The sequence below is a fragment of the Pseudomonas sp. ChxA genome, assembly GCF_030263855.1.
Lineage (GTDB): Bacteria > Pseudomonadota > Gammaproteobacteria > Pseudomonadales > Pseudomonadaceae > Aquipseudomonas > Aquipseudomonas fluorescens_CB.
On the sequence record NZ_JARPMK010000001.1, the window covers coordinates 2,467,608 to 3,390,353 of the forward strand.

Here is a 922,746-nt window from a genome sequence, read left to right on the forward strand (position 1 = left end):
TGCTGAATGTCACAGTTCCAGCGCTGGATCTCCCTAACTGTACCCAAGCTTAGAAGATCCTCTCTGACTAGGCTGGTCGAGCCGTAGTTTTGATACGAGCCAGGGGAGCGTGTCCATCCGTTGAGCCTCCGTCGGTACATCCGACTGGTTTCGTACCCCAAGTCGCCAAAATCGTTCCAGCGCACCACTTCGCTTGCGCTGATACCCTTTTTATGTTCGACCAAGTGCCTGTTCAGGCCGACGTCTGCACGAAGCAAGTTTATCAGGGTCGCCGGCTGGCCGAAGTCTTCCAGTAAAGAGTCGCAGAGGAATTTGATCGCTTTCTTAAGCATTGGCGCTTCCTATATGTCTACCCCGGCGCGATGCACGAGATGTCTCAGCACAGAGTGCAGCACTGCGATATGGAAGGCTAACCGAAACATAGCTGCAAATTCCGGATGAGGTTGCTACGACCTAGACCACGAAAGGCTTGTCTAGGCGACAGGATCAAATCTCTGTGTAAGCAGGCGAGGAAGGCAGACCAGTTTTCGGAAGTCCGCCTAGCTGCTCCTGCCGTGGTATGGCTTTAGGTCGTAGACGTTTTGTACCTGAATCGCAGGCCTTTATCTGCACCGCAACGTGGTTAATCCCTAGCGAAAGCTATTTCTTAACCAAGCCTTTATACAGCTCTCGGGCGGAAAAAATCTGGTCTCGAATCTCTTCAGGGTCAATCCTCATGCCACCACGAGGCGTGACCTGAAGCGTCTTTAAGCGGTTCGCAGCCTTGATGAATTCCCGTTCTTCCACCTGAACCCACTCGGGGCGCTTGTCTTTCCAAAATAGCCAACCCATTTGCCCGGCCTCATCTTTGATCGGATGCTCAGCAGTATGTGGGAGCGGTAGCCAATGTCCAAGCAAGAAGGTGAGTCGGATCGCTCTGCAAGCGGAGCGCGCAGACCATGATGGTCGAAGAGCGTAAGGATGGAAACCCGAAGGGCCGAGACCCAGCGTAGCGGGGCTCGGTTTACGACAGCCTCCCCCGGAGGGGTACGCCCGACTACTGGAAATGCAAAGGTTACCGTACAGCTCGTTGATCAAATGACCGCGGCACTACGCCCAGCGCGGAAAGATCGTATGTCCTGCGCAATGCCACCTCGTCTTCAGAAGACACCCTCGCATGAGTAAAGATCGTCGACAGAAAGCGTCTCCTTTCGCCGTTGCCAAGCTCAGACCAAATCCTCGGCTGTCCTTGCGCGTCTGGGACTGCAAGGCGGTCTAGGAAATACTCTTCAAGACTGTGCAGGCGTTGCTGACCATCAACCAGAATCTCGCTGTTTTCGGCCAACGCCCTGCCAGCGATCTCTGGCTCGTACCAGTCATTCGTGAGGTAGCTCCCCAGATCCCCACCTGACCATACTGCTGAGATGAAGCGAGACTTCTGTCCGATGTTCCATTCCAGCCCGCGCGACCAGGTTGGCACTGGCATGCCCATAACGAATCGCGCTGCCCATGGACAATGCTCATGAGCGGAGGAGGGATCTACGAGATACTTTTCCCAGTGGCCCACTAAGACCTCGATGGGACAATGACTGACGGTCGTGGGCAGAAGACGCTGCGGCATATGGATGTGCCGGTCTGATGTTCCGCCGTCGGCGTAGCGTTTAAAAAAGGAAGTCATGGTTTTCCTGGGGCGTTCAGATAAGGCGAAGTGTTCGATTCAGTACGGGTGCATCGCCAGGCGTCGACCGCTTCGATGATCAACAGATCTCGTTCGATAGAAACGTGGATCTGGTCACTATCGACAAGCGCGTGCACATAGCCTTCGACGTGGGATGCTGCCTTATCGAATGCGGAAGGTGAGTCGGATGACTCAATGTAACTAATCAGTCGTTCCCAGGTTCTCCGCTGACGGTTGCCCAGGATCGTCTCGGGAAACGATATCGCTCCCCGCAGAATCTGAATGGATGCAGGCTTTGATTCGGTCAAGGCTCGTTTCTCACCGTGTACATACAATTGAAAACGGTGTGTTTTGGCGAAACTTGAGCTGGATGGAGGATTTTTTTTTCAGATGCTGCAGAGGCGCGAATGCCCCCTTCAGCAATAGAAGGCATTCGCGATATGTGTAAAGCGGAAAACGAAAAGATCATGCGTTCGATCATATATCACCGACCCTGACGCCTGAATCTGAGGTCTAGTGAACCACTGCGACGTTTGCTTTCAAGAAGCGCTTATCGTGATCTGCCGCTGGAAGGTGGGTGGAGTCGTACTGACCAAACAACCGATAGCGATTTACCGCGATCTTGTCGTACATCCAATCTCGCATGGCTGCTGGTACAACGCGTGCAGCTGTGAGCCAGCGTAACGGGGCATTTAGGCGACCTAAAATCTCGAACATCGCCTCAGAACGTATGGAAACCTTGTTGTTTGAGATGAGAACAATGGTGTTGAACTTGTCCTGCGGCAGCTCGGCCCACCTCAAAAGCTCTTGACCCTCAGGCGACTCAACTGCAGCGAGCTGAATTCGGTGAGCCTTGTCATAATGGATGATGAACCGCGCCCACCCGTTGCAGAGCTTGCATGTGCCGTCGAAGAGAACTGCCGTGTCGCCCGATTGTAGGAACGGGGCAGGGGATTCGGTTTTCGTGGTCATTTAGTCTGCTGTTTCATTTACAGTTCCCTGCCTTTCGGTAGCCCGCAGATTTAGCAGCGGATTCTGAGTCGAAGGTTACCTGGTTCTTCGAGGACACCTTGTCGTAGCTTGGGCAACCTTCAGGTAGATGGTAAACGTGGCTTTTACTATTGCCAATGATGTACCCGGCTGACTCAGAGCGTGATGCGGTTGTTGTTTTTGGTGATTGCGCCGACTTTGCCGTAATGCCGATGACCACTCCGTCACCCACCGGCTTATAGCCATGAGTCCAACTCCGTTCTTTAGTCACGAAAGGATTGGGATGCCCCATGATCGCGGTGATACGGTTATTTCGCTCCTTTTCCCAAGGCGTAACCGGAAATTGCTTGTCCCATGCCATCAGAAGCTGTTGCTGCTGGCGAGACATATTAAGGTTGTACCGGTCGAACATGTAGAAGGTTGTCCTTGCTACCAAACCCTTCACTTCGTCTCGTGGTTCAGCCGCACGCTGCTCGAAATCGACTTTGGTTTTGCACTGTCCATACTGTGGTGCGACCTGGGTAGCCATTCCATAATTGAAATTACTGCGGTCGCCATTGACCTCTCCAACCGCAGGGTAGAGGTTGAACAGATCGGCTTCCATTGCCTTAAAAACAGGGTCGTCACTGACGCAGTGTTCGCGACCACCGCTCTGCCAGCATTGTCGCTGATGACCGAAAGTCCATGCTGGAACCATGTGTTCCCACTCAGTGCGCTGCGCTCGGGTTTCTTGCTTGCGGGCTTGAAGCCCACAGGAGGCAGCGTCGATACGGCCACCAGACTTCCCAACCCAAGTCCATTGGCAGCCGCAGTACAGGTCGCCTTGAGTGCTATTTGCCTGATCTAGATAAACCTTCTGCTTGGCTATGACTTTGGCTTCGGAAAATGTGGCGGGGGGATTTGAAAGGGCAGGATTGATCGTGGATAGGGACAGGGCTAATACGTAAAACAGATTTTTCATTATTGATCGAATTAGAAATCAGGGCTGAGTATTGTATACCCAAGCTCTCCCATGATGCTTGCCGTTGTCCATGCAAGCCCATCCATGAGCTTTAAGTTGTCGATTTTATATTAGCGGGATAGTGGAGGCACATCTAAAGTCGACACTCATACGACTCCAGGCATTTCTAGGTAACTACAAGCCAGGGTCGTTGTGATGTCCGTGATTTTAAGATACCACGGCAAAACCTTGGCGGGCATCCACTGAAAAGCGTATTGGATAAATTCATGCCAAATCCCAACCTCGACATACAAAGCTTGTTCACTGGCCAGTAATGGCGTTTGAGGTTGAGCAGTTATTTTAGGAGTAGTGTCACTCCACGGGGCATCGACATTGTCCATGGTTGTCAGAGATAGGTACGTATGAAAGGCAATTGAATGAGCGACCGGAGCTTTGAGTAATTATTTTTAGTCTGGCACGTTACTCTTTTTTGCTCACCCGAGATGTTGCGTACCGCTATATGGCTTTCAAATCCTCTAAGTCCATGCCGCTTAGAGGCTTATCTAATAATGTTTAGACAATATAAGGGGGGAATTGCGATTCTGGCTGGAACGTATTCATGATGGCACCCCATGGTGGGACGGTCGCTCGATTATTCGACTAGCTTGAAAGTAGTCTGGAGCTGTATGGCTTGCCTTTCGATGATTTGCTCTAATTCCATTATCTTTACTTTTAGCTTAATAATTGTATTGGCCTGGTTTCGTGATCGTTGAATGGATAAATTATTTATGGCCGCAGTCATAGCCTCAGCTAGCTTCAAATTAGTAATTCGAGATAACTCGTCCTTTTGAAACTTTGATATAATCTCAATTTCCTTTTTTGTTCGAATTCGACCGCTTTTGTTTGAGTTGGCATCAATGCTATTAACAGCAAGTTCCAACTCTTCATTTAGCTCAATGATTAGCTTGCAGATATCCGGTTGTCTCCTAGCAGAAAGTATGCTTGGGCTAAATCCGCAGGCTTCTGCAATTTTTTTTGCTATAAGACGCCTGTCTTTGATAGAGCTGGCAACCCCTAAGTTAATTGCTTTCAGAATCTGGTTTCGCTGTACGATAACCTCTCTATATAATTTCAAGGTTGTAGTGGATTTCGCCCAGTCGGGCGGCGTTTCGTCGACTAAAGGTTTGTAGAATGTTGCTAATGAGAAGTCCATTACTTTCCTTCAAGTCGTTTTTTGATGTTTTGTACAATGTCGGCACTCAGCTTTCCAATAGCCTTAATCGGATGAGTATTGGAAATGTGTTGGTGTTGAATACCCACCCGTATAAGGTTTTTCTCTTGGAGTGGGTTATGCATACCATTTGGACATGTCGGACAAATGGTTGGGCCACTTCCGCCATCAATATCAGGAAGACGGCTGACAGGATCATAGCATTTAGCCGTTTTCTCAGAGCCTTTAAAGAATACGCAAAAGCCCCACTCTGTAGCCGAAAATCGTTCAATTTTAGAGGAGATATCTTGAATTTTTGTGTCGAGTTCTTCACAGGTTATCGTTGAGATGTTACCAACAGCCTTAATGATTCTTCTTGCGGCAGGCCCAGTGAAGCGATCACCCAAAACGGTCTTGGCAATGCGCATTACTACCTCTTGGGAATAATCTTCCTCTAAACTGTTTTTAATAGCCTCGTTCAGTTTGAGTTTAGTATAAGCTTTAGTCATAGAAGAACCGGAGCTATGTAAGAAGTGCTCGCGAATACGCTCCTCAACATTCCCGTCCATTCGACGAAGAGCGAACGCAGCCCAAGTGTGGCGGCATTGATGGGGCGAAATTCTTTCACATTCTTTCTTTAGGATTGGAAAATCGTTCAAAGTAAAATTTTGATAAAAATCGTTGAGCCACTTTGAAACTGTTTTGAGGTTAAATGACGAAGTTCCTAAGGCCCATTGCTGTATGTTTTCCTCAAGTTGAAGTGCGGCTGTGGCGGCACCTTCCATGAACCCTCGGTGAAAAAAGTTCAAGCTATATTTTTCGGGGTCAAGATAGCTAATATCTTGTAAGCACTTAGCCGCTAAAGCGGTTAAGTCATGCAAAACTCGCGGTACTCGTAAACCTTCGCGGGTTTTAAAAATGCTTGCTTTATAAACCCATTCGCCATGTTTTTTTTCATAATCGCAAAATCGTAAAGACACTATCTCTGATATTCTAAAGCCGCTTAGTAGCAGTAGAATTGTTAGAGACGCCTTCATCAGGTTCTTGCAAAATTCACTTAATCCGCCGACACTTTTCCATGGCAATTTAGTAAGGTCGCCCAGCCCTGCCTCTTGAAAGGTTTCGCCAAAATCTTTATCTATAGGTAGGAGATTTTCTGAATGCCTATCTCTAAAGTAGCGTTGTAACCGGTCAAGCTTACTACCTGACTTTTTCCAAAAGCAGTTCGACGGGTGAACAGTATGTCTACGCCATACGGAGAAAAAAGAATAAGCTGCGACAGCTTCCTTGCTTTCAAGTAATTCGATTGCATTGGCGAGCAAAACAGAGGCGATAGGTAGTGGAATCATGCCGTACGAGTCACCATCCTGCCATTCTTCATATGTTAGTCCGCGCTCTAACAGCAACGGCTCCATAATGTCCCGTCGAGTTTGGTCGTTAATGTTGAACTGAAAACCGTCAGGTAGAGTACCTTGGGTATGTTGATTCCGGCTCTGGTTTATAAACATACAGTAATTTTTTAGCGCGTGAGAAGCGTATAGTGGAGCTATAGGCGACGTAGTTGCCTCCTTCACCATCTGCATCCTTACAAACTCGATTATGTCCTGCCTGCTCCAATCCCATAAAGCGATGTCGGGATGAATAGAATGCCAGTATTCACAAATTTTTTGAATGTAGTCCTTACCATTTTTGGCAGTTGGAAAACGTGAAACTACGATTCGGTTTTCGTCATCCGCAAAGTTATTCACGTATGTGCTATTAACGAAAAGCATTTGCCCATATTTGATTATTTTTTTGCTGCAATTCCACTCAAAAGGGAGCGCTGCAATTTTATCATCAAAATGGTTGTGGATATGAAAGATTGGGTCACCGAAATTATTTACTTTTTTAAATTTTTGCATCGTCGAGCTCTAATATAGTATTGGTCGGGGAAAAGTCGTTCCTTCATAGAGCTCTTTTCCTAGTATTTGGCTTGAAGCACTAATTTTCTTCATTGCCTCACTTATGTACGAGCCTTGAATGCTTAAGGAGAGCGAGAGTTCGTAATTGGTGGTTTCGGCCACAACACGTTCACATTCTTCTTTGTATGAAAGCATTAAAGCGACAGTGATTGGGGAGTCTATAAAGTATCGTTTCTCATTATGATTAAGAGAACCAAATGGCGTGAAGTTGTAGCCATTGGTTTCAGCTAGGCTGACTATAGTATTGAAGGCTTCAATATCTTCCTGGCTCCCGATATCGGCAGCCCAACCCAGATGATGTTTTATTTCCTGGTAAGATAAAGTTTCGGTTCGCGACATAAATAACGCGACTTTTCTAGCATCTTGCTCCATCAGCGAACCTACTTCTTTCGCAAATGCTGTCCTTTTACCCGCACGGTGCGGCGTCTCGCTTTTGGATGTATAGCTTTCCATTTTCACGCGAGGTGTATGCGCAGTGTTATCCGCATCTACGACCGTAAGCGAATATCTATCGTAGGACGAGGTGGGATCGAATTTCTCGCTACTAATTATGGCTCTAGATTGTGAAAAAGCGCCCAAGGGAATATTGAAGCGTGGGGAATTAATAATGTCCTCCCATGCTCCGTCCGTTGTTTTTTTGTTTTCACTGACATTTATTTGTCTTTGGTATTCAAGTCCGTCCATGCGGTGAATTAAATTGAGTCTGTTCACCTCTTGTACCAATTCCAGAAAAGGTCGTATCTTTGGGTCTCTTTTTAATAATTCCGAGTTAAGTGCAGAGTTGGCCATCCCGGCAAGACAAATCAACCTATAGGGTAGTGAGTTTATATTGATCAAGCATTCAAAGGTAGATTCGCTGCTGAAGACATTAAAAGAGGCCTCGTTCGGAAAATTTTTATTGAAGATTGTTCTTAATTTGTGGAAGTTTTTTAAGCACTTATACTGGCGGGTATTTTCTTTGTGAGCTGTTGTTTGTCTATGTTTTTTTGCGCTGCGGTTTTTCAGGAAATTGGCAGCCGCGTGGCTTCGAGTGATTAATATATCGGGTAATAGCATTTTCATTAATCCCGACTCTTGAACTCTGTCTGCTGCTAAGAGCCATCCTATACAAACTTCCTCTGAGATTCCGGGTTCCAAGAGGAATCGATAATCCAGCGACTCAAATGTGACATGAAGCTGAGCTTCTCCATTAAATTTAGGTTTGTTTCTTTTGAGCCGTCCATCATTAGTCATGCTGGTTTTCAGTAACTCATTCATTTCATAGATACCCAACGGTCTTTTGAGTGACTCACTAAGCAATCTATAAATTTTATCCGAGCTCAAGAGTCTTTCTTTAAGAGTTAAGGATGTTGAATCTAATATGCTATTGAAAAGGGGGAGATAATAATCGTGGTCAAGTGCTGTTCGCTTCCAGGTGCATCTTTGCAAATCTCTCGTTTCCAGCACGGCTGATACAATTTCTTGAACCGTCGGATCTTCTAGTAGTTCCTGGCGATGTTCATTAATTATTTTAAGATAGATAGTGCAGAATCTATTTGAAGAATCTAAGAGGGTGTGGTCATCGTACTGGACACTCTCTACAATTCCTGATAGCCCTTTCCTCGGTTTTCTAGGGGCTTGCGGTATCGACGGTATTTTCGAAACCGTACTAATCAGATGCCTTCGGGACTTGGTGGACAGTTTGTTGAAATACTCTGGATGGTTGACTGCCCAGTTCAGAGTTGTTCTGAATATACTTAAGTAAGTGCGTAGTGAATTTGCCCCGATCTTTTCCTCTGTCACCAAATAGCCTTTGTACTCTTGTAGAACTGAATTCGGAAGAGTTCGGCAGTTAGAGAATTTAATTTCAAGGTAGGCGAAGAAGCGGATGAAAAGGTACAGAAAACCAATGGAGGTTTTATTGATTTTTTTGGCAATGACCGCAGATGTATAGTTAATCAATACGCTGCATAAAGGATCGCGCTTAAGATTTTCTGGTACGCGCAGTACAAGGTTATTTTTCTGACCAGCATCTTTTCCTGAGATGTATATTTCGTAGGTAGTGAGAGGAATCTGCATAGGATCTTTTTGCTTTTTAGTTTGCTTCTCAGTCGCTGGATTTCTTGGATTTTGCATTAATAATTCTCGTCTTCAATAGATAGATCTGTACGTATTGCGTCCCTCGCATGAATATTTGCTTCGAATATAATATAGCTCTCTGTGGTTTCACGCTTTTCATGGCCCATTTGATCTCTAACATACACCCATGGATCTATTCGTAGCTTGTAACAATGCTTTACTAGATTAGTTGCATAAGTGTGGCGTAAAGAATGAAATACAAGCGTTTTTGCAGATTCAAAGCTAATCATATATTCCGATTCTAGATCGTTTTTGGCTTTATTGTATTTGGTAACTGTTTTTTTAATCCTTGCTAGTCCACAGTCTTTTGCCGACTTGAACACTCTGCTTGCATGAGACTCCGATAAAAGTCCTCCATTAAAACTGCATATCAGATGTCCGTCTGGAACTTCTGAGCGACGACCTTCTAGAAAATTTTTGATGGCTCGCGTTATTTCAGGGTTAAAATCTACATATCGAAGCTTATTCCCCTTCCCAATTATAGGTAGTGTTACGCCTAATTCGTCGCGCTCCATAGCTTCTTTTAGAGCTTTGCGAATTGTCTTAGTGTTCAGGTTGAGAGGGGAGGTAACTTCGCTTGATCGAAGTCCGCAATGAAATCCTATTTTTAATACAAGCTCATCTCGCTCTCTCACAAAAGGTGTTTTTGCTTTTATAGAAGAGAGTAAATCCGCAAAAATTTCTTTGTGGATGTATTGTCTGAACAGTTGGAGCTTTGGTTTTGCACCGCGCACTTCTTGTTGTTTAGAGCTAGGTTCGGAAGAGTATTCATAGCTGAGAAAAATTTCAGTGTCTAAAATTCCAATGTTCTCGGCGGTTTTGTAAAAATCTTTAATGCTTACAATATTTCGTTCTATACTGTTCTCGGATAATATTTTCTTCTGACGTAAAGTTTTACCAAGATAGCTGGAGATTTGGCTGTCAGTTACGTACCGCCAATCAATCTCTTTCGCGTGAAGATCCTTGAAGTAGCCGCATAGGTCTGACGCCGTACTTTCTAGAGTTTTCGCACTAGCACCGGCCTTTGCTTTTTCAAGTAGATACAGGCTAGGGGCGACAACTATTGACTGCTCGCCCAAAATTCCATCATTCACAATAACATAGGTGTTAATCATGCCGCCCGACCAGTTCACGCCCTTAACAAATTTCTTTTTCATCGCTTAGAGCTACGCCTTGAAATTTTTTTCTTTGCATGCGTTCAACCCGCGCTGATAAGCGAGAGTGAGTGGAAGCTGCGATGGTTCACGAGCGGAATGCTATTAAGAGGAGTTGAAAATTTCAAGGACTTGTTTTTGCTTCTTTTGAATAAGCTGCGTATAGAGGATTAGCGGAAATATTATTTCTGAAATAAATATGTGAATATTGTAATTACAATCATTATATTAATGGCGTGGATTGATGAGTTTATTTGTAGGAACGTTTAAATGGTTTTTAACAGGCCTTGTGTGCTCTTCACTCCTTACATTCCTGGGGAGGGTAAGCAAGCTAGCCGTTTTTTTGATCTATATTCCAAGTGTCTATTTCTGAATAATTAGTAAGAATTGACAATCTGATTAGAGTTTTCACCCATATAAAAGATATAAACTGTAAGATCTTTTTGTTGCGTACGATTATCATTACCATCTTTAAAACCAGACGAGTGGTCATTTGACTCAATCCCAACTCCGGGTTTAAGCCTCATTTTTACGTCTGGAGCAGGATCCTGAATGCCTTCGGTGTATCCCTAATGCAGCCACTCCATCTAGAGACTTCGCGACTGACTTAGGCTGGAGGGCTCCGTTGCCTTAGCTTACTGCCTGCGAAGGGCTAGCTATGCTGTGCGCCTAACCCCGGGTCTACACCATAGAGGCTTGTATACGTCTGTATGCAGCTATTCGCCCCTAGCTCAATGTAAGCGCAATCCAAGCTATACAGGCCAACTGACTTAACCAAAGGAAGGACGTCGGTTATAAAAACCTCTGAATTGCTTCTTAGTGATCCCCAGTGTTCCAGCGCGTGTGGATCAAGAAATTGCCACTCAAAGCGTTGGTTAGCGGCGTCGGTGATAGGCAAAGTTCTTTTGCTAAGTGGCAGAGAGACCCTCGCAGCCGCAGCTGCAACACCAGCAGAATGGAAAAGGCTCCAAGGGGGAAAGCCGAAGCCCCTCTTGTTGAGTGAAAAGAGTGAATAGCCCTAGGTTGTGTCAACGTTTCTCAATTTTCGTTACGCATGCAGATAAACCTCGCCGATGCTCGGCACCAGGTTGTGCAGGTCCGCCTCGGCGCGTTTGAACACATCATCATGGCGCGTACAGTTTTTACGCCCGCCGGTTTGCCAGCATTGGCGTTGATGCCCGATTTGCCACGCCGGGACGATATGTTCCCATTCGATGCGTGCGGCACGGTTGGCATTTTTGCGCGGTACGTAACCGCAGGCTTTCAAATCCACCCGGTTGCCGGTGTATTTACAGCCACAGTAGAACTCCGTGGATTGCGGGGCGTAGAGCTTCCAGGCGACTTTCTTGGCCTCGCTGAAGGTTCGAGGCGCCTGGGCGTGGGCTGTAACGGCAAAAAACAGGCAAAAAACAGCAATAAAACGGCCACTCATTGAATCAATCTTCCTTCGGCACAACCCAGAAAATCTGCACGCCGCCGTCATCCCGGTAGGCGAGGGTGACGTTGTCGTTCTCCGCAATCTCCTCCAGCAAGCGCGCCCATTCGTCCTCCGGCTCATCCGGCAAGCGGAAGATCAAGGCCGCCTTGGCTTTTTGGGCATTGGTCGAATTGATGATTTTTTGCACGCGCACGGCAAGGCGTGCGTAGGCATCAGGTAGGGTCGGCGCTGCGGAAGAGGACGTTGCCACGGAGTATTCCTTAGTGTGCTGTACGGGCATACAGTATTTAACTGTTACGATTTTCGCAACTGCTTAAAATTCAGGTGGTTTGTCTGGCAGCGATTTGAGCGGGGTTATGCAGCGCGGGGAGTTGTATCGAGGTGTAAGAGGAGAGGTAGAGGCGGGTAAACCCGCCTCTACGCGTGTTACCGGGGATCAGTATTCCCAGAACATCCGTTGCAGCTCTTTGCTGTCCTGGGTCTTGGTCAGGGCAACCATCGCCAGAATCCGGGCTTTTTGTGGGTTCAGGTCATGTGCGGCCACCCAGTCGTACTTGTCGTCAGGCTGTTCGGCATTGCGCAGAACGAAACCGCCGGCATTCACGTGGGAAGAGCGAATGATCTGCACGCCTTGCTTGCGCAGTTCCTGCAGGGCAGGCACCACCTTGGAGGACACCGAGCCGTTGCCGGTACCGGCATGGATGATGGCTTTGGCGCCAGCCTGGGCCAGGGCTTTGACAGCGGTGTCGCTCACGTTGCCGTAACCGTAGGCGATTTCAACGTCCGGCAGGCTCTTGATGGTCTTGATGTCGAATTCGGAATCCATGGTGTGACGCTTGGCAGGCAAGCGGAACCAATAGGATTTGCCTTCAACCACCATGCCCAGCGGACCCCACGGGCTCTTGAACGCTTCAGTCTTGATGTTGATCATTTTGCTCACGTCGCGACCCGATTGGATCTCGTCGTTCATGGTCACCAGCACGCCCTTGCCGCGCGCGTCTTTGCTGCCGGCTACGGCCACGGCGTTGTACAGGTTGAGCATGCCGTCGGCCGACATGGCGGTGCCTGGGCGCATGGAACCGACCACCACGATGGGCTTGTCGGTTTTTTCCACCAGGTTGAGGAAGTAAGCGGTTTCTTCCAGGGTGTCAGTACCGTGGGTGATCACGATGCCGTCCACATCTTTGCTGTCGGCCAGCTCGGCAACACGGCGACCCAGTTGCAGCAGGTTTTCGTTGTTGATGCTTTCGGACGCAATTTGCATTACTTGTTCGCCGCGTACGTTGGCGATCTGACTAAGCTCAGGCACGCCGGCGATCAGTTGTTCGATGCCGACTTTGGCCGCCTGGTAGGTGGCACTGTTGGCCGCACTGGCGCCGGCGCCAGCAATGGTGCCGCCCGTGGCGAGGATCACCACGTTGGAGAGTTTGGTCTTGGTTTCAACTTCCTTTGCCTGGGCGGCAACGGGGAACAGCAGCAGGAGGGCGAGGGCGCCAGGAACAAAAGTTTTCAGTGCAGATTTCATTATTTTTCTCTCTGGTTTTTGATGAGTGCTGTAGCAGGTTCACCGAGAACACCCGGGCGGTTCTGAACGCCCAAGGTGCTTAGAAAGAGCAGGATTTGTACCAAGCCAATGATCTTCGCGTTTATAAATTAACGTGTTGATTTAAAACAATTTATATTGATATTTAAGAGGATTTTCCAGCGTGGTTGTCCGGCATTCCGAACGGCAAGGCAATATTGCGTTCGGTTGTCCGAAAACTATGATGGAATATCAACAGTTGCTGTATGACTAAAGCGTCACAGCCTGTCGTTTTAGAGAGCGTCTGAGAGACGTTGACATTTAATCCTGCGACCCGCAGAGCGTAAGGGAAGGTAACCGAGAGCTTGGATGAAAGGCGCAGTTCACCCGTTGACAAATCTCGACAAGGTTCTCATAGTTTGATCAACGCAAACGTTTGCGAGATGTTTCATAGTGCAAGCGTTGCTCACAATAATCATAAGATCGGAGTGAACCCATGAAGCTGCCATTTGCTGGACGTCTTCTTGCTGTCGCTGTGCTTGCTGCCGCATCCGCTGCTCTGCCCCTTTCCTCTGCTTTTGCCGATGACGCCGCCGCCAAACCCAAGGTCGGCCTGGTGATGAAGTCCCTCGCCAACGAATTCTTCGTGACCATGCAGGACGGCGCCAAGAAGTATCAAAAAGACCACGCCGCTGATTTCGACATGATCACCAACGGGATCAAGAACGAAACCGATACCAGCGCGCAGATCGATATCGTCAACCAGATGATCCTCGCCAAAGTAAACGCCATCGTGATTGCTCCGGCGGATTCCAAGGCGCTGGTGACGGTGCTGAAAAAAGCCTCGGACAAAGGCATCAAGATCGTCAACATCGATAACCGCCTGGACGTGGATGTGCTGAAAAGCAAATCCTTGGATATTCCGTTCGTTGGCCCTGACAACCGCAAGGGCGCGCGCCTGGTCGGTGAGGAACTGGCCAAGCACCTCACCAAGGGTGATGAAGTCGCCATCATCGAAGGTGTATCCACCACCACCAACGCCCAGCAACGTACCGCAGGTTTTAAGGATGCGATGGATGCCGCTGGCATGAAAATCGTTTCCACCCAGTCGGGTGAGTGGGAAATCGACAAGGGCAACTCGATTGCCGCGGCGATGCTCCAGGCAAACCCGAATATCAAGGCACTGCTGGCCGGTAACGACAACATGGCACTGGGCGCCGTCTCCGCCGTGCGTGGTGCAGGCAAGGCCGGCAAGGTACTGGTTGTAGGCTACGACAACATCGAAGCCATCAAGCCGATGCTGCAAGACGGCCGTGTACTCGCGACGGCCGACCAGGCTGCTGCCCAGCAAGCGGTGTTCGGTATCCAGAACGCGCTGAAGCTGGTCAAGGGTGAAAAAGTCGACGCGGTTGACGGCATGATCGAAACCCCGGTCGAACTCGTCCTTAAGAAGTAATCCTGGCAGCACCCAACAGCGCCCGCTCGTCCTGAGCGGGCGCCTGGAGATTTTCCTATGTCATCTTCCGCCCCGAACGCTGTCCTCTCGGTCAGCGGTATCGGCAAGACCTATGCCCAACCGGTGCTGTCCGACATCACCCTGACGCTCAATCGTGGGGAAGTGCTGGCGCTGACCGGTGAGAACGGCGCAGGTAAAAGCACCTTGTCGAAAATCATCGGCGGGCTGGTCACGCCGACCACCGGGCACATGCAGTTCAATGGCCAGGATTACCGGCCCGGCAGTCGCACCCAGGCTGAAGAGCTGGGCGTGCGCATGGTCATGCAGGAACTCAACCTGCTGCCGACCCTGACCGTGGCCGAAAACCTGTTCCTGGACAACCTGCCCAGGAACTGTGGCTGGATCAACCGCAAGCAACTGCGTAAAGCCGCGATCGAAGCCATGGCCCAAGTGGGCCTGGATGCGATCGACCCGGACACCCTGGTGGGCACGCTGGGCATTGGCCATCAACAGATGGTCGAGATCGCCCGCAACCTGATCGGCGACTGTCATGTACTGATCCTCGACGAACCCACGGCCATGCTTACGGCCCGTGAAGTCGAGATGCTTTTTGAACAAATCACTCGCCTGCAGGCTCGGGGCGTGGCGATCATTTATATTTCCCACCGGCTTGAAGAACTCGCCCGTGTTGCCCAGCGCATTGCCGTTCTGCGCGACGGCAAACTGGTCTGCGTCGAGCCGATGGCCAACTACAACAGCGAACAGTTAGTGACCTTGATGGTCGGCCGCGAGCTCGGTGAGCACATCGACTTGGGGCCGCGCACCATCGGCGGCCCGGCCCTGACGGTCAAAGGCTTGACCCGTTCGGACAAGGTTCGCGATGTGTCCTTTGAGGTGCGTGCCGGTGAGATCTATGGCATTTCGGGCCTGATCGGCGCCGGCCGCACTGAACTGCTGCGTCTTATCTTTGGTGCCGACCTGGCCGACAGCGGCACCGTGGCCCTGGGTTCGCCAGCCCAGGTGGTGAGTATTCGCTCGCCGGTGGACGCGGTGGGCCACGGCATCGCGCTGATCACCGAAGACCGCAAGGGCGAAGGCCTGCTCTTGACCCAATCCATCAGCGCCAACATTGCCTTGGGCAACATGCCGGAAATCTCCGGTGGCGGCGTGGTGAACAGCCGCGACGAAACTGCCCTGGCCAAGCGTCAGATCGACGCCATGCGCATCCGCAGCTCCAGCCCGGCGCAGTTGGTGTCCGAGTTGTCGGGTGGCAACCAGCAGAAGGTCGTGATTGGCCGCTGGCTGGAGCGCGACTGCGCGGTAATGCTGTTCGATGAGCCAACCCGTGGCATCGACGTCGGCGCCAAGTTCGACATTTATGCCTTGCTCGGCGAATTGACGCGCCAGGGCAAAGCGCTGGTGGTGGTGTCGAGTGACCTGCGCGAACTGATGCTGATCTGCGATCGCATCGGTGTGCTGTCCGCCGGGCGCTTGATCGAGACCTTCGAGCGCGACAGCTGGACCCAGGACGAATTGCTCGCCGCCGCCTTTGCCGGCTATCAAAAACGTGACGCGCTGCTCAATGACGCAGTGCTTAGGGAAACCCCATGAAAACCACCTCTTCCCCGGGCAAAACCGGCGGCAACTTCTACGGCCTGGGCACCTACCTGGGGCTGGCCGGCGCCTTGCTCGCGATGATTGCGCTGTTCTCGGTGCTCAGCGACCACTTCCTGTCCTATGACACCTTCAGCACCCTGGCCAACCAGATCCCGGACCTGATGGTGCTGGCGGTGGGCATGACGTTCATCCTGATCATCGGCGGCATTGACCTGTCGGTGGGCTCGGTGCTGGCATTGGCCGCCTCGGCGGTCAGTGTGGCGATTCTCGGCTGGGGCTGGAGCGTCTTGCCGGCGGCGTTGCTGGGGATGGGCTGCGCCGCGTTGGCGGGCACCATCACCGGTTCGATCACCGTGGCTTGGCGCATCCCGTCGTTTATCGTGTCCCTTGGCGTGCTGGAAATGGCGCGCGGCGTGGCCTACCAGATGACGGGCTCGCGCACCGCTTATATAGGTGATTCCTACGCCTGGCTGTCGAACCCGGTGGCTTTCGGGATTTCGCCGTCGTTCATCATTGCCTTGTTGGTGATCATCGCTGCGCAGTTGGTATTGACCCGTACTGTATTCGGTCGCTATCTGATCGGCATCGGCACCAACGAAGAGGCGGTGCGCCTGGCCGGTATCAACCCCAAGCCTTACAAGATCCTGGTGTTCAGCCTGATGGGCCTGTTGGCCGGCGTGGCGGCACTGTTCCAGATTTCCCGACTGGAAGCGGCGGACCCGAATGCCGGCTCCGGCCTGGAGCTGCAAGTGATCGCCGCTGTGGTGATCGGCGGCACCAGCCTGATGGGGGGGCGTGGTTCGGTTATCAGCACCTTCTTCGGTGTGCTGATTATTTCGGTACTGGCCGCCGGCCTTGCGCAGATCGGTGCGACAGAGCCAACCAAACGCATCATTACCGGCGCCGTAATCGTGATTGCCGTGGTCCTCGACACCTACCGCAGCCAGCGCGCCAGTCGGCGGGGCTGAACCATGGCAACGATCAAGGATGTGGCCGCGCTTGCAGGTATCTCCTACACCACCGTATCCCATGTGGTGAACAAGACGCGGCCGGTCAGCGAGCCTGTGCGCATTAAGGTGGAAGCGGCGATCAAGCAGCTGGACTACGTGCCGAGCGCGGTCGCGCGCTCGCTCAAGGCCAAAACCACTGCGACCATCGGCCTGCTGGTGCCCAACAGCCTTAACCCGTATTTTGCCGAGCTGGCGCGGGGTATCGAGGATTACTGCGAGCGTAATGGCTATTGCGTGATCCTCTGCAACTCCGACGATAACGCCGAAAAGCAGCGCAGCTACCTGCGGGTGCTGCTGGAAAAGCGCATCGACGGCCTGATCGTAACCTCGGTGGGCGGCGACGACAGTGGCCTTGCCGCAGGCTTGAGCGCAGTGCGCACGCCCATGGTGATTGTCGACCGCGCATTGGACGGCATTGATGTCGACCTGGTGCGCATCGACCACGAACAAGGCGCTTACCTGGCGACCCGGCATTTGCTGGAGCTTGGTCACCGCGACATCGCCTGCATTGGTGGCCCCAGCCATACCCGCGTGGCACAGATGCGTCTGGCCGGTTATCACCGTGCACTGCGTGAAGCGGGTGTGGAAGTGGCGGCCAATCGCACCCAGGAAAGCGATTTCACCAGCACCGGTGGTTATGCCGCAGCGGTACAGCTACTGTCGGAAAACCCGCCCAGCGCGATTTTCGCCAGTAACGATATGATTGGTTTCGGTGTGTTGCGTGCAGCAGCCGAACGCAATATCCGTGTGCCTGGCGAGCTGTCGGTGATTGGTTTTGACGATATTCAAATGGGCCGCTACGTGTACCCGGCGCTGACGACGGTCGGGCAGTCGATCGTGCAACTGGGCGAGACGGCGGCCGAGCTTTTACTGCGACGAATTGCAACCCCCCAACTGCCGATCGATCAGCGCATCGTGACGCCGAGCATTGTTTTGCGTGAGTCGACGGCGCCGTTTGCCGGTGTGTTCGCCCAATACCGCTGAACCGAATTGATGAGTACTGATGTATGCCAGCAAAAGTAGTGGTAATAGGCAGCTTGAACATGGACTTGGTCACCCGCGCCAGTCGCTTGCCGCGCGCCGGTGAAACCTTGATCGGCCAGACGTTTTCCACCGTGCCGGGCGGCAAGGGCGCCAACCAGGCGGTGGCGTCCGCGCGCCTTGGCGCTGAGGTGGCGATGATCGGTTGTGTGGGCACGGATGCCTACGGCGCTCAATTGCGTGATGCATTGCTGGTGGAGGGCATCGATTGCCAGGCCGTCAGCACCGTGGATGGCTCCAGCGGCGTGGCGTTGATCGTAGTAGATGACAGCAGCCAGAACGCGATCGTGATCGTGGCCGGCAGCAACGGTGAGCTTTCGCCCGCGTCGTTGCAGGCGGCTGACGCGGTCGTGCAGGCAGCGGACGTCATCGTCTGCCAGTTGGAAGTGCCGATGGACACGGTTGGCCATGCGCTCAAGCGTGGTCGTGAATTGGGCAAGACCGTGATCCTCAACCCGGCACCGGCCAGTGGCCCGTTGCCGGAGGAATGGTATGCCTCGATCGATTACCTGATCCCCAACGAAAGCGAAGCCAGCGCCCTGAGTGGCGTGACGGTCGACTCCCTCGACAGCGCCAAGGTGGCTGCGATGCAACTGCTCAAGGCGGGTGCCGGCAAGGTCATCATCACCCTTGGCGCCCAAGGCGCGTTGTTCGCCGATGGCAAGGGTTTCGAGCACTTGCAGGCGCCCAAGGTCAAGGCAGTGGACACCACGGCTGCCGGTGACACCTTTGTCGGTGGCTTTGCCGCGGCGCTGGCCAATGGCAAAAGCGAAGCCGAGGCTATCCGGTTTGGCCAGGTCGCAGCCGCGCTGTCGGTCACGCGGGCCGGCGCCCAACCCTCTATTCCTACGCTGCAGGACGTACAAGGTTTTATGCCCTCATGAAAAAGACACCATTGCTCAATATTGCGCTGTCACGCGTGATCGCATCCCTCGGCCATGGTGACATCCTGGTGATCGGTGATGCCGGCCTGCCAGTGCCGCCAGGCGTCGAGTTGATCGACCTGGCGCTCACGCAAGGCATTCCGGATTTCATCAGCACCTTGCGCATTGTGCTCAGCGAGATGCAGGTAGAAAGCCACGTGTTGGCCGAGGAAATCCTGCTCAAGCAGCCACCTGCGTTGACGCCACTCAATGTGTTGACCGAACAGGCCGCCTTGGGCGAGCGCCGTTTGGTCAGCCATGAAGAATTCAAGCAGCTCAGCCGCAAGGCCCGCGCCGTGGTGCGCACGGGCGAGTGCCAGCCGTATTGCAATATCGCGCTGGTGTCCGGCGTCACCTTCTAGAGTTTCCCTACGACAAGGAGTGTTTCATGCAACGTGATCTCCCAACCCTGAAAAACCTATTTCGGAGTGTCCTGCTTTTGTCCGCACTCACCGCAGCCAGCGCCCAAGCGGCGGAAAAAATCGACCTGATCATCGACACCGACCCAGGCGCCGATGACGTCGTGGCGTTGTTGTTTGCCATGGCGTCCCCGCAGGAACTGAGCATTCGCGCGCTGACCACCGTTGCCGGTAACGTGCGCCTCGACAAGACCTCCCGCAACGCGCGCCTGGCCCGCGAGTGGGCAGGGCGCGAGGACATCCCGGTGTACGCCGGCGCGCCACAACCCATGCTGCGCACGCCGATCTATGCGGAGAATATCCATGGCAAGGAAGGTATTTCCGGTGTCGCTGTGCATGAGCCGAAAAAAGGCCTGGCCGAAGGCAATGCCGTTGACTACCTGATCAAGACCCTGAGCACCGCCAAGCCTCACAGCATCACCATCGCTATGCTCGGCCCACAGACCAACCTGGCACTGGCATTGACCCAGGCACCGGAGATCACCCAAGGCATCAAGGAAGTGGTGGTGATGGGCGGGGCGCATTTTAATGGCGGCAATATCACCCCGGTGGCTGAGTTCAACCTGTTCGCGGACCCGATCGCGGCTGAAATCGTGCTCAAAAGTGGCGTCAAGCTGACTTACCTGCCGCTGGACGTGACCCACAAGGTGCTGACCAGTGACGCGCGCCTGAAACAAATTGCCGACATCAAGAACAATGCGAGCAAGGTGGTGGGCGATATTCTCAATGAATACGTCAAGGGCGACATGGAACACTACGGCATCCCGGGTGGCCCGGTGCATGACGCTACCGTGATTGCCTATCTGCTCAAGCCTTCCCTGTTCAGCGGCCGTGAAGTCAATGTGGTGATCGACAGCCGCGAAGGCCCAACCTTCGGCCAGACCGTCGTAGACTGGTATGACGGCCTCAAGCAACCGAAGAACGCATTCTGGGTTGAGAATGGCGACGCCCAGGGCTTCTTCGATCTGCTGACCGAGCGCCTGGCGCGTCTGAAGTAAAGCGTTTGCCGGTCGGCGCTCGCCGGCCGGGTCTTATTCGCGCCCGGGGTGATGGGCGCCCATATGATCGGCCGGGTATTTCTCGAATACCTGGCCGATGAAGGCCTGTGCGGCCTGCGTGCCGAGCTCCTTGACCAGCAGGTCGATTCCGATGATGGCCAACTCCTCCGTGCTTCCGGGGCTGTAGGAGCTTTGTCCTTGAGGCCACTTGGCTTTGATGTCGGCTTGGAGGGTTACGGTGCTCATGGTCGGGGCTCACGGGGCTGGGATGCTGGGCAATGCGCTGGAACGCGGTTCTAACCGGGGCAGTTAACCATTTTTGCGTGGCGTTTGGCAGTGCTACTTAGGCATGAGACGTTTCGAAATGCGGCCGTTGCTGTGCGACACTGTTGCCCCAATCAATTGCCGGGGACACCAGGTGCAGATCGATTTGAACAACCCCGAGAATCTCACGCTGGACGCCGTGCGTGAATTGCTCGCGAGTGCCAGTGACGACGAACATACCCAGTTGCGGGTGACCAAGGGCGGAATCGCCTATATTTCGTCCGGCATGGCCGTAGGCGGTGTCGACATCGACGGCCTGCTGTTTCGCCTTGAGACCTGGGCCAAAGGTTCGGGTTATGTCGGTAACGTCGCGGCCAGCGATGAAGTCTGGGTCCGGCAGATTTTCAATGCGCTCCAGCAGAATTGGCCAAAGCCACCGTTTGACTACATCGACATCTACTGAATTCGTTCATATCTGGTGACGATTGATCAAGCGAATGCTCGCCTTGAGTCAGGCAGACTTGCCCTTCGGCGATTTACGTCTTGAAACCAAACCGCCAGATCGCTGTCGCACGATCTCTGTCCATTTTTTTCATAGGAGGCTTCATGCCTTGGAAGCTCGCATCATTCGGTACTTTGTTGGCAGCACTCGCGTTGGCGGGTTGCAGCACCCCGGGTGCCCCTGAGCCAGGTAAAGATGCCGCCGTTGCCGATGCAGGTCACACCCGCTGCGAATCGAAGGCCGCCGAATTCGCCGTCGGCCAGAAAGCCTCGCCTCAATTGCTGGAGCAGGCGCGTACCCGTGCTGGGGCGCAGAACGCACGCATCCTCAAGCCTAACGACATGATCACCCTGGAATACCGCTCCGACCGTCTGAACCTGAACACCGACGACAACTTGGTGATCACACGGGTCAACTGCGGCTGATAGCTTCACGGCTTTTGCAGTGCGCATAAAAAACCCCGTCACATGGACGGGGTTTTTTTAGCTCAGCGGAGAATTACTCGCCGCGAACTTGTTCAGCCTGCATACCCTTTTGGCCTTTCGCAGCCACGAAGGATACGGTTTGGCCTTCTTTCAGGCTTTTGAAACCGTCGCTTTCGATAGCTTTGAAGTGTACGAACAGGTCGTCACCGCCACCTTGAGGAGTGATGAAGCCGAAGCCTTTTTCATCGTTGAACCATTTAACGGTGCCGGTTTGGCGATTAGACATGGTGTATCTCCAAGAAACATATATTTTCAGTAGTGCTGTGCTGCTCAGGCCAACTGGGCACACCGGGGTATCATAGTCGAAATGTTCGGCTTGTAAGCCCCCCCAAGGCATTGTTTGCTAATCAATAGCGTTGCGTTTAGTGCCTTGGTCGGCTGAAAGCCCCGATTTACGGGGCTTTGCTGCGAAATATCAGCTGTTAAAAAAAGCCGTAAAAGCTGCGTAATTTGTGCGAAATGGCAGTTTTCGGGCTGTTTTTTCAGTCAGATGGCCGTCTAATCAGTGATCGTTCTGACTATTTCTTCACGACTTTGCAGGACGAAATAGCTGTGACCGCTTTGGTTTTCAAAGCCTGGCTGGCGTTCGGGTTGGTCATCAGTTCCTTGATTTCAGCAGTGCTCAATTCGGCATTGAGCTTGTCCGCGCCACATTCGCAATGGTCTTTGGCGGTTTTGGCATCAACGCTCTGCTGGGCTGATGAAGTGCAATCTTTGACGAAACTGTCCCGATCACCAGCCGAAGGCCAGTTGGATGGAGCAGCGGCATGCGCGCCAAAGGAAAGGAGGGTCAGGGAAGCGGCGAGAGCGAGGGTCGAGGTAAAGCGCATCATGAAGTGCTCCTTTGATTCGTGGGCAAACAGCGATTCTCAGCGGGTTTGAGGGCTTTCGTACAGCCCAAGTTCACTTTTGCAGGCATCAAACACGGGAATTTATGTTTCGCAGGGCAGGGCAGGCGCGATGACCGTTCATCTGTGCTAGCATCACCCGCTTGGCTATTTCCAGGTGTGCCCATTGCCGCCTTGCCATGTTTTTTTGAGTTCACTCCAGTCACTCTGGTTCGATTATCGGTTGGCCGAAAGGCTCCTGCCGCTGTAAGGCAGGCGTTCATCACTGAACGGCCTGGTGTTGGATCTTGTACTGGCTCATCCCAACCCACGTGACCTTTGGTAGGGGTCACCACTAGGAGAGGAGGCGCCATGCCAACTATTACTCTTCCCGACGGCAGTCAACGTTCATTCGATCATTCGGTTTCCGTAGCCGAGGTCGCCGCATCCATTGGTGCAGGTCTTGCCAAGGCCACTGTAGCCGGCAAGGTCGACGGCAAGCTGGTAGATGCCAGCGACCTGATCACCGCTGATGCCAGCCTGCAAATCATCACGCCCAAGGACCAAGAGGGGCTGGAGATCATTCGCCACTCTTGCGCGCACCTGATTGGCCATGCGGTCAAGCAGCTGTACCCGACGGCAAAAATGGTGATTGGCCCCGTCATTGACGAAGGCTTCTATTACGATATCGCCTATGAGCGTCCTTTCACTCCGGACGACCTGGCCGCTATCGAAGCGCGCATGCACGCGCTGATCGAAAAAGATTACGACGTGATCAAGAAAGTCACGCCGCGCGCCGAAGTGATCGACGTGTTCACCGCCCGTGGCGAAGACTACAAGCTGCGTCTGGTGGAAGACATGCCGGACGAACAGGCCATGGGCCTGTATTACCACGAAGAATATGTCGACATGTGCCGTGGCCCGCACGTGCCTAACACGCGCTTCCTCAAGTCGTTCAAGCTGACCAAGCTGTCCGGTGCCTACTGGCGCGGCGACGCGAAGAACGAGCAATTGCAGCGGATCTACGGCACGGCTTGGGCTGACAAGAAGCAGCTGGCGGCCTACATCCAGCGCATCGAAGAAGCTGAAAAGCGCGACCACCGCAAGATCGGCAAGCGCCTGAACCTGTTCCACCTCCAGGAAGAAGCGCCGGGCATGGTGTTCTGGCACCCGAACGGCTGGACCCTGTACCAGGTGCTCGAGCAGTACATGCGCAAGGTTCAGCGCGACAACGGCTACCTGGAGATCAAGACGCCTCAGGTTGTTGACCGCAGCCTGTGGGAGAAATCCGGGCACTGGGCCAACTACGCCGACAACATGTTCACCACGCAGTCGGAAAACCGCGACTACGCCATCAAGCCGATGAACTGCCCATGCCACGTGCAGGTGTTCAACCAAGGCCTGAAAAGCTACCGCGAGTTGCCGATGCGCCTGGCCGAGTTCGGTGCCTGCCACCGTAACGAACCATCGGGTGCACTGCACGGCATCATGCGCGTGCGTGGCTTCACTCAGGACGACGCCCACATCTTCTGCACCGAAGAGCAGATGCAGGCTGAATCCGCTGCGTTCATCAAGCTGACCATGGATGTTTATCGCGATTTCGGCTTTACCGAAGTCGAAATGAAGCTGTCCACTCGTCCGGAAAAACGCGTCGGTTCCGATGAGCTGTGGGATCGCGCCGAATCAGCACTGGCCGCTGCGCTTGACAGTGCGGGCCTTGCGTACGATCTGCAGCCGGGTGAGGGCGCCTTCTACGGTCCCAAGATCGAGTTCTCGCTGAAAGATTGCCTTGGTCGCGTCTGGCAGTGTGGTACCCTGCAGCTCGATTTTAACCTGCCGATCCGTTTGGGAGCCGAATACGTCTCCGAAGATAACAGCCGTAAGCACCCGGTTATGCTGCACCGGGCGATCCTCGGCTCGTTCGAACGGTTCGTCGGTATCCTGATCGAGCACTACGAGGGTGCATTCCCTGCGTGGTTGGCTCCGACCCAGGCAGTGATCATGAATATCACTGATAAACAGGCCGATTTTGCCGCTGAAGTTGAAAAAACTCTCAACGAAAGCGGATTTCGTGCCAAGTCCGACTTGAGAAATGAAAAGATCGGCTTTAAAATCCGCGAGCATACTTTGCTCAAGGTTCCCTATCTTTTGGTTATCGGAGATCGGGAAGTCGAGATGCAGACTGTCGCTGTGCGTACTCGTGAAGGTGCTGACCTGGGCTCGATGCCCGTCGCCCAGTTCGCTGAGTTCCTCGCGCAAGCGGTTTCCCGGCGTGGTCGCCCAGATTCGGAGTAATTATTATTAAGCGTGAAATGAGACAAGATAAACGAGCTGCACCGAAAGCCCCGATCAACGAGAATATCTCGGCACGCGAGGTTCGGTTAATTGGCGCTGACGGCGAGCAGATTGGCATCGTCTCGATTGATGAAGCGCTTCGTATTGCTGAAGAGTCCAAATTGGACCTGGTGGAAATCTCCGCCGATGCAATCCCACCTGTTTGTCGGGTGATGGACTACGGCAAATCGATCTTCGAGAAGAAGAAGCAGGTTGCCGCAGCGAAGAAGAACCAGAAGCAGATTCAAGTAAAAGAAATCAAGTTTCGTCCAGGGACGGAGGAAGGGGATTACCAGGTAAAACTGCGCAACCTGGTACGTTTCCTGAGTGATGGGGACAGGGCCAAGGTATCCTTGCGATTCCGCGGCCGTGAGATGGCGCACCAGGAGCTGGGGATGGAACTCCTCAAGCGGGTTGAAGGTGACCTGCTCGAGTACGGTTCGGTCGAACAGCATCCTAAGATGGAAGGACGCCAGCTTATTATGGTCATCGCCCCGAAAAAGAAGAAGTAATCAACAGGGCACGGCAGGCCTTCTGATTATGTTTATCAACTGAATGCGGAGTACCGAACATGCCAAAGATGAAAACTAAAAGTGGTGCTGCTAAGCGGTTTCTGAAAACTGCTAACGGTATCAAGCACAAGCACGCTTTCAAGAGCCACATTCTGACCAAAATGTCGACCAAGCGTAAGCGTCAACTGCGCGGTAGCAGCTTGCTGCATCCGTCTGACGTGGCAAAAGTCGAGCGCATGCTGCGCCTTCGTTAATTTTAGTCAAGAATAGAGGAATAACTCATGGCTCGTGTAAAGCGTGGCGTCATTGCCCGTAAACGTCACAAAAAAATTCTGAAACTTGCTAAAGGCTACTACGGCGCGCGTTCACGCGTATTCCGTGTTGCCAAGCAAGCGGTAATCAAGGCAGGCCAATACGCCTACCGCGACCGTCGTCAGAAAAAACGTCAGTTCCGCGCTCTGTGGATCGCTCGTATCAACGCTGGTGCACGTGTTAACGGTCTGTCCTACAGCCGTTTCATCGCTGGCCTGAAAAAAGCGTCCATCGAAATCGACCGTAAGGTTCTGGCTGAACTGGCCGTGAACGAAAAAGCGGTGTTTGCTGCGATTGTCGAGAAAGCTAAAGCCACCTTGGCTTAAGTACCCCCGACAGTCACCCTGGGCTGCTCCTGTAGCCCAAGGTGGTAAACGTCATAAATAGGGGAAGAGCCTTCAAGCTCTTCCCCTATTTTGTATCTGGAGTCTGTACATGGAAAACCTGGACGCGCTCGTTGCCCAAGCTCTTGAGGCTGTGCAAAGCGCTGAAGATGTAAATGCCCTGGAGCAAATCCGGGTTCACTACCTTGGCAAAAAAGGTGAATTGACTCAGGTGATGAAGACCCTGGGGAATTTGCCGGCTGAAGAGCGTCCGCAAGTCGGTGCGCTGATCAACGTCGCCAAGGAGCGTGTCACAGAGGTGCTCAATGCGCGCAAGGCGTCGCTCGAGGAGTCCGATCTTGCGGCCAAGCTCGCCGCCGAGTCCATTGATGTAACCTTGCCTGGCCGTGGCCAGGCCTCGGGCGGTCTGCATCCGATTACCCGGACTCTGGAACGTATCGAGCAGTTCTTTACCCACATCGGCTACGGCATTGCCGAAGGCCCTGAGGTTGAAGACGATTATCACAACTTCGAGGCGCTCAACATCCCAGGCCATCACCCGGCCCGGTCGATGCACGACACCTTCTATTTCAACGCGAACATGCTGTTGCGCACCCATACCTCGCCGGTACAGGTCCGCACCATGGAAGCGAACAAGCCGCCGATCCGCATCGTCTGCCCAGGCCGTGTGTACCGCAGCGACTCGGATATCACCCACTCGCCGATGTTCCACCAGGTCGAAGGCCTGCTGGTCGATCGCGACATCAATTTCGCCGACCTCAAAGGCACCATCGAAGAGTTCCTGCGGGTGTTCTTCGAGAAAGAGCTGGCGGTGCGTTTCCGTCCATCGTTCTTCCCGTTCACCGAGCCATCCGCTGAAGTCGACATGGAATGCGTGATGTGCAGCGGCAAAGGCTGCCGCGTCTGCAAGCAGACCGGCTGGCTGGAAGTGATGGGCTGCGGCATGGTTCACCCTAACGTGCTGCGCATGTCCGGGATCGATCCGGAAGAGTTCTCGGGCTTTGCCTTCGGCATGGGCGTTGAGCGCTTGGCCATGCTGCGTTACGGCGTGAACGACTTGCGTCTGTTCTTCGACAACGACTTGCGGTTCCTCGCGCAATTTCGCTAGTCGTAACGAATCTTTAGGAGAGCAGGATGAAATTCAGTGAACAATGGCTGCGTGGCTGGGTAAGCCCGCAGGTAGATCGCGACGAGCTGGTTGCTCGTCTGTCGATGGCCGGCCTTGAGGTCGATAGCGTAACGCCGGCCGCCGGTGTTTTCAGCGGCGTGGTGGTGGGCGAGGTGCTGAGCACCGAGCAGCACCCCGATGCCGACAAGCTGCGCGTGTGCCAGGTCAGCAATGGCGTGGAAACCTTCCAGGTCGTGTGCGGAGCGCCAAACGTGCGCCCGGGCCTGAAGATTCCGTTCGCCATGATCGGCGCCGAACTGCCGGGCGACTTCAAGATCAAGAAAGCCAAGCTGCGTGGCGTTGAGTCCAACGGCATGCTGTGCTCCCAGGCCGAGCTGCAAGTCGGCGAAGGCAATGACGGCCTGATGGAACTGCCGGCCGATGCGCCAGTGGGCCAGGACATCCGTGCCTACCTGGAACTGGAAGATGCCAGCATCGAGGTCGACCTGACCCCGAACCGCGGTGACTGCCTGTCCCTCGCCGGTCTGGCCCGTGAAGTGGGCGCGCTGTACAACGCCCCGGTCACCCGCCCTGTGGTGGCCGCAGTCGCTGCAGTCCACGACGAAGTGCGCCCTGTCGACGTACTGGCGCCAAACGCCTGCCCACGTTACCTGGGGCGTGTGATCCGTAACGTCGACCTGTCCAAGCCAACCCCGTTGTGGATGGTTGAACGCCTGCGTCGCGCCGACGTACGCAGCATCGATGCTGCCGTGGACATCACCAACTACGTGATGCTGGAGCTGGGCCAACCGCTGCACGCCTTCGATCTCGCCGAAATCAATGGCGGCATCCGCGTGCGCATGGCCGAAGAAGGCGAGAAACTGGTATTGCTCGACGGCCAGGAAGTCAGCCTGCGCGCCGACACCCTGGTAATTGCCGACCATTCCCGCGCCCTGGCGATTGCCGGCGTGATGGGTGGCGAGCACAGCGGCGTGTCCGAAACCACCCGCGATATTTTCCTTGAGAGCGCATTCTTCGACCAGATCGCCATCGCTGGCAAGGCCCGTTCCTACGGCCTGCACACCGATGCCTCGCACCGCTACGAGCGCGGTGTGGACTGGAAGCTGGCCCGTGAAGCCATGGAGCGCGCCACTGGCCTGCTGCTGGATATCACCGGCGGCGAAGCCGGCCCGATCACCGAAGCCGTCAACGAGCAGTTCCTGCCGTCGATTGCACCGATCACCTTGCGCGCCAAAAGCGTCGAGCAAATGCTTGGCCTGGTAATTGAACCTGCGCAAATCGAGCAACTGCTGTCCGCACTCGGCCTGGGTATTTCTGCCGGTGGGGAAGGGCAGTGGCACGTTGAAGTGCCAAGCCATCGTTTCGACATCAGCCTGGAAGTTGACCTGATCGAAGAGCTGGCCCGCCTGTACGGCTACAACCGCCTGCCGGTTCGTTATCCGCAAGCGCGTCTGGCACCGCAACCCAAGGCCGAAGCGCGTGCGCACCTGCCAGAGCTGCGTCGTCTGCTGGTTGCCCGTGGCTACCAGGAAGCAGTGACCTACAGCTTCATCGATCCAAAGCAGTTTGAGCTGTTCAACCCAGGTGTTGAGCCGTTGCTGCTGGCCAACCCGATCTCCAATGACATGGCTGCCATGCGTTCGTCGCTGTGGCCGGGTCTGGTCAAGGCGCTGTCCCATAACCTGAACCGTCAGCAAGACCGCGTGCGCATGTTCGAAAGCGGCCTGCGTTTTGTCGGCCAACTCGACGGCCTCAAGCAAGAGCCGATGCTGGCCGGTGTGGTGTGCGGTAGCCGCCTGCCTGAAGGCTGGGCACAAGGCCGCGATACCGTAGACTTCTTCGACGTTAAAGCCGATGTGGAAGCGGTATTGGGCTTTGCTGGCGCACTGGATGACTTCACGTTTGTGCCTGGTAGCCACCCGGCATTGCACCCGGGCCAGACTGCACGTATCGAGCGCGAAGGGCGTTTGGTGGGCTTCGTCGGTGCCATCCACCCTGAGCTGTCGAAAACCTTGGGTCTGGACCGTCCGGTATTCGTTTTTGAGCTGGTCCTGGCTGAAGTTGCGTCGGGTAAGATGCCTAAATTCAGCGAGTTGTCGCGCTTCCCTGAAGTGCGTCGTGACCTCGCGCTGATCGCTGACCGTGAAGTGGCCGCCACTGCCGTTCTGGACGTAATCCGTGAAAATGCAGGGGAATGGCTGACGGACCTCAGGCTATTTGACGTCTATCAGGGTAAAGGCATTGATCCGCATAGAAAAAGCCTTGCAGTTGGCTTGACCTGGCAGCATCCATCGCGCACTCTTAATGACGATGAGGTGAATACCACGACACAAAATATCCTCACCTCGCTCGAACAAAGGTTGAACGCCACGTTAAGGAAGTGACGTATGGGGGCTTTGACGAAAGCTGAGATGGCGGAACGTCTGTACGAAGAGTTGGGTCTGAACAAACGCGAAGCCAAGGAATTGGTCGAGCTGTTCTTTGAAGAAATTCGGCACGCTCTGGAAGACAACGAACAGGTCAAATTGTCCGGTTTCGGCAATTTTGACCTGCGGGACAAACGCCAGCGGCCTGGCCGCAATCCAAAAACGGGAGAAGAAATCCCGATCACGGCTCGCCGTGTGGTCACCTTTCGTCCAGGGCAGAAGTTGAAGGCCCGAGTTGAGGCTTATGCTGGAACCAAGTCATAACGACGAACTACCCGTCATCCCAGGCAAACGCTACTTCACCATTGGTGAAGTCAGCGAGCTCTGTGCGGTAAAACCGCACGTGCTGCGCTATTGGGAGCAGGAGTTTCCTCAACTCAACCCCGTCAAACGCACCGGGAACCGTCGGTATTATCAGCGCCAGGATGTGCTGATGATCCGACAGATCCGTGCGTTGCTGTACGACCAGGGGTTCACCATCAGCGGCGCGCGCCAGCGTATGTCCGGTGATGAAGCCAAAGACGACACCACCCAATACAAACAACTGATCCGCCAGATGATCTCCGAACTCGAAGATGTGCTGGTGGTGTTGAAGAAGTGATACAAGCTTTTAAAATACTTCCACATTTCAAAAGCTTGCGGTATATTCCGGATCGCTTCGTTACGAAGCAAACCCAGTAACACGCCTAGTCGGGGCGTAGCGCAGTCCGGTAGCGCACTAGCATGGGGTGCTAGGGGTCGAGTGTTCGAATCACTCCGTCCCGACCATATTTTCGATCAAGCCCAATCTGAAAAGATTGGGCTTTTTCATGCGTGCTGCTTTTAGGTGAACTGCTTCAAGCCGCCAATCACGCTCGCTGATTGAGGTACTCTACAAACGGCCCGATATCCGTACTGCAGAGCAAATGCGCCACCTCACGCACCTCCGCCTCCGGCCAGTCCCACCATGCGGATTGCTCTAGGATCAGCCGAGTCGGCTCATCAAAACGCCAGCGGATATGTTTGGCCGGGTTGCCGCCCACAATGGCGTAAGGCGCCACATCCTTGGTCACAATCGCGCCTGCCGCCACGACTGCGCCATTGCCGATCGTCACGCCGGACAGAATTTTCGCGTGGGAGCTGATCCAGCAATCATTGCCAATGATCACGTCGCCTTTGCTGCCACCAAAGTCGGTAATGTGCGCGAGGCTTTTCATCTTGGCGGGGAAGGGGTAGCAACTGAGCCAGTCGGTGCGATGATGGCCGCCCAAATACACTTCCACATTGCCGGCAATCGAGGTGTAGGCGCCGACACGCAGGGTCGTGCCTTCATGCCAGTCGTGCACCTTCAAATCGCCGTAGGTGCCGATGCCAAAGCTGTAGTTTGGATAGCGGTTGCGCAGTTTTTGCGTAGAGCGCTCCAGCGGGGAGAGCGCGCGTAGTGCCTTGCGCGCTTTTTTTTCGCGCCATTTACGCAATAGCTTCATGCGGTAAGCCTTCTTGCAGAGAGTAAAATCAGGCGACATCGTGAGCAATGGGTGCCCTCTATGCAAGACGAAGGCTTTATCTTCTGAAAAAAATCGCCAACGGCTGTCCCTTTTTTGCGCCTCGCCTGTCATTCCAGGCAAGTGAACAAAATCGAGAGCTTCTCCCCATGCCCGCAGTCCGACCCATGCGCTTGCGCCCGTTGCTGAACCTGAGCCTGATGCTGAGCCTCAGTGCCAGCCCGTTATTTGTCCCGCTCGGCTATGCCGAAGACAGCGCCACTCGCCGCAGTTACCAGGTGCCGGCCGGTAGCCTGAGCGCCGCATTGACCCGCTTCGCCGGGCTCGCCGGGGTCAACCTGTCGGTGGACCCGGCGCTGGTCAGCGGTCGCAGCAGCGTTGGTTTGTCGGGTGAATACGGCGTGGAGGAGGGCTTTGCCCAGTTGCTGACGGGCTCGGGCCTGCAATTGCAACCGATGGGCGCGCAGGCCTACAGGCTGATGCCGGTGCCGCAAAGTGGCAGCCTGCAATTGGCACCCACGTCCATCGTCGGCACTACTGGGTTGGCCGATGGCGATACCTACGCCGGTGGCCAGGTGGCGCGGCGAGGCTCGCAAGGCCTGCTCGGCTCGCGGGACTTTATGGAAACCCCGTTCAGCATGACCACCTACACCGCCGAGGCGGTGAAGAACCAGCAGGCGCGTACCCTCGGCGACCTGGTCGCCAGCGACCCGTCGGTGCGCGCCACCAACCCGGCAGGCGGGCGTTATGAGCAGTTCACCATTCGCGGGTTCAGCCTGTTCAACAGTGATGTGGCCTACAACGGCTTGTACGGCGTGTTGCCGACGTACACCATCGACATGGAAATGGCCGAGCGCGTCGACATCCTCAAAGGCCCGAGCCAGTTGATCAACGGCATCTCGCCGCGCGGCAGCGTGGGCGGCGGGATCAACGTGGTGCCCAAACGGGCCACCGACAAGGACATCACCTCGCTGACCGGCACCTGGGCCTCCGGCAGCCAGGCCGGTGGCGCGGTGGATGTGGGGCGGCGTTTTGGTGAGGACAACAAATTCGGTATTCGTTTCAACGGCGTGAAGCAGTCCGGCGATACCGAGTGGGATCACCAGAGCGTCGACCGTGAAATGGCCGTATTGGGTCTGGATTTTCGCGGCGAGCGCCTGCGCCTTTCCACGGATGTCGGCCACACCGAGCGCGACACCGATGCGCCGCAAGAACGTGTACAAGTCGGCGCCAATGCCCGGGTGCCGAGCGCCAACGACGTGCGCCACAATTACGCACAGCCCTGGAGCAAAGCCCGCACCGATGACACTTTCGGCACGGTTAACGGCGAGTTCGACCTCAGTGACAGCGTGATGCTGTATGGCGGCGTGGGCGCGCGTAAAAGCAATCACGACTTCTTGCGTCACGCGGTGTCCGTCACCAACAACGCCGGGGATTTCAGCGTATTGCCACGGGATTTCACCCGCGATGAAAACGTGCGCACCGCCACCGCCGGGGTGCGCAGTTGGTTGCATACCGGACCGGTCAGCCATGAGATCAACCTGGCAGCCAGCTACTTCTACATGGACTTTGAAAACGGCGGCGCCCGGTACGCGGCGGCGCCAAGCAACCTGTACAACCCGGTAGCAACCCCAACCCCGTCACGGCCAACACGCCTGGATTCCAAGGTCTACACCGAGAACCGCTTCAGTGGCGTGGCGCTGTCCGATACCCTGGGCTTTTTCGATGAGCGTTTGTTGCTGACCCTCGGCGCGCGCTGGCAGCGGGTCAAGGTCGATGACTGGACCGACAACGTCAAAGGCGCTACGGCCTATGACGAGGAAAAGGTCTCGCCATCCGGCGGCATCCTGTTTAAAGCCACCGACAAACTGTCGCTGTACGCCAACTACATGGAAGGCTTGAGCCAGGGCAAAATCGCACCGTCGACCTCGATCAACGAAGATGAAATCTTCCCGCCCTTTGTCAGCCGCCAGGTTGAAGTAGGCGCCAAATACGACGCCGGCGCGTTTGCCGTGACGGCTGCGGTGTTCCGTATCAAGCAGCCGGCCTACGAAACCAACGCCACTACGCGGGTGTTCGGCCCCAACGGCAAACGCCAGAACGACGGCGTGGAACTGAGCGTGTTCGGCGAGCCGCTCAAGGGTGTGCGTCTGCTGGGTGGCGTGATGTTTATCGACAGCGAACTGACCCACACCACCAACGGTACTTTCGACGGCAACCGCGCCCCGGCCACCCCCAAGTACAACGTCAACCTGGGTGCCGAATGGGATGTGCCGACGGTGGAAGGCCTGACCCTGACCAGCCGTGGTATCTATTCCAGCTCGCAGTACCTGGACCAGTCCAACGTCAAGGAAATCGACGCCTGGACCCGCCTCGACGTCGGCGCGCGTTATGCCTTCAAGGTCGACGACAAGCACATCACCTTGCGCGCGAATGTCGAGAACGTCGCCGATAAACGCTACTGGAGTTCGGCCGGTGCTTCGGATGACAGCGAGCCGGGCCTGACCCTGTCAACGCCGCGCACCTATTTGCTGTCGGCCACGGTGGATTTCTAAACGCAACGATCATCCGGGGGAAGACTAATGTGGGAGCTGGCTCCACACAAGCCAGCTCCACACAAGCCAGCTCCAATCAGGCCTGCTCCCACATAGCCCCGACTACACCGCAGACTCGCCGCGTTAATAAGAATGTTTTTTGATTGCATCGCCCCGATATGGAATAGTACCCGCCGTTTTCCCCAGCCCGTCCAGTTGGGGTGTTTTAACGCCGAGGTCTTTGTCATGCGAATGCTGCGCTCCATCCCGACCCTTGCCGCCTGCCTCCTGGCGTTGTCTTGCAGCGTATTGAACGCCGCGCCCATCGACCTTAATGACGGCCAGCACGCGGTGCACCTGCCGGATGCGCCCAAGCGCGTGGTGGTGCTGGAGTTTTCCTTTCTCGACAGCCTCGCCGCCGTTGACGTCACGCCGGTGGGCGCTGCAGACGATGGCGATGCCAACCGCGTCTTGCCGCGTGTGCGCCAGGCCATCGGCCAATGGAAGTCGGTGGGCCTGCGTTCGCAACCGAGCATCGAAGAAATCGCGCGGCTCAAGCCGGACTTGATCGTTGCCGACCTCAATCGTCACCAGGCCTTGTATAGCGACTTGGCGAGCATCGCGCCGACCTTGTTGTTGCCATCACGTGGGGAAGATTACGAAGGCAGCCTCAAATCCGCCGAACTGATCGGCACGGCCCTGGGCAAAAGCGCGCAGATGCACGCGCGCATTGCCCAGAACCGTGAACACTTGCAGGCCATCGCCAAGCAGATTCCGGCGGGTGCCAGCGTGTTGTTCGGCGTCGCGCGTGAAGACAGTTTTTCTGTGCACGGGCCTGACTCCTACGCCGGCAGTGTGCTGCAAGCCATCGGCCTGAAAGTGCCGTCGGTACGCGCCAAGGCTGCGCCGACTGAGTTTGTCAGCCTGGAACAATTGCTCGCGCTTGACCCCGGCTGGTTGCTGGTCGGTCACTATCGCCGCCCAAGTATCGTCGACACCTGGAGCAAGCAGCCGTTGTGGCAAGTGCTCGGCGCGGTGCGCAATCATCAAGTGGCTGAAGTCGATGGCGACAGTTGGGCGCGCAACCGAGGTGTATTGGCGTCGGAGCAAATCGCTGAAGACACCTTGGCGATTCTCAAGGGCGGCAAAGCCGTATTGAGCCAATAACCATGCAACGCAGCTTCGCGGCGGCAGGCATTGTGCTGCTGGGTGCCGTGTTGTTCTGGTACTCACTGTACAGCTGGTCGCCCTTCACCATCACTGCGACGGATGCCTGGAACGGCCTGGTTCGCCAGGGCAGCGTGGGCGGCAATATGGCCTACATCGTGGCGCAACTGCGCGTGCCCCGAGCGCTGTGCGCGGCGTTGGTCGGTGCCTGCCTGGGGCTGGCCGGTGCACTGATGCAAGGCATCACCCGCAACCGCTTGGCATCGCCGTCGTTGTTCGGCGTGACGGCCGGCGCGGCATTGGGATTGGCCTTGTTTTCCACCGGGTTGGTCGCGCCGCCTTTTGCCGGTGGCGCCCTGTTGATGACCTGCCTGGGCGGCGCGCTGGCCTGGGTCACGGTGTTCAGCCTGGGCGGCGCGTGGTCGCCGAACACCGCGCAAGGTCGGCTGGTATTGGCCGGTGTGGCGGTTGCAGCGCTGTGCGCGGCCTTGACCCGGCTCACGGTGATTCTGGTCGAGGCCCAGGCCCACAGCGTGCTGAACTGGCTGGCCGGGTCACTGGCCAATGTCGGTGCGGCCCAAGTGCAACTGCTCTGGCCATGCACGCTGATCGGCGGCGTGTGGGCGCTGTGGTGCGCGCCGCGCCTGAACCTGATCAACCTCGGCGAAGACGCCGCGCGCTCGTTGGGCGTCGGTATTGCCAGCCTGCGCTTGCAGGTGTTTGTCGCCAGCTTGCTGCTGGTGGGCGCCAGCGTGTGCGCGGTCGGCCCCATTGGCTTTGTCGGGCTGATCGCGCCCAATATCATTCGCCAGTTTCTCGGTAACGACTACCGCTGGCTGATCCCGCTCAGCGCGGCATTGGGCGCGGTGATCGTGCTCGGCGCCGACTTACTCAGTCGCGCGGTGGCCTTTCCGGTGGAAACCCCGGCGGGCGTGGTCACTGCTTTGATCGGCGCACCGTTCTTCCTGTTTCTTGCCAGGCGCACCCTATGATTCGGCCACGCTTACGTTTATGGCTGCTGCTGGGCTTGCTGCTGGTGGCCCTGCTGGCGAGCCTCAGCGCCGGCACGGTGTGGCTCAAACCGGCCACCGTGCTGGAGCGCCTGCTGGCCCATGACGCCCTCGATTTTGAAGTGTGGAACCACCGCCTGCCACGCAGCCTGATCGCCATCCTGGCCGGCTGCGCCTTCGGCTTGGCCGGTGCGATTGTGCAGGGCGTGATCCGCAACCCGCTGGCCTCGCCGGAAATTCTCGGTGTGACCCAGGGCGCCGGGCTGGCGCTGACCGTGGCGATCATCAGTTGGCCGCACCTGCCGATTGCCTGGCTGCCACTGGTGGCCTGCCTGGGCGGTGCCGGTGGGGCCTTGCTGCTGGCGCTGTACAACACCGGCGTGAGTTTTTCCGGGGTGCGTTTTGCGCTGTCGGGGGTGGCGATTGCGGTGACCTTGTCCAGCGTCACTGAGTTTTTGATCCTGTCCCATCCATTGGACATCAACACGGCATTGCTCGCGCTGACGGGCAGTTTGTGGAGCCGCAATTGGCACCATGTGGCGCTGGTGCTGCCGTTCCTGCTGTTGATCCCGCTGGGCCTGTGCCTGGCCAAGCCCCTGAACCTGATCGCGCTGGGCGATGAGGCCGCCCACAGCCTGGGCACTGCGCTTGGCCGCACCCGCTGGTGGGCGATGGCCTGTGCGGTGCTGCTCACCAGCCTGGGTGTCGGCGTGATCGGGCCGATTGGTTTTATTGGCCTGGTCGCACCGCACATGGCACGGCGCCTGGTGGGTGGGCATCACCAGTACCTGCTGCCGGCTGCGATGCTGATCGGTGCGTTGCTGCTGGTGCTGGCCGACACCCTCGGACGCACGTTGATCGCGCCCAGCGAAATCCCGGCGGGCGTGCTTACGGCGGTGATCGGTGCGCCGTATTTTCTTTGGTTGCTGGCACGGTTCAAGGGTTGATGACATGAGTATTTTGCAGGCACACCAACTCGATATCGGCTACGGCGCCACGCGTATCGTGCAGGGCCTTTCGTTCGCGCCGCCGACAGGTCGCATCACCGCGCTGATCGGCCCCAACGGCTGTGGCAAGTCCACCTTGCTCAAGGCGTTTGCGCGCATCCTCAAACCCACCCAGGGCGAGTTGACCTTGGATGGGCACGCTTACGCCAGCTTGTCCGCTCGCCAATTGGCGCGACAGATCGCATTTTTACCGCAGGTATTGCCGGTGCCGGAAGGCGTCAGCGTGCGCCAGTTGGTCGCCTACGGTCGCAGCCCGCATAACTCATTGTGGGGGCGCTTGAGTGGCAATGATCAGGCCCAGGTGACCCAGGCCATGCAGCGCCTGGAGCTGGATAGCCTGGGTGATCGCGCGTTGGCGGATTTGTCCGGCGGCCAGCGCCAGCGTGCCTGGCTGGCCATGGTGCTGGCGCAAAACGCGCCAGTGGTGCTGCTCGACGAACCCACCACTTACCTCGATATCAGCCATCAGGTCGAACTGCTCGACCTGATGGGCGAACTGGCCGCCGAGGGCAAAACCGTGATCACCGTACTGCACGATATCAACCAGGCCTGCCGCTACGCCGATCACTTGGCGGTGATGCACGCCGGCAAGCTGGTGGCTGACGGCACGCCCGCCCAAGTGATCAGCGCCGAGCTGATGCGCCAGGTGTTCGACGTGCAGGTGCAGATCATGCAGGAGCCGGTTTCCGGCACGCCAATGTGCCTGGTGGAAAAAAGCACCCGCACCCACGCCTGACCCTGCCCCTTCCCACGCACCAATGCTCGTACCCACGCTCCGCGTGGGAATGCAGCCCGTGACGCTCCGCGTCACAAGCTTGCCGGTTGCAGGGCGGAACGCGGAGCGTCCCATGAGGCATTCCCACGCGGAGCGTGGGAACGATCAGCAGGAAAACATTATTTAAATGAATAAAGTTATTCATTAATAATGAAAGTATAGAATATTAGCTTATACCCAAATAGCATTATATTTTTAAAATCCATTCCGTTATTTTTGATCGCAACAGCCTACCCCTGACCTCGGATGGTACCCAGCGTGATTCAGATTCTGCGCGCCATAACCGGGTAAAGACCCCGCGGCAGAATCGTTGGAAGGGAGTTCAACGTATGTTGCCGATTCAAACCCCTCGCTCGCTCCACACCTAGTTTCCCATCGCAGTTACACCCTGAAAAACGAGCACCGCGCCCGCCCGCGCGATTGCCCGACTTTGCGATTCGGAACGTCTGGAGTGGCCATGAAGCAAGTTTTACCCCCCACCGCCGCACTCACGCTGGCCCTGTTGGCCGGCACTGCATCCGCCCAGGACGACAGCACCTTGTCCACCGTGGTGGTCACCGGTAACCGTGGCGCCGAGCAGCGCACCGTCACCAGCAGCCCGGTGCCGATCGATGTGGTCAGCGCCAAGCAACTGCAAAGCACCGGCAAGCCAGGCTTGATGGAAGCCTTGAGCGCGGTGATCCCGTCGCTGACCCTGCCGGAAAAAACCGGCTGGGACGCCAGCGGCATCGCCCGTGCGCCCAACCTGCGCGGCTTGAGTGCTGCCGAAGTGCTGGTGCTGGTCAACGGCAAACGGCGCCACACCAGCGCCACGCTGAACATCAATGGCATCAACACCGGTGCGGCGCCGGCTGACCTGGATTTGATCCCCATCAGCGCCATCGATCATGTGGAAGTGCTGCGCGACGGCGCCGCCGCCCAGTACGGCTCGGATGCCATCGCCGGGGTCATCAATGTGATCCTCAAGGCTGATACCAGTGGCACCGCCGTCACTAACGTCGGCCAGGGCTACGACGGCAAGAAGCAAACCGTGCAACAAAGCCTCAATAAGGGTTTTGAAATCGGCAACGGCGGCGTCGTGCAATTGGCCCTGGATGCCCGCAGCCAGAATGACGACAACAAAGCCAGCGCCAACGGCTACACCTATGAGCAAGCCTACAACCAGGCCGGCAGATCGACCTACGGCGGTTACGGCACGCCCAAGACCAACCTGCTGACCCTGGGCTACAACGCCGAACTGCCGATTGATGACAGCCTGAGCCTGTATTCCTTCACCACTTATTCGCGACGCAAGGCTGAGCAGGGGCAGAACTACCGCCTGCCGACCATCACCAACACCATCACCACCGGGCCGAATGGCTACCCGGCTGGTTACACGCCGACCTGGTACATCGACGAAGACGATTTTCAGGCCGCGTTCGGCGGCAAAGGCACCGTCGGCGCGTGGGACTGGGACTTGTCCACCACCTACGGGCGCAACGAGGCGGAGCAGGGCACCACCCATAACCAGAACCCGTCGCTGGGCGAGTACACGCCCAACAGCTTCACCTCCGGCACCTGGATCTCCACCGAGCTGACCACCAACCTCGACTTCAAGCGTGGCTTTGATGTGGGCCTGCAAAAACCCTTGGACCTGTCCTACGGCTTCGAACATCGGCGCGACACCTATGAGGTGCAGGCCGGTGACTACGCGTCCTATGCCAATGGCGGCTACTGCGTGGCGCCGGGCAACTGCGCGTCATCCGGGGCGCAAGTCACCAACGGCATTTCGCCGGATGAAGAAAGCAGCGCCTCGCGCAACAGCCTCGCCAGTTATGTCGATGTGGGCTTCAACCCGCTGCCGGACTGGTACATCGGCACCGCCTTTCGCTACGAGCATTACAACGAAGGCGTCGGCGCCACCCGCAGCGGCAAGCTGACCACGCGCTACGATTTCACCCCGCAATTTGCCGTGCGTGCCACCGTCAGCAATGGCTTTCGCGCGCCGTCCCTGGCCAACAGCCTGTTCAGTGCGCGCTCCACCACCTATGGCGTGGTCGACGGCGTGTATCAGTCGATCAACTACGGCGTATTGCCGGTAGGTTCGGCGGCGGCCAAGGCCCTCGGCGCCCAGGAGTTGAAGCCCGAGCGCTCGACCAACTTCAGCCTGGGTTTCACCCTCACGCCCACCGACCGCCTCAACTTCACCGCCGACGCCTACGTGATCAACCTGCGCGACCGCATCACCCTGACCGGCACCTTGCTTGGCCCCGAAGTCACCCAGGTACTGCAAAGCAACGGCATCAACTCCACCTCTGGCGGCCAGTACTTTATCAACGGCGCCGACACCCGCACCAAGGGCGTGGATCTGGTCAGCAACTACACCCAGGACCTCGGCCAGTTCGGCGCCTTGAAGTGGACCGCCGCATTCAACTGGAACCAGACCAAGATCCTCAACTACAAGGCCTCCACCGACATCCTCGGCACGCCCTATGACCTGATGGACCGCCAGGCCCGTGGCCTGATCACCGATGTGCAGCCCAAGACCAAGCTCATCCTCGGCGGCGACTGGAGCATCGACCGCTTCAACCTCAACCTGGCCCTGACCCGTTACGGTTCTTACAAAGAGGTCAACGTCTCTGCCGACCGCAGCCTCGACCGCGTCTACAGCGCCAAATGGATCACCGACCTCGACCTTGGCTACAACCTTACCAAAGCCCTCAACATCGCCGTCGGCGCCAAGAACCTGTTCGACCTTTACCCCAAGAAACAAGGCGTGCCGAGCAGCACCATGCTCGCCAGCTACGGCACTTATTCGCCCTACGGTTTTACCGGCGGGTACTACTACACCCGGCTGACTTACGCCTTCTAAGGCCGCAACCCGCGAGGAATAGAACATGCCCATTGTCGCTAAATCCTATGACCTGATCGACGAGGTCAGCCCGGTTCGCCAGCGCCGCGTCGCAACGCCGATCAATGCCTTGCAAGTGGTTCCCGCCCGCCACCCGTGGCGCTGGGCCGGGTCGATCTTTGCCGCGCTGGTGCTGCTCGCCATCGTACATTCACTGGCCACCAACCCGCGTTGGGAGTGGGGCGTGTTCGGCCAGTGGTTCTTTTCTACCTCGGTGCTGCGCGGCCTCGGCCAGACGCTGCTGCTGACGTTGCTCAGCACCGTGTTCAGCATGCTCTTCGGCACTGCATTGGCGCTGGCACGGCTGTCGGGCTCGCCACTGCTGGCGGCGTTGGCCTGGGGCTATATCTGGTTTTTCCGCTCGATGCCGGCGCTGCTGGTGCTGATCATCCTCTACAACTTTGCCTACCTGTATGACCACATCGTGCTCGGCGTACCGTTCACCAGCGTGGTGTTCGCCGAGTGGTCGACCGTGGATGTGCTCAGCCAATTTACCGTGGCGGTGTTGGGCCTGAGCCTGATGCAGGCCGCCTACGCGGCGGAGATCATTCGCGGCGGTTTGATTGGCGTGGACGCCGGCCAGCATGAAGCGGCGGCGGCCCTCGGTTTGCCGGCTTCACGACGGATTTTTCGCATCATCCTGCCCCAGGCACTGCGCTCCATTTTGCCGTCGGGGTTCAACGAAATCATCGGCCTGGTCAAGGGCACGTCCATCGTCTACGTGCTGGCTCTGCCGGAGCTGTTCTACACCGTGCAGGTCATCTACAACCGCACCCAGGCGGTGATCCCGCTGCTGGTGGTGGCGACCGTGTGGTACCTGATCATCACCACGGTGCTGACCAGCGCCCAGTATTACGTCGAGCGCCACTTTGCGCGCGGTACGGCGCGGGTTTTGCCGCCCACACCACTGCAACGCCTGCGCGGCTGGCTCAAGGAGAAAACCCATGGCTGAAGCACGCGCCGGGCGCATTCAGATCCAGGGCGTGGGCAAGCGCTTTGGCAACCAGCAGGTGTTGAAAGACATCGACCTGACCATCGACCCAGGCAAAGTCACGGTGATTCTCGGGCCGTCCGGCTCGGGCAAATCCACCTTGCTGCGCACCATCAATCACCTGGAAAAAATCGACAGCGGGCACATCACCATCGACGGTGAATACGTCGGCTATCGGCGCAAGGGTGACCTGCTCTACGAATTGAAAGAACGCGAGATTCTCAAACGCCGCATCGACGTGGGTTTTGTGTTCCAGAACTTCAACCTGTTCCCGCACCTCACCGCTTGGGAAAACGTCGCCGAGGCGCCGCTGGCCCACAAGCGCTGGAGCAAGTCCGAGGCGCAGGCCAAGGCCTCCGAGCTGCTGGCCAAGGTCGGCCTGGCCGACAAAGTCGATGCCTACCCACGCCAGCTTTCCGGCGGCCAGCAACAACGCGTGGCCATCGCCCGCGCCCTGGCGCTGGACCCCAAAGTGCTGCTGTTCGATGAACCCACCTCAGCCCTCGACCCGGAGCTGGTGGGCGAAGTGCTCGACGTGATCAAGGGCCTGACCCAACTGGGCGTGACCCTGGTGATCGTCACCCACGAAATCGGTTTTGCCCGCGAAGTGGCCGACCACGTGGTGTTCCTGTGTGACGGCCAACTGATCGAAGAAGGCCCGCCCGAACAGATTTTTCGCCAACCCCGACATCCCCGCACCGTGGCCTTTCTGGGCAAGGTGCTTTAGTTCAAGGAGTGACTGCCCATGTTCATCAATACTGCCCGCGTGGCCTTGCTGACGCTTGCCGTGAGTACCGCGCAACAGGCTTTTGCCGTGCAACAGGTGGATTTCAGCCCCGACCGCGTGCGCATCCATGTGCCGCGCAATGAAGCGGCGATCGCGCAGATCCCGCCGGGCTTCAAGTTCGCCCAGCCCGGCAAATTCACCGTCGCCGTGTCCGGCGTGGCCGGGCCGCCGCTGGCGCTGCTGGCCAACGACGACAAGACCACCATCGGCAGCGAAGCCGATACCGCGCAGCTTGTCGCTGATAGTTTAGGCCTGCAACTCAATGTGGTGCAGACCAGTTGGGAGGACTGGCCGCTGGGCGTCAGCTCCGGCAAGTACGACGCGGTGATCAGCAACGTCACCGTGACCGAGGCGCGCAAGAAGCGTTTTGACTTCGCCACCTATCGCCAGGATGTGCTCGGTTTTTACGTCAAGAGCACCAATAAAATCACCGAGATCAAACAGGCCGCCGACATTGCCGGGCTGAAGATCATCGTCGGCTCCGGCACCAACCAGGAAAAGGTCCTGCTGGCGTGGAACGAGGCCAATGAAAAAGCCGGTATCAAGCCTGCGCTCTTGCAATACATCGACGACCAGGCCGCCGCGCAACTGGCGGTGCAATCGGGTCGCAGCGATGCGCTGTTCGGGCCCAACTCGGTGTATGCCTATTCGGCGGCGGTCACCGGTGGCATCAAACTGGTGGGCACGGTGAACGGCGGCTGGCCGTTGAAAGCGGATATTGCCGTGACCACCCGCAAGGACAACGGCCTGATCCAGCCGATCCACACTGCCCTGCAAGGCGCGATTGCCGGCGGCCAATATGAACAGGTGCTGCAACGCTGGGGCCTGGACATCGAGCGCGTCGACACGTCGCTGATCAACCCACCGGGCCTGCCGGACTAGGAGAATCGACATGGGACTGACACGCCGTGAAGCGCTGTCGAGCATCGCCGCTGTAGGCGGTGAAAAGGCCGTCAAGGATGCATTGGCGGTATTGGGGTTGGGGCCGTCGTCACATCGACGCCCGCAGCCGCTGAAACTCAAGCCTGGTCTGGGGCAGGGCACTCGTGTACTGGTGCTGGGCGCCGGGATTGCCGGTTTGGTGACGGCGCTGGAACTGAGCCGCGCCGGGTTCAGCGTGCAAGTATTGGAGGCCCGCAACCGCGTGGGCGGGCGCACCTGGACCCTGCGCAATGGTGACCGCGTGGACTACAAGGATGGCCGTACGCAAACCGTAGCGTTCGATAAAGGCCAGTATTTCAACGCTGGCCCCGCCAGGATTCCGAGCCAGCACCGCACGATTCTCGACTATTGCAGCGAACTGGGTGTGCCACTGGAAGTGCTGGTCAACAGCAGCCACGGCGCCCAGGTGCGGCCCGACCTGCAACAGCCGGCGTTTACCGTCGGCCAGGCGATCAATGACACCCGCGGGCACCTGTCCGGCTTGCTGGCCAAAGCCGTGCAGCGCGATGCCCTCGATGATGTATTGAGCAGTGAAGAGCGCACGCGCTTGTTGGCGTTTTTGCAGGTGTATGGCGATCTGTCGCAGGAACTGGCCTTTGAGGGCAGCTTGCGCTCCGGTCACCTGGAGTCGCCTGCCCACCCCGGCGCCTTGCCCGCCAGCCGCAGCCCGCTGGCGCTGGACCGGCTGCTGCATCCGGAGTTGTGGGGCGCGTTATTGCACACCGAATTCCCGGAATTTTCCGCCACCATGTTCCAACCCGTCGGCGGCATGGACCGCATCACCGACGCCTTCTACCAACGCGTGCGCGACCACGTGCAACTGGGCGCCCAGGTGCGGCAGATCCGCCAGCTTGAAGACGGCGTGGCGGTGACTTACCACGACCAGTTCAGCGGTCGCGAACAAGTGGTGCGTGCCGATTACCTGGTCTCGACCTTGCCGTTGCCGCTGTTGGCCAAACTCGACACCGACTTCAGCGACCCGGTCAAAGCTGCGTTGCTCAGTACCCGCAGCGACCAGGCGACCAAAGTGGCCTGGCAATCGCCGCGCTTCTGGGAAACCGACTATCGCACCTATGGCGGCCTGTCGTGGATCGAACACCCGGCGCGCCTGCTGTGGTACCCCAGCAACGACCTCAACACCCGCGACGGTTTGCTGGTGGCCGGCTACGTGACCGGGGAGGGCGCCGACGTGTTTGGCGCCAAGCCGTTCGACACGCAGTTCGCCAGCTCCAAGGAGGCCGTGGAACTGCTGCATCCGGGTTATTCAAAACACCTGCGCCACCCGCTGGCAGTGTCCTGGGAACAGATCCCCTACAGCGAAGGCCCCTGGCTGCAACGCGAACACTTTCCGGCCGATGCCAGTGCTTTGCTGGAGCAGGCCCACGGCCGCGTGTACTTCGCCGGCGACGGCCTGGTGCAAAGCGGTGTGGGTATCTGGCAGGAATCGGCGGCCAACTCGGCGCGGCATGTGGTCGCGCAACTGGCCGAGCGCATTACCCAACAACAACAGATTGCGGCACTCGCCGCCTCCTGAGGAGCACCACCATGAGCGACAGCATTCAACGCACCAGCGTCGGCGATTTTCCCATCTCACAAACCGTCACCGTACCGGCCTCGGCCAGCCTGATTTTCGTCAGCGGCACCTTGCCGGACCTGGTCGACCCGAACGTGCCAGGGGTTTACGGCAATACCGAAGTGCAGACGGTGTCGGTGTTCAACAAACTGCGCAAGATCCTCCAGCAGCAAGACCTGGATCTGGGCGACATCGTGCAATTGCGCGTGTTTCTGGTCGGTGCCGAAGAGACCGACGGCAAGCTCGACTTTGCCGGATTGCAGCGCGGTTACACGCAGTTCTTCGCCACGCCCGAGCAGCCGAACAAACCCACGCGCACGGCGTTGCAGGTGGTGGCATTGCCGTTGCCGGGGGCGTTGGTGGAAGTGGAGGCGATTGCGGCCAGAACGGCCTGACGCTATTGAGCACGCTGTTGTGGTGAACAGGCATGTTGTGGAGAGCAGGCTTATTGTGGCCAGTGGGCTTGTTGTGGCGAGCAGGCTTGCCCTGCGTTGGGGCGCGCAGCGGCCCTGAAACCAGGCGCTGAGTTCCTTCAGGAGAACTCCAGTGTCTTTAACGGGGCTGCTGCGCAGCCCAACGCAGGGCAAGCCTGCTCGCCACAACAAGCCTGCTCACCACAACAAGCCCACAGCCATAGCCCACAGGCCACAGCAAGCTGCTTGCCACAATCAGCGATAGGCCTGTAAACAGATCATCGGATTGTCAGTAACCTGATATCACTTTTTCGTCGCTTGCAGTCTCTTCCTTGTCTTGAGCGTTTTTATCTAAAGCTCCCCAGGGATCGAACAGTGCCATGCCAACTCTCACGCGCCGCACCCTGGTGAAGGCCGCCGCCAGTTCGACCACTACTTCGGCACCTTGCCCGGTGTGCGCGGTTTCAGCGACCGCTTCACCCTCCCGCTGTCGGGCGGGCGCAAGGTCTGGGAGCAACAGGGCAAAGGGCGTCGCGTAGCGGGGAGGGTGGAGACGGCGGCGCACAGTATCAGTGACCCGTTGATGGGCAAGCCGGTGTAGCAAACCCTGAGGCGGCGGATAGCGTTGAACCGATCCGCTGCCTTTGGCCGGCTGTTAGTATTTTGAGAAATATCCTACGTTCATAAAGGATTAAACATCCGCGCTTTTCCCTGGCAGTTTTAGACAATCGTTGGGCCCACTACCCACGAGCCCACGCCAATGACGAGCCAGCCTTTACGCGTCCTGATCCTTGAGGAACACGCCTTTCAGCGCGCCGTCGCCGTGAGCCAGTTCAAACGGTTGGGGCATGCGGTGATCGAGGCGACGCATGCCATTGAAGCCTTGGCCCTCCTGGAAAGCGTTGACGGAGTGGATGTGGTGCTGTGCGACTTGTCCATGTCCGGCATGGATGGGCTGGAGTTTTTGCAACATGCCGCTCAACGAGGGTGGCTGCAGGGCGTGATTGTCAGCGGCCACCAGCCGCCTGGAATCAACCACGCCCTGCAACATTTCACCCACTTGCTCGGCGTGCGGTTGCTGGGCCATGTCGACAAGCTGGCGAGCCTCAATCAGCTCGAAGCGGTAGTGCATCGTCATCAGCCTGTTGAGGAGATAGTGCCTGCGGTTTCACCTGCGCTGCCGGTGTTTACTCAAACGCAAGTGTGTGACGCATTAGCTGCCGGCCAACTGCACGCGTATTACCAACCCAAATTCTGCCTGTGGACCCATGAGATGATCGGCGTGGAAGTGTTGAGCCGCTGGCAGCACCCGCTCTACGGTCTGTTACCCGCAATGGCCTTCATGCCGGTGCTGGAGCGTTGCGGGCTGCTCGACTCATTGTTGTTTACGCAGATGCACCAGGCCTTGACCCTGCAACAACACGTCAGGGCAAGCGGCATGGTCTTGAACCTGGCGTTCAACCTGCACGCCAACCAACTGGCTCAGGACGGGCTGAGCTTGCAGATCAAAGGCGTCATGGCGCCGTTCAAAGTACCGCGCTCCAGCGTGACTTTCGAGCTGACCGAAAGCGGCATGCTGGAAGCCTCGGCGAGCAGCCTGGCGTGCCTGATGCGTTTGCGCATGCTCGGTTGCAACCTGTCCCTGGATGACTTCGGCGCCGGGTTTTCATCCTTGCAACGCCTGTGTCAGCTGCCGTTCAACGAGATCAAGCTGGATGCCGAGTTTGTGCGCGGCATGACCGCCGACCCACGTTGTCGCGCGGTGATCCACAGCACCCTGGCGCTGGGCGACAACCTGGGCATGACCGTGGTGGTGGAAGGCATCGAAACCCAGGAGCAGCAGCGGCAATTGCTGGCGATGGGCTGCAGGGTGGGCCAGGGTTATGTGTATGCGCCGGCGATGAGTGCCGAGCAGTTGTTGTGGCGGTTGCAGAACGTGGCTTGATGGGTGCTGAGCGAATGCAGGTGGCAGGGCGCTCACCACCATTTCCAGCGGCCTTGTTTTTTCAGGGTGGCGATGATGTCTTCGCGCTTGTGGCGGATGTCGACCATCTTGTGGCGCAGTTCGCGGCAGCGGTTGCTGTTTAGGATTAGTAGGCCGGTCAGTGGGCCGATGAGGGTCATGGAGTAGAGGTGGACGTTGGGGCGATACGCAATGGCGGGAAGTGATACCAGCAGACAAATGAGGTATATCGCGACGTTTAGCCAGACCCAGTGTATGCGGCCGTACAGCACTTGGTATTTGGCAACGGCATATACAGCGCCAAGCCCGGTCGCGCTGAAAAAAAATGTCTTGGCCGCAAAGCTTATGGGGTACGACGAAAGGTAAGTGAGCATTGTCAGGGTAGCCGTCAATGCTATCGAGGCGCATGCGACGAGAAGGTCGGCACTGATCACCGGCGTGTACCGTTTGATGATTTCCCACGGGTTTTCAATGAAAACAGTTGCGTAGTACGCGTTTTTTACTTCGCCCTTTTCGCTCATGGGTTGACCTCCTCGTAGACGCCGACTGCCAACGTCTTGAGATTTCCGTTGGTTGCACTGCTGGTAAAGCTGAGCGATGCAGCCAATGCATCCATGATGTGGGTAGCGGTTGCATGCTGCATTGCCGCAGCGCTGATACGTTTGGAAAGTTTACCGTTAGCTTTTTCCAACTTAAGCAGTCTGCTCGTTAACCTTGGGTCACGGATCTTGAGCAATTCATCGTTCAGCTTTGCCCGCTCTTGCCGAGTCAGGCCTTTGAGCACCTGGCGGATCGATTTTCCTGTTACCTGCGTCGTTGTAGTGATGGCTTTCACTGTGACCAACATCGAAGTTGTAATGCCCAGTAAAGCCAAACCGTCCAGTACTGCTGTCGCGTCTTGATACCAGGGTTCGCTATCTAAATAGTCATTAAATTCGGGGAATGCAGCTTCTGACGCAGTTCGCAGGACGCCGGCGATACATTGAACCGTACCCGCTGCCGCTGCAGCCTTGCCGATAAATGTAATCACCGCGCTCGTCCCCGCCGTAAAGGGCATCAACATCACGCCACTCGTAACGACTGCCCAACTCAATATCGCCCCTGTACATGTCACCGCTGTGCCAAGCGCTTCAGCCACCCATTCCGACTCGCGAGGCTCATGCTCCAACATCCGCTTGAACTCCACCGGCCCCACATACTTGGGCGCCTCACGCAGCACGACCTTGATCGGCCGTACACTGCAAATCGCCTGGAACTCGCGCAGTACCACCACGTTAAGCATGTCATCGATATACACCACCCCCGCGCCAATCAGTGCCGGGTCGCTATCGATGGCGAAGAACAACTTGCGCAGATCAATACTGCTTTCAATCCGCTGACGCGTGGTGCGGTGGGCTGAAGGGAATCCATCTTTGAGCAGGGAAGCCGTCATCCTTAACTCCTGTTTTTGCGGGAGTCGAGAGGGTAAAGATGAAGAGGTGGCGCTGAATGTCGGAAGGTTCGCCATTTCACGTCGGGTGCGTCTCTAACTGCCTTCTGCGTCTTGCGCGCACCGCTGCGGCTGAGGAAAAGTGCGCCCCACGTCACTACCGACGCATACCAAGGCAAGGAGCAAACATGGCAGTCGATATGTTTTTGAAGCTGGGTGATATCAAGGGTGAATCAAGGGACCAGGCACATCGCGATGAGATCGACATCACCCAATGGGCGTGGGGCATGTCGCAGTCGGGTTCGATGCACAGCGGTACGGGCGGCGGTGCGGGCAAGGTCAATATTGCCAACCTGAACCTGACTAAACCGCTGGATAAATCCAGCCCTAACCTGATGATGGCCTGCGCCAGCGGCAAGCATTACCCCGAGGCCAGGTTGGTGCTACGCAAGGCCGGCGGTGCCAGCCCGGTGGAGTATCTGGTGATGACCCTCAAGGAAGTCATGGTGGTGTCCTACAGCACGAATGCTGAAAGCAGCACCGACGTCGTGCATGACAGCTTTGCCCTCAACTTTGCCACCGTCGACGTCAGCTACCAGCCGCAGAAAGCCGACGGCGCCAAGGACGGCGGGCCGGTGAAGTTTGGCTGGAACATTCGGCAGAACATCAAAGCCTGAGTCCCAGCCAGCCTCTTATTGTTGCAACTGCAATGCCTGCTGTTTGAGCTTGCGTTTTTGTTCAAACGGCAACTTCTCATCATCCCCATACGGCGCGCTGTACCAGTTGCCGTAACTCGGGTTCGGCAGCAGGAACCAGCGCTGCCCCAGCCAGCTCACATAGGGTTCCACCGCTTTGCGTTGGGCGGCAAGGGTGTTGTGTTCGGCCTGCACGAAATCACCCAGCGAGTCCCCGGCCATCAGCAACACGCGGGCATGGCTGGCGACCCACTGACGGCGACACGTCTTGCCGTAGCCGGCACTTTCGCAATGGCCGATAGGCGTGCTGGCGGCCAGGACCTGCGTGTCGCTGGCCACCGGAAAACCACGCAGGCGCAGGTTGGCGACCGTGGCCGCGACCTGGCTGTGTTCGCGGTTGGTGAGGTAGTAAACCTTGATGCCTTTTTGCTCCGCGGCTTGCAGGAAAGCCACTGCGCCCGGCAATGCCTGGGCCTTGGCCTGGTTGACCCAGGTATTCCAGCGATCATAGGAATAGACCTGGTTGTTGATGATGTTGCGAGCGTTCAGCGGCACGTTGTCCAGCAGGGTTTCGTCGATATCCACTACCACAGCTGGAGGTAAACCGTTCAGATTGCGGGGTGGAAAGGGCAGGGCATCCCAGGTCGGATCGGCCAGGGCCACGTCGAGTTGGCGGGTGGCGTTGGCGAACAGCTGGCGGTAGATCAACTCGTGTTCGATGGAGGTCTGGGTCCAGAGCACGGCGTCGAGTTGGTCGTTGGCCGGCGGGGTCTGCTGGCAGCCTGTCAGGGCGGTAATGAGCAGGCAGACGCTGGCGAAAATCAGGTGGCGCATGGGATGTCTCTGAGGTGGACGCGTGTGGGCAGCACCTTAGCCTAATCAGGCTATACATCAATCCCGAATGTTTTTTTGGGGGGGAGGTGTACATATCCGTTGCTGCGGTAACGGCTTCTATTGGTTCCGCTCTTACAGCGGGTCACTTTTGGCAAACGCCCCAAAAGTAACCAAAAGGTCTTCGCCCCAACACTCGGTGCCTCGCTATGGCTCGGCATGCCCGCAATCCGCCAGTGATTTGGGGGGCCGCCGCGATGGGCCATCCTTGGCCCAGCGCGGCTAAACCGGCATCCCTGCCGGTTTACCCCCAAAATCCCTGTCAGATTCCGGCCATCGTGTTTGACGGGGCGATTTCAGATCAAGATCAAAAGCGCAGATCAAAAGACCGCTGACTTCGTCATCGAAAAGGATGTAAGGGCCAGAGCAACAGCAACAGCAGAGCCATACTCGGTCAACTGTGGGAGCTGGCTTGCCTGCGATGGCATCAACTCTGTGTACCTGCCACACCGAGGTGTCTGCATCGCAGGCAAGCCAGCTCCCACAGAAAAGCAGTTCTTCAGTGTATTCAGATAGGCTTTTGCCTTGCACTTGATCTGGCTTTTGCTTCAACCACTCAGGTCGGCTTTCAGGCCGCCGTGCTGTAGATCTTGATCTGAGGCGCCCCGTTAACCACGATGGCCGAACGCAGGCTTGAATCCGTGGGTAACCCGGCAGGACGCCGGGTTAGCCGCGCTGGGCCAAGGATGGCCCATCGCGGCGGCCCACGGATTCAAGCCGGAGTGAGGGCACACCGAGCCTAAGCGAGGTGCCGAGTGGTGGGGCGAGGACTTTTTGGTTACTTTTGCGTCCTTGCAAAAGTGACCCGCTGTAAGAGCGGAACCAATAGAAGCCGTTACCGCAGCAACGGATATGTACACCGACAAACACCCCGCCCACCCCTAAGGCCCACACACCAACACCTGCCGCTCATAGTTCAACGCTTTGTTCTGCGGCGCCAACGCATAGCTGGCGTTACATTGCTGCTCGCCCCACTTGATCACCAGCGTCCCCCGATCCTGCTCCACCAACGCCAGCGCATTCCCATTCGGGTCCGCAATCGCCAGTTGCTTACCCGCCGAGTCCTCCAGCGAAGCCCCAAACGACAACGGCTTGTGCTGCGCATCAAACAACTCGAACAACACCCTGCGCCCGGTCGTGCCGCTGTAACGCGCCACCACGATAGCCCCCCGGCGCGGCACCAGTTGCTGGGTGGCGTTGGTAATTTCCACATCGCCGCCCAGATCACGAGTGTCCAGGCTGATCCAGTTCACCCGGTAAGGTTGCGCCGTAGGGATCACCGCATAGCCGTTATAGCCCGTCTCAACACCACTGTAGCTGCTGATTTTGGCCCCGGCGATGCCCGGCACTTCGGCCAGGGCGAAGGTCTCGCTGACGGTCTGCCCCAGGTTGACGCCGCCCGCATGCGCGACCACCGAGCCCGCAAGGTTAATGTTCTGCGAGTTATAACCCTGGCCCTGGCTGTAGCCCAGGCTGACATCCGCCATGGAAGTCCGGCTGTTGATATTCACCGAGCCGGAATCACCACTCGCATCGCTATGGCCCGCCTGCACCGAATAGAAGGTGTCGCTGGTATCAGCGACGTAACCATTGATACCGGCTTGCGTGGTGGTGTCGCCGCGCTGATGGCTGGTAGTGACAAAGGCTCGCGGCGCACGGGCCTGGCTGCCGAGTGGGAAGGAGACGGACAGGTTCACCTGGGTGTCGCTGCTGGGCTCGCCATAGGTGACGATTTGCTGGGTGCGCGTCACGCCGAGGTTGTAGCTCAGGTCGCCCCAGTTGCCGGTGTAGCCCGCCGACAAACTGCGCGAGCCGCCACGGTTCCAATAGCGCTGGTCACTGGCGTTGACGTACAGGCTGCCGAACTCGCTGTTACGCCCCAAGCTCTGGTTGATGGTCAGGTCGGTGCGGGTTTTCGAGTGGCCGGTGCGCACACGCACGTCTTCGCTGTTGTCTTCCACATGGTCGGTGAGGGTGCGGTAGCCCTCGGTGGAGTAACGGTAGGCGGCCAGGGTGAAGTTGGTGTCGGTGCCGGCAAAGGTCTTTGCGTACAACGCCCGCACACTGCTGCCTTGGCTGGTTTGCCCGCGCGCTTTGCTGGACGAGTGCGTGGTGTCCAGGGAGAAGGCGCCGAACGCGGTGTTCTTGCCGGCGCCGATCGACAGCGCGCTGTAGTCCTCGCTGGCTTGCAGACCGACGATGCCGCTGAGGTTGCTGGTCAAGCCATACGCCAGCGTGCCGCTCAGAAAGCGCGGGCTGCCCAGGCCGTCGGCATTGCTCTTGAACGTACCCGCCGAGAGGCTGTACTTGACCTGGCCTTCACGCACCATGATCGGCAAACTGGAAAACGCCTGCATTGTCACCCGCCGGCTGCCGTCAGCTTCGATCACGGTGATTTGCAGGTCGCCGTTGGAGCCGCTGGGGTAGATGTCGTTGATCTCGAACGGGCCGGGCGCGACGTTGGCGGTGTAGAGGATGTAGTCGTTCTGGCGGATCTCCACGGTCGCGTTGGTCTGCGCCACGCCACGGATCACCGGCGCGTAGCCGCGTTCGCTGTCGGCGCGCATGCCGTCGTCGGAGGCCAGTTTGAGGCCGCGATAACGCACGCTGTCGAACAGGTCGGTGTCAGAGAAAATCTCGCCGGCGCTGAACTGGCCCTTGATCGCGGTCACGTCGTGCTGCACGTAGGTGCGGTTGCTGGTGAAGGTGTTCGAGCGGTCAGTGCCGCTGCTCATGTTCGATTCGTTGCGCAGGCGCCAGGCGCCCAGGTTGATGCCGTTGCGCAGCCCGAGGTTATTGGCGATGCGGGTTTTATAGTCGCCGGCGGTGCGGCTGCTGTTGAGCTGGTAGTTGATGAACGCGGCCGGCACGCCGTCGTCCCACAACTGTGGGTCGACATACCCGCGCAAGCCGCGTTGCATGGCCACTTGCGGAATGCTCGCCAACAGGCGCAGGCGGCTGCTGTCATAACGCACGCTGGCGTCTTCGATCATGTCCGCGAGGGCATAACATTCTTGCGGTTGTTGCGGGTCGAGTTTGCCTTCGGCCTGCAATCGGCTCATGTCGATGCCCAATTGCTTGAGCAGGTCGAGGGTCAGGCAGGCTTCGACCCGGCCGTTTTTCGGGTTGCGCTTGAAGTCGATATCACGGCGGCCCACCAGCACTTCGTTGCTGTACAGGTCGACACGGTAGTTGCCCGGCAGCACGCTGTTGGCCGAGAGCAGTTGCTGCAAATCGACGGGCGACTGCGAGCCTTGCAGAAACGTGGTGTTGAAGCTTTGCGCTGCATCATCGGCCATCGCCCAGGTGGGCAGGCTGGTGGCAATCGCGAGCGACAGCGTCTTCAACTTCAGTACGCCACGTGCGGGCCTGTTGCTGGAAAGAAAAGACATGCGAAGACCTATGACATCCCTGATTGACGGACAGCCGGGCACGCAAACACGCACGCGAAGTGAGCTTGTGGGTTAGCTAAACGATTTAGGGTTTGAGGCGCGATTCAGTCGCGTGCGCAGGTAGCGCAGCGCCGCTCGACAGGGGCGCGCTGTAGTGGTTTTGCGCGCCATAGTCGTTGATGCTGGAAAACGACAACTGCACCGGGCCGTTGGCAATTGCCGCGCTCAGCGGAAACTGTTTTTGTTCGCCGGGCGCGATCATGGTGGAGTCGCTGGCGAGTTGTGCCTGCACTTTGATGTCGGCCATGGACACGTGGTACAGCGTCGGGTTTTTCACCTGCAACAGGGTCTGGCCGGCGTGTTTGGCCAGTGTCCACTCAAGTTGCGCAGGGGCTTGCAGCGCGCTGCCGGTGAGGCCGGCAGGGCGGTAGAAAATCTTGATGCGCTGGCGGATGGCCAACTGCAAAGTGTTCTCGGCGTCGCTGGCCTTGGGGATTTCCTGCACATTAAGCCACACCACCGACTCACGGTCCGTGGGCATGCCCTTGCCTTCATATAGAATGCGCAGCAATTGTTGTTCCTTGGCGAACACCCGCGCCAGCGGCGGCGTGACGGCAAACGGCGCGCGGCTGGCGCTGGCGTCGTTCATGTCCACCCAGGATTGAATCAATACGTCCTGGTTGCCGTTGCGCACGGTGATATTGGCTTCCTTGTGGTCGCCATCAAACACGATTCGGGTGGCATTCAATGAAATGCTGGCGGCGGCCTGGGCAGCCATAAGCAAGCCCAGCAGCCCCAAGCATGCGGCGATAGAACGAGGCGGCATGAGGGTTATCCGGTGTAATCAAAAGACAATGGCGAGGCCGCAGGGCCTCGCGCGTTCGGTGCCGGAGGCGCCGAGTTATTCGTATTGCAGGATGAACGGCAGGGTGGCATCACCGCGACCGGCGGTGGACGAACCCGCGGCTGCGGTAGTGACGTAGGCGGCTGCGAAGCTCAGGGTGGCGTCGCCGCCAGCTGTGCCGGCGCCGTGCATGGTGCTTTCGATGCGCGCAGTGCTTGGCGAGCTGAGGTCGATCAGGCTGCCGTTGCTGTCGAGCAGGGCGATACCGACGTTTTGTGCAGTGGCCGAACCCGGGTTCAGGGCCAGGACTTTTTTGCCGGTGACCAGGCCCGAACCGCCATTGTTGGCGTCAAAGATCATCGCGACTTTGGTGCCCTGGTTGCAGTTGACGTTCAGGTTGAAGTCTTTGGCGGTGACACGGCCTGCGGTTGGGTTTTCGGCGGTGCCCATGTCCTTGATCGACACGTTGCCCATGTCTACCGAAATGGTGCGGTCGGAGTTGGCGCCGTCGACCGAGCAAGCATCGTTGTTGATCACGCCGGTGAAGGTGATTTTACCGCTGCCGCCCAGGGTCGGCGTCGGTGCCGGGTCGACGGCAAATGCACTGCCGGAAGCGGCGATAATGGCCGAGGCGATAACAGCCAGGGAGAACTTCTTCATGATGATGTCCGTTAGTGTTAGTTGGAAAATGCTGTTGTTGAACTGCGAGAGGAGAATAAGCGGCGAGGGCGGGCGAGCGAATAAGACGATTCTTATAAGTCGGGAAACAGGCGGTTTAGAACGGCGGGAAGGCGCGTGAAGACTCAGCAAATAAAGGGCGAAGCCATTGTTTTAAATGGCTTGCTGGTGGTGGGTTAGTTGAAAATATTACGCGCCAGGCAATAAGCGAGCAGGTCCTGGTCACTGCTCACTTCAAGTTTGCGCATGGCCGATATCTTTTGCGCGCTGATGGTCTTAGAACTGCGGTTCTGACTGCGCGCAATATCACTGACGCTCATGCCGGAAATAAATAAACGCAGGATCTCGAACTCTTTGGGCGACAAACTGGTAAAGCGCTCGTCAATCGCCGTAAGGGTCTCGATCACCGAGGTTTTTGGCGGTTCCAGGCTGCGATAGGCACTCTGCTGGGCGATCGCCTTGAGCGCCAATTGAATCTCGGTGTGCAACTGGCTTTTCTGGATGATGCCGACCACACCCAGCTCTTGCAGGCGGGTGAGGATCAAGTGATTGGAAATCATCGTCAGGATCAGGATCTGCACCTGCGGAAAATGCCGCTTGAGGTACTCCACCAATTTGAGCCCGTCACCGTAGGGCGAGTCGCCCGGCATGTTGTAGTCGGTGATCACAATGTCGGCACCCTGGTGCTGCAACAGTGCGATCAGGCCGGCCGAGCACACAGCCTCGCCGACCACTTGGAAGCGTGTGTCGCGCTCCACCAACTCGCGAACGCCAAGCAGGACGATCGGGTGATCGTCCGCGATTACCACGTTGAATTTTTTCATAAAGGGCCGTCCGTAGTGCCAGTTCAAGTGAGTGAAGAGTGCCCGGGCTGAAGAGTCTCCAGAACGGCCGACAGACGCTGCATCACCGCCTTTACCTTGAGCTCAAGTGCCGTGTCGAGGCTGCCGCGGTTAAGTGCGCTTTCCAGTTCGATGCACGCTTGGGCCAGGCTGAGTGCCTGGACCGCGCCCAGGGCGCCGGCGACCGAATGCAGCAATTGGCCCAGGCCGTGGGCATCACGTTGCGCCAGGGCGGCACCGATACGCTGCAAGTCCTGCTGCACGCTGCTGATAAACAGCGGGCGCATCTTGTCCGACAGCTGCACGCTGTCGTCGCAAGGCGCGGTGGCAGGCTCCAGCGCGGGCTTGACCTTGCACACCTTGATCAACTGGCCACGCAGGGTTTGCAGGCTTAACGGCTTGACGATCCAGGCGTTCATGCCCACCGCCAGGCAGCGCACGCCTTCCTCGCGCATCGCATTGGCGGTCACGCCGATAATCGGCAAGTGCGGGTCGTGCTCGCGCAGCGTCCTGGCCAGTTCATAGCCATTCATCAGCGGCATATTCACGTCGGTCAGCACCAGGTCAAAGGCCTGCGGTTGCCACAGTTGCAGGGCCTGCTCGCCGTTGGCGGCCAGGCTCACTGAACAGCCGAGCGCTTCGAGCTGCTCCTTGATGATCGCCTGGTTGACCGGGTTGTCCTCGGCCACCAGGATGCGCAACCCCAACTGCCCGGCGCTTTGTGGCCGGGCCGCTGCGGGTTGCTCATGCTTGCCGTGCTGCGCCAGCGACACGGTACTGGCGATGCTGCGCACATCGTGCAGGTCGACCACCCAGCCTTGCGCCGTGTGCAGCGGCGGGCTGTGTGCGCCCGGTTGGCACAGCACGCGTTGGCCGGCCCACGGCTTGGCGGGCTCGCTGGGGAGCAGGTCCACCAGCACCGCATGGTGGCTGTCTTTGTCCTGGGTGGTCGCCGCCAAGGCTGCGGCGATGCCCAGCCGATTGAGCCAGTCACTCATCGACTGCGCCAATTCGCGCACCGGCGCCTGCACGTACACCGGCGTCGGGCTGGGTTCGATCAGCGGCAGGTTGGTCAGCGCGCCGCAGCACAGCGGCAGGCGCATTTTCAGGGTAAAGCTGCTGCCCAGGCCCGGCTCGCTGACCACCCGGATCTCACCGTCCATCATCTGCGCCAACCAGCGGCAAATCGGCAACCCCAGCCCGGCGCCGCCTTCGCTGGCGGTGTCCGGCGCCTGGTAGAACAGATCGAACAGCTTGGCTTGCTGTGCTTCGGGAATGCCGACGCCGGAGTCGGTGACTTGCCATTCCAGGTCGACATGCTCGGCGTCCAGCGCCATCACCCGCGCACGAATCACCACGCGCCCGATGTCGGTGAACTTGATCGCGTTACTCACCAGGTTATTGAGGATCTGGCGAATGCGCATCGGGTCGCCCATCAGGCAGTCGGGCAACTGTGGGTCGATGCAGCTGTAGAGTTGCAGCCCTTTGCGCTGGGCGAAAGCGGCGTAGGTGTGCAAGGTGTCTTCGAGCATGTCCAGCGGGCAGAAATCCACGGCTTCTATCGCCATTTGCCCGGATTCGATCTTCGACACATCCAGCACATCGCTGATCAGCTGGAACAGCGTGGCGGACGAGCGTTGAATGGTGTGCAGGTAGGTTTTCTGAGGCGCGTCCAGGTCGGTCAGGCCGAGTAACTCCAGAGTGCCGAGTACGCCATACAGCGGCGTGCGGATCTCATGGCTCATGGTCGCCAGGAACAATGTCTTGGCCTCGTTGGCGGCATCGGCAGTGTGGCGTGCCTCTTCGAGTGCCTGGGCGTCTTCGATATGCCGGGTGATGTCGTTGAAGGCATACAGGCGCACGTTCTCGGCCTGATAGCGGGTCGACACAAAGCCGATTTGCAGGTGCCGGCCTTCGATCTCCAAGTGGGTTTCGCCGCTCTCGACGCTGTCGTGTTCACCGGCCATGGCCGCCACCAGACGTGCGGTGCCCGGCCATTGCTGGGCGCGCTGGTTTTCGATCAGCACCTCGCCGTCGCTTCGGCGCACCACGCACAAGCCGGTGGGCGCGGTGTCGATGATCACGCGGCTGAACGCCACGCTTTCGGCAATGCGTTCATGGGCCAGGCGCGCCGGGGTGATGACCTGGCGGCGATACCAGCGGCTGCCGGCCCAGCCCAGGGTTACCAGGCTGACCAGCAGCAGCGCGAGGGTGCTCAACGGCCATAAGGCGGAGTGGAAGAAATGCGAGTAGTTCAGGCCATAGACCGCGCTCCAGGGCCGGTCGCCGGCCTGGGTAATCTTGAATTCAAAGCCATCGGCCGTTAAGTGCACGCCCTCACTCAGTGGCGCGCCTGTGTCTGGCCCGATCAGCCGTGTGCCATCGGGCGCAAACAAGGTGAAGCGGTCAAATGCCGAGTGATCCAGGGCACGTTGCACATCGTCGACTTGCGACAGGTCGAGCAAGGTGCCGATCACCGCCTGGCCCTGGCCGTCGAGTGCCAGGCCCATGTAGGCCAGCAAGTGCTCGGGTTCCGGCCCCGCTTTCCAGTACACCCAATCCCGCTCCAGCGGCTGCGGCGTCTGTGCGAGGGTTTGTTGTACCGCGGTGACCAGCGCCACCTGGTTGCCGGTCTCTTCCGTGCTTTCGCGACGCTGATAGCCCACGGAGGGAATGGTGATGGTGTAGTGCGTCTGGCGATTGAATAGATACGTTTGCGGTGCCTCATACGGTGACGAGGACCAGAAGGCGCTGTAGTAGCTGGTGAGGTGCGCGCCCAGGGCAAAAATCGGTGGCCGGGCAGCAACGTCGACCTGTTGCTCATCGAATTTGACGTCGAACGGCACCGAAAACGAGTACTTCTGGCCAACGTATAACGTGCGGCGGTTCTCGACCATGCGGCTCTTGAGGCTGACCTGCACGTTGGTGGCCCGCAGCAATTCGGCCTGGATGCCCGGGTGCGCCAGGCTCTTGAGATAGGTTTGCTGCTCGGTGAGGTTTTCCATCAGCCGCGCAAAATGAAAGCGCGTTGCGCCATACCGGGTTTCGATCCCGCGTTGCAGTGACCAGTAGTTGGTAAGGAGCAGCAGCAACGCGATCCCAATCAGCACCATCAGGCCTTTGTTCAGGCGTACGGAGCTGCGGGTAAAGGCTTCGAGTATCGCGTTGTTGTGCTTCATCAGGGGTTTCCGCAGGCGCAGGACAAATCGGCACTGGATGGAGCTTACTCCTTATAAAGGGCAAATAATCCGGGGCCTCCAGCTAGTGAGATGTCGCGGGGCCATCATTGTTCAGTAGTTGCTGAAATTGGTCTGAAGACACCGCGTGGGAGATCAGGAAGCCCTGCACTTGATTGCAGTCTATTTTGCGCAGCAGCGCCAATTGCGCAGGCGTTTCCACGCCTTCGGCGACCACCGTGAGGCCGAGCTTGCGGCCCAGCGCGATGATGCTCGCCAACGCCTGGGCGATGCCTTCGTTGTCGTGGCTGCCCTGCACCAGTGCCTGGTCGATCTTCAGTTCAGTGAACGGCGTAGACACCAGGTTGAGGTACGAGCTGTAGCCCTTGCCAAAATCATCCTGGGACAAGCCGAAGCCTTTGATGCGCAAGCGGCAGGCACCGGCGTAGAAGTTGCTGATGTCCTGCGGCACCGAGCATTCCATCAACTCGAAGCAGATCATTCCCGGGATGCCGTCGTGGTGCAGCACGAACTCCAGCAAGCGGTCCGCCAAGTCATGGCTGTTGAGCAGGTGGGTGGGCAGGTTGATCGCCACCGGAATTTCATAGCCGCGCTGGCGCCATTGCTCCTGGGCATGAATCGCCTGTTTGAGCACCAGCCACAACAGCCGTTCTTCCAACTCGAAGGCCTTGATGGCCGGCAGGAATGCGGCCGGCAGCATCACGCCTTGCTCGGGGTGCATCCAGCGCACCAAAGCTTCGGCGGCGACGATGCGCCCGTTGGCGAGGGATTTTTTCGGTTGAAACCAGGCCTGCAACTGGCCGCTGCTCATGGCCTGCACCAGCGTATGGCGATCGATGTCCATGTGCTCGGGCAGCTCGGGGGAAGGCTTGCGCACCGTGTTCCTCAGCTGATCGACCAGATTGCGTAATGCATCGGCGTTAACCGGCTTGGAGATCAGCCCGATCACTTCCACATCGAGGTTTTTCGCCACCAGGCTGGCGGCCATCAGCATGCGCCGCGAGGCGGCGCTCATGATCGCCAGTGCCGGCTTGCTGCGCAGGTTGGCCAGGCACTGGATAAATTGCACGCCGTCCATGCCGGGCATCAGCAGGTCGGTCAATACGAGGTCGAAATCGCGCTGGCGCAGACGCTCCAGCGCTTCCTTGCCGTCCTCGGCGGTTTCCAGCCTGAAATCCCCCAACTCACTGAGCAAGTGCTGCAGATAGATGTGCTGCAGGGGATGGTCCTCAACAATCAAAATACTAAGGGGCTTCATGGGTGATCCGTGCATAAGGCGCCAGGGAGTTGAATAGAGCCCGCAACGCAAAGGGTTTGACCAGGCAATGGTTCATGCCGGCGGCCAGGCACAGGTCGGCCTCGCCGCGCATGGCGTTGGCGGTGGCCCCGATAATCGGCAACGGGCAGCCTTGGCGGCGCAGTTCGCGCGCCAGTTCATAGCCGTTGATGTGGGGCATGTTCACGTCCGTCAACACCACGTCGAAGCTGCCGGCGGTGTACAGCTGCAACGCTTCCTGACCATCGGCCGCCAGCTCCACGGTGCAGCCGAGTTCTTCGAGTTGGTCACGCAAAATCAGCTGGTTGATGATGTTGTCTTCGGCCACCAGCAGGTGCAGGTTGAGTTTGTTCAGGTCGCGCTGTCGCGTTTGCTCATCGGCGCGGGCCACCCACAGCCCTTGTGCCTGGCTCACGGCCTGATGAATCGCACCCAGGTGGTTTAGGTTGACGTGCCAGGCGCCGCCTTCGGCTTCCACTGCGGTGCAGGCATTGCTGCTCACGTGAATCACCGGCCCCGGCCATTCGGGCGCCAGCAGCGGGTCGACGCTGCCGGGGTGTACTTGCAGCAGCAGATGGGTGTCCGGCAACGTCGGCAGGCCAGCCTGGGCCCTGGCGCCCCAGCGGCGCAGCCAGCCGCTGACGGAGTTGGCCAGCTCCGGGATGGGCGATGCCACGTAGATGGTCTCGGCCAGCAGCGCGGTCATCGGCGTGGTCGGTGCTTCTTCCAACGGCAGGATCAGGCTGAAGCTGCTGCCCAGGCCCAGTTCGCTGACCATGCGGATGTTGCCGTTCATCAACTCGGTCAGGCGTTGACAGATCGGCAGGCCCAGGCCGGTGCCGGCCACCACATTGGTGTTGCCTTCACTCTGGTAGAACGGCTCGAAAATCATCGCCTGGTCTTCCTGGGCGATGCCTTTGCCGGTGTCCGAGACCTGCCACAACAGGCTGGAGCGTTCGCCGTCGCGACCCAGCACCTTGACCCGCAGCACCACGCGCCCGTAGTCGGTGAACTTCACCGCATTATTGAGCAGGTTATTCAGAATCTGGCGAATGCGCGTCACATCGCCAATCAGCCGTTCGGGCAGCTTCGGGTCGAAGCAGGCATACAGCTGCAAGCCTTTGCCTTGGGCGGCTGCGGCATAGCCCTGAATGATTTCGTGGACCAGATCCAGCGGTGAAAACTCGCTCATTTCCAACGCCAGCTGCCCGGCTTCGATCTTCGACACGTCGAGCACATCGCAGATCAACTGCAACAAGGTCGACGACGAGCCTTCGATGGCGTGCAGGTAGTCCCTTTGCTGGGCATCCAGTTGCGTGCGCGCCAGCAGCTCCAGAGTGCCGAGCACGCCATACAGCGGTGTACGGATTTCATGGCTCATGGTCGCCAGGAACAAGGTCTTGGCGGCGTTGGCCGCGTCCGCCGACTGGCGTGCCTCTTCCAGCGCCGCTTCGACCTGCTTGCGCGCACTGATATCGCTGAACGCGCAAAACAGCACGTCTTCGCCTTTATAGCGGGTGGGCGCACTGCTCAGGTACAGGTGGCGGCCATCGATGGTTTCAAAGTAATCACTGCGTTCGCACGGGCCTTGGGCGAACGCTTGCTCGATCCAGCCGGCCCGCAGCGCCTCGCGCTCGGGGCCGTTGCCGAGCCATTGCTGGGCCAGGGTATTTTCCAGCACCACCTGGCCGTCGGTACGGCGCAGCACGCAAAGGGCCACGGGCGCGATCTGGATCACATCGCGGCCAAAGGCTTCGCTTTCGATCAACGCCTGGATGCGATGAATCGACGGAATAATGAAACGCTGGTCGACACGGCGCATCACCAGCCAGATCAGCGTGAGGCTGAACAGGCAGAACAACAACGAGCCGAGCAGCTGTTTCCACAGGCCATTGACCACCGCGCGCAGGTCGATGGAATACATCAACTGCCATTCCGAAGACTTCAAGTGCTTGCGGATCACCAGGTGGTCGGGCAGCAAACCGTTGCCCACAAAGCCAAAAAAACTGTCCTCGCCGGGCCGCAGGTGTTGCTGTTTGAGCTGCGTGTCGGTGCTGTTGGTAAACACCAGCATGCCCTGGGAGTTGAGCATCATGAACTCACCGGCACTCTGGTCGCTGAGGGTTGAAGACACTTCACGGCTTTCCATCTCCAGGCCCAGCCAGCCGGACTCAGGGTCGCGCTCGTCGAGGCGGATGAAGATGTACAGGTGCGAATGGCCTTCGGTGTTGTCGCTCAGCCACAACTCGTTGAGTGTGGCAGGGTCGCTGTGCTGCAGGGCCTTTAGGCGGTTGAGCATGCACTTGGAAATCGGCAGTACCTGCGCGGTAGCGTCGTACAGCCGCGTCACCTGTGGGCTGGGGCCGGCGTTCACATACAGCAGGTTGAGCTGCTTGGCCTTGAGGTAGTCGCGCATGCGTGCGGTCAGCCAGATGCTCCATTGGTTGCCGGGCGTGTTGCCCAGTTCCAGGTGTTGTTCTTCCTCGGAGGAGGGGTAGAGCCTGGACTGTTTGCGCACCGCCGACAGGCTCAGGCTTTCCAGCAGCGCCTCGCGGTTGGTGAAAAAAGTATGGGCTTCGGCGATGGCGCTGCTCATGTAGCCGCGACGCTGGGAGATGTCGTTGTTGAAGGTCGACAGCAGAAAGGTATAGACCCCGCTCAGGATGCCCACGAGCAGCACGCTCGCAAAAATACGAAGCAGCCTTCTGGCTGCTTCGGGTCGGGAGAGGACGGGGTTGATCTGGAGCAGGTAACTTTTCAATCGCATCGGCAGACTTTAAGCGTGCGCCTTCGTGCCTGGCATAAGACGATCCTTAAAAATGGCCTGCTTGATCAAGTGCTTACTTGTAATACATATCCACCACCACGGCGGCGTCGAACGCGCCAGGGATCGGCAAGGTGCGCCACTTGAGGTCGGCGCGAAACTCATCATGACTTTGGCCCATCCCCATCAGCTCTTGCAGGGTGAACCAGTTGTTGAAGGGCAACTGCTGCTGGCTTTCGGCGCGTGACAAAGCGATGCCCACCGAGCTGTTGTTGTCCGGCACCAGCAAGCCATTGATCACGCTGCCACCGCCCGGCGTGGTGGCGAAACTGGCGCTGACGGTATACGGCGTATCGCAGCCCTTGCGCAGGTTCAAGCTGAAATTGGCGCTGCTGGCGACTTCACCAATTGACGCTTTGCGCGACGGTGTGGGGAAGTTGACCACACTCGGGCTGATGGTCAGCTCGGGGCTGCAGGGCACGAAACGGATGTTGTTCATGCCCGTGACCACATAGTTGAAGTTACTGTTAGGCCGCGAGTTGAGCCCGCGCACGCCGTCCAGCTGGAACACGCGGTAGGAGGTCAGGGTGCTGGCCTGGCCGCTGGGAGGTGTGGGGTCGAACTTCTCGATGAACACGCTGAAGTTGAGGGTAAAGCGTGCCTTGTCCCAGCCGATGCAGTTAGAGGTGCAGCCTCGGTCGGAGAAGAATCCGGTGCCGACCTTGCCGGTGCTTTGCGTAATTGGCTGGTTGTTATAACGAATGCCCACGCGGATCCCGGTGCCGATACTCACGCTGGCCGGGTTGACGTAGAAGTACACTTCCTCGCGGCCAACTTTGTAGTCGTCCGCGCAGATCACATTGGTCGAGCGTGGCCCGGACTCCCAGATAATCGTGCCGTTGGGTGCATCGGCGGCAACCGCCAGCGCGGTGCCCAGCGCCTCCTGGGTGATAATCGAACCGGTGCCGTCTTCACGGCAGGCCAGCGCATAGCTGGTGGCGGGCAGCACCGCGCAAGCCCATACCAGCATCGGCAATAAACGTTTGATCAGTGACATTGGTGCAAGTACCCCGCGATCTATCAGTTGAGCGCCGTGCTATGACGGGCTTGCAAACCGATATCGGTGATTTCGGTGAAATGGAGGGTGGTGCCTTTGGGCACAGGGCTGGACGCATTGAGGGTTTTGCGCGCGTGGGGCTTGAGCAACAGATAATCACTGAGTGCCAGGCTGTCGGTTTGCAGGTTGACCAGTGACAGGTGAAACGCACTGGGGTTGTAAACGCTGACACTGTGCCCGTCGCTGCTCCACACCAACTGCTGCAGCGCCTCGGCCGAGCCACCCTTGAGCGCAGGTGGCCGATAGAACAGCTTGAGCCGTTGGCGTATCGCAAACTGCACGCTGTTGGGGTCGGTGGATTTGAGCGGAATCTCCATGATATTGAGCCAGAACAGCGATTCGCGATCGGCGGGCAAGCCTTCGCCGGCATACAAAATGCGCAGCATGTGATGCTCGCCGGCGCCCAGTTGCACCAACGGCTCGGTGGCAGCAAATGGCACGGGGCTGTCGGTTGATTCGTCCTCGCTGGTGATCCAGGTTTGCACCACCACTTGCTGTGAGGCCGGGTTGACCACGCTGATGCCGGCGGCCTTGTCCTGGCCGTAATAGATCAGGCGCGTGCCTTCGATCTTCAACGCCGCGCTGGCCGGCGGTGGCGCGAGCACCAGCAGCCCGCAGGTCAGCAGCATCATTCTGAGTAAAAACATGAACACTAAAATTCCATGGCAACGTGTGGGAACGCAGCCATGGTAGGGGCGGGTGAGTGCGAGGGCTTTGAGGCGATTCTTAAAAGCGCACAGTGACCGTTTCAGAATCGCCTTAAAGTCATGTTCGAGCCTCGACAGTTACCGTGTTCAACGTTGAATGATCGACGCTGATGCCCAACTGTCAGGTTTACCCTATGTCCAATAAAGCCTTACGCCTTCTGATTGCCGACGCAGACCTGCTGCAGCGGATCAAGCTGGAGAAAATGCTCAACCAGCTGGGCTACCACCGCATCGCCCCCCTGAGCTCGTTCGACGAGCTGCAGGCGTTGACGCGCGCCGGTTGCGTGGCGTTCGACCTGTTGATCATCAACACCGCGCTGGTGCGTTCGCGGCAGGTCAACCTGTTGAAGTACTGCCATGACAACCCATTGATTCGCCATACGCTGATCTACGACGGGCAATGCGCGCAGAGCTCGGTGGTGTCGGTATCCGTGAGCCAGACTCTGCACCTGTCGCTGTCACAGTCGCCAGATTTCAACTCGCTGCGCCGCTGCATGGAGATTGTCGACCCCCAGCACAGCCTGCCGACGGTTGAACGACCGATGTTGCGCGCCGTCGACAGTCGGGTCACTGCGCCCTCGACGGCTGCGCGTAGCGTTTACCAGGGCGACCCGGCGGTGATGGCGTGCGCCGTCGGGTTATCGCCCAAGCGTTGATCCGGCCTCAGGTGCGCCAGACCGGCAGGTTGTCGTGGGTCAACGCCCAATGCGGCTGGCCGGGTTTGAGGCATACGCCGCCGACCCAGCGCGCATGCCCGGCGTGGTCCAACCAATAAGCCTCGCCGCCCAGCACGTGGTGCGCCAGTGGCGTCAATACCAGTTCGCGGCGCGGCCAGTCGCGCTCGGTCGCGGTTTCGACCAGCAAGGGGTTCGGGCCGTCGATCAATGGCCGCAACAGCGCGTGGAACATCATGTCGCCCAGAAACGGCAGCGGCTCGCGCTTGGCCATTAACTCGGCGAACACTCGGCCGAATGGCACCGGCCCGGCCTCGGCGATGTAGCGCAGTGACAAGCGTTCAGTCAGTGACAGGCCGTCCTCAATGCCCGGTAATTCCTGCAACTGGCGCAGCAACGCGTTGGCGAGAAAGGGCAGGGCCGGGTGGTTGCCGTGGGCCAGTTGCGCAAGCTTGACCGGCGAGCTGTCGCAGTAAGCCGCCCAGGCCTGTCGGGCCAGTTGCACCGCTGCATCATTGATCAAGCGACGTTGGGGCCACAACCACGCCAATACATCGGGCGCCAGTTGGCCGATCCCGATAAAGCGTTCGACCCCCGGAATACGGTCGACTTCGATCAGCTCCAGCTTTTTCGGCGCACGCTCAAGACCGGCCAGCGCGCGGACCAGGAACAGCTGATCATAGGCATCCGCCTCGCACCACAGCACGCTGTGATCGGCGCTGGCCAGGGCTTGCAGGTGGTTATATTCATCATCGACGCGGTGCGCGACTTCAGCAGCGTCCAGCGCGAAGGCCTGGCTGATAAAGGCGCTGCGCATGGCGCGGAAATCTTCACTGGGCAAATCGCGTACCGGCCCCATGCACAACGGATCGGTGAGCATGCGGAACTGCCCCTTGAAGCCGGCCAGTTGCAGGCTATGGGCAATATCACTGCCGCAGCGCCAGTGCGTGGTGCGGGCTTCATCGCTGGCAGCAAAGTCCGGGTGGCGGGCGGCGAAGTCGATGGCGTCGACATGCGCCTTGAGCTTGGGCCAACTGCTGAAACCCAGCTGTCTTGCAACTTGCCACTGGGCTTGGGACAAGGTGGCGTGCGGGTCGAGGGTTTTCAGGCGTGGCAACAGTTCCTTGGCGCGCTTGCGCTGCTGCTCAAGGTTGAGGCGGCCGTCGGTAGTCGAGGATAAGAGGCGTTGCGACATACGATCTCCTTGCACAAACCTTTTCCGCTTTCAGGTTGGGAGTCGTAGAAATGTGATATTCAGTCAGGATCCTGGGCGCAGCCCTTTCCGCGGAAGGTGGCGTGGAGTGCGCCAGGCACGAAATATAGGCAGTGGAGTAGTGGATTGCAAGCCGTTAAGCCGAGTACCGAGTGGATGACCGACACCGCATTGATTGAAACCCGCGCCCTCACGCGCAGGGACGAGCGGCGCCAGGTCGCGTTGCTGCAACCCACGGATTTCAGCCTGAACCGCGCCGACTGCGTGTCCATCACCGGCTCCTCAGGCTCCGGTAAAAGCGTGTTCCTGCGCGCGCTGGCGCTGCTGGATGCGCCCACCTCGGGGCAGATCCTGTGGAACAACCAGCCGATTGCGAATGCGCAGATTCCCCATTATCGCAGCCACATCAGCTACCTGTCGCAACGCCCGGCGCTGCTGGAGGGCACCGTAGAACACAACCTGCGCTTCCCGTTCAGCCTCAAGACCCTGCGCACGCGCAGCTTCGACCTGCAAGCGGTGACCAAGCTGCTGGAGCATGCCGGTAAAAGCCCGGACTTTTTGGCCAAAAACGCCGGCGACCTGTCCGGTGGTGAATCCCAAGTGGTGTCACTGATCCGCACTTTGCAACTGAACCCCGAAGTGCTGTTGCTGGATGAACCGACCGCCGCCCTTGACCCCACGTCCTCGCGCGATGTCGAGGCATTGATCAGCGCCTGGTATGCCGCCGACAACGCCCGCGCCTATATCTGGGTGTCCCACGATCTCGACCAGGCCCGGCGCATGAGCGCCATTCACCTGCACATGCGCGCCGGCGTTCTGAGTGGAGCGGGCCAGCCATGAATTATCAAAACCTCACGGCTCTCGACATGGGCATTGCCGCCTCGCTGATCCTCATCAACGGCGCGTTGTCGCTGTTGCTGCGCCTGGGCCTTGGCCGCCAATTGTTGTGGGCGGCCGTGCGTACCGTGGTGCAATTGCTGGCCATCGGTTACCTGCTGGGTTGGGTGTTCGAGTTTGCCTATTGGTATGTGGTGCTGCCGCTGATGTGTGCGATGACCTTGATCGCCGGGCTCTCCGCAGCGGGGCGTGGGCGCCGCACTTACCGTGGGCAACGGGTCGACAGCATTCTGTCGGTGTGGGGCAGTTCGTGGCTGGTCACGGCCGTGGGGTTGTTCGCGGTGATCCGCATTCACCCCTGGTACGAGCCGCAGTATGCGATTCCGATCCTCGGCATGATCCTCGGCAATACCCTCACCGGCGTGTCCTTGGGCATCGAGCGCATGACCCAGGAACTGACCTCGGGGCGCAACACCATCGAGATGATCCTGGCGCTCGGCGGTTCACGTTGGGAGGCTGCCCAAGAGGCGATCCGCCAGGCCGTACGCGCCGGAATGATCCCGACCCTGAACCAGATGACCGTGGTCGGCATCGTCAGCCTGCCCGGCATGATGACCGGCCAGGTACTGGCCGGCGAAAGCCCGGTGGACGCGGTGCGTTACCAGATCGTGATCATGTTTCTGATCGCCGCGTCCTCGGCCTTGGGCACGGTGGGCGCGGTGCTGCTCACCTACCGTCGGTTGTTTTCCAACAGCCACCGGTTCTTGCGCGATCGGCTTGAAGAACGCACCTAAACCTCAGGTGTTGACAGTGTCGGTGCCCTGGTCGGTGTGGTCGGTGAGCGCCAGAGCGGCGAGGGCAAAGGCGATGGGCGTGCGGGATCCTTTCATGGGCATAACTCCTTGAATGACGTGAAGCGACTGGAACGACTTCTTGCTCCACTCGCGGGAGAGCGTAGACAGACACTCGCCAGCGGTCCAGTCGCCTTCAGCCCCCGCGCAGGGTGTTCTAAGATCTACATCTGAGTGGTTAGGTCAAAAGCGGACTGCATGCACCGCAGATCTGCTTTTCTGTGGGAGGCCCCGCCACCTCTTCGATGTAGCGCTGTCGCGCATCAAACTGGTTCATCGTAAGGTTGAAGAACGCGGGCGGGGCAAAGGCCGTAACCAGCACTGGTGTGACAGCACCCGAGTGGGAGAGTGGCCTGCACGGTATCGGCGTGGAGTCATTGTCGGCACAGCTAGCTGTGACCACGTATAAGAGAGTGAATCCGCTCGCCACCGTGTACCCCGCCCGCGTCATTCAATCCTGCGAGGAATTGTCATGACGCGCAAGAACCAAAAACGGTTTGAAGTTATTCACCCTGACTGCGCTGCCGTTGATGTTGGCGGCGGTGAACATTTGGCTGCCGTTGATCCGACGAAATGCGATGACCCGGTTAAAAGGTTTTCAACCTTCACCGACGATTTGCACGCCATGGCCGATTGGTTTGAGTCCATGGGCGTCAAGATGGTGGCGATGGAGGCGACCGGCGTTTATTGGATCCCACTTTTCGAGATACTGGATAGACGAGGTTTTGAGGTCTATCTCGTTAACTCCCGCGCGACTCGACAAATTACCGGACGAAAGTCCGATGTACTGGATTGCCAGTGGATTCTTCAGCTCATGACGCACGGCCTGTTGAGAGGCGCTTTTCGGCCCTCGGACGAAGTGTGCTCACTGCGCTCACTGGTCCGTCAGCGTGGCAATAAGGTGCGTGACCAAGCCAAAGCGCTTAATCGGATGCAAAAGGCGCTGGTCCAAATGAACATCCAGCTGGCTCAGGTCATCAGCAACATTGCCGGGGTGACGGGCATGAGCATTTTGCGAGCAATCGTTAAAGGCGAACGGGACCCCGAAGTACTCGCCATGCTCAGAGACAAGCGCGTCAAAGCAGACCAGGCCACTGTCGCCCGCAGCTTGCGCGGTAATTGGCGAGCCGAGCATTTGCATGCGCTGAGTCAGGAGTTGGCAGCTTATGATTTTCTGGAAAAACAGATTGGCGAGTGTGATCAAGCCATTGCGCAGGCACTGGAGCGACTACCCGTTCTTCAGGCGGATGTTGTTCCGCCCAGCAAAACACTGCGCAACCCACACCGCTCAAATGAGCAGCAACTGATTTTGCATCGCGCGCTGAACAAGGTCATGGGCGTGGATTTGACCGCAATCCCAACCATCGGAATCGACACGGCGTTGGTTTTGGCCAGTGAATTGGGGGCGGATTTATCACGCTTTCCGACTTCGCAGCACTTCTGTTCGTGGCTAGGCCTTGCACCGCCGACGAGAATTTCGGGAGGAAAACCCCTTCCTGGAAAGACGGTGAAAGTGATTAATCGAGCTGCGCAAGCGCTGAAGCAAGCTGCCTCTATTGCACGCAACGATAAAAGTTTTATCGGTGCCAGCCACCGAGCGCGCCTGACCCGGATGGACACCTGTTGTGCCATCAAGGCGACAGCTCATCAACTGGCACGGCTGATCTACGCGATGCTGACCAAAGGTCAGCCTTATGTTGAGAAGGGAATGGAGGAATTTGAAGAACGTAGCCGAGACCGACAACTGCGCGCCCTGGAACGCAAGGCGCGAAAGTTGGGGTTGCAGCTGATTGAAGCGGCTTAATTTTTAAGAGCAAAAACAATGAGTTATTTTTTGTTTGATAAGAGCTGGCTTGCCTGCGATGGCGGCTTTTGGTGGTGTACATATCCGTTATTTTTGTAACGGCGGCCTATGGTTCCGCTCTTACAGCGGGTCACTTTTGTAAAGACACAAAAGTAACCAAAAAGTCTTCGCCCCAACACTCGGTGCCTCGCTTAGGCTCGGCATGCCCGCAATCCGCCAGTGATTTGGGGGGTCACCGCGATGGGCCATCCTTGGCCCAGCGCGGCTAAACCGGCATCCCTGCCGGTTTACCCCCCAAATCACTGTCAGATTCCGGCCATCGTGTTTGACGGGGCGATTTCAGATCAAGATCAAAAGCGCAGATCAAAAGACCGCTGACTTCGTCATCGAAAAGGATGTAAGGGCCGAAGCAACAGCAACAGCAAAGCAACAGCAAAGCAACAGCAGAGCCCTACTCGGTCAAAGGTGGGAGCTGGCTTGCCTGCGATGGTATCAACTCGGTGTGCCTGATGTACCGAGGTGTCTGCATCGCAGGCAAGCCAGCTCCCACAGAAAAGCAGCTCTTCGGCGTATGCAAATCCGCTTTAGCTTTTGATCTAACCACTCAGGTCGGCTTTCAGGCCGCCGTGCTGTAGATTTTGATCTTGATCTGCTTTTGATCTGAGACGCCCCGTTAACCACGATGGCCGAACGCAGGCTTGAATCCGTGGGTAACCCGGCAGGACGCCGGGTTAGCCGCGCTGGGCCAAGGATGGCCCATCGCGGCGGCCCACGGATTCAAGCCGGAGTGAGGGCACACCGAGCCCAAGCGAGGTGCCGAGTGGTGGGGCGAGGACCTTTTGGTTACTTTTGCGTCCTTGTGTACGGACCGGACACATGGTTGACGGGTGTGCGGGGACATGGTGGACACTTCTCGGCAAGCTAACTGCGCCGGGAGGCCATCATGCCCTGGAACTCGAGAGACGCCATGAGCCTAAAAGAAGAGTTTGTTTCCTTAGCAAAGAAACCCGGCAGTAATAAGCGAGAGCTGTGCCGACGATTCGGCATAAGTCCGCAGACAGTCTACAAGTGGCTAAAACGCTACGAGGCCGGCGGTTCTGCAGGCCTGCAAGAGAAGTCACGTAAGCCCGTCAGCAGCCCCAAGCTGACCCAGGCCGAGCTGGAGGCTGAGGTTATTGCACTTCGCCAAGATCATCCGGCATGGGGCGGACGCACAATTAGCAGCATGCTGGACAAGCGAATTGCCCCCAGTACTGTCACGAATGTCTTGCACCGGCATAGCTTGATTAAACCCTCAGATAAAGAACCAGGGGCCCTGCTGAGATTTGAACATCCTGAGCCCAATGATCTTTGGCAGATGGATTTCAAAGGCCACTTTGCAATGCAGCAAGGCCGATGCCACCCCCTGACCATCCTGGACGATCATTCGCGGTTCAATCTGGCCATCCAAGCGTGTGATAACGAGCGAGGTACCACCGTAAAAGAGAAGATGAGCAAGGTATTTGAAATTTACGGTTTACCAGCACGTATCAACGTCGACAATGGCGCGCCTTGGGGCTCACCGCGTAATCCTGGCGAGATCACCGAGTTGAGCATTTGGCTGGTGCGTTTGGGAATTCGGATAAGTTTCAGTCGTCCCTACCATCCGCAAACAAATGGGAAAATCGAGCGTTTCCATCGATCACTCAAGGCAGAAGTCCTTAACGGGCGTCACTTTTCTACACTGGCAGATGCCCAGCTAGCTTTCGATCAATGGCGTGAAATATACAACCTGCAACGTCCCCATCAGGCGCTGGAATACAAGGTGCCAATGGACCGTTATCGCAGCAGTTCTTGGGATTATCCGCAGCAACTACCGGAGTTTGAATACGGACCAGATGACGTATTAGCCAAGGTTTATCACAGCCGTTTTCGCTTTCAGAAAAGCTATTTCAGCATCGCAAAAGGCCTGGCAGGGCAACACATAGCAATCCGCCCTAACCCTGAAAGCGATGGTCTGTTCGATGTCTATTTCTGCCATCATTTTTTGCGAACTATCGAAGTTAGTAAGCCTGATTATGGTCAATAATGTGTCCACCATGTCCCCGCACATGTGTCCACCATGTGTCCGGTCCGTACACGTCCTTGCAAAAGTGACCCGCCGTAAGGGCGGAACCCTACTCAGCCATCACCGCAGCAACGGATATGTACACCGACAAACCGCTATCGCAGGCAAGCCAGCTCCCACATGTGACCGAGTAAGAACAGGGCGATGGAGGTTGCTCCACGACCTCACCCTGCCCAAAGGCCGTCACAACGGTGCATCAAGCTCAGTCAGTCACACCAAAATCCAGCACCACTTTCATCGACTGGGTCTTGTCCGCCGCCAACTCAAACGCCTGCACCGCCTGTTCAAACGGCACCGTGTGGGAGATCACCGGCTTCACATCGATGATCCCGCGATTGAGCAAATCCACCGCCTGGGCAAACTCGCTGTGAAAACGGAAGGTACCGCGCAAATCAATCTCGCGACTGACCAGCAGGTTCAACGGCAGCGACACGTCGCCACCCAGCCCGACGGTGACCAGCACACCCCGTGGCGCGATGCATTCCAGGCCGTTGCGTAAAGCCTGGGCGCTGCCGGAGACTTCGAACATCACATCGAAATAGCCCTTTTCAGCGGTGTAGCGCTTGAGTGCATCCGCGCCGTCGGCGATATTGTGAGTGCGTGTGGCGCCCATTTGTTCGGCGCAGGCGAGGGCGCTGGCAGAAAGGTCCACCGCGACGATTTCACCCGCCCCGGCAGCCCGCAAACTGCCAATCAACAGGTTGCCGATCGGGCCGCAGCCGGTCACCAACACGCGCTTGCCGAACACCGCACCGGCACGTTGAATCGCGTGCAAACCCACCGACAACGGCTCGGCCAGTGCACCTTCGGCCAGGCTCACGTGGTCGGCCAGCCGATGCGCCTGATGGGTCTCGATCACCAGGCTCTGGCGAAATGCGCCCTGGATATGCGGAAACGGCATTGCACTGCCGTAGAAACGCATGTTCAGGCAATGATTCGGCAGCCCTTGATGGCAGTAGCGGCAACCGCCGCATGGGCGCGACGGCGATACGCTGATGCGCTGGCCAACCTTGAACAACCCGGCATCCGAACCCACGGCGTCGATCACCGCCGACACCTCATGGCCAAGCACCATCGGCTCGCGCAGGCGCACAGTGCCGAAGCCGCCGTGCTGGTAGTAATGCAGGTCCGAACCGCAGATGCCGCCACGCGCAATGCGCACGCGCAGTTGATCGGGGGCGAGGGTTTGCGGTTCGTCCTGGGGGTCGACCCGCAGGTCTTTGGAGGCGTGACAGACGATAGCGTGCATACAATTCTCCGGTTTACAGCGACGCGGTGATACCACCGTCGACGTACAGAATATGGCCGTTGACGAAGCTGGCGGCGTCACTGGCAAGGAACACGGCGGCACCGGCCAGTTCGGCCACATCGCCCCAACGACGACTCGGCGTGCGTTGCACCAGCCAGTCGCTGAACTCGGGGTTGGCCACCAGGTTGGCGTTCAGTTCGGTCTTGAAATAACCGGGGCCGATGCCATTGACCGTCAACCCATGCGGGCCCCAATCGATAGCCATGCCCTTGGTGAGCATTTTCAGCGCGCCTTTGCTGGCCGCATACGGTGCGATGCCGGGGCGGCCCAGCTCACTTTGCACCGAGCAGATATTGATGATGCGCCCACGCTTGCGCGGGATCATCGCCCGCGCCACGGCCTGGCCAACCAGAAAGGCACTGTCCAGGTTCGTGCTGATCAACTCGCGCCAGTGCTGCTCGCTGTAGTCTTCCAGCGGCCCACGCCGTTGCATGCCGGCGTTGTTCACCAGGATCTCCAGTGGGCCGAGGCGCGCTTCGATATCCGCCACGGCGGCCTGGATCGCCGCGCTGTCGGTCACATCAAACGCCTGGGTGTGCACCACCCACCCTTCTGCCGCCAGCAGCGCCGCCGCATCGCGCAAGGTGCTGCGGTTGCGCCCGTTGAGCACCACCTGCGCCCCGGCCTGGGCCAGGCCGCGGGCAATTGCCAGGCCGATACCGGCACTGGAACCGGTGACCAGCGCCAGCCGGCCATCGAGGCGGAAGTTGTCTAAAACACTTTGCATGGGCTACCTCTCCTAACGCTTCACACTACCAACGACAGCAGCAGGATGAACCCCAAGGCGACAAAGGGATGGACCTTGAGATGGGTGATCAACAATATCTATCCGATAATCGTGACCAGCGCGAACAATGGCAGATGCGTGTGGTCAGCCCTGCCGAGCAGTGTGCATTGTTGTTCGCATTGTTATAGGTCACGCCCTGTCATATCGTGTTTCACTTGCGCTTACTTCACCGCAGTCGTGGTCAAGCGTCCAATTTTCATTTGTGATCGGGTGATCACTGTTTGTGATAACCGCCTGTGATAACTGAGGAGATTTGATGGGGTTAAAGCACTTGCGCGCCTTTGTGGTGCTCGCCCAAGAGCTGCATTTCGGCCGGGCAGCGGCGCAGCTGTCGATCGTGCAGCCGGCGTTGAGCATGCAAATCAAGTTGCTGGAAAGCGGCTTGGGCGTGCGCCTGCTGGATCGTAACCGCCACTCGGTGACACTCACCGAAGCGGGGCGGGCGTTCTTGCCTGAGGCCCAGGCCACTCTGCACCAGGCCGCTCGGGCGGCGGATGCGGCGCGGGCGTCCAACCGTGGTGAAATCGGCCGGGTGCGCCTGGGGTTTGTGTCCTCGGTATTACCGCAATTGCTGCCGCAACTGATCCGCGCGGTGCATCAGCGTTACCCGCGTATCGAACTGGAACTCAAGGACATGCCCGGCCCCGACCAAGCCGCGGCGTTAAAAAATGGCCAACTGGATTTCGGCCTGATGCGCCTGCCGGCCGCCCACCCCGGCGTGCAGACCCGTACGGTCTTGCGTGAGAGTTTTTGCGTGGCGCTGCCAATCGATCACCCTTTGGCGGCCTTGGAAGCCATCCAGCCCGCCGACCTGCTCACGTTGCCGGTGTATATCCTCGCCAGGCGTTACGCGCCGGGGTTCTATGATGAGTTTATCCAGGCAGTCGGCATGCCCTTGGACATCGCCAGCGAACTGGGTGAGTTCACCACCATGCTTGCGCTGGTCTCCGCCGGGTTGGGCATCGGCGTGTTGCCGCAGCAGGCGGCGCGGGCGTTGCCGGTCAATTGCGTGTCGCGGCCTTTGCAATTGGGTGGGTTTCAAGCCACTACGGGGTTGGCCTGGACCGAGGTGGATAGTGCGGTGAAAACCACACTGTTTAACCTGATTGTGGAATTGTTTGGCGAGTGATTGTTTCATTGGGTGAAATGCTGGATTGTAAATTCTGGTGATTCTATCGATAGGGGCAGGGGTGGAACATGCTCGGCGTCGCCACCTCACTTTTTGGAGCCTTTCATGTCCCAGTCCGCGATCAAACTCTATGGTTTCCCACTGTCCGGCCACTCCCATCGGGTCGAACTGATGTTGTCGCTGCTGGGCCTGCCCAGTGAATTCATCCTGATCGACCTCAAGCAAGGCGCGCAGAAAGCGCCGGACTTTATCGCCAACCTCAACCGCTTCGGCCAGGTGCCGGTGATTGATGACAACGGCACGGTGCTGGCGGACTCCAACGCGATTCTGCTGTACCTGGCCAACCGATATGGCAACGGCCAATGGCTGCCGAGCGACCCTGTCGGCCAAGCCCGTGTGCAGCGCTGGCTGTCGGCTGCCGCCGGGCAACTGCACGCCGGGCCGGCTGCTGCGCGGCTGGCGCTGGTATTTGGTGCCGAAGTGGATACGGTCACGGCCATCAGCCGGTCCCATGCGCTGCTCAAACTGGTGGAGGAGCAACTGAGCCAAAGTCGCTTTTTGGCCAGCGATCAGCCGAGCATTGCCGATGTGGCGTTCTACACCTACGTGGCCCACGCGCCGGAAGGCAATGTATCGCTGGCCGACTACCCTCAAGTGCGTGCCTGGCTTGCCAGCATCGAGGCGTTGCCAGGGTTTGTCGGAATGCAGCGCAGCGCAGTTGGCCTGCACGCACAATAATGTGCACCCCCTGTGGCGAGGGAGCTTGCTCCCGCTGGGCTGCGCAGCAGCCCCATCAAGGGCAGCGCACTGATTCAGGCAATACGCGGTGAGTTTTTTGAGGGCCGCTGCGCGCCCCAGCGGGAGCAAGCTCCCTCGCCACAGGTAAGTAGTTTTTCAGCTAATGAGAAGGCGTGCCGATGGATCGGTTTTATGAGATGCAAGTGTTCCTGGCGGTGGCCGAGGAGGCGGGTTTTGCCGCAGCTGCGCGGCGGCTGAAAACCCTCATGTGAGTGCCTGGCTTGCCAGCATCGAGGCGTTGCCAGGGTTTGTCGGCGCAGTTGGCCTGCACACACAATAATGTGCACCCCCTGTGGCGAGGGAGCTTGCTCCCGCTGGGCTGCGCAGCAGCCCCATCAAGGGCAGCGCACTGATTCAGGCAATACGCGGTGAGTTTTTTTGGGGCCGCTGCGCGCCCCAGCGGGAGCAAGCTCCCTCGCCACAGGTAAGTAGTTTTTCAGCTAATGAGAAGGCGTGCCGATGGATCGATTTCATGAGATGCAAGTGTTCCTGGCGGTGGCTGAGGAGGAGGGTTTTGCCGCGCCTGCGCGGCGGCTGAAAACCCTCATGTGCGTGCCTGGCTTGCCAGCATCCAGGCGTTGCCAGGGTTTGTCGGCGCAGTTGGCCTGCACACACAATAATGTGCACCCCCTGTGGCGAGGGAGCTTGCTCCCGCTGGGCTGCGCAGCAGCCCCATCAAGGGCAGCGCACTGATTCAGGCAATACGCGGTGAGTTTTTTTGGGGCCGCTGCGCGCCCCAGCGGGAGCAAGCTCCCTCGCCACAGGTAAGTAGTTTTTCAGCTAATTGAGTAGGCGTGCCGATGGATCGATTTCATGAGATGCAAGTGTTCCTGGCGGTGGCTGAGGAGGAGGGTTTTGCCGCGCCTGCGCGGCGGCTGAAAACCCTCATGTGCGTGCCTGGCTTGCCAGCATCCAGGCGTTGCCAGGGTTTGTCGGCGCAGTTGGCCTGCACACACAATAATGTGCACCCCCTGTGGCGAGGGAGCTTGCTCCCGCTGGGCTGCGCAGCAGCCCCATCAAGGGCAGCGCACTGATTCAGGCAATACGCGGTGAGTTTTTTTGGGGCCGCTGCGCGCCCCAGCGGGAGCAAGCTCCCTCGCCACAGGTAAGTAGTTTTTCAGCTAATTGAGAAGGCGTGCCGATGGATCGATTTCATGAGATGCAAGTGTTCCTGGCGGTGGCTGAGGAGGAGGGTTTTGCCGCGCCTGCGCGGCGGCTGAAAACCCTCATGTGCGTGCCTGGCTTGCCAGCATCGAGGCGTTGCCAGGGTTTGTCGGCGCAGTTGGCCTGCACACACAATAATGTGCACCCCCTGTGGCGAGGGAGCTTGCTCCCGCTGGGCTGCGCAGCAGCCCCAACAAGGGCAGCGCACTGATTCAGGCAATACGCGGTGAGTTTTTTGGGGCCGCTGCGCGCCCCAGCGGGAGCAAGCTCCCTCGCCACAGGTAAGTAGTTTTTCAGCTAATTGAGAAGGCGTGCCGATGGATCGATTTCATGAGATGCAAGTGTTCCTGGCGGTGGCTGAGGAGGTGGGTTTTGCCGCGCCTGCGCGGCGGCTGAAAACCCTCAAGCGCGTGCCTGGCTTGCCAGCATCGAGGCGTTGCCAGGGTTTGTCGGCGCAGTTGGCCCGCACGCACAATAATGTGCACCCCCTGTGGCGAGGGAGCTTGCTCCCGCTGGGCTGCGCAGCAGCCCCATTAAGGGCAGCGCATTGATTCAGGCAATAAGCGGTGAGTTTTTTTGGGGCCGCTACGCGCCCCAGCGGGAGCAAGCTCCCTCGCCACAGGTAAGTAGTTTTTCAGCTAATGAGAAGGCGTGCCGATGGATCGATTTCATGAGATGCAAGTGTTCCTGGCGGTGGCCGAGGAGGAGGGTTTTGCTGCGGCTGCGCGGCGGCTGAAAACCTCGCCGCCCAGCGTCACCCGAGCGATTGCCGCCATGGAACAACGTATCGGCACGCAGTTGTTGGCACGCACCACCCGCAGCCTGCACCTGACCGAAGCCGGCCAGCGTTACCTGGAAGATTGCCGGCGCATCCTCGCCGAGCTGGATGAGGCCGAGGAAGCGGCAGCGGGCAGCTACTCCATCCCCGGCGGCCACCTGACAGTCACCGCGCCGGTGCTGTTCGGCGAACTGTACGTGGCGCCGGTGCTGGGGGATTATCTGGACCGCTTTCCCTTGGTGAACATCAACGCTTTGCTGGTCGACCGCGTGGTCAACATGACCGACGAAGGCGTCGACGTGGCCGTACGCATCGGCCACCCGCAAGAACCGGGGCAGCAGGCGATCAAGGTCGGTGAAGTGCGCCGGGTGGTGTGTGCATCGCCCGGTTACCTAAACCAGCACGGCCGTCCGCAGCGGCCTGAGCAGTTGTGTGAAGCCAAGATCGTCACTTCATCATCCAGCCAATTGGTGAGTGAATGGGTGTTCGTCGACGCCGGGCAGCCATTGACTGTGCCCATCGAGCCGCGTCTTGTAGTCACGGCAAATAATGCGGCGATCAACCTCGCGCGCCTGGGCTGGGGCATGACGCGGGTGCTGTCCTACCAAGTGGCGGCAGCGGTGGCGGTGGGGGAGTTGGAAATTGTACTGGAGGATTTTGAGCCGCCACCTCTGCCTATCCAAGTGGTGTTCCAGAAAAGCGGCCGTGTGCCGGCCAAGGTCCACACTTTTGTGGATTTCCTAACCCATCGCCTCGGGCAAGACGCAACCCTGAACCCGGCAATGAAGCGGCGCGGCTGATGGAACGCTATCGCGACATGCAGCTGTTTGCAGCGCTGGCTGATCAGCCCAGCCTGGCTTCGGCGGCGCGTCGAGCCCAGGTTTCAGGCCCGACCCTGATCCGCGCGGTCGCACGCCTGGAAGCCCGCCTGCGGGTGCCGTTGTTGCAACGCAGCACACGCGGCGTGAGCCTGACCACAGCGGGCAGCGCCTATCTGGCCGACTGCGTGCGGTTGCTGGCAGCCGTCGAGACCGCCGAGGCTTCGGCCAAGGGCCTGCACGTGCAGGCCCAGGGCAATTTGCAGGTGTTCTTGCCGTTGCTGTTCAGCCGTTATGTGATGGCGCCGGTATTGGCCAGCTATATGGACAACTACCCCGACGTCCGCCTGGTGGCGCGCTACCACGACTACTACCCGAACCTGCACGAAGAGGGGCTGGATGTGGCGATCCTGGTCGGCGAATTGCCCAATTCATCGCTGATCGCCCGGCCGGTGGGGCAGGTGCGGCATATCCTCTGCGCCAGCCCCGGTTACCTCGCCGTCCATGGCGAACCCCGGCATCCGAACGACCTCAAACAGCACCGACTGATTGCCAGTGCCGACCCCGTGGCCTGGGTTTTTCAAGGCTGCCAGCTCAAGGCCCGCGCGCGCTTGAGCTGCGCCACCGTGCAAGGCGCAATCAATGCGGCGGTGCAGGGTGCCGGGGTGATTCGTTGCCTGAGTTACCCGGTTCACCAGCACTTGCTGGACGGCCAGTTGCGCCGGGTGTTGCCTGACTTTGAACCGCCGCCGTTGCCGGTGCATGTGGTGTACCGCGAGGGCCGTAACGCGCCGAAGCGCGTGCGCAGTTTTGTCGACCATTGTGTGGCAGCGCTGCGTGAGCATCCGGCATTTCAGTAGGTGAAACAGTGGATTGCCAAACGTGGGCATTCTCACGTTGGCGGGTAGGGTGCAGCATGGGCGCATCCAATCTGAGGTGCTCACCATGAACCCAGTCGAACAATCCCCGTGGCACGCCGGTGAACAGCACGTGCAGGCAAGCGCCGGTGCTGCCGAGCGTATGGCCGTGATCGGGCCCAAAGTCATTCGTGATCACTTGCCGGAGCAGCATCGGGACTTTTACCCGCTGTTGCCGTACCTGATGCTCGGTGTGGTGGATGCCAAGGGCATTCCGTGGGCGACCATGCTTGAAGGCGCGCCGGGGTTTGCGCATTCGCCGGACCCACACAGGTTGCAAATCGACAGTTTGCCGTCGAACAGCGACCCGGCTCACGCCGCCTTGCAGCCGGGCGCCAGCGTGGGCTTGCTTGGCATTGACCTGAATACCCGGCGGCGCAACCGCATGAATGGGCGGATCGCCAGCCTGGACCACGAAGGTTTTTCGGTCGACGTGGTACACACCTATGGCAACTGCCCCAAATATATCCAGCTGCGGCCCGTCGACGGCATCGCCCGCAAGCCCGGCACCACGGTCGAGCGCCTCACCGGCCTGGACGCTGCGGCCCAAACGCTGATCCGCAACGCCGACACCTTCTTTGTTGCCAGCTACGCCGACGTGGACGGCGCACGCTCGGTGGATGTTTCACACAGAGGCGGTAATACCGGGTTTGTACGAGTTGAAGGCAACGTGCTGACCATCCCGGATTTTGCCGGCAACCTGTTCTTCAATACCTTGGGCAATTTGCAGCTCAACCCGGTGGCGGGTTTGCTGTTTATTGATTTTGAGTCGGGCGATGTATTGCAGGTTGCCGGGCGTACCTCGCTGATTCTTGATGGCCCCGAGGTCGCCCGTTTCGAGGGTGCGCAACGCTTGTGGACGGTGACGGTGGAACAGGTCATACGCCGCCCGGTAGCATTGGCGTTGCGCTGGCAGAACTGATCGTTCCCACGCTCTGCGTGGGAATGCGGCCCCGGACGCTCTGCGTCCCGATGTCAGCGCTTATGTGAGCCTCGATCAGTCAGCGAAATCAATGGGGTGACGCTCCAGGCGCCGCCCAGCGCCGTGTACAGGTTCACCTCCGCGACCAGTTGCGCCAGCCGATCGACAATCAACGCCTGCTGCGAACTGAATAACGAACGCTGCGCATCGAGAAACGTCAGGTTGCTGTCCACACCGCTGCGGTAGCGGTGCTGGGCCAGGTCGTAATAGGCCTGGTTGGCGGCGACGAAATCCCGTTGCGCGTTCAACTGGTCGTTAAAGGTCTGCCGGGCGGCGAGGCCGTCGGCGACTTCCTGAAACGCCGTCTGGATCGATTTTTCGTACTGCGCCACCGTAATGTCTTTCTGCAGTTTGGCGTAGTCGAGGCTGGCGCGCAGGCTGCCGGCGTTGAAGATCGGCAGGTTGATTTGCGGCTGAAAGGTCCAGGTGCCCGCGCCGCCCTTGAACAAGCCCGACAGCTCCTTGCTGGTGCTGCCGGCGTTGGCTGTGAGCGTCACCGACGGAAAAAACGCCGCCCGCGCCGCGCCGATATTGGCGTTGGCGGCTTGCAGCTGGTATTCGGCCTGGAGGATATCCGGGCGCCGTTGCAGCAGGTCGGAGGGCAAGCCTGCGGGCAGGCGCGCCACCAGGTCATCGGCGAGCGGGCGCGCCGGCAGGTTCTCATCCACCGGGCCGCCTACCAGCAGGGCGAGGTTATTGACGTCCTGGGCGACCTGGCGCTCATAACGGGCCACGCTGGCGCGGGTGCTTTCTACCGCCGTGCGGGCCTGCACCACGTCCAGTGCCGAGGCCTTGCCCGCGGTTTTACTGCGGCTGGTGAGCTGCCAGCTGTGGTCGTTGGCGGTCAGGGTTTGCTGCGCCAGGGTCAGCAGTTCCTGGTCGGCGCGCCAGGTCAGGTAGGCATTGGCAACGTTGGCCACCAGGCTCAGTTGCGCGCTGCGTCGCGCCTCTTCGGTGCCCAGGTACGTGAGCATCGCCTGCTCGCTGAGGCTGCGCACGCGCCCGAACAGATCCAGCTCATAGGCACTCAGGCCCAAGGTGGCGGAATAGGTGGAGGTGATCGCCGACTTGCCGGTGCCGGTCACATCGCCCGGTACTTTCTGGCGTTTGCCGGCGCCCGTGGCGGACACCGCCGGGAACAGGTCCGCCCGCTGGATACGGTACTGCGCCTGAAACGCCTGCACATTCAGCGCGGCTACCCGCAGGTCGCGGTTATTGGCCAACGCTGCGCTAATCAGTTGCTGCAGCGTCGGGTCGTGGAACAGCTGCTGCCAGTCCGGCTCAACCGCCACAGTGCCGGCCTGCGCCAGGCTGTAGACCCCGCCCTGTGGGTACTGCGCCGGCACCGGCGTAGCGGGCCGTTGATACTCGGGGATCAGCGAGCAGCCGCCGAGCATCCAGGCCAGGCCAACGGTGGTGAGGGTGATTTTTTTCATCAGGCGCCAACCATCCATTTGGCCAGGCCATGGCGCCCACTCACGCCCAGCTTGGCGGCGGCGCGCTTGAGGTAGGTTTCGATCGAGCTGTTTTTCACACTGAGTTTTTCCGCCATTTGCGGCACGGTGCCGCCGGTCAGCAGGCCCAGGCACACCTCCTGCTCACGCGCCGACAGGGTGATATCGCTGAGGGACAAGCGTTTGTAGAACTCGCGCTGCAAGTGTGACTGTTCCAGCTGGTTGTGGGCCGGCTCAGCCTGACTGTGTGGCGCCTGGCGCAGAATCTGCGCATGCCGTTCCAGCAATGGCAACAGGGTGTCCGACAAGCACTTGAGAAACGACAGTTCTGCCAGGGAAAAGCCTTGTTGGGTCGGCGGGCGGTAAAACGAAATCACGCAGCGTCGGTTGCCCTGGCGCGACACCAGGTTGCATTGGTGCGAGGTGCCGCGCGGGTGTGCGCTGTTGGCCTTGGCCTTCATCTGGATCAGCAACGGGTCTTGCATGCGCAGCATTTCGCGCAGCAGCGGGTGGTCATTCAGCGCATGCACGGGCTGGGGTGCCGGCAGGTGTTTTTTCAAGCCGGCGCTGCCCAGCAGTTGGATATCGACCGCGCTATCACGCAGTTCGTCGAGGGTCCATTCACTCAGGTCGACCAAATGAATCGGCACCCATTTATCCACCAGGTGCAGCATGTTGGCGGCGAAATTTTCCTGGCCGCTGTTTGAAATCAATTCACCCATTTCGGCGTAGAACTGCGGGCTGTGGGCGCCGCAAATAGTAGAAGTCAGACTCATAGCCATCTCATCCTTGATGTCGAAAACCGTCAACGGGTGCCCTGGGTCTGTGTGGGGCCGCCCGTACTCCTTGAACGTGACTCTTCTTTAACGTCATCGGCGTCCGAGATTTTATTTAGCCATAGCGATTTGTCCTACGTATGTAGCGGAAACGAGGGACACAAGCTGCCATAAAAACCACGTCATTAATTCGACGTTTCACACACGATATTCCGCCTACGAAAATCCATTGCTAAATATTAGTGTTTTTTAACTATCTGATATTTAAGGTGAAAATAAATTATTTGGGCGTATTCGAAAACACTGACTACGGCCAGACGTAGCCAATTTCCTACAGCGCTTTAATCGTTTCAGCAGTCAACCATCAGCCAAGCCCGTTTCGGCCTATTGGAATGTCCGGGTTTCGGGTGACAGACACCCTCGGACCTGCATGCTCAAATCCGGCAATTTTGGCGAAATGGGCCCGTGCGCGGCCGTGCCTGACTCCTATTGAGAAGGATCTTATGCAGCATTCCCCAAGCTTCCCCCTGACTGCCGCCCAGCAGGACATCTGGCTCGACCAACTGCGAGCAGGCGACTCGCCGCTGTACAACATTGGCGGCTATGTCGATTTTGCCGGCGTCCTGGTGCCGGACCTGATCCAGCGCGCCGTGGAGTTGCTGGTGGCCAAGCACGATGCCTTGCGCACCCAGTTGCACACCGATACCGACGGCTTGCCTCGACAGACCTTTGATGCTGCGCTGACGGTGCAGGTAGCACGGCACGACTTCTGCGCGCTGCAAGACCCACTGGCCGCGAGCCATACGCTGATGCAAGCGCAAATGGCCCGGCCCTATGCGATGAGCGGCGAACCGCTGTTCCGGTTTTTCCTGGTCAAGCTCAATGACGATCACTACCGCCTCGGCACCCAGGCCCATCACCTGATCCTCGATGGCTGGGGCTTTGGCCAGATGCTGCAATCCTTGGCCCGCCTGTACACCGACCTCGTACAGGGCCAGCCATCGGAGCCGCATGCACCGTCGTATATCGACTTTATCGACACCGACCAGCGTTACCAGGCATCGGCCCGTTACGCCCGTGACCGCGCCTATTGGCTGGACAAATACCAGGTGTTGCCCGAGCCGCTGCTGACGCCGCGCCACAACGCCCCGGCGCCGAGCAATACCTGGGTGGAGCCATTTCCGGTGGCGCTGCTCAACCGCATGGAGCAAGTCGCCAACCGTTACCAGGCCTCGGCGTTCCATGTGTTGCTGGCGGCGCTGTACGTGTATTTCACCCGCACCAGCCAGCGTGATGAGTGGGTGGTGGGGCTGCCGATCCTCAACCGTTCCAACGCCCGTTTTCGCTCCACCGTGGGCTTGTTTGCCCAGGTCAGTGCAGTACGTTTTCAGTTCGACGCGCAATTGCCGTTCAGCGCGGTGGTGCGCGGTGTACGTGACCAGCTCAAGCAGGATTTTCGCCACCAGCGTTTTCCCCTGAGCGAGATGAACCGTGAGCTGGGACTGCGCCGTACCCATCGCGGCCAGTTGTTCGACCTGTCAGTGTCCTTTGAGCAGGACGATCACGACCTGCGCTACGGCCAGGTCCAGGCCCGTGCGATCAAGGTCTCCAACCACCACGAGCCGCTGCCGATTGCCTTCCACCTGCGCAGCAACCGTTACCAGGACACCGCTTGCCTGCACTGCGTGTACAACGAGGCGTGGTTTCGCGAGGACGAGGTGCAGGCGTTGGCGCAGCGCTTTACCTGGCTGCTGGAACAGGGGTTGGCAAATACCGCGTTGACGCTGGCTGAGTTCGCCTTGGTGACGCCGGCCGAGCAGGCCCGGTTGCAGCAGTGGAATGCCACCGCACAAGCGCCTGCCAGCTCGCAAACCTTGCACCGGCGCATCGAGGCGCAAGCTGCGCGCACGCCCGACGCCATCGCGGTGGTGCATCAGGGCCGGCAATTGACCTACGCCCAGCTCGATCAACAGGCCAATGCCCTGGCCCACCAACTGCTCGAACACGGCGTGCAGCCGGACGACCGCGTGGCAATTGTGGCGCGGCGCGGGTTGGACACTGTGGCCGGGTTGCTGGCGATTCTCAAGGCTGGCGCCTGCTATGTGCCGGTGGACCCGGCTCACCCGGCCGAGCGCCTGAACTACCTGCTGCACGACAGTTCACCGGTAGCGGTGCTGACCCAGCATGAATTGCTGGCGCGCCTGCCGATGCTCGACGTGCCGATAATCCGTTTGGACCTGCCGACCCATGGCCGCAGCGACAGCCCACCCGTGGCGGTCACGCCGTCGAACCTGGCGTATGTGATCTACACCTCAGGCTCCACCGGGTTGCCCAAAGGCGTGATGGTCGAGCACCACACCGTGTCGAACCTGGTGGACTGGCACTGCCGCGCCTTCAACCTGCACGCGGGCAGCCATACGGCCAGCGTCGCCGGCTTCGGTTTTGACGCGATGGCCTGGGAAGTCTGGCCGGCGTTGTGCGTGGGCGCGACCTTGCACCTGCCGCCGGCACAGGACGACGCCCAGGACATTGACGCGCTGCTCAACTGGTGGCGTACGCAGCCATTGGACGTGTGCTTTTTGCCGACCCCGGTGGCCGAGTACGCCTTCAGCCAACGCCTGCAACACCCGACCTTGCGCACCCTGCTGATCGGCGGCGATCGCCTGCGCAGCTTCAGCCGCGCACAAACCTATGACGTGATCAACAACTACGGCCCCACCGAAGCCACGGTGGTTGCCACCTCCGGGCGCGTCGAAGCGGGCCATGCGCTGCACATCGGCGCGCCGATCGACAATGCCACGGTGTACTTGCTCGATGAACAGCGGCGCCCGGTTCCGATTGGCGTGGCGGGGGAGTTGTATATCGGCGGCAAAGGTGTGGCGCGGGGTTACCTGAACCAGCCTGAACTGAGCGCCGAGCGCTTTGTGGATGACCCGTTCACCGAGGGCCGGATGTACCGCACCGGCGATCTGGCACGCTGGCTGCCCGAGGGCAACCTTGAGTACCTGGGCCGCAATGACGACCAGGTGAAAATCCGTGGCGTGCGTATCGAACTGGGGGAAATCGAGTCCGCGCTGGCCAGCCATCCGGCGGTCCAGGAAGCCGTGGTGCAGTCTCGCGAGGGCCAACTGCTGGCCTGGTTTGTCGCCCGGCACGACGTCGAAATCCAAGCGTTGCGTGCCCATCTGCAAGCCTCGCTGCCCGATTACATGCTGCCGGCGGCCTATGTGCAGTTGCACGCGATGCCCCTGACCGCCAACGGCAAGCTCGACCGCAAGGCGCTTCCCGCGCCCACGCAGCAAGCCTTTGTCACGCGTCAGTTCGAGGCACCGCATGAGGGCGCGGAGAGCCTGCTGGCGCAGATCTGGGCTGACTTGCTGCAGGTGCAGCAGGTGGGGCGCCATGACCATTTCTTCGAACTGGGCGGCCACTCGCTGTTGGCGGTGCAGTTGGTACAGCGCATGCGCCAGGCCGGCTTGCATGCCGATGTGCAGGTGTTGTTCGGCCAGCCGACGCTTGCCGCGCTGGCGGCGGTCAGTGGCGGCAGTGAGGTACAGGTGCCGGGCAATCGTATTGCGCCAGGTTGCAGCCACATCACCCCGGACATGCTCGCGCTGGCCGAACTCGACCAGCCGAGCCTGGATCGTATTGTCGCCGGCATCCCCAGAGGCGCGGCCAATGTGCAGGAAATCTACCCGCTGGCGCCGTTGCAGGAAGGCTTGCTGTACCACCACCTCACGGACGAGCGCGACCCTTACCAGCAACATGCGCTGTTCAGTTTTGCCACTCGCGAGCAGTTGGAGGCATTTGCCCAAGCGTTGCAGCAGGTGATCAACCGTCACGATATCCTGCGCACCAGCCTGGTATGGGATGCACTTGAACAGCCGATGCAAGTGGTGTGGCGCCAAGCACAGTTGCGCGTCGCGCCGCTGCACGACCAGCACGCACCGCTGGATCTGCGCCAGGCGCCGTTGATGGCGCTGGATTACGCCGAGGAGCCGCACAACCAACGCTGGGTCGCCAAATTGCGCTTCCATCACCTGGTCAACGACGCCACCTCGACCACTGTGCTGGTGGATGAAATTCGCGCCCACTTGCTGGGCCAGCAGGCGCAATTGCCGGAACCGGTGCCTTACCGCAATGTGGTCGCGCAGGCCCGTTCGGCAGTGCGCCAGGCGGCCCATGAGGCGTTCTTCCGTGAGCGCCTGGCAGACGTCGACGAGCCGACCCTGGCGTACGGTTTGCAGGAGCGCCAAGCCAATCGCGCCGACATCGAAGCGGCCGAACGGCCCTTGGCAGACGCCCTCAACCTGCGCCTGCGCGCCCAGGCGCGAGCGCTTGGGGTCAGTGCTGCGAGCCTGTTCCACCTGGCCTGGGCCCAGGTACTCAGCCGGGTGGCGGGCCGCGATGATGTGGTATTCGGCACCGTGTTGCTCGGCCGTTTGCAAGCCGGCGAGGGCGCCGACCGGGCCTTGGGCATGTTCATCAACACCTTGCCGCTGCGTGTGCGCCTGGCCGGGCAAAGCGTGGTCGCTGCGCTGGCAGACACCCATGCGCAACTGAGCGCCCTGGTCGCCCATGAACAGGCATCCCTGGCCCTGGCCCAGCGTTGCAGCGCTGCATCGCCGCTGTTCAACAGCCTGCTCAACTACCGGCACACGGCCGCCGATAGAGACCTGAACCTGGTGCCGGGCATTGCCCTACTCAGCAGCGAAGACATCCTCAGTTACCCGCTGATGCTGACGGTCGACGACATCGCCAGCGGCTTTCGCCTCACGGCCAAGGCGCCGCGCAAGGTCGGTGCCGAGCGGTTGCTGGGTTACCTCGAGACTGTATTGCACGGCCTGGCCGAGGCCCTTGAACAGGCGCCGACCACACCGCTGCGCGAGGTACAGGTGCTGCCGGCCAGTGAACTGAAAACGCTGTTGCTGGACTTTAATGCGACCCACACCGACTACCCCGAAACCCTCACCGTACAAGCCCTGTTCGAAGCCCATGCGCGGCAGATTCCCAATGCCATTGCGGTGCAGGCCGGCGAACGGCAATTGAGCTACCGCGAACTCAACGAGCGTGCCAACCAGTTGGCGTTTTACCTGCGTGAGCGCGGCGTCCGGCCGGATTCGCGTGTGGCCCTGTGCGTCGAGCGCGGGCTGGAGCTGGTGGTGGGTTTGTTGGCGATCCTCAAGGCGGGCGGCGCCTACGTGCCGCTGGACCCCGGCTACCCGCGTGAACGCCTGGCCTACATGCTCAACGACAGCCAGCCCGTGGCGTTATTGGTGCATACGGCCACCCGTGATTTGCCCGGCGAGGTGTCGGTGCCCGTGATCGACTTCGACCGCTGCGCCTGGGGCCAGGCGCCTGTCGGTAACCCGTTGGTGCCCGGCTTGAGCGTCGCCAACCTGGCCTACGTGATGTACACCTCCGGCTCAACCGGCACGCCCAAAGGCGTGATGATCGAGCATCGGGGCTTGGGCAACCTGATGCACTGGGGTTCCCGGCTGTGCCCGCATGCCGAAGGCGGCGCCTTGTTGCAACGTGCGCCGTTCAGCTTCGATGGCTCGGTGTGGGAGCTGTTCTGGCCGCTGACCAATGGCATGCGCCTGGTACTCGCACGGCCCGATGGGCACCGTGAACCGGCGTACCTGGCCCAAGTGATCCGCGAGCAACAGATCAGCGTGATCAAGTTTGTGCCGGCGATGTTGCAGCAATTTCTGGAACTGGAAGAATCCGCGCTGTGCACCAGCCTCACCGACGTGCTGTGTGGCGGCGGTGAACTCACTGAAGCCCTGGCCCGAGGCGTGCAGGCGCGCTTGCCCAACGTGCGCTTGCATAACGTCTACGGCCCCACCGAAGCCACGGTGGACAGCAGCGCCTGGACCCTGGAACCCGGCGCCGCCGTGCCGGCCGTGCAGCTGCCGATTGGTCGGGCGATCAACAACACCCGCCTGTATGTGCTGGATCAACATGACACGCCGGTGCCCATGGGCGTCAGCGGCCAACTGCATATCGGCGGCGTCGGCGTTGCACGGGGTTATTTGGGGCTGGCACAGATGACCGCTGAGCGCTTTATCGACAGCCCGTTTGTGGCGGGAGATCGGCTGTACCGCAGCGGCGATCTGGTGCGTTACTTGCCCGATGGCAACCTTGAGTTCCTGGGGCGTAATGACTTCCAGGTCAAGCTGCGGGGCGTGCGCCTGGAGCTGGGCGAAATCGAGTCACGCCTGGCCGCGCACCCGGCGCTGCGAGAGGTGGCGGTGCTGATTCGTGATGAGCGTTTGGTGGCGTACTTTACCTTGCGTGGGCAAGCGCCAGGCCTGGAAGCCTTGCGTGCGTACGTGTTGGAACAGTTGCCTGAATACATGGTGCCGGCGGCCTTTGTGCAGCTTGATCAATTGCCGCTTAACCCGGCTGGCAAGCTCGACCGCAAAGCCTTGCCGGAGCCTGGCTTGGAAGCGGTGGTGAGCCGCGCCTATGAGGCGCCGGTGGGTGAGGTGGAAACCCTGATGGCGGGCATCTGGGCCGACGTGTTGAAGCTTGCGCGGGTAGGGCGTCACGACCACTTCTTCGAGCTGGGTGGGCATTCGTTGCTGGCGGTAAACCTGGTGGCACGGATGCGCAAGGCTGGGTTGGAAGTGGATGCGCGCACCTTGTTCAGCCAGCCGACGTTGGCGCAATTGGCTGCCTGCACCACTGCGCAGGTGCAGCGTGTGGAAGTGCTGCAATCCGCCATCCCACAACTCAACCGCCGCCGCCGGATTTGAAACTTGGCGGTGGGCAATGTGGGAGCCGGGTTTGTCGGGTCGCCGCATCGCCGCGATAGCGGTCTTTCGGGCAACGCCTCTGTTGCTGATACACCGCTATCGCAGCATGGCTATCTACACAACGTTTGAAGGCAGCCAATTTCACCTGTGGCGAGCAGGCTTGTCCTGCGTTGGGCTGCGAAGCAGCCCCTAACCCAGACGCTGAGTTCTTTCAGGAAAACTGCAGTGCCTTTACTGGGGCCGCTTCGCAGCCCAACGCAGGACAAGCCTGCTCGCCACAACAGCCCACCTGCCACAGACTTGGCTATCGCAGGCAAGCCAGCTCCCACATTTTTAGACCACAGTCAGGCGGTTGGTTTTGAAGGATTCAGGCACTCGATAGAACGGTCCACCGTGGTCTTGGCCACCTCCAGCAAATGCCACACCGCCAGAATCTTCGCCCGCTGGGGGCTGGCCAGCAGATCGCCGCAATTGAGCGCGGTCGCTGAAGCGCTGTCGAGCAAGCTGGCGGTGTAGAGCAGGGCATCTTCGAAGCTCAAATCTTCGATTTGAACACCCTTGGAGGGCAGGTAATGGTCGATGGCGCGATTGAAGGCGGCGCGGTCTTTGGTGGCGTTGCGAGGTGGGTCTGGAACAGTTTTTTTCATGGTGTAACTCCACATGGTTGGAGCTGACACCCTTCGCGACTAAACGAGGGTGGCGGCTGTACGCAGGTTAGTCGACCGGCCACATGGAAAACCGGCGCACCCGAAGGTGCCCTACGCACAGCCACCATAAAACTTCACGGAGGACCATGCGCCATATGAGACCCGAGCGACTAAACCCGATCACTGATAAGCAGTGACGGATTGCAGACTAGCCATCGATTCCAACAGGCACAAGGCGGAAGGGATTGTCTAGGAAACGTCCTGCAATTAAAAGGGATGCGTCTTGCTGGCCTTTTACAAACCATGACCAAACGCCATCAACCGCCGGACCCGATTTGATCGTTCCCACGCTCCGCGTGGGAATGCCGCCCCTGACGCTCCGCGTCACATGTGCGCAAAGGCCAAAGTGGCGGGACGCGGAGCGTCCCAAGAGGCATTCCTTTGCTGCGCGTAGGAACGATCGTCAACGCCATCAACCGCAGCTTCCGATGGAACCTTTTGCGCCGTCACTACCAACACACTGTGCGGTTTCGCCTGAAACCTCAGCCTTTCGACGCTGTTGGATTTTGATGGACAACGCAGCTCATGACCCAAACGTTTGGACACTTTCAGCCTTTCAGACAGGCGCACTTGCCGACGCTGCCTGCTCCTCGCACGGAGGCTGATGCCTCCAGCCTGCCGACACGCGGGCAAACACGGCCGGCAGACGATCAGCGCTCAGCCACGCAAATCTACAAGGACAACCCCATGCTCGGCACGGGCATCATGTCACGCGCCTTTGGCTGGAACCCGCAAAGGCGTGAACGCCAAACCCGTTTGATCACCCACTTGAAGCGACAGGTCGGCGACTTTACCGTCGCCAACCCAGACCCCGTGTCGCGTGCCAACGCCATGTATCGTCTGGCGCGGGTGATTCACCACATTGACAACGACCCCTGCCTGCGCAGGGTCAAAGGCAGTTACCCCGGTGATGGGCGCTTGGACGTGCAGGGTATAAAGGGGTTTGCGTCCGAGGTTGACCGCCTGACCCAGTTCGCCGAGCAAGGCTACCGCGTACTGGGGGAGGGCGGTCGTAGGGGCATCAGGCCAAGGCCTGCCCCTCACGGCCGTGCAGCAGGTGATCGACGCTCGGTGCAGGTGATCACTTCCAATCCCTTGTTCAAGGCACTTGCTACCGTGCTCGATGCTGACGAGCGGGTCGCCTTCACGGTGCACACAGGCGGTGACTGGAACGACCCCCGCTTACCCGCCGATGTTCGCGCCAACAGTGCCGCGAATGCTGAACACGTTCTCGAATTCATTGATCAGCAAGGCGGCGCCCATTCCACCGCCAGTAACGGCGAAATAGACGGAAGAGTGGAGGACGTTCCTGACCTTCCTGCGCCTTACCTGACACGCGAGCATTTCACTTACCCCGGTTCCGAAGCACGGCGGTTGTCGGATTTTGCTTATGTCGGTTATGCCGTGTTTGAGAAGCGCTAGCGGCGTTCCAGGCAGGGTGACGCCGATAATGCCGTCAGCGTTGCGTTGGAACAAACGCCACGCTGCCACCCGAGCGCTTCTGGAACAACCGCTCGCCATTATCCGGCTGCGTGGTGATCACCGTGTGATCCGTGCCCAGGTAGGCCAGCGGTGTCGGGTCTTCCTTGGAATACTGCGCGACGATGATGGTGTGCTGCGGGTCAAAGGCTTGGCCACTGGTTTTTACCAGCCAGGCCATCAAGGCAGCGCTGTCGCCCTGGCGCGGGAAGTCTTGGGTTTCGCTGACGTAGTAGAACGGTTTGCCGCCATTTTGCAGGTACATCGGCACCTTGTTGTCGACTTCTACCATCACCATCTGCCATTGATTCCACGGTGCGCTTTTGGTCGCTTCGGCTTGTACATCGTCGGCGAAGCGGGTCACGCCGCCATTGCCGGTGACCCAGGGATAGATGCCCCCGAGTACCAGCAACAGCAAGCCTGCGGTGAAACCGAAGCCTTTTTGCCAACGTGGCCAACTGGCGGTTTTTTGCTCCAGGCGTTCACTCAACCACCAGGCTGCCAACAACTGGGCAAAAGGCACCAGCGGCAGCACGTAATAGCTGCGCCGGCTGCCACTGGCGGTGAAAAACACAAATAGCAGGCCCAGGCCCCACACCAGCCAGCGCACGTTCGGTGGCGTTTGGCGCCAGTTGCGCAGCGCCAGCCACAGGCCCAGCAACCAGCACGGTGCCCAGGGCAAGGTGTAGGCGGGCAGGTAGATCAGGTAGGTGTAGATCGGCCCCATGTGGTCGAAAGGGTCGAAGAAACGCACGACGTTTTCCTTGAACACCAGTTCAAGGCCACTCTCGCCGTAAGTCGGCGCCCCGTAGAGGTGGGACAGCACGAAGGGAATCGCATAAAACGCCGCTGCAATCAGCATGGCCAGCAGCAGGCGCAGGTTGAGGTGGCGCTTGTAGCGGTGTTCGCTGAGCAGGTGCGGCAGCAGCACCAGGCCCGGCAGCACAAAACCGATCAAGCCTTTGAACAGCGAGGTGGCCGCCAGCAGCAGGAAAAACACGGTGTAGCGCCCCAGCCGCGTGTCGTCCGGCCCGCGCCAATACCACCACACCGCTGCCAGCACGCCGCACACGGTGAGGATGTCGGCCGTGGCCACGCGCGCCCAGAACAGGAAGTAGAAGGTGGTGGCGAGCATCCAGCCGGCAATCAGCCCGGTGCCTTTGCGAAACAGGCGCTCGCCGATCAAGTACACCAGCCAGATGCTCAGCCACGCTGAAATCACTGACGACAAGCGCAGCGACCAGGGGCCAAGCCCGCCCATCAGGTTGGCGAAGCCGGTGATCAGCCAGTAGGAGGGCAGGGGTTTGTCGTAGTAGGGCGCGCCCTTGAGGTAGGGGTCGAAGTAATCACCGCTTTGCAGCATCTGCAACGCGATATTGGCCCAGCGGGTTTCCGGCCCCCACAGGTCGCGACTGCCCAGGCCCAGCAGCAGGAGCAGCGCCGAGACGCCCAGCAGCAGCACCAGGGCGCCGCGTTCGGTTTTGAAGAAACTCATGGGCGTCTCTCAAGGCAGGCGTAACGTTAAGGAAGCTGCGGATAAATAACCAATAGCAGGGCGCCTTTGCGATAGCGTTTGCCACCCGGTGGCAGCTGCCCTTCTTCACGGTGTTCGCTGGTGCTGCGCACGCGCATCAGCACGCCGACCGAACCTTGCTGGCGCGCCTGCGCAAGCCAAGTTTGCACGCTGTCCAGGTCGACCTTGCGGTGCACCGAGTCGGCGTACTGGAGGCCATAACGCAGCTCGCCTTCGGTGTCGTAAAACGCCACCTCCGGGCGACCCAGGCGCCAGGACAAGGCCGATGCGGAGCCCAACTCGTTGCTGATCAAAGCATGGGTTTGTTGCAATTCATCCAGATGCTCAAGCACGAACTGGTCGGGCATTTCGGTATCGGTGATCATCGCCGGCATGCCCGCCGGCAATAACGCCACCAGCAAGCCGATGCCCAGGGCCGGCATTGCCCACAAGGTCAGCGGGCGCAGCGCTTGCAGCAGGTTGGCGAGAATCCAGGCCAGCAAAACGATAAACGCCAGGGACAGGCTGAACATCTCTGCGTGGCTGTTGCCGTACATCGGGTTGCTGATTTGCAGGTAGATCAACGCCACCATCGCCGCCAGGCCGATCACGGCGTTTGCCAGGCCATTGATCAGGATCGCGCGGGTCTTGCCTTGCCGGATCAAGTCGATCAATGCATGGCCCATCAACAAGGCCAGCGGCAGCAGGCACGGCATGATGTAGGTCGGCAATTTGCCGCGGCTCATGCTGAAGAAGGTCAGCGGCAACAGCAGCCACAGCGCCAGGAACACGATGGCCGGCTGGGCTTTGTCTTTCCAGGTCTTGATCAGTGTGGCCGGCAGCAACGCCGCCCATGGCAGGCAGGCAACCACCATGATCGGCAGGAAGAACCACCAGGCGCGCGCGTGCTGGGCATTGTCGGAAGAGAAGCGACGGATATGCTCGTGCCAGAAGAAGAAGCGCCAGTAGTCGGGCTCCTGCAAGTGAATGGCCAAGGCCCACGGCACACAGACGATCGCGGCGACCACAATCGCCAGCGGGCCGTAGCGCAACAGTTCACCCAGCCGGCGTTGCCAGAGGATGTACGGCACGGCGATCAGCACGGGCAACAGCCAGGCCAGAAAGCCCTTGGTCATAAAGCCCATGCCGCAGGCCACACCCAGCACTGCCCAGGCACCCAGACGAGCACGCGAGGTGCGGCTGTCGAGGGCAAACCACAGCGCTACCAGGCTGAGGTTGACCCAGAAGGTGAATTGCGGATCGAGGTTGGAATACCCCGCTTGCCCGGCCACCAGCCCGAAGCTCATGTAGAGCAGGGCGCAGGCGAAGCTTTTGCGCGGGTCGTTCCACAGGCGGCGAGCGATAAGGTAGGCCAGCAACACACTCAGGCCGGTGGTCAAGGCTGAAGCCACACGCACGCCAAACAGGTTTTCACCGAACACCGCCTGACCGAGGGCGATCAGCCAATAGCCGGCGGCGGGTTTTTCGAAATAGCGCACACCCATGAAGTGTGGTGCGACCCAATTGCCGCTCTGGATCATTTCCTGGCTGATCTGGGCGTAGCGGGTTTCATCCGGGATCCATAAACCGTGCAGGCCCATGGGCAGTAGATAGAACACCGCGAAGGCCAGTAGCAACAGAGGTAGGGGTTTAAGCAATCGAGTCATGAAAACGTCACTCCTTGACGTTTAATGGCGAAGTAAGCAGATATGTAAAAGTTTGTAGGAAGAATCACTAAGTTCACTAAGTCGATGAAAATATTCATGACGTCCAATAGTAGCGGGCGCAGTTGAACATGCCAGAACAGGGCTGTCGTTTTGCTGAACATGAAGAAAGTTATAGGTAAAAAAGTGTCTACAGCTTCTTAAGTACGGCGGACCAGGCGGGGCCTTTCATGATGCCAAGCGTCTCGAATTTGCCGTTGGCCAGTACGCGCACGAACAGGGCACTGCCGTATGCAGAAAATGGCGCGCGAGGGTAGCCCAGGGCGCTTTCAAAGTCGGCAATACAGCCACTGTGGGTGACAAAAACGAGGTTGCGACCAGGCCGTTTGCGGCTGAGCAGTTCCTCATCGATGTCTTCGCCGCAGATGGTCTTCTCGCCTGGGGTCAGTTCGGCTCTACCGAACATGAAGTGCGCGGTCTGTACCGTGCGCAAGGCCGGGCTGGTAACGATGTCGGTGTTTTCCAGGCCCAGTAGTTTGAAGGCCTTGCCCACTTCTTCGGCGCGTTGGGTGCCGACGGTTGTCAGGCCTTCAGGTGCGCCGAAGCAGGTATTGGCCGAGCGGTCGCAGCGCTCTTCGTGACGCACCAGCACGATCAGGTCGCCATCACGCCAGGCCGGCAGCACTTGCGAGGTGAGCAGGCGATTGCCGACGCTCAGGTCGCGCGGCGCAAACGGCCAAAACAGGAAACCGGCGAGCAGCAAGCCGATAACGGCAAGGCCCGCCCACCACTTTCGCAGACGCTTGAGATAGCCCCGGCGTGAGCGCGGTTTGGTCAGGGTAAGGTCAACCACATCATTCACCATGGGCACTGTCTTCAGTGTTTTATTCAAATAGGCGCAACGCACTGACGGATGCCCGTAGTTGAAGCGGAGCGTGTCATAGCGCTGCTGTCTTTTGGCTGAACATCCAGCCGTTAGAAGTTGCCGTGGGCGGCAACTAACAAGTTGCTGGCTATCGATACTGGGGGGCAATTTAGAGGGGCGAGGGTGGGCAGGCAGTGAAATCGATGTGAAAAATTTGCATGGGGTCGTCCGTCAGCCGTTATGCTCGTTTGCAGTCCTTTAAACGAGCGTGTTTATGTTGCAGGTGCAAGGTGTTGTTAAAAGCTACGCCACCCCGCAAGGCCCACTGCCGGTGCTGGCGGGTGTCGACCTGTACCTTGGGGAGCGCAGCAGCCTGGCATTGATGGGCGAGTCGGGCAGCGGCAAAAGTACGTTGCTGCATTTGGTCGCCGGGCTCGACCGTGTGGACGCCGGCACTGTCCAGGTGGGCGAGCAACGCCTGGACCAACTGAGCGAGGCGCAACTGGCGCATTGGCGCCGCACCGAAATTGGCCTGGTGTTCCAGCAGTTCAACTTGATCGGCAGTTTGCGTGTCGACGACAACCTGGCGTTCCAGGCCCGTCTGGCTGGGCGCTTCGACCCGCAATGGCAGGCGCAACTGGTCGAGCGCCTGGGCCTGGGCGACTTGCTCAAGCGGTATCCCGAACAACTCTCCGGCGGCCAACAGCAGCGGGTTGCGGTGGGCCGTGCGTTGGCTTCGCGCCCCGGCTTGTTGCTGGCGGATGAACCTACCGGCAATCTCGACGAGGCCACCAGCGATGACGTGCTGCAATTGCTGCTGGACCTGCTGCGTGACAGCCCCACCAGCCTGTTGATGGTGACCCACAGCCCACGCATCGCCGCGCGCCTGGACCGCCAGGTGGTGTTACGGCGTGGCCGTGTGGTCGCTTGAGATGAGGGTATTTTATTGGGCACTGCGCGCGCTGTTGAGCCATTGGCGACGGCACCCGGTGCAGTTCTTCAGCGTGCTCACCGGCTTGTGGCTGGCCACCGCGCTGTTGACCGGCGTGCAGGCGCTTAACAGCCAGGCGCGCGACAGCTATGCGCGTGCCAGCCAACTGATTGGCGGTGAGCCGCAAGCCAGCCTGAGTGCGCCAGACGGTGCGAGCTTCCCGCAAGCGCTGTTTGCCGAACTGCGCCGTGCCGGCTGGCCGGTGTCGCCGGTGGTGCAGGGGCGGCTGCTGCTCAAGGGGCATGAAGATCTGCGCCTGCAATTAATGGGCATCGAGCCGTTGTCCTTGCCTGGTGGCGGTGCGGTGGCGGGGCAGCGCTTGAGCCAGGCGCAGATGCTCGGGTTTTTCAACCCGCCTGGGCAAACCTGGATCGCCGCGCAAACCTTGCAGGCGTTGGGGTTACAGGCCGGTGAGCAACCGTTGACGGTGAGCGGCCAACGGTTGCCACCGTTGCAGGTGCAGCCCGACATGGCCCCCGGCCTGCTGCTGACCGATATCGGCTTCGCCCAGCCCTTGTTGGACATGCCGGGGCGCCTGTCGCGCCTGCTGGTGGACAAGGCCTTTGCCGCCAACCACCCGACGCCGCCCGCCGCGTTGCAACTCAAGCAAGGCGAAGACAACAACCTCTCGCGCCTGACCGAGAGCTTTCACCTGAACCTCGATGCCTTGGGCTTTTTATCCTTTGTGGTCGGCCTGTTTATTGTCCACGCCGCCATCGGCCTGGCCCTGGAACAACGCCGTGGCTTGCTGCGCACCTTGCGTGCCTGCGGGGTCAGCGCGCGCGTGCTGATCGTCAGCCTGGCGGTTGAGCTGGGCGTGTTGTCGTTGCTGGGCGGCGTGCTGGGCGTGGTCAGTGGTTACCTGCTGGCAAGCCTGTTGTTGCCGGATGTGGCCGCCAGCCTGCGCGGCCTGTACGGCGCCGAGGTGGCGGGCCAGTTGAACCTCAGCCCTTGGTGGTGGCTGGCCGGCTTGGGCTTGAGCCTGCTCGGTGCCCTGCTGGCAGGTGCCAGCAGCCTGTGGCGCGCGGCGCGTCTGCCCTTGCTGGCGCTGGCCAATGCCCAGGCCTGGCATGAGGCGCACGGGCGCTGGCTGCGACGTCAGGGTTGGGTGGCAGCTACCGCGCTGGCGATTGCAGTGCTGGCGCTGTGGTGGGGCAACAGCCTCGCCGCCGGGTTTGTGCTGATGGCCGCTTTGCTGCTGGGCGCGGCGCTCGGCCTGCCGGTGGTGCTCAATGGTTTGTTGACGGCGGTGCTGGGGCGTAGCCGTTCAGTATTGGGCCAGTGGTTTCTTGCCGATTGCCGCCAGCAGTTGCCGGCCTTGAGCCTGGCGTTGATGGCGCTGCTACTGGCCCTGGCGGCGAACATTGGTGCGGGCTCCATGACCTCGGGTTTTCGCCAGACGTTCAATAACTGGCTGGAACAACGCCTTACCGCCGAGCTGTACCTCAACCCGCAAAACCCGGCCCAGGCCGAGCAGCTTTCCAGCTGGTTGGCGCAGCAATCGCTGGTGCAGGCGGTGCTGCCCACCTGGCAAGTGGCGGTGCAATTGCAGGGCTGGCCGGCGGATGTGTTTGGAGTGGTCGATGACCCAACCTATCGCCAGCACTGGCCGCTGTTGCAATCGGCCAGCGCACCGTGGGACCAACTGCTGCAGGGCGATAGCGTGATGCTCAGCGAGCAATTGGCGCGCCGCTTGAAGGTGGGCCTGGGCGACGCGATCAAGCTGCCTACGCCGCAAGGCGTGTGGTCGCCTAAAGTGGTGGGGGTTTACGCCGACTACGGCAACCCCAAGGGGCATCTGCTGGTCAATTCGCAACACTTGCTGGCGCACTGGCCGGGCCTGGCACCGGCGCGCTTCAACCTGCGCGTACTGCCCGAGAATGTACCGGCGCTGGTGCAGGAAGTGCGGCGCGACTTTGCCCTGGAGGACAGCCGTATCGTCGATCAGCAGCAGCTCAAAGGCTGGTCGAGCCAGGTGTTCGAACGCACCTTCGCCGCCACCGCCGCACTCAACAGCCTGACCCTGGGTGTCGCCGGTGTGGCGCTGTTTATCAGCCTGCTGACCCAGAGCCAAAGCCGCCTTGGCCAACTCGCACCGCTGTGGGCGCTGGGCGTGACGCGCCGGCAACTGATGCTGCTGAACCTCGGCCAAACCTGGCTGCTGGCGGTGTTGACGCTGGTGTTGGCCTTACCCTTGGGCCTGCTGCTGGCCTGGTGCCTGGACGCGGTGATCAATGTGCAGGCGTTCGGCTGGCGCCTGCCATTGCAAGTGTTCCCGTGGCAGCTGGCGCAATTGCTGGGGCTGGCGATGCTTGCCACGCTGCTGGCCTCGGCCTGGCCACTGTGGCAGTTGTACCGCAGCCGCCCGGCGGATTTGCTGAGGACCTTTGCCAATGAAGATTAACCCCTGGTGGTGGGCCGCCGTGTTGCTATTAACCGCCTGCGACAAAGCCCCCGCGCCGCCGGAAAGCTTCGCCGGCCTTGGCAGCGAAGCGGCGGATTTTGCCCAGGTGGTGCCTGGCAAGGTCTTCAGCTTTCCCGAAGACCACGGCCCGCACCCAGGCTTTCGCATCGAATGGTGGTACGTCACCGCCAACCTCAAGGATGCCCAAGGCCGTGTGTTCGGCGTGCAATGGACACTGTTTCGCAATGCGCTGCAGGCCGGGCCGGTAGAGTCGGGCTGGCGCGACTCGACGATCTGGCTGGGCCACGCCGCCGTCACTTCCGCCACCCGGCATTACGCCGCTGAGCGTTACGCCCGTGGTGGCGTGGGCCAGGCAGGCGCCCAGGCAGCGCCGTTCACTGCCTGGCTCGACGATTGGAGCTTTGCCACCCGGCCCGGTGCCGCCAGCGCCTTGGCCGATATGCAACTCAAGGCTGCAGGCCCACAGTTTGCCTACGATTTGCACCTGACCTCCAGCCGCCCGCTGGTGCTGCAAGGCGATAACGGCTACAGCCGTAAATCCGATCAAGGCCAGGCGTCCTACTACTACAGCCAGCCGTTTTTTACCGCAGCAGGCAATGTCACCCTCGACGGCACCACCTATCAGGTCAGCGGCCCGGCCTGGCTCGACCGCGAATGGAGCAGCCAGCCGCTGGCCGCCAGCCAGACCGGCTGGGACTGGTTCTCCCTGCACTTGGACCGTGGCGAGCAGTTGATGCTGTTTCGCGTGCGGCAAAAGGACGGCGCGGGTTACCTGACCGGCACCTGGATCGACCAACAAGGGCACACCCAGACCCTGCATAACGACGATATTCAGCTCACACCGCTGGCCACCACCGAGATTGACGGGCGCACTGTTCCTACGCGCTGGTCACTGAAAATTCCCGGCAAGCAACTGGATATCACGCCCCAGGCCGTCAACCCGAAGGCATGGATGAACCTGAGTATCCCGTACTGGGAAGGGCCGGTGCAGTTTGACGGTGGTGTGGGGTATCTGGAGATGACCGGGTATTAATCGCGAGTTTTTGTAGGCGATTTTTCTCTGCCGAGTAGGCAACTTCCCAAATGTGATTTTCCGCACCTGCCCTTGTGTGCGGGCTGCCTGCGCTTGCCTATATTCCGACGCCATCTTCATTGCATCCGGGATGTAAGGCATGGCGCAGGGATTCATCAATGACCGCACAACGGACTACCACAGTCTGAAATTCAGGGCGATGGGCGGGGCGCCAAATCGTCAGCGTTCTGATCACTTTGACGTGTTGAACCGGCACTTGCGTACGGGCTTGGTAACTCCGGGGCAACTGGTGATTATCCCTGACGACTTCAGCTTCAGCTGTCGCAGTGAAGAAGCTTAGTTGATGCGTTATGGCGAGCAGATCCGCTGGCGGCTGGAGCCATCGGCCGGCTCGGCGGTAATCAATAACTACGACTTGCTGCAGAGCTTGCTGGCGAATGGTTCGATTGGTATCGGCAGCGCCACGTCGGCGTGGGCGCGGCACCTGGATGAGGTGGCGCAGACCCTGGAAGCGATTGAGCGCTTGCATCAGCGGTTGAAGGGCGTTGGGTTGGACCGAGGTGAGTTTGCTCGTCAGCGCCAAGGGCTGTTTCGGCAGATGGACGCGCAACTGCAAGGCGCGGCGCGGTTTGGCACGGGGTTGCGGGGCAATCAATCGTTGAAGAAGATGCTGGGGATATCGACCAAAAGCTTTCTGCATAAGGGTGAGATTGCGGGGTATGCGCAGCGGGTGGGGGCGGTGGCGCAGGTGTCGAAGTGGTTGGGGAAGGGGATTTATGTGGGGTTGGCATTGGATGTGGGAGCAGCAGGATTAGAGATCAAGGAGGCGTGCGGGATGGGAAGGGAGGCGCAATGTAGAAGGGCGAGGTATGTGGAAACGGGAAGGTTGGTGGGGGCGGTGGCAGGTGCCGCTGTGGGCGGAAAATATGGTGCAGCCATCGCTCGTCGTGCATGCAACATCGTGTTGGGTATTTCTATGAAGGGGAATGGTGCGCTTGCCTGTGGCGTTATTGGAGGCGCCGCTGGAGGGTATGGCGTAGGCAATGAAGGTGGTGATTATGGAGCGCTTCTGGGTGGGAAAATCCTGGAGGTCAATGGTGATTTGATCTTCGAGCCAGAGGGCGCGTAACCATGGATTTTTTTCTGGTCTACTCAATTGTGTGGTTTGTTTGGATGTTCGTCGTTCTGGGGCTGATGCTTTTTGCCGAATATACAAAACTCGATGAGGTGGAAAGTTACTTCAGTCACAACGAGCGGGTTCGTGGCAACAAACGTTTTTGGAGACGAAAGGAGTGGATTGACAGGCAGTACCGCATGTTGCTGATTTTTGAGTTTCTGTCCGATTCAAAGCGCCACGTGAAAGCCGGTGTTGTGACCGAGGCCGAACTGGCGTCTGTGCCTTTAGCGCTCAAACGCTGGGTGTTATGGCCCTATTACCTGGGGTTTACCTGGCTGATCACAACCGTGGTCTGGTCCGTTTGGCGCAGGTGGGGTGACTTACCTATTTGAAGGAGGTTAATTTTTTCTAAAAAATACTGTTCATGCATACAGTATTGTTCTACATTCCATCCCAGGTGACCGGATGTCACCGATCACCTGAGCATCAATTTTTTAACTATGGATGGATAAAAAATGAAACCAACCAAAGCCTTTATGCTGGGCGCGGCCATGATGGCCTCCTGCTTTATCTCGGCCTCTGCCCTGGCCGACCTGACCTTTCCCAAACTTACCCCTGGCACCGTCAGCCAAGGCGAGATTGACGCGCTCAAACCTGGCGGCACGCTCACTGCGGTGCCGATCCCGGATGAACTGCGGCAAAAGCTGCTGGATGCGCGGGACGGCAAGGCCAAGGCGGTTACCAAGGCTGCCAAATCCGCTCCGTTCAACACCGTTATCGGCACGTTGAAAAAGCCGAATCAGAGCGAGCTGAAAAGTGCAGCGGTCGCCGCCTTTGTACCGTTGTTTCCGACCCTGGATATCAACACCCTCTACACCATCAGTGAAGTGCAGACGGGCCAGGATTTCCCTTACCACTTCAACCTGCCAAAAAGCGCGCGGGTGTTGGTGCAGTTGATCAACCAGAGTGCCGGCGCCGACATGTCGCTGAGCCTGTTCCGCGACGACGGCCAAGGCAACCTGCAACTGTTGGCCACCGCCGATAACCCCGGCAATGCCGATGAATACATCGACGGCGTGCTGCCGGCCGGTGACTACTACTGGTACATGGTGGCCAAGACCGCAACCAACGCGCAGTTCAGTTTTGGCGTAGCGGCAGATACCAACATCGATGCCTTCGAGCCCAACGACACGCCGCAGGATGCTTTTGCGCTGCCGGACTCGATGAACAAGGTGAGCGGCAACCTCGACAACGCCAACGACGTCGATTACTTCGACTTCAAGGCAGTGCGTGGCCAGGCCGTGAGCATGTACCTGGCCGGCGATGACAGCGGCAGCCGTAACCAGTGGATCTTCGAGCGCTTTGATGGCGTCAACTGGATCGTCGTGCCAGCCGGTTCTACCTCCACTTACCCGAGCGTCACGCCGGGTACCACCGTCAAGGTGCGTGTGCGGGCCAACCCGGCCGTGACGCAGAACCCGAGCAAGTACTACAAATTGAGCCTCGGCTCTGCGCCACGCCTGAACAGCTCGCAAGTCACCGGCGACAACATCGTGCGGGTGCCGGCATCGATATTCTGGATGGCGACGCAGGCGGGGCGCACATTGAACTGGACCACCAACTGGTCCGATTCCACGGGTGCGCCACTGCTGGGCGTTACGCCTGTGCTGCGTGTCGACAAACGCTTTGAGGGCACCGAGTTCCATTGGACCGACTTCAAGGCCACCACCAACAGTGCCGGCACATCCCAGGCCAGTGCCGCGCTCGGTACCTGCTTTGGCGACAACCGTGTGCAGTACCCGGACAGCAGCACTGGCGTGCAGTACACCTGGGACACCACCTTCAACTTCGGCGGCTGGCGTATCGAACTGGACGAGTTCCCGGGCGTGGGTGTCGGCGGTGATAACGTGCAGTATGTGACCTTTGGGCACATCTGCACCCAAAACATCATCCATTGATACCGTGCTGTAAATCAGCAGGGGCAGCCTGAACGGGCTGCCCCTTTTTGTTATTCGCCAGCCAACGCCAGCTTCAACGGCAGGCGCGCCATGCCGGTGCTGGTAAGCGAGCCCAGGTACAACCAGTCGCCGTATTCGCGTGCGGTGGTGATCGGCGAGTAGTTGCCGGCCGTGCCATCCTGCAAGTTGGCGATGACCTTGCCATCGATGTCCAGCCCCAGCACAAAGGCTTTACGCTCGATGGGCTTGGGCACCACCATCAGTGCGCGCACCATCACCTTGCGCAACAGCGGGTAGCCGGCGAAACCATCCAGCAACGGGTTGCGCGGCGAATACAGCGCGACCCAGAAGCGATCGCTGCCATTGAAACTGAGGTTGTCTGGCAGGCCCGGCAGGTTGTCGATAAACAGGTCGTGGGTGCCGCTGCGTTCGCCCTTGAGCCAGTAACGGCTGATGCGGTAGGCGCCCGTTTCGTTCACCAACACGTAGTTTTCATCCGGCCCGAGCGTTACGCCATTGGCAAATTGCAGCCGGTCCAGCAACACCTCGGTAGTACCGTTGCTGAAGTCATAGCGCAGCAACCGCCCGTCGCCGCCATGCTCGATCACCGCTGTGCCGTCCTGGCCATAGCCCCAGCGGCTCGTAGCATCGCTGAAGTAGGCATAGCGCCCGCCGGCGTCGACGGTCACATCATCGGTGAGACCAAAGGGGACGCCGTCAGCGCTGCTGCTCAACAGCCTGAGTTGGCGGTTGGCATCCAGGGCAAGCAACCCCTTGACCCCATCGGCAATGATCAAACGCCCATCGGGATGTAACGCCAGGCCGAGCGGGCGCCCGCCGGTGTTGGCGAGCACCTCCAGGGTGTGGCTGTTTGGCGAGGTGCGGATGATGCGCCCGTCCTGCAGGCCGCTGATCAGAAAACCCTGGGGGTCGAGCAGCAAGGCTTCGGGGCCGGCGATGTCCTGCGCGCCGATTTTTTCAATGCCCTTGAGCCGCTGGTTCTCGGCGTAGGCGCCGTCTTTTAGCGAGGGCGCTGTGGGCGGCGACCAGTTCACTGGTTGCACTTTGGTCGGCATCAGCAGCAGAAAAGCGATGACTGCAAGCAGTAGTACGAAGAGCAAATGGCGCAGTTTTTTGGGGCGGGTACTCATGACTATTCCTGGTTGTCGTGGGCGTTCGGCTCCCAGTGCAGGGTGCCGAACAGGTAATCCATCAGTGGTAGGACGATATTGAAATTGCGCCCCTGCATCAGCTCACGGCGGTGGTGCAGGGCGTGCAACTGGTGCATCTGGCGAATCCATGGCAGGCGTGCCACCGGGTGCCCGGCGGGCAGGTGTTCGCAGGCGTGAAACACTTCGTAAAGCAAATACCCAAGGATCATGCACCCGGCAAACAGCCCGGCGACATTGGGGCTCAATTGTTTGAGCAGCCACCAGGCGGGCAGGGTGATCGCCAGGCTGTGCAGCACGATCAGCCAGGCCGGGAACAGAATCACGCGCCAGTCTCGGGGGCTGTCGTAGGTCATGTGGCCGGGGGTAAAAAAACTGTGGTGGTCACCCGTGTGCCGCGCATAGAACAACCGAGCCAGGCTGTGTTTGTGATGGCCGAGGTGGCGGTGTACGAGGTAGATGCACAGGTTGAAGAACACCAGCGTCAGCGGCACGGTCAGCCACTGGAGCGCGGTGATGTGCACGGTGGAGGACCAGGCCAGGGCGATGCAGACAACGCCGTAGCCGAGCACGAAACTGGCATGCAGCCAAGGGTTGTAACGGGCACTCACGGCGGCACGGTAGCGGGCGCGGAAGGTCTCGGTGGGATGGGCCATGGCGGCAAGCTCTGGTTTTTTTGTTGGAGCCTGAGCTTAGTTGGTACGCGAGATAGTGCGAGTTTTTGTGCGGTACGCGGTTTAAGTGTGGGAGTTGGGTTGTCTGCGATGGCGGGTTGTTGGTGTACATATCCGTTGCTGCGGTGACGGCGGCTTATGGTTCCGCTCTTACAGCGGGTCACTTTTGTAAAGACACAAAAGTAACCAAAAAGTCTTCGCCCCAACACTCGGTGCCTCGCTATGGCTCGGCATGCCCGCAATCCGACACTGATTTGGGGGGCCGCCGCGATGGGCCATCCTTGGCCCAGCGCGGCTAAACCGGCATCCCTGCCGGTTTACCCCCCAAATCACTGTCGAATTCCGGCCATCGTGTTTGACGGGGCGATTTCAGATCAAGATCACGATCAAAAGCGCAGATCAAAAGACCGCTGACTTCGTCATCGAAAAGGATGTAAGGGCCGGAGCAACAGCAACAGCAACAGCAACAGCAACAGCAACAGCAACAGCAGAGCCATACTCGGTCAAAGGTGGGAGCTGGCTTGCCTGCGATGGCATCAACTCGGTGTATCTGACACACCGAGGTGTCTGTATCGCAGGCAAGCCAGCTCCCACAGAAAAGCAGCTCTTCGGTGGATGCAAATCCGCAGCCGACCTCATATTCAAAACCGCATGCGGTCAACTGTGGGAGCGGGCTTGCTCGCGAATGCGGTGTATCAGTCAATTTATCTGTCACTGACCCACCGCACGCGAGCAAGCCCGCTCCCACAATTAGACCGCGCAGTATCAGGCAGATAGGCTTTTGCTTCGCACTTGACCTGGCTTTCGATTCAACCACTCAGGTCGGCTTTCAGGCCGCCGTGCTGTAGATCTTGATCTTGATCTGAGACGCCCCGTTAACCACGCTGGCCGAACGCAGGCTTGAATCCGTGGGTAACCCGGCAGGACGCCGGGTTAGCCGCGCTGGGCCAAGGATGGCCCATCGCGGCGGCCCACGGATTCAAGCCGGAGTGAGGGCACACCGAGCCTAAGCGAGGTGCCGAGTGGTGGGGCGAAGACTTTTTGGTTACTTTTGTGTCTTTACAAAAGTGACCCGCTGTAAGAGCGGAACCCTACTCAGCCATAACCGCAGCAACGGATATGTACACCGAAACACCAACAAACCCCCACAGCACACAACCCAGCTCCCACCTTTCGACCGCGACCGACCAATGGCCTCTTGCACAGCCCCCATTTACTTGCTAGCTTCTCTCAAAATGTTAACGATAACATTTGCTCTAAAAATAAAAACAAAACAGAGAACCACGCCATGAAAATGCTCCCGAAAACCCTGTGTTTACTGGCTGTCAGCATCACCCTCGGCGCCACCAGCGCAGCGTTTGCCGACGCCGCCAAACCGATCCGCATCGGCGCCTCCTTCCAGGAAATCAACAACCCCTATTTCGTCACCATGAAAAACGCCCTCGAAGAAGCCGGCGCGACCATCGGTGCGAAGCTGATCATCACCGACGCCCGCCACGACGTGTCCAAGCAAGTCAGTGATGTCGAAGACATGCTGCAAAAGGGCATCGATATCCTGCTGATCAACCCCACCGACTCGGTGGGCGTGCAATCGGCGGTCAAATCTGCGCACGCCGCGGGTGTGGTCGTGGTCGCGGTGGACGCCCAGGCCGACGGTCCGTTGGACTCCTTCGTCGGTTCAAAAAACTTCGACGCCGGCTTCCAGGCCTGTGAATACCTGGCCAAGAACATCGGCGACAAAGGCAATATCGCGATCCTCGACGGCATCGCCGTGGTGCCGATCCTTGAGCGTGTGCGCGGCTGCAAAGAAGCGGTGGCCAAGCACCCCGACATCAAGATTGTCAGTATCCAGAACGGCAAGCAGGAGCGTGACCAGGCGCTGACCGTCACCGAAAACATGCTGCAGGCCCAGCCGGGTCTCAAGGGTATTTTCAGCGTGAATGACAACGGCTCCCTCGGCGCACTGTCGGCCATCGAAGCCAGCGGCCTGGACGTGAAACTGGTCAGCGTCGACGGCGCGCCGGAAGCCATCAAGGCAATCCAGAAGCCCGGCAGCAAGTTCATCGCCACCTCGGCGCAATACCCGCGCGATCAGATCCGCCTGGCCCTGGGCATCGCGCTGGCCAAGAAGTGGGGCTCGCAAGTGCCGGCCACCATTCCCGTCGACATCACTTTGATCGACCAGGCCAAGGCCAAGGACTTCAGCTGGTAAATCGCCCCGGCCCCACGTCAACCGTGGGGCTTAAGGTCTCCTTCTGAATACGAGGTCGGCGGTATGAGCAGTCTTCTGAAGCTGGAAAATATCTGTAAGCGCTACCCGGGCGTGCAGGCCCTCAAGTCCATCAACCTGCAGGTCGAGCGCGGCGAAATCCATGCGTTGCTGGGTGAAAATGGCGCGGGCAAGTCGACCCTGATGAAGATCCTCGGCGGCGTCGAGCATCAGGACGAAGGGCAGATTTTGATCGATGGCCAGGCGCAAAAGTTTGCCACTTACCGCGACGCGATCGCCGCCGGTATCGGCATCGTGTTCCAGGAATTCAGCCTGATTCCCTATCTCACGGCGGTGGAAAACATTTTCCTCGGCCATGAGCTCAGCAACCGCTTCGGCCTGCTGCGCAAGCGCGAAATGGTCGAAGCCAGCGAAGCCTTGTTCAAGCGCCTCGGTGTGAGCATCGACCTGCAATGCGCGGTCAAGCACCTGAGCGTGGCCGAGCAGCAATTCGTCGAAATCGCCAAGGCCCTGGCCCTGGATGCGCGCCTGTTGGTACTCGATGAACCGACCGCCACGCTCACGCCCAGTGAAGCCGAGCTGTTGTTCGAGATCATGCGCGAACTCAAGCGCCAGGGTGTGGCGGTGATTTTTATCTCTCACCACCTGGAGGAGATTTTCCAGGTGTGCGACCGCATCAGTGTGTTGCGTGACGGCGGCAATGTGGGCGTGACCGACGTGGCCGACAGTGATATCGACCGGCTCGTCGAGATGATGGTCGGCCGCCGCCTGGAAAACAGCTTCCCGCCCAAACCGACCACCGCTCGCGGCCCGTTGCTGCTCGAGGTCAAGGACATCCAGTTGGTACGCAATGGCCCGCACAACCGCTTTCAGCTGCACAAGGGCGAGATCCTCGGCTTTGCCGGGCTGGTCGGCTCCGGTCGCACCGAGCTGGCGCTGGGCATGATGGGCGCGCTGCCGTCGGTGACCAAAGACGTGTGGTTGCGCGGCGAGAAAGTCACCCTGGATGACCCGGCGCAAGCCCTGGCCCACGGCATTGGCCTGCTGCCGGAAAGCCGCAAGAGCGAAGGGCTGATCACCGACTTCAGCATTCGCGAAAACATCTCTCTGAACAACCTGCCCAAGTACCAGAACGCCACGGGCCTGATTGACAAGAGCAAAGAGTGCGCCAGCGTCGACGCGTTGATGCGCCAGCTGTCGATCAAGGCGCCCAGCGGCGAAAGCCGGGTGTTCAACCTCAGCGGCGGCAACCAGCAAAAGGTCGTGATCGCACGCTGGATCAACCACCACTGCGACGTGCTGGTGTTCGACGAACCCACACGCGGCATCGACGTTGGCGCCAAGGCGCAGATCTACGCCCTGATGCGCAGCCTCACCGAACAAGGCTACGCGATCATCATGATTTCTTCCGAACTGCCCGAAGTCATCGGCATGTGCGACCGCGTCGCCGTGTTCCACAAGGGCGCCATCGTCAAGCTGCTGGAAGCGGCCGCCGTCAACCCACAAGAGGTCATGCGCCATGCAACAGGGGGCTCAAGTGAATATGTCCATTAATACCGGCGACACCCGCCGACTGCGCCTGAACCTGGCGCGGCTGGTGCGCTCGCCGGCGTTTTATCCCTTTGTGGGGTTGGTAGTGGTGACCCTGGTGATGATCTTCGCCAGCGATAACTTCCTCACCACCAGCAACCTGTCGAACATTGCGCGCCAGGTGTCGATCAACGCGATTATCGCGGTGGGCATGACCTGCGTGATTCTCACCGGTGGCATCGACCTGTCGGTGGGGCCGGTGATGGCGCTGTCGGGCACCTTGACCGCAGGGCTGATGGTCGCGGGCCTGCCGCCGGGCCTGGCGATTGGCGCCGGTATGCTGATCGGTGTGGCCTTCGGCATCGGCAATGGCTTGTTCGTCGCCTACCTGCACATGCCGCCGATCATTGTCACCCTGGCAACCATGGGCATCGCCCGTGGCCTGGGCCTGATGTACACCGACGGCTACCCGATTTCCGGGCTGCCGGAGTGGTTCGGTTTCTTCGGCCGCCAAAGCCTGTTCGGTGTCGACGTGCCGATCCTGATCATGCTGATCACCTATTTTGCCGCCTATGTGTTGCTGCAACACACGCGCATCGGCCGCTACATCTACGCCATCGGCGGCAATGAAGAAGCGGTGCGTTTGTCGGGCGTGCGGGCGGCGCGCTTCAAGTTGCTGGTGTACGGCATCAGCGGCCTGACCGCAGCGATTGCCGGGCTGGTGCTTACCTCACGCTTGATGAGCGGCCAGCCGAATGCCGGCGTGTCGTTCGAGCTGGATGCGATTGCGGCGGTGGTACTCGGCGGTGCGTCGATTGCCGGCGGGCGCGGGGTCATTGTCGGCACCTTGCTCGGCGCCATGCTGCTGGGCGTACTCAATAACGGCTTGAACATGCTCGGGGTCTCGCCCTACGTCCAGAGTGCGATCAAGGGCGGGATCATTTTGCTGGCGATTTTCATCAGCCGTCAGCGCCATAAATAAACACCTGACAAGAAAGGACCGAACACATGGACAAGCACACCGAGATGCAAGCCGTCGTCTGCCACGGCCCGAAAGACTACCGCCTGGAACGCATCGGCAAACCCAAGGCGCGCCCCAATGAGCTGGTGATCCGCATTGCCGCCTGCGGCATCTGCGCCAGTGACTGCAAGTGCCACTCCGGCGCTGCGATGTTCTGGGGTGGCGACAACCCATGGGTCAAGGCGCCGGTGGTGCCGGGCCATGAGTTTTTCGGCTACGTGGAAGAAGTGGGTGAGGGCGCTGAGGAACACTTTGAAGTGGCGGTGGGCGATAAGGTGATCGCCGAACAGATCGTGCCGTGCGGCAAGTGCCGTTTCTGCAAGTCGGGCAAGTACTGGATGTGTGAAGTGCACAATATCTTCGGCTTCCAGCGTGAAGTCGCCGAAGGCGGCATGGCCCAGTACATGCGCATTCCCAAGACCGCCATCGTGCACAAGATTCCCGAGTCGGTGTCGCTGGAAGACTCGGCGCTGGTGGAGCCGATGGCGTGTTCGATCCACACCGTCAACCGTGGCGAAATCCAGCTCGATGACGTGGTGGTGATCGCCGGTGCGGGCACGCTCGGGCTGTGCATGGTCCAGGTCGCTGCGCTTAAGACGCCCAAAAAACTGGTGGTGATCGACATGGTCGACGAGCGCCTGGAACTGGCCAAGCAGTTCGGCGCCGACGTGGTGATCAACCCGTCCCGCGACAATGCCCGTGAGATCATCAACGGCCTCACCGATAACTATGGCTGCGACGTGTACATCGAAACCACCGGCGTGCCGGCGGGCGTGACCCAAGGCCTGGACCTTATCCGCAAGCTCGGGCGGTTTGTCGAGTTCAGCGTGTTCGGCGCCGAGACCAGCGTCGACTGGTCGATCATCGGCGACCGCAAGGAGCTGGACGTACGCGGCGCGCACCTCGGCCCGTATTGCTACCCGATCGCTATCGACCTGTTCGAGCGCGGCCTGGTGACGTCCAAGGGCATCGTTACCCATGACTTCCCACTGGATGATTTTGCCGAGGCCTTCGCGTTGGCCAACTCAACCAAATCGATCAAGGTGCTGTTGAAGCCGGTGATTTGATCTATGAACTATGTAATGGGTGTCGATATAGGAACCCAGAGCACCAAGGCGCTGCTGGTGGATGGTCAAGGTACGATCATCGCCCAGCACAGCCAGGGGTATCGCGTCGATACCCCGAAAGTGCGCTGGGCCGAGCAATGGCCGCAGGTGTGGCTGGAGGCGGTCGAGGCGTGTGTGGCGCAGTGCATGGCCAAATCCGGCGTGGCGGCCGGGCAGGTCAAGGCGTTGTGCATCAGCAGTCTGTACGGCGGTTCGGGGATTGCCGTTGACGCGCAGATGACGCCGCTGCACCCGTGCCTGATCTGGATGGACCGGCGTGCCGGCGAGCAGGTGGCGTGGGTGCGTGAGCACCTGGACCTGGAGCGCTTGTTCGAAATCACCGGCAACTCGGTGGACAGCTACTACGGCTTCACCAAGATGCTCTGGCTCAAGCAGCATCAGCCGCAGGTGTGGGCTGACACGCGCTACCTGCTGCCGCCCAACAGCTATATCAACTGGTGCCTTACCGGCGAATTGGCGGTGGACCATAGCAGCGCCGGCAATATTGGCGGGGTTTACGATGTGAAGGCCCGCGGCTGGTCTGCCGAGATGCTCGATGCGCTGGGCATTGCCCAGGCCATGATGCCCGAGCGGTTGGTGTACTCCGGTGAGGTGGTGGGCGGTTTGCTCGAAAGCTGGGCCACGCGCCTGGGCTTGCAGGCCGGCACGCCGATCCTGGCCGGCGGTGTGGATGCGGCGATGGCCACGTTGGCGGCGGGGGTTACGCAGCCGGGTAACCATGTGGCGATGATCGGCACCAGCATGTGCTGGGGTTATCTGAACCAGCACGTGGACGCACACCACGGGTTGGTGAGCATGCCGCATGTCTACAACGGCCATCGGGACCTGTACATCTTTGGCGGCGCGATCACCGCCGGGGCGTCGGTCAGTTGGTTTCGCGAGCAGTTCTGCCAGGCCGAAGAACAGCAGGCCCAGGCCACCGGCCAGGACAGCCTGGTGTTGCTGGAACAGAGTGCCACCCAGGTTCCGGCGGGCAGCGAAGGTTTGCTGTTTTTGCCGTACCTGATGGGCGAACGCAGCCCGGTGTGGGACGACCGCGCCAGCGGCAGTTTTGTCGGGCTGAACCTGTATCACAGCCGTATTCACCTGTACCGCGCGGTGCTTGAAGGCGTGAGTTTTGCCCTGCGCCACAACATTGAAGCCGGTACCCAGGGCGCACATTCGCTGGACCCACGCCTGATCGTGGTGGGTGGCGCGAGCCACTCGGATTTGTGGATGCAGATTATTGCCGATGTCACGCGCTACCCGGTCTACACCATTGTGCAGGAGGTGGAAGCGGCCTTGGGCGCGGCGTTGCTGGCGGCGCATACGGTGGGGTTGGTGAGTGATGGCGAGATGGACAAAGGCTGGGTGCAGCTGGAACTGCGGGCACAGCCCAAGCGCGAAAATGTCATCACGTATGACCGGGCGTTTGCTGAGTACCTGAAGCTGTATCCAGCCCTGAAACCGATCATGCACAGCCTGCAAACCAACTGACCCAACACAGATCAAAAATGTGGGACCCGGCTTGCCTGCGATAGCGGTGTATCAGTGCCATATGTGCTGACTGACCCACCGTCATCGCGGGCAAGCCAGCTCCCACAGGGATCTTGATTGTCTATCGAGAAGTGACCATGACCACCACCTTCAACTTCACCCGCCAGCGCATCCTCGTCACCGGCGCCAGCAGCGGCATCGGTCGCGAAATCGCCCAACAGCTGATTGCCGCCGGTGCCGAAGTCTTCGCCCTCGGTCGCGACGCGCAAGCCTTGGCACAGCTGGGTTGCAACAGCCTATGCCTGGACATCGCCGACAGCATCGCCCTGGATAAAGCCCTGGCAGACCTGCCGCCATTGCACGGCCTGGTCAACTGTGCCGGCATCTCACGCCTGGAGCCCGCCGCCGCCATCAGCGCGGATGCGTTCGATCAAGTCATGCAGGTCAATGCCCGCGCTGCCGCACAGGTCGCCAGCCGCGTGGCGGCAAAAATGATCGAAGCAAAGATCCCTGGCAGCATCGTCAATGTCTCCAGTCAGGCGTCACTGGTGGCGCTGGACGATCACCTCGGCTACTGCGCCTCCAAGGCCGCACTGGACGCGATCACCCGCGTGCAGTGCGCCGAGTGGGGGCGCTTTGGCATTCGTGTGAACAGCGTCAACCCCACGGTCACGCTCACGCCCATGGCAGCCAAAGCTTGGTCCGACCCGGCCAAACGTGACCCGGCGCTGGCGGCGATACCCTTGGGGCGTTTCGCACAAACCGTGGAAGTCGCACTGCCGGTGCTGTTCCTGCTCAGCGATGCCGCCAGCATGATCAGCGGCGTCAGCCTGCCGATCGATGGCGGCTACACCAGCCGCTAGCCGTTTTCCAGCACGCCTGCGATCACCACCTTGTCCCGTGGCTTGTACGGGTCCTGCAAGCGGTCAAGCAGCAGGCGTACCGCGCTGCTGCCGGCCAGTGAGGCGTCGTGGGCTACGCAGGCGATCGGCACGCCGAAGATATCGGCGAAGGGCAGGCGGTCGATGCCGCAAATGGTCAGGCTGTCGTGGGCAATGTTGTGCATGCGCAAGGCACGCAGGGCGCCGAGGGTGATCAACTGGTTGAAGCCCATGATCGCATCGGGCGCCGAGTGCTCGGCCAGGTAGTCGAGGGTGTGCAGGTAAGACGGCATCAGCGTGTAGTCGCCGGCCTGCACTTCGACCTGAATGTGAGGGTGCTCAGCCAGCACTTCGCGCAAGCCCTTGAGGCGCTCCACGGTGATACGTGAATGCTCCGGGCCGGTCAGTACCAGCAGACGTTTAAGGTCGGGCGTGTTGCGCAGCAGGTAGTGCGCGGCCTGGATGCCGCTGTGGTAATTGTCGAGCACCACGCGGCTGAACGGGCTGTCGTGGAGCGTGCGGTCGAGCAGCACCACCGGGGTTTTGCCGTTGCCCAGGCGCTCCAGGTAGTCGGGCTGGTAGCTGGGCTCGTCCGAGACCGGCGACAAGATAATCCCCGCGACGCGATAGCCCAGCAGGGTATCGACGGCTTTGCTTTCGAGTTCTTCCAACTCATCGGTGTCCACCAGCATGATGGTGTAGCCGTGCTGCTTCGCCTCGCGGGAAATCGCCTTGATCATCTCGCTGTAGAAGGGGTTGTCGACCGAGGCGGTGATCACGCCGATGATCAGGCTTTCACTGCGCTTGAGCCCGCGTGCGAAGGCGTTGGGCACGTAGTCCAGCTCGCGCGCCACTTCGAGAATGCGCGCCAGGGTGGCGGGCTTGACCAGGTCGGGCTTGCTCAATGCGCGGGACACCGTGATGGTGGTCATGCCCACCCGTTTGGCGATGTCGCTGATGGTGACGGACTTTTTCTTGTTCATCGGTAAGGCTGCGCTGGGAAACATCCGCAGGCTAGCATGCGCGCGGGCGTAGGGTGATTCAAATCAGCGGGTCCCAGCGTTGTGACCAGTCGCTTTCGGCCTTGACCACTTCGCGCAGCAACCCCAGCGCCTGCTGCAATACCGCCGAATCCCGCGCCCGTGAGTAGACCAGATAGGTCGGGAAGCTGAATTCCGGCGCTTTCGGGACGCGCTGCATGACGCCGCTGTCCAGGTAGCTTTGCACCACGCGCGTGCGGAAGTACCCGGCGCCGCCATTTTCCAGGATGTACTGCAAGGCCAGCGGCCCGAGGTTGAAACTCAGCGCGGCGCGGGCTTTGTCGGGCAGGGCGGCGTCGTGTTGCTGGCGGAAGCCTGGGCCCCAGTCGATATACACGTAAGGGGCGGGTTTGCTGGTTAACTGCACCAGGATCAGTTTTTCTTCCAGCACCTGCTCGACCTGCAGGCCTGGCCAGTATTGCGGCTGGAATACCAGCGCGGCATCGAGTACGCCCAGTTCCAGTTGGCGTAACAGGTATTCACCTTCACGCACTTCGGTGCGCAGCGCGTGGCCGGGGATCTGTTCGCGCAAGGCCTTGGCCCAGCCGAGCATCAACGGGTTGCACAGGCTGACCTCGCCGCCGATATGCAGCACATTGCGATAGCCATCGGGCAGCGGCAGGTCGCGCTTGGCGGCTTCCCAGGTTTGCAGCAATTGGTTGGCGTAGACCACAAACGCCTCGCCATCGGCGGTGAGCCTGGCGCCTGCGCGGTTGCGCACGAACAGCGTGCTGCCCAACTGGCTTTCCAGGCTTTTGACCCGTGCGGTGATGGCGGTCTGGGTGACGTGCAATTTCTCGGCGGCCGCGGCCAGGCTGCCGCAGCGGGTGATTTCTAGGAAGGTGCGTGCCAGTTCGATGTCCATGAAACCCCCGGGGATTAATGGGGGACAGTGTAATGGAATGTGCTCGAAGCTGGGGTGTGTGTGGGTTTGTTGGGTGTATATCCGTTATTTAGGTAACGGCGGCTTATGGTTCCGCTCTTACAGCGGGTCACTTTTGGCAAACGCCCCAAAAGTAACCAAAAGGTCTTCGCCCCACCACTCGGCACCTCGCTAATGCTCGGTGTGCCCTCACTCCGGCTTGAATCCGTGGGCCGCCGCGATGGGCCATCCTTGGCCCAGCGCGGCTAACCCGGCGTCCTGCCGGGTTACCCACGGATTCAAGCCTGCGTTCGGCCATCGTGGTTAACGGGGCGTCTCAGGTCAAAAGCAAGATCAAGATCAAGATCTACAGCACGGCGGCCTGAAAGCCGACCTGAGTGGTTGAATCAAAAGCCAGATCAAGTGCAAAGCAAAAGCCTATTTACCTGACGCAACGCGGTCTAAATGTGGGAGCGGGCTTGCTCGCGAATGCGGTGTGTCAGTCAACTCATCTGTCACTGATACACCGCATTCGCGAGCAAGCCAGCTCCCACAGTTGATGATTGCATTTCAGCCCAAGGCAGGCCGAACCTTAGTGAATACCGATGGACCAGCTTTGCGTGGTCTGGTCTTCGTGCCGCTGCTCCAGGTCATCCTCATACTGACAACGCGGCCCCTTGCACTTGTACTCGATCGTCACCGGCGCCTGGGGCTGAACCGGGAACAACGATTTGGCTGTCGCCGCTGCATCGTGTGGCACCGCCTCAAGTACAGGCGCTTCGTAGCTCAAGTCCAACGCTGTAGCGTGGGCCATAACTGGCAGGACGGCGAGCACTGCACTCGCCAGAAAAGTCCTTGTAAATAGCATCTGAAACAGTCCGCGCAACAAACAATGAAGCGCGGATTATAAGCCGGATGCCACTGCACATGCACGGTTCAGAGCACCCGCGGTGCTTCAAGGTGCTCGGTAGGGAAGGCTTTGGCATAGGCCTGACACACCCTCAACACCTGCTCATCCGCAAACCGCGCAGCCACCACATGCAAGCCCACCGGCAAGCCGTTCGCCGCCAGACCGCACGGCACCGAGGCGGCCGGTTGTTGGGTGAGGTTGAAGGGGTAAGTGAAGGGCGTCCACTCCATCCACTCTGTCATCGACGAACCCGGCGGCACATTATGCCCAGCTTCGAAGGCGGTAATCGGCATCATCGGCGAGACCAGCACGTCGTAATGCTCATGAAACGCCGCCATCCTCGCCACCAACGCCGCGCGTGCTTCAAGGGCGTCGTTGAAAGCGCCGAGGCTCAACTGCTGGCCTTGTTGGGCGATGCGCAGCAGGCCAGGGTCCAGCAACTGCTTTTGTGCGTCGCTCATAGAGCCCGTCAGGCGCGCCGCACCGGTTGCCCACAAGGTGCTGAATACCTCCAACGGGTCGCTGAAGCCTGGGTCGATCTGCTCGACATGCGCCCCCAGCTGCACCAGGCCCGCAACCGCCTGGGCGACCACTTTGGCCACCTGTGGGTCCACGTCCACATACCCGAACGTGGGGCTGTAGGCCACGCGCAAGCCTTTCAAGTCCATTGCGCCCGACAACCACGGCGTATGGCGCGGCGCACCGATCAGGCCATCGCGCGCATCCGCTTGTGCCACGGTTTGCAGCATCAGCACGGTGTCTTCCACGGTGCGGGTCATCGGCCCCAGGTGCGACAGAATCGTCATGGAACTGGCCGGCCACTGCGGCACATACCCGAAAGTTGGCTTGATGCCGAACGTACCGGTGAACGCACAGGGAATGCGGATCGAGCCACCGGCATCGCTGCCCTGGTGTAATACGCCCAGGTTCAGCGCCGCCGCCGCACCCGCGCCACCCGATGAACCGCCCGCCGTGGTGCGCGTGTCCCACGGGTTGCGCGTGATGCCGTACAGCGGGTTATCGGTGACGCCTTTCCAGCCGAATTCCGGCGTGGTGGTTTTACCCAGCAACACCGCGCCGGCTTTGCGCATAAAAGCTGAAAAGGGCGCATCCACCTCCCACGGCCCTTCGGCAGATGAAGTGCGCGAGCCCTTGCGGGTGGGCATGCCGAGGGTCAGCGTCAGGTCTTTGATCGAGGCCGGTACGCCGTCCAGTGCGCCGCAGGGTTGGCCCTTGAGCCAGCGTTGTTCCGAGGCACGCGCCGCGTTCAACGCGCCTTGCGGGTCCACATGGCAGTAGGCGTTCACCACTGGGTTAAAGCGCTCGATCCGCAACAACGCATCTTCAGTCACTTCTACCGGTGACAGGGTCTTGTCGCGAAAATGCTGCAGCAGTTGCACCGCCGTCAGTTGGCCAATCTCACTCATGCCACCTCTCCCTGCGCCGCGTTGACCATGGCGCGCAGCAGCACCGCGCAGCCCGCTGCCAGGTCATCCGGCGCGGCGTTTTCGATTTCGTTATGGCTGATGCCGCCTTCGCACGGCACAAAGATCATCCCGGCCGGGCCGAGTTCGGCGACGAAAATAGCGTCATGCCCGGCGCCGCTGACGATGTCCATATGGCTCAAGCCCAGCGCCTGTGCACCGTCACGCACGGCGTTGACGCAGGCCGGGTTGAAGTCCAGCGGCGGGAAGTCGGCGGTGGGCGTCAGTTCAAAGCTCAGGCCGTGCTGGGCGCAGGTGGCTTCGATCACGCTGCGCACTTCATCGACCATGGCTTGCAGTTTGTCGGCATGCAGGTGGCGCAAGTCGATGGTCATGTGTACCTGGCCTGGAATCACATTGCGTGAGCCGGGATGCAGGTTCAGGCAACCGACCGTGCCGCAGGCGTGCGGTTGCTGTTGATGGGCGATGCGGTTGACCGCGCTGACCACCTCGGCGGCGCCCACCAGGGCATCCTTGCGCAAGTGCATGGGCGTTGGGCCGGCGTGGGCTTCGACGCCGTTGAGGGTCAGGTCGAACCACTTCTGGCCAAGGCAGCCCATGACTACGCCGATGGTAGTGGCGCGGTCTTCCAGCACCGGGCCTTGCTCGATATGCGCCTCGAAATACGCGCCGACCGGGTGGCCGAGCACCGCGCGCGAACCGGCGTAGCCGATGCGCTGCAATTCGGCGCCCACCGACAGGCCTTGGTCATCGATTTTGTCGAGGGTGTCCTGCAAGTCGAACTTGCCGGCAAACACCCCGGAACCCATCATGCAGGGCGGGAAGCGCGAGCCTTCTTCGTTGGTCCACACCACCACCTCGATCGGCGCTTCGGTCTCGATCTTCAAGTCATTCAAGGTGCGAATCACTTCCAGCCCGGCCATCACGCCGTAGCAGCCGTCGAACTTGCCGCCGGTGGGCTGGGTGTCGATATGGCTGCCGGTCATCACCGGCGCCAGGGCCGGATTGCGTCCGGCACGCCGTGCAAAAATATTGCCGATGGCATCGACACTGACGCTGCACCCGGCGGCCTCGCACCATTGCACAAACAGGTCGCGGGCCTGGCGGTCGAGGTCGGTCAGCGCCAGGCGGCACACGCCGCCTTTGACCGTAGCGCCGAGCTGAGCCAGGTCCATCAACGATTGCCACAAGCGGTCGCGGTTGATCAGCGGGGCATTGCTCTTGAGCGGTTGCGCAAAACTATTCATGTGCAAATCTCCGGTCAGGCACTCAGGGCCAGGTAGCGGTTCTTGATGCTCGGGTCGGCGCGGAAGGCTGCGGCGCTGCCCTCGTATACGACGCGGCCCTGTTCGAGCACGTAATGGCGGTCGGCGAGCTTGTCGCAGACCATCAGGTTCTGTTCCACCAGCAACACCGGCAGGCCGTCGTCCTTGACCTTGCGCAGGATCTTCACCAACTCGTCGACGATCACTGGCGCCAGGCCTTCGGTGGGCTCGTCGAGGATCAACAGCTTGGGGTCGTTGAGCAGCGCGCGGGCGATGGCGAGCATCTGTTGCTCGCCGCCGGACAGCGCGTGGCCGGCGTTTTTACGCCGCTCCTTGAGGCGCGGGAACATGCCGTACACGTCTTCAAGCTGCCAGCGGCTGGTCTTGCGCACGGCGATACGCAGGTTTTCCTCGACGGTCAGCAGGCGGAAAATCCCGCGGTTCTCCGGCACCAGCGCCAAACCCTGACGGGCGATTTCAAAGATCTTCTGGCCGACCAGCGCCTGGCCGTTGAAGTGAATCTGGCCCTGGCGCGGGCAGATAATCCCGAGGATGCTGCGCAGCGTAGTGGTCTTGCCGGCACCGTTGCGGCCGAGCAGCGTCACCAGTTCGCCGGGATTGACCGTGAGCGACACGCCTTCGAGCACATGGCTCTTGTCGTAGTAGGAATGGATATTCTCGACAATCAGCATCAGGCAGCCTCCCCAAGATACGCCGTACGCACACGCTCATCGGCACGCACGAATTGCGGCGTGCCTTCCACCAGGATCTGCCCGTGACTCATCACGGTGATGCGTTGGCTGATGGACATGACAATGCTCATGTTGTGTTCGATCAACAGCACCGTGTGGTCGCGGCCAAGGTCGCTGATCAACTGGGTCATGATCGGAATATCATCGATGCCCATGCCCGAAGTGGGTTCGTCGAGCATCAGCAGTTTGGGTTTGGAGCAGATCGACATACCCACCTCCAGCACCCGTTGCTGGCCGTGGGACAACTCGCCGGCCAGGGTGTCGGCGCGGCGGGTCAGTTGCAGGCGTTCGAGGACTTGATCGGCCATCTCCAGGTGCTCGCGTTTGCTGTCGACGCGGCGCCAGAAGTTCAGCGCCCGCGCGCCGTCGCGGCCTTGTGCGGCCAGGCGCAGATTTTCGCGCACGCTGAGGTTCTGGAACAGGCTGGTGAGCTGGAACGAGCGCGCCATGCCCAGGCCGACGCGGGCGTGGGCCGGTTTGCGCATCAGGTTCTTGCCGTCAAAATGAATCGCCCCGGCCGTGGCCTGGCGCTCGCCGGTAAGGCAGTGAAACAGGCTGGTCTTGCCCGCGCCGTTGGGGCCGATAATGGTGTGAATGGTGCCGGCTTCGACCTTGAGGTTGACGCCGTTGACCGCATGGAACGCGCCATAGGCCAGTTCCAGGTCTTTGGTTTCCAGCAGGATGCTCATAGCCCTTCCTCCTTGGCGATGGCCGCAGTCTTGCGGCTGCCGCGTACCCGTTCGAACAACGACGCGAGGGCGCCCCACAAACCGCCGCGCATGAAGATCACCACGAAGATCAGGATCACGCCGAGCAGCATCAGCCAGCGCGGCCACAGGTCGGAGAGGAAGTCCCCCAGCAGCACGATGGAACCTGCGCCCAGCAATGAGCCGAACAGCGAGCCGGTGCCGCCGACGATGGTCATGATCAGAATGTTCTCGGACATCGCCAGGTCGATGTTCGACAGCGGCACAAAGTGCAGCAGCATGGCGTACAGCGCGCCGGCGATGCCGGTGACGGCGCCGGACAGCACGAACACCAAGATCTTGAAATGCCGCGTGTCATAGCCGATGGCCGAGGCGCGGGTTTCGTTTTCGCGGATCGCCATCAAGGTGCTGCCGAACGGCGAGGCGATCACCCGGCGCGCGCCGATAAAAATCAGCAGGAACAGCACCGCGACAAAGCCATAGAACACTCGGGCGTCGGCCAGCGACAGCAGCACGGTGTCACCGATACGGATCTCCGGGCGCGGCACGCTGAGCAGGCCGTTGTCGCCGCCGGTCCAGTCGCTCAAGGTGTAGGCGACAAAGTAGGCCATCTGGCTGAACGCCAACGTGAGCATCACGAAGTAAATGCCGGTGCGCCGGATTGCCAGCGCGCCGACCAGAAACGCCAGGAAACCACCGGCAATGGCGGCGCCGAGCAATGCGCTGAACAAGCCCAGTTGCAGGTGAATCATCAGCAGCGCCGCGCAATACGCACCGGCCCCAAAGAAAATGCCTTGGCCGAACGACAACAGCCCGGTGTAGCCCAGCAACAGGTTGCAGGCCAGCGCGGCCAGGGCAAAGATCAGGATCTCGGTGGCCAGGGTCGCCGAGGGCAGAACCAACGGCAAGCCGATCAGCACCGCCAGCACCCACAGCAACATGGCTTTGGATTGGGTTTTGGCAAACGGCAGGGGGTTTTTCTCGCTCATGTCAGGCTCTCCCGAACAGGCCGTAAGGGCGTACCAGAATCACCACGGCCATCGCGCCGTAGATCATCAGGCTCGCGCCTTGGGGCCAGAGTGTGGTCATCAGGCTTTGCACCACGCCCACCAGTAAACCGCCGACCAGCGCACCGCTGAACGAGCCCATGCCGCCGATCACCACCACCACGAAGGCCACGCCGAGGATCTCCGGGCCGACAAAGGGCTGCGCGCCGCGCAACGGTGCGAACAGCACACCCGCGACACCGGCCAGGGCCACGCCGAGGGCAAAGGTCATGGAAAACAAACGGAAGATATTGGTGCCCAGCAGCGACACGGTTTCGGTGCTTTCACTGCCGGCGCGTACCAGGGCGCCGAAGCGCGTGCGTTCCAGCAGCAACCACAAGGCCAGGCCGATCAGCGCGGAAAACACGATGAGGAACAGGCGGTAGTAGGGGTAGACGAAATCGCCCACCACCAGCACGCCGCGCAGCAGTTCCGGCACGGCGACACTTTTGCCCACCGGGCCCCAGATCATCACGCTGGCTTCCTGGATGATCAGCGCGATCCCCAAGGTCACCAGGATCTGGAACATGTGCGGCAAGTGATAAATCCGCTGGATCAATAAGCGCTCGATCACCCACGCCAGCGCGGCCACCACCAGCGGTGCGATCAGCAGCGCCAGCCAGAAGTTGCCGGTAAGGCTCACGGCGGTGTAGCAGATATAGGCACCCAGCAGGAAGAACGCGCCGTGGGCGAAGTTGACGAAGTTGAGCAGGCCGAAAATGATCGTCAACCCGACCGCGATCAGGAAATAGATCATCCCCAACCCAAGGCCGTTGAGGATCTGGAACAGGTAAAGATTAAGCATGCAGAAACCCTCGGCAGGCAGCCGCTCACGCGGCCCTGCGCTAAGCAATTCAGAGGATCAGGCGAGCGTGCAGCCCGTCGCCTCGACCGGCGGGAACGATTGCCCGGCGCTGAGCACCTTGGCCAGGTCGTCCTTGTCGGCCATATCGCCGGTGGCTTTGCCGATCAGCAGGTAGTAATCCTTGATCACCTGATGGTCGCCGGCGCGGATCGACTCCTTGCCGGTCGGGCCTTCGTAGCTCAAGCCTTGCAAGGCTTTGGCCACGGTCGGGCCGTCGAAGCTGCCGGTGCTGATGATGGTTTCCAGCATGACTTTGGTGCTGATGTAATCAGCCGCCAGCGGGTAGGTGGGGTTGATGCCGTATTTGGCCTGGGTGAGCTTGACCAGTTCACGGTTGAGCGGGGTGTCGACCTGGTGCCAATACTGCGCGCCGAGGTACACGCCTTCGAGCACGTCGCTGCCCAGTTCCTGGAACTGGTCGAGCCCGGCGGACCATACCAGCAGCACTTTCATGCGTTCCTTGATACCGAAGTTCACCGCCTGGCGCAGGGTGTTGGATGACTGACTGCCGAAGTTGAGCAGCACCAGCACATCGGGCTTGGCGGCGATGGCGTTGGTCAAGTAGCCGGAGAATTCCTGTTCCTGCAGCGAGTGGTAGCTGTTGCCGACGTGTTCCAGGCCATTGTCCTTGAGCACGGTCTTGGCGCCTTCGAGCAAGGCTTCGCCAAACACGTATTGCGGGGTGATGGTGTACCAGCGCTTGGCGTCAGGCAGCAGCTTGATCAGCGGCAGCAGGGTTTCGCGGATCGCGCCGTAAGTGGGCACCGACCAGCGGAAGGTCGCCTTGTTGCAGTCTTTGCCGGTGACTTCATCGGCGCCCACCGGGGTCATGAACACGCCGCCGACCTTGTCGACTTCCTTGGCCACCGCCAGCGCCGAGGACGACAGCGTGCAGCCCTGGAAGAACCGCGCGCCGTCCTGCTGGATCGCTTCCTGGACCTTGCGCACGGCTTTGCCGGCATTGCCTTCGGTGTCGATGACCTTGTAGTTGAGCGGGCGGCCGAGAATCTCGGGGTGCTGTTCCACCGCCAGGCGCGAACCCATGTCGGCAAACTTGCCATAGCTGGCAAACGCGCCGGACATGGACTTGAGGCCGTAAAAGGTAAAAGGCTCGGCGGCGAATGCAGAGCGCACACTCAGCGGAAGGCTGAGCGCGGCGGCGGCGGTAAGACTGGCTTTCAACAACGTACGACGCTGCATGGGGTGACTCCCTGGTTTAGTTATTGGCAGGAGCGGCAAGGGCGATACGGTGGAGCAAGGGCCTGTGGGCAGGCCTGTTATTGAATTGTGTGAAACGGTCCAGCGGTTGAAACTGGGTCAAGTGTGGGAGCTGGCTTGCCTGCGATGGCATCAGCCAGGTTCAACTGATACACCGAGGCGCCCGCATCGCAGGCAAGCCAGCTCCCACATTGATTGGGTTTTCATATTGGGATGGGGTGCGCCTCAGCTATGGTCGAACTCCAGCAAAAAATGCGGGCTGACCTCGCCTTCCAGCGCCGTCATGTGGTGTTCGGCGTCGCACATATGTTCATGCATCAGGTTGCGCACGACCGTTTCATCACCGGCGCGAAAGGCCAGCAGCAACTGCTTGTGATAGTCGAGGTTGGCCGCGTCAAACTGTTTGCGCTTGGGCTTGTAGGCTTTTTTCAGCACCACCAGGTCGCGCAACAGGTCGTTGAGAAACTGCGCCATAAAACTCAGCAGCGGGTTGGGGCAGGCCTTGGCCAACAGGTTATGGAACTCCAATTCCGCCAGGCGTTGCTCACGTTGGCCGGCTTCGCTGTCTTCGGGTGCGCTGCAAAAATCCACGTTGTCTTGCAGGGCCTGGTAATCGTCTTCGCTCAAGCGGCCCAGCACCGACACCGCCAGCTCCACCTCAATGACCTTGCGCAGTTGGTACACCTGCTCGCCGTCCAGGTGCTGGAAGTGCAGGTAGTTACGCAACGCGCGGCTGGCCGGTTCAGTGCCCGCCTGGTTCAGATAGGCGCCACCACTGGGGCCCGTGCGTGTACTCACCAAGCCTTCCACTTCCAGGGCCTTGAGTGCTTCACGGGCCGAGCCTTTGGAACACTGGAAGCTTTCCATCAGCTCGCGCTCGGTAGGCAAGCGGTCGCCGGGCTTGAGCGCGTCGGTGACGATCGAGCGCTTGACCGACTCGACAATCACATCGGAAAGCTTCTGGCGTTTGCGTCGTAACGGGCGGCTGAGCATGCTGTTCTATTGATCCTATTAATGCGGATTAATAGCACTTAATAACGATTGGGCGAGAGCGTCAACGCAGTATGTCGTTTTCGGCCTGAAGTGGTCGTAAATGCGCGGGTTATTCCCAACTGCCGAGGTCGAGACAGCGTGTGGAAACCGGCGGCTGTTTACCGAATACGAGAAAATCGCCGACCCAGCGGTTAATGCACCCGGCGGCCGTGCCGGGCCGTGCCGGCTCTTTGAGCAGTAATTGCTCGATGCCGGCAGCGACCGGCTCGGCGTGCTCGGCATTGACCAACACCATGCGTGCGACGCGTTCGGGAAACAGTGCGGCGTAGCGGCTGCCGAGCCGGGTGGCCTGCGCGTTGCCCAGGTAATTGAGTTGGGCCTCGCCCAGTTGGGCGCGCACAAATTCCATATCACGCGCCGCTTGCTCAACGCCGTTGGCCTGGCTGAGGTCGCGGGGGCTCAGTTCGATCACGTCATAGCGGTTGGTGAGTGTGCGATAGGCCTGGGTGGCATAGGACTCCCAACGGCTGGTCAGGTGCAGGGCGAAGGTTGCGCCTTGGCCCTTTTGCGGCTCACCGCCCTGGATGAATACCACGCCTTCACGGCTAAGCGGCTGACGGGCGCCCACCCGGGTCAGGGCCAGGCGCACGCTGCCGCGTTTGGGCGCGTCATAGTCGCGAGGCACGTTCACACTGGCACATTGGGTGCGTTCCAGCACCTCGGGGTCCGGCCGCTCATGGGTGGAGAAGGGACAATCCAGCAGCCAGTCAATCGCGGTCGGCGCGATCAGCGGCTCGGCCAGCGCCTGGCCGGCGATCAGCCAGAGGCCGATACACGCCAGGTTTCTTAACAGAACGTTGAGTTTCATCAAGAGGGTCCGGGCTGCCGTGTGAGGGCGGCTTTTTTACCAAGGACCCGGGGTCAAAGAATGTAGGGCGAATAAACGTTTTGTGTAGGAGTTTACAGTTTTATTGTCGGAGCTCCGTATTCCAGCCGCCGCCCAGCGCTTTGTACAAGGCAATGCTGGCTTGCAGCCGTGACAGCCGCAGTTGCACGTTCAAATCCTGAGCGGCGTACAAGGTGCGTTGGGTTTCCAGCACCGTCAGCAAGTCCTCGGCACCCGCCTGGTAGCGGCTCTCGGAGATCTGGAAGGCGGCCTGGGCCTGTTGCAGTTCTTCGGCCTGCCATTGGCGTTGCTGGTCCAGGCGCGTGATGCTGCTGAGGGCTTTCTCTACATCGGCAAAGCCGTTGATGATCGCGCCACGATAGGTTTGCAGCAGCTCGTCCTGGCGGGCGCGGGCCTTGTCGCGCTCGGCGCTTAAACGGCCATTGTTGAAGATCGGCGCGACCAGCCCCGAGGTCAGGTTGTAGAACGGGCTGCGCAGGATGTCTTCAGCTTTATAGGCGCCGGAGCCGACTGTCGCACCCAAGGTCACGCTGGGCAGCATGGCTGCGCGTGCCACCGTGACGTCGGCACTGGCCGCCGCCAGTTGCGCCTCGGCCCGGGCCAGGTCGGGGCGACGGCTGAGCAACTGGCTCGGCACGCCCGGGCCAATGGTTGGCCAGGTCAGCGCCTGGAACGGCTCGGTGCCCAGGTCCAGGGCTTGCACGGGCTGACCGAGCAGGGCGGCGAGGGTGATCCGCGACTCTTCGGCCACTTGCGCAATCAGCGGCAACTGCCGTTGCTGGCCGGCCACCAGGCTTTTCTGTTGGGCCAGCTCCAGGGCGGTGGCGGAGCCTGCGCTGTAGCGGGTTTGTACCAGGTCCAGCACACTGCGCGCATTGGCCAGGTTCAGCTCGGCGATCTGCTGGCGTTGCTGCGCGGCGAGGGTTTGCGCGTAGCGGTCGGCGACGTTGCTGAGCAGGGTCAGCTCCACGGTGGCCTGGTCGAACTCACTGGCGCGCAGGCTTTGCAGGGCGCTGTCGCGGGCGGCAAAGCGGCCGCCCCAGAAGTCCAGTTCATAGCTGGCGGTGAGGTTGGCACCGAAACTGTCGACGGTCTTGTTGTTGTCGGTGGCGTCCAAGGAGGCATTGCCGCTGCCACGCAGCAGTTTTTCACGGCTGGCGGTGAGGTTGAACTTGACCTCAGGTAACAACGGCGCCCCGGCAATTACCGCACTCGCTTGGGCCTGACGCACGCGTGCCATGGCGGCGGCCACGTCATAACTGTCGCGTCGCGCCTGGTCGATCAGGCGGTTGAGCGGCGGGCTGCCGAATTGTGTCCACCAGCGTTGGTTGGTCGCCTGCGTGGCATCGCGTTCGGCGTACTGCCAGGCAGGTGGCGGCGCGAGGCCGCTGTCGACGGTCGGCGGGTTGCCGGTACAGGCGTTGAGCAACAGGCACACGCCCAGCAGGGAAGATCGTTTATTCACTGGTCAACGCCTTAACCGGATCGAGCCGGGCAGCTTTACGGGCCGGCATAAAGCCGAATACGACACCGGTGACCAGTGCACAGCCAAACGCGCCAAACACCGCCACCAGGGAAAATTGCACCGCCACCTCGGCCAGCACCAGCACGCCGCCCACCAGCAGCGCGAGGGCGATGCCGAACAAGCCGCCGACCACCGAGAGCATCACCGCCTCGGTGAGGAACTGGCGCAGGATGTCGCGCTGGCGCGCGCCGGTGGCCATGCGAATGCCGATTTCGCGGGTGCGTTCACGCACGGTCATCAACATGATGTTCATCACACCGATCCCGCCCACCAGCAGGGAAATCGCTGCAATCGAACCGAGCATCAGTGACAGCGTATTAGCCGTGCGGGCTTCGGCCTGGATCATCGCGGCGTTGTTGGTCAACTGGTAGTCACGCTTACCGTTGTGCAGCTTGAGCATCAGCTGATCAATGGCCATTTCAGCCTCATGGACCTTGCGTGAGTCGGCGGCAGCAATCGCCACGTATTCGGGGTTATAAGTGCCGAACAGGCGCACGCTGGCGGCGGTGTAGGGGATGGCGACGCGGTCGTCGCTGTCTTTATTGCCGGAGGCGGAGCCTTTTTCGGCGAGTACGCCGATGACCTGGAAAGGCACGTTTTCAATCAGGATGTATTGGCCGATCGGGCTGGCGACGTTTTTGAACAGCTTTTCGCGGATACGGTGGCCGATCACCGCGACGGTAGCCCCGGCGCGCTCGTCTTCCTGGGTGAAATAGCTGCCCTCGACCACCGGCCAATTGAAGATTTCGGGGAAGTTGACGTCGTTGCCACCCACATAGGCCAGGTAGTCCAGGTTGCCAAAGCGAACCCCAGCGTCGCTGCCGTTGACCGGCATGATGCGCTTGACCTGAGGCAGCATCGCCAGCGCCGCGACATCGTTGAGGGTCACGATACCCAGCGGCGAGCGCGGGTTGGGCGAGGAGCCGCTGAGGTAAATGATATTGGAGCCGAACGCGCCGATCTGCGCCATCACCTGGCGCTTGCTGCCTTCGCCGACGGCCAACATCACCACCACGGACGCCACGCCAATGACGATCCCCAGCAACGTCAGCGCGGTGCGAAAGCGATTGATCCACATCACCCGCCAGGCCGCGCGGACCGCATCGAGCAGTTCGGCTTTCCAGGCACCGTTGTGCTCGGCACCGTCGGCCAGGCGCTGGCGCAGGTCGACGGCTTGCAGCGCGTCGCTGTTGGCGGTGACCGGTACATAGGTTTCACTGTGCGCCGAGTCGCTGATGATCAGCCCGTCGCGAATCTCGATGATGCGGTTGGCCCGCGCCGCGACTTCGCGGTCGTGGGTAATCAGGATCACCACATGGCCCTGGCTCGCCAGTTCGTCCAGCAGTGTCATCACCTCGGCGCCGCTGTGGCTGTCGAGGGCGCCGGTGGGTTCGTCGGCGAGGATGATATGCCCGCCGTTCATTAATGCGCGGGCAATCGACACCCGTTGCTGCTGGCCGCCGGAGAGTTGGTGCGGGCGGTTGGCGGTGCGGTCGGCCAAGCCCAGGCGCGTGAGCAGGGCCTTGGCGCGGGCATGCCGCTCGGTGGCGCTGATACCGGCATAGATCGCCGGCATCTCGACGTTTTCCTGGGCCGAACCGGACGGAATCAGGTGGTAGCCCTGGAACACAAACCCAAAGGCTTCGCGGCGCAGCCAGGCCAGTTCGTCGCTGCCCAGGTGCGCGACGTTTTCGCCGGCGAACAGGTAGTCACCTTCGGTGGGGCGGTCGAGGCAGCCGAGGATGTTCATCAGCGTGGATTTGCCGGAGCCGGAGGCGCCGACAATGGCGACGAATTCCCCGGCGTGGATCGACAGGTCGATCCCGCGCAGCACGTCGACCTGCGGGCTGTCACCGCCGCCGTAGGATTTGCGGATGTTCTTGAGTTCGATCAGCGGCGTGGTCAAATCAACCCCCACTGGCGTCGGCCGGGCCGATCAGCAGGTGATCGCCTTCCTTGACGCCGCTCAGCACTTCGACGCGCAGACGGTCGCTGATACCCACGCGCACCTCGCGTTCCTCAATGGCGCCATTTTTGGCCACCACGCGGGCCGTTTGCGTGTCGCTGCCGTGGCTGCCGAGCAAGGCCGCGACCGGCACGGTGAGCACATCCTTGACTTGGCTGGCGACGAAAAACACTTGGGTGGTCATTTCGGCCATCAGGGCATTGTCGGCGTTGTCCACATCCAGCAGTACGGTGTAGAGCACCACACGGCCGCTCCCGCTTTTGCTGGTGCTGCTGGGGCTGCCGTTGCCCTGGCTGGTTTCATTAAGGGGCTTGGGCGGGATCGGCAGGATCTGGCGCACGGTACTGGTCCAGCGCCGACCGCCGCCGCTGAGCGTGGTGAAATAGGCGGTCATGCCGGGTTTGACGTGGCCGATGTCGGCTTCGGAGACCTCGGCCCATACGGTCATCGGCGACAACTTGGCGATGCGCAGGATCAACGGAGTCTGCTGCTGGGCGTTGAGGGTCTGGCCGACCCGCGCATCCACCGCCACCACCGTGCCGCTCATCGGCGCGAAGATGCGTGTATAGCCCAATTCGGCCTCGTCGCTGCGCAGGCTGGCCTGGGCCTGGCGGATCTGTGCCTGGAACATGTCGACCCGTGCCTGGGTGGCACTCAGCTCGGCCTTGGCGGTTTGCACGTCTTCTTCGCGGGTGGCGTTACCGGCCACCAGGCGTTGCTGGCGCTGGTACTTCTGCCGCGCCAGTTGGTGCTGGGCGTTCTGTTCCTGCAACTGGGCTTTGAGGTTGTCGATGGCATAGCGGCTGGCGTCGAGCTTGGCCTGCTGCGTGGCCGGGTCGATTTCGACCAGCAACTGGCCTTCTTTGACTTGGTCACCGGCCTCGACATGGATCTTGCGGATTTGCCCGGATGCCTGTGCGCCCACATCGACATACCGGCGTGGTTGCAGGGTGCCCAGCGCAGTGACGCTGTTTTCAATGTTTCCACGTGTGACGGTGACGGTGGCGAGGCTATCGCGGCCCGGCGGCAGTATCTGCCAGGCCGCCAGCGCAACGATGGGAATCAGGCACGCGACTACCAGCAGGGCGCGTCGGGCGGGGCGAGGGCGTTTCATGCGTTGTTTCCAGCCGGGAATAGGGACCGCAGTTGCGGAGGGCTGACAGTTATACGAGGAAATTGCCCGAAAATTTAGCTGCTTACATACGCGGTAACAGCTGTGTCTCGTAAAAAAACTCGGCTGTTGGTGCAAGACTTCTTTAAAAGTAGATGAGAATTACTATAAATTGCACGCATTCAAACTGCCATCATCCATGGCCGGTCTTCATTAGCACTCAAGGATCAGATGCCGTCTCCCCAGACGGTCGGGAGTCATGTTGGAAAACTACTATCGCGAGCTGGTGTGTTTCCTCAACGCCAAGCTGGGCAACCGTCAGGTGGCCGAAGATGTGGTGCATGACGCCTACGTGCGAGTACTGGAGCGCGCCAGCGACACGCCGATCGAACAGCCGCGCGCGTTTTTGTACCGCACCGCGCTGAACCTGGTGATCGACGGCCATCGGCGCAATGCCTTGCGCCAGTCCGAGCCCCTGGAGGTGCTGGACAGCGAAGAACGCTTCGCCACCAGTTCGCCCCACGCCAACCACGATCAGGCCCAGCGCCTGGCCCTGCTCGATCGTGCCCTGGCCGAGCTGCCCAGCGCTTGCCGCGACAGCTTCCTGCTGCGCAAGCTCGACGGCCTTTCTCACCCGCAGATCGCCGAGCGCCTGAGCATTTCCCGCAGCCTGGTGGAAAAACATATCGTCAACGCCATGAAGCATTGTCGGGTGCGCATGCGTGAGTGGGACGCGCACTGATCGCAGATCAGTTAAATTTTATTTCACTGTCCTCGTTTCCTATCAACACATGGCCTGTTGTTCAGGCTTTGCAGGTATTCCCGCCCCACCGCCAAGGGGCTTATCCAGAGGACACTGGAATGACACAGGCAATTGCTTCGCCCGCGGTTCACGACCTGATCGGGATCGGTTTCGGCCCATCGAACCTGGCGCTGGCCATCGCCCTGCAGGAGCGTGAAAAAGCCCAGGGCAAACTGGACGTGGTGTTTCTCGACAAGCAGGCCGACTACCGCTGGCACGGCAATACCCTGGTCACCCAGAGCGAGCTGCAGATTTCGTTCCTCAAGGATCTGGTGACGCTGCGCAACCCCACCAGCCCTTACTCTTTCGTCAACTACCTGAAGGCCCATGATCGCCTGGTGGACTTCATCAACCTGGGCACTTTCTACCCGTGCCGCATGGAGTACAACGACTACCTGCGCTGGGTTGCCGGGCAGTTCCAGGCCCAGGCGCGGTATGGCGAGGAAGTGCTGGCCATCGAGCCGATCCTGCACCAGCAGCAGGTTGAAGCGTTGCGCGTGATCTCCCGTGATGCGCAGGGCGAACAGCATGTGCGCACCACCCGTTCGGTGGTGGTCAGTGCCGGCGGCACGCCACGTGTGCCCGAGGCGTTCAAGGCGCTCAAGGATGACGGCCGGGTGTTCCACCATTCCCAATACCTCGAGCGCATGGCCCAGCAGCCGTGCGTAGAGGGCAAGCCTATGCGCATTGCCATCATCGGCGGCGGGCAGAGCGCGGCCGAAGCCTTTATCGACCTCAACGACAGCTTCCCGTCGGTGCAGGTGGACATGATCCTGCGCGGCTCGGCGCTTAAACCAGCGGATGACAGCCCGTTCGTCAACGAAGTGTTCTCGCCGGCCTTTACCGACCTGGTGTTCCAGCAAGTCGGTGCTGAGCGTGAGCGCCTGGTGGCCGAGTACCAGAACACCAACTATTCGGTGGTCGACCTGGACCTGATCGAGCGCATCTACGGGATTTTCTACCGCCAGAAAGTCTCCGGCATCAACCGCCAGGCCTTCCGCACCATGACCGTGGTCGAGAAAGCCACGGCCGGGCCGTTGGGCATCGAGTTGGTACTGCGCAACAACGCCAACGGCGAAACCAGCGTCAGCCATTACGACGCGGTGATCCTGGCCACCGGCTACGAGCGCCAGATGCACCGCGAACTGCTGGCGCCACTGCAAGCCTATATGGGCGACTTCGAAGTGGCCCGCGACTATCGGATCGTCACCGACGAGCGCTGCAAGGCCGGTATCTATATCCAGGGGTTCAGCCAGGCCAGCCATGGTTTGAGCGACACCTTGCTGTCGGTACTGCCGATTCGGGCGGACGAGATTGCCGCCTCGCTGTATGAACACGATCGCCATCGTGGCAAAGCACGCCCGGTGCAGGATTTGCTGCTGGCCACTGCCAGCTGATCCACAGCAAGGCTGTTCCTACAGACGGCACTTGTGACAACGTCGGGCTATTGGTACTGTACAAAAAACCAGTATCGGTAGCCCTTCATGCAGTTGATCGAAAAACTCAGCATCCTCGCCGACGCCGCCAAGTACGACGCCTCCTGCGCCAGCAGTGGCGCGCCCAAGCGCAGCTCCGAGGGCAAGGCCGGGCTGGGCTCTACCGATGGCATGGGCATCTGCCATAGCTACACGCCGGACGGGCGCTGTGTGTCGTTGCTCAAGGTGTTGCTCACCAACTTCTGCCTGTACGACTGCCAATACTGCGTCAACCGCCGCTCCAGCGACGTGCCCCGTGCGCGTTTCAGCCCGGAGGAGGTGGTTACCCTGACCCTGGACTTCTACAAACGCAATTGCGTCAGCGGGCTGTTCCTCAGCTCCGGCATCATCCGCTCGGCCGACTACACCATGGAGCAGTTGGTTCGGGTCGCCAAACTGTTGCGCGAAGAGCATGACTTTCGCGGTTACATCCACCTCAAGACCATTCCCGAAGCCGACCCTGCGCTGATTGCTGAAGCCGGGCGTTATGCCGATCGCCTCAGCGTAAACATCGAGCTGCCCACCGACGCCAGCCTGCAAACCCTGGCGCCGGAGAAGCAGATCGGCTCGATCAAGCAAGCCATGCAAACGATTTACACCGGCGAGCAGACGGTGTTCAACGAGCCGCGCGCACCGCGTTTTGCGCCGGCGGGGCAGAGCACGCAGATGATCGTCGGCGCCGATGACACCGACGACAGCACCATCCTGCACGGTGCCGAGGCGCTGTATGGCAACTTCAAGTTGCGGCGCGTGTATTACTCGGCGTTCAGCCCCATCCCCAACAGCCCGAAAAGTGTGCCATTAGCCGCGCCGCCGCTGATGCGTGAACATCGCTTGTACCAGGCCGACTTTCTGTTGCGCAGCTACGGCTTCAGCGCCAATGAGCTGTTCGAAGGCCCAGGCCATCTGGCGCTGGATATCGACCCCAAGCTGGCGTGGGCGCTGGAGCACCGCGAGGTGTTCCCGTTGGACCTCAACCGCGCCGAACCCACGTTGATCGCGCGCATCCCCGGCATTGGCCTGCGCACCACCCAGCGCCTGGTCGACCTGCGCCGCGAACGCAAAATTCGCTTTGAAGACTTGGCCCGCATGCGTTGCGTGCTAGCCAAGGCCAAGCCGTTTTTCATCACCAGCGACTACCACCCGCAACAGGCGGACAGCACCAGCGTGCTGCTGCGCGAGCAACTGCGCGACCGCCCGCAGCCGCAACAGATGGGGCTGTGGGGATGATCAGCCTGGAATGCGACAACCTGTTCAGCACCTGGCGCGAGCAGGCGCGCTGGCTGCTCAGCCATCAGGTCGACCCCAGCCAGGTGAGCTGGGGCGAGGCCGAAGTGGCGGACCTGTTTGCCACTGACGAGCCTGTGCCTGAACAGCTCGGGCCTTTTCAGGCGCGGATTCCCAAGGCGTTGCTGGAATTGTTGGAATCGGCCGCGTGTTACCACGGTGATCAGCGTTGGAGCCTGCTGTACGAGGTGTTGTGGCGTGTCAGCCATGGCGACCGCACCGCAATGCTGGCCGGGGACAAGTTGGGCAGTGAGTTACAGCGGCGCATCAAGCAGGTCAGCCGCGAAGCCCATCACCTGCATGCGTTTGTGCGGTTTATTGCCTTGCCGGCAGAGGCTGGGCCGCAGCTGCCGGAGTATGTGGCGTGGCATGAGCCGGCCCATGACATCTTGAAGTCCGCCAGCCAGCATTTTGTCGGGCGCATGGGCCGCCATCGCTGGATGATCGCAACGCCCTTGGACGGCGTGTATTACGACGGTGAGCAGTTGATTCATCAACGGCAGTGCCCTGAGGCATGGCAACAATTGGCGCAGAATGTCGAAGACCCACACAGCGCGATGTGGCTGACCTATTACAGCCATATCTTCAACCCGGCGCGGTTGAACCCCAAGGTGATGGAAGGGCATTTGCCCAGCCGGTTCTGGAAGAATCTGCCGGAGGGTAAGCTGATACCGGGGTTGATCAGCGAGGCGCGCACGGGCAAGCAGAAGGATGGGCAGGCGAAGCTGATCGGCGCCAGGCCGGGCAAGAAAATCTCAAGCGGGCACGGTTAACAAATCTGGGCGCTGGCTCGATGATCGTTCCCACGCTCTGCGTGGGAATGCCGCCCTGCACGCTCCGCGTCCGCTTTGAGGTCGTGACGCGGAGCGTCACTGGATGCATTCCCACGCGGAGCGTGGGAACGATCTAGCGTGGGTTTCAGGCCAGTTCGGTCGCGGTGTTTTTGACTACCGCCAACTCCGGGTGCGCCACCAACTTATCGATGTGCAGCTCATCGTTATTCAACCAAGTTTCCGTCAGCACCCGGTAATGCTCCATATCCCGGCAGCGCATGCGCAGGCTGTAGTCGAACGGCCCACTGATCAGTTGGCACTCGAACACTTGCGGGCAGGCTTTGACGCAGGCCTCAAAGGCCTTCTGCGCCGAGCGCCCGCTCTGATTGGACAAGGCCACCAGCACCAGCAGCGACAGCCCCGGGGAGACCATCTGCACATCGATGATCGCCCCATAACCACGGATCACCCCGCGTCGCTCCAGCTTGCGCACCCGTTCCAGGCACGGCCTGGGTGTCAGGTGAACAAGCGAGGAAAGCTTTTCGTAGGTGATACGCCCCTGGTGGCGCAACACGTCGATGATCGCCTCATCGATGCGGTCCAGCGTGGGCGAAGAGTGGGGTCCGTTGGCCTTGGTATCCATGAGTTCACTTCAAACGGTTGGAAAGAAATTGCTGCAAGCGTTCGCTGTTGGGATGGTCGAGGATCTCGGCGCCGCCTTGTTCCTCGACTCGGCCCTGGTGCAAAAACAGCACTTGGCTGGACACCTGGCGGGCAAAGCCCATTTCGTGGGTGACCATCAGCATGGTACGACCTTCCTCGGCCAACGTCTGTATGACTTTGAGGACTTCTCCTACAAGTTCCGGGTCCAGCGCTGAGGTCGGTTCATCGAACAGAATAATTTCCGGCTCCATCGCCAATGCCCTTGCGATGGCCACGCGTTGTTGCTGGCCGCCGGACAGAAACGCCGGGTATTGATCGGCCACGCGGCCGGGCAGGCCGACCTTGTCCAGGTACAGGCGTGCGCGTTTTTCCGCCTCTGCCGCGCTCACGTCCAACACCCGGCGCGGGGCCATGGTGATGTTTTCCAGCACGGTCATGTGGCTCCACAGGTTGAAGTGCTGGAACACCATGGCCAGGCGTGTGCGCAGGTTTTGCAGTTGTTCCTGGTGCGGCGCGCGGGTGCCGGCGCGGCCCTGGCGCATTTCGATGCTGATGCCATCGAGGGTGATGACCCCGGCGTCCGGCTGTTCGAGAAAGTTGATGCAGCGCAGCATCGTGCTTTTGCCCGAACCGCTGGCTCCGATCAGGCTGATGACGTCGCCGTTGCGTGCATTGAGGGACACGCCCTTGAGCACTTCGTGGTCGCCGTAACGTTTGTGGATGCCTTCGACTTGAAGCTTGATCGCAGCGGTTGCCGGTTTGGCAACGGGGGCGTCAACAGGGTAAGCGGCCAGGGCCTGCGCGGACTGATTCATGGGTTAGCCTCGGGTAGGAACAAGAAAACGCATCCAGCGACGTTCGGCCAGTCGGAACAGGCCCACCAGTGCAAAGGACAGCAGCATGTAGAGCAGGGCGGCGATGCCGAAAGCCTGGAACGTCAGGAACGTCTCGGCGTTGGCGTCGCGGGCGACCTTGAGGATATCGGCGACGGTGGCGGTAAAGGCCAGCGAGGTAGCGTGCAACATCAGGATCATTTCATTGCTGTAGGCCGGCAGCGCACGGCGCAGCGCGGCGGGCACCACCACAAACAGGTTGAGGCGCCAGCCGTGCAGGCCATAGGCACGCGCGGCTTCGATTTCGCCGTGGGGAATGTTGCGGATCGCCCCGGCGAAGATTTCCACGGTGTAAGCGCAAGTGTTGAGCACAAACGCCAGCAGTGTGCAGTTGAGCGCATTACGGAAAAACTGGTTGAGCAGGGCGTTGTCCTGCACCACCTCCAGGCTGTACAGCCCGGTGTAGCAAATCAGCAATTGGATATATAACGGCGTGCCGCGAAACAGGTAGGTATAGACCTCCACCGGCCAGCGCAGCCAGACGTGCTGCGAGACGCGCGCCAGCGCCAGCGGGATCGACAGCACAAACCCTGCGACCACCGAGATGATGAATAGCCATAAGGTCATGGCGACTCCGGACAACCCTGTGCCATCGCTGAACAGGTAGGCCAGGCCGTATTGCTGGAACAGTTCGATCATCGCGCCATCCCCTTGATGCCGAGGTTATAGCGCCGTTCGAGGCGCTTGAAGATGCGGTTGGAGAGGGTGGTGATCACCAGGTACACCAGGCCCGCGAGGATCAGGAAGTACAGTGGTTCATTGGTGGTCTTGCCGGCGTTTTGCGCAGCCTTGACCAGGTCCGACAGGCCGATGATCGACACCAGCGCAGTGGACTTGAGCAGCACCAGCCAGTTGTTGCCCAGGCCCGGCAGGGCAAAGCGCATCAATTGCGGGAAGAGCACCAGGTGAAAGCGCTGCCAGCGGCTCAGGCCGTAGGCGGTGGCGGCTTCCAGTTGCCCGACCGGCACACTGAGAATCGCGCCGCGAAAGTTTTCGGTGAAATACGCGCCGTAGATAAACCCCAGGGTGATCACCCCGGCGGTAAACGGATCGATTTCAAAGTAACCCCAGCCGAACACTTCGCTCAGGTCGTTGAGCCACAGTTGCAGGCTGTAGAAGATCAACAGGATCAGCACCAGGTCCGGCACGCTGCGGATCAACGTGGTGTACAGGGTGGCGGGCACGCGCAGCCACTTGACGCTCGAAAGCTTGGCACCGGCGGCGATCAGGCCCAAGGCGAGGCTCAGGGCCAGCGCCAGTAATGCCAGCTTGAGCGTCATCCAGGCACCCTGAGCGAGCATCGGGCCGTAGCCTTGCAGGTTGAGGAGTTCGTTCATTGAGGGGATCTCAAAAGGGCGTAGATATACCCCTGCGGGAGCGGGCTTTTGTGGCGAGGGAGCTTGCTCCCGTTCGACAGCGCAGCTGGAGCCGGCTTTTTTTGGAGCGCTTCGCACTCCAGCGCAAGCAAGCTTGCTCGCCACAAGAGCCAGCTCCCACAGGGGCCGGGGTGGGCCTATTCGTTGTAGATATCCTGATCGCCGAAGTACTTCTTCTGGATCTGTGCGTAGGTGCCATCGGCCTGCACGGCGGCGATGCCCTTATTGATCAGCGCACGCAGGTCGGCGTCGTTCTTGCGCACCCCCATGGCGATGTCCAGCGGCAAGGTCGGGTCTTTGAAAGCCGGGCCGCTCTTGTAGTCGGCGCCTTCAGGCTTGGACAGGAAATTGAGCTGGGCTTCGAGCTTGTCGGTCAGGGTGGCATCGAGGCGGCCGTTTTGCAGGTCGGCGTAGTTCTGCTCCTGGGATTGGTACGCCTTGATCTGCGCGCCGAGCTTGGCCAGGTGCGCACGTGCATAGGCTTCCTGCAGCGAACCTTGCAGCACGCCGACCTGCTTGCCTTTGAGCGACTCCGGCGTGTCGCCGAAGTCGGCGTTTTTACCCGTGATCACCGAGGTGGGGCTGAGGAACAGGCGGTCGCTGAAGTCGATGACTTTCTCACGCGCCGGGGTCACGGCAATGGACGACATGATCGCGTCGAACTTGCGCGCGCGCAGGGCCGGGATCATGCCGTCGAATTCGTTGTGCACCCAGGTGCATTTGACTTCGAGCTTGGCGCAGATGGCGTTGCCCAGCTCGATATCAAAACCTTGCAGGCTGCCGTCGGCGGCGACTGACTCAAAGGGTGGGTACTCGGGGAATACGCCGAAGCGGATTTCTTTCCAGTCCTGGGCGTAAGCAGCGCTGGCACACAGTGGCAACAGCAACGCGGCGAAGAGTGATCGCAATGGAGTCATGTGACAGTCCCTATATTTTGTAATTGATGTCAGGGCAGTGAATCGCTGGGAGCAGAGAATGCTTCATGGTGGTGCGTTTTTTGTGTCGTTTACCCCGTGCATAAAGCGCGAATTGCGCTGTTAAAAAGCGCAATGCAGCGGAATCGGCTGCGGCACGCGCAAAATCGGCTTTTAACTGATGTAAATCCGGCCTGCCTTGGGCGCAAAGCGGCAGGCCAGAGCGGTTTCAGGCGCGCTTTTTGTGCTGTACGCGTGGCTGTTGGGCCAGGCGTGCAAACAGGTCTTTCGGGTCGGCGAGGTCCGGCACCAGCTCAAGTGTACTGCCCACATCCAGCGCCTTGGCCACGTCCAGCACGTAACGCAGGGCCGAGTAGTCTTCGATGGCAAAACCCACTGAGTCGAACAGCGTGACTTGGCGCGCGTTCTCGCGGCCGGGCTGCTGGCCATTGATGACTTGCCACAGCTCGGTCACCGGCGAATCTTCCGGCATGTGCTGGATTTCACCTTCGATACGGCTTTGCGGTTCGTACTCGACGATCACCCGAGCGCGCTCGACGATGCGGCGGTCCAGCTCGGTTTTGCCGGGGCAATCGCCGCCCACGGCATTCAGGTGCATGCCCGGTTCGATCATGTCGTCGGTGAGGATGGTGGCGTACGCCTTGTCGGCCGTGACGGTGGTGACGATGTCCGCGCCTTTGACCGCTTCGGCCACGCTGGCGGCCAGGATCACCTTGATCGCCGGGAACGCCTTGAGGTTGGCCGCCAGCTTGGCAGTGGCCTTGGCGTCGATATCGAACAGGCGGATTTCGCTGATACCGAGCATGGCGTGGAAAGCCAGGGCCTGGAACTCGCTTTGCGAGCCGTTGCCAATCAACGCCATGCTGCGGCTGTTGTCGCGCGCCAGGTAGCGGGCTACCAGGGCAGAGGTGGCCGCGGTGCGGATCGCGGTGGTCAGGGTCATTTCGGCCAGCAGCACCGGCTTGCCGGTGTCGACATCGCCCAGGGCGCCAAAGGCCATCACTGTGAGCATGCCGGCCAGGGTGTTCTTCGGGTGGCCGTTCACGTACTTGAAGGCGTACAGCGAGGCGTCGGACACCGGCATCAGCTCGATCACGCCGTCCGGCGAATGGTTGGCCAGGCGCGCGCATTTTTCGAAGTCCTGCCAGCGCAGGTAGTCGGCACGGATGTATTCGGCCATTTCGCTGATGCAGGTTTGCAGGCCCTTTTGTGAAACCAGATAGCTGAGGTCGTTGACGTCGATATAGCGGGTCATGGCAAGACTCCTTATTGAAATGAGGCGCGGGCGGGCAGGTGTACTTCCGCCAGCATGCAGCGGGCACTGCCGCCGCCGATGCGTTCGATGTTGTCGATGTTCACCACCACCGGGCGGGTGTGGCGTTCGACATGCGTGCGCTGGGCCTGGTGCAGGGCGCTCCAGGCACTGGCCGACATCACCAGCAGCGGTTGGCCGTCACGGTCGTGGACTTCGAGCATGTTGCCGGCGAAGGCTTCGAGCTGATCGAAGTCGAGGGCGAGGATGTCTTTGCCGGTATCGCGCAGCGAGCGTTCCAGGGCCTGGCGTTCGCTGGCATCGGGCAGGGCTTGCAGGCACACCACCGAAAGATCACGGCCGACACTCATCATCACGTTGCTGTGGTAGATCGGCGCGTGGTGGCGGTCGACGGCGTGGAAGACGCAGAGTTGGTAGTCGAGGCGTTCGGCGAACTGGCGCAAGGCGTCTTGATGGGTACGCCCGGAGTGGCAGGCATAGCTGATGCGGTGCTGGCGGTCGAGCACCATGCTGCCGGTGCCCTCGAGGAAGATATTCTGTTGTTCGAGGTGGCTCAGGTCGATGGTGCTATGGATTGCAAAGCGTTGCTCCAGTACTTGCAGCACGCCTTTGTTGCGCTCCAGTCGTCGGTTCTGGCCTTCCATCGGGTACAGCACCAGGCTGCCGTCGGCGTGGCTGCTCCACCAGTTGTTGGGGAAGATCGAGTCGGGCGTGTGGGGCGCCGGGGTGTCTTGCACCACCAGCACCTCTACGCCATGTTGGCGCAGGGTATCGACATAGCCGTCGAACTCTTGCAGCGCTTTTTGCTGCGCGCCAAGAGGATCAAGTGGCTGGCGTTGGAAGCGGTTGTTGATCGCGGTGTCCGGGTTGAAGGCAAAGCGCGCCGGGCGAATCATCAAAACGGTGTTGGTGGTTTGCATGGGTGCACGAATCCATGGGTTGAGCTGTGGGGCTATTTTGTGCGCTGTGGCGGGTGAATCCCGGCTGATATAGCGGGGCGGCTCAGCCGGGAAAGCTGAAAAGTGAGGTAGCGCAGCCGAATCGGCTGGCAAGTTGAAATGCAATCAAACTGTGGGAGCTGGCTTGCCTGCGATGGCGGTCTGTCTGCGCCAGATGCGCTGACTGACAAACCGCTATCGCAGGCAAGCCAGCTCCCACATTAGTATGGTGGCGGTCGTGAAACCCGAGCCAGGAAGGAGAATGCATGTCTACCGCTGTTCGTCTTGCCCAACCCACCGACGCCGAGGGCATCAGCCAGGTCATCCTGGCGGCCTTGCACAGCAGCAATGCGCGGGATTACCCGGCAGATGTGATTGCTCGGGTTGCCAGCAACTTCACGCCCGACGCCGTGCTGGCGTTGCTCCAGCGCCGGGTGGTGCTGGTGGCGAGCCAGGATCAGATGATCGTCGCCACCGCCGCCCTTGATGGCAATGTGGTGCGCTCGGTGTTCGTCAACCCGGCGTTGCAAGGGCAGGGCATTGGCCGGCTGCTGATGATCGAGATTGAGCTGCGGGCCGTTGAAGCCGGGGTGACGGTCCTGAGCGTGCCGTCCTCGCTGACGGCCGAGCCGTTCTATACCAAGTTGGGTTTTCACACAGTACGCGACGTTTACCATGGCAATGAGCGCACGCTGGTGATGGAAAAGGCCTTGTTATCGCGCCATCCCATCGGGCCATATCGCGATCGTCCACACCGATCCCAGGTGGTGGCGCTGTGGCAGCAGGCGTTTGGCTATGACACCGCGCACAACCTGCCAAGCCTGGCAATCGACAAAAAGCTGGCGGTCAATGATGGGCTGTTCTTTGTAGCGACGGATAAAAAGGCCGTGATCGGCACCATCCTGGCCGGCTATGACGGGCATCGCGGCTGGTTGTATTCGGTGGCGGTACACAGCGATTATCGTCGGCAGGGCCTGGGCGCTTCGCTGGTGCGCTATGCCGAGCAGGCACTGACTGCGTTGGGTTGCATGAAGATCAACCTGCAGATTACGGGCGGCAATGACGCGGTGGTGGGGTTCTACGAGGCGCTAGGGTATGGGGTGGAGCCGAGGATCAGCATGGGCAAGAAGATTGCGGTGAATATCCCCAAGGACTTGTGAGCGCACCGCAAGCAAATGTGGGAGCTGGCTTGTTTGGGAGCTGGCTCCCACACAAGCCAGCTCCCACATTGGGTTTTGCGTTTGCTGAGTCAGACCTTGACGATCCAACCCGCTGGCGCTTCAACGTCGCCGGTCTGCACGCCGGTCAGTTCTTTGTAGAGCGCCTGGGTGATCGGGCCCACTTCGGTTTCGCTGTGGAACACGTGAAGCTTGCCGTCGTACTGGATGCCGCCGATTGGCGAGATCACGGCAGCGGTACCGCAGGCGCCGGCTTCCTTGAACTGGTCCAGTTTGTCGATGAACACGTCGCCCTCGACCACTTTGAGGCCCAGGCGGGTTTCGGCCAGTTCGATCAGCGACAGGCGGGTGATGCCTGGCAGCACCGAAGGCGACTTCGGCGTGATGAACTGGTTGTCGCGGGTGATACCAAAGAAGTTGGCGGAACCGACTTCCTCGATTTTCGAGTGGGTCATCGGGTCCAGGTAGATCGCGTCGGCGAAACCGGATTTCCTTGCTTCAGCGCCCGGCATCAGGCTGGCGGCGTAGTTGCCACCGACCTTGGCGGCGCCGGTGCCTTGTGGTGCGGCGCGGTCGAACGTGGAGATCTGGAAGTTGTGGGGCACCAGGCCGCCTTTGAAGTAGGCGCCGACCGGGATGGCGAATACCGAGAAGATAAACTCCGGTGCGCTACGCACGCCGATGTTCTCACCGGTGCCGATCACGAACGGGCGCAGGTACAGCGCGCCGCCACTGCCGTACGGCGGGATGAACCGCTCGTTGGCCTTGACCACTTGTTTGCAGGCTTCGATGAAGTCTTCGGTGGTCACATGCGGCATCAGCAAGCGTGCACAGCTGCGTTGCATACGGGCGGCGTTCTGGTCCGGGCGGAACAGGTTGATCGACCCGTCTTTGCAGCGGTAGGCCTTGAGGCCTTCAAAGCACTGCTGGCCATAGTGCAGGGCGGTGGAGCCCTCGCTGATGTGCAGCACGTTGTCGTCGGTCAGGGTGCCCGCTTGCCACTCGCCGTTTTTCCAGGTTTGGAGAAACCGTTTGTCGGTCTTGATGTAGTCAAAACCCAGCTTGTCCCAATTGATGCTTTCGTTACCCATGACACCCTCTATCTCTGGTCAACCGCCTGGTCGAAGGCAGGCTTGTCGGTTTTTTACTGGATGGGCGCAACAATACTTCATTCTTGGCCGGTGTGGGAGCAGGTGGGCAGACCATTGAGCCTGTGTATTGGCTGATACACCGCTATCGCAGGCAAGCCAGCTCCCACATTTACAATGCATTTCCCCTGTGGGAGCTGGCTTGCCTGCGATGGCCTCACCACGGTTTTACAGGTGCAGCGCGTGGCCCAATGCTCTTAAAGCCGCTTCCTGAACCGCTTCGCCGAGGGTCGGATGCGCATGGATCGTGCCCGCCACATCTTCCAGGCGCGAACCCATTTCCAGGCTCAAGCCGAAGGCCGTGGACAGCTCGGACACACCAACGCCCACCGCCTGCCAGCCGACAATCAGGTGGTTGTCACGACGGGCGACCACGCGCACAAAGCCGATTTTCGACTCCAGGGTCATCGCCCGGCCATTGGCCGCAAACGGGAAGCTCGACACAATGCAGTCCAGGCCAGCCGCCTTGGCTTCGTCCGGGGTCTTGCCGACCACCACCAGTTCCGGGTCGGTGAAGCACACTGCCGGGATGGCGGCCGGATTGAATTCGCGGTGTTTGCCGCTGATCAGTTCGGCGACCATCTCGCCCTGGGCCATGGCCCGGTGCGCGAGCATCGGCTCGCCGCTCAGGTCGCCGATGGCGTACACATTGCGCATGCTGGTCTGGCAACGGTTGTCGATTTTGATCGCCGCACCGTTCATCGCCAGGTTCAGCGCTTCGAGGTTCCAGCCCTGGGTGTTGGGTTTACGGCCCACCGCCACCAGCACCTGATCGGTTTCCAGCGACAGTGTGTCGCCATTCGGGTCACGTACCTGCAGGCTGTTGTTTTCGAAACCGGTGACGCTGTGGCTGAGGTACAGTTTGACCCCCAACTGCTTGAGCGATTCGGCCACCGGTAGCGTCAGCTCACCGTCGTAGGCGGGCAAGATACGCTCCTGCGCCTCGACCACACTGACCTCGGCGCCGAGTTTGCGATAGGCAATGCCCAGCTCCAGGCCGATATAACCGCCACCTACCACAATCAGGCGCTTGGGCACGCGGGTCGGCGCCAGTGCTTCGGTTGACGAGACGATCGGCCCGCCAATCGGCAGCATCGGCAGGTTGACGCTTTTCGAACCGGTGGCCAACAGCAGGTGCTCGCATTGAATGCGCTGATCGCCGACGTCGACGGTCTTGCCGTCGACCACCTTGGCCCAGCCGTGGATCACCTGCACTTTGTGCTTCTTGAGCAACGCCGCCACGCCGGTGGTCAGGCGGTCAACAATGCCGTCTTTCCATTCCACGCTCTTGCGGATATCCAGGGTCGGCACATCCACTTCAATGCCCAATTGCGAACCCTGGCTATGGTGCACGGTTTGCTGGAACTGCTCGGCCACATGGATCAAGGCTTTGGAGGGAATGCAACCGATGTTCAGGCAGGTGCCGCCGAGCGCTTGGCCCTCGACCAGAATGGTCGGTATGCCCAGTTGGCCGGCGCGGATCGCCGCCACATAACCGCCAGGGCCGCCGCCGATGATCAGCAGCGTGGTGTTCAATGTCTGAGGCATGCCTTACTCCAAAAACAGGCTGGCGGGTTGTTCGAGCAAGCCACGAATGGCCTGGATGAATTGCGCCGCGTCCATGCCGTCGACCACGCGGTGATCGAAGGAGCTGGAGAGGTTCATCATCTTGCGCACCACGATCTGGCCCTTGATCACCATCGGCCGCTCAACGATGCGGTTGACGCCGACAATCGCGACTTCCGGCAGGTTCAACACCGGCGTGCTGACGATACCGCCCAGTGCGCCCAGGCTGGTCAAGGTAATGGTCGAGCCCGACAGCTCATCACGACTGGCCTTGCCATTGCGTGCGGCGCTGGCCAAACGTGCGATTTCCTCGGCATTGCCCCACAGGCTGCGGGCTTCGGCGTGACGTACCACCGGCACCATCAGGCCCACATCGCTCTGGGTGGCGACGCCCACATGCACCGCGCCCAGGCGGGTGATGACTTGGGCTTCGTCGTCGTAGCGTGCGTTGATCTGCGGGAAGTCGCGCAACGCCACGACCATGGCGCGCACGATAAACGGCAGCAAGGTCAATTTGCCGCGTGTGGCGCCGTGCTTCTCATTGAGGTGCACGCGCAGTTCGTCCAGCGCGGTGACGTCGATTTCTTCCACGTAACTGAAATGCGCGGCGCGGCGGGTGGCGTCCTGCATGCGCTGGGCGATCTTGCGGCGCATGCCGATCACCGGGATCTGTTCTTCGCTGTTGCGTTCAGCGTAAGGGTTGGCGGTTGCCGAAGCCTGGGTTGCACCTTGTTGCAGGTAAGCGTCCAGATCTTCGTGCAGCACCCGACCCGCCGGGCCGCTGCCCTGCACCAGACGCAGCTGAATGCCGGCATCCAGCGCGTGTTTGCGCACGGCAGGCGAAGCCAACGGGCGTTCGTTCGCGTCACGCGCAACCGGTGCCGCAGCAGGTTTGGCAACTGGTTTTGACTCAGGCGCAGGCGCTGGCTTGGCTTCAACCACTGGCGCTGGTGCAGCTTTCACCGGCTCAGCCACCACCGGTGCATCCTTGGCATTCCCCGCGCCTTCCACTTCAATGCTGATCAAAATACTGCCCACCGCCATGACTTCGCCGGGCTCGCCGCCCAGAGAAATCACTTTGCCGTGTACCGGCGAGGGAATGTCCACCATCGCCTTGTCGGTCATCACATCCGCCAGCACCTGGTCTTCAACCACCAGGTCGCCGACCTTTACATGCCATACCGACAGTTCAACTTCTGCGATGCCTTCGCCAATGTCCGGCATCTTGATAACGTGCGTGCCCATTCAGACCTCCATGACCCGTTTCAACGCCGCGCCCACGCGGGACGGCCCTGGGAAATACGCCCACTCTTGCGCGTGCGGGTAGGGTGTGTCCCAACCGGTGACGCGTTCGATCGGCGCTTCCAGGTGATGGAAGCAATGCTCTTGCACCAGCGACACCAACTCGGCACCAAAGCCGCAGGTGCGGGTGGCTTCATGCACCACCACGCAACGGCCGGTCTTTTTCACCGAGTTGACGATGGTTTCCAGGTCCAGCGGCCACAGGCTGCGTAGGTCGATGACCTCGGCGTCGATGCCGGTTTCTTCGGCGGCAACTTGCGACACGTACACGGTGGTGCCGTAGGTCAGCACCGTCACGGCCGAGCCCGGGCGCACGATGGCGGCCACGTCCAGCGGCACGGTGTAGTAACCGTCCGGCACTTGCGCTTGCGGGTGTTTGGACCACGGTGTGACCGGGCGATCGTGGTGGCCATCGAACGGGCCGTTGTACAGGCGTTTAGGTTCGAGGAAGATCACCGGGTCATCATTTTCGATCGAGGCGATCAACAGGCCCTTGGCGTCATACGGGTTGGACGGCATCACCGTGCGCAGGCCGCAGACCTGGGTGAACACCGCTTCAATACTCTGGCTGTGGGTCTGGCCGCCGTAGATGCCGCCGCCGCACGGCATGCGCATGGTCAAGGGTGCGGTGAACTGGCCGGCCGAGCGATAACGCAGGCGGGCAGCTTCGGAAATGATCTGGTCGGTGGCCGGGTACACGTAGTCGGCGAATTGAATCTCGGCGACCGGGCGCAGGCCATAAGCCCCCATGCCCACGGCAACGCCGACGATGCCGCTTTCGGAGATCGGCGCGTCAAACACCCGGGAGCTGCCGTACTTGTTCTGCAAACCTTCGGTGCAACGGAACACGCCGCCGAAGTAGCCGACGTCCTGGCCGAACACCACCACGTTATCGTCACGCTCAAGCATCACATCCATGGCCGAGCGCAGGGCCTGGATCATGGTCATGGTGGTGGTGGTCATGGCGGTTTCCAATTCGATGCTGTTGTTGTGATCGTTCATGTCAGACCCCCAACTCTTGACGCTGGCGCTTCAAGTGCTCCGGCATCTCTTTGTAAACGTCTTCGAACATGGTCGCGGCGCTTGGAATCTGGCCGCCGGCCAGGGTGCCGTACTGTTCGGCTTCTTTCTGCGCCTTGACCACTTCGGCCTCTAGCTCGGCACTGACCGCCGTGTGCTCCTCTTCGGACCACTGGCCAATCTTGATCAGGTGCTGCTTGAGGCGCGCAATCGGGTCGCCGAGCGGGAAGTGGCTCCAGTCATCAGCCGGGCGGTATTTGGACGGATCGTCCGAGGTGGAGTGCGGACCGGCGCGGTAGGTGACCCACTCGATCAGGGTTGGCCCCAGGTTACGGCGCGCACGCTCGGCGGCCCAGGCAGACGCCGCATACACGGCGATAAAGTCGTTGCCGTCCACACGCAGGGAGGCGATGCCGCAACCTACGCCGCGTCCGGCGAAGGTGGTGGCTTCACCACCGGCGATGGCCTGGAAGGTGGAGATGGCCCACTGGTTGTTGACCACGTTGAGAATCACCGGCGCGCGGTACACGTGGGCGAAGGTGAGGGCGGTGTGGAAGTCCGATTCGGCGGTGGCACCGTCGCCGATCCAGGCCGAGGCAATCTTGGTATCGCCCTTGATCGCCGAAGCCATGCCCCAGCCCACGCCTTGTACGAATTGGGTGGCGAGGTTGCCGGAAATGGTAAAGAACCCGGCGTCCTTGACCGAGTACATGATCGGCAACTGACGGCCCTTGAGCGGGTCGCGCTCGTTGGACAGCAGTTGGCAGATCAGGTCCACCAGCGGCACTTCGCGGGCCATCAGGATGCTTTGCTGGCGGTAGGTGGGAAAGCACATGTCGTCGATGTTCAAGGCCAGGGCCTGGGCGCTGCCGATGGCTTCTTCGCCAAGGCTTTGCATGTAGAACGACATTTTTTTCTGACGCTGGGCGACCACCATGCGGTTGTCGAAGATGCGCGTCTTGAGCATGGCGCGCATGCCTTTACGCATGATCTCGGCGGATACGCCTTCAGCCCACGGGCCAAGCGCTTGGCCCTGGTCGTCGAGCACGCGGATCAGGCCCTTGGCCAGGTCTGCGGTGTCGGCGGGTTCTACGTCGATGGCGGGTTTGCGCACCGTACCTGCGTCAGTCAGGCGCAGGTAGGTAAAGTCGGTCTTGCAGCCTGGGCGGCCCGAGGGTTCGGGAACGTGCAGGCGCAATGGTGCATACGGCTGGTTCATGGCTTTCTACGCTCGATCTTGTGAATTTCTTGTAGTGGGCGCGCTAGCTGACAGTCAGTCTCCGGATAGGAGAAATCTTGTCCTACAAACATCATAGGCGTGGCGTAGAAGAATATTTATCTGTGTTTCATTGCGCTCACGATCATTTGCGGATAAAAAAACTGCATAAACATAAAAAACAGGTGATTTTGTCTCATGCGCAAACTGGACCGTACCGATATCGGCATTCTCAACGCCCTGCAGGAGAACGCCCGCATCACCAACGCCGACCTGGCCCGTTCGGTCAACCTGTCGCCCACGCCATGCTTTAACCGGGTGAAGGCCATGGAGGAATTGGGGCTTATCCGTGATCAGGTCACGTTGCTGGATGCCGACTTGCTGGGGCTGCACGTAAATGTGTTCATCCATGTGAGCCTGGAAAAGCAGAATGAGCTGGCGTTGCAGCAGTTCGAGGGCGCGATCTCGGACCGGCCGGAGGTGATGGAGTGTTATCTGATGGCGGGCGACCCGGACTATCTGATCCGGGTGCTGGTGCCGACGATCCAGTCGCTGGAGCGTTTCATGATGGATTTTCTGACCAAGGTGCCGGGCGTGGCCAATATCCGCTCGAGCTTTGCGCTCAAGCAGGTGCGCTACAAGACCGCGCTGCCATTGCCGGCTAATGGCATCAGCCTGGGCAACTGAATCGCCCACATCCAATGTGGGAGCTGGCTTGCCTGCGATAGCGGTGGGCCAGTTGACACATGGGTTACTCATACACCGCTATCGCAGGCAAGCCAGCTCCCACAAGGGAATCGACGTTTCTACAGTTGATTAAGTGGGATCTTCAGGTAAACCACCCCATTGTCTTCCGCAGGCGGCATATTTCCCGCCCGCACATTCACCTGAATCGCCGGCAGCAACAGCGTCGGCATCCCCAGCCCGGCATCACGCTGGGTGCGCATCTGCACAAACGCCGCTTCATCTACGCCGTCATGCACATGAATATTGCCCGCGCGCTGCTCGGCGACCGTGGTCAGGCACTTGGCCTCGCGGCTTTCAGGCGGGTAGTCGTGGCACACATACAGTTCAGTCTCCAGTGGAAAGGCCAGCAGCTTGCGCATCGACGCATACAACTGCCGCGCATCACCGCCAGGGAAATCGCAACGTGCGGTGCCCACATCCGGCATGAACAGCGTGTCGCCCACCAGAATCAGTCGACCGTCGATCAGGTACGCCATGTCGGCCGGGGTGTGGCCGGGCACATGCACCGCCTGGGCCTTCAAGTTGCCGATATGAAAGATTTCATCCGGCGCAAACAGGTGGTCGAACTGCGAGCCATCGACGCGAAATTCCGGCTCCAGGTTGAACAGGCGCTTGAAGACGTCCTGTACCTTACTGATGGATTGGCCGATGGCTATTTTGCCGCCGAGCGTGCGGCGCAGGTAAGGCGCAGCGGACAAGTGATCGGCATGCGCGTGGGTTTCCAGCAGCCACTGCACCTGCAAACCGTGTTCACGCACGAACGCGATGACTTTATCGGCCTGGGTGGTTTCAGTGCGTCCGGACGCGGGATCGTAATTGAGTACCGAATCGACGATTGCGCACGGGCCGCCATCGTGTTCATAGATGACGTAGGTGAAGGTCGACGATGCCTCGTCCAGAAAGGCTTGAATCAACGCTGGCATGGCGGCGGTCCCCGGGGGCGAAAAAAGTGGTTACAATCAGTTTACGTTTACACATAATGTTTTGAGCTTAAGTGACATAAAGGACCCGAGGCAAATGGAATCTACTCTGAGTGAGGGCGAAGTCGCCCAGTTGCGCGCATCGGCGTCCAAGGCGTGTTCCTTGCTCAAGGCACTGGCCAATGAGGACCGCCTGTTGATCCTGTGCCAGTTGACCCAGGGCGAGCGCAACGTCGGCGAGCTGGAAACCATGACCGGCGTGCGTCAGCCCACCCTGTCACAACAGTTGGGCATTTTGCGCGACGAAGGGTTGGTCGCCACCCGTCGGGAAGGTAAATACATTTTCTACGGGCTGGCCAGCCACGAAGTGATTCAAGTGATGAAGACCTTGTCCGGCTTGTACTGCGGCGCGGTCATAAAAAGCTGGGCGTGACGCCATACGGCAACGACCCTTGTGTGCATTGACCCTAAAAGGCAAAAGACCATGACCGAGCAACACTGTGGACCGACCATCAGTGGCGACATCGTAGTCATCGGCGGCGGCTCGGCAGGCATCGGCCTGCTGGCCAGCCTGCTCAAACGCGACCCGCAGCTGAACATCACCCTGATCGAGCCTAACGACTACCACTGCTATCAGCCGGCCTGGACGCTGGTCGGTGGCGGCGCCTACGACCTGAAAAAGACCCGACGGCCGTTGGCCGACGTACTGCCCAATGGCGTCGCCTGGGTGCAGGCCGCTGTTGCCGAGTTGTTGCCCGACGAGCAGACCCTGGTGCTCGATAACGGCCAGCGCGTCACCTGGAACAACCTGATCGTGTGCCCTGGCCTGCGCCTGGCCTGGGAAAAAATCGACGGCCTGGAACAGACCCTTGGCCATAACGGCGTGACCTCCAACTACAGCTACGAGCACGCGGCCTACACCTGGCAGTTGGTGCAGCAATTGAAGAGTGGCAAGGCGATCTTCACCCAGCCGGCCATGCCGATCAAATGCGCAGGCGCGCCGCAAAAAGCCATGTACCTGTCCTGCGATCACTGGCTCAAGCAGGGCAACCTGAAAAACATCGACGTCGAGTTCAACCTGGCCGGTGCTGCGCTGTTTGGCGTCGCGACCTTTGTGCCGCCGTTGATGAAATACGTCGAGAAATACAACGCCCGCCTGGCGTTCAACGCCAACCTGGTCAAGGTCGATGGCCCGGCCCGCAAGGCCTGGTTTGAAGTCAAAGATGCCGAAGGCAAGGCCACCGTCGAAGAAAAATCCTTCGACCTATTGCACGTGGTCCCGCCGCAAGTGGCCCCGGATTTTATCCGCCAGAGCCCGTTGGCAGACCCCGCCGGTTGGTGCGAGGTGAACCCGCACAGCCTGCAACACCTGCGCTACCCGCATATCTTCGGCCTCGGCGATGTGTGTGGCACCACCAACGCCAAGACCGCTGCCGCCGTGCGCAAGCAGATCGTAGTGGTGGCCGAAAACCTGCTGGCCCTGCGCAAACAAGCGCCGCTGCCGCTCAAGTACGACGGCTATGGTTCCTGCCCGTTGACGGTGGAGAAGGGCAAGGTGGTGCTGGCCGAATTCGGCTATGGCGGCAAGCTGCTGCCGACCTTCCCGCTGGACCCGACCCAGGCACGTCGCTCGATGTGGTTCCTCAAGGCCACGCTGCTGCCGTGGTTCTACTGGAACGGCATGCTCAAGGGCCGCGAGTGGCTGACCCGCCTCAGCAAGGTGGATTAAATGCTGCTGGCAAGTCTGTTGGGTTTATTGATGGGCCTGGTCATGGGCCTGACCGGTGCGGGCGGTGGCATCCTCGGGGTGCCGGCCTTGGTGTTGGGCTTGGGCCTGACCATGACCCAGGCAGCCCCGGTGTCGTTGCTCGCCGTGGGCGCAGCGGCGGCGGTCGGCGCCATTGACGGGTTGCGCCATGGCCTGGTGCGCTACCGCGCGGCGTTATTGATAGCGTTGCTGGGGGCGCTGTTCTCGCCACTGGGCGTATTTATTGCCCACCAGTTGCCCGAGCACCTGCTGATGGGCCTGTTCAGCGCCTTGATGGTGCTGGTGGCGTGGCGCATGTTGCAACGCGAAAAGGTCGAGGCCGGGCCAAGCGACCATGGCGCCGCGTCCTGGGGCCAGAAAAACTGCATGCTCAACCAGCAGACCGGGCGCCTGGCCTGGACCGCCAAATGCAGCGCCACATTGGCGGCGTTGGGTGCGGTGACTGGCGCGGTGTCGGGCTTGCTTGGCGTGGGCGGTGGCTTCCTGATCGTGCCGGCGTTCAAGCAACTGACCGATGTGCAGATGCGCGGGATTGTCGCCACCTCGCTCATGGTGATCAGCCTGATTTCGCTGATCGGCGTGGCTGGGTCGATGCAGGCCGGTGTGAGTATTGAGCCCATGGGCTGGGTGTTTATTGGTGCGAGTATTGTCGGTATGTTGGCCGGTCGGCGTTTGTGTTCGGTGATCCCGGCGCGGGCGTTGCAGGTGGGGTTTGCCAGCCTGTGTGTGGTGGTGGCCGCTGGCATGCTGGTCAAGGCTGCGCTCTGATCCTGATGTGCAACACACCGTCCAACTGTGGGAGCTGGCTTGGCTGCGATGGCGGTCGTTTGGTGGTGTACATATCCGTTGCTGCGGTAACGGCGGCTTAGGGTTCCGCCCTTACGGCGGGTCACTTTTGCAAGGACGCAAAAGTAACCAAAAGGTCCTCGCCCCAACACTCGGTGCCTCGCTGTGGCTCGGCATGCCCGCAATCCGCCAGTGATTTGGGGGGCCGCCGCGATGGGCCATCCTTGGCCCAGCGCGGCTAAACCGGCATCCCTGCCGGTTTACCCCCCAAATCACTGTCAGATTCCGGCCATCGTGTTTGACGGGGCGATTTCAGATCAAGATCAAAAGCGCAGATCAAAAGACCGCTGACTTCGCCAGCGAAAAGGATGTAAGGGCCAGAGCAACAGCAACAGCAACAGCAACAGCAGAGCCAAACTCGGTCTAATGTGGGAGCTGGCTTGCCTGCGATGGCATCAACTCGGTGTACCTGATGTACCGAGGTGTTTGCATCGCAGGCAAGCCAGCTCCCACAGAAAAGCAACTCTTCAGTGTATTCAGATAGGCTTTTGCTTCGCACTTGATCTGGCTCTTGCTTCAACCACTCAGGTCGGCTTTCAGGCCGCCGTGCTGTAGATCTTGATCTGAGGCGCCCCGTTAACCACGATGGCCGAACGCAGGCTTGAATCCGTGGGTAACCCGGCAGGACGCCGGGTTAGCCGCGCTGGGCCAAGGATGGCCCATCGCGGCGGCCCACGGATTCAAGCCGGAGTGAGGGCACACCGAGCCTAAGCGAGGGGCCGAGTGGTGGGGCGAGGACCTTTTGGTTACTTTTGCGTCCTTGCAAAAGTGACCCGCTGTAAGAGCGGAACCATAGGTAGCCGTTACCGCAGAAATGGATATGTACACCAAAAGACCGCCATCGCAGACAACCCAGCTCCCACAGTTTTGACCGTGCCCGCACCAGACATGGCAAGATGAACGCCTCTCAGGTTTACTGGTCCCTGAGTAACGGATTTACCGACCTTGCACGTCGGGTCATCAAGGTCATGCGATGGATAAATACACCCCCCACACCTGGCAACCCCACGAGCGGCCGAGCTTGCCGGGCTCGCCGTCGACGCCGTTGCACCCTACGCACAAGCGCTGGCTGTTTGCGTTGGTCGGGATCCTAGTGGCAATTACCGGCGGGCTCGGCAACGCGCTGGTGATCGCCAACCTGCAATATCTGCAAGGCGCACTGGGCGCCACCACCGCAGAAATGGCCTGGCTGCCGGCTGCTTATGTCATGACCAACGTGTGCATGAACCTGCTGCTGGTCAAGTTTCGCCAACAGTTCGGCCTGCGCGCGTTCACCGAGGTGTTTCTGGTGCTGTATGCGCTGGTGACGTTCGGCCATTTATTCGTCAACGACCTCAGTTCGGCGATTGCAGTACGGGCGGCGCACGGCATGGTCGGTGCGGCGCTGAGTTCGTTGGGCTTGTACTACATGATCCAGGCGTTCCCGGCCAAGTGGCGGCTTAAAGCCCTGGTGCTGGGCTTGGGCACTGCGCAGTTGGCGCTGCCGTTGGCGCGATTGTTCTCCGAAGACTTGCTGCAAATTGCCGAATGGCGCGGGTTGTACCTGTTCGAGCTGGGCATGGCGTTGATCTGCCTGGGCTGCGTGTTCATGCTCAAACTGCCGCCCGGCGACCGTTTTAAAACCTTTGAAAAACTCGACTTCCTCACCTTTGCCATCCTTGCCAGCGGCGTGGCGTTGCTCTGTGCGGTGCTGTCGTTGGGGCGTATCGACTGGTGGCTGGAAGCGCCCTGGATCGGCGTGGCCTCAGCCTGTTCGCTGGTGCTGATCATGGCCGGCCTGGCCATTGAGCATAACCGCGTCAACCCCATGTTGATGACACGCTGGCTCGGCAGCGGGGCGATGATTCGCCTGGCGCTGGCGGTGGTGCTGATTCGCATGGTGCTGTCTGAGCAGTCCACCGGCGCGGTGGGCTTTATGCAGATGTTGAACATGAGCTACCAGCAGATGCACACCCTCTACGTGGTGATGCTGGCCGGGGCGATTGCCGGGCTGGTGGTCAGCGCGCTGACGATCAACCCGGCGCACCTGCTGATGCCGTTGATCATCTCCCTGGCGTTGATGGCCACCGGCTCCGTGATGGACAGCTTCTCCAGCAACCTGACCCGCCCGCAAAACCTGTACATCAGCCAGTTCCTGCTAGGCTTTGGCGGCACCTTCTTCCTGGGGCCGACCATGGTGCTGGGCACTAAAAACGTACTGACCAACCCGCGCAACCTGGTGAGCTTCTCGGTGATGTTCGGCATCTGCCAAAACCTCGGCGGCCTGATTGGCGCGGCGTTGCTGGGCACGTTCCAGATCGTGCGTGAGAAATACCATTCCAGCATGATCGTCGAGCACCTGACCCTGCTGGACCCACGCGTGGCGGCACGGGTGCAGAGCGGCGGCTCGGCCTACGGCGGCGTGATCGCCGACCCGGAACTGCGCAATCTCATGGGCATTCGCAGCCTGGCTACGGCGGCCACGCGCGAGGCGAATGTGATGGCCTACAACGATGTGTTCATGCTGATCGCGATCATCGCAATCCTCACCATGCTGTGGATTTTCACCCGCAGCCTGTGGCTGATGAGTACCACCAAAGCAGCAGCCCCTCCCGTTCAACCCAGCGGCGTTACTTCATGACCGAAACCACCACCACTACTACCAACGCCATCGCCTCCACCCCGGAAGGCACGCCACCACCGGGCTCGACCGTCACGGAGCCGCGCTCGCTGCGGGTGCGCATCATCTCGTCATTGGGTTTTGCCGCGATTGCCATCATCGGGGTATTGATCGTGCTGTATGCCTGGCAATTGCCACCGTTCAGCAGTGCGGTGGAAACCACCGAGAACGCCCTGGTGCGCGGCCAGGTGACGATTATCGGCCCGCAACTGAGCGGCTACGTGTATGAAGTGCCGGTGCAGGACTTCCAGTACGTCAAGGCCGGTGACCTGCTGGTGCGCCTGGATGACCGCATCTACAAGCAGCGTCTTGACCAGGCGCTGGCGCAATTGGCAGTACAGAAAGCCTCTTTGGCCAATGTGGTGCAGCAGCGCAACAGCGCCGAAGCCACCATCAAACTGCGCCAGGCCGCGCTGGTGGACAGCCAGGCCCAGGCACGCAAAAGCACTGCGGACCTGCGCCGCAATGAAGAGTTGATCAGCGATGGCTCGGTGTCCAAGCGCGAGCTGGACGTGACCCGCGCCGCGAACGCGCAGACCATCGCGGCGGTGGCCCAGGCCCAGGCCAACCTGGAAATCGCCCGTCAGGACCTGCAAACCGTGATCGTCAATCGAGGCTCCCTGGAAGCGGCAGTGGCCAGTGCCGATGCGGCCGTGGAGTTGGCGCGTATCGACCTGTCCAACACCCGCATCATTGCGCCGCGTGACGGCCAGTTGGGGCAGATCGGCGTGCGCCTGGGCGCCTACGTCAACTCCGGCGCGCAGTTGATGGCGCTGGTGCCGCCACAGTTGTGGGTGATCGCCAACATGAAAGAAACCCAGATGGACAATGTGCAGGTCGGCCAGCCGGTGACGTTCACTGTGGACGCGCTCAACCACCGCAAGTTTCACGGTACGGTGCAGCATATTTCCCCGGCGACCGGCTCGGAGTTCAGCCTGTTGCAGGCGGATAACGCCACCGGCAACTTTGTGAAGATCGCCCAGCGGGTGCCGGTGCGGATTACGGTGGACCCGGATCAGGCCGAGAGCGAGCGCCTGCGGCCGGGGTTGTCGGTGGTGGTGAGTATCGACACGGCGGGCCGCCTGAAAAACAGCCCGCCTTGACACCATGCTGATCAAAAATGTGGGAGCTGGCTTGCCTGCGATAGCGGTTTGTCAGGTCCAGGTGTGCAGGCTGACACACCGTCATCGCGGGCGAGCCCGGCTCCCACAGGGTTTTTTGGGGTTATAAAGGTTGGTATTTCAGGGTGAAATTGAGGTGAGTTGACTGGCCGTTTTCCAGCAGCTTCAGGCCAGGCCTGCCCGGCAGGTGATGCGCATTCACCGGATGGCTCACCGGCTCGATGCAAAAGAACCCCAACCCCGGCGGGCAGAACAGCAGGTAGTAATCGGCGCCGATGGCCTGGCATTCCAGGGCATAACCCAGCTCAGGCTGTTCGATGCGGCAATGCCCGTCCCACTGGCCAAACCCATTGTCCACCAGGCCTTGCGGCAGACCCTTGAGCTGAGTGAAGTCCCATTCGGTAGGCACCGGCGCCAACCCGGTCGGCAGCTTGGACGCATCACTCATCCACACCTGCGACGCCTTGGCCTGCAACCGCGTGCCGGGCCTTCGTGGCAAATACGGATGCAATCCCAAGCCATGCCACGCGGCTTTTTCGGCCAGATGCGTTACGCGCAACTGGATACTCAGCTCGCCGCCATGCAAGCGAAACCGCTGCTCGGCGCGATAGGCAAACGGCGTCTCACACACCACCGCCAGCACCACTTCAGCCGCCGTCTGGCGCACCACCTGCCACGCCTGTTGCCAGGCCGAACCGTGAATCGGCAGCGGGTCGAGCGGGCTGTTGGGCGTGAGTGCCAGCCAGCCGCCAGGGTTATCGAAACCGCCTTGGGCCACTCGATTGGACCACGGCGCCAGCGGGTAACACGCCAGCTTGCCCGGCAGCCCGGTGTTCAGCGCAGCTTCATCGCTATGGCGCAACAGCGGCTGCCCGGTGGCGCGCACCGTCCAGTTGACGAGGCTGCCACCCACGGCCGGGGCGAGGGTGAGATGGGTCAGGCTGTCTTCCAGTTCAATCATCAGAGCACCAGCCCGGGAAGCCAGAGGGACAACGCGGGAATGTAAGTCACTGCCATCAATATCAGGAACAGTACCGCATAAAACGGCAGCAGCGCCGCCACGGTTTTCTCAATACTGACCTTGCCCACCGCCGCACCCACAAACAGCACCGCGCCCACTGGCGGGGTGATCAGGCCGATGCCGAGGTTCACCAGCATGATCATGCCGAAATGCACCGGGTCGACGCCGATACCGAGCACCACCGGCAGCAAAATCGGCGTGAGGATCAGAATCAGCGGCGCCATGTCCATCACCGTGCCGAGCATCAGTAGCATCACGTTGATGCACATCAGGATCACATAGCGGTTGTCCGACAGGGTCAGGAACAGCGTGGTGATCTTCGCCGGGATCTGCATCAGGGTCATGATGTAGCCGAAACTGGCCGCGAAGGCGATCAGGATCATCACAATGGAAATGGTGCGCACCGTGCGGTGCATCAGCTTGGGCAACTCGCGCCATTTGTAGTCGCGGTAGATGAACATGGTCACGAAAAATGCCCAGAGTACGGCAATCGCGGCCGACTCGGTGGCGGTGAAAATACCCGAGAGGATGCCACCCAGAATGATCACCATGGCCATCAAGCCCCAGAGTGCATCGGCACAGATTTTCAGCGCCTGTTTCAGCGGGATGACCTCGCCCTTGGGGTAATTGCGCTTTTTCGCGAAGATCAGGCACAGCACCATCAGGCATGCGCTCATCAGCAGCCCAGGCACCACGCCGGCCATGAACAACGAGGCAATCGAGACCGTGCCGCCGGCCGCCAGCGAGTAGAGCACCGAGTTATGGCTGGGCGGCGTCAGCAAGGCTTGCACCGAGCCACTGACGGTGACGGCGGTGGAAAACTCACGCGGGTAGCCACGGCGCTCCATTTCCGGGATCAACACTGAACCGACCGAGGCGGTATCGGCCACCGACGAACCGGAAATCGCGCCAAAAAACGTCGACGCCACGATGTTCACCAACGACAGGCCTCCGCGCACAAACCCCACCAGCACCCCGGCAAATGCCACCAGGCGGCGCGACATGCCGCCCTCGGCCATGATCGCCCCGGCCAGCACAAAGAACGGAATCGCCATCAGCGAAAACTTGTTCACCCCGCCCGCAACCTGAATCATCAAGGCCTGGAACGGGATGTCGATCCACCACGCGCCGATCAGCGCCGACAACCCGAGGGCGTAGGCCACCGGCATGCCGATCAGGATCAAGGCGATAAAACTGCCCAGCAGCATCAATGCGTCCATCAGGCAGCCCCTTCGTTTTCTTCAACCAGATCGAAGCGCACCACGCGGCGCTGGCTCTGGTTACCGAGCAAGAGTTTTTCCAGCACGAACACCAGCGTCAGCAGCCCGCCAATCGGGATCGGCATATAGGTGATGCCCACACGCAGGGTGGGGATCGCACTCATAAACTGGTTCCAGGTGGACAGGCACAGCTTGGTGCCCCAGACGGTCATGAACAGGCAGATGGTGGCCATCAGCAGTTGCGTGATAACGCCGACGATTTGCCGTTGGCGCGGTGGCAGGCGGTCGGTGACCACGGCCACCGACATATGCGCGCCGGCACGGTAACTGGCCGCCGCGCCGACAAACGTGAACACCAGCATCAGCAGGATGGCGGTGGGCTCCGGCCAGCTCGCGCCGGTGCCGAGGATGTAGCGGGCGAAGATGCCCCAGGGGATGATCAGCGCGACCCCGAGCACCGCGAGGCCGGCGACCCAGATGCAGGTCATGTAAATGCGGTCGTTAATGCGCAGCACTAAATTCTTCATGGCGTTCACCGTAACCGGGCGCGTCGATGCCGACCGCGCCGGGCCTGACTAAAGGGAAGGGTGATTACTCGACCGCGTCGATGCGCTTGATGATGTCGGCGTAAGCCGCACCGTACTTGGCGCGAACCGCTGCGGTAGCGTCATAGAAGGGTTTTTTGTCGACGGTGATGAACTCGACGCCGGCAGCCTTAAGCTTGGTTTCGCTGCTGGCGGACTTGGCGTCCCACAGCGCGCGCTCATCTTGCTGGGCGACCTTGGCGGCTTTTTTCACCAGGTCTTGCTGGGCGGGGGTGAGTTTGTTCCAGGTGATTTTTGACATCACGATGGGTTCGGGCAGGATCAGGTGTTCGGTGAGGGTGTAGAACTTGGCGTTCTGGAAGTGGTTGTGCTCCAGCATGGTCGGCGGGTTGTTCTCCGCGCCGTCAATGACGCCGGTCTGCAAGGCGCTGAAGATTTCGCCGGTGTCCATGGCAATGCCGTTGGCGCCCATCGCGTTGAAGGCTTCGATGAAGATCGGGTTGCCCTGGACGCGGATTTTCATGCCCTTGAGGTCTTCGATCTTGCGCACCGGCTTTTTGGTGTAAAGGTTGCGCGTGCCCCCGTCCATCCAGGCCAGGGCCACCAGGCCGAACTCGGAGTCGGTGATCTTGGCGAGGATTTCATCGCCGATTTCGCCGTCGATGATTTTGCGCATGTGCGCCTGGTCGCGGAACACGAACGGCAAGTTGAACACGTTCACGTCCGGCACCACCGGCCCGACGATGCCGAGGCTGACGCGGGTCATCTGCACCGCGCCGACCTGGGCCTGTTCGACCACTTCTTTTTCCGAGCCCAGCACACCGCCCGGGAAGTATTTGAAGGTCAGTTCGCCGTTGCTGGCTTTGGTCAGGGCCTTGCCCATGTTCTCTTCGGCAACGACAGTGGGGTAGCCGGCGGGGTGGATGTCGGCGAATTTGATTTCCAGCGCGTGGACGGCGGTGCTGAGGGTGAAGAATGCAGCGGCGAGCAAAGTGCGTTTGAAGTCCATGGGGTGTCACTCCTGTCTTATTGTTGTTGTATTCAAGGCACAGCGATGCAGCTAGAGGGTGAATGTGGGCTCCGGCAATCCGATGACGCCGGGGTTGAGGGCAAACACGCCGCCGGCGACCGACTGTTCACTGTGGTCATCACGAATCGAGGTGACGAACAAGGTGTCCAGCCGGCTGCCGCCGAAGGCGCACATGGTGGGTTTTTTTACCGGCACGCTGAGGGAGCGATCCAGGCGGCCATCCGGGGTGAAACGGTGAACCAGCCCGGCGTCGTTGGCGCAGATCCAGTAGCAACCCTCGGCGTCGACCGCCGCGCCATCGGGGCGCCCGAGGAATTGATGCATGTCGATAAACACGCGGCGGTTGGACGGCGTGCCGGTGTCGATGTCGTAATCGAACGCCCAGACCTGCTGTACCAGCGGGTGTGAATCCGAGGCGTACATCGTGCGGCCGTCCGGGCTGAAGGCCAAGCCATTGAGGGTGATGAACCCGTTGAGTTGCGCATGCGGCGCGGCGCCTGACGCATAGCGGTACAGGCTGCCTTCGGCCGCATTCAGGCCCATGTTCAGGACCATGCTGCCAGCCCAGAAACGGCCCTGGCGATCGCAGCGGCCATCGTTGAGGCGCATGTCCGGGCGCGGGTGCTCGATGCTCGCCAGGGGCGTGGTGTCGAGGCTGCCGTCGTTATGCGGGGTGAGTTGGAAAAAACCGCTTTCCATGCCCGCGAGCCAATTGCCCGCGTCGGTGCGGGCAATACAGGCGAGCATCTGCGGGGCTTTCCAGGCGGCGACGTGGCCGGTGGCGGCGTCCCAGCGTTGCAGGCCGCCGTTGGGGATGTCCACCCAGTACAGCGCGTTTTCCTGCGGCACCCACACCGGGCATTCGCCCACGGCATTGCGGGCATCGACGATCAATTCAGCGGTCATGGCAACTCATTCCCTTGGGTTGATGTGCGTTCAGTCACCGAACGGCCCCGCAGCGCAGAACGCGCCGCCCTGGTAAACCGCGGCCGGGTCATCGGCGGCGACTGGCGGCTGGGCTTCGACCTTGGCGCGGAATACTTCGGAGCTGTCCTTGGGGGCAAAACCCAGGTGCGCGGCGTAACGGTTGTCCCACCAGGTGTCGAGGTTATCCGACATGCCGTAGACCACGGTGTGGCCGACATTCGGCGTGTACAGCGCACGCTCAAGCAGTTGAGTGAGGTCATCGAAGCTCAGCCAGGTGTGCATCATCCGGCGGTTCTGCGGTTCCGGGAACGAGGAGCCGATGCGGATGCTCACGGTCTCGATGCCGTAGCGGTCGAAGTAGAAACTCGCCATGTCTTCGCCGTAGGATTTGGATAAGCCGTAGTAGCTGTCCGGGCGACGTGGGGAGTGGGCGTCGATGTGTTCGTCTTGCTTGTAAAAGCCGATCACATGGTTGGAGCTGGCGAAGATCACGCGTTTAACGCCATGGCGACGGGCAGCTTCGTAGATATGGAAAATACCGCTGATGTTGGCGCCGAGCACTTCTTCGAAAGAGCGCTCCACCGACACACCGCCGAAATGCAGGATGGCATCGACGCCTTCCACCAAGTGGTGCACGGCTTGTTTGTCGGCCAGGTCACAGGGTTGCACTTCTTCGAACTCACCGGCCGCCGGGGCCATGTTGGCGATGTCCGACAGGCGCAATACCTGAGCATAAGGGCGCATGCGTTCGCGCAAGACTTTGCCCAGGCCGCCGGCGGCGCCGGTGAGCAGCAGGCGATTGAAGGGGACAGGCGTGGTGGTGGTCATGGGAATTCCATTGTTGTTGTAGGTTGTCGTATGACTTGGTGGAAGTATCGTTTTGGACTCCCTGAATTGTCAACGCCCTTGCAGGCAGGTGACGCTCAAAAGGTGGGAGCTGGCTTGCCTGCGATTGCGGTCCGCCAACTGACATTTCTTTTGCTGATACTCCGCTATCGCAGGCAAGCCAGCTCCCACACAAGCCGGCTGCCACCAATGCCAGTTCCTGCATGGGTCGCGTTACAGCAACGAGATCGGGTAGCTGATAAAGATCCGATTTTCATCAAACTCGTTGTTGCTGAAATCCCGACGCATGGTCGAGTTGCGCCAGCGCACATTCAGATCCTTGAGTGTGCCGCTCTGCACCGTGTAGGCCAGCTCCGACTCGCGGCCCCATTCCTTGCCATCGGTGATGGCGCCGGTGTGCACGTTATTGCCGCTGATATACCGGTTCATCATGGTCAGCCCCGGAATGCCGAGCACCACGAAGTTGAAGTCATGGCGTATCTGCCAGGATTTTTCCTTGGCATTGTCATAGCTGGCGTTGTAGCTGTCGTTGGCCAAGGTGCCGCCGCTGGTGCCGTTGACCCGCATCCACAGGCTGTCGCCGGTGAGTTTTTGCAGGCCCACATAGAAGGCGTTGCCTTTGTATTTGGCCGAGAGCAGGGCGGAATAGGTTTTGTTGTCGAGGTTACCGGCCAGCGCGCTGCCGTCCTCCTTGCCATTGAAGAACCCGAGGTTGGCGCCAAACGTCCAGTCGCCGACCGGCTGGCTGTGGGTCAGGTTCAGGTACTGCTGCTGGTAGATGTCGGTGAGTTCGGCGTACCAAACGCCGACTTGGGTGCGTTTGTCGTTGAAGGTGTATTCGCCGCCGCCGAAGTTGAAACGGTCCGAGGTGAACGCGGCTTTGCCGTTCATGAACATATCTTCCATGCTCCCATCGTTGCGTGGGCTATTGCCGCGAAATTGCCCGCCGTAGAGCGTCAGCCCGGCGATTTCATTGGAGGTGACCTGGCCGCCACGAAAGGTCTGCGGCAAGGAACGGCCGTCGTCCGAGCGCAGGATCGGCAGCACGGGCATCCATTCGCCGACTTTCAGTTCGGTTTTGGACAGCCGGGTTTTCAGCGCCACGCCCAAGCGGCCGAAATTGTCGGCAGGGCGGCCATCTCTGTCGAGCGGCAACAGCTGGGTGCCGCCGGTGCCTTTACCGCCATCGAGCTTCTGAGAATACAGGCCGAGTACGTCAATCCCGAAGCCCACGGTGCCTTGGGTAAAGCCGGATTTGGCGTCGAGAATGAAGTTCTGCGTCCATTCCTCGGCTTTGGCCTGTGGGTACGTGGGGTTGGTGAAATTGCGATTGAAGTAGGCATTGCGCAGGTTGAGCGTGGCTTTGGCATCGTCGATAAAGCCTTCCGCCTGGGCGCTGAGGGGCAGGGCGAGTGCCAGGCTGCTGAGGCTGATAAGACCGAGACGCGAGGAGGAATTGCGGGCGAATTGAGGCACAGTGAAGCTCCCTTTCGTTTTGTTGTTTTTATTATTTGTTATACGTTGTCGTACAACATTGCGGGGGATATTTGCGGGGTTTTCGGGGTCTGTCAAGCGGAAGTTATACGATGACTAGGTGTGCGTCGGTCGAAAGTGGGCACGGTCCATGTGGGAGCTGGCTTGCCTGCGATGGCATCAACGCGGTGTACCTGTGGGACCGCGGCGTCTGCGTCGCAGGCAAGCCAGCACCCACCGAGATCTTCAGCCGGCCATCACCATCGGCGGCAAGGTGCCCAGCAGGGAAACTGCGGCTACTGCTGAAATGCCCAGCAACCATTCGAGCATCACACTGGCCTTCAAACTGCCCACTCGCTCCTCACAGCGCTCGATACGCAACCGGTTCAACAGCGCCAGCGCCAACATACCCAGCACCAGCAGCACCTTGATCAACAGAATCAGCGCAAACCCGTTAAACAGCGGCGTGGGCCACAGCTGCCCGGTCAGCACGCGAACATTGATCAAACCCGTTACCAGCAAACCGGCAACCAGGCCATAACCCACGCCGCTGAAGCGCATGAGGATCGGCTCCAGCGCAGGTTTTGGTGACAGCCGCAGGATCAGCACCAGCAGCAACAACCCACCCAGCCAGGCGCCGACGCACACCAGGTGCACCACTTGATTGAGGATCAGCAATTGCCCGCTCAGCCCATTGAGCATGGCGCCGTGGCCGACCGGTGCCAGCGTCGCCAGCAGCAATGCGCTCAACGGCAGGCGCAAGGCCGGCCAGGGTTTGAGCAACACCACCACCAACAGCAGGTTCAGCAACAGATGCCAGACCCACACCTGGCCGAAAAAGGTTTTGCCCAGCACCAACTGCACGGTAGCCGGTTGCAGCGCCGCGTCCCAACTGCCCGCCATGCTGGCGGTGATCAACAGCAGCCAGGCCACGCCGGAGAACAACCCCAGCCAGGCCAGGGCGCGGGTGATACGCAGCAGTTGCCGGTCGAGTGCCGGCTGCACTTCGTTGCCCAGCAGCCAGGGCCTGAAGGCACAGGCCCCGAACATCAACAGCACGACGATGAAATGCACGAAGCGGCACTGCACCAGCAGGGTTGCCATGGGTTATTGGCCGACCTTGAAGCTGTATTCACCGTTGCTCTTGTGGGTGTCGACCGAGACGGCGTTCCACACCACTTTGTAGTTGCCGGCGGCCAGCGGCGCGGCGGGTGTGACCACCAGGGTTTTCTTGTCGGCGTCCGGGGTTTCCAGGCCTTTGATCGCGAGTTCGGTGCCGTCTTTGCTCAGAGACACTTTGGTGAAGGTGGCCTCGACGCCTTCGCTGAAGGTCAGGCGCAGATCGACGGGCGCAGCAACCGTGCTGTCTGCCGCCGGTGTCGAACTTTTGAGGTGGGCATGGGCAAATGCCGCCGAAGCGCCCAGCAGGGAAGCGAGCAGGGTGACGGTGGTAAGGGCTTTCTTGATCAACATTGTTCAGTACCTTTAGGTGAGGGAGTCGGTAATGCCATGTGCAACAAGGGAAAGGGTTTGCCTTCGCCATCCAGCGGCGAGCGCGCGACCTGGATAAAACCATAATGCAGATAGAACCCCACGGCCTGCGGGTTTTGTTCGTTGACGTCCACTGTCAGCGTGTCATGACGGGCGCGGGCGTGGTCGAGCAACTGGCGGCCGACGCCCTGGCCACGGCGCTCGGGGTCGATAAACAGCATTTCAACGTTATGCCCGCCAGTGCCGATAAACCCGGCGATACCGTGGTGGTCTTCATACACCCACACGTCGAGGGCCGGCATCGGCAGGTAGGCGTCGCGCACCAGCGGCAGCAAACGCTGAATGTCATCCTCGGCGAGGAAGTCATGGGTGGCTCGCACCGAGCGCTCCCACAGTGCTCCCAGCACCGGGTCGTCGGCGGCCACGCGAGGTCGAATAGTCATTGCAATGATCCTTCAAGTGGACCGCGATCCTAACCAATCCGTTTTTGGCGGGAAAGGTTCGCGTAGGAAGTTTCATCACTCGGCAGCCAACCGCAGCCTTTTTATCCGGTACATATCGCTGTCTGCGTGGCTGAGCAGGGTATCGGCGTCTGCACCGTCGGCCGGGTAAAACGCCACGCCCACACTGCACGACGGCATCTTGACCGGGCCAAACTCAGCGCCCAGCGGCTCGGCCATGACCGCGAGAATCTGCGCGACTTTGGCGCTAACCGTTTCGTGTGACTGCACATCGGTCAGCAACACCGTGAATTCATCCCCGCCCATGCGCGCCACCAGGTCGCTTTCCCGCACGCAACGTTCCAGCCGCCGTGCAATCACGCAGAGCACGCGATCGCCCACGGCGTGGCCATGCACATCGTTGATGCCCTTGAAGTCATTGATGTCCAGAAACAGCAACGCCAGCCGGGTGTTATCACGCCGTGCTGCGTGCAGCGCCGACGCCAGGCCTTCGTTGAACAACGAGCGGTTGGTGAGGGCTGTCAGCGGGTCATGGTGGGCGAGGAAGCGCAGTTCCTCCTCGGCGTGGGTGAGCGCCGTCACGTCGCGCGCCACGCCGATGCGCGCACCGACTTCTTCGGACCAGAACGCCGCCCACAGGATGTGTACGACACCGCCATCCTTGCGCAGATAACGGTTGCGAAAATCCACGTGGGGCCGGCCATTCATCACCCGCACAATCGAGGCCCGGGTGCGCGCCAGGTCTTCGGGGTGCATGTAGTCGGTGATGGGTGTGCCGGTCAGTTCGTCGGCGCGGTAACCGAGCAGGGCTTCGCAGGCATCGCTGACAAACACGATCAGGTTGTCACTGTCGACCACGAAGACCGTGTCCAGCATCAGGTGGATCAATTTCGGGTAGAGGGCGTGCAGGTCAACGGCCATAGGTCGGGGTGTCCGGTTCAGATGCGCCGATCATAGCCCGATCACGCAGGCTGACGCCTTCAATACTGCGGGGTTTGCGGCGATGGCGCTGATCTGGCGATCAACGGCGTGTAGCCTAATGAAGCGGTTCATGATGTGATGGTTGAAAATGAATTGTATTTAAAAGTGACTGGGGCTCCACCATCCATGGGCAATCACAAGATCGGTATCCGGCGCAGCAACGTCGAGAAAATCCTGCTGGCGGCGGAGAAAGTCTTCGCCGAGAAGGGCTATGGCAGCACCGCCATGGCCGATATTGCCGAAGAAGTGCAACTGCCGCGCTCCAACCTGCATTACTACTTCAGCACCAAAAGTGAGCTGTACAGCGCGGTGCTGTTCGACCTGCTGGACCTGTGGAAACAGGACGCCCTGAGCTTTGAAACCTTCGATGACCCACGGGTGGTGCTCAGCAGTTATATCCGCGCCAAGATGCAGCGCTCGCGCACGCGGCCGTATGGTTCGAAAGTCTGGGCGAATGAAATCATTCACGGCGCGCCGACCCTCGGTGAGGCGCTGGACGAAAGCCTGTATGACTGGGCCAAGATGAAGGAGGCGAAAATTCGTCAATGGGTAGAAGACAAACGCATCCTGCCAGTGGAGCCTTCAAGCCTGCTGTATATGATTTGGGCCTCGACCCAGCACTATGCGGATTTTGATCACCAGGTGAAGATCTTGAATGATCACCAGCCGTTGTCGGACAGGCAGTTCGAGAAGGCGATCCAGACGGTGACCAGTGTGATTTTGCGTGGGATAGGCTTGGAGCCGTAGAAGGCTTATCGGGCTTTGTGGCGAGGGAGCTTGCTCCCGTTGGGCTGCGCAGCAGCCCCAATACAGTCAACCGAGATTATTCAGATACAGCTCAGTTGCTGATTTGGGAGCGCTTCGCACTCCAGCGGGAGCAAGCTCCCTCGCCACAAAAAGGTAACTTACACAGCTTCGCGGTAAGGGTTGCGCGGATCCTGCGTCCAGTTCAAAAACGGCTTGCCCGTTTCTATTGGCACCATCTCGATGCAATCGGCCACCGGGCAGGTGATCTGGCACAAGTTGCAGCCGACGCACTCATCATCGATCACCTCGTATTTGTGCGTGCCGTCCGCCTGCTTCAAGCTGGCAATCGCCTGGTGCGAGGTGTCCTCGCAGGCAATATGGCAACGCCCACAGCCGATACACGCCTCCTGATCGATCTTGGCAATCACCTGATAGTTGATATCCAGGTACTTCCAGTCCGTGGTATTGCCCACCGCCCTCCCGGAAAATTCCTGCAGGCTGGCGTAGCCCTGGCTGTCCATCCACCGCGACAGCCCGTCCTTCATCTCTTCCACTATCCGAAACCCATGCAGCATCGCCGCCGTACACACCTGCACCGCGCCACAGCCCAGAGCGACAAACTCCGCCGCATCACGCCAATTGCCGATGCCGCCGATGCCGCAGATCGGCAGCCCTTGGGTCTGCGGGTCGCGGGCGATTTCGGCGACCATGTTCAACGCAATCGGCTTGACCGCCGAGCCGCAATAACCGCCATGGGTGCTTTGCGTGCCGACCACCGGCAGGGCGACCATGCGCTCCAGGTCCACACTGGTGATGGAGTTGATGGTGTTGATCAACGACACCGCGTCCGCGCCGCCGCGATACGCCGCGCGTGCCGCCACGCGTATATCGGTGATGTTCGGCGTGAGCTTGACGATCACCGGCAACGAGCAGTAGGTCTTGCACCAGCGCGTCACCTGTTCCACGTATTCCGGCACCTGGCCGACCGCTGCGCCCATGCCGCGCTCGGGCATGCCGTGGGGGCAGCCGAAGTTCAGCTCGATGCCATCGCAACCGGTGGCCTCCACCAATGGCAGGATGTTTTTCCAGGATTCTTCAACGCACGGCACCATCAGCGAGACGATCAGGGCGCGGTCGGGCCAATCCTTTTTCACCTGGGTGATTTCTTGGAGATTAATCTCCAGGGAACGGTCGGTGATCAGCTCGATATTGTTGATACCCAGTACTTCACGGTTGGCACCGTAGTGCGCTGAATAACGTGACGAGACGTTGACCGCCGCCGGGTCTTCACCGAGGGTTTTCCACACCACGCCGCCCCAGCCGGCTTCGAAGGCGCGGACCACGTTGTAGGCCTTGTCGGTGGGCGGCGCGGAGGCCAGCCAGAACGGGTTGGGGGCTTTGATACCGGCAAATACAATCGAGAGATCGGCCATTACGCAGCCTCCACGTTCAGCATGAGTTGGGCGTGCATGGCTTCGGCGGCCAGCTTGCCGTGTTGCACCGCCTGCACGGTGAGGTCCTGGCCGAGGCTGACGCAATCGCCGCCGGCATAGATACCCGGGATGCTGGTTTGCAGCTGTTCGTCGACGAAGATGCGCTCGCCCACGCGGTGCAGTTGCTGAGCCAACGGGTCGTGCAGTGCCTCGCTGTCAAAACCCTGGCCGATGGCTTTGAAGATCGCGTCGCAGGCCAGTTCAAAGGTCTCGCCAGTGGGGAGCAGGCGACCGTTTTGCATGTGCGTGCGCAAAAAACGCATGCCGCGCACACGGCCTTGATCATCCAGCAACACTTCATCCGGTTGAGCCCAGGTCAGCAGCCGTACCTGATTGGCCTTGGCGATCTCCTGTTCATGGTGAGTGGCGCCCATATCGGCCAGTCCGCGGCGGTACACCAGGTTGACATCGCGGGCGCCCAGGCGGGCCATTTGCACGGCCATGTCGATGGCGGTGTTGCCGGCGCCGAGCACGATGCAGCGGTCGGCCAAGGGCAGTTGGCTGAGGTCATCGGCCTGGCGCAGTTCGCGGATGTAGTCGGTGGCGGCGAGCAGGCCGGGCGCATCTTCATGGGGCAAGCCCAGCTGTTTGCTGGCGGCAAGGCCCAGGCCCAAAAATACCGAATCGAATTGCTGGTGCAGTTCGCTCAACGTCAGGTTGCCACCCAGGCGCTGGCCGTGACGGATCTCGATGCCGCCGATCTGCAACAGGAAATCCAGCTCCTTTTGGGCAAAATCATCCACCAGCTTGTACTTGGCGATCCCGTATTCGTTCAGGCCGCCGGCTTTTGCTTGTGCTTCGAAAATCACCACGTCATGGCCATGCAGGGCCGCGCGGTGTGCGCAGGCCAGGCCCGCAGGCCCGGCGCCGACCACGGCGATGCGTTTGCCGGTCGGTGCAGCGCGCTGGAACGGGTGTTCGCGAAAGTGCGCGTTGTCGATGGCGTAGCGCTGCAACAGGCCGATCAGCACCGGCGCGCATTCTTCGGCGTTATTACGCACGCAGGCTTGCTGGCACAGAATCTCGGTGGGGCACACGCGGGCGCAGCTGCCGCCGAGGATGTTGGCCGAGAGGATTTTCTGCGCGGCACCTTGCACGTTCTCGGTGTGGATATTGCGGATGAACGACGGGATGTCGATTTCGCTGGGGCACGCATTCACGCAAGGCGCGTCGTAGCAATACAGGCAGCGCGAGGCTTCCAGTTGCGCCTGACGGGCGTTGAGGGGCGGCGCCAGGTCGGTGAAGTGGCTGGCGAGTGTCGGCCCATCTTCATGGGGATGGGGGAGGTGGGTCAGGGTCTGGATCACGGTTTTGGCCTCACGGTTTTTTTGGGGATTGCCTCTGGCGGGCATTTTTTGTCGCCTGTACCGGCCTCATCGCAGGCAAGCCAGCTCCCACATTTGAATGTGTTTGCACATCAACATGTGGGAGCTGGCTTGCCTGCGATAGCGGTCTCAGCGCTTTACAGCAGTGGGCCTGGAATGCTCAGCCCGCTTGCTCAACTGCTCGAACACCGCCGGGTACGCCGGCCGTTCCACATACCGCCCGGCACCGCGCTCGGCGCGCAAATCACCATCGGCCCACACCAGCTTGCCCTGGCTGATGGTGTGGCTCGGTACGCCGCGCACGGTCTTGCCTTCGAAGATGTTGAAGTCGACTTTCTGATGGTGGGTCTTGGCCGAAATCGTGCGCGTGCCCTGGGGATCCCACAGCACCAGGTCGGCATCGGCGCCCACGCGGATCGCGCCTTTGCGCGGGTAAATATTGAAGATCTTCGCGGTATTGGTCGACGTCAGCGCGACGAACTCCTGCATCGACAACCGCCCGGTGTTCACGCCCTCGTGCCACAGCAGCGCCATGCGGTCTTCGATACCGGCGGTGCCGTTGGGGATCTTGCTGAAGTCGTCGCGGCCGGCGGCTTTTTGCTCGGCGCAGAAGCAGCAGTGGTCGGTGGCGGTGGTGTGCAGGTTGCCGGACTGCAAGCCGTGCCAGAGTGCTTCCTGATGCCCGCGCGGACGGAACGGCGGGCTCATGACGTAGCCGGCGGCAGTTTGCCAGTCGGGGTGCTGGTACACGCTGTCATCCAGCAGCAGGTGCCCGGCCAGCACTTCGCCGTAGACCGGCTGGCCTTTGCCACGGGCATAGGTGATTTCGTCGAGTGCTTCCTGGGTTGACACATGCACCAGGTACAACGGCGTGCCGATGGTCTCGGCGATGCGAATGGCGCGGCTGGCTGCTTCGCCTTCCACCTGGGACGGACGCGACAGTGGATGCGCTTCCGGCCCGGTAATGCCTTGGGCCATCAGCTTGCGTTGCAGGTGATACACCAGCTCGCCGTTTTCTGCGTGCACCGTCGGCACCGCGCCCAGCTCCAGGCAGCGTTCGAAGCTGGCGACCAGGGTGTCATCCGCCGCCATGATCGCGTTTTTATAGGCCATGAAGTGCTTGAAACTGTTGATGCCATGGTGGCTGACCAGCTCGGCCATCTCCTCGCGCACCTGCTCGCTCCACCAGGTGATCGCCACATGAAAACCGTAGTCGGAGGCAGATTTTTCCGCCCAGCCGCGCCACTGGTGAAAGGCCTCCATCAGCGATTGCTGCGGGTTGGGAATCACAAAGTCGATGATCGAGGTGGTGCCACCTGCCAGACCTGCCGCCGTGCCACTGAAAAAGTCTTCACTGGCCACGGTGCCCATGAAGGGCAGTTGCATATGCGTGTGCGGGTCGATGCCGCCGGGCATCAAGTATTGGCCGCTGCCATCGAGTGTTGCAGTGCCGGCGGGAATCTCCAGATTCGTGCCAATAGCGCGAATTAGACCGCCTGCGCATAACACATCGGCGCGGTAACTTTCATCATGGGTAATAACGGTGGCGCCACGGATCAACAGCGACATGTCGAGTTCCTCACAGGCTTGACCGGCTTGTGCCAGTTCTAAGTGTTGTAATGCTGCTTGCCGATGCAGGGTTTAATCCTGTCATCGGTGACAGGAATAGAAACTAGCCCGAGTTTTTCGAATGAGCAAGAAGATTTTTCTTAAGCTTATATCGATTTTAACTACATGTTTTTAAAAGGAAAAACCATAAATCACCAAAATGTAGCGCCCCTTCACCATTTTGACGCACTTGACAGGTTCTTAAATTGAGCAACATTTCTTATTGCAAATCAGACGCTTGAGACATGCCGCTTGACGGCATGGGTAAATAAAAATAATTGTGTTGCACCAGATTGAGTCCTGACAGTTCGGGCAACTTTCGCGTTATTTAGCCTGAGTAAGGCGACAAGTACCCAAGGCACAATCGGAAAGCTGATAAACATCAGCCAGTTATATAAGCGGTGCGGGTTCAGAGGCGGTTATCGGCACGGATTTTGAGTGCAGTGACGGCTGGCCGAACCCGTGATGTCATGTTGTTTACGAGGTACTCCGGCCATCCGGCGCCACGCGCTGGATGAGCAACAATAATTTTAAAAAAACCGTGGAGCGGCCATGCAACAGAACAGATCGCAAGTTATTGAGCGTAACGGCCTGTATGAACTCGACGCCGGCCCCGACGTCCTCGACAGCCCGCGCTACAACCACGACATGGCACCGACCAAGGTGCATGAACGCACCTGGAACAAGTGGCACATCACCGCGCTGTGGGTCGGTATGTCGATCTGCGTGCCGACCTACACCCTGGGCGGGGTGCTCACCGCCTATTTCGGGCTGTCGGTGGGCGAGGCGCTGATGGCGATTTTGCTGGCCAATATCGTGGTTTTGATCCCGCTGACCCTTAACGCCTTCCCGGGCACCAAGTACGGCATTCCGTTTCCGGTGCTGTTGCGTTCGTCCTTTGGCATCCTGGGTTCCAACGTGCCGTGCCTGATTCGGGCGCTGGTGGCCTGTGGCTGGTTTGGCATTCAGACGATGTTCGGCGGGCTGGCGATTCACCTGTTCCTGGGCTCGATTTTCGAAGGCTGGAAGTCCCTCGGCGGCACCGGTGAAGTGATCGGCTTCATGATTTTCTGGACCTTGAACCTGTGGGTGGTGCTGCGCGGCGCCGAGTCGATCAAGCGCCTGGAAACCTTGTCGGCACCGCTGCTGGTGGCGGTGGGAATAGGCTTGCTGGTGTGGGCGATGCCGAATGTGTCGCTGAGTGAACTGATGGCGATTCCACCCAAGCGCCCCGAAGGCGCAAGCCTCACCGGTTACTTCATGGCCGGGCTGACGGCCATGGTCGGCTTCTGGGCCACCTTGTCGTTGAACATTCCCGACTTCAGCCGCTACGCCAAAAGCCAGAAGGACCAGATTCTCGGGCAGATTTTCGGCCTGCCACTGACCATGTTCCTGTTCGCCGCCCTCGGCGTGATCATGACCGCCGCGTCGGTGAAGCTGGTGGGCGTGAGTGTTTCCGATCCGGTCACCTTGATCGGGCATATCCAGAGCCCGGTGTGGGTGGCCATCGCCATGGCGCTGATCATCATCGCCACCTTGTCCACCAACACCGCTGCAAACATCGTCTCGCCCACCAACGACTTCCAGAACATCGCCCCCAAGCTGATCAACCGCACCACGGCGGTGATCCTCACCGGCCTGGTCGGGCTGGCGTTGATGGCCCACGAACTGCTGAAAAAACTTGGGCTGATCGTCTCGAATGTGAGCCTGGAAACCGTGTATTCCAACTGGTTGCTGGGCTACTCAAGCCTGCTCGGCCCGATTGCCGGTATCATGGTGGTGGACTATTTCATCACCCGTAAGCAACAGCTGGACCTGGCCGGTTTGTACCGCGATGACGTGTACCCGGCGTGGAATTGGAGCGGCTTTTTGGCCTTTGGCGTGCCGGTGGTGCTGACCTTGCTGTCGCTGGGCAGTGATGCGTTCAGCTGGTTTTACAGCTACGGCTGGTTCACCGGCTCGGCGTTGGGTGGGTTGTTGTATTACGGCCTGAATGCCAAGCGCCGCATCAGCCCGGTCGCTGCCAAATCACCTTTGTAAATAGGGCTACTGTGGGAGCTGGCTTGCCTGCGATACAGGCGACTCGGTATTCCCGCCGAACCGAGGTGATGCAATCGCGGGCAAGCCAGCTCCCACACAAATCTGCTTCACATTTGATCGAGTCAATTTATAAGAAACTAGCCTGAGGAGATCCCCATGAACGCTGCCCTGGACGTTCTGCAATCGACCCACCAGCACATCAACCGCGACCGCCTGTGGCAGTCGCTGATGGACCTGGCCAAACTCGGCGCCACGCCCAAGGGCGGTGTTTGCCGCCTGGCCCTCACCGACCTCGACCGCAAGGCCCGCGACCTGTTTGTGCAGTGGTGCGAAGCAGCCGGTTGCACCGTGACCATCGACGGCATCGGCAATATTTTCGCCCGGCGCCCTGGCCGCAATCCCAAGCTGCCACCGGTGATGACCGGCAGCCATATCGACACCCAGCCTACGGGCGGCAAGTTCGACGGCTGCTTCGGCGTGCTGGCGGGCGTGGAAGTGCTGCGCACCCTCAACGACCTCAAGATCGAAACCGAAGCGCCGCTGGAAGTGGTGGTGTGGACCAACGAAGAAGGCTCACGCTTCCCGCCGTGCATGATGGGCTCGGGCGTGTTTGCCGAGAAATTCACCCTGGCCGATACCTTGGCCAAGGTCGATGTGGATGGCGTCAGCGTGGGCGACGCGTTGAATGCGATCGGCTATGCGGGCACCCGGCCGGTCAGTGGCCATAAGGTGGGCGCGTATTTCGAAGCGCATATCGAACAGGGGCCGATTCTTGAGGACGAGAAGAAAACCATCGGCGTAGTGCTGGGGGCGTTGGGGCAGAAGTGGTTTGACCTGAAACTGCGTGGCGTTGAGGCGCATGCGGGGCCGACGCCGATGCACCTGCGCAAGGATGCTCTGGTGGGCGCGGCTGCCGTGGTGGCGGCAGTGAATGCGGCGGCGTTGGGGCATCAACCGCATGCGTGCGGCACTGTCGGTTGCCTGCAAGCCTATCCAGGCTCACGCAATGTGATCCCCGGTGAAGTGCGCATGACGTTGGACTTGCGCCACCTGGAACCGGCGCGGCTGGATTCGATGATTGCCCAGGTACGCACGGTGATCGAGGAGACCTGTGCCAAGCATGGGCTGACATTTGAGCTGGAACCCACCGCCGACTTCCCGCCGTTGTACTTCGACAAAGGCTGCGTGGACGCCGTGCGTGATGCGGCGAATGGGTTGGGCTTGTCGAACATGGATATCGTCAGCGGGGCAGGGCACGACGCGATCTTCGTGGCTGAGTTGGGCCCGGCGGGGATGATCTTCGTGCCGTGTGAAGGTGGCATCAGCCATAACGAAATCGAGAATGCCGCGCCGGATGATCTGGCGGCAGGGTGTGCCGTCTTGCTGCGGGCGATGCTGGCGGCATCGGCGGCGATTGCCAGTGGGAAGCTTGCTGCCTGATAGATCGCTATCGCAGCGATGCGGCGACCCGACAAGCCAGCTCCCACATTTTGATGTGTGAATACATTCCAAATGTGGGAGCTGGCTTGCCTGCGATGAGGCCCTAACAGGCGACGCCGTTATTGCGCACGTGCCTCGCCGCTTCCCTCTACGACCCGATCCCAGGAGCCATTCGGCCTCTCACTACCGGCCGCTGAATGGTCAGCGACTAGCGAAAACTAGTGACAGCCGCTCCGAGCAACAACCCTAAAAACCTGTAGGAAAAAGCCCGTTTTGAGGGACTGGTGCAGGGCGTGTCCTAATCTATCGTACGAAGTTTCTTTTACATCTTGCGGCGCTCAAAACTCTTCGTTTCCAGTGCTAGGTTTCGCCTCGAAAAAACCTAATGCAAAGGAAGCATGCAATGGCAAACCCTAAGCCGCCGCCTTGCGTATCAGTTAACGAAAATATGTTCATCGCCGCACATAAGAAGGAGGTGCTAAAAGCAGGCTCAGCGTTCATGTACTCTTGGTTTTATACTCAGGTTCGTAATCGCGGGCCTTGGGACTACAAGCAAATCTCCAAAGAGTATGAAGCGTTTGGAAACTTCCATTATGGTGCTGTAGGCATTGCTGCCGGATTCAGTGAAGAAGTGCTTCTGCGTGCAGCGGGGCTTGCTCAAACCAGAGCCGGTACAGATAGACCCGAGTTTGGTCGTTGGTGGGGCGATGCGCCCTTCGGTGATGACCCAGTCGACCAACATTGGATCAAGGAAGGAATCAGGTATGCCAGGTTCAGGTTCTACTAGGACGTCACTCTATTCGATGGTTACCACGACGCTGCTGGCGCTGTGCTTGCTGTATATCGCTGCTGACGGGTTATTTTCGCCAGGGCGTCCACAATTGACAGAAGTCGTACTGCAGGTTTCGCTGAACGGCGAAGCATCCATTTATGCGGTCAAGGATGACCGTGGTGGTGCAACGGTTCCGTTCAACTACCGATACTATGTTTATCGAACCCTGGGCGCCGACGCAGAAGTATTGTCTGAATTGGAAAACGCCAATCCGTTTCTGGTTACGCGCGATGCCGCCGCAAAGGTTGATGTTCAAGGCCGGGCGGTTGCCGTTTCGGTGGCGGGCGAAGTGTCTGATTATCACAGCAGCACCTTGTACCGACATGCCAACGGTAGTGATTACACGCAGGTGAACATTTTTCTGAATAGCCGGCCAGAGGGATGAAATTGATCGTTCTCGCGCTCTGGACGCTCTAAGTTTGGAAGCTGGCTTGCCTGCTCCCACCTTTAATCCCAGCTGTGCTTTGCAGATCGTTTGCCGATCGTTCCCACGCTCTGCGTGGGAATGCCGCTTGCATGCCCACGCGGAGCGTGGGAACGATCTACAGGGGAGTTTCAGGCGCCGGGTTGCCAGCCGCCGCCGAGCGCAGTGACTAACCCTACACTCGCCTGCAACTGCCGCGTCTGCACGGCTTGCAAGGTCCTCTGTGCTTGCAACGCCGCCGTTTGTGCGGTGACCACATCCAGATAGCTCACGGCCCCGGCTTGATAACTGTTCATCGCCAACGACTGCGTATGCTCTGCCGCGTCCGCTGCTGCTTGCTCATCCTGGGCCTCTTGCTGCAAGTCCCGCAGTTGCGCCAGGTTATCTTCCACCTCACGCACCGCTTTCAGCACATGGCTACGGTACTGCGCCGATGCCTCTTCAAACTCGGCCTTGGCCTGGCGCTCATTGGCGCTCAGCCGCCCACCATCAAAGATTGGCAGATTCACCAACGGCCCCAGCGCCCAGTAGCGGTTGCCGGCAGACAGCAGGTTGCCAACCCCTTGAGTCTGCCCGCCGATCAACCCGGTCAGACTGAAATCCGGGTACCACGCCGCCTTGGCCACGCCAATATTCGCATTGGCCGCGAACACTCGCCGTTCCGCCGCCGCAATGTCCGGGCGACGTTGCAGCAGGTGGCTTGGCAGTTGCGATGGAATGCCTGGGAGGGCAATCAGTTGCTGGCTCGGCGGCAATGTGAAGTTGCTGGCCGCCACACCCACCAACTCACCAATGGCGTGCTCGGTAAGGTTGCGTTGCCCGCGCACTTCATCCAATTGAGCCTTGGCTTCGGCCAGTTGGTTTTGCGCACGGGTCAGGTCCAGCTCCGAGGCGATCTGACCTTCGTATCGGCTGCGGGTCAGTTGCAGCGCCTGGCTGAAATCCTCCAGCGAGCTATTGAGGATCCGGCTCTGCGCATCCAGCCCATTGAGTTGCACATACAGGGTCGCCAGTTGATGCTGCAGGCTCAGGCGCGCCACTGCCAGGTCATCCCCGGAGGCTTGTGCCTGGGCGTCACCCGCCGCGACCTGGTTGCGGATCTTGCCCCATAGGTCGAGGTCGTAACTCAGCGAAAACGCTGCGGTATTGCTGTTGTACACCGATGGCTGCGTATCGCCACGCAGCGGCCGCGAATCCGATTGCCGCTGGCGCAATGGCTGCGCGCTGGCGGTGATTTGCGGGAACAACCCAGCGTGCAATTGGCTGGCATACGCCTGGGACGCATCAAAGTGCGCCAGCGCCGCCGCCAGGTCCGGGTTGGCCTTGAGCAGTTGCTGTTGCAGGTCATTGAGGTGCGGGTCGTTGTAGAGCTTCCACCATTCAGGTGCCAGTTGGTCGGACGGTTGCGCGCTGTGCCACGGGCCATCGCTGGTCTGTTCGCGGTAGCCGGCCGGCAGGTCAACGGCGGGCACCTTGTAGGTGGGCGCCATCGAACAACCTTGCAGGGCCAGCAGCACCAGCGCCGCGAGAGGGTTAAACCTTATGCGCATGCGCACCTCCGGCTTGGGCAAGCTCTACCGGGTCGCCTTCGCGCAGGGCGTCGGGCGGGTTGTCGACCACGCGGTCGGCGGGGTTGAGGCCCTGGTCGATCACCAGGCGCTCGCCCAGGTCCAGGCCGATGTGGATGTCTTGCAGGTGCACGTGGTTCTGCGCGTCCAGCACCGCCACTTGGGTGCCTTGGGCGCGGAAGATCAAGGCGCTGGCCGGGATGCTCACGCCGTGGGTGTCGGCCGGGATTGGCAGGGTGGCTTCGGCGTAGTCACCGGGCAGCAGTTCGCCGTTGGGGTTGTCGGCGACGAATTGCGCGAGCAAGGTGCCGGAACGGCGGTCGATGGCGGTAGAGTCGCCTATCAGGCGCGCCTTGAAGTGCTCGCCAGGGTGCTCGGGCACGGTCAGCTCGGCCTCAAGCCCTGGGTGGATCACCGACGCGTAGTTCTGCGGCACCGGCACATACAGGCGCAACTGGTGGGTGTCGGCGATGTTGAACAGTTCCGGGTCGCTGTCGGTGTCGGCCTTGATCAACTGGCCGATATCGGTGTTACGCGCGGTGATGGTACCGGCGAACGGCGCGCGAATGGTCTTGTAGCTTTCCAGCGCCGACAGCCGCGCATAGTCTGCGGCGGCCGCCTCGGCGTTGGCTTTGGCCGCGGCGGCGTTGGAGGTTTTTTCATCCGCCTCCTGACGCGACACCGAGTGGCTGGCGAGCAGGTTCTGCCAGCGTGTGGCGGTGGTTGCGGCCAGGCGCGCATTGGCCTGTTCCTGGAGTAGACGGGCGTGGGTTTGCGCCAGCTGCTGGTCAAGGTCCGGGCTGTCGATTTCGGCGAGGATTTGCCCGGCTTTGACCTGGCTGCCGATGTCGACTTTCCAGTCCTTCAAGTAGCCACTCACCCGTGCATGAATCGGCGCCTTGCTCCAGGCGTCGAGGTGCGCGGGCAAGCGCAGGGTATCGCCGGCCGCGTTGAGCTTGGGCTGGAACACCATCACCTGAGGGATGGCGGCGGTTTCGGTCCAGGCCGTCACCGCTTCTTCGTGGGTGGTGCGGGCGTGCAGGCCGTTGGCGACCAACAGGGCGGCCAAGGTCAGGCCGCCGACACCCAGGAGCATCAGACGCTTGCGCGAGGGTTTGTGATCAGACGACATGTGGGGTTTCTCCAGCAACTTCGCGAGTAGGGTGACGACCGTGGACCAGGCTGAAGACCACGGGTACAAACAACAAAGTGGCGATGGTGGCGAAGATCAAGCCACCGATGACGGCGCGGCCGAGCGGGGCGTTCTGCTCCTCGGAAATCGCCAGCGGCAACATGCCGATAATCATCGCCAAGGCGGTCATGCACACCGGGCGGAAACGCGTGTAACCGGCTTCCATGGCAGCCTTCAGCGCGTCGCCATGTTCGGCCAGGCGTTCACGGCAGAAGCTCACCACCAGGATCGAGTTGGCGGTGGCCACGCCCATACAGAGGATGGCGCCGGTGAGTGCCGGCACCGACAGCGAGGTGCCGCTGAGGAACAGCATCCACACGATCCCCGCCAGCGCCGCCGGCAGCGCGGTGATGATCACAAACGGGTCAGCCCAGGACTGGAAGTTGACCACGATCAGCAGGTAGATCAGCACTACGGCGCCGAGCAAGCCGAAGCTCAAACCGCTGAACGCTTCATGCAGCGCATCGATCTGCCCGTGCAGGCTGATCACCGCGCCTTTGGGACGCATGGAGGCGGTGTCATCCAGCACTTTTTGCACGTCACGGGCCACGCCGCCGAGGTCGCGGCCTTGCACGTTGGCGTACAGGTCCAGGGTCGGCTCGATGTTGTAGTGGGTCACCACCGCCGGGCTTTGCACGCGGGAGATACTCGCCACGCCGCCGAGGATTTGCGATTGCCCATCGGCGCCGGTCACCGGCAAGGCTTCCAGGGACGGCAAGCTGTCGAGGCGGTATTGCGGGGTCGCGGCGACGATGGAGTACGACACGCCGTTGGCCGGGTTAAGCCAGAACGTCGGCGCCACCTGGGAGCTGCCGGCGAGCGAGGCGACCATACTGTTGGTCACGTCACGCTCGGTGATGCCCAGGCCATTGGCGCGCATACGGTCGACGTTCACTTGCAACGACGGGTAGCCGGTGGACTGCTGGATGCGCAGGTCGGCGATGCCCGGAATATGTTGCAGGCGGCGCTCCAGTTCGATGGCGTAGGCGCGGTTTTCTGCATCGCTGCGCCCGGAGATTTTCACGTCCAGTGGCGCCGGAGCACCGAAGTTGAGGATCTGGCTGCTGATGTCGGCAGGCAGGAATGCAAAGTGGCTGCCGGGGAAGCTTTGCGGCAAGGCTTCACGCAGTTTTTTCACGTAGTCGGCGGTCGGTGCATGGTCCTTTTTCAAGGTGACCTGGATGTCGCCGTCCTGTGGGCCGATGGTGCCGCTGCTGCTGTAGGCCATGTCGATGCCGCTGAGCGGGATGCCGATGTTGTCGACGATGGTGTCGAGTTGCTCGGCCGGGATCACTTCGCGAATCCGCGCTTCAATGCGGTCGAACGCCGCCGCGCTTTCTTCAATACGCGTGCCCAATGGCAGGCGCACATGCAGGGCAAGCGCTCCGGCGTCGGTGGCCGGGAAGAAGTCCTGGCCCAGGCTCGGCAACAGCAGGAACGAGGCCAGCACGCAGGCCAGGAAACCGACGATAAAGCGCTTGCGTGCGCCCAGCGCCAGGGTCAGCAGGCCGTGGTAGGTGTCACGGATATTCGAGAAATGGCGCTCGAAACCCTGCTGGAAGTTCAGCACCGATTGCAGCACACGGTTGCGCGGTTTTTTGTGCTGTTCACCTTCGTGATGGTTGATGAACTCATCTTCCGGGTGATGCCCAGGCCCTTGCTCCGGCGCGTGCGGCTTGAGCAGAAACATCGCCAGGGTCGGCACCAGGGTCCGCGAAAGAATGAACGAGCTGGCCATGGCGAAAATCACCGCCAGCGCCATCGGCCGGAACAGGTAACCGGCGATGCCTTGCAGCAGGAACATCGGCACAAACACGATGCAGATACACAGCAGCGACACAAACGCCGGGCCGACGATCTGCGCGGCGCCGTCGAGGATCGCGGTCTTCACCGCCTTGCCTTGTTCCAGGTGCCAGTTGATGTTTTCGATGGTCACCGTGGCGTCATCCACCAGAATCCCCACCGCCAACGCGAGCCCGCCGAGGGTCATCACGTTGAGGGTTTGCCCGGTGGCCGCCAGCAATGCAATGGCCGACAACACCGCCAACGGAATCGAAGCGGCGATGATCAAGGTGGAGCGCCAGCTGCCAAGGAACAGCAGGATCATCGCACTGGTCAGCAGCGCCGCGATGATGCCTTCCTGGGCCACGCTGCCCACCGATTGTTTAACGAACACCGAGGCGTCGCCCAGCAGTGAGGTCTTCAGCGACGGCGGCAGGGTTTCGTTGATGCGCGGCAGCATCTGGCGGATGCCGTCGATGATCGACAGGGTTGAGATGCTGCCGTTTTTTAACGCTGGCATCAGCACTGCACGGTGGCCGTCGACGCGCACGATGTTGGTCTGCGGCGGCGAGCCGTCACGCACGTGGGCCACTTGGCCGATGGTGATGATTGCGCCGTCGACCGTCTTGATCGGCAGGTCGTTGAGCTCATCAATCGCCTTGGGGCTGTTGTTGAGCAGGATCGTGTATTCGTTGGGGCCGAGTTTGGCGGTACCCACTGGAATGATCTGGTTTTGCAGCGCCAGCGCGTTGCCCACGTCCTGTGCCGACAAGCCTTTGGCGGCGAGCGCCTGGGGGTCGAGGTCAAGGGTGATCTGGCGTTGCTTGCCGCCCATTGGCGTGGGCATGGCCAGACCGGGCAGGGCGCTCAAGGGCAGGCGGATATTGTTCTGCACCAGGTCGCGGATCTTGGCTTCCGAGAGGCTGGGGCTGGAAAACGCCAGTTGCAGGATCGGCACTGTGGAGGCGCTGTAGTTGAGGATCAGCGGCGGCGTGATACCCGGTGGCATCTGCTTGAGCACGGTTTGTGACACGGCCGTCACTTGGGCGTTGGCGGTGCGGATATCCACACCTGGTTGGAAGAAGATTTTGACGATGCCCATGCCGGGCAGCGATTGCGATTCGATGTGTTCGATGTCGTTAACGGTGGTGCTCAAGGAACGTTCGTAGGTGTAGATCACCCGACCGGCCATGGCGTCCGGTGACAGGCCGTTGTACTGCCAAACCACAGCGACGACGGGGATGCCGATATCGGGAAAAACATCCGTGGGGGTTCGCAGGGCCGCCATCGGCCCGATGATGCAGATGAATATGGCCAACACGATAAACGTGTAGGGCTTTTGCAGTGCGGTCTTTACCAGCCCGAGCATGCGTGAACCTCCGAGGGAGCAGGATTGCAAACCCCGGCAGTCTTGCCCGACCCACCTAACACGCACCTTTCAGCCAGGTGAAGGAACATTTAGTTAGCGGCTGAAGATCGTTTCATATGTATTCATTTGTTCTACATAAGGCAGCTCTCCAAGCTTGTAACCCATCGGCGGCGACACATTTGAATCGCTGCCAATGTGTTTACTGAAGCCCTTTGGAGCCCTGCCATGTCACTCAAACCGCTGTTGTTGATCCCCGCACTGGGTGTTGTTTTGTTGTTGTCGGCCTGTGCCGGTCCCATCCCTAAAGCTGACCCGAGCGAGGCGTGGATCGGTCTGAAGGAAGAAGCGCCAAATGACCTGATGGCCGAGCGCGTCGACGGCCACCGCGTGGACGACGGGCGCTATTTTGAAGTGACGCCGGGGGATCATCGTTTGGATGTGACCCTGTTTGAAGAAGAGCCAGGCGACGACAACCAGCAAGATTGCCAGGGCCGGGTCGAGTACAAGAATTTTAAAGCGGGTGAGCACTACACGCTGGTGGAATCCAGCCTGGGCACCACCGTGCGTGCCGTGCTCAAGGACGGTCACGGCAAGGAAGTCGCAGCCACTCAAGACTTCAGTTGCATGCCTGGCTAGGCGTGATGCACCGCGGCCTTGTGCGGCTTGGCGGGTGCAGCAGATGTTACATGGGGGGGGTGATGCCGACGCGTTACGCGCATCACGCCCCACAGCATGGCGGCGGCTACTGCCAGCCAACCGCAAATCAGCAGGAAAATCGTTGTTGCAAGGCTCATTCCGGCCTCCTTTCGCCCCGCTGGGGGCACACACAGTCTTCTCAATGGACAGTCTAGCCAGCTGACGGTTGCGTGCTATTGACCAATGGTCGAATCAGTCCAACTTGTTGGCTATATCAGCAGCCTGTCGCTACTCCCTAAACGCGATTGGGCTATGATCTGGGCCCTTACCGGCCGTTGATCAAGAGAGTAAAAAATTGCGCTTACGCTCGAACGTTAAAACCTCCTTGCTGCTGGCGTGCGCCCTCGGGCTGGCGGCGTGTTCCGGGCACCCGTCGAAACTGGCGGGGTTGCCGGAGCGCGTTGAACTCACGAGCGTGCCGGCGTATCGCACCGAGGCCTATCAGAGCGGTCCTTCGGCTTTAGCCAGCATGCTGTCGCAACAAGGCATTGTCATGACACCCGGCTTACTCGACAAACCGCTGCACTTGCCGGGCGGCGAGGCGAACCTTGAGCGCAACATGCAGGTGCTGGCGCGTGAATACGGGCTGATGGTGTACCCGCTGGACAGCCAGTTGACGGCCGTGTTGGCGCAAGTGGCGGCGGGTTACCCGGTGATGGCGCGGATTAATCCGAGCATGTGGTCGGGTACGCGTTATGTCGTGGTGGTGGGGTTCAACCAGCAAAAGAGCACGGTGCTGCTGCGCTCGGGCATGGACCGACGGCTGTTGATGAGCTTCAGTGATTTTGAGTCGGCGTGGAAGAGCGCGGGGCACTGGGCGATTTTGACCCAGCGCCCGAGCCAGTTGCCGGCGAATGTGGATGTGCAGCGCTGGCGCGATTCTGCCAATGCCACAGCCCAGGCCGGGCAGGAGCAGGCGGCGGCGCAGGCGCTTAAGGTGTTGGCAGAGCGGAAGTGAAAAGCACGGAAAGTTGGGGTGTTTGGTCCATGGGTACATATTCGTTATTTAGGTAACGGCGGCCTATGGCTCCGCTCTTACAGCGGGTCACTTTTGTAAAGACCGGAATGCCGGCCCAGACAAAAGTAACCAAAAAGTCTTCGCCCCAACACTCGGTGCCTCCTTGGCCCAGCGCGGCTAAACCGGCATCCCTGCCGGTTTACCCCCCAAATCACTGTCGAATTGCGGCCATCGTGTTTAACGGGGCGATTTCAGATCAAGATCAAGATCAAAAGCGCAGATCAAAAGACCGCTGACTTCGTCATCGAAAAGGATGTAAGAGCCAGAGCAACAGCAACAGCAACAGCGGAGTCAAACTCGGTCAAAGGTGGGAGCTGGCTTGCCTGCGATGGCATCAACTCGGTGTACCTGATGTACCGAGGTGTCTGCATCGCAGGCAAGCCAGCTCCCACAGAAAAGCAGCTCTTCAGTGCATTCAAATCCACAGCCGACCTCATTTTCAAAGCTGCATGCGGTCAACTGTGGGAGCGGGCTTGCTCGCGAATGCGGTGGGTCAGTCAATTTATCTGTCACTGGCACACCGCATTCGCGAGCAAGCCCGCTCCCACATTATTTAGACCGAGTTGCATCAGGTAGAGAGGCTTTTGCTTTGCACCTGATCTGGCTTTTGATTCAACCACTCAGGTCGGCTTTCAGGCCGCCGTGCTGTAGATCTTGATCTTGATTTTGATCTGAGACGCCCCGTTAACCACGATGGCCGGAGTGAGGGCACACCGAGCCTTAGCGAGGTGCCAAGTGGTGGGGCGAAGACTTTTTGGTTACTTTTGTGTCTTTACAAAAGTGACCCGCCGTAAGGGCGGAACCCTAAGTAGCCGTTACCGCAACAACGGATATGTACACCCAACCCCCAATCAAGCCCCACCTCACATTAAAACCATGTGTTTCTAACGTCGCACTTCAGCCGCGTTCGGGCGATTCTTCAGGTTCTTGTCGGCCTTGTAGCGCAACGCCACATCCGGCACCGAACCGCTACGCCCGGTTTCGACCCAGTTGCGAATACGCGTGGCATCAGCAAAGTGGGTGAACTTGCCGAACGCATCAAGGATCACCAGCGACACCGGGCGGTTGCCCATGCTGGTCACCAGCACCAGGCAGTGGCCGGCCTGGTTGGTGAAGCCGGTCTTGGTCAGCTTGATGTCCCAGTTGGCGCGGTTGATCAGGTGGTCAGTGTTGGAGAAACCCAAGGTGTAGTTAGGCTTGCGGAACGCCACGGTCTTTTCCTTGGTGGTGCTCAATTGGCTCAACATCGGGTATTTACGCGCGGCGGCCAGCAGCTTGCTCAGGTCGCGGGCGGTGGAAACGTTGTGAATCGACAGCCCGGTGGGCTCCACGTAGTGCGTGCTGGTCATGCCCAGCGCCTTGGCCTTGGCGTTCATCGCTGCAATAAACGCCGGGTAGCCGCCTGGGTAGTGGTGGGCCAGGCTGGCGGCGGCGCGGTTTTCCGAGGACATCAGGGCGATCAGCAGCATTTCCTTGCGCGGCATTTCGCTGCCGATTTTCACCCGGGAGAACACGCCTTTCATTTCTGGCGTGTCCTTGATGTTGATGTCGATGTACTCATCCATGTTCTGTTTGGCTTCGAGTACGATCAGGCCGGTCATCAGTTTGCTGACGGAGGCAATCGGCACCACCACATCGGGGTTGCTGGCGTAGATGACTTTATTGGTCTGCAGGTCGACCAGTATGGCGCTGCCGGAAGCGATCTGCAGTTTGGAGGTATCACGCGGGGCGAGGGTGGTTTCGCTGGCGTGCGCGAAGGTGCCTGTAAATGCAAAAAATAGGCTGACAAGAGAGAGACGAATTTTCACGCGGGTGAACTCGCTAAAAAAGTAAGGAAATGCCGTCGGGAAACGGTTTTTTGATAAATGCCGTTACATTTTAGGAGTATGGACGAAGAACTGTCGAATGTTCTTCTAGATCCAGACGAAAGTGCTTAAAAACTAAGAAAAAAAGGGTTTTTAGCCGGGCAATAAAAAGCCCTGCGATAAGGCAGGGCTTTTTCAGTACGGCTGGTTATTAGCCGTGCAGGCTTTCTGCGGCATACAGGGTGTTTTCCAGCAGGCACGCACGGGTCATCGGGCCAACACCGCCTGGCACCGGAGTGATCCAGCCGGCACGGGGCAGGGCGGTTTCGTACACCACGTCACCCACCAGTTTGCCGTCTTCCTGACGGTTGATGCCCACGTCAATGACGATCGCGCCTTCCTTGATCCACTCACCTTTGACCAGGCCCGGCTTGCCGGCGGCGACAACGACCAGGTCGGCGCGGCCGACGTGGCCGGCGAGATCCTTGGTGAAACGGTGGGTGACGGTCACGGTGCAGCCGGCCAACAGCAGTTCCATGGCCATCGGGCGACCGACGATGTTGGAGGCGCCGACCACTACTGCGTCGAGGCCGTACAGGTCGACACCGGTGCTTTCCAGCAGGGTCATGATGCCTTTGGGCGTGCAGGGGCGCAGCAGCGGGATACGCTGGGCCAGACGGCCGACGTTGTAGGGGTGGAAGCCGTCGACGTCTTTGTCCGGGCGGATGCGCTCCAGCAGTTTGGAGGCGTCCAGATGCTCGGGCAGCGGCAGTTGCAGCAGGATGCCGTCGATGGCCGGGTCGTCGTTGAGGCCGTCGATCAGGTCGGTAAGCGCCTGCTGGGTGGTCTCGGAAGGCAAGTCGTAAGCCTTGGAAATAAAGCCGACCTCTTCACAGTCTTTACGCTTGTGCGAGACATAAACCTGAGAGGCAGGATCGCTGCCGACCAGGATCACCGCGAGGCCAGGCGTGCGCAGGCCTTGCAGGCGGCGCTCGGTGACTCGTTTGGCGATCTGCTGGCGCAGGCTGGCGGCGATTGATTTGCCGTCGATAAGTTGTGCAGTCATTACGCGTGATTAACCATCGAGAGGGGGAAGAAAAGTGCGCGCATTCTCGCACGCCATGACGTGAGGGCAAAGGCGCTTGGTCTGCAAATTGCCCTAACCCCTTAAATAAAATCAGTTTTTTTTAAAAAAGATTTGACGGGTATCAAGGCCGTCTATACTATTCGTCGCACTTGTCGGGCACAGCCTAGCACTGGTTAAGAAGGTCGAGCAGATAGAGCTGTTCTGCAAGGCTGGAAGCACTTAGTTTGTAATCTTCAACGAGTACAGATTAATAAGGCGCCCGTAGCTCAGCTGGATAGAGCATCCGCCTTCTAAGCGGATGGTCGCAGGTTCGAGTCCTGCCGGGTGCGCCATTAGGCAGCTTTGGCACAAGTAGCGTTATATGGTGGGCGTAGCTCAGTTGGTAGAGCACGGGATTGTGACTCCCGTTGTCGAGGGTTCGATCCCCTTCGTCCACCCCATATTTAAAAGGCGCCAGATTAATCGTCTGGCGCCTTTGCTTTAAGAGCTTCAAGCGCGGATGTGGTGGAATTGGTAGACACACTGGATTTAGGTTCCAGCGCCGCGAGGCGTAAGAGTTCGAGTCTCTTCATCCGCACCAATTAAGCGTCACCCGGCCATTCGGCAAGGTGAGGCCAGACAAGGAAGGTGTTCGAGTTCCTTGTTGATGCAATATGGTGGGCGTAGCTCAGTTGGTAGAGCACGGGATTGTGACTCCCGTTGTCGAGGGTTCGATCCCCTTCGTCCACCCCATATTTTAAAAAGCGCCAGATCAATGATCTGGCGCTTTTTTTTGCATCCAAAAAATGCCCAGCCGCGTATGTACTGATGAGGATGACCGTGGACGGGTCTGGATCCTCATCCGCTGCTACGTGGAGGGTCTGAAAAATGTTGGCACAACAGCAGGATCAAAGTCAGGGAATGGCGGTTGGCGAGGCGCATTTGCTCGTGCGCCTGCTGTTGGGGGAGCAATCGGCTTATTGCGACCTGGTCAACACCCATCAGGGCGCGATGCGTGCGGTGGCCTCGGCGATTGCCGGGCATCGGCATGTGGATGATGTGGTGCAAGATGCCTGGTTGGCGATTGTGCGCGGGCTGAGTGGTTTTCAGGGGCGCTCCAGCCTGAAGACCTGGGTGCTGACGATTACGGCCAATAAAGCCAAGGGTCGCTATGGTCGGAGTCGGCGCGAGGTGTTTTTCGATGACTCGCTGGGGCAGGAGCGCTTTTGCGCCGCCAGTGGCCAGTGGCTGTCGGCACCGGCAGGTTGGCATGAAGACACGCCCGAGGCGCTGGTCAGTGAAGACGAACTGCGCGCCTGTATCGAGCGCGCGTTGCAGGAGCTGTCGACGCTTCAGAGCGCTGCACTTGTGCTGCGTGAGCGGGTAGGGCTTGAACTTGAGGAGATTGCCGAGTTGCTGGGCGTGAGTCTGTGCAACGCGCGGGTGCTGCTGCACCGGGCGCGCAGTCGGGTTTTTGCCGCCATCGATCGGCACCAGGCCTGTGGCGTGGATTGACGTCAAGAAAAAACAAGCATTCTCAATGCCTTGGCGTTAGAATCGTTGCCGGTTTTGAGCGTGTAGGACTGATCCGCGGCTATATAAGGGTCGGTACAGCTATTTAATAGCGAATAACGGCGCAGTACCTGAAAAAGGGCTGTGCCGTTTTTGTTTGAGCGTTTTGAGTTTTCAGGGTAGGGCGTTTCATCGTATTTGTGTTTCTCGATGCTGCCGCCACACCCTTCGACCTTGCTTGCAGGGTCGCCCGCCGGGGTGTGCATCCAGCCTCTTCTATATATAGAAGGGCTGGCCTAGAGCCCTGGCGTGATGCGCTGTATTTGCTAACGGGATAAGGTGCATGCGTGCACTTGAACCTATAAATGGCCTGCTGTTTTTCCACCCGTTTTCAGTAGGGTGACTTCTTGAGTTTGACCCACTAGAATGCATGCCCTTGGTGCGACACGCGTGGCGTGTCTCCTAAACTTCGAGGTGTAGAGTCATCTTGAAGGGTTTTCGAAAGAGAGCCGAGAGCTTGGGTACCCAACCCCAAGAAACAAAACCCTCCCAGAAGTCCAATGCCTTCAAGGACTTGCCGCAGCGGCGGTGGCAAACTCAAGGTCGATTAGCGCTCGGTGGCTCGACCGCAGTACTGGATTTCCGGTATTGGAGTGCCTACTACACATCAGCCCTATTCAGGGCTAAACCCATGCGGGAGAGAATCCCCGCTGGGGTTCCCTCCTGCTTTTGAAACAGGAGGTAACAATTCTTTGAGCATGCTGCCTCGGCAGTCCCTGTTCACATCAAACCGGAGACATGAGCGAAAGCTCTGTCTGTCATTGTCCAACCATTGCCTGTTTGGAGTGGCAGCGGACTCGTTGTGCGACCAACGATAGCCTAGGAAGACATGCGTCACTGGTAACGGTGGGGTGTGAAGCTCTTCCAACAATGTAGCCCCCGTATGGGTGCGTCTTCGCCGTGAGGCGGAGCGCAGATGCTCGGAGCAGTACCGGGTTGAGGCGCTAGGCTGGCTGGTATGGGTAACACAAGTGAACTGCTAATAAACGTCGTCAGCATTACGGTGCCTAATCTGCTGATAGGCATTAACCAAAAAGGTGATGCGACCGGTTGTTCTGGTCAAGGGTCGGAACACGTCGTCACATAAGGTCGCCGGCGAATAGGCAGACTCTAACCCAGTCGTGTGACAGGCAGGGAACGTGGTAAGCCCGTATAGCTGCCTTCGGGCAGGTGAACCGCAAGGTGATCCGTTGGCTGTGCGGGTATGGGATCGCAGAGAAAGCGAAAGCCGGGCTGTAATGGCCTGGATAGGGGCTGGAACATTGCTCCACGGGAAACCGGGCAGACTTCTGCGTGGTCTTTCGTCGCATGAACTCTGAGTGAACCTGTCTCAATAAACCTAGAGATCCAGCTGTAACGGATCTTCTATTAATCCAGCCCTGGCGGGAGCGTCCATTCCCGTCAGGGGATGTGTGCGTCTTTCGCTTGGGGCAACTTGAGAGGAAGGCAGCATGTTAGAACATAGCCAATTGGCCGTGTCTGCGCCTTCCGGCGCTCCGCAACAATGGCATGACATCGATTGGTGGCGTGTTCAGCGGAATGTCCGGGCGATGCAGATACGGATTGCGAAGGCTTGTCGGGAAGGCAACTGGCGCAGGGTGAAAGCCTTGCAGCGGATGCTGACCCGCTCACGCTCGGCCAGATACTTGGCCGTACGGCGAGTCACTGAAAACCAGGGTAAGCGCACGGCGGGAGTCGACCGCGTGCTCTGGGATACACCCGATGCCAAATGGAAGGCGGCAAATGGGTTGAGGCGCCACGGTTATAAGCCACGGCCTTTACGGCGTGTGTTTATTCCGAAGTCAAATGGAAAGGAGCGCCCTCTGGGCATTCCGACCATGACGGACAGGGCAATGCAGGCGTTGTATTTGCTTGCTCTGGCACCCATTGCAGAAACCACCGGCGATCCAAACAGCTACGGCTTTAGGATCGAGCGATCTACGGCGGATGCAATGGGGCAGTTGTTCGTATGCCTATCCAAGAAGGTTTCGGCCCAATGGGTTTTGGAGGCGGACATCAAAGGCTGCTTTGACCATATCAATCATGACTGGCTTATCACCAACGTCCCAACGGATAAGGTGGTTCTCCGAAAATGGTTGAAAGCTGGCGTGATTCATAAAGGCCAGCTACAGGCAACGGATGCCGGTACGCCACAGGGCGGGATTGTCTCGCCCAGCTTGGCGAATCTGGTGCTGGATGGGCTGGAGTCACAACTTAAGCAACATCTGGGTGTGACCAAGGCCAAGAAGCTGAAAATCAATGTGGTGCGTTACGCGGATGACTTTGTGATAACCGGAACCTCGCGAGAGGTGCTGGAAACTGAAGTCAGACCTTGGGTAGAGCAGTTCCTAGCAGTGCGGGGGCTGCAGTTGTCACTCGAGAAGACGCGTGTCGTCCATATAAAGGAAGGCTTTGACTTTCTAGGTTGGAATTTCCGCAAGTACGATGGGAAGCTTCTGATCAAGCCAAGCAAGAAAAACGTGAAAGCGTTCTATAGCAAGGTAAGGGAGGTCATCAGTACCAGCAAAACGGTAAGGCAGGAGGATCTGATCCGACAGCTGAATCCGATACTGCGTGGCTGGGCGTTCTATCACCAGCCTGTGGTAGCCAAGAAAGCGTATAGCCGCATGGATTACATGATCTTTCTGGCTCTATGGCGTTGGGCAAAACGGCGACACCCTAAGAAAACACTCCAGTGGATCGGAGCGAAATACTTTAAACCCATGAAGGGGCGGAAAGGGGTGTTTGCTACCGCGACGATGAATGACAAGGGAGAGATGCGAACGATCGAGTTGTACTCGCTAGCGAGCACTCCGATCGAACGACACAAGAAGGTGAGTGGGGAGTACAACCCCTTCGATCCTTCTATGGAGGAAATGGGTGAGAAAAGGCGTATGGAACAGATGCTCAAAAGGCTGGCGTACCGTAAGCAAATCTTGAGCCTTTTCCAGAGTCAGAAAGGATTGTGTCCAATATGTAAGTTACCGATTACGAAGGAGACGGGGTGGCATGATCACCACATTCTGTACCGCACAAAAGGCGGTGGAGACTCCCTAAATAACCGGGTACTATTGCACCCCCTTTGTCACCAGCGGCTACACGCTCGCGGATTGACAGTGAACAAACCGGCTCCCCTTACCGGGGGTTTTGATTAGGCCCGAGCCGTATGCGGGGAAACTCGCACGTACGGTTCTTAGGGGGAGATGGGCCAGTAATGGCCCATCTCTACCCGACATTCTGGGGTCGGAAACGGCCGGCTAACGTCTGTGCAACGAGGAATATCCATGCAAGTTTCTGTTGAAAATACTACTGCCATCGAGCGCCGCCTGAGCATCACCGTGCCGGCAGAGCGTATTGAGACTGCGGTCAACAAGCGTCTGCAGCAGACTGCCCAAAAGGCCAAGATCGCTGGTTTCCGTCCAGGCAAAGTGCCAATGAGCGAAATCAAGCGTCGTTTTGGTGCCGATGCGCGTCAGGAAGCTGTTGGTGACGTGATCCAGGCTTCCTTCTACGAAGCCGTTGTCGAGCACAAGCTGAACCCAGCGGGTTCGCCTTCGATCGAGCCTAAGTCCCTGGAAGCCGGTAAAGACCTGGAATACGTAGCCGTATTCGAAGTGTTCCCGGAATTCACCGTTGCCGGTTTCGAAGACATCGCCGTTGAGCGCCTGAGCGCTGACGTGGCAGATGCCGACCTGGACAACATGCTGGAAATCCTGCGCAAGCAGAACACCCGTTTTGAAGTGGCCGACCGTGCTGCCCAGAACGAAGACCAGCTGAACATCGATTTCGTTGGCAAGGTTGACGGCGAAGCATTCGCTGGCGGCTCCGCCAAGGGCACCCAACTGGTGCTGGGTTCCAACCGCATGATCCCGGGCTTCGAAGACGGCCTGGTTGGCGCCAAGGCCGGTGAAGAGCGTGTTCTGAACCTGACTTTCCCGGCTGACTACCAGAACCTGGACCTGGCCGGCAAAGCCGCCGAGTTCACCGTGACCGTCAACAGCGTTTCCGAGCCTAAGCTGCCTGAGCTGAACGAAGAATTCTTCGCCCAGTTCGGTATCAAGGAAACCGGCATCGAGGGCTTCCGCACCGAAGTTCGCAAGAACATGGAGCGTGAGCTGCGTCAGGCCATCAAGTCCAAGGTCAAGAACCAGGTGATGGATGGTCTGCTGGCCGCCAACCCGATCGAAGTGCCTAAGGCCCTGCTGTCCAACGAAGTGGATCGCCTGCGCGTTCAAGCGGTTCAGCAGTTCGGTGGCAACATCAAGCCTGACCAACTGCCGGCCGAGCTGTTCGAAGAGCAAGCCAAGCGCCGCGTTGTACTGGGTCTGGTCGTGGCTGAAGTGGTCAAGCAATTCGACCTCAAGCCTGACGAAGATCGCGTTCGCGAAATGATCCAGGAAATGGCTTCGGCCTACCAGGAGCCTGAGCAGGTCGTGGCTTGGTACTACAAGAACGACCAGCAACTGAACGAAGTACGTTCGGTTGTGCTGGAAGAACAAGTTGTGGATACTGTTCTGCAGAAGGCTAAGGTGACCGACAAAGCGGTCTCTTACGAAGAAGCGGTCAAACCGGCGGAAGCAGCACAAGCCGACTGATTGTCCAACTCGTTCGAAATATAACCATAAGCCAGCCTCGCGCTGGCTTATGCGTTTTCAAGACATGACTATTTGGGAGTAACTGCAGAGCATGTTCCGTAATTCCTATATTCAGCAGAACTCTGATATCCAGGCCGCTGGCGGCTTGGTCCCGATGGTTGTCGAGCAATCTGCTCGTGGCGAACGCGCCTATGACATCTACTCGCGCCTGCTCAAGGAACGAGTGATTTTTCTGGTCGGCCCGGTAGAGGACTACATGGCCAACCTGATCTGTGCGCAACTGCTGTTCCTTGAAGCGGAAAACCCGGACAAGGACATCCATCTTTACATCAACTCCCCGGGCGGTTCGGTCACTGCAGGCATGTCGATCTACGACACCATGCAGTTCATCAAGCCAAACGTGTCGACCACGTGCATCGGCCAGGCGTGCAGCATGGGCGCGTTCCTGCTGACCGCAGGTGCCGAGGGCAAGCGTTACTGCCTGCCTAACTCGCGCGTGATGATTCACCAGCCGTTGGGCGGTTTCCAGGGCCAGGCGTCGGACATCGAAATCCACGCCAAGGAAATCCTGTTTATTCGTGAGCGTCTGAACACGCTGATGGCCAAGCACAGCGGGCACACCCTGGAAGAAATCGAGCGTGACACCAACCGCGACAATTTCATGAGCGCTGAAGCGGCTCGTGAATACGGGTTGATCGACGCAGTGATCGAAAAGCGCCCCGCTTAATATAAGCACCGCAAAATAAGGCTGGTCGGCATGTCCGACCACCGGCGGGCTTGAAAAAGCCCGCATAAGCCTTCATCTTGTGTTGCAAGCCTATCGGATTTGGATCGAACGAATGACTGACACCCGCAACGGCGAGGACAACGGCAAGCTGCTCTATTGCTCCTTCTGCGGCAAAAGCCAGCATGAAGTACGCAAATTGATTGCCGGCCCCTCGGTGTTTATCTGCGACGAGTGCGTCGACCTGTGCAATGACATCATCCGCGAGGAGGTGCAGGAAGCCCAGGCCGAGAGCAGCGCGCATAAATTGCCTTCGCCTAAAGAAATCAGCGGCATCCTTGATCAGTATGTGATTGGTCAAGAGCGTGCAAAAAAGGTTCTGGCGGTAGCGGTGTACAACCACTACAAGCGCTTGAACCAGCGTGACAAGAAAGGCGATGAAGTCGAACTCGGCAAGAGCAACATCTTGCTGATCGGTCCTACAGGCTCGGGTAAAACCCTGCTTGCAGAGACCCTCGCTCGCCTGCTGAACGTTCCGTTCACCATCGCCGACGCCACCACCCTCACCGAGGCTGGTTACGTGGGTGAAGATGTCGAGAACATCATTCAGAAGTTGCTGCAAAAATGCGACTACGACGTAGAGAAGGCCCAGATGGGTATTGTCTACATCGACGAAATCGACAAGATTTCGCGCAAGTCCGACAACCCGTCGATCACTCGGGACGTTTCCGGTGAAGGCGTGCAGCAAGCCCTGTTGAAACTGATTGAAGGCACGGTTGCTTCCGTACCGCCACAAGGCGGCCGCAAGCACCCGCAGCAGGAATTCCTTCAGGTTGATACGCGTAACATTCTGTTCATCTGTGGCGGTGCGTTCTCGGGGCTGGAAAAAGTTATTCAGCAACGTTCCACCCGTGGCGGCATCGGTTTCGGTGCAGAAGTGCGCAGCAAGGAAGAAGGCAAGAAGGTGGGCGAGTCCCTGCGTGAAGTCGAGCCTGACGATTTGGTCAAGTTCGGTCTGATCCCGGAATTCGTAGGCCGTCTGCCGGTCCTGGCCACGTTGGACGAACTGGATGAGGCTGCTCTGATTCAGATCCTCACCGAGCCGAAAAACGCCCTGACCAAGCAATACGCCAAGCTGTTCGAGATGGAAGGTGTAGACCTCGAGTTCCGTACCGACGCACTCAAGTCAGTGGCCAAGCGGGCACTGGAGCGCAAGACCGGTGCACGTGGCCTGCGTTCGATCCTCGAAGGCGTGTTGCTCGACACCATGTACGAAATCCCCTCGCAGTCCGAGGTGAGCAAGGTGGTGATCGACGAAAGCGTTATCGAAGGCAAGTCCAAGCCACTGTATATCTACGAAAACAGTGAGCCGGCTGCCAAGGCTGCACCTGACGCGTAAGCGTCAAGCCGTCGCAGTACAAGCAAGGGCCTTTCGAGGCCCTTTCTTTTTATGTGGCGTTTTTTCGGGGCGGTTTGTGTTCTGCGGTTAAATTCGCGTTTATTCATGCGTTTAACTGCTGGCATTGAGCTTGTTTTTTTTGCGTACAGCCCCCATCTTGGTTTCAAGCTAATTTTTCAACTGTCATAGAGGCGAAATCATGAAGACAACCATTGAATTGCCTCTCCTGCCGTTGCGTGATGTCGTCGTCTATCCGCACATGGTTATCCCGCTGTTCGTGGGGCGCGAGAAGTCTATCGAAGCCCTCGAGGCTGCGATGACGGGCGACAAGCAGATCCTGCTGTTGGCCCAGAAGAATCCTGCTGATGATGATCCAGGCGAAGATGCCCTGTATCGCGTCGGCACCATTGCGACCGTATTGCAACTGCTCAAGCTGCCCGATGGCACCGTCAAGGTGCTGGTCGAAGGTGAGCAGCGCGGCGCAGTAGAGCGTTTTATGGAGGTGGACGGCCACCTGCGCGCCGAAGTGGCGCTGATCGACGAAGTCGAAGCCCCTGAGCGCGAATCCGAAGTGTTTGTGCGCAGCCTGCTTTCGCAGTTCGAACAGTATGTGCAACTGGGCAAGAAAGTCCCGGCTGAGGTGCTGTCGTCCCTCAACAGCATCGATGAGCCAAGCCGCCTGGTCGACACCATGGCCGCGCACATGGCGCTCAAGATCGAGCAGAAGCAAGACATCCTTGAAATCATCGACCTGCCGGCCCGTGTCGAACACGTGCTGGCGTTGCTGGATGGTGAAATCGACCTGCTGCAGGTTGAGAAACGCATCCGTGGTCGCGTGAAGAAACAAATGGAGCGCAGCCAGCGCGAGTACTACCTGAATGAGCAGATGAAGGCCATTCAGAAAGAACTCGGCGACAGCGAAGAAGGCCATAACGAAGTCGAAGAGCTGAAAAAGCGCATCGACGCCGCTGGCCTGCCCAAAGATGCCCTGACCAAGGCCACGGCTGAGCTGAACAAGCTCAAGCAAATGTCGCCGATGTCAGCGGAAGCCACGGTGGTGCGTTCCTACATCGACTGGCTGGTGCAGGTGCCGTGGAAGGCTCAGACCAAAGTGCGCCTGGACCTGGCCCGTGCCGAAGAAATTCTTGACGCCGACCACTACGGCCTCGAAGAAGTCAAAGAACGTATCCTCGAATACCTCGCCGTGCAAAAGCGCGTGAAGAAAATTCGTGGCCCGGTGTTGTGCCTGGTCGGCCCTCCGGGTGTGGGTAAGACCTCCCTGGCCGAGTCGATTGCCAGTGCCACTAACCGTAAGTTTGTGCGTATGGCCCTCGGTGGTGTGCGTGATGAAGCGGAAATTCGTGGTCATCGGCGTACTTACATCGGTTCGATGCCAGGAAGATTGATTCAAAAAATGACAAAGGTGGGTGTACGCAACCCGCTGTTCCTGCTCGATGAAATCGACAAAATGGGCAGCGACATGCGTGGCGATCCGGCCTCGGCATTGCTCGAAGTGCTCGACCCCGAGCAGAACCATAATTTCAACGACCATTACCTGGAAGTCGACTACGACTTGTCCGACGTAATGTTCCTGTGCACCTCCAACTCCATGAATATCCCGCCAGCCCTGCTGGACCGGATGGAGGTGATTCGTCTGCCGGGTTACACCGAAGACGAGAAGATCAACATCGCCGTCAAATACCTCGCGCCCAAGCAGATCTCGGCCAATGGCCTGAAAAAAGGCGAGATCGAATTTGAGGTCGAAGCGATCCGCGACATCGTGCGTTACTACACCCGCGAAGCCGGCGTGCGTGGCCTTGAGCGTCAGATTGCGAAGATCTGCCGCAAAGCGGTCAAAGAACACGCGCTGGAAAAACGCTTCTCGGTGAAGGTGGTTGCCGATTCCCTGGAGCACTTCCTGGGCGTGAAGAAATTCCGTTACGGCCTGGCTGAGCAGCAGGACCAGGTAGGGCAGGTGACTGGCCTGGCGTGGACCCAGGTGGGCGGCGAATTGCTGACCATCGAAGCTGCGGTGATCCCGGGCAAAGGTCAGCTTATCAAGACGGGCTCGTTGGGTGATGTGATGGTCGAGTCGATCACCGCCGCGCAGACCGTGGTGCGCAGCCGCGCCAAGAGCCTGGGGATCCCCCTGGACTTCCACGAGAAGCACGACACCCACATCCACATGCCGGAAGGGGCGACCCCTAAAGACGGCCCTAGCGCCGGTGTAGGCATGTGCACGGCACTGGTGTCGGCACTGACTGGCATTCCTGTGCGTGCCGATGTGGCGATGACCGGGGAAATTACCCTGCGGGGTCAGGTATTGGCCATCGGTGGTCTGAAAGAGAAATTGCTCGCTGCACACCGAGGCGGTATCAAGACCGTGATCATTCCGGAAGAGAATGTTCGCGACTTGAAGGAAATTCCTGACAATATCAAGCAGGATCTTCAGATTAAACCGGTTAAATGGATTGACGAGGTCCTGCAAATTGCGTTGCAATACGCGCCGGAGCCCTTGCCGGATGTGGCTCCGGAGATTGTCGCGAAGGATGAAAAACGCGAGTCCGATTCCAAGGAAAGAATTAGCACGCATTAATGCGAATGAGCCTGGGGGCTTCCTTGACAGCTTTTTAGAGCCCTTGTTATAAAGCGGCTCTTAAGTGTCTGTAGGCCATTCAGCACTGGTTTTTGCTTTCACCAAAAAACTTAGAATCATACTCAATAGATATATAAGGGGACTTAGAGTGAACAAGTCGGAACTGATTGATGCTATCGCCGCATCCGCTGATATCCCGAAAGCTGCTGCTGGCCGTGCGCTGGACGCAGTAATCGAATCCGTCACTGGCGCTCTGAAGGCCGGCGACTCCGTGGTACTGGTAGGCTTCGGTACTTTCTCTGTGACTGACCGCCCAGCTCGCACTGGCCGTAACCCACAGACTGGCAAAGCACTGCAAATCGCTGCTGCCAAAAAACCAGGTTTCAAAGCCGGTAAAGCCCTGAAAGAAGCGGTTAACTAAGCTTCGTTCAAGCCTTGCCTACCCGGGTCAGACGCAGGTCTGGCCTGGCAGCGGAGCGGCAGCTGACCCACGTATCCATCGGGTCGCCAGGGCCTGGGGTGTTGGTTCAAAACCCCGTCCGCTCCGCCAGTTACGAGAAGGCGCATCCTCGGATGCGCCTTTCTTCTATCCGGACTCTACCCACGCTCCACGGTTGCCTAATTTTTGAAGATCAACCGTTTCTGGGGGACGCATGCTGCAAAATATCAGGGACAATTCACAAGGCTGGATTGCCAAGACCATTATCGGGATCATCGTCGCTTTGATGGCGTTCACCGGTATCGAGGCCATTTTTCAGGCTTCGGGTAACAACAAGCAGGACGTGGCCAAGGTCAACGGTGAAGAAATCACCCAGACCGAACTGGGCCAGGCCGTCGACATGCAACGTCGCCAGCTTATGCAACAGCTGGGCAAGGATTTCGATGCCTCGCTGCTGGACGAAAAGCTGCTGCGCGAAGCGGCTCTGAAGGGCCTGATCGATCGCAAGCTGTTGCTGCAAGGCGCCGCGGATTCCAAGTTCGGCTTCTCTGAAGCTGCGCTGGACCAAGTGATCCTGCAGACGCCGGAATTCCAGGTGGACGGCAAGTTCAGTGCCGAACGCTTTGACCAGGTGATCCGTCAGTTGGGCTACACCCGTATGCAATTCCGTCAGATGCTGACCCAGGAAATGCTGATCGGCCAGGTTCGCGCAGGCATCGCCGGCAGTGGTTTCGTCACCGATGCCGAGGTGCTGGCTTTCGCCCGTCTGGAAAAACAGACCCGCGATTTTGCCACCGTCAACATCAAGACCGACCCTACGGCGGTGAAGCTCACCGACGACGAGGTCAAGGCTTACTACGACCAGCACGCCAAAGAGTTCATGACCCCGGATCAAGTGGTCATCGATTACCTGGAACTGAAGAAGTCGTCCTTCTTCGATCAGGTTACTGTGAAGGACGAAGATCTGCAGGCTGCCTATCAGAAAGAAACCGCCAACCTCGCTGAACAGCGTCGTGCCGCGCACATTCTGATCGAAGTCAACGACAAGACCACCGACGCGCAAGCCAAGGCCAAGATCGAAGACATCCAGGCACGCCTGGCCAAGGGTGAGAAATTCGAAGCCCTGGCCAAGGAGTTCTCCCAGGATCCAGGTTCGGCCAACAATGGCGGTGACTTGGGCTTTGCCGGCCCTGGCGTCTACGACCCGGACTTCGAAACCCCCCTGTATGCCTTGAACAAGGACCAGGTGTCGGCGCCGGTACGTACCACCTTCGGTTGGCACCTGATCAAGCTGTTAGGCGTTGAAGCACCTGAAGTGCCATCGTTTGCCAGCCTGAAAGACAAGCTGACCCGTGAGCTCAAGACCCAACAGGTCGAGCAGCGTTATGTCGAGGCGACCAAGCAATTGGAAGATGCGGCATTCGAAGCCTCCGACCTGGCTCAGCCGGCGTCCGACCTGAAGCTGACCGTACACACTTCCGCGCCGTTTGGCCGTGAAGGTGGCGAAGGTGTTGCCGCCAACCGTGCTGTGGTCACCGCTGCATTCAGCCCGGAAGTGCTGGATGAAGGTGCCAACAGCAGCGCTATCGAGCTGGACCCGGAAACCATCATCGTGCTGCGTGCCAAAGAGCATCTGAAGCCTACGCAACTGCCGCTGGAAAGCGTGTCGGCTGCGATCCGCACCCAGATGACCAAAGAGCGCGCCATCGCGGCTGCCAAAACCCATGCCGACGAGTTGATCGCCAGCCTGCGTGACGGCAAGACCCCGTTGAACCAGCCGATCGACGGCCAGGCCTGGAAGGTGACTGAAGCGGCTACCCGTAACGCTGAAGCGATCGAGCCGGCCGTGCTGCAAGCCCTGTTCCGCATGCCTAAGCCTGCGGCCAAGGACAAGCCGACCTTCACCACCGTGACCTTGGCTGACGGTAGTCTGGTGATCGTGCGCTTGAACGGCGTCAACGAAGCCGCAGCCCCTACCGACGAAGAAAAGGCGCAATACCGCCGCTTCCTCGCATCGCGTGTTGGCCAGCAGGACTTTGCTGCCTACCGTAAGCAGTTGGAAACCAAGGCTGACATCAAGAAGTTCTGATGTTGGTTTGAAAAAAAGCCCCCGGTCTGAAAGGACCGGGGGCTTTTTTTTGCGCAATGATCGGCTCAGAACTGATCGTTCCCACCCTCTGCGTGGTAATGCATCCCGTGACGCTCTGCGTCACCCGTACGCAAGTGCAGAAAGCGGGCCGCGTAGATCGGCTCAGAATTTCAGTTTCCCCCAGCTCAGCCCAATCACCGCTGCCACGGTCGAGGCCGTCAACACACTCAGTTTGGCCGCTGCCAACAGTTCCGGGTCGGAGAAGGCCAGGGACGAGATAAAGATCGACATGGTAAAACCAATCCCCGCCAGCAGGCCAACCAGGCCGACACCGCTCCAGGTGACACCGTCGGGCAGCTTGCAGATATTGAGTTTGACCAGCGTGAGACTCGCCAGCATCACGCCCAACGGCTTGCCGATCACCAAGGCGACGATCACGCCCATGAACACACCGTGGGGCAGCGGGTGCTCAAGGTTCAAGCCCTGTAGGCTGACACCGGCATTGGCCAGGGCGAACAGTGGCATCACGCCGAATGCGACCCACGGGTGCAACGCCGATTGCACGCGCTGCACCGGCGGCATCAGTTCGCGCTGGGCTTCGCGCAGTTGCTTGAGCGGCTTGGCGACCTGGTGCGCGTCTTCGGCCGGTTGCGAGAGGCGATCCATCAGCTCATTGAAGGTACGTCCGATGGTGTCCAGTGGGCGTTCAGTGGTGGGCTTGGAACTCACCGGCGTCATCAGGCCGAGGATCACCCCGGCGAGGGTCGGGTGTACGCCGGTCTTGAGCAAGCCGAACCAGACAATCGCCCCCGGCAGCAGATAGATCGCCGCTTTGCTGATGCCCATCCGTTGGAACACCAGCACTAAGGCCAACCCACCTGCGGCCACCACCAGGCCCATGTAGTCGAGGCTGGCAGTGAAGAACACGGCAATGATCAGGATCGCCACGATGTCATCGATGATGGCCAGTGCCAGCAGCAATACACGCACGCCGCTGGGGATCGATTTGCCCAACAGCGCCAGCACGCCCACGGCAAAGGCAATGTCGGTGGCGGTGGGCACGGCCCAGCCACTGGCGGCGGCGGTGCCATGATTGATCGCGGTGTAGAGGATGGCTGGCATCAGTACGCCACCCAGCGCGGCGCCCAGCGGCAGGGTCGCCAGTTTCAGATTGGCGAGTGCGCCGTCCTTTATTTCCTGGCGTATCTCCGCGCCAACCACCAGGAAGAAGATGGTCATCAGGCCATCATTGACCAGAAAATGCAGGGAGCGCGACACACTGAAATCGCCCAGCCCGAGGGTAATCAGGGTGTTCCAGAAGTGCTCGTAGGACTCGGCCGCCGGGCCGTTGGCCCAGATCAGCGCAGCAATGGCCGCCAGCAGCAGGACGATGCCGCTGACCGCTTCGATGCGTGAAAACCGCTCAAGGGCCGACAGCGCGCCCTCGGTCAATGCCTGGGGACGAGGGATCGCAGAGTGTTTTTTGGGCACGACAAATCTCCATTGGCGGCCCGACCAATGCTTTGCTTTAACCTGCGTTGTGCCCTATGCAGTCACGCACCCAGGGCGATGATAGGAAGTTGATGATTAAGTTGTAAACAATGTTGTCAGGCTTATGGGCTTTTTGTCGCTGGGTGTAGAAAACCGCGCGCCAATTGCTGGTACAACTCCGGCCCCATTCGCGAACTGACGGCCTTGGCAATCAGCGCCACCGCCATCAGGCTGATCACCATCCCGTGGCTGTCGATCATCTCCATCACGATGATCGCCGAGGTGATCGGCGATTGGGTCACAGCCGCCAGGAAGCCCACCATGCACAGCGCAATGATCGGTTGCGCTGCCAGCGCGAAAAACTCTGCAGCGTTGGCGCCCACGGCTGCGCCGACGGCCAGCGACGGGGCGAAGATGCCGCCGGGGATACCGGAAAAATAGGTGACCACCGTGGCCAGAAAACGCGTGACCGGCGCATGCCACGGCAAGCCGACATCGGCAGCAATGATCTGCGAAGTAATCCCGTAGCCGCTGCCGAAGGACATTCCGCCGCTGAGCCAACCCAACACTGCCACCACCAGCCCACACGCCCCGGCGAACCACACCGGGTGGGCACGCCGCCATTCCCAAAGCACAAACCGGTGGTAGCGCTGTGGCCACAGCAGCATGCGGCTGAACAGCCCGCCGAGCAGGCCGCAACCAATGCCGGCGGCCAACACCGGAACAATGATGTCGAGCTTGATCTCTTCAACGTCCAGGTGGCCGAAATAGTTGTAATTGCCCTGCAAGGCAATCGCGACCATCCCCGACAAGATAATCGTGCTGAGCAATACACCGCTGGTGCGGGTTTCGAGCTTGCGCCCCAACTCTTCGACTGCGAAGGCGATGCCGGCCAGCGGCGTATTGAACGCAGCGGCGATACCGGCGGCGCCGCCGGCCAGTATCAAGTCTTCGCTGCGGATGATGCGCGCATTGGGCAGGTAGCGATGGCAGAAATGCATGATCGATGCCGCCACCTGTACGGACGGCCCTTCGCGCCCGGCAGAAAAACCACCGGTCAAGGCCAGTGTGCCCAAGCCGATCTTGGCCAATGCGATGCGCAAGGACACCAGCTTGCTGACGTCCTGCCCTTTGTTGGCCAGGCGAGTGGCGGCGATGACCTGCGGAATGCCGCTGCCTTGGGCACCGGCAAAAAAGCGCGTGGTCAGCCACACCACCAGCATGCCTACCAGCGGTGTATAGAAGAAGGGCAGCCACGGGTGGGCGCTGGATTGCGCGGCGAACTGAGTGAGCGCCACGTCAGCCAGGCGCGCAAACATCACCACCATCAGCCCGGCGATGGTGGCGCCGGCCCACAGGGTGATCCGGGTGCGCCAGCGCAGTGAGGTAAAGCGGCGGCGCAGTGAAATGAACGGTTTGATCACCCGGGCGAATTCCGATTAAGTTTCAGGGTGTTTCAAGGTTAACCGTATATCCAGCGCTTGTCCTCGCGATGCGCCGCGTCGCGGCCACTGCCAACAGTATCAATCCGCCAGCCGCCCACGGGAACAACGCGACCCCCGATGTTTGCAGCAACAGGCCGCCCGCCAGCCCGCCGCCGGCAATTCCCAGGTTCCACACCGTCACCAGCATCGATTGCGCGGCATCGGCCGAGTCACCGGCAGACTTGGCCAGCGCCGTTTGCAACAGCGCCGGCAAGCCACCAAAGGCCAGGCCCCACAGCGCCACGCTGGCATATACCGCACTGGTGGAGGTCATCCACACACCCAGTGCCAGGGCCGATACCGCGAACATCGCGCAACTGATGATCAGCAGGCGCTGCAAGTGTTGATCGATCAGCACGCCCGTCAGCCAGATGCTCAGCAAGGCCATGAGGCCGAATACCAGCAATATCTGGTCGATGTCGGCGACTAACCCGGCAGGCACCAGCAGTGGCGCGATGTAGGTGTACAGAATGTTATGCGCCAGCACGTAGGTCAGGGTGACCCACAGCACCGGGCGAATGCCTGGCAGGCTCAGGACCTGGCGCAAACCCAAGCGCTTTTGCGCCGCTTGACCGGCGAAGTCCGGCAGTTGCCAGCGTGCCCACACCAGCAGCAACAGCGTCAGCCCGGTCATGATCGCAAAACTCAGGCGCCAGCCCACCGCGCTGCCGAGGAAAGTACCGGCCGGTACGCCCAGCGACAAGGCCAGCGGTGCGCCGAGCATGGCCACAGCAATCGCTCGGCCTTGCAGGTGCGAGGCCACCATTCGGCTGGCGTACCCGGCCAGCAACGCCCAGAGCAACCCGGCGAAGACGCCGGCAAAAAACCGCGCGACCAGGGTCAGCCCGTAATGGGTGGACAGTGCCGTCACGCTGTTGACCAAGGCAAAACCGCCGATGGCAATCAGCAGCAAGGGGCGCCGCCGCCAGCCTCGGGTCAATAAGGTCAGGGGAATGGCCGCGAGTAACGAGCCGAGGGCATACAGGGTCACCAGTTGGCCGACCAATGCCTGCGAAACCTGCAGCCCCTCGCTCATCTGTGGCAGCAGCCCGGCCGGCATGGCCTCGGTGAGAATCGTGATAAACCCGGCGCACGCCAAGGCCAGTAAGCCGGCGAGGGGCAGTGTGTCCTTTGCGGTCGTGATGGCCGGGTTGGCAATCGAGGGGCAGTCGCTCATGTTCCGTCTCCATGCAAAAGGTCAGGGAGGCAGAGTAGAGGGCTGTGGGTTGCGGAAAAACAGGCTAAGGTTCCGAACTTATCGGACATTCAAGTCCGCAATCAGAAAGAAGGTCGGCGATGGACAGTCTGAGTAGCCTTTCGGTGTTCGTACAGGTTGCGGAAACCCGCAGCTTCACGGCTGCGGGCCGCGTGCTGGGAGTGTCGTCTTCGGCCGTGGGCAAAAGCATCGCGCGCATGGAAGAACGCCTGGGCGTGCGGTTGTTTCATCGCAGCACACGCAGCGTCACCCTGACCGGCGAAGGTGCGCTGTTTCTTGAGCGCTCGCGGCGGATTCTGGCCGAGGTGGAGGCGGCGGAGCAGGAGCTGACTGAGGCCGGCGCCACGCCCCGAGGCACGCTGCGCATCAGCTTGCCGCAGGTGCGTGGCCTGTTGATGCCGGTGCTCAGCGACTTTATGCGCGCCTACCCGGACATCGAGCTGGATGTGGATTTTTCCGACCGCATGGTCGATGTGATCGAGGAAGGTTTTGATGCGGTGATTCGCACCGGCAAGCCGGAAGATTCGCGCTTGATGGCGCGTCATCTGGGCCATTACCAATTGGTCCTTGTGGCCACGCCGGGTTACCTGGCCCAGCATGGCACGCCGCAACAGCCGCAGGATTTGAGCAGCCACGCCTGCCTGCGCCACAAATTCTGCGCCACCGGCAAGCTCGAGCCCTGGCCACTGCGCCATGTGCCCGGCGTGGCGGAGCCGGTGTTACGTGCGCCGCTGATCAGCACCACCATCGAATCCCTTAACTATGTGGTGCACGAAGGATTGGGGATCGCCTGCCTGCCGGACTTCATGGTCAAGGAGGCGGTGCGCCAGGGGCGCCTGCAACGGGTGCTGGATGAGCATTTGGTACATCGCGGCAGTTTCTGGATGCTGTGGCCCGCGAGTCGCTTTGCCTCGGCCAAGCTGCGGGTGTTTATCGACCATATGTGCGCCGGGCTTTTTCCTGCGCACGCGGTGCAATAACGCTGTGACGTTTTACCGACAGGAATGTGCGCGCCAACCCTGCGTTCTGTTGCACAATAGCGCCCTGACTGTTTTCCTCAGGATTATCGATGTCGACATCATTTCACTTGCGTAGCCTCGGGTTGGCGCTGGTGCTGGCGGGCGCTGCGGGCTGCTCGTCCCCCAAGACCGCTATTTATGAACATGAAAATTTCGACGACTCCGGCACGTTCTCCCGTGATTACCCGGTCAGCGATGTGGCGGCCTGTGAAGCGGCGCGACGTGCGCTGTTGAGCCAGGGTTACATCATCACCAGCAGCGACCCCAAGCTGGTGGTGGGTAACAAGAGTTTCCAGCAGACCGGCGAAACCCACCTGCAAATCAGCTTCAACGTGGTGTGTGCCGACGATGGCAAAGGCGCCAAGCACTCGACCATGTTCGCCAACGCCTTGCAGGACCGCTACGCGCTGAAGAAGGTCAACAACTCCGCCAGCCTCGGCGTGGGTGTGTTGGGCTCGGTGTCGATGCCGATAGGCTCCACCGATGATTCGATGGTCAAGGTGGCGAGTGAGACGGTGACGGCGCCAAAGTTTTACGATCGCTACTTCTCGCTGGTGGATGTGTTCCTGCCCCAGGAAGTGAAGACGGCCGAGCATATTCCAGAGAAGCCCAAGGCTGAGCTGGGCGTGCCGGAGCCGAAAGCGGCTGCGCCTGCAGATAAGGCTGCGGCTGCAGATAAGGCTGAGCCTGCCGATAAAGTAGACGCTTCCAAGGCCGCGCCGCTCGCGCCGACGGTGTCGGAGCCGCTGGCACCGCCGCCTGAGGCCGCACCTATTGCACCGCAGGCCGAACCTGCGCCGGCAGCAACCCCAGCAGCGACACCAGCCCCAACCCCAGCGCCTGTGGCTGAACCAGCCCCATCGCCGACCAACCCGAACCTGCCGGCGCCGACAGAGGCGATTCCACCGCTGCCAACGCCAGCCCAGTAACTCAGACCGCTGCGGGGTTCGCTTTGTCGACGTTGATCCCGTAGCGGCTGATGGCCTTGCTCACCTTGTCACGCCCGATCACGCCGTCATCGGCCAGCGCCTTCAGCGCCGCCAGCACGATGAAGTGGCGGTCCACCTCAAAGAATTCGCGCAGGGTTTCGCGGGTGTCCGATTGCCCAAAGCCATCGGTGCCCAGCGCCACAAAACGACGGCCGTGTACAAACGGGCGAATCTGGTCGGCGAATAACTTCATATAGTCCGTCGCCACCACCACCGGCCCGCGGTGTGCGGCCAGGCTGGTTTCCACGTAGCTCGCACGCGGTTCGTCCTGTGGATGCAGCAGGTTCCAGCGCTCCACCGCGTGCCCGTCGCGGCGCAATTCGGTCAGGCTGGTGGCGCTCCAGACATTACTGGCCACGCCAAAGTCTTTGTCGAGCAGATGCGCTGCAGCAATCACTTCGCGCAGGATCGAGCCGCTGCCCATCAATTGCACCTGCGCCTGCGGGGACGTGCTCAGCGGATACAAACCTTTGAGAATCCCATCCTCCACGCCTTCGGGCAGGGCCGGGTGCGGGTAGTTTTCGTTGAGCAGGGTGATGTAGTAGTAAATGTCCTCCTGTTCGACATACATGCGCCGCATGCCTTCGCGAATGATCACCGCCAGCTCGTAGGCAAAGGTCGGGTCATAGGCGACGCAGCAGGGGATCACCGACGCCAGGATGTGGCTGTGGCCGTCGTCATGCTGCAAGCCTTCGCCCATGAGCGTGGTGCGCCCGGCCGTAGCGCCCAGCAGAAAACCGCGAGCGCGGGCATCACCGGCGGCCCAGGCGAGGTCGCCGACGCGCTGGAAGCCGAACATCGAATAGAAAATGTAGAACGGCACGGTCATCAGGCCGTGATTGCTGTAGGACGTACTCGCCGCGATCCACGAGGAAATGGCCCCGGATTCATTCAGGCCTTCCTGCATGATCTGTCCGTCTTTGCTCTCTTTGTAGTAGCTCAATTGCCCGGCGTCTTGTGGGGTGTAGAGCTGGCCGACGGCGGAGTGAATGCCGATCTGGCGGAACAGGCTTTCCATGCCGAAGGTGCGCGACTCGTCCGGCACGATGGGTACGATCAGCTTGCCCAGGTGCGGGTCTTTGAGCAGGGTGCCGAGGATGCGCACGAACGCCATGGTGGTGGAAATGGCGCGTTCGCCGGTGTCTTTGAGTTGGGTGGCAAACGCGCTCAGTTCGGGAATCTGCAAGGCCTCGACCGCAGTGTGTCGTGCCGGCACATAGCCGCCTAAAGCCTGGCGACGGGCAGCGAAGTAGCGGGCTTCTTCGCTGTCGGCGGCGGGCTTGAGGTAGGGGATTTCGTCGAGCTGGTCATCGGCCACTTCCAGGCCGAAGCGGTCGCGAAAGGCTTTTACGGCATCAGCGCCCATCTTCTTCAACTGGTGATTGATGTTCTGGCCTTCGCCCGCTTCGCCCATGCCGAAGCCCTTGACGGTTTTGGCCAGGATCACCGTCGGTTGGCCCTTGTGCCGCACGGCAGCGGCGTAGGCGTTGTAGACCTTGTCGGGGTCGTGGCCACCGCGTGAAAGTTTCCAGATATCGTCGTCGGACATGTCGGCAACCAGCGTCAGTAATTGCGGGTATTTGCCGAAGAAGTGTTCGCGCACATAGGCGCCGTTCTGGGATTTGTAGTTCTGGTAGTCGCCGTCCACGCATTCCATCATGCGTTGGCGCAACAGGCCGCTCTGGTCCTTTTCCAGCAGCGCATCCCAACCGCCGCCCCAGATCACCTTGATCACATTCCAGCCGGCGGCGCGGTACAGGCTTTCGAATTCCTGGATCACCTTGGCATTGCCACGCACGGGGCCGTCCAGGCGCTGCAGGTTGCAGTTGACCACAAAGATCAGGTTGTCGAGTTTCTCGCGGCCGGCCAGTGAGATGGCGGCCAGGGATTCCGGCTGGTCCATTTCGCCGTCGCCCAGGAATGCCCACACCTTGCGGCCTTGGTGTGGCTTGAGATCACGCAACTCCAGGTAGCGCATAAAGCGCGCCTGGTAGGCGGCGGTGATCGGGCCAAGGCCCATCGATACTGTCGGGAACTGCCAGAAGTCCGGCATCAGCCGTGGATGCGGGTAGGAGGACAAGCCCTCGCCACCGGCCTCGCGGCGGAAGTTGTCCAACTGCGCTTCGCTGATGCGGCCTTCGAGGTAGGCGCGGCCGTAAATGCCAGGGGAGGAGTGGCCCTGGATGTACACCAGGTCGCCGTCGAAGGTATCGGTTCGGCCACGGAAGAAGTGGTCGAAGCCTACGTCGTACAGCACTGCGGCTGACGCATAGGTCGCAATATGCCCACCGACACCCGAGTGTTTACCCGCACGCAGCACCATCGCCATGGCATTCCAGCGAATAAACGCATTGGTGCGACGCTCGATGGCCAGGTTGCCGGGGTAGGGCAATTGGCGGTCAACCGCGATGGTATTGACGTAAGGCGTGGTCACCCGCCCGTAGAAGTCACCATGGCGCGCAACGTCGAAATCCAGCAACTGATCAATCAGGTAGTGGGCACGCGGGCGGCCTTCGGTGGACAGCACCGATTCGATGGACTCCAGCCACTCGCGGGTTTCCTGTGGATCGTCGTCCAGTCTTACTGCGTTATTGGGGGTCATGTGAGGCTCCAGGGTAGGCGGATTTCAAGCAGCGGGCTCCTTGTGGGAGTTGCGCTAAAGTAATTGCAATTGCAATTACATGACTGAATCTAGCGCGGGATGAGCTACTATTGCAACCTTCTTGAAATTCCCCGGATGGTGTTGCATGTCGTCGAAAGAGCCAGATGTATGGTTCCGTTTTGTCAGGGCCCACAGGACGGTCATCCGTGAAATCGAACGCCGCCTGGCTGCAGCAGACCTGCCGCCCTACGCCTGGTACGACGCGTTATGGGGCCTGGAAAGCGGCCCCGACGGCACACGGCGCATGCATGAGTTGGCCGATGTGCTGGCGATTGAGCGCTACAACCTGACACGGCTGGTAGACCGCCTGGAAAAGGACGGCCTGGTGGTGCGTTCGCGCTCCGACGGTGACGGCCGCGCAGCGTTTGCCTCGATCACCGACGCTGGCCGGGTGTTGCGTAAAAAGATGTGGAAAATCTACGAAAGCACGGTGGATGAGCTGTTCCTGTCGCAAATCGAGCCTGAGCAGCGCCAGCTGTTTGCCGATACCTTGGAGCGCACGGCGGGGTTGGCGGTGGAGGCGGGCGTGCAAACCCGCAGTCGACGCAAGGCCTGAGGTGCAATGCGAGCTTGTGTGGGAGCTGGCTTGCCTGCGATAGCCTCACCGCGGTGTATCTGACACCTTGAGGTGACTGCATCGCAGGCAAGCCAGCTCCCACATGTTTGACCGCGTGCCCATGCATCACAGTGGATACCGACGCATCGCCGCTTCGACCTGCTCAGGACCAATACGGCCCTCATCCGCCAACGCCCGCAGCGCACACACCACAATCCAATACCGACTGGGCGCAGACGCCTGCACCGACCCCGCCCCCAACCCGACAAACCGCGCCTGCACATGCGCCGCCAACTGATCGACAATCACCTGTGGATACCCGGTCACGGCAATCACCGGCGCGGTGCTCCCGGCCAGGCATTCATGCAGATGGCAGCTTTGCCTGGCAGCCATCGGGTGCAGGCGATTCCAGCGCTCGGCCGCTGCTGCCTCGCGGGCCAGCCGCGTATAGCTCGGGCAACTCCACACCTGCGCCGTCACGCCCCAGTCCTGTTCGAGCAATTGTGCCGCATCGGTCACGTCTTCAAGCGCCCGGCCCGCACCGAGTAATCGCACATCCCCGACGGGGTTGCGGCGCAGCGGGTACATGCCCTTGAGCACGTCTTCACGATCCTGCGTATCGAGCATCGCTGTGCGCGCTTGATCGTGCAGCGTGAGGTAGTAAAACCCTGGCTTGCCATCGACATACAGCGCGTGAATTCCGGCCAGCACAATCGCCCGGGCTTCTTCGCCGGACGCCGGGTCATACGGCGTGCAGTGCGGGTTCGTCGCCAGCCACAATGGCAGTGAGGGTTGCGCGCCCTTGGGCCAGGCAGAGGGCTGGTTTTCGATGTCGTTGCAGAGGATGCCGCGCCGGGTGGTGGCCTCCGACAGCCCATATAACTGCGCCGACGATGCTGCACGGTGCAGGTACAGCATGGGTTTTTCGCCGGTATTGCGCGCAAACCAGCTGGGCCAATTGCCCACACGGCGGCTGTGTGATTGGCCACGAATCACCCAGGCTTGTCGGCTCAATTCCAGGGTATTGGCCATGGTCATGACCGTGTACAGCGGCGAGCCAGGCGGCGGCTCGGCACTGCTCAGTGCATCGATGCAGTGCTGCGCGGCTTGGGCGGTAGAGACAGGCATGGGTCGAGGCTCCTGGCGACAGAGGCTCTTACCCTAATTTAAATCGGCATGTTATTGCAATTGCAATGATTGTAATTGCATCTAGGTCCCGCAATGGTAAATCGATCCAACCCTGCTACGTTTTATCTTGAAGTGCAGGAACGTCATGGCGCCGACATTTTTTCGTCATCACGGCACTTTAGGCTGGGTGTGCAGGTCATTTATCTGCAGCCGCTTTTAATCAAGAAGGAGTCCACCATGGACGAATACCAAGAAGAACTGCTGGAGTACCACGCGTTTGAACTGGATCCGCTGGATCCGGCCGATGACGCCACCGAGCTGTAACACCGACTTCAGGCGGAATGCCGCTGACTGCGGCGAAATTCCCCTGGGGTCTGGTTGTTCCATCGCCTGAAGGCCCGTTGAAAGGCTTGGGCTGAGGCAAAACCGAGCAAGTAGGCGATCTCGCCGAACGCCAGTTCCGTGTCGCGAATGTAGGTCATGGCCAGATCGCGGCGGGTATCGTTAAGAATCGCGCGAAACTGCGTGCCTTCATCGGCCAGTTTGCGCCGCAGTGTCCAGGTTGGCAGCTTCAAGCGTGCCGCCACTTCTTCCAGGTCGGGTTCTCGGCCGCCATTGAGCATCGGCCCAAGCAACCTTGTAATGCGCTCGCGCAGGCTGCGGGTGCGGGTGAGCTGCTCCAACTCGTGTTCACATAACTTCAACAACAGCTGCCAGGTGCTGGGGCAATGCTGCGGGTTACGCAGGCCCAGGGTTGCCTGGTTGAGGCGCAGTTGGTTGGCCTCGGCACCGAAATGCACCGGGCTGTCACCCAGCACGCGGTACTGGTCGCTGTACTCCGGGGCTTCAAACTCGATGTCGATGCGCTGCGCCTGCACCGGTTGTTGGGCCAGGCTCGACAGTTGCTGCAACCAGCCAGCGATGATCGAGTCCACCACAAAGCGGTTGTAGGCGTTGTAGGGGCTGATGGAATAGAAGCGCAGCCAAGCGCCTTCGGCGTCCTCATGCAAGCTCGACTGGCCACGATAGTTGGAGCCGTACAGCGCTTCAAACCGCGTCAGTGCGCGCGCCGCTTCGCGTACGTTGGGCGCCTGTGCGGCGGTGACGCCAGCCAACCCCGCCTGGCTCAGACGGCTCAATTGCCCCATGCGCAGGCCCAGGCCGGGGTCGCCGGTCAGTTGGGTGGCGGCGTGGCCCAGGCGCATATAGCGCGGGATCGACAGGCGTGCCCCGGCTTCGGCAAGGCGCGCCGGGTCCAGGCCGTATTGCAGCAGCAGCGGCTGCGGGTCCAGACCATGGCTGTGGACGGCGTCGGCCAGGGACTGTACAAAGCCCACCGACAAATCCCCAAGGCGCACCGGCTTCACGGCGTTACAGCCAGATATTCAGCAGGCGCGCGCCACGGGCGTCGTTGCCCGCAGTGACGTGGCCGTCGTTGCTGAGGAAGCTGTGCCCGGCGGTGCCCAAGTCCCAGAACTGCCCACGCAGGAACACACTCATGCCGGCGCTGGCTTGGCTGATGGGCTGTTGGCTGATCAGGGTGAGGCGGCGCCAGGCTTCGCCCTCGCTGAGCTCTTCGGGCTTGAGGCTGATTTCCGGCGGCGTGGACACGCTTTTAAAGCCGCGCCATGGGCGGTCCCAGGTGTCACGGCCGGTGACGAAGGCCGGTACGGCGACCAGTTGCGCGCCTTGCTCGTTGAGCTTGCGGTAGTTGTCCGGGTACCAGCTGTCGCTGCCGATCAGGATGCCCAGGCGCCCGGCCGGGGTGTCGACCACGCTGACCTGGTTTTCATCGCCCGGGGCGATAAACCCGCGCTCATCGTAAATCGGGTAAAGCTGGCGCTGTGGGTCGCCGATGGGTAGGCCATCGGCCGCAAACACTACGCTCGCGTTGTACAGCGCCCCGTGGCCAATGTGCAGCTGGCCCTGGCTGACACTTGGGTTTGGCAGCGCAATGGAACCCGCCACCACGGTTACGCCGAATTCTTTGGCCAGGCCGCCAAACAGCACTTGATAGTCGCGGGCCATGGCCGGTGCCTTCATGCGCAGGTAGGCGTCGTCCATGCGGTTATCGCCTTTGGCGCTGATCCAGGCGCGGGCAAACTGCAATGGGTTGCTGGCCGACAGCCAATTCATCGCGTCCTTGAGGTGGGTGGCCTGGTACAGCTCATTCTTTTCGCCGCTGAGCATCAGCCAGGTGCCGATATGTTCCGGCAGCACGACGACGGTCTTGGCGTTGATCAAACCCTGGTCGCGGGCCTTTTGCAGGTAGGCCGAGAGTTTCAGGTGCAAGCGTTCCAGGCTCTGGTAATCGGCCGGGAACAGCTCGGGCTGAATGCCCAGCAGGTTGCCACGGTCGGCGGGCTCGCCTTCGTTAACGGCCAGGGTGATACGCAGGTCCGACAGGTAATGCGCCACAGGGCGCTCCTGGGTCCAGACCAGATACGCGGCGACGGCGGCAACCAGGGCCATGGAGACGGTGAACGCTAGAAGTTTACGCATGGGGCAACAGACAACAGACCGTGTGCAGGGTTCGCCGACTAGGGTAGGGCGCATGCAGCGGCTTGCCAAGGGGCACTGTGCATTTGGATCAATAACTTGTCAGTTACGGTCATTGAGCGGTAGTCCATCGCCTCTTAGTCTGTGGGACATAAACCGATGGCCAGCCATTCGAGCCAGCCACGTCCCGTGATGATCCGTTGTGGAGCTGTACCATGACCGCTGCTGCCTACCCGCACCTGCTGGCCCCGTTGGACCTGGGTTTTACCACCTTGCGCAACCGCACCCTGATGGGCTCGATGCACACTGGCCTGGAAGAAAAGCCCGGCGGCTTCGAACGCATGGCCGCCTATTTTGCCGAGCGTGCCCGTGGCGGCGTTGGCCTGATGGTCACCGGTGGTATCGGCCCTAACGATGAAGGTGGCGTGTATGCCGGCGCCGCCAAGCTGACCACCGACGAAGAAGCGCAAAAGCACAAGATTGTGACCAAGGCCGTGCACGAAGCGGGCGGCAAGATCTGCATGCAGATCCTCCACGCCGGGCGTTATGCCTACAGCCCCAAGCAAGTTGCACCGAGCGCGATCCAGGCGCCGATCAACCCGTTCAAGCCCAAGGAACTGGACGAGGAGGGCATCGAGAAGCAGATCCAGGATTTTGTCACCTGCTCCTTGCTGGCCCAGGTTGCCGAGTACGACGGCGTGGAAATCATGGGCTCCGAAGGCTACTTCATTAACCAGTTCCTCGCCGCTCACACCAACCATCGCACCGACCGTTGGGGTGGCAGCTACGAAAACCGCATGCGCCTGGCCGTGGACATCGTGCGCCGGGTACGCGAAGCAGTAGGTCCGAACTTCATCATTATCTTCCGCCTGTCGATGCTCGACCTGGTGGAAGGCGGCAGCACCTGGGAAGAGATCGTGCAGCTGGCCAAGGCTATTGAAGGCGCGGGTGCGAGCATTATCAACACCGGTATCGGCTGGCACGAAGCGCGTATCCCGACCATCGCCACCAAGGTGCCGCGTGGCGCGTTCAGCAAGGTCACCGCCAAGCTGCGTGGCGCGGTGCAGATTCCGTTGATCACCACCAACCGCATCAATACCCCGGAAATTGCCGAGCAGATTCTGGCTGAAGGCGATGCGGACATGGTCTCGATGGCGCGGCCCTTCCTGGCCGACCCGGAGTTCGTCAACAAGGCCGCTGCCGGCCGCGCGGATGAAATCAACACCTGCATCGGCTGCAACCAGGCCTGCCTGGACCACACCTTTGGCGGCAAACTGACCACCTGCCTGGTCAACCCGCGTGCCTGCTACGAGACCGAGCTGAACTACCTGCCGGTCAAGCAGATCAAGAAAATTGCGGTGGTCGGTGCCGGACCTGCGGGCCTGGCGGCGGCGACCGTGGCGGCTGAGCGTGGCCACCAAGTGACCCTGTTCGATTCGGCCAGCGAGATCGGCGGCCAGTTCAATATCGCCAAGCGCGTGCCGGGCAAAGAAGAGTTCTTCGAAACCCTGCGCTACTTCAAGCGCAAATTGCAGACCACCCATGTCGAGCTGTGCCTCAACACCCGCGTGGACGTGGCGCAACTGGCGGCGGGCGGTTACGACGAGATCATCCTGGCCACCGGCATTGCGCCGCGCACCCCGGCGATTCCGGGCGTCGACAACGCAAAGGTGCTGAGCTACCTGGACGTGATTCTGGAGCGCAAGCCAGTGGGCAAGCGCGTGGCGGTGATCGGCGCCGGCGGCATCGGCTTCGACGTCTCCGAGTTCCTCGTGCACGCGGGCGTGTCCACCAGCCTGGACCGTGAGGCGTTCTGGAAAGAGTGGGGCATCGATACCCAGCTGCAAGCCCGTGGCGGCGTGGCCGGCATCAAGCCGCAACCCCATGCACCGGCACGTGAAGTGTTCCTGCTGCAACGCAAGACCTCCAAGGTCGGCGACGGCCTGGGCAAAACCACCGGCTGGATCCATCGCACGGGCTTGAAGAACAAGCAGGTGCAGATGCTCAACAGTGTTGAGTACCTGAAGATTGATGACGAAGGCCTGCATATCCGCATCGGCGCCGAGGGCGAGCCGCAACTGCTGGCTGTCGACAATATCGTCATCTGCGCCGGGCAAGACCCACTGCGTGAACTGCAGGATGGGCTGGTCGCGGCGGGCCAGAACGTACACCTGATCGGCGGCGCCGACGTGGCGGCCGAACTCGACGCCAAGCGCGCCATCAACCAGGGTTCGCGCCTGGCTGCCGAGTTGTAAAACGACCCAAGGGGCGGTGTTAGACTACCGCCCCTTTTTCATTCAGAAAGCTCCCGATGGGTCCCTTCGATTGGCTTCCCCAGGCACCGCTTGAACCGTTACCGCTCGACTGGCTGAACGGGGTCGAGTTGGCCGTGCTGCGCCTGGACCGCATCGACCCACTGATCAGCGGCAACAAGTGGTTCAAGCTCACCGAGCACTTGGCCCACGCGCAAGCCGCCGGTGCCCGTGGTGTTATCAGCCTCGGTGGCGCCCACTCCAACCACCTGCACGCACTGGCAGCCGCCGGCAAACGCTTTGGTTTCGCCACCGTCGGCCTGTTGCGCGGCCATCCTCAAGACACGCCCACGGTCCTCGACCTCAAAGCCTTCGGCATGCAGCTGCATTGGCTGGGTTATGGCGGCTATCGCGCGCGGCATGAAGCGGGTTTCTGGTCGCCGTGGCGTGAGCAGTACCCGCATCTGTATCCCGTGCCCGAAGGCGGCGGCGGGTTGGCGGGTGCAGAGGGTTGCGGGGTGTTGGTCGGGCACGTGCGGGCGCAATTGAACCACCTGGGCTGGGACGATTATCACGCGTGGTGGCTGGCGGCAGGGACGGGCACCACACTGGCCGGGTTGGCGCTGGCCGAGGCGGGCGCGCATCCGGTCTATGGCGCAATGGCCGTGCCGGATGATCATGGGGTTGCGCAGAATGTGCAGGCGATTGTGCCGGGCGGTTATGCGTTGCTGGATGCAAGCCGAGGTGGTTTTGCCAAGGTCGACCCGGTGTTGCTCGACTTTATCCAAACCACCGAACAGGCCTGTGGCGTGCCGCTTGAACCGCTCTATACCGGCAAGGCACTCCTGGCGTTGAAGCAGCAGATCGAGGCCGGACGTTTCACCCCCGGCACTCGCCTGGTCTTTGTGCACACCGGCGGCCTGCAAGGCCGCCGAGGCTTTACCACCTAGCGTAAGCTCCGACCTGGCATCATTCGCAAAGCCGTATTATCGCGCAGGATGTAGTGATGGAAGATCCCCGCCAACGCATGCAGCCCGATCAGCCAATAACCGACCTTGCCGAACAGCACATGCCAACTCTCAATCTCCTTGGCCAGCGCTTTGTTTTCCGCAATCAACGGCGGCAACTCAATCCCATAAAACATCACCGAATGCCCTTCGGCACTGACGATCAGCCATCCCGCAATCGGCATGCCGATCATCAACGCGTACAACGCAACGTGCATCAGTGTGGCCAACACCGTCTGCCATTGCGGCGGTGTGGGGACGATCTTCGGCGCAACCCCCAGGCTGCGCGCAAATAGGCGCAGCCATACCAGCACAAACACGGTGAGGCCGAACATGAAGTGCATTTCGACGATCAAGGTGCGCGCACCACTGCCTTTAGGGAACTGGCCGCGTAATTCTATGCAGGCGTAAACCACCGCCAGCAGCACCACCATTAACCAGTGCAGCGCAATCGACATGGTGCTGTAGCGGGTATCGGAGTTTTTCCACGGCATCGCTATGTTCCTCACTCATCAGGGCATACCTCCATTCTTTCGCGATGGAGTCCTTTAACTGTATGCCGGTTTTGAGCGGTTCGCCTGGCGTAAGTGCCGTTGTTTTGACCTCAATCAGTGGCTTTGCGGCATTTCACCGCGGGACAGGCGCTGGTTGATATCGGTGATCACCGCCGGCAGGTCGTTGATGGTGTCGATCAGGTAGTGCGGGCGCGAGCCTTCGAACAGCGTCTCGATGCGTGTGCGCTCGCTGGCCAGGGCGGCAGCGTCCAGGTCACGAAATTGCGCGTAGGTCAGGCCCAGTGCATTGCCGGAGCAGGTCAGTGCCACGGTCCACATGCCGGCACGACGGCCTTCGAGGATGCCCGGCACAGTGTCGTCGACCTTCACGCACGCCGCCACATCGTCAATGCCCAGCGCGATCACGTTGGCCAGCGCCTGAGCCGGCCAAGGGCGGCCGTTGGGCACTTCGTCGGTAGCGACCACGTGGTCGGCGATGTAGCCGTTGGTGGCGGCCAGGGCGACCACCTTGTCCATCACCTGCTTGGGGTAGCCGGAGCAGGAGCCGATCTTGATGCCTTGCACACGCAGACGCGCGATGGTGTCGAGTGCACCGGGGATCAGGGCCGAGTGTTCGGCGATTTTCTCGATCTGCAAGGGCATGAAGCGCTGGTAGATCGAGGTCACGTCGTCATCGGTTGGCGTGCGGCCGAAGGCCTTGCGGTAACGTTCGGCCACCTGCGGTTGGTCGCAGAGGGTGCGGATATGGTCCCACTTGCCCATGCCCATCGGGCCACGCGCTTCTTCGATGGAGACTTGCACGTTGAACTCGGCGAAGGCTTCGACAAAAATCTGCGTGGGCGCGAAAGAGCCGAAGTCGACCACGGTGCCGGCCCAGTCGAGGATCACGGCCTGGAGGGTGTTGGGGTTTTGATAGTTCATGGTTCAAATCCTGTGGGTAATGGGGGCAATCAGATGTCCAGCACTTCCATTTCTTGCAGCACCTGGCCGATCGCCTCGACCGCCGCCTGCATGCCCTGCGCGTCAACGTGGCCGATGCAGCCGACGCGGAAGGTTTCAACCTGGGTCAATTTGCCGGGGTAGAGAATGAAACCCTTGGCCTTGACCCGCTCGTAGAAGTCCTTGAACTGGTAGCGCGGGTCTTTTGGCGCATGGAAGGTGACGATGATCGGCGCCTGGATGGCGGCTGGCAGAAAGCTGCGCAGGCCCAGTTCAGCCATGCCGTCGAGCAGCGCCTGGCAGTTGTCGGCGTAGCGTTGATGACGCGCGGGCAGGCCGCCTTCTTCCTGGTATTGCAGCAGCGCTTCATGCAAGGCGGCGACTACATGAGTCGGCGGGGTGAAGCGCCATTGGCCGGTCTTGGCCATGTAGCTGTGCTGGTCGAACAAGTCCATCGCCAGCGAATGGCAGTTGCCTTGGGCGCCCGCCAGTGCCTGTTTGTCGGCGAAGACAAAACCCATGCCCGGCACGCCTTCCAGGCATTTGCCCGAGGCGGCGATCAGCGCGTCAAACGGCACTTCGCGAGCGTCGATCGGCAGCGCGCCGAAGGAACTCATGGCGTCGATGATCAGGCGTTTATCGTGCTGTTTAACCACCTGCGCGATGTCCGGCAGCGGGTTGAGAATGCCGGTGCTGGTTTCGCAGTGGATCAACGCGACGTGAGTGATCGCCGGGTCGGCGTGCAGCAGGCGGTCGACGTCGGCGGCGGTAGTGGGCTCGTCTTCAGCTGTTTCGAAGGTGCTGAAATCGCGGCCGAGCACTTCGCAGATCTTCGCCAGGCGCTTGCCGTAGGCGCCGTTGATCAGCACCAGTACCTTGCCGTTGCGCGGCACCAGCGTGCCGATGGCGGCTTCGACGGCAAAGGTGCCGCTGCCTTGCAAGGGCACGCAGTGGTGGCTGTCGCTGCCATGCAGGATGGCCAGCAGTTGTGTGCAAACGCTGGCGGTCAGTTGGTTGAAGCGGTCATCCCATGACCCCCAATCCACCATCATTGCCTGACGGGTGCGGTTCGATGTGGTCAAGGGGCCAGGGGTTAGCAGGATCGGCGCGGCAGTGCTCATCTCAAGTCCTCGCAAGGTCATTGGGGGGTGAAGCTACGGCGCCTAAATTGCAGTTTGGCTTGTCATCAATCAAATTGTTTGTTGTTATGCGAGCTATCAGTGAGGCCGATAGCTATGAATTTGTTTCAACTGCGTGCATTCGATGCCGTGGCCCGCGAGGGCAGCTTTACCCGTGCCGCCGCACGGCTGTTCATCAGCCAGCCGGCGGTGACCGGGCACATCAAGGCCCTGGAAGAGCACTACCAGATCGCGCTGTTGCGCCGCACCGCCCGGCGGGTGGAATTGACCGAGGAAGGCACGCGACTGGCCGCGATCACACGGGCAATTTTCGGCCTGGTGGATGAAGCGCAGACGTTGCTCGAAGCCAATCGGCAGTTGCTCAGCGGGCGTCTGGAAGTGGCCGCCGACGGCCCGCACCTGGTGATGCCGATGATCGCCAGCCTGCGTGCCCGTTATCCCGGCATTACCGTGAACCTGCGCCTGGGCAATGCCCAGGAAACCCTGGCGGCGCTGCTCTCCGAGCATGCGGATGTGGCGGTGCTGACGGAGGTGGAACCGCGCAATGGCCTGCACCTGCAGCCTTTGAGTGAGTCGCGGATTTGCGCGTTGGTCCCGGCCAGCCACCCGTGGGCGGCACTGTCCAAGGGTATTCGCCTGGAACAGCTCAACGAGGTGATCATGGTGCTGCGCGAGCCCAGTTCCATCACGCGGCGCACCTTCGATGATGCGTGCGAGGTCGCGGGTGTGCAGCCCAAGGTGCTGCTGGAACTGGACAGCCGCGAGGCGGTGACCGAGGCCGTGGCGGCCGAGTTGGGCGTGGGCGTGGTGTCGTCGATGGAAGTCAGCCAGGACCCACGGGTGCAGGCGGTGGCGATTCAGGGCGATGGGTTGTTGAACCGGCATATGCTCGGCTGCATGGAGCGGCGCCGCTCGTTGCGCTTGATTCAAGCGTTCTTTGAATTGGCGTCTTGAGTTGAAGACCGAGTTGGGGCCATCGCGGGCAAGCCCGGCTCCCACATTGGACCGGGTATTCAAGTACGAATCGGTCAACTGTGGGAGCCGGGCTTGCCCGCGATGAGGCCCTGAAATTCAACGCAAACTGTCCCGAACGATATCCAGAAACGTTGCCACCACCCGCCGCGAACTCTGCTCCTTGAGGCACACCAGCGTTTCCTTCATGCGCTGGCTGCAATCGCGGATCGGCATGGCATACACCCGCGAGTCGGCGCCGAGTTCCGCCGCCGACACCACGCCCACACCAATTCCCACCACGACCGCCTCCCGCGCGGCTTCGCGGCCTTCGACCTGGATCGCCGGGCGGATGCGCAGTCCGGCCTGGCGCATTTCCTGCTCCAGGGTCTGGCGGGTGACCGAGCCGATTTCCCGCAGCACCAGCGGCGTGTCGTCCAGGTCGGCCAGGCAGATGGATTCCCGCCCGGCCCATGGGTGGTTGCACGCGACAAAGGCGAGTAACTGCTCATCGGGCAGCGGCAACGACAGCAGGCGTTCATCGTCGACATCGCGCCCCAGCAGGGCCAGGTCGGCCTGGTAGTTGTACAGGCGAAACAGCGATTCGTCGGTGTTGCCGGTCTCGATCTTGACGCTGATGCCTGGGTACAACTGGCAGAAGCGCGCGATCTGCGGCAACACATGCACCGGTGCGTCCACGGCCAGGGTGAGGGTGCCGGTGAGCAGGGCGCGGGAGTCTTGCAGCAGCTCTTCGGCTTCAGCCTCAATCACAAACAGGCGCTGAGTGATGCCGAGCAGGCGTTCGCCCAGGTCGGTAAGACGCACCGCACGTTTGTTGCGGTGAAACAACAGCACGCCGAAACGTTCTTCGAGCTTGCGCACCTGGTCGGAAATCGCCGGCTGCGTCAGGAACAGGCGTTCAGCCGCCTGAGTGAAGCTGCCGTGGACGGCCACGGCGTGGAAGGCTTTGAGCTGTGCGTGGGAAACCGACATCGCAGATCCTCTTACAAGCTGAGCTTATAGGTGAAATACGATAAATCGATTTTACCTATTAGTCAGCCATTGCTTTTATAGCCCCCAGTCGCCGACGGTTGAGTCCTACAACCTCGGTGGCCATGGGTTCTCCCAAGCCGGACCCATCTGACCAATGCCGCGCGCTCCACGGCCTGGCATTGCAGTGCTCAACCATAAAAACAACAGGCATTTGCTTCTCGATCCTGCCGGCACACTCACCTGAGGTCAGAACCACCATGAATATCCAAACGGGTAGCATCAAGCGTTGGCGCGTGCAGATTTTCGCCATCACCTGGCTGGCATACGCCGCGTTCTATTTCACTCGCAAAGCGTTTTCGGTCGCCAAGCTGGGCATCGTCGATGACCCGAGCTTCCCCCTCGACAAAATGATGATGGCCAACCTCGATGGTCTGTACCTGGCGGCCTACGCTGTGGGGCAGTTTACCTGGGGCATGCTGGCCGACCGCTTCGGGCCACGGGTGGTGGTGCTGGGCGGGTTGTTGATATCCGCCGCAGCGGCCTTGGTAATGGGCACCTTTGCCACCTTGCCGATCTTTATCAGTTGCATGTTGATCCAGGGGCTGGCGCAGTCCACCGGGTGGTCGGGGCTGTGCAAGAACCTCGGCAGTTTCTTCCCGGCGCAGCAACGCGGGCGGGTGTTGGGGCTATGGAGTTCGTGCTACGCCTTTGGTGGCTTGGTGGCATCGCCGTTTGCCGGCTGGTGGGCTTACACGCTGATCGGCACTTGGCATGCGGCGTTTATCTCCAGTGCGGCAGTGGTGGCGGTGGTGGCTGTGCTGTTCTTTATCTTCCAGCGCAATACACCGCAGGATGTCGGCTTGCCGGCTGTTGAGCCGGAGCCGGTCGTGGCCGGCGAGGCGGGCGAGGCGCAGCGTGTCAGCGTGCTGGAACCGCTGCGCGCGATCCTGCGTAACCGCACGGTGCTGGTTTTGGGCCTGGCGTACTTTCTGTTGAAACCAGCGCGTTACGCGATCCTGTTGTGGGGGCCGGTGATCGTTTATGAGCAAATGCCCTCGGTGGGCAAGGTCGGCGCGGCCATTGTGCCCACGGCGTTCGAGTTGGCCGGGCTGTTGGGGCCGATCATGATCGGGCTGGCGTCCGACAAATTCTTCGGTGCCCGGCGCATGCCGGCCTGTGTGCTCAGCCTGCTGGCGCTGACCGTGGCCCTGGCGTTGTTCATGGGTGCGCTGCACACCGGCAGCGTGATGTTGGTGATGGCTCTGCTGTTTGTGATGGGCCTGACCCTGTATGGGCCGGACTCGATGATCAGCAGCACAGCGGCCATCGACTTCGGCACCGCCAAGGCCGGCGCCACGGCGGCAGGCTTTGTGAACGGCTGTGGTTCGGTGGGGGCGATTCTTGGCGGCCTGCTGCCGGGCTACTTCGATACGGTCACGGTGTTTATCGTATTTGCCGGCGCGGCGTTGTTTTCTTCGCTGGTGCTGATGCCTTACTGGAATGCCCGGCCCACCGTGCTGGCCCAGGTCGGCGACTTTGTGCCAGAGCGTAACGTCACGATCAAACCCTTGCGCACCTGAGGCAGCTGGCCGGTTTTTTGGTGGATTAGAGTGTTTTTGCGCTATAAACTCTGCCCCCAAAGCGCCGGCCAGTAGACGTTTCGGCGCGATGGACGAAAAGAGAGTGAGTCATGGGCGCACAGTGGAAAGTCAAACATAAAGAAGCGGCATCCAATGCCAAGGGCAAGATTTTCGGCAAGTTGGTGAAAGAAATCACCATCGCCGCCCGCAACGGCGCCGACACCGCGACCAACGCCCACCTGCGTTTGGTGGTAGAGCAGGCCAAAAAGGCCTCGATGCCCAAGGAAACCCTGGAACGCGCGATCAAGAAGGGCGCCGGTCTGCTCGGCGAAACCGTGCAGTACCACCGCGTGACCTACGAAGGTTTTGCCCCGCACCAGGTGCCGCTGATCGTTGAATGCGTGACCGACAACATCAACCGTACCGTGGCAGAAATCCGCGTGGCGTTCCGTAAGGGCCAGCTTGGCGCTTCCGGCTCCGTGGCGTGGGACTTCAACCACGTCGGCCTGATCGAAGCTTCGCCGGACAGCCCGGATGCTGACCCTGAAATGGCCGCTATTGAAGCGGGTGCGCAGGATTTTGAAGACGGTGAAGAAGAGGGCAGCACCTTGTTCATCACCGAAACCACCGACCTCGACGCGGTGCAAAAAGCCCTGCCGGAGCAGGGTTTCACGGTGTTGTCGGCCAAGCTGGGCTACATCTCGAAGAACCCGGTAAGCGGTTTGACCGATGAGCAGATGGCTGAAGTCGAAGCCTTCCTGGAAGGGTTGGACAACCATGATGACGTGCAGGATATGTTTGTCGGGTTGGCTGGCTGATTTATAACTGTATGAATTCCGGCAGAAATGTGGGAGCTGGCTTGCCTGCTGTGGCGGTTTGTTGGTGTACATATCCGTCAGCCGGGTAACGGCCACTTATGGTTCCGCTCTTACAGCGGGTCACTTTTGGCAAACGCCCCAAAAGTAACCAAAAGGTCTGTGCCCCACCACTCGGCACCTCGCTTGGGCTCGGTGTGCCCTCACTCCGGCTTGAATCCGTGGGCCGCCGCGATGGGCCATCCTTGGCCCAGCGCGACTAACCCGGCGTCCTGCCGGGTTACCCACGGATTCAAGCCTGCGTTCGGCCATCGTGGTTAACGGGGCGCCTCAGATCAAAAGCAGATCAAGATCTACAGCACGGCGGCCTGAAAGCCGACCTGAGTGGTTGAAGCAAGAGCCAGGTCAAGTGCAAAGCAAAAGCCTATCTACCTGATGCAACGCGGTCTAAATGTGGGAGCGGGCTTGCTCGCGAATGCGGCGGGTCAGTCAACTCATCTGTCACTGATACACCGCATTCGCGAGCAAGCCCGCTCCCACAGTTGACTGCATGCACCTTTGAAAATGAGGCCGGCTGTGGATTTGCATGCACTGAAGAGCTGCTTTTCTGTGGGAGCTGGCTTGCCTGCGATGCAGACACCTCGGTATATCAGGCACACCGAGTTGATGCCATCGCAGGCAAGCCAGCTCCCACATTGTTTAGTGGTGTGGCAGCGATTGCAGCAGCGCTTCGATCTCTTCAAAGCTTGGGCGCGCCAGTACATCGGGCTGGCAGCAGCTGTTTTGCAGCGCCACCAGCGCTTCACTGTCGAAACCTTCGTCTATCCGCTCCAACAACTCCCCCAGCAACACCCCGAACGCACGCACTTCAATGCGCCGCAACGCCCTGGTTTCCAGCGTGTCCGCCGTCGCATGGAACGACGCGCCGCCAAAGTCCCCGAGCAAACAGTCACCTGCTGCATTCCACAGAATATTGTGGCCGTACAGGTCGCCGTGGGTGATGCCGTGCCGGTGCAGATGCGCCGCCACCGAGGCGATGCCGCGGGCCATGCGCAAGGCCACTTCAGCACTGAAGCGCGTGCCCGGCGCGTAGATGTCGCGGGTGCATGACGCCAGGCTCGGCAGGGCCGCGAGGTTGCGGTAACTCGGGTCGATCAGGTTCATCACCAGGGCTGCCTGGTCCTCCGGGTGGCCGACCACGCGCCCCTCCACCTTGATCAGGTTCGGGTGCAGCCCGGCGGCGATGCAGGCCTGCATTTCATGCAGCGGCGAGCCGTCGCTGGTGATCGTGCCTTTGTAGAGTTTGACCGCAACCGGCAACGCTTGCGGCTTCCACAATGCCTTGCGGATGATCCCCGAAGCGCCTTCGCCTAACACCTCGCCCAGTTCCAGTTCAGCCCAAGGGATATTCGGCGTTGCGTCATCGCTCGCCACGTCAACGGCCATTTCCACCGGGTTACCGGCATAGGCCAGCCAAGTCAGGCTTGGCAGCGTCAGCAGCCACGGCGGCAGTTGGGTGAAGCGGTTGGAGGCGATGCGCAGCAGCTCGAGGTTTTTGCAGTTGACCAGGCTATGCGGCAGGTCCGTCAGGTGGTTGCCGGCCAGCATCAGCTTTTGCAGCAGTGGCCGCTCGCCCAGCTCGCTGGGCAACTGGCCGATGCAGTTGTCGGTGAGGATCAGCCAGCGTAACTGTGGCGGCAACGCGGCGGCGGGTACGTGGCTGATCTGGTTGGCCTTGAAGCCGATCATGCTCAGGTTAGCGCACTGGCCCAGGCAGGCGGGCAGCTCAGTGAAGGCGTTGTCCGAGCAGAACAGTACGCGCAGGTGCGACAGCCGATGCAGGTCGTCGGGCAGGCTGCTCAGGGCGTTGCCGGTGAGGTTGAGAATTTCCAGGCTGTCGGCCAGCGCGAAGATTTCCGGTGGGAATTCGGTCAGCCCGCAAGACAGGTCCAGGCGTGTAATACCGGCCAATTGGCCAGCCTTGAGTTGGGCGAGGGTATTCATGAACGGCGCGGTCACTCGGCAAGATGGGCGTAAAAGGCGCTCATGATACCGGGTCGGGCGCGGGTTGCGGGCACACCGTTTGTAATTGGTTCAGCCGGCTGGCGGTGCGGGCGAGGTCGATGGCCTGGCCTTCCAGGGCGCGCGCCAAGGGTTGCTGGCCGATCAGGGTCAGGCGTTTGTCCTGGTCGTAGAGCACGTCCACCAGGTTGATAAAGCGCTGTTGTACGGCGATCGGGCAGTCGGCCAAGAAGGGCAGGCCGTCGATGATCCAGTGGTCGAAATCCTCGCACAGCAACAGGTAATCCATCACGGCGGTGAGCTGTTCACACAGGTCGTTGAAGGTGAACACGATACTGCGCGCCTGATGGCTGCGGCAGAGCAATTGGCGCTTGCCGACCGTCAAGGTTTGCGCCGCGCCAGGTGTGGCGGGCAGCCCGAGGGCGTCGCGCTGGGCGGCGTTACCCGGCCATACATACTGGCCGCCGGTGAAACGCTGCTCGGCATGGGCCTGGGGCAAGCTGCGAAAATCTTCGGGCGAGCTGACTTCCAGCACCTGCATGCGCGTGGCGATCAAGTCGATCACCGGCTTGAAGCGCTGGTGGTACAGCGGGTTGGGCAGCAGGCCCTGGGGGGCGTAATTGGAGGTCACCAGCACCAGCACGCCACGCTGGAACAAGGCCTTGAACAGGCGGCTGATGAGCATCGCATCGCCGATATCGTGGACATGGAATTCGTCGAAGCACAGCACCTGGCAATCGGCCAGCAGCGCGTCCAGGGTCACGCCCAGGGCGTCGTGCTGTTCACGGTGCTGGAACATGCCTTGGTGCAGGTGGGCAAAAAATGTGTGGAAGTGCACGCGTTGCTTTTGCGCAATCGGCAGCGCCTGAAAAAACCCATCGAGCAGCCAGCTTTTACCACGTCCCACCGGGCCGTGCAGGTACAGGCTGCGCGTGGGCTGGCCGGCGAGCAGGTGCCGGGTCTCGCGGGCGAGGGCGGCAATCGCCTGGGTTTGGCCGGCGCTGAGGGTATAGCCCTGGGCTCGGGCCTTGTTTTCGAAGAACGCCGCGATAGGCGAGGCGCTGGTCAACGCGGTTTTTTTACCCAGCAGACGCTGAATCAGGGATAGCACAGCCAATGCACGTCACTCTGTATTTCGGTGGTTGCCCACTTTAGGGCGCTCACGTCGATTTGACCAATACAGAACGGCGCCTCTCTCTATCTCGAAAAGGCATGTTACGCCTGCCACCCGGCCCAGACTGGCAGTTTCGCCCTTTGTGGCTAACCTCTTACAGAGCAGTCACCCCTGTACAAGGATTTGGGGCAGTGAAGGGACGAGGCGTTTTGGCAGTCATGGGCACGATGCTCTGCAGCACGGTTTACGCTGCGCAACTCCAGGTGGAGGTGCGCATCGACGTGCAGCGGGGCTGCCAGTTGGTGGGCACTACCCGCAGTGCGGGCATCGAGCAACTTGGCGTATTGGATTTTGGCAGCGGCCCGCGTCTGGATGACCCGGCCGGGCCCCTGAGTGCGGCCCTGATCAGCCAGCGCCAGCCGCGCCTGGAGTGCAACCCTGACACCCCTTACCAACTACGCGTTGACGGCGGCCTGCATGGTGGCACCGGCGAAGTGCGCTACCTGAGTGCTGCGACGCCTTCGAGCAAGCCGATTCCCTACCGTATTTATGCCGACGCCGCGCGGCGTATTCCCTTGCCGGTCAACGAGCCGCTGAGCGGGCGTGTGCCCGATTCCGGCAGTGTCGACCTGCCGCTGTATGGGCGCATTGAGCCACTCAAGGACATTCCGGCGGTCGGTCGCTACTCCGACGTGCTCAAGGTCACCGTCACATGGTAAGCCGCGGCTGGGCCGTGGTGGCCATGGGCGGGCTGTTGCTGCTGGCCGATGACGCCCAGGCGGCCGTCGCCGGGCAGATCCACGCACGGCTGGTGATTACCGCCAGTTGCCAGGTGAGCAAAGACATTGAGAGCGCGCCGGTGAGCCCGGCCGGCGGTAGCGCGCTGCTGGATTTCGGCAGCCAGGGCCCGACGTGGAGCAACCCGTTGGGCGCGGGTGTTACCGATGGCAGCAAGGCGCCGCTGTCGGTGTCCTGCAACCCCTCAGTGGTCAGCAGTTTCACCGTGACCATCGACGGCGGCGCCCATGGTGACGGCACTACAAGGCGCCTGAGTAACGGGCGCCAGACCATTCCCTATCAGCTGTCGGCTGACCCGCTTGGCCGGCGCAGCTACAGCATTGGCGAGCAACGCAATTTCGTCGTGACCAAGGGCACACAAGTACCGATCCCGGTATTCGGCTCGGTGGTGGCGAATACCAGGGCCTTACCGGCCGGCATCTACACAGACACCCTGACGGTGACTCTGGATTGGTAAATCATGAGGATGGACATCATGCATGCACTTATAGCAAAGGCGGTTTTTCCATTGATGGCGTTGGCGTGGGTGTCAGGCGCACAGGCGGCGACGGTGGCCGGTACGGTCAGCGCCACCCTGGTGCTCACCAGCAGCTGCCAGGTCAACGGCGCCGCAGCCACCGGCGGGATGAGCTTCGGTAACTTGAACTTCGGTACCGCCAACAGCCTGTTCACCGAAGCCGACGGCCAGGTGCTGGGCGGCGGCGGCGGGGCGTTGTCGATCCTGTGTTCGGCGGGTACGTCACCGACGTTGACGGTGTCTGCCGGTGCCAACGACGGCAAGTCCGTGGGCGGTGGCCGCGCGCTGTATGACGGGGTGGCCAACTACGTGCCATATGACCTTTACACCGACAGCGGGCACTCGACGCTGCTGGCCATCGGCGGGGTGATCAACCTGGCGCCGAGCACCGGCGTGGCCCAGGCCGTGAATATCTACGGCAAGGCCAACGGCAAGGCGGGCTTACCGGCCGGTACTTACACCGACACGGTTAACGTGACCCTGACGTTCTAAGGGCCATGGGCCGGTCAGGATGGGCGGCGTTGGCAGTGTGCATCGGCTGGGGACTGCCGCTGTCGCTGTTGGCGGTGACCAGCCAGTCGTTCCAGGTCAGCGCGACGATCACGCCAGGCTGCCTGGTGGTCGGCGGCGCCAGCAATTACGGCAGCCTGGCGTTCGGCACCTATTCGGCGTTGGCCACCAGCACGGCGTCTGTCGCGCTGACCGGCGGCGTGACCCTGCAATGCACGCCGGGGGTGGCGCTGAGCATGAGTGTCGATGGCGGGTTGCATAACAACAGCGGACGGCGGATGCAGCTCAATAGCGGCACTGCCCAAGTGGCTTATCAATTGTTTCGGGACGCGGCGTTCAGCCAGAGCCTGGGCATCAGCCAAAGCGTGAGCGTGGCTTATAGCAACGCCAACAACATCACCTTGCCGATTTATGGGCGAGTGCAATTACCGGGTAACCAGCCTGGGGGGACGTACAGCGACACGTTGCAGGTGCAGCTGTCGTGGTAAGGCGATCGGTATAAGGAGTGAGATCTATGTGTGCAGCTTCCCGGCACGGGTGGGCAGCGGGTTTGAGCGGGTTGTTGATGTTGGCGGCGGGGCAGGCCCAGGCGGCCAGCTCGGTGCTGATCTGGCCGATCGACCCGGTGCTGGAGGCCGACCAACAGGCCAGCGCGCTGTGGTTGGAGAACCGCGGCACCGAAACCGCCAACCTGCAGATCCGCGTGTTTGCCTGGACCCAGAGTGGTTTTGACGAGCAATACCAGAACCAGCGCGATGTGATTGGCAGCCCGCCGGTGGCGAAAATCGAGCCTGGGCAAAAGCAATTGGTGCGCCTGACCCGAACCAAAGAAGTGCCGCCCGGCCAGGAGCTGGCCTATCGCATCATCATCGATGAGATCCCGTCGGCCACGCCGCCACCGGCTCCGGCGGATGGCAAGACCGCCGCTGCTATCCGCTTCCAGATGCGCTATTCGGTGCCGTTGTTTGCCTACGGCCCGGGCCTGTGGAGCAAGGTCGACGGTACCCGTGACCGCGACCCGAAAACCGCCGGCAAGCCGGATTTAAGCTGGAAAAAAGTCACCGTGGGCGGGCGCAACTACGTCGAGATGCGCAACCAGGGCGCCGTGCATGCGCGCCTCACCGATGCCACGTTCAAGCAGGGCGGCCAGCCGCGGCCCTTGGTGGAAGGCTTGATGGGCTATGTGCTGCCGGGCGCGACCATGCGCTGGCCGGTGCCGGACGGTTTGCCGGCCGATCAGCCGTTGCAGGTGCGCATCAATGGGGCAACGCAAGTGGAGAATCTCGCGCCGGGACGCTGACTCAGTGTGGCGGGGCATGGAGTAGGCCCTGGTGTTAACTACGGATGGAGATGTCCATTGATGGACACAAAGCCTTGGTGAGCCAAGATCGGGCTCGATGTCTATGGCGATCGGTGTGGGTGGTGGGCGGCTTGTCTGGTTTGGTGCTGGCGCCGCCGGGCTTCGCTGCGCCGTTGCCGCCCCCGCCCAGCAGTATGGAGGCTGTGGCCGATGCGCAGTTGTTCCTGGAACTGGTGGTCAACCAGATGGACACCGGCCGCGTGGTCGCCGTCAATCAGCGTGCCGGGCAGCTTTTTTTGCCGGCGTCGGTGTTGCAGGAAGTTGGCGTGAAACTGCCTGGTGATGTGCCTGGCGAGGTCGCGCTGGAAAGCTTTCCCGGCCTGCACACCGATTACGACAGCCAAGGTCAACGCCTGATACTGAGCGTGCCGCCGGCCTGGCTGCCGGAGCAATTTATCGGCAGCCGCAACAACTACCCACGCACCCAGGCGCTGACCAGTTTCGGCGCGTTGCTCAACTATGACGCCTACCTGAACGACACCGACGATGCGGGCACCTACCTCGGTATCTTCAACGAAGTGCGGCTATTCGATACCTGGGGCACGTTGTCCAACACCGGCCAATACCGCACTACCATTGGCCGGGAAACGGCTGGTAGCTCGCTCGACAATGGCTATCGCCGCTATGACACCACCTGGCGGTTCTCCGACGATGAGCGCCTGTTGACCTATGAAGCCGGCGATGTGATCAGCGGCGCGTTGCCCTGGAGCACCTCGGTGCGCCTGGGCGGTGTGCAGGTGTCGCGCGACTTTGGCGTGCGCCCGGACCTGGTCACCTACCCACTGCCGCAGTTTGCCGGCGAGGCGGCGGTGCCGTCTTCGGTGGACCTTTTTATCAATGGCTATAAATCCAGCAGCGCCGACCTGCAGCCGGGGCCGTACACCCTCACCAACGTGCCGTTTATCAACGGCGCCGGCGAGGCGGTGGTGGTCACTACCGATGCGCTGGGCCGGCAGGTGTCGACCACGGTGCCGTTTTATGTCACCAGTACCCTGCTGCAAAAGGGCTTGTCGGACTTCTCGGTGGCGGCGGGTAATTTGCGTCGCGACTACACTTTGCGCGATTTTGGCTATGGCCCTGGCGTGGCCAGCGGCACCTTTCGCTATGGGGTTTCCGACGCGTTTACCCTGGAAAGCCATGCCGAAGCCTCCAATGACCTGACCCTGGGCGGTGTCGGCGGCAACCTGCGGGTCGGTAACTTCGGCGTGCTCAATACCGCCGTCAGCCAAAGCCAGTACGACGGCCGGACCGGCCAGCAACTGAGCCTGGGCTACCAATACAGCAACCAGCGCTACAGCCTGTCGTATCAACGGGTCGAACGCCGCGAGCAATACGCCGACTTGAGCCTGATCGACACGCCCTACGCCAGCCTCAGCAAGCGCAGCCAGCAGGCAACCTTGAGCCTGAACCTGAATAATTTCGGCAGCCTGGGCGTCGGCTATTTCGATGTACAGGCGGCCGATGATTCGCGCACCCGCCTGGTGAACCTGACCTGGAGCAAGCCGCTGTGGCGCAACAGCAGTTTTTACCTGTCGGCCAACCATGAAGTGGGCGACAGCAGCTGGGCGGTGCAGGCGCAGGTGGTGGTGCCGTTCGACGTGTACGGCAGCCTCAGCGTGGGCACCGAGCGCAGTAAAACCGGTGAGAACTTGCAGCGAGTCAACTACAGCCGAGCGGTGCCGGCCGAAGGCGGCGTGGGCTTTAACCTGGGCTATGCCAGCGGTGATGGGCCGGCTTATCGCCAGGCTGACTTGACCTGGCGCCTGCAGTCGGTGCAGTTGCAGGCCGGCGTGTACGGCAGCAGCGACGCCGAAACCCGTTGGGCGGACGCCAGTGGCTCGTTGGTGTGGATGGACAATCAAGTGTTCGCCGCTAACCGCGTCAACGATGCGTTTGTGGTGGTGAGCACCGATGGGGTCAGTGGTGTACCGGTGCGCTACGAGAACCAGGTGGTGGGCGAAACCGACCGCAACGGGCACTTGCTGGTGCCATGGACCAGTGCTTACTACCGCGCCAAATATGAGATCGACCCACTGAACCTGCCATCCAACGTACAGGTGCCCAACGTCGAGCAACGGGTGGCCGTGCGCCGTGGCAGTGGCTACTTGCTGGAATTCCCGGTGCGCCAGGTGATCGCGGCAAGCATCACCTTGGTCGACGCCCAGCACCAGGACTTGCCCCTGGGCAGTCAGGTGCGGCATGAGCAAAGCGGCGCGCAGGCGGTGGTGGGGTGGGACGGCCTGGTGTACCTGGAAAACCTGGCCGCCCATAACACCTTGCAAGTCACCTTGGGTAATGGCCGGACCTGCCAGGCAACGTTCGAGCTCGATACCACCCAGGCCCAGGTGCCACTGATCGGGCCACTGGTGTGCCAATGACATAAGGAGTGTGCGTGTGCGGGTCAAGGAATGGCTGTTGCGGGGCGTGTTGCTGGCGGGCCTGGGCGTGTCGGCGCAGGTGCAGGCCGTGTGTTCGGTGGTGGCCACCGTACCGGCCAGCTTTGGAACGACGGTGAGTTCGATGACCGTACGCACCACCTCCCAGCCCAGTTCGACCACCAACGCCGGCTTGAGCTGTACGCCCGCGGTCTTATCGGTGCTGACCTCCAACGACCATTTTTACGCGACCGTCAGCGGTTCGACCCAAGGTGGCCTGGTGGGGCCTACCGGTGATGTCATCAACTATACGATTTATGCCAACAACACCACGGCGTTCCCGATGACACGCGGCACCGCGTTCGATTTTGGCGGCAGCGGCGGCATCGCTGCCTCCCTTGGCCTGGTGTTCGGGCCAGGCACCAAAGTCGTGCCGCTGTACTTCGCCACCACCCTTGGCAGCAACGTAGCGTCGGGGGTGTACAGCGAAACCCTGAGTATTTTCTGGAACTGGAACTATTGCTCGGGCATTGGTCTGGGCGGGATCTGCCTGGGCCGTGAGGTCAACAACGGCACCACCACACTGACGGTGAGCATGACGGTGGTCAACGACTGCCAGATCACCACGCCACCGATTGCCTTCGGCAGCGCGCCGGTGGTCAGCGCCTTCGCCACTGTCAACGGCCAGGCCAGCGTGGCCTGCACCAAGGGCAGCGCCTATACCGTCGGCCTCAGCGATGGGCAGAACCCGGTGAGCGTGGGCGGGCGTCGGCGGATGATTTCCGGCAGTAACTTCCTCGCCTACGACATCTTCATGAGTGCCGGCACTACGCGCTGGGGCAGTGTGGGCGCAGCGCGGCGTGCCAGTTCATCGGCCGAGATCAACCCCGGCAACGGCCTGGGCACCGGCAGCCAGGTATTCAACTACAACGCCAAGATCTACACCGACCAAACCACGCCGCCGGGCGGCACCTACATTGATAATGTGGTGCTGGATGTGGGCTTCTAATGCAGAGTTCGTTGAAGATATACGCGGTCAAAATGTGGGAGCGGGCTTGCCCGCGAATACGGTGGGTCAGTCAACTCATCTATCACTGATATACCGCATTCGCGAGCAAGCCCGCTCCCACAAAAGCCGGTCTGGGTCTTCTAGAACTTGAGCAAGTGCGTCGCCGCCTGATCCACCGGGCTGACCATCGCATAGTTGTACCCGCCACCGGACCAGTAATCGGCCTGCAACCCATCGGCGCTGCGGCTGCCACGCGGCAGGAAGCCGTTTTCCGGTCCCGGCGGGCGGATGTAGAAGCTGATGCGATGGCCTTGCTGATCCTCATACAACACCATCGCCGCCGCACCTTGCTCAGTGGTGAGCAGGCGCCCGCTCACCGGCTTGAAACCGGCTTGGCTCAAATCGGGCAGGCGATGGGCCTGGTTGAAATAGCGATCCAGCCAGGCTTGCATGGAGCCGCCATCTTCGGTGTTGAAGTCGGCGGGCATGATGCCGTCCTGGGCAAACAGGCGGAACGCCTGCATGGCATCGGCCATCGGCAACATCGGTGGTTGGGTCGCTTCGCGGGCGTGCCAACCGCCAAGGCCGCCGAGGCAGACCGCGATCAGCAGCACGGCGGCGCTGGCCAGGTGGCGGCGCGATTGATGCCGAATGCGTTGGCGAATCAGCGCCGGGTCGAGATCGGGGTTGGCCGGTTGCTGCAACGTCCCGCTCAAGGCGGCGCGCAGGGCGTGTGCATCCTGTTGCCAGGCATGCACCTGGGCGGCCATTTCAGGGTGGGCAGCCAACCAGGTTTCAAGCACGCGGCGGTCGCTCTCCGGCAGTTGGTGATCGACGTAGGCATGCAAATCGTGTTCGCTGGGGGGCAGGCTAATCATTTGAGTATCCGCAGGGCAGGGCTGGTAATTTCGCCTTCGCTGAGTTGACGCAAGGCCTGGCGCGCACGGGACAGGCGCGACATCACGGTACCCACCGGCACCGCCAGGATCGCGGCAACTTCCTTGTAACTTAACCCTTCGACCGACACCCACAGCAGCAGTGCACGTTGCTCGGTGTTGAGTTGGTCGAAGGCGTGCAGCGTCGATTGGGCCATCACCGTGCGCTCCACCGAGGGTTGCGCATCGTCACGGCCGGTGAAGAATTCAAGCATGCGTGCATAACGCCGGTTGCGCCGGTGGGCGTCGAGGAACTGGCGGTAGAGGATCGAGAACAGCCAGGCACGCAGATCGCCTTCCAGGCGTTTGTCGGCCCAGCTGATGATCGCCCGCTCAAGGGTCGACTGCACCAGGTCGTCGGCGCTGCTGGCGTTGCGCGTCAGTGACAGCGCAAAACGTCGCATTCTGGGGAGGAGTTCACGTAACTGTTCGTCGAGTTCGTGCATGGGAATCTGGCTGGTCGCTACGCTGGGACTTGAGAGACGTATGACGTTGAAGGTTATTCCCCGGCTTGAAAAATAAATTTACTGCATGGGAATAGAGCCATTCGGCGTTCGTCTTAATGCTCCGACCTTATGTTTCAAGCTTAGGCCTCTGGCTTTGGAGTCACTTCATGGTAGATCACTCATCACCGCCTCGTCCGCAATTGAGTACAGCGAGCCTGATTGCAAGGCTTGCCAGTATCGGTGCTGTGGTTGCGGTCGTTGCCGGGGCGTTCGCCTACGTCAACGGCACGCTTGACCCACAGCGCCTACGTCCCAAAACCCTGGTAAATGCCCTGGAAACCAATAACGGTATACACCCTGGGTTTCGGCGTAACCATGCCAAGGGCGTCTGTGTGGCCGGTTACTTCGAGAGCAGCCCCGAGGCGCGCGCTTACTCCAGTGCCCAGGTGTTCAGCGAGGCGAAAACCCCGGTGATCGGTCGGTTCGCCTTGCCCAGCGGAAACCCCTACGCGCCGGACAGCAGTGTGCCGATCCGCAGTTTCGCCTTGCAGTTCAGCCAGGCTAATGGCCAGCAATGGCGCACGGGGATGAACAGCATGCCGGTGTTCCCGGTGGGCACGCCTGAGGCGTTTTACCAGATGCTCAAGGCCGGCGCACCCGAGCCGGCCACCGGCAAGCCGAACCCTACCAGCATGCCGGCGTTTTTTGCCGCGCACCCCGAGACGGCGCCGTTCCTGGCGTGGGTCAAGACCGCCAAGCCCTCGGCCAGTTACGCGACCGAAACCTACAACGGCATCAATGCCTTTTACCTGATAAGCGCCGATGGCCAGCGCCAGGCGGTGCGTTGGGGCGTGGTGCCACAGAGTCAGGATGCGGCGGGAGATACCGCGCCACCGGGTGCGGATTTCCTCGAAAAAGACCTGGTACAGCGCTTGGCGGCTGGCCCGCTGCGTTGGCAACTGAGCATGACCCTGGCCAACCCTGGCGACCCGCTGGACGACGCCAGTAAAGCCTGGACCGGCGAGCACAAGGTGCTCAACGCCGGCACTCTGGTGCTGCAAAGCAGCCAGCCGCAAGCTGACGGCGATTGCCGCGATATCAACTTTGACCCGCTGATTCTGCCCAGCGGTATCCAAGCCTCCAATGACCCGCTGCTGGCTGCACGCTCGGCCGCCTATGCCAGTTCCTATGTACGCCGCGCCGGCGAAGTCAGCCCGCTGCACAGTGCCCCTCAGGAGTCGAAGCCATGAATGTCCAACCACGGTTTTTCGCGCCTCTGGCTCGCTTGCTGCATTGGCTGATGGCGCTGATGGTGATTGCCATGTTGTTTATCGGCGCGGGCATGGCGGCGTCGGTGTCGGAGCGCCACGAATGGCTGATTCACCTGCACAAGCCGCTGGGTATCGCGATTCTGGCGCTGGTGATTGTGCGGCTGGTAGTGCGTTTTTCCACCCGGCAACCGCCGCTGCCGGCTGACCTGCCGCTGTGGCAAGTGCTGGCCGCCAAGGCGTCCCACGTAGTGTTGTATGCGTTGATGCTGGTATTGCCGTTGCTGGGCTGGGCGATGATTTCGGCGGCCGGTGACCCGGTGATGCTCAGCAGTTCGGTGCAATTGCCGGCATTGGTAGCCGCCAATGCACCGCTGTTTGCGCTGCTGCGCAAGGCGCATGGCTACCTGGCCTACCTGTTGTTCCTGACGGTGCTGCTGCACCTCGCGGCGGCGCTGTTCCACGGGCTGATTCGCCGTGATGGCGTGCTGCAAAGCATGACCGGCACCAAGCACTGATGCCGGGGGCAGGGCGGGTCAGCGCAGGGTGGTGACGATATGCGCCACGCTGCTTAACACGTCCTTGCCCAGTTGTTTGGAGCGCTCCCCGGACCAACCGGTTTTCAGGTTGGGTGCGTCGTCGTTGTCCTTGAAAGGCATCTCCAGGGTCAGCGACAGGCAATCGTACTGCTGGCCAATAGCATTGCAGGCCAGGGTCATGTTGGCTTCGCCCGGCAGATCGCGGGTGTAGCCGTGAGTGGTCTGGAAGTCGCGGGTCAGGCCGCTCAAATGGCTGCGAAAGGTTTTTTCCAGCGCTTCGATGCGCGGCGTGTAGCCGGGGTTGCCTTCGCAGCCAGCGGTGAAGACGTAGGGGATTTCTTCATCGCCATGGATATCGAGGAACAGGTCGACACCGTATTTCTCCATCTGCTGCTGGGCGAACAGCACTTCCGGGCTGAGCGCCTCGCTGGCGTTCTGCCAGGCGCGGTTGAGGTCCTGGCCCATGGCGTTGGTGCGCAGATGCCCGTGGAAGGCGCCATCGGGGTTCATGTTGGGGATCAGGTACAGGTCGGCGACGGCCAGGAGCTTTTTCAGCTCAGCGTCACCGTCCTGTTGCAGGCGCTCGATCACACCTTCCATGAACCATTCAGCCATGTGTTCGCCGGGATGCTGCTGGGCGATGATCCACACCTTGCGCTGGCCTTCGCCACCTTTGCCGCGGCGTAGCAGTTGGATATCACGGCCCTCGGCGCTTTTGCCGGTGGCGAGTAGCTGGGTGCCGGCGCGGCTCAGCGCCTGTTCGATCAGCCAGTCGTGACGCTCACGGCTGTAAGGTTCGAAGTAGGCGAACCAGGCTTGCTTCTCGCGGGTCTCCAGGCTGATATGCAAGGTATCGCCATCAAAGCGCGTGGGCACACGGAACCAGTTGACGTGGTCATAGGACGCCACGGCGTTATAACCACTCCAGGCATTTTTATACGATGAATGGCCGGCGTTGCTCAGGCGGTAGGTGTGGGTGTGGCCCACATGCATGCCTTCGGCCTTGAAGTGAAACCACTGGAAATGTGCGCTGCGGGTATCGGGTTTGATCGCCAGCAACAACTGGTAAGCGTCGCTGGCATCCAGGACCTGGATGTTGCCGCTGTCGAAGTCGGTGCTGATCTTGATGGAGGTCAAGGCCACTGTCATGGTCTGGCTGCCTGCGTATGATTGTTGTGGCGGATATCTTACACAGGAGTGAGGCAAAATTTTGCTGCAAAATTGTTGCACGGGGAAGGGGGCGTCGTCCTTGACGCAGCAGCAGCTTAGAATCTATGAGATTGATTCTCAAGCGCTATTTCGCAAAGATCCGGGCTAGAGCGTCCTATCGGCTTTCTTTTGGCGATGCTCTTTTGCTACCATGCGCGCCATTAAGCAACACACAGTCTTCATTAGCCTGAAGCCACGCCAGAAAAAACTGGCAAAAAAAAGACCCGGCCAAAGAGCCGGGTCAAAAACCGTGATTAGCCTGATGAGGAGATATTCCAAGAGTCCGACCTAAGGTCCCTTGGTCTATCGACTGATCTCGCGATCAGCTAGGTCCAATAATAATCATTATCATTTGCAAGTCAAATGTTTTTATCCCTGGGATAGAAATATTTTTCTCTCGTGCCTGTCAGGCGCTCGCCTGGGCAGCAGGCACGTGCAATGCCTGTTCCACCATCGCTTTGGCCATATCAATCAAATACACCACCGAAAAGGCCAGGTCCCGCTGGTTGCCCTGCCGGTTGCTTGCCGATTCATAGGCGGCCGCCGCTGCACTGCGCAGCAGGTCCGATGCGTGCACCAGGGCGTCTTCATGGCTGATGCCGGGCCTGATGTCGAAAAACCCGGGGTCTGGCGTGGGCGTCGACACATCCTCTTTCAAGTAATAGTCGAGTGCCCGTTGCGCGGCGCCACTGCTGCGCAACGTCAGCAGCTCGTCGGTTTCAGGCGTGCTGGGCAGGTGATTCGTGAGGGTCATCATGAGGGCGATTACTCTGGCTGGACGTTGAAAACCTGCACCTGATAGTAATACGAATCGTATTTATGTCATTTGATGGATTACTACAAACTGTTTATTGTCGTGGCCACTGCGCAACGTATCGTCACGCCCATGGATAACTGGATAGCGTTGGTCAAAGCCAACATGAAAGACCGCAAGGTCACGCAGGATGAACTGGCCGAACGCTTGGGCATGTCCCAGGGCGGCGTCGGTCATTGGCTCAATAAGCGTCGTGTGCCAAGCCTGGCGGACATGAACCGGGTGCTGGCCGAGCTGGGGCTGGGCTACCTGGAAGTCGCGCTGGAGATTCGCGAAAAGGCCGACGAAACGTCCGCGCTGGAGCAACATTACAACCCGTATTTCCGTTACCCGGTCAGCGACTGGAAGGGCGTCTGCGAAATCCGCGAAGCGCGCCCCACTTACGGCGCGGCACGTTTCGAACTGACGGATTATCACGCCCAGGGTGAAGCCTTTTGGCTGCCCGTGACGGGCGACGCCATGACCGCGCCCAGCGGCCTGAGCATCGGTGCGGGCATGCTGATCCTGGTAGACCCGGCCATCGAACCCGCACCCGGCAAGCTGGTAGTCGCGCAATGGCCCGACAGCACCCAGGCGACCTTTCGCCAATTGCTCGAAGAGAGCGGCCAGCTTTACCTGGTACCGCTCAACCCGACGTACCCCAAACAGCGGTTCACCGACGCGTGCCGAATCCTCGGCGTTGTGGTGCAGGCCACGGCGAAGTTCTAGCCCGCGGCTTCGAGCTCTACCAGGGCGCTGCCTTCGGCGACCATTTCACCTTCCTGGCAAAACAGTGCCTTGACCACCCCGGCGTGGGGCGCGCGGATGCTGTGCTCCATTTTCATGGCCTCCAGCACCACCAGTTGAGTACCGGCCTCGACACTCTGGCCCACGCCCACCAGCACCCGCACGATGCTGCCGTTCATCGGCGCCGTGAGGCCGCCTTGATGAGTCTGGTTGGCCTCGACCGCAACAATCGGGTCAAACAGGCTGACGGCCTGCATCTGGCCGTCCCAGCGCAGGTACAGAATGCCTTCGCTGCGCACCGCCAGATGAGCGCGGCGCATGCCTTGGTGCTCGATCAGCAATTGATCGCCACGCACGTGTGCAGCGCCGCCCTGCAACGTCACCAGCCGGTCCTGCCCGGCGCAACTCAAGTGCAACGACACATCGTTCGGCAACCCGGCACGAAAACCGCGGGTATCCGCCCACGGGCCATCACCGGCGGGTTGGCTCTGTATAAACGCCGCACCCGCCGCCTGCCAGAATTCATCGCTCAACGCGCCGGGAGTTGGCAGCAGCTCGTCCTGATAGCGCGGAATAAACCCGGTATCGAGTTCAGCCGCCGCAAACGCCGGATGGCCAATGATGCGCCGCAAAAAGCCAAGGTTGGTCTTAAGCCCGCCCACTGCAAACTCGTCGAGCATGCTCAATAGGCGCAGGCGTGCCTGTTCGCGGTCTTCGCCCCAGGCGATCAGCTTGCCGAGCATCGGGTCATAGAAGGGCGAAACGTTGTCGCCTTGAGCTACACCGCTGTCGACGCGACGGCCCGGCCCCGGCGCAGATTCACGGTACAGCGCCAGGTGCCCGGTGGCCGGCAGGAAGTCATTGGCCGGGTCTTCGGCGTACAAGCGCACTTCAATCGCATGGCCGATCAACGGCACCTGATCCTGGGTGATCGGCAGCGGCTCACCCTGAGCCACACGAATCTGCCACTCGACCAGATCAAGGCCGGTAATCGCCTCGGTCACCGGATGCTCTACCTGCAGCCGCGTGTTCATCTCCATGAAGAAGAACTCGCCACGCGCGTCCAGCAAGAACTCCACGGTGCCGGCGCCCACATAGCCAATCGCCTGGGCCGCACGCACGGCCGCCTCACCCATGGCTTTACGCTGCTCGGCACTCAAGCCCGGTGCGGGTGCTTCTTCCACCACCTTTTGATGGCGACGCTGAATGGAGCAGTCGCGCTCATTGAGGTACAGGCAATGGCCGTGTTGGTCGGCAAACACCTGAATCTCCACGTGGCGCGGTTTGAGCAGGTATTTCTCCACCAGCATCTGCGCATTGCCGAAGGACGACAGCGCCTCACGCTGGGCCGAAGCCAGGGCTTCGGCCAACTGGCTGACCTCCTCGACCACCTTCATACCCTTGCCGCCGCCGCCGGCCGTAGCCTTGAGCAGTACCGGGTAACCGATACGTTCGCAGGCATCGCGGAAAGTTTCCAGGTCCTGGGCCGCACCGTGATAACCCGGCACCAGCGGCACCCCGGCGGTTTCCATCAACGCCTTGGCCGCTGATTTGCTGCCCATGGCATCGATGGCCGAGGCGGGCGGACCCAGGAAAACAAGACCGGCGGCTTCGATCGCACGGGCAAAGCCGGCGTTCTCCGACAGAAAGCCGTAACCCGGATGGATCGCCTGCGCGCCGCTGGCGTGGGCGGCGGCGATCAGTTTGTCGATTTGCAGGTAACTGTCGGTGGCCTTGCTGCCACCTAGGTCGACCCGAATGTCGGCCTCGCGGCTATGGCGCGCTTCGCGGTCGGTGGCGCTGTGGACCGCCACGGTGGTCAGGCCCATCGCTTTGGCGGTGCGCATCACCCGGCAGGCGATTTCACCACGGTTGGCCACCAGCACAGTGGTCAGTGTGCTCATGAACGTGGCTCCTGCGCTTGCCAGCTGGGCGGGCGTTTCTGCAGGAACGCGCGCAAGCCTTCCTGGCCCTCGGCGCTCACGCGAATCCGCGCGATGGCGTTTTCGCAATACCGACGCAGCGCCGGGGTGAGGGCGCCGTTGCCGACTTCGCGCAGCAAATCCTTGCTGGCGCGCATCGCCGCCGGGCTGTTTTGCAACAGGTTGGCGGTCCACTGTTCCACTTGCGCATCCAGCTCGGTGGCGGGGTAACTCTCTGCCAGCAAGCCGATTTCACGCGCACGCTGGCCGCCAAAACGCTCGGCCGTCAGCGCATAGCGGCGCGCAGCCCGCTCGCCGATGGCCTGCACCACGAACGGGCTGATCACCGCCGGGGCCAGGCCGATGCGCACTTCCGACAGGCAGAACTGCGCGTCATCCGCGCCAATCGCCATGTCGCAGCAACTGATCAAGCCCAGCGCGCCGCCGTACGCCGCGCCTTGCACCACCGCCAGGGTGGGGATTTTCAACTTGGCCAGGTTGTACATCAACTCGGCCAGTTCGCGCGCGTCGTCCAGGTTGGTGTGGTAATCCAGCTCGGCCGATTGCTGCATCCAGGCCAGGTCCGCGCCGGCGCTGAAGTGCTTGCCACGTGCGCGCAGCAGCAAAAAACGCAGGGACGCATCGGCCTGCACCTGGTCGAGGGCGATGATCAGTTCGCGGATCATCTGCGCATTGAACGCGTTGTTCTTGGCTTCACGACTGAGCCACAGCGTGGCAAAACCACGGCTGTCGGTGACCAGTTCGAGGGTGTTGAAATCGCTCATGGGGTACAGCTCCATTTACATGCGGAACACGCCGAAGCGGCTCGGCTCGATGGGGGCATTCAGCGCGGCGGACAACGCCAGCGCCAGCACGTCACGGGTCTGCTGCGGGTCAATCACACCGTCATCCCACAAACGTGCGCTGGAGTAGTAGGGGTGGCCCTGGGTTTCGTACTGGTCGAGAATCGGCTGCTTGATCGCGGCTTCTTCTTCGGCGCTGAACGCATTGCCTGCGCGCTCGGCCTGTTCGCGCTTGACCTGCACCAGCACGCCGGCGGCCTGTTCGGCGCCCATCACGCCGATGCGCGCATTCGGCCACATCCACAAAAAGCGCGGGTCATAAGCACGACCACACATGCCGTAATTGCCGGCGCCAAAGCTGCCACCGATGATTACCGTGAACTTGGGCACCTTGGCGCAGGCCACCGCCGTGACCAGCTTGGCGCCGTGTTTGGCGATGCCACCGGCTTCGTACTTCTGGCCGACCATAAACCCGGTGATGTTCTGCAAGAACAGCAACGGAATCCCGCGCTGACAGGCCAGCTCGATAAAGTGCGCGCCTTTTTGCGCGGCTTCGGCGAACAGAATCCCGTTGTTGGCCAGGATCGCAATCGGGTAGCCGTGCAGGTGCGCAAAGCCACACACGAGCGTGGTGCCAAACAGCGCCTTGAACTCATCAAGAACCGAACCATCCACCAGCCGCGCGATCACTTCGCGCACATCGAACGGCTGCTTGGCATCGGCCGGGATTACCCCGTACAACTCTTCGCTGCTGTACAAGGGCACCACCGGCGGGCGTTGCACTAACTGACCTTGCTTGCGCCAATTGAGGTTGGCCACACTGCGCCGGGCCAGGGCCAGCGCATGTTCGTCGCTGTCGGCATAGTGGTCGGCTACGCCGGAGATCTTGCAGTGCACATCGGCACCGCCGAGGTCTTCGGCGCTGACCACTTCGCCGGTCGCGGCTTTTACCAGCGGCGGCCCGGCGAGGAAGATTGTGGCTTGCTGGCGCACCATGATCGCTTCGTCGGCCATGGCCGGCACATAAGCCCCACCGGCAGTACACGAGCCCATCACCACGGCGATTTGCGGGATGCCCTGGGCACTCATATTCGCCTGGTTGAAGAAAATCCGCCCGAAGTGCTCGCGGTCAGGGAATACTTCGTCCTGACGCGGCAGGTTGGCGCCACCGGAGTCCACCAGATAAATGCACGGCAGGCGGTTCTGCTCGGCGATGGTCTGGGCACGCAGGTGTTTTTTTACCGTGAGCGGGTAGTACGAGCCGCCTTTGACCGTGGCGTCGTTGGCGACGATCATGCATTCCACGCCTTCCACACGGCCGATCCCGGCGATCACGCCGGCTGCCGGCACGTCTTCGCCGTACACCTGATGCGCCGCCAACTGGCTGAGTTCCAGGAACGGCGAGCCAGGGTCGAGCAAGCGGTTGATACGCTCACGCGGCAGCAGTTTGCCGCGCGAGGTGTGCCGCTCCTGGGCCTTGGCGCCGCCGCCTTGCTGCACATGGGCGAGCAAGGTGTGCAGGGCGTCGACCTGTTGGCGCATCGCCGCGCTGTTGTCGGCGAACTCCGCTGAACGCGGATTTAGCTGGGTGTGCAAGATGGCCATGGGGCGCTCCTTCAGCGGGATTCGTTGAAGAGTTCGCGACCGATCAGCATCCGGCGAATCTCACTGGTGCCGGCACCGATTTCGTACAGCTTGGCGTCACGCAACAGGCGCCCGGCAGGGAATTCATTGATGTAGCCATTGCCGCCGAGAATCTGGATCGCGTCCAGGGCCATTTGTGTGGCGCGCTCGGCACTGTAGAGGATCACCCCGGCGGCGTCCTTGCGTGTGGTTTCGCCACGTTCGCAGGCCTGGGCCACGGCGTAGAGGTAGGCGCGGCTGGCGTTGAGTTGGGTGTACATATCGGCGACCTTACCCTGGATCAGCTGGAATTCGCCGATGCTCTGGCCGAACTGCTTGCGGTCGTGGATGTAGGGCACGATCAGGTCCATGCACGCTTGCATGATCCCGGTCGGGCCGCCCGAGAGCACCACGCGCTCGTAGTCCAGGCCGCTCATCAGCACTTTGACGCCACCATTGAGCACGCCAAGGATGTTTTCTTCGGGCACCTCGACATCATCGAAAAACAGTTCGCAGGTGTTGGAGCCGCGCATGCCCAGCTTGTCGAACTTGTTGCTGCGGCTGAAGCCTTTCGAGTCGCGCTCGACGATAAACGCGGTGATGCCGTGGGGGCCTTTTTCCAGGTCGGTCTTGGCGTAGATCACGTAGGTGTTGGCGTCGGGGCCGTTGGTGATCCAGGTCTTGCTGCCGTTGAGCACGTAGTGGTCGCCGTGTTTGTCGGCGCGCAGCTTCATCGAGACCACGTCGGAGCCGGCATTCGGCTCGCTCATGGCCAGGGCGCCGACGTGCTCGCCGCTGATCAGCTTGGGCAGGTACTTGAGTTTTTGCTCGTGATTGCCGTTGCGGTTGATCTGGTTGACGCACAGGTTGGAGTGCGCGCCGTAGGACAGCGCCACCGACGCCGAACCACGGCTGATTTCTTCCATGCTCACCACGTGCGCCAGGTAACCCAGGCCGGCGCCGCCGTACTCTTCCGGCACGGTGATGCCCAGGAGACCCATGTCCCCGAACTTGCGCCACAGGTCGGCGGGGAACAGGTTGTCGATGTCGATCTGCGCCGCACGGGGCGCGATCTCCTTCGCCACGAACGACTGCACCTGGTCGCGCAGCATGTCGATGGTTTCACCGAGGGCGAAGTTCAGGGACGGGTAACTCATGGACAGGCACCTTAATGTGAGCTTTGTTGTTGTGTGGGCGGGGCGCAGAGGAGGGCGCTCACCTTTACGTTAACGTAAGCTTGCGTTACGGCGCTGTCAATCGTAGTTTACGTTTACGTCAACCTACAAAAAAGACAACAGGGGTCGTTATGGATCAACCGCACCCGAGCTACAGCCGTGGCTCCCAGGACAAGACCTTGCTGGCCATGACCATCGGTCAGGCTTTCGATCACACCGTGGCGCTCTACCCCGATGGCGAAGCCTTGGTGGTGCGCCATCAGCAACGCCGCTACACCTGGCGGGAGTTGGCCGAGACGGTGGATATGCACGCCCGCGCATTCCTGGCATTGGGCATGCAGACCGGCGATCGCCTGGGCATCTGGGCGCCCAACTGTGCCGAGTGGTGCATCACCCAAATCGCCAGCGCCAAGCTCGGCGTGATCCTGGTCAACATCAACCCGGCCTACCGCAGCAGTGAGCTGGCCTACGTACTCAAACAGTCCGGCTGCGATTGGCTGGTGTGTGCCGGCTCGTTCAAGAGCTCCGATTACCACGCGATGTTGCAGGAACTGCAGCCCGCCGTGCGCGGCCTCATCAGCCTGGACCCCAGCCCGCCAGCGGGGTTTATGCCCTGGTCGCAGTTGGCGGCGCTCGGCGCCGGCATCCCGCCCGAGCAGCTTTACAGTCGCCAAGCCAGCCTGCACTTCGATCAAGCCGTCAACATCCAGTACACCTCGGGCACCACCGGCTTTCCCAAGGGCGCAACCCTCAGTCACCACAACATCCTCAATAACGGTTACATGGTCGGCGAAAGCCTGGGCCTCACCGCGCAGGACCGCCTGGTGATCCCGGTGCCGTTGTACCACTGCTTTGGCATGGTCATGGGCAACCTCGGCTGCATCACCCACGGCACCACCATGATTTACCCCAATGACGGTTTCGACCCGCTGCTGACGCTCACGGCTGTGGCGCAAGAACGCGCCACCGGCCTGTACGGCGTGCCGACCATGTTTATTGCGCTGCTGGATCACCCGCGCCGAGGCGAGTTCGACCTGGCCACCCTGCGCACCGGCATCATGGCCGGCGCCACGTGCCCTATCGAAGTGATGCGCCGGGTCATCAGCGAGTTGCACATGGGCGAAGTGCAGATCGCCTATGGCATGACCGAAACCAGCCCGGTGTCGTTGCAGACCGGCGCCGATGACGACCTGGAGCGGCGCGTGACCACCGTTGGCCGCACCCAGCCGCAGCTCGAAAACAAAGTCATCGACGAGGCCGGTAACACCGTGCCCCGTGGCCAGATCGGTGAACTCTGCACCCGTGGCTACAGCGTGATGCTCGGCTATTGGAACAACCCCGAAGGCACCCGCGACGCGATTGATGATGCAGGCTGGATGCACACCGGCGACTTGGCGAGCATGGATGAACACGGCTACGTGTGTATCGCCGGGCGCAACAAGGACATGATCATTCGCGGCGGTGAGAACGTGTACCCGCGTGAACTGGAGGAGTTTTTCTTCACCCACCCGGCGGTGGCCGATGTGCAGATCATTGGCATTCCGGATGCGCGTTACGGCGAAGAGATCGTCGCCTGGGTCAAATTCCACCCAGGCCATATGGTCAACGAACTGGAGCTGCAAACCTGGTGCAAGGGCCGCATTGCGCACTTCAAGACGCCCAAGCACTTCAAGTTCGTGGATGAGTTTCCGATGACGGTGACGGGCAAGATCCAGAAGTTTCGTATGCGCGAAATTTCGATCGAGGAGTTGCGAACACGTTCTACCTGACGACACAGAACCAGTGTGGGAGCGAGCAAGCCCGCTCCCACATGTCGACCGAGGTGGATGGACGAATTGTTGAAACGCAGGAAGCACAAAGGGGACCCGAAGGTCCCCTTTAATTTGTCGTTGCGTGCTCTTTTTTTATTATTGAGGGGCGGTCTGTTGTTGTTTTTGGCAACCGTTACCCTTTACCGCTGTTTTGTGCGACCCCTATCCGGGGTCAAGAGCAAACGTATTTTTTTGAACGCTGATCTGCCTCTTCGTTATCGATCCAACCAGTGGTAGCTACCTGAGGTAGTTTTATTTTTCTCTAACCGGTTGCGGGTGTCGGCACGCCGTACCCTGCGAAGCACATCTTCTTCAAAAAAATCTGTTAGCTGCGTCTCTGCCGTGTTGTTTTTGTTATGTCAGAGTCGTTTCGTCTTATTTTTATTAGGTTTGGCGCTTTTTATTCTTGTTATGCCATAGAGATAGCAGAAGCCGTGCCAACTTTTAAAAGTCCTTTAAAATCAATGGCTTGATTTTTTTGTAGGGTTTTCCCTACGGCATATTCGACAAAATATGTTCCCGTGTTACTCGATGTGTAGCGATGCGGTAACACATTGTCACGGCTAAGCTACTCAACCGGCGTTACGTGCCTTGGCGACTCGCGAACCCGTCGGCCGACCCAGCACGTGACTGATCTGCTGGCCTGCTCGCATCAATGTCGCAAGATCGATACCGGTATTGATACCCAGGCCGTCGAGCAGGTACACCACATCTTCGGTGGCGACGTTACCGCTGGCGCCTTTGGCGTAAGGGCAACCGCCCAGGCCCGCAATAGAACTGTCGAATACGTGGATGCCCTCAAGCAGGCTGGCGTAGATATTCGCGATTGCCTGGCCATAGGTATCATGGAAATGCCCGGCCAATTTGTCCCGTGGCACCTGCGCACCGACGACTTCGAACATCCGCCGTGTGGCGCCTGCGGTGCCGGTGCCGATGGTGTCGCCCAGCGACACTTCATAACAGCCCATGGCGTACAGTTCGCGTGCGACCGCCGCGACTTGTTCCGGCGCAATCTGGCCTTCGTAGGGGCAACCCAACACACACGACACATAGCCGCGAACGCTGACGCCGTGCTGCTTGGCGGCGGCCATGATCGGCGCAAAACGCTCCAGGCTTTCGCTGATGGAGCAGTTGATATTGCGCTGGGAAAACGCCTCGGACGCCGCCGCGAACACCGCGACTTCCTTTACGCCAGCCGCCAGCGCATCTTCAAAGCCGCGCATGTTTGGCGCCAGCGCGCCGTAGGTGACGCCGGGCTTGCGCTGGATCTGCGCAAACACTTCGGCGGAGCCGGCCATCTGCGGCACCCATTTGGGCGAGACAAAACTGCCGACTTCGATATAACTCAAGCCGGCTGCGCTGAGTGCGTCCACCAGTTGAACCTTGTCGGCCACGCTGATCGGTTGGGCTTCGTTCTGCAAACCGTCGCGCGGGCCAACTTCCACCAGGCGCACAAAAGAGGGGAGAGACATGGGCAGCTACCTTGTGTTTATGGACCAACCGGGTTCATGGTCTGCGCCAGCGCCTGGGTGCAGCGCTCTTCGGCGGTGTCCAGTTCCAGCTTCATCTGTTCAATATCGAGCATCTGTTGCTCAAGCTGCTCACGGCGCTCGGCAATTTTCGCCAGCATGCTGTTGAGCTGGATGTGGTTGCCGCTGCTGGGGTCGTAGAGTTCGATCAGCTCACGGCATTCGGCCAGGGAAAAGCCGATGCGCTTGCCGCGCAGGATCAACTTGAGGCTGACCTTGTCGCGCGCCGAGTAGATGCGCTCCTGGCCCCGGCGTTCCGGGGCCAGCAGGCCTTGTTCTTCGTAAAAGCGAATGGCGCGGGTGGTGATGTCGAGCTCGCGGGCGAGGTCGGAGATGCTATAGGTCGTGCTCATGGGGGCGCTCAAGAAGGTCTTGGCGCTAAGCTAAAGGCAGGTTGACGTTTACGTCAAGCAAATAGCCTGGATGGATACTTATCCTGTGGCGAGGGAGCTTGCTGTGGCGAGCAGGCTTGCCCTGCGTTGGGCTGCGAAGCGGCCCCAAAATCAGGCACCGCGTTCCTGTCTGGAAAAATGAGTTGTCTTGATTGGGGCTGCTGCGCAGCCCAACGCAGGGCAAGCCTGCTCGCCACAACAAGCCTGCCCACTACAACATACCTGTTCACTACACCAAGCCCGTTCGCCAGAGCTTAGGCTTGCTTGCCATCCAGTTTCTTTTCGTGCGCGGTGACTTGCTGGCACAGTTCGATCATCTGCTCGCGCATCCAGCGGTTGGCTGGGTCCTGGTCGGTGCTTTCGTGCCAGTACAGGTGGGTTTCCACCGGCGGTACGTCGTTGACCGGCAGGTTGAACCAATGCAGCTCATGGCGGCGGGCAAAGCGCTCGGGCACGGTCATCACCATGTCGGTTTGCTGCAACACTTGCGAAGCCATCAGGTAATGCTGGGAGCGCAGGGCGATCTTGCGCTGGATGCCCATCTTGCCCAGCGCCAGGTCGACGTGCCCCAGGCCGTTGCGGCGGCTGGAGATATGGATATGGGTCAGCGACAGGTAGTCATCCAGCGTGAACTTGTCCTTGCCCGCCATCGGGTGGCCCTTGCGCATGGCGCACACATAGCGGTCTTCCATCAGCTTGACGTGGCGCACTTGCGGGTCGGTATTGAGCGGTGCATCCACGGCAAAGTCCAGGCGCCCGGCGGCCAGTTCCTTGGTGGTTTCACGGCGCTTGGACAAGAAACTCTCGATCACCACGGTCGGCGCCAGGCGGCGCAGGCGCTGGAACAGCAACGGCAGAATCACCGCCTCGGTGAGGTCGGTCATGCTGATGCGATAAGTCTTGGCCGCCTGTTGAGGGTTGAAAATCCGGCTTTCCTGCACCGACACCCGCAGCAACGACAACGCGTTGCGCACCGGGCCGATGATGTTCTGCGCCATGGGCGTGGGCACCATGCCTTGCGCGGTGCGCACGAACAGCGGGTCGTTGAAGGTCTCGCGCAGGCGGGCCAGGGCGTTGGACACCGCCGGCTGGGTGATGCCGACGATCTGCCCGGCGCGGGTCAGGTTGGCTTCGGTGTAGATCGCGTCGAAGACGATAAACAGGTTGAGGTCGACCTTGCTCAGATTCATTTCGTTGCGCTCTTATTTTCAGGTGGCGATTTATTAGCTGCTCATACGCCGATCATATATCGGTGATGAATGTTAATACACGCCGAGAATAGGCTAGGTAAATTATCAGCGCTGTTCTAGCATCGATTGCATGACCTAAACAACCTCTCAGAGAAGGGAGCTGCTCATGGATTTCGCTTATTCGCCCAAGGTTCAGGAACTGCGTGAACGCGTCACCGCGTTCATGGACGCTTACGTTTACCCAGCCGAACCGGTGTTCGAACGCCAGGTCAGCGAAGGCGACCGCTGGCAGCCCACTGCGATCATGGAAGAGCTCAAGGCCCGTGCCAAAGCCGAGGGCTTGTGGAACCTGTTCCTGCCCGAATCCGAGCTGGGTGCCGGCCTGACCAACCTCGAATATGCGCCACTGGCCGAAATCATGGGCCGCTCGCTGTTGGGGCCGGAGCCGTTCAACTGTTCCGCCCCCGACACCGGCAACATGGAAGTGCTGGTGCGCTACGCCAATGAAGAGCAAAAGCAACGCTGGCTTGAACCGCTGCTGCGTGGCGAGATTCGCTCGGCGTTCGCCATGACCGAACCGGACGTGGCCTCATCCGACGCCACCAACATGGCCGCCCGCGCCGAGCGCCAAGGCGATGAGTGGGTGATCAATGGCAAGAAGTGGTGGACTTCCGGCGCCTGCGACCCGCGTTGCAAGATCCTGATCTTCATGGGCCTGAGCAACCCGGACGCGCCGCGCCACCAGCAGCACTCGATGATCCTGGTGCCGGTCGACACGCCTGGGGTGAAGATCGTGCGCCCACTGCCGGTGTTCGGCTACGACGACGCCCCCCACGGCCACGCCGAAGTGTTGTTCGACAACGTACGCGTGCCGTATGAAAACGTACTGCTGGGTGAAGGCCGTGGTTTCGAGATTGCCCAGGGCCGCCTTGGCCCAGGCCGTATCCACCATTGCATGCGCTCCGTCGGCATGGCCGAGCGTGCGCTGGAACTGATGTGCAAACGCTCCGTCAGCCGCACCGCGTTCGGCAAGCCATTGGCGCGCCTGGGTGGCAATATCGACAAGATCGCCGACTCACGCATGGAAATCGACATGGCACGCCTGCTGACCCTGAAAGCGGCGTACATGATGGACACCGTGGGTAACAAAGTTGCGAAAAGCGAAATCGCGCAGATCAAGGTCGTGGCGCCGAATGTGGCCTTGAAGGTGATCGACCGTGCGATCCAGATCCATGGTGGCGCGGGGGTTTCCAACGACTTCCCGCTGGCCTACATGTACGCCATGCAACGTACCCTGCGCCTGGCCGACGGCCCGGATGAAGTACACCGTGCGGCGATTGGCAAGTTTGAAATTGGCAAGTATGTGCCTAAAGAGCTGATGCGCGGCGGGCAGTAACACCGAGGCGCCTGCATCGCAGGCAAGCCAGCTCCCACACTGGAATGCATTCCAAAGGTGGGAGCCGGGCTTGCCCGCATGAGCATAGGTATCTACACAACTTTTGAAGGCAGCCAATTTCTCCTGTGGCGAGCAGGCTTGCCCTGCGTTGGCTGCGAAGCGGCCCCAGTAAAGGCACGGCAATTTTGCTGAAAGTACTCAGCGTCTGTTTTTGGGGCTGCTTCGCAGCCCAACGCAGGGCAAGCCTGCTCGCCACAACAGCCCACTTACAACAGGCTTCGTGTTAACCGGTTGTGTAGATACCTATGCCGCGATGAGGCCAGTGTTTACAACACAAAACCCGAGGGGTCAGTACACCCAAACCTCTACCCGCCGATTCTTGATCCGCCCCTCATCCGCCGTATTCGCCGCCACCGGCATCTGCGCGCCAAAGCCGCGAATATCCCTGAGCACCACGCCGCTCTTGACCAATTCACGGCGCACCGCCATCGCCCGTAACTTCGACAACAGCGCCGCCCGCTGCGGGTCATTCTTGGCATCGCCAAACCCCACCAGCGTCACCTGCTTGTCGAGCTTGCCGTGGCTTTTTATATACGCCACCACTCGCTGCAAGTCCTGGCGCGCCTTGTTGTCCAGGCTGGCGCTGCCTTCCTCGAAACGAAAATTCACACTCAATCGCTGGGCGTCACGGACGATGGTTTGATAGTCCTCGGGCATCGATGCTTTTGGTTCCACGGCAATCGCCTGTACCTGTTGGGCGATAAAGCCATTGGCGGCCACAATCGCCTGGCCTTTGCCACTTTGGGTAAAGTCCACCAGGGCTCTGGCCCACGGGTTGCGGTTCGACGGCGGCAGGTAGAAATACAAGCGGCGTGACAGCGGGTAATCCTCGGTGGCAATCAGGCTGGTCACCGGCAACATCGGCTGTGAGTCACCGTCGACAATCGCCAGCGCCTTGGCCTGGCGCACATAGGGCAGGCCGATAAAACCAATGCCGTGCGGGTCATGGCTCACCGCGTCGGACAACGCCTCGCTGGACTCGAAACGCTTTGCGGCTGCGGCCAGCGGCTTGTCACGCCGGTTCAGTACCAGCTCTTTAAAGGTGTCATAGGTGCCGGACTGATCATCCCGGGCATACAGATGAATGGCGCCGCCGACGCCGCCCACATCCTCCCATTGGCTGACCTCACCGTTGAAAATCTGCGCCAGTTGTTCGGTGTTCAAGGTGTTCAGCGGGTTTTGCGGGTTGAGGATAATGGCCAGGCCGTCGATGGCGATTACCTGTTCGGCCTCCGGGCTTTTCAGGTCGCCCAGGGGTTCAAGGTCCACCAGCTCGCTGTCCTTGATCGGGCGCGAAGCCGCCGCAAGGTCAGTGTTGGATTTTTTCAGTGCGCTGAACCCTGTACTTGAGCCGTGGGCTGCGACCTCGACCGTGACGGTTTTGCCCTGACGCGTCTTGCCGATCACCCGTTGTTCATTGGCGCCATCGCCGGGCTCGCTGTGCACCGCCTGCAAGCCCTGGTGCTCCAGCATGCCCTTGACCAACGCAGGTCCCAGCGCCGCACCAATGGTATTGGAACCCTGGATACGCAGTGCGGGGCCTTGGTCGGGAACGGGGAGGGCAGCGGCCACAGCGTAGAGCGGCAGTATCAACAGGAACAGAACGCGCAGCATCATGCCGGCACCTTCTTAAGCCAAAGGGAGTGCCGCCAGATTAAGTCAGTGGGGTTTCAAAAATATGACTGACACACAGCCAGTCAAAATGTGGGAGCTGGCTTGCCTGCGATAGCGGTGTGTCAGCCAGCCACTTGATGACTGCCCCACTGCAATCGCAGGCAAGCCAGCTCCCACATTGAAGTACACAAACCTTTAGATCAGCTCAACTCAAGCCAGATCGGCGCATGGTCCGAGGGTTTTTCCAGCCCACGCAGGTCGTAATCCACGCCAGCATCCTTGACCCGCGACACCAGGCCGCTGGAGGCCAGGATCACGTCAATGCGCAGCCCACGCTTAGGCTCATCTTCAAACCCACGGCTGCGGTAGTCGAACCAGCTGAAGCGGTCGGCCACGTCCGGGTTCAAGTGACGGAAGCTGTCGACCAGGCCCCAGTTCTTCAGGCGGGCCATCCACTCGCGCTCTTCCGGCAGGAAGCTGCACTTGCCGGTTTTGAGCCAGCGCTTGGCATTGTCGGCGCCGATGCCGATGTCGATATCTTCCGGAGAGATATTGATGTCACCCATCACCACCAGTGGCTGGTCATTGCTGAACTGGCTTTCCAGCAGTTGCTGCAAATCTTCATAGAAGCGTTGCTTGGCCGGGAACTTGGTTGGGTGGTCGCGGCTTTCTCCTTGGGGGAAGTAGCCGTTCATCACGGTGATCGACTGGCCGTGCTCGTCGGCGAACGTGCCCCAGATAAAGCGGCGCTGGGCGTCTTCTTCGTCGCTGGCAAAGCCTTTGTGCAGGCTCAACGCAGGTTTGCGCGACAGCAGGGCCACGCCGTAGTGGCCTTTTTGCCCGTGGTAGTACACGTGATAGCCAAGAGCCTGCACTTCGGCCAGTGGGAACTGGTCGTCGTGTACTTTGGTTTCCTGCAGGCCGATCACGTCGGGTTGATGCTTTTCAATCAACGCTGCCAGCTGATGAGGGCGGGCGCGCAGCCCGTTGATATTGAAGGAGACGATTTTCATGGTCGGCAGTCCAGTCTGGCAAAAGGGCGATGCTAGCCGACAAGTCCGGCGGGGGCCAGCGTGGCGGTAGGGCGCATGCACTGCTAATGTCTGGGAACGACTGGTGCTGCACAGGTTCGTACCCATAAGAACGCCATCTTTTGAGTGGCGCCCAGGGAGATTGACTGTATGCCGGACACTTCCACTGCCATTGCTGAAATTCGCCTGCTCAACAGCGGCTATTCCCGCGAGGCCCGTTCCTTGTTGTACCAGGCCTATCGGCATGAACCGACCTTTGCCTACATCTTCGAGGCTGAGCGGTCGGGCTATGAACAACGGGTGCGTGCCACCGTGCGTGAGCTGGTCAAGCAGCATTTTTTCCAGAAGCTTCCCGCCATTGGCCTGTTCGTCAACGACCGGCTCATCGGCATCGCCCTGATTGCGCCACCGCAACGGCGCCTGGGCATCACCGAAAGCTGGGCCTGGCAGTTGCGTATGTGGCTGAGCACCGGCGTGCGCGGCACTCGGCGTTACCTGGATTACCACTACGCGGTGCTGGCGTGCCTGCCGAATGAGTCGGTGCATGTGTTGCCGCTGCTGGGTATTCACCCGCAGTTCCAGGGCAAACACTACGGCGAACAACTGTTGCAGGCGGTGCACAACTGGTGTGCCGAAGACCCGCATTCGTCGGGCGTGGTGCTCGATACCGGCAACTCGCGTTATCTGGATTTCTACAAGCGCCAGGGCTATGAAGAAATCGGTGAGGTCGCTGTAGGACCTGTCCTGGAACATGTGTTTTTTCATCCCAATCCCCAGGCGTTACATGCTGCAACGGCTTGAGACAGAATTATTCAGACAATTCCGGGTTCAAAGTGTCTCCCCAGCTGTGTAGCATCCGCGCCTATGAAGCTCCCAGGAAGATTTACCAGCGGCTTGGTTCTGCTGTTCACAAGCTGTGGCGTATTTGCGCAAAGCGAATTGGACGTGCGCATCAAGCCATCAAACGACGCGTTGAAAGCCAACATCGAAGGCTATATCGGCGGGGTTGGCGATCGTGATGAAGAAGCCTTGCTGCGGTTCAGCCGTGGCGCCGAAGAGCAGGCCCGCAAAGCGGCCCAGGCGCTGGGCTTCTATCAGCCGCAGATCTCCAGTGATGTGAAGGGCGGCAATAACCCGCGCCTGACCCTCACCATCGACCCCGGCGAGCCGGTGCATTTGCGCAACGTGACCATTCGGGTCGACGGCCAGGCCGCGAGCCTCAAGGCGTTTCGCGTGCCCGCCAGCGACGACCTCAAATCCGGCGCCGTGCTCAACCACGGCAACTACGAAGACGCCAAGCGTCTGATTCAGAACCAGGCTTCGCGCTATGGTTTTTTCAGTGGGCGCTTTAGCAGCCAGAAACTGCTGGTGGACCCGCAAGCCGGTGTCGCCGATATCGAACTCATCTACGACAGCGGCCCGCGCTACACCTTGGGCAAAGTCGGGTTTACCGGCGATACGCCGTTTGATGAAGACCTGCTGCAACGCATGGTGCCGTTCAAAAGCGGCGACCCTTACGATTCCGAACTGATCGCCGAACTCAATCAGAACCTGCAATCGAGCGGTTTCTTCGAAGGCGTGCGCGTAGACGCCAGCCCGACCGCCTCGACCAACGATGTGATCCCGGTGGCGGTCCAGCTCGACACCCGCAAGCCACGCACCATGGGCCTGGGCCTCGGTTACTCGACCGACGTCGGCCCGCGCGGCAAAGCCAACTGGACCCGCCATTGGGTCAACCCGCAAGGCCACAGCTATGGCTGGGAGGCCGAACTGTCGGCGCCACGCCAGAACGTCGGCCTGTGGTACGACATCCCGCTCGATCCGCCGCTGACCGACAAGCTGCGCTTCGCCGGCGGTTACCAGAATGAAGAAATCGCCAACACCGACACCTTGAGTAAATTGCTCACCCTCGGCCCGGAATGGCATAGCAAACTGCCCAGTGGCTGGACGCGGGTCATCTCGCTCAAATACCAGCGTGAAGAATATCGCCTGGGCAATGACTCGGGCTTGAGCAACCTGGTGATGCCGGGCATCAACTATTCCTACCTGCGCAGCGATAACCGCATCGACCCGCACAATGGCTATCGCCTGATGTTCGACGCCAAGGTCGCCAAGGAAGGGCTCGGCTCCGACACCAACTTGCTGTACGGCACCGCCACCATCAAGGGCCTGACTACCTTGTGGGACAACCACCGTTTCCTCGGCCGTGCGCAGTTCGGCGGCAGTGCCACCAACGGCTACAAGTCGGTGCCGCCGTCGCTGCGCTTCTTTGCCGGTGGTGACCAGAGCGTGCGCGGTTACGAGTACCAGACGCTGTCACCCGAGAACGATCGCGGTGACCGCATCGGCGGGCGCTACATGGTGGCGTTGAGCGCTGAGTACCAATATTCCATCGCCGAAAAATGGCGCATCGCGACCTTTATCGACCAAGGCAACTCCTTCAACACCCTGGAAATGCCCAGCCTGAAAACCGGCGTGGGCGTGGGTGTGCGCTGGGTGTCGCCAGTGGGGCCGATTCGCCTTGACCTGGCCCATGCCCTCGAAGATCCGGGCGGCATTCGTTTGCACTTTTCCATGGGGCCTGAGCTGTGATGCGTGGTTTGAAAATAGCGGGGCTGGCCATTGTGGCGGTCCTCATGCTGGTGCTGTTGGCGCTGTGGACGGTGCTCGGTACTCAAGCAGGCAGCCACTGGGCCTTGCGCCAGGTGCCGGGGTTGAGCGTGGACAATTTCCAGGGCCACCTGGGCGGCCAATGGAGCGCCGACCATCTGCTGTGGGAGCAGGATGGCAGCCGGGTCGAGCTCAATGCACCGAAGTTTGATTGGTCACCGGGCTGCCTGCTGCGCATGACCCTGTGTATCAACCAACTGGATGTGGAGCAGGTCAGCCTGCAATTTCCGCCAAGCAATGAACCCAGCAGTGGCCCGATCACGTTGCCGGATCTGAAGTTGCCGGTTGCCATCCAATTGGGTAACGTTCGCGTCGGCAGCCTGCTGTTTAACGGCAGTGAAGAACTCAAGGGCCTGCAATTGGCGGCGCACTGGACGGCCGCCGGCATGCAGATCGATTCGGTGCACCTGCAACGCGATGACCTGGTGCTGGACCTTAACGGCCTGCTGCAACCCAGCGGCAACTGGCCGCTGAGCGCCAGCGGCAACCTGAGCCTGCCCTATGCGCCCGGCGGCGCGCCGTGGACGGTTGCGCTCAAGGTGGACGGCGACCTGCTCAAGACCCTCAAACTCGACGCCGACAGCAGCGGCTACCTGCCCGCCAAGCTCAGCGGCGAGCTGCAACCCTTGGTCGAGAACCTGCCCGCGCAATTGCACATCACGGCGGATGGCTTTAAACCCAGCGCCGATTTGCCCGACACCTTGCAGCTCAATCAACTGGACCTCACTGCCAAGGGCGACCTGAACAGCGGCTACCAGCTGCTCGGCCGGGCCGTGCTGCCCGCAGAAAAAGGCCCGGTAGCCTTGCTGTTACAGGGCAAGGTTGACGCCAAGGGCGCACAGATCGCCGGCCTCGACCTGACTGCCGGCGACCAGCAAAGCCTCAAGCTCAGCGCCAACCTGGACTGGCAGCAAGGCTTCAGTGCCGACGCCAAGATCAACTGGCTGGATTTCCCCTGGCATCGTCTCTATCCGTTAATCGACGAGCCGCAGGTCGCCTTGCGTACGTTCAACGGTGAAGTTTCCTATAAAGACGGCAACTACCTCGGCAATCTGAAAGCTGACCTTGACGGGCCTGCGGGTAAATTCAATCTGGTCACGCCATTCAGTGGCGACCTCAAGCAAGTCTTCCTGCCCGAGCTGAAACTGACCGCCGGTCAAGGCAAGGCCGAGGGCCACCTGAGCCTGCAATTTGCCGACGGCATCGCCTGGGATACTGCGCTGGACTTGTCGGCACTCAACCCGGCGTACTGGGTCGCAGAGTTGCCGGGCACCTTGGCCGGGCCGTTACGCAGCCAAGGCGAGTTCAAAAACCAGCAGCTTAAACTGAATGCCGACCTCGACCTCAAGGGCCATTTGCGCGGCCAGACCGCCGTACTCGCGGCCAAGGCCGAAGGCGCGGGCGAGCAGTGGACCCTGGCCAACCTGGATATCCGCCTGGGCGACAACCGCATCAATGGCAGTGGCAGTTTGCAGCAACGCCTGGCCGGGCAGATCGACATCAAGCTGGCGCGATTGGCCCAACTGTGGCCGCAGTTGCGCGGCCAGATCAACGGCCGCGTGGATGTAGCCGGCACGCTGAAGGCGCCGCAAGGCAAACTCGATCTCAAAGGCCAGCAACTCGCGTTTGCTGACAATAAACTGCAAAGCCTCACCCTCGAGGCCGCCCTCGATAACGCCCAGCGCGCGAAGATCGACCTCAAGAGCAGCGGCATTCAAGCCGGCGAAACCCAGGTCGGCACCCTGACCGCCAGCGCACAGGGCGACATCAAGAGCCAGAAGGTCCAGCTTGATCTGGCCGGGCCGCTGGTCAAACTCGCCCTGGCCCTGGATGGCAACCTCGACAAAGGCAACTGGCGTGGGCGCCTGGCCAGTGGTGATGTGCAGGCCGGCGGCCAGGATTGGAGGCTGCAAGCCCCGGCGAAAATCGAACGCCTGGCCGACGGCAAACTGACCTTTGCCGCGCATTGCTGGGTGTCTGGCGGCGCCAGCCTGTGCGGTGAAGATCAGCGCCTGATGCCTGAACCCAAGCTGCGCTACCACCTCAAGCAATTCCCGATCGACAGCCTGGCGGCCTTCTTGCCCAAGGATTTCGCCTGGCAGGGCAAGCTCAACGCTGATGTGCAGCTTGACCTGCCCAGCAGTGGCCCTAAAGGCGTAGTCGCGGTGGATGCCAGCGGCGGCACCCTGCGCGTGAAGGACAAGCATCAGTGGGTGGATTTCCCCTATGACACCTTGAAGCTGGAAACCACCCTCAACCCCAAACGCATCGACACGCAGCTGAATTTTCGCGGTGGCAAACTCGGCGAGTTGCTGTTGCAGGCGCAGATCAACCCGTTGCCCAAGGACAAGCCGATCACCGGCACGTTCAGCCTCACCGGCCTGGACCTCGCCGTAGCGCGACCGTTTGTGCCAATGGTGGAAACCCTCAATGGCAAGCTCAACGGTAACGGCCGCATCTCGGGTGGGCTGTTGGCGCCGCAGGTCAACGGCACTGTGAACCTGGTCGACGGTGAAGTTTCCGGGCCGGAGCTGCCTATGAGCCTTGAGGGCTTGAACGTGCAGGCGCTGATCGCCGGTGAAAGTGTGCAGCTCAGCGGCGGGTGGCGCAGCGGTAAAGACGGGCAGGGCAGCCTCAAGGGCCATGTCGGCTGGGGCCAGGCACTGGCGGTGGACCTGAGCCTGCAAGGTTCGAAATTGCCGGTCACGGTTGAGCCCTATGCCAAGCTGGAAGTGGCGCCGGACCTTAAGATCAGCCTTAAAGACGACAAGCTGGCGATTGCCGGCAAGGTGCACATCCCGCGCGGCGATATCACCGTGCGTGAACTGCCGCCGTCGACGGTCAAGGTCTCGGATGACACGGTGATCGTCGGCAGCCAGACCGAGCAGGGCAAGCCGCCGATGGCGATGGCCATGGACATTGATGTCGAGGTGGGTGAAGACCAGCTTAACTTTGCCGGCTTTGGCTTGACCGCCAAGGTTCAGGGCCATGTGCATATTGGCGACAACATGGACACCCGTGGTGAGTTGTGGCTCAACGACGGGCGTTACCGCGCCTACGGGCAGCGCCTCAATGTGCGGCGTGCGCGGCTGTTGTTTGCCGGTCCCTTGGATCAGCCGTTCCTGGATATCGAAGCGACACGGGTCGTGGTCGAAGACTCCCGAACTGTGACTGCCGGTATTCGCTTGAGTGGTAGCGCGGAGCAGCCGACTACGCAGATTTTCTCTGAGCCGGCGATGCCTCAGGAAGACGCGTTGTCGTATCTGGTGTTGGGGCGTTCGCGTAACAACACCGGTGAAGATAACAATATGCTGGCTGAGGCCGCTCTGGGCCTGGGTTTGATGGGCAGTGCGGGGGTGACTTCGGATATCGCCAACAAGCTGGGGATTCAGGATTTTGACCTTGATACCCAAGGCAGCGGTAACAAAACAGCGGTGGTGGCCAGTGGCAAGATTACCGAGAAGCTCAGCTTGCGCTATGGAGTGGGGGTGTTTGAGCCGGCCAATACCATTGCCTTGCGTTACTTGCTGAGCAAGAAGGTGTACCTGGAAGTGGCCAGTGGTGTGGCTAGTTCGTTGGACATCTTCTACAAGCGGGATTTCTAGGGGTTGTATAAGGTAAGAAGTGTGGGAGCTGGCTTGCCTGCGATGGCGGTCTTTTGGTGTACATATCCATTTCTGCGGTAATGGCTACCTAGGGTTCCGCTCTTACAGCGGGTCACTTTTGCAAGGACGCAAAAGTAACCAAAAGGTCCTCGCCCCACCACTCGGCCCCTCGCTTAGGCTCGGTGTGCCCTCACTCCGGCTTGAATCCGTGGGCCGCCGCGATGGGCCATCCTTGGCCCAGCGCGGCTAACCCGGCGTCCTGCCGGGTTACCCACGGATTCAAGCCTGCGTTCGGCCATCGTGGTTAACGGGGCGTCTCAGATCAAGATCAAGATCAAGATCTACAGCACGGCGGCCTGAAAGCCGACCTGAGTGGTTGAAGCAAGAGCCAAATCAAGTGCAAAGCCAAAGCCCATCTGAATACACTGAAGAACTGCTTTTCTGTTGGAGCTGGCTTGCCTGCGATGCAGACACCTCGGTACATCAGGTACACAGAGTTGATGCTATCGCAGGCAAGCCAGCTCCCACCTTTGACCGAGTATGGCTCTGCTGTTGCTTTGCTGTTGCTTTGCTGTTGCTTTGCTGTTGCTTTGCTGTTGCTTTGCTGTTGCTTTGGCCCTTACATCCTTTTCGATGACGAAGTCAGCGGTCTTTTGATCTGCGCTTTTGATCTTGATCTGAAATCGCCCCGTTAAACACGATGGCCGGAATTCGACAGTGATTTGGGGGGTAAACCGGCAGGGATGCCGGTTTAGCCGCGCTGGGCCAAGGATGGCCCATCGCGGCGGCCCCCCAAATCACTGTCGGATTGCGGGCATGCCGAGCCATAGCGAGGCACCGAGTGTTGGGGCGAGGACCTTTTGGTTACTTTTGCGTCCTTGCAAAAGTGACCCGCTGTAAGAGCGGAACCCTAAGTAGCCGTTACCGCAGCAACGGATATGTACCCCGACCAAACACCCCCCGCCAAACCGCTATCGCAGGCAACCCAGCTCCCACAGTTGTTTGTATTCCAAGCCATCTGCCAAAAAATTACCAAGCAAGCTAATAATTCCATTTGACATTCGCTGCCTAAGCAGTAACATCTTGTCATACATTCGCTGCCTAGGCAGTAATAAGGTGACTTTCGATGACCCACTACACCCCTGACAGCTTTCGCAACTGCCACCTTGGCCTGTTGCTGGGCCGGGCAGCGCTGCTCAAGGACCGCATTATCGACACCCATATGGAACCGCACGGCGTCACCGCCGCGCAGTTCAAGGTGTTGATCATCATTGCCCAGTTCGACGTCGACACTCCGGCGGAGCTGTGCCGCAACCTGTCCCTGGACAGCGGCTCCATGACCCGCATGCTCGACCGTCTAGAGCAAAAGGGCCTGTTGGCGCGCAAGCGTTCCGAACAGGACCGGCGTCAGGTGCAGTTGGTGCTCACCGAAGACGGCCAGCGCCTGGCCGACATGTTGCCGCATATCGGCGCGCAGTCGATGAATGAACTGGCCGGTGCCCTGGAGCCTGGTGAGTTGGAAACCCTGGAAAGAATCCTCAAGAAAATTCTGGTAGCTGCCGGTGACACCATCGTCATCCAGCGGGTAGGTAATCAATGAAAACGCGTGCACTCAGCCTGGTGCTGGTGGCGATGAGCATGGCCGGTTGTGCCAACTTCAGCGGCCTCGACACCCAGGGCAAACGTCTCGACGCCAACACTTTGCAAACCGGCAAATCCTTGAGCGGCGTGACCCTGTCCACGGCCGCCTGGCCGACCGCCGACTGGTGGAAAAGCCTCGGTGACCCACAGCTCGACGGCTTGATCCACGAAGCCCTGCAAAACAGCCCCGACATGCAAGTGGCCAGCGCCCGTGCGCACCAGGCCGAAGCCGCCGCTTATGCCGCCGACGCCGAACGCATGCCCACCCTGGATGCCAGCGCGGGTGTGAGCCGTTCGCGCCTGGCCAAGGACCAGGATCCGCGCGGGCAGGGCGATGCCTACGCCACCGTGCGCAACATCGGTGCCAGCTTCAATTACAACTTCGACCTCTGGGGTGGCCAGCGCGCCGCCTGGGAAGCCGCGTTGGGCCAGGCGCGTGCCGCCGAAGTCGACCAGCAAGCCGCACGCTTGACCCTGGCTGCCAACGTGGCCAAGGCTTACAGCGACTTGGGCCAGGCGCATATCGTGCGTGACCTGGCTAACGATGACCTCAAGCGCACTCGCCAGATGCTCGACCTGAGCAAACGTCGCCTCAGTTCCGGCATCGACAGCGAGTACCAGTACCAGCAGACCGAAAGCCTGGAAGCCAGCTCCCAGTCGCAATTGATCGACGCTGAAAAACAACTGCAAAGTGCCAAGATCGCCCTGGCGGTATTGCTCGGCAAAGGCCCGGACCGTGGCGGCGAGCTGAACCGCCCGAATGTGCTGAAACCCAGCGCCGTCGCCGTGCCTTCAGTATTGCCCGCCGAACTGCTGGGCCGTCGCCCGGACCTGATCGCCGCACGCTGGCGCGTCGAGGCGGCGAGCAAGAACGTGGCGGCGAGCAAAACCCGCTTCTACCCCAACCTCAACCTCAGCGCGAGCGCCGGGGCCGAGTCGTTGCTCGGTGATGCGATGTTTGGCTCGGCCAGTCGGTTCTTCAGCATTGCGCCGACTATTTCGCTGCCGATCTTCGACGGTGGCCGCTTGCGTGCCGACCTCGATGCCCGCGACGCCGATTACGACCTGGCCGTGGCCCAGTACAACAAAACCCTGGTGCAAGCCTTGGGCGATATCGGCAACACCCTGATGCAACTGCGCGAAACCGGCCGGCAGATCCAGGCGCAGCAACACGCTGCGGACATTGCCCAGCAGTCTTACGACACCGGCGTGCAGCGTTACAGCTCCGGCATCGGTAACTACCTGGATGTGCTCAGTATTGAGCAGCAATTGCTGCAGGCCCAGCGCCAGCTGGCGACCCTGAATGCAGCGCAGATCGATCTGTCGATTCAATTGATGCAGGCACTGGGTGGCGGTTTCAACGCCGATAACGTGGCATCGACCACGACCCGCGACGCCACCCATACGGAATAATTTGAGGTATTTGTCATGGCCACTGCCGAAAACAGCAACGCAACTGAAAAACCCGATAACAACCCGCGCAAACGCAAAGTCATGCTGATCGGCCTGGCGCTGATCGTCATTCTTGGCGTGGTCGGCGTGTGGGGCTGGTATGAGTTCTACGGGCGCTTCAATGAAAGCACCGACGACGCCTATGTGAACGGCAACGTGGTGGAAATCACCCCGCTGGTCACCGGCACTGTGGTCAGCATCGGCGCCGACGACGGCGACCTGGTGCACGAAGGCCAGGTGCTGATCAACTTCGACCCGAATGACGCCGCCGTCGGCCTGCAAAGTGCCCAGGCCAACCTGGCGCGCACGGTTCGCCAGGTGCGCGGTCTGTACAGCAATGTCGATGGCATGAAAGCCCAGGTCAACGCACAGAAAGCTGATGTGCAAACCGCCCAGGACAACTTCAATCGCCGTAAGACGCTGGCCCAGGGCGGTGCGATCTCCCAGGAAGAACTGTCCCATGCGCGTGACAGCCTGACCGCCGCCAAGAACGCGCTGACCAACCTTGAGCAGCAACTGAAAACCACCAATGCCTTGGTGGATGACACGGTGATTTCGTCCCATCCGGACGTGCAAGCTGCCGCCGCGCAACTGCGTCAGGCTTACCTCACCAACGCGCGCAGCACCTTGATCGCACCGGTCACCGGCTACGTGGCCAAGCGCACCGTGCAACTGGGCCAGCGCGTACAGCCAGGCACCGCGTTGATGGCGGTGATCCCGCTGGACCAACTGTGGATCGACGCCAACTTCAAGGAAACCCAACTGCGTGATATGCGCATTGGCCAGCCGGTGGACATCGAGGCGGACATCTACGGCAGTGACGTGAAATTCACCGGCACCGTCGACAGCCTCGGCGCCGGCACCGGCAGTGCCTTTGCCCTGCTGCCTGCGCAGAACGCCACCGGTAACTGGATCAAGATCGTGCAACGCGTACCGGTGCGTATCCACATCAACGCTGATGAGCTGGCCAAGAACCCGCTGCGGGTCGGCTTGAGCACTGTGGTCAACGTCAACCTGCACGACCAAAGTGGCCCGGTACTGGCGCAACAGGCACCGCAAAAGGCCTCGTTCACCACCAACGTGTATGACCGCCAACTGGCCGAAGCCGATGCCATGATCAGCCAATTGATCCATGACAACAGCCTCGCCGCACCCAAGGCTGTGCAACGCTGATGAGCGCTAACGCCCCCGCGTCCTTTACGCCGCCAAGCTTGCTGATGGCCACTATTGGCCTGTCGCTGGCGACCTTTATGCAGGTGCTCGACACCACCATCGCCAACGTGGCGTTGCCGACCATTTCCGGCAACCTGGGCGTGAGTTCGGAGCAGGGCACCTGGGTGATCACCTCGTTTGCGGTGAGCAACGCCATTGCCTTGCCACTCACTGGCTGGCTGAGCCGCCGCTTTGGCGAGGTGAAGCTGTTTTTGTGGGCGACCATCCTGTTTGTATTGGCGTCGTTCCTTTGCGGTATTTCCACTTCGATGCCCGAGTTGATCGGCTTTCGGGTGCTGCAAGGCCTGGTTGCCGGGCCGTTGTACCCGATGACCCAGACGTTGCTGATCGCGGTTTACCCTCCGGCCAGGCGCGGCATGGCCCTGGCGTTACTGGCGATGGTCACGGTGGTGGCACCGATTGCCGGCCCCATCCTCGGCGGCTGGATCACCGACAGCTACAGCTGGCCGTGGATCTTCTTTATCAACGTGCCCATCGGCATCTTTGCGGTGATGGTGGTGCGTTCGCAGCTGAAGAAACGCCCGGTGGTCACCAGTTACCAGCCGATGGATTACGTCGGCTTGCTGAGCTTGATCGTCGGTGTCGGCGCCTTGCAGATCATCCTCGACAAGGGCAATGACCTGGACTGGTTCGAGTCCAACTTCATCATCATTGGCGCGGCGATTTCGGTGGTTGCCCTGGCGGTGTTCATCATCTGGGAACTGACCGACAAGCACCCGGTGGTCAACCTGCGGTTGTTTGCCTACCGCAACTTCCGCATCGGCACCATCGTGTTGATTTTGGGTTACGCAGGCTTCTTCGGGATCAACCTGATCCTGCCGCAATGGCTGCAAACCCAGATGGGCTACACCGCCACCTGGGCGGGCCTGGCGGTCGCGCCGATCGGCATTTTGCCGGTACTGATGTCGCCCTTTGTGGGCAAGTATGCGCACAAGTTCGACCTGCGCCTGCTGGCGGGCCTGGCGTTCCTGGCGATTGGTTTGAGCTGCTTTATGCGCGCAGGTTTTACCAACGAGGTGGACTTCACCCACATCGCCCTGGTGCAGTTGTTCATGGGGATCGGCGTGGCGTTGTTCTTTATGCCGACCTTGAGCATCCTGATGTCCGACTTGCCGCCGACGCAGATCGCCGACGGCGCTGGCCTGGCCACGTTCCTGCGGACCTTGGGCGGCAGCTTTGCAGCCTCGCTGACTACCTGGATCTGGATTCGCCGCGCGGACCAGCACCACGCGTACATGAGCGAGAACATGACCACCTACGACTCGGCCACCCGTGATGCCTTGCAGGCGCTCGGCGGGGCAGGGCACAAGGCCTATGCGCAGCTGGACCAGATCCTCACCAGCCAGGCGTACATGATGTCCACCGTGGACTACTTCACGTTGCTGGGGTGGATGTTCATGGGTTTGATGTTGCTGGTGTGGCTGGCCAAGCCGCCGTTTGGCGCGAAGGCCGGGCCGGAGGCTTCGGGGCACTGATCTGAAGTTGTACGCGGTCAAAAATGTGGGAGCGGGCCCATGTGGGAGCTGGCTTGCCTGCGATAGCATCACCTCGGTGTACCTGATGTACCGAGGTGCCTGCATCGCAGGCAAGCCAGCTCCCACACAAGCCAGCTCTCACACAAGCCAGCTCCCTGTGTCTTAGGGTTATGCGCCGGGCAGCGCCAGCTGCGGGTTTACAAAGTCAAACGCCGCCAGCGCAAACCCTTGCTCATCCACCTGCAACGCCCAACCCTGCTTGTCCCAATCGCCCAGCACAATGCGCTTGGCCGCCTGGTCACCAATCTGCAACTTATGAATGGCCGGGCGGTGCGTATGGCCGTGGACCAGGGTGCGCACGCCGAACTGCTGCATCACTCGTGGCACTTCATCGGGCGTGACATCGACAATGTCGTTGGCCTTCATGCGCGTTTGCGCACGGCTTTCGCTGCGCAGCTTGCGCGCCAGCTTGTGGCGGGTGCGCAAAGGCAGGTGCCGCAGAATGAACAAGACCAGCGGGTTGCGCAGGATGCGCCGCAGCTTCATATAGCCGACGTCGCGGGTGCAAAGGCTGTCGCCGTGCATCAACAGCACGGGCTCGCCGTAAAACTGCACGACACTCGGGTCCTTGAGCAAGGTAGCGCCTGCTGCTTTGCAGAATGCCTTGCCGATCAGGAAATCGCGGTTGCCATGCATGATAAAAATCGGGGTGCCGCTGTCGCTCAGCTCGCGTAAAGCCTCGCAGATGGAACGCTGGAAGGCGGTCATCCCATCGTCGCCAATCCAGGCTTCAAAGAAGTCCCCCAGAATGTACAACGCCTGGGCGCCACGGGCGCGGCCGTGGAGCAGATCCAGAAACGCCCGGGTAATGTCCGGGCGCTCCTCTTCCAGATGCAAATCTGAAATCAGTAATATCACCCAACGATCTCGGCTTTCTCGACGATTACGTCTTCTACCGGAACGTCCTGGTGACCGGCTTTACCGGTGGTCTGCACGCCTTTGATCTTGTCAACGACGTCCTGGCCTTCGGTGACCTTACCGAATACCGCGTAGCCCCAACCCTGCACGTTCTTGCCGCTGTGGTTGAGGAAGGCGTTGTCGGCCACGTTGATGAAGAACTGCGCGGAGGCCGAATGCGGCTCCATGGTACGGGCCATGGCGACGGTGTACTTGTCGTTGGAGAGGCCGTTGTCCGCTTCGTTCTGGATGCTTGGACGCTTGTCTTTCTTTTCTTTCATGCCTGGCTCGAAACCGCCGCCCTGGACCATGAAGTTACCGATGACACGGTGGAAAACGGTGTTTTCGTAGTGGCCGGCGTTCACGTACTCGATGAAGTTGGCGACGGTGATCGGCGCTTTCTCGGCGTTCAGCTCGATGACGATGTCACCGTGGTTGGTGGTCAGTTTGACTTGAGTCATGTTCACTACTCTTTTCAGGGAATTCGTGGGTTTGGACGCCAAGGCGCCGCTACCGGTTTGGCTAAATGTGTGCCAAGGCGGGCAGTTTAGCGTGCCCGGCAGGAATTTCGAGGTGGTTTTTTACCGCCGGTGCATTAAATGCAGCAGTTTTTGGCCGCGCTCTGTCAGCGGCTTGACAGCTTCGGCTATGATAAGCCCTTTGTTTTATCTGGCCCCAACCGGCCACGAACCTGTCTGTTCAAGGATCCTATGAGCAAGCCCACTGTCGACCCTACCTCGAATTCCAAGGCCGGACCTGCCGTCCCGGTCAATTTCCTGCGCCCGATCATCCAGGCGGACCTGGATTCGGGCAAGCACACGCAGATCGTCACCCGCTTCCCGCCAGAGCCCAACGGCTACCTGCACATCGGTCACGCCAAGTCGATCTGTGTGAACTTCGGCCTGGCCCAGGAGTTCGGTGGCGTCACGCACCTGCGTTTCGACGACACCAACCCGGCCAAGGAAGACCAGGAATACATCGACGCCATCGAAAGCGACATCAAGTGGCTGGGCTTCGAATGGTCCGGTGAAGTGCGCTATGCGTCCAAGTATTTCGACCAGTTGTTCGACTGGGCCGTTGAGCTGATCAAGGCCGGCAAGGCCTACGTCGACGACCTGACCCCGGAGCAGGCCAAGGAATACCGTGGCACGCTGACCGAGCCGGGCAAGAACAGCCCGTTCCGTGACCGTTCGGTAGAAGAGAACCTCGACTGGTTCAACCGCATGCGCGCCGGTGAGTTCCCCGACGGCGCCCGCGTGCTGCGCGCCAAGATCGACATGGCCTCGCCGAACATGAACCTGCGCGACCCGATCATGTATCGCATCCGTCACGCCCATCACCACCAGACCGGTGACAAGTGGTGCATCTACCCGAACTACGACTTTACCCACGGCCAGTCGGACGCCATCGAAGGCATCACCCACTCCATCTGCACCCTGGAGTTCGAAAGCCATCGCCCGCTGTACGAATGGTTCCTCGACGGCCTGCCGGTACCGGCGCACCCGCGTCAGTACGAGTTCAGCCGCCTGAACCTGAACTACACCATCACCAGCAAGCGCAAGCTCAAGCAGTTGGTGGACGAAAAGCACGTACATGGCTGGGATGACCCGCGCATGTCCACGCTGTCGGGCTTCCGCCGTCGTGGCTACACCCCGGCGTCGATCCGCAGCTTCTGCGACATGGTCGGCACCAACCGCTCCGACGGCGTGGTCGATTACGGCATGCTCGAGTTCAGCATCCGTCAGGATCTGGACGCGAACGCGCCGCGCGCCATGTGCGTATTGCGTCCGTTGAAAGTCGTGATCACCAACTACCCGGAAGACAAGGTCGAAAACCTCGAACTGCCGCGTCATCCGCAGAAAGAAGAGCTGGGCGTGCGCAAGCTGCCGTTCGCGCGTGAAATCTACATCGACCGTGATGACTTCATGGAAGAGCCGCCAAAAGGCTACAAGCGCCTGGAGCCGAACGGCGAAGTGCGCCTGCGCGGCAGCTACGTGATCCGTGCCGATGAAGCGATCAAGGACGCCGATGGCAACATTGTCGAACTGCGTTGCTCCTACGACCCGGAAACCTTGGGCAAGAACCCTGAAGGCCGCAAGGTCAAGGGCGTCGTTCACTGGGTGCCGGCCGCTGCCAGCATCGAGTGCGAAGTGCGCCTGTACGATCGTCTGTTCCGTTCGCCGAACCCTGAGAAGGCTGAAGACAGCGCCAGCTTCCTGGACAACATCAACCCTGACTCCCTGCAAGTTCTCACGGGTTGTCGTGCCGAGCCATCGCTTGGCGACGCACAGCCGGAAGACCGTTTCCAGTTCGAGCGCGAAGGTTACTTCTGCGCGGATATCAAGGACTCCAAACCTGGTCATCCGGTCTTCAACCGTACCGTGACCTTGCGTGATTCGTGGGGCCAGTGATTCTGTCTTAAGGGAAATGTCGTGCTAACGATCTACAACACACTCAGCAAGACCAAAGAAGTCTTCAAACCGCTGGATGGCAACAAGGTGCGCATGTACGTGTGCGGCATGACCGTGTACGACTACTGCCACATCGGCCACGGCCGCAGCATGGTTGCCTTCGACCTGGTGACCCGCTGGTTGCGTTTCAGCGGCTATGACCTGACCTATGTGCGCAATATCACCGACATCGAAGACAAGATCATCAACCGGGCGCGCGAGAACGGCGAACCGTTCGATGTGCTGACCGAGCGCATGATCACCGCGATGCACGAGGATGAAGCGCGTCTGAACATCCTCAAACCGGACATGGAACCGCGTGCCACGGACCACATTCCGGGCATGCTGAGCATGATCCAGACCCTGATCGACAAGGGTTATGCCTACGCTCCAGGCAATGGCGACGTGTACTACCGCGTCGCCAAGTTCATGGGTTACGGCAAGCTGTCGCGCAAGAAAATCGAAGACCTGCGCATCGGCGCACGTATCGAAGTCGACGAAGCCAAGCAAGACCCGCTGGATTTTGTGCTGTGGAAAGGCACCAAACCCGGCGAGCCGAGCTGGGAATCGCCGTGGGGCGCCGGGCGTCCGGGCTGGCACATCGAGTGCTCGGTGATGTCCACCTGCTGCCTGGGCGAGACCTTCGATATTCATGGCGGCGGCAGCGACCTTGAGTTCCCGCACCACGAAAACGAAATCGCCCAAAGCGAAGCCGCCACCGGCAAGACCTACGCCAACGCCTGGATGCACTGCGGCATGATCCGCATCAATGGCGAGAAGATGTCCAAGTCCTTGAACAACTTCTTCACCATCCGCGACGTGCTGGAAAAGTATCACCCGGAAGTGGTGCGTTACCTGCTGGTGTCCAGTCACTACCGCAGCGCCATCAACTACTCGGAAGACAACCTCAAGGACGCCAAAGGCGCCCTGGAGCGTTTCTACCACGCGTTGAAAGGCCTGCCAGCCGTGGCGCCTGCCGGCGGCGAAGCCTTCGTGGCACGCTTTACCGAAGTGATGAACGACGACTTCGGCACGCCGGAAGCCTGCGCGGTGCTGTTCGAGATGGTGCGCGAGATCAACCGCCTGCGTGAGAGTGATCTTGATGCAGCCGCAGGGCTTGCTGCGCGCTTGAAAGAACTGGCCAGCGTGCTCGGTGTACTGCAGATGGAAGCCGATGACTTCCTGCAAGCCGGCGCCGAAGGGCGCGTGGACGCGGCTGAGGTTGATGCGCTGATTCAAGCGCGTTTGGCTGCGCGTGCAGGCAAAAACTGGGCGGAATCCGACCGTATCCGCGACCAACTGACCGCGATGGGTGTGGTGTTGGAAGACGGCAAGGGCGGCACGACGTGGCGGTTGGCTGATCAGGCTTGATCGGTAAACCCTGAATAAAAAACGCCCCGACTGGTTCGGGGCGTTTTTTATTGGGCATGCATGGCTCGTCCCCACGCTCTGCGTGGGAACGCCGCCCTGGACGCTCTGCGTCCTGCTTTTGGCAAACACCTCAAGCCCTGTGCAAGGTGACGCGAAGCGTCACGGGATGCATTCCCACGCAGAGCGTGGGGACGATCAATGTGGGGGCTTGCTCGCGAATGTGGTGGATCAGTTAAGGGTGTATCAACTGACACGCCGTCTTCGCGAGCAAGCCCGCTCCCACATTTTACCGTGCCCGCTCTGCATACCCGCTGTTGTTGGATTTGTCCCTGCGTTGGGCTAGGAACGAGCCAGCGCCTGCTCCAATTGCCGGAAAAAAGTGGGTGATGGCGGGGCAGCAAGCCTACTTAAAATATGGAACTTTCGGTGCCCGACTGACCAATGAGAGGTTGCAGCCTTATGAGCTTTTCAATCCATTAGTCGGGAGAGTCTTAGATGTGGAGTGCAGGGGTAACAGGGTCAGTGGGTGGGGGCGGCCTTTATGCTCAAAATCGCGTGCTACCGAATTCAGTGCCTACCGCGTCTGCGGCTGATGTTGCTGCGGTGAGACAACAGGTGAACGAGTGGCTTAGATCGGCGTCAGGGTCCAAGGCCCAAACGGCCTCGAGTTTGGTTGACAGGTTGAAGCTGATCCGGGAAAGGACGAGTGACGTCGCCTTCAAAAACAATCTCAACACGCTGATCCAGACAATTGACCACTACGTAGAGGCCAAGACTGCTGTTGGTCAGTCTATGCAGCAACGGTTTCCAGATGCGGGTAAATCGCCTAATTCCAGGCCACCGATTAATAATAGTCATCATCGCCTTGTACTCAGCAGGTCTGAACTTCGTCATACAGAGCACGTAAGTCATAGCGTGCGGACTCAGAGGGCGAGCGTTAATGACTTCTACACCGCCAGGAGCAATCCTGGCAGAAAACCTGGTGTGGGTAATGGACCCGGCAGTATCTGGAGTGGTTTCAAGCAGGGTCCAAATAAAAGCAATTGCGCCACGGTTGCAGCAATAAAGGTCGCAATGATGAAGTTTGGCCAGAAGCCCACAGATATTTTCAGGCAGGTCATTGTCTCGGGCAATGGCTGGGACATACAAATGCGGGATGGCCGCTCATACCACCTGTCCAGGTATGAACTGGCGCAGGCAACGTACAGATCTGAATTTAGTGGTGATAATCCGGCGATGGTGGCACATGCTAATTTTATGTACGCCGTGAGTGCTAAACGGGAGCAAGTGGAGAGCAACGACGGTTATGCCGGCGGTTTCGAGCGTGCGTTATACCGCATCAACTCTGGTGAGCCTTATGGTCGCAATTACAATGGATTGCTTCGCCTTGGCCTTAGCGCTCACACTTATGTAACCCGTGTTGAAGACTTGGCGCGTGGGCAGTTGGGTCTGGTGACTCATGCCGTTCCGATTAATGGTCAATGGATAGGCCATGCGCTTGCAGTGATCAATGGGCGAGAGGAGGTGTGGGGCAGGCAAGGCGGGCGCCCGCCGACTAACATTCCCGCTAACGCAGCGGCTTTGTTTTGACGTGTGATTGGGCTTGTTCATAGGGCGTGATCTATTTAGCGCGCCCCGACACTGGGTGAGCGCGCTCTATAACTGGGCGTGGCCGCATGAGGTTCAAGGCTTGCGGGTGACCTGATACCGACTTTGAACAAAGCCGTTGTCCGATACACACGTGTCGATATGTTGCAGTTGATGCTCGCTGCCGATCTGACTGAACAACGAAATCCCTTGTCCGAGCACTACCGGAATACGCGTGATGATCAGCTCATTGATCAAGCCCGCCTCAAGAAACGCCTGGATCGTTTGGCCGCCATCGATATAAAGATGCTGCATGCCGCGCTCGGCCAGCTGTGCCACCAACGTGGTCGGGTCTACGGCCATCACCTCAACCTTGCCGCGCAAGTGCGCAGGCAGCTCAAACGCTGTATGAGACAGCGCGATGACAGGCATATCCTCATACGGCCACTCGGGAAAGGACACGACTTTTTCCAGGGTTTTGCGACCCATCACCAACGTATCAACGCTGGCAATGAAGCTTTCATAGGTCATGCCGTTCAGTTCGGCGGCTTCGTATTCGGGCCTGTGCAGCCATTCGATATCGCCGTCTGCTCGGGCAATAAATCCGTCGACGCTGGCTGCGATAAAGACCGAGCATTTGATTTCCATGGGGGGCGACTCTCCCTTTTTTATAGGCCTTCGATTGCGGGCTGTAACGCTAATGTTAATTTAATCCACGGGTGTAATAAGCGAGTATTGCTAAATGTTACCCTGGGCTCTCTGGTGGCCGCCGGTGCCCCCTCTATAGTGCGAGGCTGTATGCGAAGTTGGTTGAGCCGCTACCGTTACGTCATCCTTTTCTGGCTGTGCTTCGGTGTGTTCCGTACCTCACTGGCGGACTGGAACCCCATCCCATCCGGGTCGATGCGCCCGACGTTGCTTGAGGGCGATGTGGTGCTGGTCAACCGCGTGGCGTATGACCTCAAGTTGCCCCTTACGGATATATCCCTGGCCAAGCTTGAAGACCCAAAGCGTGGTGATGTGGTGACCTTCTCGTCACCCAAGGACGGCATGCGCTTGATCAAACGCATCGTCGGCATTCCCGGCGATACCCTGGAAATGAAAGATGAAGTGCTGTGGGTTAACGGCACGCCCGCCACCTACAGTGATGGCCAGGACATCAGCGAACCGATCGTGCCGGGCCAGACAGTGCCGGGTATCAAGCTGACTGAGCGTGCGAACAACAGTAAACGCACTATTCAATTCATGCCCACGGTTCGGGCATTGCGAAATTTCGGCCCGGTCATCGTGCCGGCCGACAGTTACTTCATGCTCGGCGACAACCGCGATAACAGCGATGACTCGCGCTATATCGGCTTTGTGCCACGCCGCTTGTTGATCGGGCACGCGCATCATGTGCTGGCGTCAGCTGAGATACTCGATCATTGGATGCCGCGCTTGAACCGGTTCGGCGCGCCAATCCTGTAATTACGCGTTGGCGCCCAGTGCGCGAATTGCGAACCCCGCGATGTTAGCCAATTGCTCGACGGTAGCGCCGCCCTTGCCGGCGATCTTCATGCCGCTAAGGGTGGCCATCAGGAAATCGCAGGCGCCCGGCAGATCGATGCCCGGCGCAAGCTCGCCCTGTTCCTGCGCGCGCCCCAAGGTTTGCTCAAATGCACTGCGCAAACGCTCGGCGCTGTGGGCAGTGAGCTGATTGATTTGCTCATCCTCCTGGCCGAATTCACAGATCGCATTGACGCCCATGCACCCGGCGGTGCCATCGCGCAGGGCGCGGGTGGCGAAGGAGTTCAGGGTGTCGTGCAGGCTTTGCAGCGGTGTCGGGCCTTGGCCCAGACGCTCGATGAGGTCGTCGACGCCCGTGCGCTGATACTCGGCCATGGCCTGCAGGTACAACTGGCGTTTGTCGCCAAAGGTGTTGTACATGCTCTGGCGGCTCAGCCCCATGGCCTGCATCAGTTCTTCGGTGGAGGCGGCGGCAAAACCCTTGTCGCAAAATACGCGGATGGCGTGTTGCAGCACCTGGTCGCGGTCGAAGGCTCGGGGTCTTGCCATGGGGTACCTCTGGAAAGTGAAGGGTCAGGCCAGGTAGCCACCGTCGATGCTCAGGCTGGCGCCGGTCACAAAGGCAGCTTCTTCAGACGCGAGGTAGGCGACCATGCCGGCGATTTCGTCAGCCGTGCCTGTACGGCCCAAGGGCACCAGGCTTTTGATCAGGTCGGCATGCGGCGCGTCTGCCGGGTTCATGTCCGTGCTGGTAGGGCCGGGCTGGACGTTATTGACGGTAATGCCGCGCGGGGCAAAATCAATTGCCAGGCCGCGGATCATACCGGCGATCGCCGCCTTCGTCATGCTATAGACGCTGGAGCCCGGAAAGGCTGAGCGCTGCGCTACCACACTGCCGACAGTGATGATCCGGTCACCACTGCGCATCACTGCTGACACGGCTTTCGCGGCGGCGAACGTTGCGCGTACATTCACGGCGAACATGCGGTCGAAGTCTTCCAGGCTGAACTCATCGACGCTGCCGAGCTGCAAGATCCCGGCATTGTTGACCAGGATATTCAGCGCGCCGAAATGCGCCACGGTGGTGGTCACGGCCCGAGCAATCGCTGCCACATCGGCGCTGTCCGCCTGAATCGCCAGGGCTGTACCGCCTTGGCTCTGGATCTGGCCGACCAGTGCTTGCGCCTTGTCAGAAGACGCGGCGTAGGTGAAGGCCACTGCCGCGCCTTCAGCCGCCAGGCGCCGCACGATGGCTTCGCCAATACCACGGGAACCGCCGGTTACCAGGGCGACTTTGTCAGTAAAACGTGCGAGATGAGTGGTCATGCGGGTGCCTGCGCTTAGTGGATTAAAAAATCCAATAAACCGTATCAGGCCAATTCCAATGCGCCAAGTTATTTATGGATTATTTAATCTTTAACTGCGCTGGGAGATTTTTGCCTTACCTTTGCAGGCTTGGCTCGCACACTGAAACTGACGGTGATTTGAATGGATTGTATTTTTTGCAGCATTGTCCGCAAGACGTCCCCGGCCCACATTCTGTGGGAGGACGACCAGCATATGGCGTTTCTATCGATCTTCCCCAATACGCCGGGTTTCAGCGTGGTGATCCCCAAGCAGCATTACGGCAGCTACGCCTTTGCGCAGACGGATGCGGTGTTGTCCGCGCTGATTGTGGCGACAAAAAAGACCGCGCTGCTGATTGACCGGGCGTTTCCCGATGTGGCGCGCACCGGGATGATGTTGGAAGGCTACGGCGTGGACCATCTGCACGCGAAGCTGTTTCCAATGCATGGCACAGGGCAGGACAGCGCGTTCAAGCCCATCAGCTCCAAAGTCGACAAGTTTTTTGCGGCGTATGAGGGTTACATTTCCTCCCACGATTTTGTGCGGGCCGATGATGGGGAACTGGCAGCGTTGGCGACGCACATCCGCTCGTTCGCCTGACGCAAAAACCAATGTGGGAACTGGCTTGCCTGCGATGGCGGCCTATCAGTTACTGCAACATTGACTGATACACCGCTATCGCAGGCAAGCCAGCTCCCACAGTTTGATCGAATTCGCTTGATCAATCAGCGACGGCTGCTGACCTCGGCAGGCACATCATCACCGGCCATGCGCTTGCGAAACAGAGCTTGACGCAAAAGCCAATGTGGGAGCTGGCTTGCCTGCGATGGCGGCCTATCAGTTACTGCAACATTGACTGATACACCGCTATCGCAGGCAAGCCAGTTCCAACAGTTTGATCGTATTCGCTTGATCAATCAGCGACGGCTGCTGACCTCGACAGGCACATCATCACCGGCCATGCGCTTGCGAAACAGCGCCGTGCGCGCCAACAGCAGTGTGGTAACAGGCACCGTAATCGCCAACAAGATCGGAATCAGCCAGCCGTGCAGCACCGGCGCGGACTTGAGCACCGAAAAATAGATAATCGAGGCCAGCGCCACACACCACGCACCCAGTGTGGAGGCCAGTGCCGGTGGGTGCATGCGCTGGAAGAAGTCCTTCATCCGCAACAACCCCATCGCGCCAATCAGCGCAAACAGACTGCTGAGCACCAGCAACACGGCTACGATCACTTCAACCCATAGCGGCATCATTCAATCACCTCGCCACGCAGCAGGAATTTCGCCAGGGCGAACGACCCGACAAAGCCAAACAGCGCAATCAGCAGCGCCGCTTCAAAGTAGGTGTCACTGGCATAACGAATGCCGAGCACCAGCATCATCAGCATCGCCAGGATGTACAGGTAGTCCAGCGCCAGAACCCGGTCTTGCGCGGACGGGCCTTTGAACAGGCGCACCAGGGTCAGCACCATCGCCAGCGAGAACAGGAACAGGCTTACCAGGATTGCATTGGAGAGCAGGGCGCTCATTCGAAGATCTCCATCAGGGGCCGCTCATAGACGGCCTTGAAGTGCTCGATAAACGGCGCTTCATCGTCCAGATCGAATACGTGCAGCAACAGGATGCTACGGTCCAGGGCCAGTTCCGACCATACGGTGCCAGGCGTCACGCTGGTAATCATCGACAGGACGGCCAGGCCGTTGGGGTCACGCAGGTCGAGCGGGATTTTGATAAAACGTGAACGCGGCGGGCGCGATCCGCAAGTCAGTACGCCCCAGGCCACGTGCAGATTGGAGACGATCACGTCGCGGCCCACCACGAAGAACAGACGAATGATGACGCCGGGGCGACGAATGCGCACCGGCAGCGGGCGCAGCGGCGCCATCAGCAGCGGCGCGAGAAAGCCCAGTACCGCACCCAGCAACAGGTTACCGGGGCTGACCGACAGGTTCAGCACCAGCCACAGTACCCACAATGCCAGCGACAACCACGGGGCAGGGAACAGGCGCTTCATGGCTGCACCTCCAGGGCGGCGGATTTGGATTCAGGGCTCAGTACCGGGCGCGTGGCCATCACCGCCATCACGTAATGCTCAGGGTTATTCAGGCTGTCGGCGGTGGCCTGGGTGTAGCGCATCAACGGTTCGGCCTTGAAGGTCAGGAGAATGCTCAGGCCGAGCAGAAAGAAGATCGGCACACACTCGTAGCGGCGCAGCAGCGGCGAGGGGCGCTCCTCCGGCGTCCAGAAGCGCTGGATGCCCAGGCGGGCGAAGGCGATCAGCGAAGCCAGGCCCGACAAGATCAACAGCGCCACCAAGCCCCAGGCCGCCGGGCGGATCGGCTCATCCACCGCGTTACCCAGGCCCATTGGGTTGACCAGCGCGCTCAACAGGCTGAGCTTGCCGATAAACCCGGACAACGGTGGCATGCCGATAATCAGCAGTGCGCAGGCGATAAAGCTCAAGCCCAGGAAGGCCATGGTCCAGGGGATCACCTGGCCCACCACGGCTTTCTGCTCGTCGTCCAGGTTGACGCCGGGGCGTGGGTGCAACGACTCCATAGCCTTGGGCAGCGCGTCGATTTCTTCATCCAGCGGCAGATCATTGGCCGAGCGCGAACGCTCGATCAACTCGGCCAGCAGGAACAGCGCGCTCAGCGCCAGGGTCGAGCTGACCAGATAGAACAGTGCCCCGGCGGTCAGGCTTGGCTGGGCAAAGCCCACCGACGACAGCAGGATCCCCGCCGACACCAGAATGCTCAGGCTGGCCATCCGCTCCAGGCGCTGCGCTGCGATCATGGCCAGCGCCGCGCAGACGATGGTCGCCATGCCGCCGTACACCAGCCAGTCGCCGCCAAACAGCGCCGATGCACCGGCCTGGCCTGAGAACAGCAAGGTCCACAAACGCAGCACGGTGTACACGCCGACCTTGGTCATGATCGCAAACATCGCCGCCACCGGCGCGCTGGCCGAGGAGTAGGCGGGTGCCAGCCAGAAATTCAGTGGCCACATGCCGGCCTTGGCCAGGAATGCAGTGGCGAGGATCGCCGCGCCAGCGTGCAACAGGCCACGATCGGCTTCCGGTACCAGCGGGATTTTCAGCGCCAGGTCAGCAAAGTTCAGCGTGCCGGTGACCCCGTAGATCATCGCCGCGCCAATCAGGAACAGCGACGACGCCAACAGGTTGATCGCAATGTAATGCAGTCCCGACGACACCCGCGCGCGGCCGGAGCCGTGCAGCATCAAGCCGTAGGACGCCGCCAGCAGCACCTCGAAGAACACGAACAGGTTGAACAGGTCCGCCGTCAGGAATGCCCCGTACAAACCCATCAGCTGGATCTGGAACAGCGCGTGGAAACTGGTGCCGGCGCGGTCCCAACGGGCCATGGCGAACAGCAGCGCGCTCACACCGATAATGCCGGTGAGCACCAGCATCATCGCCGACAGTTGGTCCACCACCAGCACTATGCCGAAGGGCACCTGCCAGTTGCCCGGCAGGTACACGCCAATCGAGCCGGGGCCGCCTTGTTGCGTCCAGTACAGCAGCAAGATGGCGACACCCAGGCCGATGACGCTGGAGAACAGGTTGATCTTGGCCTTCAACGGGCGGCGTTTTTCGCCGAGCATCAGCATCAGCGCGGCGGTCAGCAACGGCAGCAGGATCGGCGCGACGATCATTTGATTCATCCACGTCATTCCTTTGGCTCCCGACCGTCCACATGGTCAGTGCCGGTCAGCCCACGGGAGGCCAGCAGCACCACCAGAAACAACGCGGTCATGGCGAAGCTGATCACGATGGCCGTGAGTACCAGGGCCTGGGGCAGCGGATCGGTATAGTTGAGCAGGTCTTGCGGCACGCCGTCCTTGATGATCGGCTCTTTGCCGATAAACAGGCTGCCCATGCTGAAGATGAACAGGTTGACCCCATACGACAGCAAACACAGGCCCATGACGACCTGGAACGTCCGTGGGCGCAGGATCAGCCAGACGCCGGAGGCCGCCAGCACTCCAATGGCAATTGCGATGACTTCTTCCATCAGGCGGCTCCTTCGGTTGCGGCAACGGCCTTGGGCTGGTTGCTCGGTTTATGCGCTCGCACTGACTGGTGACCGAGGGCGGTGAGCATCAGCAGCGTGGAGCCGACGACCATGGCGTACACGCCAACGTCGAAGAACAACGCGCTGGCAATGTGGATATCGCCCAGCAGCGGCAGGCTGAAGTGCCAAGTGTGGGTGGTGAGGAACGGGTAACCGACGAACAGCGCGCCGAGCCCGGTCAAGGTGGCCGAGAGCAGGCCGAAGCCCATCCAGCGCATCGGCCGCAGGCTCATCTGCGCTTCGACCCATTGGGTGCCGGCGACCATGTATTGCAGGATAAACGCCACCGACATCACCAACCCCGCGACGAAACCGCCGCCCGGCTGGTTATGGCCGCGCATGAACAGGTAGAACGACACCACCAGCGCAATCGGCAACAGCAAGCGTACCAGCACCGCCGGTACCATCATAAAGCCCAGGGCGGTGTCGCTGGCCTGGCGCGGGTTGACCAGGTCGGTGGCCACGTCCGGCGCCAATTGGCGCTGTTGCGGCGGCAACTCCATGCTTTCTTTGGACGGGCGGAAGCGGCGCAGCAGGGCGTAGACGGTCAGCGCCACAGCGCCGAGCACGGTGATTTCGCCCAAGGTATCAAAGCCCCGGAAGTCCACCAGCATCACGTTCACCACATTGCTGCCGCCGCCTTCGGGCAGGGCGCGGCTCAGGTAAAACGAGGAGATGTCGTTGGGTGTCTGGCGGGTCAGCATTGCGTAGGAGAGCAGCGCCATGCCGCCACCGACCACGGTGGAGAGCAGGAAGTCGCGCAGGCGGCGGATGCGCGCCTTGCGTAGCGAACTCGGCAGTGGCGAGACCTCTTCGATCCGCCGTGGCAACCAACGCAGGCCCAGCAAAATCAGCACGGTGGTGACCACTTCGACCACCAGTTGCGTCAGGGCCAGGTCCGGCGCCGAGAACCATACGAAGGTCACGCAGGTGACCATGCCGCACACACTGACCATGGTCAGGGCTGCCAGCCGGTGGTACTTGGCTTGCCAGGCGGCGCCCAGCGCACAGGCGATAGCCAGCACCCACAGGGTCACGAACACGATGGAACCGGGGATCTTCGGCCGGTCGCCCCAGCTGAGGCCGCTGTTGAGCATCGGGATCAACCCGGCAATCACCGCCGCCAGCACCAGCAGGAACAATTGGGTTTGCAGGCGCTTGGTGCTGATGCGTTTTTCGATACGGCGCACACCGCGCATCATCACCACCAGGCTGCGCTCGAACATACGCTTGCCGTTGAAGTAACTGATGATCGGCGGGTATTTGAAACGGCCACGCTTGAGCTGTTTGCGCAGCAGCAGGTATAGAACGATGCCGCCGGACATGGCCACCAGGCTCATGATCATTGGCGCGTTCCAGCCGTGCCAGATGGCCAGGCTGTATTCGGGCAGTACCCCGCCGACCACCGGCAGGGCGGCGGCGGCGAGGATCGAACCGACCACTTGGGCCGGGAAGATGCCCACCAGCAGGCAGGTAAACACCAGCAACTCGACCGGCGCACGCATCCAGCGCGGTGGCTCGTGGGGCGTGTGGGGCAGGTCGGTGGCGGGCGGGCCGAAGAACACGTCGACGGTAAAGCGCAGAGCATAAGCCACGCTGAAGGTACCGGCGATGGTCGCGATCACCGGCAGGGCGATTTCTACCCACTTTGTCGCCGAGATAAATACCGTTTCGGCGAAGAACATCTCTTTGGACAGGAAGCCATTGAGCAACGGCACACCGGCCATGGACGCACTGGCCACCATCGCCAGGGTCGCGGTAAACGGGATCAGGCGCACCAGGCCACTGAGCTTGCGGATATCCCGTGTGCCGCTTTCGTGGTCGATGATGCCGGCGGCCATGAACAGCGAGGCCTTGAAAGTGGCGTGGTTGAGGATATGGAACACTGCAGCGACGGCGGCCAGCGGGCTGTTGAGGCCCAGCAGCAGGGTGATCAGCCCGAGGTGGCTGATGGTGGAGTAGGCCAGCAGGCCCTTGAGATCATTCTGAAACATGGCGCAGTAAGCGCCGAGGAGAAGGGTGAGTGCGCCGGCACCGCCGACGATCCAGAACCATTCTTCGCTGCCGGACAGCGACGGCCACAGGCGGGCCAGCAGGAACACGCCGGCCTTCACCATCGTCGCCGAGTGCAGGTAGGCCGAAACCGGCGTGGGTGCCGCCATGGCGTGGGGCAGCCAGAAGTGGAAGGGGAATTGCGCGCTCTTGCTCAAGGCGCCGATCAGCACCAGGGCCAGCATCACCGGGTACAGCGAATGCGCGCGAATCTGATCGCCCGCCGCCAGCACCAGGTCCAGGTCATAGCTGCCGACGATATGCCCCAGCAGCATTACACCCGCCAGCAGGCACAAGCCGCCGGCGCCGGTGACCATCAGCGCCATATAGGCGCCGCGCCGGGCATCGGCGCGGTGGTGCCAATAGCCGATCAGCAGGAACGAGAACAGGCTGGTCAGTTCCCAGAAGAACACGATCTGGATCAGGTTGCCGGAGATCACCAGCCCGAGCATGGCGCCCATAAAGGCCAGGAAAAACGCAAAGAAGCGCGGCACCGGGTCATCCGGCGACATGTAATAGCGCGCATACAGCGCCACCAGCGTGCCGATGCCCAGCACCAGCATCGAGAACAGCCAGGCAAACCCGTCCATGCGCAGCACGAAGTTGAGCCCAAGGCTGGGCAACCACATGAATTCTTCGCGGATCACGCCACCGTGGGCGATCTGAGGGTAGAGCAGGGCGACTTGAATGGTGCCGACCAGGGCCACAAGGCCGGCCAACAGGGATTCGGTGTTACGTGCATTATGCGGCAGCAAGGCCGCCAGACAGCTGCCGATAAAAGGCAGAAGCAGTAGAACTATCAGGGACATAGGCTTCTAATCTGCGGGAGTTTGGGATGCATCATACGTGCCGCTTTCTCGATCACCAAACGGCAAGATGTGGCAGGATCCTACAAGGTAGGCCGAAACCTCCCGTTTGGCATTGTTTCGAACCGGATCGTTCCCACGCTCTGCGTGGGAATGCCACCCCGGACGCTCCGCGTCCAAACTGCCTATGCAGCCGTGAGCCTTGCGCAAGGATGACGCGGAGCGTCACAGGATGCATGCCCACGCAGAGCGTGGGAACGATCGGGTCAGGGGGCTTCTTGTTCCAGTTCGATTGATTTTTCAGCTTCTCGCTGATTGCGTGTCTTCATCTCACTCACAATCACCGCCGCCACAATCAACGCCGCGCCGACCATCGCAATCGGCGGAAAACGCTCCCCGGCAATCCGCCCGATTACACCGGCCCACACCGGCTCACCGGCATAGATCAACGTGGCACGGGTTGGCGAAACACTTTGTTGCGCCCAGTTCATCGCCACCTGGATCACCGCGCTGGTCAAGCCCAGGCCCACCGCGCTGAAGACCAGCAACCACGAGAACCCCGGCAATGCTTCACCCATCGGCACCACCATCAGGAATGACAATAACGACGCCGTGGCCAGTTGCACCACCGTGACTCGCCGCACATCCACCTGCCCGGCATAGGCACCAATGAGGATAATTTCGGCCGCCACCGCGATTGCGCAGATCAGCGTGGCAATCTCACCGGGGCTGAAATTGAGAGAGGCCCCCGTCGGGCCTGTGAGCAGCATCAACCCGGTAAACGCCAGCATGATGCCAATGCTCGGCATCAGGCCTGGGCGACGCCCCAGCACCAGCCACTGCAACAGCGGTACGCAAGGTACATACAGCGCTGTGATGAACGCCGATTGGCTGCTTGGGATTGTCTGCAAACCGATTGTCTGCATGCCGTAGCCGAACATGATCGAGGTGCCGATGAATGCGCCGGCCTTTAGTTCAAACAAGGTCAGGCCGCGCAACGTGCGCAACGAAAAGAACCCCACCACAATCGCTGCCGCCGCAAACCGCAGGCCGACGAAAAACATCGGCCCGCTGACGGTCAGGGCGTGTTGCACCAGCAAAAACGTGCCGCCCCAGATCATGGTGATCACCACCAGGATGCATTCGGCTTTACTGAAACGATTAAAACGTGGGGAGGCGTTCGGGGCAGTCATGGCGGCTCGGTCTTGCAAGGGAAAGGCACGGACCGCACAATGCGCCGCACGCTGGGCAGTATACTGCGCACACCCACCCATTGAGCAATATAGTGCACAAAGAAAATCCACAACGGGCCTCGGTCCTCCAACACGTCAGCCAGAACGTCCGCCGGCTGCGTCATGCTGCGGATCTGAGCCAGACCGCACTCTCGGAAAAGTCCGGGGTCAGCCGGCGCATGCTGGTGGCCATCGAGGCGGGCGAGAAGAATGTCAGCCTGTCGACGCTGGACCGCGTCGCCGAAGCCTTGGACGTGGCCTTCAGCGACCTTATCCAGGCCCCGGATGCCGGTGATCACAGCCGCATCAACGAGCTGGCCTGGGCCGGTGATATCCCCGGCAGTAAAGCCGTGTTGCTGTCCAAGGCCACGGCGCGGCGTGAAGTCGAGTTGTGGGAGATGCACCTGGAACCGGGTGATCGCTACAGCCCCGATCCCGACCCGGACGGCTGGAGCGTGCAGTTGTTCGTGTTCGAAGGCTGCCTGACCTTGCTGGTGGGCGAGGAAGAAAAACACGTGGCGGCCGGTGAGTTCTACATGTTCGCCAGCCGCAACGTGCACGGCTATCGCAATGACGGCGACGTGGCCGTGCGGTTTGTGCGTAACGTGGTGATCTAACTGTTGGCCTGGCAACAGTGGATGCACACTTTGCTGGTTTGAAACCCGCTCAACAGCCTCTTGAAACCAGCAACCGCCTGATTTTATTGCTGATTAAATTCAGGCACGACTCCTGCAATTGCTCCGTTATCCCATCGGAGCCTGGAGTCGGCCCATGTCAGCCCACCCTCAACAACCTGCCCATATCATCCGCTCGGATGCCGAAGCCATTGAGGTCGCCACGCGGCTGGCCGCGCGCTTTGCCGTCGACGCCAGCGTGCGCGACCGCGAGCGACGCCTGCCAGTGGCCGAGCTTGATGAGTTTTCTGCCAGCGGCTTGTGGGGCATCACCATTCCCAAGGCCTACGGCGGCGCCGAGGTGTCTTATGTAACGGTGGCCGAGGTGATCAAGTTGATCTCCGCCGCCGACCCGTCGCTGGGGCAAATCCCGCAAAACCATTTGGGCGTGGTGGACATCCTGCTGCAAACCGCCAGCGAGGAACAAAAGCGTCACTATTTCAGCAAGGTCCTGGCCGGCTATCGTTTCGGTAATGCCTTTTCTGAAGCCAAGAGCAAAAACGCCGGCACCTTCGACACTCAGATTCGCTTTGATGGCGACACCGCCTATATCAACGGCGAGAAGTTCTACTGCACCGGCGCGTTATTCGCCCACCTTGTGCCCACGGTCGGCAACAACGAGAACGGCCAGGCGTTTATTGCCTTTGTCGAACGCGATGCGCCGGGCCTCAGCGTGATTGATAGCTGGGATGGCTTCGGACAGCGCACCACCGCCAGTGGCGGCGTGACCCTCGACGGCGTGAGCGTGCCCCTTAGCGCGGTCATTCCTGCGCACCACGCCTTCGACCAGCCCACCGCCAACGGTCCGATCTCGCAGATTATCCAGGCCGCCGTCGATACCGGCATCGCTCTGGGCGCCCTCGAGCAGGCGAAAATCCACGCCCGCCAGGCGCGGTCCTGGATCGACAGCCAACAGGATCACGGCTGGCAAGACCCGTTCACCATCGCGGCCATTGGTGACCTGCAATGGCGTGTACACGGCACCGAAGCGATCCTCGCCAAGGCCGGCAAGGCCGTGGACCTAGCCCTGGCCGAGCCCAACGAAGACACAGTCGCCAACGCCTCGCTGGTGGTCGCCCAGGCCAAAGTGCTGTCGGCCGAAACCGCCTTGCTCGCAAGCAGCAAACTCTTCGAACTGGCCGGTACCCGCTCGGTCACCGGCAAGCACAACCTCGACCGCTTCTGGCGCAACGCGCGCACCCACACCCTGCACGACCCGGCCCGCTGGAAATACCACCTGATCGGCAACTTCGTGCTCAACGGCGTAAAGCCTGCGCGCCACGCCTGGAACTGAGGAAAATTATTCATGACTGCCCTGAATCAAGCGCGCCAACTGCTGGAAAGTACCCGACGGTTTGTACACGCCAGCGATGACCCGTACGTGATCAGCCGCTTTGGCGACTTGCAGATCCGCGTCGACGTGGCTGCCGCCTTGTTTGAACGCGCCGAAACCCACCCAAGCCCGGTGGCGTTGACCGAAGCGCAAATCGCCGCCGCCGAAGCCCTGATTGCCGCCAGCAATGCCGAATTTGAACTCACCGGCCAACGTACCGCGCTGGCGTCGACCCTCGACGACCCACTGCGGCGCAAATACCAGATCGTCGGCAACTACCACCTCAACGGAGTGCTTTGATGTCCCGTGAAATCCGCTTGAATGCCTTCGACATGAACTGCGTCGGCCATCAATCTCCCGGCTTGTGGGCGCACCCGCGTGACCGCTCGTGGCAGTACAAAGACCTGGAGTACTGGACGGACCTCGCCAAAATTCTTGAGCGTGGCAAGTTTGACGGCCTGTTTATCGCTGACGTGCTGGGCATCTACGACGTGTACAACGGCAACGGCGACGCGGCAATTCGTCAGGCGGCACAAGTGCCAGTCAACGACCCGCTGTCGCTGATTGCGCCGATGGCGTTGGTGACCGAGCACCTGGGGTTCGGTCTGACCGCTTCGTTGTCGTTTGAACATCCGTATCCGTTCGCCCGCAGGCTCTCAACCCTCGATCACCTGACCAAGGGCCGCGTCGGCTGGAACATCGTTACATCTTATCTGGAGAGCGGCGCCAAGAACCTCGGTCAGAAAGCCCAGACCGAACACGATGCGCGCTACGACTACGCCGAGGAATACCTGGAGGTTTGCTACAAACTCTGGGAAGGCAGTTGGGAGGAGGGCGCCGTGCTGCGTGATAGTGAGCGCCGCATTTTCAGTGACCCGAGCAAAATCCACGAAATTCGCCATGTCGGCAAGCACTTCCAGGTGCCTGGCATTCACCTGTGCGAGCCGTCGCCGCAGCGCACGCCGGTGCTGTACCAGGCCGGGGCCTCCAGCCGTGGCAAGCAGTTCGCCGCCGAACAGGCCGAGTGCGTGTTCGTGGCCGCACCGTCCAAGGTGCTGCTGAAAAAAACCGTCGCCGACATCCGCCGCCGCGCCGCCGAGGCCGGGCGTGATCCGAAGAAAATCCTGATCTTCAACCTGCAAACGGTGATCGTTGGCGAGACCGATGCCAAGGCTAAAGCCAAGTTTGACGAATACAAATCCTACGTCAGCTACGAAGGCGCGATGGCGCTGATCTCCGGCTGGACCGGCATCGACTTCAGCCAGTTCAAGCCCGATGAGCCGCTCAAGCATGTACACACCAACGCGATTCAATCAGCGGTGGAAGCCTTCTCCACGGCGGACCCGAACAAGGTCTGGACGCCCAATGAACTGGCCGATTGGGTTGGTATCGGCGGCTTTGGCCCATTGTTCGTGGGCGGCCCTGAAACCGTGGCGGACCTGTTGCAGGAATGGGTCGAAGAGACCGACGTGGACGGCTTCAACCTGGCCTACGCGCTGACCCATGAAACCTTCATCGACGCCGTGGACCTGCTCGTGCCGGAGTTGCAAAAGCGCGGCGTGTACAAGACCGAGTACGCTCAGGGCACCTTGCGCGAGAAGCTGTTTGGCGACGGTGCGCGGCTGGCGCCAAACCACCCGGGTGCGGGTTACCGCGACCTCAAAGCCACTGCAATCTAACTGAAGCACCTCGGTCCATGTGGGAGCTGGCTTGCCTGCGAAAGCGGTGGGTCAGCTGGAAGTGAGCTAACTGACATGCCGCCATCGCAGGCAAGCCAGCTCCCACAGTTGATTGGTGTTGAACCACCTGACTAGGCCAGTGGGCTACCGCGACCTCAAAGCCAGCGCAATTGAACTGAAGCACCTCGGTCCATGTAGGAGCTGGCTTGCCTGCGAAAGCGGTAGGTCAGCTGGAAGTGAGCTAACTGACAGGCAAGCCAGCCCCCACAGTTGATTGGTGTTGATCCACTTAACCTGGCCAGCGGACCACCGCGACCTCAAAGCCAGCGCAATTGAACTGAAGCACCTCGGTCCATGTGGGAGCTGGCTTGCCTGCGATAGCGGTGGGTCAGCTGGAAGTGAGCTAACTGACACGCCGCCATCGCAGGCAAGCCAGCTCCCACAGTTGATCGCTGTTGAACCACCTGACCTGGCCAGCGGACCACCGCACGCACACTACTTGAATAGGAGCATTACCCCTATGAGCGTGCACGAACTCAAACGTCCGCTGGCGCTGGAATGGCCCGCCGAACTGCTCGGCAATCTGCCCAAAGCCCTGGAACAATTGCAGCACTGGGCGCAGCTCACCCCGCTGCACATCGCCCTGCGCCACAAGCGCCAGGGGCAGTGGTATGCCTGGCGCTGGATCGACGTATTGCGCGACGTCGAGCGCCTGGCCGACGGCTTGCGCCAGCAGGGTTTCAGCGCGCAGTCACGCTTGGCCTTAAGCGGTGCTTTCGAGCCCAACCTGCTGTTGTTGGCGCTGGCCGCACAGTCCGTTGGCGGGCAGGTGTTGACCCTGGCCGATGACCTGGAGCCAGAGACCCTGTACCAGCAGCTATGGCGCATCCATCCCAGCCATTCGTATGCCCAGGGCCGTCAGCAAGTGCGGCATTGGCAGTCGGCGAATTTGTTGGATTTCACCCAATTGCTCGGCCCGTTGGACCCGGCGCAGCATCTGCAGCGCTGGTGGCAACCGAGCGGTGAAACGGCGTTGTGGAGCGAGGAGGGCACCCACTGGCAAGGCGGCCTTGCGGTGGTGCTGGAACAATGGTTGAACAGCGGCCACGGCCTGGCTTTCCCGGAGAGCCTGGCCTCGGCCCGGCGCGATCGCGGTGAAGTCGCACCGAGCGGCCTGTTGCTGTCACCTCAGCGGTTACAACACCTGGCCGACGAGATCGAAAGCCGCCTGGCACCCCATGGCACCTGGCGTCGCCGCTTGTGTGACTGGGCCATCGCTCACCCGCAAAGTGGCCTGCGACGCCTGTTGAAAAATCGTGTTCGCAGGCTGCTGGGCTTTCAACGGCTGACCTACATCTGGCAGCCATCCAGCACGCAAAAAACCAGCAGCGATCCAGTCTGGCTGGCTGAATTCAAACGGGACATCGCATGAGCCAGACCATTCTCCAGGTGCGCGATATCTCGCTGTCATTCAAAGGCGTCAAGGCCATCAATGCCTTGTCCTTTGAAGTGCAGCGCGGTGAAATCTGCGCGCTGATCGGCCCCAACGGCGCCGGTAAAAGTTCACTGCTCAACGTGCTTAACGGCGTGTACCGCTTCGATGCCGGTGAGATTGTGTTTGAGCAACAACACTTCCATCGCATCGACCCATTGGGCGCGGCGCGTCGAGGTATTGGGCGGACTTTTCAGAACAACGCACTGTTCAAAAAAATGAGCGTGCTCGACAACCTCCTCACGGGCCTGTCGCGGCATATGCGTACCAGCTTTATCGAACAGGCCCTCGGCTTGCCCCGCGCCCGCCGTGAGGCCGAAGCCTTTCGCCTGCGTGGCCAAGGCATCCTCGAGTTTCTCGAACTGCAAGCGCACCGCGATGTGCTGGTGGGCAACCTCTCCTACGGCTTGCAAAAGCGCGTGGAGCTGGGCCGAGCACTGATCGCCGGTCCCAGCCTGTTGCTGCTGGACGAACCCATGGCCGGGATGAACGCCGAGGAAAAACAGGAAATGGCGCGCTTCGTCGCCGACGTCAACCGCGACCTCGGCACCACCGTGGTATTGATCGAACACGATATCGGCGTGGTGATGGGCCTGTCCCACCATGTGGTGGTGCTCGACTACGGACGCAAAGTCGGCGACGGCACACCGGCGCAGGTGCAGGCCGACCCCGAGGTGATCGCGGCGTACCTGGGAGTCGCGCACTCATGACCTTCTTCTTCGAAACCCTGCTCGGCGGCCTGCTCGCCGGCACCCTATATTCGCTGGTCGCTATCGGTTTCGTGCTGATCTACAAGGCCAGCGGCGTGTTCAATTTCGCCCAGGGCTCGATGCTGCTGTTTGCCGCGCTGACCTTTGTCAGCCTGCATGACCAGGGCGTGCCGTTTGCCTTGGCGTTGCTGCTGACGGTGATCGTCATGATTATCGGCGCCTTGCTCATCGAACGGCTGGTACTGCGCCCTCTGGTGAACCGCTCGCAGATCACCCTGTTCATGGCCACCTTGGGCCTGTCATTCATTATCGAAGGCCTGGCCCAAGGGCTGATGGGCTCGCAAGTGCGTGCGCTGGACTTGGGCATCGACGACGTGCCGCTGTTTGTCGGGCCGCTGATGCTCAGCCAGTTCGACCTGATCGCTGCGGCGGCGGCCGTAGTGCTGGTGAGCGTGCTGGCGCTGCTGTTCAACAAGACCCGCATCGGCGTGTCGTTGCGCGCCGTCGCGGATGACACCACGGCGGCGCTGTCCATCGGTATCAACCTCAACCGTATCTGGCAGATCGTCTGGGCCGTGGCCGGCATTGTCGGGCTGGTGGCGGGGTTGCTGTGGGGCGCGCGCCAGGGGGTGCAGTTTTCACTCTCGCTGGTGGTGCTCAAGGCCTTGCCGGTGTTGATCATCGGCGGCTTTACCTCGATTGGCGGCGCGATTGTCGGCGGCCTGATTGTCGGCGCGGCGGAGAACCTCGCCGAGGTGTACATCGGCCCGCTGATCGGTGGCGGCATCACGCCGTGGTTCGCTTATGTATTGGCCTTGGCCTTCCTGTATATCCGTCCCGCCGGCCTGTTCGGCGAGCGCGCCATCGAGCGAGTCTGAAACCATGTCGATACCCGTTGTTCAAGAAACCGCGCCGTGGCTGCTGGTCCAGCGGCGCTTGCCCTGGGGCCTGATCGGCTTATTGGCAGTCGCCTTTATCGGGGTGCCGCTGTGGGGCAATGACTATTGGCTCAATGCGATCCTGGTCCCGTTTCTGGTGCTGTCGCTGGCTGGTTTAGGCCTGAACCTGCTCACCGGCTATACCGGGCAAACCTCGGTGGGCGCGGCGGGTTTCATGGCCGTTGGCGCGTTTGCCACCTACGGTTTTCTGCTGCGTCTGCCCGAGCTGGGCCTGCCGGTGGCGTTGCTCGGCGGTGGGGTTATCAGCGCGCTGGTGGGGCTGTTATTTGGTTTGCCCAGCTCGCGGATCAAAGGCTTCTACTTGATGGTCACCACGCTGGCGGCGCAGTTCTTTTTGGAGTGGCTGTTCGTCAAATTTCCCTGGTTCTACAACTACGGTTCCTCCGGGACCATTTCCGCGCCGAAGCTTTCGCTGTTCGGTCATGACCTCAATACGCCGCTGGGCCGTTACTGGCTGACGTTGGTCACGGTGCTGCTCTTGACCTGGACCGCCATCAACCTGGTGCGCAGCCAGGTGGGGCGTAACTGGATGGCGATCCGCGACATGGACACCGCCGCCGCCGTGGTCGGCATCCCTGTGGTGCGCTACAAGCGCCTGGCGTTTGCGGTCAGTTCGTTCTACCTGGGGATTGCCGGTGCGTTGTGGGCCTTCGCCTATCTGGGCACGGCCAGCGCCAGCAGTTTCGATATCAACCGCTCGTTCCAGATCCTGTTCATCATCATTATCGGCGGCATGGGCAGCATTGCCGGCAACTTTGTCGGCGCGGCATTCATCAGCTTATTGCCGATTTTCCTCAGCCATGCCGGGCAGGCACTGTTCGGTGGCTCGGTGGATGCGGGGCAGTTGCAGAACCTGCAAAAAATCATCTTCGGCGTGTTGATCATCGTGTTCCTGATCAAGGAACCCGAAGGCTTGATTCGCCTTTTACAGAACCTGCGTGACCGTCTGCGGCAATGGCCGCTGCGCTTCTAACATTCCCTCAAGAGAACCCAACATGCGTGCAACCTTGAAACGTTCCCTGCTCGGCGCCGCCTTCGCGCTGGCAGCCCTGGCCGGTGCTGTGCCCCAGGCAATCGCCTCGCCCGACCAGCAATTTATCCCGCTGGCCACCTACCGTGTCGGCGCCTATGCCTCCAGTGGCGTGCAGGTGTGGGCCGGGATGATCGACTACCTGCGTTACATCAACGAGGTCGAAGGCGGAATCAACGGCGTCAAACTGGTGTGGCAGGAATGCGAGACCGAGTGGACGGCGGAGAAGGGCATCGAGTGCTACGAGCGCTTCAAGAATGGCCTGGATGGCGCGCCAGTCGCGGTGTACCAGCCTAACGGTGCGCCGGCAGCCTATGCGCTGAGCGAGCGCGCGGAAGTCGACAAGATCCCGTTGATTACCCTCGGTTATGGCCGCACCGAAGCCACCGACGGCACCGTGTTCCCGTACAACTTCCCGGTGATGCTGACCTTCTACAGCGAAGCGTCCACGCTGGTGAATTACATTGCTCAGCGCGAAGGCGGCTTCGACAAACTCAAGGGCAAGAAGATCGCTACGGTCTATCACGACTCGGCCTACGGTCGCGAAACCCTCGGCCCGCTGAAGTTGCTGGCCGAGAAGTACGGCTTTGAAAACATCCAGATCCCCGTGGCCGACCCCGGCAACGAACAGTCGGCGCAATGGCGTCAGGTGCGCCAGGCCAACCCGGATTGGGTGTTCCTGCGCACCTGGGGTGTGTCCACGCCGGTGGCGGTAAAAACCGCTGCGCGCTTTGGCTTCCCGGTTGACCACATCATCGGCGATATCTGGGCCAGTTCCAGCGAAGACGTGCTGCCCGCAGGTGCCGCCGCCAAAGGCTACCTGGCGCTCACGCCTTACCCGGCAGGCGCTGATTTCGAGATCCATAAACGCCTCAAACAGTCCATCCTCGACAAAGGCCACAGCGACCTCAAGGACCTGAAAAACTTCGGCAGCGTCTACTACAACTCGGGCCTGGTGAACGCCGCTGTGGCGGTGGAGGCGATTCGCACTGCCCAGGCCAAGTTCGGCAAGCGCCCGCTTAATGGAGAAGAAGGCCGTTGGGGCCTGGAGCATCTGAATATCGATGACACGCGTCTTAAAGCCATGGGCTATCTGGGCCTGATGCAGAACCTCAAGCTGTCGTGCCGCGACCATGAAGGCGGCGGCTCGGCGCGTGTGCAACAGTGGGACGGCGCCAACTGGACGCTGATCAGCGACTGGATCGCCGCTGACCGTGCGCTGCTGCGCCCGCTGATCGATGAAAAGTCCGCTGCGTTCGCCAAGGAAAAAGGCCTGACGCCGCGTACCTGCACCGGGGATGAATAAGCCATGCGCCAGCCCGCCGCTGAACCTGCCAGCCCGTCACTGTTAAACGTCAATGACATCGAAGTGATCTACGACGGCGCCATACTGGCGGTGGCCGGGGTCTCGCTGCACGTACCCAAGGGCGCCATCGTGGCGTTGCTGGGGGCCAACGGCGCCGGCAAAAGCACCACGCTCAAGGCCATTTCGGGGTTGGTACGCGCCGAACGCGCCGAGGTCAGCCGTGGCGTGATCGAGTATGCCGGCCGCGATCTGGCCGGTATCGACCCCAGCCAACGGGTGCGCCAGGGCATGGTCCATGTGCTGGAAGGCCGCCATGTGTTCGGCCAACTGAGCGTGGAAGACAACCTGCGCAGCGGCGGATTTGTGCGGCGCCTGAGCCGCCAAGACCTGGAGCATGACCTGGAACGCATCTACGCCTGGTTCCCACGCCTCAAGACCAAGCGCCACACCCGCGCCGGGCTGACCTCGGGCGGCGAGCAGCAGATGGTCGCCATTGGCCGCGCCTTGATGACCCGGCCGACCTTGGTGTTACTCGACGAACCCTCCATGGGCTTGGCGCCGATGATCGTGCAAGAGATTTTCGCGATCATCGCCCAGCTTAACCGCGAACAGCAGGTAAGCTTCCTGATCGCCGAACAGAACATCACTGTCGCGCTCAACTATGCCTCCCACGGCTATGTGCTGGATACTGGGCGCGTGGTCTTGAGCGGCAGCGCGGCTGAACTGCTGGCGCGCGGCGATTTGCATGATATTTATCTGGGCAAACAGTAAGGGCGAATGTGCATGACTGAAACCATCCGCAACGCTGATGTGCTGATCATCGGCGGCGGCTTGAGCGGCACGATGCTGGCGGTGCAACTGCTGCGCCAGCCTGGCAAGCGGCAGATCCTGGTGATTGAGCCGCGCAACGAACTTGGCCGTGGCGAGGCCTACAGTGCCGTCGAACTGGGTCACACCCTGAACGGCAATGCGGCGCGCATGAGTGTCGACCCGGACAACGCCGATGACTTGACCCAATGGCTCACCGACTACATCGGCGCCGGTGGCTGGCCGGAGTCGGACCAGCAACCTGTACCCATCAGCGAATTGTTCCCGCCACGCGGGATTTTTGGCGTGTACGCGCAACAGCGTCTGGCTGAAGCCAAGGCGCTGTCGGCTTCCACGGTCGAGCATATTCGTGCCGAGGTGGTCGACCTGCAAGTGGATGCCGACGCAACGTTGTTGACGCTGGATAACGGCCAACAAGTGCGCGGTGCGTATGCCGTATTGGCCACCGGCATGTTCCCGGCCGCGCGTACGCCGCAGACCGAATCCAGCGGCTTGAATGCAGCGGCAGTGGACCCGTGGGACGTCAAGGCCATGCGCCAGATCGACCCGCAAGCGACGGTGCTGATCATCGGTTCCGGGCTGACCATGGTGGATGCCGTGGTGTCCCTGGAACAGGCTGGCCATCGTGGGCCTATCGAGATATTTTCGCGCCACGGCCTGCTGCCCCACGTACGCCGGCAACCGCCGAGCTGGGTGGATTTCCTGGCCGAAGATCACCGCCTGCGCAGCCCTCGGCGGTTGCTGCGCGAGGTGCGTCGCCAATGCCAACTGGCGTTGGAACAGGGCATCGATTGGCAGGCGCCGCTGGACACAGTACGTGCGCATATCGGCCGTTTGTGGAGCCAGGCCAGTGAGCGTGAGAAACGCCAGTTCGTGCGCCATGTACGGCCGTGGTGGGAGAGCCATCACCATCGCTCACCGCCGTTGAGCGCGCAGTTGGTGGCGCGGTTGCATGAAGCCGGACGGCTGCGGATTCAGGCCGCGTCGTTCAGGGGGCTGGTGGCGTCGGACAGCGGCGTGACGATCAGGCTGCGACGGCGCGGCGAACAAGCTGTCACTCAGGTGTCGGGCGCTGCGTTGATTAACTCCAGCGGTATTGAGTACGACTGGCGGCGAGTGGCCAAACCGCTGCCGCAGCAGTTGCTCAAACGTGGGTTGATCAAGCCTGGGCCTTTGGCGTTGGGGATTGCGGCGGATACATCAGGTGCAGTGCTGGATGCTCAAGGCCAGGTCAGCCGGCGGTTGTTTGCCATGGGCCCGCCGTTGCGCGGGATGTGGTGGGAGAGCACGGCAGTCACCGATGTGGCGCTCCAGGCCAAAGCCCTGGCCGCCAGACTCACCTGACTCTGAATGTGGGAGCTGGCTTGGCTGCGATGGCCATAGGCATCTACACAACTATTGGCGTCTGGGGTGTCGGGCTGTTTTATCTTGGGGGCATATCCGTTATTTAGGTCACGGCGACTTATGGTTCCGCTCTTACAGCGGGTCACTTTTGGCAAACGCCCCAAAAGTAACCAAAAGGTCTGTGCCCCACCACTCGGCCCCTCGCTTAGGCTCGGTGTGCCCTCACTCCGGCTTGAATCCGTGGGCCGCCGCGATGGGCCATCCTTGGCCCAGCGCGGCTAACCCGGCGTCCTGCCGGGTTACCCACGGATTCAAGCCTGCGTTCGGCCATCGTGGTTAACGGGGCGTCTCAGATCAAAATCAAGATCAAGATCTACAGCACGGCGGCCTGAAAGCCGATCTGAGTGGTTGAAGCAAGAGCCAGATCAAGTGCAAGGCAAAAGCCTATCTGAATACACTGAAGAGTTGCTTTTCTGTGGGAGCTGGCTTGCCTGCGATGCAGACACCTCGGTGCATCAGTTACACAGAGTTGATGCTATCGCAGGCAAGCCAGCTCCCACATTAGACCGAGTATGGCTCTGCTGTTGCTGTTGCTGTTGCTGTTGCTGTTGCTGTTGCTGTTGCTCTGGCCCTTACATCCTTTTCGATGACGAAGTCAGCGGTCTTTTGATCTGCGCTTTTGATCGTGATCTTGATCTGAAATCGCCCCGTTAAACACGATGGCCGGAATTCGACAGTGATTTGGGGGGTAAACCGGCAGGGATGCCGGTTTAGCCGCGCTGGGCCAAGGATGGCCCATCGCGGCGGCCCCCCAAATCACTGTCGGATTGCGGGCATGCCGAGCCTAAGCGAGGCACCGAGTGTTGGGGCGAAGACTTTTTGGTTACTTTTGTGTCTTTACAAAAGTGACCCGCTGTAAGAGCGGAACCAATAGAAGCCGTTACCGCAGCAATGGATATGCACCCCGACCGACCACCCTCCTGGTCAGCCAGCCCGTTAACGTTGTGTAGATACCCAAGCTGCGATGGTGGTGGGTCAGGCACAACTGTTTTAACTGACAGTCCGCCATCGCAGGCAAGTCAGCTCCCACCTTTGGATCTCCAGCTATTTTGATGTTTTTACAAACCCCGGCTTGAGCCCAAACACCTCGACACCTTCGGCGGTTGACTGTCCTGTGGTGACTTTCACTCGCTCAACCGGCTTATCCATCGCGGCGCGATACTCCACGCTCATGTCCGCCTGGATCGCCTGGCTCGGCACCACAATCGCCTGCGCATTGTTGTAGGTGACGATGGTCAACCGCGCACTCATGCCCAGCCGCACCCGCTGCAATTGCTGCGCAGTGAGCGTGGGGATCGACAAGGTGATGGGAAACTGCGCGCTGCCCTGGCTGTCGCTGGCAATCGCCAGGCCGCTGACCACGCTGACGGAGCCGGTGAGGCGCTCGCCGTCAAAACCGTCACCCATCACTTCCACCGCTTGGCCCTGGTGCAGTTGGTTGATGTCCAGTTCCGACACCTTGGCGACAATTTTCAGCCGTTCGATATTGGCCAGCCCGAACAGCACCTGCCCCTGGCTGACCTTGCTGCCAGCCTGCACCGGCGCGTTGTTATTGGCTCCCGCTGGCGATGAGTTATTGCTGCCCGGCGCCGGCACCACGATGCCGGAGAAGGGCGCCTTGACCTCCTTGCCTTCCAGCAGCTTATGCAGGGCGTCGTATTTCACCGTGGCGTTGGTCAGTTCCATCTCGGCGATTTGTCGGTATTCGCCTTTGCCTTGATCCTGCGCCTGCTGCAGCTCGCTGCGGGCCGAAGCCAGGTCCAGCTGTTGCTGCTGGGTCTGCTGCTTGAGATCGTCCAGCTCGTTGCGCGGGATGATGCCGCGCTTGAACAGGTTTTCACTTTCGGTGAGTTTGCGCTGGGTGTTGCCGGCGGTCATTTCTGCGGTGCGCAGGCTACGGCGTGCGCGGCTGACGGCGGGGCTGCTGTCCCAGTCTTGCATCTCTTGTACGGTGCGCCGGGCCTTGAGTTGGGCGGAGAGCGCATCGCGCAGTTGCACTTCGAGGGTGGAGGGGTCCATGCGCAACAGTACCTGGCCGGCCTCGACACGTTGGCCTTGCTCAACCAAGTTGACCAGTACATTACCGTCGAACGGCGCGGTGAGGGTGATGGTGGTGTCGGGTTCGATCTTGCCCACCAGGCCGATCTGGTGCACCAGCGGGTCGGGCTTGACCGCCAGCCATTGCTCGGTTGCGGCCGGCTGACCGGTAGCCGGGCTGCGCAGGGCAATGCCTGCGCCCGCCAACAGCACGACAATCACGGCACCCAGCAGGTATTTTTTATTAGTAGTCATTGAGGGCGATTTCCCAACTTTCCAGCGTCATGCCCAGGGTCAAATCGAGCTGGGTCTGGGCGTTCAGATAAGCGATCAGTGCATTGAGCCGGGCGTTTTCGGCGTTGCGCAGGTCAGTCTCGTAACTCAACACCTGGAAGTTGGTGGAGCGCCCGGCGCTGAGTTTTTCCCGCTCGATTTCAATCTTACGTCGCGACAGCTCGACGGCGCGCTGGGAGATTTCATATTGGCGCCAACGCGTGCCCAGGTCGCGCACCACGTCGTTGACACTGCGTTCCAGCTCCTGGCGCGCATCGGTTATGCGGATCTCCTGATCTTCGACATTCACCCGCGCGCGCACCTCGGCCTGGCGGGTGCTGATGTCGCCGATAGGAATCTGCACCTGCACCCCGGCGTAACTGTTCCATGTGCGGTTGTTGCTGTTGCCGCTGTCATTGTTGCTGTAGGCATCGCGTAACTGGTTGGCGCCCGCCACCAGGTCCACCTGCCAGCGCCCGGAGTCCTTGGCGATCACCAGGTTGAGGTCGGCCTGTTGGCTGCCGAGCAGCGCGGCGAGGTACTCCGGCTGCTGGATCTGCGCCAGGTTGAAGGCCTGGCGTTTGTCGATGCTCATCGGCTTGGCTTCCAGGGCTTCGCTGGCGCGGATCGGCGTCGACAGGTCCAGCGCCAGCAGGCGCAACAGGGCCAGGCGGCTGGTGTCGAGTTGGTTCTGGGCCTCTTCCACGCCCAGTTGCTGGGTGGCGATATCGGCTTCGGTCTGCACGATTTCGAACTCGGCCATGCGCCCTGCGCTGATCAGCGCCTTGTTCACGTCCAGCAAGGTGTTGGAGCGTTTGAGTGCGTCCTGGACGATGCTCAACTGCTCCTGGGCGCGCAGCAGTTCGCGGTAGGTGGCGATGATCTGGCTGATGGTCTGTGCCACGGTGGCCTTGAGGTTCAGGCGGTTGGCCTGCTCCGACAGGCGCGACAGGCGCAGCGGCGCGGTGGTGGCGTCCCAGCCACCGCCGCGCATCAGCGGTTGGATCAGCGTGAGGTCGAGGCCGTCGCTGCGGTAGCGGCCGGCACGGTCGGCGTTGTTCAGCTGCTGGGTCCAGGCCATGCTTAACTGGGTGCCGTATTCACTGAGCAAGGTGGCTCTGGGCGCCAGGTTGGCATTGCGCGCGTTGTCGGCCGAGCCGCGACTTTGGCGGTAATAACTGTTGAGGGAGAGCTTGGGGTTGAAGGTGTCTTCGGCCACCCGCAGGTCGAACTTTTGCGCCACGCGTTGCAGGTACGCACTGCGGATCGCCGGGTTTTTGCGTAGGCCCAGGTACACCGCATCACCCAGAGTCATCGTCGTGACCTGGTTATTGAGCGACACACTGCGGTCATAACCACTGCGGGTGGTGCTCGGCGCCGATGGGTTGATCACCACGTCGGTGGCCATGGCCGGCAGGCTTGCCAGGGCGAGTAACCACAGCCATTTATTCATCGCGCAAGGCCTCCACCGGCTGCAGCCGCGAGGCCGAAATCGCCGGGTAGATGCCAAAGAACAAGCCCACCAGCAAGGTGCTGCCCACCCCCAGTGGCAGCGCGGCGGCGGCCAGGGCAAATTCCCAGCCCGACAGCCAGGCGTAGAGCCAGGCGGCGGTCATGCCCAGCACCGCACCGCACAGCGCACCGACCGCCGTCAGGGTGACCGCTTCGAGCAGGAACAGGTTGCGGATGTCACGCTGGCGTGCGCCCAGGGCCATGCGGATGCCGATTTCGCGGCGGCGTTCCGAGACGTTCATCAGCATCACGTTCATCACGCCGACACCGCCGCCGACCAAGGAAATCGCGCCCAACGCCAGCAGCAAGTAGGCAAATGTGCGGCTCTGCCGGGTCATGCCATCGATCATTTGCTGGGGCACCTGAATGTCGACATCGTGGTCGGTGAGCTGGGTTTTCAGGGCAATGGCGGCCTCACGGGCAATGCGCTCCATGTCCTGGCCGGGCGCAGCGCGGATGATCACGTTGCCGATCTGCGGCGTCGGGTAGATGCGCCGCATGCCTTCGGCGGGGATAAACAGCGACTCGTTGGCCTGCACCGGCATCAGCATCGCCCGGGGTTGGTTGTGCAGGATGCCCACCACCAGGAACAGGTAATCGTTGATACGCACACGGTCGCCCAACTTCAGCGGGTTGCCCGGCGTGCCCAAGGCCTGGGCGACCTGATCGCCGATCACGCCGTAGGTTTCGTTGGCGTCGAATGCGGAGAGAAATCGCCCCTCGCGCAGGGCCAGGCGCATGGCGTCCTTGATATCTGCGGTAGTGCCGACAAAGTTGGCGTTGGCCGTGCGGCCTTGGAACACCAGCGGCCCGCTGAACAGGCTGAGTGCGCCGATATGGGCAATGCCCGGCACCGCCTGGCGCACCGCGTCCAGGTCAAGGCTGGCACGCATCGGCGCATTGCTGTTGCCTTTGGGCGGGAACTGGGCGATCAGGGTGTCGGTGCCCATGTCCTTGAAAATCATCGCAGCGTCCACCGCCGCGTTATGGCCGATATTGATCAGGGCCACCACCGATGAGCTGCCGATCACAATGCCCAGCAACGCCAGGATCGAACGTTTGCCCAAGGTGCGCAGGCTCACAAAGGCTTCATGCAGCAGCTGGCTCAGGCTCTGTTCGATCCGCTGGCTCATAGGCGCCCAGCCTCATGCACCACGCCATTGCGCACCAGGATCTTGCGCTCCAGGCGCTCGGCGATGTGTGCATCGTGGGTGACGATAATCAGCGTCACCTGCTGCTCGCAGTTCAGGGCCAGGAGCAGGTCCATGATCTCCTGGGCCGTGGTGCTGTCGAGGTTGCCGGTGGGTTCGTCGGCGAGGATCACCGACGGCTTGCCGACCAGCGCACGGGCAATCGCCACGCGTTGGCGCTGGCCGCCGGACAGGTCGGCCGGGCGGTGGTGGGCGCGCTCGGCCAGGCCGACTTGCGCGAGCATGCGCAGCGCCTGTTCCACCGACTCATGGCGCGACACGCCACGGTAACTGAGGGGCAGGGCGACGTTGTCCAGGGCACTGAGGCGTGGCAGCAGGTTGAAACTCTGGAACACAAAGCCGATTTGCTGATTGCGGATCGCCGCCAGTTCATCGGGCGTAGCGCTGAAGATATCGTGGCCGGCAAACTGGTACTGGCCGCCGTCGGGCAAGTCCAGCAGGCCAAGAATATTGAGCAGGGTACTTTTGCCCGAGCCTGAGGCACCGAGAATGCCGCAGCTGTCACCGCGGGCGATGGACAGGCACACGTCATTGAGAATCGACAGGTGTTGCCCGGCCAACTGATAGCTTTTGCCGATGCCTTGCAGGGAGATCAAGCCTGGGTGCGCGGGGGTATCTGTCATCATGACTACGCCTGCAGTCTCGACGCTATCGCCACGCCCCCGGCAAAGCCTTGTAACAAGTTCGGGAACTGCCTGATACGCGCCACGGACTGGTTTTATTTCTTGTTTTTAAAATATTGTTTGAATAGTAACCGCGTTCAACGCGCTTCGCCAGCCATGGATGTAGAGCGGTTTCACCCATTGTAACGATTTGCCGGTCGCTGGGCGGCGGCGCCAGAAAATCCCTTCGGCTGCCCTCGACAGGCCTGTTTATACGGGCTTTTCATAGCATGGCGCAGTGTCACTACTTGCTTTCGCCGGGCTGCCCCGGTATAAAAAATCAAATTATTTTTTAAAACAATATTTCCCACGTGGAACCTTTCATGGTCGCGAAGAAACTCAGCGCTCCAAACGTTACCAAGACTCGACTGCTGGATGCGACAGAGGCTCTCTTCATCAAATACGGCTATGACGCCGTGTTGCTCCGGCAGATTACCGAGCGTGCCCAGGTGAACCTGGCCGCTGTGAACTACCACTTCGGGGACAAGGATTCCCTGATGAAAACCCTGCTGATGCAACGCCTGGAGCCGCTCAACGAGCAGCGCCTGGAACTGCTCGCACGCTGCGAAGCCGAGGCCGATGGCCCGCTCGACTGCGATACCTTGCTTGGCGTGTTGTTCGCGCCGGCTATGGGCCTGGAACGCAGTGACCCGGCCAGCGGCGAAGGGCGGTCCTTTATTCGTTTCCTGGGCCGGGTGTACAGCGACACCTCGCCGTTTATCCAGGAATACCTCAAGGTGCATTACCAGCCGGTGTTCCAGCGCTTCTTCGAAGCCTTCGCCCTGGCCTTGCCGGATCTGCCACGCAATGAGCTGGGCGTGCGCCTGCAATTTGCCCTTAAGGCGATTTCCGGGGTCATGGCCGGCACCGAGCTGCGCCTGCTGATGAACTCCATGAGCCTGGGCCGCCCGGCCACAGACGCCGAGGTCATGGCCAAGCTGATCACTCTGGTCTCGGCCGCGATTCGTGTGCCGCAACAAAGCCCGGAAGCCGAAACCGCATTGGCCAAGGTGCTGGATACCCAGCGCGCCATTCGCGAACAAGCCGCAGCGCCTGCCACCAAAGCCGCGCGTTAAAAGCTCAAATCCAAGACAAAAAAAACCCGCTGGGGCGGCGGGTTTTGATGTGCAACGTTTGTAACGGATGAGGCTTTACCCTACGTCTGTGGATGTGAATAAATCGTGAAAAATATGTAAGAAAATGGGTGGTTAACAACAGATGTTCGATCCAGCGTGTGTCTGTCGGATTTTTTCTGCAAGCCTACCATTCGTCGCCACTGTCATTTCTGACAGTAGATTCGCTTAGAGCCCCAAGCGCCTCATTCACCTTGCCTGTCGCGCCGTTTCAGCGCGCTAAACCAGCAAGGTATAGCCATGACCACTCCCACTGAAGAACTGTCTACATCCCCTTATTCGGTCTACCCTCCTGTCCGATTGGCTGAGGCGCGTTACAAGGAAACCGCGACGTGGGGCCTGGGCCAGCGTGAAACCGACCCCTACGCGCTCTTTGCCTTCGAGAACTGGGACGCGGCCACCGTCAACGATCTTTATGCGCTCTACTGGCGCGATTCGAGTATGCCGGTGGCTTCAAATGTCGTTACCAAGGTGGCTAATCGCTACAACCTGACCATCCCCAAGACCAAGATTCCGGAGGGCGAATTCTCGGTGTTCGGGGAGGTCAACAGAGCTGCCAGCGGTCAATTGGTGCGCTCGATTCCTGAAACCTATCTGGTAAAAACCAATCGTCCTGGAGGCCTCACGTTCTGGGCGTCCGAACAATTCCACAGAGGCCTGATCCTGTCGGTTGAGAGGTTCCCGCCGGGTGCGTTCCTTAATCCGAGCAACATTACCGGCGGGTTGTGGTGCCTGATTGACAAGTACGACAACATCCGCAAGAACGACGTCATCACCGTCGCCTACGGCGCCACGACCATTGACCATATTGTCAGCCCCGAGGAGGCTGCCAGGCCGGGACCGATCCGGGTGTTTATCAGCCCGACGATTATCCAGACGGGCAACCTGTACGGTCCGGTGGGCGTGGCGTTTATGGTGCGCGATGTGGTGAACAACACCTCCGGGGAGAAGTACGCCTATTCCCGGCCATACATCCTCAACAGCGAACTGGACCCCGACCTGCTTGATCCGCCGATCTTTACGGTGAACGGGGCCGAGGCCTCTATCGTCGATCTTGATCTGTCCAGTGCGGCAAATTTTGCGGTGAAGGTCACCTTGCCACGCAAGACGCCGACGCCGATCCCCAGCAACCGGGTTGTGCTGATAATGGTGATTACCCAGGTTACCAAGTATGGGGAGTCAACCCGAACGCTTCGTTTGCCGGCGGTGACCGACAGTAACATGCGGGGCGAGAGCATTCCCATCGACAACGGCGTATTCAGCTCGTTGATGAATGCCACGATCAGCCTGAGCTTTGAGTGGCAAGCCGCTGGGGGAGAGGTGGTGCACAAACGCTCGGGCAGCAGTGTGGTTCAAGTGGTCGGTACGTCCGCGTTGCGGCTCCTGGCGCCTTCCTTCGATAACAAAGCGGGCCCCCAGGTTGTACTCGCCAGCAACTATCTGAGTGGCGCCGTTGTGGCCGTGGCGTACCAGGGCATGAATGAGGCGCAGACCATCAGGCTCAAATGGACCTCTGCCGATGGCACTGTCGCCAGTATTCCCGTGCAGGCCGGGGTGAGCAGCGGCCTGGTGCTGTTTTCCATCAGCGCCCAAATCATTGCGCAAAGCATAGGCCAGCTCATCAAGTTGTCTTATGAGGTGACGACGGGGACCAATACACAATCCTCGGCTATTCAAGAGCTGACGTTTCAAGCCCAGGGCGGCGGGTTGACCGACACTGTTGATGTCGGAATGGGTCCTCACTCGATCAATATCACCAACGACGGGCTGCGGGCTTTTGTAACCTGTCGGATTAGCCATGCGGTCTCGGTAATTGATATCAGGGCACGTAAAGTCATTCACACCCTCTTCAATGTGAACTCGGCGTTCCTGTCGGTGCTCAGTCCAGACAACCGGCGTCTGTATGTGGGCAATTTTGAAGGGTCAAGTTACACCGTCATCGACACCTCCACGTACAGGATCCTTTCGACGGTTCCGATCGCGGGCGGCAACGACCTTTCGGGGCTCGCCATTACGGCGGATGGCTCGCGATTGTTTGTTGCCTGCACCCGAAATGCCTTTGTGTCCGTCCATGATACCGTCTCGGGCAATGTTCTCGGTCGCGTCGCCGTTGGGGTGAACCCATTCGGTGTAGCGGTCAACCCGGAACAAACACAGGTGCTCGTCGCTTCAATCTCGGTGTTGGATATCATCAGCGCCGGTACCCACAACGCGCTCGTGGCGAGAATCAATGGTACCAAACGGCCCGCACACATTGCCTTCGGTGCCGGTACCCCGGCGCGTTACGCCTATGTCAGTGACAATGATGGCGTTCTGGTTGTTGACCTTATGAGTAACGCCATCATCCAAAAAATCGTGGGTATCAATTTGGCTTGGGGCATCACACGAAACCCGAATGCTCCGGAACTCTGGGTGGGCGGTGTCGGCCCTGGAGGGGTTGGGACCAATCGCGATTCGGTGTACATCATTAACACCAACACAAACCAGATTACTAAACGCCTCACCGGGTTCAGCAACGCTGCAAACATAGCCTTCTCGCCCGCCGCCGGCGTAGCCCTGGTCGTCAATAATGGCTCGGACAGTGTGAGTTTCGTTCCGCTTTAAGGTCCTTCGGTTCTCCACGCAAAACGCACAAAACGTGCAATGGGACAGCACTGCGCCAGTGCGGGCTGTCCCTTTTTCATTAACGCTGGCAATGACACGCCGGCCAGGTCAAGCGCGCTGCCAGCGGGCAATTACTGCGCTCTATGCCTGAAACTTACCTGGTTACGCCTATTCCCGGCTTTACCTCCTCAACAGCGAATTGGACCCCAGCCTGCTTGAACCGCCGATCTTCACGGTCAACGATATCGAAGCCTCCGTCCTCGATCTGGATCAGTGCAGCGCGGCACGTTTTGCGGCGCTGGTCGCGTTGCCGCGCAAGACGCCGACGCCGAACCCGAGCAACCGCGTTGTGCTGATATTGATGATCACCCAGGTTACCGAGTATGGCGAGTCAACCCGTACGCTTCGTTTGCCTGCGGTCCAGTGTGGTCAGGGTAGTAGGCACACCGATTCCCGATGTGTTGCCCATTCCCAATGCTTCACGGCGCTTCAAACATCGTCGGGACAGCGCTACTTAACCGTACGCTGTCCGTTTTGCATGCCCGTCAAATCTTCCAGTGACTCGCTGTCTTGGCCAGCCGCTGGCGCATGGCATCCATATGCGCCGCCAGTTGCAACGTCAACAACCGATACCCGTCCAGCGCATTCTGTACCGGCGATTCCAGCGCCTCGTCATCCGTTGTGTGCGTGGCAGGCCGTTCCAGCCGCTCGGTAAACCCCAGCTTCAATGCCCGCGCCATGCCCACCCACTGCACCCGAATCTGCCGGTGCTCCGCCTTCAACATCACCTGCATCCGTGCCATCGCCTGTTCATCGCGTGGATCGGGCCGGGTATTGCCGAGAATCTCCAGGGTGCTGATGCACATGCGCAGATGCCGTTGGATCGCATCCAGTTCGGTCATGGAGATGCGCACTTCCTTGGACACTGACGGCATCAACGAGCGCAGCTGCAGCATGGCCGCATTCAATCGGTTGAGCAGTTTCAAGTGTTCATCATCCGTGACCGATTGGCCACTGATGATTCGGCTATAGATTTGCGCGCAGTCACGCAACGCGCTGGCCAGGTTGTAGCGCCACGAATACACCGCGTACAGCGGCAGGGCAAAGGAAAACGCCAGCGCCAGCACAATGCCGATAAGGATATCGACGGTGCGCCACAAGCCATCCGAGATCGGGTTATCACCGTGGCCGGCGACGATAAACACCGTGATCGCCGACAGCAGTGCGATGTAACCGCCCTTGCCGATGGCGTGATAGGAAAAGAACCCGCATACCACGGACATCAGCAGATAGGTCAGCAGCGGTATGCCGAAATAGGCCTGTTGCACCACCAGCAGCAAGCCGACGCTGGCACCGATCAGGGTGCCGTAGGCGCGCTCCACGGCTTTTTTGCCGATATTGCCATGGTGCTGCAAGCCGCCGATCACGATCAGCATGGTCACCGACGCCCACTCACCGTGGGGCAGGTTGATGCCGGTGGTGAGCAGGATGGTCGCCAGCAGGCCGATGGACACGCGCACGGCGTGGATCAGCTTGGCATGGCGATAGCGGCGGTAGGGGTCGAGCAAAGGGCGCAACAGGCGCCGGGCGAAGAAGGGCAGGTTCATCGGTATTAAAGTGGCCTCGGTAGTCGGAGTGGACCGGATCGAATGTGGGAGCCGGGCTTGCCCGCGATGCAGGCACCTCGGTCTTTCGGTCAAACCGCAGTGATGCTATCGCAGGCAAGCCAGCTCCCACACTTCAGAAAATGTAATCCGTGGTCAGGAAACTCGAATCACGGTTGCGCAAGATATCGCTGACCAACGCCTTGTTGCTCTCCTGGAACTTGGTCGCCACCAAGGTGCGGATCGAGAACACGCGGAGCGCGTCATGCACCGACAGCGTGCCCTCCGCCGAGTTCTTGCGCCCGTTGAACGGGAAGGTGTCCGGCCCGCGCTGGCACTGGGCGTTGATGTTGATACGCCCGACCTGGTTGGCAAACGTATCCACCAGCCGGCCGACTTCCACGGCATTGGTGCCGAAAATGCTTAGCTGCTGGCCGAAATCCGAGTCCAGCACATAGTCGATCACTGTTTCCAGGTCACGGTACGGCACGATCGGCACAACGGGGCCGAACTGTTCCTCGTTATAAACGCGCATCTGCGGGTTCACCGGGTACAAAACGGCGGGGTAGAAGAACGAGCCGCGACTTTCGCCGCCATTCGGGTTCACCACCTTGGCGCCGTGCTGGGCGGCATCGGCCACCAGCGCGTTGAGGTAGTCGACCTTGCCGACTTCCGGCAACGGCGTCAGCGATACGCCGTCTTCCCAGGGCATGCCGGGTTTGAGCGTGGCCAGTTTGTGGTTGAATTTCTGGATAAAGCTGTCGACGACCTCTTCGTGCACAAACAGGATTTTCAGCGCGGTGCAACGTTGGCCGTTGAATGATAGCGAGCCGGTGACCGCTTCGTTCACAGCATTGTCCAGGTCGACCTCGGGCAGCACGATGCCGGGGTTTTTTGCGTCCAGGCCCAGGGCTGCGCGCAAACGGTGGGGCTTGGGGTGCAGTTTTTTCAGGTCGCTGGCAGCCTTGTTGGTGCCGATAAACGCAAAGATATCGATCTTGCTGCTGGCCATCAGCGCACTGACGGTTTCGCGGCCGCTGCCGTAGATCACGTTGATCACGCCGGCCGGGAAGCTGTCACGGAACGCTTCCAGCAATGGGCGAATCAGCAGCACACCGAGCTTGGCCGGCTTGAACACCACGGTGTTGCCCATGATCAGTGCGGGGATCAGCGTGGTGAAGGTCTCGTTGAGCGGGTAGTTGTAAGGGCCCATGCACAGCGCCACACCCAGTGGCACGCGGCGGATCTGGCCAAGGGTGTCCTGTTCCAGCTCGAAGCGGCTGGAGCGGCGGTCGAGTTCCTTGAGGGCGTTGATGGTGTCGGTGATGTAGTCGCACGTGCGGTCGAACTCTTTCTGCGAGTCCTTGAGGTTCTTGCCGATCTCCCACATCAACAGCTTGACCACCGCGTCGCGCTGTTCGCGCATGCGCCGCAAAAAAGCTTCGACATGCTGGATACGTTCGGCCACGCGCATCGTCGGCCATTCACCCTGGCCACGGTCGTAGGCGCGCACGGCGGCGTCCAGGGCGGTGAGGGCGGTCTCGGCATCCAGCAACGGCGTGCTGCCGATGTGTACGCGCTCATCGCCCAGTTGCACCGGGCTCTGCACCTTGGCCAGCGGGCCGTTCCACACCTGCAACTGGCCGTCGACCAGGTAATCACGCTGTTCGATGGGCGCGGCCAGGCGGAATTGCTCGGGAATTTCGCTGGCGGCGGTGGGAAACAGCTGGGCGAGCAGGTTACTGGTGGTCATGTCGCTACCCCTGGAATAGTTGCAAAACATGACTAGAGAGTCACCCATCCAAGGGCTGTGTGGCAAGCGCCAGACGCGTTACAGCAGCGCGCCGGCCAGCGCCACGCCCATTGCTGCGCCGATCTGTCGCGCCGTATTGAGGGTACCGGCGGCGATTCCGGCCTGTCCCGGTGGCACCGCATTCATCAGCGCGGCCGTGGCGGCGGGCGTGATCAGCTCTGCAGCCAGGCCAATCAGCGGCATGGGCACCACGATCAAGGCATAGTCGGGCGCTGCGCCGCCCATCACGTGGCTGGCCCGCTCGGCGTGCAATTGCTCAGCGTCTGGTGCGACGCCGGTTGGTTGCGCCGTGCCAAGGATTCGCGTGCGGGTCACGCCCAAAGGCTGGGCACAGTTCAAGGCGCAACTGGGCCTGGAGCCGCGTGATCTGCAAAACCTTGAGCACAAGCCCGCGTGTGCCCGGCTTGTTGGGGTAGACTGCGCGGCTTTTCAGAAGGAGTTCACATGAGTCACTACCAGCCGGGCATTCTTGCCGCACCGGTGCCGTTGCAGGCACGCCATCTGTTTTTTGCCGTTGATGTACTGGCAGCCGTACCCGCCGCGTTGGACGCGCTGGTGCAGTTGGCGGACGCGGACGCAGTGGTTGGTTTTGGCGAGCCGCTGGTAACGTCGCTCGGCGCGCACATTGACGGGTTGCGCGCATTCCCCGCCGTCACGGGCCCAGGCGCGCATAACCCGTCCACCCAGCAGGCGTTGTGGGTGTGGTTGCACGGTGTGGATCGCGGTGAACTGCTGCTGCGCAGCCGCGCCGTGGAAAAAGCCCTGGCCCCGGCATTTGGCCTGGTGCAGATGACCGAAGGTTTCCGTTACAAGACCGGCTTCGATCTGACCGATTACGAAGACGGCACCGAAAACCCCCACGACGACGCCGCCGTCGAAGCCGCCCTGACCGACAGCGGCGCCAGCTTTGCCGCGATCCAGCAGTGGCAGCACGACCTCGACGGTTTTGCCGCGTTGCCCGCCCAGGAGCGTGACCACATCATCGGCCGCCGCCATGGCGATAACGAAGAGCTGGACGACGCCCCCGAATCCGCCCACACCAAACGCACCGCCCAGGAAAGTTTCTCCCCGGAAGCCTTTGTGGTGCGCCGCTCGATGCCGTGGGCCGAGAACGGCCAGGCGGGGTTGATGTTCCTGGCGTTTGGGCATTCCTTCGATGCGTTCGAAGCGCAACTGCGGCGCATGAGCGGGCTGGAAGACGGGATTGTGGATGGGTTGTATCGGATCAGCACGCCGTTGACCGGTGGGTATTACTGGTGCCCGCCGGTCAAGGATGGGCATTTGGACCTGAGCGCACTGTCCCAGGCAGCCGCAATCTAAAAAGGTGGAAGCTGGTTTGTGTGGGAGTTGGCTTGCCTGCGATGGCGGTTTGTCGGAGTACGTATCCGTTGCTGCGGTAACGGCGGCTTATGGTTCCGCTCTTACAGCGGGTCACTTTTGCAAGGACGCAAAAGTAACCAAAAGGTCCTCGCCCCACCACTCGGCACCTCGCTATGGCTCGGTGTGCCCTCACTCCGGCTTGAATCCGTGGGCCGCCGCGATGGGCCATCCTTGGCCCAGCGCGGCTAACCCGGCGTCCTGCCGGGTTACCCACGGATTCAAGCCTGCGTTCGGCCATCGTGGTTAACGGGGCGTCTCAGATCAAGATCAAAATTTACAGCACGGCGGCCTGAAAGCCGACCTGAGTGGTTGAATCAAAAGCGAAAAGCGGATTTGCATACACTGAAGAGCTGCTTTTCTGTGGGAGCTGGCTTGCCTGCGATGCAGACACCTCGGTTTGTCAGGTACACAGAGTTGATGCCATCGCAGGCAAGCCAGCTCCCACCTTTGACCGAGTATGGCTCTGCTGTTGCTGTTGCTGTTGCTGTTGCTGTTGCTGTTGCTCCGGCCCTTACATCCTTTTCGATGACGAAGTCAGCGGTCTTTTGATCTGCGCTTTTGATCTTGATCTGAAATCGCCCCCCAAATCACTGGCGGATTGCGGGCATGCCGAGCCATAGCGAGGCACCGAGTGTTGGGGCGAAGACCTTTTGGTTACTTTTGGCTGGGCCGGCATTCCGGTCTTTCCAAAAGTGAGCCGCTGTAAGAGCGGAACCATAAGCCGCCGTTACCGCAGCAACGGATATGTACACCACCACCAACAACAAACCCGCCATCACAGCCAAGCCAGTTCCCACATTTAGATTTATGTGGGTACTTAGATCACGCCACACACCAGCCGCTCACCGCCACCACCCAGCGGCTTGGGCATGTCCGAATGGTTGTCGCCCCCGGCATGGATCATCAGCGCACGGCCTTTGATCTGCGCAATGCTTTTCAAGCGCGGTGCCAGTACCGGGTTGTTGGACGTGCCGTCCATGTTCACATACAACGCCGGCAGGTCACCCAAGTGGCCGTCGGCATATGGCCCCAGGTGCTTGCCGGTTTTCTCCGGGTCGAAGTGGCCGCCGGCGGCAAGTGCCGCGACTTTCACGCCGTCTTTCACACCCGCCTCACAGCTGCCGTTTTCATGGATATGAAAGCCATGCACGCCCATCGGCAGCGACTTCAGGTCTGGGGTAAAAATCAGCCCGTAGGCCGATTCGCTGATGGTCACCGTGCCCACCGGTTGTGGGGCGCCATCGGCACTCACCAGGTTGACCGGGACTTGCAGCGAAGCCGCCTGGGCGGAGCCAACGGCGAGGAGGCCGAGCAGGCTGAGGATAAGGGAGCGATTCATACGGGTAATTCCTGAGGGTTATGGGTGTTGGGCAGTCTCGGGAATTACAACGATTGGGGCGGGCGAATAATTCCGTTGGAAAAAACATATTTTTCCAACGGAATAACCCCAGGGTGTCAGCTGTTTTGCAGGCCTGCCTGAGTAAATCGGGGCAGCATGGCGGCACCGCCGCAGTGACGGCAGCCATATACGCCGAGCACCACCGGCTGCTTCACCACCGGCAGCGGTTCGCGGTCGAACCAGGTGGGCGCGACGAACCGGTAACCTTGGCCCGCTGCGGTGGCGATGTAGAACGAGTCAACGTCGCCCAGCGCGCGGCGCAGGGTTTTGATCTGTGTGCGCAGGTTGCATTCCTCCACCACCAGCTTGGGCCAGGCGATGTCGAGCAGTTGGTGTTTATGCAGCAGTTCTCCCGGCCGGGAGGCGAGGGCGATCAGCAGGGCCAGAGCCCGGCTGCCGAGGTTCACGGGGTGCCCGTGCTTGAGCAGCAGATGACGTTGGGGCAGCAGGTGGAACGGGCCGAAGTGAATCCCCAAAGAGGCGTCATCGGTGAGGTGGCTGCGAGTCGAGTACGTCATGTCAGTTAACCTTTGTGCGTTGAAATCACAGCCCGGCGCGGGTCCTTTTCACACCGGGCTGCCGGGGAGGGTCAGGTGTTGATCGCCGGGATCGGGTCGGACGGATAATCGCCATCCATCGTCGGGCCACCGGTCAGGCCGTATTGCTGCAGCACAGGCGCCAGTTGCCCGTAGAACGCGTCTTGCGCCTTGCCATGGGCATCGGCCAGGGCGAACGGCAGGAACGCGCTGCCGATACCGCCGAGAATCGCCGTGGCACCGCCAAGGATGCCGCTGATGGTGCCGGCCACCGCACCGATTTCGGTGGCCCCGTACAAACCGGCGCCGGCTTCCACCAGGCCGGCAACAGCCGCACCCGTGCCGAGCACACCGGTGGCCACCGAGAAACTGCCGCTGAGGTAGTCGCCTTTTTTCAACGAGTCGACGCCGCCGATAATCCCGATCACACCGCCGATAATGCCGCCGGCCGAACCGATGATCTTGCCCGCCGCGCCGATATTGGCGATCTGTTGCGGCGACAGCGGGCCTTTGCCCACCGGTACTTTGCCGGGGAAATCGCCAATGGTGCCGCCGTCCGGGCGGTTGACCCAGGTCACGCCATAGCCGGCTTCCTTGGCGTATTTGGTCCCGCCTTCGAGCAATAACCCGGCAAACTGCAGGCCCGCCGATACGCGGTTGGCATCCGCCACTGGCGTGGTGCTGCCGCTGGCCGAACGCGCCATCAGCACGCCGCTCATCAACACGGCGCTGCCGATATGCAGCAGGCCCTGCTTGAACGCCGGGCTGACATCGCCGAACTTCATGCCTTCGATGGCCTTGGGCAAGGCATCGGCAATCTTGTTGCCCTGGCGGCCGATATCCCATACCGAGCGCAGCATCGACACCACCTGCGCCGGGTCAATCTTGCCGCCGTCGGAGGTGGTGAACATCTCGGGGTCTTTTTGCTGCGCGTCGTTGATGGCCGCCGTGACCTTGGCTTCGTCGAAGTTGCCCTTGCCATCGCCAAGCGTGACGTTGAGCGTGTCGGTGGTGGCACCGCCGAGCAACGCATCGCCGAGGTTTTCGTTGAAGTTGACCTGCAAGGTCGCCGCGTCATCGGCCGTGGCCTTGTCACCGAGAAAGGCCTGGGCCGACGCGGTGCTGGCGGCGAAACTGCTGGCCGCCACGGTCGGGTCCAGGCCGCCGGCCACCGCATCGGTGAAGGCTTTGCCGGTCACCAGTTGGTTCTTGTAGTAGCTGAGGATCGCATCGCTCTGGCCTGCATTGGCGGTGATTTTGGTCAGGTCCACATGGCCGTTGCCGCCCAGTGCCAGGTTGGCGATGGTCGCATCGTTGGCGGCATTTTGCAGGCCCATGCCCATGTCGATCTGCTTGCCGTTCTGGTCCTTGGCATTGAGGTTGTCGGTGAGGTTCTTACCCGACTCGATGCCACCTTCAACGTAGTTCTGCATCGCGACCTTCATGCTCGGGTCGGCGCTCACGATATCGCTGAGCGCGGGGCCGCGATTGTTCTGCAAAAAGCCTTGCACGTCCGGGTCCGCCGACAACGTCTCGATGCCGCTTTGCAGCTGCGCCTTGATCTTGTCTTCGTTGGGGTTCAGGCCCCAGTTGGGCGAGGTGTACTTGTCCATCAAGCCTGCGTTGCCGACATAGTCGCTGACCAGTAGGCGCGTTTGTGCATCGGTCAGTTGCACCAGCACTGCGGCTTTTTGTTCCCCGGTGTAGTTCTGCGGGTTGGCGAGGATATCGGCGGTGAGCTTGGAGGTGTCCACACCGGCGACGGCATCGCGAGTGGCGGCACCGTCGAGGAAGGTCAGGGTGTCGCTGTCGGTTTTCGGCGCCTGTTTCTCCAGCCACGCGCCGATGTTGTCGCGGGTGCCGAGGTTGTCGGATTTGCCGGTGGCGGGGTTGTCACCGCCGGTTTCCAGGGCGTGGAACATGCCGGGGCGCGACCACATTGCTGCAGCGCCGGTCAGCTCGTTGCTCAAGGCCGAATCACCGCCCAGGGCTTGCAGGTTATCGGGGCGGATCATGCCGTCGTTGCTGCGCTGGTTATCACCTGGGCGCATGGCAGTGCCGGAACTGGCGACCAGGCTTTCGTTGGCCATCACGATGGCGGCGGACTTGGCGTTGGCCTTGGCCAGGTCGCCTGGGTGGCTGCCCATGAAGCTGGCATAGGACTTCGCCGCCGCGCCGATATCGCTGTTGGTGTTGCTGATGAAATGGTCAACGTCGGAATGGGTGATCACATTGTCAGCTTTGCCGCGACCACCGCTGTCCAGCGCAGCCATCAGGTTCGGGCTGCTGGCCACGTACTTGAGCACGGCCTGGGCTTCGGGCGGCAAGCTGGTCGGCGGGTTGGCAAAGTCGATCGGCGCGCCGTGCAGGCCCCAGGCGTCCCAGTTCTGCGAGAGCAATTGCGCAGCGGCGCGCGGGCGGTTCAGGTCGAGTTGTTCTTTGGTCGGTGTCGTGCTGGTGTTGCCAGTGATGCTGTTCCAGTCCTTGGCGCCGGCCACACCGAACGACGAGTTGTCGATCCACGAGGTGTCCGAGGCGCCTGCGGCACCGGTAGTACCGGCGTAAAGCTTGGCGACTTGGTCGTACAGGCCAGGGGTGATGTCTTGGGACACGATCACTTTGTCGCCGGACGCGGTCTGGTAGCGGATCAACCCTGGCCCGACTTCCTCGGGCGGGCCGATATGGGTGGCCGGGTCGATACTCTCGTTGGGGCCGGCCAGGCGATAGCCTTCGGCGCCGCTGGCATTGATCGCCGACAGCTTGGTGAAGTCGCCACTGACCTGATCGAACAGCTGCGGCGTGTCTTTCTGGCTGACCACCACCTTGTCGCCCGAGGCGGTCTCATAGCGGATCAAGCCAGGGCCCAGTTCCGTCGGGCTGCCGATGGCCTTGTAGTTGCCCAGCCCCGGCGCCACGGTGCTCGCATCGGCCTGGGTGTAGCCGGCCGCTTTACTGTCGCTGAGGTTCTTTTCGAAGCTCGCATCGTTCTGCTGCGCGTTGTACTGGTTGACCAATGTTTCATAAAGGCGCGGGTTGTCGATTTGTTTGAGTGTTACCGGCTTGTCGCTGCCCAGCGGTGTGTAGGTGATGCTGTTATTCACCGGCGCCTGCACGTTTTGATAGGGCAGTGGGATTGACGGGCCACGGATCTTCGACGGGTCGAACATTGGCTGGTTGACGGCGGAGTACAACGCGGTTTCGAATTTTTTCTGCGAGCCGTCTGTGCCCGGCGTTTGCGCAGGGTCACGACTACTTGGAATCGCTGGCATACATGCTCACCTGGAAGTTGTTTCATATATCAGGGCCTGCACACTGAACATCTAGCTATTAGTGCAACTGTACTAATCAGGCGCAGGAAATTAGTTGCCCACGAGCATTAAGGTCGCTCGCGCCGAGCTATCAAACGCGATGAGTAAGTCGCTTTTGTTACAAATGGAAATATCTGCAAAGTTTGGCAAAAGGCTATTAGCGAAAAATGTGAAGTCGATACAAAAAACACGCCGAAGCCGTGATGGGCTGCGCGTTTTTACGTCTTGAACCTGTCGCGTATTGTTCATGGATATTTTAGGTTGTACGCGCAAGACCAAGGAATACGGGGCTTTTGGCTTGTTTGAATTTTTCTATAAAAGTTCCGCAGGTGAATAGGCATGAGTTTTTTTCAATGCCAGGTTGAGCCAAACATTTCACACCCTGTAGCCGAAACGTTTCACAAGCTTTCACAGCGAAGGCGTTTTGATCGTGAGTAGTATGGCCCCCATGCAAACCAACGACGGTTCGAAAGCTCACTGTCTGACGTTTTGGGCGTTTACCGGGTTTGCATACTTTCAGCTTGCTGTTGCGCAACTGAATAACTTCCCTATCGATGCAAGGAGATGAACATGGCTGATGTCCCACCAGTAAAAGCCGGCGGCGCCGACGACGCTATCGCGAAGATGGAAGCGACCTTCAACATGGCTATCGAGAAGTCGGCCAAGATCACCGAAATCAGCACCGCGAAAAAAGCTGAGCTCGACGCCACCAAACAGCGTCCACAGAACTGATTTGCCAAACGGGCGGCGCCGGCGCTGCCCGTTTACCTTCTGATTCTTGACCCCGTTGCACATTTTCAAGGGGGCAAACCCACACATGACAGCCTTGATTTCTTTGGGGCCGGTGGCTGCGACTGGCGCACCGACCCTCACTGTGACCGCCGGTTTGCACCAGGGCAGTTCCCTGGTGCTCGATCAGCCTGTCTACACCATCGGCGCGGACCTCGCGGCCGACCTTGTGCTCAGCGACCCCGGTATCGCCGGCCTGCACCTGCGCCTGCGTTTTGAGGGCGGCCAAGTGGCGGTCGAAGCCGTGGGCGGTGAGGTGCTGGTCGCCGGCACTGTGCGAATCCCCCAGGGCAGTGGCCATCGCGCGCGACTGCCTGTGCAACTGCGCATCGGCACCGCCGGTGTCAGCCTGGCGCTGCCCGAAGCGGCAGAACAACCCGCCCACGCTCCGCGCAGATTAACGCCTTGGATTGTCGCGCTCGGCCTGTTGTTTATCTGTGCAGGGGCACTGGCCTTTCGCAGTGACCCGCCGTTGGCACAGGCGGCGGCAGTGGTCGATGTGCCGGCGATTAAACAGCCGTCCCGCGAACAGGCCAAAGCCTGGCTGGAGCAACGGTTGCAGGCCGCCCATCTGGATGCGGTGAGCGTCACCAACAGCAACGGCCAGCTCAGCGCCGAGGGCAGTTTTGAGCAGTCACAAAAGCCTCAATGGCTGGCCCTGCAACAAGCCTTCGACCAGCGTTACGGCCAGCAGATCGTGCTCAACCCCCGCGTTGCCGTGCGTGCCGATGCCGCGCGCCCACGCGTGCGCTTCCAGGCCGTGTGGTTCGGCACCCACCCCTATGTGATCAATGACAGCGGCAAGCGCCTGTACCCCGGCGCTGCGCTGGCGGACAACTGGGTGCTGGAACGCATCGAGAACAACCAAGTGATCCTCGCCCGTGGCGATGAGCGCTTTACCTTCACCTTATGAGTCGGTCTATGGCATGTACGCAAACCAAAGGTGGGAGCTGGCTTGCCTGCGATGACGTCGGTACAGGCTGCATCTTTATTGCTGGGACCCCCGCTATCGCAGGCAAGCCAGCTCCCACCTTTGACCGCGCCCCATTTTGCAAACAGGCCCCGGCATGAAAGTCGAACCCCGCCCGCTAATTCCCAGTGATGTGCGCAGCGCGCCTATCGAAGCGATTCGCCCGGTCAATTCACGCCAGGCCACTGCCTTTGAAGCGGTGCTCAAGACCCGCAAGACCCAAACCCGCCGCTCGCTGCGCAGCGACCTCGAAGCCCTCACCAGCGCCGCCGGTGTGGACTCCCTGCTGTTCGGCAGCGCCCGTTCCCTGGAGCTGTTGGAGCATGTGATGGAATACATTCTGCCGGGCCTGGACGCCGAGCCCGAGATCAAGGCGCTGGCCCATGACCTGATCAGCGAAGAGATCGAGATGCGCCGCAACCTCGAACAGCAGCGTTCAGAGGTGCATGCGTGATGGCCCGCGATAACGAGGACGCCGTGCAATTGCTCAAGGGCATTGGTGAGCTGTATCGGCGCAATGGCCAGTCCCAGCGCGCGCTGGTGATGTTGCTGATTGCTGTCAGCGTCGCGCCCCATGACCGCGTGTTGTTGCGCGCGCTGGTGCTGGCGTTCACCGACAGTGGCGATGCCACGCGGGCACTCGGCGCCCTCGACCGTCTGGTGGCGCTGGAAGGCGAGTCCGCCAGCCTGTTGCTGCTGCGCGCGCGTGCGCTGTGGTACGGCGAGCGCAAGGACGAAGCGCGCCAGTGCTTCAAACGCTACTTAGCCGCACGCAGGGCCAACCCATGAGCGTACTCAATCGCCTGAACAACGTGGCGCGCATGGCCGCGAAGCGCACCGACGTGATCATCGTCGCGTTCATGCTGATGGCGATTGTGATGATGATCATCCCGCTGCCCACCTACCTGGTGGACATGCTGATCGGCCTCAATATTGCCCTGAGCATCCTGATCCTGATCGTGGCCTTCTACATCGGCCACTCCGTGGAGTTCTCTGCGCTGCCGCCGCTGATTCTGCTCAGCACCTTGTTTCGCCTGTCGCTGTCGATCACCACCACGCGCCTGATTTTGCTGCACGGTGACGCCGGGCATATCGTCAAGGCGTTCGGTGACTTCGTGATCGCCGGGCAAGTGGTGGTCGGCATGGTGGTGTTCCTGATCATCACCGTGGCGCAGTTTGTGGTGATCACCAAGGGCGCCGAGCGCGTCGCGGAAGTCGCGGCGCGTTTCACCCTGGACGCCATGCCCGGCAAGCAGATGAGCATCGACAACGACCTGCGCAATGGCGATATCGACCAGGCCGAAGCCCGCCGTCGGCGCTCGCGCCTGGAGCGCGAAAGCCAGATGTTCGGCGCAATGGACGGCGCGATGAAGTTCGTCAAAGGCGACGCCATCGCAGGGCTGGTGATCCTCGCGGTCAACCTGCTGGGCGGCATGCTGATCGGCATGCTCGAACGCGACATGCCGTTCGGCGTGGCGGTGCACACCTATTCGCTGCTGACCGTGGGTGACGGCCTGATCGCGCAGATTCCGGCGCTGCTGATTTCAGTCGCGGCGGGCACCGTCGTGACACGCGTCAACAGCGACGGCGAGGCCGGCGACCTGGGCAGCGAGATCATCAAGCAACTGGGCGCCAGCTACCGCGCACTGGGCTTGACGGCGCTGATCATGCTCGGCGTGAGCCTGTTGCCGGGCTTTCCGACCTGGGTATTCATTGGCTTGTCCGTGGCCTTTGGCGGTGCAACCTTGCTGATGTATCGCCGCCACACCCGTCAACCCCAGGCTGAACTCGAAGCGCTGGTCGAGGAAGCCCCGGCGGTGGTCGAGGTTCAGGCCGAACTGGATGACAACCCGTTGCCCGACAGCCGTGTACTGCTAACCCTCGGCAGCAGCCTGTCCCAGAGCGCGCCGCGCCAGCTGCTGCGCCAGCGTGTCGAGGCGCTGTGTCACGACATTCGCACCGAGCTTGGCGTGGACGTGCCGGTGCCAGGCATCTACATGGAAGCCAAGGCCACGCCGGGCAGTTTCCGCGTGTCGCTGGAAGGCGTGCCGGTGAGTGAGGGCGAACTGCCGATCAACTGCCTGTTGTTGCAGGACGACCCGGTGCATGTGCAGTTGCTCGACATCGCCACCGTGCAAGCCGATTCGCCGCTCAATGGCCGCACTGCGCACTGGATCGAACGTCAGCACGAAGACGCCTTGCGCAATGCCGGCATCGGCTTTTTGCTGCCTGACGAAGTGCTGCGCGGTGTGCTCGAACGCAGCCTGCGCCGCTATGCCGCGGACTTCCTCGGCATCCAGGAAACCCGCCTGTTGCTCGAACGCACCGAAGCCACTTACGGCGAGCTGGTCAAAGAGGCCCTGCGCCTGGTGCCGCTGCAACGCGTGGCCGAAACCCTGCGCTTGTTGGTCGGCGAAGGCGTGTCGATTCGCAACCAGCGCGCCTTGCTCGAAGCCATGGTGGAGTGGGGCGCGCGCGAAACCGACGCCGGGCGCCTGGCTGAGCATTTGCGTGCCGCGCTGGCGCGCCAGATCAGTCATCAATACGCCGACCGCAACCGGGTAATCGGCGCACTGGTACTGGCGCCGGGCCTGGAGGACCAGCTGCGTGCGTCCTTGCGTCGCCAGGAACCGCAGCGTGAATTGATCCCCGAAGAAGTCAGCCGCGCCTTGCTCGCGCAACTGCGTCAGGCCTGCGACAACACCCGTGAGGCCAACAGCGCCGTGTTGCTGGTGCACCCGGAACTGCGCCGCAGCTTGCGTCGCCTGGTGCTGCGCGGCGAGTTGGAGCTGGCGGTGCTGTCGTTCCGCGAGTTGGCCACCGAGTACAACCTGCAAGCGCTGGTGACCATCAGCCTCACCGATATTTCCAATCGCCGCGCGCCTGCTGCGGCTTCCGTCACTCCCCTGGCGTCTGCCTCATGATGCGTTTTTGTGTGTTATTGCTCGCTTTGATTGCGTGTGCCAGTCAGGCTCAGGACATTGGCCGGGGCGCTGGCGGCTCGATCAGCCTGGCGTCCGGTGAAGGGCGCATTCTGCATTTCGTCGCGCCGGTGGATTCGGTGCTGGTTGCCGAACCGAATGTGGCCGACCTGCAAGTGGTGTCGCCCGGTACGATCTATATCTTCGGCAAGGCGCCGGGCAACACTAGCCTTATTGCCCTTGGCAATGACGGCAAACAACTGGCCAGCCTGACGCTTTCGGTCAGCAGTGACAGTCAGGCGGTGACCACGCCGATGCAGACGCTGCACCCCGGCAATGGCGCGCAGATCAGCGGCGCCGGCAACCGCCTGATCGCCAAGGGCACGCTCGGTTCGGTGGCCGAGGCCACCGACCTCAACGCGTTGCTCAACCCTCAGGGCCAAGGCTTCCAGAGCGCGATCAACACTACCGAGTATGCCGGCGCCGCCCAGGTCAACCTGCGTGTGCGCTTTGCCGAAGTGTCGCGTTCCGAGTTGCTGCACTACGGCGTTAACTGGAACGCGATGTTCAATAACGGCACGTTTTCCTTCGGCCTGATCACGGGCGGCCCATTGGCGGCGGCCACGGCCGGTGGCTTGGCGACAGCGGGCACCGGCTCCGGCAATGTGAATATCGACGGCATGCTCGATGCACTCCAGGCCAATGGTATCTTGCAGATTCTGGCCGAGCCGAATATCACCGCCATGACCGGCCAGACCGCGAGCTTTCTCGCCGGTGGCGAAGTGGCGATCCCGGTGCCGGTGAACCGCGACCTGGTGGGCATCGAATACAAATCCTTCGGTGTGTCGCTGCTGTTCAACCCGACCTTGCTGCCTAACGGGCGCATCGCCCTGCAAGTGCGCCCGGAAGTCAGCAGCGTGGTCAGCGGCGGCACTGTGGATTTCGGCAACTTCCATGTGCCGTCCTTCAGCGTGCGCCGCGCCGATACGCGGGTGGAAGTCGGCAGCGGGCAGACGTTCGCCATTGCCGGGCTGTTCCAGCGTGAGAGCAGCCAAGACATCGAAAAGCTGCCATTGCTGGGCGACCTGCCGATCCTCGGCAATCTGTTTCGCTCCAAGCGCTTTCAACGCAATGAAACTGAACTGGTGATCCTGATTACCCCGTACCTGGTCGAGCCGGTGCGCGGTCGCGGTCTTGCCACGCCCCTGGACGCCTTACCGACGACCGCCGCAGCCAGCGGACCGCGCAGCGGCGGGGTGTTCGGTTTCTACATGAATTGACTAAGGGGCCTGCCATGACTGCTTTGCGTGTGTTGATGCTGTTGCCCTTGGCGCTGATGGGCTGCAAGACCCATTTGGCGCCGACGTATTACTCGCCGGAATACCGTGCCGATGGCTTGCCGAGCCAGTGCCAGCAACCGGCGGCCAAGGATGAGATCGGGTTGGATGAAGACTTCAAGCCGATCTTGCCGTTGGGGTGTGCGAACAATTTGAACCTGATGCAGATGGTCGAGCGCAAGCAGGACCTGACCCAGGGTCGCGCTACCGGGCCAGCGATGGCCGCGCCGGTAGGCCGGGCGGCGCAGGTGTATATCGAAGGCTTCGACCGCGAGCAGTTGCAGCGCCGCAAGGATCAGCAGGAAGCCAAGGCCGGCGCTGCAGGAGGCCAGCAATGACTCTTCAGATCGTTCCCACGCTCCGCGTGGTAACGCCTCTTGTGACGCTCCGCGTCACGCTTTTGGACGCAAAGCGTCCCGGGCTGCATTCCCACGCAGAGCGCGGGAACGATCAAGGTGTATCACCGCGGGTCAACCAACCCCAGCTCCTTGGCTTGCGCCACCGGATCACTGATGGCCTTGATGCGCTTGGCTTCGGTTATCAAACGTGCCCGCTCAGCCGCCGGAATATCATCCAGCGGCAGCCCGGCAACCTTTTGCTCATACCCTGCCAACACCATCACCAGCAGTTCATTACGCTGATGCCGTGGCAAGGCCCGGGGCGATTGGGTGACGGGGGCGATGGTGTCCAGCGCCTGTTGCGATTGCCCACCCAGCGCGTAGGCCAGGGCCAGGTTGCAGCGGCTGTCGAGGTTGTCGGGTTGCAGGCTGAGGCTTTGGGCGAAGGCGGTTTGTGCGGCGACGGCCTGGCCGTTCAAGACCTGTGCGATGCCCAGGCGTGTGTAGGCGACCGGCAGGTGGTTGATCTCGGCGGCCTGGCCCAGCGCCGTAACGGCGCGTTGGCTCTTGCCCAGTTGCAACTGCGCAGTGCCCAGGCCGAGCAGCGCGTCGGCGTTGTGGGCGTCCAGGCCCAGGGCTTGCTGGAAGGCGCGCTCGGCGCCCAGCGCGTCCTTGGCGTCGAGCCTGGCCTGGCCGAGCTTGAGCCACAGGTCGATGCCGGCGCCGGGTTGCTGGGTGGCGCGCTCGTACAGCGCAGCCGCGCTGGCGTAGTCGCCGCGCTTGCTGAGGTCGTTGGCCAGTTGCAGGGACTTGTCGGAATCGGTCGCAGGTTTGCTGGAGCAGGCAGCCAACAGCAGGGTACTGGCAAGCAGGAAATTCTTGGTCATCGTCACAACTCGTCGGGCGAAGGCGCAGGCCATGTAAGCATATTTTTCATGGCCATCCTATGCCTGTTCGGCGCCAGTTTTGCTCACGCCGCCGAAGCGCCCGAATGGTTTTCCAAACCCTATGCCTACGTGCTGGTCGACCAGGATGTGCGCGGCGCACTGGAAGAGTTCGGCCACAACCTCGACATCCCCGTGGTGCTCTCGGACAAGGTGCGCGGCAAGGCTCGCAGCACGATTCGTGCGGCCACCGCCGGTGAGTTCCTGCAAACCCTGTGCAGCACCAACGGCCTGACCTGGTACTTCGACGGCAACCTTCTGTACCTCAACGCCAACGATGAGATCGGCACAAAACTGTTCAAGGCCAGCGCACTGAACCTCGACCAGTTGCAGGTTTACCTCAACACCCTCGATGTGTTCGGCCAGCAGTTGTCGATGCGCAACGGCCCCGAGGGCGATGAAGTGTTCGTGTCCGGGCCACCGCCGTACCTGGCGCTGGTGCAACAGCATGTCGATCACCTGCAACCCAACGCCGTGGCCGCCCCAGTGGCCCGCGAGCGCGGTGTGCGGGTGTTTCGCGGCGCGCAAGTCAGTACCGAAACCCCAACCCAGTAAAGGAGCAGCACCATGTCCGTAACCGCCGTAGACAGCAACCTCGCCCCCGGTGGCGCCAGCCCTGAAGCCAAGTTCAATGCCGCGGTGGACAACGCCAAGGCTGCCGATAAACCGGCGGACACTTCGGACGCCGACGACGCCAAATTCAACGATGCGTTGATCACCCAGGCCGTCACCATCGGCGGCCAGTTCATCATCATGCCGAAGATGCAGGAACTGCTGAACGACGCCATGTCCGATGACGACGACGAGTAGGAAGCCCCTATGACTATCAGTCTCGCCGCCGGCGCCACGGCCTTGCCGCCGTCCGCCGGTGCGGGGCCCACCGGGGCCTCGCAGAACCTGTTCGAGCACATGGCCAACACCGCCAAGGGCATGCCCGAGGGCGCCAGCCCGCACCAGATCGGCTCAGGGTTGATGGAGCGCATGAACAGCTTTATCGACCGTTCGCGGGCGTTTTCCGAGCGTGCGGATTTGCTCACCAACAACCCCTCGGCGCCGCCACCCGCGCAGGCCGAAATCCGCACGGCCAGTGCGTCGCCTCAGGGTGAACCGGGTAAAAAAGTCGGCGAGCAGCAGGTCGACCAGATCGTCCACTCACTGGGCAAGATGTTCGACTATTCCATCGAAACCCAGATGGTGGTGCGCGGTGCAACGCAGATCTCCGGTTCCGCCAACACGCTGCTCAAGGGTCAATAACGCCATGCCAAGCCCAAACCGCGCCCTGCGCCTGCTGCTGATCGGCCTGCTGGCCAGTCTGTTGCAAGCGTGCAACACCGACCTCTATACCAACCTCAGCGAGCGCGATGCCAACGCCATGGTCGCGGTGCTGCTGCGCGGTGGTATCCCGGCGGAACGCAAGGCCCAGGACAACGGCCAGCTCAAAGTGGTGGTCGACGAGGAGCGCTTCGCCGAAGCCATGACCTTGCTCGACAACGCCGGCCTGCCGCAGCAGAGCTTTTCCAATATGGGCCAAGTGTTCAAGGGCAATGGCCTGGTGTCGTCGCCGGTGCAGGAGCGCGCGCAGATGATCTATGCGCTGAGCGAGGAGCTGTCGCACTCGGTGTCGCAGATCGACGGCATCGTCGCCGCGCGCGTGCACGTGGTGCTGCCTGACAACGACCTGCTCAAACGCGTGATTTCACCTTCGTCGGCCTCGGTGCTGGTGCGTTACGACCCAGGCACCGACATCAACACGCTGATCCCGCAGATCAAGACCCTGGTAGCCAACGGCATTTCCGGCCTGAGCTACGAAGGCGTGTCGGTCACGGCGATCAAGGCGGCTGTCGCCATCAGCCAGAACCCGGCACAACCACGGCTGGCGCGTTTTATGGGCTTGTGGATGCTGGAAGACAACGTGCCTCAGGCGCGTTTCATGTTCGCCACGTTGTTGCTGATTGCGCTTGGCGCCCTCGGTGTATTGGCCCGCCAGCAGTGGGCGCGGCGCCAGTCCCAGGCGCTGTATATGCTCAAGGAGGGTGAATGAGTTTGTTCGAACGCTGGCAGGGGCTGATCGCCGAGCCTTTGCAGTTTGTGCGCGGGCCTAGCCTGGGCGCGTGTTTTGCTGCCGAACTGCCGGATGAGGTGTTGCAGGCCATGCAGGCCCAGCCGCGTTTTCGCCCGCGCCTGGAGCAGTTGCTGGTCAAGCATTATCAGTTGGCGCCGATCGAGCAATTGGTCACGCCGTTGGCGGCTGACCTGCCGGTGTTGTTGCTGTCGCCGGCGCAATTTGCGCGCCTGTCGAGGTTGTGCGGGGCTATCTGGCACGGCGCAACCTTGAGCCGTGAGATCCGCCGCGAGGTGGTCAATGAACTGCGTGAAGGCCTCGGCGCCGAGGTTTTTGTGGCGGCCTTGGCGTTGCGTCAACTGGGCGGTGCGGCGGATCTGCTGCGTGAACCGGTCGAGTTGATCGAAGCCATCGACCGTGACGGCCTCGGCTGTGTCGCCGCCTGGCTGCAGGCCCAGCATGCCGACTGGCAAGGCTGGCTGCGTTTGCGTTTTGACTTCCCCCAGGGCTACAGCGCGCGCGTACCGCGTGACCTGGAAATCGTCCAGGCCGCCGCCGCGTGCCTGCTGGCCGAGGACATCGCCCCATGAATGAATTACCGAGCCGTCCTGCTGCGCGCATCTTGCGTGCCGAAGAAGCCGCGTTGTGGACCGAAGGTTTTGCCTTTCTGCAAGCGGCCAAAGACCAGGCCGAACAGATCAAGGCCGACAGCGACCAGTGGCTGCACGCCGCCCGCGCCGAGGGTTTTGAAAGCGCCCGGCAAACCGGCGCGGAGCAGGTCGCGCAATTGCTGGTGCAAACCCAATCCCAGGTGCAGCACTACCTGAGCAGCCTGGAGACGTCGCTGGCCGATTTGGCGTTGGGCATCGTGCGTGAAGTGCTGGGCGAATTGGACAACGCTGAGCGTGTCGTGCGCTGCACCCGCCAAGCCTTGAGCGCGTTTCGCCAGGACCAGGCGCTGACCCTGTGGGTGCCACCCGCCGAGGTCGACGCAGTGCGCCAACGCCTCAAGCTCGAAAGTTTGGCGCTCTCGGTGGCCGCCGATGACCAGCTTGGCGCCGGCCAGGCGCGCCTCAGCAGCCCGGCCGGCTCGGTGGAGCTGGGCCTGGAAGCGCAATTGCAAACCCTGCGCCGCAGCTTGCTGCCCTTTGCCGAAGAAGGTCTGGCATGAACCTGGAGCAGTTGCTGCCGCGCCTGACTGAGCGCCTGGCCCAGGCGCGCCCGCGCCCCATGCACGGCACTGTGCTGAGTATTCGCGGCGTGCTGCTGCGCGCCAGCGTAGCCGGCGTGAGCATTGGTGAACTGTGCCAATTGCGTGACCCCGTCAGCAGCCGCAGCTTGAGTGCCGAGGTCATTGGTTTTGATGGTGACGAGGCGATTCTGTCGCCCATCGGCTCGATGGAAGGCTTATCGACCCGCACGCAGATTACCGCCACCGGTGAAACCCTCGGCGTGGCGGTTGGTGATGCGCAGTTGGGGCGAGTGATCAGCCCCATGGGCGATTTTCTCGACGGTGACGGCCTGCCACCGACCTTGGCTTTACAAAGCTACCCCTTGCACGCCGAGCCTCCGGCACCGTTTTCGCGGCAGTTAATCGTGCGCTCCATGGCCTTGGGCATCCGCTCCATCGACGGCTTGCTGACCTTGGCCCAGGGCCAACGCATGGGCATCTTTGGCGAGCCTGGTGTGGGCAAATCGTCACTGCTCGCGAGCATTATCCGCAACAGCGAAGCCGATGTGATTGTGATCGGCCTGATCGGCGAGCGGGGCAGGGAAGTGCGCGAGCTGCTCGACGTGCAACTCGATGCCCAGGCGCGCGCGCGCACGGTGGCGGTGGTCGCCACCTCGGATCGCCCGGCGGCCGAGCGTGTACGAGCCGCATTTGTCGCCACCACCCTGGCCGAATACCACCGCGACCAGGGCCGCAATGTATTGCTGCTGATGGACAGCCTCACGCGTTTTGCCCGCGCCCAGCGCGAAATCGGCCTGGCCGTGGGCGAACCGCCGACCCGTCGCGGTTACCCGCCGTCATTTTTCTCGGCGTTACCGCGCCTGCTCGAACGCGCCGGCCCTGGCCCTACCGGCAGCATTACCGCGCTGTACACCGTGCTCACCGAAGGCGATGCCGCCAGCGACCCGGTGGCCGAAGAAGCGCGTTCGATCCTCGACGGGCACATTGCCCTGAGCGCCGAATTGGCCCAGCGCAATTATTTCCCGGCGGTGGACGTGCTGCGCAGTCGTAGCCGCTTGATGGAGCAGGTCGCCGGTGAGGAACACAAACGCTTGGCCATGCGCATCCGCGAGCTGATGGCGCGCTACGGCGAAATCGAAATGCTGATCCGCGTGGGCGAATACTCCGCCGGCAGCGACCCGCTGGCGGACGAAGCCATTGCCCGCCACGCCGCCATCGAAGCATTCCTGCGCCAGAACGCTGGCGAGCCCAGCAACCTGGAACAGACCCTGATGCGCATGCGCCAGGTGTTGGCATGAACCGCGCAATCGAAATGCATGCAAAACCCTGTGGGAGCTGGCTTGCCTGCGATGGCGGTGGGTCAGCCAGCCCTTTTGTGACTGATACACCGCCATCGCAGGCAAGCCAGCTCCCACAGTCGATCTTCGCTGATCTGGAAACGGTGGTTGCTGGCATTAGAAAGGAGAACGCCCGATGAAAACCGACCAACTGCGCACCCTGCAGACCTTGCGGGTGCTGCGTGAACAACGTGCCGCCAGCCAACTGGCCGCCCAGCAACAGCGCTGCGAGCAGACCCATGGCGTGTTGACCGATGCCAAGGAGCAACTGCGCCTGCACCGTGAGGCGATCGCCGAGGAGGCCCGTCAGGTGTACGCCTCGCTCACCGAGGGCCTTTCGGTGGCGAGCTGGCAGGCAGCCCAGGACCGTTTGCGCGGGCTGTCGGATGACCAGCAACAGCTGGAAAACGACGTGACCCACGTGTCCACCACCCTGCAAAGCCAGGAGCGTGAGCGCGACCTGTTCCGCCAGGAACGCCTGAGCCGCCAGCGTCAATCCGATGCCTGGCAGAGCCTGCTGGAGGGGCGCGAAAGTGATGAGCGCCGGATCGGAGAACTGCGCGATGAAGGCACCGGCACATGATCGCAGCCCTTGCCGATCCGCTGTCGCCATGGTTGACGCACTACGACCCGGCCTTGCTGGCGCTGCATAACCAACTGCATCGGCGGCGCCGCGCCTGGCAGGGCCGCTGCGCCGGGCAAGACCTGCGCGTGAGCTGGGCCGCTGAACCGCAGCCGCTTGACGCGGCACGCGAAGTGCTGCTGTTGCTCGGTCGCGCGCCGGTGCGCTTGCGGCTGTCGGCGGCGGCATTGGAACAAGTGCTGGTGCCGCTGGCGTTGCAGTTTGACGTGCAGCTGCTACCGGCGTTGCCGCGTGCATTGCTGTTGGAACTGGCGGTACTGGACCTGATTGAGCGTCTCGAACCGCTGCTGGCGCAGCCGCTGCAATTGCTCGAAGCGCCGCAAGACCAACAGCCTTATGTGCTGCACCTGGCGCTGGCATTGACCTTCGGCAACCAGCCCGCCATGCATGCGCAACTGGATCTGAGCGAAGGCGCCGCCGTGCTGTTGGCGCAGTTGTTGGATCAACACGCTCCGCTTGAGCCGGACCCATTGCCCGACCTGCGCCAGACCCTGGCCGTGGTGGCCGGGCAGCAGCACTTGAGCCTCGGTGAACTGCGCAGTTTGTGCTCAGGCGATGTGCTGATGCTCGAACCCGGCCCGGGTTTGTTGCTGGAGCTGGCGGGCCGTTTGCAGGCCCGCTGCCAATACCAGGGTGAAGTCTTGCGCTTGCAGGAAGCCTTGCAAGCGCCTCTTTTGCACATGGAGAACACGATGACTGACGTTGATGCGGCTGCGGCCCTGGATGATCTACCGCTCAAACTGGTGTGCCAGGTCGGCAGCCTGGAGCTGACCCTGGCGCAATTGCGTGAACTGGGCGCCGGCAGCTTGTTGCAGCTCAATACACCCGGCGTCGACAACGTCGACCTGATGGTCAACGGGCGCCGCGTCGGGCAGGGCCAATTGGTGAAAATCGGTGACGGCCTGGGTGTGCGCCTGCTGAGTTTCGCCACCCCATGACCGGTTATCAGCCCAACCTGATCGAGATCATCCTGGTCGTTGCGACGATCGGGCTGATCCCGTTGGCGGTGGTGACACTCACCGGTTTCATGAAGATTTCGGTGGTGTTGTTCCTGATCCGCAACGCCCTCGGGGTGCAACAGACCCCGCCGAACCTGGTGCTGTACGGCATCGCGCTGATCCTGTCGGTGTACGTGACCACGCCGTTGATTGGCGACATGTACCGGCAAGTGGAGGGCCGCGACCTCAACATCGAACATGTGGAGCAACTCAAGGACCTGGGTGATGCGCTGCGCCCGCCCTTGCAGGCGCACTTGAAGCGCTTTGCGAACGAGTCCGAGCGCGGCTTTTTTGTGCAGGCCACCGAGACCATCTGGTCGCCTGAGGCGCGGGCCGACCTGCGCGATGATGACCTGGTGGTGTTGATTCCGGCGTTCGTCAGTTCGGAGCTGACGCGGGCCTTCGAGATCGGCTTTTTGCTCTATATCCCGTTCCTGGTCGTCGACTTGCTGGTGTCCAACGTGCTGATGGCGATGGGCATGTCGATGGTTTCGCCGAACCTGATTTCGATTCCGCTGAAGATCTTTTTATTCGTGTCCTTGAGCGGCTGGTCGCGCTTGATGCACGGTTTGATTCTGAGTTACGGCTGAGGCACGACCCATGGGCCAGGATGTTTTCCTGTCATTGATGAAACAGGCGCTGATGACCGTGCTGATGCTCTCGGCGCCGGCGCTGGGCGTGGCGATTATCGTGGGTTTGAGCGTGGGGCTGTTCCAGGCACTCACGCAGATCCAGGACCAGACCTTGCCGCAGGTGGTGAAGCTGGTGGCGGTCCTGCTGACCATCGTGTTTCTCGGCCCGGTATTGGCCGGGCAAGTCGCGGAACTGGGTGGCCAGGTGCTGGACAACTTCCCCATGTGGACGCGCTGACCGCCCATGGATGCCAGCCTGACTGCGCAGTTCCTGGAAGTCGCCTACCCGGTGATCAGTTCTGCCTCGCTCGCCGCCTGCCGGGCCATGGGCGTGGTGGTGATCACGCCAGCGTTCAACCGCCTTGGTCTCACCGGCATGATTCGTGGCTGTGTGGCCGTGGCGATTTCCATCCCGATGTTCTTTCCGGTGTTCGATGCGCTGACCCACATGCCCGAACACGGCAGCGTGTTTATCGCCGGCTTGCTGATCAAGGAGTTCCTGATCGGGATCCTGATCGGCTTGCTGTTCGGCATTCCGTTCTGGGCGGCGGAAGTGGCAGGGGAGTTGGTCGACCTGCAACGCGGCTCGACCATGGCGCAACTGGTGGACCCGCTGTCCACCGGGGAGTCGAGCGTGATGTCGACCTTGCTCACGGTGATGCTGATCACGCTGTTCTTTATGTCCGGCGGCTTTATCCTGATGGTCGACGGCTATTACCACAGCTATCAGTTATGGCCGGTAACCGCATTTACGCCGGTATTTGCCAGCTCGGCGTTGCTGGCGGTACTGTCGATCCTCGACCAGATCATGCGGGTTGGCGTGCTGATGGTCTCGCCGCTGCTGATCGCGTTGCTGGTCACCGACTTGATGCTTGCATACCTGTCGCGGATGGCGCCGAACCTGCATATTTTCGATTTGTCGCTGCCGGTGAAAAACCTGTTTTTTTCAATCCTGATGGTGATCTATATCGGCTTTTTAATCCCGCTGATGCTCGACCAACTGGCCGAGTTTCGTGGCACCGTCGAGCTGCTTAAAACCCTGGCGGGCATGGAGTAGCCCATGGCCGATACCAGCGAAGAAAAATCCCAGCCGGCCACGGACAAAAAGCTCAGCGACGCGCGCAAGAAAGGCCAGGTCGCCAAGAGCCAGGACCTGGTGTCGGGCATGGTCATTCTGTTCTGCACCTTGTGCATCTCGATCCTGGCGCCACGGGCCATGGCCCAGGTGACGGCGCTGATCGACCTGACCGCGCAGATTTATATCGAACCATTCGCCAGCGTGTGGCCACGGGTGCTGGACCATGCCGAGCAGTTGATCATCGGTATTACCTTGCCCGTGATGGCGGTGACCACCGGCGTGGTGATCCTGACCAATATCATCACCATGCGCGGCTTTGTGTTTTCGGTGGACCCGATCAAGCCGGAGTTCAAACGCATCAACCCGGCGGAGGGCATGAAGAAGATCTTCGCCCTGCGTAACCTGGTGGAGTTCATCAAAGGCTTGGTCAAAGTGCACGTGTTGGCGATTGCATTCTACGTGGTTGGCAAGCACGCGCTGCAGGCGCTGATGGAGTCTTCGCGCTGTGGCGCCGAATGCATGGAATCGACGTTTTTCCTGGTGCTCAAGCCGCTGGTGTTTACCGTGCTGTGCGCCTTTATCACCGTGGGCGCGGTGGACGTGCTGATGCAGCGTTGGCTGTTCGGCCGCGACATGAAAATGACCCGCAGCGAAACCAAACGCGAACGCAAGGACATCGACGGCGACCCGCTGATCAAGAGCGAGCGCCGGCGCCAGCGCAATGAAATGCAGGCGTTGGCGACCAAACTGGGGTTGGGCCGAGCGTCGATGATGATCGGCACTACCGATGGCTGGGTGATTGGCGTGCGGTATGTGCGCGGTGAAACGCCGGTGCCAGTGATTGTGTGCCGGGCGGCGCCGGAGGAGGCGTTGCTGATGTTGCAGGAGGCTTACGATTTAGGCATCCCGCATGCGCCGGACCGGGCCTTGGCGGCCGAGATTGCGCGCAGAACCGTACCCGGCGACCCGGTGCCGGATGCTTCATTCCAGGCCGTGGCGGATTGGCTGGTCGCGGCCCGCCTGATCTGAGCGCTGATCGTTCCCACGCTCCGCGTGGGAATGCCTCCTGTGACGCTCCGCGTCACGATTGCACGGTTGGACGCAGAGCGTCCTGGGCTGCATTCCCACGCGGAGCGTGGGAACGATCATCATGGGGTCAGCCGTTATCTACATCGTGATACGGGCCGCCATAGCCATCCCCCACTCGCCAGATAATATCGTGGTTGTCATTGGTCCACTCCGACGGTTTGAGCGAGTACTTGAAGTCCTCTGACCTGCGGTTATTGCCGTCGCCGATATAGTCCGCATGGTCACGCTGGTGATCGCCGCCGTGAATGGTTGCACGAGCATCCCATTCGCCCTTGCGGAAGTCGAAAATACTCTGATCCTGCGGCGCATCGCGCTGGCCCCAGTCGGACAGGTAAGTCTGCAGCCACACATAGGCTTCATCGCCGTTGGGCTTGAGCAGACCGTCTTGTTTGAAGTCCTGGATCTGATCCCAGTTCTGCATCGAGATCTTGTGCAGCTTGTGGGTCTGGATGGTGCTCAGAATCGCGCCAACAAATGACAGCGCCCCTGAGATCAGGAAACCCACCGGCCCCAGGAATGGAATGATGCGCCCGGTCACGCCCAGCGTCGTCAGCACACCACCGCCGGCTGCCACCAGGCTGCTGACGCCGCCGGCCATGGACAGTGAGCCGGAGGCAATTTTGATCGGGTCTTTTTCGCGCACACCATCACGCAAGGTGAAGGCCGCCTGCACCACACTGATCACGCCGCCTGCCACGTCGGTGGCCATGCCGATCACCTTGATAGCGCTGCTGGCGAACTTGGCGCCAAACCCGGCGCCGGCCACGCCGCCACGGCTGGCGATACCTTTTTCAATGCCTTCCTGCACGTGCTTGGCGCCTTCATCGCTCCAGCCGCCGCTGTTGAGCACCTTGCCCACGTCCTTGCCGTCGTCCATGGCCTGGTCAACGAGGTCGAAGTACTTCTTCTGGATCGCCTCGGCGTCTTTGGGCAAGGCGTGGTAACCCTCGCCGGGCTTGGCCCACAGGTCGGGCAGGGAACGGTCAAAACCCATGAGTTTGTAGGCGTTGGTGCCGCGTAACTTGTCGTAGACCTTCAGGCCCAACGTGGCGAAGTGCGAGCCGGTGCCAAGGAAACCGAGAAAATCGTTGGCAATCCCCAGGCGCTTCATCGGCGTGTCGGCCAGCTTGCCGCCCTGGCCGGCGAGTTGGTAGACAATGCGGCCCATGCCGATGGCGCCACCGACCGAGCCCAGTACGCCATTGTCCTTGAGGAAGGTCAGGTTCTTCACAAACGAGCTGCGGTTGGCTTCGCTGAGGCTCGGCATGATTTCCTTGCTGACCGCGTGCTCGATATCGCTGAAGCTGATCACGCCGTTTTTTTGCCAGGTGTCGCCCAGCGAGACCATCGCCTTGCCGAAGTCGGCGGCGGCGCCCTTGTCCTTGAGCAACTGGTCGACGAACTTGGAGTACACCCCCAGCGCCTGGCGTGGCAGGCCGTCGGCGCTGCCCTTGAGCATCGACAGAATAGCCATGGTGTTGTCGGTGGTAGCGAGTGCGGTGTTGTCGTCGCTGATCTTGCTCGGATCATCCATTAGCTTTTCAACGGAATCGGTATAACCGTCGATTTGCAGGTTTTGCAGGAAGTTGTCGGCTTTGGCCGGGTCCATATCCGCGAGGGCGGTGTAGGCGGTCTGGATTTCCTGGGTGGCCAGCTCGGTCTTGCCGTCGTCTTGCAGGGCTTTGATGTACTTAGTGAAGTTTTCTGACGATGTGCTGTCGACCAGCTTCTGGTGGACTTCATCGACCTTGGCCTGGCCACCGTCGACCTTGCCCAGCGCGGCGTCGTGGTTAGCCTTGATATCAGCCTGAATGGTCGAGTCGCCGAGCAGTTCGCTGATGCTCTTGTCGATGGCCTTGGTGTCGAAGATGTTGTCGCGCACATCCCGCGAGTTGACGTCGATGGGCGGGGTGGCGGTGCCCTGGTTGGTGAAACCGTGCTCGGGAATGATCGACATGCCGTTGTCAGCCATGCTCTTGGCTTCCACCGCACGCAGGAACTTGGCGCGTGGGTCGTCCTTGCCGATGCTGCCGTCCTTGACCCCAGCGCGGTAGCTGTCCACCAGGGTTTTCATCGACAGGTCCTGCACCGACAGCGGGTTGCCGCTTTCATCTTTTTCGGTGGTGGCGAGGCCGTCGACGGAAACGTCCTTGAGCGGCGGCAGGCCGTTGTCGGCGCGCAGCTTGTCGACATCGGTGGTCTGCTGCGCGATGTCGGTGCGGTAGCCGCTGAGCTGCTCGAACATCTGCGGGTTGGTGTCTTCACTCACCACGATTTTCTCTTCGGCGCCGCCCGGTTTGTGCTGGGTAAAAGCGATCAGGCCGGGGCCGTAATCGCCGACGCCACCGACGCTCATGATGTCTTCGGTGGAGGCCAGGTAGGCATCCGGGCTGGCGAGGCTGTAGCCGTCGCCCTTGGCTTTTTCGATCCCGGCCAGGCTCTGGCCCTGGGTGGAGTAGGCGGCGAAGGCTTCGGGAGTCATGTCCTTGGACACCACCAGCAGTTTGCCGTCGGCCTGGTTGACCACCAGGATACCGTCCAAGGGCGCGTCGACTTTGCTGATGTCGGTGAGCTTGAGGCTGGCTTCGTCCTTGCGTAACAGCTCTTGGCCGGGCAGGGACTGGGCGTTCTTGATGTAGTCGAACGCTTGCGAGCCTTCGCTGGCGTGCACGGCATGCAGGAAGTTGTAGAAGCTGGTGCCGGCATTCGGGCTAGGGTTACTGAGATCGGCGCCGGGCTGCGGCAGGGCGGCCTCGGACTGGCTGATCATGTACTTTTTGCCTTGGTGTTCAAACAGAATGACCGCGGATTTCGGGTCTTCGGACACGACCTTGAGTTGGCTGAAATCCAGGTCGCCGGGCAGGCTGGTGACTTCCTCATACCCTTTGGATTTGCCGTCGTTGAGGGCTTGTTTGGTCACACCGGCGTTGGTGTAACTGGCGAAGGCTTGCGGCGTGAGAACTTCGGCAATCACCAGGGTCTGGCCGTTTTCGAGGCTGACATTGATCACGCCGTCGTGGGCTCCGCCGACTGATTTGATATTGGCCAGGCGCACGCCAGGGTCGTCTTCGCGCAGCAGTTGTTGGTCGGGGTTGCGCAGGGCCTCGCGGATGGCTGTGCCGGCGGGGCTGCCTTGGGTTTCGCCGAGGGTGTGCAGCAGGTCGTAGAGTGGTGTGCCTGCGTCTGGGCCACCTTGGTTGACAGGCGCTACGGCGTGGCCGAAGTGCAGGCCTTTGAGGGTATCGAAGCCTTCCTGGACCTTCTCCGCGTTTTCGCGGGTGATCTTGAGTTTGCTGCCGTTTTGCTCGAAGTAGATGACACCGGTGTCTTTGTCTTCCGAGATTACCTTGAGTGTGTCGATGTCGAGTTTGGCGGGCAGGGCGGTGACGTCCTTGTAGTCCTCGGGTTTGATTTCGCTGGGGGTTTTCAAGCTTTCGCTGGGGTGGGCGGCGAGCACTTTGGGTTTGAAGGTTTTATCGCCTGACCCGGCGGCCGCCATGGTTCTGGCTTGGTTGAGCAACGCGTCGAAGACATGCTCCGGTGCCTGGGGTTGCGCTACGCGTGGGGCGGCGGGTTTCTCGGGTCGGTTGATCATTGTTGTTCAGTCCATGTGAAGGGGGGCGCCAGGACTGGATAGTAGGTGGTGGGGCAGCGTGAAAACGTGATTGGTGATGAGATCGCACAAGCTTTCACAGGTGTGAAATGGTGGGGGTGTATATCCGTTATTTAGGTAACGGCTGAGTAGGGTTCCGCTCTTACAGCGGGTCACTTTTGGAAAGACCTGTACGGACCGGACACATGGTTGACGGGTGTGCGGGGACATGGTGGACACTTCTCGGCAAGCTAACTGCGCCGGGAGGCCATCATGCCCTGGAACTCGAGAGACGCCATGAGCCTAAAAGAAGAGTTTGTTTCCTTAGCAAAGAAACCCGGCAGTAATAAGCGAGAGCTGTGCCGACGATTCGGCATAAGTCCGCAGACAGCCTACAAGTGGCTAAAACGCTACGAGGCCGGCGGTTCTGCAGGCCTGCAAGAGAAGTCACGTAAGCCCGTCAGCAGCCCCAAGCTGACCCAGGCCGAGCTGGAGGCTGAGGTTATTGCACTTCGCCAAGATCATCCGGCATGGGGCGGACGAACAATTAGCAGCATGCTGGACAAGCGAATTGCCCCCAGTACTGTCACGAATGTCTTGCACCGGCATAGCTTGATTAAACCCTCAGATAAAGAACCAGGGGCCCTGCTGAGATTTGAACATCCTGAGCCCAACGATCTTTGGCAGATGGATTTCAAAGGCCACTTTGCAATGCAGCAAGGCCGATGCCACCCCCTGACCATCCTGGACGATCATTCGCGGTTCAATCTGGCCATCCAAGCGTGTGATAACGAGCGAGGTACCACCGTAAAAGAGAAGATGAGCAAGGTATTTGAAATTTACGGTTTACCAGCACGTATCAACGTCGACAATGGCGCGCCTTGGGGCTCACCGCGTAATCCTGGCGAGATCACCGAGTTGAGCATTTGGCTGGTGCGTTTGGGAATTCGGATAAGTTTCAGTCGTCCCTACCATCCGCAAACAAATGGGAAAATCGAGCGTTTCCATCGATCACTCAAGGCAGAAGTCCTTAACGGACGTCACTTTTCTACACTGGCAGATGCCCAGCTAGCTTTCGATCAATGGCGTGAAATATACAACCTGCAACGTCCCCATCAGGCGCTGGAATACAAGGTGCCAATGGACCGTTATCGCAGCAGTTCTTGGGATTATCCGCAGCAACTACCGGAGTTTGAATACGGACCAGATGACGTATTAGCCAAGGTTTATCACAGCCGTTTTCGCTTTCAGAAAAGCTATTTCAGCATCGCAAAAGGCCTGGCAGGGCAACACATAGCAATCCGCCCTAACCCTGAAAGCGATGGTCTGTTCGATGTCTATTTCTGCCATCATTTTTTGCGAACTATCGAAGTTAGTAAGCCTGATTATGGTCAATAATGTGTCCACCATGTCCCCGCACATGTGTCCACCATGTGTCCGGTCCGTACAGAAAGACCCAAAAGTAACCAAAAGGTCTTCGCCCCAACACTCGGTGCCTCGCTTAGGCTCGGCATGCCCGCAATCCGACAGTGATTTGGGGGGCCGCCGCGATGGGCCATCCTTGGCCCAGCGCGGCTAAACCGGCATCCCTGCCGGTTTACCCCCCAAATCCCTGTCGAATTCCGGCCATCGTGTTTAACGGGGCGATTTCAGATCAAGATCAAAAGCGCAGATCAAAAGACCGCTGACTTCGTCATCGAAAAGGATGTAAGGGCCACAGCAACAGCAAAGCAACAGCAGAGCCATACTCGGTCAAAGGTGGGAGCTGGCTTGTCGAATCGTCGCACCGCTGCGATGGCATCAACTCGGTGTGCCTGATCTACCGAGGAGTCTGCATCGCAGGCAAGCCAGCTCCCACAGAAAAGCAGTTCTTCAGTGTATTCAGATAGGCTTTTGCCTTGCACTTGATCTGGCTCTTGCTTCAACCACTCAGGTCGGCTTTCAGGCCGCCGTGCTGTAGATCTTGATCTTGATCTGAGACGCCCCGTTAACCACGATGGCCGAACGCAGGCTTGAATCCGTGGGTAACCCGGCAGGACGCCGGGTTAGCCGCGCTGGGCCAAGGATGGCCCATCGCGGCGGCCCACGGATTCAAGCCGGAGTGAGGGCACACCGAGCCTAAGCGAGGTGCCGAGTGGTGGGGCACAGACCTTTTGGTTACTTTTGGGGCGTTTGCCAAAAGTGACCCGCTGTAAGAGCGGAACCAATATCAGCCGTTACCTAAATAACGGATATACACCCAACCCAACCCAACCCAACCCAACCCCCATCACCGATGCTGAAACCTCGGCAACGCAGCAATCCGCAACTTAGGCTCCTGCAACCGCGCCAAGTCCGTAGCAATCTGCGCCCGCCAAAAATGCGCCCCCGCCAACTGCGCATCCACCCACGCTTGGCGCAGCAACACCTTGGCCTTGTCCACCGACCCATAGCTCCCCTGTCGTAAGATCAACTGCGCCTTGATCCGCAGCATCTGCGGCACAAACCAGCGTTCATGACGGCCAACCGCCAATTGCAACGTGTCTTCCAACACCTCCAGCGCCAGTTTTTCCAGGCCCAGGCGCGCCAGGCCCAAGGCATATTCACATCGCAGCAGGCTGTAGAGCTGGCTGTCACCCTGGCTTTGCAAGTGGTGCAACGCTTCGCCCAATTGCGGCACACCCGTTTCCGGCGACCCCTCGCGGATCAGCAGAATGTTCTCGAAGCACAGCCGAAATTGCCGCCAGATCGGCAGATCCTGACGCGAAGTGCTGCTTTGCAGCAGGCCCAGGTAATAGCGTAACTTAGGCAGGTTGGACGCCAGCAGCGCCAGCGGCAGCGCGCCCAAGCACAAGGTGTACCAGAGCGTGGCAGGGTGGTCGAGGCTGATGGCGTCGTCCACACAGCTGGCAATCAGGCGCAATGCAGGGTCGACATCGCCTTCGAGCAATTGCACCTTGGCCTTGAGGCAACGAGCGGCGATGCGCTGATCAAAATGCACGTCGATGATGTGCGAGCGCGGTGCCGATGGCGACCCAAGCGCTTCATCGATGTTTTGCCGCGCGCCCAGCAGGTCGCCCATATGAAACAGCGCCACGGCGCGCATGCGTTTGCCAAGCAATTGCTGATTACCACCGCTGTTGAGGGCGATATAACGCTCGGCCAGTTCCAGGGCCTCGGTGTATTGGTTACAGCCGCAGCGGTCGGTCCACAGGCCCCACAAGGCGCGCATTTTGTGTTCGGCATCACCCAGGTCGCGGGCATCTTCGCGAACTTGGCGCCAGGCTTCGCGCATTTCTGCGCCGGTGCCGTAGGTCAGCATCAGCACGCTGGCCAGGGCGGTTTGCAGCAGCATGCGCTGGCGCACGGCCAAGGGCGCGACGGCGTCGCTTGCCAGGCCCTTGTCGACCCAGGTTCGGCACTCACTGACCAGCGACAGGCGCAACCACAACGGCACACCGCCCAGGGTCAGTTCGATGGCCAGGGGCAGCTCGCCGCTGGCGGAATAGGCCCAGTCCAGGGCCGAACGAATGGTGCTGTTTTCGGGGCCGTAGAGGGCGATCCAGGTGTCTGGCGACAGGCCGTCCAGGGTTTGCCCGGCTTCTTGCAACACGCCGAGGGCATAGTGGGCGTGGCGCCGGCTGGTGGAATTGACTTCGCCATGTTCTTCGAGCTTTTCCAGGGCATAGGCGCGGGTGGTTTCCAGCAGGCGATAGCGTTTGAGCAACTGCGCCTCACCGGCAATCAGCAGCGATTTGTCCATCAGGCTTTCGAGTAACGGCAGGGCGTTGCGTGGGTCCAGGCTGCTGCTGGCGGTCATGGCCTTGACCGCATCCAGGGTGAAGGAGCCGGTGAACACCGCCAGTTGGCGCAACATGGCCTGCTCCTCGCCACTGAGCATCGAGTAGGTCCAGTCCAACGTGGCACTGAGGGTGCGATGGCGGGCGAGGGCAGTGCGTCGGCCAGTCATTTGCAGGCGGAAACTGCCGTCGAGCAGGCCGACCAAGTCCTGGACGCCAAAGGTCCGTACCCGCGCGGCGGCGATCTCGATGGCCAGTGCATTGCTGTCGAGTTTGCGGCAGATGGCGCAGACGGCTGCCACGTCGCTGTCATTGAACACAAAGCCTGGGTCGAGGGCGCGCACGCGCTCTACAAACAGGCGCACGCCCGACCACGCCAGTGCCTCGTCGGCGCTGAGGCGGCTGCCTTCGTCGGGCACTTGCAGTGGCGCCAGGTCATGCACCCGTTCGCCGTCGGCACGCAGCGGCTCGCGGCTGGTGGTCAGTACATAACATTGCGGGGCGCAGCGCAGCAGGGTCTCCACCGCGTCGGCGGCGGCCGGCAATACGTGTTCGCAGTTATCCAGCACCAGCAGCAGGCGGCGTTCGGCCAAGGCGGCGGCGATGGTCGGCAGCGGTTCAGTGCTGATGGTCTGGATCCCCAGGGCGCTGGCGAGCATACCGGCCACCCATTGCCCACTGGTGGCGGGCGCCAGGTCGACGAAGCAGGTGTCGAGCTTGAATGCATGTGCCAGCCGCTGCGCCACGGCGGTGGCCACGGTGGTCTTGCCGATACCGCCGGGGCCGGTGAGGGTGACGAAGCGCTGGCTGAGCAACTGTTCGGCAAGGCTCGAGATCAAGCTGTCGCGGCCGATGACCTCGCAGGACGGCACGTGCAACGCGGGCTCTTCAGCGCGCGCAAAGGGCACCGGCAGGCTTTCTTCGCCGGCGGTTTGCACGGTCACCGGCGCCACAAAGCGGTAACCACGCCCCGGCACGGTGACGATGTAGCTGAAGTTGCCATCGTCGCCCAGCGCCCGGCGCAACGCGACAATCTGCGCACGCAGGTTGCATTCCTCCACCACCACCTTGGGCCAGGCGAAGGCGATCAGTTCGGTCTTCTCCAGTAATTCGCCGGCGCGGGTGGCCAGGGCGATCAACAGGTAGAGGGCGCGGCTCCCCAGGCTGACCGGCTCGCCGTTACGCAACAGTACGTGCTGCCTGGCCAGTAACAGAAAGGGGCCAAAGCCCAGGACATGCTCTGCGGCTGCCGGGGTCGGGTGATCGGCGTCCATTAAGGACACTGCGTGGTTCTTGCTCGAGCTCATCAAATCGTCCTTTTTATAGTCGGGCTTGTTATTGGCGATCAGGCCATTCGCCCTTTTTGGGGTGCAGATGTGCAGCAGCAGTCTTGGAAAGTTGATGTCGATCAAAAAGTCGGAAAGACCGCCCTCCTTTGGGGCGTAGTCGTTGTTATGGGCGTATCACGGCGGATGTTCCAAAGGATGAGACTGTCTCAAGCTTGAAACATTTTATTACCGGAAAACCTGATAAAGCAGAATGTATGCCAGTTGGCATGTATCAAAGATGACAACAACCATATGAAATTTATGGTGATTTTTAGGGTCGTTGGCGACCAGCGAATGCCTCCGTTCGGAAACACGAATATTTCTAATTGTGTCGTTCGGGATGCCGACTAAAACGCTGGCGATTTGGCGGTGGTTTATTGGCTTTGTATTACAAAGTATCCCTGCACCACCTTGATACATCGGCATGACGTTCTGGCGTGTCGGCGACACAGAGCGGATACACGGCTGGCTTTAACTCTGTTCACCAGCCGGCGCAGGCGGTTACCCACCGCCACACGCGCCCTGGCCACACTCAGTCAAGCCAGGAGATCCACCGATGAAGCGACCCTACGCGGCCCTTGCGGCCACTTTCGCCCTGTCCCTCAGCGCCTTTGCGGCGATGGCCCATGCCGACGACGCCAAGCCCCAGGAAAAATGCTTCGGCGTGACCCTCGCCGGTGCCAACGACTGCGCTGCCGGTAAAGGCACCTCGTGCGCCGGCACCGCCACCGCCGATTACCAGGGCAACGCCTGGGTATTGGTCGACAAGGGCACCTGCACCCAGATCAAGACGCCCAAAGGCTTCGGCAGCCTGACGGAACAGCCGTGATCCAGCGCCTGTTGCCCCAAGCGCTGCTGTTGCTGGTGGCACGGCTGGGTATCGCGGCGGTGTTCTTTTTGTCGGGGCGTACCAAGGTCAGCGGTTTTCTGAGCCTCAAGCCGTCGACCTACACCCTGTTTCGTTCGGAATACGCCTTGCCGCTGATTCCGTCGGACTGGGCCGCGCACCTGGCGACCTACGCCGAACACCTGTTCCCGCTGTTGCTGGTGCTGGGCCTGCTGACCCGCCCGGCGGCCGCTGCGCTGCTGGGCATGACCCTGGTGATCGAGGTGTTCGTATACCCCGAAGCCTGGCCGACGCATCTGACCTGGGCGGGCCTGTTGTTGCCGCTGCTGGCCTATGGCGGCGGGGCGTGGTCGCTGGATCGCCGGCTGTTCGGCAAACCTTAACAACCCTGATGGAGATACCCGATGCGCATGCTTTCTTGTTTGACCATGGCCGTGGCCCTGACTGTCCCCGTGCTGGCCCAGGCGGTCGATACACCGCAGCCCGGCACCGGTAAAAGTGTGGTGATCGTGCCCGGCTCGTTTGTCGACGGTTCCGGCTGGCGTGTGGTGCACGACATCCTGATTCACAAAGGCTACAAGGTCACCGTGGTGCACCAGGGCCACGAAAACCTCGCCGCCGATGTGGCCGAGGCACGTGAAGTGCTGGAGCAACAAGTCGGCCCCGTGGTGCTGGTGGGCCACAGTTCCGGCGGCGCGGTGATCTCGATTGCCGGCGACCGCGACAAGGTCAAGTCGATGGTCTACGTCTCGGCCCTGCAGCCGGAAGTGGGCGAGAACATGGCCCAGTTGATCGGCTCGATGCCGGCGCCCAGCGATGACATCAAGCAGAGCCGCGACGGCCACCTGTTTTTCGATCGCAGTAAATACAACGCCGATTTTGCCGCCGACCTGACCACCAACCGCACCGACTTCATGGGCGCCTCCCAAGTGCCGGCCACCACCGCCTTGTTCGGCGGCACCGTGTGGGCAGCCGCTTGGCATAAAAAGCCGACGTATGCCGTGGTGTCCACCGAAGACCGTGCGCTGAGCCCCGCGCTGCAACGCTGGATGTACCAGCGGGCCGGTTCCAAGGTCACCGAAATCAAGGCCAGCCACTCGGTGTACATCTCCCAGCCTGAGGCGGTGGCGAAGGTCATCGAAGACGCTGCTTCCGTTATCAAATAATGCCTCTCACCTTACACAGCGCTCACCCCACACAGCACCCTAAAAGGAAATACCTATGAACACTGCACTCAAATCCCGCCTGAGCCTCGCCGCTGCCGCCGCCCTGATTGCCATGGCGTCGGCGTCATTCGCCAGTGCCGCCAGCGCCGCCGACCAACAGGAAAAACCCGGCCGCTGCTACGGCGTCAACAGCTGCAAGGGCGAAAGCCTGTGCGCCACTGCCAAGCACGACTGCAAGGGCCTTAACAGCTGCAAGGGCGAGGGCGTGATCGTCAAGACGCCGTCTGAATGCCTCAAGGCCGGCGGCACGTTGACTGAGCCGAAATAACGCCTTCCTGTGGCGAGCAAGCTTGCTTGTGCAGCGCCTCCAGAAACGGGCGACTGCTGCGCAGCCGAGCGGGAGCAAGCGCCCTCGCCACAGTTTTTTGCTGGAGAACCGATGATGCTTACATCCACACCGCGCTTTTCGGGCTACGGCCTGGGGCTGCGCAAGGAGCACTACGGCGACTTCCTGGAAACTTCGGTGGCCGTGGATTTTGTCGAAGTGATCTCGGAGAATTTTATGGTCGCGGGTGGGCAACCCCGGCACATCCTGCGCCAGATCCGCGAGCGTTACCCGGTGGCGCTGCACGGGGTGTCGATGTCTATCGGCACCGCCGAAGGGCTGGACCAGGCGTACCTGCGGCGCCTCAAGGCGCTGGTCGATGAGGTGCAGCCGCTGTTTGTCTCCGATCACCTGAGTTGGTCGCGCAGCGGTGGTTTCAATGCCCACGACTTGTTGCCGGTGCCCTATACCGACGAGGCTCTGGACCGCGTGTGCGCCAATATTCACCAGGCCCAGGAGGTGCTGGGCCGCACGCTGCTGGTGGAAAACCCCTCCAGCTACCTGGCGTTTGACGGGGCCTGCATGAGCGAATCGGCATTTATGACGGCCATGGCCGAGCGCACAGGCTGCGAGTTGTTATTGGACGTCAATAATGTGTTTGTCAGTGCCAGCAACCACGGCTTTGATGCGCTGGCGTTTCTCGACGGTATTCCTACCGAGCGCGTGCGCCAGATTCACCTGGCCGGGCATAGCCAGGGCCGTGAGCTATTGATTGACAGCCACGACAGCCCGGTGTGCGCCGGGGTTTGGGATTTGTATGCCAAGGCCATAGCGCTGATCGGGCCGGTGGCCACGATGATCGAGCGCGATGATGCGATCCCGCCGCTGGCCGAGTTGCTTGAGGAGCTGTCGATGGCACGGGCTTTGGGGCTGGCGCGATGACCCTGGCGCAGTGGCAACAGGCATTTCGCACCTGGCTGGTGAGTGCGTCGGATGACTCGGCCCGGCTGCTGGGCGACCACCACGCGGGCCTGGCGGTGTACCAGAATAACTATCGCGCGCAGTTAGTGGGTTGCCTGGAGCAGGCATTTCCGATGGTGCGACGTTGGTTGGGAGAGGAGGCGTTTCTGGCGGCCAGCATTACCCATATCGACCAGCAACCCCCGCATGCCTGGACCCTGGATGCGTATCCCGAAGGGTTTTACGCGACCTTGAAGACCGTGTTGCCGAATAACCCGGATGTGCATGAACTGGCCTGGATCGAGTCGGCGCTGAATGAGGCGTTTGTCGCCGCCGATGCTTCGCCTTTGCCGTTGCAGGCTCTGGCCGAGCTGGATTGGGACAGCGCAGTTTTGCGCCTGACGCCGTCGTTGCGCTGCCATGCGCTGAGCACCAATGCGGAGGCCATCTGGTCGGCATTGTGGCAAGACGCGGTCACGCCGCAGGCGATGATGCTGGCGCAGGCGGGTGGCTTGTTGGTGTGGCGGCGGCAGTACACCTCACGTTTACGCCAGGTCAGTGCGTTGGAACTGGAGGCCGTGTTGCACCTGCAGGCCGACGGCAGCTTTGCCGGGCTGTGCGAGTTGCTGGTGGCGCGCCTAGGCGAAGAGGCGGGTGTGGCCCAGGCCGGTGAGTACCTGGCCGCGTGGTTGGGCAGTGAATTGATCGTTGACCCTGTGGCGATTGATTGATGTGTGGCGATTGGGCCTGTTATTTATGGTTATTGGGCCTGTTATTTATGGTGAGCGGGCTTGTTGTGGCGAGCGGGCTTGCCCCGCGTTGGGCTGCGAAGCGGCCCCAAAACCTGGGGACCAAATCCGTCAGGAATAGCCGAGGTGGCTTCACTGGGAGTGCTTCGCACTCCAACGCGGGGCAAGCCCGCTCGCCACAACAAGCCATGTCTGTGCGACAAGCCGTTCGCAGCAGAAATTTGGATAGTCTTAGCCATCCAAACATGAAAATTCGGACAGCCAGGCAATTGGCCACTGAAAAAAATCCGCGCAGCCCGTAATCTAAACGCCTTTGTCACCTGTGCGGATTGTTCATGTCTTCTGTTGCCGATGGGCTGCCCCCCAATAAACGCTTGCCGGCGGTGATCGCCTTGTCTTTGGGCATTGGCATGGCAACCCTGGACACCGCTATCGTCAATACGGCGCTGCCGACGTTGGCGCAGGGTATCGGTACCGACTCGGCCTCGGTGATCTGGGTGGTCAACGCCTACCAGTTGGCGATTATCGCTACGGTGCTGCCGTTCGCGTCGCTGAGTGATGTGCTGGGCCACCGGCGTGTGTACCTCGGCGGTTTGCTGCTGTTTATTGTCTCGTCGCTGTTTTGCGGGTTGGCCGGTTCGTTGCTGACCCTGACCGCCGCGCGGGTGGCCCAAGGGCTGGGGGCGGCGGCGGTGATGAGCGTCAACACGGCGTTGCTGCGGCATATCTACCCGTCAAAAATGCTTGGGCGCGGCCTGGGCTATAACTCGCTGGTGGTGGGGCTGGCCTTTACGCTGGGGCCGACCGCCGCGTCGGCGATTCTGTCTGTGGCGAGCTGGCATTGGCTGTACCTGATCAACGTGCCGCTGGGGCTGCTTGCCCTGGGGTTGGGCCTGCGTTCATTGCCGGCACTGCCATTGACCGGCCACGCGTTCGATCGGTTGTCGGCGCTGTTGTGTGCCGGCCTGTTCGCGCTGTTGGTGCTGGGCCTGGGCACGGCGGTGCATGGCGCCCAAGGCGCACTGACCCTCGGTTTGATAGCGCTGGCGCTGGTGTGCGGCGCATTGCTGTTGCGCCGTGAAACCGGTCACCCGGCGCCGATGCTGGCCGTGGACTTGTTCAAGCGCCCGGTGTTTGCGCTGTCTTCCCTCACGGCCATCTGTGCGTTCAGTGCACAGGGCCTGGCCTTTGTATCGCTGCCGTTTCTGTTGCAGGCGGTGCTTGGGCATAGCCAGGTGGCCACCGGTTTTCTGATGACGCCGTGGCCTGCAGTGGTGGCGGTGATGGCGCTGGTGGCAGGGCGGCTGGCGGATCGTGTGTCGCTGGGCCTGTTGTGCGGCATCGGTTTGCTGATGCTCAGCGCGGGCATGGCAGCGTTGGCGACCCTGGGCAGCGGCGCCAGCGCCTTTGATATCGGCTGGCGCATGGCCTTGTGTGGCGCCGGTTTCGGTTTTTTCCAGTCGCCCAACCTCAAGGCAATCATGACCAGCGCACCGCTGGCCCGCAGCGGTGGGGCCAGTGGCATCGTCGCGATTTCTCGCTTGCTGGGGCAAACGCTGGGGGCGTCGTTGGTGGCGTTCTGTTTCCACCTGTCTCTGGGCAGCGGTCCGCAATACGCGCTGTGGCTGGGCTGTGGGTTTGCGCTGGTGGGCAGTGTAGCCAGCGGGCTACGCCTGTTGCCGTATAAACACAAGGTTTAGCCCTTGTAAAACACGCGGCGGCAACGCTAACGTGGCGGCCTGAATATTTCGGGATGTTTCAGATTTATGTCCAGCCTGGCCCTACGCACTGCTGATACCACCTCCCGACGTGCCGCACTGACCCTTGCGTTATGCCTGCCCAGCGACGTGTTGCTGTATTTGTTACTGCCCATGGAGTCCCAGGCCTTCGGCATTACGCTGGCCCAGGCCGGGGTGTTGCTGGCAGCCAACCGACTGGTGCGGATTTTCGGCTACCGCCATGTGTTGAATTTCTACGCCCGCCATGGCGACCGGCTGACCTGCATGATTGCCGCCGGTGCCGCCACGGTGTGCGCCTTGGGCAACTCGATGCTGTCTGGGTTCGCCGCACTGTTGGGGCTGCGGCTGATCTGGGGCCTGTGTTTTGCCGCGCTGAACCTCTCGACCCAAGTGCTGGCCACCTCTGAACCCGCTGGCGCGGCGCGCAGGGCCGGGCGCTCGAGGGCGGTGATCGCCCTCGGGCCGATGCTGGCGTTGCCGCTGGGTGGCTGGTTGACCTTGTGGGCCGGGCCGCGACCTATCTTTATGATTCTGGCCGGTTGCTGCCTGGTGGGGCTGTGGGTGGCGCGTGGTTTGCCGACTACCGGGCATGACCTGCACAGCACCGGGCGGCGCTTCAAGTGGCCGGACAGCGTGGCGGTGTGGTCGTTTATTGAGGGTGTGGCGCTGGACGGGCTGTTTATCTTTGGCCTGTCGATCCAGGCGCAGAAGATCCTCGGCGGCGATGCAGTGCTGATCGCCGGTGGCCTGATGGCCCTGCGCTATGCCTCGGAAATGCTTCTGAGCCCGCTGGGTGGGCGTGCGGCGCAGCGCTTTGGCGCCACTTCGATGCTGTTGCTGTTTTCGTTCTTGAGTGCCTTGGCACTGACGGCATTTGGCAGTTATTGGGTGATCGTCGGCGCAGCCGCAGTGCTGGTGCTGCGCGCCTTGCAACTGCCGCTGGTGACCACCTTGGTGGCCGAGCGCAACCCTGGCTCGATGCGCGTTTCGGCCCTGGCCTCCAACGCGGTGTGGCGCGATGTCGGCGCCGGCCTTGGGCCGCTGATGGCGGGTCTGTTGCTGCCGGTGGCGTCGGCGCCGTGGGTGTTTGGCCTGGCGGGTGCGGCGATTGCTGTCAGCGCGGTGTTCTGCTGGCGCGCGAAGGTTTCCAACTGACTATGACTTTTTAAAACCTTCCAGCCAGGCGGGTTCGAAGCGGGTTTGCTCGGTGTCGATCCCCAGTGCCTGCATTTTTTCCCTATGTGCTTCCATCTCGCCGATCAGTTGCGCCTGCGCGCTGGAGTTGGCGTCCAGATCGTGCATCTGCGTCAGGCCCAAGTGGTAAAAACGCAGCACCTTGATGGCGGTGGGGTCGTTGGCCTGTACGCGGTCTTTGAGGGTGTGCATCACATTGGTCACGCGCATCAGGTTGCGCTTGAGCTGCCAGCCGTACACTGCAGGTGCCAACCAGGGTTGGGTCCAAAAAGGACCGCGTACCAGGGCGACAGTGATCAACACGCCGGCGAATACGCCGCCGACGTTGAAGCGGAAGTTGTCGCCGCCGGGTTCGCCGAACAGCATTACGGCCAGGGTCGACAGCAGCATGGCCAGGGCCATGAACAGCACGGCGATGATCAGTGTGCTGCGGCGGGTTTGTTGGCGGAAGGTGGCGGGGTCGCAGGGTTTGAGCTCGAACATCCGGGTCAGGTCTCAATAAAGGCGGGGTGGCATCTTCGCATGCTTTGGGCAAACAAGTTGAACGATGGCTTGGGCGGGTTTCTCTAAGTCTGTGTAGCCCTTTTGAGGTAAGCCATTATGTCTGAATATAAGCAACCGCCGCCGGGTACACCTGACCCTGACCGTACGCCGGGAGAGGAGGAGCGTGATAACGATGCGTTGCGGCCTAATGACCCGGCCGAGCGTCAGGACGAAGATGATGTGGAGCGGGTTGAGGAAGACCTGGAAAACCTGCATGACAGGGCGCGCCCGCTATAGGTTCAGGAGGTGACTGTGAGTAATCATCCAAAAGGCCCGGGTTCGGGCGAGCATGCAAGCGGCGAGGATGAATTGGGGTTTGATCCGGATTCGCCTGATGTGTCGGACCCGCAGGTTGATCCTGTTGGGCCGGCGATTGCGCCGTTGGATAAGGACAAGGTAGAGCGGAAAAAGGTGGATTATGATCCGTTGGGGGATCTTAAGAAGCCTGAGTGATTCTGGTGTTTTTGTGTACATATCCATTGCTGCGGTAACGGCTTCTATTGGTTCCGCTCTTACAGCGGGTCACTTTTGGCAAACGCCCCAAAAGTAACCAAAAGGTCTGTGCCCCACCACTCGGCCCCTCGCTTAGGCTCGGTGTGCCCTCACTCCGGCTTGAATCCGTGGGCCGCCGCGATGGGCCATCCTTGGCCCATCGCGGCTAACCCGGCGTCCTGCCGGGTTACCCACGGATTCAAGCCTGCGTTCGGCCATCGTGGTTAACGGGGCGCCTCAGATCAAAAGCAGATCAAGATCAAGATCTACAGCACGGCGGCCTGAAAGCCGACCTGAGTGGTTGAAGCAAAAGCCAGATCAAGTGCAAGGCAAAAGCCTATCTGAATACACTGAAGAGCTGCTTTTCTGTGGGAGCTGGCTTGCCTGCGATGCAGACACCTCGGTACATCAGGCACACCGAGTTGATGCCATCGCAGGCAAGCCAGCTCCCACAGTTGACCGAGTATGGCTTTGCTGTTGCTGTTGCTGTTGCTGTTGCTGTTGCTGTTGCTGTTGCTGTTGCTGTTGCTGTTGCTGTTGCTGTTGCTGTTGCTGTTGCTGTTGCTGTTGCTGTTGCTGTTGCTGTTGCTGTTGCTGTTGCTCCGGCTCTTACATCCTTTTCGATGACGAAGTCAGCGGTCTGTTGATCTGCGCTTTTGATTGTGATCTTGATCTGAAATCGCCCCGTCAAACACGATGGCCGGAATCTGACAGGGATTTGGGGGGTAAACCGGCAGGGATGCCGGTTTAGCCGCGCTGGGCCAAGGATGGCCCATCGCGGCGACCCCCCAAATCACTGTCGGATTGCGGGCATGCCGAGCCATAGCGAGGCACCGAGTGTTGGGGCGAGGACCTTTTGGTTACTTTTGCGTCCTTGTGTACGGACCGGACACATGGTGGACACATGTGCGGGGACATGGTGGACACATTATTGACCATAATCAGGCTTACTAACTTCGATAGTTCGCAAAAAATGATGGCAGAAATAGACATCGAACAGACCATCGCTTTCAGGGTTAGGGCGGATTGCTATGTGTTGCCCTGCCAGGCCTTTTGCGATGCTGAAATAGCTTTTCTGAAAGCGAAAACGGCTGTGATAAACCTTGGCTAATACGTCATCTGGTCCGTATTCAAACTCCGGTAGTTGCTGCGGATAATCCCAAGAACTGCTGCGATAACGGTCCATTGGCACCTTGTATTCCAGCGCCTGATGGGGACGTTGCAGGTTGTATATTTCACGCCATTGATCGAAAGCTAGCTGGGCATCTGCCAGTGTAGAAAAGTGACGTCCGTTAAGGACTTCTGCCTTGAGTGATCGATGGAAACGCTCGATTTTCCCATTTGTTTGCGGATGGTAGGGACGACTGAAACTTATCCGAATTCCCAAACGCACCAGCCAAATGCTCAACTCGGTGATCTCGCCAGGATTACGCGGTGAGCCCCAAGGCGCGCCATTGTCGACGTTGATACGTGCTGGTAAACCGTAAATTTCAAATACCTTGCTCATCTTCTCTTTTACGGTGGTACCTCGCTCGTTATCACACGCTTGGATGGCCAGATTGAACCGCGAATGATCGTCCAGGATGGTCAGGGGGTGGCATCGGCCTTGCTGCATTGCAAAGTGGCCTTTGAAATCCATCTGCCAAAGATCGTTGGGCTCAGGATGTTCAAATCTCAGCAGGGCCCCTGGTTCTTTATCTGAGGGTTTAATCAAGCTATGCCGGTGCAAGACATTCGTGACAGTACTGGGGGCAATTCGCTTGTCCAGCATGCTGCTAATTGTTCGTCCGCCCCATGCCGGATGATCTTGGCGAAGTGCAATAACCTCAGCCTCCAGCTCGGCCTGGGTCAGCTTGGGGCTGCTGACGGGCTTACGTGACTTCTCTTGCAGGCCTGCAGAACCGCCGGCCTCGTAGCGTTTTAGCCACTTGTAGGCTGTCTGCGGACTTATGCCGAATCGTCGGCACAGCTCTCGCTTATTACTGCCGGGTTTCTTTGCTAAGGAAACAAACTCTTCTTTTAGGCTCATGGCGTCTCTCGAGTTCCAGGGCATGATGGCCTCCCGGCGCAGTTAGCTTGCCGAGAAGTGTCCACCATGTCCCCGCACACCCGTCAACCATGTGTCCGGTCCGTACACGTCCTTGCAAAAGTGACCCGCTGTAAGAGCGGAACCATAGGCCGCCGTTACCTAAATAACGGATATGTACACCACCAACACCACCAACACCCCCACAAACCAAACCCCGCAATAGCGGGGCTTGATCACATCCAAACGAAACCTACTTGGGCGGCACCCAGGTAACCTCGGTTATCCCAAACTTCTCCGCCCAAGGCCGGGTGGTTTTCTTGACCTGCTCATGCCCCACGCGCCCAATACGACTGACATGCGCAATATCGGCATCGACCGCCGCCCAGTGCCACGCTTCAGCGTTATTCATCACTTCGGCGCGCACCACAAAGGACTTCGGTTGACCATGCAGTTGATAGTGAATGGTGTAGATTTTTGCGGTACTCATGTTGCCTCCCTGTCTTGTTATAGATGGATAGGCGAGCGTTCAAAAAGGTTCACTCAAAATGACAAGTCGTACACTGGCGCGGCATAGTGACGCACTCGTCACGCGCCCAAGGATCGCGCCATGTCCCGATTGACTCACAGCCAGCTCTACCTGCAGCGTCTGGGCTACGACTCACCCCCGCCACCCACGCTCAAAACCTTGCACGACCTGCAGCTGCGTCACGTCTGCACCTTCGCCTTCGAGAGCCTGTCGACATTGCTGCATTCACCGGTGCCGATCGACCTGCCCAGCATCGAGCAAAAGGTCCTGCTGGACGGGCGTGGTGGCTATTGTTTCGAACTTAACTACTTGTTCCTGGCGTTGTTGCAGGAACTGGGCTTCGACGCCCGCGGCCTCACCGGCTGGGTAGTGATGGGCGGCCCTGTGGATGCGCGCACCGGGCGTACCCATCGCCTGAGCCTGGTGACCCTGGACGGCGTGCGTTATGTCACCGATGTCGGCTTCGGTGGCATGGTGCCCAGCAGTCCGTTGCAGCTGGACACCGAGGCGCCCCAGGCCACCGCCCATGAACCTTATCGCCTGACCTTCAACGGTGCCGACTACACCCTGTGGGCGCAGGTGGGCGAGGAATGGCGTGGCTTATATGTGTTCGACCTGCAAGTGCAGGCCGATATCGACTACACCATCGGCAATTGGTACGTGTCGACGCACCCGGCCTCTGTCTTTGTCGGGCAACTGAAGGCGGCGCGGTTGGCGCCGGGTAAACGCCATACCTTGGCCAACGCCCACTATGCGGTTCACTGCCTTGACCAACCCAGCGAAAAGCGCGCAATCGAAAGTGCTGATGAACTGTTGACGCTGCTTCAGGACACGTTCGGCATTCGTTTGCCGGCGCACCCGCAACTTCGCGAAACACTTGATGGCTTAATAATGGCAAACTCCAGGGAGCCTTGAGCTAGAGCCTTCGCTGAACCGTTTTACCTTCATGTCAATGCAAATTAATTCGAACCTTTGGCAAAAGCCGAGGTTCGAACCGGTTCCTGAATAATTTGCTCACCAGACAAGGAGATTTAAAACGATGTCCAAGCTATTCGGAAAATTCCTCAAGGGTTCCTCGCTGCTGGCGCTGGTCACCGCGCCTGCTGTGGTGTTCGCCGCAGCACCAACTGGCCCGATCTCCGTCCTGGGCCTGCAGGGCAGCTATAACGACTTCAAACTCGAAGGTGGCAGCGAAAGCGACAAGGACCACATGCCCGAAGCGGGCCTGTTCTACAACTTCGGCAACAAGCTCACCGCCGAGTCCGGCTTTATTTACCAAGCCGGTATCGAAGCCAAATACGGTGAAAAAAGTAGCAATAAACTCAAGGAAGGCCAGGCTGACCTCGACCTTGGCTGGCGTGCCGCGCTGGACGCGCGCAATTTCGTCGACGTGATCGTCGGTGGTGGCTACAGCTGGACCCGCTACGAGCCGGACACCAATGATTACGACGTCAAGCTCACCAACAAATCGCCGTTCGCCAAGGCCGCGCTGGGTTACAACCACCAGTTCGATGACATGACCCTGCGCGTCGAAGCCGGTGCCCGCCGCACTATCGACGGCCGGGCCAAGCTCAAGGTCGATGGCGTGGGCAGCGACACGGTGGACCTCAAGGACCGCACCAACCCGTACGCCGAAGTCAGCCTGCTGATGAACCAGAAAGGTGACTTGCCGGTGATGGCGGGCCTGTATTACACCCGCACCGAATACAAGCTCGACGACGACTCCTATGTCGCCGACAACACCAAGCTCAAGCGCGACGAGTACGGTTTTAAAGTCGGTATCGCGTTCTAAGTGCATACCTGAATGCGGGGCGGCCAACGCCCCGCATTCGACTGTCCGCCCAAGCCCCCTTTGTGTCCCCCAAAACCCTCAACGCCCTGCCTTCCCTGCCTTAGTGTGCAAACAGCTTCCACAGCACAATAAGAGAGGGTGGCCATGCCCCGCACTGTTTTACTGTTGCTCGTACTCAGCCTGCTGACGGCTTGTGACGACACGCCCAAACCTTCCCCTGAACGCACGGCTGCCACCACGACCATGCCCGCCGACCCGGCGCTGGCGCAGGTCTACGACACCAGCTGCAAGCTATGCCACGCCAACCCGGCCGCGGGTGCACCGTTGGTGGGAGACACGGCCGCCTGGCGCCCACGCGTCGCCCAGGGCGCCGACACGCTGCTGGATCACAGCATCAACGGCTACAACGGCATGCCACCGATGGGGCTGTGCATGCAGTGTTCCGAAGAGCAGTTCCTGGCGCTGATCAGCTTTATGGCCGGTGTACAACTCCAATAATAAAAGAGGTGGTGGATGGCGCTTTCACGGCGGCAACTCTTGCAACGCTCGGCAGTGGCCGGGGTTTTTCTGGCCCTGTCGAGCAACCCGGTACTGGCCCAGTTGGCTCGTGCGCCACGATTGATCCCATGGCGTAACTGGTCGGGCGCGCAGACCTGCCTGCCGCTGGCGCGCCTGGCGCCTAAAGACCTGGATGAATTGGTGCAAGTGATTCGCCAGGCACCGAGCACTATTCGGCCGGTAGGCTCAGCACATTCGTTCAGCGCCCTGGTGCCTACCGACGGCACCTTGTTGTCGCTGAGTTACTTCAATGGGCTGTTGGACCATGACCCCGCCACCTTGCAAGCGACCTTCGCCGCCGGCACGCCGATGTCGCGCATGGGCCCGGCGCTCAAGGCCATCGGCCAGGCGCTGCCGAACATGGCGGATATCGATTACCAGACCCTGGCCGGGGCGATTTCAACCTCCACCCATGGTACCGGCGTGGGCTTTACCTCGTATTCCGGTTGCGTCACCGGCTTGCAACTAGTCACCGCTCAAGGCGACGTGCTGGACTGCGACGCCCAACGCCATCCCGAGGTGTTCAGCGCCGCGCGCGTGTCCCTCGGTGCGTTGGGCGTGACCACCCAGATCCGTTCGCAGAACCGCGCACCGTACCGCTTGCGTGAGCGTCAGTGGATCGCCAAGACCGAGGAGTTACTGGAGGATGTGCACAACAACACCCGCGAAAACCAGCATTGGGAAATGCTCGTGGTCACCCATTCCGACTACGCGCTGTCCATCGCGCTCAACGAAACCAATGACCCCGAAACGCCTCCCGTCGACCCGGCGGAGGCGGGCGGCAATGAGTTCGTGTCGATCATCGAAAAACTCGACAAGTATGGCAGTGATTTCCCCGGCACCCGCCGTACCTTGCTCAACAGCCTGCGCTTTTTTGCCAGCTTCCAAGACCGCGTGGCCGAGTCGTTCCAGGTCTATGCCAACGTGCGCAACGTGCGTTTCAACGAGATGGAATATTCGGTGCCCGCCGAGCACGGCCCGGCGTGCCTGCGAGAAATTCTCAAGCTGATCACCGACAAGGACCTGCGCACCTGGTTTCCCATCGAGTACCGCTACGTCAAGGCTGATGACATTCCCTTGAGCATGTTCGAAGGCCGCGACAGCTGTTCGATCTCGGTCCATCAGCATTACGCCATGGACCATCACAACTTCTTTGCCGCCGTGGAGCCGATTTTCTGGAAGTACGCCGGCCGCCCGCACTGGGGCAAATTGCACACCCTCAACGCGCACGCCTTGCAGCCGCTGTACCCGCGCTGGGAAGAATTCACCCGCGTGCGCCGCGAGTTGGACCCAAGCGGCAAGTTCCTCAATGCGCACCTGTCATCGATCCTGGGAGTGGCCTGATGAAACGCCGACATTTTGTGCTGGGCGCCGCAGTCGCGGCAGTGGCGGGTGGCTGGTGGCTGCGCCCCAGTGATCGCGGCGGCCCGTACAGCGAGTATTTCCGCAGCCTTAATGATGAACTCAAAGCCCATGGGCCGATGCGCCCGGTGATGCTGATCGACCTGGACCGCCTGGATCACAATATCAACGTGGTGATGCAGTCGGTGCAGCGTGGCGGCAAGCATCTGCGCCTGGTGGAGAAGTCGCTGCCGTCGCCAGGGTTGCTGGCGTATATCGCCAAGCGCGCGGGCACTGCGCGGCTGATGTCGTTTCATCAGCCGTTTTTGAATCACGATGCGCAGGTGTTTCCCGAGGCCGACATCTTGATGGGCAAACCGTTGCCGGTGCGCTCGGCCGAGCTGTTTTATCAAACCCATAAAGGCGCGTTTGACCCGGCCAGGCAATTGCAGTGGCTGCTGGACACGCCCGAGCGGTTGCAGCACTACCTGGCGTTGGCGCAAGGCTTGGGCACGCGGTTGCGGGTGAATATCGAGCTGGACGTGGGACTGCATCGCGGCGGTATCAGCGATAACGCGGTGCTGGCGCAGATGCTCACGCTGATCAGCGCCAACCCGCAACACTTGGAGTTTGCCGGGTTTATGGGCTACGACCCGTTTGTGGGCATGGGCGTGCCGGGTTTTCTCGGTACGCCTCAGGCGCTATTTGAGCAGGTGATGCAACGCTATAACGGCCATGTTGATTTCACCCGTCAGCAGTTTGCCGGGTTATGGCGTGACGGGCTGACGTTGAACACGGCGGGCAGCCCCAGTTACCGCATTCACCAGCAGGAAACACTCAGCACGGAAGTGTCGGTGGGCACCGCGTTGCTCAAGCCGACGCATTACGATTTGCCGTCGCTGAGTGAGCATGTGCCGGCGGCGTTTATCGCCACGCCGGTATTGAAGCGCACCGGGCGGGTGGAGATTCCGGCGCTGGATGGCAAGTCGCGGGTGTTTTCGTGGTGGGATGCGAACCAGCGTGAGACGTTCTTTATTTATGGCGGTAACTGGATGGCGCAATTCGAGTCGCCGCAGGGGCTGCAGAGCAATGAGCTGTTTGGGCGCAGTTCCAACCAGGAGATGGTCAACGGCTCGCCGGCGGTGCAGCTGAACATTGATGATCAGGTGTTTTTGCGCCCGACCCAGAGTGAGTTTGTGTTGTTGCAGTTTGGGGATTTGCTGGCGGTGCGCGGCGGTAAAATCGTCGAGACCTGGCCCGTCTATACCTGACCAAAATCGGTCGACATGTGGGACTGTGCTTGTGTGGGGCTGGCTTGTGTGGGAGCTGGCTCCCACACAATCACATTCCCACACAAGTCAGTGTTGCTGTTTCAAGTCGGGTTTTTACAGCGCAAAGGGAATGGTGAGCTTGGCCCACAACATATCGCCTTCCGGCCGGTTCTTCACATCAAACTCCTTGGCCCAGCGCACCTCGGCGCTGGCGTATTTCAAGAAGGTGAAATACACCGCCGGGCCAATCGCAAACACTTGCCCCTTGACCCCATCATTCACTTCATCACCATAGATGTTTACCACCGTGCGCCCGTACTGCTTATCGTCGGTGGTCTGCTTGAGGTAATAGCCGTTGACCCCCAGGCTGAGGTTGTCGGTCACCTTGTAGCTGGCCGAGTAGTCGAAATGGAAAATCTGGCCGGAGCGGTAGTCGGTGTCGTGGTTTTCTTCGTTGAAGCTGTAGGTGGTCTTGATCGACAGTTCGGTGCGTTCATTGGGCATCCAGGTCGCCGAGACCAGCGGCTTGTAGGTGTAGAAGTTGTTGCTGGTATTGGCTAGGCGCGTGGCGTCGTATTCGCCGGTGGGCAGGGTGATTTCCACGGCGGCGGCCAGGGTCAGGTTTTTGCCCATGTCCCACAGGATGATCGGCGCCAGGGTGGTGTCGCCCATGCTTTCGCGGGTGTCGGACATACCGAACAGCGACACCTGTTGCTTGATATACGGCTGGGCGATGTAGCCGCCCAGGCGCCCGCCGAACACACGCACGGGGCTCAGGTAGTCCAGGCGTGGGATGATCGCGTCGGACTTGATCCGCACTTGCGAGACCTTGCCGCCGAGGGAGCTGATGTCCAGTTTGCGTGCCTGGTAGTGGTTGTAATACAGGTTGAACGCGAACATATGGTCGGGCAGGTTGTTCACGTCCAGCGGCAGGATGTAGAAGCCATCGGTGCCGGGGCCGATGTTGTCGACGCCGCCTTCGGTGGCCAGGGCCGGCAGGCTGAGCAGGCTCAGCAACGCCAGTTGCAGGGGGTGAAGTGTTCGGGTGGGGTTCATGTCTGGCCTCATTATTATTGTTAGGGCACCGCTGACCTTAGAAATAAGCCCTCAGCGCCCGACGGGGCAGGGTTTTGGCGGCCAGATAGGGGGACTTTGCCGGACAGGTTTCACTCAGGATGCAGCGGCTCTTGCAAGCGCCTATGATTAACAGGATGTTTCTAAAACAAGAACTGAAGTACTCAGTCAGGAACCCGTGAGCCATGCAAAGGAAAGCCGTTGACCCGCAATTTGAATTGGCGCTGGTGTCGCCGTTCCTGTTGCAAACCCTCGGGCAGGTGGTAGCGCAGAAGGGCGCGAATGCCCAAGCCTTATGCCGGGGCCTGGGGTTTACCCTGGCCGACCTGGATGACCCGGCCCAGCGCATTTCCTATCGCCAGGCCGTGGCAATGATTCAGCGCGCACTCAAGGTGCTGCCCGATCAGGGGCTGGGCCTGTGGGTGGGGCATCAGAACGTGCTGGGCACCCTCGGTCTGCTCGGCCATGTGCTCTCCCTGTGCAAGACCCTGCGCGATGCATTTGCCATTGGCGAGCGCCATCAGCACACCTCCGGCGGCATCGCCACCACGCGTACCCATGAGACCTTGGAAGAAGTCCACGTCGCCGTCGAATGCCTGCTGCCATTTGCCGAAGTGCAGGTGTTTGCGGCCGAAGAGTTTTTCGCCAGCCTGATGGTGTATGGCCGCGCCTTGGTGGGGGAGGCGTTTATGCCCCTGCGTATGGAGTTCGTGCACGCTGCGCCGCCTTATAAGGCTGAGTACCAGCGTCTGTTTGGCGCGGATGTGCGCTTTGGCTGCCTGCACAATCGCATGGTGCTGGCCCCGCATTGGCTGGATAAACGCTTGCCTAATCACCACGCCCTGGCGTTGCGCCAGGCCCTGGAATTGCTGGAGTTGGAGAGCGCCCAGTTGCACCAAAAGATGGACCTGATCCAGGCCGTTGAGCGCGCTATTTCGCGGGATCTGCAGGGCAGCCAGCTGGAGAAAGTCGCCGGCGACTTGAACATGAGTGGGCGCACCCTGCGCAGGCGCTTGACCGAACATGGGCTGACCTTCGAAGCCTTGTTGGAACAGGTCCGACGCGCCCGCACTATGGGCCTGCTGGGCAATCCGGGGTTATCGATTGAGCGCATTACCGAGGCGGTCGGTTACAGCGATGTGCGCAGTTTTCGGCGCGCGTTCAAGCGCTGGACCGGGGTGAGCCCCAGTGCATTTCGCGGCGAGGGAGGAGGGCTGGCGTAGTCCGTCGGGTGGTCCCGTGTGGACGCCGGTCTAGAGCGGTTTCAGGACGCCGACGAACTTTCCGGGCGGGCGCGCAAAGGTTTGCTTTTCGGCGAATCAAAAAGCGCGCCGATCGCCTGACGCGCACGCGACAACCGGCTCATGATCGTGCCGATCGGCAGGTCGAGCATTTCGGCGGCTTCCTTGTAGCTGAAGCGCTCCACACCCACCAGCAGCATGACTTCGCGCTGGCCTTCGGGGAGTTTTTCTACCGCTTCGATAATCTTCCGGTGCATCAGGTCGGATTCCGGGTTGGGCGCCTCGGGGTCGCTGACGGTTTCGAGGAATTCATCGTTCCAGTCCATGCGCGAACGGCTGCGCACTTTGCGTGAACGCAGTTCGTTGATCCAGGTGGAATGCACAATCGAGAACATCCAGCTCAGCACCGAGGTATCCGGCTGCAACTGATGGGCGCGTTCCAGCGCGCGAACGCAGGCGAGCTGAACCAAGTCTTCGGCATCGTGCTTGTCACCGGAAATGCGTAGCGCGAATGCCCATAGGCGCGGCAGCAGTTCTGGCAGCAGTGCGGGTAAGTCAGCACCGGTGATCGACATATTTCCTCTTTTTATTTCTTGATGCCTAAAATGGTGCGGTCAGGCTACGAGGTCGATACCGTAGCGGATGCCTGGGTTGCGGCGTCCTTTTTGCGGTGCTGAGGGTCCTTGGGGTAACGATGAATTGTATCAAAATGCATCAGTCTGGATAGCGACTGAAAGATTATTGACAGCTTATGCAGGGAACAGGCCAATCAATCTGACAATCGTGTCAGGAAAAATACCCGGACACATAGTGAAACATATAAGATTTATTCGGCCCTGGGAATATTTTCAATTCCAGGGTGTTTTCTTAATGTCGTTGTACCTGTTGCCGAGTGTTTTGCGGTTGCTTAAAAGTTCTTTTGCCCTGTTGCTACGGCAACGACGATGTCAATATGATGGCTTGTCGCTACCCGCTGACTCGCCGCTTCGGCCCACAAGGTCGAGAATCACACAGCAGAAATTGATCAATACAAACGGAGAGATAATCCCATGGTAGCGGACGATGCCTTGCTAATGGCCTATGTTGACGGCGAACTGTCGCCGCAACAGAACCAGGAGCTGGAGCGGCTGATAGACGCGTCGCCGGACCTGGCTCTGCGAGTCTCTCGGTTGATGGCTTCCTGCCTGCCTTATGAGCAAGCGTTTGCTCGCCAGAACGTGCCGCCGGTGCCCGAGAGCCTCAAGCTCAGTATTGCCGCCCTGGCCGCCCAACATTCGGCGCCTGCCCAGGCGAAAACGGCTGACACTCCTCGCGCTGCCGAGAAAGCAGACCGCGGTTTTGCGCGTCTGTTCGCGTTCCTGCAACCTAAATTTGCATGGCCGGCCCTGACGTTCGTTGCGGGTGCAGCCTGTTATGCGTTGGTGCTTCAAGTGGGTGCATTCAACGGTGCCCTCAAGCCCGGCGTGGATGCCACTGCGCCGGCCGTTGCCCAGATCTCTCCCTGGGTTCAACAGGCGGCTGCCTACCAGCATCTGTACACCCGCGAAACGGTGGCCTACGCGGTCCAGCCGACCGATGTGGTGACCAAGACCCTCGCGGATATCCGTGAGGTAGATGGCCTGGCCCTGCGTGTGCCGGACCTGAGTGCTGCCGGCCTGACCTTCCAGCGTGTGCAGCGGCTGCGCTTCAATAACAAGGCGCTGGTGCAGTTGGTGTACCTGCCGGCCAATGGCGCGCCGGTTGCATTGTGTGTGATGAAAGAACCCAAGCCCGATCAATCCATCGCTCAACAGAGCGTGGCGCAGATGAACGTAGTAACCTGGCGCCAATCTGAGTTGGGCTACGCGCTTATCGGCGAGCCTGAACAAGGTGTGGACTTGAACGCCGTTGCCCGACTTGTCGCCGATCGCAGTGCGGCCCAGCTGTTTGCTGACGTGCCTGCACCATTGTGGATCGCCGCCATCCAGGAATGACCCTGCTGGGGTCGGGCATTGGTTCCTGATGTTGCGATCCCAGATAGCTAGATGACAAACACTTCTGCGCTGTACAAACCCCATCGTTTACCTCTTGTCGTTGCGGCTATCGCGGTGCTCGCAGGTCTGGCCGCCTGGTCGCTGCACGCCTGGTACGCCCCATCGCCCACTGCCACGCAAATTGTCGATGAGATGGAAGCCGTAGCCGGTGGCGCTCATCCAGGCTTTCGGCGTAACCATGCCAAGGGCCAATGCATCAGCGGCCGTTTTGAAAGCACCGGTAATGCCGTAGAGATTTCCAGCGCGTCCTTGTTACAGCGTGGCAGTGTGCCGCTGATCGGCCGGTTGTCCGCTGCCGGTGGCGACCCTTCCCAGGCCGATGTACATGGCATGATCCGCAGCATGGCCCTGCGCATGGCCGCGGATGACGGCGACGCCTGGTACATGGCGATGAACTCCGTGCCGGTGTTCCCGGTGAACACCCCCGAAGGCTTGTACGAACAGTTGCGCGCCTCGATGCCGGCTTACGGCGGCAGCGGGCCTGACCCACAGAAAATGCAGGCGTTCAAAAACGCCCACCCTGAAATGCGTCCGTTCGCGGCGTGGCTGGCGAGCCATCCCGGGTCTTCAGGCTTTGATAACACTACGTTTTACAGCGTCAACGCCTTTCGCATGACCGACGCCCACGGCACGGTGCACCTGGTGCGCTGGAGCATGGTGCCAGAGGCGTCTTACCAACCGATGACAGCCGCGCAATCGCGCGACCCGGACTTCCTCGCCTTCGGCTTTGCCAGGCAACTGGAACACGGTCCGGCGCGCTGGCATTTGATGATCAGCCTGGCCGAACCCGGTGATGTCACCACCGATGCCACGGTGCGCTGGCCACAAGCGCGGCGCCAGATCGATGCGGGCGTGCTGGTGATTGATGCCCAGCAGTCGCAGGTCGATGGCGCGTGCCGTGATATCGACTTCAACCCGCTGCAATTGCCGGCCGGCATCTCGCCTTCGGACGACCCTTTATTGCTCGCCCGCCAAGCGGCGTACGCCGAATCCCACCGGCGCCGTGTTGAGGAAGAACGCGCGCATTAAGAAATTTCTTCAGCCCACGGAATAAATCATTTCCCTCACCTGTTCTATCCCCAGAACAACTTGAATGAGGGAAGTACGATGGGCCTGCCCAGCGACGCTCAACCACTGGATTTCACCGCACTGGCCCGGCCTTTGGCCGAGGTCGACGGCTGTGGCCTCAACTTCGAATACGCCCCTCGATTCCTTGAGCTGGAAGAAGAGGCACTCGGCAAGCCTGAAGTGCAGTACGGCGACACCATCACCCAGGCCATCGAGCCGAACTGGAAGCGTGTGACGTTGCTGGTGTTGCCGCTGCTGGAGCAAAGCCGCGACCTGCGTCTGGCGATCTGGCTGACCCGCGCCCAGCTCAACGTCAACGGCATTCCAGGCCTGGCCGCTGGCCTTGAGCTGGTGCAGGCGCTGCTGCAAAACTGCTGGGACGGCCTGCACCCGCAACTCGACCCGGACGACGACAACGACCCGCTGTTGCGCATCAATATCCTCGCCTTCCTCTGTGAGCCTGCCGGCTTGCTGCGCGACGTACTGGACGCGCCACTGGTGAGCACCCGTAGTGTGGGCGCAGTGAGCTTGCGCCAGGTTGACCTGGCAACGGCTGAGGAGGGCGATAACGTCAGCCTGGCGATGATTGAAGGCGCATTCGCCGAAGCCGATCCCGTTGCGCTGAGGGCTACTGAAGCGGCATTGGCAAAGGCGCTGGCGCTTAGCGTGCAGATCGAGCAACGGCTCACCGAAAAGGTCGGCGTTGGCCGGGCCATCGACCTGAGCGGCCTGGCCTCGCTGCTGCGCCGCGCCGGTGAGGTGATCCAGCGTCGCTTGCCGAGTGCTGCGCCGGCTGACGTTGAGCCGGTCACTGCGGCAACGGCCGCCGTCGCAGTCGCCGTCCCTCAAGCGCCACGCGGCGAGATCAATAGCCGCGAAGACGCGCGCCAGACCATTGACCGCCTCTGCACCTATTTCCAGACCTTTGAACCCGCAAGCCCAGTGCCGATTTTGCTGCAGCGGGCGAAGAAGCTGATCGACAAGAATTTCATGGAATTGCTGCAAGACCTCGCCCCCGATGGTCTCGCGCAACTGGCGCTGGTCAGCGGTGTTCGCAACAGCGACAACTGACCCTTTTAGTCTCAACCCCACACACCGGAGCTTTTCCTGTGGCCAAAGAAAGCAGTCAGAAGTTCATCGCCCGCAATCGTGCGCCGCGCGTTCAGATCGAATACGACGTTGAGATTTACGGGGCGGAAAAAACCGTGCAATTGCCGTTTGTCATGGGCGTGTTTTCGGACCTCTCCGGCAAGCCGGCCGAGCCCTTGCCGCCGGTGGCCGAGCGCAAGTTCCTGGAAGTCGACATCGACAACTTTGACGACCGGCTCAAATCCATGAAGCCGCGTGTAGCCTTCCAGGTGCCCAACACCCTGACCGGCGAAGGCAACCTGCCGGTGGAGATCACCTTTGAATCGATGGACGACTTCACCCCGGCCGCCATCGCCAGCAAGGTGCCGAGCCTCAACCAGTTGCTGATCGCGCGCAGCCAATTATCGAACCTGCTGACCTACATGGACGGCAAGGTCGGCGCCGAGGAGTTGCTGGCCAAGCTGCTCAGCGACCCTGCGGTGATGCAAGCCTTGAACAGTGCGCCCAAGCAGCCCGAACAACTGAATAACTGAATAACTGAATAACTGAACAACCGCTGCCTGCGCCGGTGCCTCGTTTGCCCCGGTACGGGGACGCTTTGCCCAAAATTTGAGGATGCCGTCATGTCCACGACTCAATCGGAACAGCCGGGGCAACTTGCCCAGGTCACGGAATTCGACGCCGGCGACTTCGCCAGCCTGCTGCAAAAAGAGTTCAAGCCCAAGACCGACAAGGCCAAGGAGGCAGTCGAAACGGCTGTGCGCACCTTGGCCGAGCAAGCGCTGCAAGGCACGCAACTAATGCCCAACGACGTGCTGGGCACCATCGAAGGCCTGATCGCCGCCCTCGACCAGAAGCTCACCGAGCAGGTCAACCATATCCTGCACCACGAAGAATTCCAGGACGTCGAAAGCGCCTGGCGCGGCCTGCATTATCTGGTCAACAACACCGAGACCGACGAGACCCTGAAGATCCGGGTGATGAACATCTCCAAGAACGAAGTGCACAAGACCCTGCGCAAGTTCAAAGGGGTGGCCTGGGACCAGAGCCCGATCTTCAAGAAGCTCTACGAAGAGGAATACGGCCAGTTCGGCGGCGAGCCCTACGGCGCGTTCGTGGCCGATTACTACTTCAACAACAGCGCGCCGGATGTGGAACTGCTGACCCAGATGGCCCGCGTCAGCGCCGCCGCGCACTGCCCGTTGATCACTGCCGCCGACCCCAGCGTGATGCTGATGGAGTCGTGGCAGGAGCTGGCCAACCCGCGCGACCTCACCAAGATTTTCCAGACCCCGGAACACGCCGCCTGGCGCAGCTTTCGCGCCAGCGAAGACTCGCGTTATGTCGGCCTGGCGATGCCGCGCTTCCTGTCCCGTGCGCCATACGGAGCCAAGACCAACCCGGTGGAAGCCTTCGATTTCGAAGAAACCACCGACGCCGCCGGCGCCAAGGATTTCACCTGGGCCAACGCGGCCTATGCGATGGCAGTGAACATCAACCGCTCGTTCAAACACTACGGCTGGTGCTCGCAGATTCGCGGCATCGAATCCGGTGGCGTGGTGGAAGGGCTGCCGGTGCATACCTTCCCGACCGATGACGGCGGCGTCGACATGACCTGCCCGACCGAAATCGCCATCAGCGACCGCCGCGAAGCGGAACTGGCCAAGAACGGCTTTATGCCGCTGGTACACAAAAAGAACAGCGACCTGGCCGCGTTTATCGGTGCGCAGTCGATGCACAAACCTGCCGAGTACGACGACCCGGACGCCACCGCCAACGCCAACCTGGCCGCGCGCCTGCCGTACCTGTTCGCTACCTGCCGTTTCGCCCACTACTTGAAGTGCATCGTGCGCGACAAGATCGGCTCGTTCAAAGAGCGCGATGACATGCAGGTGTGGCTCAACAACTGGATCGGCCGCTACGTGGAACACAACCCGGCCACCGCCACCGATGCCGACAAAGCCCGCAAACCCCTGGCTGGCGCCGAAGTGGTGGTGGAAGAAATCGAAGGCAACCCCGGCTACTACGGCGCCAAGTTCTTCCTGCGTCCGCACTACCAGCTTGAAGGCCTGACCGTGTCGCTGCGGCTGGTTTCCAAGCTGCCGTCGACCAAATCCAACTGATCAACCTGAAAGGTATCCACCATGATTCTGCTGAACTTCAAAGGCACCCAAATCAAAGGCACTTCCACTGTTGATGCGCACAAAGACTGGATCACCATCGACGCGATCCAGATGGGCGTGGGCCGCGCAATCTCCATCAGTGGCGGCGGCACCGACCGTGACACCAGCAACCCGTCGTTCTCGGAAATTTCCATGACCAAGGCCACCGACCTGGCGTCGGCCGACCTGTTCATGCAAGCCGTGTGCGGCAAGAGCCTGGGTGATGCCGAGATCCATTTCATCCAGACCGGCGGCCCGGACAAGAAGCAACAGGTGTTCCTCAAGCTGATCCTCGGCGAAGCCATCATCAGCTCCTACTCCGCCAGCAGTAACGGCGAACGCCCGAGCGAAACCTTCTCGATCAACTTCACCACCATCAGCTACGAGTACGACTCCTTCACCGGCGACACCGTGATCACCGGCACGCCGAAGAAGTGGGACCTGGAAAAGAACCAGAAGATCTGACCCTGGCCCCCCGGTGTTTGTGGCGAGGGAGCAAGCTCGCGCTGGGGCGCGAAGCGGCCCTGAGTTTTTGGGGCCGCTACGCAGCCCAGCGCGAGCTTGCTCCCTCGCCACAGTGGAGAACGTTATGACTCATATTCCTGGCCTCAAACATGGCTGAACTCACCAGCCGCGAACGCCTGCAGCCGTCCCTGCTCGATCGCCTGAGCGATGACGACACCGAGCACGCCGTGGAACCCCGAGACAAACGTGTGCTGTCCATGCGCGGCCTGCGCAAGGCGGTATTACGCGACTTGGGGTGGCTGCTCAACAGCACCAGCCTGGGCAGTTTTCGTGACCTGAGTGCCCACCCATTGGCGGGGCAGTCGGTGATCAATTTTGGTTTGCCGGACCTGGCCGGCAAGACCGCCGCCGGTTTGGACCGAGAAGCGCTGGGGCGGCGCATCCGCCAGGCGATCTGGGATTTCGAACCGCGGATTTTACGTGACAGCGTGCGAGTGGTGCCGGTTGCGCCCTCGGGGGCGACGGCCAGCCCTAACCAGATGGCCTTTGAAATTCATGGCGAGCTGTGGGGCCAACCGTTGCCCGAGCGCCTGTACCTGAAGACCGAGCTCGACCTGGAAGCAGGCGAAGCACGCGTCTTCGATATCGAGACAAGGGACGTGCGGTGAACGCCAAACTGCTGCGCTACTACGAACGTGAACTGGCGCACCTGCGCGAAGTCGGCGGTGAGTTTGCCCGCGACTACCCCAAGGTCGCCGGGCGCCTGGGGCTGGAAACCTACGCCTGTGCCGACCCGTATGTGGAACGGCTGCTGGAGGGGTTCAGCTTTCTGGCGGCGCGGGTGCAGCTGAAAATCGACGCTGAATTTCCGCGTTTTACCAACCACCTGCTCGAGCTGGTTTACCCGCAGTACCTGGCGCCCACGCCGTCGATGGCCGTGGTGCAGCTGCAGCCGGACATGACCGAGGGCAGCCTCGCCGCCGGTTTCAAGGTGCCACGCGGTACCGCCTTGCACAGCCAGCTGGGTAAGGGCGACCAGACCGCCTGCGAGTTTCGCAGCGCCCATGAGGTGACTTTGTGGCCGGTAGAGTTGGTCGAGGCGCGCTACTTTGCCTGTGGTGCCCAAGTCGCCGGCGTCGACCTGTCACGCCTCGGCGGGGTCAAGGCGGCGCTGCGTCTGCGCTTGCGCGTCGGTGCCGGCCTGGCCTTCAGCGACCTGAGCCTGGATGACCTGTCCCTGCATATTCGCGGCGGCGAAGCCATGCCCTCGCGCATCCTCGAACAACTATTGGCCCAGGCCGCCGGTGTGCTGGTGATGCCGGTGCAGGAGCATGTCGACTGGCACCAGTTCCTGCCCAAAAGCGCCATTCGCAGCCAGGGCTACAGCGACAGCGAAGCCTTGCTGCCCAGCGGCCCGCGTTCGTTCCAGGGTTATCGGCTGTTGCAGGAATACTTTGCCATGCCCCAGCGGTTCATGTTTGCCGAAGTGACCGGGCTGGCCAGTAGTGTGAGCCGCTGCAGCGCCGAGCAACTGGACGTGATCGTGCTGTTGAAGAAACTTGACCCGGTGTTGGAACACAGCCTCAGCGCCGCCAACTTCGGCTTGTATTGCACCCCGGCCATCAACCTGTTTCCGATGCGCACCGAGCGCGTGCATCTGTCCGATCAACAATCGGAATACCACGTGATCCCCGACCGCACGCGGCCGATGGACTACGAGATTTATCAGATTGAAAACGTCACCGGCTACGGCAGCGGTGCCGAAGCCAGCCAGACCTTCGAGTCGTTTTACCGCGCCAACGACCTGCATGCGCGCACGCCACCCAAGGCGTTTTATCAGCTGCGCCGCGATGCGCGGGTGCTGTCCGAACAACAGCGGCGTCAGGGCCCGCGCTCCAGCTATATCGGCAGCGAATTATTCCTGTCGCTGGTGGACGCCCAGGAAGCCCCGCACCGCAGCGACCTGCGTCAGTTGGGCATCGACACCTTGTGCAGCAACCGTGACCTGGTGCTGAGCATGCCGGTGGGCAGCGGCCGCACGGATTTCACCGTCGAGTCGGGCGCGCCCGTGCAGTCGGTGCGCTGCGTGGCGGGGCCGACGGTGCCCGCGCCGTCGTTCGCTGAAGGCGAGACGGCGTGGCGGTTGGTCAGCCACTTGTCGCTCAATTATCTGTCGTTGCTGGACCAGGACAAGGAGCAGGGCGCGGCAGCCTTGCGCGACTTGCTGCGCCTGTACTGCCGCATCGACGACGAAGCCGCGCACAAACAGATCGAAGGCCTGCGTTCAGTCACCGCCGACAGCATTGTGAGGCGCCTGCCGTTGCCGGGGCCGATCACCTATGGCCGTGGTTTGCAGGTGTGCGTGACTCTGGATGAATCAGCTTTCGAAGGCGCCGGTGTGTTTGTGCTGGGCTCGGTGCTGGAGCAGTTTTTCGCCAAGTACGTGTCGCTTAATTCGTTCACCGAAACCGTGATCAAAAGCACGGCGCGCGGTGTGATCATGCAGTGGCCGGCGCGGGTGGGCAGATGCGAGATCCTCTGACGCTGCTGGCTGACCTTGAAGCGCACCCAGGGCGTTTTGACTTCTATGGCGCACTGCGCCAACTGGAATGCGCCTTCACGCAGCTACCGCGTATCGGCCAGGCCGCGCGCCCGGCGGATGAGGCGGTGCGTTTCGGTCAGCAACCGTCGCTGGCGTTTGAACCGGCGATGATCGCCGCGCTCAAGCCCGGTGTGACGCCCAAGCTGCTGTTGAATTTCTTCGGCCTGATGGGCGCCAATGGTCCGTTGCCGATTCACCTTACCGAGTACATTCGCGACCGCCAGCGCAATCTCAATGACCCGACATTGGCGGCGTTCTGCGATGTGTTCCACCACCGCATGATCAGCCTGTTCTATCGCGCCTGGGCCAGCGCCCAACCGGCTGTGAGCCTCGACCGGCCGGGCGCGGATCGTTTTGCCCAGTACCTCGGTTCGCTGATCGGTATCGGCCAGGCGTCGCTGCTTGAGCGCAACGCCGTGCCGGACGTGGCCAAGCTGCATTTTGCCGGACGCCTGGGGCCGCAGACGCGCAACGCCGAAGGGCTGGCCGCACTGCTCAGCGACTACCTCGGCGTGCCGGTCAAGGTCGAGCAGTTTGTCGGCCACTGGATGAGCCTGCCCAGCGATGGCCTCTGCGCCCTGCGCAGTGGCCCGGATGCCGCCGTACTCGGCCAGACCACCGTCATGGGTAAGAAAGTCTGGAACACCCAACACAAGTTCCGCCTGCTGATTGGCCCATTGGACCTGGCGCAAACCCGTCGCCTGCTGCCAGGCGGCGACAGCCTGCAACGCGTGCAGGACTGGGTGCGCCAATACGTCGGCCTGGCGCTGGATTGGGACGTCAACCTGATCGTCAAGAAACAACACTTGCCCGGCCTGCGCCTGGGTTCGGCGCCATTGGGCTGGACCAGTTGGCTGAGCAGTCAAGCCCCCGAACACGATGATCGGCAGTTGCTGATCAACCCGCGTCTCTCTTCTCAAGGACCTGCCCATGGCTGATATCAGTCGCGTCGCGCTTTTCGGCAAACTCAACAGCCTGTGCTACCGGGCGATTGAAAGCAGCACGGTGTTCTGCAAGTTGCGCGGCAATCCCTATGTGGAACTGGTGCACTGGTTGCAGCAGATTCTGCAACTCAACGATTCGGACCTGTTGCGGCTGATCCGCCATTACGGCATCGACCCGGCCGTATTGGCCCGTGACCTGACCGCCGCGCTGGATCGTTTGCCGCGCGGCTCCACCTCGGTCACCGACCTGTCGAGTCAGGTTGAAGAGGCCGTCGAACGCGCCTGGGTCTACGCCACCTTGATGCTCGGCGAATCCCAGGTGCGCTCCGGCCACTTGCTGCTGGCGCTGCTCAAAACCCCAAGCCTGCGCAATGGGGTGTACGGCGTGTCCCGCGAGTTCAACAAGGTCGGTATCGACGACTTGAGCGAACGGTTCGGCGACTTGCTCAAGGACTCGCCCGAGGCACAGATGCGCGCCAGCGACGGTTATCAGGCACCCGGTGAAGAGATCGGTGCGGTGGCACCTGCCAGGCAGGAAGCCTTGCAGCGCTTTACCGTCGACCTCACCGAACAGGCGCGCAACAGCAAGATGGACCCCATCGTCGGCCGTGATGAAGAGATTCGCCAGGTCATCGACATCCTGATGCGCCGCCGCCAGAACAACCCGATGTTGGTGGGTGAGGCAGGCGTCGGCAAAACCGCGGTGGTCGAGGGTTTTGCCCAGCGCATCGCCCGTGGCGACGTGCCGCCAAGCCTTCGAGATGTGCAGTTGTTGGCCTTGGATGTGGGTTTGCTGCAAGCCGGCGCGAGCATGAAAGGCGAGTTCGAACAGCGCCTGCGCTCGGTGATCGACGAGGTGCAGGCCAGCGTCAAGCCGGTGGTGCTGTTTATCGACGAAACCCACACCCTGGTCGGTGCCGGTGGTGCTGCGGGCACCGGCGATGCTGCCAACCTGCTCAAACCGGCGCTGGCCCGTGGCACCTTGCGCACCGTCGGCGCGACCACCTTTGCCGAGTACAAAAAGCACATCGAAAAAGACCCGGCGCTGACCCGGCGTTTCCAGACCGTGCAGGTCGACGAACCCGACGAAGCCCGCGCCTTGCTGATGCTGCGCGGCATTGCCGAAACCATGCAGAACCACCACAAGGTGCATATCCTCGATGCGGCGCTGGAGGCGGCAGTGCGCTTGTCCAACCGCTACATCCCGGCGCGCCAGCTGCCGGATAAGGCCGTCAGCCTGATCGATACCGCCTGCGCCCGCGTGGCCATCAGCCTGCATGCCACCCCGGCCGAAGTGGACGACAGCCGTCGGCGCATCGAGTCGCTGGACACCGAGCTTGCGATTATTGAGCGTGAGACCGCCATCGGCGTGGACACTGCCAGCCGCCGCGCGTCGGTCGAGGCGTTGCTGGTTGCCGAGCGTGCGCGCCTGGATGCAGTGCAAGGGCGTTGGGGCAACGAGCTGGCACTGGTGGAGCAGATCCAGCGTCTGCGCAGCCAGTTGGCGGACTCATCTGATCGTGAAGCCGGGTTGGTCGAACTGCGCCAATTGCAGGATGAACTGGCGGCTCAGCAGGGTGAACATCCGCTGGTGCTGATCAGTGTCGACGAACAGGCCGTGGCCTCGGTGGTGCAGGACTGGACCGGGATCCCGGTGGGGCGCATGGTCAAGAACGAAATCGACAACGTGCTGCGCCTGGCCGAGCGCCTCGGCCAACGCATCATTGGCCAGGACCACGCGCTGGAAATGATCGCGCGGCGGATCCAGACCTCCCGCGCGGGCCTCGACAACCCCGGCAAGCCGGTGGGCGTATTCATGCTGGCGGGCACCTCCGGGGTGGGCAAGACCGAGACCGCGCTGGCCCTGGCCGAGTCGCTGTATGGCGGCGAGCAGAATGTGATCACCATCAACATGAGCGAGTACCAGGAGGCGCACACCGTTTCCACGCTCAAGGGCGCGCCGCCGGGTTATGTGGGCTATGGCGAAGGCGGCGTGCTCACCGAAGCGGTGCGGCGCAAGCCATACAGCGTGGTGTTGCTGGACGAGGTGGAGAAGGCTCACCCGGATGTACACGAGGTGTTTTTCCAGGTGTTCGACAAGGGCTGGATGGAAGACGGCGAAGGCCGGATCATCGATTTCAAGAACACCCTGATCCTGCTCACCACCAATGCCGGTACGCCGCTGATCAGTCGCCTGTGCCGGCATCCGCAGACCATGCCGGGGCCGGAGGTGATCGCCAAGGCGCTGCGCGAGCCGTTGCTGGAAGTGTTCCCGCCAGCCTTGCTCGGGCGCTTGGTGGTCATCCCGTATTACCCGCTGAGCGACGCCATGCTCGGCAGCATCATCCGCCTGCAATTGGCGCGCATCCAGCAGCGTATCGCCGTCAACCACAAAATCCCATTTACCTTCAGTGAGGAGGTGGTGCAGTTGATTGCCAGCCGCTGCACTGAGCTGGAAAGCGGCGGGCGGATGATTGACGCGATCCTCACCAACTCGATGCTGCCGGCGATCAGTACTGAATTCCTCAACCGTCTGCTGCTGGGCACGCCCGCGACGCAGGTGCTGGTCAGCGTGGAAAACGGCGAGTTCGCCTATGCGTTTGGCGAGGCCGTGAGGTAAACCGTTATGGCCACGACCCAAGTTCACCGCGAGATCCAGGTTACCAGCGTGCTCGGCGCCGATGTGTTGTTGTTTCGGCGCATGCAGGCCTCGGAAGGGTTGTCGCAGCTCAGTGACTATCAGTTGGAACTGTACAGCGAGCGCGCCGACCTGAATATTGACGACGTGCTGGCGACCCAGATGACGGTGGCGGTCGACCTGCCCAAAGGCGGCAGCCGTTACTTCAGCGGGCACGTCAGCCACTTTTCGTTCAGCACGCGCCAGGGCCGTTACTGCACCTACAAGGCGGTATTGCGCCCGTGGCTGTGGTTCCTGACCCTGGCCAGCGATTGCCGGATCTTCCAGGAACTGAGCGTGCCGGACATCCTCAAGCAGGTGTTCGCGCCCTATAGCATTGCCGATGTCGACACCTCAGGCCTGAGTGGCAGCTACAAGGCGCTGACGTACTGCGTGCAGTACCGTGAAAGCGATTTCAACTTCGTCAGCCGCCTGATGGAGCAGGAGGGTATCTACTACTACTTCAAGAGTGCCGCCGGGCGTCACACCTTGGTACTGGCCGATTCCTACGGTGCGCACGTGCCGGCGCCGGGCTATGCCCAGGTGCGTTTCATGCCCGCCGAAGACCACGCCATGCGCGAAAGCGAGGTGATCTACGACTGGCGCATGGGCGGCGATGTGGAGCCGGGCGGCTATACCTTGCAGGACTTCGACTTTGAAAAGCCCACGGCCAATTTGCTGGCCAAGTCGACGCTGGCCGGCAGCTACCCGCAATCGCGGCATGAGCGCTACGACTACCCAGGCAAATACACCGAGCGTAAAAGCGGCGAAACCTACGCGCGCACCTTGATCGAGTCGCTGCACACCGGCAGCCAGCGGGTCACCGGTGCCACCCGCGCACGCGGGCTGTTTCCCGGTGCCTTAATGACCTTGACCGAGCACCCGCGCAGCGAGCAGAACGCGCAGTTTTTGCTGGTGGAGGCGCGCTACACATTGTCCTCGGACACCTACGAGCCGACGCCACCGGCCGAGCCGGCGCCGGTGCTGAGCTGCGAGTTCGTGGCGTTGTCGCGCCAGCAGCAATTTCGCCCGCCCTGTGTGGCGCGCAAGCCGCTGATGCACGGCCCGCAGACCGCGATCGTGGTCGGCAAGCAGGGCGAGGAAATCTGGACCGACAAATACGGGCGCATCAAGGTGCAGTTCCACTGGGACCGTGAGGGCAAGCGCGACGAGAACAGTTCGTGCTGGATTCGTGTGGCCCAGGGCTGGGCGGGCAAGCGCTGGGGCGCGCTGTATACGCCGCGCATCGGCCAGGAAGTGGTGGTGAGCTTTCTGGAAGGTGACCCCGACCAGCCGCTGGTGACCGGTAGTGTCTACAACGCCGACACGATGCCGCCGTATGCGCTGCCGGAGAACGCCACGCGCTCGACGCTCAAGAGCAACTCGTCGAAAGGCGGCGGTGGTTACAACGAACTGCGTTTCGAAGACAAAAAAGGCGCGGAGCAGGTGTTCCTGCACGCGCAAAAAAACCTCGACCAGCGCGTGCTCAAGGATTCCCTCGACTGGGTCGGCGGCGACCGCCATTCCAAGGTCGACAAGGACCTTCGCGAAAAAGTCGGTGGCGACCGGCACTCGGCGGTCGGTGGCCATCGCAATGATAAGGCCACCGGCGATGTGTCGATGGCCGCCGGCGCCAACATGATCATTAACGGCGGCCTGAAGACCGGTGTGACCGCCGGCCTGGACATGTACATCAAGGGCGGCGCCAACGTGGTGATCGAGGCGGGCGCGACCATCACCCTCAAAGTCGGCTCGACGTTCCTGACCCTGACCCCGGCAATGATCGTCGCTTCGATCATCCCGCTGCCGCTGCCCGAGGCTGCGTCGGCCGCCACCGCCCTGGCCCTGACGGCCGCCACTGGGCCGGCTGGCGTGCCGCTGCCGCCCAAGGAGGCCGACGATGGCCAGTAACCCTTTCTGGAGCCCGCTATGAACCTGATCCTGCTGGTTAACAGCTATCGCGACCAACCGATGCCCGGCGAAGTGATCTGCCGCTTTACCGAGGCCGGTGGTTCCATTGGCCGTGGGCCGGACAATGACCTGACGCTCGATGATCCCGGCAAATATATCTCGCGGGTGCATGCGCGCATTGAGCTGCGCGGCGAGCAGTTCTACCTCATCGACACCGGCAGCAACCCCAGCCTGGTCAACGAACGCCCGTTGGGCAATGGCCGCGAACGGTTGCTGGAGGAGGGCGATCGCCTGGTGATCGGCGATTACGCGCTGCAAGTGCGCCTGGAGCAGCCACAGGCGCCGGCGGTTGAAGACGACGCCCTGGCCACACGCATCCTGCCACCGCTGTTTGTGCCGCCACCACCGCCGGTGGCCGTACCGTTGCCGCCGCTGGAAGTACCGCAACCGTTGCTGCGCGACCCGGAGGTGGTGGTGCCGGTGTTGTTGCATGACGACTTGGCCGGTGCGCGCATTCTGGAGGGCAATTCGCTGTTTGATGGGGCGATGCCGCTGTCCGATCCACTGGGCTTGAACCCGGCGCTGACCCCGGTTTTTCGCGGCACCGAAAGCGACCATGTAGCACCGCAGATGCAGGCCTTCAACTCGCCGTTGTGGCCGTCGGAGCCGCAGGTGATCCCGGATGATTACGACCCACTCCTCGGTGTGTCCACATCCCCTGTGGGAGCGGGCTTGCCCGCGATGGCGATCCTCGATAATGAGGTGATTCAGAACCACTGCACCGTCCCTGAAACCACCAGTGATAGCGCGGTGCTTCAGGCTCTGCTATGCGGCCTCGGCCTGCCCGACCTGCACACCACCCGCACCCCCACCGAACTTGCCCAACTGGTCGGCGAAATGCTCCGCGCCGCCACCGGCGGCACCATGGATGTACTTATGGCGCGCGCTTTGACCAAACGCGAAAGCCATATCGACATGACCATGATCGGTGCCTATTCCAACAACCCGCTCAAATTCTTCCCCGACGCCGACAGTGCTCTGACGCAGATGCTCAATGCTGATTCGCCAGCCTATATGCGCCCGGTCAAGGCCATGAATGCTGCGTTCGAAGACCTCAAGGCGCATGAACTGGCGGTGATCGCCGGTATGCGCGCAGCGCTCGGTGCGGTGGTACAGCGTTTCGACCCGGCGCGGGTGGAACAACGCCGCACCACCCACGGCGCGCTCGACAAGTGGATGCCGGCGCGGCGCAAGGCGCGTTTGTGGGACCGCCTGGTGGAGCGTTACGAAGATCTGGCGCGGGACGCCGATGAGGATTTGCAGCGGTTGTTCGGTGAGCTGTTTTCCAAGGCTTATGAAGAACAGGTGGCGCGGATGAGGCAGTAAGGGGCCGCTACGCAGCCCAGCGGGAGCAAGCTCCCTCGCCACAACAGCCGGCCCATGTTGAGAGAAGAATTTATGTCCTGGAATAACAAAGTAGTCTGGTCCGAAGGCATGCTCTTGCAGCCCCAGCACCTGCAACAGCACGACCGTTTTCTGCAGACCCAGCTGCAAGCCCGTGTGGCGACCTTGCGTGCTTATGGCTGGGGCTTTTCCAAATTGGAAATCGACCCGCAGCAGTTAGCCATGGGCAAGCTGTCGCTGCTCGCGTACAGCGGTGTATTGCCTGACGGCACGCCCGTGGGCCTGCCGTTTGACGATGAAATGCCGCTGCCGCTGGAGATCCCGGATGACGCCCGCGACCTCAAAGTGGTGCTGGCCTTGCCGAGCCTGCGCCCCGGAGTGGTGGAGGTCGACAATAACCCAGGGTTTGAAAATTTCGCCCGCCATCGCAGCAGCGAATACGAGGCCTGGGACAGCAATGGCCTGGACAGCAGTGCGTTGATGAGCATCGGCAAGTTGCGCCTGCGCCTGGCCTTTGAAGGCGATGTGGCTGACGCCTACAGCGTGCTCGGCATCGCCCATGTGGTGGAAAAACGCGCGGACAAGAGCGTGGTGCTCGACCGCGAATTCTGCCCACCGTGCCTGTATATTCGGGCGGCCGAGCGCTTGCGTGCGTTTGTCGATGAACTGTTGGGGCTGGTGCAGCAGCGAGTCGAAGCCTTGGCCTCGCGTTTGACGCGCCCGGAGGGCAGCGGCGCGGCGGAAATCGCGGACTTTTTGCTGTTGCAACTGCTTAACCGCAGCCTGCCTGTGGTGCGGCATTTGTCGGCAATGAGCGGCTTGCACCCTGAGCAACTGTACCGTGATCTTGTCGCCCTGGCGGGTGAACTGGCGACCTTTACCCGTGACGACAAGCGCGCCGCGGCGTACCCGGTATATCGCCACGCAGCGCTGGCGCAGACCTTCGCCCCGGTGATGCTCGACTTGCGCCGCGCCTTGTCGACGGTGATGGATGTACGCGCCATTGCGATCCCGCTGGAAGAGCGTCAATACGGCATTCGCGTGGCCGTGCTGCCGGACCAGGAATTGCTGCGCTCGGCCACCTTCATCCTGGCGGTACAAGCGCAGATGTCCGCCGAAAGCGTGCGCAACGGCTTCCCGCCGCAGGTCAAGATCGGCTCGGTGGAGAAGATCCGCGACCTGGTCAACCTGCAACTGCCGGGCATCGGTTTGCGCCCGCTGCCAGTGGCGCCACGGCAGTTGCCGTTCCACGCCGGCTTTACCTATTTCGAACTCGATCGCAGCAGCGAATATTGGCAACTGCTGAGCCAGTCGGCCGGCTTTGCCATGCACATCGCCGGTGTGTTTCCGGGGCTGGAGATGCAGTTCTGGGCGATCCGCAACTAAGGCAAGGTGACTTACGTGAACGACACTTTTGATGGCGGCCAGGACCCGGACCGCACTTTGCTGATCCCAACGCCTGGTGGGCGCCGGACTGCGGCGCCGACCCATGTCGTCGGCGATGTGCAAAGAGCCGCGCTGGTGTTTCATGGCCAGGGGCTCAACCCGCTGGTGCGTGCGGCCAACCCGTTGCTTGACCTGGTGGTGCCATTGCGCACCCTGACGAGCGTGCCCGACCTGGAAAGCCTGCGCCAGCGTTTGATCCAGGCGGTGCAAGCCTTCGAGGCTCAGGCGCGGGCCAGCCAAGTGGATGTGGAAACCGTCGCGGCGGCGCGATATGCACTGTGTACGCTGGTCGACGAAACCATCGCCAGCACCCCATGGGGGGCTGGCGTGTGGGGCAGCCGCAGCCTGTTGGTGACCTTCCATAACGAAGCTTGGGGCGGTGAAAAGTTCTTCATGATCCTGCAGCGCTTGAGCCAGGATCTGCGCACCCATATCGATGTGCTGGAGTTGATGTACCTGTGCATGGCCCTGGGGCTGGAGGGTCGTTATCGCGTGTTGGATCGCGGGCTGGATCAGTTGGGGTTGCTGCGCGAGCGGTTGCTGCAATTGATCCACCAGCAGCGTGGCAACCAGGAACAGGAACTCTCACCCCGCTGGCGCGGCGCCGAAGCCCCCCAGGCGTCGATGCTGCGGCGGGTGCCGTTGTGGGTCATGGCCTCGGTGGCGGCGGTGGTGTTGCTGAGCGTGCAACTGACCTACAGCTGGCTGCTCAACCGTGCCTCCGACCCGGTGTTTGCCCAGTTGGGTTCGATCCGCGTGGCTTCGCCGCTCAAGGTGGCGGTGCCCGCCACTGCGGCGCCGGTGCGTCTGGCCGGGTTCCTCGCACCGGAAGTAGCGCAAGGGCTGGTGGCGGTCAAGGACGGCGCCGACCGCTCAGTGATCACCCTGCGTGGCGATGGCGTATTCGCCTCGGGCAGCGCCGAGGTGTCGAGCAACTTTGACGGCTTGCTGGCGCGTATCGGCGATGCCCTGGCGACGGTGCCGGGGGATGTAGTGGTGGTCGGGCATACCGACAACGTGCGGCCCTCGGCGACCTCACGGCTGGGCTCCAACTTTGACTTGTCCCAGGCGCGGGCCAAGACGGTTGCGCGCTTGCTTGCCCAGCGTGCCGGGCCGGCCGAGCGTTATCGCAGCGAAGGCCGGGGTGAAACCGAGCCGCTGGTTCCCAACGATTCGGCGGCTGATCGCGCGCGCAACCGCCGCGTTGATATCACCGTGTTGATCCCTTCCCAGGCGCAATAGCCATGAACTTCTCTACGTTTTTTTCGTTGTTATGGTCCCCGGTGGAGCGCTTTGTCCTGTGGCTGCTCAAGCCGTGGTTGCTGGCGTTGATCGGCGTGGCCTTGTTGTCGCTGCTAGTGTGGTACGAAGGCCCGCTGCTGACGTTCAACGGCAGCGAGCCGCTGGCGCCGGAGTCCCGTCGTTGGGGCTTGATCGCATTGTTTGTGCTGGTGTGGGCCGGCTACTTTGCCTGGCGCCTGTGGCGCGCCTGGCGTGCCAACCGTGGCTTGATGGCGGGTGTGGCCGAGGCGCCGGTGGTGGCGCCGGGTGTGCGTGAAAGCCAGGTCGAAGTGGCTGAGTTGGGCGAACGCATGCGCTCGGCCATGGCGGTGCTGCGCAAGGCCAACCCTGGCTGGAAGATGAGCGGGCAGTACCTGTATCAACTGCCGTGGTACCTGTTTGTGGGCGCGCCGGGCAGCGGCAAGACCACGGCGCTGACCCATTCCGGCCTGCAGTTTCCGCTGCGCGAAGCCATGGGTTCCGGCGCTATCGGCGGCGTGGGCGGCACGCGGCATTGTGATTGGTGGTTTACCGATGAAGCCGTATTGCTCGACACCGCCGGGCGCTACACCACCCAGGACAGCTACACCGAGGTCGATAAAGCGGCCTGGGGCGGTTTTCTTGATTTACTCAAAAAGTACCGCCGCCAGCGCCCGGTCAACGGCGTAATCGTGGCCTTGAGCGTCAGCGACCTGCTGCAACAGACCGAGGCTCAACGCCAGGCCCAGGCGGTGGCTATTCGCGCGCGCATCAATGAGCTGTACGAGCGCCTGGGCTTGCGCTTTCCGGTGTATGTGATCATCACCAAGTGCGACTTGCTCGCCGGCTTCTCGGAGTTTTTCGAGACCTTTGGCCGTGATGAACGCGCGCAGGTCTGGGGCGTGACGTTCCCGCTGCCACAACCGCCGCAGCCGGACATGGGGCTGGCGTCATTCCCGGGCGAGTTCGATGCCCTTGAGCGTCAGCTGCAACGCCGCGTGCTCGAACGTTTGCAGCAGGAGCGAGATCTGTCACGCCGCGCGTTGCTCTACAGCTTCCCGCAGCAGTTCGCCGCCCTCGGCGATGGCCTCACGCGCTTTCTCAATACGGTGTTCGAAGCCAACCGTTATCAGGAACCGGCGTTGTTGCGTGGCGTGTATTTCACCAGCGGCACCCAGGAAGGCAGCCCGATTGATCGGGTGCTCACCTCGCTGGCGGCGTCGTTCGGCTTGGGCCGCAAAGTGCTCGCGCCCAATGTGGCCAGCGGGCGCAGTTACTTCATCACGCGGTTGCTGCGCGAGGTGATTTTCAAAGAAGCCGGGCTGGCCGGGGTCAATCATCAGGAAGAGCGTCGCCGGCGTTTGCTTGGCCGCGCCGGGCGGATGACGGCGGCGGCGCTGTTTGTCCTGTTGCTGGCGGCGATGACCATCAGCTACAACCGCAACCTGCAGTTGATCGCCGATGCGTCGAGCGCCGCTACCCAGGTCGCCCAGTTGGCTCAGGCGCTGCCAGCCGAAGGCGATGTGCTGGTGACGTTGGCACTGCTTAACGCCGCCCGTGCCTTGCCCAGAGGTTACAGCGATGGCGACAACAGCGTGCCGCTGCTCAGCAGAATGGGCCTGTATCAGGGCAACAAGCTCGGCGCGGGTGCAGTTACGCTGTATCGGCGCCTGCTGCGCAGCACACTGCTGCCGCACATCGTCGCCAATATGGAAAACGCACTGCGCCGTGGCGATGCGAGCAACCAGGAATTTCTGTATGAAACCCTGCGTGCCTACCTGATGCTCGGTGAGCGGCAGTTCTTTGATGCCGCCTCGGTGCAGGCCTGGGTCGATGTTGACTGGCGTCGCGAGTTGCCCCAGGCCACTGCGGCGCGGCTGCAGCAATTGTCCGATCACGTGGCTGCGTTGCTGGAAGCTGACGATGAAGCAGAACCGGTGCAACTCGACAGCGCGCTGATCGCCAAGGTACGCCTGGCGCTGGCCGGTATGCCGGCGTCCCAGCGCATCTACAATCGGGTCAAGCGCCTGGTAGAGCAGCAGCACTTGCCGGAGTTGAGCGTCAATAGCGCGGTGGGGCGGGACGTATCGTCACTGTTTACCCGCGCCAGTGGCGAGCCGTTGTCCCGTGGGGTCAGTGGTGTGTATCGCATCGCCGGTTACCGTCAGTTGACCGACTTGACCCCGCAAGCCGTGACCGACATGGCCAAGGACAGTTGGGTGCTCGACCGCCAGGAGTCGGCGCCGATTGCCGGCGGCAACCCGGCCATGCAGGCGGCGGTGCTGCAGTTGTATTACGCCGACTACATCCGTCTATGGGACACCTTTCTGGCGGATGTGCATGTGACGCCGCTCACCAGCCTGGGCCAGGCGTCCCTGGTAACCAACGCCTTGGCCGCCACTGATTCGCCGCTGCGGGCGTTGCTGCAAGCAGTGTCAAAGGAAACCACCTTGGAGGGCGCCTTGACCTCGGCGGCCAGCAAAGACACCGATCAACGCGTGCGCGACAAGATCGCCGCGGCCACCCAGAAGCTGCAAGCGGCACTGGGTGCCGATAACCCGGCGCCGGTGGCGGACGCTTCGGCCAACCCGGTGGACCAGCATTTCGCCGCGCTGCACCGTTTGGTCGGCAGTGGCACTGGGCCGCAACCGCTGGACGACGTATTGGTTGCGCTGAAGGACGCCGGGCAGTTTTTCGACAGTGCCGATGCGGCGCGTCGCAGCGCCGCGCCGGCCCCCTCCAACGAAGTCTTGGGGCGTTTGAAACGTTCCGGCGATACCCAACCTGCGCCTTTGGCGGGCGTATTGCGCGATGTGGAATCCGCTGGCTCCGCGCTGACCTTGGGCAATGAAAAGGCGCGCTTGAATGCGCTGTGGGAAGCCACCGGCGCACCCTTTTGCCGGGTGGCCATCGACGGGCGCTATCCGTTGGTGCGCAGTTCCGGGCGCGATGCCACCGCCGATGACTTCGGCAAGTTCTTCGGGCCTGGAGGCTTGATGGACGATTTTTTCAGCAAGAACCTCGCCGCCTATGTCGATATGAGCGGCAGCCAATGGCGCTGGCGCTCCAGCGGGGTGACCGCGCTGAATATTTCCCAGGATGTGCTAAACCAGTTCCAACGCGGCGCCAGGCTGCGGGATATGTTTTTCGTCGCCGGTGCGCGTCAGCCATCAATGCGTTTTGATCTGAAAACCCTGAGTGCCGACCCGGCGTTGACCAAGGTCACACTGGATATCGATGGCCAGCCGGTAGTGTACGACGCGGGCAGCGTGGCGGATTTCACCAGCCTGTCGCTGCCGAGCGGCAAGTCCGGCGGCCTGGTGCGCCTGGACGCCACGCCGGCATTGGTCAGCCCGCTGCGCAGCGATGGCCCTTGGGGTTGGTTGCGGATGATGGACAAGGCCGCGGTCAGCGCCCAGGGCGAACAACTGCAACTGACCTTCAACCTGGAAGGCCATCGGGTGACGTACCTGTTGCGAGCCAGCAGTGTGATCAATCCGTTTCGCCGTGATGGCGCCGAGCAATTCCATTGTCCTTCCAGCTTTTAAGGATCAGCCATGCATGGATTTTTCGGCAAGGTCGCAAGCCATGGGGATTTTGTCAGTCGCCGTTTGCCCCCAACGTTTTTGCAACCCTGGGATGCATGGCTGCAGGGCGGTTTGCAGTGCAGTCGCGAGCGGCTGGGGTCACAGTGGCTCCAGGTTTACCTGTGCAGCCCGATCTGGCGCTTTGCCTTGGCGGCGGGTGTCTGTGGTGAGCAGGGATGGGCGGGCGTGATGATTCCCAGTGTGGACCGGGTGGGGCGTTATTTTCCGTTGACCCTGGCCTGCGCCGGGGAGGATGTGCCGCTGCTTGCTCGGCTGGAAGGCGATGCTTTTTGGTATGGCCGGTTGGAGTGTCTGGCATTGTCGGCATTGAATGAAGGCTTTTCCCTGGAGGCTTTCGACGAGGCGATGCTGGGGATGGCATTACCAGGAGGCTGGCCGCCGGCGAGCTACGCCAACAGCGTGGCACCGCCGGCGCGGTGGTTTGCTTTGCCCGACCCTGAGCATATCGGCGACGGCATGCCGCAACTGAGTGCCCAGATCGAACCGCTGGCGCGCCATTCGCTGTTCTGGACCGAGGGCTCGCCATGCGTAGCGCCGTCACTTTGGGTGGGCGAGGGGTTGCCAGACAGCGACACGTTTGCCGATATGCTCGGTGGATTTGGTGTGCAGTAAGTTTTTGGGCGGTAATGTTTTTTTGTGGTGAGTGGACTTGTTGTGGCGAGCGGGCTTGCCCCGCGTTGGGCTGCGAAGCAGCCCCAAAACCTGCCGGCCGGGGTTATTCAGGAATACCGAGGTGGCTTTATTGGGAGCGCTACGCACTCCAACGCGGGGCAAGCCCGCTCGCCACAACAAGCCCGCAAGCCACAATAAGTCCGCTCGCCACAACGAGCGGGCAAGCCATAAGGTGATTCTTCAGCCTAGCGCAGCGAGCTGCGCCACGGTTTCCGGAAAGCGTGCCACCAGCCGAATCAAGGTGGTGGCCTGGGCGTTGGGCTTGGCGCGGCCTTGTTCCCAGTTTTCCAGGGTGCGTACGTTGGTGCGCAGGTACATGGCGAACACCGAGCGCGAGAGGTTGAGCTGTTGGCGCACGGCGACCACTTCTTCGGCGCTCAGGGGTGCCAGGTTGTTGAGATGGACCTTGTGGGTCCGCAGTGTGACTTTGCCTTGGCGTTCTTCGGCCAGGGCGTCGAAGCCTTCGACCAGTTCGGAAAAGATTTCACGTTTCATCATGTGTTCTCGCTTTGATTTCCCTGTCCAGCATGTGTTTTAGGGCTTTCTTGTGGTTGGGCGTAAGGTCGTCCTGTTCGTGTTTGCCGTACAGGGTGAACAACCAGAATTGCGTGCCGCCCGACCACCAGTAGTAAATGACCCGCAAGCCCCCGCGTTTGCCTTTGTTGCGTCGCTCATCGACGAAACGGACCTTGCGCAACCCGCCGGTTCCCTCGATCACGTCGCCCGCTTGCGGGTGCTTCATCAACTCCTGTTGAAAGCCTTGGAATAGCTCGTCACTCAGATAGTCCCTGCGATGCCGTTCAAAGGCCGGCAACTCGATAAATAGAGCATCCATGTTCTGTACGTAGCCTGCGTATAGTGTGGTGGCCCACGCGCCCGGGGTCAAGTGACCTGGCTGTGGGAACTTTCCTAAAACACAATCACCATACGGCTAGGTTCAGCGGCTGGATGCCAGACAAAGAGGTAGAGGAGGAAGGAAATTTCAACGCACAGGGGAGGGTAAAAGAATTGAAACTCCAGAAACGCAAAACGGCGCCCGAAGGCGCCGTTTCGTTTACTGCATCAAGCTAAGCGATCAAACGCCCAGTACCGCGTGCTGCACCAGGGTGAGCAACGGTTGTGGGTACACGCCCAGGAAGAACGCGAGCAGGGCGATGGCCAGCAGCATCACGCCGCCTGCCTTCTGTTCCCAGTGCAGCTCGGCGTCTACGCGGCGCAGGTTTGGCTCGATCAGGTACAGAGTGACCATCACGCGCAGGTAGTAGAACACGCCGATGGCGCTGCCCAGTACCAACGAGGCAACCAACCACCATTCGTGGGCTTCAACACCGGTGGCAACGATGTAGAACTTGCCGATAAAGCCTGCGGTCAGCGGGATACCGGCCAGGGACAGCATCATCACGGTGAGCACGGCGGTCAGGTACGGACGGCGCCAGAACAGGCCGCGGTATTCGTACAGGGCGTCGGCGTCACGGCCTTTGAACGGCGAGGACATCAGCGTAATCACGCCGAATGCACCCAGGCTGGTGATCACGTAGGTAACCAAGTACACGCCCATGGCTTCCACGGCCAGGCCTTTGCTCGCCACCAGGGCGATCAGCAGGTAGCCGAAGTGCGCGATGGAAGAATAACCGAGCAGACGCTTGAGGTTGTTCTGGGTCAGGGCCAGCAGGTTACCGAACAGGATCGACGCAATGGCGATCACGGTCAGCACGGTGCTCAGCACGCCGGTGTTGGCCGCAGGCGAGATCTGGAACAAACGCACCATCACCGCAAACACGGCAACCTTCGACGCCGTGGCCAGGAACGCGGCCACTGGCGCCGGGGCGCCCTCGTACACGTCCGGGGTCCACAGGTGGAACGGTACCAGGGACAGCTTGAACGCCAGGCCGATCAGCATCATCGCCAGGCCCAGTTGGGCAATCGGCGCGGGCATGTTGGTGGCCGCCAGGGCGTGACCGATACCGGTGAAGCTCAGGTTGCCGGCCTCTGCGTAGAGCAGCGCCATACCGAACAACAGGAACGCGGAACCGGCCGCCGACAGCACCATGTACTTGATGCCGGCTTCCAGGGAGCGCTTGTTGAAGAAGGCATAAGCCACCAAGCCGTAGGTCGGGATCGACAGCAGTTCCAGGCCGATGAACAAGCCGGCCAGGTGCTGAGCGCTGACCAGCACGATGCCACCGGCCGCAGCCAGCAGAATCAGCAGGTACAGCTCTTCCTTGTTGCCAGGGTAGCCGGTGCCGCCTTCGCCGAGGTAGGCGTGGGCGAGAGTGACGCAGGCCAGGGTGGCAACGAGGATCAACGCGATGTACAGCAGCGCGAAGTCATCGACCATCATCAGCGGGGTCACGGCCAATGGCGCGACCTTGAGTGCCGGGATGATCGACAGCAGGGCCAGGTTAAGACCGGCACACGACAGCAGGAACGTTTGCGAGTGATTGCGGCGCCAGGCGATTGCCAGCATCACCGCCACAACGGTGAGGCTGGTAATCAGCAGCGGCGCAAGCGCGATAAAGTGTTGGATCGTGAATTCCATAGCGCTCTTACCGGGCCGAAGCGAGTTGAGAGAAGGCGGTGCCGATCCACTGCTGCACGCCATGCATCGTCGCGGCAGAAGTGTCCAGGAACGGTTGCGGGTACACACCGATGTAGATCAGCAGCACCGCAAGGCCGAGCACCATGATCAGTTCGCGAGCATCCATCCCTTGCAGGACGGTGTCGGACTTGGCCGGGCCGAAGTAGGCGCGGTGGATCATGATCAGCGAGTAAACCGAACCAAACACCAGGCCCGAGGTAGCAATAGCGCTGATCCACGGCGTGTGTACGAACGAACCCATCAGGATCAGGAACTCGCCGATGAAGTTACCGGTGCCCGGCAAGCCCAGGGATGCGGCGGCGAAGAACAGGCTGATGGCCGGCAGGTACGCGATGCGCGACCACACGCCACCCATTTCACGCATGTCACGGGTGTGCAAGCGCTCGTACAGCTGACCACTGAGGATAAACAGTGCGGCGGCCGAGACACCGTGGGCCAACATCTGGATCACCGCGCCTTGCAGCGCCAGTTGGCTGCCGGAGTAGATGCCGATCAGTACGAAACCCATGTGGGAAACGGACGAGAAGGCAATCAGACGCTTGATGTCGGTTTGCGCAAAAGCCAGGAATGCACCGTAGAAGATCCCGATCAGACCCAGGGTCATGGCGATCGGCGCGAACTCGGCCGAGGCATTCGGGAACAGGGGCAGGGCGAAACGCAGCAGACCATAAGCAGCGGTCTTCAACAGGATACCGGCGAGGTCGACGGAGCCTGCGGTCGGCGCCTGGGCGTGAGCATCAGGCAGCCAGGAGTGGAACGGCACCACCGGCAGCTTCACCGCGAAGGCGATGAAGAAGCCCAGCATCAGGATGTACTCGGTGGTCAGCGACATCTTGGTTTTCAACAGGTCGGCGTAGTTGAAGGTAATCACGCCAGTGGTGTTGAAATTGACCAGTACCAGACCCAGGATCGCCACCAACATGATCAGGCCGGAAGCCTGGGTGAAGATGAAGAACTTGGTCGCCGCGTAGATCCGGGTTTTCTTGCCGTCCGAAGAACTGTGACCCCAGAGCGCGATGAGGAAGTACATCGGCACCAGCATCATTTCCCAGAAGAAGAAGAACATGAACAGGTCCAGCGCCAGGAACACGCCGACAACGCCGCCCAGGATCCACATCAGGTTCAGGTGGAAGAAGCCCACGTGACGCTGAATTTCTTTCCAGGAGCAGAGTACCGAGAGGATACCCAGCAAGCCGGTCAGCAAAATCATCAACAGTGACAGGCCGTCGAGGGCCAGGTGCACGTTGATGCCGAAGCGCTGGATCCACACGTGCTTGAATTCAAGCGCGAAGGTTGGATCGACACCCGGTGCCGGAGCGAATGAATAGTCACCGTGGGCCCACAGCCAGAGGCCGAGCGCGAGTTCCAGGGACATGGTCAGCAACGCAATCCAGCGGGGGAGGGTGGCGCCGAAGCGTTCACCCATCCAGCAGAGCAGGCCGCCGATAAAGGGGATCAGGATTAGCCAGGGCAGAATCATGACGGGCTCGTTTCCTTTTGCAAGTTCGCAAAGTTGGCAATGTTCGCACGGTTCATAGACATGGTCATGCCGCTACCACCACGATGGCGCCGATCACCAGCACGGCACCGACGGCCATGGAAGCGGCATACCAACGCAATTGGCCCGTCTCGCTGCGGCTCAGGGCGGTGTGACCGGCCTTGGCGGCGCGCGGGATCAAACCAATGGTCTGGTCGAGCGGGTCTTTGCGCAGAATGTGGCTGATCGCAAGGTAAGGCTTGACGAACAGTTTGTCGTAGATCCAGTCGAAGCCCCACGCAGCGAACCACCAGGCCGAGAGGAAGCGGCCAATGCCACTGTTGGCCACGGCTGTGACGAAGCGACGCTTGCCCAGGAACAGCAGCGCGGCCAGCAGGATACCGGCGATGGCGATGGCACCCGAGGCGATTTCCAGGCTGTGCTTGGCGGCGCCACCGGCATGGCCGGCGCTTTCCGGCAGTACACCGGCCAGTGGCGGGGTGATCATGGCGCCGATGAAAGTCGACAGGATGATCAGCACCGACAGTGGCAACCAGTGGGAGATGCCGTGGCCTGCGTGCGCTTCGGTCTTGGCTTCACCGTGGAAGGTGATGAAGATCAGGCGGAAGGTGTACAGCGAGGTCATGAAGGCACCGACCAGGCCTGCGTACAGCAGGTTCTGGTTACCGCTGGCAAAGGCTTCCCAGAGGATTTCGTCCTTGGAGTAGAAACCTGCGGTCACCAACGGCAGGGCAGCCAGCGCGGCACCACCGACGATGAAGCTGGCGTAGGCCAACGGCAGTTTCTTCCACAGGCCGCCCATCTTGAAGATGTTCTGCTCGTGGTGGCAGGCAACGATCACCGCACCGGAGGCAAGGAACAGCAGGGCCTTGAAGAAGGCGTGGGTCATCAGGTGGAAGATCGCCGCGTCCCAGGCGCCAACGCCCAGGGCCAGGAACATGTAGCCGATCTGGCTCATGGTCGAGTAGGCGAGGATACGCTTGATGTCGGTCTGCACCAGCGCGGCAAAACCCGCCAGAACCAGGGTCACACCACCGACCAGCCCTACAAGATGCAGGATTTCCGGCGCCAGGGTGAACAGGCCGTGGGTACGCGCGATCAGGTAGACACCCGCAGTTACCATGGTTGCCGCGTGGATCAGCGCCGACACCGGCGTAGGGCCGGCCATTGCGTCCGCCAGCCAGGTTTGCAGCGGCAGTTGTGCGGATTTACCCACGGCGCCACCCAGCAGCATCAGGGTAGCGAGGGTGATCCAGAAGTCGCCGACCTGGAATTTCTGCGGTGCCAGCACCAGCAGTTCCTGGATGTTCAGCGTGCCCACCTGTTGGAACAGGATGAACAGGCCGATGGCCATGAACACGTCGCCGATGCGGGTAACGATAAACGCCTTGAGTGCCGCGTTACCGTTGTTACGGTTGCTGTAGTAGAAACCGATCAACAGGTACGAGCACAGGCCCACGCCTTCCCAGCCGAAGTACAGGAACAACAGGTTATCGCCGAGGACCAGGAACAGCATGCTGGCGATAAACAGGTTGGTGTACGAGAAGAAGCGCGAGTAACCGGCCTCACCGCGCATGTACCAGGACGCGAACAGGTGGATCAGGAAGCCTACACCCACCACCACGCCGAGCATGGTGATCGACAGGCCGTCGACGTAGAGGGCGAAGTTGGGCTTGAAGCCGTCCACCGACATCCACTGCCACAGCACCAGGGTGTAGTGGCCGCCTTCCGGCGGCGCCACGTTGAATTGCCAGATGACATAGGCGGCGACGATCGCCGACAAGCCAATGGACCCCACACCGATCAAGGCAGACAGGTTTTCCGACCAGCGTCCACGGGAGAACGACAGCAGCAGGAAACCGATCAGGGGAAATACGAAAGTCAGAAAGATCATGTTCATCCGCGCATCTCACTGGCAGCGTCGATATCAAGCGTGTGGAAGCGACGATACAGTTGCAGCAGGATCGCCAGGCCAATACTGGCCTCGGCGGCTGCCAGGCTGATCACCAGGATGAACATGACTTGCCCATCCGGCTGCGCCCATCGGCTACCTGCAACAACGAACGCCAGTGCGGCGGCGTTCATCATGATTTCCAGGCTCATCAACACAAACAGAATGTTACGGCGAACCATCAGGCCGACCAGGCCAAGGCAGAACAGGATGCCGGCGACCGCCAGACCATGCTCCAAAGGGATAGCAGGCATCGTCATTGCTCCTTGGCTTCGTTGCGGCCCAAGTGGAAGGCGGTGATGGCTGCCGCGAGCAGCAGCATCGAAGCCAGTTCGACCACCAGCAGGTACGGGCCGAACAGGCTGACGCCCACGGCTTTCGCGTCTACGGTGGTGTGGCCGATGGCCTGGCCGCTCTGGTGAGCGAACAGTACATACAGCAGTTCACCCAGCAGCAAGGCTGCCAGGATGACCGGGCCGAGCCAGATGCCGGGCTTGAGCCAGACACGTTCCTGGGCGACCGAGGCCGGCCCGAGGTTGAGCATCATCACCACAAACACGAACAGCACCATGATGGCGCCGGCGTAGGCGATCACTTCCAGCACACCGGCGAACGGTGCGCCGAGGCTGAAAAAGGTCATGGCCACGGCGATCAACGAAATGATCAGGTAGAGCAGGGCGTGCACAGGATTGGTGTTGGTGATCACGCGAAGCGTGGACACCACTGCAATACCGGACGCGAAATAGAAAGCGAATTCCATCTTTCTTCCTTAAGGCAGCAAGCTCTTCACGTTGATCGGCTCGGCTTCGTTTTGTGCGGCGCCCTTCGGCTTACCGGCAACGGCCATACCTGCAACACGATAGAAGTTGTAATCAGGGTTTTTACCGGGACCAGAGATCAGCAGATCTTCTTTCTCGTACACCAGGTCCTGACGTTTGAACTCGGCCATCTCGAAATCCGGTGTCAGCTGGATTGCGGTGGTCGGGCAAGCTTCCTCACAGAGGCCGCAGAAGATGCAGCGCGAGAAGTTGATGCGGAAGAAGTCCGGGTACCAGCGACCGTCTTCGGTTTCAGCTTTCTGCAGGGAGATACAACCCACCGGGCACGCCACGGCACACAGGTTGCAGGCTACGCAACGCTCTTCGCCATCGGGGTCGCGGGTCAGTACGATACGGCCGCGATAGCGCGGCGGCAGGTACACCGCTTCTTCCGGGTATTGCAAGGTGTCGCGTTTGCGAAAGCCGTGACCGAACACCATCACCAGGCTTCGCAACTGGGTACCGGTACCCTTAACGATGTCGCCAATATATTTGAACATGGGTCAAATCCTCACTGAACCGCGCCGGCTGGCGTGTTCAACAACACAACGGCAGCCGTCACCAGCAAATTGATCAGGGTCAGCGGCAGGCAGAAGCGCCAGCTGAAATCCATCACCTGGTCGTATCGTGGACGCGGAATGGAAGCGCGCAGCAGGATAAACAACATGATGAAGAACGCGGTCTTCAGGAAGAACCAGAAGAACGCCAACTGCGGCAGGATGCCGAACGGACCGTGCCAGCCGCCGAAGAACAGCGTGACCAGCAGGGCCGAGATCAAGATGATGCCGATGTACTCGCCAACGAAGAACATGCCCCATTTCATGCCGGCGTATTCAATGTGGTAACCGTCAGCCAGTTCCTGTTCCGCTTCCGGCTGGTCGAACGGGTGACGGTGAGTCACGGCGACGCCAGCGATGAAGAAGGTGCAGAAGCCGAAGAACTGCGGAATGATGAACCACAGGTTCTGCGCCTGGTACTCGACGATGTCGCGCATGTTGAACGAGCCGACCTGCACCACGATGCCCATCAGCGCGAGGCCCATGAACACTTCGTAGGACACGGTCTGGGCTGAGGCCCGCAAGCTGCCCAGCAGGGCGAACTTGTTGTTACTCGACCAACCGGCGAACAGCACCGCGTAGACCGACAAGCCGGCCATGGCGAAGAAGAACAGCAAGCCGATGTTCAGGTCCGCCACGCCCCAGGTCGGGGTGATCGGGATGATCGCGAAGGCGATCAGCAAGGCGCTCATGGCCACGACCGGTGCCAGGGTGAAGATCACCTTGTCGGCAAACGGCGGGGTCCAGTCTTCCTTGAAGAACATTTTCAGCATGTCGGCGGCGATCTGGAACATGCCGAATGGGCCAACGCGGTTCGGACCGTAACGGTCCTGCCACCAGCCCAGCAGGCGACGTTCGACGAAGCTGAGCAGGGCGCCCGCAACGACCACGGCCAACAGGATCACGATGGCCTTGACCACCGAAATGATCACGTCAATTACTTCCGGCGTGAACCAAGTCATTGCGCTGCCTCCTGCAGACCGTCAACGGTTTTGCCAAAGATCGCAGGTGGAATACCGGCAAGGCCTTTAGGCAGTGCAACCAGGCCAGCACCCAACTCATCGTTGATACGCAGCGGCAGACGCAGGGTCTTGCCGGCCACGTTCAGGCTGAGCAGGGCACCGTCGTTGACGCCCAGGCGGTCGGCTTCGGACTTGGCTACCGACACGTAGGCTTCAGGAATGCGACTTTGCACCGGCGCGGCTTTGGAAGAGGTCTCTTCGCTGCCGAACAGGTGGAAGAACGGCACAACCTGCCAGGTGCCCTGAGCCGGGTTGAATGGACGCGGTACGGCAGCGAACCAGTTCAGTGAGTCATCGGTGCTTTCGATCAGGCGGGTGCCCGGGTCGCCAGCGCGGATGTGACCACCGACTTCGTCCTGGAACTTGTTCCAAGCTTGCGGCGAGTTCCAGCCCGGCGACCAGGCGAATGGCACCTGCTGACGTGGCTCGACCGAGCCCGAGTAACCTTCCATGGAGAAGGCAAACGCGGTATCCGGGTCTTGTGGGGTACGCGGCTCGTGCACGCTGATGTCGGCGCGCATGGCCGTACGGCCGGAGTAACGCAGCGGTTCACGGGCCAGCTTCATGCCCTTGATGCGGAACGAGGCGGACGGCGCAGCGTCGACGATACGGGCCAGCTGCGGGGCGCTTGCGGCGGCAGCAGCGGTCACGTGGTCGAGCTGGGTCCAGTCGATCGGTTGATTCAGCAGGGTAGCGCGCAGGGCATGCAGCCAGCGCCAGCCTTCGTGAACCAGGATGCTGGCGTCCATGTACTTCGGATCGAACACCTGGAAGAAGCGCTGGGCGCGGCCTTCCTGGCTGACCAGGGTACCGTCGCCTTCGGCGAAGGTGGCAGCTGGCAGTACCAGGTCGGCACGCTCGCTGGTGGCGGTCTTCTGGTGGTCGGCCACGATCAGTACTTTGGCGGCGTCCAGCGCGGCGTCGACCTTGGCCGAATCGGTGCGGGTGTACAGGTCGTTTTCCAGTACCACGATGGCGTCGGCGTTGCCGTCGGTCACCGCTTGCAGGGCCGCGTCCAGGGACTCGCCACCGAGCATCGCCAGGCCGAGGCTGTTGGCTTCCGGCACGACCAGGCTGATGGAACCGTTCTTGTCGCGCAGCTTCAAAGCCTTCGCGATATTCGCAGCAGCCTCAATCAGCGCCTTGGAACCCAGCGAGGTGCCGGCAATGATCAATGGGCGCTTGGCCGCGAGCAGGGCGTCGGCGATGCGCTGGGCCAGTTCAACGGCTTCAGCGTCCAGGCCTTCGACGGCAGGCGCGCTGGCGTCGAGGGCGTGGGCCACGGCGAAGCCGATGCGGGCCAGGTCATCCGGCGCTGCGTGAACGCATTCTTCGGCGATGTCGTCGAGCTTGGTTTCAGCCAGGCTTGCGATAAACAGCGGGTTCAGCGCGTGCTGGCCGATGTTTTTTACCGCGGCGTCAAGCCAGGGCTGTACGCGCATGGCGTCGGCCATGTCTTCGGCCTTGCCTTTGACCGACTGACGCAACGACAGCGCAATACGCGCGGCGGTCTGGGTCAGGTCTTCACCGAGGACGAAGATCGCATCGTGGTCTTCGATGTCGCGCATGTTCGGAACTGGCAGCGGGCTGTCGTTCAGCACTTGCAGGACCAGGCGGATGCGCTCCAATTCACCGGCTTCGATACCGGAGTAGAAGTGCTCGGCACCCACCAGCTCGCGCAACGCGTAGTTGCTTTCGAGGCTGGCGCGCGGCGAACCGATACCGACGATGTTGCGGCCGCGCAGCAGGTCGGCGGCTTTATCCAGCGCGTCGTCCAGGCTCAGCTTGGCGCCACCGGCCAACAGCGGCTGGCGTGGGCGGTCTTCGCGGTTGACGTAGCCATAGCCGAAACGGCCACGGTCGCACAGGAAGTACTGGTTGACCGAACCGTTGAAGCGGTTTTCGATCCGACGCAGCTCACCGTAGCGCTCGCCCGGGGAAATGTTGCAACCGCTGGAGCAGCCATGGCAGATGCTCGGCGAGAACTGCATGTCCCACTTACGGTTGTAGCGCTCGGAGTGAGTCTTGTCGGTGAACACACCGGTCGGGCAGACCTCGGTGAGGTTGCCGGAGAACTCGCTTTCGAGCACGCCGTCTTCAACGCGACCGAAGTACACGTTGTCGTGTGCGCCGAATACGCCCAGGTCGGTGCCGCCAGCGTAGTCTTTATAGAAACGCACGCAACGGTAGCAGGCGATGCAGCGGTTCATTTCGTGCGAAATGAACGGGCCGAGGTCCTGGTTCTGGTGGGTACGTTTGGTGAAGCGATAACGGCGCTCGTTGTGGCCGGTCATCACCGTCATGTCTTGCAGGTGGCAGTGACCGCCTTCCTCACAGACCGGGCAGTCGTGCGGGTGGTTGGTCATCAGCCATTCGACGACACTGGCGCGGAACGCCTTGGATTCTTCATCTTCGATGGAGATCCAGGTGTTGTCGGTGGCTGGGGTCATGCAGGACATGACGATACGACCACGGGTGTCGTTCTCGTCGGTGTACTGCTTGACCGCACACTGGCGACAGGCACCGACGCTACCAAGCGCGGGGTGCCAGCAGAAATACGGGATGTCGAGGCCTAGTGAGAGACATGCCTGTAACAGGTTGTCTGCCCCATCGACTTCGAGCGCTTTGCCGTCTACGTGGATAGTGGCCATGGTTCAAAGTTCTTCGTTGGCCCGTTGTCAGCGGGCGTGGCTAATGGAATCTTGTTATTCATGGGCATCAACACAGCCTTTACGGCGTCAGCCCATGAGAAGGCGAAGGGCACGGACCCTTCGCCCTTTAAAGCGTTATGCGCCGACTACGATCGGCCTTGCCAGAGGCGGGACGGCGGCGCTGGTAGGCGCGATGCCGGCTTCGAACTCTGAACGGAAGTATTTGATGGCGCTGCCCAATGGCTCCACGGCGCCCGGTGCGTGAGCACAGAAGGTCTTGCCTGGGCCGAGGAAACCGACCAGACCCAGCAGGGTCTCGATGTCGCCTGGCTGGCCTTCACCTTTCTCGATCGCCATCAAGAGCTTGACGCTCCATGGCAAACCATCACGGCACGGAGTGCAGAAACCGCAGGATTCGCGGGAGAAGAACTGCTCCATGTTGCGCAGCAGCGAGACCATGTTCACCGTGTTGTCGACCGCCATCGCCAGGCCGGTACCCATCCGGGTGCCCACCTTGCCGATGCCGCCGGCATACATTTGTGCGTCGAGGTGCTCAGGGAGCAGGAAGCCGGTACCGGCACCGCCTGGCTGCCAGGCTTTCAAGGTGTAACCGTCGCGCATGCCGCCGGCGTAGTCCTCGAACAGCTCGCGTGCGGTGACGCCGAACGGCAGCTCCCACAGGCCAGGGTTCTTGACCTTGCCGGAGAAGCCCATGAGCTTGGTGCCCATGTCTTCACTGCCTTCACGGGCCAACGATTTGTACCAGTCCACGCCGTCGGCGATGATCGCCGGCACGTTGCACAGGGTTTCAACGTTGTTCACGCAAGTCGGCTTGCCCCACACGCCCACGGCGGCAGGGAAGGGCGGCTTGGAGCGTGGGTTGGCACGGCGGCCTTCGAGGGAGTTGATCAGTGCGGTTTCTTCACCGCAGATATAACGCCCGGCGCCGGTGTGTACGAACAGTTCGAAGTCAAAACCCGAACCGAGGATGTTCTTGCCCAACAGGCCAGCGGCCTTGGCTTCTTCCACGGCACGGTTGAGGTGCTTGGCGGCGGTGGTGTATTCGCCACGCAGGAAGATGTAGCCCCGGTAGGTTTTCAGCGCGCGGGCGCTGATCAGCATGCCTTCGATCAGCAGATGGGGCAGTTGCTCCATCAGCATGCGGTCTTTCCAGGTGTTCGGCTCCATCTCGTCCGCGTTGCACAGCAGGTAACGGATGTTGATGGATTCGTCTTTGGGCATCAGGCCCCACTTAACACCGGTGGGGAAGCCTGCGCCGCCGCGGCCCTTGAGGCCGGCGTCTTTGACGGTCTGGACGATATCGTCCTGGGCCATGTCGGCGAAGGCTTTGCGCGCCGCCGCGTAACCGTTCTTGGCCTGGTATTCGTCGAGCCATACCGGCTCGCCGTCGTCACGCAGGCGCCAGGTCAGCGGGTGGGTTTCAGGCGAACGCTTGATCAGGTTGGCCGGGCCGAAAGATGTAAGGGTCATGGGTAGCCCTCAAGCAATTGGGTCACGCCAGCAGGCTGCACGTCACCGAATGTGTCGTCGTCGATCATCAACGCCGGCGCCTTGTCGCAGTTACCCAGGCAGCACACCGGCAGCAGCGTGAAGCGCCCGTCCGGAGTGGTTTGGCCGAGGCCGATGCCCAGCTTGTTCTGGATCTCGCTGACCACCGACTCGTGGCCACCGATGTAGCAGACCATGCTGTCGCACACGCGAATGATGTGGCGGCCGACCGGCTGACGGAAGATCTGGCTGTAGAACGTGGCCACCCCTTCAACGTCGCTGGCGGGGATGCCGAGCAGTTCGCCGATGGCGTAGAGGGCGCCGTCCGGCACCCAGCCACGTTCCTTCTGAACGATCTTCAAGGCTTCGATCGACGCCGCGCGCGGGTCTTCGTAGTGATGCAGCTCGTGCTCGATGGCCGAGCGCTCGGTTTCACTCAAGGTGAAACGATCTGTTTGGATAAGCGTGCTGTTCATGCTTAGCGGTCCACGTCGGCCATAACGAAATCGATACTACCCAGGTACGCAATCAAGTCCGCGACCATCTCGCCTTTGATCACCGAAGGGATCTGCTGCAAGTGCGGGAAGCTTGGGGTGCGAATACGGGTGCGGTAGCTCATGGTGCCGCCATCGCTCGTCAGGTAATAACTGTTGATACCCTTGGTCGCTTCAATCATCTGGAAGGATTCGTTGGCCGGCATCACCGGGCCCCACGAAACTTGCAGGAAGTGCGTGATCAGGGTTTCGATGTGCTGCAGCGTGCGCTCTTTAGGCGGCGGCGTGGTCAGCGGGTGATCCGCCTTGTACGGGCCGGCCGGCATGTTGCGCATGCACTGCTCGATGATCTTCAGGCTCTGGCGCATTTCTTCGACGCGCACGATGCAACGGTCGTAGGCATCGCCATTCGCGGCCGTCGGAATCTCGAATTCGAAGTTCTCGTAGCCGGAATACGGACGTGCTTTACGCAGGTCGAAGTCGCAACCGGTGGAACGCAGGCCGGCACCGGTGACACCCCATTCCAGGGCCTCTTTGGTGTTGTAGGCGGCAACGCCGATGGTACGACCCTTGAGGATGCTGTTGTCCAGCGCAGCCTTTTGGTACTCGTCCAGACGCTTGGGCATCCAGTCGATGAATTCCTTGACCAGGCGCTCCCAGCCGTTCGGCAGGTCGTGGGCCACGCCGCCGATGCGATACCAGGCCGGGTGCAGACGGAAACCGGTAATGGCTTCGATGACCTTGTAGGCGCGCTGACGGTCGGTGAAGGTGAAGAACACCGGGGTCATGGCGCCAACGTCCTGGATATAAGTACCCAGGAAAAGCAGGTGGCTGGTGATCCGGAAGAACTCGGCCATCATGATGCGGATGGTGTCGACGCGGTCCGGCACCTTGATACCGGCCAGCTTCTCGACCGAGAGCACGTACGGCAGGTTGTTCATCACGCCGCCGAGGTAGTCGATACGGTCGGTGTACGGGATGAAGCTGTGCCAGGACTGACGCTCGGCCATCTTCTCGGCACCACGGTGGTGGTAGCCGATGTCCGGCACGCAGTCGACGATTTCTTCGCCGTCCAGTTGCAGGATGATACGGAAGGCACCGTGAGCCGAAGGGTGGTTCGGGCCCAGGTTGAGGAACATGTAGTCCTCGTTGGTGCCGGAGCGTTTCATGCCCCAGTCTTCCGGACGGAAGCGTGCAGCCTCTTCTTCAAGCTGTTGCTTGGCGAGGTTGAGGCTGAACGGGTCGAATTCGGTGGCGCGCGCCGGGAAGTCCTTGCGCAGCGGGTGACCTTCCCAGGTCGGCGGCATCATGATGCGCGTCAGGTGCGGGTGGCCCGGGAAGTCGATACCGAACATGTCCCAGACTTCACGCTCGTACCAGCTGGCATTCGGCCAGATACCGGTAACGGTCGGGACGCTCAGGTCGCTTTCAGAGAGGGCGACCTTGATCATCACGTCGCTGTTACGTTCCAGCGACATCAAGTGGTAGAACACGGTGAAATCGGCGCCGCTCGGCAAGCCTTGACGCTTGGTGCGCAGACGCTCGTCCACGCCATGCAGGTCATAGAGCATGACGTACGGCTTGGGCAGGTTGCGCAGGAAGCTCAGGACTTCGACGAGCTTGGCCCGCGCCACCCACAGCACCGGCATACCGGTGCGCGTGGCCTGGGCGGTGAAGGCGTCAGGGCCAAAACGGTTATTGAGTTCGACAACCACATCCTGGTCGTCTGCCTTATAAGGCGGGATGTACAGAGCACTGCCTGTAGTCATGGTTTTTTTATCGCTTTCGGTCAACGTAAAGAATGAAGCCAGGTTTTCGTTCTATAAAAGAAGCGGTGCTGGATCAGACTTCGTCGGGGCTGCGCAGGTTGGTGACTGCGATTCGCTGTTCGCGGCGCTGTTCCTTTTGTGACGGCATCTCGGCGCGATAAACGCCTTGATCACCGACCACCCAGGAAAGCGGACGACGCTCCTTGCCGATCGACTCCTGCAACAGCATCAAGCCTTGCAGAAAAGCTTCAGGGCGGGGCGGGCAGCCAGGCACGTAGACGTCCACGGGCAGGAACTTGTCCACCCCTTGAACGACGGAGTAGATGTCGTACATGCCACCGGAGTTGGCGCACGAACCCATGGAGATAACCCACTTTGGCTCGAGCATTTGCTCGTAGAGACGCTGAATGATCGGCGCCATCTTGATAAAGCAGGTGCCGGCGATAACCATGAAATCCGCCTGGCGTGGTGATGCCCGGATAACTTCGGCGCCAAAGCGCGCGATGTCGTGGGGCGCCGTGAAGGCGGTGGTCATTTCCACGTAGCAGCACGAAAGGCCGAAGTTGTACGGCCACAGGGAGTTTTTACGCCCCCAGTTGACCGCGCCACTCAGCACGTCTTCGAGTTTGCCCATGTAGATGTTTTTGTGGACTTGATCTTCTAACGGATCGGAAACGGTTTCCCGTTCGCCGATAGGGTACTGATCGTTAGGAGCATCCGGGTCGATCCTGGTGAGATTGTATTGCATCGCCAAAGCCTCATTGTTTCAGCTTCGCTTGCCGCTTACGACGAGCTTCCGGAGCCCAGTCAAGGGCGCCCACTCGGAATAGGTAGACAAGGCCTGCCAACAGAATTGCTATGAAAACGAGGGCTTCGACGAATCCGGTCCAGCCGCTTTCGCGGACGGACACAGACCAGGCAAAGAGAAAGAGGGCTTCGATATCGAAGATCACGAACAGCATCGCGACCAGATAGAATTTGGCTGAGAGCCGCAAGCGGGCGCCACCTGTAGGCAGCATGCCGGACTCGAACGGTTCATTTTTGCTGCGGCCCCAGGCTTTTGACCCGAGGAGGCTGGAGACGCCGAGCATGAAGGCACAAAGGCCGACAACACCGAGGAGGAAAATGGCAAAGCCCCAGTTGTGGGCCATGAGTCCTGTCGCTTCGGTCATGCTGGAAATCCTTAACAGAGAGCAAAGGTCTCTGAGCTCGAAAAAGTAACGATGCAGTGACGATATGTCGCAGCGCAATCAATCGCGGTGATTTTATGGCTAAACACCGGGCAAGTAAAATTCCGATAGCGAAATTATTCGATGGAATAAGCACATAGTGCACCTTCTTGGGGCTGTAGCCCTTGTGGGCCGGGCATTAGCGGGCATTTAATCAAATGTGTTTTGTTTAAGCTGTAAAGAAGTTTTCATGCGCTAAATGATAATGAATATTGTTTGCGTGGGGTTTAAGCGAATGTTTCTCGTGTGGCGCGGGAAGTTGTTGTTACTTGCTGGGTTGCTGCTAGTTGCTGGAGGGGATCTTGTAACCGATTTGATTCAGGCAAATACCGCTCCAGGTCAATGTTTTGCGCAAAAACCCAAGGTTCGACACGGTTAAGGTGGGAGCAGGCTTGCCTGCGATAGCGGTGGGTCAGTAGCAGATTTTTCGACTGCTCCACCGCTATCGCAGGCAAGCCAGCTCCCACAGATGATATGTGGGTTTTTCAAGCAGGCAAAAAAAACGCCCCGAACCAGTCTGGGCGTCAGATCAAGCGGCAGTGCGGTTAGGTCTTCCGTGGGGCCGTACTGGCCGTGTACTCGCTACTTAGTGAAACTGCTCTTCTTCGGTCGAGCCGGTCAGTGCGGTCACGGACGAGGTGCCGCCCTGGATCACGGTGGTCATGTCGTCGAAGTAGCCGGTGCCCACTTCCTGCTGGTGCGCCACAAAGGTGTAACCCTTGGCGGCGTCAGCGAACTCTTGCTCCTGCAGCTTCACGTAGGCGGTCATGTCGTTGCGGGCGTAGTCGTGCGCCAGGTTGAACATGCTGTGCCACATGTTGTGAATGCCAGCCAGGGTGATGAACTGGTGCTTGTAGCCCATGGCCGACAGTTCGCGCTGGAACTTGGCGATAGTCGCGTCGTCCAGGTTCTTCTTCCAGTTGAAAGAAGGCGAGCAGTTGTAGGACAGCAGTTGGTCCGGGTATTCCTTCTTGATCGCCTCAGCAAAGCGACGCGCTTCGTCCAGGTCCGGCTTGGCGGTTTCGCACCAGATCAGGTCGGCGTACGGCGCGTAAGCCAGACCGCGGGCGATCGCCTGGTCGAGACCGGCGCGCACTTTATAGAAACCTTCCTGGGTACGTTCGCCAGTCACGAACGGCTGGTCGTACGGGTCGCAGTCCGAGGTCAGCAAGTCAGCCGCGTTGGCATCGGTACGCGCCAGGATGATGGTCGGCGTGCCGGCAACGTCAGCCGCCAAGCGTGCAGCGGTCAGTTTTTGTACGGCTTCCTGGGTTGGAACCAGTACCTTGCCGCCCATGTGGCCGCATTTTTTCACCGACGCCAGTTGGTCTTCGAAGTGCACGCCGGCAGCGCCTGCCTCGATCATGCTCTTCATCAGTTCGTAGGCGTTGAGTACGCCGCCGAAACCGGCCTCGGCGTCAGCCACGATGGGTGCGAAGTAGTCGATGTAGCCTTCGTCGCCCGGGCCTTTACCGGCTTTCCACTGGATCTGGTCGGCGCGGCGGAACGAGTTGTTGATGCGCTTGACCACGGTTGGCACGGAGTCCACCGGGTACAGCGATTGGTCGGGGTACATGGATTCTGCGGAGTTGTTGTCCGCAGCCACTTGCCAGCCGGACAGGTAGATCGCCTGGATACCGGCTTTTACCTGTTGAACTGCCTGGCCGCCGGTCAGGGCGCCCATGCAGTTGACGAAATCTTTTTCGGGGCGGAAGGACGGCTTGGCACCCTGGGTGACCAGCTTCCACAGCTTCTCGGCGCCGAGTTTTGCAAAGGTGTGCTCAGGTTGAACCGAGCCACGCAGGCGGACGACGTCAGCAGCGGAATAAGCGCGGGTTACGCCTTTCCAGCGTGGGTTTTCAGCCCAGTCTTTTTCAAGGGCTGCAATTTGCTGTTCGCGTGTCAGTGCCATGGGGAAAAACCTCGTCGCGTCTTGTTTGGAAAAACATCCGTTTTGCCAGCCGTGCATTCAATGCGTGGGCGGGGCTGCTCGCTGACCAGAAGCTTAGGTGGTCAAGTCGGGTTCGGCGGGGAAGGCGACGGGATGAACGAATAGCTCAAGGAGGAGTTGAGCAGGTAAGGGCAAACTGCGAACGGTCTTCGGGCATCGTGGGCCTTGGTACGATCCATCAGTGTGTAGCCGGGTTACCTGGTTAGCTTCCGTCCCTCGGGACAACTTCGTTCCAGTCGCAACCTCGTCAAACACACCTTGTGGGCGGTACAGACACGAATCGGCTCAGGTGGGTAGCTTAGAGCGGCGATCCGAAGGCCCTTGCCAGGGCCCCTGATTAGCGGGAGCGAGGCCATCATGCACAGGCTTTTTTGGCTCGTCAAATGTTTTGTAGTGCTTTTTTTAAAGCACTACATCTTTAGTCTAATGCGACTCGCCAGTCAGATTTTGGTGCTTTAGTTCAGCGTGTCGACCTTGACCCGCAAAGTCAGGTCATCGCGGCCCTGAGTAGAGTAGCTGCGGGTTGTAGAGGATTTATCGGCTTGGGTTTCGCGATTGATCCCCGCCAGTGGGATCCATTCGCCCAGGCGCCCGCTGACCGTTGTGTCGGTACTTTGCACATTCACTACATCGGGACGTTCCTGGCTCATGCGGTCACGGTTAGTACTGATGGCCAGGTGCACGGTCTCGCCCGTGACGCTGGCAGTCACGTAAAACCCCTGGGTGACGTTGCGATACTGGGTCTGGTTTTGCGGGCGACCGTAGGCGTCGGGCTGCGTGGTGGTCAGGGGTACGCTCTGGCCGACCTGGATCAGCGCGGGCACGCCTTCACTGGCCTGGATCTGCTGGATGCCGCCATCGCGGCTGGCGGTGCCGTAGCTGATGATGCGGGTTTGGCTGTCGCCGGTGTTCTGCTGGTTGTTTTCGTTGCTGTCGACGGTGATCAACAGGCGTTTGGCTGGTGTGTCCAGTTGCGACAGCAGCGCACGCAGGTCCTGGATCTTGCCGGGATCGGCGTTCACGATAAGTTGGTTGCCGTAGGCGCTGACGGTGCCGTCCTTGCCGATAAAGTTTTGCGCGACGGGCAGCAGGTCGGCGCTGGTACGGTTGCTCAGGTTGACGACTTCGGTGTCGGCCATGGCGCAGGCGCTGGCAGTGAAGAGGAGGGCGGTGAGCAGGGTGCGTAGGGACATGTCCGTTATCTCTGCGAGTCAATTAGGCGTGATAGTGCCAGTTTGTCGGCCTGGCAGGTCGCAAGTTGAATCGTAGACGGCAAAATGCCCTGGCAGGCAGGGCATTTTGGGTGTCGCTGATGGCGCTATCGCAGGCAAGCCAGCTCCCACAAGGGAATGCATTCCAAATGTGGGAGCTGGCTTGCCTGCGATAAGGGCGACTCGGTCTCGAATTAACCCTCGCGCACCATATCAACATGCGGAATCCCGACTTCCAGGAACTCGTCACTGACGATCTTGAAACCCAGCCGCTCATAAAACGGCGCCGCATACACCTGCGCACTCAGGAACTGCCTGGTCTGGCCACGTTTCTCGGCCGCGCCGATCACGGCTTCCATCAGCTTGTCGCCGACCTTCAGCCCGCGCCAGTCCTTGAGTACCGATACACGACCAATCTCGCCACTGGGCAGCAGGCGAGCGGTGCCAATCGGAAAATCGCCTTCGAATGCAAGAAAATGCATAGCGTCGGCGTCATCCGCATCCCACTCCAGCTCCGGTGGAACCGATTGTTCAGCGATAAACACCGCCTCACGAATGCGCCGAATCTCAGCGATATCCTTTTGCCAGTCCGCGACACTTACGTGAATCTTATTCATCGGCAAATCCCAGGCTTCCTTGCTTGACCAGTTCGCACAGCAGGTCACGACCGTCTTCGTCGGCCAACCAGATGCCGAGGTTTTCGCTGTGCAGGGCGTCGGCCGAGCACACCAGTTTCAACAGTTCGCGCAGTTTGCCTGGCAGGTAACGGCTCTGGCCGCTGGCGAATAGCAGCACATCGTCGTCCACTTCCGACCACGCCATACGCGCGCTCGGGTTGCGGACCAGAATCGCGCCATTTTCCAGGCTGCTGATAAAGTCTTCTTCACCCAATTCTTCACCGGCGACCAGTTCCGGGTAGCGCGGTTCGGTCATGAACTGGCCGAACCAGGTCAGCAGCATGCGCTCATCGCTCATGTGCTCGGCCAGCAGGCCTTTGAGGCGGTCGAGTGCGTCCGCCTGAATCTGGTGCGGGTCGCTGACCGGTTGGGCGTCGGCGTCGGTGTAGCGCTCTTCATCGGTCAGGTACTGGCTGAGGAAGTCAGTGAAGTGGGTCAGCACTTCGGCAGCGCTCGGTGCGCGAAAGCCCACCGAATAGGTCATGCAGTCATCTTCGGCGATGCCGAAGTGCGCCAGGCGCGGCGGCAGGTAAAGCATGTCGCCCGGTTCCAGCACCCATTCTTCGCTCTGTTCGAATTCCGCCAGGATGCGCAGGTCGGCGTGTTGCAGCAGCGGGCTTTCGGAATTGCACATCTGGCCGATTTTCCAGTTGCGCTTGCCTTGGGCCTGCAGCAGGAACACGTCGTAGTTGTCGAAGTGCGGGCCAACACTGCCGCCGGGTGCGGCGAAGCTGATCATTACGTCGTCGATGCGCCAGCTGGGCAGAAAGCGGAAGTGCCCGAGCAATTCGGCGACTTCGGGTACGAATTGGTCGACGGCCTGCACCAGCAGGGTCCACTCACGCTCTGGCAGCGTGCTGAACGCATCTTCGGCGAACGGGCCGCGGCGCAGTTCCCAAGGGCGTTCGCCGTGTTCGATCACCAGGCGCGATTCAACTTCTTCTTCCAGGGCCAGGCCGGCCAGTTCGTCGGCGTCGATCGGGCTTTCGAAATCAGGGATGGCCTGGCGGATCAGCAGCGGTTTTTTCTGCCAGTAGTCGCGCAGGAATTCCCGTGCAGTGATGCCGCCCAGAAGTTGAAGAGGAATGTCAGGATTCATGTGTAACCTATTGAAAGAAAGCACTTTTAAGACAGGAATAAAAACGCCCGGCGCGGCCGGGCGTCTCAAAGGGTCGCGCGTTGATCAGATGCGCTTGGCTTGCTCTACAGCGTTGCCGATGTAGTTGGCCGGGGTGAGCAGTTTCAACTCGGCCTTGGCAGCGGCTGGCATGTCCAGGCCATCGATGAAAGTTTGCAGCGCCTCAGGGCTGATGCCCTTGCCACGCGTCAACTCTTTCAGCTTCTCGTACGGGTTTTCGATGTTGTAGCGACGCATCACGGTCTGGATCGGCTCAGCCAGCACTTCCCAGCAGGCATCCAGGTCAGCGGCGATCTTCTGCGCGTTGAGCTCAAGCTTGCTGATGCCTTTGAGGCTGGCTTCGTACGCGATCACGCTGTGCGCAAAGCCCACGCCGAGGTTGCGCAGTACGGTGGAGTCGGTCAGGTCACGCTGCCAGCGCGAGATCGGCAGCTTGCTAGCCAGGTGCTGGAACAGCGCGTTGGCGATACCGAGGTTGCCTTCGGAGTTTTCGAAGTCGATCGGGTTGACCTTGTGCGGCATGGTCGACGAACCGATTTCACCGGCGATGGTGCGCTGCTTGAAGTAGCCCAGGGAGATGTAGCCCCAGATATCGCGATCGAAGTCGATCAGGATGGTGTTGAAGCGCGCAATCGCGTCGAACAGCTCGGCGATGTAGTCGTGCGGTTCGATCTGCGTGGTGTACGGGTTGAAACCCAGGCCCAGCTCGTCTTCGATGAAGGCACGGGCGTTTTCTTCCCAGTCGATTTCCGGGTAGGCCGACAGGTGGGCGTTGTAGTTGCCCACGGCGCCGTTGATCTTGCCCAGCAGCGGTACGGCCGCGACTTGAGCGATCTGGCGCTCCAGGCGGTACACCACGTTGGCCAGTTCTTTGCCCAGGGTGGTCGGCGAGGCCGGCTGGCCGTGGGTGCGCGACAGCATCGGCACGTCGGCGAAACGGATCGCCAGTTCACGGATGGCGTTGGCGGTCTGGCGCATCAGCGGCAGCATCACGTCATCACGGCCTTCGCGCAGCATCAGGGCGTGGGACAGGTTGTTAATGTCCTCGCTGGTGCAGGCAAAGTGGATGAACTCGCTGACCTGGGCCAGTTCCGGCAGCTTGGCCGCTTGCTCTTTAAGCAGGTATTCGATGGCTTTGACGTCGTGGTTGGTGGTGCGCTCGATCTCTTTCACACGCTCGGCGTGCTCCAGGGAGAAGTTTTCCGCCAGGGTGTTCAGCACAGCGTTGGCTTCGGCGGAAAACGCCGGCACTTCGCTGATGGCAGGGTGAGCGGCCAGGCGCTGGAGCCAGCGCACTTCAACCAGAACACGAGCACGGATCAGGCCGTATTCGCTGAAAATAGGGCGCAGGGCCTGGGTTTTGCCGGCGTAGCGGCCGTCAACAGGGGAAACCGCAGTGAGCGAAGAGAGCTGCATGGGGTGTTCTCGGACAGTCGGGCAACGAAATGGGGCGCGTATCATACATGAAAAAATCCGCCGGTCCGTCGCCAACTGACCGGCGTATTACGCGTGAGGCTATAAAAAAAGCGGGTTGCTGCGACTTATTCGTTGCGCATCAACGGGTAAAGCTCTTTGAGCAATTTGCGTCGGCTGATCACCAACTGCCAGCGATGACCGCCCAACTGGCGCCACAACCGCGCCGAACGAATACCGGCCAGGAGCAGGGCGCGGATTTTCGAGGCGTTGTTCGGTTGCTGCAGGTTGCGCATGTCGCCGTGCACCTGGATGCGTTGGCGCAAGGTGCTCAAAGTGTCCTGATACAGCGCACCACAGGCGGCAATCACGTTTTCGTGGGCCGGGCCGAAGTGTTCCACCTGGGACTGAATCTGCGGCAGGCGTTTGCCGATGGTTTCGAGCATGTCGTCGCGCTTGGCCAGTTGCCGCTCAAGGCCGAGCATCGACAGGGCATAGCGCAGCGGCTCACGTTGCAAGGTGTTCGGGTCGCGCTCCAGGGCGCCGATCAGCGCGCGGTAGCCTTCACGCAGCGCCAGGTCGTCGCCGCCGTACACTTCCAGGGTGTCCTTGGGGTCGCGGATCAGCAGGCTGCCGAGCATGCAGGTCAGGCCTGCTTCGGTCACCTGGCCGGTCTTGGCGATCTTGTCGACCAGCACGGCGGCGAGGAAAACCCCACCGAGTGCCGTCAATTGCTCCTGGGTCGGGCTCATGCCGGGTTGCTCCAGGCTTCGGCAACTTCAATCACGCCGCCGCCCAGGCAGATTTCGCCGTCATAGAACACCACCGATTGGCCAGGCGTGACCGCGCGTTGCGGGTCATCGAAGGTGGCGCGGTAGCCGGTAGCGGTTTTTTCCAGGGTGCAGGGCTGGTCGCTCTGGCGATAGCGCACTTTGGCGGTCAGGCGGCGTGGCGTGTTCAGGTCGATCGGGTTGACCCAATAGATCTCCGAAGCCAGCAGCGCGCCCGAGAACAGCAGCGGGTGTTCGTTGCCCTGGCCGACCACCAGCACGTTGTTTTCCAGGTCTTTGACCAGCACGTACCACGGCTCTTCGCCGGCGTCTTTAAGGCCGCCGATGCCCAAGCCCTGACGCTGGCCAATGGTGTGGTACATCAAGCCATGATGGCGACCTATCACGTCACCGTCGGTGGTTTTGATTTCGCCAGGTTGCGCCGGCAGGTATTGCTTGAGGAAGTCGCTGAAGCGGCGCTCGCCGATAAAGCAGATCCCGGTGGAATCCTTTTTCTTGGCGGTGGCCAGGCCGTGTTTTTCGGCGATCTTGCGCACTTCGGGCTTTTCCAGTTCGCCGACCGGGAACAGGGTCTTGGCGATCTGTTCACCGCCGACGGCGTGCAGGAAGTAGCTCTGGTCCTTGTTCGGGTCCAGGCCTTTGAGCAGCTCGGTGCGGTTGTCGACGTCGCGACGGCGTACGTAGTGGCCAGTGGCAATCAGGTCGGCACCGAGGATCATCGCGTAGTCGAGAAACGCCTTGAACTTGATTTCGCGGTTACACAGGATGTCCGGGTTCGGCGTGCGGCCGGCCTTGTATTCGGCCAGGAAGTGCTCGAACACATTGTCCCAGTACTCGGCGGCGAAGTTGGCGGTGTGCAGCTTGATGCCAATCTTGTCGCACACGGCCTGGGCGTCGGCCAGGTCGTCCATGGCGGTGCAATATTCCGTTCCATCGTCTTCTTCCCAGTTCTTCATGAACAGGCCTTCCACCTCATAACCCTGCTCCATGAGCAGAACGGCGGAAACGGAAGAATCCACGCCGCCGGACATACCGACGATGACGCGCTTCTTTTGTGTGTCAGAAGGGGCTGGATCACGCATAGGGTTTCAACGGGTGTCTTGAAAAAGGACGCGATTCTAACAGGCTCACGCCCGCAAGGCTAAAGAGAAGGGCGGATCAATTCGAGGCTATGGCGCTGGCCGGCCAGATAATCATCGATACAGCGGATGATCAACTCGCTGCGCCAGTCGTCGCGCAAGGCCATCAGCTCCTCACGGCTCAGCCAGCGAGCGCGGACGATGCCTTCATCGAGTTGGTAGTCCGGGTGGTGTTTCAGTGCCTTGGCGGTAAAGCACACGCGCTGGTACGTCACGCCATTGCTGGGGGCGGTGTACAGGTAGATGCCGACAATGCCGGTGGCTTCGACGTCCCAGCCGGTTTCTTCCAGGGTTTCGCGCACGGCGGCTTCGGTGAGGGTTTCATGCGGGTCCAGATGGCCGGCCGGCTGGTTGAGCACGGCGCGGCCGCCCTTGAGTTCCTCAACCATCAGGAAGCGGCCGTTGTCTTCGACGATGGTGGCGACGGTGATGTGGGGTTGCCAGGTCATAAGTGCCTCAATGTGTAATGACTGAAGAAACTCGTTCAGTGTGGGAGCTGGCTTGCCTGCGATAGCAGTCTGTCAGTTGACCCAGATGCAGCTGAACCACCGCTATCGCAGGCAAGCCAGCTCCCACAATTGATTGGGGTTGTTCAATGAAATCGGGGGCGCAAACAGAAACCCCGGCACATGGCCGGGGCTTCTTTGCATCCTTACAACCTTACTTCAACTTGGCAATTGCCGCGTTGAGGGTGTTGCTTGGGCGCATGGCTTTGCTGGTCAGCTCCGGGTTCGGCGCGTAGTAGCCGCCGATGTCCACTGGCTTGCCCTGTACGGCGTTCAGCTCGGCAACGATGGTTGCCTCGTTGTCGGTCAGGGTCTTGGCCAGTTCGCCGAACTGCGCTTGCAGTGCAGCGTCTTCAGTCTGGGCGGCCAGGGCTTGAGCCCAGTACAGTGCCAGGTAAAAGTGGCTGCCGCGGTTGTCGATGTTGCCGACTTTGCGCGATGGCGATTTGTTGTTGTCCAGGAACTGGCCGGTGGCTTGGTCCAGGGTTTTGGACAGTACCAGGGCTTTCGGGTTGTTGTAGGTGACACCCAAATGCTCAAGGGATGCGGCCAGGGCCAGGAACTCGCCCAGGGAATCCCAGCGCAGGAAGTTCTCTTCAACCAGTTGCTGCACGTGTTTCGGAGCCGAACCGCCAGCGCCGGTTTCGAACAGGCCACCACCGTTCATCAGTGGCACGATCGACAGCATCTTGGCGCTGGTGCCCAGTTCCATGATCGGGAACAGGTCGGTCAGGTAGTCACGCAGTACGTTACCGGTTACCGAGATGGTGTCCAGGCCCTTGCGGGTGCGCTCCAGGGTGAATTTCATCGCGTCGACCGGCGACATGATGCGGATGTCCAGGCCTTCGGTGTTGTGGTCTTTCAGGTAGGCCTGAACTTTCTCGACCACCACGCCATCGTGCGCACGCTGTGGGTCCAGCCAGAAGATGGCCGGGGTGTTGCTGGCGCGAGCACGGTTGACGGCGAGTTTGACCCAGTCCTGGATCGGCGCGTCTTTGGTCTGGCACATGCGGAAGATGTCGCCGGCTTCGACAGCCTGTTCCATCAGCAAGGTGCCCTTGCTGTCGGTGACGCGGACCACGCCGTCAGCCTTGATCTGGAAGGTCTTGTCGTGGGAACCGTACTCTTCGGCTTTCTTGGCCATCAGGCCAACGTTTGGCACGCTGCCCATGGTGGTTGGGTCGAAAGCGCCATTGGCCTTGCAGTCTTCGATGACGGCTTGGTAGATGGTGGCGTAGCAGCGATCCGGGATCACCGCCTTGGTGTCGTGCAACTGGCCGTCGGTGCCCCACATTTTGCCGGAGTCACGGATCATGGCCGGCATTGAGGCGTCGACGATCACGTCGCTCGGCACGTGCAGGTTGGTGATGCCTTTATCGGAGTTGACCATCGCCAGGGAAGGGCGAGCGGCGTAGACCGCCTGAATGTCAGCTTCGATCTGCGCTTGCTGCTCGGCTGGTAAAGCCTTGATGCGAGCGTACAGGTCGCCGATGCCGTTGTTCAGGTTGAAGCCGATCTGCTCAAGCACGGTAGCGTGCTTGGCCAGGGCGTCTTTATAGAACTCGGCAACGATCTGGCCGAACATGATCGGGTCGGAGACCTTCATCATGGTCGCTTTCAAGTGCACCGACAGCAGTACGCCTTGCTTCTTGGCGTCTTCGATTTCAGCGGCAATGAACGCGCGCAGGGCTTTTTTGCTCAGCACGGCGGTGTCGATGATTTCGCCGGCTTGTACCGAGGTTTTTTCTTTCAGGACGGTCGCAGTGCCGTCTTTGGCGATCAGCTCGATCTTCACGGCGTCAGCGGCTTCGATCTGCACGGCTTTTTCGCTGCCGTAGAAGTCGCCGTTGCTCATGTGTGCGATGTGCGACTTGGAGTCAGCAGCCCAGGCGCCCATTTTGTGCGGGTGCTTGCGTGCGTAGTTCTTGACCGACAGCGGTGCACGGCGGTCGGAGTTGCCTTCGCGCAGTACCGGGTTCACGGCGCTGCCCTTGACCTTGTCGTAACGTGCACGGGTTTCTTTTTCCGCGTCGGTGGTTACGGTTTCCGGGTAGTCCGGCAGGGCGTAGCCCTGGGCCTGCAGTTCCTTGATCGCCGCTTGCAGCTGCGGGGTCGAGGCGCTGATGTTAGGCAGCTTGATGATGTTGGCTTCAGGCGTAACGGCCAGGTCGCCCAGTTCGGCGAGGTGGTCCGCGATAGCCTTGGTACCCAGTTGCTCGGGGAAGCTTGCGAGGATGCGCGCGGCCAAGGAAATGTCGCGGGTTTCCACAGCAATATCAGCGGAAGCGGTGAAGGCCTCTACGATAGGCAGCAGTGAATAGGTGGCGAGGGCTGGGGCTTCGTCGGTGAAGGTGTAGATGATCTTCGAGCGGGTGGGCATATTCGGATTAACTCTCTTCTTTGCTGAAAGCGTGCGCAGAAACTCGAGATGCGCCGGGTGGAGCGCGTTCGTTCAAAGTCATCCATGAGCGAAATGTCGAGGTTTCTTCGCGGTGATGTTGGGTTGCATCAGTCGAGCGTCAAGCGGGTGGACTATTGTATTAGTCCTGCTTTGTAGCGGAAGGCTTTGTTCTAGAGCGGTCCGCCGTCGTGACTCTTTGGTCAGCGGCGGCATTATACATAGGTCGCTATGCTTACGCCGAGCCTTCATACAAAAGGTGTGTCGTCCATTGGTCTAAAGGTCGCAGGGTACAAAGCGCGGCGAGCGCCGCACGATGTGCTCAAGATTGGCGATTTTGCCTTTGCTTTCAGGCTTGTAGGCGACAAATTATGCTGTTTTCGATGCAAATGAGCATGGCGTGAGGTTTCAGTCGCCATTTATCTGGAGTAGGCTCGAACGCAGCCAGATGTTCAATCCATAGATGGAGTTCAGCATGGGATACAAGAAGATTCAGGTTCCGGCAGTCGGCGACAAAATCACCGTCAATGCAGACCATTCTCTCAATGTTCCTGACCAACCGATCATCCCTTATATAGAAGGCGACGGTATTGGCGTCGACATCAGCCCGGTGATGATCAAGGTGGTCGACGCAGCTGTTGAAAAGGCTTACGGCGGCAAACGCAAAATCTCCTGGATGGAGGTGTATGCCGGCGAGAAGGCGACTCAAGTCTACGACCAGGACACCTGGCTGCCCCAGGAAACCCTGGATGCGGTTAAGGATTACGTGGTTTCCATCAAAGGCCCGCTGACCACGCCGGTTGGCGGCGGCATCCGTTCGCTGAACGTGGCCCTGCGTCAGCAGCTCGATTTGTATGTATGCCTGCGCCCAGTGCGCTGGTTTGAAGGCGTGCCCAGTCCGGTCAAGAAGCCGGGCGACGTGGACATGACCATTTTCCGTGAAAACTCCGAAGATATTTACGCCGGGATCGAGTGGAAAGCCGGTTCGCCGGAAGCCATCAAGGTGATCAAATTCCTCAAGGAAGAAATGGGTGTTACCAAGATCCGTTTTGACCAGGACTGCGGCATTGGCGTCAAGCCTGTTTCCAAGGAAGGCACCGAGCGCCTGGCGCGCAAAGCCCTGCAATATGTAGTGGATAATGACCGTGATTCACTGACCATTGTGCACAAAGGCAACATCATGAAGTTCACCGAGGGTGCCTTCAAAGAGTGGGCGTACGGTATTGCCGAAAAAGAATTTGGCGCGACCCTGCTCGACGGTGGCCCATGGATGCAGTTCAAAAACCCGAAAACCGGCAAGAATGTGGTAGTCAAGGATGCCATTGCCGACGCCATGCTCCAGCAGATTCTGCTGCGTCCGGCGGAATATGACGTGATTGCCACGCTTAACCTCAATGGTGACTACCTGTCTGACGCGCTGGCGGCGGAAGTAGGCGGTATCGGCATTGCGCCGGGGGCCAACCTCTCCGACACCGTGGCAATGTTCGAGGCCACCCACGGTACTGCGCCTAAATATGCAGGCAAGGATCAGGTCAACCCGGGTTCGTTGATCCTGTCAGCGGAAATGATGCTGCGGCACATGGGCTGGACTGAAGCGGCGGATTTGATTATCAAGGGCACCAATGGTGCGATTTCGGCGAAGACCGTGACCTATGATTTTGAGCGTTTGATGGACGGCGCCAAGCTGGTGTCGTCGTCGGGCTTTGGTGATGCGTTGATTTCGCATATGTAAATTGAGGCCATTAAAAAGCCGGCCATTCTGACGAGTCAGGGTGGCCGGCTTTTTATCGGTCTTTACCTCGAAAACTGATCAGGCTGGTTGTTTCTTTTTTGATTGATCAGGCTGATCTGCCTTGAGTATTGTTTCATGCGTTTGGTCGTGGGCTGTTGCGGGTGTGGCCGAGCAAGCGGCGCAGATTGCGACAGCATGCATGCCTTTGGGGCCCTGAATAATTTCAAACACTACTTCTTGGCCCGCCTTCAGCGTCTTGTAACCCTCCATGGTAATCGCTGAATAATGCGCGAAGAGGTCTTCTCCGGAATTTCCATCCGCATTGATGAACCCATAGCCCTTGGCATTGTTAAACCATTTGACCTTGCCACTGATCTTGACGCCAGACATACCCATATCCCTCTGCACCAGACTCCATCACTGGAGTATCATCCAGTTTATCCGTCCTAACCCGAATAAATAAGGTTGACTGCGCGGACCTTTTTTACCCACTGTGGGTTCTATTGGTTGTAACACCGTTTCGCCGATAGTCAAGGTGACCAACCGGTCAGTAGTTGAAAATCTGACAGGTCGCCCCCACCACTGTATTTGAACCACTGACGAACCTTTCTTTCCATGCATGCAAACAGCCAGATTCGACTAACATTCAATCAGGATCGCCCGGATCAGGAACACGATGACGACGGTTCTGCAGGCATTGCTGTCCAGGAGGCGAAGCCTGCTCTACAGGCGCCGCCGATGTACAAGGTGGTTTTGTTTAATGATGACTACACACCGATGGATTTCGTCGTCGAAGTGCTCGAGGTGTTTTTTAACCTGAACCGCGAGCTGGCGACCAAGGTAATGCTGGCCGTTCACACAGAAGGACGGGCAGTATGTGGAGTGTTTACCCGTGACATCGCCGAGACAAAGGCCATGCAGGTCAACCAGTACGCCAGGGAAAGCCAGCATCCGCTACTCTGTGAAATCGAGAAGGACGGTTAACGCCGACCACTTGGGTATGAGGTGAAGCTATGTTAAACCGCGAGCTCGAAGTCACCCTCAATCTTGCCTTCAAGGAGGCCCGTTCGAAGCGTCATGAATTCATGACCGTCGAGCACCTGCTGCTGGCACTTTTGGATAACGAAGCTGCCGCCACCGTTCTACGTGCGTGCGGCGCCAACCTCGACAAACTCAAGCATGACCTGCAGGAGTTTATCGACTCCACTACGCCACTGATCCCCGTGCATGACGAGGACCGTGAGACCCAGCCAACCCTGGGCTTCCAGCGGGTATTGCAGCGTGCTGTCTTCCACGTACAGAGCTCCGGTAAGCGTGAGGTCACGGGCGCCAATGTGCTTGTGGCGATTTTCAGCGAGCAGGAAAGCCAGGCAGTGTTCCTGCTCAAGCAGCAGAGCGTTGCCCGTATTGATGTCGTCAACTACATCGCCCACGGTATCTCCAAGGTGCCAGGGCACGGCGATCATTCCGAGGGTGAGCAGGATATGCAGGACGACGAGGGCGGTGAGTCTTCTTCTTCGGGCAATCCACTGGATGCCTATGCCAGCAACCTTAACGAATTGGCGCGCCAAGGGCGGATCGATCCGCTGGTGGGGCGTGAGCTTGAGGTTGAGCGTGTAGCGCAGATCCTCGCGCGTCGTCGCAAGAACAATCCGTTGCTGGTGGGCGAGGCGGGCGTGGGTAAAACCGCGATTGCCGAAGGCCTGGCCAAGCGCATCGTTGATAACCAGGTGCCTGATCTGCTGGCCAACAGCGTCGTCTACTCCCTTGACCTGGGCGCGCTGCTCGCCGGGACCAAGTACCGTGGCGATTTCGAGAAGCGCTTCAAGGCGCTGCTCGGCGAGCTGAAAAAACGCCCGCAGGCGATCCTGTTTATCGATGAAATCCACACCATCATTGGCGCCGGAGCGGCGTCCGGTGGGGTAATGGACGCCTCCAACCTGCTCAAGCCGCTGCTGTCGTCGGGTGATATCCGCTGCATCGGTTCGACCACGTTCCAGGAATTTCGCGGCATCTTCGAAAAAGACCGTGCCCTGGCGCGGCGCTTCCAGAAAGTTGACGTGTCTGAGCCTTCGGTTGAAGACACCATTGGCATCCTGCGTGGCCTCAAGGGGCGCTTCGAGGCGCACCACGGCATCGAGTACACCGATGAAGCCTTGCGCGCCGCTGCTGAACTGGCATCGCGCTACATCAATGACCGGCATATGCCGGACAAGGCCATCGATGTAATCGACGAGGCGGGTGCCTACCAGCGCCTGCAGCCGGTCGAGAAGCGTGTGAAACGCATCGACGTGCCTCAAGTCGAGGACATCGTGGCGAAGATCGCGCGTATTCCGCCTAAGCACGTCAACAGTTCCGACAAGGAGCTGCTGCGTAACCTGGAGCGCGACCTCAAGCTCACGGTGTTTGGTCAGGATGCGGCTATCGACGCGCTGTCCACCGCGATCAAGCTCTCGCGTGCGGGCCTCAAGTCGCCGGATAAACCGGTCGGCTCGTTCCTGTTCGCAGGCCCGACCGGCGTCGGTAAGACCGAAGCGGCGCGGCAATTGGCCAAGGCCATGGGCATTGAGCTGGTGCGTTTCGACATGTCCGAATACATGGAGCGCCACACCGTGTCGCGCCTGATCGGCGCACCTCCGGGCTATGTCGGGTTCGACCAGGGCGGCTTGCTGACCGAAGCCATCACCAAGCAGCCGCACTGCGTGTTGCTGCTCGATGAAATCGAGAAGGCTCATCCGGAAGTCTTCAACCTGCTGCTGCAGGTCATGGACCACGGCACCCTGACCGACAACAACGGGCGCAAGGCGGACTTCCGCAACGTCATCGTGATCATGACCACCAACGCCGGCGCTGAAACCGCCGCGCGGGCCTCCATCGGCTTTACCCATCAGGACCACTCGTCTGATGCGATGGAAGTGATCAAGAAGAGCTTTACGCCGGAGTTCCGCAACCGTCTGGACACCATTATCCAGTTTGGTCGCCTCAGCCATGAGGTCATCAAAAGCGTGGTGGACAAGTTCCTTACCGAGCTTCAGGCGCAGTTGGAAGACAAGCGCGTGCAGCTCGACGTAACGGACGCGGCGCGCAACTGGCTGGCCGAAGGCGGCTACGACTCGGCAATGGGCGCTCGCCCAATGGCGCGTCTGATCCAGGACAAGATCAAGCGGCCGTTGGCCGAAGAGATCCTGTTTGGCGAGCTTTCCGACCATGGTGGCGTGGTGCATATCGACCTGAAGGATGGCGAGCTGACCTTCGAGTTCGAAACCACGGCCGAAATGGCCTGATAGCTGATCGCAACACAACAAAAAGGCGCCGAAAGGCGCCTTTTTGCTATCTCGAGAATGCAGTGGTCAAAACGCTGGTGGTCAACTGTGGGAGCTGGCTTGTCTGCGATGGCATCAACTCGGTGTGCCTGATGTACCGAGGTGCCTGCATCGCAGCGGTGCGACGATTCGACAAGCCAGCTCCCACAGAAAAGCAGCTCTTCAGTGTATGCAAATCCGCTTTTCGCTTTTCGCTTTTGATCTAACCACTCAGGTCGGCTTTCAGGCCGCCGTGCTGTAGATCTTGATCTTGATCTGCTTTTGATCTGAGACGCCCCGTTAACCACGATGGCCGGAGTGAGGGCGTGCCGAGCCTAAGCGAGGCACAGAGTGGTGGGGCGAGGACCTTTTGGTTACTTTTGACTGGGCCGGCATTCCGGTCCTTGCAAAAGTGACCCGCTGTAAGAGCGGAACCAATAGAAGCCGTTACCGCAGCAACGGATATGTACACCCCCACTGCGACGATGAAACACCCCAGCTCCCAATATTTGTGTAGATACCTGTGCTGCGATAACGGTAGGTCAGCATCAAGATACGCCAACAGAAAGGCCGCTATCGCAGGCAGGCCAGCTCCCACATCGAACACAGAGTGATTGGACAAATCCCGCACACACAAAAACGCCCGGCATAACCGGGCGTTTTGTATTGACTTGCTTAACGAGCGCGGTAAGTGATGCGCCCTTTGCTCAAGTCATAGGGCGTCAGCTCGACGCGCACTTTGTCACCGGTAAGAATACGAATGTAGTTCTTGCGCATCTTGCCGGAGATATGCGCGGTTACGACGTGCCCATTTTCCAACTCCACACGAAACATGGTGTTGGGCAGGGTGTCGACGACAGTGCCTTCCATTTCGAAGCTGTCTTCTTTCGACATGCAGTAAAGCCCTCGGTATCCAGTGAATGGCCCGGTGCAACTGCGCCAGGCAAAAGCGGCGTGCATTGTGCCCGAAAAAGGGTGTTTAAGCCAAGGGGTTCTAGTTAAGCGTTACCCATCTTTGATTAATCAGTAGCTCAATGGGCCGATATTGGGTCTTGTAGTTCATCTTTTTGCAGTTCTTGATCCAGTATCCGAGGTACACCGCCTCCAGTTCCAGGCGCGCGGCTTCACCGATTTGCCACAAAATCGCAAAGCGCCCAAGACTGCGGCGTTCTTCGGCCGGCTCATAGAAGGTGTAGACCGCCGACAGGCCGTTGGGCAGCAGGTCGGTCACCGCCACCGCCAACAGGCGGCCGTCCAGGCGGAACTCATAGAAGCGCGAGAAGGGCAGGTCGCGCACCAGGAAGGTCGAAAACTGATCACGGCTGGGCGGGAACATATCGCCGTCCGCATGGCGTTGCTCAATGTAGCGCTGGTAAAGATCGAAATATTCTTCGCTGTACTGCGGCTTGGTGGCCGTGACCGTCAGGTCGGCGTTACGTTTGAGAATGCGTTTCTGGTTGCGGTCCGGCAAAAACTGCGCAACCGGGATGCGTGCAGGCACGCACGCATTGCAATTCTGGCAATGGGGCCGGTACAGATGATCGCCACTGCGCCGAAAACCCATCTCTGAGAGGTCGGCATACACATGCACGTCCATCGGCTGGCTGGGGTCGAGGAACAGTGTGGTGGCCTGCTCGTCAGGCAGATAGCTGCAAGAGTGGGCTTGAGTGGCATAAAACTTCAAGCGCGCCAGCTCGGTCATGATCAACCCTCGGGATAAGCTTTGAAATAAGTGTAAGCCAGGTACGCGGAAGTCGCTTAGGAAACCCACGGGCCAGAGCTGGGTTGGTCTAAATGGTTACGCAGGAAGCCGGCAAATTCGCTGCGCGGTATGGCGCGGGCGCCGAGGCTGTGCAGGTGATCATTGGGCATCTGGCAGTCGATCAGTACAAAACCCCAGGCCTGCAACTGACGGGTCAGCGTAGCAAAGCCGAACTTGGAGGCGTTGTCGGCGCGGCTGAACATCGATTCGCCAAAAAACAACTGGCCCATTGCCAGGCCATACAAGCCGCCGACCAGCGTGCCGTCATCCCATACTTCGACGGAATGCGCGTAGCCGCGCTGGTGCAGCTCCAGGTAGGCGCTTTGGATGCCTTCGGTGATCCAGGTGCCGTCGGCATAAGCGCGGGGCGCGGCGCAGGCCTGGATGACGGCAGCGAAGTCCTGGTCAAAGGTCACGCTATAACGCTGCTGGCGCAGCAGTTTGCCCAGGCTGCGTGACACGTGCAGCTCGTCGGGGAATATCACCGTGCGCGGGTCTGGCGACCACCAGAGGATCGGCTGGCCGTCGGAGAACCACGGGAAGCAGCCGTGGCGGTAGGCCTGGATCAGTCGCTCGGCCGACAGGTCGCCACCGGCGGCCAGCAGGCCATTGGGTTCGCGCATGGCTTTGGCCAGCGGCGGGAAAGTCAGGGAATCGCGTTGTAACCAGGTCAGCATGGCATCCAGGCTTACGGTAGGGGAGGGGAGCGGCAGGTATGACGCCTGCCGCATGTGGGGTGATTATTGTCGACAAGGCGCTGTGGGGCCAGCCCGAATCGGGCATCGGCGCGCAATAGCGTTAACGGGTGTTTCTGCAACTCTGCCGCGCAGGCGCGGTCGTAATCGGGTCTGGGCGATGCAGGCCAATTGCCAAGCTTGTCTACTTTGATAAAAACAGCGCATAAGCCTTTGTCAGCAAAGACAATGCATGCTCAAATTGAACAGGCTGTGACACATCTTCTGTCCAGGCCTGCGGGTGAGGGCAAGTACGTGGCATCGCCGACGCAAACCCGTACAATGCGGGCATTGTGGCGTTATCGCCCTTTCACCTGTTCATCACCCAATGTTAAAAGTAGTTTCAGCGACATTCGTTCATTTTTCAGCTGCTCGGATTGAGCAGTGTGCAGTCATTCAACAGATGGACGCGCTAAAGGCGCAGGAATAGACCCGTTTTGAAGAAATCCGCCGCAACACCTAAAGCAGCAGTCGTGCCGGCCTGGCGCCAGCACCTGCATTACCGACTCAAGGAAGGCGCGCTGATCGCTATTGGCGCGCTGTGCCTGTTCCTGATGATGGCCTTGCTGACCTATGGCAAGGACGATCCGGGCTGGAGCCACAACAGCAAGATCGAAGACGTGCAGAACTTCGGCGGCCCCGCCGGTTCCTACAGCGCCGATATCCTGTTTATGGTGCTGGGTTACTTCGCGTATATCTTCCCGCTGTTGCTGGCGATCAAGACCTGGCAGATCTTCCGCCAGCGTCACGAACCGTGGCAATGGAGCGGCTGGCTGTTCTCCTGGCGCCTGATCGGCCTGGTGTTCCTGGTGCTGTCCGGCGCGGCGCTGGCGCACATTCATTTTCATGCACCTACCGGCCTGCCGGCGGGCGCGGGCGGGGCGTTGGGCGAAAGCCTCGGCGACCTGGCGCGCAAGACCCTGAACATCCAGGGCAGCACTTTGATGTTTATCGCGCTGTTCCTGTTCGGCCTCACCGTGTTCACCGACCTGTCGTGGTTCAAGGTGATGGACGTGACCGGCAAGATCACCCTCGACCTGCTCGAATTGTTCCAGGGCGCCGCCAACCGTTGGTGGTCGGCCCGTGTCGATCGCAAACGCATGGTCGCGCAACTGCGTGAGGTGGACACCCGCGTTAACGAAGTGGTGGCCCCGAGTACGCCGGACCGCCGCGAGCAAGCCAAGGTCAAGGAACGCTTGATCGAGCGCGAGCAGGCCCTGAGCAAGCACATGTCGGACCGCGAGAAGCAGGTGCCGCCGGTGATTGCCCCGGCACCGCCCAAGGCGCCGGAACCAAGCCATCGTGTGCAGAAAGAGAAGCAGGCGCCGTTGTTTGTCGACAGCGCCGTCGAAGGCACTCTGCCGCCGATCTCGATTCTCGACCCGGCCGAAAAGAAACAACTCAATTATTCCCCGGAGTCCCTGGCGGCTGTCGGCCACCTGCTGGAAATCAAGCTCAAGGAGTTCGGCGTCGAAGTCTCGGTGGATTCGATCCACCCAGGCCCGGTGATTACTCGTTACGAAATCCAGCCGGCAGCGGGCGTCAAGGTCAGCCGTATCTCCAACCTGGCCAAAGACTTGGCCCGCTCCCTGGCCGTGACCAGTGTGCGTGTGGTGGAAGTGATACCCGGCAAGACCACCGTCGGCATCGAGATTCCCAACGAAGATCGTCAGATCGTGCGCTTCTCCGAAGTGCTCTCGACCCCGGAATACGACAACTTCAAATCGCCGGTCACCCTGGCCCTCGGTCACGACATCGGTGGCAAGCCGGTGATCACCGACCTGGCGAAAATGCCGCACCTGCTGGTGGCCGGTACCACCGGTTCCGGTAAGTCGGTGGGCGTGAACGCGATGATCCTGTCGATCCTGTTCAAGTCTGGCCCGGATGACGCCAAACTGATCATGATCGACCCGAAGATGCTCGAACTGTCGATCTACGAAGGCATCCCGCACCTGCTGTGCCCGGTGGTAACCGACATGAAGGACGCCGCCAACGCCCTGCGCTGGAGCGTCGCCGAGATGGAGCGCCGCTACAAGCTGATGGCGAAGATGGGCGTGCGTAACCTGTCGGGCTTCAATGCCAAGGTCAAGGAAGCCCAGGACGCCGGTACACCGCTGACCGACCCGCTGTATAAGCGCGAAAGCATTCACGACGAAGCGCCGCTGCTGACCAAGCTGCCGACCATCGTGGTGGTGGTCGACGAGTTTGCCGACATGATGATGATCGTCGGCAAGAAGGTTGAAGAACTGATCGCGCGTATCGCCCAAAAGGCGCGTGCGGCCGGTATTCACTTGATCCTCGCGACCCAACGGCCGTCGGTGGATGTGATCACCGGCTTGATCAAGGCCAACATTCCAACGCGGATGGCGTTCCAGGTCTCCAGCAAGATCGACTCGCGCACCATCATCGACCAGGGTGGCGCCGAGCAACTGCTGGGCCACGGTGACATGCTGTACATGCCGCCCGGCACCAGCCTGCCGATTCGAGTTCACGGTGCTTTTGTGTCCGATGACGAAGTACACCGCGTGGTTGAAGCCTGGAAATTGCGTGGCGCGCCGGAATACAACGACGACATCCTTGCGGGCGTGGAAGAGGCCGGCAGCGGCTTTGACGGCGGCAGCGGTGGTGGCGACGATGATGCTGAAACCGACGCCCTCTATGACGAAGCCGTGGCCTTCGTGCTCGAAAGCCGCCGCGCCTCGATCTCTGCGGTGCAGCGCAAGCTGAAAATCGGCTACAACCGCGCCGCGCGCATGATCGAGTCGATGGAAAATGCTGGCGTCGTCACCCCAATGAACACCAACGGTTCGCGCGAAGTCATCGCCCCCGGGCAGATGCGCGACTGACCACGTGCCGTGTGGCAGCACGCGGCTCGCCCTGACTACTCAATGAGGATTCCCATGCGCTTTATCCGCATGCTGTTGTTGCCGGCACTGGCCCTGACTGCTGTTTCGGCCCACGCTGATCCGGCCTCCGTGGCCAGCCTGACCAACCTGTTGGACAAATCCAAGACCCTGACCGCGCGCTTCTCGCAGTTGACCCTGGATGCCGGTGGCACCCAGTTGCAGCAAACCGAAGGCGAAATGGCCGTGCAGCGCCCTGGGCTGTTCTACTGGCACACCGAAGGCAAGGCCGAGCAGACCATCGTTTCCGATGGCCAGAAGGTCACCCTGTGGGACCCGGACCTGGAGCAGGCGACCATCAAGAAGCTCGACCCGCGCTTGAACCAGACGCCGGCGCTGCTGCTGTCGGGCGATGTCTCGAAGATCAACGACAGCTTCGATATCACCTCCAAGCAAACCAGCAACGTGATCGAGTTCACCCTCAAGCCCAAATCCAAGGACACGCTGTTTGACAGCCTGAACCTGTCGTTCGGCAACGGTGTGATCAACAACATGCGCCTGATCGACAGCGTCGGCCAGCGCACCGATATCCTGTTCTCCGGCGTCAAGGCTAACCAGCCGGTGGACGCATCCAAGTTCAAGTTTGTCATCCCCAAGGGTGCCGACGTGATCCAGGAATAAATTAGAGGTTTCAAACGCTGCCCATGGATTTGTTTCGAAGTGACCCGATTGCTCAGCCCCTGGCGGCGCGCTTGCGCTCGACCAACCTGGATGAGTACGTCGGGCAGGAACACCTGCTCGCTCGCGGCAAGCCTCTGCGCGAAGCCCTGGAGCAGGGTGCGCTGCACTCGATGATTTTCTGGGGGCCGCCGGGCGTGGGTAAAACCACCCTGGCGCGGCTGCTGGCAAAAGTCTCGGATGCACACTTCGAAACAGTCTCGGCGGTGCTGGCCGGGGTCAAAGAGATTCGCCAGGCGGTAGAAGTCGCCAAGCAACAGGCCGGGCAGTACGGCAAGCGCACCATCCTGTTCGTCGACGAAGTGCATCGCTTCAACAAGTCGCAGCAGGATGCTTTTTTGCCGTACGTTGAAGATGGCACGCTGATTTTCATTGGCGCGACCACCGAAAACCCTTCGTTTGAACTCAACAATGCCTTGCTCTCGCGAGCGCGTGTCTATGTGCTCAAGAGCCTGGACGAAGCGGCGATGCAAAAGCTGCTGCATCGGGCTCTGAGCGAAGACAAGGGCTTGGGCAAGCGCCAGCTGAGTGTCAGCGAAGAAGGTTTCAAAATTCTGCTGGCAGCCGCCGATGGCGATGGCCGGCGCTTTCTGAACCTGTTGGAGAACGCCTCGGACTTGGCCGAAGACGGCCACGAGATTGGCGTCGACCTGCTGCAAAGCCTGCTTGGCGACACGCGCCGTCGGTTCGACAAAGGCGGCGAAGCCTTCTACGACCAGATCTCGGCACTGCACAAATCCGTGCGCGGCTCCAACCCCGACGGCGCGTTGTACTGGTTTGCGCGCATGATCGACGGCGGCTGCGACCCGCTGTACCTGGCGCGCCGCGTGGTGCGCATGGCCAGCGAAGATATCGGCAACGCTGACCCGCGCGCCCTGAGCCTGTGCCTGGCCGCCTGGGATGTGCAGGAGCGCCTGGGCAGTCCGGAAGGCGAGCTGGCCGTGGCCCAGGCCATCACTTACCTGGCCTGCGCGCCAAAAAGCAACGCGGTGTACATGGGCTTCAAATCCGCCCTGCGTGCCGCTGCCGAATACGGCTCCCTCGAAGTGCCGATGCACCTGCGCAACGCGCCAACCAAACTCATGAAACAGTTGGGTTATGGCGACGAATACCGCTATGCCCACGATGAGCCGGACGCCTACGCGGCCGGCGAAGACTACTTCCCCGATGAGCTTGAGCCCTTGCCGCTTTATCAGCCGGTGCCCCGTGGCCTGGAGCTGAAAATCGGTGAAAAGCTCAATCATCTGGCCCAACTCGACCGGCTCAGCCCAAAACAGCGGAGAAAGTAGTGCTCAAGACCATTCTTGCCGTGTCCGCTGCGGGCATCGCTGGTACATTATTGCGTTTCGCCACTGGCACTTGGGTCAGCGCCAATTGGCCGAAGCATTTTTATGCGGCGACCCTGGCGGTCAACCTGGTGGGTTGCCTGATTATCGGCCTGTTGTACGGCTGGTTCCTGTTGCGCCCCGAAGTGCCGATTGAGGTTCGCGCCGGCTTGATTGTCGGCTTTGTAGGCGGTCTTACGACCTTTTCATCCTTTTCACTGGATACGGTGCGCCTGCTGGAAAGCGGGCAAGCTTTGGTAGCCTTCGGTTACCTGGGCATCAGCGTGTTCGGCGGGCTGCTCGCCACCTGGGCTGGCCTGTCCTTGACCAAACTTTGATAAACGAGAGACCGACATGCTCGATTCCAAACTGTTACGTAGCAACCTTCAGGACGTAGCGGACCGCCTGGCATCCCGTGGCTTTGCCTTGGATGTTGCGCGCATCGAAGCGCTGGAAGAACAGCGCAAGACCGTCCAGACCCGCACCGAAGCACTGCAGGCTGAGCGTAATGCACGTTCCAAATCCATCGGTCAGGCCAAGCAGCGTGGCGAAGACATCGCGCCGTTGATGGCGGACGTCGAGCGCATGGGCACCGAGCTGTCCGACGGCAAAGTCGAGCTGGAAGGTATTCAGACCGAGCTGGATTCGATCCTGCTGGGCATCCCGAATATTCCGCACGAATCCGTGCCGATTGGTGAAGACGAAGACGGCAACGTCGAAGTGCGCCGTTGGGGCACGCCAAAAGCCTTTGATTTCGAGATCAAGGACCACGTTGCGTTGGGCGAACTGACCGGCGGCCTGGATTTCGAAACCGCCGCCAAAATGTCCGGCGCACGCTTTGCTTTGCTGCGCGGCCCGATTGCGCGCATGCACCGTGCTTTGGCGCAGTTCATGATCAACCTGCACACCGCTGAACACGGCTACGAAGAGGCCTACACGCCTTACCTGGTGCAGGCGCCGGCGCTGATGGGCACCAGCCAACTGCCGAAGTTCGAAGAAGACCTGTTCAAGATCAGCCGTGACGGCGAAGCCGACCTGTACCTGATCCCGACCGCCGAAGTGTCGCTGACCAATATCGTCGCGGGCGAAATCCTCGATGCCAAGCAGCTGCCGATCAAGTTCGTGGCCCACAGCCCGTGCTTCCGTAGCGAAGCCGGCGCTTCGGGCCGTGACACGCGCGGCATGATCCGCCAGCACCAGTTCGACAAAGTTGAAATGGTGCAGGTTGTTGAGCCGTCTACCTCCATGGAAGCCTTGGAAGGCCTGACCGCCAACGCCGAGCGCGTGCTGCAGCTGCTGGAGCTGCCGTACCGCGTACTGGCGCTGTGCACCGGCGACATGGGTTTCAGCGCCGTGAAGACCTACGACCTCGAAGTATGGGTGCCGAGCCAGGACAAATACCGCGAGATTTCGTCGTGCTCCAACTGTGGTGATTTCCAGGCCCGTCGCATGCAGGCGCGTTTCCGTAACCCGGAAACCGGCAAGCCGGAACTGGTACACACGCTTAACGGTTCGGGCCTGGCCGTAGGCCGTACGCTGGTAGCCGTGCTGGAAAACTACCAGCAGGCCGACGGTTCTATCCGTGTGCCGGAAGTGCTCAAGCCGTACATGGGCGGCGTTGAGGTCATCGGCTAAATGGAATTTCTGCCGCTGTTTCATAACCTGCGCGGCAGTCGTGTGTTGGTCGTCGGTGGCGGGGAGATTGCCTTGCGCAAATCCCGGCTGCTGGCCGATGCCGGTGCGTTGCTGCGGGTGGTTGCTCCCCAGATCGAAGACCAGTTGCGAGAACTGGTGCTGGGCAGTGGCGGGGAACTGATTTTGCGCGGTTATCAGGAGGCTGACCTTGACGGTTGCGTGCTGATTATCGCGGCCACGGACGACGAACCGCTGAACGCGCAAGTGTCCAGCGATGCCAAGCGTCGTTGCGTACCGGTCAATGTGGTGGACGCGCCAGCCTTGTGCAGCGTGATCTTCCCGGCGATTGTCGACCGTTCACCCTTGGTGATTGCGGTGTCCAGCGGCGGCGATGCGCCGGTGCTGGCGCGTTTGATCCGCGCCAAGCTGGAAACCTGGATTCCGTCAACCTATGGCCAATTGGCCGGTTTGGCGGCGCGTTTTCGCGCCCAGGTCAAAGGTTTGTACCCGGATGTGCAGCAGCGTCGGGCCTTTTGGGAAGAAGTGTTCCAAGGCCCGATTGCCGATCGTCAATTGGCCGGGCAGGGCGATGAAGCTGAGCGTCTGTTGATCGAAAAGGTCAACGGCGCGCCGCCGCACGCGCCGGGCGAGGTCTATCTGGTGGGTGCAGGCCCAGGTGACCCGGACTTGCTGACCTTCCGCGCCTTGCGCCTGATGCAGCAAGCCGATGTGGTGCTGTATGACCGCCTGGTGGCCCCGGCGATTCTTGAGCTGTGCCGCCGTGATGCCGAACGCATCTATGTCGGCAAGCGTCGCGCCGACCATGCCGTGCCGCAGGATCAGATCAACCAGCAACTGGTGGATCTGGCCAAGCAGGGCAAGCGCGTGCTGCGACTCAAAGGTGGCGATCCGTTCATCTTCGGCCGTGGCGGCGAAGAGATCGAGGAACTGGCGGCCCATGGCATCCCGTTCCAGGTGGTGCCGGGGATTACGGCGGCCAGCGGTTGCGCGGCGTATGCGGGGATTCCGCTGACGCATCGTGACTATGCGCAGTCGGTGCGCTTTATCACCGGGCATTTAAAGAACGGGACGTCGGACCTGCCTTGGCATGATCTGGTGGGGCCGTCGCAAACGTTGGTGTTCTACATGGGCCTGATCGGCTTGCCGATCATCTGTGAGCAACTGATCAAGCACGGGCGCGCGGCGGATACACCGGCGGCGTTGATCCAGCAAGGCACCACGTCCAACCAGCGCGTGTTTACTGGCACGCTGGCGGACTTGCCACGCATGGTGGCGGAGCATGAAGTGCATGCGCCGACACTGGTGATTGTCGGTGAAGTGGTGGTGTTGCGCGAGAAGCTCAAATGGTTTGAAGGCGCGCAATCCCAGGTCTGACATCGCCGCTGTGGTGAGTGATCTAAATGTGGCGAGGGAGCTTGCTCCCGTTGGGCTGCGCAGCGGCCCTAAAACCAAACACCGCGTTTTGCCTGGCAGAACGCGGTGTTTTTATTGGGGCCGCTTCGCAGCCCAGCGGGAGCAAGCTCCCTCGCCACAAGGTGTTTTCAGTTCCAGACGCTTTTACCGCTCAACCGCGCCCGATCATGCTCGGCATCAAACCTCTGCAATGGCCCCTTCGGCACAATCCCGGTTGGGTTGATCGTCCGATGGCTCGCATAGTAATGCCCCTTGATATGCGCAAAATCCACCGTCTCGGCCACGCCTGGCCACTGATACAACTCCCTTAGCCAGTTCGACAAATTCGGGTAATCGGCAATCCGCCGCAGGTTGCATTTGAAGTGGCTGTAATACACCGCATCAAAGCGAATCAGCGTGGTGAACAGCCGCACATCGGCTTCGGTCAGGTATTCACCGGCCAGGTAACGCTGCTCAGCCAGGTGCTGTTCCAGGCGATCCAGCTCGGCAAACACATCATCAAAGGCACTTTCATACGCCTGCTGCGAGGTGGCAAACCCTGCGCGGTACACGCCATTGTTCACGGCGGGATAGATGCGCTCGTTCAACGTATCGATTGTCGGGCGCAGGGCTTCGGGGTAGAAATCCAGAGTATTGCCGGTCAGCCGGTTAAACGCGCTGTTGAACATGCGGATGATCTCCGCCGATTCATTGCTGACGATGCGCTTGAGCTTTTTGTCCCACAGCACTGGCACGGTGACACGCCCGGTGTAGGTGGCGGTATCGGCGGTGTAGCGCTGGTGCATGAAGTCGAAACCGTCGAGTTTGTCACCGGTCGAGCCGTGAGCCTTGTCGAAGGTCCAGCCATTTTCGAGCATCAGCCAACTGACCACGGACACGTCGATCAAACTTTCCAAGCCCTTGAGTTTGCGCAGGATCAGCGTGCGATGCGCCCACGGGCAAGCCAGGGACACATACAGGTGGTAACGACCGGCTTCGGCCTTGAAACCGCCGTCGCCGCTGGGGCCAGGCTCGCCATCGGCGGTCACCCAGTTGCGGCGTTGCGCCTGCTCGCGCTGGAACGCGCCGTCTGCGCTACTTTCGTACCACTGGTCTTTCCAGTGTCCTTCGATCAGCAAACCCATGACTGGCTCCTTGGCTAATAAGCGTTGGAGCCCAGTCTAAAGGGCTGAGTTCGAACTAAAAGCGCAAAGACCGGGCGGGAATCATCGATTAAATCGATTTATCCCGCGCATCCCAGTATTGCTGGGCCAATTCGAACGCCTGTTCCCGAGCATGGCCGAGGCCGCGCAAGGCCAGGGCCATGGTCGCAATCAGCGCGAGTTGCGGGTAACTGTCCTCGACGTCACCGCGCCACAAGGCTTTTAAATGCTCGGGTTCCAGGCTGGCCGGTTTGACGTGGCGCTGGGCGGAGAGGGCGGGCCACTCTTCGTCCCAACTCTGGCCGCCGGTGGTGCCGTACAGATGGCTGAGGGTGTCGGGGTTGATCTCGACTTCGCCGCCATCACCCTTCACCACAATCACGTTATCGCCCAGCAGGCCGCTGGCATCACGGTGTACGCCCTGGTAACCGGGGTGGAAAATGCTTTGCAAGCCGCAACGCGCATTCAGCGGGTTGAGCAGGCGCGCCAGGGAATGAATGGGTGAGCGCAGGCCCAAGGTGTTGCGCAAATCGATCATGCGTTGCAGTTGCGGCGCCCAGTCACCCAGCGGGATAAACGCCAGGTTGCCTTGCTCGAACGCCGTCTCGACCTGTTGCCAGTCGCGGCACAACGGGATTTGCAGGCCTTGCAACAATTGCTCAGTGTACAAGCGGCCCGCCGTATGGGCGCCACCGCCGTGCATCAGGATGCGCACACCGTTTTGTGCCAGGCACTTGGCCGCCAACAGATACCACGGCAGGTGGCGTTTTTTACCAGCGTAAGTCGGCCAGTCGATGTCCACATTCAGCGCCGGCGCCTTCAGGCGTTCGCGCACGGCCTCGGTGAAACCGGCGAGTTCTTCCGGGCTCTCTTCCTTGTGACGCAGCAGCATCAGGAAGGCGCCGAGCTGGGTGTCTTCGACTTTTTCGTCGAGCAGCATGCCCATGGCTTCGCGGGCTTCCTCACGGGTGAGGTTGCGCGCGCCGCGCTTGCCTTTGCCCAGGATGCGCACGAACTGCGCAAACGGGTGCTCGGCGGGGGTTTCAAGGGTCAGCGGGGCAAAGTCGGTCATAAGCAATTCGTCGGCCTGGGCAGGCCCGCCAGCTTGGCGGCGAGTTTGGCGGGAGTGCCGTTGAACAGTGTGTTGAGGTGCAGGCTGTTGCCCTTTTGCGGGCCGAGCTTTAAGGCGGTGTACTTGATCAGCGGGCGCGTGGCCGGGGACAGCTGGAATTCTGCGTAAAACCCGCGCAGCAGTTCGAGGATTTCCCAATGCTCGGCGGTCAATTCCAGGGGCTCAGCGGCGGCCAGGGCATTGGCCACGTCGGTGGACCAGTCATTCAGGTCGACGAGGTAGCCGTCCTTGTCCAGTTCAAGCGTGCGTTCGCCTACGGTCAGGGTGTTCATAGCCAGGTGTTGACCTTGTCATAGTCGATCGACAGCTGCACAAACCCTGGGTAGTCGACGCTGTCGGCCCAGTCCGGCAGGGGCAGGTTGCGTGCCTGCATGTCTTCGGCCAGGACAAAGACCTTCATGCCCCGGGTTTGCAGGGCTGCGTTGTGCAGGCCGTAGGCGCCATCGCCACACAGCAGGATAGCGTCCTCGGCGCCGCACACGCGCAGGCAACTGGCCAGGCGGCTATCGGTAAACGGGGAGTGAGATACCACATGCAAAGTCGACATCAGAGGGTCATCACCTGGTCATAACGGTCAATCAGTTGGGTGATCGCGGCGCTGTCCAGTGCCTGTGCGCTGGCAGGTGTTGCGAGGCTGCGCTCGGCAAGGCTGTGGCTGCAAGCAAACACCTCATCAATGCCGAACAGGCCCAACGCCTGCAGGTTGGCGCTGAGGTCTTTTTGTTGCACGGCCTTGGCGTCCTGATGGGTTGCCAACTGGAACACGCCATCGTCCATAAACAGCAGGCCAATCGGCAGGTCAAAGGCGCCACCGGCCAACACGATATCCAGCGCTTCGCGCGCACTCGGCCCGGACCACGGTGCCTGGCGGCTGATCACCAATAAAGACTTGGCCATATCACGGCCCTCCAAAACAGATCAGGCGGTCGGCAGCCTGGATGGCGTCATGCAATTGCCCCAGGCCCGACAACGCCCACGGCGCGTCGAGGTTCACCGCGCTGCGTTGGTAGCGTGTGGCTTCCTCTGTATTGAGTACGCCACGGCGCAAGGCGGCGGCGATGCACACCACGCCGTCGAGCTGATGCTGGCTGACAAACTCACGCCACTGGCGGGCGATGTCCTGCTCATCCTGGGGCGCAACGAGGTTATTGGCAGCGCTGTACACGCCATCCTGATAAAAAAACAGCCGCACAATCTCATGCCCACCGGCCAGCGCTGCCTGGGCGAACAGCAAGGCGCGGCGCGAGGAGGGCGCATGGGCGGCGGAAAATACTGCAATCGCAAACTTCATGGAACACTCTGCAAGCAAACCTGAGCCAATGATAAAGCCGCCGCCGCGAAAAAGCCCGCCGTGATCAAAACGGTCACTCTCGGTGATTGTTCTGACGATTGCCGCCAGGCGCAAGGCTGCCTAGGCTGTGGGCATACGCAAACGAAATGGAGTCTTCATGTCAGGTCCCTTGGCATCCCTCAAAGTGCTGGATTTTTCCACCTTGCTGCCTGGCCCGTTCGCGTCCCTGATGCTGGCGGACATGGGCGCCGAGGTGCTGCGTATCGAATCGCCCACGCGCATGGACCTGTTGCGCGTGCTGCCGCCCCACGATCAGGGCACCTCGGCGAGCCACGCTTACCTCAACCGCAACAAGCGCAGCCTGGCACTGGACCTCAAGCAGGCCGAGGCGCTGCAGATCGTGCGTGAGCTGGTCAAGGACTATGACATTGTCCTTGAGCAATTCCGGCCCGGGGTGATGGAGCGTCTGGGCCTGGGTTATGAGGCGCTGAAGGCGCTCAACCCCAGGCTGATTTATGTGTCGATCACCGGCTACGGCCAGACCGGGCCTTATAAAGACCGCGCCGGGCACGACATCAACTACCTCGCACTGGCCGGCGTGGCCAGTTACACCGGCCGCCAGGACAGTGGGCCGTTGCCGCTGGGCGTGCAACTGGCGGATGTCGGCGGTGGTTCGCTGCACGCGGTGGTGGGCTTGCTCGCCGCCGTGATTGCCCGCCAGCACAGTGGCCTCGGCCAATACCTGGATGTGAGCATGACCGACTGCTCGTTCAGCCTGAATGCCATGGCTGGCGCAGGCTACCTGGCCTGTGGGGTGGAGCCGGATTGGGAGAGCCATGTGCTCAACGGCGGCAGTTTCTACGATTACTACCGCACGCGTGATGGGCGCTGGATGTCGGTGGGTAGCCTGGAACCGGCGTTTATGCGGCAATTGTGCGAAACCTTGGGAAGGCCGGAGCTGGCCATGCAAAGCTTGAAACCCGAGCAGCAAAAAGCCCTGAAGCTGGCGTTACAGGTGGAGTTTGAGAAGCGCAGCTTTGATGAATTGTGTGAGTTGTTCGCCGGGGTGGATGCGTGTGTTGAGCCGGTGTTGAGCCTGAGTGAAGCGCTGGCGCATCCCCAGTTGCAGGCGCGGGAGTTGGTCAGCCAGGTGCCACGGGGTGATGGCTCGACCCAGGCGCAACTGGCCTGCCCGTTGAAGTTTTCCGAGGGGTTGCCGCAGCCTCGGCATATTGGCGCTGCCGTGGGGGCGCACAGTGATGAAGTGTTGGCGGGGTTGGGATTTAGTGCTCAGCGGATAGCTGAATTGCGGCGGGCCAAGGTCGTTGGGTGACTGGTTGGGCCTCATCGCAGCGATGCGGCGACCCGATAAGCCAGCTCCCACACTTTGATTTGTGAACACGGTTGACTGTGGTAGCTGGCTTGCCTGCGATGGGCATGGGTATCTACACAACGTTAACGGGCTGACTAGGAGGCTGGGCGTTCGGGGTGTATATCCGTTGCTGCGGTCACGGCTACTTAGGGTTCCGCCCTTACGGCGGCTCACTTTTGGAAAGACCCAAAAGTAAGCAAAAGGTCTTCGCCCCAACACTCGGTGCCTCGCTTAGGCTCGGCATGCCCGCAATCCGCCAGTGATTTGGGGGGTCGCCGCGATGGGCCATCCTTGGCCCAGCGCGGCTAAACCGGCATCCCTGCCGGTTTACCCCCCAAATCCCTGTCGAATTCCGGCCATCGTGTTTAACGGGGCGATTTCAGATCAAGATCACGATCAAAAGCGCAGATCAAAAGACCGCTGACTTCGTCATCGAAAAGGATGTAAGAGCCGGAGCAACAGCAAAGCAACAGCAGAGCCATACTCGGTCAAAGGTGGGAGCTGGCTTGCCTGCGATGGCATCAACTCGGTGTACCTGACACACCGAGGTGCCTGCATCGCAGCGGTGCGACGATTCGACAAGCCAGCTCCCACAGAAAAGCAGTTCTTCAGTGTATTCAGATAGGCTTTTGCCTTGCACTTGATCTGGCTCTTGCTTCAACCACTCAGGTCGGCTTTCAGGCCGCCGTGCTGTAGATCTTGATCTTGATTTTGATCTGAGACGCCCCGTTAACCACGCTGGCCGAACGCAGGCTTGAATCCGTGGGTAACCCGGCAGGACGCCGGGTTAGCCGCGCTGGGCCAAGGATGGCCCATCGCGGCGGCCCACGGATTCAAGCCGGAGTGAGGGCACACCGAGCCTAAGCGAGGTGCCGAGTGGTGGGGCGAGGACCTTTTGGTTACTTTTGCGTCCTTGTGTACGGACCGGACACATGGTTGACGGGTGTGCGGGGACATGGTGGACACTTCTCGGCAAGCTAACTGCGCCGGGAGGCCATCATGCCCTGGAACTCGAGAGACGCCATGAGCCTAAAAGAAGAGTTTGTTTCCTTAGCAAAGAAACCCGGCAGTAATAAGCGAGAGCTGTGCCGACGATTCGGCATAAGTCCGCAGACAGTCTACAAGTGGCTAAAACGCTACGAGGCCGGCGGTTCTGCAGGCCTGCAAGAGAAGTCACGTAAGCCCGTCAGCAGCCCCAAGCTGACCCAGGCCGAGCTGGAGGCTGAGGTTATTGCACTTCGCCAAGATCATCCGGCATGGGGCGGACGCACAATTAGCAGCATGCTGGACAAGCGAATTGCCCCCAGTACTGTCACGAATGTCTTGCACCGGCATAGCTTGATTAAACCCTCAGATAAAGAACCAGGGGCCCTGCTGAGATTTGAACATCCTGAGCCCAATGATCTTTGGCAGATGGATTTCAAAGGCCACTTTGCAATGCAGCAAGGCCGATGCCACCCCCTGACCATCCTGGACGATCATTCGCGGTTCAATCTGGCCATCCAAGCGTGTGATAACGAGCGAGGTACCACCGTAAAAGAGAAGATGAGCAAGGTATTTGAAATTTACGGTTTACCAGCACGTATCAACGTCGACAATGGCGCGCCTTGGGGCTCACCGCGTAATCCTGGCGAGATCACCGAGTTGAGCATTTGGCTGGTGCGTTTGGGAATTCGGATAAGTTTCAGTCGTCCCTACCATCCGCAAACAAATGGGAAAATCGAGCGTTTCCATCGATCACTCAAGGCAGAAGTCCTTAACGGGCGTCACTTTTCTACACTGGCAGATGCCCAGCTAGCTTTCGATCAATGGCGTGAAATATACAACCTGCAACGTCCCCATCAGGCGCTGGAATACAAGGTGCCAATGGACCGTTATCGCAGCAGTTCTTGGGATTATCCGCAGCAACTACCGGAGTTTGAATACGGACCAGATGACGTATTAGCCAAGGTTTATCACAGCCGTTTTCGCTTTCAGAAAAGCTATTTCAGCATCGCAAAAGGCCTGGCAGGGCAACACATAGCAATCCGCCCTAACCCTGAAAGCGATGGTCTGTTCGATGTCTATTTCTGCCATCATTTTTTGCGAACTATCGAAGTTAGTAAGCCTGATTATGGTCAATAATGTGTCCACCATGTCCCCGCACATGTGTCCACCATGTGTCCGGTCCGTACACGTCCTTGCAAAAGTGACCCGCTGTAAGAGCGGAACCCTACTCAGCCGTGACCTAAATAACGGATATGCCCCCAAGATAAAACAGCCCAACACACCCCAGACGCCAATATTCGCGTAGAGGCCAATGCTGCGATAAGGCCCTCACTCCACCCGAGTTTCCCCGGTGTACACCAAGGTATGCCGACACCGCCGACACAAATACCGCCGCCCCTGGTTCACCAGCCCATGCCTCTGGGCCGAAAACGGGAAATCGCTGTCGGCACACGGGCAGCGGTAGATATACCGGGTCACCTGACGGCGCTTGATCTCATACGTGTGGCACCGATCCGGCGGCAGTTCGTAAACCCCGCGCATGATCAACTGCCATTCCTCGCCATGGGGTTGGATGCGCTCGCCAAACAATTGGTGGGCGATCAGGTGCGCCACCTCATGGGCCACGGTCTGCTTGAGGAAGTGCTGGCTGTTTTCGCGGTACAACTGTGGGTTGAAGCGCAGCAGGTTCTCGTGCAAATGCGCGACACCGGCCTTCTGGCCCCGCAGCTTGAGGCTGACCTGGGGGCGTTTGAAGCTTCGTTTAAAAAATGATTCGGCTTGTAGGAAACAATCTTCGACGCGGGTATTGAGTTGCTCGGGCATGCTGACCATATCTCCAGAGACGTCCAGTATGCCGCAAAAGCAGGTGTTTCCGAATCTGTCAGGCGCCGAATGGTCATGCATAACGCACAAAGCCACCTTGCGGTGGCTTTGCCTGCGGTTCATCCGCTTAGTTGGTGTAAATCGGGCCTACGCCCAGCCCCCAGACGATCACGGTAAACGCCATGATTGCCACCAGTACCACCAGGCCCACAGCCAGTACCGAGCTGGAAAACAGGAAGCCTTCATCCGGGTCGATGTTCATAAACGTCGGCAGCCCCACATACAGCAAGTACACCGTGTAACAGATAGCCGCCGTGCCCACGACCATGCCCAGCCACATATGCGGATAGAGCGCCGCCAGCCCGCCGATAAACAGTGGGGTCGCGGTGTAGGTGGCGAACGCTACGCAGCGCGCCATGCTCGGGCTGGCGTCGTAGGTGCGGGCCATCCAATGGATGAATGCGCCCATCACCGCCACGCCGCCGAGCATTGCCGCGTAGGACATGATGGTCATCCACAGCGCGCTTTCCTGGGTCAACATGACCGGAGCGCGGCTGCCGATCACCCAGCCGACCTGGGTGGTGCCGATAAAGGCCGAGACGGCGGGGATCGCCGCGAGAATCAAAGTATGAGTGAGGTACATGTGGCCGATACTTTCTTCCTTATCGCCACGAATTTCCCGCCATTCCTGGTCGGGATGGGTAAATAGCCCCACGACGTGATGGATCATGCCAGTCACTCCTGTCGTTATTACCATCGCCCCCCATCGGAGCGCCCACGGGCCAAATGGCCACATAAGGTCCTGGATAGTTGTGCGACCTTACGTCGCAGTATAGGAAGTGATGACCGGAAAAACTGTAGGGCTTTAGAGCAAATTGCGCTGTAAACATTGGCGCTAATCGCGGTGAGGTCTGTCAGTGATGATTGGTTCTACTGTGGGAGCTGGCTTGTCGGGTCGCCGCATCGCTGCGATAGCGGTGGATCAGTGATGTATTAGTTGCTGACACACCGCCATCGCCGGCAAGCCAGCTCCCACATTGGATCGGCGTCGCTCATTGAAGTATTTTTGCGTAAAATGCTGCGCTTTTCGTCACACACCTTTAGCGGATCCAAGCGCCATGGGCACTCTTACGGTCAACCAGAACAAACTGCAAAAACGCCTGCGTCGCCTGGCCGGGGAAGCGGTCGCCGATTTCAACATGATCGAGGACGGCGACAAGGTCATGGTCTGCCTCTCCGGCGGCAAAGACAGCTACACCATGCTCGACGTGCTGCTGCACCTGCAAAAGGTTGCGCCGATCCAGTTCCAGATCGTTGCCGTCAACATGGACCAGAAACAACCGGGCTTCCCGGAGCACGTGCTGCCGGCCTATCTCAAAGAGCTGGGCGTGGAGTACCACATTGTCGAAAAAGACACCTATTCGGTGGTCAAGGAGCTGATCCCCGAGGGCAAAACCACCTGCTCGCTGTGCTCACGCCTGCGTCGTGGCACGCTTTACACCTTTGCCGATGAGATCGGCGCGACCAAGATGGCACTGGGGCACCACCGTGACGACATCGTTGAGACCTTCTTTCTCAATATGTTCTTCAACGGCTCGCTCAAGGCCATGCCGCCCAAGCTGCGCGCCGATGACGGGCGTAACGTGGTGATCCGCCCGCTGGCGTATTGCAACGAGAAGGACATCCAGGCTTACTCCGACTTCAAGCAATTCCCGATCATCCCGTGCAACCTGTGCGGCTCCCAGGAAAACCTGCAGCGCCAGGTGGTCAAGGACATGCTGGTGGACTGGGAGCGCAAAACCCCTGGCCGCACCGAAAGCATCTTCCGTAGCTTGCAGAATGTGCAGCCGTCGCAACTGGCCGACCGCAACCTGTTCGATTTCACCAGCCTTAAAATTGACGAGACCGCCGCTTCGCGCTTCCTCAATGTGGTGAACCTCTAAGACGTTTCAACGCTCTGAAAGACGGCGCTCACGGGCGCCGTTTTCAATTCAACTGCCAGGAGAGGGCATGCGCGATTACAAGTGGCTGCACGAATATTGTCTGAACCGCTTTGGTTCAGCGGCCGAGCTGGAAGCCCACCTGCCGGTACCCAAAACCCCGGCGCAATTGCGCAAGATCAGTGATGATCGCTACCTGTCGACCCTGGCGCTGCGCGTATTTCGCGCGGGTTTGAAGCACAGTGTGGTGGATGCCAAATGGCCGGCGTTCGAGCAGGTGTTCTTCGGCTTCGATCCGGAAAAAGTCGTGCTGATGGGCGCCGAACATCTGGAGCGCCTTATGCAGGACACGCGCATCATCCGTCACCTGGGCAAGCTCAAGAGCGTGCCGCGCAATGCGCAGATGATGCTGGATATCGAGCAGGAAAAAGGCAGCTTCGGCGCGTTTATCGCCGACTGGCCGGTGACCGATATCGTCAGCTTGTGGAAGTACTTGAGCAAGCACGGTCACCAGTTGGGCGGGCTGTCGGCGCCGCGCTTTTTGCGCATGGTCGGCAAGGACACGTTTGTGCCGAGTGATGACGTGGTCGCGGCGTTGAACGCGCAGAAGATCGTCGACAAGGCGCCGACCAGCCTGCGGGACTTGGCGACGGTGCAGGGCGCGTTTAACCAATGGCACGCCGAGAGTGGGCGGCCGATGTGCCAGCTGTCGATGATGCTGGCCTACACGGTGAATCATTGAGACCGAGGTGAGGCTATCGCAGGCAAGCCAGCTCCCACAGGGGAATGCTTTCCAAGTGTGGGAGCTGGCTTGCCTGCGATGACTGACTATCAGCCACCCTGGGCTTGCGCCAACCGCCGGTTCAACTGATGCCGCCACCGCACATACAACAGCGCGGTACAAAACACCGCCAGACTCGCCAGCATCTCCAGCACCCCGAACCACTGCCGGTTCGGGTCATACGCGGCCAGTGCGCCCTTGATGAAATACAGGTTCACCACAAAGCACATCCACGAATGCCCGCGCGCACTGCCCAGCAGCATGCCCGGCGCCAGCACCAGCAGCGGCACCAACTCGATCAGCAGTATCACCCAAGGGCGCGCACCGTGCAGGTCGGCGATGAACAGGTAATACACGCACAGCAAACCCACCAGCCCTAGAAAAGCCAACAAGCTCAGTACGCGTGCTACGTTGACCCGCGGTTCCAGCCACGCCTGGGGCGGCAGGACCTTAGGTTTTCTGGCCACGGCCGTTCTCCAGCAGCGTGGCGGTGGTGGCCAGGCGCAGGCCGAGTGCCCGGCACAGGGTGATTTCGTGCTGATCGAGCATGCGTTTGCCGTCCGGTCCGGAATGATGGCTGGCGCCATACGGCGTGCCGCCGCCCTGGGTGTCGAGCAAGGCTTGTTCGCTGTAGGGCAGGCCGGTGATCAGCATGCCGTGGTGCAGCAGCGGCAGCAGCATCGACATCAGCGTGGTTTCCTGGCCACCGTGCAGGCTGGCGGTGGAGGTGAACACGCCGGCTGGTTTACCGACGAGTGCGCCGGTGAGCCACAGGTTGCTGGTGCCATCGAGGAAGTACTTGAGCGGCGCGGCCATGTTGCCAAAGCGCGTCGGGCTGCCCAGGGCCAGGCCCGAGCAATTCTTCAGATCATCCAGGCTTGCATACAGCGCGCCTTCGTCCGGGATGCTCGGCGCCACGGCTTCGCACTCGGTGGAAATCGCCGGTACGGTACGCAGGCGGGCTTCGAGGCCGCCTTGCTCGATACCCCGGGCAATCTGCCGAGCCATTTCGCTCACCGAGCCATTGCGGCTGTAATACAGCACCAGCACATAGGGCGCGGTCACGGCAGCAACTCCAGCACGTTTTCCGGTGGGCGGCCGATGATGGCTTTGTCGGCGGTTGCCAGGATCGGGCGTTCCATCAGCTTCGGGTGCTCGGCAATCGCGGCAATCAACTGCGCTTCACTGAGGCTGGTGTCGGCCAGGTTGAGGGTTTTGTATTCGTCTTCGCCGGTGCGCAGCAGTTGGCGTGCGCTGATCCCCAGTTTGCTGAGCAAGGCCTTGAGTTGCGCGGCGTTCAGCGGCGTTTCGAGATAGCGCACCACAGTCGGGTTCAGGCCGCGGGCTTCCAGCAGTTCAAGCGCACCGCGCGATTTCGAGCAGCGCGGGTTGTGATAAAGCGTCAGATCGGTCATGTGCGGGTCGCATCTTGCGTAAGGTGGCGGGTATTCTACCTGCGCGGCGACCCGTCCTTAAACCGTAAGAGGCGATAGGTCGCAGCCAACGTTCATTTTTTTGCGAAGGATTACCCCATGACTAGGCGACTGATCGGTGCATTGGCGATCATCACAACCCTGCTGCTCAGCGGCTGCGGTAACGATTACGGCGTTGACCAATATGGCAAGAAGGTGGCGGCCGAACGCCTGGACAAACAATGGGTGGTGGTCAATTACTGGGCCGAATGGTGTGGCCCGTGCCGCACGGAAATCCCGGAACTGAATGCCTTGGCCGAACAGTTGAAAGGCCAGAATGTGGGCGTGTTCGGGGTCAATTTCGACAACGTGCAGGGTGAAGAGCTCAAGGCCGCCAGCGAGAAGCTGGGGATCAAGTTCACGGTGCTGGCGCAGAACCCGGAAGAGATTTTCGATATTCCGCGCAGCGAGGCGTTGCCGGTGACCTACATCATTGATGACAAAGGCAAGGTGCGTGAACAGCTGATGGGTGAGCAGACGGCAGAAGGCGTGTTGGCCAAGCTCAAGGCGTTACGCGGTTAAACCTGTGGGAGCAGGCTTGCCTGCGATGCGGCTGGCGCGGTGTATCAGGTACACCGCGGTGATGCTATCGCAGGCAAGCCAGCTCCCACAGAAAAGCCGATCCAGTCTGACTTTGGATCAGCCTTCTTCCAGCCACAGGCGAATCGGCTTGCCTTCAGCCGGCCAGAATCGGGTCTGCTCGATCGGTGAGATATCCCAGCGCTGCACACCTTGCAGGGCCTGGAAGAAGCGCTGTTCCTGCTCCATCAAGGCTTCGGTGCAGAGTTTGCGGGTGCTGCCGATCTTGCCGAAACTGAGCGTCCGGCCTTCAACGGTGTACGGTGCAAACCAGTGGTTGCAGCCGCCATTGCCGTAGGCGCGGCCATCGGCGCCGAGGGTGACGGTCAGGTGCGCGTAATCCATCAACGGCCGTTCGCCAATCCATTCCACCACGTAGCTGTGGTCTTGCTGCAGCTTTACCGCGTCACCGGCACAGCCCGTCAAGGCCACACCGAGGGCGGCGAGCAGCACGCCTTTCATTGCGCAGCCTGCTGGCATTTCGGGCAGCGGTGTTTGTCGCCTTCGCTGGCCCAGCCCAGTTCCTTGATGCGCGCATTGGCGGCCGGTTGCAGCGGCTCTTTCGCCAGCTTGGTTTCCACGGCGAATTCAAACTCCAGCAGGCTGTCGCAGCTGTCGCAGTTGACCTTCCAGGTGTGAATTTCCAGCTCGCCGAATTTCGGCCCCTGGGCCATGGCGACCCATTGGCCCGCCGGGCGAATGGAATAGCGCGCGTCACCTTCGACGGTCAGGCGCATCGACAGGGTTTTACTGCCGCGCAGGGTGACGATCAAGACGTCGCCATGCTTGATCGAACCACCGTTGCCGGTGACCTGGTAACGGCCCGGCACCAGGGCGCGGCATTCGATCAGGGTGTGTTGCGGGCTCAGCAAGCTGAAGCGGAAATCGTGTTCGGCCATGGATCCTCCAAATAGGCGCGGCATCCTATCACGGGTGCCGGCCTATCATGAGCCTGGTATATGACCGCTGATCAACCTTCGACGAGGTTTTGCGGCCGGCCTTCGGCCCAGGCACTGATGTTGGCCAGCGTGGTGCCGGCAATCGCCGCAAGTGCCTCACGGGTAAGGAACGCCTGGTGGGCGGTGATGATCACGTTGGGGAAGGTCAGCAGGCGTGCGAGTACGTCGTCTTGCAGCGGCAGGTCGGAGCGATCCTCGAAAAACAGCTGGGCTTCTTCCTCATATACATCCAGGCCCAGGTAGCCGAGTTGGCCGTTCTTGAGGGCTTCGATCAGCGCAGGCGTGTCCACCAGGCCACCGCGCCCGGTATTGATCAGCATGGCGCCAGGCTGCATCTGTGCCAGGGAATATGCGTTGATCAGGTGTTTGCTGTCGGCGGTCAGCGGGCAGTGCAGGCTGATGATCTGCGCCTGGGCCAATAGCTCTGGCAGGTTTACATAGCGGGCGCCAAGGGCCTGGACCTGCGGATTAGGGAACGGGTCATAGGCGAGTAACTGGCAGCCGAACCCGGCCATGATCTTGGCAAAGGTGGCGCCGATCTGCCCGGTGCCGACCACGCCGACGGTCTTGCCGACCAGATCGAAACCGGTGAGCCCGTGCAGGCTGAAATCGCCATCACGGGTGCGGTTATAGGCGCGGTGCAGGCGACGGTTGAGGGCCAGGATCAGCGCGACCGCATGTTCTGCCACCGCGTGGGGCGAGTAGGCCGGTACGCGCACGATACTCAGGCCCAGGCGCTGGGCGGCGGCCAGGTCGACATGGTTGTAACCGGCCGAGCGCAAGGCAATCAAGCGTGTGCCGCCGGCGGCCAGGTGTTCCAGCACCGGTGCGCTGAGGTCATCGTTGATAAAGGCGCAGACCACTTCGTGGTGTTCGGCCAGGGCCACGGTGTCGAGGTTCAGGCGGGCCGGTTGGAATTGCAGCTCGACACCTGCGGGCAGCGGCTCGCCGAGAAAACTGTCGCGGTCGTAGGTCTGGCTGCTGAAAAGAATGACGCGCATTAAAAATGCTCCCTGCAATCACTGAGTTTTAGGAAGGCCGATGTGGGCACCGGGCTTTTTTGTGGGAGCTGGCTTGCCTGCGATGCGGGCAACTGGGTCTGGCTGTTCACCGCGTTGATGCTATCGCAGGCAAGCCAGCTCCCACACAAGCCAGCTCCCACACAAGCCAGCTCCCACACAAGCCAGCTCCCACACAAGCCAGATCAACACAAGCCTGGAGAAGCCTCAGGCGCTGACCCGTGCCTCACTGGCCAGCCGCGCAATCGCCATGTCCAGTTCATCCAGCGCGGCGATGGCCTTGGCGTCGTCTTGCTTGAGCAAGGTTTCCGCGCGCTGGCAGGCGGCGCGCAATTGCGGCACGCCGCAGTAGCGGGTGGCGCCATGCAGGCGATGCACGCGTTCGATCAGTGCATTGTTGTCTTTGGCTTCACGGGCGGCGGTGATCGCCAGGCGATCGGCTTCCAGCGAGGCCAGCAGCATGGCAAGCATGTCGGCGGCCAGGTCGGCTTTGTTGGCCGCCAGGCGCAGGCCTTCCTCATGATCCAGTACCAGTAATTGCACGCCGGGCGCCAAACCGTCAGTCGCGCGCTCCGGCCCTTGATTGCGCAGGGCCAGGCCGGTCCATTTCAACACCACTTGGGCCAGCTGCCGCTCGCTGATGGGTTTGGTCAGGTAATCGTCCATACCGCTTTGCAGCAGGGCGCGTTTTTCGTTGGCCATGGCGTGGGCGGTGAGGGCGACCACCGGCAGCGATGTACCGTGGCGCTCGCTTTCCCACTGGCGGATCGCCTCGGTGCTCTGGCGCCCGTCCATGCCGGGCATTTGTACGTCCATCAGCACCAGGTCGAAGGTTTCCTGCTTGACCGCGTCAATGGCCGCATACCCGCTTTCGACCGCGTGGACCTTGGCGCCCATGTCTTCGAGCAACGTTTGCACCAGCAACAGGTTGGCCGGGTTGTCGTCCACGCAGAGTACGCGCGGCGCTCGGCTGGAGAGCGGTTCGCCGGGTTCGCTGCGCAATGGGCGCGGGCTGATCAAGTCGGCCAGTGCGCGGCGCAGTTTGCGCGTACATGCAGGTTTGGCCTGCAACTGGCTGTTGGGGTTGGGCACCGATTGGTTGAACAGCATCTGTTCGGTGGTCGGGCACAGCACCAGCACCTTGCAGCCCAGGTGTTCCAAGTCCCATAAATGCTGGTTGAGGCGTTCGGGCGGAATGTCATTGGCGGTGACACCGAGCACCGCCAGGTCAATGGCCTGTTCAGTCTGGTGCGCGCTGGTGATGCCATTGGTCAGGCTTTCGAGGGTATTGAACGGTGTCACTTCCAGGCCGCAATCTTCCAGTTGGTGTTGCAGGGCCTGACGCGCCAGTTCGTGGTTTTCCAGCACGGCCACACGGCGTCCCAGCAACGGCGGGGAGGGCAGGTCTTCGGCGTCGTCGCGGGTTTTGGGCAGGCTCAGGCTGATCCAGAATTCCGAGCCTTCGCCCGGTGTGCTGTCGACGCCGATTTCACCGCCCATCTGCTCGATCAGCCGCTTGGAAATCACCAGGCCCAAGCCGGTGCCGCCGGGTTGGCGCGACAGTGAGTTGTCGGCCTGGCTGAAGGCCTGGAACAGCGCACGCACGTCCTGGTTCGACAGGCCGATGCCGGTGTCTTGCACACTGATGCGCAGTTGCACGCTGTCTTCCTGTTCGTCTTCGACCATCGCACGGGCAACAATGGTGCCTTCGCGGGTGAATTTGATCGCATTGCTGATCAGGTTGGTGAGGATCTGCTTGAGGCGCAACGGGTCGCCCACCAACGCCAGCGGCGTGTCGCGGTACACCAGGCTGACCAGCTCAAGCTGTTTGGCATGGGCGGCGGGGGCGAGGATCGTGAGGGTGTCTTGCAGCAGGTCGCGCAGGTTAAAGGGCACACTGTCGAGGACCAGCTTGCCGGCTTCGATTTTCGAGAAATCGAGGATCTCGTTGATGATGCCCAGCAGGTTGTCGGCGGATTTTTCGATGGTGCCCAGGTAATCCAGCTGACGCGGCGACAACTCGCTTTTTTGCAGCAGATGAGTGAAGCCCAGGATGCCGTTGAGTGGCGTGCGGATTTCATGGCTCATATTGGCCAGGAACTCCGACTTGATGCGGCTGGCCTCCAGGGCCTCCTTGCGCGCCAGGTCCAGCTCGATGTTCTGGATCTCAATGGTCTCCAGGTTCTGGCGCACGTCTTCGGTGGCCTGGTCGATGCTGTGTTGCAGTTCTTCCTGGGCATTTTGCAGGGTTTCGGCCATGCGGTTGATGCCCGAGGCCAGTTGGTCCAATTCCTGGCTGCCCAACGGTGGCAGGCGGGTTTCGAGGTTGCCGTCCTTGAGTTGGGCCACAGCTTGCTTGATCTGGCCGATGGGCGAGTTGATCGTGCGGCTGATGCGCAACGCCAAGGCGGCCGTGCAGATCAGGCCGATGGCGATCAGCAGCAGGCTGGCAAACAGGCTGCGATAGCCGCGCAGCAACATGCCATTGTGCGACAGCTCGACTTCGACCCAACCCAGCAGGCGGTCGGCTTCGTCGGGGATCAATTCGCCGGCGAGGTTGCGATGGCGACCGAACACCGGGAGCAGGTAGCGCGTGGCGTCATTGCCGCTGCGTTGCAGCAGGTGCGAACTGTTGCCGACCGGCGCGAGGTTAAGCATGGTCGGGCCGGCGTGGGCCAGGGACGAGCGGTCCGGTGCCAGGAACGACACGGCGCGTACGTCCGGTTGCTCCAGCGACTGGGTGGCGATGCGTTCAAGCAGGTCGGTGTTCTTGCTGCTCAACGCCGGGGCCACCAGCGGCGCCAATTGCTCGGCGATCATTTCGCCGCGTTGCAGTAATTGGGTCTGCAACTCCGACAGCTGCATCCAGGTGAAATAGCCCCCCAACAACAGGGCCATCAGGCTGGTCGGTAATAAGGTCAGCAACAGTACGCGGCCTTTTATCCCCATTCTTCTAAGCACGCCACTCTCCTGCTACCACACTGTTTTCGATGATCTGCGCGGGCATCCGGTCCGCGCCACCTGCGCAGTGTAGCCATTTGCGCGGTGTGGAACCTCGCAAATTAATGATCGACGTCAATCTCCGACATTAATCGCCGAGCGCAATCTTCGAACCATCGGCAGCCGGGTGGCGATTGCCTGTCACCGTTTATTCTTGAATAATCAGCGATTGAGAATGACTTGCAGACGCTAATGAATCCCGCAGTTGGCCTACCCAGTATCCTGGCAATTGAAGACGACCCTGTATTGGGTGCCTATGTGCATGAGCACCTGGGCCGCTGTGGCTTTCAGGTCACCTGGTGCCAGAACGGCCAACAGGGCCTGCAGATGGCACGTGACCGGGCGTTCGACGTGGTGCTGATGGATATCCTGCTGCCGGGTATGGACGGTTTGTCGATTCTTACCCATTTGCGCCAAGACCATGCGATGCCGGTCATCCTTATGTCTGCGCTGGGCGCCGAAGCCGACCGCATCAGTGGTTTTCGCCTGGGCGCGGACGACTACCTGCCCAAGCCGTTCAGCATGATCGAATTGCGCGTGCGCATTGAAGCTATCCTGCGCCGCGTGGCCCTGGACCGGCGGCCGTTGCCGGTGCGTTTACCGGCGCATGACGATGCGCGCAGCCTGCGCTTTGACGATGAGCTGTACGATGTGTTCTTTCAAGAACACTGGGCCGGGCTGACGCGCAGCGAGTATCGCCTGCTCGAGACCTTGCACCGTAGCGCCGATGAAGTGCTCAGCAAAGCCTTCCTTTACCAGCATGTGTTGCAGCGCGGTTACGCGCCCCACGACCGCAGCCTGGACATGCATATCAGCCAGATCCGCCGCAAGCTCAAGGCCATCGGCTACAGCGAGCGCGAAGTGCGTACGGTGTGGGGCAAAGGTTATGTGCTGAGCGGCCATGATGAAGGGCTTTAAGCAACTGCCCGGCCGGCATTCGTTATTTTGGAAGCTCGCTTGCCTGCTGATCGCCTTCTGTTTGCTGATGATCTGGCTCAGTTGGTCCTGGGGCCGCTACATGGAAGAGCAGAACGCCTATGTGGCCGAGGAATCGCGCGAGATTTTGCGCGGCTATGCCGCGGGCGCGGAACTGGCCTGGAGTACTCAGGGCAGCGAAGGCGTGGACGCCTGGTTGCAACTGATGGGCACGCGCGAATCCACCTGGATCGGGGTGATCGGCAACGACTTGCAGTCGCTGAGCAGCCTGCCGCTGAGCGACAGGGAAAGCCAGCGTCTGACCTTTCTGCGCGGGCTGGAGTGGCCGGTCAGCCGGCACGTCAAAGGTTTGCCCTGGGTGAAAATCCCCTTCCCGGTCGACCCTGGTGCCGGCTCGCTGGTGATCGAATTGCCCAAGCGCTTTATGCCGGGGCGCTATCAGGTGTTTTGGCGCGTGGTGACCAACGGCGTGATCCCTGGCCTGTTTACCTTGCTGCTGTGCGTGGGGCTTTACCGGCTGCTGATCATGCCTTTGAACCAGTTGCGCGAGCAGGCCAACGCCTGGCGCGCCGATCAATTGAACACGCGCATGTCCCGCGAGGCCACCAGCCGCAAGGATGAATTGGGTGAGCTGGGCCGCGCCTTTGACCACATGTCTGAACGTTTGCAGGGCACCGTGGAGTTGCAGCAACAGTTATTGCGGGACATGTCCCATGAGCTGCGCACGCCGTTGAGCCGTTTGCGCGTAGCCTGTGACAGTGAACAGGACCTGACGCAGTTGCGCGAGCGCCTGGGCCGGGAGATTGACGCCATGCAGCGTCTGGTGGAAGACAGCCTGCAACTGGCCTGGCTGGACAGCGAGCGAACGCCGTTACCTGAGGAAGCCATCCAGCTTCAGGCCTTGTGGGACATGCTGCGGGAAAACGCGTGTTATGAAAGTGATTGGCCAGCAGCGCGTTTGCCGTGCCTGTTGCCCGCTGACTGCTGGGTGCGCGGCAACCTGAATGCGCTGGCCCAGGCCCTGGAAAATATCCTGCGCAATGCCATCCGGCATTCCCCTGCCCAGGGGCTGGTGACGCTGGACGGCTGTCGCGAGGGCGATGACTGGCATATCTGGCTGCACGACCAGGGCGGCGGTATTGATGAGCAGGACTTGGAACGCATCTTTGCACCGTTCACCCGCCTGGAAGGTTCACGGCCGGGTGATGGCGGTTTCGGCCTGGGCTTGAGCATCGCCCGCAATGCCATACAGCGCCAGGGCGGGACGTTGTGGGCGCAAAACACCGCGCACGGTTTGTGCGTACACCTGCGGCTGCCCGCGCGCTAGCCTTCAGCCGCGCCGTTGCTTGCGTTTCTTCCACTGGTGCGCGACCCACCAGCGCCAATATCCCATCGTCAGGCAGTAGGCCAGCGCGGCCAACACCAGCCCACACACCACCGAACCCAACAGGAACGGCTGCCACAGCGTGCCCAGCTGGCTGCTGATCCACTCCCAGGTCAGGTTGTCGGGCAGGCTGCGCGGCGGCGTATTCATCAGCCAGGCGCCGGTCAGGTAGGTGCAGAAGAACACCACCGGCATGGTGATCGGGTTGGTCAGCCACACCAGACTCACGGCAATCGGCATATTGCCGCGCACAGCGATCGCCAGGACCGCCGCCAATAACATCTGCAACGGAATCGGGATAAACGCCGCGAACAGGCCCACTGCCATGGCGCGTGCGACGGAATGGCGGTTCAGGTGCCAGAGGTTGGGGTCATGCAACAACTTGCCGAGAAATCGTAAGGACTTGTGTTCCCGGATACTCGTGGGGTCGGGCATGTACCGTTTGAATAAGCGCCGGGGCATAAGGGGTCCAGGTCAGTTCGAGGGGCAAGTATGCCCGCATTCTATAAACAGAAAATTCAGACTTTGTGACAAAACATCAGAGGCCGCGCGGGGTATCCGACTAAGACTAGTGGATCACTGGAAAAGGATGCTTCATGAGAACAGGGATGTTCGCGTTCGGAATGGGCTTATTGTCGCTGCGATTTTTACCCGCATTGCCGCCCACCGCTTGGTTGCTGGCCATGTTGGTAGTGGCCCTGATGTTGCTGCCGTTTCGAACCTATCCGCTGGCGTTTTTGCTGTTGGGCGTGAGCTGGGCGTGCATGAGCGCGCAATGGGCGTTGGACGACCGGTTAAGACCCGATCTGGACGGTCAGACTCGCTGGATTGAGGGGCGCGTCATCGGGTTGCCGCAAAACACCAGCACCGGCGTGCGCTTCGAATTGATCGACAGTCGGTCACGCAAGGCCCGACTGCCCAAGCGTATCCGGCTGTCCTGGCATGGCGGGCCGCCGGTTAACAGTGGCGAGCGCTGGCGGCTGGCGGTCACGCTCAAGCGGCCGGCGGGTCTGCTCAATTTCCAGGGTTTTGACTACGAGGCCTGGCTGCTGGCCCAGCGCATCGGCGCTACCGGTTCGGTGAAAGATGGCCAGCGCCTGGCACCGGCTCGCCATGCCTGGCGTGACATCCTCCGCCAACGCCTGCTGGCGGTGGATGCTCAGGGCCGCGAAGCGGGGCTGGCAGCCTTGGTGCTGGGCGACGGCTCGGGGCTTACGACTGAGGATTGGCGAGTGTTGCAGGACACTGGCACGGTGCACCTGTTGGTGATTTCCGGCCAGCACATTGGCTTGCTGGCCGGTTTGATCTACGCCCTGGTGGCCGGGCTGGCGCGCTACGGTTGCTGGCCCCGGGCCCTGCCTTGGCTGCCGTGGGCCTGTGGCCTGGCGTTCAGCGCCGCGCTGGGGTACGGCTTGCTGGCGGGTTTTGGTGTGCCGGTGCAACGGGCCTGTGTGATGGTCGGGTTGGTGCTGCTGTGGCGTTTGCGGTTTCGCCACTTGGGTGTGTGGTGGCCGTTATTGCTGGCCTTCAATGCTGTGCTGGTGCTGGAGCCGCTGGCCAGTTTACAGCCAGGGTTCTGGTTGTCGTTTGCTGCCGTGGCCGTGCTGGTATTGGCGTTCAGCGGGCGTCTGGGCGCGTGGAGTATCTGGCAGGCCTGGACCCGCCCTCAATGGTTGATCGCCATCGGTTTGTTTCCGGTGTTGCTGGTGCTGGGGTTGCCTATCAGCCTCAGTGCGCCAGTGGCCAATCTGTTTGCCGTGCCGTGGATCAGCCTGGTGGTGCTACCGTTGGCGCTGCTGGGCACCGCATTGTTGGCGGTGCCGTGGGTGGGAGAGGGCCTGTTGTGGTTAGCCGGTGGCGCGTTGGGCGGCCTGTTCACAGGCCTGGCGCTGCTGGCCGGGCTAAGCGCTGCGTGGGTGCCCGTCGACGTGCCGTTGGGTTATTGGATGATCAGCGTCGCGGGTGTGGTGCTCTTACTCTTGCCCAAAGGCGTGCCATTGCGGCTGCTGGGCTGGCCGATGCTGTTGTTGGCGGTTTTTCCACCTAAGACCTTGGTGCCGCACGGGCAGGTGGAGGTGGTGCAACTGGATGTCGGCCAGGGGCAGGCGGTGATCCTGCGCACGCGCCATCACGCCATGCTCTACGACGCAGGCCCGCGCTCAGGTGCGGTTGACCTGGGCGCGCGCGTGGTGCTGCCATCCCTGCAAAAGCTTGGAGTGGCGGCGTTGGACGCGATGGTGATCAGCCACGCTCACGCTGACCATGCCGGCGGCGCCGCAGCGGTTGCCCGTGCACTGCCCGTCGGGCGGGTTATTGGTGGCGAGACCGAAGGGCTACCGGCCTTTCTCGCGGCCCAGCCCTGCGTCAGCGGTGAGCGCTGGGAGTGGGATGGTGTTTCGTTTGAGTTGTGGCAATGGCCTGGCGCCACTAGTAGCAATCCGAAATCCTGCGTCTTGCAGGTACAGGCCCGTGGCGAGCGCTTGCTACTGACGGGCGATATTGATGAGGCGGCCGAAAAAGCCTTTCTCGCGTCGCCCCTGGCGGTGCCTACCGATTGGCTGCAAGCACCGCACCATGGCAGTCGCAGTTCCTCATCCTGGGCGTTTTTGCAGCGGCTTGCGCCCGAGGCGGTGCTGGTTTCCCGTGGCCGTGGTAATGCGTTCGGGCATCCCCATCCACAGGTGACGGCGCGTTACCAGGCGCTGGGCAGCCGGGTTTACGACAGCGCCGAGCAAGGTGCCGTGCGTGTGCTACTGGGCAGTTTTAAAGCGCCGGTTGTTGCGCGCAGTCAACGGCGATTTTGGCGCGAAGGGTTACCGTAATACCTGCTTACCAAGCACCCGAGCCGGTTGCAGGCGGGCCTGGCGCCTACGAACCACGTGGGTGAACCTATATGGTAAAGTGGCGCACTTTTTCGAGGGGACATTCACTGTGTGGGAATTGGTCAAATCCGGCGGCTGGATGATGCTGCCGATTATCTTGAGCTCCATCGCCGCACTCGGCATCGTTGCCGAACGTTTGTGGACCCTGCGCGCCAGTCGCATAACCCCCGAGCACTTGCTGGGGCAGGTCTGGGGCTGGATCAAGAACAAACAGCTGGATAAAGAAAAACTCAAGGAACTGCGCGCCAACTCGCCATTGGGTGAAATCCTGGCGGCGGGCCTCGCCAACTCCAAGCATGGTCGCGAGATCATGAAGGAGTGCATCGAAGAGGCTGCCGCCCGGGTCATCCACGAAATGGAGCGCTATATCAATGCGCTCGGCACCATCGCGGCCATGGCGCCGTTGCTGGGTTTGTTGGGCACGGTGCTGGGCATGATCGACATTTTCAGCTCGTTCATGGGCTCGGGCATGACCACCAACGCCGCCGTCTTGGCCGGTGGTATTTCCAAGGCCTTGATCACCACGGCAGCGGGCTTGATGGTCGGTATTCCGTCGGTGTTTTTCCACCGGTTCCTGCAGCGCCGCATCGATGAACTGGTGGTCGGCATGGAGCAGGAAGCCATCAAGCTGGTGGAAGTGGTGCAGGGCGATCGTGATGTCGACTTCGTTGAGGGCCGAGCGTGAAATTTCGCCGCAAGCAACGGGAGAATGTTGATATCAACCTGGCGTCGCTGATCGACGTGGTCTTTATCCTGCTGCTGTTTTTTGTCGTGACTACCACCTTCACCCGCGAAACCCAGCTGCGGGTTGACTTACCCGAAGCAGTAAGTGGCTCACCGGCCGAAGACCAGGAAACCAAGCAACTGGACATTGCCATCAGCGCCGACGGGGTGTTTTCGGTGAACAACCAATTGCTCGAAAAAAATGACCTTGCCAGCCTGATGGCCGCCCTGGAGAAAGAGTCCGGCGGCGATACCAAAATGCCGCTCTCCATCAGCGCTGACGGTAAAACCCAGCATCAAGCCGTGATCACCGCCATGGACGCTGCCGGCAAGCTGGGCTTCAGTCATCTGCGCATGACCACCGTCGAGGCGGCGAGCCCGCCCTGATGGCCATGTCCGATCGTTTGCTCAAGGCGTGGTACGAGGGCCATCCGGCACTGGTACTGCTGCGGCCGCTGGAATCGTTGTACCGTCGCGTTGTGCAGCGCAAACGCGCGCGCTTCCTGGCGGGCGAGGGTGAGATCTATCAATCGCCGGTGCCTGTGGTGGTGGTGGGCAATATCACCGTTGGCGGCACCGGCAAGACGCCGTTGATCCTGTGGCTGATCGAGCATTGCCGGCGCAGCGGCCTGCGGGTCGGCGTGGTCAGCCGCGGCTACGGTGCCAAACCACCGCAGTTACCCTGGCGGGTCGAGGCCAGCCACAGCGCCGAGGTGGCGGGCGATGAGCCGTTGCTGATCGTTCAGCGCTGCGGCGTGCCCCTGATGATCGACCCAGACCGCAGCCGCGCCGTCAAAGCCTTGCTGGCCAGTGAACCTCTAGACCTGATCCTCTCCGACGATGGCCTGCAGCATTACCGCCTGGCCCGCGACCTGGAACTGGTGTTGATCGATGCCGCCCGTGGCCTGGGCAACCGCCGCTGCCTGCCGGCCGGGCCTTTACGCGAGCCGGTGGAGCGCCTGCACAGCGTCGATGCGCTGTTGTACAACGGCGCCGGAGCCGATCGCGAGGATGGGTTTGCCTTTCGCCTGCAACCCACGGCGCTGATCAACTTGAAAACCGGTGAGCGCCAATCGGTCGAGCATTTTGCCGCCGGCCAGCGGGTCCATGCCGTCGCGGGTATCGGTAACCCGCAACGTTTCTTCAATACCCTCGAAACGCTACACTGGCAGCCGGTTCCCCATGCGTTTGCCGACCATGCGCCCTACAGCGCAGAGGTGTTGAATTTCACACCGTCATTGCCGTTGGTGATGACCGAAAAAGACGCGGTTAAGTGCCGCGCCTTTGCCCAGCCCGACTGGTGGTACCTTGCAGTAGATGCATTGCCGTCACCGGCGTTTGTAGCCTGGTTCGACACGCAATTGATGCGCCTGCTGCCTGCCCGACTCTTGCCTTAAACCGCTTTTTCCAGGAAATACTCATGGACACCAAACTGCTCGACATCCTCGCTTGCCCGATCTGCAAAGGCCCGCTCAAGCTCAGCGCCGATAAAACCGAGTTGATCAGCAAGGGCGCCGGCCTGGCTTATCCGATCCGTGATGGCATCCCGGTGATGCTGGAAAGTGAAGCGCGTACCCTGACCACCGATGAGCGCCTGGATAAATGACCACCGCCTTTACCGTTGTCATTCCTTCGCGCTACGCCTCTACGCGCTTGCCGGGCAAGCCGCTGCAATTGATCGGCGACAAGCCGATGATCCAGCTGGTGTGGGAGCAGGCTTGCAAAAGCAGCGCCGAGCGCGTGGTGGTTGCCACCGATGACCCGCGCATCATCGAGGCCTGCAAAGGTTTCGGCGCTGAAGCGGTGCTGACCCGTGAAGACCACAATTCCGGCACCGACCGCCTGGCCGAAGTCGCCACGCAACTGGGGCTGGCGCCCGATGCGATTGTGGTCAATGTGCAAGGTGACGAACCGCTGATCCCGCCCTGCGTGATCGATCAGGTCGCCGCCAACCTGGCCGCCCATGGCGAGGCGCGCATGGCCACCCTGGCCGAACCCATCGAAGACATCGAGACCCTGTTCAACCCGAACGTGGTCAAAGTGGTCAGCGATATCAATGGCCTGGCGCTGACCTTCAGCCGCTCGACCCTGCCTTGGGCGCGTGATGCATTCGCCAAACAGCCCGACGTATTGCCCCAGGGCGTGCCGTACCGTCGTCATATCGGCATCTATGCCTACCGCGCCGGTTTCCTGCATGACTTCGTCAGCTGGGGGCCGTGCTGGCTGGAAAACACCGAGTCCCTGGAGCAGTTGCGTGCCCTGTGGCACGGCGTGCGCATTCACGTTGGCGACGCGCTGGAAGCGCCGCCCGCCGGTGTCGACACCCAGGAAGACCTTGAGCGCGTCCGCCGCCTGCTGGGGGCCTGATGGAGGTTCTGTTCGTCTGCCTGGGCAATATCTGCCGCTCGCCCACCGCCGAAGGTGTGCTGCGCCATAAATTGCGCGAAGCGGGGCTGGCCGGCCAGGTTGAAGTAGCGTCTGCCGGTACGGGTGAATGGCATATAGGCAACCCGCCGGACCGGCGCAGCCAGCGTGCTGCGCTGGTACGCGGTTACGACTTGTCGGCCCAGCGTGCCCAGCAGGTTTCGCGTGCAGATTTTGCTCGATATGACCTGATCCTGGCCATGGACCATAGCAACCTGCGCAACCTCAAGGCGTTGCACCCAGGCCAAGGCAAAGCCGAGCTGGACTTGTTCCTGCGCCGCTATGACGCCGAAGTGGACGAAGTGCCAGACCCTTACTACGAAGGCGAGCAAGGTTTCGAGCGGGTCCTGGACCTGATTGAACGTGCCTGTGATTTATTGGTGATCGAATTGAAGGGGCGGTTATGACCTTGCAAGTGCTTGCGCAGGTATCGCTCAAGCCATTCAACAGCTTCGGCATCGACGTGCGCGCCCGGTGGTTTGCCGAGGCCCGCAGCGACGCCGATGTACGTGAAGCCCTGGGCTATGCGGCGGCGCAGTCATTACCGCTGTTGGTGATCGGCGGTGGCAGCAACCTGTTGTTGACCCAGGATATTCAGGCTGTGGTGTTGCGCATGGCCACCCAGGGCATTCGGGTGCTGCAGGATGACGGTGTAAACGTAGTGGTCGAGGCCGAAGCGGGCGAAGCCTGGCACCCGTTTGTAGTGTGGACCTTGGAACACGGCTTCTGCGGCCTCGAGAACCTCAGTCTCATCCCCGGCACTGTCGGTGCTGCGCCGATGCAGAACATCGGCGCCTACGGCGTGGAGATCAAGGACGTGTTTGCCGGCCTCACCGCACTGGATCGCCACACCGGCGAGCTGCGCGACTTCAGCCTGCAAGAATGCAACTTCGCCTACCGTGACAGCCTGTTCAAGCACGAAACCGGGCGCTGGCTGATCCTGCGCGTGCGTTTCGCCTTGAGCCGCGCCAGCCACCTCAAGCTCGATTACGGCCCAGTGCAGCAGCGCCTGGCCGGGCAGGGCATCACTGAGGCGACGCCGAGCGATGTCAGCCGGGCCATTTGCAGCATCCGCCGCGAAAAACTGCCTGACCCGGCAGAACTGGGGAATGCCGGCAGCTTCTTCAAAAACCCACTGGTGTCCCAGGTGTTGGCGGCTGAGCTGAAGGCGCAGTACCCGGACCTGGTGGCCTACCCGCAGGCCGATGGGCAAATGAAGCTCGCCGCTGGCTGGTTGATCGATAAAGCTGGCTGGAAGGGCTTTCGCGACGGCGATGCCGGCGTGCATAAACTGCAGGCGCTGGTTCTGGTCAACTATGGCATGGCCACTGGGCATGACATTGCCAGCCTGGCACTGCGCATCCAGCGTGATATTGCCGAGCGTTTCAAGGTTGATCTGGAAATGGAACCCAACCAGTACTGAGTATCAGCAATCCTGTGAAAACAAAAATGCCCCGCATCTTTCGATACGGGGCATTTTTTATTGCGCTAGCAATCAGTCATCGCGGCTCATGATGCCGAAGATCTGCAGCAGGCTGATGAACAGGTTGTAGATCGACACATACAGGCTGATGGTCGCCATGATGTAGTTACGCTCACCGCCGTGGATGATGGCGCTGGTCTGGAACAGGATGCACACGGAGGAGAACAGCACAAAACCCGCGCTGATCGCCAACTGCAAGCCGCTGATCTGGAAGAACATGCCGGCAACCACTGCCGCCAGCAACACGAAGAAGCCTGCGGTAATGAAGCCACCCAGGAAGCTCATGTCCTTACGGCTGATCAGCACGTAGGCCGACAAACCACCAAACACCAGGGCAGTCATGGCAAATGCCGAGCTGACCACTTCCGCGCCGCCGGCCATGCCGAGGTAACGGTTGAGGATCGGGCCTAGGATAAAGCCCATGAAACCGGTCAAGGCAAACGCCGACACCAGGCCCCAGGCCGAGTCACGCAGCTTGTTGGTCAGAAAGAACAGACCGTAGAAACCAATCAGCACGACAAAGATATTCGGGTAGCCAACGCGCATCTGCTGCGCCACATACGCCATTACGCCGCTGAACGCGAGGGTAAGGGCGAGCAAGCCGTAGGTGTTGCGCAACACGCGGCTGACTTCAAGCTGCTCAGCCTGCGCGTTACCATTCAGTGCGTAATTCTGTTCGCGCATGGCGACACTCCTTCAGTTTTGAAACATTCAGTCGCAAGGATCATAACAGACGCTCTGTAACAAGCCATGGCAAGAGTTTGACAGTGTGTTTCATTCGGGTATTATGGCGCCCGCTGACACGGGATGGGCTATCATAATCCTGTGAAGCAAAAGGGAAATTGGCAGAGTGGTTGAATGCACCGGTCTTGAAAACCGGCGGACGTTAATAGCGTCTCCAGGGTTCGAATCCCTGGTTTCCCGCCAAGATTTACACGAAAGCCCCGCGAATGCGGGGCTTTTGCGTTTCTGGGGTTTCTTCGTGGCGGGTTTGTATTTGTTCAGCGTTCCATAACTATTATGGAAGTGTTCCAGAACTTTTCTATTTTGACGGCTTCGCAGTGGCGCCAAGCCTTCTGTAAACGCGCTTGTGATTTCCTGATTGCTATGCCGCAGCAACAGGCTTGCATCGCCAATATCCACGATTTCTGACGCCGCTTTGGGTCGAATATCCCGGAACTGAAACCCGCCGATCTTTGCGGCAAGCGCAGGGTCTCCCTGCTCAATTCAGTAACTACGATCGCCTCGTTAGCATCTGTGTAAAACAGTAGCGATGACATAGCTCTTCCTTGAGTTGACAGTAACTGCCTATATGCGCGCCTCAACACCCGGCAAACTGTACGCCTGCCGGGTTCAAGAGCGTTTAAGGCATCAAGACTGAGTCGACAACGTGGATTACGCCGTTGGACTGCATAACGTCTGCGATGCTGATACTCGCCTTACCGCCTTTGGCATCGACAACCCAAAGCTTGCCGTCGTGCAGCTTAATATTCAGCGACTCCCCCTGAACTGTTTTCAACACAACGGTGCCGCCATTCTTCTTGGCGTCGGCCATCAGCTGTGCTGATGTATGTGTGCCAGCAACTACATGGTAGGTCAGAATTTTAGTCAGGTCGGCTTTGTGCTCAGGCTTGACCAGAGTTTCGACGGTGCCTGCTGGCAGCTTGGCAAAGGCTTCGTTTGTCGGAGCGAATACGGTAAAAGGACCTTTGCTGTTGAGTGTATCAACCAGGCCGGCCGCTTTGACTGCCGCTACCAGTGTGGTGTGGTCCTTTGAATTGACTGCGTTCTCCACGATGGTTTTGCTTGGGTACATCGCTGCGCCTCCGACCATTACAGTGTCGGCAGCAAAGCTGAGAGTTGCAGTAACGGAGAGAATCGCAAAGCAGGCTGCAGCAGCAATTTTTTTGTAAAAGGCGTGCATGATGTATCTCCTTGGCTCTTATGCCCTCCGAGTGAGGGTATTGAATCTACGAGCCAACGATCAAAGTGGATGCACCTTTTCAGAAAATAACTTTTTAAGCGCAACGCCTGCCGGTTCAAACCTGTCGGTCGCCGTCCCTGACATTTCATCCACACTGAATGCCTGTAAAGGGGCGCAATTGTGGTTTGTCCGTTTTTGGCCAAAAATGGTCATTCCACCTGCCTGCAAAATCAGGGACGATTCAGTATGAGTAGTTTAAAAAGCCCGAGATTCAAAAAAATACGGTCTGTAATTGCGACAGTGTTGGTCGTCGTGATAGCAGGGTTTGTGCTGAGATACTACGAGGCAAAGGATGAGGCGAATATTGCGTTTCAGGAGTATTTACGTTCAAACCAACAGGTGACTACTCAGATAGGTAATGTTGCTTCCTTAACCTTGTTGAAACGGTTTGTATACGATGAAAGTGACACTGGGCCAGGTTTTCATCTTTACCTTTATTTGGTCAAAGGCGAGCATGGGAGCATGACTGTAGAAGTCAAAAGGATCGAGGGGAACTCGCAGATTGTGATCAGTGATATACAGGAGTAGCTGCTGGAATGAATGGCAGCGATTACGGCTCTCAATGAAGAAGCCCCTCTGACATGCAACGATACTCAGTTAGTAGATTGCTGCCGTAATGAGAGGCGGCTGTTGGCCGAAAGCGTCTTGGGTGCGCGGCGGAAGGGGTTGAGAGATTCGTGGCCGATTCGTAGGCTTGAGTCCTCGCCGGCTGGCGTGATTGTTTGATAGAAGTGACAATCTTTTCGAGTCGGTAGTCAGGGAGAGTGGCAATGGCCAGTAGAAAGCTTGAAGTGTTCCGCGAGTGGTTCACGCCGCGTAGGAAGCTATGGACAGCAATAGGACTGTTTGCAATAGCTTTGATCGTTCCAATGGTTAGCCCAGGAACGAACCTCATTTGGCTTGTTGGTCCTGCTAGTATTTTTTTAGGGGGTTGGCTTATTCCCGATACGAAAGAAAAGCGATAGGGATGTGCCGGCTGGCGTGATTTGTTGATATGGGGTATTACGGGTGCCCGAGACGGGGCTGGTTTATAGGAGGTGATATGGGTATCTCGATTGACACGGCTCACAAGCTTTTAACTGCTGTTGAAAGCTTGGCTACTTCTGCTGAGGGTTTGGAGCGCAGAGCTGTTATGGCATCTCATAGCTTGATAGGGATTAGTGCGGAAGACTTTCCAGAGGGGCCTCGTACTTACTGGAACTATGTTTCTGCAAACTCCGCTTCCATTCATGCTGGATCAGCGAGTGAGCAAGTTGTTAAAAAGTACGTCGGTTCGATCTGGCAGCTTTTCGAAGCTTGTCGTCCGAAACACTGAATCTCAGCGCAAGAGATGAGAGCGGGTGAGGCCGCTTTGCGCCGGCCCAAGGCCTGTTGGCACGCGGCTTCAAATTCACTACCGAGGATTTCGTTGGCCCCCTCGATGTTCTCGTTTCCATCCTCGAGCCTGAGGCCGAGGTTCAGGTACACGGCCCCTTCCAACTCGAAGAACACACCGCCGCACATCCACAGTGCGCCCGGGTTCAGGCCGATCGCCTCACGCAGTCAATTCAGCACACTCAGGCTGGCGCACTATCCGCACATGAGTCATCTTTACAATTCACGGTCTAAAGCGACCCTATGAGAGGTAGGGTGCACGCACAACAAAAAAGCCTGCGCAATAACGGTCTTCAAGCCAATACGATGAGCAGCGCCTATCCCGCCAAATACAAATCGCCACGATGAGCGATGTGCACCTTGTTGCCATCTGGATCACGCAGGTAAGCACCATAGTAACCATCACCATAGCGGGTGCGTTGGCCAGGTTCACCTTCATCAGATCCACCTGCAACAAGCCCAGCTGCATAAGCGGTATCTACCGCACTTGGAGAGGGTGCAGTGAAAGCCACCATGCTGCCATTCCCAGCTCCGGCCGCATTGCGGTCATAAGGGCTGTACACATAAAAGCGCGGGAGAGCGCTATCTGGCTTGATCCAGCAGGCCGAAGGTGGCCCGCCATCAGGGGTTACAGGCCTACGACAGAGTCCCAGGGGGATCAGCACCGCGTCATAGAAGGTAGACGCTTTATCAAGATCGTTTGTCCCAACGGTTACGTGGCTGAACATCCCGTGTTCCTACTTACGAAGGCGAGGCGTTATCGTGTCATTTTGAGGGTGGGCGTGTATAGCGGTCGTCGGGTAAGGCGACGAGGGCGAGTCTCGGCCCTCCAAATCGCAGGCAAAGAAAAGCCCGCGATGGGGAGTAGCGGGCTTAAAGGGATGTTCTCTAGGAGCTGGGGTAACCATAAGCGGCCGAGTGTGAAAGGGATGTGAAAGGTTGCGCTCAGTAGGACATCGCGATTGCCTTGACGTTGTCGCCTGATACGGCCTGCGTGCTGACAAATGCCAGTAAGGCGCTTGCCAGAGACCAGAAACCCGGCGCTGGGCCGGGCTTCGATGTGACAGCGTCGGAAACTAACGATGCTTGTTCTTGTGTTTATGCTTGTTGTTGCCTTTGTGCTTTCTACCATCGGATCGATGATTGCTCTCATCATCCGCCAGGTTGTTTCCTAGCGCGCCACCTGCCGCGCCGCCGAGACCTGCACCGATGGTCGAGCCGGTTGTACCGCCGAGGCGGTTACCAATCAATGAGCCACCCGCTGAGCCGATCCCTCCACCTAATGCAGCTTCGGCTCTATTGCCTTTTTGAGCACCGACAGCACTGCCGGCAGCACCACCTACGCCTGCGCCGACCGCCGCGCCCGTTGAGCCGCCGAGCTGTTGACCTACGATGTTGCCAAGTGCACCACCAACGCCGCCTCCAAGGCCGGCTGTGCCATCTCCGGCAGCCATCGCTCCTTGCGAAATGAGGACGCCCAACAATAGAGCGGGCAGTGTCATTTTCATTTTGTGAACCTCTATGGGTTGTCAGCAGGCGCTCACGGTTTAAAGCACGCCTGGCATTGGGACTCGACCAAAAGTTTGAAGTTCTTTGCGGGCGGTGCATGCGGGCAAATGGTTGTAACAAGATATAAGCGTACCGCCTTCACCTCATCCTCGCACACCATAGAAGTGGTTCAGCGCTATCAGCTCAACCACAGCCACGAAAACGCACAGCGCAACGAAGCCAGGGCTGAAGACTCGCTTGCGATTGGACGAGCCTGCGCCCATCCAGCCTGCGTCGCAAGCGCCAGGAATGACCATGAGGAACGTCAGCCAGGTAATGACCCCGACCTTGCTCCAGAAGCTCTGATTTCGCCATGCTGTCATGCGTTTCTGTTATCCATGAATGTCATCGCCAGTCCACGTTTGGCGTCTACGGCTCGTGATACAAGAACATTCCCTTCTCGTTACTTTCATCGGCAGCGCTGAGCGCTCGAGCCGCCAAGGCCATCGTTTCACGGTATTGAAAGTGATGCCGGGGCGGCAGTACAAGCACGCTTGTCCACGAGGGGTCGCCTTCTATAGCCAGCGGTAGATTATGGCAAATCAGCTGATGCTCAGCAGATCTATTGCCCAGCGCGGCTCTTAATTGCTTAGTCAGATCCGATGCGCCGGGGCGGGTGTAGTAGTTAGCCAGCACCAGACCATAGGCCTTCAGCGCGCCTAAAATCTCACCTTGATCTGACTCATCATTGAGCACAGCTACCACTGGCATATCGCACTCCTTGCAATCCAGGTTTAAGACTTTCGACTGCCGAATGGGTGTCGGCGTTACTGGAACTCCATCCATGCTGGATGGGCCCACAAGCCAATGACAAGTTTTCTGATACAGAGATCACACTTACATACCAAGAGTAGGCATGATTACCCGGCCGCACTCTATGAGTTGGCCGGCTGTTACTTGAAGTTCGCGGGTGGGTTTCGCTGCATACCCGGCAAGGAAGCCGGCGGCGACAAGCGCCATGCACAGTAAGGTGTTTCTCAATATCATGCTGGGCGCTCGCTGACTGATTGATGTAAAGCAAGCAGCACAGATTCCAGATTATGCAAAAGGTTCCTGATGGTCGCCCTCATTGAGCTATGGTAATTACCAACGCTGTCGACCAGGGACTGATCACCAGCGGGTGTGCCAGGCATGTGCCGCCGCATACTGAGAACACTGAACGACTCCGACTGGAGGCGTTCGTATTGCGTTCATCTGACTTTTGATAGGGCACCATGGATAAGCGGCTCGCAGGTCTATCATTTTTGCTTACCCTGGGATGGGTTGCCACGGTGGTATCTGTAATGTGGTACTTCTACGACAATTAGTCTAAAGGCCGAATCACTTCTGTGCCCTCAATTACGTAGGCTGCTGCCAACACGAACAACACCAGTGAAGCACAGGCGGTCAATTGAGAGAGGCGCACCAGCTTCTGCTCCATCATGGAGCGCGGCGCCGCAGCGCCGCGCTTTAGATCACGCCACGATGTCGCTGACGGCTGCCTGGCCAACGGTGGTGACGAGGAAATCGGCCACGCCGTGTCCGGAGAAGTCCACCGCCAAGGTGCCCAGGTTGGTACCCGAGGCATAGCTCAGCACAGCATCACCAGTATGCCCGGTGAATGCATTGACGAAGCTCAAGCCTGTACCCTTGGTAATGCCCGACAGGTCGATCTTGTCCGAACCGGAGGTGAAGTCGAAGATCGTGTCTGCAGCCCCTGGCTTGGAGTCGGAACTGGCACCATATACGAAAGTGTCGTTGCCGGCGCCGCCCCATAGTTGGTCCGCACCGCCACCGCCGTAGATGATGTCGTTGCCGGCACCGCCTTTAATGATGTTGGCGGCGTTGTTGCCAATGATCAGGTCGTTGCCCGCGCCACCAAAAGCGTTTTCAAGGGTAACGCCCTTGGCGATGGACACGTTGCCCACCAGGCCGCCGATGTCGGAGAACGAGGCCTCATTGAGGTTGATCTTCTGGTTCTGGGTGAAGTCGGAGAAGTCCAGGGTGTCGTTGCCGCCACCGTCCCATACCGAGAACACCAGCTTGTCGGCATTGGAGGTGGCGCTGTAGAAGTCCCGCCCGGTATTGGAATTGAACCCGTAGGTAGTGTCGCCGGCGCGGGTGGCGTAGTTGGCGCCGTAGAGCTTCTGGATCGCGGCAATGTCGTCGATCAGCGGGCCGGCTGCATAGGCTTCGCCTCCGCCTTTACTGAAGTTTTGATCGGTGTTGCTCTCGCTCCAGTAACTCATCACGGAGTACCCGTGTGTATCTTCGGCATATTTCGCATCGGAATAGGACGGCTGACCCACGCTGGCATCGTACGCGCCTGGGTGTTGAAGTCCAAGTGTGTGACCAATTTCATGGGTTAACGTTTGACGGCCGTAATTACCGTTCGCGGGCGTCAAATTTTCTTGGTAGTTTTTATTGGTATAAAACAACGCGTCACTGTTTCCGCTATTGTTTGGGTAGAACGCGAAAGCTGATCGGGCACCGCCGTGCTGCAGGTCATTGCTATAGTTGCCCAGGGATATATGTGCGTCGCCTCCGCTTTTAGATTCACGGAATGAGATATTGGCGACGTCCGACCAGGATCGGAACGAAAGGGCTGCCTGGGACTTCTGTTGTGCGTTGAAAGCGACGAAGCCAGAAACATTCTCAGCGGCGTAAGATTTACTTTCTGAGGTCAGAAAGCTGTAGGTGAAATTGTACTTGCTATTATGGTCATTATCACCCCAATAGTAACCGCCTCGGGTTATTTCATCAGCAGCCTGCGCAACAGTGTAAGACGGCTTGCCATTTATATAAAATCCTCCTCGATCATACGCGTGTGAAAAATTCTGGAGGCTTTGATAGTCTTCACTGGTTTGGAAGCCTGCCGAAGAAGTACCTGGATTAACAAGATTTTTCGTTGAGACAGTCATAAGTTTACATTCCTTCGTATCCATTGAGTGTGGAGTGCTCTAGGCTTATCACGTGTTCGTTGTTTTCTTGTTGTGTTGATCTTTATAAAGGAGTAATGCGTTTAGTGTTATTTAAAAATTAAATATAATATATAACGTATTGAAATATCCTTAAATATTTTCAGGGAGGTCAAGCGGATGGGTGGTTTGATAAATGTGAGCGGGTGGCAATTCGTATTGGCAATTTGATCCTGATGGGTGTATCAATGCACACACTTATTTGAAGGATCAAAATCATGCGTTTTTTGATTGGCTCATTAGCGCTACTCACCTCAGCTGTCGCACTCGGTGATGAAGCCCAGATGAAGCAGTGGGAAAAGATGGATCGTTGCTCGAACGCGGCCTTTATCGCGGTACAGATCCTGGAGGAAAGCGCTGACACCGGTAAACAGGCGATAGCACTACATGGAGCGGTACAAGGACTCAAAACCAACACAAAACTGGCAGAAGCAACGCCTACCGAAAACGAAGTCAGGAGTGCCTATAACTTTGCGCTTCGGATCTCTTACACGATGCCTCGGCCTTTCGCAAAGCGCGAGCATGATTGGCTGATCGCCCAAGCTGCGACATCGTGCACGCTATGGGTTCCTAGCGCCCACGCCCAGTAACCACAGAGCGTGGTTGGCGGTCGCTCGTTATCTTTCGAGCCAATGATTTATCGTCATATCGCTACTTTATATATTCATGTCCGTGCCTCGACAGAATCCAATATCATCAACTAGGCTGACTCTCTGCCCGCCAGCCGCGTTTATGCGGCCACACAAAAAACGAGGCCGAGTTGGTCGTTACGCGTAACAACACCTTGTATCCCGTAGGCCTTAACGTTAAGTTCTACATAGACGGCACCTTGGCAGCAGAATTTGGCCAGGCCGAAGTGAGGTGGTTTGGCCTGAAGCAGGGCGCGCATATTTTTGCGATCAATGACGATGGTGCCTCGTTTGAATAACTAAAGGATTGACACCTATGAGTGATGGAAATTTATCGATCGTTGAAATTAATTTTGCTGAGGCGAATGTTTCGGTACAACGCTGCGCCGTAGACGCTATCGATCGATCAAAAATAACTCCAGAGAAGCTATTTCTATTGTTCATTGGGGATAGGCTGGTAGGGGTTTTTTTGACAATAAAAGAAGCCTACGAACGATGGGAAGAAATTAAAAAGCTAGAGTGCGAGTCCAAGAATGAAACAGCGCAAGCGATCCTCAGAAACTATAAGGAAAGTGTGCTTCCGACGAATGCAAAAGTGAATGCCGGTAATGACAGGCGCATAGGCCTTGCAAAGACAAGTGTGAAATAATGATCGCTTGAAGAGGGACGTCGGGTATTGGATTAACCTTCCGATGGCGAGCATAGAGAGTGTCGGTTTCACCTGCGTAAAAAAGCCCGCAACCGCGGGCTCATCTCACATCACATCTCGACTTACTTGAACAAACCACCAATAGCATTAATTGCATCCGCAGCCTTGTTCACGTTCTGCTGGTGTTGAGGGTTGGTATCCACCTGTGCTTGGGTGTTGTAACGCGCGTTACTGCAACTTTTATTGGTTTGCGTCAGGGCTGCCTGAAAGGCTGTCGCGCGCAAAGTGTCGCCTTTGGCGTTGGCTGCATTGATGTTGGTTTGCAGGTCGCGGATCTGCTGTTGGCAGGAGGCGTTGTTGGCAGTGGTGTTGACGGTGTTGGTGCTGCTGCCACCCAGGGCGGAAGACAAGGCGCCCGTCAGGGCCGTCAGGTCGGCGGCGTGGGTGGGCAGGGTAAACAGGCTGAACAGGGCGGCGGCGGGTGCGAGTTTGTTAAGACGCATGGCAAACCTCAATGTTTGATTGCCTGCACACGCGTCAGCGCCCGAGCTGGCGCAGAGCAATATCCGTATAAGAGTGAGCGCTCGGGTGGAGGGAAATACTATTGGGGCAGTTTTTGTGCTTCAACACTGGCGTTGCAGAAGTGTGAAGGCTTTCACGTTGTTGGCGGGACATGGCCAGGGCTGTCTGCGCCTCTAACCGCTTGGCCCGCCCGCCAACACGCCAATCAGACAAAGAAAAGCCCACGATGGGGGCGCGGGCTTAAAAGGTGTTCACTTAGGAGCTGATTTCAGGCTAGGCGCGCCACTGTGAAAACCGCGTGAAAACCGTGTGTGCATTATGTGTTTTGCACCCAGGCATCACGCTCAAGTACTGTGCTCGTTCCTTATCCAACCTAAGCAACGGTGTGTTCATGTCCAATGAAGTGCAGCTTGTCGTGATGATCAATACCCAGCCCGGCAAGGGCTCGCAGCAGTTGGCAGCGTTTCAGGCGCTGGCGCCTAAGGTGCGGGCCGAGCACGGGTGCCTGAACTACGACCTGCATCCGGTGGTGGGCAACCCCGACAGCTTTGTCCTCATTGAAAAGTGGGCCTCAAAGGACGCATTGGATGCCCACCATGTCGCCCCTCATATGGTCGCGGCAGCCCAGCACAATCCGTCTTTTCGTGCCGGGCCTGCGACCGTTTTGCTGTTGGAGGAAGCGGTATAAGGCCGCTTTCAGAGCCAGCGCCTTCAAGGTCTTTGAATAACCGACGGTACCCTTTAAACAAGGATGAACACTGTCATTGTGGCGAGCAGGCTTGCCCTGCGCTGGGTGGCGAAGCCGCCCCAAATCAGGCGACTCGGTGAGCCAGTGATAGCGGGCTGGGGCTGCTGCGCAGCCCAACGCAGGGCAAGCCTGCTCGCCACGGGTTGCTTTTCTTCAGCTCGATTGCTGATTCGACTTGCTTGACTGCGTAGGGCATGGTTTCAAAGCGGCACCCGCCTTATCTTGCCGCTCAATGGCACCACCGTGTTGTAGGGCGTTGGGATTGGCCGCCCGGCCAGGCCCATGCCTTCGCTGATCAGCACGGCGCCCGGCACCACGCATAAGTTGGACGGCGTATCCAGGCCGCGCACCAACACTTCGACTTCCCGGGTGAGCAGGTTGCAACGCAATAAGCGCCCAGTGAATCGGGTAAAACCGCCGTGCAGCGGCTCGCCGTTCCAGTCCGGCAACAGCGGTTGTTGCAGGTGGCTGCACAGCTCCAACACCAGCAACCTGCCGCGCGGGCACAACGCCAGGCCCGTGGGCAATTGCAGGCCGCGTATCACCACCTCTACTTGCCCGCTGGCCGGGTGCACGCGGATCACTTGACCGGCAAAGTCGGCAAAGTCGATGCCCTTGCGCGCCGTGTCGCCGTGCAGTTCGCCAGAGAACAGGCTGATCAGCACGGCGTCCGTATGCGGCTCGTATACCAACGTCACAGGCACGGCTTCCTGGCTCTGATCGAGTTCCGGCAGTTGCGCCAATACCCGTTCGTCCCGGCCCTCAGTGAACTCCACCAGTTGGTTGGTATCCGGCTTTACCGCCAGCCAGCTGCGGCGGGTCGGGTGGTAGCACAGCGCGTTCAAATTGCCCCGGCTGTGGAAGACCGGCTCAGGCGGGTTGTATTGCAGGTCGAGCAGTTGCGAGCCTCCGACATAATCGGTCAGGCTGGCCAGGCAACGCCCCTCACCGCAGGCGATATCCGAGATACCCATGATTTCATCACGCAGCATGCGCGCCTGCATGTTCATGCTGCGAAAACCGTGGGCGATGACTTCGCCGGACAAGTATTCGCCAGGCCGTGCAGGGTCGGGTTGCAAGCGGCTGATGCGGCCGCTGAAGGGCTGGTCCGCGAGGCCGGAGCCGGCTTCGGCCAATAGCAGGCTGCCGTCGTCTTGCAGGCACAGGCCGCGCGGGTTGAGCAGTCCTTCGGCAATCAGTGTGCTGGAGTGCAGCGCCTCAATGGGCTGCGCCGGAATATGCAAGGTCATGGACTGAGCTCCTATTGCGGCGGCTGCCATGGGCTGCCGGTGAGGTAGGCGCGTAGCAACGCACGTTGGGCCGGCGACATCGAGCGCACCACCGGCATGAACAGCGTGGTGCCTTTGTAGGCGTCCGAGGTGCGCGCCAGAATCGCGTTTTTCGCGCCCATGATCGCGTCTGGCTGGTTGAGCGGCACATAACGCGACATGGCGGGGAAGGCCAGGTAGTGAAAACGCAGCACGTTCGGGTAAACCTGGGCCCAGGTAATGGTGCTGCCCTTGGCGATACCGAAATCAGTCTGGGCGTATTTGCGCAGATTGGTGAAGAAGGCACCATCGTCCACGCCATTGGCCGTGCAGGTCAGCGCGACAAAACCGGCCTGGCCAGCGCTGCCGCTTTTGAGCGTGACCGGAAAACTTACCGTCTGTTGCCCGGCATTCACGGTCAGCGAAGTGGGGAAGTTGAGAAAGTCGATGTACTGCTTTTGATCGTAAACCCCCGGAGCGCTGGCTGCGAGGCTCACCTTGGTGGCGTTGCGCACCGGCCCGCCCAGATAGCTGACCCGCAAGGTGATGGTCAGTCCATTGGGATAATCCTCCAGGTACACATTGCGCTGGTCGGCATACACCCGGTAAGTCGCTTCGGTGGCGTTGAGTTTTTTACCGTTCACCGCATTGGGCGCGGTGATGTTCAACGCGGTGGTTCTCACGGCTTGCTGTTGGCTGGTACTCAGGGGCAGGTCGACGATACCTCCGTACACGTAGTAATTGACCAGCGGGCTGGCGACGGGGTTGAGCGTAGTCAACGGTGCGGCACCGGCGGCAATGGTTACCGGCCCGTAATTGGCATTCGGCCCGATGGGGCTGGTGATGTCATCGCGCACGGCGCGGAAGGTTTGCTTGGGGATGACGTTGACCATATCCAGGCTCAGCAAACCATTGTTGCCCAGCGCCGCGTAGGCGGCATTGCCCGTGGCCTGGTTGACGATCTGGCGGCCCGGCTGGCAGCCCGGCAACTCGCCGGCAAACGCCGGGGCCAGGGTGCCGATCACCCGGCCGATGCTCGGGTTCGGCGTGTATTTACCGGCGGCGTAATCGGCGTCCAACTGTGCCGTGGTCATCTGCGGGCACATCTCGAACATTACAAACCGCAAGACAATGCCCGTCGCCCCCGGCGCCTGGATAATCGCCTTGAGGCCTGCGCTGTTCTGGTTCCAGCTGACGATACTGCTCAGCGGAAAAGTCAGCTGGAACGTGCCGCTGGCATGGAACGAGCCCGGTGCGTCCATTTTTGCCGGATCGAGCACGCGGCCGGTCACGTCATAACTACTGCACACTGCATTGTTGCGGATCAGCAACTGAATATTGTCGTTGCCGCCAATTTGCAGGCCGCCGACAAAGATCTGCGTGGTGGTCGAGGCGCTGGGGTCCAGGTCCACCATCATCGGGCCGGAGACCGGGCCTTGGCCGGTCACCGGGTCTACCGAACCGAGCAGGTAAACCGGCTGGCCAATCAGGTCGCCGGTGGTGCTGATGTTGCCCGGCAAACCCTGGGAACTGATCAAGGCGTTCTGCATGTCCACCACATGCTGGCCATAGTGGTTCCAGCCGCCGGCCGTGTAGTAGTTGCCGGCCGGCGCGTTGATCATGTTGTTCAGTTGGTCATCGGTATAAGACTGCGCACCCGGCGCCAGGGTCGAGGTGGTCAGGTCGAACAGCGGCCAGTTCGGGTTGCCATTGAACGGGATGGTCGGCGAGTTGTTGGGCAAGCTCACGTCCGTGCGGATGCCGCCCCAGAAATTCAGTCGTGGTCCATTGAGGATGCTCATGGTCTATTCCTTGTCCGTGGCGTGTGGGGTGACAGGCGGGTTGGCGAATTTGAACAGGTAAGAGAAATCAGACTTGAACGGGCTCTTCACCGGCGTCGCCATGGAATGGCAGTTCATGCAGCTGCTGTTGGGCTGGATATAGCTCTCCATGGTCACGTTGGCCGACAGCGCCGGTGTCGGCTGGCCCAACGGGTTGCTCGGGTTGTTGGGCATCAGCGGGCGCTGGGTGGTGATGAGCTGGTAGTACTTCAAGACGCTGCGTTGCAAGCCGGGGTTGGCCTGGTAGTTGGCATTCACCCAGCCTGTGGCGTCGGCAATTGGCGTGACGCGGTTAAGCGGGTTCGGCGTCTTGATCGTGGTGCCGGGCTTGGGCACACAGACCAGTTGCGTGCCCTGTGTCTGCCAGTTGCACGGCGACTGGTTGAGCGTGGTGGCCGGGGCCAACGGGTTGTAGTAGGAATACGCCGTACCGGAGACCGGCTGATCGACCCACTGGCCATTGACCTTGGCCTTGGGCGGTACGTTTTCGATCTGCTCGAAGGTCGACCAGATCCACTGCGGGTAGCCATTGACCTTGGTGATGATATGCAAGCCCACCAGCCCCAGATACGCCTCGGTCACGCCGGTGCGTTGGCCCTGATTATTGAACGTGGCCACGCGCGCAATTTGCGTCAGGTAATGGCTGGCGTTGTCCCTCGGGGTGAGGATGCGCCAACTCGATTTGATCTCGATCACGCCGTTGGGGAAGCTGATGTTATTGGCTTTGGATACCACATTCGCGTTGTAGAAGCTGTTGCCGACAATGTAGTTATAGGACGCCTGGTTGGCCGAGATATCGTAGTAGGTCGGGTTGCCCGCCTGGTCGATCAGCCAGCCACCGACCGCCTGGTCGATGGAGTTGACCAGCGAACTGTTCTTCAGCGCGGCAATATTGATAATACCCAGGCTGCGGGCCGTCAGCGGGCTGTTCCATGGCCCAGGGTTGGCGGCGCCTGGCAGGAAGATCTCACTGACCGTCTTGTAGGTTTGCCACACGGTGTAGCCCGAATCCCCCGGCTGTTTGTTGCAGTTGGGCGTGCCGCGCTGCCCGTCCTGGGCCGGCCAGTTCAGGGCGACAAACATCTGCCAGCTGTATTGATCGAACTGGTCCTGCGGCGCATTCGCGGCGGGGGCGCTGGTGGGCGGCTGGCAGTTGAGCTGTGTGGCCAGCGTCGATGCTTGCGGTTCTTCGCGCGCCAGGGCCGGCACGCTGACCAGCCCCAGCAGCATCACACTCAGTAGGGTTTTCATGATGATCTTCCTCAAGGCTTGCGCTGCATCAGTTGGTTCCACTGCGCCTTATGGCCGTTGCTCTGGGATGCCGGCGGCTCGAACAACTGGCACGGCGGCGGGTTCGACGGGCACATGGCGGCCACTTGGTCCCAGGTCTGCCTGGGGTCGGGTTTGGCGATACGGAAGTTGGTGTAGTTCTGGCTCACGATCGGCGCATTGGCGACGCTGGTGTCCCCGGAAAAGAAGAACGACTGTGGCGAGCGGTAGGGCGGTGCGCCGGTCTGGCGCTTGTTGAAGGCATAACCAAACAGGATCGGCCCCGCCGGTGATTGCAGGTCCAGGGCATAGGCCTGCACGCTGGCGTTGAGGTTTTTGCTGCGCTCGGCGCTGTAGGGCAGATGCTCGATAAAGTCCTGACGCGGCGGGTGGTTCATCGGCGAAAACATGCAGCAGGCCGGCATGTCTTTCGGGCGGTCCTGCGGGTAAGTCAAAAAGTACGCCTTGTTGCCCAGGGACACGAACGAGCAAGTGTAATTGTTGTTCTTGATCGGGAAGATCGGCAGGCAGTACTTCTCGTAGTGTTCCATCATCGCGCCGAAGCCGTCGCCATCCGGCGGGATATACGTGGTGTCGTAGTAGCTCGTCCCGCGCGAGACCGTGTAGTCGGCAGGGGTGAGGGTCGAGGGTGGATTGCTATAGGGCGGCGGGTTTTTCGCGTAGTTGTTCATGACCCGGTACATCGTCCAGTCGCTGATCCATTGCGCCGGGAAAAACGGATCGGACGGCTCGCCCGGTAAACGCTTGGCGATGCAATTGCCGTTCTGCTGATTGCACCCTTCGCTGTTGTGTACACCATTGGTGAAGTACACGGCGCCGCTGTCGTCGGCGGCAAACGCGGCGGGGCTGAGCAGCACAAGCAGCAGCAACAGTCGGCTCAAAAGGCGGGTGTTCATAGGGCACTCCTGTGTAGTGCCGGGCAGCCGTCAGGCCACCCGGCGCTCCTGTGTGTGGCTCAGTGGTAGTCGCTCATGCTCAGTTGCACGGGCGGGTAGTTGCGTTTCACCAAAGCGTTCGCCCACAGCTCCAGCACGGCTCGACGGCTTTGCGGCATGTCCCGCGTGATGGGCATCGCCAGGGTGCTTTCTTCCTGATAGGGCTTGCTGATCAGCACAATCAGTTGGTCCACCGCACCTTCAATGCGCGGCAGGGAATTGAGCGGCATGAACTTGCTCATGATCGGGTACAGGTAATAGAACGGCTGCAGGATGAAGGGGTAGATGAAGGTCTCCCAGATCAACTGGCCGGCGTTTTCGCGCTGATAAATCAGGTTCCAGGCGTTGACGAAGTTCTGCTGCAACTGCGGCTCCAGCGGCAGCACCCGCAGCGGCGCGAGAAAGTCAGTGAAGGCCGTGGGCAGCGGGAAGCTGAACGGGATCGTCGGGGTTTGCTGACCTTCCTGCACAAAGAAACGCAAGGTCGGAAACCCCGGCGCCTGGGCGGTAACGGTCAGGTTGGCGATGCCGTTGGCGTCGGTCTGGATCTTCGCCAGGCTGTATTGCACCGTGCTGTTGAGCGGGTCTTGCAAGGTGCCTTGCATGGCGATGGGGTTGGCGAACGTGAGCGTTGGGCTCAAAGCCACTGCGGCCGGTGTCGGTAAAAACTCCTGATAGGTCACCGGCGTCATTTGATCGGCCGACACCGCCAGCCGCGTGCCCATCAATTGGCGGCCGGTGCCCTCGGTCACGTGGCTGCGCAGCGTGGTTGCGCCTTGGAATTGCGGCCAATTGGCGCTGTTATTCGCCGGGTTGGCCGGGTCGCTGTTGAACAGCGTGAAGTTGGCCGCGTTGCTGAAGGCCAGGTAGTAGTCGGTGGTACACAGCATGTAGGCATTGCCGTATTCGGCCACCCACAAGGTGGTGCCGGCGGGCGCGGGCAGGCCGTCGTATTGCACCATCACCTGCAGGGTTCTGGTATCGCCCACGTCGATAAAACTCGCGCTTTCGACGACTTCGGCAGTCCACATCTGCTGGGTCGCGGCGATCACGGGCGTGGTGCCGGGCTGTTGCAGTTCCAGGGTGCCGGTTTGCAGGAGTGCCTGGGCGTCCACGCCCAGCGGCAGGTCGAGAATGCCCGAGCGCTTGTCGAAGGCCGCCTGCTGATAATCGTCATAGCCAAAACTGGCCAGCGGGCTGAATTGCGTGCCCTGGCGGATGCCGATCTGGTAATTGCCGGCCTGGAATTTGGCCGCGACCGGGATGTCGGCCGTCTTGTCGATCGGGTAGAACGGGAAGGCATTGCCCAGGTCCAGCGACAGGGTGTTGTCGTGGGCCTGCGCCGAGATCACCCCGAGCTGCGCCTGGGTGGCCGTGCCCGGTGAGGTCTTGTAGATGGGCACTGCACCGGCCGGCACCAGGCGCCGGCCTGCGGGAGCGGTGGGGAACTCATCTTCCAGCCACAAGCCCAGGGTGCCGACCGTGCGGCTATAGGCCGGGTTGAAGAAGATATCGCCGACGTTATCCAGCCCCTGTTGGTACATGGCCTGCACCTGGGCCTGGGCTGCGGCGCTGGAAGAGTGGGTGTCGATCGGCGGGTAGTTGTTGAGGATGCCGTTCTTGTCGTAGCACGTCAGGTAGGTCGAAAAACGGAACATCAAGCCCTTGGCATTTTGCTGCGCCATCTGGGTTTGCAGGTTTTGCAGCAAGGCCGAATTACCGATCACCCATTCCAGGTTCTCTTTGGGGAAACAGGTTTGCCAGGTGGTGGTCACGTAGGCCAGGCCGCCGAGGTTGGCCCAGTTGAAGTTGAGGAAACGGTCGAGCATGCGGAACTGGCGATTGAGCGTCAGGCCGCACGCGGCATTGCCCAGCACCAGCTTGTCGAAGTACAGCGCGGTAAAAGTGTTCTGCCACGGGCTCACGTCGACAAACCGCGCAGGCGAGCTGGGGGCGCCGCCGAAGGGGTTGCCGAGCAGTTGGAAACTCTGGTTGATCAGCGGGTCCTGGCTCACATAACCACCGCCTGGCAGCTCACCGCCGGTGATCACCGACTGGGTCTGGTTGTAGCTCACGGTGCCGCAGGCATTGTCGCCAAACAGGTTCCACTCGCCGGGGATCATCGGCGTGGTCAACTGCCCGGCATTACCCGGCACCTGCATCACGTAGTCGGGCACGCTGGTGGGCGGCAGCGGGGCGATGGTCCAGGGCAACAAGGTGCTGGCGGCGTTCAGCGGGGTGATGTCGAAGGCCTTCAAGAATGGCCAGTTCATCTGCATTTTTACCGCATCGTACAGCGGGTACATGTCGTTGTTGTTGGCGGTTGGCGGGTTCCAGAACATATGGCCGCCCAGGTAGATACGCGGGAAATTCAAGACGCTCATGTGAGGCTCCTTAGCGTTGCCACTGGGCGCGTTTGAGCGACCAGACAAAGTCCAGTTTGTGGTAGCCGACAAAGTCGGAGGCGGGCAGCGGCGCGGTGGGGTAGACGATGCCGCCGTCTTTGTTCAAGGCAAAATTGAAGTAGCCCTGCTTGGGCGAATAGGCCGCGGTGCCATGGCAGGCAAAGCACGAAGACTCACTCTGGAACGCCGATTCCAGCTGGGAGTTGGCCAGTAACGTTGGCGTGGTGTTGGATTGCACGCCGATCAGTTCGTACTGCGCCAACGCCGGGTATTGCGCCTGGAAGGTGGCGTTCACCGGCTGCGCCGCGGCTGTTGGCCCGGTGCTGTTGGTCATGGGCGCAGCGGGTGCGGCGTTGGTCACCGTGTACTGGCTGTTGTTACGGTTTTCGAAGGTGGTCCACACCCAGTTAGGGTTCAGCTTGTTGATCACATGCAAGCCGCTCAGCGCCGCATAGCCAACCTGATACTGCTTGCCCTGCTGGTAGTAGGCCTGGGCAATGTAGTAACCCTGGCTGGCCAATTGTTGCTGGTAGGCCGTGTCGTTACCGATCCATAGCCACGCGGCTTTCAGCTCCCAGGCGGTGGAGGGGAAGTTCAGGTCGCTGGTGAGTGCGGCCTGGCCATTCACGTTGTAGACCTTCTGCTGCACGATGTAGTTGAAGGTGTCTTGGCCCATCAGCAGTTGGAAGCGCACCGCCTGGCCTTTTTCGGCCGCCGGCACCTGGCCGCCCATTTGCAGGATCAGTCCGTCTACCTGTTGCGTGGCGTTGAGGTTATGCAAGATGCGGTTGGGGTTCATGCCCATTGCCTGGGCCTGGGTCAGCACGGCGGCGGGTGGCGGCACGCTTTGGCCATAGGGCAGCGGTGGGGCGCCGTTAGGCAGGTAGACCTGGTCTGACGGTTTCAGGGTTTCCCAGACCCGGTCAAGGCTTTGTGGGCCGGCAGGTTGGTTCAGGCAGGCAAACCAGTTCCAGGCCAGGGTGTCGGGGCCTTGGGTGAAGGCGGCTCGGGTGGCGTCGAGATTGCCTCCAAACTGCAAAAAGTTGCTGCAGTCGAAGGGGTTGGTGTCCTGTGCCTGGGCCAATCCGGCCAGGGCACTCAGGACCGTTATAGATAAGGCTCGCCGCATGAAAGCTCCTTGGCATTCGCCAGTTCGAGGTGAGGGCGCCCCAGGAAGTGCTCCAGGAGCAGTTGCTTGACTGCCGTCGCCGCCAGTTGCTGCGGCAACGCCAGGTCGCAATTGGTGATCAGCAGTGGGCCGGTCTGCGCGCTGCCGGGCAGGCGACCATGGCTGCCACGGACTAACCCCGTGTCCAGTGGGATCAGGTCCATGTAGTAGCGAAAACCGAGCTTTTTTTGCAGCAGACGGCGCGCCACTTTAAGCTTGGGCAAGCGAATCGCCGGGTCGATAAACAGCTCGATCGGGTCGTAGCCGGGCTTGCGGTGAATGTCCACGGTGCGCGCAAAATCCGGCGCTTTGCGCTCATCCAGCCAGTAGTAGTAATCGAACCAGAACCCGGCAGCGGCCACGGCCACCAGCTCGCCGCTGCGTGGGTGGTCGAGCTGCCAGGCGCGTTGCTCGGCCTTGTCCAGCACCTGCTCGATGCCGGGCTGGCACTGCAACAAGGCTTTAACGCGCGGGATGTCCTGCGTGTGCTTTACGTAGACATGCGCGACCTGATGGTCCGCCACCGCAAACGCCGCGCTGGCGCCGGGGTCGAGCAGTTCCCAGCTCAAGGATTGGCGCACCTGCAACAAGCCTTCGGCGCGCAACACGCGGTTGATCGACACCGACTGCGTGACGGCTTCGATGCCGTACTCAGACAACAGCATCACCGCCGCGCCCTGGGCCTCGGCGAAGGCCAGCAAACGCCCGACTTCGTGGTCGATGGCGCGCACTTCATCAGCAATCGATGGGTGCTCAGGCCCCACGCGTTGCAAGCTGTAATCGAGGTGAGGCAGGTAGATCAATTGCAGGTGCGGCCGAGTGATCTGGAACTCAGCCATGGCGCACTCGACAATCCAGCGGCTCGACGCGATGCCCGCCGCCGGCCCCCAAAAACCATGGAAGGGGAACTCGCCAATCTGTGCCTCGATCTGCTCATGCAAACCGGGCGGCGACGAATACAGGCCAAATTGCTTGCGCCCGTCGGCCGGGTAATGTGGGCGCGGCGTGATGGAGGCGTCCACATCGGCGTACATGTTGTACCACCAGAACAACTGGCTGCAGCGAAAGCCCGGCATTTCACGCTTGAGGGTGTGCCAGACCTTTTCGCCCTGGATCAGCGCGTTGGGTTGCAGCCAGAAACGCACCTCGGCCTGGTCGCGAAAGTACCAGCCATTGCCGACAATCCCATGCTGGGACGGCGGCGCGCCGGTGAGGATCGAGGCCTGCACCGTGGACGTCACAGCGGGGAACACCGGTTGCAGGCTGGCCATCTTGGCGGTCTTGAGCAGCGCGTTGATCTGCGGCGTCGCCTCACCCAGCAGCGACGGCGTCAGCCCGACCACATTGATCAGCAGCAGCGGTTGTTCAGAGGGCATCGGCGTACGCCTCCTGCATCAGGGATTGCAGCAGGTTGCGCTGGCGCAATTGGCCCTCGACCCAACGCAGCTCGGCGGCGATACCTTCCAGCTGCGCCTGTTGCGTGGTGGGCCGCAGTTGCGCGGGCAGCACGCCCCAGCTGTAGGTTTCTACCTCCAGCACCGGGCGGAAATCGGTGTGGGCGGCCAGGTAGTCGAAGGTCTGGGCCAGGGCTACTTGGCTGCCGCGCAGTTCGGGCAACAACAGGTGTTCGCTGAACAGCGGGATATGGAAGTGAATGCGCAGCTCGTTGAACCCGGCGCACGCCTGCAGGGCCGCCGGCAGGTCGGGCCAGGCCACACGGCCGCCCTGTGCATCGAGTGCCTTGACCTGGTGCAGGTAGGTGGCTTCGGCAAAGCTTGCGAGGGTGTTGAGCACGGCTTCGCGCCGAGCGGCATCGTCGGGCGGCAAGTGGCAGATCATCGCGTTGGACAGCTGGATCTTGCCCACCGGCACGCCGGTGTTACGCAGCCGGTCCAGGGATTGATAACAATCCTCGAACATCACCGCTTGGTGGCACACATCAAAACACAGCGCCAGGTAGGCATGGTTCGGGTCCATGGCCTGCCGGCGCTGGAAGAAGGCGATGGTCTGCTCGGTGTTTTCCAGCACACAGTCGGGCTCCATCTCCAGGCAGAACACAATTTTCTTGCCGGTTTTGCGGTGCAGTGCGGCAAGCGCCTCCGTGAGTTGGGTCAGGTGTTCATCGGCGCGCAGTTGCCGCGCTTTGCTCCAGGTCGCGGCATAGCCCAGCGGCACCGTGGAAATCACCCCTTGGGGGCAATCGTCGGGCAGGGCGTGGGCAAGAATGCGCGCCAGGTCCAGGCTGTAAGCCAGCCGCTGCGGGTCGGCCCAACTGGGCAAATACACCTCGGCCTTCACCGCGCCCTGGTGGAAATCGCCGTAGGGAAAACCGTTCAGCGAGGTCAAGCGCACGCCGCTTTGCTTAAGTAACTGCACAAACTGCGTGCGTGCCGAGGCGTGCTGTAATTGTGCCGCCGCCTGGGCGCAGATCCACAGGCCGCTGTCTTGTTGGGCCAGCCCGCGCAAGCTGCGCACGCCCTGGAAATGCTCGGTGATGGAGGCGCGCAGCGCGGCCAGGTCACGGGCCGGGTGTACATTGCTGCAATAGCCGATCTGGCTGGCCGTCCAGCCGTTGGCGGCGCTCATTTGACCACCGGGTCCTGGCCACGCAGGGCCGAGTTTTCCTGCCATTGCTTGCGCTGGTCGATGGGCAGCGGCGTGCTCACCAGTGCCTTGTCGAGCTGGCCGCTCTGGGCAAAAAAGTCCACCGGGTTATGGAACAGTACCTGTTCCACCTGGGCTTCACTGAACCCGGCCGCGAGCATCGCCTGGCCGGTCTTGGGCACCTTGAGCGGGTCACTGATGCCCCAGTCCGCCGCACTGTTGACGACCATTTTTTCGGTGCCGTATTCCTGCAACAACGCGACCATGCGCTGCTCCGACATCTTGGTATTGGGGTAGATCGAATGGCCGCGCCAGCAGTCGCTGTCGAGCACCAGCGGCAAGGTCAGTTCGTTGAGGTGGTCGATGATCACCAGGTGTTCGGCAATCCCCACTTCGCGGATGACGGCAAGGGTGCGTTTGGTGCCGCCGATCTTGTCGCGATGCGGCGTGTGTACCAGCACCGGCAGGTTGAATTGCTTGGCCAGCTCCAGTTGCGCGGCGAGAAAGCGGTCTTCTTCGGGAGTGATGTCGTCGTAGCCGATTTCACCCACCGCCACCACACCATCCTTGACCAGATAACGCGGCAGAATCTCCAGCACTTCATTGGCAATCGACAGGTCATTGGCCTCCTTGGGGTTCAGGCCGATGGTGCAGAAGTGGTGGATGCCGAACATGCTCGCGCGAAAGCGTTCCCAGCCCAGCAGCGTGTCGAAATAGTCGACGAAACTGCCCAGGCTGGTGCGTGCCTGGCCTTGCCAGAACGCCGGTTCGATCACCCCGGTGATGCCGGCGGCGGCCATGTTCTGGTAGTCGTCGGTGGTGCGGCTGACCATATGGATATGCGGATCGAAGTACTTGAGCATGGTGAATCCTCGTCAAGGGAAGGCGATGTGCATCAGTTCAGGTAGGTGTGCCATTCAGGCGGCAGGTGCAGGCCGCGCAGGCGCTGCAGTTGCGCCGGGCTGAGCAGGTCAAAGGCGATTGCTTTGGGCAAACCAGGGGACACGGTGCGCGAGGCCGCGAGCTGTTCGTCGAGCAGGTCGAGGGCGAGCTGGTTGAGGGTCACGCTGTGGTGTTGCGCCAAGCCGGTCAGACGCCCGATGTCGAGGCCCATGCCGAGCGCCTTGAGCACCAGTTGGTGAAAGGCGCGTTCCGGGTAATGACGTGACGGGTAGGCGGTGTCGAGGGCCAGGGCAGCAAATACCTGAGGGTTGCTGGTGCGCCCGGCCTGCAATGCCAGTTCCAGGCACAACCCGTCGCTGTCGAGCCAGTCGAGGGCGCTGAGCAGGGCGATTTTTTCCTGATCGTCGCCCCACAGGAACAGTTGGCGCAGCAGCGGCAGGTGTTGCTCTGCCGGGGTGTGTTCCAAAGCCTTGGCCACCACCAGCGCCCGTGCTGGTGCGACAACAGCGGCGGGCAACTGGCGTTTGCACTGGCCGCTCAGCAGCGCTGCGGTGGCGGCATGCGGTTGTTCTTCAAGCTGTGCATGCGCCTGCAACCACCACTGCAGTTGCGTGGCGTCCAACTGTTGCGTGAGGCTCAAGCGAAAGTCGGCGAGGTTATCCGGGCGCATGTTCATGTCGGCTTGATCCAACGCTGAAAGTGGGGAAGCAGGAAAAACACCAGCACACACAACAGGCTGCCCAACGGCTGGTTGGCCACCGCCAGCACCAGTGCATCGAACAACGGCAGCGCGGCTAAACCTGCACCGATAAACGCACGCACCTGGCGCTGTTGCGGGTTGGCCAGGTGTTTCCAGTAATGCCAGCCCAACCAGCCAAGCCACAGCAGCATTACCGGCCAGAACCACAGGTTGTTGGAGTAGATCGCCAGCGCCAGCGGGCTGAGCATCAACAGCAGTGGCAGGCGGCTGATCAGTTGGTTGCGGTGCTCCTGGCGGGCCAGGTAAGTCAGGCCGCTGATGTACACGCCAAGCAGAATTGCGCACAGCCAGATCGGCTCCGACGGCACCGCCAGGCTGGCGGCGGCCGTGAGGTACAGCGCCGAGCGGCAGGCGCCCATCAGCCACACGCTGTGGGCGTATTTTTTATGCAGCAGGTTGTAGCCAAAGATGCAGCCCACCAGCAGCACTACGCCGCCGAGCAGCCAATGCGGCGTGTCGATCAAGCGGCTCAGGCCCAGCACCGCCGCTGCCGCGAGCACCAGCAGCAAGGCTGTGGCCAGGCCGACTTGCTGGCGGCTGGCAAGTCCCAGGGTGATGGGGCGCGGGTTGTGGTTTTGCGCGTCCCAGTCGGCGTCGAGCAAGTCATTCAAGAACATCCCGGCCAGGTACAGCAGCGACAAGGTGATCAACAGCAGCACCCACACCAGCGAGGAGGGCGGCGCCAGGGCGCCGGCACTGCTGGCGAGCAGGGCGGCGGCCAGGGTGTTGGTCCACACCGTGGGCAGGTTGGACACGCGGCCGAGGGTCATCCAGGTTTTCATCGGGCTCATTGCGCGTAGCCCTCGGTAGCAGCCAGTGCCGGATTGCTGTGGGCCGCCAGCCGTTGCAGCGCCGCGAGCATCTTCGCGCTGTCGATTGCATGCAGGTCCACCGACTGGCCAATGCGGGTGAGCATGGGGATCGACAATTGCCCGCCCAAGTGCTGACGAAATTCCTCCAGGCCGAGCAACAACGGCGAGCGGCCCTGGGCATCGGTCGCAATCAATTCCGGCGGGCACAAGTTGAAGCCCAGCGTGTCCAGCAGGCTCATCACCCGCTCAGTTTCGGTATCGCTCAACAGGCCCAGTGCGTTCGCGTAAAGCCCATCCAGCGCCATGCCCACGGCTACTGCTTCGCCATGGCGCAGCCGGTGGTGGCTGAGGTTTTCCAGCTTGTGCGCGGCCCAGTGCCCGTAATCCAGCGGGCGGCCGTTGCCGCGCTCGAACGGGTCACCGGCGCCGGTGATATGCCCCAGGTGCAGCTCGGCGCAACGGCGAATCGCATAGCGGCTGGCCGCGTGGTCGAAGTGGGCGAGGGCGCTGGCGTTGGCTTCCATCCACTCGAAGAACGCGGCGTCCTTGATCAGCGCCACTTTCACCGCCTCGGCCAGCCCGGCGATCTGGTCGCGGCGGGTGAGGCTGGTGAGCAGCTGGAAGTCATTGATCACTGCGTTGGCGGGGTAGAATGCGCCGAGCAGGTTCTTCTGGCCGAAGGCATTAATGCCGTTTTTGACGCCGATACCGGCATCGTTCTGAGCCAGCACGGTGCTGGGAATACGGATCAGCCGGATGCCCCGGTGAAAGGTCGCGCAGGCGTAACCCACCGCATCCAGTACCGCGCCGCCGCCCAGGGCCAGCACATAGCAATGCCGGTCCAGGCCGTGTTGCAGCATGTCGCTGTAGAGCTGCTGCAACACCTCTGAGGTCTTGCTCAGTTCACCGGCCGGTACCGCGATGGGCGTGGTGAGCAACTGCAGATCGGCATGGGCCGCGAAGTAGGCGTCGATCTGTTCGCGCAACGCCGGGGCGCTGTGCAGCAGTTGCTCATCGGCGAACACCATCACGGTCACCAGGCCGTTGTGCGCTGCGCTGAGTTGCTGGTGCAGGCACGGGTTGAGCGGGTCGAACAGGTGGTCGGTGAAGATCACCGGGTAGTCATAAGCGACCGTGAACCGCCCACGCAGAGGCTGATCCCCACTTGGCTTGCGTTTGAGCAGGCTGTAAATCGCCACAAACCCCAGCGGTAACACCATGCTGGCCAGCACCGTGACCAGCAATGAGTTCTGTTCGATCAGGAACGTGCCAATGGCCGTGTAAGCCAGCGCCAGGCCGGCATTGGCCAAGGTGGTGATCAGCAAAAAGGCCCGCAGCGGATAATGCTGCATCCCGGCGGCCACCACCGAGGTTTCCGCCAGCACCGGCACACCGCGCAGGCAAATCAACGACAGCGTGCCCAACCGGTACGCCAACTGCCCGGGCGAGCGTTGATGCAAGCCAAGGCGCCCCGACAGCAGCCGAAAGTAGCCAGCGCCCAGCGCATACCCCAGCCCGGCGCCCAGGCACAGCCCGATAAAAATCACCAGGTAACCGCCAATGCTGCCGAGCATGGCCACCGCCAGCAACGCAACCATGCTTGACGGCACCGGCAGCACCACGTCCAGCGCGAGCAGGGCGACCAGCAACAGTGCCAGGTTGAACGCCTGGGCAGGCGAGGACGGTTGGTACAGGTTGAGGTGAATCAGGAAGTCTTGGATCTGTTGTTCAAACAACAGAAAGCTGGCAATCACCAGCGCAGAAAAGCACACCAATGACAGCCAGAAATGTTCGGCTGGCGCCTTTTTCGAGCATGCACGATACCATCGGCTGCGCTTCATCAAAGCATCCCTTTTGAGTGTTGAGACTTAAGTTCCGTGTCTGTGCTTGCGCTGTTTTTAGAGCAATAAAATCCCTCACCTGGCTGGCAGGTTATGTGCGTAATGGCTGATGGCTTTCACGGTATTCATGAACGTAGTCGGTTGTGGTTGTTTTGCAAGTTTGTGCGGGCGGGAGTTTGAAATGGGCGTTTTAGCGGACAAGGTTTAGCGGTGATTATTCAATATTTACAATTAGTTGTATGGCTTTTATGGCAGCGTCAAGAAGCTGTTGTTGATGACCGTTGCAAGTAACAAGTTGATTACAAAATCGCGGGGTTTGTTTGGTGAATTATTGCGGCTGGCTATAACAAGTTTATGCGCGCGTCGTTGTCGAGAACTGTTCCGTTTAGTAGGAGTGGCGACAGTCAATTGTGGGAGCTGGCTTGCCTGCGATAGCGGTATACCTGCACCCGATTTTCTGACTGATACACCGCCATCGCAGCATGGGTATCTACACAACGTTAACGTTGAGGCGGCCTTGGTGGGGCTGGGCGGTCGGGGTGCATATCCGTTGCTGCGGTTACGGCTGAGTAGGGTTCCGCTCTTACAGCGGGTCACTTTTGTAAAGACATGTACGGACCGGACACATGGTTGACGGGGCGATTTCAGATCAAGATCAAAAGCGCAGATCAAAAGACCGCTGACTTCGTCATCGAAAAGGATGTAAGGGCCAGAGCAACAGCAAAGCCATACTCGGTCAAAGGTGGGAGCTGGCTTGCCTGCGATGGCATCAACTCGGTGTGCCTGATGTACCGAGGTGCCTGCATCGCAGGCAAGCCAGCTCCCACATTTAGACCGTGTGGCATCAAGTAGAGAGGCTTTTGCTTTGCACTTGACCTGGCTTTTGCTTCAACCACTCAGGTCGGCTTTCAGGCCGCCGTGCTGTAGATCTTGATCTTGATCTTGATCTGCTTGTGATCTGAGACGCCCCGTTAACCACGATGGCCGAACGCAGGCTTGAATCCGTGGGTAACCCGGCAGGGATGCCGGGTTAGCCGCGCTGGGCCAAGGATGGCCCATCGCGGCGGCCCACGGATTCAAGCCGGAGTGCGGGCATGCCGAGCCTAGGCGAGGCACCGAGTGGTGGGGCACAGACCTTTTGGTTACTTTTGGCTGGGCCGGCATTCCGGGCGTTTGCCAAAAGTGACCCGCTGTAAGAGCCATCCCTTTCAAGGTCCGTGTTTAAAATCCGTTTAAAACCATGTTCAAGTTTGTTTATTCGACTTGGCAGCCTTAAGTACCCGAGCTGTTGAGAAATGTTTCTGCGCGGCCTTACCTTCCAGCCACTCCTTGGGTTTGGCGACTTTGGGACCGCGAGGGCTTTTCGCGACGGCCTTGGGGTTGATCAACCTCGCCAGGGCCAACAGCCGTTCTGCCAGCCCCTGCGAGGTTTTTTCAAGAGGGAAATTTTCCGCAGGCAATGCGATCTGCATTCCCTGATAATCACTGCGAACATGCACCGCCAAATGGAAAATCGAAACTTCCCAACCCTCTGGCTGCGTTTCTCGGTGCGCCTGCTCAACGCTACGCTTGAGAACCGACAAAACGTTGTAAGCCAGCACCGCCGAGGCAAAGCCCAGTAGAGCTGCTTTGGGACTGCCAAGGCTTTTAATTTCACTTTCCAGCGCCGACTCAAGGCGTTGGAACATCCCTTCAATATTCCAGCGACGACGATATAAATCAGCTATTTGGCAAGCACTGACAGTGTCTGGCAGGTTGCTCCAAAACCACATTACCAAATCACCTGAGTCATTCGCCGTTTGCAGGCTCAACTCAACACGCCGCCAGCGGCGACCACCTTTTACCTCGATGATTTGTTCGCGAACGGCTCCGCTGTCGACGGTTCCTGACTCCTGCCAATCACCTTCTTGCATAAGGCGTGGATGCTTGCTGTGTTGACGAACGATGAACGAAGCCCCGGTGTCTTCGCAGGCTTGCAGGACGGGCAAGGTGCAATAGAGGCGATCAGCCATCCACAGCTGGCCCTTGCTTGCACGGGTCAGCAGCGGCAGAACACTGACTCGCTCGCTGGCGTAGGCGTCTTCCCACGGTTGAAGATCAACGACCAAGTCCAAATCAGGGTCGTAGACCACCACAGAAAACCCCGGACGAGCCGCACCTCGCTCAGTGCGCAAAGGGCCAAGACGCTTTTGCGTGGCTGGCAGGTGATTGCCATCGACAATGCGCAATTGCCAACCGGGCAGAGTCGATGAGTGGCCGAGCGTTTTTATTGTGGGCTCTAAACGCTCTGCGCTGCCTGAAATCAGGGCTCGAAGCAACTCGGGTTCGGTTCGTTTGATCTTGTCATAGACTGCGGCGAGGCTGACTGAAAGCCCCTCCATTTTGCGAGCTGCTGCATGTAAGGATGGCCGCAAGCCCAATGAAACCAGGGACATCAGCTCAACAACGGTTGAAAACAAAAGCTCACGTGAATACTGACGTTGGCGGTATTCATCGAACACCTTGTCGACCCACTCAGCAGCTACCGCCTGCTCCAGTACCAGCTTCGTCATGACACTGGCCGGCGCTTGTTTTTCAAACCGCTCTAGAACCTTTTCCCACATCGTTTCGTCATCCTGACTAAAGTATTTGAGGATATTTTAAACCAAGACCTTGAAAGGCATGGCTGTAAGAGCGGAACCATAGGTAGCCGTTACCGAAGCAACGGATATGTACACCGACAAACCGCTATCGCAGGCACGCCAGCTCCCACATTTTTTTGACCGCGTTCAAGCCATTGCCTCTAAGGGGCGCACCTCGCTGGCCCTGCCTCATCCCACAAACCGAAACCCACCCGACAGTTTCTCCTTCAGATACCCCACCAACACACTCACCGACTTCGGCACATGCGGTGAATATGGACGGATCAAGTAGATCTCATCGGCAAACGCACCCTTGAGCGTCCAGCCCTTGAGCACCTGCACCAACTTGCCGCTGGCCAGCGCCGCCTGGGCGCTGAAATCCGGGAGCAGGGCGATGCCCAAGTGGTTGAGCGCCGAATCGCGCAGGGCTTCGCTGTTGTTGGTGGAAAAGCTGCCGGCGATGGGCACGGTGACGCGTTCGACTTTTTTGCCGCCGCGCTCGAACGTCCAGGCCGGCTGGTCGGCGCCGCGTGGGTAGTAGAGGCAATTGTGCGCACTGAGGTCTACGGGTTCGCGCGGTTCGCCGTGGCGTTGCAGGTAGTCCTGGGTGGCGACCAGCACCGAGCCGGTGTCACACAACTTCCACGCCACATGGGTCTCTGGCACCTGGAAACTGTGGCGCACCGCCAGGTCGTAACCTTCGGCTGCCAGTGAACTCAGGGCATCCGACACGTCCAGCTGAATGCGCACCTGCGGGTATTGCTGCAGGAATTGCGACAGATGCGGCACCAATTGCTGCCGCGCAAACGCCACCGGCGCGGTGAGGCGCACCAGCCCGCGAATCTCTCCGGCCGAGTCGCGCACCGACGAGACACTGCGGGCAATATGCTCGTAGGCGCTGCGCACTTCGCGGGTCAACGACAACCCCGCATCGGTGAGCCGCACACTGCGCGTGGTGCGGGTAACCAAGCGGGTACCGGTGGCTTTTTCCAGGTCGGAGATGCGCTGGCTGACCGCCGACTTGCTAACCCCCAGGCGCGCTGCGGCGGCGGTGTAGGTGCCTTGCTCTTCGAGCACCGACAACCAGTGAATGTGGGTCCACAGCCCTTCGATCTCGGATTTTTCCATGACGCTATTGTTCGCTTATAAGGACAATAAGTTCAGGATTCTGCTCTGGTTTGGAACAAACTGAAAGCCTATCGTGTGCCTCAACGCTACCCACCTGGGATCACCTGCCATGACCACCACGATCGAGCACTACATCAACGACCAGCGCGTAAGCCGCGATGATCGCTATCAGGACGTGTACAACCCAGCCACCGGCGCAATCACCGGCCGCGTCGCCTTGGCCAGCCGCCAGACCGTCGGTGAAGCCGTCGCCGCTGCCCAGGCCGCTTTCGCCGGTTGGGCCGACACACCGCCAATCCGCCGCGCCCGTGTGCTGTTTGAATACCTGCACCTGCTGCGTGAACGCAAGGACGACCTGGCGCGCATCATCGTCGCCGAGCACGGCAAAGTCTTTACCGATGCCCAGGGCGAAGTCGACCGTGGCATCGATATTCTGGAATTCGCTTGCGGCATTCCTAACCTGCTCAAGGGCGAGCACTCCGACCAGGTTTCCCGTGGTATGGACAACTGGACGATGCGCCAGCCTTTGGGTGTGGTGGCGGGTGTCACGCCGTTCAACTTCCCGGTGATGGTGCCGATGTGGATGTACCCGATCGCCATTGCGGCGGGCAACACTTTTATCCTCAAGCCAAGCCCGACCGACCCGAGCGCCTCGTTGTTCATGGCCGAACTGTTGCGTGAAGCCGGCTTGCCCAAAGGCGTGTTCAACGTGGTGCAGGGCGACAAGGAATCGGTGGATGCACTGCTCGAACACCCGGACGTCAAGGCCATGAGCTTCGTCGGCTCCACGCCGATTGCCCAATACATTTACGAAACCGGCGCCCGCAACGGCAAGCGCGTACAAGGCCTGGGCGGCGCGAAAAACCACATGGTGGTGATGCCCGACGCCGATATCGAAAAAACCGTGGATGCACTGATGGGCGCCGCCTACGGCAGTGCCGGCGAGCGTTGCATGGCGATTTCCGTCGCCGTGTTGGTGGGTGATGTGGGTGACAAAGTCATCGCGTCCTTGACCGAGCGCGCCAAGCAACTGCGTATCACCGACGGGCGCGATTTGAAGGCTGAAATGGGCCCGATCGTGTCGCGTGCTGCGCTGGAGCGCATTAGCGGCTACATCGAACAAGGCGTGCAAGCCGGCGCGCAACTGCTGCTCGACGGGCGTGATTACGTGCCAACCGAGGCAGGCTTGGAAAACGGCTTCTGGCTCGGCGCGACCTTGTTCGATCACGTGACGAAAGACATGAGCATCTACCGCGAAGAAATCTTCGGCCCGGTGCTGGCCTGCGTGCGCGTGAATGACTTTGCCGAGGCAATCAAACTGGTTAACGATCACGAGTTCGGCAACGGCGTCAGCTGCTTTACCCGCGACGGCAACATTGCCCGCGAATTCGCCCGGCGCATCGAAGTGGGCATGGTCGGCATCAACGTGCCGATCCCAGTGCCGATGGCCTGGCACGGCTTTGGTGGCTGGAAGAAAAGTCTGTTCGGCGACATGCATGCCTACGGTACGGAAGGCGTGCGCTTCTACACCAAGCAGAAGTCGATCATGCAGCGCTGGTCGGAGAGCATCGAGCAAGGCGCGGAGTTTGCGATGCCGGTGTCGAAATAACTTAAATACACCGCAGTTCACATGTGGGAGCTGGCTTGCCAGCTCCCACATTTTTTTTACCGCATTTAAGCCATGGCCTTGACGGGCTTCAGGCATTCGATAGAACGATCCACCGTAGTCCTCGCCAGTTCGAGCAAATGCCACACTGTTAGATTCGCGACTAAACGAGGGTGTCGGCTTTACGCAGGTTAGTCGACCGGTCATCACGAAACCCGGCGCACCCGAAGGCGCCCTGCGCACAGCCACCATAAACTTCGGAGGACGATGCGCCTGTTCTGAAGCCGGGCGACTAAACCCGATCACTGATGAGCAGTGACGGATCGCAGACTAGCCATCGATTCCAACAGGCACAAGGCGGCAGGGATTGTCTAGGAAACGTCCTGCAATTAAAAGGGACGCGACTTGCTGGCCCTTTACAAAGCATGACGACAGGCCACCCACCAAGCGTTCAACGGTCAAGTGCACCGCTAGCCTGTCCTGCTCAACTTCCGCGCTGTGCGGTGCCAAAACAGCAGGTAACAAACGCGAATTCTATTGAAGGAACTCGTTCATTTTCCGTACGACTCATCTGATTGCCGGTGTGGAAATAATGCCAAGGGGCAAAAGCACACCTGGGTCCGCCTCCCAACTTCATATGATTTGAACAGAAAGTGACAAATAATTAACTCACGTTCGTGCTCAAGGTTTTTTGGGGAGGGTAAATATCCTGAAAGAGTATCTTGATATGACTTTGCATATGTTTCCAATAATACAAGCTGCAATAACGACTGCCCTGCATCCAGAGGCCGATACGCGGGACTCTGGCAATGTTAATACGCGTAATTCTGCTATAGGCGGCATTAGTCGCACCGCGGGCGTTACGCTTAAATTGGCCGCAGCTCCCCTGTCACAAGCTATTTTTTACAAGTCGCTGATTTATGGTGCAAACAACGTTACTGCGCCCACTGCGGCCTATACGCAACCTGAGCGTATGCGGCGAATCGATGACTATGCTGGGCGTATCGTTGCGGCGATCAACAACATAGAAAATGGCAGCGCTGGCGAACGCAACGTCAAATTCCAGCAGGCTCGCCAATTCCTCGAACCGGCGGGCTACTTCAGTGGCGGGTTACTGGCCGCAGGCTATGACCCTCACGAAAAAATCAACGTGACGTTCACCTCGTCAGTAAGGGAGCTTAACGGGGCCTCCCATGTGACCAATCAAAATATACGTAGCTACTTTGCGTGGGAAATTGCCGCCGGTGCGCTTGCGCACGATAAAGTCGAGCGAGGCGGCACGGTCAACGTTCAATCTATGCATATTGAGCCCCAGGACAGAAGCAAGGTCGCGGATCTGGAGTCGATGGGCAACAACCTTCAGCGTCATTGGGAGCATGAGATATCCCAGCCCATGCGCGACACGACGGGAGCATTGGCGCAACGCTCAGGTAAAGCTGACGCCTATGCCGTGCGGGGCACCTTGCAAAGCCTGGCTGATGACAAGGTAGGTTTCGAGCAGTTAAGCGAACCCGCGCAAATGGCCGTCAAGCGCACGTTACGCAGGAACGGGCAGGTCATTGTGCCGAATATTTATGGCTACCCATTGGCAGGGTATGCCTTTGTTCCGTTCCTAGAGTTTAAAGGCAATGTGGAAAGCAGACCCCATAAGGGCGTGATGATCGATTTGAAGAATGGCGGGGTCAGCGAAATTTGGAACGAGCGGGACTTTGCCGGCTGGGCTAAAAAAAACCGTAATCATTTGCTGCGCAGTTTCAATGCCGGCGACAGGCAAGGCACCCAAAATGCGCATTGGCCCAAGGCGGGCGATGTGCTGGATAATTTGATTGCGGGTAACTACGCCACCTACCCTGGATATCGAAACTTCGTTAAAGATCAGGCTGTGCCCGTGTGGGAGACATTCAATTACACCGAGTCGCGCGACAGCGGTTATCGGTTGAAATACGGCAACCTGGATACCGGTATTGCCGCTCACTACCAGGCGGTGAATGCTAAGAACGCGGTGTGGGCCGATCAAACTCAGGTGTTTGGCTCCTCGCAGCAAAATTGGAAGGATGCAGAAGTCTTTTGGGGCAATACCTTCAGGTATCTGCCTGGTGTCGGTAACGCGGGCAATATCGTCTTTGGTATCCATAACTCCGTCTATGGCATGACCTCAGCCGATCGCCTGGGCGGCAGTGCCGCCGCGGTGATTTCAAGCTTGCAACTGGCGCATGAGATTGCATTAGCCGCGGCAGGGGGAGCAGGAGCGGCAGCAGAAGCATCCGAAGTCTCAACCTTCTCTCCTTCGGTCGAGTTCACTGCTAACAGTTACACATGGAGTCTGGACTCTTCGGAATACGACCTGGAACTGATGCGAACCCCCAGCGCTTCGCAAGCTACCAATGAAGCAGCGGTTGAATCACCGCCGACAGTAACCCCCACCACTGACACACCTGTAACCTCTGCGCAGATGCGCGAAATTGAGTTCAGAGGCGAAAAGTACTTTGTGGCTGACACGCCTGATGGTGGGGATGGCATGCATTACCTGCTGCGTAAGCCAGACCCGGTTGACCCATCGAAGTGGGTAAGCAGTGGCATTATTGCGAGGCCCGATGAGGCGGGGGTTTGGCAACTCCGGGGCGTTGTGGGCGGTGGCGTCGAGTCAGCGTTCATTCCATTGGAATATGCCCAGGCAAGTGAAGAACTGGACGCTGTTATTACTGAGCATAGCAACGCGGAAGCGCCTGTTACGCAAGCACAGCGCCAAACCTTTGCAGACACATTGACCAAGCTCATTAACGAAAGTAACGCAGAAGATTATGGGGAAGTGGGGGAATATATAGATAAGGACAATAATGAGATCAATGAATCGTTGCGAACGGGTGAACGCACCGTTGAGCTGGATATGTTCCTTGAAGAATTCAATGAGTTAAATAGTTTCGAAGGCAAAGCCTATCGTTCCGCTTTCGTCACGCCAGAGGGCGCTGAAAAGATTAAGAGTGGCGTAGGCCAGGTGTTTAAAGACCCAGGTGTACAGTCTGCTTCGGCGGCCGTACGTAATGCCACTGAATGGGAAAACTGGGCCACGGAGGAAGCGGAGGAACGAGGTAACGCCACTCAACAGGTTGTGTATGTGTTTGATGAGTCGCTACCCAAAAAGAACTTATCCACCAGCTTTTTGCCTGACCATGTCGCCGTAGCACCGGGTGAGCCTATGCAAGTCCTGGCTGTCCAAGAGGCGGACAATAAGTTATTTGTCTACCTGTCCAAGCCCTCGAAGGTTCCCGAGTATACGTATAGCCTTTTTGACGGGAGCAGCATTGCTTGAACGCTAACAGCGCAGTAGCCACGCACACTGCGGCGGCGTCGGTGCCTGTGCTCACGTCACTCAAGTAAGCCGTCGATCCATAAAGGTCACTGGCTTGCTTGCGATAGCGGAGTGTCAGCTAACTGGCTGGCACTTTTACACCGCTATCGCAGGCAAGCCAGCTCCCACATTGGCGCTTGCCTGTATTTGCGAGCCCCTCAGCGCCGCCCCGCGCGCGTACTCACATCCACCCACACCGCCAGCACCAGAATGCTGCCCTTCACAATCATCTGCCAGTAGCTGTCCACGTCCAGCATCGACATGCCGTTATCCAGGCTGGTAATCACCAGCGCCCCGAGCAACGCGCCGTATACGGTGCCTGAGCCGCCGCGCATGGAGGTGCCTCCGATAAAACACGCGGCAATCGCATCCAGTTCGCCCATATTACCCGCCGACGGGGAGCCGGCAGCCAGGCGCGCGGTGTTGACCAGGCCGGCGAGGGCGCACATCACGCCCATGATGCCGAAGATCCACAGTTTTACCGCCTGCACGTTGATGCCCGACAGCCGTGTGGCTTCCATATTGCTGCCCACCGCGTACACGCGGCGGCCGAACACGGTCTGGCTGGTGACGTAGCTGAACACGCCGAGCAGCACCAGTAACAGCAGCACCGGCACGGGGATGCCGTCGTAGCTGTTGAGGGTGGTGACGAAGCCTGCCAGCACTGCGCCAATCACGGCAACGCGCAACAGGTCGCGCATCAACGAATGCGCCGCCAGGCCATGCAACGCACGGTTGCGCCGCTGCTTCCAGGTGAGGAACAAGGTCAGTGCGAACAGCAACACGCCCAGTCCCACGCCCACCGAATGCGGCAAATACCCCTGGCCCACATACACCAGCGACGGCGACACCGGTGCAATGGTGGTGCCGCCGGTAATACCGAGCAAAATTCCGCGAAACGCCAACATGCCGCCCAAACCGACAATGAACGAGGGGATGCGCAGATAGGCGGTCATGTAGCCGTTGGCCAGGCCGATCATCAAGCCGCACAGCGCCACCAGGCTCAGGTTAGCCAGCAGCGGAATGTGGTAGACCACGTCCAGAATCGCCGCCAGCCCGCCCAATAACCCCAGCAGTGAACCCACCGACAAATCGATCTCGCCGCTGATGATCACCAGCACCATGCCGCACGCCAGGATCCCGGTGATCGACATCTGCCGCAGCAGGTTGGACAAGTTGCGCGGCGTGAGGAAACCGCCTTCGGTCTGCCAACTGAAAAACACCCAGATCATCGCCACAGCGATCACCAGTGCGAGCATTTTGTAGCGGGTAAAAAGCTGTTTGACTTGGTTCATCTACGCGGTTTTCCCATTCTTATTATCTTGGCTGAGCGCAGCGGCGAGCACCTGTTCCTGGGTGAGGCCCTGGTTGATGAAGTCTCCCCGCAATTGGCCGTCGCCAATCACCAGCACGCGGTTGGAAACCCCGAGCACTTCGGCCAGTTCCGAGGAGACCATGATGATCGACACACCCTCGGCGGCCAGCGCGCCCATCAGTTTGTAGATCTCATACTTGGCGCCCACATCCACGCCGCGCGTGGGCTCGTCGAGGATCAGCACCCGGGGCTTGGCCATGAGCATTTTCGCCAACACGGCCTTTTGCTGGTTGCCGCCGGACAGGCTGGTGATCGGCAAAAACGGGCTGGCGGTCTTGAGGTGCAGGCGCGCGATCTGCTGGTCGATGCTGCCAAGCTCAGCTTCGGCATCGATGCGGGTCATATGCGCGTAGCGGTCGAGCACCGCCAGGGTGATGTTCTGGCCCACGCCGAAGTCGGGAATGATGCCTTGACGCTTGCGGTCTTCGGGCACCATGCACAGCCCGGCGCGGATCGATTTGAGCGGCGTGCGCGTGTCGATCAGTTGGCCGTCCAGCCATACTTCGGCACTGTAGCGGCCGGGGTAGGCGCCGAACAGGGCCGACACCAGTTCCGTGCGCCCGGCACCCACCAGCCCGGCAATGCCGAGAATTTCCCCGCGCTTGAGCACGAAGGACACATCGTCCACGCGTTTGCGCTTGGGGTTGTCGACGTCATAGCAGGTGACGTTGCGCGCTTCGAAAATCACCTCGCCGACTGCATGAGGCTCGGTGGGGTAGAGGTTGCTCATCTCGCGGCCGACCATCTGGGTGATGATCTGCGCGATATCCATGTCGGCCATGGCCGTGGTCGCGATGTGCTTGCCGTCGCGAATCACCGCGATGGTGTCGCACACGGCAGCCACCTCGTCGAGCTTGTGAGAGATGTACACGCAGGCCACGCCCTTGGCCTTGAGACCTCGGATAATGTCGAGCAGCACCTCGATTTCCGAACGGGTCAGTGCCGAGGAGGGCTCGTCGAGGATCAACAGGCGCGCGTGTTTGTTCAGGGCCTTGGCGATTTCCACCAGTTGCTGGTAACCGCCGCCATACTGCGACACCGGCAGCACCACGTTCATGTCCGGCACCTTGAGTTCGCGCATCAGCGCTTCGGCGCGCTGCAGCATGGCCGGGTAGTTCATGCGCCCGCCGGGCAAGGTCAGTTCGTGGCCCATGAAGATGTTTTCGGCCACCGACAAGTCCGGCACCAGGGTCAGCTCCTGGTGAATGATAACGATGCCGGCGGCCTCGGTTTCACTGATTGAGTGGGCCTTGAGTGGCTGCCCGTCCCAGAGAATTTCGCCCGCCCAGGTGCCATACGGGTAGACCGCCGACAGCACCTTCATCAAGGTGGATTTACCGGCACCGTTTTCACCGCACAGGCCGACGCATTCCCCCGGCCGTACCTTGATATCGATGCCGTTCAGAGCGTTGACACCGCCAAACGTTTTGACGATGCCGTTCATTTGCAGCAAGTAGTCGGCCATGGCGGTCACTGCCCGGCAATCTGCTCTTTGGTATAGAAACCGTCCTTCTCCAACAGGTCGATATTGGCCTTGGTCAGCGGGGTCGGCGTGAGCAGGATGGTGTCGACTTTTTTGCTGCCATTGTCGTATTGCGAGCTGTAGCTGGGTTTTTCATTGCGCGCCAGCTGCACCGAGAGCTTGGCGGCTTCGGTGGCGATCAGCTTGAGCGGCTTGTACACGGTCATGGTCTGGGTGCCGTCGATCACGCGCTTGACGGCGGCAAGGTCGGCGTCCTGGCCGGAAATCGGCACCTTGCCCGCCAGTTTTTGCGCGGCCAGGGCCTGGATCGCGCCGCCTGCGGTGGCATCGTTGGAGGCGACGATGGCGTCGATCTTATTGTCGTTTCGGGTCAGGGCATTTTCGACGATGCTCAGGGCTTCGGTGGGGTTCCATTCCTTGACCCACTGCTGGCCGACAATCTTGATGTCGCCCTTGTCGATGGCCGGCTGCAGCACCTTCATCTGGCCTTCGCGCAGTACCTTGGCGTTGTTGTCGGTGGGTGCGCCGCCGAGTAAAAAGTAGTTGCCCTTGGGCGCCGCTTGCAACACGCCGTTGGCCTGCATCTCGCCGACTTTTTCGTTATCGAAGGAGATGTACGCGTCAATGTCGGCGTTGAGGATCAAGCGGTCATAGGACACCACCTTGATCCCGGCCTTCTTGGCTTCGGCGACGGCGTTGGTCAGCACCGTAGCGTTGAACGGCACGATGACGATCACGTCAACACCGCGAGAGATGAGGTTTTCGATCTGCGAAATTTGCTTCTGCTCGTTAGCGTCGGCCGACTGCACGAACACCTTGGCATCGAGTTTTTCGGCGGCGGCGACAAAGTAATCGCGGTCGCGGGACCAGCGCTCCAGGCGCAGGTCGTCGATGGAAAAGCCGATTTTCGGGTGGGCCGAGTCGGCCATCACCGGCAGGGCGAGCAGGGCCAGGGCAGTGGCGAGCAGGGTGCGTTTGAATACTTTCATGGTGGTGCGTCCTTTTATTGTTGTTGGAAAGACACTTTTTTGCTGACAGTACTGTACCTGTGGCGAGCGGGCCTCTGTGGCGAGCGGGCTTGCCCCGCGTTGGGCTGCGAAGCGGCCCTAAAACCAGACAATGCGGTGTATCAGTTAAAACCGAGTTGCCAGTAACAGGGGCCGCTTCGCGCCCCAACGCGGGGCAAGCCCGCTCGCCACAGAGGCCCGCTCGCCACAGAAGCAGCGAGTGGTCAGGTGTAGATAAACCGGTTGACCACGCCTTCGAGCATCTCCTGGCGACCACTCACGGCTTGCGGGTTCAATGCTTGTGCAAAGGCATGTTCAGCCAACGATTCCAGGCTGAATTCACCGGCCAACACTGCCTGGCCCAAGGGTTGCTGCCACCCGGCATAACGCTGGTCCTTGAACTGCTGCAACTGGTCGTTCTGCACCATGGCCGCTGCGCGTTCCAGGGACAGGGCCAGCACATCCATGGCGGCGACATGCCCATGGAACAGGTCAACCTCATCCAGGCTCTGGCGGCGCACCTTGGAGTCAAAATTGTAGCCGCCGTTCTTGAAGCCGCCGGCCTTGAGGATTTCATAGGTGGCCAGGGTCATCTCCTCGACGCTGTTGGGGAACTGGTCGGTGTCCCAGCCGTTCTGCGGGTCGCCGCGGTTGGCGTCGATGCTGCCAAAAATCCCCAGGGACACGGCGGTGGCAATTTCATGGTGAAAACTGTGCCCGGCCAATGTGGCGTGGTTGGCCTCGATGTTCACTTTTATCTCGTGTTCCAGGCCGAACTCATGCAGGAAGCCGAATACCGTGGCGCTGTCGTAATCGTATTGGTGCTTGGTCGGCTCCTGGGGCTTGGGTTCGATCAGCAAGTCGCCCTTAAAGCCGATCTTGTACTTGTGCTCGACCACCATGCGCATAAAGCGCCCGAGCTGTTCGCGCTCGCGCTTGAGGTCGGTGTTAAGCAGGGTTTCATAGCCTTCGCGACCGCCCCAGAGTACATAGTTGGCGCCCTTGAGACGTTGGGTGGCGTTCATCGCGCTGAACACTTGGGCAGCCGCATAGGCGAACACCTCCGGGTCCGGGTTGCTGGCGGCGCCAGCGGCAAAACGCGGGTGGCTGAAGCAGTTGGCGGTGCCCCACAGCAACTGGATGCCGGTGTGTTCCTGATGGCGCTCAAGGTGGTCGACCATCTGCGCGAAGTGATTGCGGTATTCCTTGAGCGAACTGCCTTCGGGTGCCACATCGGTGTCGTGAAAGCTGTAGTAATCGATGCCCAATTTGGAGAAAAACTCGAACGCCGCTTCAGCCTTGCCGATCGCAACGTCCATCGGCTCGCCGCTGCGCTGCCACGGGCGCTTGAAGGTGCCCATGCCGAACATGTCCGCCCCCGGCCACACGAAGGTGTGCCAGTAGCAGGCAGCCATGCGCAGGTGTTCACGCATGGGCTTGCCGAGGATCAGTTTGTTGGCATCGTAATGGCGAAAGGCGAGGGGGGCGTCGCTGCTGGGGCCTTCGAAGCGAACCTTCTCGACACCTGGGAAGTACGGCATGGCGTTTTCCTTATTGTTCTTGGCGGTGCCCCGATACTAGCAACGGCATCGGCACTGCCGATTATGAAAATCACCAAGCCATGGTGCGATTTTGAGTGATTGGCTCGGAATGGCTCAGGGAGTACGTGATTTAGGGAAACGTCTGACTTTACGTCGAGTAAACGCCTCTTCAAAGTTTGGCTTTCATCTAAGGCAGCCAGTAAGGAAGACACCTATGAACGCATTTAACACCTCGTTATATACCAATGAAGTGTCGCCTGACCTGCTTAACCAATTAGAGCGCTCGCCTTTTACAACGCAGCAATTGTCCAGTGTTAGTGAGCGCGCTTTGCAGATAATTAGAGAGCAGCAGGCTTATTGCAACGCTCATCCGCCAATTGCTATTTACCGAGTCGCTGCCGAAGGCAGTCAGACCCGTAACGGTGGAATCATCAAGAAAACGGTATCGCAACTGGAGTTTAAATTAGCTGACGGTTCGCAAGTACGTGCCGCGCACAAGGGTGACTACGTGGAGTACGCCGACGGCACTCAGGCGTACATTGTGACCGGTGCAGGCGAAGGCAATGGCCATCTTGCGCTGGTGGGCAGTTATCTCAGCAATGGCGACCAGATCATTAATACGCCTCAGGACTTTTCAGTCTTTCTCGAGCGTCAGGGCGTTCCACTGGCCGAAGACTTTTTACCGTCGATTAAGTAGCAACAGCGGGATGCCGCAATGAAAACATGCCGGGTCATCCGCAACAGATTGAGGAGCAAACAATGAGCGTAGGTTATTTCATTGGCCAAGGTGATAAAACCACCTGCGGCGGGGAAGTGTTGGACGGCGATAAAAGAATCAACATATATGGCCTTCTTCATGCGTGCGAAGGTGACCGAGTTACCTGTGGCAAGGATGGGCAAACTTATACAATCGTCGGTGGCATTTCCTTCATGCACAGTCATGGTCGACTCATGGCGGGTACCTTGGATAGTCACAGCGACTGTCCCTGTAAAGCCGAGCTGGTTCCTTCGGTGTTTTCAGCCAAGTACCACAGTAGAGGGGGAGCCACTGTGAGTGCCACGCGCCAAGCACCGGAACCGGTGCGGTCGGTGACCCAACGGGCAACGCCCGTTCAAAGCGCTTACACACCGTCGAGCCAGTCGGTTGCGCCTGCAACAAGCGGCCTGCCGGGTCAGGACCCAGGTTTTTATATCGTGCCCAAAAGCGTTACTCGCGAAGCCTTGGAAGCCACGCTTTTTCCGATTCGGGACCCAGCGGTGATGCGCAAGTTTCAATCGCTCAATCCCAAAGCGAGCCACGTCAAAGCCGGCTCGATGATCGTGCTCAGCGATCCGAACAACACATCCTGCACCTATCAGGAAGCGCAACTCATGCAGGCCGCTCAGCGGGTCGATGCATCCCTGGATGCCTTGACGCCGGACGAGGCCGACTTTTTGCATCGCCATGCTGCCGAAATTGCCGGTTTTATCGGCCATACCTCGACCTGGCTGGGCGTCAGTGCGGTGGTGATGGAGAAGCACCTGACCAGCCTGCGCGACACCCTTCAAGCCATCGAGCGCCTGCATCAGCAAAACTATCGCCAGCACGGCCACCTCAAGTCGCCGCAGTTCTTCGCTGATCGCCAGCGGCTGATGAATCAGTTAGATGCTCATTTGCTGAACTCCACCCGCTTGCGAGGACAAACAACGCTGGGCGATCACCCCAAGTTGAAAACGGCCCTTGGAATCTCCAGTCGGAGTTTGGTGCATCACTGGGACAAGGCAGGTGGGCCGGGGCAGATTCCGGGGTATGCCGCGCATGTGGAAGCGACGAGTCGGGCAGCTAATACATGAAGATGGGCGGGTACATCGGAATTGGTCTTGGCGGGGTGTCTTCGTTGTTGGCTGTTCAGCAGGTGTGTAACGGGGATTCTGGGGCGGCTTGTGAGAAGGTCAAGTTTACTGAAGCGGGCAAGTTTGGCTTATCCACCGCTCTTGGTGCTTTTAGTGGATGGGCAGCTGGCGCCGCCAGTGCCCCAGTCTGCCTGGGGATTGGCGTAGCTACAGGTGGTATTGGAGGTGTTGTCTGTGTTGCGGCCTTAGTGGGTGCTGGCGCATGGGCGGGGACTACTGCAGGTGGTATGGGCGGCGAATACGTAGGTGAGATGATTTACGAGGCTACGCAACCATGACCAGTATCGATACTTGGCCAAGGTGGGTGGCGATCATTGTCACGGGTGGACCCGGTTTGCTCTCCGTCGTTGGTCTTGCATACAGCCTGTTCCTTACCCACCGTCGCCTGGACGCCATAAAAGAGGCCTTGAAGAACAGCCGTTATATATATATATATGGGGAGATAGCTTGGGGAAACGTGGTGTAATTTGGTCCCTGCTGGAGATGTCAAAAATCGCCGGAATAGTGGTGTGGCCGAGGGCCTCTATCATTAATGGAGAACTTGACCCAGTCGATCTCGAAAATTTTCCACCTCACCTGAAACGTCATCTGATGATCATCATGACGATGGCTTTCACTGCAATAGCTTGGGGAATAGCTGCAGCCGTGCTGGTGAAATTTAGGTAACTCGAACGGGCCTTACCCGAGGCCCGCTATCCTGAGCAGTCAGACCTCTGAGTACTCATCTGCACCCACCGGCCCAGGACAAAAACAATGAAAACCCTACCGCCCGTGCACCGCATCGCCCTGTTGTTCAACGGCAGCAAAATCTACGACCGCGGCATCATCGCTGGTATCGGCAATTACTTGAGCAGTACCCGTGCGTCCTGGGATTTGTTCCTGGAAGAAGATTTTCTGTGCAGGCTGAGAGGCATCGAGCGTTGGCAGGGCGACGGCATCATTGCTGACTTCGACGACCCGTTGATTGGCGAGGCGTTAGCTGGCAGCAAGTTGCCGGTGGTGGCGGTAGGTGGTTCTTACGAGGATGCGCGTGCCTATCCCAAAGGCATTCCGTATGTGGCCACGGATAACTACGCGTTGATCAAACTCGCTTATGAACACTTGATTGAGGCTGGCCTGACTCGCTTTGCCTGCTTCAGCCTGCCCGAAGCCCAGGCCAACCGCTGGGCGCAGGAGCGCGAGAAAGCCTTTCGCCGCCTGATGCAACGCGATGGTTTGCAGGTTGAGGTTTACCGTGGGCTGGGCACCAGCGCGCCGCTGTGGGACAGCGCGGTGGAGCAGCAGATTGCCTGGCTGCAAGCCTTGCCCAAGCCCATCGGCATCATCGCCGTCACTGACGCCCGCGCCCGGCAATTGCTGCAAGCCTGCCTGACTGCCGGCATCGCCGTGCCGGAACAGGTCGCGTTGATCGGCATCGACAACGACCCGCTGACCCGCACGCTTACGCGCGTGCCGCTCAGCTCGGTCATCCAGGGCACCGAAACCATGGGCCGCACGGCCGCCGCGCTGCTGCACCAGATGCTGCACGGCAAACCCTGCGCGGACACGCAGATCCTGGTGCCGCCGGATGCAATCAATGTGCAGGCCTCCAGCTTGCATCAACCGTTGGGCAACCCGTATGTGATGCAGGCGTTGCTGTTTATTCGCCAATACGCCTGCCAGGGCATCAAGACCGCGCAGGTGGCGGCGTATGTGGGTGTGTCGCGCTCATCCCTGGAGTCGTACTTTCGCAAGGTGCGTGGTTGCAGCGTGCATGACGAGATTCTGCGCTTTAAACTCGCGGCGGCGGCCAAGGGCCTGGAAGACCAGGCGTTGGCGATCGCCGACGTTGCCCACAGTTGTGGCTTTAAATCGGCGCAGTACCTGCACACGGTGTTTCGGCGGGAGTTTGGCTGTACGCCGCGTGAGTACCAGCATGGCGCAATTACACCGTAGAACAACTGTGGGAGCTGGCTAAGATCGTTCCCACGTTCCACGTGGGAATGCATCCCGTGACGCGCCGCGTCACACATGCGCAGATGGCGGGACGCGGAGCGGCCCATGAGGCATTCCCACGCAGAGCGTGGGAACGATCCTCAAGCCCTTGAAAGAGCCGGCCTTTAGAATACGGCTTTGACCTGCAAACCCAGCACCAGCGCGTTATCGATGTTCTCACCGGAAAACGCCCCCGGTTCGAGGATGTATTGCACATCCGGGCGCAGCGTCAGCCACGGCGTGGCCTGGTAGCCATAACTGAGTTCGATCAATTGCTCGGCATTGTTCAGGTTGGGGTAGTCCGCCCCGGCATTGAACGCCGCCAACTCTTGCACGTCACGGCTGCGTGGGTTCGGCACCGCACGGCCATAACCCAGGGCGACGGTGTCGCGTGGGCGGCCTTCAAACGGCTTGTACAGCACCACGCCCGCGCCGTACCACTTGCTGAACGGCGAGGCGGCTTCACTGGCCGCCGAGTATTGGCCGAAGGCGTGCAGCACACGGCCTGCGGATGTGCTGGAAGCCCAGACAGCCTGGTCGATCAGCAGGTAGTGACCACCTCGACCATTGACGTCTTGGTTGCTGCCAATGCGCTTCACATTGGAGCTGTCGTAGTAATAGCCCAGCTTGTACTCGCCCGGCAGCGTGCCCGTGTGTTTGTACACCAGCTCGATCGGCACCACGGTGCCGGTGGTGCGTTTTGGGTCCAGGCGCCAGGCACGGCTGGAGTTGCCGTTGCTGTCAGGGTCGACATTGAATGCCGCCACGCGCAGTTGCCAGTTCGGCGAAAAGTCGTATTTCACCCGCGCACCCAGGCGCGCATTCGGGTAGTTGGTCCAGCCGCTGCCGCCGGACATGTTCAGCGGGTGCCCGCAGAAACCGGCGTTCATGAAGTTGCACAGGATGCCGCTGTCGAGGCCGCCGAGGTCGTTGCCCATCGCCATGTAACCGAGCTTGATGTTCAGCGCGGGCGTGAACAGCGTGCGCTCGTAGCTCAGTTCGGTGAGACGGGTGTAGAGGCCGCCATAGTTTTCCTGGATCGGCAGGCGGTTGCCCACCAGGTCTTCGGAGGCGCTGTTGCCGCGCCGGTCGTTGATGGTCAGCTGAATGCGGTCGCCATTGGTCAAGCCGTAGAGCTTGCCGAGGTCGAACTGCACACCGAGCTTGATGTTCTGCGAGTAGCGCGCGGAGCGGTGTTGGCCGCCGTCGGCGTTGTAGGCGGTCTCGCCGCTGTAGTCGCCGGTAAAGCGGATGCCTTGCTCATCGAGTTCACGACGCAGGCCGCCCCAGTCGCCGGTGAGGGTGGTGTCGTCGGCTTGAACGGGCAGGGCGGCAGCAAAGGCCAGGCCCAGCACCAGGCGGCCCAAGGGCAGAGGAGAAGTGAGGGTCATGCGGGGGCTTCCAAACGGCATGGATAGAAGAAGCGCGCGGTGCGGGGAGCACCGCGCGAACAGCGGGGCGTTACGGCAAGGCGTAAGCGATCACGTAGTCGCCACGGTCGGTGGACTGGCGCGCACCGCCGGCGGTGATGACGATGTATTGCTTGCCGGTTTTGGGCGACACATAAGTCATTGGGCCGCCTTGGCTGCCTACCGGCAGGCGAGCTTTCCAGACTTCATCACCGTTGCCGCTGTTGAAGGCGCGCAGGTAGAAGTCCTGGGTGCCGGCGATAAAGATCAGCCCGCCCTGGGTCGACAAGGTGCCGCCCAGTGTCGGCAGGCCGATCTTGATCGGCAGGTGCATGCGGATGCCCAGCGGGCCGGTGTCCTCAACAGTGCCGACCGGCACTTGCCAGGCGATCTGCTGGGTCTTCATGTCGATGGCGGTCAGGGTGCCGAACGGCGGCGCCTGGCACGGAATGCCGGCCACCGACAGGAAGCGGTTTTTGTTCACCGCATACGGCGTGCCCTTGAGCGGCACGGCGCCCATGCCGGTGTTCAGCGCTTCGCCACCGGAGGCGGCCTGGGCCTTGTTCTGCGACGGCACCATCTGGATCCACAGGCCCAGGCGCATGTCATTGACGAAGATAAAGCCGTGTACCGGGTCGGTGGAAATACTGCCCCAGTTCATGCCGCCCAGAGAACCTGGGAAGCTCAGCGACTTATCCGTGCCCGGCGCGGTGTACAGGCCTTCGTAGCGCATGCCTTTGAAGTCGATGCGGCACAGCAGTTGGTCAAATGGCGTGGCACCCCACATGTCCGATTCGGTGAGCGTCTGCGCGCCGATCTGTGGCATGCCCACGGATTTAGGCTGGGTCAGCGAGTAAGGCTCGTTGGGAATGTTGGCGGCCTTGACCGGTACTTCCTTCACGTCGGTCAGCGGCTTGCCGGTGGCGCGGTCGAGCACATAGATTTGCCCGGCCTTGGTGCCGATCACCACCGCCGGTACGGCCTTGGCGCTGCCAGGTGGGGTGAAGTCGATCAGGCTCGGCTGCATCGGCAGGTCGAAGTCCCACAGGTCATTGTGGACGGTCTGGTACACCCACTTTTCTGCGCCGGTGGAGGCGTCCAGCGCCAGCACCGAAGCGCCGTATTTGTGGTTCAGTTGGGTACGCTCAACACCGTAGATGTCGGTGGATGAACTGCCCATCGGCAAGAAGACCGTGTTCATCAGCGGGTCATAAGACATTGGCGCCCAGCTGTTCGGCGTGCTGCGTACATAAGTGCTGCCGGCTGCCGGGGCTTGCTTGTCTTCGGGGTTGCCCGGATCGAACGCCCAGCGCATCTGGCCACTGATCACGTCGAAGCCGCGGATCACACCGCCGGGCATATCGGTTTGCACGTTATCCGCCACACGGCCGCCGACCACCACGGTGGTGCCGGCGATCAAGGGGGCCGAGGACAGTTGGTAGTAGCTGTCAGGTACATTGCCCAGGCCGGCTTTGAGGTCCACCTGGCCGTGGGTGCCGAAGTCTTCGCAGAATTTGCCGGTGTCGGCATCCACCGCGATCAGGCGCGCATCAATGGTGTTGGTCAGCAAGCGGCGTTGGCATTGCGCCCCGGCCGGTACGCTGGCAGCAATGATCGGCGAGCTGTTCGGCTGGGTGGGCTGGGCAATCGGCGCGGTGGCGTCGAAATACGCCATGCCGCGGCAACGCTGCCAGACTGCCGACTTGGCGTTGACTTCGTTTTTCCACAGCTCTTTGCCGGTGTCGGCATCCAGGGCGATCAGGTTGTTGTGTGGGGTGCAGATAAACACCTTGTTGCCGATCTGCAGGGGCGTCAGTTGGTCTTCGGCACCATTGCCGTCGCTGATCGCGACGTCGCCGGTGTGGTAGGTCCACGCCACTTTGAGTTTATTGACGGTGTCGCGGTTGATCTGGTCCAGCGCCGCGAAACGGCTGCCACCTTCGGTGTTGCCGTAGTGCGCCCAGTCCTTCTGCGCATCGGCAGCGGCCACTGGCGTGATGCCTGGGCCTTTGCCGGTAGGCGCGACGCTTGGGTGCGCCACGAACATGTTGCCCGCCGCCACCGCCACGCCCACTGCCAGTACCGCAGCGACGCCATAGGCGCCGCGCGCAGGGCGGCCGACCAGCAGCGGATACACCAGCGCCACCACCAGGCCGATCACCGTAAACATGAACAGGCGCGAAAATAGCGGCCAGTACACCAGGCCCACATCCGCAATCGCCCACACGGCGGTGCAGACCAGGAACGCGGCGAACAGCCACGCGCCCGCCGGCTTGCGCCGCGCGATCAACAAGCCGGAAATGGCCATGGCCACGCCACCGACCAGGAAGTACCAGGAACCGCCCAGGCTGACCAGCTTGGCGCCGCCCACAGCCAGCGCTACGCCGAGCAGGGCGATAACCACGCCCAGGCCCAGCAGGAGAAATCTAGAGGCGCCAGCGGCGCGCGATGCTCTTTTCATGTCGACAGGACTCGAAGGTGAGAGGGCAAAGACGCGATTTTAGCAATATAAGTAACCAGTTAGTACATTGTGCTGCGTAATAGTCTTTTACAAATGTGGGCACAACGTGAAAGCCTTGGTTCGCAGGGGCATCGATGCGAACACCGATGTCGCCAGCGGCAAAGGTCAACTGTGGGAGCTGGTTTGCCTGCGATAGCGGTTTGTCGGTGTACATATCCATTTCTGCGGTAACGGCTTCTATTGGTTCCGCTCTTACAGCGGGTCACTTTTGGCAAACGCCTCAAAAGTAACCAAAAGGTCTGTGCCCCACCACTCGGCCCCTCGCTTAGGCTCGGTGTGCCCTCACTCCGGCTTGAATCCGTGGGCCGCCGCGATGGGCCATCCTTGGCCCAGCGCGGCTAACCCGGCGTCCTGCCGGGTTACCCACGGATTCAAGCCTGCGTTCGGCCATCGTGGTTAACGGGGCGTCTCAGATCAAAAGCAGATCAAGATCAAAATCTAAAGCACGGCGGCCTGAAAGCCGACCTGAGTGGTTGAAACAAAAGCCAGATCAAGTGCAAGGCAAAAGCCTATCTGAATACACTGAAGAGCTGCTTTTCTGTGGGAGCTGGCTTGCCTGCGATGCAGACACCTCGGTACATCAGGTACATCGAGTTGATGCCATCGCAGGCAAGCCAGCTCCCACATTAGACCGAGTATGGCTCTGCTCTTGCTCTTGCTCTTGCTCTTGCTCTTGCTCTTGCTCTTGCTGTTGCTGTTGCTCCGGCCCTTACATCCTTTTCGATGACGAAGTCAGCGGTCTTTTGATCTGCGCTTTTGATCTTGATCTTGATCTGAAATCGCCCCGTCAAACACGATGGCCGGAATCTGACAGTGATTTGGGGGGTAAACCGGCAGGGATGCCGGTTTAGCCGCGCTGGGCCAAGGATGGCCCATCGCGGCGGCCCCCCAAATCACTGTCGGATTACGGGCATGCCGAGCCTAAGCGAGGCACCGAGTGTTGGGGCGAAGACTTTTTGGTTACTTTTGTGTCTTTACAAAAGTGACCCGCTGTAAGAGCGGAACCCTACTCAGCCGTTACCGCAGCAACGGATATGTACACCACCACCAACAACCCGCCATCGCAGGCAAGCCAGCTCCCACATAAACCCCGTTCCACTTGGGGATTTATGTGAGAGCCCCAGCGACAAAGCTAAATTTGGCTATGACTCTACGTGCGCCAGAAACGCCCCCACACACGCCATGCACGCCTCACGCTCTTCAACATGCGGCATATGGCTCGACGCCTCAAAAATCTGCCAGCGCACGTCGCGAATACCATCGGCAAACGGCTGCACCGTAGCCGGCGTGGCCTCATCAAAGCGCCCAGAGATTAGCAGTGTGGGTACTTGAATCTGCGCCAGGCGCTCAACGATGCTCCAGTTGCGCAGGCTGCCGATCACATGGAACTCAGTGGGGCCGTTCATGGTGTGATAGACGGTGGGGTCGTCGTCGATGGCGGCATTGGTGCGCAGCACTTCGGCGGGTTCCGGCTGGAGGCGGCAGACGTGGCGGGCGTAATACACCTGCGAGGCCGCGTGATACTCGGCGCTGTCGGTGGTGCCGGCCGCCTCATGGCGCAGCAGGGTGGCCTGCACCTCGGCCGGCAGTGCCTGGCGCAGCTCATTCGCGGCGGCGCGCCACAGGTGCATGGAGGCCGGCGAATTGGCGATGATCAATGCCTTTAACCCGGCGGGTTGGCGTACCGCGTGTTCAGCACCGAGCATGCCGCCCCAGGACTGGCCCAGCAGCGCGTAATCGCGGATGTGCAGGTGCTCGACCAGGTTGTTCAGCTCGGCCAGGAACAGCTCCACGTTCCAGAAGTCAGCGGGTGCGTCGCGCAGGTGCGTGGAGCGGCCGTTGCCGAGTTGGTCGTAGTGCACCACCGCGCGGCCCGTATCGGCCAGGTCCTTGAAACTGTCGACGTAGTCATGGGTGCAGCCGGGGCCGCCGTGCGCGACGATCAAGGGCAGGCGCCCGGACTTCAAGTCGCCGGTGACCCGGAACCATGTTCGGTAGCCACGGAAATCGGCATAACCTTCGTGAACCTGCATGCTGTGTACCTCCTTGGATAGATGCGCTACAGGCTAGTCAAAACCGCGCGCCAGGGGCACTGGTAAAAATGATAGGTTCTCAGCTTAAAAGCACCCTGAGCTTAAGCCAGTGCGTCACGCTGCATCGACTGCAGGTTCTTCTCGATGGTTTCGCAGATGGTTTCCATCTGGATCTGGTGCTCGCTGGAATGAAACGGGCTTTGCAGGTCAGTGCCGATGCGTTCGATCGCCAGCAGCATAAAGCCCACCACGGTCGAGGCCAGCGGGGTGAACCAACCCAGGGATTCCACTAGGCCCACCGGCACGATCAGGCAGAACAGCGAGATAAACAGCCGCGGGAAATACACGTAAGGGTAGGGCAGCGGCGTATTGGCGATACGCTCCATGCCGCCCTGGGCGTTGGACAGGTCCACCAGCGTCGACTCCAGCCGTGCCAGGCGAATACTGTCCAGGTGCCCGGCCTTGTATTCGCGGGCCAACAACGTCGCCGAGCCGGTGAGGATGTCATTGGCAAAGTTGTTGGTAGCGCCATTGCGCGCAAACTCGTCGGCGGGGATAAACGCACGCACTTCATCCGGGCACGGCCGGCCCTTGAGGTGCGCCGCCAGGCAGTTCACATAGGCCACATGGCGGCGCAACAGAGTGGCTTTGACCGGGTTCACCTCGCCGTTGGAATCATCCAGCAACGTCAGTACCTGGCGGGCAAAACTGCGCGAGTTATTCACCATGGCGCCCCACAACGTGCGTGCTTCCCACCAGCGGTTATAGGCGCTGCTGTTACGAAAACTGATCAGCACCACCAACGCCGAACCCAGCAGGGTCAGTGGCATCAGCGGCAAGTTGATCTTGGTAGTCAGGAACAACATGAAATCGACCGTGACGGCCACATCCCACAACAACAGCCAGAACAAGGCCCAACCCACATAGCCCATGGTTTTGATAATCAGGCGGTACTTTTTGATGATGGCGGCTTTCAAACGAGGACCTCAAGGCGAGCGATGGGCAATAAACACCCTAGCTCGGACGCCCGTAGGCGGTGAAAGGTTCGCGGTCATATTTCTGGCGCCATTTATTGAGTCTGCTTCCCACCCAATCTTCGCACTGCTATTTCAAGCTAGTGCAGCGCTTGGGCGTTAGCAAATAGCCCAGGAAGTGCAGTTGGAACAACTTTGGTAATGATGCTGTGCCGCGCGGCAATCACTGTACATTGGCCTCAAAGGCAAAGCGCCATCAGGGGCCGTTTTACGACGTGATTTGTTTTGGGACCTGACTACGTGAACTTCGTAGTCTAGATCAGTGGGATGAAGTTGGTTGATCAGGGCTCTTTCATGCGCGTCAGTTCGTTAAAGTTGGATATCGGTAATACTGCACATGCACTTGAACGTCATGAGGACTTTGAATCTTGTATTCGGGCGCATTATCAGGTGCTTCTTGGCCCTTACTCGAAACGGCCGTTTTTCTACAAAAGTGCAATGAAATACAGCCGTTTGATGGTCTCCTTTGCACTCTTGAGCGAGTACTTTTCTAAACCGACAGCCCTGCTGTGCGAGGTGAAAGCCTTTTGTGTGGCCCGCGGCTATTGCTCAAGAAACAGCCTGGAGTCGATCTTCCTGCTGTTTCGGGCACTGGGGTTCATGGTGGTCGACGCGCACCCGGAGGACAGCCGCTTCAGGGTGTATGCGCCCTCGGACGAAGCCTGCCGGGAAGTGCGGCTGATGCTCACGTCGATTACCGACTCGCTGGCGCTGATGTGCCCCGAAAAGGACCGTTTTCGCACAATGCGCGAGCTGGATGACCGCAGTTTTCTCGCGCTTTATTTCAAAGGCTTTGCTCACATCCTGGCCAACGAAATGACCGTTGATGTGTTGCTGCCCGACTGTTATTGGCTGGTGAAGAAAGATGCAGGGCATTTGTTGATGCTGGCGATTTATAACGATGCCTTTTCACCGGAAAACGACCGCATGACGTTCAAATCGTCATCTTATCTTGCGCTCGCCCAGCAGTTGTCGGTATCGAAAACGCATATTATTCGAATGGTCCGGGAGGGCGTCGAGAAGGGCTATTTCAAAGTGCATGCAAAAAAACAGCTGGAAGTGCTGCCGGCTTTTGTCTGCCTGGTAAGACGGTTTATGGCGTTTTCATTTGCGGTCGGCCTGCACGCGGTTGAAAAAGGGGAAAGGGATGCCGTCTAACTTGAAGTTAAGGCCACGGATGCGCCGGTTACTGTCACCGGCGGTCACGCAGGCGCAGTTAATTGGAATTATTGCCTGGCTCGGCGTGTTGTTGATTCATCCAGGCATGCAACTGGATATATATGTGGCGGCGATCACCTTGTGCCTGTTGGCGGTGTGTCGGCTGCACCGCCTGACCACCCACTTTTACGCGTGGCGCATGCTCGGGGTTGTGTATGCAGTGCTGCTGTCCGTGGGGTTTGCCCACGTCATCGGCGCGCACGGGGAGTTGCGCCTGTTTGGCTTGCCGCTGGCGGTTATTCTGGTGATCAGCAGTGCCATCCTGTTTATCAGTGTGCAGGATTATCTGGTCTGCGCCACGTTGGTCTGGTTGATTTTATGGCCGTGCATCCAGGCGGACATTTACGGCGATGCCCAAGTCTATCTGTATATTTTTTGCGTCGCGTCGGTGGCCATCGGGTTTATTCTGAGTTTTTCCTATTTGAAGAACTTGCGCTCGGTGTTGCTGGTAGAAAGTGAATTTCGCGAGCTGGCGGAGACGGATTACTTGACCTCCATTCTCAACCGACGCGCTTTCATGCAGGGCTTTGACGCATTAATCGCCAGCGGCCACAGCGGCTATTTCATGATGTTGGATATCGACAGTTTCAAGCTCAAGAATGACCTGTATGGCCACGATGTGGGTGACAGTATTCTGTGCGCCATGGCCACCTGCCTGAAAACCACCCGGGGCAGCCATAGTTTCGGCAGGATCGGCGGCGAAGAATTCGGCGTGCTGTTGTTGGGCGACGACCCGGCCGTCGCCTGCGATTTCGCGAGGGATTTATTGCAGGCCATCCGAACCAGCGTAGCGGCGCCGCACAACTACACGTGCAGCGCGGGAATGGCGCGGTTTTCGCCGGGGGACGAGATGTCCGCAGTGCTCAAGAACGCTGACCGCAACCTGTATGGCGCCAAGCAAAATGGCAAGGACCGGGCCTATCTGGAAGGCAAGCCGGTTGAACTGCAAGAGCGTGCAGCGGCGCAATGAGTACTCAGCGTGGCTGGATCAACGCTGGCCCGTTGTTGCGCGTGTTGCCCACGGCGCCGTCGACCTTGAACCATTCGAACACGTCTGCCGGTTCACCCTGCAACAGCACCATCTGCTCGGCGCGACTTCGCGAGGTGGCCGGGTCCAGCCACTCACGGGCCAGTTCTGGGGTGAACACCACCGGCCTGCGGTCATGGATATCGACCATGCCACCGGCGCTGTCGGCGGTGATGATCACGAAGCCGTCGTGCGCGCTTGCGCCCTCATCGGCGTCGGGCAGTTGGCCGATGGCGGCACAGAATACCGGTGCAGCGTCGCGGCGACGAATCAGGTAGGGCTGCTTTTTCGCGCCACCTTCATCCACCCATTCAAACCAGTTATCGACCGGCGCAATCGCGCGATGCGGCCAGATCGCGCGAAAGAACGCACCGTGCGCGACCTTCTCGACGCGGGCGTTGATCGGCAACAGGCGCTCTTTGCTCCAGTGCGGGCGCCAGCCCCACCGCACCGGGTCAGCGTGCAAAAGGTCATTGTCCAGGTGCAGCAGCGCCACGGGTGTGGTCGGCGCCACGTTGTAGCGCTCAAGCGGCTGGTCGCCGACGCTATTGGCCAGCGCATCAGGCATGCTCAGCGCCGCCACAAAGTCATGAATACCGCGGTACTGCGAAAGTCGTCCGCACATGGCCGGTCCCTCTAACTGACCCCCTGAGCGTAGACGATGAATTTACAGTGGCGTGAGTACGTTCATCACTGTGTCCAGCGCCACTCGCGTGTCATCCAGCTGCACCAGCGAAGCGTGCCGGGCGCCGAGGGCGTCACGGTTCTGGATGGCGGTGAGGATCGCTTTGTGGCGGGGCAGGCTCAGGCCCTGGATGTCGGGGCGGCGGTTGGTGATGTTGATCGATTCGCGCAGCGGCAACGACAGCATGTTGCACATGTAGGCGAGCAAGTCGTTGCGGGTCGCGTCGGCGATGGCGCGGTGAAAGTCCAGGTCGGCCTGCAGCAGATCGTCGTGGGTCTTGGCGGTTTCCATGCCCCGGTAGGCGGTTTCGATGGTGGCGATGTCTTCGGCGGTGGCCGTGGTCGCCGCCATGGCGGCGATTTCCGGTTCGAGGATGCGCCGCACGCCGGCCAGGGTGTTGAAAAATTCGCTGTGGGGCGTGGACTGCATCAGCCAGGACAGCACGTCCGGGTCAAGCAAATGCCATTTCACCCGTGGACGCACCACCGCGCCCACCCGTGGTTTGGAGTACACCAGGCCCTTGGCGCTGAGCACGCGGGTCGCCTCACGCAACACCGAGCGGCTGACCTGGTATTCCTCGCACAGCGTGGCTTCCATGGGCAGGCGCTCTTCGGGCTTGAAGCGCCCGGAAACGATGTGCATGCCCAAGTCCTGAACGATCTGGGCATGCTGGCTCTTGCGCGGCTTGGGCTGCTGGTGATCCATAACGACGGGGAGGCTCTGGCTTAGATTCGCCGCATCATAGCATCCCAATTAGTGGGAATGCCGGGGGACTTCGGCGCCACGACAGCCCACCAGGAAGTCGAAGTCGCAGCCTTGGTCGGCCTGCAGCACATGGTCGATATACAACTGGCGGTAGCCGCCGACGATGAGTTTTTGCGGCGGCGCCAGGTCAGCCATGCGCGCCGCCAGTTCGGCGTCGGGGATATCCAGGTGCAGGCGGCCGTTGGCGCAATCCAGCTCTATCCAGTCACCTTCCTGCACCGTGGCCAGCGGCCCACCGGCTGCGGCTTCCGGCGCCACATGCAGCACCACCGTGCCGTAGGCGGTGCCGCTCATGCGGGCATCGGAGATGCGCACCATGTCGGTCACGCCCTGGGCCAACAGCTTGGCGGGCAGGCCCATGTTGCCGACTTCGGCCATGCCCGGGTAACCCTTGGGCCCACAGTTTTTCATGACCAGAATCGAATTGGCATCCACGTCCAGCGCCGGGTCATTGATGCGCGCCTTGTACATGTCGAAGTTCTCGAACACCACCGCGCGGCCACGGTGCTGCATCAACTCGGGGCTGGCAGCGGAGGGCTTGAGCACAGCGCCCAGCGGCGCCAGGTTGCCGCGCAATACACAGATGCCGCCATCGGCGCGGATCGGGTTGTCGAGGGTGCGGATCACCTCGTCCTGGCCGTAGATCGGCGAGTCCTGGGTGTTCTCGCCCAACGACTTGCCATTCACTGTCAGGGCATTCGGATGCGGGATCAGCTTGGCTTCGCCCAGGCGTCGCAGCACGGCTGGCAGGCCGCCGGCGTAGTAGAACTCTTCCATCAGGAAACGGCCTGACGGCTGCAGGTCGACGATGGTCGGCACGCCACGGCCCATGCGGGTCCAATCGTCCAGATCGAGTTCGACACCGATACGCCCGGCGATAGCTTTGAGGTGGATCACCGCGTTGGTCGAACCGCCGATGGCCGCATTCACGCGGATCGCGTTTTCAAACGCTTCCTTGGTAAGGATCTTCGACAGCTTCAAATCCTCACGCACCATCTCGACCGCGCGCATGCCGGACATATGCGCCAGCACATAGCGCCGCGCATCCACCGCCGGGATCGCTGCGTTGTGGGGCAGGGAAGTGCCGAGTGCTTCGGCCATGCAGGCCATGGTCGATGCAGTGCCCATGGTGTTGCAGGTGCCGGCCGAGCGCGACATGCCGCCTTCGGCTGCAAGGAAATCGTCAAGGGTGATGGTCCCGGCCTTGACCTGTTCGCTCAACTGCCACACCACCGTGCCCGAACCGATGTCCTGGCCCTTGTGCTTGCCGTTGAGCATCGGCCCGCCGGTGACCACGATGGCCGGCACGTCACAACTGGCCGCGCCCATCAGCAGCGCCGGGGTGGTTTTGTCGCAGCCGGTGAGCAGCACCACGCCGTCGATAGGGTTGCCGCGAATGGCTTCTTCCACATCCATGCTCGCCAGGTTGCGGGTGAGCATCGCGGTGGGGCGCAGGTTGGACTCGCCATTGGAGAACACCGGGAATTCCACCGGGAAACCACCGGCCTCGATCACACCGCGTTTGACGTGCTCGGCGATCTGGCGGAAGTGCGCGTTGCACGGGGTCAGCTCCGACCAGGTGTTGCAAATGCCGATAATCGGTTTGCCATGGAACTGATGGTCGGCAATGCCCTGGTTCTTCATCCAGCTGCGGTACATGAAACCGTTCTTGTCGGCGGTACCAAACCACTGGGCAGAGCGTAGGGCGGGCTTTTTATCAGGCATGATCGACTCTCTTATTGTATGACTATATGTTCTATATGCGTCTAAACATAAGCGCAAAATCGCACATTTGGAAGTGTTGTTTTGCAAATAGTCATACTATATAGTCCGACTCAAGTGAGGTGTGACCCTAGCGGATTTTCGCGAGAGGCAGCCCCCGAGCTTCTATAAAAACAACAATCGGAGATCGACCCCATGAGCCAGGAATTGCGGCTTGTTCGGCGTATCACGCTGAAACTGATTCCCTTCCTGATCCTGCTGTACCTGATCGCCTATGTGGACCGCTCGGCGGTGGGGTTTGCCAAGCTGCACATGGGCGCCGACGTCGGCATCGGCGATGCCGCCTATGGCCTGGGGGCGGGGTTGTTCTTCATTGGCTACTTCCTGTTTGAGATCCCCAGCAACCTGATGCTCGACCGTTTTGGCGCGCGGCGCTGGTTTGCACGGATCATGCTCACCTGGGGCGCCATCACCATTGGTATGGCCTTTGTGCAGGGGCCGCACAGTTTCTATGTGATGCGCTTTCTGCTTGGCGCGGCCGAAGCCGGGTTCTTTCCGGGCGTGCTGTACTACATCACCCAGTGGTTTCCGGTGCGCCATCGCGGCAAGATCCTGGGGCTGTTTATCCTCTCTCAGCCGATTGCCATGATGATCACCGGGCCGGTGTCCGGCGGCCTGCTGGGCATGGACGGCATCCTCGGTCTGCACGGCTGGCAATGGCTGTTTATCGTGATTGGCACGCCGGCGTTGCTGCTGACCTGGCCGGTGCTGCGCTTTTTGCCGGACGGCCCCAAGCAGGTCACATGGATGAGTGAAGACGAGAAAGCCTGGCTTACGGGTGAGTTGGCCAAGGACCTGCAAGCCTACGGCCAGACCCGTCACGGCAACCCGCTGCATGCCCTCAAAGACAAGCGCGTGTTGCTGCTGGCGCTGTTCTACTTGCCGGTGACGTTGAGCATCTATGGCTTGGGCCTGTGGTTGCCGACCCTGATTAAACAGTTCGGCGGCACTGACTTGATGACCGGCTTTATCTCGGCCGTACCCTACATTTTCGGCATCCTCGGGCTGCTGATCATCCCGCGCAGTTCCGACCGCTTGAACGATCGTTATGGCCACCTTGCGGTGCTCTATGTGCTGGGCGCCATCGGCTTGTTTTGCAGTGCCTGGCTGAGTATGCCGGTGCTGCAAATGGCGGCGCTGTGCCTGGCGGCATTCGCCTTGTTTTCCTGCACGGCGGTGTTCTGGACCTTGCCGGGGCGGTTCTTTGCCGGCGCCAGTGCGGCGGCGGGCATTGCGCTGATTAACTCGGTGGGCAACCTCGGCGGCTATATCGGCCCGTTCGTGATCGGCGCGCTCAAGGAATACACCGGCAACCTGGCTTCGGGCCTGTATTTCTTGGCCGGGGTAATGGTGTTCGGGCTGGTCTTGACTGCTGTGGTGTACCGCGTGCTGGAGCGCAAGCATGTGCTGCCCGCCGACCAGTTTGCCGCCAGCGCCCGAGGCGCCACACGTACTTAATCCTGGAGAAGTTTGATGCGTTTAGTTCAGTTCGAATTGCGTAACGGTGAGCGTCGTGTCGGCGTGGTGCAAGGCAACACATTGCGCGAAGTGCACACCGCGCGCAGCGTGCGTGAATTGGCGCTGGCCGCCATCGACGCCGGTGTGGGCCTGGCGCAACAGGTCGACAGCCTCGGGTTGGGTGACAGTTACGACTACGCCGCGCTGTTGGTGGACCTCAAAGTCCTGCCGCCGCTGGACCATCCCGACCCGGCGCACATGCTGATCAGCGGCACTGGCCTGACGCACCTGGGCAGCGCCTCGGCCCGCGACAAAATGCACCAGGCCGGTGACGACAGCGCCTTGACCGACACCATGCGTATCTTCAAATGGGGCGTGGAGGGCGGCAAACCACCGGCCGGCCAGGCCGGTGTGCAACCGGAATGGTTCTATAAGGGCGATGGCACTATTGTCGTGCGCCCAGGCCAGGCGTTCCCGGTGCCGCCCTTTGCCGAAGACGCCGGTGAAGAGCCGGAAATCGGCGGGTTGTATGTGATCGGCCGTGACAGCAAGCCCTACCGCCTGGGTTTTGCGGTGGGCAACGAGTTCTCCGACCACGTCATGGAGCGCAAGAATTACCTGTACCTGGCCCATTCCAAGTTGCGCAGTTGCAGCTATGGCCCGGAGTTGCGCGTGGGTGAGTTGCCCCAGCACTTGGCCGGCACCAGCCGCATCCTTCGAGACGGCCAGGTGATATGGGAAAACGAATTTCTCAGTGGCGAGGCGAACATGTGCCACAGCCTGGAAAACCTCGAGTACCACCATTTCAAATACAGCCAGTTCCTGACCCCGGGCGACGTGCATATTCACTTCTTCGGCACCGCCACCTTGTCATTTGCCGACGGTATACGTACCCAGCCGGGGGACGTGTTCGAGATCAGCCAGGCCGAGTTCGGCGCGCCGTTGGTCAACCGGGTCGGCAGCGCCGAAGCGGCGTTCGAACCTGGCACTGTCATCAGCCTTTAAGGAGATCAGCATGAATCCGTTACTCGGCCACAATTACATCGGCGGCCAGCGCAGCGCCCAGGGCAGCATCACTCTTGAAAGCGTCGATGCCAGTACCGGCGAGGCCTTGCCTCAGCACTTCTATCAGGCCACGCCCGCCGAGGTGGATGCCGCCGCCAAAGCCGCTGCTGCCGCGTATCCCGCGTACCGGGCCTTGAGTGCCTCGCGCCGGGCGCAATTCCTGGAGGCGGTGGCCGATGAGCTAGACGCGCTCGGGGATGATTTTATTCAGCTGGTTTGCCGCGAAACGGCATTACCTGCTGCGCGCATCAAAGGCGAGCGCGGGCGCACCAGCGGCCAGATGCGCCTATTCGCCACGGTGCTGCGTCGTGGTGACTTTTACGGCGCGCGCATCGACAGAGCCTTGCCCGAGCGCCAACCCCTGCCGCGCCCGGACCTGCGCCAATACCGTATCGGCCTCGGCCCAGTGGCGGTATTTGGTGCGAGCAACTTCCCCTTGGCATTTTCCACCGCCGGCGGCGACACCGCCGCCGCGCTGGCGGCCGGCTGCCCGGTGGTGTTCAAGGCCCACAGCGGGCATATGGCCACGGCTGAGCGGGTGGCCGATGCAATCATCCGTGCGGCCGAGGCCACCGAGATGCCGGCGGGGGTGTTCAACATGATCTTCGGTGGCGGCGTCGGTGAGGCGCTGGTCAAGCACCCGGCGATCCAGGCCGTGGGTTTTACCGGCTCGCTCAAGGGTGGCCGTGCCTTGTGTGATATGGCGGCGGCACGCCCGCAGCCGATCCCGGTGTTTGCCGAGATGTCGAGCATCAACCCGGTGATTGTGCTGCCCCAGGCCTTGCACGCCCGTGCCGCGACCATCGCCCGCGACCTCACCGCCTCGGTGGTGCAGGGCTGTGGCCAGTTCTGCACCAACCCTGGCCTGGTGATCGGTATTGCCTCGCCACAGTTCACCGCGTTTACCCAACAGGTGGCGCAACTGATCGGTGAACAGCCGGCGCAAACCATGCTCAATACCGGCACCCTGGGCAGTTATGGCAAAGGCTTGGAAAAACTCTTGGCGCACCCTGGCATCCAACACCTGGCGGGCAGCGCTCAAGTGGGCAGTCAGGCGCAGCCGCAGCTGTTCAAGGCCGACGTGCGCTTGCTGATTGACGGTGATGAGGTGTTGCAGGAAGAGGTGTTCGGCCCGACCACCGTATTTGTCGAAGTCGCCGACCAGGCTCAGCTCAGCGCCGCCTTGCACGGCTTGCATGGTCAGCTCACCGCGACGCTCATTGCTGAATCGGCCGACCTGCAGCAGTTCGCTGAACTGACGCCGCTGCTGGAACAGAAAGTCGGGCGCATCCTGCTTAACGGCTACCCGACCGGCGTGGAAGTGTGTGATTCGATGGTTCACGGCGGCCCGTACCCGGCAACGTCCGATGCCCGAGGCACCTCGGTCGGCACCCTGGCCATCGACCGTTTCCTGCGCCCGGTGTGCTTGCAGAATTACCCTGATAGCCTGCTGCCCGACGCGTTGAAAAACGCCAACCCGTTGCGCATCCAGCGGCTGGTGGATGGCACGCCATCGCGCGACCCGCTGTAACACCAGGAGGTTTTATGTCGTGTACCGCAGTCACTGCGCACCGTGCGCAGTTGGGCGAAGGCCCGTTCTGGGACGTGCCGACCCAGGCGCTGTATTGGGTGAATATCGCCGGCAAACAGGCGCTGCGCCTGATGGGCGGGCAGTTGCGGATCTGGCAGTTGCCCGAGCACGTCTCGGCCTTCATTCCCTGTGAAAGCGGGGATGCACTGGTGACGCTGAGCAGCGGTATGTACCGGCTGAACCTGGAAACCGAAGCCCTCACGCTGTTGTGCGTGGCCGACCCGCAACCGGGCAACCGTGGCAATGAGGCGCGCTGCGACGCCCAGGGCCGCCTGTGGTTGGGCACCATGCAGAACAACATTGGCGAGCAGGGTGAAGACTTGCCCATCACGCGGCGTAGCGGCGGCCTGTTTCGCGTCGATGCCAACGCGCATGTCACGCCGCTGCTGCAAGGGCTGGGCATTCCCAACACCTTAGTGTGGAGCGATGACGGCGCGCACGTGCATTTTGGCGACAGCCTGGACGGCACTTTGTACCGGCATGCGGTCAAGCCAGATGGCCAACTCGAGCCTGCCCGGGTCTGGTTCGGCCCGCATGAGCGTGGTGGCCCGGACGGCTCGGCGATGGACGGCCAGGGTTATATCTGGAACGCCCGTTGGGATGGCAGTTGCCTGCTGCGCCTGACGCCGGCGGGTGAGGTCGACCGCATTATTGAATTGCCCGTGAGCCGCCCCACCAGTTGCGTGTTCGGTGGCCCCAACCTCACCACCCTCTACATCACCAGCGCCGCCAGCCCACTCGATCACCCGCTGGATGGCGCGGTACTGGCCATCGAGGTCGATGTGCCGGGCACCCCCTGTCACCGCTTTGCCGGATAAACCCAAGACCTGAAAACAATAACAAGGAGTCACCCGTATGAATCGTCGTCGAGGTATGCGTTCCCTGTGCTGCGCCGCTGTGGCGGTGTCGGCCCTGAGCTTGGGCAGCCTGCTGCAGGCTGCTGAAGCCGTAAAGATCGGTTTTTTGGTCAAGCAGGCTGAAGAACCGTGGTTCCAGACGGAGTGGGCGTTTGCCGAAAAAGCCGGCAAGGAGCATGGCTTTACCGTGATCAAGATCGCCGTGCCGGATGGCGAGAAAACCCTCTCAGCCATCGACAGCCTGGCGGCCAACGGCGCCAAGGGCTTTGTGATCTGCCCGCCGGACGTCTCACTCGGCCCGGCTATCGTCGCCAAGGCCAAGGCGAACGGCCTGAAAGTGATTGCGGTGGATGATCGCTTCGTTGATGCCAAGGGCAACTTCATGGAGGACGTGCCGTACCTGGGCATGGCCGCGTTTGAAGTGGGCCAGAAGCAGGGCGCGGCGATGGCGGCGGAGGCGAAAAAACGCGGTTGGGATTGGAAGGACACCTATGCGGTGATCAATACCTTTAACGAACTGGACACGGGTAAAAAGCGCACTGACGGTTCGGTTAAATCGCTGGAAGATGCTGGTTTTCCTAAAGACCATATTCTGTTCACCGCGGCCAAGACGCTCGATGTACCGGGCAGTATGGACGCCACCAACTCGGCACTGGTCAAGCTGCCCAGCGGTGCCAAGAACTTGATTATCGGTGGTATGAACGACAACACGGTGCTCGGTGGCGTGCGCGCTACGGAAACGGCCGGTTTTGCTGCGGCCAATGTGATTGGTATCGGCATCAATGGTACGGATGCCATTGGCGAACTGAAAAAGGCTGACAGTGGTTTTTTCGGTTCGATGCTGCCTAGTCCGCATATCGAGGGCTACAACACTGCGCTGATGATGTATGAGTGGGTCACCAAAGGTACGGAGCCGCCCAAGTACACGGCCATGGACGAGGTGACGCTGATTACGCGGGAGAACTTCAAGCAAGAGCTGACGAAGATTGGGTTGTGGCAATGAGTTAGGCTTGGCGGGGGGGGTTGGATCAGACGGAGTACATATCCATTTCTTCGGTAATGGCTACTTAGGGTTCCGCCCTTACGGCGGGTCACTTTTGTAAAGACATGTACGGACCGGACACATGGTTGACGGGTGTGCGGGGACATGGTGGACACTTCTCGGCAAGCTAACTGCGCCGGGAGGCCATCATGCCCTGGAACTCGAGAGACGCCATGAGCCTAAAAGAAGAGTTTGTTTCCTTAGCAAAGAAACCCGGCAGTAATAAGCGAGAGCTGTGCCGACGATTCGGCATAAGTCCGCAGACAGCCTACAAGTGGCTAAAACGCTACGAGGCCGGCGGTTCTGCAGGCCTGCAAGAGAAGTCACGTAAGCCCGTCAGCAGCCCCAAGCTGACCCAGGCCGAGCTGGAGGCTGAGGTTATTGCACTTCGCCAAGATCATCCGGCATGGGGCGGACGAACAATTAGCAGCATGCTGGACAAGCGAATTGCCCCCAGTACTGTCACGAATGTCTTGCACCGGCATAGCTTGATTAAACCCTCAGATAAAGAACCAGGGGCCCTGCTGAGATTTGAACATCCTGAGCCCAACGATCTTTGGCAGATGGATTTCAAAGGCCACTTTGCAATGCAGCAAGGCCGATGCCACCCCCTGACCATCCTGGACGATCATTCGCGGTTCAATCTGGCCATCCAAGCGTGTGATAACGAGCGAGGTACCACCGTAAAAGAGAAGATGAGCAAGGTATTTGAAATTTACGGTTTACCAGCACGTATCAACGTCGACAATGGCGCGCCTTGGGGCTCACCGCGTAATCCTGGCGAGATCACCGAGTTGAGCATTTGGCTGGTGCGTTTGGGAATTCGGATAAGTTTCAGTCGTCCCTACCATCCGCAAACAAATGGGAAAATCGAGCGTTTCCATCGATCACTCAAGGCAGAAGTCCTTAACGGACGTCACTTTTCTACACTGGCAGATGCCCAGCTAGCTTTCGATCAATGGCGTGAAATATACAACCTGCAACGTCCCCATCAGGCGCTGGAATACAAGGTGCCAATGGACCGTTATCGCAGCAGTTCTTGGGATTATCCGCAGCAACTACCGGAGTTTGAATACGGACCAGATGACGTATTAGCCAAGGTTTATCACAGCCGTTTTCGCTTTCAGAAAAGCTATTTCAGCATCGCAAAAGGCCTGGCAGGGCAACACATAGCAATCCGCCCTAACCCTGAAAGCGATGGTCTGTTCGATGTCTATTTCTGCCATCATTTTTTGCGAACTATCGAAGTTAGTAAGCCTGATTATGGTCAATAATGTGTCCACCATGTCCCCGCACATGTGTCCACCATGTGTCCGGTCCGTACATAAAGACACAAAAGTAACCAAAAAGTCTTCGCCCCACCACTCGGCACCTCGCCTAGGCTCGGTGTGCCCTCACTCCGGCTTGAATCCGTGGGCCGCCGCGATGGGCCATCCTTGGCCCAGCGCGGCTAACCCGGCGTCCTGCCGGGTTACCCACGGATTCAAGCCTGCGTTCGGCCATCGTGGTTAACGGGGCGTCTCAGATCAAGATCAAGATCAAGATCAAGATCTACAGCACGGCGGCCTGAAAGCCGACCTGAGTGGTTGAAGCAAGAGCCAGATCAAGTGCAAAGCCAAAGCCAAAGCCAAAGCCAAAGCCAAAGCCTATCTACCTGATACAACGCGGTCTAAATGTGGGAGCGGGCTTGCTCGCGAATGCGGTGGATCAGTCAATTTATCTGTCACTGATACACCGCATTCGCGAGCAAGCCCGCTCCCACAGTTGACCGCATGCAGTTCTGAACATGTGCTTTTCTGTGGGAGCTGGCTTGCCTGCGATGCAGACACCTCGGTGTATCAGGTACACTGAGTTGATGCTATCGCAGGCAAGCCAGCTCCCACCTTTGACCGAGTATGGCTCTGCTGTTGCTTTGCTGTTGCTGTTGCTGTTGCTCCGGCCCTTACATCCTTTTCGCTGGCGAAGTCAGCGGTCTTTTGATCTGCGCTTTTGATCGTGATCTTGATCTGAAATCGCCCCGTCAAACACGATGGCCGGAATCTGACAGTGATTTGGGGGGTAAACCGGCAGGGATGCCGGTTTAGCCGCGCTGGGCCAAGGATGGCCCATCGCGGCGGCCCCCCAAATCACTGTCGGATTGCGGGCATGCCGAGCCATAGCGAGGCACCGAGTGTTGGGGCGAGGACCTTTTGGTTACTTTTGCGTCCTTGCAAAAGTGACCCGCTGTAAGAGCGGAACCAATAGCGGCCGTTACCTAAATAACGGATATGTACTCAGCAATCCTGAGTCAACCCCAGACCTAAAACCGCCCCGGTATCCCCCCGGTCACAAGGAAAAACGACGGCGTCCACACCCCGGTTGCACCAACACTCAGTCGGCAGAAAACTTGAGCACAGTATTCTGGCTGTAGCTCTGCCCAGGATTCAACCGAGTCGAAGCAAACTTGGGCTGGTTCGGCGCATCAGGAAAATGCTGAGTCTCGAGGGTAAAAGCACTCCAGTGCTGATACGTCTTGCCCGCTTTGCCCTTCACCGTGCCATCGAGAAAGTTGCTGGTGTAGAACTGCACCCCAGGCTCGCTGGTATAGAGCTGCAAACGCCGGCCAGAAGCAGGGTCATGAACTTCGGCGGCGAGTTGCTTGATTTCGCCCTGGGTGTCGAGCGCCCAGTTGAAGTCAAACCCACCTTGTTTCGGCTCGGCAAATTTGAGCTGCGGATGCTCGTCCTTGATGTGCTGGCCGATCGGCGTGGGTTTGAGAAAGTCCATCGGCGTGCCCTTGACCGGTGCCAGCTCGCCGGTCGGAATCAGGGTGGCATTCACCGGCGTGTAATGGCTGGCATGCAAGGTGGCGACCTGCTTGAGAATGTCGCCGTTGCCAGCGCCCGCCAGGTTGAAATAACTGTGGTTGGTAAGGTTGAGCACAGTGGGTTTGTCGGTGCTGGCCGTGTAGTCGATATGCAGTTCGTTGTTATCGTTGAGGCTGTAGGTGACCTCGGTCTTGAGGTTGCCGGGAAAGCCCATTTCACCGTCCTTGGACAGGTAGCTGAGCTTGACGCCAACCGAGTCCTTGCCCTTGACGGGTTCGGCTTTCCACACCTGCTTGTCGAATCCTTGGGCGCCGCCGTGCAGTGAGTTGGGCCCGTCGTTGAGCGGCACCTGATAGCGCTTGCCATCAAGCTCAAACGCACCGCCTGCCAGGCGGTTGCCGAAGCGCCCGATGGTCGCGCCAAAAAAGGCCGTGCCGCTCTGATAGCCCTGCACGTCATCAAAACCCAGCACCACGTCATCGACCTTGCCGTTTTTATCCGGCACTTTGAGTGACTGCAACACGCCGCCGTAGGTGATCACCGTGGCTTGCATGCCGTGGCTGTTGCGCAAGATGTACTGCTCGACGGCGGTGCCGTCATTGGTTTTACCGAAGGGTTTGTGCTCGCTGGTGAGGCCCGCAGCCTGGGCGCCGCCGCTGGCAATCAGCAGGGACAAGGCAAGGCCGGAAAGCAGGTGACGAGGGTGCTTCATGGTCGAACTTCCTTTTGTTGTTTTCAGTGGAATAGTTCTACTAATGTGCGATATTTTGTCGCTGCAGCAGCAGATTTATAGCCTTTTACGGCCTGTTTGCAAAATAAAATAAGACTAATTAAGTGAGGCAACCTTTATATGACCACTCAGCAGGCTGTTTACCCCGACCTTGAGGGTAAGACCGTTCTGGTTTCCGGTGGTGCCTCAGGCATCGGCGAATTTCTGGTGCGTGCGTTCGCCGCGCAGGGTGCCAGGGTGGGTTTTGTGGACCGCGCGCAAAGCCAGGGTGAGCGACTGGCCGCGCTGTTGTATTCCCAGGGCTACAAGGTTGAATTCGTGTGTTGCGACATCACCGATGAAATCGCCTACAAGGCGGCGATTGAGCGCTTTGAACATTCGCTGGGACCAATCACCGTACTGGTCAATAACGCGGCCAACGACGTGCGTCACACCCTGGAAGAAGTTGATTCGGCGATGTTCGACAGGCTGATCGCGGTCAACCTCAAGCACGCATTCTTTGCCGCCAAGGCCGTGGTGCCGATGATGAAACGCGCCGGTGGCGGGGCGATTATCAACCTGGGCTCGGTGGGGTGGATGATGGCGTCTGCCGGTTACCCGGTGTACGCCGCCAGCAAGGCGGCGGCCCATGGCATGACCCGGGCCCTGGCACGTGAGTTGGGGCCCAGCCATATCCGCGTAAACACCCTGGTGCCCGGCTGGGTCATGACCGACAAACAACTGGCAATGTGGGTGGATGACGCGGCCAAGGAACTGATCAGCCGCAGCCAGTGCCTGCCCGGCAGCGTGCTGCCCGAACACATCGCCAATATGGCGTTGTTTCTCGCCTCGGATGCCTCGGCAATGTGTTCGGCGCAGAACTTTATTGTGGATGGCGGCTGGGTCTAGGCCTGTTAATCGATGGGGTAGCGCTTGAACGCCGGGTGCTGTTCCAGCCGGTCGGCGTGACGTTGCAGGTTGGGGAAGGCCTTGTGGTCGAGCACCGACGGCAGTTTTAACTGGGTGAACGACCACGCAATTGCCGTGGTCAGCGCAGCCTGGGTCAGCGGCCCGTCGGTGGGTTGGGCCAAGTGTTTTTCCAGCAACGAATAGGCGGCCAGCAGTTGACCGGTCACCCGCTCGATCCACGGTTCATGGAGTTTTTCTGCCGGGCGCAGATGATGCTCATACACGATCTGCACGGTTTTCTCGCAGGCCGCCAGGGCCAGCCCGAGCAGGTGCAGCTCTTTGGCGCGGGCGCCAGGCGCTTGTGCCAGCAGCTTCTTGTCGGAGGGGGCCTGGGTTTCGAAATAGTCCAGGATCAGGCTGGAGTCCATCAGCAAGGTGCCGTCGTCCAGCACCAGGGTCGGCGCCTTGACCACCGGGTTGATCGCGTGGAACTGCTCGAAGGTGCTGAACACCGACACCGACTGATGTTCAAACTCTACGCCGTACAGGTCCAGGGAAATTGCCACGCGGCGTACGTAAGGCGAGTCCAGCATGCCTACCAGTTTCATGAAGCCTCCGTTGCTTTCAGGTGAATGCTCTCAGGAGATCAAGGGCACTTGATTGCTCTGTGCAATGGCTTCGCGCAGTTGCTGATAGGCCTGCACCAACTGCTCCAGGCTGAACGCCAAATTGCGCCCGCTGGGGTTGGGCAGTATCCATACCGCTGCGCCGCCCAATAACAGCGGCTGCAGCCCCCAGGCAACCTCGCGTTGGCCGGACACGGCGCTATAACCGACCTTGCCCAGAAAGGCCACGAAGCGTGGCTGGCAGCGGCGGATTTTCTGCTCAAACGCAGCCGCGGCGTCGTTGAATTCATGCCGCGCCAATTCCCCCGCACTCGCCGTCGGGCGCTCCACCAGCGTGGTCAGCCCGCAGTGATAGTCGAGCAAGGTGCGCCCCTCCTGCGGGCGGATCTCATGAGGCGTGAAACCGGCCAGGTGCAACGTGCGCCAAAAGCGGTTGCTGCGGTTGGCGAAGTGCAGGCCCAAGGCGGCGGAGCCTTTGCCGGGGTTGATGCCGCAGAACACCACGTTCAAGTGCTCGGTGAGGATGTCTTCGAGTCTGTCGCTCATGTCGGGTCTACCTGCAAACGCATCAGCAGCCATTCGGTAAAGCTGCGGGCCAGTGGGTCGTTTTCACTGTCACGGTGGGTCAACAGCGCCCAACTGGGACCGCGAATGGTGGCTTCGACCAGCGGCGTGAGCAAACCATCGGCCTGGGCCTGGCGGCTCAGCAGTTGGCTGACCAGGCCGATGCCCAGCCCGCTGCACACGGCATCCAGCAGTAAACCCGGATCGGAAAAATTCAGCCCCTGGTCCTGTTGGCCCACATCAATGCCGGCCTCCACGGCCCAATGGCTCCAGTCCATCTCTCGCTCGCCGTGCAACGTGGTGCGCTGCGCCGCAGGCACAGACAGCAGCTTGGGATGGCACGCCGGAAACAGGCGGTCGGCATGCAGCACCTTGAAGCTGCATTCGGCCTGGGAGCTGATGTCGTCACGCACCGCCAGGTCGATGGTCTGGCTGGCCATGTCCGGCACTTCATCGGTGCTGAAGATCCACAGGTCTACCTCCGGGTGCCGCTGACGAAAGTCCGCCAGGCGTGGCAGCAGCCAGTGGCGAGCAAAGGTCGGCGTGGTGTTGAGCACCAGTTGATTGGGTTTGCGGTACTGCCCCAGGCGCCGCACGCCCACCGCCAGTTGTTGCAGCAGCGCCTGGGTGGTGCTGAGGAAGTCATAACCTGCGTCGGTGAGGCTCACGCTGCGCCCGCTGCGTAAAAACAGCGGCTGCTCCAGGTAAGCCTCCAGGCTGCGGATCTGCTGGCTGATCGCCGATTGGGTCAGGTGCAGTTCTTCGGCAGCCTTGTGGAAACTGCCTAGGCGGGCGGCGGCTTCAAAGCCGCGCAGGGTGCCGAGGGGCGGCCAGTGGTTGAGCATATCGATAAGCTCCGCTAATCAGTTTTCTACAAAATCCATCGTTTGTTTGGCCTTTTCAGCCTACGTAGCATGTGCGCCAAGACTCCGTGGGCAGTTTTCACTGAACACAATGACTTAACTCAAAGGTGCTTGTCATGCAGCGTAGTGAAATTTTAAGCAGTGGTTGGTGTATGCCCGCGGAGTGGTCCCATCATGTGGCGACCTGGATGGTCTGGCCGCATAACCAGGCGCTGTGGGAAAGCACCTGGGGTGTGACTTTGGCATGGGTGCAGCAGGATTTTGCGCGGGTCGCCAATGCCATCGCACGTTTTGAGCCAGTAAAAATGATTGTCGACCCTTCGGCAATGGCCAGTGCCAAAGCCCTGTGTGGCCCTGGCATCGAGTTGATCGCTGAGGCCGTCAACGACAGCTGGTGCCGCGACTCTGGTCCCACCTTCATTTGTCACCCGCAACAGGGTGCGGCGGGTGTGAGCTGGCGCTTCAACGCCTGGGGCGGCAAGTCGGCCCATGACTTGGACGAAAGCCTGGCGCGCCGGGTGCTTAATCACCTGGGGCTGGAGTGCTTCGGCACGCCGCTGAGCAATGAAGGCGGCGCGATCCATGTGGACGGCGAGGGCACCTTGATCACCACCGAATCGGTGCTGCTCAACCCCAACCGCAATCCCGGTATGACCAAGGCCGAGATGGAAGAGGTCTTCGCGCGCCTGCTGGGGATCAAAAAGACCATCTGGCTGCCCGGCGACCCGGATTACGTCACTGGCGACATGACCGACGGCCACGTCGACGGCGTGTGTGCCTACGCCCGCCCTGGCGTGCTGCTGGTGGATGCCACCCACGATCACCACTCGACCTACGCCCAAGTGGTACGCGAAAACCGTCGCGCCCTGGAACTGGCCACCGACGCCCATGGCCGCCGTTTCGAATTGATCGAACTGTATGAGGCCACCGACGCAGTGGACACCGATGCAGAAGTGTTTTGTGCCTCCTACACCAACTTCTACATCGCCAACGGCGCAATCATCATGCCGGCCTATGGCATTGAGGCTGATCAGGTCGCGGCCGAGGTGCTGGCCCAGGCGTTCCCGGGCCGTGAAATCGTGCCGGTGCAGATCAACCACCTGGCCCACGGCGGCGGCGGGGTGCATTGCATCACCCAACAGCAACCGGCCTGGCCGTTAAAGGGGTAATGCCATGACTGTATTGACGATTGCTACTACCCAGATGCCGTGTACCTGGGACTTGCCGGGTAACCTCGACCGCGCCGAGCGGTTGGTGCGCGATGCCGCCGCACAGGGCGTCCAGGTCATCCTGCTGCAGGAGCTGTTCGCCACGCCGTATTTCTGCATCGAGCAGCATCACAAACATTTGGCACTGGCCGAGGAGTATCAGCACAGCCGCGTGCTCAAGCGTTTCGCCGCATTAGCGAAGGAACTGGGCGTGGTGCTGCCGCTGAGCTGGTTCGAAAAGGCCGGTAATGCCTACTTCAATTCCCTGAGTGTGGCCGATGCCGATGGGCAGTTGATGGGCGTGTACCGCAAGACCCATATCCCCAACGCCATCGGCTACCAGGAGAAGGAATATTTCAGCCCCGGCGACACCGGTTTTCGCGTCTGGGACACGGCGTTCGGGCGCCTGGGTGTCGGTATCTGCTGGGACCAGTGGTTCCCCGAAACCGCGCGCTGCCTGGCGTTGCAGGGTGCTGAAGTGTTGCTGTTCCCCACGGCCATCGGCTCGGAACCCGGCTGCGCGGCGCTCGACTCCCGTGACCACTGGCAAATGACCATGCGCGGTCACGCCGCCGCCAACCTGGTGCCGGTAGTGGCGGCCAACCGCGTAGGCCGTGAAGTGGCGACAACGGATGCGAACCTGCAAATGGATTTCTACGGCTCGTCGTTTATCTGCGACCACAAAGGCAAGCTGCTGGTCGAAGCGGATCGCGAATCCACTGGCGTACTCGTGCACTCCCTGGACCTGTCTGCGATGCGCGAAGAACGCCTGACCTGGGGCATCTTCCGCGACCGCCGCCCGCACATGTATGACGCACTGCTGACCCTGGACGGACGCCCATCATGAGACTGCTTTTGAGCTGTGCCCTGATCCTCACCAGCGCCTGCGCCATGGCCGATGACAAGACGCTGAAACTCTATAACTGGGCGGACTATTTTGCGCCGGACACCTTGTCGGCTTTCACCGCCGAGACCGGCATCAAGGTGATCTACGACGTGATGGACGGCAGCGAAACCCTGGAAGCCAAGTTGATGGCCGGCGGCAGCGGCTACGATCTGATCTTCCCCGGCGACACCGTGGCCGAGCGCCTGATGCGCGCCGGCAGCCTGCAACCGCTGGACCCTGCCAAGCTCACTGCGCTGGATGATATCGAGCCGGGTTTGCAGAAGTTGCGCAGCCACTACGTCAACTCGAACAAAGCCACGGTGCCCTACACCTGGGGCACCATCGGCCTGACCTACAACACCGCACAGATTAAGCAGCGCTTGCCGAACGCGCCGGTCAACAGCCTCGACCTGCTGTTCAAGCCCGAATTTGCCGCCAAGTTCGCCGACTGTGGCATCTCGCTGATCGATTCACCGGATGAAGTGCTGGCCGTGGTGCTCAACTACCTGGGGCGCGACCCGCGCAGTGCCAAACGTGAAGACCTGGCCGCTGCCAGTGACTTGCTGCTCAAGCTGCGCCCCTACATTCGCAAATTCCAGTCGCAACCGGTGACCGACTTGGTCAACGGTGATTTGTGTCTGTCTCTCGGCTACAGCGGTGACATGACCCAAGCCCAGCGCGCCGCCGATGCGGCCGGCAAAACGGTGACCTTTGGTTATCACATCCCTCGCGAGGGCACCACGGTATGGATGGATACCATGGCCATTCCCGTCGACGCCCAGCACCCGGAATACGCCTATGCTTTTATCAACTTCGTGATGCGCCCGCAGAACATGGCCGCCATCACCAACTTCACCGGCTACCCTACGGCCAACGCCAAGGCCCGCCCGGCGGTGGAGGCAGCCATGCGTGATAACCCGCAAATTTACCCGGATGCAGCCACCTTCGAGCGGTTGATTGCCGGCAAAGACATCCCCCAGGCGGATATGCGTGCGCGCATGCGCATGTGGACTAAATTCAAGACAGCGACCACCAAGTAGAGACCCCCATGCCAACCCGTCGAACCTTCATCAAACAAGCCAGCGTGGTCTGTGCCATGACCTTACTCACCACCCATGTACGTGCCGCTGTCAAAGGCCGTTTCTACATGCCCGACGAAGGCGAAAAACACCGCCAAGCCTTTATCGCCTTTGGCGCCCAGGACGCTATCTGGGAAGACTTTACCGCTGATGTGCAAGCGGCCCTGGGCCGTATCGCCCAGGCGATTGCCAACTATGAGCCGGTCACCGTGTTCTGTCGCGAAGACGAGCGCGCATTGGCGGAAAAACACTGCGGCACGCGCAATATCACCTTTGTCGAAACCGAGCTGGACGATATCTGGATGCGCGACACCGGCGCCAATTTCGTCATCGATGGCACCGGTGGCGAAGGTGCAGTGGATTTCAACTTCAATGGCTGGGGCAACAAACAACAACATGCCGATGACGCGCAGTTGGCGGCGCTGGTGGCCGAAGAAACCGGCGCGCGCCACATTCGCAGTGAGCTGGTGGGCGAGGGTGGGGCAATCGAAGTGGATGGCCTGGGCACCGGCATCATGACCGAAAGCAGTTGGATCAACCGCAACCGCAACCCCGACTGGAGCAAGGCCGACGTGGAGGCCGAACTTAAGGAACGCCTGGGGCTGCGCAAGATCATCTGGCTGCCGGGCATCAAGGGCAAGGACATCACCGACGCACACGTCGACTTCTACGCCCGGTTTGTGTCGCCCGGCGTGGTGCTGGCCAACCTCGATACCGACCCCGAGTCCTACGACCACAAAGTCACCCTTGCGCACCTGGAAATCCTCAAGAACGCCACTGACGCCGACGGTCGATCGTTGCAGGTGCACACCGTATCGCCGCCGCTGAACCCGCGCAAAAGCAAGTTCAGCAAAGGTAACGAGGACTTCGCCGCCGGCTATATCAATTATTTTGTGATCAACGGCGCGGTAATTGCGCCCGAATTCGGCGACCCGGAGGCGGACCGCAAGGCATTGGACCTGCTGTCACGGCTCTACCCGAGCCGCAAAGTGCTGCAACTCAATATCGATGCGATTGCCGCGGGCGGCGGCGGTATCCACTGCGTTACCAACCACCAGCCGATGGCTTAATTGTCCTTGGCCAACAGGGTGCGGGCAAATTCGTCGGAGGCGATAAAGTCCAGGGTCTGGCGCAATTGCGCCGCCGCTTCACGGCCGAATGCCTGATCGAAGCGTTCGGCCATTTGCGTCGAAATACGTTTGGCCGCCACGTGGGTGCGCTTGCCGTGTTCGGTCAGCAACACGCGTCGGGTACGCCGGTCGAGTTCGTCCACGCGCAGCTCCACCAGGCCGTCACGTACCAGCGGTTTGAGCGTGTGGCCCAAGGCGGACAAATCCATCACCAGGGTTTGTGCCAGCTCGCCCATTTTTGGCGTGCCGGCCTTGGCGATACGGTTGAGCAGCGCGTATTGCGTGGCTTTAAGCCCGCAGGGCGCGAATGCTTCGTCATAGATCTGGCCCAGGCGGCGCGAGGTGCGGCGCACGGCACCGTTGACGCAGGCACTGGGGCTCTCGGAGCAAGGCGGGGCAGATTTCAAGGGCAGATACTCTCTGATACAAAACACGACGCGGCTGATTATGCCTGCGCGACCTGTCAGGACAAGGCCTTTCGGACCGAACTGACGTTCCAGATGAAGACTGAGACAGCTTGAAACAAATTAGTTGCGTATGCCACTAAGTTCGATATCGTGGCATATGCCTCTTTGTGACCTGGATGTCGTTACAAAATCCCCAGGAAGTGCATGGGGCGAGGCGGGAAAACGGCATGGCGAAGCCTGCTTGACCGACCAATCTCCTGTCTGGATCACCTCCTATGCTCAACCTCGTGCGCATCGCCTTGCTGCGCCCCTATACCTTTTTGGTATTGGCCATTTTCATCCTGATTGTCGGACCGCTGGCGGCCTGGCGCACGCCGACGGACATCTTCCCGGAAATCCGCATTCCGGTGATTGCGGTGATCTGGCAGTACACCGGTTTGCCGCCGGACCAGATGGCCGGGCGCATCACCTCGCCGTTCGAGCGGGTGCTGACCACCACCGTGAACGACATTCGCCATATCGAAGCGCAGTCGATGAACGGCTACGGGATTGTGAAGATCTTCTTCCAGCCCGGCGTCAACATCAGTACCGCCAACGCCCAGGTGACGTCGGTGTCCCAGGCGATCCTGCGGCAATTGCCGCCCAGCACCGTGCCGCCGCTGGTGCTCAACTACAGCGCCTCCACGGTGCCGATTGTGCAGCTTGCACTCTCTGGGCCGGGGCTGAGCGAACAGCGCCTGGGTGATATCGGTCTGAACCAGGTGCGCCTGATGCTCACCAGCGTGCCCGGCGCGGCCCTGCCATACCCGTTTGGCGGCAAGAGCCGGCAGGTGCAGATCGACCTCGATTCGGCGCGCATGCAAGCCCGTGGCCTGTCGGCGCAGGACGTCGCCACCGCCCTGGCCACGCAGAACCTGATCACCCCGGTAGGCACCCAGAAGATCGGCAGCTACGAATTCAACCTGCAACTGAACAACTCGCCGTCGGACTTCCATGACCTGGAAAACCTGCCGATCAAAACCGCCGACGGCACCACCGTGCTGATCCGTGACGTGGCCACCGTGCGCGACGGCAACCCGCCGCAAACCAACATTGTGCATGTGAACGGCAACCGCTCGGTGCTGCTGCCGGTGCTCAAGACCGGTTCGGCGTCGACCTTGGGCGTGATCGCCGGGATCAAGGAAAAGCTTGCCGACAACAAGGCTGCGTTGCCGCCCAACTTGAATATCGATTTGATCGGCGACCAGTCGCTGTTCGTGCGCTCGGCCATCAGCGGCGTGGCCCGTGAAGGCTTGATTGCGGCGGCGCTGACCAGCCTGATGATTTTGCTGTTCCTCGGCAGTTGGCGTTCGACGGTGATCATTGCCACCTCGATTCCATTGGCGATCCTGGCCTCGATAGCCACGCTATCGGCGCTGGGCGAAACCCTGAATATCATGACCCTTGGCGGTTTGGCGCTGGCCGTCGGTATTCTGGTGGACGATGCCACGGTAACCATCGAGAACATCAACTGGCACCTGGAGCAGGGCAAGCCGGTGCAGACGGCAATCCTCGACGGGGCGGCGCAGATCGTGACCCCGGCGTTTGTCTCGCTGCTGTGTATCTGCATCGTGTTTGTGCCGATGTTCTTCCTTGATGGTGTGGCGCGTTTCCTGTTCGTGCCGATGGCCGAAGCGGTGATCTTCGCCATGATCGCCTCATTCCTGCTGTCGCGGACCCTGGTGCCGACGTTGGCCAACTACCTGCTCAAGCCGCATCTACACGGCGACGACGGGCACGTACCGTCGCGCAACCCGCTGGTGAATTTCCAGCGCGGTTTCGAGAAGCGTTTTGAAGCCTTTCGCGAGCGTTACCACAGCGTATTGCACAGCGCCTTGCACCATCGTCGCGCGGTAGTGATCGGCCTGCTGGCGTTTGTCGCCGTGTCGTTTGCGTTGGTGCCGTTCCTGGGCCGCAACTTCTTTCCCGAGGTCGATTCCGGGCTGATCCTGTTGCACGTCCGCGCTCCGGTGGGCACACGGGTGGAGAGTAATGCGCACCTGATCGCCGACATCGAAAACGCGATCCGGCGCAAAGTCCCGGCCCAGGAACTTAAAGCCTTGGTCGACAACATCGGCCTGTCCATCAGCGGTATCAACGTGGTGTACAACAACACCGGCACCGTGGGTTCCCAGGACGCCGATATCCAGATCAGCCTCAACGAAGGCCACCGCCCGACGGCCGAGTACATGCGCCAATTGCGCGAAACCCTGCCACGGGAATTCCCCAGCGCGGTGTTCTCGTTCCCGGCGTCGGACATTGTCGGGCAGATCCTCAACTTCGGTTCGTCAGCACCGATCGACCTGCAAATCACCGGCAATAACCTGGCGGGCAACTTCACCTATGCCAGCGCGCTGCTGCGTGATATTCGCCGGGTACCGGGGGTGGTGGATGCGCGCATCCAGCAGTCGCGGCAATTGCCGACATTCAATATCGACGTGGACCGCACCCGTGCGCAGTTGGTCGGCCTCACCGAACGTGACGTGACCAACAGTCTGGTGGTCAACTTGGCGGGCTCCAGCCAGGTGGCACCGACGTTCTGGTTGAACCCGGCCAACGGCATTTCCTACCCGATCGTGATGCAAACCCCGCAATACAACCTGGACAGCCTGGCAGCGTTGCACAACTTGCCGCTGAGCGGCAGCAATGGCGCGGCCACCGACCAGACCTTGGGCGGCCTGGCGAATATCCAGCGCAGCCACAGCAGTTCGGTGTTCAGTCAGTCGGATATCCAGCCGGTGGTCGAGGTGCTGACGGCGATTCAGGACCGGGATTTGGGTGGCGTCGCTGCCGATATCCAGAAAATCATCGTGGCCCACGCCGGTGAAGTGCCGACCGGCTCCAAGGTGATCTTGCAGGGCCAGGTGCAGACCATGAACGCGGCCTTCAGTGGCTTGCTGTTCGGCCTGTTGGGCGCAGTGGTGCTGATCTATCTGCTGATCGTGGTCAACTTCCAGTCCTGGGCCGACCCGTTTGTGATCATTACCGCGTTGCCGGCGGCATTGGCGGGCATTGTGTGGATGCTGTTTGTCACGCATACGCCGCTGTCGGTGCCCGCCTTGACGGGGGCGATCATGTGCATGGGCGTGGCCACCGCCAACGCCATCCTGGTGGTGAGCTTCTGCCGTGAGCGCCTGGCTGTGCATGGCGATGCCGTGCAGGCCGCGCTGGAAGCCGGTTTCACGCGGCTGCGGCCGGTGTTGATGACCGCTATATCGATGATCATCGGCATGGCGCCCATGGCCCTGGGCCTGGGCGAGGGCGGCGAGCAGAACGCGCCGCTCGGGCGTGCGGTGATCGGCGGCCTGGCGTTTGCCACCATCGCTACGTTGATTCTGGTGCCATTGATTTTCAGTCTGGTCCACGGGCGTCGCCAACACGCCACGCTGGCGACTACCGTTTCCCAAGGGGTTTGACATGTCCGTTTCCATTGCTGAAAAAAAGTCGTCCCGTGGCCTGCTGTGGCTGATCGTGGGCGCGGTGACGGTCGTAGTCATCGTCGGTGTCGGCCTGAGCGTGCGTGCCAGTGAATCGCGTGATCTGAAGACCTGGACCGACGCGCAGGCGCTGCCCAGCGTCAACCTGGTCAAGCCTGTGGTGCAAGCGCAAGGCCCGGTACTCAACTTGCCGGGGCGTATGGAAGCCTATTCGCGCGCGTCGATTTTTGCCCGGGTCAATGGCTACCTGAAATCCTGGAATGTCGACATCGGCTCGCGCGTCAAAGCCGGCCAGGTATTGGCCGAAATCGACACCCCGGAACTCGACCAGCAACTGCTGCAAGCCCGCGCCACCCTGGCCTCGGCCCAGGCCGATGAACACCTGGCCGAAACTACCGCCAAACGCTGGCAGGCGATGCTGGCGACCGACTCGGTGTCGCGTCAGGACGTCGACGAGCGCACCGGCGACCTGACCGCCAAACAGGCCAAAGTGACAGCGGCCAAAGCCAATGTCGAACAGTTGGTGGCGACCAAGGGCTTCCAGCATCTGGTCGCGCCGTTTGCCGGTGTGGTCACCGCGCGCAGTACCGACGTGGGCGCGTTGATCAGCGCTGGCGGCGCCGCCGGCAAAGAGCTGTTTGCGGTGGCCGACGTCAGCCGCCTGCGTGTGTATGTGCAAGTGCCGCAGACCTTCTCGCCACAGATTCGCGAAGGCACCACGGCGCGCCTGAGTGTGCCGGAGTATCGCGGCGAAACCTTCACCGGCAAGGTGATCGCCACCGCCGATGCGGTCAACGCCGCGTCCGGCAGCACCTTGGTGCAACTGCTGGTGGACAACCCCGGCGGCCGCCTGCTGCCCGGTGGCTACACCAGCGTGCAGTTTGATTTGCCGGTGCAGGCCGACGTGCTGCGCGTACCGTCCAGTGCCCTGGTTTTTGATGACAAGGGCATGCGCGTCGCCACCCTCGACAGCCAGGACCATGTGCACTTCAAGACCGTTACCATCGCCCGTGACTTTGGCGACAGCGTGGAAATCGCCAGCGGCCTGCAAGCGGCCGACCGCGTGATCGATACGCCGCCGGATGGCCTGGCCGATGATGACTCGGTGCAGTTGGCTGCCGCTTCCGCCGAGGCCAAACCCCATGGCTAAGCGCAACCTGCTGGGCCTGCTCGTCACCTTGAGCCTGGGCGCCTGTTCGCTGGCGCCGCCGCTCAATGTGCCGCCAACACCCATCGCCGCGCAGTTTCACACCCAAGGCCCGTGGACCGTCGGTGCGCCCAACGACCAGGCCAACCGTGACGGCTGGTGGCGCATCTACAACGACCCGCAACTGGACGCTATGCAGCAGCAGTTGCTGAAAAATAACCCGGACTTGAGCGCGGCACTCGCGCATTACCAGCAGTCCCAGGGGTTCCTGGCCCAGGACCGTTCGGGGCTGTTCCCCAAGCTCTCAGCCATCGGCAGCGGCCAGCGTATTCGCCAGTCGGACACCAAACCGCTGCGCTCGGCCACCTCGCCGGACGTTTACAATTCCGCCACGCTGGGGCTTGAGGTGGACTATGAAGTCGACCTGTGGGGCCGCGTGCGTGACACGGTTGCGGCCGGCACCAGCGACTCGGAGGCGGCCAAGGCCGACCTGGCGTCGGTGCGCCTGAGCCTGCAAGCGCAACTGGCCGACAGCTATATCCGCCTGCGTGGAATCGACTGGCAGAACCAACTGCTGGAGCAGACCCGCGACGCCTACACCAAAGCCCTGAGCCTGACCGAAGGTTTGCACGGCGGCGGCATTGTCTCCGGGCTGGATGTAGCGCGGGCACGCACGCAGCTGTCGACGGTCAAGTCCCAACTCAACCAGAGCCTGGTTCAACGGGCGGTGCTGGAACATTCGATTGCGGCGATGCTGGGGGAGTCGGCATCGAGCTATAGCGTCGCCGTGAATGTGGCGCCGATTACCTTGCCCAACGTGCCCACCGGCGTGCCGTCGAGCCTGCTGCAACGCCGCCCGGATATCGCCGCTGCCGAGCGTCGCATCGCGTCGGCCAATGCGCGTATCGGCGTGGCCAAGGCTGCATGGTTCCCGCAGATCACCTTGAGCGCCCAGGGCGGTTATCAGAGTGACGAGTTTGCCCGTTTGCTCAGCGCGCCGAATCTGTTCTGGGCCATCGGCCCGTCTTTGGTAGGTACGATATTTGATGGCGGCGCGCGCCAGGCCCAGGTGGATATCGCCAAGGCTGCCACCGACGAGGCCGCGGCCAAATACCGTGGCGTGGTGCTGGGCGCTTTCGAGCAAGTGGAAGACAACCTGTCGCAGATCGCGGGCCTGGGCAGTGCCCTGGATGACCAGCGTGACGCGGCCGCCGCCGCGCAATACGCCGAAGACCTGTCGACCTCGCGTTATCGCCAGGGCGCCGTGGCCTATTTGGATGTGGTGACCGCGCAAGTGGCGGCGCTGGAAGCCAAGCGCAGTGTCCTGCAACTGCAAACCCAGCAATTAAGCGCTAATGTGGGCCTGATCAAGGCGCTGGGTGGCGGATGGAACGTGGCCCAACTGGCTGCATCGAACAGTATTGAAACCAAGGAGAAGTGAGTATGAGCGACTACGTACCCCCGAAGGTATGGACCTGGGACACCGAAAGTGGCGGCACTTTCGCCAGCATCAACCGGCCCATTGCCGGTGCGACCCATGAGAAAGAGTTGCCGGTCGGCAAACACCCGTTGCAGCTGTATTCCCTGGCCACACCCAATGGCCAGAAGGTCACCATCCTGCTCGAAGAACTGCTGGCCCTGGGGCACACCGGCGCGGAATATGACGCGTGGCTGATCAAGATCGGCGACGGCGACCAATTCGGCAGCGGCTTTGTGGCGGTCAACCCCAACTCCAAGATCCCGGCCTTGATGGACCACAGTGGTGACACGCCGATTCGGGTATTCGAGTCGGGTGCGATCCTGCAATACCTGGCCGAGAAGTTCGGCGCGTTCTTCCCCACCGAGCCTGCCGCACGGGCCGAGTGTTTGTCGTGGCTGTTCTGGCAGATGGGCAGCGCGCCATACCTGGGCGGCGGCTTCGGGCATTTTTACGCCTATGCGCCGAGTAAGATGGAATACCCGATCAACCGTTTTGCGATGGAAACCAAGCGTCAACTGGACGTGCTCGACCAGCGCCTGGCAGTGAGTGAGTACATTGCAGGCGATGAGTACACCATTGCCGATATTGCGATCTGGCCGTGGTATGGCGGCTTGGTCAAAGGCCGTTTGTATGGGGCGTCAGCGGAGTTTTTGTCGGTGCACGAGTACAAGCATGTACTGCGCTGGGCCGAGGCGATTGAAGCCCGTCCGGCGGTGCAGCGTGGGCGGCGAGTGAACCGGGTGTCCGGCGAGCCTGCGGAGCAACTGGCTGAGCGCCACAACGCCACCGACCTGGACTGAAACCCGGTCAAATTGTGGGAGCTGGCTTGCCTGCGATGACGGAGTGTCAGTCGATAAATTTGCAACTGACCCACCGCAATCGCGGGCAAGCCCGCTCCCACATTTTGACCTCCATATTCTTCCAAACTATTTGTAGCACTGCTCGAACTGCACCCATACGTTGCGCTGGCTGAGGCGGTTAAAACACACCCATCTGGACTGAAACCCGGTCAAACTGTGGGAGCTGGCTTGCCTGCGATTGCGGTGGGTCAGTTATAAAATGGGCGACTGACACTGCGCTATCGCGAGCAAGCCCGCTCCCACATTTGGACCTCCATATTCTTCCAAACTATTTGTAGCGCTGCTCGAACTGCACCCACACGCTGCGCTGGCTGAGGCGGTTAAAACACACCCATCTGGACTGAAACTCGATCAAACTGTGGGAGCTGGCTTGCCTGCGATTGCGGTGGGTCAGTTATAAAATGGGCGACTGACACTGCGCTATCGCGAGCAAGCCCGCTCCCACATTTGGACCTCCATATTCTTCCAAACTATTTGTAGCACTGCTCGAACTGCACCCATACGTTGCGCTGGCCGAGGCGGTTAAAACACACCCATCTGGACTGAAACTCGATCAAACTGTGGGAGCTGGCTTGCCTGCGATTGCGCAGTGTCAGTCGATAAATGCTTAACTGACCCACCGCTATCGCGGGCAAGCCAGCTCCCACAGTTTTTGATCGTTGTGTATCAGTTGGACAGGTTCTCCGAGGTCACGATCTGCGGTGGGATATGCACTCGGTGCCGCAGTGGGTCGAAGGCCTCGGCGGTCTGCAATTGCACCAGCAATTCGATCAGCGCGGTGGCCGTCTGCCGAGGCTGCGAGTCCATCACCACATCAATCAAACCCCGGCTCAGCGCCTCACGCGACAACGCGGTGGACTCCTGCAAAATGCAGCACAGCGCCGGCCGTTTGGGCAGTTGCGCCAGGGCATTGATTACGCCGTCACCACCGCCGCCCACCACGCACAGCCCGCGCAGGTCGGTGTGGCGGGTGAGCAGGTCGAGGGTGGCTTCCTCAGTGATATCGCTGTTGTCCAGGTTGATCAGCGGCTCCAATGGCTTGAGGCCCGGCGCATGCTCGGCCAGGTAGCTGTGCAAGCCTTCAACCCGCGCCTGATGGCCGAGAAAACGATGGCCGCCCAACAGGATGCCGACGCTGCCTTTGCGTGCGCCGCAGGTGCGCGCCAGCAGCCAGCCCATGGTGCGCCCGACCACGTGGTTATCCTGGCCCACATACGGCTCCAAGGCTTGTTCGTGGATATCCGACAGCAACGCGACCACCGGCACGCCGGCTTCGCGAACCTGCGCCAGTGTGGCGTTGATCAACGGGTGGGCGAAGCTGACGACGGCGAGCGCGTCGCATTGCACCGCCAGTTGCTCGATTTGCGCGGCGATGGCACTGGGTGTGCGGTCGAGAATGTACTCGAACTGGCAAGTGAGGTTGGCCGTGGCGTGATGCTGCGCGGCTTGGCTGATCGACGCTGCCAGGTTGGCGTAAAACGCTTGGGCGGTGCCCAGCAGCAGGATGCCGAAACGGTAGGTGGGGCGCCGCTCACGAATGCGCTGGCCGATCAGCCGTGCGGCAAAATAACCCACGGCTTCAGCGGCCTGGAATACCTGCTCGGCGGTCTGCGGATTCACCGGCGCACGCGCGTTGAGCACACGGTCGACGGTGGCCACACTCAAGCCTGCCTGGGCGGCGACAGTGGCGATGGTCGGGCGTTTATTATTGTTCATGACAGGCCTCTCAAGCGTCTTGATAGAAAACTATCAAGCCTCGCTGGGCCTGGATGATAGCTTGATAGGGAATGGATTCAAGGCCTTGAGGCGGATTTATCCGCGCTCTATGGTTTGTTCGCAAAGCACCTGTTACCCAACGCTTGCGGAGAACAATAACAATGCCTGAACACACCGCTCACCGCGCTCGGCGCGACTACAGCCTCACCGGCCCTGAAGCTGCCCGCGCCGCTGAAAAGGGCCTGGTCTCGGCCAGTTGGTATCAATCGCCGATCTCGCGTAAACGCATGAAAGAACTGATGCAGCGCCGCGACGGCCCGGCGTTGCTCGATACGGCCCTGTGGGTGTCGGCGCTGCTGGTTACGGGTTTTGGCGGCTACTGGTTCTGGGGCTCGTGGGCCTGTGTGCCATTCTTTATGGCTTACGGCGTGCTCTACGGCACCGCGTCCAACCCGCGCTGGCATGAGACCGGCCACGGCACCGCCTTCAAGACCCGCTGGATGAATGATGGGCTGTACCAGGTGGCGAGTTTCATGTGTATTTTCGAACCGCATGTATGGCGCTGGAGCCATGCGCGGCACCACACCGACACCATCGTGGTCGGGCGTGACCCGGAGATCGTCGAGCCGCGCCCGCCCAGCCTGTTGATGATGGGCCTGAGCCTGTTCAACCTGCCGCTGGCCTGGAAAACCTTCAGCGGCGTGGCGCGCCATGCGATCGGCAAGATGAGCGCCCAGGAGCAGAATTTCATCCCCGAATCCGAATGGCCCAAGGTGTTTCGTGCTGCGCGGATCTGGGTCGGCATTTATGCGCTGGTGATCGGCACCGCGTTGTACCTGCACAGCTGGCTGCCACTGATGCTGGTCGGCCTGCCAAGCCTGTATGGCGCCTGGCTCGGCTATCTGTTCGGTCTCACCCAGCATGTGGGCCTGGCCGAGGACGTACTCGACCATCGCAGCAACTGCCGCACGATCTACATGAATCGCGTGCTGCGCTTTATCTACATGGACATGAACTACCACCTCGAACACCACATGTACCCGATGGTGCCGTACCACGCGTTGGCGCAATTGCACGAAGAGATCCGCAGCGACTGCCCGCCGCCGTACGCGAATATTTTTGCGGCGTACAGGGAGATCCTGCCGACGATCTGGAAGCAGCGCAGCGACCCGACCTACTTCGTGCAGCGCCCCACTCACAGTGGCGAGCGAGCTTGCTCGCGCTGGGCTGCGCAGCAGCCCCAATAAAAACCACCGCATTCTTTCCGACACCACTCGACTGCTGAACTTGGGGCTGCTTCGCAGCCCAGCGCGAGCAAGCTCGCTCGCCACAAGGAAGGCCATTCATAGAGAGAACAACACCATGAACGATCAATGGATCGACGTCTGTGCCGTGGGCGAAATAGACGAAGAAGACGTGCTGCGCTTCGACCATGGGCCGCACACCTACGCGGTGTACCGCTCGGCCGAGAACGAGTTTTTTGCCACTGCCGGCCTGTGTACCCACGAGAAAATCCACTTGGCCGACGGCCTGGTGATGGACCATGTGATCGAGTGCCCCAAGCACAACGGGCGCTTTGATTACCGCTCCGGCAAGGCGCTCGGCGCGCCGGTGTGCGTCAACCTCAAAACCTACCCGGTACGGGTCGAAGCGGGGCGGGTTTTACTCGCCGTGACGGCGTGAGCATGAACGCACCCTTGATCATCGTCGGCGCCGGCCATGCCGGTGGCCGTGCGGCGCTGACCTTGCGCGAAGAAGGCTACACCGGGCGCCTGATCCTGATCGGCGATGAATCGCACATGCCCTATGAGCGTCCGCCGTTGTCCAAAGGCTTGCTGCAAGGCAGCACGGACCTGGCGGGTTGCAGCCTGTGCGACAGCCAGCGCATGGCCGCGTTGGGCATCGACCATATCGCCGGCAACCCGGTCACGCGCCTGGAGCCGCAACAGCATCGGCTGCAACTGGCCGACGGCCAATGGCTGGCCTATGCCGGCTTGCTGCTGGCCACCGGCGGCCGCGCGCGACGCTGGTCTGTGGAGCAGGCTAACGTGCTTTACCTGCGCACCCATGATGAGGCGCTGGCCCTGCGCGACGCCTTGCGCCCCGGCATGCGGCTGGTGGTGGTCGGCGGTGGTTTTATCGGCCTGGAAGTGGCGGCGACCGCGCGCGGCCTGGGCTGCCAGGTAACAGTGCTTGAAGCAGGCCCACGCTTGGCGGGCCGGGTGTTGCCGCCGGTGATCAGCGAAGCGCTGCTGAATTTGCATCGTCAGCAGGGCGTGGAGGTGTACTTGAATGTGGCACTCGAATCGATTGACGCCGACGCGGTGCAACTGGTCGATGGGCAACGCTTGCCGTGCGATCGGGTGGTGGTCGGCATTGGCATGCAACCCAACCTTGAACTGGCCGCAGCGGCGGGGCTGGAAGTAGGGCAGGGCATTCGCGTCGATGCGCAGCTACGCACCAGCGCGCCGAACATTTATGCGGCGGGCGATGTGTGTGAGTTTCGCCTGGGCGGCCTGTATCAACGCCAGGAAACCTGGCGCAATGCCGAAGCCCAAGGCCGCCACGCCGCACTCAACCTGTTGGGGCGTGAGCTGCCGTTCGAGGCGCTGCCGGGTTTCTGGTCCGACCAGTACGACTGGGGCTTGCAGACCGTTGGCGTGATGACCCCGCTGACGGTCAGCCGGGCACTGCCGGGCGGCGGTTTGCTGCTGTTCTACCTGGATGCCGACGGGCACCTGAAAGGCGCTTGCGGCTGGGCGCTCGGCAATGGCGTGGCCAAGGACATCAAGCTGTGCGAACGCTTGATCAGCGCGCGCATTGCACTCAATACGGCCGACCTGGCCGACCCGGATGTTTCCCTTAAACATTTGCTGCGAGGCTGATATGCGCCAATTGCTGGTGTTCCAATCCCTCTGGGCCATGCAAACAGAACCCGGGCCGCTGGAAGCCCAGCTCGATCGCATCGCTGCCGCCGGCTTTGACGGCATCACCGACCATTACTGGAAACCCGCCGAGGTCGCGCGCCTGCACGCTGCCGCCAGCGCCAGGGGCTTGCAGATCGAAGGCCAACTGTTCCCGCAAACGGTGGATGACCTGGCCGCCGCGCTGGATGTGATCAGCCGCTACGGCTGCCACCATCTCACGCTGCAGGCCGATGTGCGCCCGCGCACGCTGGCTGAGGCGGCCCGTTTGGCCGAAGGCTGGCAGCGCCTGGCCGAGCAGGTGGACTTTCCGATCCTGCTGGAGACCCATCGCTACCGCCTCACCAACGACCTGCTGTTTACCCTCGACCTGCTCGCACAGATGCCCGACCTGAAACTGCTGGCCGACCTGTCCCATTACGTCGTCGGCCGGGAATTGCCCGAACCCGGCGCGTTAGAGGACGACGAACACATACGTACGATATTGCGCCACAGCTGGGGCTTTCACGGCCGTGTGGCCAGCAGTGAACAGGTGCAGGTCTCTGTGGATTTTCCCCAGCACCAAGCCTGGGTCGAGCGCTTTACCGGCTGGTGGCGCTACGGGATCGAAGACTGGCTGGCCCGGCCGGACACGCCCGATAGCCTGTCATTCACCTGTGAACTGGGCCCGCCGCCCTATGCAATCACGGACGCAGACGGCGCTGAAATCAGCGACCGCTGGGCCGAGGCGCTGAAGCTCAAAACCCTGATTCGCCAGGTGTGGGAGAGCAGTCATTGATGATCTGCTAATCTGCGCGGGTTAAAACCGCCCTTAGCCTGTGGACTTTCATCATGAAGACTTGCCCTGTTCAGCCACCTCTTGAGCCGCAGTCCGTCTGCCATCCCATCACCAGCAGCGCGATCTTCATGGTGGCAACCGTCGCTCCCGGCAGTGAAGACCAGGTGCGCGCCTGGTGCGGCGATATTGCCGGGCTGGTGCGTTCGGTGGGCAAGCGCGTGCCGGCGGGCAACCTGACCTGCGTCTGCGGTTTCGGCTCGGATGCCTGGAGTCGGTTGTTCGGCGGGCCACGCCCGGCGGCCTTGCACCCGTTTCGCGAGTTCGGCGTGCCAGGGCGCATGGCGCCGTCGACGCCCGGCGATATCCTGCTGCATATCCGCGCCGAGCAGATGGACCTGTGCTTCGAACTGGCCACGCAACTGATGGTGGCCTTAGGCGACAGCGTCAAGGTGGTGGATGAGGTCCAGGGTTTCCGTTACTTCGATATGCGCAGCATCATCGGGTTTGTCGACGGCACCGAGAACCCGGTAGGGCGCAAGGCCGTAAGCTTCACCATCGTCGGCGATGAAGACGCGGAATTTGCAGGCGGCAGCTACGTGCTGGTGCAAAAGTACCTGCACAACATGAGCGCCTGGAACGAGCTGACGGTGGAAGCCCAGGAGAAGGTGATCGGCCGCACCAAACTGGCCGACATCGAGCTGGATGAAGAGACCAAACCGAGCAACTCCCACAGCGCCTTGACCGTGATCACCGACGAACACGGCGAAGAAGTGAAAATCCTGCGCGACAACATGCCCTTTGGCCGCCCAGGCGCTGGCGAGTTCGGCACCTACTTTATCGGCTACGCCCGCTCGCCGCAGCCGCTGGAGCTGATGCTGGAAAACATGTTCGTCGGCCGCCCGGTCGGCAACTACGACCGCCTGCTGGACTTCAGTACCGCCGTGACCGGCGGCCTGTTTTTTGTACCTTCGGCCGATTTGCTCGAAGAGCTGGCCGACCGTCAACCGGGGTCTTAACTGAGCAACCCGGTGCTGACCGCCACAATCAGGAAGATCCCCAGCAGCGCGCGATAAATCACAAACGGCCAGGTGGAGAACCGCTCCAGGAACTTCATCAGGCCCCAGATCGCGAAGAATGCCGAGATACTTGCCACCACCAGCCCGAAAAGCAAATGCGGCCAGGCGTGGGCGGGCATGTCGGCATGCAGCAGCACCCACAGCTCTTTCAAGCCGGCGAGTGCGATGGCCGGCAGGCCCAGCAGGAACGAAAAGCGCGCGGCCTCTTCACGCTTGAAGTTGAGGAACAGCGCGGCGGTCAGCGTCGAGCCTGAACGCGAGACGCCAGGAATCAACGCGCCAATCTGCGCAACCCCAACAATCAGCGCGTCGCGCAGGCGCATTTGGCCCATGTCGCGGGTATGGCGTGCACGCACTTCGGCCACCGCCAGCAGTACCGCCATCACCACACAGGAAATGCCGATCACCATCAGGCCGCGCAACGGCGAGTTGCAGCTGTTGAGGGTCGAGGACAACGCCAGGCCGGCAATGCAGATAGGGATGGTCGCCAGCACAATCGCCACCGCCAGCTTGAACCACGGGTCGTTGTAGTCGCCCCGGCGTACCGCGCCGATGCTGCCCGTGGTGACCTGGCGTACATCGCGCCAGAAGTAACTGACCACCGCCGCCAGCGCTGCCAACTGCATCGCCGCCGAAAACGCCGAGCCCGGGTCTTGCCAGCCGAGCAGGGCGGGCACCACACGCATATGGGCGGTGGACGACACCGGCAGCAGCTCGGTAATGCCCTGGATCACACCCAGGATGAAAATCTGCAGGTAATCCAGGGAGGCAAAGCCCACATCCAGGCCGGCGGAACACACGTTGGTCAAAGTAGAGGTCCTTGAGAAAAAGATCGAAGCCGACGAAGTTTATTCTAAATGTTTCAGGATTTTCGGTTGGACGCGGCAAATCCGCAATCGGTTCAGCAAACAGAAAGGTTATGCAATGTATTGGCCTGCGCGCGTGTTTTGTGTTCAATGGCGCCCTGCGTTTTGTCACCGAGAGCCCCATGCCTGAAACCACCGTTGAATTGATCCAGACTGGCCCCGAAGAGTCCGAGCTGATCCGCAACCTTTACCAGTATTACGCCTATGAGTCCTCGGACTGGGAGCAGGAAGATGTCGAAGCGGATGGCCGCTTCTACATCCACGATGAGCACCTGACCCGCTACTGGCAAGACCCGCAATGGAGCGCCAACCTGCTGCTGGTGGACGGTTATATCGCCGGCTTCCTGCTGATCGAAGGCAGCGAACTGCCGGGCATCGAGGCCCTGGAACTGGCCGACCTGTTCATTCTCAAGCGTTATCGCCGCAAGGGCATCGGCCGCGCCATCGCCACCCAAGTGTTGAGCAGCGGCCATGCCGATTGGCTGGTGCGTTTCTATGACCAGGATGAAGTGTCCCAGGCGTTCTGGCGCGCCGTGCTGGATGATTTGCCGCGCCCGGTGCAGACCCTCGAACTGGAGGATGATCCGCAGTTGGTGAGTTACCTGATTGCGCGGGCGGTGCTGCATTAAAGGCCTGTTGCATGGCCTGCGGCGGCTGCCCAAAGGCACGCAGAAACGCCTGGCGCATGCGCTCGCGATCACCAAAGCCGGTTTCGCGGGCCACCACTTCGACCGGGTGACGGCTGGTTTCCATCATCGCCCGGGCCGCTTCCACGCGCAGTGATTCGATGGCCTTGGCCGGCGTTTGCCCGGTTTCTTCGCGAAACACCCGGCTGAACTGGCGCGGGCTCAAGCGGGCAACATCGGCCAGGGCTTCCACCGACAGGTCGTGGGTCAGGTTTTCGCGGGCATAGGCCAGGGCCAGTTGCACGCGGTCGGACTTGGGGTCCAGTTCCAGCAGGGCCGACAATTGCGACTGCTCACTGCCGCGACGTTGCGCAATCACCAGTTTGCGTGCGATGCGCCGGGCCAGGTCGCCACCCAGGTCGGCCTCGACCATGGCCAGTGCCAGGTCGACACCGGCGCTCATGCCGGCGCCGGTCCAGATCTGGCCGTCGACCACGAACAGTTTATCTTCCTCAAGCTGGATGTGCGGGTAGCGCTTGCGAAAGGCCGGCGCGTGGATCCAGTGGGTGGTGGTGCGCTTGCCTTCGAGCAAGCCGGCTTCGGCCAGCACGAAGATGCCCATGCACAATGAGGCTACGCGCCGTGATTGGGCGGAGGCGGCCTTGACCATTTCGAGCAGGTTAGCTTGCGGCAAGCGAAATTCCAGATAGCCGCTGACGATCAGCGTGTCATAACCCTGCGCGCGGATCGGCGTGGTGTTCACCGAAAAGCCTTGGGAGGTCATCACGGCGCCGCCGCTCTCCGACACCAGGTGAAACTCATAGGCCGGTTCGCCGCGCAGCAGGTTCGCGCATTCAAATACCGAGCCCAGGCTAAGGCTCAGGGATTGAAAGTTCGGGTAAACCATCAGCGCAACGCTGTGCATCATTGTTCTCCAAAAAACGCGGGCCAAGGGCGCGGGAGTGGTGATTGTCGGCGCGTACCGGGTAAACGGCAACCGGCTTTGTGGCATGTCCGGAATCCTTGCGCATCTGACATTGTTGAAGGTTTGCGTGGCGCCTAACATCCCCTCAACGAACTAGACGACTGGTCTAATCGGACGGGAAGCGTGATGAACAACCAAGCTAAAAGTACTCGGCAGGTCATTCTGGACACGGCGCAAGTGATTGTCGGCCGTAAAGGATTTTCTGCGGTGGGCTTGAACGAAATACTACAAGCCGCCGAGGTGCCCAAAGGCTCGTTCTATCACTACTTCAACTCCAAAGATGCCTTCGGCGTGGTCTTGCTCGACAGCTACTTTGACCACTACGTCAACGGCATGCAGCAGTTGTTTAATCAGCCTGGGCTGTCCGGTTTTGCCAAGTTGATGCGCTATTGGCACTCCTGGGTCGACAACCAGACCAGTTGCACCGACGCGGGCAAATGCCTTGCCGTCAAACTCGGTGCCGAGGTGTCAGACCTTTCAGAGCCGATGCGTTTGGCCCTGCAGCGCGGCACCGCCCGCACCATTGCGTTGCTGGCCGAAGCCCTGCAACACGGGGTTGAAGACGGCTCGCTGCCGGCACAGTCACACCCCGAAAGCCTGGCCCGGCGCCTGTATGCGTTGTGGCTGGGGACCAGCGTCATGAGCAAGATCACCCGAACTTCCGCGCCGTTTGATGAGGCGCTGTTACTGACTCAACACCTACTGCAACCCATCGATCGAGGCACTGGAAAATGAAAGTATTAATGGTACTGACCTCTCACGACCAGCTGGGCGATACCGGTCGTAAAACCGGCTTCTGGCTCGAAGAATTTGCCGCTCCGTATTACACCTTCAAGGACGCCGGTGCCGAACTGGTGCTGGCATCGCCGGCCGGTGGTCAGCCACCGCTGGACCCGGTCAGTGACCAGCCGGATGCGCAAACCGACGATACCCGCCGCTTTGCCGCCGATTCGGCCGCGCAGCAGGCGCTGGCCAACACCGTCAAGCTGGACTCGGTGAATGCTGCCGACTTCGACACGGTGTTTTACCCAGGTGGTCATGGGCCATTGTGGGACCTGGCCGAATCGCAAGCGTCGATCGCGCTGATCGAAGCCTTTGAGCGCGCCGGTAAGCCGATCGGGTTTGTCTGCCATGCGCCGGGCGCGCTGCGTCACGTCAAGGCGATCAACGGCGAGCCGTTGGTGAAGGGCCGTCGTGTGACGGGCTTCTCCAATTCCGAAGAAGCCGCCGTGGGCCTGACCGATGTGGTGCCGTTTTTGATTGAAGATGATTTCAAGGCCCTCGGTGGCCTGTATGAGAAGGGCGCCGACTGGCAATCCTTCGTGCTTGAAGATGGCTTGCTGGTGACGGGCCAGAACCCCGCCAGTTCCAGTGATGTGGCCAAGGCCCTGCTGAAACTCACCGCGTAAATTAACTAACCGTTGTAGGTATTGGCGGCTCTCAAGAGCCGCCAACGCTTTTGTTCGCCCTGAATTTGGACAGTGACTCATGACTATGCGTGTTTTAAATACCCCGGTAAAACTGGGGCATCACACTTTGAATAACCGGGTTGTGCTGCCGCCTTTGACCCGTCAACGCAGTGCGCAACCGGGTGATATCGCCACCGACCTGATGGCCGAATATTACCGCCAGCGCGCCACTGCCGGGTTTATGGTCAGTGAAGGCACGCAGATCGAACCGCGTGGTCAAGGCTACGCGTGGACGCCAGGTATCTACACAGCAGCGCAGATCGACGGCTGGCGCAAAGTCACCGAGGCGGTGCATGCCGAAGGCGGGGTGATTTTCGCTCAGCTCTGGCATGTTGGCCGTGTGTCCCATAACGCGTTGCAGCCGGATGGTGCAGCACCCGTGGCGCCGTCTGCGCTTGCGGCGCTGCAAGCAAAGGCGTTCATTGAAACCGGCCCTGGCGTGGGTGAATTGAAACAGCCGCCGGTGCCGCGCGCATTGAGCGTGCTGGAGATTGAGGAACTGGTGGGGCACTACGCCCAGGCGGCACGCAATGCCTTGGACGCCGGTTTTGATGGCGTGGAAATCCATGCCGCCAATGGCTATCTGGTCAACCAGTTCATCTCTGCGCATGCCAACCAACGTGACGACGAATACGGCGGCTCATTGCACAATCGCCTGCGCTTTCTGCGCGAGATCGTTGAAGCCGTGACGGCCGTGGTTGGGCCTGAGCGCCTTGGCGTGCGTTTTTCACCGTTGTTCAGCGGCACTGATCAGGACCGCGTGTATATCGGCCTGGTGGAACAAGACCCGCATCACACCTATATCGAGGCGATCAAGGTGCTGGAGGCGTCGGGCATTGCCTATGTGTCCATTGCCGAAGCCGACTGGGACAACGCACCGGACCTGCCGGAAACTTTCCGCCAGGCGGTGCGCAGCACCTTCAGCGGGCGCATCATCTACGCCGGGCGCTACACCGCTGAGCGCGGTGCAAAGCTGTTGGAGGCGGGGCTGGCGGACTTGATCGCATTCGGACGCCCGTTCATTGCCAACCCGGACCTGCCGCAGCGGCTTTTCAACGGCTGGCCATTGAACCAGCTGCAGGCGGAGGGCATGTACGGCGGCTCGGCGCGGGGCTATACCGACTACCCGGTATACGCCGGCTAATCACGCCACCCGCAGCACAATCTTGCCGATATGGTCGCCACCTTCCATGCGCGCATGGGCCTGGGCGGCGTCGGTGTATTCGTACACCTTGTCGATGATCGGCAGGCAGCGCCCGGCGGACAGCACCGGCCATATGTATTCGCGCAGTTGCTCAGCGATTGCGGCTTTCTCGTCCTTGGTGCGAGCGCGCAACAGCGAGCCGGTGATGACCGCGCGTTTGCCGAGAATCGTCAGCAGGTCGACGTCATTGGCTTTGCCGCCGCCGAGGAAGCCCAGCATCACCAAGTGCCCGTCCATGCCCAGGGCCTTGAGGTTGTTGTTCAGGTAGGAGGCTCCCATGATGTCGAGGATCACGTCGACGCCCTGGTCGTCGGTCTTCTTGGCGATGACCTCGGCAAAGTCCTGCTCGCGGTAATTGATCGGCTCGGCGCCCAGTTTGGCAATCGCCGCGCATTTGTCGGCGCTGCCGGCGGTGGCGAACGCCTGGATGCCGAACTCCTGGCAGAGCATCAGCGCGGTGGTGCCGATGCCGCTGGTGCCGCCGTGGATCAACGCGCGTTGGCCTGTGTGCGCGCCACCCAGGCCGAACAGGTTGGCCCAGACAGTAAAAAAGGTTTCTGGCACGGCAGCGGCTTGAATCCAATCCATGCCTTCAGGAATCGGCAGGGCCTGGCTGGCGGGTACGGCGCAGAACTGTGCATAGCCGCCACCATTGGTCAGGGCACAGACCTTGTCACCGAGGCTGTATTCACTGACGCCATCGCCCAGCGCAACCACTTCGCCGGCCACTTCCAGGCCCGGTATCGGGCTCATGCCGGGTTTCATCGGGTACTTGCCGGCGCGTTGCAGGGCATCGGGACGGTTCACCCCGGCGGCATACACGCGGATCAGAATTTCGCCGGGGCCGGCTACCGGTACGTCTGCGCGACGCGGTTGCAGGACTTCAGGGCCACCAGGCGTGGTGATTTCAATCAGGGTCATTTCTTTGGGCAGTGTCATGTGAGCCTTCCTGTAACGATGAACGTGTGGATTGGGACCGTGGCGGTCGGTCAGCGGTTCAGCGCAAAAAACGGCGAAACCGGACGAAGGGCGGTGGTGTACGAACTCGGTTGAACGGTTCAGCGTCTATGCTGGTCCACTGACCTCTACCGTCAGATCAACAGGTGAACCAAATGGCCAAGACTTATAGCTACGCCGCGCGGGATTCCAAGGACTCACTCAAGCCTTTCACCTTCGAGCGGCGTGCGCCAGGGGCGGATGATGTACAGATCGATATTCTTTACTGCGGCGTGTGCCACTCCGACCTGCACACCGTGCGCAACGAGTGGCACAACACGCTTTATCCGTCGGTGCCTGGCCATGAGATTGTCGGTCGTGTGACGGCGGTAGGCGCCAATGTCAAAAAATTCAAAGTCGGCGACCTGGCCGGTGTCGGCTGCATGGTCGACAGCTGCCAGGCGTGCGCTTCCTGCGCCGAGGGCGAGGAGCAATACTGCGAGAATGGCTTTACCGGCACTTATAACGGCCCGATGTTTGGGGGTGAAAACACCTTCGGCGGTTACTCGGACAACATCGTGGTCAAGGAGAAGTTCGTGCTGCGCATCTCGCACGGCGATGCCAACCTGGCGGCCGTGGCGCCGTTGCTCTGTGCCGGGATCACCACCTATTCGCCGCTGCACCATTGGAAGGTTGGGCCGGGCAAGAAAGTCGGGGTGGTCGGCCTCGGTGGTCTGGGCCATATGGCGGTGAAAATCGCCCACGCCATGGGCGCTCACGTAACGCTGTTTACCACCTCACCGAACAAGCGCGAAGACGGTTTGCGGCTGGGCGCCGATCAGGTGGTGGTGTCGAAGAACCCGGACGAAATGGCCAAGGTCGCCAACAGCCTCGACTTTATCCTCAATACCGTGGCTGCGCCGCACAACCTTGACGCATTTATCAGCCTGCTCAAGCGCGACGGCACCATGACCCTGGTCGGCGCACCCGACAGCCCGCACCCGTCACCGGCGGTGTTCAACCTGATCTTCAAACGCCGCAGCCTGGCCGGTTCGCTGATCGGTGGCATCCAGGAAACCCAGGAGATGCTGGACTTTTGTGCCAAGCACAAGATTGTCTCGGACATTGAGATGATTGATATCCAGGGCATCAATGAAGCCTACGAGCGGATGCTCAAGGGCGATGTGAAATACCGGTTTGTGATTGATATGCAGAGCTTGAAGAAGGAAAGTCACGCGGCGTAAAGCGCGCCTTCATTCAGCACTGAGCGTTGCTTTTGTGTGGGAGCGGGCTTGCCTGCTGTGGCGGTTTGTCGGAGTACATATCCGTTGCTGCGGTAACGGCTGAGTAGGGTTCCGCTCTTACAGCGGGTCACTTTTGGCAAACGCCCCAAAAGTAACCAAAAGGTCTGTGCCCCACCACTCGGTGCCTCGCTTAGGCTCGGCATGCCCTCACTCCGGCTTGAATCCGTGGGCCGCCGCGATGGGCCATCCTTGGCCCAGCGCGGCTAACCCGGCGTCCTGCCGGGTTACCCACGGATTCAAGCCTGCGTTCGGCCATCGTGGTTAACGGGGCGTCTCAGATCAAAATCAAGATCAAGATCTACAGCACGGCGGCCTGAAAGCCGACCTGAGTGGTTGAAGCAAGAGCCAGGTCAAGTGCAAAGCCAAAGCCAAAGCCAAAGCCTATCTACCTGATACAACGCGGTCTAAATGTGGGAGCGGGCTTGCTCGCGAATGCGGTGGGTCAGTCAATTTATCTGTCACTGATACACCGCATTCGCGAGCAAGCCCGCTCCCACAGTTGACCGCATGCAGTTCTGAATATGAGGCCGGCTGCGGATTTACAGGCATTGAAGAGCTGCTTTTCTTTGGGATCTGCCTTTCTGTGGGAGCTGGCTTGCCTGCGATGCAGACACCTCGGTACATCAGGCACACTGAGTTGATGCTATCGCAGGCAAGCCAGCTCCCACCTTTGACCGAGTATGGCTCTGCTGTTGCTTTGCTGTTGCTGTTGTTGTTGCTCTGGCCCTTACATCCTTTTCGATGACGAAGTCAGCGGTCTTTTGATCTGCGCTTTTGATCTTGATCTCAAATCGCCCCGTTAAACACGATGGCCGAACGCAGGCTTGAATCCGTGGGTAACCCGGCAGGACGCCGGGTTAGCCGCGCTGGGCCAAGGATGGCCCATCGCGGCGGCCCACGGATTCAAGCCGGAGTGAGGGCATGCCGAGCCATAGCGAGGCACCGAGTGTTGGGGCGAAGACTTTTTGGTTACTTTTGTCTGGGCCGGCATTCCGGTCTTTACAAAAGTGACCCGCTGTAAGAGCGGAACCCTACTCAGCCGTTACCGCAGCAACGGATATGTACACCACCAAAAGACCGCCATCGCAGGCAAACCAGCTCCCACATATAGCTGTTCAGGACTTAAGTCTCGTAAACTTCACGCGGACAAGTGCTCGTAGAGTATCGTCGCACCCACCAGCATCAGCACCACGCCGCCGACCATCTCGGCGCGTTTGCCCACCACCGTCCCCAGCACCCGCCCAAGCATCATGCCGATGGTCACCATGGTCATGGTCGCCAGGCCGATTGCCGCCGCAGACACCAGAATATTCACATCGACAAACGCCAGGCCTACGCCCACCGCCAGTGCATCGATGCTGGTGGCAAAGGCTGTTACTGCGAGAATCATGAACGAATGCTGGCTGGGTTTCTCCACCTCATCGTCATCGGCCTTGAGCCCGTTCCAGATCATGTGCAAGCCCAGCGCCACCAGCAGGGTAAAGGCGATCCAGTGGTCCCAGTCCTCCACCCAGCGCGTGGCGGCGTGGCCGATGGCCCAGCCGATCATGGGCGTGATGGCTTCGATCACACCAAAGATCAGGCCGGCGCGCAGCGCTTCGACCAAGCGTGGTTTGTGCAGGCTGGAGCCTTTGCCGATGGCCGCCGCAAAGGCGTCCGTGGACATGGCCAGGGCGAGAAGAATAAGAGAAATGGGGTTCACGGTAAGGCTTCCAGTCGGGCTGTATGAGTCAACGACACAACCACACGCCCGACTTTAGGCATGGATGTGTCGCTGGTCTCACCAACCACAACGGTGTTCGTACCACGGCAGGTTGCCGAATATGTTGATACGAACGCTTCTGAACGGGTCAGAAGCCGGTTACTCCCCAACGAAGGGCCGCAGCATAGCTGGCCAGATATGAAAAAACTGTCAATGCCCTGCAAATTCCGCTGAGCGACGTCCGGCAAAGTTCTACGACTGTCACGCCACCATAATAATTTTCGACACCAATTCCACCACCGTCTTGGCCTGCAACTTTCTCATCAAGCGCGCCCGGTGCACCTCCACCGTGCGGTGGGAGATCGCCAGGCGTAGGGCTATTTCCTTGGACTTGAGGCCATTGACGATGTGCATGGCGATTTCCCGCTCCCGTGGCGTGAGATCGCCGGTGCCTTGGTGGGTGCGGTCCAGGCGTTCGAAGTGCCAGATCATCAGCTTGAACGGGTCTTTGGGCGTGAGGGTGTAGCCGTGGGACTTGGCCCAGAACACTTCGCCGTTCTGGTGCTGCATGAAGCGCTCGTCGGAATAGAAGCCGTTTTCGCTCTCCAGCAACCAATCATGGCTGCGCTTGCCAATGGCGTGGTAGTCAGCCTGGGAAGGGTAGATCAGCAGCGTCAGTTGGTTGACCAATGCGTCGCGCGAATAGCCGAACAACTGCAGGAAAGCCTCATTACAGTCGACCATCACGCGGTTGCGGGTGACCAGTTGCGGCGCGGGGGAGAGCTGGAACGCCAGGCGTTCTATGTCGTGGAACTGCTGTGCAAACGCGTTCATTGGGCATCCTGCCTCTTCGCTTTTCTCAACTGGGGCTACTTAGCCATGTAAGTAGTTGCACGAATTGGCGCGCGCCCAACGGTGGGTCATTGTAGGTAAATGTCCGCACCAAAAATAGAAGAAATTGATTATGCCAGCTGATTGCGTCTCCATTGTTGCTGCCGGTCATTCACGTTTTGGTCGCCTTGACGGCACCAGCTTGGAGGATCTGATCGTACAGGTCACCCGCGAAGCCCTGAAGGACGCGGCGATTGACGCGAGCGAGATCGATGCGTTGTTCCTTGGCCACTTTAACTCCGGGTTGGTGCCCGATGGGTTCCCGGCCTCACTGCTGCTGCAGGCCGACCCCGGGCTGCGCTTTAAACCGTCGACCCGCTGTGAAAACGCCTGCGCGTCCGGCTCGGCGGCAATCCTGGCCGGAGTCCAGGCGATCCTGTCCGGCAGCGCCGAGTTGGTGTTGGTGGTAGGCGCCGAAAAGATGACCCACACCACCACCGCCGAGGTGACCCAGGCCTTGGCCGGTGCCGGCTATCAGAACGACCCGGCCGAAGCAGGCTTGAGTTTCCCGCAGATGTTCGGCCGTGCGGCGCGTCAATATGCCGAGCGCTACCACTGCCCGCTGGGCTCGATGGCGGCCATCGCCACCAAGAACCACTCCAACGCTATGGCCAACCCGTTGGCACAGATGCACCGGGTGATGGATTTCGAGCACTGCAACAACGTGTCCAAGAGCAACCCGTTTGTGGCCGAGTCGTTGCGCCTGACCGATTGCTCGCTGATCAGTGACGGCGCTGCGGCGATCATCCTGGCTTCGCCCAAGCGTGCGCGCGCGTTTCGTCGTGACGTGCAGATTCGCACGCTGACCCAGGTCAACGATTGCCTACCGATTGCCCAGCGCGACATCCTCGCGTTTGAAGGCCCGCAACGCGCGATCCACACGGCGTTGCGCGGGGCGAATGTCACCCTGGCCGACCTGAGCTTCGCCGAGGTGCATGACTGCTTCACCATCGCCGAACTGCTGATCTACGAAGCCATGGGCCTGGCGCCCAAAGGTGAGGGGCACCGTGTGCTCGACAGCGGTGTGGTGCGCGCGGGCGGGCGGTTGCCGGTGAACCTGTCCGGCGGGCTCAAGGCCAAGGGGCATCCGGTGGGGGCCACCGGTGTATCGATGCATGCCCTGGCGTTTCGCCAATTGACCGGCGAGCCGATCGGCCTGGCGGTACCCAACCCCGAATTCGGCCTGGTGTTCAACATGGGCGGGATGGCCGTGGCCAACTATGCCTCGGTTCTGCAAGCGCGGCGCAGCTGAGCCATGAACATTGCCAACTGGCTGCACGACACCCAGCGCCGCGACCCGCAACGCCCGGCGTTGTTTGAGGGCACGCGGCAAGTGGCCGACTACGCGACCTTCACCGCCCATGTCCGGCAACGCGCCGCGCAACTGGTCGATCAATTTGGCCTGGTGCCGGGCGATGCGGTAGCGCTGCTGATGAAGAACAGCTGCGACTACCTGGAAGTGCTCTACGCCATCTGGTGGCTGGGTGGCGTGGTGGTGCCGATCAACGCCAAACTGCACCCAACAGAAGCCGCGTGGATTGCCGCCAATGCCGAGGCCCGCCTGATCTTTACCGACGGCGGCCGGGTATTTTCGTCATCCCGGGATCTGCCTGCGCGCTGCAAGGAACTGGACGCTCACACGCTGCCGCCGACACGTGGCTGGCCGACCCTGGAGCAGCCGGTGCCGCGCCAGAGTCAGGACCTGGCCTGGCTGTTCTACACCTCCGGCACCACCGGGCGCTCCAAGGGCGTGATGTTGTCCCACGGCAACCTGGTCGCCATGTCGTTGTGTTACCCCACGGATGTCGACCCGGTCAGTGCCGACGACGCAGCCGTGTATGCCGCGCCGATGTCCCACGGTGCGGGGCTGTACAACTTCATCCATGTGCGCTGCGGCGCCCGGCATGTGGTGCCGGCTTCCGGCGGTTTTGATGCCGGCGAGCTGTTTGGCTTGGCTACGGAGCTGGGCAATGTATCGCTGTTCGCCGCGCCGACCATGGTCAAGCGCATGGTCGAACAAGCGCGGCGCCAGGGTTATGGTGGCGACGGCATCAAGACCATCGTCTACGGCGGTGGCCCGATGTACCTGGCCGATCTGTGCGAGGCGCTCGACACTTTCGGCGCACGGTTGGTGCAGATCTACGGCCAGGGTGAAAGCCCGATGACCATCAGCGTATTGCCGCGGGCACTGATCGCGGACCGCCAGCGTCCGGGCTGGTCAACCTTGGCGGCCTCCGTCGGCCACGCGCAAGCCTGTGTTGAAATCCGCATTCTCGACGCCCGGCACCAACCGCTGGCGCCCGGCGAGCGCGGTGAAATCGCCGTGCGCGGCGCCACGGTGATGCAAGGTTATTGGCGCAACCCAGAGGCCACCGCGCAAACCCTGGTTGATGGCTGGTTGCTCACTGGCGATATCGGCTTTCTCGACCCGGCCGGCTACCTGACCCTCACCGACCGCTCCAAAGACGTGATCATCAGCGGCGGCAGCAATGTGTACCCGCGTGAAGTCGAGGAAGTGCTGGTGCAGCATCCCGAGGTGTCCGAGGTGTGTGTGGTGGGCGAGCCGGACGCGCAATGGGGCGAGTCAGTGGTGGCCTTTGTGGTCACACGCAGCGGGCAGGCGCTGGACGAGGCCGAACTCACCGCGTGGTTTCTGCAGCGCATGGCCTCGTTCAAGAAACCCAAAAAGTATGTGTTCAGAGCTGATTTGCCCAAGAACAGTTACGGAAAAACTCTCAAGACCGACTTGCGGCAGTGGTTGAAAGCAGCGAGTATCGCCGCGCTTTCCTAGTTTTCATGGACAGAACAACCGACAAGGAGTCCCTTCGATGGGCAATACAGCGCAAGATACGCAGCGCAAGCGCCGCCGTGCATTTCTCGGTGCCACCTCCGGCCACTTGATCGAGTGGTACGACTACGGCGTCTACGGCTTTCTCGCCGTGTACATCGGCCAGGCGTTTTTCGTCTCCGATGATCCCACCACCAGCCTGCTCGCCAGTTTCGCGGCGTTCGCCCTGAGCTTCTTTATCCGGCCTTTGGGCGGGCTGTTCTTCGGCCCGTTGGCGGACAAGATCGGCCGACGCAAAACCCTGATTATGGCGCTGGTGATGATGACCGGTTCCACCGTAATGCTTGGCCTGTTGCCCACTTACGCGACCCTTGGCATAGCCGCGCCAATCCTGCTGATCCTGGTGCGCTGCGTGCAGGGCTTTTCGGCGGGCGGCGAAATCGGCACCGTCACCAGCTTTATCTCCGAATACGCCGGCCCTGGCCGCCGTGGTTTTGCCACGTGCTGGCTGATGGTCACCGCTGTGCTCGGCCTGCTGCTGGGTGGCGCCGTGGCTAACGGCATGACCTGGATCCTCGGCGCCGAGATGATGCAGGAATGGGCCTGGCGCGTGCCGTTCCTGATCGCGGCGCCGTTGGGCTTTATCTCCATGTACATCCGCCTCAAGCTGGAAGACAGCCCGGAGTTTCTGGCCCTGCAACGCGCCGGGCAAACTTCCCGCGCACCGTTGCGTGAGGTCTGGCAGTGGAAGCGCGCGATCGCTTTGGTGTTCTTCATCATCACCTTGCACAGTTCGATCTTCTATCTGGTGCTGACCTTCGCCTCGACCTACATGGCCAAGATCCTCAAGTTCGACAGCGGCACCACCTTGCTCTATGTGTTTGTCGCCAGCTTCTCGGCGGCATTCGTGATGCCGTTTGGTGGCGCCTTCACCGACAAATACGGGCGCAAGCCGTTTCTGATGGTGATCGGCACCCTGGCCACGCTGGCGATGTTCTGGCTGTTCAAGTCGGCACCCACCGCCACGCCCGCGTCGTTCTTCGCGCCGTTGATGACGGTGGCGATCCTGTTCGGGCTGTACGCCTCATCCACCTACGCGCTGATGAGTGAGTTGCTGCCCACGCGCATCCGCTCCACCGGGATTGCCGTGGCCTATAACGTGCCGGTTGCGGTGTTTGGCGGCAGCGCGCCGTTGATCTCCACCTGGCTGATCAAAGTGACGGGCGACATCACTTCACCGTGGTACTTCTACGTGGCCACCGGTGTGGTATCGCTGATTGCCCTGGTGGTGTTGCGCAAAGAAGATTTTGTTGCCAGCGCTAGCCCGGTGGTTGTGCCGCCTGCGGCGGCAGCAGCGCTGGCCTGATTGCTCAGGGACGTTGGGGTTTATAGTCACTGCTGGGAAAAAATACGGCAGGGAGCCGATCATTCATGAATATCCGCAAAAAGCATCTTCAGGGCCAGGCGTCACCGCCAAACTGTCTTTCACATTCGGGGCACCGCCTGCGGGTGGCGCTCAAGGCGTGCGAAATTCCTCCGACGGCCTTTGCCGAGTGGTTGCGCATCAGTCCGCAACGTTTGAACAATTGGTTTTTGCGTGGTTTGCCGGGTGCACATCTGGAGGGGCTGGCGCGTGCGTTGAGTTTGAGCAAGGAGTGGCTCGAGACGGGGGAAGGGGAGCCGTAGCCCGGCGGCCAAGTAGCCGACCTGAGTGGTTGGATCAAACGCGAAAGGCGGATCTGGATACACTGAAGATCTGATTTTCTGTGGGACCTGGCTTGCCGAATCGTCGCACCGCTGCGAGCCAGCTCCCACAGGTTTGCTCAAAATCTCAAGAGCCAAACCGCGCCCGAGGCTGACTCAGCTTACGCTCGGCCACAGCACCAAACACCAACCCCAAGGTCGTCCACAGCACCAGCTGAATCCCCAACGACGCCACGCGAAACTTCCACAGCAGCACCGCCGAAAACTGCTCCGGCACTTCGTTGATCACCGGAAACAGGCTACCCGCCACCGACACAATCACGATATACAGCGCCACCCCGAGGATCGCCCCAGCCCACACACCACGGCTGGCAATCAGCTTGCGGGCCGCGTTGACGGCAATCACCGCCGCCACCACCGACACCAGCAGCATCAGGAAAAACAGCTTGGTACGCTGCGCTATCGTCTCAGGATCGCCCACCGACGGCGGATTGGCCGGGTATTTAAGCCCAGGCACCACAATCAGCGTCACAAACGCCGCCAACGCCAACAGCGCCGCCAAGCCACGCGGGCCGACCTTGCCGATACGGCCCAGGGAATAGGCGAACACCAGGGCGAAGATACCGCCCAGTGACACGCTGTACACCACCACACCAGTGAACAGGCCGAAGGTGCTTTGCACTTCACGGCTCACCAGTTCTTCTTCCGGCGCATCGCCGTGCATCTGTGCCATCTGGTCTTCGAAGGCGATGGCCTTGTCGATCTGCGGCTCACCAAAGGTCTTGGCGAAGCCAAACGCCAACACGCCGGCGAGCAAGCCCACCAGCATCCCGCGTACGAGTAAATGCCCTGTCATGTTGTGGCTCTCTTATGAATTAATGGCAGGGAAAACCCAGCAGGTGACGACCGTCGTGTACAAACTCGTGCACGTACATGCCTTTGAACACGGCGGTGGCGCCTTGCTCGGCGCCGACAAAGTAGATCGCCAGCATCAGCAGCAGGCCGCCAAAGATCGCCCAGGGCAAAATCTCGCCCAGTGGGATCGTTGGCACATAGACATCAGGATGGGTTGCAGCAGTAGTAGCCATGAAAACCTCCAGGGATGACGCGTCCCGAAATGGATAGCGATAGGGCTGAAACAGGGTCTGGCTTACGGCTAAAAGGCCGAATACAGTGGCGCGACCGCGCCGGGATTGAACCGGCTTCCTGTTTCATGTTTGTTGTAACATATTGAAACAACTTCGCGAGTCTACGCTGACTGCGCAACGAAACAGAGTGAATTGTGATGCAGGCCACCCGCTTGACCTTGATTTGCCACGCTGTCACGCCGCTGCAAAAGCGCGGGCGTTTTCCCGATGACGAGTCTGTCGCGATGGAGTGGCAAGGTGCGGCGTTATCCCTGGCGGGGCGTTTCAAGAAAACCCTGCGGTTAGTCAGCGCGCCCGAGGCCAGAACCCGTCAGACCGCAGGCCTGTTCGGTGCCGACGCGCAGATCGAAAGTGCTTTGCGTGACGCTGATTTCGGCGCCTGGAAAGGCCAGGCTATCGATCAATTGGCCCCCGACGCCTTGGCGGCCTGGATGACCGACAGCACCGCCGCACCCCATGGCGGTGAATCGGTAGAGCAGCTATGCACGCGGGTCGGGCACTGGCTCAAATCCCTGGAAAGCCACCCCGGCCATGTCGTGGCCGTCACCCACCCGTTCGTGATCCGCGCCGCCATGCTGTACGTCCTGCAGTTTCCCATCTCGATGTTCTACTTGATCGACGTCGAGCCGCTGTCCGCCACCGAGCTGCGTTTCAACACGGTGTGGCGCCTGCGCCTGGAAACTCACGCCTAGGGCCATGAACATGGCAAAATCCACGCCCCGCAATGAGAGCACCCCATGAAACGCATCCTGATCATCGGCATTGGCGCCGGCAACCCTGACTACATCACGATGCAGGCCGTAAAGGCGCTGAACCGCACCGACGTGTTTTTTCTGATGGACAAGGGCCAGAGCAAAGACAAGCTGATCGACCTGCGCCGCGAGATCTGCGAAACCTACATCACCGAGCCCGGTTACCGCTTCGTCGAGGCCGATTGCCCCGAGCGCGTGCGCGGTGATATCGACTACACCACCGCCGTGCAGGACCTGAACCGCGACAAGCAACTGACCTTCGAGCGCATGATCAACGAGCAAATGGCCGACGGTGAAGTGGGCGCTTTCCTGGCGTGGGGCGACCCGGCGCTGTACGACAGCACCATCCGCATCTTGCAGGCGATTCTGGCCAGCGGCCGTTGTGCGTTTGAGTTCGAAGTCATTCCTGGCATCACCAGCGTGCAGGCTTTGGCGGCCCAGCATAAGGTGGCGCTCAACCGCATCGGCCGTTCCATCGAGATCACCACGGGGCGCCGGTTGGCGGCGGGGCAGGCGAGTGATGCCGACACCTTGGTGGTGATGCTGGATGCCGAGGACTCCTACCGCACTGTGGCCGACCAGGATATGGATATTTACTGGGGCGCCTACCTGGGCACGCCGGATGAAATTCTTATCAGCGGCAAAGTCAGCGAAGTGGCCGACGAAATCCAACGGGTGCGCAAGGCGGCGCGCCTGGAAAATGGCTGGATCATGGACACGTATTTGTTGCGCAAACCTTGAGGTTGATGCCCATGTTCAAACTGTTCGCCCTGGCGCTGGCGTTAGTCGCTGGTGCCGCCCACGCTGATAATGCCTTGCACACCGATTTGCCGTTGGCCTACCTGGAGCAGACGCAAAGTGATGCGCGCAACCAGCCGTTAGTGATCTTTCTGCATGGGTTTGGCAGTAACGAGGAAGACTTGTTTGGCATCAAGGACGCGTTGCCGTCCACCTGGACCTATCTGTCGGCCCGCGCGCCGATGCCGGTGGACCCCAGTGGGTATCGCTGGTTTGCGCGCAAACCCGGAGAGGGTGATTACGACGGCGAGACCGCGGATTTGCAGCGTAGCGCCCAGCTGATTGAAGACTTTGTCAGCAAGGCCACGGCCAAGTACCACACACGCAGTGATCGGGTGTTTTTGGTGGGGTTCAGCCAGGGCGCGATCATGGCGTATGAAGTGGGCTTGCGAAAGCCTGCCATGGTGCGCGGGATTGCGGCGTTGAGTGGCAGCGTGTTGCCGGTGCTCAAGGCTGAGCTCAAGCCTGATGAGCCATTGAATCGCCTGGCGATTTTTATCGGCCATGGCACGTTGGACCAGGCGCTGCCGTATGCGTCGGCCACCCGCGCCAATGAGGTGTTGCTGGGGCTGGGCTTGAAACCCGAGTTTCATGGGTATATGGGCATGCCGCATACCGTGAGCGAGGCTGAAATACAGGACCTCAAAGCCTGGTTGGAAAACAGCCTGAAGTAAAAGCGCGGTTAAACAATGTGGGAGCTGGCTTGCCTGCGATAGCGGTTTATCAGCCACCCAATAGGTCGACTGGTAAATGGCTATCGCAGGCAAGCCAGCTCCCACAGTTGAGGTGTGTTGTTTGTTAAACCAGGTTACTTGCCGCCGGTAATCTGCTTCACCAACTCAGCATGTCCCTTCACATCATCCGCCCGCGAAATCGCCTGGATCACCAGCAGATGGTTGCCCGAACCGCCGAGGAACGTGGAGTTCAGGGTCTTGCCACCGCCTTGGGTGGCCGTGCTGTCCACCTGGCGCAGACCGAGGCCTTTGAAGGTCAGCTTCTTCTCGTTTTGCTTCTTGAAGTCGGGCAGGGCCGCGCTCTGGTCCTTGACGAAGTCGGCCACGGCGCCATCAAGGAACTGCGGGTCATTGTCCTTGATGCTTGCCCCGTCGTTACGCACGGTTTCGGCGACGATCACCACACTTTTCGTGGTCGAGTTGGCGTACAGGGTGCCTTGAGTGTCGGCGGTGCCATCCTCGACCTTACCGGTCGGCAGCGTGTCGGCGACGTAAGCCTTGGGCAGGTTGAAGGTGAACTTGCCGCCCAAGGTCGAGATGGTCTGCGTGGCTGGGGGCTTGCTGGCGGCGAACACGCTACCGGCGGTAAGCGCAAGGGCCAGCAGGACGGCGGTCTTGGTGAAAGTGGCCATGAAGCGCTCCAAGGATGAACGAAATTGCGGCGTATTCTGTCAGAAATTTCGCAATATCGTTCATCCGTAAGCTCACACCTTGTCTGACTCCTCCTCGATTCGGTCCATCTCAAACAGCCGCGCCAGTTCCGTGCGGGCTTCCTGGGCCGATTGCAATACTTTGGCCGCGTCGTCATACACCGCGTGTTGAGCGGCGAGTAACTGGTGGTCGTGGTTTTTGAAGCGATCAATGCGCGCATCGGCCTGGGCCTGGCTCAAGCCGAGGCCGACGAGGGTGCGACGGCTCATTTCCAGGCTGGAGTAGAAGGTCTCGCGCACCGGCGAGGCGTCCAGGTCGACCAGGCGGTGAACGTGCTGGCGGTTACGTGCGCGGGCGATGATTTTCATGTGCGGGTAGAGGCTGCGCACGAGGGCGGCGGTCTTGATGTTGATTTCCGGGTCGTCCATGGCGATCACGAAAAACTCGGCCTGGTCGACCTTGGCCGCATGCAGGATTTCCGGGCGCTGCGGGTCGCCGTAGAACACCGGCATGCCGCCGAAGCTGCGGGTCAGCTCGATGGTTTCCACCGAGGTGTCGAGGGCAATGAACGAGATGTTTTGCGCGCGCAGGATCCGCGCGACGATCTGGCCCATACGGCCCATGCCGGCGATCACCACACGCGGCGCATCGCTTTCGATGGTGCGGTATTCCTCCGGCACCTCCACGGTCTTGGCCTTGTGTTTGAACAGCTTGGGGCACACCAACAACAGCAGCGGCGTCACCGCCATGGACAGGGTGATGGTCAGCACCAGCACGTCGTAAAGGTGCGGCTCGAACAGGCCCTGGTCGCGGCCGATCTTGAACACCACGAAAGCGAACTCACCGCCTGCGGCCAGCACAATACCGAGGCGCAAGGCGCTTTCGCGGTTGAGGTCACCCACCAGCCGGCCCACGGCGTACAGCAGCGGCAGTTTCAGGCCGATCAGCAGCAAGGTCAGCCCGATCACCATCAGCGGCGTGCTGAGCAGCAGGCTGAGGTTGGCGCCCATGCCCACGCTGATAAAAAACAGGCCCAGCAGCAGGCCCTTGAACGGCTCGATCTGGGATTCCAGTTCGTGGCGGTACTCCGAGTCGGCCAGCAGCAGCCCGGCGAGGAACGCACCGAGGGCCATGGACACACCGACCAGTTCCATCAACCAGGCGGTGCCGATCACCACCAGCAGCGCGGTGGCGGTAGACACTTCGCGCAGGCCGGTCTTGGCAACGATGCGAAACACCGGGCGCAGCAGGTAACGCCCGCCGATGATCACCACGGCGATGCTGCCCAGAATCTGCAGCACGTGTTGCACGCCCTGGGCTTCGGTGGTCGGGTGATCGCTGCCGGCCAGCAGCGGCACCATGGCGATCAGCGGGATCGCCGCGATGTCCTGGAACAGCAGGATGGCAAACGCCAGGCGCCCGTGGGGCTGGTTGAGTTCCTTGCGTTCGGCCAGGCTTTGCAGGCCAAACGCCGTGGAGGACAGCGCCAGGCCCAGGCCCAGCACGATCGCGCTGTTCCAGGGTTGGTCAAACAGCCACAACGCCACCACGCCCATCACCACGCCGGTGAGCACCACCTGAGCCAGGCCAACCCCGAACACCGCTTTGCGCATCACCCATAAACGTTTGGGCGACAGCTCCAGGCCGATGATAAACAGCAGCAACACCACACCCAGTTCAGAGAACTGCGCGACGCTCTGCGGGTTGCCCACCAGGCCCAGCACCGACGGGCCGATGATCACACCGGCAAACAGATAGCCCAGCACGGCGCCCAGTTGCAGGCGCTTGGCCAAAGGCACGGTTAACACAGCGGCGAGCAGGAACACCACGGCTGCTTGTAACAGGTTGCCTTCATGGGGCATTGAGATCTCCCAGATCTTTAAAGCGAATCTACAGGGCGCTATTAGAGCGTTTTTTACATTTGGAAACTTGTATTTATGTCGCGACAGTCAATGGATGCTGGCTGTAATCCCCTTCTTACGCGGCGCTTACGAAAGTATTAATACCATTTAATTCAATGACTTTTCTGTAGGTCTACTACCGTTTCGACAAATTGGATCAGTTGTCACCACGGTCAGGTATCTCGAATTCGATGCGTGTGGGTCAATCAGGTTGAGCTTCTACGCATTCATGGATGACAGGCTTGGACCACAAGGAGTTGAGCGTGGATAGAAGACTTGCTACTGCCGTTGTACCTCGTATTTCTGCGCTGTCACTTGCTATCCGCCTCGGCGTCGCGGGGATGTTGATTGGCTTGTCGAGCCAACAGGTGATGGCAGCTTGTACGCCCGCCAGCCCGGTATCGGGTGATTCCGTGACCTGTACGGGCACGGCGTCAATCCTGCAGAGCAATCTCTTTTCCAGCGCGGTGGATAACCTGACGGTTGGCGTGTCCGTTGGCTCAACCATCAATGCGTTGTTGGGTGGCACCGCGATGAACCTTGCGGGTAACAACATCACGTTGAACAACGCGGGCACCATCGATCCTTCGATACTGGGGTTGGTTACGCTGCTGAGCAACGGTACGGTGATAGGCACCGGCGCGTCGGGTACGGTAAGTGTCACCAACCTTGCTACCGGGGTCATGAAAGGCACTTCGGGCCTTCTCGGTGTCGGCCTGAGCACCCTTAACGGCATGGCGCTGAATATCAATAACGGCGCCACGGGCACCACCACCATCACCAACAACGGTGCCATCGGTTCCTCTGCATTGCTGGGCCTGAGCCTGTTATCGTCTGACGCGCCGGTGGTAGCCGTGCACGGCGGCTCTCAGGTGAACATGGTCAACACCGGCACAATCACCGGGCGTATGGCGTTCGAGGCCTCGACGGGCGGCAACACCTTCCTCAACAGCGGCAGCATCATTGGCGGATTGTCGATGGGCGCCGCCAGCACTAACACCTTCACGGCGGTCACCGGCTCCAGTGTTTCTACTGGCGGGGGGCTTGGGCTTGCCTTGGGCGGCCTGCTTGGGGTCAATTTGGGGTTCGCGCCGACCGGGCAAATTGATGGCGGGCTCGGTGGCACTAACACCTTGATCCTGCAAAACCCCGGCGCCACCGGTAGCAGCGGCACCGGCACGGCGTCCAGCGCCACCTATGTCAACTTCAACAACCTGACCATCAATGGTGGCACCTGGACGCTCCAGGGGCCGTTGGTCAGCGGCAGTACAACGCTCAATGGCGGCATTTCGCAGTTCGATAACAGTGCGACGTTCGGTACTGGGGCAATCACCGCCAATGGCGGGATTATCGAGGCAACGGCCAATAACCTGACGCTGGCTAACCTGCTCACGCTGGGCACCGGCGGGTTGACCGTTCAGGGCGCCAATACCGGGCTGACCCTGGGCGGCGTGCTCTCGGGCTCCGGCGGCTTGACCAAAACGGGCACCGGTCAACTGATCCTCAATACCGCCAACACTTACACTGGCCCCACCACGCTGTCCGGCGGTTCAGTTCAGTTGGGCAATGACCTGGCGCTGGGCAGCGGCGCTGTTAACGTCACGGCGGCAACAACCTTGCAGGCGCCCGGTACTGTCAACCTTGCCAACGCGCTCACCCTTACCGGCAACCTGATCACCGATGTGGCCGGTGCGCTGAACCTGAACGGCACCATTACCGGCAACGGCGGGCTTACCCAGAGTGGCGCGGGCAGCCTGACGCTCAATGGCGTCAACACCGGCTTCAGCGGCGCCACCAGCCTGGGCGCCGGCACGCTGGTGCTGGGCAATAACAATGCCCTGGGCAGCGGCAACCTGAATGTGACGGGCACTGCCAACCTGAACACCAGCGGCGCCTCGCTACTGAACAACAACGTGGTCTTGACCGGCGATCTCAACTTGCTCAACGCCAACCCACTGACCCTGAACGGCGTGATGTCCGGCGTTGGCGGCCTGACCAAAACCGGCGCGGGTCTGCTGACCCTGGCCGGTAACAACACCCGCAGCGGTGTAACGTCGCTGAATGCCGGCGGCTTGCTGCTTAGTTCCAACACCGCCCTGGGCACGGGCGCGCTGAATACGGCTGCGGGCACCTCGCTGGACGCCACGACGGCGGTCACGCTCGCTAACGCGGTCAACCTGACCGGCGCCCTGACCTTGGGCGGTAGCCAGGCACTCGGCCTGGGCGGGGTGATTTCCGGCACGGGCAGTTTGAATAAAAACGGCACCGCCGGTTTGACGCTCAGCGGTGCCAACACCTTTACCGGTGACACCAACCTCAATGCCGGCACCCTCACACTGGGCAATAACACGGCCCTGGGGGTTGGCGGCAGCTTGAACACCGCCGACAACACCACCCTGGATTCCAGCGCAGCCTTGATCGTCAACCATGCGCTGAACCTGACCGGCAACCTGAATATTACCGGTAGCAATAACCTCGGTCTCACTGGCGTCGTCGGCGGCACCGGCGGCCTCACCAAGAACGGCGCCGCGACGCTGAACCTCAACGGCGCGAACACCTTCCAGGGCGGTACCACGCTCAGTGCCGGCACCTTGAGCGTTGGCAACAGCGGCGCGCTGGGGACTGGTGCATTGACCGTGACCGGCGCTGCAGCGCTGGACAACGGCGGCGGGGTCAACCTGGCCAATGCCATCGACCTGGGCGCCAACCTCGCGCTGGTCGGCACTAACGCGCTGACATTAAACGGCGTGATCGGCGGCACTTCAGCACTGATCAAAAACGGCGTGGCCAATGTGGTGCTCGGTGCCGCCAACACCTATCAAGGCGGCACGGTGTTGAACGCCGGCGGCCTCACGCTGGGCAACGCCGCAGCACTGGGTACTGGCGCACTGACCGTGGCGGGCACGGGCAGCCTGGACAGTAATGCAGCGCTGAGCCTCAACAACGCAATTACCCTGAACGCCAACCTGACCGCAGGCGGCGCGAATGCGCTGACCCTCGGCGGGGTTATCAGCGGCGCAGCCGGCTTGATTAAAAACGGCGCGGCCGACCTGGTTCTCAATGGCGCGAATACTTACACCGGCCCTACTGCGCTGAATACAGGAACACTGGTGGTCGGCTCCGACACTGCCCTCGGCACCGGCGCGTTGAACGCGGCGGCAGGCACCACGTTGCAAAGCGGTGCAGCGGTGAGCCTGGGCAATAACATCAATCTGGGCGGCAACCTGACCCTCAACGGTGCCAACTCACTGACCCTGGGCGGTACGGTGGCCGGCGTCGGCGGCCTGATCAAGAACGGCGCGGGCGACCTGGTGCTCAACCACGCGAACACCTACCTGGGCAGCACGGCATTGAATACCGGCAAGCTGGTGGTGGGGGCGAGCGGCGCGCTGGGCGCCGGGGCCTTGAATGCGGCAGGCGGGACTTCGCTGGATGCCAATGCGGCTGCCACGTTGAACAACGCAGTCAACCTGGCCGGCAACCTGGGCATTGGTGGCACCGCCGACCTGACGCTGGCCGGTACGCTCAATGGCGCTGGCAGCCTGACTAAAAACGGCGCCGCCAACCTGTTACTCAACGGCCCCAACAATTTCCTCGGGGGCACCACGCTCAATGCTGGCACCCTCACGGCTGGCTCCAACTCAGCCCTGGGTCTGGGTAACTTGACCGTTGGCGGCGCGTCGACGCTGGACAGTAGCGGGGCATTCAACCTGGGCAACAACGTTGTGCTCAACGCCGGGTTGACGGCAGGCGGTACCAATAACCTGACCCTGGCCGGTGTGCTCAGTGGGGCTGGGCCGCTGACCAAAAATGGCCTGGCCAACCTGACCCTCAACGGCAACAACACCTTTAGCGGCGGCACCACCCTCAATGCCGGGTCCTTGACCCTGGGCAACGCCAATGGCCTGGGCAGCGGTGCCTTGACCGTCGGCGGCGCGGCGACCCTGGACAACAGCGCGTCCTTTGGCATCGGCAATGCGATTGCGCTGAACGCTGACCTCACCGTCGCAGGCAACAACGACCTGAGCTTCAACGGCGTGGTGAGCGGCGCCGGCAACCTGATCAAAAATGGCTTGTCCGACCTGACCCTGGCCGGCAACAACACCTTCACCGGCGCCGTGGACGTGGTCTCCGGCAGCCTGACACTGGTCAATGCCAATGCCCTGGGCAGCACTTCCGGGGTTAACGTAAGTGCAGGTGCCGGGGTCAACCTGGCCGCCGACGTCAGCCTGGCCGGCTTGAGCGGCAGCGGTAGCGTGCAACTCAGTGGCGCCAACACCTTGACCGTTGGCGGGGTCAACACCACCAGTACGTTCGATGGTGATGTGAGTGGTACTGGCGGGCTGATCAAGGTCGGCACCGGCACCCTCAACCTTACCGGCATCAATGGCGTCACTGGCAACGCGGCGATCAATGCAGGCACCTTGAACCTCAGTGGTTCCCTGGCCAGTGCCCAGGTCAACGTCAACAACGGCGGTACGCTGACCGGTACCGGCTCGCTGCTGGGCGCATTGAATGTCAACAATGGCGGCCATCTGGCGTTGAGCAGCGGTAATACCTTGTCGGCCGGTTCGCTGAACATGGTCGCCGGTGGCAACCTGGATGTTGCTCTCGGTTCGCCATCCCTCACGTCCTTGCTCAATGTCGGCGGTAACGTGGCGCTTGCCGGCAACCTGAACGTGACCGATGCCGGTGGTTTTGGCGCGGGCACCTATCGCCTGATCAACTACACCGGCGGCCTGACCGGTGGCCTGACGGTAGCCGGTGTTCCCGTGGGTTATGGCCTCGGCGATCTGCTGGTCCAAACCTCGGTCGGCAACCAGGTGAACCTGGTGGTGTCGGTGCCCAATATCCGCTTCTGGGACGGCAGCCAAGCTGTCGCCAACGGTGTAGTGGATGGCGGCACCGGCATCTGGACTGCGGGCGGTACCAACTGGACGTCGGCCGATGGCCTGACCAACTCACCTTGGGCCAGCGGTTTTGCGGTATTCACCGGCGCTGCCGGCACCGTCACCGTGCAAGGCCCGCAAGCCTTTACCGGTCTTCAGTTTGCGACCGATGGCTACAACCTGGTCAGCGGCGCAGGCGGGCAATTGACCGCGATCAATGGCGCTAACGGCAATGTGTCGATGCGGGTTGATCCGGGCGCAACCGCGACCATTGGCGTGAATATCGATGGCGCCGGCACCCTCAACAAGCTCGATACCGGCACCCTGGTGCTCAACGGCGTCAACACCTATACCGGTGGCACCTTGCTCAATGGCGGTAAGCTCATCGTCGGTAGCAACACTGCACTGGGCGGCGGCCTGTTGACCACAGCGGCCGGGACGACACTGGACAGTAATGCTCCAATTACGTTGAGCAACGCGGTGTTCTTGAACGGCGATACCATTGTCGCGGGCGGCAATGCACTGACTCTTAACGGCGGGATCAGCGGCGCTGGCGGCCTGATCAAAAACGGCGCGGCCACTTTGACCCTGGGCGCAAGTAACTCCTTCCTGGGGCCGGTGGCCTTGAACGCAGGTGGGCTGATCCTGGCCGCCAACAATGCCTTGGGCGCTGGCGTGTTGAATGCGGCAGGCGGCACCACGCTGGATGCCAGCACGGCGGTCACCGCCAACAACGCGATCAACCTGGCAGGCAACCTGGGTATCGGCGGTACGGCTGACCTGACCTTGGGCGGTGTAATCAATAGTGCTGGCAGCCTGACTAAAAATGGCGCAGCCAACCTGATCCTCAATGGCGCCAATACCTACCTCGGCGGCACGACGCTGAACGCGGGTACTTTGACCTTGGGCAACAACCTCGCGCTGGGCCTGGGCAACCTGACCGTCGGCGGTGCGTCGACGCTGGATAACAGCAGCGCGCTGAGCATCGGCAATGGTGCTGTGCTGAACGCTGCCTTGACGGTCGCTGGCAACAATGACCTGGCTCTGGGCGGCCTGCTCACCGGCACCGGCGCGCTGGTCAAGGATGGCGCGGCCAACCTGACCCTCAATGGCCTCAATGCCTACAGCGGCGGCACGACCCTTAATGCGGGTACCTTGACCCTGGGCACCGCGACAGCGCTCGGGACGGGCGCCTTGACGGTGGGCGGTGCGGCCAACCTTAACAATGGCACGCCACTGGTGCTGGCCAATGCGGTCAACGTCAACGCCAACCTCACGGTGGGCAGCCTGAATAACAACCTGACGCTGGCGGGTGTGGTGGGGGGCAGCGCCAATCTGATCAAAACCGGCACTGGCGACCTGGCCCTGACCGGCAACAACACCTTCTCCGGCCTGTTCGATGTGCAAACCGGCAGCCTGACCACCGTGGGCAATGGCGCGCTGGGCGTTGGCGCCGGGGTCAACCTGGGCAGTGGTACGCAATTGAACCTCGGCGGTTCGGCCAGCCTGGGTGAACTGACCGGCAACGGCGTGGCCGTTGTCGGCACCGGCAGCACCTTGAGTGTCGGCAGCAATAACCTCGACAGCACCTTCGGCGGCGTACTCGCCGGGTTGGGCGGTCTTAACAAAATCGGCAGCGGTGCCTTGACCCTTGGCGGCCTCAGCGTGTTGACCGGTGACACCCAGGTCAACGCCGGCAGCCTGCTGGTTAACGGCGCTCTGGCGAGTACCAACGTGAACGTGGCTAGTGGCGCCACTCTCGGCGGCAACGGCACCCTGGTGGGGGCCGTCAACATTGCCGACGGCGGCCACCTGGCGGTCAACTCGGGCAATACCCTGACGCTCGGCTCGCTGGTACTGAACGCCAACTCCAACCTCGATACCGGGCTCGGCGCACCGTCTACCGGCGGCACGGCGCTGATTCATGTGGGCGGTAACCTGACCCTGGACGGCACGCTGAATGTGAGCGATATCGGTGGCTTCGGCGCCGGTATCTACCGGTTGATCGACTACACCGGCGGCCTGACCAATAACGGCCTGCAACTGGGCAGCCTGCCGGTGAATATCCCGGCCACCGACCTGGACCTGCAAACAGCGATCGGCAACCAGATCAACCTGCTGGTTAATGGCAACACCACCGTACAGTTCTGGGATGGCAGCCAGACCACCGGGAACGGCAGCATCGAGGGCGGCAGCGGTACCTGGACAACCGCCGCCACCAACTGGACAGGCGTCAACGGTTCATTCAACGCCGCCTGGACGCCAAACAGCTTTGCGGTCTTCCAGGGCACGGCGGGTACCGTCACTGTGGACGGCGCCCAAGCAATTACCGGTCTGCAATTTGTCACCGACGGCTACAACGTGGTCGGCGGCACGGCGGGCGCTTTGACCTTGTTCAATGGCACCGGCGGCAACACCGCCGTGCGCGTTGACCCGAATGCCACAGCCACCCTGGGCGTCACCCTCAATGGCGGCGGCACCCTGGCCAAGCTGGATGCGGGCACCCTGGTACTCAATGGCGCCAACACCTACACCGGCGGCACCGCGCTCAATGGCGGCAGTTTAGTGGTCGGCAATAACAGCGCGTTGGGCAGCGGTGCGTTGACCACGTCCAATGGCACCACGTTGGACAGCAATGCCGCTGTCAGCCTGGCCAATGCTGTGAACGTCAACGGCACGCTGACGGTTGGCGGCAGCAACGCGCTGACCCTGGCCGGCACTGTGGCCGGTACCGGCAGCCTGATTAAAAATGGCATCGCCAACCTGACCTTGAGTGGCAACAACACCTATGCAGGGCCGACTGCGTTGAATGCTGGCGGGCTGATCCTGGCTTCCAACACGGCGCTGGGTACCGGCGCGTTGAATGCGGCGGCCGGCACCACGCTGGATACCAGCAGTGCAGTCAGCCTGGCCAATGCCGTGAATCTGGCAGGCAACCTGGGCATTCTCGGCAGCGCCGACCTGACCCTCAATGGGCTGGTCAGCGGCGCCGGTGGCCTGACTAAAAGCGGGGCGGGCAACCTGACACTCAACGGCAACAATGCCTATCTCGGCGGTACGCAACTGAACGCGGGTGGTTTGGTACTGGGCAATGGTTCGGCACTTGGCACCGGCAATCTTGCTGTCAACGGCGCAGCGACGCTGGATACCAGTGCCGCAGTGGCGCTGGCCAATAACACCACGCTCAATGCTGCGCTGACCGTGGTTGGCAGCAACGACCTGGCGCTTGGCGGTGTGGTCGATGGCACCGGAGCGCTGATCAAGAACGGCACTGCCAACCTGACCCTCAACGGCGCCAATACCTACAGCGGCGGCACGTCACTCGCGGCCGGTACGCTGACGGTCGGCAATGCCACGGGCTTGGGTACGGGCGCCTTGACCATCACTGGCGCAAGTACGTTGGACAACAGCGTGCCGCTGGTACTGGCGAACGCCGTCAACCTGAATGCCGACCTCAGTGTGGCCGGTAACAACAACCTGAGCCTTACGGGTGTGCTGGCCGGCAATGCGGCGCTGATCAAAAATGGCGCGGCAGACTTGCTGCTCAGTGGTAACAACACCTTCTCCGGCCCTCTCAATGTGCTCGGCGGCAGTGTGACCACACTAGGTAACGGCGCGCTGGGCAACACCTCCGGCGTCAACGTCGGCAGCGGTGCCAGCCTCAATCTGGGCGGCAACGCCAGCGTCAATACCTTGGCCGGCAACGGTGCGGTTCAAGTCGCGGGCGGCAGCACACTGGCGGTGGGTGGCAGCAACCTCGACAACACTTTCGCAGGCACGCTCAACGGCGCCGGAAACCTGGATAAAAACGGCAGCGGTGTGCTCAACCTTAGCGGCGCCAATGGCATCAGCGGCGCGGCCAACGTCAATGGCGGCACCTTGAATGTCAGCGGCTCACTGGCCAGCGGCACGGTGGCGGTCAATACCGGCGCGACGCTGACCGGCACTGGTTCGCTGGCGGGCGCGGTGACGGTGGCCGATGGCGGGCATATCGGTCTGACTTCCGGCAGCACGCTGTCGGTGGGCTCGCTGGTGCTGGGCAATAACGCCAACCTGGACGTCGGCCTCGGTGTACCGGTGGTGGGCGGTGGCAGCGGGTTGCTGAATGTCGGCGGCGATCTGATCTTGGGCGGCAAGCTCAATGTCACTGATATCGGTGGCTTTGGCAGCGGCGTCTACAACATCATCAACTACGGCGGGGCACTCACCAATAATGGCCTGGCGCTTGGCAGTTTGCCGAGCAGTGTGATTCCGGGTGATGTGCAAGTGCAGACGGCCATCAGCAACAAGGTCAACCTGCTGGTGACTGCGCCCAACACCACCGTGCAGTTCTGGGACGGCGCCAGCCTGATCGGCAACGGCGCTATCGACGGCGGCAACGGCACTTGGGGCACTGGCACCACCAACTGGACCAACGTTGACGGCACCTTGAACCAGAACTGGAACAACAGCTTTGCAGTGTTCCAGGGCACAGCGGGCAACGTGACCGTGGAGGGCACGCAATACATCACCGGCATGCAGTTCGTCACCGATGGCTACAACCTGGCTTCCGGTACGGCAGGCGTGCTTAACCTGGTCAACGGCGGCACCGGCAACACGGCGATTCGCGTCGATCCGAACACCACCGCAACCTTGGGCGTCACCCTCGGCGGCGCCGGCACCCTGGCCAAACTCGACACGGGTACCTTGGTGCTTAACGGCACCAACACCTACACCGGCGGCACTGCGCTGAATGGCGGCATGCTGGTGGTTGGCAATAACAGCGCGCTGGGCAGTGGCGCACTGACGGCGGCCGACGGCACCACCCTGGACAGCAACGGCGCCGTTACACTCGGCAACGCTGCGGTACTTAACGGCGCACTGGCCATCGGCGGCAGCAATGCGCTGACGCTTAACGGTGGTATCAGCGGCAATGGCAGCCTGCTGAAAAAAGGCGCGGCCACCCTGACGCTCAACGGCGCCAACACCTACAGCGGCGGCACCGGCCTGAACGCCGGGCAACTGACCCTGGGCAATAACGGCGCATTGGGCAGCGGCGCGCTCACCGTCGGCGGCGCTGCGGCGCTGGATGGCGGCACCGACCTGCAACTGGCCAACGCGATCAGCCTGGGCGGCCCGCTGACCTTGGCCGGCAGCCATGACCTGGCCCTCAACGGCGTGGTCAGCGGCACCGGCAGCCTGGTGAAAAACGGCAACGGCGCGCTGCTGTTGACCGGCGCCAACAGCTACAGCGGCGGCACCACGCTCAACGGCGGCACCACCACTGGCAACACCAACAGCTTGCAAGGCGCGATTGCCAACAATGCGGCCCTGACCTTCGAGCAAGGCACCGATGGCACCTACACCGGTAACCTTACCGGCGCAGGCGTGCTGAATAAAATCGGTACTGGCGCGTTGCTGTTGAGCGGCAATAACACCTTCACCGGCAACACCAACGTCAACGCCGGCAGCTTGCTGGTCAACGGCAGCTTGAACAGCGCAGCGGTGCAGGTGGCCAGCGGCGCGACCCTTGGCGGCAGCGGCAGCCTGGGCGGCGCGGTGACGATGGCCGATGGCTCGACCCTCAAGGCCGGGGCGGCAACGCCGCTGTCGGTGGGTTCGCTGGCGTTGTCGTCGGGTACTGCCCTGGACTTCGCCCTCGGCGCACCTGGCGCGTCCACCACGGCGGTGAATGTGGCGGGCAACCTGACCCTCGACGGCACCCTTAATGTGACCGATGCCGGTGGCTTTGGCCTCGGCGTTTATCAACTGTTCCGCTACGGCGGCACCTTGACCGATAACGGCCTGACCCTCGGCTCGCTGCCGGTCGGCCTGGGCAACCTGAGCCTGCAAACGTCGCTGGCCAACCAACTGAACCTGCTGGTGCAAACCACGCCGGGGCAAATCCAGTTCTGGAACGGCGGCACCACCAACCCGGACGGCACCATCACCGGCGGCAGCGGCACCTGGGGCCCAGGCACCAACTGGACCGATCCAACCGGTACCCAGGGCCAGGCGTCAAATAACCAGTTTGCCGTGTTCGGCGGGCAGGGCGGTACTGTCACGGTGGTTGGCAACCAAGGCTTCACTGGCCTGCAATTCCTTGACCCTGGTTACACGCTGACGGCAGGCGCAGGTGGGACCTTGTCGCCAACCGGTACTGCAGTGGTGCGTGTCAACTCGGGCGTGACCACCGAAGTGGCTGCACCCATCGTGGGCAGCGGCGCGATCAACAAACTCGACGCAGGCACCTTGCTGTTGACCGGCGCCAACACCTACTCCGGTGGCACGACCGTCAGTGGCGGTACGCTGGCCGGTAACACGCTGAGCTTGCAGGGTCGCATCCTCAACAATGCGCGGCTGCTGTTTGTCCAACCCACTAACGGCACCTTCAATGGCGTATTGAGCGGAACCGGCAGCATTACCAAACAAGGCGCAGGCGCGCTGTTGCTGACCGGCAACCAGCCATTCAGCGGCACGGTGGCAGTGGACCAGGGCGTATTGCAAGTCGGCAACGCGGCCAACCCAGGCACGGTGTTCGGTGGGCAGGTGACTGTCGCCAACGGTGCAGGCCTGACCGGCAACGGCAGCGTCGGCGCGTTGGTCAACAACGGCAATGTGACACCTGATGGCGGCAAGCTGACGGTGGCCGGTAACTTCACCAACGCCAGCACCGGTGCGCTGAACCTGCTCATCACCCCGTCGTCAACCGGCTCCCTGGCCATCGGTGGTACGGCGAACCTGGGCGGTACGCTAAATGTGGTCAACCTGGCGCCGTACGCCGGCCCCACCACCTACACATTGCTGACCGCCAGCGCGGTAAACGGCACCTTCAGCACCACCAACTTGGAGAACCTGGCATTCCTCAATACCGCGTTGAACTACAGCCCAACTCAAGTGGCGCTGGCGGTTAGCCGCAACAACGTCAGCTACGCCAGCGTGGCTGCTACCGGTAACCAACGTGGCGTGGCCGCCGCGTTGGACAGCGGTGCTGCGGTGGGTGGCGCAGCGGTGCAGAACGCGCTGCTCAACTCCGATGCCGTCGGGGCGCGCGCCGCCTTCGATAGCTTGTCTGGGGAAATTCACGCCAGCACCGCCAGCGCCATGCTCGAAGATTCGCGTTACGTGCGTGACGCAGTCAACGAGCGCCTGCGCCAGCCCGGCTGCTACCGCGAAGACGACCCACGCAACAGCCTCGCGCCAAGCGAAAACCGCCTGAGCAGCGCCGGTTGCCACGGCGAGATGGTCGGCTGGATGCGCGTACTGGGCACCTGGGGCCACATGGGCGGCGACAGCAACACCGCCAAACTGGACCGCAACCTTGGCGGCTTCCTGCTCGGCACTGACAAGCAAGTGGATGACGCCTGGCGCGTCGGTGTGGCCGCCGGCTACACCCGCAGCGACCTGGACGCCAAGCGCCGCAGCTCCAGCGCCGACGTCGACAGCTACCACTTGATGGCCTACACCGCGTACCAGCAGGAAGCCTTCGCCGCGCGCATGGGCGTGGCGTACAGCTGGCACGACATCGAAAGCAAACGCGACGTGGCCGTAGGCGGCGTGGGCCAGCGCCTCAAAGCCGACTACAAAGCGCGTAGCGCACAAGTGTTCGGTGAAGTGGGCTACACCATTGAAACCGGCAAGGTGGTGGTAGAACCGTTCGCCGGCCTGGCGTACGTCAACTACGACAGCGACACCCTCAAGGAAAAAGGCGGCTCGGCGGCCCTGCGCGGCGATGCCGATCAGGACGTGACCTTCTCGACACTGGGCGTGCGCATCGGCCAGACCATCACCCTGGGCAACGGCTCGAAAATTACCCCACGGGGCAGCATCGGCTGGCGTCATGCCTTCGGCGACACCAAGCCGGATGCCGACCTGAGCTTTGTCAACGGCGGTGCATCGTTCAGCACCCAAGGTGTGCCGATCGCCAAGGACAGCGCGGTGGTGGAAGCGGGCCTGGACTACCAGATCAGTCAGAATGGCAAGTTGGGCCTGGGCTATTCCGGCCAACTGTCGCGCAACGATAAAGACCATGCGATGACGATCAGCTTCTCCCTCGGTTTCTGATCAAAGCCGAGTACTTTTAACCGCCCGAAAGGGCGGTTTTTTTTGGGAAATATTTCTTAACGCTATTCGATTTTTTGCGCAGGTGGCGGGGTTGTTGCCTTGCGTCTGGTCAGAAGGATGTACAAACAATTTCGCCTGGAACCCGGCTGGCAATACTGCCTTGTCTGAATCTAAAGTATGCCCTTGAGTTTATATTCCTTAGGTGGCATATTCGCATGGACTGGGACGTTGAATACACGGATGAATTCGCAGAATGGTGGGATGAGCTGGGCGTAAAGGAGCAAGTCTCTGTGTCCGCCAGCGTTGATCTGCTGGGGCTTTTAGGGCCGGGCCTGGGCTTCCCCCACACCAGTGATATCAAGGGCTCCCGGCATGGCAACCTGCGGGAACTGCGGGTCCGGCATGCCGGCCGGCCCTATCGAGTGCTGTATGCATTTGATCCCAGGCGCTGCGCCGTCCTGCTGATCGGCGGCGATAAAGCCGCACACCCCAGGTGGTACGAGGTGCATGTGCCCTTGGCGGAAAATGTGTACGACATCCATTTGCAAACATTGCGTAGAGAGGCCCGTCACCATGGCTAAAAAATTCGCTGAACTTCAAGCGCGCATGACCCCAGAGTCGCGTGCCGAGGCCGAGCAACTGTTCCGCCAGCATCTCAAGGAAATGCCCCTGCACGAGCTGCGCAAAGCCCAACAGCTGAGCCAGGAAAGCCTGGCCAAGGCATTGAATATCAACCAGGCGGCGGTTTCCAAGATGGAGCGGCGTACCGACATGTACATCAGCACGCTGCGGGACTATATCCGGGCGATGGGCGGCGAGTTGGAAATCATCGCGACGTTCCCGGATGGCCAGGTCAAGATCGACAACTTCGCTCACTAAGTCACAGTGGACCACTCCAATGAACCAGCTCCTGGCCATGCGCGCCTTCGTCCGTGTTATCGACACCGGTTCATTCAGCCGCGCATCCGACCAGTTGGCGCTGCCACGCTCTACCGTCAGCAAACTCATCACTGACTTGGAAAAACACCTGGGCACCCAGCTGATGCACCGAACCACGCGCGCACTGGCGCCCACGCTTGAAGGGTTGGAGTATTACCGCCATGCGCGACGGCTGGTGGCTGAGCTGGATGAAGTGGACAGCGCCGCACGCGGGCAGATCCTTAAGCCCGGCGGGCACCTGCGCGTGGATGCACCGGCCTCGTTTGCCAATTGCCTATTGATTCCGGCGCTGGTGGACTTTCATCGTGAGTACCCTGATATCACCATCGCCTTGGGCATCAGCGACCGTGCGGTGAATATCGTCGGGGAGGGTGCCGATTGTGTGATTCGTGCCGGCAAGCTGGAAGACATGGCGATGATCGGGCGCAAGGTCGCCGACCTTGAATACCTGACCTGTGCGGCACCCAGTTATGTGGCGCGCCGTGGCTTGCCGGATTCGCCCGAAGACCTTGTAAACAACCACCTCAGGGCCGGGTATTTTTTTGCTGGGTCGGGCAAGCCGGAGCCGCTGATTTTTGAGCAGGGCCAGCAACGTATCGAGGTCAACGACTGCGCCTTTTCGACTAACGAAGGCAACGGTCTCAAGGAAATGCTGCTCGCGGGCCTGGGTGTGGGGCAGCACTTCAAGTCGATCGTGCAGTACTACCTCGACACCGGCCAGTTGGTTGAGGTGCTGCCCGGTTGGTCACGCCCGGCCACGCCTTTGCATATCCTTTACCCACCCAACCGTCATCAGAGTGCGCGGCTCAAGGTGTTTACCGAGTGGGTGATCCGCACGTTCGGGGTCAGGGAATAATCGCGGTTACGCGTATTTCCACGCGCATGGCTGGCAGTCCCAGGGCCTCGACGCCGACTTGCGTCCAGATCGGCGCATGGTGGGGCATGTAGCGCCGGTATTGCTGCACCATTGCTTCGTTGACCTCAGGTGCAAACCCACCGACATGGTAGGAGTTTATGTGAATCACATGCTCCCAACCCGCGCCGGCGGTGGCCAGGGTGCGGTCCAGGTTGTGAAAGGCCTGGGCGATTTCTTCACTGAGGTCGGCGGGGATCTGCAACTCATTGTCCCAGCCGCCCTGGCCTGACGTTTCTACGCGGTTGCCGATTTTCACTGCTTGGGAATAGTGCAGGCGTTCGCGCATTGTGTCGCCATAGCCTGGGGTGACGAAAAATTCGGGCATGCTCATGGTATTTCCTCGGTTGAGTACAAGACCCGACGAAGGCTAATAGATCGAATACACGAACAAAATCCTGAATTTTTGCCATGACTATCTACTGGTATGCACAATCGGTTTGCGATAAAGCCCAACTGCCAAGCCGCTGATAATCACTGCGATAAAGACCAGGTTCGCGCCGCCAACGCGCTCGCCCAGTATCAACATCGAACTGGCAATGCCGAACACCGGAATCAACAGCGACAGCGGCGCTACCGTGGACACTGGGTATGCCTTGAGCAAGGTGTTCCAGCCCCAGTAGGCAAAGTGCGTGGCCAGGTAAACCTGAAACACCAGCGACCAAACGGCGGTGCGGTCGAGGTGGGGGTGGAGGTTTACGAATGCTGCATTGCCGTGCACCCACCAAGCCATCAGGAACAGCGGGATTGGCGGAAACAGGCTGGCCCACACCATGAACGAAAAGATTTCTTTAACCCCGGAGGTCTTGATGAGGACGTTGCCAATGCTCCACGCCAGTGCACTGAACACAATCATCAGCACGCCGAGCACGGCGTGTTCGCCTTGCTGGTTGGCGATGATCCCGGTTAGTCCAAGCAGGGCGAGAAAAGCGCCGAGCCACTGCGCGCCGCGAATTTTTTCCTTGAACAACACACAGCCCCAACCCAGGGTGAAAAACACGCTGAGCTGGATGAGCAAGGAGGCAATCCCAGGGCTCACCCCAAGCTGGATGCCATAGTTGATCACACCCCACATGCCCAAGCCGAAGATTACGCCATAGGCCGCCACATAACCGAATGGCACGGCGGGGCGCTTGATGAAGAACACCCACGGCAAGGCGGCGAGGGCAAAGCGCAGGCCGGTGAGTACAAATGGGTCGATGGCCCGCAAGCCCAGCTTGGTGATGGGGAAATTCAGCCCCCAGGCCAGCGTGACCAACAGAGCAAGTGCCAGGTGTTTCTTGTGCATGGACGTTCCTTTGAACCCGTTGCTTCAAAGGGGGTGAATATTAAAACTCGGGCGCATGGCCCGCTTGCTATGTCAGGTCATACTTTGACAAGATCGGGCCATGATTCCGACCTTTGACGACAACGACCCCGAAGCGCTCGTGACCCTGCGTGAATACCCGTCCGGCAGTGTGTTTGCCCGGCACACGCACCCGCGCGGCCAGTTTGCCTATGCCTCCACCGGCGCGTTAAGAATGTTCACCGACTTGGGTAATTGGGTGGTGCCGCCGCAGCGGGCCATTTGGGTGCCCGGTGGCATTGCCCATGAAATGCACATGCGCGGCGATGTGGTGATGCTCAATACCTACCTCGATGCTCAAGCGGCCGAGCGCGCGGGGTTGCAGGGCCACTGCCAGGTGTTCGAGGTGTCGCCACTGCTCAGGCATCTTTTGGAAGCGGCGTTGGCGGCGGGTTCACCGGCAACGTCCGAGGTGCGGCGGCACTGCGTATTGACGCTGTTGATCGACGAAATCGGCACACTGCCGGCGTTGCCCCTCAGTGCGCCGTTGCCCGCTGAACCGCGCTTGGCGAGCGCTTGCCAGCGCTTTCTGGACGCGCCGGCGCAAACCGTGTCACTCGATCAAATGGCGGGTTGGTCGAGCATGAGTCGGCGCACCTTTACCCGTCATTTCCAGGAAGCCACCGGGATGACCTTCGTGGCCTGGCGCCAGCAAGTCTGCCTGCTGGAGGCCACTGCGCAACTCAGCCACGGCGCCTCGATCACCGAGGTCGCATTTGCATTGGGCTTCAGCAGCCCCAGCGCCTTCACCGCGTTGTTTCGCCGGCACCTGGGCGATTCCCCGGCGCGCTACCTGGCCAAGTCAAAGGCCGTGTCGTTGTTCTGAAAAACTCACACGCTGGTCAGGATTCACCTTGCAGGCGGCCCTGCTTTGGTACTATCGCCGCCCACCGTCACCAGGAGTCATCGGCCCATGCAGCACCAGTGGGATGAAATGCACCGCACCCGCAAGCCCACGTTCCTGTTGTGCGGCGAGCCTCAAGGGGATGTGCTCAATCTCTATGTTCACGGTTACTCGGCGTTCTTCAACCGCCAGCAACTGGGCAACTTCACGCAACAACTGGCAAGCATCGAAGGCTCAACCAACCTGATGCTGTTCTGGCCGGCAGGGCATTTTCTGGAAAACCTGTTTGCACCGGTCAAGGATGTGATCACCGCGCTGCTGGGCGGTGGCGGCCTGGGCGCGGCAACGGTAGGTGTGGGCCGTGCGATTGCCTACTTTCTCGACCATTACAAAAGTGTCGAGGCGCGTGTCGATGAAGTGGCCAAGACGTTGTTGCCAGAGCTTGCCCATTACCTGCACGGCGAAGCGCTGCCCGTGCGGCGCATCAACCTGATCGGGCATTCCCTCGGCGCGCGTATCCTGGTCAAGAGTCTGCTGGCCAGCCCCGAGGTCGCCCGCCAATTGCCGCTCAACAATGTGTTGCTGATGGGCGGCGCCATCAGTACGTCCAGCCCCTGGGATGAAGTGACGGCCCCGCTCAAGGGCCGCGTGATCAACTGCTACTCCAGCAAGGACTGGGCGCTGGCGATAAAGCCGGACATCGAACGTTGCATAGGCCGGTATGCGATCGACGTCACGCCCGCGCTCAAGGCCAAGGTTACCAATGTGCACCTGGCCACCTTCGACCACGCCGCCTACTGGCCGCAGCTAAAAACGGTGGTGCAGTACACCGACCTGTTACAGGAACGGCGTGGCCTGATCCGCGCCGACCTGCGTAGCAGCGAAGTGCGGTTTGCCGAGGAGGACGTGGAACTGTTCCCGGCCTTGGTGCAGGCACGCCCGGAGGAGCTTAAGTTTCTGGCTGAGTTGATGGCGCAAAAACGCAGTGCCTCGATCGACGCCGACGTGCGTGAACCGTTGAAACTGGCTATTGAATTGCAACGCATGGGCGGTGACAGCTTTATGAACCTCGCCCGTGGCCATGGCGTGAGTTATCGCCAGATCGCCGAAGATGTCGCACAACGGCTGGGTATCAAGTTCGATGAGCCGCTTGAAACCGTGGTGCTGGCGGACATCGAGGCACAGGTCGCGGAAAAACTGATTGAGCAGTACAAGGAAAAACTCAGCAGCGCCGACCGCCAGGCCTTCGACGCCGAACTCAAGGCCGCCGCGCAAAAAGAACAGGGTTTGTTCCATCGCATTGACCTCGGCCGTTCGGCCACCACCGCCCTGAGCGGCACGGCGTTGGCGGGCCTCACCGGGTTTATGCTGCGCCGCGGCGCGGCCACGGCAATTCCGGTGGTGGGCCAGGCGCTGGCGGCGGCGATGCTGCTGGTGACGGGCGTGCGTGCGTTTTCCGGCCCGGCGTACTCGATCACCACCTTGGCAGTCTTGGTGATTGGCGTGATTCGCCAACGCATGGAGCGCGAAGCGTTGAACCAGGAAATGGACTTGGTGGTACAAGTCGTCGAGGCGTTCGACCTGCCTAGGGAGACGGTGATGCGCACGGTCGCGTCGGACTGATAAGCTGCGGCTCTGACTTGTGTGTTTGCCTGGGATACCGCGTGAAATTCAGCCTGCCGAAAATCGCCACTGCCCCATTCTGCCCGCCAGAAGTGGCCGGCTCCGTTATCGTCGACCCCAAGGCCTCGTTTTTTAAACGGGCGCTGATGTTTGCCGGCCCCGGCCTGTTGATCTCCATCGGCTACATGGACCCCGGCAACTGGGCTACCGCCATCGAAGCCGGTTCTCGTTACGGCTACAGCCTGCTATTCGTCGTGCTGCTGGCCAGCCTCGCCGGGATGGCGGTGCAATGCCTATGCTCGCGCCTGGGCATCGCCACCGGCAAAGACCTCGCGCAACTGTGCCGTGAGCGCTACAGCAAACGCTCCGCGCGCACGCAATGGGTGCTGGCGGAAATATCGATCATCGCCACCGACCTGGCTGAAGTGCTCGGTTGCGCCTTGGCGTTTCACTTGTTGCTCGGCGTATCGCTGACCACCGGTATCGTCATCACCGCGTTCGACACACTATTGATCCTGGCCCTGCAAAACCGCGGCTTCCGACGTCTTGAGGCGATCATGCTGGCGCTCGTTGCAACCATCGGCGTGTGCTTTTTTATCGAGCTGGTGTTGATCAAACCCTACTGGCCGGATGTACTCAGCGGCTTTACTCCATCACTGGCGGCCATCAGCGATGCAGCGCCGTTGTACCTGGCTATCGGCATCCTTGGCGCCACGGTGATGCCGCATAACCTCTACCTGCACACCTCCATTGTGCAAACCCGCCTGATCGGCAAAGACCTCGCCAGCAAACAGGACGCGGTCAAGCTGGCGCGTATCGACACCATCGGCTCCCTGGCCTTGGCCTTGCTGGTCAATGCCGCGATCCTGGTGCTGGCCGCCGCCGCGTTCTACAAGACCGGTCACACCGAGGTGGTCGAAATCCAGGACGCCTATCACCTGCTCGACCCCTTGGTGGGCGGTGCATTTGCCAGCATCCTGTTCGGCATCGCGTTGCTGGCCTCGGGGCAGAGTTCGACCTTTACCGGCACCATCGCCGGGCAAGTGATCATGGAGGGCTACCTCAACCTGCGCATTCCGTGCTGGCAGCGACGCCTGATCACGCGCGGGCTGGCGCTGATCCCGGCGTTCCTCGGGGTGTGGCTGATGGGCGACGATGCCATTGGCAAACTGCTGATTCTGAGCCAGGTGGTGCTCAGCCTGCAGCTGCCATTCGCGTTGTACCCGCTGATCCGCATGACGGACGACAAGCAACTGATGGGGCCATTCGTTAACCGCTTGCCCACGCGGCTACTGGCGTGGTTTCTGTTTGCGCTGATCAGTGGTGCAAATGCGTGGTTGATAGGGCAGTGGTTGTTTTGATCGGAGTTTCAGGTCAAACCCTTCTGGAACGTATCCAGCACCTCGTCAGGCAATGGCGCATCAAAGTCGTCCGGGACAGTCAGTTTTCCCTTCATTACGCCAATTCTTTGCCCCCGGTGTTGCCCAGCCTTCACGGGCTGGGCAAGCGCACATCCGTTCTTGGTGATAATGATTATTTGGCCGGTACTGGCCTGATGAGCCAGCTTAGAGGCGTGAGCTTTCGCTGGGTCTAATGGATCCGTTATGCCGTGGCGCCGCGCTTTCATGGCGTCTCTCCTGTGGGGAAGTAGCCTGAGTCTGGCCTGGCATACGGCGGCTGAAAATAGTGGCGCAAAAAATCAGACTAGGCCTACTTTTCCCACGAGGAATTTTTACCTTTCAAGGCTTATCCGGTGTGAGGTGCGGGCTCACCGATCCCAATAGGGCACCGCCCCAAAACACTCCACAAAATAATCAATCACCGTGCGTACCTTCAGCGACAGCCGCCGGCTGCCCGGCCATAGCGCGGCAATCTGCTGCGGCTCCAGCGTGGTCGCCACGTCGTACTCCGTGAGTACCGCCTGCAAGGTGCCGGCACGCAAGCCTTCGCCGATCAGCCAGGACGGAAACACCACCAGCCCCAGGCCTTGCTCCGCCGCATGGGTGAGCGTGTCGGCGTGGTTGCCGGTGATCGGACCTTTGACGCTGTAGGGCGTCCAGTCGCCCTGGTCGCGGCGAAAGAACCAGCGCTGCTGGCCGGTGATGCCTTTGTAGGCCAGGCAGTGATGGTTGGCCAGTTCTTCGGGGTGGCGTGGCGTGCCATGTCGGGCCAGGTAGGCGGGGCTGGCGGCGAGGCGAAAACGCTGGGGTGCGAAGATGCGCGCTTGCATGCTGGAGTCGTTAAGCACGCCGATGCGAAACAGCAGGTCGGTGCCGTCTTGCAGAGGATCGACGTAGGTGTCGGTTTGCTGGATATCCAGTTGCAGTTTGGGGTAGCGGCGGCACAACTCGCCCAGCCACGGTGACAGGTGGCGTTGGCCAAACACCATCGGTGCGTTGATGCGCACCAGCCCGCTGGGTTCGCTCTCTTGCTCCTGCAGGGCTTGGCCGGCGGCCTCCAGCTGTTCCAGCATCAAGCGTGCATGGCGCCCCAGCAGGCGCCCGGCTTCAGTAGGGCTGACCGCACGTGTGTGGCGGTAGAGCAATTGCTGGCCGAGCGCCTGTTCCATCAATTGGATTTGCCGCGAGATAGAGGAGGGCGCCAGCCCTTCACGGCGCGCTACTTCGGAAAAACTGCCGTGATCCAGCACGGCTACAAACAGGCGCAATGCCTTGAAACTCAGTTCATTCAAACCCTGCATCGTGGCTCCAGGCTGTGCGTAATGCGCAAAGGTGTTATCCGCATGCTCCCATTTATCGCACAGCACGGCCACCGGATAATGCGCGCCATGTTTCCTTTATTGATGCGCAGGTGATGTATGCAGGCAAGTTCCATCGAGGGCGTGGCGCAGGCCAGGCCGAAAAAAAACCTTTTGCGCTTGCTCTTGCTGCCGCTGGTGATTCTGGCGGGCATGGGCCTGTCGGTTGAGGCCGGTTTGCTCGGGCCATTAGGTGTACAGGTCGGGCATTTGTGGGCGACGTTGAGCATCTTTGGCGTCGGTACGGCGATTCTGTTTTTACTATTGCTGTTCAGCGGCCCGCAAAAAGGCCCGGCACTCACCGACCTGCCGCGCTGGCAGTTGATCGGCGGCTTTTTGGGGCCGATGTACGTGGTGGTGCTGACTTTGGCCACGCCGCATATCGGTATCGCCATGACCATGATCGCGATTCTCTCGGGCCAAGTCGGCAAGAGCGTGCTGATCGACCATTTCGGCTGGTTCGGCACCGCGCGCAAGCGTGTCAATGGCGAACGCTGGATAGCTTTGGCGTTGATTGTGGCGGCACTTGTTCTGATTGCACGAGGTTAAGGCGATGAATCTGATTCTGTTATTGGTACTGGTGATTGCCGCCGGTGCGGTGCTGAGTGTGCAAGCCGCGATCAATGGGCGCCTGGGCCAGACGGTTGGCGTGTTGCGCAGCAGTTTGCTGACCTTTGCGGTGGGCGCAATCAGCACGGCGTTGTTGATTTTCTTCTTCGAGCCCGCACAGGCCGTGAGCTTGCTGGATGTGCCCAAATGGCAGTTGACCGGTGCCTTGTTCGGCGTGGTGTACATGATGGTCATGGTCGGCGCGGTGCCCGTGGTGGGGACGGCGGTGGCCACGGTGGCGGTGATCGTCGGGCAGTTGGGCATGGGCATGCTGATCGATAACTTCGGCTGGCTGGGCAACCCGGCCATCGAGCTGTCGGGCAGCCGCGTGGTGGCGATGCTGCTGTTGGCATTGGCGCTGGTGTTCATGTATCGCAGCAATAGCCGCCTGCCCGATTAACGGCGGTGAACCTTGAAACCTTGCCTATAGTCACTGCTTAAGGTGCGGCGCCCGTTGCACCTGGACGACCATGCAAAAGGAGTCTGAACATGGCTAACGAAAACTGTGCCTGCCCACATTGCAATTGCGTACTGGGTGCTAATGCGGTGATGAAAGACGGCAAGGGCTATTGCTGCCAAGGCTGTGCCGAGCACCATGCGCATGGCGAGCCGTGTGCCTCGCCGACGGGCTGCGAGTGCGCCAAGTCCGCCAAAGGCTAAAAATCCTCTCGGCTTATCGGGTGGCGGTCATTACCATGGCCGCTCACCCTTGATTGATATGCTCTTCATGGCCCTGGCCGCGCCTCCCGACCTCACTGATCATGCCGTCCCCGTGCAACCGCTGGCGCGGACCTACCCGCGTGGGTTGTATGTGGAGCCACACAGCCACGACTGGGGCCAGTTGCTCTACGCAATGAGCGGGGTGATGTGGGTTGAAACACCGCGCGAAGCTTTGGTGGTGCCGCCGCAGCGCGCCGTGTGGTTGCCACCGGGTGTGGAGCACGGGATTCGTGTGGTCTCAGACTTGCAGATGCGCAATATCTACCTGCGCCCAGTCTTGGCGGCGACGCTGGACAGCCAGGTGCAAGTGATTGAAGTCGGCGGGCTGCTGCGTGAGCTGATTGTCACGCTGGTCGATCAAGGCGATAACGGTGACACAGCCTATTACGACGCCGTGGTCGGCCTGGCGCTGTTGGAGCTGCAACGCGCGCGCCGCTCGCAGATCCGCATCGCCATGCCACTGGGGGCGGACCGCCGGTTGATCAATGCCTGCCAAGCAGTGATGGCGGCGCCCTCGCTGGAAATTCCCTTTGAGCAACATGCCGAGGCGGCGGGTGCCAGTGTGCGCACGCTGGCGCGGTTGTTTCAGAACCACCTCGGTATGGGCTTTGCCGAGTGGCGCCGTCAGGTGCAACTCGCTACGGCGGTGGCGGAGTTGATCCAGGGCCAGTCGGTGAGCGTCATTGCCCGCTCTTTGGGCTATTCGCCGAGCAGCTTCAGCGATATGTTCCGCCGTGAACTCGGTGTGGCGCCGTCGCAATACGTCGGTTGAGGCTTTGGCCGAAATCCTGAAGCACTTGGCCGATGCTTCGGGAATGGGCTCACTACACTGGGCGCATCAACCCACCCGGCGTAAACCCTATGAACTACCTCATTTCCCTCGCCATCGGCCTGTTTGTCGGCGTGATCTATGGTGCCCTGGACTTTCGCTCGCCCGCGCCGCCCGCCATTGCCCTCGTGGGCTTGATGGGTATGTTGATCGGCGAGAGGCTCTGGCCCATGGGGCGTGAGCTGGTCAGCGGTTGGTTGTCCTGATTCCTTTTTACCCTTCGATGGATATTGGCCATGAACGCACTGCAATTTTCCGCCACCGGCGACCTCGCCGCCCTCAGTCTCGTTGAAGTCGCCAAGCCGCTGCCGGCCGCCGGTGAAGTGTTGGTCCAGGTTAAAGCGGCGGGTTTGAACCCCAGCGACGTTAAAAACGTACTTGGGCGGTTTCCCTACACGACATTGCCGCGTATTCCAGGCCGGGACTTTGCCGGTGTGGTGGTGGAAGGCCCCCAGGAACTGGTTGGCCAGGCGGTGTGGGGCACCGGCCGTGACCTCGGTTTTTTTGCCGACGGCTCCCACGCGCAATACCTCACGGTGTCGGCGAAAGGCGTCGCGCATAAACCGACACATTTGAGTTTTGCCCAGGCTGCCAGTCTTGGCGTGCCGTACACCACCGCTTGGGATGCGCTGGAGCGCAGCGGTGTCGGCAAAGGCACGCGGCTGCTGGTGATTGGCGCCAACGGCGCTGTAGGCAGCGCGGCGTTGGCGCTGGCGAAAATTCGCGGTGCGCAGGTGCTGGCGGCGGTGCGCAAAGCGGATCAGGTCGAGGCGTTGCAGGCGCAGGGCTTTGACGCGATTGCCCTGGGCCAACCGGACGCATTGGGAGGGCAGGTGAATGCGGTGTTCAAGGGCGGTGCCGATGTGATCTTCGACACTACCGGTTTCTGGCTGCCCGCGGCTGTCGCAGGGTTAGCCGCGTTCGGCCGCATCGCAATCATCGCGGCGCCGGTCGATGGGCATGTGCAACTGCCGGCCCTGGCGTTGTATCGCAAGGGCGGCTCGGTGGTGGGCATCAATTCATTGCTCTACAACTGCGAGCAGTGCGCGGTGATGCTGGAGCAGTTTGGGCGGTTTTTTGATGAGGGTTCGCTGCCGTTGCCGACAGGCTTGCGTGAAGTGGCGTTGGCAGATGGGGTGCAGTGTTACGAGGAAGTGAACAAGGGCAGCGCGGACAAGATCATCTTCCTGCCTTAATGCGGTTAAAAAGTGTGGGAGCTGGCTTGCCTGCGATAGCGGTGGATCAGTCAATAACTCTCTGACTGACAGACCGCCATCGCAGGCAAGCCAGCTCCCACATTTTGATCTTCACCAGGTTTGAGGGCTGTTCTTGATCGGACGTTTCCCACAAAGGTTTCAGGTTGTCGCTCGGAAGCCGGCTGACTAACCTCACTGCCGTCGCTGCCAATTCAGCGGCCGGATTTGACCGTCCGACTTGTTAACGAATCGCTACGCCCTGTACCAACCTCAGGCGTTTTTTTTATGCCTGAGGTATTGTGTCGCGGCAGTTGTGCGCGGGATACCTTTGGGTATGCCGGGTTCGTTGACAACCGGTCGGTCAACCCGCGTACAGCTGCCACCTTATCCTCGCTTGACCGCGAGCGTTGGCAGCTTCACTTGTCGACGGAGTTCCACCATGATCAAAGACAGCCCCAACCCCCCAGTCCATCAAGACTACGACACCAGCACCCTGCACGAAGTCGCCTACCGCGCGATCAACCACTATCTCAACCCCGGCAAACCCATTCCTGAATCCAGCGAAGGCATCTTCACCGTGCGCGCAGACTTGGGTACGGAAACCTTGCTGGTCAATGCTTCCCAGGATCTGGCTTCCATCAGTGATATCGCCAACCACCTGGCGTTTGAAATCGAGGGTTCGCAACGCAATGTCGCGCTGGGTATCTGCCGGATGCTGGAAGGCGTGCAACTGCTGGTCGACAAGGCGCTGAATGTGGCCCACCCCGCGGCCTGAATGTGGGAGCTGGCTTGTCGGGTCGCCGCATCGCTGCGATGGCGGTCTGTCAGTCAGAGAATGATTGACTGATCCACTGCTATCGCAGGCAAGCCAGCTCCCACATTTTGATCTTCACCAGGCTCGAGTGTGTTCTCGGTCGGACGTTTAAGATCGTTCCCACGCTCTGCGTGGGAATGCATCCTGTGACGCTCCGCGTCACCTTGCGCCATCTACGGCGGGACGCAGAGCGTCCGGGGCGGCATTCCCACGCGGAGCGTGGGAACGATCTATCTGCACTAGGCTTCAGGGACGCCTTTTTCCCAGGCCGACCAGTTCTTCAGGATCGCCTGTACCAGCGGATTGCCCGTGCGGTACAGGTTCTCCAGTGCCGGTACAAACCCGCCCTGGTCCGCGTACTTCAGCAAGTTGTCCACTTCGCTGTAACCCGGATACGGCCGGTCGAAATCAGAGCCGGCACGTACCACGGCCAAGCGCTGAATATCCACCAACCCTTCACGGCTGGCGCGCAGCAAGGCTTCATAGGTGGAGTTGTCTTCCTGCTGGGTGGTGCAGTACTCGCCTTTGTTGTCGGTGAGCAACTTGGTCCAGACCTCGGCGCGTTCGCTCAAGCGTGTGCCGGAGAACCAGGTGTTACCCGCCAGTGTGTCGCAACGCGTGACTTGCGGCGGCTGGTTGGCCGGTGCGGCGGGGTAGTGTTTACGCCAGGCGCTGGACTCCTTGCTTTCGCTCAGTTCAACCTTTTGCGACAGGGCAAACGCCTTGGCCTGCAACTTGGGGTTCAGCTCGAATACTTCGGTCTTGTAGTCCAACGGTGGTTTCTCGTTGGGGCCTTTGGTGTTGATGCCGATGTAACCGGTTGGCCAGTCTTTAGGTGCATCGCGCGAATCCAGCTCCCACTGGGTGCCGAACTCCACCAGGTAATGCGCCCAGGCTGCGGTGCCGATGGTCCCGTGTTTAGGGCTGATGCCGGCGATCCCGGCAATCAGGAAGTAGCTCTGGCGCAGGTCAAACTTGGGCGACAATGCCAGGGCCAGCGTGGACGCGGCGGCGTTGGTCTGGCCCATGCCGGTCACCAGCAGGCACACGTCCTGGGTGTTGCAGCGGATCACCGGGTATTCGGCTGACAGGCCTGGCACGCGGACTTCCTGCTTGAGTTCCAGGCGGTCGATCCAGGTTTGCGCCTCGGGGGCGAACATGGTGATCAGCATCACTTTGGGTTTGATCGGCGCCGCAGCATCCGCCAGCACCACGTGGGGCAAAAAGGCCAGGCCGATGGCCATCGAGAGACGGGTAAGCATGTTCATCTATAGCTCCTTGATCAGAATTGGTAACCGACACCGGCGTAGTAACCCCAGCCATCCGAGCGGGCGCGGAAGTTGCCCTCACCGAAGTTCAGCTCGCTGCCATCCTCCCAGTTGCCACCGTTGTGGAAGTAACGGCCGACCAGGGTGAAGCGCAAGTGGGTGAACGAGTACAGCAGCACGTTGGTTGCCACCAGTGAGTTGGCGGTGCGCGCCGGGTTGTCCTTGTGCAAGTCCGAGCCGAAATCGTAGTTGGTAAAGCCGATATAAGTCAGCGAGGCACCGTTATCGAAACTGCTGATGGGCACGATGTACTTCATTTGCGCACGGTAGCCGTCCCACGAGTATTCATTGCTCGCGCCGTAGTTTTCCCATTGGTAACGCCCATAGAAGTTGGCCGACAGGTTGACCCGCGAATGGGTCTCGATGTCGGTGCCCAGGCCGCTGTACAAGGTGTTGGCGCGGTTGGACTTGTTGCTGCCGTGGTCGTAGATCCAGTCAAAGGCTACATACCATTCCTTGAACGGGCCGATGGCCAGACTGCGGCCGGCCAGGTAGTCGATGGAGATACGCGGCTCATGCTCCATAAATACCGGCGAGCCATGGTCCCACGCGCCTTTGTCATTACTGTTACCGATGCCGAGGATTTTCGGCACGTCGATGTAGCCATACAGCTCGAACGGGCCTTTGCGGCCGAAGTACTCGTACTCCAGGTACACATCGTCCTGCGGCTTGGGGCCGAAGCTGATGTCTTTGCTGCCGATCAGGGTAAGGTCCTGGTTGAACCATTCCGACATATACACGCCTTTTTTTGTCGGGCTGGCGTCGGGGCTTTTGGTTTCAGGGCTGAGGGTTTCGCCCTGTGCTGAGTCATCTACGGGTTTTTGCTGCGCCAAAATGGGTGCGCTGAGTACTCCCGTAACGGCGGCCAGTAGCAAGGAAACACCAAAACAAGCGGGACGCCTTGAGGTGAGGTGCATTGAAAATCCCTATTCTTACGCGGTTTGAACCCGTTTCTGCGGGTAGTGATGAACTTGGTGGCCAAGTTCGTTCCGCAAACGTTTGCACGTGGCGTACCAACTTTGCTCAAAGGGTTGAGCAGTATGGAAAAAACAGGGATTAGTCGACCTTTTGGTCAAAATTGGCTGGGTGTCAATTTCTCGATACGTTTGTATAAATGCATCGCGGTTTCGCGCCGATACTCGCTCGGCGTCTGGTGCATCTCGATGCGAAAGTGCCGGTTGAAGTTGGACAAATTGGCGTAGCCCACTTCAAAGCAAATGTCTGCCACCGACATGTCGCTTTGCAGCAACAGGCGGCAGGCGCGTTGCACGCGGAACTTGCGCATCAGGTCGATAAAACCGTGGCCGGTGTTGCGTTTGAAGAAGCGCGAGAAGCCCGGTTCGCTCATCTGCAGTTGCTGGGCGATGACCGAGAGGCGCAAGTCGCCGGTCAGCTCGCGCATCAGGTAATCGAAGGCTTTGTTGATGCGTTCGGCGCTGCGTGCATCCAGGGTGGGCGCATAGCAGGGGCTGGCCAACGCCTTTACCTGCGCTTGCGGTGCATTTTTAAGCGTGTCGAGCAGTCGCAGGAACAGGATCAACCGCTGCAGGCCGTGGGCGTTGCCGATGGCTTCCAACAACCCGGCTGCCTGCACAGCGGTCTCGCCGGTGAATTCCAGGCCGCGCCGGGCCTGTTCGAACAGCGGCTGCAAGTCGCCAAGTTCCGGCAGGGTTTTGCGTAGGGCGAGCAGGGCGGCGCCGTCGAATTGCAGCACCACGTCGCGGCCATTCAGGTATTCGCCGGGAGCCTGGTCGCCGATCCAATCGTGGGGCAGGTCCGGGCCGATCAACGCCACATGCCCGGCGCTGAACGCACCAATGTAGTCGCCCGCCACCAACTTGCCGCTGCCCTGGCGGATCAGGTGAATCTCAAACTCGGGGTGATGGTTCCAGCGTGCCAGGTCATACGGGTAGTCATGTTCGAACCAACGAAAACAGTGGTCCGGCTCGGGCAGGATCACTTCGAGTTCGGCGGGGCGGTGTTCGAACAATTGGGCGCGGCTGACGGGCATGCTGATGCCTCTTGTAGGGGGGCGATGGCTTCAAAATACGCGCACTGGCAATCAGTGCGCTACCCCCGGTTTCGCCCGGCGCTGATACTTTTTTGACTTTCAAGCGCGGGTTAAAAAAGTATCAGTCGTGCATTCGCCATTCGTTTGTGAGGGCCTGGCCAAGCTGCTGTAATCGGTGCTCAACAACAAAAACAACAGGTGGATACCGCCATGCTCAAGCTCCCACACGCGCTGTTCCTGCTGACTGGCCTGGCGCTGGCCATGCCCAGCTACGCCGCCGACACCGTGACCATCGCCACGGTCAATAACAGTGACATGATCCGCATGCAGCGCTTGTCCAAAGTGTTCGAGCAGCAGCACCCGGACATCAAGCTCAATTGGGTGGTGCTCGAAGAAAACGTGCTGCGCCAACGCCTCACCACCGATATCGCCACCCAGGGCGGGCAGTTCGATGTGCTGACCATCGGCACCTACGAGACGCCATTGTGGGGCGCCAAACACTGGCTGGAGCCGCTGACCGAACTGCCTGCCAACTATGACGCCGAGGATATTTTCCCTTCCGTGCGCCAGGGTTTGTCGGTGAACAACACCCTGTATGCGCTGCCGTTTTATGGCGAAAGCACCGTTACCTACTACCGCACCGACTTGTTCAAGCAAGCGGGGCTGAGCATGCCTGCGCACCCGACCTGGACTCAGCTCGGTGAGTTTGCGGCCAAACTCACGGTAAAAGACCAAGACCAATACGGCATGTGCCTGCGTGGCAAAGCCGGTTGGGGCGAGAACATCGCCTTGTTGAGCACCATGGCCAACGCGTTTGGCGCACGCTGGTTCGACCCACAGTGGAAGGCGCAGCTGACCAGCCCTGAGTGGACAGCCGCCGCCAACTATTACGTCAACACCCTGAAAAACTACGGCCCGCCGGGCGTGTCCAGTAACGGCTTCAACGAAACCCTGGCGCTGTTCAACAGCGGCAAGTGCGCAATCTGGGTGGATGCCAGCGTCGCCGGCTCGTTCACCACCGACAAAACCCAGAGCAAAGTGGCCGACAGCGTTGGGTTTGCCGCTGCCCCGACCGAAGTCACCGACAAAGGCTCCTCCTGGCTGTACGCCTGGTCCCTGGCGATCCCGGCCACGTCCAAGCACAAAGACGCCGCCAAGGCCTTTATTGCCTGGGCCACCTCCAAGGACTACATCCAGCTGGTCGCTGATAAAGAAGGCATCACCAACGTACCGCCGGGCACCCGCCAGTCCACCTACAGCGAGGCATACCTGAAGGCCGCGCCGTTTGCCCAGGTAACGCTGGAGATGATGAAGCACGCCGACCCTGCGCACCCGTCGGCCCAGCCGGTGCCGTATGTGGGTATCCAGTACGTGACCATCCCGGAATTCCAGGCCATCGGCACCTCGGTGGGCAAGCTGTTTTCGGCGGCGCTCACCGGCGGCATGACAGTTGACCAGGCCTTGCTTGAAGCTCAGTCCACCACCGAACGCGAAATGAAACGCGCCGGTTACCCTAAATAACAGGACTTCTTTATGAACCGACTTGAAGGTAAAAGCGCGCTGATCACCGGATCGGCGCGCGGTATCGGCCGCGCCTTTGCCCAGGCTTACATCGCTGAAGGCGCCACAGTTGCCATTGCTGATATCAACCTGCAACGCGCCCAGGCCACAGCGGCCGAGCTGGGCCCACAGGCTTACGCGGTCGCGATGGACGTCACCGACCAAGCCTCTATCGACGCTGCGATTAGCGCCGTGGTGGCCCAGGCCGGCAAGCTCGATATCCTGATCAACAACGCCGCGCTGTTCGACTTGGCGCCCATCGTCGACATCAGCCGTGACAGCTTTGAGCGGCTGTTCTCTATCAACGTCGCCGGCACGCTGTTCACCTTGCAGACGGCGGCCAAGCAGATGATCAGCCAGGGCCACGGCGGCAAGATCATCAACATGGCCAGCCAGGCCGGGCGGCGCGGCGAGCCGCTGGTGGCGGTGTATTGCGCAACCAAGGCGGCGGTGATCAGCCTTACGCAGTCGGCGGGTTTGAACCTGATCAAGCAGGGCATCAACGTGAATGCCATCGCACCCGGCGTGGTCGACGGCGAGCATTGGGATGGCGTGGATGCACTGTTTGCCAAGCATGAAGGGCTGGCGCCTGGCGAGAAGAAGCAGCGGGTTGGGGCCGAAGTGCCGTTCGGGCGGATGGGTACAGCTGAGGATTTGACCGGCATGGCGATTTTTTTGGCCTCCAAAGACGCCGATTACATCGTGGCCCAGACTTACAACGTCGATGGTGGTAACTGGATGAACTAGATCCAGTGTGGGAGCTGGCTTGCCTACGATGGCGGTCTATCAGTCGCAGGCTTGCTGCCAGACCCACCGCTATCGCAGGCAAGCCAGCTCCCACCTTTGATCTTTGAGCTTCTTGGACGGCAACGCTGTGATCAAAAAAGTAAACAAAGTGTTTGTGGAGGTAGCAGTCCCTCATGTCTACTTTTACCTGCACCTCACAGGAGTGCCGCCATGACCCTATCGAAAACTGCCATTGCCTCGTTCGACGTCGACCCTCAAAAGAGTTTCACGCCGTTGTGCCCCAATGAACTGCCGGTGGCCGGCGGCGACCAGATCGGTGCCGAACTCAACTACATGGCCAGTCTTGCCGCCTACCGTGTCGGCAGCAAAGACGCACATACCCCGCACGCCCCGTGGGTGGTCACGCAACCCGGCGACATGCTGCAACCCACTGGCCTTGAGCACGCCGACCTCACCTGGCTCAGCCATTGTGTGCCGGGCACCGAAGGCTTCACCTTGCTCGATGAATTACCCACCCCGTATGACTACGACTACTTCATCTGGAAGGGCGTCGAACCCGACCTGCATCCCTATGGCGCTTGTTACCACGACCTGCACGACAAGCTGTCCACCGGGGTTATCGAGTACCTCAAGGCCCATAGCGTGCGCCGCGTGATCGTGGGCGGCCTGGCCCTGGATTTCTGCGTCAAGACCACCGCCCTGCAACTGCTCAGGGCTGGCCTGGAAGTGGTGCTGCATTTGCCGGCATGTCGCGGCATCAGTGAGGAGGGCGGTGCAGCGGCGGTCACGGATTTGCTCAATGCCGGTGCAGCCATCAGCCGTAGCCGCGAAGAACTGGCTGCGATGGCCACGCGTTAAGGCGCATAGAAAACACCGAATATCTGCTTTTCTGTGGGAGCCAGCTCACACAGTTGACCGAACCAGTGGCCCGCGGCTAGAGCAGATAACTTTGCGCACTGGAAAATGAGACGTGTCCTATACCCTCGCTGGGCATGACTCATTTACCCTCATCGCTTTTGCACGTGCGGCCTTGATGGCCAGGGGGCGCTGTAGCGTGAGGGAGTCAACTGCAAACCGTCTTACCCGGTTCCTGCCTGAATTTATGCTGATGGTGGTTGTGAGCCTGCTGTCAGGCGCAACGGCTGCCTTCCTGGCGAGCACCACCTATTTGCGCTGCCTTGGCCCTGCGATGCAAACCGCTTGCTCCGTTGCTCTTGTGCTGGGCTTGATGATTTTTTCTGGCGTCGGCCATTCGATGCTGGCCCGCGGGCGCGTTTGTTCCACGGGGTTGCAGGCGGGCTATTTTGTCCTGTGCCTGGTGGTGGTGACACCGACTATTCAATACCGGCCCCACGCGCTGGGCTACGTATTGGGGGTTGCGTTTCCACTTTTGGGAATACTGTTATTGAACACTTACCGCTATCAAACGATGCGGCTGAAACTGGCAGACATTCGCTGCCAGTAACTCCCGCGCAGTCACGCGGGAGCAGGCCACGCCTACCCGCTAACGCTCGATCGAGCGACTCCAGCGCGCATTCCACTCTGGCCGCGCCTGGTTAACCTGGTCCCAATCAATCGAAATCGCCGTCTGCAAATACCCTTGCATCGCCTCCACCCGTGCGCGGGTTTTGTCGGTGGTCGGCGTGGTCGGGTTCGACGGGATCTGGTCGCCTTCTTCCAGCGCCGGCGCCTGGGCCTCTGCCGTCAGCAAAAAGGCCGCGAGTTTCTGCGCCAGTTCCGGCTGGTCGTTACGCGCAATTACACACTCGGCCACGTTGAGCACCACTGCACCTTCCTTGGGCTGTGCATACTCCATTGGAATGCCGAGCAATTGCTGGGTGGTGACCTGGGTTGGGGTGAGCGGGAAGATCGCCGCTTCGTCGGTCTGCACCATCTCGGAGATCTTCGCGGAGCTGGCGATGTATTCCAGCACGTTGGGGCCGATGGTCTTTGGCCAGGCCTTGAAGCCTGGCTCCACGTTGGTTTCGGAGCCGCCCTGGATGCGGTTGAACATCAAGAAACCGTGCAGGCCGAAGGTGGAAGAGGCCAGCGATTGGAACACCACTTTGTCTTTGAATCGAGGATCGGCCAGGTCCATCCATGAGGTGGGCGCGGCCCAGCCTTTTTCCTTGAACATCTTGGCGTTGTAGCCCAAGCCCGTGACGCCCAGGGTCACGGCGACCGCTTCATCCTTGATCTTGGCCTTGGCCGGGATCTGGTCCAGGGTCGGGTTGGGTGCGAGTTTGTCGCACAGGCCCATGGAAATGGCGCGGTACATGATGCCGTCGTCGAGGAACATCACGTGCATCTGCGGGTTGTCTTTATTGGCCTGGACCTTGGCGAGGATGTCCGACGAGGTGCCGGGCACAATCACCACCTTGACGTTATTGGCCTTCTCGAACGCGGGCAGCACCTTGTCGGCGTACACCCGTTCCATGGTGCCGCCGTTCATGCCCAGGTACAGCGTCGGTGCGGCATGAGCGGTGGCGGTGAGCAAGGCGAGGGACAAGCAGGACAGCGCGATACGTGGGTTCATGGATGTTTTTCCTCTCAGGCTTGGAAACGACGAATGGAAAACGCTTCGATGGGTTGGCGGCTGGCGCCTGTGCAGACGATCTCTGCCAGGGCTTCACCGACGGCGGGGCCGAGCTGGAACCCGGCGCCGGCAAAGCCGAAACCGTGGAGCAGGCCAGGTTGGGTGCTGCTGGGGCCGATCACCGGTTCATGATCGGGTAAGTAACCTTCGGTGCCGCTCCAGGTACGAATCGCCTGGGCACCCTTGAGAAACGGGTACAGCTCGCCGGCATTGCGCAGAATCTCCAATACCGCCGCTTGCCCGGGGCGCGCTGTCAGCGGGCCCAGGGCAAAACCACGGCCGCCGCCGAGGATGCAGTTGCCACGCGCGACTTGGCGCGCATAAATCCCGCCGCCTTCAACGCCGGTGCTCACGTTCATCACCACCGGCAGCGGCTCGGTCACCAGCATCGCCGGGTGTGCCGAGGTAATCGGCACCGGCTCGCCAAATTGCGCGGCGAGCGTGCCGGCCCAGGCGCCGGCGCAGTTCAGCAACCACGGCGCTTGCAGGTGCAGGCCATTGCCGCAGCGCACCTGGAAGCACTGGCCGTCATAGTCGATCTGAGTCACTTCGGCCTGCTCGTGTACCACCGCGCCAAGGCGCTGCGCCGCACGGGCGAAAGCGGGCGACACCAGGCGCGGGTTGGCATGCCCGTCTTCCGGGCACAGTGAGGCGCCCACCGCGATATCGCCCACCCACGGGAAGCGCGCGCGCAGTTCGGTGTAATCCAACAACTGCAAGCCCAGGCCAAAACCACGGGTCTGTTCGGCATAGGCTTGCAGCGCGGCGAAATCCGCATGGCTGCGCGCCAGTTTCAAATGCCCGGACCGCACATACTCGCCGTCGATGCCGATCAACCCCGGCAAGTCGGCCCACAGTTCATGGGCGCGTTGTGACAGTGGCAGTTGATGCAAGGGGCGGCCCTGGCGGCGCACCCCGCCGTAATTCACGCCGCTGGAGTGCGAGCCGCAAAAGTCCCGTTCCACCAAGGCCACACGCTGGCCTTTTTGCGCGAGCATCAGGGCCGCCGATGCGCCGACGATGCCGCCGCCCAACACGATCACGTCGATCATGGCTGCACCTGCACGCCAAACGGCAGCGGTTTGATCGGCGCCTGACCGCGCAGGCGGCCAACCTCGTGTATAGCGCGACCGCTGCGCTCGGCCACAACCTCTGCTGCCGCCAGCCCGCACATGCGGCCCTGGCAACGGCCCATGCCGACCCGGCAGTGGGCTTTGACCCGGTTGATTTCCCAGTGGCCTTCATCGACGACAGCGCGCACGTCGCCGACGCTGACTTCTTCGCAGCGGCACAGGATTAAGTCATCCGGCGCCTGTGCAGCCCATTGCTCAGGGAAAGGGAACGCGGTTTCCAGGCCATTGCGAAAGCGCTGGATACCCGCCAGTTGCTGCTCAAGCAGCGCTGGGCGAAGCGGATCGATGGCGATGCCTGAGTCTTTCAGGACCGCCAACGCCGCACGTTCACCGGCCATTTGCGCAGCGTCGGCGCCCATGATCCCGGCACCGTCGCCGGCCAGGTACACGCCGCTTACGCTGCTGCGCCCGGCACTGTCGCGCTGTGGCAGCCAAGCGCGGTTCAAGCTGTTCCAGGCAAATTCACAGCCGAGCAAATCCGCCAGTTGCGTCTCGCTGCGCAGCGCGTGGGCGAACGCCACGGCATCGCATTCCAATACGTGCTTGCCCCAGCGTATGCCACGCACCCGTTGCTCGCCGTCGATCTGCTGGAGCGTCGCGCCCTGATACACGCGAACCCCATGGGCAGTGAGCCAGGCACGGTAATAAATACCTTTGGCCAAGGTCGCCGGTTGCCCCAGCAGCGCCGGCAATGCACGGCACTGGGCACTGAATGGCGCGCTGTCGAGCACCGCCACCACCTTGGCCCCGGCCTTGGCGTATTGGTACGCGACCAGATACAGCAACGGCCCGCTGCCACACAACGCCACGCGCTCGCCGATGGCGCAGCCCTGATATTTCAGCGCGATTTGCGCAGCGCCAAGGCTGTAGACACCAGGCAAGGTCCAGCCGGGCACCGGCAGAATACGGTCGGTGGCGCCGGTGGCGACGATAATCTGCGCGTACTCCACGCTTTCGGCGTGGCCGTTAGTCAACATATCCAGGCGCCCGTCCTCGGCATTCCACACCAGGGTTTCGGGCCGGTAGTCGATCAGCGGCGCCAACTCATCCAGTGTGCGGTGTACGGCCGTAGCCTTGCCCGCCTCAAAGCCATACAGCTGCTTGGCTGAGCGCTGAAAATTAGCCGGTTGGCGCCGGTAAATCTGCCCGCCGCCGCGCAGGCTTTCATCCACCAGGCACGGCTTGATGCCATGGTTCAGCAAGGTACGCGCCGCGCTGATGCCCGCCGGGCCTGCGCCGACAATCACGATCGGTTTCATGCCTGACGCCCCGGATCGCGGCTGATCGCCTGGCCCTCTTGCAGCAGCGTCGAACACGCCCGCACACGGCGCCCATCCTCCAGCCGCACCCAGCAGTCCTGGCACGCGCCCATCAGGCAGAAACCGGCGCGGCGTTCAGCACTGAAATCGCTGCCGCGCAGGTGCTCGGCACAGGTCAATATGGCGGTGAGCAAGGTGTCGCCCAGCAAACCGCTGGCCGGTTGCCCGTCGAGGGTAAAGGCCAGGGCAGGGCGGCGGGTTTCGGCCAAGCGTTTGAACAAGGCCATCAATGTTTCCCCACCAGTACGCGGTCCAGGCCATACACCCGGTCGAGCAGGATCATGGTGGCTGCGGTGAGTGCAATCACCAGCGCCGAGACCGCCGCCATCATCGGGTCGATGGATTCGGTGGCGTACACGTACATGCGCACCGGCAGGGTTTGCGTGGCCGGCGAGCTGACAAAAATAGACAGCGTCACTTCATCGAAACTGTTGATGAACGCCAGCAACCAGCCGCCGGCCACGCCCGGCAGAATCATCGGTAAGGTGATTTGGCGGAACAGCGTAAAACGCCCGGCACCGAGCGACTCGGCGGCTTGCTCGGCACTGCGATCAATACCAATGGCCGCCGCCAACACCAGGCGCAGCACATACGGCGTGATGATCACCACATGCGCCAGCATCAGCCAGGTGAAGCTGCCATTCACGCCCATCAGCGCAAACAGGCGCAGCATCGCCACGCCCAACACCAGGTGCGGGATGATGATCGGCGACAGGAACAACGCGCTGAAAAAGTTGCGCCCCGGGAACTGATAGCGACTGATCGCCAAGGCGGCGGGCACTGCAATCAGGGTCGCCAGGGTGGCGGCGGTAAATGCCAGGATCAGGCTGTTGTAAAACGCCTGGATAAAGTCGGCACGCTCGAACACTGCCCGAAACCAGCGCAGGGAAAAGCCCGAGGTGGGCAGGCTCAAGGTGTTTTCCGGGGTGAAGGCCACCAGGCACACCACCACCAGCGGCGCCATCATGAACAGCACCACCAAACCATGGAAACCGAGGGCCAAAGGACCGTTTCTGGACATGTGCTTAAACCCCCAGGGACTTTTTGTAGCGGCCTTCGACCATGCGGTTCCAGCTCAGCATGATCAGCAAATTGACCAACAGCAGCACCACCGCAATGGTCGCGCCCATGGGCCAGTTGAGTTCCGAGAGGTACTGGTCGTAGACCACGGTGGCGACCATTTTCAGGCGGCGTCCGCCGAGCAGGCCGGGGATCGCAAACGAACTGGCAGCCAGGCCGAACACGATCAAGGTGCCGGACAGCACACCGGGCATCACTTGCGGCAACACGATCTTGCGCATCACCGTGGCCTGGCTGGCGCCCAGCGACAACGCCGCCTGTTCCGCCGACGGGTCGAGCTTTTGCAGCGAGGTCCATACCGGGATGATCATGAACGGCAGCATCACGTGCACCAGTGCAATCACCACGGCGAACGGCGTGTACAGCAGCTTCACCGGGCGCCCGCCGAGAAATTGGATGACTTGGTTGACCAGCCCATCGGCGCCGAGCAACAAGCTCCAGCCGAAGGCGCGCACCACCACCGAAATCAGCAGCGGCGTGAGGATCAAAATCAAAAAGATCGAGCGCCACGGCGTGCCCATACGGCTGAGGATGTAGGCTTCGGGTACGCCGATCACCACGCACAGCAGGGTCACCAAGGCGCTGATCCAGAAGGTGCGCCAGAAGATCTCGTAGAAGTACGCATCGCTGAACAACGACAGGTAATGCGCGAAGGTCCACTCATCGGCCTTCACGCCCACCTGGTAGTCGAACACGTTGAACGACAGCACCAGGGTCATGAACAGCGGCAGGATCAGCAGGCCGCTGAACAGCAGCAGGGCCGGCAACGACAACAGATAACCACGGCTCATGCGCGCACCTCATCCGCCGCTAGTACGCGCAGCAATTCGGCGTGCCAGTCCAGGCCCACCGCCGCGCCGCAACCGAGCGGCGCGCTGCCGTCGTTGCTGCGTACCACGGTGATTTCGCCCAGAGGCGTCTGGATGCGGTAGAGCCATTGGCTGCCGAAAAAATAGCTGTCGAGGACCTTGCCTTGCAGGCGGCCTGCGCCGGCATCCACCAGCTGGATTTTTTCCGGGCGCAGGCTCAGTACCAGTTCGCCGTCGCCGCCGATATGCCGCACTTGGGGAGTGCCGAATTCGTCATAGTCACCCGCCAGCAGATTGGCCTTGCCGACAAAGTCCGAGATAAACCGCGTACGTGGGTGTTCGTAAAGTGTGTATGGCGCGTCGATCTGGGTCACGCGCCCGGCCTGCATCACCACCACGCGGTCGCTGATTGACAGCGCTTCGGCCTGATCGTGGGTGACCATCAAGGTGGTGATGCCCACGGCGCACTGGATGCGGCGGATTTCAAACTGCATTTCTTCGCGCAGGTTGGCATCGAGGTTGGACAGTGGCTCATCGAGCAGCAGCACGGGCGGCTCGATCACCAGCGCACGCGCCAGGGCCACACGTTGGCGCTGGCCGCCGGACAACTCGCGCGGGTAGCGCTCGGCGTGTGGGGCCAGGCGCACCAGTTCCAGCACGGTTTTAACTTTGCTGGCGATCTCGGCGGCCGGCACTTTGCGCATCTTCAGGCCGAAGGCGACGTTGTCGCGCACGCTCATGTGCGGGAACAGTGCGTAGCTCTGGAACACCACGCCCAAGCCACGGCTGGCGGGTTTGGCGTGGGTGATGTCGCGGCCGTCGAGCAGGATCTGCCCGCCGCTCACGTCGACAAACCCGGCGATCATTTGCAGGGTGGTGGTCTTGCCGCAACCTGATGGGCCGAGCAGGGAAACGAACTCGCCTTTTTCCACTGCAAGGTCGGTGGCGACCACAGCATCGACGGCGCCGTAGCGTTTGCTCAAGGCGTTGAGTTGGAGAAAAGCCATGTCTGCGTTCCACCTTTTTTGAGTCGCGTCGAAACGCGCTTTTTTGTTTTGGGCAGATGCGAAAAGAGTGTTGCGGGTGCGTTGGCGCTCGATCTCAAGTCGGCTGCTCGTTGTTGTTCATTTCGCCCCTGTGGACGCAGATTAGGACGAAGACTAGGATGTGCGGAAGATGGAATTTCACTGAACGGACTATTATTTTTAGTTTTATTCATTCAGCAGAATTAATGCCGAGATTACGTGTTATGGATTCCACTGAGCGGAATGAAAACGGTAAGGAAGTCGGCGCGGGCAGCGTCTCGCGTCTGTTTGCGTTATTGCGCACGTTGGGCGAAGTGCCCGAAGGCGGCGAACGTGTGACCCAGCTCGCGCAGCAAGTCGGTCTGTCGCAACCCACAACGCACCGCCTGCTGCGCAGCCTGATGGACGAAGGCATGGTTGAGCAGGATGCGCGCAGCAAGCGCTACCGCCTGAGCCTGGAATTCTTCGCCCTGGCGGCCAACGCCGGCAAGACCGGCAACCTGCGCGACCTGGTGCGCCCGAGCATGTTGCGCCTGAGTGCGTCATTGGGGGATTCGCTGTTTCTGCTGGCGCGCAGCGGCTTTGATGCGATTTGCCTGGACCGCAGCGAAGGGCCGTATCCGATTCGCACCTTCACGGGCGATATTGGCGGGCGTGTGGCGCTCGGCGTGGGGCAGGGCAGCCTGGCGATTCTGGCGTTCTTGCCGGAGGAGGAGCGCGAGACGGTGATTCGCTACAACCTGCCACGCCTCAAGGATTTTCACCTATATGACGAGGTGTTGTTGCGCTCCGAGGTCGAGAATGTGCGGCGCCTGGGTTATGCCGCGCGCAATACCGGTGTGCTCGAAGGCATGGCCGGGTTGGCGGTGCCGATTCTGAATCGGGATGGGCATGCGGTGGCGGCGCTGAGTGTGGCGACCATCAGTGACCGCCTGGGGCCGAGCCGTTTGCCGATGGTGGTAGAGTTGCTCAAGCGCGAAGCGGCGGCGATCGGGCCACGGATTAATCCGTTTGATCCGACGTTGCGTCGGCCGTCGCAGGCCTTTGGTGGCTAGCTCATCTCAACCCCATGAAGAACCGCTTTTTTGTGGGAGTTGGGTTGCCTGCGATCGCGGGCTTTCGGTGTACATATCCATTTCTGCGGTAACGGCTGCTATTGGTTCCGCTCTTACAGCGGGTCACTTTTGTAAAGACACAAAAGTAACCAAAAAGTCTTCGCCCCAACACTCGGTGCCTCGCTTAGGCTCGGCATGCCCGCAATCCGCCAGTGATTTGGGGGGCCGCCGCGATGGGCCATCCTTGGCCCAGCGCGGCTAAACCGGCATCCCTGCCGGTTTACCCCCCAAATCCCTGTCGAATTCCGGCCATCGTGTTTAACGGGGCGATTTCAGATCAAGATCAAAAGCGCAGATCAAAAGACCGCTGACTTCGTCATCGAAAAGGATGTAAGGGCCAGAGCAACAGCAACAGCAACAGCAACAGCAGAGCCATACTCGGTCAAAGGTGGGAGCTGGCTTGCCTGCGATGGCATCAACCGGGTATACCTGACACACCGAGGTGTCTGCATCGCAGGCAAGCCAGCTCCCACAGAAAAGCAACTCTATCAGTGCATGCAAATCCGCAGCCGACCTCATATTCAGAACTGCATGCGGTCAACTGTGGGAGCGGGCTTGCTCGCGAATGCGGTGTATCAGTGACAGATAAATTGACTGACCCACCGCATTCGCGAGCAAGCCCGCTCCCACATTTAGACCGCGTTGCATCAGGTAGATAGGCTTTTGCCTTGCACTTGGTCTGGCTTTTGATTCAACCACTCAGGTCGGCTTTCAGGCCGCCGTGCTGTAGATCTTGATCTTGATCTGCTTTTGATCTGAGACGCCCCGTTAACCACGATGGCCGAACGCAGGCTTGAATCCGTGGGTAACCCGGCAGGACGCCGGGTTAGCCGCGCTGGGCCAAGGATGGCCCATCGCGGCGGCCCACGGATTCAAGCCGGAGTGAGGGCATGCCGAGCCTAAGCGAGGCACCGAGTGGTGGGGCGAGGACTTTTTGGTTACTTTTGACTGGGCCGGCATTCCGGTCCTTGCAAAAGTGACCCGCTGTAAGAGCGGAACCCTACTCAGCCGTTACCGCAGCAACGGATATGTACACCACCAAAAGACCGCCACAGCACGCAACCCAGCTCCCACCTGTTCAGATCGCAGCTAACGCAACCGAGGTGGCAGCCGTGCGGGTTTCTACGCCGAGTTTCACATACACATGCTCCAGGTGTTTGTTCACGGTGCGCGGGCTCAACCCCAGGATATCGCCAATATCCCGATTGGTTTTCCCACACGCCACCCAGCGCAGCACCTCCACCTCACGCTCGGTCAACTGAAACCTGGCCGATAACAGCCGCTGCGCCGGAGCGTCCTCCAGGGTCAACACACTCGGTTGCGTCGCCGCGCGTGCCGACAGCAGGATGCGCGACGTGCGCAAATGCGCCGCCACCCGCGCCAGCACTTCATCGGTCTGGATCGGCTTGGTCACGTAATCACTGCCGCCCACCTCAAAGCCCTGCACCACATGCTTGCTGTCGGTCAGCCCGGTCATGAACACCACCGGAATATCCGCGCTCTCAGGTTGCGCCTTGAGCCGACGGCAGGTTTCAAAGCCATCCAGGCCGGGCATCATCGCATCCAGCAATATCAGGTCGGGCCGCCTGCGTTGCACACGGTTCAAGGCGCTGAGGCCGTCGAGGGCCACCAACACCATGTAGCCGGCGTCGTCGAGGGCGTCCGAGAGCATGGCGAGGTTGTCCGGGGTGTCGTCGACGATCAGCACCACGCCGGGTTCAGTGCTGCGGGTGGGCGCATTCATCTTCGGCCTCCTTAAGCGTTCGGTTGAGTTCATCCAGGCGGAAACCCTTGAGCAAACCACGCACTTTGCTGATGAAGGGTTCCGCATCCGGGTTGCGTGCCAAAATGGTGTCGAGTTTTTCGTGCAGGCCGCGCACATAGCCGATGGCGCTGAGTTCGGCGAGCACGGCGAGGTCTTCGGGGCTGGGCAGCACGCTGTGCCGTGCGGGTGCCGTGAAGGTTTTGGTGCGGCGCAGCCATTGCAGGTCCAGGTGCTGTTGCAGGCTCCCGAGCAGCTCCGGGGTGCGCACCGGTTTGGCCAGGTAGTCGTTGCACGCAGCGGCAATACTGCGTTCACGGTCGTCGGTAAAGGCGTTGGCCGAGATCACGATAATCGGCGCGGTGGACAGCGCATTGCGGCGGATCAAGCGGCTGGTCTCATAACCATCCAGGGTCGGCATCGACAGGTCCATCAGGATCAGGTCCGGTGCCATTAACGCCACCTGGCGGATCGCATCCTGGCCATTGCTTGCCTGGATCACTTCAAACCCCAAGGGCGTGAGCAGGCCGCTGAGTACTTTGCGATGGTCCACATGGTCGTCCACCACCAGGATGCGTCGACGTGCGCCCTGATAACCGACAATGTCATGCTCCACATGCACCACCGCTTGCGGGGCGCGTACCTGGGATAGAAACAGGCGCACCTGAAAGCAGGTGCCCTTGTCCCGTTCGCTGGTCACGCGCAGCTCGCCGCCCATCAACGCGGTGAGCATGCGCGTGATCGTCAGCCCCAGGCCCACGCCCTTGTCCTGGCGCATCAGGTCGCCGCGTTCGAACGGCTGGAAGATCCGTTCGATCTGCTCCGGGTCAATACCGATACCGGTGTCGATGATTTCGAAGTTGGCGGTTTCGCGCATGTAGCTGACCCGCAGGCACACTTCGCCGCTGTCGGTAAAATTCACGGCGTTGCCGAGCAGGTTGATCAGGATCTGCCGCACGCGTTTTTCATCACCGCGCACTACGGCTGGGATCTTGCCCACGCAATCCAGGCGAAACCCCAGGCCTTTGTCTTGGGCCTGCGGCGTGAACATCTGTTCCAGGTCATGGATCAGCTCGGGGAAGGGGATTTCGGTGAGTTCCAGGCGCAGTTTGCCCGCCTCGATCTTGGCCACATCCAGCAAGCCGTCGATCAACGACACCAAGTGCGAACCGCTGCGCAGGATGGTCGCCAGGGCGTCTTGATGTTGCTCGGGCATGGCCGGGTCGCGCTGCAGAATCTGGGTGAAGCCGAGAATGCTATTGAGCGGCGTGCGCAGCTCGTGGGACAAGCCGGTGACATAGCGGCTCTTGGCCGCGTTGGCGGCTTCCGAGGCTTCCTTGGCCTGTTGCAGCGCCTGATCGGTGAGGCTATGGGCGTCGATTTCGTGCATCAGCAGCAGGGTCTGGCGGTCGGATTCTTCCTGGGCGACGCGCCGGCTTTCGCGGGTCAACACCACCCACCAGGCGAGTACGGCGGCCAATACCGAAAGGGTCAGGAAAGCCTTGAAGAAGGCTTGGTAAAGGGTTTCCGAATGCGGCAAACCCCGGGCGGCTTGCACGTAGATCAACGCCAATGCCCCCGCGAGCATCAGCACCAGCGCCAGCAACAACCCCAGGTAATGCGCCAGCCGTGTGTGCAAACGCGGCATCAAGGTGTTGGGCAGCAACCCGCGCAACAGGCTTTCAAACTGGTTGGCCAGCCGCCCATGGGGTTTGCAGCGGTCACCGCAGCGCGCATCCAGTGAGCAGCACAACGAGCAGATTGGCGTGCTGTAGGCTGGACAGAACGCCATGTCGGCGGTTTCGAACGGGTTGCTGCACAGGCCACAAACCGCGTGGGTTGCAGGCGCTACCGGGTGAATCAAATGCGCAGGGCTGGTGCGTGCGATGTAGTACTTGCCGCGCGTCAGCCACGCCAGCAGCGGTGCCATCACCAGCGCCGTGCCCAGTGCCACGAACGGCGGTGCAGCCTCGGCCAGCGCGCCGAACAGGCCGAAGTGGGCGAGGATCGACAGCAGCGACGCGATCAGCATCGAGCCGACGCCCACCGGGTTGATATCGTAGAGGTGCGCACGCTTGAACTCGATGTGTTTGGGCGACAGGCCCAGCGGCTTGTTGATCACCAGGTCCGCCACCAACGTGCCGATCCAGGCAATCGCGATATTGGCGTACAGCCCCAGTACTTGATCGATCACATCGAACACGCCCAGCTCCATCAGCATCAGCGCGATGGCCACGTTAAACACCAGCCACACCACGCGGCCAGGGTGGCTGTGGGTGACGCGGGCGAAGAAGTTCGACCAGGCCAGGGAGCCGGCGTAGGCGTTGGTCAGGTTGATTTTCATCTGCGAGATGAACACGAACAACACCATGGCGCCGAGTGCCCATTCCGGCGAGCCGAACACGTAGCGGAATGCAACCAGGTACATCTGCGTTGGCTCGGCCGCGCGCTCCATGGGGATTTCATGTTGCAGGGCCAGAAACGCCAGGAACGCGCCGGCGAACATTTTCAATGCGCCGGGGATGATCCAGCCCGGGCCGGCGCAGAGCAGGGCGGCCCACCAGCGCTTGCGGTTGGCGGCGGTTTTTTCCGGCAGGAAGCGCAGGTAGTCGACCTGTTCGCCGATTTGCGTCACCAGCGACAGCGCCACGGTGCAGGCCGCGCAGAACGCCAACAGGTTAAAACTGCCGCCATCGCCACTGCGCCCGACGAAGCTGGTCCAATCACTGAACGCATCGGGGTTTTTCCACCACACAAAGCCGTAGGGCAGTACCAGCAACAGCAGCCAGATCGGCTGTGTCCACAGTTGCAGGCGGCTGATCAGGGTGACGCCATAGGCCACCAGTGGAATCACCAGCAGCGAACAGATCACGTAGGCGATGGCCAGCGGGATATGAAAATACAGCTCCAGGGCCAGGGCCATGATCGCCGCTTCGAGGGCGAAGAACAGGAAGGTGAAACTGGCGTAGATCAGCGAGGTGATGGTTGAGCCGATATAGCCAAAGCCGGCGCCGCGGGTCAGCAGGTCCATGTCCACGCCGTAGCGCGCTGCGTAATAACTGATCGGCAGGCCCGTCAGGAAGATCACCAGGCTGATGGTCAGGATCGCCCAGAAGGTGTTGGTGAAACCGTAACTCAAGGACAGCACACCGCCGATGGCTTCCAGCGCCAGGAACGACACCGCGCCCAGGGCCGTGTTGGCGATGCGCAGTTCCGACCATTTGCGAAACGACTTGGGCGTGTAGCGCAGGGCATAGTCTTCCATGGTCTCGTCGGCGACCCACGTGTTGTAGTCGCGGCGGATCTTGATGATGCGCTGGGTGCCGGAAGGAGGGTGCACGGTGGGAGGCTCCGGGGAGAGGGCGGGTACAGATGAGCAAGTTCCATGCCCCGATTCAAAATGTGGCAGCTGGCTTGCCTGCGATGGCGCTGGGTCAGCCACTGCAGAGGTGACTGGATAGACCGCTATCGCAGGCAAGCCAGCTCCCACATTGATCTGCGGTGGCGAGGCGGGCGCGATCCTGCCCTGAAAAGGTGCGCAGCGGCATACGTCAAATGACGTACCCCGTTACGTCAGGCTGCGTATACCCGTGCTGGCTGCCTGCCGCCATGCTGAACCCCTCATTGCAGAGGAGTCGCCCCATGGCATCACGATTGATTCGCTCCACACCGCTGTTGGCCTTGTCATTACTGGCGGCCGCTCTGTTCAGCCAGGGCGTGCTGGCCGATAACGAAGGCTTGGCCGTGACCCCCACCGAAGTCACTGTCGGCCAATTGCACTCGGCCACCGGCACCATGGCGATTTCCGAGACCGGCTCGATCCAGGCCGAGCGCCTGGCCATCGAGCAGATCAACGCCTCGGGCGGGATCCTGGGACGCCAGATCAAGGTGATCCAGGAAGACGGCGCTTCTGACTGGCCGACCTTCGCGGAAAAAGCCAAGAAGCTGCTGGTCAACGACAAGGTCGCCGCCGTGTTCGGCTGCTGGACCTCGGCCTCACGCAAAGCCGTGTTGCCGATCTTCGAGAAAGAAAACGGCTTGCTCTACTACCCGACCTTCTACGAAGGCCTGGAACAGTCAAAAAACGTGATCTACACCGGCCAGGAAGCGACCCAGCAGATCCTCGCCAGCCTCGATTGGATCGCCAAGACCAAAGGCGCCAAGACGTTCTACCTGGTCGGCTCGGACTATATCTGGCCGCGCACCTCGATGAAGATCGCGCGCAAGCACATTGAAAACGTATTGCACGGCACTGTGGTTGGCGAAGACTACTACCCGCTGGGCAACACCCAATTTGGTTCGCTGATCAACAAGGTCAAGCTGAAGAAGCCTGACGTGGTCTTCGCCGCGGTCGTGGGCGGCTCCAACGTGGCGTTCTACAAACAGCTCAATGCGGCGGGTGTGAACTCATCCAAGCAAACCCTGCTGACCCTGTCGGTCACCGAAGACGAACTGCTGGGCATCGGCGGCGAAAACATGGCCGGTTTCTATGCCTCGATGAAGTACTTCCAGAGCCTGGACAACCCCAATAACAAGGCCTTCGTTGCAGCCTTCAAGGCCAAATACGGCAAGGACGCGGTGATCGGCGACGTGACCCAGGCCGCCTACCTCGGGCCGTGGTTGTGGAAAGCGGCGGTGGAGAAGGCCGGCAGTTTCGACGTGGATAAAGTCGTCGCTGCAAGCCCTGGCATCGAGCTGAAAAACGCGCCGGAAGGCTACGTGAAGATCCACGAAAACCACCACCTGTGGAGCAAGTCGCGCATCGGTGAAGTGCAGCCTGATGGCCAGTTCAAGGTGATCTACGAGTCGGATCTGATCGAGCCGAACCCGTTCCCCAAGGGCTATCAATAAGTTTCAGGCACACACAGATCCAACTGTGGGAACTGGCCTGGTGTGGGAGCGGGCTTGCCTGCGATGCAGGCGACCCGGTCTTGCAGCCAGACCGAGGTGATGCCATCGCAGGCAAGCCAGCTCCCACATAAATCAACAGCAGATTGCATTTCAACCTCCCGCTCAGGAGACCATCATCATGGAATGGCTATCGGAATTTGGGGCCATCGCGGCAATGCAGGGGTTCAACGGTTTGTCCGTGTTCTGCGTGCTGTTGCTGATGGCATTGGGGCTGGCGATCATCTTTGGTCAGATGGGCGTGATCAACATGGCCCACGGTGAGTTTCTCACCATTGGCGCCTACACCACCTACGTGTGTTCCAGCCTGACCGCGCATTTTGCGCCGAGTTTTCAACCCTATTACTTCTTCTTCGCCATCGCCCTGTCATTCCTGGTGGCCGGGGCCGTCGGCTGGCTGGTGGAGTGGGCGATGATCAGCCGCCTCTACAAACGCCCGCTGGACACCTTGCTCGCCACCTGGGGCTTGTCGCTGGTGATGCAACAAACCTTCCGCTCGGTGTTCGGCGCCCGTGAAGTCAGCGCCGAGCCGCCCGCGTGGTTGATGGGCTCGGTGAACTTCACCGATGCCATCGAAATTCCGCGTAACGGCCTGTTCATGATGGGCCTGACCTTGCTGCTGACCGCTGCGATATTTTTGATGCTGTACCGCTCGCGCTGGGGGTTGCAGGTGCGCGCCACGGTGCAGAACCGTTTGATGAGCCGCGCAGTCGGCATTAACACGCGCAAGGTCGACCGCATGACCTTCGCCCTCGGCTGCGGCGTGGCCGGCGTGGCGGGTGCGGCGTTTACCACCATCGGCTCCACCGGGCCGACGGCGGGTTCGCAGTACATCGTCGACACCTTTTTGGTGGTGGTGTTCGGCGGCGCGCAAAGCCTGTTCGGCACCATCGCCTCGGCGTTCGTGATTGCCCAGACCCAATCGCTGTCGGAGTTTTTCCTCAGCGGTTCGATGGCCAAGGTGCTGACCTTGTCGTCGGTGATTCTGATCCTGATGCTGCGCCCGCAAGGGTTGTTCTCCATCAAAGTGCGCAAGTAGAGGCGAGCAGATGAAGGCTTTAGACAAGCTGCTGGGCGGCCAGCAAAACCTGATCGGCATTGTGCTGTTGGCGCTGCTGATATTGGTGGTATTCCCCCTGACGCTCGATGCGTTTCGCCTGAACATGGTCGGCAAGTACCTGACTTACGCGTTCGTCGCGGTCGGGCTGGTGCTGTGCTGGGGTTATGGCGGCATTCTCAGTTTGGGCCAAGGCGTGTTTTTCGGGGTTGGCGGCTACTGCATGGCGATGTTTCTCAAGCTTGAAGCGTCTGACCCCGAGAGCACTAAAATCCAGTCCACACCGGGCATTCCGGATTTTATGGACTGGAACCAGATCACCGAACTGCCCTGGCTGTGGCAGCCGTTCCACAGCCTCAGCTTTACCCTGGTGGCGGTGATTGCGGTGCCGGTGCTGCTGGCGTTCGTGATCGGCATGGCGCTGTTCAAACGGCGTGTGGGCGATGTTTATTTCTCCATCGTCACCCAGGCGATTGCGCTGATCCTTACGGTGCTGATCGTCGGCCAGCAAGGCCTCACCGGCGGCGTCAACGGCATCACCGACCTCAAGACCCTGCTCGGCTGGGACCTGCGCACCGACAGCGCGAAGCTGATTTTGTACTTCATCAATGCCGGTTTGCTGTTTGGCTGCATTTTTATCGGCCGGTTTATCCTCGCGTCCAAGCTCGGCCGGTTGCTGATGGCCATGCGCGACAAGGAAGAGCGTGTGCGTTTTTCCGGCTATGACGTGGCCAGTTTCAAGATCTTTGTGTTTTGCGTTGCGGCTGCGTTTTCGGCGATTGGTGGGGCGATGTTTGCCTTGCAGGTGGGCTTTATGTCGCCCTCGTTTGTGGGCATCGTGCCGTCGATCGAAATGGTGATTTTCGCCGCGGTCGGCGGGCGCATGTCGCTGCTCGGCGCGGTGTATGGCGCGCTGTTGGTGAACTACGGCAAGACCTATTTTTCCGAGTCCTTCCCGGAGTTGTGGCTGTACCTGATGGGCGGGCTGTTTATTGCCGTGGTCATGTACTTTCCCAATGGTTTGGCCGGATTGTGGGAAAGCCATGGGCGTCAGGCCCTGGCCAGGTTGCTGCGGCGCAAACCGCTGGTGAAAACCTCAACCCCAGCTCCCAGCCCAGCCTCAACTTCAGCCAACGCCACAGCCAACCCCGAGATCCTGGAGACCCAGCCATGACCGCCGTCGGCTTTGAAATGAAAAAACCGGTGCTGGCCATCGAAGGCCTCACCGTGTCATTCGACGGCTTCAAGGCGGTCGACAACCTTAACCTGTATATCGACCGCAATGAGGTGCGCGTGGTAATCGGCCCCAACGGCGCCGGCAAGACCACGGTGCTCGACCTGATCTGCGGCAAGACCCGCGCCACCAGCGGCAGCATCCAGTTCGATGGCCAGGAACTGACCAAGATGCGCGAGTACAACATCGTGCGCGCAGGCGTGGGGCGCAAGTTCCAGAACCCATCGATCTATGAAAACCTCACGGTGTTCGAGAACCTCGAGATGTCGTACCCGGCAGGACGCAAGGTCTGGGGGGCGCTGTTTTTCAAGCGCAGCGCCCAGGTGGTCGCGCGGGTGGAAGAAGTGGCCAGGGAGATCTTCCTCGGCGACTTGCTGCAACAACAGGCCGACCTGTTGTCCCACGGGCAAAAGCAGTGGCTGGAAATCGGCATGCTGTTGATGCAAGACCCCGAGCTGCTGATGCTCGACGAGCCGGTGGCGGGCATGAGCGTCAATGAGCGCGCGCAAACCGCTGAATTGCTCAAGCGCATCAGCCAGGGCCGTTCGGTGCTGGTGATCGAGCACGATATGGAGTTCGTCAAAAGCATCGCCCACAAAGTCACGGTGCTGCACCAGGGCAAGGTGCTGGCCGAGGGCAGCATGGAGTCGGTGCAAAGCAACCCTAAAGTCATCGAAGTGTATTTGGGCCACTGAGGAGTCCGGCATGTTCAAGATCGACCAGTTGTCCTGCGGCTACGGCCAGAGCCAGATCCTTCATGACTTGGACCTCAACGTGGCCAAGCGCGAAATCGTTGCGGTGATGGGGCGCAATGGCATGGGCAAGACCACCTTGTTCAAGAGCCTGATGGGGATTTTGCCGCAGTGGAAAGGCCAGGTCAGTGTGGACGGGCACGACGTCTCTGCGCTGGAAACCCATGAGCGGGTGGAGCGCGGCATTGCCTATGTGCCCCAGGGCCGCATGATTTTCCCGAGCATGACCGTGCTGGAAAATATCCAGACCGGCTTGCCTGCATCCGCGCGCGGCAAGGTGCCGGAGGATTTGTATGCGCTGTTTCCGGTGCTGCATGACATGCAGTCACGCAAGGGCGGCAACCTTTCCGGCGGCCAGCAACAGCAGTTGGCAATTGCCCGGGCGTTGGCGACCAACCCCAAGGTGTTGTTGCTCGATGAGCCGACCGAGGGCATCCAACCGTCAATCATCAAGGACATTGCGCGCACGCTGAAGGAGATTCGCAACCTGCGCGATTTGACCATTGTGGTGTCCGAGCAAGTGCTGTCGTTTACCCTGGAAATTGCCGACCGGTTTCTGGTGATCGAGAAGGGCCGCTTCGTGATCGAAGAGACCCGCGACCGGGTGGATGAGGCGACTATCAGCCGCTACCTGTCCGTCTGAACAACACATGGCTTAATTGTGGGAGCTGGCTTGCCTGCGATAGCGGTCTATCAGTCACAGAAATGTTGACTGGACAACCGCTATCGCAGGCAAGCCAGCTCCCACTTTTTTGCGTGCGTGTCATACGTCATCCGACGTATTCCCCGTTTTACCTGGCTCGTCGAGACTGGTTTCAACGCTTCACCCCATCCGTCCAGGAGCCAGCCCATGACCGAAACGCTGATCAAAGTCGACCTCAACCAACCTGTCACCGAGAACGAGCAGATCCATAACCGCTGGCACCCGGATATTCCGATGGCCTGTTGGGTCAAGCCCGGCGACGACTTCATCCTGGAAACCTATGACTGGACCGCCGGCGCGATCAAGAACAACGACGACGCCAGTGACGTGCGCGATGTGGACCTGTCCACCGTGCATTACCTGTCCGGCCCGGTGGGCGTGCACGGTGCCGAACCGGGCGACTTGCTGGTGGTGGATTTGCTCGATATCGGCGCCAAGGCCGACTCGCAGTGGGGCTTTAACGGGTTTTTCTCACGCCGGAACGGCGGTGGTTTTCTCACCGATCACTTTCCCAGCGCACAAAAAGCCATCTGGGATTTCAAGGGCATGTTCACCAGCTCCCGGCATATCCCAGGGGTTAATTTCGCCGGCTTGATCCACCCAGGGCTGATCGGCTGCCTGCCCGACCCGGTGATGCTTGCAGACTGGAACCGCCGCGAACAGGAACTGATCGACACCAACCCCACCCGCGTGCCGCCGCTGGCCAACGCGCCGCTGGCCGCGACCGCGCACATGGGCAAACTCAAGGGCCAGGCCCGCGACGATGCCGCCGCCATTGGCGCGCGCACCGTGCCGCCGCGTGAGCATGGCGGTAACTGCGATATCAAGGATTTGTCCCGTGGCTCGAAGATCTTCTTTCCGGTCTACGTCAACGGCGCCGGGTTGTCGGTGGGCGATTTGCACTTCAGCCAGGGCGACGGCGAAATCACCTTTTGCGGCGCCATCGAGATGGCCGGCTGGGTGCATATGAAGGTCGAGCTGATCAAGGGCGGCATGGCCAAATACGGGATCAAGAACCCGGTGTTCAAGCCAAGCCCGATCACGCCGAACTACAAGAACTACTTGATCTTCGAAGGCATCTCGGTGGACGAGCAGGGCCAGCAGCACTACCTGGATGTCAATGTTGCTTACCGCCAGGCGTGCCTGAACGCGATCAACTACCTGACCAAGTTCGGCTATTCGCCGGCCCAGGGTTATGCGTTGCTCGGTTCGGCGCCGGTGCAAGGGCATATCAGCGGTGTGGTGGACATTCCCAACGCCTGCGCCACCTTGTGGCTGCCGACGGAGATCTTCGAGTTCGATATCAACCCCAACGCCAACGGCCCAACCAAGTTCCTTGACGGCAGTATCGACCTGCCCATCGCCCCGGACCTGTAGCCATGCCGACCTACGAATACGCCTGCCAGACGTGCGGCACCTTCACAATGCTGCGTCCGATCGCGCAGCGCAACGAGCCCAGCCAGTGCCCTTACTGCGCCGGCCCGGGCGGCCAGCTCATGGTATCGGCCCCGGCGCTGCAAACGCTGTCAGCCAACCAGCGCAAGGCCATCGCCGGCAACGAACGCAGCGCCCATGCGCCGCAGACCGTCGATGAATACCAGCAAAGTCGCCGGCATCCGGCAGGGTGCAGTTGCTGTGGCACCAGCAAAAAAGTCGAGCCGAGCAAGGCCAACCCCTTGGGGCTCAAGACCAAGACCGGGCCACGGCCGTGGATGATCAGCCACTAGATCCCAATGCAAGATAGTTAATCAGCGAATTGTTGTTGTTGTTGTTGTTGTTGTTGTTGTTGTTGTTGTTGTTGTTGTTGTTGTTGTTGTGGCGAGCAGGTTTGCCCTGCGTTGGGCTGCGCAGCAGCCCCAAAACCAAGCACTGAGTTCTTGCAGGAAAAAACCGGCGCCTTTACTGGGGCTGCTTCGCAGCCCAACGCAGGGCAAGCCTGCTCGCCACAAGGGAACGTGGGGGCACACCTATGAACTTAATCAGGAGTGTTGTTATGCGTCATGGCGATATTTCCAGCAGCCCCGACACCGTCGGTGTCGCGGTGGTCAATTACAAAATGCCGCGCCTGCACAGCAAGGCCGATGTGATCGAGAATGCCAAAAAGATTGCCGAGATTATCGTGGGCATGAAGCAGGGCCTGCCGGGCATGGACCTGGTGGTGTTCCCGGAATACAGCACCATGGGCATCATGTACGACCACGACGAGATGATGGCGACTGCCGCGAGTATTCCCGGCGAAGAGACCGCGATTTTCTCCAGCGCCTGCCGCCAGGCGAACACCTGGGGCGTGTTTTCGCTCACGGGTGAGCGGCACGAAGAACATCCACACAAGGCGCCGTACAACACACTGGTGTTGATCAACAACCTCGGTGAAATCGTGCAGCGCTATCGCAAGTGCATTCCCTGGTGCCCCATCGAGGGTTGGTATCCCGGTGCCCGCACGTATGTGTGTGACGGGCCAAAAGGCATGAAGGTCAGCCTGATCATCTGTGATGACGGCAACTACCCGGAGATCTGGCGCGATTGCGCGATGAAAGGCGCCGAATTGATCGTGCGCTGCCAGGGCTATATGTACCCGGCCAAGGAGCAACAGGTGCAGATGTCCAAGAGCATGGCCTGGGCCAATAACTGCTATGTGGCGGTGGCGAATGCCGCGGGCTTTGACGGGGTGTATTCGTACTTTGGCCATTCGGCGATCATCGGTTTTGATGGGCGCACATTGGGCGAGTGTGGCGAAGAAGAAATGGGCATCCAGTATGCGCAATTGTCGGTGTCGCAGATCCGCGATGCGCGGGCCAATGACCAGTCGCAGAACCATCTGTTCAAGTTGCTGCATCGCGGCTACACCGGCATGCATGCTTCGGGAGATGGCGACAAAGGCGTGGCGGACTGCCCGTTCGAGTTCTACCGCACCTGGGTGCTGGACGCGCAAAAGGCCCAGGAGAATGTCGAGGCATTTACCCGCAGTACCGTCGGTGTCGCCGAATGCCCGGTGGGGCAGTTGCCCCATGGTGGCAAACAAAAGGCCGCGGACTAAACCTGGCGAAACATACCCTCTGTGGCGAGCAAGCGCCCTCGCCACAGGTTATTCACTGTCTTTTTGATTATAGGGTGAGGCATGCGGTTTACCTTTGAACCGGCCCAGGTCATGGCCTTGCTGCGCAGCCGTATCGTCGGCCAGGACGCAGCCTTGGCCCAGGTGGAAGGGCTGCTAAAAGTGGTCAAGGCCGATATCGGTGAGCGCGATCGGCCACTGAGCGTCAACCTGTTCATGGGGCCGACCGGTGTCGGCAAAACCGAAATCGTGCGCCTGCTGGCCCAGGCGCTGCACGGTCGCGCTGACGGGTTTTGCCGCATCGATATGCACACGCTGGCCCAGGAGCATTACGCCGCCGCACTCACCGGCGCGCCACCGGGGTATGTGGGCAGCAAAGAAGGCATCAGCCTGTTCAACAGCGAGTTGATCCAGGGCACCTACAGTCGTCCCGGCATTGTGCTGTTCGATGAATTGGAGAAAGCCAGCCAGGAGGTGGTGCGCAGCTTGCTGGGTATTCTCGAAAACGGCCAACTGACCCTGGCCGGAGGCACGCGAACGTTGGATTTTCGCAACTGCCTGATCTTCATGACCAGCAATGTCGGCGCGCAACAGGCGCGTCGGCATCGCCAACGGTTTGGCCAGGGCTGGCGGCGCTGGATACGTACCTTGGTGCGAGGTGAGGCAGCAGTGCTGGAAGAGGCGCTGCACGCGCACTTCGAGCCGGAGTTTCTCAATCGCATTGACCGCATCTTGATGTTCGAACCCATCGACACTCAGTGGCTTAACGCGCTGCTGGAGGTGGAACTGGGCAAGCTCAACCAGCGCTTGGCAGCGCAACAGCGGTCATTGCATGTGGATGCGCAGGCGAGGGCGTGGCTGTGTCGTCGGCACGATGTGCGCTTTGGTGCGCGGGCGCTGGGCCGACGCCTGCGGGTGGAACTGGAACCGGCGATTGCTGAATGCCTGCTGCGCGAACCCGCTGTGCAAGCGATGCGCGTGACTCTGCGCGGCGAGCAGTTGGAGGTCTCAGCGCAATAGCTTGCGAATTATGAAATTATCGCTAATATAACCCGGGTAAAACAAATAACATCCGGGTAATAAGCCATGCCTACGCAAAACCTACCGCTGTGCACTGCCTTTGTCCGTCACCAACGCGTTGCCGCCGGCGCCTATTCCCAGGTGGCCGAAGCGCTGGCGGGGCTTGACCTGCCCACCGGCAGTTTCCTGGTCTTCGACGATGCCACCGGCACCCAGGTCGACTATCCATGGCCTGCGGGGTATGCGCCTGTGCAAGCGGCACCGGCCGAGGTCGCTGAAGAACAACCTGCGGTGCCTGCGGTCGGACGCCCCAAGCTGGGCGTGGTTGCGCGGGAAGTTACCCTGCTGCCGCGCCACTGGGAATGGTTGGGCCAACAACGTGGCGGCGCGTCGGCGGCGTTACGCCGGTTGGTGGATGAAGCGCGCAATGTTCACGCTGCCCATGATCAAATGCGCCAAGCCAAAGAAGCCAGCTATCGTTTCATGAGCGCCATCGGCGGTGACCTGCCAGGCTTTGAAGACGCGTCACGGGCGCTGTTTGCGCAAGAGGGTGCTGACTTTTCCCATAAGATCGCGCATTGGCCGGTGGACGTGCAGATGTACCTGGCCTGGCTGTCACGCAATGCCTTTACCGCATAACAATAATTCAAGGATTCAAACCAGCATGGACGTCACCCCAAAGCGGCCGTTGTGGCAGATCTACCTGATGTTTCTGGCACCCATGGTGCTGTCCAACTTCCTGCAAAGCCTTTCCGGCACCCTTAATGGCATCTATGTCGGGCAGATGCTCGGCACCCAGGCGCTGGCGGCGGTGTCGGGGATGTTCCCCATCGTGTTTTTCTTTATTGCGTTGGTGATCGGCCTGGGGGCGGGCGCTTCGGTGTTGATCGGGCAAGCCTGGGGTGCGCAGGAAACCGCGATGGTCAAGGTGATTACCGGCGCCACCCTGACGCTTGGCGCGCTGGTGGGCTTGATCGCGGCAGTGCTGGGCAGCCTGTTCGCGCGCCCGGCGTTGCAGGCGTTGGGTACGCCAATAGATGTTCTCGACGACGCAGTGGGTTATGCCCAGATGATGATGTTGATCATGCCGCTGCTGCTGGTGTTCATCCTCTACACCCAGCTGTTACGGGGTGTGAGCGATACGGTTTCGCCGTTGCTGGCGCTGATGGTCTCGACGCTGGTCGGCCTGCTGCTGACCCCGGCGCTGATTCGCGGCTGGATCGGCCTGCCGCCCATGGGGATTCAGAGTGCGGTGTATGCAGGCTTGGTGGGCAACGCGGCGGCCATGCTGTTTCTGATTTTGCGCCTGCGCCATAAAAACCATGTGATGGCGCCGGACCGTGAACTGCTCGCGGCCTTGCGCCTGGACCGGGCGATCCTCGGCAAAGTCCTGCGCATCGGCTTGCCAACCGGTTTGCAGATGGTGGTGTTGTCGCTGTCGGAGCTGGTGATTCTGGCGCTGGTCAACGGTCATGGCTCACAAGCCACGGCCGCCTATGGCGCGGTGACGCAGATCGTCAATTACGTGCAGTTCCCGGCGCTGTCGATTGCGATCACGGCTTCGATACTCGGTGCCCAGGCGATTGGTGCCGGGCGCCTGGAGCGCATCGGTCCGATCCTGCGCACCGGGCTTATGATCAACCTGTGCCTCACCGGTGGCCTGATCCTGTTGGGTTACCTGCTGTCCCACTGGTTGCTGGGTTTGTTCATCACCGACGACGCGGCGCGGCTCAATGCCGAGCACCTGCTGCATATCATGCTGTGGAGCATCCTGGTGTTCGGGTTCCAGGCGGTGATCGGCGGGATCATGCGCGCCAGCGGCGTGGTGCTGATGCCGGTGGTGATTTCGATCTTCTGTGTGCTGTGTGTTGAACTGCCGATGGCGTATCTGTTCAACGCGCACTTCGGCCTGGAAGGCGTGTGGATGGCATTCCCGGTCACCTACTTGGCGATGTTGGTGTTGCAGAGCGCCTATTACCGCTTGGTGTGGCGCCACAAGCAGATCAAACGGCTGGTGTGACAGGTTGCTTCAGGCCTTGCAGTAACAGTTCCAGAGCCTGCAAACCTTCTTGCAGGCGCAGGTTCGGTTGGTCATCGCGGGCGATCCACAGCGCCGTGTTGATCAGGCTGCCATTGATCAACTGAGCCAGCGCGACGCTGGGGGCTTGCGCGATCACACCGGCCTGCATCATCACCTCCAGCAACTGGCGCAGGGATTCCACGCACTGTTGCTGTGAGCCGGTATCACCGAGTACGGCCGGCGCATCCTGCAACACGATGCGTCGGATCTCGCCCTCCTGGGCCATGCGCAAATAGGCGCGGCAGCGTTCACAAAAGCCGCTCCAAGGGTCTCGCGCCTGGTCACTGATGCGCTGCAGATGGGCATCCATCTGCGCATCGAGCTCGGCGACCACCGCCGCCAACAAACCTTTCTTGTCGCCGAAGTGGTGGTACAACGCACCGCGGGTGAGGCCGGCGCGCGCGGTAAAGTCATCCATCGAAGTGTTGGCGTAGCCTTGTGTGGCGAAGGCTTGGCGAGCGCTGGCGATCAGCCGGGCGCGGGTGGCGTCGATCATTTCGGTACGGGCTCGGCTCATGGGTATGGCTCGCGTTAGCTCAGTGAGTGATTGACATACGCTGCGTATGTTACGCATGCTTTGTAACATACGCACCGTATGTATTTTGCCTTGATACCTGCAAATCGCAAGGTTGAGGCGCTGAGGAAGAGGTTGAGCAGGATGGCAAATCCCTACGCCGAGTTATTCCAGGCCCCAGGCAGCCGGGCTTTTGTACTGGCGGGCATGCTGGCGCGCATGCCGATCTCGATGACCGGCATCGGCCTGATCACCATGCTCTCGCAAGTGCATGGCGGCTATGGCCTGGCAGGCGCGGTGGCAGCGGTGTTTGCGTTGGCGACGGCGTTCTGCGCGCCGCAGGTATCGCGCCTGGTGGATCGCTACAGCCAAGGTCGGGTACTGCCGATAGCGGCGCTGATCGGCGGTGGGGCGTTGTTGCTACTGTTGTTGTGTTCACGCTTGCAGGCGCCGAACTGGACGCTGTTTGTGTTTGCCGCACTGGCCGGTTGCATGCCGAACATGTCGGCCATGGTGCGGGCGCGGTGGACCGAGCTGTACCGCGGCCAGCCCAGGCTGCAAACCGCGTTTGCCCTGGAGTCAGTGCTTGATGAGGTGTGTTTTATTATCGGCCCGCCAATTTCGGTGGGGCTGTGCGTGGTGCTGTTCCCGGAAGCGGGTCCATTGTTGGCAGCGGTGCTGTTGGCGGTTGGTGTCACCACGTTTGTGCTGCAGCGCGCGACAGAACCGCCGGTGCATGCGCAGCAAGACCACCACGGGCGCTGGTTGATCGCTTCACCGTCGGTACTGATCCTGATGATCCTGCTGCTCGCCATGGGCGTGATCGTGGGTGTGGTGGATGTGGTCAGCGTGGCCTTCGCCCAGCACCAGGGCCAACCGGCGGCGGCCAGTATCGTGCTGTCGGTGTATGCCATCGGCTCGTGCCTGGCAGGTTTGGCCTTTGGCATGCTCAAGCTCAAAGCGCCGTTGCCGCGGCAGTTTTTGTTTTGCGGCGTAGCCACTGCGTTGACCACATTACCGCTACTGCTGGTGACCAATATCCCCGGTCTGGCGGCGGCGATCTTTATCTCCGGGCTGTTCTTTGCCCCAACGCTGATCGTATCCATGGCCTTGGTGGAGCAGGTGGTGCCGCCCAGCCGCCTGACCGAAGGTATGACCTGGCTGATCACCGGCCTGAGCATCGGCGTGGCCATTGGTGCAGCCAGCTCCGGTTGGATGATCGACCACTTTGGCGCTGCCAGCGGGTTCTGGGTGGCATTGGCGGCGGGGGCGGTGGTGTTGGGTTCAGCCGCGTTTGGGTATCGGCGGTTGGGGCGTCAGCCTACCGCCGGGAGTGGTTCTGCGCAGTGATGTTGCAAAAACTCATTCAACGCCTGCCGCGTCAGGTCATTGAGCGTTACTTTCTTGCGCGTCGCCGCCAGGGCCGCCGCCAAATGCAGGTCGTGGCCGACGCGTACGTTGAATGAACCCTTGCAAGGTTTCTCCGGGGTTTGCCCCAGCGCCTGGCAGGTTACGAGGTAGTCATCCACGGCCTCACGGAACGCCGCGTCCAGCTCGGCGACGGTTTTGCCTTCGTAGCTCACCAGTGCCTTGATGAACAGCACCTTGCCGAACAGGCAGTTGTCTTCGAGGCTGGCTTCGATAGAGCCGATGTAGCCTTGGTGTTTCAGTTGGTTGTCCACTGAATCAGTTCTCCTGATTTCAATTGTTCGATGATCTGGCGCCGAATGTAGTGTTTCAGTTCGTTGCCAGGGTGAGGCCTGTGCAAGGTGATCATTGCACTGGGGTTGCCGATATCGAATTTTACGCGGCTTCCAGCCCCTTCAATCTGTCTGTAGCCGAGCTGGTGCAGCAGCGTTACCAGCTCAGGCCAGGTAAAAGCCATGTGCTCATTGAGCAGTTTGGCGAGCAGCTTTTCATTTTTGGACACGGCGTTCCCTGCGTGTAACTAAATGTAGTTGCAAAAAGTGGTGTTCGTCAATGCTAGCCTGAGTTTGCGAGCCTTGGCTGAGATTGATGTAACCCTTGATGACACCGTGCTTCACGCCGCTTACGCCCCGCTAATTTTTCCTTGTCCGGTTCGTTTTATAGGGACGACGTGCCTTTGTGCTTCCTGCCTATTGTTCCGGACTCCAAGAAATGAATGCTGAAGACTCCTTGAAACTTGCTCGCCGGTTTATCGGGTTGCCCCTGGAAAAGCGCCAGGTTTTCCTGCAAGCCCTACAGAAAGAAGGCGTGGATTTTTCCCGGTTTCCGATTCCGGCAGGGGTGGAGGTGGAGGATCGCCAGGCGCTGTCCTACGCGCAGCAACGCATGTGGTTTCTGTGGCAACTGGACCCGGCCAGTGGTGCCTATAACCTGCCCGGCGCCGTGCGGTTAAAAGGCGCCCTCAGCCTGCGCGCACTGGAGCAGGCATTCGCAAGCCTGGTGGCACGTCATGAAACCCTGCGCACGGTGTTCCAGCGCCAGGCCGACGATCGCTTGCTGCAAGTTGCCATCGAGCCATCAGTTGCCGTCGAGCATCTGGACTTCAGTGCGTTGGCCTTTGACGCGCGTGAGCAGGCTGTCAACCAGGCGGCGACCCGTCAATCACTGTTGCCCTTCGATCTGGAGCACGGCCCACTGCTACGCGTGCAATTGCTCAAGCTGGTTGCGCAGGAGCATGTGCTGCTGCTGACCCTGCACCACATCGTCTCCGATGGCTGGTCGATGAATGTGCTGATCGACGAGTTCATTCGCTGCTACGACGCCCACGAACGCCACGAGACGCCGCAATTGCCGGCGCTGCCGATCCAGTACAGCGACTACGCGCTGTGGCAGCGGCGTTGGCTGGAGGCGGGGGAGCAGGCGCGCCAGCTTGAATACTGGCAGGCCCGTCTGGGTGATGAGCATCCGGTTCTGGAACTGCCCACCGATCGCCCCCGCCCGGCCATGCCCAGCTACCAGGGCACCCGGCATAATTTCGCCATCGATTCAGCTCTCGCCGCACAGCTGCGTAGCTGTGCGCAGAAACACAACGTCACCCTGTTCATGCTGCTGCTGGGCGCTTTCAACGTGTTGTTGCATCGCTACACAGGGCAGGGCGATATCCGTGTCGGTGTGCCGATCGCCAACCGCAATCGCAATGAAGTCGAAGGGCTGATCGGTTTTTTCGTTAACACGCAGGTACTGCGTACCGAGTTAACCGGGCAAACCCGTGTCGCCGAACTGCTGCAGGGCATCAAGGAGCACGCCCTCGGCGCCCAGGCCCATCAGGAGCTGCCGTTCGAACGCCTGGTGGAAGCCCTCAAGGTCGAGCGCAGCCTGAGCCATACGCCGCTGTTTCAGGTGATGTACAACCACCTGCCGGTGGTAGCAGACATTGCCTCGGTGAGCACCGCCTCCGGCCTGGAACTGGCGCTGGTGGAGTGGCAAGGCCGTACCACCCAGTTCGACCTGACCCTGGACACCTATGAAAAGTCCGGCACCTTGCATGCTGCGTTGACCTACGCCAACGACCTGTTTGACGCGCCCTCTATAACGCGCATGGCCCAGCACTGGGTCAACCTGTTGCACGCCATGGTGGCCGGCGACGAACACCGCATCGGTGAGTTGCCGATGCTGGCCGCCGATGAGCAGCAGGTGCTGATCCAGGCATGGAACCAGACGGCCCAGGCGTACCCGACCGAGCAAGGTGTGCATCGGCTCATTGAGGAGCAGGTGCAGCGCACCCCGGATGCTCCGGCGCTGGTGTTTGGTGAGACCACGTTGAGCTATGCCCGGCTCGACGCCCGCGCCAACCAGTTGGCCCATGCCTTGCGCGAGCAGGGCGTTGGCCCTGACGTGCTGGTGGGTATCTGTGTGGAGCGTTCGGTCGAGATGGTGGTGGGCCTGTTGGCGATCCTCAAGGCCGGCGGTGCCTATGTGCCGTTGGATCCGGAATACCCCCAGGAACGCCTCGCCTACATGATCGAAGACAGCGGCATCAAGCTGTTGCTCAGCCAGCAAAGCCTGCAGGCTTCGCTGCCGATTAATGGCGTGCAAGTGATCGTTCTGGACCAGGCGCCGGGTTGGCTTGACGGCTATAGCAGTGAATCACCGGCCGTGGCCATCCAGGCGCTCAACCTGGCCTACGTGATTTACACCTCCGGTTCCACCGGCAAACCCAAGGGCGCCGGCAACAGCCATCGCGCGCTGGTCAACCGTTTGTGCTGGATGCAGCAGGCTTACGGTTTGGACGCCAGCGATGCGGTCTTGCAGAAAACCCCGTTCAGCTTTGATGTGTCGGTGTGGGAGTTTTTCTGGCCATTGATGACCGGCGCTCGCTTGGTGGTCGCGGCGCCCGGCGAACATCGCGAGCCGGCGCGGCTGATCGAGACCATCAGTCGTCACGCCATCACTACCTTGCACTTCGTGCCGTCGATGCTCCAGGCGTTTATCCATGAGCCGGGCGTGGGTGCCTGCACGAACCTCAAACGCATTGTGTGCAGCGGCGAAGCCTTGCCGCTGGACGCGCAGTTGCAGGTGTTCGCCAAACTGCCAGCGGCGGGTTTGTTCAACCTATACGGCCCCACCGAAGCCGCCATCGACGTCACCCACTGGACATGCGTCGACGAAGGTGCCGACAGCGTGCCCATCGGCCGCCCGATCGCCAACCTGGCCACCTATGTGCTCGACGCCCAGCTCAACCCGGTGCCCGCCGGTGTCTCAGGCGAGTTGTACCTGGGCGGTGTCGGCCTGGCGCGCAGTTATCACCGCCGCCCGGGCTTGACCGCCGAGCGCTTTGTACCAAGCCCGTTTGTTGACGGCGAGCGCCTGTATCGCACCGGCGACCGTGTGCGCCAACGTGCCGACGGGGTGATCGAATACCTTGGCCGTCTCGACCATCAGGTCAAGCTGCGCGGCTTGCGTATCGAGTTGGGCGAAATCGAAACCCGCCTGATGCAACACCCGCAGGTGCGTGAAGCGGTGGTACTGGTGCAGGGCGGCAAACAGCTGGTTGCCTACCTGGTTAACGAGGGTGAAGCGCCGAGCGACCTCAAGGCCTGGTTGCTCAGCAGCCTGCCGGAATACATGGTGCCCACGCACTTCGTCACCCTGGCCAAACTGCCGGTCACTGCCAACGGCAAGCTCGACCGCAAGGCGCTACCGTTGCCGGACGCTGCGCCGCAGCAAGCCTTTATCGCGCCTGAAAACGCCCTGCAAAAAGCCCTGGCAGCGATCTGGAGTGATGTGCTCGGCACCGCGCAAGTGGGGCTGGACGACAACTTCTTCGAGCTGGGTGGCGACTCGATTATCTCCATTCAAGTGGTCAGCCGCGCGCGTCAGGCGGGGATTCGCCTCAGCCCGCGTGACCTGTTCCAGTACCAGAGCGTGCGCAGCCTGGCGTTGGTGGCGAGCTTTGAACAGGCGACGGTCATCGATCAAGGCCCGGTCAGCGGCGAGGTGATCCTCACGCCTGTGCAACACAGCTTTTTCGAGCAGGTGATCCCGGCGCGCCAGCATTGGAACCAGTCATTGTTGTTGGCCCCGCGTGAAGCCCTGGAGCCCGTGCGCCTGGACGCGGCCTTGACCCGCCTGATCAACCACCATGACGCCCTGCGCCTGCGTTTTGTGCGCCAGGCAGACGGTTGGCAGCAGGCCCACGCCGAGCCGGTTGCAAGCGCTTCAGTGTGGCATGCGCAGGTCGCTGACGAGGCTGAGTTGGCCGCACTCTGCGACGAGGCACACCGCAGCCTCGACCTTGAACAGGGCCCGCTGCTGCGCGCAGTACTGGTCTCGATGGCAGACGGCGACCAGCGCCTGCTGCTGGTGGTGCATCACTTGGTGGTCGATGGCGTGTCGTGGCGCATCCTGCTCGAAGACCTGCAACAGGCTTACCGCAACACCGCGTTGCCGGCCAAAACCAGTGCCTACCAAGACTGGGCGCAGCAGTTGCAGGCCCATGCGCTGACGCTGGGTGACCAACTGCCGTATTGGCAGGCCCAGACCGCGAGCGTCGATCTGCCCTGCGACAACCCCCAGGGCGGCCTGCAGAATCGCCTGGGCAGCAAGCTAGAAATCCGCTTGAGCGTCGAACACACCCGTCAACTGCTGCAAGACGCCCCGGCGGCTTACCGCACCCAGGTCAACGACCTGCTGCTCACTGCGCTGGCGCGGGTGGTCAGCCGCTGGAGCAAGCAGCCTGGCGCACTGATCCAGCTGGAAGGCCATGGCCGTGAAGACCTGTTCGACACGCTTGACCTGAGCCGCACCGTCGGCTGGTTCACCAGCCTGTTTCCGGTGCGCCTGCAAGCCGATGGCGAGCTGTCGGCGGCGATCAAGTCGGTGAAGGAACAACTGCGTGCCGTGCCGCACAAAGGCATTGGCTACGGCCTGCTGCGCTACCTCGGCACGCCTGACGCCCGTGAAGCCCTCTCGAACCTGGCCGCGCCACGCATCACGTTCAACTACCTGGGGCAGTTCGACCGCCAGTTCAACGAGTCGGCGTTGTTCGTTCCCGCCACCCAAGGCAGTGGGCAAGCCCAGGACCCGCAGGCGCCGTTGGCCAACTGGCTGACGGTGGAGGGGCAGGTGTACGGCGGTGAATTGGCCCTGCAGTGGGGATTCAGCCGTGAAATGTTCGAGGTCGCGACTGTCCAGCGCCTGGCGGATGATTTCCAGCAGGAACTGCTGGCACTGATCGCGCATTGCGTCGATCCGAAACAGGGCGGCCTGACACCGGCCGACGTGACCCTGGCGCAATTGACCCAGCCCCAGCTCGACGAGTTGGCACTGCCGGCAAGGGACGTGCAGGACCTGTACCCGCTGTCGCCGATGCAACAGGGCATGCTGTTTCACAGCCTCTACCAACAGGGCGAGGATGATATTTACGTCAGCCAGCTGCGCGCCGATGTGCATGGCCTGGACGTGGCAATCTTCCAGCGTGCCTGGGCGCAAGTGCTGGCACGGCATGACATGTTGCGCACCGGCTTTGTCTGGCAGGACGACCAGGGCCAGGCCCTGCAAGTGGTGTATCGCCAGGTCAGCTTGCCGTTCACCGATCTCGACTGGCGTGGGCGTCAGGACCTTCCCGCCGCCCTGGATAGCCTGGCCGCCGAGCACCATCGCGAGGGCTTCGAGCTGGCGCGTCCGCCGTTGCTGCGTGTGGCCTTGGTACGTACGGCTGAAGACCGCTGGCACTTGATCTACACCAGCCATCACATCCTGATGGATGGATGGAGCAATGCACTGGTGCTCAATGAAGTGCTGCAGGCCTGCAAGGGCCAGGCATTGGCGCCGGTGGGCGCGGGGTTTTCCCAGCACATCGCCTGGCTGCAACAGCAGGATCCAGCGTTGGGCGAGGCCTTTTGGCGCCAGCGCCTGGCGCAGTTGGACGAGCCGACGCACCTGGCGCGCAGTGTGGCCAAGCGCGCAGCGCAGAGTGCGGGTGAATACGGTGAAGTCCTGTGTGAGTGGGATGCTATCCAGACTCAGCGCCTGGCAGCCTTCGCCCGTGCACACCAAGTGACCCTCAACACCCTGGTGCAATCGGCGTGGCTGTTGCTGCTGCAACGCTACACCGGCCAGTCCAGCGTCGCCTGCGGGGTGACGGTGTCCGGGCGGCCGGCGCAGTTGGCGGATGTCGAGCAGCAAGTCGGCCTGTTCATCAACACCTTGCCGCTGATTGCCGCCGCCAGTCCGGCGCAAAGCGTCAGCGATTGGGTGCGATGCGTACAGGCACTGAACCTGGAAATGCGCGAGCATGAACACACACCGCTGTTTGATATCCAGCGCTGGGCCGGTTCGGCCGGTGAGGCATTATTCGACACGCTGGTGGTGTTCGAAAACTTCCCGGTGGCCAAGACGCTGGAACAGTCGGGCGAGGGCGGTTTGCGTTTCAGTGGCGTCAGTCATCAGGAGCGCACCAACTACCCGTTGACACTGACCGTGCACGGCGGCGAGCGCCTGAGCCTGCACCTGGAATACCTGCGTGCGCAGTTTGCCACCGACACCGTGAAGCACATTGGCACCTACTTGCAGGGCTTGCTGCAGCAATTTATTCAGGCGCCGGAGCAAGCCGTGGGCGCCATCCCCTTGCTGTTGGACCACGAATACACCCGCGTACTGCAAGACTGGAACCCGCGCAGTGTCGCTCAACCGGCCAAGGCAAGCGTATTGCAGCGCTTCGAACAACAAGCCGCGTTGCACCCGCAAAACATCGCGCTGATCCTGGAGCAGCAGCGTATGACCTACGCCGACCTCAACCTGCGCGCCAATCGCCTGGCCCATCGTCTGATCGCGTTGGGCGTCAGCGCCGACACCCTGGTGGGCGTTGCAGTGGACCGTTCCCTGGAAATGATCGTCGGCTTGCTGGCGGTGCTCAAGTCCGGTGGCGCTTATGTGCCGCTGGACCCGAAATACCCGGCCGAACGCCTGCAATGCATGATCGAGGACAGCGGTCTGCAATTACTGCTGACTCAGCAGCCGCTGGTGGAGCATCTGCCGATCAGCGCGAACCTGACGCTTGTGTGCCTGGAGTCCGGCGCAGACTGGTTGGCCGACTACAGCGCTGAAAACCCCGTATCGAGGGCGCAGCCGGCCAACCTGGCCTACGTGATGTTCACTTCCGGCTCGACCGGCAGGCCAAAAGGCGTGGGCATCGACCTGGCCTCCCTGGCCCGGCACGTGGAGGTGTTCACCGAACTGTTTGCGCTGCAAGCCCATGACCGCGTGCTGCAATTTGGCACCTTCAACTTCGACGGTTTTGTCGAGCAGCTCTACCCGGCGCTGTGCTGCGGTGCGGCGGTGGTGGTGCGCGGTGGCGAGCTGTGGGACAGCGACACCTTCTACCAGCAACTGATAGAACACGATATTTCCGTGGTCGACCTGACCACGGCCTATTGGCTGTCTCTGGTGCGCGACTTTGCAGACCTTGGCCCACGTGATTACGGGCGCTTGCGCCAACTGCACATTGGCGGCGAAGCCATGCCGCCTGAAGGGCTGAATGCCTGGCGCGCAGCGGGCTTGCAGCATGTGCGGCTGCTCAATACTTACGGGCCTACCGAAGCCACGGTGACCGCCACTGCCCTGGACTGCGCCGCGTATGTCGAGGGCCGTGAAGCCTTGCCGTCGATGATGCCGATTGGCCGCGTGCTGGATGGCCGAGCCATTTACCTGCTGGATGCCAACCTCAACCCGGTGCCGGTAGGTGTCGCGGGCGAGTTGGTGATCGGCGGGCCGCTGCTGGCGCGGGGTTATTTCAAACGTGCGGACCTGACAGCCCACCGCTTCATTCCCGATCCCTTCTGCGCTGACGGCGTCGGCCGTTTGTACCGCACCGGTGACCTGGCGCGCTACCGCGCCGATGGGATGATCGAGTACGTGGGGCGAATCGACCATCAGGTCAAGGTACGAGGTTTCCGTATCGAGTTGGGTGAAATCGAAGCGCGCCTGCTGGCCCAGGCCAATGTGCGCGAGGCGTTAGTGATCGCGGCGGACAACCAGTTGGTCGGCTATATCGTCGCCAGCCAGTCATTGTCCGACACCGAGCAGGCTCGATTGCGCACGCAGCTCAAGGCTTCGTTGCGCCAGGAGTTGCCGGACTACATGGTTCCGGCGCATCTGCTGGTGCTGGAGCGCTTACCACTGAGCCCCAACGGCAAGCTGGACCGTGCCGCGCTGCCCAAGCCGGATATCAGCCAAGCCCTGGTCGATTGGATTGCACCGGTCACTGAGACCGAGCAACGCGTCGCGGCTATCTGGGCCCAGGTGCTGGGCGCCGAACGGGTCGGGCTCAACGATCACTTTTTCGAGATGGGCGGGCATTCGTTGCTCGCAACGCAGGTGGTGTCCCGCTTGCGTCATGGCCTGGGTCTCGAAGTTGCACTGCGCACGCTGTTTGAGCAGCCCGTGCTGGGCGACTTTGTTAACACTCTGGCTGGGGTCAACACTCTGGCCGCGGTCAGCGCGTCGGCGCCGGCAATGGTAGCGGCGGATCGCGATCAGCCATTGTTGCTGTCCTATGCCCAGCAACGGCAGTGGTTCCTCTGGCAACTGGACCCGCACAGTTCGGCCTATCACGTGCCGAGTGCGCTGCGCTTGAAAGGTCCGCTGGACCGCAGCGCCCTGCAACGTGCCTTCGATACCCTGGTGGCGCGCCACGACAGCCTGCGCACGCATTTTAAGCAAGAGGCCGAGTGCACGGTGCAAGTGGTCAGCCCACAGGCGCGGATCGAACTCGCGTTGCAGCTCACCGACCAAGCGCAGCTCAAATCCAGGGTTGAAGCGCTGGTGGCGCAACCGTTCGATCTGCGGCAGGGGCCGCTGATGCGTGTGAGCCTCTTGCGCCTGGCTGAAGACGAGCATGTGCTGGTCCTGGTGCAACATCACATCATCTCCGATGGCTGGTCGATGCAAGTGCTGGTCGACGAACTGGTGCAGCTCTATACGGCCTACAGCCAAGGCCAGGCCCTGCAATTGCCGGCAATGCCGATCCAGTACGCCGACTACGCAAAATGGCAGCGCGACTGGATGGAAGCCGGTGAGAAGGCGCGCCAGCTCGACTACTGGCGTGAACTGCTCGGCGGCGAGCAACCGGTGCTGGAGTTGCCTTTTGATCACCAGCGCCCTGCGGTACCGTCCCATCGCGGCGCGCGTCTGTATATTGCGCTGCCGACCCCGTTGCTCGATGGCCTCAAGTCGTTGGCCCAGCGCCAAGGTGTGACGCTGTTCATGCTGTTGCTGGCTTCCTACCACGCGTTGTTGCATCGCTACAGCGGCCAGCAGGACATCCGTGTTGGCGTGCCGATCGCCAACCGCAACCGTGTTGAAACCGAACGGCTGATCGGCTTTTTCGTCAACACCCAGGTGCTCAAGGCCGAGATCGACGCGCAAACCACCGTTGCCCAGTTGCTGCAGCAGGTCAAGCAGCGCGCCCTGGAAGCCCAGGCCCATCAGGACCTGCCGTTCGAACAACTGGTCGAGGCCCTGCAACCTGAGCGCAGCCTGAGCTTGAGCCCGTTGTTCCAGGTGGCATTCAACCACCACATCAGCCAGGCCAGTGAGCATTTACAGCGCCTGGCGCAGTTGGACATGAGCCCGGTGAGCTGGGATGAAACGGCCGCGCATTTCGACCTTACCCTGGATATCGAGGAGTCCCGTGACCAGTTGAGTGCGTCTCTGAGCTATGCGACCGACCTGTTCGACGCCTCGACCATTGAACGCATGGCCCGTCACTGGCGGAACCTGTTGCAGGCGATGGTTGCCGATCAGCAGCAGAACATCAGCCAGTTGAACCTGCTCAGCCAGGATGAGCAACAGCACATCTTGCAGCTGTGGAACCAGACCGACGCCGGCTTCTCGGCCGAGCGTCTGGTGCATGAATTGTTTGCCGATCGCGCCCGGGAAAACCCGAATGCGGTGGCAGTGAAATTCGATGCGCAAACCCTGACTTACGGCGAGCTGGACACGCAGGCCAACCGCCTGGCCCATGCGCTGATCGCCCGTGGCGTCGGCCCGGAAGTGCGGGTGGCTATTGCCATGCCGCGCAGTGCCGAAATTATGGTGGCGTTCCTCGCGGTGATGAAAGCCGGTGGCGTGTATGTGCCGCTCGACATCGAATACCCGCGTGATCGCCTGCTGTACATGATGCAAGACAGCCGCGCGAAATTGCTGCTGAGCCACAGCAGTGCCTTGGCGCAATTGCCGGTAGCAGAAGGGCTCGAAACCCTGGCCATTGACCGCACCGAAGACTGGACGGGCTACAGCGATACCGCGCCGCAGGTGAATCTGGATGGCGACAACCTCGCCTACGTGATCTACACCTCCGGCTCCACCGGCATGCCCAAAGGCGTGGCGGTTTCCCACGGGCCGTTGGTGGCGCACATCATCGCCACCGGGGAGCGTTATGAAACCGGCCCGGCCGATTGCGAACTGCATTTCATGTCCTTCGCCTTCGATGGTTCCCACGAAGGCTGGATGCACCCGCTGATCAATGGCGCCAGCGTGCTGATCCGAGACGACAGCCTGTGGCTGCCGGAATACACCTACGAACAAATGCACCGTCACAACGTGACCATGGCCGTGTTCCCGCCGGTATACCTGCAACAGTTGGCCGAGCATGCCGAACGCGATGGCAACCCGCCCAACGTGCGCGTGTATTGCTTCGGCGGCGATGCGGTGGCGCAGGCCAGTTACGACCTGGCCTGGCGCGCACTCAAACCGACTTACCTGTTCAACGGCTACGGCCCGACCGAAACCGTGGTCACGCCGCTGCTGTGGAAAGCCCGTCGCGGCGATCCGTGCGGCGCGGTCTATGCGCCAATCGGCACATTGTTGGGCAACCGCAGCGGCTACGTGCTGGACTCACAACTCAACCTGCAACCGATCGGCGTGGCCGGTGAGCTGTACCTGGGCGGCGAAGGCGTGGCGCGTGGTTATCTGGAACGCCCGGCACTCACCGCTGAACGTTTTGTGCCGGACCCATTCGGCAAGCCCGGCAGCCGCGTGTACCGCAGTGGCGACCTGACCCGTGGGCGTGCGGACGGCGTGGTGGATTACCTCGGGCGTGTCGACCATCAGGTGAAAATCCGTGGTTTCCGTATTGAGTTGGGCGAAATCGAAGCGCGCTTGCGTGAGCAGGATGCGGTCGGTGAAACGGTCGTCGTGGCCCAGGAAAGTCCGAGCGGCAAGCAGTTGGTCGCGTATGTAGTGCCTGCCACCGTGCAGCTCGACCACACCGCGTTCCGCGACAGCCTGCGCCGGGCCCTGAAAACCCGGCTACCGGATTACATGGTGCCCACGCACTTCATGTTCCTGGACCAAATGCCATTGACCCCCAACGGCAAACTCGACCGCAAGGGCCTGCCCGAGCCGGATGCGAGCCTGATGCAGCAGCACTACGTCGCCCCGCAAACCGAGCTGGAGCAGCAGATCGCCGCGATCTGGGCCGAGATTTTGCACCTGCCCCGCGTGGGCCTGGACGATAACTTCTTCGAAGTGGGCGGGCATTCCCTGCTGGCGATCCAGATCACTTCGCGGGTGCAGGCCGAACTGGGGCTGGAAGTGCCTTTGGTGGAAGTGTTCCAGACCGAAACGTTGCGCGCCTATGCCCAGGCCGCTGCCACCTTCCGTGCCGGCAGCGCGGAAGACTTTGATGATCTTCGTGACTTTTTGAGCGAACTAGAGGCGATTTGAACCATGCTTTCCAACCCTAATATCGATCTGGTTTCGCGCTTTCTTCGCCTGCCTCTGGAACAGCGTCAACAGTTCTACCAACGCCTGCAAAGCCGTGGCATGAGTTTCGCGCAATTGCCGATCGCCTCTATTCGCGAGGAGGGCGAGCACGCGCCGCTCTCTTATGCCCAGGAGCGCCAGTGGTTTCTCTGGCAACTGGACCCCGACAGCGCGGCCTATCACGTCCCCGGCGCCTTGCGCCTGAGCGGGCGCCTGGACAAGGCCGCACTGCAACGCAGCTTCGACACGCTGGTGGCACGCCATGAGAGCCTGCGCACCCGTTTGCATCTGGAGGGCGAGCAGCGTGCCCAGCAAGTATTGGCCCAGGCTGTGATCGAGATCGCTGAACACCCAGCCGACGAGGCCGGGCTAAAAGCAAGCGTCGAAGCTGAAATTGCCCGACCTTTCGATTTGCAGCAAGGTCCGTTATTGCGGGTCAGCTTGTTCGGCCTAAGCGAAGAAGAACATGTGCTGGTGCTGGTTCAGCACCATATCGTCTCTGACGGTTGGTCGATGGGTGTGATGGTGCAAGAGCTGATGCAGCTTTATGCCGCCTACAGCCAGGGCCAGGACTGCACGTTGGCGCCGCTGCCGATCCAGTACGCCGACTACGCAGTGTGGCAACGCCGCTGGATGGAAGCGGGGGAGAAGGCCCGCCAGTTGGATTACTGGCGTGAGCTGCTCAGCGGCACGCAGCCGGTGCTGGAACTGCCGCTCGATTACCCGCGCCCGGCACAGCAGAGTTTCCTTGGCGCACGCCAGGACATGGCCCTGGAACCCGCCCTGGTCGCCGGCCTCAAGGCCTTGGCGCAGCGCGAAGGGGTGACGCTGTTCATGCTGCTGTTGGCGTCGTTCCAGGCATTTCTGTACCGCTACAGCGGGCAGTCGGATATTCGCGTCGGCGTGCCGATCGCCAACCGCAACCGTGTCGAGACCGAATCGCTGATCGGCTTTTTCGTCAACACGCAGGTGCTCAAGGCCGATCTCGACGGCCAGATGACCTTCGCCCAACTGCTGCAACACACCAAGCGCCGCGCGCTGGAAGCCCAGGCCCATCAGGATTTGCCCTTCGAGCAACTGGTCGAAGCACTGCAACCCGAACGCAGCCTTAGCCATAACCCGCTGTTTCAGGTGATGTTCAACCATCAGGCCAAGACCCAAGCCGCAGAGCAGCAACTGCCGGGCCTGCGTGTGGCCAGCCTCGAACTGGAAACCCAGAGCGCCCAGTTTGACCTGAGCCTGGATACCCAGGAAACCGGCGACGGCCTCTGGGCCTCCCTGACCTATGCCACCGACTTGTTCAGCGCGGCGACGGCCTCGCGCATGCTGGGCCATTGGCTGAACCTGTTGCGCGCCGCCGTGACCCACCCTGCAACGGCCTTGCAGGACCTGGCGACGCTGAACGCCACGGAGCGCCAACAGCTGATTCATCAGTGGAATGCCACCGAGCGCGCCTACCCGCAAGGCCAGTGGGTGCATCAGTTGATTGAAGCGCAGGTGCTCAATCAGCCGGATGCAGCGGCATTGCGCTTTGGTGACGTGGCGCTGAGTTACGCCGAACTGAACCGCCGCGCCAATCGCCTGGCCCATCGTTTGGTCGAGGCCGGCGTTGGCCCGGATTCGCTGGTGGGGCTCGCGGTGGAGCGCTCCATCGAGATGGTGGTGGGGCTGCTGGCGGTGCTCAAGGCCGGTGGCGCGTATGTGCCGCTGGACCCGGAATACCCGCGTGAACGGCTGGCCTACATGCTTGACGACAGCGGCGTGAAGTTGCTGCTGACTCAGGCGCATTTGCTCGAACAATTGCCGATCCCACAAGGGTTGGAAACCCTGGTGCTGGGTGAGTCCGGCTTCGACAGCTACAGCGACGCAAACCCGAATATCGTGCTGGACGGCGAAAACCTCGCCTACGTGATCTACACCTCCGGTTCCACCGGCCAACCCAAAGGCGCCGGCAACCGCCATTCAGCGTTGCTCAATCGCCTGCAATGGATGCAGGAAGCTTACGGCCTGGATGTCAGCGACAGCGTGTTGCAAAAGACCCCGTTCAGCTTTGACGTGTCGGTGTGGGAGTTCTTCTGGCCCCTGATGACCGGCGCGCGCCTGGTCGTTGCAGCACCGGGCGATCACCGTGACCCGGCGCGGTTGGTCAGCCTGATCACTGCCGAACAGATCACCACGCTGCACTTTGTACCTTCGATGTTGCAGGCGTTCCTGCAAGACCCGGCGGTTTCGACCTGCCACAGCGTGCAGCGCATTGTATGCAGCGGCGAGGCGCTGCCGGTGGATGCGCAACAGCAAGTCCTGGCCAAACTGCCGCAAGCCGGGCTGTATAACCTCTACGGTCCAACCGAAGCCGCCATCGACGTGACCCACTGGACCTGTGTCGATGAAGGGCGTGACGCCGTGCCGATTGGTCGCCCGATTGCCAATCTGGGCTGCTACATCCTCGACAGCCTTTTCGAACCGGTACCGATTGGCGTGCTGGGCGAGCTTTACTTGGGCGGCGTCGGCCTGGCCCGTGGTTATCACCGCCGTCCCGCATTGACCGCCGAGCGTTTTATCGCTCATCCCTTTGTCAGCGGTGAGCGTCTGTACCGCAGCGGCGACCTGGCGCGGTATCGCGCCGACGGCGTGATCGAATATGCCGGGCGGGCCGATCATCAGGTCAAGTTGCGTGGCTTGCGTATCGAATTGGGCGAAATCGAAGCGCGTTTGCTGGAACACGGTTACGTCCGCGAAGCGGCCGTGTTGGCGCTGGACGGCAAATACCTGGTGGGCTACCTGGTGCTGCAAAACGCCGCTGATGACTGGCGCGATGTGCTCGGTGTTCATCTGGGTGAAACGTTGCCGGATTACATGGTGCCCGCACAATGGATGCTGCTGGAGCAGATGCCCCTGAGCCCAAACGGCAAGCTTGACCGCAAGGCGCTGCCCAAGCCCGAAGCCACGCAGCAATATGAAGCCCCGCAAAGCGCGCTGGAGCAGCAAATCGCCGCCATCTGGGCCGATGTGCTGGGCATCGAACAGGTGGGGTTGAACGACAACTTCTTCGAGCGCGGCGGTGACTCAATCATCTCGATCCAGGTGGTCAGCCGCGCGCGTGCCGCCGGTATTCATTTCACCGCCAAGGCGTTGTTCCAGCATCAAACCGTGCGCAGTCTCGCGCGGGTCGCGCAGTTGCAAACCGCGCGGGTGATCGATCAAGGTTCGGTGCAGGGTGAGACGCCGTTGCTGCCGTTCCAGCAGTTGTTCTTCGACATGCAGCTGCCGGACTCGCATCACTGGAACCAATCCTTCTTGCTGACGCCACGCCAAACGCTTGAGGGCGATCGTCTGGAAACCGCGTTGCAAGGCCTGATTGCCCACCACGATGTGTTGCGTTTGCGCTTCAGCCAGCACCCTGAGGGTTGGCAAGCCGAGCATGCTGCGGCCGGTTCGCCGGTACTCTGGCAAGCCATGGTGGCGGATGCCAGCGAGTTGACCGCGCTCTGCGAAAAAGCCCAGCGCAGCCTCGACCTGCAACAGGGGCCATTGCTGCGTGCGGTATTGGTCGAGCTGGCAGACGGTTCCCAGCGCCTGTTGCTGGTGATGCACCACTTGGTGGTGGACGGCGTGTCCTGGCGGGTGTTCCTTGAAGACCTGCAAACGCTGTATCGCGAACAAAAATTGCCGGCCAAGACCTCTTCATTCAAAGCCTGGGCCGAGCGCTTGCAAGCTCACGCCCGTAGCGCTGCGATGGCGTCCGAGCAAGCCTTTTGGCTGCAACAGCTTCAAGGTGCGGCCACCGACTTGCCGTGCCGCGACCCGCAAGGCGCGCGTCCCGGCGGCCTCGCCCAGACTGTGGTCAGCCAACTGGATGCCGAACGCACGCGGCAATTGCTGCAACAGGCGCCGACGGCCTACCGCACCCAGATCAACGACCTGCTGCTCACGGCGCTGGCGCGGGTGATCTGCCAGTGGACGGGCCACGCCTCGAGCCTGATCCAGCTGGAGGGCCACGGTCGTGAGGATCTGTTTGACGACATCGACCTGACGCGCACCCTGGGGTGGTTCACCAGCCTGTTTCCGGTGCGCCTGACCCCCGACGCTTCCTTGGCGGTTTCGATCAAACAGATCAAGGAGCAACTGCGCAGCGTGCCGCATAAAGGCCTGGGGTTTGGCGCTTTGCGTTACCTGGGCGATGACGCCACACGTGAGGCGTTCAGTGCTTTGCCAGCGCCGCGCATCACCTTCAACTACCTGGGCCAGGTCGACGGCAGTTTCGACCAGCCGGACACGCTGTTCGCGCCCGCCACAGAAAGCGCCGGGGCCGAACAAAGCCCGGACGCGCCGCTCGGCAACTGGCTGACGCTCAACGGCCAGGTCTATGGCGGCGAACTGCAACTGGGCTGGACGTTCAGCCCGCTGATGTTCGACCCCGCTGTGATTGAAACCCTGAGCGCGGCTTATACCCGCGAACTCAACGCGCTGATCGAACATTGCTGCACGCCTGGCAATGGCGGTGTGACCGCTTCCGATTTCCCGTTATCGCGCTTGAACCAATCGCAGTTGGAGTCGTTGCCGCTGGCCTTCGATGCCGTTGAAGACATCTACACCTTGTCGCCCATGCAGCAGGGCATGCTCTTTCACACGCTCTATGAGCAGACGGCGGGCGACTACATCAACCAGATCCGCGTGACGGCGCAAGGCCTGGACGTGGCGCGCTTCCAGCACGCCTGGGATGCCACGGTGCAGGCCCATGATGTGCTGCGCAGCGGGTTCTTCTGGGAAGGCCAACTGGAGTGGCCGTGCCAGGTGGTGTACCGCGAGGCGCGGTTGCCGATTCAGGTGCTGGATTGGCGCGCCATGCCGGAGCGCGAACTGGAACTGCGCAAGCTGCAACAGGCTCAGCGCCGCCAGGGTTTTGACCTGGCCAAGGCACCGCTGGTGCGCCTGATACTGGTGCGCACCGATGAGCAGTGCCATGAACTGATCTACACAAACCACCACATCCTGATGGATGGATGGAGCAATTCGCGGCTGTTCGGCGAAGTGCTGCAACGCTATGCCGGTGTGGCAGTGCCGGAAGCGGCCGGGCGCTATCGCGATTACATCGGCTGGCTGCAACAGCGTGATGCCGCTGCGACCGAAGCCTTCTGGCGCGAACAATTGAGTGCATTGCAAACCCCGACACGACTGGGCAGCAGCCAGCCGACGGCGGCGCAAGGGCACGGCGAGCATCAACTGGCGCTTGATCGCACCCTCACGACTCAACTTGAGTCCTTCGCCCGAAGCCACAAGGTCACGCTCAACACCTTGATCCAGGCGGCGTGGCTGATCCTGTTGCAGCGTCACAGTGGCCAGGCGGTAGTGGCTTTCGGTGCTACCGTGGCCGGGCGCCCGGCGGAGCTTGCGGGCGTTGAGCAGCAGATCGGTCTGTTCATCAACACCTTGCCGGTGATCTGCGCGGTCGAGGGGCAGGTGTCAGTGGCCGACTGGTTGCAAGCCGTGCAGGCGCAAAACCTGGCCTTGCGTGAGCATGAACACACTGGCCTGTATGACATTCAGCGCTGGGCCGGGCAGGGCGGTGAAGCCTTGTTCGACAATATCCTGGTGTTTGAAAACTACCCGGTGTCCAAAGCCCTGGCGCAAAGCGGCGGCAGCGGCATTCGATTTGGCGAACCCCACGCCCATGAACAAACCAACTTCCCGCTCACGGTGCTGGTGGATCTGGGCGAAACGCTGTCGGTGCAGTTCAGCTTTGCCCGCGCGCATTTCCATGAAGACCGGGTGCAAGGCTATGGCCGGCATCTGGTCAACCTGCTGCAAGCCATGCTTAAGGGTGGGCAGCAACGCCTGGGTGAGCTGGCGATGCTCGACGCCACTGAGCGCCAACAGGTGATTCAGGACTGGAACGCCACATCGCGCGATTACCCGTTGCAGCACACCGTGCATCAACTGATTGAAGCGCAGGTTGCGCTCACGCCAGAGGCACCGGCACTGGTGTTTGCCGAGCAACGCTTGAATTACTCTGAGCTGAACCGTCGCGCCAATCGCCTGGCCCATCGTCTGATCGAAGCGGGCGTTGGCCCGGACTCGCTGGTAGGGCTGGCGGTGGAGCGTTCCATCGAGATGGTGGTCGGCCTGCTGGCGGTGCTCAAGGCCGGTGGCGCGTATGTGCCGCTGGACCCGGACTACCCGCGTGAACGCCTGGCCTACATGCTTGAGGACAGCGGCGTTAAGCTGCTGCTGACTCAAGCGCATCTGCGTGAGCAGTTGCCGATTCCACATGGCCTGGAAACGCTGGTACTTGGCGAGACGGGGTTCGACAGCTATAGCGCAGAGAATCCGGGTATTACTCTGGACGGCGAAAACCTCGCCTACGTGATTTACACCTCCGGTTCCACCGGCCAGCCCAAAGGCGCCGGCAACCGTCATTCGGCGCTGACCAACCGCCTGCAATGGATGCAGGAAACCTACGGCCTGGATGTCAGCGACAGCGTGCTGCAAAAGACCCCGTTCAGCTTTGACGTGTCGGTGTGGGAGTTCTTCTGGCCACTGATGACCGGCGCACGCCTGGTCGTCGCCGCGCCGGGCGACCACCGTGATCCGGCCAGGCTGGTCAGCCTGATCAATGCCGAACAGGTCACCACGCTGCACTTTGTACCCTCGATGTTGCAGGCCTTTATGCAGGACCCCACCGTTGCGACGTGCCACACCTTGCACCGCATCGTGTGCAGCGGCGAGGCGCTGCCGGTGGATGCGCAACAGCAAGTCTTCGCCAAATTGCCGCAAGCCGAGCTGTACAACCTTTACGGCCCGACCGAAGCCGCCATCGATGTGACCCACTGGACCTGCATTGATGAAGGTCGTGATTCGGTGCCGATTGGCCGCCCGATTGCCAACCTGGGCTGCTACATCCTCGATGGCAACTTTGAGCCAGCGCCCGTGGGCGTATTGGGCGAACTGTACCTGGGCGGTGTCGGCCTGGCCCGAGGTTACCATCGCCGCCCGGCATTGACCGCCGAGCGCTTCATAGCCAACCCCTTTGTCAACGGTGAGCGTCTGTATCGCACTGGCGACCTGGCGCGCTATCGCGACGACGGCGTGATCGAGTACGCCGGGCGTATCGACCATCAAGTCAAGTTGCGTGGCTTGCGTATCGAGTTGGGTGAAATCGAAGCGCGCCTGCTGGAGCACGAGTGGGTGCGTGAAGCCGCGGTGCTGGCCGTCGACGGCAAATACCTGGTGGGCTACCTGGTGCTGCAAAACGCCGCCGCCGACTGGCGCGACGTGTTGAGCGCGCACTTGGCCCAACACCTGCCGGACTACATGGTGCCCGCGCAATGGATGCTGCTGGAACAGATGCCCCTGAGCCCCAACGGCAAGCTCGACCGCAAGGCGCTGCCCAAGGTGGACGCCAACCTGCAAGCGCGCGAATACGTGGCGCCGGACAGCGACCTGGAACAACAGATCGCCGCGATCTGGGCCGAAGTGCTCGACGTGCAGCGGGTGGGCCTGAACGACAACTTCTTCGAGTTGGGCGGGCATTCCCTGTTGGCGACCCAAGTGGTGGTACGCCTGCGGGAGCAGTTGCACGCCGAATTCGACGTCAAATCGATCTTCACCACCCCGACCCTGGCGGATTTCAGTGCCTATGTAGCCACCCAGCAAACAAATAATTCACCGGTGCAGGATGCATTGGCTAAATCCTTGGAGGCCCTCAAACGTCTATCAGCAGAAGATTTGGATAAATTGATTTCCTGAGGGGCGTGGCGTGCAAGCATTAATCGAGTCGGTAGGTTCACTTTCTGCGCAACAAAAGAAAGCGTTGGCGGTAATGCTCAAGCAGCAAGGCATCAACCTGTTTGAGATTGCCCCGGTTTTCAAGCGTCAGGAAGGCGAGCCGCTGCGACTCTCTTATGCCCAGGAGCGGCAGTGGTTTTTGTGGCAGTTGGAGCCGCAGAGCCCTGCCTACCATTTGCCACGTGCGTTGCGGTTGAAAGGTCGACTTGATCGGTCGGCCTTGCAGCGCAGCTTTGATGCCTTGATTGCCCGTCACGAAAGTTTGCGCACCTGCCTGCATCAAGACGTCGATCAGGTATTACAGGTGGTGAAGCCGGACATGCACCTTGAGATCGCTGAGGGTGTGGGTGAGCGCACGCAACTCGAAGCTCAAGTGCAAGCCGAAGTCGCCAAACCCTTCGATCTGCAACAGGGCCCGCTGTTGCGGGTGAAATTACTGCAGCTGGCGCCGGATGAGCATGTACTGGTACTGGTGTTGCACCACATTGTCTCCGACGGCTGGTCGATGCAGGTCATGGTCGATGAGCTGGTGCAGTTGTACGTGGGCTACAGCCAGGGGCAGGATGTGCGCTTGCCTGAATTGCCGGTTCAATACCCCGACTATGCCTTGTGGCAGCGCAGTTGGATGGACGCCGGCGAAAAAGAGCGCCAGCTGGGTTACTGGGTTGAGCTGTTGGGCGGTGAGCAGCCGGTGTTAGAGTTGCCCCTGGATCATCCGCGCCCGCCGGTGCAAAGCTATCGAGGCGCGCGTCTGGACATGGACCTGGACGCTGTGTTGGTCAGCAGTCTCAAGGCGCTGGCTCAACGCGAAGGTGTGACGTTGTTCATGCTGTTGCTGGCGTCCTTCCAAACGCTGTTGTATCGCTACAGCGGGCAGTCGGATATCCGCGTCGGTGTGCCGATCGCCAACCGTAATCGTGCAGAAACCGAGCGCCTTATCGGCTTCTTCGTCAATACCCAGGTGTTCAAGGCCGATATCGACGGGCAGATGCCCTTCAGTCAGTTGCTGGCCCAGGTCAAGCAACGCGCACTCCAGGCGCAGAGCCATCAGGATCTGCCGTTCGAGCAGCTTGTCGAGGCGCTGCAACCGGAGCGCAGCCTGAGCCATAACCCGTTGTTTCAGGTGATGTTCAACCACCAGACTGAAGCCAATAAGTCGCGGGGCGAGCTGCAATTGCCGGGCCTGGCACTTGAGGCGCTGGAGTGGGACAGTCAGAGCGCACAGTTTGACCTTAGCCTGGATACTCAAGAATCCCCGCAAGGTATCTGGGCTTCGCTGACCTACGCCACTGACCTGTTTGACGCGCCCACTGTGCAGCGCATGGCCGAGCATTGGCAGCGCTTGCTGCGCGCGATTGTCGGGCGTGCGGACACCCGTGTGGCGCAGTTGGCAATGCTGATCGATGCAGAACAGCGTGACTTGCTGTATGGCTGGAACCAGGGTGGCCCTGTGTTCGAAGCGGCGGCAGGAGTTCACGGATTGTTCGAGGCCCAGGTGCAAAGCCGCCCGGAGGCGGTTGCACTGTGCCTGGACGAACACACCATCAGCTATGCCGAGTTGAATCGCCAGGCCAACCGCCTGGCGCATGCACTGATTGAGCGCGATGTCGGCCCGGAAGTGCGGGTGGGTGTAGCGGTCGAGCGTTCGTTCGAGATGGTGGTTGGCTTGTTGGCCGTGCTCAAGGCTGGTGGCGCTTATGTGCCGTTGGACCCGCAATACCCGCGTGAACGCCTGCTGCACATGCTTGAGGACAGCGGTGTGCGTTTGGTGCTGACGCAATCCCATGTGCTGATGCCGCTGCCCGAAGGCATGGCGACGCTGGATGTGGCGGATTCGAGCCTGGTCAACTACGGCGAGAGCAACCCGCAGGTCAAGGTCGACAAACACAACCTGGCGTACGTGATTTACACCTCAGGCTCCACCGGCAAGCCCAAAGGCGTGGCCATCGATCATGCGGCGCTGACCGAGTTTTCCCGGATGGCCGCCGACTATTCGCGCCTGACCCAGGATGACCGCGTACTGCAATTCGCTACCTTGAATTTCGACGGTTTCGTCGAGCAGCTCTACCCGGCGCTGACCCACGGCGCGACAGTGGTCCTGCGAGGGCCGCAGCTGTGGGACAGCGCTCGACTGTACGACGAAATCATCGCCCAAGGCATCACGCTGGCCGACTTGCCGACCGCTTACTGGAACCTGTTCCTGCTCGATTGCCTGGCGGTGGGCCCTCGATCCTATGGCGCGCTTCGACAAGTCCACATCGGTGGCGAAGCCATGCCACTGGATGGCCCGGCGCAGTGGGTGAAAGCCGGTCTTGGCCATGTGCGCTTGCTCAACACCTATGGCCCTACAGAAGCGACCGTGGTGTCGAGTGTGCTGGATTGCACATCCGCTGCTGAAATCGTCGGTGCCACCGCCAGCCCGATTGGCCGTTCCTTGCCAGGCCGTGCCCTTTACGTGCTGGACCGCGACCTGAACCTGGCGCCGTTGGGGGCGGTGGGCGAGCTGTACATCGGCAGCCGTTGTGGTTTGGCGCGCGCCTATTTGAACCGCGCGCTGCTCACGGCTGAGCGCTTTGTGCCGGACCGGTTCGGCGCAACCGGTGAGCGCCTGTATCGCACTGGCGACCTGGCACGCTACCGCGCCGATGGTGTCATCGAGTATGTCGGGCGGGTCGATCATCAGGTCAAAATCCGCGGTTTTCGTATTGAACTGGGTGAAATCGAGGCGCTGTTGTTGGCCCAGCCCTGCGTACGCGAAACGCTGGTGCTGGCCGTCGACAATCAATTGGTCGCCTATCTGGTTGCCGAGCAGCAAGACGCCGCATCCCTCAAGCTGACGCTGCGCGAACAACTGCCGGATTATATGGTGCCGGCCCACCTCATCTTCCTCGACCGCATGCCGCTGAACCCCAACGGCAAGCTGGATCGTCACGCGCTGCCCAAACCCGACGCCAGCCAATCGCAGCAGGCATGGGTGGCACCGGTGACTGAGCTGGAGCAGCAGGTCGCGGCCGTATGGGCGAATATTCTGGGCGTTGAGCGCGTAGGGTTGACCGACCATTTCTTTGAGATGGGCGGGCATTCACTGCTGGCCATGCAGGTGGTTTCACGCTTGCGTCATACGCTGGGGCGCGAAGTACCGCTCAAGCTGGTGTTCGAGCAGCCGCGCCTGGAAGGGTTCGCTGGCGCTTTGCACGCCTTGGAAGGGGGGCTCGGTGAGCAGGCGCCGGCACTGGTGCCGGTCGGCCGTGACCAGCCGTTGCCACTGTCCTATGCTCAGGAGCGTCAGTGGTTCCTTTGGCAACTGGCCCCTGACAGCGCCGCCTACCATATCCCCAGTGCCTTGCGCCTCAAGGGGCCGCTGGATACCGCGGCGTTGCAGCGCAGTTTCGATGTGCTGGTCGCTCGCCATGAAAGCCTGCGCACCTGCGTAGAACAGCACGCGGAGGGTGCGCGGCAACTCATCCATGCGCAGGCGGTGCTGCCTATCCAGTGCGTTGACGTGCAAGAAGCTGATCTGCAAGCGCAAGTCGAAGCCGAAATCGCCCACCCATTCAATCTGCAACGCGGGCCGTTGCTGCGCGTGACCTTAATGCGTGTGGCGCAGGACGATCATGTGTTGGTGCTGGTGCAGCATCACATCGTCTCTGACGGTTGGTCGATGCAAGTCATGATCGACGAGCTGGTGCAGCTCTATGCCGCGTTCAGCCAAGGCCAGGCTGTGCAGTTGCCGGTGATGCCGATCCAGTACGCCGACTTTGCCGTGTGGCAGCGTACGTGGATGGAGGCGGGTGAAAAGTCCCGCCAGCTGGATTACTGGCGTGACTTGCTCGGTGGCGAGCAGCCGGTGCTGGAGTTGCCGTTCGACCATCAACGGCCAGCGCAGCAAAGCCATCGCGGCGCGCGCCTGGATATACCGTTGCCTGCCAGCCTGGCGCAAGGGCTTAAAGCCCTGGCGCAAGCGCAGGGCGTGACGATGTTCATGTTACTGCTGGCCTCGTTCCAGACGTTGCTGCACCGCTACAGTGGCCAGCAAGACATTCGCGTAGGCGTGCCGATCGCCAATCGCAACCGTGTGGAAACCGAGCGTCTGATCGGCTTTTTCGTCAACACTCAGGTACTCAAGGCCGATATCGATGGGCACATGACGGTTGCCGAGTTGTTGGCCCAGGTCAAGCAGCGTGCGCTGGAGGCCCAGGCCCATCAGGACCTGCCGTTCGAGCAATTGGTCGAAGCCCTGCAACCCGAGCGTAGCCTGAGCCTGAACCCGCTGTTCCAGGTCATGTTCAATTATCAGAGCGAGAGTCACCTGGGCGCGCAAGCACTGACGGATTTGCACATCGAAGGCCTGGAGTGGGAGCGCCGCACCGCGCACTTCGACCTAGACTTGGACGCGCACGAAAGTACACAAGGGCTGTGGGCCTCGCTGGGCTATGCTACCGATCTGTTTGAAGCCGCCACCATTGAACGCATGGCCCGCCACTGGCAGAACCTGTTGCAGGCGATGGTTGCCGATCAGCAGCAGAACATCGGCCAGTTGCACCTGTTGGATGACGACGAGCAGCAGCACATCCTGCAACTGTGGAACTGCACCGACTCCGGTTTCTCGGCCGAACGCTTGGTGCATGAGCTGTTCGCCGATCGCGCCCGGGAAAACCCGGATGCGGTGGCGGTCAAATTCGATACGCAAACCCTGACTTATGGCGAGCTGGATCGCCAGGCCAACCGCCTGGCCCATGCGCTGATCGCCCGTGGCGTCGGCCCGGAAGTGCGGGTGGCGATTGCCATGCCGCGCAGTGCCGAAATTATGGTGGCGTTCCTTGCGGTGATGAAAGCTGGCGGCGTGTATGTGCCGCTGGACATCGAATACCCGCGTGATCGCCTGCTGTACATGATGCAAGACAGCCGCGCGAAATTGCTGCTGAGCCACAGCAGTGCCTTGGCGCAATTGCCGGTAGCGGAAGGGCTCGAAACCCTGGCCATTGACCGCACCGAAGACTGGACCGGCTACAGCGATACCGCGCCGCAGGTGAATCTGGATGGCGACAACCTCGTCTACGTGATCTACACCTCCGGCTCCACCGGCATGCCCAAGGGCGTGGCGGTTTCCCACGGGCCGTTGGTGGCGCACATCATCGCCACCGGCGAACGCTACGAAACCGGCCCGGCCGATTGCGAACTGCATTTCATGTCCTTCGCCTTCGATGGTTCCCACGAAGGCTGGATGCACCCGCTGATCAATGGCGCCAGCGTGCTGATCCGCGACGACAGCCTGTGGCTGCCGGAATACACCTACGCGCAAATGCACCGTCACAACGTGACCTTGGCCGTGTTCCCGCCGGTATACCTGCAACAGTTGGCCGAGCATGCCGAACGCGATGGCAACCCGCCCAATGTGCGCGTGTACTGCTTCGGCGGCGATGCGGTGGCGCAGGCCAGTTACGACCTGGCCTGGCGCGCACTCAAACCGACTTACCTGTTCAACGGCTACGGCCCGACCGAAACCGTGGTCACGCCGCTGCTGTGGAAAGCCCGTCGCGGCGATCCGTGCGGCGCGGTCTATGCGCCAATCGGCACATTGTTGGGCAACCGCAGCGGCTACGTGCTGGACTCACAACTCAACCTGCAACCGATCGGCGTGGCCGGTGAGCTGTACCTGGGCGGCGAAGGCGTGGCGCGTGGTTATCTGGAACGCCCGGCACTCACCGCTGAACGTTTTGTGCCGGACCCATTCGGCAAGCCCGGCAGCCGCGTGTACCGCAGTGGCGACCTGACCCGTGGGCGTGCGGACGGCGTGGTGGATTACCTCGGGCGTGTCGACCATCAGGTGAAAATCCGTGGTTTCCGTATTGAGTTGGGCGAAATCGAAGCGCGCTTGCGTGAGCAGGATGCGGTCGGTGAAACGGTCGTCGTGGCCCAGGAAAGTCCGAGCGGCAAGCAGTTGGTGGCGTACGTCGTGCCCGCTGAGCCCGTGGCCGACCCGGTCGCATTCCGCGAAGCCTTGCGACGTGCCCTGAAAGCCCGTCTGCCCGACTATATGGTGCCTGCGCACTTCATGTTCCTGGACCAGATGCCGTTGACGCCCAACGGCAAGCTCGACCGTAAGGGCTTGCCCCAGCCGGACGCGGCGCAGTCGCAAGGTGTGTGGGTTGAGCCGGTTACGCCATTGCAACAGCAGGTCGCGGCGATTTGGGCCCAGGTGCTGGGCGCTGCGCGCATTGGCCTGACGGATCATTTCTTCGAGTTGGGCGGGCACTCGTTGCTGGCCATGCAGGTGATTTCTCGAGTGCGCCAGTTGCTTGAACGCGACGTGCCACTGCGCACCTTGTTTGAGCAGCCGCAACTGCAAGGGTTTGTGCTCGCACTGCAAGCCGCTGAAGAAGATCTGGCGCCACCGCTGGTGGCGATTGGGCGCGATCAGCCGTTAGTGTTGTCCTTTGCCCAGGAGCGCCAATGGTTTCTTTGGCAACTGGATCCGCAAAGCGCCGCTTACCATATCCCGAGCATTCTGCGCCTGAGCGGTCGCCTTGATCAGCCTGCCTTGCAGTGCAGTTTTGACCGTTTGGTGGCTCGACATGAGAGCTTGCGCACCCGCATCGATCAGCAGGATGAGCGCGCAGTGCAGGTGATTTTGCCCGCCGAACCGTTGCTGATCCTGCGAGGCGATGCGACTGAGAAAACGTTGCAGCAGCAGGTAGAAGCCGAAATCGCCAAGCCCTTCAACCTGCAGCAGGGGCCGCTGCTGCGCGTCACCTTGTTGCGTCTGGCCGACGATGAGCACGTACTGGTGCTGGTGCAGCACCATATCGTTTCCGATGGCTGGTCGATGCAGGTGATGGTCGACGAACTGGTGCAGTTGTATAGCGCCTACAACCAGGGCGAGGTCGCGCAGTTGCCGGCGTTGGCCTTGCAGTATGCCGACTACGCACACTGGCAACGCGAGTGGATGGCGGCGGGTGAGCGCGAGCGTCAATTGGCTTACTGGAGCGAGCTGCTGGGCGGTGAGCAACCGGTATTGGAGCTGCCCACCACGCACGCCCGCCCGGCGCTGCAAAGCTATCGCGGCGCCAGCCTGGAGCTTGAGTTGCCGACGCAACTGGCCGAAGGGCTCAACGCATTGGCGCAGCGCGAAGGCGTGACGTTGTTCATGCTGTTGCTGGCGTCCTTTCAGGGTTTGTTGTACCGCTACAGTGGCCAGCACGACATCCGTGTCGGGGTGCCGATCGCCAACCGCAACCGGGTTGAGGTCGAGCGGTTGGTCGGCTTCTTTGTCAACACGCAGGTGCTCAAGGCCGACCTTGACGAGCAGATCACCGTCACCCAACTGCTGCAACAGGCTAAACGCCGCAGCCTGGATGCGCAGAGCCATCAGGACCTGCCCTTCGAGCAACTGGTCGAAGCCCTGCAGCCGGAGCGCAGCCTGAGCCATAACCCGTTGTTCCAGGTGTTGTTCAACCATCAGAGCGATGCGGGGTTGGCTACCCGTGGCCGTCAGTTGCCCGACTTGCGGGTGGAGGGCCTGGATTGGGGCAGCCAGACCGCGCAGTTCGATCTGAGCCTGGACACCCAGGCCACCGCGCAGGGTATCTGGGCCACCCTGACCTATGCGACCGACCTGTTCGAGCCGGCCATGCTCAAGCGCATGCTGGCGCACTGGCAAAATCTATTGCAAGGCATGCTCGACGACCCGCAACAGCGCGTCAGCCAGTTGCCGCTGTTGGGCGACGCCGAGGAACGTAGCGCGCTGCAAGACTGGAACGCCACTGCTCGCGATTACACGCAGCAGCCTGTGCATCAGTTGATCGAAGGCCAGGTCGAACTCACGCCGGATGCCGAGGCGCTGGTATTTGCCGGGCAGCGCTTGACCTACACCCAACTTAATCGGCAGGCCAACCGCCTGGCCCATCGCCTGATGGACGCCGGTGTCGGCCCCGACGTGTTGGTGGGGCTGGCCGTGGAGCGTTCGATAGAAATGGTCGTCGGCCTGTTGGCGGTACTCAAGGCCGGTGGCGCTTATGTGCCGCTCGATCCGGAATACCCACGCGAGCGACTGGCCTACATGCTGGAAGACAGCGGCGTGAGTATGTTGCTGACCCAGGCCCATCTGCTGAGTCGATTGCCGATTCCACACGGAGTGGACACGCTGGTGTTGGGCGAGTCCGATTTCGACAGTTACAGCGAAGCCAATCCCATTAGCGTGCTGAGCGGCGAAAACCTCGCCTATGTGATTTACACCTCCGGCTCCACCGGCCAGCCCAAAGGTGCGGGAAACCGCCACTGTGCGCTGACTAACCGCCTGTGCTGGATGCAGGAAGCCTACCGGTTGAATGCCCGTGACACGGTGCTGCAAAAGACCCCGTTCAGCTTCGACGTGTCGGTGTGGGAGTTCTTCTGGCCGCTGATGACCGGCGCGCGCCTGGTGGTGGCTGCGCCGGGGGATCACCGCGACCCGGCCAGGCTGGTAGCGCTGATCAACACCGAACAGGTGACCACGCTGCACTTTGTGCCGTCGATGCTGCAAGCTTTCCTGCAAGACCCGGCCGTTGCTTCCTGCCACGCCTTGCAACGCATTGTGTGCAGCGGCGAAGCGCTACCGGTGGATGCGCAACAGCAGGTCTTGCGCAAGCTGCCGCAAACCGCGTTGTACAACCTGTATGGCCCGACCGAAGCCGCCATCGACGTGACCCACTGGACTTGCGTTGACGAAGGGCGTGACACGGTGCCCATTGGCCAGCCGATCGCCAACCTGTGCACCTATGTGCTGGACGCACAACTGCAAGCGACCGCTGTGGGCGTGGCAGGTGAGTTGTACCTGGGCGGTATCGGCTTGGCACGCGGTTATCATCGACGCCCTGGGCTCACAGCCGAACGGTTTGTTGCTTCGCCGTTCGCGCCGGGAGAGCGCCTGTATCGTACCGGCGACCGCGTGCGTCAGCGTGCCGACGGGGTTGTCGAGTACCTTGGGCGCCTGGATCATCAGGTCAAATTGCGTGGCCTGCGCATTGAACTGGGTGAAATTGAAGCGCGCGTTCTTGAGCATCCACAGGTACAGGAAGCTTCGGTCCAGGTGGTCGATGGCAAGCACCTGGTGGGCTATCTGGTGTTGCAGGCGCCGAGCGAAACCTGGCGTGAGTCACTGGGCGAACACCTCTTGGCACACCTGCCGGACTATATGGTGCCGGCGCAATGGGTGCTGCTGGCGCACATGCCCCTGAGCCCGAATGGCAAGCTGGACCGCAAGGCGTTGCCCAAGGCTGATGCGCACTTGCAAGAGCGCGTCTACCAGGCGCCGCAGACCGAATTGGAGCAGCGTCTCGCAACCATTTGGAGCGAAGTGCTTGAGGTTGAACGTGTCGGCTTGAATGACAATTTCTTTGAACTGGGTGGCCATTCGCTGTTGGTGTTGAGGCTCAAGGAGCGCATCCGCAAGGCGACCGGCACAGCGCTGTCGGTCAGCCAATTGATGCTTAACCCGAGCATTGCGGGGCAGGTCGCTTGCCTGGGGGGCGAGACCCACCAGTCGTTGATCGTCAAACTCAACAGCCAGGCCCAAGGCACGCCGCTGTTCCTGTTTCACCCCAGCTACGGTTCGGTGCATTGCTACAAGGCTATCGGCCTGGCGCTGCGTGACCAGCGGCCGGTGCTGGGGGTGATCAGTCGGGCGTTGGTCGAGGAGGGCAGTGAAGTACCCAGCTGGCAATCAATGGTCGACGACTACACCGTGCAACTGCTCGATGCCGTGCCCGAAGGCCCTTACCGCCTGGCCGGTTGGTCCCTGGGTGGCAACCTGGCCATGGAGGTTGCGTATGCGTTGGAACAGGCGGGGCGTGTGGTCGAGGTTGTGGGGTGGATCGACGCATCGCCGCCGTACTGGCTCAAGGACTATTGGGACACGGCAGTGATGACCGATGACAGTGAAGCGCCGGTTAATCAACGGCGGGTCGAGTTATTGCAGGTGATGTTTGCGCAGTCGAGCCAGCTGATCCAAGACGCATGGTTGCAAAGCCAGGCGGTTGCCGACGACGAGGTTCAGCAATGGCAGGCGTTCAGCACGTGGGCCGAAAATGCACTCGGTGAAACCTATCTTGAAGTAAAGGCCAGCTTGCTTGAAGGTGACGAAGCGCAGATCTCCTGGGAACTCGACCGTGCTCTTGGCCAGAGTCTCAAGGACGCCGACTTCAAGCCGATCCAGGCACCGATCCGTTGCTGGTGGGCGGCTGCGAGCCGGGCAGGGCAGCATCGTCAGTTGATTGAGGCAAGCATGGCGCAGGTTATGGGCCGGCCCTGTATTGAGCAATCCGTACTGATTGACTCTACCCATGACCGAATCATCGATAACGCCGCGTTTGTACAGAGCTTTGCTGATGCGATGAAGTAACCCCCCGTGTAAAAGAAACGCCCCTGGACCGATGGCCAGGGGCGTTTTTTTATCGGTGTTATTCGCCAAGCGTCACGATTTCAGCGGGCAACAAAAAGCCCCTGGCCATCAGCGATGACCAGGGGCTTGGGCTGGATCAGAAGTTCCAGCGGGTGCTGAGCATGACGTTACGCGGGTCGCCGTAGTAAGCCGAGTTGTAGAAGCCGATGTTGGTGTAGTACTTCTTGTCGAAGATGTTGTTGACGTTGAGGGTCGCCGATACGTTCTCGGTCACCTGGTAGCGGGCCATCGCGTCGACGATCCACAGTGGGTCCTGGGAGAAGTTTTCCTCAGTGCCTTTGGCGTAGTTGTTCAGCAGTTTCCAGCCAGTGCCCTGCCAGCGCACGCCGGTGCCCAGGGTCAGTTTGTCGAGTGGGCCGGTCAGCTTGTAGCTGGTGTAGATATTGACCTGATCTTCCGGTTCCCAGGTGGAGAGTTTCTCACCCTGTTTGTCGCGTATGATTTTGTGGGTATAGCCCGCCTGCAACTGCCAGCCCGGCGCCAGCTCGCCGGAGATTTCCGCTTCATAGCCTTTGGTTTTGGCTTCGGTGCCCTTGGAGGCGTAATCCAGTCCAGGGTGGCTGTCGGGGATGTAATCGGTGTCGTCGATGGGGCGGTTTTTCTCGTGAACCTCGAAGTAGGCCAGGCTCGAGTTCAGGCGGCCATCGAAGAACTCGCCTTTGAGGCCGATCTCGTAGTTCTTGCCTTCATCCGGTTCCAGCGGTTTGTCGTTGCGGTCTCGGTAATCGTCCTGCGGCAGGTAGATTTCGGTGAAGCTGGCGTAGGCCGAGAAGTTGTCGTTAAGGTCATAGGTGATGCCGGCGTACGGCACTACCTTGCCGGTGTCCTTGACCTGGCTGGTGCCGCTGACTTCATAGTTGTTGACCCGAGTGCCGAGGATCAGGTGCAAGTCATCCGCGAGACTGAAGCGCCCGGTGATGTAGCTGGCGCTCTGGCGGGTCAGCTCGTCGTTCTTTTTGGTTCGAGGACCACGGTCCGGTTTGAGAGCATCGCCGTCCCAGTTGAAATAGTCATGGCTGTTTTCGTAGTTGGTGGCGTTGGTGTAATCACTGCCTAGCCAGCGCGAACGCGAGACCGAAGTGCCGACCACCAGTTCATGTTCACGCCCGAACAGGCTGAACGGCCCGGTGGCGTAGAGATCACCCGTGTCGCTGGTGGTTTCACCATTGTAGGTTCGGGTCAGCAGCGGTGCCTTGCCCGTTTCGGCATTGGGTGACTGCAGGGCCGACAGCGGGGCTTTGTAGCCGTTGATCTGGTGGTTGTACTGCGCCTTGCCGACCCAGCCGTTGTCGAACGTGTGTTCCAGGGTGGCGAAGGCGGTACGGGTGTACTGTTTCCACTTGCTGTACTTGGCGCCGTTGTTGAAGGAGCGTGGTGTACTGATGCGGTTACCAGCCGAGTCAAAGAGTGAGGCCGAACCGGACCAGCTGGAGCCCTGCGGGTCGCTGTCCTGATAGTCGCCACCGACGGTCAGCAACGTATCCGGTGCCAGGTCGAACTCGAGAATGCCGTAGTAGACGTTGGTCTGGCGTTGGTAGTGATCGAGGAATGAATGTTTATCCTGGTACGCCGCAACAGCTCGGCCACGCACATTGCCGGTCTCGGTCAGCGGGCCGCTGACGTCGATTTCCGAACGGTAGTTGTCCCAGGAGCCTGCGCCCAGGTCGACATAGCCCTTGAATTCCGATGTGGGCTTTTTACGTACCATATTGATGGTGCCGCCCGGGCCGCCGGCGCCGGTCAGCAGGCCGGTGGCGCCCTTGAGAATTTCGACGCGGTCGTAGATCACAGTGTCGGTCAAGGTGTGGCCCGACGAGTACTGGGCATCCTGCAGGATCGGAATACCGTCGTACTGGAAGTTCTGAATGGCGAAACCGCGAGAGAAGTAGCTGGTGCGCTCGCTGTCATAGGCGGCAACAGTAATGCCCGGTGTGTGACGCATCACGTCGTCGATCGACTTGAGGTTGAAGTCGTCCATGGCCTGGCGGGTCACCACGGAAATCGATTGTGGCGTCTCACGTGGGCTTAACACCATGCGCGTCGCGGTGGCGATGGTGCCTGGGGTGTAGGAGCCGGAACCTTCGGTGATGGTCCCCAACTGGTTGGCGGTTACCTGCGTTGCGCCCAATTCCAGTGCCGACGTTTTCGCCGCGCTGATGGTGAACGAGCTGCCCTGCAGGTCATAGCTGATGCCCGTCCCGGTCAACAAGGTGGTCATGGCCTGGCCAGGTTGCAATTTGCCTTTGATCGCGTGGCTGCGTTTGCCTTCAACGTCGGTCGGGCTGTAGAGCACCTGCAAGTTGGTCTGGCGACCGAACTCCTGAAGCGCGCTCCCCAGCGGCTGTGCAGGCACATTCAGCTCGACCTCCTGCGCCTGCACATAACCTGCGACCGGCAGTGCGAGTGCAAAGGCAATGGCGCTTGGCAGCAGAGGGGTGTTCAAGAGGCGGCGCATGGAGAGTGCCTTGCTCAAGGGACTCAGACCGAACGTTGCTGGCATGGATGCATTCTCTTCTATGTTTTAAGTGGGCAGCTTTTAGTGTTTATTGAGGTCAATTCTCATTACCACTAGTGAGACGTTCCTATCCGGAAAAACCGGAAAAAAAACTTCAGGCCGGCTCCATCTCGTGCACGATCTTGCCCGCTCGCAGGCGCACCAGTTGGTCGGCGATGTCGAAATAGCGGTCGTCGTGGCTGATCACGATGATGGTTTTGCCCAGGCGTTTGAGGTCTGGCAGCAGCTCGGTGTAGAACACGCGGCGGAAGGCCGGGTCCTGGTCGGCGGCCCATTCGTCAAACACCAGCACTGGGCGTTCTTCGAGCCAGGCATTGACCAGCGCCAGACGCTTGCGCTGCCCGGTGGAGAGGTCGGTGGTACTGAATACGCCGTCCTTGACGCTGACTTTGTGCGCGATTTCCAGGCGCTCCAGGTACTTGGCGGCACTGTCCAGCGATTGCGTGGCGCTGCCCTGGACCAGGTCGTCGAACAGGTAGTAGTCGGCGAACACCGTGGTGAACAATTGGCGATAGTCATCGCGCACCGGGTCGGTCACGGTTTCGCCGTTCAGGCGGATTTCCCCGGCGTCGGGTTGATACAAGCCCAGCAACAGTTTGATCAGCGTGGTCTTGCCGCAGCCGTTCTCGCCGACGATAAACACGATATCGCCCTGCTTGATGCTGAGGTTGATCGGCCCCAGATGAAACGGCTCGCTGCCCTCTACGGGCGGTGGGCTGTAGGTGACGCCACGCAGTTCAAGGCTGTTGACCACCGGTGTGGGGGCTTCGCTGCCGTCCATCAACAAATGCGGCTCGGGGGACGAGAAGCGATCAGACAGCTCGGTAATACGCGCAAAGGCAATGCCGGCCTTGCCGATGATCGGCAGGTAACCGATCACGTGTTCAAGCGGGCCTTTCATGTACAGCAGCACCAACACGAAACCGGTGATCACCGCCGGGTCCGGGTTGGGGTTGTAGGCTTGCATGGCCAGGGCCAGGCCTATGACCACAAAGAACAGCATCGAGCCAAAGGTTTTGGCCACGATGTAAATATTCACCGAGCGCACCTGGATGTCGCTGATCCGGTCGGCGGTTTCCTGGATGCGGTGGGTGTTCATCCGGTAGCGCCGTGGCCGGTGGATGCGCAGCTCCTTGGCGCCGGAGGCAATCGCCGAATAGTAGCGCTGCAGTTCGTCTTCCAGGTCGCGGGCTGCGTCGAAGCCGCGAATGCCTTTGTGGCCGGCGATGAACTGCACGCTGCTGCCGATCACAATGGCGACGATCATCATCAGGAACATCGGCACTGACAGGTAGGCCAGGTACCCCAGGCAACCCAGGGTCACCGTGCTGGCGATGGCCAACGGGGTGAAGGCGAAGGAGAAATCGCTGATGGTGTCGACGTCGTGAGTCAGTACCGGAATCAGGCGGTGCGAGCGGTAGCGTTCGATCTGCTCAATGGGCGCCGACAGCACTTTCTCGCCGAGATCCTTGCGCAGGGCGGCAATGATCCGCTGGCCCACGTAGTTGGTGCCGATATCCGAGACGATCGAACTGGTCAGCGCCAACAGGCACAGCGCCGCGAAGGTCAAGATCACGCCCTGGGTCATGCCGGTTGTAGAGTGCAGGGCGTTATTGATAGTCGCCAGCAGCAACGTGATGGCCAGGCCGCCGGCCATGCCCAGCGCGACAGAGACTGTCACGATGGTGCGAAAAGGCCTGAGCAATGCGAGCAAACCGTTAAAGGCGCCGCGCTTGGGGTCGGTCATAAATACTTCCCGGAAAGTGAAAAAGAGGGGGCTGGGCACACAGACCCTTACCCATGACAAACGAAGTGCCGGGACGACTATTTAGCGCCGTACGCCGTGCGGTGAAGTGGGTGGATAAATTGCCCGTGGCCTGGTTCGTTCTTGTGAAGTAGGCGCACGCGTATCGACGCGTGCCTGATCTATCCAGCGAGAGCGAAACAATGACGAAAAAGAATCTGGTGTATGTCTGGTCCCTGAGAAACGCTGCCGCCGATAAGGCAGGCCAGCCGGTGGCCTACAAGGACCACGAGCGCTATATGAAGTCGGTGCTGGAGTTTCTGGTGGGGTCGCTGAACGACACACCTTTGGGCCAGGCCTACAACCTGGTCGGTGTGGTGTATGACGATGACGAGCAGAACCCACGGGACCAGCAGTTGGTGGCCGACTATGGTTTTGCCTACCAGCCGGGCCGCCAGTGGCTCTACCCGGCGGACCTGCGGGTGCAGGGCAAGCTGGTCAATGATTTGTTGCTGAGCGTGCCGTCTACCTATCGCCGCCTGCCGCGTGGCAGCGCGGAACACATCGCCGGCAAACAGGATTTTGAACGTCGCCTGCACGACACACTGGTGGAGTTGAAAGCCGACATTGTGGTGCTGGACGGCCTGCTGGTGATCCTTGATGAGCTGGTGCGGCCCGGTGCGCCGTTTGCGCGTCGGATCATGAACATCCACCCAGGCATTACCCGCATTGAGTCGCCGTATGAGCGCCGTGGGGCCTATGCCACCTGGAATGCCTTGTACGGCGCGCGTGGGCAGACGGTGGTGGATTGGGCGAGCAAAGCAACCAAGGCCAGCGAACCGCTGTACCTCACTGGTGCTTCATTCCACTACGTGGACAACGGCATTGATTCGGGCGAAGTGTTTCACGATGTGCTGAAAACCGAGATTTCGCCGGAGGACACCATCCTCGAATTGCGCTGGAACAACTTTAATAACAGTTTGTTCCCGGCGTTGCATGAAGGGTTGGAGTTGTTGGCTCAGAAGGCCTGATGCAAAACTAAATGTGGGAGCTGGGTTGCCTGCTGTGGCGGTTTGTCGGTGTGTATATCCGTTGCTGCGGTAACGGCTGATATTGGTTCCGCTCTTACAGCGGGTCACTTTTGCAAGGACGCAAAAGTAACCAAAAGGTCCTCGCCCCACCACTCGGCACCTCGCTTAGGCTCGGTGTGCCCTCACTCCGGCTTGAATCCGTGGGCCGCCGCGATGGGCCATCCTTGGCCCAGCGCGGCTAACCCGGCGTCCTGCCGGGTTACCCACGGATTCAAGCCTGCGTTCGGCCATCGTGGTTAACGGGGCGTCTCAGATCAAAAGCAGATCAAGATCAAGATCTACAGCACGGCGGCCTGAAAGCCGACCTGAGTGGTTGAAGCAAGAGCCAGGTCAAGTGCAAAGCCAAAGCCAAAGCCAAAGCCAAAGCCTATCTACCTGATACAACGCGGTCTAAATGTGGGAGCGGGCTTGCTCGCGAATGCGGTGGGTCAGTCAATTTATCTGTCACTGATACACCGCATTCGCGAGCAAGCCCGCTCCCACAGTTGACCGCATGCAGTTCTGAATATGAGGCCGGCTGCGGATTTGCATACACTGAAGAGCTGCTTTTCTTTGGGATCTGCCTTTCTGTGGGAGCTGGCTTGCCTGCGATGCAGACACCTCGGTACATCAGGCACACTGAGTTGATGCTATCGCAGGCAAGCCAGCTCCCACCTTTGACCGAGTATGGCTCTGCTGTTGCTGTTGCTGTTGCTCCGGCCCTTACATCCTTTTCGATGACGAAGTCAGCGGTCTTTTGATCTGCGTTTTTGATCTTGATCTGAAATCGCCCCGTCAAACACGATGGCCGGAATCTGACAGTGATTTGGGGGGTAAACAGGCAGGACGCCGGTTTAGCCGCGCTGGGCCAAGGATGGCCCATCGCGGCGGCCCCCCAAATCACTGTCGGATTGCGGGCATGCCGAGCCTAAGCGAGGCACCGAGTGTTGGGGCGAGGACCTTTTGGTTACTTTTGACTGGGCCGGCATTCCGGTCCTTGCAAAAGTGACCCGCTGTAAGAGCGGAACCATAGGCCGCCGTTACCCAAATAACGGATATGTACACCACCAAGCGACCGCCACAGCAGGCAAGCCAGCTCCCGCCTTCTGCTCGGTGTGCTGCTTAGAGTTCACGCACTACCCGAAACCCAATCCAATCCCCACGGGTTTGCGGATAGATGTTGTTGCGGTTGCCCGAGCGTGAGAACACCGGTGCTTCGCCCCAGTCATTGCCGCGGATCTGGTAGCCCTCGCAGTTGGGCTCCATCCAGGCGCTGCCGTCGGTAGGGGCGCCGATATAGTTGGGGTGCTCGCAGTCGGCAACCCGCTCGTACACATTGCCGTGCATGTCGTACATGCCAAATGCATTCGGCGGGTAGCTGCCCACCGGCGAGGAATAACTGTAGCCATCTGCCGGTCCGTAGGTGTTGGCGTGCTGGGCGATGCTGTAGCCCTTGCCCTCGTCGAACGGGAAGGGGAACGGCCCGGTGGAGCCGGCGCGGGCGGCGTATTCACGCTGGGCTTCGCTGACCATGTGGTACTTCTGCCCGGTTTTTTTCGACAGCCAGGCGATGTAATTTTTGATGTCGTCCATGTCCATGCACACCGCCGGCTGGCGTGGCCCTTGCGGGTAGCGTGGCTTGCTGGCGATGCACTCGCGGCCGGGGCGGGTGTCGCCGTCGGCGATCTTGACGCCGGTCTGGCGGATATAGCTGTCCCATTCGCCTGCGGTGACGTGGAAGCGGCTCATGGCAAACGGTTTGGCGAAGGTCACCTCATGCATCGGGCCTTCATCGGGCTCGCGGCCGACTTCGTCTTCCGGGGTGCCCATGGTGAAGGTGCCGGCGGGCAGTACCACCATTTCCGGGCAGTCCTTGCAGTCCTTGAACACTTTGCCGGGTTGTGGCGTGGCGGCTTGCGCCAGGTTGGGCAGTAATGCCGCGCACAGGGCCGTCAGCGCCAGGGCGGTCAGGGGTTTGAGTCGGGATGGATTCATGTGGGCATCTCGTTCAAAGGAAAAAAGTGGGCATCACAGGCGTTGGCTTAACAGGGCCATGAACTGCTGGATTTCGTCCGAGCTATTGAGCAGGCCGGGGGAGGTACGGATTACCGGGCCGACATCACGGTCGACGGCATCGATCACCACGCGGTTTTTCAGCATGTGGGCGACCACGGCTTCGCTGTCCTGGCCCTTGACGCGGAAGAATGTAAAACCTGCCGACAGGTCGGTGCTGCGCGGTGTCACCAACTCGATCTGCGGATGCGCCAGCAACTGGGTTTTGAGTTCGCTGTTGAGTGCGTGGATACGCGCCTCAACCTGTGCCTTGCCCAGTTGCAGGTGCAGCTTGAAGGCTTCATCCGCCGCCCAGCGATGCTCAAAGGCGTGGTAGCCGCCGGGCGTCATGGTGGTGGCAAAGTTGGTGTCTTCGGAGAAGGTCGGCACCATGGGCGTGACGTACTTGTTTTCGGCATCGCGGGCGCAGACCAGCCCGGTACCGCGTGGGCCGAACATCCATTTATGCGTGCCGGCGATAAAGAAGTCGCAGTGCATGGCCGGGAAGTCGAGGTTTTCCACGCCAAAACCGTGTACGCCGTCGACCACATACAGGATGCGGTCGTTGTCGTCGCGGTTGCGATTGAGTTCCTCCACCAGCTTGCCGATTTCGCCGATCGGCAGCTTCACGCCACTGCCGGACTGCACCCAGGTCATGCCTAGCACGCGGGTGGTGGGGCGAATTGCGCGCTTGATGTTGCCCAGCACTTCGTCACTGGAGACCTGGCTGGCCCGCTCGAACAAGCGGATGCGACGCACCTGCGTGCCTTGGCGGGCGACGCGAAAATCCAGCACGTTCTGGGTGGCGTAATGCTCGTGTTCGGTGGTGAGGATTTCCTGGTCGGGGCGCAGCTTGATCCCGCCGTAGATCATCGCCAGGCCTTCCGAGGTGCTGCCCGTGAGGGCGATCTGCGCCGGCTTGGCGTTCAGGTAACGACCGGCCCATTCTCGTACCTGGCCTTCACGTTTCCAGGTTTCTTCCAGGCCCCAGTCCATGGCCAGGCCAGGGTTGCGGTCGATCTGCTGGCGGTAGCGCTCAATGGCTTCGCGCACGGGGCGTGGGTGGGAGGTGACCAGGAAGTTGGAAAAGTGCAGGTAGCCCGGGTCCTGGGTGAACAGCTGTTTGAAACCCGTCCATGGGTCGTTTGTGGCAGGCGACTGGGTGGCTGCCTGGGCGTGCGCGAGCAATGTGCTGCCCAATGGCAGGCTGGCGGCGAGTACCCCAGCCTGCTTGAGGAATGTACGGCGGTCGGTCATGGACTGGCTTCTGAGTAATTAGCGGTTGGCCAACGGCTTGGCGGCTTTTTGTACCTGGTCCCACACCCGCAGAAAGTTGCCTCCCCACAGCTTGGCGATGTCGGCCTCGGAGTAGCCGCGCTGGATCAGTTCGGCGGTGACATTGCGCACTTCGCCGACGTTCTCCCAGCCCTGGATGCCGCCGCCGTCGTTGAAGTCCGAGGCGATGCCGACGTGGTCGATGCCGATCTTGCGCACGGTGTAGTCGATGGCATCGCCCCAGTCCTTGAGGGTGGCCTTGGGTTCTTCCTCAAGAATGGCGTACAGCCCTTGGGCGTACTGGCCGAATTTCTGCTCGGACCAGGCGGCGATGATGGCGTCACCGGGCATCAGGGCCATGGCCAGGTTGGGCAACGGCGGCAAGTCGAAGCGCGCACGCAAGGTGTTGAGCTTGTCCTGGGTGGGTTGGCTCAATGGGCGCAAATAGGCCGGGAAGCCCACCACCTGCACCACGCCGCCGCTGTTTTTGATCAGTTGCAGTTCTTTGTCGCTGAGGTTGCGCGGGATATCCACCGAGGCACGCGGCGCCGAGTGCGAGGCAATCATCGGTGTGCGGCTCAATTGCGCGACTTGCTCCAGCGCCTTGGTCGACATCTGCGACACATCGATGATCACGCCCAGGTCATTGAGGCGGTGCACGGCTTGTTGGCCGATGGGAGATAGCCCTTCAAGCGCGTCGGTGGTGTCATTGAAAAACGGCAGCGGGCGTGACGAGTCGGACCAGGCGTTGTTGCCGATATAGCTGAAACCGAACATGCGCATGCCGCGCGCCGCCCACAGGTCCAACTGGTTGAGGTCATCGCCCAGCGGGTAGGCGTTGAGCATGCTGATAAAGATCGCAAACTTGCCCTCGCCATGCAGGCGCCGCATATCGTCCGGGGTGTAGGCGATGCCGACCTGATTGGGGAAGTCGCGCACCATGCCGGAGATGATCTTGTAGCGCACCTCTTGCTCGTGGCGGGCCTCTTCGACAAAACCGTCGGTGGGTTTGTGCGGCGCATTGGGGCCGTTCCAGATTTCCGGCCAGCCGAAAATCGTCAGGGCCGCGCCCGACAAGCGCCCGCGTGCCGCCTTGGCGAGGTCAAACTGGCCGCTGCCATCCTTGTCGGCTTCGTTGCCGGCCGTGCCGAAATCCATGGGCACGGTGATATGGCTGTCGAACGACAACAAGCGGTCCTGCATTTCGTTGGCCTGCTTGATCACCTCCAGCGGGTAGCCGGCATTGCCTTTGAACCAGTGATCCCAGACCAGGAAACCAACCCCGGCGCCGATGGCCAGTGCCAGCGGCAGGCCGATATACAGCGCCTTTTTCGAACGTGGTTTTGTCATTGCCATCTCAGTCAGTTGAGGCCTTTGCTATCAGGGAAGAACGAGCCATGGCCGGGGAAATTTAGGCGCGGGCGCTGCACCGGTAAATTTCTGGCGGCCGTCAACGTTCTAGCTCTGATCAAGCTGTTTCCTAAGGTAGACAATGACCCTCTCTCGACGTGGCTTCATCGCCGGCCTGGCGCTGACCGGCGCTGCCGTGCCAGCGGCCCTTTATGCCCACCGCGAGCTGACGCGTGAAGAATTCCCGATCACGCCGGGCGAGGCCACGGTGGACCTGGCCGACACCGCCGGCCAACACCTGGCCAATACCCTGCGCGGTGTGTGGAGCCTGCGCCTGGAGGGCCGCGATGCCGGCCTTGAAGGCTTGCCGCTGCAAGGCCTGGAGCTGTTGCTCGACATCGCCCCGCGCGGCCGTGGCTTGCGTGGCTATCTGGACACCGCTGCAAACCTGCGTGCCGAGGGCGAGCCGCGTTACCGCGTGCTCGGTGATCTGCTGACGGGCGAGGGTGCCGTGCTCTACTGGCGGCTGGTCGACCGCGACGCCGCGCAAGGCGCACCGGCCTACGAGTTCAAGATGACCCTCGACGAAGTCTGGGCCGACTTCGCCAATGCCGGCAGCAGCACGCTGAGCGGGCAGATTCTCGACCTTGAGCGCCCCCTTGCCCTGACCGAGCGTGACAACCGCTTTATTGCCCACAAGCAACTGTTCCCCGAAGCGCGCCAGCGTATCGGCCTTAACCCGACCTTGTTGGCCTGGCTGATCGCGCCTGAGCACCGCCTGTTTCACCAGCTGTGGCACGCCACCCGTGACCAGTGGCACAAGTTGTCCGAGGAAAAACGCGATGCCCTGCGCGGTATCGGTTGGCAACCCGGGCCACGCGGCCAGGAGCGCGACGCGCGTGGTAAACGCAAAGACCGCAACGGTTCGGGTATCGACTTCTTTTTCATGCACCGGCATATGCTCGGCACTGCGCGTTCCCTGCAAGACCTGCCTTCCTGGCCGCAATTTCCCGAGCCACAGCCTGCGCTGGAACGCGATCGCCTGGGGTTTTTGCGTTATTTCGACAACCACGACGGCTTTGCGCTGCCGCCCTGTTGGTCGGCACCCGATGACAGCGACTACACCCAATGGGTCAGCGATATCAAGGCAGCAGAGACCTACCACAGCAACTTCCAGGTGTGGGAGTCGCAGTACCGTGACCCGCGTTACCTGGCCAAGCTGACCTTGGGCCAGTTAGGTTCGGAGATGGAGCTGGGCCTGCACGACTGGCTGCACATGCGTTGGGCCTCGGTGCCCCGCGACCCGTCCAACGGCGCGCCGGTGCCGTTCGCCCGTGACCCGGCGGACTTTGCCGCGCGTTGGTACGCGCCAGAGAACGACTTCCTGGGCGACCCGTTCTCATCGCATGTAAACCCGGTGTTCTGGCACTTTCACGGCTGGATCGATGATCGCATCGAGGACTGGTTTCGCGCCCATGAGCGTTTCAATCCAGGCGAGGTCAGCCGGCTTGAGGTCAACGGGGTCAAGTGGTTTGCCCAGGGCCGTTGGGTGGAAGTCGCTGACCCATGGCTGGGGCCGGACACCCACGGTTGCAGCACCACGCCGGGGCTGCAGATGGGGCGGTCGATGGAGATGGACCCGGAGACCATGAAGCTGGCGCTGCGCATCACTTTCGCCGAAGAAGACGGATTGCAGGCATTGTTCAAGCGCGTGCCGAAACGACCCTGGTATGCACGCCATTTGAAACTCAAGTAATGCCTGGAACGTTTGGCCACAGGTCTGCAACCAGGAACAAGCGTTCAGCTTCTTCGCAGTCTTCTCCTGTTTGAACCAGTCGCACCAGCAACTGGGCCGGTGCCGTCGGGTCCAGTTCAGCCAGCCAGGCTTGCATCTGGTGCGCCTGCCACACCTGATCCGCCGGGTAATGCGCCGGTGCCAGCCAGGCATGCCGAGGCAGGGGCTGCCAGCGCCCCGGCGGGCTCTGGCTGACGAAATCGTGCCAGTCACGCTGATGCAGCCAACGCCCACGCAGGTGCTGTGGCTCGACGCCCAACGGGGATTCGGCGGTGCCGGGCCACGGGTAGAGCAAATACCCGCCCAGCCACAAATGCGCGTCGAACTGCGCAATATCCAGCGCCGCCAGGGCTTCGCGGCTTTCCGGGCGGGCCGAAATCGGCAATTGATGCTGGGCCAGGTGCGCGAGCTTGCGGTCCAGTCGGTCATGGCAGCCGGGGCCGAGCCATTGCGCGGCGTCCTGGCCGTTGCCGTCCTGCGGCCCTAAATAGAGCTTGATCGCCAGTTCCAGGTGGTGCACGCCGTCGCGGTCGCGCACCAACATGTCCAGCTCGCCCAGCGTATGCCCGGCGCGGCGGATCGGCAGGTTGGCGGCCAGTAACTCCACGCCCGGCGCATGCTGCACCGCAAACTGCCACAGACGCTCGTAGTACAGGCCCAGGCGCCGCGTGCGCGACAGGCTGAGCCAGTGCTGCAAGGCGCTGCTGTCCTGGTCGAGGCCGCGCAGCCAGCGTTCGAGCTGGTGCGGCGCCTGCACCCAGTCGCTGCCGGCCAGTGGGTGGCGCTGCGGCCAGGGCGTTTGCGCCAGCATCGGCGGGGCGAGCATCACCCACGCCAGGTCGCGCACCTCGGGGTGCCGCAATTGGCGGGGCAGGTTGATCAGGTCGGGGAACACAGTCATGGTCCGAGCATAGCCTTTTAGAGCGCTGACGGGTGGCTGAGAACCATTGTCATCAAGGCCCTGCGGCGACAAAGGGTTTTGCCTGACGCGGCCTTTCGCCCATAATCGTTCTTTTTGCCAGACCCCAAATCCCGCAGGAGCCCCATGGAGCAATTTCGCAATATCGGCATTATCGGTCGCCTGGGCAGTACCCAGGTGCTGGACACCGTCCGCCGGCTGAAAAAATTCCTGCTGGAACGCCACCTGCATGTGATCCTCGAAGACACCATCGCCGAAATCCTGCCCGGCCACGGCCTGCAAACTTCGTCGCGCAAGATGCTCGGCGAAGTCTGTGACATGGTCATTGTGGTCGGCGGCGACGGCAGCCTGCTGGGTGCCGCCCGTGCCCTGGCGCGGCACAACGTGCCGGTGCTGGGGATCAACCGTGGCAGTTTGGGGTTTCTTACGGATATCCGTCCGGATGACCTCGAAGTCGAAGTCGCCAAGGTGCTCGACGGCCATTACCTGGTGGAAAACCGCTTTTTGCTGCAAGCCGAAGTGCGCCGCCACGGCGAGGCCATCGGCCAGGGCGACGCGCTCAATGACGTGGTGCTGCATCCGGGCAAGTCCACGCGCATGATCGAGTTCGAGTTGTATATCGACGGCCAGTTCGTGTGCAGTCAGAAGGCCGACGGCCTGATCGTCGCCACGCCGACCGGTTCCACTGCGTACGCTCTGTCGGCCGGCGGCCCGATCATGCACCCCAAGCTCGACGCCATTGTGATCGTGCCGATGTACCCCCATATGTTGTCCAGTCGGCCAATTGTGGTCGATGGCAACAGTGAGCTGAAAATCGTGGTGTCCAAAGACATGCAGATCTACCCGCAAGTCTCCTGCGACGGGCAGAACCATTTCACCTGCGCCCCCGGTGACACCATCACCGTGAGCAAAAAGGCACAGAAGTTGCGGTTGATCCATCCGCTGGACCACAACTACTACGAAGTGTGCCGCACCAAGCTGGGCTGGGGCAGCCGCTTGGGGGGTGGAGGCGACTGATGCTCGATCCCGCGCGTAGCTACGACCTGATTGGTGACGTGCACGGTTGCGCTCATACCCTTGAGCACTTGCTCGACCGGCTGGGCTACCACAAACAGGCTGGAACCTGGCGCCATCCGACGCGTATGGCGGTGTTCCTCGGCGATATCATCGACCGTGGGCCACGCATCCGCGAGGCGCTGCATATCGTCCACGATATGACCGAGGCCGGCCAGGCGCTGTGCATCATGGGCAACCATGAGTTCAACGCGCTGGGCTGGACCACGCCGGCACCGCCGGGCAGTGGCAAGCAGTTCGTGCGCGAGCACAACCCACGCCATGCGCGGTTGATCCACGAAACCCTGATCCAGTTCGAACACCACCCGGCTGACTGGCACGACTTCCTCGGCTGGTTCTACGACATGCCGCTGTTTGTCGACGCCGGGCGGTTTCGCGTGGTGCATGCGTGCTGGGACGAAGGCTTTATCCAGCCGCTGCGCGCCACCTTCCCGGATGGCTGCATCGACCAGCACTTTTTGCAGGCCGCCGCCGTGCCGGGCAGCTTTGCCTGCAACGCCTTCGACCGCCTGCTGCGCGGCACCGACATGCGCCTGCCGGACGGCCTCACGCTGACCGGTGGCGATGGCCTGACGCGTTCATTTTTCCGCACCAAATTCTGGGAAGACGACCCCAAAACCTACGGCGACATTGTGTTCCAACCCGATGCGCTGCCGGAGCCGGTGGCACGTACGCCGCTTTCGTCGACCGAAAAGAATTCCCTGCTGCGTTATGGCGTTGACGAACCGTTGTTGTTCGTCGGCCATTACTGGCGCAGCGGCAAACCGGCGCCGATCCGCGACAACCTGGCCTGCCTGGATTACAGCGCGGTGCTGTACGGCAAGCTGGTGGCGTACCGACTGGACCAGGAAACCCGCCTGGATCCGCGTAAATTTGTATGGGTTGACGTTGAGCGCCCTGAGGTCATTGTATGAGCACCGTCGCTGTATTGCGCTTACCGCTGAATGTCGACCTGGGCGGTTTCGTCAAGCTGTTGCAACGCATGCAAGTGCCCCATCGCGTCAGTGAAGAAGCGGGCGAGCAAGTGTTGTGGGTGCCCGAGAACATCAGCGCTGACGTGCAAGTGTTGTATCAACGCTTTCCTGCCGGTGACCCGGACCAGCAACTGGATATTCCCGAGCAGGCGCCCATCACGCGGCCAAGCTTTGTTCAGCAAGTGCGTTTCAGCCCGGTGACGGCGCTGGTGCTGCTGGCGAGCATGATTGTCGGCGCAGTAACCTTGCTGGGTGAAAACCTGCAGACCATGAGCTGGCTGACTTTCCTGCCGTTTCACGTGATGGGCGACTACATCCAGTTCACTCCGTTTGCCGAGACCATGGCGTCGGGGCAGTGGTGGCGGCTGGTCACGCCGATGCTGATCCACTTCGGCATCCTGCACCTGGCCATGAATGGCATGTGGTACTGGGAGCTGGGGCGCCGTATCGAGGTGCGCCAGGGCAGCATCAACCTGCTGGGCCTGACCCTGTTGTTCAGCCTGGTGTCCAATTATGCGCAATACGCCTATGGCGGCCCGAGCCTGTTCGGCGGCTTGTCCGGCGTGTTGTATGGCTTGCTCGGGCATTGCTGGATCTTCCAATTGTTGTCGCCCAACCCGGCTTATCGCCTGCCGCGCGGCGTGCTGGCGATGATGCTGATATGGCTGGTGCTCTGCATGTCGGGGCTGATCTCGATGATCGGTTTCGGCGAAATCGCCAACGCGGCTCACCTGAGCGGCTTGGTCATCGGTTGCCTGACGGGTTTGCTGGGTGGGTTGTACAACCGCCGCAAAGCCTCTATTTGATAAGGAAGAGCCTTATGTCCTCTTTTGCTGAAATGATCGAAAACATCACTCCGGACATCTACGAGAGCCTCAAACTGGCGGTGGAAATCGGTAAGTGGTCCGATGGCCGCAAGCTCACCGCCGAGCAGCGTGAATTGTCGCTGCAAGCGGTGATCGCCTGGGAAATCCAGAACCTGCCCGAAGAGCAGCGCACCGGCTACATGGGCCCGCAGGAATGCGCGTCGAAGTCGGCGCCGGTGGCGAATATTCTGTTCAAGTCGGATGCGATCCATTGATTGAAATTGGTCGCGGTGCAGTCAGCAAAATGTCGGCGCAACTCGGTGAGCCGACCGTTCAATACGCGTTTCGCCTGGGCGACACCGAGGTGCCGGTCAACCCGTTGATCGGTACCCACGTGCGCCTGGAATACCTCGGTGCCATCCATTGCAGCCATTGCGGCCGCAAGACCAAGACCAGTTTCAGCCAGGGTTATTGCTACCCGTGCATGACCAAACTGGCCCAGTGTGACCTGTGCATCATGAGCCCCGAGCGTTGCCATTACGACGCCGGCACCTGCCGTGATCCGGGCTGGGGCGAACAATTCTGCATGACCGACCACGTGGTGTACCTGGCCAACTCGTCGGGCATCAAGGTCGGTATCACCCGCGCCACCCAGTTGCCGACCCGCTGGCTCGACCAGGGTGCCAGCCAGGCGCTGCCGATCATGCGCGTGGCGACCCGTCAGCAGTCCGGTTTCGTTGAAGACCTGTTTCGCAGCCAAGTGGCCGATAAAACCAACTGGCGTGCTTTACTCAAGGGCGATGCGCAATCGGTGGACCTCAAGCAGGTACGCGATGAGCTGTTCGCCACGTGCGCCGAAGGCTTGCTGGGGTTGCAGGAACGCTTTGGCTTGCAGGCCATCCAACCGGTGACCGACATCGAGCCGATCGAAATCCGTTACCCGGTCGAGCAATACCCGGCCAAGATCGTCAGCTTCAACCTGGACAAGAACCCGATTGCCGAAGGCACGTTGCTGGGGATCAAGGGCCAATACCTGATCTTCGACACCGGCGTTATCAACATTCGTAAGTACACGGCCTACCAGCTCGCCGTGCATCAGTAAAAAGGATGCTATCCATGCGCACCGAACAACCGAAGATGATTTACCTGAAGGACTATCAGGCGCCGGACTACCTGATCGAAGAGACGCACCTGACCTTCGAGTTGTTCGAGGACCACAGCCTGGTCCATGCGCAACTGGTGATGCGCCGCAACCCCGAGCGCGGTGCCGGCCTGCCGCCGTTGGTGCTCGATGGCCAACAGTTGGAGCTGCTGACGGTCAACCTGGGTGACCAGGAACTGACCGAGGCCGACTACCAGCTCACCGACAGCCACCTGACCCTGCACCCGACCCGTGAAACCTTCACGGTCGACACCAGCGTGCGCATCCACCCGGAAACCAACACCGCCCTGGAAGGCCTGTACAAATCCAGCGGCATGTTCTGCACCCAGTGCGAGGCCGAAGGTTTCCGCAAGATCACTTACTACCTCGATCGCCCGGACGTGATGAGCACCTTCACCACCACGGTGATCGCCGAACAACACAGCTACCCGGTGCTGCTCTCCAACGGCAACCCGATCGCCAGCGGCCCGGGTGAAGACGGCCGCCACTGGGCGACCTGGGAAGACCCGTTCAAGAAACCTGCTTACCTGTTTGCGTTGGTGGCCGGTGACTTGTGGTGCGTTGAAGACACTTTCACCACCATGACCAACCGTGAAGTGGCGCTGCGCATCTACGTCGAGCCGGAAAACATCGACAAGTGCCAGCACGCCATGACCAGCCTGAAAAAATCCATGCGCTGGGACGAAGAAACCTACGGTCGCGAGTACGACCTCGACATCTTCATGATCGTGGCGGTTAACGACTTCAACATGGGCGCCATGGAGAACAAGGGCCTCAATATCTTCAACTCCAGCGCCGTGCTCGCCCGCGCCGAAACGGCCACCGACGCCGCGCACCAGCGCGTCGAGGCGATTGTTGCCCACGAATACTTTCACAACTGGTCGGGCAACCGCGTGACCTGCCGTGACTGGTTCCAGCTGTCGCTCAAGGAAGGCTTCACCGTATTCCGTGACTCGGGCTTCTCCGCCGACATGAACTCGGCCACGGTCAAGCGCATCCAGGATGTGGCCTACCTGCGCACACACCAGTTCGCCGAAGACGCCGGCCCGATGGCCCACGCGGTACGCCCGGACAGCTTCATCGAGATCTCCAACTTCTACACCCTGACCGTGTACGAAAAGGGCTCGGAAGTAGTCGGCATGATCCACACCTTGCTCGGCGCTGAAGGCTTCCGTAAAGGCAGCGACCTGTACTTCGAACGCCATGACGGCCAGGCCGTGACCTGCGATGACTTTATCAAGGCCATGGAAGACGCCAACGGCGCCGACCTCAGCCAGTTCAAACGCTGGTACAGCCAGGCCGGTACGCCGCGTCTGGCGGTGAGCGAGTCGTTTGATGCCGCCGCCAAAACCTACAGCCTGACGTTCCGTCAAAGCTGCCCGCAAACCCCGGACAAGGTTGAGAAGCTGCCGTTTGTGATTCCGGTGGAATTAGGCCTGTTGGACGGGCAGGGCGCAGGTATCGCCTTGCGCCTGGCCGGTGAAGCGGCAGTTGGCGGCACGTCGCGGGTGATTTCGGTGACGCAAGCCGAGCAGACCTTCACCTTCGTCGATATCGCGGAAAAGCCGTTGCCTTCATTGCTGCGCGGCTTCTCGGCGCCGGTGAAACTGAGCTTCCCGTACAACCGCGACCAACTGATGTTCCTGATGCAGCACGACAGCGATGGTTTCAACCGCTGGGATGCCGGCCAGCAATTGTCGGTGCAAGTGTTGCAGGAGCTGATCGCCCAGCATCAGCAAGGCCAGGCCTTGAAACTCGATCAGCGCCTGATCGACGCACTGCGCACGGTCTTGAGCGACGAAAGCCTGGACCAGGCTATGGTCGCCGAAATGCTCTCGCTGCCAAGCGAAGCCTACCTCACGGAAATCAGCGAAGTCGCGGATGTGGAGGCTATTCACGCCGCCCGTGAGTATGCCCGCAAGCAACTGGCCGACAACCTGTTCGAAGCGCTGTGGCTGCGCTACCAGGCCAATCGCGAGCTGTCCAAGCAGACGCCTTATGTGGCGGCGGCCGAGCACTTTGCGCGGCGCGCCTTGCAGAACATCGCGCTGTCGTACCTGATGCTCAGCGGCAAGCCTGAAGTGTTGGCCGCAACCCTGGATCAGTTCGACACCAGCGACAACATGACCGAGCGTCTCACGGCACTGGCGGTGCTGGTGAACTCGCCGTTCGAGACGGAAAAAGCCCAGGCATTGGCGGTGTTTGCCGAGAACTTTAAGGATAACCCGCTGGTGATGGACCAGTGGTTCAGCGTGCAGGCGGGCAGCACGTTGCCGGGCGGGTTGACGCGGGTCAAGGCGCTGATGGAGCACTCGGCTTTCAATATCAAGAACCCGAACAAGGTGCGCGCACTGGTGGGTGCATTTGCCGGGCAGAACCTGATTAACTTCCATGCGGCGGACGGCTCGGGTTATCGCTTCCTGGCGGACCTGGTGATCCAGCTCAATGGCTTCAACCCGCAAATCGCTTCGCGCCAGTTGGCGCCGTTGACTCGCTGGCGTAAATACGACAGCGCCCGTCAGGCGCTGATGAAGGCGGAACTGGAGCGCATTCGCGCCTCCGGCGAGCTGTCGAGCGATGTGTTCGAGGTGGTCAGCAAGAGCCTTGCGTAAGTTGGGCGCATATAATTGTGGCGAGGGAGCTTGCTCCCGTTGGACTGCGTAGCAGTCCCATGCTTTTAAAGCAAAAAGCAGGGGCCGCTTCGCACCCCAGCGGGAGCAAGCTCCCTCGCCACAGGTTGCGGGTTGTCAGTTCCAGCGCTTAACTGGCTGGCATCAGCCTGAACAGGCCGTTTTTTTCGTCTCAAATAACCGGTGGTCGCGGTGTGTCTGCGCCGTGGTCGAGCGCGAAGCGCTCCGAGATAATCCCATGGGGAACGCCCACTGGGATCGCGCCGGCAGTGTCCAGGCGGGTCACTTGCTCGTTCGACAGCTGCACATGGAGCGCGCCCAATGTGGCATCCAGTTGCGCGCGGGTGCGTGAGCCGAGAATCGGGATCAGCGCGGTAGTCGAACGTCGGGCCTTTTCCCGTAACCAGGCAATGGCGACGTGGGTAGGGCTTGCCTCCAATTCGCTGGCAACCGCGAGCAAGGTATCGAGCACGGCCGTTTCGCGCGCGCTTTGTTCGGAGTGGATCAGCATGCCCAGTTTGTTGGCGCGATTGTCATCCAGGCTTTCGCGGTATTTGCCGGTGAGGAAGCCACCGCCCAACGGTGACCACAGGGTGGCGGCCAGGCCCAGGGCCTCGGCCATCGGCAGCACTTCACGTTCGGCGCTGCGTTCGACCAGGCTGTATTCCACCTGCACCCCAATAATCGGCGCGAAGTTGCGCACTTCGGCCAACAGGTCGGCGCGGGCGATGCGCCAGGCGGGGAAGTTCGACAGGCCGGCATAGTGGATCTTGCCGGCGCGCACCAGGTCATCGAAGCCACGCAGTATCTCTTCCATCGGCGTGACGTTGTCGCTCATGTGCGCCCAGAGCAGGTCAATGTGATCGGTGTTCAAGCGTTTGAGGCTTTCTTCGACGGCGCGCACCATGTTCTTGCGGTTGTTGCCGAGCTTGATCGTGCCTTCATCGTTGGGTTGGGTGCGCAGGCTGTACTTGGTGGCGATCACCAAGTTGTGGCGCTCGGCGGCGATAAATTCACCCAGCAGCTTTTCAGCCTGGCCGAACTGGTAACCGTTGGCGGTATCGAGGAAATTGCCGCCTGCTTCGAGGTAGCCGTCGAATATCTGCTTGGCTTCATCGCGCTCGGCGCCATGCCCCCAGCCCGTACCGAAATTGCCGGTGCCCAAGGCCAATTCTGATACCTGCAGGCCGCTGCGACGGCCAAAGACTTTATTGCGCATACAAAGACTCCTGAGGGTGTGATTTATACATTTCTATAAACATGTATTAAATATGATCTTGATAATCTATTCGGTCAAGAGGGGTTTTTACTGCTGACGTTTTCTGACAGGGTGCTCTGCTAAGCTGCGGTACTTTTTCCTGTTTCGGCGGAGTCCACGTGTCGCGTACCACTCGTTTACTCACGTTGTTGCAGGCCTTGCGGGGCAAGAAGCGCCCAGTGACAGCAGCCGTACTGGCTGCGCAGTTGGAAGTGTCCGAGCGCACGCTGTACCGCGATATCGCCGAGCTGACAGCACTGGGTGCGCCGATTTTTGGTGAGGCCGGGGTGGGCTATGTGCTGCGCAGCGGGCTTTTTTTGCCGCCATTGATGCTCAACGCCGAGGAAACTGAAGCCATCGTGCTGGGCTTGCGCTATGTGGACCAACGCGGCGATGACGTGCTCAGCCGTGCGGCCGCCAATGCCTTGGCGAAAATCGCCGATGTGCTGGATCCGGCTGCCCAGGAAGCCTTGCGTAACCCCACGCTGCTGCCGGGGCCACCCGGCTTTGGCTACCCGGAAAACCGCGTGCCGCTGAATGTGTTCCGCGAGGCTATTCGCAACCAGGCCAAGTTGCATATCGATTACGCCGACGCCAGCCAAACCCAGAGCCAGCGGCTGATCTGGCCGCTGGCATTGGGGTTTCTCAATGAGGTGCGTGTGATCGTGGCCTGGTGCGAGTTACGGGGTGCTTATCGTACGTTTCGCACCGATCGGGTGGCCGCAGCCGACGCCCGCGGTGAGCGTTACCCAGGCCGGCGCAGCGACCTGCTGCGCGGCTGGCGCACGTTGATGGAACAGAATGATTCGGGCCCCTTTACTCCTGACAAAAACTGACACAGGGCTGGCTTAGCATGGCGCCATAAATCACTAAAAAGGAGCTGTGCCATGTCTTTTCCAGCGTTAGCGCCCGCCATTGCAGCCTACATAGCCGCGACCAATACCGGCGACACCTCAGCCATTGCCCAGTGTTTTGCCGACGATGCCAATGTGTTCGATGAAGGCGAGCATCAGGTCGGTCCGGCCGCCATTGCCCGCTGGGTCGAGGACACCGGACGGCGTTATCAGCCGCGCGTCGAAGTGATCAACGTGGAGCATCGCACCGGCAAGGTCTTGGTCAGCAATGTGGTTTCCGGCAATTTCCCCGGTAGCCCACTGGAGCTGCGTTACACCTTCCGCCTGAACGCGCAGGGCAAGATTTCACGGCTGGATATCTCGCTGTAAGTCATACTGGCACGCATGACTATCGACTCGCCGCTCGCCGCCTACCAACACGCCATCGCCCAGCAAGGTTTCGTACCCGACGACGCCCAGCGCCGGGCGGTGCAAGCCCTGCAAACCTGCTTTGAGGCCTTGCACCAAGGCCGCTCGCCGATTCCCGGGGTTTACCTGTGGGGGCCGGTGGGTCGGGGCAAGACCTGGTTGATGGACCAGTTCTATCAGAGCCTGCGCGTTCCCGCGCGGCGCCAGCATTTTCATCACTTCATGGGCTGGGTGCATCAGCGCTCTTTTCAGCTCAGCGGCATCCATGATCCCTTGCAGGCTTTGGCGCGCGAGCTCAGCCAGGACGTGCGCGTGTTGTGTTTCGACGAACTGTTCGTCAACGACATTGGTGATGCGATCATTCTCGGCCGACTGTTCCAGGTGATGTTCGAGGAGGGCGTGGTCATGGTCTGCACCTCCAACCAACCGCCGGATGAGCTGTACGCGGGCGGCTTCAACCGCGAACGATTCCTGCCGGGTATTCAGGCGCTCAAGCAGCATATGCACGTGGTGGCGGTAGACGGTGGTGAAGACCACCGTCTGCATCCGGGTGTGGGGCTGCAGCGCTATTGGGTCAATCAGCCGCAAGCGCTTGCCACACTGTTCAAACAGTTAACTGAAGGCCAGGTGACAAGCTGCGGCGCGGTCAGCGTCGGGTACCGTTCGATAGTGGCGGTGCAGTCCAGCGACACGGTGCTCTGGTGTCGGTACGCCGATTTGTGCGAGCAACCCTTGGCAGCGATGGACTTCATGCTGCTGTGTGACCGCTACAAGGCGATCCTGCTCGGTGAAGTGCCTAACCTGAGCGCACAAAAACGCCCGGCGCGGATTGCCCGTGGCACGGAGGATGCGGCTCAACGTGTGGTGGCGGGTGATCGAGAATTGCCTGAATTGTCGGTACACGATGACAGTGTGCGGCGCTTCATTGCACTGGTGGATGAGTGCTACGACCGTAAAGTGCCATTGTTTATCGAGGCCCAGGTGCCGTTGGCAAGCCTTTACACCGAGGGCTACCTGGAGTTTGCGTTCCGGCGCACCCTGAGTCGTTTGCAAGAAATGCAACTGCAACGGTTCGGCGCCTAGGAAAAATCCCAGGCCCGTGGTGCGTGTTGGGGGGCGCAACCTTCGTCATTTCCGTCAGGTATTTGTAGCTAATCTCCTTCATCTGCGACGGACTCCCCGCTTACAATCGTCTCCTCAAAGGGGACCGATTCCCTTGTAGTCGTGATTGAGGAAGGAAATGGACACCCCAGACATCCTGGTGCTGCAAGCCAGCTACACCAACCCCGTGCATGCCGAAGCCATTGGCCAGGTGCTCAACCATTACGCTGAAGACCCGATGGGTGGCGGTCACACGCTGCCAGCCGATCTGCTGCAGCAACTGCCAGCCGAACTGGCCAAGCGCCCCCACGCTTTCAGCGTACTGGCGTTTGTCGGCGGGGAGCCGGCGGGTTTGGTCAATTGTTTTGAAGGGTTCTCGACGTTTGCCTGCCGCCCGCTGATCAACGTACACGATGTGGTGGTGATGAATCAGTTTCGTGGCTTGGGGCTGAGCCAGAAAATGCTGCTCAAGGTCGAAGAGATTGCCCGTCAGCGCGGTTGCTGCAAGATCACTCTGGAAGTGCTTGAAGGCAATGACGTGGCGCAAGCGGCCTATCGCAAGTTCGGTTTTGATGATTCGATTTTTGATCCCGCCCATGGCCGCATGCTGTTTTGGAGCAAGCCGCTTTAATCACGTTGTTTGATATAAGCAGCATAAAAAAATGGCGCCATTAAATGGCGCCAAATTAACCTTTGCCAAAGGAGCGGATTGGCACAGGGGCATGCGGATTAACTAAAGATTAAATCAGCTGTTAGGTTGTTGCTCGGCACTGGACTGTTCGGTCTTTACATTCTTGCCGTCGGCCAGTGCTGTTTTGTCCGTGGTGCCGTGAATTTGCTGCTGGGTGAAGGCGAAGTTGTTGTAAAACTCCTTCGAGCGCTCTGAGCCGCCCTCTGCGAAGGCAGCTACGGAGGTCAGGCTCATCAGGCCGGCAAGCATCAAGGTCGAAAGTTTCATGGCAGTATTCCCATTAAGAGTGAGTGGTGTCTGATCGCTCCGTGATCTGATTCATGGCGCGACTATGCCGCCATCTTATTAAGTGGGAATTAACATGGAACTGCCCCGAAGTTAACGTTTTTGTTAACTTCGGGGTTGCAGTTTATAGCTGCCAATCCAGTGCCAGTGTGATCGAGCGTGGGTCTCCCCAATACACGCCATTATAAAAACCGACGCGCTCGTAATATTTTTTATCAAATAGATTATTGACGTTGACTGACGCAGAAACATGCTCGTCGAATTGGTAGCGCGACATCAGGTTGACCACGGTGTAGGCCTGCTGCGTAATCTTGGTGCTTTCGGTCACCAGGCGCCCGTTGCTGTCCCGGGCACCGGTAGGGCGTGGGGCAAACTTGTAGAAATCGCTCTGCCAGTTCACCGCGCCACCTACCGTCAACCCGCGCCATTGGCCCGGCAGGCGATACGCCGTGGACAGTTTCAACAGGTTGAGTGGCTGGTCGGTGTTGTTGCGCTGTTTATCACCATTGACTGAGTGGGTGTAGGTGTAACCTGCTGTCAGGTTCCAGTCTGGCAGGACCTCGCCCGATGCCTCCACCTCAAAGCCCTGGACCTTGTTGCCTTTGCCGCCCGACTTGTAGAACTGCTCGCGCGTGACGGGATCCGGCGGTGCGCTGTTATCGAGTTCGGCGACGTTATCCTGAGTGCTCCAAAAGTACGCGGTGGCCAGGTTCAGGCGCTCATTGAGCAGGCTGCCCTTGAGCCCGACTTCGTAGTTGCTGCCCACCACCGGCTCCAGGTACTTCTTGCTGGAATCGCGTGCATCCTGAGGGTTGAATATATCGGTGTAGCTGGCATACACGGTGTACTCGGGGGTGATGTCGTAGAGCAGCCCCGCATACGGCGTCCACATATCGTTGTGGGTCTGGCGGGTTTTGCTCGATTGGGTCAGTTGGTTATTGTCGTTGTACTGCGGCGAGACGCTTTCGATTTCCCAACTGCCATAGCGGCCGCCGAGAACCGCGTGCAGTTTGTCGGTGAGGCTCAGGCGAGTCGCCAGGTAACCGGCTTTCTGTTTTTTGCTGCTGTGGTCGCCTTTGAGGCCGGTAGTGCGGTCGGGGAACTTGGGGATATCGCCCATGTGCTGCCAGTCTTTGATGTCTTCATAGCCAGCGGGTGTGCTGTAGCGCTGAAACGGCGATGAGTCGCGCTGCTCGGATTCGCCGTACCCTGCCATTAGCTCATGCTCACGGCCAAACAATGAATAGGTCCCGGCAAGGTTGAAGTCCACCACGTCCATTTTCGATGTACCGACCATCTGGTTGGTCCAGGCGTTCATGCCGCTGCCATCCGGGTTGGGGTAGCCGGCGCCGCCGTAGTACACCTTGCCATCAGTGTCACTCTGGCGATGGGTGTAGGCGGCTTTGAGGCGCCAGTCGGCGGACAGCTTATGGTCGATAGAGGCGAAGGTGGTCTTGTCTTTGAGTGGCCAGGAACTCCAGTCGGCAGCCATGTTGGCCGAGCGTGACAGTCGCGCCTTGCTGCCATCGCTGTTCCAGTAGGGCAGGGTGCCCCAAGAGGTGCCTTGCACATGTTTGTTCTGATAGTCCAAGCCTACGGCGACCACCGTGTCGTCGGTCAGGTCGCCTTCGAGGATGCCGTAGCCGACCTCCCGTTGCATGGCGTAATTGTCGCGATAGGACTGGCTGTCGCGATAGGCCAGTACCGTGCGACCACGCAGTCGCCCATCAAACGCCAGGGGGCCGCCCACATCAACGTAGCTGTAGTAGTTGTCATGGCTGGCGCCGCTGACGCCGGTCTTGGCTTGCCAGTCTGCGGTCGGGCGCTTGCGGATCATGTTGACCGTGGCCGACGGGTCGCCCGCACCGGTGGTCAGGCCGGTGGCGCCGCGCACTACCTCGATGCGGTCGTAGATGATGGTATCGGCATCCGGCTTCATGCGCCCGTAGGTGCTGAGCATGCCGTCGACCTGGTAATTGCTGATCGAGTAGCCGCGGGAAGAGTAACCGACCCGATCCGAGTCCAGGTGCTGCACCGTTATGCCTGTGGTCTGGCGCAGCACGTCAGTCAGCGTATTGAGGTTGAAGTCATCCATCTGCTGACGGGTAATCACCGAAACCGATTGCGGGGTTTCCTTGATGGACATGTTCAGCTTGGTGGCCGTGTTCATCGAGCCGGTGGTGTAGGCACCGGTGTGTTCGGTGGTCGCGCCCAAGCCTTCGGCGGTGATGCTGGTGGCACCCAGCTCAAGGGCGCGTGGCGGGGCAGGCTCGGGGTCGGTTTCAGCCAGCAGGTCCTGGCTCAGCGCGACGCTGAACAGGCCAAGGGTGAGGGTCATGGAACGGGTAAAGGGCGCGAACATCGCAGCAGACTCCTTGTCGTCTTTGCGGCCTTCCAAAAGGGAAGGCCATGGCTCAAAGACGAAAGGAGGCGCGGGACTTTAGGTTTAAACGAGAATGATTGTTATCTTTCTGTTACAAGGCTCACGCTATTTAGCAACCACTTCAGAGGCGTCCGGCTTCTTTGGCTTGATCAGGCTGAAATCAATCAAGCCCTTTTTCTGGCCGATGTAAGGGTCACCAATCAGCAACGGGCGTGGCTTGAAGCTGTCGTTCACCAAGCTCTTGCTACGGTCCCACTCATCGAAGCTCAGCCCGGCCAGGTCGGCCCAGGTGTGGATCAACTGTGAACTGCTGTAAGGGCGCTGCAAATCGCTGGCAAAGCTCCAGTCATGGGTTTCGCGCCATTTCGGCGAGGCGTAGGCCATGAACGGGATGGTGTACATCGGCGCCGTCGGTTTGCCTTCGTTACGGCCCAGGGTACTGTGGCCGGCCGAGTCGAACACATCTTCGCCGTGGTCCGAGAGGTACAGCAGGAAGCCGTTCGGGTCGGTCTTGGCGTAATCCTTGATCAGGCTCGACACCACGAAGTCGTTGTACAGCACCGCGTTGTCGTAGCTGTTATAGGTCGGCAACTGATCGTCGCTGACACCGGCCGGTACGCCCTGGCGATCGGTGAACTTGTCGAAGGTCGGCGGGTAGCGGTACTGGTAGCTCATGTGCGTGCCCAACAGGTGCACCACGATAAACTTGCGCTCGGCAGGGTCGGCCAACGCCTTGGCGAACGGTGCCAGCACGTCGCCGTCGTATTGGCGGGCGTTCTGGTTGCGGTTGTTGTTGAGATACACCTGCTCGTCAGCCTGCTCGGAAAAGGTGGTGAGCATGGTGTTGCGCTTGGTCATGGTCTGCTGGTTGGTGATCCAGTAGGTCTTGTAGCCCGCCTGTTTCATCACGCTGACGATCGACGGCGTCTTCAAGTACAGGTCCGGGTTTTCTTCGTCGGCAAACGTCAGCACCTGTTGCAGCGCTTCAATGGTGTAGGGCCGCGGAGTAATGACGTTGTCGAACACCGCCAGTTGGTCGCGCAGCTTGTCCAGTTCCGGCGTGGTATTGCGCGGGTAGCCGTAAAGGCTCATGCGCTGACGGTTGGTGGATTCGCCGATCACCAGCACCAGGGTCGACGGCTGGTCAGCCATGGTGTCCTTGAGGTTCTTCAAGGGCGGGATCTTGCTGGCGCTGGTGAGCATGCCCTGCATGCTGTTGAGCTGTTCGGTGTAGCGGCGGTAGGCAACGATCATCTGCCATGGCACGGCAGGTTCGACGCGGCTTTCAAAGCCGTCGATGGCCAGTTCCATGGTCGGGTTGGTGGCAATCTGCTTAACCAGCGGGTAACCGACCACGGCCAGCACAATCGCGGTGGCTGCCAATAGCGCCTGGCCACGCGGCAGGTAAACCGGACGCAGGCGGGTCCACAGGAACACTGCCACGGCGGTATGGGCGATGAATGCCAGCACGATCCACCAGGCGAAGTACTGAGTCGCGTATTCGCCCGCTTCAGAGATGTTCGACTCGAACATGATGAAGATGACGCTTTGCGAAAATTCCTGCTGGTAGATGAAGAAATACCCCAGGCTCGCCATCGAACAGGCCCACAGCACCACGCCGATCAAGGCTGCGAGCAAGCGTGTGCGTTTTGGGAACAGCAGCATCGGCGCGAGCCAGAACGCGCTCAGGAAGAAGGCTTGGCGAAAACCACTGAAACCGGAGGTGCCGGTCAGTTGGATCAGGAGTTGGGTAATACCCGAGAAGTACCAGAAAAACAGGAACAACCAGCCAAGACCGGCCCAATCAAAGCCTTTCGCAGACTTGGTGCTGCGTTTGAACATCGCCATCCAGTACTCCAACCCGATAATTGCTCAGTCGCTGCGCAGGAATGCACGCGACAGCGGGCCGCCGCGTGTGCGTGGCCCTATTCGGCGGGAGTATCGGGAGGAGGATGTGAAAACTTCGTGAGTTATTTCTGAAGGCTTCGTTCAGCTGAGGTTCAGCAAAGTGCGGGCTGGGCGCCGGATGCCTGATTGACCTGCGCTTGAAGGTGTGCGCGCAGGCGCAGGACTTCCTGTTGCAGTTGATCGCGCTCTTCTTTTAATTGGCGCAATTCATCGCGACGCACGCTGACGTACAGGGTCTGTGGTGGTCGGGTCATCTGTGCTGTGCTCATTGCTTACCTCGCAAATAGCCGGTAGATCGCGGTGCCGGAACGCGTCAATCGAGGTTCTCGGCAACAGTCGGAAGCAATTCTGAATTCTTTTTTAGGTCAATGGAACTTTTTTATTTTTGGTGGTCTCTGTGACTTTTTCGGCGGTGATGCTGAAACGATGGCATTTTTTGTCATGAAACTACACGGATCCGCTCTGGACTAACCCTCATTAGCCTCATTGCGCTATAAACTATGTCACACATTTATTTAGCAGTTAGGAGCATCAGCACATGCAACTGGGGATTATCGGACTAGGCCGCATGGGCGGTAACATTGCGCGGCGCCTGATGCTCAATGGGCATACCACCGTTGTATACGACCGTAACGAAGCATTCGTCAAAGGCTTGAGCGAGGAGGGCGCCACCGGCGTCGCCGACCTCAAGGCCCTGGTAGCGGGCCTGCAAAAGCCGCGCGCTGTGTGGGTGATGCTGCCGGCAGGCGCGCCCACCGAAGACACTATTAATACGCTCAGTGAGTTGCTCGAAGACGGTGACGTGATCATCGACGGCGGCAACACCCTGTACAAAGATGACATCCGTCGTGCCAAGGCCTTGTCGGAAAAAGGCCTGCATTACGTCGACGTCGGCACCTCCGGCGGCGTCTGGGGCCTGGAGCGCGGCTATTGCATGATGATCGGCGGCGACGTCGAGACCGTGCAGCGCCTCGACCCGATTTTCGCCAGCCTGGCACCGGGACTGGGCAGCATTCCACGCACCAAGGACCGTTCGGCCTCTGCCGACAGCCGCGCCGAACACGGTTACATCCACGCAGGCCCAGCCGGTTCCGGGCACTTTGTGAAGATGATCCACAACGGCATCGAGTACGGGATGATGCAGGCCTTTGCTGAAGGCTTCGATATCCTCAAGACCAAAAACTCGGATAGCCTGCCAGAGCACGAGCGCTTCGACCTCAACGTTGCCGATATTGCCGAAGTCTGGCGCCGTGGCAGCGTGGTCTCGTCCTGGCTGCTGGACCTGACCGCCGACGCATTGGCCACCGACCCGAAACTCGACGGCTACTCCGGCTCCGTGGCCGACAGTGGCGAAGGCCGCTGGACCATTGAAGCGGCCATGGAGCAGGCCGTGCCGGTACCGGTGCTGTCCACGTCGTTGTTCGCCCGCTTCCGTTCCCGTCAGCAGAGCACCTACGGTGACAAAATGCTGTCTGCCATGCGCTTCGGCTTTGGTGGCCACGTGGAGACTTCCAAAAAATGACCGCTAACGGCAAGAAACCCAAGGCCGAACCTGCTCCACCCACTACCTTGTTTCTCTTTGGCGCCCATGGCGACCTGGTCAAGCGCCTGCTCATGCCGGCGCTGTACAACCTGAGTCGTGACGGGCTGCTGGGCGACGGTCTGCGTATTGTCGGCGTTGATCACAACGCCATCAGCGACGCCGACTTCGCCAAGAAACTCGAGGACTTCATTCGCACCGAGGCCGCCAGCAAAGTCCGCGGCAATGGCGAAAACGCCCTGGACCCCGAGCTGTGGGCGCAGTTGGCCAAAGGCATCAGCTACGTCGAGGGCGATTTCCTCGACGACAGCACCTACGCCGACATCGGCAAGAAGATCGCCGACAGCGGCACCGGTAACGCGGTGTTCTACCTGGCGACCGCACCGCGCTTCTTCGGTGAAGTGGCGCAGCGCCTGGGCAGTGCCGGCCTGCTCAACGAGACCGATGACGGTTTCCGTCGTGTGGTGATCGAAAAACCTTTCGGTTCGGACCTTGCCACTGCCGAAGCGTTGAACGCGTGCCTGCTCAAGGTGATGAGCGAGAAGCAGATCTATCGCATCGACCATTACCTGGGCAAGGAAACCGTACAGAACATTCTGATCAGCCGTTTTTCCAACGTGCTGTTCGAAGCGTTCTGGAACAACCATTACATCGACCACGTGCAAATCACTGCGGCGGAAACCGTTGGCGTCGAGACGCGGGGTAATTTCTTCGAGAAAACCGGCACCTTGCGCGACATGGTGCCTAACCACCTGTTCCAGCTCCTGGCGATGGTGGCCATGGAACCACCCGCGGCGTTTGGCGCCGATGCGGTGCGCGGTGAAAAGGCCAAAGTAGTCGGTGCTATTCGCCCGTGGTCGTTGGAAGATGCGCGCGCCAATTCGGTACGCGGCCAGTACAGCGCCGGCGAAATCGGCGGCAAGTCGCTGCCCGGCTATCGTGAAGAAGCCAACGTTGCGCCTGACAGCAGCACCGAGACCTTTGTCGCCCTCAAGGTGATGATCGACAACTGGCGTTGGGTCGGTGTGCCGTTCTACCTGCGTACCGGCAAGCGCATGAGCTTTCGCGACACCGAAATCGTGATCTGCTTCAAGCACGCGCCGTATGCGCAGTTCCGCGACACGGATGTGGATGAGCTCAAGCCCACCTACCTTAAAATCCAGATCCAGCCAAACGAAGGTATGTGGTTCGACCTGTTGGCCAAAAAACCTGGGCCGGCCCTGGAAATGGCCAACATCGAACTGGGTTTCGACTACAAGGACTTCTTCGAAATGCAGCCGTCGACCGGGTATGAAACCCTGATCTACGACTGCATGACCGGTGACCAGACCTTGTTCCAGCGCGCCGACAACATCGAAAATGGCTGGCGTGCGGTGCAGCCGTTCCTGGATGCCTGGAAGCAAGACGACGCGATCCAGGCCTACAAGGCCGGTGAAGATGGCCCGGCGGCGGCCGATGAGTTGCTGGCCCGCGATGGCCGCACCTGGCATAGCCTCGGATGAGTGATGCAGCGATTCATCCCATCCAGTTGGTGCTCAGTGATGTAGACGGCACCTTGTTGCATCCTGACCACAGCCTTAGCCATCGCACCGCCGATACAGTCCGAGCGTTGCGTGACGCTGGGGTGTTTTTCAGCCTGGCCAGCGGGCGCCCGCCGAAGGCCATGCTGCACTTGATCGAAACGTTTGGCATCGATGTGCCGGTCGCCGGTTTTAACGGGGGCACGTTGATCAACCCGGATGGCAGCATCCTGGTTGCTCATCACCTGCCGGCGGAGGCGGCGCTGGTGACCCTGGCGCTGTTTTCGGCCGAGCCGGACGTGGAGGTCTGGGTGTTCGCCGATGGCGATTGGCTGCGCCGCGACCCGCCTGGGCCAATGGTGCAGCGCGAAGCCGATGGCTTGGGTTACGGGCCGGTGGTGGTGGAGAGTTTTGAACCGTACCTGGACCGGGTCGACAAAATCGTCGCTGCCAGCAACAACACGCAGTTGTTGATCGAACTGGAAGCGCAGTTGCAGCCCAAGGTGCAAGGGCTCGCACAGGTATCGCGTTCGCAGCCGGTGTACCTGGACGTCACGGCCATGCTCGCCAACAAGGGCGAAGCATTGAAAACCCTGGCTGCGCACCTCGGGGTGCCGATGGAACAGACGGCGGCCATCGGCGATGGCGGCAATGACCCGGCGATGTTTGCAGTGGCGGGTTTGTCGATTGCGATGGGGCAGGCGGAAGAAACCGTCAAGCGCCAAGCCAGTGTGGTCACCGGCAGCAATGTCGAGGACGGCGCTGCCGAAGCGATCGAGCGTTTTATTCTTGCGCCGCGATAACTCGCTGACGGTGTGATGTTCAACTTCCGATCAATTGTCAGGCAATGATCGGAAGTTGATGCCCAGTCTTACTTTTGCATAACCCATGACTGCAATTGGTAGCCGTTTTTGTCGAGTTCGGCACGTGCCTGCAACAACAATTCTTCCAATTGAGCCGGGTCGGTATAAGTACTCGAAGACAGCTGTTTGCTGCCGATACGGGTATTGGTACGGTCGATGACGCTCAGGCTGAGGGCGCCATTGCCATCGTGCCAGGCCACGCACTGAAAGGGCTGGAAGGCACGGTCTGCGATCAAAAGAGCTTCGTTGATGCGGAGCGGGGCGTTCATGTGGGTCTTCTCTCTAAATGCCCAGTCAATTAAGTACCGTCGGTTGGGCGAGCCAGACGGTGAGTTACTTGTACTGATGCACGATGGCAGGGTACGGGTCACATCTTAGAGCAAGAAATTTCAACTTTTCGTGATTGACGTCATGTAAGCGGCTGTTTTGAAAGCGCATTGAGTTTGGCAGTCGCGGCTGATTTTTTGCCGTCAGCGACGCCGAGATGGCTTTGTGCCCAGACTTATAGCGAAACGATACAATGGCTGCGTCAATAACTTGCTAGTGTTAGCGCCAGGCCGCACAAACCGTTGTTTATAAATAACTTTAACAATTTTGGCGCCAAGGAATAGTCATGATTGTTACACCTGTCCAACGACGCTTGCTCGTAGTCGACCCGTGCGACGACTGCCACCAGCTATTGCCCGGTCTGCACAGTGCGGGGTGGGAAGTGGACAGCTGCGCGCTCGCCGCCGTAGGCGACAGGTCGTGTGATGTGGGGCTACTGCGCCTGCAGCCGTATCACCTGGAGCGTCCCGAAGCGGTCAAGGAATTGATCAGCCGCAGCGGCACCGAATGGATCGCCGTGCTCAGCCAGGACGTTTTACGCCTGCAAAATGTCGGCGATTTTGTCTGTGAATGGTTTTTTGACTTCCACACCCTGCCGTTTGATGTGGCTCGCGTGCAAGTCACGCTGGGGCGTGCATTTGGCATGGCGCGCTTGCGCGGCAAAGGTCATGCACTGATCGACGCGCAGGAACATGAACTGCTGGGCGACAGCCGACCCATTCGTGAGCTGCGCAAATTACTCGCCAAGCTCGCACCTACAGAGTCGCCGGTGCTGATCCGCGGCGACAGCGGCACCGGCAAAGAGCTGGTGGCCAAGACCCTGCATCGCCAATCCCAGCGCCATGCCAAGCCCTTCGTCGCGATCAATTGCGGCGCCATTCCCGAGCACCTGATCCAGTCCGAGCTGTTCGGCCATGAAAAAGGCGCGTTCACCGGCGCTCACCAGCGCAAGATCGGGCGTATCGAAGCGGCCCACGGTGGCACGCTGTTTCTCGATGAGATCGGCGACTTGCCCATGGAACTGCAAGCCAACTTGCTGCGTTTCCTGCAGGAAAAGCAGATAGAACGCGTCGGTGGCAGCCAGCCCATCCCGGTGGATGTGCGGGTGCTGGCAGCGACACACGTGGACCTGGAAGCGGCGGTTGCGAAGGGCACCTTTCGTGAAGACTTGTATTACCGGCTTAATGTCTTGCAGGTGATAACCGCCCCATTGCGCGAGCGGCATGGCGACGTGGCAATGCTGGCCAACCATTTCTCACGCTTCTACAGCCAGGAAACCGGGCGCAGGCCGCGCAGCTTCAGCGAGGATGCCTTGGTTGCCCTGGGCCAACACCCGTGGCCGGGCAATGTGCGCGAGTTGGCCAACCGTGTGCGCCGTGGTCTGGTGCTGGCAGAAGGTCGCCAGATCGAAGCCGTTGACCTGGGGTTGCAAGGTGAACAGGCAATTGCGCCGCCCATGGCTACACTGGAAGATTACAAGCACCGCGCTGAACGCCAGGCGTTGTGCGATGTGCTCAACCGGCACAGCGATAACCTGAGTATCGCGGCCCGTGTGCTAGGCGTGTCGCGGCCGACGTTCTACCGGTTGCTGCACAAGCACCAGATCCGCTAGGGCGGGTAACCGAAAAGCCCCGCAACGACCCTTATCGTTGCGGGGCTGATCATTCCCACGCTCCACGTGGTAATGCCTCCAAGGACGCTCCGCGTCCCCATACCACTAAAAGTAATACGGGAATTTCAAGCTGAACGTAAAGTCCGGCGCATCATCCGTCATCCCAATCGACAGGTTCGGCACGATCGTCAGGTTATCCGACGCCGCAATCGTCATGCCCACGTTGAAATACCCGGCGTTGGCATCGCTGGACACCACCGATTGCCAGTCCTGGCCGCTCTGCTTGACCTTGCTTTTGCGTTGCACCAGGTCAGACACCGAGAACGACATACTCATCTTCTCGTTAAGCGCGAAGGCCACCCCGACACCGAGCTGGAAGCTGTCACCCAGGCTGACTTTGCCTGGGATCTTCTGGTTGACGTTGGGGCTGATGTCACTGAACGAGTCTTCAAAGTTATGGGTGTAGGAGAGCGAGCCGAACAACACCGCCGGGTCGAAGGTCTTGACCAGGGAAATACCCGGCGTGACCGACCACACTCCGTTGCCGGTCGGCAGGCTTTCCGGCACGGCGAGGTTGTTGTTGCTGGCTTGCTCGATCAGCTTGATGCCATAGGGTTCCTTGCCGGTGGGTGCCTTGACCCGCAGCGACACCACCGCATCCGGCAGGCTGGCGCTTTCATCGAGGAACTTGTAGGCGATGCCGAAGTTGACATCACCGATGGTGGGATCGCGGCTGACGGAGGCTTCCGACGTATTCTTGGCATCGCCGCCGGCACCACCGGACTGGTAGGTTGCTTCGCGATACACCACCGGCACGTTCAGGTCGAATTGCCAGCGGTTGTCCAGGTTGTAGCGGCCGGTGAGGTCCAGGGTCCAGCTGTCCGACTTGATCCGGTCCAGGTTGATATTGCCCAGGAAGATAGAGTCCAACGCCAGAAAGCCGTTAAGTGACAATTGGCGCGCGTCGTAGCGGGCGTAGGTGAGCCCGGTTTCAAAGCTGAACTTGCCATTGCCAAAAAAGCCACTGGCCTCATTGTACAAGTTGCTCACACTTTGCGCCGGAGCGGAATCGTCCTTCAGGTTTTGCCCGTAGGAGCTGCTGCCAGCCGCACCGCCGGACGCGGCGGCTGCGCCGACGCCAGCCACCGTCGTACCGCCTTTCTGGAAGTCGGCAGGGGATTTGGCCAGGCGTTTGGGCGTTGGTGTTGCGGGCTGATCTTCTACTTGCCTTACGCGTTGCTCCAATACGGCCAGTGCTTTTTGCTGCACTTCATAACGTTGCTTGAGCTCCAGCAGTTCCTGTTTCAGCGTTTCGATGTCGGCATCCGGCGCGGCATACAACACCGATGCGGGCAGGAGCGTACTCAAACAAATCACGGCACGTAACGATAAAGATCGATGCATGAAATAAGCCGTCCCTTTCTAATGCGTAAGTGTCGAGGCTCAGCGTAGTTCAATAACCAGAGGGGCGTAGGCCTTTGAGTTGGTCCAGGTTCAGGTTCTGCGTAATGTTGTTCAAACCGTTGTTACCCATGACCACATTAAGTTGGGTCAAGTTGTTCACGAAATTGCTGTTGCCTTGAATAACCGTGCCTTGCAGCACATTGCCGGCACCGATTTGTTGCACCACATTGCCTTGATTGTTATTGGCCTGTAGCGCCATTTGCAGCCCGCCGTTTTTAGCCGTGACCGTGACCTGGCCGGCGGCCGTGCCACCGGTGATCGGCTGGCCGGCAATCAGTGCCTGGCCGGACTGCACGTAATTGGCCGGCGCCAGGCCATTTTTCGTCACGTTGATATCCACGCCATTGTTGGCCGTGTTGCCATCGCCCGCTGCGCGCACGCTTTGCGTGACACCCTGGCCAGTGCCGAGGCCGGCGCCGCCGACAACGGTGCCCTTGCCGTCAGGCTGTTTGATCACGCCGGTGCCGTCGTTACCGGTGATTTGCACATAAAACTGCGGCGTGACGGTGGAGGCATTGACTTGCATATTGGCGGTGCCGGTCACGGTCGCGCCGGCGGCATTGGTCCAGGTGCTGCTCATCACAATGCCAAAGCTGATAATCCGCCCGGGCATCACATAGCGCCCGCGCAACTCGGCCATTTCCGCGTCCTTGAGCTCGATCGGCTTGAATGCCGAAGAAGCATAGGCAGGTGCTGCGGCTGCCAGGCATATCACCGTCAGCCAGCGTCGAGTGTTCATCGTTTGCTCCTGGAGCGTCCTGCTCCTTATTGCGCTTCTAGAAGAAGTCGCTCTGGATAAAACCGAAGTCCATCAATTCACTGTCGCGTACCGGGCTGAACTCGTTGAACTGGTTCTTGGCCGTCAGCGGCGCGCGGGGTGTGAGCAAGGCGTTGGCCTTGTCGTAACCCTCACCAATCACCGCGAACACGATGCCGTTCCAGCCCTTGACGAAGTCGTCCTTGGCATAGCGCTTGTTGCCCAGCACGGGGTCGCCGATATATACCCAGTCTTTGTCGGCTCGTTGCAGCACGACAAAGTGCTTGTAGCCGCGAATGTCCAGCAACACCACCACCGGCACTTTCACGGTGACCAGCACTTCAGGCGTGATCCGGTAGCCCTTGGCGCGCATGTGGATGCTTTCCAGGTAGCGCTTCATGTCGAGCATCGAGAAGCCTTGGGTGCGCACCAGGTCCTGGTCGGCGTTGACCAGCATGCCCTTGATCACGTGGTCTTCATCCACGTCCATCCAATAGGCTTGGCGCAGGATGGTCGCCAGCGCGGCGGCGCCGCAGCTGAAATCGGTTTTCTGTTCCACCAGGTTGGCGAACTTGCGCTCGCGGATGCTTTCGACCTTCTTGTAGACCACCGCGCCATTCGGCATGACGACGGCCATTTGCGCCGCCCAGGCCGGGCCGGTGAGTGCAAGCAGAAGGAAGGCAGCTGTGAGGCGCATGATCGTATGACCTGCTGGACACTGGAAATAAAAAGGGCCTTGTTGCCAAGGCCCTATCTGGATCAGAAGCGAGTGACGGATTGCACGACTACGTTGTTCTGACCTTGGTTGTTGCTGCCCGACAGAACGTTGGAGTTCGAAACCCCACTGCTGTAGTTCATCGAGTTGTTCACGCTGGCGTTGTTGACCACAGGCTTGGTGTTCCAGCCGTGGCCGCTGGCCAGGTTGAGGGTAAGGTTGCCAGTGACATCCTGTACGGCGTTGATGGTAGCGGCGCCGCCATTGCCATCTTTGTTCGACTGAATGACAGTGCTGTTGCTGGCTTGGTTGGACGTGCCCGAGGCGGCGTTCAACTGAATGATGCCCGAAGCGTTGTTGCCGCTGTCGTTGAGGGAGGCATTGTTTTTGGTGCCGCTGTTGATCACCAGGTTGCCGTTGTTCGATTGTGCCGAGTTCAGCGTGGCAAATACGAAATCGGAATCGGCGGACTGGACGACTACGTCGTTTTTGCCTTGGTTGTTGTCGCCGCTCAGCACGTTACCGTTGGCTACGCCACTGATGTGGTTGTAGGAGTCATTGGCCGAAGCGTTGTTTTTGGTTTTGTCATTGGCTACCACGTTGCCATGGTTGCTTTGACCATCATTCACAGTAGCGGCAGAGGTCGTGTTGTGATTACCCCCCGCTTGAGCAGCAACAGCCATGAGCGCAGCGAGAGCGAAAGCCAGTGGTTTAAGAGCCATTGAAGTTTTCATGGTGTATCTCCTTGCTTCTAATTAGTTGGTTAAGTGTTGGTACGGTCTAGCTATAGACTCAGCTCCATCAGTTGAGTCGTAAGTTCAGGGTGTTAGCCACTCGGTTCCCCACCCCGGCGCTCTGGTTGACCTGAACCACTCCACGGCTGCCGGTGAAGGCCTGGTCGCTGGTAACGACCTGGCGGCTGCCAGTGGTAGGGGTCAACCCTGAGTCGGTTGCAAGCGCAACGTTCTGTTGCGACATGACGCTGTCGTCGATGCTTTGCGGGCCAGCATTCACGCTGATGCGCACGGCATTGATCATCTGGTTCTGGGCCCCGGCGGACTGGTTGACACTCAGTGCACCGTTGCCATTACTGAAAGAGTTGCCCTGGATCGCGGCATTGGCGTTCAGGGAGCGGTCGGCGGGCGCGCCGCCGATTTTTTGCGTGACGGCGATGTTGGCTTGGGCGTTATGCCCCACCGCGATAGCGACGTTGTTGCTCAGTTGTTGCTGGTCACCAGCGGCCTGGTTGATCGTCACCACACCGTTGTATTGCTTGCCCGAGTTATCAAGCGTTGCGTTGTTGTTGCTGTCGGCCATCGCCGCGGTGCAACCGAGGGCCGCAAGAAGCATCCAGGAGCGGTTCATTTCATTGCCCCCCCAACCATGCCACTGATGTTGTTCAGCGGCGCGAGGCCGCTGGAGATCGCGCCGTTGACCGTGCCAGCAATACTGCTGCCACTGCTGCCGTGGCCGGCTGCACCCGCTGCGCCCAGGTTGCTGGCGCCACCGATGTTGTTCAGGCCGGGAATACCGCCATTGGGCATGATGCTGCGAGTAATGCTTGAGCCACTGCTGATACCTGCAATGTCGTTATCGCTGAGCTCATGGTTCATGGCGCGATTGACTTGAACCGACGGGTTGGCATTGACGGTGGTGGGGTAGGGATCCTGGCCGCGTGAGCGACCGATTGCATAAGGCTGAACCTGGCGTTCAATCACGATCACACCATCACCCGCCGCGAGCACGGGTACGCTCACGCTGGCACTCAGTGCACAGCCGATCAACAGGAGGCTCAGTGAACCTGGATTGTGTGTGTCCATGGCAGTGTTCCTTATTCTTCACGCTGACCCTAAACAGCGTTGTCAGGAACAGAGCAGAACGCGTGCCGCTTTTTATTTATTGTTGATATTCACAGGGTTAGAGTTGAGTCAAGGCAAAGTGATGGCAGTGCTGTTTCATTCTTGAAACAGTGTCGCCGTCAAGGGGCATGCCCGGCCCCGCCCCAAGGGTGTCTCAGCGATGTAACACCGCGCGTGACAAAGCCATGAATGCGCACCAGGCGGGCGGTTCAAGCGAGGGAGGTGTTTCAAAAATGGACACTTGAGTGCGAACGAACCGGCTGTTGCAGGCAGGTTCAGCCCTTGGGTGTTTTACGCGGGATGGAATTGAGTACCGGGTTGCCATCCTGGTTCTGGGTCAGGTAGACCGGCAGCACCTTGGGCAGGGAAGGCACGAGGTTGTTGACCTCGTTGATGTTGTAGATGCCGCCGATGCGAATCGCCCCGGTACTGGCATCGGCCAGCATCACCGGTTTGTTCAGGTAGCGGTTGATCAGCGGCAACGCGTCCGTCAGGGCCAGGTTGTCGAGTACCAGTTTGCCCTGGCGCCAGGCCAGGGCCGAGTCATTGGGGTTGATCGCAGCGATTTGCGGGGTGGCATCGCCCAGGTTGTAACTGGCTTGCATGCCTGGGGTCAGGGGCACGCTGGCGTGCTCCTTGTCGCTGGAAATCTGCACCGAGCCTTCCAGCAACATCACCCGCACCTGGTCTTCATATTTCCAGACGTTGAACTGAGTGCCGGTCACTCGCACCTGGCCTTCGCCCGCTTTGACGATAAACGGGTGACGGCTGTCATGGCTGACGTTGAAAAACGCTTCGCCCTTGTTCAAGGTCACGCGGCGTTGGTCCTTGTAGTGGCTGTAGACCAACTCGGTGCCCAGGTTCAACTCAACCTGGCTGCCGTCGCCAAGGGTCACTTTGCGCAAGCCAGAGTCGGCTTCGAAATGCTCGTAGGAGCTGGGCAACCAGCCCGCTTCCCAGCCGGTGAAGGCGGCCAGCGGCAGGGCGGCGAGGCATATCGCGGCGGCCACCGCGTAAGTGCGTAGGCGGCTGCGTGGTTTGAACGGCAGCACAACCGCAGCAGGTTCGCTGCGTGGCAGATGGTCAGCCACGTCCCAGATTTCCAGCATGGCCGCATACTCAAAGGCATGCAGCGGGTGGGCATCGTGCCATTGCTCAAAAGCCCGACGCTCGCTCGCCGTGCAATCACTGGCATGCAGACGCATGCACCAATGCGCGGCGGCATCGGTGATCACGTCATATTCGTCTTCTGAAAGGGGCTGTTGAGTCATTAAACCGTCCTGATTTCCCACATTCTAACCTCCCAAGGCGGATGGCGAGAACAGCCGTCATGGCGATTGCACATCAATTGGAACTTATTCTCGTTTGGGGACATCAGAAAAAACAGGACACGAGTCCGTCATTTCCCACAATGGAGAACGAATATGCTCAAGAAAACCTTAGTCGCCCTGTGTGCAACCACCGCACTGCTCAGCGCCGGCGCCGCCCTGGCTGATAAGCCGGGTGCGGGCTGGATCACCATCGAAAAAGCCATTGAAACCGCCAAGACCAAGGCCGGATACATCGAGGTCTACAGCGCTGAGGCCGATGACAACGGCTACTGGGAAGTCAAAGGGCGCAAGTCCGATGGCGTCGTGTATGAAGCGCGTATCGATGGCGCTTCCGGTAATGTACTGCGCGACCAGAAAGACTGACCCTGCGCGCCGGGGGCTTACGCCCCCGCATCCAGCATGCGACCCAGTTCGGTAATCAGGTAAGTCAAGGAGTCGGCATTGGCCAGGATAGTGTCGATACGCTTGTCGGCATCGGTCATGAACACCGCACGGGCGGCTGCAAGGGTCTTGGCCCCAGTGGTGTCGAGGGCTTTTTTGCGCAGGTTTTGAGTTGACGTATCAGGCCCGTAGTCCTCCCATGTCGCGGTGTAATCATCCCAGGCTTTGAACAGCATGTCGGCAGGTGTCAGTGTGGACAGTGCGTACTTGCGCAAGTCTTCCAGCTCGGTTTTCAGCACCACAGAGCCGCGCTTGGCCGTATCAATCAGGTCGGGGAAGGGGCGCATGCTGTCAATGTAGGCGAGGTCTTCAGTGCTGAGCTGCAAGTGCGTCAATTCGTGAATCAGCACGCTGGCCCGCGCATGGGCCGAGATGTCGAACGCAGAGTTCAAGCGGCCCCGGTAGACATTCATGTGCGGATAAAAAAACCGCTCGAGCAAATACACTTTGCGCTCGCGGTCATCGGCAATCGTAAAAGCGTATTGATTGTCCACATCGATTCGACTGGTACCGCTGACAAACCGAGTTGAGTCGTGGCGAGCCAAGCTCGACTCGCACAGCGCTTCCAGCATTTTATGGGCAATGCTCTTGAGCCTGTCTACCTGGTCAGCGGTCAAGCTGACGACGCCGAACATCTCGCCCAAAAAACGGCCAATGCGGCTGTTGGGGTCGCGTTGTGCTGAAAACCGAACCAGGTTGCGATGACAATTGTTGGCGTAATAAGTCGCAACATTCAACGCTTCGTTGATCACTTGGGCTTGCCAGCTCGACAGCGTGGCAATCTCCAAAAGACCGGTTGCTTCGATATTGATCGCGTCCTGTTCGCCGCTGTGGGTCCTCAAGCGCGACAGGGTTTTGCCGAAACGCGGAGTGTGGCGCTTGAGGTCCAGTACCCATTTGCCCTGTGGGTTTTGGCCCACATAAGGGCCTTTCAGGTGATCTTTTTCCAAGCGCCAATGTTTTGCGGTTTGCTTGACCGCATACACTTTGCCCGCAAGGGGCACATAGTTTTTCAATGTTGTCTTGTCCGTGTAAACATGGCTGGCGGCCTTAAACTCAAGGTCGGTCAATGCAACATCGTGATCTTCGAAAGGCTGCAGCCGCGTGCGGGAGGGGGCAGTGACGCGCAGGGCGGACAAGCCCGTAGCCGTGGGCAGGGTCTCATCTGACAAGTCGGCTTCGGACACCTCGGTTTCGTTGGGCGGCGGCGCTTCGGTGCCCTCAAGCTCGCCGCGCAGGGCAGCCATTTGCGCCACGCCCTTGATGAAGTCCTTCAGCGCGGCTTTCCATTGGTGCAACTGCAACTCGTCGGCTGAGCGCTTGAACAGCACGTAGCTGCGCCAGACTATCAGTGGGTATGCGAGCTTTCCGGCCATGAACTGCACTGCTTTCGGGATGCCTTCGCCCAGCGCAAGCGTGACTCGGTCCCAGAGTGTCTTGGTGCCTTCCTCGAACTGGCTGGCCAGCATCTTGAGCAATATCAGGGTGTTGTCATTGAACAGCAAGTGCAGGGCGTTGCCGGTGACCTTGGTGAAGGCCAGCCGGATGTCGAGGGGGCGATGACGGTTGTTTTGCAGCAAGTTCCGGTACGTCGCCTGATGAGGCGCCTCCAGGTGCCGGATGATTGAATCCTGAAGCGCTCCCGGCCTGCCTACTTCATCCAGCAAGTCTTGCTCGTTCCTGTACTCCTTGAGCACATGGCGGTCGCTATAAGGCGCAAACATCACCAGCGGCCCAGCACTGCCGACGGCTGGGCCCACCAGGTACATGCCCAGCACCTTGGCGGCCGCAGCCCCTTCGGTTGCAATCAACTCCAAGGGCCGAAACGTGGCGGCTGCACTGTCCAGCGCCGTTCGCGCCACCGCGTCAGGCATGTCGAACACCTGTTGCACGCTACTCAGCGCCTGTGCTGTCAGCTGTTCTTGCAGCCTTTGCTCATGGGCATATTGCAACGTCTGCCAGGGCAATTGTCGGCAAAACAAGCGCCGGCGTTTGCGTCCCTCGTCCGTTTTGGGGTCCAGCCGACTTTGCAGCAGCTTCTGGTAGACGCTTTTCAGGTCAAGCTGGCGGACCATCTGCACCACCGCGCGGGCATCCAATGAAGCGGGCAGGGCAGTGGCGGTCCGCGAGCGGGGGCGAATGTTTTCGGCGTCCAGATCTGGCCAATGGCGCAAGGCAAAATCGGTCAGGCTGTCAACCTGTACGTCGAGGGCCTGATGCACCGGTATCAGCACGTTATCGGGGTCCAGAACCTGTCCGGGAAAGCGCGCCTTAAGCAAGGCCAGCAGTGCCGTGCGCGTATGCGCGCGCATTGAGGTAATACCGTGCAGGTAGTCTTCCGCGTCCGGGGCGCTGTTGTGATACTGCTCGAGCAGTTCGGCTTGATGGATCTGATCCTTGGCAGGCGCCATGCCCAACCAGACCGGCAGCGCCTGTTGATGGGCCATGGCACTTGCCACCGCCTGGGCCCGCGCGAGGTTGGTGGGTGCAGATTGCTCCAAGGCTGCCTCAATACAGTCTTGCAGGGCGCGAGCGGGCAATTTCATCGCGATCAATTGATCGATACTGTGCATGACATGGTCGCCGTAAGTTTTCAGGCGGTTGTTCAGCACGTTGTCGTCAATGCGTTGCAGCGGGCCCAACTGATAAACCTGGTGCGGCTTACGCAATGAAAGCGCCAGGTTTTCCAGCAGCGGCAAGCACTTGATCGGGTGCTGCAGGCGCTGTGTTATCTCCTCGCGCAAGGCGTGCACCGAAGCGAACACTTCATACCCGCGTCGAGGGGTCCAGAGCACGGCCTGGCCCGAGCGCTGCGGGTCGAAACCACCGCGTTCGGTCAGTACAAACAGGTTGGCAAGGGGTTGCGCGGCGCTGGATGTGCCCTGATTCAGTGTCAAGGCGTAGGCATCCGGCAGGAACCCGTTCAACCCATGTCGGGTCAAGCGTTCAAGGCTGTCGGTACGTAGCAGGGTATCAACCACCGCCTGGCAACTGGGCGGCAGTGTTTTACCCAATAGCCTTAGTTCGGCCTCGCTGCGCAAGCCAAGCAACATCGAGTGCGCGTGTTTTTCACGCATGTTATTGAGGAATAGAAGTGGCAGCTGGCGCATCTCGTGAGTGGCAAACACCTTCAAGACGCGATCATTGATCCGGTTGAAGGTACTCAAGGTCATGCTGTGGACCTTCAGGGCTACATGCGGCTCTAGCTGCGTGTAAAACCCGGTCGAGGACATGTTGGAAACAGGCAAGGCTTCGCCGCTCAGGCGTTCTATGAAGTGGTCAACCATGCTCACGGTCGCCACCACTGGCCGCTCTTCGCGCTCCTGGGCAGGTGTGGGGTAGGTGTTTATAAAGACCTCATCAGCCTTGAGGTCCAGGCGCTGTGATCGCAGCTCTGCATCAAGGGCCGCTGCGACCATCGTACGCAATGTCGGGTGTTGCCTGCGCTCGGCAGCCAGTGCGTCTTCAGCGGCGCGCAGACGCTTGAGCTGCAGTTTTGCGCGCTCGGCCTGCACCGTTGACGGCCGATCGTTACCGCTGGTGACGAGGTGCGTGGTCCAGCGCCCGGACGTTTCCAGCGCCGCCAGGCGACTGTCCAGCATCGTGCGTATATCCAGGGCGCAATCGAGCAGCGCGTCCAGGTTTATCTGGCCATCACTGCGCCGGAACAGGTCCAGTGCGTGGTTCATATTACTGGTCTGCTTGGCCGCAATGTCTTCGAGCATGCCGGAAAACGCGTTGCCTGGAACCGGCTGGGCGGCGATGTCTATCCGGTCCATGCCAATAAAGGTGTCGCGCTCATCCAGGGACAGGAAATTGAGCAGTTCATCTTCGTGGCCTGCGGCCTTGAGCATACTCAGTAACGTATCTTTGAGCGCCTGCATGTCCTTGAGTACCTGCACCCCACGCGACTGCGTGTACAGGTAGGCGTGGCTGTCGCTGATCAATAGCGTGCTGGCCAGTTCCACATAGTGCTGGTAGGGCGCCTGCAGGCGTACTTTTTCCACACTTAGTTTCTTGGCGTGGGCATTACGGGCGCGCTGGTCTGGCAGAAACAATGCCTGAAGGGTGTGGCTTTCGTCGGCGGTGAGGATTTGCTGCTGGCGCTTGAGCAAGACATCCAGGCGAAATTTATCCGCCATGACCTGGGTGAAGCATTCCAGGCGTGAGGTCTGGTTGCCGATGTCCTCGTTCCAATAAGTCTTCAGCAGGCTGCCCAGCAGTTTTGACAGGCTGCCGGATGTTTCTTTGATCAGGGCTTCCCAATACTGCTGATCTTGTTCGCGCTCTGCCGGGGTGAAAGTGCTGGTGATGTGTTTCGGGTTGAAATATTCACGGGTCTGGTCCTTGGGCCAGGCATGTTTCACATAAAACTGCAGGAACGCTTCGCTCAAGGGCAGCGCATTGATCCAGCGTCGCTGACCGCCTGCCGGGTCCGAGATAAAAAAGTCTACCCGTGTATCGCGTTGATCCAGCTTGGGGAAGTACGAGCGCGCCATGATGCTGAGCAGCGTGTCGAGCATGCTGTAGAGCGTGGGGGTCGTCTGCAGATGCTCCAATACGACGCGCACGTTGTCTTGCTGGCAGGCCTCCAGGGCTTGCTCCTGGTCTTGCATGACAGCGCCTTCGACAGTGGTGGTGGTCAGCGTTATTGGCGTGCTGGCGGGCAAGGCGCTGCGCTGTGTAATCGACAGAAAGCTCATCAATTGGACACGCTGTACCGTGTCCGCCAGTTGCTTGCCGACCTCTACAAGCAGGCTGGCATGATCGTCAAACACCTGGATGCCGCCATAAGGCGTGTAAAGCAGCGCCTTGCCGTCGTCCGGCGTAGGGCTCATCAAAAATGCGCCGGCGAGGGGGATGGGCGGCTGGTCTGTGACATTGATCAGCAGCCTTTCGACACTCATGGGGTGGGTCTGCCGCTCAGGGTCTTTGCGTGCTGCATCGGTGGCCTGGTACACCGTATGCAGCCAGTCAAGGTCTTTGACGCTAAGTCCTAGCGCACGCTCTCGCTCGCTAGGCGCGTTTCTTTTGAGCGGCAGCAGGAATTCGTCAAAAAAATACGCAGGGGTTACGCCGGTCATGGGCTTGCTCCATCGTGTAGGGGAGCGACAGGCTAAGGACGCGTGACCGGCGGGCGGGGGTAACTATTGAGGCCCGTAGCAAGTTGACAGCAGGCACTGTGCGTGGTGTTTAATCGAAGGCTTGAATGTCCATTCGTTGCCTCTCCTAATCATAAAAACGCAATCATAAAAACGGAGCTTCAAATGTCTGCGCAGTCTCCGACAGTGGCCAAGGCTTCAACCGCAATCGGCTTCACCGAGTTAGTGGGCCTGCTACAACAGGTCTTTGTTCGGCATGGTACCTCGGCGCAGGTGGCCGCGATCCTTGCGCATAACTGCGCCAGCGCCGAACGTGATGGCGCCCATAGCCACGGCGTGTTTCGTATTCCAGGGTATGTATCGACACTCAACAGCGGCTGGGTCAATGGTAAGGCTGTGCCTGTGGTCGAGGACGTAGCTTCGGGCTTTGTGCGCGTGGACGCCGACAACGGCTTTGCCCAGCCGGCACTGGAGGCCGCACGCCCGCTGTTGGTAGCGAAGGCGCGCAGTGCCGGGATCGCGCTGCTGGCGATTCGAAACTCCCACCACTTTGCGGCACTGTGGCCCGATGTCGAGCCTTTCGCCGAGGAGGGCCTGGTAGCGCTCAGCGTGGTCAACAGCATGACCTGCGTGGTGCCCCATGGCGCGGATCGACCGCTGTTCGGCACCAACCCCATTGCCTTTGCTGCGCCGCGCGCCGACGGGCCGCCCATCGTGTTTGACCTGGCTACCAGTGCGATTGCCCATGGCGACGTGCAGATCGCTGCACGCAAGGGCGAGCGCTTGCCGCCGGGCATGGGCGTGGACAGCCTGGGCCAGCCAACCCAGGACCCCAAGGCGATTCTTGAAGGCGGCGCGCTGTTACCGTTTGGCGGGCACAAGGGTTCAGCACTGTCGATGATGGTCGAGTTGCTGGCGGCTGCGCTCACGGGTGGCCATTTTTCGTTCGAATTCAATTGGGCCGATCATCCCGGTGCGCGAACACCCTGGACCGGCCAGCTGCTGATTGTGATCGACCCAAGCAAAACCGCCGGGCAAGGCTTTGCCGAGCGCAGCCAGGAACTGGTGCGGCAGATGCATGCGGCGGGGTTGCGGCGGTTGCCAGGGGATCGGCGCCATCGCACACGGGCGAAGTCGCAGGAAACCGGCATCGAGATGGATGCGCAGGAGCTCAAGCAGTTGCAGGCACTGGCAGAAGAATAAAAGGGGCTGCGCTATCAGCGCAGCCCCTTTGGCCTAGCCCTTTGGCTTAGTTGCGACGACCCAACAACAGGCCAACCACCAGGCCAAAGCCTGCCGAAATGGCCACGGTCTGCCATGGATGGCCACCGATATAGTTTTCGGTGGCGTCCACCACCGGCTTGCTGCGTTCACGCACGTTGGACACCGAGTCCAGCGCTTGCTTGAGCTTGATGGCAACCTGCTCGCGCAGCGTCTCACCTTCTTCGCCTACCAGCGAAGCGCTGCTTTTGAGCAGCTTGTCCGACTCTTCGATCAAGGCCGTCAGTTCACTGAAAGCTTGATCCTTGATTTGATCTTCGACAGCTTGGGCGGCAGTTTTGCGGGCCATTGTGTGACTCCTTGCGAGTGAATGTGACAGTGAACAATGGAGTGTCGGGCTTGGCTAAAAGTTGCAGTTTTTTTGCTGTGAGCGGTTTGCGGGCAAAATCCGAATCAGGATATTTCGACCTACAGTGTAAGATGTCACCTATTTGTGCAGCAGGTAATTCAACATGAGCTTCAATCTGGCCAACAAAACCCTCGCCGAACGTGCCGAGCTGGAAGATGAAAAGTCCCGCCTCTACGACCTGTGGCAAACCAACCTGGGCAAGGCCAAGGGCGAAGCGGCGCGTTTGTTCGGCGAGCGTGCCAAGCGCAAAGGCAAGTGGGCCGAATGGGTACGTGCCGAGCTTGATGGCATGTCGCCGCCGGAGTTTTCCAATATGGTGCGCAGCGAAGTCAACAAACTGATGGCCGCTGCTAAGTAAAGCCGGCCACAATCGCTTCGCGTACTTTGAGCAGCAGCGGATCCAGCTGCGCCTGGGTGCGCCAGCCCAGCTCCACCGGGTAGCGTGGCAACGTCAGTGGGCAGGCCAGTACGCGCAAGCCAGTCATCTGCGCAATCGCCTCGGCGGCATGCCCGGGGATCGTCGCCACGGCCGCGCTGCCCTTGAGCAAAAACGGCAGCCCGGCAAAGTGGCTGGTGGACGCACACACCTGGCGGCTCAACCCGTGCGCCGCCAACCCTTCATCGGTAATCCCGATAAACCCTCCCGACGACACCAGCACATGCTCGCGTGCCACGAACTCCGCAAGGCTGATGCCGTGTTGGCCCGGCGCCAGGCTATGCGGGTCGACCAGGCAACGATAATCACCTTCGCCCAATACGTGCCGACTCAACCTGCGCTCGGCAAAGCCGCCGGCGGTGATCGCCAGGTCCAGGCTGCGCTCAAGCAGGGCGGCTGCCACGATCTGGCTGTGGGTCTGGCGGAAAATCACCCGCAGTTTTGGCGCACGCCGGGCAATTTCTGCCATCAGCCGCCGGCCATGGGCAATTTCAAAGTCATCGGACAAGCCCAGTACCACCGAACGACCCTGATAGTTCGGGTTGTCCGGGTTAATCATTTCCAGGCTTTGTCGACAACGGTCCAGTGCTTCGCTGATCACCGGTTTCAACTGGTTAGCACGCAAAGTCGGCGCCAGCCCGCGCCCGGTGCGCACGAACAGTGGGTCGCCATACACGTCACGTAAACGCCGCAAGCCGGCACTGATCGCCGATTGCGTGACGCCCAGGCGCAAGGCTGCGCGGCTGGCGCTGGACTCATCGTGCAAGGCTTCGAAGGTTTTCAGCAGGTTCAGGTCAACCTGGGCGATATTCATTTGACTCATATCATTTAGCACTGAGGAGGGCTTTATTCATGATTGCTGCTCGCCGGAGAATGGGCAACCCCCTTTATCTGGAGTGAACCTGATGCCCATTTCTACCGTGGCAGCGTTGCAGATCGGATCCTTGCCGGGTGGCAAGGCTGACACCCTGGCGCAGATCCTCACCTATGAGGACGCGATCGTGCGCAGTGGCGCGCAATTGGTGGTGATGCCCGAAGCGTTGCTCGGCGGTTATCCAAAGGGCGAAACCTTCGGCACGCAATTGGGCTACCGATTGCCGGAAGGCCGCGAAGCCTTCGCGCGCTATTTTGCCAATGCCATCGATGTACCGGGCGCCGAGACCGAGGCGCTGGCTGGGTTGTCCGCTCGCACCGGTGCCAGCCTGGTACTCGGCGTGATCGAGCGCAGTGGCAGCACGCTGTACTGCACCGTGCTGTATTTCGACCCCACCGGCGGCCTGGTGGCCAAGCACCGCAAGCTGATGCCCACCGGCACTGAGCGGCTGATATGGGGCACGGGCGATGGCTCGACCTTGCCGGTGATCGACGCTGCCGTCGGGCGTTTGGGCGGCGCGGTGTGCTGGGAAAACATGATGCCGCTGCTGCGCACGGCGATGTACGCCAAGGGCGTGCAAGTGTGGTGCGCGCCGACGGTCGATGAGCGTGAAATGTGGCAAGTGAGCATGCGCCACATCGCCCATGAAGGTCGCTGCTTTGTGGTGAGTGCCTGCCAGGTGCAGGCCTCGCCAGCGGCGCTGGGCACGCAGGTTGCCAACTGGCCGTCAGAGCGCCCGTTGATCGCCGGCGGCAGTGTGATCGTCGGGCCGATGGGCGACATCCTGGCAGGCCCACTGGTGGGTGAAGAGGGCTTGCTGACCGCGCAGATCAACACCGATGATTTGGTGCAGGCGCGCTATGACTACGATGTGGTGGGGCATTACGCGCGGCCGGACATATTCGAGTTGGTAGTGGATGAACGCGCCAAACCGGGCGTGCGCTACATCACTGACTGAATGCGGTAAAAAACTGTGGGAGCTGGCTTGCCTGCGATAGCGGTTTGTTGCTGCGGTAACGGCCGCTTATGGTTCCGCCCTTACGGCGGGTCACTTTTGCAAGGACCGGAATGCCGGCCCAGTCAAAAGTAACCAAAAAGTCCTCGCCCCAACACTCGGTGCCTCGCTATGGCTCGGCATGCCCGCAATCCGACAGTGATTTGGGGGGGGCGATTTCGGATCAAGATCAAAAGCGCAGATCAAAAGACCGCTGACTTCGTCATCGAAAAGGATGTAAGGGCCGGAGCAACAGCAAAAGCAACAGCAGAGCCATACTCGTTCTAATGTGGGAGCTGGCTTGCCTGCGATGCAGACACCTCGGTGTGTCAGGTACACAGAGTTGATGCCATCGCAGGCAAGCCAACTCCCACAGAAAAGCAGTTCTTCAGTGTATTCAGATAGGCTTTTGCTTCGCACTTGATCTGGCTCTTGCTTCAACCACTCAGGTCGGCTTTCAGGCCGCCGTGCTGTAGATCTTGATCTTGATCTTGATCTGAGACGCCCCGTTAACCACGATGGCCGAACGCAGGCTTGAATCCGTGGGTAACCCGGCAGGACGCCGGGTTAGCCGCGCTGGGCCAAGGATGGCCCATCGCGGCGGCCCACGGATTCAAGCCGGAGTGAGGGCACACCGAGCCTAAGCGAGGTGCCGAGTGGTGGGGCGAAGACTTTTTGGTTACTTTTGTGTCTTTACAAAAGTGACCCGCTGTAAGAGCGGAACCATAGGCGGCCATCACCGCAGCAACGGATATGTACACCGACAAACCAACAAACCAACAAACCTCCACAGCAGCCAAGCCATCTCCCACATCAGATCTTCAGCGTTTGAAAGATCTCAATGCCAACCACTCTTCGCGAGTAATCTCCCAAATGTCGCGTGGCAACGTACCTTCTACAAACTCCCCCATCTGCGTGCCGATCAAGCGCATCCCCGTGCGCTCGGAAATCCGCCGCGACGCTTGGTTGGGCGCGGCCTTGGGCACACGCATTAGCGGACGTTCGAGCACATCGAACCAGTATTCCGTCACCGCCGCACAGGCTTCGGTCATAAAACCCTGGCCTTGCCATTGCGGCCCCAGCCAGAACCCTCGGTTGTCGTCTTGCTCGTCCGTCAAGTTGATATTGCCGATCAACTGTTGCGGCGCGTGTTTGAGGCGGATCGACCAATGCCATTGGTCGCCACGGGCCATGCCCGGCAAGGCCACCTGTTCCAGATAGCGGCGAGCGCCGTCCGCCGGATACGGCCAGGGCACCTCGGCAGTCAGGTAACGCACCACGTCCCAGTGCGCGAATTGCGCCTGGGTGTCCTCGGCATCCGCCAGGGTCAATGGGCTCAGGATCAGTCTTTGGGTAAACAACGTTGGTTGCATGGCCGTTACCAGGTCGCGGTGTTGGGTAGGTCCAGGGTGCCACGCTCCACAAAGCGCATAGTGCCGAACAAGCCACCTGCGAGTTTGCCGCGCAGTGTGTAAGGCAGGTTGTTCAGGCTTTGGGTCTGGCTCAGGCCCAAGGTCTGACGCAGTACAGAAAACGCCGAAACGCTCACCGGCACCATCAGCACTGTCTCGGAAAAGCGTGGGATACTTCCGGCCTGATCGCTCACGCCGGACGCCAATGGGCGCCCATTCACGTCCAGGTCCAGGGCCACACCACTATAGTCGATCGCTGTTTCATTGGGGTTTTGCACCCGCAACTTCACGGCGAAACGCACTTCCAGGTCCTGACTTTGCAGCGGCTCGATACCCACCACACTGATATTGACCGGGTCGCGATTGGGGAACAGCGCGCACGCGCTCAAGGTCAGCAGCAGCAACGATAGAACCATGAGCTTGCGCATAACAAAGGTGCTCCTATTTCGTGACGTCCGGATCCTGCATGACCTTGAGGGTAGAGGACTCCGGATCAAATTCATCCTCTTCCAGCTCTAAGAACTCTTCGGGGAGGAAAATGTTCAGCAGGATTGCACAGAACGCGCCCACGGTGATCGGCGATTCAAAGATGTTGTGCAACGCCTTGGGCAGGTCGCGCAGCACTTCCGGCACGGCAGCCACACCCAGCCCCATGCCTAAGGAGATCGCCACGATCAGCACATTGCGCCGGTGCAGCCCGGCTTCGGCGAGGATCTTGATCCCGGCCACGGCCACGGTGCCGAACATGATCAGCGTGGCACCACCCAGTACCGGTTTGGGCATCAGTTGCAGCACCGCGCCGATCATCGGGAACAGCCCCAATAGCACCAGCAGGCCGGCGATAAAGTACGCGACATAGCGGCTGGCCACGCCGGTAAGCTGGATCACGCCGTTGTTCTGGGCGAAGGTCACCATCGGCAGGCTGTTGAACGTGGCTGCCATCGCCGAGTTGAGGCCGTCGGCCAGCAGGCCGGACTTGATGCGCTTGATGTACAGCGGGCCCTTTACCGGCTGCTGGGAAATCATCGAGTTGGCGGTCAGGTCACCGGCAGCCTCCAGCGGCGAAATCAAAAAGATCACCGCCACCGGGATAAACGCCACCCAATCGAACGAGAACCCGTACTTGAACGGCACCGGCACGCTGATCAACGGCACTTGGGGCAGGGCAGCCAAATCCACGCGGCCCATCATCCAGGCCACAACAAACCCAAGGGTCAGGCCGATCACAATCGAGCCCAGGCGCAGGAACGGGTTGCTGAAGCGGTTGAGGACCACGATGGTCAGCAGCACCAGGGCGGCCAAGCCCATGTTGCCCGCTGCGCCGAGGTCGCTTGCACCAAAGCCGCCGGCCATGTCGGTGACCGCCACCTTGATCAGCGACAAGCCCATCAGGGTAATGATGGTGCCAGTGACCACCGGGGTGATCAGCTTGCGCAGCTTGCCAATGAACTGGCTGAGCACCACCTCGATAAAGGCGGCGAAAAAGCAGATGCCGAAAATCGTCGAGAGAATCTCATCGGTACCGCCGCCCCGGGCCTTGACCATGAACCCGGCGCTGAGGATCACGCTGATAAAGGAAAAGCTGGTGCCCTGCAGGCACAACAGGCCGGAACCGACCGGGCCGAATGTGCGCGCCTGTACAAAGGTGCCAAGCCCGGACACGAACAACGCCATGCTCACCAGGTACGGCACTTCGCTTTCCAGGCCGAGCACGCCGCCGACGATCAGAGTCGGGGTGATGATGCCGACGAAGCTGGCAAGCACATGTTGCAGCGCAGCAAAAATCGCCGCAGTGAAATGTGGGCGGTCTTCCAGGCCGTAGATCAGGTCGGATTTATAGCGGGGGCGGGGAGCTTGAGCGTCAGACAAAATGCGGGCTCGGGTCAGAAAATGGAGGCGCAGGATGCCAGAAAGTGCCGGACGTCAGAAGTGTGAAAAAATATTTCGAAATGTTCCGATTAATTTCTCAAGCCTGCCGATAGCCTGAATAGGCCCACACACCAATTAAAACAGTGGCGCCTGACGGTCCGAGACGCGCGTTGACGCTAACGGATTGTGTCGCGGCAGGGATGCGCGCCATCACTATCTCTTGAGAGCACCCCTATGTCCCTTCGTAATCTGAATATTGCTCCTCGCGCTTTTCTAGGTTTTGCGTTCATTGCGTTGCTCGTCATAATACTTGGCGTGTTTGCGGTCAATCGCATGGGCACAATCCGCCAGGCCTCAGTGGACATGGGGACCAACCAGTTACCCAGCGTCAAGTACCTCGGCAATATGACCGAGAACGTGCTGCGCTTGCGTATTCTCTCGTTCCGTATCTTGATCAACCGCGAGCCGGCTGCACTTGAAGAAGCCAAAACCCGCGTGGCCGTGCTGGTCGACAAGGTCAAGCAGGCCCAGAGCGCCTATGCCGTGATGCCGGCGGGTGCCGATGAGGCGGCTCTATACAAGTCTTTCGCCGCCACGCTCGACAGCTATCTGGCCGCCCAGGCTGAAATGATGTCGCTGTCCCAGCAGAATAAAGTCGAGGACATGCGCACGCTCATCAATACGCGCATCAAGGACGGCACCGACCTGATGGGCGAGCAACTGAACAAACTGATCGCCATCAACAGCACCGACGCCGACAAGGCCGGCCGGGAAGCTGAAGGTAGCTACCAGCAGGCGGTTATGGGCATCATCATTGTGGCCGTTGCGGCGGCACTCATGACGGTACTGCTGGCATGGCTACTGACCCGCAGCATCGTCACGCCGCTGCGCAAAGCAGTGGAAGTGGCCCAGACCATTGCCGGCGGCAACCTGACCACCGTTATCGAAGACGCCGGCAAAGATGAGCCTGCGCGACTGCTGGGCGCCTTGTCGGCGATGCAAACCAACCTGCGCCAGACCATCCAGCACATCGCCGGTTCGGCCACGCAGTTGGCTTCTGCCGCCGAAGAACTCAGTGCCGTCACCGAAGAAGCCTCCAAAGGCCTGCAACAGCAAAACAACGAAATCGACCAGGCCGCCACGGCCGTCAACGAGATGACCGCCGCCGTCGAAGAAGTGGCGCGCAATGCGGTGTCCACCTCCGAAGCTTCCAGCCAGTCCAACCAGGCGGCGCGGGAAGGGCGTGACCGCGTGGTGGAAACCGTCGGCGCAATCCAGACCATGACCCAGGATGTGCAAAATACCGCCCTGATGATTGAAGGCCTGGCAACCCAGGGGCGTGATATCGGCAAGGTGCTCGATGTGATCCGCGCGATTGCCGAACAGACCAACCTGCTGGCGCTCAACGCAGCGATTGAAGCGGCGCGTGCCGGTGAAGCCGGACGTGGGTTTGCCGTAGTGGCCGATGAAGTACGCGCCTTGGCGCACCGCACCGCGCAATCGACCCAGGAAATTGAAAAAATGGTCGCCGGTATCCAGAGTGGCACCGGTGAAGCCGTGCAGTCGATGCAACAGAGCAACCAACGTACCCAGACCACTCTGGAACTGGCTCGCGCGGCCGGTGTGGCCTTGGAGCAGATCACCCAGTCGATCAGCCTTATCAACGAGCGCAACCTGGTGATCGCCAGCGCCTCAGAAGAGCAGGCCCAGGTGTCTCGTGAAGTGGATCGCAACCTCGTCAACATCCGCGACTTGGCGACTCAGTCGGCGGCGGGTGCCAACCAGACAAGCGCGGCCAGCCATGAACTGTCGCGACTGGCGGTGGATTTGAATGGGATGGTCGCGCGGTTTGTTATCTGATCGGCCGGGCTGAGCCGCCCTCACGCGGCTCACTTCTCGAGCCCTTCGAGGTACTCAGCACTCGTCGTCGTTGCTACGGTTAAGGCCAATCACATCCTGACTATTGATCGGCTTGAAACTTTTGATCAAAAAGTCAGACTGGCGATTTCCCGTCATATCGACACCCACGTAGTACTTTTTGGTGGCCGGGTAATAGTCAATAATGGTCTCGCCAATTTGGCCTGTGTAATACTTGACTAAGTTGAGGGGCACTTGGGCTTTTTTACTCATAACGGTTAAGTCGATTTTGTCTTTGCCGGTTTTGAAATCCATCAGCATGTCAGCATTGTGGTAAGGCGAGTCAGTGACGGCTTCATAGTTGAAAGTGTTGGCCCCTGCGTTGCCTGTCAGTTTGTCTGCACCGGCTCCGCCAGTCAGAACGTTATTGGCCGCGTTTCCGGTGATATGGTCATGGCCTCGGCCGCCCCTGGCATTTTCAATAAGTGTATGTTTGCTGATGCTCACATTGTCGACCAGGCCGCCAACGCTGGAGCGTGAGCCCGGCATAAGGTTGATGCGTTGGTTGTGGTCGAAACCTGAAAAGTCCAAGGTGTCATTACCTTTAGAATCGGTCACGGTGAAAGCAGGTTTATCGGTGGAAGAGGTCAGCTGCATGCCAGGCTTAGTGGTCGTGGCGTTGAACCCGTAGACGGTATCATCGGTATCAACGGTATTGCGTAATACGAGTGGGAGTAGGGTCAGTGTAGGCGCTGGCTTTTTATTAATGGGCCAAGGCGCCGGGTTGGGCGTTGGCTGAGGGGTGGGTGATGCCGTCAGTGATTGTGAACCCGCCTTAATCAAAATGTCGTCGGGCTTAATTGGATTTTTGCTCAAAATCAACAGCACGGACTTAGCATTGCCACTCACATCAAGAATCAACCTGTGCATCTTGATGTTTTTATCATAGTCCAGCAGCAGTTCGCCTTTGCGCCCGCTCAGCTTGCCGGCTTGATAAGTGGGAGCGCTGGTGAATATGGGTTTTGATATACCCGCGTCTTTCAGCACCTTGGAAAGATCAATTTTGTCGACACCACTGACGAAGTCGTTAAGCTTGTCCGGGTTTTGTGGCAGCGAGTCACTGACCCCGTTGTAGACAAATGTATCAGCACCGCCGCCGCCGTACTGCGTGTCGCCGCCGGCGCCGCCGGTGAGGCGGTTACCGACCTGATTGCCGATCAGCACATCACGCCCTGAGCCACCGATGGCGTTTTCTACCACAACGCCCTTGGCGATAGACACATTACCTTTCCTGTCGCCGACGTCTGAAAGAGACTCGGCATTCAGATTGATCTTCTGGTCTTGTGCGTAACCGGAAAAATCCAGAGTGTCGATACCCCCGTTGTCCCAGGCGCAAAAGGCCGCCAGATCGCTGGAGGAGGTCAGACTATAGTAGTCACGCTCGGCGTTGGCGTTGAATCCATAAGTTGTATTACCCCTTCGTGTATTGTTATTGGCGCCGTAGAGTTTTTGAGTACCTGCAATGTCGCCCATCATTGGAGTGGAGGTGCTTTCCGACCATCTAAAGCCTTTTTCGTCAGGGCGCGCCCACCAATTAGTCGTGTAGGACATGGCGGTGTGAGTTTTATTGTTCTCGGGATACTGACCCTGCGGATGGTCGAGCCCCAGGCTATGACCGATTTCGTGAATCATTGACGAGTTTATAGGTAAGCCTTTTTCACCCACTCCGATCGCGATGCTCATGCTGCTGGTATCACCAGCCGGCAGGTTGGCGACACCGCCCACCCCGGGGCTGCCTTGTACTAATATGGAGGCGTCCGCGCCTTTGCCGTTCTCGATAAAGGTCACCTTGGCGACATCTTCCCACGCGCGAATTGAATCTCTGAATGCTTTTTTTCTGCCCTCGCTGAACTCCATTGCTCCATTTTTTTTGCGCCAGACATGATCTGGATTGGACAAATCAATAAACTTATAGGCGATCGTTATCTTGCCATCGCCGTTTGTATCGACGATTTTAAATCTTCTACGGGTCAAATCTTTTGCAACTTTATCTGAGGCTGAAGGGGGGGCAGGACTGTTAACTGTCGACGCGGTCGTATGATCGGGTGCAGGCAGGGATGCGTTAAGATTTAACAGAGCAGGTGGGCTGGGTCGAATGTTCAATAGGTTAAAGCTCGATTAGTTTATAAGCGGCCAAAGTAGTAAGTAATTTGAAGAGGCCGGGCAATAAAATGAGGGGTTTTCGCAGAGGGTGCAAGCAGGTAAATATTTCGCTGTGTGAGTTATTTGTTTAGGGTGTTTCGAGGTGTAAGGGGGGTGTTGAATGTTGATATTATTGCGCGTGAAAGTGAATAAGTGAGGGGTCGAATAGAGGCATGTAGTTGGGCGAAAAGTGACAGGATTAGCCAATCATGTTTACCCATCACCGCGTAATGGTTTCGTCCGCTTGGGCTCAAGGTGTAAGTAGCTGAGTTTGATAATGGGTGGGCATGCACGGTGCACACCCACCAGGTTGGCTAGGGCTGGCGCAGTTTAAAGCGCCCCTACGTTGACCCAGCGTTCTTCTTGAGCCGCCAGGCGAATCGCCGTTGCCACCCGCTCGACCGCCCAGGCACCGTCAAAGTCGGTACCGTGCGCGCCTTGCCCCGCCAGCGCCATGATCAATTCCTGTACTTCCAGAGTCTTCAGCTCGTTGTAACCCAGCTGATGCCCGGCGGCCGGGCTGAACGCGGCATAGCCGGGCAGCGCAGGGCCAGCGAGTAAACGCTGGAATCCGTCTTGGCCGGCGCGGCATACACGCAGTTCATTCAAGCGCTCCTGATCGAACGCCAAGGTGCCTTGAGTGCCGCTGATTTCAAAACTCAGGTGGTTCTTGTAGCCATGCTTGAGCCAACTGCTGCTCACGGTGCCACGGGCACCATTGGCGAAGCGCAGCAGGGCATGCACCTGGTCATCCACCGCGATCGATTTAAGTTCGCTGCTGCCTTTGACCGCAGGGCGTTGGGCATGCACGGTGTGCGTGTCGGCACACACGCTTACCACGTCGCCCACCAGATAACCCGCCATCGACAACAGGTGGCTGCCCAGGTCCGCCAGCGCGCCACCGGCATGTTCCACTTCACAGCGCCACGACCAGGGCGAGGTCGGGTCGGCCATGAAGTCTTCGCTGAACTCGCCCTGGAAGCTGATGATTTCGCCCAGCTCGCCGTTGGCAATCATCTGCCTGGCCAGGCCAATCATCGGGTTGTGCTGGTAGTTGTAACCAACACGCGTGACCACGCCAGCCGCACGTGCGGCGCGGCGCATGGCGTCGGCCTGCTCCAGGCTGACGGCCAAGGGTTTTTCGCAATACACCGCTTTGCCCGCCGCAATGGCCGCCATGGCCATGGGGTAGTGCAAATGATTGGGCGTGGTGATTGCCACTACGTCGACGTTCGGGTCATTGACCAGCGCCTGCCAGTCACCGTGGGCCTGGGCAAAGCCCCAGGCCGTGGCGCAACGCTGGGCGCGTTCGGTGTCGGCATCGGCCAGCGCCGCCAGCTTGAGGTGTACCGGCAGTTCGAATACCGCGCGGGCATTGTTGAACGCCAACGCATGGGCGCGCCCCATAAAGCCTGTGCCGATCAAGCCGATTCCGAGTTCACGCATCGCCGTGGTCCTTTGGATTATTGTTGTCAGGAAGGCTATTAATGGAATAAAAATTCCCTAATTTCAAGAGATGGAATAAAAATTCATTAAACTCGCTCCTTCCCACGCTCCGCGTGGGAATGCAGCCAGGGACGCTCTGCGTTCGCTCTCGCATTCCCACGCAGAGCGTGGGAACGAGCATCAGTCTGGCTAATGCAGGCATATTCAGGCCAACGCCAAACACCCTCAGTTAACAAAAGATAACGTAGCGCCGATTGTCAGACGATTCCAAAGCCCGATAGGATGGCCCTGCTTCCTCCAGGCGCTCTAGATTGCAGGTTTCAGAGCCCAGGAAGGCGAGACCACCTAACAATAATAAATGGGGAGAAAGGTCTATGAGTGAGCCTGTCATGGGTTGGGCTGTTTGCCGCCCGCGCGCCGCACGCAGGGTTGCGATGCTGGCCACAGCGCTCTCGCTGCTTGGGGTGTTGTCCACCCCCGCGTTGGCAACCGGCGACACCAGCAGCGCACAGCCGGTATTTGCAATTGAGTCTCCCAAGGCCGCCAAAGGCCTGATGATCGATGTCGTGCATGCCGGCAAGCGCCTGGTAGCGGTCGGCGATCGCGGGCACATCCTGTATTCCGATGACCAGGGCAGTACCTGGACCCAAGCCAAAGTGCCAACCCGGCAACTGCTGACGGCGGTGTATTTTGTCGATGACAAACACGGTTGGGCGGTGGGCCATGACGCACAGATCCTGGCCAGCACCGACGGTGGCGCCACTTGGGCTCAGCAATACCAGGACCTCAAGCGCGAAGCGCCATTGCTCGACGTGTGGTTCAAGGATGCCGAACATGGCCTGGCCGTGGGTGCCTACGGTGCGTTGATCGAAACCACCGACGGCGGCAAAACCTGGGACGACGTGAGCGATCGCCTCGACAACGAAGACCAGTTCCACCTCAATGCCATCGCCGCTATCAAGGGCGCGGGCCTGTTTATCGTCGGCGAGCAGGGCAGCATGTTCCGCTCCAGCGACGACGGCCAGATCTGGGAAAAACTCGAAGGCCCCTATGAGGGCTCGCTGTTCGGCGTGATCGGCACCGCCCAGCCGCAGACCCTGTTGGCTTATGGCCTGCGCGGCAATCTTTACCGCTCGACCGATTTTGGCAGCACTTGGGAGCAGGTCGAATTGAATGCGGCGCGTGGTGCCCTGGAGTTTGGCTTGTCGGGTGCGACGTTACTCGATGACGGCGCCATCGTGGTGGTCGGCAACGGCGGCAGTGTGGTGATCAGCCACGACGACGGCCAGACCTTCAGCGTGTTCAACCGCCCGGACCGCATTTCACTGTCGTCGGTCACGGCGGCGGGCAATGGCAACTTGATTCTGGCGGGGCAGGGCGGCGTTCGTGTTGCCAAGCCAACCGGCGCTGAACTCGAAAAACAATAAGAAGGCGGGGAAAGAATGAGCAGTCATCACAACGATAAAGCGACCTTTCTTGAGCGCCTGATCTTCAACAACCGCCCGGCAGTGATCGTGATCTGCCTGCTGGTGAGCATTTTCCTGTTCTGGCAGGCGACCTTGATCCGCCCGTCCACCAGCTTTGAAAAGATGATCCCCCTCAAGCACCCCTTCATCGAAAAGATGATGGAACACCGTAACGACCTGGCGAACCTGGGCAACACCGTGCGCATCTCGGTGGAGGCCAAGGATGGCGACATCTTCTCGAAGGAATACATGGAGACGCTGAGGCAGATCAACGACGAGGTGTTCTACATCTCCGGCGTCGACCGCTCGGGCCTCAAGTCGCTGTGGAGCCCCAGCGTGCGCTGGACCGAAGTCACCGAAGAGGGGTTTGCCGGCGGTGAAGTGATCCCGCAAAGCTACAACGGCTCGCCGCAAAGCCTCGACCAACTGCGCAACAACGTGCTCAAGTCCGGCCAGGTCGGGCGTCTGGTCGCCAACGATTTCAAGTCGAGCATCGTCGATATTCCGTTGCTCGAGTCCTACCCCGACCCGCAGGACCAAGGCAAGCTGCTGGCTCTGGACTACCGCAAGTTTTCCCATGAACTCGAAGACAAGATCCGCGACAAATTCGAAGCCCAGAACCCCAACGTTAAAATCCACATCGTCGGGTTTGCCAAGAAGGTCGGCGACCTGATCGACGGCCTGGTGATGGTGGTGATGTTCTTCGGCATCGCGTTTGTGATCACCTTGATCCTGCTGCTGTGGTTCACCAACTGCCTGCGCAGTACCGTCGCGGTGTTGAGTACCACGCTGGTGGCGGTGATCTGGCAATTGGGGCTGATGCACTTTTTCGGCTTTGGCCTGGATCCGTATTCGATGCTGGTGCCGTTCCTGATCTTCGCCATCGGTATTTCCCATGGTGTGCAGAAGATCAACGGCATCGCCCTGCAATCCAGCGAAGCGGATAACGCCCTGACCGCCGCGCGGCGCACGTTCCGGCAACTGTTCCTGCCCGGCATGATTGCGATCCTCGCCGACGCCGTGGGCTTCATCACACTGCTGATCATCGATATCGGCGTGATCCGCGAGCTGGCCATCGGTGCGTCCATCGGCGTGGCGGTGATTGTGTTCACCAACCTGATCCTGCTGCCGGTGGCGATTTCCTATGTCGGCATCAGCAAGCGCGCCATCGCCAAGAGCAAAAAGGACGCGCACCGCGAACACCCGTTCTGGCGCCTGCTGTCCAAATTCGCCAGCGCGAAAGTCGCGCCAGTTTCGATTCTGCTTGCGCTGGTCGCCTTCGGCGGCGGCCTCTGGTACAGCCAGAACCTCAAGATCGGCGATCTGGACCAGGGCGCACCGGAACTGCGCCCGGATTCGCGCTACAACAAAGACAACAACTTCATCATCAGCAACTACTCCACCAGCTCCGATGTGCTGGTGGTGATGGTCAAGACCAAGGCCGAAGGCTGCTCGCGTTATGAAGCCATGGCGCCCATCGACCAACTGATGTGGAAGATGCAGAACACCGAGGGCGTGCAGTCGGCGATCTCGCTGGTGACCGTGTCCAAGCAGATGATCAAGGGCATGAACGAGGGCAACCTCAAATGGGAAACCCTGTCGCGCAACCCAGACGTGTTGAACAACTCCATTGCCCGCGCCGACGGCCTGTACAACAACAATTGCTCACTGGCGCCGGTGCTGGTGTTCCTCAACGACCACAAGGCCGAAACCCTCGACCGCGCCGTGCATGCGGTGCAGGACTTCGCCAAGGAAAACAACAAAGACGGCCTGGAATTTATCCTCGCCGCCGGTAACGCCGGGATCGAAGCGGCCACCAACGAGGTGATCAAGGAGTCGGAGCTGACCATCCTGATTCTGGTGTACCTGTGCGTGGCCACCATGTGCATGATCACCTTCCGCTCTTGGGCGGCGACCCTGTGCATCGTGTTGCCGCTGGTGCTGACCTCGGTGCTGGGCAACGCCCTGATGGCGTTCATGGGCATCGGCGTCAAGGTCGCGACCTTGCCGGTGGTGGCGCTGGGCGTGGGGATTGGCGTGGACTACGGCATTTACATCTACAGCCGCCTGGAAAGTTTCCTGCGTGCCGGCCTGCCGTTGCAAGAGGCCTACTACCAGACGCTCAAGTCCACCGGTAAAGCTGTGCTGTTCACCGGCCTGTGCCTGGCCATCGGTGTGTGCACCTGGATCTTCTCGGCCATCAAGTTCCAGGCGGACATGGGCCTGATGCTCACCTTTATGCTGCTCTGGAACATGTTCGGTGCGCTGTGGCTGTTGCCGGCACTGGCGCGGTTCTTGATCAAGCCCGAGAAGCTGGCGGGGCAGAAGGGCAACTCGCTGTTTGCGCACTAACGGTTTAACGGCCGTACTCAGTCAACCTGTGGGAGCGGGCAAGCCCGCTCCACATTAATTGCAGGTCCAACCTATAGGTTACGGCGTGGGCTATCATTGGCACTTTCCCCAAATGATTGACTCCCATGACTGCCGACACCGCTACCTTGCTCGATGCTTTTGAAGACTGCCAGATGGTCGAAATTGATGGGCTGCACACCTTTGATTTCAGCTTGGATGACCAGAAACTGTTGATCATTTGCATGGACGGTCGCGCCGAAAAGCGCTGGAGCTTCAGCCTGGAGCAAGTCAAAGCGGCCACCTTTGATGACACGTTGCAAAGCTGGACCCTTACCGGTGACTCGGGCGAGCATCGCCTGGTCTGCATGAGTGGCGTCACCGGCAACAATAATGACGAGGACGAAGCGGATGATGATGCGTAAATTCTGGCCCCTGCTGATGGCGGGCAGTGTTGGTGCGATGTCGGTGCAAGCCGCTCCGGCCGACACCTATGAACTGCTGGTGGGCAGCTACACCGCCGGCACCAGCGAAGGTATTTACCGCCTGCAGTTTGACAGCCGTACCGGCCAGTTCAGCGGTAAACCGGTACTGGCGGCCAAGGCGGCCAACCCCTCGTGGCTGACGATCTCCAAAGACCAGAAGCACCTGTTTGTGGTCAACGAGAACGGCCCAGGGCAAAAAGATCCGGTCGGCCGCGTCAGCAGCTACAGCATCGACCCGCACAGTCACCAGCTCACCCTGATCAATCAGGTGCAAAGCCTGGGCAACGAGCCCACCCATTCGAGCCTGGCTGCCGATAGCCGTTACCTGTTCGTCGCCAACTATTCGGTGCTGGAAGATCCGGGCGGCAGCCTGGCCGTGCTGCCGGTGGACGCCAATGCCAAGCTGTCGGCGCCGGTGCAATTGAGCGGGCACCCGGCCAGCCGCGTGAACCCAGAGCGTCAGGCCTCCAACCACGTCCACTCGGTGGTGTCGTCGCCGGACGGCAAGTATGTGTTTGTGCAGGACCTGGGCGCCGACAAGGTGTTTGCTTACCACTACGACCCCAAGGCCAGCCACGAACTGCCATTGACCCCAGCCGATCCCGCCTTTGTGCAATTGCCACCGGGCAGCGGCCCGCGTCACCTGTTGTTCAGCGCTGATGGCAAGCATGCCTGGCTGACCACCGAGATGAGTGCCCAGGTCGCGGTCTACGATTACAACGATGGCAAGCTCAGCCAAACCCAGTTGGTCGATTTTGCCGCCGGGCAGCCGGTTTCGGACAAGGCCGGTGCGGCCGTACACGCCTCCAGCGACGGTAAATTCCTGTACGTGAGCAACCGTGGTACGGCCAACCAGATACTGGTATTCAGCATCGACCCGGCCACCGCGCACCTCAAGGAACTGCAACGCCGTTCCGTGGAAGGCGACCACCCGCGCGAGTTCAGCCTGGACCCGAGCGGCAAGTTTTTGCTGATCGCCAACCAGAAAAGCAATGAAATCGTGGTGGTTGAACGCGACCCCAAGACCGGCCTGCTAGGTAAAACCGTGCAGAAATTGCCGATCGATGCCCCCAGCGACCTCAAGTTCCTGGTGCGTCAATAAGCCACAGGCCCCGCAATGCGGGGCCTGACTCTTTGTATTAATTGTATTAATAGCGGCTACTGTTTCAAAGCATTACCAAGGTTCAGTCCTCGGGCGTAAGTTTGGTTCCAAGGCCTTCCCGGCCACCTAACCAAACGAACACAAGGGTTACCGCCATGAACTTGAACCTCTTCTCCATCATTGCCGCTTCCGCTGTTTCCGCCACCGTGGCACTGCCTGCTGCCGCCAGCGTGGAAGTCTCCGGCAAAAAATCCAACACCACGGCCTACACCCAGAAATACCTGCAACAAAGCGCTAACTTCTATGCCGCACTGGATCACAAAACCCAGCACTGACTGCCAGGCAACACAGATCAAATGGGGGAGCCAGCTCTCACATTTGATTGTGTGAATCTCAGGGTTTTGCCATGACCGCCACAAACAACGGCGATTCCAGAAAGCGCTGTAGCCAGGCCTGTAACCGGTGATACGGGGTACAAGCAAACCACTCGCGATCCACATGTGCAAACTGGCGCACAAACGGCGCCAGTGCCACATCGGCCAGGCTCAAATGCTCGGCCAGCAAAAAATCCCGCCCCGCCAGCAAAGTGTCCAGCTTCTGCAAAAACACCTCGCCCTCAGCCCGATAATGTTCCATCGGCTGCTCCGGGTAGCGCTCGGCGTACTTGTATCGATTTAAATGATGTTTGAACACCTGGTCATTCTCGGCAATCAGCGCCTGAACCCTCGGGTCGCCCTGCAGCGACCAATTATCAGGGTCATGCTGCGCCAGTGCCCATTGCATGATCTCCAGGCTTTCCTCGATCACCCGGCCGTTCACACACAGCACCGGCACCGTGCCTTTGGGTGACAGCGCGAGCATCTCGGCCGGCTTGGCCTTAAGGCTCACCTCGATGATCTGCACGGGCACGCCCGAATAGCGCAAGGCCAGGCGCGCCCGCATGGCATACGGGCAGCGCCGAAACGAATACAGCAACGCTTCGCTCACTTGACCTCCAGCGTGCTCAAGCCATTGCCCTGGCGCTTGACCTGGATCTGCACCGGAATGCGCTCATGCATTTCCTGCACGTGGGAGATCACTGCCACCTTGCGGCCCTGGGCCTGCAAGCCGTCCAGTGCGTCCATCGCCAACTGCAGCGATTCGGGGTCCAGGCTGCCAAAACCTTCGTCGATAAACAGCGACTCGATCTTCAAGGTGCTGGACGCCATCGACGCCAGCCCTAACGCCAGCGCCAGCGACACCAGGAACGTCTCGCCACCCGACAGCGAATGCACCGAGCGCAATTCGTCGCCCATCTCTGTGTCCATCACCAACAACCCCAACATGCTGCCGCCGCGCTTGAGGCGATAACGGCGTACCAGCTGGCGCAACTGCACGTTGGCGTGGTGTACCAGCAGGTCGAGGTTGTAGGCCTGGGCGATCTTGCGGAACGTGTCGCCGGTGGCCGAGCCGATCAGCGCATTCAGCCTTGCCCAGCGCTGCCACTCGTCATAGGCCTTGGCGATATGCTCGCCGAGTACATGGTTGGCGTCCTGGCGACGCTGGTCTTCAGACTGCCGCGCGCGTAATTCGGCGCAGCGGCTGTCGCCCTCGGCCAATTGCTGATTAAGCGTGGCGAGACTGCTGCCCAGCTGTTCGGCGTCCAGGTTGCCATTGTGCAAGGCCTGGTGTTCGGCCAGGCGTTGTTCGCGCTCCTGCAGCAACACCTTGGCTTGTTCGACGGCTTTTTCGCTGTGCTGCAACTGCTGGCGCAAGGCGCTGACTTGGCTGTCATCAAAGGCCAGCAAACGTGTAAGCCCGTCGTTATCCAGTTGCGGGTGCAGCGCGCGCCATTCACCCAGGCGCGCGTCGAGGGTCTGCTGCTCGGCGGTCAGCGCCTGTTGGCGTTCCTGCTGGGCCTTGAGGTCGGCGGCCAATTGGATCAAGGCATCGCGAATCGCTTGCAGCTGTTGGTTGGCGTCGCTTTCGCGTTGGCGAGCGTGCGCCACGGCCTGATCCAATTGGTGTTGCCAATGTTCGGCACTGGTGTGCTCGCCGAGCAAGGCGGTGAGTTTTTCCTGGGCCGCCTGATGCTGTGTGGTCAACTCGGTGACTTGCTGTTGCAAGGCTTCCAACTGCTGCTGGCGATGCTGCTGATGGGTCTGCTCTTTCTCGATGGCTTGCTGGCGTTCTTGCTGTTCAGCCGACTCATCACGCTGATGGCCCAACTGTTCCAGGCGCTGGCTGACGTGCTGGTCCAGCTGCATAAAGGTCGCTGCCGGTTCGCGGCGCAAACCGTCGAGGGTGTCGGCAGGTAGCAGGCCGGCAAAGGCATGCAGTTCTTCGTCCAGGCGCTCACGGTCGTTGGACAATTCGCGCTGCTGGTCCACCAGCAACTGGCGGGCTTGCTGGCTGGCATCCTGGGCGGCTTGCAGTTGTTGCTGCAAACGCCCGGCATTGTTTTGCAGGTTGAGCAGGGCGCCTTGGCGTTGCTCATCCTGGGCGATGCTTTGCGTCAACTGGTTAAGCTGCTGGCCCAGCCAGGCGCTACGCTTGGCGGCGTCCTGATTAAACAGCGAGGCCGACAACGGATGCGCTTGCAAGCTGGGGGCAAGGCCCTGTTGTTGCGTCGCCAACTGTTCCTGCTGTTGCAGGAACTCCTTTTGCTGGGCGATCAAGCCGCCCACTTCGCCACGCAGCTCGGTGAGTTTTTCTTTCAGCGTATCGACGGCTTTCTGCGCCGCAGCTTCTTCGTTTTCGTCATGGCGGCCAAGGCTTTGCAGCAAGGCTTCGGGCTGGTGATACGGGTGCTCATGGCTGCCGCACACTGGGCACGGCTGGTCGTCCTGCAACTGCTCGCGCAACTCCTCGACACTGGCACTGCGCGCCAGGCGCTGGCGTTCCAGCAGTTGCTTGGTGACCGTGAGGGTTTGTTCGGCCACCGTGAGTTCGGCCTTGGTTTGCAGGCCGGCCTGGTTCAGTTGTTCGCGTTGCTGTTGCGCGTCTGCGAGTTTTTGCGTCAGCGCGGCACTCTGTAGATCCAGCTGTTGTTGGCTGTCCCACAAACGCGTGAGGTCTTCGAAGGCGCGTTGCTGCTTGCGGTTGTCTTGCAAGAGGCCGGCGAGCAGTTGGATTTGTTCGGCCACGGCGTGCGGTTCGGCACCGGCTTCCTGGTACAGCAGGTCCAACGCTTCGCGTTGCTGGGTGAATTTTTCGGCAGCGGTGGCGGCTTTTTGTTCAAGCTGCGGCAGTTCGGCCTGGCCCTTGTTGAGGCGGTTGCCGATCAGCATCAGTTGTTGCAGGCGGTCGCGGTAGGCGGTCCAGGCGTCGCTCAGCGGTGCAAGCGCGGCGCTGCGCTCAAGTTCGGCGGCCAGGCGTTGCAGGCGCCCAGCCACTTGGGCCTGTTTCTCCAACAACCCATTGAGCAACGATTGCCCTTCGGCGCAGGCGGTTTCCTGCTGTTGTTGATCGTCGCTGCGTTTGGCCAGGTCTTTGCTCAGGTGGGTGAGGGTGCTTTGCTGTTCAACCGCCTGGCGCAGTAAAGGCACGGCGTCGGCCTGGTGTTTCAAGGCGTCAGCCAGGGCCACCTGGGCGGCGGCCTGCTGCTGTTGCGATTGTTCCTGACGTGCATGCAACGCGGTTTGTTGCTCAATGTGCTGTTGGATCTGCGCCGCGAGCGGCGTGAGCAAGGTGTCGAGTTCAGCCAGGCGTGCGAATTGATGGCGTTGTGGTGCTAACTGCTCCAGGCGGCTCAGGTCTTGGCGTTGTTGGCCTTGGCCTTCCCACTGTTGCTGGGCTTGCTGCAACTGTTCAGTGGCGCTGAGCTGGCGCTCCTGCCATTCGCGCAGTTCCTTGAGCCAGGTGTGTTGCAGCTCCAACTGCTTGAGTTGGGCCTGTTGGGTCTTGAGTTGCTGCTGCTCCTGGGCCAACTGCTGGTCAAGTTCAGCGCGGGCCTCTGGCGCCAGTGGCACCAGGCCGGTGGCCTGGTCTTGCAGCTGTTTGTGCGCGTCCCTGGCATCCTTGGCCTTGTCGAAGGCGCGGCGGCCGAGTTGGGTATACAGCGCGGTGTCGGTGAGCTTTTCCAGCAGTTCGCTGCGCTCATTGTCGTTGGCTTTGAGGAACGCGCTGAACTCACTTTGCGCCAGCAATACGGCACGGGTGAACTGCTCGAAATTCAAGCCCAGGGCCAGTTCCAGCTGGGTTTTGTATTCGGTTTTCTGGCTGGCCAGCAGTTGGTCGCTGTCCAGGTCGATCAGGCTTTGCCGGCTGTTCTGCAACTTGCCGCTGGCCTTGTCGCGAGCGCGGTTGGCTTCCCAGCGCGCGCGGTAACGACGGCCGTTGACGCCGACGAAATCCACTTCGGCATAACCGCCTCCGGTGCCACGGCGGATCAAGGTGCGCGGGTCACCGATGGAAATATCGCTGTCGGCGTCCGGCATCTTCGCCTGGCCGGTATCGCCCAGGCGCGGCACGGCGCCAAACAGTGCCAGGCACAAGGCATCGAGCAGGGTACTTTTACCCGCGCCGGTTGGGCCGGTAATCGCGAACAGCCCCGCGCTGGCCAGAGGCTCGGCGGTAAAGTCGATTTCAAACGGGCCGGCCAGGGAGGCGAGGTTTTTCAGGCGGATGGCGAGGATCTTCATGGCTGTTCGCCCTCCTGTTGCACTTCCTGGAGCAGCACGGCGAAATCCTTCAAGGTCTGTTCATCCACCTCACTGCCGTAGTTGTCCTGCCAGGCGCGGCTGAACAGCTCCTGTGGCGTGAGCTGGTCGAGTTCGACCAGATGGTCGTCGTCGGTGTCGTCGCTGCCGCGTTTGCCTGCATATTCGGCGGCGATGCGCACCAGGCGCACGGCCTTGCCTTGCAGGGCGGTTTCGATTTGCTGGCGCAGGTCCGGCTGCGGCTCGTCCAGGCGCACGCGCACTTCCAGCCAGGGATGGCGCTGGGTTTCGGCGAGCAGGTCGATGTCGGGCAAAGCCGCCAGTTGGCTGAGGATATCCGCCAGCGGTGCAGCGTCCAGACGTTGCAGGTTGACCGAACGCGGGATCAGGCGTGGTTCGACGCCCACCAGTCGTTGGCCCTGGAAGGTCACATCGAGTATCTGGTGTTTGTAGCCGATTTCGGAAAACGACAGGGGAATGGGCGAGCCGCTGTAGCGGATGCGCTCCTCGCCGTTGACCTGCTGCGGCTTGTGCAAATGGCCCAGCGCCACATAGCTCACACTGGCATCGAACAGGCTGGCAGGCAGGGCTTCGGCATTGCCGATAATCAGGCTGCGCTCGGAATCCTCGGACACCGAACCACCGGCCATGTGCGCATGGCTGATGGCTATCAACGCCTGGCCTTTTTTGCGCTTGGCATTGGCGGCTGCGATCAGCCATTCATGCACCTGGCCGATGCCGCGCAGGTAATCATCACCCAAGTGCGCACCCGTGACTTCCGCCGGGCGCAAAAATGGCAGCGCCAGGCACCAGGCGGCAATCTTGCCTTTGGCGTCGGGCAGCGGGATCAGCAGGCGCTCGGCGTCCAATTGGCCGTCATCGAGCCACAACACACGGCCCAGCGCATGGGTGCGCAAACGGCGCATCAACGGCGCGGGCAGCTCGATCCGCGAACCGGAGTCGTGGTTGCCGGCGATCATCACAATGGTGAGTTTGGGGTTTTGTTCGTGGGCGCTGATGATGAAGTCGTACAGGCGCTCCTGGGCCTTGAGCGGCGGGTTGACCGTGTCGAAAATGTCGCCGGCGATCAGCAGTGCATCCGGTTGCTCGGCGTTTAATTGGCCCAGCAGCCAGTCGAGAAAACAGGCGTGTTCGAAGTCGCGTTCCTGGCCGTGCAGGTTTTGGCCAAGGTGCCAGTCGGAGGTGTGGAACAGACGCAAGGCGAACTCCGTTAAATACAAGAGGTGAATGGCCGCCGTGAACAGAGAAGGGCGGTGAAAAGGCAGGCAGTTTACCTGTAAATACCTCGATATGCGGGCTTGTCGGGCTGCTGCGTCACGCCTGACGCGGTCACGCCTGGCGATTCACCAATCGCGCTCCTACCCTGATTTTTGTGTGGGAACCCTATGCCTGCCATTTGCCAATAGGTTTTTACCTCCAATGAATGCGAGGTATCTTTTAACCTAAGGAGTCACCACACCATGGCTATAGGTAGCATCAGCCCACCCCGTGAACCTGAAGTACAAACCCTCTCTCCAGAGCAGCTTTTCCCATCGACTGCCAGGGCGGGAGTGAATAACCCCGCTTCAACAGACGCGCTGCGTGGCGAGAAAAATAAGCATTTCGTTCCCCGCGACACTATCAAGCGCCCTCCAGGCGATATTCGTAGCGCTGAGCAAATCATTAATGACAATCCCATACTGAAAGACTTGGACACTCAAAAGGGTATTCGTCGTGACCTGGTGTATAAAATCGGCGACCAAACGTTTGTGAAAAAACCGCAGCAAGAAAACAACATCTACTTTGAAATGGCTTATGCAAAATTGGGCGATTGGTCTTCCAAGAATCCTGATCCCGAGTCCAGAGCGGATGCGGCCTACAACGCGGCCAGGGTGCTTAACTGGATTGATTCGTCTCTGACTGCGACCGGGCAAAGCCGCGGCAACGCTGCAAACAACGGTGTACTGGAGGGGTTCACCAGCAGCGGCTATGCGCTGGATGGAACACCGGCCCGCCTGTGGCAAGAATTTGCCGAGGAAGGTTATGGTGCGCTGCCATTTAATCAACGGCTGGCTCAACGCGAAGAGGGGCCGCTCACAGAAGGCCCGCACCCATCGTGGAGCGACCGGAATTTAATCGGTAAAGTGGAAACGCACTTTCGTGAATTCGCTGCCGGTGCCAATGACCGATTTGTGAATTTTCATGAGTTGCATGAGGCCGCCGGGTTGGTGCCCAGCACCAGAACCTTTTCTGCAGAGGCACAAGAGGTGGCATTGGAACTTCTGGCTCGGCCTGAGCTTTTGCTGAGTTTGGATATAGGCATTGGCGACAATGGGCCAGGCAGGAAGGATGGCCGGTTTGATATGGTTAATATCGTCTACATGTACAATCACGCCTCCAATTTGTCCCCGCTTTATGGTGCAACGTCAGTTAGTTGAGCGCTGTGTTGTGCTTTTAAGTAGCTGAGCCAAGATGCTTTAACTGAAAATCCGATGCCGGGTCACTGGCATCGGATTTTTTATTGCCCTAGGCCAGCTCCCGCAGGCGTTACGCGGCGTTCATGCACTCCAGCGCACGGTCGGCGAGGGTTTTGGCCTGGTTGACCAAGTGCTCGGTGGCGCCGGCCATGTGGCGTTCATCGCCTGTCAGCGTTTGGCGCGTGCCTGCGGCAGTGGCGGCTGCACAGCGCAGCACGTCGCAGATTTGGGCGAGGGCGTCTTCGAAGCTGAGGTCGTGATGCACGGTGAAGGACGGCGGTGCGGCGGGTTGCAGGTAGTGGCTCAGGGCGCGCTCAAAGATTTCGCGGTCGGGGGTGAAGCGGGGTGGGTCTGGGACGATTTTGGTCATGCGGATATTCCTACTGAAAAAGGAGCCATCCGGATGTCGGTCTCACTCGACAAAAGGGTGGCAGCTATGTGCAGGGTGAGAATACCGGACAGTAGGACTCCAGCCAGACCGAAGTCTGCCTGCACACAGCCGCCATAGAGCAGGTTGCTCGCGGTTGCGGCGCTTGGCGCCTACTGGTTCACAGGTTCTCACACCCGATCGCTGATATGCAGCGACGGAGCGAAGGCTAGCCAGTGAAGTGAGCAGACGCAAGGCCCAAGGATTGTCTAGGAAACTTCCCGCAAATTAAAGGGATATGGACTGCTGGCCTTTAATAACGCGAAACAATCCTTGCAATCTAGACGGAACTGGGCGCCTGACGGGTGACAACTACCTTGTGTACCCCCGCTTCGCGGTGGCCTCTCTCTGCCTATTTTCAAAGGTTATTCAGATGCTTAATTTTTCTTTTGGTTTTCAATTGATCAGGCCTTTATTTGAGCAATTGCTAAGTCCTGCACACGTCACTGTGGCGCTCTCTACGTCTTCAGTTGCCACCACCGGTGAAAAAGCCTTGGGCAGCGTTCCCACGCAGAACGTCCCGCGGCCCGAGAATGATCGTCGAACCGCCGAGCAGATCATTCTCGACAACCCCATTTTAAAAAAACTGGGGTCTCAAAAAGACATCCACCTGGCACTCATTAAGGAACGCCTGGGTGATTGGACCGCCAGCAACCCTGATCCGGCGTCGAGGGCGGACGCTGCCTACAATGCTGCCCGGGTTCTCAACTGGATTGATACGTCGTTGACCGCTGTCGGCGAAGACCGTGGTCACTACTCGAACAATGGGGTTCTGGAGGGCTACACCAGCAACGGTAACGCCGCATTCGGCACGCCAGCCGGGGCATGGGAGGGTTTTATTGAACAGGGCTACCACGCTCTGAACCGCGACCATCTGCTGGAATGGACCAATGACGCTAACGTGACCGCTGAAGGCAACTACCGCGACACTTATCGTTAACGTTTGACTGAGGCTTGACTGCCGTTTAAGCCATGCCCACACAAGCCAGCTTCCACACAAGCCAGCTCCCACCTGGGGTTTGTGCTGTCAGGTAGGTAGAGATTTACTTGGGATACAACGGCGGCAAGCTGGTGCTATCCGTCGCCGGGTCTTGCTCGCGCTCCACCATCGGGATGGCCTTGACCGCGCGCCACAGATCCTCACCCAGCCAATACTGGCCACTCTCGCTGTACAGTGCGCCGTTCAACCCATCCAAGGCATCCGACAACGGCACAAAACGGGCTGCCATATCCGCCAGGGTTTGCGGCTGTTGCCGCGCCCAGGCGTCCAGTGCCTGGCGCGTGGCTTGCGGGTCGTTGGCCTGGGTGGCGCGCTTGAGGTCGTCCAACAGCGAGCGCGGGCTCGGGCCGGTTTGTACGGCGCGTTGCACGGCAGGTTGGCGACGTGCGCGCCACCACAGGCCGAAACCCAACAGCGTGGTGCAGGCAAGTATCAAGGTGCTCAGTTGCCACAACCACAGCCGGTCATCGTCCGGTGCGGTAATGACTGTCGGCGTGGCGGGCGTGTCCACCACCAGGCTTGGGTTGGCCGCCACTTGCAGTGTGCGCGCGGGCAGGCTGGTGCGTTCCAGGTGATCTTCGTGGGTGTTCCACCACACCACTTCCACTGCGGGCATTTCCACGCTGCCGGCGCGGGTTGGCACCAGGGCTTCGCGGTCTTCACGGCTGCCGATCAGGCCACGGTCGCTGTTCTGGTTGGCGAGCACCGGTTGGTCCGGGTAACGGCGCAGGCCATTGATCTCGCTGGTGGGCAGTGCCGACAATTGGGCGCTGGACAGGCCCTCGGCCTTGACCGTGAGGCTACGGGTCAGGGAGTCGCCAACCTGAACGTGATCAGGCTCGGGGTTCCAGGCTTCGCTCAGGGTCAGGCTGCGGGCAGGCAGCCAGGCGGCGTCGGCGGGGTAGAACTCCGGCTTGGGTTTGACGGCGAGCGCGATGTCGGCCGAGCTTACGTGAATCAACTTGCCTGGTTTGGTGCCTTGCAGCGTGTTCTCTTGTGGCGGGCGTGATTCGACCAGGGTGGCGCTGAAGGTTTGCGCCGGTATCACCAAGGCACCGCTGTGCTGCGGGTAAATCGCATAACGGGTTTCGATCACGCCGTGGCGGATGCTGTTGATGACCTTTTCGTAAGTGCGTGACTCGCCTAATTGTTCAATGCGCGCATCGGGGATTTGCAACGGCGTGAGGCTGCTGTCGTCGTACAGCGACACCGAGTGGTACACGCGCACGGTCAACAGCGCCTGGGCCTGCACATACACACTGCGCTGGTCGAGGTTGGCCTCGATAAACACCGGGGCCAGTTCAGCACTGGTGTTCTGGCTGGCGGTTTCCAGCACTTGCAGGCTGATCGGCTGGGTCTTGAGCTCGCCCACTTGCAGCGGTGGAATCACCACGGTGCCGTTTTCCTTGGGCAGCAACGTGATGATCCAGCGCGTGGTGGCGTGGTTATCGCCGCCCAAGGTGGTGAGCTGGTTGATCTGGCGCGTGCCGCTGACTTCAAACTGCGCATCCAGGGGTGACAAGTCGGGTTTGCCGAACTGGGTGACGTCGCTGGACTCCACCGTCAACTCCACCGTTTCGCCGGAATTGACGCGGGCGCGGTCGACACTCGCCACCAGGTTAGCCGCCTGGGCGTGGCCTGCCGAGAGTGCAAGCAGGAGCAGAAGGGTGGTGCGGCGGCTCATCGAGTCTTGTCCTGATGTTGTTGCTGTTCGTACCAGAATTTACGCCGCAGCAACTCGCCGGGGTTGTCCGGGATCTGCTGCAGCCATTGCTCCAGCGCCTGACGGTGTTCGCCATCGATGCTCGCATCGGCGGGGCGCAAGGGCGGGGTGGTGGTGTGCTCGTCCCCTAGCTCGCTGCCCGGTACGTCGTTGCCGCCGGCTTTGGGGGTGGCGCCCGTCTGGTTATCGCCGGCACTGGCTTGGCCTTGGCCTTGGGGCGACTGCTCGCCGCTGTGGGTACTTTGCCCGCTGGCGCCCGGCTGCGCAGTTTGGCCGGGTTGGGTGGTTTCGTCATCCTCATTTTTGACCGGCTTGGCCGGCTCCGGCTGGGCTTTTTCCTGGATCAGGGCTTCGACCAGCGCTTTGTTTTTCAGCGCCGGTTGCAGGTCGGGCTGGGCTTCGAGCGCTTGTTCATAAGCGTCGATGGCGGCTTCAAGTTCGCCGGATTTGGCCAGGGCATTCCCGCGATTGTAGTGCGAATACGCGTCATTGCCCTGGGCAAAGCGCTTGATCGCCTCGGCGTAGTTGCCCGCCTCATAGAGTGCCACGCCTTGCCATTGCGGGTCTTCGAAGTGTTCGGCGGCCTCGCTCGGGCGTTGTTTCTTCAGCAGGTATTGGCCTTGCTGGTCGGGCCGCAGCCACAGGTCCTGGAGTTCAAAGGCATAGCTGGGCTGCGGCGCGCCCAACAGCAGCAACGGCAAGCAGAACAGCCAGCCACGGCGGCCCGCACACGCGGCGAGCAGCAGCAGGGGCAGCAGCAACCAGTAACCCTGGTCGGCCCAGGTATCGAGGTGCAGCAACTGACCGTCATTGCGCAGTTGTTGCGGGCCGTCGAGCAGGTTGAGCTGGCGCAGGTCTTTGTCGTCCAGGCGCGCGGCGCGGTAACGGCCGCCCATTTCACTGGCGAATGCCTTGAGCGTCGGGCTGTCGAGGCGCGGCACCAGGATGGCACCCTGGTCATCTTTGAGGAACTCGCCGCTTTCCTGGGTCACCGGCGTGCCTTCGCGGCTGCCGATGCCGAGGATCGACAGGCTCGGGGCCTGAGCGCCTTGCAACTGCAGGCGGATGCCCTGGCGTTCCTGTTTGGACAGCGACGAGCCCACCAGCAACAGCCGCCCCTGGCCGAGGCCGGCTTGCTTGAGCAGGCTCAGGGCTTTTTCTACCGCCAGGTCGGCGCGATGGCCGGGCTCGGGCATGATCGAGGGGCGCAGCGCTTCGAGCAGGTTGCGGCTGGTGGCCAGGTCGTCCGACAGCGGCACCAGCGTGTGCGCGCTGCCGGCATACACGACGATAGCGGTGGGCGCGTTGTCGCGTGCTTGCAGTAAGTCGTAGAGCTTGCGCCGCGCCTGCTCCAAACGATTGGGCGGGCTGTCGGTGGCGAGCATTTCCGGGGTCAGCTCCAACAGCACCACCACCGGGTCGGCCGGTTTTTGGCTGTTCTGTTCAACCCTTTGCCAACTGGGGCCAAGCAATGCCAGCACGGCCAGCAGCCAGGCGATGCCCAGCACCACCCAGGGCGATTTGCTCTCGCGGCCATTACCGCCGCTGAGCAGCACCGCATGAAACGCCGGCGGCAAAATCATCTGCCAACGCCCGGCGCGCTTTTGCCGGTGCCACAGCTGCCACAGCAGCCAGCCGAGCAGCGGCAGCAGCAACAACCACCCAGGGCGGAACCAGTGTGGCCACAGGTCGATCATCGACGCCTCCGCAAGCGCAGGCGTTTGAGGCGTTGGCGCCATTGCGGGTGCTGTTGCAGGAAAATGCCCTTGGTCGAGAGTTTATTGAAGGCGCGTTGCAAGGCGTTGTTGGGCCAGCGTTCCTGCACCACCAGCAACATGCTCAGGATCAACGCCAACGCCAGCGGCGCGCTATACAGCGCCTGGGCCGGGCGTGCCTGGGTCGGCTGTTGGGCGACGGGCTCAAGCTGGTCCAAGGTTTGTTTGATTTTTTGCAGCTCGTCGCCGTCGCGGGCGCGGAAGTAGCGGCCCCCGGTGGCGTCCGCGATGGCCTTCAAGGCCGGTTCATCCAGGTCCAGGCTCGGGTTGACGCCCAAGATGCCCAGCGAGCCGGTTTGCTCCGGGTCGGCGCCGATGCCGATCGGGTAGATTTTTACGCCTTCTTCGGCCGCCAGGCGCGCAGCGGTCAGCGGGTCGATCTGCCCGGCGTTGTTGGCGCCATCGGTAACCAGGATCAGTACGCGGCTTTGCGCCGGGCGCTGGCGCAGGCGTTTCAGGGCCAGGCCAATCGCATCGCCGATGGCGGTGTTTTTGCCGGCGATGCCGATACGGGCCTCATCCAGCCAAGTGCGCACAGTGCGCCGGTCGAAGGTCAGCGGTGCTTGCAGGTAAGCCTGGCTGCCAAACAGAATCAGGCCTACGCGGTCGCCTTCGCGGCTTTCCAGGAAGTCCCCAAGCAAATGCTGCACCAGGCTCAGGCGGCTGACGTCATCGTCCTGCCAGTGCATATCAGGGAAATCCATGGAGCCGGACACATCCACGGCCACCAGTAAATCACGGCCGCTGGCGGCAATCGGCAGCGGTTCGCCGAGCCATTCCGGGCGCGCTGCGGCGGTCAGCAGCAGCAGCCACAACACCACGAACGGCGCTTGCTGGCGCCAGCCGGGCAGGTTGACCCGCGCACGGCGGCGCGCCAGCCCTTCAAGGTCGGCCAGGTAGCTGACCTTCAGCGCGGGCTCGCCGCTGTCGGCCACTGGCAGAATGAAGCGCATCAACCACGGTAGAGGCAACAGAGCGAAGATCCACGGCCAGGCGAACTCAAACATGTTTGCGAATCCAGGTATCGACGGCTTGGGTCAGGCCAGCGATGGCCTTGTCGTCAAGTTTGCATTCGGGTTTGTAGGCGCCTTCGACCAACACCATCCAGCGCGTAAGGCCGGCGGCGGGGCAACGATTGTCGAGGAATGCCAGCCATTTGCGGCCGTTGAGGGTGTGGCTCTGGCTGTACGGGTAGTCGTTGCGGCACAAGCGCTTGAGCAGGCCATTGAGTTGTTGCAGCCAGGCACCGGCGGGTGCGCCGCCGTAGGGTTTGGGCATCAGCGCAAGTTCGGCCAGGGCGGCGATGCGCAGCGGGTCGAGCGGTTGTTCGGCGCGGGCCACGGGGCGGCGTGTGGGCAGGAACCGGCGCAACCACCACAGGCCCCAGCCCAACAGTGGAATCACCAGCAGCAACAACCACCAACCCGGCGCAGGCGGCCAGAACCCGATGGCCGGCGGGGCGATCAGTGGCTGCAGTTGGTCGAGGCTGCTCATTGCTTTTTAACCGGGCGTTGCGGGTTGAGGTATTCGCGCAATTGCTCGACCATCTCGCTTTGGGTGCTCAGGGGCATCAATAGAATGCGCAGCTTCTGTGCCAGCAATTCCCAACGCGCAATGCGTTCCTCAGCCTGGGCTTTATAGGCCTGGCGCAAATCGAAATTCAGCGTGTCCAGCTCCAATTGCGCGCCACGTTCGGCAAAACGCAGCAGCCCGGCGGCGGGCAGGGCATGGTCAAGCGGGTCGGAGATCGGCAACAACAACAGGTCGCAATGGCGTGACAGCAGGCTCAGCTGTTGTTCGGCACCTTCGGTCAAGGCGCGCTCATCGCAGATCACAATCACCAGGCTGCCCGGGCGCAGCACTTCACGACCCCGGCGCAGGGCCATGCCCAACGCGTCGGCTTCGGGGCGGCTTTCGGTATTCAAGCTCTGGTTGACGCGCACCAGACGGTTGAGCAGTTGCAGCAGGCTTTGCTTACTGCGCCGGGGCTTGATTTCGTAGTGCTCGCTGTCGCCGAACACCAAACCGCCGACGCGGTCGTTGTGCCCAAGCGCGGCCCAGCCGATCAAGCTGGCCGCTTGGGCGGCGAGCACCGATTTGAACATTTGCCCGGAGCCGAAAAACAGCCGGCAGCTTTGCTCCACCATGATGAAAATCGGTCGTTCACGTTCTTCATGGAACAGCTTGGTGTGCGGCTCCTGGGTGCGCGCCGTCACACGCCAGTCGATGGTGCGTACATCGTCGCCGGCCTGGTAGACGCGCACCTGGTCGAAGTCCACACCGCGGCCACGCAGCTTGGAGTGGTGCAGGCCAATCAGCGGGCTGCGCTGGCTCGGCGTGGAAAACAGCTGCACTTCGCGCACGCGGTGGCGCATCTCAATCAATTCGCTGAGCGTGACGCGGATTCCATCGCCGGCATTCATGGGGTTCAAGCGACGGCAACGACGTCGAGAATGCGTTGCACCACGCGGTCCTGGTCAATGCCGGCCGCTTCGGCCTCGAACGACAGGATGATGCGGTGACGCAGCACGTCGAACAGCACCGCCTGGATATCTTCCGGGCTCACAAAGTCGCGCCCGGCCAGCCAGGCATGCGCACGGGCACAGCGGTCGAGGGCGATGGAGCCGCGTGGGCTGGCGCCATAGGCGATCCACTCGGCCATTTCGGGGTCGAACTTGGCCGGGGTGCGTGTGGCCATGACCAGTTGCACCAGGTATTCCTCCACCGCATCGGCCATGTACAGGCCAAGGATTTCCTTGCGCGCCGCAAAGATGGCCTGTTGGCTTACACGCCGCTCGGGCTTGGTTTCGCCATTGAGCGCTTCGCCACGGGCTTGTTGCAGGATGCGTCGTTCGACGGCCGCGTCCGGGAAGCCGATCTTGACGTGCATCAGGAACCGGTCGAGCTGGGCTTCGGGCAGCGGGTAAGTGCCTTCCTGCTCGATGGGGTTTTGCGTGGCCATGACCAAAAACAGCGGCGACAGGTCATAGGTGCTGCGGCCCACACTGACCTGGCGCTCGGCCATGGCTTCGAGCAGCGCCGATTGCACCTTGGCCGGGGCGCGGTTGATTTCGTCCGCCAGCACCAGGTTGTGGAAGATGGGGCCTTGCTGGAATACGAAGCTGCCGGTTTCCGGGCGGTAGATCTCGGTGCCGGTGATGTCGGCGGGCAGCAGGTCGGGGGTGAACTGGATACGATGGAACTGCGCTTCAATGCCTTCGGCCAGCTCTTTGATGGCCTTGGTCTTGGCCAGGCCCGGTGCGCCTTCGACTAGCATATGGCCGTCGGCGAGCAGGGCGATCAGCAGGCGATCGATGAGTTTTTCCTGGCCGAGAATCTGCGTAGAAAGAAAGGTTCGCAGCGCAAGCAGCGCTTCACGATGTTCCATCGATGACGGTTCCTGGAGAGATGAGCCCCAACGTCGAGAAAATCCGCCGGGCCTGGGGTGTCTACTTTAAAGCATCGCGGGGTGTGGCGACTAACGGAGTGGTGGGTATTTTTAGCAAAACTTGTAGGATTTTTGTGTGCAGCGCACAAATTCCACTGGGGGGATGCTCGGCCCCTGTGGGAGCTGGCTTGCCTGCGATGGCGGTTTGTCGGTGTACATATCCGTTGCTGCGGTAACGGCTTCTATTGGTTCCGCTCTTACAGCGGGTCACTTTTGGCAAACGCCCCAAAAGTAACCAAAAGGTCTGTGCCCCACCCCTCGGCCCCTCGCTTAGGCTCGGTGTGCCCTCACTCCGGCTTGAATCCGTGGGCCGCCGCGATGGGCCATCCTTGGCCCAGCGCGGCTAACCCGGCGTCCTGCCGGGTTACCCACGGATTCAAGCCTGCGTTCGGCCATCGTGGTTAACGGGGCGTCTCAGATCAAAAGCAGATCAAGATCAAGATCTACAGCACGGCGGCCTGAAAGCCGACCTGAGTGGTTGAATCAAAAGCCAGATCAAGTGCAAGGCAAAAGCCTATCTGAATACACTGAAGAGCTGCTTTTCTGTGGGAGCTGGCTTGCCTGCGATGCAGACACCTCGGTACATCAGTTACACAGAGTTGATGCTATCGCAGGCAAGCCAGCTCCCACATTAGACCGAGCATGGCTCTGCTGTTGCTGTTGCTGTTGCTGTTGCTGTTGCTCTGGCCCTTACATCCTTTTCGATGACGAAGTCAGCGGTCTTTTGATCTGCGCTTTTGATCTTGATCTGAAATCGCCCCGTTAAACACGATGGCCGGAATCTGACAGGGATTTGGGGGGTAAACCGGCAGGGATGCCGGTTTAGCCGCGCTGGGCCAAGGATGGCCCATCGCGGCGGCCCCCCAAATCACTGGCGGATTGCGGGCATGCCGAGCCTAAGCGAGGCACCGAGTGTTGGGGCGAAGACTTTTTGGTTACTTTTGTGTCTTTACAAAAGTGACCCGCTGTAAGAGCGGAACCAATAGAAGCCGTTACCGCAGCAACGGATATGTACTCCCACCACCCCACTGCGGCGATGCGCGCACCTCGGTATCACTGTCAGATCGCGGTGATGCCATCGCAGGCAAGCCAGCTCCCACATTTGAGCTTTGTAACAGCCTAAATTCGGGTAAAAGTACCGGTGCCCTTGAGGATGTTCTGCAAGGTTTCTTCTACTTCAGCCAAATCCGATACGGCGGTGGTATGGGTGATCTCCAAACAGTCCTTGCTGCCCAGCGCATCGGCGTCGCCCGCCGCCAGTTCAATCACCAGGGTGGTGTCGCTCAAGGTGACTTTCAGCCCATCCAGGGTCGACGGCTCATAGTCCCAGGTCAGCTCAACCTCATCTTCGTCCGGGTAACGGCTGAGCATGAACATCTCGCCATTTTTGCCGTGGCAGCAAAGCATGGCCATGTTGTCTTCTTCGTCGTCGCAGGGTGTGGCCATCAGTGCATCGGTGTTCATTTGCAGCATGGGAAATCCTGTAGGGGGGAGAGCGCAGCGAGGCAATTGTGCCATTGCGGCGAATTTTGTGCTGCATTCTGTGTCAGACCCAGAGCATGACCTGACGGGCAATACCAGTCATTTTTGATACTCGAAAGGTTGAAAGTAGCCGGTTTTTCCTCGGAAAAATCCGGGTTGCCCAAGTCGCAACCCCAAGCCTGCGTACCGATGACCGAATATGTCGCAGCGTCGCAAGCAGCTGTCTTCCTACACTCGTTAAGCTGCGCAACGGATGTGCCCTGTGCCGGGAGCCTGACCTGCCCGTCGTACCGTCGCCTGGCGTGGCGTACATCTTATGGAAGTTGTATGTGACCTCATTGTCTTGTCCAGCTTCACCCACCTGTCACCTCGATTCGTTATATGGTTAGCGACGAACAGAGCTGACGGTCTCCCCGCAAGGGGATAACACGCGACGCTTCCATCAATAACAAGCCCAAGCGGAGTACCACAGATGGCGTTCTTCACCGCAGCCAGCAAGTCCGACTTCCAGCATCAACTGCAAGCGGCACTGGCGCAGCACATCAGTGAACAGGCACTGCCACAAGTGGCGCTGTTCGCTGAGCAATTTTTCGGCATTATTTCCCTGGACGAACTGACCCAGCGTCGCCTTTCCGACCTGGCCGGTTGCACCCTGTCTGCCTGGCGCCTGCTTGAGCGCTTTGACCATACCCAACCGCAAGTGCGGGTCTACAACCCCGATTACGAACGTCATGGCTGGCAGTCGACCCACACCGCAGTCGAAGTGCTGCACCATGACCTGCCCTTTTTGGTCGACTCGGTACGTACCGAGCTGAACCGCCGTGGCTACAGCATCCACACCCTGCAAACCACCGTGCTCAGCGTGCGTCGCGGCAAAAAAGGCGAGTTGCTGGAAATCCTGCCAAAAGGCACCCAGGGCGAAGGCATCCAGCAAGAATCGCTGATGTACCTGGAAATCGACCGTTGCGCGAATGCCGCCGAACTCAACGTGCTGAGCAAAGAGCTTGAGCAAGTGTTGGGCGAAGTGCGCGTGGCCGTGGCCGACTTCGAGCCGATGAAAGCCAAGGTCCAGGACCTGCTGGCCGGTATCGACGCGAGCCAGTTCAGCATCGACGGCGAAGAAAAAGCCGAGATCAAGAGCTTCCTGGAATGGCTGGTGGGCAACCACTTCACCTTCCTTGGCTATGAAGAGTTTGTGGTACGTGACGAGGCGGACGGCGGTCATATCGAATATGACACCGGCTCCTTCCTCGGTCTGACCAAATTGCTGCGTGCCGGCCTCACCGCCGAAGACACGCGCATCGAAGACTATGCCGTGGCCTACCTGCGTGAACCGACCGTACTGTCGTTCGCCAAGGCCGCGCACCCAAGCCGCGTACACCGCCCGGCTTACCCGGACTACGTGTCGATCCGTGAGATCAGCGCCGACGGCAAGGTCATCAAGGAACACCGTTTCATGGGCCTGTACACCTCGTCGGTGTACGGCGAAAGCGTGCGTGTTATCCCTTACATCCGCCGTAAAGTCGCGGAAATCGAGCGTCGCTCGGGCTTCCAGGCCAAGGCGCACTTGGGCAAAGAGCTGGCCCAGGTGGTTGAAGTCTTGCCGCGTGATGACCTGTTCCAGACCCCGGTCGACGAGCTGTTCAACACCGTGATGTCGATCGTGCAGATCCAGGAGCGCAACAAGATCCGCGTGTTCCTGCGCAAAGACCCGTACGGCCGTTTCTGCTACTGCCTGGCCTACGTGCCGCGCGATATCTATTCCACCGAAGTGCGCCAGAAGATCCAGCAAGTGCTGATGGATCGCCTGAAAGCCTCGGACTGCGAGTTCTGGACCTTCTTCTCCGAGTCCGTACTGGCCCGTGTGCAGCTGATTCTGCGGGTGGACCCGAAGAACCGCCTGGACATCGACCCGGTTCAACTGGAAAAAGAAGTGGTGCAGGCCTGCCGCAGCTGGCAGGACGACTACGCCAGCCTGGTGGTGGAAAGCTTCGGCGAAGCGCAGGGCACCAACGTGCTGGCAGACTTCCCGAAAGGTTTCCCGGCAGGTTACCGCGAGCGTTTTGCCGCGCATTCGGCTGTGGTCGATATGCAGCACCTCAACAGCCTGACCGAAGCCAACCCGTTGGTCATGAGCTTCTACCAGCCGCTGGGCCAGGTCTCCGGCCAGCGTGAGCTGCATTGCAAGCTCTACCACGCCGACACGCCACTGGCGCTGTCCGACGTGCTGCCGATCCTGGAAAACCTTGGCCTGCGCGTGCTGGGTGAGTTCCCGTACCGCCTGCGTCACGCCAATGGCCGTGAGTTCTGGATCCATGATTTTGCCTTCATCGCTGCCGAAGGCGTGAACCTGGACATCCAGCAGCTCAACGACACGCTGCAAGACGCGTTCGTGCACATCGTGCATGGTGATGCCGAAAACGATGCGTTCAACCGCCTGGTACTTACCGCCGGCCTGCCTTGGCGCGACGTGGCGCTGCTGCGTGCTTACGCCCGTTACCTCAAGCAGATCCGCCTGGGCTTCGACCTGGGTTACATCGCCAGCACCCTGAACAACCACACCGACATCGCGCGTGAGTTGACCCGGTTGTTCAAGACCCGCTTCTACCTGGCGCGCAAGCTCACCGCTGACGACCTGGAAGACAAGCAGCAACGCCTGGAACAAGCTATTCTTACGGCCCTGGATGATGTTCAGGTGCTTAACGAAGACCGCATCCTGCGTCGCTACCTGGACCTGATCAAGGCCACCCTGCGTACCAACTTCTACCAGACCGACGCCAACGGCCAGAACAAGTCGTACTTCAGCTTCAAGTTCGACCCGCGTGCGATTCCTGAGCTGCCCAAGCCGGTGCCGAAATTTGAAATCTTCGTGTACTCGCCGCGCGTTGAAGGCGTCCACCTGCGCTTTGGTAACGTTGCGCGTGGCGGCCTGCGCTGGTCCGACCGTGAAGAAGACTTCCGTACCGAAGTGCTCGGCCTGGTAAAAGCCCAGCAAGTGAAGAACTCGGTGATCGTGCCGGTGGGCGCCAAAGGCGGCTTCCTGCCGCGTCGCCTGCCGTTGGGCGGCACCCGCGACGAGATCGCGGCCGAGGGCATCGCCTGCTACCGCATCTTCATTTCGGGCCTGTTGGACATTACCGACAACCTCAAGGACGGCGCTCTGGTGCCACCGGTCAACGTCGTGCGCCATGACGACGATGATCCGTACCTGGTGGTTGCGGCGGACAAGGGCACTGCGACCTTCTCCGACATCGCCAACGGCATTGCCATCGACTACGGCTTCTGGCTGGGCGATGCGTTCGCTTCCGGTGGTTCGGCCGGTTACGACCACAAGAAAATGGGCATCACCGCCAAGGGCGCGTGGGTGGGTGTGCAGCGTCACTTCCGTGAGCGCGGCATCAACGTGCAGGAAGACAGCATCACCGTGGTGGGCGTCGGCGATATGGCCGGTGACGTGTTCGGTAACGGCTTGCTGATGTCCGACAAGCTGCAACTGGTCGCGGCCTTCAACCACCTGCATATCTTTATCGATCCGAACCCGAACCCGGCGACCAGCTTTGTCGAACGTCAGCGCATGTTCGAGCTGCCGCGTTCGGCCTGGACCGACTACGACACCAGCATCATGTCCGAAGGCGGTGGGATCTTCTCGCGCAGTGCCAAAAGCATCGCCATTTCGCCCCAGATGAAAGAACGCTTCGACATCTCGGCCGACAAGCTGACCCCGACCGAACTGCTCAACGCCTTGCTCAAGGCGCCGGTGGACCTGTTGTGGAACGGCGGTATCGGTACTTACGTCAAGGCCAGTACCGAAAGCCACGCCGATGTAGGCGACAAGGCCAACGACGCGCTGCGCGTGAATGGCAACGAGCTGCGCTGCAAGGTGGTGGGCGAGGGCGGTAACCTCGGCATGACCCAATTGGGCCGTGTGGAATTCGGCCTCAATGGCGGCGGCTCCAACACCGACTTCATCGACAACGCCGGTGGTGTGGATTGCTCCGACCACGAAGTGAACATCAAGATCCTGCTCAACGAAGTGGTGCAGGCCGGTGACATGACCGACAAGCAGCGCAACCAGTTGCTGGCGAGCATGACCGACGAAGTCGGCAACCTGGTGTTGGGCAACAACTACAAGCAGACCCAGGCTCTGTCCCTGGCCGCGCGCAAGGCTTACGAGCGTGCCGCTGAGTACAAGCGCCTGATGAGCGACCTGGAAGGCCGTGGCAAGCTGGACCGCGCCATCGAGTACCTGCCGACCGAAGAACAGCTTGTCGAGCGTGCCTCCACTGGTAAGGGCCTGACCCGTCCTGAGCTGTCGGTGTTGATCTCCTACAGCAAGATCGACCTCAAGGAAGCCCTGCTCAAGTCGCTGGTGCCGGACGACGACTACCTGACCCGGGACATGGAGACCGCGTTCCCACCGAGCCTGGTCGCCAAGTTCGGCGAAGCCATGCGTCGTCACCGTCTCAAGCGCGAAATCGTCAGCACCCAGATCGCCAACGACCTGGTCAACCACATGGGCATCACCTTCGTTCAGCGACTCAAAGAGTCGACCGGCATGAGCCCGGCGAACGTGGCGGGCGCTTATGTGATCGTGCGTGACATCTTCCACCTCCCGCACTGGTTCCGTCAGATCGAAGCCCTGGACCACCAGGTGTCCGCTGACGTGCAACTGGAGCTGATGGATGAGCTGATGCGCCTGGGCCGTCGTGCCACGCGCTGGTTCCTGCGCAGCCGTCGCAACGAGCAGGACGCTGGTCGTGACACCGCGCACTTCGGTCCGCACCTGGCGGCGTTGGGCCTCAAGCTCGACGAACTGCTGGAAGGCCCGACCCGCGAAGGCTGGCAGAACCGCTACCAGGCCTACACCGAAGCCGGCGTACCGGAGTTGTTGGCACGCATGGTTGCAGGCACTACCCACCTGTACACCTTGCTGCCGATCATCGAAGCCGCAGACGTGACCGGGCATGACGCCGCCGAAGTGGCCAAGGCCTACTTCGCCGTCGGCAGCGCGCTGGACCTGCCGTGGTACCTGCAGCAGATCAGCGATCTGCCGGTGGCCAACAACTGGCAGGCCCAGGCTCGCGAAGCGTTCCGCGACGACGTGGACTGGCAGCAACGGGCGATCACCATTTCGGTTCTGCAAATGGCCGATGCGCCACAAGACATGGAGGCCCGCGTGGCGCTATGGCTTGAGCAGCACCAGGACATGGCCGATCGCTGGCGCGCAATGATGGTGGAAATCCGTGCAGCGGTAGGCACGGACTACGCCATGTATGCGGTCGCCAACCGTGAGTTGCTCGACCTGGCGTTGAGCGGTCAGTCGGTGCTGCAACCGGCTTGATCCCTCGGTAAAACAAAAAGCCCCCGCATCGTGAGATGCGGGGGCTTTTTGTTGGAACACCCTTCACCAAACACCACAAACCCAATGTGGGAGCTGGCTTGCCTGCGATAGCGGTCTTTGAGTGAAAAGAGGGCTGGCTGACCCACCGCCATCGCAGACAAGCCATAATGCCTGCCAGTCAAGAGCTAGAACTGACAACCAGTAACCTGTGGCGAGGGAGCTTGCTCCCGCTGGGGCGCGGAGCGGCCCCAAAAATGGGACTGCTACGCAGTCCAGCGGGAGCAAGCTCCCTCGCCACAATTACCGGCTATGTCTTAGCTGACTGGCATAAGGCAAGCCAGCTCCCACACTGTGTCCAGGCGCTCTCACGCGCCGACCTTTCCCAGGCACGGCTGAATAACTTTTTTCAACCCATTGTTGTTTGCCGGCAATGTAAAGGTTGCCGTCAGCGGCTTGCCGCCTGCCAGGGCAGGGGCCAACAAAAGTTTCAACGTCTGGCCCCGTGAGGCATCACTGGCCCAGTAGGCCAGTTCATCGCGCGGCACCTGGGTGCTGAGCGCAAAGACCGCGCCTATCTGGAAAACCCCGGCGTACGTCCAAACGCCATTGACTGCCAACTCGATGGCCGTGCGGGTTCCCGTCGTCATACGCAAAGGCCCTTGGGTGCTGGCGTCTTTGCCATGAAATGGCTCAATGTCGAAGCCCAGCGGTTCCGGGGTTATTTGCAGCGCCAGCCAGGCCGTTGGGTTTTGCGGGTGGCAGCTGATTTGCAGGCTGGCCTTGGTGTGGAAATCGTTATAAGTGCTGTCACCAAAAGTCCGTGCGGTGGTCAACATCGGGCTGTCGACGTCGGGCCGCTCAAGCAGCCACACGGGGTGCCCAGGAGTGATGATTGCCTCTTCACCGGCGTGTGCATACGCAGTGAGCAATGGGATAAAAAGGGCGGCGAGCAAGGTAAAGGTGAGAGGTCGCATAGAAGTATTCATTCGTATGTAGGACTTTCTGTTAGGAATGAATGCATTCTGCTGCTTCGCGAGCGCTGGAAATGTAGGGCGTTTCCCAAGCGAGTTGTCAGTGTGTGCCTTGTTTACCCCTCAACACCGACAATGGGCTGTACTCGCCAGCGCTACTCAAGCGCAGTGAGGGTATGACGACTAAGCAGTTTGGCTTCCAGGTGATCCAGATGCCGCGTCATCAGGCTTGTCGCGCTGTGCACGTCGCGTTGCTCGACCGCATCCACAATCGCAAGATGCTCCTGCCACGCGCAGTACGTGCAGGCTTTCGCTTCATATTGCGCAATGATCAACGACGTCAACGGCACCAAACTGTTGAGGAACTGTGCCAATGGCGCGTTGCGTGCCATTGCAGCCAGTTGCAGGTGGAATTCCCCGGACAGGCGAATCGCCGGGCCGCGTTGATCGCGCTCGATGCACTCGCGTTCACGCGCGATCAGCTCGCGCAGTTGGCGAACGTGCGCAGGCGTGGCCTGTACGCAAGCCAGTTGTACCACCGTCAGCTCCGTGAGCCGCCGTGCTTCGAGAATCTGCCGCGTCTGCTGCGCATCCGGTGCCGCCACCTGGGCGCGCTGGTTGGGGCGCAGGATGATCACTTGCTGATGGGACAGCTTGGCCAATACCCGGCGGATCACGCTGCGGCTAACGCCAAAGGTTTCGCCCAGGCTCTCTTCGGTAAACCGGCTGGCCGGGGCGATGCGTTGTTCGAGGATGGCGTCGAACAGGCGTGGGTAGATGTCATCCACCGAAGGTTTTTTGCCGCCAACCAGGCGCAGGGCAGGGAGGACGGCATTGCGTTGCAGGGCGTGGGCGCTCATGGCCAGTCTCCAAAAAATCAGCTGCCCAGATGGTCATCCGGGATATTCAAACGAATGCCCATGCGCAAACCTTCCTGGAGGATGTGCCGGCGCATTTCGGCGCTGGCCAGGGCGCTGTTCTTGTTGCGGATCGCGCGCACCACCGCCTCGTTTTCCTGCAGGCGTTCGGCCAGGTGTTCAGGCGAATTGCGCAATACCTGGGCGCTTTGCTTGAGGGCGTTGCTGGTTTGCTGCACCACGTTCTGGAAGATCGGGTTGGAAGTCAGCGCGAACAACTCTTCATGAAAGCCGATGTAAGCGTTCATGCCCGCTTCGGCGTCACCGGCATCCAGGGCTTCGCGCATGTCCATCAAGGTCAGGCGCAGTTGGCCGACTTCCTTGCTACTGATGGACTGGGCCACCAGGCCGACAATGAAAGGTTCGAGGGTGTAGCGCAGTTGCAGGATATCTTCGAGGCTGGCGTCGGCCACCGCGTCGCTGGCGTGCGGCTCACTGACGCTGGTTTCCAGTACGACCACACCTTTGCCGGGCATCGAACGCACCAGGCCGAGGGTTTCCAGCACGATCACGGCTTCGCGCAGGCTCGGGCGGCTGATGCCCATCTGCTCGGCCAGTTCACGCTGCCCGGGGAGCATGTCGCCCTGGCGCCACTGGCCCCGCTTGAGTGCGGCGCGCAGTTTTTCTACGACTGAGTTGACGACGGTTGAAGTGCTGATCACGTCTACGTCTCCTTGGATGTTGCCAATAGGGTCGCGATTCCATGTGGGAGCTGGCTTGTCGGGTCGCCGCATCGCTGCGATGACTGACTGCCAGCCAACATCTCTATGGCTGACCCACCGCTATCGCAGCGATGCGGCGACCCGACAAGCCAGCTCCCACAGTTGGATCGTGTTGCTAGAACTCCTGATGCGCCGGCAGTACCGGCTTTTTGGCCTGGAAGGCATACCCTTGCTGGCCATCGAGCACCTTATTGGCGCGCTCGATATCAATATCTTTTTCCCAACGGGCGATGGCCACGGTGGCCACGCAGTTGCCGATCAGGTTAGTCAGCGCGCGGCCAATGCCCATGAACCAATCCACCGCCAGCACCAGCACCAGGCCCACCACCGGAATCGCCGGGATCGCGGTCAGTGTGGCCGCCAAAATCACCAGCGCCGAACCTGGAATGCCGTGGGCACCTTTGGAGGTGATCAACGACACCAGCAGGATGGTCAGCAAATCAGTCATCGACAGCGGTGTGCCGGTGGCATTGGCGATAAACACAATGGCCAGGGTCAGGTAGATCGAGAAACCGTCGAGGTTGAACGAATAACCGGTCGGAATCACCAGGCCGACGGTGGAGCTGCCAATGCCCAGGTGCTCGAGTTTACGCATGATCTGCGGCAACACCGCGTCGGAGGAGGCAGTGCCCATCACGATCAGCAGCTCTTCGCGCAGGTACTTGAGCAACGGCAACATGCGCAGGCCCGACAAGCGCATCACCAGGCCCAGCACCAGCCCGACAAAGGCAAAGCAGGTCAGGTAGAACAAGCCCACCAGGCTGCCCAGGTGTTGCAGAGAATCGAGGCCGTAGGTGCTGGTGGTGAAGGCAATGGCGCCGAATACGCCAATTGGCGCCAGGCGCACGATCATGCCCATGATGCGAAAGATCACGTGGCTAAGCTCGTTGATCAGCCGTGAGATACCGGAAGCGGCTTCGCCCACCAGGTTGAGCGCGCTGCCGAACAGCACCGAAAACAGCAGCACTTGCAGCACATTGTTGTCGGCAAAGGCACCGATTACTGAATTGGGAATCAGGTCCATCAGGAACTGGCTGGTGCCGCGTATGTGCTGGCCCTTGTCGGCCAGCTCATTGAGGCCGGCGGACGACAGCTGCTCCAAGTGAATATTGGCGCCTTGGCCGATACCGGTGCTGAAGGCCATGATCAGGCCGATCACCAGGGCGACGGTGGTCAGCACTTCAAAGTAGATCACTGATTTCAAGCCGATGCGCCCGACTTTCTTCAAGTCGCCGGCACCGGAAATACCGCTGACCACCACGCAGAATACGATCAGGCCAATCAGCATTTTGATCAGCTTGATAAAGCCGTCACCCAGGGGTTTGAGTTGCGAGGAGAATTCGGGAAGGGCCAGGCCGCAAATTATGCCGAGCATCAGGCCAATCACGACTTGCAGGAAAATCGAACGCGAGCACCATCTGAGCATGGGAGGGATCTCTATTCGGTGCCCTGGTGGTTCCAGGGCTTAATTGTTGTGGTCTTACCGGTAAGTCCAGTGCGCGGCCAGTCTACGCTGGGTTTTTTTCAAATCACAAGTAAATATTCGACGGTTGGCAGGTCCCGGTCTGACCAGTTGGTCGGTAAGGGTGATGCTTGAGCGGTTAGCAGGCGGGAATTTTTTTCGCTTATCATCCGCGCCTTGATTGGCGAGGTGATGCATGGATAAACCGGGACTGACCACCGACGCAGCCGGGCAGACGCACTGCACCTGGCGTACCGCCGCCGCCGAATACCCGCGTTACCACGATGCCGAGTGGGGCGTGCCGGTCGCAGACGATATCCAGTTGTACGAGAAGATTTGCCTGGAAGGTTTTCAGGCAGGCATGGCGTGGATCACCATTTTGCGCAAGCGCGAGCAGTTTCGGGCGGCGTTCGAAGGGTTTGATTTTCGCCGTGTGGCCCACTACACCGAGGCTGATATCGAGCGGCTGATGAACGACCCAGGCATCGTGCGTAACCGCGCGAAGATTGTCTCGACCATCAACAACGCGCGCAGGGCTTGTGAGTTGGTGGACCAGACCGGTTCGCTGGCACGCTGGTTGTGGGCGTTTGAACCCACGCCAGAGGAACGCCCGGCGGTGGTGGACATGGCTTATTGGACCGGTAACCCGACGTCACCGGCGTCGGTGCGTTTGTCCAAAGCCTTGAAAAAGCGCGGCTGGACCTTTGTTGGCCCAACCACGATGTACGCGCTGATGCAGGCGATGGGGATGGTCAATGATCACCTTGAGGGCTGTGTGTGCCGACCGCGCATAGAGGCGCTACGGCAAGAGTTTAAGCGTCCTTGAGTGTGTGGCGAGAGAACTAGCTCCCGCTGGATTGCGAGCGGTTAGGCGATTTTTTAGGGGCGCTTCGCACCCCAGCGCAAGCAAGCTTGCTCGCCACAGTAAGCTTGCTGGTTACAGTAAGCTTGTTGGTTACAGTAAGCTTGTTGGTCACAGTAGGCTTGCTGGTTACAGTAAGCTTGCTGGTCACGGTAGGCTTGCAGGTCACAGTAAGCTTGCTGCCCCACAGTAAGCTTGCTCCCACAGGGGGGTTGCGGTGCCTGCAAGGTCGGGTCAGGACAGGAAGCCACCGTCCACATTCAGTGACACACCGGTGGTGTAGCTGGACGCGTCACTGGCCAGGAACAGCACCGCACCGGCCATCTCGCTCGGGTCGGCCACGCGCTTGAGTGGGATCTGCGCCAGGGCCATCTTCAGGATCGAGTCGTTCTTGACCAGCGCCGAGGCGAACTTGGTGTCGGTCAGGCCCGGCAGCAGGGCGTTGCAACGGATGCCGAACGCCGCGCACTCCTTGGCAAACACCTTGGTCATGTTGATCACGGCGGCCTTGGTCACCGAGTAGATGCCCTGGAATACACCGGGGGAGATGCCGTTGATCGAGGCCACGTTGATGATGCTGCCGCCGCCGTTGTCGCGCATCAGCTTGCCGGCCTCCACGGACATGAAGAAGTAGCCGCGAATGTTCACGTCAACGGTCTTCTGGAACGCACCCAGGTCGGTGTCCAGCACGTTGCAGAATTGCGGGTTGGTCGCGGCATTGTTGACCAGGATATCCAGGCGTCCGAACTGCTCACGGATGCCGGCGAACACCTGGGTAATCTGTTCCATTTCGCCAATATGGCAGGCCACGGCGGTGGCTTTGCCGCCGGCGGCGATGATCGCGTCGGCCACGTGCTGGCAGCCTTCGAGCTTGCGGCTGGAAACGATCACGTGCGCACCTTGCTGGGCCAGGAGCTTGGCGATGGCTTCACCAATGCCACGGCTGGCGCCGGAAACAAATGCGATCTTGCCGTCGAGGTCGAACAGATGGGTCTTGGACATGCTGGGTTCCTTGCTCTTGTAGTCAGAGGGCTGATTTAGCGATGACATTCAGGCTCATTTGCTCCAGCAGCTTGTTCATATGGATGAACTGCGCAAAGCGTTTGTCCTGGGTCTGGCCGTGGAAAAAGCGGTAGTAGATCTGCTGCACAATGCCGGCCAGGCGGAACAGGCCGTAGGTGTAGTAAAAGTCGAAATTATCGATCTGGATGCCCGCACGTTCGGCGTAGTAATCCACAAACTGGCGGCGCGTGAGCATGCCGGGCGCGTTGCTCGGCTGGCGCCGCATCAGTTGCACGGGCGCAGGGTCGGCGGCTTCGATCCAGTAGGCGAGGGTGTTGCCCAGGTCCATCAGCGGGTCGCCCAACGTGGTGAGTTCCCAGTCCAGCACGCCGATGATCTGCATCGGGTTGTGCGGGTCGAGGATCACGTTGTCGAAGCGGTAGTCGTTGTGCACGATGCTGGAAGTCGGGTGGTCGGCCGGCATCTTGTCGTTAAGCCACGCGCGCACCTTTTCCCAGCTGGGCGCGTCGGGTGTCAGGGCTTTTTCGTAGCGGTCGCTCCAACCGCGGATCTGGCGTGCTACATAACCTTCGGGCTTGCCCAGGTCGGCCAGGCCGCAGGCGGCGTAATCGACTTGGTGCAACTCGACGAATTTGTCGATAAAGCTTTTGCACAGCGCCTCGGTCTTGGCCGCGTCCAGGCCCAATTCGGCCGGCAGGTCGGAGCGCAGTATGATGCCGTTGACGCGCTCCATCACATAGAATTCGGCGCCGATCACCGACTCATCAAGGCAGTGCACATAGGCTTTGGGGCAATACGGGAAGCCGTCCTTGAGCTGGTTGAGAATGCGGTATTCGCGGCCCATGTCGTGGGCGGACTTGGCTTTATGGCCAAACGGCGGGCGGCGCAGCACGAATTCCTGGCCGGGGTATTCCAGCAGGTAAGTCAGGTTGGATGCGCCACCGGGGAACTGGCTGATCTTGACCGTGCCGGCAAGGCCCGGAATATGCGCCTTGAGGTAGGGATCGATGAGGCTGGCATCAAGTTCTTCGCCGGGGCGAATCTGGGTCGATTGGTCGTTAAGCGCCATGCTTATCCCTTCTGCTTATTCTAAAGGCCTTGGACTATTGGCTAATCTAATGCGCACCGCCGCCCAGCGACAAGGTCGGGGCGGCTTAATAGGTTAGCGTGTTGGACGATGATCAGCGGGCCTGATGTGCTCAAATCACCAGCATGGCCCGGCCACCGGGGTTGCACGACAGGTTGGCACCGATTTCGACTTTTGCCAGGTCGATGCCCAGGCCGGCGAGCAAGTTGTTGACGATAGGGTCCAGCAGCGGACCGAGCAGCCCGGCAATCAAGCCGCCCAGGGTGGTGAGCAAGCCGTTGACCACGCCCGTGACCAGGCCCAACACGGCGCCCAACAGGCTGGCCATTTTGGGCGGGTGGTTGATCAGTTGAATGCCGTTGAGTGTTTCCTTGAGACTGCTGACCGCGTTCGAGCTGGCGAATGCGTAATAGAGCGGTTGCTGGTTGATCGCGGGCGGCTCGGTGTAGGTGTGCGCACGCTGGGTTTTCAGCACGTCACTGTCGATTCGGATGCCCAGGCCACCCGCCGCAAAGGCCTGCCTGTCGCCACACACGCCGGTGCCGCGCTTGCAGGTTTTAGTGCCGATATCCACCACCGGGTACTCGTCTACCTTGAGCTTTTCTGTGGACGAGTAAAGATTCTTGGGGTCAACCTGGCCAATCATCGCGCGCAATGCCGAGGTTTCGCCGAGTACCGACAACGACTTTTTGCCGCTGTCGCAACTGTAGCCAGTGACCATGGCGCTGCCGCCAGCGGCTTCCAGGGCGATGTCGAGGGTGTCGCCGATTTGCAGGCTGGCAACCAGGCAACAATTGGGGTCGAGCAAGCCAAACAGGCCGCCCAGCAGGTCACTGAGCGCTTGCACCGTGCCCCCCAGCAGGTTGTTGACTAGCGTGACGATCGGCAGTTTGATCGAGATCAAGGTGCGCACCTGAGCGGTGCGCACATAGATGGGCTGCTTGGCGATATCTTTGGGGTTGCCGATGCTGGAGACCTGCCCGGGCTCGATCACTTTGGTCGACACGGTCACGCCGAGCAGGCCCAGTACATCCACCGGCAGCTCCACAGCGACCGCGCTGGCCTTGTTCGACAGCTGCACAAAACCCTGAATCAGGTTGAACAGTTGCAGGTTCACGTCCAGCGCACTTTTGTCGGTGCCGTTCTGGATATTGATCAGGTCGCCCAGGTGCAGGATCTGCGTGCCCGGCGCAATCAGCTTGATGGCTTCCAGGTTGTTGATCACCACTTTGACCGCATCACCGCCCAGCTTGAGCACATCGATGGCCGCCTGGATCAATTGGCCGACGGTGGCATCGGTCTTGAGCAGTTGGTCGTAGTTACCGGCGCTGACTTTCAATTGGATGGCCAGTGCATCCAGGTACTTGAGCAAGCTGATATCGGTATTGAGCAGCCCATTCCAGCCGACTGCGTCCAACTGCAACTTGCCGCCCAGCAGGCCGCCGATCAAGGCGTTGAGGGCGACAGACTTGGTGCTGTCCACCGTTAACAAGGTGCTGCGAACCGTGAGTTGGGCAACCGTTGGGGTGGGTGCGGCGGCGACGGCGGTGGCGCTGAGCAGTGTTGTCAGGTTGACCGGCTGGCCCGAGAGCAGCGTGAGCAAGCCATGGGCCAGGCTGGTGTGCACGCGATGGGTGGCAATCACCCGGATGGCATCGGTTTTGCTCGGGTCGGGGCTGAACGTGCGCATAAAATCCGCGCCGGTGGCCAGGGTGCCGCAGGCGGTCGCCAGCGTGCGATTGTCGTCAAGGCTAAAGTTGTTGCGCGCCGCGCTTTCGGTCGCAAATTGCGCGGCATTGTTAGCGGGCGCCGCGCATGTGCCGCTGCGGCTCACCGCTTCCAGCGCAGCCGTATCGGCCACACGCTGCAATTTGCGCTTCTCCAGGTACAGGCGACCGCTGTCGACCACCAGCAGCAGAAACAGCAGCGCAATACCCAGGGTTACCGCGCCTATCAGGCCGATGGCGCCGCGTTGGCGGGCCGGGCCGAATCCATGGCCAATCATTGTGCGTTCCTTCGCCGGTCCAGCACCGACGTCCTGAGCATCCCCGCAAGCAGTGTAGTCAGGGTTTTGCGTCGGCGCTGGCTAATCGCTACTAGTTGCGCGGCGGCAGGGTAACCGGTGTCAGCACTGGGCGGCCGGCAAAGTATTCCACCAGGTTATCGGCCACGCGTTGCACGGTGTCATGGGCCGCTTCCGGCGACAGGCCGGCGACATGGGAGGTGAGCACGGTATTACTCAGGCGCTTGAGGGCGTCGGGCACTTTCGGTTCATCGTCGAACACATCCAGCGCGGCGCCGCCAATCCGTCGTTGCTCCAGCGCAGCCACCAGGTCGGCCGTCACCACCACGCTGCCGCGTCCGATGTTGACCAGGTAACCGTTCGGCCCCAAGGCGTCCAAGGCATGGCGATCAATCAAGTGGCGGGTGCTGGCACCGCCGGGCGTGGCCAGGATCAGGAAGTCCGAGGTGCGCGCAAGCTCTACGGCGGTTGCGCAGTAGGTGTAGTCCACATCATCGCGAGGCTGGCGGTTGTGGTAACTCACCTCCATGCCAAAGCCGAGGGCGGCACGCCTGGCAATCTCCATGCCCACTGCGCCGAGGCCAAGGATGCCCAGTTGCTTGCCGCCCAGGGACGGGCGCATCACTTTCGGCCATTCACCGCGCCGCACTGCCGCATCGGTCTGGGGAATGCCGCGCACCAGTGACAGCAGCAAGGCCATGGCATGGTCCGCCACTGACGGCGCATTCACGCCGGCGCCGTTGGTGACCACGATCCCGCGATTGCTCGCTGCCTGCAGGTCCACGTGCTCATAGCCGGCGCCGATTACACAGATGATTTCCAGCAGCGGCAGCGCGGCGATTTCCTCGGCATACAGCCCCAGCGGGCCACGGGTGAGTACCGCCTTGATCTGCGCGCCATGGGCCTTGATCGCTTGGGCACGTTCGGCCGGTGTGGGTGCCAGAATCACATGAAAGTCATTGCTCTCGATGATTTGCAGGTATTCGTTGATGGTTTCAACCAGGACCAGAACAGTGGTGGACATCGGAAGGCTCTTCCTGAAGGGTTTGATAGAAGGAGTATGCGGGATTTGTAAGACGTAACGATTTGTTCAATCAGAAAAATCCCGCACAGCCGCTGCTAGAACTCAATATCCTGCGCTTTCACCCGCTTTACGAATGCCCCCGCCAAGGTCGCATTGTGATGCTCGATGATCGCCTTGGCCGACAACGTCGGCGTGTCCATGCAGGTATGGCCGTCCTCGGGCAGTACCACCGAAAACCCAAGCTCCACCGCCACTCGGCACGTGGTGTCGATGCAAAACTGGGTTTTCATGCCGACCACCACTAATTCATCGACCTGCGCCGCTGCCAGTTGTTGCGCCAACTCAGTGCCCAGGAAGCAACTGGGGCGGGTTTTATTGAACAGGTGGTCGCGGGCCTCGTCCACGTCGAGGCCGTGCCACAGTTGCCAGAGTGGGCTGCCAGCTGCAATCGGCGACCCCGTCGGGCCAGTGTGGCGAGCGACAAAGAGGGGCGCGTTGGCCTTGCGGGCGCGCTGGATAAGCTGGTTGATGGTGCCCAGCACGCGCTCGCGCTCGAAGGGCTGTTCCGGCCCGTCGTATAAACCGGTTTGCATATCGATGATCAACAGGGCATTTGCCATGGTCTTGCTCCTTGCAGTGGCCAGCGGGCGGGGCAATAAAAAGGCCCCGTCCATTGCTGGCGGGGCCTTGGGGTGTTCTGGGGGGCTTTAGCTTACGCACCCACAGCCACCGCACGACCCGCCATAAGCGGTCGTGGTGGTGGTACGGGTGAGGCAGCGCTGAATGAGGTGCATGGCCCGATCATGCTGGGGCGGGCGTGTGGCTGTCAACGGCGCTTTCCGACTTTCACGCTGGCAGCAGAGTGTTTCTTGCCGCTTCGAGGAATTCATCTGACAAGCTGCTGCCGCGCGTCGCACGGGCGAGCGTGACGGCACCAATCATCATTGCGTACTTGGCGAGCATCGCCTGACGGTCTTCGTCCTGAAGCTGTGCAAAAACCTGCAGTGACTGTTCAACACCCTCAATAAAGGTGTGTTGCAACGCCGTGTCAGCGGGCTCATGGCACATGTCCGGGGTGAAGGCCGAAATGGGGCAGCCGTCGCCAGGGTTGTCACGGTGGTGGGTGGAAAAATACGGGCGCAGGATGGCTTCACGGGCGGCGCGCACATCATCACTGCGGCTGATTTTTTCCTGCCAGCCCAGGTTCGATTGCTCGAACGCCTTTTGGCACGCCTCCGTCGCCAATGCTTCCTTGGACGCGAAGTGCCCATAGAAACCGCCGTGGGTCAGGCCGGCTGCGGCCATTACGTCCGACAGGCTGATGCCGTGCAACCCGCGCTCACGAAACAGATGCGTGGCAGCCTCTACGATGATTTCGCGGTTCAGTTCGGCTTGTTTGCGGGAGACGCGAGGCATGGAAGGGTTCTCGGGATGTAGGCGGATACTGTCTGGAAAGTACAGTAACGGAGCCGATTCGAAAATAGATTTGTTGTGGAATGTATTCTCCGCGCGATGCCGCAGCTTCCTCAAGCGGCAGCCGCCACATTGCCGTTATTGGGCAGGATCCGCCTGCCGCGCCTGGATCTGCTCTGCTTGCGCGATCGGCCTGAAATCATAGGTAGGATAAAATTCCGTTGTGTAGACGCCCCAGGCAGTGCGTTCTATCGCCAGATTGACCTCTACCAGGCGCGAAGCCGGCAGGCGTAGCACCACGATCTGTCCGATGCCCATGGTTACATTCCAACTGACCACTTCAACCCCGGCAGGAGGAAATGCCGTGTGAAACGCCTGCTTGGCCAATTGTGTCTTCAGTTCGCTCAAGGGCCGCGACTGATCATGTTTGAGAAACACCGTTAACATAACGGCGTTATCAGCTGTGGCCGCCACAGTGTTTACGCTGGCGGGCGCGGCGGTGTTGGCAGTGGCTGCTGCGGGCAACAAAGCAACCGTCAACAGCACAGGTATTAACAGTGACGTGAGAGCGTTACTTGGATTCATCTTGGGTACCTCGCAGGCTATGAATGTAAGAGGCGTCGCGTCAGGCGTGAGCGCTGACTAGTTCGACAGCGCCGTTTTTATCGGGCCGATATAAGGCGTATGCACGACATAGATTCGAACAGGAGGGTTGCCAGCAACCATGTCGCGAGGGACTTCGCGAGAGTAGGTGAATTCGTTCTTATCCAGTTTTTCCAGGCGCCTGACCACGGTTTTGACCGGGCCCACATCGGGCACCAGAATATGGGTGTTCTGGTCGCCGGTGACCAGGAAGTAACCGCCACCGCCATCGGCGTATTTTGACAGCCCGGTATCCGCGTGGAAGAACTCATAACGGTTGCGCTGTGGGTCCCACATGGAGATGCCCACCACACCCGGGTAGTTGGCCTTGACGTCCACCTGCGGCGCACCCTCGATATAGACTTTGGTGGTCAGCCATTGCGGGGAAGAGGCCAGCGCCTGCACATCTGGTTGAGGCTCGGTTGGCGTCGCGTAACTTTCGCTGGCGTTAAACAGGCCGATAAGACACAGGCCGGTTAATACACTACTGAGTGTTTTCATTCTTGAACGCCTGAGGCTGTTGGCTAAGAGCATGGCATGCTGTTTGTGCAAGGGGCGTTGCGATCTTAGTGTGTGCTCTGGCGGCGGCTCAATGGTTATGTAGGGTCCTGTAACAGTTAATGGTCTATTTCAATGGAAATATGAATTAGATGTAGGGTGTGTCTGCTTTATATGTCGGATACTTCTTGGAAGTTGCTTTTTTTAACCGATTTTTGGCGATTCCATAACCTGTCGCCGCCCACGAAAACTGCCGTGCGCCACCCGCCTTGAGCGGCTGCGCCGCTCAACCATTCCTCAGCTAAGTCTTTGCTTATTCGAGAGAATCCCGGACAATCCGGCCCCTTCTATGGACGGGGCGCTGCCTGTCAGGTTTTTCTGACTCGCCCCGGCCGTGTAAATGCGGAGATCCGACCGGATGAATGATCAGGCCAATAGCGTCGACGAACGCTATGCAACGACACCTGCAACCCTCACAAGCTGGAGCCGCCAGGACACCACCTGGATGCTGGGCCTGTTCGGCACCGCCATTGGCGCCGGTACTTTGTTTTTGCCGATCAACGCGGGCCTGGGCGGCTTCTGGCCCCTGGTGATCCTGGCATTGCTGGCGTTCCCGATGACGTTCTTCGCGCACCGTGGCCTCACGCGCTTCGTGCTGTCCGGCCGTGCCGGCTCCGACATCACCGACGTCGTTGAAGAGCATTTCGGCCTCAAGGCCGGTGCGCTGATCACCTTGCTGTACTTCTTTGCGATCTTCCCGATCCTGCTGATCTACAGCGTGGCCTTGACCAACACCGTCAGCAGCTTTATGGAACACCAACTGCACATCATGCCGCCGCCACGCGCGATCCTGGCCTTTGTGTTGATCCTCGGCCTGCTGGCCGTGGTGCGTTGCGGTGAACAAGTGATCGTCAAGGCCATGAGCCTGATGGTGTATCCGTTCATCGTCGCCTTGCTGTTCCTGGCGGTGTACCTGATCCCGCACTGGACCGGCGGCATCCTCAGCACCGTCAGCGAAGTCCCGGCGCCCTCCGTGCTGCTCAATACGCTGTGGCTGGCGATTCCGGTGATGGTGTTCTCGTTCAACCATTCGCCGATTATCTCGGCTTTCGCGGTTGACCAGAAACGCCAGTACGGCGCCAACGCCGATGCGCGCAGCTCGCAGATCCTGTGCCGTGCGCACCTGTTGATGGTGGCAATGGTGCTGTTCTTCGTGTTCAGCTGCGTACTGACCCTGTCGCCGGCGCAGTTGGCTGAAGCGAAAGCGCAGAACCTGTCGATCCTGTCATACCTGGCCAACCACTTCGACAACCCGACCATCGCCTTCGCCGCGCCGTTGATTGCGTTCGTGGCGATTGCCAAGTCGTTCCTGGGCCACTACATCGGCGCCAGCGAAGGGCTCAAGGGCCTGGTGCTGAAAACCGGTCGTCGCCCGGCTGCCAAGTCCCTGGACCGCATGACCGCCGCCTTCATGCTGGTCGTGTGCTGGCTGGTTGCCACGCTTAACCCAAGCATCCTCAGCATGATCGAAACCCTCGGCGGCCCGATCATCGCCTCGATCCTGTTCCTGATGCCGATGTACGCGATCCGCAAAGTACCGGCCATGGCCAAGTACCGTGGGCAGGCGTCCAATGTGTTCGTCACCGCTGTGGGCCTGGTCGCGATTACTGCGTTGGTCTACTCGCTGCTGTCCTGATAACCGGCAGCAGGTAGCAAAGCCGATTCGCGCACTGCGTGAATCGGCTTTTTTTTGTGTGCGAAAAAATCCGCGTGGCAATGAGGGCTAAGCTGTCGGCTTGTTGCTTCCTTTTTGGAGATACCCATGGCTCGGCCGCGCCCGCAACTGGTCACCTGCAAGCTGGAAAAACTGCACCCTACGCAATTGACGGTCGGCATGGCTGAAGTTGCCAGCAAGCGCGACGCCTGGACCAAACTCAAACGCAAGGAGCGCGCCGCAGCCCTCGACAAGCACTGGTTCCCTTGTGTGCTGGGCCCGGATGAACGCTATTACATCACCGACCATCACCATTTCGGTTTGGCCTTGATTCTGGAAGAGGTCAAGAGTGTGTCGCTGCTGATGCTCAAGGACCTGTCTTTCGTGGAGCGCAGCACCTTCTGGAACGTCATGGCGTTCAATCAATGGGTGCATCCTTACGATGCGCGCGGCCTGCGGCGTACCTATGAAGCCATTCCCCGCAAGATTACCGACCTGCAGGACGACCCTTACCGCAGCCTTGCCGGCCTGCTGCGCACAGCGGGTGGCTATGCCAAGGATGCAACGCCGTTCAGCGAATTTTTGTGGGCGGACTTTTTTCGTAGCCGTATCGGCAGTGATGTTGTCAGCCAGCCAAATGCCAGGTTACTGGGCAAGGCCATGACCCTGGCGCGCAGCCAGGAAGCCCGTTATTTGCCAGGATGGGTTGGGCCGATTGAAAACTGAAACCGCTACGCCCGTTGCCGTACCACCCAATCGCACCCAGGACATCCTTGCCGGGTTATCCATCGCCGGGTTACTGCTGCCGGAGGCCGTGGCGTATTCCAGCATCGCTGCGTTGCCGCCGCAGGCGGGTGTGATCGCCCTGTTTGCCGGGCTTGTGTGTTATGGCCTGTTCGGCACCAGCCGGTTTGCCATTGTCTCGGCTACCTCTTCGTCTGCTGCGGTATTGGCGGCTGCTACCGCCAGCCTGGCCGGGGATGATCCGGCGCTGAGGCTGTCCCTGGCCTTCGGGCTGGTATTGATCACTGGCGTGTTGTTTCTGTTGGCCGGTTTGTTCAAGTTGGGCGGTGTGACGTCGTTTATTGCCAAGCCGGTGTTGCGCGGCTTTGCCTTTGGCCTCGCGCTGACCATCATCCTCAAGCAACTGGCGAGTGTGGTGGGCGTACACCTGACTGATAACAACCTGATCCGCTTCCTGCCGCAGTTGCTGGAGCAATTACCGCACTGGAATTGGCCGGCGGCACTGGTGGCAGCGGCAGCATTGGCAGTGTTATGGCTGTGCGCGCGAATCCCGCGCTTGCCGGGCGGCTTGCTGGTGGTGGTCCTGGGGATCGTTGCCGGGCAGTACCTGGGCTTGCAGGCCCAAGGCGTGGCCTTGATCGGCATGATTGATCTGCGTCTGGAGCTGGGGCATTTTCCGGTGCTGCCGTTCGCGGATTGGTTGCGCCTGGGCGAGTTGGCATTTGCCTTGGTCATGATCCTGTATGCGGAATCCTACGGATCTATCAGCTCGTTCGCACTTAAACATGGCGACCGGGTGTCATCCAATCGTGACCTGTTGGCGCTGGGCGCGGCGAACCTGGTGTCTGGGTTGTTCCATGGCATGCCCGCCGGCGCAGGCTATTCGGCCACCTCTGCGAATGAGGCAGCCGGCGCTGGTTCACGCCTGGCGGGCATCGTTGCGGCGTTGGTGGTGCTGGTGATCGTGTTGACGGTGCTGCCGTATGTGGCATTGACGCCAGAGCCGGTGCTCGCCGCCATTGTCATCTACGCGCTGGGCCGTGGCCTCAGCCTGCAGCCCTTGGGGCGTTATTTCCTATGGCGCCGCGACCGTTTGCTGGTGATCTGCGCGGTGGCGGCGGTCTTGGTGTTGGGCGTGCTGGATGGCTTGCTGGTGTCGGTGGCGATCAGCGTGGTGTTGATGCTGCGCCAGATGTCGTCGGCGGATATTCAAGTGCTGGGGCGCTTGGGCGACAGTCATGACTTTGTTGATCGACAACACCATGCCGATGCGGTGCAAGTGCCTGGCCTGTTGATTGTGCGGCCCAGCGAGGCGCTGTTCTTTGCCAATGCCGAACGCATCCTGGGTGCGGCGTTGCGCTTGATGCGTCAGTCGCCGGTCGATGCGGTGGTGTTGAGTCTGGAAGAATCGCCTGATCTTGACGGCACCAGTATCGAGGCGCTAGCAGCGTTTTTTGCGCAGGTGCACGGGGAGGGCAAGCGGCTGGTACTGGCGCGGGTGCGGCATTCGGCGTTTGATGTACTGCAAGCCTTGCCCGAAGCCGTTGCGCCACAGGTTTTGTTGAGTGCCTTGAGTGTTGATGGTGCGGTGCAGTTGGCGTTGCACGCCAGGTCTTGAGTGACATTGGTCAAGAAGTGTGGGAGCTGGCTTGCCAGCGATGGCGGGTTGTTGGTGGTGGTGTACATATCCGTTGCTGCGGTAACGGCTTCTATTGGTTCCGCTCTTACAGCGGGTCACTTTTGTAAAGACACAAAAGTAACCAAAAAGTCTTCGCCCCAACACTCGGTGCCTCGCTATGGCTCGGCATGCCCGCAATCCGCCAGTGATTTGGGGGGCCGCCGCGATGGGCCATCCTTGGCCCAGCGCGGCTAAACCGGCATCCCTGCCGGTTTACCCCCCAAATCCCTGTCAGATTCCGGCCATCGTGTTTAACGGGGCGATTTCAGATCAAGATCAAAAGCGCAGATCAAAAGACCGCTGACTTCGCCATCGAAAAGGATGTAAGGGCCGGAGCAACAGCAACAGCAAAGCAACAGCAACAGCAAAGCAACAGCAAAGCAACAGCAGAGCCATACTCGGTCAACTGTGGGAGCTGGCTTGCCTGCGATGGCATCAACTCGGTGTACCTGACACACCGAGGTGCCTGCATCGCAGGCAAGCCAGCTCCCACAGAAAAGCAGTTCTTCAGCGTATTCAGACAGGCTTTTGATTTGCACTTGATCTGGCTTTTGATTCAACCACTCAGGTCGGCTTTCAGGCCGCCGTGCTGTAGATCTTGATCTTGATCTTGATCTTGATCTTGATCTTGATCTTGATCTGCTTTTGATCTGAGGCGCCCCGTTAACCACGATGGCCGAACGCAGGCTTGAATCCGTGGGTAACCCGGCAGGACGCCGGGTTAGCCGCGCTGGGCCAAGGATGGCCCATCGCGGCGGCCCACGGATTCAAGCCGGAGTGAGGGCATGCCGAGCCTAAGCGAGGCACCGAGTGGTGGGGCGAGGACCTTTTGGTTACTTTTGCGTCCTTGCAAAAGTGACCCGCTGTAAGAGCGGAACCAATAGAGGCCGTTACCGCAGCAACGGATATGTACACAAAACAACACAAAAAGACCGCCAAAGCCGGCAAACCAGCCCCCACAGTTGTTTATCAGTGTGACGAATATCCTATTCCACGCATAAAAAAACGCCGCGCATCTTGCAATGCGCGGCGCTTTTTAAATCACAACATCTTAGGCTTGAATCACCGGAATGTTGGCGCTTGCTGCGATTTTGCGGAACTCGGCGATCTGATCGAAGTTCAGGTAGCGGTAAACGTCACTGGCCATGGTGTCCAGTTTCGCTGCGTAACCCATGTACTCTTCGACGGTCGGCAAGCGACCCAGAGTGGAGGCGACTGCCGCCAGCTCAGCCGATGCCAGGTAGACGTTCGCGCCATCACCCAGACGGTTCGGGAAGTTACGGGTCGAAGTCGACACAACCGTCGAGTTCGGCTCTACACGTGCCTGGTTACCCATGCACAGTGAGCAGCCCGGCATTTCCATACGCGCGCCAGCCTTGCCGTAGATGCCGTAGTAGCCTTCTTCGGTCAGTTGGTGAGCGTCCATCTTGGTCGGCGGCGACAGCCACAGACGGGTTGGCAGCTGACCCTTGACCTGCTCCAGCAGCTTACCGGCAGCGCGGAAGTGACCGATGTTGGTCATGCACGAACCGATGAACACTTCGTCGATCTTCTCGCCGGCAACACTGGACAACAGACGAGCGTCGTCCGGGTCGTTCGGTGCGCAGAGGATCGGCTCGTTGATTTCGGCCAGGTCGATCTCGATGATTTCGGCGTATTCGGCGTCGGCATCGGCAACCATCAGTTGCGGGTTGGCAACCCAGGCTTCCATCGCTTGGGCGCGACGTTCCAGGGTACGCGCATCGCCGTAGCCTTCGCCGATCATCCAGCGCAGCAAGGTGATGTTGGAGTTCAGGTACTCGGTGACGGACGCTTCCGACAGCTTGATGGTGCAACCGGCAGCCGAACGTTCAGCCGAGGCGTCGGACAGCTCGAAAGCCTGTTCCAGTGTCAGGTCGTTCAGACCTTCGATTTCCAGGATGCGGCCGGAGAAGGCGTTCTTCTTGCCTTTCTTCTCTACGGTCAGCAGGCCAGCCTGGATCGCGTAGTAAGGAATGGCATGAACCAGGTCACGCAGGGTGATGCCAGGTTTCATTTTGCCTTTGAAGCGCACCAGGATCGATTCCGGCATGTCCAGTGGCATTACGCCAGTGGCTGCGGCGAACGCGACCAGACCGGAACCGGCCGGGAACGAGATGCCCATCGGGAAACGGGTGTGGGAGTCACCACCGGTGCCGACGGTATCCGGCAGCAGCATACGGTTCAGCCAGCTGTGGATGATGCCGTCGCCTGGACGCAGCGATACACCGCCACGGGTCATGATGAAGTCAGGCAGGGTGTGGTGGGTGGTCACGTCGATCGGCTTAGGGTAAGCCGCGGTATGGCAGAACGACTGCATTACCAGATCGGTCGAGAAGCCCAGGCACGCCAGGTCTTTCAGTTCATCACGGGTCATAGGACCGGTGGTGTCCTGGGAACCTACGGTGGTCATCTTCGGCTCGCAGTAGGTGCCAGGACGAACGCCTTTGCCTTCTGGCAGACCGCAGGCCTTGCCGACCATTTTCTGTGCCAGGGTGAAACCCTTGCCGGTGTCGACAGGCGCTTCAGGCAGTTTGAACAGGTCGGTAGGGCCCAGGCCCAGTTCAGCACGGGCCTTGTCGGTCAGGCCACGGCCGATGATCAGCGGGATACGGCCGCCGGCGCGAACTTCGTCCAACAGCACCGGAGTCTTCATTTCGAAGGTGGTCAGGACTTCGTCGGTGCCGTGTTTGCAGACTTTGCCAGCATGTGGGTACAGGTCGATCACGTCGCCCATGTTCATGTTGGTAACGTCGAATTCGATTGGCAGTGCGCCGGCATCTTCCATGGTGTTGTAGAAGATTGGAGCGATCTTGCTGCCGAAGCAGAAGCCGCCGGCACGCTTGTTCGGCACGTAAGGAACGTCATCGCCGAAGAACCACAGTACCGAGTTGGTTGCCGATTTACGCGACGAACCGGTGCCGACCACGTCGCCGACGTAGGCGATCGGGAAACCTTGGCCGCGCATTTCTTCGATCTGCTTCATCGGGCCGGTTTTGCCTTGCTCGTCCGGCACGATGCCTTCGCGTGCCATTTTCAGCATGGCCAGGGCGTGCAGCGGGATGTCAGGGCGGGACCAGGCGTCCGGGGCAGGGGACAGGTCGTCGGTGTTGGTTTCGCCGGTAACCTTGAAGACGCGCAGGCTGATCTTGTCGGCCAGGGTTGGGCGGTTGCGGAACCACTCGCCGTCAGCCCAGGACTGGATCACGCCTTTGGCGTGCTCGTTGCCGTTCTTGGCTTTTTCGGCCACGTCGTGGAACGCATCGAACATCAGCAGGGTGTGCTTGAGTTGGGCGGCAGCGACAGGGGCCAGCTCGGCGTCGTCCAGCAGCTCGACCAACGTCACGATGTTGTAGCCGCCTTGCATGGTGCCCAGCAGTTCAACAGCGCGTTTCTTGTCGATCAGGGGAGAAGTGACTTCGCCCTTGGCCAGGGCGGACAGGAAACCGGCCTTGACGTAGGCAGCTTCGTCAACGCCTGGTGGAATGCGGTTGGTGATCAGGTCAACGAGAAATTCTTCTTCGCCAGCCGGAGGATTCTTCAGCAGCTCGACCAGGCCTGCGGTTTGTTCGGCGTTAAGCGGCTGGGGAACGATACCCAGTGCTGCGCGCTCTTCGATATGTTTGCGGTAGGCTTCAAGCACAGTTATTACCCTCATCAGTGGTCCCACGGGACGCTCATCCAGAAATGAACGGCACGCATGCGCTCGGGGGCTTTTTGGGCCGCAAAGCCAGCGCTGCCGGCATTCCTCACAGAAGCTGCTTTCAAAGTTTTACGCCTGCAGAACGGAGCTGATGAGGGTTGGCGCGGGCTCTGACCTACCGGGTCGAACCTGCGCCAACACCGTTCTGAAGGAACGACTGTGCTCGTGACGCTTTGAAAACAGCTTCCAGCGGATTATTGGCGCCTTACAAGGCCGGATGATTCTACGGCAAAAAAAATCTAAAGGTAAGTTACCTAACCAAGTTTGCTGGGTGATCAACCTTAGACAAAGGGCTAACATGGCGCTTCGTTTCGCTGATTTGTGTGCTTTGCCCATGTCCAACCAAGCCATCAAGACCCCCTGCGTCGGCCTGTGCTCCACGGTTTACGGCGATCTCGTGTGCCGCGGCTGCAAGCGCTTTCACCATGAGGTGATCCAGTGGAATGGCTATAACGAAGAAGAAAAACGTGCGGTATGGCTGCGGTTGGAGCAACTGTTGGTGCAGGTGATGGCCGGCAAACTCGAAGTCTTCGACCCCAAGATGCTGCGCGGGCAGCTTGAGCAGCGCAAGATTCGCTTTGTGCCGCACCAGTCCGAATACTGCTGGGCCTACCAGTTGATCGCCCGAGGCGCGCGGGTGATTTCCAACCTGGAAGCCTATGGCATGGTGCTGCTGCCGGAGTTTCGCGACTGGGCACTTCCGGATCTGCGGGATGCCATCGATCGTGAGTTCTTTATCTTGTCCGAGGCGCATTACCAGCGCTATATCGCGCCGGGGTTCCTGAAGGACGCACTGGGCCACTGACCGCAGAGGTCAATGTGGGAGCTGGCTTGCCTGCGATGGCGGTAGATCAGCCAAAGGTGTGTTGACTGTAAGGTTGCTATCGCAGGCAAGCCAGCTCTTATCAAACAAAAAATAACTCATTGTTTTTGCTCTTAAAAATCAAGCCGCTTTAATCAGCTGCAATCCCAACTTACGTGCCTTGCGTTCCAGGGCGCGCAGTTGTCGGTCTCGGCTACGTTCTTCAAATTCCTCCATTCCCTTCTCAACATAAGGCTGACCTTTGGTCAGCATCGCGTAGATCAGCCGTGCCAGTTGATGAGCTGTCGCCTTGATGGCACAACAGGTGTCCATCCGGGTCAGGCGCGCTCGGTGGCTGGCACCGATAAAACTTTTATCGTTGCGTGCAATAGAGGCAGCTTGCTTCAGCGCTTGCGCAGCTCGATTAATCACTTTCACCGTCTTTCCAGGAAGGGGTTTTCCTCCCGAAATTCTCGTCGGCGGTGCAAGGCCTAGCCACGAACAGAAGTGCTGCGAAGTCGGAAAGCGTGATAAATCCGCCCCCAATTCACTGGCCAAAACCAACGCCGTGTCGATTCCGATGGTTGGGATTGCGGTCAAATCCACGCCCATGACCTTGTTCAGCGCGCGATGCAAAATCAGTTGCTGCTCATTTGAGCGGTGTGGGTTGCGCAGTGTTTTGCTGGGCGGAACAACATCCGCCTGAAGAACGGGTAGTCGCTCCAGTGCCTGCGCAATGGCTTGATCACACTCGCCAATCTGTTTTTCCAGAAAATCATAAGCTGCCAACTCCTGACCCAGAGCATGCAAATGCTCGGCTCGCCAATTACCTCGTAAGCTGCGGGCGACAGTAGCCTGGTCGGCTTTGACGCGCTTGTCTCTGAGCATGGCGAGTACTTCGGGGTCCCGTTCGCCTTTAACGATTGCTCGCAAAATGCTCATGCCCGTCACCCCGGCAATGTTGCTGATGACCTGAGCCAGCTGGATGTTCATTTGGACCAGCGCCTTTTGCATCCGATTAAGCGCTTTGGCTTGGTCACGCACCTTATTGCCACGCTGACGGACCAGTGAGCGCAGTGAGCACACTTCGTCCGAGGGCCGAAAAGCGCCTCTCAACAGGCCGTGCGTCATGAGCTGAAGAATCCACTGGCAATCCAGTACATCGGACTTTCGCCCGGTGATTTGCCGAGTCGCGCGGGAGTTAACGAGATAGACCTCAAAGCCTCGTCTATCCAATATTTCGAAAAGCGGGATCCAATAAACGCCGGTCGCCTCCATCGCCACCATCTTGACGCCCATGGACTCAAACCAATCGGCCATGGCGTGCAAATCGTCGGTGAAGGTTGAAAACCTTTTAACCGGGTCATCGCATTTCGTCGGATCAACGGCAGCCAAATGTTCACCGCCGCCAACATCAACGGCAGCGCAGTCAGGGTGAATAACTTCAAACCGTTTTTGGTTCTTGCGCGTCATGACAATTCCTCGCAGGATTGAATGACGCGGGCGGGGTACACGGTGGCGAGCGGATTCACTCTCTTATACGTGGTCACAGCTAGCTGTGCCGACAATGACTCCACGCCGATACCGTGCAGGCCACTCTCCCACTCGGGTGCTGTCACACCAGTGCTGGTTACGGCCTTTGCCCCGCCCGCGTTCTTCAACCTTACGATGAACCAGTTTGATGCGCGACAGCGCTACATCGAAGAGGTGGCGGGGCCTCCCACATTTGATCTCCATGGTCTGAGGAGGCTATGTCAGGTCAGGCCTTGGTGGCCAGCTCTTCCAGGTGATCCATCAACTCCTGCGGCTTAAGCACCAATACATCACCCTCCACCGCATCCAGCACCACCTCCGCCGTATTGCCGATCAGCGCCCCGGAAATTCCTGTGCGCGCCACCGTGCCGATAATGGTCACCGCCGCCTGCAAGCTGTGCGCAGCATGGGGAATCAACACATCCGCCGGGCCTTCATTGATATGCAGGTGAGTGTCGTCGATATCAAACTCGGCCTGGAACGCCTTGCACTGCTCGCGATAGCGCGCCTCGATGGTTTCCTTGAGCTGAAAGGTCGGGTCTGCCGCCGACAGCATCGGCGAGGGATGGGCACTGATCACGTGCAGTTGCGCTTTCGCCAGGCGGGCAATGTCGAAGCCATGGTCGATGATGGTGTTGTGCAGCGCCTGGTGTTCGCTGTCGCTGTTGCCCACATCAATCGCCGCCAGCACCACCTTGTCGGCCCAGGGCGTCGAGGTTTTTACCAGCAGCACCGGGGTAGGGCAGTAGCGCAGCAGTTTCCAGTCTGCCGGCGTCAGCAGGGCTTTTTTCAGTGGGCTGTCGGCAAAGTGCTGCTTGATCACCAGGCCACAGCCTTCGGCCTGCTGCACGTCGATGATGGTTTCATGCAGGCTGTCATTCCACGCCTGCTCGGTGGTCACGCTGTAGCCGTCCTCCTGCAGGCCGGACTTGAGCAGGCTGAGCAGCGCCGAATGCTCGTGCTTTTTGTCGCACACCAGCAAATGCAGGTGCGCGCCGGTGACCCCGGCAATCAGCTTGGCGCGCTTGAGGGCCAGGCTTTCTGAATGCTCAGGTTCGATAACCACCAGGATGCTGCGGATGGCTTGCATGGTCGGGGTCTCCAAAGGGTGGGCCTGGAACAACTATAGTTGCTGCCCGCCAGACGTCATGTTGATGCACATCAAGGCCAGTAGCTGGTGGTCTGCGACGGGGTCGGTATAATCGCCGGCCTTTTGTGATCCTTTTGCCCGTGAGCCCGATGAACCTGCCCGAAATCCACGAATTCCTCGGCTGCCGCACCCCTGACGCCTGGGTCCAGGCCGCGTTGGCCGACCAGCAGACCCTGCTGATCGACCACAAGAACTGCGAATTCAAAGCCGCCAGCACCGCCCTCAGCCTGATCGCCAAGTACCACGCCCATGTGGACCTGATCAACATGATGTCGCGCCTGGCTCGTGAAGAGCTGGTGCACCATGAACAAGTCATGCGCCTGATCAAAAAACGCAAGATTGAACTGCGCCAACTGCATGCCGGGCGGTATGCCTCGGGTTTGCGCAAGGTGGTGCGCAGCCATGAGCCGGTCAAACTGGTCGATACCTTAGTCGTGGGCGCGTTTATCGAGGCGCGCAGTTGCGAGCGTTTCGAAGCCCTGGTGCCGCATTTGGACGAAGAACTCGGCAAGTTCTACTTCGGTTTGCTCAAAAGCGAGGCCCGGCACTTCCAGGGTTACCTGAAGCTGGCTTACCAGTACGGCGACGCCAAAGACATCGCCCAGGTGATCGAGCGGGTGCGCGCCGCCGAGCAGGAACTGATCGAGTCACCCGACATCGAGTTCCGCTTTCACAGTGGCGTGCCAGCCTGAGGCAACGGCCACGCCGATCAGCGCGGTGATCCCGGCTAGCAGCAAGATCACCGTTTGCGTGCCCAGCGGCGCCGCCAGCACGGCAATCAACAAACCCGCCAGCGGCTGCGCCAAGTTATTGAGCAACGTTATCACGCCGACTGTCTTGCCGAAGTCCTGCACCGGGATCACTCGTTGGCGAGTGCTGCGCATGTACACGTTGAACATCTTGTCGAAGCCGGTGATCAGCAAAAAACCCAGGGTGTAAGCCCACAAGTTGGGGCTGACAGCCATGATCACCGCCCCCGCCGCGATCATTGAATACGACAGCCCGCCCAGCACCTTCAGCGGCAGGCTGGAGCGCGCCAGGTAAAACAGAATGACGATGGTCACCACCGCGCCGGCAGCCTGCAACAGCGCATAGGCGTCTTTGCCGGCGGCGAACAGGCCAGTGACCATGGCCGCAGACGTCGCCAGCGTGACTCCGATGATCAAGTTGACGCCCACCGCCAGGGCAATGACCCGCTTCAGTTCCGCCAGCTTGCGGATGTGCCCGACGGCAATGCGCAGCGGCTGCAGCCAGATATCCTGATGCTGCTCAAAGCTTTCCAGGCTGACCGTGGTGTTGCGCTGCCACGCCAACATCGCCAGGTCCGCCAGCACAAACAGCCCGGCAATGCCCACCACTACCCACGGCCACGCCCACACCTCCAGCATCAGCGCCGCCACCAGTGGGCCGAGCACCAGGCCGCTCTGGTCGGCGATCTGCGAGTAGGACAAGGTCTTGGCATAGGTGTAATGCTTGAAGATATGCGGCATCACCACTTCGCGCGCCATGATGCCCTGGGTCGTCAACACGCCGCACAGCGCCGACAGGATCACCAACCAATAGATACCGTCGAACACGCCATACAACGCCACCGCCACCACGCACGCCAACGCGCGGTAAACCTGGCTGATATGCAGGATACGCACCGGCGAGAACTTGTCGCACAATGCGCCGCACACCGGAAACGCCAGGTAACGCGGCAGCGACTCGACGAAGAACGCCAGCCCCGCCCACGACACACTGTTGGTGGTCTGGAACACGATCAGCGGCACGATAAACAACAGAATCTGGTCCGCCAGCCGCGACAGGAACAGCGAGATAAAAAAAGCCAGGTAGTCCTTGCGCATATAACTCCTGTTAGTGGCGTAAAAGATTGCAGGCTATTTGTTAAAAACTCTTAAAAGCATGAAGCTTCGTCGGGCGGTAATGGCCAGTTGCTTAAGTCGGCCAGCTTGCCACCTATAATGCTCACACTTCAATTCGCGCATCCACACTGAGAACTTATGGAAAACCTGGGTCTGGGCAAGGTCCTGCTCGTTGAGGACGATGAAAAGCTGGCAGGGCTGATCGCGCACTTCCTGTCGCAACACGGTTTCGAGGTGCGTGTGGTGCATCGGGGTGATGAGGCTTTGGCGGCCTTTCTCGACTACAAGCCGAAGATTGTGGTGCTCGACCTGATGCTGCCGGGCCAGAGCGGGCTGCACGTGTGCCGGGGGATTCGCAACGTGTCGGACACGCCCATCGTCATCCTCACCGCCAAGGAAGATGACCTGGACCACATCCTGGGCCTGGAGTCGGGCGCCGACGACTACGTGATCAAACCGATCAAGCCGCCGGTATTGCTCGCCCGCCTGCGTGCCCTGCAGCGCCGCCAAGTGCCGGAACCCACGGTGCGCGGTGCGCTGGAGTTCGGCCGGTTGTCGATTGATCGCAGTTGCCGGGGCGTCAGCCTGGGCGGTGAAGCCATCGACCTCACCACCATGGAGTTCGAGTTGCTGTGGCTGCTGGCCAGTCACTCAGGGACTATCCTTTCGCGCGACGACATCCTCAACCGCATGCGCGGCATTGCCTTTGACGGCCTGAACCGCAGTGTCGACGTGTACATCAGCAAGTTGCGCAGCAAACTCAACGATAACCCGCGCGAACCGGTGTGCATCAAGACCATCTGGGGCAAGGGATATCTGTTCAATCCGTTTGCGTGGGAGGTCTAGATGCTGCGCCTGTTTCTGCGCCTGTATGTGATCCTGGCGCTGGGGTTGGCCGGGGCAATCTGGCTGGTCAACTACACCTTCGATGAGTTATTGCCCGAAGCCAACGAAGTCTATAACCGCGAAGCCTTACGCGGGCCGGCCTATGGCTTGGTCGAGCAACTGCGGCCGGTGCAAGGCGCGGCCCGCGATGCGCGCCTGGCTGAGCTGCAACCCCATTACGGTTTGCGCCTCAAGCTGGTGCCGCGCGACACCCTGGCGCTCAATGACCGCGAAGAGCAACTGTTGGCGGGCGGCCAACTGGTGGTGCGCGGCGACTTCATGGAGTTCCTGACCACCATTGATGGCGGCCCGCAGTTGCTGCAGATCAAGCTGCCGGAAGAACCCAAATGGTTGTACCTGTGGGCCTATGGTTTCCTGGGTGTGAGCCTGGCCATCGTCCTGTATTTTTGGGTACGTCCGCATTGGCGCGACCTGGAGCATATCCGCCTGGCCGCGCAGCGCTTTGGCGATAACGACCTCGGCTCGCGCATCCTGCTGCCACGCCGTTCTACCGTGCGCGAGCTGGCCGGGCACTTCAACCAGATGGCCGAACGCATCGAAAGCCTGATCGCCAACCAGCGTGAACTGACCAACGCGGTGTCCCATGAGTTGCGCACGCCGATTGCGCGCTTGTCGTTTGAGCTGGATCAGCTCAAGCAGCAGGCTGACCCGCGCCAGAGCCGCGAATTGATCGCCGACATGTATGCCGACCTTGGTGAACTGGAAGAAATGGTCTCTGAGCTGTTGACCTATGCCAGCCTGGAGCGCGGAGCCACCCAGGTGACGCAGGAAAATATCGAAGCGCATAGCTGGCTCGACAGTGTGATCGGCAGTGTGGCGCTGGAGGCCGAGGCGGCAGGTGTGCAGTTGTCGTTGCGCACCTGTGAGGTCGACTTTATCCAGATCGAGCCGCGTTTTATGGCGCGTGCAGTGATCAACCTGCTGCGCAATGCCATTCGCTACGCCGAGCGCCGTGTGGAGGTGTCGCTGATCAAGTTCGGCACTGGCTACGAAGTACGGGTCAATGACGACGGCCCTGGTGTGCCGATGGAAGGGCGGTCGAAGATCTTCGAACCGTTCCTGCGCCTGGACGCCAGCCGCGATCGCCGCACCGGCGGCTTTGGCTTGGGCCTGGCGCTGGTCAAGCGCGTCAGCCAGTGGCATGGCGGGCAAGTTGAAGTGCTGGATTCGGAGTGGGGCGGGGCGTCATTCAGGATGACCTGGGCATACGCCGAGTAAAGCTCGGGCCTAGCAGGGAACAGGTGTGATAACCCCTTCAATGTGGGAGCTGGCTTGCCTGCGAATGCGGTGTATCAGTTAAAGAATTATTGACTGACACACCGCATTCGCGAGCAAGCCCGCTCCCACACGTTCTGATCGGCTAGCCGATCAGAACGTATATTCCAAAACCCCCATCACCGACGTCTGCAACCGTCGCTCCACGATCGGGCTCTTGCCCGCTTCATCCGCCAGGTACTGCACATCCAGCAAGGTCGAGAACTGGGTGTGCTCGCTGATCGGCAGGCTCCACACCAGGTTCATGCCATTGCTGATGTTGCCCGCACCGGCCTTGTAGGCCTTGAAGCGGCTTTGCGCGGCCTGGCCGGTAGTCACGCCATACCAGGTCTGCAGGTAGTTACGGTCGCCAAAGTGGCTGCTGAGGCTGGCATCCACCGAGCCGTAGCGGCCTTCGTACAGGTTGGTGCCCAGGCTCAGTTCGAGGTGGGTGTAGGCCTTGCCGGTGTCTTTGCGGTCGTTCTCCTTGAGTGCATGTTCCAGGGTCGCGCCAACAATCACACCGCCCAGGTTATAGCTGGCGCTGACGCCCAATTGCGGGCGGGCCTTGATTTCGCCCATGCCTTTGAGGCGTTTGGAGCCAGCATGCAGGCTTTCGTTTTTGTCCTTGCGCGCCGCGCTTGCGCCGACATACGCGCTGAAGCTCAGGGCATTGCCTTCGTAACCCCAGCCCAGGCCCTTGTCGGTGTCGAGGAAAATCCCCCACGGGCTCACGACTTTGCCGCCCAGCAGTGGCGCGGTCATGCGTTCGTCGCTGCCGCTGTAGCGCGGCAGGTTGCCCACGCCGGCCCTGAGGCTGTATTGCCAGTCTTCGGCAATCGCAGTGTCTGCAGCCGCGAGCAGGCACAGCGAGGTGAATGACAGACAGAGGTTTTTTGAGCGCATCTGGATGTTCGTCCTTGTTAAAAATTCAACAGGTTGTTGGGCGATTGCGTGCGTTTGAAGGAGTAACCCGAAGCGCTGAGGCCGTTGACCTGGCGGCTGACGGTATCGCCCAGGCCATAGCCGTTGCCGGCCAGCACCGCATGGGCGTTGTCGATTGGAAGCAGGATGTAGTCGGTAAGCGGCTCGTTGTGCAGTTGGCCGCGAATCACCAGGAAGCCTTCCTCCAGGCGCACGCTGATGCCGCTCAACGGCGCGTCGGGTTCGTGGGTGTTGAGCACTTGGTAGGTGCCGATGGTGGCGGCCCAGGCCAGCGGCAGCGGCGGCGGGTCGATGCGTTCACCGATGGCCAGGCGTTGCCCGTGGCTGCGGGCCGTGAGCACTTGGCGGCCCTGCACCGTGACCACATCCAGCTGTACGCGGCCCAAATCACCGAGGTCTTTGAACCAGAGGCCGAAGACTTTTTTCTGCGCGCGCAGCCAGCCGTGCTCGTCGCGCAACAATTCGAAGTCAAACCCGGCCAGTTCACCGGACAGCCGATCGCCCTCATCCTTGACCCGGAACACGCCCCAGGCCGTGGCATAAAACCCGGCCAGGCGCTTGCGGTCGACAGCGGCCGGCACCTGGCGCAACTTGAGCCCATGGCTGGGCGCCGGGCAGTCGTCGGCGCACACGGCCTGGCCGGTTTGCGCCTGGAGCATCAGGCGCAGGGTCTCGGTGGCCAGGCGCGCGACCAGCTCTTCGGCGTTGCTGTCATTGGCCATGATGATCACCGCCAGTTGCTGGTCTGGCAGCACGCTCAACTGCGCGGCAAAATCATCTCCGCCGCCACTGTGCTGGTAGGTGCGCACGCCGGGGGCGACGGGTTCATCGCCGCAGGGTGCCAAAAACCAGCCCAGGCCCATCTGGCAATCGAAGTCCAGGGCATTGCCGGTGTTTTGCTGGGTGAACATCTGATCAATCGACGGGCTCTCAAGCACACGGGTGCCTTTATAGAGGCCATGTGCAAACAGCATCTGCACGTAGTGGCTGAGGTCTTTGGGGCTGGCCCACAAACCGCCGGCAGCCAGGTCACGCACCTGTGCATCGGTACTTGCCACGCCGTCTTCGTACCCGAGGGCGCGAAAGCTCAACTGCGTGCCGGTGCCGACAAAACTCGACTGGTTCATCTCCAGTGGCCTGAGCAGGCGACTTTGCAGTTGTGCTTCAAAACTTTTGCCGCTGCTGCGCTCGATGGCCGCGCCGACCAGCGAATAACCGAGGTTGGAATAGGCCACCTGAGAGCCCGGCGGGCTGCTCAGCCACACGCCCGACACGCGCATCGGCATTTGGCCCATGGCATAGGTGCTGCGCACGTCGCGCAAATGTTCGCTGGGCAAACCGGATTGATGACTGAGCAAGCGGCGCAGGGTGATGTCGCGGTCGGCGGCGGCCTGGTCAGTGTGAAAGCGCGAACGCACGTAGAACTCGCGCAGGGCCTGCTGGATGGGCGCGTCGAGAGCCAGGCGTTGCTGCTCGACCAATTGCAGCGCCGCTGTGGCCGTCAGTAGTTTGGAAATGCCGCCGGCGCGAAACGCCGTGTTGGCGGTCACCGGCACCCCCTGGGCCTTGTCGGCCAGGCCAAAGCCGCGCGCCCAGATCAGCTCCTGGCCATTGACCAGCGCAATCGACAAACCGGGCACATTCTCGCGGGCCAGGTCCTTGGGAATGCGTGCTTGCAGGTAACGGATGATCGCGCCGTAATCGCCCTTGGGGATCGCCGGCGGGGCAGGCGGCTGCACGTGGCAGCCAAGCGTGCCGAGCAGGCAACCCCATAACGGAATACCGCGCAATGTGCGAAACATGAAGAGCACCCGAATGGTGGTTTGGATGCTCGAATGCTAGGGCGGTGCGAGCCAACAATCTTTGAGAGCTTTGTCGAGAAACTGTCAAAGAGTGTTAACGCGTCAGCCCCAAACGTTCATGCCACTGGGCGATGGATTCTTCGGGGTATTCGTCGAACTGCAAATCGCCCTTGCGCACGCTGACTTCCACCCACGGCGCCTTCGAGCCGAGCATCAGGTGCGTGTGCTCAGGCGGCACCGGCAACGGCGTGTCGATGGCCGAGGCAAACGGGTGGATCAGCTCCGGCCATTCGGGGCTGAACAGCCACAAGGCGCTGGCGCACTGCGAGCAAAAATGCCGTTCGGCAGTGCTCGCATGCGCACGGCTGGCGCCCTCGGGCTTGAGGCGGGCGTGGTAAATCGAGATGTGCTTGCGCCCCTGCACCTTCAGGCTTTGCGTATCGCCGGCAAGGTTGATCGCATAACCACCGCCGCCTTGGGTCTTGCGGCAGATCGAACAGTAGCAGCGCTGGTACGGGTAGGGATGCTGGCTGTTCAGGCTGAATGTTACGGCGCCGCAATGGCAGGATCCTTCGAGTTGCATAACCGTCTCCTCTGGCAAGGTGACTGTTGAGCTTAGGCGCTTTGCGGCATCAAGGTGGCGATCAACGCCCGAATGGTGCCCGGCAGTGCTTCCAATTCCCTGACGAGAATACTGCGCTCGCGAATCGCCCACGGCTCATCAAGCTTCACCGTCACCAACTGCATGGTCCGGCTGTGCCGCACGGCGGCCGACTCGGGAATGATACCAATGCCTACGCCAGCCTCGACCATCCGGCAGATCGCCTCGAAGCTCGACACCTGAATGCGCAGCGATAAATGCTTGCCCAGGCGATCGACGTGTTCACGCAAAAAACTCAATAGCGTGCTGCCTTCGTGCAGGCCAATGTGCTGGTAGGCCAGGGTTTGTTCCAGCGTCACTGAAGGCTGGTCGGCCAACGGGTGGCCGACGGGCACCATCAGCACCAATTCATCGGTGCTGAAGTGCAACACCTGCAAACCCGCCGCCTCAACCGGCCCGGCAATGATGCCCATGTCGCTGGTGCCATCAAGCACGCCACGCACGATGTCGCGGGATAAACGCTCTTGCAGGTCGACGGTCACGCCCGGGCGCTGGGACAGGAAGCCTGCCAGCACCTCCGGCAGAAACTCGGTGACCGCCGTGGTGTTGGCGAAGATGCGGATATGCCCGGCCGAATCCACGCCGTATTGGGTGAATTCGCTTTTGAGGTAGTCCACCTGGCGCATGATCAGCCGCGCATGGTGCAGTAGCCGTTCGCCCGCCGGGGTGATCTCCACGCCACGGCTGTCGCGGTACAGCAGGCGCGTGTCCAACTGGCCTTCCAACGCCTTGATCCGCGCACTGGCGGCGGCCGGCGAGAGGAACGCACGCTTGGCGCCCTGGGTGAGGCTGGGGGATTCGGCGATGTGGATAAACAGGCGCAGGTCGGCGAGATCGAAATGCATGCAAACCCCTATTTTGGCAACGGTGAGGTACAAGTGTGGGAGCTGGCTTGTTGTGGCGAGCAAGCTTGCTTGCGCTGGGGTGCGAAGCGCCCCCAAAAAGCCGGAGACTGCTGCGCAGTCAACGGGAGCAAGCTCCCTCGCCACAACAAGCCAGCTCCCACAGGATATGAGGGCGGACTCGAAGTTGGCGTTCAGCATAACCGAACGCTGGTTTATTGAAATGCAAATTCTCAGAACGGGCAGGCGCTTGCATGATCCGGGGCAGACACTCACTGCCCGAGGACCTGCACCCGATGAGCGCCACTGACTGGATCGGCCGAAGCGAGACCGCCCACGACCACCTGAGCCATAACCTGCTCAAACGCATTGCCGCCACCTTCGGCGAGGCAGTACCGGAACAGGGTGCCGATTTGCCGCCGCTGTGGCAGTGGTGCTTTTTTCAGGACCCATTGCCGGAATCGGCCTTGGGCACCGACGGCCACCCGGCCCGTGGCGGTTTCCTGCCGCCGGCCGACAACCGCAATCGCATGTGGGCCGGTGGGCGCATCGAGTTCCTGCACGGCTTACGCGCTGGTGAGGCGGCGACCCGCGTGTCGACCATCACCCAGGTCGAAGAAAAGACCGGGCGAACCGGCTCGCTGTTGTTTGTCACCGTGCGCCACGATTATTCCCAGGATGGCCGCCTGGCGATCCGCGAAGAACAGGACATCGTTTACCGCGAACCCACGCCACCCAAACCAGGCAGCGGTGACGCCTTGCCCGAAGGCGAATGGCAGGCATCGATCAGCCCCACACCAACCCTGCTGTTTCGCTACAGCGCCGTGACGTTCAACGGTCATCGCATCCATTACGACTACCCCTATGTCACCGACACCGAAGGCTATTCAGGCCTGGTGGTGCACGGCCCGCTGATCGCGACCTTGAGCCTGCGCGCGTTTTGCCGCGCCCATCCCGACGCAATCCTGCGCCATTTCGCTTATCGCGGCCTGCGGCCGCTGATTGCACCGCAGCCATTTGTGGTCGGTGGGCGTGTGACCGAAACCGGTGTGGCGCAGCTGTGGGCCGGCAATGCCGGCGGCCTGGCGCAGACCGCTCAAATCCACTTCGAATAATCCAAGAACAACAGGCGGAGAGCCGTTAATGAACCCCAATGACAACGAAGAACTCAATGCCATCCGCGAAGGCGTACGTGCCCTGTGCGCCGAGTTCGATGCCGCCTACTGGCGCAGGATCGACGAACAAAAGGGCTTCCCCGAAGCCTTCGTCAAAGCCCTGACCGACGCCGGCTGGCTGTCGGCGATGATCCCGGAAGAATACGGCGGCTCTGGCCTGGGCCTGGCCGAAGCCTCGGTGATCCTCGAAGAAGTCAACCGTTGCGGCGGCAACTCCGGCACCGTGCATGGCCAGATGTACAACATGTTCACCTTGCTGCGCCATGGCAGCGAAGCGCAAAAAAGCTTCTACCTGCCCAAGCTCGCCAGCGGCGAATTGCGCCTGCAATCGATGGGCGTCACCGAGCCAACCACCGGCACCGACACCACCAAAATCAAGACCACCGCGATCAAGCGTGGTGACAAGTACGTGATCAATGGCCAGAAGGTCTGGATCTCACGCGTCCAGCATTCCGACCTGATGATTTTGTTGGCGCGTACCACACCGTTGGCCGAAGTGAAGAAAAAATCCGAAGGCATGTCGATCTTCCTGGTCGACCTGCGCGAAGCCATCGGCAACGGCCTGACCGTGCAGCCCATTGCCAACATGGTCAACCACGAAACCAACGAACTGTTTTTCGACAACCTGGAGCTGCCCCTCGACAGCCTGATCGGCGAGGAGGGCAAAGGCTTTAAATACATCCTCGACGGCCTCAACGCCGAACGCACCCTGATCGCCGCCGAGTGCATCGGCGACGGTCGTTGGTTTATCGAAAAGGCCAGTGCCTACGCTCGCGACCGCGTGGTGTTTGGCCGCCCGATCGGGCAGAACCAGGGTGTGCAGTTCCCGATTGCCGAGGCGCACATCGAAATCGAAGCGGCGGACCTGATGCGCTGGCGTGCCTGTGAGGAATACGACAGCGGCAAGAATGCCGGGGCCAGCGCCAACATGGCCAAGTACCTGGCCGCCAAAGCGTCCTGGGAAGCGGCCAACGCCTGCCTGCAAACCCACGGCGGCTTTGGTTTTGCCTGCGAGTATGACGTGGAGCGCAAATTCCGCGAAACCCGCCTGTACCAGGTTGCGCCGATCTCCACCAACCTGATCCTGTCCTACGTGGCCGAGCACCTGCTCGAACTGCCACGCAGTTTCTGAGGGCCTGAGCATGAGCCATACCCAAACGCTGTGCCGGTTCCTTGCGGACCTGAACTACGAACAATTGCCGGAAAAGGTGCTGGCACGCACCGAAGACCTGTATCTGGATTGGTTGGCCTCGGCGCTGGCAAGCAAGGGCGCGCACCCGATTCCCTTGTTCGAACGTTATGCGCAAAAGATGGGCCCCAACAGCGGCCCCGCCCAAGTGATCGTCAATAGCAGCCGCACCAGCGCGTATTTTGCGGCGCTGGTGAATGCCGCATCCTCACACCTGGTGGAGCAGGATGACCTGCACAACAGCTCGGTGCTGCACCCGGCGACCGTGGTGTTTCCGGCCGCGCTGGCTGCCGCCCAGGATCTGGGCAAATCCGGCCGCCAAATGCTGCTGGCCTCGGTGGCGGGCTATGAAGCCGGGATTCGCATCGGCGAATTCATGGGCCGTTCCCACTACCGCATTTTCCACACCACAGCCACCGTCGGCACCCTGGCGGCGGCGGTGGCTGTGGGCAAACTGCTGGACTTTAACCAGGAACAATTCATTAACCTGCTCGGCAGCGCCGGCACCCAGGCCGCCGGGCTATGGGAGTTTTTGCGCGATGCCGCCGACTCCAAGCAACTGCACACCGCCAAGGCGGCGGCGGATGGCTTGCTCGCGGCGTATCTGACGGCGGACGGGCTGACCGGCGCACGCAATATTCTGGAAGGCGACCAGGGCCTGGCGGCGGGCATGTCCAGCGACGCTGAGCCTTGCAAGTTATCGGCCGACCTTGGCAGCCGTTGGGCGCTGCTGGAGACCTCGTTCAAGTTCCACGCCTCTTGCCGTCACACCCATCCGGCCGCCGATGCGCTGTTGGATCTGATGCAGCGCGAAGGGCTGTGCGCTGCCGATATCGCCACGGTTCAAACGCGTGTCCATCAAGGTGCCATTGACGTGCTCGGCCGCGTGACCACGCCGGCGACTGTGCACCAGGCCAAATTCTCCATGGGCACCGTGCTCGGCCTGATCGCCGTGCATGGCAAGGCCGGGCTCACCGAGTTTCACGCGCTGGCGTTGACCGACCCCGCCGTCTCGGCCTTTCGCGACAAGGTCAGCATGACCCTGGATGCGCACGTCGACGGCGCCTACCCGCAGCGCTGGCTGGGCCGCGTCACCGTCACCACGCTCGATGGCCGCACGCTGCAGGGCGCCATCGACGAACCCAAGGGCGACCCCGGCAACACCCTGAGCCGGGTGGAGCTGGCGGACAAATTCCAGCGCCTCACCCAATTCAGCGGCGCGCGCACACCCGCGCAGGCCAATGCACTGATCGAAAAGGTCTGGAACCTGCGCGATGCAGCGTCCATGGCTGACTGGCTTGAGGAGGCGTCATGACTAATCAACGACCGCTGGACGGTATCACCGTGATCAGCCTGGAGCACGCGATTGCCGCGCCATTCTGCACCCGCCAGTTGGCGGACCTCGGCGCCCGTGTAATCAAGATCGAACGCCCTGGCGCCGGTGACTTTGCTCGTGGCTATGACGAGCGCGTGCGCGGCCTGGCCTCGCACTTTGTGTGGACCAATCGCTCCAAGGAAAGCCTGACCCTGGACCTCAAGCAGGACGAGGCCGGCGACATCCTCCAACGCCTGCTGGCGGATGCCGACGTACTGGTGCAGAACCTCGCACCCGGCGCGGCGGCGCGCATGGGCCTGTCGTTTGAGGCACTGCATGAGCGTTTTCCACGGCTGATCGTCTGCGATATTTCCGGCTATGGCGAAGGCGGGCCTTACGAGAAAAAGAAAGCCTATGACCTGCTGATCCAAAGCGAGGGCGGCTTTTTATCAGTGACCGGTGGCCCAGGTGATGACCAGATGGCCAAGGCCGGTTGTTCGATCGCCGATATTTCCGCCGGCATGTACGCCTACAGCGGCATCCTTTCGGCTCTGCTGCTGCGCGGCAAAACGGGGCAGGGCAGCCGCATCGACGTAAGCATGCTCGAAAGCCTGGTGGAGTGGATGGGCTACCCGATGTATTACGCCTTCGACGGCGCGCCCCAGCCACCACGGGCCGGGGCGGCGCATTCGACGATCTACCCGTATGGGCCGTTTCCCACCGGCGACGGCGGCACGGTGATGCTTGGCTTGCAGAACGAACGCGAATGGGCGGCGTTCTGCGACAAGGTGCTGCTCACCCCTGAGCTGGCTACCGATGAGCGTTTCTCGGCCAACTTCAAGCGTTCGGCCAACCGTGAGGCGCTGCGCCAGATCATCGTTGACAGCTTTGCGCAGTTGGACGCGCAAGCCGTGATCCAACGCCTGGAAGACGCGCAGATCGCCAGTGCCAGGGTCAACGACATGCAAGGTGTGTGGGACCACCCGCAACTCAAGGCGCGTGACAGCTGGCGTGAAGTCCAGAGCCCTGCCGGGCCGCTGCCGTCACTGTTACCACCGGCGCGTAATGCTGCGTTTACCCCGCGCATGGACGCCGTTCCCGCATTGGGCCAGCACAGCCAGGGTATTCTCGGTCAGCTTGGGTTTACGCCGGAAGCTGTAGACGGCCTGCGCACACGCGGCGTTATTTAATAAGGAATTCAAGTGATGGCAAAGCCTTTAGTTCGCTCGGCCCTGTTTGTGCCCGGCAGTCGCCCGGAGCGGTTTTCCAAAGCGCTGGCCAGTGGCGCCGACGCAGTGATAGTGGATTTTGAAGACGCGGTTGAAGAACCCCTCAAGCGCCAGGCGCGGGATAACCTCGGGGTTTTTTTGACCGCTAATCCCCAAGCCCAGGTCTGGGTGCGCATTAACGCACCGGAGCATGCCGAGCATTTCGAGGATGTAGCGTTTTGCAAAACCCATTCAACCGTCGCAGGTGTGTTACTGCCAAAGGTCGAAAGCGCGGCCCAAGTTGCCGTAGTTGCTGCCACCGGCAAAGTAATCTGGCCGATCATCGAGAGTGCCAAGGGGCTGTTGGCTGTGGCTGAAATCGCCCGCGCGCCGCAGGTGCAGCGCCTGTCGTTCGGCGGCCTGGACCTGGCACTGGACTTGAACTTGAGCAGCGGTTCTGCGGCTGCGCAGTTTGCGTTGGATCAGGCACGCCTGGTGCTGATTGTGCACTCGCGCGCTGCTGGTTTGGTGGCGCCACTGGACGGCGTGCACCCGGCCATCGACGACCCCGAAGGCCTGCGCCGCTCGATCCGGCACGCCTATGAAATGGGCTTTGCCGGGGCGCTGTGTATCCATCCCAAGCAGGTGGCGGTGATTCACCAAGCACTGGCGCCGAGTGCTGAAGACCTGGCCTGGGCCAAGCGCGTAGTGGAGGCGGGTGCTCATGGTGCCGGGGCTTATCAGATTGATGGGCAGATGGTGGATGCGCCAGTGTTGTTGCGTGCGCAAAGGTTGCTGGCTGCCCAGCTCTGACTGACACAACCGTGAGCAAAATGTGGGAGCTAGCTTGCCTGCGATAGCGGTGGACCCGCCCATGAATTGACTGCCTGACACTCCGCCATCGCAGGCAAGCCAGCTCCCACACTGGATCTTCATTGTTCTGAAGTATGGCGTTCGGCCTGGCCGAACGCAGGTATCTAAAATTCGAAATTCACTACACGCACCACATCAGGCACCTTGCCCTACAACACAACAATAAGAAGGTGATTCCCATGCTCAAGCTTTCTCGGGCGCTGCTGTGCGCCGCCACTGTGTTTGCCGCGGGCCTGGCCCAGGCGGCCGACCCGATCGTGATCAAGTTCGCCCACGTGGTCGCTGAAAATACCCCCAAGGGCCAGGGCGCGCTGCTGTTCAAAAAGCTCGCTGAAGAGCGCTTGCCGGGCCGAGTCAAAGTCGAGGTGTACCCCAACTCCTCGTTGTTCGGCGATGGTAAAGAGATGGAAGCGCTGTTGTTGGGCGACGTGCAGATGCTGGCGCCTTCCCTGGCCAAATTCGAGCAATACACCAAGCAAGTGCAAATTTACGACCTGCCGTTCCTGTTCAATGACCTGGCCGCCGTCGACCGTTTCCAGGCCGCTCAGGGCAAGGCATTGCTGACCTCGATGCAGGACAAGAACATCCTCGGCCTGGCCTATTGGCACAACGGCCTCAAGCAACTCTCATCGAACAAAGCCCTGCATGAACCCAAGGATGCCCGTGGCCTGAAGTTCCGTGTGCAGGCCTCCAGCGTACTCGAAGAACAGTTCAAGGCGATCCGCGCCAACCCGCGCAAAATGAGCTTTGCCGAGGTGTACCAAGGTCTGCAGACCGGCACCGTGAATGGCACCGAGAACACTTGGTCGAACTATGAGAGCCAGAAGGTCAACGAGGTGCAAAAGTACTTCACCGAGTCCAACCATGGCCTGATCGACTACATGGTGATCACCAACGCCAAGTTCTGGAACGGCCTGCCGCCGGATGTGCGCACCACCCTGGACCAGATCATGGTCGAAGTCACCGTCGAGGTGAACAAGCAGGCCGAAGCGCTGAACCAGTCGGCCAAGCAAAAGATCATCGACGCCAAGACCAGCGAAATCATCGAACTGACCCCGGAGCAACGCCAGCTGTGGCGCGAAGCCATGCGCCCGGTGTGGCAGAAGTTCGAGGGTGAGATCGGCGCTGACCTGATCAAGGCGGCGGACGCCTCCAACCAGTAATCGCGGGTTGTACCGAGATCCAATGTGGGGGCGGGCGTTTGTGGCGAGGGAGCTTGCTCCCGCTGGGGTGCGAAGCGCCCCCAAAAAAGCCGGCTCCCGCTGCGCTGTCGAACGGGACGGTGCGACGACTCGCCAAGCTCCCTCGCCACAACAGGCGGGCCCCACCTCTTGATCCGGTTTTCAATCCGACCCCTATTCCTGCTTCGCGAGGTTTTGCCATGCAAACGCTAAGGCGCGTCTGGGAGCACCTGGAGGAAGGTTTCATTGCCCTCCTGCTGGCCGCCATGACCCTGGTGACATTCGTCTACGTCATGCTCAACAACATCTACACGCTGTTTTTTGCTCTGTCTGACAAGTGGGCATGGAGCAGCAGCTTTTTCGGTGCCCTGGGCGACCACACCATGACCTGGGCCCAGGACATGACCTGGAGCGTGGCGCTGACCAAGGCCATGTTCGGCTGGCTGATTTTCTTCGGCATCTCCTACGGCGTGCGCACCGCCGGCCACCTCGGCGTGGACGCACTGGTCAAGCTGACCAAACGCCCGGTGCAACGCCTGCTCGGCATGCTCGCGTGCCTGTGCTGCCTGGCCTACGCCGGGCTGTTCATGGTCGCCAGCTACAAGTGGGTGAGTGCAGTGATGAGCGCGCATATCGGCGCCGAAGACCTCGACCAATACGGCGTGGACGTGGGCGATATCGTGATCATCGTGCCCATCGGTTTTGCCCTGGTGTTTATCCGCTACCTGGAAATTTTCTATCGCATCTTTACCCACCGTCAGGTCGGGTTGGGGCTGGCCGACGAGGCCGGAGAGGCCAGCAAGTTGGCCGGCAGCCATGAGGAGCGTCACTGATGGCCGTGCTCTGTCTATTTTTGCTGTTGTTCGTGTTTATGTTTCTCGGCGTGCCGATCGCGATTTCCCTGGGGCTGTCCGGCGCGGTGTCGATTCTGATGTTCAGCCAGGACTCGGTGAGTTCGCTGGCCATCAAGCTGTTCGAAACCTCCGACGCCTACACCTTCCTGGCGATTCCATTCTTCCTGCTTTCCGGTGCGTTCATGACCACTGGCGGCGTGGCACAGCGGCTGATCGACTTTGCCAACGCCTGTGTCGGGCATATCCGCGGCGGCCTGGCGATTGCCGCAGTGCTGGCGTGCATGCTGTTCGCGGCGCTGTCCGGCTCGTCCCCTGCGACGGTGGCGGCAGTGGGCTCGATTGCCGTGGCGGGGATGGTGCGTTCCGGTTATCCGAAGGAGTTCGGTGCGGGGATCATCTGTAATGCCGGCACGCTGGGCATCCTGATTCCGCCGTCAATCGTGATGGTGGTGTACTCGGCAGCCACCGAAACCTCGGTCGGCAAGCTGTTTATGGCCGGGGTCATTCCGGGGTTGCTGTTGGGCTTGATGCTGATGGTCGCGATCTACATCGTTGCGCGCATCAAAAAGCTCCCGGCGCAGCCACGCGCGACGTTCCGTGAGTGGTTGAGCTGTGCGCGTCGCGCCTTCTGGGGCTTGCTGTTGCTGGTGATCATCCTCGGCGGTATCTACAGCGGCATGTTCACGCCGACCGAAGCGGCGGCCGTGGCGGCAGTGTACTCGGCGTTCGTCGCGCTGTTTGTCTACAAGGACATGAAATTGCGCGACTGCCCCAAGGTGCTGCTGGAATCCGGGCGCCTGGCGATCATGCTGATGTTTATCATCGCCAACGCCATGCTCTTTGCCCATGTGTTGACCACCGAGCAGATCCCGCAGGAAATCACCGCCTGGGTGATCTCCGAAGGCCTCACCCCTATTGGCTTTTTGATCATGGTCAACGTGGTGTTGCTGGTAGCGGGCAGCTTTATGGAGCCGTCGGCCATCGTGCTGATCCTGGCGCCGATCTTCTTCCCGATTGCGATGAAGCTGGGCATCGACCCGATTCACCTGGGCATTGTGATGGTGGTCAATATGGAAATCGGCCTGGTGCACCCGCCGGTGGGGTTGAACCTGTTCGTGACCTCGGCGGTGACGGGGCTGACGCTGGGGCAGACCATTCGGGCTGCCATGCCGTGGCTGATGATCTTGCTGGTGTTCCTGATCATGGTCACTTATTTGCCGTTTATCTCGCTGGCACTGCCGCACTGGCTGGGCATGTAACACGCTCTAAAAAGGTGGGAGCTGGCTTGCCTGCGATAGCCATAAGTATCTACGCAACGCTTGAAGGCACCCCGTTCCCCTGTGGCGAGCAGGCTTGCCCTGCGTTGGGCCGCGTAGCGGCCCCCAGCAAGGGCACTGAAATTCTTTCTGGAAGAACTCAGCGCCTGGTTTTGGGGCTGCTGCGCAGCCCAACGCAGGCGGTGCGACGATTCGACAAGCCTGCTCGCCACAACAAGCGACGTACCGCAGACTTTGTTTGAATCGGCGGTTTTCTAGACACCTATGCTGCGATAGCGGTGGTTCAGTCAGCCAATTCGGTGGCTGATATACCGCCATCGCAGGCAAGCCAGCTCCCACATTTGGTTTTATTCAGGCCTTAGTTGTCCATCGCATTCAAGATCGCATAAGCCAACTTCACCCGCTCGGCATTCGGGTAATTGCGGTTAGCCAGAATCACCACACCCATGTCCTTGCTCGGGACAAAAGCCACATACGCACCAAAACCGCCGGTTGAGCCGGTTTTGTTGTACAGCACGTTGGCCGGTTGTGCCTGCGCGGGCGTTAGCCAATTGACCTTGTGCGGCTGCATCGCCATTTCGGTCGAGTTGCCATCCAGCAAGGCCTGCAGCTTGATCGGGTAGGGGTAGCGCTCCCAACCCAGGCCCTGGGTCATGCCATTGACGGTGTAGTAACCCGCGTGAGTGGTGGCGATCGCTTGTTGCAGCGGTTTTTCCAGGGTCTCGGGGTGCATGTTCGCGATCACATAACGAGCGAGGTCCTGGGTGCTGGTCTTGATGCCATAGGCTTCGCTGTCGAGTGCGCCGGGGGTGACACGTACCGGCTTCTGGTTCTTGTCGTAACCTTGGGCATAGCGCTCGGACTTACCCTTGGGCACGCTCACATGGGTATCGCTCAAGCCCAGCTTGGGCAGCAGGGTTTTCTCCATGGCCACGTTAAACGGCTGCCCCAGGCTCTGCGCCGCGAGGTAGCCGAACAAGCCAATGCTGGGGTTCGAATACAGGCGTTGTTCACCCGGCGCATAAGTCGGTTTCCAGTGTTGGAAGTAGCCGAGCATGGCTTGGGCGTTGTCGGCCGCCTCCGGAACCTGCAATGGCAAGCCGCCGGGCGTGTAGGTTGCCAGTTGCAGCAGGCTGATGTGGTCGAATACGCCACCGGCCAGGGCAGGCAGGTGCTGGCTGGCGGTGTCCGAGAGCTTGAGTTTACCGGTGGCCTGGGCGTAGCCGCCGAGGGTGGCGGTGAAGGTCTTGCTCACCGAGCCCACTTCAAACAGGGTGTTTTCGTTAACGGGCTGCTGTGTTTCCTTGGACGCTACACCGTAGTTAAAGTATTGCACCTTGCCTTTGTTTACCACCGCGACCGACAGGCCAGGAATGCCTTGTTGCTGCATCAGCGGCGCAACGCTGGTGTCGACCAGTGTGCGCAAGTTGGCGGCTGCCATGCAACTTCCAGAAACAATAAATAGGGCCGATATCAGTGTTTTTTGTAAGATTTGGTTCATGGTGATTCGCTTCCATGTAAAGGATGTGCTGACGATAAAGGCCTGCGCAGGCGGGGCAAATCTAGGTGGATTTTGTTCGCTGGGCAAACGATGATATCTCGCACCAGCCATTAGAAAAATTAGGGTCAGGCATGTTGCGCTCCCATTTACCCCTCAACGCCCTGCGCGCGTTCGAGGCTTCGGCCCGGCATTTGAGCTTTACCCGCGCCGCCATCGAACTGTGCGTGACCCAGGCAGCGGTCAGTCACCAGGTCAAAAGCCTGGAGGCGCAACTGAATGTCACCTTGTTCAAGCGCCTGCCACGCGGCCTGATGCTGACCCGCGAAGGCGAAACCCTGCTGCCGGTCGTGCGCGAATCGTTCGACCGTATTGCGCTTACCTTAGGCCAGTTCGAAGGTGGCCATTACCGTGAAGTGCTCACCGTCGGGGCGGTGGGTACCTTCGCCGTCGGCTGGTTGCTGCCGCGTTTGCCGGATTTTCAAAGTCGCTACCCGTTTATCGACCTGCGCCTGTCGACCCACAACAACCGCGTCGACGTCGCCGCCGAAGGCCTCGACTACGCGATCCGCTTCGGCGCCGGTGCATGGCGTGGTACCGAGGCCTGCCAACTGCTCGAAGCGCCGCTGACCGTGCTATGTGTGCCGCAGATTGCCGAGCAATTGCACATCCCGGACGACGTGCTCAAGCACACGTTGTTGCGCTCTTACCGCGCCGATGAGTGGAACCTGTGGTTCCAGGCCGCCGGGCTGCCAGCCGACACGCCGGTGCCGCGCAGCATCGTGTTCGATTCGTCCCTGGCGATGATGGAGGCCGCGCAGCAAGGCATCGGCGTGGCCTTGGCACCGGCGATGATGTTCTCGCGGCAATTGGAGAGTGATGTGATTCGCCAGCCGTTCAGCGTGGGCATCAGCACCGGCAGTTATTGGCTGACGCGTTTGCAATCGCGGGCTGAAACCTCGGCCATGGCCGCGTTCAAAGGCTGGTTGAAAGCGCACACCGCCCAGGCGTGAAGTTTTTATTCTTGAAACAAAATGAAACATTCGTGACAGGCTAACCTCTACCGTACCCCGTACCGAGTGCCTCCATGAAAATTCCGCGCCCCTCTGCCCGCATGCCCCACCTTGTCCAACTGCGCAACCTGAAGATGGCCCGCTCGGCCCATGCCTATGTGCGCGGCAGCACGGTGCAGTTTTACGAGTGGCTGCACAGCCAGCCCGGCCGCCGTTTACCCCATGGCCCGGCGATCTGGATCTGCGGCGATTGCCACGCGGGCAACCTCGGCCCCACGGGTGATACCAAGGGCCGTATCGACATGCATATCCGCGACCTCGACCAAACCGTGATCGGCAACCCGGCCCATGACCTGGTGCGCCTGGCGCTGTCGCTGGCCACCGCCGCACGCGGCTCGGACCTGCCGGGCGTGACCACCGCACGCATGCTCGAAGAAATGATGGTGGGCTACGAGCAAGCCTTCAAAGACAAGCCCGATGAAGCGCCGCCGCGCCCGTCCCAAGTCAAGGCCGTCATGCGCAGCGCCGTGGAGCGCACCTGGAAAAACCTGGCGCGTGAGCGCATCGAAAACGCGCGGCCGAGTATCCCGCTGGGCAAGCACTTCTGGTCATTGTCGCGGGCGGAAAAAAGCGCGCTGGAGAGCGTCTGCGCCTCGGATGAAATCCATCAGTTGGTGACCTCGCTCAAAGGCCGACCCAAAGATGCCAAGGTCCAATTGCTCGATTCGGCCTATTGGGTCAAAGGCTGCAGCTCCCTCGGCTTGCTGCGCTATGCCGCCTTGCTGGGTGTGGGCGACAAGGACGACCAGGAATATTGCCTGATCGACATCAAGGAAGCCGTCGGCGCCGCCGCGCCCCGGGCGGCACGCGCGAAGATGCCGCGCGACAATGGCCGGCGCGTGGTGGAAGGCGCCCGCCAGCTGTCACCGGGCCTGGGCGAGCGCATGCTGGCCACGCGTTTTCTCGATCACGGTTTCTTCATCCGGGAACTGCTGCCTCAAGACATGAAACTGGAACTCGATGAGCTGAGCGAGATCGACGCCATGCACGCTGCCGGTTACCTGGCCCGCGTGGTCGGCATTGCCCATGCCCGGCAGATGGACCGTGATACACGCAAGGAGTGGATGGCGGTGTTGCAGGAAAACCGCTCCAAACAATTGGATGCACCCTCGTGGTTATGGACCAGTGTGGTGCAGTTGGTGGGCAGCCATGAGCAGGGGTATCTCAACCATTGTCGGCGGTATGCGTTGGAACACTAAAAGACGCGCATGAAAGATGCGGCTATTTATGACGTTAAGAAAATTCCGCTATTGCTTAGGAATTTTCCTAGTTGACTAGTCGCAATCTTGAGAGTGTCAAGTGAATGTCTGTTGCCACTTGTCGGAAAGATAACCTGTCAGAGTCGCGCATATTCATTTTATTCGCATATATATCAATAAGTTAGTTATTGATTTGTGATGGTTTTATGATTTGCCGGAATGTTGGCATATTCAAGGTTCGATGATAGCTTCCCGCCTTCAATTATCGACGGATCGAATATGCACTTGTCCACGCCATGGATTCGGCCATTACTGTGCCTGACAGTGTTGTGCCTCAGCGCCCACAACAGCGCCTTCGCTGCGACTAATCCGGGTGACCAGGACCTGATTCGCGACCGGCAAAACCGCCTGCTGGAAGAACAGCAGCGACGTCTTGAAGAACTCAAGGACTTGCCCGGCAAACAGCTGAAACCGGTGGCACCCGCCACCCCGGTTGATAGCCGTTGCTTCCCCATCCAGCACATCGAACTCAAGGGCGCCGACAACCTGTCTGTCGATGAGCGCGACCGCTTGGTCAAGCCCTATGTGAATCAGTGCCTGGGGGTCTCCCAGCTGAATGAATTGCTCAAGCGCGTGACCGACTATTACATCAACAAAGGCCTGGTCACCAGCCGCGCCTATTTGCCGCAACAAGACCTGTCCAGCGGTCGTCTGCAAGTATTGGTGGTGGAAGGCAAGCTGGAGGGGGTTAAAGGCGCTGACAATAGCAAGCTGTCCGAGCGCGAACTGGCCATGGCCTTTCCCGGCCACACCGGCGACTTGCTCAACCTGCGAGAAGTCGAACAAGCCATCGATCAGCTCAACCGTTTGCCGTCCAACCAGGCACAAATGGAACTGGCGCCCGGCAGCGAAGTGGGCGGCAGCACCGTGTTGGTCAAGAACAACCCGCAGAAACCCTGGCGTGCCAGCCTGTCGCGCAATAACGATGGGCAGCGCAGCACCGGCGAGCAGCAGTGGGGCACCGGCTTTGAGTGGGACAGCCCGCTCGGCCTGGCTGATCAACTGGTGCTGCGCGGCGGCCATGACGCCATCAGCGACCATCAAAAAACCTCTAAAAACGCCATGCTCTACTACAACGTGCCGTGGGGTTGGTGGAACTTCAGCTACAGCTACAACCAGAGCGATTACCGCTCGCTGGCCCAGGGCGACGGCTTTGATTTCAAGCAAACCGGCGACAGCCAGAACCACCAGTTGCGCGCCGAACGGGTGATCCACCGCGACGCTCTGAGCAAAACCTCGGTGAACGTGGGCCTGGCCCATCTACGCACCAACAACTACATCAACGACAGCCACCTCAAAGAGAGCAGCAACCGCCTCAGTGAGTTGCAGTTGGGCATCAACCACGGGCGCCGGATTGGCAGCGCCTTCGTCAACCTCGACGTCGGCATGCAGAACGGCACTGGCGCGTTCGACGCCCAGGGCAATCACAACCCCGGCCCGGGCGTGCCGGATGCGCGCTACCGCAAATACACCGCCACCGTCAGCTACCTGCAACCGTTCAGGCTGTGGGGCGAGTCCTTCAGTTTTACCAGCCTGGCCACCGGCCAACGCAGCGAAGACGTGCTGTTCAGCCCGCAGCGCATGAGCCTCGGCGGTTCCTCGTCGGTACGCGGTTACAAAGACCAGCAACTCAACGGTGACAGCGGCGGTTACTGGCGCAACGACCTGCGCTGGAGCCGCCCGGTGACGTTGGAGTGGCTGCGGCCAGTGTTTGGCGAGTACGGCGCCAGCGTCGGCTATGACCAAGGCGTGATTCGCAATGCGCGCTACAACGGCGAGGTACACGGGCGGGTCTCGAGCAACTCGCTGGAGCTGTTTGCCCGCGGCCAATACGTCAGCACCAGTGTGACCTTTGCCCACTCGCTGGAACGACCGGCCACGCTGCTTGAACGCGAAGCGCCGATCTACTTCCGCATGGATTTTTTCCTGTAATTCAACGCCCCGTTGCATCGAGAATTTGAAATGGATGTTCGCCAGTTTGCCTTCCTTGTTCGCCAGCCTTCGGCTGCCCTGAAAAGCCGTGACGCGTTCCTGGGCCTGCCCAAACGTGGCTTGGCCCTGATCCTGGCCAATGCGCTGTTCTGGCAGCCATTGCTGGCCCAGGCCGAAGGCATTGTGGTCAGCGCACCGGGCACCAGCGTCGGCCAGGCCGGCAATGGCGTGCCGGTGGTGAACATCGCCGCGCCCAATGGCAGTGGCTTGTCCCACAACCAGTTCAAGGACTACAACGTCGGCGCCAATGGCGTGATCCTCAACAACGCCACCGCCATCACACAGTCAACCCAGTTGGGCGGGATCATCCTCGGCAACCCCAACCTGCAGGGCCGCGCGGCCAATATCATCCTCAACGAGGTCAACGGCGGCAGCCCCAGCCAGTTGCGGGGCTACACCGAAGTGGCGGGGCAGTCGGCCAAGGTCATCGTGGCCAACCCTTACGGCATCACCTGCAGCGGCTGCGGTTTCATCAATACGCCGAATGTGACCCTGACCACCGGCAAACCGGTGCTCGACAACGGCCGCCTGGACCGTTACCAGGTCGATGGCGGCGCCGTGACCATCGACGGCCAGGGCTTGAACGCCAGCAACGTGGACCGCTTCGAAATCATCACCCGCTCAGCCAGGATCAATGCCCAGATCAACGCGCGTAACTTGACCGTGGTTGCCGGGCGCAACGACGTTAACGCCCAGACCTTGAATGCGACGGCACGTGCCGATGACGGCAGCGCCAAGCCGGAATTGGCGATCGACTCGTCGGCATTGGGCGGCATGTACGCCGGTGCGATCAAACTGGTGGGCACCGAAGCCGGTGTGGGCGTGAAGCTCGACGGCACCCTGGCGGCCAGTGGCGGCGATATTCAGCTGGATGCCAACGGCCACTTGAGCCTGGCGCAGACAGCGGCCACCGGCAACATCAACGTCACCGCGCAAAGCGTCAACCTGACCGATAAGGTTTACGCTGGTAACAATGTGCAGGTCACCAGCGCCCAGGCGCTGGTCAACCAGAAGAGCCTCGCCGCCCGCGACAGCATCACCCTGGCCAGCAATGGTCAGGTCACCAACAACGGGATTATCGAGGCGGGCGTCAACGCCGATGAAACGCGCAATGCCAACGGCGATGTCAGCGTGTCTGCGGGCAGCTTTAAAAATACCCAAAGCGTGGTTGCCAGCCGCACCCTGACAGTGACGGCTGCACACAACCTCGACAACCAGAACGCGACCTTGAGCGGCGCGAGCGCAGTGGTCAACGCTGGCCAAGTGGATAACCGTGGCGGTCGCGTGCTGGGCACGGCATCGCTGAAGGTCAATGCCACGGGCCTGGATAACCGCGCCGGAGGTGTGTTGCACAGCGACAACAGCACCGACGTCACGGCGGCCACCCTGCAAAACCAGAGCGGCCGCGTGATTGGCCTCAATTCCCTGACGCTGATTGCCGGGCAAGTGGGCAATGAAAACGGCCTGCTGGCCAGCCAGCAACAGGCCCACGTAACTGCTGGCCTACTGAGCAACCAGGCAGGCGAAATCTCCGCCAACCAAACCACCGTTACCGCCACCACCCTGGATAACCGCGCCGGCAAACTGCTGGGCGCCAACCTTAATGTGCTCGCCAGCGGCGCAATCGACAACCGCCTGGGGATCTTCTCGGCCACCAGCCTGCTGACCCTGCAGGCCGCCAGCCTGGACAACAGTGGCCAAGGCACCGTCGCGAGCCAGGGCAACCTGACCGCGAACATCACCGGGCTGTTCGATAACCACAATCAAGGCAACCTGGTCAGCCAGGGCGCCCAGCAGGTCAGTGTCGGCCAACTCAACAACGCCCAGGCCGGGCTGGTATCGAGTAAAAACACCCTGGTATTGCACGGCGATACCCTGGCCAACCAAGGCGGCCTGGTGATTGCCGACGGGGCGATGACCCTTACCGGCGGCAGCGTCGACAACAGCCAGCAAGGCGTGATCAGCAGCAAGGCCAATACCCGCGTCGAACTCGCCAGCCTCAACAACAGCAACGGCGGCCGACTGAGCAGCGACGGCGGCCTGAGCCTCAGCGCCAGTCAAATCGAAAACGGCGCCGGGCGGATCAGCGCCAAGGGTGACCTGCTGGCAACCGTCGGCGTGCTCAACCAACAAGCCGGCGAATTGGTCAGCGAAGGCGTGCTGAGTTTTACCGGCACCGCCCTGGATAACCGCAACGGTGGCCTCATCGCTGCCACCCGTGGCGTCGACTTGTACAGCCCGAGCATTCTCAACCAGCAGGGTGAAATCTCCAGCCAGGCCCGCGTGCGGCTGGGTGCCGATCAACTTACCAACAGTGGCGGCAAGGTCATTGGTGACGGCGGCCTGGTGCTCACCGTTCAACGCCTGCTCAACCAGAACAAAGGCCTGTTGGCGGCGCGCCAAAGCCTGGAATTGAACGGCGGGCAACTGGACAACAGCCTGGGCGGCCGCGTGATCAGCCAAACGGGCGTGAACATCAACCTGAGCGGCGATCTGCTTAACCAAGGGCAGGGCGTGTTACTCAGTGACGGCGCGTTAACCCTCAATGCCGGCACGCTGAACAACAGCCAGGCCGGTGTGATCAGCGCCAAACAACAGCTTGACCTGCGCAGTGCGAGCCTTGACAACAGCCAGCGCGGCAGTATCAGCAGTGACGCCGGGATCCTGCTTAAAACCGGGCAACTGGACAACAGCCAGCAAGGCTCGATCTTCGCCAAGTCCGCGCTGCAGGCAAACCTTACCGGGCTGGACCAGCATGACCACGGCGAACTGGTCAGCAATACCGCCATCGACCTAGACCTGAACCACGGGCAACTGATCAACCGTGACCACGGCCTGATTGCCACGCCCGGCCAATTACTGCTGCGCAACCTCGGCAGCGTCGACAACAGCCAGGGCGGCGAGCTTTCCAGCACGCAATCCTTTGCGGTGGTGGCCGACACGCTGAACAACCGTGGCGGCAAAGTCATCAGTGGCGACAGCTTGCAGGTGCGCATCGCCCAGGCGCTGGATAACAGCGTCGAAGGCGTGGTGTCGGCCAAGAACCTTTTGCAGGTGGCGGCGGGCAGCCTTAATAACCAGGCCGGTGGCGCGATTGCCAGCCGTGGCGCTTTGGACCTCAAGGTCGCTGGCGCTTTTGACAACCGTAATCAGGGCCTGATCAGCGCGGCGACCACGTTGGATGCAACGGCGGGCGCATTGAACAACAGCGACAAAGGTCGGCTCTCGGCCGGCACCCGCCAAACCCTCAGCACCGGCGCGCTGGATAACAGCCAGGGCGGGCAACTGGTCAGCGATGGCAGCCTCACACTGACGGCGGCCGATGTCAGCAACCGCAACGGCGTGATCGGCAGCCAGCAGGCCTTGAGCCTGAGCCTGAGCGTCGCCAACCTCGACAACACGGCGGGCCTGATCAACAGCCAGGGCGATCTCAGCCTGGCGGGGCAGCGTGTGGATTCAAGCCTTGGCGGTGAAATCTCGGCCAAGGGCAACCTGCAACTGGTGGTGCAACAGCTGATCCAGCGCCAGGGCCGCCTGATCGGCGAGCGCGCCGTGACCATCGACCTGCAAGGCGGCGACCTCGACAACAGCGCCGGCCTGATCAGCGCCAAGGGGCCGCTGAGCTTTGCGCGCCTGGCCAACCTGACCAACCGCGAACAAGGCGAAATCTCCAGCAATATAGGGTTCAGCTTAGCGGCCCAGCGTATCGACAACAGTGATCGCGGGGTCATCCTCAGCACCGATCAACTGCGCGTCGAGGCGAACACCCTGATCAACGCCAACAAAGGCCTGATCTCCGGCTGGAACGGTTTGACCGTGGCCGGCGGCAGCCTCGACAACAGCGCCGAAGGCACGCTGTCGAGCAAAAACGGCAGCCTGCAAGTCAACCTCAGCGGCGGCCTCGATAACCACGCGGCGGGCGCCCTGGTGAGCCAGGGCCTGCAAACCCTCAGCGCGGCGAGCCTCAACAACGCCCAAGGCATCATCTCCAGCCAGGGCGATGTGGGCCTCAGCATTGCCGGGCGCCTGGATAACAGCAACAACGGCTTGATTTCCTCCAGCCAGTCGCTGGGCTTCAACCACGCCCAAAGCCAGATCCTCAACCGTGGCGGCCAGATCAGCGCGGCCAACATCAATCTGATCGGCCAGAGCCTGGACAACAGCGCCGGCCAACTGATCAGCCAGGGCGCCCTGCAAGGCACCCTCAGCGGTGCACTGATCAACGCCAACAATGCGCGCCTGGCCAGTGGCGGCGCGTTGCTGCTGAACGCCGCCAGCCTCGACAACCGTGGCGGCCAACTGGTCAGCCAAAACCGGCTCGACCTGACCCTCGCCAGCGGCGATTTGAACAATAGCGGCAAAGGCACCCTCGCCAGCCAGCAGGACCTGCTGATCAAACTGCTGGCCGGTGACTTCAACAACCAGCAAGACGGCCTGATCTACAGCCAGAAGGGCAAGCTTGAGCTTGCCGCACGCACCCTCGATAACCAGCAGGGCACCTTACAAAGCCAGACCGACAACTTGCTGCGTCTGAGCGGCGCCCTCAACAACCAGGGCGGCCGAGTCGACAGCCTCAGCGGCAACCTGGACCTGAACGCGGCCAATGTGGCCAACACCAGCGGCGGCATCCTCAACAGCGGCAAAGGCTGGATCAAACTGGTCAGCGGCTTGTTCGACAACGGCGGCGGCATCACCCAGGCGCAATCGCTGGATATCGACGCCAAGGGCGGTTTGCTCAACCAACTGGGGCACCTGTCGGCCCTGGGCGGTGAAAACCGCATTGTCACCAGCAGCCTGAACAACCAGGGCGGCGGCGTGTATGCCAACACCTTGCTCAAGGTCACGGCCGCAGACTTCGATAACCAGGGCACGGCGGCCAACAAAGGCGGCAAGGTCGGCGCCCGCAGCATCGACTTCGGCCTCACCGGCACCTTGAGCAACCGCTTCGGCCTGATCGAAAGTGACGACACCCTGCGCCTTGCCGCGCAAACCCTCAACAACGCCGGTGGCAACTTGCGCGCCATCGGCCGCGCGGGCAACACCGATATCAACGTGTCGGGCCTGTTCGATAACCGCTCCGGCGCGCTGGAAAGTGCCAACGAAAATCTCAACCTGCAAGCCGGCAACCTCGACAACAACGGTGGCCGCATCGTGCACACCGGCAGCGGCAAATTCGACCTGACGTCTGATCAAGTCACCCGTGCCGGCGGCAGCTTTGTCACCAACGGCCAGCTTGATATCAAAGCAGCGAGCTGGACCAACAGCAGCGTGATCCAGGCCGGGCGCTTGAACCTCGACATCGGCCAATTCACCCAGACCGCCAGCGGCCAATTGTTGGGCGCGCAAAGCCTGACCGGCACGGGCGACACTTGGACCAACGACGGCCTGCTGGCGAGTGACGGCAGCCTCAACCTCACGCTCAGCGGCGGCTACAGCGGCAACGGCCGGGTCAGCAGCCTCGGCGCCATGACCCTCACCAGCGCCAGCATGGACTTGGGCGAAAACGCCCGCATTGCCGGCGGTGCGGTCACCCAGGTCAACAGCAGCACCCTGAACAACCACGGGCGCCTGACCGCCCTCGGCGACCTCACGGTAAACGCCACCACCCTGAACAACTACGGGACTTTGGGCGGCGCGGAAAAAGTCCGCCTCAACGCCACCCACCTGCTCAACGACAGGGGCCTGCTGTTCAGCGGCAACGACATGACCTTGCGCGCCAACGATGTGCGCAACAACTACGGCGACGTCTACAGCCTCGGCGGCCTGGACATTGCCCGCGACGATGCGGGCGCGCGCAGCAGCCTGATCGAAAACGTCTCCGGCAGCCTGGAAAGCGCCGGCAACATGCGCCTGCTGGCCGACACCCTGAGCAACCGCCGCGACCAGTTCAGCACGCAAAAGAAACTGGTCTCGGGCAACCTCGATATCTATTCCAACGACTTCTGCAAAGGCAAGGGCTGCGAGCTGTACTTCACCTCCGTAGAGAAATACGAAGACGTGCTGGTCGGCAGCTCGGCCTCGGCGTTCATCAACGCCGGTGGCGACCTGACCGTCGGCAGCCAGACCTTCGATAACCTCTACAGCTCGGTGTCGGCCGCCAGGAACATCCTGATCAACACTGACGTGCTGACCAACCGTGGCGCCGCCGGCGGCGAAGAAGTGCACCTGAATTCGGGCTTTTATACCCGTGACCGCAGCTTCTACAACACCTTCATGGAGCGCCAGAACCAGTTCAACGTCTATAACAATCCCAACTCCGGCGACTACCGCCCAGGTGAGATGACCCTGGCCAAGATCATGGCCGGCATTGGTAACTTTTACGAAACCAGCACTTACGTAGTGCCGACCGCTGGCAGTGTTATTGCCCAGGCGGTGATTCAGGCGGCTGGCTCAGTGACGGTCAACGCCACGCAAAAAATCGACAACAGCGTGATTCGCCCTAACGCCACCGACATCAAGGCCCCGGCGCAAAACCACGACACCAACTCCGACGTGTTCGCCTCCACGGTGAAACCGGCGATTACCGCGCAACTGCCGCCAGACTTGGCTCAGCGCCAGGTCAACCCGGCCACCTTGCCCGGTTTCAGTCTGCCCACCGGCCAGAACGGTCTGTTCCGCCTGAGCGGCCAACAGGCCAAGGCGGACAGCGCCGCCAGCGCCTCCACGGGCACTGGCGACTTCAGCGTCGGTGGCCGCCAGATTGCCGGCAAAGACCGCGAAAAACCGCTGGACTACAGCGCCGTGCAAGAGCGTGGTTTCAGCGTCGATGGCCAGCCACTCAGCGGCGCGGTCACTGGCCAAGGCCCGCTGAACCTGGACAGCCGCGCGCCGTCGGTAACCCGCGTGCAAGGGCTGCCGCAAATCGCCGCGGTCGACAACAGCCACAAATACCTGATCGAAACCAACCCGGCGCTCACCGACCTCAAGCAGTTCATGAGCTCCGATTACCTGCTGGGCAAACTGGGCTACAACCCTGATACCGCCTGGAAACGCCTGGGCGATGGCCTCTATGAGCAACGCCTGATCCGCGAAGCCGTGGTGGCCCGCACCGGCCAGCGCTACATCGACGGCATCGCCAGTGACGACGCGCTGTTCCGTTACCTGATGGACAACGCCATCAGCTACAAGGACTCGCTCAAGCTGCAACTCGGCGTGTCGCTGACCGCCGAGCAAGTCGCGGCGCTGACCCACGACATCGTGTGGATGGAAGAGGCCGAGGTCAACGGCCAAAAAGTCCTGACCCCAGTGCTCTACCTGGCCCAGGCCAACAACCGCCTGGCGCCCAACGGCGCACTGATCCAGGGCCAGGACGTAAGCCTGATCACCGGCGGCGACCTGCACAACAGCGGCACCCTGCGCGCCACCAATAACCTGAGCATGGTCGCCGGCAACATCGACAACAGTGGCCTGATGCAAGCTGGCAACCGCCTGGAAATGCTCGCCACTGACTCGATCCGCAACACCCGTGGCGGCATCATTAACGCCCGCGACATCAGCGCCACCGCCGTGACCGGCGACATTCTCAACGAGCGCACCGTCACCACCTTCAAGCAAGAAGGCGAGGGCTACCAACTGCGCAACGACGTGGCCAGCGATGCCTCGCGCTTCGAAGCCACCGACACCCTCAAGCTCAACGCCGGGCGCGATGTGCTCAACATCGGCAGCGACCTCAAGGCCGGTGGCAACGCCAGCGTGACCGCCGGGCGCGACGTGGTGATCGCCAGCCAGACCGAACAGGACGACTACGCCTACCAACGCCGCCGCGTCAAAGGCACCGAGCAAACCACCCTGCAATACGGCTCGAACGTGGACGTGGGCGGCAACCTCGCCATCGACGCCCGCCGCGACATCGCCGTGGTCGCCAGCACTGTCAGCGCCGCCAAAGACCTCAGCGTCAAAGCCGGCGAAAACCTGACCCTGGCCGCCGCCGCCAACGAACAACACGACTACTCCAAAGGCAAAAAAGGCGGCACCAAAACCACCACCCAACTCGACACCGTCACCCAACAAAGCGCCGAACTCAAAGCCGGCGGCGACCTCATCGCCATCGCCGGCACCGACCTGACCCTGGTCGCCAGCAAAATCAGCGCCGGCAACGAAGCCTACGTACACGCCGACAACGAACTGAGCCTGCTGGCCGCGCAAGACAGCAACTATTCGCTGTACGACATGAGCAAAAAGGGCGGTTGGGGCAGCAAGAAAACCCAGCGCGATGAAGTCACCCAGGTGACGAATGTGGGGAGTGAGATCAAGACCGGTGGCGACCTGACGTTGCAGAGCGGCGGGGACCAGAAGTATCAAGCGGCGAAGCTCGACAGTGGCGGGGATATTGCGATTGTCAGTGGTGGGGCGGTGACGTTTGAGGCGGTGAAGGATTTGCGGCAGGAGAGTCATGAGAAGAGCAATAACAATGCCTTCTGGGTGTCCTCCAAAGGCAAGGGCAACACCGACGAAACTCTGCGCCAGACCCAGATGGTTGCTGAAGGCAGCATCGCGATCAAAGCGGTGGAAGGCCTGAAGATCGACGTCAATCAGGTCAATCAACAGACCGTCAGCCAATCCATTGATGCGATGGTCAAGGCTGATCCCCAGTTGGCGTGGATCAAGGACGCCGAGGCAAGGGGTGATGTGGACTGGAGGCAGGTCAAGGAGATTCATGACAGCTTCAAGTACAGCAACTCGGGGTTGGGGCCGGCTTCGCAGATCATTATTGCGATTGTGATGGCTGCGGTGGTTGGGCCTATGGCGGCGGGCGCCATGGGCACGGCTACCGGTGGCATGGTCACTGCGGGAACACTCTCCGTAGAAGCAGCTGCCGGTATATCTGCTGCGACAGGTGCTGTTGCGGCGGGAGCGGCGACCAACGCTACGGTTAGTGTCATTAACAATCGTGGGAACCTGGGCGCAGTGCTTAAAGATGTCACCTCCTCGGATGCCATGAAGGGGTATGTGATTTCCGGTGCCACGGCCGGCTTTACCGCTGCTTACTTTGACGGATGGACTGGGACTCATACGGACACGGCCACCGGAAAAATAATCGGACCGAAGTTATATACCGTGGGTGGTGTAGGGCAGTTTGCAGCGAATCAAGCGCTTCAAAATGGCACTTCGTTGCTGCTAAGCAAAGCTCTAGGACAAGGCGGTAGCGTCAGCGATGCGTTAAAAAACGCATTGTTTAACACTCTGGCCGCCGCGAGCTTTAATGCCGTGGGCGATTACACCAAGGGCGTATTTGCCGATGGTTCGGCGCAAAAAATTGCCATTCATGCCATGGTCGGAGGTCTACTAGCCGAGGCGACCGGTGGTGATTTCAAGACGGGTGCTTTAGCCGCCGGGGCTAACGAAGCCTTGGTCGCAGACCTAAACAAGCTGGTGAAAGGCGACGAACGCTTATTGACCATGAGCTCTCAAATCGTAGGCGTGTTGGCTGCTGCAGGTCAAAAGGATGCCGACGCAAGCAAGCTAGAGAAGGGCAAGTGGATAGCGCAGAACTCGACTCAGTACAACTTTTTGGGAGATCACTCCGCACCTGAGCGGGATAAGGCGCGCGAAGCATTTGAGAAGGACCGAAGTATTGGAGCGGCCAAGACGCTGGTGACTCTCGAAGGGGCGGATCAGCGCAGCGATAACCTATTGGCGGTTTACAAGCAGAATCCTGGTTCTTTATCCAGAGCTGACATAGTTGAGTTAAATGCCTATCTTCAGGTCTACGCCTACGAGCAAACTGCAGCCAAGGGAGAGGCGCAGGCGCTTAAAGAACTTTCAAGCCTCCTCACCAAAGGGCCGACGCCCTCCACTGAGTTTTCTTATGCTGGTACAACCGATGCAAAAAATGCGTACGCGGATGCTGCGCGATCTGAGCTGAGTTGGGCTGAGCAATTTTCGTGGAGCAGGGATAAAAGTGCTAACGAGCTGACTTACAGGGATGCCAAAGGGGTTTTGCGCATCAATAACGAACAGCAAGGGCTCTCAAATATAGGGAGTCCTGCCATCTATGGGCTTTCGGGGCCGCTAGGCGCTACTGTCCGAATCGCTGCGGCTGCTAACGGGGTGCTTCAGGCGGGTCAGGGAGCGAATCAGGCTATCAATGGTGATGGATGGAATGCTGCGGGTAATTTGCTGTTTGGAGCCTTAGCGATTGCGGGGTTGGGGATTCCTGGGGCGAAGCCTGGTGGTGGGGTTGGTGCAAAAGTCGGTTCTGCTGGAAAGGTAGCAGACGGAATTCCTGCAACATCTCCGTTGGCTCGCGATCGCTTGCGCGAAGACTTAGCAGTTCAAGCAGGCGTCCCTCGAAATATTGATGGAAATCCCGCCAATGTTTGGGGGAAATCAATAGATGATATTAAACAATCGTTCATAATGGACGGCGCCACACTGACGCCAAAGGTAAAAAATAGCACGTCTGGTAATGCACAAGTTTATACGGTGGAAGGTGGTACCATGGGGGTTAAAGAAATTCAATATAGTCCATCTACTGTTGGAGGTGATGTTTTATCTACCCATAAAGGAGAGTACTATAAGCTTACGTATATGGATGGAAGTAAAGTTAAAATTGTCGATCCTGTGGATTATAGGCCGACTTTTAATAGCAAGGGTCCTATTTATGATGCCAATACCAAATACTTGAATCCTCGGGGGCAAGAGGTGATATTTAATCCCACGATCAATAAATGGGTGCCAGAATGAAACAGGTTAGTCAGTTTTCAATATCTTGGGTAGCACCAATCGTGCCATCGGTGTCTCTCGCAGGTATACCTTTGGGTGTTGGTGCAGAGGTGCTGGCGCGAGTGTTACTCAACTATTTGATTGATGAGACTAGCCAGTTATACCAATTTGAGTGCTCTCCAGAGCTTCGATTAAGAAGTTGTGGTGTGGATGAGTTTGGAAATGGCGGTTATTCTTTTTCGTTATTTGATGAGTTTTTAGTTAATGATCTTCTAAAGGGGACGCCTGCTCTATCAATAGTGATTAGAGATGGAGCGGTATTTGCACTCAAGGCTTACAGCTTCAGTTTTCCTGGAGAGCGAACACAAGAGCTTATGTATAAAGGTGTTTTGCCAATTGGTATTGGTTTGGGCAGTTTGGTTTCTGATTTTTTGCCATTTACTACTTTGGAGTTTGATGACGCTGAAGAGTGGTTTTATTCTGAAAGAGAATATGCGGGGTTAGAAATTACCGGTTGGGGCGTTCCTTTAGATGATCAGCCGGAACAAATTATTACTGCACTATGTGTGATATTGGCAGCGACTGAAGAAAATGGGGCAGGCATTGAGGGATCGCCGATAAATGGCGTCAGACCCTGAGAGGGGGCCGATTTTTCTGGGGAAAATGGGGTCACGGGAAAATGGGGTCAGACCACTATTCTTCCGGCGAGGGCCCAACGGGGAAGTAATCGCTAATAAATTTAGTGGGTACTACTGGAAGAGTTGGACGCCTGCACTACCCTCCGACCGGAGCAGAGCTGAAAAGTTGGGGGCAACAATGAGTATGGAAGACATAGTGGCTGATAGACTTGGAAAAGTAGTTGCTGATGGATTTGATATTTTTAGAATATCAAAAGAGGCACTTGATATTTACCAAGATCCAAACCTTTCTCTCGCAAAAGATTTAGACGTTGCGTTGTTGTCACTAATGGCAATGGTCGAAGGGCCAGGGTTTGAGATGACAGAAAAAGAATTTTATGATTTTTTATCTAATATTCGACAGATGTAGTTTTCAATATTCCCAACTTGATCAAGCACTATCGACACCGGCCTTGCGCCGCTGTTTTGCACCCTATTTGAGTTGGAAAAGGGGACGGATTTATTTCTCACCCATCTGCTAGGCTGTGATTTTCTAAAGAGAAATGGGGTCAGACCCTGAGGGATCCACACAAATTTATTTTAAGCTCTGCGTTTGATGGCACACCTCATCACGCAGCGCCCGCTCCAATATTTTCAAGTGTCCTCAGCCCCAAAAAAACTGTGCAGCTTCGCCTGAAAAAGGGCACAGATTTATTTGATTTTCATAGGGTGTTTGTGTCTAAGGGAGGCGAGTTTATTTAGGTATAGTGTTTTTTTTTTTTGGTTTGTATGTGTTTTTTTGTTTGAGATATTAAAGTCTAGTTCTTTAATAAATTGGCTTTTATTTTTTACATTTTTGGCTCTGAGTTTAGCCAGATCGGGCGGCTCTACGCCGCCCGAATTTATTTATAAGTCTTGCGAAGTCGACCTTCGCCCAATCACATCCATGAGATCGCAACCATCACGCAATGGAATGGCCAGCAACAAGGCGAAGTCGTGAAGGACAATCGCATCACTGCTGATTTTCTCGCGAAATGCCAGGTTTTCCAGAAACTGAGTCACTGCACGAATGCGGTAAGCAGCGGCATCATAGAGAACATCAAGAGGGGCTTGCGTGTCGATCACCAGCGCGGGGATGGTTGAATCGTGGCCTGTCAGTGGCATGTAGCGGGTCATTTTATATAAGCAGAGAAATGGGGTCAGACCACTATTCTTCTGGCGGAGCATTAAACGTGGTCTGACCCCTATTTTCCGCTGAGTACCTGGCAAGGCGTGGGGCAGTTCACGGCCAACCAAGCACTGCAAAACGGGACATCAGTCTTGGTGGATCGCGCGCTCGGAGGGGAAGCCCGTCTTGGGGAGGCGTTGCAAAATAGCTTGGCCAATGCATTTGCGGCTTATGGATTTAACCTGGTCGGGGATATTTCCAAGAACCGCTTTGCAGAGGGTGGCATTACCAAGATTGGGTTGCATGCCTTGATGGGCGGGTTGGCAGCAGAGGCTTCTGGAGGCGACTTCCGCACCGGCGCGCTGGCAGCTGGCGTAACTGAAGCATTGGTAGATAGCCTCGCCAAGAACTACGCAGCCATGCCCGATGACCAGAAGAAAGGTTTGCTGGTCATGAATTCGCAGTTGATTGGTGTGCTTGCGGCTTCGGTACTAGATGGTGCTGATGCGAAAAGCCTGCAGACGGGGGCATGGGTAGCAGGCACTGCGACCCAGTACAACTATCTGAATCATCCAGAAGTAGATGATTTGGTGAAAGACTTAAAAGGATGTCGGGGGGCGGGAGATCCTGATGCATGTCGATCGAAGGTCACCGCGAAATATGAGGGCGTCAGTGATACTAAAACCGGCAGACAGATGCTGGGTTGCGAGGATTACTCAAGCTGTAATGCGTTGCGAACGGATGTCGAAGGTGGTACGAAAGCACTCGACACCTATGACGTTAGCGGTGATCTGAATCCGAAGGAGAAGGAGATTGTTCAAGGCTTCATAGATAAAAATCAGGATGATCTACGTCTGACGGTGCAGAAAACGACCCAGGCTACGAATGCGGAAATTGCTGGTATCGTTCTTTCGGGAGGGCTGGGGGCTGGCGCTAAGGCTGTTGCTGAGTCTGCTGGTGCAAAAGCAACATCGATTGAGTTTTTGCCGAAAGTTACGCGCAATAGTGCAGGACAGATAGAGGCCAACATTACTCAGGGCAGCGCCATAAAGACACTTGAGTCTAATGGTTATAAAAAGACAATTTCTCAGGATGGCTCAGTTACTGTGTTAACTAATGGACAGAAGACCTATCGATTCTATCCATCTTCAACGTCCACGGGGCAACCTTCCGCCTCGTTGACTATAGAAGGGGTGAAAAAACCAACTGCGAAAATCAGGTTTTCAGGAGAGTAGTCATGGCTATTTTGAAAGTTGAAGATAAAGAATTGAATTCTTTTCTTGATAGGCTGTCAGGTGTCATAAATTTTAATAAAGACTTGCCGATGAATGTTTTTGTTGGTGACGGATTTCTGTTTTGGTTTTTTGAGAGACCATTGCTCTGCTTTTTTGAAATTTTTTCGGGGTTGGTATCGAATAGCGTTTCCAGCTTTAAGTCAGATGTATTTATAAAGTTTTCAGGAGGCGAGCGATTAGGGAACTCTTGTTTTTCCTTCGATGGAAGCGATTTAGAGAGCGATGTTCGTTGGCTGAGTAAAAAGTTTGAAAGTTTTTTTGATGGAAAGGTTGGTTATCCAATAGTTCTATGCGATAGCGCGTGCAAATGGATTGCCTTTGAAAGTGCATATGAGGAATTTGGCGTTGTTGCTGTGAAAAAGTCAGAGCTTCAAGAGGGTTTTTACGAGTATTTAAAATCTAATTTAATCTCGATGGATGAGTTGGCTAAGCTGGCATCCGCTCGCACCGCGGAAGGTATAATCGCAAAGGCTCTGATATCTTCCTATTCTAGCTAGTCGGTGCACAAGGCGCAGGCACCCTTGCTAACGCAGAGAGAGGGACGTTAACAGATCGAAAAATGGGGTCAGACAGCTATTCTTCTGACGGTTCACTAAACGTGGTCTGACCCCTATTTTTTGGTAAGACATTCAATGATTTGGCAGCAGATCAGTTAAAAAATAACAAATTGCCGCCGACAGGCGCAGAGCAATTAAAGTCGGTGCGTCCATGAAAATAGCTCAGCCAAAATTAATACTAGATCCATATGAGTGGCTGCCAGGATATGGTGAGTCAAGAGTATCATTCCACTCCGTTGGCTCGGATGTGATACTTGATATTGAGTATGAGAAGGAGGTTGTAGTTGATAGCGAAGAGGTTGTACTGGCTTTAAGGCGGGAGGTTGAGTTCAAGTCTGTACGATGCTTTATTCGGGAGCCATTCCCTGGAGGTGCTATTTTTGAGTTTGACGGTGATCCAAGTGAGTTTCGGCTGGGTAAGTTGACTGAGTTTAAAGACTCCGAATTGGTAAGGAGTAACTTGAAAGCATGGCGTTCGGTGTCGAGTCACGAACCGCCGAAGTTGAGGCATTTCAGCATTCAGTTTTTGTCAGAGAATCTTACTTTTCATGTGCTGGCTGTAGATGTATTTTTATCCAATGAGCTGTCCGGTAGTTGATTTTGCTCTGAAATAAAATTAACGGGAACCGCTTCAGTCAACCAAACACCGTTTTCAGCCTGAAAAAATTTAAATCCCTGTTGGTACATCCGCAGGGATTCAATCTTCAGAACCACTGGTTTGCCGTAGCGCTGTCCGACAGCGATAGCCGTCAGAGTCTCCTGCGATAGATGCACATGGTGGCGTGAACCTGCAATCAATCCTTGCTGAAGAATAGATTCAAGAAAGCGTGTTGCAGTGCCATGGTAGAGGAATTCTGGCGGTTCTTTCTCCATGTGTTGAAGGTTTACGGCTGCCGCTGAATGCCCCTGTGCGGCTCGAATACGCTGGCCATCGTCGGAGAGGGTAAAACGTTTCTTGTCACTGCTATTCACTACTGTCTGAATTATTGCCTGGTCAAGTATGCGGCCTTCTTTCGCTGCGCCGGTAATCAAAGAGTTGATGTCTGCCCAGCCTTCTGCGTCGAGTTGCAATCCGATAGCGTGAGGCTCATGGCGCAAGATATAACTTAGGAACTTGCTTGTTTCGTTCAGTTGTTTGTTATTCATGATTGTCCTGTATGCCTTTTTCAATAACTTGCTCTTTAATAAATTGGCTTTTATTTTTTACATCATGGGCTCTGAGTTTAGCCAGATCGGGCGGCTCTACGCCGCCCGAATTTATTTATAAGTCTTGCGAAATCAACCTTCGCCCAATCACATCCATGAGATCGCAACCATCACGCAATGGAATGGCCAGCAACAAGGCAAAGTCGTGAAGGACAATCGCATCACTGCTGATTTCCTCGCGAAATGCCAGGTTTTCCAGAAACTGAGTCACTGCACGAATGCGGTAAGCAGCGGCATCATAGAGAACATCAAGAGGGGCTTGCGTGTCGATCACCAGCGCGGGGATGGTTGAATCGTGGCCTGTCAGTGGCATGTATCAGGTCATTTTATATCTCTCTACTTAAGTGATGGATGCCATCACTCAAACGTCGCCAAACGTATGGGTGACAGCTGTACGCAGGTTGGCGAACCGGCAGTAGAGAAAACCGGCAGACCCTAAGGTCTCCCGCGCACAGCCGTCATAAACGACTTTGCGGGCGCACAAGTGTCTGCAAAAAAGCCGTCAGCTTGCGCATTCTCTACCGTCAGGTCGCCAAACCTGAATCGCCATATGGGCGACCGGCGGACTATAAGCCCTCAGCATAAAGACGCGCAAGGCATCAAATAGCCAACACAACGCACAGGCAACCGCCTGGAAATGCTCGCCACCGCCGTGACCGGCGACATCCTCAACGAGCGCACCGTCACCACCTTCAAGCAGCAAGGCGAGGGCTACCAACTGCGCAACGACGTGGCCAGCGATGCCTCGCGCTTCGAAGCCACCGACACCCTCAAGCTCAACGCCGGGCGCGATGTGCTCAACATCGGCAGCGACCTCAAGGCCGGTGGCAACGCCAGCGTGACCGCCGGGCGCGACGTGGTGATCGCCAGCCAGACCGAACAGGACGACTACGCCTACCAACGCCGCCGCGTCAAAGGCACCGAGCAAACCACCCTGCAATACGGCTCGAACGTGGACGTGGGCGGCAACCTCGCCATCGACGCCCGCCGCGACATCGCCGTGGTCGCCAGCACTGTCAGCGCCGCCAAAGACTTCAGCGTCAAAGCCGGCGAAAACCTGACCCTGGCCGCCGCCGCCAACGAACAACACGACTACTCCAAAGGCAAAAAAGGCGGCACCAAAACCACCACCCAACTCGACACCGTCACCCAACAAAGCGCCGAACTCAAAGCCGGCGGCGACCTCATCGCCATCGCCGGCACCGACCTGACCCTGGTCGCCAGCAAAATCAGCGCCGGCAACGAAGCCTACGTACACGCCGACAACGAACTGAGCCTGCTGGCCGCGCAAGACAGCAACTATTCGCTGCGAGAGAAATGAGAGAAATGGGGTCAGACCACTATTTCTCTGGCGGAGCACTAAACGTGGTCTGACCCCAATTTTCTTCTGCTAAGGTTGTTAAGGCTGAGTTGACGGTACCAAAAGGAACTGGGGCTGTTGTAGATGACACGATCAAGGCATTACCAGCCCCAAGACAAATAGATGCATCGTGGAGCGCGAGCACTTATAATAAAGGCGGTTTGATGACAGGTATTGAGCATGTATTCTATCGCCATGGACCTGACTCAGGATTTGCGAATGTTAGTAAGTTCTCGCAAGGAACATCTGTTAAAGATGTCTCTAGTTATGTTGATAACGCACTGAGATATGGGAAGGTAACGCCTAATGGACCAGGTGGGCACGTTATTGAGTACAACGCAGGTAAGGTGATTGGAACAAACGTCTCAGGCGCTCCAACATCGACAATCAAAATAAATGTTCGGGATGGTGTGATTCAGACTGCATTCCCGTACTAGTTAGGAATGGTTATGAGCAGTGGCGGCACACTAATAGAACGATTTGTCGTCCAAGAGTTGGACGACAGCGTTCGCTCTATTTTGAAAAATGCCTTTGATGAGCGGATGCGCTCAAAGAGCGTTCTGCTCAGGGAGTTCGAGTTTAATTGCTTTGACGTTTCTTTGGACTTTGGAAAAGGCATCGTCACATTGCAAGATGTTCTTTCCGCTGGAGAGAGTAGCTTTCTTGATATACCGATACGTGATTTTATCTCTGCTTGCGGTTTGAATGTCTCCTGTTAATTGTAGAAGCCTAGATGTGATCTGACACCGGCCTAGCGCCGGTGTTTTTGCATCCGATCTGCGGGGAAAAAGGGGGCCGGGGAAAAGGGCACAGATTTATTTGATTTTCATAGGGTGTTTGTGTCTAAGTGAGGAGAATTTATTTAGGTGTGGAGAAAAATGGGGTCAGACTACTATTCTTCTGACGGAGCACTAAACGTGGTGCTGACCTCTATTTTTCTGCAGAGTGCATCAAAGGGCGGTGTTAGGTAATGAACTCTCCTAGACTTATGGTTGCCTGGCTGTTAATAGTGCTCGGGAAGAAATTACTGTCAGTAAATGCTCTATTCCATGTTTTCTCTTTCGAGAGGGATTCTGCCCCTCAAGAGGTTGGTCTTCTATTTGAAAGTTCTGAAATTGGGAAGCTCTATGGCGGGCCTGATGGTGCGTCTATCTGTTTTTCTTTGAATCCGATTTCAAACTGCGATCTAGGTGAATACGGTAGGCAAGATATTTTTAATATTTCTGGTGAGCTTTATTTCTCCAATGTTGTAGGAAGAAGGTTAGTGTCGGCATCGCTTGTGCAGTCCTTAGCAGAAGACGTAGGGAAAATGGGGTCAGACCACTATTCTTCCGGCGAGGGCCCAACGGGGAAGTAATCGCTAAGGGAGAAATGGGGTCAGACCACTATTCTTCTGGTGGAGCATTAAACGTGGTCTGCCCCCTATTTTTTCAAAGAAATTTTTCAGGTGAGGTTGTTGTTCCTCGGAGTGCACTTAAGTGAAATTAAATATCGACTTCCCTGAAAACATGATCACGGATGAATTACTCAGGCAGGAACGAATACCCTGCTTTTGCAAGGTTTCAAAAGAATTTGAGATTTCGTTTTCGGATACTGTTCCTGAGTCATCGGGGGTGGTATCAGAATGGGATCGTAGAGAGCTGGAGTTAAGAGCCGTCGCAGGGGCGGGCGGTCGATATACGCATTTTGCTAATGGTTTGATTACATTGCAGAAGATTAATGAAGGCATTTACAAGATCCTTGATCTTGAGATGTTTTATAGAAGTTACGGCTGGTGCGCTGTCTTACGTGGTGGGGAGTATGCGCCTCCCGGAAATTTTTGGGATGAAGAGTAAAGACTTTCTGATGAATGCTAGGCTAGGGATTCAATTGCATGAACGGATTCTCCTAGTCGAATTTCGAATCCAATCATTGATATGGCTTAACTGACATTGGAAAAGGGGACGGATTTATTTCTCACCCATCTGCTAGGCTGTGATTTTCTAAAGAAAAATGGGGTCAGACCCTGAGGGGAGAAATGAGGAGAAATGGGGTCAGACCTTTATTCTTATGGCGGAGCATTAAACGTGATCTGACCCCTATTTTTCACTTAATAAGAAGGGCGGCGAGCATCTCCCAGCGATCAAGAACATTGAAATTCTAGATAAGAAGTGGGAGGTATTATGGGTAGCTCCTGGTTTGATGAAAACGTAAAACCACTTTTGACGGGGTTTTCTCTAGAGTACTCAGCATTTGCTGATGGAGATTTTGGTGACCTTAAAAGGATAGAGCTGGAAGGTTTTAACAAGTTAGGAGCTGTCGAATTTTGGTCTAAAGGTTGGGTGGGTATGGATATATATGACTTAGCTCTTGATGATCAGGTTATGAATATGTTGCTCTCTCCAGAAGATGGGGAATCTGTTTTTCAGGCATTTGATAGGTTTATAAAAATATTGATGCAGGATAGGTGATGGTGCAAAAGGAGTGTCGGAAAAATTGGGTCAGACCGCTATTCTTTTGGCGGAGCACTAAACGTGGTCTAATCCCTGTTTTTCTGTTTTTCTGTTTTTTGAAATTTCACCTTTGGACTGGGATAGCAGATGATTACAGTAAAGTTCGAGACAGGTGAATGCCTAGAGCTTCCTATTGAAACCTTTGTTGGTGCGGATCTTAAAGGTATTAGTTTTCATCGTGCGATATTTGAAGGCTTAGATTTTTGTAAGGCCGACTTTACAGGTTGTGATCTGAGGAATTCTGTATTTTATTTTTCTGTATTGAATGATGCGAGAATGATAAATGTTTCGCTGATTAGTGCGATATTAGTCGGATCCAAAATGAGAGGTGTTGACCTTTCTGGGTCTTTACTTATGTATTCTGATTTTTCTAAGGTCGACTTTAACTTGGCAAGCTTAAAAGGTGCCACCGTAGTTGGGGGGGACTTTCGAGACGTTGAGTTTTCAGGTGCGGACGTCACTGTTGTCGGGCTGGATCAGTGTAATCTGGAGGGGGCTTCGTACGATGATCAAACTATATGGCCGGAGAATTTCAATCCCGAAGAACATGGTTTAATAAATAAGAGGCGAAATGGGGACAGATTTATTTAAGCAACAAAGGGTCTCGGAAAACTAAATAGAAGAAGCGGGTTGCTTTTGCACTCTCTTGTCAGGTCGCCAAACCTGATCGCCATATGGGCGACGGGCCGGACTACAAGCCCCGCGCCTAAACCCCCGCAAGGCATCAAAGTGCTGGTCCACGCACAACGCTTCACGTATTCGTCCCCGCGGCCGATACCCTGGCGATGATTAAACGCATCAAAGAACCCGCGCCAGCCAATCGCCGGCGCTCTCAACCCGCTCTACCGTCACACCACAAGGAAGAAGTACATGATCAAGCTGTTCTGCAAAGCTGCTGTTGTATTGTCCCTGGCCACGCTGTTTGGCTGCTCCTCGACGCCGTCAGTGGAGAAGATGCAGGCTGACGTGGCGAACTACTCGTTGCCCAAGGCCGCCGTCGCCGATAAAGGCCTGGTGTATGTCGTGCGCCCAAGCAACGTGGGGATGATGGTGCGGTTCAACGTGTTCCTGGATGACAAGGAAGCCGACTCGGAGATGGGTTACAACCGTGGTAACCAGTACATTTATTTCTTCGTGTCGCCGGGCCAGCACGTGATCAGTTCCAAAGCTGAAAACTGGGCTGACATGCCGATCAACGTCAAGGCCGGTGAGGTGGTTTACCTCAAGCAGGAAGTCGAAATGGGCTTCGCCGTGGCGCGCAACAGCCTCAAAGTGCTGAGCGATGTGGAAGGCCGTTATCTGGTCAAGGACGCGTCGTTGGGTACCATTGCAAAAGAAAGCAAGTGAGTTAAAAAACGCTTGAGGCGGCCGGGCGTTGAGCTTGGCCGTTGTTGCTGTTTACATAAGCCGGAGTGACACCGTATGGACGCAATTACCCCCGCTAAACGGCCGACCATTTTGGCCAGCATCGGCCGTCGCCTGCTGGCCCGAATCATCGACTCTGGCATCGCGGTGCTGATCTTTTTCATCGTCAAGTTCGGCGCCGAGGTGCTGTCTGCGTTCGTCCCCGCCGTGACGGTCAAGGGCGGGTTCCTTGTGGCGTTTTTCGCAGGTTTTGCCTACCTCTTGCTCGCAGACGCGCTGCCCAATGGCCAGAGCCTGGGCAAACGCTTGCTGAGCATCGCGGTCGTCGACCGTAAAACCCGTAAGGGCTGCCGCATTTCTCAGTCATTCACCCGCAACGCCGGGGTGCTGGTGATCATCGATTGGGTTTGGATTTTTCTTGAGTCCAGAACCCGCCTCGGCGATATGTTCGCCAAGACCATCGTGATTCAAACCGGCAACTTGACCAAGGTACGCAGTCTTGCCGACATCTACGACGACGGGAAGCCCGGCACTGCTTGAGGGTAGTAGCTCTGGTTCCAACGTGTTGGTTAAAAGGCTCTGGGGCGAAAAGGGGACAGATTTATTTAAGTAACAAAGAACTCAGAAAATTAAATAAATCCGTCCAATTTTTCAAAAAATGGGGCCGAACCATTAATTTTCCCTCTCACCTTCAAGGACTGAAAAATGACTGAAAATTTATTCGCGACGCCTACGGCCAATCTTGAAGTTACCCCGCAGACTACGCCAGAGTTTTATGTCGTTTCTGAGCGAAAGCTGTTTATTTTGTCTGTCTTGAGTTGGGGCCTTTATATGTATATCTGGTCCTACAAACATTGGAGCAACTACAAGAAAGCCACCCAGGACGATATTTGGCCTTGGGCACGCGGGCTGCTGTGTATTTTTTTCGTTCATAAGCTGTACCGGCGCGCCGACCATCAGATTCGCATCACTGGCCGCTCGTATATTTTTGATTATGAGCAGTGGGCGACGATGCTAGTGGTGATCACGGTGGTGGCACATATCGTAGACAGAATGTCTGACCATATTGAAAACATGGCAGCACTTGCCGCCTGGCTTTTTATCGCGATCCCGCTGCGGGCTTACCTGATGCAAAAGGGCCAGGCGATGCTCAACTTTGCGGCGGGTGATGCTGAGGGTGCGACTAACTCCCGTTTTAACTTCGGGAACTACCTGATCATGGCGCCAGGCATAGCGCTGTGGGGAGTGATGCTTTATATCACGCTACGTTCGTACTTTTGAAGTGGAGGAAATGGGGGCAAATCCTAACAACGTCCTGATTCTTCCTTATAAAAATCAATAAGTTGTAATTGTTTAAAAAACCTTCCTGAGTCGGCAAGTTGGCTCGGGAAGGAATGTGCTCAGTTCGGCTTGCCTGCGAAGGCGGTGTATCAGTCATTAATCCGGCACTGACACACCGCCTTCGCAGGCAAGCCAGCTCCCACAGTTTGTTTGTAGTGTGTCAGCAGGTTTTGGGTTGCAGGCACTCCAGTGCACGTTCGGCCTGGGTTTGGGCCATGTCGATCAGGTGTTCGGTGGCACTGGCCATGTGGCGTTGATCGCCTGTCAGGCCTTGGGTGGTGTCGGCTGCGGTGGCGGCTGCGGTCGCAGAGTTGGGCGAGGGCGTCTTCGAAGCTGAGGTCGTGATGCACTGTTAAGGACTGCGGTGAGGCGGGTTGCAGGTAGTGGCTCAGGGCGCGTTCAAATATTTCGCGGCTGGGGGTGAGGCGTGTTGAATTGCTCATGCATAAGCTCCTGATAAGGGGCCTACTTGTTTCAGGTTTCCACACCTGTTCGCTGATAGGCAGCGACAGCGCACAGGCTAGCCAGTGGCATGAGCAGGCGCAAGGCCAAAGGGCTGCTTAGGAAGCTTCCTGCACGTTAAAGGGATATGGATTGCTGGCCTTTGACACTGCATGTCGATCAGCCAGCACCCCCACTCCAGATCGCGGCATCGGGCCTTCCCGAGCCAGGTCTAATTTCCTTGATAAACAGCCGGTCGCCCTTCAGCTTCTGCCTTGCGCCCCTCCTGGAAGTCCTTGGATTTGTACAGCGTCGAGCGTTGCACATCCAATTGGGACAGCGCGTCGGCTTGCGCGGGGTCGATCACGCGGTGCGCGGAGCCCAGCGTGGCTTTGATTCCCAAGGGGCCGTTGGCGGCGATCTTGTTGGCCAGTTCGATGGCTTTGTCGAGGGCGGGCTGTGGGTCGGCGATCGCTTGGACGGTGCCCATGCGGTAGGCCTCTTGGGCTGACCAATGATCGCCGGTGAGCATGTAGCGCATGGCGTTGCCCCAGCCGGCTTCGCGCACGAAGCGCACTGTGGAGCCACCGCCTGGGTAGCGGCCGTGGGTATTTTCGTCCTGGCCGAAGTTGGTGTTGTTTGCCGCGACGCGCAGGTCGGCGACCAGGAACAGTTCATGCGCCATGTTCCAGGTGTCGCCGTGTACCGCGACGATCAGTGGTTTGGTGAGGCCGGGCATTTTTTTGCCGAGCGGGTCGATCTGCCCGTCGCCGAGGGTTACGCCGCCGGCGCTGGCGACGGCCTTGAAGCCCTCAACGTCAAGGCCCTGGGAGAAGTTGTCGCCGTGCCCGAACAATACGGCGGCGCGCAGTGACGGGTCATGGTCGTAGTCGTAGTAGGCCTTGGCGAGGGCCAGATAGGCTTCTGGATCGAGTCGGTTCTGGATGTCGGGACGGTTGATGCCAATCAGTACGATCTGGCCGCGGCGCTCGACGGTAATCTTGTGGGAGGGGGTTGTTGAGATATCGAGCATTTTGACTGTGTTAGTCGGTGGTTCGGTTTTGTCGGCAGATTGTGCAAGGACAGACCCCGTGAGCAGAGAAAGGGCTGAAAACATGACGATCTTGTGGAAAAGTCTTTGCATCGGTACTTCCTTCTCTGGCCTGGGCTGTGCGGATGGTTTTCCGTGCCAGGAAGGTTAGAGGGCGCAGTGAGGCAGCTGTAGGCGGTGGGCGGGACTAACATTTATTCCGGGGTGGAATAGTGGTTGGGTTGCTTTGGGGGTGTCAGGCAAAGTATTGGGTGCTGATAGACCGCCATCGCAGGCAAGCCAGCTCCCACAGTAGATAGGGGGTGCCTGACATCCCCAATCCAACTGTGGGAGCTGGCTTGCCTGCGATTGGGCCGGGCCTGCTTCCACAGTTTGAATCGGGGCTAGGCCAGGTATTTGCGAAACCAGCCCAACGTGCGCTCCCAGGCCAGATTCGCCGCCGCCTCGTCATATCTCGGCGTCGAATCATTATGAAAACCATGATTGGCACCCTCATAAATAAACGCCTCATAGGTCGTGCCCGCCGCCTTCAACGCCTGCTCATACGCCGGCCAACCCTCGTTGATTCGCGTGTCCAGCTCGCCGTAATGCAGCATGATCGGTGCCTTGATGCGGGGCACGTCCTTGGCGTCGGGCTGCCTGCCGTAGAACGACACCGCCGCGCCCAGTTCGGGATATGCCACCGCCGCCGCATTGGTCACGCCGCCGCCGTAGCAGAAGCCTGTGATCCCGACTTTGCCGGTGCTGCTGTCGTGGTGCATCAGCCATTCGATGGCGGCGAAGAAGTCGTTCATGAGTTTGGTGGGGTCGACTTTTTGTTGCAGTTCCACGCCTTTTTCATCGTTGCCGGGGTAGCCGCCCACAGAGGTTAGGCCGTCGGGTGCCAGGGCGATGAAGCCGGCTTTGGCCAGGCGTCGGGCGACGTCTTCGATGTAGGGGTTCAAGCCTCGGTTTTCGTGCACCACCACCACGGCGGGCAGTTTGCCGCTGGCCTTGGCCGGACGTACGAGGTAGCCGCGCACGGTGCCGTTGCCTTTGGGCGAGGGGTAGGTGATGTAGTCGGCGACGATGTCCGGGTCGGTGAATTTGACCTGTTCGGCCAGCGCGTAGTTGGGGCTCAGGGCTGCCAGCAGGGCCGAAGCGGTGAGGCCGCCGAAGGTGAACAGCGCGGCGCGGTCGAGAAATTCGCGGCGGTTGAGCTTGCCGTGGGCGTAGCCGTCATAGAGTTCCAGCAGTTCGGGGGCAAAGTCTTTCGCGGTGAGACGAGTCATCGGAGCAGTCCTCGATTAGCGGTGGTCATCACTGTAGACCAGGATCAACTGTCGCGACCATGGGCGGCGGCGGCCAGTTGCCCGGTGTCGACGCGCACGAACACCGAGTCGCCGAGGGCGGTGAGCACGTCACCGGCGTACACCTCGCAGACCACGCGGCTTTTACGCCCCACGTCGCCTTCAACCCGCGCGCGCAGGGTCAGCGTCACGCCCATGGGCGTGGGCTTGATGAATTTGATCCCCAGGTTACCGGTCACGCAGTCGATGCGCGGCAGGCTGTCGGGCTCGCGCTGTTCGTTGCGGTAGTGGTAGGCCATGGCCGTCCAGTTGGAGTGGCAGTCGACCAGCATGGCGATCAGGCCGCCGTAGACCAAGTCCGGCCAGCCGCTGTACCGGGCTTCGGGCAGGTGCTCGGCGATGACGTGGACACCATCGACGTCCCAACGGCTTTTGATGTGCAGGCCATGGGGGTTACTGCCGCCGCAGCCGTAGCAGATACCTTCGGGCGCGGTGATGTCCTGCAGGGAAGGGGTGTGCATGCAAAGTCCTTATTGTTTGTTTTGGCGACTACTCTGTTTAGCAGGGCACGCTGCGAAAGGGAATAAAACCATGGCATGGCGTGTTAGCTCAGCACATCTGTTCATTTGTCTTGCGGAGTGTTGCATGAAGCGTCGAATGCCCCTGTTTGTAAGCCTGGCGGTCCTCCTTGGTGTGTTTCTCGGCAGCGCGCAGGCCGTGGAATACAAAGACGTCAACCGCACCGCCAGCCAGATCAGTTTTACCTTCCAGCAATTCGGGCAGCGGATGTATGGCACCTTCAGCGACTTTGAAGGCACCCTGACCTTTGACACGCAAAAGCCCGAGACGGCCCATGCGTTGCTCAAGATCCAACTGGCGAGCATTGACGCCGGCAGCCAGGACGCCAATACCCAATTGCAGCAACCGGCGTGGTTCGACACCGCGGCTTATCCTGTGGGCGTGTATGAGTCCAACGGCGCCACGGCGCTGGGCGATAACCGCTACAAAATCACCGGCAACCTGACGATCAAGGGCATCACGCGGCCGGTGGATATTGATGTGGTGCTCAAGGAGCAAAGTGGCATCGGCGTGTTTGACGGCGCGTTCATCCTCAAGCGCGGCGACTTCAAGATTGGTGAAGGTGAGTGGGCGGGCAACAGCGTGGTCTCTGACGATATCAACATCAAATTCAAGATGGTCGCGCCGCAACGCTAGCGGGCGAACTGCTTGGCCCCGGCCACACAGCCGATCACCGCAACCGTCACCAGCAGCATGCCCAGGCTGACCTGCTCATGCAGCAGGCCCGCCGCCAGCGCCAGGCCGAAAAACGGTTGCAGCAACTGCAACTGGCCGACCGCAGCGATGCCACCCTGGGCCAGGCCGCGATACCAGAACACAAAGCCGATCAGCATGCTGAACAGCGACACATAGCCCAGGCTCAGCCACGCCGGCAGACTGATGCCCGTGAGGGTTGCCGGCGCCAGCATCACACTCAACGGCGCCACCACCGGCAGGGCTACCACCAGCGCCCAGCAGATCACTTGCCAGCCGCCCAGGCTGCGCGACAACGTGGCGCCTTCGGCATACCCCAGGCCGCACACCAACACGGCAAGCAGCATCAGCACGTCACCGGCCGGCGCAGCACTCAAGCCTTGGGCAACCGCGTAGCCCATCACCAGCAGGCTGCCGAGAATCGAAAACACCCAGAACACCGGGCGCGGCCGCTCGCCGCCTCGCAGTACACCAAACACGGCGGTGGCCAGCGGTAGCAGGCCAATGAAGACGATGGAATGCGCCGAGGTCATGTATTGCAGCGCCAAAGCCGTGAGCAGTGGAAAGCCGATCACCACGCCCAGGGCGACGATCACCAGCGGCCCCCATTGGTGGCGTGCGGGACGTTTTTCCCTGAACAACCACAACAACAGTAAGCCGAGCACGGCGGCAATGGCGGCGCGGATCATGGTCAGAAACACCGGGTTGAACTCCATCACCGCCAGGCGCGTGGCCGGCAAGGAGCCGCTGAAGATGACCACGCCGATGAAGCCGTTGATCCAGCCGTGGGCGCTGGCGTCTGCTGCGGTGAGACTTGAGGTGCGTTCCATGGCTAGGACTCGAAATAGGTGGTTGCGTAAAGGCCATCCTAGGGACCAGGATTGAGACAATCAAAAAATTGTCATGGATACATCGCCTATGCCGCGCGCACGCTATAAGTCGCTGGTCGACACCTTTGCCCAGGACATCCGCAGCGGCGCACTGGCGCCCGGTACACGTCTGCCCACTCACCGGCAATTAGCGGCTGAGCATGGTTTGGCGCTGGTTACCGCGAGCCGGGTGTACACCGAGCTTGAAGCCATGGGCCTGGTCAGCGGCGAAACCGGGCGCGGCACCTTTGTGCGGGAAATCGCTTTGCCGCCGGGGCAGGGCAGTGGGCAGATGAATGTGGCCACCGGCATGCTCGACCTGAACTTCAATTACCCCTCGCTGCCCGGTCAGGCAGACCTGCTGCGCACCGCTCTGCGCCAATTGGCACTGTCGGGCGACCTGGAAGCGCTGCTGCGTTACCAGCCGCATGCCGGTCGCTTGCACGAGCGGGCCGCTGTGGCGCGGCATCTGTTGAGCCGAGGCCTGGCGGTTGAGGCGGAGCAGGTGCTGATGGTCAGTGGCGCCCAGCATGGCCTGGCGGTAACGATGATGGCGTTGCTCAAGCCTGGGGATGTGATTGCCGTGGATGCGCTGACCTATTCAGGCTTCAAGGTGCTGGCAGAAACCCTGCACCTGGAAATCGTCGCCATTCCGGTCACCGCCAGCGGTCCGGATCTGGCGTTCCTGCACGCGCTGTGCCGCAAGCGCCCGGTGCGTGCGGTGTACAGCATTCCAACCCTGCATAACCCGTTGGGGTGGGTGATGAGCCTTGCGCAACGCGAGCAACTGATTGCCATCGCGCGTGAGCACCATCTGATGCTGATTGAGGACGCGGCCTACGCGTTCCTGGCCGAGGAGGCGCCGCCGCCGCTGGCGACGTTGGCGCCTGAATGCACGGTGTACGTGGGCGGGTTATCCAAAAGTGTCGCCACGGGTTTGCGCGTCGGGTTTATCGCCGCGCCGCCGGCCTGGGTAAAAAAGCTGGAGCGCACGATCATGGCCACCACCTGGAACGTGCCAGGGGTGATGAGCGCGATTGCGGTGGCTTGGATCGAGGACGGTACCGTCGCGCAACTTGAAGCACAAAAGCGCCAGGATGCACGGGCGCGCCAAGCCTTGGCTGCACAGGTGCTCAAGGGCGTGCCTTACATCAGCCATCCGTGTTCGTATTTTTTGTGGTTGCCGCTGGGGGACGAGGCGCGGGCCGATCAGGTGGCCATGGCCTTGCAACGCGAGCAGATTTCCGTGTCCACCGCCGAGCCGTTTGCGGTCTCTGTCACGGTGCCGCACGCGCTGCGCCTGGCGCTGGGCTCGGTGAGCATGGCCGCGTTGGGCGCGGCGCTGGTGAAGGTCAGGGAGGCGGTGCGGTGGTGAGCCGCACCGCTTGGCATCAATATTTGTAAGCCTGACGCCCGATCAGCAGCCAGTGGCCTTTTTGTTTCTGCCAGACCTGGAAGTTGTCGATATCGGTCGGCACTTCGACGCCGCTGTTCACGGCCAGGGCGTGAAAGTGGTTACGCACCAGCGCGGTGTCGCCGTCCAGGGTGATGGTCTGGTTTTGCATTTCAAGGGTTTTGAACGCGCTGGTGTGGGTTTCCAGGTCAGCGATAAATTGCGCTTTGTTCTGCACCTTGCCGCTGGAGTGGCCATAGGTGAGTTTGTCGGAAGTCAGGGCGTGCAGCGCCTTGAGGTCCAGGTGCAGCATGGCTTGGGTCAGTTGGTCGACCGCTTGGGCCACATCCTTTTCGGCCGGGGCAGGCGCAGCTGCGACGTAGCCGGTGAACAGGCACAGAAAACCGATCAGCACTTTGACGTTTGGCATGGGTGTTTCCTTATTGTTGTTGGGGGTGAACACGACAGCTGTAGTCGTCGTACAACCATGCAATATTTTTGAGGAGGAAGGAAAGTGAAATTTTGAAATATCTTGAAAAGGTTAGGCTTGATGACGTTATTAAGAATTACAGTTCTTGTACGACGTCCCAACACATCAAATAAGTGCGGGCGGCACGCCTTGTCGCTTCCAGCCCAACAAGCCGGTCGCTATGCTACTGCGCAAATAACAAGCCGCCCGAGAGACAACATGGATTTTGACTGGCACAGCGACGCCATCACCCGCGCCACTCCCGTGACCCCACACTACAAAAATACCCAGAACGTTCGCCGTTTCATGCTTGAACACTGCGGCCCGAGGTTCAAGTTCGATCGGCCGTTCATGGCCTGGATCCGCAACGACACGCCCAAAACCTTGGGTGATGTGGTGGATGAGTGGCAACGCCGCAACGAGGACACACGCCCATGACACGCGATGAAAAATACCAGGCTGCCCAAGAGCGCATGGGTTACTTGCTGGAGGAGTTCAAAGTCGGCGGCAACTACACGCCGTTGGTACGCGACGGCAACCATCTGTATATCAGCGGCCAGATTCCGCGTGTCGGCGACACCCTTATGCTGCCGGGCAAGGTCGGTGAAAGCCTGACCCTGGCCCAGGCACAAATCGCCGCCGGTATCAGCGCGTTGCGTTGCCTGGGGTTGCTCAAGCAGGCGTTGGGTTCGCTGGACCAGGTCAAGACCATCGCGCGTATCACCGTGTATGTGCGCAGCGCAGAAGACTTTGATCAGCAGAGTGAAGTGGCCAACGGTGCGTCGGACCTGTTCCACGAAATCCTCGGCGCCGCCGGTGTGCATACACGTACGTCGGTGGGCGTGATGCAGTTACCTAAATCGGCGGCGGTCGAGATCGACATGATTGCTGTCGCACACGGTTGAGTGACCGATGATTACCCAAGGGCTTGAGGTACTGATCGACTACGGCGTGCACTTGACGCCGGGTCTGTTGCTGTTTGGCGCGTGGTTCGCGTTGACGCCAAGGGCGCAGGTGGCGATGCGCATCCTGATCCTGCTGGCGGCGTTTGTGCTGATGCGTGATGCGATGACGCCGCTGGGCATGTGGGCGGTGAGCCGCGATGCGCAGATCGCATTCAGTGGCAATGCCTTCGTGCTTGCGGCGCTGGGCGGGCTGTCGGTTTTGCTGATCATGCTGCTCTCACGCCTGGCACCGGAGTTGTGGCGGTTGATGCGTTGGACCATTGGCAACCCGTTGGTTGGCATGGTGGTGGCGCTTGTAGTCGGCTGTTTGATCGGCGTGCCGCTACGGGTTTACCAAGGCATAGAGGCGTCCGAGTTCCACGGCTATTGGGTGTGGCTGCCGGGCATGGTGGTATTGGCCTATGGCGCCAATGCGTTGGAGGAAGTGCTGTTTCGTGGTTTTTTGCAGGGTTACCTGGAGCAACAGCTCTCACCCCTGCGCGCCGCATTGATCAGCGGCGTGGCCTTTGCAGCCTGCCATGCGTTCCTGGCTTTAAGCGTTACTCAACTGGGCTGGCCGGTGTTGCTGTTCACCCTGCTTGAAGGGTTGGCCTGTGCGTTAGTGCGCATGCGTTACGGCGTACTGCCCGCAGCTCTGGCCCACGGCACCGCCATCCTGCTGATCGCCGTGCCCTACATGGCCTGATCTGAAACACAACCAACACTGTGGGAGCGGGCTTGCCTGCGATAGCGTCGGGTCAGTCAGCATAGTTGTCACTGGAAAGCCGCCATCGCAGGCAAGCCAGCTCCCACAGGTTGACCGCATTCAGACCGTTGTGGCTCTGCCTGGCTTGACTTGAAATACAGTCAAAATGTGGGAGCGGGCTTGCTCGCGAAGAGGGTGTATCAGTCACCTGATGCATGGCTTGATGTGCAACACAACCAAAACTGTGGGAGCTGGCTTGCCTGCGATAGCGTCGGGTCAGTTGGCATAGTTGTCACTGGAAACCAGCCCCCACAATGTTTACAACGGCGGTGTGCGCGGCGGGATCAGGCGTTTGCTGCCGGTGGCCTCATACGCGCTGGCAAAGCTCAGCAGTGCCGAATCATCGTACGCGCGGCCGGCAAAGGTCAGGCCAACGGGCATGCCGATGTCGGCCATCACGCCCATCGGCACGGTGACGGTGGGCACGCCGAGGTGGCGGATGGCGAGGTTGCCGTTGGCGACCCACACGCCATTGCTCCAGGCGATTTCGGCACTGGCTTCATTTACGTCGGCATCCGCCGGGCCTACATCGGCTACGGTGGGGAACAGCACCGCATCCAGCCCAAGCGTGTCCATCCAGTCTTCCAGGTCGATGCGCCGGGTTTGCTCCAGGCCGCGCAAGCCGTCCGGCACTGTGCTGATCGCGTTCCACGGCGTGATGCCGCGCTCGGCCATGCGCACGTATTCGTCCATGCCGGCGGCCAGGTCATCCTCACGGTTGGGCAGGGTGCCTGGGTCGTGCGGGAAAATCTTCAGCCCGTCGACATCCGCCAGGCGGTTGAGTGCCGGGTCGTTGTTGGCGCGCAGGAAGTCATCGAAGGCCCAGGCTGACAGTTCCCACAATTCGTCGTGCAGGAATTCCTTGGAAACCAAGCCACGGGTAAACACGGTCGGCGCGCCAGGGCGATCGCCTTCGCAGTTGGACACCAGCGGGAAATCCACCTCGATCACTTCAGCACCGGCTGCTTGCAGCGCCTGGCGTGCGCCTGCCCACAGGTCGATCACACTGGCGCGGGTGTTGATCTTCTGCCCGGTCGGCCCGCCTATGCCGGGCTTTTCGCTGGTGCCCGCCTCGGGGTCGGCATTGATGTACATGCGCGGCACGCCGAAACGTTTACCGGCAAGGGCTTCACTGCTCACCGCCAGGTCGGCGTAGGAAGCGGGGCGCACCGACGCCACGCTCGGGATCGGCACCCAGGGTTGCAGGCGCCACAGGTCGCCACGGGTGTCGGGGTCTTCAGCGACCACCACATCCAGCACTTCCAGCAGGTCGGCCATGGTGCGTGCATAGGGCACCACCACGTCCATGGTCGGCGTGAGCGGCCAGTTGCCGCGCACCGAAATCACCCCACGGGACGGCGTGTAGGCGCACAAACCGTTGTTGGACGCCGGGCCGCGCCCGCTCGACCAGGTTTCTTCAGCCACACCAAAGGCGGCGAAGCTGGCCGCCGTGGCGGTACCCGCGCCGTTGGACGAACCGGAGGCAAACGGTGCAGTCAGGTAGTCGGCGTTGTAAGGGCTTTCGGCGCGGCCATACACACCCCGCTGCATCCCGCCATTGGCCATCGGCGGCATATTGGTCTTGCCCAGGCAGATGGCGCCGCCCGCGCGCAGGCGTTCGATGGTGAAGGCGTCGCGTTGCGCAATCAGCTTGGCAAAGGCCGGGCTGCCGGATGCGGCCGTCAGGCCCTTGACCAGGTAGCTGTCCTTGGCGGTATAGGGAATGCCGTCCAATGGCCCCAACGTTTCACCCCTGGCCCGGCGCGCATCGGACGCCGCGGCTTCTTTAAGGGCTTCGGGGTTGCGCACCACCACGGCGTTCAACGCGGTGGCGGTCTGCGGGCCGTCATAGGCATCGATCCGCGCCAGGTAGGCGTTTACCAGTTCAACGGCAGTGGTCTGGCCGGTTTCAAGCGCCGCGCGCAGTTGGGCAATGGAGACTTCGGTAACTTGCATCACGTTTTTTTCGCCGCCTTCAAGTGGGAGGTATGGCGGCAGTCTACGGACAGATATTTCACAAAACCAGCGCGACATGCTCCGCATAGGCGCCGCGCATGACTTGCCACGTCGGCTCGTCAGCCGGAACCAAATGCTCGATACGCAGCGAGGTGAGGGTGATGTCCTGGGGCATGCCGAATGTGGTGAAGGTCGACAGAAAGCTCAGCTCGCCCTGGGATGAGCGGATGCGCGTCAGCACCAACGGCGGCATGTGCTCGGGCGGTTCGGTGTGGGTGGGCGTCGGCAGATTCGCCAATAAAACCGCCAATTCAGGATTGCCCAGCGCCTCACGGCTGGCGCGTTGCCAAGCAAGCGTGCGGATCTCTTCGGCGTTGATCAGGTGGTCGCCCAAGCCGCCGGTTTGCAACAGCGTGGTCAGCAGGTTCAGCCCATCTGCTGCATCCGGTTCAAGCCCCAACAATTGAAACAGAACGCCGGTACTGGCATTCGCCGCCAGCACTTGCCACTGGCTGTCCAGCAGAATCGCCGGGGCCGGGTTGTTGGCGTGCAACACATGGCTGACGGCTTCGCGAATCGCGGCCATGGCCGGTGAGGCGAGCGGGGTGGCGGTGTAGCGTGGCGCGTAACCGGCGGCGAGGAACACGCGATTGCACTGCTCAAGCGGCACATCCAGTGCGGTCAATAGGTTGTGCAGCGTGCCCGGGCTCGGCTTGGCGCGGCCGGTTTCGATGTAACTGAGGTGGCGTTGCGAAACCCCGGTGATCAAGGCCAGGTCCAGTTGGCTGAGCTTGGCGAGGCGACGCAGTTGGCGCAGTTGGTCGCCGGCAGTACTTTCCATGGCGGGTTCATAACCTGTGAGGTCATTGCGAGGGTCAAGACCTTATCACTATCGTGAGCTTCATTCACTTCAAGGACGAGACCATGCACAGACCCTTTATTGCCCTGGTCGGGTTAGTTGGATTTTCACTCTATACGCTGGCGACGATGCTCACGGCGGAGCAATCGCTGCTGGCCTTCGGGCGGCAATTGATGTCACGGCCGGACACCGCGCAGGTGGTGATTGACCTGTACTTGATGGCGGTGCTGGCATGTGTGTGGATGTATCGGGATGCGCGTGGGCGCGGGCGGTCGGTAGTGTCTGTGCTGCCGTATTTCTTGCTGACGGCAGTGTTTGTTTCGGTGGGGCCGCTGCTTTATATCGTTGTCAATGGGCTGCGCGATGAATGACCTGTTGGTTATCTACGCCGGCTGCGTGTTCCCTTGGCTGAGCGAGCTTATTGTGGCAAGCGGGCTTGCCCCGCGTTGGGGCGCGAAGCGGCCCTGAAACCCTACGCCGCGTACTGACTGGAGAGCGCGGTGGCTCCATTGGGGCCGCTTCGCAGCCCAACGCGGGGCAAGCCCGCTCGCCACAGTAAGCCCGCTCGCCACACAAACAACCTGCCATAGGCAATGGCTTAAGGGTTCAGAAACGCCTGGTAATTGTCTTTGGTGATCTGCTGATAAGGAATGGTCAGCTCAGCCACATAGGGTTCCTTCTTGACCATTTTCACCGCCAGATCAATCGAGCCCACGGCCTGGCCTTTGTTGTCCTGATACACCGTCACCAGCAACTGGCCCTTCTTCACTGCGTCCAACCCCGCTGCGCCGCCATCGCTGCCGGCCACCAGGATATCCTTGCCCGGTTGCATGCCCGCCTGGCTGATCGCCATGGCGGCGCCAATCGCCATTTCATCGGCATTCGCCGCCACGGCATCGATTTTGCGCCCGGACACAATCCAGTTGTTCATCAGGTCAATCGCCTTGCCGCGCTGCCATTCGGCGCTTTGCTCCTCGACAATCTTGATATCCGAGTAGTCCTTGAGCACGGTCTTCACGCCCAGCGTGCGGTTGTGCGTGGCGTTGTTGGACAGCAGCCCGAGCATGATCGCAAGGTTGCCTTTGCCACCCATTTTCTCTGCCAGATAGCGCATCTGAATTTCCCCGGCCTTGATCTCATCCGAGCCGACATAGCCCACACCCGGCGGCACCTCCTTGAATTCTGGACGGCGGTTGACGTACACCAGCGGGATCTTGGCCTGCTGCGCGTTGACGGTCATTTTCTGCGTGGCTGCGGTGTCCACCGCATTGACGATAATCGCGTCCATGCCCTGGGCGGTGAAGTTCTGCACCTGATTGAGCTGGCGCACCACATCGCCCTGAGCGTCTTCAAATTGCAAAGTCACGCCGGGCAGCTCCTTGGCGTGGGCGGCCATGTAGTCACGCATCTGTGCGAGGAACACATCGTCGACCTGGGCGATGCTCACGCCGATACGAATATCCGCCCAGGCCCAGGGAGTAACAGCGAGGGTCAGCAGTGCTGCGAGAAGTTGCTTCTTCATGGTGGTGCTCCGTTCTTTTTGTTGTTGTAAAAGCAGTGTGATTCACGCCTGGCGCTTGGCCCGCAGCTGCGCCACGGCAGCGGCGAAGTGCGCAGAGGGCCAGCGTTCGTTAAGGGCTTGTTGCATGAGTTGTTGCCCGGTTTGTGGGGCCAGCCCGTGCAAGGGCGGGTCGGTGTCGAGGTTGGTGGGGAAGGCGTAACCGTCGGCCGTACAAGCGATCACCGCTTCGGCATTCAACGTAGGGTTGGCCAGCAGCACCGGGTACACCGCCAGCATCATGCGGTCGCGGTCGAGGGCTTCCATGGGCTTGCCGAATGCCGAGGAAATTTGCAGCAAGTTGGCCATGCGCCGGTGATGTGTCGTGCGGTTGCTGCCCGCCGCGTGGAACAGCGCCGGGTTGAAGAACAGCAGGTCGCCCTTGTTCAGCGGCAGTTGCACGGCGTGCTGCTGGAAGTAGTCGATAAACTCCGCGCGGCGCCAGGCCAGGTAACCCAGCGGGTATTGCTGGGAGAAGGGCAGCAGTTGGGTCGGCCCGCTTTCCAGCGGCATATCCGAATGGGCTACCGCGCCTTGCAGCGTCAAGTATTGCGACAACAGATGCAGCGGCAGCGGAAAGCGTTCAACCACCTCATTGGTCTGAAAGCCCAGGTGATAGTCACGGTGCGGCTGTTGCGCCTGCCCGCCAGGGTGAACCACGTTCACTTGCGCGGTCATCTGAAAGCCCGGCCCCAGCCACGCTTCGGCGATCAAACCGAGCAGCGGGTTGGCGTAGTACTCGGCAAACGATTCCGGCGACTGCAGCGCGGCTTTCTGCAGTGAATTCCAGATGCGCCCGTTGCTGCCGGCCTTGGCAAAATGGTCGGCGGCCACGCCTTGCGCAGCTTCATGGGCAAAGATCGCCTCGAACACCTGGCTATGGCGGTCGACTACCGCCAGGTCTTCATAGGCCTGGCGCACCACCATCACCCCTGGCCCGTCGCGGAACAGGCGGTGCAGCTCATTCATGACGCGCAGGCGCTCGCTGTTGCGTAAAGTGCCGGCCTGATAGATCGGCACATTGCTCACCACTTCTGCACACAGCGGGTAATCCTCGGCGCTGGTGTATTGGGCGCAAATACGGCTGAAATCCGCCAGGCGCACCGCCGCGCCAGTCACGAACGCCGACATTACACACCTCCCGGCAGGCTCAGCGCCTGGTGCGGTTGTGGGCTGCCACTGTCGGTGCAGCCGACCACGCCTTGCTCCAGGTCGATCACCGCGCCCGTCATCATCCCAGCTTCACGCGAGAGCAAAAACGCCACGCTTTGCGCCACTTCTTCGGGCTTGAGCAGCCGCCCGAACGGCTGCGCGCGCTCGGCCTCGGCCAGCCAGCCATCTTGCGCACCGTGGTATTGGCGCTGAATCTGATCCTCGTGAGGCGTGTCCATCCAGCCGATATTCAGGCCATTGACGCGGATGCGATTACGCAACGCGGTGAATGCCACGTTTTTGGTCAAAATCGCCAGCGCGCCCTTGGACGCCGCATAGGCGCTCAAAAACGACTGCCCGCCATGCCCGGTGATGCTCTGGATATTTACCACTGCGCCTTCCACGCCGGTGCTGATCATCAGCTTGAGCGCTTCCTGCATCAGAAAAAACGGCGCACGTACATTCACCGCAAACAGCCGGTCAAACAGCTCGGGCGAGGTGTCGAGAATAGTGCCGCGATCCGACATGCCGGCGCAGTTCACCAGCCCGTGCAAGGTGCCGAAGTGGGTGCGTGCTGCGTCGATGATCGCGCGGCAATCCTCGACGTTTTCCAGGTCGGCCTCGACAAAAAATGCCTGGCAATCGAGCTGTGCCAGTTGCCGGACCTGCTCTTCGCCCTCGGCGCGGCGGCGCCCGCAGATGATCAGCCCGGCAGCGCCACGCTGCGCCAGGGTATGCGCCACGGCAGCGCCCAAACCCTGGGTGCTGCCGGTGACAACAAAATATTGGCCGTTGAATGCGCTGGCGAGATCGGTGTGAGGCATGCGGTTCTCCTGAAATTGTTGTTGTTTTATCGACCTGGCTCGACGCCGGGCAAAACTGAGACTAGCATTGCAAAACCTCAGTAACGCCCAAAAAAGACCTCAAAAACACCTCAGTCGAACCGCATGCTCGAACGCGCAAAACACTTCTCCATCAAGCAACTCGCGACCCAGGCCGGCGTGAGCAAAGCCACGGTCGACCGCGTGTTGCACCAGCGCGGCAGCGTGCATGCGCAAACCACCCGGCGTATCGAGCAAGCGCTGGATGAGTTGGAGGCCCAGGAAAAAAACGGCCTGGCGGTGGGGCGCACCTTTCACGTCGATGTGATCATGCACACGCCCCAACGCTTCAGCGCGGCGGTGCAGGCGGCGATCACCGCGCAATTGGGCAGCTTGGCGCCGTTTCGCATAGCGCCGCGTTTTCACCTGTTTGAAGAAATCGAACCCCAGGCCATGCACGACCAGTTGCTGCGCTGCCTCGACACCGGCAGCCAGGGCGTGGTGCTGAAAGCGGCGGATGAGCCGGCGGTGAATCAGGCCGTCAAGCAGTTGATCGCGGCGGGCATTCCGGTGGTGACCCTGGTCACTGACCTGCCGCAAAGCGAGCGCATTGGCTATGTGGGCATGGACAACCGCACCGCCGGCCAAACCGCCGCCTACCTGATGTCGCGTTGGCTGCCGGCACAGCCCCAGGACGTAGCGGTGGTGATCGGCAGCGAACTGTTCCGTGGCGAGGAAGAACGCGAGATGGGCTTTCGCGCCTGGCTACGCGGGCGTGCCGCGCACCTGCGGGTGTTGGATATCAGCGGTGGCTACGGCGTATACGACCGCACGTTTGAGCGCGTCACCCAAGCCCTGAAGCAACATCCCGAGCTCAAGGCGGTGTATAGCGTCGGCGGCGGTAACCGCGCGATTGTCGACGCCTTCGCCGCGCTGGAACGCCCGCTGGAGGTGTTTATCGGCCATGACCTGGACGAAGAAAACCGCCAGTTGCTGTTGGAAGAAAAAGTTGCCGCGATCATTGACCACAACCTGCAGATCGATGCCCGCAGCGTGTTTTTGCACATCCTGCAACACCACCGGCTATGGAAAGCCGGGCCGATTGCGCCGTCACAGGTGCAGATCGTTACACCGTTCAACCTGCCGGACTGAAGCTCCCTCAATAACAACGCCAGGAGTTCGACCATGCTACGTATTGCCGTTTTAGGTGCCGGGCGCATCGCCAAAATCCACGCCGCCAACGTCGCCGCTCACCCCAACGCCACGCTGGTGCTGGTGGCCGACCCCTGGCACGAAGGTGTCGACGCGCTCAGCACACAATTGGGCTGCGAAGCGGCCTATGACTGCGCCGCCGTGCTTGCCCGCCAAGACATTGATGCCGTGGTGATCGGCACGCCCACCGACACCCATATCGACCTGCTGCTGGCAGCGGTGGCCGCAGGCAAGGCGGTGCTGTGCGAAAAGCCTATCGACCTGGATATCGCCAAGGCCCGCAGCGCCGCCCAAGCCGTCGAGCGCCTGGGCGGCAAGGTGATGCTTGGTTTCAACCGGCGTTTTGACCCCGACATGCTGCGTCTGCGCCAGGCGCTGGATGCCGGCCAGATCGGCGCCGTGCGCCAGGTGATCATCACCAGCCGCGACCCTGGCCTGGCCCCGCGTGACTACCTGGAACACTCCGGTGGCATCCTGCGCGACATGACCATCCACGACTTCGACACCGCCCGCCACCTGCTCGGCGAGGAACCGGTGGAAGTCAGTGCGTTCGCCAGCCGCCTGGTGGACCCGGGCCTGGCCGACATCGACGACTACGACACTGTGATGGTGTTGCTGCGCACCGCCTCCGGCAAGCAATGCCACATCAACTGCTGCCGCCAGGCGGTGTATGGCTATGACCAGCGCGTGGAAGTGTCCGGCGCCACGGGCGTGTTGCTCACCGACAACCACCGGCCCAGCACATTGCGCCATTGGAGCGCCGATCACACCGAAGCGCTGGAGCCGTTGCAGCACTTTTTCCTGGAGCGTTACGCGGATGCTTATCGCAATGAGCTAACGCAGTTTATTGACGCGCTGAACGCTGGCCGAGAGCTACCGACCAGCGTGCGTGATGGCCTGTATGCCTTGCACTTGGCCGATTGTGCATTGGAGTCGGTGAAGACCGGGCGCAGCGTAGCGGTGCATTACGACCTTTAGCCGAACGTGCCGGTCTGGTCCACCAGACGAATGCTGTCGCGCCCGCCACGCTTGGTTTCGTAGAGCGTGGTGTCGCCTTGTTCGATCAGCGCGGCCAGGCTCGGCGGTGGTTGGTCGAACAGGTTGGCGCCGATGCTCAAGGTCACCGGCGCTGGCGTGATAAAGGTGTCAGCGGCGACTTGCTGGAACTGTTCACGCAAGCGGCTGCCCAGTTCAACAATCTGCTGGGTTGAGGTGTTGTTCAGTAGAATCAAAAACTCGTCCCCGCCCAGGCGCGCAGCCAATGCATCCTGGGGGACGACGCCGCGGATCATCTCGCTGAGGGCGATGAGCAAACGGTCGCCGGCGGTATGGCCGTAGAGGTCGTTGACCCCTTTGAAGTTGTCGATATCGATCAACAGCACGGCGCCTGGCTGGGCCGGCGAAACTCGCGCCAACAGGCGTGGCGCTTGAAGGTCAAGGGCGCGACGGTTGAAGAGTGCTGTGAGCGGGTCGCGGGCCGCCAGCCGTGCGATGTGCTGCTCGCGGCGGTAGCGTTCGGAGCCGGTCATCGACAGCGCGATCAACATGATCGCCATCGCACCTTCCACCAGGGACACCTGGATGATTTCGCCCTTGAAGGCCGCCAGGTCAATCAGTGTGCCGGGGATCAGCACCGACAATGCCTTGGCCACATAAAACGCGCCGTGAATCAGCAGCACATAGCGCAACTGCACCGCGCCGATGCTCAGGGACTTGCCATGGGGACGCAGCAGAAAGCTGGCGCGCAGGGTCGGCACTGCCACCAGCAGCGACTGCACCGCCAGCATGGCTTTGGACCATGGCAGCTCCACCGGCAGCATCAGCATCCCCAGCCATACCACCAGCATCAACAGCCATAGCGGTGAAAGGCGCGCCTGGGTAAAACGCGCCACGCCGAGCAGGAACAAAAAGTGCGCGGTGACCAGCAAGCCGTTGGCGAACCAGATGCCGATCACCAACAGGCCACTGCCGCGTAGCAACGCCAGGGTAGAGCCGACGCTGATGGTCGCGAAACCTGCAGCCCAGAACAGCAGGGAAGGCTCGCGCACGCTGCGCCATTCAATAGCCAGGTACAACGCGGCAGCGGCTGCCAGCGCGATGGTCAGAATCAGAATCGTAGGAGGGTCGAGCGTCATGTCGTGCCGGGCTGCCTGGGTGTGCGCTTAAAAATCCGGATTGTAAGCGCACACGCAGGTTTTTCAGAGCATTCCGGCTAATAGCACACGGCCAGCCGATAATCGGCCGATCAGACGCCTTTGGTCGAGGGCAGCAATATCGTGAGGATGCCCGCCAGTGGCAGGAACGAGCAGATCTTATACACGTACTCAATACCGTGGTTATCAGCGAGCAAGCCCAGCAACGCGGCGCCAATGCCGCTGAAACCGAACATCAGGCCGAAGAAGATACCGGCGATCATGCCCACGTTACCCGGCACCAGTTCCTGGGCGAAGACCACGATGGCCGAGAAGGCCGAGGCTATGATAAAGCCGATCACCACGCTGAGTACGGCGGTCCAGAACAGGTCGACGTAGGGCAGGGCCAGGGTGAAGGGCGCCGCGCCGAGGATCGAGAACCAGATGACTTTCTTGCGCCCGATCTTGTCGCCAATCGGGCCACCGGCGAAGGTGCCCACGGCTACCGCGCCAAGGAACAGGAACAGGTACATCTGCGAACTGGCCACCGACAGCTGGAACTTCTCGATCAGGTAGAAGGTGAAGTAGCTGGTCAGGCTGGTCATGTAGAAGTATTTGGAGAACACCAGCAACGCCAGCACCACCAGGGCAAAGGTCACGCGGCCTTTGGACAAGCCGTGGGTGGCCTTGCCACCTTGCTTGAGCTTGAACAGGTTGAGGTGGTTGCGGTACCAGCGGCTCAGGCCGTACAGCACCAGAATCGCAAACACAGCGAACAGCCCGAACCAGGCGATATGGCTTTGGCCGTAAGGAATGATGATCGCGGCCGCCAGCAAGGGGCCGAAGGCACTGCCGGTGTTGCCGCCGACCTGGAAGGTCGATTGCGCCAGGCCATAACGCCCGCCGGAGGCCAGGCGCGCGACGCGCGAGGTTTCCGGGTGGAAGGTCGACGAGCCGACGCCCACCAGGGCCGCCGCCAACAAGATCGCCGGGAAAGTGCCGACAAACGCCAGCATCAGGATGCCGATCAAGGTACACACCATGCCGGCCGGCAACAGCCAGGGCTTGGGGTGGCGGTCGGTGTGGTAGCCGATCCAGGGTTGCAGCAAGGAGGCGGTCAGTTGGAAGGTCAGGGTGATCAGGCCCACCTGGGTGAAGCTCAGCCCGTAGTTGGCCTTGAGCATCGGGTAGATCGAGGGCAGCACGGCCTGGATCAGGTCATTGATCAGGTGGGCCAGGGCGCAGGCGCCGAGGACGCGCATGACCAAGGGGCTCACTTGGGGTGTAGTGGTTGCAGCGGCGGGTGACGCGGTGACGGTCGTCATGCAGGCATTCCATACAGGGCAGCAAACTGAGGTGGCGAGTACTTGAGCTCGCCACCCATTTCTAATTGTTTCAGCGGTTATGCTAAATTCGGCGCCAATGCCTGTCTCACGAAATTCGGGAGACAACTGTCGCAAAAAGGGCGAAATGATCAAACCACTGAATGAATTTTTGCAGGAAATCGACGCAGGCGACTGGGCTGTGATCAGTTCCGCCACCGATTACCCCGAAAACTGGGTGATCCCCGAGCATAGCCACGAAAAGCACCAATTACTCTACGCCATCGAGGGCGTGATGGTGGTGCACTCGGCGCACAACCAATGGACGGTGCCGTCCAATCGTGGCTTCTGGATGCCTTGCGGGCAAGTCCATTCGCTGCGGTGTGTGGGCCCGCTGAAAATGCGCAGTGTGTTTGTGCGCCCCGAAGCGTTCCCGAACCTGCCGACCGAGACCAAGGCGGTGAGCGTTTCACCGTTGCTGAGTGAGCTGATCAAGGCGTCAGTGAGTTTGAAACCGCCGTATGCCGAGGACTCACGCGATGCGCGGATCATGCACCTGATCCTTGATGAACTGGCGATTCTGCCCGCCTTGCCGCTGTCGCTACCACAACCGGGCGACCCGCGTATCAACCGGATTTGCCTGGCGCTGCAGCAGGATCCTGGGGATGCGTCGACGGTGGAGGATTGGAGTGGGCGGCTTGAGTTGGACCAGAAAACCATCCAGCGTCTGTTTCGTAAGGAAACCGGGCTGACCTTCGGCCAATGGCGCCAGCAGGCGCGCTTGCTGCTGGCGCTGGAGCGCATTGCGGTGGGGCAGAAGATTATCGATGTTGCCATCGAATTGGGTTACGAGAGCCCGAGCGCCTTTACCAGTATGTTCAAAAAGCAGTTTGGCAAGACACCGAGTCAGTTTTTCAGGTAGAGCGGCTGGCCATCAACCCCGGCGCTGAGTGCCACGCAGCCAGGCCTGCCAGCAGCGCGGCAAGCCCCAGCGTGGCTGCGCTGAGTTCAAAGGTCGCCTGATAACCGCTGTGGTCGAACGTCAGGCCACCGACAGTGGCACCGGCAGTGATTGCCAATTGAATGATCGCCACCATCAATCCACCGCCGGCTTCGGCATCGTCCGGCAACACCTGCGCCAGCCAAGTCCACCAACCCACCGGCGCGGCGGTCGCCACGAAGCCCCAGCAGCCAAGCAACACGGCTGTGGTGATCGTCGAGCCGCCGAAGGTCACCAGGGCCACGGCAATCACCGCCATGATCAATGGAATGGCAATCAGCACAGGGTACAGGCGGTTTTTCAGCACACGCTCTATCAGCACAGTACCCGCCAGCCCGGCCAGGCCGAGCACCAACAGCAGCAACGAGAGGGTGGAGGTGCTGACGCGGGTGACGCTTTCCAGAAACGGACGCAGGTAAGTGAACAGCATGAACTGGCCCATGAAAAAGCCGCTGATGGCGAGCATGCCCAGGGCCACAGGTGTCTGTTTGAACAAGCGCAGCACGTTGCCAGTCTTGGCTTGGCCTTGCACCTTGATCGCGGGCAAGCTGAACAGCAGCCATAGGCCCGCCGCTACCGCCACCGGCACGACGCAGAAGAATGCGCCACGCCAACCGATCAGTGCGCCAAGAAAGCTGCCCAAGGGCGCCGCGATCACCGTTGCCAGCGCGTTGCCGCCATTCACTATCGCCAGCGCGCGCGGTACTTGGGCCGTGGGCACCAGGCGCATGGCGGTCGCTGCCGACAGCGACCAGAAGCCGCCAATGGCCACGCCGATCAGCGCGCGACCGAGCATGAACGTCAAGTAATTCGGCGCCAGCGCCACCACGGTTCCAGACAGGATCATCAGGACGGTCAACGCCAACAGCAGACGCTTGCGCTCAACCCGCGCAGCGACGGCGGCGATGACTAGGCTGGTCAGCAGGGCGAACAGACCGGACACCGAGATGCCTTGGCCGGCCTGGCCTTCGGAAATCTGCAGGTCGGTGGCCAACGGCGTCAGCAGGCTTACCGGCATGAACTCGGAGGCCACCAGTGCGAACGCCGCCAGCGACATCGCAAACACCGCAGCCCAGCTATGCATCTGTGGTTTATCAGACATTATTTCAACTGGCCTTTGAAGAAGGTGGCGAGTCTGTCGAAAGGGATCAGATCGACCCGGTCGTAAAGATCGACATGGCCTGCGCCCGGTATGATCACCAGTTCCTTGGGCTCGGCCGCCCGTTGGTAGGCGTCTTCACTGAACTCACGCGAGTGCGCGTCGGCGCCGGCGATCAATAAGAGCGGGCGAGGGGAGAGCGTCTCGATATCGTTGAAGGGGTAGAAGTTCAGGAACTTCACGTTGCTGGTGAGGGTCGGCCGCGTGGTGGTTTGCGGTGAGCCGCCGACGGGTGTGAATTCGCCGCGCGCCGTGCGGTAGAAATCGTAGAACTCGTCCCCCACCGCATCGCCGGTGAGGGCGTGTGGCGTGCCGCCGGTGTAGACGGTCTCGCCGCCCTGGAATTCCACATAGCGCTGGTTGGCGGCCTGGCGCAGCAGTTGCTGACGTTGCGCCAGGGTCACGCTATGTTTGAGGCCATTGCGGTTGGCCGCACCCATGTCGTACATGCTCACGGTAGCGATTGCCTTGAAGCGTGGGTCGATCTTCGCGGCGGCGATGGCGAAGCTGCCACTGCCGCAAATACCGATTACACCGATGCGCTCGCGATCAACCTGCGGGCGGGTACCGAGGAAATCCACGGCGGCGCTGAAGTCCTCGACGTAGAGGTCGGGCAGCACCGCATTGCGTGGTGAGCCTGCGCTGTCGCCCCAGAATGATAAGTCCAGAGACAGGGTGATGAAGCCTTGTTCGGCCATTTTGGTGGCGTAGAGATCTGCGCTCTGCTCTTTGACGGCGCCCATCGGGTGGCCAACCACAAGGGCTGCGTTTTTGGCGCTGGGGGCGAGGTTTTTCGGCATGAACAAATGGCCTGCGACCGGCATGCCGTATTGGTTGTTGAAGGTGACGTTTTGCACCGTCAATTTGTCGCTTTTGTAGAAGTTGTCAGCACCGTTGGACATATCGGCTCCCAATGAAGAAAAAGACGTCAGCAGCACGCTCAGGGCGAGCAAAAGGCTTTTCATGGCGTGATCCCAGAGAAGGTTGGTCTGCACATTTTCCCGGCATGGGCCGGCGTTCTGTAGTGCGTTCCAGTGGATTACTTGCCTGATCCTCTGAGTCTTGTGCGTAGTGGGCGACACTTGCCTGCCGTGCGCGATACAGTTCGGTCACGCGTTAAAAGAGCCTTTTATGACGATTAATCAATTGCCCCTGGACGCCTTGATCCAGGCGATCAACGCGCAGGTCGCGGCGCCCGGCGACTACCCCATGCCAGTCCCGGGCCTGGGCTTCTATCGGCGTGAGCAGCCGGCAGCGCCGGTGGTGTGTATGGTCGAGCCGTGTGTGGTGCTGGTGGTTCAGGGTGAAAAACAATTGTGGGTCGGCGGTGAAGGCTACTCCTATGACCCGACGCGGTTTCTGCTGACGTCTCTGGATATTCCGGCCAACTCCGAAGTGCTGGTTGCCAGCCCGACTCGACCCTGCCTGGGCCTGACCTTCAAACTAGACCTGCGCATCCTCGCCGAGCTGATCGCCCAGAGTGAGTTGCCGCCCACTCGGGAACGGGCGGTGATGAAAGGGGTGGGAATCGGCACGGTCACCGAAGGCATGCTGGCGTCGTTTGCACGCTTGGTCGCTTTGCTGGACGAGCCCGAAGCGATCCCGATACTCGCGCCGTTGATTCAGCGTGAGATCCACTACCGGCTGTTAAAGACCGATCAGGCCGGGCGCCTGCGCCGGATCTGCGCCGTTGACGGGCAGGGTTATCGGATCGCCAAGGCGATCGATTGGCTGAAGCTCAATTACACCGCGCCGTTGCGGGTGGAGGAATTGGCCGCGCGGGTGCAGATGAGCGCAGCCACCTTTCACCATCACTTTCGGAACCTGACGGCAATGAGCCCTTTGCAGTATCAGAAGTGGCTGCGCTTGAATGAGGCACGGCGCTTGATGCTCAACGAACATCAAGACGTGTCCAGTGCGGCGTTCAAGGTGGGTTATGAAAGCCCGTCACAGTTCAGTCGCGAGTACAGCCGGCTGTTCGGTGTGCCACCCAAGCGCGATATGGCCGCCTTGCGCGGCACGCTCACTGATCAAGCGGGCTCAAGTTAGCGAAGAAAATACAGCCGATCAGCCGCGCAAACAGGCTCAGGGTTTCCGGCAGGTTGGGGTCTTCAAACAGCATTGCCCGCGAATCCAGTGCGCACAACGCGCCGAACAGGCGGCCATCAGGCAGGAAGATCGGCGCACCGGCGTAGCTTTCGATGGCGAATTGCTTGACCACCGGGCGCGCGGCGAAGCGGCCGTTGTGGCTGATCTGCGGGATGAACAAGGTTTGCGGGTTAATGCAGAACTCGCTGCACAAGGTGGTTTCGAGGTCGAGTACGTCGTCGACATGAATACCCATGTCGGCCGTGTCATGCACCGAGCAGACGACCCATTCCAGGTCTGTGAACTTGGCGATGCCGGCGAAGCGCATGCCGGTGAGGCGGGTAACCAGTTGCAGGATGCTGGTGGTGGCTTCTATTTCGGCGATGGCAGCGCGCTCATCGGCGCTGAGTAGCGAGTGTGCTGCGGTGACGCTTGGAACCATGCTTTTGCACTCCAGGGCATGGCGGCACGGGCCGCCATGCAGGGTCAGTGTTTAGTTGATGCGTGGGTGCTGCTGCACCAGGTTCTGACGCTTGGCTTCCAGTTCGGCAATCTGAGTGTCGATGTCTTCGATCTTCTGCTCGATATTGTCGTGGTGCTCTTGCAGTATTTCCTTGGCTTCGGCCATGTCCGAGGCCGCAGGCGCTGCGCCGCGCAGTGGCTTGTTGGCGGTTTCCTTCATGGTCAGGCCAGTGATCAGGCCGACCACGGCAAACACCATCAGGTAGTAGGCGGGCATGTACAGGTCGTTGGTGCTTTCCACCAGCCACGCCACGGCGGTGGGGGTGACACCGGCGATCAATACCGAGACGTTGAACGCACTGGCCAACGCGCTGTAGCGCAGGTGCGTGGGAAACATCGCCGGCAGGGTCGAGGCCATCACGCCGATAAAGAAGTTGAGGACCACCGCCAGGATCAACAGGCCGGCGAAGATCAGGCCGATCTTGCCGCTGGTGATCAGCATGAACGCCGGAATGGACAGGAACAGCAGGCCGACGCTGCCGGCGATGATGAAGGGTTTGCGGCCGATCTTGTCACTGACAAAGCCAATGAACGGTTGCACAAACAGCATGCCGACCATGATCGCGATGATGATCAGTACGCCGCTGTTTTCTTTGTAGTGCAGGTTATGCGACAGGTAACTGGGCATATAGGTGAGCAGCATGTAGTAGGTCACGTTGGTAGCGGCGACGATACCGATGCAGGTCAGCAGGCTGCGCCAGTGCTGGGTCGCGACTTCCTTGAACGAGACTTTGGGGCCGTGGGTCAGGCCCTGGCGGTCGCCTTGTTCGAGCTTGTCCATGTGCTGCTGGAAGGCCGGGGTTTCTTCCAGCGCGTGACGCAGGTACAGACCGATGATGCCCAGGGGCAGGGCGAGGAAGAACGGCAGGCGCCAGCCCCAGGCCTCGAAGTCAGCTTCACCGAGGATCGTCGAGATCAGCACCACGACGCCGGCACCGAGCACGAAGCCGGCGATGGAGCCGAAGTCCAGCCAGCTGCCGAGGAACCCGCGTTTACGGTCCGGCGCGTATTCGGCGACAAAGATCGAGGCGCCGGTGTATTCACCGCCCACCGAGAAGCCCTGGGCCATTTTGCACAACAGCAGCAGGATCGGCGCCCAGATGCCTATCGAGGCGTAGCCGGGGATCAGGCCGATGGCGAAGGTGCTCAGGGACATGATCACGATGGTGGCGGCCAATACTTTCTGCCGCCCGTATTTGTCGCCCAGGGCGCCGAAGAACAGGCCTCCCAGCGGGCGAATCAGGAAGGGTACGGAGAAGGTCCCCAAGGCAGCGATCATTTGTACGCTGGGCGAGGCGTCGGGGAAGAACACTTTGCCGAGCACATAGGCGACGAACCCGTAGACACCAAAGTCGAACCACTCCATGGCGTTACCGAGTGCGGCGGCGGTGATCGCCTTGCGCACCTTGGTATCGTCGACGATGGTGATGTCTTTCAAACCGATGGGTTTGACGCTTTTCTTACGTAATTTCATGCGGGTTACTCTAAAACTGAACAGGGGAGGTGCCATCGTTGCGATGGCACCGCTCTGTCACTTCAGATACAAGCCGACACCAAATAATTCACCGCTATTTGCGTTTTTTTGCTGATGCGTTGAACTTCATGGCATCAACAAGGAATTATGCGCATGCCTGACGCCAACTCACGCCTGATCTACCGCAAGCCCGAAGCCAATGATGTGCAGCGATTGTTCGCGATCTTCGGTGACCCGCAGACAAACCTGTTCAATCCTGCCGGGCCGATGGTCAGCCTGGATCATGCCCAGCGTGTGCTCAACCATTGGCTCGAGCAGTGGGCCACCCAGGGTTATGGCTGGTGGGCGATTGCCCGTAAGGAGCAGCCCGAGCACCTCATCGGCTTTGGCGGCATCGCGCCGCTTAACTACCTGACCGAGCGTCGCATCAACCTGGGTTATCGCTTCGCTGTGGAGGCGTGGGGGCAGGGCTATGCCACCGAGCTGGGGCGGGATGCGCTAATACTGGCCTTCCAAACACTGAATTTGCCCGAGGTTTTCGGGCTGGTGCGACCCGATCACGCGGCTTCGATTCGTGTGCTGGAAAAGCTTGGCATGCAGCCCTTCGGCCTGCTCGACGATGTCCCGGGCAAGGCGCCCAGCCGGGTGTTTAGCGTTCGTCGTCCTACAACTGCTTTGAGCTGACTGTTTATACGGCTGAGTAATACCTGGATAAACGGCAATCTTTCAGATTGACACCGCCCAGGCGTCCCGCTATAAAAGTGACAGTTGTACGACGACATATGACGTTACATATGTCCTATCTAACAAAAATAAAAAGTGATGCCATGAATTTGAATGAGCCCATCAACGCCCACCGCGTCGGCCAGGCCGTCGGCAACTATCGCTGGACCATCTGCGCGATGTTGTTCTTTGCCACCACCGTCAATTACCTCGACCGCCAGGTGCTCAGCCTCTTGGCGCCGCAACTGTCGACGCAATTTGGCTGGAGCAACACCGACTACGCCAACATCGCTGCGGTGTTCCAGTTCGTTTATGCGATTGCCATGCTGTTTGCTGGGCGCTTTGTCGACAAGATCGGCACCAAGGCTGCCTATGTAGTGGCCATCGCCATCTGGTCCACCGGCGCGATCATGCATGCGTTCTCGGTGCCGATGGGCGCGGGCATTGCCTCGCTCAGCGCTGCCATTGGCCTGGCGGTGATACCGGTGTCGATTGCTGGCTTTATGCTCTCCCGCGCGGTACTGGCGATTGGTGAGGCGGGCAACTTCCCGATTGCGATCAAGGCCACCGCCGAATATTTCCCAAAGAAAGAACGCTCCCTGGCCACCGGCATATTCAACTCCGGCGCCAACGTAGGCGCGATCCTGGCACCCATCTGCGTACCGCTGATTGCCGGGATGTGGGGCTGGGAAGCCGCGTTTATCGTGATCGGCATGCTCGGGTTTGTGTGGGTGGCGGTGTGGTCGATGCTCTATGAGAAACCGGAGCAGCAAAAGCGCTTGTCCGCCGAAGAACTGGCCTACATCCGCAGTGACCAGACCGTGCAACCTTTCGCGCCTGAGCCTGTAGGGGCGACGCCGAAAAAAGTCTCGTGGTTCAAGCTGCTGACCTACCGCCAGACCTGGGCTTTCGCTTTCGGCAAGTTCATGACCGACGGCGTGTGGTGGTTTTTCCTGTTCTGGCTGCCCACGTACCTGTCGGCGCAATACAACATGAAAGGCGCGGATATCGTGATGCCGTTGGCCGTGCTGTACAGCATGACCATGGTCGGCAGTATCGGCGGCGGCTGGTTCCCCAGCTACTTTATGGCGCGCGGTGATGCCCCGTATGACGGCCGCATGAAAGCCATGCTGGTGATCGCGCTGTTCCCTCTGGTGGTGCTGTTGGCGCAACCGTTCGGTTACCTGAGCTTCTGGGTGCCGGTGTTGTTGATCGGCGTGGGCGCCTCGGCGCACCAGGCGTGGTCGTGCAATATCTTCACCACGGTGTCGGATATGTTCCCGCAAAAAACCGTGGCGTCGGTGGTCGGCATCGGCGGTATGGCGGGCGGCCTGGGCGGTGTGGTGATGACCAAGATCGGTGGCTGGGTGTTCGACTACTACAAGTCGATCAACGACATTCACACCGGCTACATGATCATGTTTGCGATCTGCGCCTTGGCCTACCTGGTGGCGTGGAGCGTGATGAAAGCGCTGGTGCCGCGCCATAAGGAAATCACTGACCTGTAAACCCGTCCCCTGTGGCGAGGGAGCTTGCTCCCGTTGGACTGCGTAGCAGTCCCATGCTCTTGAAACAAAGAGCAGGGGCCGCTTCACAGCCCAGCGGGAGCAAGCTCCCTCGCCACAGTGAAAAGATTAAATGGCGGTTATTTATTGCGCGTCACCCGCCAAACGGTGTTCGCCAGGTCGTCAGTAATGATCAGCGCACCTTTCGGGTCCACCGTTACGCCCACTGGGCGGCCACGGGTCTTGCCGTCATCGCCGCGAAAGCCAGTGGCGAAATCAATCGGTTCGCCCGCCGGCTTGCCGTTGCTGAACGGCACAAAGATCACCTTGTAGCCCACCGGGTTGTCGCGGTTCCAGCTACCGTGTTCGCCGACAAACACGCCGTCGGCAAATTGTTCACCCATGGCCGGAATCGAGAAATCCACACCGAGTGCTGCAACGTGGGAGCCCAGGCTGTAATCCGGCTTGATCGCGGCCGCGACTTTCATCGGGTTCTGCGGTTGCGCGCGTGGGTCGACGTTCTGGCCCCAGTAGCTGTAGGGCCAGCCGTAAAAGGCGCCTTCGCGCACCGAGGTGAGGTAGTCCGGCACCAGGTCGGGGCCGAGTTCATCGCGTTCGTTCACCACCGTCCACAATTGCCCCGAGCCCGGCTGAATGGTCAGCGCGGTCGGGTTGCGCAGGCCGGTCGCATAGGGCTTATGCGCGCCGCTGGCCGCATCAATCTGCCAGACCATGGCGCGGTCGATCTCCACTTCCATGCCGCGTTCGGTGATGTTGCTGTTGGAGCCGATGCCCACATAGAGCTGGCGTCCGTCTTCGCTGATGGCCAGGGATTTGGTCCAGTGATGGTTAATCTGCGCCGGCAGGTCGGTGATTTTGGTAGGCGGGCCGCTGGCTTTGGTTTGGCCGTCGGCATAGTCGAAGCGCACCAGGGCATCCTGGTTGGCCACGTACAGCTTGCCGTCGGCGAAAGCCAGGCCATAGGGCGCGTTGAGGTTGTCGGCAAACACGGTCTTGAGCTCGTAGTTGCCGTCACCGTCGGCATCGCGCAGCAACGTGATGCGATTACCGCTCTTGACCTTGGTGTTGCCCTGCGCCTTGATCACGCTGGCGATCACGTCCTTGGGCTTGAGCTTGGCAGCACTGCCGCCACGGCCTTCGGCAACGAGGATGTCGCCATTGGGCAGCACCAGGGTTTGCCGTGGAATGGCCAGGTCGGTGGCGATGGCCGTGACGCTGTAGCCTTGCGGCACCGTGGGTTTTTTCTCGCCCCAGGGTGTCGGCTCGGCAATCTTCATGCTCGGCAGCAGGCTGCTTTGTTGCTCGGGGAGTTTGGGGTTGGGACCGCGTGCCTGGGTCTTGTCGCCGGCGTCGCCGCACGCGCTCAGCAACAGCGCTGCGCTCAGTAAGGTCAGGGTATTGAGTGGGTTCATTTGGCAGCTCCCGAGCGCAGGTTGGTCAGGCCGATCCATGTGGCAATAATCGCCAGGACGGTCACGAGCACCGACAGCACCAGGCCCACAGGCATCATGGCGTAGGCGTCCTTGGCATGCTGGAACGCGTTGACCAACCCGAGTACCCAGGTGATCAGTAACAGCAGGAAGTACGCGGCGGGGCGCCCGGCTTTGTGCTCGGCACGCACCAGGTTGACCAGCGCAAACAACAATGCAAAGCCACAAAACACCAAGGCTCCGGCGATCAGCCAGGACGCGAAGTTGGCCCATTGGATCTGATAGGTCTGGCCATAGGCGATGTCACTGAGCAAGGCTCCGAGAAACAGCGGCACGGTGCCGGCCAACAGGGTTGAATGCAGCGGGCCAGGCCTGACGAGTGGGTAGGCGGGAAGGGTGGTCATAGGGTCGCGGCTCCTTGTTTATCCAACGCCCCGGGGCGGGGCAACGCATAGGGAAGGAGCGTAGAGCCTGGCGGATAGTTCAGCGTAATTCGTGTCGAAATATTATTTCAGGGTTTGCCAGGGCTTTAACGGGTCCACACATAGCGCACCTCTTCCAGCGTCACGCCACCGCGCACCAGCGTGCGACGGCTACCCGGGTCTTCGGTGCCGCCAAAGCTTGTATAAAAGCGTATGGCTCTTTGGTTTGCGGCTAAAACCCATAAAGAAATGCGTTTGTAACCCTGGTCAACCAAACGCTGGAAACCGGCCTGCCACAATTGCGCGCCGATGCCGTGGCCCCAGTAGTCTGCCAACACGTAGATAGCCATGACCTCTCCGGCTGTGGTCTCGGGCGTGTCCGCATCACGGCAAGGGCCCAGCGACAGCCAGCCGATAACGGTGCCATCCATTTCAGCGACTAGAGTGTCAGCCTGTTTGCTTTCAATTGAACGCGCCCAGTGAGCCTCTTTCTGCGGCAAGCTTGTGGTCAGCGAGGCTAGAAAAACCGCCGGCATCAGGTCCACATAGGCCTGTTGCCAACTGCGCACATGCACGTGGGCGATGTGCTTGGCGTCCTTGAGCATTGCATCCCGAATCATAACCATCCTTTGTCGGTAATTTGTCGAAACCAGGGTGCCAATTCACTGTTACAGAATCGGTTCTGGCGCTTTTCTGTGGGAGCTGGCTTGCCTGCGATAACCATAGGCATCTACACAAATATTGGCGTTTGTGGTGTTGGGCTGTTTTATCTTGGGGGCATATCCGTTATTTGGGTGATGGCGGCTTATGGTTCCGCTCTTACAGCGGGTCACTTTTGCAAGGACGCAAAAGTAACCAAAAGGTCCTCGCCCCACCACTCGGTGCCTCGCTTAGGCTCGGCATGCCCTCACTCCGGCTTGAATCCGTGGGCCGCCGCGATGGGCCATCCTTGGCCCAGCGCGGCTAACCCGGCGTCCTGCCGGGTTACCCACGGATTCAAGCCTGCGTTCGGCCATCGTGGTTAACGGGGCGTCTCAGATCAAAATCAAGATCAAGATCTACAGCACGGCGGCCTGAAAGCCGACCTGAGTGGTTGAAGCAAGAGCCAGATCAAGTGCAAAGCAAAAACCTATCTGAATACACTGAAGAACTGCTTTTCTGTGGGAGCTGGCTTGCCTGCGATGCAGACACCTCGTTACATCAGGCACACAGAGTTGATGCCTTCGCGAGCAAGCCCGCTCCCACAGTTGACCGCATGCAGTTTTGAATATGAGATCGGCTGCGGATTTGCATGCACTGAAGAGCCGCTTTTCTGTGGGAGCTGGCTTGCCTGCGATGCAGACACCTCGGTACATCAGGCACACAGAGTTGATGCCATCGCAGGCAAGCCAGCTCCCACCTATGACCGAGTATGGCTCTGCTGTTGCTGTTGCTGTTGCTGTTGCTCCGGCCCTTACATCCTTTTCGATGACGAAGTCAGCGGTCTTTTGATCTGCGCTTTTGATCTTGATCTGAAATCGCCCCGTCAAACACGATGGCCGGAATCTGACAGTGATTTGGGGGGTAAACCGGCAGGGATGCCGGTTTAGCCGCGCTGGGCCAAGGATGGCCCATCGCGGCGGCCCCCCAAATCACTGGCGGATTGCGGGCATGCCGAGCCTAAGCGAGGCACCGAGTGTTGGGGCGAAGACTTTTTGGTTACTTTTGTGTCTTTACAAAAGTGACCCGCTGTAAGAGCGGAACCATAGGCCGCCGTTACCTAAATAACGGATATGCCCCCCGCCCGCCCGACCCCAAGACCGCCTCAATGTTAACGTTGTGTAGATACCTTTGCTGCGATAGCGTCAACTGGGAGTGACAAAAAATGAGATGTCCGCATCGCAGCATAAGCATCTACACACTGTAAAAGGCATCCACATTCCCTGTGGCGAGCAGGCATTATGCAGAGGCCTGAAAACTGGCATGCTTCAGGGCCTGATAAAAGGAACCGTGTCCATGCCAACCCTGCACCTGCTGTGCGGCAAGATCGCCTCCGGCAAATCCACCCTGGCCAGAACCCTGGCGGCTGAACACGCCGCCATCGTATTGAGCGAAGACCATTGGCTCGCCACGCTTTACCCCGGCGAGGTCCGCTCGATTGCCGATTACCTGAGTTGCGCCCAGCGAATTCGGGGTGTGCTCGGGCCGTTGGTGATCAACGTACTGCAATCGGGCGTCAGCGTGGTGTTGGACTTTCCGGCCAATACGCTGGCTAATCGTGAGTGGCTGCTGAGCTTGGCCCAGGCTGCGCAAGTGCCGCACTGTCTGCACTATCTGGAACTGGATGACGCCACCTGCCGCAGCCGTTTGCATGCGCGCAATGCCCAGGGCGAGCATGATTTTGCCGCCACCGACGCCGAGTTCGACCTGATCACCCGCCACTTCTGTGTACCGAGTGAGGCCGAAGGCCTGGTGATTGAGGTGCATCACCCATGAGTACCTTGACCGGTGTAGATGCTCAGGGCTTTGTGCTGACGCTGGACGATGCCGCCTTCCAGCCCGAGTTTGAGCCGCTGCTGGCGGATGTCCGCGCCAGCCTCTCCCAGTCGGGGCTGGACAGCATTTATGTGTATGGCAGTGTCGCCAGGGGCGAAGCAAGCCCAGGCGAGTCGGACCTGGACCTTAGCCTGATTCTGCTCGATCCGCCCGATGCACAGGTGTTGGCGCACCTGGAAACGCTGCGCCAGGGGCTGGAGCAACGCCACCCGGTGGTCACCAAGATCGACTTTGATATCGGCCACCGCGACGAAGTACTGGCGCCCGAGAACGCGAATAAATGGGGCTTCTGGCTTAAGCATCATTGCCGTTGTGTGTGGGGCGAGGATCTTTCGCTGCGCTTTGCACGCTTGCAGCCTTCGCGCGCAATCGCCCTGGCCTTGAATGGTGACTTTGAACAGGTACTGAGTGGCTACCTCACCCGTATTGAACACGCTGGCAGCGCATCCGAACGCCTTCGCCTGCAGCGCGAGGCTGCGCGAAAGCTGATTCGAGCCACTAACACCTTGCGCGCCGACAACACGCCAAGCTGGCCACACACGCTCGAAGAGCACGTTGCAGCATTTATCCAGCGCCAGCCGACGATGCGCATCCAGATCGCGTACTTCCTGTTTGAGGCGCGCAACCCCAGTGCCGAAGGCGAGCCTTTTACCACGCGATTGCAGGCCTTTATCGACTGGATGGTTTCACAGCAGGCATAGATAGGTATATTGGCGTTCAACCTCACTTTACATACGCCGAACCTATGATCAACTTCCGCCTGATTCGCCACCTCTGGCTGTTCCTGGCTGTCGCCGAAGAACAGAACTTCGGCCGCGCCGCCAAACGCCTGGGCATGTCGCAGCCGCCCTTGAGCGAGCAGATCCAGGTGTTGGAGCAGGCGCTCAAGGTCACGCTGTTCGAGCGCTCGCGACGCGGTGCCAAGCTCACGCCAGTGGGCGCGGCGATCCTGCCGGCGGTGCGCAAGTTCGCCGAGCAGTTGGAGCGCCTGGAGCTGGCGGTAGAAGAAGCGGTGGCGGGGCAGTCGGGCATGCTCACCATCGGCGCGATTTCCACGGCGATGTTTGATGTGCTGCCGGGCCTGATCAACCAGCTCAAGCAGCAATACCCGCACCTCACCGTGTCGGTGCGCGAGATTGACAGTGTCGAAGCCGTGCCGGCGCTGGAGGCTGGCGATATCGACCTGGCCTTTGCGCGGCTGGACGGCGACCTGGGCCAGGCGATCCAGTCGTTGCCGTTGCGTGAGGACCGCCTGATGGTGGCCTTGGCCTGCGATCATCCGCTGGCGGCGCGCACCCGCATCAGCCTGTCGAGCCTGGCCAGCGAGCCGCTGGTGATGTTTTCGCGCAAAGTCAGCCCGGTGTATTTCGACAACCTGATTGCCACCTGCCGCGCCAACGGGTTTTCACCGCGAGTACTGCATGAAGTGCGCTCGGTGGCTTCGCAAATTGCCTTTGTCAGCTGTGGCCAGGGCATCGCGCTGGTTCCGGCGTCGTTGAAAAAGCTGGCGCCGGACAATGTGGTGCTGCGCGCACTTACGCAAAAGCTCAATGTGGTTACCACTGCCGTGGCCTGGAACAGCGAACGGCCCAACCCGTTGGTGACCGAGTTGGTCGCGCAGTTTCAGGCTCATACGATTGGCGTATGAATGCGTTCCGCTATCGGTCATTTACACGCAGCGGCAAACCCCGGAAATTGGCGGCCTGTTTGTCCAAGGAAACTGCACCATGTCGTTCGTTCACACCTGCGTACCGCTGACGGTAGATGGCGTTGCGCTGAACATCGCCGCCCTGCACCGTAGCGGCGAGGGCGCGCCTATCCTGTTCCTGCACGGGTTTGGTTCGACCAAGGAAGACTACGCCGATATTGTCCTGCACCCGGCTTTTGATGGGCGCGCCTTCGTCGCCTACGACGCGCCCGGCTGCGGTGAAAGCCAGTGCGACGATCTGTCGAAAATCAGTATTCCCTTGCTGCTGGAGACGGCCTTGCAGGTGCTGGAGCATTTCGATATTGAGCGCTTCCATTTGGTCGGCCACTCCATGGGTGGGCTGACCGCACTGATGCTGGCGCACCGTTGTGCGGATCGCGTGCTGAGTTTTACCGACATTGAAGGCAATATCGCCCCCGAAGACTGCTTCCTGAGCCGGCAGATAGTCGACTTCCCGGCGGACGATCCCGAGGCGTTTTTCAGTGCATTCATCGAACGCGCGCGCCACGCACCGGCGTATGCCAGTGCGCTGTATGCGGCGAGCCTGCGCCACAAAGTGCGCGCCGGTGCGGTACGCGGCATCTTCCAGTCGATGGTCGAGCTGTCCGACCACGCCGACCTGATGGGCAAGTTTCTAGGCCTGCCGTGCCCGAAGATGTTCATGTATGGCGAGCAGAACGCCTCATTGTCGTACCTGCCCCATATCCAGGCCCACGGTGTACGCCTGGCGCCGATTGCCGAGTGCGGGCACTTCCCGATGTATTCCAACCCGGTTGCGATGTGGCAACAGATCGCGGAATTTCACCGCAGTGCACGTTAGGATTTGAAACGCCCCACCAACCCATTCAGCTCCTGCGACAGGCCCGCCAACCGCCCCGAATCATCCTGCGCCGCGTTGGCCAGGCTCTCTACCAACCTCGCCTCGTCATAGATCTGTTGGATATGCCGGTTGATCTCTTCGGCCACGCTGTGCTGCTCCTCAGCGGCGGCGGAAATCTGCAGGTTCTGGTCGCGGATCTCGTTGACTGACAACTGGATGCCCTCAAAACTGTCCCGCGCGCTTTCGATGGACGACACGCTGGCGCGGGACAGGTCCAGGCAACTGCTCATCTTCTGGGTGACTTCTTCGGTCTTGCTGCCGAGGGTGCCGAGCAGTTGCTCGATCTCGCCGGTGGAGTCGGAGGTGCGCTTGGCCAGCGCGCGCACTTCGTCGGCCACCACTGCAAAACCACGGCCCTGATCACCGGCGCGAGCGGCTTCGATGGCGGCGTTGAGGGCCAGCAAGTTGGTCTGCTCGGCGATGGCGCGAATGGTCCCCAGGATCTGGTTGATGCTGCGGCTGCCGGCTTCCAGCTCCACCATGGCCTGGGATGACTCGGTCAGGCGGCGGCCCAGGCGGTTGACGTTATCGGTGGTGACCTCGATTTGCTGTTTGCCTTCGGCCACACGGCGATGGCCGTTCTCGGCCGACTGCGCAGCGCCGCTGCATGAACGCGCCACCTCGTTGGCGGTGGCGACCATTTCGTTGAACGCAGTAGACACCAACTCCACCGCCTCGCGCTGGCGCCCGGCGGCTTCGTTCATGTTGTGCGCCACTTCACTGTTGACCCGTGACGCGTCCTGCAAATTGGTCGAGGCCGCGCCGATATGCTGGATCAACTGACGGATCGCGGCGAGGAATTTATTGAACCAGCCCGCCAGCTCGGCAGTTTCATCCTTGCCCTGCACGTGCAGCTCATGACGCAAATCGCCTTCACCCTCGGCGATGGATTGCAAGCCGGTGCTGACCTGGCCGATCGGTTTGACGATCACCTTGGAAAACGCGGCGGCGATCAGCCCGAAGATCAGCACCAGTACGGCCACGATCACCGTGGTCAGGTAGGTCATGCGCGTCGCCGCCGCCATCACTTCGCTGTATTCGATCAGCCCCACGTACCGCCAGCCCAGGCCCGGCGAGGTCCAGACGTTGGCCATGTAGCGCACGCCATCGATCACCACTTCGGTAGAGCCTTGAGGCGTCTGCGCCAAATGCGCATACGGCGCGCCGAGGTCCTTGAGCGGTTTGAAGTTATGCGCGGCGTTGCGCGGGTCAACCAGCACCACGCCGTCCTCGATCAGCATCACGTAGCCGCTTTCACCGAGCTTGATGCTCTTGAGCAACTCGGTGAGGTTCTTCAGCGACACACTGACCACGAACACGCCCTTGGCCTTGCCGCTGTTATCCAGCAATGCGCGTGCGGTGCCCACCAGCGCCACATCATCCTTGTCGTAGTAGTAAGCCGGTGTGCGCACGGTCTTGTTGGGGCTGGCCATGGCGGCCTTGTACCAGGGGCGAGTGCGCGGGTCGTACTTGGCCAACTGCGGGTCATCGGGCCATTTGGCGTAGGTGCCGTCTTCGAGGCCGATGGACAGAATCGCAGCGGAAGGGTGGGTTGCACCGAACCGAGCAAACTGGTCGACCACCTTCTGCGCCTGAGCAGGCATTGGCTGACTCGCGGCGTTGGCAGGCTGATAATCCTTCAGAGTGTTCACGGAAGTGTATACAGGATCTGCGGACATTTGATCGACGTTCTGCAAGGTGCCATCGAAGAATTGCCGGATATTGCCATCGATCTGGCGTATCTCGCGGGTACTGCCGTCAATGAACTGGTCGACGGCCTCGGTCCGTGTATTCATGACTGAGATAACAGCGACCAGGCTGACCGGGATAAAAGCGACAGATACGAACGCGAGCACGAGCTTGTTTTTTATTTTCATCGGGGCGACCATCGGGCGAGAAGGCGATTTGCTATCAGTGTCTATTTCGGCCCGATGGTTATAAAGCTTTAGCGGTATTTTGTGTACAACAATAATTGATTTTGTTCGGTAAATTTTTCAGGTCGAACAGTGCGCCTGCAACCTGTTGGCGCGCAGCAGGTCATGCCCGCTGACGACCACGATACCGACCAACACCAGCAGCGAGCCGAGCACAAAAGACGCGTCCAAAGGTTCGTCCAATAACCACACGCCGAACCCCACGCCAAACAACGGCGTCAGGAAGGACAGCACGCCCAGGCGCGAACTGAGGTAACGGCCCAGCAGCCAGAACCACACCAGCAAACTCAAGAAAGAAAACACCACGGTCTGAAACGCCAGGCTGGCAATGGCGATACCGGAGAGATGTAAACGGGTTTGCCCGGTAGCACCTGCTATTAGCGCCAGTATCAGGCAGGCACCGGCCAGTTGGTAAAACAGGGTCAGCGGCGCGGGTGCTTCTGCCAACCTGGAACAGCGGATACTCAAGGTCGTCGCGCCCCAGGCGATAGCGCCCACGACGCCGAGTGCATCGCCGATACGCCGAGGCGTCAGCCACGTTTCACTCGGCGTGCCCGGTGCATAAAACGCCACGGCAATACCTGCGAACGCCGTGACGATACCCGCCCATTGCACACCACTCAGGCGTTCTGCCGGGAACCGAAAGTGCAAGCCAATCGCGGCAAACACTGGCGCGGTGTAGAGGAAAATCACCATATGCGCCGCAGAGGTGTAGCTCAGCCCGATCGACACGGCGATGTACTCAAGTGCAAATAACAACCCGACCAGCACGCCACCACGCCAGGTCTCCAGACGGCACTTCAGGCGATAACGACGCAGCGTCAACAGCAGCCCCACCATCACGGCCGCAATCCCCGAACGCAGGGCAATTTGCAGCACCGGCGCGACATCCGCCGCGGCCATTTTGATCGCGACCTGTTGCAGGCCCCAGACGGCGCACACTGCAACCATCAGGATGGCTGCTTGCTTATCAATCGGCTGACGACTTTCCACGGCACCACTCCTCTGACTCAATGACGTGAGTCTGGTGGTGTCGCAATACTTGGATATAGCGCCGAACCGCCAAGCGATAGTGATGAAGCGTCAATCGGTGGCGATAGCCCTGGCCATCGATGTCCTGATGGCCCGCCAGCATTTCTGTACGGCGCTACTGAAGAAACTGCACGCTATCGCGCATAATGCGTCATCCCTCGATCACTGCGCAGCCTCTCCCATGATCACGCCCGCCGAGCATCTGATCCTCGCGCCATTCACCGACGAGTTGCCCGCGCCGATCTACTTTCGCGCGGCGCGCATGCCCGCGTCGGCGGCGTACCCGACACACCGCCACCCGTGGGGCGAGTTCGTGTACTCCTTCAGTGGTGTCATGGAACTCAAACTGGACGGCGCGCACTTCATCGCACCGCCGCAATATGCGGTGTGGCTGCCGCCGAATGTGGAACACAACGCACTGAATCATCAGGAGGCCTGCCATTGTTCGCTCTATATCGCCAAGGTCTTGTGCGACCGCTTGCCGAGTGAAGCGTGCGCGCTGACTATCACGCCGCTGATTCGCGAACTGCTCGAAGAACTGCATGCGTCACCACCAGGGCCGGTGCAAACAGCCGAAGAAAGCCGCTTGCTCATGGTGTTGCTGGACCGCTTGAACCGCACCTCGCGTGTGGGCAGTTACCTGCCGGGCTCCAGTGACCCGGTGCTGGCGCCGATCCTCGATGCACTGGAGCAAAATCCCGCCGATGCGCGCTCTCTGGCCGATTGGGCGCGGTTGGTCAATGCCACTGAGCGCACGCTGTTGCGGCGCTGCCAACGGGATTTGGGCATGTCGCTGGCGCAATGGAAGCAGCGTTTGAAAGTGACGGCTTCGTTGCTGCAGCTTCGCGCCGGGACTTCCGTCGAGGCGGTCGCGTTTGATCTGGGCTACAGCAGTTCTTCAGCGTTCATCAGCATGTTCCGCAAGCTCACGGGGGAAACCCCGGATGAGTACCGCAAGAAACGGCTGAGCTGACGCATTAACCGGTGATTGCCTTCAAGGCAGCCTTCAGGCCGGCGGTCGCGCTGGTCAGCGGCATCGGCCCTGCCGTCACGAGAGCAGCGGCCCCGCCCATGGAGGCTTGGGCCAGCGCAACCACGGATGCGCCATCGATATAGGCCTGATCGGCCGCCATGGCGATGGTCGACAGGTAGCCCTCAATATCGCCCGCCTTGAACAGTGCCCATGCCCCTGGAACCAGTTGCACGTCAACGGTTGCGTCTGAGTGCAACGCTGCGCGCTGGAACAGGTTCGAGGTGGGAGCCAGGGTGGTTTCGACGGCGCATAACACCACGACCTTGCCGCCTGCTTGAACGGCGGTGAGAGCGAGGGCTTGGTCCGTCCTGAGAATGGATGATCGGATGCGCTCGTCAAGCTCATCAACCGATGGCCCCAACGTCGAGCAGGTGAGCAGCACGACGTCAGCGTGTTCAGCGAGTGAAAGCAATGCGTTGGCGGTTGAGGCCGCCACCTCAGGCGTGAGACCGCCCCTTTCTTCCACCGCGGACAGTAGATCGGCGTGTACTTCATGTTGCAAAACGGCGGGTGCGATCCCCAGTGCTTGTGCGGCTGCGTCGAAGACTGCAATGTTGCTGGCTGCGGTATGAAGGCAAGTGATGCGCATAGTGGGCCGCCCTGTTGAAAGTGTTGAGCCCCGCAGTGTTAGCACAGTTAAGATGCCCTCGGTATTTTCTCATTAAGGACAATGCATGCCACTGATCACGGAACGCGTCGCGCTGGCCCGCAACGGTGCCAACGATAAGGTCATTTGCCGCATGGCCTCAGGCTGGGCGGTCATGGGCGATGTGCAGTTTTTGCCGGGTTACTGCCTGTTGCTGCCCGACCCGGTGGTTGCCAGCCTCAATGATCTGGACGCAGAGGCGCGTGCCACCTACCTGCTTGATATGGCGCGCCTTGGCGATGCAGTACTGGCGGCCACCGGTGCCGTGCGCATGAACTACGAGATACTGGGCAACTCGGAGCCGGAGTTGCACTGCCATATTTTCCCGCGTTATGCCTCGGAACCGGACGACAAACGCACGATGCCGGTGTGGTTCTACGACTGGAAAACTGCCCCACCTTACGCTGAAGAGCAGCACGGCGAGTTGCGCAATTCGATCGCGCACTTGCTCAAATCCGCAATGGAAGTTGGATGATGCACAGAAATAATCTGGTCCCGGAATTGATGGTGACCGACCTGAACCAGAGTCTTGAATTCTGGGTGGGTTGCCTAGGGTTCAAGCTGGCTTACCAACGGTTGGAAGACGGCTTTGCGTATCTCGACCTGGACGGCGCTCAGGTGATGCTTGAGCAAGTCGACCCACTCGCCAATCAATGGCTCACGGGGGCATTGGAACGGCCATTGGGACGCGGCATGAACCTGCAGATTGATGTCGTGGCGGTGCATCCGGTTATTCAACGGTTGGAAAGCGCAGCGTATCCCGTGTTCAAGGCCAGCAAAGACGTGTGGTACCGGGCGGGCGAAGTCGAGGTTGGGCAGCGCGAGTTTCTGGTGCAGGACCCCGATGGTTATCTGGTGAGACTGGTAGAGCGGCTTGGCGAAAGGGCGCGGGCCAATGCGTGAGCGCAAAGCAGCACGCCTGTTGGTGATCAGCCCGGCGCGAACAGTGCTGCTGTTCCGCTTCGTTCACAAGGACGGCGCACTGGCCGGCAGGAACTACTGGGCGACGCCCGGCGGTGGTGTTGAAGCCGGGGAAACCTTTCACACCGCTGCGATCCGTGAGTTGCGCGAAGAGACCGGCATTGTGGTCAGTGACGTGCAAGCGCCGGTAGCAGACCGCAGGTTTGAACTGATGCTGCCCAGTGGTGAAACGGTGTTGGCCATTGAGCAGTACTTTGTTGTACAGGCGCAAAACCAGCACCTTTCACGAGACCAATGGACAGTGCAAGAAGCCCAGGTCATGGCGGATCACCATTGGTGGTCCATGGACGAACTGCGATCGACGGCTGACACGGTATGGCCAGAAGGGCTTATCGACATGCTCGTACAGGCAGGCGTTTTTTAAAGCATGGCCAGGATATCGGCAGTGCCTGTGACCCTGGCGTAATCCATCGCCAGGTTGCTCAGCGACAGTGCGTGCACATCCTCGGCGGGCCAGAGGCGGCCCGACAAATCAGTTTGATCAAAGGTGTAGCAGGCATCCGCCGCCACGGTGACCTCAAAACCCAGGTTGCCGCCGGAGCGCGCCGTAGACTCGACAGAGTTATTGGTGATCACCCCAACGATCACCCATTGCCGGATCCCACGCCCATGCAGCCAGCGTTCCAGGCCGGTGGCGGCGAACGCATCCGGGACGTTTTTTTCCACCACATGCTCATGCTTGAGCGGTGCCAGTGCCGGCTGGAACTCACAGCCTGGTTGGCCGGGCCAAAACACTGAGCCTTCGCTGCGCGACATATGCCTTACATGCACCACAGGGCGATTGGATTGTCTCCATGCATGCAGTAGGTGCTGTATCTGCACCTCGGCATTGGGGTTGTTGCGTCGCCCCAGCTTGGGGTCATTCATGCCTTGCTGCATGTCGATGATCAACAGTGCGGCGTTTGTGGCTAGCGGCTCCATGGCAGATTCCTTGGCTTGGTCAGGGGCGAAACATAGCAGCGATTGGGTGCGCTTAAACAGTGCTGTTGTTCAGTTGCCCGCCCTTGAATGCACACTGATCCAAGGTGGAAGCTGGCTTGCCTGCGATGGTGGGTTGTAGGTGGTGTACATATCCGTTGCTGCGGTAACGGCTGAGTAGGGTTCCGCTCTTACAGCGGCTCACTTTTGGAAAGACCCAAAAGTAAGCAAAAGGTCTTCGCCCCAACACTCGGTGCCTCGCTTAGGCTCGGCATGCCCGCAATCCGCCAGTGATTTGGGGGGCCGCCGCGATGGGCCATCCTTGGCCCAGCGCGGCTAAACCGGCATCCCTGCCGGTTTACCCCCCAAATCCCTGTCGAATTGCGGCCATCGTGTTTAACGGGGCGATTTCAGATCAAGATCACAATCAAAAGCGCAGATCAAAAGACCGCTGACTTCGTCATCGAAAAGGATGTAAGGGCCAGAGCAACAGCAACAGCAACAGCAACAGCAACAGCAACAGCAAAGCCATCCTCGGTCAAAGGTGGGAGCTGGCTTGCCTGCGATAGCATCAACTCGGTGTACCTGATACACCGAGGTGTCTGCATCGCAGGCAAGCCAGCTCCCACAGAAAAGCAGTTCTTCAGTGTATTCAGATAGGCTTTTGCTGTGCACTTGATCTGGCTTTTGATTCAACCACTCAGGTCGGCTTTCAGGCCGCCGTGCTGTAGATCTTGATCTGAGACGCCCCGTTAACCACGATGGCCGAACGCAGGCTTGAATCCGTGGGTAACCCGGCAGGACGCCGGGTTAGCCGCGCTGGGCCAAGGATGGCCCATCGCGGCGGCCCACGGATTCAAGCCGGAGTGAGGGCACACCGAGCCTAAGCGAGGGGCCGAGTGGTGGGGCACAGACCTTTTGGTTACTTTTGGGGCGTTTGCCAAAAGTGACCCGCTGTAAGAGCGGAACCAATAGAAGCTGTTACCGCAGCAACGGATATGTACACCGACAAACCGCTATCGCAGGCAACCCAGCTCCCACATTCAACGCAGTTTTTCGAGCATCTGGTAGTACCACATCCCGACCGCCAGCATCGGGTTGCCGAACACATCGCCGAGCGGCACCTTGATATGCTTGCACCCAGCAAAGGTGTCGAACTTCGACAGCGAGCCGGTCAGCGCTTCGGCCATGATTTCGCCCATGATGTGGCTGGTGGCGATGCCATGCCCGGAATAGCCCTGGCAGTACCAGACGTTGTCCGAGAGCTTACCCAACTGCGGGATGCGATTCATCACGATGCCCATGGCGCAGCTCCACTGGAACTCGATATCCACGCCTCTGAGCGCCGGGAAGGTGCGCTCGATACAGGGCCGCAGTTCTGCGGCGATGTCGCGTGAATCGCGCCCGGAATAGTTGGCGCCGCCACCAAACAACAGCCGACCATCGCCGGTCAGGCGGTAGTAGTCGAGTACAAAACGGCAGTCGTACACCGCCAGGTCCTGCGGGTTGATCTGGCGTGCCAGCTCGCCCAGGGGCGCGGTAGTGACAATGCCGCCCATGGCCGGAAAGATCTTGCCCTTGAGCTGTTTGGGTTCGAGCTTGTGGTACACATCGCCGGCCAGCAGCACCTGGTGCGCATCGATGCGGCCTTGGGCGGTGATCACCGCCGGGCGCTCGCCATGCACTATTTCCAGTACTTCGCAATTTTCAAAAATCAGCGCGCCCAGGCTGTGTGCGGCACGCGCTTCGCCCAGGCACAGGTTCAGCGGATGCAGGTGCAGGTTGCGCGTGTTTTTAAGGGCGCCCAGGTACAGCGGGCTGTCCAGGTGCTGGCGCATATCGGCCTGATCGAGCAGGCTGACCTGATCGCCCATGCCACGCCGCTGTGCTTCGTCGTGAAAGGCGCGCAGTTCGGTCATGTGCGAGGGTTTCATCGCGGCATGCAGATGGCCGTGCTTGAGGTCGCAGTCAATCGCGTATTTTTTTACGCGTTGCTCGATGATTGCGTGCCCGCGCCAGCGCAGGTGCCAGATGAAATCATCCACCTCATCGCCCAGGCGTTTGCGCATCTGTTCGCGCATGGCCTCATCGCCTGACAGGCTGCCGGTGACTTGCCCACCATTGCGCCCGCTGGCGCCCCAGCCGATCCGATGGGTTTCGACAATCGCCACCTTGAGGCCGCGTTCAGCGAGTTCCACGGCGCTGGCAACGCCGGTGAAACCGCCGCCGATGATCACCACGTCCACGCTGACCTGGCCTTGCAAGGTCGGGTACTGGGTGGCGTCGTTGAGGCTGGCGGTGTAATACGAGGGGCTGCGCAAAGCTGCGGTCATGGGGGGATCCTTCTGATAAATGAATGCCGGTGAGGTGTATTCGACGTGGATCAGAAGGGTGCATCAGGTGGGCGTGCATGGCGGCAATGCCACAACGCCCAGAAGGCCAGGATGTGATTGAACAACGGGTTTTCGCAGGAACGCACCTGCACCTTCGCGAAGGAGGGGAGCAGGGCACGACGGATCAAACGCAGGCGCAACATCATGGTCGCCGATGCTCCCATTGAGCGCCGCTGCCTTCAATCGCCGTTTGTGAACCTTCAGGTATGGCTTTGTTAAACAATCAGGGCCGATTGAGTGTATTCACATAAGCGCTGAACATCGCGGCCATGCCGTCGGCATACACCTCTATCTCGGCGGCGGTTCGCGGGCTGAAGGAAAAGTCCTTGCCCACGCAACCCAGCGTGCTCCGGATCAGGTCGCACGCCAGTGCGCGGGTTGCGTCGGGCACCTCGGGCAGCAACTCGTGCATGAATGTCTCAAAGGCTTGCTGGCCAGCTGCGCGCACCTGCACCGCTTCCGGCGCATCGCGGTACAGCGGCGCCGCGTCGTGGAGCGCTCCGCGCATCAGCGCCTCCTCGCACTCGGAATGGATAAATGCATGCACCAAGGTACGCAGGCGGGTCAGCGGCGCTACGGCGGTTTTTTCGAGGATGTCGCGCAGCATCTGGGTGGTCTGCTGCCATTCATCACTTTGCAACCGAAACAGGATCGCGGCCTTGTTGGGAAAGTATTGATACACCGAGCCGACACTCACGCCGGCTTTTTCCGCGACCCGCGCGGTGGTGAAGCGCGTGGCGCCTTCCTTGGCCAAAACCTGAATAGCGGCTTCGAGAATCGCCGCCACCAGCTCGGTGGAGCGTGCCTGTTGTGGCTGTTTGCGCGAGGCAATACGGGCAGTCTGGCGGGTGGTCATTTGGGGCTCCGAGCGCTGGGCGAACGCGAATAGCGAAGGCGAGGAATCACTTGCATACTTTTAATGCGACGAATTAGTCGCATCTTAGTCCCCCTCCGACGGAAATCAATCATGACCACCCTGACTACCGCGCCTCTTGCAGCCTTGATCGAACGCCTCTACAAGCAAGCCGATGCGGCGACCAGCCCGCTCATCGACACTGTGTCGCCGCAGGAACGCAACCGGCTGATGCACAGCAAAACCGAATACCTGGAGCTTTACACGATGCTCAAGGACTTGTGGCTGCCCGTTTCGCGTGACACCGGCAACCTGCTCTACATGCTGGCCCGCAGCAGCCATGCAAAAGCCATTGTTGAGTTCGGCACCTCGTTTGGGTTGTCTACCTTGTTCCTGGCTGCCGCACTGCGCGACAACGGCGGCGGTGTGTTGATCGGCAGCGAATTCGAACCGTCGAAGATCGCCCTGGCGCGCAAGCATTTCATTGAAGGCGGCGTCAGCGACTTGATCGAAGTGCGTGAAGGCGATGCGCTGGTTTCACTGGCTCAAAACCTGCCGCAATCGGTCGACCTGCTGTTGCTTGATGGCGCCAAGTCGCTGTATGGCGACGTGTTGAAGCTGGTAGAGAAGCACCTGCGGCCGGGCGCGTTGGTGGTGGCTGACAACACCAACTACTGCCCTGAATACCTGGCGCATGTGCGCGAACCTGGAAATGGCTACCTGTCGGTTCCGTTTGCCGATGATATCGAACTGTCGATCCGCCTCGGCTGAGGCTCAGCGTTTGCTGAATGCCAATCGCGCGGCGAACAACACGAAGATCATTCCGGTGGTGCGGTCCATCCACCGGATCACCTGTCCCCTGCGCAGGAAACCGGACAGCGGCCGGGTGGCGCCGATCAGCACCAGTGACCACAGCAGGCCCAGCACCACATGAATACTGACCAGGCCAAAGGTCCAGGCAATCAGCGGCTGGCCTTGGGGGATGAACTGCGGCAGGAAAGACACGTAGAAAATACCCACTTTGGGGTTCAGCACATTGCCCAACATGCCCTTGAGGAACCAGTTGCCGCCCGGTTTGCCCTCGGCGGCGGCGGGTGACAGTGAGTGGCGTGGGCGCAACAGCATGTTCAACCCCAGCCATGCCAGATACGCCGCGCCGCAATATTTGAGCAGGTTGTACGCCAGCTCCGACACTGCAATCAAAGCGCCCAGGCCAAACGCCACGGCCGCGCCCCACAGCAAGCAACCGGCGTTGATGCCGAAGGTGGCGTGCAGCGCTTGGCGTTTGCCTTCGACTGTGGCGGTGCGCAGCACCAGTGCGGTATCCAGTCCCGGCGTGAGCGTCAGCAGGGTGGCGGCCAAGGTAAAGGCGAGGAGGTTATCGGTAATGGACATGGGCCGATGGCTCAAAGTGTGGTGGGTGGACGTTAGCACCGATCGGCAGCCGATTCGCAAAACCCTGAGACTTCCCGGCGAAAATCTTCATAATGGCGGCCAATTTGTTTAGCTCGTTATTCTGGTGTGCCCGCATGGAAATTAAGGTCAACTTTCTCGACAACCTTCGGCTTGAAGCCAAGTTCGATGACTTCACGGTGATTGCCGACCAGCCGATTCGCTACAAAGGCGACGGTTCGGCCCCGGGTCCGTTCGATTACTTCCTGGCTTCGTCGGCGTTGTGCGCGGCGTACTTTGTGAAGCTGTACTGCGCAACACGCAATATTCCAACCGAGAATATTCGCCTGTCGCAGAACAACATCGTTGATCCGGAAAACCGCTACAACCAGATCTTCAAGATCCAGGTCGAGTTGCCGGCGGACATCTCCGACAAGGACCGCCAGGGCATCCTGCGTTCCATCGACCGCTGCACCGTGAAGAAAGTCGTGCAGGCCGGGCCGGAATTTGTGATCGAGGAAGTGGAAAACCTCGACGCAGATGCGCAGGCGTTGTTGATGCCCAATTCCACGTCCGAGGCGGGCACCTATATCGCCGGCAAGGACCTGCCGCTGGAGCAGACCATCGCCAACATGTCCGGCATTCTCGCCGGCCTGGGCATGAAGATTGAAATCGCCTCGTGGCGCAATATCGTGCCCAACGTGTGGTCGTTGCATATCCGCGATGCACACTCGCCGATGTGTTTCACCAACGGCAAGGGCGCGACCAAGGAAGGCGCACTGGCGTCGGCGTTGGGCGAGTTTATCGAGCGGCTCAACTGCAACTTCTTCTACAACGACCAGTTCTGGGGTGAGGAGCTGGCCAACGCGCCGTTCGTGCATTACCCGGACGAACGCTGGTTCCAGCCTGGGCCCAAGGATGAGCTGCCGAGTGAAATCCTCGATGCCTACTGCCTGAAGGTCTACAACCGTGAGGGCGAACTGCGTGGCTCGCACTTGTTCGACACCAATTCGGGCAATGAAGAGCGCGGGATTGTTGCGCTGCCGTTCGTGCGCCAGTCCGACGGTGAAGTGGTGTATTTCCCGTCCAACCTGATCGAAAATCTTTACCTCAGCAACGGCATGAGCGCAGGCAATACCTTGGCTGAAGCCCAGGTGCAGTGCCTGTCGGAGATTTTCGAGCGTGCGGTGAAGCGTGAAATCATCGAAGGTGAGTTCGCCTTGCCGGATGTGCCCGCAGAAGTGTTGGCCAAGTACCCCGGGATTGTCGCGGGGATCGAAGGCCTGGAGGCCCAGGGCTTCCCGGTGCTGGTCAAGGACGCGTCGCTGGGCGGCGAGTTCCCGGTGATGTGCGTCACTCTGATGAACCCGCGCACCGGCGGCGTATTCGCCTCGTTCGGCGCGCACCCGAGTATGGAAGTGGCGCTGGAACGCAGTCTCACCGAACTGCTCCAGGGCCGCAGTTTTGAAGGCTTGAACGACCTGCCGCAGCCAACCTTTGAAGGCCAGGCGGTGACCGAGCCAAACAACTTCGTCGAGCACTTTATCGACTCAAGCGGCGTGGTGTCGTGGCGCTTCTTCAGTGCGCAGTCGGACTATGAGTTTGTCGAGTGGGACTTCTCGGGCGAAGGTGAAAACTCCAACGCCGAAGAAGCCGCCACCCTGTTCGGTATTCTCGAAGGCATGGGCAAAGAGTCCTACATGGCGGTGTACGAACACCTCGGCGCCACGGCTTGCCGGATCCTGGTGCCGGACTACTCGGAAATTTACCCGGTAGACGACCTGATCTGGGACAACACCAACAAAGCGTTGTTTTTCCGCGCCGATATTCTCAACCTGCACAGCCTTGACGAGGAGGCGCTGCAGGCGTTGGTCGAGCGTCTGATCGAAAGCGAGCTGGACGATTACACCGACATCACCACCTTGATCGGCATTGAGTTCGACGACAACACGGCCTGGGGCCAGTTGACCATCCTGGAGCTGAAACTGCTGATTTTCCTGGCCTTGCAGCAATATGAGGAGGCCAAGGAGTGCGTGGAGATGTTCCTGCAATACAACGACAACACCGCTGAACGCGGCCTGTTCTACCAGGCGATGAATGCGGTGTTGGAGATGCAGTTGGATGACGACCTGGACCTCGCCGATTACGAGGCCAACTTCCGCCGCATGTTCGGTAACGAGCGGATGGATGCGGTGATTGGTTCGGTCGATGGCAGCGTGCGGTTTTATGGCCTGACGCCGACCAGCATGAAGCTCGAAGGCCTGGATCGGCATTTGCGCTTGATCGAGAGCTATAAAAAACTGCATTCGGCGCGGGCCAAGATCACCTCGGCCTGACTGATCGTTCCCACGCTCCGCGTGGGAATGCCGCATGGGACGCTCCGCGTCCCGCTGTTGCCTTGGTGACGCGGAGCGTCACAGGATGCATTCCCACGCAGAGCGTGGGAACGATCGTGTGGGGTTAGATCAGGGCCAGCGCCTGGGCCAGATCGGCTCTCAAATCTTCCACATCCTCAACCCCCACCGACAACCGCACCAACCCATCGCCAATCCCCAACTGCGCCCGCGTCGCCGCTGGAATGCTCGCGTGGGTCATGATTGCCGGGTGTTCGATCAGACTCTCCACGCCGCCGAGGCTTTCGGCCAAGGCGAAGATTTTTACGTTTTCCAGAAAACGTGTAGCACCCGCCAGGTCACTGTTCAAATCCACCGAAATCATCCCGCCAAACCCGCGCATCTGCTGGCGCGCCAGTGCGTGCTGCGGGTGCGAGGGCAGGCCTGGGTAGTACACCCGCGACACTTGCGGTTGCTGCTCCAGCCAGGTGGCCAGGTCCAGGGCGTTACTGCAATGGCGCTCCATGCGCAGTGCCAGGGTTTTTACCCCGCGCAGGGTCAGGAAGGCATCGAACGGCCCGGCAATCGCGCCGACCGAGTTTTGCAAAAAGCCCAGGCGCTCGGCGAGTTCCGGGTTGTGCCCGACGATGGCGATACCGCCGATCACGTCGGAGTGGCCATTGAGGTATTTGGTGGTGGAGTGCACCACGATGTCAAAGCCCAACTCCAGTGGGCGCTGGATCCAGGGGCTGGCGAAGGTATTGTCGGCCACGCAGATGATGCCGCGATCGCGGCAGATGCGCGCAATGGCGCTGAGGTCGGTGAGGCTCAGCAGCGGGTTGCTCGGGGTCTCGACCCAGACCATGCGTGTGTCGCTCTGCAGCGAGGCTTCAAAGGCCGACAGGTCGCTGAGGTCGACGAAGCTGAAACGATGCCCGGCGCTGCGTTGGCGCACCTTGTCGAACAGGCGGAAGGTGCCGCCATACAGGTCGTTGCCGGAGACAATATGCGCGCCGGCATCCAGCAGTTCCAGCACGGTGGAGATCGCCGCCAGCCCGGAAGCAAACGCGAACGCCGCGCTGCCGCCCTCCAGGTCGGCCACGCAGCGCTCCAAAGCAAACCGCGTGGGGTTGTGGGAGCGCCCGTAGTCAAAACCCTTGTGTACGCCGGGGCTGTCTTGCAAATAGGTGGAGTTGGCGTAGATCGGCGGCATCAGCGCGCCCGTGGTCGGGTCGGGTGATTGCCCGGCATGGATCACACGGGTGGCAAACGCGCTTTTATCGGGCAGGCTCATGCAAGGGATCTCCGTAGGTGGTTAAGCAAGTCGACGCGGGTGATCAGGCCATGGAAGCCTGATGTGTCGGCAATAATGGCGACCAGGCCGCGATCCAGTTCCGCCTGCAGTTCGGCCAGGCTGGCGCTGGGGGCCAGGGTTTGCAAGGTTTTGCTCATGGCATCGGCCACCACCATGGAAAAGTGTGTGGCGTCCTGATGCAGCCCCAGCAGAATGTCGGATTCGTCGATGACGCCGACCAATTCACGCCCATCCACCAGCACCGGCAGTTGCGAGACATCCGCCAGGCGCATGCGCTGGAAGGCGGTAAGCAAGCTGTCGTCGGGGCTGACGCTGATCACCCGGCCGTCTTCGAAGCGCCGTGCGATCAGGTCGCGAAGGTCGCCGTAGTGTTTGTATTGCAACAGGCCCGCGTCGTTCATCCATTGGTCGTTATAGACCTTGGACAAGTAGCGCGTACCGGTGTCGCAAACGAAGGTGACCACGCGCTTGGGCTCGGTTTGTTCGCGGCAGTAACGCAGTGCGGCGGCGAGCAGGGTGCCGGTGGACGAGCCGCCGAGGATGCCTTCGGCCTTGAGCAACTGGCGGGCGTGGTCGAAGCTTTCTTCATCGCTGATGGAGTAGGCATGGCGCACGCTGGAGAGGTCGGCAATCGAGGGGATAAAGTCTTCGCCGATGCCTTCCACGGCCCAGGAACCGGGCGTTTGCATGTTGCCGCTGCGGCTGTATTCGGCCATCACCGAGCCCACCGGGTCGGCCAGCACCATTTCCAACTCGGGCTGCACGCGTTTGAAGAAGCGCGTAAGGCCGGTGAGGGTGCCGGCCGAGCCGACACCGACCACAATCGCGTCCAGGTCATGCTGGGTTTGCGCCCAGATTTCCGGGGCGGTGCTGGTTTCGTGGGCCAGCGGGTTGGCGGGGTTGTTGAACTGGTCGGCGAAGAACGAACCGGGGATGTCTTTGGCCAGGCGCGCGGCCACATCCTGGTAATATTCTGGGTGGCCCTTGCCGACGTCGGAACGGGTGATGTGTACTTCGGCGCCCATGGCCTTGAGGTGCAAGACCTTTTCGGTGGACATCTTGTCGGGCACCACCAGCACCACACGGTAGCCTTTGGCCCGGCCGACCAGTGCCAGGCCCAGGCCGGTATTGCCGGCGGTGGCTTCGATGATGGTGCCGCCCGGTTGCAGGCGGCCGTCGCGTTCGGCGGCGTCGATCATGGCCAGGCCGATGCGGTCCTTGATCGAACCGCCGGGGTTCTGTGATTCAAGCTTGAGAAACAGCGTGCAAGGGCCAGTATCGAAACGGCTGACCTTGACCAGCGGCGTATTGCCGATCAGTTCGAGCACGGCGGGACGTGGGAGGCTGGGCATGAATTCACCTTGGTTGCGAGCAGACAGAGGTGGTGCAGCAAAGTAAAAGCGTGCCTTGGAACATAGGCCGGGATCGCGCCGGTCGCAACCGGGCGGTCCGTTGGATGTCTTTTTTTGGCGCATGAACCCGATAGGGCGTTTACAGCAGCTCGGCCAACTTCTGCTGTACACGCGCACTGGCCGCTTGCATCGGCGCGCGCAGTTCGCTGCCGATCAAACCTTGCAAGGCCAACGCAGCCTTGACCGGCGCCGGGTTGGGCTCCATAAACAGCGTGTTGATCAGCGGCAACAAGGTGAAAAACGTCGCCCTGGCCTCGGCCAATTGGTTATCGCGCACTTGCTGGCACAGCGCCACAAAGGCCTCGGTGCGCACATGCGCCGAGGCTGCAATCGCGCCACTGGCGCCCAGGCACAGCGCGTTGAAGATCTGGATATCTTCACCACACAGCACATCGACCTCGCCACTGGCGATCAGTGCCAGGGTTGTGGCCAGGTTGCCGCCACAGTCTTTGATCGCAGCAATGCGCGGGTGTTTGACGATGTTCAATAGCGTGGCCTGTTCGAAGGTCACGCCGGTACGGTAGGGAATGTCGTAGAGCACAATCGGCACGCTCGAGGCATCTGCCACCGTGCGAAAAAACGCCTCAAGGCCAGCTTGGGAAGGGCGGATATAGCTGGGCGCGGGCACCAGCAGACCGGCCACCGGGCGCTGAAGAATTTCGCTTTGAAAGTGCAGAAGTTCTATCTGGTTATTGCCCGCCAGCCCCATCACCACTCGCTGCGCGGGCACCCATTGCAACACGGCATCGAGCACGGCGAGCTGTTCCTGTCGGCTCAACGACGCGGCTTCACCGGTGGTGGTGCAGAGCATGATCCCGGCCACGTGTTTTTCCAGCAGGTGGCTGACCAGCCGGTGCAGGCCGATAAAGTCGATGGCGCCATCCTGAAACGGCGTGACCACGGGCACCCATATACCTTGAAACGATGACATGCACTTTCTCCTGATGGTTGACCGTTAAAGTCACCGTCAGAAGGCCAGAGGGGATTGTGCAGAAGGAGGTGTGGTCCGTCGCGCTCAATGTCCTGTCAGCTCATCTGACGGGACAGCGCGCCCCGGTCACATGAGCGACTGTTTCTTCGATTTGAGGGCGCGCGCCACGCAACCTTGCGCCTTGGCAATCAAGCCAATGACGGAAAGGTTAACGAAAGACACTACTGACATGCGCTGGCACACCCTGAATAAGATCTGCATCTTCAGGGGATGTGACGGGATGTGTCAACCCCGCCGCAGCTGCTCGCGCACAAACGCGGCGACCTCAGCTGCCAGCTCCGCATCTTCCGGTGCACCCAGGAAGCCGCCATGGGGCATCGCCTCGAACACATGCAGCAGCGCCGGCACCTGCGCCTGGCGCAAAGCGCGATGCATACGCACGGTGTTGGACAGGAACAGATCGCGTGTACCGCTTTGCAGGAAGGTCGGCGGGAAGCCAGCCAAATCACCAAACAGTGGCGACAGGTACGGGTGGGACAAGTCTGCGCCATTGGCGTATAGCAGGTTGGCGCTCATCAGCGGCATGGGCAGAACCACGTCGACGGTGCGGTTGACATGGAAACTGTCGCCGGATTCGGTCAGGTCGACCTCCGGCGAGAGCAGCACCAGCGCCGCTGGCATCGGCAACCCTTCGTCACGGGCGCGCAAGACCATTGCCGCCGCCAGGTTACCGCCTGCCGAACGGCCGCCAATCACGATGTGCTCAGGCGCATGGTGCTTGAGTACATGGCGATAGGTGGCTACGCAGTCATCCAGCGCCGCCGGGTACGGGTGATCAGGCGGCATGCGGTAATCAATGCCGTAGCACATCAGGTTGTGCAGGTCGGCCTGCTTGCCAGCGGCAATACGGCAGTTTTCGCCGCCACCGAACACCAGTGCGCCGCCGTGCAGATCGATGTAGGCAAAGGGCGTGTGGCCCGGTGGTGTGGCCACGTGCACGGTGGCGCTTTCTACTGTGATGGTGTGCAGGTTGGCGCGCAGGGCGTCCGCCTGCCCGGCATTGGCGCTGGTGTAGTTCTGGTCGACGACGGCTTGCAGCTGGCGCCAGCCATCGTGGTCGTGCGGCGCGGGCATGCTGTGCAGTGCGTTCAGCGGCACGCCATCAGCCCCGACCAGACGCTGGAGTGTCGCCTGGGCTGGAGCGCTGATTGAGCTTGGGACCGGGATGGTACGCGGTTCAACTTTTACGCCATGGTGCATGGGCCTGAGACTCGTGTTCGACGACTGAGGCCGCCAGGATGCCAGACTGCGGGCGGGTGTGGGAGCTGGCCGGCCTTACTGGGTCAACTGTGGGAGCGGGCTTGCTCGCGAAAGCGGTGGATCAGTGACAGTTAAATTGACTGACCCACCGCTTTCGCGAGCAAGCCCGCTCCCACACTGGTCTGGGTTGCGTTCAACGCCCAGCTATCGCAGCTTCGATGGCGGCCACGTCGATCTTGGTCATGGTCATCATCGTATCGAACGCACGCTTGGCGATGGCCGGGTCGGAGTGAGTCACCGCCTCAGACAAGACGCGTGGGGTGATCTGCCAGGACACGCCCCATTTGTCCTTGCACCAGCCGCAAGCGCTGGCCTGGCCGCCGTTGTCGATGATGGCGTTCCAATAGCGGTCGGTTTCGGCCTGGTCGTCCGTGGCCACCTGGAACGAAAACGCCTCAGTGGGCGGGAACGCCGGGCCAGCATTCAGGCCCAGGCAGGGGATGCCCAATACGGTGAAATCGACGGTCAACACATCGCCTTGCTTGCCCGCCGGATAGTCGCCGGGGGCGTGATGCACAGCCTTCACAGCACTGTCCGGGAAGGTCTTGGCGTAGAAAGTCGCCGCTTCCAGGGCAGTGCCGTTGTACCAGAGGCAGAGGGTGTTTTTGTTCATCTTGGGTCTCCACGGGGTGGTTGGGTGTAGAGAGTCTAGACGACGGTCGATCAAGGCTTATCGGGTGTCAGCTGTTGGGCTATCGCGGCTTTGTCGATGACCGACCAGACCTGCGCAATTTTCCCGTCGCGGCACTCGTAGAACACATTTTCATCGAAGCTCACCGTTCTGCCATTAATCGGCAGCCCGAAGAATTCACCGCTGGGGCTCACGGTGAAATTCAACCGGCTGGCGACGGTAGGCGGGTCGGCTACCAACAGTTGAATACGGAACACCAGGTCAGGGATCTCACGAAAGTCGCGCTCCAGCATCGCGCGGTAGCCTGCCAGGCCGACCGCGGTGGCGTTGTAGGTCACCTGCGGGTGGACGAAGTGGCCCAGGTGCTCCCAATCCTGACGGTTGAGGCAGTCGATGTAGCCTTGGTAAAAGTCGGCGAGCTCGGTTCGGGTCATGTCGCGTCTCCCTATTCAGGGTGTCCATGTTAGTTGAGTGCGCGGGGCCACCCTCAGGCCCTGCGCGCCATCAGCAGCACCGTCGCCGCCGCCGACAACAACCCGGCGCAGCAGCGATTGAAAAGGCGCTTGCCGCTGGGTTCGGCAAACCAGCGGCGCATGTGCGTGCCCATGTAGGCGTAGGCGCTGATCGCTATCCATTCCAGGCCCAGGAACATCGCACCCAGCAGCGCGAATTGAGGCGTGATCGGTTGGCCGGGCACCACGAATTGCGGGAGGAACGCTGTGAAGATCAGGATGGCTTTTGGGTTGCCGGCGGCTACCAGAAACTCCTGACGTGCCAAGGCCCACAGTCCCACTTTGTGCGTGGCTGATTCAGCTTCTTTCTGCGGATTAGCCCGCCACAACTGGAACGCCAGATAAAACAGATACGCCGCACCGAGAGTCTTGATCGCGTAGAACAACAGCTCCGAAGTCTGCAGCACCACCGCCAAGCCGGCAGAGGCGAGGGCGATCATGCCGGCAAAGGCCAGCAAACGGCCAATCCCTGCAAGGCAAGAAGTGCGATAGCCATAACGCGTGGAATTGCTTACGGACAGCAGGTTGTTGGGGCCGGGCGCCATGTTCAGGGCGAAGCAGGCGGGGAGAAAGAGGGCGAGCGTGGCGAGGTCCATGGCGGCTCCGGAGTGGGTCGAGCGGGACCGAAGAGGATAAAGGGTCTTGAGGGGGTTGGACAATCCGCACACACCGCACCTCGATCCGCGTAGCAAAGGTCGCAATTAAAAACCTTTTTCGGCAAATTTGCCCCTTTACCTGTCTACAGCTTCATAGTTTATGTTGTACGCCATGGATCGAGGGACAGGTTATGTATCGCATTTCCGAGTTGGCGCTGAAAGTGGGTTTGAGCCGTTCGACGCTGCTCTATTACGAAAAGCTGGGGCTGATCAGCTCCAAGCGCCAGGCCAATGGCTATCGCGCGTATTCGACGCATGACCTGCAACAGTTGAAGTTGCTGCAGCAGCTGCAAGCCGGTGGGCTGACGTTGAAAGAGTGCCAGGCGTGCCTGGACACGCGCATCGACAGGTCATTGTTGCTTGAGCGGTTACAGACGCTGGACCACGAAATTGCACAGAAACAACACTCCCGCGATCTGCTTGCAGCCATGCTCGGGCAAGCCTCGATGCGTGGCTGGCACCAGGCGTTAGAGAACCAGGCCCCAGGCGCGCATCTGGCCTGGTTGCTCAAACAGGGCTTTAGCGAAAAGCAGGCGTTGCGCCTTAAGTGGTTATCAAAGGATATGAATGAACATGACCACTATATGGCCGATTTCGAGCGACTTTTTGATAGTTTGGATCGCCTGGGGCCGGGCTCTGCCGAAGACACATTGGCAGCTCTGAATGCATTGCCCACTGTTCCGAAGACGCTGCTGGACATCGGTTGCGGCCGGGGTGTGAGCACGCTGTTACTGGCACAGCATACCCAAGGGCAGGTTACCGCCGTGGACAACGACGAATACAGCCTGGCCCACGTGCAGGCGGCCGTTGCGGCCAATGCGTTGGAGCAGCGTGTCCGGCTCCTGTGTGCCAGCATGACTGAACTGCCCTTTGAAGACGGTTCATTTGATGCCATTTGGGCCGAAGGCAGTGCTTACATCATGGGGTTTGGGCAGGCGCTCAAAAGTTGGAGACGATTTATCAAGCCGCAAGGTTTTCTGGTGGTCAGTGATTTGATCTGGTCAACCGATAGCCCGCACGCTGAAGCGTTTTCATTCTGGAAGAAAAACTATCCAGACATGACGACGCTTAAGGACCGAGTTTCCAGTATTGCCCCACTGGGTTATCGGGTCCTGCACAGTTTTGCCTTGAGTCGCCACGCGTGGGAAAACTACGTAGCGCCCTTGCGTAAAAAGGTTGCAGAAGTATCTGCAAGTGACTTTTCGTCAAATGCTCTGGCAGACATCGAGGAAGAGATTGATATCCACGAGCGCTTTCTGGATGACTACGGCTATCAGTTTTTCGTGTTGCAGAAAAACAGCGCCTAGTAACGACGCAGCGTTCACCCCGTCCTGACTCTTATTAGGTGGACAGTATGAATATTTCCAAATCGGAACAACGGACGCTGCACGTCCTCGCAAAAGGCGGCCGCATCTCTCACCAGCGCGACGCGTCAGGTCGGGTGAGAGCAGTGGAATGCTATACCCGAGAAGGCTACTTGCTTTCTGACTGCACGCTCAGCGTGTTTAATAAACTAAGGGCCAAGCGTTTGCTCAAGTCCATAGACGGCCAGCCTTATCGTGTGAACAAGTCAGGGTTGCAGGCGGTGCGTCCGCAACTGGATAACCGTTAATAATCGGAGTTGTCATGAACATTGAAACACTGAAAGGGCGCCTGGACTTCCTGCGCGAAGCGGAGCAACTCAAAAGTGTGCTCAGAAGTGCCCATACTTCATCCGGTCGCCAGGAAAGTACGGCCGAGCATAGTTGGCGATTAAGCCTGATGGCGATGGTGTTCGCTGACGAACTCAAAGGCCTTGACCTGTTGAAAGTGCTCAAGCTCTGCCTGATTCATGATCTGGGTGAGGCCATAAGCGGCGATATTCCCGCTGTGAGCAAGAACGACTTTCCACATAAAACCGAGCAAGAGCGCGTCGACCTCTTACACCTCACGCGTTCGCTGGATGAAGGTTTGCGCACGCAAATAATGACGCTGTGGGAGGACTACGAAAACGCCGGCTCCCCTGAGGCCCTGGCTGTGAAAGCGCTGGACAAGCTGGAGACGATCCTGCAGCACAACCAAGGCATCAACCCACGTGGTTTTGATTACGCGTTTAACCTGACCTATGGCGACCAATACACAAAAACGACTGATTTGTTCCGCACGCTACGCGGCCTGATTGATCAAGACACCCGAGAGCACTTGAATATGAGCCTGAATATCCGCAATGAACTACCTGAAGACAGTAAACGTATATCTGCAGTGACGACTGAGGCATTCCAGAGCGAAGCGCATTCCAGCCACACCGAGCAATTCATTGTTGATGCACTGCGCCAAGCCGGGCAATTAACCGTTTCGCTGGTGGCGGTCGTGAATGATGAAATCGTCGGGCACATCGCCATTTCCCCAGTCACCGTGTCTTCCGGTGCTGCGGGTTGGTATGGGCTGGGGCCGATATCCGTATTGCCTGAACGCCAGGGCCTGCGGATTGGTTCATCCTTGATGAAAACCGCGCTTGCCAAGTTGCAAGGCAATGGTGCAAATGGCTGTGTTGTGTTGGGTAATCCTGGCTACTACGGTCGCTTTGGCTTCAACGCTTACGCTGGTTTGGAATTGCCTGGAGTTCCTCAGGAATACTTCCAAACGCTGAGTTTTGGTGGTGATTTGCCAGTCGGCACTGTGCAATTTCACCCGGCATTTGACGCTAAGGAGTAAGCGCTCGGTGCGCACCTTTTCAACTTGAAAGATCTACGGGGCCCGCATCGATGCGGGCCCCTTAGCGTGCGTGTGTCTTGAGTGTTGCCGCAAACGCTGGTATCGCGCTTTACTTACTGTCCAGACCTGTCACGAACCGCGCTTTTCAAGGAGATAATCGTTGGCTACCACGGATGTTATTTACACGCTGGGTACACCGACAGCGCTTGATTACTACGACCGCAGGTCGGTCAAGTTGCCCGCTGATGTCACTGCACTGGAGGCATGGAACATCATGACCGCCGAACCTGGGATGTTCATGCGGTTGGCCTTCCGAATCCGCGACCGGATTTCTTCGTTGTTCGGTGTGAAACGCATCGGTGGGTTCTCGGGCTCGCCGCGAATCAGCGTACAGGCGGGCGAGCGACTGGATTTTTTCCTGGTAGAACACAGCGCCCCGGGCGTGTTGGTGCTGACCGAGCGCGACCGGCACCTGGATGTGATGATTTGCCTGTCGATCAGTGAGCGGGTGTTTACGATCACCTCATCGGTGCTCACCCATAACACCTTTGGGCGTCTGTACATGTTGCCGGTTGGGCCGGCGCACAAGCTGATCGTCAACAGCAACCTGAGGCGACTGAAACGCAAGCTGGATGCGCTGCAAAAGTAACCTGTGGCGAGCAGGCTTGCCCTGCGTTGGGCTGCGTAGCAGCCCCAAGCCTTGCTAACTGACTAACCGCGTTGCCTGAAGTGGGGCGGCTTCGCCACCCAGCGCGGGGCAAGCCCGCTCGCCACAGTGGCTATGTTTGCCTTGGCTGATGGGTGTGAGGCAAGTGTGGCTGTTTTTTCAGTGAGACGGGCTTGTTCCGGCCTGTTTAGCCAGTATTCTGTTCCACTCTCTCAGTGAGGTTTACCCATGCGCGTCACAGTCGTAGGTGCTGGAGCAATCGGTGGTTTCCTGGCGTGCAAACTGTTCGCCGCCGGCCACGATGTCAGCGTGGTCGCGCGGGGCGAAACACTCGCCGCCATTGGCGAGCATGGGCTGAAACTGCACACGGGCGATGAGGTGTTGGTTGCCCCGCTGAAAGCGACCTGCGCACCTGAAGAGCTTGGCATTCAGGACATGGTCATCTTTGCCGTCAAGGCGCCGGCATTGCCCAGCGTGGTGGAACAGGCCAAGGCGCTGATTGGCCCGCAAACCCTGATTATTCCTGCACTCAACGGCTTGCCCTGGTGGTATTTCCTGCAGTCGGCAGACGTTTTGGCGAGTATGCGTCTTGAGGCTGTCGACCCCGGTGGCGTGATAGAAAAGGCTGTGCCCGTTGCCGCCGTTGTCGGTTGCGTTGTATTTGCCTCATGTACGGTGCTGAGTCCCGGTGTAATCAAGCACATGTCCGGAAGCCGAATGGTGTTCGGCGAGCCGGCCGGTGGTAATAGCGCGCGCGTAGATGCCACCACTGAGGCTTTTCGTGACGCAGGTTTTGATGCACACGCCCACGCCAATGTGCGCGAAGAAATATGGTTGAAGCTGCTGGGCAATGCCTGCTTTAACCCGGTCAGCCTGTTGGTGGGTTGCGCGACCGATGAACTGATCGACGACCCATGCCTGCACGCCCTGTTCATCGGCATGATGGATGAGTTGCTGGATTTGGGACGCACACTGGGCATCGCGCCGCAGATTGATTCCGCGCAACGCATTGCGATCACCCGCAAGCTCGGCAAGGTGAAAACCTCGATGCTGCAAGACGTTGAGGGGCATAAACCGGTGGAGATCGAGGCCATCCTTGGCACGCTTGTCTCAGTGGCTGATCGCGTCGGAGTGCCGATACCTCGCACGCGTACCGTGTATGCCTTGGCGCGTATGCGCGCGAAAAACCTGGGGATTTTGCCAGCCTGAGCCATCCTCACGTTGAGGCTGTTTTCAGGGGTGAAACCTGCGCCCCAACGCATCCAGCCTGACCGCAATCGGCGGCAACTGCTCACTGCTGCGCGCCAGGGTTTCCACATCATCCGCGGTGCTTTGCGCAATGTTCTGCACTGACTGCAGGCGCCCGACAATCTCCTGGTTGGCCGACGTCTGTTCGCGGGTGGTAATCACGATTCGCCCGTTCAGCTCGTCGATATGCGCGATGTCAGCGCCCACGGCCTGCAACATGTCCACCGCCAGTTGGCTGTCCTCCACGCAGCGCGCTACACCTGCCTGGCTGTCGTGCATGGCTTCGACGGCTTGGCGGCTGCCGTGTTGCAGGCCTTCGATGATCTGTTTGATTTCCTGGGTGGAGACGGCGGTGCGTTGCGCCAGGCTGCGGACCTCGTCGGCGACCACCGCAAAGCCTCGGCCTTGCTCGCCGGCGCGGGCGGCTTCGATAGCGGCGTTGAGCGCCAGCAGGTTGGTCTGGTTAGCGATGCTGCTGATCACTTCGAGTACCGAGCCGATCTGTTCGGCCTGGGTGGCCAGGCCTTGTACGGTTTGGTTGGTGCCGTCGATGCGTGAGGCCAGTTGGGTGATTTCATGTTGGGCACGGCCGACGCTTTGCTGGCCGCGCACGATCTGTTCGCGGGCCTGGCCTGCGTGTTCCACTGCGTGCTCGACGTGCTGGGTGATATGGGCGGTGGCGTCTTCCATGCGCTGCATGGAGCCGGTCATCTGGTTGATTTCCGCCAACTGATGGCGTGCGCCGGTTTCCAGGGTGCCGCTGGCGCTGGCCAACGCCTGGCCAAGTTGGCCGAGACCGTGGGAGTCACGGGTAACGCCATCGATCAGGTGGGTGAGCTGTTGCAGGAAATGGTCGAAACGCTTGGCCAGGGACACGTGCGTTTTGCCTTCACTATGGGCAGTTTCTACCGTGAGCTGGGACGTCACGGCGAGCATTTTTTCCAGCATTTCCTGGCTTTCGACAGCCTCGGCCTGGCTATGAATGGCGAGGTAGAGCAGGGCGATGGTCTCCATCACGACGTAAAAGGCGTGCACGAACACCATGTTCCAGCCGCCATGATGGTCCATCACAAATACCGGGAAACCTTGATGCTGCAATGCGTGAAACACAACGTGGTGGACGGCGATGGTCACCGCTGCGACGAGGATCGGCAGCCAGTCGCGGTAAAACGTCAGCACCGCCAGCAGCGCGAAAATCCCGAAGTGCGCTTCGATCAAGCCCTGCGCCTGGTTGATATGCAGCGCGGCCATGACCATCAGGCCGGCGCCGAGCAAACAGCGCATTAATCGGGTGCCACCGAGGGCGCGATAGAGCAGCGTAAGCACCACACTGGCGCCACCACCGACGATCACGGCTTGCAGCCAAGTGTCGTGCCAGAAGGCCAGGCCCAGGGAGAATAAAAACATCAGCCAGATCAACGCCAGCATGATGCGGTCGGCTTTGCGGTAGTGCTCCAGGAAGCGGGCGCGTGCGGGCATTCACTCTTACTCCATGTGGTCGAGCCAGGAACAAAGCATGCGGCGTGCCACGATGGGCCGCCGGTAAAAAGCAAAGCAGGTATCAGGTTTTTTTGCCGGTTCAGGTGTAACAAACCGTTATCGGCAGTGAGTAGGAAGACTTAAGAACGGCCGCCCGAGCGGGCGACCGAAGATACAAGCAGGATCAGAAGCTATATTTGGCGGTCACCATCATATTGCGCGGTGCGCCGTAGGAATCACCGCCGTAGCTCACGGAGTTGGAGATGGACTTGTAATACGTGCGATCAAAGATGTTGTTGGCATTGAGCTGCAGGTCCAGATGCTGGTTGACCTTGTAGCCAGCCATCAGGTCGGTCACGGCATAGGCGCCTTGCTTGAGGCGGTAAGTGCTGCCGTCGGCGACCTGGAAGTCGTTATACAGGCGGCTCTGCCAGGAGATGTTGCCGCCCACGCGGAGGTTTTCCAGTGCGCCCTGCAAGTGGTAGCTAGTGGTCAGTTTGAACAGGTGTTCGGGAACGTCGGTGTCGAACTGTTTGTTAACATTTTGCGGGTTGGCGTCATCCTTGATGGTGTGGGTGCGTGCATAGGTGTAGCCGCCGCCAACCTGCCAATTGGGGGTCAATGCGCCCTGCAGTTCCATGTCGATACCCTGGCTGCGAATCTCGCCTGAGGCTACCGCGCAGGATGCCTGCGGGCAGTTCGGTACCACGACCGCCACGGCACGGTTTTCCTGGTCTACACGAAACAGCGCGACGCTCGCATTTAATGCGCCGCCCAGGTATTCGCCCTTGATACCGACCTCATAGTTCTTGCCGACAATCGGCTTGAGCGGTGTGCCGGAGCTGTCCTTGTCACTCTGCGGGGTAAAGATGTCGCTGTAGCTGACATACACCGAGTGATGATCGTCCAGGTCGTAGATAAGACCGGCATAGCGGGTGAGGTTGCGCGTGACATGGTAATCGCCATCGTTGCTGCCATGGGCATCGTAGTCATACCAGTCCAGACGGGCGCCGAGGATCAGCTTCAACGGGTCGGCGAGGCTCAGGCGTGTGGTGAGGTAGACACCGTCCTGGGTGGTGACATCGCGGTCGTTGGTGGTGTGGACGAAGTCCGGTTTGCCCGCCGTCAGCGGCCAGTTCAAGTTGTACGGGCTGTAGTTGTGGGTGGTCATGTCATAGATGCGGCGGCTGGCGCCGACCACCAATTCATGGGTCCGCCCGAAGGCCTGGAAGGGGCCGCTGGCGAAGGCGTCGACGCCGGCCTGGTTTTCATCGTAAGAGGCCTGGTAAACCGTGCGCGCCAGGGTGTTGTTGACCCAGCGCGACTGGTAGGAGCCCGAAAAGAGCGCATCCTGTTCTGCGTAGTTGGCGTTGATCTGCAGTTTCCAGTCGTTGGCCAGGCGCTGACGTAGTTCGGCAAACACTGTGTTGATTTCCTGGTCCTTGTTCTCCCATGGGGTCCCTGGGTTGTAGGAGCGCGGCAGGTTCAAGTGATGGCCGTCCTGGCCGACCATCGAAGAACCCCAGAAGTAATTGGTCTTGTCCTTTTGGTTCGAGAAACCGAGGGTCAGGGTGGTGTCTTCGCTGAGGTCTGCCTCGGTGACGGCATAGAACAAGCCGTGGTCTTCCTTGGCTTTATCGATAAACCCATTGGCGTCACGGTAAGAGGTCACAACCCGGCCGCGCCAAGTGCCACTGTCATTGAGTGGGCTGGAGGCATCCAGCTCGCCACGGTAGTCATCCCAGCTGCCGGCGGCGCCGGTGAGGGTGACCTTCTGCTCGTCGAGTGGTCGCTTGCGTATCAGGTTGATGGCCGCCGAAGGGTTGCCGGCGCCGGTCACCAAACCGGTGGCACCGCGCACGATTTCGACGCGGTCGAACATTGCCAGGTTTGGCTGGGCGCCGACTGAAACGCCGTTATAGCCAGTGGGGATGCCGTCATACATCAGGTTGTCGATGTCGAAACCCCGTGAGGTATAGGCTTCTCGGCCAGGGCCACTGGAGAAGTTCAGGAACAGACCCGGCGTGGCTTTTACCACGTCGTTGATGCTGGTCATCGCCTGGTCGTCCATCCGCTGACGGGTAATCACCGTGACCGCTTGCGGGGTTTCACGCAGGGTAAGCGGCAGTTTGGTCGCGGTTGCCATCGAGCCGGTGGTGTAGGACTGGCTGCCTTCAGTCGTCGCACCGAGGACTTGCTCGGTGTTGATCTGCGTCGCACCCAGCTCAACCACCTCTGGCGGCTGTTGCGCGTCGGCGGCGAAGGCCGCAGGTGAGGTGGCAAGACAAACCGCCAACGCCATCAAACTGGGTGTAAATGCTTTGCCAACATGAAGTTGCACAGACATGAAACGGAGTCTCCCCTGAACGCCGTCCCTGGCGAATAATAAATCTGTTGATAATTATTCGCATTAGTGTGGCAGATCAGGCTGAAGCAAAAAAGCCTTTGGGGAGAGATAGTTAACAAAAATTTCACATTTTCCAGGGTGGCACATGGCTAGACCCCGTCACAGCTGGTCAGCGTCTATCACGGCCTTGGCAAACGCCGCCGGCGCTTCTTGCGGCAGGTTATGGCCGATGCCGCCGTTCACCAGACGGAACTGGTATTTGCCGGTAAAGCGTTTGGCGTAGTCCTCGGGTAATGGATGCGGCGCACCGTTGGCGTCGCCTTCAAGCGTGATGGTCGGCACGCCAATGCTCGGCGACTGCGCGAGTGTTTGCTCCAGCGCAGCGTATTGCCCTTCGCCCTGCACCAGGCCCAGGCGCCAGCGATAGTTAAATACGGTGATGGCCACGTGATCGGGGTTGTCCAGGCCTTTGGCGCTGCGCTCGAAGGTGGCCTCGTCAAAGGCCCATTTCGGTGAGGCGGTCTGCCAGATCAGCTTGGCAAAGTCGTGGGTGTTTTTCTGGTAACCGGCGGCGCCGCGTTCGGTGGCGAAGTAGAACTGGTACCACCACTGCAATTCCGCTTTGGGTGGCAGCGGGTTTTTGCCGGCGGCCTGGTTACCGATCAGGTAGCCACTGACCGACACCAACGCCTTGACCCGCTCCGGCCACAGCGCCGAGACGATATCTGCTGAGCGCGCGCCCCAATCATAACCTCCCAGTACCGCTTGCTGGACCTTCAGCGCGTCCATGAAATCGATCACGTCCTGGGCCAGCGCCGCCGGTTCACCATTGCGTAAGGTTTTATCCGACAGAAAACGCGTATCGCCATACCCACGCGCATACGGGATCAGCACGCGGTAGCCTTTGGCGGCCAACAGCGGGGCGACGTTGGCGTAGCTGTCGATATCGTAGGGCCAGCCATGCAACAGGATCACTACCTGGCCATTGGCCGGGCCGACCTCGGCGTAGGCCACATCCAGCAGGCCGGCCTTGATGTGCTTGAGCGTCCCGAACGCCGATTGATGCTGCGGTGCCGGGGTTTGCGGTTCAGGCATTTCGGCATGGGCCATGCCCATGGCCGCGAATGGCAACAGGGCAAAGGCCAGGAAAAGTGGGTGGCGTTTCAACTGAGCGTGCATGGCGAGCCTCCTTGGGCTTGATGGGTGCCGGGTGCTCAGTTGAACGTCGTGCTGTATCGGCTGTGTTTCAGAAATGGGCGCGGGTTAAACACTGTGTATCGCGAAGGGTGCTGTACACAGTGCGATACATAAGCTGTCTCTAGGCAAACACGATCTCATAGGGCTCACGCATCCGCTCCAGTAACTCCTGGGCAAGCATGGGCGCCAAACCGATCTCCGGGTCGCCGACCAATTGGCTGGCATACGCATGGGTGGCGTGCAGCTTGCGCGCAACGCTCCAGCTGTCCAGCCGTACCTTGCGCGCGCGATACCAGGGAATCACCGAGCCTTCGCGCACCGGCCAGTGCCAGGCCCATATCGGCAGTTCATACAGGCGCGCGCCGGTGAGCTGGCAGGCTTTGGCGCTGGCGCGGCCGACGGCGTCATGGTCGTCCTTGCCGTCGTGGCGCCAGGTGGTGAACACCACGTCACCCGCTTGCAGGTAGCGGGCAATGAACTGGCTCATGGGTTGTTCGCGGGCGGCAAGGGCGTCGTCGCAAAAGCCGCCGCGAATCCACTTCAGGCTGTGCAGCGGCATGCCCAGGCGCCGCAGCGCCTCGGCGCTTTCCTGCGGCCGGATCACACTCAGGCGGCTTGCCGGCCAAGCATTCGAGCCTGGGTGGCTGGCGCTGCCATCGGTGATCGAGATCAGTTGCAGCGGGTGGTCGAGGGTGCTGAGCAGTTGCAATAAACCGCCACACGCCAGCACCTCATCGCCGGGGTGAGGCGCGATGACCACTACGCGCGCACCGCGTGGCACCAGGGAGGAGGGCTTGATAAAGGGGATTTGCGCCAACTGCGGGGCACTGTTCCAGATTTGCGCAGGGCCGCGACGGCCCTCGCTTAATGAGGCAGATTTCATCGGTGTCACGTCCTTGTCAAATGATGCCGGGTCGTACCCCGTTGACGGGACGACGCTCTTGTACTCAGCACAGGCTCCGCTGCGATGAACTGCGGCCATCCAACCCTGGATGACCAGCAAGGCGATTTCAGCATAGTCAAGGATTCGGCGTTTTTACATCTTGCAAGGTCGAAATATTCAGGTGGCCTGCATCAAGCTCTTCAAATAATCACCAAAACCGCCTTGAGCGCGGCAGTCCAGGCGCGCACTTGTAATCACCTGGGGCGTGTGGCTCCAGGCGATGGAAGCGCCGCAGCGCTCCAGGTTGCGCACCAGTTGCACATCTTCGTGGCAGGCCAATGGCTCGAAGCCGCCTGCCTGCACATACGCCGCGGCACTCACGCCCAGGTTGGCACCGTGAATATGTCGATGGCCGTCGCGGGCTTCGTAGGCTTGGGTGTAGCGGATCTGCGCCGCTGCGTCGAAGCCTTCGCTCCAGGCATCCACTGTTACCGTGCCGCACACGGCATCGGCGCCCAAGGCCAGTTGCGCCACCAGCCAATCGGGGGCGACACGGCTGTCGGCGTCGGTGCACGAAATCCAGCGCGCGCCCTGGTTCAACAAATGCCGCGCACCCACCCCACGCACGTGCCCGACATTACGTGCTTGCACTTGTAGACACTGCACCGGATACGCCTGGGCAATCGCCGCGCTGCCATCGCTGCAGCTGTCGAGCACGGCCAGGATCTGCACAGGTTCGCCGAGCAAACCTGGGTGGCTGGCGGCAATCATCGCGGCTTTGAGGCATTCGCCCAACAGCGCTTCTTCGTTATGCACCGGGATCAGAATGCCGATCATCGCAAGCCCTCATGGGTGGCGACCGAGGTGCCGTCACGGCTCCACAGGTCGAGTAGAAAGTCACTGTCGTGATGTTGGACGAGGTGGGCCATGCCCAGGCGTTGCGCGAGCATTTCGTGCACCTGTTCGGCCGTTTGCGGGCAACCGTCGATGTGCGGGCGCCAGTGGCAGGCGAGCAGTTGGCCGTTGTCGGTCAGTGCCTTGAGGGCGCAGTCGATCAGGCGCTGTAAATCGTCGGCGTCAAGGTAGTAGCAAAGCTCGCTCAACACGATCAGTTCGAATTGGCCGTACGGCCATTCCTGGGGTAAACGGCTTTGATGCACCTGGGCGTGGGCAAACCCCAGCAAGCGGGCTTGCGCCAGCGCCACGGCAGCGGCGGCCGTGTCGCAACACACCAGGCGGTCGCAGCGCGCGGCCAACTCGGCACTCAGCTCACCGTTGGCGCAACCGGGTTCAAAGATCGACGTGTAATGGGTCCGGGTCAGCACGGCCAGGGTCAGCGCGCGCTTGCGCTGTTCGTACCAGCGCTGGCGAAAGGCCCATGGGTCGTCATTACCGGCGAACAACTGATCAAAATAGGGCGTGGCCACACTCATACAAACACCACTTCAAAAGGTTGCAGCAAACGCTCCACCACAAAGGGTGCCAGCACCGGTGCCAGGCCCACCTGCGGGTCGCCCTCCAACTGGCTGGCAAAGGCATGAATGGCGTGACGTTTACGCGCCACGGCTTCAGGTGTCAGCGCGATCTTGCGCGCACGGTGCCACGGCACTTGGCTGTCCTCAGGTGTTGCCCAATGCCAGGTCCAAACGGGCAACTCGTAGAGCGTCGCACCTACCGCCTGCGCCGCTTTGGCGCTGGCGCGGCCAACGGCTTCATGGTCGCAATGCCCGTCTTCGCGCCAGGTGGTGAACACCACATCGGTGGGCTTGAGATAGCGCTCTATGAACGCGCTCAACTCATCTTCACGGGCCGCCACCTGGCTGTCGGCAAAGCCTGCGCGCAGCCACTGCAAACTGTGCAGTGGCATGCCGAGACGGTGCAGGGCCTGGGCCGACTCCTGCGGGCGCACGATGCTCAAGCGCTCGACTGGCCAGCGCCTGGAGCCTGGATGGCTGGCGCTGCCGTCGGTGACGGAAATCAGTTGGATCGGCCGGTCGAGCATGGCCAGGCCTTGCAGCAGGCCGCCGCAGCCCAGCACCTCGTCGTCCGGGTGCGGAGCAATGATCACGGCGCGGTGCCCAGCGGGTACCAACTGCTCAACACTGATGTGCGGCAATTGGGCCATATGGGCTGAACCCTGCCATTGATGTAACGGCGTGCCCTGGCCAACGATCGGGTTGGGTTTCATAACAGCCACCTCCCTGTGGGTTCGTCCGCCACCAGCTTTCCCAACGCCGCCAGGTCGCGCTCGGCGTGGCTTTGGCGTACATACACGGGTAAGTCCGCGATCAATTGGGCGAAGTGCGGATCTTTGCAATAAGGCCCGGCGCCCACCGCGCGACCGACATGGTGCATGACCTGTTCGACGGTATCCTCGATGCACGCCCGTGCCTGTTGGGCCAGTTGCCGCGCATCGGCGCGAGGGTCGCGGTCGATCTGCTCAGCGGCGTCGCGCAGTACACAGGCGGCGCTATTGAGCACGCTGTCGACCGCGCCCAGATGCGCCAGCGCATGGGGCTCAGGACGTTGGCTGCACTGCGCGCGCAGCACTTCTGCCAGGCGTTGAGCACCGCCGTACCAACAGGCGGCGATACCGACGCCGCCGTGCCAGAAGCCCGGCCGCGACAGGTAGTCGCCCGGTTCGCCAACCGCGATGCCGCGGGCCTCATTGAAGATGATTTCGACACTGCCGGTGGCCGCCATGCCCACCGCTTTCCAGCCGTCGTTGGTGACGGTGACGCCGGGCTGGTTCATCTCGACCGCCACCAACTGTTGGCGGTCTTCTTCGTCCCAGGCGGTCAGCAAGCCATGGCTGACCACCGCTGCGCCGGAACACCAGGCTTTGCGCCCATCGACGATCAGGCGCTGGCCATCGCGGCGCACGCGTACCTTGGCCGTCGGCGGTTCGGCGGCCCACATGCCCCAAACGCTGCCCAGGGGCGGCAAGGGGCTATCGAGCTCGGCGATGATCGCCAGGGCATCGGTGTGGCCTTCGAACAGCTTGCACAGGCGCAGGTCATGACCTGCCACCTGCGCCAGCCGGCTGTAGCGTTCCAACGTCTGGCCGCTGCCGGGCAATGGCAGTTGGTCCAGGCCTTCCTCCTGAAGGGCCTTCAGTGCAACGCCCAGCGCCTGCGTGTCGGCGTAGCTGCGGTTGCCTTGAAGGAATCCATGCAGAGCCATCTCACACCTCGTCGTCTCGTTGCAGTTCGAACAGCAGCAGTGAGCGTCCGGTTACCGCGTATTCGTGCTCGAAATCAAAACGCTCCTGACCGCGCACGGCGGGTGCATTGGTATCGAGCATGCAGGTCCAGAATTCACCCTGGGGCACCGGCGGCAAGCGGAAATTGACCATGTCGTGGTGGGCATTGACCACCAGCAACAAGGTCGCATCAGCGCCTGGGCGACGAATCCCGGTTTCCTGGGCGCGGCCGTCCATCAGCATGCCCAGGCAGCGGCCATGGCTGTCTTCCCACTGTTCGGTGCTCATCTCGTTGCCATCCGGCGCCAGCCAGGTGACATCTTTTACGCCGAGATCTTCGTTGTAGTCGCCCACCAGGAAGCGCCCACGGCGCAGGATCGGGTAGGCCAGGCGCAACTTAATCAGGCGTTTTACAAACTTGAGCAGCGCCTTGCCGTCGTCGTCCAGGTCCCAGTTGACCCAGCCAATCTCGCTGTCCTGGCAATAGGCATTGTTGTTGCCGTGCTGGGTGCGCGCGAACTCGTCACCGGCCACGATCATCGGCGTGCCTTGGGCCAGCAGCAGCGTGGCAAAGAAATTGCGCATCTGGCGCAGGCGCAGAGCGTTGATTTCCGGATCTTCGGTGGGGCCTTCGACGCCGTGGTTCCAGGACAGGTTGTTGTTGCTGCCGTCCTGGTTGTTTTCGTCGTTGGCCTCGTTGTGCTTGTCGTTGTACGACACCAGGTCGTGCAGGGTAAAACCATCGTGGGCGGTGATGAAGTTCACCGAGCTGTAGGGCCTGCGACCCCGGTGGTTGAACATCTCACCCGAGGCGGTCATGCGCCCGGCAAAGTCTGCCAACTGGCCGTCATCGCCTTTCCAGAAGGCGCGCACGGTGTCGCGGAAGCGGTCGTTCCATTCCACCCAGCCCGGTGGGAAGTTGCCCACTTGATAGCCGCCGGGGCCGCAGTCCCAGGGTTCGGCGATCATTTTCAGCTGGCGCAGCACTGGGTCCTGGCGGCAGGCCACGAGGAAGCTGTGGCGCTCGTCGAAACCGTCGCGATAACGCCCAAGAATGGTCGCCAGGTCAAAGCGGAAACCGTCCACATGCATCTCGGTGGCCCAGTAGCGCAGTGAGTCGGTGACCATTTGCAGCACGCAGGGGTGGCTCAGGTCCAGGGTATTGCCGGTGCCGGAATCGTTGATGTAAAAGCGCTTGTCGTCGGGCATCAACCGGTAGTACGAGGCGTTGTCGATGCCGCGCATCGACAGGGTAGGGCCGCGCTCGTTGCCTTCGGCAGTGTGGTTGTAGACCACGTCGAGGATCACCTCGAGTTTTTGTTCATGCAGGTGCGCGACCATCTCCTTGAACTCGGCGATCTTGCCGCTGGCCAGGTAGCGCGGGTCGGGCGCAAAGAACGCAATGCTGTTGTAGCCCCAATAGTTGGTCATGCCTTTTTGCAGCAGGTGCTGGTCGTTGACGAAGGCATGCACCGGCAGCAGCTCTACGGATGACACGCCGAGCTGGCGAATATGCTTGAGCACGTCATCTTCCATCAGCCCGGCGCAGGTGCCGCGCACCGACTCGCCCACCGAAGGGTGACGCATGCTGATGCCGCGCAGGTGGGTTTCGTAGATGATCGTGCGGTCCCACGGCACTCGCACCGGCTGGTCGTTGCCCCAGGTGTGCGCGGGGTCGATGACCTTGCACTTGGGCACAAAGGGCGCGCTGTCACGCTCGTCAAAACTGAGGTCGTCGTCCGGGTGGCCGATGGTGTAGCCGAACAGTGCCTCGGACCATTTGAGTTCACCCACCAGCTGTTTGGCATACGGATCGATCAGCAATTTGTTGTGGTTGAAGCGATGACCATTGGCCGGGTCATACGCACCGTACACGCGGTAGCCGTAAATCAGCCCGGGGTGGGCGTCGGGCAGGTAGCCGTGGAAGGTTTCGTCGGTGTATTCGGGCAGTTCGATACGTTCCAGCTCGACCTCACCGGTGTCATCGAACAGGCACAGCTCGACCTTGGTGGCATTCGCCGAGAACAGCGCAAAGTTGACGCCCAGGCCGTCCCAGGTGGCGCCTAGAGGGAAGGGCAAACCTTCACGAATCCGCGACGGCTCATTTTCCGGCGTGGCTGGGTTGTTATCGGGTTTGCTCATTAAATTGCTCCTGCAAGGGTCTTTTTTCGGGCCGAGCGCTACCGTGCCGACGGTTGCTCAGCTGACGCAATAAAAAGTAAAAAGGGCCTCCTGGCGACAGTGTCGGCAGGAGGCGCGTGGGCGGTTAAGGTTTGGGCTTTTTCGGCGCCGCAGGCTTCTTGGCTGCCGGCGGTGCAGGTTTGCTGGCCGCTGCCGGGGCCGGCGGCTTGGCTTTTGGCGCAGGCTTGGGCGCGGTCTTGGGCTTGGCCGCAGCTTTAGGTTTGCTCGGGGTCAGCGCTTCCGCTTCGGCCAATTTGCGCGCCATCTCCCAGTGGCGTGCGTCTTCACCGTGGGGTTTGCCTTCGGATTCCCAGATCTGATGCGCCAACTCGCGTATGCGTTTGTCTTCAGTACTCATCACAATACTCCTCACAGAAAATTTTCAGCTTTCTTGATCGTCGGAATTGATAAAGACATTGACCGGGAAATCCCCCAGGGCAGCGCTGATCAACAGCTCCTTGTTTGGTGTGACTGCGCCTGTATGAAAAAGTCCCTTCCAGTTTTGTGTTGTGCTGGCGAACGGTAATTTCACCCGCGTATCGCCCCAAACCTGCGCATTGACGTGGGGCACTTCACCATTATCCAGCAAGCGATGGGACCAGCGTGGCACCACCACCAGCAGGTGTTTGCCTTGGTGCGTACGGCAGAATGCGACGACGTGATCGGCGTGTTTACCTACCACTTCCAGCGGCGTGTAACTGCCGCGTTGGAAGAGTTCGGTGTTGGCCTTGCGCACGGCCAATACCTGGGCAATCAGCGCCTGTTTGATACGCCCGTCGCGCCAGTGGGACAACAGCTCGCTGACGTCCGGTGGTGTCTCCAGCGCGTGTTGCCGTGCGTTGAAATCCACCGGGCGGCGGTTGTCCGGGTCTACCAGGCTGAAGTCCCAGAACTCATCGCCCTGGTACAAATCCGGTACACCCGGCACGGTGATGCGAAGCAAGGATTGCGCCAGGCCGTTCAGTGCGCCCGCCGTGGCGATGGCCTGGGCGGCGTTGCCGATGGCGTTGCGTAACGGCGCGCCGGCATCGCTGAGCAGCAGGCGTGACAGAAAGACTTCGACCGCCTGTTCATAGGCTTCGTTGGGCGCGCTCCAACTGCTTTGCAACTTGGCTTCGCGCAGGGCTTTTTGCTGCCATTGCCACAGGCGTTGCTGGTAAGACTGCAAGTCCGGGTTGGTTTCCAGCGGCCAACTGCCGAGCAGCACTTGATAAAGGATCAGCTCATCGCCCGCCGACGGGCTGTGTGCATCCTCGCGCAACGGTGCGGCGAGGCGGCGCCAATGCTCGACTTGTTCGACATACCACGGCGCGCATTCACTCAGCACTGCAAGGCGCGCGCGCGTGTCTTCACCGCGCTTGTGGTCGTGGGTGGCGGTGGCCAGCAGGTTGTCGGGGAAGGTCTGCAAACGCTGCTGGTTAGCCGCGTGAAAATCCGCCAACGGCGCACTGAACTGTTCGGTGCTAAAGCCCACATCGTTACGCGACAGCAGCACCGCCGAGCGATAGAACGCGGTGTCTTCCACGGCTTTGGCAGCCGCCGGCGACGTCAATTGCTGGAAACGCACGCAGGCATGCTTGAGCATCTTGCGTTCACGCCCGACCGGGCGGTTGCGCCATGGTTGGCCGCCCAGCCATTTTTCCAGGTGGTCGAGCACCGGCCAGTCGCCTTCGCCCAAGGTGCTGCGGGCACCGGCCAAGGCTTGCAGGAAAAACACATCGTCATTGGCGCTGCGCCCACGAGCGCTGATGTAGGTGCGGTACACCGGGAAGTGCACGATCAGTTCCTGCAAGGCGCGGCGGATTGCGCCCAGGGTCAGGTCGCGGGTCATCACGTCGTCGCGGGCCACTTGCAGCAGCGCCTGGGCCACGCTCTCGAAGTCGCCGGCCAGGGAACCGTTGAGGATTTGCTGGCGGGCCAGCCAGGCTTCCTCGATAAAGGCCGCAGGCCGTTCGCTGTGGTGCGTCCACAGCTCAGCCAACGGCCCGAAGCCTGCCGGGTCGTGCTGCAACAGCGACAGTTGGTTCATGAACTCATAGCCGGTGGTGCCGTCCACCTGCCAGTCTTCGCGCAGGGCTTCGCCTTCTCCGAGGATTTTTTCCACGAAGATCGGCAAATGCCGGTTGGGCGAAAGTGAGTCCACACGCCGGCGCAACTTGCGGCAATACCCGCGCGGGTCGGCCAGACCATCGATATGGTCGATGCGCAGGCCGTCCACCAGGCCTTGGCTGATCAGCTCGAAAATCTTGCCGTGGGTGGCTTCGAACACGGCGCTGCGTTCTACGCGCAGGCCGCCCAGTTCATTGACGTCGAAGAAGCGCCGCCAGTTGATATCGTCCGCTGCGGTACGCCAGCTGGCCAGCCGATAAACCTGTTGTTCCAGCAAGGCGTGCAAGCGCTGGAAGCCGTCTGGTTGGCGGCCATCAAACTCGGCCAGTTGGCGTTCGATGGCGTGCAGCACCGAGGCTTCGGTGGCGCGCTCGGCCAACGCGTGTTTGAGCCAGCCGGCTTCGGTGTACGCGTAATCCTCGTAGGCGAGGGTGCCGAAACGATCGGCCAGGGGCTTCAACAATTCATCGCTGCCGAGGATCATGGCGTAGTCACGCGGGCAAATCGGGAAGCGGTGTTCGTAATGCTCGACGTAAAAACTGCCATGCGCAGCATCGAACTTGAGCGTCAGATTGCCGCTTTGCAGCGCTTCACCGTAGTCGCTGCCCAGAAACGGCATCAGCAACTGGCCCTTGAGCAGCGGGTCCGGTGAGTGCCACTGGATATCGAAAAACTCACTGTAGGGGCTCAAGCGCCCCCATTCCAACAGGTCCAGCCACCACGGGTTGTCCGCACCGCCGACGGCCATATGGTTGGAGACGATATCGAGGATCAGCCCCATCCCATGCTCGCGCAGCGCCGTTACCAACCTGTGCAGGGCGGGCTCGCCACCCAGCTCGGGGTTGACGCGGGTTGGGTCAACCACGTCGTAGCCGTGAATGGACCCGGCGCGAGCGGCGAGCAGCGGCGAGGCATACAGGTGGCTGATGCCCAGTTGGGCGAAGTAGGGCACCAGCGGGACGGCATCGTCCAGGGTGAAACCTTTATGAAATTGCAGACGCTGCGTCGCGCGCAGGGGTAACGTGTTCATCGGTCACGCTCATGGGCCTGGTTGCGCGCCACGGCCAGCAGCTCCAGGCGGCGGGCGGCACTGTCGTTGTCGAGCAGGCTGGCGGCCTCGCCCGGCAGCCGGCGGCGCCAATTGGGGTGGGTGTCGGTGGTGCCGGGCAGGTTGGCTTGTTCCTCGATGCCCAGCGCGTCTTCCAGCGGCAACAGCACCAACGGCGCGCGGGTATGGCCCAGGTAGCGCACGCTGGCGTCGATCATATGGTCGGTGTCGTTGCGGATTTCATCGACGAAGTTCTGCGGATCCTGGCTCAAGGCCTGGCGCAGCGCCTGGCGTTCACGCAGGCGGTGTTCGCTCCATTGCTCCACGGTGGGCGCATCGATCAGGCCCAGCTGGATATTCCACTCGATATCGCGGCTGTGCCACCAGCCGTTGAGGGTTGGCAAGTCATGGGTGCTGGTGGTGGCCAAGGCGTTGTCCGGCCAGTCGAGAATCGGCTTGAAGTGGCCTTCGTAGTTTTGCTCAAACAGCAACACGCGCATGCCCAGAAGCGAGCGGCCGCTGAGTTTTTCGCGCAGGCCATCGGGCACGGTGCCCAGGTCTTCACCGAGCACGATGGCCTGGTGGCGGTGGGATTCCAGCGCCAGCAGGCGCAGCAGGTCATCCACCGGGTAATACAAATAAGCACCTTCGCGCGGCGTAGCGTCCATGGGGATGACCCACAGGCGTTGCAGGCCCATCACATGGTCAATGCGCAGGCCGCCGGCGTGGGCGAAGTTGGCCCGCAGCATCTCGATAAAAGCGCGAAAGCCGTTGCGCTTGAGGCCTTCGGGGGAAAACGCCGAGATGCCCCAGCCTTGACCCGCACGGTTGAGAATGTCAGGTGGCGCGCCGACGGTGAGGTTGGCCAGCAACTCGTCCTGCCGGCTCCAGGCCTGGCTGCCGCCGCCGTCGGCACCCACGGCCAGGTCAGCGATCAGGCCGATGCCCATGCCGCTGCCACGCGCGGCTTGTTGCGCGCGCTCCAGGCTGCGTGCGATCAGCCATTGGCTGAAGGCGAAATAGCCGATTTCATCCGCATGCTCGGCGGCAAATTGCGCCAGCGCCGGGCTCTGTGGCGTGCGCCATGCTTCGGGCCAGTGGCGCCAGTCGAGGTCTTCACCAGCGGCGGCGCGCACGGCCTGCACGGCTTCGAAGCGACAGTGGTTTTCCAGGGCTTCGCCGCCGGCCTGGCGAAAGCTCAGGAAGTCGGCGTGTTGCGGGTGCTGGCCGTGGCGGAAATCTTCATACAAGGCCCGCAACACGCGCTGCTTGGCGCGGGCGGCGGCGGGCCAGTCGATCAAGGTGAGCTGTTCCAGTGCGTGCAGCTCATCCGTGAGGTCCAGTGCCTCGATGGCGTTGCGCACTTCGCGCTCGCCAAGGATGCAGGCGGGCGAGGCATACAGGCTGTTGAGGAACAGCCGGCTGGACGGTGAATAAGGGCTGTAGCGCTCGGTGTCGGCGCTGAACATCGCGTGCATCGGGCTGATGGCCAATGCATCGGCGCCGCGCTCGGCAGCGCTGCGCACCAAGTGCTCCAACGCCAGGGTGTCACCGAAACCGCCGTCACCCAGGCGGCGCAGTGCATACAGTTGCGCGCTCAGGCCCCAGGCGCGGGCGGGCTGGCTGTCGACCGCTTCACTTACGCTGTAGCAATGGGTAGGGGCCACGGCCAGGGTGAAGGTTTGATCGTCGATATGCACCTGGTGGTAACCCAGCGCAATAACGCCGGGCAGTTCGGCATTGCCATCCAGGCGCAATTCGAGGGTTTCGCCCTGTTCCAGGCTGACACGGCACGGTGTGTCCGGGGCGAAGTAACGCGCAAGGTCCAGGCTCGCGCCGGTGTCCACGGTCATCAGCGGTGGCAGGTGCTTGTCTTGTTGCACCTGTTCCATTTCGAGCAGGCTGGCATCGATCTCAGCGTCGGTATCGGCCGGGTGGCCCAGGCCTTTGAGGACAGCACGCAAGGCGGCAGGTTTGACATGTTGCGGGCGGCCGTTTGCGTCGATCCAATCGACGGCCAGGCCCGCGCGGCTGGCGAGTATTTCCAGGTTCGCTTCGCTCAAGGGTGATCTCCAACAGGGGATAAGGCGACGCGCGTGCTGAACGGCGCCAGTTGCGCGCCTTCATGGGCGGACGTCTCGAATAGCAGGTGCGATGGCGCCGGGTGATCCAGCGGCGTGGCGCCCAGGTTCAGGTCAATCTGCAACACGCTGCCGTTGCCCAGGCGCCAGCGCGCGGTGACAGCGCTGTCGCCCAGCACCTGGGCGCCCAGCGCCACGCTGCCGGGCAAGTGCGGCACGATATGCACATGGCGCAGGCTCAGCAGCTGGCGGTACAGCTGCGCGTGTGCGTTCTCGGCAAATAAGGGCGCCGACTGCACAAACGTCGTCAGCGCATTGGGATCGGGAATATGTTCGCGCCGTTCAGGGTCTTTAAACGCTGCGAAGTCGGCGAATTCGTTGCGCCGACCTTCGCGCACGGCTTCGGCCAGCTCACCGTGGTGGTCGGTGAAAAACAGGAACGGCTGCTCGGCGTTGACTTCATCGCCCATAAACATCAGCGGAATCATCGGCGACAGCAGCAGTAAGGTAGTGGCCGCTTTCAGCGCCTGGGGCGAGCACAGTTGGTGCAGGCGCTCGCCCAAGGCGCGGTTGCCGACCTGGTCGTGGTTCTGCAAAAACGCCACGAAGGCGCTGGGCGGCAAGTCGCCACTGGGTTCGCCGCGCGCATGGCCGTGGCGGGTGGTGTGGCCTTGGTAGATGAAGCCTTCGCCCAGGCAGCGCGCAAGTTTCTCCGTAGGGTCTTGCGCGAAGTCGCTGTAATACGCATCCGTCTCGCCCGTGAGCAGCACGTGCAGCACGTTATGGAAGTCGTCGTTCCACTGCGCATCAAAGTCGTGCTTGAGCAAGCTGGCCTGGTTGATTTCGTTTTCCAGTACCAGCCACACGTGCCGGCCGGTGTCCACCTGCTGGCGTACCCGGTGCGCAAGTTCCTTGAGGAAGTCGGGGTTGTCGATGGCGTGCACTGCGTCCAGGCGCAGGCCGTCGAAGCGGTACTCAAGCAACCACATTAGTGCGTTGTCGAGGAAGAAGTCGCGCACCTCACGGCGATCAAAATCAATCCCGGCACCCCAGGGCGTGTGTACGTCTTCTTCAAAAAAGCCTTGGGCATACTGGCCCAGGTAATTGCCGTCGGGGCCGAAGTGGTTGTAGACCACATCCAGGATCACCGCCAAACCGTGTTCGTGGGCACTGTCGATGAGCGCTTTGAGTTGTTCGGGGGAGCCATAGGAGGCTTGCGGGGCATAGGGCAGAACCCCGTCGTAGCCCCAATTGCGCTCGCCGGGAAATTGCGCCAAGGGCATCAGCTCAATGGCGGTCACGCCGAGTTCGGCCAGGCGAGGCAGGTGCTTTTGCACGCCGGCATAGCCACCCAGTGCGCCCACATGCAGTTCGTAGATAACAGCCTCGTGCCAAGGGCGACCTTGCCACTGGCTGTGTCGCCATTGATAGGCGAGGGGATCGACGACGACGCTCCAGCCATGTACGTCCAAGGCTTGAGCCCGGGACGCCGGGTCAGGCACGTCGTGTTCGCCGTCGATGTTGTAGCGGTAACAAGTGCCCGCCGGGCACTTGGTTTCTACCTCGAACCAGCCATCTGCCTGGGGCAGCATGGCAATGGAGTTGCCGTCTTGCAATTCAACGCTGACATAAAACGCGTCTGGCGCCCACAAGGCAAAACGCGTGTGTTGCGCGTCCAGCATGATTGCGCCGTGGGGCCAGGTTTCCAGAGTCCTTGACGGCATCTATGAAGACCTCCCTTTTTTAAAACAACAAACAATAATTACTTCGTGGGTTTCCCCAAGGCCTTGGCCACCAGTTGCTCATAAAGCTCGGCGTAGGGTTCCACCGCCTGGCACCAGTTGAACGGTTGGGTCATGGCGCGGCTGCGCATGGCGTTAAGCAGGCCTTTATTGGCAAATACCCTGAAGGCGCGGCTCAGCGCCTCTTCATAGCTTTCAACCGTGGACTCGTTGAACAGGAAGCCGGTCACGCCATTTTCGATGGTGTCCGCCAAGCCGCCGGTATTGCGCGCCACCGGCAGCGAGCCGAAACGCTGGGCGTACATCTGGCTCAGGCCACACGGCTCATAGCGCGACGGCATCAGCAAGAAATCGCTACCGGCAAACATGCGCCGTGCATCGGTTTCATTGAAGCCGATACGCACACCGACCTGGCCCGGGAAGCGCAGGGCGAGTTCGCGCATGGCGTGTTCTTCTTCCGGCTCGCCACGGCCGATGATGGCGATCTGGCCACCGTTCTCGACAATAAAGCGGCTGACCGCTTCGGTCAGGTCCAGGCCTTTTTGGTACACCAGGCGCGATACCACCGCGAACAGCGGGCCGCTGGACTCGTGCAGGCCGAACAGTTCGCGCACATGGGCGGCGTTCACCGCCTTGCCTTCCCAGTCGCCAATATTGAAGTTGTGGGTCAAGTGTGTGTCGGTGGAGGTTTCCCAGCTTTCATCGATACCGTTGGGAATCCCGCTGAGCAGGCCTTGCTGGGTCTTGCTGGCGAGGAAACCATCGAGGCCACAGCCGAATTCCGGGGTGGTGATTTCCTGGGCGTAGGTCGCACTCACGGTGGTGATATGGCTGGAATATGCCATGCCCGCCTTGAGGAACGACATTTTGCCGTAGAACTCCATGCCTTCCTGTTGCAGGGCATGGGGTGGAATGCCCAGTTCCGGCGTAGACGCCAGGCTGACCACACCTTGGTAAGCGAGGTTATGAATGGTGAACAGTGTGGGGGTGCGCGACCCACGCCAGTGCATATAAGCCGGCGCCAGGCCTGCCGGCCAGTCATGGGCGTGCACCAGGTCCGGGCACCAGTGGATCTGCGCCAGGTTGGCAGCCATGTCGGCGGCGGCCAGGCCCAGGCGGGCGAAGCGAATATGGTTGTCCGGCCAGTCGCGGCCGTTGTTGGCGCCGTAGGGCGTGCCTTCACGCTCGTAGAGCTCAGGGCAGATCAGCACATAGATGACCAGGCCATCCTTGAGGTCCATGCGCCCGATCTTGCACGGCGGCAGCGCCGCGTGGCCGCCCAGTTCGCCGATGATATGGATCGGGTTGTCACTTTCCATCACCTGCGGGTAGCCCGGGATCAACACGCGTACATCGTGCAGGTGCGCCATGGCACGGGGCAGGGCGGCGGAAACGTCGCCCAGGCCGCCAGTTTTCACCAGGTCGGCGAATTCGGAGGTCACAAACAAGACTTTCTTACGATTAGGGTTCTGACTCACGATCGGCCGCACAGTGTTGGGCAGGTCGGCCAACGAAGTCGGTCCCCCTGCCGGCTGACTAAAACGCTCTCCCTGAGTATCGACTGCAGCACTGATCATTGTTCTCTCCTACATGTTTGGTCGGCTGATGGCCCGCTGCCACCGGCTCCGATTGGCCACATCCTGCGGCCAGGCGCACAAGCACTGTACAAACTGGCAAGGCGTATGCCAGTTGTACCCATTGCGAAAAAAGAGTGGATGGACGGGCATTCGGCTGAATCGCCTGCGCTCGTCTCCCTTAAAAACTTGACCTGCGGCAGAGTTGTAAAGTTTCGATTTTTTGCGGGGTTTTTGTTTTGGAACGGACCCATCGGTCATGAGTCTAGGACAGATCCCAGAGCCTGCAGGGTTTGTAGGTGTTTTTTGTAGGACAAAAAACTTGTAACGATATGCACAGTTCGAAACTGTTGTGATTTTGCGAGAACGGCGGCGCGATAGTGGCGAACGGCCTAGGTGTGGCGAGCAGGCTTGTTGTGGCGAGCAGGCTTACTGTGGCGAGCAGGCTTGCCCTGCGTTGGAGCGCGCAGCGCTCCCAAATGGCTGAATCGGTGCATCAGGTAGTTCGGTGTGCTCATTATGGGGCTGCTCCGCAGCCCAACGCAGGGCAAGCCTGCTCGCCACAACAAGCCTGCTCGCCACAACAAGCCTGCTCGCCACAGTAAGCCTGTTTGCCACAACAAGCCTGCTCGCCACAGTAAGCCTGTTCATCACAACCGGCCCGCTCGGCCACAATGCCTAGAGCGTGCGAATGGGCGCACCTTTGGCCCAGGCTTGAATGTCCTCGATCATCTGCTGATAAAACTGCCGATAATTCTGCTCACTCACATAACCGACATGGGGCGTGGCCAACACGTTCGGCAAGCGCCGGAATGGATGATCAGCCGGTAGCGGCTCTTCGCTATATACATCCAGCGCAGCCCCTGCCAGTTGCCCGGCTGATAACGCCTCGATCAGCGCCTGCTCATCCACAATCGGCCCGCGTGAGGTATTGACCAGGCGCGCGCTCGGCTTCATCCAGCCCAGCGCCTGGGCATCTACCAGGCCGCGGCTGCGTTCGCTGAGCACCAAGTGCACACTCAGAATATCCGCCTGCTCGAACAGCTCGCGCTTGCTGACCCAGCTTACACCCGCCTCGGCAGCACGCTCCGGTGTGAGGTTCTCACTCCAGGCAATCACGCGCATGCCAAATGCCTGGCCAAACTGCGCGACTTTCTGGCCGATGCTGCCCAGCCCGAGAACCCCCAAAGTTTTGCCATACAGATCGCCGCCCAGCCCGATCTGCCAGCCGCCGGCCCGCAGTGAGTTGGCTTCGGCCAGCAGGTTGCGGGTCGAGGCCATGATCAGCGCCCAGGTTAACTCCGGTGCCGCCTGCTTGTAGCTGTCGGTGCCGCACACCTGGATGCCCAGGGCTTTAGCCGCGGCGATGTCGATGGCCGCGTTGCGCATGCCGCCGGTCACCAGCAGTTTCAGCTTGGGCAGGCCTTGCAGCAGGGCCTGATCGAAGGTCGAGCGCTCGCGCATTACACAAATCACGTCGAACGCCTGCAAACGTTCGACCATCGTGGCGGTATCGGCGGGGTAGTCGTGCAGAAAATGCACCTGGCCCACCGACGCCAGTGCCGACCAATCCACCACACCACTGGCCACATTCTGCCAATCATCAATGACTGCGATCTGTACCGACATTCACGAGTGCCTCGAAAAAGGTTGGATTAAAGGGCGTTCAATCCCTGCAACAGTGCTTTATGAAACTGCGCGGGCTCTTCCATCTGCGGTGCGTGGCCCAGGCCTGGGAACTCCACCAGGGTCGCGTGGGGGATCAGCTTGGCCGCCTGCTTGCCCAGCACGTCGTAGTGACCGAGCCTGGCCTTGACCGCTGGCGGCGCGATATCACTGCCGATGGCGGTGGTGTCGGACGTGCCGATCAACAACAGCGTGGGCATCTGCAAGTCCTTGAACTCGTAGTACACCGGCTGGGTGAAGATCATGTCGTAAATCAGCGCCGAGTTCCAGGCGACCTGAGTATGGCCGGGGCCTTTATTGAGGCCGGCGAGCATGTCGACCCAGCGCTCATATTCCGGCTTCCAGCGCCCGACGTAATAGGTGTTGAGCTCATACTGGCGAATGCCGTCGGCACTGAGTTTGAGCTCGCGCTCATACCACTGGTCGACGCTGCGATAGGGCACACCCAAGGCTTTCCAATCTTCCAGGCCAATGGGGTTGACCAGCGCCAATTGCTCGGTTTGCGTGGGATACAGCAGTGCGTACCGGGTGGCGAGCATGCCGCCGGTGGAGTGGCCGATGATCGTGGCTTTCTGAATGCCGAGTTTTTCCAGCAGTTGATGGGTGTTGATCGCCAGTTGCTGGAAGCTGTACTGGTAGTGATCCGGTTTGCTGGAGCTGCAAAACCCGATCTGGTCGGGAGCGATTACGCGATAACCAGCGTCGCTCAAGGCCTTGATCGAGTCTTCCCAGGTGGCGCCACAGAAGTTTTTACCGTGCAGCAGCACTACGCTGCGGCCGTTGGCGGTGCCTTTGGCGGGCACATCCATATACCCCATTTGCAGGGATTTGCCCTGGGATTGGAAGCTGAAGTGTTCGACCGGATAAGGGTATTGAAAACCTTGCAGCTCTGGGCCGTAAGCCGGCCCTTCGGTGGCGGCAAAAGCGGGCAGGGCAGCGATCAACAGCAGGCTTGCGGCGCACAGAGAACGGATTGGCGTCATGGGTCAGGCTCCAGGAACAGTGCCCGGATGCTCTGACGAGGGGATTAAGCGAGGATTAACGGCGGCGCAGCGGTCTCGCTGCGCCCCGACGCAGGAGGGTTAATACGCCAATAAACCCGGCATCAATGCCTGGTGAAAACGTTCGGGTTCTTCCACCTGTGGCGAATGGCCAAGGCCTTCGAACTCCACCAGCTTGGCATTGGGAATCAACTGGGCGACGTGCTTGCCCAGGGTTTTGTAGTCACCGAGCTTCGCCCTGACTTCAGGTGAGGCCAGGTCGCGGCTGAGGGCGGTGGTATCGGCGGTGCCGATCAACAGCAGTGTAGGCACCTGCAAATCCTTGAACTCGTAGTACACCGGTTGGGTGTAGATCATGTCCCAGATCAAGGCCGAGTTGCGTACCACTAGGGGCTGACCCGGGCCGTTGAAGAGCCCGACGAGCATATCGACCCAACGGTCATAGGCCGGCTCCCAGCGGCCGCCGTAATAATTGTCCTGTTGATACTTGCGCACGCCCGCGTAGGTGAGGTTGCGTTCCGATTGCGCCCATTGTTCGAGAGGGCGGTAAGGCACGCCCAAGGCTTTCCAGTCTTCCAGGCCGATAGGGTTGATGAGCCCAAGCTGTTCGGTTTGTGCGGGGTACATCAAGGCATACCGGGTGGCGAGCATGCCGCCGGTAGAGTGGCCCAGCAGCGTGACCTTTTTTATTCGCAGTTTTTCCAGTAACTGGTGGGTGTTGTTGGCCAGTTGCTGGAAGCTGTATTGGTAAGCTTCGGGCTTGCTTGAGGTGCAAAAGCCAATCTGGTCGGGGACCACTACGCGAAAGCCATTTGCGCTCAGCGCCTTGATCGAGTTGTCCCAGGTGGCGCCGCAGAAATTCTTGCCGTGCATCAGTACGATGGTGCGGTCTATGGGTTTGCCCGTGGGCGCGACGTCCATGTAGCCCATCTGCAGCGACTGGCCCTGGGACGTAAACTTGAAGCGTTCGACCGGATAAGGGTATTGGAAACCTTGCAGCTCGGGGCCATAGTTGTCGTCTTTGCCGGTGGCGCAGCCGGTAAGGGCTGTAACCAGTAGCAAGCTCGTGAGATATAGCGTACGCGGCGGTCGCATGGTGTGCTCCGTAGTGAAAAAAACGGATGCTGTCGACACCCGATTAATCGAGGATTAATCGGGTGTACCGAACGGCAGACACAGCTTATTCCTACAGAAAAAGCACCTGCCACTGACGGTTTTTACGGCTGCGCCAGGTGGTTCAGTGTCAATACTGCCAGCAGGGCGTAACGGGCGCCTTTGGCCAGCGTGACCAGCAGCACAAAACGCCAGAACGGCTCACGCATAACCCCGGCCACCAAGGTCAATGGGTCGCCGATAATCGGCACCCAACTGAGCAGCAGCGACCAATGCCCCCAGCGTTGATAGTGACGGCGGGCTTTTTCCAGATGCTGTGGGGTGACCGGAAACCAGCGCCGCGCCTTGTAGCGCTCAACCGAACGTCCCAGCCACCAGTTGACCACCGAACCCAAAACATTGCCGACCGTGGCGATCACCAGCAGCCCCCACAGGCTGTAGTGCCCGCTGAGGAGCAGGCCGACCAGCACCGCTTCCGATTGCAGTGGTAGCAGGGTGGCCGCGCCAAAGGCGGCAAAGAAAAGCCCCAGGTAACCGGCGAACATTAATCAGTGGGCCGGGTAATCAGCCACCACCACGTCCTGACCATCGCGGGTCAGGCCAATGACTTGGTAGGCCTCGCGACGCTCATCCATTTCCATGCCGGGCGAGCCCATGGGCATGCCGGGTGCGGCAATACCCAGCAGATCATCGCGATTGCGCAGCGCTAGCACCTGCTCGGCGGGCACATGGCCTTCGACGAACTTGCCGTCGATCACGGCAGTATGGCACGAGCCCAGGCGCGGTACTACGCCCAGGCGCTGCTTGACGGCGCTCATGTCGGCTTCGACATGGTCGTTGACTTTGAAACCGTTGGTTTCCAGGTGGCTGATCCATTTTTTGCAACAGCCGCAGTTGGCGTCGCGGTGGACGTCGATAGGGATCAAGTCGGCGGCCTGGGTCAGGGCGCAGGTGAACAGGGCGCAAAGTAGGGCCAGTCGCAGGGGGTTTTTCATGCGGGTCTCGTGGGCAAGAGGATGGCGTCGCAAAGGTGCGGCGATCATGCCGACGTCATCGCAGGCAAGCCAGCTCCCACAGGGTGATAGGTGAGGGAGTAATGTTTCTAAATTATACGAAGGCCGCGTTTTCCAGCCGGTGCTTGAGCTGGTCCAGCGCAATGCCCGACAGCTCGATCATGCGCTCGTGCAAGGTGGCCAGTTGCAATTCTGTCTCGTAGGTCAGCACACGCTTGAACAAGGTGCCGTCACGGTGAGGTTGCAGGAAGTAGTGAATCGAACCGTCTACTGCAAGTGAGGTGAACACGGTCTTGAATTCACTGGGACGGCGGGCGATCTGCACGCGATAGCTCATGGGCACGCGCACGCCCAACAAGTCGATAATTTCGGTAAAGCGTGTGCCGGCCGGCAGTGAACCGCTGGTGCCGGTGTCGGCACTCAGGGAAGTGGGGTGCCACTCGTGCCAGCGATCCGGCTGGGTCACGTAGTCATAGATGACCTCGATAGGCGCCTGGATGAAGCGTTCCTGACTGATCCGCTCCAAGCGGACCGAATGCTCAGCTGCATGCATGGCACACCTCCTGTGTGGCGAGATTTTGTCCTGAGAACTGTCAGAATAGTCCCACTCCCGTGGATTGCACGGGAGTGTCTCAGTCATTTATCAGCGCACCTTGAAGCGGCTCATCAACGCAATCACTCGGCCATTGGCGTCCAGCAGGCTCTGGGTGTTGCTTTGCGTGGCATGGCCGCTTTCTACCAACTCGTCGACCATCTGTCGGATCTGCACCATGCTGCGGTTGATCTCCTCGGTCACCGCACTTTGCTGCTCGGCGGCCGTGGCGATCTGGGTGCTGAGGTTGTTGATATGGCTGACGGAACCGGCCATCTCATCCAGCCCGGTGTTCACCCGCGCCGTGGCATCCGCCGCCGACTGGCAACTGGCCTGGGTGTTTTCCATGGCCGCCACCGACGAACTCACGCCCGTGGTCAGGCGTGCGAGCATCTCGTTGATCTGCGAGGTGCTGGCCTGGGTGCGCGCCGCCAGCGCCCGCACTTCATCGGCCACCACCGCAAAACCACGACCTTGCTCGCCAGCCCGCGCCGCTTCAATGGCTGCGTTAAGGGCCAGCAGGTTGGTCTGGCCGGCAATCGCGCCGATCACGCCGAGGGTTTCGGTGATGCGTGCAGCGTCCTGGCGCATGGCCTCCACGGTGTGGGTGGCGCTGGCGACTTCGCCGATCAAGGCGCTGACACTGGTGGACGCTTCGCCCACCACCACGCGTGAGCGGTCGGCATGCTCATTGGCGCGCTGGGTGAAGGAGGCAGTTTGCGCCGCGTTTTGCGCCACGGTGTCGGCAGTCGAGCTCATTTCGGTGATGGCGGTAACGGTCTGGTCGGTCTCCGAGGCGTGGCGCACCAGGATCTGGTTGGTGTGGGCCGACGTCTGCTGCAGTTGCGCCAGGCTCGACGACATGGCGCCCGTGGCCTGGGTCACCTCACCAATCATGTTCTGCAGGTAGACGATAAAGTGGTTGACCGAATGGCCGATGGCGCCCAGTTCATCTTCAGCGCGAATGGTGATGCGCCGCGTCAGGTCGGCGTCACCGGCTGACAATGCATCAATATTGGTTTTCAGTGACTTCATGCGCTGCACCAGTTGGCGGATCGCATAAGCGGCCAACAGCACCAGCAGCAACACCATGGGGATTTGCAGCAGGGCCAGGCTGCCGAGCACGTCATCACGCTGGGCGGTGATCAACGAGGTCGGCAGGGCGGTGGCGAGGAACCACGGTGTGCCCTCGATCGGGCGCAAGTAGAAGGTGCTGGCCACGCCCTGGTTGTCGAACTCGGTGCGCACGAGCCCTTGGTCGCGATGGGCCAGGGCTTTACTCACCTGGGCGGCAAACGCCGAGGTGCCGGCCAGTTCGCTGATGTTCTTCAACACCACTGGGCCGCTGATGCGCGAGCTGTTGCTGATGATCTTGCCGTCGCCTTCGACGATCAGCATCTGGCCGCCGATGTCCTTTTCCTTGCTGGCCACCAGCTCATTGAAGAACCCCAGGGTTACGTCAATGGTGGCCACCCCGTAGGCCGCGCCGTCACGCTCGATGGCCATGGCGCAGTTGGTGCGCGGCTCCTGGCTGGCGTCGTCCTTGTACGCCGCCGCCCAGGCGCACTGGCCGCGTGGCGAGGCGAGGCCGCCTTTGTACCAGCTCTGGTCGTAGTAGTTGGGCGCGGCGTCGCTGTTCCAGAACGTATTGACCGCCAGCTTGCCCGACGCATCGCGGTGCCAAAAGGTGCTGAACTTGTTGCGCCCTGGCGCGCGCTGGTTGGGCAACGGCCAGATACCGCCGCCGAAGACTTTCAACTCGCCATACTGGTCCACCAGGCCGGGCAGCACCTTGTCGATGGCGTCGCTGTCGAGCAGGGGAATGGTTTGGGTGATGCTGCGTTGCTGGGCTTGAACCTTGTTCAGTTCGCCCTGGATGCGTTCAGCCACTTCGGCGACGCGGTTAAGCACCACCTGTTCTTCGGTATGGCGCAGCGTGGGGGCCACCAACTGGCCGATACCGACGACGGTCAATACCAATATCAGCAGGACGAACAACACCAGAAACAGGGTGTAGCGGGTTTGGATGGAGCGCAGTGGGGGCATGGGGTCGTCCTTACGAAGCGTTATTGTCGACGCGGCTTTGTTAGAGCTTCGTAGAGCTATCGGCTTGGCGAGGAGGAGCTTGAGGTACGCGGGTGCAAAGTTGTCGGGTCAGCGGCGACCTTGCTGGCGTTCGCTGCTCAAGGTCGCCTATGCGCAAAACGTGCTGCCGGGTTACCGGCTGCCCGCTTTGCCCGGTTTCACTTCAGCCAAGGTCGAGGGAGGGGGTCGCTGCCAACAACCCGCGGCATGAATGAAAATTTATTTTTGCTGCGATTGTCCTGGACACGGTCGGAACCTCCACCGCTGTATCGGGTGGTGCGGTCATTGACAAACAGTTGGTTATTACCCTTGCCACCGTTCAGATGATTTTTGCCGTCAGGGGTATAGAGCACGTCATCGCCGTCGTCACCGAAGATGAAATTTTTCGAGTCCCTGGCGCCGGTCTTGCTATACATACGGTCGTTGCCATTATTGCCGTACATGACGTTGGTGCCGGAACCGCCCACCATCACGTCGTCGGCGTCGCCGCCTTGCGCATAGCCGAATCCGCTACCCAGCCTCAGCTCATCTTCGTCACCTTCACCAAAGAGTGCGGTCGGGCCTCCACCCGCTTTGAGGATGTCTCTACCATCGCCGCCGTGAATTTCCACGGTGTGCTTGACGTCGTCATCGATGGTGACCTCGTCTTTGCCACCGTTGGTTTTGATCAAAAGGCTATGCTGCGGACCTTGTGGTGCATGGGCGTCGAGCACATACGATTGGCCATTGACGAGGAACTGCAACTTGTCTCCAGGCCAACTGCGCACCCGAATTTTATCGGCAAGATCGCCGGTTTCAACGATAAGCCGATTTGACACCATCTTGGGCTTTTCGGAATTCACGGTGCTCCAGGTGATTTCCCGGCTGAAGGTCACATCGCCCTTTTTGAGCAGTTCATGTGTCCTCGCCTCTTTTGCGCCTGGCGCCAGGTCAGACGGTGGGTCATAGGGGGAGCGTGTGGGGGTTACCGGCTCGACGCCGGGGACAAGGTGACGCGGGGTTGCTGGGGCGTAAGCGTAAAGAGAGAGCATGCGGATGTCCTTCTCGATGACCAAAGTAGAAATCTGACTGCATGTCAGGGCTACTCTTACGTGGACGACCGATGCGCAAGCGTTCCTGGCACCCGCACAGAGCTTGCGACTGGATATTTCGTTCGCGCTTGGATGCTGTGTGTCAGTTCTGCAATTGACCTTTGCGATAAGCCCCAGGCTGCTGGCCGGTGGTCTTGTGAAACGCGCGAGTAAAAGCCGCCACCGATTGGTAGCCCACCGCCAACGATACATCGGCTACGGTCATGTCTTCTTTGAACAGGCGGCATGCATGGCGCATCCGCATCATTAACAGTACATGCCCCGGCGATTGCCCGCACAGCTCGCTGAAGCGCTTGAAAAATGCCGAGCGCGACAAACCGGTGCAGGCTGCCATGCTTTCCAGGGTCCATGGGTCTGCCGGTCGCGCGATCAATTGTTCGAGCAACTCGGCGAACGCCGGTTGGCGGCCCAGCGCTGCCAAACCGCCCAGTTCGCTGTTGTCGATGACTTGCTGGCGCAGCACATACAGAAACAATAAATGGCACAAGCGCTCGAGCAATGCCGAGGAGGGCGCCGGGACGCGCTCGCACTCGTGCAGGATCAACTCGAAGAGGCTGCGCGCGGCGGTCAGCGATGGGTCGCCGGCGCGCAGGATAATCCAGGCGGGCAATCCGTCGACGATCATCGCCGACAAACCGGAATGAAAGTGAAAAAAGCCGCAAACCAGGCCGACGCCGTCGTCAGCGTTGCTGTCCAGCGCCAGCATCGGTCGGCGTGGGCATTCCTGCGCGGCCGCGGCCGTAGCTTCGCCAGACAGCCGGTACTCAAGGTCTCGCAGCAGAAACACCGCATCACCATTATTCAGGTGTTGGGGAAGGGGTTCGCCGTCAATATGCAACCAGCATTGGCCCTGCACAATCAGGTGGAAACTCGCGCTGGCCAGCCCATGGGTGCTGGCGTGCCAGTCGCCGCAATAGCGGCCGACATGGAACAGGCTGGTGTTGAGTTCGAGGCTGTCTAATAACCAATCAACGAGTGCACTGGACGAATTCATCTAACGTAAAGACTCTAGAGCAAGTAATCGCTACTTTAGCCTATTGAGGCGTTTTTTTATAACCAACAGACTTAGGTGATGAACCCATCAGGAGACCACTCCATGTCCCGCGTACCGTTGCTCACCCCCGAAACCGCCCCGGAAGCGGCCAAGCCCTTCCTGGAAAATGCCCTTAAAGGTTCGGGTTTCATCCCCAACCTGCTCGCCGTGTTGGCCAATGCACCGGCAGCGCTGGAAACCTACATCACTGTGTCCGGGCTCAACGCCAAGTCTGAGCTGAGCCTGGCCGACCGCGAAGTGGTGCAATTGATTGCCGCCACCACCCACGGCTGCGATTTCTGCGTGGCCGGCCATACCGCTGTTGCGCGCAATAAAGCCAAGCTGCCCGAAGACGTGATTGACGCCTTGCGCCAGCGCGGTGAATTGCCCAACGCCCGTTATGAGACACTCGCCGCCTTCACCCGCGAAGTGATCGCCACCCGTGGCGATGTCAGCGACGCGGGTTTTGAAGCGTTCCGCGCCGCTGGTTATACCGATGGCCAGGCACTGGAAGTTATTTTGGGCATCAGCCTGGCAACCCTGTGCAACTTCGCTAACGTGTTTGCGCGTACCCCGCTGAACCCGGAACTGGCGCAATATCGTTGGGAAAAACCGGCAAGCTGAATCGGCGATGGTCCACCTGCTGTAAAAAGGAGAAACGAATGCTTGACCCAATCTTGAGCCGTTGGCTCGATGTTCAAGCGCAGGCCCTGGATGTGGGCAGTTGCGATCCACAGGAAGTGCTGCCAAGGCTGGCAGAGTCGAATGTATTAAGTATTGGCGTGCCCAAGGCGCTGGGCGGCCTGGGCGGTGATGTGACCGGCGCGGTGGAAGCCATTGCCAATGTGGCCAGCCATTCCCTGGCGGCGGCGTTTGTGTGCTGGGGCCAGCGCTCTTTTATCGAATATTTGTTGCAGAGCCCGAATGAGCGGCTGCGCGAGCAACTGTTGCCGGACCTGCTCAGCGGCAAGCTGGCCGGGGCCACCGGGCTGTCGAACGCGATGAAGTTTTTGTCCGGCATCGAGACCCTGCAAATCAGCGCGGAGCCGACCGAAGACGGTTGGACCCTTAATGGCCGCCTGCACTGGGTGACCAACCTGCGCAAGAACGGTTTTATTGCGGCGGCGGCGATCGAGCATGCCGGCGGCGGCGCGCCGTTTATCCTGGCCATCCCGGATTCGGTCGCAGGGCTGCAACGTTCGCGTGACCTGGAACTGATGGGCCTGCAATCGAGCAATACCGCCGCCCTGGGCCTGGAAGGCGTGGAGCTGAGCCGCGACTGGTTGCTGCATGAAGATGCACGCAAGTTCCTGCCGGCCGTACGCCCGGCGTTTTTGGGGTTGCAATGTGGCATGTCCATCGGCCTGGCGCGGCGCTCCCTGGCGGAAGTGGCCAACCACCTGGGCTCCTCACGCACGGTGTTGCGTGACGAGTTGGAAGCCTTGCGAGCGACCCTCGATCACCTGGTCACAGAACTCAAAAGCGGCCTGTTGGCCGGTCGTTTTGCCGCCGAACCGGTGCCCTTGTTCAAACTGCGAATCGCCCTGGCCGAAACCGCCGCCAGCGCGGTGCAGTTGGAACTCCAGGCCAGTGGCGGCAAGGCCTATCTCAACGCCCACGGCAGTGGCTTTGCACGGCGCTGGCGCGAGTCGGCCTTTGTGCCGATTGTGACGCCCAGCCTGGTGCAACTGCGCACCGAGCTGCACCGTCAGGCCAATCTATGAGCCAGGCGGTAATGAACGCCCAGGGTATTTGCCTGGGCTATGCCAGCGGGCCGGTGTTGCAAGGGTTTGACTTGCAACTGCAACCGGGCGAAGTGGTGTCGATCCTCGGCCCCAGCGGCGTGGGTAAATCCAGCCTGCTGCGCGTGCTGGCCGGTTTGCAGGCACCCCAGGGCGGTAGCGTGCAGGTGTTGGGCGAACCGCTGGCCGGGCCGCACCCACGGGTGGCGGTAGCGTTTCAAGACCCGAGCCTGTTGCCCTGGCTGAACCTGGAAAAGAACGTCGCCTTTGGCCTGGATTTCGCCCGTCAGCCGCACTTGAGCCCTGAGGAGCGCCGCCAGCGCGTCGACCACGCCATTGCGGCGGTCGGCCTGGAGCATGCGCGTCAGCAGTTTCCAGCGCAGTTGTCCGGCGGTATGGCCCAGCGCACCGCGTTGGCCCGCTGCCTGGCTCGCCAGCCGCAGGTGTTGCTGCTGGATGAGCCGTTCGGCGCGCTGGATGAAGTCACCCGCGCCGACATGCAGCACCTGCTGCTCAAGGTCAACCGCGAGCAAGGTTCGGCGGCGGTATTGATCACCCATGACATTGATGAAGCGCTGCTGCTGTCCGACCGCATCCTGCTACTGGGCAACCGCCCGGCGCGGACTTTGGGCGAATGGCACATCGATTTGCCGCAACCGCGCGAAGAGCAGGTTGAAGCCATCGGCGCGTTGCGTATCGAGATTCTTAAAACCTTACGGCAGGCGAGCCGCCCTCAACCCAACCCCATTGACCAACAGGAGTTTTCACATGTGTCTGGATGACCTTACGCACTCGCGCCGTGATTTTCTCAAGCTCTCGGCAGTACTCAGTGCTGCTGGGGCCTTGCCGTTGTTGAGCAGCCTGCAAGCCCGCGCTGCCAGCGAACCGGACGCGCCGGTGCGCATTGGCTACCTACCCATTACCGACGCCACGCCGCTGTTGGTTGCGCATAACAACGGCTTGTTCGAGGCCGAAGGCATCAAGGCCGAGCGCCCGGTGCTGTTGCGCAGTTGGGCGCAGGTGATCGAGGCGTTTATTTCCGGGCAGGTCAACGTGATTCACTTGCTGTCGCCGATGACGGTATGGGCGCGCTACGGCAGCAAGGTGCCGGCCAAAGTCGTGGCCTGGAACCATGTCGGCGGTTCGGGCCTGACGGTTTCGCCGGGCATTACCGAGGTGAAGCAACTGGGCGGCAAGTCGGTGGCGATTCCGTTCTGGTACTCGATCCACAACGTAGTGGTGCAGCAACTGTTCCGCGACAACGGCCTCACGCCAGTAGCGCGTGCCGCCGGTGCTGCGATTGCGGCCAATGAGGTCAACCTGATTGTGCTGCCGCCTTCGGATATGCCGCCTGCATTGGCGAGCAAGCGCATCGACGGCTATATCGTCGCCGAGCCGTTCAACGCCCTCGCGGAAAACCTCAAGGTCGGCCGCGTGCAGCGCTTTACCGGCGATGTGTGGCGCAACCACGCCTGCTGCGTGGTGTTCATGCATGAGCATGACCTGACCAACCGCCCGGAGTGGTCGCAGAAGGTGGTCAATGCCATCGTCAAGGCGCAGGTGTGGACCCGCGATAACCGCGAAGAGGCGGTGAAGCTGCTGTCCAAGGACGGCCCGAACCGCTACACCCCGCACGCTGAACCGGTGTTGAGCAAGGTGCTGGCCCCGGCCGCCGCCGACCGTGCCGCCTACCTGGCTGACGGCGCTATCCAGCACGCCAATTGGGACGAGCACCGTATCGACTTCCAACCTTACCCATTCCCCAGCTACACCGAGGAATTGGTAAGGCGCCTCAAAGACACCCTGATCGAGGGCGACAAGAAGTTCCTCGCCGACCTGGACCCCACCTTTGTGGCCAAAGACTTGGTGGACGACCGCTTCGTGCGCAATGCCATCGAGTCCGTGGGCGGCATGAAAACCTTCGGCTTGCCCGACGGTTATGCACGGCACGAGGAGATCGGCGTTTGAACAACGGCAGAATCCCTGGCTGGTGGCTGGGGCTGAGTGGTTTGGCCGGCTTGCTGCTGCTGTGGTGGCTGGGCGTGAAAGTGTTTGGCGACGCCGATGGTTTGTCGGCGCGCTTTTCGCTGGCGGCAACCGCAAGCAGCTTGTGGGAATTGCTTGGGCGCAGCGAGCTGTACTTGCACATCGCGGTGAGCCTGAAGCGCATATTCGTTGGGCTGTTTCTGGCGCTGTTGGTCGGTGTGCCGTTGGGGCTGCTGGTGGGCAGTTCGCGCAACCTGGAGGCGGCCACCACACCGGCGTTCCAGTTTCTGCGGATGATATCGCCACTGTCCTGGATGCCCATTGTGGTGATGCTGATGGGCGTGGGCGACCAACCGATCTACTTCCTGCTGGCGTTTGCGGCGGTGTGGCCGATCATGCTCAACACCGCCGCCGGTGTGCGCCAGTTGGACCCGCGCTGGTTGCAACTGAGTAAAAGCCTCAGCGCCACGCGCTGGGAAACCCTGCGACGGGTGATCATTCCCGGCGTAGTCGGGCATGTGCTGACCGGCGTGCGCCTGGCCATTGGCATTTTGTGGATCGTGCTGGTGCCGTGCGAGATGCTTGGGGTGAGCGCGGGGCTGGGGTATTACATCCTCGACACGCGTGACCGCCTGGCGTATTCGGAGTTGATGGCGATGGTGGTGGTGATCGGCTTGCTGGGGTTTGCGCTGGATGCGTTTGCCCGGTGGTTGCATCAGCGTTGGGTGCATGCTGGTTGAACGGTGAACATCTCGCTTTCCGTCCTGGAAAGCGAGAAGCACCCGGTATCAGCGACGCTCGTAGCCAGGGCCGCCATCGTAGCGATGGTCGTGCCAGCCGCCACCGCCGCCGCGAGGGAAAAAGAAGCAGCCGCTCATGGTCAACATGATCAGCAATGGAATCAGCAGTGTGATTCGACGGAGCATTTTTACATCCTCTAAAGTACCGACAGGTTCAATCAGGCGCGGAACAAGCCAAAATTTCTCAGCGCCTGTAACATATGACCCTGCCGAACCGGTGCCATCCCCGTAACCGGGTATGTGCTTGGCATGCTCGGCGATACAAAGTGGATACATTCTTAAGCTTCAGGAACCCGTCATGACCCAAAAGCAACGTTTGAAATATTCGATTCTGATCGCCCTGGCAGTACTGGCGTCGATGTTTGGCCTGTCTTATCTGCAAAACACCGGCGTGATCAGCGAAAAAACGTTCCAGTACCTGGCGATTGCGATTGCCGTCGTGGTAGTGGTGATCAACGGCATTATGCGTCGCAAGGTCAAACCTCACTTCTGATGCCTGCTGGAGCGCCGGGCGAAAGCGTCAGGCGCGACCGTCGAGCACTTTGGCAGCCTCTGTATGGAGGCTGTAGCTTTTATCGGCATTGAGGGTGATCACGCCCTCGCTGCACAGGCGCTTCAGCACCTCACGCACGCTGAGAAACGACAACGGAATGCCCAGCTCGAGCAAATGGCTGTGCACGCCGCGCACGCCCAATGTGCGCTGGTTGTCGGCGGCGGTGAGCAGGGCGTCGATGACCTTCAGCCGGATCAGGCTGGTGCGCAAACCGAAGCACTTGAGCAAATGGCGGATACGCTGGTTGCCGTGCTCCGGCGCTTTGCCGAACGCTTGTGCGCCGCCGCCGTAATTGGCGTCGGCAGCCGGTGAATGTCCATCCGTGGGCGGTTGCGGGTTGTACATGCAAAAAACTCCTTATCAGAGCCTGATCAGGAAAATGATGGCGCTCTTATTGAATAAGACGAACGAGCGAGCGAAATCATGAAGTCCCGGATGTAGAAATTTTGTCGGTATCCGCTTTGTCACACGTCAACCGCCGTTTAAAAAACACCCGCTGCGGCTAAATTATTCCCGGTTGCCTGCGTTCTTACGGTGGGGTCGTTGCCCCTTGTAAGGGTGTCCAAATTGACTGTGGAGCTTGCGTGATTATTTCCAACCGGTTGTCCAAGGCGTGCGTGGCAGGGCTGTTGCTGGGGCTTAGCCTGAATGCTTCAGCGCGTGAACAGGTGACACAGGCTTCAGCCGATATTCGCCGCACCACCTTCGGCGTGCCGCACATCCGCGCCAATGATGAGCGTGGCCTGGGCTACGGCATTGGTTACGCGTATGCGCAAGACAACCTGTGCCTGCTGGCCAATGAAGTGGTCACGGTGAACGGCGAGCGTGCGCGGTTTTTCGGCCCGGACCAGGCGACCCTCGAAGAGCGCAACAACCTCGCCAGTGATGTGTTTTTCAACTGGCTGAATACGCCTCAGGCCGTTGCCGCATTCTGGAAGGCGCAAACCCCGCAGGTGCAGCAGCGCATCGAAGGCTATGTCGCCGGCTACAACCGTTATCTGAAAGAGCAGGGCGCACCGACCCAGTGCCACGCCACGTGGGTGCGCCCGTTGGTGGTGGAAGACCTGGTCAAGCTGACCCGCAGGCTGCTGGTGGAAGGCGGCGTCGGCCAATTCGCCGAAGCCCTGGTCGGCGCCACGCCGCCTCAAGCCACTGCCGCTGTGCCGTCGAGCATGAAGGCCTTTGAACTGGCAGCAGCCAATCAGCAACGCTTCAGCCTCGACCGGGGCAGCAACGCCGTGGCCGTGGGCCGTGATCGTTCATTTAATGGCCGTGGCATGCTGCTGGCCAACCCGCATTTTCCGTGGGTCGGTGGCATGCGTTTTTATGAGATGCACCTGACCATCCCGGGCCAACTGGACGTGATGGGCGCAGCCCTGCCGGGTTTGCCGGTGATCAATATCGGCTTTAACCAGCACGTGGCCTGGACCCACACGGTGGACACGTCCAAGCATTTCACGCTGTATAGGCTGACCCTTGATCCGAAGGATTCCACGCGTTATCTGCTGGACGGAAAATCCATCGCTATGGAGCATCGTGCGGTGAAGGTCCAAGTCAAACAACCCGATGGCAGCCTCAAAGAGGTCACTCATACGGTTTACAGCTCGCAGTTTGGCCCGGTGGTGCAATGGCCCGGCAAACTCGACTGGGACAGCCACTACGCCTTCAGCCTGCGCGACGCCAACCTGGGTAACGACCGCGTGCTGCAACAGTGGTACGCGATGAACCGCGCTGCCAGCCTAAAAGAACTGCAAACCTCAGTGCACACCCTGCAAGGCATACCGTGGGTCAATACCGTGGCCGCCGACGACCAGGGCCAGAGCCTGTACATGAACCTGTCGGTGGTGCCCAACGTCAGCGCCGCCAAACTGGCGCAATGCAGCGACCCACGCGCCGGCCTGCAAATGATCATGCTCGACGGCGCCCACAGCGCCTGCGCCTGGGACGTTGACCCGCGTGCAGCGCAACCTGGCATCTTCGCTGCCGACCAGTTACCACAATTGCAGCGCAGCGACTACGTGCAACACTCCAACGACTCGGCGTGGCTGGCCAACCCCAAGGCGCCACTCACCGGCTTCTCCCCGGTGATCAGCCAGGACCACATCGGCCTCGGCCCGCGCGCACGCTTCGCCGTGCAACGCCTGCAATCCCTGGAGAAGCAACCGATCAGCGTGGCCGACCTGCAAAACATGGTGATGGACAACGAGGTGTACCTCGCCAGCCAAGTCATGCCAGACCTGCTCGAATATTGCGCCAAACACCTGGGCGCAGACGCCGCCGCGCTGCAACCGTTGTGTACCAGCCTGAAAGCCTGGGACCAGCACGCCAACCTCGACAGCGGCATCGGCCTGGTGCATTTCATTAACCTGGTCGAACACCTGCAACAAATCCCCGACGCCTGGCGCGTGCCTTTCGATTCGTCACAACCGTTGACCACACCACGCGGCCTGGCCATCGACCGCGAAGATGTCGCCAAAGCCCTGCGCGAAGCCATGCTGGCCTCCAGTGCAGAGGTCAGTAAACTCAAGGCCACCCGCTGGGGCGACATCCAGGTCAGCGGCCAAACCCCCATGCACGGCGGCCCGCAACAGCTGGGCATCTACAACGCCATGCAAACCGTGCCCCGCGCCGACGGCAAACGCGAAGTCGTCAGCGGCACCAGCTACCTGCAAATCGTCACCTTCGACGACAAAGGCCCCCAGGCACTGGGCGTGCTGGCCTTCTCCGAATCCAGCAACCCCGCATCCAAACACGCCAAAGACCAGACCCAAGCCTTCTCCGAGAAAAAGCTGCGCCCGCTGCCCTTCACCGAAGCCCAGATCAAGGCCGACCCGCACTATCAGCAACAGCGCATCCAGGAGTAGGGCAGGCCCGCAACCCCTTGATGGCAATACGAAATATTTTTGAAATCAAGGGGTTGCAGGTAAAAGCAAATACGTACATAATGGCGGCCATCGAACGCAACGAAGCTTTTAAAACTTCAATGTATTCAATGAGTTAGAGTAGAGGCAGGGTTTTACAGCCCACTCAAGTTTTTACGCGGTGAATGTCAGCAGTCAGGGCGTTGATCGTTTGAGGCCGAGTAGCAAAATGGTTATGCAGCGGATTGCAAATCCGCCTACGCCGGTTCGATTCCGACCTCGGCCTCCACTCTTAGAAACCCCGTAGATTAACGTCTACGGGGTTTTTTATTGGGCGCGGGAAAGTTAGAAGGCAATGGGCTTCCGGCATTTTCAAAGATAATAGTGGTCTGACCCCGTTTTCTCCGTTTTCTCTCGCAGTGGCAAACGGGCGGCGGCGATCATGAGCTTGATCCAGTCTGCGCAGCTGAATGGTCATAATCCATACGTCTACTTGAAGGACGTTCTCACGCGTCTGCCGACCCGGCGTGCAAGTGAGATTAGTGCTTTGCTACCCCACAAAAAATGGATGGCCATTTAGTACGGTCACATCGACGAGAATATAGCTGTGTCAGCGATAATTTCTAAAGCTCACACGGTGCTCCGTCATCGTCGAAGTAGTAAATATTCTCATGCTTGTAACCCCATTTGCCGGTTCTCAAACGGATATGGGGCTCGAATGTAAAACAGGTCACCTCACCCAGGCACCGATTGTTACCCGACTCAATGTAAAGCCTTTGATCACGTCGTTCGCAAATACTGTGTCCAACGTTGCCAAGAAAATCCAGATTCTCGAAACCGGCATCAATTATTGACTCATTAGCCAACTCATATAGGTCGTTGAAGGTGGTTTCAGGGTGAACAAATCGCAGCATGATGTCATGTAGACTTTGTTCCGCCTCATACCCTCTAGTGAAATCATCACCAAGTGGCAACGTTCGACATATGCCGTCCTCAACATAAAATGTACGTGCGCAATCACCCCACACAGTGCCTGATCGGGGACTGAGATCGACTGTTACAAGATTTTGTAAACCTACCGTTTCTTCGCTCGGTTGGTAGTCTCGACCTGACACTGAGGCCAGACTGCGGGATCCCAGCAAAACGAATGCCGGGCAATCGTAATACCATGTATCTGGATACCCCAACTGCGTGAGCATATCTGCTGCGATTCGCGCGATAGAGGCTTCCGTGGAGTTTGGCGTTATGTGATTAACGAGTTGTGCTAAGACAGATTTCGCAGCGGCTTGGACGGGCAGATTTAGCGGCGCAGGCATGGATGGGGCCTCTATCGTCGGTTTCGTTAGCCAAGCAGGCGCTTGAGTTGACCAGCTTAACAAAAGGTAACGAAGCGTTCGCGTCAAGCTGTGTTGGCAATACGCTTACAAAAATACGGCCTAAGTTTGCCTTTAGCGTTCAGACGCATAGAGGGACGGTTCTATTTTCAGTGAAATGAATCCGTCCCTTTTTTATGCTATTAAGCCAACTCCCTTCCTCCAAGGAGCACCCAGCCATGTCCACCACTGCCGGCGTATTCACCCGCCAGTTCTTCCACGGCACCCGAGCTGACCTGGAGCCAGGCGACACCATCCGCGTAGGCTACCCCTCCACCTTCACAACGGGTGAACCACTGTCCTGGGTCTATTTCGCGGGCACGTTGGACGCTGCAATCTGGGGCGCGGAACTGGCGCTGGGCGAGGGGCCAGAGCGAATTTATGTGGTAGAGCCCACCGGGCCGATCGTGGACGACCCCAACGTGACGGATAAGAAATTTGCCGGCAACCCGACGCTGTCGTATCGCTCGTTGGAGCCGCTGCGGGTGGTGGCTGAGGTGACGAAGTGGCAGGGGCATGCGCCTGAGCGGTTGCAGCAGATGAAGGACAACCTTGCGCGTTTGAAGGCGGAAGGTCGCGATGCGATTATCGATTGATTGAGTGGCCTTGTGGTGAGCGGGCTTGGCCCGGTGCAAGCCAATTCAGGCGACGTGATGTGTCAGTTAGAGGGAGCTGGGGCTGCTTCGCAGCCCAACGCAGGGCAAGCCTGCTCGCCACAGTAACGGTGTTCGCCTTTAAGTGATGGGTAACGGCCATTAACCAACGTGCAGGATTCCGGCAGTGTTTAGACCTTCTTGTCAGGCTTTTTGCGCCAGCGCCACAGCTGCTGTAATGGCCGCCCGCGCCTGAGGGCTGTTCTTCCAGCAGGTCGACCCGACTGCTGCCGATGCCTGCGCCAGAATGTCGCTCACGTTCGACTTTCCAAGCACCTCCAATGAGTCAATGCCCATCTGCTCCAGCCGTGTAAGCACGGTGGGGCCTACGCCCTTGAGGGCGAGCAAGGCGGTTCTTTCTTCCAATGAAAACGGCATGTGTAAATTCCTTTTTATTGCTCACTAGGCCTCAGCGCGGACAATACGCTGTGCCTTCACCTCTTCGGCGTACACACCAAGCTTTGCTTGTTGCGCAGCCAGCAATGCGCACATTTTCATCAGCGCCACCGCTTCATCGGGTGTTCGGCCGTTCGCGGCCATCGCCGTCAGCTCCACCACCGACCAGCCGATAACTGCGCGTGCATCGTCAAGGTCGTAAAACAGTTCTTGTTGCGCGGTTCTGGGCCCGTCGAGGCCCTCTATCAGTTCGGCCATTTATCGCTGCGCCTGCTGTTTTGGTTGAAGTCCCATGACAACCATCCCGATGTCGGCAAGGTCCGTGCTGAAGGGGATTTCGCCCATGCGCCGAAACCCGAATGCCTCATAAAAGCCCTGTGCACTGACGTTGGTTTTGAGCACGTCCAGCCACAGTAAATGCTCACCACGTTGCGCCACTTCATCGCGAACACACTGCAACAGTTGTTTGCCGTAACCCCTGCCGGCGGCGGATTTAAGCAGGTAGATTTTCTGCAGCTCCGCGCCCACTTCAGCGGTTAACGGCGCAGGCACTGCCCAATTCACTTTGGCAAACCCGACGGCGTTGCCTTGTTCATCGCGAGCAATGAACCACGCATGCCTGCCTGGCAACTCGAGTGACTGGCGCAGCGTGCTGGGTGAAAAATCCTGCTCAAGAAAACCGTGCATACCGGCAGTCGACCATAACGTCGAAAAATGCTCGCGGTAGGTCTGGCAACCGACCTCGCGTAGAGTATCGATATCGGCGGTTGTCGCTTTACGAATGGAGATCATGTTCTTCCTTGGTTTATGCGTGTAGCACCCTCTACAGCGTCCAGCCTAACCCAAGCGCCTTGTGCAGCGAGGCAAAATCCTTCAGCAGTTCAGCGTCGCCGGAAATCCGGCTCTCTTGCGCCTGGTAGCGCGTGCGCTCGGCATCCAGCCAATCCAGGGTGCTCGCCGTGCCCGCGCGATAACGCTGGCGGGTCAGGTCGGCGGCGCGTATCGCCGAAGATTCTACGTTGCGCAGCAGCACCACATTCTGACGCTGATGGCCATAGCGTGCCAAGGCCACATCCGCGTCGCGCAATGCACTCAACACCACGCTCTTGTATTGCGCCAAGGCTTCATCGCGTCCGGCCTCGGCGCCTTTGACGCTGGCGGCGACGCGGCCGAAGTCGAGGGCGTTCCAGGTGATGCGCGGCAGGATCAGCCAGGTGCCGCTGTCTTTGCGCGCAAGGTGGCCGGGGTCGCTGGCCGAGAAGGAGAGGTCGCCGGTGAGGCTGAGCTTGGGGAACCAGTCGGCAGTTTTTTCGCCGATCTGTGCGTTGCTGGAGGCCAGTTTACGCTCGGCCATGCGGATATCCGGACGCGCCTTCAGCACCGCCGCCGGGTCCGCCAGCGGCACGGCGCTGGGTAGGGCGGGCAGGGCGCGGGCACTGGCGAGTTGGCCATCCAGTTCGCCGGGCTCCAGGCCGCAGAGCAGGCCGAGTTGGTCGAGGGATTCGACGATGGCGGCTTGCAGTGGCAGGCGCTGGGCCTGGGTGTTTTCGGCTTGGGTGATGACCTGTTCAAGTTGCAGTTGCGAGGCCACGCCGCGCTCGCGGCGCTGCTGTGTGAGGTCCAGGGCCTGATTTTCAATGTCGACGCTGGAGTCCACCAGTGCCAGGCGTGCTTGCTGGTCGCGCAGGTCGGTGTAGGCCTGGACGATTTCGGCGGCCAGCTGCACCTGGGCATCGGCCAATTGCGCCTGGGACGCGTCGGCTTCGGCCTGCGCAGCCTCGACGGCGCGGCGGGTGCCACCGAACAGGTCGGCCTCCCAGCTGGCATCGAAACCGGCGAGGTAGAGGTTCAGCGGGCCGCGGCCGCCGCCACTGTTGCCACCCAGCGCGGAGGTGTCGGGCGAGCGCAGTTTGAGCATCGCAGCATCACCGCTGACCTTGGGCATCGCGTTGGCTTGAGCACCGCTGAGGCTGGCACGCGATTGCTTCAAACGGGCCTGGGCGGTGGCGATGTCGGGGCTGTTGCGCAGGGCTTTGTCCACCAGTTCGTTGAGCTGCGCGTCGCCCAGCGTGCGCCACCACTGCGCGACAGCGGGTGCGCCAGGGGCGGTTTGATCGGCATGCGGCAGGCGCCCGGCCGCCAGGGTTTTGGGCGCGACGTTGGGGGCGCCCTGGTAGTCGGGGCCGACCGTGCAGGCGGACAGCAGCGCAACGCTGAGCAGAAGAGGAAGCTTGCGAGGGATCATCGGGTTACCGTGCGCTTTTTCAGAATGAAGATCAGGGGCAGGCACGCCAGCATCGCCAGTCCCAGTAGATAAAACGAGTCGTTGTAGGCCATGACCGAGGCTTGCCGCGCAATATCATTGGCCAGTTGCGCAAAGGCTTGCAGTTGTGAGGTGGACGCATCACCGGTTTGTGCCAGGTAACTGGCGGTGCTGCTGGCCATATGGTCCTGGGCCAATTGGCTGTTGGCCTGGATGCCTTCACGCAGCATGTCGTCGTGAAAGTGGCTGCGCCGGTCCATCAACACGCCGAGCAGGGCCAGGCCGATGGTGCCGCCCAGGTTGCGCGACATGTTGTACAGCCCGGCGGCATCCCCGGCTTCGTGGGTTTGCACCGAGCGCATGGATAATTGGCTCAGGGGCATCATCACCAGAATCTGCCCGAAGCCGCGCAGCAGTTGCGACCAGATGAAATCGTGGCCAACGCTGTCGGTGGTGAGCGTGGTGTCCACGTAGCAACTGGCCCAGTACAGCAACAGCCCGGCGCCGACCATCCAGCGCAGGTCGTAGCGGCCCAGCATTCTCGGCAGAATCGGCATCAACAGAAACGCCGGGATCCCCGATAACAGCATGATCGCGCCCGATTGCTGGGCGTTGTAGCCCGACAAAATGCCCAGGAATTGCGGCACCAGGTACGCCGTGCCATAGATCCCGGCACCGACCGCTGTGCCGATCAACAACACGCTGCCAAAGCTTTTGTTGAGCACCAGTTGCAGGCGCAGGATCGGGGTGGTTGAGCGCAGTTGCCCCACGGCAATCAGGAAGAACCCGGTGACGGTGGCGATGCTCAGCCAGATGATCAGCAGCGAATCAAACCAGTGTTCGCGCTGGCCTTCTTCGAGCACCACGGTCAGCGAACTCAAACCCATGGCCAGGCCGAGAATGCCCAGCCAGTCGGCGCTGATAAAGCGTTGCAGGTTCATACGCTCGGTCGGCAGACCGGTGATCAGCAAGGTTATCAGGGCAATGCTGATGGGCAGGTTGAGAAAGAAACACCAGCGCCAGTTGATGTTTTCCGTGAGCCAGCCGCCGATCACCGGGCCCAGCAACGGGCCGAGAATCACGGTCATGCCGAACATCGTGGTGCCGATCGCCAGTTGGTGCGGGGGCAGGCGCGTGCGCACGATGGTCTGCGCGGTGGGGATCATGGCGCCGCCGGCAAAGCCCTGGCCGATGCGCCCGGCGATCATCGCGCCGAGGCTGGACGACAAGCCGCAGAACATCGAAAACGCGGTGAACATCAACGCTGTGCCGATCAGAAAGCGGCGCAGGCCGAATACCCGCGTCAGCCATGCGGCGAGCGGGATCATGACGATCTCCGACATCAGGTAGCCGGTGGCGATCCACGTGCCTTCGGTGCCGGTTGCGCCGATCTGGCCCTGGATCTGCGGCAGTGCCGAGTTGGTGATCGACACGTCCAACGTCGCCAGCAACGCGCCCAATGCTCCGGCAGCAACGGCAATCCAGTCGGTCAACGAGGCGTTGCGCGGTTTTTCGGCGACGGCCTCGGCCATCAGCGCCTCAGCCATGGTTGGCATCCGCAGCGTGGGTGCGCGTGTCGACGTCGACGGTGGCCGATAGGCCCGGCATCAACGACGCGCGAATATCATCGGGTACATCAAGGGCAATCCTCACCGGCACACGCTGCACGATCTTGGTGAAGTTGCCGGTGGCATTCGAGGGCGGCAGCAAGGCGAACTGCGCACCAGTGCCGGGCGACAGGCTGTCGATATGCCCCTGCAAGTTGCGGCCGGGCAGCGCATCCACGTGCACCGTGACGGCCTGGCCGGGGCGCATCTCGCCGATCTGGGTTTCCTTGTAGTTGGCGGTCAGGTAGATCGCACTGATCGGCACCACCGTCAGTAATCGCGTGCCGGGCTGCACATACTGGCCGACGCGCACGCCACGGTCGGCGACCCTACCGTCCAATGGGCTGCGGATCACGGCATCATCCACATCCAGTTGGCTTTGCGCTTCGCTGGCCTTGGCCACGCCGAGTTGCGCCTGGGCCTGCTTGAGTTGGGCTTGCAGGGTGCCGTAGCGGGTTTCGCTGGAGCGCAGTGCAGCCTGTTTGGCCGCCACGGTGCTGCGCGCCTGCGCCAGTTGGTTGTTGAGTTGCGCCAGGCGTTCTTCTGGCTCGGCGCCGGAGCGGGCCAGCGGTGCATACCGGGCTACTTCGGTTTGTGCGTGTTGTGCGTCGGCCTGGGCACCTTGCAGTTGGGCGCGGGCTTCGGCGATGGTCGAGTCTTGTTGCACCAGGTCGGCCTGGGCTTTGGCGTAGTCGGCATTGCGCGCGGCAATCGTCGCCGAGGCTTCGTCGCTCACCGCCTGGTATTTGCGCGCATCCAGGCGCACCAGCACGTCGCCGCGCTTGACGTTCTGGTTGTCGCTGACCAGCACCTCGGCCACATAGCCGTTGATCTTGGGCGCCACGCTGATGCTGTCGGCTTGCAGGTAGGCGTCGTCGGTGGTTTCGACAAAGCGCCCGTTCAGCCACCACCACGCAGCCCAGCCAAGGCCGCCCAGCAGCGCGAGGGTGGCGATGCCCAGCAAAATCCGGCGCGCCTTGCTGCGCTGGCCATTGACGGTGTCTTCAGGAATGACCTGAGGGGAGGGTGTTGCTGCGGACATCGGGTCATTCCTATGGGTGTGAGCCGGTTTTTAAGTGCGAGTTTTATAACGGTTGGAATAAATTCTATTTTTCGCCAATTTTTGTCAACTGGTATATTTTGTTCAGGTATTCGAAAGGAGCTGTACATGGCACGACATAAACCTGCCGCCGAAGGTGGTTACCAGCGCGGTGAAGAAACCCGCGCACGTATTGTCGAGGCGGCGGTCGAGGTGTTTGGCGAGCGCGGCTATGACCGCGCGTCCACCCGTGACATCGCCACGGCTGCCGGGGTTAATGCGCCCGCGATCCAGTACTACTTCGATGGCAAGGAAGGCGTGTATCTGGAGTGTGTCGAGCATTTGATCACGCTGCTGTGGCGCAAAATGTCGCCGTGCGTGGAAGCCGCCGAGGCGGCGTTGGCCGAGGCCAAGGCGAGCGATAAAACCTTGATCGACGTCTCGCTGGGCATTCTGGGTACGGTGGTGTCCACCATCCAGGACAGCCCCCAGACCACGATATGGCGCGCATTTATGGATCGTCATCAGGCGGGCCTGTGCCCGCAAAGCGCAACTACCGCCTTTGAAGACCGCTTCAAGGCACGCATTGGTCGGGTCATACGCCAACTGATCGCGCGCCTTTCCGGCTTTGCCGTGGAGGACGAACGCACGGTGATTCACTCCATGGCGCTGTTCACCCAGGGCTTGGCGTTTCGGGTGCAGAAGCCCAAGTTGCTGGAAGCGCTGAAGTGGACCGAGGTGAATCAGAAGGAGATGGAGGCGGTGCGTGATGTGGTGCTGATGCAGGCACGGTTTACGCTGGAAGGGTTGGCCAGGCAGCGGGATGTGCGCCCGGCTTGATCCCGTTTTCAATTCAGAACTTTCAACCTGGAACAAGGACGTACTATGTCGGTTTACGCCGTTACTATTCCCTGCTTTGCGCAGATGCTTAACACGCTCAAAGGTCTGCTGGCCAAGGGTGAGGCTCACGCAAAGGCGTTGGCTTTCGACCCGCAAAATCTCCTGGATTCACGCCTTGCGCCCGATATGCACGCCCTGGCGACCCAGGTCCGTTACGCCTGCACCCAAGCGCGGGAGGCGGTTGATCGGCTGAGTGGCGTTTCGGTGTCCACCTTGGAAACACCAGGCTCCATGAGTGCGGCGGTCGGCCTGATCGATCAGACGCTCAACTTTCTCGCTGAGGCTGATCGCAACGTGATTGACGGCCGGGCAGGGCACTTAATCACTCTCGAGCTTCCCGGCGGCATCGCCTTCGAGATGACCGGCAATGAGTACGCCGTTAATTGGGCTACACCGCAGTTCTACTTTCACTTGATGACGGCGTACAGCATCCTGCGCCATAACGGAGTGCCGCTGGGCAAGGCTGATTATGTGCCGCATATGTTTGCGTATCTGCGTAAGGGCTAATTATTCAGTGAGTGGCAGCACTGTTGCTTTGCTGTGGGGGTGGGCTTGCGCGCGATAGCCATGGGCATCTACACAAATATTAGCGACTGGGGTGTTGGGGTGTTTTATCGTCGCAGTGGGGGTGTATATCCGTTGCTGCGGTCACGGCTACTTAGGGTTCCGCCCTTACGGCGGGTCACTTTTGGCAAACGCCCGGAATGCCGGCCCAGCCAAAAGTAACCAAAAGGTCTGTGCCCCACCACTCGGCCCCTCGCTCCGGCTTGAATCCGTGGGCCGCCGCGATGGGCCATCCTTGGCCCAGCGCGGCTAACCCGGCGTCCTGCCGGGTTACCCACGGATTCAAGCCTGCGTTCGGCCATCGTGGTTAACGGGGCGCCTCAGATCAAGATCAAGATCTACAGCACGGCGGCCTGAAAGCCGACCTGAGTGGTTAGATCAAAAGCTAAAGCGGATTTGCATTCACTGAAGTGCTGCTTTTCTGTGGGAGCTGGCTTGCCTGCGATGCAGGCACCTCGGTGTGTCAGGTACACCGAGTTGATGCCATCGCAGGCAAGCCAGCTCCCACCTTTGACCGAGTATGGCTCTGCTGTTGCTTTGCTGTTGCTGTTGCTGTTGCTCTGGCCCTTACATCCTTTTCGATGACGAAGTCAGCGGTCTTTTGATCTGCGCTTTTGATCTGGATCTGAATCGCCCCGTTAAACACGATGGCCGCAATTCGACAGGGATTTGGGGGGTAAACCGGCAGGGATGCCGGTTTAGCCGCGCTGGGCCAAGGATGGCCCATCGCGGCGGCCCCCCAAATCACTGGCGGATTGCGGGCATGCCGAGCCTAAGCGAGGCACCGAGTGTTGGGGCGAAGACTTTTTGGTTACTTTTGTGTCTTTACAAAAGTGACCCGCTGTAAGAGCGGAACCATAGGTCGCCGTTACCCAAATAACGGATATGCCCCCGGACCGTCTAGCCATGCCGCAACAGCAGCCTTTCAGTCACCAATGTACTAGCTGATCCAGCGCCATCGCGAGCAAGCCCGCTCCCACATTTTTGACGGCGCAATGCTTCGAAAACACCGGCAAAACCCGCCTGGCGTTGTGAAATGTTGTGAAGCGTGCGGAATGGCCCTTTGCCCATGCTAACGTCCGCGTCGGGGTATCGTCAGCTTGACGATTTCATTCGTTCCATTGAAGGAGCAGCGCCGATGTCTACTACCGTAACGCCCGCGTCTGGCGGGTCGAATACGCCAAAGTCTTCGCCTTCCACGTTCGATGACAAGTTGAACATTGCCAAGTCCAGCAAGGTGATTGCCGACTACATGCGCCAGACCGGCAAGTCGGCGATTACCAAGCAGGAACTCACGCAACTGGCCAACAATGCATCGGGCAAGGTGCCCACGGATGTGTCCGACGCTGCCAAGTACATGGAGCGCCACCCGGACGTGTTCACCGCGATCGAAACCCACGACGTGGCGGGAGCCGATAACCTCTCCGGCGTGTGGAACTTCGATTGGGCGGCCAAAGGTGGGCTCGATGGCACCTCGACCGACGCCATTGCCAAAATGCAGGACACCTTCGACTTTGCCATCGCCAAGTCCGCGCAGATCACCGAGATCTCCACGGGCAAAAAGGCTGAGTTGGACTCGACCAAGCAACGGCCACAAAACTGAGACGGGTGGCTTGTCAGCCAACATCAACGGTTCCCGGCGGGTTCATCGGGAACCGTAGTTGGCCGATAAGCAGTTGTGATGTGTTCAGCGCAGATTCAAGCAAGGTGCGCAACTATACCGATCAGTGACGCAAAGCCCCCCCGCGACTGTCGGAGAAACCTTGATGTTAGTGACCCTCGGCGTACTTGCCCTCATTGCCCTGTGGGTGTGGTGGACCTATCCGCGGGTGGGCAACCTGTTGTTTGAATTGATCGGTTGGGTAGAAGCGCGACGCTCGCGTTTGAAAGCCATCAGTGTGCCGATCAAAAGCATGACCCTGGCCACCTACCAGGGTGGCGCTGCCCACGCACCGGCGCTGCTGCTGGTGCACGGTTTCAGCGCGGACAAGGGCGTATGGCTGGGGTTTGCGCGGCATTTTGTCGACGACTACCGGGTGATCATCCCGGACCTCGCCGGCCATGGTAAAAACACCTTCGTGGCAGGCGGCGACTACAGTATTGCCGCCCAGGCACGGCGAATGGTGGCGTTGCTGGATGCGTGCCATATCGACAAGGTGCATGTGATCGGCAGCTCCATGGGCGCCTATGTCGCGAGCTGGCTGGCGGCCCACCACCCTGAGCGCGTGCTGTCCTTGGGCCTCATCGGCGCTGCCGGTGTGAACCTGCCGCAACCCAATGAAGTGGAAGCCTTGGTCAACAGCGGCGATAACCCGTTCCTGATGCATAACCGCGCGCAGTTCGACCGGTTCTTTGCCATGACCATGGCCGCGCCACCGTTCATTCCTGAAGTGTTGCTGGCCGCCGAGGCGCAGACCTATATCAAGCGCCGCGAGGAGCTGAGCGAGATTTTTGCCGACTTCTCCGGCAGCCCGCGCATGGAGCCCTGGCTGCCGCACATCCAGGTGCCGAGCCTGATCCTGTGGGGGCGGCAAGACCGCATGGTGCCGGTGGCCAGTGCACAGACCTGGCAGGCCGGCATTCCCCATGCGCGCCTGGAAATTCTAGACGGGATCGGCCACCTGCCGATGGTCGAGGCCCCGCAAGCCAGCGCCGCACACTGTCGCGAACTGCTCGATAAGGCCAAAGTGTATGCCTCGATCCGCCCCTAGCTGTACGGGGCGGCCAGGGCTGTAACCCACTACTGTCGCAGGCATACCACCCGTCTGGATGCCGCGCCATGTTCATGTCCACCAGCCTGTTGTCCGCCTTTGTGCTGTTTGCCTTCGTGTCCTCGATCACGCCCGGTCCGAACAACACCATGCTGCTCGCCTCGGGGGTGAATTTCGGCTTTCGCCGTTCGATACCCCACGCGCTAGGGATCAGCATTGGCTTTATGTTGTTGGTGATTTCGGTAGGCCTGGGCCTGGGTGAAGTGTTCAAGCTATTCCCGTGGGCTTACACGGTGCTGCGCTACGTGGGCGCGACCTATTTGCTCTACCTGGCATGGAAGATCGCCACCGCTGACGGCATGTCCGAGCACCCTGACGAGCGCGGCAAACCCATGACCTTTCTCGGCGCGGCCGCATTTCAATGGGTCAACCCCAAGGCGTGGATCATGGCGCTGGGGGCGATCACCACCTATACACCGGCCGAGGGTTATGTGACCAATGTGCTGGTGATTGCGCTGGTGTTTGCCGTGGTCAACCTGCCGAGTGTATGCGTGTGGGTAGTCTGCGGCAGTGGCTTGCGCAACGTGCTGCGCAAACCGCGTTGGTTGCGGGTATTCAACGGGGCGATGGCGGGGTTGCTGGTGCTGTCGTTGTACCCGATGCTGTTTGCGTAAAACAGTAGCGTTACGCTGAACCTCACACCGGTGAGATGGTTGCCAGTAAGCCGATGCCGATGGTCAGCACCAGAAAGCCGAACAGGAAAAGTGCCATCTTGGTCATAAGGCCTCCGAAGGGAAGGGAGTCGACAGGAGTGTCGGGATGGCGCCCATTGTCCGCTTCGCAGGCGTTTCGATACAGACGCAGATAGCAAAGAAAAAACCGTATCAGATAGGCCCGCAGCTGCCAGGCTAAGGGCCTGGGAGGCGGGCGCTTTTGTAAAGATCAGCCTTGAAGGGCCGGTTGCGGATCAGCCACGTAGTGCAGGAAGCAGCTCAGAAGGGTCGGGACGCTGAGTGTAGTCCGGGTTGACCTCGGCGTAGGTGATCACGCCGTCCTGGCCGATGACAAAACGCGCGGGCATCGGCAATACCCACGCCGGATTGTTGTTGAAGGCCGGCAGGTCGTTACCGAAGGCCTTGTACAGGTCGATCAGGTAGTCAGGCAGCGTGAAACGCAGGCCGAAGGCGTCGGCGACCTCGCTCAAGGTGTCGGACAGAATCGGGAAGCTCAGGTGGTTTTCACGCACCGACTTGCGGCTGTTGACGTTGTTCTGCGGCGAGATGGCCAACAGGTTCGCACCCAGTTCACGGAATTTTGGCAGTGCTTGCTCCAGCGCCTGCAGCTCCATGTTGCAGTAAGGGCACCACACGCCCCGGTAGAAGCTGATGATCAGCGGCCCCTGGGCCAGCAGCTCAGCGCTGGAGACAGGCTTGCCTTCAGGGTTATTGAGGGTGAAAGCCGGGGCTGTGTCGCCGACCTTGAGTGCGCGTTCGGCCTGGCCGGTGGCGATCAGTTCAGCGGTCGCGCGTTTCATCACCACGTGCACCTCAGGTGGCGCGTTGTAAGGTGGTTTGCCGGCGACGAAGTCAGCATTAAAAGCGTCGAGTTTGGCTTGCAGAGTCATGTACAGTTCCTGGCGAATAGGGTGGTTAACAGCGCCAGGCAAGCGTCCTCCATCGTGGCGGCGGCCAGTAGAGAGGCGCGGAGCATAGCAATTATTCTTCGCCGGAATGCGGCACGACAGGCGGCGCATTTGCCCCTAAGATAGCGACCATTGCATCAACAATAAGAGTGGGCCAACCCTCGATGGAAAGACGCCAGTTCAGCGGTGGCATGAAAGGCAAGAACCTGCGCTACCTGAATGAAAACTTCCAGCAGCCGTCGCCGGTCACCCGCGTCGGTTTTTTGCTGCTCGAACACTTCTCCCTGCCGGCATTCACCCAGACCCTCGACACCCTGATCACCGCCAACCTGTTGCGCCCCGATCTGTTTGCCACGCGTACCTTCGGGTGTGACGAGGGCGAAGTCATCAGCGACCTGGGCCTGGTAATCCGCCCGGATGCGCGGCTGGAAGCGTCGGCATTGCCCGACCTGGATTTGCTGGTGATCTGCGGCGGTTTTCGCACCGAACTCAAAGCCGGCGAGGATTTCAACCAGCTGTTGCGCAGCGCCGCCGAACAGGGCGTGAGCCTCGCCGGCCTGTGGAACGGCGCCTGGTTCCTTGGCCGCGCCGGGTTATTGCAGGGTTACCGCTGCGCGATCCACCCGGAACATCGCCCGGCGCTGTCGGAAGTCTCCAAAGCTGCCCAGGTCACCAGCGAACCCTATGTGATCGACCGCGAACGCCTCACGGCGTCCAGCCCTTCGGGCGCGTTCCACATGGCCCTGGATTGGATCAAAAGCCTGCATGGCAAAGCCTTGGTCGAAGGCATCGAAGACATCCTGTCTTTTGAAGAGTCGCGCTACCGGCGTATCAAACCCACGGAAAACATCAGCGTCAGCGCGCCACTGCGTGAAGTGGTGAAACTGATGGACGCCAACCTTGAAGAACCCTTGGAGCTGGACCAATTGGCGGTCTACGCCGGCCGCTCGCGGCGCCAGCTCGAGCGCCTGTTCAAGGAGCAACTGGGCACCACTCCGCAACGCTACTACATGGAATTGCGCGTGACCGAGGCGCGGCGCCTGTTGCAGCACACCGAGCTGTCACAGGTGGATGTGCTGGTGGCGTGCGGGTTTGTGTCGCCGAGCCACTTCAGTAAGTGCTACAGCGCGTATTTCGGCTATCGGCCGTCCAAAGAGAAGCGCTTGGTCAAGTAGCGTCGAGGGCAAACACAGTCACTGTGACTGTGACTGTGACTGTGACTGTGGCGAGCAGGCTTGCCCTGCGTTGGGTGGCGAAGCCGCCCCTCATTCAGACGACTCGGTGAGTCAGGTGTAATGGTGTGGGGCTGCTGCGCAGCCCAGCGCAGGGCAAGCCTGCTCGCCACAAGAACATCCAAGACCTGAAAGCGTGCCAATCGGTAAGGTGCCAGAAAGCAGCCGTTCCAAGATCTTTGAAAAACCGGAGTTGTCTTCATTCAAGGGCGAACACTGCCACCGTGGCGAGCAGGCTTGCCCTGCGTTGGGTGGCGAAGCCGCCCCTCATTCAGACGACGCGGTGAGTCAGGTGTAATGGTGTGGGGCTGCTGCGCAGCCCAGCGCAGGGCAAGCCTGCTCGCCACAAGAACATCCAAGACCTGAAAGCGTACCAATCGTAAGGTGCCAGAAAGCAGCCGTTCCAGGATCTTTGAAAAACCGGAGGTGTCTTCATTCAAGGGCGAACCCTGTCACTGTGGCGAGCAGGCTTGCCCTGCGTTGGGGGGCGAAGCCGCCCCTCATTCAGACGACTCGGTGAGTCAGGTGTAATGGTGTGGGGCTGCTGCGCAGCCCGACGCAGGGCAAGCCTGCTCGCCACAAGAACATCCAAGACCTGAAAGCGTGCCAATCGGTAAAAGATCTTTGAAAAACCGGAGGTGTCTTCATTCAAGGGCGAACACTGTCACTGTGGCGAGCAGGCTTGCCCTGCGCTGGGTGGCGAAGCCGCCCCTGATTCAGACGACTCGATGAGTCAGGTGTAACGGTGTGGGGCTGCTGCGCAGCCCAACGCAGGGCAATCCTGCTCGCCACAAGAACATCTAAGACTTAAAAGCGCGCTAATCGGTAAGGGGCCAGGTCCGGCAGCGCCATGCGCTTATCAAGCGTGGCCAGTTGCACGACCATCTCCGCCGTCACCGCCGCCTGTGTCAATCCCAAGTGTTGATGCCCAAACGCAAGCAATACCTTGCCATCCGCCACCCGATCAATGATCGGCAGCGAGTCCGGCAGCGACGGGCGAAAGCCCATCCATGGGGTTGCGTCCCGGGCACTCAAGTCCTGGCGAAACAAGCCGTGGCTCAAGCGGTGCAACTGCCAGGCGCGTTGCATATTGGCGGGGCGCTCCAAGCCTGCGAATTCGACCGTGCCGGCCAGGCGCAAGCCATCGTTCATGGGCGTCATGATGAATTTGCGCTCGAACGACGTGACGGCAAAGGGCAGGCGACCGTGTTCGTGGGGCAGCATCAGGTGGTAGCCGCGCTCGGTGTCGAGCGGGACCTGCTGGCCGGTGAGTGCAGCGGTGAGTTTGGCCGAATGGGCGCCGCAGGCGATCAGCACCTGGCGGGCGGTCAGGCTGCCTTGATCGGTCAGCAGCGATACGCCGTCCGACTCCAGGCGCCCATCGAGTACGCGTTGCTGCACAAACTGCACACCACACGCCTTGGCCGCGCTCACCAGTGCGCCCACCACGCTGTACGGATCAATAAAATGCCCGGTGCCCGGGAAGAACAGGCCGCCCTGGATCGCATCGCTCAGTTGCGGTGCGGCCTTGCGTATTGCCTCGCCCGACCAGAAATCCACCGGCACATTCTGCTGCTGCATGCGTTGGCGCAACGCGTCGATGGCTTCGCCGGACGCGGCACGCTCAAATACCAGCAACGAACCCTCGGCGTGCAACAACTGCGGCTGTTCAATGGACAGCAGCAGGCGCTGCCACGCGCCCAGGCTGGCCTCATTCAGTGCGCGAATGCCCGCCACCGTGCGCCGGTAGCTTGCCGGGCGCAGGTTTAGCAACAGCCGCGCGAACCAGGGCAGGGCGCGTGGCAGGTACTTCCAGTCCAGGCGCAGCGGGCCCATAGGGTCCATCAGCATGGCGGGCAGGCGCTTGAGGATCGACACGTCGGCAATTGGGAACACTTGCTCGGTGGCCAAATGCCCGGCGTTGCCATAGGAGGCGCCCATGCCCGGCGCCTGTGGGTCGATGACCACCACGCGTTGGCCTTGACGGGCCAATTGCAGGGCGCAGGCGACGCCAATGATGCCGGCGCCGATCACAGCGATATCAGCACGCTTGCTGTCGCTCATCGCTCAAGCCTCTCTCTGGCCGTCGAGCAAGCGCCGAAACAGCAGCGGGTTGGCGTGTTGCAGCGCAGCGGGCAGTAAACTGTCCGGGAAGTCCTGGTAACACACCGGGCGCAGAAAGCGCAGGATCGCTGCGGTGCCAACCGAGGTGCTTCGCGAGTCGCTGGTGGCCGGGAACGGGCCGCCGTGGACCATGGCGTCGCACACTTCCACACCGGTCGGCCAGCCGTTGACCAGCAGGCGCCCGGCCTTGCGTTCCAATACCGGCAGCAGGGCTTGGGCACGTGTCAGATCGGCGTCGTCCAGGTGCAATGTGGCGGTCAACTGGCCTTCCAAATGCTCGGAAACCTGGCGCACTTCCTCGTCGTTGGCACACGCCACGACCAAGGAGGCCGCGCCGAAGACTTCCGCTTGCAGATGCTCATTGCGCAAAAACGCGCTGGCCTCGGTCACAAACAGCTGCGCCTGGCCTTGATTCGGGCCTTGTGCCGCCAAGCCTTTGGCCGCCACTTGTGCGTGTTGGGCCAAGGTGCCGACGCCGGTTTGATACGCCTGGAAGATACCCGGTGTCAGCATGGTCTGGGCGGCGCATGCCGGGAGCAACTCACTCACCGTGGCAACAAAGCGCTCGAGTGCCGGGCCTGCTACCGCAATCACCAGGCCAGGGTTGGTGCAAAACTGCCCGGCGCCTTGGGTCAATGAGGCGACAAAACCCTGGGCCAACGCCTCTGCACGTGCTTGCAACGCCGCAGCAAACAGGTACACCGGGTTGATCGAACTCATTTCCGCATACACTGGAATCGGCTCCGGCCGCGCTTGCGCCGCCTGGGTCAGGGCGATACCGCCGCTGCGTGAGCCGGTAAACCCCACGGCCTTGATACGCGGGTCGGTGACCAAGGCAATGCCGACTTCGCGACCCGAGCCATACAACAGCGAAAACACACCGTCGGGCAAACCACAGTCTTTAACCGACTTGGCCAGCGCACGGCCGACCAGTTCACTGGTGCCGGGATGCGCGCCATGGGCCTTGACCACCACCGGGCAACCGGCAGCGAGTGCAGAGGCGGTATCGCCGCCCGCCACCGAAAACGCCAAGGGGAAATTGCTCGCACCAAACACTGCCACCGGCCCCAGTGCAATGTGCCGTTGGCGCAGGTCCCCGCGCGGCATTGGCTCACGCGCCGGTTGCGCGGTGTCGACGCGCACATCCAGCCATTCACCGGCGCGCACCGTGCGGGCGAATGTGCGCAATTGCGCGCAGGTGCGGCCGCGTTCGCCCTGGATCCGCGCGCGCGGCAGGCCGGTTTCGGCCATCGCGCGTTCGATCAACTCATCGCCGAGGGCTTCAATGTTGTCGGCGATGGTTTCAAGAAACCCCGCGCGCGCTGCCAGCGAAGTTTCGCGATAGGCGTCAAACGCCGCCCAGGCCAAGGCACAGGCCTGTTCGACATGCTCGCCATCGCCGCCAAGGTAGGCGGGCGCCAAGGGCTGGTCGGTGGCGGGATTAATGGCCTGGATCGCTTGGCGATGGCCGCAGACTGCGTGCTGACCGATCAGCATCTTGCCCGTCAGAGTCATGGGGAGTCCTTGAAAAAAGAGGGTTGGCCGCTGTGAGCACCACAGCGGCGCGCACAGCGGTCAGGCGACGTTCTGTTCAGCCGACCAGTTGGCGTACCACTGGCGGAATAGTGCGTACTGGTTTTCGGCGTAACGCTGTTGGGCGGTGCTGAGCACGTCGGTTTCGTTGAAGTGCAGGGCGTAGCCCTGGTCGCCGTTGAGCACCATCAAGTGCTTGTAATACAGCACCAGGTCGCAGCCCTCGTCGAAGGACGACAGCACACTCAGCGCGGCTTCCAGCTCACGCGCCAGGCGCCGGGCCTTGGCGTCGCCTTTGGCGGCTTTTTTGCTCAGGGCCACCAGTTGCAGCACTTCGCGCGGCAGGGCGTTGCCGATACCGGTGATGGCGCCGGTGGCGTTGCAGTTGACGAAACCGTGTACCACCTGGGTGTCGACGCCGACCATCAGGGTTACGGCATCGTCCTGGGAGGTGATGTTTTCTGCCGCGTAGCGCAGGTCGGCGCCGCCGCCGAATTCCTTGAAGCCGATCAGGTTGGGGTGTTCGCGGCGCAGTTCGAAGAACAAGTCGGCGCGGGTGGCGAAGCCGTAATACGGGCTGTTGTAGATCACTGCCGGCAGGTTTGGCGCGGCCTTGAGGATCGCCGAGAAATGCGCCTTTTGCGCGGTGGCCGAAGCGCCACGAGAGAGCACACGCGGGATTACCATCAAACCATGGGCGCCGACCTTGGCCGCGTGGGCGGCGTGGGCCACCGCTTCACGGCTGTTGACCGCACCGGTGCCGACGATGGTCGGCACGCCAGCGGCGACCAGGCGGGCCACGCCTTCCTGGCGTTCGGCTTCGGTCAGCAGCGGCCAGTCGCCCATGGAACCGCAATACACCACGGCGCTCATGCCGATATCGATCAGTTCACGGCCTTTGGCGACCAGGGCGTCGAAGTCCGGTTTGCGCTCAGGCGTGCACGGGGTCATCAGTGCAGGGATGCAACCGGTGAAGATGTTGTCGCTCATTGTTCTAACTCCAGCGTTCAGTTAAATAAGGCCCGGGTTCAGATGCCCCAGGCAAAAGGGTCCTGCTCGTCGATCAGCAAGGTGCTGTCGGCGGTCATGTAGGCGCGGCCGGTAATGAAGGGGCGAATGCGCTCGCCATCCCATTCATAACGGCCTTCGAATTGGCTGCCGGTGATGCTGGCTTGCACCCAGGTGGCGCCGGGCGCGAGTTTGTCGTCAGCCGCCAGGCACGCGAGTTTGGCGCTGGTGCCGGTGCCGCACGGCGAGCGGTCGTAGGCTTTGCCGGGGCACATCACGAAGTTACGGCTGTCGGCGTGTGCGTCGTCGGCGAACAGTTCGATATGGTCGATCAACGCACCGTCCGCACCGTGAATGCCTTGGGTTTCCAGGGCCTTGAGCATCGCCCAGGTGTAGTCGGTAAGAGTGTCGACGTTGTCCATCGCCAGCCGGTGGCCGTGCTGCGACACCAGGAAAAACCAGTTGCCGCCCCAGGCGATATCGCCCTGCACCACGCCATAGCCCGGCACGTCCACCGGCACCTGGTGGCGATGACGGTAAGCGGGTACGTTGCGCAAGGTCACCGCGCCGTCGTCGTGCAGGGTGGCGGCTACCGGGCCGACCGGCGTGTCGATGGTGTGCACGCCGGGCGTTATGCGGCCCAGGTGGTGCAAGGAGGCAACCAGGCCGATGGTGCCGTGGCCGCACATGCCCAGATAACCGGCATTGTTGAAAAAGATCACCCCGCAGGTGGCGCCGGGCGTGACCGGCGCGCAGTACAGCGCACCGACCAGCACGTCATTGCCACGCGGCTCCAGCAGGCAGGCGCGGCGCCATTGATCGTGTTCGCTGCGCAAGGTATGCAGCTGGTCGGCAATGGTTGCGCCGGCCAGCGCAGGGAAGCCGTCCATTATCAGGCGCGTCGGTTCGCCGCCGGTGTGGGAGTCGATAACATGCAGGCGCTTCATAACAGGCTCCATCAGTGAGTGGCCGGGGACAGTGGCGCGCTGTAATGCGCATCGCTGACGGCTTCGCTTTCGTCGTCTTCGTGTTCCAGGCGCACCAGGTGCGCGGGCACGCCAGTGGCGGCGCCCCAGTAGTAGATGCCCAGGGCGCAGAGGGCGACGACCAGCGTGTCAAACGGGTGGCTGATCACACCGATACCGCCGAAGCTGCCGAGCTTGGACAGCAGGATGGTCACCGCGTAGAAGCCGATCAGCCAGGCCGACGAGCGCACTTGTTGCTTGATATTCAGGTGCGCGGTCGGCACCCAGCGTGCGCACAGCAGGTACACCACAAACATCAGGATTTGCAGGCCCAGCAGCCAGGACACGGTGCTCCAGCCCGACCAGTACACAATCAGCGCGGCGATGATGAACGACAGCGGGCCGAGCACGGCCATGCCCTTGACCCGGAACGGCCGAACCATGTCCGGTGCATTGCGGCGCAGCGCGGCGACGGTGACTGGGGCCACCGCGTAGCTCAAGATCAGCGCCGCCGACACCACATTGATCAGCGCTTCCCAGGACGGAAACGGCAGGGTCCAGAACACCGACAAACCAAAGGTCAGCCACAGCGCCGGGCGCGGGATGCCGGACTTCTCATCAATGCGCGTGAAGATCTTGAAAAACGTGCCGGTCTGCGCCCAGCCGTACACCACACGCGGCGTGGCGTTCATGTAGATATTGCCGCAGCCGCTGGGTGAGATAACGGCGTCGGCCACCACCAGATAAGCCAGCCAGCCTACACCCAGTGCCAAGGCAATATCGCGATACGGCAGCGCCAGTTGCTTGCTGATACCGGCCCAGCCATCGGCCAGCATCTCGGTCGGCACGCCACCGAGGAATGCGGTTTGCAGCAGCACATAAATAGCGGTCGACAACAGCACCGAGAGGATCAAGGCAATCGGGATCGTGCGTTGCGGGTTCTTCACTTCACTGGCTACCGAGATGATCGGCGTGAGGCCCAGGTAGGCAAAGATCACACCGCCAGCCGACACCGCCATCTCGATGCCCGACATGCCAAACGGGGCAAAGCCCTGGGTCTGGAAATTCGCCGGTTTGAAGAAGGTGAACAGCACACCAATCACCAGTAGCGGCACGATGAACTTGAACACGCTCACCAGGTTATTGGCGATGGCGAAGGTCTTCACGCTGCGGTAGTTGAGCACAAAGAACAGGCACAGCAGGGCGAACTGCATCAGCCAGCCCAGGGTGGTCGGGTCGCTGGAACCGACCTTGGTCAGCTCGGGAAACCAGGCCGCGGCGTATTGGCGCGAGGCGACCACTTCGATTGCCACCAGGCTTGAGAATGCGATCAGCGTGATAAAGCCCATCAGGTAGCCCAGCAGCGGGCCATGGGAATACACCGGGTAACGCACCACGCCACCGGCGCGGGGCAGGGCGGCGCCGAGTTCGCAGTACACAATGCCCAGCAGCAGCACGGCGAACCCGCCGATCAGCCAGGAAATAATCCCCGCCGGGCCGGCGATGGCGGACACGTGGCTGGCTGCGAATAACCAACCCGAACCGAAGATGGCGCCTAACCCGATAAAGGTCAGGTCCATCAGTGAAAGTTGTTTCTTGAACTTGCCTTGAGCAGACATGGCGGCGCCTTCTTGTGAGTTATTGGATAGGCATGCAGTGGCGATATCCTGAACCGATCAAGGGCGCTGCGATTGATGTTTTGCGTTGATGTGAATGACGAATTCGGCACAGTTTGAATCCGCCGATCTAAGCTTTTATGTGGGAGCTGGCTTGCCTGCGATTGCATCACCTCGGTTTGCCTGAATGACCGAGGCGTCTGCATCGCAGGCAAGCCAGCTCCCACATTTTTGACCAAGTGTGGCTTTCAAACCTTGTGTGGATACTAAGGCTGGCATAGGGCAACCTGCTAAAAAAACCGGAGTTCAGGCCATGGTGCCCAGTGCATTTGCGAGCTTTCTACAGGCCAATCGCCCCAACAGCATCGAGCAGCTATTGGCCGGGGTCGCGCAGTTGTTGCCCTTGCTCGACGTAATCCCCAATGCCGCGATTTTCATCAAGGACATCGACGCCCGCTACGTCCTTGCCAACCACACCCTGGTGCAACGCTGCGGGCTCAAACAGTTGCAGCCGCTGCTGGGCAAGACCAGTGCCGAAGTGTTCCCCGCGCAATTGGGGCCGGGCTACACCGAGCAAGACCGGCGCGTGCTGCAGCAGGGCTTTGTGCTCGAAGACCAGCTAGAGCTGCACCTGTATGGCAGCCGCGAACCGGGCTGGTGCCTGACGCACAAATGGCCGCTGTACAACGACAAGGGCGCGATCATCGGCCTGGCGGGTATTTCGGTGGACCTGCAATCGGCCAGCGAAAAGCACCCGGCCTACCAGCGCCTGGCCGCTGTTGATGAGCACATACGCCAGCATTTCAACCGCCGTGTCACCCTCGGTGAGCTGACCCGCATTGCCGGGATCTCCGTGGCGCAGCTGGAGCGCTACTGCAAACGCGTGTTCCATCTCACGCCTCGGCAGATGATCCAGAAGGTGCGTCTGGAACATGCGCACCGGCTGTTGCACACCGACCTGCCGATCACCGAGGTGGCGCTGCAATGCGGCTACACCGACCACAGCGCATTTACCCGCCAGTTCAAGGCATTGACCGGGTTTACGCCCAGGCAGTACCGGCAATTGGAGTAAATGCAACGAATCAAGGCCTCCGCCGCTCCTATGCTTACCAATCACCTTTTCACGGCAAGAGGAAACAGGCTTATGACGGCGGCGGATAACGATCATGTGAACTGGCTGGTGCAACAATCCATGCTCAATGCGGCGCGTCAGCGGGCCAAGCTCTATAGCGGGCAAGGGCGTTTGTGGCAGCAGCCGTATGCGCAGACCCGGCCGCGTGATGCCTCAGCGTTGTCGTCCGTGTGGTTCACCGCGTACCCGGCCTCGATTGTGACCCGTGAAAACGGCACGGTGCTCGAAGCCCTGGGCGACGAAAGCCTGT

777 protein-coding genes, 7 tRNA genes, 17 pseudogenes and 2 riboswitches (2 of these 803 running past the window's edge) are annotated in these 922,746 nt (G+C 60.4%); of the genes and pseudogenes, 403 read left to right on the top strand and 398 right to left on the bottom strand.

The window, feature by feature from the left end; translation table 11 throughout:
• From P5706_RS11110 to P5706_RS11165, 12 genes and pseudogenes are all read right to left on the bottom strand, one after another.
• Nucleotides 1-332 carry the start of a DUF6685 family protein gene (locus P5706_RS11110; RefSeq protein ID WP_285679272.1) on the bottom strand. 595 nt of this gene lie to the left of the window's left edge, so 332 of the gene's 927 nt are visible here — the first part of the coding sequence; the start codon lies at nt 330-332; the stop codon falls past the left edge of the window.
• Nucleotides 333-639: 307 nt separating this feature from the next.
• Nucleotides 640-831 (bottom strand): hypothetical protein, encoded by a 192-nt coding sequence (locus P5706_RS11115; RefSeq protein WP_285679273.1) that lies wholly within the window; start codon nt 829-831, stop codon nt 640-642.
• Between the two features lie 223 nt (nt 832-1,054).
• Nucleotides 1,055-1,657 carry a DUF262 domain-containing protein gene (locus tag P5706_RS11120; RefSeq protein ID WP_285679274.1) on the bottom strand — a complete coding sequence of 201 codons (603 nt, stop codon included), beginning with the start codon at nt 1,655-1,657 and terminating at the stop codon, nt 1,055-1,057.
• 513 nt (nt 1,658-2,170) lie between these two features.
• Nucleotides 2,171-2,629 (bottom strand): thiol-disulfide oxidoreductase DCC family protein, encoded by a 459-nt coding sequence (locus P5706_RS11125; protein ID WP_285679275.1) that lies wholly within the window; start codon nt 2,627-2,629, stop codon nt 2,171-2,173.
• 13 nt (nt 2,630-2,642) lie between these two features.
• The gene (locus P5706_RS11130) at nt 2,643-3,608 is read right to left on the bottom strand and encodes an endonuclease (protein ID WP_285679276.1); all 966 of its coding nucleotides are present in this window, start codon (nt 3,606-3,608) and stop codon (nt 2,643-2,645) included.
• 631 nt (nt 3,609-4,239) lie between these two features.
• The gene (locus tag P5706_RS11135; protein WP_285679277.1) at nt 4,240-4,800 is read right to left on the bottom strand and encodes a hypothetical protein; all 561 of its coding nucleotides are present in this window, start codon (nt 4,798-4,800) and stop codon (nt 4,240-4,242) included.
• Entirely contained in the window at nt 4,800-6,698 is a 1,899-nt protein-coding gene (locus P5706_RS11140) for a site-specific integrase (RefSeq protein WP_285679278.1), read from the bottom strand. Before P5706_RS11140 ends, P5706_RS11135 begins: the two co-directional genes overlap by 1 nt.
• A gap of 9 nt (nt 6,699-6,707) precedes the next feature.
• Nucleotides 6,708-8,873, bottom strand: coding sequence for a hypothetical protein (locus tag P5706_RS11145; protein WP_285679279.1), 2,166 nt, complete (start codon nt 8,871-8,873; stop codon nt 6,708-6,710).
• Complete coding sequence (locus P5706_RS11150; protein WP_285679280.1) at nt 8,873-10,033, bottom strand: tyrosine-type recombinase/integrase; 1,161 nt, start codon at nt 10,031-10,033, stop codon at nt 8,873-8,875. Before P5706_RS11150 ends, P5706_RS11145 begins: the two co-directional genes overlap by 1 nt.
• 1,060 nt (nt 10,034-11,093) lie before the next feature.
• A pseudogene (locus P5706_RS11155) lies at nt 11,094-11,462 on the bottom strand (endonuclease); the annotation flags it as partial.
• A 4-nt stretch (nt 11,463-11,466) separates the two neighbouring features.
• Nucleotides 11,467-11,718 carry a DUF1654 domain-containing protein gene (locus tag P5706_RS11160; protein WP_285679281.1) on the bottom strand — a complete coding sequence of 84 codons (252 nt, stop codon included), beginning with the start codon at nt 11,716-11,718 and terminating at the stop codon, nt 11,467-11,469.
• Between the two features lie 186 nt (nt 11,719-11,904).
• Entirely contained in the window at nt 11,905-12,993 is a 1,089-nt protein-coding gene (locus P5706_RS11165; RefSeq protein WP_056861272.1) for an asparaginase, read from the bottom strand.
• Between the two features lie 493 nt (nt 12,994-13,486).
• Between P5706_RS11165 and P5706_RS11170 the strand changes: the two genes are divergently transcribed.
• From P5706_RS11170 to P5706_RS11200, 7 genes are read left to right on the top strand one after another with little or no spacing between them, the layout of a single operon-like run.
• Nucleotides 13,487-14,446: a sugar ABC transporter substrate-binding protein gene (locus P5706_RS11170; protein WP_138814698.1), complete on the top strand. Its 960-nt coding sequence runs from the start codon at nt 13,487-13,489 to the stop codon at nt 14,444-14,446.
• A gap of 57 nt (nt 14,447-14,503) precedes the next feature.
• The gene (locus tag P5706_RS11175) at nt 14,504-16,057 is read left to right on the top strand and encodes a sugar ABC transporter ATP-binding protein (RefSeq protein WP_065911833.1); all 1,554 of its coding nucleotides are present in this window, start codon (nt 14,504-14,506) and stop codon (nt 16,055-16,057) included.
• Entirely contained in the window at nt 16,054-17,031 is a 978-nt protein-coding gene (locus P5706_RS11180) for an ABC transporter permease (RefSeq protein ID WP_017138769.1), read from the top strand. The genes P5706_RS11175 and P5706_RS11180 overlap by 4 nt, the downstream gene beginning before the upstream one ends.
• 3 nt (nt 17,032-17,034) lie before the next feature.
• Entirely contained in the window at nt 17,035-18,057 is a 1,023-nt protein-coding gene (locus tag P5706_RS11185) for a LacI family DNA-binding transcriptional regulator (protein ID WP_099487414.1), read from the top strand.
• Nucleotides 18,058-18,080: 23 nt separating this feature from the next.
• Nucleotides 18,081-18,998, top strand: coding sequence for a ribokinase (gene rbsK, locus P5706_RS11190; protein WP_285679282.1), 918 nt, complete (start codon nt 18,081-18,083; stop codon nt 18,996-18,998).
• The gene (gene rbsD / locus P5706_RS11195) at nt 18,995-19,399 is read left to right on the top strand and encodes a D-ribose pyranase (RefSeq protein ID WP_017138772.1); all 405 of its coding nucleotides are present in this window, start codon (nt 18,995-18,997) and stop codon (nt 19,397-19,399) included. The genes rbsK and rbsD overlap by 4 nt, the downstream gene beginning before the upstream one ends.
• A gap of 26 nt (nt 19,400-19,425) precedes the next feature.
• Entirely contained in the window at nt 19,426-20,454 is a 1,029-nt protein-coding gene (locus P5706_RS11200) for a nucleoside hydrolase (protein WP_285679283.1), read from the top strand.
• 33 nt (nt 20,455-20,487) lie between these two features.
• On the opposite strand, the gene P5706_RS11205 is transcribed toward P5706_RS11200, so the two are convergent.
• The gene (locus tag P5706_RS11205) at nt 20,488-20,700 is read right to left on the bottom strand and encodes a hypothetical protein (protein ID WP_200432880.1); all 213 of its coding nucleotides are present in this window, start codon (nt 20,698-20,700) and stop codon (nt 20,488-20,490) included.
• Between the two features lie 172 nt (nt 20,701-20,872).
• Here P5706_RS11205 and P5706_RS11210 point away from each other — a divergent pair, with 172 nt between their 5' ends.
• Nucleotides 20,873-21,181, top strand: coding sequence for a hypothetical protein (locus P5706_RS11210; RefSeq protein WP_285682701.1), 309 nt, complete (start codon nt 20,873-20,875; stop codon nt 21,179-21,181).
• Between the two features lie 143 nt (nt 21,182-21,324).
• Nucleotides 21,325-21,645, top strand: coding sequence for an I78 family peptidase inhibitor (locus P5706_RS11215; protein WP_200432879.1), 321 nt, complete (start codon nt 21,325-21,327; stop codon nt 21,643-21,645).
• Between the two features lie 73 nt (nt 21,646-21,718).
• Here the strand turns inward: P5706_RS11215 and P5706_RS11220 are convergent, their stop codons facing one another.
• Together P5706_RS11220 and P5706_RS11225 are read right to left on the bottom strand one after the other, a co-directional pair.
• Nucleotides 21,719-21,931 (bottom strand): cold-shock protein, encoded by a 213-nt coding sequence (locus P5706_RS11220; protein ID WP_200432878.1) that lies wholly within the window; start codon nt 21,929-21,931, stop codon nt 21,719-21,721.
• Nucleotides 21,932-22,223: 292 nt separating this feature from the next.
• Nucleotides 22,224-22,538: a hypothetical protein gene (locus tag P5706_RS11225; protein WP_200432877.1), complete on the bottom strand. Its 315-nt coding sequence runs from the start codon at nt 22,536-22,538 to the stop codon at nt 22,224-22,226.
• 366 nt (nt 22,539-22,904) lie between these two features.
• Between P5706_RS11225 and thrS the strand changes: the two genes are divergently transcribed.
• The 9 genes from thrS to P5706_RS11270 all read left to right on the top strand — a co-directional run bounded on the left by thrS (nt 22,905) and on the right by P5706_RS11270 (nt 30,357).
• Nucleotides 22,905-24,827, top strand: coding sequence for a threonine--tRNA ligase (thrS, locus tag P5706_RS11230; RefSeq protein WP_056861278.1), 1,923 nt, complete (start codon nt 22,905-22,907; stop codon nt 24,825-24,827).
• Nucleotides 24,827-25,378 (top strand): translation initiation factor IF-3, encoded by a 552-nt coding sequence (gene infC, locus P5706_RS11235; protein WP_172979313.1) that lies wholly within the window; start codon nt 24,827-24,829, stop codon nt 25,376-25,378. Before thrS ends, infC begins: the two co-directional genes overlap by 1 nt.
• 59 nt (nt 25,379-25,437) lie before the next feature.
• Entirely contained in the window at nt 25,438-25,632 is a 195-nt protein-coding gene (rpmI, locus tag P5706_RS11240; RefSeq protein WP_002553160.1) for a 50S ribosomal protein L35, read from the top strand.
• A gap of 27 nt (nt 25,633-25,659) precedes the next feature.
• A complete protein-coding gene (rplT, locus tag P5706_RS11245) occupies nt 25,660-26,016 on the top strand; it encodes a 50S ribosomal protein L20 (protein ID WP_003174975.1) in 357 nt (118 codons plus the stop codon).
• Between the two features lie 109 nt (nt 26,017-26,125).
• On the top strand, nt 26,126-27,142 hold the full coding sequence (gene pheS / locus P5706_RS11250) for a phenylalanine--tRNA ligase subunit alpha (protein ID WP_285679284.1): 1,017 nt from the start codon (nt 26,126-26,128) through the stop codon (nt 27,140-27,142).
• Between the two features lie 26 nt (nt 27,143-27,168).
• Entirely contained in the window at nt 27,169-29,547 is a 2,379-nt protein-coding gene (gene pheT, locus P5706_RS11255) for a phenylalanine--tRNA ligase subunit beta (protein WP_285679285.1), read from the top strand.
• Between the two features lie 3 nt (nt 29,548-29,550).
• Entirely contained in the window at nt 29,551-29,853 is a 303-nt protein-coding gene (ihfA, locus tag P5706_RS11260; protein ID WP_002553164.1) for an integration host factor subunit alpha, read from the top strand.
• A complete protein-coding gene (locus P5706_RS11265; protein WP_003174972.1) occupies nt 29,834-30,190 on the top strand; it encodes a MerR family transcriptional regulator in 357 nt (118 codons plus the stop codon). Before ihfA ends, P5706_RS11265 begins: the two co-directional genes overlap by 20 nt.
• A 90-nt stretch (nt 30,191-30,280) precedes the next feature.
• Nucleotides 30,281-30,357: transfer RNA gene (locus P5706_RS11270), tRNA-Pro, on the top strand.
• Nucleotides 30,358-30,437: 80 nt separating this feature from the next.
• On the opposite strand, the gene P5706_RS11275 is transcribed toward P5706_RS11270, so the two are convergent.
• Nucleotides 30,438-31,055 (bottom strand): CatB-related O-acetyltransferase, encoded by a 618-nt coding sequence (locus P5706_RS11275; RefSeq protein WP_200432874.1) that lies wholly within the window; start codon nt 31,053-31,055, stop codon nt 30,438-30,440.
• 167 nt (nt 31,056-31,222) lie between these two features.
• Between P5706_RS11275 and P5706_RS11280 the strand changes: the two genes are divergently transcribed.
• From P5706_RS11280 to P5706_RS11330, 11 genes are all read left to right on the top strand, one after another.
• A complete protein-coding gene (locus P5706_RS11280; protein ID WP_285679286.1) occupies nt 31,223-33,628 on the top strand; it encodes a TonB-dependent receptor in 2,406 nt (801 codons plus the stop codon).
• A 231-nt stretch (nt 33,629-33,859) separates the two neighbouring features.
• Complete coding sequence (locus P5706_RS11285; protein WP_425540556.1) at nt 33,860-34,774, top strand: Fe(3+) dicitrate ABC transporter substrate-binding protein FecB; 915 nt, start codon at nt 33,860-33,862, stop codon at nt 34,772-34,774.
• Between the two features lie 2 nt (nt 34,775-34,776).
• Complete coding sequence (gene fecC, locus P5706_RS11290; RefSeq protein WP_285679287.1) at nt 34,777-35,766, top strand: iron-dicitrate ABC transporter permease FecC; 990 nt, start codon at nt 34,777-34,779, stop codon at nt 35,764-35,766.
• The gene (locus P5706_RS11295) at nt 35,763-36,731 is read left to right on the top strand and encodes a FecCD family ABC transporter permease (RefSeq protein ID WP_200432870.1); all 969 of its coding nucleotides are present in this window, start codon (nt 35,763-35,765) and stop codon (nt 36,729-36,731) included. Before fecC ends, P5706_RS11295 begins: the two co-directional genes overlap by 4 nt.
• Before the next feature lie 4 nt (nt 36,732-36,735).
• Nucleotides 36,736-37,527, top strand: a complete 792-nt coding sequence (gene fecE / locus P5706_RS11300) for a Fe(3+) dicitrate ABC transporter ATP-binding protein FecE (RefSeq protein WP_285679289.1) — start codon at nt 36,736-36,738, stop codon at nt 37,525-37,527.
• Between the two features lie 496 nt (nt 37,528-38,023).
• Nucleotides 38,024-40,417, top strand: a complete 2,394-nt coding sequence (locus tag P5706_RS11305) for a TonB-dependent receptor plug domain-containing protein (protein ID WP_285679290.1) — start codon at nt 38,024-38,026, stop codon at nt 40,415-40,417.
• 25 nt (nt 40,418-40,442) lie between these two features.
• On the top strand, nt 40,443-41,408 hold the full coding sequence (locus tag P5706_RS11310) for an amino acid ABC transporter permease (protein WP_285679291.1): 966 nt from the start codon (nt 40,443-40,445) through the stop codon (nt 41,406-41,408).
• Complete coding sequence (locus P5706_RS11315; RefSeq protein WP_138814716.1) at nt 41,401-42,174, top strand: amino acid ABC transporter ATP-binding protein; 774 nt, start codon at nt 41,401-41,403, stop codon at nt 42,172-42,174. The genes P5706_RS11310 and P5706_RS11315 overlap by 8 nt, the downstream gene beginning before the upstream one ends.
• A gap of 18 nt (nt 42,175-42,192) precedes the next feature.
• Nucleotides 42,193-43,116 (top strand): ABC transporter substrate-binding protein, encoded by a 924-nt coding sequence (locus P5706_RS11320; RefSeq protein WP_200432865.1) that lies wholly within the window; start codon nt 42,193-42,195, stop codon nt 43,114-43,116.
• Between the two features lie 10 nt (nt 43,117-43,126).
• Entirely contained in the window at nt 43,127-44,710 is a 1,584-nt protein-coding gene (locus tag P5706_RS11325) for a flavin monoamine oxidase family protein (RefSeq protein WP_285679292.1), read from the top strand.
• 11 nt (nt 44,711-44,721) lie between these two features.
• Nucleotides 44,722-45,144 (top strand): RidA family protein, encoded by a 423-nt coding sequence (locus P5706_RS11330; RefSeq protein ID WP_065911881.1) that lies wholly within the window; start codon nt 44,722-44,724, stop codon nt 45,142-45,144.
• A gap of 307 nt (nt 45,145-45,451) precedes the next feature.
• Here the strand turns inward: P5706_RS11330 and P5706_RS11335 are convergent, their stop codons facing one another.
• Nucleotides 45,452-45,595 (bottom strand): hypothetical protein, encoded by a 144-nt coding sequence (locus P5706_RS11335; protein WP_285679293.1) that lies wholly within the window; start codon nt 45,593-45,595, stop codon nt 45,452-45,454.
• Between the two features lie 327 nt (nt 45,596-45,922).
• Here P5706_RS11335 and P5706_RS11340 point away from each other — a divergent pair, with 327 nt between their 5' ends.
• Complete coding sequence (locus P5706_RS11340) at nt 45,923-47,107, top strand: EAL domain-containing response regulator (RefSeq protein WP_285679294.1); 1,185 nt, start codon at nt 45,923-45,925, stop codon at nt 47,105-47,107.
• A 32-nt stretch (nt 47,108-47,139) separates the two neighbouring features.
• Here P5706_RS11340 and P5706_RS11345 read toward each other — a convergent pair whose 3' ends face one another.
• Both P5706_RS11345 and ssp4 read right to left on the bottom strand, forming a co-directional pair.
• On the bottom strand, nt 47,140-47,646 hold the full coding sequence (locus P5706_RS11345; protein ID WP_285679295.1) for a hypothetical protein: 507 nt from the start codon (nt 47,644-47,646) through the stop codon (nt 47,140-47,142).
• Nucleotides 47,643-48,557 (bottom strand): Ssp4 family T6SS effector, encoded by a 915-nt coding sequence (gene ssp4 / locus P5706_RS11350; protein WP_285679296.1) that lies wholly within the window; start codon nt 48,555-48,557, stop codon nt 47,643-47,645. Before ssp4 ends, P5706_RS11345 begins: the two co-directional genes overlap by 4 nt.
• Nucleotides 48,558-48,742: 185 nt before the next feature.
• Here ssp4 and P5706_RS11355 point away from each other — a divergent pair, with 185 nt between their 5' ends.
• Entirely contained in the window at nt 48,743-49,231 is a 489-nt protein-coding gene (locus P5706_RS11355) for an Hcp family type VI secretion system effector (RefSeq protein WP_200432860.1), read from the top strand.
• 15 nt (nt 49,232-49,246) lie between these two features.
• Here the strand turns inward: P5706_RS11355 and P5706_RS11360 are convergent, their stop codons facing one another.
• The 10 genes from P5706_RS11360 to P5706_RS11405 all read right to left on the bottom strand — a co-directional run bounded on the left by P5706_RS11360 (nt 49,247) and on the right by P5706_RS11405 (nt 64,897).
• The gene (locus P5706_RS11360; RefSeq protein ID WP_285679297.1) at nt 49,247-50,083 is read right to left on the bottom strand and encodes an HAD family acid phosphatase; all 837 of its coding nucleotides are present in this window, start codon (nt 50,081-50,083) and stop codon (nt 49,247-49,249) included.
• Nucleotides 50,084-51,021: 938 nt separating this feature from the next.
• Entirely contained in the window at nt 51,022-53,532 is a 2,511-nt protein-coding gene (locus P5706_RS11365; RefSeq protein WP_200434471.1) for a fimbria/pilus outer membrane usher protein, read from the bottom strand.
• An 85-nt stretch (nt 53,533-53,617) separates the two neighbouring features.
• The gene (locus P5706_RS11370; RefSeq protein WP_285679298.1) at nt 53,618-54,358 is read right to left on the bottom strand and encodes a fimbrial biogenesis chaperone; all 741 of its coding nucleotides are present in this window, start codon (nt 54,356-54,358) and stop codon (nt 53,618-53,620) included.
• A 75-nt stretch (nt 54,359-54,433) separates the two neighbouring features.
• Nucleotides 54,434-55,036 (bottom strand): fimbrial protein, encoded by a 603-nt coding sequence (locus P5706_RS11375; RefSeq protein ID WP_200434473.1) that lies wholly within the window; start codon nt 55,034-55,036, stop codon nt 54,434-54,436.
• Nucleotides 55,037-55,230: 194 nt separating this feature from the next.
• Complete coding sequence (locus P5706_RS11380) at nt 55,231-55,878, bottom strand: response regulator (protein ID WP_099549954.1); 648 nt, start codon at nt 55,876-55,878, stop codon at nt 55,231-55,233.
• A gap of 23 nt (nt 55,879-55,901) precedes the next feature.
• On the bottom strand, nt 55,902-59,075 hold the full coding sequence (locus P5706_RS11385; protein ID WP_285679299.1) for a hybrid sensor histidine kinase/response regulator: 3,174 nt from the start codon (nt 59,073-59,075) through the stop codon (nt 55,902-55,904).
• An 82-nt stretch (nt 59,076-59,157) separates the two neighbouring features.
• Nucleotides 59,158-60,351, bottom strand: coding sequence for a response regulator cyclic di-GMP phosphodiesterase PvrR (gene pvrR, locus P5706_RS11390; protein WP_219268872.1), 1,194 nt, complete (start codon nt 60,349-60,351; stop codon nt 59,158-59,160).
• Nucleotides 60,338-63,136, bottom strand: a complete 2,799-nt coding sequence (locus P5706_RS11395) for an ATP-binding protein (protein WP_285679300.1) — start codon at nt 63,134-63,136, stop codon at nt 60,338-60,340. The genes pvrR and P5706_RS11395 overlap by 14 nt, the downstream gene beginning before the upstream one ends.
• Before the next feature lie 73 nt (nt 63,137-63,209).
• The gene (locus P5706_RS11400) at nt 63,210-64,190 is read right to left on the bottom strand and encodes a fimbrial protein (protein ID WP_219268874.1); all 981 of its coding nucleotides are present in this window, start codon (nt 64,188-64,190) and stop codon (nt 63,210-63,212) included.
• Nucleotides 64,191-64,213: 23 nt separating this feature from the next.
• A complete protein-coding gene (locus P5706_RS11405) occupies nt 64,214-64,897 on the bottom strand; it encodes a fimbrial biogenesis chaperone (RefSeq protein WP_285679301.1) in 684 nt (227 codons plus the stop codon).
• 194 nt (nt 64,898-65,091) lie between these two features.
• Here P5706_RS11405 and P5706_RS11410 point away from each other — a divergent pair, with 194 nt between their 5' ends.
• Entirely contained in the window at nt 65,092-65,613 is a 522-nt protein-coding gene (locus P5706_RS11410; RefSeq protein WP_200434480.1) for an ANTAR domain-containing protein, read from the top strand.
• A gap of 7 nt (nt 65,614-65,620) precedes the next feature.
• Here P5706_RS11410 and P5706_RS11415 read toward each other — a convergent pair whose 3' ends face one another.
• On the bottom strand, nt 65,621-66,826 hold the full coding sequence (locus P5706_RS11415; protein ID WP_285679302.1) for a DUF1835 domain-containing protein: 1,206 nt from the start codon (nt 66,824-66,826) through the stop codon (nt 65,621-65,623).
• Between the two features lie 174 nt (nt 66,827-67,000).
• On the opposite strand from P5706_RS11415, the gene P5706_RS11420 reads away from it, so the two are divergent.
• The 4 genes from P5706_RS11420 to P5706_RS11435 all read left to right on the top strand — a co-directional run bounded on the left by P5706_RS11420 (nt 67,001) and on the right by P5706_RS11435 (nt 72,404).
• The gene (locus P5706_RS11420; protein WP_285682704.1) at nt 67,001-67,684 is read left to right on the top strand and encodes an ABC transporter ATP-binding protein; all 684 of its coding nucleotides are present in this window, start codon (nt 67,001-67,003) and stop codon (nt 67,682-67,684) included.
• Nucleotides 67,681-68,475: an ABC transporter permease gene (locus P5706_RS11425; RefSeq protein ID WP_285679303.1), complete on the top strand. Its 795-nt coding sequence runs from the start codon at nt 67,681-67,683 to the stop codon at nt 68,473-68,475. Before P5706_RS11420 ends, P5706_RS11425 begins: the two co-directional genes overlap by 4 nt.
• A gap of 529 nt (nt 68,476-69,004) precedes the next feature.
• Nucleotides 69,005-70,336: an IS110 family RNA-guided transposase gene (locus tag P5706_RS11430; protein WP_285679304.1), complete on the top strand. Its 1,332-nt coding sequence runs from the start codon at nt 69,005-69,007 to the stop codon at nt 70,334-70,336.
• A gap of 943 nt (nt 70,337-71,279) precedes the next feature.
• On the top strand, nt 71,280-72,404 hold the full coding sequence (locus P5706_RS11435; protein ID WP_285679306.1) for an IS481 family transposase: 1,125 nt from the start codon (nt 71,280-71,282) through the stop codon (nt 72,402-72,404).
• Nucleotides 72,405-72,645: 241 nt separating this feature from the next.
• Here the strand turns inward: P5706_RS11435 and P5706_RS11440 are convergent, their stop codons facing one another.
• Both P5706_RS11440 and P5706_RS11445 read right to left on the bottom strand, forming a co-directional pair.
• Nucleotides 72,646-73,692 carry an L-idonate 5-dehydrogenase gene (locus P5706_RS11440; protein WP_200434034.1) on the bottom strand — a complete coding sequence of 349 codons (1,047 nt, stop codon included), beginning with the start codon at nt 73,690-73,692 and terminating at the stop codon, nt 72,646-72,648.
• Between the two features lie 13 nt (nt 73,693-73,705).
• Nucleotides 73,706-74,479, bottom strand: coding sequence for a glucose 1-dehydrogenase (locus tag P5706_RS11445; RefSeq protein ID WP_200434033.1), 774 nt, complete (start codon nt 74,477-74,479; stop codon nt 73,706-73,708).
• A gap of 316 nt (nt 74,480-74,795) precedes the next feature.
• Here P5706_RS11445 and P5706_RS11450 point away from each other — a divergent pair, with 316 nt between their 5' ends.
• The 10 genes and pseudogenes from P5706_RS11450 (at nt 74,796) to P5706_RS11485 (ending at nt 81,065) form a co-directional block, all read left to right on the top strand.
• Entirely contained in the window at nt 74,796-75,668 is an 873-nt protein-coding gene (locus P5706_RS11450) for a LysR family transcriptional regulator (protein ID WP_285679307.1), read from the top strand.
• 105 nt (nt 75,669-75,773) lie between these two features.
• Entirely contained in the window at nt 75,774-76,406 is a 633-nt protein-coding gene (locus P5706_RS11455) for a glutathione S-transferase family protein (protein ID WP_285679308.1), read from the top strand.
• A 253-nt stretch (nt 76,407-76,659) separates the two neighbouring features.
• Nucleotides 76,660-76,746, top strand: a pseudogene (locus P5706_RS37190) (glutathione S-transferase); the annotation flags it as partial.
• A gap of 253 nt (nt 76,747-76,999) precedes the next feature.
• Nucleotides 77,000-77,086, top strand: a pseudogene (locus tag P5706_RS11460) (glutathione S-transferase); the annotation flags it as partial.
• Nucleotides 77,087-77,340: 254 nt separating this feature from the next.
• A pseudogene (locus tag P5706_RS11465) lies at nt 77,341-77,427 on the top strand (glutathione S-transferase); the annotation flags it as partial.
• A gap of 254 nt (nt 77,428-77,681) precedes the next feature.
• A pseudogene (locus P5706_RS11470) lies at nt 77,682-77,768 on the top strand (glutathione S-transferase); the annotation flags it as partial.
• 253 nt (nt 77,769-78,021) lie between these two features.
• Nucleotides 78,022-78,108: pseudogene (locus P5706_RS37195) on the top strand (glutathione S-transferase); the annotation flags it as partial.
• Between the two features lie 179 nt (nt 78,109-78,287).
• Nucleotides 78,288-79,208: a LysR family transcriptional regulator gene (locus P5706_RS11475; RefSeq protein ID WP_285679309.1), complete on the top strand. Its 921-nt coding sequence runs from the start codon at nt 78,288-78,290 to the stop codon at nt 79,206-79,208.
• Complete coding sequence (locus P5706_RS11480) at nt 79,208-80,086, top strand: LysR family transcriptional regulator (protein ID WP_285679310.1); 879 nt, start codon at nt 79,208-79,210, stop codon at nt 80,084-80,086. The genes P5706_RS11475 and P5706_RS11480 overlap by 1 nt, the downstream gene beginning before the upstream one ends.
• 85 nt (nt 80,087-80,171) lie before the next feature.
• The gene (locus P5706_RS11485; RefSeq protein WP_285679311.1) at nt 80,172-81,065 is read left to right on the top strand and encodes a pyridoxamine 5'-phosphate oxidase family protein; all 894 of its coding nucleotides are present in this window, start codon (nt 80,172-80,174) and stop codon (nt 81,063-81,065) included.
• 53 nt (nt 81,066-81,118) lie between these two features.
• Here P5706_RS11485 and P5706_RS11490 read toward each other — a convergent pair whose 3' ends face one another.
• Together P5706_RS11490 and P5706_RS11495 are read right to left on the bottom strand one after the other, a co-directional pair.
• Nucleotides 81,119-82,561 carry an efflux transporter outer membrane subunit gene (locus tag P5706_RS11490; RefSeq protein WP_285679312.1) on the bottom strand — a complete coding sequence of 481 codons (1,443 nt, stop codon included), beginning with the start codon at nt 82,559-82,561 and terminating at the stop codon, nt 81,119-81,121.
• Nucleotides 82,561-83,355 (bottom strand): helix-turn-helix transcriptional regulator, encoded by a 795-nt coding sequence (locus P5706_RS11495; RefSeq protein ID WP_285679313.1) that lies wholly within the window; start codon nt 83,353-83,355, stop codon nt 82,561-82,563. The genes P5706_RS11490 and P5706_RS11495 overlap by 1 nt, the downstream gene beginning before the upstream one ends.
• Before the next feature lie 503 nt (nt 83,356-83,858).
• Here P5706_RS11495 and P5706_RS11500 point away from each other — a divergent pair.
• Nucleotides 83,859-90,116, top strand: a complete 6,258-nt coding sequence (locus P5706_RS11500) for a non-ribosomal peptide synthetase (RefSeq protein WP_285679314.1) — start codon at nt 83,859-83,861, stop codon at nt 90,114-90,116.
• Between the two features lie 344 nt (nt 90,117-90,460).
• On the opposite strand, the gene P5706_RS11505 is transcribed toward P5706_RS11500, so the two are convergent.
• Nucleotides 90,461-90,763, bottom strand: a complete 303-nt coding sequence (locus P5706_RS11505) for a DUF6124 family protein (RefSeq protein ID WP_285679315.1) — start codon at nt 90,761-90,763, stop codon at nt 90,461-90,463.
• Nucleotides 90,764-91,348: 585 nt separating this feature from the next.
• Here P5706_RS11505 and P5706_RS11510 point away from each other — a divergent pair.
• A complete protein-coding gene (locus P5706_RS11510; RefSeq protein ID WP_285679316.1) occupies nt 91,349-92,245 on the top strand; it encodes a hypothetical protein in 897 nt (298 codons plus the stop codon).
• 34 nt (nt 92,246-92,279) lie between these two features.
• Here P5706_RS11510 and P5706_RS11515 read toward each other — a convergent pair whose 3' ends face one another.
• The 3 genes from P5706_RS11515 to pmrG form a co-directional block, all read right to left on the bottom strand.
• Nucleotides 92,280-93,797 carry an ArnT family glycosyltransferase gene (locus P5706_RS11515; protein ID WP_285679317.1) on the bottom strand — a complete coding sequence of 506 codons (1,518 nt, stop codon included), beginning with the start codon at nt 93,795-93,797 and terminating at the stop codon, nt 92,280-92,282.
• Between the two features lie 26 nt (nt 93,798-93,823).
• Nucleotides 93,824-95,482, bottom strand: a complete 1,659-nt coding sequence (gene arnT, locus P5706_RS11520; protein ID WP_200434020.1) for a lipid IV(A) 4-amino-4-deoxy-L-arabinosyltransferase — start codon at nt 95,480-95,482, stop codon at nt 93,824-93,826.
• 187 nt (nt 95,483-95,669) lie between these two features.
• Nucleotides 95,670-96,344 (bottom strand): lipopolysaccharide core heptose(II)-phosphate phosphatase PmrG, encoded by a 675-nt coding sequence (gene pmrG, locus P5706_RS11525; RefSeq protein WP_200434019.1) that lies wholly within the window; start codon nt 96,342-96,344, stop codon nt 95,670-95,672.
• A 274-nt stretch (nt 96,345-96,618) separates the two neighbouring features.
• Between pmrG and P5706_RS11530 the strand changes: the two genes are divergently transcribed.
• From P5706_RS11530 to P5706_RS11555, 6 genes and pseudogenes are all read left to right on the top strand, one after another.
• A complete protein-coding gene (locus P5706_RS11530; protein ID WP_138814754.1) occupies nt 96,619-97,275 on the top strand; it encodes an ABC transporter ATP-binding protein in 657 nt (218 codons plus the stop codon).
• Nucleotide 97,276: 1 nt separating this feature from the next.
• Nucleotides 97,277-99,739 (top strand): ABC transporter permease, encoded by a 2,463-nt coding sequence (locus P5706_RS11535; RefSeq protein ID WP_285679318.1) that lies wholly within the window; start codon nt 97,277-97,279, stop codon nt 99,737-99,739.
• Entirely contained in the window at nt 99,729-100,793 is a 1,065-nt protein-coding gene (locus tag P5706_RS11540; RefSeq protein WP_200434016.1) for a lipocalin-like domain-containing protein, read from the top strand. The genes P5706_RS11535 and P5706_RS11540 overlap by 11 nt, the downstream gene beginning before the upstream one ends.
• 139 nt (nt 100,794-100,932) lie before the next feature.
• Nucleotides 100,933-101,922 (top strand): annotated as a pseudogene (locus P5706_RS11545) (hypothetical protein).
• 2 nt (nt 101,923-101,924) lie between these two features.
• Nucleotides 101,925-102,302 (top strand): hypothetical protein, encoded by a 378-nt coding sequence (locus tag P5706_RS11550; RefSeq protein WP_017139558.1) that lies wholly within the window; start codon nt 101,925-101,927, stop codon nt 102,300-102,302.
• A 123-nt stretch (nt 102,303-102,425) separates the two neighbouring features.
• Nucleotides 102,426-103,868: a hypothetical protein gene (locus tag P5706_RS11555; RefSeq protein WP_285679319.1), complete on the top strand. Its 1,443-nt coding sequence runs from the start codon at nt 102,426-102,428 to the stop codon at nt 103,866-103,868.
• 50 nt (nt 103,869-103,918) lie between these two features.
• On the opposite strand, the gene P5706_RS11560 is transcribed toward P5706_RS11555, so the two are convergent.
• Complete coding sequence (locus P5706_RS11560; protein WP_285679320.1) at nt 103,919-105,019, bottom strand: SMP-30/gluconolactonase/LRE family protein; 1,101 nt, start codon at nt 105,017-105,019, stop codon at nt 103,919-103,921.
• A gap of 2 nt (nt 105,020-105,021) precedes the next feature.
• Nucleotides 105,022-105,693, bottom strand: a complete 672-nt coding sequence (locus P5706_RS11565) for a sterol desaturase family protein (RefSeq protein ID WP_285679321.1) — start codon at nt 105,691-105,693, stop codon at nt 105,022-105,024.
• A 1,306-nt stretch (nt 105,694-106,999) separates the two neighbouring features.
• Between P5706_RS11565 and P5706_RS11570 the strand changes: the two genes are divergently transcribed.
• From P5706_RS11570 to P5706_RS11595, 6 genes are all read left to right on the top strand, one after another.
• A complete protein-coding gene (locus tag P5706_RS11570; RefSeq protein WP_099549975.1) occupies nt 107,000-107,923 on the top strand; it encodes a substrate-binding domain-containing protein in 924 nt (307 codons plus the stop codon).
• Between the two features lie 63 nt (nt 107,924-107,986).
• On the top strand, nt 107,987-109,495 hold the full coding sequence (locus P5706_RS11575; RefSeq protein ID WP_285679322.1) for a sugar ABC transporter ATP-binding protein: 1,509 nt from the start codon (nt 107,987-107,989) through the stop codon (nt 109,493-109,495).
• Nucleotides 109,461-110,453 (top strand): ABC transporter permease, encoded by a 993-nt coding sequence (locus tag P5706_RS11580; protein ID WP_285679323.1) that lies wholly within the window; start codon nt 109,461-109,463, stop codon nt 110,451-110,453. The genes P5706_RS11575 and P5706_RS11580 overlap by 35 nt, the downstream gene beginning before the upstream one ends.
• Nucleotides 110,454-110,479: 26 nt before the next feature.
• Nucleotides 110,480-111,559 (top strand): alcohol dehydrogenase catalytic domain-containing protein, encoded by a 1,080-nt coding sequence (locus tag P5706_RS11585; RefSeq protein WP_169988701.1) that lies wholly within the window; start codon nt 110,480-110,482, stop codon nt 111,557-111,559.
• Between the two features lie 3 nt (nt 111,560-111,562).
• Nucleotides 111,563-113,095 (top strand): FGGY-family carbohydrate kinase, encoded by a 1,533-nt coding sequence (locus tag P5706_RS11590; protein WP_285679324.1) that lies wholly within the window; start codon nt 111,563-111,565, stop codon nt 113,093-113,095.
• Between the two features lie 137 nt (nt 113,096-113,232).
• A complete protein-coding gene (locus tag P5706_RS11595; RefSeq protein ID WP_200432442.1) occupies nt 113,233-113,958 on the top strand; it encodes an SDR family oxidoreductase in 726 nt (241 codons plus the stop codon).
• Here P5706_RS11595 and P5706_RS11600 read toward each other — a convergent pair.
• The 15 genes from P5706_RS11600 to P5706_RS11670 form a co-directional block, all read right to left on the bottom strand.
• Nucleotides 113,955-114,959 (bottom strand): LacI family DNA-binding transcriptional regulator, encoded by a 1,005-nt coding sequence (locus tag P5706_RS11600; protein ID WP_285679325.1) that lies wholly within the window; start codon nt 114,957-114,959, stop codon nt 113,955-113,957. The genes P5706_RS11595 and P5706_RS11600 overlap by 4 nt on opposite strands.
• 58 nt (nt 114,960-115,017) lie before the next feature.
• Nucleotides 115,018-115,881: a LysR family transcriptional regulator gene (locus P5706_RS11605; protein ID WP_099549979.1), complete on the bottom strand. Its 864-nt coding sequence runs from the start codon at nt 115,879-115,881 to the stop codon at nt 115,018-115,020.
• Between the two features lie 589 nt (nt 115,882-116,470).
• The gene (locus P5706_RS11610; protein WP_285679326.1) at nt 116,471-116,713 is read right to left on the bottom strand and encodes a hypothetical protein; all 243 of its coding nucleotides are present in this window, start codon (nt 116,711-116,713) and stop codon (nt 116,471-116,473) included.
• Nucleotides 116,714-116,814: 101 nt separating this feature from the next.
• Nucleotides 116,815-118,215, bottom strand: coding sequence for an amidase (locus tag P5706_RS11615; protein WP_285679327.1), 1,401 nt, complete (start codon nt 118,213-118,215; stop codon nt 116,815-116,817).
• Entirely contained in the window at nt 118,212-119,480 is a 1,269-nt protein-coding gene (locus tag P5706_RS11620; RefSeq protein ID WP_285679328.1) for a Zn-dependent hydrolase, read from the bottom strand. The genes P5706_RS11615 and P5706_RS11620 overlap by 4 nt, the downstream gene beginning before the upstream one ends.
• Nucleotides 119,481-119,494: 14 nt before the next feature.
• A complete protein-coding gene (locus P5706_RS11625; protein WP_138814770.1) occupies nt 119,495-120,190 on the bottom strand; it encodes an ABC transporter ATP-binding protein in 696 nt (231 codons plus the stop codon).
• Nucleotides 120,190-120,939, bottom strand: coding sequence for an ABC transporter ATP-binding protein (locus tag P5706_RS11630; protein ID WP_285679329.1), 750 nt, complete (start codon nt 120,937-120,939; stop codon nt 120,190-120,192). Before P5706_RS11630 ends, P5706_RS11625 begins: the two co-directional genes overlap by 1 nt.
• A complete protein-coding gene (locus P5706_RS11635; protein WP_285679330.1) occupies nt 120,936-121,946 on the bottom strand; it encodes a branched-chain amino acid ABC transporter permease in 1,011 nt (336 codons plus the stop codon). Before P5706_RS11635 ends, P5706_RS11630 begins: the two co-directional genes overlap by 4 nt.
• A 1-nt stretch (nt 121,947) precedes the next feature.
• Nucleotides 121,948-122,808 carry a branched-chain amino acid ABC transporter permease gene (locus tag P5706_RS11640; RefSeq protein ID WP_056861341.1) on the bottom strand — a complete coding sequence of 287 codons (861 nt, stop codon included), beginning with the start codon at nt 122,806-122,808 and terminating at the stop codon, nt 121,948-121,950.
• 57 nt (nt 122,809-122,865) lie between these two features.
• Nucleotides 122,866-124,068 (bottom strand): ABC transporter substrate-binding protein, encoded by a 1,203-nt coding sequence (locus P5706_RS11645; RefSeq protein ID WP_285679331.1) that lies wholly within the window; start codon nt 124,066-124,068, stop codon nt 122,866-122,868.
• 243 nt (nt 124,069-124,311) lie between these two features.
• Nucleotides 124,312-125,079: a FadR/GntR family transcriptional regulator gene (locus tag P5706_RS11650; RefSeq protein WP_285679332.1), complete on the bottom strand. Its 768-nt coding sequence runs from the start codon at nt 125,077-125,079 to the stop codon at nt 124,312-124,314.
• 109 nt (nt 125,080-125,188) lie between these two features.
• Nucleotides 125,189-125,947, bottom strand: coding sequence for an alpha/beta fold hydrolase (locus tag P5706_RS11655; RefSeq protein ID WP_200432451.1), 759 nt, complete (start codon nt 125,945-125,947; stop codon nt 125,189-125,191).
• A gap of 100 nt (nt 125,948-126,047) precedes the next feature.
• The gene (locus P5706_RS11660; protein WP_285679333.1) at nt 126,048-127,451 is read right to left on the bottom strand and encodes an efflux transporter outer membrane subunit; all 1,404 of its coding nucleotides are present in this window, start codon (nt 127,449-127,451) and stop codon (nt 126,048-126,050) included.
• Nucleotides 127,444-129,417 carry a MacB family efflux pump subunit gene (locus P5706_RS11665; protein ID WP_200432453.1) on the bottom strand — a complete coding sequence of 658 codons (1,974 nt, stop codon included), beginning with the start codon at nt 129,415-129,417 and terminating at the stop codon, nt 127,444-127,446. The genes P5706_RS11660 and P5706_RS11665 overlap by 8 nt, the downstream gene beginning before the upstream one ends.
• A 1-nt stretch (nt 129,418) precedes the next feature.
• On the bottom strand, nt 129,419-130,591 hold the full coding sequence (locus tag P5706_RS11670; protein ID WP_200432454.1) for an efflux RND transporter periplasmic adaptor subunit: 1,173 nt from the start codon (nt 130,589-130,591) through the stop codon (nt 129,419-129,421).
• 256 nt (nt 130,592-130,847) lie between these two features.
• Between P5706_RS11670 and P5706_RS11675 the strand changes: the two genes are divergently transcribed.
• The 4 genes from P5706_RS11675 (at nt 130,848) to P5706_RS11690 (ending at nt 134,925) form a co-directional block, all read left to right on the top strand.
• The gene (locus P5706_RS11675) at nt 130,848-131,330 is read left to right on the top strand and encodes a sigma-70 family RNA polymerase sigma factor (protein ID WP_274598038.1); all 483 of its coding nucleotides are present in this window, start codon (nt 130,848-130,850) and stop codon (nt 131,328-131,330) included.
• A 119-nt stretch (nt 131,331-131,449) separates the two neighbouring features.
• The gene (locus P5706_RS11680; protein ID WP_285679335.1) at nt 131,450-132,787 is read left to right on the top strand and encodes a lysine N(6)-hydroxylase/L-ornithine N(5)-oxygenase family protein; all 1,338 of its coding nucleotides are present in this window, start codon (nt 131,450-131,452) and stop codon (nt 132,785-132,787) included.
• An 87-nt stretch (nt 132,788-132,874) separates the two neighbouring features.
• Nucleotides 132,875-134,095 carry a putative DNA modification/repair radical SAM protein gene (locus P5706_RS11685; RefSeq protein ID WP_200432456.1) on the top strand — a complete coding sequence of 407 codons (1,221 nt, stop codon included), beginning with the start codon at nt 132,875-132,877 and terminating at the stop codon, nt 134,093-134,095.
• Nucleotides 134,092-134,925 (top strand): TIGR03915 family putative DNA repair protein, encoded by an 834-nt coding sequence (locus tag P5706_RS11690; protein ID WP_219267241.1) that lies wholly within the window; start codon nt 134,092-134,094, stop codon nt 134,923-134,925. Before P5706_RS11685 ends, P5706_RS11690 begins: the two co-directional genes overlap by 4 nt.
• Nucleotides 134,926-135,070: 145 nt before the next feature.
• Here P5706_RS11690 and P5706_RS11695 read toward each other — a convergent pair whose 3' ends face one another.
• The 7 genes from P5706_RS11695 to ctlX form a co-directional block, all read right to left on the bottom strand.
• Nucleotides 135,071-135,568 (bottom strand): Lrp/AsnC family transcriptional regulator, encoded by a 498-nt coding sequence (locus tag P5706_RS11695; RefSeq protein ID WP_003192319.1) that lies wholly within the window; start codon nt 135,566-135,568, stop codon nt 135,071-135,073.
• A gap of 4 nt (nt 135,569-135,572) precedes the next feature.
• Nucleotides 135,573-136,403, bottom strand: a complete 831-nt coding sequence (locus P5706_RS11700) for an ABC transporter ATP-binding protein (protein ID WP_178111031.1) — start codon at nt 136,401-136,403, stop codon at nt 135,573-135,575.
• Nucleotides 136,404-136,406: 3 nt separating this feature from the next.
• On the bottom strand, nt 136,407-137,120 hold the full coding sequence (locus P5706_RS11705) for an ABC transporter permease (protein WP_056861353.1): 714 nt from the start codon (nt 137,118-137,120) through the stop codon (nt 136,407-136,409).
• The gene (locus tag P5706_RS11710) at nt 137,117-137,818 is read right to left on the bottom strand and encodes an ABC transporter permease (protein ID WP_200432458.1); all 702 of its coding nucleotides are present in this window, start codon (nt 137,816-137,818) and stop codon (nt 137,117-137,119) included. The genes P5706_RS11705 and P5706_RS11710 overlap by 4 nt, the downstream gene beginning before the upstream one ends.
• A gap of 176 nt (nt 137,819-137,994) precedes the next feature.
• Nucleotides 137,995-138,774, bottom strand: a complete 780-nt coding sequence (locus P5706_RS11715; protein WP_285679336.1) for an ABC transporter substrate-binding protein — start codon at nt 138,772-138,774, stop codon at nt 137,995-137,997.
• A gap of 226 nt (nt 138,775-139,000) precedes the next feature.
• Entirely contained in the window at nt 139,001-140,047 is a 1,047-nt protein-coding gene (gene ocd / locus P5706_RS11720) for an ornithine cyclodeaminase (RefSeq protein ID WP_200432460.1), read from the bottom strand.
• Between the two features lie 11 nt (nt 140,048-140,058).
• Nucleotides 140,059-140,985 (bottom strand): citrulline utilization hydrolase CtlX, encoded by a 927-nt coding sequence (ctlX, locus tag P5706_RS11725; protein ID WP_200432461.1) that lies wholly within the window; start codon nt 140,983-140,985, stop codon nt 140,059-140,061.
• 284 nt (nt 140,986-141,269) lie between these two features.
• On the opposite strand from ctlX, the gene P5706_RS11730 reads away from it, so the two are divergent.
• The gene (locus P5706_RS11730; protein WP_285679338.1) at nt 141,270-142,163 is read left to right on the top strand and encodes a GNAT family acetyltransferase; all 894 of its coding nucleotides are present in this window, start codon (nt 141,270-141,272) and stop codon (nt 142,161-142,163) included.
• A gap of 89 nt (nt 142,164-142,252) precedes the next feature.
• On the opposite strand, the gene P5706_RS11735 is transcribed toward P5706_RS11730, so the two are convergent.
• From P5706_RS11735 to P5706_RS11755, 5 genes are all read right to left on the bottom strand, one after another.
• Entirely contained in the window at nt 142,253-143,272 is a 1,020-nt protein-coding gene (locus tag P5706_RS11735; RefSeq protein ID WP_200432463.1) for a branched-chain amino acid aminotransferase, read from the bottom strand.
• A 225-nt stretch (nt 143,273-143,497) separates the two neighbouring features.
• Nucleotides 143,498-144,877: a dihydrolipoyl dehydrogenase gene (lpdA, locus tag P5706_RS11740; protein ID WP_285679339.1), complete on the bottom strand. Its 1,380-nt coding sequence runs from the start codon at nt 144,875-144,877 to the stop codon at nt 143,498-143,500.
• Between the two features lie 3 nt (nt 144,878-144,880).
• Nucleotides 144,881-146,140 carry a dihydrolipoamide acetyltransferase family protein gene (locus P5706_RS11745; RefSeq protein ID WP_200432465.1) on the bottom strand — a complete coding sequence of 420 codons (1,260 nt, stop codon included), beginning with the start codon at nt 146,138-146,140 and terminating at the stop codon, nt 144,881-144,883.
• Complete coding sequence (locus tag P5706_RS11750; RefSeq protein ID WP_138450567.1) at nt 146,141-147,199, bottom strand: alpha-ketoacid dehydrogenase subunit beta; 1,059 nt, start codon at nt 147,197-147,199, stop codon at nt 146,141-146,143.
• Nucleotide 147,200: 1 nt separating this feature from the next.
• The gene (locus P5706_RS11755; protein WP_017136256.1) at nt 147,201-148,436 is read right to left on the bottom strand and encodes a 3-methyl-2-oxobutanoate dehydrogenase (2-methylpropanoyl-transferring) subunit alpha; all 1,236 of its coding nucleotides are present in this window, start codon (nt 148,434-148,436) and stop codon (nt 147,201-147,203) included.
• 195 nt (nt 148,437-148,631) lie between these two features.
• On the opposite strand from P5706_RS11755, the gene bkdR reads away from it, so the two are divergent.
• Nucleotides 148,632-149,120 carry a Bkd operon transcriptional regulator BkdR gene (gene bkdR, locus P5706_RS11760; protein WP_056861361.1) on the top strand — a complete coding sequence of 163 codons (489 nt, stop codon included), beginning with the start codon at nt 148,632-148,634 and terminating at the stop codon, nt 149,118-149,120.
• 119 nt (nt 149,121-149,239) lie between these two features.
• Here bkdR and P5706_RS11765 read toward each other — a convergent pair whose 3' ends face one another.
• Nucleotides 149,240-150,103 (bottom strand): MBL fold metallo-hydrolase, encoded by an 864-nt coding sequence (locus tag P5706_RS11765; protein WP_285679340.1) that lies wholly within the window; start codon nt 150,101-150,103, stop codon nt 149,240-149,242.
• 94 nt (nt 150,104-150,197) lie between these two features.
• Between P5706_RS11765 and P5706_RS11770 the strand changes: the two genes are divergently transcribed.
• From P5706_RS11770 to P5706_RS11790, 5 genes are all read left to right on the top strand, one after another.
• The gene (locus P5706_RS11770; RefSeq protein WP_017136253.1) at nt 150,198-150,533 is read left to right on the top strand and encodes an ArsR/SmtB family transcription factor; all 336 of its coding nucleotides are present in this window, start codon (nt 150,198-150,200) and stop codon (nt 150,531-150,533) included.
• 51 nt (nt 150,534-150,584) lie between these two features.
• Nucleotides 150,585-151,829 carry an NAD(P)/FAD-dependent oxidoreductase gene (locus P5706_RS11775; RefSeq protein ID WP_285679341.1) on the top strand — a complete coding sequence of 415 codons (1,245 nt, stop codon included), beginning with the start codon at nt 150,585-150,587 and terminating at the stop codon, nt 151,827-151,829.
• The gene (locus P5706_RS11780) at nt 151,830-152,636 is read left to right on the top strand and encodes a sulfite exporter TauE/SafE family protein (RefSeq protein WP_017136251.1); all 807 of its coding nucleotides are present in this window, start codon (nt 151,830-151,832) and stop codon (nt 152,634-152,636) included. It begins immediately after the preceding gene.
• A 1,051-nt stretch (nt 152,637-153,687) separates the two neighbouring features.
• Nucleotides 153,688-155,334: an MFS transporter gene (locus P5706_RS11785; RefSeq protein ID WP_285679342.1), complete on the top strand. Its 1,647-nt coding sequence runs from the start codon at nt 153,688-153,690 to the stop codon at nt 155,332-155,334.
• The gene (locus tag P5706_RS11790) at nt 155,331-156,476 is read left to right on the top strand and encodes an HlyD family secretion protein (RefSeq protein WP_285679343.1); all 1,146 of its coding nucleotides are present in this window, start codon (nt 155,331-155,333) and stop codon (nt 156,474-156,476) included. The genes P5706_RS11785 and P5706_RS11790 overlap by 4 nt, the downstream gene beginning before the upstream one ends.
• A gap of 121 nt (nt 156,477-156,597) precedes the next feature.
• Here P5706_RS11790 and P5706_RS11795 read toward each other — a convergent pair whose 3' ends face one another.
• The 11 genes from P5706_RS11795 to P5706_RS11845 form a co-directional block, all read right to left on the bottom strand.
• Nucleotides 156,598-157,455, bottom strand: a complete 858-nt coding sequence (locus P5706_RS11795; protein WP_285679344.1) for an aldose 1-epimerase — start codon at nt 157,453-157,455, stop codon at nt 156,598-156,600.
• Complete coding sequence (locus P5706_RS11800; protein WP_285679345.1) at nt 157,455-158,735, bottom strand: TRAP transporter large permease; 1,281 nt, start codon at nt 158,733-158,735, stop codon at nt 157,455-157,457. Before P5706_RS11800 ends, P5706_RS11795 begins: the two co-directional genes overlap by 1 nt.
• On the bottom strand, nt 158,735-159,262 hold the full coding sequence (locus tag P5706_RS11805; protein ID WP_285679346.1) for a TRAP transporter small permease: 528 nt from the start codon (nt 159,260-159,262) through the stop codon (nt 158,735-158,737). Before P5706_RS11805 ends, P5706_RS11800 begins: the two co-directional genes overlap by 1 nt.
• A 64-nt stretch (nt 159,263-159,326) precedes the next feature.
• A complete protein-coding gene (locus P5706_RS11810; RefSeq protein WP_285679347.1) occupies nt 159,327-160,289 on the bottom strand; it encodes a TRAP transporter substrate-binding protein in 963 nt (320 codons plus the stop codon).
• Nucleotides 160,290-160,340: 51 nt separating this feature from the next.
• Nucleotides 160,341-161,216 carry an SMP-30/gluconolactonase/LRE family protein gene (locus tag P5706_RS11815; RefSeq protein ID WP_285679348.1) on the bottom strand — a complete coding sequence of 292 codons (876 nt, stop codon included), beginning with the start codon at nt 161,214-161,216 and terminating at the stop codon, nt 160,341-160,343.
• 30 nt (nt 161,217-161,246) lie between these two features.
• Complete coding sequence (locus P5706_RS11820) at nt 161,247-162,065, bottom strand: NAD-dependent epimerase/dehydratase family protein (RefSeq protein ID WP_200432476.1); 819 nt, start codon at nt 162,063-162,065, stop codon at nt 161,247-161,249.
• 231 nt (nt 162,066-162,296) lie between these two features.
• Nucleotides 162,297-163,559, bottom strand: a complete 1,263-nt coding sequence (locus P5706_RS11825; protein ID WP_285679349.1) for an OprD family porin — start codon at nt 163,557-163,559, stop codon at nt 162,297-162,299.
• A gap of 243 nt (nt 163,560-163,802) precedes the next feature.
• Complete coding sequence (copD, locus tag P5706_RS11830) at nt 163,803-164,660, bottom strand: copper homeostasis membrane protein CopD (RefSeq protein ID WP_285679350.1); 858 nt, start codon at nt 164,658-164,660, stop codon at nt 163,803-163,805.
• Nucleotides 164,661-164,663: 3 nt separating this feature from the next.
• A complete protein-coding gene (copC, locus tag P5706_RS11835) occupies nt 164,664-165,029 on the bottom strand; it encodes a copper homeostasis periplasmic binding protein CopC (RefSeq protein ID WP_285679351.1) in 366 nt (121 codons plus the stop codon).
• On the bottom strand, nt 165,023-165,490 hold the full coding sequence (locus P5706_RS11840) for a GNAT family N-acetyltransferase (protein WP_285679352.1): 468 nt from the start codon (nt 165,488-165,490) through the stop codon (nt 165,023-165,025). Before P5706_RS11840 ends, copC begins: the two co-directional genes overlap by 7 nt.
• Before the next feature lie 75 nt (nt 165,491-165,565).
• The gene (locus P5706_RS11845; RefSeq protein WP_285679353.1) at nt 165,566-166,429 is read right to left on the bottom strand and encodes a sensor domain-containing diguanylate cyclase; all 864 of its coding nucleotides are present in this window, start codon (nt 166,427-166,429) and stop codon (nt 165,566-165,568) included.
• Between the two features lie 186 nt (nt 166,430-166,615).
• On the opposite strand from P5706_RS11845, the gene P5706_RS11850 reads away from it, so the two are divergent.
• A complete protein-coding gene (locus tag P5706_RS11850) occupies nt 166,616-167,236 on the top strand; it encodes a TetR/AcrR family transcriptional regulator (RefSeq protein WP_065931121.1) in 621 nt (206 codons plus the stop codon).
• A 158-nt stretch (nt 167,237-167,394) separates the two neighbouring features.
• On the opposite strand, the gene preA is transcribed toward P5706_RS11850, so the two are convergent.
• The 3 genes from preA to hydA form a co-directional block, all read right to left on the bottom strand.
• Complete coding sequence (gene preA, locus P5706_RS11855; RefSeq protein ID WP_285679354.1) at nt 167,395-168,669, bottom strand: NAD-dependent dihydropyrimidine dehydrogenase subunit PreA; 1,275 nt, start codon at nt 168,667-168,669, stop codon at nt 167,395-167,397.
• Nucleotides 168,669-170,036 (bottom strand): NAD(P)-dependent oxidoreductase, encoded by a 1,368-nt coding sequence (locus P5706_RS11860; RefSeq protein ID WP_285682706.1) that lies wholly within the window; start codon nt 170,034-170,036, stop codon nt 168,669-168,671. The genes preA and P5706_RS11860 overlap by 1 nt, the downstream gene beginning before the upstream one ends.
• 147 nt (nt 170,037-170,183) lie before the next feature.
• Nucleotides 170,184-171,623 (bottom strand): dihydropyrimidinase, encoded by a 1,440-nt coding sequence (gene hydA / locus P5706_RS11865; protein WP_285679355.1) that lies wholly within the window; start codon nt 171,621-171,623, stop codon nt 170,184-170,186.
• 591 nt (nt 171,624-172,214) lie between these two features.
• Here hydA and P5706_RS11870 point away from each other — a divergent pair.
• From P5706_RS11870 to P5706_RS11885, 4 genes are all read left to right on the top strand, one after another.
• A complete protein-coding gene (locus P5706_RS11870) occupies nt 172,215-173,702 on the top strand; it encodes an NCS1 family nucleobase:cation symporter-1 (RefSeq protein WP_285679356.1) in 1,488 nt (495 codons plus the stop codon).
• A 156-nt stretch (nt 173,703-173,858) separates the two neighbouring features.
• Nucleotides 173,859-175,142 (top strand): Zn-dependent hydrolase, encoded by a 1,284-nt coding sequence (locus P5706_RS11875; RefSeq protein WP_285679357.1) that lies wholly within the window; start codon nt 173,859-173,861, stop codon nt 175,140-175,142.
• A gap of 403 nt (nt 175,143-175,545) precedes the next feature.
• Nucleotides 175,546-175,929, top strand: a complete 384-nt coding sequence (locus tag P5706_RS11880) for a polymorphic toxin type 44 domain-containing protein (protein ID WP_285679358.1) — start codon at nt 175,546-175,548, stop codon at nt 175,927-175,929.
• The gene (locus P5706_RS11885) at nt 175,907-176,359 is read left to right on the top strand and encodes a hypothetical protein (RefSeq protein WP_200432486.1); all 453 of its coding nucleotides are present in this window, start codon (nt 175,907-175,909) and stop codon (nt 176,357-176,359) included. The genes P5706_RS11880 and P5706_RS11885 overlap by 23 nt, the downstream gene beginning before the upstream one ends.
• Nucleotides 176,360-176,529: 170 nt before the next feature.
• Here the strand turns inward: P5706_RS11885 and P5706_RS11890 are convergent, their stop codons facing one another.
• From P5706_RS11890 to P5706_RS11900, 3 genes are read right to left on the bottom strand one after another with little or no spacing between them, the layout of a single operon-like run.
• Nucleotides 176,530-177,948 carry an efflux transporter outer membrane subunit gene (locus P5706_RS11890; protein WP_200432487.1) on the bottom strand — a complete coding sequence of 473 codons (1,419 nt, stop codon included), beginning with the start codon at nt 177,946-177,948 and terminating at the stop codon, nt 176,530-176,532.
• The gene (locus P5706_RS11895) at nt 177,932-179,098 is read right to left on the bottom strand and encodes an efflux RND transporter periplasmic adaptor subunit (RefSeq protein WP_200432488.1); all 1,167 of its coding nucleotides are present in this window, start codon (nt 179,096-179,098) and stop codon (nt 177,932-177,934) included. Before P5706_RS11895 ends, P5706_RS11890 begins: the two co-directional genes overlap by 17 nt.
• Nucleotides 179,088-182,309, bottom strand: coding sequence for an efflux RND transporter permease subunit (locus tag P5706_RS11900; protein ID WP_200432489.1), 3,222 nt, complete (start codon nt 182,307-182,309; stop codon nt 179,088-179,090). Before P5706_RS11900 ends, P5706_RS11895 begins: the two co-directional genes overlap by 11 nt.
• Nucleotides 182,310-182,534: 225 nt before the next feature.
• On the opposite strand from P5706_RS11900, the gene P5706_RS11905 reads away from it, so the two are divergent.
• Nucleotides 182,535-182,945 carry a PA0061/PA0062 family lipoprotein gene (locus tag P5706_RS11905; protein WP_285679359.1) on the top strand — a complete coding sequence of 137 codons (411 nt, stop codon included), beginning with the start codon at nt 182,535-182,537 and terminating at the stop codon, nt 182,943-182,945.
• Here the strand turns inward: P5706_RS11905 and P5706_RS11910 are convergent.
• Nucleotides 182,942-183,103: a hypothetical protein gene (locus P5706_RS11910; protein ID WP_285679360.1), complete on the bottom strand. Its 162-nt coding sequence runs from the start codon at nt 183,101-183,103 to the stop codon at nt 182,942-182,944. The two genes, P5706_RS11905 and P5706_RS11910, sit on opposite strands and share 4 nt — an antisense overlap.
• A gap of 197 nt (nt 183,104-183,300) precedes the next feature.
• Here P5706_RS11910 and P5706_RS11915 point away from each other — a divergent pair, with 197 nt between their 5' ends.
• Nucleotides 183,301-183,963, top strand: coding sequence for a peptidase C39 family protein (locus P5706_RS11915; RefSeq protein ID WP_200432491.1), 663 nt, complete (start codon nt 183,301-183,303; stop codon nt 183,961-183,963).
• A 944-nt stretch (nt 183,964-184,907) separates the two neighbouring features.
• Here the strand turns inward: P5706_RS11915 and pbpG are convergent.
• Both pbpG and folD read right to left on the bottom strand, forming a co-directional pair.
• Nucleotides 184,908-185,831 carry a D-alanyl-D-alanine endopeptidase gene (gene pbpG / locus P5706_RS11920; RefSeq protein ID WP_200430591.1) on the bottom strand — a complete coding sequence of 308 codons (924 nt, stop codon included), beginning with the start codon at nt 185,829-185,831 and terminating at the stop codon, nt 184,908-184,910.
• Nucleotides 185,832-186,039: 208 nt separating this feature from the next.
• A complete protein-coding gene (gene folD, locus P5706_RS11925; protein ID WP_200430590.1) occupies nt 186,040-186,894 on the bottom strand; it encodes a bifunctional methylenetetrahydrofolate dehydrogenase/methenyltetrahydrofolate cyclohydrolase FolD in 855 nt (284 codons plus the stop codon).
• A 276-nt stretch (nt 186,895-187,170) separates the two neighbouring features.
• Here folD and P5706_RS11930 point away from each other — a divergent pair.
• The 5 genes from P5706_RS11930 to P5706_RS11950 all read left to right on the top strand — a co-directional run bounded on the left by P5706_RS11930 (nt 187,171) and on the right by P5706_RS11950 (nt 188,409).
• Nucleotides 187,171-187,247 (top strand) — tRNA-Arg (locus P5706_RS11930).
• A 32-nt stretch (nt 187,248-187,279) separates the two neighbouring features.
• A tRNA-His gene (locus P5706_RS11935) sits at nt 187,280-187,355 on the top strand.
• 55 nt (nt 187,356-187,410) lie between these two features.
• Nucleotides 187,411-187,495 (top strand) — tRNA-Leu (locus P5706_RS11940).
• Between the two features lie 76 nt (nt 187,496-187,571).
• Nucleotides 187,572-187,647: transfer RNA gene (locus P5706_RS11945), tRNA-His, on the top strand.
• Between the two features lie 168 nt (nt 187,648-187,815).
• Entirely contained in the window at nt 187,816-188,409 is a 594-nt protein-coding gene (locus P5706_RS11950) for an RNA polymerase sigma factor (RefSeq protein ID WP_285682708.1), read from the top strand.
• A 2-nt stretch (nt 188,410-188,411) separates the two neighbouring features.
• On the opposite strand, the gene P5706_RS11955 is transcribed toward P5706_RS11950, so the two are convergent.
• Nucleotides 188,412-188,672, bottom strand: coding sequence for a hypothetical protein (locus tag P5706_RS11955; RefSeq protein ID WP_285679361.1), 261 nt, complete (start codon nt 188,670-188,672; stop codon nt 188,412-188,414).
• Between the two features lie 1,245 nt (nt 188,673-189,917).
• Here P5706_RS11955 and ltrA point away from each other — a divergent pair.
• From ltrA to P5706_RS11990, 7 genes are all read left to right on the top strand, one after another.
• Nucleotides 189,918-191,621, top strand: coding sequence for a group II intron reverse transcriptase/maturase (ltrA, locus tag P5706_RS11960; protein ID WP_023093520.1), 1,704 nt, complete (start codon nt 189,918-189,920; stop codon nt 191,619-191,621).
• A 129-nt stretch (nt 191,622-191,750) separates the two neighbouring features.
• Complete coding sequence (gene tig, locus P5706_RS11965; RefSeq protein ID WP_221295137.1) at nt 191,751-193,061, top strand: trigger factor; 1,311 nt, start codon at nt 191,751-191,753, stop codon at nt 193,059-193,061.
• 91 nt (nt 193,062-193,152) lie between these two features.
• On the top strand, nt 193,153-193,788 hold the full coding sequence (clpP, locus tag P5706_RS11970) for an ATP-dependent Clp endopeptidase proteolytic subunit ClpP (RefSeq protein WP_003174822.1): 636 nt from the start codon (nt 193,153-193,155) through the stop codon (nt 193,786-193,788).
• Nucleotides 193,789-193,900: 112 nt separating this feature from the next.
• Nucleotides 193,901-195,184 carry an ATP-dependent Clp protease ATP-binding subunit ClpX gene (clpX, locus tag P5706_RS11975; protein WP_017136464.1) on the top strand — a complete coding sequence of 428 codons (1,284 nt, stop codon included), beginning with the start codon at nt 193,901-193,903 and terminating at the stop codon, nt 195,182-195,184.
• 199 nt (nt 195,185-195,383) lie between these two features.
• Nucleotides 195,384-197,780: an endopeptidase La gene (lon, locus tag P5706_RS11980; protein WP_200430587.1), complete on the top strand. Its 2,397-nt coding sequence runs from the start codon at nt 195,384-195,386 to the stop codon at nt 197,778-197,780.
• Between the two features lie 133 nt (nt 197,781-197,913).
• A complete protein-coding gene (locus tag P5706_RS11985; protein ID WP_221034285.1) occupies nt 197,914-198,201 on the top strand; it encodes an HU family DNA-binding protein in 288 nt (95 codons plus the stop codon).
• 232 nt (nt 198,202-198,433) lie between these two features.
• Nucleotides 198,434-200,308 carry a SurA N-terminal domain-containing protein gene (locus tag P5706_RS11990; RefSeq protein ID WP_285679363.1) on the top strand — a complete coding sequence of 625 codons (1,875 nt, stop codon included), beginning with the start codon at nt 198,434-198,436 and terminating at the stop codon, nt 200,306-200,308.
• 162 nt (nt 200,309-200,470) lie between these two features.
• On the opposite strand, the gene nhaA is transcribed toward P5706_RS11990, so the two are convergent.
• The 3 genes from nhaA to P5706_RS12005 form a co-directional block, all read right to left on the bottom strand.
• Complete coding sequence (gene nhaA / locus P5706_RS11995; RefSeq protein ID WP_285679364.1) at nt 200,471-201,799, bottom strand: Na+/H+ antiporter NhaA; 1,329 nt, start codon at nt 201,797-201,799, stop codon at nt 200,471-200,473.
• A 122-nt stretch (nt 201,800-201,921) separates the two neighbouring features.
• Nucleotides 201,922-203,223, bottom strand: a complete 1,302-nt coding sequence (locus tag P5706_RS12000; protein WP_200430584.1) for a chloride channel protein — start codon at nt 203,221-203,223, stop codon at nt 201,922-201,924.
• Nucleotides 203,224-203,245: 22 nt separating this feature from the next.
• Nucleotides 203,246-204,460, bottom strand: a complete 1,215-nt coding sequence (locus P5706_RS12005) for an MFS transporter (RefSeq protein WP_285679365.1) — start codon at nt 204,458-204,460, stop codon at nt 203,246-203,248.
• 119 nt (nt 204,461-204,579) lie between these two features.
• Here P5706_RS12005 and P5706_RS12010 point away from each other — a divergent pair, with 119 nt between their 5' ends.
• Nucleotides 204,580-205,479: a LysR family transcriptional regulator gene (locus P5706_RS12010; RefSeq protein ID WP_200430582.1), complete on the top strand. Its 900-nt coding sequence runs from the start codon at nt 204,580-204,582 to the stop codon at nt 205,477-205,479.
• A gap of 89 nt (nt 205,480-205,568) precedes the next feature.
• Nucleotides 205,569-206,447, top strand: coding sequence for a DUF2242 domain-containing protein (locus P5706_RS12015; RefSeq protein WP_285679366.1), 879 nt, complete (start codon nt 205,569-205,571; stop codon nt 206,445-206,447).
• Between the two features lies 1 nt (nt 206,448).
• Here the strand turns inward: P5706_RS12015 and aceE are convergent, their stop codons facing one another.
• Entirely contained in the window at nt 206,449-209,109 is a 2,661-nt protein-coding gene (gene aceE, locus P5706_RS12020; RefSeq protein WP_285679367.1) for a pyruvate dehydrogenase (acetyl-transferring), homodimeric type, read from the bottom strand.
• 145 nt (nt 209,110-209,254) lie between these two features.
• On the opposite strand from aceE, the gene P5706_RS12025 reads away from it, so the two are divergent.
• Nucleotides 209,255-209,725, top strand: a complete 471-nt coding sequence (locus P5706_RS12025) for a MarR family winged helix-turn-helix transcriptional regulator (protein WP_200430579.1) — start codon at nt 209,255-209,257, stop codon at nt 209,723-209,725.
• Between the two features lie 126 nt (nt 209,726-209,851).
• On the opposite strand, the gene P5706_RS12030 is transcribed toward P5706_RS12025, so the two are convergent.
• Nucleotides 209,852-210,853, bottom strand: coding sequence for a transketolase-like TK C-terminal-containing protein (locus tag P5706_RS12030; protein WP_285679368.1), 1,002 nt, complete (start codon nt 210,851-210,853; stop codon nt 209,852-209,854).
• Nucleotides 210,854-210,946: 93 nt separating this feature from the next.
• Here P5706_RS12030 and P5706_RS12035 point away from each other — a divergent pair, with 93 nt between their 5' ends.
• Nucleotides 210,947-211,177 carry a hypothetical protein gene (locus P5706_RS12035; protein ID WP_200430754.1) on the top strand — a complete coding sequence of 77 codons (231 nt, stop codon included), beginning with the start codon at nt 210,947-210,949 and terminating at the stop codon, nt 211,175-211,177.
• Nucleotides 211,178-211,185: 8 nt separating this feature from the next.
• Here P5706_RS12035 and P5706_RS12040 read toward each other — a convergent pair whose 3' ends face one another.
• A complete protein-coding gene (locus P5706_RS12040) occupies nt 211,186-212,220 on the bottom strand; it encodes an AraC family transcriptional regulator (protein WP_285679369.1) in 1,035 nt (344 codons plus the stop codon).
• Between the two features lie 4 nt (nt 212,221-212,224).
• Nucleotides 212,225-213,355, bottom strand: coding sequence for a carbon-nitrogen hydrolase family protein (locus P5706_RS12045; protein ID WP_200430576.1), 1,131 nt, complete (start codon nt 213,353-213,355; stop codon nt 212,225-212,227).
• A gap of 212 nt (nt 213,356-213,567) precedes the next feature.
• Here P5706_RS12045 and P5706_RS12050 point away from each other — a divergent pair, with 212 nt between their 5' ends.
• Entirely contained in the window at nt 213,568-215,607 is a 2,040-nt protein-coding gene (locus P5706_RS12050) for an NADPH-dependent 2,4-dienoyl-CoA reductase (protein ID WP_285679370.1), read from the top strand.
• A 56-nt stretch (nt 215,608-215,663) separates the two neighbouring features.
• Nucleotides 215,664-216,554, top strand: coding sequence for a 1-aminocyclopropane-1-carboxylate deaminase/D-cysteine desulfhydrase (locus P5706_RS12055; protein ID WP_285679371.1), 891 nt, complete (start codon nt 215,664-215,666; stop codon nt 216,552-216,554).
• Here P5706_RS12055 and P5706_RS12060 read toward each other — a convergent pair.
• The 3 genes from P5706_RS12060 to P5706_RS12070 all read right to left on the bottom strand — a co-directional run bounded on the left by P5706_RS12060 (nt 216,551) and on the right by P5706_RS12070 (nt 219,186).
• The gene (locus P5706_RS12060) at nt 216,551-217,105 is read right to left on the bottom strand and encodes a cytochrome b (protein WP_200430573.1); all 555 of its coding nucleotides are present in this window, start codon (nt 217,103-217,105) and stop codon (nt 216,551-216,553) included. The two genes, P5706_RS12055 and P5706_RS12060, sit on opposite strands and share 4 nt — an antisense overlap.
• A 114-nt stretch (nt 217,106-217,219) precedes the next feature.
• Nucleotides 217,220-218,047 carry a phosphonoacetaldehyde hydrolase gene (phnX, locus tag P5706_RS12065; RefSeq protein ID WP_285679372.1) on the bottom strand — a complete coding sequence of 276 codons (828 nt, stop codon included), beginning with the start codon at nt 218,045-218,047 and terminating at the stop codon, nt 217,220-217,222.
• A gap of 29 nt (nt 218,048-218,076) precedes the next feature.
• Nucleotides 218,077-219,186 (bottom strand): 2-aminoethylphosphonate--pyruvate transaminase, encoded by a 1,110-nt coding sequence (locus tag P5706_RS12070; protein WP_285679373.1) that lies wholly within the window; start codon nt 219,184-219,186, stop codon nt 218,077-218,079.
• Nucleotides 219,187-219,300: 114 nt separating this feature from the next.
• On the opposite strand from P5706_RS12070, the gene P5706_RS12075 reads away from it, so the two are divergent.
• On the top strand, nt 219,301-220,158 hold the full coding sequence (locus P5706_RS12075; RefSeq protein WP_285679374.1) for a LysR substrate-binding domain-containing protein: 858 nt from the start codon (nt 219,301-219,303) through the stop codon (nt 220,156-220,158).
• A gap of 117 nt (nt 220,159-220,275) precedes the next feature.
• On the opposite strand, the gene P5706_RS12080 is transcribed toward P5706_RS12075, so the two are convergent.
• On the bottom strand, nt 220,276-221,148 hold the full coding sequence (locus tag P5706_RS12080; RefSeq protein WP_285679375.1) for a LysR substrate-binding domain-containing protein: 873 nt from the start codon (nt 221,146-221,148) through the stop codon (nt 220,276-220,278).
• A gap of 257 nt (nt 221,149-221,405) precedes the next feature.
• Between P5706_RS12080 and P5706_RS12085 the strand changes: the two genes are divergently transcribed.
• Both P5706_RS12085 and P5706_RS12090 read left to right on the top strand, forming a co-directional pair.
• A complete protein-coding gene (locus tag P5706_RS12085) occupies nt 221,406-222,728 on the top strand; it encodes an MFS transporter (RefSeq protein WP_285679376.1) in 1,323 nt (440 codons plus the stop codon).
• A gap of 110 nt (nt 222,729-222,838) precedes the next feature.
• Nucleotides 222,839-223,546, top strand: coding sequence for a YebC/PmpR family DNA-binding transcriptional regulator (locus tag P5706_RS12090; RefSeq protein ID WP_056858461.1), 708 nt, complete (start codon nt 222,839-222,841; stop codon nt 223,544-223,546).
• Between the two features lie 696 nt (nt 223,547-224,242).
• Here the strand turns inward: P5706_RS12090 and P5706_RS12095 are convergent.
• Both P5706_RS12095 and zapE (P5706_RS12100) read right to left on the bottom strand, forming a co-directional pair.
• On the bottom strand, nt 224,243-225,547 hold the full coding sequence (locus tag P5706_RS12095) for a leucine-rich repeat-containing protein kinase family protein (protein WP_285679377.1): 1,305 nt from the start codon (nt 225,545-225,547) through the stop codon (nt 224,243-224,245).
• 40 nt (nt 225,548-225,587) lie between these two features.
• Nucleotides 225,588-226,682 carry a cell division protein ZapE gene (gene zapE / locus P5706_RS12100; protein ID WP_285679378.1) on the bottom strand — a complete coding sequence of 365 codons (1,095 nt, stop codon included), beginning with the start codon at nt 226,680-226,682 and terminating at the stop codon, nt 225,588-225,590.
• Between the two features lie 215 nt (nt 226,683-226,897).
• On the opposite strand from zapE (P5706_RS12100), the gene P5706_RS12105 reads away from it, so the two are divergent.
• From P5706_RS12105 to P5706_RS12135, 7 genes are read left to right on the top strand one after another with little or no spacing between them, the layout of a single operon-like run.
• Complete coding sequence (locus tag P5706_RS12105) at nt 226,898-227,398, top strand: Csu type fimbrial protein (protein WP_425540588.1); 501 nt, start codon at nt 226,898-226,900, stop codon at nt 227,396-227,398.
• On the top strand, nt 227,392-227,934 hold the full coding sequence (locus P5706_RS12110) for a Csu type fimbrial protein (protein ID WP_200432416.1): 543 nt from the start codon (nt 227,392-227,394) through the stop codon (nt 227,932-227,934). Before P5706_RS12105 ends, P5706_RS12110 begins: the two co-directional genes overlap by 7 nt.
• Before the next feature lie 18 nt (nt 227,935-227,952).
• Complete coding sequence (locus tag P5706_RS12115; RefSeq protein WP_200432417.1) at nt 227,953-228,486, top strand: Csu type fimbrial protein; 534 nt, start codon at nt 227,953-227,955, stop codon at nt 228,484-228,486.
• 5 nt (nt 228,487-228,491) lie between these two features.
• The gene (locus P5706_RS12120) at nt 228,492-228,992 is read left to right on the top strand and encodes a Csu type fimbrial protein (RefSeq protein ID WP_200432418.1); all 501 of its coding nucleotides are present in this window, start codon (nt 228,492-228,494) and stop codon (nt 228,990-228,992) included.
• Nucleotides 228,993-229,018: 26 nt separating this feature from the next.
• Nucleotides 229,019-229,804, top strand: a complete 786-nt coding sequence (locus P5706_RS12125) for a fimbrial biogenesis chaperone (protein WP_026013650.1) — start codon at nt 229,019-229,021, stop codon at nt 229,802-229,804.
• Between the two features lie 44 nt (nt 229,805-229,848).
• Nucleotides 229,849-232,242, top strand: coding sequence for a fimbria/pilus outer membrane usher protein (locus P5706_RS12130; protein ID WP_200432419.1), 2,394 nt, complete (start codon nt 229,849-229,851; stop codon nt 232,240-232,242).
• A gap of 16 nt (nt 232,243-232,258) precedes the next feature.
• The gene (locus P5706_RS12135; RefSeq protein ID WP_502945468.1) at nt 232,259-233,248 is read left to right on the top strand and encodes a Csu type fimbrial protein; all 990 of its coding nucleotides are present in this window, start codon (nt 232,259-232,261) and stop codon (nt 233,246-233,248) included.
• Between the two features lie 140 nt (nt 233,249-233,388).
• Here P5706_RS12135 and P5706_RS12140 read toward each other — a convergent pair whose 3' ends face one another.
• Both P5706_RS12140 and P5706_RS12145 read right to left on the bottom strand, forming a co-directional pair.
• Nucleotides 233,389-234,126: an anti-sigma factor family protein gene (locus P5706_RS12140; RefSeq protein ID WP_285679379.1), complete on the bottom strand. Its 738-nt coding sequence runs from the start codon at nt 234,124-234,126 to the stop codon at nt 233,389-233,391.
• Nucleotides 234,123-234,629 (bottom strand): sigma-70 family RNA polymerase sigma factor, encoded by a 507-nt coding sequence (locus P5706_RS12145; protein ID WP_285679380.1) that lies wholly within the window; start codon nt 234,627-234,629, stop codon nt 234,123-234,125. Before P5706_RS12145 ends, P5706_RS12140 begins: the two co-directional genes overlap by 4 nt.
• Nucleotides 234,630-234,796: 167 nt before the next feature.
• On the opposite strand from P5706_RS12145, the gene P5706_RS12150 reads away from it, so the two are divergent.
• Together P5706_RS12150 and P5706_RS12155 are read left to right on the top strand one after the other, a co-directional pair.
• Nucleotides 234,797-235,879 carry a catalase family peroxidase gene (locus P5706_RS12150; protein WP_285679381.1) on the top strand — a complete coding sequence of 361 codons (1,083 nt, stop codon included), beginning with the start codon at nt 234,797-234,799 and terminating at the stop codon, nt 235,877-235,879.
• Nucleotides 235,876-236,415 (top strand): cytochrome b, encoded by a 540-nt coding sequence (locus P5706_RS12155; protein WP_200432423.1) that lies wholly within the window; start codon nt 235,876-235,878, stop codon nt 236,413-236,415. Before P5706_RS12150 ends, P5706_RS12155 begins: the two co-directional genes overlap by 4 nt.
• An 18-nt stretch (nt 236,416-236,433) precedes the next feature.
• On the opposite strand, the gene P5706_RS12160 is transcribed toward P5706_RS12155, so the two are convergent.
• Both P5706_RS12160 and P5706_RS12165 read right to left on the bottom strand, forming a co-directional pair.
• Nucleotides 236,434-237,585 carry a M14 family metallopeptidase gene (locus P5706_RS12160; RefSeq protein WP_285679383.1) on the bottom strand — a complete coding sequence of 384 codons (1,152 nt, stop codon included), beginning with the start codon at nt 237,583-237,585 and terminating at the stop codon, nt 236,434-236,436.
• Nucleotides 237,586-238,051: 466 nt separating this feature from the next.
• The gene (locus P5706_RS12165; protein ID WP_285679384.1) at nt 238,052-238,402 is read right to left on the bottom strand and encodes a DUF6124 family protein; all 351 of its coding nucleotides are present in this window, start codon (nt 238,400-238,402) and stop codon (nt 238,052-238,054) included.
• 129 nt (nt 238,403-238,531) lie between these two features.
• On the opposite strand from P5706_RS12165, the gene P5706_RS12170 reads away from it, so the two are divergent.
• Nucleotides 238,532-239,167 carry a LexA family protein gene (locus P5706_RS12170; RefSeq protein WP_285682713.1) on the top strand — a complete coding sequence of 212 codons (636 nt, stop codon included), beginning with the start codon at nt 238,532-238,534 and terminating at the stop codon, nt 239,165-239,167.
• Here P5706_RS12170 and P5706_RS12175 read toward each other — a convergent pair.
• Genes P5706_RS12175 through P5706_RS12190 form a run of 4 tightly spaced genes read right to left on the bottom strand, consistent with a single transcriptional unit; the run spans nt 239,164 to nt 244,690 of the window.
• Nucleotides 239,164-241,089 (bottom strand): acetyl/propionyl/methylcrotonyl-CoA carboxylase subunit alpha, encoded by a 1,926-nt coding sequence (locus tag P5706_RS12175; RefSeq protein WP_285679385.1) that lies wholly within the window; start codon nt 241,087-241,089, stop codon nt 239,164-239,166. The two genes, P5706_RS12170 and P5706_RS12175, sit on opposite strands and share 4 nt — an antisense overlap.
• Nucleotides 241,086-241,892 carry a gamma-carboxygeranoyl-CoA hydratase gene (locus P5706_RS12180; RefSeq protein ID WP_285679386.1) on the bottom strand — a complete coding sequence of 269 codons (807 nt, stop codon included), beginning with the start codon at nt 241,890-241,892 and terminating at the stop codon, nt 241,086-241,088. The genes P5706_RS12175 and P5706_RS12180 overlap by 4 nt, the downstream gene beginning before the upstream one ends.
• 15 nt (nt 241,893-241,907) lie before the next feature.
• Nucleotides 241,908-243,515: a carboxyl transferase domain-containing protein gene (locus tag P5706_RS12185; protein WP_285679387.1), complete on the bottom strand. Its 1,608-nt coding sequence runs from the start codon at nt 243,513-243,515 to the stop codon at nt 241,908-241,910.
• A gap of 11 nt (nt 243,516-243,526) precedes the next feature.
• On the bottom strand, nt 243,527-244,690 hold the full coding sequence (locus tag P5706_RS12190; protein ID WP_285679388.1) for an isovaleryl-CoA dehydrogenase: 1,164 nt from the start codon (nt 244,688-244,690) through the stop codon (nt 243,527-243,529).
• Between the two features lie 149 nt (nt 244,691-244,839).
• Here P5706_RS12190 and P5706_RS12195 point away from each other — a divergent pair, with 149 nt between their 5' ends.
• Nucleotides 244,840-246,477, top strand: coding sequence for an AMP-binding protein (locus P5706_RS12195; RefSeq protein WP_285679389.1), 1,638 nt, complete (start codon nt 244,840-244,842; stop codon nt 246,475-246,477).
• Nucleotides 246,478-247,091: 614 nt separating this feature from the next.
• On the opposite strand, the gene P5706_RS12200 is transcribed toward P5706_RS12195, so the two are convergent.
• From P5706_RS12200 to P5706_RS12210, 3 genes are all read right to left on the bottom strand, one after another.
• Nucleotides 247,092-247,991: a hydroxymethylglutaryl-CoA lyase gene (locus P5706_RS12200; RefSeq protein WP_285679390.1), complete on the bottom strand. Its 900-nt coding sequence runs from the start codon at nt 247,989-247,991 to the stop codon at nt 247,092-247,094.
• 17 nt (nt 247,992-248,008) lie between these two features.
• Complete coding sequence (locus P5706_RS12205) at nt 248,009-248,401, bottom strand: MerR family transcriptional regulator (RefSeq protein ID WP_058420934.1); 393 nt, start codon at nt 248,399-248,401, stop codon at nt 248,009-248,011.
• A gap of 293 nt (nt 248,402-248,694) precedes the next feature.
• A complete protein-coding gene (locus P5706_RS12210; protein ID WP_017136514.1) occupies nt 248,695-249,630 on the bottom strand; it encodes a LysR family transcriptional regulator in 936 nt (311 codons plus the stop codon).
• A gap of 166 nt (nt 249,631-249,796) precedes the next feature.
• On the opposite strand from P5706_RS12210, the gene P5706_RS12215 reads away from it, so the two are divergent.
• Nucleotides 249,797-251,026 carry an acyl-CoA dehydrogenase gene (locus P5706_RS12215; RefSeq protein WP_285679391.1) on the top strand — a complete coding sequence of 410 codons (1,230 nt, stop codon included), beginning with the start codon at nt 249,797-249,799 and terminating at the stop codon, nt 251,024-251,026.
• Nucleotides 251,027-251,374: 348 nt separating this feature from the next.
• Here the strand turns inward: P5706_RS12215 and P5706_RS12220 are convergent, their stop codons facing one another.
• Together P5706_RS12220 and xthA are read right to left on the bottom strand one after the other, a co-directional pair.
• Nucleotides 251,375-252,703: a substrate-binding domain-containing protein gene (locus tag P5706_RS12220; RefSeq protein ID WP_285679392.1), complete on the bottom strand. Its 1,329-nt coding sequence runs from the start codon at nt 252,701-252,703 to the stop codon at nt 251,375-251,377.
• Between the two features lie 197 nt (nt 252,704-252,900).
• Nucleotides 252,901-253,713 (bottom strand): exodeoxyribonuclease III, encoded by an 813-nt coding sequence (gene xthA / locus P5706_RS12225; RefSeq protein WP_285679393.1) that lies wholly within the window; start codon nt 253,711-253,713, stop codon nt 252,901-252,903.
• A 168-nt stretch (nt 253,714-253,881) separates the two neighbouring features.
• Here xthA and P5706_RS12230 point away from each other — a divergent pair, with 168 nt between their 5' ends.
• The 7 genes from P5706_RS12230 (at nt 253,882) to P5706_RS12260 (ending at nt 265,807) form a co-directional block, all read left to right on the top strand.
• On the top strand, nt 253,882-254,532 hold the full coding sequence (locus P5706_RS12230) for a GNAT family N-acetyltransferase (protein WP_200432435.1): 651 nt from the start codon (nt 253,882-253,884) through the stop codon (nt 254,530-254,532).
• Between the two features lie 63 nt (nt 254,533-254,595).
• On the top strand, nt 254,596-256,323 hold the full coding sequence (locus tag P5706_RS12235) for an autotransporter assembly complex protein TamA (protein WP_200432436.1): 1,728 nt from the start codon (nt 254,596-254,598) through the stop codon (nt 256,321-256,323).
• Entirely contained in the window at nt 256,323-260,006 is a 3,684-nt protein-coding gene (locus tag P5706_RS12240; RefSeq protein WP_285679394.1) for a translocation/assembly module TamB domain-containing protein, read from the top strand. Before P5706_RS12235 ends, P5706_RS12240 begins: the two co-directional genes overlap by 1 nt.
• A 1,126-nt stretch (nt 260,007-261,132) precedes the next feature.
• Nucleotides 261,133-261,606 carry a MarR family winged helix-turn-helix transcriptional regulator gene (locus P5706_RS12245; RefSeq protein ID WP_285679395.1) on the top strand — a complete coding sequence of 158 codons (474 nt, stop codon included), beginning with the start codon at nt 261,133-261,135 and terminating at the stop codon, nt 261,604-261,606.
• Nucleotides 261,603-263,060, top strand: a complete 1,458-nt coding sequence (locus P5706_RS12250) for an efflux transporter outer membrane subunit (RefSeq protein WP_200434215.1) — start codon at nt 261,603-261,605, stop codon at nt 263,058-263,060. Before P5706_RS12245 ends, P5706_RS12250 begins: the two co-directional genes overlap by 4 nt.
• A gap of 15 nt (nt 263,061-263,075) precedes the next feature.
• Nucleotides 263,076-264,272, top strand: coding sequence for an HlyD family secretion protein (locus P5706_RS12255; RefSeq protein ID WP_285679396.1), 1,197 nt, complete (start codon nt 263,076-263,078; stop codon nt 264,270-264,272).
• Nucleotides 264,272-265,807: a DHA2 family efflux MFS transporter permease subunit gene (locus P5706_RS12260; protein ID WP_285679397.1), complete on the top strand. Its 1,536-nt coding sequence runs from the start codon at nt 264,272-264,274 to the stop codon at nt 265,805-265,807. The genes P5706_RS12255 and P5706_RS12260 overlap by 1 nt, the downstream gene beginning before the upstream one ends.
• A gap of 168 nt (nt 265,808-265,975) precedes the next feature.
• On the opposite strand, the gene lpxH is transcribed toward P5706_RS12260, so the two are convergent.
• Both lpxH and P5706_RS12270 read right to left on the bottom strand, forming a co-directional pair.
• Entirely contained in the window at nt 265,976-266,725 is a 750-nt protein-coding gene (lpxH, locus tag P5706_RS12265) for a UDP-2,3-diacylglucosamine diphosphatase (protein ID WP_285679398.1), read from the bottom strand.
• Complete coding sequence (locus P5706_RS12270; protein WP_016977438.1) at nt 266,722-267,225, bottom strand: peptidylprolyl isomerase; 504 nt, start codon at nt 267,223-267,225, stop codon at nt 266,722-266,724. Before P5706_RS12270 ends, lpxH begins: the two co-directional genes overlap by 4 nt.
• Nucleotides 267,226-267,474: 249 nt before the next feature.
• On the opposite strand from P5706_RS12270, the gene P5706_RS12275 reads away from it, so the two are divergent.
• The 3 genes from P5706_RS12275 (at nt 267,475) to P5706_RS12285 (ending at nt 272,175) form a co-directional block, all read left to right on the top strand.
• Nucleotides 267,475-269,175: a glutamine--tRNA ligase/YqeY domain fusion protein gene (locus P5706_RS12275; RefSeq protein WP_285679399.1), complete on the top strand. Its 1,701-nt coding sequence runs from the start codon at nt 267,475-267,477 to the stop codon at nt 269,173-269,175.
• Nucleotides 269,176-269,196: 21 nt separating this feature from the next.
• The gene (gene cysS / locus P5706_RS12280) at nt 269,197-270,585 is read left to right on the top strand and encodes a cysteine--tRNA ligase (RefSeq protein ID WP_285679400.1); all 1,389 of its coding nucleotides are present in this window, start codon (nt 269,197-269,199) and stop codon (nt 270,583-270,585) included.
• 681 nt (nt 270,586-271,266) lie between these two features.
• On the top strand, nt 271,267-272,175 hold the full coding sequence (locus tag P5706_RS12285) for a hypothetical protein (RefSeq protein ID WP_285679401.1): 909 nt from the start codon (nt 271,267-271,269) through the stop codon (nt 272,173-272,175).
• 93 nt (nt 272,176-272,268) lie between these two features.
• Here P5706_RS12285 and P5706_RS12290 read toward each other — a convergent pair whose 3' ends face one another.
• Complete coding sequence (locus P5706_RS12290; RefSeq protein ID WP_285679402.1) at nt 272,269-272,820, bottom strand: dihydrofolate reductase family protein; 552 nt, start codon at nt 272,818-272,820, stop codon at nt 272,269-272,271.
• A 150-nt stretch (nt 272,821-272,970) separates the two neighbouring features.
• On the opposite strand from P5706_RS12290, the gene lepB reads away from it, so the two are divergent.
• A complete protein-coding gene (gene lepB, locus P5706_RS12295) occupies nt 272,971-273,639 on the top strand; it encodes a signal peptidase I (protein ID WP_285679403.1) in 669 nt (222 codons plus the stop codon).
• Here the strand turns inward: lepB and P5706_RS12300 are convergent, their stop codons facing one another.
• Both P5706_RS12300 and P5706_RS12305 read right to left on the bottom strand, forming a co-directional pair.
• Nucleotides 273,640-274,227 (bottom strand): TetR/AcrR family transcriptional regulator, encoded by a 588-nt coding sequence (locus P5706_RS12300; protein WP_200434222.1) that lies wholly within the window; start codon nt 274,225-274,227, stop codon nt 273,640-273,642. It abuts the gene before it with no gap.
• Nucleotides 274,228-274,251: 24 nt separating this feature from the next.
• On the bottom strand, nt 274,252-275,004 hold the full coding sequence (locus P5706_RS12305; protein ID WP_200434223.1) for a 3-oxoacyl-ACP reductase family protein: 753 nt from the start codon (nt 275,002-275,004) through the stop codon (nt 274,252-274,254).
• Between the two features lie 162 nt (nt 275,005-275,166).
• Here P5706_RS12305 and P5706_RS12310 point away from each other — a divergent pair, with 162 nt between their 5' ends.
• The gene (locus P5706_RS12310; RefSeq protein WP_285679404.1) at nt 275,167-275,625 is read left to right on the top strand and encodes an HIT family protein; all 459 of its coding nucleotides are present in this window, start codon (nt 275,167-275,169) and stop codon (nt 275,623-275,625) included.
• A 125-nt stretch (nt 275,626-275,750) separates the two neighbouring features.
• Here the strand turns inward: P5706_RS12310 and P5706_RS12315 are convergent.
• The 8 genes and pseudogenes from P5706_RS12315 to P5706_RS12350 all read right to left on the bottom strand — a co-directional run.
• Nucleotides 275,751-275,825, bottom strand: a pseudogene (locus tag P5706_RS12315) (Na+/H+ antiporter subunit G); the annotation flags it as partial.
• A 117-nt stretch (nt 275,826-275,942) separates the two neighbouring features.
• The gene (locus tag P5706_RS12320; RefSeq protein ID WP_285679405.1) at nt 275,943-276,281 is read right to left on the bottom strand and encodes a Na+/H+ antiporter subunit G; all 339 of its coding nucleotides are present in this window, start codon (nt 276,279-276,281) and stop codon (nt 275,943-275,945) included.
• Complete coding sequence (locus tag P5706_RS12325) at nt 276,278-276,556, bottom strand: K+/H+ antiporter subunit F (RefSeq protein ID WP_056858502.1); 279 nt, start codon at nt 276,554-276,556, stop codon at nt 276,278-276,280. The genes P5706_RS12320 and P5706_RS12325 overlap by 4 nt, the downstream gene beginning before the upstream one ends.
• Nucleotides 276,553-277,041, bottom strand: coding sequence for a Na+/H+ antiporter subunit E (locus P5706_RS12330; protein WP_219265512.1), 489 nt, complete (start codon nt 277,039-277,041; stop codon nt 276,553-276,555). The genes P5706_RS12325 and P5706_RS12330 overlap by 4 nt, the downstream gene beginning before the upstream one ends.
• Nucleotides 277,038-278,720: a monovalent cation/H+ antiporter subunit D gene (locus P5706_RS12335; RefSeq protein WP_200434226.1), complete on the bottom strand. Its 1,683-nt coding sequence runs from the start codon at nt 278,718-278,720 to the stop codon at nt 277,038-277,040. Before P5706_RS12335 ends, P5706_RS12330 begins: the two co-directional genes overlap by 4 nt.
• Nucleotides 278,717-279,061 carry a Na+/H+ antiporter subunit C gene (locus P5706_RS12340; protein ID WP_003192163.1) on the bottom strand — a complete coding sequence of 115 codons (345 nt, stop codon included), beginning with the start codon at nt 279,059-279,061 and terminating at the stop codon, nt 278,717-278,719. The genes P5706_RS12335 and P5706_RS12340 overlap by 4 nt, the downstream gene beginning before the upstream one ends.
• On the bottom strand, nt 279,061-281,982 hold the full coding sequence (locus P5706_RS12345) for a monovalent cation/H+ antiporter subunit A (protein ID WP_200434227.1): 2,922 nt from the start codon (nt 281,980-281,982) through the stop codon (nt 279,061-279,063). Before P5706_RS12345 ends, P5706_RS12340 begins: the two co-directional genes overlap by 1 nt.
• Nucleotides 281,983-282,245: 263 nt before the next feature.
• Nucleotides 282,246-283,172, bottom strand: coding sequence for a DMT family transporter (locus P5706_RS12350; protein ID WP_200434228.1), 927 nt, complete (start codon nt 283,170-283,172; stop codon nt 282,246-282,248).
• Nucleotides 283,173-283,264: 92 nt separating this feature from the next.
• Between P5706_RS12350 and P5706_RS12355 the strand changes: the two genes are divergently transcribed.
• From P5706_RS12355 to P5706_RS12405, 11 genes are all read left to right on the top strand, one after another.
• Nucleotides 283,265-283,828: a helix-turn-helix domain-containing protein gene (locus P5706_RS12355; RefSeq protein WP_285679406.1), complete on the top strand. Its 564-nt coding sequence runs from the start codon at nt 283,265-283,267 to the stop codon at nt 283,826-283,828.
• Nucleotides 283,829-283,982: 154 nt separating this feature from the next.
• Complete coding sequence (locus P5706_RS12360) at nt 283,983-285,179, top strand: SfnB family sulfur acquisition oxidoreductase (protein WP_285679407.1); 1,197 nt, start codon at nt 283,983-283,985, stop codon at nt 285,177-285,179.
• Nucleotides 285,180-285,191: 12 nt separating this feature from the next.
• Entirely contained in the window at nt 285,192-285,518 is a 327-nt protein-coding gene (locus P5706_RS12365) for an acyl-CoA dehydrogenase (RefSeq protein WP_138453846.1), read from the top strand.
• Nucleotides 285,518-286,897, top strand: coding sequence for an LLM class flavin-dependent oxidoreductase (locus P5706_RS12370; protein WP_285679408.1), 1,380 nt, complete (start codon nt 285,518-285,520; stop codon nt 286,895-286,897). The genes P5706_RS12365 and P5706_RS12370 overlap by 1 nt, the downstream gene beginning before the upstream one ends.
• A 520-nt stretch (nt 286,898-287,417) precedes the next feature.
• Nucleotides 287,418-288,329, top strand: a complete 912-nt coding sequence (locus P5706_RS12375) for an acyl-CoA synthetase family protein (RefSeq protein ID WP_285679409.1) — start codon at nt 287,418-287,420, stop codon at nt 288,327-288,329.
• Nucleotides 288,326-289,099 (top strand): ABC transporter ATP-binding protein, encoded by a 774-nt coding sequence (locus P5706_RS12380; protein WP_200434823.1) that lies wholly within the window; start codon nt 288,326-288,328, stop codon nt 289,097-289,099. The genes P5706_RS12375 and P5706_RS12380 overlap by 4 nt, the downstream gene beginning before the upstream one ends.
• Nucleotides 289,096-289,977, top strand: coding sequence for a branched-chain amino acid ABC transporter permease (locus P5706_RS12385; RefSeq protein WP_200434822.1), 882 nt, complete (start codon nt 289,096-289,098; stop codon nt 289,975-289,977). The genes P5706_RS12380 and P5706_RS12385 overlap by 4 nt, the downstream gene beginning before the upstream one ends.
• Before the next feature lie 4 nt (nt 289,978-289,981).
• Nucleotides 289,982-291,031: a branched-chain amino acid ABC transporter permease gene (locus P5706_RS12390; protein ID WP_200434821.1), complete on the top strand. Its 1,050-nt coding sequence runs from the start codon at nt 289,982-289,984 to the stop codon at nt 291,029-291,031.
• A gap of 22 nt (nt 291,032-291,053) precedes the next feature.
• Nucleotides 291,054-292,394: an ABC transporter substrate-binding protein gene (locus P5706_RS12395; RefSeq protein WP_200434820.1), complete on the top strand. Its 1,341-nt coding sequence runs from the start codon at nt 291,054-291,056 to the stop codon at nt 292,392-292,394.
• A gap of 3 nt (nt 292,395-292,397) precedes the next feature.
• Nucleotides 292,398-293,165 carry an ABC transporter ATP-binding protein gene (locus tag P5706_RS12400; protein WP_285679410.1) on the top strand — a complete coding sequence of 256 codons (768 nt, stop codon included), beginning with the start codon at nt 292,398-292,400 and terminating at the stop codon, nt 293,163-293,165.
• 12 nt (nt 293,166-293,177) lie between these two features.
• Entirely contained in the window at nt 293,178-294,566 is a 1,389-nt protein-coding gene (locus P5706_RS12405; RefSeq protein WP_285679411.1) for an FAD/NAD(P)-binding protein, read from the top strand.
• Between the two features lie 1,104 nt (nt 294,567-295,670).
• On the opposite strand, the gene P5706_RS12410 is transcribed toward P5706_RS12405, so the two are convergent.
• From P5706_RS12410 to P5706_RS12425, 4 genes are read right to left on the bottom strand one after another with little or no spacing between them, the layout of a single operon-like run.
• Entirely contained in the window at nt 295,671-296,918 is a 1,248-nt protein-coding gene (locus tag P5706_RS12410) for an efflux RND transporter periplasmic adaptor subunit (RefSeq protein WP_285679412.1), read from the bottom strand.
• Nucleotides 296,908-298,389 carry a TolC family protein gene (locus tag P5706_RS12415; RefSeq protein WP_285679413.1) on the bottom strand — a complete coding sequence of 494 codons (1,482 nt, stop codon included), beginning with the start codon at nt 298,387-298,389 and terminating at the stop codon, nt 296,908-296,910. Before P5706_RS12415 ends, P5706_RS12410 begins: the two co-directional genes overlap by 11 nt.
• On the bottom strand, nt 298,382-299,581 hold the full coding sequence (locus P5706_RS12420; RefSeq protein ID WP_285679414.1) for an ABC transporter permease: 1,200 nt from the start codon (nt 299,579-299,581) through the stop codon (nt 298,382-298,384). The genes P5706_RS12415 and P5706_RS12420 overlap by 8 nt, the downstream gene beginning before the upstream one ends.
• Nucleotides 299,578-300,285 carry an ABC transporter ATP-binding protein gene (locus P5706_RS12425; protein ID WP_285679415.1) on the bottom strand — a complete coding sequence of 236 codons (708 nt, stop codon included), beginning with the start codon at nt 300,283-300,285 and terminating at the stop codon, nt 299,578-299,580. The genes P5706_RS12420 and P5706_RS12425 overlap by 4 nt, the downstream gene beginning before the upstream one ends.
• A gap of 359 nt (nt 300,286-300,644) precedes the next feature.
• Between P5706_RS12425 and P5706_RS12430 the strand changes: the two genes are divergently transcribed.
• Together P5706_RS12430 and P5706_RS12435 are read left to right on the top strand one after the other, a co-directional pair.
• Nucleotides 300,645-301,397: a TetR/AcrR family transcriptional regulator gene (locus P5706_RS12430; RefSeq protein WP_099550527.1), complete on the top strand. Its 753-nt coding sequence runs from the start codon at nt 300,645-300,647 to the stop codon at nt 301,395-301,397.
• Nucleotides 301,398-301,694: 297 nt separating this feature from the next.
• Entirely contained in the window at nt 301,695-304,058 is a 2,364-nt protein-coding gene (locus P5706_RS12435) for a YncE family protein (RefSeq protein ID WP_285679416.1), read from the top strand.
• Between the two features lie 545 nt (nt 304,059-304,603).
• Here the strand turns inward: P5706_RS12435 and P5706_RS12440 are convergent.
• The 3 genes from P5706_RS12440 to P5706_RS12450 all read right to left on the bottom strand — a co-directional run bounded on the left by P5706_RS12440 (nt 304,604) and on the right by P5706_RS12450 (nt 307,814).
• Nucleotides 304,604-305,665, bottom strand: a complete 1,062-nt coding sequence (locus P5706_RS12440) for an FUSC family protein (RefSeq protein ID WP_285679417.1) — start codon at nt 305,663-305,665, stop codon at nt 304,604-304,606.
• Nucleotides 305,666-305,798: 133 nt separating this feature from the next.
• Nucleotides 305,799-307,415: an NADP-dependent glyceraldehyde-3-phosphate dehydrogenase gene (locus P5706_RS12445; RefSeq protein ID WP_285679418.1), complete on the bottom strand. Its 1,617-nt coding sequence runs from the start codon at nt 307,413-307,415 to the stop codon at nt 305,799-305,801.
• Between the two features lie 78 nt (nt 307,416-307,493).
• The gene (locus P5706_RS12450) at nt 307,494-307,814 is read right to left on the bottom strand and encodes a PucC family protein (RefSeq protein WP_285679419.1); all 321 of its coding nucleotides are present in this window, start codon (nt 307,812-307,814) and stop codon (nt 307,494-307,496) included.
• A 105-nt stretch (nt 307,815-307,919) separates the two neighbouring features.
• Between P5706_RS12450 and P5706_RS12455 the strand changes: the two genes are divergently transcribed.
• Complete coding sequence (locus tag P5706_RS12455) at nt 307,920-308,795, top strand: Dyp-type peroxidase (protein WP_285679420.1); 876 nt, start codon at nt 307,920-307,922, stop codon at nt 308,793-308,795.
• 877 nt (nt 308,796-309,672) lie between these two features.
• Here P5706_RS12455 and sodC read toward each other — a convergent pair.
• From sodC to P5706_RS12470, 3 genes are all read right to left on the bottom strand, one after another.
• Nucleotides 309,673-310,194, bottom strand: coding sequence for a superoxide dismutase [Cu-Zn] SodC (gene sodC / locus P5706_RS12460; protein ID WP_285679421.1), 522 nt, complete (start codon nt 310,192-310,194; stop codon nt 309,673-309,675).
• Between the two features lie 116 nt (nt 310,195-310,310).
• Nucleotides 310,311-310,772 carry a winged helix-turn-helix domain-containing protein gene (locus tag P5706_RS12465; protein ID WP_285679422.1) on the bottom strand — a complete coding sequence of 154 codons (462 nt, stop codon included), beginning with the start codon at nt 310,770-310,772 and terminating at the stop codon, nt 310,311-310,313.
• A gap of 71 nt (nt 310,773-310,843) precedes the next feature.
• Complete coding sequence (locus tag P5706_RS12470; RefSeq protein ID WP_285679423.1) at nt 310,844-314,059, bottom strand: type III effector HrpK domain-containing protein; 3,216 nt, start codon at nt 314,057-314,059, stop codon at nt 310,844-310,846.
• Nucleotides 314,060-314,668: 609 nt separating this feature from the next.
• Between P5706_RS12470 and P5706_RS12475 the strand changes: the two genes are divergently transcribed.
• The 7 genes from P5706_RS12475 (at nt 314,669) to P5706_RS12505 (ending at nt 320,453) form a co-directional block, all read left to right on the top strand.
• A complete protein-coding gene (locus tag P5706_RS12475; RefSeq protein WP_016969018.1) occupies nt 314,669-314,830 on the top strand; it encodes a hypothetical protein in 162 nt (53 codons plus the stop codon).
• An 85-nt stretch (nt 314,831-314,915) separates the two neighbouring features.
• Nucleotides 314,916-315,800 carry a SctD/MshK family protein gene (locus P5706_RS12480; protein WP_285679424.1) on the top strand — a complete coding sequence of 295 codons (885 nt, stop codon included), beginning with the start codon at nt 314,916-314,918 and terminating at the stop codon, nt 315,798-315,800.
• 154 nt (nt 315,801-315,954) lie between these two features.
• A complete protein-coding gene (locus tag P5706_RS12485; protein WP_285679425.1) occupies nt 315,955-316,311 on the top strand; it encodes a hypothetical protein in 357 nt (118 codons plus the stop codon).
• Nucleotides 316,311-316,646, top strand: coding sequence for a tetratricopeptide repeat protein (locus P5706_RS12490; protein ID WP_138814907.1), 336 nt, complete (start codon nt 316,311-316,313; stop codon nt 316,644-316,646). The genes P5706_RS12485 and P5706_RS12490 overlap by 1 nt, the downstream gene beginning before the upstream one ends.
• Entirely contained in the window at nt 316,643-318,781 is a 2,139-nt protein-coding gene (sctV, locus tag P5706_RS12495) for a type III secretion system export apparatus subunit SctV (RefSeq protein ID WP_285679427.1), read from the top strand. Before P5706_RS12490 ends, sctV begins: the two co-directional genes overlap by 4 nt.
• Entirely contained in the window at nt 318,778-320,058 is a 1,281-nt protein-coding gene (locus tag P5706_RS12500; protein WP_285679428.1) for a type II and III secretion system protein family protein, read from the top strand. Before sctV ends, P5706_RS12500 begins: the two co-directional genes overlap by 4 nt.
• A 14-nt stretch (nt 320,059-320,072) precedes the next feature.
• Nucleotides 320,073-320,453 (top strand): hypothetical protein, encoded by a 381-nt coding sequence (locus P5706_RS12505; RefSeq protein WP_285679429.1) that lies wholly within the window; start codon nt 320,073-320,075, stop codon nt 320,451-320,453.
• 122 nt (nt 320,454-320,575) lie between these two features.
• On the opposite strand, the gene P5706_RS12510 is transcribed toward P5706_RS12505, so the two are convergent.
• On the bottom strand, nt 320,576-321,340 hold the full coding sequence (locus tag P5706_RS12510) for a tetratricopeptide repeat protein (RefSeq protein WP_285679431.1): 765 nt from the start codon (nt 321,338-321,340) through the stop codon (nt 320,576-320,578).
• A gap of 48 nt (nt 321,341-321,388) precedes the next feature.
• Here P5706_RS12510 and P5706_RS12515 point away from each other — a divergent pair, with 48 nt between their 5' ends.
• The 13 genes from P5706_RS12515 (at nt 321,389) to P5706_RS12575 (ending at nt 330,368) form a co-directional block, all read left to right on the top strand.
• A complete protein-coding gene (locus tag P5706_RS12515; protein ID WP_285679432.1) occupies nt 321,389-321,952 on the top strand; it encodes a type III secretion protein in 564 nt (187 codons plus the stop codon).
• A 12-nt stretch (nt 321,953-321,964) separates the two neighbouring features.
• Nucleotides 321,965-322,207 (top strand): hypothetical protein, encoded by a 243-nt coding sequence (locus P5706_RS12520; RefSeq protein ID WP_017137572.1) that lies wholly within the window; start codon nt 321,965-321,967, stop codon nt 322,205-322,207.
• Between the two features lie 9 nt (nt 322,208-322,216).
• Entirely contained in the window at nt 322,217-322,651 is a 435-nt protein-coding gene (locus P5706_RS12525; protein ID WP_285679433.1) for a hypothetical protein, read from the top strand.
• A 4-nt stretch (nt 322,652-322,655) separates the two neighbouring features.
• A complete protein-coding gene (sctJ, locus tag P5706_RS12530) occupies nt 322,656-323,438 on the top strand; it encodes a type III secretion system inner membrane ring lipoprotein SctJ (protein WP_285679434.1) in 783 nt (260 codons plus the stop codon).
• Nucleotides 323,435-324,049, top strand: coding sequence for a type III secretion protein (locus P5706_RS12535; RefSeq protein ID WP_285679435.1), 615 nt, complete (start codon nt 323,435-323,437; stop codon nt 324,047-324,049). Before sctJ ends, P5706_RS12535 begins: the two co-directional genes overlap by 4 nt.
• A complete protein-coding gene (gene sctL, locus P5706_RS12540) occupies nt 324,046-324,630 on the top strand; it encodes a type III secretion system stator protein SctL (RefSeq protein ID WP_285679436.1) in 585 nt (194 codons plus the stop codon). The genes P5706_RS12535 and sctL overlap by 4 nt, the downstream gene beginning before the upstream one ends.
• On the top strand, nt 324,627-325,949 hold the full coding sequence (locus P5706_RS12545) for a FliI/YscN family ATPase (protein ID WP_285679437.1): 1,323 nt from the start codon (nt 324,627-324,629) through the stop codon (nt 325,947-325,949). The genes sctL and P5706_RS12545 overlap by 4 nt, the downstream gene beginning before the upstream one ends.
• 175 nt (nt 325,950-326,124) lie before the next feature.
• On the top strand, nt 326,125-326,571 hold the full coding sequence (locus tag P5706_RS12550; protein WP_200434294.1) for a hypothetical protein: 447 nt from the start codon (nt 326,125-326,127) through the stop codon (nt 326,569-326,571).
• Nucleotides 326,568-327,569 (top strand): type III secretion system cytoplasmic ring protein SctQ, encoded by a 1,002-nt coding sequence (gene sctQ, locus P5706_RS12555; protein WP_285679438.1) that lies wholly within the window; start codon nt 326,568-326,570, stop codon nt 327,567-327,569. Before P5706_RS12550 ends, sctQ begins: the two co-directional genes overlap by 4 nt.
• Complete coding sequence (sctR, locus tag P5706_RS12560; RefSeq protein ID WP_017137580.1) at nt 327,566-328,219, top strand: type III secretion system export apparatus subunit SctR; 654 nt, start codon at nt 327,566-327,568, stop codon at nt 328,217-328,219. Before sctQ ends, sctR begins: the two co-directional genes overlap by 4 nt.
• Nucleotides 328,220-328,229: 10 nt before the next feature.
• The gene (locus P5706_RS12565; protein WP_016969171.1) at nt 328,230-328,499 is read left to right on the top strand and encodes an EscS/YscS/HrcS family type III secretion system export apparatus protein; all 270 of its coding nucleotides are present in this window, start codon (nt 328,230-328,232) and stop codon (nt 328,497-328,499) included.
• A 6-nt stretch (nt 328,500-328,505) separates the two neighbouring features.
• A complete protein-coding gene (sctT, locus tag P5706_RS12570; protein WP_200434296.1) occupies nt 328,506-329,318 on the top strand; it encodes a type III secretion system export apparatus subunit SctT in 813 nt (270 codons plus the stop codon).
• A 3-nt stretch (nt 329,319-329,321) separates the two neighbouring features.
• Nucleotides 329,322-330,368 carry an EscU/YscU/HrcU family type III secretion system export apparatus switch protein gene (locus P5706_RS12575; protein ID WP_017137581.1) on the top strand — a complete coding sequence of 349 codons (1,047 nt, stop codon included), beginning with the start codon at nt 329,322-329,324 and terminating at the stop codon, nt 330,366-330,368.
• 127 nt (nt 330,369-330,495) lie between these two features.
• On the opposite strand, the gene P5706_RS12580 is transcribed toward P5706_RS12575, so the two are convergent.
• Entirely contained in the window at nt 330,496-334,023 is a 3,528-nt protein-coding gene (locus P5706_RS12580; RefSeq protein WP_285679440.1) for a hypothetical protein, read from the bottom strand.
• A gap of 270 nt (nt 334,024-334,293) precedes the next feature.
• Between P5706_RS12580 and P5706_RS12585 the strand changes: the two genes are divergently transcribed.
• Entirely contained in the window at nt 334,294-335,418 is a 1,125-nt protein-coding gene (locus tag P5706_RS12585; RefSeq protein ID WP_285679088.1) for an IS481 family transposase, read from the top strand.
• Nucleotides 335,419-336,289: 871 nt separating this feature from the next.
• Here the strand turns inward: P5706_RS12585 and P5706_RS12590 are convergent.
• A complete protein-coding gene (locus P5706_RS12590; RefSeq protein ID WP_285679441.1) occupies nt 336,290-339,106 on the bottom strand; it encodes an ATP-binding protein in 2,817 nt (938 codons plus the stop codon).
• A gap of 577 nt (nt 339,107-339,683) precedes the next feature.
• Between P5706_RS12590 and P5706_RS12595 the strand changes: the two genes are divergently transcribed.
• The 8 genes from P5706_RS12595 to P5706_RS12630 all read left to right on the top strand — a co-directional run bounded on the left by P5706_RS12595 (nt 339,684) and on the right by P5706_RS12630 (nt 346,068).
• Nucleotides 339,684-339,956 (top strand): BufA1 family periplasmic bufferin-type metallophore, encoded by a 273-nt coding sequence (locus P5706_RS12595; protein WP_285679442.1) that lies wholly within the window; start codon nt 339,684-339,686, stop codon nt 339,954-339,956.
• Nucleotides 339,953-340,357, top strand: coding sequence for a DoxX family protein (locus P5706_RS12600; RefSeq protein WP_200434757.1), 405 nt, complete (start codon nt 339,953-339,955; stop codon nt 340,355-340,357). Before P5706_RS12595 ends, P5706_RS12600 begins: the two co-directional genes overlap by 4 nt.
• 21 nt (nt 340,358-340,378) lie before the next feature.
• The gene (locus tag P5706_RS12605) at nt 340,379-341,140 is read left to right on the top strand and encodes an alpha/beta fold hydrolase (RefSeq protein ID WP_285679443.1); all 762 of its coding nucleotides are present in this window, start codon (nt 340,379-340,381) and stop codon (nt 341,138-341,140) included.
• A gap of 55 nt (nt 341,141-341,195) precedes the next feature.
• Nucleotides 341,196-341,468, top strand: coding sequence for a BufA2 family periplasmic bufferin-type metallophore (bufA2, locus tag P5706_RS12610; RefSeq protein WP_017137586.1), 273 nt, complete (start codon nt 341,196-341,198; stop codon nt 341,466-341,468).
• Between the two features lie 114 nt (nt 341,469-341,582).
• On the top strand, nt 341,583-342,407 hold the full coding sequence (gene bufB, locus P5706_RS12615; protein WP_285682715.1) for an MNIO family bufferin maturase: 825 nt from the start codon (nt 341,583-341,585) through the stop codon (nt 342,405-342,407).
• Nucleotides 342,404-343,156, top strand: coding sequence for an HvfC/BufC N-terminal domain-containing protein (locus tag P5706_RS12620; protein WP_285679444.1), 753 nt, complete (start codon nt 342,404-342,406; stop codon nt 343,154-343,156). Before bufB ends, P5706_RS12620 begins: the two co-directional genes overlap by 4 nt.
• Before the next feature lie 353 nt (nt 343,157-343,509).
• The gene (locus P5706_RS12625; protein WP_285679445.1) at nt 343,510-344,874 is read left to right on the top strand and encodes an MFS transporter; all 1,365 of its coding nucleotides are present in this window, start codon (nt 343,510-343,512) and stop codon (nt 344,872-344,874) included.
• A 66-nt stretch (nt 344,875-344,940) separates the two neighbouring features.
• On the top strand, nt 344,941-346,068 hold the full coding sequence (locus P5706_RS12630; RefSeq protein ID WP_200434753.1) for an MFS transporter: 1,128 nt from the start codon (nt 344,941-344,943) through the stop codon (nt 346,066-346,068).
• Here the strand turns inward: P5706_RS12630 and P5706_RS12635 are convergent, their stop codons facing one another.
• Nucleotides 346,069-346,590, bottom strand: a complete 522-nt coding sequence (locus P5706_RS12635; protein WP_285679446.1) for a DUF3087 domain-containing protein — start codon at nt 346,588-346,590, stop codon at nt 346,069-346,071.
• A 117-nt stretch (nt 346,591-346,707) separates the two neighbouring features.
• Here P5706_RS12635 and P5706_RS12640 point away from each other — a divergent pair, with 117 nt between their 5' ends.
• From P5706_RS12640 to P5706_RS12650, 3 genes are all read left to right on the top strand, one after another.
• Entirely contained in the window at nt 346,708-346,887 is a 180-nt protein-coding gene (locus P5706_RS12640) for a hypothetical protein (RefSeq protein ID WP_099550507.1), read from the top strand.
• A 15-nt stretch (nt 346,888-346,902) separates the two neighbouring features.
• Complete coding sequence (locus tag P5706_RS12645) at nt 346,903-347,103, top strand: DUF6021 family protein (RefSeq protein WP_200434750.1); 201 nt, start codon at nt 346,903-346,905, stop codon at nt 347,101-347,103.
• Nucleotides 347,104-347,607: 504 nt separating this feature from the next.
• Complete coding sequence (locus tag P5706_RS12650; protein ID WP_285679447.1) at nt 347,608-347,769, top strand: hypothetical protein; 162 nt, start codon at nt 347,608-347,610, stop codon at nt 347,767-347,769.
• Nucleotides 347,770-348,070: 301 nt separating this feature from the next.
• Here the strand turns inward: P5706_RS12650 and P5706_RS12655 are convergent, their stop codons facing one another.
• The gene (locus tag P5706_RS12655; RefSeq protein WP_285679088.1) at nt 348,071-349,195 is read right to left on the bottom strand and encodes an IS481 family transposase; all 1,125 of its coding nucleotides are present in this window, start codon (nt 349,193-349,195) and stop codon (nt 348,071-348,073) included.
• A 226-nt stretch (nt 349,196-349,421) separates the two neighbouring features.
• The gene (locus tag P5706_RS12660) at nt 349,422-349,658 is read right to left on the bottom strand and encodes a DUF6555 family protein (protein ID WP_200431862.1); all 237 of its coding nucleotides are present in this window, start codon (nt 349,656-349,658) and stop codon (nt 349,422-349,424) included.
• A 120-nt stretch (nt 349,659-349,778) separates the two neighbouring features.
• Between P5706_RS12660 and P5706_RS12665 the strand changes: the two genes are divergently transcribed.
• The 5 genes from P5706_RS12665 (at nt 349,779) to P5706_RS12685 (ending at nt 354,659) form a co-directional block, all read left to right on the top strand.
• Complete coding sequence (locus P5706_RS12665; protein WP_200431861.1) at nt 349,779-350,612, top strand: arylamine N-acetyltransferase family protein; 834 nt, start codon at nt 349,779-349,781, stop codon at nt 350,610-350,612.
• A 124-nt stretch (nt 350,613-350,736) separates the two neighbouring features.
• The gene (locus tag P5706_RS12670; protein ID WP_200431860.1) at nt 350,737-351,489 is read left to right on the top strand and encodes an outer membrane beta-barrel protein; all 753 of its coding nucleotides are present in this window, start codon (nt 350,737-350,739) and stop codon (nt 351,487-351,489) included.
• Nucleotides 351,490-351,633: 144 nt separating this feature from the next.
• Nucleotides 351,634-351,987 carry a c-type cytochrome gene (locus tag P5706_RS12675; RefSeq protein WP_200431859.1) on the top strand — a complete coding sequence of 118 codons (354 nt, stop codon included), beginning with the start codon at nt 351,634-351,636 and terminating at the stop codon, nt 351,985-351,987.
• A 75-nt stretch (nt 351,988-352,062) separates the two neighbouring features.
• Nucleotides 352,063-353,391 carry a D-arabinono-1,4-lactone oxidase gene (locus P5706_RS12680; RefSeq protein ID WP_285682717.1) on the top strand — a complete coding sequence of 443 codons (1,329 nt, stop codon included), beginning with the start codon at nt 352,063-352,065 and terminating at the stop codon, nt 353,389-353,391.
• Nucleotides 353,392-353,450: 59 nt separating this feature from the next.
• Nucleotides 353,451-354,659 (top strand): DSD1 family PLP-dependent enzyme, encoded by a 1,209-nt coding sequence (locus tag P5706_RS12685; RefSeq protein WP_285682718.1) that lies wholly within the window; start codon nt 353,451-353,453, stop codon nt 354,657-354,659.
• A 114-nt stretch (nt 354,660-354,773) separates the two neighbouring features.
• Here P5706_RS12685 and P5706_RS12690 read toward each other — a convergent pair whose 3' ends face one another.
• Nucleotides 354,774-355,715: a SphA family protein gene (locus P5706_RS12690; protein WP_285679448.1), complete on the bottom strand. Its 942-nt coding sequence runs from the start codon at nt 355,713-355,715 to the stop codon at nt 354,774-354,776.
• A 203-nt stretch (nt 355,716-355,918) separates the two neighbouring features.
• Between P5706_RS12690 and P5706_RS12695 the strand changes: the two genes are divergently transcribed.
• Complete coding sequence (locus P5706_RS12695) at nt 355,919-356,956, top strand: AraC family transcriptional regulator (protein ID WP_285679449.1); 1,038 nt, start codon at nt 355,919-355,921, stop codon at nt 356,954-356,956.
• Nucleotides 356,957-356,997: 41 nt separating this feature from the next.
• Here the strand turns inward: P5706_RS12695 and P5706_RS12700 are convergent, their stop codons facing one another.
• Nucleotides 356,998-357,549 (bottom strand): RNA polymerase sigma factor, encoded by a 552-nt coding sequence (locus P5706_RS12700; protein ID WP_285679450.1) that lies wholly within the window; start codon nt 357,547-357,549, stop codon nt 356,998-357,000.
• Nucleotides 357,550-358,023: 474 nt separating this feature from the next.
• On the opposite strand from P5706_RS12700, the gene P5706_RS12705 reads away from it, so the two are divergent.
• The 16 genes from P5706_RS12705 (at nt 358,024) to tagF (ending at nt 380,255) form a co-directional block, all read left to right on the top strand.
• Nucleotides 358,024-358,947 (top strand): anti-sigma factor family protein, encoded by a 924-nt coding sequence (locus tag P5706_RS12705; protein ID WP_285679451.1) that lies wholly within the window; start codon nt 358,024-358,026, stop codon nt 358,945-358,947.
• 51 nt (nt 358,948-358,998) lie between these two features.
• Nucleotides 358,999-360,036: a catalase family peroxidase gene (locus P5706_RS12710; protein ID WP_285679452.1), complete on the top strand. Its 1,038-nt coding sequence runs from the start codon at nt 358,999-359,001 to the stop codon at nt 360,034-360,036.
• 78 nt (nt 360,037-360,114) lie between these two features.
• The gene (gene tssA, locus P5706_RS12715; RefSeq protein WP_285679453.1) at nt 360,115-361,146 is read left to right on the top strand and encodes a type VI secretion system protein TssA; all 1,032 of its coding nucleotides are present in this window, start codon (nt 360,115-360,117) and stop codon (nt 361,144-361,146) included.
• A gap of 38 nt (nt 361,147-361,184) precedes the next feature.
• Nucleotides 361,185-361,697 carry a type VI secretion system contractile sheath small subunit gene (tssB, locus tag P5706_RS12720; RefSeq protein WP_285679454.1) on the top strand — a complete coding sequence of 171 codons (513 nt, stop codon included), beginning with the start codon at nt 361,185-361,187 and terminating at the stop codon, nt 361,695-361,697.
• A 90-nt stretch (nt 361,698-361,787) separates the two neighbouring features.
• Entirely contained in the window at nt 361,788-363,287 is a 1,500-nt protein-coding gene (gene tssC / locus P5706_RS12725) for a type VI secretion system contractile sheath large subunit (RefSeq protein ID WP_285679455.1), read from the top strand.
• Nucleotides 363,288-363,308: 21 nt separating this feature from the next.
• Nucleotides 363,309-363,791 (top strand): Hcp family type VI secretion system effector, encoded by a 483-nt coding sequence (locus tag P5706_RS12730; protein ID WP_078743332.1) that lies wholly within the window; start codon nt 363,309-363,311, stop codon nt 363,789-363,791.
• Between the two features lie 149 nt (nt 363,792-363,940).
• A complete protein-coding gene (gene tssE / locus P5706_RS12735; RefSeq protein WP_200431851.1) occupies nt 363,941-364,459 on the top strand; it encodes a type VI secretion system baseplate subunit TssE in 519 nt (172 codons plus the stop codon).
• Nucleotides 364,456-366,333: a type VI secretion system baseplate subunit TssF gene (gene tssF / locus P5706_RS12740; RefSeq protein ID WP_285679456.1), complete on the top strand. Its 1,878-nt coding sequence runs from the start codon at nt 364,456-364,458 to the stop codon at nt 366,331-366,333. Before tssE ends, tssF begins: the two co-directional genes overlap by 4 nt.
• Complete coding sequence (gene tssG / locus P5706_RS12745; protein WP_285679457.1) at nt 366,318-367,331, top strand: type VI secretion system baseplate subunit TssG; 1,014 nt, start codon at nt 366,318-366,320, stop codon at nt 367,329-367,331. The genes tssF and tssG overlap by 16 nt, the downstream gene beginning before the upstream one ends.
• On the top strand, nt 367,324-369,957 hold the full coding sequence (gene tssH / locus P5706_RS12750) for a type VI secretion system ATPase TssH (RefSeq protein ID WP_285679458.1): 2,634 nt from the start codon (nt 367,324-367,326) through the stop codon (nt 369,955-369,957). Before tssG ends, tssH begins: the two co-directional genes overlap by 8 nt.
• 6 nt (nt 369,958-369,963) lie before the next feature.
• Complete coding sequence (locus tag P5706_RS12755; RefSeq protein ID WP_285679459.1) at nt 369,964-371,925, top strand: type VI secretion system Vgr family protein; 1,962 nt, start codon at nt 369,964-369,966, stop codon at nt 371,923-371,925.
• Nucleotides 371,926-371,943: 18 nt separating this feature from the next.
• On the top strand, nt 371,944-373,311 hold the full coding sequence (gene tagH / locus P5706_RS12760) for a type VI secretion system-associated FHA domain protein TagH (protein WP_285679460.1): 1,368 nt from the start codon (nt 371,944-371,946) through the stop codon (nt 373,309-373,311).
• Nucleotides 373,312-373,383: 72 nt separating this feature from the next.
• Nucleotides 373,384-374,715 carry a type VI secretion system baseplate subunit TssK gene (gene tssK / locus P5706_RS12765; protein ID WP_285679461.1) on the top strand — a complete coding sequence of 444 codons (1,332 nt, stop codon included), beginning with the start codon at nt 373,384-373,386 and terminating at the stop codon, nt 374,713-374,715.
• 15 nt (nt 374,716-374,730) lie between these two features.
• Nucleotides 374,731-376,017, top strand: a complete 1,287-nt coding sequence (gene icmH, locus P5706_RS12770) for a type IVB secretion system protein IcmH/DotU (RefSeq protein WP_285679462.1) — start codon at nt 374,731-374,733, stop codon at nt 376,015-376,017.
• Between the two features lie 2 nt (nt 376,018-376,019).
• Entirely contained in the window at nt 376,020-379,583 is a 3,564-nt protein-coding gene (gene tssM / locus P5706_RS12775) for a type VI secretion system membrane subunit TssM (RefSeq protein WP_285679463.1), read from the top strand.
• A 9-nt stretch (nt 379,584-379,592) separates the two neighbouring features.
• A complete protein-coding gene (tagF, locus tag P5706_RS12780) occupies nt 379,593-380,255 on the top strand; it encodes a type VI secretion system-associated protein TagF (protein WP_285679464.1) in 663 nt (220 codons plus the stop codon).
• Between the two features lie 240 nt (nt 380,256-380,495).
• On the opposite strand, the gene P5706_RS12785 is transcribed toward tagF, so the two are convergent.
• The 24 genes from P5706_RS12785 to P5706_RS12900 form a co-directional block, all read right to left on the bottom strand.
• Nucleotides 380,496-380,810, bottom strand: coding sequence for a helix-turn-helix domain-containing protein (locus P5706_RS12785; protein ID WP_017137525.1), 315 nt, complete (start codon nt 380,808-380,810; stop codon nt 380,496-380,498).
• A complete protein-coding gene (locus tag P5706_RS12790) occupies nt 380,800-381,150 on the bottom strand; it encodes a type II toxin-antitoxin system RelE/ParE family toxin (RefSeq protein WP_200431841.1) in 351 nt (116 codons plus the stop codon). The genes P5706_RS12785 and P5706_RS12790 overlap by 11 nt, the downstream gene beginning before the upstream one ends.
• Before the next feature lie 240 nt (nt 381,151-381,390).
• Nucleotides 381,391-382,854, bottom strand: a complete 1,464-nt coding sequence (gene nuoN / locus P5706_RS12795; protein WP_017137523.1) for an NADH-quinone oxidoreductase subunit NuoN — start codon at nt 382,852-382,854, stop codon at nt 381,391-381,393.
• A gap of 7 nt (nt 382,855-382,861) precedes the next feature.
• Entirely contained in the window at nt 382,862-384,394 is a 1,533-nt protein-coding gene (gene nuoM, locus P5706_RS12800; protein WP_138814940.1) for an NADH-quinone oxidoreductase subunit M, read from the bottom strand.
• 64 nt (nt 384,395-384,458) lie between these two features.
• Nucleotides 384,459-386,312 carry an NADH-quinone oxidoreductase subunit L gene (gene nuoL, locus P5706_RS12805; RefSeq protein ID WP_200431840.1) on the bottom strand — a complete coding sequence of 618 codons (1,854 nt, stop codon included), beginning with the start codon at nt 386,310-386,312 and terminating at the stop codon, nt 384,459-384,461.
• Nucleotides 386,309-386,617, bottom strand: coding sequence for an NADH-quinone oxidoreductase subunit NuoK (gene nuoK, locus P5706_RS12810; RefSeq protein WP_017137520.1), 309 nt, complete (start codon nt 386,615-386,617; stop codon nt 386,309-386,311). Before nuoK ends, nuoL begins: the two co-directional genes overlap by 4 nt.
• Nucleotides 386,618-386,619: 2 nt before the next feature.
• Nucleotides 386,620-387,123 (bottom strand): NADH-quinone oxidoreductase subunit J, encoded by a 504-nt coding sequence (nuoJ, locus tag P5706_RS12815; protein WP_017137519.1) that lies wholly within the window; start codon nt 387,121-387,123, stop codon nt 386,620-386,622.
• 9 nt (nt 387,124-387,132) lie between these two features.
• A complete protein-coding gene (nuoI, locus tag P5706_RS12820; RefSeq protein WP_003174725.1) occupies nt 387,133-387,681 on the bottom strand; it encodes an NADH-quinone oxidoreductase subunit NuoI in 549 nt (182 codons plus the stop codon).
• 11 nt (nt 387,682-387,692) lie between these two features.
• Nucleotides 387,693-388,700 (bottom strand): NADH-quinone oxidoreductase subunit NuoH, encoded by a 1,008-nt coding sequence (gene nuoH, locus P5706_RS12825; protein WP_017137518.1) that lies wholly within the window; start codon nt 388,698-388,700, stop codon nt 387,693-387,695.
• Nucleotides 388,697-391,411 (bottom strand): NADH-quinone oxidoreductase subunit NuoG, encoded by a 2,715-nt coding sequence (nuoG, locus tag P5706_RS12830; protein WP_285679465.1) that lies wholly within the window; start codon nt 391,409-391,411, stop codon nt 388,697-388,699. The genes nuoH and nuoG overlap by 4 nt, the downstream gene beginning before the upstream one ends.
• A gap of 135 nt (nt 391,412-391,546) precedes the next feature.
• Complete coding sequence (gene nuoF, locus P5706_RS12835; protein ID WP_200431838.1) at nt 391,547-392,902, bottom strand: NADH-quinone oxidoreductase subunit NuoF; 1,356 nt, start codon at nt 392,900-392,902, stop codon at nt 391,547-391,549.
• Nucleotides 392,899-393,396: an NADH-quinone oxidoreductase subunit NuoE gene (nuoE, locus tag P5706_RS12840; RefSeq protein WP_200431837.1), complete on the bottom strand. Its 498-nt coding sequence runs from the start codon at nt 393,394-393,396 to the stop codon at nt 392,899-392,901. The genes nuoF and nuoE overlap by 4 nt, the downstream gene beginning before the upstream one ends.
• Before the next feature lie 2 nt (nt 393,397-393,398).
• A complete protein-coding gene (nuoC, locus tag P5706_RS12845) occupies nt 393,399-395,183 on the bottom strand; it encodes an NADH-quinone oxidoreductase subunit C/D (RefSeq protein ID WP_110624449.1) in 1,785 nt (594 codons plus the stop codon).
• A gap of 73 nt (nt 395,184-395,256) precedes the next feature.
• Nucleotides 395,257-395,931 carry a NuoB/complex I 20 kDa subunit family protein gene (locus P5706_RS12850; protein ID WP_012724951.1) on the bottom strand — a complete coding sequence of 225 codons (675 nt, stop codon included), beginning with the start codon at nt 395,929-395,931 and terminating at the stop codon, nt 395,257-395,259.
• A gap of 10 nt (nt 395,932-395,941) precedes the next feature.
• A complete protein-coding gene (locus P5706_RS12855; protein ID WP_003219575.1) occupies nt 395,942-396,355 on the bottom strand; it encodes an NADH-quinone oxidoreductase subunit A in 414 nt (137 codons plus the stop codon).
• Between the two features lie 643 nt (nt 396,356-396,998).
• Nucleotides 396,999-398,324: an isocitrate lyase gene (gene aceA / locus P5706_RS12860; RefSeq protein WP_003219577.1), complete on the bottom strand. Its 1,326-nt coding sequence runs from the start codon at nt 398,322-398,324 to the stop codon at nt 396,999-397,001.
• A gap of 494 nt (nt 398,325-398,818) precedes the next feature.
• Nucleotides 398,819-399,556 carry a secretin N-terminal domain-containing protein gene (locus P5706_RS12865; protein WP_200431835.1) on the bottom strand — a complete coding sequence of 246 codons (738 nt, stop codon included), beginning with the start codon at nt 399,554-399,556 and terminating at the stop codon, nt 398,819-398,821.
• Nucleotides 399,557-399,768: 212 nt separating this feature from the next.
• A complete protein-coding gene (locus P5706_RS12870) occupies nt 399,769-400,191 on the bottom strand; it encodes a GNAT family N-acetyltransferase (RefSeq protein ID WP_200431834.1) in 423 nt (140 codons plus the stop codon).
• Nucleotides 400,184-401,350 carry a ribosomal protein uL16 3-hydroxylase gene (locus tag P5706_RS12875; RefSeq protein WP_285679467.1) on the bottom strand — a complete coding sequence of 389 codons (1,167 nt, stop codon included), beginning with the start codon at nt 401,348-401,350 and terminating at the stop codon, nt 400,184-400,186. The genes P5706_RS12870 and P5706_RS12875 overlap by 8 nt, the downstream gene beginning before the upstream one ends.
• A gap of 84 nt (nt 401,351-401,434) precedes the next feature.
• A complete protein-coding gene (purB, locus tag P5706_RS12880; protein WP_017737156.1) occupies nt 401,435-402,805 on the bottom strand; it encodes an adenylosuccinate lyase in 1,371 nt (456 codons plus the stop codon).
• A 125-nt stretch (nt 402,806-402,930) separates the two neighbouring features.
• On the bottom strand, nt 402,931-403,554 hold the full coding sequence (gene hflD, locus P5706_RS12885; RefSeq protein WP_200431833.1) for a high frequency lysogenization protein HflD: 624 nt from the start codon (nt 403,552-403,554) through the stop codon (nt 402,931-402,933).
• Nucleotides 403,551-404,675, bottom strand: a complete 1,125-nt coding sequence (gene mnmA, locus P5706_RS12890) for a tRNA 2-thiouridine(34) synthase MnmA (RefSeq protein WP_285679468.1) — start codon at nt 404,673-404,675, stop codon at nt 403,551-403,553. Before mnmA ends, hflD begins: the two co-directional genes overlap by 4 nt.
• A gap of 59 nt (nt 404,676-404,734) precedes the next feature.
• Nucleotides 404,735-405,181, bottom strand: coding sequence for an NUDIX hydrolase (locus P5706_RS12895; RefSeq protein ID WP_200431831.1), 447 nt, complete (start codon nt 405,179-405,181; stop codon nt 404,735-404,737).
• Nucleotides 405,182-405,392: 211 nt separating this feature from the next.
• Nucleotides 405,393-407,618, bottom strand: coding sequence for an NADP-dependent isocitrate dehydrogenase (locus P5706_RS12900; RefSeq protein WP_285679469.1), 2,226 nt, complete (start codon nt 407,616-407,618; stop codon nt 405,393-405,395).
• Nucleotides 407,619-408,111: 493 nt separating this feature from the next.
• Here P5706_RS12900 and icd point away from each other — a divergent pair, with 493 nt between their 5' ends.
• Nucleotides 408,112-409,368 carry an NADP-dependent isocitrate dehydrogenase gene (gene icd / locus P5706_RS12905; protein ID WP_095015619.1) on the top strand — a complete coding sequence of 419 codons (1,257 nt, stop codon included), beginning with the start codon at nt 408,112-408,114 and terminating at the stop codon, nt 409,366-409,368.
• Nucleotides 409,369-409,446: 78 nt separating this feature from the next.
• Here icd and P5706_RS12910 read toward each other — a convergent pair whose 3' ends face one another.
• A complete protein-coding gene (locus P5706_RS12910) occupies nt 409,447-409,764 on the bottom strand; it encodes a cold shock domain-containing protein (RefSeq protein ID WP_274598026.1) in 318 nt (105 codons plus the stop codon).
• Between the two features lie 219 nt (nt 409,765-409,983).
• Between P5706_RS12910 and clpS the strand changes: the two genes are divergently transcribed.
• Both clpS and clpA read left to right on the top strand, forming a co-directional pair.
• On the top strand, nt 409,984-410,352 hold the full coding sequence (clpS, locus tag P5706_RS12915; protein ID WP_005789091.1) for an ATP-dependent Clp protease adapter ClpS: 369 nt from the start codon (nt 409,984-409,986) through the stop codon (nt 410,350-410,352).
• 29 nt (nt 410,353-410,381) lie between these two features.
• The gene (gene clpA, locus P5706_RS12920) at nt 410,382-412,652 is read left to right on the top strand and encodes an ATP-dependent Clp protease ATP-binding subunit ClpA (protein ID WP_200431828.1); all 2,271 of its coding nucleotides are present in this window, start codon (nt 410,382-410,384) and stop codon (nt 412,650-412,652) included.
• A 693-nt stretch (nt 412,653-413,345) separates the two neighbouring features.
• On the opposite strand, the gene infA is transcribed toward clpA, so the two are convergent.
• The 3 genes from infA to aat all read right to left on the bottom strand — a co-directional run bounded on the left by infA (nt 413,346) and on the right by aat (nt 415,109).
• Complete coding sequence (infA, locus tag P5706_RS12925) at nt 413,346-413,564, bottom strand: translation initiation factor IF-1 (RefSeq protein WP_002553999.1); 219 nt, start codon at nt 413,562-413,564, stop codon at nt 413,346-413,348.
• 100 nt (nt 413,565-413,664) lie between these two features.
• Nucleotides 413,665-414,372, bottom strand: a complete 708-nt coding sequence (locus P5706_RS12930; RefSeq protein ID WP_017137504.1) for an arginyltransferase — start codon at nt 414,370-414,372, stop codon at nt 413,665-413,667.
• 56 nt (nt 414,373-414,428) lie between these two features.
• Nucleotides 414,429-415,109, bottom strand: a complete 681-nt coding sequence (gene aat, locus P5706_RS12935) for a leucyl/phenylalanyl-tRNA--protein transferase (RefSeq protein ID WP_285679470.1) — start codon at nt 415,107-415,109, stop codon at nt 414,429-414,431.
• Between the two features lie 494 nt (nt 415,110-415,603).
• Between aat and P5706_RS12940 the strand changes: the two genes are divergently transcribed.
• From P5706_RS12940 to cysG, 6 genes are read left to right on the top strand one after another with little or no spacing between them, the layout of a single operon-like run.
• Nucleotides 415,604-418,012 (top strand): DNA translocase FtsK, encoded by a 2,409-nt coding sequence (locus P5706_RS12940; RefSeq protein WP_138814953.1) that lies wholly within the window; start codon nt 415,604-415,606, stop codon nt 418,010-418,012.
• A gap of 54 nt (nt 418,013-418,066) precedes the next feature.
• Nucleotides 418,067-418,690, top strand: coding sequence for an outer membrane lipoprotein periplasmic chaperone LolA (gene lolA, locus P5706_RS12945; protein ID WP_017137501.1), 624 nt, complete (start codon nt 418,067-418,069; stop codon nt 418,688-418,690).
• A 23-nt stretch (nt 418,691-418,713) separates the two neighbouring features.
• A complete protein-coding gene (locus P5706_RS12950) occupies nt 418,714-420,036 on the top strand; it encodes a replication-associated recombination protein A (RefSeq protein WP_017137500.1) in 1,323 nt (440 codons plus the stop codon).
• Entirely contained in the window at nt 420,036-420,410 is a 375-nt protein-coding gene (gene crcB, locus P5706_RS12955; protein ID WP_017137499.1) for a fluoride efflux transporter CrcB, read from the top strand. The genes P5706_RS12950 and crcB overlap by 1 nt, the downstream gene beginning before the upstream one ends.
• Before the next feature lie 16 nt (nt 420,411-420,426).
• Nucleotides 420,427-421,707: a serine--tRNA ligase gene (gene serS, locus P5706_RS12960; RefSeq protein WP_017137498.1), complete on the top strand. Its 1,281-nt coding sequence runs from the start codon at nt 420,427-420,429 to the stop codon at nt 421,705-421,707.
• On the top strand, nt 421,708-423,102 hold the full coding sequence (gene cysG, locus P5706_RS12965) for a siroheme synthase CysG (protein ID WP_285679471.1): 1,395 nt from the start codon (nt 421,708-421,710) through the stop codon (nt 423,100-423,102).
• 167 nt (nt 423,103-423,269) lie between these two features.
• Here the strand turns inward: cysG and P5706_RS12970 are convergent, their stop codons facing one another.
• From P5706_RS12970 to tusD, 6 genes are all read right to left on the bottom strand, one after another.
• Nucleotides 423,270-424,265 (bottom strand): glutathione S-transferase family protein, encoded by a 996-nt coding sequence (locus tag P5706_RS12970; protein WP_285679472.1) that lies wholly within the window; start codon nt 424,263-424,265, stop codon nt 423,270-423,272.
• 88 nt (nt 424,266-424,353) lie between these two features.
• Nucleotides 424,354-425,355: a glycosyl transferase family protein gene (locus P5706_RS12975; protein WP_200431824.1), complete on the bottom strand. Its 1,002-nt coding sequence runs from the start codon at nt 425,353-425,355 to the stop codon at nt 424,354-424,356.
• A complete protein-coding gene (locus tag P5706_RS12980; RefSeq protein WP_200431823.1) occupies nt 425,352-425,687 on the bottom strand; it encodes a TusE/DsrC/DsvC family sulfur relay protein in 336 nt (111 codons plus the stop codon). Before P5706_RS12980 ends, P5706_RS12975 begins: the two co-directional genes overlap by 4 nt.
• Entirely contained in the window at nt 425,684-425,962 is a 279-nt protein-coding gene (gene tusB, locus P5706_RS12985; RefSeq protein WP_200431822.1) for a sulfurtransferase complex subunit TusB, read from the bottom strand. Before tusB ends, P5706_RS12980 begins: the two co-directional genes overlap by 4 nt.
• Complete coding sequence (gene tusC / locus P5706_RS12990; RefSeq protein ID WP_200431821.1) at nt 425,962-426,312, bottom strand: sulfurtransferase complex subunit TusC; 351 nt, start codon at nt 426,310-426,312, stop codon at nt 425,962-425,964. The genes tusB and tusC overlap by 1 nt, the downstream gene beginning before the upstream one ends.
• 1 nt (nt 426,313) lies before the next feature.
• On the bottom strand, nt 426,314-426,706 hold the full coding sequence (tusD, locus tag P5706_RS12995; RefSeq protein WP_200431820.1) for a sulfurtransferase complex subunit TusD: 393 nt from the start codon (nt 426,704-426,706) through the stop codon (nt 426,314-426,316).
• A 157-nt stretch (nt 426,707-426,863) separates the two neighbouring features.
• On the opposite strand from tusD, the gene P5706_RS13000 reads away from it, so the two are divergent.
• Both P5706_RS13000 and P5706_RS13005 read left to right on the top strand, forming a co-directional pair.
• Complete coding sequence (locus P5706_RS13000) at nt 426,864-428,039, top strand: CaiB/BaiF CoA transferase family protein (protein ID WP_285679473.1); 1,176 nt, start codon at nt 426,864-426,866, stop codon at nt 428,037-428,039.
• A 1,038-nt stretch (nt 428,040-429,077) separates the two neighbouring features.
• The gene (locus P5706_RS13005; protein WP_285679306.1) at nt 429,078-430,202 is read left to right on the top strand and encodes an IS481 family transposase; all 1,125 of its coding nucleotides are present in this window, start codon (nt 429,078-429,080) and stop codon (nt 430,200-430,202) included.
• A 192-nt stretch (nt 430,203-430,394) separates the two neighbouring features.
• On the opposite strand, the gene P5706_RS13010 is transcribed toward P5706_RS13005, so the two are convergent.
• Both P5706_RS13010 and P5706_RS13015 read right to left on the bottom strand, forming a co-directional pair.
• Complete coding sequence (locus P5706_RS13010) at nt 430,395-430,889, bottom strand: SprT family zinc-dependent metalloprotease (RefSeq protein ID WP_056861886.1); 495 nt, start codon at nt 430,887-430,889, stop codon at nt 430,395-430,397.
• Between the two features lie 127 nt (nt 430,890-431,016).
• Nucleotides 431,017-431,619 carry a Yip1 family protein gene (locus tag P5706_RS13015; protein WP_200431818.1) on the bottom strand — a complete coding sequence of 201 codons (603 nt, stop codon included), beginning with the start codon at nt 431,617-431,619 and terminating at the stop codon, nt 431,017-431,019.
• A 388-nt stretch (nt 431,620-432,007) separates the two neighbouring features.
• Here P5706_RS13015 and ttcA point away from each other — a divergent pair, with 388 nt between their 5' ends.
• Nucleotides 432,008-432,832 carry a tRNA 2-thiocytidine(32) synthetase TtcA gene (gene ttcA, locus P5706_RS13020; RefSeq protein WP_285679474.1) on the top strand — a complete coding sequence of 275 codons (825 nt, stop codon included), beginning with the start codon at nt 432,008-432,010 and terminating at the stop codon, nt 432,830-432,832.
• 67 nt (nt 432,833-432,899) lie between these two features.
• Entirely contained in the window at nt 432,900-433,571 is a 672-nt protein-coding gene (locus P5706_RS13025; protein ID WP_099548017.1) for a DNA-3-methyladenine glycosylase I, read from the top strand.
• Between the two features lie 89 nt (nt 433,572-433,660).
• Here the strand turns inward: P5706_RS13025 and P5706_RS13030 are convergent, their stop codons facing one another.
• Genes P5706_RS13030 through arsC form a run of 3 tightly spaced genes read right to left on the bottom strand, consistent with a single transcriptional unit; the run spans nt 433,661 to nt 435,025 of the window.
• Nucleotides 433,661-434,077: a DUF2069 domain-containing protein gene (locus tag P5706_RS13030; RefSeq protein WP_200431815.1), complete on the bottom strand. Its 417-nt coding sequence runs from the start codon at nt 434,075-434,077 to the stop codon at nt 433,661-433,663.
• Entirely contained in the window at nt 434,061-434,675 is a 615-nt protein-coding gene (gene wrbA, locus P5706_RS13035) for an NAD(P)H:quinone oxidoreductase (RefSeq protein ID WP_138450910.1), read from the bottom strand. Before wrbA ends, P5706_RS13030 begins: the two co-directional genes overlap by 17 nt.
• Nucleotides 434,672-435,025, bottom strand: coding sequence for an arsenate reductase (glutaredoxin) (gene arsC / locus P5706_RS13040; protein ID WP_285679475.1), 354 nt, complete (start codon nt 435,023-435,025; stop codon nt 434,672-434,674). The genes wrbA and arsC overlap by 4 nt, the downstream gene beginning before the upstream one ends.
• A gap of 117 nt (nt 435,026-435,142) precedes the next feature.
• Between arsC and P5706_RS13045 the strand changes: the two genes are divergently transcribed.
• Nucleotides 435,143-435,604 carry a TlpA family protein disulfide reductase gene (locus tag P5706_RS13045; RefSeq protein WP_058419872.1) on the top strand — a complete coding sequence of 154 codons (462 nt, stop codon included), beginning with the start codon at nt 435,143-435,145 and terminating at the stop codon, nt 435,602-435,604.
• Between the two features lie 117 nt (nt 435,605-435,721).
• On the opposite strand, the gene P5706_RS13050 is transcribed toward P5706_RS13045, so the two are convergent.
• From P5706_RS13050 to P5706_RS13065, 4 genes are all read right to left on the bottom strand, one after another.
• Complete coding sequence (locus P5706_RS13050) at nt 435,722-436,123, bottom strand: META domain-containing protein (RefSeq protein ID WP_285679476.1); 402 nt, start codon at nt 436,121-436,123, stop codon at nt 435,722-435,724.
• Nucleotides 436,120-436,560: a hypothetical protein gene (locus P5706_RS13055; protein WP_017136572.1), complete on the bottom strand. Its 441-nt coding sequence runs from the start codon at nt 436,558-436,560 to the stop codon at nt 436,120-436,122. Before P5706_RS13055 ends, P5706_RS13050 begins: the two co-directional genes overlap by 4 nt.
• A gap of 71 nt (nt 436,561-436,631) precedes the next feature.
• Nucleotides 436,632-437,621, bottom strand: a complete 990-nt coding sequence (locus P5706_RS13060) for a 2-hydroxyacid dehydrogenase (protein WP_285679477.1) — start codon at nt 437,619-437,621, stop codon at nt 436,632-436,634.
• Between the two features lie 225 nt (nt 437,622-437,846).
• Entirely contained in the window at nt 437,847-440,600 is a 2,754-nt protein-coding gene (locus tag P5706_RS13065; protein ID WP_285679478.1) for a response regulator, read from the bottom strand.
• A 231-nt stretch (nt 440,601-440,831) separates the two neighbouring features.
• On the opposite strand from P5706_RS13065, the gene P5706_RS13070 reads away from it, so the two are divergent.
• On the top strand, nt 440,832-441,557 hold the full coding sequence (locus P5706_RS13070) for a response regulator transcription factor (protein ID WP_200431810.1): 726 nt from the start codon (nt 440,832-440,834) through the stop codon (nt 441,555-441,557).
• Entirely contained in the window at nt 441,544-442,902 is a 1,359-nt protein-coding gene (locus P5706_RS13075; protein ID WP_285682720.1) for a HAMP domain-containing sensor histidine kinase, read from the top strand. Before P5706_RS13070 ends, P5706_RS13075 begins: the two co-directional genes overlap by 14 nt.
• 3 nt (nt 442,903-442,905) lie before the next feature.
• On the opposite strand, the gene P5706_RS13080 is transcribed toward P5706_RS13075, so the two are convergent.
• A complete protein-coding gene (locus P5706_RS13080) occupies nt 442,906-443,421 on the bottom strand; it encodes a DUF2062 domain-containing protein (protein ID WP_138814977.1) in 516 nt (171 codons plus the stop codon).
• 134 nt (nt 443,422-443,555) lie between these two features.
• Here P5706_RS13080 and P5706_RS13085 point away from each other — a divergent pair, with 134 nt between their 5' ends.
• The 8 genes from P5706_RS13085 to murB all read left to right on the top strand — a co-directional run bounded on the left by P5706_RS13085 (nt 443,556) and on the right by murB (nt 450,411).
• Nucleotides 443,556-445,781: a DNA internalization-related competence protein ComEC/Rec2 gene (locus P5706_RS13085; protein WP_285679479.1), complete on the top strand. Its 2,226-nt coding sequence runs from the start codon at nt 443,556-443,558 to the stop codon at nt 445,779-445,781.
• A gap of 109 nt (nt 445,782-445,890) precedes the next feature.
• On the top strand, nt 445,891-446,526 hold the full coding sequence (gene pocA, locus P5706_RS13090; RefSeq protein ID WP_016969293.1) for a flagellar polar localization protein PocA: 636 nt from the start codon (nt 445,891-445,893) through the stop codon (nt 446,524-446,526).
• Nucleotides 446,523-446,951 carry a flagellar polar localization protein PocB gene (gene pocB, locus P5706_RS13095; protein ID WP_200431808.1) on the top strand — a complete coding sequence of 143 codons (429 nt, stop codon included), beginning with the start codon at nt 446,523-446,525 and terminating at the stop codon, nt 446,949-446,951. The genes pocA and pocB overlap by 4 nt, the downstream gene beginning before the upstream one ends.
• Complete coding sequence (gene lpxK, locus P5706_RS13100; RefSeq protein ID WP_285679480.1) at nt 446,951-447,961, top strand: tetraacyldisaccharide 4'-kinase; 1,011 nt, start codon at nt 446,951-446,953, stop codon at nt 447,959-447,961. Before pocB ends, lpxK begins: the two co-directional genes overlap by 1 nt.
• Nucleotides 447,962-447,984: 23 nt before the next feature.
• A complete protein-coding gene (locus P5706_RS13105; protein ID WP_003174668.1) occupies nt 447,985-448,170 on the top strand; it encodes a Trm112 family protein in 186 nt (61 codons plus the stop codon).
• Nucleotides 448,167-448,931, top strand: coding sequence for a 3-deoxy-manno-octulosonate cytidylyltransferase (gene kdsB, locus P5706_RS13110; RefSeq protein WP_200431806.1), 765 nt, complete (start codon nt 448,167-448,169; stop codon nt 448,929-448,931). The genes P5706_RS13105 and kdsB overlap by 4 nt, the downstream gene beginning before the upstream one ends.
• Entirely contained in the window at nt 448,931-449,395 is a 465-nt protein-coding gene (locus tag P5706_RS13115) for a low molecular weight protein-tyrosine-phosphatase (RefSeq protein ID WP_200431805.1), read from the top strand. Before kdsB ends, P5706_RS13115 begins: the two co-directional genes overlap by 1 nt.
• Nucleotides 449,392-450,411: a UDP-N-acetylmuramate dehydrogenase gene (gene murB / locus P5706_RS13120; protein ID WP_285679481.1), complete on the top strand. Its 1,020-nt coding sequence runs from the start codon at nt 449,392-449,394 to the stop codon at nt 450,409-450,411. Before P5706_RS13115 ends, murB begins: the two co-directional genes overlap by 4 nt.
• A 72-nt stretch (nt 450,412-450,483) precedes the next feature.
• Here murB and P5706_RS13125 read toward each other — a convergent pair whose 3' ends face one another.
• Nucleotides 450,484-451,155, bottom strand: a complete 672-nt coding sequence (locus tag P5706_RS13125) for a Bax inhibitor-1/YccA family protein (RefSeq protein ID WP_058419884.1) — start codon at nt 451,153-451,155, stop codon at nt 450,484-450,486.
• Between the two features lie 152 nt (nt 451,156-451,307).
• Here P5706_RS13125 and P5706_RS13130 point away from each other — a divergent pair.
• Nucleotides 451,308-451,398, top strand: a tRNA-Ser gene (locus tag P5706_RS13130).
• Nucleotides 451,399-451,513: 115 nt separating this feature from the next.
• Here P5706_RS13130 and P5706_RS37200 read toward each other — a convergent pair.
• Nucleotides 451,514-451,695, bottom strand: a pseudogene (locus P5706_RS37200) (integrase); the annotation flags it as partial.
• Between the two features lie 139 nt (nt 451,696-451,834).
• The gene (locus P5706_RS13135; RefSeq protein ID WP_200431803.1) at nt 451,835-452,395 is read right to left on the bottom strand and encodes a fasciclin domain-containing protein; all 561 of its coding nucleotides are present in this window, start codon (nt 452,393-452,395) and stop codon (nt 451,835-451,837) included.
• Between the two features lie 246 nt (nt 452,396-452,641).
• Here P5706_RS13135 and P5706_RS13140 point away from each other — a divergent pair, with 246 nt between their 5' ends.
• Both P5706_RS13140 and P5706_RS13145 read left to right on the top strand, forming a co-directional pair.
• Entirely contained in the window at nt 452,642-452,983 is a 342-nt protein-coding gene (locus P5706_RS13140) for a hypothetical protein (RefSeq protein WP_285679482.1), read from the top strand.
• 514 nt (nt 452,984-453,497) lie between these two features.
• The gene (locus P5706_RS13145; protein WP_285679483.1) at nt 453,498-453,770 is read left to right on the top strand and encodes a hypothetical protein; all 273 of its coding nucleotides are present in this window, start codon (nt 453,498-453,500) and stop codon (nt 453,768-453,770) included.
• On the opposite strand, the gene P5706_RS37205 is transcribed toward P5706_RS13145, so the two are convergent.
• From P5706_RS37205 to P5706_RS13170, 6 genes are all read right to left on the bottom strand, one after another.
• Nucleotides 453,683-453,997: a Mu-Gp12 family protein gene (locus P5706_RS37205; protein ID WP_502945509.1), complete on the bottom strand. Its 315-nt coding sequence runs from the start codon at nt 453,995-453,997 to the stop codon at nt 453,683-453,685. The genes P5706_RS13145 and P5706_RS37205 overlap by 88 nt on opposite strands.
• Nucleotides 453,998-454,146: 149 nt before the next feature.
• Entirely contained in the window at nt 454,147-454,557 is a 411-nt protein-coding gene (locus P5706_RS13150; protein WP_285679484.1) for a VOC family protein, read from the bottom strand.
• A 348-nt stretch (nt 454,558-454,905) separates the two neighbouring features.
• Complete coding sequence (locus P5706_RS13155; protein WP_200431801.1) at nt 454,906-455,337, bottom strand: hypothetical protein; 432 nt, start codon at nt 455,335-455,337, stop codon at nt 454,906-454,908.
• Between the two features lie 144 nt (nt 455,338-455,481).
• Nucleotides 455,482-455,700, bottom strand: a complete 219-nt coding sequence (locus P5706_RS13160) for a hypothetical protein (RefSeq protein ID WP_202940730.1) — start codon at nt 455,698-455,700, stop codon at nt 455,482-455,484.
• Between the two features lie 46 nt (nt 455,701-455,746).
• A complete protein-coding gene (locus tag P5706_RS13165; RefSeq protein ID WP_200431800.1) occupies nt 455,747-456,088 on the bottom strand; it encodes a hypothetical protein in 342 nt (113 codons plus the stop codon).
• Between the two features lie 743 nt (nt 456,089-456,831).
• A complete protein-coding gene (locus P5706_RS13170) occupies nt 456,832-458,277 on the bottom strand; it encodes a serralysin family metalloprotease (protein ID WP_352231389.1) in 1,446 nt (481 codons plus the stop codon).
• A gap of 275 nt (nt 458,278-458,552) precedes the next feature.
• On the opposite strand from P5706_RS13170, the gene P5706_RS13175 reads away from it, so the two are divergent.
• The 3 genes from P5706_RS13175 to P5706_RS13185 all read left to right on the top strand — a co-directional run bounded on the left by P5706_RS13175 (nt 458,553) and on the right by P5706_RS13185 (nt 459,612).
• Complete coding sequence (locus P5706_RS13175) at nt 458,553-458,924, top strand: hypothetical protein (RefSeq protein ID WP_200431798.1); 372 nt, start codon at nt 458,553-458,555, stop codon at nt 458,922-458,924.
• Nucleotides 458,925-459,094: 170 nt separating this feature from the next.
• Nucleotides 459,095-459,262 carry a hypothetical protein gene (locus tag P5706_RS13180; protein WP_285679485.1) on the top strand — a complete coding sequence of 56 codons (168 nt, stop codon included), beginning with the start codon at nt 459,095-459,097 and terminating at the stop codon, nt 459,260-459,262.
• A gap of 17 nt (nt 459,263-459,279) precedes the next feature.
• Nucleotides 459,280-459,612, top strand: a complete 333-nt coding sequence (locus tag P5706_RS13185) for a hypothetical protein (protein WP_285679486.1) — start codon at nt 459,280-459,282, stop codon at nt 459,610-459,612.
• A 122-nt stretch (nt 459,613-459,734) separates the two neighbouring features.
• Here P5706_RS13185 and P5706_RS13190 read toward each other — a convergent pair whose 3' ends face one another.
• Nucleotides 459,735-460,115 carry a DUF1090 family protein gene (locus tag P5706_RS13190; RefSeq protein ID WP_285679487.1) on the bottom strand — a complete coding sequence of 127 codons (381 nt, stop codon included), beginning with the start codon at nt 460,113-460,115 and terminating at the stop codon, nt 459,735-459,737.
• 410 nt (nt 460,116-460,525) lie between these two features.
• Here P5706_RS13190 and P5706_RS13195 point away from each other — a divergent pair, with 410 nt between their 5' ends.
• Nucleotides 460,526-460,822, top strand: coding sequence for a putative quinol monooxygenase (locus P5706_RS13195; protein ID WP_200431794.1), 297 nt, complete (start codon nt 460,526-460,528; stop codon nt 460,820-460,822).
• A 260-nt stretch (nt 460,823-461,082) separates the two neighbouring features.
• On the opposite strand, the gene P5706_RS13200 is transcribed toward P5706_RS13195, so the two are convergent.
• From P5706_RS13200 to P5706_RS13265, 14 genes are all read right to left on the bottom strand, one after another.
• Complete coding sequence (locus P5706_RS13200; protein ID WP_285679488.1) at nt 461,083-462,132, bottom strand: hypothetical protein; 1,050 nt, start codon at nt 462,130-462,132, stop codon at nt 461,083-461,085.
• Nucleotides 462,133-462,143: 11 nt separating this feature from the next.
• Nucleotides 462,144-463,952: a hypothetical protein gene (locus tag P5706_RS13205; protein WP_285679489.1), complete on the bottom strand. Its 1,809-nt coding sequence runs from the start codon at nt 463,950-463,952 to the stop codon at nt 462,144-462,146.
• Between the two features lie 3 nt (nt 463,953-463,955).
• The gene (locus P5706_RS13210; RefSeq protein ID WP_285679491.1) at nt 463,956-465,242 is read right to left on the bottom strand and encodes a hypothetical protein; all 1,287 of its coding nucleotides are present in this window, start codon (nt 465,240-465,242) and stop codon (nt 463,956-463,958) included.
• An 11-nt stretch (nt 465,243-465,253) separates the two neighbouring features.
• Nucleotides 465,254-466,177, bottom strand: a complete 924-nt coding sequence (locus tag P5706_RS13215) for a hypothetical protein (RefSeq protein WP_200431790.1) — start codon at nt 466,175-466,177, stop codon at nt 465,254-465,256.
• Nucleotides 466,178-466,236: 59 nt separating this feature from the next.
• Nucleotides 466,237-468,600: a hypothetical protein gene (locus P5706_RS13220; RefSeq protein ID WP_285679492.1), complete on the bottom strand. Its 2,364-nt coding sequence runs from the start codon at nt 468,598-468,600 to the stop codon at nt 466,237-466,239.
• Between the two features lie 10 nt (nt 468,601-468,610).
• Entirely contained in the window at nt 468,611-469,750 is a 1,140-nt protein-coding gene (locus tag P5706_RS13225) for a hypothetical protein (protein ID WP_285679493.1), read from the bottom strand.
• On the bottom strand, nt 469,729-471,165 hold the full coding sequence (locus tag P5706_RS13230) for an alkaline phosphatase family protein (RefSeq protein WP_285679494.1): 1,437 nt from the start codon (nt 471,163-471,165) through the stop codon (nt 469,729-469,731). The genes P5706_RS13225 and P5706_RS13230 overlap by 22 nt, the downstream gene beginning before the upstream one ends.
• Nucleotides 471,155-472,375 (bottom strand): metabolite traffic protein EboE, encoded by a 1,221-nt coding sequence (eboE, locus tag P5706_RS13235; protein WP_285679495.1) that lies wholly within the window; start codon nt 472,373-472,375, stop codon nt 471,155-471,157. The genes P5706_RS13230 and eboE overlap by 11 nt, the downstream gene beginning before the upstream one ends.
• Nucleotides 472,372-473,256 (bottom strand): TatD family hydrolase, encoded by an 885-nt coding sequence (locus tag P5706_RS13240; protein ID WP_017136539.1) that lies wholly within the window; start codon nt 473,254-473,256, stop codon nt 472,372-472,374. Before P5706_RS13240 ends, eboE begins: the two co-directional genes overlap by 4 nt.
• A 32-nt stretch (nt 473,257-473,288) precedes the next feature.
• On the bottom strand, nt 473,289-473,972 hold the full coding sequence (locus tag P5706_RS13245) for an EboA domain-containing protein (RefSeq protein WP_200431785.1): 684 nt from the start codon (nt 473,970-473,972) through the stop codon (nt 473,289-473,291).
• Nucleotides 473,969-474,838, bottom strand: a complete 870-nt coding sequence (locus P5706_RS13250; protein ID WP_285682722.1) for a UbiA family prenyltransferase — start codon at nt 474,836-474,838, stop codon at nt 473,969-473,971. Before P5706_RS13250 ends, P5706_RS13245 begins: the two co-directional genes overlap by 4 nt.
• Nucleotides 474,839-474,843: 5 nt before the next feature.
• A complete protein-coding gene (locus tag P5706_RS13255; RefSeq protein ID WP_285679496.1) occupies nt 474,844-476,709 on the bottom strand; it encodes a 3-dehydroquinate synthase in 1,866 nt (621 codons plus the stop codon).
• Between the two features lie 1,244 nt (nt 476,710-477,953).
• Nucleotides 477,954-479,261, bottom strand: a complete 1,308-nt coding sequence (locus P5706_RS13260) for an IS4 family transposase (protein ID WP_200434883.1) — start codon at nt 479,259-479,261, stop codon at nt 477,954-477,956.
• A 258-nt stretch (nt 479,262-479,519) separates the two neighbouring features.
• Nucleotides 479,520-480,458 (bottom strand): LysR family transcriptional regulator, encoded by a 939-nt coding sequence (locus P5706_RS13265; protein WP_285679497.1) that lies wholly within the window; start codon nt 480,456-480,458, stop codon nt 479,520-479,522.
• A 109-nt stretch (nt 480,459-480,567) separates the two neighbouring features.
• On the opposite strand from P5706_RS13265, the gene P5706_RS13270 reads away from it, so the two are divergent.
• Nucleotides 480,568-482,067, top strand: coding sequence for a CoA-acylating methylmalonate-semialdehyde dehydrogenase (locus P5706_RS13270; RefSeq protein WP_200431780.1), 1,500 nt, complete (start codon nt 480,568-480,570; stop codon nt 482,065-482,067).
• A 65-nt stretch (nt 482,068-482,132) separates the two neighbouring features.
• On the opposite strand, the pseudogene P5706_RS37210 reads toward P5706_RS13270, so the two are convergent.
• A pseudogene (locus P5706_RS37210) lies at nt 482,133-482,219 on the bottom strand (DUF6124 family protein); the annotation flags it as partial.
• A 572-nt stretch (nt 482,220-482,791) separates the two neighbouring features.
• Between P5706_RS37210 and P5706_RS13275 the strand changes: the two are divergent.
• A complete protein-coding gene (locus P5706_RS13275) occupies nt 482,792-485,374 on the top strand; it encodes a hypothetical protein (protein WP_285679498.1) in 2,583 nt (860 codons plus the stop codon).
• A gap of 197 nt (nt 485,375-485,571) precedes the next feature.
• Here the strand turns inward: P5706_RS13275 and P5706_RS13280 are convergent, their stop codons facing one another.
• From P5706_RS13280 to xylA, 4 genes are all read right to left on the bottom strand, one after another.
• Complete coding sequence (locus P5706_RS13280) at nt 485,572-486,708, bottom strand: sugar ABC transporter permease (RefSeq protein WP_200431778.1); 1,137 nt, start codon at nt 486,706-486,708, stop codon at nt 485,572-485,574.
• Nucleotides 486,709-488,253, bottom strand: coding sequence for a D-xylose ABC transporter ATP-binding protein (gene xylG, locus P5706_RS13285; RefSeq protein ID WP_285679499.1), 1,545 nt, complete (start codon nt 488,251-488,253; stop codon nt 486,709-486,711).
• 5 nt (nt 488,254-488,258) lie between these two features.
• Nucleotides 488,259-489,260, bottom strand: a complete 1,002-nt coding sequence (gene xylF, locus P5706_RS13290; RefSeq protein WP_285679500.1) for a D-xylose ABC transporter substrate-binding protein — start codon at nt 489,258-489,260, stop codon at nt 488,259-488,261.
• Between the two features lie 242 nt (nt 489,261-489,502).
• On the bottom strand, nt 489,503-490,819 hold the full coding sequence (xylA, locus tag P5706_RS13295; protein ID WP_285679501.1) for a xylose isomerase: 1,317 nt from the start codon (nt 490,817-490,819) through the stop codon (nt 489,503-489,505).
• Between the two features lie 214 nt (nt 490,820-491,033).
• Between xylA and P5706_RS13300 the strand changes: the two genes are divergently transcribed.
• The 3 genes and pseudogenes from P5706_RS13300 (at nt 491,034) to P5706_RS13310 (ending at nt 494,647) form a co-directional block, all read left to right on the top strand.
• The gene (locus P5706_RS13300) at nt 491,034-491,516 is read left to right on the top strand and encodes a hypothetical protein (RefSeq protein WP_285679502.1); all 483 of its coding nucleotides are present in this window, start codon (nt 491,034-491,036) and stop codon (nt 491,514-491,516) included.
• Between the two features lie 62 nt (nt 491,517-491,578).
• A pseudogene (locus P5706_RS13305) lies at nt 491,579-492,990 on the top strand (PAAR domain-containing protein).
• 475 nt (nt 492,991-493,465) lie between these two features.
• Nucleotides 493,466-494,647 carry a XylR family transcriptional regulator gene (locus P5706_RS13310; protein WP_285679505.1) on the top strand — a complete coding sequence of 394 codons (1,182 nt, stop codon included), beginning with the start codon at nt 493,466-493,468 and terminating at the stop codon, nt 494,645-494,647.
• A 164-nt stretch (nt 494,648-494,811) separates the two neighbouring features.
• Here P5706_RS13310 and P5706_RS13315 read toward each other — a convergent pair whose 3' ends face one another.
• The 4 genes from P5706_RS13315 to P5706_RS13330 all read right to left on the bottom strand — a co-directional run bounded on the left by P5706_RS13315 (nt 494,812) and on the right by P5706_RS13330 (nt 501,626).
• Nucleotides 494,812-496,077 (bottom strand): carbohydrate porin, encoded by a 1,266-nt coding sequence (locus P5706_RS13315; protein ID WP_285679506.1) that lies wholly within the window; start codon nt 496,075-496,077, stop codon nt 494,812-494,814.
• Between the two features lie 70 nt (nt 496,078-496,147).
• A complete protein-coding gene (locus P5706_RS13320) occupies nt 496,148-498,556 on the bottom strand; it encodes a glucose/quinate/shikimate family membrane-bound PQQ-dependent dehydrogenase (protein ID WP_285679507.1) in 2,409 nt (802 codons plus the stop codon).
• A gap of 1,202 nt (nt 498,557-499,758) precedes the next feature.
• Complete coding sequence (locus P5706_RS13325) at nt 499,759-500,649, bottom strand: proline iminopeptidase-family hydrolase (protein WP_200434687.1); 891 nt, start codon at nt 500,647-500,649, stop codon at nt 499,759-499,761.
• 101 nt (nt 500,650-500,750) lie between these two features.
• Nucleotides 500,751-501,626, bottom strand: a complete 876-nt coding sequence (locus P5706_RS13330) for a bestrophin family protein (protein WP_200434686.1) — start codon at nt 501,624-501,626, stop codon at nt 500,751-500,753.
• Between the two features lie 324 nt (nt 501,627-501,950).
• Here P5706_RS13330 and P5706_RS13335 point away from each other — a divergent pair, with 324 nt between their 5' ends.
• Together P5706_RS13335 and P5706_RS13340 are read left to right on the top strand one after the other, a co-directional pair.
• On the top strand, nt 501,951-502,841 hold the full coding sequence (locus tag P5706_RS13335; protein WP_200434685.1) for a hypothetical protein: 891 nt from the start codon (nt 501,951-501,953) through the stop codon (nt 502,839-502,841).
• On the top strand, nt 502,831-503,871 hold the full coding sequence (locus tag P5706_RS13340) for a GGDEF domain-containing protein (protein WP_200434684.1): 1,041 nt from the start codon (nt 502,831-502,833) through the stop codon (nt 503,869-503,871). The genes P5706_RS13335 and P5706_RS13340 overlap by 11 nt, the downstream gene beginning before the upstream one ends.
• A gap of 4 nt (nt 503,872-503,875) precedes the next feature.
• On the opposite strand, the gene P5706_RS13345 is transcribed toward P5706_RS13340, so the two are convergent.
• Genes P5706_RS13345 through P5706_RS13355 form a run of 3 tightly spaced genes read right to left on the bottom strand, consistent with a single transcriptional unit; the run spans nt 503,876 to nt 507,103 of the window.
• Nucleotides 503,876-504,553 carry an SOS response-associated peptidase family protein gene (locus P5706_RS13345; RefSeq protein ID WP_285679509.1) on the bottom strand — a complete coding sequence of 226 codons (678 nt, stop codon included), beginning with the start codon at nt 504,551-504,553 and terminating at the stop codon, nt 503,876-503,878.
• Nucleotides 504,554-504,595: 42 nt separating this feature from the next.
• A complete protein-coding gene (locus tag P5706_RS13350; RefSeq protein WP_285679510.1) occupies nt 504,596-505,318 on the bottom strand; it encodes a FadR/GntR family transcriptional regulator in 723 nt (240 codons plus the stop codon).
• A gap of 48 nt (nt 505,319-505,366) precedes the next feature.
• Nucleotides 505,367-507,103, bottom strand: coding sequence for an IlvD/Edd family dehydratase (locus tag P5706_RS13355; RefSeq protein WP_200434682.1), 1,737 nt, complete (start codon nt 507,101-507,103; stop codon nt 505,367-505,369).
• 192 nt (nt 507,104-507,295) lie between these two features.
• Between P5706_RS13355 and P5706_RS13360 the strand changes: the two genes are divergently transcribed.
• The 6 genes from P5706_RS13360 to P5706_RS13385 all read left to right on the top strand — a co-directional run bounded on the left by P5706_RS13360 (nt 507,296) and on the right by P5706_RS13385 (nt 514,447).
• The gene (locus P5706_RS13360) at nt 507,296-508,618 is read left to right on the top strand and encodes an MFS transporter (RefSeq protein ID WP_285679511.1); all 1,323 of its coding nucleotides are present in this window, start codon (nt 507,296-507,298) and stop codon (nt 508,616-508,618) included.
• Nucleotides 508,619-508,633: 15 nt separating this feature from the next.
• On the top strand, nt 508,634-509,623 hold the full coding sequence (gene araD1, locus P5706_RS13365; protein ID WP_285679512.1) for an AraD1 family protein: 990 nt from the start codon (nt 508,634-508,636) through the stop codon (nt 509,621-509,623).
• Nucleotides 509,624-509,633: 10 nt separating this feature from the next.
• On the top strand, nt 509,634-511,214 hold the full coding sequence (locus P5706_RS13370; RefSeq protein WP_285679513.1) for an aldehyde dehydrogenase (NADP(+)): 1,581 nt from the start codon (nt 509,634-509,636) through the stop codon (nt 511,212-511,214).
• A 14-nt stretch (nt 511,215-511,228) separates the two neighbouring features.
• Entirely contained in the window at nt 511,229-512,092 is an 864-nt protein-coding gene (locus P5706_RS13375; protein ID WP_285679514.1) for an SMP-30/gluconolactonase/LRE family protein, read from the top strand.
• A gap of 37 nt (nt 512,093-512,129) precedes the next feature.
• Nucleotides 512,130-513,134 carry a substrate-binding domain-containing protein gene (locus tag P5706_RS13380; protein WP_200434677.1) on the top strand — a complete coding sequence of 335 codons (1,005 nt, stop codon included), beginning with the start codon at nt 512,130-512,132 and terminating at the stop codon, nt 513,132-513,134.
• Between the two features lie 188 nt (nt 513,135-513,322).
• The gene (locus P5706_RS13385; protein ID WP_285679088.1) at nt 513,323-514,447 is read left to right on the top strand and encodes an IS481 family transposase; all 1,125 of its coding nucleotides are present in this window, start codon (nt 513,323-513,325) and stop codon (nt 514,445-514,447) included.
• Between the two features lie 1,096 nt (nt 514,448-515,543).
• On the opposite strand, the gene P5706_RS13390 is transcribed toward P5706_RS13385, so the two are convergent.
• A complete protein-coding gene (locus P5706_RS13390; RefSeq protein ID WP_285679515.1) occupies nt 515,544-516,692 on the bottom strand; it encodes an aldose epimerase family protein in 1,149 nt (382 codons plus the stop codon).
• A gap of 138 nt (nt 516,693-516,830) precedes the next feature.
• Here P5706_RS13390 and P5706_RS13395 point away from each other — a divergent pair, with 138 nt between their 5' ends.
• Nucleotides 516,831-517,598 carry an SDR family NAD(P)-dependent oxidoreductase gene (locus P5706_RS13395; protein ID WP_200434139.1) on the top strand — a complete coding sequence of 256 codons (768 nt, stop codon included), beginning with the start codon at nt 516,831-516,833 and terminating at the stop codon, nt 517,596-517,598.
• A gap of 5 nt (nt 517,599-517,603) precedes the next feature.
• On the opposite strand, the gene P5706_RS13400 is transcribed toward P5706_RS13395, so the two are convergent.
• The 3 genes from P5706_RS13400 to P5706_RS13410 are packed head-to-tail and all read right to left on the bottom strand — an operon-like array spanning nt 517,604 to nt 519,633.
• Complete coding sequence (locus P5706_RS13400) at nt 517,604-518,206, bottom strand: glutathione S-transferase family protein (protein ID WP_285679516.1); 603 nt, start codon at nt 518,204-518,206, stop codon at nt 517,604-517,606.
• Between the two features lie 30 nt (nt 518,207-518,236).
• A complete protein-coding gene (gene mug / locus P5706_RS13405; RefSeq protein WP_285679517.1) occupies nt 518,237-518,770 on the bottom strand; it encodes a G/U mismatch-specific DNA glycosylase in 534 nt (177 codons plus the stop codon).
• Nucleotides 518,767-519,633, bottom strand: a complete 867-nt coding sequence (locus P5706_RS13410; RefSeq protein ID WP_285679518.1) for a LysR substrate-binding domain-containing protein — start codon at nt 519,631-519,633, stop codon at nt 518,767-518,769. Before P5706_RS13410 ends, mug begins: the two co-directional genes overlap by 4 nt.
• Nucleotides 519,634-519,767: 134 nt before the next feature.
• On the opposite strand from P5706_RS13410, the gene P5706_RS13415 reads away from it, so the two are divergent.
• From P5706_RS13415 to P5706_RS13430, 4 genes are read left to right on the top strand one after another with little or no spacing between them, the layout of a single operon-like run.
• On the top strand, nt 519,768-520,820 hold the full coding sequence (locus P5706_RS13415; RefSeq protein ID WP_200434135.1) for an agmatine deiminase family protein: 1,053 nt from the start codon (nt 519,768-519,770) through the stop codon (nt 520,818-520,820).
• A 4-nt stretch (nt 520,821-520,824) separates the two neighbouring features.
• Nucleotides 520,825-521,706 (top strand): N-carbamoylputrescine amidase, encoded by an 882-nt coding sequence (aguB, locus tag P5706_RS13420; protein WP_285679519.1) that lies wholly within the window; start codon nt 520,825-520,827, stop codon nt 521,704-521,706.
• Complete coding sequence (locus tag P5706_RS13425) at nt 521,703-522,785, top strand: extracellular solute-binding protein (protein WP_285679520.1); 1,083 nt, start codon at nt 521,703-521,705, stop codon at nt 522,783-522,785. Before aguB ends, P5706_RS13425 begins: the two co-directional genes overlap by 4 nt.
• A gap of 8 nt (nt 522,786-522,793) precedes the next feature.
• Complete coding sequence (locus P5706_RS13430; RefSeq protein ID WP_285679521.1) at nt 522,794-523,894, top strand: agmatine deiminase family protein; 1,101 nt, start codon at nt 522,794-522,796, stop codon at nt 523,892-523,894.
• Here the strand turns inward: P5706_RS13430 and P5706_RS13435 are convergent.
• Complete coding sequence (locus P5706_RS13435) at nt 523,891-524,361, bottom strand: MarR family winged helix-turn-helix transcriptional regulator (protein WP_285679522.1); 471 nt, start codon at nt 524,359-524,361, stop codon at nt 523,891-523,893. The two genes, P5706_RS13430 and P5706_RS13435, sit on opposite strands and share 4 nt — an antisense overlap.
• 275 nt (nt 524,362-524,636) lie before the next feature.
• Here P5706_RS13435 and P5706_RS13440 point away from each other — a divergent pair, with 275 nt between their 5' ends.
• The 4 genes from P5706_RS13440 to yghU are packed head-to-tail and all read left to right on the top strand — an operon-like array spanning nt 524,637 to nt 531,264.
• Complete coding sequence (locus tag P5706_RS13440; RefSeq protein ID WP_285679523.1) at nt 524,637-527,816, top strand: efflux RND transporter permease subunit; 3,180 nt, start codon at nt 524,637-524,639, stop codon at nt 527,814-527,816.
• A gap of 1 nt (nt 527,817) precedes the next feature.
• Nucleotides 527,818-528,987 (top strand): efflux RND transporter periplasmic adaptor subunit, encoded by a 1,170-nt coding sequence (locus P5706_RS13445; RefSeq protein ID WP_285679524.1) that lies wholly within the window; start codon nt 527,818-527,820, stop codon nt 528,985-528,987.
• Complete coding sequence (locus P5706_RS13450) at nt 528,980-530,425, top strand: efflux transporter outer membrane subunit (RefSeq protein ID WP_285679525.1); 1,446 nt, start codon at nt 528,980-528,982, stop codon at nt 530,423-530,425. The genes P5706_RS13445 and P5706_RS13450 overlap by 8 nt, the downstream gene beginning before the upstream one ends.
• A gap of 2 nt (nt 530,426-530,427) precedes the next feature.
• Complete coding sequence (gene yghU / locus P5706_RS13455; protein ID WP_200434129.1) at nt 530,428-531,264, top strand: glutathione-dependent disulfide-bond oxidoreductase; 837 nt, start codon at nt 530,428-530,430, stop codon at nt 531,262-531,264.
• A 726-nt stretch (nt 531,265-531,990) separates the two neighbouring features.
• Here yghU and P5706_RS13460 read toward each other — a convergent pair.
• Nucleotides 531,991-533,040: a LacI family DNA-binding transcriptional regulator gene (locus tag P5706_RS13460; RefSeq protein ID WP_285679526.1), complete on the bottom strand. Its 1,050-nt coding sequence runs from the start codon at nt 533,038-533,040 to the stop codon at nt 531,991-531,993.
• A 161-nt stretch (nt 533,041-533,201) separates the two neighbouring features.
• On the opposite strand from P5706_RS13460, the gene P5706_RS13465 reads away from it, so the two are divergent.
• The 5 genes from P5706_RS13465 (at nt 533,202) to P5706_RS13485 (ending at nt 537,758) form a co-directional block, all read left to right on the top strand.
• A complete protein-coding gene (locus P5706_RS13465) occupies nt 533,202-534,287 on the top strand; it encodes a fatty acid desaturase family protein (RefSeq protein WP_285679527.1) in 1,086 nt (361 codons plus the stop codon).
• Nucleotides 534,288-534,402: 115 nt separating this feature from the next.
• Nucleotides 534,403-534,723 carry a MocE family 2Fe-2S type ferredoxin gene (locus tag P5706_RS13470; protein ID WP_017134582.1) on the top strand — a complete coding sequence of 107 codons (321 nt, stop codon included), beginning with the start codon at nt 534,403-534,405 and terminating at the stop codon, nt 534,721-534,723.
• Nucleotides 534,724-534,725: 2 nt separating this feature from the next.
• On the top strand, nt 534,726-535,925 hold the full coding sequence (locus P5706_RS13475) for an NAD(P)/FAD-dependent oxidoreductase (RefSeq protein ID WP_285679528.1): 1,200 nt from the start codon (nt 534,726-534,728) through the stop codon (nt 535,923-535,925).
• 1 nt (nt 535,926) lies between these two features.
• A complete protein-coding gene (locus P5706_RS13480; RefSeq protein ID WP_200434125.1) occupies nt 535,927-536,742 on the top strand; it encodes a sugar phosphate isomerase/epimerase family protein in 816 nt (271 codons plus the stop codon).
• 53 nt (nt 536,743-536,795) lie between these two features.
• On the top strand, nt 536,796-537,758 hold the full coding sequence (locus P5706_RS13485; RefSeq protein WP_285679529.1) for a Dyp-type peroxidase: 963 nt from the start codon (nt 536,796-536,798) through the stop codon (nt 537,756-537,758).
• On the opposite strand, the gene P5706_RS13490 is transcribed toward P5706_RS13485, so the two are convergent.
• A complete protein-coding gene (locus P5706_RS13490) occupies nt 537,755-538,627 on the bottom strand; it encodes an undecaprenyl-diphosphate phosphatase (protein ID WP_065932133.1) in 873 nt (290 codons plus the stop codon). The genes P5706_RS13485 and P5706_RS13490 overlap by 4 nt on opposite strands.
• Nucleotides 538,628-538,806: 179 nt before the next feature.
• On the opposite strand from P5706_RS13490, the gene P5706_RS13495 reads away from it, so the two are divergent.
• Nucleotides 538,807-539,313, top strand: a complete 507-nt coding sequence (locus P5706_RS13495) for a GNAT family N-acetyltransferase (protein ID WP_285682724.1) — start codon at nt 538,807-538,809, stop codon at nt 539,311-539,313.
• Here P5706_RS13495 and P5706_RS13500 read toward each other — a convergent pair.
• Nucleotides 539,297-540,235, bottom strand: a pseudogene (locus P5706_RS13500) (GlxA family transcriptional regulator); the annotation flags it as partial. The gene P5706_RS13495 and the pseudogene P5706_RS13500 sit on opposite strands and share 17 nt — an antisense overlap.
• A gap of 186 nt (nt 540,236-540,421) precedes the next feature.
• On the opposite strand from P5706_RS13500, the gene P5706_RS13505 reads away from it, so the two are divergent.
• The 3 genes from P5706_RS13505 (at nt 540,422) to P5706_RS13515 (ending at nt 542,908) form a co-directional block, all read left to right on the top strand.
• A complete protein-coding gene (locus P5706_RS13505; protein WP_200434122.1) occupies nt 540,422-541,030 on the top strand; it encodes a TetR/AcrR family transcriptional regulator in 609 nt (202 codons plus the stop codon).
• Nucleotides 541,027-541,704 carry a type 1 glutamine amidotransferase domain-containing protein gene (locus tag P5706_RS13510; protein WP_285679530.1) on the top strand — a complete coding sequence of 226 codons (678 nt, stop codon included), beginning with the start codon at nt 541,027-541,029 and terminating at the stop codon, nt 541,702-541,704. Before P5706_RS13505 ends, P5706_RS13510 begins: the two co-directional genes overlap by 4 nt.
• 79 nt (nt 541,705-541,783) lie before the next feature.
• Nucleotides 541,784-542,908: an alkene reductase gene (locus P5706_RS13515; protein ID WP_285679531.1), complete on the top strand. Its 1,125-nt coding sequence runs from the start codon at nt 541,784-541,786 to the stop codon at nt 542,906-542,908.
• Here P5706_RS13515 and P5706_RS13520 read toward each other — a convergent pair whose 3' ends face one another.
• On the bottom strand, nt 542,909-543,907 hold the full coding sequence (locus P5706_RS13520) for an NAD(P)H-quinone oxidoreductase (RefSeq protein WP_285679532.1): 999 nt from the start codon (nt 543,905-543,907) through the stop codon (nt 542,909-542,911).
• A gap of 173 nt (nt 543,908-544,080) precedes the next feature.
• Between P5706_RS13520 and P5706_RS13525 the strand changes: the two genes are divergently transcribed.
• A complete protein-coding gene (locus P5706_RS13525; protein ID WP_200434119.1) occupies nt 544,081-545,148 on the top strand; it encodes an NAD(P)-dependent alcohol dehydrogenase in 1,068 nt (355 codons plus the stop codon).
• Between the two features lie 1,198 nt (nt 545,149-546,346).
• Here the strand turns inward: P5706_RS13525 and mntP are convergent.
• Complete coding sequence (mntP, locus tag P5706_RS13530; protein WP_285679533.1) at nt 546,347-546,910, bottom strand: manganese efflux pump MntP; 564 nt, start codon at nt 546,908-546,910, stop codon at nt 546,347-546,349.
• Nucleotides 546,911-546,922: 12 nt separating this feature from the next.
• Nucleotides 546,923-547,090, bottom strand: a riboswitch (yybP-ykoY riboswitch).
• 81 nt (nt 547,091-547,171) lie between these two features.
• Entirely contained in the window at nt 547,172-547,744 is a 573-nt protein-coding gene (locus tag P5706_RS13535; protein ID WP_138815063.1) for a LuxR C-terminal-related transcriptional regulator, read from the bottom strand.
• Nucleotides 547,745-547,874: 130 nt separating this feature from the next.
• On the opposite strand from P5706_RS13535, the gene P5706_RS13540 reads away from it, so the two are divergent.
• The 4 genes from P5706_RS13540 to P5706_RS13555 all read left to right on the top strand — a co-directional run bounded on the left by P5706_RS13540 (nt 547,875) and on the right by P5706_RS13555 (nt 552,275).
• On the top strand, nt 547,875-549,053 hold the full coding sequence (locus tag P5706_RS13540; protein ID WP_285679534.1) for an acetyl-CoA acetyltransferase: 1,179 nt from the start codon (nt 547,875-547,877) through the stop codon (nt 549,051-549,053).
• A gap of 3 nt (nt 549,054-549,056) precedes the next feature.
• Nucleotides 549,057-550,592, top strand: a complete 1,536-nt coding sequence (locus tag P5706_RS13545) for a class I adenylate-forming enzyme family protein (RefSeq protein ID WP_285679535.1) — start codon at nt 549,057-549,059, stop codon at nt 550,590-550,592.
• Between the two features lie 37 nt (nt 550,593-550,629).
• Nucleotides 550,630-551,955: an MFS transporter gene (locus tag P5706_RS13550; RefSeq protein ID WP_285679536.1), complete on the top strand. Its 1,326-nt coding sequence runs from the start codon at nt 550,630-550,632 to the stop codon at nt 551,953-551,955.
• Between the two features lie 65 nt (nt 551,956-552,020).
• Nucleotides 552,021-552,275, top strand: coding sequence for a hypothetical protein (locus tag P5706_RS13555; protein ID WP_285679537.1), 255 nt, complete (start codon nt 552,021-552,023; stop codon nt 552,273-552,275).
• Between the two features lie 145 nt (nt 552,276-552,420).
• Here P5706_RS13555 and P5706_RS13560 read toward each other — a convergent pair whose 3' ends face one another.
• Both P5706_RS13560 and P5706_RS13565 read right to left on the bottom strand, forming a co-directional pair.
• Nucleotides 552,421-553,149: a CbtA family protein gene (locus P5706_RS13560; RefSeq protein ID WP_200433682.1), complete on the bottom strand. Its 729-nt coding sequence runs from the start codon at nt 553,147-553,149 to the stop codon at nt 552,421-552,423.
• 19 nt (nt 553,150-553,168) lie between these two features.
• Complete coding sequence (locus P5706_RS13565) at nt 553,169-553,381, bottom strand: CbtB domain-containing protein (protein WP_200433683.1); 213 nt, start codon at nt 553,379-553,381, stop codon at nt 553,169-553,171.
• Nucleotides 553,382-553,413: 32 nt separating this feature from the next.
• Nucleotides 553,414-553,543, bottom strand: a riboswitch (cobalamin riboswitch).
• Between the two features lie 35 nt (nt 553,544-553,578).
• On the opposite strand from P5706_RS13565, the gene P5706_RS13570 reads away from it, so the two are divergent.
• The 3 genes from P5706_RS13570 to P5706_RS13580 are packed head-to-tail and all read left to right on the top strand — an operon-like array spanning nt 553,579 to nt 555,665.
• Nucleotides 553,579-554,133 carry a histidine phosphatase family protein gene (locus P5706_RS13570; RefSeq protein ID WP_285679538.1) on the top strand — a complete coding sequence of 185 codons (555 nt, stop codon included), beginning with the start codon at nt 553,579-553,581 and terminating at the stop codon, nt 554,131-554,133.
• Nucleotides 554,134-554,178: 45 nt separating this feature from the next.
• On the top strand, nt 554,179-554,934 hold the full coding sequence (gene cobF, locus P5706_RS13575; RefSeq protein WP_236462656.1) for a precorrin-6A synthase (deacetylating): 756 nt from the start codon (nt 554,179-554,181) through the stop codon (nt 554,932-554,934).
• 11 nt (nt 554,935-554,945) lie between these two features.
• Complete coding sequence (locus P5706_RS13580; RefSeq protein WP_285679539.1) at nt 554,946-555,665, top strand: alpha/beta hydrolase; 720 nt, start codon at nt 554,946-554,948, stop codon at nt 555,663-555,665.
• 134 nt (nt 555,666-555,799) lie between these two features.
• Here P5706_RS13580 and P5706_RS13585 read toward each other — a convergent pair whose 3' ends face one another.
• Together P5706_RS13585 and P5706_RS13590 are read right to left on the bottom strand one after the other, a co-directional pair.
• On the bottom strand, nt 555,800-556,357 hold the full coding sequence (locus tag P5706_RS13585) for a DcrB/PsbP domain-containing protein (RefSeq protein WP_200433687.1): 558 nt from the start codon (nt 556,355-556,357) through the stop codon (nt 555,800-555,802).
• A 72-nt stretch (nt 556,358-556,429) separates the two neighbouring features.
• A complete protein-coding gene (locus tag P5706_RS13590) occupies nt 556,430-558,238 on the bottom strand; it encodes a monovalent cation:proton antiporter-2 (CPA2) family protein (protein ID WP_200433688.1) in 1,809 nt (602 codons plus the stop codon).
• A gap of 302 nt (nt 558,239-558,540) precedes the next feature.
• On the opposite strand from P5706_RS13590, the gene P5706_RS13595 reads away from it, so the two are divergent.
• The 4 genes from P5706_RS13595 to P5706_RS13610 all read left to right on the top strand — a co-directional run bounded on the left by P5706_RS13595 (nt 558,541) and on the right by P5706_RS13610 (nt 573,004).
• The gene (locus P5706_RS13595) at nt 558,541-571,209 is read left to right on the top strand and encodes an autotransporter-associated beta strand repeat-containing protein (protein WP_285679540.1); all 12,669 of its coding nucleotides are present in this window, start codon (nt 558,541-558,543) and stop codon (nt 571,207-571,209) included.
• A gap of 215 nt (nt 571,210-571,424) precedes the next feature.
• Nucleotides 571,425-571,790 (top strand): type II toxin-antitoxin system RelE/ParE family toxin, encoded by a 366-nt coding sequence (locus tag P5706_RS13600; RefSeq protein WP_285679541.1) that lies wholly within the window; start codon nt 571,425-571,427, stop codon nt 571,788-571,790.
• A complete protein-coding gene (locus P5706_RS13605) occupies nt 571,783-572,088 on the top strand; it encodes an XRE family transcriptional regulator (protein WP_200433691.1) in 306 nt (101 codons plus the stop codon). Before P5706_RS13600 ends, P5706_RS13605 begins: the two co-directional genes overlap by 8 nt.
• Before the next feature lie 19 nt (nt 572,089-572,107).
• Nucleotides 572,108-573,004: a LysR family transcriptional regulator gene (locus P5706_RS13610; protein ID WP_285679542.1), complete on the top strand. Its 897-nt coding sequence runs from the start codon at nt 572,108-572,110 to the stop codon at nt 573,002-573,004.
• On the opposite strand, the gene P5706_RS13615 is transcribed toward P5706_RS13610, so the two are convergent.
• Nucleotides 572,994-573,395 (bottom strand): RidA family protein, encoded by a 402-nt coding sequence (locus tag P5706_RS13615; RefSeq protein ID WP_285679543.1) that lies wholly within the window; start codon nt 573,393-573,395, stop codon nt 572,994-572,996. The genes P5706_RS13610 and P5706_RS13615 overlap by 11 nt on opposite strands.
• Before the next feature lie 81 nt (nt 573,396-573,476).
• Complete coding sequence (locus P5706_RS13620; protein ID WP_285679544.1) at nt 573,477-574,349, bottom strand: EamA family transporter; 873 nt, start codon at nt 574,347-574,349, stop codon at nt 573,477-573,479.
• 100 nt (nt 574,350-574,449) lie between these two features.
• Between P5706_RS13620 and P5706_RS13625 the strand changes: the two genes are divergently transcribed.
• From P5706_RS13625 to P5706_RS13635, 3 genes are all read left to right on the top strand, one after another.
• Complete coding sequence (locus P5706_RS13625; RefSeq protein WP_285679545.1) at nt 574,450-575,232, top strand: AraC family transcriptional regulator; 783 nt, start codon at nt 574,450-574,452, stop codon at nt 575,230-575,232.
• Between the two features lie 87 nt (nt 575,233-575,319).
• On the top strand, nt 575,320-576,873 hold the full coding sequence (locus P5706_RS13630; RefSeq protein ID WP_285679546.1) for a DUF726 domain-containing protein: 1,554 nt from the start codon (nt 575,320-575,322) through the stop codon (nt 576,871-576,873).
• Between the two features lie 41 nt (nt 576,874-576,914).
• Nucleotides 576,915-578,234, top strand: a complete 1,320-nt coding sequence (locus P5706_RS13635; protein ID WP_017139624.1) for an Nramp family divalent metal transporter — start codon at nt 576,915-576,917, stop codon at nt 578,232-578,234.
• Between the two features lie 8 nt (nt 578,235-578,242).
• On the opposite strand, the gene P5706_RS13640 is transcribed toward P5706_RS13635, so the two are convergent.
• Both P5706_RS13640 and P5706_RS13645 read right to left on the bottom strand, forming a co-directional pair.
• The gene (locus P5706_RS13640) at nt 578,243-578,500 is read right to left on the bottom strand and encodes a type II toxin-antitoxin system Phd/YefM family antitoxin (RefSeq protein WP_200433696.1); all 258 of its coding nucleotides are present in this window, start codon (nt 578,498-578,500) and stop codon (nt 578,243-578,245) included.
• Between the two features lie 141 nt (nt 578,501-578,641).
• Nucleotides 578,642-579,574: a LysR family transcriptional regulator gene (locus P5706_RS13645; protein ID WP_285679547.1), complete on the bottom strand. Its 933-nt coding sequence runs from the start codon at nt 579,572-579,574 to the stop codon at nt 578,642-578,644.
• A gap of 117 nt (nt 579,575-579,691) precedes the next feature.
• Between P5706_RS13645 and P5706_RS13650 the strand changes: the two genes are divergently transcribed.
• The 7 genes from P5706_RS13650 to P5706_RS13680 all read left to right on the top strand — a co-directional run bounded on the left by P5706_RS13650 (nt 579,692) and on the right by P5706_RS13680 (nt 583,760).
• Nucleotides 579,692-580,180 (top strand): DMT family transporter, encoded by a 489-nt coding sequence (locus P5706_RS13650; RefSeq protein ID WP_056859391.1) that lies wholly within the window; start codon nt 579,692-579,694, stop codon nt 580,178-580,180.
• 4 nt (nt 580,181-580,184) lie between these two features.
• Complete coding sequence (locus P5706_RS13655) at nt 580,185-580,640, top strand: DMT family transporter (protein ID WP_285679548.1); 456 nt, start codon at nt 580,185-580,187, stop codon at nt 580,638-580,640.
• Between the two features lie 89 nt (nt 580,641-580,729).
• On the top strand, nt 580,730-580,900 hold the full coding sequence (locus P5706_RS13660) for a metallothionein (RefSeq protein WP_200433699.1): 171 nt from the start codon (nt 580,730-580,732) through the stop codon (nt 580,898-580,900).
• A gap of 67 nt (nt 580,901-580,967) precedes the next feature.
• The gene (locus P5706_RS13665; RefSeq protein ID WP_285682726.1) at nt 580,968-581,732 is read left to right on the top strand and encodes an AraC family transcriptional regulator; all 765 of its coding nucleotides are present in this window, start codon (nt 580,968-580,970) and stop codon (nt 581,730-581,732) included.
• Between the two features lie 89 nt (nt 581,733-581,821).
• Complete coding sequence (locus tag P5706_RS13670) at nt 581,822-581,995, top strand: DUF1427 family protein (protein WP_285679549.1); 174 nt, start codon at nt 581,822-581,824, stop codon at nt 581,993-581,995.
• 30 nt (nt 581,996-582,025) lie between these two features.
• On the top strand, nt 582,026-582,985 hold the full coding sequence (locus tag P5706_RS13675) for a quinone oxidoreductase family protein (RefSeq protein ID WP_285679550.1): 960 nt from the start codon (nt 582,026-582,028) through the stop codon (nt 582,983-582,985).
• Between the two features lie 439 nt (nt 582,986-583,424).
• The gene (locus tag P5706_RS13680) at nt 583,425-583,760 is read left to right on the top strand and encodes a DUF6124 family protein (protein ID WP_285679551.1); all 336 of its coding nucleotides are present in this window, start codon (nt 583,425-583,427) and stop codon (nt 583,758-583,760) included.
• 278 nt (nt 583,761-584,038) lie between these two features.
• Here P5706_RS13680 and P5706_RS13685 read toward each other — a convergent pair whose 3' ends face one another.
• The 3 genes from P5706_RS13685 to P5706_RS13695 form a co-directional block, all read right to left on the bottom strand.
• A complete protein-coding gene (locus P5706_RS13685; RefSeq protein WP_017139613.1) occupies nt 584,039-585,067 on the bottom strand; it encodes a purine-nucleoside phosphorylase in 1,029 nt (342 codons plus the stop codon).
• Nucleotides 585,068-585,081: 14 nt separating this feature from the next.
• Nucleotides 585,082-586,044 (bottom strand): nucleoside-specific channel-forming protein Tsx, encoded by a 963-nt coding sequence (locus tag P5706_RS13690; protein ID WP_200433702.1) that lies wholly within the window; start codon nt 586,042-586,044, stop codon nt 585,082-585,084.
• A 155-nt stretch (nt 586,045-586,199) separates the two neighbouring features.
• Complete coding sequence (locus P5706_RS13695; protein ID WP_285679552.1) at nt 586,200-587,138, bottom strand: AraC family transcriptional regulator; 939 nt, start codon at nt 587,136-587,138, stop codon at nt 586,200-586,202.
• Nucleotides 587,139-587,399: 261 nt separating this feature from the next.
• On the opposite strand from P5706_RS13695, the gene P5706_RS13700 reads away from it, so the two are divergent.
• The 4 genes from P5706_RS13700 (at nt 587,400) to P5706_RS13715 (ending at nt 590,910) form a co-directional block, all read left to right on the top strand.
• Nucleotides 587,400-588,659: an ABC transporter substrate-binding protein gene (locus tag P5706_RS13700; RefSeq protein ID WP_425540595.1), complete on the top strand. Its 1,260-nt coding sequence runs from the start codon at nt 587,400-587,402 to the stop codon at nt 588,657-588,659.
• A 12-nt stretch (nt 588,660-588,671) separates the two neighbouring features.
• A complete protein-coding gene (locus P5706_RS13705; RefSeq protein WP_285679553.1) occupies nt 588,672-589,445 on the top strand; it encodes an L-iditol 2-dehydrogenase in 774 nt (257 codons plus the stop codon).
• Between the two features lie 210 nt (nt 589,446-589,655).
• The gene (locus tag P5706_RS13710; protein ID WP_285679554.1) at nt 589,656-590,303 is read left to right on the top strand and encodes a nicotinamidase; all 648 of its coding nucleotides are present in this window, start codon (nt 589,656-589,658) and stop codon (nt 590,301-590,303) included.
• A 112-nt stretch (nt 590,304-590,415) separates the two neighbouring features.
• Entirely contained in the window at nt 590,416-590,910 is a 495-nt protein-coding gene (locus P5706_RS13715; RefSeq protein ID WP_200433707.1) for a hypothetical protein, read from the top strand.
• A gap of 39 nt (nt 590,911-590,949) precedes the next feature.
• Here P5706_RS13715 and P5706_RS13720 read toward each other — a convergent pair whose 3' ends face one another.
• From P5706_RS13720 to P5706_RS13750, 7 genes are read right to left on the bottom strand one after another with little or no spacing between them, the layout of a single operon-like run.
• Entirely contained in the window at nt 590,950-591,981 is a 1,032-nt protein-coding gene (locus tag P5706_RS13720; RefSeq protein WP_200433708.1) for an ABC transporter substrate-binding protein, read from the bottom strand.
• A 14-nt stretch (nt 591,982-591,995) separates the two neighbouring features.
• Complete coding sequence (locus tag P5706_RS13725) at nt 591,996-593,093, bottom strand: NAD(P)/FAD-dependent oxidoreductase (protein ID WP_285679555.1); 1,098 nt, start codon at nt 593,091-593,093, stop codon at nt 591,996-591,998.
• Complete coding sequence (locus P5706_RS13730; protein WP_285679556.1) at nt 593,090-594,433, bottom strand: FAD/NAD(P)-dependent oxidoreductase; 1,344 nt, start codon at nt 594,431-594,433, stop codon at nt 593,090-593,092. The genes P5706_RS13725 and P5706_RS13730 overlap by 4 nt, the downstream gene beginning before the upstream one ends.
• Nucleotides 594,430-594,720: a (2Fe-2S)-binding protein gene (locus P5706_RS13735; protein ID WP_058420067.1), complete on the bottom strand. Its 291-nt coding sequence runs from the start codon at nt 594,718-594,720 to the stop codon at nt 594,430-594,432. Before P5706_RS13735 ends, P5706_RS13730 begins: the two co-directional genes overlap by 4 nt.
• A complete protein-coding gene (locus P5706_RS13740; RefSeq protein WP_065932095.1) occupies nt 594,720-595,514 on the bottom strand; it encodes an ABC transporter permease in 795 nt (264 codons plus the stop codon). Before P5706_RS13740 ends, P5706_RS13735 begins: the two co-directional genes overlap by 1 nt.
• Nucleotides 595,515-595,518: 4 nt before the next feature.
• On the bottom strand, nt 595,519-596,364 hold the full coding sequence (locus P5706_RS13745) for an ABC transporter permease (RefSeq protein WP_069787205.1): 846 nt from the start codon (nt 596,362-596,364) through the stop codon (nt 595,519-595,521).
• Complete coding sequence (locus tag P5706_RS13750; RefSeq protein ID WP_285679557.1) at nt 596,361-597,389, bottom strand: ABC transporter ATP-binding protein; 1,029 nt, start codon at nt 597,387-597,389, stop codon at nt 596,361-596,363. The genes P5706_RS13745 and P5706_RS13750 overlap by 4 nt, the downstream gene beginning before the upstream one ends.
• Nucleotides 597,390-597,631: 242 nt before the next feature.
• Here P5706_RS13750 and P5706_RS13755 point away from each other — a divergent pair, with 242 nt between their 5' ends.
• Entirely contained in the window at nt 597,632-598,462 is an 831-nt protein-coding gene (locus P5706_RS13755; RefSeq protein WP_285679558.1) for an IclR family transcriptional regulator, read from the top strand.
• A gap of 1,138 nt (nt 598,463-599,600) precedes the next feature.
• Here P5706_RS13755 and P5706_RS13760 read toward each other — a convergent pair.
• Nucleotides 599,601-600,266, bottom strand: coding sequence for a response regulator (locus tag P5706_RS13760; protein ID WP_138815127.1), 666 nt, complete (start codon nt 600,264-600,266; stop codon nt 599,601-599,603).
• Nucleotides 600,241-603,624, bottom strand: coding sequence for an ATP-binding protein (locus tag P5706_RS13765; RefSeq protein WP_285679559.1), 3,384 nt, complete (start codon nt 603,622-603,624; stop codon nt 600,241-600,243). The genes P5706_RS13760 and P5706_RS13765 overlap by 26 nt, the downstream gene beginning before the upstream one ends.
• 302 nt (nt 603,625-603,926) lie before the next feature.
• Between P5706_RS13765 and urtA the strand changes: the two genes are divergently transcribed.
• From urtA to P5706_RS13800, 7 genes are all read left to right on the top strand, one after another.
• Complete coding sequence (urtA, locus tag P5706_RS13770) at nt 603,927-605,135, top strand: urea ABC transporter substrate-binding protein (protein WP_138815129.1); 1,209 nt, start codon at nt 603,927-603,929, stop codon at nt 605,133-605,135.
• A 178-nt stretch (nt 605,136-605,313) separates the two neighbouring features.
• Nucleotides 605,314-606,231, top strand: a complete 918-nt coding sequence (urtB, locus tag P5706_RS13775) for an urea ABC transporter permease subunit UrtB (protein WP_053256607.1) — start codon at nt 605,314-605,316, stop codon at nt 606,229-606,231.
• A 10-nt stretch (nt 606,232-606,241) separates the two neighbouring features.
• The gene (gene urtC / locus P5706_RS13780) at nt 606,242-607,423 is read left to right on the top strand and encodes an urea ABC transporter permease subunit UrtC (protein WP_285679560.1); all 1,182 of its coding nucleotides are present in this window, start codon (nt 606,242-606,244) and stop codon (nt 607,421-607,423) included.
• The gene (urtD, locus tag P5706_RS13785) at nt 607,420-608,178 is read left to right on the top strand and encodes an urea ABC transporter ATP-binding protein UrtD (protein ID WP_200433577.1); all 759 of its coding nucleotides are present in this window, start codon (nt 607,420-607,422) and stop codon (nt 608,176-608,178) included. The genes urtC and urtD overlap by 4 nt, the downstream gene beginning before the upstream one ends.
• A gap of 10 nt (nt 608,179-608,188) precedes the next feature.
• Nucleotides 608,189-608,878: an urea ABC transporter ATP-binding subunit UrtE gene (urtE, locus tag P5706_RS13790; protein ID WP_138815132.1), complete on the top strand. Its 690-nt coding sequence runs from the start codon at nt 608,189-608,191 to the stop codon at nt 608,876-608,878.
• Between the two features lie 207 nt (nt 608,879-609,085).
• Nucleotides 609,086-610,315: a formamidase gene (gene fmdA, locus P5706_RS13795; protein ID WP_285679561.1), complete on the top strand. Its 1,230-nt coding sequence runs from the start codon at nt 609,086-609,088 to the stop codon at nt 610,313-610,315.
• 2 nt (nt 610,316-610,317) lie between these two features.
• Entirely contained in the window at nt 610,318-610,665 is a 348-nt protein-coding gene (locus P5706_RS13800; protein ID WP_200433576.1) for an FmdB family zinc ribbon protein, read from the top strand.
• Nucleotides 610,666-610,682: 17 nt separating this feature from the next.
• Here the strand turns inward: P5706_RS13800 and P5706_RS13805 are convergent, their stop codons facing one another.
• A complete protein-coding gene (locus tag P5706_RS13805) occupies nt 610,683-610,862 on the bottom strand; it encodes a hypothetical protein (RefSeq protein WP_285679562.1) in 180 nt (59 codons plus the stop codon).
• A gap of 69 nt (nt 610,863-610,931) precedes the next feature.
• Here P5706_RS13805 and P5706_RS13810 point away from each other — a divergent pair, with 69 nt between their 5' ends.
• From P5706_RS13810 to P5706_RS13825, 4 genes are all read left to right on the top strand, one after another.
• Nucleotides 610,932-611,975 (top strand): aliphatic amidase, encoded by a 1,044-nt coding sequence (locus P5706_RS13810; RefSeq protein WP_285679563.1) that lies wholly within the window; start codon nt 610,932-610,934, stop codon nt 611,973-611,975.
• A gap of 81 nt (nt 611,976-612,056) precedes the next feature.
• Entirely contained in the window at nt 612,057-613,013 is a 957-nt protein-coding gene (locus P5706_RS13815; RefSeq protein ID WP_285679564.1) for an AAA family ATPase, read from the top strand.
• 66 nt (nt 613,014-613,079) lie between these two features.
• On the top strand, nt 613,080-613,652 hold the full coding sequence (locus P5706_RS13820) for a DUF2239 family protein (RefSeq protein ID WP_285679565.1): 573 nt from the start codon (nt 613,080-613,082) through the stop codon (nt 613,650-613,652).
• A 25-nt stretch (nt 613,653-613,677) separates the two neighbouring features.
• On the top strand, nt 613,678-615,033 hold the full coding sequence (locus tag P5706_RS13825; protein WP_285679566.1) for an MATE family efflux transporter: 1,356 nt from the start codon (nt 613,678-613,680) through the stop codon (nt 615,031-615,033).
• On the opposite strand, the gene P5706_RS13830 is transcribed toward P5706_RS13825, so the two are convergent.
• A complete protein-coding gene (locus P5706_RS13830) occupies nt 615,017-615,610 on the bottom strand; it encodes a TetR/AcrR family transcriptional regulator (RefSeq protein ID WP_285679567.1) in 594 nt (197 codons plus the stop codon). The genes P5706_RS13825 and P5706_RS13830 overlap by 17 nt on opposite strands.
• Nucleotides 615,611-615,751: 141 nt before the next feature.
• On the opposite strand from P5706_RS13830, the gene P5706_RS13835 reads away from it, so the two are divergent.
• Nucleotides 615,752-616,957 (top strand): MFS transporter, encoded by a 1,206-nt coding sequence (locus P5706_RS13835; protein ID WP_285679568.1) that lies wholly within the window; start codon nt 615,752-615,754, stop codon nt 616,955-616,957.
• Here P5706_RS13835 and P5706_RS13840 read toward each other — a convergent pair.
• Nucleotides 616,924-617,289, bottom strand: coding sequence for a type II toxin-antitoxin system HicB family antitoxin (locus tag P5706_RS13840; protein ID WP_285679569.1), 366 nt, complete (start codon nt 617,287-617,289; stop codon nt 616,924-616,926). The genes P5706_RS13835 and P5706_RS13840 overlap by 34 nt on opposite strands.
• On the bottom strand, nt 617,274-617,537 hold the full coding sequence (locus P5706_RS13845) for a type II toxin-antitoxin system HicA family toxin (protein WP_017139593.1): 264 nt from the start codon (nt 617,535-617,537) through the stop codon (nt 617,274-617,276). Before P5706_RS13845 ends, P5706_RS13840 begins: the two co-directional genes overlap by 16 nt.
• Before the next feature lie 209 nt (nt 617,538-617,746).
• Here P5706_RS13845 and P5706_RS13850 point away from each other — a divergent pair, with 209 nt between their 5' ends.
• The 3 genes from P5706_RS13850 to P5706_RS13860 are packed head-to-tail and all read left to right on the top strand — an operon-like array spanning nt 617,747 to nt 646,964.
• Nucleotides 617,747-628,762 carry a non-ribosomal peptide synthetase gene (locus tag P5706_RS13850; RefSeq protein ID WP_285679570.1) on the top strand — a complete coding sequence of 3,672 codons (11,016 nt, stop codon included), beginning with the start codon at nt 617,747-617,749 and terminating at the stop codon, nt 628,760-628,762.
• Between the two features lie 3 nt (nt 628,763-628,765).
• Nucleotides 628,766-636,547, top strand: a complete 7,782-nt coding sequence (locus P5706_RS13855; RefSeq protein WP_352231390.1) for a non-ribosomal peptide synthetase — start codon at nt 628,766-628,768, stop codon at nt 636,545-636,547.
• 10 nt (nt 636,548-636,557) lie between these two features.
• Complete coding sequence (locus P5706_RS13860) at nt 636,558-646,964, top strand: amino acid adenylation domain-containing protein (protein ID WP_502945478.1); 10,407 nt, start codon at nt 636,558-636,560, stop codon at nt 646,962-646,964.
• Nucleotides 646,965-647,100: 136 nt separating this feature from the next.
• Here P5706_RS13860 and P5706_RS13865 read toward each other — a convergent pair whose 3' ends face one another.
• Nucleotides 647,101-649,479 carry a TonB-dependent siderophore receptor gene (locus P5706_RS13865; RefSeq protein ID WP_285679571.1) on the bottom strand — a complete coding sequence of 793 codons (2,379 nt, stop codon included), beginning with the start codon at nt 649,477-649,479 and terminating at the stop codon, nt 647,101-647,103.
• A gap of 154 nt (nt 649,480-649,633) precedes the next feature.
• The gene (locus P5706_RS13870) at nt 649,634-651,286 is read right to left on the bottom strand and encodes a cyclic peptide export ABC transporter (protein WP_285679573.1); all 1,653 of its coding nucleotides are present in this window, start codon (nt 651,284-651,286) and stop codon (nt 649,634-649,636) included.
• A 200-nt stretch (nt 651,287-651,486) separates the two neighbouring features.
• Here P5706_RS13870 and P5706_RS13875 point away from each other — a divergent pair, with 200 nt between their 5' ends.
• Nucleotides 651,487-652,314, top strand: a complete 828-nt coding sequence (locus tag P5706_RS13875) for a formyl transferase (protein WP_285679574.1) — start codon at nt 651,487-651,489, stop codon at nt 652,312-652,314.
• 1,161 nt (nt 652,315-653,475) lie between these two features.
• Here the strand turns inward: P5706_RS13875 and pvdO are convergent.
• From pvdO to pvdM, 3 genes are read right to left on the bottom strand one after another with little or no spacing between them, the layout of a single operon-like run.
• Nucleotides 653,476-654,348, bottom strand: coding sequence for a dihydropyoverdine dehydrogenase (gene pvdO, locus P5706_RS13880; protein ID WP_285679575.1), 873 nt, complete (start codon nt 654,346-654,348; stop codon nt 653,476-653,478).
• A gap of 33 nt (nt 654,349-654,381) precedes the next feature.
• Nucleotides 654,382-655,662, bottom strand: coding sequence for a pyoverdine-tailoring periplasmic protein PvdN (pvdN, locus tag P5706_RS13885; protein ID WP_200433743.1), 1,281 nt, complete (start codon nt 655,660-655,662; stop codon nt 654,382-654,384).
• Nucleotides 655,663-655,680: 18 nt separating this feature from the next.
• Complete coding sequence (pvdM, locus tag P5706_RS13890) at nt 655,681-657,030, bottom strand: pyoverdine-tailoring dipeptidase-like protein PvdM (protein ID WP_285679576.1); 1,350 nt, start codon at nt 657,028-657,030, stop codon at nt 655,681-655,683.
• Nucleotides 657,031-657,172: 142 nt separating this feature from the next.
• Here pvdM and pvdP point away from each other — a divergent pair, with 142 nt between their 5' ends.
• The gene (gene pvdP / locus P5706_RS13895) at nt 657,173-658,786 is read left to right on the top strand and encodes a pyoverdine maturation tyrosinase PvdP (RefSeq protein ID WP_285679577.1); all 1,614 of its coding nucleotides are present in this window, start codon (nt 657,173-657,175) and stop codon (nt 658,784-658,786) included.
• On the opposite strand, the gene P5706_RS13900 is transcribed toward pvdP, so the two are convergent.
• On the bottom strand, nt 658,779-659,726 hold the full coding sequence (locus P5706_RS13900; RefSeq protein WP_285679578.1) for a DUF1853 family protein: 948 nt from the start codon (nt 659,724-659,726) through the stop codon (nt 658,779-658,781). The two genes, pvdP and P5706_RS13900, sit on opposite strands and share 8 nt — an antisense overlap.
• Nucleotides 659,727-659,870: 144 nt before the next feature.
• Between P5706_RS13900 and P5706_RS13905 the strand changes: the two genes are divergently transcribed.
• Genes P5706_RS13905 through pepN form a run of 6 tightly spaced genes read left to right on the top strand, consistent with a single transcriptional unit; the run spans nt 659,871 to nt 666,372 of the window.
• Nucleotides 659,871-660,761: an NAD(+) kinase gene (locus P5706_RS13905; RefSeq protein ID WP_010210870.1), complete on the top strand. Its 891-nt coding sequence runs from the start codon at nt 659,871-659,873 to the stop codon at nt 660,759-660,761.
• A complete protein-coding gene (locus tag P5706_RS13910; RefSeq protein ID WP_425540598.1) occupies nt 660,758-661,732 on the top strand; it encodes a metallophosphoesterase in 975 nt (324 codons plus the stop codon). Before P5706_RS13905 ends, P5706_RS13910 begins: the two co-directional genes overlap by 4 nt.
• Nucleotides 661,729-662,598 (top strand): rhomboid family intramembrane serine protease, encoded by an 870-nt coding sequence (locus tag P5706_RS13915; protein WP_285679579.1) that lies wholly within the window; start codon nt 661,729-661,731, stop codon nt 662,596-662,598. The genes P5706_RS13910 and P5706_RS13915 overlap by 4 nt, the downstream gene beginning before the upstream one ends.
• A gap of 14 nt (nt 662,599-662,612) precedes the next feature.
• Nucleotides 662,613-662,873 (top strand): YeaC family protein, encoded by a 261-nt coding sequence (locus tag P5706_RS13920; protein WP_056784512.1) that lies wholly within the window; start codon nt 662,613-662,615, stop codon nt 662,871-662,873.
• Complete coding sequence (locus tag P5706_RS13925) at nt 662,870-663,700, top strand: DUF2797 domain-containing protein (protein ID WP_200433749.1); 831 nt, start codon at nt 662,870-662,872, stop codon at nt 663,698-663,700. Before P5706_RS13920 ends, P5706_RS13925 begins: the two co-directional genes overlap by 4 nt.
• Nucleotides 663,701-663,714: 14 nt before the next feature.
• On the top strand, nt 663,715-666,372 hold the full coding sequence (gene pepN, locus P5706_RS13930; RefSeq protein ID WP_285679580.1) for an aminopeptidase N: 2,658 nt from the start codon (nt 663,715-663,717) through the stop codon (nt 666,370-666,372).
• Between the two features lie 190 nt (nt 666,373-666,562).
• On the opposite strand, the gene P5706_RS13935 is transcribed toward pepN, so the two are convergent.
• Complete coding sequence (locus P5706_RS13935) at nt 666,563-667,609, bottom strand: aldo/keto reductase (RefSeq protein ID WP_285679581.1); 1,047 nt, start codon at nt 667,607-667,609, stop codon at nt 666,563-666,565.
• Between the two features lie 158 nt (nt 667,610-667,767).
• Between P5706_RS13935 and P5706_RS13940 the strand changes: the two genes are divergently transcribed.
• From P5706_RS13940 to P5706_RS13955, 4 genes are all read left to right on the top strand, one after another.
• Complete coding sequence (locus P5706_RS13940) at nt 667,768-668,484, top strand: helix-turn-helix transcriptional regulator (RefSeq protein WP_200433752.1); 717 nt, start codon at nt 667,768-667,770, stop codon at nt 668,482-668,484.
• A 51-nt stretch (nt 668,485-668,535) separates the two neighbouring features.
• Nucleotides 668,536-668,871, top strand: coding sequence for a nuclear transport factor 2 family protein (locus P5706_RS13945; protein ID WP_200433753.1), 336 nt, complete (start codon nt 668,536-668,538; stop codon nt 668,869-668,871).
• 15 nt (nt 668,872-668,886) lie between these two features.
• Nucleotides 668,887-669,993 (top strand): cell division protein ZapE, encoded by a 1,107-nt coding sequence (gene zapE, locus P5706_RS13950; RefSeq protein WP_285679582.1) that lies wholly within the window; start codon nt 668,887-668,889, stop codon nt 669,991-669,993.
• Nucleotides 669,994-670,150: 157 nt separating this feature from the next.
• Nucleotides 670,151-670,642, top strand: a complete 492-nt coding sequence (locus P5706_RS13955) for a GNAT family N-acetyltransferase (RefSeq protein ID WP_200433755.1) — start codon at nt 670,151-670,153, stop codon at nt 670,640-670,642.
• A gap of 114 nt (nt 670,643-670,756) precedes the next feature.
• On the opposite strand, the gene P5706_RS13960 is transcribed toward P5706_RS13955, so the two are convergent.
• The 4 genes from P5706_RS13960 to P5706_RS13975 form a co-directional block, all read right to left on the bottom strand.
• Nucleotides 670,757-670,969, bottom strand: a complete 213-nt coding sequence (locus tag P5706_RS13960; protein WP_200433756.1) for a hypothetical protein — start codon at nt 670,967-670,969, stop codon at nt 670,757-670,759.
• Between the two features lie 142 nt (nt 670,970-671,111).
• Nucleotides 671,112-673,349, bottom strand: a complete 2,238-nt coding sequence (locus P5706_RS13965; RefSeq protein ID WP_285679583.1) for a TonB-dependent siderophore receptor — start codon at nt 673,347-673,349, stop codon at nt 671,112-671,114.
• Between the two features lie 126 nt (nt 673,350-673,475).
• The gene (locus P5706_RS13970; RefSeq protein WP_285679584.1) at nt 673,476-675,218 is read right to left on the bottom strand and encodes a phosphoethanolamine transferase CptA; all 1,743 of its coding nucleotides are present in this window, start codon (nt 675,216-675,218) and stop codon (nt 673,476-673,478) included.
• 152 nt (nt 675,219-675,370) lie between these two features.
• Nucleotides 675,371-675,547: a DUF6026 family protein gene (locus P5706_RS13975; protein ID WP_285679585.1), complete on the bottom strand. Its 177-nt coding sequence runs from the start codon at nt 675,545-675,547 to the stop codon at nt 675,371-675,373.
• Nucleotides 675,548-675,816: 269 nt separating this feature from the next.
• On the opposite strand from P5706_RS13975, the gene gnd reads away from it, so the two are divergent.
• The 3 genes from gnd to P5706_RS13990 are packed head-to-tail and all read left to right on the top strand — an operon-like array spanning nt 675,817 to nt 679,141.
• Nucleotides 675,817-676,800: a phosphogluconate dehydrogenase (NAD(+)-dependent, decarboxylating) gene (gnd, locus tag P5706_RS13980; RefSeq protein ID WP_285679586.1), complete on the top strand. Its 984-nt coding sequence runs from the start codon at nt 675,817-675,819 to the stop codon at nt 676,798-676,800.
• Nucleotides 676,797-678,320 carry a glucose-6-phosphate dehydrogenase gene (zwf, locus tag P5706_RS13985; RefSeq protein ID WP_285679587.1) on the top strand — a complete coding sequence of 508 codons (1,524 nt, stop codon included), beginning with the start codon at nt 676,797-676,799 and terminating at the stop codon, nt 678,318-678,320. The genes gnd and zwf overlap by 4 nt, the downstream gene beginning before the upstream one ends.
• Nucleotides 678,317-679,141: a Cof-type HAD-IIB family hydrolase gene (locus P5706_RS13990; RefSeq protein ID WP_285679588.1), complete on the top strand. Its 825-nt coding sequence runs from the start codon at nt 678,317-678,319 to the stop codon at nt 679,139-679,141. Before zwf ends, P5706_RS13990 begins: the two co-directional genes overlap by 4 nt.
• Before the next feature lie 68 nt (nt 679,142-679,209).
• On the opposite strand, the gene P5706_RS13995 is transcribed toward P5706_RS13990, so the two are convergent.
• Nucleotides 679,210-679,470, bottom strand: coding sequence for a hypothetical protein (locus tag P5706_RS13995; protein WP_017138124.1), 261 nt, complete (start codon nt 679,468-679,470; stop codon nt 679,210-679,212).
• A gap of 344 nt (nt 679,471-679,814) precedes the next feature.
• On the opposite strand from P5706_RS13995, the gene P5706_RS14000 reads away from it, so the two are divergent.
• On the top strand, nt 679,815-681,140 hold the full coding sequence (locus P5706_RS14000) for a sigma-54 dependent transcriptional regulator (protein WP_200433762.1): 1,326 nt from the start codon (nt 679,815-679,817) through the stop codon (nt 681,138-681,140).
• Nucleotides 681,141-681,245: 105 nt separating this feature from the next.
• Here the strand turns inward: P5706_RS14000 and fapF are convergent, their stop codons facing one another.
• From fapF to P5706_RS14035, 7 genes are all read right to left on the bottom strand, one after another.
• Complete coding sequence (fapF, locus tag P5706_RS14005) at nt 681,246-682,544, bottom strand: fibril amyloid transporter FapF (protein ID WP_200433763.1); 1,299 nt, start codon at nt 682,542-682,544, stop codon at nt 681,246-681,248.
• Nucleotides 682,545-682,593: 49 nt separating this feature from the next.
• Nucleotides 682,594-683,343, bottom strand: coding sequence for a fibril amyloid subunit FapE (gene fapE / locus P5706_RS14010; protein ID WP_200433764.1), 750 nt, complete (start codon nt 683,341-683,343; stop codon nt 682,594-682,596).
• Nucleotides 683,344-683,380: 37 nt separating this feature from the next.
• The gene (gene fapD, locus P5706_RS14015) at nt 683,381-684,058 is read right to left on the bottom strand and encodes a fibril amyloid maturation endopeptidase FapD (protein WP_285679589.1); all 678 of its coding nucleotides are present in this window, start codon (nt 684,056-684,058) and stop codon (nt 683,381-683,383) included.
• Nucleotides 684,059-684,120: 62 nt separating this feature from the next.
• Nucleotides 684,121-684,810, bottom strand: a complete 690-nt coding sequence (gene fapC, locus P5706_RS14020; protein WP_138815169.1) for an amyloid-like fimbrin subunit FapC — start codon at nt 684,808-684,810, stop codon at nt 684,121-684,123.
• A gap of 67 nt (nt 684,811-684,877) precedes the next feature.
• Complete coding sequence (gene fapB, locus P5706_RS14025) at nt 684,878-685,441, bottom strand: fibril amyloid subunit FapB (protein WP_285679590.1); 564 nt, start codon at nt 685,439-685,441, stop codon at nt 684,878-684,880.
• Nucleotides 685,438-685,896: a fibril amyloid chaperone protein FapA gene (gene fapA, locus P5706_RS14030; RefSeq protein WP_285679591.1), complete on the bottom strand. Its 459-nt coding sequence runs from the start codon at nt 685,894-685,896 to the stop codon at nt 685,438-685,440. Before fapA ends, fapB begins: the two co-directional genes overlap by 4 nt.
• A gap of 314 nt (nt 685,897-686,210) precedes the next feature.
• Nucleotides 686,211-687,206 (bottom strand): FecR family protein, encoded by a 996-nt coding sequence (locus P5706_RS14035; RefSeq protein ID WP_200433768.1) that lies wholly within the window; start codon nt 687,204-687,206, stop codon nt 686,211-686,213.
• A gap of 153 nt (nt 687,207-687,359) precedes the next feature.
• Here P5706_RS14035 and P5706_RS14040 point away from each other — a divergent pair, with 153 nt between their 5' ends.
• On the top strand, nt 687,360-687,629 hold the full coding sequence (locus P5706_RS14040; protein WP_200433769.1) for a PepSY domain-containing protein: 270 nt from the start codon (nt 687,360-687,362) through the stop codon (nt 687,627-687,629).
• A 17-nt stretch (nt 687,630-687,646) separates the two neighbouring features.
• Here the strand turns inward: P5706_RS14040 and P5706_RS14045 are convergent, their stop codons facing one another.
• Complete coding sequence (locus P5706_RS14045; RefSeq protein ID WP_285679592.1) at nt 687,647-692,791, bottom strand: dermonecrotic toxin domain-containing protein; 5,145 nt, start codon at nt 692,789-692,791, stop codon at nt 687,647-687,649.
• A 183-nt stretch (nt 692,792-692,974) separates the two neighbouring features.
• Between P5706_RS14045 and P5706_RS14050 the strand changes: the two genes are divergently transcribed.
• Nucleotides 692,975-694,012, top strand: coding sequence for an Ldh family oxidoreductase (locus tag P5706_RS14050; protein WP_285679593.1), 1,038 nt, complete (start codon nt 692,975-692,977; stop codon nt 694,010-694,012).
• A gap of 46 nt (nt 694,013-694,058) precedes the next feature.
• Here P5706_RS14050 and P5706_RS14055 read toward each other — a convergent pair whose 3' ends face one another.
• Nucleotides 694,059-694,379, bottom strand: a complete 321-nt coding sequence (locus tag P5706_RS14055) for an ElaB/YgaM/YqjD family protein (RefSeq protein WP_056860283.1) — start codon at nt 694,377-694,379, stop codon at nt 694,059-694,061.
• Nucleotides 694,380-694,542: 163 nt separating this feature from the next.
• Here P5706_RS14055 and P5706_RS14060 point away from each other — a divergent pair, with 163 nt between their 5' ends.
• Entirely contained in the window at nt 694,543-694,797 is a 255-nt protein-coding gene (locus tag P5706_RS14060; RefSeq protein WP_003190904.1) for a hypothetical protein, read from the top strand.
• Here P5706_RS14060 and P5706_RS14065 read toward each other — a convergent pair.
• Entirely contained in the window at nt 694,790-695,689 is a 900-nt protein-coding gene (locus P5706_RS14065) for a LysR family transcriptional regulator (RefSeq protein WP_200433771.1), read from the bottom strand. The genes P5706_RS14060 and P5706_RS14065 overlap by 8 nt on opposite strands.
• A gap of 91 nt (nt 695,690-695,780) precedes the next feature.
• Between P5706_RS14065 and P5706_RS14070 the strand changes: the two genes are divergently transcribed.
• On the top strand, nt 695,781-696,707 hold the full coding sequence (locus tag P5706_RS14070) for a carbon-nitrogen hydrolase family protein (protein ID WP_200433772.1): 927 nt from the start codon (nt 695,781-695,783) through the stop codon (nt 696,705-696,707).
• Nucleotides 696,708-697,564: 857 nt separating this feature from the next.
• On the opposite strand, the gene P5706_RS14075 is transcribed toward P5706_RS14070, so the two are convergent.
• Genes P5706_RS14075 through P5706_RS14085 form a run of 3 tightly spaced genes read right to left on the bottom strand, consistent with a single transcriptional unit; the run spans nt 697,565 to nt 700,024 of the window.
• Nucleotides 697,565-698,116, bottom strand: coding sequence for a GNAT family N-acetyltransferase (locus P5706_RS14075; protein WP_285679595.1), 552 nt, complete (start codon nt 698,114-698,116; stop codon nt 697,565-697,567).
• A gap of 5 nt (nt 698,117-698,121) precedes the next feature.
• Entirely contained in the window at nt 698,122-698,583 is a 462-nt protein-coding gene (locus P5706_RS14080; RefSeq protein ID WP_017138141.1) for an LEA/WHy family protein, read from the bottom strand.
• Nucleotides 698,584-698,596: 13 nt separating this feature from the next.
• Complete coding sequence (locus tag P5706_RS14085; RefSeq protein ID WP_200434158.1) at nt 698,597-700,024, bottom strand: nucleobase:cation symporter-2 family protein; 1,428 nt, start codon at nt 700,022-700,024, stop codon at nt 698,597-698,599.
• 234 nt (nt 700,025-700,258) lie between these two features.
• On the opposite strand from P5706_RS14085, the gene P5706_RS14090 reads away from it, so the two are divergent.
• Nucleotides 700,259-701,884 carry a methyl-accepting chemotaxis protein gene (locus P5706_RS14090; protein WP_285679596.1) on the top strand — a complete coding sequence of 542 codons (1,626 nt, stop codon included), beginning with the start codon at nt 700,259-700,261 and terminating at the stop codon, nt 701,882-701,884.
• Between the two features lie 54 nt (nt 701,885-701,938).
• On the opposite strand, the gene P5706_RS14095 is transcribed toward P5706_RS14090, so the two are convergent.
• Complete coding sequence (locus P5706_RS14095) at nt 701,939-704,044, bottom strand: M10 family metallopeptidase C-terminal domain-containing protein (RefSeq protein ID WP_285679597.1); 2,106 nt, start codon at nt 704,042-704,044, stop codon at nt 701,939-701,941.
• A 369-nt stretch (nt 704,045-704,413) separates the two neighbouring features.
• Complete coding sequence (locus P5706_RS14100; RefSeq protein ID WP_285679598.1) at nt 704,414-705,529, bottom strand: Gfo/Idh/MocA family protein; 1,116 nt, start codon at nt 705,527-705,529, stop codon at nt 704,414-704,416.
• Nucleotides 705,530-705,903: 374 nt separating this feature from the next.
• Between P5706_RS14100 and P5706_RS14105 the strand changes: the two genes are divergently transcribed.
• The 5 genes from P5706_RS14105 to P5706_RS14125 all read left to right on the top strand — a co-directional run bounded on the left by P5706_RS14105 (nt 705,904) and on the right by P5706_RS14125 (nt 711,266).
• The gene (locus P5706_RS14105) at nt 705,904-706,956 is read left to right on the top strand and encodes a WD40/YVTN/BNR-like repeat-containing protein (RefSeq protein WP_200434155.1); all 1,053 of its coding nucleotides are present in this window, start codon (nt 705,904-705,906) and stop codon (nt 706,954-706,956) included.
• 15 nt (nt 706,957-706,971) lie between these two features.
• On the top strand, nt 706,972-709,347 hold the full coding sequence (locus P5706_RS14110; protein ID WP_200434154.1) for an efflux RND transporter permease subunit: 2,376 nt from the start codon (nt 706,972-706,974) through the stop codon (nt 709,345-709,347).
• A gap of 125 nt (nt 709,348-709,472) precedes the next feature.
• On the top strand, nt 709,473-709,769 hold the full coding sequence (locus P5706_RS14115) for a DUF5629 family protein (RefSeq protein ID WP_200434153.1): 297 nt from the start codon (nt 709,473-709,475) through the stop codon (nt 709,767-709,769).
• Nucleotides 709,756-710,931, top strand: a complete 1,176-nt coding sequence (locus P5706_RS14120; RefSeq protein ID WP_285679600.1) for a lactonase family protein — start codon at nt 709,756-709,758, stop codon at nt 710,929-710,931. The genes P5706_RS14115 and P5706_RS14120 overlap by 14 nt, the downstream gene beginning before the upstream one ends.
• Before the next feature lie 155 nt (nt 710,932-711,086).
• Nucleotides 711,087-711,266 (top strand): hypothetical protein, encoded by a 180-nt coding sequence (locus tag P5706_RS14125; RefSeq protein WP_106580498.1) that lies wholly within the window; start codon nt 711,087-711,089, stop codon nt 711,264-711,266.
• A 58-nt stretch (nt 711,267-711,324) separates the two neighbouring features.
• Here the strand turns inward: P5706_RS14125 and P5706_RS14130 are convergent, their stop codons facing one another.
• Genes P5706_RS14130 through P5706_RS14140 form a run of 3 tightly spaced genes read right to left on the bottom strand, consistent with a single transcriptional unit; the run spans nt 711,325 to nt 716,791 of the window.
• Complete coding sequence (locus tag P5706_RS14130; protein ID WP_285679602.1) at nt 711,325-711,918, bottom strand: glutathione S-transferase; 594 nt, start codon at nt 711,916-711,918, stop codon at nt 711,325-711,327.
• Nucleotides 711,915-715,553: an AAA family ATPase gene (locus P5706_RS14135; RefSeq protein ID WP_285679603.1), complete on the bottom strand. Its 3,639-nt coding sequence runs from the start codon at nt 715,551-715,553 to the stop codon at nt 711,915-711,917. Before P5706_RS14135 ends, P5706_RS14130 begins: the two co-directional genes overlap by 4 nt.
• Nucleotides 715,550-716,791 (bottom strand): exonuclease SbcCD subunit D C-terminal domain-containing protein, encoded by a 1,242-nt coding sequence (locus P5706_RS14140; protein WP_285679605.1) that lies wholly within the window; start codon nt 716,789-716,791, stop codon nt 715,550-715,552. Before P5706_RS14140 ends, P5706_RS14135 begins: the two co-directional genes overlap by 4 nt.
• A gap of 261 nt (nt 716,792-717,052) precedes the next feature.
• On the opposite strand from P5706_RS14140, the gene P5706_RS14145 reads away from it, so the two are divergent.
• Nucleotides 717,053-718,009, top strand: coding sequence for a hypothetical protein (locus P5706_RS14145; RefSeq protein ID WP_285679606.1), 957 nt, complete (start codon nt 717,053-717,055; stop codon nt 718,007-718,009).
• A 109-nt stretch (nt 718,010-718,118) separates the two neighbouring features.
• Here the strand turns inward: P5706_RS14145 and P5706_RS14150 are convergent, their stop codons facing one another.
• A complete protein-coding gene (locus P5706_RS14150; RefSeq protein ID WP_285679607.1) occupies nt 718,119-718,418 on the bottom strand; it encodes a DUF6124 family protein in 300 nt (99 codons plus the stop codon).
• A 430-nt stretch (nt 718,419-718,848) separates the two neighbouring features.
• Between P5706_RS14150 and P5706_RS14155 the strand changes: the two genes are divergently transcribed.
• Nucleotides 718,849-719,415, top strand: a complete 567-nt coding sequence (locus tag P5706_RS14155; protein WP_285679608.1) for a hypothetical protein — start codon at nt 718,849-718,851, stop codon at nt 719,413-719,415.
• A 103-nt stretch (nt 719,416-719,518) separates the two neighbouring features.
• Here P5706_RS14155 and P5706_RS14160 read toward each other — a convergent pair whose 3' ends face one another.
• The 7 genes from P5706_RS14160 to P5706_RS14190 all read right to left on the bottom strand — a co-directional run bounded on the left by P5706_RS14160 (nt 719,519) and on the right by P5706_RS14190 (nt 727,894).
• Nucleotides 719,519-721,159: a BatD family protein gene (locus P5706_RS14160; protein ID WP_200434145.1), complete on the bottom strand. Its 1,641-nt coding sequence runs from the start codon at nt 721,157-721,159 to the stop codon at nt 719,519-719,521.
• Nucleotides 721,156-722,895 carry a tetratricopeptide repeat protein gene (locus P5706_RS14165; protein ID WP_200434144.1) on the bottom strand — a complete coding sequence of 580 codons (1,740 nt, stop codon included), beginning with the start codon at nt 722,893-722,895 and terminating at the stop codon, nt 721,156-721,158. Before P5706_RS14165 ends, P5706_RS14160 begins: the two co-directional genes overlap by 4 nt.
• Nucleotides 722,892-723,980 (bottom strand): vWA domain-containing protein, encoded by a 1,089-nt coding sequence (locus P5706_RS14170; protein ID WP_219267665.1) that lies wholly within the window; start codon nt 723,978-723,980, stop codon nt 722,892-722,894. The genes P5706_RS14165 and P5706_RS14170 overlap by 4 nt, the downstream gene beginning before the upstream one ends.
• Complete coding sequence (locus tag P5706_RS14175) at nt 723,973-724,467, bottom strand: DUF4381 domain-containing protein (protein ID WP_285679609.1); 495 nt, start codon at nt 724,465-724,467, stop codon at nt 723,973-723,975. The genes P5706_RS14170 and P5706_RS14175 overlap by 8 nt, the downstream gene beginning before the upstream one ends.
• Nucleotides 724,464-725,396: a DUF58 domain-containing protein gene (locus tag P5706_RS14180; RefSeq protein ID WP_017136649.1), complete on the bottom strand. Its 933-nt coding sequence runs from the start codon at nt 725,394-725,396 to the stop codon at nt 724,464-724,466. Before P5706_RS14180 ends, P5706_RS14175 begins: the two co-directional genes overlap by 4 nt.
• 5 nt (nt 725,397-725,401) lie before the next feature.
• Nucleotides 725,402-726,361, bottom strand: a complete 960-nt coding sequence (locus tag P5706_RS14185) for an AAA family ATPase (RefSeq protein ID WP_003174327.1) — start codon at nt 726,359-726,361, stop codon at nt 725,402-725,404.
• Nucleotides 726,362-727,540: 1,179 nt separating this feature from the next.
• Nucleotides 727,541-727,894 carry a hypothetical protein gene (locus P5706_RS14190; RefSeq protein ID WP_285679610.1) on the bottom strand — a complete coding sequence of 118 codons (354 nt, stop codon included), beginning with the start codon at nt 727,892-727,894 and terminating at the stop codon, nt 727,541-727,543.
• A gap of 481 nt (nt 727,895-728,375) precedes the next feature.
• Between P5706_RS14190 and P5706_RS14195 the strand changes: the two genes are divergently transcribed.
• The gene (locus P5706_RS14195; RefSeq protein WP_200433395.1) at nt 728,376-733,244 is read left to right on the top strand and encodes an NAD-glutamate dehydrogenase; all 4,869 of its coding nucleotides are present in this window, start codon (nt 728,376-728,378) and stop codon (nt 733,242-733,244) included.
• A gap of 365 nt (nt 733,245-733,609) precedes the next feature.
• On the opposite strand, the gene P5706_RS14200 is transcribed toward P5706_RS14195, so the two are convergent.
• The 4 genes from P5706_RS14200 to P5706_RS14215 form a co-directional block, all read right to left on the bottom strand.
• Nucleotides 733,610-734,218, bottom strand: a complete 609-nt coding sequence (locus tag P5706_RS14200; protein ID WP_285679611.1) for a hypothetical protein — start codon at nt 734,216-734,218, stop codon at nt 733,610-733,612.
• 152 nt (nt 734,219-734,370) lie between these two features.
• A complete protein-coding gene (locus P5706_RS14205; protein ID WP_285679612.1) occupies nt 734,371-735,075 on the bottom strand; it encodes a GntR family transcriptional regulator in 705 nt (234 codons plus the stop codon).
• Between the two features lie 17 nt (nt 735,076-735,092).
• Nucleotides 735,093-735,794: a FadR/GntR family transcriptional regulator gene (locus P5706_RS14210; protein WP_200433398.1), complete on the bottom strand. Its 702-nt coding sequence runs from the start codon at nt 735,792-735,794 to the stop codon at nt 735,093-735,095.
• Nucleotides 735,795-735,969: 175 nt separating this feature from the next.
• Nucleotides 735,970-737,295: a C4-dicarboxylate transporter DctA gene (locus P5706_RS14215; protein WP_200433441.1), complete on the bottom strand. Its 1,326-nt coding sequence runs from the start codon at nt 737,293-737,295 to the stop codon at nt 735,970-735,972.
• Nucleotides 737,296-737,512: 217 nt separating this feature from the next.
• On the opposite strand from P5706_RS14215, the gene P5706_RS14220 reads away from it, so the two are divergent.
• The gene (locus P5706_RS14220) at nt 737,513-738,142 is read left to right on the top strand and encodes a DNA-3-methyladenine glycosylase I (protein ID WP_200433399.1); all 630 of its coding nucleotides are present in this window, start codon (nt 737,513-737,515) and stop codon (nt 738,140-738,142) included.
• Between the two features lie 270 nt (nt 738,143-738,412).
• Here the strand turns inward: P5706_RS14220 and P5706_RS14225 are convergent, their stop codons facing one another.
• The 8 genes from P5706_RS14225 to P5706_RS14260 all read right to left on the bottom strand — a co-directional run bounded on the left by P5706_RS14225 (nt 738,413) and on the right by P5706_RS14260 (nt 745,891).
• A complete protein-coding gene (locus tag P5706_RS14225; protein WP_056860254.1) occupies nt 738,413-739,180 on the bottom strand; it encodes an SDR family oxidoreductase in 768 nt (255 codons plus the stop codon).
• A 22-nt stretch (nt 739,181-739,202) separates the two neighbouring features.
• Nucleotides 739,203-740,270: a phosphotransferase family protein gene (locus P5706_RS14230; RefSeq protein ID WP_285679614.1), complete on the bottom strand. Its 1,068-nt coding sequence runs from the start codon at nt 740,268-740,270 to the stop codon at nt 739,203-739,205.
• Nucleotides 740,271-740,400: 130 nt separating this feature from the next.
• Entirely contained in the window at nt 740,401-742,293 is a 1,893-nt protein-coding gene (locus tag P5706_RS14235) for a pilus assembly protein TadG-related protein (RefSeq protein WP_285679615.1), read from the bottom strand.
• 91 nt (nt 742,294-742,384) lie between these two features.
• Complete coding sequence (locus P5706_RS14240) at nt 742,385-743,335, bottom strand: 2-hydroxyacid dehydrogenase (RefSeq protein ID WP_200433402.1); 951 nt, start codon at nt 743,333-743,335, stop codon at nt 742,385-742,387.
• A 95-nt stretch (nt 743,336-743,430) separates the two neighbouring features.
• On the bottom strand, nt 743,431-743,955 hold the full coding sequence (locus tag P5706_RS14245; protein WP_200433403.1) for a cysteine hydrolase family protein: 525 nt from the start codon (nt 743,953-743,955) through the stop codon (nt 743,431-743,433).
• Between the two features lie 226 nt (nt 743,956-744,181).
• On the bottom strand, nt 744,182-744,751 hold the full coding sequence (locus P5706_RS14250; protein WP_200433404.1) for a TetR/AcrR family transcriptional regulator: 570 nt from the start codon (nt 744,749-744,751) through the stop codon (nt 744,182-744,184).
• A 135-nt stretch (nt 744,752-744,886) separates the two neighbouring features.
• On the bottom strand, nt 744,887-745,333 hold the full coding sequence (locus tag P5706_RS14255) for a hypothetical protein (protein ID WP_285679616.1): 447 nt from the start codon (nt 745,331-745,333) through the stop codon (nt 744,887-744,889).
• 57 nt (nt 745,334-745,390) lie between these two features.
• Nucleotides 745,391-745,891, bottom strand: coding sequence for a DUF4822 domain-containing protein (locus P5706_RS14260; RefSeq protein WP_285679617.1), 501 nt, complete (start codon nt 745,889-745,891; stop codon nt 745,391-745,393).
• 415 nt (nt 745,892-746,306) lie between these two features.
• Between P5706_RS14260 and P5706_RS14265 the strand changes: the two genes are divergently transcribed.
• The 3 genes from P5706_RS14265 (at nt 746,307) to P5706_RS14275 (ending at nt 749,964) form a co-directional block, all read left to right on the top strand.
• Nucleotides 746,307-747,584, top strand: coding sequence for a serine/threonine transporter (locus tag P5706_RS14265; protein ID WP_200433407.1), 1,278 nt, complete (start codon nt 746,307-746,309; stop codon nt 747,582-747,584).
• Between the two features lie 126 nt (nt 747,585-747,710).
• On the top strand, nt 747,711-748,328 hold the full coding sequence (locus tag P5706_RS14270; protein WP_285679618.1) for a ParB-like protein: 618 nt from the start codon (nt 747,711-747,713) through the stop codon (nt 748,326-748,328).
• A complete protein-coding gene (locus P5706_RS14275; protein WP_285679619.1) occupies nt 748,318-749,964 on the top strand; it encodes a SulP family inorganic anion transporter in 1,647 nt (548 codons plus the stop codon). The genes P5706_RS14270 and P5706_RS14275 overlap by 11 nt, the downstream gene beginning before the upstream one ends.
• A 1,111-nt stretch (nt 749,965-751,075) precedes the next feature.
• On the opposite strand, the gene acnB is transcribed toward P5706_RS14275, so the two are convergent.
• Nucleotides 751,076-753,685, bottom strand: a complete 2,610-nt coding sequence (gene acnB / locus P5706_RS14280; RefSeq protein ID WP_200433253.1) for a bifunctional aconitate hydratase 2/2-methylisocitrate dehydratase — start codon at nt 753,683-753,685, stop codon at nt 751,076-751,078.
• Nucleotides 753,686-754,079: 394 nt separating this feature from the next.
• Between acnB and P5706_RS14285 the strand changes: the two genes are divergently transcribed.
• On the top strand, nt 754,080-754,550 hold the full coding sequence (locus P5706_RS14285; protein ID WP_200433250.1) for a DUF1289 domain-containing protein: 471 nt from the start codon (nt 754,080-754,082) through the stop codon (nt 754,548-754,550).
• A 138-nt stretch (nt 754,551-754,688) separates the two neighbouring features.
• Here the strand turns inward: P5706_RS14285 and P5706_RS14290 are convergent, their stop codons facing one another.
• A complete protein-coding gene (locus P5706_RS14290) occupies nt 754,689-756,020 on the bottom strand; it encodes an IS110 family RNA-guided transposase (protein ID WP_285679620.1) in 1,332 nt (443 codons plus the stop codon).
• Between the two features lie 286 nt (nt 756,021-756,306).
• Nucleotides 756,307-757,170, bottom strand: coding sequence for a universal stress protein UspL (gene uspL / locus P5706_RS14295; protein ID WP_200433249.1), 864 nt, complete (start codon nt 757,168-757,170; stop codon nt 756,307-756,309).
• Between the two features lie 149 nt (nt 757,171-757,319).
• Between uspL and P5706_RS14300 the strand changes: the two genes are divergently transcribed.
• Complete coding sequence (locus P5706_RS14300; RefSeq protein ID WP_200433248.1) at nt 757,320-757,922, top strand: MiaE family protein; 603 nt, start codon at nt 757,320-757,322, stop codon at nt 757,920-757,922.
• Here the strand turns inward: P5706_RS14300 and P5706_RS14305 are convergent.
• Nucleotides 757,878-759,077 (bottom strand): MFS transporter, encoded by a 1,200-nt coding sequence (locus P5706_RS14305; protein WP_285679621.1) that lies wholly within the window; start codon nt 759,075-759,077, stop codon nt 757,878-757,880. The genes P5706_RS14300 and P5706_RS14305 overlap by 45 nt on opposite strands.
• A gap of 156 nt (nt 759,078-759,233) precedes the next feature.
• On the opposite strand from P5706_RS14305, the gene P5706_RS14310 reads away from it, so the two are divergent.
• Both P5706_RS14310 and P5706_RS14315 read left to right on the top strand, forming a co-directional pair.
• Nucleotides 759,234-759,941, top strand: coding sequence for a winged helix-turn-helix domain-containing protein (locus P5706_RS14310; RefSeq protein WP_219267689.1), 708 nt, complete (start codon nt 759,234-759,236; stop codon nt 759,939-759,941).
• On the top strand, nt 759,942-761,219 hold the full coding sequence (locus P5706_RS14315) for an ATP-binding protein (protein ID WP_285679622.1): 1,278 nt from the start codon (nt 759,942-759,944) through the stop codon (nt 761,217-761,219).
• Nucleotides 761,220-761,369: 150 nt separating this feature from the next.
• Here P5706_RS14315 and P5706_RS14320 read toward each other — a convergent pair whose 3' ends face one another.
• From P5706_RS14320 to P5706_RS14335, 4 genes are all read right to left on the bottom strand, one after another.
• On the bottom strand, nt 761,370-762,161 hold the full coding sequence (locus tag P5706_RS14320) for a MipA/OmpV family protein (RefSeq protein ID WP_285679623.1): 792 nt from the start codon (nt 762,159-762,161) through the stop codon (nt 761,370-761,372).
• Between the two features lie 17 nt (nt 762,162-762,178).
• On the bottom strand, nt 762,179-764,002 hold the full coding sequence (locus P5706_RS14325; RefSeq protein ID WP_285679624.1) for a serine hydrolase domain-containing protein: 1,824 nt from the start codon (nt 764,000-764,002) through the stop codon (nt 762,179-762,181).
• A gap of 94 nt (nt 764,003-764,096) precedes the next feature.
• Nucleotides 764,097-764,585, bottom strand: coding sequence for a GFA family protein (locus tag P5706_RS14330; protein ID WP_285679625.1), 489 nt, complete (start codon nt 764,583-764,585; stop codon nt 764,097-764,099).
• 32 nt (nt 764,586-764,617) lie between these two features.
• Nucleotides 764,618-765,508 (bottom strand): LysR family transcriptional regulator, encoded by an 891-nt coding sequence (locus tag P5706_RS14335; RefSeq protein ID WP_058421372.1) that lies wholly within the window; start codon nt 765,506-765,508, stop codon nt 764,618-764,620.
• A gap of 293 nt (nt 765,509-765,801) precedes the next feature.
• On the opposite strand from P5706_RS14335, the gene P5706_RS14340 reads away from it, so the two are divergent.
• The 8 genes from P5706_RS14340 (at nt 765,802) to dctM (ending at nt 774,559) form a co-directional block, all read left to right on the top strand.
• On the top strand, nt 765,802-766,620 hold the full coding sequence (locus P5706_RS14340) for an HTD2 family dehydratase (RefSeq protein WP_285679626.1): 819 nt from the start codon (nt 765,802-765,804) through the stop codon (nt 766,618-766,620).
• Nucleotides 766,621-766,648: 28 nt separating this feature from the next.
• Nucleotides 766,649-767,812, top strand: a complete 1,164-nt coding sequence (locus tag P5706_RS14345) for an acyl-CoA dehydrogenase family protein (protein ID WP_285679627.1) — start codon at nt 766,649-766,651, stop codon at nt 767,810-767,812.
• 10 nt (nt 767,813-767,822) lie between these two features.
• Nucleotides 767,823-769,184 carry an MmgE/PrpD family protein gene (locus tag P5706_RS14350; protein WP_285679628.1) on the top strand — a complete coding sequence of 454 codons (1,362 nt, stop codon included), beginning with the start codon at nt 767,823-767,825 and terminating at the stop codon, nt 769,182-769,184.
• Nucleotides 769,181-770,374 carry a CaiB/BaiF CoA transferase family protein gene (locus tag P5706_RS14355; protein WP_285679629.1) on the top strand — a complete coding sequence of 398 codons (1,194 nt, stop codon included), beginning with the start codon at nt 769,181-769,183 and terminating at the stop codon, nt 770,372-770,374. Before P5706_RS14350 ends, P5706_RS14355 begins: the two co-directional genes overlap by 4 nt.
• Nucleotides 770,375-770,389: 15 nt before the next feature.
• Nucleotides 770,390-771,205 carry an HpcH/HpaI aldolase/citrate lyase family protein gene (locus tag P5706_RS14360; RefSeq protein WP_285679630.1) on the top strand — a complete coding sequence of 272 codons (816 nt, stop codon included), beginning with the start codon at nt 770,390-770,392 and terminating at the stop codon, nt 771,203-771,205.
• 239 nt (nt 771,206-771,444) lie between these two features.
• Complete coding sequence (locus P5706_RS14365; protein ID WP_285679631.1) at nt 771,445-772,428, top strand: TRAP transporter substrate-binding protein; 984 nt, start codon at nt 771,445-771,447, stop codon at nt 772,426-772,428.
• Nucleotides 772,429-772,646: 218 nt separating this feature from the next.
• A complete protein-coding gene (locus tag P5706_RS14370; RefSeq protein WP_285679632.1) occupies nt 772,647-773,279 on the top strand; it encodes a TRAP transporter small permease in 633 nt (210 codons plus the stop codon).
• Nucleotides 773,279-774,559 (top strand): C4-dicarboxylate TRAP transporter large permease protein DctM, encoded by a 1,281-nt coding sequence (gene dctM / locus P5706_RS14375; RefSeq protein WP_285679633.1) that lies wholly within the window; start codon nt 773,279-773,281, stop codon nt 774,557-774,559. The genes P5706_RS14370 and dctM overlap by 1 nt, the downstream gene beginning before the upstream one ends.
• 376 nt (nt 774,560-774,935) lie before the next feature.
• Here dctM and ampC read toward each other — a convergent pair whose 3' ends face one another.
• Complete coding sequence (gene ampC / locus P5706_RS14380) at nt 774,936-776,078, bottom strand: class C beta-lactamase (protein WP_285679635.1); 1,143 nt, start codon at nt 776,076-776,078, stop codon at nt 774,936-774,938.
• 131 nt (nt 776,079-776,209) lie between these two features.
• Here ampC and P5706_RS14385 point away from each other — a divergent pair, with 131 nt between their 5' ends.
• From P5706_RS14385 to P5706_RS14410, 6 genes are all read left to right on the top strand, one after another.
• Complete coding sequence (locus P5706_RS14385) at nt 776,210-777,088, top strand: LysR family transcriptional regulator (RefSeq protein ID WP_285679636.1); 879 nt, start codon at nt 776,210-776,212, stop codon at nt 777,086-777,088.
• A gap of 74 nt (nt 777,089-777,162) precedes the next feature.
• Nucleotides 777,163-778,347 carry a DUF2252 domain-containing protein gene (locus P5706_RS14390; RefSeq protein ID WP_285679637.1) on the top strand — a complete coding sequence of 395 codons (1,185 nt, stop codon included), beginning with the start codon at nt 777,163-777,165 and terminating at the stop codon, nt 778,345-778,347.
• Between the two features lie 279 nt (nt 778,348-778,626).
• Nucleotides 778,627-780,339, top strand: coding sequence for a ShlB/FhaC/HecB family hemolysin secretion/activation protein (locus P5706_RS14395; protein ID WP_285679638.1), 1,713 nt, complete (start codon nt 778,627-778,629; stop codon nt 780,337-780,339).
• A 30-nt stretch (nt 780,340-780,369) separates the two neighbouring features.
• Nucleotides 780,370-791,085, top strand: coding sequence for a two-partner secretion domain-containing protein (locus P5706_RS14400; RefSeq protein ID WP_285679639.1), 10,716 nt, complete (start codon nt 780,370-780,372; stop codon nt 791,083-791,085).
• Complete coding sequence (locus P5706_RS14405; RefSeq protein ID WP_285679640.1) at nt 791,082-791,702, top strand: hypothetical protein; 621 nt, start codon at nt 791,082-791,084, stop codon at nt 791,700-791,702. Before P5706_RS14400 ends, P5706_RS14405 begins: the two co-directional genes overlap by 4 nt.
• 178 nt (nt 791,703-791,880) lie before the next feature.
• Entirely contained in the window at nt 791,881-792,111 is a 231-nt protein-coding gene (locus P5706_RS14410; protein ID WP_285679641.1) for a hypothetical protein, read from the top strand.
• Between the two features lie 476 nt (nt 792,112-792,587).
• Here P5706_RS14410 and P5706_RS14415 read toward each other — a convergent pair whose 3' ends face one another.
• Nucleotides 792,588-792,845, bottom strand: a complete 258-nt coding sequence (locus P5706_RS14415; RefSeq protein WP_502945479.1) for a hypothetical protein — start codon at nt 792,843-792,845, stop codon at nt 792,588-792,590.
• A 78-nt stretch (nt 792,846-792,923) separates the two neighbouring features.
• Here P5706_RS14415 and P5706_RS37215 point away from each other — a divergent pair.
• A pseudogene (locus P5706_RS37215) lies at nt 792,924-793,422 on the top strand (DUF637 domain-containing protein); the annotation flags it as partial.
• A gap of 664 nt (nt 793,423-794,086) precedes the next feature.
• Nucleotides 794,087-794,641, top strand: a complete 555-nt coding sequence (locus tag P5706_RS14425) for a hypothetical protein (RefSeq protein ID WP_285679643.1) — start codon at nt 794,087-794,089, stop codon at nt 794,639-794,641.
• A gap of 606 nt (nt 794,642-795,247) precedes the next feature.
• On the opposite strand, the gene P5706_RS14430 is transcribed toward P5706_RS14425, so the two are convergent.
• On the bottom strand, nt 795,248-795,847 hold the full coding sequence (locus tag P5706_RS14430; protein ID WP_069785700.1) for an RNA 2'-phosphotransferase: 600 nt from the start codon (nt 795,845-795,847) through the stop codon (nt 795,248-795,250).
• Nucleotides 795,848-795,962: 115 nt separating this feature from the next.
• Nucleotides 795,963-796,220, bottom strand: a complete 258-nt coding sequence (locus tag P5706_RS14435; RefSeq protein WP_058421387.1) for a hypothetical protein — start codon at nt 796,218-796,220, stop codon at nt 795,963-795,965.
• 324 nt (nt 796,221-796,544) lie between these two features.
• Between P5706_RS14435 and P5706_RS14440 the strand changes: the two genes are divergently transcribed.
• The 9 genes from P5706_RS14440 (at nt 796,545) to P5706_RS14480 (ending at nt 802,405) form a co-directional block, all read left to right on the top strand.
• On the top strand, nt 796,545-797,228 hold the full coding sequence (locus P5706_RS14440) for a hemagglutinin repeat-containing protein (RefSeq protein WP_285679644.1): 684 nt from the start codon (nt 796,545-796,547) through the stop codon (nt 797,226-797,228).
• A 488-nt stretch (nt 797,229-797,716) separates the two neighbouring features.
• Complete coding sequence (locus P5706_RS14445) at nt 797,717-797,986, top strand: hypothetical protein (RefSeq protein WP_285679645.1); 270 nt, start codon at nt 797,717-797,719, stop codon at nt 797,984-797,986.
• Nucleotides 797,987-798,237: 251 nt separating this feature from the next.
• Nucleotides 798,238-798,624 (top strand): hypothetical protein, encoded by a 387-nt coding sequence (locus P5706_RS14450; RefSeq protein WP_285679646.1) that lies wholly within the window; start codon nt 798,238-798,240, stop codon nt 798,622-798,624.
• A gap of 121 nt (nt 798,625-798,745) precedes the next feature.
• Nucleotides 798,746-799,102 carry a hypothetical protein gene (locus P5706_RS14455; protein WP_163009543.1) on the top strand — a complete coding sequence of 119 codons (357 nt, stop codon included), beginning with the start codon at nt 798,746-798,748 and terminating at the stop codon, nt 799,100-799,102.
• 327 nt (nt 799,103-799,429) lie between these two features.
• A complete protein-coding gene (locus P5706_RS14460; protein ID WP_285679647.1) occupies nt 799,430-799,717 on the top strand; it encodes a hypothetical protein in 288 nt (95 codons plus the stop codon).
• A 129-nt stretch (nt 799,718-799,846) separates the two neighbouring features.
• Nucleotides 799,847-800,350 (top strand): pentapeptide repeat-containing protein, encoded by a 504-nt coding sequence (locus tag P5706_RS14465; protein WP_285679648.1) that lies wholly within the window; start codon nt 799,847-799,849, stop codon nt 800,348-800,350.
• Between the two features lie 363 nt (nt 800,351-800,713).
• A complete protein-coding gene (locus P5706_RS14470; protein ID WP_026013838.1) occupies nt 800,714-801,106 on the top strand; it encodes a DUF2846 domain-containing protein in 393 nt (130 codons plus the stop codon).
• A 75-nt stretch (nt 801,107-801,181) separates the two neighbouring features.
• Nucleotides 801,182-801,664, top strand: a complete 483-nt coding sequence (locus P5706_RS14475; RefSeq protein WP_056860210.1) for an RDD family protein — start codon at nt 801,182-801,184, stop codon at nt 801,662-801,664.
• Nucleotides 801,665-801,829: 165 nt separating this feature from the next.
• Nucleotides 801,830-802,405 carry a hypothetical protein gene (locus tag P5706_RS14480; RefSeq protein WP_056860209.1) on the top strand — a complete coding sequence of 192 codons (576 nt, stop codon included), beginning with the start codon at nt 801,830-801,832 and terminating at the stop codon, nt 802,403-802,405.
• Between the two features lie 733 nt (nt 802,406-803,138).
• Here P5706_RS14480 and P5706_RS14490 read toward each other — a convergent pair.
• From P5706_RS14490 to P5706_RS14500, 3 genes are all read right to left on the bottom strand, one after another.
• Nucleotides 803,139-804,050 (bottom strand): crotonase/enoyl-CoA hydratase family protein, encoded by a 912-nt coding sequence (locus tag P5706_RS14490; RefSeq protein ID WP_285679649.1) that lies wholly within the window; start codon nt 804,048-804,050, stop codon nt 803,139-803,141.
• Between the two features lie 290 nt (nt 804,051-804,340).
• Nucleotides 804,341-805,228: a YghX family hydrolase gene (gene yghX / locus P5706_RS14495; RefSeq protein ID WP_285679650.1), complete on the bottom strand. Its 888-nt coding sequence runs from the start codon at nt 805,226-805,228 to the stop codon at nt 804,341-804,343.
• 44 nt (nt 805,229-805,272) lie between these two features.
• Nucleotides 805,273-805,767, bottom strand: a complete 495-nt coding sequence (locus tag P5706_RS14500; protein WP_285679651.1) for a PaaI family thioesterase — start codon at nt 805,765-805,767, stop codon at nt 805,273-805,275.
• Nucleotides 805,768-805,891: 124 nt separating this feature from the next.
• Here P5706_RS14500 and P5706_RS14505 point away from each other — a divergent pair, with 124 nt between their 5' ends.
• Nucleotides 805,892-806,461 (top strand): YceI family protein, encoded by a 570-nt coding sequence (locus tag P5706_RS14505; protein WP_285679652.1) that lies wholly within the window; start codon nt 805,892-805,894, stop codon nt 806,459-806,461.
• Here P5706_RS14505 and P5706_RS14510 read toward each other — a convergent pair.
• On the bottom strand, nt 806,458-807,348 hold the full coding sequence (locus tag P5706_RS14510) for a DMT family transporter (RefSeq protein WP_285679653.1): 891 nt from the start codon (nt 807,346-807,348) through the stop codon (nt 806,458-806,460). The two genes, P5706_RS14505 and P5706_RS14510, sit on opposite strands and share 4 nt — an antisense overlap.
• Nucleotides 807,349-807,436: 88 nt before the next feature.
• Between P5706_RS14510 and P5706_RS14515 the strand changes: the two genes are divergently transcribed.
• Nucleotides 807,437-808,762, top strand: a complete 1,326-nt coding sequence (locus tag P5706_RS14515; protein ID WP_285679655.1) for an aminotransferase-like domain-containing protein — start codon at nt 807,437-807,439, stop codon at nt 808,760-808,762.
• A gap of 16 nt (nt 808,763-808,778) precedes the next feature.
• On the opposite strand, the gene P5706_RS14520 is transcribed toward P5706_RS14515, so the two are convergent.
• Nucleotides 808,779-809,210, bottom strand: a complete 432-nt coding sequence (locus P5706_RS14520) for a nuclear transport factor 2 family protein (protein WP_056860201.1) — start codon at nt 809,208-809,210, stop codon at nt 808,779-808,781.
• Nucleotides 809,211-809,468: 258 nt separating this feature from the next.
• Between P5706_RS14520 and P5706_RS14525 the strand changes: the two genes are divergently transcribed.
• From P5706_RS14525 to P5706_RS14535, 3 genes are read left to right on the top strand one after another with little or no spacing between them, the layout of a single operon-like run.
• The gene (locus tag P5706_RS14525) at nt 809,469-809,687 is read left to right on the top strand and encodes a DUF6434 domain-containing protein (RefSeq protein WP_200433214.1); all 219 of its coding nucleotides are present in this window, start codon (nt 809,469-809,471) and stop codon (nt 809,685-809,687) included.
• Nucleotides 809,684-810,154 carry a RidA family protein gene (locus tag P5706_RS14530; protein WP_200433213.1) on the top strand — a complete coding sequence of 157 codons (471 nt, stop codon included), beginning with the start codon at nt 809,684-809,686 and terminating at the stop codon, nt 810,152-810,154. The genes P5706_RS14525 and P5706_RS14530 overlap by 4 nt, the downstream gene beginning before the upstream one ends.
• Before the next feature lie 7 nt (nt 810,155-810,161).
• Nucleotides 810,162-810,899 carry a CPBP family intramembrane glutamic endopeptidase gene (locus P5706_RS14535; protein ID WP_285679656.1) on the top strand — a complete coding sequence of 246 codons (738 nt, stop codon included), beginning with the start codon at nt 810,162-810,164 and terminating at the stop codon, nt 810,897-810,899.
• 318 nt (nt 810,900-811,217) lie between these two features.
• Here the strand turns inward: P5706_RS14535 and P5706_RS14540 are convergent, their stop codons facing one another.
• Both P5706_RS14540 and P5706_RS14545 read right to left on the bottom strand, forming a co-directional pair.
• Entirely contained in the window at nt 811,218-812,918 is a 1,701-nt protein-coding gene (locus P5706_RS14540; protein ID WP_285679657.1) for an amidase, read from the bottom strand.
• A gap of 55 nt (nt 812,919-812,973) precedes the next feature.
• On the bottom strand, nt 812,974-813,756 hold the full coding sequence (locus P5706_RS14545; RefSeq protein ID WP_285679658.1) for a helix-turn-helix domain-containing protein: 783 nt from the start codon (nt 813,754-813,756) through the stop codon (nt 812,974-812,976).
• Nucleotides 813,757-813,839: 83 nt separating this feature from the next.
• Between P5706_RS14545 and P5706_RS14550 the strand changes: the two genes are divergently transcribed.
• On the top strand, nt 813,840-814,145 hold the full coding sequence (locus tag P5706_RS14550; RefSeq protein WP_285682733.1) for a DUF2834 domain-containing protein: 306 nt from the start codon (nt 813,840-813,842) through the stop codon (nt 814,143-814,145).
• A gap of 227 nt (nt 814,146-814,372) precedes the next feature.
• Here P5706_RS14550 and P5706_RS14555 read toward each other — a convergent pair whose 3' ends face one another.
• The 3 genes from P5706_RS14555 to P5706_RS14565 are packed head-to-tail and all read right to left on the bottom strand — an operon-like array spanning nt 814,373 to nt 817,308.
• Complete coding sequence (locus P5706_RS14555; RefSeq protein WP_285679659.1) at nt 814,373-815,296, bottom strand: sugar ABC transporter substrate-binding protein; 924 nt, start codon at nt 815,294-815,296, stop codon at nt 814,373-814,375.
• A gap of 42 nt (nt 815,297-815,338) precedes the next feature.
• Nucleotides 815,339-816,463, bottom strand: coding sequence for a phytanoyl-CoA dioxygenase family protein (locus P5706_RS14560; RefSeq protein ID WP_285679660.1), 1,125 nt, complete (start codon nt 816,461-816,463; stop codon nt 815,339-815,341).
• Nucleotides 816,463-817,308, bottom strand: a complete 846-nt coding sequence (locus P5706_RS14565; RefSeq protein ID WP_285679661.1) for an SDR family oxidoreductase — start codon at nt 817,306-817,308, stop codon at nt 816,463-816,465. Before P5706_RS14565 ends, P5706_RS14560 begins: the two co-directional genes overlap by 1 nt.
• 123 nt (nt 817,309-817,431) lie before the next feature.
• Between P5706_RS14565 and P5706_RS14570 the strand changes: the two genes are divergently transcribed.
• Nucleotides 817,432-818,457: a LacI family DNA-binding transcriptional regulator gene (locus tag P5706_RS14570; RefSeq protein ID WP_138815255.1), complete on the top strand. Its 1,026-nt coding sequence runs from the start codon at nt 817,432-817,434 to the stop codon at nt 818,455-818,457.
• Between the two features lie 33 nt (nt 818,458-818,490).
• Nucleotides 818,491-819,495: an inositol 2-dehydrogenase gene (gene iolG, locus P5706_RS14575; protein ID WP_285679662.1), complete on the top strand. Its 1,005-nt coding sequence runs from the start codon at nt 818,491-818,493 to the stop codon at nt 819,493-819,495.
• Here iolG and P5706_RS14580 read toward each other — a convergent pair.
• Nucleotides 819,492-820,652 carry a GGDEF domain-containing protein gene (locus P5706_RS14580; protein WP_285679663.1) on the bottom strand — a complete coding sequence of 387 codons (1,161 nt, stop codon included), beginning with the start codon at nt 820,650-820,652 and terminating at the stop codon, nt 819,492-819,494. The genes iolG and P5706_RS14580 overlap by 4 nt on opposite strands.
• Before the next feature lie 110 nt (nt 820,653-820,762).
• Nucleotides 820,763-821,974 carry an MFS transporter gene (locus P5706_RS14585; RefSeq protein WP_017138958.1) on the bottom strand — a complete coding sequence of 404 codons (1,212 nt, stop codon included), beginning with the start codon at nt 821,972-821,974 and terminating at the stop codon, nt 820,763-820,765.
• 97 nt (nt 821,975-822,071) lie between these two features.
• Between P5706_RS14585 and P5706_RS14590 the strand changes: the two genes are divergently transcribed.
• On the top strand, nt 822,072-822,893 hold the full coding sequence (locus P5706_RS14590) for an AraC family transcriptional regulator (RefSeq protein WP_200433203.1): 822 nt from the start codon (nt 822,072-822,074) through the stop codon (nt 822,891-822,893).
• On the opposite strand, the gene P5706_RS14595 is transcribed toward P5706_RS14590, so the two are convergent.
• On the bottom strand, nt 822,886-824,073 hold the full coding sequence (locus tag P5706_RS14595) for an MFS transporter (RefSeq protein WP_285679664.1): 1,188 nt from the start codon (nt 824,071-824,073) through the stop codon (nt 822,886-822,888). The two genes, P5706_RS14590 and P5706_RS14595, sit on opposite strands and share 8 nt — an antisense overlap.
• Complete coding sequence (locus P5706_RS14600) at nt 824,073-825,095, bottom strand: alpha/beta hydrolase (protein ID WP_285679665.1); 1,023 nt, start codon at nt 825,093-825,095, stop codon at nt 824,073-824,075. Before P5706_RS14600 ends, P5706_RS14595 begins: the two co-directional genes overlap by 1 nt.
• A gap of 166 nt (nt 825,096-825,261) precedes the next feature.
• On the opposite strand from P5706_RS14600, the gene P5706_RS14605 reads away from it, so the two are divergent.
• On the top strand, nt 825,262-826,179 hold the full coding sequence (locus P5706_RS14605; protein WP_285679666.1) for an AraC family transcriptional regulator: 918 nt from the start codon (nt 825,262-825,264) through the stop codon (nt 826,177-826,179).
• On the opposite strand, the gene P5706_RS14610 is transcribed toward P5706_RS14605, so the two are convergent.
• Together P5706_RS14610 and proP are read right to left on the bottom strand one after the other, a co-directional pair.
• The gene (locus P5706_RS14610) at nt 826,154-826,660 is read right to left on the bottom strand and encodes a GAF domain-containing protein (RefSeq protein ID WP_056860185.1); all 507 of its coding nucleotides are present in this window, start codon (nt 826,658-826,660) and stop codon (nt 826,154-826,156) included. The two genes, P5706_RS14605 and P5706_RS14610, sit on opposite strands and share 26 nt — an antisense overlap.
• Nucleotides 826,661-826,711: 51 nt before the next feature.
• Nucleotides 826,712-828,214, bottom strand: a complete 1,503-nt coding sequence (proP, locus tag P5706_RS14615) for a glycine betaine/L-proline transporter ProP (RefSeq protein WP_065931602.1) — start codon at nt 828,212-828,214, stop codon at nt 826,712-826,714.
• 153 nt (nt 828,215-828,367) lie between these two features.
• On the opposite strand from proP, the gene P5706_RS14620 reads away from it, so the two are divergent.
• Together P5706_RS14620 and P5706_RS14625 are read left to right on the top strand one after the other, a co-directional pair.
• The gene (locus tag P5706_RS14620) at nt 828,368-828,898 is read left to right on the top strand and encodes a GNAT family N-acetyltransferase (RefSeq protein WP_285679667.1); all 531 of its coding nucleotides are present in this window, start codon (nt 828,368-828,370) and stop codon (nt 828,896-828,898) included.
• Nucleotides 828,899-829,041: 143 nt separating this feature from the next.
• The gene (locus tag P5706_RS14625; protein ID WP_099549644.1) at nt 829,042-830,445 is read left to right on the top strand and encodes an MFS transporter; all 1,404 of its coding nucleotides are present in this window, start codon (nt 829,042-829,044) and stop codon (nt 830,443-830,445) included.
• A gap of 137 nt (nt 830,446-830,582) precedes the next feature.
• On the opposite strand, the gene P5706_RS14630 is transcribed toward P5706_RS14625, so the two are convergent.
• The 3 genes from P5706_RS14630 to P5706_RS14640 form a co-directional block, all read right to left on the bottom strand.
• The gene (locus P5706_RS14630; protein WP_285679668.1) at nt 830,583-831,875 is read right to left on the bottom strand and encodes a PQQ-dependent sugar dehydrogenase; all 1,293 of its coding nucleotides are present in this window, start codon (nt 831,873-831,875) and stop codon (nt 830,583-830,585) included.
• Nucleotides 831,872-832,297, bottom strand: coding sequence for a DUF2231 domain-containing protein (locus P5706_RS14635; protein ID WP_200433199.1), 426 nt, complete (start codon nt 832,295-832,297; stop codon nt 831,872-831,874). Before P5706_RS14635 ends, P5706_RS14630 begins: the two co-directional genes overlap by 4 nt.
• A gap of 125 nt (nt 832,298-832,422) precedes the next feature.
• A complete protein-coding gene (locus tag P5706_RS14640; RefSeq protein WP_285679669.1) occupies nt 832,423-832,935 on the bottom strand; it encodes a GNAT family N-acetyltransferase in 513 nt (170 codons plus the stop codon).
• A 1,375-nt stretch (nt 832,936-834,310) separates the two neighbouring features.
• Here P5706_RS14640 and P5706_RS14645 point away from each other — a divergent pair.
• The 4 genes from P5706_RS14645 to P5706_RS14660 all read left to right on the top strand — a co-directional run bounded on the left by P5706_RS14645 (nt 834,311) and on the right by P5706_RS14660 (nt 837,378).
• The gene (locus tag P5706_RS14645) at nt 834,311-834,790 is read left to right on the top strand and encodes a P-loop nucleotide/nucleoside kinase family protein (RefSeq protein ID WP_200434806.1); all 480 of its coding nucleotides are present in this window, start codon (nt 834,311-834,313) and stop codon (nt 834,788-834,790) included.
• Nucleotides 834,787-835,551 carry a nucleotidyltransferase domain-containing protein gene (locus tag P5706_RS14650; protein WP_285679670.1) on the top strand — a complete coding sequence of 255 codons (765 nt, stop codon included), beginning with the start codon at nt 834,787-834,789 and terminating at the stop codon, nt 835,549-835,551. The genes P5706_RS14645 and P5706_RS14650 overlap by 4 nt, the downstream gene beginning before the upstream one ends.
• 44 nt (nt 835,552-835,595) lie before the next feature.
• On the top strand, nt 835,596-836,498 hold the full coding sequence (locus P5706_RS14655; RefSeq protein WP_200434808.1) for a LysR family transcriptional regulator: 903 nt from the start codon (nt 835,596-835,598) through the stop codon (nt 836,496-836,498).
• Between the two features lie 79 nt (nt 836,499-836,577).
• Entirely contained in the window at nt 836,578-837,378 is an 801-nt protein-coding gene (locus P5706_RS14660; RefSeq protein WP_200434809.1) for an alpha/beta fold hydrolase, read from the top strand.
• On the opposite strand, the gene P5706_RS37220 is transcribed toward P5706_RS14660, so the two are convergent.
• The 3 genes and pseudogenes from P5706_RS37220 to P5706_RS14670 form a co-directional block, all read right to left on the bottom strand.
• Entirely contained in the window at nt 837,375-838,142 is a 768-nt protein-coding gene (locus tag P5706_RS37220) for a methyl-accepting chemotaxis protein (RefSeq protein WP_425540578.1), read from the bottom strand. The two genes, P5706_RS14660 and P5706_RS37220, sit on opposite strands and share 4 nt — an antisense overlap.
• Before the next feature lie 135 nt (nt 838,143-838,277).
• Nucleotides 838,278-839,327 (bottom strand): annotated as a pseudogene (locus tag P5706_RS37225) (cache domain-containing protein); the annotation flags it as partial.
• A gap of 105 nt (nt 839,328-839,432) precedes the next feature.
• Nucleotides 839,433-840,365, bottom strand: a complete 933-nt coding sequence (locus P5706_RS14670; protein ID WP_285679673.1) for a DMT family transporter — start codon at nt 840,363-840,365, stop codon at nt 839,433-839,435.
• Nucleotides 840,366-840,585: 220 nt separating this feature from the next.
• Between P5706_RS14670 and P5706_RS14675 the strand changes: the two genes are divergently transcribed.
• Nucleotides 840,586-841,377, top strand: a complete 792-nt coding sequence (locus P5706_RS14675; RefSeq protein ID WP_285682735.1) for an AraC family transcriptional regulator — start codon at nt 840,586-840,588, stop codon at nt 841,375-841,377.
• A gap of 4 nt (nt 841,378-841,381) precedes the next feature.
• Here P5706_RS14675 and P5706_RS14680 read toward each other — a convergent pair whose 3' ends face one another.
• Nucleotides 841,382-842,026: an aspartate/glutamate racemase family protein gene (locus P5706_RS14680; RefSeq protein ID WP_285679674.1), complete on the bottom strand. Its 645-nt coding sequence runs from the start codon at nt 842,024-842,026 to the stop codon at nt 841,382-841,384.
• Between the two features lie 85 nt (nt 842,027-842,111).
• Between P5706_RS14680 and P5706_RS14685 the strand changes: the two genes are divergently transcribed.
• Genes P5706_RS14685 through P5706_RS14695 form a run of 3 tightly spaced genes read left to right on the top strand, consistent with a single transcriptional unit; the run spans nt 842,112 to nt 843,428 of the window.
• On the top strand, nt 842,112-842,558 hold the full coding sequence (locus P5706_RS14685) for an HIT family protein (RefSeq protein ID WP_200434813.1): 447 nt from the start codon (nt 842,112-842,114) through the stop codon (nt 842,556-842,558).
• Nucleotides 842,555-842,986 carry a bleomycin resistance protein gene (locus P5706_RS14690; protein WP_285679675.1) on the top strand — a complete coding sequence of 144 codons (432 nt, stop codon included), beginning with the start codon at nt 842,555-842,557 and terminating at the stop codon, nt 842,984-842,986. Before P5706_RS14685 ends, P5706_RS14690 begins: the two co-directional genes overlap by 4 nt.
• Entirely contained in the window at nt 842,979-843,428 is a 450-nt protein-coding gene (locus P5706_RS14695) for an NUDIX hydrolase (protein ID WP_285679676.1), read from the top strand. Before P5706_RS14690 ends, P5706_RS14695 begins: the two co-directional genes overlap by 8 nt.
• Here P5706_RS14695 and P5706_RS14700 read toward each other — a convergent pair.
• From P5706_RS14700 to P5706_RS14715, 4 genes are all read right to left on the bottom strand, one after another.
• Entirely contained in the window at nt 843,425-843,985 is a 561-nt protein-coding gene (locus P5706_RS14700; RefSeq protein ID WP_285679677.1) for a cysteine hydrolase family protein, read from the bottom strand. The two genes, P5706_RS14695 and P5706_RS14700, sit on opposite strands and share 4 nt — an antisense overlap.
• Nucleotides 843,986-845,025: 1,040 nt before the next feature.
• Nucleotides 845,026-846,315, bottom strand: coding sequence for an NAD(P)/FAD-dependent oxidoreductase (locus tag P5706_RS14705; protein WP_285679678.1), 1,290 nt, complete (start codon nt 846,313-846,315; stop codon nt 845,026-845,028).
• A 50-nt stretch (nt 846,316-846,365) separates the two neighbouring features.
• On the bottom strand, nt 846,366-846,521 hold the full coding sequence (locus P5706_RS14710) for a hypothetical protein (protein ID WP_200432255.1): 156 nt from the start codon (nt 846,519-846,521) through the stop codon (nt 846,366-846,368).
• 77 nt (nt 846,522-846,598) lie between these two features.
• Nucleotides 846,599-847,231, bottom strand: a complete 633-nt coding sequence (locus P5706_RS14715) for a TetR/AcrR family transcriptional regulator (RefSeq protein WP_285679679.1) — start codon at nt 847,229-847,231, stop codon at nt 846,599-846,601.
• A gap of 111 nt (nt 847,232-847,342) precedes the next feature.
• On the opposite strand from P5706_RS14715, the gene P5706_RS14720 reads away from it, so the two are divergent.
• The gene (locus P5706_RS14720) at nt 847,343-847,999 is read left to right on the top strand and encodes an O-methyltransferase (protein WP_200432253.1); all 657 of its coding nucleotides are present in this window, start codon (nt 847,343-847,345) and stop codon (nt 847,997-847,999) included.
• A 3-nt stretch (nt 848,000-848,002) separates the two neighbouring features.
• Here P5706_RS14720 and P5706_RS14725 read toward each other — a convergent pair whose 3' ends face one another.
• Complete coding sequence (locus P5706_RS14725) at nt 848,003-848,623, bottom strand: LysE family translocator (RefSeq protein ID WP_285679680.1); 621 nt, start codon at nt 848,621-848,623, stop codon at nt 848,003-848,005.
• A 134-nt stretch (nt 848,624-848,757) separates the two neighbouring features.
• Here P5706_RS14725 and P5706_RS14730 point away from each other — a divergent pair, with 134 nt between their 5' ends.
• Nucleotides 848,758-850,956 carry an OsmC domain/YcaO domain-containing protein gene (locus tag P5706_RS14730; protein WP_285679681.1) on the top strand — a complete coding sequence of 733 codons (2,199 nt, stop codon included), beginning with the start codon at nt 848,758-848,760 and terminating at the stop codon, nt 850,954-850,956.
• 124 nt (nt 850,957-851,080) lie between these two features.
• Here the strand turns inward: P5706_RS14730 and P5706_RS14735 are convergent, their stop codons facing one another.
• The 7 genes from P5706_RS14735 to P5706_RS14765 form a co-directional block, all read right to left on the bottom strand.
• Nucleotides 851,081-852,247, bottom strand: coding sequence for a cystathionine gamma-synthase (locus P5706_RS14735; RefSeq protein ID WP_200432250.1), 1,167 nt, complete (start codon nt 852,245-852,247; stop codon nt 851,081-851,083).
• Nucleotides 852,244-853,620: a pyridoxal-phosphate dependent enzyme gene (locus tag P5706_RS14740; protein ID WP_285679682.1), complete on the bottom strand. Its 1,377-nt coding sequence runs from the start codon at nt 853,618-853,620 to the stop codon at nt 852,244-852,246. Before P5706_RS14740 ends, P5706_RS14735 begins: the two co-directional genes overlap by 4 nt.
• A 139-nt stretch (nt 853,621-853,759) precedes the next feature.
• Nucleotides 853,760-854,611, bottom strand: coding sequence for a 4-hydroxy-tetrahydrodipicolinate synthase (gene dapA, locus P5706_RS14745; RefSeq protein WP_285679683.1), 852 nt, complete (start codon nt 854,609-854,611; stop codon nt 853,760-853,762).
• A 285-nt stretch (nt 854,612-854,896) separates the two neighbouring features.
• A complete protein-coding gene (locus tag P5706_RS14750; protein ID WP_285679684.1) occupies nt 854,897-855,871 on the bottom strand; it encodes an alpha/beta hydrolase in 975 nt (324 codons plus the stop codon).
• A gap of 193 nt (nt 855,872-856,064) precedes the next feature.
• Nucleotides 856,065-856,544, bottom strand: coding sequence for a VOC family protein (locus P5706_RS14755; protein WP_285679685.1), 480 nt, complete (start codon nt 856,542-856,544; stop codon nt 856,065-856,067).
• 50 nt (nt 856,545-856,594) lie between these two features.
• Nucleotides 856,595-856,996 (bottom strand): ester cyclase, encoded by a 402-nt coding sequence (locus tag P5706_RS14760; protein ID WP_200432245.1) that lies wholly within the window; start codon nt 856,994-856,996, stop codon nt 856,595-856,597.
• A gap of 53 nt (nt 856,997-857,049) precedes the next feature.
• Complete coding sequence (locus P5706_RS14765) at nt 857,050-857,670, bottom strand: LysE family translocator (protein ID WP_285679686.1); 621 nt, start codon at nt 857,668-857,670, stop codon at nt 857,050-857,052.
• A gap of 191 nt (nt 857,671-857,861) precedes the next feature.
• Between P5706_RS14765 and P5706_RS14770 the strand changes: the two genes are divergently transcribed.
• From P5706_RS14770 to P5706_RS14795, 6 genes and pseudogenes are all read left to right on the top strand, one after another.
• Nucleotides 857,862-859,037, top strand: a complete 1,176-nt coding sequence (locus P5706_RS14770) for a MerR family transcriptional regulator (RefSeq protein WP_285679687.1) — start codon at nt 857,862-857,864, stop codon at nt 859,035-859,037.
• 47 nt (nt 859,038-859,084) lie between these two features.
• The gene (locus P5706_RS14775; RefSeq protein WP_200432242.1) at nt 859,085-859,342 is read left to right on the top strand and encodes a YjhX family toxin; all 258 of its coding nucleotides are present in this window, start codon (nt 859,085-859,087) and stop codon (nt 859,340-859,342) included.
• 14 nt (nt 859,343-859,356) lie between these two features.
• Nucleotides 859,357-859,914: pseudogene (locus P5706_RS14780) on the top strand (HD domain-containing protein); the annotation flags it as partial.
• 3 nt (nt 859,915-859,917) lie between these two features.
• Entirely contained in the window at nt 859,918-860,424 is a 507-nt protein-coding gene (locus P5706_RS14785; RefSeq protein WP_285682737.1) for a GNAT family N-acetyltransferase, read from the top strand.
• Between the two features lie 160 nt (nt 860,425-860,584).
• Complete coding sequence (locus P5706_RS14790) at nt 860,585-861,073, top strand: DUF2867 domain-containing protein (RefSeq protein ID WP_285679688.1); 489 nt, start codon at nt 860,585-860,587, stop codon at nt 861,071-861,073.
• A gap of 246 nt (nt 861,074-861,319) precedes the next feature.
• Nucleotides 861,320-862,300: a ketopantoate reductase family protein gene (locus tag P5706_RS14795; RefSeq protein ID WP_285679689.1), complete on the top strand. Its 981-nt coding sequence runs from the start codon at nt 861,320-861,322 to the stop codon at nt 862,298-862,300.
• A gap of 24 nt (nt 862,301-862,324) precedes the next feature.
• Here the strand turns inward: P5706_RS14795 and P5706_RS14800 are convergent, their stop codons facing one another.
• The 24 genes and pseudogenes from P5706_RS14800 to P5706_RS14910 all read right to left on the bottom strand — a co-directional run bounded on the left by P5706_RS14800 (nt 862,325) and on the right by P5706_RS14910 (nt 891,757).
• On the bottom strand, nt 862,325-863,818 hold the full coding sequence (locus tag P5706_RS14800) for a methyl-accepting chemotaxis protein (RefSeq protein ID WP_285679690.1): 1,494 nt from the start codon (nt 863,816-863,818) through the stop codon (nt 862,325-862,327).
• Nucleotides 863,819-864,002: 184 nt separating this feature from the next.
• On the bottom strand, nt 864,003-866,165 hold the full coding sequence (locus P5706_RS14805; RefSeq protein WP_200432237.1) for a TonB-dependent siderophore receptor: 2,163 nt from the start codon (nt 866,163-866,165) through the stop codon (nt 864,003-864,005).
• A 159-nt stretch (nt 866,166-866,324) separates the two neighbouring features.
• Nucleotides 866,325-867,344 (bottom strand): alpha/beta fold hydrolase, encoded by a 1,020-nt coding sequence (locus P5706_RS14810; protein WP_285679691.1) that lies wholly within the window; start codon nt 867,342-867,344, stop codon nt 866,325-866,327.
• A gap of 139 nt (nt 867,345-867,483) precedes the next feature.
• Nucleotides 867,484-868,245 carry a PIG-L deacetylase family protein gene (locus P5706_RS14815; protein ID WP_138453744.1) on the bottom strand — a complete coding sequence of 254 codons (762 nt, stop codon included), beginning with the start codon at nt 868,243-868,245 and terminating at the stop codon, nt 867,484-867,486.
• Between the two features lie 177 nt (nt 868,246-868,422).
• Entirely contained in the window at nt 868,423-869,082 is a 660-nt protein-coding gene (locus P5706_RS14820) for a glycosyltransferase family 2 protein (protein ID WP_285679692.1), read from the bottom strand.
• The gene (locus P5706_RS14825; RefSeq protein WP_285679693.1) at nt 869,079-869,678 is read right to left on the bottom strand and encodes an SAM-dependent methyltransferase; all 600 of its coding nucleotides are present in this window, start codon (nt 869,676-869,678) and stop codon (nt 869,079-869,081) included. Before P5706_RS14825 ends, P5706_RS14820 begins: the two co-directional genes overlap by 4 nt.
• The gene (locus P5706_RS14830) at nt 869,675-870,433 is read right to left on the bottom strand and encodes a PIG-L deacetylase family protein (RefSeq protein WP_285679694.1); all 759 of its coding nucleotides are present in this window, start codon (nt 870,431-870,433) and stop codon (nt 869,675-869,677) included. Before P5706_RS14830 ends, P5706_RS14825 begins: the two co-directional genes overlap by 4 nt.
• Nucleotides 870,430-871,428, bottom strand: coding sequence for an acyl-CoA dehydrogenase family protein (locus P5706_RS14835; protein WP_285679695.1), 999 nt, complete (start codon nt 871,426-871,428; stop codon nt 870,430-870,432). The genes P5706_RS14830 and P5706_RS14835 overlap by 4 nt, the downstream gene beginning before the upstream one ends.
• A 1-nt stretch (nt 871,429) precedes the next feature.
• On the bottom strand, nt 871,430-873,589 hold the full coding sequence (glgX, locus tag P5706_RS14840; RefSeq protein ID WP_200432231.1) for a glycogen debranching protein GlgX: 2,160 nt from the start codon (nt 873,587-873,589) through the stop codon (nt 871,430-871,432).
• Between the two features lie 124 nt (nt 873,590-873,713).
• Complete coding sequence (locus P5706_RS14845) at nt 873,714-873,986, bottom strand: DUF2934 domain-containing protein (protein ID WP_200432230.1); 273 nt, start codon at nt 873,984-873,986, stop codon at nt 873,714-873,716.
• Between the two features lie 24 nt (nt 873,987-874,010).
• Nucleotides 874,011-876,767: a malto-oligosyltrehalose synthase gene (locus tag P5706_RS14850; RefSeq protein WP_285679696.1), complete on the bottom strand. Its 2,757-nt coding sequence runs from the start codon at nt 876,765-876,767 to the stop codon at nt 874,011-874,013.
• Entirely contained in the window at nt 876,764-878,848 is a 2,085-nt protein-coding gene (malQ, locus tag P5706_RS14855) for a 4-alpha-glucanotransferase (RefSeq protein ID WP_285679697.1), read from the bottom strand. The genes P5706_RS14850 and malQ overlap by 4 nt, the downstream gene beginning before the upstream one ends.
• Nucleotides 878,845-880,590, bottom strand: a complete 1,746-nt coding sequence (treZ, locus tag P5706_RS14860) for a malto-oligosyltrehalose trehalohydrolase (RefSeq protein ID WP_285679698.1) — start codon at nt 880,588-880,590, stop codon at nt 878,845-878,847. The genes malQ and treZ overlap by 4 nt, the downstream gene beginning before the upstream one ends.
• 38 nt (nt 880,591-880,628) lie before the next feature.
• Nucleotides 880,629-882,185: a glycogen synthase GlgA gene (gene glgA, locus P5706_RS14865; RefSeq protein ID WP_285679699.1), complete on the bottom strand. Its 1,557-nt coding sequence runs from the start codon at nt 882,183-882,185 to the stop codon at nt 880,629-880,631.
• Between the two features lie 675 nt (nt 882,186-882,860).
• Complete coding sequence (locus tag P5706_RS14870; RefSeq protein ID WP_285679700.1) at nt 882,861-883,811, bottom strand: D-2-hydroxyacid dehydrogenase family protein; 951 nt, start codon at nt 883,809-883,811, stop codon at nt 882,861-882,863.
• Between the two features lie 26 nt (nt 883,812-883,837).
• Nucleotides 883,838-884,851 carry an alpha/beta fold hydrolase gene (locus P5706_RS14875; protein ID WP_285679701.1) on the bottom strand — a complete coding sequence of 338 codons (1,014 nt, stop codon included), beginning with the start codon at nt 884,849-884,851 and terminating at the stop codon, nt 883,838-883,840.
• Nucleotides 884,852-884,950: 99 nt separating this feature from the next.
• The gene (locus tag P5706_RS14880) at nt 884,951-885,964 is read right to left on the bottom strand and encodes an alpha/beta fold hydrolase (RefSeq protein ID WP_285679702.1); all 1,014 of its coding nucleotides are present in this window, start codon (nt 885,962-885,964) and stop codon (nt 884,951-884,953) included.
• Nucleotides 885,965-886,086: 122 nt separating this feature from the next.
• Nucleotides 886,087-886,527 carry a YqaA family protein gene (locus tag P5706_RS14885; protein WP_285679703.1) on the bottom strand — a complete coding sequence of 147 codons (441 nt, stop codon included), beginning with the start codon at nt 886,525-886,527 and terminating at the stop codon, nt 886,087-886,089.
• A gap of 3 nt (nt 886,528-886,530) precedes the next feature.
• Entirely contained in the window at nt 886,531-886,977 is a 447-nt protein-coding gene (locus P5706_RS14890) for a DUF411 domain-containing protein (protein ID WP_285679704.1), read from the bottom strand.
• 112 nt (nt 886,978-887,089) lie between these two features.
• Nucleotides 887,090-887,548, bottom strand: coding sequence for an SRPBCC family protein (locus P5706_RS14895; protein WP_200432197.1), 459 nt, complete (start codon nt 887,546-887,548; stop codon nt 887,090-887,092).
• A 90-nt stretch (nt 887,549-887,638) separates the two neighbouring features.
• The gene (locus P5706_RS37230; protein WP_425540579.1) at nt 887,639-888,484 is read right to left on the bottom strand and encodes a methyl-accepting chemotaxis protein; all 846 of its coding nucleotides are present in this window, start codon (nt 888,482-888,484) and stop codon (nt 887,639-887,641) included.
• A 15-nt stretch (nt 888,485-888,499) separates the two neighbouring features.
• Nucleotides 888,500-889,633: pseudogene (locus tag P5706_RS37235) on the bottom strand (HAMP domain-containing protein); the annotation flags it as partial.
• Nucleotides 889,634-889,830: 197 nt separating this feature from the next.
• Nucleotides 889,831-890,703: a calcium-binding protein gene (locus P5706_RS14905; RefSeq protein ID WP_285679706.1), complete on the bottom strand. Its 873-nt coding sequence runs from the start codon at nt 890,701-890,703 to the stop codon at nt 889,831-889,833.
• 142 nt (nt 890,704-890,845) lie between these two features.
• Complete coding sequence (locus P5706_RS14910; protein ID WP_200432194.1) at nt 890,846-891,757, bottom strand: AraC family transcriptional regulator; 912 nt, start codon at nt 891,755-891,757, stop codon at nt 890,846-890,848.
• Nucleotides 891,758-891,859: 102 nt separating this feature from the next.
• Between P5706_RS14910 and P5706_RS14915 the strand changes: the two genes are divergently transcribed.
• The 5 genes from P5706_RS14915 to P5706_RS14935 are packed head-to-tail and all read left to right on the top strand — an operon-like array spanning nt 891,860 to nt 896,264.
• Nucleotides 891,860-892,420 carry a carboxymuconolactone decarboxylase family protein gene (locus P5706_RS14915; protein WP_200432193.1) on the top strand — a complete coding sequence of 187 codons (561 nt, stop codon included), beginning with the start codon at nt 891,860-891,862 and terminating at the stop codon, nt 892,418-892,420.
• 38 nt (nt 892,421-892,458) lie between these two features.
• A complete protein-coding gene (locus P5706_RS14920; RefSeq protein WP_285679707.1) occupies nt 892,459-893,520 on the top strand; it encodes an acyl-CoA dehydrogenase family protein in 1,062 nt (353 codons plus the stop codon).
• Entirely contained in the window at nt 893,517-894,320 is an 804-nt protein-coding gene (locus P5706_RS14925) for an ABC transporter ATP-binding protein (RefSeq protein ID WP_285679708.1), read from the top strand. Before P5706_RS14920 ends, P5706_RS14925 begins: the two co-directional genes overlap by 4 nt.
• On the top strand, nt 894,307-895,506 hold the full coding sequence (locus tag P5706_RS14930) for an ABC transporter substrate-binding protein (RefSeq protein ID WP_200432190.1): 1,200 nt from the start codon (nt 894,307-894,309) through the stop codon (nt 895,504-895,506). Before P5706_RS14925 ends, P5706_RS14930 begins: the two co-directional genes overlap by 14 nt.
• Nucleotides 895,503-896,264: an ABC transporter permease gene (locus P5706_RS14935; protein ID WP_285679709.1), complete on the top strand. Its 762-nt coding sequence runs from the start codon at nt 895,503-895,505 to the stop codon at nt 896,262-896,264. Before P5706_RS14930 ends, P5706_RS14935 begins: the two co-directional genes overlap by 4 nt.
• A gap of 48 nt (nt 896,265-896,312) precedes the next feature.
• Here the strand turns inward: P5706_RS14935 and P5706_RS14940 are convergent, their stop codons facing one another.
• Complete coding sequence (locus P5706_RS14940; protein WP_162843025.1) at nt 896,313-896,450, bottom strand: hypothetical protein; 138 nt, start codon at nt 896,448-896,450, stop codon at nt 896,313-896,315.
• A 172-nt stretch (nt 896,451-896,622) separates the two neighbouring features.
• Between P5706_RS14940 and P5706_RS14945 the strand changes: the two genes are divergently transcribed.
• A complete protein-coding gene (locus tag P5706_RS14945) occupies nt 896,623-896,817 on the top strand; it encodes a hypothetical protein (RefSeq protein WP_065931559.1) in 195 nt (64 codons plus the stop codon).
• Nucleotides 896,818-896,844: 27 nt separating this feature from the next.
• On the opposite strand, the gene P5706_RS14950 is transcribed toward P5706_RS14945, so the two are convergent.
• Nucleotides 896,845-897,222, bottom strand: coding sequence for a fe2+ zn2+ uptake regulation protein (locus P5706_RS14950; protein ID WP_200432188.1), 378 nt, complete (start codon nt 897,220-897,222; stop codon nt 896,845-896,847).
• Nucleotides 897,223-897,461: 239 nt separating this feature from the next.
• Here P5706_RS14950 and pvdQ point away from each other — a divergent pair, with 239 nt between their 5' ends.
• The 3 genes and pseudogenes from pvdQ to P5706_RS14965 all read left to right on the top strand — a co-directional run.
• Nucleotides 897,462-899,741: a bifunctional acylase PvdQ gene (gene pvdQ, locus P5706_RS14955; protein WP_285679710.1), complete on the top strand. Its 2,280-nt coding sequence runs from the start codon at nt 897,462-897,464 to the stop codon at nt 899,739-899,741.
• Between the two features lie 212 nt (nt 899,742-899,953).
• A tRNA-Cys gene (locus tag P5706_RS14960) sits at nt 899,954-900,027 on the top strand.
• A gap of 120 nt (nt 900,028-900,147) precedes the next feature.
• A pseudogene (locus tag P5706_RS14965) lies at nt 900,148-900,318 on the top strand (transposase domain-containing protein); the annotation flags it as partial.
• Nucleotides 900,319-900,361: 43 nt separating this feature from the next.
• Here the strand turns inward: P5706_RS14965 and P5706_RS14970 are convergent.
• Complete coding sequence (locus P5706_RS14970; protein WP_285679711.1) at nt 900,362-901,054, bottom strand: M24 family metallopeptidase; 693 nt, start codon at nt 901,052-901,054, stop codon at nt 900,362-900,364.
• Between the two features lie 236 nt (nt 901,055-901,290).
• On the opposite strand from P5706_RS14970, the gene arr reads away from it, so the two are divergent.
• Complete coding sequence (gene arr / locus P5706_RS14975; RefSeq protein WP_285679712.1) at nt 901,291-901,707, top strand: NAD(+)--rifampin ADP-ribosyltransferase; 417 nt, start codon at nt 901,291-901,293, stop codon at nt 901,705-901,707.
• A gap of 201 nt (nt 901,708-901,908) precedes the next feature.
• On the opposite strand, the gene P5706_RS14980 is transcribed toward arr, so the two are convergent.
• From P5706_RS14980 to P5706_RS15005, 6 genes are read right to left on the bottom strand one after another with little or no spacing between them, the layout of a single operon-like run.
• On the bottom strand, nt 901,909-902,142 hold the full coding sequence (locus P5706_RS14980) for a helix-hairpin-helix domain-containing protein (RefSeq protein ID WP_285679713.1): 234 nt from the start codon (nt 902,140-902,142) through the stop codon (nt 901,909-901,911).
• A gap of 24 nt (nt 902,143-902,166) precedes the next feature.
• A complete protein-coding gene (locus tag P5706_RS14985) occupies nt 902,167-902,418 on the bottom strand; it encodes a hypothetical protein (protein WP_056860128.1) in 252 nt (83 codons plus the stop codon).
• On the bottom strand, nt 902,419-902,952 hold the full coding sequence (locus P5706_RS14990; protein ID WP_285679714.1) for a GNAT family N-acetyltransferase: 534 nt from the start codon (nt 902,950-902,952) through the stop codon (nt 902,419-902,421).
• 31 nt (nt 902,953-902,983) lie between these two features.
• Nucleotides 902,984-904,405 carry an efflux transporter outer membrane subunit gene (locus P5706_RS14995; protein ID WP_285679715.1) on the bottom strand — a complete coding sequence of 474 codons (1,422 nt, stop codon included), beginning with the start codon at nt 904,403-904,405 and terminating at the stop codon, nt 902,984-902,986.
• Nucleotides 904,402-905,970, bottom strand: coding sequence for a DHA2 family efflux MFS transporter permease subunit (locus P5706_RS15000; protein WP_200432179.1), 1,569 nt, complete (start codon nt 905,968-905,970; stop codon nt 904,402-904,404). The genes P5706_RS14995 and P5706_RS15000 overlap by 4 nt, the downstream gene beginning before the upstream one ends.
• Nucleotides 905,963-907,072, bottom strand: coding sequence for an HlyD family secretion protein (locus P5706_RS15005; RefSeq protein ID WP_285679716.1), 1,110 nt, complete (start codon nt 907,070-907,072; stop codon nt 905,963-905,965). Before P5706_RS15005 ends, P5706_RS15000 begins: the two co-directional genes overlap by 8 nt.
• 126 nt (nt 907,073-907,198) lie before the next feature.
• Here P5706_RS15005 and P5706_RS15010 point away from each other — a divergent pair, with 126 nt between their 5' ends.
• From P5706_RS15010 to P5706_RS15030, 5 genes are all read left to right on the top strand, one after another.
• Nucleotides 907,199-907,909, top strand: coding sequence for a CerR family C-terminal domain-containing protein (locus tag P5706_RS15010; RefSeq protein ID WP_285679718.1), 711 nt, complete (start codon nt 907,199-907,201; stop codon nt 907,907-907,909).
• A gap of 45 nt (nt 907,910-907,954) precedes the next feature.
• Nucleotides 907,955-908,476 carry a DUF1993 domain-containing protein gene (locus tag P5706_RS15015; protein WP_285679720.1) on the top strand — a complete coding sequence of 174 codons (522 nt, stop codon included), beginning with the start codon at nt 907,955-907,957 and terminating at the stop codon, nt 908,474-908,476.
• A gap of 1,195 nt (nt 908,477-909,671) precedes the next feature.
• The gene (locus P5706_RS15020; RefSeq protein WP_017138878.1) at nt 909,672-910,136 is read left to right on the top strand and encodes a hypothetical protein; all 465 of its coding nucleotides are present in this window, start codon (nt 909,672-909,674) and stop codon (nt 910,134-910,136) included.
• 163 nt (nt 910,137-910,299) lie between these two features.
• The gene (locus P5706_RS15025; RefSeq protein ID WP_200432172.1) at nt 910,300-911,244 is read left to right on the top strand and encodes an alpha/beta fold hydrolase; all 945 of its coding nucleotides are present in this window, start codon (nt 910,300-910,302) and stop codon (nt 911,242-911,244) included.
• 68 nt (nt 911,245-911,312) lie between these two features.
• On the top strand, nt 911,313-911,918 hold the full coding sequence (locus tag P5706_RS15030; protein ID WP_285679724.1) for a LysE family translocator: 606 nt from the start codon (nt 911,313-911,315) through the stop codon (nt 911,916-911,918).
• A 293-nt stretch (nt 911,919-912,211) separates the two neighbouring features.
• On the opposite strand, the gene P5706_RS15035 is transcribed toward P5706_RS15030, so the two are convergent.
• Nucleotides 912,212-912,868, bottom strand: a complete 657-nt coding sequence (locus P5706_RS15035) for a peroxiredoxin-like family protein (protein ID WP_285679726.1) — start codon at nt 912,866-912,868, stop codon at nt 912,212-912,214.
• 209 nt (nt 912,869-913,077) lie between these two features.
• On the opposite strand from P5706_RS15035, the gene souR reads away from it, so the two are divergent.
• The gene (gene souR, locus P5706_RS15040) at nt 913,078-914,061 is read left to right on the top strand and encodes a transcriptional regulator SouR (RefSeq protein WP_285682739.1); all 984 of its coding nucleotides are present in this window, start codon (nt 913,078-913,080) and stop codon (nt 914,059-914,061) included.
• Nucleotides 914,062-914,321: 260 nt separating this feature from the next.
• On the opposite strand, the gene P5706_RS15045 is transcribed toward souR, so the two are convergent.
• From P5706_RS15045 to P5706_RS15070, 6 genes are all read right to left on the bottom strand, one after another.
• On the bottom strand, nt 914,322-914,558 hold the full coding sequence (locus P5706_RS15045) for a hypothetical protein (RefSeq protein ID WP_285679728.1): 237 nt from the start codon (nt 914,556-914,558) through the stop codon (nt 914,322-914,324).
• 367 nt (nt 914,559-914,925) lie between these two features.
• Nucleotides 914,926-916,182, bottom strand: coding sequence for an NAD(P)/FAD-dependent oxidoreductase (locus P5706_RS15050; RefSeq protein ID WP_285679730.1), 1,257 nt, complete (start codon nt 916,180-916,182; stop codon nt 914,926-914,928).
• Nucleotides 916,183-916,185: 3 nt separating this feature from the next.
• On the bottom strand, nt 916,186-917,757 hold the full coding sequence (locus P5706_RS15055; protein WP_285679733.1) for an aldehyde dehydrogenase (NADP(+)): 1,572 nt from the start codon (nt 917,755-917,757) through the stop codon (nt 916,186-916,188).
• Between the two features lie 60 nt (nt 917,758-917,817).
• Entirely contained in the window at nt 917,818-918,765 is a 948-nt protein-coding gene (locus P5706_RS15060) for a dihydrodipicolinate synthase family protein (protein WP_285679735.1), read from the bottom strand.
• A 38-nt stretch (nt 918,766-918,803) separates the two neighbouring features.
• On the bottom strand, nt 918,804-919,730 hold the full coding sequence (locus P5706_RS15065) for a 4-hydroxyproline epimerase (RefSeq protein WP_200432166.1): 927 nt from the start codon (nt 919,728-919,730) through the stop codon (nt 918,804-918,806).
• Nucleotides 919,731-919,741: 11 nt separating this feature from the next.
• Nucleotides 919,742-921,367 (bottom strand): APC family permease, encoded by a 1,626-nt coding sequence (locus P5706_RS15070; protein ID WP_285679737.1) that lies wholly within the window; start codon nt 921,365-921,367, stop codon nt 919,742-919,744.
• A gap of 310 nt (nt 921,368-921,677) precedes the next feature.
• Between P5706_RS15070 and P5706_RS15075 the strand changes: the two genes are divergently transcribed.
• Both P5706_RS15075 and treS read left to right on the top strand, forming a co-directional pair.
• Entirely contained in the window at nt 921,678-922,436 is a 759-nt protein-coding gene (locus P5706_RS15075; RefSeq protein WP_285679739.1) for an AraC family transcriptional regulator, read from the top strand.
• A 72-nt stretch (nt 922,437-922,508) separates the two neighbouring features.
• Nucleotides 922,509-922,746, top strand: the start of a protein-coding gene (treS, locus tag P5706_RS15080; protein ID WP_200432163.1) for a maltose alpha-D-glucosyltransferase. 1,829 nt of this gene lie beyond the right edge of the window; the window shows 238 of its 2,067 coding nt (coding positions 1-238); the start codon lies at nt 922,509-922,511; the stop codon falls past the right edge of the window.

Coding starts and splice junctions, on each gene's coding strand:
- P5706_RS13175 (WP_200431798.1), top strand. CDS start 458,553: ATGCGTTTTTTGATTGGCTCATTAGCGCTACTCACCTCAGCTGTCGCA.
- P5706_RS13385 (WP_285679088.1), top strand. CDS start 513,323: ATGCCCTGGAACTCGAGAGACGCCATGAGCCTAAAAGAAGAGTTTGTT.
- P5706_RS12170 (WP_285682713.1), top strand. CDS start 238,532: ATGGATAACTGGATAGCGTTGGTCAAAGCCAACATGAAAGACCGCAAG.
- P5706_RS13145 (WP_285679483.1), top strand. CDS start 453,498: ATGGGTATCTCGATTGACACGGCTCACAAGCTTTTAACTGCTGTTGAA.
- tssH (WP_285679458.1), top strand. CDS start 367,324: ATGGCTGATATCAGTCGCGTCGCGCTTTTCGGCAAACTCAACAGCCTG.
- P5706_RS12340 (WP_003192163.1), bottom strand. CDS start 279,061: ATGGAAGAAGTCATCGCAATTGCCATTGGAGTGCTGGCGGCCTCCGGC.
- P5706_RS11420 (WP_285682704.1), top strand. CDS start 67,001: ATGACCGACACCGCATTGATTGAAACCCGCGCCCTCACGCGCAGGGAC.
- P5706_RS13750 (WP_285679557.1), bottom strand. CDS start 597,389: ATGGCTTTTCTCCAACTCAACGCCTTGAGCAAACGCTACGGCGCCGTC.
- P5706_RS13850 (WP_285679570.1), top strand. CDS start 617,747: ATGAATGCTGAAGACTCCTTGAAACTTGCTCGCCGGTTTATCGGGTTG.
- P5706_RS14695 (WP_285679676.1), top strand. CDS start 842,979: ATGCGTGAGCGCAAAGCAGCACGCCTGTTGGTGATCAGCCCGGCGCGA.
- P5706_RS14220 (WP_200433399.1), top strand. CDS start 737,513: ATGGATAAACCGGGACTGACCACCGACGCAGCCGGGCAGACGCACTGC.
- ssp4 (WP_285679296.1), bottom strand. CDS start 48,557: ATGACGGCTTCCCTGCTCAAAGATGGATTCCCTTCAGCCCACCGCACC.
- P5706_RS12070 (WP_285679373.1), bottom strand. CDS start 219,186: ATGAGCACTGCCGCGCCGATCCTGCTAACCCCTGGCCCCTTGACCACA.
- P5706_RS13025 (WP_099548017.1), top strand. CDS start 432,900: ATGCGCGATTACAAGTGGCTGCACGAATATTGTCTGAACCGCTTTGGT.
- P5706_RS12035 (WP_200430754.1), top strand. CDS start 210,947: ATGGTAAATCGATCCAACCCTGCTACGTTTTATCTTGAAGTGCAGGAA.
- urtB (WP_053256607.1), top strand. CDS start 605,314: ATGGAATGGCTATCGGAATTTGGGGCCATCGCGGCAATGCAGGGGTTC.
- P5706_RS12665 (WP_200431861.1), top strand. CDS start 349,779: ATGTCCCGATTGACTCACAGCCAGCTCTACCTGCAGCGTCTGGGCTAC.
- P5706_RS14060 (WP_003190904.1), top strand. CDS start 694,543: ATGAGCTTCAATCTGGCCAACAAAACCCTCGCCGAACGTGCCGAGCTG.
- P5706_RS11315 (WP_138814716.1), top strand. CDS start 41,401: ATGGCTGAAGCACGCGCCGGGCGCATTCAGATCCAGGGCGTGGGCAAG.
- P5706_RS11560 (WP_285679320.1), bottom strand. CDS start 105,019: ATGAGTACCCGCCCCAAAAAACTGCGCCATTTGCTCTTCGTACTACTG.
- P5706_RS12120 (WP_200432418.1), top strand. CDS start 228,492: ATGGGCCGGTCAGGATGGGCGGCGTTGGCAGTGTGCATCGGCTGGGGA.
- P5706_RS13370 (WP_285679513.1), top strand. CDS start 509,634: ATGAATCCGTTACTCGGCCACAATTACATCGGCGGCCAGCGCAGCGCC.
- copC (WP_285679351.1), bottom strand. CDS start 165,029: ATGTTGATCAAGAAAGCCCTTACCACCGTCACCCTGCTCGCTTCCCTG.
- sctR (WP_017137580.1), top strand. CDS start 327,566: ATGACCGGTTATCAGCCCAACCTGATCGAGATCATCCTGGTCGTTGCG.
- P5706_RS12230 (WP_200432435.1), top strand. CDS start 253,882: ATGCCGGACACTTCCACTGCCATTGCTGAAATTCGCCTGCTCAACAGC.
- P5706_RS11580 (WP_285679323.1), top strand. CDS start 109,461: ATGCAACAGGGGGCTCAAGTGAATATGTCCATTAATACCGGCGACACC.
- pvrR (WP_219268872.1), bottom strand. CDS start 60,351: ATGAAGCCCCTTAGTATTTTGATTGTTGAGGACCATCCCCTGCAGCAC.
- P5706_RS12090 (WP_056858461.1), top strand. CDS start 222,839: ATGGGCGCACAGTGGAAAGTCAAACATAAAGAAGCGGCATCCAATGCC.
- fapA (WP_285679591.1), bottom strand. CDS start 685,896: ATGGACACACACAATCCAGGTTCACTGAGCCTCCTGTTGATCGGCTGT.
- P5706_RS14825 (WP_285679693.1), bottom strand. CDS start 869,678: ATGAGTGTGGCCACGCCCTATTTTGATCAGTTGTTCGCCGGTAATGAC.
- P5706_RS12305 (WP_200434223.1), bottom strand. CDS start 275,004: ATGACCACTCATCTCGCACGTTTTACTGACAAAGTCGCCCTGGTAACC.
- P5706_RS14705 (WP_285679678.1), bottom strand. CDS start 846,315: ATGACCGCAGCTTTGCGCAGCCCCTCGTATTACACCGCCAGCCTCAAC.
- kdsB (WP_200431806.1), top strand. CDS start 448,167: ATGACCACCGCCTTTACCGTTGTCATTCCTTCGCGCTACGCCTCTACG.
- P5706_RS12710 (WP_285679452.1), top strand. CDS start 358,999: ATGACAAACACTTCTGCGCTGTACAAACCCCATCGTTTACCTCTTGTC.
- pmrG (WP_200434019.1), bottom strand. CDS start 96,344: ATGGTGAATGATGTGGTTGACCTTACCCTGACCAAACCGCGCTCACGC.
- P5706_RS11125 (WP_285679275.1), bottom strand. CDS start 2,629: ATGACCACGAAAACCGAATCCCCTGCCCCGTTCCTACAATCGGGCGAC.
- P5706_RS13465 (WP_285679527.1), top strand. CDS start 533,202: ATGCCTGAACACACCGCTCACCGCGCTCGGCGCGACTACAGCCTCACC.
- P5706_RS12480 (WP_285679424.1), top strand. CDS start 314,916: ATGACAGCCTTGATTTCTTTGGGGCCGGTGGCTGCGACTGGCGCACCG.
- P5706_RS13600 (WP_285679541.1), top strand. CDS start 571,425: ATGGACTGGGACGTTGAATACACGGATGAATTCGCAGAATGGTGGGAT.
- P5706_RS13585 (WP_200433687.1), bottom strand. CDS start 556,357: ATGGCCACTTTCACCAAGACCGCCGTCCTGCTGGCCCTTGCGCTTACC.
- P5706_RS12125 (WP_026013650.1), top strand. CDS start 229,019: ATGTGTGCAGCTTCCCGGCACGGGTGGGCAGCGGGTTTGAGCGGGTTG.
- P5706_RS13155 (WP_200431801.1), bottom strand. CDS start 455,337: ATGAAAATGACACTGCCCGCTCTATTGTTGGGCGTCCTCATTTCGCAA.
- P5706_RS14105 (WP_200434155.1), top strand. CDS start 705,904: ATGAGTGAGCCTGTCATGGGTTGGGCTGTTTGCCGCCCGCGCGCCGCA.
- pvdM (WP_285679576.1), bottom strand. CDS start 657,030: ATGACAAAACCACGTTCGAAAAAGGCGCTGTATATCGGCCTGCCGCTG.
- P5706_RS12980 (WP_200431823.1), bottom strand. CDS start 425,687: ATGAACACCCTGACCGTAGGCGAACGCACGCTTGAACTGGACAAGGAC.
- P5706_RS11490 (WP_285679312.1), bottom strand. CDS start 82,561: ATGAAAAAAATCACCCTCACCACCGTTGGCCTGGCCTGGATGCTCGGC.
- P5706_RS14310 (WP_219267689.1), top strand. CDS start 759,234: ATGGAAAACCTGGGTCTGGGCAAGGTCCTGCTCGTTGAGGACGATGAA.
- P5706_RS13570 (WP_285679538.1), top strand. CDS start 553,579: ATGCAGGCCACCCGCTTGACCTTGATTTGCCACGCTGTCACGCCGCTG.
- P5706_RS13580 (WP_285679539.1), top strand. CDS start 554,946: ATGTTCAAACTGTTCGCCCTGGCGCTGGCGTTAGTCGCTGGTGCCGCC.
- P5706_RS14315 (WP_285679622.1), top strand. CDS start 759,942: ATGCTGCGCCTGTTTCTGCGCCTGTATGTGATCCTGGCGCTGGGGTTG.
- P5706_RS12200 (WP_285679390.1), bottom strand. CDS start 247,991: ATGTCTCTCCCCTCTTTTGTGCGCCTGGTGGAAGTTGGCCCGCGCGAC.
- folD (WP_200430590.1), bottom strand. CDS start 186,894: ATGACTGCACAACTTATCGACGGCAAATCAATCGCCGCCAGCCTGCGC.
- nuoL (WP_200431840.1), bottom strand. CDS start 386,312: ATGAACATGATCTTTCTGACTTTCGTATTTCCCCTGATCGGTTTCCTG.
- P5706_RS11225 (WP_200432877.1), bottom strand. CDS start 22,538: ATGATGCGCTTTACCTCGACCCTCGCTCTCGCCGCTTCCCTGACCCTC.
- P5706_RS12525 (WP_285679433.1), top strand. CDS start 322,217: ATGACTATCAGTCTCGCCGCCGGCGCCACGGCCTTGCCGCCGTCCGCC.
- P5706_RS14630 (WP_285679668.1), bottom strand. CDS start 831,875: ATGAACCCACTCAATACCCTGACCTTACTGAGCGCAGCGCTGTTGCTG.
- P5706_RS11120 (WP_285679274.1), bottom strand. CDS start 1,657: ATGACTTCCTTTTTTAAACGCTACGCCGACGGCGGAACATCAGACCGG.
- P5706_RS14795 (WP_285679689.1), top strand. CDS start 861,320: ATGCGCGTCACAGTCGTAGGTGCTGGAGCAATCGGTGGTTTCCTGGCG.
- P5706_RS12325 (WP_056858502.1), bottom strand. CDS start 276,556: ATGAGCGCCCTGCTCTCCAATGCAATCCTGGTAAGCCTGTTCCTGTTC.
- P5706_RS14270 (WP_285679618.1), top strand. CDS start 747,711: ATGGCTCGGCCGCGCCCGCAACTGGTCACCTGCAAGCTGGAAAAACTG.
- P5706_RS11655 (WP_200432451.1), bottom strand. CDS start 125,947: ATGAAACTCAACGTTCTGTTAAGAAACCTGGCGTGTATCGGCCTCTGG.
- P5706_RS14150 (WP_285679607.1), bottom strand. CDS start 718,418: ATGACCAAAATCGTCCCAGACCCACCCCGCTTCACCCCCGACCGCGAA.
- P5706_RS14205 (WP_285679612.1), bottom strand. CDS start 735,075: ATGAGCGCCCACGCCCTGCAACGCAATGCCGTCCTCCCTGCCCTGCGC.
- preA (WP_285679354.1), bottom strand. CDS start 168,669: ATGGCCGATCTCTCGATTGTATTTGCCGGTATCAAAGCCCCCAACCCG.
- P5706_RS14830 (WP_285679694.1), bottom strand. CDS start 870,433: ATGAAACCCAACCCGATCGTTGGCCAGGGCACGCCGTTACATCAATGG.
- P5706_RS14530 (WP_200433213.1), top strand. CDS start 809,684: ATGACACGCGATGAAAAATACCAGGCTGCCCAAGAGCGCATGGGTTAC.
- P5706_RS14770 (WP_285679687.1), top strand. CDS start 857,862: ATGTATCGCATTTCCGAGTTGGCGCTGAAAGTGGGTTTGAGCCGTTCG.
- fecE (WP_285679289.1), top strand. CDS start 36,736: ATGAGTATTTTGCAGGCACACCAACTCGATATCGGCTACGGCGCCACG.
- P5706_RS13355 (WP_200434682.1), bottom strand. CDS start 507,103: ATGCCTGATAAAAAGCCCGCCCTACGCTCTGCCCAGTGGTTTGGTACC.
- P5706_RS12485 (WP_285679425.1), top strand. CDS start 315,955: ATGAAAGTCGAACCCCGCCCGCTAATTCCCAGTGATGTGCGCAGCGCG.
- icd (WP_095015619.1), top strand. CDS start 408,112: ATGGGATACAAGAAGATTCAGGTTCCGGCAGTCGGCGACAAAATCACC.
- urtC (WP_285679560.1), top strand. CDS start 606,242: ATGAAGGCTTTAGACAAGCTGCTGGGCGGCCAGCAAAACCTGATCGGC.
- nuoK (WP_017137520.1), bottom strand. CDS start 386,617: ATGCCTGCTATCCCTTTGGAGCATGGTCTGGCGGTCGCCGGCATCCTG.
- P5706_RS14510 (WP_285679653.1), bottom strand. CDS start 807,348: ATGGAACGCACCTCAAGTCTCACCGCAGCAGACGCCAGCGCCCACGGC.
- P5706_RS12700 (WP_285679450.1), bottom strand. CDS start 357,549: ATGTCGATCACCGGTGCTGACTTACCCGCACTGCTGCCAGAACTGCTG.
- clpS (WP_005789091.1), top strand. CDS start 409,984: ATGCATGCAAACAGCCAGATTCGACTAACATTCAATCAGGATCGCCCG.
- P5706_RS13260 (WP_200434883.1), bottom strand. CDS start 479,261: ATGACGAAGCTGGTACTGGAGCAGGCGGTAGCTGCTGAGTGGGTCGAC.
- P5706_RS13905 (WP_010210870.1), top strand. CDS start 659,871: ATGGAGCAATTTCGCAATATCGGCATTATCGGTCGCCTGGGCAGTACC.
- infA (WP_002553999.1), bottom strand. CDS start 413,564: ATGTCGAAAGAAGACAGCTTCGAAATGGAAGGCACTGTCGTCGACACC.
- glgX (WP_200432231.1), bottom strand. CDS start 873,589: ATGAGCAAACCCGATAACAACCCAGCCACGCCGGAAAATGAGCCGTCG.
- P5706_RS13335 (WP_200434685.1), top strand. CDS start 501,951: ATGAAGTTGGTTGATCAGGGCTCTTTCATGCGCGTCAGTTCGTTAAAG.
- P5706_RS13315 (WP_285679506.1), bottom strand. CDS start 496,077: ATGACCCTCACTTCTCCTCTGCCCTTGGGCCGCCTGGTGCTGGGCCTG.
- P5706_RS11555 (WP_285679319.1), top strand. CDS start 102,426: ATGAAACCAACCAAAGCCTTTATGCTGGGCGCGGCCATGATGGCCTCC.
- P5706_RS11385 (WP_285679299.1), bottom strand. CDS start 59,075: ATGAAGCACAACAACGCGATACTCGAAGCCTTTACCCGCAGCTCCGTA.
- P5706_RS12415 (WP_285679413.1), bottom strand. CDS start 298,389: ATGAATAAATGGCTGTGGTTACTCGCCCTGGCAAGCCTGCCGGCCATG.
- P5706_RS13010 (WP_056861886.1), bottom strand. CDS start 430,889: ATGCCCGAGCAACTCAATACCCGCGTCGAAGATTGTTTCCTACAAGCC.
- pvdP (WP_285679577.1), top strand. CDS start 657,173: ATGACCCTCTCTCGACGTGGCTTCATCGCCGGCCTGGCGCTGACCGGC.
- P5706_RS14385 (WP_285679636.1), top strand. CDS start 776,210: ATGTTGCGCTCCCATTTACCCCTCAACGCCCTGCGCGCGTTCGAGGCT.
- P5706_RS13645 (WP_285679547.1), bottom strand. CDS start 579,574: ATGCAGGGTTTGAATGAACTGAGTTTCAAGGCATTGCGCCTGTTTGTA.
- P5706_RS14585 (WP_017138958.1), bottom strand. CDS start 821,974: ATGACGACCGTCACCGCGTCACCCGCCGCTGCAACCACTACACCCCAA.
- P5706_RS12630 (WP_200434753.1), top strand. CDS start 344,941: ATGTCCAGCCTGGCCCTACGCACTGCTGATACCACCTCCCGACGTGCC.
- P5706_RS14675 (WP_285682735.1), top strand. CDS start 840,586: ATGATCACGCCCGCCGAGCATCTGATCCTCGCGCCATTCACCGACGAG.
- P5706_RS14080 (WP_017138141.1), bottom strand. CDS start 698,583: ATGCGCAAGCTCATGGTTCTATCGTTGCTGCTGCTGACCTTGAGCGCG.
- P5706_RS11785 (WP_285679342.1), top strand. CDS start 153,688: ATGGATAAATACACCCCCCACACCTGGCAACCCCACGAGCGGCCGAGC.
- P5706_RS11635 (WP_285679330.1), bottom strand. CDS start 121,946: ATGAGCGAGAAAAACCCCCTGCCGTTTGCCAAAACCCAATCCAAAGCC.
- P5706_RS12675 (WP_200431859.1), top strand. CDS start 351,634: ATGCCCCGCACTGTTTTACTGTTGCTCGTACTCAGCCTGCTGACGGCT.
- P5706_RS14365 (WP_285679631.1), top strand. CDS start 771,445: ATGCTCAAGCTTTCTCGGGCGCTGCTGTGCGCCGCCACTGTGTTTGCC.
- P5706_RS12365 (WP_138453846.1), top strand. CDS start 285,192: ATGACTGCCCTGAATCAAGCGCGCCAACTGCTGGAAAGTACCCGACGG.
- P5706_RS13745 (WP_069787205.1), bottom strand. CDS start 596,364: ATGAGCCGTGGTTATCTGTTGTCGTTGCCGGCCCTGCTGCTGTTCAGC.
- P5706_RS11670 (WP_200432454.1), bottom strand. CDS start 130,591: ATGAAACGCCCTCGCCCCGCCCGACGCGCCCTGCTGGTAGTCGCGTGC.
- P5706_RS13125 (WP_058419884.1), bottom strand. CDS start 451,155: ATGCGCGAACAGAATTACGCACTGAATGGTAACGCGCAGGCTGAGCAG.
- P5706_RS14750 (WP_285679684.1), bottom strand. CDS start 855,871: ATGCACCATGGCGTAAAAGTTGAACCGCGTACCATCCCGGTCCCAAGC.
- cobF (WP_236462656.1), top strand. CDS start 554,179: ATGAAACGCATCCTGATCATCGGCATTGGCGCCGGCAACCCTGACTAC.
- P5706_RS14720 (WP_200432253.1), top strand. CDS start 847,343: ATGACCACCCTGACTACCGCGCCTCTTGCAGCCTTGATCGAACGCCTC.
- P5706_RS11430 (WP_285679304.1), top strand. CDS start 69,005: ATGACGCGCAAGAACCAAAAACGGTTTGAAGTTATTCACCCTGACTGC.
- P5706_RS13825 (WP_285679566.1), top strand. CDS start 613,678: ATGGACGTCACCCCAAAGCGGCCGTTGTGGCAGATCTACCTGATGTTT.
- P5706_RS12160 (WP_285679383.1), bottom strand. CDS start 237,585: ATGACAGTGGCCTTGACCTCCATCAAGATCAGCACCGACTTCGACAGC.
- tusC (WP_200431821.1), bottom strand. CDS start 426,312: ATGGCCAAGTCTTTATTGGTGATCAGCCGCCAGGCACCGTGGTCCGGG.
- P5706_RS11615 (WP_285679327.1), bottom strand. CDS start 118,215: ATGAGTGAGATTGGCCAACTGACGGCGGTGCAACTGCTGCAGCATTTT.
- P5706_RS11170 (WP_138814698.1), top strand. CDS start 13,487: ATGAAGCTGCCATTTGCTGGACGTCTTCTTGCTGTCGCTGTGCTTGCT.
- P5706_RS14475 (WP_056860210.1), top strand. CDS start 801,182: ATGGACGCAATTACCCCCGCTAAACGGCCGACCATTTTGGCCAGCATC.
- P5706_RS11405 (WP_285679301.1), bottom strand. CDS start 64,897: ATGTTTTTACTCAGAATGATGCTGCTGACCTGCGGGCTGCTGGTGCTC.
- sctQ (WP_285679438.1), top strand. CDS start 326,568: ATGATCGCAGCCCTTGCCGATCCGCTGTCGCCATGGTTGACGCACTAC.
- P5706_RS14250 (WP_200433404.1), bottom strand. CDS start 744,751: ATGCCTCGCGTCTCCCGCAAACAAGCCGAACTGAACCGCGAAATCATC.
- tig (WP_221295137.1), top strand. CDS start 191,751: ATGCAAGTTTCTGTTGAAAATACTACTGCCATCGAGCGCCGCCTGAGC.
- P5706_RS13395 (WP_200434139.1), top strand. CDS start 516,831: ATGACCACTCAGCAGGCTGTTTACCCCGACCTTGAGGGTAAGACCGTT.
- P5706_RS13900 (WP_285679578.1), bottom strand. CDS start 659,726: ATGACTGTGTTCCCCGACCTGATCAACCTGCCCCGCCAATTGCGGCAC.
- P5706_RS13815 (WP_285679564.1), top strand. CDS start 612,057: ATGCGGTTTACCTTTGAACCGGCCCAGGTCATGGCCTTGCTGCGCAGC.
- P5706_RS13485 (WP_285679529.1), top strand. CDS start 536,796: ATGAAGACTTGCCCTGTTCAGCCACCTCTTGAGCCGCAGTCCGTCTGC.
- P5706_RS14050 (WP_285679593.1), top strand. CDS start 692,975: ATGTCTGCGCAGTCTCCGACAGTGGCCAAGGCTTCAACCGCAATCGGC.
- P5706_RS11165 (WP_056861272.1), bottom strand. CDS start 12,993: ATGAAATCTGCACTGAAAACTTTTGTTCCTGGCGCCCTCGCCCTCCTG.
- P5706_RS37220 (WP_425540578.1), bottom strand. CDS start 838,142: ATGAACGAAGCCGCCGGGCGCCAGCGCGAGGCGGTGGAGTTGGTGTCT.
- P5706_RS13390 (WP_285679515.1), bottom strand. CDS start 516,692: ATGAAGCACCCTCGTCACCTGCTTTCCGGCCTTGCCTTGTCCCTGCTG.
- P5706_RS12575 (WP_017137581.1), top strand. CDS start 329,322: ATGGCCGATACCAGCGAAGAAAAATCCCAGCCGGCCACGGACAAAAAG.
- sctL (WP_285679436.1), top strand. CDS start 324,046: ATGAATGAATTACCGAGCCGTCCTGCTGCGCGCATCTTGCGTGCCGAA.
- P5706_RS14625 (WP_099549644.1), top strand. CDS start 829,042: ATGAATTTGAATGAGCCCATCAACGCCCACCGCGTCGGCCAGGCCGTC.
- P5706_RS12970 (WP_285679472.1), bottom strand. CDS start 424,265: ATGGGTTTGCTGATCGAAGGACACTGGAAAGACCAGTGGTACGAAAGT.
- P5706_RS15030 (WP_285679724.1), top strand. CDS start 911,313: ATGTTCATGTCCACCAGCCTGTTGTCCGCCTTTGTGCTGTTTGCCTTC.
- P5706_RS13650 (WP_056859391.1), top strand. CDS start 579,692: ATGCAGGCAAGTTCCATCGAGGGCGTGGCGCAGGCCAGGCCGAAAAAA.
- P5706_RS13615 (WP_285679543.1), bottom strand. CDS start 573,395: ATGAGCATGCCCGAATTTTTCGTCACCCCAGGCTATGGCGACACAATG.
- P5706_RS13565 (WP_200433683.1), bottom strand. CDS start 553,381: ATGGCTACTACTGCTGCAACCCATCCTGATGTCTATGTGCCAACGATC.
- P5706_RS11620 (WP_285679328.1), bottom strand. CDS start 119,480: ATGAATAGTTTTGCGCAACCGCTCAAGAGCAATGCCCCGCTGATCAAC.
- P5706_RS14810 (WP_285679691.1), bottom strand. CDS start 867,344: ATGCACGCTCAGTTGAAACGCCACCCACTTTTCCTGGCCTTTGCCCTG.
- P5706_RS12670 (WP_200431860.1), top strand. CDS start 350,737: ATGTCCAAGCTATTCGGAAAATTCCTCAAGGGTTCCTCGCTGCTGGCG.
- P5706_RS11265 (WP_003174972.1), top strand. CDS start 29,834: ATGCTGGAACCAAGTCATAACGACGAACTACCCGTCATCCCAGGCAAA.
- P5706_RS12140 (WP_285679379.1), bottom strand. CDS start 234,126: ATGATTAGCCTGCCCCCCAGCGAACACGATTTGCATGCCTACGTCGAT.
- bufA2 (WP_017137586.1), top strand. CDS start 341,196: ATGAACACTGCACTCAAATCCCGCCTGAGCCTCGCCGCTGCCGCCGCC.
- P5706_RS14765 (WP_285679686.1), bottom strand. CDS start 857,670: ATGGACCTCGCCACGCTCGCCCTCTTTCTCCCCGCCTGCTTCGCCCTG.
- P5706_RS12625 (WP_285679445.1), top strand. CDS start 343,510: ATGTCTTCTGTTGCCGATGGGCTGCCCCCCAATAAACGCTTGCCGGCG.
- P5706_RS11650 (WP_285679332.1), bottom strand. CDS start 125,079: ATGCTCAGCCGCCCGTTACGACGCAAACGCCAGAAGCTTTCCGATGTG.
- P5706_RS12215 (WP_285679391.1), top strand. CDS start 249,797: ATGGATTTCGCTTATTCGCCCAAGGTTCAGGAACTGCGTGAACGCGTC.
- P5706_RS13015 (WP_200431818.1), bottom strand. CDS start 431,619: ATGATCCATCACGTCGTGGGGCTATTTACCCATCCCGACCAGGAATGG.
- P5706_RS14430 (WP_069785700.1), bottom strand. CDS start 795,847: ATGAATAACAAACAACTGAACGAAACAAGCAAGTTCCTAAGTTATATC.
- cysG (WP_285679471.1), top strand. CDS start 421,708: ATGGAATTTCTGCCGCTGTTTCATAACCTGCGCGGCAGTCGTGTGTTG.
- P5706_RS11850 (WP_065931121.1), top strand. CDS start 166,616: ATGGGCAATCACAAGATCGGTATCCGGCGCAGCAACGTCGAGAAAATC.
- P5706_RS13965 (WP_285679583.1), bottom strand. CDS start 673,349: ATGTTCGCGCCCTTTACCCGTTCCATGACCCTCACCCTTGGCCTGTTC.
- P5706_RS12430 (WP_099550527.1), top strand. CDS start 300,645: ATGGTCGCGAAGAAACTCAGCGCTCCAAACGTTACCAAGACTCGACTG.
- tssK (WP_285679461.1), top strand. CDS start 373,384: ATGTCCTGGAATAACAAAGTAGTCTGGTCCGAAGGCATGCTCTTGCAG.
- P5706_RS12110 (WP_200432416.1), top strand. CDS start 227,392: ATGGTAAGCCGCGGCTGGGCCGTGGTGGCCATGGGCGGGCTGTTGCTG.
- P5706_RS13430 (WP_285679521.1), top strand. CDS start 522,794: ATGCCAACCCGTCGAACCTTCATCAAACAAGCCAGCGTGGTCTGTGCC.
- yghX (WP_285679650.1), bottom strand. CDS start 805,228: ATGACTCGTCTCACCGCGAAAGACTTTGCCCCCGAACTGCTGGAACTC.
- P5706_RS14300 (WP_200433248.1), top strand. CDS start 757,320: ATGAACCTGCCCGAAATCCACGAATTCCTCGGCTGCCGCACCCCTGAC.
- nuoC (WP_110624449.1), bottom strand. CDS start 395,183: ATGACTACAGGCAGTGCTCTGTACATCCCGCCTTATAAGGCAGACGAC.
- proP (WP_065931602.1), bottom strand. CDS start 828,214: ATGAAATTACGTAAGAAAAGCGTCAAACCCATCGGTTTGAAAGACATC.
- P5706_RS11485 (WP_285679311.1), top strand. CDS start 80,172: ATGAACCCAGTCGAACAATCCCCGTGGCACGCCGGTGAACAGCACGTG.
- P5706_RS14000 (WP_200433762.1), top strand. CDS start 679,815: ATGATTGTTACACCTGTCCAACGACGCTTGCTCGTAGTCGACCCGTGC.
- xylG (WP_285679499.1), bottom strand. CDS start 488,253: ATGGCCGACTACTTGCTGCAAATGAACGGCATCGTCAAAACGTTTGGC.
- fapB (WP_285679590.1), bottom strand. CDS start 685,441: ATGAACCGCTCCTGGATGCTTCTTGCGGCCCTCGGTTGCACCGCGGCG.
- P5706_RS11205 (WP_200432880.1), bottom strand. CDS start 20,700: ATGAGCACCGTAACCCTCCAAGCCGACATCAAAGCCAAGTGGCCTCAA.
- P5706_RS14710 (WP_200432255.1), bottom strand. CDS start 846,521: ATGATGTTGCGCCTGCGTTTGATCCGTCGTGCCCTGCTCCCCTCCTTC.
- mug (WP_285679517.1), bottom strand. CDS start 518,770: ATGAGCGACAGACTCGAAGACATCCTCACCGAGCACTTGAACGTGGTG.
- tagH (WP_285679460.1), top strand. CDS start 371,944: ATGAACCTGATCCTGCTGGTTAACAGCTATCGCGACCAACCGATGCCC.
- P5706_RS14120 (WP_285679600.1), top strand. CDS start 709,756: ATGATGATGCGTAAATTCTGGCCCCTGCTGATGGCGGGCAGTGTTGGT.
- P5706_RS11275 (WP_200432874.1), bottom strand. CDS start 31,055: ATGAAGCTATTGCGTAAATGGCGCGAAAAAAAAGCGCGCAAGGCACTA.
- P5706_RS14445 (WP_285679645.1), top strand. CDS start 797,717: ATGAGCAGTGGCGGCACACTAATAGAACGATTTGTCGTCCAAGAGTTG.
- xylF (WP_285679500.1), bottom strand. CDS start 489,260: ATGAAAGTATTCAAACGCACCCTGCTCGCCACTGCCCTGGCCCTGCTC.
- P5706_RS11130 (WP_285679276.1), bottom strand. CDS start 3,608: ATGAAAAATCTGTTTTACGTATTAGCCCTGTCCCTATCCACGATCAAT.
- P5706_RS13215 (WP_200431790.1), bottom strand. CDS start 466,177: ATGAACACCCGCCTTTTGAGCCGACTGTTGCTGCTGCTTGTGCTGCTC.
- sctT (WP_200434296.1), top strand. CDS start 328,506: ATGGATGCCAGCCTGACTGCGCAGTTCCTGGAAGTCGCCTACCCGGTG.
- P5706_RS12395 (WP_200434820.1), top strand. CDS start 291,054: ATGCGTGCAACCTTGAAACGTTCCCTGCTCGGCGCCGCCTTCGCGCTG.
- P5706_RS11600 (WP_285679325.1), bottom strand. CDS start 114,959: ATGAACAAGAAAAAGTCCGTCACCATCAGCGACATCGCCAAACGGGTG.
- P5706_RS12055 (WP_285679371.1), top strand. CDS start 215,664: ATGGGTCCCTTCGATTGGCTTCCCCAGGCACCGCTTGAACCGTTACCG.
- P5706_RS12500 (WP_285679428.1), top strand. CDS start 318,778: ATGATGCGTTTTTGTGTGTTATTGCTCGCTTTGATTGCGTGTGCCAGT.
- P5706_RS11795 (WP_285679344.1), bottom strand. CDS start 157,455: ATGATTGAACTGGAAGACAGCCTGACCCATCTCACCCTCGCCCCGGCC.
- sctJ (WP_285679434.1), top strand. CDS start 322,656: ATGCCAAGCCCAAACCGCGCCCTGCGCCTGCTGCTGATCGGCCTGCTG.
- P5706_RS12080 (WP_285679375.1), bottom strand. CDS start 221,148: ATGTCGGTTTCCCACGCACAGCTCAAAGCCTTCCACGCCGTGGCCGTC.
- P5706_RS13415 (WP_200434135.1), top strand. CDS start 519,768: ATGCAGCGTAGTGAAATTTTAAGCAGTGGTTGGTGTATGCCCGCGGAG.
- P5706_RS14325 (WP_285679624.1), bottom strand. CDS start 764,002: ATGTTTCGCACATTGCGCGGTATTCCGTTATGGGGTTGCCTGCTCGGC.
- P5706_RS14055 (WP_056860283.1), bottom strand. CDS start 694,379: ATGGCCCGCAAAACTGCCGCCCAAGCTGTCGAAGATCAAATCAAGGAT.
- P5706_RS14535 (WP_285679656.1), top strand. CDS start 810,162: ATGATTACCCAAGGGCTTGAGGTACTGATCGACTACGGCGTGCACTTG.
- P5706_RS11345 (WP_285679295.1), bottom strand. CDS start 47,646: ATGAGCGAAAAGGGCGAAGTAAAAAACGCGTACTACGCAACTGTTTTC.
- P5706_RS12410 (WP_285679412.1), bottom strand. CDS start 296,918: ATGACTACTAATAAAAAATACCTGCTGGGTGCCGTGATTGTCGTGCTG.
- P5706_RS13705 (WP_285679553.1), top strand. CDS start 588,672: ATGAACCGACTTGAAGGTAAAAGCGCGCTGATCACCGGATCGGCGCGC.
- P5706_RS14090 (WP_285679596.1), top strand. CDS start 700,259: ATGTCCCTTCGTAATCTGAATATTGCTCCTCGCGCTTTTCTAGGTTTT.
- P5706_RS12030 (WP_285679368.1), bottom strand. CDS start 210,853: ATGCCTGTCTCTACCGCCCAAGCCGCGCAGCACTGCATCGATGCACTG.
- P5706_RS11330 (WP_065911881.1), top strand. CDS start 44,722: ATGAGCGACAGCATTCAACGCACCAGCGTCGGCGATTTTCCCATCTCA.
- P5706_RS12300 (WP_200434222.1), bottom strand. CDS start 274,227: ATGGCAAGACCCCGAGCCTTCGACCGCGACCAGGTGCTGCAACACGCC.
- tssC (WP_285679455.1), top strand. CDS start 361,788: ATGTCCACGACTCAATCGGAACAGCCGGGGCAACTTGCCCAGGTCACG.
- P5706_RS11890 (WP_200432487.1), bottom strand. CDS start 177,948: ATGCGCATAAGGTTTAACCCTCTCGCGGCGCTGGTGCTGCTGGCCCTG.
- P5706_RS14505 (WP_285679652.1), top strand. CDS start 805,892: ATGAAGCGTCGAATGCCCCTGTTTGTAAGCCTGGCGGTCCTCCTTGGT.
- gnd (WP_285679586.1), top strand. CDS start 675,817: ATGCAACTGGGGATTATCGGACTAGGCCGCATGGGCGGTAACATTGCG.
- P5706_RS14360 (WP_285679630.1), top strand. CDS start 770,390: ATGGCAAAGCCTTTAGTTCGCTCGGCCCTGTTTGTGCCCGGCAGTCGC.
- P5706_RS13725 (WP_285679555.1), bottom strand. CDS start 593,093: ATGATCGACGTGATCGTGTTGGGCGGCGGCATCGTCGGCGCATCGGCG.
- P5706_RS12165 (WP_285679384.1), bottom strand. CDS start 238,402: ATGATGACCCTCACGAATCACCTGCCCAGCACGCCTGAAACCGACGAG.
- nuoH (WP_017137518.1), bottom strand. CDS start 388,700: ATGACTTGGTTCACGCCGGAAGTAATTGACGTGATCATTTCGGTGGTC.
- P5706_RS12190 (WP_285679388.1), bottom strand. CDS start 244,690: ATGAGTTACCCGTCCCTGAACTTCGCCCTCGGTGAAACCATCGACATG.
- P5706_RS14100 (WP_285679598.1), bottom strand. CDS start 705,529: ATGCGTGAACTCGGAATCGGCTTGATCGGCACAGGCTTTATGGGGCGC.
- P5706_RS13995 (WP_017138124.1), bottom strand. CDS start 679,470: ATGAACGCCCCGCTCCGCATCAACGAAGCTCTTTTGATCGCAGACCGT.
- P5706_RS13195 (WP_200431794.1), top strand. CDS start 460,526: ATGTCCAATGAAGTGCAGCTTGTCGTGATGATCAATACCCAGCCCGGC.
- P5706_RS11905 (WP_285679359.1), top strand. CDS start 182,535: ATGTCACTCAAACCGCTGTTGTTGATCCCCGCACTGGGTGTTGTTTTG.
- P5706_RS14725 (WP_285679680.1), bottom strand. CDS start 848,623: ATGTCCATTACCGATAACCTCCTCGCCTTTACCTTGGCCGCCACCCTG.
- P5706_RS11355 (WP_200432860.1), top strand. CDS start 48,743: ATGGCAGTCGATATGTTTTTGAAGCTGGGTGATATCAAGGGTGAATCA.
- sctV (WP_285679427.1), top strand. CDS start 316,643: ATGAGCGTACTCAATCGCCTGAACAACGTGGCGCGCATGGCCGCGAAG.
- P5706_RS11735 (WP_200432463.1), bottom strand. CDS start 143,272: ATGGGTAACGAAAGCATCAATTGGGACAAGCTGGGTTTTGACTACATC.
- P5706_RS12475 (WP_016969018.1), top strand. CDS start 314,669: ATGGCTGATGTCCCACCAGTAAAAGCCGGCGGCGCCGACGACGCTATC.
- P5706_RS11320 (WP_200432865.1), top strand. CDS start 42,193: ATGTTCATCAATACTGCCCGCGTGGCCTTGCTGACGCTTGCCGTGAGT.
- P5706_RS12470 (WP_285679423.1), bottom strand. CDS start 314,059: ATGCCAGCGATTCCAAGTAGTCGTGACCCTGCGCAAACGCCGGGCACA.
- P5706_RS11870 (WP_285679356.1), top strand. CDS start 172,215: ATGCAACAGAACAGATCGCAAGTTATTGAGCGTAACGGCCTGTATGAA.
- P5706_RS13640 (WP_200433696.1), bottom strand. CDS start 578,500: ATGAAAGCGCGGCGCCACGGCATAACGGATCCATTAGACCCAGCGAAA.
- arsC (WP_285679475.1), bottom strand. CDS start 435,025: ATGACCGATCTGACGCTTTATCACAACCCGCGCTGCTCGAAATCGCGC.
- urtD (WP_200433577.1), top strand. CDS start 607,420: ATGACCGCCGTCGGCTTTGAAATGAAAAAACCGGTGCTGGCCATCGAA.
- P5706_RS14305 (WP_285679621.1), bottom strand. CDS start 759,077: ATGCGCAAGGACTACCTGGCTTTTTTTATCTCGCTGTTCCTGTCGCGG.
- P5706_RS12505 (WP_285679429.1), top strand. CDS start 320,073: ATGACTGCTTTGCGTGTGTTGATGCTGTTGCCCTTGGCGCTGATGGGC.
- P5706_RS11685 (WP_200432456.1), top strand. CDS start 132,875: ATGCAGTTGATCGAAAAACTCAGCATCCTCGCCGACGCCGCCAAGTAC.
- P5706_RS11790 (WP_285679343.1), top strand. CDS start 155,331: ATGACCGAAACCACCACCACTACTACCAACGCCATCGCCTCCACCCCG.
- P5706_RS12580 (WP_285679440.1), bottom strand. CDS start 334,023: ATGATCAACCGACCCGAGAAACCCGCCGCCCCACGCGTAGCGCAACCC.
- P5706_RS11640 (WP_056861341.1), bottom strand. CDS start 122,808: ATGCTTAATCTTTACCTGTTCCAGATCCTCAACGGCCTTGGGTTGGGG.
- P5706_RS12275 (WP_285679399.1), top strand. CDS start 267,475: ATGAGCAAGCCCACTGTCGACCCTACCTCGAATTCCAAGGCCGGACCT.
- lepB (WP_285679403.1), top strand. CDS start 272,971: ATGCGAAGTTGGTTGAGCCGCTACCGTTACGTCATCCTTTTCTGGCTG.
- P5706_RS15075 (WP_285679739.1), top strand. CDS start 921,678: ATGGTGCCCAGTGCATTTGCGAGCTTTCTACAGGCCAATCGCCCCAAC.
- P5706_RS13670 (WP_285679549.1), top strand. CDS start 581,822: ATGAACTACCTCATTTCCCTCGCCATCGGCCTGTTTGTCGGCGTGATC.
- P5706_RS14990 (WP_285679714.1), bottom strand. CDS start 902,952: ATGATCTCCATTCGTAAAGCGACAACCGCCGATATCGATACTCTACGC.
- P5706_RS13810 (WP_285679563.1), top strand. CDS start 610,932: ATGCGTCATGGCGATATTTCCAGCAGCCCCGACACCGTCGGTGTCGCG.
- P5706_RS12605 (WP_285679443.1), top strand. CDS start 340,379: ATGCGCATGCTTTCTTGTTTGACCATGGCCGTGGCCCTGACTGTCCCC.
- iolG (WP_285679662.1), top strand. CDS start 818,491: ATGCTACGTATTGCCGTTTTAGGTGCCGGGCGCATCGCCAAAATCCAC.
- P5706_RS13540 (WP_285679534.1), top strand. CDS start 547,875: ATGCCAGCTGATTGCGTCTCCATTGTTGCTGCCGGTCATTCACGTTTT.
- phnX (WP_285679372.1), bottom strand. CDS start 218,047: ATGAACTATCAAAACCCCAACACCCTCCAGGCCGTGATCCTCGACTGG.
- P5706_RS13870 (WP_285679573.1), bottom strand. CDS start 651,286: ATGACCGACCCCAAGCGCGGCGCCTTTAACGGTTTGCTCGCATTGCTC.
- P5706_RS12585 (WP_285679088.1), top strand. CDS start 334,294: ATGCCCTGGAACTCGAGAGACGCCATGAGCCTAAAAGAAGAGTTTGTT.
- P5706_RS12620 (WP_285679444.1), top strand. CDS start 342,404: ATGACCCTGGCGCAGTGGCAACAGGCATTTCGCACCTGGCTGGTGAGT.
- P5706_RS14125 (WP_106580498.1), top strand. CDS start 711,087: ATGAACTTGAACCTCTTCTCCATCATTGCCGCTTCCGCTGTTTCCGCC.
- P5706_RS13740 (WP_065932095.1), bottom strand. CDS start 595,514: ATGTCCAGAAACGGTCCTTTGGCCCTCGGTTTCCATGGTTTGGTGGTG.
- P5706_RS14680 (WP_285679674.1), bottom strand. CDS start 842,026: ATGCGCATCACTTGCCTTCATACCGCAGCCAGCAACATTGCAGTCTTC.
- P5706_RS14560 (WP_285679660.1), bottom strand. CDS start 816,463: ATGTCGGCGTTCGTGACTGGCGCGGCGGTGCGCCTGGCGGATTTCAGC.
- P5706_RS13325 (WP_200434687.1), bottom strand. CDS start 500,649: ATGCAGGTTCACGAAGGTTATGCCGATTTCCGTGGCTACCGAACATGG.
- aat (WP_285679470.1), bottom strand. CDS start 415,109: ATGCTGACCTGGTTACAACGCGATTCCCTGACTTTCCCGCCGCTGGCC.
- P5706_RS13005 (WP_285679306.1), top strand. CDS start 429,078: ATGCCCTGGAACTCGAGAGACGCCATGAGCCTAAAAGAAGAGTTTGTT.
- P5706_RS14835 (WP_285679695.1), bottom strand. CDS start 871,428: ATGGCTCTGCATGGATTCCTTCAAGGCAACCGCAGCTACGCCGACACG.
- P5706_RS14470 (WP_026013838.1), top strand. CDS start 800,714: ATGCAGGCTGACGTGGCGAACTACTCGTTGCCCAAGGCCGCCGTCGCC.
- P5706_RS13555 (WP_285679537.1), top strand. CDS start 552,021: ATGAATATCCGCAAAAAGCATCTTCAGGGCCAGGCGTCACCGCCAAAC.
- xthA (WP_285679393.1), bottom strand. CDS start 253,713: ATGAAAATCGTCTCCTTCAATATCAACGGGCTGCGCGCCCGCCCTCAT.
- P5706_RS11990 (WP_285679363.1), top strand. CDS start 198,434: ATGCTGCAAAATATCAGGGACAATTCACAAGGCTGGATTGCCAAGACC.
- P5706_RS11590 (WP_285679324.1), top strand. CDS start 111,563: ATGAACTATGTAATGGGTGTCGATATAGGAACCCAGAGCACCAAGGCG.
- P5706_RS12785 (WP_017137525.1), bottom strand. CDS start 380,810: ATGAAACGTGAAATCTTTTCCGAACTGGTCGAAGGCTTCGACGCCCTG.
- P5706_RS11895 (WP_200432488.1), bottom strand. CDS start 179,098: ATGTCGTCTGATCACAAACCCTCGCGCAAGCGTCTGATGCTCCTGGGT.
- P5706_RS12380 (WP_200434823.1), top strand. CDS start 288,326: ATGAGCCAGACCATTCTCCAGGTGCGCGATATCTCGCTGTCATTCAAA.
- P5706_RS12370 (WP_285679408.1), top strand. CDS start 285,518: ATGTCCCGTGAAATCCGCTTGAATGCCTTCGACATGAACTGCGTCGGC.
- P5706_RS13735 (WP_058420067.1), bottom strand. CDS start 594,720: ATGGCCTTGTTCAAACGCTTGGCCGAAACCCGCCGCCCTGCCCTGGCC.
- clpX (WP_017136464.1), top strand. CDS start 193,901: ATGACTGACACCCGCAACGGCGAGGACAACGGCAAGCTGCTCTATTGC.
- P5706_RS13060 (WP_285679477.1), bottom strand. CDS start 437,621: ATGCGCGTCATTCTTTTCAGCAGCCAGACCTACGACCGCGACAGTTTT.
- P5706_RS15055 (WP_285679733.1), bottom strand. CDS start 917,757: ATGACTCTGACGGGCAAGATGCTGATCGGTCAGCACGCAGTCTGCGGC.
- P5706_RS11450 (WP_285679307.1), top strand. CDS start 74,796: ATGGGGTTAAAGCACTTGCGCGCCTTTGTGGTGCTCGCCCAAGAGCTG.
- P5706_RS12115 (WP_200432417.1), top strand. CDS start 227,953: ATGCATGCACTTATAGCAAAGGCGGTTTTTCCATTGATGGCGTTGGCG.
- P5706_RS14760 (WP_200432245.1), bottom strand. CDS start 856,996: ATGACCCGAACCGAGCTCGCCGACTTTTACCAAGGCTACATCGACTGC.
- P5706_RS11180 (WP_017138769.1), top strand. CDS start 16,054: ATGAAAACCACCTCTTCCCCGGGCAAAACCGGCGGCAACTTCTACGGC.
- P5706_RS14925 (WP_285679708.1), top strand. CDS start 893,517: ATGAGCCAGGCGGTAATGAACGCCCAGGGTATTTGCCTGGGCTATGCC.
- P5706_RS13835 (WP_285679568.1), top strand. CDS start 615,752: ATGGCAAATCCCTACGCCGAGTTATTCCAGGCCCCAGGCAGCCGGGCT.
- P5706_RS12345 (WP_200434227.1), bottom strand. CDS start 281,982: ATGTCCCTGATAGTTCTACTGCTTCTGCCTTTTATCGGCAGCTGTCTG.
- P5706_RS13115 (WP_200431805.1), top strand. CDS start 448,931: ATGGAGGTTCTGTTCGTCTGCCTGGGCAATATCTGCCGCTCGCCCACC.
- P5706_RS13205 (WP_285679489.1), bottom strand. CDS start 463,952: ATGAGCATCCTCAATGGACCACGACTGAATTTCTGGGGCGGCATCCGC.
- P5706_RS14905 (WP_285679706.1), bottom strand. CDS start 890,703: ATGCTCTCTCTTTACGCTTACGCCCCAGCAACCCCGCGTCACCTTGTC.
- P5706_RS11280 (WP_285679286.1), top strand. CDS start 31,223: ATGCCCGCAGTCCGACCCATGCGCTTGCGCCCGTTGCTGAACCTGAGC.
- P5706_RS15015 (WP_285679720.1), top strand. CDS start 907,955: ATGTCGGTTTACGCCGTTACTATTCCCTGCTTTGCGCAGATGCTTAAC.
- P5706_RS11675 (WP_274598038.1), top strand. CDS start 130,848: ATGTTGGAAAACTACTATCGCGAGCTGGTGTGTTTCCTCAACGCCAAG.
- P5706_RS12150 (WP_285679381.1), top strand. CDS start 234,797: ATGGTAGATCACTCATCACCGCCTCGTCCGCAATTGAGTACAGCGAGC.
- P5706_RS14235 (WP_285679615.1), bottom strand. CDS start 742,293: ATGATTGGCCATGGATTCGGCCCGGCCCGCCAACGCGGCGCCATCGGC.
- P5706_RS11510 (WP_285679316.1), top strand. CDS start 91,349: ATGACCCAAACGTTTGGACACTTTCAGCCTTTCAGACAGGCGCACTTG.
- P5706_RS11595 (WP_200432442.1), top strand. CDS start 113,233: ATGACCACCACCTTCAACTTCACCCGCCAGCGCATCCTCGTCACCGGC.
- P5706_RS12270 (WP_016977438.1), bottom strand. CDS start 267,225: ATGACTCAAGTCAAACTGACCACCAACCACGGTGACATCGTCATCGAG.
- dctM (WP_285679633.1), top strand. CDS start 773,279: ATGGCCGTGCTCTGTCTATTTTTGCTGTTGTTCGTGTTTATGTTTCTC.
- P5706_RS15000 (WP_200432179.1), bottom strand. CDS start 905,970: ATGGCTGAGGCGCTGATGGCCGAGGCCGTCGCCGAAAAACCGCGCAAC.
- P5706_RS13505 (WP_200434122.1), top strand. CDS start 540,422: ATGAACAACCAAGCTAAAAGTACTCGGCAGGTCATTCTGGACACGGCG.
- P5706_RS14565 (WP_285679661.1), bottom strand. CDS start 817,308: ATGCCTCACACCGATCTCGCCAGCGCATTCAACGGCCAATATTTTGTT.
- P5706_RS12855 (WP_003219575.1), bottom strand. CDS start 396,355: ATGACCGAAGCGACAGGACTCATGGCCCACAACTGGGGCTTTGCCATT.
- arnT (WP_200434020.1), bottom strand. CDS start 95,482: ATGACTCGATTGCTTAAACCCCTACCTCTGTTGCTACTGGCCTTCGCG.
- ltrA (WP_023093520.1), top strand. CDS start 189,918: ATGTTAGAACATAGCCAATTGGCCGTGTCTGCGCCTTCCGGCGCTCCG.
- P5706_RS14870 (WP_285679700.1), bottom strand. CDS start 883,811: ATGTCGGTACAGATCGCAGTCATTGATGATTGGCAGAATGTGGCCAGT.
- P5706_RS12445 (WP_285679418.1), bottom strand. CDS start 307,415: ATGACCACCAGTAACCTGCTCGCCCAGCTGTTTCCCACCGCCGCCAGC.
- tusB (WP_200431822.1), bottom strand. CDS start 425,962: ATGTCGACTTTGCATGTGGTATCTCACTCCCCGTTTACCGATAGCCGC.
- P5706_RS12385 (WP_200434822.1), top strand. CDS start 289,096: ATGACCTTCTTCTTCGAAACCCTGCTCGGCGGCCTGCTCGCCGGCACC.
- urtE (WP_138815132.1), top strand. CDS start 608,189: ATGTTCAAGATCGACCAGTTGTCCTGCGGCTACGGCCAGAGCCAGATC.
- P5706_RS15065 (WP_200432166.1), bottom strand. CDS start 919,730: ATGAAGCGCCTGCATGTTATCGACTCCCACACCGGCGGCGAACCGACG.
- P5706_RS14815 (WP_138453744.1), bottom strand. CDS start 868,245: ATGAAATCTGCCTCATTAAGCGAGGGCCGTCGCGGCCCTGCGCAAATC.
- P5706_RS12290 (WP_285679402.1), bottom strand. CDS start 272,820: ATGGAAATCAAATGCTCGGTCTTTATCGCAGCCAGCGTCGACGGATTT.
- P5706_RS11955 (WP_285679361.1), bottom strand. CDS start 188,672: ATGCACACCCCGGCGGGCGACCCTGCAAGCAAGGTCGAAGGGTGTGGC.
- P5706_RS14410 (WP_285679641.1), top strand. CDS start 791,881: ATGAGTATGGAAGACATAGTGGCTGATAGACTTGGAAAAGTAGTTGCT.
- P5706_RS13475 (WP_285679528.1), top strand. CDS start 534,726: ATGAACGCACCCTTGATCATCGTCGGCGCCGGCCATGCCGGTGGCCGT.
- P5706_RS14880 (WP_285679702.1), bottom strand. CDS start 885,964: ATGCGACCGCCGCGTACGCTATATCTCACGAGCTTGCTACTGGTTACA.
- P5706_RS13255 (WP_285679496.1), bottom strand. CDS start 476,709: ATGAAGCGCAGCCGATGGTATCGTGCATGCTCGAAAAAGGCGCCAGCC.
- P5706_RS14605 (WP_285679666.1), top strand. CDS start 825,262: ATGACGATTAATCAATTGCCCCTGGACGCCTTGATCCAGGCGATCAAC.
- P5706_RS11380 (WP_099549954.1), bottom strand. CDS start 55,878: ATGAAAAAATTCAACGTGGTAATCGCGGACGATCACCCGATCGTCCTG.
- P5706_RS14460 (WP_285679647.1), top strand. CDS start 799,430: ATGGGTAGCTCCTGGTTTGATGAAAACGTAAAACCACTTTTGACGGGG.
- P5706_RS11175 (WP_065911833.1), top strand. CDS start 14,504: ATGTCATCTTCCGCCCCGAACGCTGTCCTCTCGGTCAGCGGTATCGGC.
- P5706_RS13510 (WP_285679530.1), top strand. CDS start 541,027: ATGAAAGTATTAATGGTACTGACCTCTCACGACCAGCTGGGCGATACC.
- P5706_RS14285 (WP_200433250.1), top strand. CDS start 754,080: ATGTCCAACCAAGCCATCAAGACCCCCTGCGTCGGCCTGTGCTCCACG.
- tssG (WP_285679457.1), top strand. CDS start 366,318: ATGCGAGATCCTCTGACGCTGCTGGCTGACCTTGAAGCGCACCCAGGG.
- P5706_RS12550 (WP_200434294.1), top strand. CDS start 326,125: ATGAAAACCGACCAACTGCGCACCCTGCAGACCTTGCGGGTGCTGCGT.
- urtA (WP_138815129.1), top strand. CDS start 603,927: ATGGCATCACGATTGATTCGCTCCACACCGCTGTTGGCCTTGTCATTA.
- uspL (WP_200433249.1), bottom strand. CDS start 757,170: ATGCAAGCCATCCGCAGCATCCTGGTGGTTATCGAACCTGAGCATTCA.
- P5706_RS12535 (WP_285679435.1), top strand. CDS start 323,435: ATGAGTTTGTTCGAACGCTGGCAGGGGCTGATCGCCGAGCCTTTGCAG.
- P5706_RS12220 (WP_285679392.1), bottom strand. CDS start 252,703: ATGATGCTGCGCGTTCTGTTCCTGTTGATACTGCCGCTCTACGCTGTG.
- P5706_RS11145 (WP_285679279.1), bottom strand. CDS start 8,873: ATGCAAAATCCAAGAAATCCAGCGACTGAGAAGCAAACTAAAAAGCAA.
- P5706_RS14595 (WP_285679664.1), bottom strand. CDS start 824,073: ATGTCTGATAAACCACAGATGCATAGCTGGGCTGCGGTGTTTGCGATG.
- P5706_RS13200 (WP_285679488.1), bottom strand. CDS start 462,132: ATGACCTTGCATATTCCGGCGCAGCCCATTGAGGCGCTGCACTCCAGC.
- P5706_RS13855 (WP_352231390.1), top strand. CDS start 628,766: ATGCTTTCCAACCCTAATATCGATCTGGTTTCGCGCTTTCTTCGCCTG.
- P5706_RS14775 (WP_200432242.1), top strand. CDS start 859,085: ATGAATATTTCCAAATCGGAACAACGGACGCTGCACGTCCTCGCAAAA.
- P5706_RS14655 (WP_200434808.1), top strand. CDS start 835,596: ATGATCAACTTCCGCCTGATTCGCCACCTCTGGCTGTTCCTGGCTGTC.
- P5706_RS14555 (WP_285679659.1), bottom strand. CDS start 815,296: ATGAAGAAGCAACTTCTCGCAGCACTGCTGACCCTCGCTGTTACTCCC.
- P5706_RS14035 (WP_200433768.1), bottom strand. CDS start 687,206: ATGACTCAACAGCCCCTTTCAGAAGACGAATATGACGTGATCACCGAT.
- P5706_RS11810 (WP_285679347.1), bottom strand. CDS start 160,289: ATGGACTTCAAACGCACTTTGCTCGCCGCTGCATTCTTCACCCTCAGC.
- P5706_RS11395 (WP_285679300.1), bottom strand. CDS start 63,136: ATGCGATTGAAAAGTTACCTGCTCCAGATCAACCCCGTCCTCTCCCGA.
- P5706_RS11435 (WP_285679306.1), top strand. CDS start 71,280: ATGCCCTGGAACTCGAGAGACGCCATGAGCCTAAAAGAAGAGTTTGTT.
- P5706_RS13630 (WP_285679546.1), top strand. CDS start 575,320: ATGCAGCACCAGTGGGATGAAATGCACCGCACCCGCAAGCCCACGTTC.
- P5706_RS14785 (WP_285682737.1), top strand. CDS start 859,918: ATGAGCCTGAATATCCGCAATGAACTACCTGAAGACAGTAAACGTATA.
- P5706_RS14690 (WP_285679675.1), top strand. CDS start 842,555: ATGATGCACAGAAATAATCTGGTCCCGGAATTGATGGTGACCGACCTG.
- P5706_RS11410 (WP_200434480.1), top strand. CDS start 65,092: ATGTCCAATAAAGCCTTACGCCTTCTGATTGCCGACGCAGACCTGCTG.
- P5706_RS12865 (WP_200431835.1), bottom strand. CDS start 399,556: ATGTCCCTACGCACCCTGCTCACCGCCCTCCTCTTCACTGCCAGCGCC.
- P5706_RS14850 (WP_285679696.1), bottom strand. CDS start 876,767: ATGAACACGTTACCCCTGCGCGCGACGCAGCGTCTGCAATTTCATAAA.
- P5706_RS14370 (WP_285679632.1), top strand. CDS start 772,647: ATGCAAACGCTAAGGCGCGTCTGGGAGCACCTGGAGGAAGGTTTCATT.
- P5706_RS14395 (WP_285679638.1), top strand. CDS start 778,627: ATGCACTTGTCCACGCCATGGATTCGGCCATTACTGTGCCTGACAGTG.
- P5706_RS14415 (WP_502945479.1), bottom strand. CDS start 792,845: ATGCCACTGACAGGCCACGATTCAACCATCCCCGCGCTGGTGATCGAC.
- P5706_RS13445 (WP_285679524.1), top strand. CDS start 527,818: ATGTCCGTTTCCATTGCTGAAAAAAAGTCGTCCCGTGGCCTGCTGTGG.
- P5706_RS13220 (WP_285679492.1), bottom strand. CDS start 468,600: ATGAGCGTCTTGAATTTCCCGCGTATCTACCTGGGCGGCCATATGTTC.
- P5706_RS13535 (WP_138815063.1), bottom strand. CDS start 547,744: ATGAACGCGTTTGCACAGCAGTTCCACGACATAGAACGCCTGGCGTTC.
- P5706_RS14255 (WP_285679616.1), bottom strand. CDS start 745,333: ATGAATCCAAGTAACGCTCTCACGTCACTGTTAATACCTGTGCTGTTG.
- P5706_RS14715 (WP_285679679.1), bottom strand. CDS start 847,231: ATGACCACCCGCCAGACTGCCCGTATTGCCTCGCGCAAACAGCCACAA.
- P5706_RS11150 (WP_285679280.1), bottom strand. CDS start 10,033: ATGAAAAAGAAATTTGTTAAGGGCGTGAACTGGTCGGGCGGCATGATT.
- P5706_RS13875 (WP_285679574.1), top strand. CDS start 651,487: ATGACGAAAAAGAATCTGGTGTATGTCTGGTCCCTGAGAAACGCTGCC.
- P5706_RS12320 (WP_285679405.1), bottom strand. CDS start 276,281: ATGATGCCGCTATGGGTTGAAGTGATCGTAGCCGTGTTGCTGGTGCTC.
- copD (WP_285679350.1), bottom strand. CDS start 164,660: ATGGCAACCCTGCTGGTGCAGTGCCGCTTCGTGCATTTCATCGTCGTG.
- P5706_RS13085 (WP_285679479.1), top strand. CDS start 443,556: ATGAGAACAGGGATGTTCGCGTTCGGAATGGGCTTATTGTCGCTGCGA.
- P5706_RS13970 (WP_285679584.1), bottom strand. CDS start 675,218: ATGGCGATGTTCAAACGCAGCACCAAGTCTGCGAAAGGCTTTGATTGG.
- P5706_RS13105 (WP_003174668.1), top strand. CDS start 447,985: ATGGACACCAAACTGCTCGACATCCTCGCTTGCCCGATCTGCAAAGGC.
- P5706_RS12255 (WP_285679396.1), top strand. CDS start 263,076: ATGGCCACTGCCGAAAACAGCAACGCAACTGAAAAACCCGATAACAAC.
- P5706_RS13150 (WP_285679484.1), bottom strand. CDS start 454,557: ATGTTCAGCCACGTAACCGTTGGGACAAACGATCTTGATAAAGCGTCT.
- P5706_RS12650 (WP_285679447.1), top strand. CDS start 347,608: ATGGCTTTGCTGTTGCTGTTGCTGTTGCTGTTGCTGTTGCTGTTGCTG.
- P5706_RS12060 (WP_200430573.1), bottom strand. CDS start 217,105: ATGCCGTGGAAAAACTCCGATACCCGCTACAGCACCATGTCGATTGCG.
- P5706_RS11805 (WP_285679346.1), bottom strand. CDS start 159,262: ATGAAGAATTTAGTGCTGCGCATTAACGACCGCATTTACATGACCTGC.
- rpmI (WP_002553160.1), top strand. CDS start 25,438: ATGCCAAAGATGAAAACTAAAAGTGGTGCTGCTAAGCGGTTTCTGAAA.
- P5706_RS13165 (WP_200431800.1), bottom strand. CDS start 456,088: ATGCCAGTGGTAGCTGTGCTCAATGATGAGTCAGATCAAGGTGAGATT.
- P5706_RS14685 (WP_200434813.1), top strand. CDS start 842,112: ATGCCACTGATCACGGAACGCGTCGCGCTGGCCCGCAACGGTGCCAAC.
- P5706_RS14200 (WP_285679611.1), bottom strand. CDS start 734,218: ATGCGACCTCTCACCTTTACCTTGCTCGCCGCCCTTTTTATCCCATTG.
- P5706_RS12655 (WP_285679088.1), bottom strand. CDS start 349,195: ATGCCCTGGAACTCGAGAGACGCCATGAGCCTAAAAGAAGAGTTTGTT.
- rplT (WP_003174975.1), top strand. CDS start 25,660: ATGGCTCGTGTAAAGCGTGGCGTCATTGCCCGTAAACGTCACAAAAAA.
- P5706_RS11755 (WP_017136256.1), bottom strand. CDS start 148,436: ATGAACCAGCCGTATGCACCATTGCGCCTGCACGTTCCCGAACCCTCG.
- treZ (WP_285679698.1), bottom strand. CDS start 880,590: ATGCCGTCAAGGACTCTGGAAACCTGGCCCCACGGCGCAATCATGCTG.
- lolA (WP_017137501.1), top strand. CDS start 418,067: ATGCGCTTTATCCGCATGCTGTTGTTGCCGGCACTGGCCCTGACTGCT.
- P5706_RS13245 (WP_200431785.1), bottom strand. CDS start 473,972: ATGAACATGCGCCCGGATAACCTCGCCGACTTTCGCTTGAGCCTCACG.
- P5706_RS11800 (WP_285679345.1), bottom strand. CDS start 158,735: ATGGACGCATTGATGCTGCTGGGCAGTTTTATCGCCTTGATCCTGATC.
- P5706_RS12195 (WP_285679389.1), top strand. CDS start 244,840: ATGGATCAACCGCACCCGAGCTACAGCCGTGGCTCCCAGGACAAGACC.
- P5706_RS15060 (WP_285679735.1), bottom strand. CDS start 918,765: ATGAGCGACAACATCTTCACCGGTTGCATCCCTGCACTGATGACCCCG.
- P5706_RS14950 (WP_200432188.1), bottom strand. CDS start 897,222: ATGTACAACCCGCAACCGCCCACGGATGGACATTCACCGGCTGCCGAC.
- rbsK (WP_285679282.1), top strand. CDS start 18,081: ATGCCAGCAAAAGTAGTGGTAATAGGCAGCTTGAACATGGACTTGGTC.
- P5706_RS13055 (WP_017136572.1), bottom strand. CDS start 436,560: ATGGCCGAACACGATTTCCGCTTCAGCTTGCTGAGCCCGCAACACACC.
- P5706_RS12260 (WP_285679397.1), top strand. CDS start 264,272: ATGAGCGCTAACGCCCCCGCGTCCTTTACGCCGCCAAGCTTGCTGATG.
- P5706_RS13700 (WP_425540595.1), top strand. CDS start 587,400: ATGCCCAGCTACGCCGCCGACACCGTGACCATCGCCACGGTCAATAAC.
- P5706_RS11585 (WP_169988701.1), top strand. CDS start 110,480: ATGGACAAGCACACCGAGATGCAAGCCGTCGTCTGCCACGGCCCGAAA.
- P5706_RS14330 (WP_285679625.1), bottom strand. CDS start 764,585: ATGCAACTCGAAGGATCCTGCCATTGCGGCGCCGTAACATTCAGCCTG.
- P5706_RS12045 (WP_200430576.1), bottom strand. CDS start 213,355: ATGCGTAAACTTCTAGCGTTCACCGTCTCCATGGCCCTGGTTGCCGCC.
- P5706_RS12010 (WP_200430582.1), top strand. CDS start 204,580: ATGGACAGTCTGAGTAGCCTTTCGGTGTTCGTACAGGTTGCGGAAACC.
- P5706_RS12400 (WP_285679410.1), top strand. CDS start 292,398: ATGCGCCAGCCCGCCGCTGAACCTGCCAGCCCGTCACTGTTAAACGTC.
- P5706_RS11535 (WP_285679318.1), top strand. CDS start 97,277: ATGAGGGTATTTTATTGGGCACTGCGCGCGCTGTTGAGCCATTGGCGA.
- P5706_RS13460 (WP_285679526.1), bottom strand. CDS start 533,040: ATGAACAATAATAAACGCCCGACCATCGCCACTGTCGCCGCCCAGGCA.
- P5706_RS13955 (WP_200433755.1), top strand. CDS start 670,151: ATGGACACCCCAGACATCCTGGTGCTGCAAGCCAGCTACACCAACCCC.
- P5706_RS14165 (WP_200434144.1), bottom strand. CDS start 722,895: ATGATCGACCTGTGGCCACACTGGTTCCGCCCTGGGTGGTTGTTGCTG.
- P5706_RS13340 (WP_200434684.1), top strand. CDS start 502,831: ATGCCGTCTAACTTGAAGTTAAGGCCACGGATGCGCCGGTTACTGTCA.
- P5706_RS14995 (WP_285679715.1), bottom strand. CDS start 904,405: ATGATCCCTCGCAAGCTTCCTCTTCTGCTCAGCGTTGCGCTGCTGTCC.
- P5706_RS14345 (WP_285679627.1), top strand. CDS start 766,649: ATGAACCCCAATGACAACGAAGAACTCAATGCCATCCGCGAAGGCGTA.
- P5706_RS12245 (WP_285679395.1), top strand. CDS start 261,133: ATGACCCACTACACCCCTGACAGCTTTCGCAACTGCCACCTTGGCCTG.
- P5706_RS11375 (WP_200434473.1), bottom strand. CDS start 55,036: ATGAAGAAGTTCTCCCTGGCTGTTATCGCCTCGGCCATTATCGCCGCT.
- P5706_RS11605 (WP_099549979.1), bottom strand. CDS start 115,881: ATGGACATCGAACTGGCACGCACCTTCCTAGAAATCACCCGCTGCGGC.
- fapC (WP_138815169.1), bottom strand. CDS start 684,810: ATGAAAACTTCAATGGCTCTTAAACCACTGGCTTTCGCTCTCGCTGCG.
- P5706_RS15010 (WP_285679718.1), top strand. CDS start 907,199: ATGGCACGACATAAACCTGCCGCCGAAGGTGGTTACCAGCGCGGTGAA.
- P5706_RS12185 (WP_285679387.1), bottom strand. CDS start 243,515: ATGGCCATCTTGCACACCCAGCTAAATCCGCGTTCAGCGGAGTTCGCC.
- P5706_RS11730 (WP_285679338.1), top strand. CDS start 141,270: ATGTCTACCGCTGTTCGTCTTGCCCAACCCACCGACGCCGAGGGCATC.
- P5706_RS13185 (WP_285679486.1), top strand. CDS start 459,280: ATGAGTGATGGAAATTTATCGATCGTTGAAATTAATTTTGCTGAGGCG.
- P5706_RS13935 (WP_285679581.1), bottom strand. CDS start 667,609: ATGCGCAATAAAGTCTTTGGCCGTCGCAGCGGCCTGCAGGTATCAGAA.
- P5706_RS13660 (WP_200433699.1), top strand. CDS start 580,730: ATGGCTAACGAAAACTGTGCCTGCCCACATTGCAATTGCGTACTGGGT.
- P5706_RS11565 (WP_285679321.1), bottom strand. CDS start 105,693: ATGGCCCATCCCACCGAGACCTTCCGCGCCCGCTACCGTGCCGCCGTG.
- P5706_RS11370 (WP_285679298.1), bottom strand. CDS start 54,358: ATGCCGCCTCGTTCTATCGCCGCATGCTTGGGGCTGCTGGGCTTGCTT.
- nuoE (WP_200431837.1), bottom strand. CDS start 393,396: ATGAACAGCACGCTTATCCAAACAGATCGTTTCACCTTGAGTGAAACC.
- P5706_RS11305 (WP_285679290.1), top strand. CDS start 38,024: ATGAAGCAAGTTTTACCCCCCACCGCCGCACTCACGCTGGCCCTGTTG.
- P5706_RS14490 (WP_285679649.1), bottom strand. CDS start 804,050: ATGCAAAGACTTTTCCACAAGATCGTCATGTTTTCAGCCCTTTCTCTG.
- P5706_RS14065 (WP_200433771.1), bottom strand. CDS start 695,689: ATGAATATCGCCCAGGTTGACCTGAACCTGCTGAAAACCTTCGAAGCC.
- P5706_RS14915 (WP_200432193.1), top strand. CDS start 891,860: ATGTCCCGCGTACCGTTGCTCACCCCCGAAACCGCCCCGGAAGCGGCC.
- P5706_RS11215 (WP_200432879.1), top strand. CDS start 21,325: ATGCCTTGGAAGCTCGCATCATTCGGTACTTTGTTGGCAGCACTCGCG.
- P5706_RS12015 (WP_285679366.1), top strand. CDS start 205,569: ATGTCGACATCATTTCACTTGCGTAGCCTCGGGTTGGCGCTGGTGCTG.
- P5706_RS13755 (WP_285679558.1), top strand. CDS start 597,632: ATGGATTCCACTGAGCGGAATGAAAACGGTAAGGAAGTCGGCGCGGGC.
- xylA (WP_285679501.1), bottom strand. CDS start 490,819: ATGCCGTACTTCCCAGGTGTCGAGAAGGTTCGCTTCGAAGGCCCCAGC.
- P5706_RS12695 (WP_285679449.1), top strand. CDS start 355,919: ATGCAAAGGAAAGCCGTTGACCCGCAATTTGAATTGGCGCTGGTGTCG.
- P5706_RS13270 (WP_200431780.1), top strand. CDS start 480,568: ATGACCACCACGATCGAGCACTACATCAACGACCAGCGCGTAAGCCGC.
- P5706_RS11690 (WP_219267241.1), top strand. CDS start 134,092: ATGATCAGCCTGGAATGCGACAACCTGTTCAGCACCTGGCGCGAGCAG.
- P5706_RS11765 (WP_285679340.1), bottom strand. CDS start 150,103: ATGCCAGCGTTGATTCAAGCCTTTCTGGACGAGGCATCGTCGACCTTC.
- P5706_RS13300 (WP_285679502.1), top strand. CDS start 491,034: ATGAACGCATTTAACACCTCGTTATATACCAATGAAGTGTCGCCTGAC.
- P5706_RS13915 (WP_285679579.1), top strand. CDS start 661,729: ATGAGCACCGTCGCTGTATTGCGCTTACCGCTGAATGTCGACCTGGGC.
- P5706_RS11695 (WP_003192319.1), bottom strand. CDS start 135,568: ATGGATACCAAGGCCAACGGACCCCACTCTTCGCCCACGCTGGACCGC.
- P5706_RS11340 (WP_285679294.1), top strand. CDS start 45,923: ATGACGAGCCAGCCTTTACGCGTCCTGATCCTTGAGGAACACGCCTTT.
- P5706_RS13280 (WP_200431778.1), bottom strand. CDS start 486,708: ATGAACCAAGTCAAACAGCTTTTTACCCGCTACAAAATGCTCGCACTG.
- P5706_RS14590 (WP_200433203.1), top strand. CDS start 822,072: ATGCCTGTCTCACGAAATTCGGGAGACAACTGTCGCAAAAAGGGCGAA.
- P5706_RS14520 (WP_056860201.1), bottom strand. CDS start 809,210: ATGCCAAACGTCAAAGTGCTGATCGGTTTTCTGTGCCTGTTCACCGGC.
- P5706_RS11200 (WP_285679283.1), top strand. CDS start 19,426: ATGCAACGTGATCTCCCAACCCTGAAAAACCTATTTCGGAGTGTCCTG.
- P5706_RS13375 (WP_285679514.1), top strand. CDS start 511,229: ATGTCGTGTACCGCAGTCACTGCGCACCGTGCGCAGTTGGGCGAAGGC.
- P5706_RS11550 (WP_017139558.1), top strand. CDS start 101,925: ATGGATTTTTTTCTGGTCTACTCAATTGTGTGGTTTGTTTGGATGTTC.
- P5706_RS13045 (WP_058419872.1), top strand. CDS start 435,143: ATGACTAGGCGACTGATCGGTGCATTGGCGATCATCACAACCCTGCTG.
- P5706_RS13550 (WP_285679536.1), top strand. CDS start 550,630: ATGGGCAATACAGCGCAAGATACGCAGCGCAAGCGCCGCCGTGCATTT.
- P5706_RS14110 (WP_200434154.1), top strand. CDS start 706,972: ATGAGCAGTCATCACAACGATAAAGCGACCTTTCTTGAGCGCCTGATC.
- P5706_RS13710 (WP_285679554.1), top strand. CDS start 589,656: ATGACCCTATCGAAAACTGCCATTGCCTCGTTCGACGTCGACCCTCAA.
- P5706_RS14620 (WP_285679667.1), top strand. CDS start 828,368: ATGCCTGACGCCAACTCACGCCTGATCTACCGCAAGCCCGAAGCCAAT.
- P5706_RS13690 (WP_200433702.1), bottom strand. CDS start 586,044: ATGCACCTCACCTCAAGGCGTCCCGCTTGTTTTGGTGTTTCCTTGCTA.
- eboE (WP_285679495.1), bottom strand. CDS start 472,375: ATGAGCGCCGCCAACGGCTGGACGGCCAGCCAGATCGGCTATTGCAGC.
- P5706_RS11185 (WP_099487414.1), top strand. CDS start 17,035: ATGGCAACGATCAAGGATGTGGCCGCGCTTGCAGGTATCTCCTACACC.
- bufB (WP_285682715.1), top strand. CDS start 341,583: ATGCTTACATCCACACCGCGCTTTTCGGGCTACGGCCTGGGGCTGCGC.
- P5706_RS11445 (WP_200434033.1), bottom strand. CDS start 74,479: ATGCAAAGTGTTTTAGACAACTTCCGCCTCGATGGCCGGCTGGCGCTG.
- P5706_RS12515 (WP_285679432.1), top strand. CDS start 321,389: ATGGCCATCCTATGCCTGTTCGGCGCCAGTTTTGCTCACGCCGCCGAA.
- P5706_RS14135 (WP_285679603.1), bottom strand. CDS start 715,553: ATGAAGATCCTCGCCATCCGCCTGAAAAACCTCGCCTCCCTGGCCGGC.
- P5706_RS14405 (WP_285679640.1), top strand. CDS start 791,082: ATGAAACAGGTTAGTCAGTTTTCAATATCTTGGGTAGCACCAATCGTG.
- P5706_RS14985 (WP_056860128.1), bottom strand. CDS start 902,418: ATGGCCGAACTGATAGAGGGCCTCGACGGGCCCAGAACCGCGCAACAA.
- P5706_RS14945 (WP_065931559.1), top strand. CDS start 896,623: ATGACCCAAAAGCAACGTTTGAAATATTCGATTCTGATCGCCCTGGCA.
- P5706_RS14400 (WP_285679639.1), top strand. CDS start 780,370: ATGGATGTTCGCCAGTTTGCCTTCCTTGTTCGCCAGCCTTCGGCTGCC.
- P5706_RS12420 (WP_285679414.1), bottom strand. CDS start 299,581: ATGAGCCAGCGGATCGAACAGAGCCTGAGCCAGCTGCTGCATGAAGCC.
- P5706_RS11875 (WP_285679357.1), top strand. CDS start 173,859: ATGAACGCTGCCCTGGACGTTCTGCAATCGACCCACCAGCACATCAAC.
- P5706_RS11365 (WP_200434471.1), bottom strand. CDS start 53,532: ATGTCTTTTCTTTCCAGCAACAGGCCCGCACGTGGCGTACTGAAGTTG.
- P5706_RS13320 (WP_285679507.1), bottom strand. CDS start 498,556: ATGAAAAGAGCATCGCGCGCCGCTGGCGCCTCTAGATTTCTCCTGCTG.
- P5706_RS14390 (WP_285679637.1), top strand. CDS start 777,163: ATGAAAATTCCGCGCCCCTCTGCCCGCATGCCCCACCTTGTCCAACTG.
- nuoM (WP_138814940.1), bottom strand. CDS start 384,394: ATGATTCTGCCCTGGCTAATCCTGATCCCCTTTATCGGCGGCCTGCTC.
- fapD (WP_285679589.1), bottom strand. CDS start 684,058: ATGCGCCTCACAGCTGCCTTCCTTCTGCTTGCACTCACCGGCCCGGCC.
- ihfA (WP_002553164.1), top strand. CDS start 29,551: ATGGGGGCTTTGACGAAAGCTGAGATGGCGGAACGTCTGTACGAAGAG.
- P5706_RS13655 (WP_285679548.1), top strand. CDS start 580,185: ATGAATCTGATTCTGTTATTGGTACTGGTGATTGCCGCCGGTGCGGTG.
- tssE (WP_200431851.1), top strand. CDS start 363,941: ATGGCTGAACTCACCAGCCGCGAACGCCTGCAGCCGTCCCTGCTCGAT.
- serS (WP_017137498.1), top strand. CDS start 420,427: ATGCTCGATTCCAAACTGTTACGTAGCAACCTTCAGGACGTAGCGGAC.
- P5706_RS14740 (WP_285679682.1), bottom strand. CDS start 853,620: ATGCCCAGCCTCCCACGTCCCGCCGTGCTCGAACTGATCGGCAATACG.
- P5706_RS13170 (WP_352231389.1), bottom strand. CDS start 458,277: ATGACTGTCTCAACGAAAAATCTTGTTAATCCAGGTACTTCTTCGGCA.
- P5706_RS37230 (WP_425540579.1), bottom strand. CDS start 888,484: ATGATTGGTGAGGTGACCCAGGCCACGGGCGCCATGTCGTCGAGCCTG.
- P5706_RS11515 (WP_285679317.1), bottom strand. CDS start 93,797: ATGAGTTTCTTCAAAACCGAACGCGGCGCCCTGGTGCTGCTGCTGGGC.
- P5706_RS14660 (WP_200434809.1), top strand. CDS start 836,578: ATGTCGTTCGTTCACACCTGCGTACCGCTGACGGTAGATGGCGTTGCG.
- P5706_RS14910 (WP_200432194.1), bottom strand. CDS start 891,757: ATGAATTCGTCCAGTGCACTCGTTGATTGGTTATTAGACAGCCTCGAA.
- P5706_RS14875 (WP_285679701.1), bottom strand. CDS start 884,851: ATGACGCCAATCCGTTCTCTGTGCGCCGCAAGCCTGCTGTTGATCGCT.
- P5706_RS14185 (WP_003174327.1), bottom strand. CDS start 726,361: ATGGAACATCGTGAAGCGCTGCTTGCGCTGCGAACCTTTCTTTCTACG.
- P5706_RS15035 (WP_285679726.1), bottom strand. CDS start 912,868: ATGACTCTGCAAGCCAAACTCGACGCTTTTAATGCTGACTTCGTCGCC.
- P5706_RS12435 (WP_285679416.1), top strand. CDS start 301,695: ATGACCACTCCCACTGAAGAACTGTCTACATCCCCTTATTCGGTCTAC.
- murB (WP_285679481.1), top strand. CDS start 449,392: ATGACCTTGCAAGTGCTTGCGCAGGTATCGCTCAAGCCATTCAACAGC.
- lpdA (WP_285679339.1), bottom strand. CDS start 144,877: ATGCCTCAGACATTGAACACCACGCTGCTGATCATCGGCGGCGGCCCT.
- P5706_RS14190 (WP_285679610.1), bottom strand. CDS start 727,894: ATGCTGCAAATGAACACCGATGCACTGATGGCCACACCCTGCGACGAC.
- P5706_RS11220 (WP_200432878.1), bottom strand. CDS start 21,931: ATGTCTAATCGCCAAACCGGCACCGTTAAATGGTTCAACGATGAAAAA.
- P5706_RS13830 (WP_285679567.1), bottom strand. CDS start 615,610: ATGAGCCGAGCCCGTACCGAAATGATCGACGCCACCCGCGCCCGGCTG.
- P5706_RS12205 (WP_058420934.1), bottom strand. CDS start 248,401: ATGAGCACGACCTATAGCATCTCCGACCTCGCCCGCGAGCTCGACATC.
- P5706_RS14805 (WP_200432237.1), bottom strand. CDS start 866,165: ATGTCTGTGCAACTTCATGTTGGCAAAGCATTTACACCCAGTTTGATG.
- P5706_RS11570 (WP_099549975.1), top strand. CDS start 107,000: ATGAAAATGCTCCCGAAAACCCTGTGTTTACTGGCTGTCAGCATCACC.
- P5706_RS11360 (WP_285679297.1), bottom strand. CDS start 50,083: ATGCGCCACCTGATTTTCGCCAGCGTCTGCCTGCTCATTACCGCCCTG.
- P5706_RS14895 (WP_200432197.1), bottom strand. CDS start 887,548: ATGCATGCAGCTGAGCATTCGGTCCGCTTGGAGCGGATCAGTCAGGAA.
- P5706_RS13695 (WP_285679552.1), bottom strand. CDS start 587,138: ATGCCCGTCAGCCGCGCCCAATTGTTCGAACACCGCCCCGCCGAACTC.
- P5706_RS13360 (WP_285679511.1), top strand. CDS start 507,296: ATGAGCCAGGAATTGCGGCTTGTTCGGCGTATCACGCTGAAACTGATT.
- P5706_RS13210 (WP_285679491.1), bottom strand. CDS start 465,242: ATGAAAACCCTACTGAGTGTGATGCTGCTGGGGCTGGTCAGCGTGCCG.
- P5706_RS14580 (WP_285679663.1), bottom strand. CDS start 820,652: ATGACGCTCGACCCTCCTACGATTCTGATTCTGACCATCGCGCTGGCA.
- P5706_RS12440 (WP_285679417.1), bottom strand. CDS start 305,665: ATGAACCTGCCCTTCTTCGCCCGGCGCCTGTTGCGCCCTTTGCTCGAC.
- P5706_RS13520 (WP_285679532.1), bottom strand. CDS start 543,907: ATGACACTGCCCAAAGAAATGACCCTGATTGAAATCACCACGCCTGGT.
- P5706_RS11135 (WP_285679277.1), bottom strand. CDS start 4,800: ATGGACTTCTCATTAGCAACATTCTACAAACCTTTAGTCGACGAAACG.
- P5706_RS12930 (WP_017137504.1), bottom strand. CDS start 414,372: ATGACCGAGCTGGCGCGCTTGAAGTTTTATGCCACTCAAGCCCACTCT.
- araD1 (WP_285679512.1), top strand. CDS start 508,634: ATGCGTTTAGTTCAGTTCGAATTGCGTAACGGTGAGCGTCGTGTCGGC.
- P5706_RS13730 (WP_285679556.1), bottom strand. CDS start 594,433: ATGAAACCGATCGTGATTGTCGGCGCAGGCCCGGCGGGCATCAGCGCG.
- P5706_RS12095 (WP_285679377.1), bottom strand. CDS start 225,547: ATGAATACCCTCGCCCAACTCAAGGCTGGCCAATTGGCCGGTATTACA.
- P5706_RS12565 (WP_016969171.1), top strand. CDS start 328,230: ATGGGCCAGGATGTTTTCCTGTCATTGATGAAACAGGCGCTGATGACC.
- P5706_RS12705 (WP_285679451.1), top strand. CDS start 358,024: ATGGTAGCGGACGATGCCTTGCTAATGGCCTATGTTGACGGCGAACTG.
- dapA (WP_285679683.1), bottom strand. CDS start 854,611: ATGTCATCGTTTCAAGGTATATGGGTGCCCGTGGTCACGCCGTTTCAG.
- pepN (WP_285679580.1), top strand. CDS start 663,715: ATGCGCACCGAACAACCGAAGATGATTTACCTGAAGGACTATCAGGCG.
- P5706_RS11285 (WP_425540556.1), top strand. CDS start 33,860: ATGCTGCGCTCCATCCCGACCCTTGCCGCCTGCCTCCTGGCGTTGTCT.
- P5706_RS13470 (WP_017134582.1), top strand. CDS start 534,403: ATGAACGATCAATGGATCGACGTCTGTGCCGTGGGCGAAATAGACGAA.
- P5706_RS12235 (WP_200432436.1), top strand. CDS start 254,596: ATGAAGCTCCCAGGAAGATTTACCAGCGGCTTGGTTCTGCTGTTCACA.
- P5706_RS14425 (WP_285679643.1), top strand. CDS start 794,087: ATGGCTATTTTGAAAGTTGAAGATAAAGAATTGAATTCTTTTCTTGAT.
- P5706_RS14260 (WP_285679617.1), bottom strand. CDS start 745,891: ATGAAAACACTCAGTAGTGTATTAACCGGCCTGTGTCTTATCGGCCTG.
- ttcA (WP_285679474.1), top strand. CDS start 432,008: ATGGGCACTCTTACGGTCAACCAGAACAAACTGCAAAAACGCCTGCGT.
- P5706_RS12850 (WP_012724951.1), bottom strand. CDS start 395,931: ATGCAATACAATCTCACCAGGATCGACCCGGATGCTCCTAACGATCAG.
- P5706_RS12755 (WP_285679459.1), top strand. CDS start 369,964: ATGGCCACGACCCAAGTTCACCGCGAGATCCAGGTTACCAGCGTGCTC.
- P5706_RS14225 (WP_056860254.1), bottom strand. CDS start 739,180: ATGTCCAAGACCCATCTGTTCGACCTCGACGGCAAGATCGCATTTGTT.
- P5706_RS14700 (WP_285679677.1), bottom strand. CDS start 843,985: ATGGAGCCGCTAGCCACAAACGCCGCACTGTTGATCATCGACATGCAG.
- P5706_RS13495 (WP_285682724.1), top strand. CDS start 538,807: ATGCCTGAAACCACCGTTGAATTGATCCAGACTGGCCCCGAAGAGTCC.
- P5706_RS14230 (WP_285679614.1), bottom strand. CDS start 740,270: ATGGCGCTTAACGACCAATCGACCCAGATTCGCCCCGGCGAAGAACTT.
- tssA (WP_285679453.1), top strand. CDS start 360,115: ATGGGCCTGCCCAGCGACGCTCAACCACTGGATTTCACCGCACTGGCC.
- fapE (WP_200433764.1), bottom strand. CDS start 683,343: ATGAACACTCGACGCTGGCTGACGGTGATATGCCTGGCAGCCGCAGCA.
- P5706_RS13135 (WP_200431803.1), bottom strand. CDS start 452,395: ATGCACGCCTTTTACAAAAAAATTGCTGCTGCAGCCTGCTTTGCGATT.
- P5706_RS14170 (WP_219267665.1), bottom strand. CDS start 723,980: ATGTTTGAGTTCGCCTGGCCGTGGATCTTCGCTCTGTTGCCTCTACCG.
- P5706_RS13440 (WP_285679523.1), top strand. CDS start 524,637: ATGCTCAACCTCGTGCGCATCGCCTTGCTGCGCCCCTATACCTTTTTG.
- P5706_RS12910 (WP_274598026.1), bottom strand. CDS start 409,764: ATGGGTATGTCTGGCGTCAAGATCAGTGGCAAGGTCAAATGGTTTAAC.
- fecC (WP_285679287.1), top strand. CDS start 34,777: ATGCAACGCAGCTTCGCGGCGGCAGGCATTGTGCTGCTGGGTGCCGTG.
- P5706_RS11455 (WP_285679308.1), top strand. CDS start 75,774: ATGTCCCAGTCCGCGATCAAACTCTATGGTTTCCCACTGTCCGGCCAC.
- P5706_RS14320 (WP_285679623.1), bottom strand. CDS start 762,161: ATGCGCTCAAAAAACCTCTGTCTGTCATTCACCTCGCTGTGCCTGCTC.
- P5706_RS13410 (WP_285679518.1), bottom strand. CDS start 519,633: ATGCTCAACCACTGGCCGCCCCTCGGCACCCTGCGCGGCTTTGAAGCC.
- arr (WP_285679712.1), top strand. CDS start 901,291: ATGTCCACCACTGCCGGCGTATTCACCCGCCAGTTCTTCCACGGCACC.
- P5706_RS13310 (WP_285679505.1), top strand. CDS start 493,466: ATGAAAACCCTACCGCCCGTGCACCGCATCGCCCTGTTGTTCAACGGC.
- P5706_RS12250 (WP_200434215.1), top strand. CDS start 261,603: ATGAAAACGCGTGCACTCAGCCTGGTGCTGGTGGCGATGAGCATGGCC.
- purB (WP_017737156.1), bottom strand. CDS start 402,805: ATGCAGCTCTCTTCGCTCACTGCGGTTTCCCCTGTTGACGGCCGCTAC.
- P5706_RS15025 (WP_200432172.1), top strand. CDS start 910,300: ATGTTAGTGACCCTCGGCGTACTTGCCCTCATTGCCCTGTGGGTGTGG.
- P5706_RS13625 (WP_285679545.1), top strand. CDS start 574,450: ATGATTCCGACCTTTGACGACAACGACCCCGAAGCGCTCGTGACCCTG.
- nuoF (WP_200431838.1), bottom strand. CDS start 392,902: ATGACCCTTACATCTTTCGGCCCGGCCAACCTGATCAAGCGTTCGCCT.
- nuoI (WP_003174725.1), bottom strand. CDS start 387,681: ATGTTCAAATATATTGGCGACATCGTTAAGGGTACCGGTACCCAGTTG.
- P5706_RS13400 (WP_285679516.1), bottom strand. CDS start 518,206: ATGAAACTGGTAGGCATGCTGGACTCGCCTTACGTACGCCGCGTGGCA.
- P5706_RS11415 (WP_285679302.1), bottom strand. CDS start 66,826: ATGTCGCAACGCCTCTTATCCTCGACTACCGACGGCCGCCTCAACCTT.
- P5706_RS14180 (WP_017136649.1), bottom strand. CDS start 725,396: ATGAATGCCGGCGATGGAATCCGCGTCACGCTCAGCGAATTGATTGAG.
- P5706_RS12350 (WP_200434228.1), bottom strand. CDS start 283,172: ATGACTGCCCCGAACGCCTCCCCACGTTTTAATCGTTTCAGTAAAGCC.
- P5706_RS12085 (WP_285679376.1), top strand. CDS start 221,406: ATGAATATCCAAACGGGTAGCATCAAGCGTTGGCGCGTGCAGATTTTC.
- P5706_RS14450 (WP_285679646.1), top strand. CDS start 798,238: ATGAACTCTCCTAGACTTATGGTTGCCTGGCTGTTAATAGTGCTCGGG.
- P5706_RS11910 (WP_285679360.1), bottom strand. CDS start 183,103: ATGAGCCTTGCAACAACGATTTTCCTGCTGATTTGCGGTTGGCTGGCA.
- P5706_RS13960 (WP_200433756.1), bottom strand. CDS start 670,969: ATGAAACTTTCGACCTTGATGCTTGCCGGCCTGATGAGCCTGACCTCC.
- P5706_RS14755 (WP_285679685.1), bottom strand. CDS start 856,544: ATGAACAAAAACACCCTCTGCCTCTGGTACAACGGCACTGCCCTGGAA.
- P5706_RS12105 (WP_425540588.1), top strand. CDS start 226,898: ATGGGCACGATGCTCTGCAGCACGGTTTACGCTGCGCAACTCCAGGTG.
- P5706_RS14155 (WP_285679608.1), top strand. CDS start 718,849: ATGCTTAATTTTTCTTTTGGTTTTCAATTGATCAGGCCTTTATTTGAG.
- P5706_RS11630 (WP_285679329.1), bottom strand. CDS start 120,939: ATGAGCATCCTGCTGGAAACCAAAGACCTGGAACTGGCCTATGGCGCG.
- clpA (WP_200431828.1), top strand. CDS start 410,382: ATGTTAAACCGCGAGCTCGAAGTCACCCTCAATCTTGCCTTCAAGGAG.
- P5706_RS11950 (WP_285682708.1), top strand. CDS start 187,816: ATGGCGGTTGGCGAGGCGCATTTGCTCGTGCGCCTGCTGTTGGGGGAG.
- P5706_RS12690 (WP_285679448.1), bottom strand. CDS start 355,715: ATGAACCCCACCCGAACACTTCACCCCCTGCAACTGGCGTTGCTGAGC.
- P5706_RS14480 (WP_056860209.1), top strand. CDS start 801,830: ATGACTGAAAATTTATTCGCGACGCCTACGGCCAATCTTGAAGTTACC.
- P5706_RS11815 (WP_285679348.1), bottom strand. CDS start 161,216: ATGACCGCTGAATTGATCGTCGATGCCCGCAATGCCGTGGGCGAATGC.
- P5706_RS12790 (WP_200431841.1), bottom strand. CDS start 381,150: ATGGATGCTCTATTTATCGAGTTGCCGGCCTTTGAACGGCATCGCAGG.
- P5706_RS13265 (WP_285679497.1), bottom strand. CDS start 480,458: ATGGAAAAATCCGAGATCGAAGGGCTGTGGACCCACATTCACTGGTTG.
- bkdR (WP_056861361.1), top strand. CDS start 148,632: ATGCGCAAACTGGACCGTACCGATATCGGCATTCTCAACGCCCTGCAG.
- P5706_RS14920 (WP_285679707.1), top strand. CDS start 892,459: ATGCTTGACCCAATCTTGAGCCGTTGGCTCGATGTTCAAGCGCAGGCC.
- P5706_RS13975 (WP_285679585.1), bottom strand. CDS start 675,547: ATGAGCACAGCACAGATGACCCGACCACCACAGACCCTGTACGTCAGC.
- P5706_RS14980 (WP_285679713.1), bottom strand. CDS start 902,142: ATGCCGTTTTCATTGGAAGAAAGAACCGCCTTGCTCGCCCTCAAGGGC.
- P5706_RS14195 (WP_200433395.1), top strand. CDS start 728,376: ATGGCGTTCTTCACCGCAGCCAGCAAGTCCGACTTCCAGCATCAACTG.
- mnmA (WP_285679468.1), bottom strand. CDS start 404,675: ATGCGTGATCCAGCCCCTTCTGACACACAAAAGAAGCGCGTCATCGTC.
- aceE (WP_285679367.1), bottom strand. CDS start 209,109: ATGACCCCCAATAACGCAGTAAGACTGGACGACGATCCACAGGAAACC.
- P5706_RS13160 (WP_202940730.1), bottom strand. CDS start 455,700: ATGACAGCATGGCGAAATCAGAGCTTCTGGAGCAAGGTCGGGGTCATT.
- P5706_RS13380 (WP_200434677.1), top strand. CDS start 512,130: ATGAATCGTCGTCGAGGTATGCGTTCCCTGTGCTGCGCCGCTGTGGCG.
- fapF (WP_200433763.1), bottom strand. CDS start 682,544: ATGCATCGATCTTTATCGTTACGTGCCGTGATTTGTTTGAGTACGCTC.
- P5706_RS14640 (WP_285679669.1), bottom strand. CDS start 832,935: ATGATTCGGGATGCAATGCTCAAGGACGCCAAGCACATCGCCCACGTG.
- hydA (WP_285679355.1), bottom strand. CDS start 171,623: ATGTCGCTGTTGATCCGTGGCGCCACCGTTATTACCCATGATGAAAGT.
- P5706_RS13990 (WP_285679588.1), top strand. CDS start 678,317: ATGAGTGATGCAGCGATTCATCCCATCCAGTTGGTGCTCAGTGATGTA.
- P5706_RS14245 (WP_200433403.1), bottom strand. CDS start 743,955: ATGGCAAATGCCCTGTTGATCATCGATATGCAAACCGGTTTATACGAC.
- P5706_RS12375 (WP_285679409.1), top strand. CDS start 287,418: ATGAGCGTGCACGAACTCAAACGTCCGCTGGCGCTGGAATGGCCCGCC.
- P5706_RS11770 (WP_017136253.1), top strand. CDS start 150,198: ATGGAATCTACTCTGAGTGAGGGCGAAGTCGCCCAGTTGCGCGCATCG.
- P5706_RS14600 (WP_285679665.1), bottom strand. CDS start 825,095: ATGAAAAGCCTTTTGCTCGCCCTGAGCGTGCTGCTGACGTCTTTTTCT.
- P5706_RS13720 (WP_200433708.1), bottom strand. CDS start 591,981: ATGAACCCACGTATCGCGCTGTCCTGCTTGTCCCTCGCCTTGCTCACC.
- P5706_RS13050 (WP_285679476.1), bottom strand. CDS start 436,123: ATGAAAGGCGTGCTGCTCGCCGCCCTCGGTGTGGCCTTGACGGGCTGT.
- P5706_RS12520 (WP_017137572.1), top strand. CDS start 321,965: ATGTCCGTAACCGCCGTAGACAGCAACCTCGCCCCCGGTGGCGCCAGC.
- aguB (WP_285679519.1), top strand. CDS start 520,825: ATGACTGTATTGACGATTGCTACTACCCAGATGCCGTGTACCTGGGAC.
- P5706_RS14800 (WP_285679690.1), bottom strand. CDS start 863,818: ATGCCCGCACGCGCCCGCTTCCTGGAGCACTACCGCAAAGCCGACCGC.
- P5706_RS11715 (WP_285679336.1), bottom strand. CDS start 138,774: ATGACTCCATTGCGATCACTCTTCGCCGCGTTGCTGTTGCCACTGTGT.
- P5706_RS11115 (WP_285679273.1), bottom strand. CDS start 831: ATGGGTTGGCTATTTTGGAAAGACAAGCGCCCCGAGTGGGTTCAGGTG.
- P5706_RS12875 (WP_285679467.1), bottom strand. CDS start 401,350: ATGAATCCTGACATTCCTCTTCAACTTCTGGGCGGCATCACTGCACGG.
- P5706_RS13080 (WP_138814977.1), bottom strand. CDS start 443,421: ATGCCCCGGCGCTTATTCAAACGGTACATGCCCGACCCCACGAGTATC.
- P5706_RS11540 (WP_200434016.1), top strand. CDS start 99,729: ATGAAGATTAACCCCTGGTGGTGGGCCGCCGTGTTGCTATTAACCGCC.
- P5706_RS14735 (WP_200432250.1), bottom strand. CDS start 852,247: ATGAGCCTGCCCGATAAAAGCGCGTTTGCCACCCGTGTGATCCATGCC.
- P5706_RS13865 (WP_285679571.1), bottom strand. CDS start 649,479: ATGCGCCGCCTCTTGAACACCCCTCTGCTGCCAAGCGCCATTGCCTTT.
- P5706_RS14290 (WP_285679620.1), bottom strand. CDS start 756,020: ATGACGCGCAAGAACCAAAAACGGTTTGAAGTTATTCACCCTGACTGC.
- P5706_RS13945 (WP_200433753.1), top strand. CDS start 668,536: ATGTCTTTTCCAGCGTTAGCGCCCGCCATTGCAGCCTACATAGCCGCG.
- P5706_RS12005 (WP_285679365.1), bottom strand. CDS start 204,460: ATGAGCGACTGCCCCTCGATTGCCAACCCGGCCATCACGACCGCAAAG.
- P5706_RS14070 (WP_200433772.1), top strand. CDS start 695,781: ATGCCCATTTCTACCGTGGCAGCGTTGCAGATCGGATCCTTGCCGGGT.
- P5706_RS13450 (WP_285679525.1), top strand. CDS start 528,980: ATGGCTAAGCGCAACCTGCTGGGCCTGCTCGTCACCTTGAGCCTGGGC.
- P5706_RS12240 (WP_285679394.1), top strand. CDS start 256,323: ATGCGTGGTTTGAAAATAGCGGGGCTGGCCATTGTGGCGGTCCTCATG.
- P5706_RS12335 (WP_200434226.1), bottom strand. CDS start 278,720: ATGACGTGGATGAATCAAATGATCGTCGCGCCGATCCTGCTGCCGTTG.
- P5706_RS11440 (WP_200434034.1), bottom strand. CDS start 73,692: ATGCACGCTATCGTCTGTCACGCCTCCAAAGACCTGCGGGTCGACCCC.
- clpP (WP_003174822.1), top strand. CDS start 193,153: ATGTTCCGTAATTCCTATATTCAGCAGAACTCTGATATCCAGGCCGCT.
- rbsD (WP_017138772.1), top strand. CDS start 18,995: ATGAAAAAGACACCATTGCTCAATATTGCGCTGTCACGCGTGATCGCA.
- lpxK (WP_285679480.1), top strand. CDS start 446,951: ATGGCCATGTCCGATCGTTTGCTCAAGGCGTGGTACGAGGGCCATCCG.
- P5706_RS11710 (WP_200432458.1), bottom strand. CDS start 137,818: ATGAACGAACTCCTCAACCTGCAAGGCTACGGCCCGATGCTCGCTCAG.
- P5706_RS14075 (WP_285679595.1), bottom strand. CDS start 698,116: ATGCAACCAACGTTGTTTACCCAAAGACTGATCCTGAGCCCATTGACC.
- pheT (WP_285679285.1), top strand. CDS start 27,169: ATGAAATTCAGTGAACAATGGCTGCGTGGCTGGGTAAGCCCGCAGGTA.
- P5706_RS14570 (WP_138815255.1), top strand. CDS start 817,432: ATGCTCGAACGCGCAAAACACTTCTCCATCAAGCAACTCGCGACCCAG.
- P5706_RS12455 (WP_285679420.1), top strand. CDS start 307,920: ATGAGTCACTACCAGCCGGGCATTCTTGCCGCACCGGTGCCGTTGCAG.
- P5706_RS11645 (WP_285679331.1), bottom strand. CDS start 124,068: ATGCAGCGTCGTACGTTGTTGAAAGCCAGTCTTACCGCCGCCGCCGCG.
- P5706_RS11480 (WP_285679310.1), top strand. CDS start 79,208: ATGGAACGCTATCGCGACATGCAGCTGTTTGCAGCGCTGGCTGATCAG.
- P5706_RS14635 (WP_200433199.1), bottom strand. CDS start 832,297: ATGACCACCCTTCCCGCCTACCCACTCGTCAGGCCTGGCCCGCTGCAT.
- P5706_RS13425 (WP_285679520.1), top strand. CDS start 521,703: ATGAGACTGCTTTTGAGCTGTGCCCTGATCCTCACCAGCGCCTGCGCC.
- P5706_RS13685 (WP_017139613.1), bottom strand. CDS start 585,067: ATGAACATGCTTACCCGTCTCTCGATGGCCATCGGCCTGGCCTTTTTG.
- P5706_RS13345 (WP_285679509.1), bottom strand. CDS start 504,553: ATGTGCGGACGACTTTCGCAGTACCGCGGTATTCATGACTTTGTGGCG.
- P5706_RS12635 (WP_285679446.1), bottom strand. CDS start 346,590: ATGTTCGAGCTCAAACCCTGCGACCCCGCCACCTTCCGCCAACAAACC.
- P5706_RS15050 (WP_285679730.1), bottom strand. CDS start 916,182: ATGAGCGACAGCAAGCGTGCTGATATCGCTGTGATCGGCGCCGGCATC.
- P5706_RS13250 (WP_285682722.1), bottom strand. CDS start 474,838: ATGAAAACCTGGATGACCCTCGGCCGCGTGTCCAACCTGCCCACGGTG.
- P5706_RS14525 (WP_200433214.1), top strand. CDS start 809,469: ATGGATTTTGACTGGCACAGCGACGCCATCACCCGCGCCACTCCCGTG.
- P5706_RS11505 (WP_285679315.1), bottom strand. CDS start 90,763: ATGAAAAAAACTGTTCCAGACCCACCTCGCAACGCCACCAAAGACCGC.
- P5706_RS13620 (WP_285679544.1), bottom strand. CDS start 574,349: ATGCACAAGAAACACCTGGCACTTGCTCTGTTGGTCACGCTGGCCTGG.
- P5706_RS13075 (WP_285682720.1), top strand. CDS start 441,544: ATGAAGGGCTTTAAGCAACTGCCCGGCCGGCATTCGTTATTTTGGAAG.
- P5706_RS11625 (WP_138814770.1), bottom strand. CDS start 120,190: ATGCTGATTGTCGAGAATATCCATTCCTACTACGACAAGAGCCATGTG.
- sodC (WP_285679421.1), bottom strand. CDS start 310,194: ATGAATCGCTCCCTTATCCTCAGCCTGCTCGGCCTCCTCGCCGTTGGC.
- P5706_RS13515 (WP_285679531.1), top strand. CDS start 541,784: ATGACTATGCGTGTTTTAAATACCCCGGTAAAACTGGGGCATCACACT.
- P5706_RS13610 (WP_285679542.1), top strand. CDS start 572,108: ATGAACCAGCTCCTGGCCATGCGCGCCTTCGTCCGTGTTATCGACACC.
- P5706_RS14940 (WP_162843025.1), bottom strand. CDS start 896,450: ATGCTCCGTCGAATCACACTGCTGATTCCATTGCTGATCATGTTGACC.
- P5706_RS13665 (WP_285682726.1), top strand. CDS start 580,968: ATGGCCCTGGCCGCGCCTCCCGACCTCACTGATCATGCCGTCCCCGTG.
- P5706_RS14350 (WP_285679628.1), top strand. CDS start 767,823: ATGAGCCATACCCAAACGCTGTGCCGGTTCCTTGCGGACCTGAACTAC.
- P5706_RS11325 (WP_285679292.1), top strand. CDS start 43,127: ATGGGACTGACACGCCGTGAAGCGCTGTCGAGCATCGCCGCTGTAGGC.
- P5706_RS13140 (WP_285679482.1), top strand. CDS start 452,642: ATGAGTAGTTTAAAAAGCCCGAGATTCAAAAAAATACGGTCTGTAATT.
- P5706_RS12900 (WP_285679469.1), bottom strand. CDS start 407,618: ATGCCCACCCGCTCGAAGATCATCTACACCTTCACCGACGAAGCCCCA.
- P5706_RS14545 (WP_285679658.1), bottom strand. CDS start 813,756: ATGGAAAGTACTGCCGGCGACCAACTGCGCCAACTGCGTCGCCTCGCC.
- P5706_RS14890 (WP_285679704.1), bottom strand. CDS start 886,977: ATGAAAAACCCCCTGCGACTGGCCCTACTTTGCGCCCTGTTCACCTGC.
- P5706_RS13480 (WP_200434125.1), top strand. CDS start 535,927: ATGCGCCAATTGCTGGTGTTCCAATCCCTCTGGGCCATGCAAACAGAA.
- P5706_RS11820 (WP_200432476.1), bottom strand. CDS start 162,065: ATGACCACCACCACGCCTGTCCCCTTCAATCGCCTGCTGCTCACCGGC.
- P5706_RS12330 (WP_219265512.1), bottom strand. CDS start 277,041: ATGAAGCGCCTGTTCCCTGCCCCGTGGTTGTCGCTGGCATTGTGGGTA.
- P5706_RS14040 (WP_200433769.1), top strand. CDS start 687,360: ATGCTCAAGAAAACCTTAGTCGCCCTGTGTGCAACCACCGCACTGCTC.
- P5706_RS12895 (WP_200431831.1), bottom strand. CDS start 405,181: ATGACCTGGCAACCCCACATCACCGTCGCCACCATCGTCGAAGACAAC.
- P5706_RS11295 (WP_200432870.1), top strand. CDS start 35,763: ATGATTCGGCCACGCTTACGTTTATGGCTGCTGCTGGGCTTGCTGCTG.
- P5706_RS13275 (WP_285679498.1), top strand. CDS start 482,792: ATGACTTTGCATATGTTTCCAATAATACAAGCTGCAATAACGACTGCC.
- P5706_RS12180 (WP_285679386.1), bottom strand. CDS start 241,892: ATGAGCGATTTCAACACCCTCGAACTGGTCACCGACAGCCGTGGTTTT.
- tusD (WP_200431820.1), bottom strand. CDS start 426,706: ATGAAGTTTGCGATTGCAGTATTTTCCGCCGCCCATGCGCCCTCCTCG.
- P5706_RS15005 (WP_285679716.1), bottom strand. CDS start 907,072: ATGTCCGCAGCAACACCCTCCCCTCAGGTCATTCCTGAAGACACCGTC.
- P5706_RS14045 (WP_285679592.1), bottom strand. CDS start 692,791: ATGACCGGCGTAACCCCTGCGTATTTTTTTGACGAATTCCTGCTGCCG.
- lon (WP_200430587.1), top strand. CDS start 195,384: ATGAAGACAACCATTGAATTGCCTCTCCTGCCGTTGCGTGATGTCGTC.
- P5706_RS13525 (WP_200434119.1), top strand. CDS start 544,081: ATGGCCAAGACTTATAGCTACGCCGCGCGGGATTCCAAGGACTCACTC.
- fmdA (WP_285679561.1), top strand. CDS start 609,086: ATGACCGAAACGCTGATCAAAGTCGACCTCAACCAACCTGTCACCGAG.
- P5706_RS14440 (WP_285679644.1), top strand. CDS start 796,545: ATGCTCGCCACCGCCGTGACCGGCGACATCCTCAACGAGCGCACCGTC.
- P5706_RS14645 (WP_200434806.1), top strand. CDS start 834,311: ATGCCAACCCTGCACCTGCTGTGCGGCAAGATCGCCTCCGGCAAATCC.
- P5706_RS11400 (WP_219268874.1), bottom strand. CDS start 64,190: ATGTCACTGATCAAACGTTTATTGCCGATGCTGGTATGGGCTTGCGCG.
- P5706_RS12050 (WP_285679370.1), top strand. CDS start 213,568: ATGACCGCTGCTGCCTACCCGCACCTGCTGGCCCCGTTGGACCTGGGT.
- P5706_RS12950 (WP_017137500.1), top strand. CDS start 418,714: ATGGATTTGTTTCGAAGTGACCCGATTGCTCAGCCCCTGGCGGCGCGC.
- P5706_RS13760 (WP_138815127.1), bottom strand. CDS start 600,266: ATGAATGCGCCCACCCGCAGCACTGAACCCGGCGTGGTGCTGATCGTC.
- P5706_RS11880 (WP_285679358.1), top strand. CDS start 175,546: ATGGCAAACCCTAAGCCGCCGCCTTGCGTATCAGTTAACGAAAATATG.
- P5706_RS12175 (WP_285679385.1), bottom strand. CDS start 241,089: ATGAGCACACTGACCACTGTGCTGGTGGCCAACCGTGGTGAAATCGCC.
- P5706_RS12210 (WP_017136514.1), bottom strand. CDS start 249,630: ATGAATCTGAGCAAGGTCGACCTCAACCTGTTTATCGTCTTCGACGCG.
- P5706_RS11705 (WP_056861353.1), bottom strand. CDS start 137,120: ATGATCGAACTGTTCCAGCAATACGGCCTGGCCTACCTGTTCAGCGAT.
- P5706_RS13680 (WP_285679551.1), top strand. CDS start 583,425: ATGATCAAAGACAGCCCCAACCCCCCAGTCCATCAAGACTACGACACC.
- P5706_RS12390 (WP_200434821.1), top strand. CDS start 289,982: ATGTCGATACCCGTTGTTCAAGAAACCGCGCCGTGGCTGCTGGTCCAG.
- P5706_RS14175 (WP_285679609.1), bottom strand. CDS start 724,467: ATGAGCAGCCTCGACCAACTGCAGCCACTGATCGCCCCGCCGGCCATC.
- P5706_RS12405 (WP_285679411.1), top strand. CDS start 293,178: ATGACTGAAACCATCCGCAACGCTGATGTGCTGATCATCGGCGGCGGC.
- thrS (WP_056861278.1), top strand. CDS start 22,905: ATGCCAACTATTACTCTTCCCGACGGCAGTCAACGTTCATTCGATCAT.
- P5706_RS11140 (WP_285679278.1), bottom strand. CDS start 6,698: ATGCAAAAATTTAAAAAAGTAAATAATTTCGGTGACCCAATCTTTCAT.
- P5706_RS11495 (WP_285679313.1), bottom strand. CDS start 83,355: ATGAGTCTGACTTCTACTATTTGCGGCGCCCACAGCCCGCAGTTCTAC.
- yghU (WP_200434129.1), top strand. CDS start 530,428: ATGAGCGACTACGTACCCCCGAAGGTATGGACCTGGGACACCGAAAGT.
- P5706_RS11775 (WP_285679341.1), top strand. CDS start 150,585: ATGACCGAGCAACACTGTGGACCGACCATCAGTGGCGACATCGTAGTC.
- zapE (WP_285679582.1), top strand. CDS start 668,887: ATGACTATCGACTCGCCGCTCGCCGCCTACCAACACGCCATCGCCCAG.
- pvdO (WP_285679575.1), bottom strand. CDS start 654,348: ATGAATCCATCCCGACTCAAACCCCTGACCGCCCTGGCGCTGACGGCC.
- P5706_RS13350 (WP_285679510.1), bottom strand. CDS start 505,318: ATGGATCACCAGCAGCCCAAGCCGCGCAAGAGCCAGCATGCCCAGATC.
- P5706_RS11575 (WP_285679322.1), top strand. CDS start 107,987: ATGAGCAGTCTTCTGAAGCTGGAAAATATCTGTAAGCGCTACCCGGGC.
- P5706_RS13920 (WP_056784512.1), top strand. CDS start 662,613: ATGTCCTCTTTTGCTGAAATGATCGAAAACATCACTCCGGACATCTAC.
- P5706_RS12465 (WP_285679422.1), bottom strand. CDS start 310,772: ATGACGTACTCGACTCGCAGCCACCTCACCGATGACGCCTCTTTGGGG.
- P5706_RS13190 (WP_285679487.1), bottom strand. CDS start 460,115: ATGCGTCTTAACAAACTCGCACCCGCCGCCGCCCTGTTCAGCCTGTTT.
- hflD (WP_200431833.1), bottom strand. CDS start 403,554: ATGAGCCCGACCCAGGAGCAATTGACGGCACTCGGTGGGGTTTTCCTC.
- P5706_RS13240 (WP_017136539.1), bottom strand. CDS start 473,256: ATGCTCAAGTACTTCGATCCGCATATCCATATGGTCAGCCGCACCACC.
- P5706_RS11840 (WP_285679352.1), bottom strand. CDS start 165,490: ATGACTATTCGACCTCGCGTGGCCGCCGACGACCCGGTGCTGGGAGCA.
- P5706_RS14515 (WP_285679655.1), top strand. CDS start 807,437: ATGCCGCGCGCACGCTATAAGTCGCTGGTCGACACCTTTGCCCAGGAC.
- P5706_RS14145 (WP_285679606.1), top strand. CDS start 717,053: ATGGCTATAGGTAGCATCAGCCCACCCCGTGAACCTGAAGTACAAACC.
- P5706_RS14970 (WP_285679711.1), bottom strand. CDS start 901,054: ATGCCTGCGCCGCTAAATCTGCCCGTCCAAGCCGCTGCGAAATCTGTC.
- P5706_RS11750 (WP_138450567.1), bottom strand. CDS start 147,199: ATGAACGATCACAACAACAGCATCGAATTGGAAACCGCCATGACCACC.
- P5706_RS11845 (WP_285679353.1), bottom strand. CDS start 166,429: ATGGCCGTTGACCTGCACGCCCTCTACCCGAAATTGATCCACCTGATG.
- P5706_RS14115 (WP_200434153.1), top strand. CDS start 709,473: ATGACTGCCGACACCGCTACCTTGCTCGATGCTTTTGAAGACTGCCAG.
- P5706_RS14465 (WP_285679648.1), top strand. CDS start 799,847: ATGATTACAGTAAAGTTCGAGACAGGTGAATGCCTAGAGCTTCCTATT.
- P5706_RS14820 (WP_285679692.1), bottom strand. CDS start 869,082: ATGATCGGCATTCTGATCCCGGTGCATAACGAAGAAGCGCTGTTGGGC.
- P5706_RS13675 (WP_285679550.1), top strand. CDS start 582,026: ATGAACGCACTGCAATTTTCCGCCACCGGCGACCTCGCCGCCCTCAGT.
- P5706_RS11425 (WP_285679303.1), top strand. CDS start 67,681: ATGAATTATCAAAACCTCACGGCTCTCGACATGGGCATTGCCGCCTCG.
- P5706_RS11680 (WP_285679335.1), top strand. CDS start 131,450: ATGACACAGGCAATTGCTTCGCCCGCGGTTCACGACCTGATCGGGATC.
- aceA (WP_003219577.1), bottom strand. CDS start 398,324: ATGGCACTGACACGCGAACAGCAAATTGCAGCCCTTGAAAAAGACTGG.
- P5706_RS12730 (WP_078743332.1), top strand. CDS start 363,309: ATGATTCTGCTGAACTTCAAAGGCACCCAAATCAAAGGCACTTCCACT.
- P5706_RS12595 (WP_285679442.1), top strand. CDS start 339,684: ATGAAGCGACCCTACGCGGCCCTTGCGGCCACTTTCGCCCTGTCCCTC.
- nuoG (WP_285679465.1), bottom strand. CDS start 391,411: ATGGCCACTATCCACGTAGACGGCAAAGCGCTCGAAGTCGATGGGGCA.
- souR (WP_285682739.1), top strand. CDS start 913,078: ATGAAAGGCAAGAACCTGCGCTACCTGAATGAAAACTTCCAGCAGCCG.
- P5706_RS12545 (WP_285679437.1), top strand. CDS start 324,627: ATGAACCTGGAGCAGTTGCTGCCGCGCCTGACTGAGCGCCTGGCCCAG.
- P5706_RS13820 (WP_285679565.1), top strand. CDS start 613,080: ATGCCTACGCAAAACCTACCGCTGTGCACTGCCTTTGTCCGTCACCAA.
- P5706_RS14650 (WP_285679670.1), top strand. CDS start 834,787: ATGAGTACCTTGACCGGTGTAGATGCTCAGGGCTTTGTGCTGACGCTG.
- P5706_RS11530 (WP_138814754.1), top strand. CDS start 96,619: ATGTTGCAGGTGCAAGGTGTTGTTAAAAGCTACGCCACCCCGCAAGGC.
- ctlX (WP_200432461.1), bottom strand. CDS start 140,985: ATGCAAACCACCAACACCGTTTTGATGATTCGCCCGGCGCGCTTTGCC.
- P5706_RS14500 (WP_285679651.1), bottom strand. CDS start 805,767: ATGCACACCCCTTCCCTGCAGGACATCACCGCGCCCGAAGGTATCTGC.
- P5706_RS13230 (WP_285679494.1), bottom strand. CDS start 471,165: ATGCCCTCTGAACAACCGCTGCTGCTGATCAATGTGGTCGGGCTGACG.
- P5706_RS11780 (WP_017136251.1), top strand. CDS start 151,830: ATGCTGCTGGCAAGTCTGTTGGGTTTATTGATGGGCCTGGTCATGGGC.
- P5706_RS11700 (WP_178111031.1), bottom strand. CDS start 136,403: ATGAATCAGTCCGCGCAGGCCCTGGCCGCTTACCCTGTTGACGCCCCC.
- P5706_RS12155 (WP_200432423.1), top strand. CDS start 235,876: ATGAATGTCCAACCACGGTTTTTCGCGCCTCTGGCTCGCTTGCTGCAT.
- P5706_RS14240 (WP_200433402.1), bottom strand. CDS start 743,335: ATGTCCACCACTGTTCTGGTCCTGGTTGAAACCATCAACGAATACCTG.
- nuoJ (WP_017137519.1), bottom strand. CDS start 387,123: ATGGAATTCGCTTTCTATTTCGCGTCCGGTATTGCAGTGGTGTCCACG.
- P5706_RS14340 (WP_285679626.1), top strand. CDS start 765,802: ATGAGCGCCACTGACTGGATCGGCCGAAGCGAGACCGCCCACGACCAC.
- P5706_RS12975 (WP_200431824.1), bottom strand. CDS start 425,355: ATGACCGACTTTGCCCCGCTGACCCTTGAAACCCCCGCCGAGCACCCG.
- P5706_RS12640 (WP_099550507.1), top strand. CDS start 346,708: ATGTCTGAATATAAGCAACCGCCGCCGGGTACACCTGACCCTGACCGT.
- P5706_RS12590 (WP_285679441.1), bottom strand. CDS start 339,106: ATGAGCTCGAGCAAGAACCACGCAGTGTCCTTAATGGACGCCGATCAC.
- P5706_RS14730 (WP_285679681.1), top strand. CDS start 848,758: ATGGAAATTAAGGTCAACTTTCTCGACAACCTTCGGCTTGAAGCCAAG.
- P5706_RS14335 (WP_058421372.1), bottom strand. CDS start 765,508: ATGCATTTCGATCTCGCCGACCTGCGCCTGTTTATCCACATCGCCGAA.
- P5706_RS12425 (WP_285679415.1), bottom strand. CDS start 300,285: ATGATGACAGATACCCCCGCGCACCCAGGCTTGATCTCCCTGCAAGGC.
- P5706_RS14265 (WP_200433407.1), top strand. CDS start 746,307: ATGAATGATCAGGCCAATAGCGTCGACGAACGCTATGCAACGACACCT.
- P5706_RS14845 (WP_200432230.1), bottom strand. CDS start 873,986: ATGAGTACTGAAGACAAACGCATACGCGAGTTGGCGCATCAGATCTGG.
- P5706_RS11900 (WP_200432489.1), bottom strand. CDS start 182,309: ATGCTCGGGCTGGTAAAGACCGCACTGCAAAAGCCCTACACGTTTATC.
- P5706_RS14160 (WP_200434145.1), bottom strand. CDS start 721,159: ATGAGCCGCCGCACCACCCTTCTGCTCCTGCTTGCACTCTCGGCAGGC.
- P5706_RS12075 (WP_285679374.1), top strand. CDS start 219,301: ATGAATTTGTTTCAACTGCGTGCATTCGATGCCGTGGCCCGCGAGGGC.
- P5706_RS13800 (WP_200433576.1), top strand. CDS start 610,318: ATGCCGACCTACGAATACGCCTGCCAGACGTGCGGCACCTTCACAATG.
- P5706_RS15020 (WP_017138878.1), top strand. CDS start 909,672: ATGTCTACTACCGTAACGCCCGCGTCTGGCGGGTCGAATACGCCAAAG.
- glgA (WP_285679699.1), bottom strand. CDS start 882,185: ATGATCAGTGCTGCAGTCGATACTCAGGGAGAGCGTTTTAGTCAGCCG.
- pheS (WP_285679284.1), top strand. CDS start 26,126: ATGGAAAACCTGGACGCGCTCGTTGCCCAAGCTCTTGAGGCTGTGCAA.
- P5706_RS14930 (WP_200432190.1), top strand. CDS start 894,307: ATGTGTCTGGATGACCTTACGCACTCGCGCCGTGATTTTCTCAAGCTC.
- P5706_RS13000 (WP_285679473.1), top strand. CDS start 426,864: ATGTCAGGTCCCTTGGCATCCCTCAAAGTGCTGGATTTTTCCACCTTG.
- P5706_RS14435 (WP_058421387.1), bottom strand. CDS start 796,220: ATGCCACTGACAGGCCACGATTCAACCATCCCCGCGCTGGTGATCGAC.
- P5706_RS14610 (WP_056860185.1), bottom strand. CDS start 826,660: ATGGTTCCAAGCGTCACCGCAGCACACTCGCTACTCAGCGCCGATGAG.
- P5706_RS15070 (WP_285679737.1), bottom strand. CDS start 921,367: ATGTCTGCTCAAGGCAAGTTCAAGAAACAACTTTCACTGATGGACCTG.
- P5706_RS12310 (WP_285679404.1), top strand. CDS start 275,167: ATGGATTGTATTTTTTGCAGCATTGTCCGCAAGACGTCCCCGGCCCAC.
- tagF (WP_285679464.1), top strand. CDS start 379,593: ATGCATGGATTTTTCGGCAAGGTCGCAAGCCATGGGGATTTTGTCAGT.
- P5706_RS11310 (WP_285679291.1), top strand. CDS start 40,443: ATGCCCATTGTCGCTAAATCCTATGACCTGATCGACGAGGTCAGCCCG.
- P5706_RS12510 (WP_285679431.1), bottom strand. CDS start 321,340: ATGACCAAGAATTTCCTGCTTGCCAGTACCCTGCTGTTGGCTGCCTGC.
- P5706_RS12490 (WP_138814907.1), top strand. CDS start 316,311: ATGGCCCGCGATAACGAGGACGCCGTGCAATTGCTCAAGGGCATTGGT.
- P5706_RS11885 (WP_200432486.1), top strand. CDS start 175,907: ATGCCAGGTTCAGGTTCTACTAGGACGTCACTCTATTCGATGGTTACC.
- P5706_RS12145 (WP_285679380.1), bottom strand. CDS start 234,629: ATGCACGAACTCGACGAACAGTTACGTGAACTCCTCCCCAGAATGCGA.
- nuoN (WP_017137523.1), bottom strand. CDS start 382,854: ATGGAATTCACGATCCAACACTTTATCGCGCTTGCGCCGCTGCTGATT.
- ocd (WP_200432460.1), bottom strand. CDS start 140,047: ATGACCCGCTATATCGACGTCAACGACCTCAGCTATCTGGTTTCACAA.
- P5706_RS11475 (WP_285679309.1), top strand. CDS start 78,288: ATGGATCGATTTCATGAGATGCAAGTGTTCCTGGCGGTGGCCGAGGAG.
- zwf (WP_285679587.1), top strand. CDS start 676,797: ATGACCGCTAACGGCAAGAAACCCAAGGCCGAACCTGCTCCACCCACT.
- P5706_RS12870 (WP_200431834.1), bottom strand. CDS start 400,191: ATGAATAAGATTCACGTAAGTGTCGCGGACTGGCAAAAGGATATCGCT.
- pvdN (WP_200433743.1), bottom strand. CDS start 655,662: ATGACCGACCGCCGTACATTCCTCAAGCAGGCTGGGGTACTCGCCGCC.
- P5706_RS13590 (WP_200433688.1), bottom strand. CDS start 558,238: ATGCCCCATGAAGGCAACCTGTTACAAGCAGCCGTGGTGTTCCTGCTC.
- P5706_RS11500 (WP_285679314.1), top strand. CDS start 83,859: ATGCAGCATTCCCCAAGCTTCCCCCTGACTGCCGCCCAGCAGGACATC.
- ampC (WP_285679635.1), bottom strand. CDS start 776,078: ATGAACCAAATCTTACAAAAAACACTGATATCGGCCCTATTTATTGTT.
- P5706_RS12360 (WP_285679407.1), top strand. CDS start 283,983: ATGTCAGCCCACCCTCAACAACCTGCCCATATCATCCGCTCGGATGCC.
- P5706_RS13070 (WP_200431810.1), top strand. CDS start 440,832: ATGAATCCCGCAGTTGGCCTACCCAGTATCCTGGCAATTGAAGACGAC.
- tssM (WP_285679463.1), top strand. CDS start 376,020: ATGAACTTCTCTACGTTTTTTTCGTTGTTATGGTCCCCGGTGGAGCGC.
- P5706_RS13605 (WP_200433691.1), top strand. CDS start 571,783: ATGGCTAAAAAATTCGCTGAACTTCAAGCGCGCATGACCCCAGAGTCG.
- P5706_RS13545 (WP_285679535.1), top strand. CDS start 549,057: ATGAACATTGCCAACTGGCTGCACGACACCCAGCGCCGCGACCCGCAA.
- P5706_RS14885 (WP_285679703.1), bottom strand. CDS start 886,527: ATGTTCGCCGGTTACCTGGGGCTTTTCTTTGCCGCCTTTGGCGCGGCC.
- P5706_RS12660 (WP_200431862.1), bottom strand. CDS start 349,658: ATGAGTACCGCAAAAATCTACACCATTCACTATCAACTGCATGGTCAA.
- P5706_RS13560 (WP_200433682.1), bottom strand. CDS start 553,149: ATGACAGGGCATTTACTCGTACGCGGGATGCTGGTGGGCTTGCTCGCC.
- P5706_RS12130 (WP_200432419.1), top strand. CDS start 229,849: ATGGAGATGTCCATTGATGGACACAAAGCCTTGGTGAGCCAAGATCGG.
- P5706_RS14355 (WP_285679629.1), top strand. CDS start 769,181: ATGACTAATCAACGACCGCTGGACGGTATCACCGTGATCAGCCTGGAG.
- P5706_RS13225 (WP_285679493.1), bottom strand. CDS start 469,750: ATGCGGCGAGCCTTATCTATAACGGTCCTGAGTGCCCTGGCCGGATTG.
- P5706_RS11745 (WP_200432465.1), bottom strand. CDS start 146,140: ATGGGCACGCACGTTATCAAGATGCCGGACATTGGCGAAGGCATCGCA.
- P5706_RS12025 (WP_200430579.1), top strand. CDS start 209,255: ATGTCGTCGAAAGAGCCAGATGTATGGTTCCGTTTTGTCAGGGCCCAC.
- P5706_RS14550 (WP_285682733.1), top strand. CDS start 813,840: ATGCACAGACCCTTTATTGCCCTGGTCGGGTTAGTTGGATTTTCACTC.